Here is an 883,525-nt window from a genome sequence, read left to right on the forward strand (position 1 = left end):
TGCCACCGTCGGCGCGGCGCTGAGCGGCGTGCTGGCGGCGGGCGGCGACGTCGCGGCGACCATCGGCGGCACCCTGGGTGGTGCGCTCGGCGGCGCTCTCACCGCAGACCTGCAGGCCCAGCTCTCGGCTCTCCTGGCCGGTGGACTGGACCTCGACGCAGCCCTGGGCGCCGTGCTCGGCGCGGCCCCCGGACTGGACCTCGGTGCCGACCTCACGGGCGCACTGACCGGGGCCGTCGGCACCGGCCTCGGACTGATCGGCGGAGTCGAACTGCCCGAGACCGGCCTCGACATCACCGGTGGACTCGCCGGCGCTCTCGGCGCCGGTGGAGCCGCCGCAGCCGGACTCGGCGGCACCCTCGGAGCCGTTCTCGGCGGCACGGTCCTCGGTGACCTCGACGCCGAGGCCCTGCTCGCTGGTGACCTGAGCGGAGCCGTGGCCGGCGCGCTCGGCGGTGCACTCGACGCCGATGCCGCCCTCGTGGGCGACCTCGCCACCGCACTCACCGGGGCTCTCGACGTCGCCGGCGTCGTCGACGCCGCGGGTGGAGTGACCGGTGACCTGTCCACCGCTCTCGGTGCGGCCTTCGGCGTCGGCGGATCCGTCGGCACCGAACTGGGCGGTGCGCTCGGCGCGGTCCTCGGCGCGTCGGGTGCCGTCGACGTCGCCGGCACCCTCGGTGCGGCGCTCGGTGCGGGCGGTCAGCTGACCGGCGCTCTCGACGCGGCCCTGAACGGCGCTCTCGCCGCCGGTGGCGCGATCGACACCGATGGACTGCTCGACGTCACAGCGACCGTCGACAGCAGCCTCGGCACGGTGCTGGGCGGCGGCATCGTCGCCGGTGGCGAGATCGCCGGCGGACTCGGTGCCGGCGTCGTCGGAGCCGCCGACACGCTGGCCGGTGCCGGACTGGACGCGGCCACCGGAGCCACGGCAGGCATCGGTGGAGCACTCGCCTCCGACGGCGCCCTCGGCGCCGGCCTGGGCCTGGGGACGGACCTCGGCCTGGACACCGGCCTCGTCGGTGATCTCGCCGGCACGGTCGACACGACGGGCGCCCTGGGCGGCGTCGTCGACACCGCAGGTGACCTCGGCGGTGCGGCGGACGTCGCCGGCACGGTCGGCGGTGCGGTCGGCGGTGTGCTCGGTGCCGGCGGTGCACTCGGTGGCGCTCTCGGTGGTGCTGTGGACGCCGGTGGCGCTCTCGGCGGCGCGGTCGACACCGCAGGGTCGCTCGGCGGCGCGGTCGACTCCACCGCGGACCTGACCGGTGGCGTCGCGGACACCTGGCAGAACGTCGACGCCGACGACGCGTTCGGCGGCGTCGGTGCCGTCGCCGACACTGCGGGTGACGTGACCGGTGGCCTCACCGGTGGCCTCACCGGCGCGCTGGGTGGCGGCCTCGGCGGCGCTCTCGGCGGTGGCGTCGACGCCGGCCAGGAGGCGGCGATCGACACCACGGCCGACCAGGCCGACGACACCCAGTAGGCCCGACCCGCTCGACCGACGACCCCGCACGCGCTCCCCGCGTGCGGGGTCGTCGCTTACGGTAGGAAAGAAGTGGTGAGACCTCACAGTCTCCTGCCACGTCGTCGCCCACCCACGGCTCGAACGGATCGGTGTCCTCCATGGAGAACTCGCGCGACCGCACGGTGCAGAATGCGCCCGGCGCCGCGGTGCAGGATGCGCCCGGCGCAGCGGTGCAGACCGCGCCCGGCGCAGCGACCCCGGCCCGCGCCGGCGCTCCGACGACCCTCGCGGATCTGCTCACCCGGACCGGCGAGGTCGCGGCCAAGGCCGGCCGACGGGACCTGGTCGACCGAGTGGCGGCCGCGCGCGAGCGGGTCTCCGATCCTCGCCTGCGCATCGTCGTGGTGGGGCCGCTCAAGCAGGGCAAGAGCCAGTTCGTCAATTCCCTTCTCGGCCTCGACGTCTGCTCCGTGGGTGACGACGAGACCACGGCCGTGCCGACGATGGTCGCGCACGGGGACGAGCGTCGGGCCGAGCTCGTCGTCGCGCAGCCCGGTGGTGATCCGGCGCGGATCTCGATCCCGTTCGAGGACATTCATGCCGTCACCCCGTCGGATCCGCGGGCGGAGGGTCGCGACGTCCTGCGCCTCGAGATCACCGTGGCCTCGCCGCTCCTGGCCGACGGACTGGTCATCGTGGACACCCCGGGTGTCGGAGGCCACGGCAACCCGCACGCCAGCGCCACCCTGGGACTCATCTCCTCCGCCGATGCCGTTCTGGTGCTGTCGGATTCGTCGCAGGAGTTCACCGAGCCCGAGGTCGCCTTCCTCCGCCGCGCCGTCGATCTGTGTCCGGCCGTGGCCTGCTTGATCACCAAGACCGATCTCTATCCGCATTGGCGTCGGATCGTCGACGTCGATCGCGACCATCTGGCGCGGGAGGGTGTGGAGGTGCCGCTGCTGCCCGTCTCGTCGCTGCTGCGCTCGCACGCCCTGCGGCTCCAGGATTCGTCCCTGGACGAGGAGTCCGGCTTCCCGGCGCTGTACGAATTCCTGCGGGGAGTCGTCCGTAGTGCGGCCGTCACCACCCGCAAGGCGGTGGCGCTGGACGTCACGTCCGTCGCCGAGCACGTCGCCCTCGCCCTGGGCAGCGAACTCGCCGCGCTGCGCGATCCCGAGTCCGCCGCCGCGGCCGTCGGCGGGTTGCAGCGCGCCCGTGAGTCCGCCGACGAGATGCGGCGGCGCAGCAGTCGCTGGCAGCAGACGCTCGCCGACGGTATCGCCGACCTGGCCTCCGACATCGACCACGATCTGCGGGATCGCCTGCGTCACATCACTCGCGAGGCGGAGGCGGCCGTCGACGAGGGCGATCCGGGGAAGGACTGGCCGCGCATCGGCGAGTGGCTCGAGGAGCAGATCGCCGACGCGGTCGGCGACAATTTCGTGTGGGCGCACGAGCGCTCGATCTTCCTCGCCGAGAACGTCGCTCGGCACTTCGCCGAATCCGGCGAGGGTCAGTTGCCCGCCGGCGACATCGCCGCGCTCGCCGACCTCGACGGAATCATGGAACCGGTGACGTCGCTGTCGGATCTCGAGTCCGGTCGTATGGGCATCACGTCGAAGATGTTGGTGGGCATGCGCGGGTCCTACGGCGGTGTGCTCATGTTCGGCCTGGTGTCCACGATGATGGGGTTCGCCCTGCTCAATCCCGTCTCGCTCGGCGCCGGTGTGTTGCTGGGCAGCAAGGCGTACAAGGACGACAAGGAGCAACGCGTCCTCAAGCGCCGTGCCGACGCCAAGCAGGCCATCCGCAAGTTCACCGACGACGTCGCGTTCCAGGTGGGCAAGGAATCTCGCGACCGGCTGCGCGCCGTGCAGCGCGTGCTGCGCGACCACTTCACCGAGGTCGCGGAGCAGACGTTGCGCTCGGTCGACGACTCGCTCAAGGCCGCTCAGGAGGCCGCGACGATCCAGAGCAGCGAACGTGCCTCCCGCACAGCCGAACTCGAACGTGCGCTCGGCGACGTCGCGACGCTGCGCCGCATCGCCCGCACCCTCGACCCGGCTAATGCCGCACCGGCGGACGGGAAGCGAGGACTGCCCGCGTGAGCGCGACGATCGACCGGGCCCGCTCCCTCGTCGCGGCGGCCCGCGCGGAGTATGCCGGTGTTCCCGAGGCGCGTCGAGCCGTCCAGGACTGCGGGGCACGGCTCGACGAACCGCTGCGGATCGCCCTCGCCGGATCTCTCAAGGCCGGCAAGTCGACACTGCTCAACGCCCTCGTCGGGCAGGACATCGCGCCCACCGACGCCACCGAGTGCACCCGCGTCGTCACCTGGTACCGCCGCGGACTCGCCCCGTCGGTCACCGCCCGGTACGACGGCGACCGGTCCGCCGAGATCCCCGTGGTTCGTCGGAACGGCCGCCTCAGCTTCGACTTCGGCGAGCTCACGGCCGACCGCGTCGACCGCCTCGACGTCGAGTGGCCCGCTCGGGCGTTGGCGCGCAACACCATCGTCGACACCCCGGGCACGTCGTCGCTCTCCCGCGACGTCTCCGAGCGCACCCTCGCGATGCTCACGCCGGACGACGCGGCGTCGGGAGCGGACGCCGTCGTCTACCTGCTTCGGACCCTCAGCGCCGCGGACACCACGTTTCTCGGTCGGATCAACGACGCGGTGGGCGGGGAGTCGGGGCCGCTCGGCGTCATCGGCGTCGTCTCGCGCGCCGACGAGATCGGCGCGGGTCGTATGGACGCGCTGCTGTCGGCGAAGGACGTCGCGGCACGGTTCGCCGGGGAGTTGGAACGCACCGGTCTGTGTCAGGCCGTCGTTCCGGTCGCGGGTCTCCTGGCGCTGGGCGCGCGGACGTTGCGGCAGAGCGAATTCGCCGCGCTGGTGGCGCTGGCGGACGCACCGTCGGAGGATCTCTCGCTCGCGATGCTCTCCGCCGACCGATTCGTCCGGCCGGACATGCCGCTGCCCGTCGACGCCGAGACCCGGGCCGGTCTCGCGGACCGGTTCGGTCTGTTCGGAATCCGGTTGGCCGTCACGCTGATTCGGATGGGCACGCGCGACTCGCCGGCCCTGGCGCGCGAACTCGTCGAGCGCAGCGGCCTGGACGAGCTGCGCCAGGTGCTCGACGCCCAGTTCGGCGACCGCGCCGATCAGTTGAAGGCGCACTCCGCGCTCGTGACCCTCGACCGTATCCTCCACGACCACCCGGCTCCCGGGGCCCAGCAGATCGCCGACGAGGTGCGGCGCACCCTCGCCGATGCGCACGGGTTCCGCGAGTTGCGCCTCATCGGCCGGATGCGAGCGCGCGAGGTTCGACTCCCCGACGATCAGCGCGCCGCGTTGGCACTGGTGATCGGAGCGCAGGGGATGGATGCGGCGACACGGCTCGGGTGCGATTCGGATGCCTCCGAGTCCGAGCTGCGCGCCGCCGCGCTGGCCGCCGTCCGCACGTGGCGTGCGCGTTCGACGCACCCGCTGCTGGATCGGTTCACGGCGTCCGCGTGCGAGGTCGCGGTGCGCAGCGCCGAGGGGATCCTGGCCGGCCTGTCCCGGTAGCGACGGCCGGACCTACGAGGTCCGTCGCCGCTCGCCCGCCCGGAGCCAGCGGCCGATCGCGGGCGTGAACGCGAGCGCCGCACCGATCACGAGCAACGCCGCACCGACGGCCGGCAGGTGGACCCAGGGCCACGCCACGGCGTCGTCGGTGGCGACGACGAACGCCGCGCTGCCCGCCGCGGCGAGTACCGCCGTCGTCACGAGAACGCTGCGCGCAGAGGACCGACGCCCGCGCAGCTGCACGGCGCCGAGTGCTCCCAGCAGGACCACGACGGCCGCGACCGCGCCGGCGACGGTCAGTGTGACGGCGACGGTGTCGGCCGCGTCGGCGACGCTGGTGTCGGGCGCATCCGCCAGCACGACCGCCTGCAGGCGCTCCCGCACGTCGGTCAGGTCGAGGGCGACGGCAGCCGCGGCGGCGAGCAGTACCAGGACACCGACGGCGACGGCCGTCACGGCGGGCCCGACGGCGCGCGGGGGTGTGTCGGGGACGGGGTCGCGGAGGGGGTCGACGCGGATGCGGGGTCGCGGAGGCGGTGAATGCCGATCCGAGCCGTCCGCAGTCATGTGAAGAAGGCTATCCGGTTCGCCATTTCTTGTGCCCGCACCCAACCGTCGACGAGCACGCGCCATGACCCGACACGGAAATCGTGATCTTCGCCGGACGGATGCCGGGGATGTGCCTGGCGTCACGTAGTTTCTCGGATGCAACGGTTCGGTCGGGGCGCGTCGTCGCCCCCGGGGTGGATGGGATGTGGACGCGTGCGCGCTGTGAAACTTGCGGGGGTGGGGCTCGCCCTGAGCCTGGGCATGGTCGGGCTGGGAGTGCCGACGGCCGTCGCCGAGCCGCCCGGCCCCGCTGCCGGCTTCTACACCCCGCCGAACCCGCTGCCCGCGGGCAACGACGGTGACCTGATCCGCACGGGCCCCTCGAACCTCGCGCTGTCGCTCCCGCTGCCCAACGGCCCGATTCCGGGCACGGCCACGCGCGTGATGTACCGCAGCCAGGACGCGAACGACCAGCCCAACGCGGTCACCGGCACCTACATCGACCCGTCCGCGCCCTGGACCGGGCCGGGCCCGCGCCCGCTGGTGGTCATCGCGCCGGGCACGCACGGCCAGGGTGATCAGTGCGCCCCGTCGCACCAGCTGAACAACGTGCTGACCTACCAGCCCATCCTCGGGCTGATGGTCGAGTACGAGTTGATCTCCACCTACGCGCTGCTGTCCAAGGGCTACGGCGTCATGATCACCGACTACGACGGCCTGGGTACGCCGGGGACGCACACCTACGTCAACCGTGCCGCCGAGGCGCACGCGGTGCTCGACGCGGCGCGCGCGGCACTGAAACTGCAGGGCGTGAAGGTGGGCCCGGACTCGCCCGTGGGCCTGTGGGGCTACTCCCAGGGCGGCGGCGCCGTCGCGGCCGCCGTCGAACTCGCACCCGAGTACGCGCCGGACCTGAAGCTGGCGGGTACCTACGCCGGCGCCCCGGTGGCCGATCTCGCCGCCACGCTGTCGCAGGTGGACGGCACGTTCCTCACCGGCGTCATCGCGTACACGGTCAACGGCCTCAAGCGCACCAATCCGGAGCTGATCCCGATCATCGACGCGTCCACCAACGACAACGGCAAGGCCGTGCTGGCGGCGGCGGAGAACCAGTGCATCGTCGAGTCGGCGCTGACCATCGGCTTCCACCGCACCAACGAGTGGATCGCCACCGGCCAGTCCCTCTCGGACTACCTGAAGAACATTCCCGAGGCGCAGGAGGTGTTGGCGGAGAACCGCGTCGGCAACCGCACGCCGACCTCGCCGGTCTACGTCGACACCAGCACCGGCGACGACATCGTGCCCTACGGCCAGGCCGAGCAGCTCTCCCGTGAATGGTGCGGCCGCGGCGCGAACGTCACGCTGAACACCCAGCGTCTGCCGTTCATCCTGCCGGGTCTCGCCCTGAGCCATGTGCTGCCGGACTTCATCGGCCTCACCGGCGGACTGAACTGGCTCGACGCCCGGTTCCGCGGCCAGCCCACGGCGGGCACCTGCGCCTGACGCCACCCGCTCCGACGACGCGCCTCGATCACATCCGATCGAGGCGCGTCGTCGCGTTCCGGACCCGGGCGTCGGCGGCGTCCCGTGCTGCCGTCGCCTCGTCGACGTCGTGGTCCCGCGCGGCGGCGCCGTCCTCGGCCTGCGCGAGGGCGGCGCGGAGCCGCTCGACCTCGGCGCGGGCGTCGTCGCGGCGGTCGGTCGCCTCGGCCAGCGTGGACTCGGCGTCACTCAACGCTGCGCGGGCGTCGTCCAGCTCCGCCTCCGCGTGACGACGGGAATCCTCCCGTTCCTTCTCCGCGGCGGCCTTGTCCTCGGCGGCCTCGTCCGCCGCGTCGTCGTCGGGTATTTCCGGTGCGTCGGGGACGGCGACCAACCCGAGCGGGCCGAATCCGCTGTACTCCACCGCCCCCAGCAGGCGACCGGCGCGCACCTCGTCCGCCACGGCCGGGTCCGCGAGCGCTGCGCCGAGCGACGACGCCACCTCGCGTGTGACGTCGTCACCCACCTCGTGGCCACGGTCGGCGGCGATCTCGCCGGCCCGGGCGGCCAGGGCACGGACGGCCCGCTGGCGTTGCTTGGTGAGGGTGCGCAGGGTCGCGCCCGACAGGTGTTGCTGCGCTTCTCGGAGCGCCTCGCCGAGGTCGAACAGATCGCCGACCTCGTCCTCCGCGTCGCGCACCAGGACGTTGAGCACCCAGCCGACCGTCGTCGGCTTGCGCAGCGCGCCGATCTCCTTGGCCAGGGCCTTGTCCCCGTCGGCCCTGGCCTGCTTCTGCCGCTCGGTGCGGACCCGGACGAAGTCCGCGGGGTCCAGCCCGTAAAGCTCGTCGGCGACGTCGTCGAGGGTCATGGGTTCAGTGTCGCGCGGATTCGCCGCCGCACGGAACGGACTCGGAATCGTGAAGTCCCGGCCCCGGAATGCGGGGCCGGAAGTACACGATTCACGACAGCGAGTGGCGCACCAGCATGGCGGCCAGGACCGCGCGCTCGCCGCCTCGCGCCCGGTCGCCGAGTTCCGCCGGGTCCGTGGGCAGTCCCAGGTCCGTCGCCGCGGCCAATGCCTTGTCGTCGAAGTACGGGCCGACCCACGGCCAGACGTCCTGCACCTCGCGCAGGAAGATGGTCGCGCCCGTCGGTCCGATGCCGTCGAACTCCTGCAGCAGCCGGGACGCCGCCTCGACGTCCCCGTCCGCGCGCTCCGCCAACCGGCGCAGGTCGCCGTGGTAGTCGCTGCGCACCTTCTCGGCGGTCTCGCCGAGGCGGGTGGCCGTCGACTCGTCGTACCGCGTGTAGCGGCCGCGGCCGAGCGCGTCGACCCGGTCCTGCCACGACGACGCGGCCATCTTCTCCGGCGTGCGGTACCCGGCGGAGAACAGCTCCCGGGCCGCGGCGACGGCGATGTCCGCGGAGATGCGCGCGCTGAGCAGCTGGGTCAGCACCAGGAGCTCGAACAGCGGCGAGGGTGTGTCCTTCAGCGAGATGCCGGCCTCGTCGGCGTAGGTGCGGCCGTGCTCGTCCAGGAGGGTGTCCAGGGTGGTCATGTACTTCGGCTACCCGGTTCAGGCGATGCGAACGCCCCGCGGGAGCCGGCCGGCGGGGACCCGGAGTCGACGCGCGGCCGCCGTGAGCCCCAGTGCGCCGAACGCGGCGTTCATCGCGAGCCCGACGTACCAGCTGTCGCCGACCGAGGCGGTCTCGTGGGCGCGCTGCTCGGCGTATGGGGAGGCGAGGCGGCTCGAGTCGGTGGAGTACCGCGCGCCAGTGGACTCGTCCGCGCACGTGGAATCGGTGATCCACGGGCCGGTCCGCGCGTCCGACAGCGCGTCGGCTGCCGAGGACGCGAGGGTGGGCGGGCGCGTGTCGCGGTACGACCAGGCGTTCGGATTGTCGTGCGCGGCCACCACGTCGGGGATCAGGAGGAACGGGTGGGGTGCGAGCAGCCACCAGATGCGTTCGGTGTGGGCGAAGGACTGGGTGACCTCGACGTCTCGGCACGTCGGGAGCGCGTCGGCCGGCGCGGCGGGGTCGTAGACGTACTCCGCGCGGACGACGCGGTGGTCCTGCGAGACGGGCTGCAGCAGCAGGCCGAAGACGGCGGGCAGGCCCAGCAGGACCGTGAACACCGCGGCCTGCGTCAGGACTGCCGAGCCCGCGGGACGCGCGGTCAGCGCCGAGAAGCCCAGCCCCACACCGCACCAGCACAGGAACACCAGACACAGCACCACGACACCGAGCAGTCCGGGGCCGACGCCGTAGGGGGCGGACACGATGCCCCACACCAGATACGGTGACGCCACCGCGACGAGGGCCAGGCAGGACGCCCAGCCACCGAGCAGCTTGCCGACGGCGATCTGCCACGCGCTCACCGGCGTTGCCTGGACGACCGCGAGGACCGCGTCCTTGCGGTCCCCGTTGATCGACGTGGCCGTCAGGGTCGGGGCGAGCACCAGTCCGACGAACACCACGATCGCCCCGACGATGACGTAGAGGTTCTGAGCCCAGTCCGCGTAGTCGGCCGAGCCGGCGCCCACCATCACGTACAGCGAGCCGAGGACCACCAGCGACACGACGGCGAAAGCCGCTGCAGCACTGACCTTCCACCGCGTGGTGCGCAATCGCTGCCGCAGATCGAGCTGCACCAGCACGAGGACGCCGGACCACCACCGCGCGGCCCGCTCCCGTCGCGCGCTCACGTGCGGTCCGCCTCGAGCGCGAGGTAGGCGTCCTCGAGTTCCGTGTCCACCCTGGCGAATTCGGCGATACGACGTCCGGCGCTCACCTGGTCCGCGAGGTGCGCGGCTGCGGCCTCCTCGTCGGGGAAGTCGAGGACGTCGGCGCCCGATTCGGGACTGCCGACCTCGCGCATCCGCCACCGATGCCCGACGCGCCGCTCCCGCTCGTGCGTGCGCCCGGCGGTCACGAAGACGACGTCGTCGACGGAGGCGGACAGCTCGGACAGCACGTGCGAGGAGACCAGCACCGCGCAGCCGTCGTCGGCGAGGGAGCGGAGGGTGTCCCGCAGGTCGACCCGTGAGCGGGGATCCATGCCGGAGGCGGGCTCGTCGAGCAGGAGTACCCGCGGCCGGTGGACGAGTGCGCGCGCGAAACCGAGGCGCTGTTTCTGCCCGCGCGAGAGTTCGTGGGCGGAGCGGAAGGCGAAGTCCTCGAGGTGGACGGTGCGCAGCAGGTCGGCGGCGCGGTCCCGGGCGGCCGACCGCGACAGGCCGTGCAGTCGGCCGAACGTCTCCAGGATCTCCAGGGCGGTGAGGCTGTCCCAGGTGCCGAACACGTCCGGCATCCACCCGACGCTCGACCGCAACCGGGTGGAGTCGGCGGGCTCGTCGTCGAGGGTGAGGGTGCCGGAATCGGGCGCCAGCAGGCCGGCGAGCAGGAGCAGCAGGGTGGTCTTGCCGGCGCCGTTGGGTCCGACGAGGCCGGTGATGCGGCCGGGTCGGAGGGTGACGTCGGCGTGCGTGACGGCCGGGTGCCGACCGAAGGACCGCGTCAGGGCGCGGGCGGTCAGGGACATGGGGCGGACCCTAACCGCTCTAGGTGGCGGACGGGCGTGCCCGGCTGCACACAGGTCGGCCGGATCGCCGGGATCCCGTCGATACGGCCGGGTTGTGTGCCACCACGCAGGTCCGGAACCCCGTGACGGGGTACGGGAACAAAGTCCACCCGGCGCCCGTTGAGCCGTACGACTGCCATTGAGCGTGGTCCACTCAAGGAGAACTTGACGGGTACGGAATCCGACAGGCAAACTTGAGCGCAGTTCGCTCAGGCAGGCAGCTTGTCGAATCACCCGAGCATCTATCAGGAGGTTTCTCACATGGCTCGTGCGGTCGGAATCGACCTCGGGACCACCAACTCGGTCGTGTCCGTCCTGGAGGGCGGCGAACCGGTCGTGGTGGCCAACTCCGAGGGTGCACGTACCACCCCGTCCATCGTCGCCTTCGCCAAGAACGGCGAGGTGCTGGTCGGCCAGTCCGCGAAGAACCAGGCCGTCACCAACGTCGACCGCACCATCAGGTCGGTCAAGCGCCACATCGGCACCGACTGGACCGTCGCCATCGACGACAAGAAGTACACCTCGCAGGAGATCTCGGCGCGCACGCTGATGAAGCTGAAGCGCGACGCGGAGGCCTACCTGGGCGAGGACATCACCGACGCCGTCATCACCGTCCCCGCGTACTTCGAGGACGCCCAGCGTCAGGCCACCAAGGAAGCCGGTCAGATCGCCGGCCTCAACGTCCTGCGCATCGTCAACGAGCCCACCGCCGCCGCACTGGCGTACGGCCTGGACAAGGGCGAGAAGGAACAGACCATCCTGGTGTTCGACCTCGGCGGCGGCACGTTCGACGTGTCCCTCCTCGAGATCGGCGACGGTGTGGTCGAGGTCCGCGCGACCTCCGGTGACAACCACCTCGGTGGTGACGACTGGGATCAGCGCATCGTCGACTGGCTCGTGGAGAAGTTCAAGAGCCAGAACGGCATCGACCTGACCAAGGACAAGATGGCGCTGCAGCGTCTTCGCGAGGCCGCGGAGAAAGCGAAGATCGAGCTGTCGTCCAGCCAGAGCACCTCGATCAACCTGCCGTACATCACCGTCGACGCGGACAAGAACCCGCTGTTCCTCGACGAGCAGCTGTCCCGCTCGGAGTTCCAGCGCATCACCTCCGACCTGCTCGACCGCACCCGCGCGCCGTTCCAGGCCGTGGTCAAGGACTCGGGCATCGCGGTCAAGGACATCGACCACGTCGTGCTCGTCGGTGGCTCCACCCGCATGCCGGCCGTGTCCGAGCTGGTCAAGGAGCTCTCGGGCGGCCGCGAGCCGAACAAGGGCGTGAACCCGGACGAGGTCGTCGCCGTCGGCGCCGCCCTGCAGGCCGGTGTGCTCAAGGGTGAGGTCAAGGACGTCCTGCTGCTCGACGTCACCCCGCTGTCCCTCGGCATCGAGACCAAGGGCGGCGTGATGACCAAGCTCATCGAGCGCAACACCACCATTCCGACCAAGCGCTCGGAGACCTTCACCACGGCGGACGACAACCAGCCGTCGGTGCAGATCCAGGTGTTCCAGGGTGAGCGCGAGATCGCTTCGCACAACAAGCTTCTCGGCTCGTTCGAGTTGACGGAGCTGCCCCCGGCCCCGCGTGGCGTGCCGCAGATCGAGGTCACCTTCGACATCGACGCCAACGGCATCGTCCACGTGACCGCCAAGGACAAGGGCACCGGCAAGGAGAACACGATCAAGATCCAGGAGGGCTCCGGCCTCTCCAAGGAGGAGATCGATCGCATGGTGAAGGACGCCGAGGCGCACGCCGAGGAGGACCGGACCCGTCGCGAGGAGGCCGAGACCCGCAACCAGGCCGAGTCGCTCGTCTACCAGACGGAGAAGTTCGTCAAGGACAACGAGGACAAGGTTCCGGCGGAGACCAAGGAGAAGGTCGAGGCGGCCATCACCGAGGCGCGCACGGCTCTGTCCGGCACCGACCTCGCGGCCATCAAGGCCGCCGTGGAGAAGCTGAGCACCGAGTCGCAGGCTCTGGGTCAGGCGCTCTACGAGTCCGCCGCGGCGGACGGTGCGGCAGGTGCGGAAGGTGCTCCGACCGACGGTCGTGAGGACGTCGTCGACGCCGAGGTCGTCGACGAGCCGAACGACGCCGACAAGAAGTGAGTGGAGAGAAGATGGGTGCGGACGACACCGACCAGGTGAACGACCCCGCCGTCGATCCCGCCGCCGAGGAGACCTTCGCGGGTCCCTCGGCGGGGGAGCCCTCCGCGGCGGACGACGGTGCCGCCGCCGACGAGGCTGCCGATGCCCCTGCCGCCGAGCAGGATCGGGAACCGGAGAAGGACGAGCTCGCCGAGCGCACTGCGGATCTGCAGCGGCTGTCGGCCGAGTTCGCCAACTACCGGCGCCGGGTCGCCCGGGACAAGCAGACCGACATCGAGAACGCCAAGGCGTCCGTGTTGTCGGAACTGTTGCCGGTGCTCGACGATCTCGATCGCGCACGTCAGCACGGTGACCTCGAGTCGGGACCGCTGAAGTCGGTGGCGGACAAGCTCGAAGGCGTGTTCACGGCTCAGGGCGTCTCGTCCTTCGGCGCCGAGGGCGACGCGTTCGATCCCGCGGTCCACGAGGCCGTTCAGCACGAGGGCGACGGCAGCAACCCGGTGATCGGCAGCGTGTTCCGCAAGGGATACACGGCCGGGGAGCGAGTGCTGCGGACGGCCATGGTGGCCGTCGTGGACGGCCCGACCGGCACCGAATCGGCCACCGACGGCCCGGATTCGGCCTAGGTTCACGACGAGCCGCATGATCGACACGAGAGGAGGAGACGACCGGTGAGCCAGCGGGAGTGGATCGAGAAGGACTTCTACAAGGAGCTGGGCGTCTCCTCCTCCGCGTCGCAGGACGAGATCAAGAAGGCGTACCGCAAGCTGGCGCGGGACAACCATCCGGATTCCAATCCGGGCAACGCGACCGCCGAGGCCAAGTTCAAGGCCGTCAGCGAGGCCAACGCGGTGCTGTCGGACCCGGCCAAGCGCAAGGAGTACGACGAGGCCCGATCCCTGTTCGCCAGTGGCGGTTTCGGCCGGGGCGGGTTCTCGCCGGGCGGCGGGACCAACTTCGGCGGCGGATCGGCGGGCGGTTTCGACGTCGGTGACCTGTTCGGCGGCGGCGCCGGGGGAGCCGATCTCGGCGACATCTTCGGCGGCCTGTTCAACCGCGGCGGCCAGACGCGTACGTCGTCGGCGTCGCGGCCCCGCAAGGGCAGCGATCTGACCGCCGACGTCACCCTGAGTTTCCGCGATGCGGCGACGGGCACGTCGGTACCGCTGTCGATCACCAGCCCGTCGTCGTGCACGACGTGCCACGGCAGCGGAGCGAAACCGGGTACCAGCCCGCGGGTCTGCCCGCGGTGCAACGGATCCGGTGTCGTCAGCCGCAACCAGGGCGCATTCGGCTTCAGTGAGCCGTGCGACGACTGCCGCGGGACCGGCTCGATCATCGACGACCCGTGTGGCGACTGCCGGGGGACCGGCGTGCAGAACCGCACCCGCTCGGTCACGGTGCGGGTTCCGGCCGGTGTGGCGGACGGCCAGCGGGTTCGCGTGGCCGGCCGCGGCGAGGCCGGTCTCCGGGGCGCGGCGGCCGGCGATCTCCTGGTCACCGTGCACGTGACGCCGGACCGCGTGTTCGGTCGGAGCGGAGACGATCTGACATTGGTGATCCCGGTGTCCTACAGCGAGTTGGTGCTCGGCACCACCCTGTCGGTCCCGACGCTCGACGCTCGGGTGGGGCTCAAGGTGCCGCCCGGAACCGCGGACGGCCGGACCTTCCGGGTGAAGGGTCGCGGGATCGCGAAGAAGACGACCACCGGTGACCTGCTGGTCACGGTGAAGGTGGCGGTGCCGTCCGACCTGGACGATGCTGCCCGAGAAGCATTGGAGCAGTACGCCGAGGCCGAGCGGGCGGGCGGATTCGATCCCCGTGCGGGCTGGCCCGGCGCCTGACCGCGGGCAGGGCCCGGAGCGCGTACCGAGAGACGAGAGGGGCGAGGGTGATGGCGAACGACGCGAGCGAGAGCCGCGCTGCTCGGGGGGTGCGCGCCGGTGGCAACCCGGCCGATGCGGCTGCTGACCCCGACGCCCGCATCTTCGTCATCTCGGTCGCCGCGGAACTGGCCGGGATGCACGCACAGACGCTGCGTACGTACGACCGGCTCGGCCTGGTGACGCCGCACCGCACCACCGGCGGCGGGCGTCGATACTCGCCGCGTGACGTGGCGCTGTTGCGCGAGGTGCAGCGCCTCTCGCAGGACGAGGGGGTCAACCTCGCCGGGATCAAGCGCATCATCGAGCTGACCAATCAGGTCGAGGCGTTGCAGTCACGGATCAGCGAGATGGCGGCCGAGTTGGCGCAACTGCACGCGGGCATGCGTCGGGATCTCGTTCCGGTGCAACGGAGCAACGCGCTCGTCGTGTGGCAGCCGCGTCAACGCAAGCAGCAGTGACACCGAGCAGCGTGAACGTTCAGCCCCGTCGGATGTTCTCCGGCGGGGTTCCCGTCGTCTCCAGCGCCCGCACCGTGAACGACGCCATCGCGGGCGATCCGCACACCAGGACCCGTTGGTCGAGGTAGGGGCCCCGCCGTGCGGCGGCTTCTCCCACCCGGCCCGGGAGGAGGCGATCCGGGCCGTACGTGGCGTCGGGCATCGCCAGCAGGCGGTTCTGCTCCGCGGCGTCGAACCACGGATCCCGGTGGGGCGGGTCCGCGGGCCGTTCGGTCACGGGAAGCACCGTCAGCCAGGGATACTCGCGGGCCATGAGCCACACCATGTCCGCGGCGTAGAGGTCGCGCGGCGAGCGGCCGCCCATGAAGAGACGGACCCGCGGCGGCGTGCGGCGACGCGCGACGTCCCGCAGGATCGCCAGCATCGGAGCCAATCCCGTTCCCCCGGCGATCATCACGACGTCGTCGTCGGACGGGTCGATCCGCAGGTCGCCGGCGGGGGAGGCGAGAGTCCACACGTCGCCCTCGCGCGTGTCGTCCACGATGGTGCCGCTGACCCAACCGCCGGGGACGGCGCGCACGTGGAATTCGTACTTGCCGTCGCGGGACGGCGGCATCGCGGGTGAGTACCGCCGGGCACCGCGCGGTGCAGCGGGCACCGTGACGGCGAGCGACTGTCCCGGCTCGAAGGGGACGAGGTCCCCCACGAGGCGGACCACCACCAGATCCTCACGGAGCCGGTAGGTCTGGACCACCTGCGCGGTCGCCGCCCCCGGGACGTCGACGGGGGACACCATCAGACGGTGGCCTGGCCGATCTCCCGATTGGAGACCAGCTGGGTCGGAGCGGTGTCCTCGCCGGTGCGGTCGAGAGCGGCGAGGAACGAGCGGGCCCACCGATCGACGTCGTGCGCGAGGACCTGCCGACGCATCGCCCGCATGTGCCGGCGGCCGTCCTCCGCGTCCTGCTCGATGGCGGCCATCATGGCGTCGGCCACGTTGTCCAGATCGTGCGGGTTGCACTGGTATGCCTGGCGCAGTTCCGCTGCGGCGCCGGTGAACTCGCTCAGCACCAGCGCTCCGCCGAGGTCGCTGCGGCAGGCGACGTACTCCTTGGCCACCAGGTTCATGCCGTCCCGGATCGGCGTCACCAGCATCACGTCGGCGGCGACGTAGTAGGCGATGAGTTCCTCGCGAGGGATCGGCCGGTGGAGATAGTGCACCACGGGGTGTCCGACGCGGCCGAACTCGCCGTTGATGCGGCCGACCTTGCTCTCGATCTCCCCGCGCATGTGCCGGTAGCTCTCCACCCGCTCACGGCTGGGGGTGGCCACCTGGATCATGACGACGTCCTCGGGATCGACCTTCTCGGAGAGCAGCAGTTCGTGGAACGCGCCCAGCCGGACGTCGATGCCCTTGGTGTAGTCGAGGCGGTCGACGCCGAGCATGATGACCTTCGGATCGCCCAGTTCGGTGCGGATCTCGCGGGCGCGGTCGCGAATCGACTTGCGCTTGCTCTTCTCGTCCATCTCCCCGGAATCGATGGAGATGGGGAAGGCGCCGACGCGGACGGTGCGGAACCCCACCTGGACCACGCCGAGCTTGGACCGGACGCCGATGTTGCCGCGGGAGGTCGGTTGGCCGGCGAGGCGACGGGAGAGATAGAGGAAGTTCTGCGCGCCGCCGGGGAGGTGGAAGCCGATGAGGTCGGCGCCGAGCAGTCCCTCGACGATCTCGGTGCGCCACGGCATCTGCATGAACAGCTCGACCGGCGGGAACGGGATGTGCAGGAAGAAGCCGATGGTGAGGTCGGGGCGGAGCATGCGCAGCATCTTCGGCACGAGCTGCAGCTGGTAGTCCTGGATCCAGACGGTGGCGTTCTGGGCGGCGGCCGTGCTGGTGGCCTCGGCGAAGCGACGATTGACCTCGACGTACGCCTCCCACCAGGTGCGGTCGTACACCGGCCGCACGATCACGTCGTGATAGAGCGGCCAGAGCGTCGCGTTGGAGAATCCCTCGTAGTAGTCGGCGACCTCGCGCTCGGACAGCGGGACGGGAACCAGTTCGAGGCCGTCGTCCTCGAACGGCTCGACCTCGACGTCGGGCACCCCGGGCCAGCCGACCCACGCGCCGTTGTTGCTGCGCAGGATCGGCTCGAGCGCGGTGACCAGCCCGCCGGGGCTGCGCTTCCACCGCCGGGACCCGTCCGGTGCGGTGTCGAGATCGACCGGCAAGCGGTTGGCGACGACGACGAAATCCGAACCTTCTGCGGTCACTGCTGTCCTTCGTGGTGCCTCGTGTCCCGGCGTGCTGCTGTCGGACCCGGTGTACCCCGACGGGCCCGGATCACCCCGCGCCGGTCAGACGGCCTTGGCGGCGGGCGCGATACCGAGCATGGAGAGCAACATGATGCACTCGTCGGCGTCGGTGGCGTAGGCCGCGACGACGCGCTGCGCCTGGCTCGCGGTCTCGTCCGCGACGGGTTCGATGTCCTCGTCGACGATGTCGGTGTCGGGGGTGCTGGCGGCCATGGTGCGATTCTCCCGGGTGTGGTGCGGTGTGGTGGTCTCACGTGCATTCGGTGGTGGGCCGCGTGAGAGGCGACACGTCCGCACGCACTCTAGGAGAACTCGCCCGGTGCTCGCAAAAATCCCGTGCTCGTGCGCAGCACGAGGGGGCGACACGAGGTGAGGACGCGGCGGACCGCCCGGTAGCGTCGTGCATCGCCACAGCTTCACCGGTTGCCACGGCGTCACGAGTCGCCACGGACGAGGAAGGACCCCCGATGCCCCCTGCATCAGTCAACGAGGTGGTGACCGTCAACGGGATTCCGCTGAACCACACCGTGACGGGATCGGGCCCGTTGGTGGTCATGGTCATGGGGACGGGCAGTCCCGGGCGGGTGTGGGCGCTCCACCAGGTGCCCGCCATCGTGGCCGCGGGGTACCGGGTGTGCACCTTCGACAACCGCGGCATCGCTCCGAGCCACGAGTCCGTCGAGGGGATGCAGATCTCCGACCTCGTGGCCGACACCGCCGGTCTGATCGAGCACGTGCGTACCGACGCCGGCGAGAAGGCCGTCGTGGTGGGCACGTCCATGGGGGCGAGGGTGGCGCAGGAGCTGGCGCTCGCCCGGCCCGATCTGGTCTCGCGCGCGGTGTTCTCCGCCGGGCACGCGCGTCTCGACGCGTTCCAGCAGGTGCTGGGCGAGGGTGAGCGGCAGCTGGCCGATAGCGGCATCGCATTGCCGCCGAAGTACGCCGCGGCGGTGACGGCCGTGATGAACCTGTCGCCGGCGTCGCTGCGCGACGAGTCGGCGGCGCGCGACTGGTTGGACCTCTTCGAGTTCTCGGTCCAGCCGCTCACGGCGGGGCAACGGGCGCAGCTGTCGATGGACGAGACGTTCGACCGTCGTCGGGACTACGCGCGCATCACGGTTCCCTGCCTGTCGATCGGGTTCGCCGACGACCGGATGATCCCGGCGTACCTCTCGCGTGAGGTGGCGGACGTGATTCCGGGTGCGACGTACGTCGAGATCCCCGACGCGGGTCACTACGGCTACCTGGAGAAGCCGGACGAGTTCAACCGCGCAATCCTGGACTTCCTCCGGGGGTAGTGCCGCCGACCGACGGCTCGGCTTAGGTTAGCCTACGTTCATGTTCCGGGTCGTCGACACCGACACGCTGCCGCTCACCGCTGCCCAGTCCGAGGTCTGGACGGCGCAGCACCTCCTCGGCGATCGACGAGACTTCGTCATCACCCTGCTGGTGGAGGTCACCGGCGTGGTGGACCTCGCGCGCGTGCGCGACGCGGTCCGCACCACCCTCATGGACGCCGAGGCCCTCCACGTCCGTGTCGACTTCTCCGGCGAGCACGCGGTCCAGCGGCCGGACCTCCGGGACTGGGACGTCGACGTCGTCGACCTGTCCGGTGACGACGACCCCGTGGCCGCGGCGCACGCCTGGATCGCCGACGACGTGGCGAGCGCCGACGTCACCGGCGCGGGACCGCTGTTCCGCACCGCTCTCCTGGTCCTCGCCGACGACCACCTGTTCTGGCACCAGCGCTATCACCACGGGATCGTCGACGGCTTCGGGATGTCCCTGATCTTCAACGAGGTCCGCGCCCGCTACGTCGATCCCACCCGCCGGACGGCGGCCGACGCCTGGGCGCTCGGCCCGCTGGTCGAGTCCGACCGCGACTACCGATCCTCCCCGGCCTTCGCCGTCGACAAGGCGTTCTGGACCACCCAGTTGATCGGTGCGGCGGAACCACCAATCCTGCTGCCCGACGTCCCCGACGTCGGCCGCGCGGTCACCGAGCGCGTCGAGGTGTCGACGGCGGACGCCGCACGCCTGCACGACCTCGCCGCTCGGGTGAACCTGCGCCGGACGCGGGTGATCCCGTCCCTGTGGCTCGCCTATCTGGCCGTGGCCACCGGGTCGTACGACCTCACCGTGTCTTTGCCCGCCACCGGCCGGGTCGGGCGACGACAGCGCAGCACGCCGTTCATGGCGTCGACGATCCTGCCGCTGCGCCTGCGCCTGGACCCGTCGATGACGCTCGTGGACGTCGCCCGCGCCTTCGAGCACGCCACCATCGGCACCGTGCGTCACGGGCGCTTCCGCGGCGAGGACGTCGTGCGTGCCGTGCGGGAGATCGAGCCGGAGCGTCGGGTGGTCGGGCCGGGGCTGAACGTGCTGATGCTGCCGCACGGCGTGGACATCGGCGGGGTGCCCGCCCGCATGCACAGCATGGACACCGGACCCGTCCGTGACCTCGACACGACCGTGACGGGCGGCCTCGACGGCGAGCCCGTGACGTTCGATCTGCGCTGCCGTCCGGGGGCGCTCGAGGCGATGCGCGGGCACCGCGACCGGTTCCGCGTGGTGCTGGACCAGCTGCTCGACGACCCGACGCGGCCGCTGTCGTCGCTGACCCTGCTCGGCGACGACGACCGACGACGGATCCTCGTCGACTTCGTGGACACCGCCGAGCCCGTGACGCGCGAGACGATTCCCGCGATGTTCGCGCGTCGCGTCGCCTCGGCGCCCGACGACGTCGCGGTCGAGCTGGGGGACCGGACGCTGACCTACCGGCAGCTCGCGGACCGGGTGAACCAGCTGGCGCACCGCCTTCTCGACGACGGCCTGGCGCCGGAGGAGATCGTCGCGGTGTCGATGCCGCGGTCGATCGAGATGGTGGTCGCCCTGCTGGCCGTCACCGCCGCGGGCGGCGCGTTCGTCCCGGTGGACCCGGAGTGGCCGGCCGAGCGGCGGGCCCGCGTGCTGGCGGACTGCCGCACCTCCATCGTCCTCGGCGGTACCGACCATCCTGTTGCGCTGGACGACTGGGCATACTCCGAGCAACCGACCGCGGTCCCCGACGTCACGATCGACGGCGCCCGGGCCGCCTACGTGATCTTCACCTCCGGCAGTACCGGTACCCCCAAGGGCGCGGTGATCCGGCACGAGGCCATCTGCGCGCGCATCGCCTGGCAGCGCGATCACATCCTCGGCTTCGGCCCGGGGGACGCCTCGCTCTTCAAGGCGCCGTTGGCATTCGACATCTCGATCAACGAGATCCTGCTGCCCCTCCTGACGGGGGGACGGCTGGTGATCGCGGAGCCCGGCGGCGAACGGGACGGGCTCTACCTGCTCGACGTGATCCGTCGCCGCGGAGTCACGTTCGTCTACCTCGTGTCGTCGATGCTCGACGCGCTGCTCGCACTCGACGATCCCGACCGGCCGGCGCTGGCCGGGCTGAAGCACGTGTGGTGCGGCGGCGAAGTACTCACCCCGGAGCTGTTCGCGCGCTTCCGTTCTCGCCTGTCGACGACGCTGTACCACGGGTACGGGCCCGCCGAGGCGACCATCGGTGTCTCGCACGTCGTCTACACCGGCGACGCCCCGCGCATCGCGACGAGCATCGGCCGACCGAACCCGAACACCCGCCTCTACGTCCTCGATTCGTCGCTCGCGCCGACCCCGATCGGAGTGACGGGCGAGCTGTACGCGGCCGGATTCCTGTTGGGGCGCGGCTACGTCGGAGCGCCGGGAATCACGGCGTCGCGCTTCGTCGCCGACCCGTTCGCGGGGCCCGACGAGTCCGGCGCGCGCCTCTACCGCACCGGCGACCTCGCGCGGTGGACGGCGGACGGCACACTCGACTTCCTCGGCCGGGCCGACAACCAGGTGAAGATCCGCGGCATGCGCCTCGAACTCGAGGAGGTCGAGGCGGCACTCTCCGGCACACCGGGGGTCCGCCGCGTGGTGGTCGACGTTCGGCGCACACCCGCGGGCTCGGCGTTCCTCGCCGCGTACGTGGTGCCCGACTCCGGCGCGGTCCTGCACGCCGCGGACGTCCTGGATCACGCCGCGACGGTCCTGCCGGACTACATGGTGCCGAGCACCGTCACCGTGCTGGATGCGCTGCCGCTCACCGTGAACGGCAAGGTGCATCGACGCGCACTGCCCGATCCGGAACAGACCGTCACCGGCACCGTGGCCCCGCGCACCGACCGCGAACGCGAACTGTGCGCCGTGGTGGCCGAGGCCCTGGGTCTGCCCGAGGTCGGGGTCACCGACGACTTCTTCGCCCTGGGCGGCGACAGCATCGTCGCGCTCACCGTGGTGGCGAAGGCCCGCGCGCGGGGGATCGCGATCGGTCCGCGCGACGTCTTCTCGCTCCGGACACCGGAAGCGCTCGCGGCGGCCGCGCCGGACGAGGTCGCCCCCGTGGCGGACGAGCCCACGGGGGTCGTTCCCCTCACCCCCGTCGTCGCTCGGGCGCTGCGGCACGGGGCGATTCGGCCGCGGTTCCACCAGACGGCGTGTGTGCCCGTGCCCGCGGGCACGGATGCGGACAGCCTGCGGGACGCCGTGCAGGCCGTCGTCGATCGGCACCCGGCGCTCTGGGCGTCGTGGCACGACGGGGCGCTTCACGTGCCCGAGGCGGCGCCGCGGATCGACGTGGTGCACGAGGCGGCGGCGTCCGTCGACGGGGTCGTGTCACGCCTGGACCACCGTCGGTCCGGCGGCGCGGTGGCCGTGGCACTGTCGGACGACACCGCCGTCCTGGCCGCGCACCACCTCGTGGTCGACGGGGTGTCCTGGCGAATCCTGTTGGGCGACCTGGCAACAGCCCTGTCCGGTGGCGACGTACCGCCGTCGAGCACGTCCGTCCGCCGGTGGGCCGAGGCGCTGACCGAGTACGCCGCGGCCGGCGGGGTCGAGGCGGAACTGCCGTACTGGCACGGGGTCGCGCGAACGCCCCGCGGGTCGCTGCCCACCGACGCCGACCCGGGGCTCGCCGGCGACCTGCGGCGGCGGACCGTCGTCACCCCCGCATCGGTCACCGAGGCGGTGCTGCAGGACGTTCCGTCCACCTACGGCGCCGGACCGACCGACGTCGTCCTCGCCGCGCTGGCCCTCACGCTGGCGTCCTGGTCCGCATTCGACGGCGAGCGCACGGTGGTCGAGGTGGAGGGACACGGCCGCGAGGAGGACGTCGTCGGCACCGCCGGGATCGACCTCACCCGGACCGTCGGGTGGTTCACCTCGGTCCGGCCCGTACCGCTGCCCACGGACCGACCCGACGATCCTGCGGAGACGCTGCTGGCCGTCCGCGACGAGCTTCGCCGCGCGCCCGCCTCGACCCTCGGTCACGGTGTGCTGCAGGAGCTTCGATCCGACCCCGTCCTCGTCGCGGCGCCCGCGCCGCGCATCCTCGTCAACTACCTGGGTCGGCTCGGCGGAGCCGGATCGGTGACGTTCCACGGAGCGGACGACCCTGCCGCACCCGCCGCACACGCCCTGATCCTCGACGTCCTCGCAGGGGACGGTCCGTCGGGCCCGCGTCTCGAGACCACCGTGCGGTGGTCCCCGGCCGTCCTGACCGACGACGACGTCGCGTCCTTCGTCGACGGCTGGACCGACGCTCTCGCCCGGCTCGCGGCCGCCGGACCCGAGGTGCGGCGCACCCCGACCGACTTCCCGTTGGTCGAGTTGACGGACGACGACGTCGCCGGCCTGCCCGATGACGTGGAGGACGTGGTGCCGACCACCGCCGTTCAGGACGGCATCCACTTCCATTCCGCGTTCGCCGACGACGATCCCTACGTGGTGCAGCAAGTGATCGACCTCGGGGGCACGGTGGACCCGGATCTGCTTCGCGCGGCCGTCCAGCGGGTGGTGGATCGGCATGCGGCACTGCGGACCTCGTTCCGCCCGGTGTCGAACGGTCGGATCGTGGCGGTGGTCCACACCGGCGTCGGGGTGCCGTTCGACGTGCAGTCGCGGCCGGTGGACGACGTACTGGCGGCGCATCGTCGGCAGGGGCTCGCGCTCGACCACGCCCCGCTCCTTCGCTACACCCTGGTTCCGACGGAATCCGGCGCCGCGCTGGTGCAGTCGATCCACCACCTCGTCGCGGACGGATGGTCCATCCCCGTCATGCTGCGCGAGCTGCTCGCCTCCTACGGCGACTCGGCGCCGCTCCCGGCGCCCGCCTCACCGCGAGAGTGGCTGCGCCACCTCGCCACTCGGGACCGGGAGGCGTCCCTGCAGCGGTGGCGGGAGGCGCTGGACGGCGTTCGCGACGACGTGCCGGTGCCGAGCCACGGAGCAGCGGGCACCGGCACCGGATCGCACCGCGTGGAGGTCGATCCCGAGACGACCGCCGCCGTGCTGCGCACCGCACGCGACGCCGGAGTCACGGTGGGGGCGTTGCTGCACGCGGCGTGGGGCGTGGTCCTCGGCCGCGTGACCGGGCGTCGCGACGTCACCGTGGGGTCCACCGTGTCGGGTCGCACGGCGCCGGTGCCCGGACTCGACGCCATGGTGGGACTGTTCATCGACACCGTCCCCACCCGCGTCCGGCTCGACACCGGCGGCCTTGCCGATATCGCCGACACCATCGGGGACGTGGCGCGGCGGTGGCAGCGCGATCAGGCCGACCTGCTCGATCATCACCACGTGGGCCTGCCCGAGCTGCGGCGGATCGCCGGTGTGGCGTCGCTGTTCGAGACGCTCGTCGTCGTCGAGAACTACCCGATCGGCGACCTGGTGGCGGCGTCCTCTGCGTCGTCTTCTGCGTCGTCCTCCGGGGCAGGTGAACTCCGGATCACCGGCGTCCGCGTCGACGAGAACCCGGCATACCCGTTGACGCTCATCGTGATCCCCGGTGATCGGCTGACCGTCGACCTGAAGTTCCACCGCAGCGCCGTCGCCGAGGAGAGCGTCGCCGCGATGGTGGAGATGCTGCTGGCCGTCGCCACGGCACCCGCCCACACGCCGGTCACGACCGCCGGCGTGACGCCCGCACCGGCCGTCCTCGGCGCCGCGGGCCGACTCGGCAGCGCGACCGTCGTCGACCTGCTGGACCGTCAGGCCGCCGCGACACCCACCGCGACGGCGCTCGTCCACGGCGACACGCGCCTCACGTACGCCGAGCTGCAGGCGCGGACCGACCGGGTCGCCACGGCCCTCGCGGACCGAGGTGCCGGTCCAGGATCGCTGGTGGCCGTGGCCCTTCCCCGCTCGATCGACCTGGTGGTGGCCCTGGTCGCCGTGCTGAAGTCCGGCGCCGCCTACCTGCCGCTCGACCCCGGCTACCCGGCCGACCGTCTCCGATACATGATCGACGACGCGCAACCCGCCGTGATGGTGGACGGGCCACTGCCCGAGCAGGACCCGCGGCCGCTGGTGCGCCCCCGCGCCGCCGATCCCGCGTACGTGCTCTACACCTCCGGATCGACGGGTCGGCCGAAGGGCGTGGTGGTCACCCACGGCAGCGTGGTGCCTCGCCTCGAGTGGATGCGCGAGCACTCGCCGCTCGGTCCCGGCGAGGTGGTCCTGCAGAAGACGCCGTCCAGCTTCGACGTCTCGGTGAGCGAGTTCTTCGGCCCCCTGATCTCCGGTGCCGCGTTGGTGCTCGCGGACCCCGACGGGCACCGCGACACCGCCCACCTGGTGGCGACCATCCGAGCGCACCAGGTGACCTGGGTGCACTTCGTCCCGTCCATGCTCGACGCCTTCCTCACCGATCCCGAGGTCGCCTCCTGCACCTCGCTGCGCGTGATCACCTGCAGCGGTGAGGCCCTGCCCGCCGCGTCGGCGCGTCGGGTCGCCGAGCTTCTCCCGCACGTGCGACTCGACAATCTCTACGGACCCACCGAAGCCGCCGTGGACGTGACGGCCGCGCAGGGGGTCCAGGGCACCGCGGCCGACACCGTCCCCCTCGGCCTCCCGATGGCCGGCGTCGAGGCCCGCGTCCTCGACGGGTGGCTCGGCCAGGTCGCACCGGGTATGCCGGGCGAGCTGTACCTCTCGGGGCCGCAGCTGGCCCGGGGATATCTGCGGCGTCCGGCACTGACCGCGACCCGCTTCGTCGCCGCACCGCACGGGCAGCGGCGATACCGCACCGGGGACGTGGTGCGTTGGTCCGAGCGGACCGGGCTCGAGTATCTCGGCCGTGCCGACGATCAGGTGAAGGTTCGCGGGTTCCGGATCGAACTCGCGGAGATCGACGCGGTCCTGCGTGAGCATCCCGCGGTCGAGCGTGCCGCGACCGTGGTGCGCACCGACCGCGGCACCGCGCAGATCGTGTCCTTCGTGGTCGGGCCCGTCGACGACGCGTCCGTCCGGGCCTTCGTCCGAGAACGGTTGCCCGAGCACATGATCCCGTCGTCGATCACCGTGCTCGACGCCCTGCCCACCGGGCCGTCGGGCAAGCTGGACCGGGCCGCGCTGCTCGCCGCGACGCGCGACGCGGGGAGCCCGCCGACGGCGAATCCGTCGGCGGACGACGTGACCGCCGCGCTCCAGTCGCACCTCGGCACCGTGCTCGGCGAGACCGTCGGACCGGACGACGACTTCTTCGCCCGCGGCGGAGACAGCATCCTCGCGATCCGCGTGGTCAACCTCGCCCGCGCGGCCGGCCTGGAGCTGTCGCCGCGGCAGATCTTCGACCTGCGGACACCGCGCGCGCTCGCGGCGGCGATCGGCGACGGCCCTACCGCCGGTCCGGCGCCCGCCGCCGACAGCGCGGTGGGCACGGTACGCAGTCTGCCCGTGGTGCACCGACTCTCGGAGTGGTCGGGTACCACCGACCGGTTCTGTCAGGCCGCGCTGCTGGTGGTTCCACCCACCGCCGAGGCCACCGTCGCGGCCGTGATCGACGCGCTGGTGCGCCACCACGACAGCCTGCGCCTGCGCCGGGATCGGCACGCCCCGGGCGTCTGGACCACCGAGATCCGCGCGGACGGTGTGCCGTCGCTCCGTCGGGTCGACGCACGGGGTCTCGGCGACGCGGCGCTGCGCGACCTCGTCGCACGCGAATCCGACCGCGCCACCGACGCTCTCGACCCGGACGGCGGAACCGTCCTGTCGGTCGTGTGGTTCGACCGCGGCGACGATCCCGGCCGACTTCTTCTGGTCGCCCACCATCTCGTCGTCGACGGGGTCTCGTGGTCGATCCTCGTCGAGGACCTCGCCGTCGCCTGGGTGGCGGTCGAATCCGGGGACACTCCCGCCCTGGCGCCGGTCCGCACGTCGCTCCGTGAGTTCTCTCGGCGCGTCGACGAGGACGCGCACAGCGCACAGCGACTGGCCGAGCTGTCGTACTGGCGGACGGTGACCGCACCGGGCGCCGCGCTCGTGTCCGGCGATGCCGCCGACGCGACCGTTGCGCACGGCGACACGCTGCGCGTGCGCGTCCCGGCGGATCTCACGTCCGCCGCCCTGGGCCCCGTCGCGGACCTCGTCCGGGGCGACGCGACGGACGTGATCGTCGCCGCCCTGCGTGTGGCACTGTCCCGCTGGGGTGCGGATCACGACGTGCTGATGGACCTCGAGCGCCACGGACGTCACGACGCGCTGGGCGACCTGTCCCGCACCACCGGCTGGTTCACGTCGATCGCCCCGGTCCGGACCGCGCACCACACCGATGTCGTGGCCACGCTGGCGGACGTGAAGGATCGGCTGCGCGCGGCCCCCGACGGCGGCATCGGCTACGGCATGCTGCGCTACGGGAATGCCCGCACCGCAGGCATTCTCGCGGCCGGTGAGCGGTCGCAGGTTCTGGTGAACCACCTCGGTCGGGTTCCCGCGCCCGGCTCCGGTCCGTTCGAGCCGGCGCCGGAACAGGACGCCCTGCGCACCGGGCCCGACGCCGACCTCGGCGGGCCGTACCGGCTCGTCGTCAACACCGCGGTCGAGCCGGGAGCCGACGGCGCCGTGCTCGTGGCCTCCCTGGCCTGGTCCGCCTCGCACCTCTCGCGCGAGGACGTCGACACCATCGTCGACGGATGGCTTTGCGCGCTTCGCGATCTCGCCACGGCCGCCGAGTCGTCCACGCCCGTCCTCACCCGGAGCGACGCGCCGCTGATCGACCTCACCGACGACGACCTGGCCGCCGCCGCGGACGTCGTCCCGAACGGGGTGGAGACGGTCTGGCCGCTGACGCCGCTGCAGGAGGGGCTGTACTTCGAAGCCCTCACGGCGTCCGGACAGGACGTCTACACCGCCCAGTTCGTCCTCGAGTTCGACCATCGAGTCGATCCGGATCGTCTGCGCAGCGCAGCCGACGGTCTGGTGCGCCGCCACCCGACGCTGCGGACGGCCTTCGTCCCCCTGCCCTCGGGTGCGCCCGCGCAGGTGGTGGCCGCCCCCGACGCGGTGACCGTCCCGATCACGGTGGTGGAGGCGACATCCGGCGACGAGGTGGCCGCCGCGCTGGCCGCCGACCGAGGTACCCCGTTCGATCTCGCCGCACCGCCGCTGTGGCGTCTGCTGCTGGTGCGCCGACCCGACGGCACCGACGCCCTGGCCGTCAACCGGCAGTTCCTGGTGTGGGACGGCTGGTCCAACGGACTCGTGGTCGCCGAGTTGCTCGCTCGGTACGCCGATCCCGCGGCCGTCCCGACCACCCCGGACACCGCGTTCACGCGCTACCTGGGGTGGCTGGCCGATCGTGACAGGGACGCCGCCCGCGCGGCGTGGGCCCGGGCGGTGGCGGGGCTCGACGAGCCCACTCTGCTCGCCCGGCCGGGAACCGTGGCGGGACCGGACCTTCCGCGTCGTCACCGCGTCGAGTTCGATCGTCACGAGACGACGACGCTGCGCGACGCGCTGCGCACGCACGGCGTCACGCTCAACGCGGTGGTGACCGCCGCGCTGGCACTGGCACTCTCGCGCAGCACCGGACGTGACGACGTCACGTTCGGCATCACCGTCGCCGGTCGACCGACCGAGGTGCCCGGCCTCGACACGGCGCCGGGCATGTTCCTCGCCACGGTTCCGGCGCGGGTGACGCTCGACCCGGCGCAGACGCTGATCGCCCTCGCGAGGACCGTGCAGGACCAGCGGTGGGCGCTGGCCGATCACGACCACCTCGGGCTGGCGGAGATCGGCGCGGCCACGGGGCATCGGACGCTGTTCGACACCCTCTGCGTCGTCCAGAACTTCACCGACGGCGACGAGGGAACCTCGCTGGGCGGCAGTGGAGTGCGGGGCGGCGACAGCATCGACCACACCACCTACCCCGTCACCGTCGTGGTGACGCCCGGGTCCACCCTGGCCGTCACCGTCGAGCACCGGCCGGAGATGGTCGACGACGTCCGGGCCCAGCGTGTGGCCGACGACGTCGTCGCGGTGCTGCGCAGCGTGGCGGGTGGGGCGGAGCGCCCGGTCGTCGGTGTGCTCGCCGACCCGACACCGCCCGTGCGCGTGGACGACTCGGTCCCGGACGTCACCGTCACCGAGATGCTCGTGGAGACGGCGCAGCGTCGCCCCGATGCCGTCGCACTGGTCTCGGGGAGCGTCTCCCTGACCTACCGCGAGCTCGTGGCGCGGATCGAGGCGCTCGCCCGCGTGCTCGAAGATCGCGGAGTGGGTCCGGAACAGGTGGTGGCACTGGCGGTTCCGCGCAGTGTCGACACCGTGGTGGCGCTGTTCGCGGTGTTGCGCACCGGCGCGGCCTACCTGCCGCTCGAGCTCGACCATCCGGACGCGCGGTTGGACGCCGTACTGGACGACGCCGACCCGCGGTGCCTGATCGTCGGGCCGAGCGCCGTGTCGCGCTTCGCCGGTCGACCCGGGGTTCTGCCGCTCGACTGGGCCGCGGAACCGCTGTTGTCGGCGGCGGACCGGCATGCGGACGGTGAGGGCGTCGCCGACGGCACCGCGTTCGCGCCGGGTCGACCGGGTCGGCTGGAGCATCCGGCGTACGTCATCTACACGTCCGGGTCGACGGGCCGTCCGAAGGGCGTGGTGACGCCGTATCGCGGGCTGACCAACATGCAGCTGAACCACCGACGCGAGATCTTCGACCCGGTGATCGAGGCGGCGGGCGGGCGGACCCTGCGCATCGCACACACCGTGTCGTTCGCCTTCGACATGTCGTGGGAGGAGCTGCTCTGGCTCGTCGAGGGGCACGAGGTGCACGTCGCGGACGAGACACTGCGCCGCGATGCGGATGCCCTGGTGGCGTACGGCGATCGCCACGGCATCGACGTCGTCAACGTCACGCCGACCTACGCCTCGATCCTGCTCGAGCGGGGACTGCTGGACGGGTACCGGCCCGCGCTGGTCCTTCTCGGCGGTGAAGCCGTCGGCGACGACGTCTGGTCGGCCCTGCGGGCTGCGGACGGCGTGCTCGGCTACAACCTCTACGGACCCACCGAGTACACGATCAACACCCTCGGCGGGGGGACCGCGGACAGTGCGACCCCCACGGTGGGCCTGCCGATTCGCGCCACCGACGCCGTGATTCTCGACGGGTGGCTGCGGCCGGTACCGGACGGAGTGGCGGGCGAGTTGTACGTCGCCGGAGCGGGTCTCGCCCGCGGCTACGCCCACCGTCCCGCGCTCACGGCGGACCGGTTCGTCGCCGGGCCGAACGGAACGCGGCGCTACCGCACGGGTGATCTCGTCCGTCGGCGCACCGACGGGTCCGGACTGCTGGACTATCTCGGCCGCACCGACGACCAGGTGAAGATCCGTGGCCACCGGGTGGAGATCGGCGAGGTGGCGTCGGCCGTCGCGGCCGTGCCCGGCGTGCGGCGCAGCGCTGTCGTCGTCGGTACCGGTCCGGGCGGCCTGGCCCGGCTGATCGCCTACGTCGATGCTCCCGAGACGGTGGACGTCCGCGACGCCTGTGCCCGCGCCCTGCCGGAGTACCTGGTGCCCACCGTCGTTCGGACCGACGAGTTCCCCATGACGGTGAACGGCAAGCTCGACGTCACGGCACTGCCGACGCCGGAGGACGACACGGCGCCGATCACCCTGCCGCGCACCGAGACCGAGCGCGTCCTGGTCGACATCGTCTCGGACGTCCTCGGCGTGCCGATCGGGGTGACGGACGACTTCTTCGCGCGCGGCGGCCATTCGCTGCTCGCCACCCGGGTGATCGGCCGTGCACGGACGGCACTCGGGTGCGAGCTGGCGGTGCGCGACCTGTTCGACGCCCCCACCGTGGCCCGGCTCGCCGCCGTCGCGGAGGCCCGATCCGGGTCGGCGCGGCCCGTCCTCGCGCCGCGTGAGCGGCCCGAGCACATCCCGATGTCGGCCGCGCAGCGTCGGCTGTGGTTGGCGCACACCCTCGATCCCCGCTCGACGGCCTACCACTTCCCGCTGGTGATCCCGCTGGACGGGGTGGTGGACGTCGAGGCGCTGTCCGTGGCGCTCGCCGACGTGGTCGACCGACACGAGGCGATGCGGACGGTGTTCGACGAGGTCGACGGTCTGCCGGTGCAGCGCATCCTCACCGGTGTTCGACCCGCCGTCGACGTGGTCGAGGCGATCACGGCATCGGACGTCTCCGCAGCCGTCGCCGAAGCGCTCCGCACTCCGTTCGATCTTCGTCGTGACATCCCGTTGCGCGCCAAAGTAATTCACACGGGGGGCGGCACGGTCCTGGTGGTGGTCCTGCACCACATCACCACGGACGAGTGGTCGGACCGCCCGTTCCTGACCGATCTGCTCGCGGCCTACACCGCCCGACTGGCCGGTGATCCGTCACCGCTGACGCCGCTGCCGGTGCACTATGCCGACTACACCCTGTGGCACGCCGAGCTGCTCGGCGACGCCCGCGACGAGCGGTCCCTCGCTGCCCGCCAACTGCGGTTCTGGCGCGACACGCTGGCGGGCGCCCCCGATCCGGAGATTCCCCCCGATCGGCCCCGGCCGCCGCGGCCGAGCCACGACGGCGCGGTCGTGCAGGTCGACGTCGAGCCGGCGGTGGTGCGCGGCCTGCGTGCCGTGGCGCGATCGACGGAGGCGAGCGTCTTCATGGCGTTGCACGCCGCGGCGGCCGTCCTGATGCGCGCGGTGACGGGGTCGTCGGACGTGGTGCTCGGTGCGCCGGTGGCCGGCCGCGACGAGGAGGCGACGGCCGACCTCGTCGGGTTCTTCGTCAACACCCTGGCGCTGCGGACCGAGGTGACCGGGTCGGCGTCCCTCGCCAATACCCTCCGCACCGTGCGGGACGCCGATCTGGCGGCGTTCGCCCATGCCGACGTGCCGTTCGACGAGGTGGTGGCCCACCTGGCACCCGAACGCAGCACGGCGCGGCACCCGCTGTTCCAGGTCATGGTCAGCCATCACACCGGTCCGCTCGTCGACACCGACCGGCTGCCCGAGACGCCCGCGAAGTTCGACGTGGTGTTCAACGCCACCGAGGACACCGCGGGCGAACGGCTCACGCTCCAACTGGAATACGCCACCGACCTGTACGACGCGTCGACGGCCCGGACGCTCGCGGATCGCTTCCTTCTCGTGCTCGCCGCGCTGGCGCGGACGCCGGAGAGGCGGGTCGACGATCTCGACCTGTTCCTGCCGGGGGAGCGGCACCGGGTGGTGACCGAGTTCAACGACACCGCGCGGCACGTGCCGGAGGAGACCCTCTACGCGTCCTACCGTCGGTGGGTGCGGGCGACGCCCGACGCGGTGGCCGTGGCGGACGAGCACGAGACCGTCACCTACGCCGCTCTGCACGAGCGTGTCGTCGAGCTCGCCGCGCAGCTGCGCGACCGGGGCATCGGCGACGAGGACATCGTGGGCATCGGCGTGCCGCGGTCGGTGGGCGCCGTCGTCGCCACCCTCGCCGTCCTCGCCGTCGGGGCGGCGTATCTGCCGCTCGACGGCCGGCACCCCGTGGATCGGCTGGAGTTCATGCTGGCCGACTCCGGGGCCGCGCTGCTGCTCACCACCGAGCAGGCGTCGGGGTCGATGCCCGGCGGTGTGCCACATCTGACGATCGATGCTCTGCCGGAACAGGATTCGGCGGGTGATCCGCCCGGCCCGGCCGCACAGGACTCGGCGGCGTACGTCATCTACACCTCGGGGTCCACGGGTCGGCCCAAGGGCGTCGTCGTTCCGCACGAAGGCATCTCGTCCTTGGTGGCGACGGCGGAGGACCGGATGCGGTTGACGACGGGGTCGGTGGTGCTGCAGTTCGCGTCCATCGGGTTCGACGTGGCCGTCTTCGAACTGGCCATGGCACTGTGCACGGGCTCCCGGCTGGTCGTGGTGCCGGACGACGCGCGGGTCGCGGGTCCGGAGCTGACGGACTTCTGCACCCGCCACGCGGTGACGCACGCGATCCTGCCGCCGTCGCTCATGGCGGCGCTGCCGCCGGACTGCCTGCTGCCCGAGGGCTGCACGGTGCTCGTCGGGACGGAAACCGTGCCGCCGGCGGTCATCTCGGCCTGGTCGGAGCGACTGAATCTCCTCGCGGCGTACGGGCTCACCGAGGCGACCGTGAACAACACGCTGTGGCAGGCGCGTCCGGGCTGGACCTCAGCCGTGCCGATCGGCGTCCCGGATCCCAACGAGCAGGCCTACGTGCTCGATGCGCGGCTGCGCCCCGTGCCCATCGGGGTGGCCGGCGAGTTGTACATCGCCGGACGGGGACTCGCGCGCGGCTATCTCGGACGCCCGGATCTCACGGCGCACCGATTCGTCGCCGATCCGCACGGGGGCGGTCGGATGTACCGCACGGGGGACCGCGCCCGCTGGCGCACGGACGGATCGCTCGACTTCCTCGGCCGCGCCGACGATCAGCTGAAGGTCCGTGGCTTCCGCATCGAGCCCGGTGAGGTGATGGCGGCACTGGCGTCCGCGGACGGCGTCGACCAGACGGCCGTGATCGCCGTGGGCGACGGCCCCGCCACCCGGTTGGTCGGTTACGTCACGGGTGTGGACGGGCTGCTCGGCGAGGACGTGCGTGCCCACGCGGCGACCGCGTTACCGGACTACATGGTGCCGAGCGTCGTGATGGTGCTGCCGGGATCGTTGCCGTTGACTCCCAACGGCAAGCTCGACCGTGCGGCCCTCCCGGAGCCTGATCTCGTCGGTCTGCTGGGGGGCCGACCGCCGCGGACGGAGACCGAGCGCGTGGTGCTCGCGGCCGCGGCGGAGGTGCTGGGGCTCGCGAACGGGCCGGATGGTGCGACCCTCGGCATCGACGACGACTTCTTCGACGTCGGCGGACATTCCATGGCGGCCATGGGGTGGGTGTCGGCCCTCCGGTCGCGTCTCGGTGTCGAGGTGACCGTGCGCGACGTGTTCGACGCGCCCACCGCCGCGGCGCTGGCGGAACGGCTCACGGGACGGTCGGTGTCGACGGCGCCGACGCTGACCCCGCGGGCGGATCGACCGGCCGTCGTCCCGCTCGCACCGATGCAGGAAGCGGCACTGCCGCAGGACCTCTCGGCGGCACCCGCGCACCATGCGCTGCTGGTCGACGTCGGCGACCGGAGCGGGGACGACCTGGCCGCGGCGCTGTCCGCCGTCGCCGCACGTCACGAGCCGCTGCGGTCGGTGATCGCACCCGACGCGGCGTCGGTGACGCCGGCGGACCCGGTGATCCTGGAGCGGGTCGACGTCTCCGCCGACGGTGGTGATCTCGGCCGACGCGCGTTCGAGATCGCGCAGGAGTCGCTCGATCTGACGACGCGGCCCGGGCTGCGCGCGGTCCTGCTCGACGACGGGGACCGTCGCGCCCTGCTACTGGTCATGCACTACGCCGCGGTGGACGAATGGTCGGTGGTCCCGTTGCTGACCGAGCTGCTCGCGGGGAGCGAGGCGGACCTGCCGCTGACGTACTCCGACGTCGCGCGGTGGGCGGTGGACCGTCGCGCTGCTGCGGACGACGCCACGCGCTACTGGCGTGAGCGTCTCGCGGACGCGCCGCCGGCGACTCTGCCGATCACGTTCGGCGAGAACGGAACCGACGCGGTCCTCGTCGACGTCGACGCGGACCTGCGTGCCTCGCTCGACCGGCTCGCCGCCACCGCAGGCACGGGACTGGCCTCGGTGATGCACGCGGCGTTCGCACTCGCGGTGGCCGACGCGGGCGGCGGCGAGGACGTCACCGTCGCGACGCTGGTGGCAGGCCGTGACGATGCCCGCACCCACGCGATGGTGGGCGGGTTCGCGGACCGGGTTCCCCTGCGGGTGAGCGCGATCGGCGATCTGGCCGAGGTCACCCGTGCGGTTCGCGACGCGACGATCGACGCGCTCGATCGCCCGGGGCCGTCGTACCGGGACATCGTGGACGCGGCCTGCCGGCCGGACCTCCGGCGGCCGGCGTTGGCGCTGGTGCATCACCGCGTCGCGGATCTGGGGGGCGTCTCGGTGCTGCCGATCCCGGTGGGCCGCCCCGAGGCGGATCTGACCCTGAGCGTGCACGAACCACCCACGGGTGCAGCCTTGTTCGTCCAGCTGGTCGTTCCGGGCGGAACGGACAGCAAGGCGGTCGGTCGGTTCGTGGATCTGCTCACCGCTCGACTGGGGGAGGCGCGCAGGCCCTAGTAGGAAAGGCAAGGCTACGCTAAGCTCGCCGGGTGCAATTGCGGCCGAAGGGGTGGACACATGACGGGTGACGACACATTGGACGTGGTCGGTATCGGCTTCGGCCCGGCCAACCTCGCGCTGGCCATCGCGATCGAGGAACACAACCGGTCGTGCGCCCCCGGCGAGGAAGTGCGCGCCGCCTTCGTCGAGCGGCAGGACGCCTTCGGATGGCATCCCGGCATGCTGCTCGAGGGAGCGACCATGCAGATCGCCTTCCCGAAGGACCTCGCGACGTTCCGCAACCCGAGCAGCGAGTACACCTTCTTCCAGTACCTGTTCGCACGCGGTCGGCTGGTGGACTTCGTCAACCACCAGACGTTCTTCCCCACCCGGCTCGAGTTCCACGATTACCTGTCGTGGGCGGCGGACCGCGTGGACGCCGACGTCCGCTACGGCACCTCGGTCACCGCGGTCCGTCGGGTCGGCGACGAGCTGGTGGTGCAGTGCGACGACGGCCGGGTCCTTCACACCCGCAACGTCGCGGTCGGAGCCGGGCTGCAGCAGCGGGTGCCCGAGTGGGCACGGCTCTCGGCGCGGTGCTTCCACAATCACGACTTCCTCGGCCGGATGGCCGAGTTGCCCCGACCGACCCACGGTCGGTTCGCGGTGCTCGGCGCCGGGCAGTCCGCGGCCGAGGTGGTGCAGTACCTCCACGCGCACCACCCGCACGCGGAGGTGCACAGCATCTTCTCCCGCTACGGATACAGTCCGGCCGACGACAGCCCCTACGCCAACCGCATCTTCGATCCCGAGGCGGTCGACGAGCTGCACCGCGCGCCGGCGGACGAGCGCGCCCGACTGCTCGCCCTGCATCGCAGCACCAACTACTCGGTGGTGGACCTCGAGCTCATCGAGGAGCTCTACCGCACCGAGTACGCCGAGCGGGTGAGCGGCCACCGGCGGCTGTTCATGCGCCGCGCGTCCACGATCGACGCCGCCGTCGAGACCGCCGACGGCATCGAGGTCACCGTGCGCGACGGCATCGACGGCATCGCCGACACCCTCGTCTGCGACGCCCTGGTGCTCGCCACCGGCTTCCGACCGGCGCCGCTGCGCCCTCTGCTCGGCGAGCTGGCTCCCGACGACGACGCGCCGCGCGTCGTCACGCGGGACTACCGCCTCGTGTCCGCTGGCGCCGGGACCGACGGTGACGACGGTGTCGGCGCTGCCGACGACGGCCGGACCGCCGTGTACCTCCAGGGCGGCACGGAGTCGACGCACGGCATCACCTCGTCGCTGCTCTCCAACGTCGCGGTGCGTTCCGGTGAAATTCTCCACTCCGTCCTCGCCCGACGTGGTGGGTCGGACGCGCTTGCTAGGGTCGACCGGACCGCAGATCGTCGGGATCGCCCGGCGCCGACTTTTGCAGTGAGCGAGGCACGATGAGCACCAACCCGTTCGACGACGAAGACGGACGCTTCTACGTTCTGGTCAACGACGAGGACCAGCATTCGCTGTGGCCGACGTTCGCCGAGGTGCCGCAGGGCTGGCGCGTCGTGTTCGGTGAGGAGAGCCGCAAGGCGTGCCTCGAGTACGTCGAGCAGAACTGGACCGACATGCGCCCCCGCAGCCTGCGTGAGGCCATGGAGGAGGACGCGCGTCAGCGCGCGGAGAACCCCTCCAGCTGATCCGTCAGCGCTCTCCGTCCCACCGGCCGTCCATGGGCTTCCGGTTACGGATGGGCAGCAACGAGCGCACTGCGTCCGGACGCTTGAGTCGTCGAGCGTCCGGACGCATCGTCTTCCGTGAGGGGCGACGCAGCGAGCCCGCCCGGTTCACGATTCGGGGCCGACGCAACGTCCGCGCTCCCCATTCCCCCAGGGTGACCCCACCCGCCAGCGCGCCGCCCGTGCCCAGCGCGGCCAGCAGCGCGCTCATGCCGAGAAGCGTCTGGTCGCCGAGCAGGGCGAAGAGTCCCCGGTAGACCGACAGACCGGGCAGCAGCGGCGTGATGCCCGCGACGGCCACGATCAGGGGCGGAATCAGTGCTCGACGGGCGAGAAGACCGCCGACGAACCCGACGACGGTCGCGGCGATGGCGCTCGACAGGACGGGGCCGAACCCCACCTGCTGCGCGATGAGGAAGAACAGTGCACCGGCGAACCCGCCGAAGAATGCGGCCGTCAGACTGCGTCGTTCGGCGTAGCAGGCCAGGGCATAGAACGCCGACGCCGCCGCACCGGCGAGCACCTTCGTCGGCACCTCGGTGATGTCGGGGGGAGCGACGTTGCTCAGGACGGGCAGTTCCGCGCCGAGCAGGGCGGCGAGCCGGAGCGTCGTCGCCACGCCCGCGATGATGCCGCCGGTCATCATGAGGAGTTCGAAGAACCGGGCCGCAGCGGTGATGGGGGCGCCGGTGATCGCGTCCTGCACCGAGCCCACCAGCGACAGACCCGAGAGCAGCACGGTCACCCCGGCCGCGATGATCTGCGACGGCGAGATCGAGATGCCCAGCTCGGCCTGATACGAGTACAGGGTGATCGCCGGCGCCGAGGCGATGAACCCGCCCACCACCTGTTGGAAGAAGAACGGAAGCCCGGCGCGGTTGAGCACCCGGCCGACCCGGTCGATCACCATCGTGGTGAGGAAGCTGACCACGGCCACCAGGACCCCACCGCCGAGCAGCACCGAGATCGCCGCCGCCATGCCCGACCAGGCGAGCGTCGCGATCCACCGGTTGTAGGGGTGGGGGGCGGTGATGATCTCGTCGAGTTCCGTCAGGGCGGCCGACGGTGTCGGCACCTGCAGGCGGATCCTGCGCGCCAGGCCGTCGACGGCCGCCAGGCGCGTGAAGTCCATCGATCGGTAGTGGACGATGCGCATGGTGCTCGCCGGCGGGAGCGTCGGGCCGCGGTAGGCGCTGATGGTGATCGAGTTGTACGTGACGTCCACGTCGCATCGGTTCAGGCCGTACGTCGCGGCGACGAACTGCACCTGGGCCGCGGTGTCGATGGCGCCGGTGCCCGCCGCGAGGGTCACCTCGCCGACGCGCACGGCGAGATCGAGCACTTCCGTCACGGACGCGTCGTCCGTGAGATCGATCGGCTGGAGCGGGCTCGGAGCGCCCGCGGGGGTGTCGACGATGGCCCGTCGTTCGCCGGTCATCCGGCGCAGTGTCGACGTCAGGCCCTGCAGGAACGTCATGCCTCTCTTCTGCCGTCGAAGGGGTGCGGGAGTGATCGCGGTGGGTGCTCTCGCTAGGAGAAGGTACCGGCCCGGCCTGTGTGTTCCCTGGCCCGGGGCGTCGTCGCGCCGCCGTCCTCGCCGACCCCGCCGGACGGACTCGGCGACGGTTTCCGGCGCGGAATTCGGACTTGGTACCGAAACGGCTCGCGCCGTTGTTGCCTATGCTTGAATCCGGGACAAGAGACTGTGGTGCGGGTGCAACAGCGCGCCCGTCGGGCGCCCGCGAGGGGGACTGGTGGCGGTGTGAGCGCACTGAGGGACTGGTGGTCGGCGACGCCCGACTACGAGTGGATTCGGGATTACCATCGCGCCCACCCGCTGTTGCGTCGGGCGCCGTACGTCACGGCGTCCGGATGCTTCCTGATCGCGATCATGGCGATCGTCCTGGTGTTCTCCCCCGTGGCCGACGAAGCGACGACGCAGCTCCTCGTCGCCGCGGCCAGCGCCGTCGGGGCAGGGTGTTGGTGGGCGCGCGGACGCTTTCCCAGCCGCCGCGCCTCGCTCGCGTTCATCGTCTACGCCGGTATCGCGATCCCCGCCGGCATTCTGTCGACACCGCCCAGCACCATCAGTCTCTATGCCGTCGCGCTCATGGTGACCGTCGGGAACTACGTCACCGCCATGCACGACGCACGGGTGTTCGTCGCGCAGGAGGCCTGGTCGCTCGTGGTCGCCATCGTCGTGTTCGTGCGGGTGCTCACCGCCGATGTCGCCCCTGTGCAGGAGGTGGTGGCGACCTTCGTTCTGGTGCTGGGTCTGTTGTTCACCGCGTCGACCCTCAACCACGTCTTCCTCACCGCCCTGCGGAACGACGCCTCCCGCGCGCTGTTCGATCAACTGACCGGTCTGCGGAACCGCCGCGGACTGCACACCGCCGTCGAGGCCCTGATGCGAGACCACCGCCCGGCTCACCTGTCCGTCCTCTGTCTGGACCTCGACGCGTTCAAATCCGTCAACGACCGCTTCGGTCACGCTGTCGGCGACGAGGTCCTGCGTGCCACCGCAGCCCGAATCGACCAGCTGAGCCCGCCCGGATCCGTCTCCGCCCGTCTGGGCGGCGAGGAATTCGCCGTCGTGGTGCCGGGCGACGACGCCCGAGCCTTCGCCCGGTCGCTGCTCACCGGAATCCACCGACCGGACGACCGAGCACCGGTCACGGCCTCCGTCGGTGTCGCCGTCGAGGATGTCACCGAGTGGGAAGGCCTCTGTCCCCGGATGCTCGGCCGACTGCTCGACCGCGCCGACATCGCCATGTACCGCGCCAAGCGCGACGGCGGCAACAGTGTCGTGGTGGCCGCGGCGAGTGAGGCGGACGGGCCGTTATGATGAGCGCGCCCGGCTCGGTCGGGCGCGCCTCCTTAGCTCAGTGGTAGAGCACTCGCCTTGTAAGCGAAAGGTCGTCAGTTCAATCCTGACAGGAGGCTCTCGATATGCCTCTGACCAGCACGAATGCTCCGAAAGAGCCTGATCTCACCTCTCGTTTCACGACTTCCCCCGGTACGTCCGTGCAGGTCCGCCACGGTCCAGGTGCGTCCGGTCACCTGCGAGAACTGCCGAAATGCGGCTCGATGTCACGAGTTGTCACAACTCATTCGTAACTCGTTCGATGGACTCGGGTGGACGTCGGTGGTGGTGGGTGGACCTCGACACCGAAGAGTCCACGACGGAGCTTGACCCGGTTTCCCGGACACCTGATCTGTAGCGTTGCTGCTGCAGGAGAGGAGTCCGAGCTATGCCCGCTGCCCATCCCGAGGAGTTCCGCCGCCGGGCGGTCGACCTGACACGTCAGCCGGGGGCGAGTGTCATGCGCATCGCGTCCGACCTCGGCATCAGTGAGTCGTGTCTGCGCAGGTGGATGAAACTCGATGACGTCGATGCCGGCCGCGTCGACGGTCTGTCCACGAGCGAACGCGCCGAGCTGGCACAGTTGCGCCGAGACAAGAAGCGCCTCGAGACCGAGGTCGAGATCCTCAAACGCGCAAGCGCCTATTTCGCGCGGGAGAACATCCTCCCGAAATAGGTTTCCGGCTGGTCCACGAATTGGCTGCGGACGGCTTCCCCGTCGCGGTGACCTGCCGGACCCTCGAGGTGTCGAGATCCGGATTCTACGACTGGCGACATCGACCACCGTCCGTACGCGATACGTCGGACGCACTGTTGGCCAACAGCATCCGTGATATCCACCAAGGCTCACGCGGGTGCTACGGCGCGCCGCGGGTCCACGCCGAACTCCGCCTCGGCGGTGGCATCTCGGTCGGACGCAAACGTGTCGCACGGGTGATGCGGCTACTCGGCGTTGCCGGTATCGGTGCCCGCCACAAGCGTCGCCACCGACCCGCACCAGCGGTGCACGACGATCTCGTCGCCCGCCGGTTCGTCGCCGAGCGGCCCGATCAGATCTGGTGCACCGACATCACAGAACACCCCACCGGCACGGGCAAGGTGTACTGCTGCGGGGTCCTCGACACATTCTCCCGGCGCATCGTGGGATGGTCGATCGCCGATCACATGCGTACCGACCTCGTCGTGGATGCACTGCAGATGGCGCTGTGGCGCCGCCACCCCGATACCGGGACGATCATGCACTCGGACCGCGGATCTCAGTACACCAGCTGGGTTTTCGGTCAACGACTGCGCACGGCAGGACTGCTCGGGTCGATGGGGCGGGTCGCCTCGAGCGTCGACAACACGATGATGGAATCGTTCTGGTCGACGATGCAACGCGAGCTGCTCGACACCCGATCATGGGACACCCGAGATCAGCTCGCCTCCGCAATCTTCGAATGGATCGAAGCCTGGTACAACCCGCACCGCCGGCACTCCGGGATCGGCTACTCCTCGCCAGTGGATTACGAACACGCCTACCATCGACGGGTCACCTCACAAGTGGCCTGAACACCCAACCCGAACTGTCCGGGAAACCGGGTCAAGCTCCCGATTGGTACGACTGCCAGTCCGTGAGTGCTGCACTCACGTGGTCGAATCGACCCATTGCATAGACACCGTAGCGCTCGAGATAGACGACCGGGCCGGTCTCTCGCAGATGGCGATGGAATGTGGACGGATCGGCCAGGATCTCGAGGTCGTACGGGTCTGCGTCGCTCACCGGCGCTCGGGAGGATGTAGACATACGGTCACGTCCTTTCTGCTGTTGTCTCAGAGGTCCAGCACGAGCTTGTCGGAACAGGAACTGGAGACGCACACGAACATCGAAGTCTGCGAACGGTGTTCGTCGTCATCGAGAATCGAGTCTCGGTGGTCGGGACGTCCCGCGAGGACAGTCACCTGGCACGTACCACAGGTTCCTTCGCGACACGAGGAGAGAACGTTCACCCCGCACGCGCGGACGGCGTCGAGGATGCTGCTACCGGGCCGGACCGTCACGGTTCGGCCTGAACGGGCGAGTTCGACGTCGAAGGGCGCATTGCGGACCGGGGCGCTGCGTTCTCTCGGGACGAAGCGCTCGGTGCGGAGCGTACCGAGCGGCCTGCCGGTGCAGAGTGCTTCCACCGCATCGAGGAGTCGGCCCGGCCCACATGCGTACAACTTCGTGTCGAAACCGGCTTTCTCCGATATCCACTCGGCCAGAGGGAGCAGGCCACCGCGATCCTCCGGGACGATCGTGACATCGCCACCCATATGAGAGATGTCGTCCAGGTACGCCATCGCTCGGCGAGTGCGCCCACCGTAGAGCAGTCGCCACTCCGCGCCGAGTACCTGCGCTTGCCGGATCATCGGCAGAAGTGGCGTGATGCCGATGCCTCCGGCGATGAACGCATATTTCTGTGAGGGCACCATCGGAAAGTTGTTCCGCGGTCCTCCGATGCCGATATGGTCTCCCACTTTCACGTGGTCGTGGATCAGAGCGGATCCGCCGCGTCCCTCGCTATCTCGCAGAACTGCCACGCGATAGCTGTAAGGGTCCCACCGATCTCCGCACAACGAATACTGACGGGTCATTCCGTTCGGCAATATCAGGTCGATATGCGAGCCAGGCGTCCAGTCCGGCAGTCGTTGTCCGGAAGCGTGGCGGAGCGTCAGGGCGACGACATTCCGTGCGACCGTTGTTTTTTCGCTCACGACATAGGGCGACTGCGCGGTCACGTTGCTCTGGAGTTTCAGGTCCATGTCGGAATCCCCTGGTGTTCGAAGACATGTGGAGCGATCAAGTCGAAAGACCTGGATCGTGCGATGAGAGATTCGGCAACAGGCGTCGCCTTTCGTGTGACGTCCGGCCGGCAGCGACGCCGTGCTGCCCGTTTCGGTGGACCGGCACTGCCGTCAGGGCGCGAGGACAGACTGTGTCAGGAATACAGCGATGTCCTGTCGGATCTGTGCGGCCACCGCAGCGGGGCGCGAGAGGAACGGATTGTGTCCGGCGTCGAATCTGGTCGTCTTGGTGGTGTGCTCACTCATCGACTGTTGAATCGAGGGGGGCAGCGCACGGTCCTGTTCGCAGAGAATGTAACTCGTGGGGACTGACTTCCAGATGGCATCCCGTAGGGGGTGTGCGGCCGAATCGAGACTCTGGTGGGTCAGTCGCCCACTGTGTTCTGCAGCCCGCTCCGGGGGGAGGTCGTGGTAGAAGACCTCCTCCGGGTGGAGTGCATCCATGTACCCCTCGCTGGGGTGGACATCCCACCAATCCGGAAGCCCGTGCTCCCCGGCGAGGTCTGCCACGGACTGGCCTACGTCCAGCACCCATGCAGCGATGTAGACCACCCCGATGACGTTGTCCAAGCCGCACAACGCCTGGGTTGTCGGTAGTCCTCCGTACGAGTGGGCGACCACGACCACCGGTTCGGTGATCGATCGGACCATCGAGCGAATGGCGTCGACGTCGTCTTCGAACGACCCGAGTTTCGCAGGGTCGTGTCCGGACGAGGGGAGTTCGACAGCGTCGACAGTGTGGTCGGTCATCTCGGCTCGGAGGTCGTCCCACACCCACGCGCCGTGCCACGCGCCGTGAACGAGAACTACGGTCGGATTCTTCTGATCGTGCGTCATGACAGTCCGTTTCCTAGGGGCGAGGGGATGGTTGCGGTGCAAGGCTTGCGACATCACGTCGCGACAGCTGCGATGGTCAACCGCGTGAGTGATCGACGGCCGTCGCGACTGTTCTGTTCGATGTCGCGGCCGGGCGCGGCGCCCGGACAGCGTCGAGGTCACGGCCGGAGCGCTCGGGCAACGACAGGGCGGCCCATGCACTCGCTACCGAGATCACCACCAGGAACAACGCTATCGGCCAGGTGTTCGTGCCGCCGCCCGCGGCTGCGAGCAGCGTTGTGGCGATGAGGGGGGAGAATCCGGAACCGATGGTCTGCGCGAGTTGGTAACTGGTGGATACTGCGGTGTACCGAACCTCGGTCGGGAACAATTCGGTGAGCATCACCGGTGCGACCCCGTTGACCGACGTCATCACGAATCCGATATAGAGCGACACGGTGATGACCATCGTCGCGGTGCTACCCGTGTTGACGAGGTGGAAGATGGGGAAGGCCAGGACTGCGGTTGCAGTGATCCCGGCGATGATGACCGGGCGACGTCCTATCTTGTCGGAGAGCGCGGCATAGACCGGCGTCATGACGATGCTCGACAGGGTGCCCAGGAGTACTGCGGTCAGAGCAGCGGAGCGTGAGTGCCCGATCGTCGGCGTGTACGAGAGAAAGAAGATCGCGAAAACGCCCATCCCGCAATAGGGTCCGATCTGAAACAGGATCGACTTCAGCAGCGTGGCCGGCTCGGAACGGGTCAAGGCCAGGATCGGGGTTCCCTGTGCGGGAGCCTTCGTGGCCGAGCGGTTGTCCTCGAAGACCGGGCTCTCGGAGATGCGAGCCCTGAAGTACATGCCCAGAGCGAGCAGGCCGAAGCTGCACAAGAAGGGTACCCGCCAGCCCCAGCTGAGCATCTGATCCTCGGGCAGCGAGGCAACCCACAGCATGGCTCCGGTGGCGAGGACCGATCCGGTAGGGGCTCCCATTGCGGCAGAACTGCTTGCAAGGCCTCGCTTTTCAGTGCTCGCATGCTCGGACACCATCAGGACCGCGCCGCCGTACTCGCCGCCGACCGCGAAGCCCTGCACCAGGCGCAACATGACGAGCAGCAGCGGTGCCGCCGCGCCTATGCGGTCGTAGGTCGGTAGCAGGCCGATCGCACCACTGGTGATTCCCATGGTGACCATGGTCGCCACCATCACGTTCTTTCGGCCGAAGCGGTCTCCGAAGTGCCCGAAGACAATGGCGCCGACGAACCGGGCCGCGTAGCCGGCGGCCAATGTCGCCAGAGCGACGAGAGTGCCGACGACCGGGCTCAGGTTCGAGAAGAAGACTCGATTGAACACGAGGGCAGCTGCGGTGCCGTAGAGGAGAAAGTCGTAGTACTCGATCGTCGTCCCGAGGTAGCTGGACAGTGCGACGCGGCGGACGTACGAGGGTGATCGATCTGGTCCGAGGGTGCTCACGGGCAGTCCTTCCGAGGATCTGTGTCGGCGTTTGCAGCCACTACTCGATGCGTGATGTGACTCACACTTGTCGGCTGCGAGCAACGTACATCACATGCAAGATTGAATGCAATAGCGCGTTAATGTGCACCCATCGGCTGGAAAACTGCAGCTCAAAGCTATTGCATTCAAGATTGAATGCAGAGTATGGTCCACATCACACGGTCGATCGTCGGTGATCGGCGCCCATGAAAGTGAGACACATCGATGGTTGCGACAGCTGCCGAACGCGCACCAGCCACCGGCGCGATCCCGACCGAACGCTTCTCCGCTGCCACGGCGCACGAGGCGGCCGGCCGGATCGGCGCGCTTCCGGCCCGGATTCGGCCCGCCTATGACGGTGCGGAGATCTACGGTCCCGCCTACCCGGTGCTGTGTCCGGTGGGGGACAACCTGTGGCTGCACCGCGCTGTCGCCGAAGCGTCCCCGGGAGACGTGCTGGTGGTTCAGACGACCGCCGGCGCGGAGTACGGCTACTGGGGTGAGATCCTCAGCGAAGCCGCGCGCGCCCGCGGCTTGGGCGGACTGGTTCTCGATGGAGGTGTCCGAGACGTGGGCGCTCTCGCGCACGTCGGCTTTCCCGTCTTCTCCTCGTCGATCTGCATCAACGGCACCATCAAGGATCCTGATGCACCGGGCAGGCTGGGTGGCCCGATTCGACTGGGCGCCCACCGAATTGCGCGCGGCGACGTCATCGTCGGTGATGTCGACGGTGTCGTGGTCATCCCCCGAGATCAGTGGCCCGAGGTGCAGAAAGCCTCGCGGGAGCGTGAGGAGAAGGAGGCCGCGATCATCGCCCAGATTCGATCCGGCGCCTCCACCCTCGACCTGTACTCCTTGCCCCGCTGACATCTCCTCCCCGCCGGTGGTCGGGTGCACCGACGCCGTGTCTCACTCACGAAAGAGGTTTTCCATGTACATGTTTCACGCTACAACAGTCAGGAACGAGGTCGATGCACGATGAGTCGAATCGTGGCCGTCGTCGGCACTTCTCACAGCCCGATGCTCGGCATGGAGCCAGAGCGCATGTGGAATCTGCGTGCCGAGAACGACGCGGCAGGCGAGTACGACCTGTACGACCGACGGGGAGCTGTTCGCACCTTCGAGGAACTCGTCACCGCGGCTGACGGCCGATACGACGACGAACTGTCCCTCGAGACCTGGAACGCGAAGTACGACGCAGCATCGGCCTGTGTGGACCGCCTTCGCAAGGATCTGATCGCGCTCGAGCCCGACCTGCTCATCGTCATCGGCGATGATCAGGAGGAACTGTTCACGGCCCGCAACCAGCCTGCGATCGCGGTGTATCACGGCGAGAAGATCGAGACGCACAAGCCGATCGAGATGGGAAACCCTCTGCTGAGCCAGGTGCAGCGCAACCTCGGCATGGACGGCGAGATTTACCCCGCACATCCGACGGCCGCGCTCCACATCATCGAGGAGTTGATCTCCCGCGATTTCGACATTGCGTCGAGCTCGGAAACCGAGACCGAAGGTGGCTTCGGCCACGCCTTCGCGTGGGTGGTGGGCAAGATGCTGAAGAACGTCACCATTCCGATGGTGCCGGTACTGATCAACACATACTTCCCGCCCAATCAGCCGACCCCCGGCCGGTGCTACGACCTCGGCCGTGCTCTGGCCGGTGCGGTCGACTCTCTGCCCGGTGACCTTCGAGTCGCCGTCGTCGCCTCGGGCGGGTTGAGCCACTTCGTGGTCGACGACGAGCTCGACCGTCGCATCCTCGACGCCATGATCGACCACGACGAAGCTACTCTGCGCGCTCTGCCTGTCGAGCAGCTGAACTCCGGTACGTCCGAAGTTCGCAACTGGATCGCCGCTGCCGGCGCAGCACAAGACCTCGACCACCGCTGGAGCGAATACATCCCGGCATGGCGTAGTCCCGCCGGCACCGGTATCGGTCTCGCGTTCGGGCTCTGGACATGAGCGAGTGCGGACGGCTTGCCGCGCTCGACACCTGTGCGGTCTCGGACGCGCTCGACGCGTTACGACTACCGGGTGCGGCACTGGGTCTGCATGCGGTGTCCGGTGAGCGTCGGATCGCGGGACGCGCCGTGACTGTCGATCTCGTCGAAGCAGAGGTTGCCGTCGCCGCGCCGAGGCATCTGTGCACCGCCGCAGTCGATGCCTCCGGACCGGACACGATCATCGTGGTCGCGCATCACGGACGCTCACACGTCGCGGGTTGGGGCGGCGTGCTGTCCGCCGGAGCCGTCGCTCGCGGTAGCGAAGGCGTGATCGTCGACGGTGCGGTACGGGACCTCGATGAGGCCCGCCAGTTCGGACTGACCGTGTATGCGGCGACGTCGGTACCCGTCACCGCACGCACACGCATCGTCGAACGAGCGTGGGATGTGCCGGTCGAGATCGCCGGCGTCCGAGTCGAACCGGGCGACTACGTACTTGCCGACGGCAGCGGAGTGGTCTTCGTTCCGCGCGATCGTATCGACGAGGTACTCGCCATTGCCGAGAGGATCGCCGCCAAGGAGGCCCTCATGCTCGCCCGTGTCCGAGAGGGCGAATCGATGGCGACTGTCATGAGCGCCGACTACGAAACCATGCTCGATCGAGAGGCAAGCCGATGACCGACCATGCGCAGATCACCGAAGACCTGTCCTCGCTCGACACGAGTCACCTCAGCGACGCACTGGACAAACTCGGCCTCGCCGGACAGTGCGCGGGGCTGCTCCCCCTCGATCGCACGGTTCGTCTCGTCGGTCGGGCCTTCACCGTTCGCTATGTCCCGGTGGGGGACGACGGCGGAACAGTCGGTGACTACATCGACGACCTCGACCCCGGCACCGTTGTCGTCCTGGACAACGCGGGGCGCCTCGACACGACAGTGTGGGGGGATCTCCTCACCGCGACCGCATCTCATCGCGGTGTGTCCGGGACCGTCATCGACGGAGTGTGCCGTGACTCCGATTGCGCAGTGGAGCTGAACTACCCGGTGTTCAGCCGTTCGCGGTGGATGCGAACCGGCAAGGACCGCGTACGGGTGGACGGCTACAACGTGCCGGTGTCCGTCGGCGGGGTACGGGTCGAACAAGGGGACTGGCTCGTCGGCGACGCCGACGGGGTCGTCTCCATCCCGCTCGGCCGGGTCGGCGAGGTCATCGACCTCGCGTCCGGAATTCGCGACACCGAAGACGTCATTCGACGCGCCGTCCGATCAGGACAGTCGCTGACCGACGCGCGCCGCGCGCACGGTTACCACACTCTGCAGACCCGACGGAAAGGCTGACCGGCATGGCTCTCGCCGACATCGCCGATGTCGTGATCGTGGGCGGTGGCCCTGCGGGGTTGACGGCCGCGATCCAACTCGCGCAACTGGGAATCGACGTCACCGTCTACGAGCGACGTGCCACCACGTCGCACCTCCCGCGAGCACACCTGCTCAACCAGCGCACGATGGAGATCTTCGACGCGATGGGGGTCGCGGACGACGTGTACGCCCTGTCACCGCCCGAGGACCGATGGCACCGTGTCGGCTGGTACACCTCGCTCGCCGGCGACCGACCGGGACAAGGCAGGGAAATCGGCCACATCGACGCCTGGGGAGGGGGCGCGGACCGCGAGCGGTATGCAGCAGCCAGCCCCAATCGATACGCCAACGTTCCGCAGATGCGCCTCGACCCGCTGCTCCGGACACACGCAGACCTGCACTGCGCGGGCAAGATCCACTACGGACACGAGGTGCGTGACCTCCGGCAATGCGATGGCCATGTCGAGCTCGACATAGTCGAGATGGCCTCTGGTTCCACGCACACGGTGCGAGCTCGTTACGTCATCGCCGCCGACGGTGGTCGAGTGTGCTCGACACTGCTCGGCGTGTCTATGGAAGGGCCGACACAGCTTCTGGACATGGTCAGCATGCACGTCACCGCAGACCTGTCCTCCTGGGCCGTCGACGACCAGGTACTGCTCTACTACTTCGTCGATCCCAGTGGTTCGGGTTCCTTTCGAGGAAGCATCTGCGCCATGGGGCCCGACACGTGGGGGACAGAATCTCGCGAATGGGCATTCCACCAGGCGTTCTCCTGGGGAGACCCCGCAGCCAAGGACACCGACACCCTCGTCGCTCGTGTCCGGGACATGCTGGGTATCCCGGATCTGCGCTTCGATGTCCACGCGATCAGCCATTGGGAGTTCGAAGGAGTGACTGCCGCGCAATACCGTGTCGGCGACGTGTTCCTGGTGGGCAACGCGGCTCACCGCCATCCGCCGACCGGTGGGCTCGGACTCAATACCGCGGTGCAAGACGTCGACAATCTTGTCTGGAAGTTGTACCAGGTACTGCGCGGGCACGCCGGCGACGAACTGTTGGACACCTACGACGTAGAGCGCCGCCCGGTCGGCCTGTTCAACGTCCGTCATTCGCTGGAGAACGTCGGCGGTCATCGACGCGTCGCAGCAGCCCTGGGATTGAGTGCGGGCATCTCGACCGACGAGGGCTGGGCGGCCATCGACGCGTGGCTCGCACCGGGTGCCGACGGGGAGCGGCGCCGCGCCGATGTCGCCGATGCGGTGGCCTCCAACGCAGACGATTACGGCCAGCTCAATGTCGAACTGGGCTTTCACTATTCGGAGGGCGCTGTCGTCCCCGACGGCAGCGCCCCACCGGTCCCGAGCAACCCGTTACGGGACTACATTCCGACCAGCCGGCCAGGCCACCATCTGCCGCACGCACGGATCGACCAGAGCGCGTCGGCCGGATCGACCCTCGATCTGATAGATCGCCGGCTGTTCACCCTGCTCGTCGATCCTCGGACCGCACAGATCTGGACCGATGCCGTGGCCGCACGACACTTGCCCGTCGAGGTCGTCGCCATCGGCGGAGACGGCTCGGACGAGCGGCCGGGAAGTTGGACACGACTACGCGAAGTGGATTCCGGCGGTGCAATTCTCGTTCGTCCCGACCGCCATGTTGCATGGCGGGCGATGACATTGCCGTCCGAACCGGGATCCGACCTCGCTGCTGCGCTGCACACACTCACACGCACGGAAGGAGCGCTGGCATGAACGACTCGGTCCCTGTCATCGATGACGTGATCTCCGCCCGTCGACATTCGGTGGCAGACGTCCTGCACCGCACCGCGAGGCGAGTCCCGACCAAGACGGCACTCGTCGGCGGCGATCGCGTCATCGACTACCGCGAACTCGACACCTCGGTCGATGTCGTCGCCGGGGCACTCCATGCCCGTGGTGTCCGCCGCGGCGATCGAGTTGCGATTCTCTCGCGCAACAATTGGCAGTTCGTCGTGCTCACCTACGCCACAGCGCGGCTGGGTGTCATCCTCGTCCCGATCAATTTCATGCTCACCGCAGACGAGATCGCGTTCATCCTCGGCAACAGCGAGATCGCAGTCATGGTCACCGAACCGGCGTTCGTACCGGCTGCCGAGCGAGCACTCGCCGTCTACGATCGGCCTCTGGCGGCGAGGGCAGTCATCGGAGCCACCGACGACCACACCGGCTGGGAGCCATTCGAGTCCTGGCTCGGGGTAGGCGACGCCGCTCCCGATGTGGTTGTCGGAGATGATGATCCGGTACGGATCATGTACACATCGGGTACCGAGTCGCGTCCCAAGGGCGCACTGCTGTCCAACCGTGCGCTGATTGCGCAATACACCAGCTGCATCATCGACGGCGGAATGGCGAGCGAGGACGTCGATCTGCACACCCTACCGCTGTATCACTGCGCGCAGCTCGATTGCTTCCTCGGCCCCGACATCTACCTCGGAGCCACCAGCATCATCCTTCCCGCGCCCGACCCCGATAAGATCCTGGCGGCGATCGAGACCCATGGCGTCACCAAGTTCTTCGCACCACCGACGGTGTGGATCTCGCTGCTGCGATCTCCGAACTTCGATCGAACGGACCTGTCGTCTCTTCGCAAGGGGTACTACGGCGCATCCGCGATGCCCGCCGAAGTGCTGCGCGAGATTCTCGAGCGCTTACCGGACGTGCGGCTGTGGAACTTCTACGGACAGACCGAATTGGCCCCGGTCGCCACGATCCTCGGTCCCGATGAACAGGTGAGTCATCCGGGTTCCGCCGGCCGCCCGGTGCTCAACGTCGAGACCGTCGTCGTGGACGAGAACAACACCGTTCTTCCGGTCGGAGAGATCGGGGAGGTCGCTCACCGCAGTCCACAAGCCACCCTCGGCTACTGGCGTGATCCGGTACGTACCTCGGAAGCGTTCCGCGGCGGCTGGTTTCACTCGGGTGATCTGGGCTGCTTCGACACCGACGGCAGGCTGACCATCGTCGACCGCAAGAAGGACATGATCAAGTCCGGCGGGGAGAACGTCGCCAGTCGCGAGGTCGAGGAAGAGATCTACCGTCATCCGGATGTCGCCGAGGTCGCCGTCTTCGCGATTCCCCATCCGAAATGGGTGGAGGCCGTCTGTGCGGTTGTCGTGGCCAAACCGGGAACCGACCTCGACGAGGTGGCAGTGCGGTCACACTGCTCGAATCGATTGGCGGGATACAAGATCCCCAAACACGTCGTGATCGTCGACACCTTGCCGAAGAACCCGAGCGGAAAAATTCTCAAGCGAGACCTACGCACCGCCTTCGCCGACCTCGCAACTACAGCCGACCTCGCAACCACGGAGAGATGACCGATGACACGTCGATCGATCGAGATCCCGGGCCTCCACCACGGCAGAGCCCCCATCCCGCAGGCCTCGCTGGTGGGTCCGTTACTGACCTCGAGCGGAATCAACGGACTCGACCCCGACAGCGGAGCCGTACCCGAGACCGTGGACGCGCAGGTAGCGCTGATCTTCTCCAATATCAGCCGCATCCTCGACAAGGCGGGCGGCACCACGGACGACATCGCCAAACTGACGTTCTTCGTGCGAGACCGGGCGGCACGGGCGGTCATCGATCCGCACTGGGTGGCGATGTTCCCCGACGAGGTCAGCCGCCCGGCACGGCACACACTCGAGTACCCGCTTGCCGACCCGCTGCTCATCCAGTGCGAACTCATCGCGTACGTCGGCGACGCCTGACACCCCGCGTGACCCACACGATCGAACTACCCCCAGACACGAGGAACATGATGATCATCGACTCACACGCCCACATCGTGGCACCCGACGGCTTGTACGCCTTTCGCGCGAACCTGATGGCCGACGGTGGGTATCACATCGGGCAACCCAAGATCAGTGACGACTCGCTGGCCGCGTGTGCGCACAGCAACGTCGAGACCATGGACGCCGTCGGCACCGATGTGCAACTGCTGTCCCCGCGCCCGTATCACCAGGGACATTCGATGAAGCCCGCACGGCTGGTGGACGCGTGGATCCGCGCGAACAACGACGTCATAGCGCGCACCGTCGAGATGCACCCGACACGGTTCGCCGGTGTGGCCGGTCTGCCCATCACACCCGACGAGCCGGTCGAACGTGCGTTCCCGGAGCTGCGCCGTACCGTCGAGGAGCTCGGATTCGTCGGTGTGACCGTGAATCCGGATCCCCACGAAGGCACCGGCACAGCGCCGGCCCTCGGAGACCCCTACTGGTATCCGCTGTTCGAGCAACTCGTCGAACTGGAGGTTCCGATGCAGGTGCACTCGGCCGGGTGTTACAACGGCCGTGAGACCTACAGCGAACACTTCATCACCGAGGAGTCGATCGCGATTCTGTCGATGATCCGGGGAAAGGTGTTCGAACGCTTTCCGACGTTGAACGTGATGATCTCGCACGGCGGTGGCTCCGTGCCGTATCAGCTCGGTCGATGGCAGGCCGAACATCTTCATCCCGGACTCGGCGGCGACCCGCATGCGCCGCGCTTCGAAGACCACCTGAAGCATTTCCATTTCGACACCGTTCTGCACTACTCACCCGCGCTCGAACTGCTGCTCAAGACTGTCGGGTCGGACCGAGTGCTCTTCGGAACGGAACGTCCCGGTAGCGGCTCGACCGAGAATCCTGAAACGGGGCGCCCATTCGACGATTTGAAGCCGGTCATCGAGGGCTTCGACTTTCTCGACGAGACCGACCGCAGAAAAGTGTTCGAAGAGAACGCGCGACGCGTTTTCCCGCGGCTGAAGGTCTGAACTGCGCGGAGTGGACCTCCTGTCGGACGAGGGGCGTGATCTGCGATTAGGCTGCAGGTCACGCCCGTCCTGTAGGGACGGGTTCGGATCGTGGAACGGATGACCTCGGGCGAGGAGGATGGGATGGCGTTGCGGACACGGCTGGGTACCGCCGGAATCATCGCCCAACTACGCAAGCTGATCCTCCTCGGAGAGCTCGTCCCTGGTGAGGCACTGCGCCAGGAAGAGCTGTCACAACGACTCGGCGTCAGCCGCGTCCCCATCCGCGAGGCATTTCTCGTCCTGGCCAACCAGGGTCTGCTGGTGCACCGCCCGAACCAAGGCTTCGTCGTGGCGAAGCGAACAGCGTTCGAGCTCAATCAGTTGCACACCCTGCACACTCTCCTCGAAACCGAACTCAACTCGAGCATTCACTGGCCGGACGCATCCGCACTCGAGCACCTGCGCAGCCTCAACGCCGAGATGGAAGCGAAGGCCGACGACGGCGATGTCATCGGGTTCATCGACCTCAATCACGAATTTCATCGGTCAGTGTGGAGTTTGTCGCCCCACAACCTGGTGATCACCGAGGTCGAACGCATCTGGACTCTGTCGGATGCATATTTCGTCAGCAACTACGGATCCTCGGAGCGACGGCGGCACGCTGTCGAACAGCATGCGCAGATCATCGACGCCCTCGCCGCCAAGGACATGTCGATGTTCCAGAAAGTGTCGGCCGAGCACCGTGACGACACGCGCGGGGGAGCAAACGACGCCCTGACGCGCGCCCACACCTGACTGATCCGGCGGAGCCCTGACATGCTGCTCAGGAAGCAGGCCTTCGTTAGTCCGGGTGAATCCAGCTGATCGGGTCGTCGAAGCCTTGGGAGCGAGAGGTCTTCGGTTCAACCCTGACAGGAAACTCTACGTCCGCGCAGGTCCGGCACGGTCCCGGGGCGCCCGGATCAGAGGTCTATGAGCGATGTGATGCGCTTGCCGTCTCGCAACTCTGCGAAGGTGTCGACGAATTCGTCCAGTGGTGCGTGGGTGACCCAGCCGTCGAGTGGTGGGGGCCGATTCTTCACGAGTACTACTCGTCGAGGGAGAACAAGGAGCCGGACCCCGATCACGTCCGCATGCAGCGTCTCCTGCTCACTGCAGATGGACATGCGACGCTCGAACAGATCCGGTCTCGGCAGCGGGTCGGCGTCCGTGACGCAGTAGACGGTTGGTCCGATCAGGACATCGTTCACTTCGGCGCCTTGTTCGAACGGTTCGTGGACCATCTGCGTGCGAGGTCCGACGACGGCGGCTGACGCCCCCGGGCAGTCACCGTGGTCGGACCCACAGTAACCGCCGGGCAGGGTGCATCGGAGGAACAGGGTCGGCTGTTCGTACTCCTCCGGCGTCTGTCGGCAGTGATGATCAGATCGCCATGTCGGAGTGGCTGTTCACCCGCGCTCGGTAGGCCGCGATCTTGTGTTCCAGAGCGGCGAGGTGCCGCTGGACTTCTGCGTGTCGCGCCATGACCACGGCGTGGTGTTGCTCGAGCAACGCGAGACGTTCACGTTCGTCCGCCCCGTTCCTGTAGGCCGCCGCGTAGTCCCGCATTTCGCGGATGGTCATTCCAGTGCCTCGGAGCATGACCACCCCGGACAGCCACGCCAGTGCTGCGTCGTCGTAGCGCCGTCGGCCGTCGCTGCCCCGTGCGGGGGCCGGCGTGATGCCTTCCTTCTCGTAGTAGCGGATTGTGTCGATCGTGATCTCGAGGGCTGCTGCCGCGTCGCCGATCAGGTAACCGTCGACTGTGCCTGTGGTCGTTGCCCGCGTCATGACATCAGTCAACCACTTGACATGGTGTGCACACCAGGAGACAGCCTCGACGAAGTCCGGTGCAGCGCCGGACTTGCTTCGGAAGGGACGACGACAATGCTCGGGAAAACACAGTTGGGATCGCAGGGACTGACGACGTCGGGTATCGGGCTCGGATGTATGGGTATGAGCGCGTTCTACGGCGGCGCCGACGACAAGAGGTCTGTCGAGACCATTCGGCGGGCGTTGGAGTTGGGGGTGACGATGTTCGACACCGCCGAGGCGTACGGACCGTTCGAGAACGAGAAGCTCGTGGGCCGGGCACTGGGTCCGGATCGTGACTCGGTGACGGTGGCGACGAAGTTCGCGACCGAGTTCGACGACGACGGCACCCCGAAAGGACTGAACGGCTCCCCGGAGCATGTGCGGCGCGCGATCGAACGGTCACTGCGGCACCTCGGCACCGACCACGTCGACCTGTACTACTTGCATCGGGTGGATCCGAACACTCCGGTGGAGGACACCGTGGGAGCGATGGGGGAGCTCGTGCAGGCCGGGAAGGTCCGCTACATCGGGGTGTCGGAGACTTCCGCCGACACACTGCGCCGGGCTCACGCGACGTTCCCGATCACGGCGATCCAGTCCGAGTACAGCCTGTTCGAACGCGACGCCGAACACAACGGTGTCCTCGACACCGCACGGGAACTCGGAATCGGGTTCGTCCCGTTTTCCCCACTGGGCCGCGGCTTTCTCGGCGGCACCGTGACGCGACAGAGCGATCTGCCCGAGGGCGACGCCCGGCGTAACCTGCCGCGGTTCTCCGACGAGGCCATCGACGCGAACCTGCGCATCGTGGCGGAACTCCGGAAAATCGCCGACGGCAAGGGGATCACACCTGCCCAACTCGCCTTGGCGTGGGTCGTCCACAACGGTACGACGCCGATTCCCGGAACCACGAAGCCGAACCGCGTGGAGGAGAACGTGAGTGCACTGTCGGTGACCTTGACCGCGGAGGATCTCGCACGGATCGACGATGTGTCCCCGCACGGCGCCGCGACAGGCACCCGCAACACCGAGGCTGCGATGGCTCGCGACCGCGGCTGAGTGCTCGGCCCCGAACGGATGCGGAACCTAGGATTCGAATCCGATTCCGACATTGCGCACGTGTTCTACGACGGGTGGGGCGGTGAAGAACGGGCCTGCCAGTGTCCGCCACCGCGAGTAGTCGTCCGACTGCCGGAAGCGCACCGTGTGGTCCTCCAGGGTGTCCCACTCGACGACGAGCAGGTATCGACCCGGGTCCCGTTCCAGCGGACTCTGCTGACTTGTGCGAGCCGGTCGGAACGGGACCAGGCGTCTTCGACACCTCAGGAGGTCAGCGCGGCGCCATCCGGAGCGCGCCGTCCATGCGGATGGTCTCGCCGTTGAGGTAGTCGTGCTCGACGATCATCTGTGCGAGCTGCGCGTATTCGGTGGGCTGAGCCAGGCGCGACGGGAACGGGACGCCCGCCTCGAGGCCGGCGCGGTACTCCGGGGTGACGCCGGCGAGCAATCGGGTGTCGACGATTCCGGGGGCGATGGTGTTGACGCGGATGCCGAACTGCGCGAGGTCGCGCGCCGCGGGAACGGTCATGCCGTGCACGCCACCCTTGGATGCCGAGTACGCGATCTGACCGATCTGTCCTTCGAAGGCCGCGACGGAGGCGGTGTTGATGATGACGCCGCGCTGGCCGGCCTCGTCGACGGTGGGCAGCGACTGCATATGGTCCGCTGCCAGACGCATGACGTTGAAGGTGCCGAGCAGGTTGATGGTGATGACGGTGCGGAAGAGCTCGAGGTCGTGGACGCCCTTCTTCGACAGGATGCGACCCGCCCAGCCGACACCGGCGCAGTTGACCACGATTCGCAGGGGAACGCCTGCCTCACCGATCTGGGTCAAGGCTGCGCGGACTTCCTCGTCGCTGGTGACGTCGGCGGCGATCAACGTGACGCCATCGGGAACGGAGTCGTACGGGCGTGCCGTCTTCTCGAACGGGTGGCGGAGCACGTCGGCTCGTTGTCACGTCGTTGTCACAACTCGGTCCCGACGGAGGCGGATCCGGGTGAATCCGGGTGGCGTGTTGATGCTGGTCGAGGCACGTGGCGGGGGTCCAGGTGCGTCCGTGGGAACCCGTTTCGATCGCCTTGTCAGCGAAAGGTCGTCAGTTCAATCCTGACAGCGGGCTCAAATTGCGCGGCTGTCCGAGAAGGACCAGGACCGACGTCTCGAGCTCACCGGAAACTCTCCGCATCAGCAGGTCACGCCAGGGGGCACGGGACGACAGTGGGCACATCACGATGGTAAGCGCCACCTCCAGCTGCTGTCGGCGCTCGGTCCACGTCGAGGGTCCGGTGGACGATGCGGTCGATCTCGCCGAGGCGATGGTGGCTTCGCCGAACACGTCTCCCCAGCGGGCGAACGGCGAGTCGATCCTCCAGCGGCACCCTCATCGGCAGCACGCAGGGTCCAGGACGGCGCGAAGTGCGTCGAGCGCCTCGGGGCGCGCCGAGTAGTAGACGTTCATGCCCCGGCGTTCGGAGGCCACCATGCCCGCCCGACGCAGTTGGCCGAGGTGGTGGCTGACGGTCGACTCGGCGAGTTCCAGCGCGCCGGCGAGGTCGCACGTGCACATCGCCCCTGCGGTGTCGGTGAGCAGCAAGGACATCAACCGGATGCGCATCGGGTCCGCGAGCGCTTTCAGTCGTACGGCCACCTCGAGCGCGGCATGTTCGTCCATCGGCGCAGCGGAGACGGGTTCGCAGCACACCGGCGTGGTGGTGTCGATGATCGGCAACGTCTTGGGCACGGTCCCGACTCTACAACCTCCTTGACATATACCGAAGACGTGGCGCACCCTATGACGGACACCTATTCGACATATGTCGCAACCCTGGAGGTTCGGATGTCCCGTGCTCAGCTCGCCCTCGACGTCGACGACATCGACACCGCGATCACGTTCTACAGCAAGCTCTTCGGCGTGGCGCCGGCGAAGGTCAAGCCCGGCTACGCCAACTTCGCCATCACCGAACCGCCCTTGAAGCTGGTGCTGATCGAGAACCCCGGCCAGGGCGGCACCATCAACCATCTCGGCGTCGAGGTCGACTCGTCGGGCCGGGTGCACGAGGAGATTGCCCGCCTGACCGGCGAGGGGTTGTTCACCGACGAGGAGATCGGCACCACCTGCTGTTTCGCCACCCAGGACAAGGTGTGGGTGACGGGACCCGGTGGGGAGCGCTGGGAGATCTACACCGTTCTCGCGGACTCCGACACCTTCGGTTCGCAGCCGATCCCGGCGCCCGCACCCAGCGTTCGCGCCGATGCGGCCCCCGCAGGGGCGACGAACACCACCTGCTGTTGACACCGGTCGGCGTCCGCGCGGTGCATCGCGCACCCGACACTGGTTACCGCTCAGGTCAGGGTCGAGGTGAGGTGCTCCACCGCATATCGTGCGGTGCGGCCGACGCCGATGAGTGTCGCGGATGCGGGGCCGGTCCAGTCGCCGTAGCCGAGGAAGACCATGGTGGGTTCGCCGGCGGCGTGCAGCCCGTCCATCGCGATGCCGCCGTCAGCGGTGGGCAGGTGCAACGGACGGAGATGTCGTAGCGCCGGCCGGAATCCGGTGCACCACACCACCGCATCGATCCGTTCGACGCCGCCGCCGTCGGTGACGACACCGTCGGTCGTGAGTGCGGCGAACATCGTGCGCGCCCGCAGGGCGCCGCGATCACGGGCGTCCCGCACCGACGGCACCATGACGACATCGCCCAGCCCGGCCACACCGCCGGTGTCGTCACCGGCGGCGAGTGCGCGGGCGCGCCGGGTGGCGACGTCGAACAGCACACGACCGTCGACGTCGTCGGGCAGGAACCGCGGCGGCCGGGTGGTGAACCACAGTGTGTCGGCGACGGTGGAGATCTCGGCGAGAATCTGCGCGGCGGAGTTGCCGCCCCCGACGACGGCGACCCGGCGCCCGGTGACGGTGCCGGGCCCGTCGTACTGCGTGGTGTGAATCTGACGGCCCCGGAACGATCGCATGCCGGGGTAGGTGGGCCAGAACGGCCGGGACCAGGTGCCGGTCGCGTTGATCACCGCCTCGGCCGACCAGGATCCCGCTGTGGTGTCGATCCGGTACCCGGAACCGTTGCGGCGCACCGCGGTCACGGAGACCGGTCGCCGCACCGGCAGCTCGTAGCGTTGTTCGTACGCGCTCAGGTAACCCACGACGTGCGATCCGGGTGGGAACTCCTGTGACGACGGGGACATCGGCCACCCGGGCAACCGGGAGTGCGCGGCGGGGGAGAACAGATGCAACGACGGCCAGTGGTCCCGCCAGGACCCACCAGCGGCCGGCTGGTCGTCGAGAATCATGTACTCGAGGCCTGCTCGGCGTAAGTAGTACCCGGCGGCGAGGCCTGCCTGACCGCCGCCGATGACCACCACCCGGGTTCGGGCGGTGGTCATCGGGTTCGTGCCGTCGGTGTGCGGTGCGGTGATGGCGTCAGTCCCGCAGGCGAGCAGCGAGTTCGTCGACGCGGGCGGCGATGTCGTCGCGCACCAGGCGCATCCGCTCGATGCCCTCGATCCCTCGCGTCGAGGGCTCGTCGGTGTGCCAGGTCAGGTAGGTCGGTCCCTCGACCGGGTCGACGGTTGCTTCGGTGCCGAGGGTGATGACGTAGTCCATCCGCGCCAGCAGGTCCGGATCGACCCGCTTGGGGTGCTCGCCGGTCAGGTCGACCCCGACCTCGAGCAGCGTCTCGGCGGACAGGGCATTGACCGCGTTTCCGGGGGCGGTGCCGGCGGAATGCACCTCGACGTCGTCGCCGGCGGCCTTGCGCATCAGCCCGGCGGCCATCTGCGATTTGCCGCCGTTCTTCACGCAGACGAACAGCACGCTCGGGGTGCTCACCGTGCTGCGTCCGCTCGAGCGGGAACGAGTTCGGCCAGGAGGTCCTCCACGCGGGCCTTGATCTGGTCGCGGATCGGGCGCACCGCCTCGAGGCCCTTGCCGGCGGGGTCGGGCAGCGTCCAGTCCCGGTAGCTGACGCCGGGGAAGACGGGGCAGGCGTCGCCGCAGCCCATGGTGATCACGACGTCGGAGGTCTCCACGGCGTCGGGGGTGAGGATCTTGGGGGACTGGTCGGAGATGTCGATGCCGATCTCGGCCATCGCTTCGACGGCGGCGGAGTTGATGGTGTCGGCGGGGGCGCTGCCGGCGGAGCGGACCTCGACGGCGCCGCCGCCGAGGTGGGTGAGGAAGCCGGCGGCCATCTGCGACCGGCCTGCGTTGTGGACGCAGACGAACAGCACACTGGGTGTGTCGGACATGGGGGACTGCACCTTTCGGGTGTTCAGCGGCGGAAGTGCGTCAGGTGTGCGCAGTGCTCGGACATCACGATTCCTTGCTCTGGGATACCGGCGCGGTCGGCGAGGAGGTGAAACGCCTGCGGAGAGCGAGAGAGACGTACACCAGGCCCACCAGGACAGGTACTTCGATCAACGGTCCGACGACGCCGGCGAGGGCCTGGCCGGACGTGGCGCCGTACGTGGCGATCGCGACGGCAATGGCGAGCTCGAAGTTGTTGCCCGCCGCGGTGAACGCCAGGGTGGTGGTTCGCTCGTAGCCCAGGCCCATCGCTGCGCCGAGTGCGTATCCGCCGCCCCACATCACCGCGAAGTACACCAGCAGCGGCAGTGCGATACGGACGACGTCGAGGGGCTGGGAGGTGATGCGGTCGCCCTGCAGGGCGAAGAGAACGACGATGGTGAACAGCAGCCCGTAGAGTGCCCACGGCCCGATTTTCGGGATGAACGAGGTCTCGTACCAGTCGCGGCCCTTGGCGCGTTCCCCGAAGTGGCGCGAAGCGAATCCGGCGATCAACGGGATGCCCAGGAAGATCAGGACGGACTTCGCGATCTGCCACGGCGATGCCTCGATGGTGGTCTGGTCGAGGCCGAGCCAGCCGGGGAGAACCGAGAGGTAGAACCAGCCGAGGACGGCGAACATGACCACCTGGAAGACCGAGTTGATCGCCACGAGGACGGCTGCGGCTTCGCGGTCGCCGCAGGCGAGGTCGTTCCAGATGATGACCATCGCGATGCACCGGGCGAGCCCGACGATGATGAGGCCGGTGCGGTACTCGGGCAGGTCGGGAAGGAACAGCCAGGCGAGGGCGAACATCAACGCCGGTCCCAAGATCCAGTTCAGGGCAAGGGAACCGAGCAGGAGCTTCTTGTCGCCGGTGACGGTGTCGAGCCGGTCGTAGCGGACCTTGGCCAGCACCGGGTACATCATGATCAGCAGGCCGATCGCGATGGGGAGCGAGACGCCGTCGACGGAGATGGACGACAGCGCGTCGTTCATCCCCGGAACCAAGCGACCGAGCAGCAGTCCGAGGACCATCGCGACGCCGATCCAGATCGGCAGGAAACGATCGAGCGTGGACAGCTTGCCGACGATGGCGGGGTGGTCGGCGGTGTTCGCCGTGGTGCTCACGCCGTCACCAGCCCGGTGTCGGAGACGTCCACGTCGTCAGCGGTGGGATCTGCAGCGGCGAGCACCGCCGACAACTGTTGCAGCGCAGCGGGAACGACCCAGTAGTAGACCCAGGTGCCGCGGCGCTCGCAGTCCAACAGTCCGGCCTCGCGGAGCACCTTGAGATGGTGGGAGATGGTCGGCTGAGACAGGTCGAACGAGCCGGAGATGTCGCAGACGCAGGCCTCGCCGTTCTCGTGGCTGGCCACCAGGCTCAGCAGGCGCAGACGGGCCGGGTCGCCCAGTGCCTTGAACATCCGCGCGAGATCACCGGCCCAGTCGGTGGTCAGAGGTTCGCGGGTCAGCGGTGAACAGCATCCGCCGCTGGTCGCTGCGACGGCCACGGTTTGATTCGACACCCGTCTATATTGACGATTGGTGAATCGACGGTCAAGTGCATCGACGCTCTCGGGCCCGAAGCCACTCGACCCGAGGGTCTTTCGTTGCCTCCGTCGGTGTCCCTCGTCGCTGACGAGGCCGCACTGCTGCGCGCGACGATGACGTCGTGAGCATCGTCGATCGCGACGATCCCTGCGGAGCGACAGGAGCGAAGCCCCATGGCATCGAGACGCATCGTGGTCGCCACTGCCAGCCGTCACGGCGCCACCGCCGAAATCGGTGAGCGCATCGCCCGCGTCCTCGTCGACGAGACCATCCGTCTCGGAGGAAGCATCGACGTCGAGGTGGTCGACGCAGGGCAACCGGAGGCTGCCGACGACGCCGACGCGGTCATCCCGGGCAGCGCGGTCTACTACGGACGATGGCTCCCCGACGCTCGGCGGTTCGCCGACCACCTCGTCGAGGACGGCTCGCACCGGCCGGTGTGGCTGCTCTCGAGTGGACCGGTCGATCGGACCGGGAAGGATGCGGCGACGTCGCGTTCCTCCCGATGGAACCAGGCGGCGTGGGCACGCGAGCACCGAACCTTCGGCGGCAAACTCGACCACTCGTCGTTGGGCAGGGTGGAACGGATGGTCGCCGGTCTGATCAAGGCTCCCGATGCCGACGCGCGCCCCTTCGACGAGATCGAGCACTGGGCGCGCTCGATAGCTCGGCAGATCCATGGGGACGACGATCATCATGGCGAAAGCCCGCCGTGAGCACCGTGATCGACCTGCGATCGGTGCTCGGAGGGCTTCAGCCGCCCGACATCGTGTTGCGCGACATCGTGTTGCCGGGGCTGTCGCCCGATACCGCGTGCAACTCGAGGTCGACGTCCTCCACGCCGGGCGTGGCGGACAGTGCGCGACGAATCTGCTCGGTCTCGGCGTCGGAGCGCGTGGCGCCGCGGACGGTGACGCGACCGTCCCCCGTCGTGCTGATCCCGAGATCGAGCATTTGGGGCCGCTTGCCCTCGACGGCGGGACGAACTGCCCTTCTCGGACCGCGCGAACACGGCGTTCACTTGGTCCAGTGGGTGACCGCCCGCCGGTCCTGTCGGGCCGTCACACTTCTTCGTCGAAGGAGTCGCCATGTCCACGACAACTCGCTCGCGCAGCAACGAGATCCCTACTGCCGCAGCCCTTCGTCAGCATTTCGAGATGGTCGCAGAACGGCCGTTCACTCGTGTGGCCGATGCCGTTCTGATCTTGGCCGGCTTGTACGTCGCAGCGTCGCCGTGGATCGTGGGGTTCTCGTCCCGGGCTCCGCTCGCCGTCGTCGACCTGATCGCGGGCACCGGGGTCGCCTTGATCGCGTTCATTCTGGCGGCCGACTACGCCCGGAGCCGGTCGATGGCGTTCGTCGCGCCCGTTCTCGGCGTGTGGATCGTCGTGTCCCCGTGGTTGGTGAACGGTGCCGACGTCGACGCGTCCATCGTGTGGTCGCACGCCGCGGGTGGGGCGGTCACAGCTGTGGCAGGGGCTGCGTTGGCGCTGGCGGCGACCGGCCGTTGAGCGTCCCGGCGCAGCCACGGCGGCAGAGGGAGGCGACGAGTCGATGCGCCACCGTGACACCGTGGTCGGCGTCGACGGCTCGATGCACTGCCTCCACGCCGTCCAGTGGGCTGCGCGGGACGCCGCTCTCCACGACAGTGACCTGGTTCTGGTGAACGCCGGAAAGCCGTCTCCGCTCGACGCCTCCGACCCTGCCTCGATCCTCTCGAGAGCTGCACACGTGGCGCGGTCCAGCCTCGGGCCGGGACAGCACGTGAATGTCAGAACGCACCACGCACGCGGGTCGCCGGCCGCAGCTCTGCTGCTGTTGGTGCCGTATCCGCGGATTCTCGTCGTCGGTTCTTCGGGCGGTCGCGATCCCCGCAGAAGGGTCGCGAACGTCGTGGCAGCGCACGCGAGGTATCCCGTGGCCGTGGTGCCGACGCCGGCGAGTCGGCCGACGTCTGCGGTTCGGCGGGCGGTCGTGCTCGAGGTCGACGATTCGTCGTCGGCGTGCGGCGCCGTCGTCTTCGCGTTCGACGAGGCCGAGCGGCGACGTCTACCGCTGACGGCGGTGACCGCGCCGGCCGTCGAGAGCGTGGTCGACGAGGGCTGTCGCATCGACGAGGAGCGCTGTCGGATCCATCTCGACGCGCGTCTCCAGCGTCGCCTGTCAGCGATCGAAGACCGGTGTCCGGACGTCGTCGTTCATCGTGTGATCGGTGAGTCCCTCTCGGCGTCGTTCGTTCTGGACCTGGCACGAGAGGCCGAGTTCGTCGTGGTCGGCCGTGGGGACGACGGCTCCGGTCGCCTCGATCCGGCCCAGAGATCGCTTCTGCGCGAAGCGCCCTGTCCTACCGTCGTGGTTCCGGAGCGCTGACGTGCACAGCGCCGTGGTCACCGGTGAGACCGGTACCGATGCCGCGGGAGGTCACCGATGAGCACCGTGGTCACCTTGACGCTCAATCCCTCGATCGACGTTCACACCTCGGTGTCGGATGTGATCCATACCGAGAAAATGCGATGCAGCACTCCACGTTTCGATCCAGGCGGGGGTGGCGTCAACGTCGCGCGGGCGCTGGTGTCGCTGGGAACCGAGGCAACCGCGATCGTGACGGCGGGCGGCTGGACCGGTTCGATGTTGGTCGACCGCCTCCGTGCGTCCGGTCCTACGGTCGTCTCGGTGCCCGTCGGCGGCTCGACGCGCGAGAACACCACCGTCGTCGAACGACGGACGAGCCGACAGTTCCGATTCGTGATGCCCGGTCCGCGGCTGTCGGCCGGTGAGGAAGCCGAGTGTCTGGCGGTGTTCGAGAACAGCCTTCCCTCCGGCGGTTCCGCCGTGATCAGCGGCAGCATGCCACCCGGATTCTCTCGTTCCTTCCTCGCGCGCGCGGCCGCCGCGGCAGCGCGCCGATCGTGCCGTCTCGTCGTCGACACGTCCGGACCGGCCCTGGCATCGGTGACGAATGCGTTCCTGATCAAGCCGAGTCTCCGAGAACTGCGCGACGTGGCCTGCTCGGCACTCCCCGATCGAGCGTCGCGTGTCGCGGCTGCGCGTGATCTCGTTCGCGCGCACACCGCGGAGGTCGTCGTCATTTCCCTCGGAGCGCGAGGCGCACTGGTGGTGACCGCGGACGCCGCCGTCGACGTCCCGGGCGTACCCGTCTCGGGCATCGGGGGACTCGGAGCGGGTGACAACATGGTCGCGGCGATCGTTCATGCTCTCGACGCGGGTGCCGGCCTGATCGACGCGGTTCGTCTGGGAGTGGCCGCCGGTGCGGCTGCCACGCTCACACCGGGTTCGGACCCGTGCCGACGATCCGACGTCGATCGTCTGCGGCGACCGACGGGTCCGTCCTGAGTCGGGGATCGCCGACACCGTCTGCGGCCGTGGTCGATCGACGCACCGCAATGAAGTGCACGCCGAGTGCCGCTGGCCGTCGACACGGTGAGGGCGCCATCGCCGTACGTCGGCGGCGATGGCGCCCCGTGCATCAGTCGGTGCCGCTCGCCGCAGCCGCACCGGCGTTGCTCGAGGTGGACGTCGGCGGTGCGGAGTCGCCGAGTACCGCAGCGCTGGCGGGCGCCGACCGTACGGTGATGTGCTTGCCCGGATTCGCCGGTTCCCGTGCCGGCATGCGAATCTCCAGGATGCCGTCGCGATACGTCGCCTCGATGGCGTCCTTGTCGACGTCTCGGGGGAGGCGAACGGACCGGTAGAACTTCCCGTACCGGAATTCGGACCTGGCACCGTCCTCCGTGGTTCCGATGCGTTCGGCTCTGATGACCACCCGGTCGTCGTGAACGGTGACGTCGAAACCCGAGTCCGGGTCGACACCGGGTACCTCTGCTCGGAGAAGGTAGGCCCCGTCCTGACGGCGGTCCTCGACTCGGATCGGGTGACTGTGGTCGGGCAGCCACGGAGCGAAATCGTCGATGCGGTGCAGAAGTTGGCCGAAATCGTCGAGGATCTCGGCCGGGAACTTGGGTGACGCGGTGCGGAGTGGGTTCAGAACGCTCATGTGTGCTCCCTGGCTCGGTGTGACATGTCGTCGTGACAGGTCGATGTAACCCCGAACCTCCAGTGGCCAGAAGGGTTCAACGGGCATCCTCCACAGGTCCCGTGTCCGTCGTCCTCCGTGCACTTCGTCGTCGTTCTCCGATGACTTTCGGCCCTTTGAGTGTCGAGGCGACGTCGGCAGGGTGAGCCGTGCACCGACAACCGAACGGTCGGAACGCGTCGGGCAGTGAGGGGTCACGATGGAATCGATGGTGGAGGGTCGGACACGAGATCGCGGTGAACCGGACCCGCTCGTGCGGTACGAGGGGGTCCGGTCACAGCAGCCCGGTGGCCCGATCACGAGGGTGCTCGTCGTCACCGCGAGCAGGCGCGGTGCCACACGGGCACTGGGAGACAGGTCGGGGTCCCGTATCGGGGCGGGCATGGAGCACAGAGGCGGGTCCGCGCAGGTCGACGTCGTCGACGTCCGCGATGCCGGCTCTCCGGCCGAGTACGACGCCGTGGTGGTCGGAAGTGCGGTGTATCTCGGCCGTTGGCTCCTCGTGCGCGTTCATGGGTGAGGACCCACGCGCGCGATCTGACGACACGGCCGGTGTTCATGTTCTCGAGCGGTCCGGTCGGTGGGTCGACGACTGCACCGACGCCGCTGTCGACGAGCTCGTTGTGGGTGGTGGAACACAAGGCGTTCGCCGGCACGTTCGACCCCAGCGCGATGACGACGATCGAGCGTTTCGTCGTTCGGGTCGTTCGACCCCGGAACATGCAGACGCCGACCGACGATCAGGTCGACGGGTGGGCGACCCGAATCTGCGATTACCTCGACGTCGCGGTGCCACAGCCGAGTCCTCGTCGCGGTCTCCACGTCGACCGGACGTGAAGGCCGTTGCACCGGGAGCCTGGTGCGTCCGCCGACGCCGACCCTGAGATGTCATCGAAACAGGGCAATTGTCGGATTACAGGCATTCGCCGTAAATACGGCCTAAGGTGTCATGGTCCGGGGGGTCGGAAGGCGGTTTCACCCATGTTCTTGGCAGGGAATGCAGGCGAATTTTCAGGTTGTCTCGGAGTCGAGCGATGAGGCCCCGCGAGGATGTCGCCGGTACGGGGCAGTTCGGAGACCGGGAGCAAACTCGAGGTCTGCTGGCCGCCATGCTGTCGGTGACCTCGGACCTCGATCTCGACGTCACGCTGCGGACGATCGTCGAGAGCGCCGTCGATCTGGTCGGCGCCCGCTACGGGGCGCTCGGAGTCCGCGGACCCGGACGGGATCTGATCGAATTCATTCATCACGGAATGGATCCCGACACCGCCCGCGAAATCGGACGGTTGCCCAGCGGTCGAGGCGTGCTCGGACAACTCATCGACGACCCACGCCTTCTGAGACTCGACCGGCTCGCCGACCACCCGGCATCGGTCGGATTCCCCGACCACCACCCGGATATGACCACGTTCCTCGGTGTCCCCATAGAGGTCCGTCAGACGGTGTTCGGCAATCTGTATCTGACCGAGAAGAAAAACGGACAGCTCTTCACCGAAGAAGACGAGACGATCGTTCGGGCGTTGGCCTCGGCGGCCGGTATCGCCATCGAGAATGCGCGGCTCTTCGAGCAATCGCGAGCAAGGCTGACCTGGATTCAGGCCACCTCCGACATCGGAACCGAGCTGCTGTCGGGGGCACGGACCGACGAGGTTCTCGCGCTGGTGGCGCGTCGAGCATTGGACCTGAGCGGAGCGTCGTCCGCGTTCATCCTCGTCCCGGAGGACGCCGACGTCCCGCCCACCGAGGTGAAGACGTTGATAGTCACCACCGCCGCCGGACACGAGACTCCCGCTGCGGTCGGGACGGGGGTTTCGGTGGACGGTTCCGTCGCCGGTCTCGCATTCACCGCCGGCGTGTCGGTGATGCGCGATCGTTACGACTTCGAGGGCCCGGGACCGATCGGTCGACTCGGGCCGGTGTTGGCGGCGCCACTGCGGGCGGGGGACACGGTGACCGATGTGCTGGTCGCACTGCGTGCCGAGGGGGCGGCGCCGTTCACCGGGGACGATCTGACCTTGATCTCCGGTTTCGCCGACCAGGCGGCGTTGGCGCTGCGCCTCGCGGAATCGACCAGGCAGTCCAACGAGTTGCGCGTGCTGTCCGACCGGGATCGCATCGCCCGGGACCTGCACGATCATGTGATTCAACGGATCTTCGCCGCCGGCCTGTCCCTCCAGGGCATTCTGGCGCGGGTCCGCTCCGACGACGTTCGACAGCGGCTCAACACGGTCGTCGACGACTTGCAGGAGGTCGTGCGGGACATCCGCACCACGGTGTTCGACCTGCACCATGCGTCGACGACCCGCCTACGCCAGAGAATCGACGAGGCGATCGACCAGCTCACCGAAACCGACAGCGTCCTCACCGTGGTGCACACGTCCGGAGCGTTGTCGGTGGTCGACACCGTGCTCGCCGACCATACGGTCGCGGTGGTCCGAGAACTGACGAGCAATGCCGTCCGGCATGCGAAGGCCACCACCATCTCGGTGACCGTCACCGTGGACGACGTACTCACAGTGCAGGTCGACGACGACGGGGTCGGACTGTCCCTGGATCTCACGACGAGCGGCCTGGCCAACATCGGGGTTCGCGCCGACGAATACGGGGGGGGGACCTCGTCGTGGGTCCCGGCAGCGGAGCCGGCACCTCGGTGCGGTGGCGAGTTCCGCTGCCCTGATCGGCCCCGCCACCGGTCGCGCAGTGCGCCACCGCCACCGCGTCGGGCGGGTAGCAGCTACGGTGCCGCGATCGCGCCGTCCCACAGAGCGGCGGCACGGTCGAGCACGTCCGGGACGCGACCGGTGGTGTCCAGCACCGAGGCGCCGGGTAGCGGCGGCGCGGTCGGGTCCACGGAGACCCGGCTGCGTGCTCGCTCGGCCGCGACGGCGGCATACATCTCGGTCGTGGCATCCGACGGACCGCCTCGCCGCTGCTCGATCCGAGCGAGAGCGACGGAGTCCGGAGCTCGGCATTCGAGGTGGAGCAGACGACTGTGCGTGCACTCGGCGATCATCGAGGCTCTCGACAGGTGAACGGGGTCGGTGAACGTGGCATCGAGAACCACCGAGACACCGTGCGCGAGCAAGCGGCGCGCCCGGCGCAGCATCTCGGCGTAGGTGTGCCCCGTGCAGCTGGGAGTGTGGAGACCCGTGTACAAACCCGCCGTCATGGAGACGGTGGGATCGGTACCGGCGATCTCCCTGCGCACGATGTCCGAGGAGATGACGACTCCGCCGATTCGTGCCGCCAGCCCCCGCGCCACCGTCGATTTCCCGGTTCCGGGCACACCGCTGACGAGGGCGAGACCCACCGCCCCACGGCGCAAGTGATCGAGAGCGAGCGCGGTGTGCGCGCGGACGTCCGCCACCGCGTCCTGTGCTCCCCGGCCCGCGGCAGTGCAGGCGGCGGCGGCACGAGTGAGGGATCGATAGGCGATGTAGTGGTGCACCAATGACTCCGGCGCATCGTCCTGCGCGGCCGATCGGTACGCCGACACCAGATGCGCGGCCAGATCGGGTCTGTCATGGAACCGGAGATCCATTGCCAAGCAGGCGATGTCGTCGATGCCGTCGAGGTGGCGCAAGGAGTCGTCCGCGTCGAGGCAATCGAGGATACGGGGTCCGTCCGGCAGGCAGAAGATGTCGTCGGCGATCAGGTCGCCGTGACCGTCGACGATACGGTCGTTCGAGAGACGATGGTCGAACAGCGCCCCGCGCCCCGCGAGATAGGTCCGCACCCGGGCGTCGATGAAAAGGAGATCGTCCTCGCTCAGGACATTTCCGGCGGCGGAGGCGATGGACCGGAGGCGGTCTCGCCAGCGTCGGGCCAACGCATCTCGAGTCCCGGCGGAGTCGATGGTGTCGCCGAAGGGACCGTCGGCATGCACTGCTGCCATCAGTTCTGCGATGCGGTCGATGTGATGGTGCAGATCGGCGCCGGACTCGGCCAGCGTGGACAGCCGGGTGTGCGAGGGCATGCGCCGCATCGCCACCAGGGGTTCGCCCATGCCGCCGTCGAGATCGGACAGTTCTGCCACTCCCTCGTAGACATCGGGCGCGAACCGCGTGTTCAGCGTGACCTCGCGAGTGCAGGCTGCCCACCGGGCCGATCTCGTGGACAGATCGAGGAACGGTGTGCGCACCGGCTTCTTCATCTTGTAGACGCGGTCACCGAGTGCCATCACGTAGGCCGAGAGCGACTCGTGCATCTCCCCCCGCATCGGCGACGGAGGTGGGCCGGGAGGTGTCGTGGACTGGGTGGCGCGCGTTTCGACGATCACGGACATCGGTGACTCCCTGGTGAATCCGGCGTGGACGCATGGCGCCCTCGACGCTAGGAGTGATCGGCGGGCGACACCGCCGCCGAAGGTCCCCTCTCGGCGGGACCCGGGTCACCTGATGACCGACCGCGGTCACCCGGCGATTCGGCGGTTCGTCGACCCCTCGCCGACCCATGAACGACCCGCGGCGACGTCCTTGATCGCCCTGGCGAGGTCCATTCCGACGATGTTCTTGACCAGGTATCCGCGTGCGCCGGCCCGAACCGCGTCGAGCATTGCTCGATCGTCGATGAACGAGGTCAGCATCAAGCACGCGACCTCCGGGACGGCAACGCGGAGTTCGCGGCACAAGTCGATTCCGTTGCCGTCGGGAAGGCGCACGTCGAGTACGGCCACGTCGGGTGCGGCCACCGGGATTCTCGAGAGTGCCTGCGCGACGCTGCCGGCTTCACCGACCACCGTCAGGTCGGGATCGGCGTCGATGAGGTCGACGAGCCCACGCCTCACGCTCTCGCAGTCGTCGACAAGGAATACCGTCGTCACCGGTGCCTCCTCGAATGGGCGATCGTCGTTCCCCGGGTATTCGACTCCACCGGCATCCGAGGATGACTGTCCGCGTCCGTCGGGAAGTGCCCTCGGCGCCGGGCCCGCGCCTCTCGGACGGGTGATGGCGGGCAGCTCCGGCGGCCACGTGTCCAGTGAGGATGGGCCCGTCACCGCCGGGCGACCACCACCTTGATCGCACCACTGTCGCGTCCGGACACGGTCTCGTACGCGTCGTCGAATCGGTCCATGGAGTAGCGATGAGTGATCAAGGCGGTGGGGTCCAGACGCCCACGCGAGAGCAGCCTCGTGAGAGCGGGAACGGACGAGGTGTCGACCAGGCCCGCGGTGATCGTCAGATTGCGGTTCCAGATGCCCTCGAGGTGCAGCAGGGCTGGGGCGCTGTGGACGCCGATGGCGGCGACGTGTCCACCGGGGCGCACGATCTTCACCGCCGTCTCGAACGCGTCGGGGACTCCCACCGCCTCCATGGCCACGTCCGCTCCTAGCCCACCGGTGAGGTCGCGCACGAGATCCAGGACGTTCTCGGTGTGGCTGTTCACCAGAACGTGGGCGCCCATCGACGCAGCGGCGTCGAGCCGACCCTGCTCGAGGTCGACGGCGATGATCAGGCTGGGGGACAGCAGCGCCGAGGTCATGACCGCGGCGAGGCCGAGGGGTCCGGCCCCGACGACGACGACCACGTCGCCGGGGCGAACGTTCCCACCGAGCACGCCGGCCTCGTAGCCCGCGGGAACGATGTCGGCGAGCATCAGCATTCGATCGTCGTCCAGATGCTCGGGAATCGGGTGGGTGGAGTGATCGGCGAACGGGACACGGACGCGCTCCGCCTGAGTTCCGTCGATCTCCTGCCCGAGGATCGTTCCGCCACCGCCGGAGCACTGCCCGTACCGGCGCTCCCGACAGGAGCGGCAGGACCCGCAGGAGGTGATGCACGAGACGAGGACCCGGTCGCCGACCGCCGTACGGGTGAGGGCGCTTCCGGCGTCGAGCACGGTCCCGACCGCCTCGTGCCCGAGCACCCGACCGGGCGACACGGCGGGGACGTCACCACGGAGGATGCGGAGATCGGTCTCGCAGATGGTCGCGGCGTCGACGCGGACCACGGCGTCGGTGGCTTCCCGGAGGACCGGGTCGGGGATCTCGTCCCACGACACCCGACCTCGGCCGCGAAAGACCATCGCTCGCATGGTCAGTGGTGTGCATCTCGACGTGCGGTGGACCGGCCGGTGGGAACGATCACGACCGTGACACGGGCCCGGTGGATCACCGTCCGGCTGGTGGACCCGAGGAGTAACGCCGAGAACCCGCCGCGACCGCGGCTCCCGGTGACGATCATCAGCGCGTCCTGTGCTTCACGGATCAGCTCGCGTGCAGGATTGTCGTGGACGACGACGCGGCGGACGTGAACCCCGGGGTGCGACTCCCGGTATCCGGCGAGACATTCCGCAAGGGTGGCTTCTTCGGCGACCTGGAGGTTGTCCGGGCTGGGAAAGGCATGTGTGAGGGCGGCGACGGCGCTGACATCGGCATCGCTCCACGCGTGAACGGCGACCACGTCGGTGTCTCGGCGAGAGGCCTCGTCGAAGGCCCACCGCACCGCAGGCTCGGAATTGGCCGTACCGTCCACGCCCACCACGATCGGCCCGATCGTGGCCGGCCGGTCGGCGGCTGGGGCCTTCTTGACGATCACCACGGGGCACTGCGCGTGAGCGGCGAGCGGGGTCCCGACGGATCCGAGGACCGCGCCGGTGAACTCGCCGAGTCCACGCGATCCCACCACCACCATGTCGGCGTCGGCCGAGTGCTGGATCAGGACGTCGGCCGCGGAGCCGTGCCCCAGAATCGTGTCCACCGTCAGCGGTGCGCCCGCCGCGGTGTCGCGAGCCAATTCCGCGGCGACGGCGAGACAGCGTCGGGTGTGACGCTCCTGCTCACCGAAAATCCCCGTTCGGAGGTTGATCCCGTCGGCGAAGGTGCCGGGCGAGAGCAGTGCCGCGGACACGATGTGCAGAGGGCGGTGCCGTCGAATCGCCTCGTCGGCGGCCCACCGCACGGCGTCCGACGCGGCGAACGAACCATCGATGCCGACGACTATCGGTGTCCGGGTCACGGTCGCTCCTGGCGATCACCCTCGACAACAGCCGTCATCGCTCGCCTCTGCGATGCCGTGGGGTCGAGTCGCGTGCGTCGATGCGGCCGTCTTTGCTGATCGGGTCGGCCGCGAGCACCGGCGAAGGGGGACATCTCCCGCCATCCGACAACGGCGAAGGCGACTCCACCGGCGAACCAGAGAGTGCCCACCCACGCGCCGCGGAAGAGCAGAACGTGCATCAGCGCCCACGCCGAGGTCAAGACGCCGGCGGTGAACGCGGTCGGCCCGACAGTGCGGCGATTCCTCGCGGCCCGCATGGCGAGCACGGCCATCGGAACGACCGTGACGACGAAGCACGCTACCGCTGCGAACACCGGACCGACCTCCGGGAGCAGGAGTTGCTCGAACACCGGGTGCGTCGACGCCGTTGCCCGTCCGACGGCCAGGGTGCCCGCGCCGATGCACACCCCGGCGGCCGACACAGCGACGACCGCGCGTTGCGTCGGAACGCTCGTACGACGACGGTCCGATGGTGCGGATGCGCGTGGTGGCGAATTCATGGATGACATCGTGGTCGCCTCCCGTTCCGGTGGCGAGGGACCTCGGTCCCGATATCGGCACCCGCAAGACCCTGGTCGCGGACCGAGCAGCACCGGGATTCTGGCGGCACGACGACACCGTCGAGTAGGGACTCGGGTCGATCGAGGTCGATCGGTGCGGAAGGGGGGTACGCGTATGAGAGGGACACCGAGCCCGCGCGGGGCGTGGTCGGGCGGCCCGCTGCAGGCGCAACTGAAGGCGGTCGCCGAGGCCGCCGACGAGCTCATGCGTCGGCAGGGAGTCGGACGGTGGAGTGAACTGGTGTCCTCCGCGGAGTTCGCGCGTCGGTCGGCTCGGCGCCGACGACTCGACGGCGGTCGATCGCGTTGACCTTGGACGCGCGGTCCCGCGACCTTCTGCTCTGCCTCGGGCACGGGAGTCAGCGAACAGTCGACGACGCGTACCGCGAGCGCAGTACGGACCGCAGCCCCGAGGAGCGAACCATGAGCACATCTGCTGTCGTCGTCGGCGTCGACGGCTCCTCCTCGACACGTGCCGCGGTGCGGTGGGCCGCCGACGCGGCACTCTCGAGGCACGCGCCGTTGCTGATCGTCTCGGCGGCTCTCCTGACGCCCGGAACGTTCACCGACGGAATCAACCTGAGAGTGGGCGTCTTCGGCGAGCAGCGGAGCGAGGCCCACCGAGCGTTGGACTCCGCCGTCGCCGTCGCGCGTGAGTCCACGAGCGGCCGAAGCCTGGACGTGCACACGGCGTTCGAACACGGTGCCGCGGCAGAGGTTCTCGTCGGTTACTCGGACCACGCACAGCTGGTCGTGGTGGGGTCTCGCCGACTCGGCGAAATCTCCGGTGTGATGTATGGATCCGTCGGCGTCCACGTCGCCGCGCACGCCAGATGCCCGGTCGTGATCGTCAAGACGTCGTCGCCGGACGGTCCGAGTCCGGACGGACCCATCGTCGTCGGTGTCGACGGCTCGTCCGCGTCCGAGGCGGCAATCCGATGGGCCTTCGACGAATCGTCGCGTCGATCCACCGATCTGGTCGCCGTCCACGCCTGGACCGACGTCGATGCCGGCGCCGCGGCGGTCAGGAGCGGCGCTTACCCGAGTGACGACAATCTGAGTCGGGCGGAGGACAGCGTTCTGGCGGAGAGTCTCGCGGGATTCTCCGAGCACTACCCGGATGTTCACGTCCGGCGGGAGGTCTTCCGCGACAACCCCGTTCGTGAACTACTGCGTGAGTCGGCGGACGCGCAGATGGTTGTCACCGGGACCCGTGGACGAGGCGGCTTCACGGCGCTGATGCTCGGTTCGACGAGTCGCGCTCTCATTCATCGTGCCGCGGTGCCCGTCGTCGTCGTCCCACCCCACCGTTCGACCAGCCGTCCCTGAGAGGAGAGATGCTGTGCAGGCCCTACCCGACGACGTGGTGTGGCGATCCATCGATCAGCTGCCCTCGCTGATCGGGTACTGGGATGCGAGCTTGCGCAACGTCTTCGCCAATCGCGTCTACACCGACTATTTCGGGCTGGAGCCGGATGCAATCCGCGGGATGTACCTCGAGGACGTCCTCGGTGCCGCGATGTTCGCGCTCGACCTGCCGTACGTGACCGGTGCGCTGGAGGGGCGTAGTCAGCTGTTCGATCGCACCCTGATCGACGCGCGGGGCACGACGCGTCACACTCGAGCCACCTTTGTGCCCGACATCGTTGCCGGTGCAGTCGTGGGCTTCACCGTGCTCGTGGTCGACGTGAGTGCACGGGTGGAGGCCGAGCGAGAACGTGACCGCGCTGTCGATCTGTTCAGGGTGGCGATGGAGAACGCTCCGATCGGCAATGCGATGTTGACCACCGACGGTCGGTGGCTCGTCACCAATCGTGCTCTCTGCGAGATCACCGGGTACACCTCCGAGGAACTGCGCGAGATGACGTTTCGGGACATCACCCACCCCGACGATCTCGCCGCCGGCGATGCTGCACTCCAGGCTCTTCTCGACGGAGCAGCCGAACGCATCGCGTCCGACAAGCGGTACATCCGCAAGGACGGGTCCGTCGTCTGGGTGCAGCGTGACGTCACCCTCGTCCGTGATCCGGACCACGGTGACGTCGTCGTTGCCCAGATTCAGGACATCTCCGAGCGTCGTAGCGCGCAGGAAGCCCTTGCGCGTCAGGTCGTCACCGACGACCTGACGGGTTCGGGGAATCGTCGCCGACTCATGAACGAGCTGTCCGGACGGGGTCGCGACAACGTGGGATTGCTCTATCTCGACATCGACGACTTCAAGTCCATCAACGACACTCACGGCCACGAGGTCGGCGACGAGATCCTGCGCGGTGTGGCTCGGCGCCTGGTGGACCACACCCGCGACGCCGACGTCGTCTGTCGTATCGGGGGCGACGAATTCGTCGTCCTGGTCCGTGACGCACGGTCGGTGTGCTCACTACGACACTGCGCGAACCGGATCGCCGACCATGTTCGCGGGTGGTACGACGTCGGTGGTGTCGGTGTCGACGTCAGCATCAGCGTCGGAACCAGTTGGGGGCGTGCCCGCGGGCAGCTGCTGATCGACGCCGACCATGCCATGTACCGGGACAAGCGCGGTCGTGGGAGCGCGCTTCATCGCGCTCGAGCCAGCGGATCGAGTGTGCGGTCGAGGGCGTGATGCGGTGCGTCCGAACATCCCGCACTTCCGGCACATCCGGCGCGGTCCGACCCGGGTTGTGCGTCACTGTCGTCGATGACTTAGGGCACTGTGCCGCCGTCCCGTCGACCGGGCACGGTGGTCGGACGACGGAAGGAGTCGACGACCATGAAAAGTGGTGCCGTCACGGTGCGAGTGGGATCCGGTGCGGTGCGGCGATTGTGGCGGTGTGCACCCTGGTCCCGCAACCCACTGATGCGTCGATCCGACCGCGTCCACGGCGTCACTGTCATCGTGGCGGTGGTGTGACTGATCTCGATCGTGCCTGTCGCCGGAGCGGTCGGTACGACGCTCTACGCGGCGGCTGTCGACCGTTCCGCTCGCGACGCTGCGGTCGGCCACCGCAGCGAGGCTGTTCTCGTAGCGGACAGCCGACCCGACCCGGGGCCGAATCGCGCGGCGACGGCGACGCCTGCCGTCTGGATCCATGCGGGTGTGGAGCATCGCGGTCACGTCCGGGCGCCGGAGGATGCGGTGCGCGGAGATCGGGTGGCCATCTGGGTTTCCGACACCGGCGACATCGTTCGTGCGCCGAAGACGGGTATCGAGGCCGCCGTCGAGGCGGTTGCAGCGGCCATCGGAATCTGTTGGGCGGGAATATTCTTCCCGACCGCGGTGATCGGTGTCCTGCGGTACGTCGCAGACGTGCACCACTCGCGCTCGGTGGATCTGGAGTGGCGGGCGCTGTCCAGGACCTGACAGATCCTTCGTCGACGAACGACCGAGACCACTCGACAACCGGTCAGCAGGATGCGGACCGGCTCTCACTGATGCGGAACAGGAGATCGCTATGACGACACAGCATTCACGGACGGTGGTCGTCGGCATCGACGGCTCGACGGCTGCACTGCACGCCGTGGAATGGGCTGCCGCCGAAGCGGTGGCCCGCACAGCGGTGCTGCGCATCGTGCACGTGGCGCCGGACCACCCCGCGGATCCGGTGTTCGGCGCCCCCGATCTCGACCGGGACTACGGAGAATCCGTGCTCCTCGACGCCGCAGCCGTCGTCGTCGATCAGCCGGACTGTCCCGTCATCGAGCCGGTCTACAGAACCGGCGAGGTGAGCGCGGTACTCGAAGCCGAAGCCCGCACTGCCGACCTGGTGGTCGTCGGTTCCACCGGCGTGGGCGCTCTGGGCGAGCTCCTCGTCGGTTCCACCGCGGCGACACTCGCCTCGTCGTCGACGGCCAGCGTCGCGATCGTCTGTACGCCGCGGCACCCGTCGCCTACCCCCGATTCCCGCTCGACGGTCGTGGCGGTGATGACCGGACCCGTCGACCGATGGGAGCACGTGATGGACACAGCCCGACGCGAGGCCGCATTCCGACGCAGCCGGGTCGTGGCCGTTCTGCCGGGGGGCATCGACGACGGTACGAATTCGGCCGCACGAGAAGCGCTCCTGCAAAAGTGGGTGGAGGCCGACCCATCGGTGCAGATCCGGGTCGTTGCGCGGCCGGGTGTGCTGGCGGATCGGGTCGTCGTGGAGTGTCGCCGTGCACGACTGGTGGTGATCGGCTCCGGCGACCACGACCGAGCCGATCGGGCCGCCGACCGTGTCACGCACGCTCTGCTCAGGCGCGCGACGTGTCCGGTCTTGGTGGTGCGTCGCGCGCACGTCGCCACTCCGATCGACATCGAAGAACCCGCGGAGGCGTCGCACCGGGCGTCTGCGCACGGGTGAGGTGATCGGGTCGACCACTGCCCGACGTCGACGATCAGCGGCCGATGTCGCGCCTGCAGAACAGGGCGACACCGATCGTCGTCAGGAACGCGGCCACGGCCAGGCCGACGGCCATCGACGGGACATTCGTCGACTCGAGCGGAACCTGCGGAAGATGGTCGAACGGCGACGCGACGGTCGACCAGTCCGGGAGGCGGAACGAGTCCCCGAAGACCGTCGCGATCGCCGAGTAGGCGAACAGCGTCCAGGCCGCCGCCGCAGCCCATGTGCGTGAGGCGCCGACCGCCAGCACCGCCGCCGCCACGAGGATCGAGACCGCAGGCAGGTACGACAGCGCCGCGGCCACGGTGGCCGGGAGCCTCGACGCATCGCCGCGGACCCACCCGTACGCCAGGCCCTCGCCGAGTCCTCCCGCAGCGAGCACCGCGGCACTTCCGCCGAATGCGACCGCCGCGGCCGCACCGAGACTCCGGGCTCTGCCGGAGGGGGCGGTGAGTACCACGTCGACGAGGCCGTCCCGTTCCTCGTGTGCGGAGCGCAGGACGCTGACGACGCCATGAGCGGACGCGAGCACCGCGAGGAGGGTGAGGGTCGTGGCGAGGTAGGCGTCGGTGGCCGATTCCGCGCCGCGCGGCAGGAAATCCGCGATGTCGGGATTGTCGGCGAGGAACTCGTCGATGCTGTCGGCGAAGGATCCGTAGGCGGCGCCGAGAGCGAAGACCGTGGCCGCCCAGGCGAGGACGAGTCCACGGCGTAGTCGTATCGCGAGTCCGAGAGGGGACTTCAGTGACGACGCTGCGGACGTGCGGCCTCGCCGGTGCGCGATCACTCCGCTACCGAGGTCGCGCCGACCGGCGAGGGTGACCGCCACCGCGACGAGTGCGGCCCCGAGCAGCATCGGGAGGGCGAGCGGCCACCAGCGATCCGACACGAACGGGAGGGTCTGTTGGCCCCACCCGATGGGGGACGCGAAGGACACCCCGTTTCCTGTGACGTCACCGACGGCTCGAAGGGCGTATGCGAGGAGCACACCGGCGACGACGATGCCGCGAGCTCCCGCTGCGGTGTCGACCAGTTGCACAGCCACTGCCGTCAGAGCGGCGAAGACGACGCCGACACCCACGACGGACGCGGCGAGCAGAATCGAGCCGGCCCACGGCAGTCCGGTGACGACGGCGGCGACGAGGACCGCGGCGGCCACTGCGGCCGACGCGACCGCGGCGCATGCCAGGGCCGTACCGAGGGCGGCGTGTCGCCCAGCGGGCATGGACGTCAGAAGCTCGGCGCGACCGGTCTCCTCCTCCACACGGGTGGCGCGTGTCACCACGAACATCGTCATGAGCGCGACGGCGACGGCGACGTAGGAGTAGATCTCGAACACCACCTCGCCCCCGATGCTGTCCAGCAACTCAGGGGGTCCGCTCGAGGCGACGACGGCAGCGTTGCCGCCCATCGTTCGGCGCAGGCCGGCCAAGGCCTCGGGTCCGTACAACGATTGGCTTCCCCATGACTGGTAGCCGACCAGCGTCCCGATCGTGAGCGCCCACAGCAGAATCGACACCGCTTGGCGCTGCAGCTGGAACCGCAGCATTGCGCCCGCGCCGGCGTACGGCCGACGCGTTCGCGCCCCGAGTGTCGTCACCGGCGACCACCCGTCGTGGCGGCCTCGCCGCCGGGTGAGGCGTAGTGCTCGAGAAACATGTCCTCGAGAGTGGGCGGGGAGCTGGTCAGGCTGCGCACTCCGTGATCGGCCAGCACGCGCATCACGGTGTCGAGAGCGGAGGTGGCGACGGTGAATCGCACCCGCCGACCGGAGACGACGACCCCACGGATCCCGGGGATCCGGGACAACCCGCCGACCGGGGACGCGGTTTCGACAGTGATGGTGGTCTCGGTGTTCCGGCGCAGGTCCGCCAGGCTGCCCGAGTCGATGGTGCGACCGTCCCGAATGATGGTGACCCGGTCGCACAAGGCCTCCACCTCGCTCAGGATGTGGCTGGAGAGCAGTACCGTTCTCCCGTCGGTCGTCTCCCCGATGCAGGAGCGGAACCGGGCTTCCATGAGCGGGTCGAGCCCCGCCGTCGGTTCGTCGAGAACGAGGAGCTCGGCGGACGAGGACAGCGCGGCGACGAGTGCGACCTTCTGTCGGTTGCCCTTCGAGTAGGCCCGCGCACGTGTGCCGAGGTCGAGTTCGAACCTCTCGACGAGGTCCGCGCGACGGCGTGGGTTCGCGGTGCCTCGCAGCCGGTCGAGGAGATCCAGGATCTCGCCGCCGGTCAGACCCGGCCACAGCAAGACGTCGCCGGGAACGTACGCAACACGTCGATGGAGTTCGACGGCGTCGCGCCACGGGTCTCCGCCGAGCAGGCGAACGCGGCCCTCGTCGGCTCGAACCAGACCGAGGAGGATACGCAGGGTGGTGCTCTTGCCGGCGCCGTTGGGTCCGAGGAATCCGTGCACCTCACCGGTACGCACCGTCAGGTCCAGACCGTCCAGGGCCACTGCCCGGCCGAACTTCTTGCGCAGACCCGTCACCTCGACGGCGTTCATCGCGTTCGCTCCTCAGATGGCTGTGGTGCTACTACTCGGAACTGTCACGACGGGGAGGTGAGCGCGGTGGATGACCGCGCGGCTCGTCGACCCGAGCAGCAGTGCGCCGAACCCACCACGACCGCGGGTACCCGTGACGATCATCCGAGCACCGTGTGCAGCGCGGACCAGTTCCCGAGCGGGGTTGTCTCGCACGACGACTCGTCGCACCCGCACGTTCGGATAGTCTTCCTGGAAACCGGCCAGGCTCTCGGCCATGGCGGCCTCTTCGTCCACCCGGGTGTCCAGGGGGCTCGGATATGCCTCGAGCAGAGCGCTGACAGTAGCGAGGTCCGCGTGGCTCCAGGCATGGACGGCAACGATGTCGGTGTCGCGCCGCGCCGCTTCGTCGAAGGCCCACCTGATGGCGACCGTGGTTCCGAGGGACCCGGCGAGAGCGCTGGTGAACCCCCCCGTGGCCGCGGGATCCGACGACCACCATGAGCGCCGACGCGGACCGTTCCGTCAATGCTGCTGCCGCGGGACCGTAGACGAATTCGGTTCGCGCCGAGAGCGGCGCCGGGGCTGCGCACCGGAGCGCGTGGTCCATCGCCGTCGCCAGAGCGTGCCTGGTCTCGTTCTCCCGCGCGCCGAACACGATCGCCCGTCGGTCGATGCTGTGGACGAAGCTGTCGGGAGTGAGCAGAGCGGCCGAGACGATGTGCAGTGCAACATGCCGGGACACCGCTTCCGCGGTTGCCCAACGAACCGCGTCCAGAGCCGAGGGTGATCCGTCGATCCCGACGACTATCGGTGGTGCGGGCACGGCGATCTCCTCGGACGTGCGGCGACGAGACTCTGTCGTCGGATCACCGGTCGGACGACACGACCACCTTCAACGCACCGGATTCCTCGGCGTGCGCGAACACGTCGTACGCGAGATCGAACTCCGACATCGCGAAGTGGTGGGTGACCACCGCCGACGGATCGAGTTTGCCGCCCTCGACGAGTGCGATCAGTGTCGGGGTCGAGAACGTGTCGACCAGTCCGGTGGTGATGGTGACGTCTCTCGACCAGATCGCTTCGAGATGGAGGACCGCGGGTCGGCCGTGTACGCCGATGTTGGCGATGTGCCCACCGGGACGGACCGTCGTCACCGCCTGCTCGAACGTTTCGGGAACACCGACCGCCTCGATCGCGACATCGGCGCCCAGTCCGCCGGTGAGCGAGGAGACCACGTCGACGACGTCGTCCGAGGTCGGATCGACGACGACGTCGGCGCCGATCTTCGATGCGGCAGCGAGGCGGCTCCCCACGGTGTCGACCACGACGATGCACAGTGGAGAGTAGAGCGAGGCAGTCATGACGGACGCGAGGCCGATCGGGCCCGCCCCGATGACCACCACGGTGTCACCCGGTCGGACACGGCCGTTGAGCACACCGACCTCGTGGCTGGTGGGGACGATGTCGGCCAGCATGAGCATCTGCTCGTCGCTGACGCCCGGTGGAATGCGATGAGTCGAGCGGTCCGCGAACGGGACGCGGACGATCTCAGCTTGTGTGCCGTCGACGGTGTGCCCGAGCAGCCAGCCGCCGCCGCCGACGCACTGGCCGTACCGGCCTTCCCGGCAGAACCGACACGATCCGCACGCCGAGATGCACGACATGAGGACCCGGTCACCGACCTTCACTTGTCCTACACTGCTGCCGATCTCGATCACCGTGCCGACCGCTTCGTGGCCGAGTACCCGGCCTTCGTCGACCTCGGGGACGTCACCGTGAAGAATGTGCAGGTCCGTGCCGCAGATGGTGACGGAATCGATCTGCACCAGGGCATCGGTGGGGTCGAGAATCGTCGGGTCGGGTACCTCGTCCCAGGACCGTCGGCCGGGGCCGTGAAAGACCATCGCGTGCATGGCAGTTCCCTTCTCGTCGTCGACCGCGTCGCGACATCGCCGTCAGGTCGGACCACCGTAAGCGCGCGCTGAGGGCGATCCGAAGGGTCGGACGAACGACAGGGCCGGGCCGGAAGTCCCTCTCGAGGCCCCGCGTGTCGCGATGCGAGGACGAAGGTCCCTCGAACAGCTGGTGTTGTACCGCATTCCGTTGCGCAGCAGAAGCGTTCGATTGCAGCAATCGACGGCGGCTGTTGTTCGGCGGGCCGCGCGTCGCGGGCGGAGAAGGTGGTGAGATGGGTACGACGTTGGTGGCGTACGCGACGATGCGCGGCTCGACCCGCGGGGTCGCGGAACGGCTCGCGTCGCGGCTCGACGCCGGGGGCGTGGCGGTCACGCTGGTGCAGTTGGTGGATCTCACCGACGTGGGAGCTCACCGGGATCTGGTCCTCGGCTCCGCGATCCACTCCGGTGAATGGCTGAGCGATGCGACGCACGCGCTGGTCCGCATCGCTCCGTCTCGACGGGCAGACGAATCTGGACGTTCTCCGTCGCGACCATCGGTGAGACGAGCTCGCTCCTGCCTCGCACACTGTCGCGGTACCTCTCACGTCGCCGGCCGGAACCGACCGACGTCGTACGGTTGCGGGACAGCGCGGCCACCGTCGTCGATCACCGGTACTTCGCCGGGGTCGTCGCACCCGGAGACTGGCCCGGTCTCGGGCGCATCGCATTTCGAGTCATGGGCGGACGGTACGGGGACGGACGCGACTGGTCGGACATCGATCGGTGGGCCGATTCCATCGGGCGGGAGTGCGGGGACGAGACCGAGTTCGGGCGACATCCATGAGCTCGCCACGCTCGACACATGCGTTTCGCTCTCGGCGCCACAGCTCGGAGGAAGACAGGGGGCAAGGGGACCGTACGGACCTCGGCGTGGACCCACGGGCTGCCGTCGCCGGACTGCTCGAGGAGCTTCGGTCCGGCCCGACCGGATTGTCCGACGTCGAAGCCGAGCGGCGGCGGATCGTGTTTGGCCCCAACACGATCGAGCGCCGTCGCGGGGAGGGGTGGCCGCGACGACTCGTTCGACAGACGACCCATCCGCTGGCTCTGTTGCTGTGGATCGCGGCGGCACTCGCGTGGGTGAGTGGAACTCGTCCCGGGTGACGTCGTGATTCTGGACGAGGGCGACGCGGTGCCGGCGGACGCACGTCTGATCGACGGATCGGTGGACGTCGACATGTCGGCCCTGACAGGGGAATCCGCACCGGGGCGCCGAGAAGCGTCGTCGGCCGACGCGGTGCGTGGGGCTCTGATCACGGCTACCGACATCGTGTTCGGTGGTACGACGGTGTTCGCTGGTCACGCCACCGCCGTGGTCTTCGCCACGGGAATGCACACGGAGCTCGGCCGCATCGCAGCGCTGTCGCAGCGCATCACTCGGGAGAGCAGTCCTCTCGAGCAACAGGTGAAGCGGGTCGCGTGGCTCATCGCTCTCGTGGCGGCGATTCTGGGTCTCGCGTTCATCCCACTCGGGTCGCTCCTCGCGGGTCTGTCTCTGAAGGACTCGGTCACCTTCGCGATCGGGCTACTCGTCGCGAACGTACCCGAGGGCCTCCTCCCCACCATCACCCTCGCACTCGCCATGGGGGTTCGACTTCTGGCCCGCAGCGGTGCCGTCGTGAAAAACTGTCCGCAGTGGAGACGCTGGGGTCGACAACGGTGATCTGCACCGACAAGACCGGTCATGTCTCTACCGTCCGGATCCGCACGGAGGAGCTGTCGGTGGGGGTCGGTGAACAGATCGATTCGGTCCGCAGCGGTGCGCCATCGCCAGGGTTGCGAATTGTGAACGGACGGAGCGCGCAGGGCCGAAGCGACAGCGCGCACGATCGTGTCGTCCTCCAGCAGAGGGTGATTCATGGTTTCTGCTCCGATCGCGTATTCCTCTGCACTGTGCCAGTGCGTGACGACCGAGGTCAGAGCACAAGGACACATGTCGGCAGGGAGACGAGGACCTCTGCCTCTCACCCGTCGGACGGTGCGCGGCGCAGAATTCGATCCCGGAGTGCCGTCCCCGACCCGAGGAGTTCCGATGTCCACCACGTCGATCTGGCTCATCGTCTCGGCGGTCGCCGTCGTGCTGCTGGCTGCACTGTCCATACGTGTCGTCGTGCAGTACGAGCGCGGCGTGCTGATGCGGTTCGGACGAGTGGTCGGTCTCAGGGAACCGGGTCTGCGGTTCATCGTGCCCGTCGTCGATCGCATGGTGAAGGTGTCACTGCGTGTGGTGACCATGCCGATCCAGTCGCAGGGAATCATCACTCGCGACAACGTCAGCGTGGACATCTCGGCGGTCGCCTATTACCGGGTGGTGGATGCGGTCAAGTCCGTCGTCGCGATCGAGAACGTCCGGGCCGCCATCGATCAGATCGCACAGACGACGTTGCGCAAGGTGGTCGGTCTGCATTCTCTGGACCAGGCTCTCGCCGACACCGATGCCATCAACACCGACATACGACGGATGCTCGACACAACGACCCTCGAGTGGGGGATCGACGTCACCTTGGTGGAACTGAAGGACATTCAGCTCCCGGACAGCATGAAGAGGGCCATGGCGCGTGAGGCCGAAGCCGAGCGGGAGAAGCGTGCGAAGATCATCGCCGCCGAGGGGGAGTCCTTGGCCGCAGCCTCCCTCGGAAAGGCCGCGGACACCATGGCAGCGCATCCGATCGCGCTGCAACTACGCAACCTCCAGACACTGATGGAGATCGGGGTGGAGAAGAACACCACCGTGGTGTTCCCCGCTCCATTGATCAGTGCGATCTCGGACATGGAGGCCTTCGTCGCGAAGGAGACGAACGCGGCGGCGCGGTCGGCGAAGGATGCCGGAGCGGTGCCGTCGGAGGAGTACCCGACCGGTCAGCGGTCGTGGGTACCGGAACCGCCCGAGTTGGAGAGAACACGGTGACGTGGGTGGCCCGGCACGGTGCCGGACGTGTGTCACGCTCGGTGGGCGGCGTTGCGTAGTTCGGTCGCATACACCGCGGCCTGAGTGCGTCGCTCCATACCGAGTTTGGCGAGCAACCGCGACACGTAATTCTTGATGGTCTTCTCGGCCAGGAACATTCGCGCGGCGATCTGGCGATTGGTCAGGCCCTCTCCCAGCAGACCCAACAGAACGCGCTCCTGCTCGGTGAGTTGCTCGGCGGGCTCCGGCTCTTCCGGTTCACGAAGCTTGGACATCAGGGCGGCCGCGGCCCGCTCGTCGAGGAGCGAACGCCCGGAACCGACGGCGTTGATTGCCTTGGTCAGTTCCAGGCCCTTGATGTCCTTGACCACGTACCCGCTCGCGCCCGCGAGGATGGCAGCGAGCATCGCCTCGTCCTCGGTGAAGGCCGTCAACATCAGGCACGCGAGACCGGGCATCGCGCTTCTGAGATCGCGGCACAATTCGACTCCGTTGCCATCGGGAAGCCGCACGTCGAGAACGGCGACATCGGGCCGCACGGCCGGAATGCGAGCGAGCGCGTGCGAGCACGAATCGGCCTCGCCGACGACGGTCAGTCGCGGGTCCGTCTCGATCACGTCGATCAGGCCCCGACGGACGATCTCGTGATCATCGACAAGGAAGACGGTCACCATCAACGCACTCCTCGAGTGAGAGATCACCATGTGGCACTCCTCGAGTGAGAGATCACCATGTGATGGGGGCAAGTGTAGGGGTCTGCCCCGGTCTTCGACAGAGGACGCGGCATCTCGGGTCTTTGGTCCTCCGTGTCGGGGGGGGGCGTCGCCCCCCGGCGGCGCTGTCGACGCCGTCGCGGACGAGGGCACAGGTCGATGGCGATGCGGGTACGAAGGCCCTGGTCGGCGTATCGGGCGCCATCGCACGATGGCAGAGCCGAGTGAATGATGGCCGTGGCCGGAGGGTCGACACCCGTCGGTACGACCCGTGGAACGCCCGGCGCCGACCGGACGGAGGATGGCGATGGCTGCACACCATGTCGACAGTGCGATTCGCACGGAACTCGAGGACATCGTGGCAGAGGCGCTCTTCCTGATCGCGGTCGCCGCTGTCGGAGTGACGCTCACCGTCGCGGCCTCGGGACTGCTGCGGGCCGGAGCACTCGTCGGCGGCGCCGCAGTGGTGTTCTTCGCCGGCGCCGCGGTGGCGTATCGAGCAGCGCGGCGATCTACGTGGTCGTGCTGAACCTGTTCGTGGAATATCTCCCGGGCGTGGTCAGCGAGACGTTCACGCTGACCCTGCTGACGGCAGTGCTGCTGAAATGTGTTCTCGACGTGATACTTCTGCTGAAGCAGCCGATCGTGGCGAGGGTCCGTGGTGCGGCCACGACGGCCGCGCGGGGCAGTCACGCAGAATGCCTGACGCCGAGACGACACCGCCCGGGGCCGTCCGACACCCCCGACCCGGGACCTTCGGATGCAGTGCGACCCGCGGCTCCTTCCTAGATTTGGAGGCGATCACGGCGCCGACGGTCCCGGCGCGTGAACCCCGTCAGCCGAGGAGGTCGGCCGTGTCCGTGACGACAGATGACAGTCCGCCGACCACCGAGCGGGAGATGCGCCCGACGCCCCGCACGGCGCCGTCCGCCGAGGGCGACGAGAGGGCCGACCTCCGAGAGACGCCCACTGCGTACGTCGTGGCGTTGGGCAGGACGGTGTACAAGCTCAAGAAGCCCGTCCGCACGGAGTTTCTCGACTTCTCCACTCTCGCATCACGGTGGGAGGCATGCACCCGCGAGGTCGCCCTCAACAGTCGCTTCGCCCCCGATGTCTATCGAGGTGTCGCCGAGGTGACCGATCCCTACGGGGGTATGGGTGAGCCGGTGGTGGTGATGCACCGGCTCCCGGCCGCACGGCGGTTGAGCACATGCGCGCAATCGGGAGACGATCTCACCGATGCCGTGGACGGCATCGCCCACGCGGTCGCAGCCGTTCACGGCGCTTCTGCGCGAACCGAGCGGATCACGTCGTGCGGTCGGCTGGACTCTCTCCGAACTCGGTGGCGGCACAACCTCGCCGAGACGGCCACCCACGCTGCCGGCCTCGTCTCCGACCTCGAGCTCGACGAGGTGGCCTCCCGCGTCGACACGTATCTCGACGGCCGCGGGGCACTGTTCGAGGAACGGCTTCGAGACGGTCGCATCGTCGACGGACACGGTGACCTGCTGGCGGACGACATCTTCGTCCTCGCGGACGGGCCGAGAATCCTCGATTGCCTCGATTTCTCGGACGAATTGCGCTTCGTGGACGGAATCGACGACATCGCTTCGTTGGCAATGGATCTCGAGCTCCACCACCGCCCCGGTCTCGCCGAACGGCTCCTCCGCACCTATCGAGAGATCCGTCGTGACGACGCCCCGCACTCGCTGGTCCATCATTACATCGCCTACCGGGCGTTCATGCGCGCGAAAGTCGACTGCCTCGCGGCCGAGCAGAACGACCCGTCCGCCGCCGCGTCCGTGCACGCCCACCGTGCTCTGGCACTCGATCACCTGCGTGCGGGCACCGTCGGTCTTCTCGTGGTCGGGGGCTTGCCCGGTTCCGGGAAATCCACCGTGGCAACGGGATTGGCCGACCGAATCGACGCGGTCGTCGTCTCGTCCGATGTCGTGCGCAAGGAGCTCGCCGGACTGCCACCCGACGTACCGTGCCGAGCTTCCGTGGGTCTCGGTCTCTACAGCACGAGTTTCACCGCGCGCACCTACGCGGAGATGTTTCGACGGGCCCGAGCACTGCTCGCAGCCGGAACCTCGGTGATCCTGGACGCGACGTTCGTCGAACCCCACTATCTCGCCCGCGCCTCGCAGATCGCCGACCGCACCCACAGCCGGTTCCTGCATCTCGACTGTGCGGTGTCCCGTGACGTCGCACTGGCACGACTCGCGCGCCGCACGGGTGGCCACTCCGATGCGGACGCCGCCGTCTACGAGGACCTGGCCGACCGAGCACGTCGACACGGGGCGCACGACAGGGCCGGCGCTGTCGTGCTCGACACCGACGATTCGCCGTCCGCGGTCGTCGTGCGGGCCCAGGGCCACTGGCTGCACGTGCGCGACGACCCCGGGTACATCCGCCCGCAGGTTTCCGGCACGACCACGAGCGAACGGAGCGAGCCATGACCCCCGCACCCATCACCGTCGGTATCGATGGATCCGACGGCGCCCTCGAGGCTGCACGGTGGGCCGCCGCGTACGCGCGCGTGACGCACACTCCGCTGCGGGTGGTGCATTCCATGCCCGACTCGGAGTGGTATCTCGGCCGCGTGGACTACGTGCCCGAACAGTCCTTGCGCGACGAATTCCACGCTCTGGGTCGGCGCCACCTGGACGCCGCGGTGGACGCGATCGTCGAGGTCGATCCATCGGCGACCGTCGAACGAGTGTGCACCGAAACTCCCGTCGCGAGCTACCTCACCGGGATCGAGTCCTCACTGGTGGTTCTCGGATCGGTCCGCACCGGACCCGTCCGCGACCTCGTACTGGGCGGTCGGACCATCCGCGTCCTGCGGCACGCTCGGTGCCCGGTGATGATCCGCCGACACGAGGGCGACGGGTCGGACGAAGGACTCCCCGTGGTCGTCGGCTACGACGGCTCACCCGAGTCCGACCGCGCAGTGCTCGCCGCCTTCGAGTTCGCCGCGACGGTGCACGTCCACCTCCTGGTCGCCCACTTCTGGGGTGTCGGGGTGACCGTCGGTGCCGGGATGGGGGCCGGCTACGCGGATTGGGAACGCATCGATCGCGAGGAGCGGCGCTGGGTACACGACCGTGTCCGCCCCGTGCAGGACAAGTTTCCCGACGTGCACGTCACCGTCTCGAGTTCGAGCTCGTCGCCTGCGGCGGGACTTCGTTCGCTGTCGAGCTCGTCGCAACTGATCGTGGTGGGAAGCCGGGGCCGAGGAAAGGTGACCGGCATGATCCTCGGGTCGGTCAGTCAGAACGTCGTGCATCACGCGCACTGCAGTGTTCTCGTCGTCCGGTGAGTCGTGCCGTCCCCATTCCACGCGAGCACACACAGGTGGCGCGTGCATGAGCTCGGACCCGCGGATCGAGACGCCGTCGCCGCCTTGTACAGCGGATTGTCGCCGCGCGACAACTATCTTCGGTTCTTCGGCCCCCGACCTGCGCACCTCGACCGATATCTCGACCGCCTGTGTCATCCGACCGCCGATCGGTTCGCTCTGGGCGCGTTCCGCGGACGAACGCTGGTCGGCGTCATCGGGTGCACGTCGACCGACTCCGACGGCGCCCACTCCAGCGCGGAGGTGGCGTTGGTGGTCGACGAACACGAGCGTCGACACGGCGTGGCCACCGAACTTCTCTGCCGGGCTCTGGACGTCGCCGCAGAGCGTGGTATCACTCGCATCGACGCAGAGGTTCTCGCCGAGAACACCATGATGCTGCGCGTGCTGCGGGAGGACGGCCGGGCCCACCTGGTGTTCGACGGGCCCATCGTCGATGTCGACATCGCCGCGGCCACTCCGGTGACCGACGACGACGGTGACTCGACCGGGACGTCGCCGGGCTCGTCCCCGTCGACTGCGCTCTCCTGATCGTGGGGCTTCCGTCCCGCCGGGGATTCTCGGGGGCGATCGTCGGAATTGTTCACGCGCCCGTCAGGACCTCGGATACCGGACGCCGGGGTGTCGGTCCCGCGCCCGACCCGGCAGGAGCAGTACCGATTCGAATCAGGATCTGCGAGAGGGCATCCGAGCCGCTGAGCCGGTCGACGACAGCGCGACTTGCGGTCTCTTCGGTCAGATGTGTCAACGGGCAGGTGGCCAAACCCAGCGCGGTCATCTCCAGGACGACAGCGGACAGAGCACGTCCGCTCTGAACCCACTCGTACCGGTTGTCGGCTGCGGTTCCGATCACCACCACGAGCGCCCGGTCCGGCCCGGACGGCCCCGCGTCGGACGATACTGTCGCACGCCCCGGTGGAAACACCCGCCCCGTCGTCGTGTCCGGCATTTCCGACTCGATCCACCGACTCTCGGCGGGGATGCCGTTGCCGACGAAGGAGTGGCCGGCCCACCAACGCAGTTCGGCCTGATAGGTCCAGTCGTAGCGACGCACTGCCGCACTGTGGTGCGATGCCGCTGCGAGAGCCTCGTGAGTGTCGGCGGGTAACGCGGTGACGACAACCCCGAAGCTCCTCGCGATCTCGCCGATGACGTCCGTCACCGTGCTGTTGTGCGGAACCGCACCGAAGGACCGTCGATCCGACCGACGCCGGGTGACCGCCTCGAGCAATGCGAAATCGGGTGACTGCGGGCGAGCGCCCGGCGTGAACGCCACCCGAGCCAGTGGATCTCCCGCACGCGTCGAGCGTGACACCGCGACAGTGGAGTTCCATCTGAAGGCACGAGCCACTGTCGTGAGATGGTGCAGTGCAGCACCGCAACTGATCACCACTTGTCGTCCGTTCGGGTCGACCACAGGCAGCGCGCGTCCGACATCCGCGTGGAGAGCCAGAGTTCCCCCGTCGAATACCCACCGCCACGGCTGAGTGTTGTGCACGGACGGAGCACGGGATGCCAGGTCGACGAAGGCTCGAATCGAGGAGCGGTCGGGTACCACGTTCATCGTCGTTCTCCATCGCGGGTGCGCCGGCGATCCGACCGAGACGCTGCCCGCTCCGACGTAGTCATGAAAGACATCGTGGTCGCCGTCCGCCGTCGTCGGCGAGGGACTTCGGTCCCGAGGTCGTCGGTCGCAGGTCTCCGGGCGCTCTCGTGCAGCGTCCGCGTGCCGTACGGTCTCGTCGGGCGTCACGCGTCCGAGTGGTCGGCGTCGTCGAAGATCGCCTCGATCGGACACTCGAAGACGCGAGCGAGACGGAATGCCAGGGGAAGCGAGGGGTCGAAGCGCCCCCGCTCGATGGAGATGACGGTCTGGCGCGAGACGCCGAGCACGTCGGCCAACTGCTGCTGCGACCAGGCGCGCTCGCGCCGGAGCTCGGGTAGGCGGTTCCGCACCCCGCGTCAGCCTCGCCGCCGCAGGACGAGGTACCGCAGCCCGAACGAGCCCATGGCCACGACGAGCACCGACGCGAGCGCCACGGAGGCGGGCATGTCGAATCCGGTCAGTGACACCACGGTCGCCGCCGTTCCAGTGACGAGCAAGACGTCGGTGAACGCTCCGCTCGCCGCGCGGTCGTGCCAGACGCTCTCGATCGACCTCTCGGGATCGCGCGGAGCGCCGTCGAGCGTGTTCCGGTCGACCGTCAGCACCCAGGCCAGGCCGGCTGCGGCCCAGCCGAAGGCGAACGCCATGGCGAGCTGTCCGACGCCGGCGGGAGTGCCGATGGAACCGGTGTCCACGACGACGACCGCGACGACCACTGCGACGACGACACCGATGGGAACCGCCAGCCACAGGGCGGACAGGTGATGGGAGCCGACCGTCGTTCGGCCCCAGCGACTTCGCGATGCGTCAGCTGTCGATGCGGTGTCGATTCCCGGATCGTCCACGGCGGTTCCCTTCGCTCGGTGTCACGTGTGCTCGACGCGTGCCGACAGGGTCGCATGTCAAGCGTGCTTGACACAAGGGGACGGCGTCGAGCTCACCGGCCCATCGTGTGGAACTCGGCGTTGGGCACGACCCCGGTCAGATGTGCGAGACGGTTCGACGCGGCGAAGAACGCCGTGATCGCACCCACGTCCCAGATCTCCTCGTTCGAGAGACCGGCTGCGCGAGCGGCGTCGACGTCGTTGTCGGAGAAGCGTTCCGGTGTCCTGGTCAGAGCGAGCGCCACATCGACGATGGCGCGCTCCCGATCGGTCAATCGCGCCTGCTCCGGATTGGTGGCGACCCGGTCGGCGATATGAGGATCCTTCGTCCGTACCCGGAGGATGGCGCCGTGGGCGACCACGCAGTACACGCATCGGTTGGCCCCGGAGGAGGCCACCACGACCAGTTCTCGCTCGGCCTTGGTGAGCGGCCCGGGCTGATCCATCAGAAGATCGTGATAGTCGAAGAATGCTCGCATCTCGTTCGGTCGGTGGCCGAGCGCGCGAAAGATGTTGGGCACGAACCCCGATTTCTCGACGATCGGGTCGATCCGCTCCCGGAGGTCCGCGGGAAGTTCGCCGATCTCGGTCAGGGGGAAACGGCTCTCGTTCATGGGACCTCCGGTGGTGCGACGTCGGGGCACTGTGTCCGTGAACGGTAGAACAGCCGTCTCAGCGCTCGCCGGCATCGTCGCGTTGGCCGGCGGGGATTGCCCGCATGATCAGCCACGCGGCGCCGCCGGCCACGACCATCAGGCATGCCGCGACGGCAGACGTGAGGACCACCCCGCCGGTGAAGGCGTTCGCTGCCGAGTCGAGCAGTCCGTCGGCCAGGGCGGTCGGCAGTCGGTCCGCCACGGTGCGGGCGCCACCGAGAGTCTCACTCGCCGCGGACGTGTCCAGCCCGGCGCTGTCGGGCGTGACGACGTCGGCGCGGTACTTCGCCAACAGGATCGCGCCGAGTACCGATGTGCCGGTGACGGCGCCGATCTCGTAGGCCGTCTCCGAGATCGCGGCCGCTGCACCGGCCTTCTCCGGAGGAGCCGTCGACAGGATCATGTCGTTGGAAATGGTCTCGGCCACTCCGATACCTCCACCGAGGACAGCGAACGCGATCACGAAGGGCCACACCGCTGTCGGCTCGGCGAACACCGCGATCGTTCCGTACCCGAGCGCCGCCAGGGTCATTCCTGCGGAGATGATCACCGCCGGCCGCAGTACCCGCGCCAGGAGCACCGCCAAGAGACCGGCGGCGATCATCGCCAGGATGCCCGGCACCAGGCGAAGCCCTGCCTGCATGGGGCCCAGCCCGACGACGAGCTGGAGGTGTTGCGAAACGAAGTACAGGAATCCGACGAGCGCGAAGATCGAGAGCAGGTTGACCACCACGGCGCCGGCGAACGCGGGCACGGTGAACAGGCGGACGTCGAACATGGGGTCGGGCCGTCGGAGCTGACGGCGGACGAACAGCCACACGGCCAGCGCGCCGATCACTGCGGGCACGGCGGTTCCCGACCAACTTCCGCCGTTCGCCGAGTCCTTGATCGCGTACACGATCGGGGTCAGCGCGAGCAGGGACAGGGCGATGCTGACCGCGTCGACACGTGCGGGGTGCGGATCCTTGGATTCGGGCACCAGAGCGGGTGCGAGCAGCAACAGGGGAACGAGAAGGGGGACCGCGAACAGGAACACCGAGCCCCACCAGAAGTGCTCCAGCAGAAACCCGCCGACGACCGGTCCCATGGCGGCTCCCGCACCGATGGAGGCGGACCAGATCGCGATGGCCAGGCGGCGCTCGGATCGATCGGTGAACAGATTGCGCAGCAGAGACAGGGTCGCGGGCATCAAGGTGGCACCGAACAGGCCGAGGCCGACGCGTGCTGCGATCAGCATCTCGGCGGACTGGGAGTAGGCCGCGACGACGGATACGGCGGCGAAGCCGGTCGCGCCGACGAGAAGCAGTCGTCGCCGTCCGATGCGATCGCCCAGGCTCCCCATCGCGACGAGGAGCCCTGCCAGAACCAGCGGGTAGGCATCGATGATCCAGAGTTGTTGCGTCCCAGTAGGTTGCAGCGATTCTGCAATCGACGGCAGGGCAAAGGACAGCACCGTGTTGTCGATGGCGATGATCAGCACGGGAAGCATCAGGACGGCGAGTGCGGACCATTCGCGCGGTCCGGCTGTTCTGCCCCGGGGTTGCCGGGTCTCGGTCGGGGGATGGGTGAGTTCTGACATGTGCCGTCCTCGGTGAGTGGGTGTGATCGTTACTGTACCGACTGGATGGCGCAGTAACGAGGCCGACTCGATCCGACCCGTACCATCGCCCCGTGCCCCCTCCTCCCGTCGCGCGCGAGAAGTCGCTGAACGCCTTCGTCAAACTCGTCCTCGAACAAGGTGAGAAGGCTGCGACCCTCGACGCGGTCGCGGCGGCGGCCGGCATCTCGAAGGGCGGCCTGATGTACCACTTTCCCAACAAGGAAGCCCTGGTGGACGGACTGATGGGGGTGGTCGAGGAACTGGCGGCCGAGGACGTCCGACGGATGCGAGCGCACCCAGAGGGCGCTGCGGTCTATCACCTCCGCACCTCGACGTTCCACGACACTCCCGTCGACCGCGCCGTGGTGGCCACCATGCGCCTCAGTCAAGGGTCGAATGCGGTCGCGCAGCAGACCCTCGCGCGGATCCGGCAATCTTGGCTCGACGTGTTGAACGAGCAGATCGCCGATCCTGCCGTGGCGGAGGCCGTCCTTCTCATGGGGGACGGCCTCTACTTCGCCGCGGCCTCGACCGGACCGTACGGCCGGCCCCCCGACAACATCGACGCGCTCGTCGAGGTCGCGCAGAGGCTCGTCGACGCTCGATTCTGACGTGTGGAAAGTGGACGGTCAGCTTTCGACCGAGGAGCCGACAGTCCACGACACAGGGCAGTCAGGAGCGGCAGCTGTCGAAGACGTAGGCCTCGTCGTCGGGCTTCACGAGGTCGTGATCGCGCAGGATCACCGAGAGCGCAGGGTCCGTGTCCGCGCACGCCCTGTCGAAGGAGTCACGACCCAGCTCGTCGGTGTACTCGATGTCCAGGACGACGTCGTAGTGCTCGGTGTAGTCGGCGCATTCCTCGAACTCGATGCAGGACTCGGTGATCGCGAAGTCGTATCCCGCGCTGCGGAGCTCGCCCGCCCGGTCGGCCGTGTTCTTCTGGGCGATGGCCAGGCCGGCCCGGTGGGCCGTCGCGGCGAAGAGTCGAGCCAGCGCGAGGTTGTCGTCGACACCGAGCATGTCGTTCGAGCGGGTGTAGGAGTCGAGGTTGTCGATCTCCACCGCCTCGTAGCCGTCGGTCCTGCATCGCTCGATCCACGGTGCGACGACGGCCGCGAGGGCGGAACGCTTGGCGTCGGTGGAGGTGTCGTACAGGTACTCGTCCGGCCACCCCGAGTCCACCAGCGGATCGCCGTCGACGCGCAGCACCAGATCGGGATTCGCGGCGGCGAAGGACGCAGACTCCGCGGGTTGGGTCTGGAAGCCGTTGACGTAGCAGATGTCGTACCCGGCGTCCGCGGGTCTATCGGTGCGGTCGCGGGCGACCACCGTCACGCCGGGCGGCGGGGGATACCCGCCGCCGAGTTGGTAGTCGAACGGGGAACCGGGGAGCGGGAGAACGACGCCGCCGGTGCCGGCAGCAGCAGCCGAGGTGCTGGTGGTTCCCGTCGCGGTGACGGTGTCGTCGTCCGGTGCGGTGTCCGCGTCGACTCCGCGGGAACACCCCGAGACCGCGACGAGCATGCAGGCGGAGACGAGAAGGACAGCACGGGAGAAGGGCCGGAGCACAGCGCCTCGCATTCGGTTCGGATGCCCCGCCTCGAGCTGCTCTCTGGCGACCGATGCAGACGCGCGGTCTGCTGGACCCTCCGATGACGGTGGGAGTCTAATCTCGGGTCGCTGCACTCGCGGGTTCCTGCGGCGACCGGCGCCCGCGATGGGACCGCCTGCGATGTCGCCCAGATCGCCGCCGCGTATCGCCGCAAGTACGGCGTATCGCCTTCGTCGACGCGCCGTGGATGAGATGCGACGGTCGACCGTATGGTCGAGACCGTGAGTGCAGCCGATGTTCTGCGGGGATTGGACGACGTGCGGGCCTGGCAGGAGGATCTCTACCGTGACCTGCACGCCCACCCCGAACTGTCGGGCCGGGAGACCAGGACAGCGGGCCTCGTGGCGGACCGACTCCGCCGCGACGGCCTCGAGGTCACCGAGAACATCGGCGGCACCGGACTGATCGGGGTTCTGCGCAACGGTGACGGCCCGACCGTGCTCCTGCGCGCGGACATGGACGCGCTTCCGGTCCGGGAGGCCACCGGGTTGGACTACGCCAGTTCCGTCACGACGACCGACGACGACGGTGAGTCCGTGCCGGTGATGCACGCCTGCGGTCACGACGTCCACGTCGCCTGTCTGCTGGGTGCGGCGGCGCTGTTCTCGGCCGAGCGGGACGCGTGGAGCGGAACCGTGGTCGCCGTGTTTCAGCCGGCCGAGGAGACCGCCGTCGGTGCGAAGAGCATGGTCGACGGCGGACTGCGGGAGCTGCTTCCGCCGGTGGACGTGGCGCTCGCGCAGCACGTCCTTCCTGCGCCGGCGGGACGGCTGGGCACCCGTCGGGGAGCGGTGCTCTCAGCTGCCGACAGTATGCGCATCACGGTGTACGGCCGCGGGTCCCACGGCTCCATGCCGCAGGCCGCTGTCGATCCCGTCGTGCTCGCGGCGATGATCGTGATCAGGCTGCAGACCATCGTGTCGCGCGAGATCGCACCGACCGAGACGGCGGTGGTCACCGTCGGGAGCGTGCGGGCGGGGTCGAAGAGCAACGTCATCAGCGATCACGCCGTGTTGGAGCTGAACATCCGTACGTACACCGACGCAGTGCGCAGCGCCGTGCTGTCCGCCATCGAGCGGATCGTGGTCGCGGAATGCGAAGCGTCGGGATCGCCGCGTCGGCCGGACTTCGAGCTGTTCGACTCGTTTCCCCTCACCGAGAACGACGACGCGACGACGGACCGCGTCGCGGCGGCGTTCGCGGACCATTTCGGTGACGCTGTGGTCGAGATGGCGCCGCAGTCCGCCAGTGAGGATTTCAGCGACATCCCGGTCGCGCTCGGTGTGCCGTACACCTACTGGGGACTCGGGGGCATCGACGCCGACCTCTACCAGTCCGCCGTGGAGAAAGGGACCGTCGGATCGGACATCCCTGTCAATCACGCCGCGAACTTCGCGCCGGTGATCCAGCCGACGCTGGACACGGGTACGGCTGCACTCGTGGTCGCCGGTCTGGCGTGGCTCGGCGACGCCGACAGGTAGGCGTTCGAGACGAGAACCCTTCCCGTGACGCCGTTTCGGCTCCGTCGACGATGGGTTCGAGGCCGGGGTCGGCGCCGCGGACGGTGGTCGACTACACCTACGTGGATTCGGCGTCGTCGAAGACGGCCTCGATGGGGCACTCGAAGACGCGAGCCAGACGGAACGCCAAGGGAAGGGAGGGGTCGAAGCGCCCGCGCTCGATGGAGATGACGGTCTGGCGCGAGACGCCGAGTACGTCGGCCAACTGCTGCTGCGACCAGGTGCGCTCTCGCCGTAGTTCGGGCAGGCGGTTCCGCACTCCGCGTCAGCCTCGCCGCTGCAGAACGACGTACCGCAGGCCGAACGAGCCCATGGCCAGGGCCACCACCGACGCGAGTGCCACGGCGGTGGGCATCTCGAATCCGGTCAGCGCCACCACCGTCGTCGCCGTACCGGTCACGAGCAGGACGTCCCTGAACGCACCGCTCGCCGCGCGGTCGTGCCAGACGCTCTCGATCGAGCGCTCGGGATCGCGCGGAGCGCCGTCGAGCGTGTTCCGGTCGACCGTCAGCACCCAGGCCAGGGCGGCCGCGGCCCACCCGAAGGCGAATGCCGTCGCGAGCCCTCCGACGACCGCAGGAGTGCCGACGGTGCCGGTGGCCACGACGACAGTCGCGACGACCACCGCCACGACGACGCCGATCGGAATCGCGACCAGCAGGGCGGACACGTTCTTCGTGCCGACAGTCGTTCGGCCCCAACGGCTTCGCGAGACGTCGGCGGTGGACGTCGCGTCGGTTCCCGGATCGTTGTCCACGGCGGCACTCCTCGCTCGGTGTCAAGTGTGCTTGACGCTGGCCGTCAGTGTTGCATGTCAAGCGTGCTTGACACAAGGTCGTTCGGCGACCGGAATCATCCGGAACGCGGGGTCGATCCGTCGGCCGTGACCGCATCGACCACGGCGATGGCGTCGGTCGCGCCCAGCCCGGCGATGACCAGGGCCACGACGGCGACATCGCGCGCCGGGTCGGCCGAGTTCCCGGCGTCCGCGTCGGCGAGCAGCCCGAGCGTCGCCCCGTCGGTCAACGACACGATGGTGCTGGGCGGCAGGTAGGCCGGGAACACCCCCGACCGTTGCCCGGCCTCGACGAGAGCGAGCGACAGGTCGCGGCCGGGAGCCAACAGTTCCAGCACGCGATCGTCGCCCAGTTCCTGGCGCCCGATGCCGAGCAGTGCCCGGTAGCGGCCCGCGACGGGCCAGGTGATCATCGCGAGAGCCGCGACCGCGCGGTCAGGTTCCGCGGGCAGCGCCGCACGGGGAGGAATGATCGCGGTCAGGTCCGCGGCGGCCGATTCTGCGATGCCCACGATCAGATCGTGCCGGGTCGGGAAGTGGCCGTAGATGGTGCGCCGAGCTATTCCTCCCGCGGCCGCGATGTCCGCGATGCTCGCGTCCGGCTGACGCCCGAGGACGTCGATGGCCGTGTCGATCACGATCTGCCGTTTCGACGTGGATCCGCGCCTGGCGGTGCCCGCGGTGGAGTTGTCCGTCACCACCTGATCATCCCTACTTGCACACTGTTGTGCAACCGTCTAACTTGCACACTGTTGTGCAAGTCAATGCGGAGGGAGCGCCGATGTCCACGAATGCGGAAGTCACGAGGGAGGGCCGGGCGGTCGATCCACGCCGGTGGTGGGGCCTGGGGGTGCTGTGCGTCAGCCTGCTGGTGGTGGTCATGGCCAACACGTCGTTGATCGTCGCTCTGCCGTCGATGACGCGTGATCTCGGGCTGAGCAGCAGCGGTATGCAATGGGTCGTCGACGCGTACACCGTGCCCTGTGCTGCGTTGATGCTGCTCTGCGGAGCAATCGGCGATCGCGTCGGCCGCCGCCACGCCCTCGTCGGCGGGCTGACCCTGTTCGGAGCCGGGGCGATCGTCGGTGCCGTCGCCGACACCACCGCAGGTGTCGTCGCGGCCCGTCTGGTCATGGGTGTCGGCGCGGCCGTCATCATGCCGGCGACCCTCGCTCTGCTGGTGGCGATCTTCCCGCGGCACGAACGCGCACGGGCGATCTCGCTCTGGGCGGCGACGTCCGGACTGGCGATCGCCGTGGGTCCGTTGCTGTCCGGCGCGCTGCTCGAGGTCACCGAGTGGGGGAGCACCTTCCTGGTGAACGTGCCGATCGTGGTGGTCGCCGTCCTCGCCGCCTTGTGGCTGCTGCCCGTCAGCCGGTCCACCGCCCGGTCCCCGATCGACTGGGTGGGCGGTGCACTGTCCGTGATCACCGTCGGCTCGCTCGTCTACGCCGTGATCGACGGATTCCATTCCGGCTGGGCAGGATCGCCGACCGTTCTGTCGATCGTGGCGGTGGCCGCGGCGATCGCGTTCGTCGTCTGGGAACGTCGGCACCCTGCGCCCCTGCTGAACATCCGGCGCATCACCGACAGAACCGTCGGTGGCGCGACACTGGCCGTGCTGATGCTGTTCCTCGCGGCGTTCGGTGTCATCTACTTCGTCGCGCAGCACTTCCAGTCGGTGTTCGGGTACGGCGCGCTCGAGACCGGGCTTCGACTGCTTCCGCTGGCGTTCGCGGTCATGATCGGTTCGGTCGTCAGTAGCCCCCTGGCGACGCGAGTCGGGCTTCGCGTCGTGATTCCGGCCGGCATGGCGCTGGCAGCGATCGGTGCGTTCGTGCTGACCACCGTGGACGCGGGGTCGGAGTACGACCACTTCCTCGTCGCCTTGGTGGCGATGGGTCTGGGCATGGGCCTGGCGGACCCGCCGGCGACGGACGCCATCATGGGCGGCTTCGGCGAGTCCGAGCTCGGCGCGGCCGGTGGTGTGACCGACACGTCGATCGAACTGGGTGGGTCGCTCGGCATCGCCGTGATCGGCTCGGTCCTCGCCGCGGAATACCGGAATGGTATGTCCGACAGAGTCACCGCGGTCGCCGACGGGGTCTCGGGGCAGCCGCCCGAGGTCACCGCCGCCATCGCCGAGGCGACGTCGATGGCGTCCGAATCGGTGGGCGCCGGATCCGCCGTCGCGACGGACGTGGCGGCGACCTCCCCGGCACTGGCCGACGATCTGCGGGTTGCCGTCGTCGACTCGTTCGCCGCGGCGGTCGGCACCGCGAGCGCCGTGGCGGGCGCCGTCCTGATCGTCGGCTGCGTCGCTGTCGCGCTGGTGATCCCGGCCCGCCGGCGGCCACCGACGTCGGCGCCCGACCCGACGGAGACCGCGACCGCACCGGTACGCAGCCCGAGTCGGTAGTCGGTGGTCGAGTGCCGGAGCGGCGCGGCGTTCGTGCCGGGTCGCTCCGACACTCGACCGATCGTGGTGTCAGCGAACGGATCGCACGCGGAGGACCGCCAGCCCTCCGGCGACGATGAGCACTCCGGAGACGGCGAACAGGACGTCGAAACTGCCGGCGAACACGGCGACGAGACCGGTGCCGAGCAGCGGGCTGACGGCCGGGGGGACGGTGAGCGCCACGTTCATGATTCCCAACTCCTTACCGCTGTTCTCGGCGTCGGGAAGTACATCGGCCCCGAGTGCCTGATCGACTCCCATGTAGCACCCGTATCCCGCGCCGATCACGGCGATGGCCGCGACCGCCGACATCACGGTGTCGGAGCACATCAGGATGACCGCGGCGGTGGCCTGGACAGCGGCGGAGGCGACGATGAACGGCTTCCGGCGCCCGACTCTGTCGGACAGCCATCCGCACAGCACGGACACGCTGAGGACGCTGGCGATGTACGCGACGGTCATGCTCAGGAGCGCAGTGTTCGGATTCGCCAGGCCCAGGTCGAACTGGATGAAGAAGATCAGCAAGCTCGTGGCCAGAGCGTTCCCGAGATTCACGGTGACACGGCCGATCATGGCCCACCGAAAATCGTGGACCCTCAACAACTGCCGCGTGGTCGGAGCGTTCCGGTCGACCACGACCTGTCGTCGCGGTGCCGCGGGCTCGGTCCTCGACGACAGCACGAACGGCGCCGCGCAGACGCACAGCAGCACGGCGAGGAGCGGATAGGCGACGGGTGCGGTCAAGGTCAGCACCGCCACCGATCCCAGGCCGACGATGAGGCCGACGGCCTGAGCCATCGACATCACCCCCGCGACGGTTCCGCGTTGGCGGTGGGGGACGCGATCCTTGATCAACGCCGTCAGCGCCGCCGTGACGGCGCTGAATCCCAGCATCGCAATGCACCACCACACCGCGATTCCGACGACGCTGCGTTGTCCCGCGAGCATCACGAGCGCCGCGGCGAACACGATGACGCCGATCGCGATCCACGGTCGACGACGACCGAACGGACCGTGAGTGCGGTCGCTGAGTGCTCCGGCGGCGGGCAGTCCCAGTGCCATGCAGAGCGCCGAGATGCCGGACACCGCCCCGAAGTCGACGACGCCGGTCAGCCAGTCGACGTCCGTGCCCGGCGTCGTGGCGGCGGCGATCTGCAAGGGGAGAACGAACTGGAACGGGGTCAGCTGAGCCATCCAGACACCGGTCCACACCAGGCCGAAGGTCCAGCACCACCGAGCGCCCACGCTGCCGGCCGTCCTCGACGGCGTCCGCACCAGATCGGTCATCGTCGGGAGACTTCGTGAGCGGTGGTTCTGCGGTGCAGTTCGGCGATCGCGTCGATCACCTCGTCCCTCGCCGCGCGGGCGCTCGGCACCCCGTCGGCGAGTTCGAGCCAGCCGTGCACCAGGTTCGGGTGCGGGAGGTAGGTCACCGCCACGTCGGACTCGGCGAGTCTGCGGACGTACTCCAGGCCGTCGGGTCGCAGCGGATCGTGGCCGGCGGTGGTCAGCAGAGTCGGCGGCGCCGACAGCGGATGCGGGTTCAGGAGCGGAGCGAGACGCGCATCCGGCGTCCGGTCGCCGCGGTAGACGGCCCAGAAGTAGTCGATGTCGTCGCGATCGAGTCCGCGACCGTCCAGCGATCGGTCGTCCGAATTCGGAACTGCCAGGCCGGGATAGATCAGAACCTGAGCATCGACGGAGGTGGTCGCAGCGATCGATGCGGCGAGGTTTCCTCCTGCGCTGTCGCCGCACAGCGCGATCCACTCGGCCGTCGCGCCGACGTGGCTCACCACGGCGGCACAGTCGTTCCAGGGCGCGGGGTAGGGGTGCTCCGGGGCGAGTCGGTAACCCACCGAGACCACCTCGAGCCCGGTGCGTTCCGCGACGAGACGCGGGAACGCATCGTGCGTGTCGAGATCGCCGAGCACCCACCCCCCACCGTGCAGATACACCAGCACGTGGCCGCGGTGCCGCGGGTCGCTCGGCGTGTACCGCCGGACCGGAACATCGTGCTCGGGCGACGGAACGACCTCGTCGACAACGGTTCCCGTGAAGTCGCCCGGTTCCTGCCGGAACATGGTCACGTAGTCGCGGTAGTCGGCTCGCTGGCGGTCGGGCTCGGTGCTGCTCCGTCGCGCCGGCTCGAGCTGGGGGAGGAGCTCGGCGACATCGGGGGCGATGGGAACCCGTGGTTCGATCATCGGACGGCCGCGGATCGCGGTGCGTCGGTTGCCGCGTCGATCGTCCCCCGAGCCGGCAGCACTCGTGCCGCGGTCTCGATCCACTCCACGACGCGGTGGTACCGGGTGGGAAAGACACGAGCGACGATGTCGGGCACCGTCGCACTCGCGCCGATGAGTACCCGTGGTCGGCGCCGTGCGATTCCCGCCATGACGATGTCCGCGGCTCGCTCCGGGGCGATCGAGAGGACCTTGTCGAATTCGACGTTCGCCTCTGCCGCGCGTGCTCGTTCGTCGTCGGTCATGTTGGTGCCGAGGCGTGCCGACAACGCGATGCCGGTCCTGATGCCACCGGGGTGTACGGACGTCACTCCGATTCCCGCCGGCGCGAGCTCGGCGCCGAGGGCTTCGGTGAAGCCGCGGATGCCGAACTTGCTGGCCGAGTACGCGACATTCCCCGCCGGGGCCACCAATCCGAAGACGCTGGAGACGTTCACGATGTGCGACCCGCTGTTGCGTCGCAGCGTCGGAAGCAACTCTCGCACGAGGTCGATCGGTGCCAGGAGGTTGACGGCGAGAAGCCAGTCGACGTCCTCCTTGGAACACTGCTCGAACGAGCCGCTGAGTGCCACCCCGGCGTTGTTGACCAGCAACCGGATTCCGGGATGCGCCTCGGCCAGTGTTCGACCGAGGCGGTGGACACTGTCCGACTCGCTCAGATCCACCGTGTACGAGGTGATCTCGCGTCCCGGATGGCGAGTGGTCAGTTCCGCCGCCAGCGCATCCAGGCCGGCGGCGTCGCGGTCCACCAACACCAGTGCGCTCCCACGCGAGGCGAGACGGCGAGCGAGTGCTCGTCCGATGCCGCCGGCCGCTCCGGTGACGACGGCAGTTCCTCGGAAATCGAACTCAGACATGGGTTTCCTCCGCAAGGGCGTGGGTCGTGGTGGGGGTGATCGAGGTCGGGCCGCTGCCGAAGTGCAGCGCGGGATCCGCAGCGAAGCCGCGGCGGAAGACGCCGATGTCGCGCAGGTAGTTCTGATGCAGGCGCCACGGCGCGCGGTCACCCTGGTGGGGAAACGCCGCGATGCCTCGCTGGACGTAACCCGACCTCAGATCGACGAAGGGCCGTCGGCGCAGGTCGGCCGGTGCTCGGGGAACCACCCGATCGACGCCGTGGGTGTCGAAGTGCACGAGCAGTCGTGCGACGGTCTTGCTGACCAGGTCGGCCTTGAGGGTCCAGGAGTTGTTCGTGTACCCCATCACGAAGTTCAGATTGGGCACGCCCGAGACCAGCATGCCCTTGTAGACCGCCGAATCGGGTAGTGAGACGGGCCGACCGTCCACCGTGACGTCCAGTCCGCCCCAGGGCATCATCTCCAGACCGGTGGCGGCGACCACGATGTCGGTCTCGATGACCCGACCCGAGGTCGTGAGAATTCCGTCGGGTACGAAGCGCTCGATGGTGTCGGTCACCACGGACGCCCGCTTCTCCCGGATGGCCGTGAACAGGTCGCCGTCCGGTACCACGCACACGCGTTGGTCCCACGGGTCGTACGGGGGTGAGAAGTGCTCGTCGACGTCCAGGTGGCCACCGAGCTGCTTCTCGAGGTCCCGGCGGATCGTCCACTTGGCGAGAGCGGGCCACCGCTGTGCCACTTCGAACGAGAGAACGTTCCCGACGACGTTCTTCCAGAACATGATTCGGCTGACCGCCTTGTCGGGCAGAGGCAGTCGATGCAGGAGCGTCGCCAGCGGATCCGTGCCGGGCAGGGACACGATGTAGGTCGGCGTGCGTTGGAGCATCGTCACGTGCGCCGCGTCGGCGGCGAGAGTGGGGACGAGAGTCACCGCGGTGGCACCGCTGCCGACGACCGTGACCCGGCTGCCCGTCCAGTCGAGATCGGCCGGCCAATGCTGTGGTGAGACGATGCGCCCGGTGAAGACGTCCTCGTCGGCGAAGGTCGGGCGGTGGGCCCGGTCGTAGCGGTAGTAGCCCGTGCACACCGAGAGCCAGCGGCACCGGAACGACACCGTCGTCTCGCTCCCGGTGGGTCCCGTCGTGGTGGCGCGTACGGTCCACAAGCCCGTGACGCTGTCCCACGACGCCGACTGCGCGCGGTGCCCGTACCGAATGTGCTTCTCGACGCCGTACGCCGCGGCGGTGTCCCGCACGTATCGGAGTATGGACGGGCCGTCGGCGATCGTTCGGGGATCGCTCCACGGCCGGAACGAGTACCCCAGGGTGTACATGTCGGAGTCGGATCGCACTCCGGGATAGCGGAACAGATCCCACGTTCCACCCGACGCATCGCGCGCCTCCAGGAGAACGTAGGTACTCCCCGGTCTCTCCCTGGTCAGTTGGCAGGCTGCGCCGACACCGGAAAGACCCGCCCCGATGACGACGACGTCGACCACGGGCGTTCGGTCGATCTCACGGGCAACGAGCGGTGGATTCTCGACGGTCATGAACATGTCCTTTGCGGTGGTCTCGGTCGTGGTGGATGCGGTCACCAGACGTCGCCGACGTAGCGGTGGTCGCGGCGCAGTGCGGCGATCCATTCCGCGGCGGCAGCATCGGTTCTCGCACTGTCGGGGGCGCAGCGGAGGTAGATCGTCCGCAGGGCGTCGTCCACGCCCGCACCGAGTCGGGCGGCGTCTCCGCAGACTCGGAGGTGCGCGCCGCGCTGCAGTTCCGACCACACGTGGTCGGCGTCGGCGACCATGCGGTCCTGGGCGAATCGGTGACCGTCGACCGGGGCGTAGGTGTAGGCGGGCCGCAGGGAGACGACGCCGTCTCGTTCGGCCTCCTCGAGTTCCGTGCGGTGCAGGAAGTCGACATCGGGGTGGTCGCAGCCGAAGTACAGAGTGAGCGGCGCCGAGGGCGGTGTGTCGGCCACCGGGTCGCGGCGGTCGGCGACCATGCCCCGGAACGGCGCCAGTCCCGTCCCGGCGGCGACGACGATCGCGCGCTGGTCGAGAGGTAGGCGGAATCGGTCGTCGCACGGGACCACCCGGGCTGCGATCGTGTCACCGGCCACCAGGCCGGCGAGATGGCAGGACGTGACTCCGCGGTACCGAGTCGCCTCGGGGTCCGCGCGGTGCGGGGAATCGACCACGGACACCATGAGATCGATCGTGTGCGGGTCGGTTCTCGGCGACGACGAGATCGAGTACCGCCGCGGCTCGGCGGCCGGAAGCAGGCCCACGAGCGACTCGACGGTCATCTCGACGGAGCGATACTGCTCCAGCAGATCGAGAACGGTGACGGACCGGGCGGTGACGGTGTCGGCGAAGTCGCCGTCGCTCGACGTCGCGAGTCGGTCCAACGGTGCCCGTTCCGGAGGGCACGGGCACGCCGCTGCGAGGCGCTCGACATCGGCTCGGGAGGCGGGCCGCTGGAGTTCGACGTAGTCGCGCAGCAACACCGCCACCGTGACCGGACGGTCGGTGGGGAGAGAACCGGCGCCCCAACTCGATGTTCGGACCGTCACTTCGGCATCGGGGTCGAGGCCCAGGCGCTCGACCACGCGAGTCACCAGCTCGGGCGGATTGTGGGCCAGGACGGCGAGGTGATCCCCCGTGCGGTACCGCGTGGTGTCCGGAAGCTGCACTCGGAGGAAGTGTTTCGGGCGACCCAGCGGATGTGTCGTGTCCACCATCGGTCGTGATTCGAGCACGGTCATCGTCGCGAGACCGTGGTTGCGTAGACGCAGCTCGGCGAGAGGCGCCACCGGGTGAACGGTGACGAGACCGGCGGATCGACGTTCCTGCTTCTCGTCGTGCGACTGCTCGGCGGAGGCGCCGCCGAGCGCCGCCGTCAACTGCGCGCACCAGTCGCGGACCACGGTGCCGAAATCGCCTCCCACATCGGCTGCGCCGCGCGGCACGAGCTCCGTGGCACCTGCTCGCGCCAGCTCTCGACCGATGGTGGCCGGCACGTACTGGTAGGTGTCGGCGTAGCTGCGGTCACCGATCCCGAGGACGGCGACCGGGAGTCCGTCGATCGACCCGGGCTCGAGCGACTGCATCCAGTCGTAGAACGCGGCCGCGTCGTCGGTCGGTCGACCGTTGTAGGAGGACGCGACGATCACCACGGCGCTGCCGGGTGCGAGGTCGGGGATCGTCGAGATCGCGTCGTCCAGCGGTGCGGTGGCGGTGTCGAAGCCGCGTGCGTCGAGAGCCGCGGACACCTCGCGGGCGATCGAGGCCGACGTCCCCAGGTTGGATCCGTGGAAGACCCGGACGGTCTCGATGTCCGCGCGAGGCGCTGGGGCGGAGGCGGTGTCGCTCGGCGGGGCCGGCGTCGGTGCCGTGGCGGGTGTCCGGTCCGCAGGTCGGCGCAGCCGCGGTGTCAGGCCGAACCCGTCGGGTTTGATGGTGAGCGTGATTCCGATCGTCAATCGGTAGTTCGACGTGTCGTCGAGCGAGAACCGGTGGATGAGCATGCCGAGCACCAGAGTGGCTTCGTGAAGGGCGAATTGGCGGCCGATGCAGGCCCGTTCGCCGTGCCCGAACGGTTTGTAGACGTGGCCCGGGCGGCGTTCGGTGGCCTCCGCCGAGAATCGGTCGGGGTCGAAACCGTGGACGTTCGGACCCCACTCGGGTTGCCTGTGCAGGGCCGGGATGAAGACGGTGACGGCGTCGCCGGGGCGGAGTTCGTGTCCGTCGCCGACGACCACGTCTCGGTCGGGGCTGACGGCGAAACCGGGCGCGGTCGGCCAGAGGCGCAGCGCCTCGTCCAGAACCTGTCGCACGTAGGTGAGACGACCGACGTCCTCGTACGAGGGGTCGATGTCGTCGTCGCGCCCCCAGACGCCGTCGACCTCGCGTTGTGCGCGCTTCAGGACGGCGGGGTGCTTGCTGAGGTAGTACAGGGCGAACGACAGTGCTGCGCCGGTGGTTTCGTGGCCGGCGATCAGGAACGTGACCACCTGGTTGCGGATGTTGAGGTCGTCGAGCAACTCGCCCGTATCGGGATCGGCGGTATTGAGCATGCGGCCGAGCAGGTCGTCGTCACGGGTCGGGTCGGTCCGACGGCGCTGTTCGATCAATTCCGTGATCAACGCCTGCATGGTGTGCAGGTCCTCCGCGTAGCGCCGGTTGCCCGACAGTCGGAGCTTGTTGACGAACGGTGGCAACTCGTTGAGCTTCTGCGCATGTGTGAGCGCGCCGATCATCGCCTCGACGAACGGGTGAACGGCCTCGCCCGTGAACGAATCGAAGTCGTATCCGAAGCCACACATCCCGATCGTGTCGAACGTCAAGCGGGTCATGTCGCGCGAGACATCGACGGGCCGGTCCGACTGCGCCGCACGTGTCCACGACGCGATCAGGTTCCGCGAGGCACCGACCATCTTCTCGTGGTAATTGCGCATGGCCTGGCGAGTGAACGAGGGCATCAGGATGTTGTGCGCCTTGCGCCAGTTCGGTTCCTCGTTGAACGCGGTGAACAGTCCGTCGCCCCCGATGTCACGCAGGGTGACGAGGTCCGTGTGGACGAGTTTCGCGAACGCGTCGTTCCCCAGAATCTCGGCGACGAGGTCGGACCCGGACACGATGATCTGTTCGTCGCCGAAAGCGCGGAGCCGGAAGATCGGACCCATCACCTCGCACTCGTCGAGCAGGTGCTCGATCGCGCCGGAGCTGCGGGCGATCTGCAGGGCATGGCCGATGTAGGGGAGCGACGGACGTTCCGGGATTGGCGTGGGGGTCATGGTCAGCTGCTGGGTCATGAGACGTTCCGATCGACGAGACCGTGTGGATGTGACCACGCTAACAGCAAGTTGTTCACTTGACCATGTCAGTTGATCAAATTTCTGTCGAAGGGGTGTCGGCGGACCTCGAAGGGGTGCGAGGGCGCCCCTATACTGGGCAAATGGCACACGTCCCGGCGGCCGAGCGCCGCACGCAACTGGTCGACGCCGCGATCGACCTCCTCACGCGCAGCGGACCGGCCGCGGGGAGTACGCGGGCGATCGCCAAGGAACTCGGGGTGCCGCAAGCGACGCTGCACTACGTGTTCGGCTCCAAGGAGGAGCTGTACCGAGCGGTCATCACGGCTCTGACGGACGACCTCGTGTCCTACGTACGCGGTGTCGAGGTGCCGGCGGGGGACACGTTCACCGCGAGTGTGCGTGTGTTCACCGATCGGTTGTGGCGCACGGTGATCGAGCAGCCGGGCAAGCACCAACTCCTCACCGAACTCGGATTGGTGGCTCTTCGGTCACCGCAACTGCGCGAGATCATGGAGGAGCACCGCCGGACGGTCGACGCGGTCACCGCAGAGGTCATCGGAAACACCGCCGCGGAGTTCGGTCTGACCCCCGCCACGGACACGACCGTGGTGGCTCGGTTCTATCTGGCCACGATGGACGGACTCATCGCTCAACATCTGACATCGCCGAATGCGGAATCGGAGGAGGCGTGCCTCGCCATCCTCGTCGACTCGCTCCACGGCATGGTGACGCACGGAGCCGTCCTCCCGTCCCCGGCGTGACCCGACATGACCTATGTTGAGGGTCGACGTCGTCCGGGGGGTACGAGATGGATCGGTTCGAGTTCGTCGTCGAGAGCACGGTGTGCCGCGCCGACCTGTACCTACCGGTCGGAGGCGGTTCTCCACACCCCGTGACGGTGGTCGGCCCCGGTTTCGGTGGCACCAAGGAGGTGCTCTACCCGCCCTACTGCCGCGATCTGGCCGACCACGGGATCGCCGTGGTGGCGATCGACTATCCGGGTTTCGGGGACAGCGACGGAACGCCGCGCCAGCACATCGATCCACCGCACCAGGCGCGAGCTCTCTCGGCAGCAATCGACGCGGTGGCGAACGACCCCCGCTTCGCCGCCGACCGAATCGGCGTCTGGGGTTCGAGTCTGGGCGGTGGGCACGCGCTGGTGATGGCGGCGCGTCACCCCCGAGTGGCGGCTGCGTGTGCTCTGGTTCCGTTCATCCGCTATCGGCCGTCCTGGCCGCCTCGCCTCGACCTCGGCGCGGAGATCGTCCGCGACCTGATCGCGCGGATGCTGGGTCGGCCGGCGCGTCACGTGCCCGTCGCCGGTCCCAGCGGCTCGCTCGCGGCGATGGCCACCGATGGCGCCCTCGAATGGATGACCGACATGGCATCGCCGGCAACCACGTTCGTGAACTCGGTGACCTCGGCGTCGCTGGTGAACATGCTGCGGTGGTCGACCGCCGCCGATGCCGCACGCGTTCGCGTTCCGCTTCGAGTGGTGCTGGCGACCGACGACTCCATCACCCCCGCCGCCATGGTGCGTCGCGCACTACGTCGCGTCGACGGAGTCGACTACGTCGAGTTCCCGAACTCTCACTTCGAGGTCTTCACCGACCACGCCGACGAGGTCCGTCACTTACTGGTCTCCTGGTTCGTCCGGACCCTTCTCGACCCGCCGTCGACTCGATCGCGCAACCCGTCGTGACGTGACGACGTCGTGGGGGCGTGCATAGACCGCGCTGCGGGTGCCGTCGATGTCGTGCACGACGAGCACGACGGTGCGCCCCGGTTCGTCGGCCGCGCGTCGGAGATGACTCATCATCGCCACCGAGTGCTTCTGGTCCAGGTTGTTCAACGGTTCGTCGAGCAGAACGTACGGAGTGTCCTGTGCGAGGACCATGGCGACGAACGCGCGCCGGCCGCTGACCACCCGACCCCTGGTCGACGTAGCGCCCGGCGAGGGCATCGAGATGCAGGAAGTCGAGCGCACGGTCGACCTCCGCATGATCCCGAGCGGTGAGTCGGCCACCGCAGTGGGGAAACCTGCCGAACGAGACGAGCTCACGAATGGTGACCCGCGCGGTCAGCGTGTTGTCCTGACGCAGGATCGACACGATGCGGGCGTGGCACGCCGGCCGCCTAGCTGTAGCCGCCGACAGCGTGCGTGCGGTGTCGGATGCGCTCGTCCGCTTCGGCGGCCGCCGCGATGCAGTCGGCGCGCCCGCTCGGGTCGGTCATGTCCCGCTCGCAGGTCTCGGCGAGTCGAGCGAGGTGCATCGACACCCGCGAGGCCACATCCGGTGACGTCGTCGCCGTGCCGATGCGCTCCGCCGCACGGATTCCGGCGCGAACAACCAGGGGGCTGCTCATCGCGTAGAGGCGCACCGCGTCGAGTACGTGGTCGACGCACTCGGTGACGCGGACGTGCGTCGTCACCAGGCGAGGTCGCCTGTCGAAGGTCCGCACCGCGGGGGGCGTCGGTCGGCTCGCGAGGCGGGCCAGTTCGGACGAGAGATCGTCGAACGCGTTGCGTGCGGTGTACGGGTCGTTGGTGCCGGTCGAGAGCGCACGGACCGCGATCTCCGTGAGCTGCTCGACGGCGAAGAGGATGTCCTGGCGGGGCGTCCGATCGTCGCCCAGGTCCACCAGTTCGCGCACCGTCGCCACGACGTCGGAGGTCTCGGCCCCGCCGTGTATGTCGACGACAGGATCGCCGTCCAGCACGTGGTCGCCCGCGCGACAGCGCAGGACGAGGGTCAGGTCGTGACGCGTCGCGAGTGCGACTGCAGCCGTGTCGTCGATACCGAGTACCACCCCCGCCCGAGTCGCGCGGACCGTCGCCCGACGGGGCGGCAGAGTGGCCTCCGCGATGTCGGCGAGACCCGTCGGCGGGTCGTCGGGGTGCAGCAAGTCGACCGCGTCGCGGAGTTCCTGACGCACCCGTGCGGACAGCGTGCCCGCCTGAACGGACTGCGCGATGTGGTGGATGAAATAGACGAGAACCCCCACGTCGACGACGGCGAGCAGGACCGCGACGTTGACCGCGATGTCGGGGACGAAGGTGTCGCCGTCCGCATCGAGCGAACGGATCGACCGCAGGACCGTCAGGGAGTACAGGAACGTGGCTCCGAAGATGCCGAGGACCACCTGATTGCCCTGTCGGCCATGAAATTGCGAACCAGGCGTGGGCCATAGGTGGAGCTGGTGGTGGCGAGAACCGAGATGGTGATCGAGAACGACGTCGCAGCGACACCGAGCAAGGAGCCCCCGATGGCGCCCAGAATGTCCCGGCTCCCGCTGGCCCCGACGTGATACAGCAGCGAGTTGCCGATCACGACGCCGCGATCGAGCAGGGCGCAGTCCAGCCGAAACAGGGCCTGCGCCATCAGGAGTGCGACCACGCCGAGCGCCGCCGGCACGAACCAGAACGTCTCACGCAGCCGAAGCCACCGCTGTCTCATCCGCACAGTCTGCGGCCGCCGTGACCGAGAGCGGCACGCGCCGTGCCGGGAACACGCGGTCCGGTTCGACTGCAATCGATGCGGGGCATCCACCGGTCATGGCAGACAACGGTCGCACCCTCACCCTCCACCTCGGTCACGACGAGCTCGTGATCCGCCGCAAGTGGGAGACCGCCAGCATCGTCAACGACGTCCTGGTCGCGCTGTGGTTCGTGATCGGCAGCGTCCTGTTCTTCTGGGAGTCCACGACGACGGCGGCGACGTGGTTCTTCCTGGTGGGCAGCCTGCAGTTCCTCGCTCGACCGGTCATTCGCCTGAGTCGGCGTCTTCACCTGCGGCGCATCGGCTCCGACGACGGAGGGGCGTCGGCGGACTTCTGACCGCGCGATGAGTTTCGGTCCGCCGACGTGTCTGTCCAGTGACAGGCTCCGGACACGTCGACGAAGGGAAGGCCCATGGCGAAGCGCGACGAACACGTTGCGGCGCTGACCGCGCAGCAGAGGCAGGCGTCGGTGGCGGTACTCGAGGCGTTGTCGGAGACCGGGTGGGACCAGCCGACCCCGTGCGAGGGGTGGACGGTAGCTCACCTCGCCGCACACCTGTCGATGTCGTTCCGGGTGGGCATGCCTGCGGTGATACTCGCGATGCTGCGAGAACGCGGGAGTTTCGATCGGGCGGCAGACCGCCTCGCTCGTCGCGATGTCGCGCGGATGGACCACGTCGAACTGGTGGCCGCCCTTCGAGACAACATCACCACCGCGTGGAGCCCACCGGGCGGAGACCTCGTCGATGCGCTGTGCCACGACGTCGTTCACGGACTCGACCTGACGGACGGACTCGGACTGCCCGCGACCGCCACGGAGGAACACCTCGACATCGTTCTGCGCACTATCGAGTCGAGGAACCGGATGGCCTACTTCGGCGCGGATCTCGCCGGCCACGCACTCCAGGCGTCCGACCTCGATTTCCGTATCGGAGAGGGCGACACCGTCGTTCTGCCGGCAACGGTGATCGTCATGATTCTGACCGCCCGCGAGAGCGTGTACGACCATCTCGAGGAATGACGGGTGTGCCGGCGCCGTACTGGGGAGCGGGACCGTGCAACCGTCGTGGCGTGTACGCGAGCGTGGATTCAGCCGGGTTCGACCGCGGGCGGCAGGGGGCGACGGATCCGATCCATGTCGGTGGGCTCGACGACGTCGAAGGGAACGTCGCGGTCGGTTACCGGGTCCGCAAGTGCAGGAAGGTCGGCCCCAGAGGCAACGCGGTGGCCGGTTCCGTCAGGGATACGTCAAGAAGTGCCGCGGCGTGTCAGGAGTACGTGAAGGCCACGCAGCTACGCGGCGTCCGACGCTAGACATGATGCATGACAACGACTTTCGCTGCCGATCTCGTCGTCGCTCCGTACAGCGATCCGGGACACCGGATGCGCCGCGTCGCCCCCGACGTCGGGTGTGCCGTGTCCGCCCGCGCGCTCGTCGACCGTGACGTACTGCTCTGGGTCCAGCGCAGCGCCACCACCGTTCTCGTGCTCGACGACACCGGTCTCGACCTGGTGCAGTCGGTGAGCGTGCGTCCGAATCAAGTCGTGTTCCGCGCGGGCGACTGCCCGGACTCGATCCGCCGAGCGGTGCATCACGGAATCACGCGGTTCATCGTGGGCAGGCAGGAGCACGTCGATCACCTGGTCGAGTACGCGCGGAGAACGACCTTCGTCTATCTCGGACCCGACCTTCCCTCGGTGTCGCCGACTCGCAGAATCGTCGTGGTCGGCCTGCACGCCGACACCGGCCCGTGCGGCAACTCCGCCGACTGGGCGAACGCTGCCGAGCACGCGCTCTGCCGGACCGCGCAGGCGAGGACCCTGGGCACTCCCGCTCACAGGATCGTGCTGAGCCGGTCCGCCGGCACCGTGGTTCCGCTCTCGGTCGAGCGGCTCGACTCGATCGTCCGCGCGGTGGACGAGGCTCTTCGCCAGGGCTGCGCTCGATGGCGACTGGCGCGCCCCGCGGTGACGATCGCTGCGCTGTAGCCGGATGATTGGGAACTGCGACGACGAGGCATTCCGGTGGGTGACCGCCGTCATCGGCGGGACCACGGGACGACGGGGAGGCGCGCCGAGCGCATGAGCACCACCAACGAGTACGCAGTGCAGGACAAGGTCATCGTCGTCACCGGCGCCGGATCGGGGATCGGACGAGCCATCGCGCGTGCCTTCCTCGCCAACGGCGCGATCGTCGTCGTCACCGGCCGCCGTCGCGAGCCTCTCGAGGAGACCGTCACGGACGCCCACGACGGGCGTGCGCTGGTCGTCGCGGGCGACGTGTCGCGTCGTGAGGACGTCGAGACGCTGGTGGCGACGGTGCTCGAGACCTACGGACGGATCGACATCGTCGTCTCCAATGCGGGAGTCCACGACGGCGGCGGTGACATCACCGAGCTCACCGACGAGGACTGGGCTCTGCTGCGCGGGGTCAACATCGACGGCTTCCTCCACCTCGCTCGGGCGACGCTGCCCGAATTGGTGCGGTCGGGTGGGAATCTCGTCGCGGTCTCGTCGGTATCGGGCATCGCCGGGGACTGGGGGCAGGCTGCCTACAACGCGTCCAAGCATGCGATGACGGGGTTCGTGCGTTCTCTCGCACTCGATTACGGCGGTCGCGGTGTGCGCGTCAACGCGGTACTGCCCGCGTTCACGCTGACCGAGATGACCGCGGGGATGGCGACGGACGAGGAGTCCCTGGCGCCGTTCGTCGACCGAATCGCCCTGGGCCGGCCCGGGGAGCCCGACGACATCGCTCCCGCCGTGCTGTTTCTCGCATCCGACGATGCGCGGTACATCACGGGTGCTCTGCTCGCCGTCGACGGTGGCACCAGCGCATCGACAGGGCAGCCCCACAGGGAGTAGTCGATCTCCGACGCCCCTGTGCGCCCGTCATGTTCAGGGCAGCGGGGGCTGAATGTCTGCCGGTGCGCGTGCGGTGTGTGCGCTACCGTTGTCGTGAGGGAAAAAGTGCTGCAGCTGCAACTCGTCTGGGGGTGGTCGCCGGCGCTCGCCGCTGCCGGAACCGTCGCCCAGGTGGCCGTGCTGCTCGCCACCGGCCGAGTCGTCGCCCCGCTCGTACAGCGACTCGGGGCGACTCGCGCCGCGGAAGCCGGTGCCGTCGCCGTCGTCGCCGGACTCGTGGTGTTCTCGGCCCTGGCGAGGTTCGGCTATCCATTCGTGCTGATCGCCCTGGCGCTCGTCGCAGCCGGGATGCGCGTCGTCGGTACGGTGGCCGGTCACAACGTGCTCGCCGGGCTCCCGGAGAATCGAACGTCCGTCGGTGCGGCACTGGTCGACACGGTAGGAGAACTGGCCACCGCCGTCGGCGTCGGGATCGCCGGCACCGTCCTCGCTGCCATCGCCGGCGGTGCCGTCGACGCGGTGACCTCGACACGCGGTGGGGCGAGTTCGACGCAGGCCGCAACGGAGGTGGCAGGCGCGGTGATCGCCTGCCTCGCAGCCCTTCTGGTCGTCGCAGGGTTCGTGTGTGCGCAGCGGACGGCACCCTCACGACATCGGTGTGCTCGTCGGCGACGACGACGGACGGAGCCGGACTCCGACGACGATGTCACGTCGTCGCCGACGTCCGTGTCGGATCGGTCATCGCGGCGCGATCGAAATGCGTTCGCAGGACGACGTGCGTGGCCGTGTCGCGTACGGCCGGCAACTCGTTCAAACGACGCGTGATCTCCATCAACTCGTCGTTCGAGTCGGCATCGACCAGCAACGCCATGTCCCTCTCCCCGGCGATGGACCAGCAGGCGCGGACCTCCGGCCAGCCTGCGGTGTCGGCCGCGACCTCCGCGTATCGGGGCGTGTGCAGATTGATCGTGACCAATGCGGTCACCTCGGTCCGGCGATCGTCGGTGCGCGACAGGACGGCGGTGTATCCCGCGATGACACCGTCGCGCTCCATCCGGCCGATGCGCTGCTGGACGGCACCGCGGCTCAGGTGTACCTCGCGGGCCAACGCGGTGGCGGAAGCCCTGGCGTCTGCCGACAGCATCGCGAGAATCCGGCGGTCGACTCCATCGAGCTGACGTTTCGCCACATCGACCTCCCGTATCGGCATACTCGGTCCGAGAATACGGCGACGACGGACGTGGTGGGACAGCAGTCTCTTCATTACTTTTCGGATGCACCACGAACCCGAGGAGAAGAAGCCATGATCCACCGTTTCGACAATCGCACCGCTCTGATCGTCATCGACCCCCAGATCGGTGTGGACGAGCTGCAGCACTGGGGGGGCACCGCCGGCCGCCGCAACAACCCCGGCGCCGAGCAGCGCATCGGAGACCTGCTCGACGCGTGGCGCTCCCGCGGGCTGCCGGTCTTCGTCACTCGACACGAGTCGCTCGAGCGCGACTCACCGCTGCACCCGTCGGCGGCCGGCTGCGAGTTCAAGGACGGACTCGGCCCGGCCGACAAGGAGGAACTCGTCGTCAAGTCCGTCAACGGGGCGTTCTTCGGGACCGATCTGGAGGTTCGTCTCCGGCGCCGCGGCGTCGATCGAGTCGTGGTTGCGGGCTTCTTCACGAACATGTGTGTCGAGACCACGGTGCGGACGGCCGGCAACCTCGCATACGACACCTATCTGTCGCACGATGCCTGCTCCACCACCAACAGAATCGGACCCGACGGGGCGGACCACGACGCCGACATCGTCCACGCTCTGAGCGTCGCGTCATTGCACGGGGAGTTCTGCACAGCCCTGCCCACAAGCGATCTCGTGGCGTTGTGCGACGCCGATGCCCCGGCGCTGGCGCGCGTTCAGGGCAACGAGTCGACGGCAGCGTGACCGTCTGGCCGATCGCGTCCCGGTGCGGACCTGCTGACGGAGTCCACGAATTCCGCCGCCACGGTGCGGAGCTTGCGATTGGTTCGCTGGGATTCGGCGGACAGTGCGGCGAACGCGGCGTCGGCGTCGATGTTGCGGAGGGCCATCAGGATTCCCTTGGCCTGTTCGATGGGTGCGCGGTGGTTCATCGCGTCGCGCAGACCGGCCACCGTCTCTTCGAGCGATCGTCGATGGCGGTTCCGCTTCAGCGCGTCGCCCACCGCGTTCGCCACCAGTTCGAGCGCGTGTCCTTCCCGCCCTTCGAGCAACTCCCGGGTTCGGGAGAACAGGGTCAAGGAGCCGATGGATGCGCCGTCGGCATGGATGGGTGCGCACAGCATCGATTGAACGCCGAGCGCCTGCGCGGACGCACCGAAGTCCGGCCAGCGCTCGTCCGTGCCGGTGCAGTCCGCGACCACGACGCGTCCGGTGCGGGCGGCGTGCAGACATGGCCCGTCACCGAGGGCGAACTGCTCCTCGTTGATCGGGGCGATGGTGGGATCCGAGGAGGCGCCGGTGAACGTGAAGCCGGCGAAGGCGATGGCGATACCGCAGTAGTCCGCGCGGTCGACGCACGACCGAAGCTCGTGGGTGAGGCGGTCGAGGAGTTCGGCGACGTGGTCGTCTTCCCCGCCCAGTTGCGCGACCTCGCGCACGACGGCGGCGATTCGCAGGTCGATCGACGCCAGTTCGTCGTGCGCAGACATGGAGCCATTCCACCACGATCGAAGACGGCCGTACGCGTCGAGTCCGAGACGGCCGTTCTGTCAGCGGCCTCGGGCGGAGGATCGCCGCATGACCTCGCGCCGGGCGAATTCGGTGTAGCGGGTGGGGGTGCGGCCGAGCAACGACGGCAGGTGCGACAGATCCCCGACGGGCAGGCCGTGGGAGTCGTAGTAGGTCATCATTTGCACGTAGTTGTCGCGCGCCTGCGGCGACCAGGTCTTGATCCCGCGGGCGTTCTGCGCCTCCATCGCGCCCTTGACCAGGTGGTGTGCTCGGAGCGGTGACAGCGTCGTGATCGCCCGTGCGGCCCCGCGAACGACGGCGCCCGCCGCGGACAGGGGCTCGAGGAGCACGGTCGGTGGCAGCCGGATCGCCGTCACCGGATGGCCGAGTGCGTCCGCGAACGCGTCGGCCATCGCGTTCCGGTCGATGGTCTCCGTCGACAGGTCGTAGGTCTTCCCGATGTGCTCGTCCGGCGCGAGGAAGACCGCGGCGGCGGCCTCGGCGACGTCCTCCACGTCGACGACTCCCATGGGGCTGGTCGTCGACACGGGGTAGGGCATCAATCCACCGCGGATGAATTCCCAGAATTCGAGGTAGTTCTGCATGTAGTGAGACGGACGCAGGATCGTCGTCGGGACGGGCTGGTCGGCCAGCAGCGTCTCGACGTTCTCCTTCTGGGTGTGGTGCGGCAGCTCGGTGATCTCCGGATGGATGACGGAGTGGAAGACCAGGTGCGACAGGCCGTGTCGCGTGCCCAGGTCGACGATGCGCTCGGCGATGGGCCCTTCGTCGATGATCTGCGTGGGTGCCGCGTGGTACATGCTGTCGGCGCCCGTCATCGCCTCGGCGAGGACGGCGTCCCGACGCATGTCGCCCACCCGGATCTCGGTTGCACCGTCGCTCCGCGCGGTCGCTGCCTGGGCCTCGTTCTTGACCAGAGCACGGACGGTGACGCCCTGCGCGGCCAGCGCACGGACGAGTGGGCGGCCGACTCCGCCGGCGGCGCTGGTGACGAGAACGATCGGCATGGCGGTACTCCTTCGCGAGCGGGGATGTCGAGAACTGCAGTGGGTCAGGTGAAGCGGCGCATGGATCGCGCGAGCATCGGCAGCAGAATCCGGTTGGGGACGATGCGCGCTCCCGCGGATGCGAGCGTGTTGCGGCGCCCGGAGACGACGTAGAGCGGGGGACGGCGTCGGTCGAGGGCCGACAGTGCCGTCCGGGCCACCTGATCCGCCGTCTGCATCGAGCCGACGATCGCGGCGTTCTCGCCGATGACGTCGAAGAACTCGGTCTTCGTCGGCCCGGGTGCCAGGGCCATCACCCGGACGCCGTGGGGGCGAGCCTCGCACCACAGCGCCTGCGAGAAGCTGAGTACGAAGGCTTTCGCCGCGGCGTACACCGCGAGCGAGGGCACCGGCTGGAACGCCGTGGTGCTGGAGACGTTGAGAATGGTGCCGGACCTGCGCGCGACCATGTCGGGGAGGAAGGCGTGACACACGTCGACCAGCGCGGCCATGTCGACGGCGATGACGCGGTCGAGAGCCGCGGCATCGGCGTCGACGAAGTCGCCCTGGGTGGCGATGCCGGCGTTGTTCACCACCAGATCGACGTCGCCGCCGATGCGGGAGCGCAGGGTGTGACCGGGACGTTCGCCGATCAGGTCGTGCGCGACGACCTCGCAGCGAATGCCGTGTGTCGCTTCGAGTTCGGCGGCCACGTCCTTCAGGCGGTCCTCGCGTCGCGCGACCAGGACGAGGTCGGACCCGCGCGCGGCAAGGGCGCGGGCCAGTGCCAGCCCGATCCCCGCGCTGGCTCCCGTGATCAGGGAACGCGTCGGCGTGAACACCATGACTGAGCCTCCGGGGGGTCGTCAGCGAGCGGGCGGGACCACTCCATCATGCAAAAGTTGCAGTCGATACGCAACCGATCGCATATAGAGGTGGCGGGATGCGCGCCCGGCTCGTAGGTTGTCGGGCGTGGCTCGACAGTCGCGGTTCACGGCCGCCCAACGGCATTCGGCGGTGCTGCGCGCCTTCGAAGGCTCCGAGGCCGTCGAGTCGGTCGCCGAGGAACTGGGTGTGCACGCGGCGACCCTGTACCGCTGGGCCAAGGAGTCGGAACGGGATTCGGGCGAATCCACCCGCTTGCGGCTGATCCGGACGGCGCAGGACATGCTGCGCGATCACACCTACACGTCGGTCACGGTCGAGGCCGTCGCGGCCCGCAGCGCCGTGGCGCCGCGCACCGCGTTCCACACCTTCGCCGGCAAGGCGGATCTGTTCCGGGCGGCCGTCGACGACGCGGCGACCCGACTGATCGCCGCCATCGCCGCTGCCTCCGCGGAGGAGACCTGGCCGGCCGAGCCGGTCGGCCAACTCGGCGTGTTCCTCACCGTCGCGGCCCGCTCCATCTACGAGACACCGTCCGCCCACGTGCTGTTCCGGGACGTCGGCGTTCCGCGGCAGGGTGGGCCCGCCGAGGACTGGCACTCCGCGTTCGTCGACGCCGTGGCCGCCTTGATCTCGGCGGGCATCGCCGGTGGTGAGATCGCGGCCGACGTCGACGTGCGGGCCACCGCCCGCGTGATCACCGGGGCCATGCGCGGCATCCACGCCGCCGTCTTCGACGGGGCCGATCCCGTGGTGGCCGTTCGATCGGTGGGGCGGCTGGTGGCAATGGTGGACTCGGCGGAGGGGGCGGCCAGGCAAGTGCAAATGTGACATAGTCCGCAAAAGACCCCTACTGTTGTCGAGGTGTCACCAACCCTGAGCCGCCGCGGCGCTCTCCGCGCCGGCGGCTTCGCGTCCCTCCTCGCGGCTGCGATGGCGGCCGGAGGCGGTGCCGCCGTTGCCGAGCCGCTCGGCGGTTATCCCGATCTGCCCCCGTGGGCCGACGCCGTCCTGGATCGCTTGCTGGCGGAATCCACCGACGCGATGCGCGGCGTCGTGGTGATGATGATGCCCGCGGGTGACCCCTACTCGCTGCAGCAGGGCGTCACGGCGACGGGCCCCGGGCCGTTGGACCAGCGGTCGCCCGAGGCCTTCGGCGCACTGATCGACCGCTTCGTCCCCCATGCGGACCAACTGCTGCGTCCCGTCGCGGTCGCGTTGATGGCCACGGCTGCCGACGTGGGTGATCCCGCGGCACGCGCCGCCGGCGGCCTTCCCGACCCCGCCGTCACCGCCGCAGTCGACCGCGCCCTCGGCTACCGCTTTACCGACAGCACGTTCCCCGCGTCGTTGCTCGCCGCCATTCTGCTCGACGTCACGGCGGTGTTGCTGGATCCCCGCACCGTGGCCGGGCCGTTCGCGTCGGCGTTCGCCAACGCGCGGTACGAGACCAAGTGCCGGGTGTTCGAAGCGCTCGAATCACCGCTGCCGGAGCTGATCTCGATCGTCGACGAGGCGCTGCCGCAACCGTTGACGGGAAGCGCGTCCGGCATCCTCCGCTTCTTCGGCGGAATTCTGCTGGACGGGTCCGCCTTCACAGCCTGGAGCGAACACGATCTGTGGGATCGCCGCACTCGCGTGCTCTCCGCCCGACCGGTGGCGTGGGACATCGCTGATTACCGGCCGAACGGGCCGGTGGACGGACACGCGGAGTTCCTCGGGTTCCACCGGGGCATCGACAGCTTCTGACCGCGATCGCGGTCGATTCGACGAGGGGAAGTACGCACTGTGCGTGACGTGATCGTGGTGGGTGCCGGAGGGGGCGGTCCGGTGGTGGCCGCGGAACTGGCGGGACGTGGCCTGGACGTTCTGTTGCTGGAAGGCGGTCCGCGGCACGCGAATCCGGAGTCGGAATGGTCGCACCTCGAGTTCGACGCCAACGATCCGACGTCGGGTTACCTCCGCTTCGGTCCGGAGAACCGTGACAAGCCGGGGTGGTACCGGGAGTGGTCGCAGAACAGTTTCGTGTGGGAATTGTCCGGTGTCGGCGGCACCACACAGCACTACTTCGGTAACTGTCCTCGGCCCTACCCGGGGGTTTTCGCCGGGTACCAGGGGGTGGACGCGGCTCTGTACGACACGGCGTACCGATTCCCCCTCACGTACGCCGAGTTGGTCCCGTACCTCGAATGGGTGGAGGCGACGCTCCCGATCAAGCCGGCTCCGATGGGACGCAAGGAACAGGTGTTCTTCCAGGGCTGTGAGGGGCTGGGTCTCCCGCTCCAGACGTCGAGGGACACCACCGGTTTCGCCTACCGACCGCAACCGAACGCCATTCTTCACCCCGGTGGAAACGCGGGCCGCACCGACGACAGCTCTCTGCTCGTCTACCCCGATGCCACGGGGTGCACCTTCTGCGGGCATTGCTTCCAGGGCTGCTACCTCCCGCTGCGCGCGCCGCGCAACCAGCTCGCGCGCCGGTCCACCGACAACAGTTACGTCCCGCTCGGGCTCGCCGCGGACGCCGTGCACCCGGGCGGACGAGCCATGGAACTGCGGGCCGATTCCTTCGTCACGCAGATCCACCACGAAACGTCCGGCGGACGCACGCGGGCCACCGGAGTGACGTTCCGCGACAACGAAACCGGGGAGACCTTCCGTGAGGACGCGACCGTGGTCGTCCTCGCCGCCGGCGCGGCCGAGTCGCCGCGTCTCTGGTTCAACAGCGCGCTGCCGAACCCCAACGGATGGGTCGGTCGCGGCCACACCGACCACTGGTTCGATTGGGTGGTCGGCCTGTTCGACGACGACACCGGTAATTCCCGCGGCGGCAACTCCTGCGCTCGAGTGGAATACCCGGGATACGGTGGCCTCGAGAACGCCGGGCTGACACCGGGCATCCAGGCGTTCACCATGAACCTGTCCGAGAGCGGCATCCGCGGGCAGTACACGAACGGTCGCGGCAAGACGGGTGCCTGGGACGGCCCCGCCGGGCGCCTCGCCGGCGCCGAACTGCGAGAATTCATGTCACACGGTATCGACCGCATGCTCAACGTCCTGTGTATCACCGACGATCACGTCGATCCGGAGCAGCGCATCGTTCCGTCCTTGTTCCCGGCGGACGAGAACGGCGCCGTCGCCAAGTACGACCTGCAGTCCCGTGGACGACTGCCGGCCACCGAACGCAACCGCGAATTCGTCGCCACGCGGGCAGCCGAACTGTTGCGCGCCGCCGGCGCCCGGTCGATCTACCGCGTCGACTGGGCGCCGCTGCAATTGCACGTCCATTCCTCGATGCGAATGGGCGAGTCCGAGACGAACTCCGTCACCCGACCCACCGGTGAGGCGCGGTTCGTCGACCGACTCTTTCTGGCCGACAATTCGATGCTCGCCAACTCGCTCGGCGGACCGAACCCCACTCTCACCACCCAGGCATTCGCGACTCGGACAGCAGAAACAATTCTTGCCACCTACTTCGGTGGCGAGGGCTGGGTGCACACGGAAGCTCCCGTGGTGACGACGGACCCGCGCATCACGGAGCGCATGGTCTCTCTGGGGCTGTGACGTCGTAGGGCCCGTCAGCCCGTCGCGTTCGCGTCGTCTCCGCGTCGTCCTCGGTGCCCCCGCACGTGGTCGTCCGCGCCGCGCGCCTTGCGACTCTTCGAGTCGTAGAGACGCTTGTCCGCCGCGCGCAGAACCGCCGTCATGGCCTCGGTCACCGCGGCCGGGGAGCGGTCGGGCAGCGGGGTGTCGGCCGCTCCCGCGCTCATCGTGTAGCCGGCCACCATCGCCACCCGCGTCAAGGACACGGCCAGCTCGTCCGCGGTGCGCGACCCGTCGGTGAGACGCACGCAGGCGAACTCGTCCCCGCCGAGCCGCGCGACCACCCAGCGGCCCGCGGTCACGACGGTGAGGTGGCGGGCAAGGTCGGCCAGCACGGTGTCCCCGACGTGATGTCCCCACCTGTCGTTGACCGACTTGAAGTCGTCGACGTCGACCACGACCGTCTCCAGGACGAGGGTGTCGGACTCGGCAGCGTGGGAGTGACGGAGCACGGCGTCCTCCAGTCCGCGGCGATTGAGCAGGCCCGTGAGGGGATCGAGCAGCGACTGCCGCGCCTGGCTGCGAAGTTCGCCGAGGTGTACCAACAGGACGAACGGCGTGAGGAACACCAGCAGCATCGTCAGGGTGTGGGCCGCGATGACCCACAGGCTGGCGGCCTGCCACAGCACGGCGTTGACGGTGATCACCGCGAGGATCACCGTGCTGTAGGCCATGTGCGCCAGGCAGACGCCGAGCGGGGTAGCGATGACGGCGAGTGTGGTGAGCACGGAGAACAGAGCGGTGCCGCCGATGGCGGTGAGCCGTTCCTCCTTGAGCAGCATGCACACGGTGACCGACACGTCGGCCCAGGCGACGAACCCGACGACGGTGCGACCGCGGAACCGGTGGGTGACGCAGATCCACACCCCGACGGGCAGGCTCGTCAGCGAGACGGCCGCCGTCGCGACCGCGCCCCAGCCGCTGTACTCCTCCGAGGGGGCCGACAGCAGGCCGATCACACCGATGACGATGGTGCCGATGCCGACCACGACCCGCGTCAGGGTGTTCGGCCCCGACCGATCGAACGGCACGCCGGCCTTCTCGTATCCGCCGAGCACGCTGCGGAGACGGTCGACCCATGATGTCGAGATGGTTGCCACAGGGCCCCCCGCGCAGCCGGATGAGTGGTAGCGCACACCGTAACAAAACAGGGAAAAGGCTCGGTTCGATTCGCACGAACCGCTCGGTCTTCGCGTCACATCGACCCTCGTGCCGGCCTGCCGGGCGAGGTCGTCAGACGTCGTCGGCGGCGCGGCGGCGCAGCCATCCGACCGACTTCTTCGCGCCGAACGCGACCACGGTGCGTCGACCGTCGGCGTGGTCCCACTCGAGCACCGCGGACGCGTCCGCGAGGGAGCCGTCGACCCTCGTCGGTGCTCCGGCCGGCGGCAGGGGACCGACGATCTTGACCGGCGCGCCGAGGATCTCCGTCCAGAAGTAGTCGTCATGGGGTGCGCACCGGGGCTCGAGCCCCAGCGCGCCGGCCGCCGCCACCTTCGCTTGCGCCACGGCGTGCGACCAGAACGGGCTCCGGCGGACGGTCCCGTCGGCATCGCGGCGGAAGGTCACGTCACCGGCCGCGAAGACACCGGGGACAGCGGTGGCGCACTGCTCGTCCACGGCGACACCGTGATCGTCGGCAATGCCGGTGCCGGACAGCCACTCGCAGTTCGGCACTTCGCCGACGCAGGACACGGTCACGTCGGCCGGGATGGCGACGCCGTCGACCGCGATCCCCTCGATCGGGTCCCCGTACGGCACCACCGGAGCCGTGGCCCGCACGACGTCGACGGATGCCGCGCGCAGGCGATCCGCGACCGCGCTCGACAGGAACGGTCCGAGCACCCGCATCAGCGGCGGCTCGGTGTCCACGACCGTGACGGACAGACCCAGTCGATGCGCGGCGCCGGCGACCTCGAGCCCGAGGAAGCCTGCCCCGACCACGGCCACCGACGACGCGGTCGAGAACCGGTCGCGCAGAGCCGTCGAGTCCTGCATCGTGCGAACCACGAACTCGCCCTCCCGCTCGGGTGCGAGGCGACGAGCCCGAGCGCCGGTGGCCAGGACGAGCGCGTCGTAGTACACGCCGTGCCCGCCTTCGGTGTGCACGATGCGCCGTTCGGTGTCGAGTCGTACCGCGGCGGACCGCGTCACGTCCACGTCGAGATCGGCCAGTGACCACCCCTCCGGGTCACCGGCCGAATCGACGAGGGCCTTCTTCGACAGCGGTGGGCGCGGATAACACCCGTCCGGATCCGCCGCGATCAGGCCGACGGGCCCGGTGTGGCCGAGCGCACGCACTTCTCGCAGTGCAGTGATTCCGGCGACCGAGTCGCCGACGACCACCACACGGCGGTCCCCCTCAGGCACGTTCACGCAGCGCGGCCACCGGGCACGCTGCGATGGCGGAGCGTACTGCCGCCGCCTGATCCTCGGGGATCTCCTCGAACTCCAGGTGCAGATCACCGTCGTCGTCGAGGCGGAACACCTTCGGCGCCTGGTCCTCGCACAGGCCGTGGCCTTCACAGCGGTCGAAGTCGACGTCGACGTTCATGGTGTGTCTCCTTTCGCTGCCACCAGGGTGAGCGGCAGGCGGTCGAATCGATGGATGACGTTGTTGACGGCCCGACGGGGCTCGCCGGCCGGGACGATGCGGGCGACCTTCGCCGCCAGAACGCGCAGCAGCGCCTGAGTCTCGAGGCGCGCCAGACCCTGCCCGGCACACCCGTGCGCGCCGGACCCGAAACCGAGTTGTCGGGCAGCGTCGCGCGTGATGTCGAACTCGTCGGGGCGCTCCCACTCGCGGGGATCGCGGTTCGCGGAGGCGTACACCACCAGGACCCGGGCGCCGCCGGCCACCGGCACACCGTCGATGGCGGTGTCGTGCGCGGTCAGTCGGGAGAACGCGCGGATCGGGGATTCGTACCGGACGACCTCGTTGACCGCGTTGGGGATCAGATCGGGATTCTCGCGAAGCGCGTCCCACTGGTCGGGGTGTCGTGAGAACAGATGCAGCGCACCGGAGATGGCGCCGATCGTGGTGTCGAGCGACGGAGCGAGATAGTCGATCATCAGGGACGGCGCGAGCGACGGATCGATGGTGCCGTCGTCGGCTGCCCGGAGGACGTCGGCTCCCATGCTGCCCGGGCCGACGGACCGGTCGCGGACGACCCGGCGGGAGAAGGCCACCATCTGCGCCGCGCTGCGGACGGCCCGGATCGACTGCCGATTGATCGGACCCAACGAATCGAACGTCGCACCGGCCCAACGCAGCAGATCGTCACGCACGTCGGCGGGCCATCCGACCAGGTCGGGGACGATGGAGAGGGGGAGGGCGCTCGCGAGATCGTCGACGCCGTCGACGGTCCCGGCGGCGAGCGCGGTGTCGACGACCCGTTCGGCCTGCGATTCCACGGCCGTGCGCATGGTGCGCACGGCTTTCGGAGTCAGGCGGTGCGCGAGAACCGACCGCTTGTGCACGTGGTCCTCCCCGTCGCTGCCGAGAGTGGTGCCGTGCCCGAGTCGATTGGCCACCGGGTTCAACGCCACCCCGGCACCCGAGAGGAACGTCTCGTCGTTCTGCAGGACGGACTTGCAGTCCTGGTAACGGGTCACGGCGAGGACTCGGTGTCGACGCAGGCGCACGACGGGGCCCAACTCGCGCAGTGCCGCGTAGTGCGGGTAGGGGTGCACGATCGCGGACCGGGAGTAGAGGTCCGGGGCGTACTCGGGGTAGGTCGTACTACTGCGCATCGGAACCTCCGCCAGGAACGCCGGGAGACATGGGGACTCGGGTGAACAGTGCGGCGAGCGAGCTTCCGGCGGCCATCACCGTGCGGTCCGGCCGCACCAGTACCGCACTCACCCGGCCCCGGGCGAGCCATCGTCCGAGTGGGGACGCCGGAGGTACCACCACCACCACGCATCCACGGCGGTCCAGATCACGGCTCTGCTGAGCGGTCGGCGTCGCGGTCGTGACGATCGAGAACCGGTGCGCCGTCACCGAATCGAGGCGTGCCCCGTCGTCCAGGAGAGCGTTGGGGGCGAGGGTGCCGACGAGCGCGGTGCGGGTCAGGCGGGAGCGCACCGGTCCGGTGCGCACGAACGGTGATGCGGACAGCGCCGGCGTCGTGCTGTCGGTGATCAGGGACGCCAGGCCCGGTAGCTTGGACAGCACCGGGAGGACGCCGCGTCGCACCGCCATCGTGCGCTCGCCGCCGCCGACCATCAGCCGGCCGACCGTCACGGCCAACCCGATCATCGAGCGCGCGTGGGGTTCTCGCTCCTGCTGATAGGTCTCCCACGCCGACTCCGGGAGAAGACCCCGGCGCACACCTGCCACCTTCCACGCGAGGTTGCTCGCGTCACGCAGACCTGCGCCCAGACCCTGCCCGATGAACGGCGGTGTCAGATGGGCGGCGTCGCCGAGCAGGAACACCCGGCGGTCTCGCCACCGATTGACCACCTGCGCGCGAAAGGTGTACTCCGCCGTGCGAATCAGCGTGAGGTCCGCCACCGGTACGCCCGACAACCAGGGCCGCATCAGGGGCTCCAGCGACACGAGGTCGGCGTAGTCGTCGGGCGACTCGCCACCGACCAGTTCGAACTCCCATCGATGGCGAGTCGCGCCGATGCGCATGTAGGTGGCCGCGCGATGTGGGTCGCACAGCTGGTGCACGCCCTCCCAGTGCGCGAGCGGAGCGTCGGTCTCGACGTCGATCACCAACCAGCGCTGCGACGGGCCGAGATCGATCATCGACGACCCGATGGCGGTACGCACGACACTGTTGGCGCCGTCGCACCCGAGAACGACGTCGGCCGTGATCGACTCGCGTCGCCCGGTCTCGACGTCCGTCACGACCACGACGACGTGGTCACCCTCGTGGACGACGTCCTCGACCTCGACCCCGCCACGGAAGGTGACGTTCTCGGCTTTCCCCAATCGTCGACGCAGGATGTGCTCGAGGTCCGGCTGATCGAACATGTTGGCCGGCGGGAAGCCGTGCGGCCGATCGTCCGGGTCGCGATCGAACTGAGCCAGCGTGCGGAGACCGGAATCCACGAGCCGCAGCCCCTTGCCGGGCCGGGAGGCGGCGAGGAAGTCGTCCGCCGCGTCCACGCCGTCGAGGATGCGACATACTTCGTCGTCGAGATGCACCGCGCGCGGCTGCGGGAAGACGTCGTCCCACCGGTCCAGGACGAGGGTGTCGACGCCGAACCGGTCCAGCAGCAGCGCGGCCACGGTACCGGTGGGGCCGGCGCCGACCACGACCACCGGTGGTCGACCGGCCTCGTTCGGAGGGGGTGTCACCTAGGCCTCCCGCACCCGAGTGCGCTGGACACCGAGGTCCACGGCGCCGTCGCCGGTCCCGATCGACAGCTCCAGGACGTCGCCGTCCTTCAGGTACTTCGGGTTTCGCCCCTGCTTGCGGAAGAAGATCTTCCACTTCAGCGCCGGGGGCAGGAACGCGCCCGCGATCTCGATCGGCTTCGGTGGGGCCGTCAGCGCGGTGCCGCCGGGTGTGCCGGTCAGCACGAGGTCGCCGGTGTCGAGCCGCTGGAAGCGGGACAGCGTGCGCAGAGCCTCGAGAGGCGGGTAGATCATGTCCGCCACCGTGCTGTCCTGGCGGATTTCCCCGTTGACACGCAGGGTCAGGCGCAGGTGTCCGAATCGGTGCAGATCGCCGTCCTCGAGCACGCCGAGCACCGGACCGACGGGGGTGAAGGTCGGATACGACTTCGCCTCGTAGAACTGGGTCTTCGGCAGTTGCACGTCACGGGCGGACACGTCGTCGGTGATGACGAGTGCCGCGATGTGGCGGGCCAGGTCGTCCTCGCCGACCGAGGCGCCCACCTCCAGCGGATCGCCGATCACCAGGCCGATCTCCACCTCGTAGTCCAACAGACCGACGTGCGCGGGTTTGACGACGTCGTCCGTCGGTCCGCTGATCGACCCCGATGCCTTGCGAAAGAACGTGAGGGGCACGGTATCCGGGTTCATTCCCGAATCCTTCACGTGCGACCGGTAGTTCGTCATCTGGGCGACGACGCGGCAGGGTGCCGTGACGGGGGAGCGGAGGTCGAGGGTGTGGACCGGTACCCGCTCCGACGACGTCGTCGCGGCACCGAGAGCGGCGCGGTCGGCCAGGAGCTCGGCCGTGGTGGTCGCCGCGGTGTCGATTCGCGAGGCGCCGTCGGCGTGGCGGACCCACCAGGCATCGGCGGTACGGAGGACAGGAATCACGAGGAGGCAACTTTCATCAGACCGCGGAGGCGGTGGAGATCGAATTCGGTGTCGTGACGCAGAGCGGAGAGGATGGAGCGCGCTTCGGCGAGGCCGCGGCGATCGACGGTCACCCCGAGGAAGTCGCGACTGGCCGGTGGTCCCCATTGAGCAAGACCGGACGCGGTCATCGGAGCCCATCCCGGTTCGAGCGAGGCGTCGAAGCGGTCGCCGTCCGCGAAATGCTCCACCAGGAAACCGTCGGGATCGCGCCAGTAGTCGAAGATCTGGCTGCCCTGGATGTGGCGGCCCACGCCCCAGGAGTGCTGATAGCCGCGCTCGGTGAGGTACCGACTTCCCGCGCCGATGGCATCGATGTCGCACACCTGGTACGCCGAGTGGACGTAGCGGTTGGACGGGCCGAGGGCCATGGCGAGGGTGTGGTGGTCGGTGGGCTCGGTTCCCCGGTCGCAGCGGATGAATGCCATGACCGGTCCGCGATCACGCTGGCCGTCGTAGTAGAGGAAATCGCTGACGATCAAGCCGAGATGCTCGAGGTACCACGTGAGGTTCTCGAGGTAGCGGTTCCGCTGGATCACCACGTGCCCGAGTCGCTCCACCATCGCGGGCTCTCGTGGTGGCCGCTGAGTGGCGTTGACACGGCTGATCTTCCACGGATCGAGAGCGCCGAAGTTGTATTCGTGCACGCGCTGCCCGGGGATCTCCGAGGCATCGTCCACCTCGGCCACCACTCGAACGAGTTGCCCGCCGGGGTCGGTGAGGGTCACGCCGATGCCGCCCAGCGTGTCCGGGAGCCGCTCCACGCGGGTGCCGGTGGCCTCGGCGATGGTCATGACGTCGGCGGTCTCGGCGGCGCGGAACGCCGCCGCGGTGAACGCCGTGCGGCGCCCGCGCCGGATCAGCACGCACGGGGAGCCGGCGGCCAGACCGCGAAGATGCAACTCGTCGTCCGTCGCGAGGGTGACCGTGAAGCCGAAGGCCTCGGCGAATGCGCGCGCTCGGGCGAGATCGGGCTTGGTGAACTCGAGCCACGCGATGTCGTGGACCTTGATGATCGGATCCCTGACGCGTCCGGGGTGTTCGCCGGGGCGAGCCCCCTGATCGACGTGCAGGCCCCGGTGCCCGTCCTCGTGACGGTCGGCCCCGTCGGCCCCCGTCGCCGGCTGATCGTGACCGTGTCGTGGTGTGTCGACCACTGCCATGACGATCCCCCCTCCGAAGATTCTGACGAAATCGTCACATACGTTCGGGCTCGTCGTCAACGTTTCTGACGATGTCGTCGGTTCTGCGACGGCGTTACACTTCTCCCGGCTCGACGGACCACGGGGGCGACGGAGGCGACAGGCACCATGGCGGTGGACAGGCTCGAACGGCGCAAGGCGCGGACCCGTGCGGCGCTGGTGAGTGCGGCGCAGACCTTTCTCGCCGAGGGTCGGCTCACGGCGCCCATTCTCGAGATCACGCAGGCGGCGGATGTCGGGATGGGGTCCTTCTACAACCACTTCTCCAGTAAGGAGGAGCTGTTCGAAGCAGCGGTCGACGAGGCACTCGAAGCGCTCGGCGCCTATCTCGACACGCTGACGGTCGGGATGGCCGACCCGGTGGAGAAGTTCACGCAATCATTCCGTTTGACCGGCCGACTCTTCCGGGCCGACCCGAGCCTCAGCCGAGTGTTCGTCAATTCCGCTGCAGCGCAGGCTATCACGACCGAGCGGGGGCTCGCGCCGAGGTCGTTGCGCGACATCGAGGAGGCCGTCCGGTCCGGCAGGTTCGACGTCGAGGACACCGAGTTGGCGCTGGCGCTCGTCGCCGGCACGCTCGTCGCGCTCGGACGGGTGCTGCTCGACCGCCCCGAGCGCAACGCCGACGAGGCCGTCGACCGGACCGCGATGCGGGTGCTGCGTGCACTCGGGGTATCGACGGACGAGGCCGCGGAACTGGTCGCTCGCCCGCTACCCGACACCGACCACGTCTCCGCTGCGACGGTGTTGACCGCGACGTCCTGACGGTCAGAACCCCGGGAGGCTTCGGCGACCCGTCCGACCCTCGAGTGTGGGCACGGCGTCGATCGCAGCCTCCATCATCTCGATCATCCAGTCGACCAGGGCGTGGGCGGGGAGAGTGCCGTCGCTCTCGAGCCACAGCACGGTCGCCTCGTCGAAGGCCGTCGCCATGACCCGTCCGACGAAGATGTTCGCCTCCCGAGACGGGTCGATCCCGAGGACGAGGGCGATCGCGGTCAACACCCGTTCCCGCCCCCGTTCGGACGCGGCGCGCACATCCGGATCCGTGCTGCGGCGGCCTAGAACGAGCCGGGTCGCGAGGCCACGGTGCTGCGCCGCATACATCAGATGCGCACGCAGGCCCCGTCGTACCGAGTCGAGGTCGGCCGCGTCCATGCTGTCGTCGAACGCGGCGTCCATCTCGTCCACGACAGCGTCGAGTACGGCGCGATAGACACCCTTCTTGCTCTCGAAGTGGTGGAAGACCGACCCGTGGGCCACGCCGGCGCGGTCGGCGATCTCGCCGACCGTGACGGCATCGAAGTCCCGATCCTCGAAGAGATCTCGGGCCGCGGCGAGGATCCGTGCCCGCGAGGCGGCCTTGCGGGCAGCACGCGTGGCGGGCACCGCGGAGCGTTCCGTCGCGGTCGAGTCGGTGTGCACACGGTGAGCCTACTGTCACCGAGAATGTTCGGGTCATCGATCTCGAGTCGTTGACTGGCGGTCAATGAAACCTCTACTGTCGGGATCGAGTGACGGATCGAGCAGGGGGGACACAGTGGCCACGTACGTGGGGAGATACGACGACGGAGATCGCGTGCTGTGGGCGGTGTCGTCGGCCCGGGGTCTGACCGCGCTCACCGACTCGTACGCGACGACGGGGGACCTGCTCACGCACGGTCGCGAGGACATCGCGGCCGCCGCCCGTGGTTCGCTGACGCACCGGCCGGAGGCGGTGAGCACGCTCTCGCCGATCACGGTGCCGTGCCGAGTGATGTGTCAGGGTGCGAACTTCCGGCAGCACGCCATCGAGTCCGGGATGGACCCGGACAATCGCGCCTTCAACCTCTTCTTCGACAAGACCGACGCCTCCGTCACGGGTCCGTTCGATTCCGTGACCCGGCCGGCGCACGTCGAACTCCTCGACTACGAGATCGAGTTGGGTCTGGTGATCGGGACGACGATCGACGCGCCGGTCACGATCACCGACTCGACGCTTCCGTCGTACGTCGCCGCGATCACCATCGGCAACGATCTCTCCGCCCGTGACGTGCAGCTGCCCCAGGGGCAGTACCTGAAGGGCAAGAGCTACCGCGGTTTCTGCCCGGTCGGGCCGGTTCTCGCCGTGCTCGATCAGGACGACTACGCGGCGATCGACCGTCTGACGCTGCGTCTCGAGGTCGACGGCGAACTGCGGCAACAGGACTCGACGGCGAACTGGCTCTATCGCCCGGCCGAGACGCTCACCGAGCTCTCCCAGTTCTGCAACCTCGATCCGGGAGACGTCGTACTCACGGGAACGCCGCACGGCACCGCGGCCAAGACCCCGCCGGCGATCCTCCGCCGGTTCGCGACCGCGGTGCTCCCGGAACACGTCCTGTGGAAGCAGTTCGTCCGTCGCAGCCGCGGAGGCCCGTTCCTGCGCCCCGGCAGCATCGTCACGGCGTCGATTCGCACCGAGGACGGGCGTCTCGACCTCGGCACCCAGCGCACGCCCATCGTCGCACCGGGCTCCTGAGCCCGATCCACCCCACCGCCCCGACCACTCGAGGAGTCTCCGCCATGGTGTCCAACGCCGATCCTTCACCGGCCCCGGTGTCCACCGCCCTTCCGCCGGATCTCCTCGCGCACTTCGTGGTCAAGACCGCGCGGGCGCCCGAGATGATCGAGTGGTACCGCACGGTCCTGGGTGCGGGGGTCGTTCACGAGGACGAGCAGATCGCTTTTCTCACGTGGGACGACGAGAGTCATCGCCTCGCCCTCGTCAAGATCCCGCCGCCCGTTCGGTTCCTGTTCCCGCTGGCCCGGTTCAAGCGCAAGGTCTACGGGGTGGACCATCTGGCGTTCACCTACCACTCGCTGGAGCGGCTGCTGCTGAACTACGAGCGGCTTGCCGGCCTCGGTATCGAGCCGGTCTGGTCCATCAACCACGGGCCCACCACCTCCCTGTATTACGAGGACCCGGACGGCATCCGCCTGGAGTTCCAGACCGAGAACTTCCCGACGGCCGAGGAGACCGCTGCCTTCTTCAGCAGCCCCGAGTTCGCCCAGAATCCGATCGGGGTCACGTTCGACCCGTCGTACCTGCTCGAGCGTCTGCGGGCCGGGGCGCCGCTCGAGTCCCTCACGCGCCGGGACGCGGGTGTCCGACCGGGTACGCGCCCGCGGGTGAACCGCCGGGCCATCACCTTCCGCACGCTGTGAGCGCCGCGGTCCCAGCGACGGAGACGGCCCACGTCGACGTTCCCGTCGTCGTCTGTGGCGCCGGTGCCACCGGTGCCACCCTGGCACTGCTGCTCGCCCGGCGCGGAATCCGCAGTGTCGTCCTCGATCGGCGTACGACACCGCTGACCCATCCCGCCGCGCACGTGATCAACGCACGGACCTTCGAGATCTGGCGGGACGTCGATCGGGCACTGTCCGACGAGGTCTTCGCCCTGGCGCCGCCGATCGAGGAGGTCAACCTGATCCGGTGGCAGTCGTCGTTCGCCTCGAGCCCGATCGGGCACATCGACCTCGCGTCCCGGCCCGAACAGCTCGATCGCGTTCGGTCCCACAGCGACTACCTGGTATCCCACGTCGGGCAGCACCTCCTGATGCCGGTGCTGTGGTCGTGGCTCGACCGCGAGCCGCTCGTCGAGGTTCGCTACGGCACCTCGGTCGCCGGGATCTGCGAACGCGACGAGTCCGTCGTCGTCCACACGTCCGGAGCCGGGGGTGACGGTGCCACGCTGCAGGCCCGCTTCGCGATCGGCGCGGACGGGGCGAACAGCGCCGTCCGCGACATCGTGGGTGTCGAGATGCACGGGCCGACGCTGGCCAAGATGGGCAGTGCATTCTTTCGCTGCGACACGCTGTACCCGGCGTCGGAGCGCCCGCTGCTCACCTGGATCTACCAGCCGAGCTTCGCCGGAGTGCTCATCGCTCACGCGGACCGTCACTACGTTCTCATGGGGACGTATCTGCATCCCGCGCAACGAATGTCGCGCGAGCCCGACGCGTACTGGCGGGACACGCTGCCCGCGGTGCTCGGGGCCGACCACGAGTACGACATCGTCTCGACCGGCACCTGGGAGATGACCACCCGGACCGCCGACACCTTCCGCCGCGGTCGAGTACTCCTGGCGGGCGATGCGGCACACCGCTTTCCGCACACCGGTGGGTACGGGCTCAACAGCGGCGTGCAGGACGCGCACAACCTCGCCTGGAAACTCGAGGCGGTGCTCTCCGGGATCGCCGAGCCGACGCTTCTGGACACCTACGAGGTCGAGCGGCGCCCGGTCGTCGACCTCTTCGCGCGGCACAGCGTCGCCAACCACTTCCAGCTCGACGACGTCACCCGACACGTGGGCGCGACCAACCGGATGTTGCAGCGGGCGACCTCCGCGATGTCGCGTCCACCGCTCGCGTGGCTGCCGGACGATCGGGCCGCCGCACTCGCGGATCGCGTCGTGGGCCTCGGTCTCGGTCGCACCCGGGTCATCGCCGGCACGGGGCGTCGTGCGGTCCGGGCGCGGGACAAGATGGCGAGTGACATTCCGGGTCAGCTGGCGCACTTCGTCTCGACGGGGCTGGAATTCGGTTACCGCTACGGCGGACCGCTGACCGACGGCCGGGGAGGGGTGGCGAAGGACGACGGCCTCGACGACGTCGTCGAGTATCGGCCGCGCACCGATCCCGGCGGGCGACTGCCTCATTCGATCCTGCCGGCAACCGGGGAGTCGGTGCTGCGCAGCGTCGGTCGCGATCCGAACGCCCTGACCCTGGTGACGTTCGACGTCGACGCGTGGCGGGCGGCCGTCGACAAGCATCGAGACGACCTGTCGCCGCTGCGGGTCGACGTCCTGGACCTCGGTCCGGCCGCGGACACGGTGGACCTCTATCAGGTGGGCGAGCGGGGGGCCGTGCTGGTACGGGCCGATGGACACATCGTCTGGCGGTCGAATGACGGTGCCGACGACGCCATCGAGGACGTCGTCGGCACCGTGCGCCGGTTGTGGGGGAGCTACTTCCCGCTCGATCGCCGGAGGTGATCGGCTCGCCGCACCGGCTGCGGGGTCACCCGACCAGCGCGGGAACCGCCGGTGCGACGAACAGGTCGGCGGTGGCGATCCGCCGCACCGCGCGGTGGAGCGTCACGCTCTGCAGGATGCCGTGCTCGTCCACCGCGTAGTCGACGTGGAGAACGCCGGCGTCGGTGCCGATGCGCAGCGACCCGGGCCACCCGACGCGTGCGCGCGCGGCGACGACGCTGCCCCGGACGGTGGCCGCGGCGGCCACGGCGACCGCCGAGGTCAGTCCGATGGCCGGGTGGGGCGCCATCATCGAGAGCATGCGCACCGACACGTCGTAGTCGTCCGCGGGGACGAGATCGCCGGTGGCAGTGCGGTAGTCGACCGGGGGTCCCACCACGCCGACCTTCGGTACGGCGTGCGTGATCGGATCGTTCGGTCCGACGAGTCCCATCGCCAGGGCGGCCTGTCGGCGGAGCTCGATGAGCCGCGGCACGGAGGCCCCCAGGTCGGCGACGCTCTCCGCTCCGGTGAGACCGAGGTCCGCAGCGTCGAAGAACGCCGCAGGTGCGCCGGCGCTGACGAAGGTCCCGGAGTACACCGAGTCGCCGAGCGTCACGCGGTCGACGGGCTGACCGGTCGGGAGCAGCGTGACCCGGTCCGTCGCCAGATCGGTGAAGGTCAGACCGACCGGCACGCCCAGCGCGGTGGTGCCGGGGACCGCGGCGGTGCCTTCGGAGGGAACGTGGCCTCCGGGCGTCGGGATCTCCGCTTGGAGCACGGCGCCGGTGTTGCGGTTACGCATGCGCACCACGGTCGTCGTGTCGTCCACGGCGACGAGGCCGGACTGCACCGCGTACAGGCCGATCGCAGTGGCGCAGTTTCCGCAGTCGCTGCCCCACTCGACGGTCGCCTCCTCGATGGCGACCTGGGCGAACAGGTAGTCCACGTCGATGCCGGGGAGGGTCGACCGTCGCACGATCGCTGCCTTGGACGTCGTCGAACTGCCGCCTCCGACGCCGTCGAGCTGACGGGGATCTCCCGACCCGAATGCGGCGGTGAGCACGGCGTCGAGTCCGACGGTGTCGTCGACGTACGGGTCGATGTCGACTGCGTTGAAGAGCCAGCACTTGCTGGTACCGCCACGCATCCAGGTGCCGCGCAGAGTGAACATCGGAAGGGCCTTTCGATCGGGGGTGATGTCTCCAGGTTCGGCGTACGAACCGTCAAGGACAATCGACATTTGCTGGAGGGGTGTTCAGCAGTACTTAAGGTCAGAGCATCTCGGGGACGACCACCAGCAGCAGCCAGCACAGTGCCGGCGCGACGGCGACGACGATGCCCGCGTTGAGCAGCAGCTGGCGGTAGAAGCGGGGCCGCTCGATGTTCTGGGCGTTCGCCAGAACCAGGGCGCCGTTGGTGGAGAAGGGCGAGACGTCCACGACGGTGGCGGAGATGGCGAGGGCGGCGACGACACCGACCACGGGAAGGGCGCCGGTTCCGAGCAGGGGCATCGCGAGGGGGATCACGGCGGCGAGGAGAGCCGTGGAGGACGCGAACGCCGAGGTCACGCCGATGACGTAGCAGAGAACGATGGCGACGACGATCGGTGCGCCGATGGTGATGGCCATTTCGGCGAGGTGATCGATGGTGCCCATTTCCTGCAGGATCGAGATGTAGGTGACCATGCCCGCGACCAGCAGGACAGTCGACCAGCTGATGTCGGCGATGGCTTCGCTCTGCTTGCTCAGGTCCGTGAAGGCCAGGACTGCGCCGGCGGCGATGGCGACGAAGCTGATGGGCAGATGCAGCACGAGGACGAGGACCAGCAGTGCGCCGATGAGGAACAGGGTGAGTTTCTGGACGCGGGTGACGGGCTCGGGCGCCGTGCGGACCGGGGTGACCTGGCGGGTGAGCAGTGCCGTCGTGCTGCCGGCTCCGGACGGGGATCCGGCGGGGCCGCCGTTGCCGCGGGGAGTGCGGGGCGAGCCGGTGGAGCCGGAGCCGGTAGCGGAGAACTCCAGTCCGCGGGTGCGAGCGAGCGCCGCGTAGCCGACCACGGTGAGCACGGAGAGCAGGGTGTTGATGCCGTAGCTGCAGAGGAACAAGGTCCAGGGCGCGAGCGACAGTCCGTTGGATTCGACGATGTCGCGCACCAGGACGCCGGAGACGGAGATGGGGGAGAACGCGCCGGCGTGGGCACCGTTGATGACCATGATGCCCATGACGAGGGGGCTCATGTTGGTGCGCGCTGCGAAGGCCATGGCGGCCGGAACGATCAGCGCGACCGCGGCCGGGCTGAACGTGCCCAGTGCCGTCAGGACCGACGCGGTGAAGAAGAAGACCCAGGGAACCACGGTCACCCGGCCGTTCACGGCGCGAATGCAGCTGTTGACCAGGAGGTCGATCGTGCCGTTCTTCTTGGCCATGCCGAAGAAGTAGGTGACACCGACGATGGTGAGGACGATCGAGCTGGGGAACTCGGCCAGGATCTCCTTGTCGTCGTAGCCGAGAGCGAAGAAGCCGACGACGAAGGCGCCGATGAAGCCGAGGATGCCGATGTTGATCGGGAAGAACGTCGCAATGGCGAACATCGCCACGAGGGCGATGAGGGGGAGTACTTCGATCGAGGTCATGAGGTGTCTCCAGTGAGGGCGGTGAGGACCACACCCGGTGGCGGGAGGTCGTGCAGATCACAGTATGACCGGCACCACTTCAGCACAATGTGCGTTTGCTACTGTTCCCTTCAGCTGAGCTGAAGGGAGCATGGTCGTGCAGCAACCGTTCGACGTCATCACGCTGTTTCTCCTCCTCGACATCGCGGAGGCAGGGTCGCTCACCGGCGGCGCCGAGCGCGCCAACATGACCCCGTCCGCGGCGTCGCAACGCATCTCCAAGCTCGAGAGCAGCATTCGGCAACCCGTGCTCACCCGCCTCCCACGCGGGGTGGAACTGACGGAGGCCGGCGAGTTGCTGACGAGTCGTGCGCGCCTCTTCCGTCGCGAGATGCGTGCCGCCCACGGCGACCTCGAGGCCCTGCGCGGCCTTCGTCACGGGTCCGTCCGACTCGGGTCGTTCCCGACCGTCAGTGCGTCCTTGCTGTCCGACGCGCTGAAGGACTATCACTCCCGCTGGCCGGGCGTCGACGTCCACGTCCGGTCGGCGGTGCGTCCGCAACTGCTGGAGATGCTGCACTCGAGCGAGGTGGACCTGGCCCTCCTCTGGAGTTACGCATGGACCGAGGAAGCCGAGCGCTCTCTGTCGCTCGAGACCTTGATGGTGGACGACACGGTGCTGCTGCTGCCGGTCGACGACGACCGTGCCGGTGACGACGTCGTGCTCGCCGGGCTCCGTCACGACAAGTGGATCATCCGCAGCAACGACCATCCCGCCGGTGAGGCGTTGTATCGCAGTTGTCGGACGGCCGGATTCGAGCCGGACGTCGTCTACGAGGCGCACGACTACCAGGAGATCGAGGCCATGGTGGCCGCCGGAGTCGGTATCGCGATGGTGCCGCGGTTGGCTGTCACTCACCACCGCCCCGACGTCCGGACCGCGACCTTCGCCGCGCGCGACCAGGTGCCGACCCGGGTCATCCACATCGCCTCGCTGGCGCGTCGGCAGTACACCCCCGCCATGTACGCGATCTCGCGTGCACTGCGGGGAGCGGCGGATCGGTTGGCGCCACCGCCGCGAGCGTGACGCGGGGTGGAGGGAGTGTGCCTGGTCGGTGTGACCGTGCTGGAATACCTGCGTCAGGCCCCGAGCCCTGCCCCGGCGCGGGTGATGACGATCCGCGACACCACCGCCCGAGGGGACAGGCGGAGGACGCCGTCGATCAGTTCGACCAGGTCGTTCACCGCGATCATGGTGTCGGGCGGGATGCGGTCGGCAATCCAGGCACTCATGTCGGTGTCGACGTAACCGGGGGCGAGGGCGGTGCCGGTGATGCCGGAGCCGCTCTCCTCGGCGTTCAGGGTGTCGATCAGCGACAGCAGCGCGGCCTTCGTGGCCCCGTACGCGGCGAGTCCGGCCTCGGGGTAGACCCCGGCGAGCGAGGCCAGGGCGATCACCTTCGCGCCACGAGCGGGATCTGCCTCGGCTGCGCTGCGCAGCAACGGCATCGACGCCTGCAGGATGCGGAACGGAGCGCGCAGGTTCACCTCGACCGTCTTGTCGAACCGCGCGGTCGAGTACGACTCGATCGGGCCCGCTGTCCCGACGCCCGCATTGAGGACGAGAGCGTCCATGGTGGGGGACACGTGCGCGAACTCGCGAACCAGAACGTCGGCAACATTGGGATCGGCCATGTCGCAGGCCACGGTGCGGACCTCGGTGGCGCCGTCACCGCGGACGGTGTCCGCCGCGTCGTCGAGCGTGTCCTGGTGGCGCCCGGTGAGCAGCACCGACCAGCCCTGCGACGCCAGCCGGCGCGCGACGGCCAGGCCGATGCCTCGCGATCCGCCGGTGACCAGCGCAGCGCGCGTCATCGCGACACCCCGGTCAGCGCCTGCAGCCCCGCGGCGGCGAACTCGGCCGTGGCCTCGGCTGCGGCCGTGGCGGAATCGTCGGTCCCGCCGTCGGCGAGCGCGCGGTGCGTGATGCCCTCGGCGATGACGGCGATCTTGAAGTTCGCCAGCGCCAGGTAGAACGGCCAGTCGCCGAGGTCCCGACCGGAGAAGGTGGCGTACTCCTCGGCGAGAGCATCGGCGGACGGGTAGCGCGACGACGTCCAGGCGGCGGCCGGAACACCGAGCACGGTGTCGAAGATCGGCCGACGGTACGCGCAGAGAAGGGCGACGTCGGTGATCGGGTCACCGAGCGTGGACATCTCCCAGTCGACCACCGCGGCAACGCGACCGGCGTCCGACGTGTCCAGAATGACGTTGTCGACACGGAAGTCGCCGTGCACGATCGCGGCGTCGGACCGCATCGGCACCGTCTCGGCCAGCACTGCCTGCAGTCGGTCGATGTCGGCCAGGTCGCGGGTCTTCACCCGCTGCCACTGCCGACCCCACGTGGCCACCTGGCGGGCGACGAATCCGTCGGGACGCCCGAACTCGCTCAGTCCGATGGCTCGATGGTCGACGGCGTGGAGGGCCGCCAGAACGCGCACGAGTTCGGTCGCGTTGGCGGCGACCTCGGCGTCGGTGAGGGTGCGTAGGTCGTCTGCCGTCCGCACCACGCGGCCGGGGACGAACTCGACGACGGTCATCGGCGCGCCGAGCACCCGGCCGTCCGGATCGAACGCGACGGTGGCGGCGACGGGGACGTCCGTCGACTGCACTGCGCTGGTGACCGCCCACTCTCGGGCCATGTCGTGCGCGGACGGGGTGAGACCGCTGGTCGGCGGCCTCCGCACGATCCAGGACGACTCGTCGTCGTCCACGCGATAGGTCAGATTGGATCGTCCACCGCTGATGCGGTCGACACGAAGCTCGCCCGCGACGGTGATCCCGTTGTCGCGCAGGAACTCGGCCAGTGCGGCGGTGTCGAGGGTCACGACTGCACCGACGGCGAGGAGGCCGCCGCGGCACGACGCGCGGCCCCGACGGCACGCTTGGCGATGGCCCAGCGGTGCACCTCGGAAGGGCCGTCGTAGACCCGGAACGGGCGCACCTCGCGAGAGAGACGGGCGAGGGGGAGGTCGTCGGACACCCCCATGCCGCCGCACATCTGCATGGCGCGGTCGACGATGCGGAACACGGCCTCGGCGGCGAAGGTCTTGGCGATCGAGGTCTCGTTGCTCGCCGGGTTGCCGCGGTCGAGTTCGAAGCAGGCGTGCGTGAGCAGCGCGCGGGTCGCGGCGATGTCGATCTCGTTGTCCGCGATCATCTTCTGCACCATCCCGAGGTCGCCGAGTCGGTGGCCGAAGCCCTTGCGTTCGGCGACGCGGGCCACAGCGACGTCGTGCCCGCGGCGTGCGGCGCCGAGCCAGCGCATGACGTGGGTCATGCGGGCGGGGCCGAGGCGGACCTGCGCGTAGGTGAATCCCTCGTCGACGGCGCCGAGGACGTTCTCCTCGGGCACGAACACGCCGTCGAAGGTCACCTCGCAGTGACCGCCGATCATGGCGCGATCGAGGGTGCCGATGTGGCGGCCGACCGTGATGCCGGGGGTGTCGGCGGGGACGAGGAACATCGTCGCGCCGCCGCGGTCGCCCGGGGCGCCCGACGTGCGGGCCATGACGATGAAGAACGCGGCACCGTCGGCGCCGGTGATGAACCACTTGTGGCCGTCGACGGTCCAGCCGCCGCCGGTGCGGGTGGCCACGGTGGCCAGGGCCGACGGGTCCGATCCGGCGCCGGGCGCGGGCTCGGTCATCGCGAAGGCCGAGCGCACCTCGCCGCGGGCGAGGGGGGCGAGGAACTGCTCCTTCTGCGGTCCCGACGCCACGTGGGCGAGCAGGTGCACGTTGCCCTCGTCGGGCGCGCCGATGCCGCAGGCGATGGGACCGAACAGCGAGTATCCGGCTTCCTCGAAGACCGGCGACCGGTCGCTCATCGACAACCCGCCACCGCCGTACTCGACGGGGGCGTGCGGGGCGAAGACGCTCGCTTCCCGTGCGGCGCTCTGCATTTCGCGGCGCAGATCGTCGCCGCCTGCTGCGGTGGCGTCGCCGAGGAACTTGTCCTCGATCGGCAGCACGTACTCGCGGGTGAAGGTCCGGGTGCGGTCGATCCAGCCGCGCACGTCGGGGTCGTAGGTCAGGTCGATCGCCACGGTGGGTCGCCTCTCGTCGCGGAACAGGATCCCGACCGATCACTCGCTCGGCACCCGTGAGACTGACAGACACGGTGAACCCGGTCAAGCCTCGGTGGGGTTCAGGGACCGGTCGTCGTCCCCACCGTTCCGCGGGCGAGCTCGGAGTAGACGTCGACCAGAGCGGCGGGATCGAGACGACCACCGGGGCGGTACCAGGTGGCCACCCCGACGCACATCGTCGTCACGGCTCGGCTCGCGTCGAGCGGGTGCGCGGTGCGGAACACGCCCGCCTCGACACCGTCCAGCACGATGCGGTCCAGCATGCGTTGCTGGGCGTCGCGCTGACCCACGTACGCCTCGCGCTCGGCGGGGTGCAAGCTCCTGATCTCCGTCGAGCAGACGAACGCCACGTCACGGCGGTGGACGTGGAAGAGCAGAAGCGACTCGACGACGGCGTCGAACCGGTCCGCCGGCGCCGGGCCGGCCTCGCTCTCGGCGCGCGAGGACCGATCGAGCAACTCGGTCATGGCGCTCGACGTGATTCCGACGAGCATCGCCTGCTTGGAGGGGTAGTGGTGGTACAGGCCGGGGACGGACAGCCCTGCGCGAGAGGCGATCTCGCGTACCGACGTGCCGTGGTAGCCCTGGTCGACGAAGGCGGTGAGGGCGGCGGTCAGCACGGGCGGAAACGCGTCACCCTCGTAGCTGCGCCAGGATCCGTCGGCAGTCATGGCGTCGAGCGTAGAGGGGTCGTGGGCGGGGGAGCTCGGTGAACGGCCGGGTTGACACCTGCGTGTGTGATCCGCGACACTCGGCCCACCGAGCGAGTGATCGGTCGGGATCGGGTGCCGTGCGGCGTCCCGGTCAGCGGAACGTCGAAGGATCGGTGGGTGGATGAGCACGAACGGGACGGTGATCGACGCCTGGCGTCGACGGGTGGACGGGCATCCGGACGCGGCGGCGCTGGCCTGGTTCGACGCCGTGGTCACGGCGCGCGAGGTCGACGACCTCTCCGACGGCGTCGCGGTGGCGCTGGCCGACCGTGGTGTGCAGCACGGCGACCGAGTAGCGATCCACCTCCAGAACGTCCCCCACTACGCGCTTCTGTTCCTCGCGATCTGGAAGCTCGGTGCCGTCGCCGTGCTGGTGAATCCGATGTACCGGGAACGCGAACTGCGGGTGCTGCTGGACGACGCCGAGCCGGTGCTGCTGGTGTGCGCCGACCACGACGCCGACGCCCTGCTCGCGGAGTGCCGAGACACGACCGTGCGAGGCGTCCTCACCGTGAACGCGCGGGACTTCCAGACGCGGGGTGACGAGCGCGTGTTCACCGGGCCGGCAACCGAGCCGCGCGACGACGACCTGCTGACCGCCGTGGCACCGGGCCGGCCGACCGGCCCCGACCCGGCGACGGCGGACGTGGCCCTGCTCGCCTACACCTCCGGCACCACGGGACCGCCCAAGGGGGCCATGGTCTCCCACGCGAACCTGCTCGCGACGGCCACCGACTTCGGAGACCGCGCACGGGTGCGGAACGGCGCGGTGGTCTTCGCCGCCGCGCCGCTGTTCCACATCACCGGTGCCGTCCTGAACGCCGCGGTGGCTCTGGTGCGGGACACGACGCTGGTGTTCGCGGGCAGGTTCGACGCGGGCGTCACCCTCGACGCACTGGTCGAGCACCGCGTGACCTACACGATCGGCTCGATCACCGTCTTCAACGCGCTGTCGGCCCACCCGGCGGCGACGCGATCCCACTTCGACTCCCTCGAGACGCTGTACTCGGGCGGTGCGCCGATCCCGCCCGCCACGGTCGGGGCGTTCGAGGAGCGGTTCGGTCACTACATCCACAACGCGTACGGCATGACCGAGACGACGGCCGGCGTGATCGCGGTACCGCCGGGGGAGCGGGCGCCGGTCGACTCGGGCAGCGGCTCCCTCTCGGTCGGCAAACCCCTGCCCCGAGCCGAGGTCCGGACGGTGGACGACGCCGGCGCACCCACCCCGCCCGGTGTTCCCGGTGAGCTGGAAGTCGCCGGACCGCAGGTGGTCTCGGGATACTGGAACAACCCCGAGGCCACCGCGTCGGCGATGCCCGACGGACGTATGCGCACGGGCGACGTCGCCGTGATCGACGCCGACGGCTGGGTCTACCTGGTGGACCGACTGAAGGACCAGATCAACGTGTCGGGCTACAAGGTGTGGCCGCGCGAGGTGGAGGACGTGCTCTACGAACACCCCGCCGTCTTCGAGGCCGCGGTCGTCGGGCGACCCGACGACTACCAGGGCGAATCCGTCGTCGCCTACGTCTCCCTGAGGGCCGACACCGCCGCGACCGGTGACGAGTTGGTCGACTTCGCCCGGTCCCGACTCGCCGCGTACAAGCGCCCGCGCACCGTGCACGTCGTCACCGATCTCCCCAAGACCCTCACGGGCAAGATCCGCCGGGCCGCACTCGCGGACCGGGCCCTCCCCACCCGCACCGGAAGCGAGTCGTCATGACCGTCAGTTCCTCGGCGCCCCCGGCGCCCACTCTCGCCTCGCGCAAGAAGTCGTTGTTGGCCAGTGCCGTCGGCAACGTGCTCGAGTGGTACGAGTGGAGCGCCTACGCCGTGTTCGCTCCGTTCATCGCCGCCGCGATGTTCGACAAGGGCGATCCGGTCTCGGCGCTGCTGTCCACCCTCGCGGTGTTCGCCGTCGGGTTCCTGATGCGGCCGCTCGGCGGCATCGTCTTCGGGCGTATCGCGGACAGGCGTGGCCGAAAGTTCGTGCTGGTCACCACGATGCTGACCATGGCGGCGGGCAGCCTGCTCATCGGCATCATGCCCACCTACGCCGCCGTCGGCGCGTGGGCGTCGGTGCTGCTGTTGCTCGCTCGCGTGATGCAGGGCTTCGCCCACGGTGGTGAATCCGCCACGGCCTACTCCTACGTCGGGGAGATCGCGCCCGCGAATCGCCGCGGGATGTGGGGCAGCGTCGCCTTCGTCGCGATCTTCGGCGGGTCGGTCATCGCGTACTCGCTGGGCGGTGTCATCACCTCGACCCTGTCGGAATCGGCCGTCGGACAGTGGGGTTGGCGCATTCCGTTCCTCCTCGGCGCCGTGCTCGCCCTCGTCGCGCTGTACCTCCGGCGCAGCATGGACGAGTCCGACGTGTTCCACGGCGAGCAGGCGGCCACCGAGTCGACGCCGATTCCGCGTCGCACCGTGGTGCGAGCCATCGTGCTCATGATCGGCATGACGTCGGGAATCACGGCGGCGCACTACACCTGGACCTCGTACGTCTCGACCTACGCCATCACGCAGAAGGGCATGAACCCCGACACGGCGTACTGGATGTTGGTGATCGCCCAGGTGATCGCGCTGATCTCCCTGCCGTTCTTCGGTCGCCTGTCGGACTCGATCGGGCGCCGGCCGATGCTCGCCGCGTTCGCCGTCGGCATGTTCGCCCTGCAGGTCCCGCTGACGATGATGATCACGGACGCGGGATGGACGCTGCTGCTCGCGACCACCGCCGCCCTGCTGGTGGTCGCCGCGCCCGCCTCGATCCTGTCGTCCACCCTGTCGGAGAGCTTCCCGACGCGATTGCGTACGCAGGCCATCGGTTTCGCGTACTCGTTCTCCGTGGCGGTCTTCGGTGGCACGGCGCCCTACCTCAATCAGCTGCTGTTGAACCTCGACCTGGGCTGGGTCTTCGGCGTCTACATCATGGCGCTCGCCGCGCTGACCGGCGTGGCGGCGTGGTTCATGAAGGAGACCAAGGGGATCGCGCTTGCCGACGTGTGAGGTCTAGAAGCCGCGTGGTCAACTCTACTCTCACGTGAGGGTAGAGTTGCGCCACGTGCCTTTCACTTCCTCCACCACGGACGTGTCCGTCCTCGGCGCGCTGCGCTCTCCCCGCCGCCTCAAGACTGAAATCCTCGGCGGCCTGGTCGTCGCGCTCGCGCTGATTCCCGAAGCCATCTCGTTCTCCATCATCGCCGGTGTCGACCCGCGGGTCGGACTGTTCGCCTCGTTCACCATGGCGGTGACCATCGCCATCGTCGGCGGCCGCCCGGCGATGATCTCGGCGGCCACGGGTGCCATCGCGCTGGTGGTGGCCCCGCTGTCCCGCGAGTACGGACTCGACTACCTCATCGCCGCGGTGATCCTGGGTGGCGTCCTCCAGATCGTGCTGAGCCTGCTCGGCGTCGCCAAACTCATGCGCTTCGTGCCGCGCAGCGTGATGGTCGGCTTCGTCAACGCCCTGGCCATCCTGATCTTCTCGGCCCAGGTTCCCTACCTGCTGGGCGTCCCGGCGCTCGTCTACCCGATGGTGGCCGTCGGCATCGCCGTGATCGTGCTGCTTCCTCGCCTGACGACGGCGGTGCCCGGCCCGTTGGTCGCGATCGTCCTGCTCACGGCGGCCACCGTCGTCTTCGCCTGGCAGGTGCCGGACGTCGGCGACCAGGGCGAGTTGCCGACGTCGTTGCCCGCCTTCCTGATTCCCGACGTGCCGTTCACGACGGCGACGTTGACGATCCTCGCGCCGTACGCGGTGGCGATCGCGTTGGTCGGCCTACTGGAGTCGCTCATGACGGCGACGCTGGTGGACGACATCACCGACACCCGCTCGGACAAGACGCGCGAGGGGTGGGGGCAGGGCGTGGCCAACGTCGTCACCGGCTTCACCGGCGGCATGGGCGGTTGCGCGATGATCGGTCAGACGATGATCAACGTGAAGGTCTCCGGCGCGCGGACCCGCATCTCGACCTTCCTCGCCGGGACGTTCCTGCTGATCCTGGTGGTCGGTCTCGGCGACGTCGTGGCCGTCATACCGATGGCGGCGCTGGTCGCGGTCATGGTGATGGTGTCGGTCGCGACCTTCGACTGGCACAGCATCCGCCCGTCGACCCTGCGCCGCATGCCGCGCAGCGAGACCGCGGTGATGCTGGTGACCGTCGCGGTCACCGTCGCCACCCACAACCTCGCGTACGGCGTGTTCGCCGGCGTCCTCACCGCCACGGTGCTCTTCGCCCGACGCGTCGCTCACCTCACCGAGGTCACGGCGCAGGACACCACGGACGGAACTCGCGTCTACACCGTCACCGGCAACCTGTTCTTCGCGTCGAGCAACGATCTGGTGCACCGGTTCGACTACGCGAACGACCCGGCGGAGGTCGTCATCGACCTGTCCGCCTCGCACATCTGGGACGCCTCCACCGTCGCTGCGCTGGATGCCGTCGAGGCCAAGTACGCCCGCCGCGGCACGACGGTGCGCATCGTCGGCGCGAACGCGGCGTCCGCCCACCGCCACGCCCGGCTGACGGGAACGCTGGGCGGATGAGCGAGCACATGCAGATCGGGGAGGTGGCCCGACGCATCGAGCTGTCCGTGCGCACGGTGCGGCACTGGGACGAGGTGGGCCTGGTGACGCCGTCGGCGCGGTCGGCCGGCGGGTTCCGCCTCTACACCGACGACGACGTCGCCCGCCTGCTGCTCGTGCGCCGCATGAAGCCGCTCGAGTTCACCCTGGCCGAGATGGCCGAGGTGCTGGCGGCGTCCGACACACTCACCGCCGGGACGGGTGACCTCGAGGCGGCCGCGGCCGTCATCACCGCCTTCCGTGAGCGGGCGGACGAACGCTGCGAGACGTTGCGCAAGCGCCTCGCCTACGCCGAGGAGTTCACCGAGCTGCTGGCGCGGCTCGAGTCGCGCTGACCGACACGGTCGACCTGCGGGAGGCTCGTGCGCGGACCCGCGGGCGCATACCCCGCAGGGGTATCCCTTGTTAGGATGGAGCGATGACGGCGACCGGTCGACGACTGCGCGGAACCATCCCGCTCGCAGTTCTGACCGTGCTCACGGTGCTGGGTGTGCTCTCGATGCATTCGGTTCCGATGTTTCCGTCCGCCTCGCATCAGGCGATGGCCGCGGCCACCGCATCGACGGTGGTCACCGGTTCGGACCATCACGGCGACGAGGCGCACGGCCCCGTCGTGTCGTCCTCGGTGGTCGTCGAACCCACGCCGTGTCCCGGTGGCCATCCGATGACGCATCCCTGCATGGCGACGCCGGTGTCCTGGTCCGCTATATCGATGCCCTCGGGTGTCGTCACCGCGTTGCCGGCGTCCGATCCCCTGTCCACGCGCATGGTTGCGGTGATGGGCCGGTCGGGTCGGGCACCGCCATGGGCGGTGTCCGCGTTGGACGAATCGGTACTTCTTCGGGTGTGACAGGGAGACCGGAGCCGTCGTGCTCCGGCGGATCGCACGTCGAGTCACCCTGTCTTGCTTCCACGTACACACCCAGGAGTACTGCAATGAACATCACCACCCGGACTGCCACCGTTGTCGCTGCCGCGGCGATCGGTACCGCCCTCGTCGCCGGTTGTAGCGACGACAGCTCGTCCTCGTCGATGGAGGGCCACTCGATGGGTTCGGCCACGGCGATGGAGTCGGCACAGTCCGCGGATCCCGCCGCGAATTTCTCCGACGCCGACGTCATGTTCGCGACGATGATGTATCCGCACCATGCACAGGCCGTCGAGATGGCCGACATGGTCGAGGGGCGCACGACCGACCCGGACGTGATCGCCTTGGCCGGCGAGATCGCGGCGGCGCAGAAGCCCGAGATGGACCAGTTCTCGGCGTGGCTGTCGCAGTGGGGTCAGCCGGCGCCGTCGTCGGATGCGAGTTCGATGAGCGGCATGGACCACGGGTCGGGGAGCGGCATGATGACCGACCGTGACATGGAGTCCTTGATGGCCGCGTCGGGGTCGGAGTTCGACCGGCAGTGGCTCACGATGATGATCGAGCACCACCGGGGCGCGGTGACCATGGCGGAGAAGGAGATCGCCGACGGTGAGAACCCCGACGCGATCGCGTTGGCGCAGACCATCGTCGAGACCCAGAACGAGGAGATCACTCGTATGCAACAACTGCTGGGCTGACACCCACTACGGGGGTGCGGGTCGTCGCCACGTCCGGGGTCGCCGACGATCTAGGCTCGTCGGGTGCGCACGGGTGATCTGGAGACGACGACCGGACTGACCGACGCGCAGGCCGACGCCCTGCGCGCCGAGGGGAAGTCGAACGACGTCCCGGCGCGCGCGAGTCGGTCGACCCTGGACATCGTGCGCGGCAACGTCTTCACCCGCATCAACGCGATCCTGACCGTGTTGCTGATCATCGTGCTGTCCACGGGGTCGATCGTCGACGCGATGTTCGGCCTGCTCATCGTGGCCAACAGCGGGATCGGCATCGTGCAGGAGATTCGCGCGAAACGCACCCTCGACGCGCTCGCCATCGTCGGTCAGTCGCGCCCGATGGTGCGCCGCGGTGGCGTCGCCCGCGAGATCGCGCCGAACGAGGTGGTGCTGGGCGACATCGTCGAGCTCGGCCCGGGTGATCAGATCGTGGTCGACGGCGACGTGGTCGAGTCGGATTCGCTGGACGTGGACGAATCGCTGCTCACCGGGGAATCCGACTCGATGGCCAAGACGGCGGGCGCACAGGTCTTCTCCGGCACGTACGTGGTGGCCGGAAGCGGTGCCTACCGGGTGACCAAGGTGGGCCGCGAGGCCTACGCGGCCAAGCTCGCCGAGGAAGCCGGCAAGTTCACGCTCGTCCACTCCGAGCTGCGATCCGGCATCGACCGCATCCTCACCTTCGTCACGTGGGTGATGATCCCGGCCGGTGTTCTCATCGTCTACAACCAGCTGTTCTCCTCGGGTCAGTCGATCAGGCCCGCGCTCAACGGGATGGTCGCGGCGCTCGTGCCGATGGTGCCCGAGGGCCTGGTGCTGCTGACGTCGCTGGCGTTCGCGGTGGGTGTCGTGCGATTGGGCAAGCGGCAGTGCCTGGTTCAGGAACTCCCGGCGGTGGAGGGGCTGGCGCGGATCGACGTGGTGTGCGCGGACAAGACCGGAACGCTCACCGAGAACGCGATGGTGTTGTCGGAGCTACGCCCGGTCGGGGACTCCGACACGGACACGGTGCGCCGCGCTCTGGCCGCCGTGGCCGCCGACGATCCCCGCCCGAATGCGAGCGTGCTTGCCGTCGCCGCGGCCCTGGCGGATCCTCCGGCCTGGGAGAAGACGGGCACCGCACCCTTCTCGTCCGAGAAGAAGTGGAGCGGCGTGTCGTTCGCCGGCCACGGTCACTGGATCCTCGGTGCACCCGACATGCTCCTGCCCGCCGACGACGAGACCGCCCGCGCGGCTGCCGACCTCGCGGCGTCGGGACTGCGGGTGCTGGTGTTCGCCGAGTCGGACCTCCCGGTCGACGACGCCGCGGCGCCCGGCCGGATCACGCCGCGCGCCCTGGTGGTGCTCGAGCAGAAGATCCGTCACGACGCCGCGGAGACGTTGGCGTACTTCGCCGGCCAGCACGTGGATCTCAAGATCATCTCCGGTGACAACGCGGCCTCCGTGGGCGCCGTGGCGAGCGGCCTCGACGTCCCGGGCGCGGCGTCCCCCGTCGACGCGCGCACGCTGCCGGCGGCCGGATCGGATGCCCTGGCCGACACCCTCGACACGCACGCGGTGTTCGGCCGGGTGAAGCCGGAACAGAAGCGGGACATGGTGACCGCGCTGCAGAGTCGCGGTCACACCGTCGCCATGACCGGAGACGGCGTCAACGACGTGCTGGCGCTGAAGTCCGCCGACATCGGCGTCGCGATGGGCGCCGGCAGTCCGGCCGCCCGGTCCGTCGCGCAGATCGTGTTGCTGGACAACGCCTTCTCCACCCTGCCGCACGTCGTCGCCGAGGGGCGACGGGTCATCGGCAACATCGAGCGTGTGTCGACGCTGTTCCTCACGAAGACCGTCTACTCGGTCCTGCTGGCGATCCTCGTCGGGGCGTCGGGGGTGCTTTCGCAGGTCGCGTCCGTCGAACCGCTGCCGTACCCGTTCCTGCCGCGCCACGTGACCCTCGCGGCCTGGTTCACGATCGGTATCCCGGCCTTCCTGCTGTCCCTCGCGCCCAACAACGAGCGCGCGCGCTCCGGGTTCGTCGGACGTGTTCTGCGCAAGGCGGTGCCGGCCGGCGTGGTGGTGGGCGCGGCGACGTTCGCCACGTACCTCGCGACGTACGAGGGGCCGAACGCGTCGACGGACCAGGTGGTGCAGTCCAGTACGTCGGCCCTGATCACCCTGATCGTCGTGGCGATGTGGGTTCTCATGACGGTGGCCCGGCCGCTCGAATGGTGGAAGGTGATCCTGCTGGTGGGATCGGTCCTCGGGTACGTCGTGCTGTTCACCGTGCCGGTGCTCGGACAGTTCTTCCAGCTGGACCCGACCAACCTGCCCTACACGGCCGTCGCCTTCGCCTCGGCGGCCGTGGGCATCGTGGTGCTCGAGGTGATCAGGGTGGCGATCAAGCCTCGAGCTTGAACCCGACCTTGAGCGTGACCTGGAAGTGCGCGACGGCACCGTTCTCGATGTGGCCGCGGGTCTCGACCACCTCGAACCAATCGAGTTCGCGCAGCGACTCGTTCGCGCGGGCGATCGCCTTGCGGATGGCGTCGTCGACGCCCTCGGTGGACGTGCCGACGATCTCGGTGACGCGATAGACGTTCTCGCTCATGATGACCTGCCTGCTCGGGTGACGGGGACTCGTCCCATCGTGCGCCACCGGACCCCGCGGCGGGGAGGGTTCGGCGCACCCGGCGCGAAAGTCGTCAGTCCACCAGCAGACCGTGCGCCTGCGCGTAGGCCAGCGCCTGGGCCGGGTCCACCGTGGCGCCCGCGATCTCGGCCCCGGTCCACAGACTCGGATCGACGACGGCCCCGCGAAGATCCGCGCCGACGAGCCGGATGCCGGTGGTGCGCGCCCCGCCCAGATCGGCGCCGCGCAGCGTCGCGCCGCGCAGGTCCGTCCGCGCCAGGTCGGCATCGCGGAACCGACACCCGTCGAGGGTGCTGTCACGGAGGTCGACGCCGGCCACCGACGCCAGCGTGAAGTCGACGTCCTCGAACGTCGCGGGCCGCAGACTCGCCTCGCCCAGCGACGACCCGAGGAGGCTGACGCCACGGAACGTCGAATGCCACAGGCGGGCGCGTCGGAACTCGCAGTTGCGAAACGCGGACCCGGAATGGATCGACTCGGACAGGAGGGCGCCGGTGAAATCGCACCCGTCGAACACCACCGTCTCGGTGACCAGCCCGGTCAGGTCCGCATCGACGAACGAACACGACCTGAAGGTGCGGCCGTGCCAGTGGGTCCCCGGCTCGACCTCGTGGACTCGATCGCCGTCGACGACGGTGCCGTCGCCGTCGATCACGACCCGCTGGGCACCGGGCGCGCCGTCGGACCCACGCGAGGCACCCCCGCGGGCAGGACGGCGTCCACCAGCGCCACCGCCTCCGGATCGATCTCGGCATCGGTCTTGGTGATGAAGGTGGTGGTACTGGTGACCACGTCCTCGCCGTCGGCGGTGACGTGGTTCTCGACCACCATGATGTCGGCGCCCGCGGCCTGGCGGATGGACTGCAACGTCAGAGCCGAGACCAGGCGGTCGCCCGGCACCGGCGGACGGTGGATGACGAACTTCTGATCCGTCTGCAGCACGGCGGTGATCTCGTACTCGACGAGGATGTAGGAGAAAAGGTAGTCCAGCGCCACGGAACCCACGACGCTGACGAAGGTCGCCGGAGCCACCAGCCCCGAGTACCCGAGCTCCGCGGCAGCGTCCTCCCGGTGGTGCGCCGGGTGTCCGTTCTGCAACGCCCGGCTCAGTTCGCGGATCTTCTCGCGCCCGACCTCGTAGTAGTCGGGCATCACGTACACCTGCCCGACCAGCTCGAGGGTGCGGTCGAAACGCTGATCGTTCACAGGGGACCTTTCGCGTGACTGTGAGTGAAGCCTATCGACCGCGGTCCGTCATCCGCCCGCCCCCCGTCCGGACCGGCTGTCTCGGTAGGCCCGCACCCTCAACTCGCGCAGCCACTCGGGGCTCGGCCGCACCGCTCGCGGGGTGTTGACGATCGGGTCGAACGACGGGTCCACCCCGTCCTCCTTCTCGGCGCGATCCAGAATCACCTCGGCCAGGGGCTCCCGCGGCCCCGTGCCCGCCGTCTGCTCGAGGACCACCGTGATCGGTCCCGTCGCCAACCCGGTCGCTGCCTCCGCCGGGTCCAGCGTGTCCGGCCCGCCCGGGAACCGTGCCGACACCCACCACCGGCGACCGCCGTGCGCCAGCGGCATGAGCGAGGAGAACGACGCCGACGCGAACGACGCCGCGGGCAACGGCAGGCTGCGGGTGACGACGTCTCGGCCGGCCCCGGCGAGCAGGACGTCCCAGGACCCGGTGTCCGACCCGGCCGCGGGGATCCGCATCGCGAACCCCGGCACGTCGGGAATCGGCGACGGCAACCCGATCGCCCGCGAGAGCCGGACCAGCACGTCGTCGTCCTCCAGGGGGAGGCCGCGGCCGACCGGCGCGGTCCGGACGAGCCGGCCGTGCAGGACCGCGCCGTCCGGATGGAAGAGCTTGGCGCGACGAAGCGCCGAGCCGACACCGAACGGAACCGCGAGAAGACGAGTGGGGAGGGAGGTCACGACGACCGAGTTCCCGGCCCCGCCGAGCGGAAACGGCCCGGCCCGCGCGCGTCAGCCGGCGTACGCCGCCTCCAGGTCGGCGACGACGATCTTGCGCATCTGCAGCATCGCCTGCATGACGCGGCCCGACTTCTCGGGATCGGGGTCGCTCATCAGTTCCATCAGGCGGGTCGGCACGATCTGCCAGGACAGACCGAACCGGTCCTTGCACCAGGCGCACTGCGACTCGGCGCCCCCGTCGGCCGTGAGCGCGTCCCAGTAGCGGTCCACCTCCTCCTGATCGGCGCAGCTCACCGCCAGCGAGATGGCCTCGGTGAACTGGAAGTGCGGCCCGCCGTTCAGTCCGGTGAATCGCTGTCCGACCAGCTCGAAGTCGACGGTCATGGCGCTCCCGGCCTTCCCCGGGCCGCCGTCGCCGTAGCGGCTGACGTTCAGGATCGATCCGCCGAACAGGTCGACGTAGAACTGCGCGGCTTCCTCGGCCCGATCGTCGAACCACAGGGCGGGGACGATCTTCTGGGTGGTGGTGGAGTCGATCGTGGGCACAGCGGGCTCCTGTCTCGGCCGGGGCCCCGAGTGCCCCGCAGCGGTGAGTATCACCGGTGTCGACCGGAGTGGGGACCGGAATTCATCGCGTGACGGCGCGGGTGAGCAGGTCGGCGAGTTCCCGATAGGCAGTCGCGTCGTCCAACCCGGTCCGGCGGGCCAGAGCGCGGGTCTGGATGGACACCATCACGGACGCGGCGACGTCGGCGACGAAGGTGGCATGGACGTCGCGCACGTCCCCGGCCCGCGCGCCGTCGTCGACGATGGCGCGGACGCGCTCGGCGGCCGCCGCGGTGTTGCGTTCGTAGACCAGGCGGGTGGGCTCGAACGCCGCGAGATCGCTCATGAAGGACTCCGAGGCCGGCGCGAGGGCCTCGCCGACGGCGCCGAGGTAGGCGGCCAGGCGCCGGGCCGTCACTCGCTCACCGCCGGCGTCGGACGCGGTGCGATCCGCCGCGTCGACCCTGTCGGTGGCGGCGCGGAAGAAGTGGCGGACCGCGGCGACGACCAACTCGTCCTTGCTGGGCGCCAGCGTGTAGAGCGTGGACTTCGAGCAGTGCAGCCGTCCGGCGATCTCGTCGAGGGTGAGGCGCGCGAACCCGTCGGCGAGGAAGAGGGCGACGACGGCGTCGAACAGCTCGGCTCGCCTGGCGGTCGCATGAGCGCTGGTCACGGACGCCGATGGTACTGGAAGGCGGTCTGCAGTACTGTCGACAGTACTGAGGCGAGCAATTCAGTACTCCCTGCACCGCTCGCCCTGCCCGCTGTACGCCCCGCCCGCACCGCCCCGAGAGGACCGACCATGGCCGTCGACCGCCTGCTGCCCACCGACGAGGCCCGCGAGCTGATCCAGCTGACCCGCGACATCGCGGACAAGGCGCTGGACCCGATCGTCGACGAGCACGAGAAGGCCGAGACCTATCCCGACGGCCTGTTCGCGACCCTGGGCGAGGCCGGGCTGCTGTCCCTCCCGTATCCCGAGGAGTGGGGCGGCGGCGGGCAGCCCTACGAGGTCTACCTGCAGGTCCTCGAGGAGCTCGCCGCGCGGTGGGCTGCGGTGGCCGTCGCGGTGAGCGTGCACGGCCTGTCCTGCCACCCCCTGTTCACGTTCGGCACCGACGAGCAGAAGCAGCGGTGGCTGCCGGACATGCTGGGCGGCAGCACGATCGGGGCCTACAGCCTGTCCGAGCCCCAGGCCGGCAGCGACGCCGCCGCGCTCACGTGCAAGGCAGTGTCCGGACCGGACGGCTACACGATCACCGGGTCCAAGGCGTGGATCACCCACGGCGGCATCGCCGACTTCTACACCCTCTTCGCCCGGACCGGGGAGGGGTCGAAGGGCATCTCCTGCTTCCTCGTGCCGGGGGACACCCCGGGCCTGAGTTTCGGTGCGCCCGAGGAGAAGATGGGCCTGCACGCGGTCCCCACCGCGGCTGCCCACTACGACGGAGCTCGGGTGGATCGCGACCGTCTGGTCGGGTCGGAGGGACAGGGCCTCGCCATCGCCTTCAGCGCGCTCGACGCCGGTCGCCTGGGCATCGCCGCCGTCGCGGTGGGGATCGCGCAGGCCGCCCTCGACGACGCGGTGCGGTACGCGACGGAGCGAGAGACGTTCGGACGCAGGATCATCGACCATCAGGGTCTCGGTTTCGTCCTGGCGGACATGGCGGCGGCGGTCGATTCCGCCCGCGCGACCTACCTCGACGCCGCACGGCGCCGGGACGCGGGCCTGCCGTACTCGCGGCAGGCGTCCGTCGCCAAGCTGGTCGCGACCGACGCCGCCATGAAGGTCACCACCGACGCGGTCCAGGTGCACGGCGGCTACGGCTACACCCGTGACTTCCGGGTCGAGCGGTACATGCGGGAAGCGAAGATCACGCAGATCTTCGAGGGCACCAACCAGATCCAGCGGCTGGTCATCTCACGGTCCCTCGCGAGGTAGCCGGACCGTAGGCTCTTCGGTCATGGGCACACCGACGTTCGGCGGCATCCCCGAGGCGGCTCTGGACTTCTACGAGGACCTCGAGGCCGACAACAGCAAGACGTTCTGGGTTGCGCACAAGCACGTCTACGACGAGGCGGTGCGGGCTCCCGTGGCGGCCCTCGCCGAGGCTCTCGCGGAGTTCGGTCCGGCGAAGATCTTCCGGCCGCACCGCGACGTCCGCTTCTCGAAGGACAAGACGCCGTACAAGACCCACCAGGGCGTCTTCGTGGCGGTCGGTCCGTCGGCCGGGTGGTACGTGCAGGTCGACGCGGCGGGACTCATGGTGGCCGGTGGCTTCTACGCGGCAACGTCCGAGGCCGTCGCGCAGTACCGAGCGACCGTCGACGACGACGTCCGCGGCTCGGAACTCGTCCGCATCGTCACCGACCTCGAGCGCGCCGGTTACGAGCGGGGTGGGGACCGGCTGAAGACGTCGCCCCGCGGTATCGCGCCGACGCACCCGCGAATCGATCTCCTGCGTCACCGCACGCTCACCGTGAGCCGGCAGTTCGGGTGCCCGCCCTGGCTGTCCACGCCCGACTGCGCCGACCACGTGGCGGCCGCGTGGCGCGAGATGGCACCGCTGGTGGAGTGGTGCCGTCAGGTCCTGTGATCGTCCAGCGCGAGTTGAATGCCGGTCAGCAGACGGGTGTCCGGATCGCTCAGGTCGAGCCCGCTGAGTTCCTGCGCGCGACGGACCCGGTACCGCAACGTGTTCGGGTGCACGTGGACCGCCGCGGCGGCGCGGCGGACGTCGTCGGGACTACGGAGATACGCGGCGACGCTGGCGCACAACTCCGACGACGTCCGACGGTCGTAGTCGACGAGCACGTCCAGTCGAGGGTCGCGCAGCGTCGGTTCGGCCGCGACCACCCTTGCGATCTCGGCCAGTAACACCGGCGTACGCGACGACGCGAGCGTGGTGACGCGGGCAGCCGGGTCGGCTCGACCGGTCGTCCCGTCGAGCACGCGGTCGACCTCGCCGCGGGCCGCCGCGACCTCCGCGAGCCCCTCCACGGGCACGGCGACGGCGGCGCGGAGGCGCACCGCCGATCGCGCGTCCAGCCGGTCCAGCAGCCGCCCCGTCCACGCGGTGACGGTCTCGGCGGCGCCGTCGCCGGTGTGCATGCGGGGGAGCAGCACGTAGATGCGGTCGGCCGATGCCGTCACCAGCGACGATCGGTGAAAGGCGCTGGCGTGCAGTCGAACCGACGAGGCGATCTCAGCGAGCCCCGCGCCCCGGGCAGCGCCGTCGGGGCGCAACGGCGTCAGGCCGATCACCGCGGCGGGTCCACCGTCGGGCAGCGTGAGCGTCGCGGCCAACGACGGCACGTCCACGCCGCCGCCGCGCAGGCCCAGCAGGCGCTGGATCTGCATCGCCTCGGTGGTCGGCGCAGCGCGGCGCCGAGCGATGAGGCGAGCGGCCACCGCTGCCGCACCCCGCACCACAGGTCCGGCGTCGTCGGTCAACGGTCGTCGCCCCTCCTGCACCCACAGGGTCCCCACCAGGGTCGCGCCCGACGTGCCCGGTTCGGTTCCGCCGGAACGGATTCCGGCGACCAGTCGTCGCTCGATCCCCAGGTCGGGGTGGCTCGGCACGTCGACCACCTCGTCGGACCGACGGACCGCGTCGTAGACACCCCACTGCTCGAGGCGGCGAAGGTACTCCGCCGGGCCCTCGCGGCCGAGAATGGACAGCCGCCGCAGCTCGTCGGCCTGATCGTCGGTCGCGGAGTACGCGAGCACGTGGGCGTGCTCGTCCTCGATACTGACCAGCCCGTGCGTGTGGGCGGCGACGGTGCGCGCCAACTCGTACAGGTCGGTGTCGGCTCCGGACGCCACGGTGCGGGCGTCGTCGGACCGGTCGTCGGGGGCGTGGTCGAGCAGACCCCGAATCATGGCGAGCACGCGGTCCGAGCGGGATCCGGGGTGCACGGCGAGCAGCGCGGCGCCGGAGTCCCGTGCGGCGTCCTCGAGCATCGGCGACACCGCCTTGGTGAGGACGGCGACGGGGGCCGGACGGACGCGGCCCAGCCAGGCGGCGGCGGCGTCGGCGGGAACTCCGGCCAGGAGAAGGAGGTCGGCGGCGACGGACTCACCGGCGAGATCGTCCGCGTCCGCCAGCGTCACGACGGCGATCCGGGCACGCGGGTGCGGCGACGGGACGACGACGTCGGCGAAGGCGTGCGCCGTCCGCTGGAGTTCGTCGAGGGTCACGGCCATGGGCCGACGGTACCCGCCGGGTCGGTCCGATCGAACAAGCATGACGCCACGAGTTGGGTCGATCAGCCGAATACAGGGGCGGGGCCCATGCGATGAAGTGGGACACGTCATACCCCCGACCCCTGGAGGCTCATCGTGGACGCCGTCACCGCCGTTCCCGCCCCGACCAACGAGCCGGTGCACACCTACGCACCCGGCTCGCCGGAACGCGACCGGCTCGTCGACCGGCTCGCCCACCTGTCCGCGAACCGCACCGAGATCAAGCAGGTCGTCGGGGGAGTGCATTCCGACGGCGGCGGGGAACGCACGAACGTGGTGCAGCCGCACCGCCACGACGCCGTGCTCGGGACGTTCGCGCACTCCACTGGACAGGACGTCGCCCGCGCGATCGATGCTGCTGCAGCGGCCGCGCCGGCGTGGCGCGACCTGTCCTTCGACGACCGCGCCGCCGTGTTCCTGCGTGCCGCGGACCTGCTCGCCGGACCGTGGCGGGAGACGATCGCCGCCGCCACGATGCTCGGGCAGTCGAAGAGTGCCTATCAGGCCGAGATCGACTCGCCCTGCGAGCTGATCGATTTCTGGCGCTTCAACGTCGCGTTCGCCCGGCAGATCCTCGCGGACCAGCCCGTGTCGAGCCCCGGCGTGTGGAACCGGGTCGAGTATCGGCCGCTCGAAGGGTTCGTCTACGCCATCACGCCCTTCAACTTCACCGCGATCGCCGGGAACCTCCCCACGGCACCCGCCCTCATGGGCAACACCGTGCTGTGGAAGCCGTCCCCCACGCAGTCGGTGGCCGCCTACCTGACCCTGCAATTACTCGAAGCGGCCGGGCTCCCGCCGGGCGTGATCAACCTGGTGCACGGCGACGGTCCCACCGTCTCCGAGGTCGCCCTCCACGATCGGCGACTCGCGGGCATCCACTTCACGGGATCCACCGCCACCTTCCAGCACCTGTGGCGCACGGTCGGCGAGAACATCGCCCACTACGACAGCTACCCGCGACTCGTCGGGGAGACCGGCGGCAAGGACTTCGTCGTCGCCCACGCGTCCGCCGATCCCGACGTGCTGACGACCGCGTTGATCCGTGGTGCGTTCGACTACCAGGGCCAGAAGTGCTCGGCCGCCTCGCGCGCGTTCGTGCCCGCGTCGGTGTGGAAGGTCATGGGCGACCGGCTGATCGAGACGGCGTCCTCGTTGCGCTACGGCGACGTGACCGACCTGTCGAACTTCGGCGGCGCCGTGATCGACCGGAAGTCGTTCGCGCGCAACGCCGCCGCCCTCGAGCGGGCCAAGCAGGTCCCCGGTCTGACCGTCGCCGCCGGCGGAGCCTGCGACGACAGCGAAGGATTCTTCGTCGACCCCACGGTGCTGCTCGGCGACGACCCCACCGACGAGGCGTTCTCCACCGAGTACTTCGGCCCCATCCTTGCCGTCCACGTCTACGACGACGCGAAGCCCGACGCCTTCGCCGACATCCTGCGCACCGTCGACGGCGGCTCGCGCTACGCCCTGACCGGATCGGTCATCGCGACCGACCGCACGGCCGTCGAGAAGGCCTCGCACGCCCTCCGCTTCGCCGCCGGCAACTTCTACGTCAACGACAAGCCCACCGGCGCCGTCGTCGGGCAACAGCCGTTCGGCGGCGCTCGCGCCTCCGGCACCAACGACAAGGCGGGGTCCCCGCAGAACCTCCTGCGCTGGGCATCGGCCCGCACGCTCAAGGAGACCTTCGTCCCACCCACCGATCACACCTACCCCCACCAGGGAGTCCAGTGATGACCACGCATCCGCTGCGCCCGGTCCTGCTCGCCGCCGGCCGTTCACCCCGCCTCGAGCGCGTCGTCTCCACCTCGCGGCTGACCCGCCCGGTAGTCGACCGGTTCGTGCCCGGCAGCACCGAGACCGAGGTGCGGACCGCGGTCCGCGACCTGCTCGATTCCGGCCGCTACGTCAGCGTCGACCACCTCGGCGAGGACACCACCGACGCTGCCGCGGCCACCGCGACCGTCGACGCCTACCTCTCGCTCCTGCAGGCGTTCGGGGGCCTGCCGGTGACGTCGTCGGCACCGATCCGGCCCCTGGAGATCTCGCTGAAGCTGTCCGCGCTGGGTCGCTCGCTGCCCGGCGACGGCCACGCGGTCGCCCTGGCCAACGCGCAGAAGATCTGCGCAGCAGCCGATGCCGCGGGCGTGTGGGTGACCGTCGACGCCGAGGACCACACCACCACCGACGGCGCCCTCGAGATCGTGCGGGAGTTGCGCCGCGACTTCCCGAGCCTCGGCGTGGTGGTGCAGGCCTACCTGCACCGCACGGAACAGGACTGCCGCGACCTCGCGGGGCCCGGCTCCCGCGTGCGGCTGTGCAAGGGTGCGTACCGCGAACCGGCCTCGGTGGCCTACCAGTCCACCGACGAGGTCGACGCGTCCTACGAACGGTGCCTGCGCATCCTGGCCGAGGGTGAGGGCTACCCGATGGTGGCCACCCACGATCCGCGCATGATCGACGCCGCCGCCCGCACGGGGCGCTCGGCGGACCGGATGGAGTACCAGATGCTCTACGGCATCCGGGACGCCGAACAACGACGACTCGTGGAGGCGGGCAACCACGTCCGCGTCTACGTGCCCTTCGGTACGCAGTGGTACGGCTATTTCATGCGGCGGCTCGCCGAGCGTCCGGCCAACCTCACGTTCTTCCTGCGGTCACTCCTCACCCGCAGCTAGACCCGACCCGCCCGACCTCCGGCCTGTCCGTCACATCAGACCGGCCTCCGGCCTGCCCGCCCGTCGAACGTGCCGTCCGTGCACGTCTCACCGAGCGGCGGGGAGAACACGGTGTCACCGCACGTCCGACAGTGGTGGGTGCGGTGATGGCCGATCCCGCACCCACAGGCCCGGGCACCCACCAGGACCGACCGGGCCTGCAGCGCATGACCGTTGGTGCAGGTCCGCGGCGCTTCCTCGTGCCAGGTGCCGTCCGGCATGAGGTGCAGGCGGCGTCGGCGGTTCATCATGACGACTCCTTCGAGGAGCTCGCACGTCACGAGGGAAGGTCTGACGTCGGGCGGCTGCGGACTGCCGCCAGCCTATCAAGAATCGAACCCGTGTTCGAACCGTCAGGTGAGGTCGACGCGGGCGATGGCCGCAGAGGTGGGGAAGGGCGACCCGCCCGTGGGTTCGACCGTTACCGACACGGCGGACGCGCCCGCGACGGGGACGGACGCAGCCTCGTCGACCGTCGTCGCGTCCATCGTTCCGGCCGAGACGGGTCCTCCGTCGATGATCCAGAGCTGGTACACCGACCCGGCGGGGGGAGCGTCCACTCCGTCCATCTGGACGACCGCGCGGTCGGCGCCGGGCGTGTACTCCACTTCGAGCGTGCCGCCGCCGCTCACGGGCGCAGCGAGTGCGGTCACCTGCGCGGGCGCCGACGGATCGGTGCCGGACTGCGCGGCGATCGCACCACCGATGCCGACGCCGAGCACGACGACCGCCGCCGCGGCGGCCCACCGGAGACGGACGGAACGATCGGCACCTCGTCGGCGCCGATCCGACAGCGAGGACAGCGGTACCACCGCGGGATCGGACGTGCCGTCCGGCGCCACCTGGGCGGTGTCGGCCGCCGACTCGAGGATGCGGGTCCGCAGGTCCGGCGGAGCCGGCGTGTCCGTGCCGTAGGCCGAGACGGCCATGGTCTCGCGGATGTCGCGCACGATGTCGTCGAAACGCTGCCGGGTGACGTCGTCGTCACCCAGGCGCGTCATGGTCTCGAAGCGCTCGGATGCGGACATGGCATCGAGCGCGCACAGGTAGGCGAGGTCGATCAGATCCGGATCGGGCTCTCGGGGGCCGGGGGCGGGGCGTCCGTCGGTCCGCGGCGCACGGTCGTTCATCTCGCACGTCCTCCCGGTCACGAGGTCTGGTCAGGTGGAGGCGGCATCCTCGAGGCCCCGGCGTCGTGCCCACGTCTCTCCTGCTGGTCACTCGGTATTCGGAATCCTCGGACGACCGGATGGGACCGCACAGTGTGGTCCCGCGCGCACGAGTCCGTCTCGTCGTTACCCGTCAGCGATCGGACGAGGCCCCACGCGGCATCCCGAGAGCCAGCAGTGCGGCGTCGTCCTGCAGGCCCTCGCCGAATCCGTCGACGAGGGTCGTGACGCGGTCGACGAGGTCGGTGGCCGTGGTGGGTGCGGAATCCGCGACGAAGGTGAGGAGGTCGCCGTCGTCGTCGTAGCGACCGCCGGCGACCCGCGCCTCGGTGACGCCGTCCGAGTAGAGCAGCAGGACGTCGCCCGGAGACAGGACGAGGCGGTGCGAGGTGAAGTGGGGTGTGGGCAGCCCCCCGACCAGCTGTCCGCCGAGCAGATCGTCGACGTAGCGGGCCGTGCCGTCGCCGCGGACGTGCAACGGGGGCGGATGTCCGCCGCCCGCCAGGTCGATCACGGCACCCTCGGCGGACGGGACCACAGTGCCGTAGACGACGGTGCAGAAGCGCGGATCGTCGCCGCGGAACTCAGGCAGCAGGACGGCGTTGAGGTTCTGCAGAACGGAGATCGGATCGCGGTCGAACACCGCGGCAGCCCGCAGCGTGTAGCGGGTGAGGGACGTGACGGCGGCGGCGCCGGCGCCCTTGCCGCTGACATCGCCGAGGAAGAACCCCCAGGCCTCGCCGTCCAGCGGGAACACGTCGTAGAAGTCGCCGCCGACCTCGTCCGGGGACGCGTGGTGGTAGTACGCGGCGGTCTGCATCCCCGGCGGGGAGGCCAGGACGGGCGGCAACAGGGTGCGCTGCAGCACCGTCGCCAACGACCGCACCTGAGCACCTTCGAGGTTCTCGCTGGCCCGCGCCCGCTCCGAGGCGACCAGGGCGTCCCGCGATCGCGACAATGCCGCGGCGGCCGCGGAGCGGTCCGACAACGCGTCGTCCAGGGCGCGGTCCCGCGACCGGTCACTCTCGGACATCACGGCGGCCACGCGGACGGTGCCGTCGCGGCCGACGTTCGCGCTGAGGTGCGTGCTCCGCGCGCCGGACGGAGTGCGAACGCGCGCGGTGGCCACGGCGGGCGACGCGTCCGCGCTGCTCGGGGCGGCGGACAGCAGTGCGGCGAGAACGGGGCCGTCGGCCACGTCGAACAGGTCGCGGAAGGGGGTGCCCGTCACGGTCGCGGGCGGGTCCGCCAGGCGACGCGCGGCGGCGTTGGCCCAGGCGACGGTGCGATCGTCGGCGCGCACGGCGTAGAACGCCAGCGGGGCGGTCTCGAGGTAGTCCGCCAGGTCGGGGTACTCCGTGGGCGACGCGGTCACGATCCGGAACCTCGCGGCCGAGTGTCCCCCAGATCCCAGATCATCGTGACGGTGGTGCCCTGCGGATCGTCGTGCTTCACGGCGACGGAATCGGCGACCGCCCGCAGCAGTCCCAGCCCGTGTCCGCGCAGCGGTCGTTCGGTGGGTTCGCGCCACACGCCCCCGTCGGTCACCGTGACCGTCAGCGCGTCCGCCTCGTGCGTGGCGGTCACCGTGACCGGGCCGGGCTCCGCGCCGTCGTACGCGTGCTCGACGCTGTTGGCGACGGCCTCGTACATCGCCAGGACGATGTCGTTGCGCAGGTCGCCGACCGGTTGCGTCTCGAGCCACTCCGCCATCGTCGTGCGCAGGTGTCGCGCGGTCTCGGCCGTGGCGACGTCGGACCGGGCCAACGACGACGAACCGACCCCGTTCGTGCTCCGGTGGTCGATCCGTGGTCCTCGAGCGCTGTCCATGAAAGTCCTGTACCCCATTGTCGGCCGTCGTCATCGGTCACCGACCGACACGCATCGTCCGCGCCGCGGCGCGACCGATGTAACCTCGCCATCATGACCGACAGCCCGACGCGTGGCGCCTTCGACGCCACCGTGACCGACGAGGACGGGGTCTCCGTCGTCGTCGTCGACGGGGAGGTCGACATGATCTCGTCGCGCCGACTGGCCGACGTCGCGTTCGAGGCCGCCTCCTCGGCGGACGGTGGACTCGTCGTCGATCTGGCCGGGGTGACGTTCCTGTCCTCGAGCGGCATCACCGTGCTCCTGCGCACCCTGGGACACGTGCCGGCGGGTGTCACCGCGGCGTTCGTCGCGCCGCACCCGGCCGCGCGGCGGCCGATCACCCTCAGCGGGCTCGACCGCGAAGCGCAGTCCTGGCCGGACCGGGCGACGGCCGTCGAGGCGGTCCGCTCCGGCAATCCTGTGCAGTAATCCGCGCTGGACGCGGACTACTGCACAGAATTCGACCGACGATCAGCGCCCGACGGCGGGGCCCTTCAACGCGCCGCGCACCTCACCCGTCCGCGGCTCGACGGCGCCCCGCGACTTCACCCATCGACTCGGCAGCTTGCCCACCAACTCGCCCAGCGGATTGACCGCCGCGGCGAGCACGTCGACCGTGTCCTGGAGGATCTCCACGCTCACGCTCATGCGCTCGAGGTTCGGCGCCAGGGAGCTGAGCGATTCGGCGACGGTCACCAACTGATCCAGCGGACCGTTCTTGGCGGTGAGCCGAGCGATGGCGCCGTCGTCGCCGATCAGGGTCTCCACCAGGCCGCCGTCGCGAATCGCTCGATCGACGACGCCGTCCTCCCGCATCAGCGTCTCGATGACGCCGTCCTGCTTGGTGAGCAGTTCGAGGGGGCCCTCGGCGGCGGTGAGGCGCTCGAGGGGACCGTCGGGGGCGGTCATGCGGTCCAGCAGTCCACCCTCGGCCAGTAGCCGATCGAGGGGGCCGTCCTCGGCGAGAATGCGCACCAGCGGGCCGTCCTCCGCCATGATGCGCTCGAGCGGACCGCCCGGCTCGAGCAGTCGATCGAGGGTGCCGCCGCGGCTGGTGAGCCGATCGACCGCACCGCCCGGTTCCAGCAGCCGGTCCAAGGGTCCGCCCGGGCGCAGGGCATGACCGAGCGCGCGATCGTCCGACGTCAGTTCGGCCAGCTGCGCCAGCAGTTGCAGTGGCCCGCCGCGGGGATTCGCCAGCGCCACCGCGTCCAACGATCCGGAGGCGCCCGCGGCGAGGGCCATGCGGGTGGTCGCGACGGCCGACTCGGCAACGCCGACAGCGGATTCGGCGACCGCGAGCCCCACCCGCACCGGCATCGTGACTGCGGACACCCAGTTCATGCGGTCACTGTAACCGCTGGTGCGCATCCCTCGTGCGGGGATCGCGGTGGGGGGTCAGTGGGCCAGCTTCAGCCCGACCACGCACCCGACCAGGCCGACGATCAGCGCGATGCGCAGCAGCGATGCCGACTCGGCGCCCGTGATCATCGCGTAGGCGACGGTGAGCGAGGCACCGATGCCCACCCAGACCGCGTAGGCGGTGCCGGTGGGGATCGACCGCATCGCGACGGCGAGCCCGATCATGCTGAGAATCAGGGCGACACCGAAGATCACGGTGGGGGTGAGGCGGGTGAATCCTGCGGACCGGCCGAGGGCGGTGGCCCACACGGCTTCGAGAACTCCGGACACGAGCAGAACGATCCAGGCCATGACGACTCTCCTGCACCGTCTTGTCGTCTGCCGGGTACGGTGCGCTCGTCCGGGCCCGTCGTCCACGGGCTTGCATCCACGGTAGCAAGTCGGGGCGTCACAGCCCGGTGATCAGCACCACCGCGATCGCGACCATCACCCCGCCGACGGCGACGTCGAGTACGCGCCAGGCGCCGGGCCGGGCGAAGACGGGGGTGAGGAACCGGGCGCCGACGCCGAGGGCCGTGAACCACAGCAGGCTCGCGACGACGGCGCCACCGGCGAACAACCAACGGTCCGAACCGGTTTCGCGGTTGGCGACCGAGCCGAGAAACACCATCGTGTCGAGATACACGTGCGGGTTGAGCCACGTGAGGGCCAGTGCGGTCAGCGCGACGGTGCGTCTCGACGCGACGGCGCTGTCGTCGCCGAGGACGAGGGCGGACGGGCGCAGCGCGCGCCGGAAGGCGAGGGCGCCGTAGGTGAGGAGGAACACCGCCCCCGCCACGGTGACGACGGTGACGAGGACGGGCAGCCGGTCGACCACCGCCCCGACGCCGGCCACCCCCGCGGTGATGAGGACGGCGTCGGACAGCGCGCAGATCGCGACGACCAGCCCGACGTGCCGACGGGCGATGCCCTGGCGCAGCACGAAGGCGTTCTGTGCGCCGATGGCGACGATGAGGGAGAGCCCGATGCCGACACCGAGCGCGAAGGAGGTCATGCGGCCCGCAGGCTCGCGCCGGTCAGCGCGTCGGGACGTGCTGACCGTGGCCGAGGGCCGTCAGCGCGGCCTTGATCCTCTCCTGCGCCTCGTCCAGCGACTCCGCCGTCGGGGACGGGTCGGCGCCGGAGATGTCGAAGTTCCCCATGTCGTAGGCGGGGAACACGTGGAGGTGCAGGTGCGGGACCTCGAGACCGGCGATGAGCAACCCGGCGCGGGGCGCGTCGAACGCCGACCGGACCGCCTTGCCGACGGTCTGGGCAACGCCGGTCAGCGACCCGAACGTCGCGGGGTCGACGTCCTGCCACTGGTCGATCTCGGCGCGGGGGACCACCAACGTGTGCCCCTGCGTGACCGGGGCGATGGTGAGGAACGCGACGACGTCGTCGTCCTCCCAGACGAAGCGACCGGGAATGTCGCCGGCGATGATCGACGAGAAGAGGGTTGCCATGAGCGTGAGCCTAGGCGCTCAGCGCAACTCGCCCGCGATGTCGGCCGACGCCATCATGAGCACCAGGGCGGGAACGACGGTGCGGGGCGCCAGCCGGTAGTCCCCGCGCGCGTGCTGGTCCACGATGCGCGCCCCCGTGAGGGCCTTGAGGTGGTGATAGAGCCGGCCCGCCGACAGCGAATCGAGCGATTCCTGCAGCGCCGTTGCCGACATCGGCCCGCGCAGCAGCGCCCGGACGATCGCGAAGCGCACCGGGTGTCCGAGGGCCGCGAGGACCTCGACGGAGCGGTCGGGCGGCAGGTCGAGCACGCCGTCGGGGGAGTACGTCATGGACCACGAGATGTCCCCGGCGAGGTGCACGTCGCCCGAGTAGCCGACCACGCCGCCGGTCGACGGGTGGGGGTCCGACTCGGACGCCGGAGCGCCGGAGACGCCGGCCGACTCCAGGGCCGCGACACGTGCCTCGAGCGCCGCGAGCCGGTCGGCGAGTTCGCTCACGCCACGCACGCCAACCGGGGCACGACGGCGGGGTCGGTGGCCGCGTCGATCAGCAGCTGTTGATGGGCTGCGAGATTCTCCATGGCCGCACCGTAGTCCGCCGCATCCATACCGTGCGTCAGCCAGACCACGACGGCGGTCCGGCCGTCGTCGCCGCGGAACTCGAACCCGTGGGTGAGCACACCCGGCAGGTTGCCGCCCTTGAATCCCATGGCCGTGAAGGGTTCCGGGGCGGACTGCCACTCGAGCTGACGACGGACGACGTCGACGCCGGCGCCCAGCGACCCGTCGGCGACGGCTCGATACACGCGGGCGAGGTCGTCGGCGGATCCGCGCGGACCGTAGCGGTCGTAGTACTCGAGAATCGCGGCCTCGTCCGGCGGCGTGACGTTCTGCGCGTAGCCGGCGCGGAAGTCGGCGTCGAAGGCGAACCGCTGGGCCAACGACCACAGGTCGTCGCGGTCGACGGTCGGATCGAGGGCGCCGAGGTTCGTGCCGACGAGGGTCGGCGGGGTGAAGTCCGTCCACCCGGCCGCCGACGCCGCGGCGCGGAGAGCGTCGTCGCCGAGTCGATAGCGCAGGTAGTCCGGGACGCCGTTGTCGGATTCGCGGACCATCGCCGAGACCATGTCGTCGAGCCGCACGGTCGCGGCCGGGTCGAGGGGGCTGGTCCCGTCGTTCGGGATGCCGAGACGGTTCAGGGCGGCGATGTGGGCGCCGCCGTCGGTGCCGGGTGCGTACCAGCGCTGCCAGTCGAGCACGGGGACCTGCTCGTCGGGGTTCAGCGTGCCGTCGGCGACGGCGCGGGCGTAGGCGATCAGGTGGACGACCTTGACGGCGCTGGCGAGGGGTTGATCGCGGTCGGAACGCGCCGCCACCGAGGAATCGCCGGTGTCGACGACGAACGCGATGTCCTCGGGGCGCTCCGCGGCCAGGCCGATCCAGCCGTCGGGGGTGTCGAACCCGGCCGCGGGGGGAGTGGGGCAGTCGGCAGCGGGAGCGGCCGGAGCGGCGGATGCGCATCCGGTCGCCACGACAGCGGTGACGGTCAGCGTGGACAGCAACATCGTCGAGCGTCTCATCGGCTTCCTCCGTTATTCCGTAATTCCGGACCAGCGAAGGTTAGCGTCCTCGGGTGACTGCTGTCCAGGAGTGCGCTCGAGTACGCTGCTCGTCGTGCGCGTACTCGTCATCGGCTCCGGAGCCCGTGAACATGCCCTGATCACCGCCCTGCTCGCCGACCCCGGCGTCGACACCGTGGCGTGCGCGCCCGGCAACGCCGGCATCGCCGCCGTCGTGCCCGTGCACGCCGTCGACGTCGCGTCCGGCACCGCCGTCGTCGCGCTCGCGCGCGAACTCGGCGCCGACCTCGTCGTGGTCGGGCCGGAGGTGCCGCTGGTTCTCGGTGTCGCCGACGCCGTCCGCGACGCCGGTATCGCCTGCTTCGGTCCCTCCGCGGCCGCCGCGCGGATCGAGGGCTCCAAGGCCTTCGCCAAGGACGTCATGTCCGCGGCGGGCGTGCGCACCGCGCACAGCGAGGTCGTCGACACCCCGGCCGTGCTCGACGCCGCGCTGAACCGCTTCGGACCCACCTGGGTGGTCAAGGACGACGGGTTGGCCGCCGGCAAGGGCGTCGTCGTCACCGCCGATCGACGGGCGGCGCGCGACCACGCCGCCGAGTTGCTCGAACTGGGACATCCTGTCCTGTTCGAGTCGTTCCTCTCCGGTCCCGAGGTTTCCCTGTTCTGCCTCGTCGACGGCGAGTCCGTGGTCCCGCTGCTGCCCGCCCAGGACCACAAGCGCGTCGGTGACGGCGACACCGGACCCAACACCGGCGGCATGGGCGCCTACACCCCGCTGCCGTGGCTGCCCGCGGACATGGTCACGCGGATCGTCGACGAGGTCGTGGCCCCGGTCGCGGCGGAGATGGTGCGGCGGGGCTGCCCGTTCTCCGGTCTGCTGTACGCCGGCCTGGCCGTCGACGCCGACGGCCCCGCGGTCATCGAATTCAACTGTCGCTTCGGCGATCCCGAGACCCAGGCCGTTCTCGCACTGCTCGAGTCCCCGCTCGGGGCCGCGCTGCACGCCACCGCCACCGGCACGCTCGACGCGCTCCCGCCCCTGCAGTGGAAGGACGGCTCGGCCGTCACCGTCGTCGTCGCCGCCGAGAACTACCCCGGTCGGCCGCGGACCGGGGACGTGATCACCGGTGCGGACGGGCCGGGTGTGCTGCACGCGGGCACGGCGCGCAACGACGCCGGCGCGCTGGTCTCGGCCGGCGGGCGCGTCCTCAGCGTGGTGGGCGTCGGCGCCGACCTCGCGGCCGCACGCACCGAGGCGTACGACGTGCTCTCGCGAGTGTCGTTGCCCGGCGGCCACTTCCGCTCCGACATCGGACTCGCGGCGACCGAGGGCCGGATCGCGATCCCGTGACGGGTGAGTCGGTTCGATCGCGCATCGAGCCCTTCCACGTCATGGACGTGGTCGCCGCCGCGGCGCGACGGCAGCGCACCCACGGCGACGTGGTGTCGTTGGCCGCCGGCCAACCGTCCACGCGCGCACCGCGTCCCGTGCTCGACGCCATGCGGCGCGCGCTCGACGAGAACACGCTGGGGTACTCCGAGACGCTCGGTCTGCGTGACCTCCGCGAGCGCATCGCCACGTACCTCTCGCGGAACGAGGACGTCACGATTCCCGCGGACGACGTCGTCGTGACCACCGGATCCTCGGGGGCCTTCACGCTGCTGTTCCTGGCCGCGTTCGACGCCGGGGACACCGTCGTCGTGGCCCGACCCGGGTATCCTGCGTATCGGAACACGTTGGCCGCGTTGGGTTGCCGAGTGATCGAGCTGGACTGCGACGCGAGCGTGCGCTTCCAGCCGACCGTCGCGATGCTCGACGCGCTGCCCGCCCCGCCCGCCGGGCTGATCGTCGCGAGCCCCGCCAACCCCACGGGCACCGTGATCGACCCGGACGAACTGGCCGCCCTCGCCCGCTGGTGCGACGAGCACGGCACCCTGCTCGTCTCCGACGAGATCTACCACGGCATCACCTACGACGGGGTTCGGTGCCGGAGCGCGCGGGCGTTCTCGGACCGGGCCGTCGTGGTGGGGTCGGTATCGAAGTACTTCTCCATGACGGGATGGCGACTCGGCTGGGCCGTCGTGCCGCCCGACCTGCTCCGGGCGGTCGAACGGCTCGCCTCGAACATGACGGTGTGCTCGCCCACGGTGTCGCAGGTGGCCGCACTCGCCGCGTTCGACGACGAGTCGATCACCGAACTCGACGGGCACGTCGAGCGCTACGCCCGCAACCGTGCGGTGCTGCTGACCGGACTCGCGGACCTCGGGATCACCCGCACCGCGCCCGCCGACGGCGCGTTCTACGTCTACGCCGACCTCGGCCACCTCACCGACGACTCCGCCGCCTGGTGCGCCCGGGTGCTGGACGAGACCGGCGTCGCCGTGGTGCCCGGACTCGACTTCGACACCGCCGTCGGTCGTCGCAGCGTTCGGTTCTCCTTCGCCGGATCCACCGAGGACATGCACGAGGCGCTCACGCGGGTGACGCCGCTCCTGCGTCGGTAGGGAATTCAGCGCACGCGGCCAGCGCGGCGTGGATGTCGTCGGTCGAGATCCCCCGATGGGTCACGAAGCGCACCCGGCCCGCCACCGTCACCGCACCCACACCCGCCGCGGCCAGCGCGCGGACCGTCGCCGCGGGGTCCTCGGTCGTGGCCAGGACGATGTTGGTCTCCGGGTGGTCGACGGCCCACCCACGCTCCCGCAGACCGTCGGCGAGCAGCCGGGCGTGGGCGTGATCGTCGTGCAGTCGATCCCGTGATCGCAACGCCACGAGCCCGGCCGCCGCGAGCACCCCGCCCTGGCGCACCCCGCCGCCGAGCATCTTCCGGATGCGTCGGGCCTCCGCGATCCGCACGGCGTCGGACACGAGGACCGAGCCCACGGGTGCGCCGAGGCCCTTGCTCAGACACACTTGCACCGTCGTCGCCCCGGTGGTCAACTCCGCGGGAGCCACCCCCGACGCCGCGGCGGCGTTCCACAACCGAGCCCCGTCGAGGTGGACCACGAGTCCGCTGTCCGCGGCCGCGGCCGTCAACGCACGCCACTCGCTCACCGGGGTGACGGTCCCACCGGCGAAGTTGTGGGTGTTCTCGAGGCACAGCAGGGTGGTGCGCAGCGAGAAGTAGGGGCCGGGCGCGACATGGGCGCGCACCGCGGCGGGGGTCGGTCGGCCGGGGCCGCCGTCGTGCGGCAGCACCTCCGGCATGCCCTGCGCGAGCCACGCGGCGGAGCCGAGTTCCGAGCCGAGCACGTGCGCGTGCTCCGGAGCGAGGAACTTGTCACCGCGCTGCAGATGCATCATCAGCGCAGCGACGTTGCCCATGGTGCCGCTGGGCATCCACAGGGCAGCCGGCATCCCGAGAACCGCTGCCACCTCCTCCTCGAGCGCCGCCATGGTGGGGTCGTGGTCCAGCACGTCGTCGCCGACGTCCGCCGCGGCCATGGCGCGGCGCATCTCGTCGTCGGGAACGGTGACGGTGTCGGAACGGAGATCGATGCTCGGGAGGGCGGCCACCGATTCACCCTGTCAGACGGTTCGGGGCCCATTTCGCCCGTGCGGACGGCGTCACGGTGGCAGCATGTCGTCCCATGTCGAGCGTCTCCGAACCCCGGTCGACACCCAAAGGACGGCGTCGACGCGAGGCACTGGTGACCGCGGCGGCGGAACTGTTGCTCACCGGAGGGTACGACGCGGTCCGCCATCGCAGCGTCGCCGCCCGCGCCCGGTTGCCGCTGGCGTCGACGACCTACTACTTCGACTCCCTGGACGACCTCGTCGCGCACGCGGCCGAGGTGAACGGCCGCCGCGAACTCGACCTCATCCGTGAGCAGATGCGTGAGCGCGCCGCCGACGGGCAGGACCCCGTGACCCTGGTGACGGACCTGCTGATCGGGCCCGACGACGCCGACGACGAACGGCACGACCTGCTCGTCGCCCGCTACGAGCGCGTGTTGGCGGCCGCCCGTCACCCCCAACTGCAGGGGCTGCACTGCCGCCTGCGCTCGGAACTCGAGGAGATGGTGGCGGACGCGCTCGCCGCGGCCGGTCGCCGGTCCGACCGCGAGCACGTGCGATTGCTGCTCGCCCTGGTGGACGGACTGGTCCTCGGGGCGCTGGGGGAGGAGGGCACCGATCCGCGCGCCCGCATCCGGGACGTGCTGCGCGGCGCCGTCGAGGGTCCCGCACCACTGGAACCGGGCGGGGTGCTCGGACCGTACACTTCCGCCACGTGAGCCGGATCCCGAATGTCCTCGCCAACCGCTACGCCAGCCCCGAGATGGTGCGGCTGTGGTCCCCGGAACACAAGATCGTCCTGGAACGGCAGTTGTGGATCGCGGTGCTGCGCGCGCAGGCGGCGCTGGGCGTCGACGTCCCCGCGGACGCCGTCGCGGACTACGAGCGGGTGCTCGAGCAGGTCGATCTCGAGTCCATCGCGGACCGGGAACGCGTCACCCGGCACGACGTCAAGGCACGCATCGAGGAGTTCAACGCGCTCGCCGGACACGAGCACGTCCACAAGGGTCTGACCAGCCGAGACCTCACCGAGAACGTCGAGCAGCTGCAGATCCTGCGCTCGCTCGAGCACGTGCACGCCCACGGTGTCGCCGTGGCCGCGCGCCTCGCCGAGCACGCCGCGCAGTACAGCGACGTCGTGATGGCGGGCCGCAGCCACAACGTCGCGGCCCAGGCGACCACCCTCGGCAAGCGGTTTGCGTCGGCGGCGGACGAGATGCTCGTCGGGCTCACGCGGCTGCGCGAGCTGATCGACCGCTACCCGCTCCGCGGCATCAAGGGGCCGATGGGGACCGCCCAGGACATGCTCGACCTCCTCGGCGGCGACGCGGGCAAGCTCGACCGACTCGAGAGCGCGGTCGCCGAGCACCTCGGCTTCGCGCACGTCCTCACCAGCGTCGGTCAGGTCTACCCCCGATCGCTGGATCACGACGTCGTCTCCGCCCTGGTCCAGATCGGCGCCGCACAGTCCTCCTTCGCGCACACCGTGCGCCTCATGGCCGGCCACGAGCTGGTCACCGAGGGTTTCCAGCCGGGTCAGGTCGGCTCGTCCGCGATGCCGCACAAGATGAACACCCGCTCGTGCGAGCGGGTCAACGGTCTGCAGGTGGTTCTGCGCGGCTACGCGTCGATGGCCGCCGAACTGGCCGGTGCGCAGTGGAACGAGGGCGACGTCTTCTGCTCCGTCGTCCGCCGCGTCGCGTTGCCCGACGCCTTCTTCGCCGTCGACGGGATGATGGAGACCTTCCTGACGGTGCTGGCGGAGTTCGGGGCCTACCCCGCGGTCATCGCCAACGAGCTCGATCGCTATCTGCCGTTCCTGGCGACGACCAAGGTGCTCATGGCCGCCGTGCGCGCGGGCGTCGGCCGGGAGACCGCCCACGAGGCCATCAAGGACCACGCCGTCGCCGTCGCGCTGGCGATGCGCGAGGAGGGCCGCGAGCCCGACCTGCTGGACCGACTCGCGAACGACGATCGTCTGCCGCTGGATCGCGCCGATCTCGACGCCGCTCTGGCCGACCGCACCGCCTTCGTCGGCGCCGCGCCCGCGCAGGTCTCCGCCGTGGTGGACGCGGTCACGCGGCTCACGGAGGCGTATCCGGAGGCTGCCCGCTACACCCCGGCACCGATTCTCTAGGCACCGCCCGGGAACCGACCGCTCCGGTGGAAAGCCCGGCGCACACCCCTTACGGTTCTCGAGTGAGCACGCGCATCGTCGTCATCGGAACCGGCTACCTGGGGGCGACGCACGCCGCCTGCATGGCCGATCTGGGTCACGACGTCCTGGGGGTCGACGTCGACCCGAGCAAGTTGGCCAAACTCGAAGCGGGCGAGGTCCCCTTCTGGGAGCCGGGGCTGCCGGAGGTCCTGACCCGGAACATCGAGGCGGGACGGCTCCGCTTCACCGCGTCCTATGCCGAGGCGGCGGAGTTCGGTGACGTCTTCTTCCTCGCCGTCGGCACGCCGCAGCGCAAGGGCGAGTTCGCCGCCGACGTCACCTACGTCGATTCGGTGATCGAGAACCTCGCGCCGCTCGTCGACCGCCCGGCCGTGATCTTCGGCAAGTCGACGGTGCCGGTGGGGACGGCCGCACGGCTCGGCGCCCGCGCCCGCGAACTCTCGCCCGCGGGCGAGCAGCTCGAGGTGGCCTGGAATCCCGAGTTCCTGCGGGAGGGCCACGCGGTGCAGGACACGCTGCATCCGGACCGGCTGGTGCTGGGCGTCGATCGCGATCGTCCCGGCCGCGCCGAGGACGTCGCGCGCGAGGTCTACGCGACGCTGCTGGGCGAGGGCATCCCGTTCCTGGTGACGGACCTCGCGACCGCCGAGCTGGTCAAGACCAGCGCCAATGCGTTCCTGGCGACCAAGATCTCCTTCATCAACGCCATCTCCGAGGTGTGCGAGGCGGCCGGTGCCGACGTCACCGTCCTCGCCGACGCGATCGGTCACGACGACCGCATCGGCCGCAAGTTCCTCAACGCGGGCATCGGCTTCGGCGGCGGATGCCTGCCCAAGGACATCCGGGCGTTCATGGCTCGCGCCGGTGAACTCGGTGCCGACCAGGCGCTGACCTTCCTGCGCGAGGTCGACGCCATCAACATGCGTCGTCGGACCGCGATGGTCGACGTGGTGCGCGAGCAGGTCGGGACGCTGCTCGGGACGCGGGTGGCCGTGCTGGGCTGCGCGTTCAAGCCGGACTCCGACGACGTGCGCGACTCACCGGCGCTCAACGTCGCCGGTCAGCTGCAACTGCAGGGTGCCGGCGTCTCGGTGTACGACCCCAAGGCAATGGACAACTCGCGGGCACTGTTTCCCACGCTCGGCTATTCGGCGTCGACGCTCGAGGCGTGCCGTGGAGCGGACGTGGTGCTCGTGCTCACCGAATGGCGCGAGTTCCGCGACCTCGTCCCGGCCGACCTCGACGGCGTCGTCCGTGAGAAGCGCATCGTCGACGGCCGCAACTGCCTCGACCCCGAGCTGTGGCGCAGCGCCGGGTGGACCTATCGCGGTCTGGGTCGTCCGTGACCACGGCGGCGGGACCGAGATCACGCCACGGGGAGCGTGGCCCGCGTCGTCGCGCGCGGTGGTGGATTCTCGTTCTCCTCGCCGTGCTGGTGGCGCTGCTGGCCTGGTTCGCGTGGACGGTGTACTCCGCGTACAGCGGACTGAGCTCGGCGCGGGACGAGGCGCAGCGAGCGAAGACGGCGATCCTGCAGGGGAATCCGGACAAGGGGCGCGTCGCGGCCGATGCCGCCGTCGAGTCGTCGACCGAGGCGGTCGACGCCACGACGTCGCCGATCTGGCGCGTCGTCGCCGCCGTGCCGGGTCTCGGTGAGCCGTTGACGGTGGTCGGCTCGCTCGCCGACTCCGTCCGGGCGCTGACCGCCGACGTGCTGCGTCCGGCGAGCGAGGTCGGGTCCGCCTTGAACCCGAAGGAACTCCGGGCCGACGACGGCACGATCGATCTGGCGGCCCTGCGCACGGCCGCACCGACGCTGGAGTCCATCGCCGCGGCGACGACGCGAGTGAATGCGGATCTGGAGCAGACGCCCACCGACACCTGGGTTCCGCAGATCTCGGACGCCGGGGTGCAACTGAAGGATCAGGTGGCCGATCTCGCGAGCCTCGTCACCAACACCTCGCTCGCCGCGCAGGTACTGCCGACGATGCTGGGCGAGGACGGACCGAAGAACTACTTCTTCGCCTTCCAGACCAACGCGGAGTCACGGGGTACCGGCGGACTCATGGGTGGCTTCGCCATCGTGACGGCCGACCGCGGCAGGGTCTCGCTCGAGGAGTTGGCGCAGAACACCGAACTGCGTGGCCGCTACGAGCCGATCGACCTCGGCCCCGACTTCCAGCGGGCGTACGGCAACCAGTACGACGCGACCACCAACTGGCAGAACGCCAACCTGAGCCCGCATTTCCCCTACGCCGGGCGGATCCTGCAGTCCATCTGGCAGCAGGAATCCGGCCAGGTGGTGGACGGTGTGGTGGCGACCGACCCGGTGGCGCTGAGCTACATCCTCGACGTGGTCGGGCCGGTGACCTTGGCCGACGGCGAACAGATCACCGGCGACAACGTGGTGAACAAGACGCAGTCGGAGGCCTACTTCCGGTTCCAGGACGACAACGCGGCGCGCAAGGAGTACCTGCAGCGGATCGCGGCTCGGGTCTTCGCGAAGCTCGAGGGGTCGGTGTCGAATCCGCAGGCGTTGCTCGACGCGATCGGCCGGGGGGTCAGCGGCGGGCACACCGCCGTGTGGAGCGCCGACGAGCAGGTCCAGCAGGTGCTGTCGGGGACGAAGATCGCCCACGAGGTTCCCGACGACCCCGCGCCGTACGTGTCGGTGGTGGTCAACAACGGCGCCGGCGGCAAGCTCGACTACTACCTGAAGCGCGATGTGAGCTACACCGCCGAAGGCTGCGCGGGCGACCGTCGTCGCACGCGGGTGACCGCGACCGTGACCAACACCGCACCGGCGCAGGACTACCCGGTGTACATCGCGGGTCGCCAGAACGAGACGACGGCGTACGAGGGTCCGCCGGGAACGAACAGGTCGGTGGTGACGATCTACACCACCACCGGGTCCGCCCTGGCGAGAGCGACCATCGACGGCCGTCCGGTGGTGATGCTGACCGGCGCCGAGCGCAACCATCCCGCGTTCTACACCCCGCTGGTGGTCGAGCCCGGACAGACGCGTGAGGTGGTGCTGGAGCTGCTCGAACCGACGGCGCCGGGGGCAGCTCGCGTGCCGATGCAGCCGCAGACGCTCGACGGCACCGTGACGGTGGACGTTCCGGATTGTTCGGAGAACTGACGCGCGGGTAGTCCCCCCGTGAGGGCGCCCCATTGCACGACCCGCCCCGTGATGGTTAGGCTTACCTTGCAGCCGGGTATCCGGTGGGCGAGGCTCGGTAGACGGGGGAGGTGCGATGTCCACAGCGTTGGAGCTCGATGCGATCACCGAGACGGAACCGGGGTGCTACCCGGCGGTCGTCCAGTACGTCGAGCAGCTGTCGCCCTCCATGACCCGCGTGATCTTCGGCGGCCCGGACCTCGAGCAGTACGTCGGCCTGTCCGCTCCCGACGAGTGCGTCACCGTTCACTTCCCGCCCACGGTCGACGACGTCCTGCCGAGGATGACCGAGGTGAGCGGCGTGTGGGGTTACCACGACCTCGCGGTGCGCCCGGAGTGCCGCAACTACACGGTGCGGTCCCGGACCGCGACCACGGTGACCGTCGACTTCGTTCTGCACGAGGTCGGTGTGGCCGCCGACTGGGCCCGCGCAGCCCGGCCCGGCCATCAAGTGGTGCTGTCCCGGCCGCGGTCCTGGTACCGCGTGCCTGCGGACGTCGACTGGCAGCTCCTCGTCGCCGACCAGACCGGCCTGCCGGCCGTCGGCCGCGCGCTCGAACAGCTCGCTCCCGGCGCTCGCGCTCACGTCGTCCTGGAAATCCTCGACGAGGCGGACCGTCAGGACTTCGTGACCCGCGGAGAGGTCACCGTCGAGTGGCTCGTCGGCACGGGCAACGGGGTCACGCCGACCGCGTTGGTGGACGCGGTGTCGTCCTTCGATCGCCCCGACGGCATCGGCTATCTGTGGTTCGCCGGTGAGGCGGGCGCCTCACGTGCCGTGCGCGCGATCGCGCGGAAGCAGTGGGGATTCGACACCCGCCACTGCTCGTCCATCGGCTACTGGCGCGAGCGCGCCGAGGAGTGGCTCGCCAAGTACAAGCGGTACGAGCGCATGGCGATCGCCGGCTACAACCGCGCGCTGCGCGAGGGCCGCACCGAGGCGCAGGCACAGGAGGAGTTCGAAGCACTCCTCGAGCGCGTCGGTCTCTGACGCACCCCGTCAGTCCCGGCTTTCCGGTGACGCGACGCGACCACCCGGCATCGCCGACGCGGCGACGAGCAGCAGGACGGCGCCGCCGACCACGGTCCAGAACACCACGTGCAGACCGTCGGCGAGGACGTCGGGCCGCGGATCGTCGCCCACGGTCGCGTTGACGATGGCCCCGCACACCGCGATTCCCACGGCACTGCCGATGTTGCGGGCGAAGGTATTGGTCGACGTCACCACACCGCGCTCGGCGTAGCCGACCGACGACTGTGCGGCGATCAGCGCTGGGCTCGCGACGAGTCCCATGCCGGTCCCGAGGACGAGGCACCCCGCGGCCACCTCCCAGACCGACGACGACTCCGACCAGCGCAGCGTGAGCACCGAGCCCACCGCGACGACGGACGCGCCGATCACCGACGTGCGACGGAACCCGATACGCAGGTACACGCGGCCCGACTGGGACGACATGGCCGGCCACGCGAGCATCAGCGGCGCGAGGGTGAACCCGCCCGCCAGCGCGCCGAGACCGAGGACGCCCTGAACGAGCGTCGGCACGTACGTGGTGATCACCAGGACGACGGACCCGATGACCGCCGCCACGGCGCTGGTGGCGAGCAGCACTCGCCGGGTCAGCACCCAGAGGGGCAGGACCGGGGACGGGGCCCGACGCTCGACGGCGACGAAGGCGGCGAGCATCACCACCCCGAGTCCGAAGACCGCCACGGACGTGCCCGAGGTCCACGCCCAGGACTGTCCGCCCTCGAGCAACCCGAGGACGATCGCGCCCGCGCCGACGGTGAGCAGCGCCGCGCCGGTGTAGTCGATACGGTGCGCGACGCGGGGCCGCGCGGTCTCGTCGAAGCGCCGAGCGAGGACCACGGCGGCGACGATGCAGAGCGGCACGTTGACGAAGAAGATCCACCGCCACGACAGGAACTCGGAGAAGAGCCCGCCGAGGCTCGGGCCGGCGAGCGAGGCCACGGCCCAGACGCTGGCGAGGTAGCCCTGGGCTTTCGCGCGTTCGCGAACGGTGTAGATGTCACCGGCGATGGTCTGCACCATCGGTTGCACGGCGCCGGCGCCGATTCCCTGAATGGCGCGGAACACGATCAGCGACGGCATGGACCACGCGAGACCGCACAGGATCGACCCGACGAGGAAGACACCGATTCCGAACAGCACGAGTCGTTTTCGGCCGAACAGGTCGGCGAGCTTGCCGTAGAGCGGGACGGTCACCGCCTGCGCGAGCAGATACACCGAGAACAGCCACGGAAACTGTCCGAAGCCGCCGAGTTCGCCGACGATCGTCAGGACCGACGTCGCGATGATCGTGGTGTCCAGAGCAACCAGGAAGTTGCAGAGCATCAGGGCGGCCAGGATCGGTCCACGCTCGGACCGGAATCCGACGTCGGCCGTTCCCGGTTCGCTCGCCACGAGTCGAGAGTGGCAGATGCCCTGGCCGCACTCCCGGCCGACCCGCGACTAGTGTCGGTCCTCGTGCGACCTTCACTGTCGAGTTATCCCCATCTGGCCGCCGGCAAGGTGCGCGAGCTGCACCGGATCGACGACGAGCACCTGCTGCTGATCGCGTCGGACCGCATCTCGGCCTACGACCACGTGCTCCCGACGTCGATTCCGGACAAGGGTCGGGTGCTCACGGCGATGAGCGTGTTCTTCTTCGATCTGTTGGGGGTGCCGAACCACCTGGCCGGTGGTCCGGACGACCCGCGCATTCCGGAGGAGGTCCTCGGCCGCGCACTGGTGGTGCGCTCGCTGGACATGGTGCCGGTGGAGTGTGTCGCCCGCGGGTATCTGACCGGCTCGGGACTGAGCGACTACCGCGCGACCGGCGCCGTCTGCGGTGTGCCGTTGCCCGACGGCCTGGTGGAGTCCAGTGCGCTGCCGGAACCGATCTTCACCCCCGCGGCGAAGGCGGCCCTCGGCGAGCACGACGAGAACGTCGACTTCGACACCGTCGTCGCCACCGTCGGAGCGGAGCGGGCGCACGCTCTCCGCACCGCGACCCTCGACATCTACCGCCGCGCGGCCGACCACGCGGAGTCGCGCGGAATCATTCTCGCGGACACCAAGTTCGAGTTCGGGGTCGACGCCACGGGGACCCTGATCCTGGCCGACGAGGTACTCACGCCGGACTCGTCGCGTTACTGGCCGCGCGAGGGCTACGCACCCGGCCGGACCCAGCCGAGCTTCGACAAGCAGATCGTCCGCGATTGGCTGACCGGCGAATCGGGCTGGGACAGAACGGGTGACGCGCCGCCGCCGCCACTGCCGGACGACGTCGTGCAGCGCACCCGCGCCCGGTACATCGAGGCCTACGAGACCGTCTCGGGCCTGTCCTTCGACGATTGGGTCCGACCGTGACATCCCTGCAGCCGCCGATCGCCGCCACGGTCCCGACCGAACGGCGCCACCACGGCGACGTCGTCGTCGACCCCTACGAGTGGCTGCGCGACAAGTCCGACCCGAAGGTGATCGCCTACCTCGAGGCGGAGAACGCCTACACCGATGCGCAGACCGCGCACCTGCAGCCGCTGCGAGACGCGGTGTTCGAGGAGATCAAGTCGCGGACCAAGGAGACGGATCTGTCCGTCCCGACCCGCCGCGGCGGGTGGTGGTACTACGGCCGCACGGCCGAGGGTCGCAGCTACGGCGTGCAGTGCCGGTGCCCGGTCGCCGCGCCGGACGACTGGAATCCGCCCGTGCTCGAGGTGGGCGTCGACATCCCCGGTGAGGAGATGGTGCTCGACAGCAACGTGCTCGCCGAGGGCCACGACTTCTTCTCCCTCGGGGCGTTCGCGCTCACCCGCGACGGGTCGCTCCTGGCCTACTCGGAGGACACGACGGGCGACGAGCGGTACACGCTGCGGATCAAGGACCTGCGCACCGGCGACCTGCTCCCCGACGTCATCGAGGGGGCGGCGCCCGGCGCGACGTGGTCGGGGGACCGCGAATTCCTCTTCTATCAGACCGTGGACGAGTCCTGGCGGCCCGACCGCGTCTGGCGCCACCGCGTCGGCACCCCGACGTCGGAGGACGTGGTGGTGTTCCACGAGCCCGACGAGGCGTTCTGGGTCTCGTTCGGCGCCACCCGCAGCGAGAAGTACCTGCTGATCTCGGTGGGTTCGAAGATCACCACCGAGATGCACTACCTCGAGGCGGACGACCCCAGTGGCGAGTTCCGAGTGATCCTGCCGCGTCGCACGGGTGTCGAGTACCACGTCGAGCACGCCGTCGTCGCCGGTGAGGACCGGTTCCTCATCCTGCACAACGACGAGGTGGACGGGGCCAAGGCGGACAACTTCGTCCTGGTCGACGCTCCGGTGAGCGATCCGACGTCGACGACGATGCTGGTGCCGCACCGCGACGACGTCCGGCTCGAGGACGTGGACGCCTTCGCCGAGCATCTCGTCCTGTCGTACCGCCGCGGTGCGGTGCCGCGCATGGCGCTGTGGCCGCTCGGTCCGGACGGCTACGGCGAGCCGGCCGAGCTCGAGTTCGACGAGGAACTGTTCTCGGTGGGCCTCGGCGCCAACCCCGAGTGGTCGGCTCCGCTGCTGCGCTTCGGCTACACCTCGTTCATCACGCCCTCGCAGGTGTACGACCTGAACCCCGCAACGGGCGAGCGCATCCTGCGCAAGTCGCAGCCGGTGCTCGGCGACTTCGACCCGACGCGCTACACGCAGAAGCGCGAGTGGGCGACGGCGGCGGACGGCACCCGGATCCCGTTGTCCGTCATCGCTCGTCGCGACGTGACGGGGCCGGCGCCGACCCTGCTCTACGGCTACGGCTCCTACGAGGCCAGCATGGATCCCGGATTCTCGGTCTCACGCCTGTCGCTGCTCGATCGCGGCATCGTCTTCGTCATCGCGCACGTGCGCGGCGGCGGCGAGATGGGTCGCCGGTGGTACGACGACGGCAAGATGCTGCGGAAGAAGAACACTTTCACCGACTTCGTGTCCGCCGCCCACCACCTCATCGACACGGGCGTCACGACGCCGACGCAGTTGGTGGCCGACGGCGGCAGCGCGGGCGGCCTGCTCATGGGCGCGGTGGCCAACATGGCGCCGGAGCTGTTCGCTGGGATTCTCGCCAATGTTCCGTTCGTGGATCCGCTCACGTCGATTCTCGATCCCTCCCTGCCGTTGACGGTGATCGAGTGGGACGAATGGGGTGACCCGCTGCACGACGCCGAGGTCTACCACTACATGAAGTCGTACTCGCCGTACGAGAACGTCGAGGCGAAGGACTACCCGGCCATCCTGGCCGTGACCTCGCTGAACGACACTCGCGTGCTGTACGTCGAGCCGGCCAAGTGGGTGGCGGCGCTGCGAGCGAAGAACACCGGCGGCGAGCCGATTCTGCTCAAGACGGAGATGAACGCGGGCCACGGCGGGGTCAGCGGGCGGTACGAGCAGTGGCGCGAGGTCGCGTTCGAGTACGCCTGGGTGATCTCCCGAACCGGGGCCGAGCAGGTTGCCGAGCGGGTACTCGACGAGTCAAACTGACTCCCGAGTAAGTTCCGATCGGGAGGGTGCTGCAGTGACACGAATCGACGTCGAGTTCCCTTCCGGCGACGATCGGTGCGCCGCCTGGCTCTACCGGCCGGAGGCAGCACCGGACGCGGTCGTCCCCATCGTGGTGCTGGCTCACGGCCTCGGTGGGGTGAAGGAGATGCGCCTCGACGCGTACGCGGAGCGGTTCACCGACGCCGGATACGCGTGCCTGGTGTTCGACTACCGCCACTTCGGCGCCAGCGGGGGCGAGCCGCGGCAACTCCTCGACATCGAGCGGCAACTCGCTGACTGGGCGGCGGCGGTGCGATACGCCCGTCGTCTGGACGGCGTCGACTCGTCCCGCGTGATTCTGTGGGGCTCGTCCTTCAGCGGCGGCCACGTCATCGAGGCGGCCGCTCGAGACGGACGCATCGCCGCCGTCGTCTCGCAGTGCCCGTTCACCGACGGGCTCGCCTCGGCCCTGGCCACACCGTTCGTCTCCACCCTGAAGATCGCCCCGTCCGTGGTGCGCGACGTGGTGGCCGCGGTGCGGAACGCCCCGCCGGTCCGGATCCCGCTCGCCGCCCCGCATCGCGGCAAGGCATTGATGGCCTCGGACGACGCGGACAGCGGCTACCGCGCGCTCCGGCCGGAGGGACTCGACTTCGACGACGCGGTCGCCGCACGCTTCGCCCTGCAGATCACGCGGTACTTCCCGGGCCGGTCGGCCAGGAAGCTCTCGTGCCCGGCTCTGTTCTGCGTGTGCGGCACCGACACCGTGGCTCCCTCGCGCGCCACCCTTCGACACGTGGCGAAGGCGCCGCGGGGCGAAGTGCTGCTCTACCCCTACGGCCACTTCGACATCTATCTCGGCGACGCGTTCGAGACGGTGATCGCGGACCAGCTCGCCTTCCTGCGTCGGGTCGTGCCCGTCTAACGCCAGCGGTAGCGCACCTGCGGGCGCCCCGCCCGGCCGTACTCGGTATGTCGGTCCACCAGACCGTCGTCGGCCAGGCGCTCGAGGTAGCGCCATGCGGTGACCCGCGAGACACCGACCGCCGCGGCGGCATCGGACGCACCCACACCGTCGGGGGTTGCGCGGACCGTGTTCGAGATCTCGGTCAGGGTCTGCGGGGCGATCCCCTTCGGTGTCGACGCCCGCTCGTCCGCGGTCCGCAGCGACGCCATCGCCCGATCGATGTCCCGCTGGCTGACGGCCGTCTCGCCGCCCTGGAGAGCGGAGCGGAACTCCCCGTAGCGCTCGAGCTTGTCCCGGAACGCGGCGAACGTGAAGGGCTTGAGCAGATAGAGCACGATGCCGTGGGCGACGGCCCGACGCACCACGGCGAGATCGCGCTCGGACGTGATGGCGATGACGTCGGGACCGGGCCGCAGGCCACCGAGGGCCGCGGCGACGTCGATTCCGCTCGCGTCGGGCAGCCCGATGTCCAGGAGAACCAGGTCGAACGGATCGCCGTCGGCGATGGCCGTCGTCGCGGCGCGCAGAGCGCCGGCGCCGGAGTGCGCCACCGCGCCCACGGTGAAGCCGGGTACGCGCCCGACGTAGCTCGAGTGAGCCTCCGCGATCAGGGGCTCGTCGTCGACCACCAGGACCTTGACGTCGCGACCGTCGCCGGCGCCGACCGTGCTGCCCTCGCTCACCGCAGCGATCCGAGCGGAATCGTGGCGGTCACGACGGATCCGGCGGAGGCGTCCGAGGACAGGGTGCCGCCGTGGCGGTGGATCACCTGGGAGACCAGAGCCAGGCCGAGGCCGCGGGATCCGGACTTGGTGGAGAAGCCGCGGGTGCGTGCCCGGGCCAGAGCGTCGGCGTCCATTCCGGGTCCGCTGTCGGCCACCTCCACCACCAGATCGGTGTCGGTCTCGCGCACACTCACCTCTACCCACGCCTCGTCGGATTGCTTGGCCGCGTCGATCGCATTGTCTATCAAGTTGCCGGCCAGAGTGACCAATTCCCGGCGTGCGACCACGTCGGTATCGGTGAGTGCCGTGTCCTCCGTGACCGTGAGTTCGACGCCCTGCTCCGCGGCCTGGCTGACCTTCCCGAGCAGCAGCGCCGCCACCGCCGGTTCCTGCACCGTGCTCATGAGACGGTCGATGAGGTTCTGCGACAACGCCAGTTCCTGGGTGGCGAACTCGACGGCCTGCTCGGTGCGGCCGAGCTCGACCATCGTGATCACCGTGTGCAGCCGGTTGGCGGACTCGTGTGCCTGCGATCGCAACGACTCGGCGAACGACGTCATCGAGTCGAGCTCGCCCAGCACGCGCTGCAGCTCGGTGTGGTCGCGGACGGTGGTCACCGTGCCCAGGCGCCGCGAGCCGCGGACCACCGGATTCTGATTGACGACGAGGACCCGGGTGGACGTCAGGTGCATCTCGTCGCGCACGGACGAGTCGCCCAGTCCGCGCAACGACTCCGGCAGGTCCTGGCGGGACACCGTGTCGCTCTCGAGGTCGAGGAGGCGCCGCGCCTCGTCGTTGACCACCTCGGCCTCGTCGCCGTCGCCCCACACCAACAGGCCTTCGCCGATGGAGTGCAGCACGGCGTCGTGATGGTCGTACATGCTGCGGAGTTCGTCCGGAGCGAGACCGAGCGTCTGACTCTTCAGTCGGCGGTTCAGAATCCAGGACGCCCCGACGGCGACGGCCAGTGCCGCTGCCACCACGGCGAGGACGACGGGGAGGCCGGCGACGAAGCGGTCCGAGATGCGGGCGCGGGTGACGCCCGCGGACACCAACCCGACCAGGGTGCCGCCGTCGTCCATCACGGGGGTGACCGCCCTGATCGACGGTCCCAACGATCCCTCGTACGACTCCGTGAACGTCTCGCCCGCCACCGCCCGGTCGATCGATCCGGTGAACTTGCCACCGATGAGTTCCGGGTTGGTATGCGTGAACCGCGTGCGGTCCGGTGCCATGACCACGATGAAGTCCACGGAGGTGGCGCGCCGGATCTCCTCGGTGACGGGTTGGAGGATCGCGGTCGGATCGGGGGACTCGATGGCGTCCGCCGTGGACGGGGACGTCGCGAGCGACTCGACGATCGCGGTCACCTCGTGACGGGTCGCCTCGTCGCTGAGCGCGCGCTCGTCGAGAACGACGGCGATGCCCCCGATCGCCACGAGCAACGTCACCACGGCGAGCTGGCCCAGGAACAATCTCCGGGCGACGCTGCGTGATCGACGCCGACGTCGGGCATTCGTGCTGGTCAAGACGCCCTCTCGGTGGGTCGTCGTTCATCGGTGGGGTTGTGTGCAACCCCGCGCAACGTGAACGTAATGAACAGATTCGTGACTGGGGTCACGCGGTGCACCACAGTTCTCTCCAGACCGCGTGACTCACCTCACGCCTCGATTCTAAGGACGAGAACATGACCACCACGCACGACGTCGAACCCACCTCGCCGACTCCACCGCCGAAGAAGAAGCGGGACAAGACCCACTGGCTCTACAGCGCCGTGATCGTCGCGGTCGTCGGTGGCATCGTCTTCGGACTCGTCGCACCGGACACCGCATCCGAGTTCGGCGTGCTCGGCACCATGTTCGTCTCGCTGATCAAGATGATGATCAGCCCCGTCATCTTCTGCACCATCGTGCTCGGCATCGGCTCGGTCAAGGCCGCCGCCAGCGTCGGCAAGGTCGGTGGCCTGGCCCTCGGCTACTTCATCGCGATGTCCACCTTCGCGCTCGCCATCGGCATGGTGGTCGGCAACCTGATCCAGCCCGGTAACGGTCTGAACATCGAGGCGAACAGCGCGGCGGTCGACAAGCTCGTCGGCCAGAACGAGGCCGCCGGCGGCACCATCGACTTCATCCAGAGCATCATCCCGACCTCGCTGCTGTCGTCGCTCACTGCGGGCAGCGTGCTGCAGACCCTCTTCGTGGCACTGCTCGTCGGCTTCGGTCTGCAGGCCATGGGCAAGCAGGGCGAGGGCATCCTCAAGGGCATCGGCTCGATCCAGAAGCTGGTCTTCCGCATCCTCGCCGGCATCCTGTGGCTCGCCCCGATCGGCGCGTTCGGTGCCATCGCCAAGGTGGTCGGTGACACCGGCATCGACGCGGTCATCCAGCTCGCCACCCTGATGCTGGCCTTCTACCTGACCTGCACCATCTTCGTCTTCGGCATCCTCGGCACGATCCTGCGCTTCGTCTCCGGCGTCTCGATCTTCAAGCTCTGCAAGTACCTGGGCCGTGAGTACCTGCTCATCGTCGCCACCTCGTCCTCCGAGTCCGCTCTGCCCCGCCTCATCGCCAAGATGGAGCACGTCGGTGTCGAGCGCCAGACCGTTGGCGTCGTCGTCCCCACCGGCTACTCGTTCAATCTCGACGGCACCGCGATCTACCTCACGATGGCCTCGATCTTCATCGCCGACGCGATGGGCAACCCGCTCTCCATCGGCGAGCAGGTCTCGCTGCTGCTCTTCATGATCATCGCCTCGAAGGGTGCAGCCGGTGTCTCCGGCGCCGGCCTCGCCACCCTGGCCGGCGGCCTGCAGAGCCACCGCCCCGAGCTGCTCGACGGCATCGGCCTGATCGTCGGTATCGACCGGTTCATGTCCGAGGCTCGCGCCGTCACCAACTTCTCCGGCAACGCCGTCGCCACCATGCTGGTGGGCACCTGGACCAAGACCATCGACAACGGTCGGGTCAAGGACGTGCTCGACGGCAAGCTTCCGTTCGACGAGACCACGATGGTCGACGACGGGCACGGCGAGGCTCGCGATCCGGAGAGCAAGCCGGACCTGGTCAAGAGCTAGGTCCACCTCCCGGCCACGAGCCGGGAACGCACCGAACCACGGCGGGTGCACTCTCGATCAGAGGGTGCACCCGCCGTTTCCACGTGCGCGTACCGCCACCCGCGGTCGTCAGAACGGGGGCGGTTCGTAGTCCGCCGCCTCGGCCGGGGTTGCCGGGAGTCCGAGGTTGCGGAGGCGGTTGCGGTTGCGTTCCTGTCGTCGGCGGGCGTGTTTCTGCTCGGTGCGTGGGGCGGGTCGGGTGCGTTCGGTGAGGCCCGGTCTCGGTGGTCGCGGCGTTGACGTGTCGGGTAAGTCGCCGAAGACGATCGTGTCGAGGCCGGGGTGGACGTCGTGGCCGGTGAACGCGGGGCCGAGGACGGTGCGTCCGTCGGGGATGGTGATGGTGCGGATCAATCGACTGGGGTCGGTGGGGTCGGGGTACTGGTCGTCGACGAAGTCCCCGAACGTCTTCAGTAGGTGGTGGAATCGGCATTTGGCGCCGAGTCCGGTCGCGTCGGTGCGCCCGCCCCGTTCGGGGTGGGTGTGGTCGTATTCGGTGATGTGGTCGAGGTCTGCCTCCCAGGCGGGTCGGTTGCAGCCGGGCCAGGTGCAGAACTGATCCCGCGCCCGCACGTACGCATCGAGTGCCGCCGAGGGGCGGTACGGGTTCGAGGGTTGCGTCGCCGGGAGTGGGGTGTCGGAGCCGTCACCGAGTGGGCGGATGACGGTGCGGGGGTCGGTTGCGAGGTCGCGGACGTGGGCGCCGGAGATGATGCCGATGCCGGCGAGGAATCCGACACCGTCGACGGTGTCGAGACCGATGGGCTCGTCGCATCCGTGCGGGCCCTCCGAGGACTCGTCGACCACCGGCGACTCGGTGGAGGTTGGGTCCGCGGCGGCGTCGGCCAGTGTCGCGGTGCCGGTGCAATCCGGTGTCACCGCCTCTGCTGCAACCACTTCCGTCACAAGAGGGTCCGACACCACGGAATCCGGCGTGGACGGTTCCGGCGCCACCGATTCGGCCGTGACCGCATTCGCGGCGGGTTCGGGTTGAACCTCGGCGTCGCCCTCGGGCGGGGCCGCAGGGGTGGGTTCGGTGTTCGGTCGGGGCAGGTGCTGTGGCGACCTGCAGACCCGGTCGGACTCCGGCGCGGGGACGGGGCCGGTGAGGGTGGTGGTGTCGGTGACCAGGTGGATCACGATCCGCGGCGCCGTCGCCGCGAACCTGCCGACGTCGATGTTCTTGTAGCGGCAGTCGGTGATCGGGCGGTCGCAGTCGCAGCCGAATTCGGTCTGGGTGAGCAACGCGTAGTGCGCATCGGAGGCCCGCGCGGCCTTCGACCGGGTGTCCTTGGGGCACACCTGCGCCGCGAGGCGGTGGACCGCGGCGGCGGCGAGGGCGGTGTCCTCGGCGGGCCGGGTGTCCGTCGTCGTGGCCATCCCGTCCCGCCCGGTCTCGACGGTGAACTCCCGGTTCCGCTTCGCAGCCTCCCGGCGTGCACGGACGGCGTCGGGGTCGCGGCGGTGCACCATCGTGTCGACCATGATCTCCATTCGCGCCGGCGACCACGACCCGGGCTTACGCAGAGCACGAGCGATGTCGGCGTCGACGAGGGCGGCGTAGCACTGCCCCTCGATGAGTTCGGTGCGGGAGACGATGGTGCGGATGTGGTGCGGGGTGACGATTCCGTCGCGTAGGCACTGCGCGACCAGGGGTAGCCGGTCGCGGAGGGCGACGGCGTCGGTGAGCAGGGTGCGGGCGGCGAACGGGGTGATCGACATCGTCGTCGCGATCGTGGCGGCGCAGCGGGTGAACGCGTCGAGTTCGCGGCGGTCCTCGTCCTCGAACGGTTCCACCAGTTCGGCGTGCATGGCGGCGGCGAGCTGATATTCGAACCACTTCAGGTACGCCACCCCGGCAGCCGCGTGCACCAAGGCGTCCAGAGCCCGGGCAGAGGGGAGGTCGGTAGTGACAGGTAGACCGAGGGCGGTGTGATCGAGCGAAGCCCACGGCGTCGCCGCCGTGCTCGCCGCACCTGTCCCCACCTGCACACCAGTCATGTCGCCGACCCCCCAGTCGCTCGTATGTTCGAGTGTACCGGCACCCACCGACAGACTCCATGACACGCACGCACGAATCTGCGGCCGGTCACGGCCCGCGGCACCACCCGGTCGTCCCGGGGGTTACTCATCGGTACTGTGACCGCATGACAGAACTGCAGAACATCGGCATCACCACCCTGGGTGGGGCGCCGACGTCGCTCGACGAGTACAGCGGCCGAGCGGTGCTCGTGGTCAACGTGGCATCGAAGTGCGGCCTGACGCCGCAGTACACCGCCCTCGAGAAGCTGGCCAAGGACTACTCGGATCGCGGTCTCTCCGTGGTGGGATTCCCGTGCAATCAGTTCGGCGGCCAGGAGCCGGGCACGGCCGAGGAGATCGAGACCTTCTGCTCGACCACCTACGGCGTCACCTTCCCGTTGATGGAGAAGATCGACGTCAACGGGGAGAACCGGCACCCGATCTACGAGCAGCTGGTGCAGACGCCGGACGCCGACGGTGAGGCCGGCGACGTCCAGTGGAACTTCGAGAAGTTCCTGGTCTCGCCGGAGGGCGAAGTCGTGGCCCGCTTCCGGCCTCGCACCGAGCCGGACGCTCCCGAGGTGCTGGCCGCGATCGACAAGGTGCTCCCGGTCCCCACGCTCTGACCGGCGTTCGTCGAGAGTTCACGCGTGAGACGAACCGTCGTACACCTCGGTGTGCGACGGTTTTCTCATGACCGCACGTCTGATCGTGTCCGTCTCCGGAATCCGTGACGAGACCCGCGACGCCGCCGCCGAGTTCGCCGCCGAGATGGACCGTCGGAACCTGTCCCTCTCGCTGCTCGTGGCGCCGCGCCTCAAGGACAAGTACCGGCTGACCCGCGACCCCGAGACGCAGGACTGGCTCCGGGCCCGACGCGAGCACGGCGACGCGATCGTGCTGCACGGATACGACCAGGCGGCGACCAAGCGTCGTCGCGCCGAGTTCGCCGCCCTCCCCGCCCACGAGGCGGGTCTCCGCCTCCGCGCTGCCGATCGCGTCATGGAGGAGATCGGCCTGCGCACCCGCGCCTTCGCCCCGCCGCGATGGGTCGCCTCGCCCGGGGCGATCTCCGCACTCCCGGCGGTCGGGTTCCGCCTCTACGCGGGCCTGACCGGCATCTCCGACCTCGACCGCGGCACCGTGGTGCGCAGTCGCGTGTTCGGCATCGGGGAGGGGTTCGGCGCCGGTTCCGGCGGCTACGTGTGGGAGCCGGGGACGTCCGAGCCGTGGTGGTGCCGCGCCCTCGTGATGGGTGCGGGCCGGGTCGCGCGTCGTGGCGGCGTGGTGCGACTGTCCGTCAGCGCCAAGCAGCTCGGCCGGCCGGGACCGCGGACCGCGATGCTCGACGCCGTGGATCTCGCGTGCTTCCACGGCGCCGAATCCGCTCGCTACGAATGGATCTCGCGGTCCCGGTCGTCGGCCGCCTGATCGCGGACCGCCGCGGGGATCACCGCCGCACGGCCACGAGGATCTCGTCGTCCACGTGATGCGCACCCGCTCCGGCGGGCGGCGCGGGACGGGGCCGGGTCTCGTCGACCCGGATGTCCCACTCGGCCGGATCGAGCACGGCGCCCACTTCACTGGGTGACCAGAAGTCCATCGGGTCGAATCCGGCCCACGAATGGCCCTGTACGCGAGCGTGACTCACCATCAGCAGCGTGCCGCCCGGCGCGACGGTCGCGGCCAACCGGCGCACCGCGTCGTCCCCGTCTGAGCGCAGGATGCCGAAGTAGTGCATCGTCACCAGGTCGAACGACGCCTCCGGCAGCGGGTCGTGCACCAGGTCCCGCGTCTCCCAGGTGACGGAATCGTCCAGTGCGCGTGCTCGTTCCACCGCCACCGCCGAGATGTCCACTCCCGTCGTCTCCCAGCCTTGCCGGGCCAGCCACACGGCGTCGGCACCCTCGCCGCAGCCGACGTCGAGAGCTCGGCCGGGGGTCAGCGATGCGGCCACCAGCGTCAACGGCGGGTTCGGGTTTCCGCTCCAGCGTCGGTCCGACTCACGGTAGAGCGCGTCCCAGAACGCCCCGTCGAGCGTCGGCCTCGCGCCGTGGCGAGCGACCGCGGCGTCCGTCTCCTCCATCACGAGCTCGAGATTGGTCTGCGCACCGACGAACGCGCCCTGCGCGGTCGCGGCGATCACGGTGGCCGACGGATCGGACACGTTGCCCGCCACGCGCACTCCGGGGACGGACGTGGCGCCCGTCGGATCCGCCTCGATCACCTCGCCGAGTCCCATCGCATGCGGAACCGGGTGCAGTCCGAGCGACGCGAGCAACTCGCCCCGCGCGCTGAAGCGCAGGCCCACGGCGAGGGCGTCGTCGGTGGTCTCGACCGCGGTCACCGGCGTCGTGACGATGTCGACGCCGCGCGCGCCGAGTCGAGTGCGCTCGTCCTCGGTCGGCTCGGTGCCGTCGGTGAGGTAGACCAGGCGATCGGTCCACTGTCGCCAGAGGGTGGCGTGGTGCAGGCTCATCGGCGACGTCCGGAGGACGGCGATCCGACGGTCCCGTACCTCCCAGCCGTCGCAGTACGGGCACTGGACGACGTCCCGACCCCACCGTTCGGCCAGGCCGGTCACGTCGGGCAGGTGGTCGGTGAGTCCGGTGGTGACGATCACCCGCCGGGCGGAGATCGTCGTGCCGTCGTCGGTGGTGGCGGTGAAGTGGCCGACGTGCCCACCGAGCGCGGTGACGGTGGCGTCGACGACGCGGACGTCGTACCGGTCCAGATCGGCCCGCCCGTGCTTCAGGTAGTCGAGGGGTGAGGTGTGGTCCCGGCCGAGCACGCCGTGCATGTGCGAGGCGGGCGCGTTGCGCGGGGTGCCGTTGTCGAGGACGACGACGCGGCGTCGGGCACGGCCGAGCATGAGGGCTGCGCTCAGGCCCGCGGCGCCGCCGCCGATCACCAGAACGTCGACGGTGGAGTGGGTGTGTGCGGTCATGGCAGCCACTGTGACCGTGAATCCCGGATTTGACAAACATCTTTGCCGAAACTGCAATAGAGGTCATGAACGACGGCGCAGACGACGTGGACACCGTGCTCTCCGCGATCGGTCCGCGGCTGCGAGCGTTGCGACGCAAGGCCGATGTGACCCTGACCGTCGTCGCGGAGCGCACCGGCATTCCGGTGAGCACGCTCTCCCGCCTCGAGTCGGGGCAGCGCAAGCCCAGCCTGGAACTGCTGCTGCCCCTGGCGAAGGTCTACGAGGTGCCGCTCGACGACATCGTCGAGGCCCCCGAGACCGGGGACCCGCGGGTGCACCTGAAGCCGGAGAAGCGCCACAACGGGATGATCGTGGTCCCGCTGACCCGCCGGCCGGGTGGTCTGCAGGCGTTCAAGACGATCGTGCCGGCCGGGCCGCCCGTCGCCGAACCGACGCTCCATTCCCACGAGGGCTACCACTGGCTGTACATCCTCAGCGGGCGCCTGCGCATGATCCTCGGCGATCGGGACTTCGAGTTGACGCCGGGGGAGGTGGCCGAGTTCGACACCCACCTGCCGCACTGGTTCGGCTCCGCGGACGACCGGCCCGTGGAATACCTCGGCATCTTCGGGCCCCAGGGCGAGCGAATGCATCTGACCGCCCAGTACCCGCCGCGATGACGTTCTACGCTGGGTGACATGACACGTGACGCCGACGTCGTGGTGGTGGGAGCCGGACTCGCGGGGCTGGTGGCCACCGCGGAACTGGTGGCCGCCGGCAAGCGGGTGATCCTGGTGGACCAGGAGAACGAGGCGAACCTGGGCGGCCAGGCGTTCTGGTCCTTCGGCGGGCTCTTCCTGGTCGACAGCCCCGAGCAACGACGCCTCGGCATCAAGGATTCCTACGATCTGGCCCTGCAGGACTGGATGGGCGCGGCGACGTTCGATCGCCCGGAGGATCACTGGCCACGGCAATGGGCAGAGGCCTACGTCGCGTTCGCGGCGGGGGAGAAGCGCAGCTGGCTGCGGGAGCGGGGCTGGAAGGTCTTCCCGCTGGTCGGGTGGGCCGAGCGCGGCGGTTACGGGGCGACGGGCCACGGCAACTCCGTCCCGCGTTTCCACCTGACCTGGGGCACCGGACCGGGCCTGGTCGAGGTCTTCGAGCGCATCGTGCGCGAGGGCGTCGAGCGCGGCTCCGTGACGTTCGCGTTCCGGCATCGCGTCGACGAGGTCGTGGTCACCGACGGCGCCGCGACGGGTGTCCGTGGGGCGGTCCTGGAGCCGACGACGGTCGCGCGTGGAGTGTCGTCGTCACGGACCGTGGTGCGCGACTTCGAGATCCGGGCCGACGCCGTCCTGGTCACCTCCGGCGGCATCGGGGGGAACTGGGAGCTGGTGAAGAAGAACTGGCCGACGCGCATGGGTCGGGTGCCGCGGCACATGCTCTCCGGTGTCCCCGCGCACGTCGACGGTCGCATGCTCGAGATCACCGGGCGTGCAGGCGGTCACGTGATCAACGAGGATCGCATGTGGCACTACACCGAGGGCATCACCAACTTCGATTCCGTCTGGCCGAACCACGGCATCCGCATTCTGCCGGGCCCGTCCTCCCTGTGGCTCGACGCGACCGGACACCAGCTGCCCGCGCCGCTCTTCCCCGGATTCGACACGCTCGGCACGCTCGAACACATCGTCTCGACCGACCACGACTACACCTGGTTCGTGCTGGACCAGAAGATCATCGAGAAGGAGTTCGGGCTCTCGGGGCAGGAGCAGAACCCCGATCTCACCGGCCGCGACGTGCGCAAGCTTCTCGAACGGGTGCGACCCGGCGCCCCGGGTCCGGTGGAGGCGTTCAAGACGCGCGGCGAGGACTTCGTGGTGGCCGAGTCCGTCGCCGAACTCGTCGCCGGGATGAACAAGATCGGCGACGTCGAGCTCGATCCCGCAGCGATCGAAGCCCTCCTCGTGGCCCGAGATCGGGAGATGGACAACGACTTCGGCAAGGATCTGTCCGTCTCGGCCATCCACGCCGCGCGCAAGTACCGCGGCGACCGGGTGGCCCGCATCGCCTCGCCGCACAAGATGCTCGATCCCGCGAACGGACCTCTGATCGCCGTCAAACTCCACCTGCTGACCCGAAAGTCGTTGGGCGGTCTCGAGACCAACCTCGACTCGCAGGTCCTGCGCGCGGATGGATCGGTGTTCCCGGGGCTCTACGCGGCCGGTGAGGTGGCAGGGTTCGGCGGCGGCGGCGTGCACGGATACCGCTCCCTCGAGGGGACGTTCCTCGGAGGCTGCATCTTCTCGGGCCGCGCCGCCGGCCGCGCCCTCTCCCGCTAGATGGTGACGCCGGATTCCTCGTCGACGGTGCGGAATTCGGTCTTCTCGGGGGACAACTGGTCGTAGAGGCCGTACCAGAAACCGCGGGCCTCGGCGGAGACGACGGCCTGGTGGATGGGGAACGCCACGCGCGGCGCGACGGCGCGCAGGAAGTCCACGCCCTCGCTGAGTTTCATCCAGGGTGCGGCGGCGGGCAGTGCCAGCGCCTCGACGGCGGTGTCGGGCACGAACAGCGAGTCGCCGGGGTGGTAGAGCTGCCCCGGACGCTCGGCCGACCCGAGCAGGAACGCGATGTTGTCGATCAGCGGGACGTCGGGGTGGATGGTGGCGTGGGTGCCGCCCGCGCCGGTGATCCGCAGGTCGCCCACGGACAGGACGTCGCCCGCGTGCACGGCGGTCCAGCCCTCACCGAGCTGCTCCGCCGTCTGCGGGTCGGCGTACCGGGCGGCGCCCGGGTTCGCCTCGAGCAGCGCCGGCAGCCGGTCGGTGTCCACGTGGTCCGCGTGCTGGTGGGTGATGAGGATGGCGTCCAGCCCGGTGATCCCCTCGAACCCGTGCGAGAACGCGCCGGGGTCGAACAACACGGTGGATCCCTCGAGGGAGACCTGGATGCACGAATGTCCGAAGTGAGTCAGCTCCATCACCCGAGTATGCGCCGGGTCGGGCGCGGCGTACCGCGGACGCGAGGTGGAGTGCGCGGCGGTTAAACTTGCCTGCACGCTCACCCCCGATGTTCAGGAGCACCCACCGTGGCCCGTGTCGTAGTCGACGTCATGCCCAAAGCGGAAATTCTCGACCCCCAGGGGCAGGCCATCGTCGGGGCGCTGCCGCGTCTCGGCTTCGCCGGCGTCTCCGACGTCCGCCAGGGCAAGCGGTTCGAGCTCGAGGTGGGGGACGACGTGGACGACGCCACGCTCGAGTCCATCGCCGAGACGTTCCTGGCCAACACGGTCATCGAGGAGTGGAAGGTGACCCGGCTGTGACCGCGGCGACGGGCGCACGCATCGGCGTCATCACGTTCCCCGGCACGCTCGACGACATCGACGCCGCGCGGGCGGTGACCCTCGCCGGTGGCGAGGCCGTCGCCCTGTGGCACGGGCACGCCGACCTGAAGGGCGTCGACGCCGTCGTCGTGCCCGGTGGTTTCTCGTACGGCGACTATCTGCGCGCCGGTGCCATCGCCCGGTTCGCGCCCGTCATGACCGCGGTGGTCGACGCCGCCCGGGGCGGGCTGCCCGTGCTCGGCATCTGCAACGGGTTCCAGGTTCTGTGCGAGGCCGGGTTGCTGCCCGGTGCCCTGACACGAAACGCCAACCTGCACTTCACCTGTCGCGACCAGTGGCTGACGGTCGAGAACACCGCCACCGCATGGTCGTCGCGGTACGAGGCGGGCGCCGAGATCCTGGTGCCGCTCAAGTCCGGGGAGGGCCGCTTCCAGGCGTCGCAGGCCGTGCTCGACGAGCTCGAGGGTGAAGGCCGCGTGGTATTCCGGTACGCCGGCGACAATCCCAACGGTTCCCAGCGCGCCATCGCCGGCATCGCCTCGGAGAACGGCCGCGTCGTCGGCCTCATGCCGCACCCGGAGCACGCCACCGAGGCCCTCACGGGCCCCAGTGACGATGGGCTCGGGATCTTCTACTCCGCGCTCGACGCGGTGGTGTCGGCCTGAGCTAGTTCTGGACGACCGCCCACGTGTGGGGCGGGAGGGTGTCGCCGACGCCGTCCGCGGCGGCGAGCACCTCGCCGCTCGGGCGCGCCACCGCGTCCTCGCCGAGGTTGAGTGCGAGCCTCAGGGTGGTGCCGTCGTGCGCTGCGCGGAGCGTGAGCGCCGTGTTGGTCAACGTCTCGACGTCGGCGGCCGTGGTGCGCAACCAGGGGAATCGGCGGCGCAGCGAGATCATCGCCTGATGGACGCGATAGCGCGGCAGACCCAGCGGAGACAGCTCGTCCGGCGTGGCCGGGAACGGCGGGCGGATCTCGTCGTCACCGCCGACCCGTTCCTCTTTCGTGCCGCGGAAGCCCTGCTCGTCTCCGTAGTAGACGGTGGGTGTGCCGGGAACGAAGAACAGCAGCGCGGTCGCGATGTCGACGTCCCGGTCGTCGCCGAGGGTCGACGCGATGCGGGTGACGTCGTGATTGCCGACGAACGTGGCGGGCACGAACGTCGGTAGCAGCGCGTCGTGGCGGCCGAGAGCATGGGCGAGCTCGAAGAAGTTGCCGTCGCGGAGTGCGCTCCAGGTGGCCTTCCACAGCTCGTACTGGGTGACCGAGTCCACGCTCGACCGGGCGACGTACGCGGCGTAGTCGCCGTGGATCATCTCCCCGACGAACCAGGCGTCCGGATGCTCGGCGCGCACCCGCGGCAGCACCTCGGCCCAGAACGACGGGTCGACGGCGTACGCCGCGTCGAGTCGCCACCCGTCCGCGCCGCGGTCGAGCCAGTGGGTCATGACGTCGACGACGTGATCGCGCACCTCCGCGTTCGCGTGGTTCAACGCCACCAGGATGTCGTGCCCCTCGAACGAGTCCGGGTGGTCCCCGGCCCACCGGATGCGCTGTCCCGCCGGTGATTCGGGTCCGTCGCGGAGGGCGTCGGCGACCCAGGGGTGGTCTCGACCGACGTGGTTGAAGACGCCGTCGAGAAGGATGCGGACGCCCTTCCCGCGAGCCGCCGCGATCAGGCGGTCGAAGTCGGCGTCGTCGCCCAGGCGGGGATCGACGGCGAGGTGGTCCACGGTGTCGTACCCGTGCGTCGACGAGGCGAAGACCGGGCCGAGTGCGAGGCCGTTGCACCCGAGGTCGACGAGGTAGTCGAGCCACGACTCGACGTGCGGTAGGCGGTGGGTCAGCGGCGCGCTCTCCCGCTCGGCGCCCGTGAAACCCAGCGGGAACACCTGCCACCAGATCGCGTGGGCGACCCAGTCCGGCTCGGTCGACGCGGGCGGTGCCGGGTGGTCGGACACGGGGTGGCTCCTCGGGGTCGGGGCGGGAACTCCCGACGGTAGTCGGTGACCTCGACATGTTGTGAGAGTGAACAGAAGATGCTCCTGTTGCGGCTGCGATCTTCGTGTGACTTACTGACGCAGGCGAGCGTGGTGCTCGCCCCTCACCTCCACAGAAGGAGCCCGCCCGTGTCGTCCTCCCTGACCGACCTCTTCTCGTCCTTCGAAGATCTCTCGGACTTCGTCACCGCGCTCGGCACGATCCTGAAGACGCTGACCGCCTTCAGCTGACCGTTCGGTGGGTCGCGTGGGGCGCTGATCGGCTCATGAGGTGACTCAGGTCACACATGGTCGACACGCGTTCTGTTGCGGGCTCGCCATTCCTGTGAATTACTTATGTGCGGGCACAAGCCCACCGACCTCACAAAGGGAGACATCATGGACCTGAATTCGATCGAGAGCCTCGCCAAGTTCCTCGGCGCCATCTCCGACATCTTCGGCGGCGCCGGCACCTTCCTCGGCGGCCTGGACTTCTTCAGCTGAGCCGTCCCTTCTCGGTGATGCCGGGTCCACCCTCGTGGTGGGCCCGGCATCGTCGTATTCCGGCCCGGCCTCTCTACGATCGGTGACCATGGCGTCCCTCACCTCCGCGACCGCGTCCGGCCTGTGCTCCTTCGTGAACGCGTCGCCCTCGCCCTTCCACGTCGTCGCCACGGTGACGGCCGAGTTGGCCGCGCACGGCTTCGTCGAACTCGCCGAGGCCGACGCCTGGCCCACCGACCCGGGCCGCTACGTCGTGGTGCGCGGTGGCTCGCTGATCGCGTGGTCCACCGAACGGGCGCCCGACGCACCCTTCCGCATCGTCGGCGGCCACACCGACAGCCCCAACCTGCGCGTGAAGCAGCACCCCGACCGCGACTCCGCCGGCTGGCAGATGGTGGCCCTCGAGCCCTACGGCGGCGCGTGGCTGAACTCCTGGTTGGATCGCGATCTCGGGATCTCCGGGCGCCTCGGCGTCCGTGACGGCGCGGGCGTGCGCGAGGTGGCCGTGCGGATCGACCGGCCCATCCTGCGGGTCCCGCAGCTCGCCATCCATCTCTCCGAGGACCGCAAGGGCGTGCATCCCGACCCGCAGAACCACGTCGACGCGGTGTGGGGGACGGGGCGCTCGCCGCGCTCCTTCCTGGCCTTCGTGGCGGACGAGGCGGGGGTGGACGACGCCGACGTGCTCGGCTGGGAGCTCATGACCCACGATCTGAATCCGGCTGCGGTGGTGGGGTTCTCGGAGGACCTGATCAGTTCGCCGCGCCTGGACAACCAGGGCACCTGTTACGCGGGCACGGAGGCGCTGGTGACCGCCGCCGCCGAGGCCGACGACGTGGTGCCGGTTCTCGCGCTCTTCGATCACGAGGAGGTCGGCAGCATGTCCGACCGCGGCGCCCACTCCGATCTGATGAACACCGTCCTCGAGCGAATCGTCCTCGCCCGTGGGGGGTCTCGCGAGGACTTCTTCCGCACCATGGCGGCGTCGATCCACGCGTCCGGCGACATGGCGCACGCCACGCATCCCAATCACGTGGCACGGCACGAGCCGTCGCACCGCATCGAGATCAACGGCGGTCCCGTCCTCAAGGTGAACCAGAACCTGCGCTACGCGACGGACGCCGTGGGGGCGGCAGCGTTCGCGCAGGCGTGCGAGCGCGCCGACGTTCCCCTGCAGCGGTACGTCCACCGGGCGGACCTGCCCTGTGGATCCACCATCGGTCCCATCGCCGCGTCCCGGACCGGGCTGTCGACGGTCGACGTCGGCGCGCCGCAGCTGGCCATGCACTCGGCCCGAGAATTGATGGGTGCGCACGACGTCGAGATGTACTCCGACGCGCTCGCCGCGTTCCTCGGCGTCTGACGGGCTGCGAGACGGTCGGGCCGGGGCCGTAGAATCACCGTCGTTCTCGCGTACCGGCAATTCCTGCCCGAGGGAAGGACCCACCCATCGTGTCTGTCGAGTCGACCCCTCGGGTCGATACCGTCGCCGCCGCTGCCGCCGATCCGGACGTGGCGCAGCCGTACGCCGAGTTGGGCCTGAAGGACGACGAGTACGCCCGCATCAAGGAGATCCTCGGCCGGCGTCCCACGGACGCCGAGCTGGCCATGTACTCGGTGATGTGGAGCGAGCACTGCTCCTACAAGTCCTCCAAGGTGCATCTGAAGTACTTCGGTGAGACCACCACCGACGAGATGCGGGCCGGGATGCTCGCCGGCATCGGCGAGAACGCCGGCGTCGTCGACGTCGGGGACGGCTGGGCCGTCACGTTCAAGGTGGAGAGCCACAACCACCCGTCGTACATCGAGCCGTATCAGGGCGCGGCCACCGGCGTCGGCGGCATCGTCCGCGACATCATGGCCATGGGCGCGCGGCCCATCGCGGTCATGGACCAGCTGCGATTCGGTGCGGCGGACGCGCCGGACACCCGCCGGGTGCTCGAGGGCATCGTGCGCGGCGTCGGCGGGTACGGCAACTCCCTGGGCCTGCCGAACGTCGGCGGCGAGACCGTGTTCGACGCCTCGTACGCCGGCAACCCGCTGCTCAACGCCCTGTGCGCGGGCGTCATGCGGACCGAGGACCTGCATCTGGCGTTCGCGTCGGGTACCGGCAACAAGATCATTCTGTTCGGTGCGCGCACCGGGCTCGACGGCATCGGCGGTGTGTCCGTGCTGGCGTCGGAGACCTTCGAGTCCAGTGGTGGGCGCAAGAAGCTGCCCGCCGTGCAGGTGGGCGATCCGTTCACCGAGAAGGTGCTCATCGAGTGCTGCCTCGAGCTCTACCAGCAGAAGCTGGTCGTCGGCATCCAGGACCTCGGTGGTGCCGGATTGTCCTGCGCCACCTCGGAACTGGCGTCCGCGGGCGACGGCGGCATGCACATCGAGCTCGATCGCGTGCCCCTGCGCGCCACCGGGATGACCCCCGCGGAGGTGCTCTCGAGCGAGTCCCAGGAGCGCATGTGCGCCGTGGTCACGCCCGAGAACGTCGACGCGTTCATGGCCGTGTGCGCCAAGTGGGACGTCCTGGCCACCGTCATCGGTGAGGTCACCGACGGCGAGAACCTGCAGATCACCTGGCACGGCGAGACGGTCGTGGACGTGCCGCCGCGCACCGTGGCGCACGAGGGCCCGGTCTACGAGCGGCCCGTGCAGCGCCCGGCGGCGCAGGACGCGTTGGTGGCGAACACCACCGAGGGGCTGCCGCGCCCGACGACGCCCGTGGAGCTCCGAGAGACGTTGCTGCGCATGATCTCTTCGCCGCAGCTGTGCAGCCGTCGTCTCATCACCGAGCAGTACGACCGCTACGTCCGCGGCAACACCGTCCTGGCCGAGCACGCCGACGCCGGCGTGGTGCGGATCGACGAGAAGACCGGCCGCGGGATCGCTCTCGCGACGGACGCCTCCGGCCGCTACACCGCCCTCGACCCGTACCGCGGCGCCCAGCTGGCGCTCGCGGAGGCGTTCCGCAACGTGGCCACCACCGGTGCGACGCCGAAGGCCGTCACCAACTGCCTGAACTTCGGTTCGCCGGAGGACCCGGGCGTGATGTGGCAGTTCCAGCAGGCGGTGCGCGGCCTCGCCGACGGCTGTGTGGCGCTGGGCATTCCGGTCACGGGCGGCAACGTCAGCTTCTACAACCAGACCGGATCGACGCCGATCCTGCCGACCCCCGTCGTCGGCGTGCTGGGCGTGCTCGACGACGTGCATCGCCGCATTCCCACGGGCCTCGGCCTGGAGCCGGGGGAGACGCTGATTCTCCTCGGCGACACGCACGACGAGTTCGACGGCTCCATCTGGGCGCAGGTGATCCACGATCACCTCGGCGGCGTGCCCCCGCGCGTCGACCTGGCCCGGGAGCAGCTGCTGGCCGACATCCTCACCGCGGCCAGCCGCGACGGCCTGGTCAGCGCCGCGCACGATCTGTCCGAGGGCGGGTTGGCCCAGGCCGTGGTCGAGGCGGCACTGGCCGGCGAGTCGGGATGTCGGATCCTGCTGCCCGAGGACGTCGACCCGTTCGTCACCATGTTCTCGGAATCGTCCGGGCGGGTACTCGTAGCCGTTCCTCGAACCGAGGAGACCCGGTTCACGGGAATGTGCAGTGCGAGGGGGTTGCCGTGGGTGCGGATCGGCGTGGCCGACGAGGGGTCGGACGAGGTGGAGTTCCAGGGGCAGTTCACCGTGCCGTTGGCCGAGCTCCGCGAGGCGTTCGAGGGGACGCTCCCGAGGCTCTTCGGCTGATCGACGGCTCGATCCGAGCCGTCCGGTGACCGACACGACGACGCGGTCACCGGAGCGGGACGGAGCGGACACCGAGGATCCGATTCCCCGGCCGCACTCGTTCGAGGAGCTGCCCGCTTACGTCCTCGCCACGGCGACGCACACCGTGCGGAAGCATCCCGCGGTGGTGTGGGCGTGGGGATTCCTGCGCCTCGACGTCACCGGTATCGCGTTCGGCGCCCTGTTCTTCTGCTGGTCCCTGACGCCGTCGCTGCTGCCGCGCGGCTGGCTCTTCCAGGGCATCGTCAGCGGCATCACCGCCGCGATCGGGTACGGCGTCGGTGTCGCCGTGGGCTGGGTGATGCTGCGGACCGTGCTGCGGCAGCAACCCTGGTGGCCGCTCCCGCCACGTGTCGAGCGCGGCATCGTGGTGGCGGTGCCGATCGTCGGGGCCGTGGCGGGTGCCGTCATGCTCTACGCCTCCGCCGTGTGGCAGCGGCAACTCGCGGCGCTCATGAACGCGGAGGGGCTGACCAGTACCGGGTTCATCCGGACCGGCATCATCAGCCTGGTCGTGGCGAGCGTCCTCATCGGACTCTGGCGGGTGATTCGCGACTTCCGCCGCTTCCTCGTGCGGAACCTGTTGCGTCTGATCCGTCTGCCGCAGTGGGTGGCCAACCTGGTGGGCTTCGTCCTGGTGATCGTGGTCCTCGTGACGCTGGTGCAAGGTGTGCTGCTGCGCGGCACCATGAGCGTCGCGAACTCCGTGTTCAGCACGCAGAACGGCAACACACGGGAGGGCGCCGAGCAGCCGACGGTCCCGGAGCGATCCGGCGGGCCCGGCTCGGTGGTCGACTGGGACACGCTGGGATTCGAGGGGCGCAACTTCGTCTCCGGCGGCCTCGACGCCGACGAGATGCGCCGCGCCACCGGACGCGAGTCGAAGCAGGCCATCCGGGTGTACGCGGGCCTCGAGAGTGCCGAGACGTCCGAGGAGCGCATGGATCTGCTGATCCAGGAACTCGACCGCACCGACGCGTTCTCCCGTCGCGCCGTCGTCGTCATCCCGACCACGGGTACCGGCTGGGTGAACCCGACGGCAGCGCGCGCGGTGGAGTTGATGTACGAGGGCGACGTGGCCCTGGTGGCGTCGCAGTACTCCTACCTGCCGAGTTGGATCTCCTTCCTGGCCGACCGGGAGAAGGCGGCCGCGGCGGGCAAGGACCTCATCGGCCGGGTGCACGCGCGGTGGGAACAGGAACCGGTCGAGACCCGGCCCAAGCTGTACGTCTACGGGGAGAGCCTCGGCACGCAGGCCGGCGAGGGGGCGTTCGCGGACATCGCGGACATCCGCAGCACGGTCGACGGCGTGCTCTGGGTGGGCCCACCCAACTCGAACCGCATCTGGTCGACCTACGTCGATCGTCGCGACCCCGGCACCACCGAGGTCGAGCCCGTCTACGCCGGCGGTCTGCTCATGCGGTTCGCGGACAGCACCCGCGACGTCGAGGCGTTGTCCGGCGAGTGGCCGTTCCCGCGGGTCCTGTACATCCAGCATCCGTCGGATCCGATCGTGTGGTGGACGCCGGACCTGCTGTTCCAACGTCCGGACTGGTTGGCGGAACCTCCCGGCTACGACCGGCTCCCCAGCATGCGGTGGTTCCCGTTCGTCACGTTCTGGCAGGTCAGCGCCGACCTGACCAACGCGGCCGGGGTGCCCGACGGCCACGGGCACAACTACGGCACGACGGTGCTCGACGGGTTCGCGGCCGTCGCGGCGCCGGAGGGCTGGACGCAGGCCGACACCGAACGCATCCGCGCGGTCATGGTCGAGTACGCGGACGCGGACGGTCCGGAGAAGTAGGGGCGGGCGTGACGAGCGCCGGGGCCAGGTCCCTCGCCCGCTGGGTATGGTTCGACATCCCGGTGGGCACGGTGCTGCCGGAGGAGTTCCTGTTCCGCGGCATCGTCGACGAGGTCGCGACGGCCGTGATCGGACCGGACGCCGCACTCGTGGCCGGATCGGTCGCGTTCGGCGTGTGGCACTGGCCGGGGTCGAACCGGTCCGTGCCCGTCGTGCTGGTGACGACGGCCGCGGGCGCGCTGTTCGTCCTCGCGCGGCGGCGCACCGGCACGCTGTTGGCCCCGATGGCCCTGCACTGGGCGGCCAACGCCACCGGGGCGGTGGCGGCGACGTGGTGGCAGCGCCGGGTGGAAGACTGATCGGTGTGGCACCGTCGAAGACCGTGGACCCGGCCGAACTCCGAGCGTCGCTGATCGCGGTGTCCGCCTGGCTGGACGACCCGACCGTCCCGAAGCCGGCCCGCGCCGAGCTCGCGGCCGCCGTGCGGCTGAGTGCCCGCACGCTGGAGCAGACCGCGCCGGGGTCGAGTGTCGAGGTGCGGGTGCCGCCGTTCGTCGCGGTGCAGTGCATCGTCGGCCCCCGCCACACCCGCGGCACCCCGCCCAACGTGGTGGAGTGCGATCCGCGCACCTGGCTGTTGTTGGTGACGGGCCGGACCGAGTTCGCCGACGCCGTGCAGGGTGCGGGCGTGACGGCGTCGGGAGGGCGGGCCGGCGAGGTGGCGCACTGGTTGCCGCTCGTCCGGGTGTGAGCCCGGCGCGTCAGTACTGCTCGGTGATCATGGTCGCGGTGGTGCCCGGCTCGAGGGCTTCGAAGACGTGGGGAACGTCGCCGGGGTAGGAGAGGTAGTCACCGGGGTTCAGCTCGACGGGGTCGTCCACCGGCCCGAGGCGCGCGCGGCCGGTACCGAGCACCACGTGCTCGACGACCCCGTGCATGTGGGGATCGGACAGGCGGGGGCTGCCGGGATCGGCGGCGATGAGGTAGACGTCCCGACGCGCGTTCGGCGGGCAGGACGTCAGGAGCGTGGCGCTGTAGTCGGACGCGTCGGAGGCGATGGCCGGGCCCTCGCCGCGGCGCACGAGTCGCACTTCCTGGCGGGCGGGTTCGACGAGCCGGGCGAACGGGACGTCGAGGGTCACCGACAGGGCCCACAGCGTTTCGACGCTCGGGTTCCCGGTGCCCGACTCCAGTTGCGACAGTGTCGATTTCGCGATCCCGGCGCGGCGGGCGACCTCGGCGAGCGACAGGCCGGTGCGCCGACGCTCGCGCACCAGGGATGCGGCGATGGCGGCGATGGGGGCGCGATCGGACGGCACGGCGTCCATTCTGGCACACCGTTCGGCAGACGCGTCGATCGTTCGTCTTGACGAACCCGGTCGTGACCGTTCATCGTAGGAGTCATGCGTTCGATGATGCGAACGATCCGGCGTGATCCGGACGTCGCGGTACGAGACATCCTGGTGGTGTGCCTGGCCGACGCCCTGGTGGGAGCGTCGCTGGGCGCCATCGCCGTGGCGTCGGGCCTTCCGTGGTGGCTCCCGGTGCTGCTCTCGGTGGTCGTCTTCGCGGGCGCGTCGCAGTTCGTCTTCGTCGGCGTCCTCGCCGCGGGCGGAACCGTCCTCGCCGCCGCCCTCGGTGCGCTGCTGATCAACGGTCGCCTCACGCCGCTGGCGTTCTCGGTCGCCCCCTTGCTGGGGAACAGGGCCGCCACCCGTCTCGTCGGTGCCCATCTGGTGACCGACGAGTCCGTGGCCTTCGCCACCGCGGCGACCACGACGGCGGGGCGACGCCGCACCTACTGGTTCTCCTCGATCGTGCTGTTCGTGCTGTGGAATCTCGGAGTGCTGGTCGGTACCGCGGTGGGGTCCGTCGTCGCCGATTCCGACGCTCTGGGGCTCGACGCCGCCTTCCCCGCCGTGCTCCTCGCCCTGGTCATGCCGGCGCTGCGCGATCGCCTCACGAGACGCGCGGCGCTCGTCGGAGCCCTCGTCGCTCTCGCGGCGAACACGGTGGTGCCCGCCGGGGTGTCCGTGGTGATCGCGCTGGCCGTGGTCGTGCCGATCGTGCTGCGCCGCGAGCGGAGCGTCGCATGAGCACCGCGAGCGCCACGGTCCTGGTCCTCGGCGTGCTCGGGCTCGCGGCCGGCACGTACCTGCTCCGGCTGGGCGGAATCGTGCTGCGCGGCAGGCGAACTCTGACCCCCGCCGCGGAACGCACGCTGGACGTCGCGGTGGCCGTCGTCTTCGTCGCGCTGGTCGCGACCTCCGCGTTCCCGGCCGGGGTCACGGCGTCGGGGCTCGCCCTTCCGGCCGGTGTGCTGGTGGCGGCCGTCCTCGCCTGGCGCCGAGCGCCGTTCGTCGTGGTCGTGGTCGGCGCGGCCGCCGTGACGGCGGTGCTGCGCCTGCTGGGTGCCGCGTGACTACCAGGGACGAACCGGGGGCTTGACCCAGAGAATCTTCTCGTCCCGGTGCGGGCGCGCCTCCTCCGGCCGTCCGGCCGCCCAGGCATCCTTCTCGTCCAGCAGACCCGCGACCACCGTCCAGGTCTCGTCGGTGCTCGGGGGATTGATGTCCGCCGCGCGCGCCAGCTTGCGCCGCGTGGCCGCCGGCATCGCGCCGAGATCGCCGGAGTCGATGCCGCGGTCCCACAGATAGCGCGCGAGCGCGACGGCCTTCTCGCGTCGGGACCGTTCGGCGACGTCGGAGTGCGCGTAGCGGTCGTTCGCGCGGGCCTCGTCGATCGTCACCACCCCCAGCTGCCCGGAATCCCCTTGAAGGGGCCGACCACGTCCGAGGTGATCCACCCGGCGTAGAAGCCGCCCTCCTGCGCCTGCGCGACCTCGCCGTCGAGTTCGCACGTCAGCTGGGCGGGGGAGAAGGACAGGGCGCCGGCGATGTCCGCGAACGCGGCGGTCGGGGTCTCGTAACTCCACCCGCCGGCCTCGAGAACGGCACCGTCGTCACCGAGGACGTCCCAGTAGGTGGCGGCGCCCTTCCACTCGCACATCGTCGATCGCGCGCGCGATCGACGCAGCCGCGAGGAGTCGACGTCGTCACGCGGGATGTACCACGTCGGCGGGTGACTGGTCTCGAGCACGCGATACGCCGACGTGCTGTCGGCGATCACCGCGTCCCCGAAGCGGACCACCAGGTGCCGCGTCGAGGACTCGAGTCGAGGTGGGCGCGGGTAGTCCCACACCGATTCCTGGCCCGCGCCGGGCTGCTCGGGGGTGACGCCGAAGGGAAGTCTGCCGACCATGCCCTCCATCATGCCCTCGGGAACAACCCGAGCGGCGGGGAAGTTGCCCGGAACGAACGCCGTGGACGGTCCACCGGAATCGCTTCTGCGCTGTCCACGTGCGACCATCGTTCCACCCCCTCGCCGGCCCCTAGGGAGAGTTTGTCGTGACGCGTGCCGATCTCTCGGTCCACAGCCCCACCCTGCCGACCCCCGCCGATCTCGAGGGACCGGAGAACGAGCCCCGCGAGGAATGCGGTGTCTTCGGGGTCTGGGCGCCCGGCGAGGACGTCGCCAAGATGACGTACTACGGCCTCTACGCGCTCCAGCATCGCGGGCAGGAGGCGGCCGGCATCGCCGTCGCCGACGGCTCCCAGGTGCTGGTGTTCAAGGATCTCGGCCTGGTCAGCCAGGTGTTCGACGAGCAGACGCTCGCGGCCATGAACGGCCACGTCGCCATCGGGCACTGCCGCTACTCCACCACCGGGTCCACGACGTGGGAGAACGCGCAGCCGATCTTCCGAACCACCGCCGCCGGCAGTGGCGTGGCGCTGGGCCACAACGGCAACCTGGTCAACACCGCGGCCCTGTCCGACCGGGCGCGGGAGGCGGGCATCATGGGCCGCCCGCGCGGGACGGGTGCCACCTCGGACTCCGACGTGGTGGGTGCGCTCCTGGCTCACGGCGCCGCCGACAGCACCATCGAGCAGGCCGCGATGGAGCTGCTGCCCACGCTCGAGGGTGCGTTCTGCCTCACGTTCATGGACGAGAACACCCTGTATGCAGCTCGCGATCCGCACGGCGTGCGCCCGCTCTCGCTCGGCCGCCTCGACCGCGGCTGGGTGGTCGCGTCCGAGACCGCGGCACTCGACATCGTCGGCGCCTCGTTCGTCCGGGACATCGAGCCGGGTGAGTTGCTGGCCATCGACGCCGACGGCGTCCGTTCGTCGCGGTTCGCCGCCCCCGAACCCAAGGGCTGCATCTTCGAATACGTGTACCTCGCGCGCCCCGACAGCGTCATCGGCGGTCGGTCGGTGCATTCGACCCGCGTCGAGATCGGCCGTCGGCTCGCCGAAGAGCACCCGGCCGAGGCCGACCTGGTCATCCCGGTGCCCGAATCCGGCACGCCCGCGGCCGTCGGCTACGCGCAGGGGTCCGGCATTCCCTACGGCCAGGGCCTGATGAAGAACGCCTACGTGGGCCGCACCTTCATCCAACCGTCGCAGACCATCCGTCAGCTCGGCATCCGACTCAAGCTCAATCCGCTGCGCGAGGTCATTCGGGGCAAGCGGCTCGTGGTGGTGGACGATTCGATCGTCCGCGGCAACACCCAGCGCGCCCTCGTCCGCATGCTGCGCGAGGCCGGCGCCCTCGAGATCCACGTGCGCATCGCCTCGCCGCCCGTGCGGTGGCCCTGCTTCTACGGCATCGACTTCGCCTCACCGGCGGAGTTGATCGCCAACGGCATGGACTCCGAGGACGGCATGCTCGAGGGCGTGCGGCAGGCCATCGGCGCCGACTCGCTGGGCTACATCTCCATCGACGGCATGATCGGCGCGTCCGAGCAGCCGTCCACTCGCCTGTGTGCGGCCTGCTTCGACGGCAACTACCCCATCGCGCTCCCGAAGGAGACCGCGATGGGCAAGAGCGTCCTCGAGAAGCTGTTCGCCTCGGCACCGGGCCTGACCGCCCCGGCCGACGACGACAACGTGAGCGCTCTCTCCCGCCCCTGACGCCGTGTTGATCCGTCGCGCCGTCGCCGAGGCCATCGCCGCAGGAACGGTGCGCGTGCAGTACCGGCGTTGGGGCAAGCGTCGCGTCAAGGTCGGGACGTGGATCCACACGCCGGTCGGGGTGATCGTCGTGGACGCGATCACCGAGGTCGACCCCACGACGCTGACCGACGACGACGCTCGGGCGGCCGGGGAGACGTCGGTCGCGCAGCTACGCAAGGGTTTCCGTGGCGCCGACGGTGATCCGGTGTGGCGCATCGAGGTCTCGTACGGCGGCGAGGATCCTCGCATCGCCCTGCGCGAGGACGACGCTCTCACCGACGACGAACTGGCGTCCCTGCGTGCGAAGGTCGACGCGATGGATGCGCGGGCGGACTCGCCCTGGGCGTGGGCGACGCTGGAGCTGATCCGCGATCACCCGGCGGTGCTCGCCGCGGACCTCGGGGCTCGGCTGGGGCTCGAGCGCGACGTGTTCAAGCCGCGGGTGCGGCGCCTGAAGGCGCTCGGCCTCACCGAGAGCCTCCGGGTCGGGTACCGGTTGTCACCGCGGGGGGAGCGGGTGGTGGAGGCTGCTCGTCGGACAGGTGAACAAGCCGACAGCCCTACCGGTCATGACCGGTCATGACTGAAATCGGCATTCGTCACACGATCGTCACACGGCCTCGGTAATCTTCCGTTCACCGAAACGCACCGTCGTACGGCACCCGTCTGCTGTGCGACGACGAACGAAGGATCACCCACCATGAGCGTGCCCTCCCGAGGACGCACCGCGCGCGTGTTCAGCACCCGTACCGCCGCCGTGTCCCTCATGTCCGTCGCCGCCCTCACGGCGGCGGCCTGCGGTTCCGGCCGTACCGACGGCGGCGGCGAGGGCGGTGACGCCGCCGGCGACGCCCTGGTGGTGGGCACCACCGACCAGGTCTACTCGCTGGACCCGGCCGCCTCGTACGACAACGGCTCGTTCACCATCATGAACCAGGTCTATCCGTTCTTGATGAACTACGCGCCCGGCAGCGACGAGCTGCAGCCCGACGCGGCGGAGAGCTGCGAGTTCAGCCAGCCCACCGTGTACACCTGCACGCTGAAGGACGGGCTGACCTTCGCCAACGGCAACGCCCTCACCAGCGAGGACGTGAAATTCTCCTTCGATCGCATCGTCTCCATCGACGACCCCAACGGGCCGTCGTCGCTGCTCGCGAACCTCGACTCCGTGGCCGCTCCGGACGACCGCACGGTCGAGTTCACCCTGAAGGCGCCGAACGATCAGACCTTCCCGCAGGTGCTCGCCACCAACACCGGGCCCATCGTCGACTCGCAGGTGTTCTCGGCCGACGCGATCCTCGACGACGACGCGGTGGTGGCCGGCAAGCCGTTCGCCGGTCCGTACTCGATCGACAGCTACGAGAAGAACTCCCTGGTGAGCTTCTCCGCGTTCGACGGCTACCAGGGTGTGCTCGGCACGCCGAAGACGTCGTCGGTCACGCTGCGCACCTACACCAGCGCCGACAACCTCAAGCTCGACATGCAGAACAAGTCCATCGACGTCGCGTGGCGATCGCTCACCCCGACCGACATCGAGTCGCTCGAGGGGACCGAGGGCCTCACGGTGCACGAGGGTCCCGGCGGTGAGCTGCGCTACGTCGTGTTCAACCTGAACACCATGCCGGGCGGCACCCCCGAGCAGAAGCTGGCGATCCGCAAGGCCGTCGCGGCGTCGGTCGACCGTGACGCGCTGTCCGAGAACGTCTACAAGGGCACCTTCACCCCGGCCTGGTCGGTGGTCCCCAGCGGACTCGAGGGCGCCAACACCGCGTTCAAGGACATCTACGGCGAGTCGCCGAGCAAGGACGAGGCCGCGAAGTTCCTGTCCGACGCCGGGATCCAGACTCCTGTCGCCGTCAACCTGCAGTACAACCCGGACCACTACGGTTCGAGCTCGTCCGAGGAGTACGCCGCGGTGAAGGCGCAGCTCGAGGACACGGGCCTGTTCACGGTGAACCTGCAGTCGACCGAGTGGAACACCTACAACAAGGAACGCGTCGCCGACACCTACCCCGTGTACCAGCTGGGCTGGTTCCCGGACTTCCCGGACGCCGACAACTACCTGACGCCGTTCTTCGCGCCGGACAACTTCCTGCAGAACCACTTCGACAACCCCGAGATCACGGCGTTGATCGACGCCGAGCGCACCGAGACCGACGAGGCTCGTCGCAGCGAGATCATCGGGGAGATCCAGACGAAGATGGCGCAGGATCACGTCTCGACGCTGCCGCTGCTCGAGGGCAAGCAGATCGCGATCTCGACCGACTCCGTCACCGGTGTCGACGAGACCCTCGACGCGTCGTTCAAGTTCCGCTTCACCCCCATCGCGAAGGGCTGAGCATGACCACCACCACGCCGGACGAGGCGTCGGTGGGGAAGCAGTCACGGGCGAGCGCGTCGTCACGCTACGGCGCGCTCGCCCGTTATCTCGTGATCCGGTTCCTGCTGATCGTGCCGACGGCATGGATCCTGGTCACGGTGGTCTTCTTCCTCATGCGCGTCCTCGGAGACCCCATCAGCGCCGCCCTCGGCGGTCGGCTGCCCGCCGACCAGATCGCCGAGCGCCGCGCCGCCGCGGGCTACGACCGGCCCATCCTGGTGCAGTACTGGGAGTACCTCTCCGGCCTGGTGCGCGGTGACTTCGGTCGCGCCGCGACCAACAACCAGGAGATCAGCAGCGTGCTGATCACCAACGGCGCCGCCACCCTCGAACTCGCGTTCTGGGCACTGCTGGTGGCCTTCGCCGTCGGCATCCCGCTCGGGTTCTACGCCGCCACGCGTCGGGACTCGTTCTCCGACGGCACCCTGCGCATCCTCGCGATCCTCTTCTACGCCGCACCCGTGTTCTTCGTCGGCATGCTGCTCAAGCTGGTGTTCGCCGTGAAGCTGGGGTGGCTGCCGGTGGCGGGGCGCGCGAGCACCGACGTCGAACTGGCGCTGCAGAACGTGTCGCCGAAGACCAACATCCTGCTGATCGACTCGATCCTCTACGGCGACACCGGGTACACCGTCGACGTCCTGAAGCACGCCGTACTCCCGGCGATCGCGCTGGGACTGCTCACGGCCGGGGTGTTCCTGCGCCTGGTGCGCGTGAACCTGCTGCAGACCCTGCAGGCCGGCTACGTCGACGCCGCGCGGGCTCGCGGGCTCTCGGCGCGCACCGTCGCTCGTCGACACGCGTTCCGCAACGCGCTCATTCCCGTCGTGACGGTGATGGGCCTGCAGATCGCGATGCTGCTGGGCGGTGCCGTCCTCACCGAGACGACCTTCGAGTGGCAGGGCCTGGGCTACCAGCTCGCCCGCTATCTGCAGGCGCGGGACTTCGTCGCCGTCCAGGGCATCGTGACCTTCCTGGCCATCGTGGTCGCGGTGATCAGCTTCCTCACGGACGCGATCGTGGCCCTCGTCGACCCGCGGGTGAGGTTCTGATGACCATCGAAGTGACCGTCGGCGAGATCGAGGCGCCGAAGCGTCGGCGCGGGGTGCCGGGACTGGCGATCATCCGGTCGAGCGCCGGGCTGCAGAAGGCCACGATCGTCATCGGCCTGATCCTCGTCGCCGCGTTCGTGATCATGGCCGTCTTCGCGCCGCTCATCGCGCCGTTCGGGTTCTCCCAGACCTCGGCCGACGGCGTCGACTTCGCCCGGCAGGCAGGACCGAGCGCCGACCACCTCTTCGGCACCTCGGTCCGCGGAGAGGACGTCTTCTCCCGCGTCGTGTGGGGCGCCCGTACCGCGCTGCTGGTGATCGGGGTGTCCCTCGTGCTCTCCATCGCCGTCGGTGTACCGCTGGGACTGCTGTCCGGCTACATCGGCCGCTGGGTGGACCGCGTGCTCGTGCTGTTCATGGACGCGATGTACGCCTTCCCGAGTCTGCTTCTCGCCGTGGTGGTCTCGATCGTGGTGGCCGGCGGGCAATCGAGCAGCTTCGGCGGCGTGCTGTCGGCCGCCGTCGCGATCACCGCGGTGTTCGTGCCGCAGTACTTCCGGGTGGTGCGCAACGCCACGGTGTCGGTGAAGACCGAGCCCTACGTCGACGCCGCTCGCGTCACCGGGGCGAGCCCGCTGCGCATCATGTTCCGGCACATCCTCGCCAACGTGACACAGACGCTGCCGGTGATCCTCACGCTCAACGGCGCGGAAGCGATTCTCACGCTCGCCGGCCTCGGCTTCCTTGGGTTCGGCATCGAACCGACGTCGGCGTCGGAGTGGGGATACGACCTCAACAAGGCGCTGCCGGACATCTCCAACGGCATCTGGTGGACGTCGATCTTCCCCGGCACGGCCATCGTGCTGGTGGTGCTCGGCATGACCATGGTCGGCGAATCCGTCAGCGAGACACTCAATCCCGTACTGCGTACGCGCCGTCGGGCCAAGGACGGATCATGACCACCCCTGCCCTCACCCTGACGGACCTGTCGGTTACCTTCGCCACCGACGGCGGCGCCGTCCGCGCCGTCTCCGAGGTCTCGTTCGACGTCCATCCGGGCGAAGTCCTCGCCGTGGTGGGCGAGTCCGGGTCCGGCAAGTCCGTCAGTGTCCGGTCCGCCATCGGGTTGCTGCCGGGGACGGCATCGGTGCGCGGCTCGGTCACCCTGGGCGATCGCGAGGTGACCGGGCTCGGCGACAAGCAGTGGGCGCAGTTGCGCGGCCGCGACGTGGCGATGGTGTTCCAGGAACCGGGCAGTGCCCTCGACCCGCTCTTCACCGTCGGCTACCAGATCGTCGAGGCGCTGCGCGCCCATCCCGGTCCCGACGGCAGTCGCATGGACAAGAAGGCCGCCCGCCGCCGTGCGGTCGAGTTGCTCGACCTGGTCGGCCTGCCCGATCCGGAACGACGCTTCGGCTACTACCCGCACGAGCTGTCCGGCGGACAGAAGCAGCGCGTGATGATCGCCATCGCCATCTCCTGCGAGGCGAAGGTGATCATCGCCGACGAGCCCACGACGGCCCTCGACGTCACCGTGCAGGCCGAGATCCTGAACCTCCTGCGCGACCTCAAGGACCGGCTGGGCTGCGCGATCGTCCTCATCACGCACAGCATGGGCGTGGTCGCCGACATCGCCGACCGCGTCGTGGTGATGAAGGACGGCGAGGTGGTCGAGGAGGCCACCGTCCACGACCTCTTCGAGTCCCCGTCGGCCGAGTACACGCGCACGCTGCTCGCCGCGGTCCCGACGCTCGACCCCGTGGTGGCGGACCGGACCGTCTCCGACGAGGTGGTCCTGTCGGTCCGCGATCTGACGGTGCAGTTCCCCGGCGGCCTCGGCCAATCGGTGTTCCGCGCCGTCGACGACGTCTCGTTCGACCTGCACCGCGGCGAGACGCTCGGCCTGGTGGGGGAGTCGGGCTCCGGCAAGTCGACCATCGGCCGGTGCGTCGCTGCCCTGCAGAAACCGACGTCCGGCTCCGTCGAGGTGCTCGGACAGGACGTCGGCCGCCTGCGCGGCAAGGACCTCAAGGCGCTGCGCAAGCGATTCGGCTTCGTGTTCCAGGACCCGTCGACCTCGCTCAACCCGCGGCTCACGGTCGGCAAGGCGGTGGCCGAACCGCTGATCGTGCACGGGGTGGGCAAGGCCGAGATCGAGCGCACCGTGCGGGAGTGGCTCGACGCGGTGAAGCTTCCGTCCGGCACCGACGCCCGGTACCCGCACGAGCTCTCCGGCGGCCAGCGGCAACGCGCCTCCCTCGCCCGCGCGCTGGTGCTGAAGCCGGACCTGCTGGTGGCCGACGAGCCGACCAGCGCCCTCGACGTGTCCGTCCAGGCGGCGGTGTTGGATCTGTTCGAGGAGCTGCAGACCGAGCTGCAGTTCGCCTGCCTCTTCGTCAGCCACGACCTGGCCGTCGTCGATCGCCTGGCCCACCGTGTCGCGGTACTGCGCCACGGCGCAGTGGTGGAACTGGGCACGCCCGCGCGCATCCTGCGCGAGCCCGCCGAGGACTACACCCGTCGCCTGATCGCGGCGATTCCCGAGCCGAGGGTCACGCGGGACCGTCCGTGAGGGTGCTCCGGTACCGTAAGGGCGCATTCGGCTCGGATCCCGGGCCGCACCACGACAGCAGTTACGGAGCGCCACACCCATGACCGACGAGACCCAGCAGCACGGCAGCGCCCCGTCCTCGGGAGGCGCGTCGTACGCGGCAGCGGGGGTGGACATCGAGGCGGGTGACCGCGCCGTCGAGTTGTTCGCGCCGCTGGCCAAGCGGGCGACGCGGCCCGAGGTCATGGGTGGTCTCGGCGGGTTCGCCGGCCTGTTCGCGCTCAAGGGCGGGTACCGCGAGCCGCTGCTCGCCGCCTCCACCGACGGCGTCGGCACCAAGCTCGCGGTCGCGCAGGCCCTGGACAAGCACGACACCGTGGGCATCGACCTCGTCGCCATGGTGGTCGACGACCTCGTGGTGTGCGGGGCCGAGCCGCTGTTCCTGCAGGACTACATCGCGGTCGGCCGCGTCGTGCCCGAGCACGTCGCCCAGCTGGTCGCCGGCATCTCCGACGGCTGCGTGCAGGCCGGCTGCGCCCTCCTCGGCGGTGAGACCGCCGAGCACCCGGGCATGATGGCCGACGGTGAGTACGACCTCTCCGCGACCGGCGTCGGCGTCGTCGAGGCCGACGACGTGCTGGGGCCGGACCGGGTGCGTCCCGGCGACGTGGTGATCGCCATGGGCTCGTCCGGTCTGCACTCCAACGGCTACTCCCTGGCCCGCAAGGTGCTGCTCGAGATCAGCCGGATGTCGCTGACCGGGCACGTCGAGGAGTTCGGCCGCACGCTCGGCGAGGAGATGCTCGAACCCACCCGCATCTACGCGAAGGACTGCCTCGCGCTCGCCGCCGAGACCGACGTGCGCACCTTCTGCCACGTCACCGGTGGCGGCCTGGCCGCCAACCTGGCCCGCGTCATGCCGAAGGGTCTGGTCGCCGAACTCGACCGCGGCACATGGTCGCCCGCCCCGATCTTCGCGATGATCGCCCAGCGCGGCCGCGTCGACCGTGCCGAGATGGACAAGACGTTCAACATGGGCGTCGGCATGGTGGCCGTCGTCGCTCCCGAGGACGTCGACCGCGCCATGGCCGTGCTCACGGCCCGCCACATCGACTGCTGGACCCTCGGCACGGTGCGCAAGGCCGACACCGGGGCGGACGAGCGGGCCGTCCTCGTGGGCAACCACCCGCGCTTCTAGAGGCCGGCCGACGACCCGTCTCACGACGACGTGCGGGGCACCCCTGGACTTCCAGGGAGTGCCCCGCACGTCATGCGTCGTTATGGGGGAGTCAGCGCCGCCAATCTTCGTACTCGTCGTCCTCGTACCGGGACGGCTCCCGGTCGGCGAGTCCGTTCCGGTGCGAGTCGGGGGAGCCTGCGAGCTCTCGCTGGAGAGATTCGAAGTCCGTCGACGGTGAGCTGTACTTGAGCTCACGTGCAACTTTGGTCTGCTTTGCCTTAGCCCGGCCGCGGCCCATGGCTAACCCCCTCGCGAATAGCGGGGCGGCCTGGGATTTTTTGGCGGCCCCGTCTGATTGTGTGTTCTTCCTGCCCCACACCATAGCCTGCAAATGTCCGCGGCGCTCACACCGGATCGAGTGGCGCCGCGCGTCGTCGCGCCCGCGCCGCCATGTCCCGCGCCTCCCGGTACACGGTGGGCGCGACACCCTCGATGTCCAGCAGGGTCTCCATCGCCGCGACCGAACTGCCGACGAACAGATCACGCACCGTCACGCCGTGGTCGGGGACCCCGACGACCTCGATGCGGTCACCCGCGCCGAGGTGCCCGGGGCGGACGACGCGGAGGTAGGTTCCCACGTCCCCACGCTCGGTGAAGCGCCTCACCCAGCGCGGTTCCTCGGTCCAGCGGGCGAACGTCGCGCAGGGCCGACGCGGAATGGTGACTTCCAGCACGGTGGTGCCGACGGCCCACGTCGAGCCGACGACGGCGTCGGTCACCGGCACACCGGACACCCGGAGGTTCTCCCCGAACCAGCCGGCGGGGACCGGACGTCCGAGCTCGCTCGCCCACCGCTGCGCCTCGGCGTCGTCGTACGCGTAGACCGCCTGATCGACTCCACCGTGGAACTTCTCGTCGATCGAGCGGTCGCCCACGAGTCCCCGCTCCGTGACCTCGACCGGTCCCGCGACGGGACGCTTGTCGATGGCCGAATCGACGACGGCCGGGCGTGAGAGCGGATGAAGCGTGTGCACCACGCAGACGTCCAGGACCCGGCCCGCGGGGTCGGGAGTCACCGGCCACGCAGTCGATCGACGGCGGCGCGTCCGGCCTGGATCGCGGTGTCCGGGGTGTACGAGTCCGGATCGATCGACGCCGCGCAGGGGCCCGCGGTCAGCGCGGTGTCCACCGGGACCGCGCGCTTGATCAGGGCCAGCGCGATCGGGCCGAGTTCGAAGTGGTCCACCACCGTGCCGACGCGGCCGACCGTGCGACCCTCGGCGGTGACGTCGTCACCCGTCTCGGGGCGACCGTCCGCGGACCCGTCGAGGTGCAACAGCACCAGGCGACGGGGAGGCTTGCCCAGGTTGTGCACGCGGGCGACGGTCTCCTGGCCGCGATAGCAGCCCTTGTCCAGATGCACCGCACCGAACTCGGTGACGCCGCCGATCCAGCCCACCTCGTGCGGGATGGTCCGCTCGTCGGTGTCGAGGCCCAGGCGGGGGCGGACCGTCTCCACCCGCAACGCCTCGTACGCCCAACTGCCGGCCTCGCGCGCGCCGGCGACGACGAACGTCGCCCACCATTCCTCGAGGCGGTCGCGCGGGACCAGCACGTCGAACGAGTCGGTGCGCGAGGGCCAGGGCATGCGACGGACGAAACCGGGACCGCCCGGCAGCGGCGCTGCTGTGTCACCCGGCAGCGGCGCTGCGTCATAGGGCATCTCGGGCACCGGCGCCCCCACCGCCCGCAACACCGACGGGGCCTGCGGACCGATCAGGGACAGCACGGCCAGTTCGCCGCCGTCCCGGGGCTCCGCTTTCGACCAGAACACCATCTTGGTGAGGAAGGACAGCAGGGCGGGACCGCGCGACGCCTCGGTGTCGATCCACGTGGTGCCGTCGAGGTCGGTGAGGACCAGGTGGTCCTCGACGCGACCGTTGACGTCCAGGCTGAGGTTCTCCGCCGAGCGGCCGTCGGGCAACGACGCGATGTGTTGCGACGAGATGGTGTGCAGCCAGGTGAGGCGTTCCTCGCCGGTGACGGCGATGACCGCTCGGGTGCTGCGATCGACGACCGCGACCGACATCGCGGCAGCACGTTGCTCGCCGAACGGGTCGCCGTAGTGCCAGGCGGTGCCGTGGTCGGGAAGTTCGGCCGGGGAGGCGACGGCCCCCGGGCGGCCGAGAACGGGAGAGGGCTGGAACGGGCGATCGGAAACGGCGGCCACGTCCTCAGTCTAGGAGCGTGTCGCCACGGGGTGCAGGGGGCGTCGGCCGTCCGGCACTACCCTGACGCCATGAGCTCCCGCGTCGTGGTGACCCTGGCAGGCGACGTTCTCGATCCGACCCGTCCGGTGTTGCACGCCGACGACCTGGGAGCCGTGCGTGGCGACGGTGTGTTCGAGACCCTGTTGGTGCGCGCCGGGAAGGTCTGTCGACTGGACGCGCATCTGGCGCGACTGCGGCGGTCGGCCGCGGCCGTGGACCTCGACGAGCCCGACGTCGACGCCTGGACCCGCGCGATCGGCATCGCCGCGAAGGCCTGGGGCACGGCGGAGGAGGGCGCGATGCGGCTCTACCTGAGCCGCGGCCGGGAGTACGGCGACGGCGGCGAGACCGCCCTGGTGACGGTCTCGGCGTTGCCCGCTCGGGTGGCGTCGGCGCGGTCGACGGGGGTGTCGGCGCTGACGCTGGCCCGGGGGTATTCGGTGGACGTGGCGGACGCCGCGCCCTGGACGTTGCTGGGTGCGAAGACGTTGTCCTATGCGGTGAACATGGCCGCGCTGCGACACGCACAGCGTGCGGGGCGGGACGACGTGATTTTCCGCAGCGCCGAGGGCTACGTCCTCGAGGGGCCGCGTTCCACCGTGGTCGCCGTGACCGACCGGGTCATGACCACGCCGCCCCTCGAGCACGGTGTGCTGCCGGGGACCACCGTCGACGCGCTGTACGACTCCGCTGCGTCGGCCGGGTTCACGTGCCGTCGGGCGCCGCTGCGCGTCGCGGATCTCGTTCTGGCGGACAGTGTCTGGCTGGTGTCGTCGATCACGCTGGCCGCGAAGTTGCACACTCTCGACGACACCGTCTACGGCGAGACGGCGCTCGACGCGACCGTGCGCACTCTCGTCGACACGGCCGTCTCGCCCTGACTCGCCCCGACTCGCCCCGACTCGCGCGGCCGGGGTGACGCGGATCGCTCATGACCGCGGACACAGTCCGTCGCTTTACTACTACGCGTAGTAGTAGCGTCCCGAGTGCAGGCCCGACAGCCCTGACCTGCGGTCCGCGCGAGAGAAGTTGGCCATGGACGCACTCGATGTCTCCCGGTGGCAGTTCGGCATCACCACCGTCTATCACTTCCTGTTGGTTCCACTGACCATCGGGCTCGCCCCGCTGGTCGCGGTCATGCAGACCATGTGGGTGATCACGGGCAAGGACTCGTGGTACCGGCTCACCAAGTTCTTCGGCAAACTCTTCCTGGTCAACTTCGCGCTCGGCGTCGCCACCGGCATCGTCCAGGAATTCCAGTTCGGCATGAACTGGTCGGAGTACTCGCGCTTCGTCGGCGACGTCTTCGGGGCACCGCTCGCCCTCGAGGGACTCGTGGCGTTCTTCCTCGAGTCGACCTTCCTGGGGCTGTGGATCTTCGGCTGGAACCGCTTGCCGAAACTCGTGCACCTGGCGACGATCTGGCTGGTCGCGATCGGCGTCAACGCCTCCGCGTACTTCATCATCGCCGCCAACAGCTGGATGCAGCACCCGGTGGGGGCGATCTACAACCCCGACACCGGCCGGGCCGAGCTGGTCGACATCGTCGCCATGCTCACCAACAACACCGCGCTGGCCGCGTTCCCGCACGCCGTCGCCGGATCCTTCCTCACCGCAGCGACCTTCGTCGCCGGGATCGCCGGGTGGTGGATGGTGCGCAGCGCCCGACGCGGTGAGACCGGCCCGGAGTCCGACGCGCGCAGCATGTTCCGGCCCGCCGCGCGCCTGGCCTTCGTCGTCATGATCGTCTCCGGAGCGGCCCTCGCGGTCACCGGTGACATCCAGGGCAAGCTCATGTTCGACCAGCAGCCCATGAAGATGGCCTCGGCGGAATCGTTGTGCCACACCGAGACCGGCGCGTCCTTCTCCATTCTCACCATCGGCACGCACAACGATTGCGACAGCGTGCAGCACATCGTCGCCATCCCGGGTCTGACCTCCTTCCTGGCCGAGAGCGACACCGGCGCCACCGTGCAGGGCGTCACCGAACTGCAGGCGCAGTACGAGCAGATGTACGGACCGGGCAACTACCGCCCCAATCTCTTCGTCACCTACTGGGCGTTCCGCGCCATGATCGGCCTCGCCGCCGGCTCGGCCGCACTGGCGCTCGCCGGACTGTGGGTGACCCGCGGCGGCCGAATTCCATACCAGCGCTGGTTCTCTCGCTTGTCACTGCTCGCGATCCCGACACCCTTCCTGGCCAACAGTGCCGGGTGGATCTTCACCGAGATGGGTCGCCAGCCGTGGATCGTCGCTCCCAACCCGACGGGCGTCGACATGATCCGGCTGACCGTGGACCAGGGCGTCTCCGATCACCCGGTGGGCCTCGTCGTCGCCTCGCTCGCGACCTTCACCGTGGTCTACGCGGCCCTCGGTGCCGTGTGGTTCGGCCTGATGCGGCGCTACGTGCAGGCCGGTCCGCTCGAGCACGATCGCCACCCGCACACCGACGACACCGAGGACACCGACGACACCGACGACGCGGCGCGCCCGCTGTCGTTCGCGTACTAGGAGCGCAGCCATGGCCACCCCCGAGTTCTGGTTCGTCCTCGTCACCGTCCTGTTCGTCGGCTACTTCGTGTTGGAGGGCTTCGACTTCGGCGTCGGCATGCTCATGCCGGTCCTGGGACGTGGCGCGAGGGCGGAGACCACCGAGAAACGACGACGCGTGGTGCTCAACACGATCGGCCCCGTCTGGGACGGCAACGAGGTCTGGCTCATCACCGCGGGCGGCGTCCTGTTCGCCGCCTTCCCCGAGTGGTACGCCACCCTCTTCTCCGGGTTCTACCTGCCACTGCTGCTGATCCTGGTCGCCCTGATTCTGCGGATCTGCGCCATCGAGTACCGTGGGAAGATCGACGACCCGGTCTGGCGCCGACGCTGCGACCTGGGCATCGGCATCGGATCCTGGGTGCCCGCCGTGCTGTGGGGTGTCGCGTTCGCGAACATCGTGCGCGGCGTGGCCGTCGACGAGAACAAGAAGGTCGTGTCCGGACTGCTCGACCTGCTGACGCCGTACGCCCTGCTCGGCGGCGCGACGACGGCACTGCTGTTCCTGTTCCACGGCGCGGTGTTCGTGGCGCTCAAGACGTCCGGCGACGTGCATCGGGACGCCGCCGCGCTCGCCGGGCGACTCGCCCTGCCGGCGACGGCCGCGACGGCCGCATTCGCGCTCTGGACGCAAATGGCCCACGGCAAGACCTGGACCTGGTGGCTGGTCGGCGGCGCGGTGGTCGCGCTGCTCGCCGCCGTCGTCGCCGCGCGCGCCGGTCGGGAGGGATGGGCGTTCCTCGGCACCACCGTCACCATCGTCGGCGCCGTCGTCCTGCTCTTCGCGTCGCTGTTCCCCGCGGTGCTCCCGTCGACCCTCGATCCGGCCTGGTCGTTGACCGTCGAGAACGCATCGTCGTCGGCGTACACGCTCCGGGTGATGGGGTGGGCGACGGTGATCGTCGCGCCGGTGGTGCTCGGGTACCAGGCGTGGACGTACTGGGTTTTCCGGCGCCGACTGTCCGTCGCCGACATCCCCGACTCGATCGGCCTCGCCCGATGACGCGGCGTCGGCGCGGCCCCGTCGACCCGCGCCTGTGGACCAGGTCCGCCGCGGGTCGCCGCTATCTCGTCGCGTCGACGGCACTGTCCCTGGTCACGACCGTCTGCGTCGTGGTGATCGCGATCGCGGTGGGCACGATCCTCGCGGGTGTGGTCACCGATCCGCTCCACCGGACGCCGGGGGCGTGGACCGTCGAACTGTCGATTCTGGGTGTCGCGGTGGTCGGCCGCGTCCTCGCGACGCTGCTGCGGGCGCGCATCGCGCACCGGTCGGCGACGCGGGTGGTGCAGGACCTCACGGCCGAGGCGCTGGACGCGGCGGCGCGGATTCCCGAGCGACGCCTCGCCGACCGACGCGCCGAGTGGACGACCGTGCTCACGCGAGGACTCGACGGCCTGCGCCCCTACCTGATCGACTACGTCCCGTCGCTGCTCCTCGCCGCCACGGTGACTCCGGCGGCGCTGGCGGTGGTGGCGTGGTTCGATCCGCTCTCCGCCGTCGTCGTCGCGGTGACCCTGCCGACGATCCCGGTGTTCATGATCCTCATCGGCCGGCTGACCGAAGGACGCTCGCGTCGCACGCTGGACGCCACCGCCGCGCTGGCCGGGCGGCAGCTCGACCTGCTCGCCGGTGTCCCGACGCTCCGGGCGCTCGGACGGGAGCGAGGCCCGGAGGCCCGCGTCGCCGAGCTCGGCGATCGCCACCGCCGCACCACGATGCGCGCGCTGCGCACCGCGTTCCTGTCCTCGATGGTGCTGGAACTGCTCGCGTCGCTGGGGGTCGCCCTCGTGGCGGTCACCATCGGTCTCCGCCTGGTCCGCGGCGAGATGGAGCTGGCCCCCGGCATCGTCGCGTTGATCCTCGCCCCGGAGATCTACTTCCCGCTGCGCGCGGTGGGCGCGGCCTTCCACGCATCGGAGGACGGCGCGGAGGCCGCCGATCGCGTGTTCGCGCTCCTCGACGAGGATGCGGACCGGCGTCGTACGGGGTCCGTCGATCCGCCTGTGGCGCACCCGCTTCGGTGGCACGACGTGACCGTCGACGGGCGGGACGGACCCGCGCCCGACGGGCTGTCCGCCGAGTGCCGGCCCGGCGAGGTCACCGTGCTGACCGGACCCAACGGGTCCGGCAAGTCGACCGCGCTGGCCGTTGCCCTCGGCCTCACCGATCCCGACCGCGGGCACGTCACGGTCGGCGACGTGAACCTCGCGGACCTCGACCTCGAGCGGTGGTGGGCGTCCGTGGCCTGGCTGCCCCAACGTCCCGCGATCACGGCCGGAACCATCCGCGACAACGTGTGGTGCGACGACGACGAGCTCGTCGCCTCGGCCGCGTCGACGACGGGTCTCGACGCCGTCGTGGCGTCGGCACCGAACGGGTGGGGGACCCGACTGGGCGACGGCGGCGACGGCCTGTCGCTGGGGGAGAGGCAGCGTCTCGCCCTGACGCGGACCCTGGCGTCGTCGGCGCCGGTCCTGCTGCTCGACGAGCCCACCGCCCATCTCGACTCCGACAGCGCCGCCGCCGTTCTCGCCGCGCTGGTGCGGCTCGCGGACGAGGGACGCGCCGTGGTGATCGTGGGTCACACCCCCGACGTGCTGGCCGCCGCGGATCGGATCGTGACCGTGTCGGCTCCGGCCGCACGTGCGGTGAGTTCGCGATGACCGACCTGCGCCGGGTGCTGGGCCTGGCCACCCTGGACCGTCGCCGCATCGCGTGGGCCGTGCTGGCCGGCGTCGCGACGCTCGGCAGCGCGCTCGCCCTCTCGGCGCTGTCCGCGTGGCTGATCCTGCGGGCGTGGCAGATGCCGCCCGTCCTGCACCTGACCGTCGCCGTCGTGGCGGTTCGCGCACTCGGCATCAGCCGCGGCATCTGCCGGTACCTCGAACGTCTCGCGACGCACGACGTCGCATTCCGCGGCACCGTCGCGCTGCGGGCCGCGCTGTACCGCGCTCTTGCACAGAGCAATTCGACGGCGGCCTGGCGGTTCCGGCGCGGAGACCTCGTCGTCCGGACCGGTGAGGACGTCGACGCGATCGGTGACGTCGTGGTGCGCGCGCTCGTGCCCGCGGCGGTGGCCGCTGTCCTCGCCGTCGCGTCGGTGACGCTGCTCGCCGTGTTCTCGCCGACCGCCGCGGTGATCCTCGCCGGGTGTCTCGTCCTCGCGGGGATCGTCGCGCCGATCCTCACCGCCCGTGCACAGACCGACGACGACGCCGATCACGCCCGCGCCCGGGCAGAGGCCGCGGCGTCCACCGTCGTGGCGATCGAGTCCGCCGCGGAGCTGCGCGTCGCCGGTCGGCTGGCGGGTGTCCGTGCTCGCGCCACGGCCGCCCGGCGCGATGTCGCGGCCGCGGAGGATCGCGCTGCGCGCTGGTCCGCTCTCGCCGCCGCGGCGGGCCCGCTCGCGACGGGCATCGCGGTCGTCGGATCCCTGATGGTCGGGACGACCGCCTACGGGTCCGGCACGGCCTTCGCCGGTGGTACGTCCCCGATGTCGCTCGGGATCGTCGTCCTCGTGCCGTTGGCCGCCTTCGAGGCCACGTCGGTCCTCCCCGCCGCCGCGGTCGCCGTGGTGCGAGGCCGACTCGCGGCGCGGCGCATCGTGGGCCTGCTCGACCATGATCCCGCGGACGCGGGGTTGCGCGGAGCCGGTGTGCACCTCACCGCGGCGCGGCCCGAGTTGGTGCTCGACGGCGTCGTCGCCGGGTACGCGAACGGCCGCCGGACCGCGCCGGTGACGGCGACGATCGGCGCCGGGGAGCGCGTGGCCCTGGTGGGCCCCAGCGGGGTGGGGAAGACCTCGATGGCGTTGACGGCGGCCGGGCTGCTGCCCGCGCGGGCCGGCACGGTGCGCCTCGGCGACGCCACCTCCGGTCGGCACGCCCTGTCCGACCTCGACCCGGCCGACGTCCGCGCCGCGGTGACCTGGTTCGCGGAGGATGCGCGGGTCTTCGAGACCACGGTGTTCGAGAACCTCAGGGTGGTGCGGGGTGACCTCACCGCGGAGGAAGCGCTCGCCGCCCTCGACGCGACGGGACTCGGCACGTGGGTGCGCGCACTACCCGCCCGCCTCGACACGGTCCTGGCCGGCGGTGATCGATCCCTGTCGGGAGGTCAACGACGCCGGCTGCTGCTGGCGCGCGTGGTGGTCTCCCGCACGCCCGTCGTGATCGTCGACGAACCCACCGAACACCTCGACGACGCGAGTTCGGCGCGCCTGCTCGGCGCGTTGCTCGACCCGCGGTCCGGACTGCTCGATCCGGCGACCACGGCCCTGGTGATCACCCATCGGCCGGTTCCGGCCGGGGTCCGCACCGTCACGATCGGCGAGGAACGCCGCGATGCCGACGGGGTCGGCGCGGGCCGTGTTCACCCCGAGAAAAAGTCGTTGCCGACCCCGCTCGGTCGGGCGTAGCGTCGTCGGTACACGAGAGAGGAGGTGGTTCGAAGTTGTATGACTTATGGACACGTGAGGTGGCTGCCCGCTAGCCGCACCCGCTGACGGTATTCACCGGAATCTCCGCGCGAGCGGCGGGCGAATACCAGGTAGCTACCCGGCCCCCGAGCCCTCGGTCCGTCCAGACCGAGACCCGGTGGCGCGTCCCTCCGGGACGCCCACCCGGTACGGCTCGGGGGCCGCTTCATGTTTCGGGGTGGTCCCGCTGTGCGCGATCATCGGAGACCGCGCAATCGCCCACCTGCCGTGCGCGGGTGTGTCACGCTCGTCCCATGAGCGCCGACGAGAAGCAGACCCCCGAAGAGACCCCGGAGAAGACCGACGAGACGGTGGGACCCGAACTGTCACAGGAGGATCTGGACCGCGCCGGGGAGAAGATGGACGGCCTCAACGATCGTTACGAGACCGGCGCGCGCGAGACCGTGACGCTGCCGGGGACCAACGGCACGGTGTCGGGGACCGCCTTCGCCGACATGGTCGACGAAGACGGGAATGCGAAGAACGAGAGCGGCGAGCGGACCGAGGACGATCAGCCCGCGTAGCGCTCCAGGCGCGCGGACAGCCGGGGGGCCAGGTCGCCGTCGGGTCCGACGCGCTCCTCGACGTAGGCCAGATCGCCACCCTCGACGATGCCGTACAGCCGCTTGGCTCCGCCCACCAGGGCGGCGGACGTACTGCGAATCACGACGTCGGTGGCCAACTCCCAGGACGACTGGTTCCGAGCGTGACCGTAGTAGAGCTCGACCACACCCGACGAGTGGGTGAGGAGCAGTTCGAGAGTCTCGGGGTTCTCGGCGCCCGCGGCGTCGCTACCGCTGACGCGCCAGAAACCGGACTCCCGCAGATCGGGCGACGCGTACGCACCGTCGTCGGTCAACCGCCAACTGCGGGACTCCCACACGAGGTACGGGCCGCCGTCGTGGCTCACGACGACCTGTTGACCGAACCGGTAGTCACCGTGCTCGTCGTGACCCTCGCCCTCGCCGCGCCACACCCCGACCAGTGGAAGAAGCGCCAGCATTGCCGGCGAGATGTCCTCGCCCAGGCGGAGGTTCGCCGTGTCGTCGGGCGCGGGCAGATCGGGCAGCGACGGAATGTTGCGCGTCGCGGTCTGCTTGGCGCGCTCCTCGGCGCGAGCGACCGCCTCGTCGCCGCTCAGCCGATCGCTCACGACTCGTCGGTGACCAAGCGGTAGACGACGTAGAGCGAGAACCAGGCGATGAGGATCGACGCCAGTACCAGGAGTACCTCGAAGAAGATGACCACGTGTCCAGTGTAGACACCCGTGGTCGGGCCGCCCGGCGGAGGTGGGTCGAGGCGACTCCTCCCCCGAGACGGACGGTTCGAAGCACGAGGCGCGAACGTTGTGTCATCTGACAAATCGGCTCGCATCCGTCGTCCCGTCATCTCTCATAGGGTTCGAACCGATCGGGCAGTACGCCCGGCCGCGGGCCGGTTCGTGCCCGAGGTGAACCCCGGAAAGGACGATCGGTTCGATGCGCGTGACGAGGACGTGGTGGACGGCGGCGGGACGACGAACGGGGGTCGTCGCCGCGACACTGCTGCTGTCGGCGGGGAGCGCGACGGCGCTCGCGGCGCCGGTCACGCCCTCGGATCCCCTGGGCCTCGGCGACGACCCGGTGGAGTCCGTCCTCGACGTCTTCGGCGCCGGGACGAAGGTCGACGTCGATCCCCACAACTACGCCCTCGACTGCCCGGACGTGCTCATCGTCGCCGTCACGGGGGCCACGGACTCGGAGTCGACTCGCAATCCGCTCGACGAGGTGGACCGGCTGCCGTGGTCCAACTGGACCGGCAACGTGACGGTCCCGACGGGGGAGGCCAACGCCGATCACCCGGGGCGCGTCGGATGGGTCTACGTCCCGTACGCCTCGACGTACGGTGTCGACCCCACAGCGATCGTGCCCACGTACCAGGAGTCGGTGCGGGAGGCTCTGGCCGGCACCAACCGGTTCCTCGAGGAGAACAAGGCGAAGTGCGGCACCTCCACCAAGTTCGTGCTGCTCGGGTACAGCGTGGGCGCCGAGGTGATGCAGCGCGTCGCCCTGGACATCGGGTCGCGTCCCGCCACCGCCTCGGTGACCAGCGACGACATCGCGGGCGTCGCTCTGGTGGGTGATCCCTACCGACCCGCCGGCACGCCGTCGCTCGGACAACCGGGACCGTCGGGCGGCGGGTTCATGTCGTCGGAGCCGAAGGACTACGGCACGCTCGCTCCGAAGATGCAGTGGTTCTGTCGGCCGGGGGACATCGCCTGCGACTCCCCGCTGCGGCTCGGCATCCTTCCCCTGGCGATGAACGTCTTCGGACAGATGCACTTCACCTTCGCGGCGCCCGGCCTGCTGGTCACGGACTTCGCCGCCGCGGCCTCCGATCTCGCGGCGCGCACCATCGCCCACGTGTTCACCGATCCGGACTTCGCCACCTCGGACGAGTCGGTCCTCGACGTGATGCTGCGCGTGTCCGACCGGACGGAGGACACCAGCCCCACCCCGCCGTTGCCGTCGCCGCAGGAGGTGTCCGACGCCGTGCAGTGGGCGCTCGGTCCCGGCCGACCGATCGTCGAGGCCAAGCTCGCGGCCGAAGCGAAGGGATTCGCCGAGGACAACGCCGACATCCCGCAGCTGTGGGAGAAGCCGTACCTCGAACTCGGATTCCTCCAGCACCTCTACTACTGGGACAACTTCCCGAACAACGGGCGTGACTGGGAGAGCGAGCGCATGATCCGCTGGATCACCGACCTCGCCCGAGAGCAGAGCGAGGCTCCGCCCGCTCCCGCCGCGCCTCCGGCGCCGGCCGCCCCGTCGGAACCCGCTGCGCCGCGGGTGATTCCGCCGATCAATCCGGGCCACCTCGCGCCGCCGGCGCCGGAGCAGAAGTCCGTTCCGACGACGTTCGACGAGATTCTGAAGTCGCTCGGCATCCCGGCGGAGCCGGGTAAATAGCACGAGCCCGGCGGAGCCGGGTAAATAGCACGAGCCCGGCGGAGCCGGGTAAATAACGCAGCAGCCCCGCCCCGAGATCGGGGCGGGGCTGCTGTGGTGTTCGAGCTGCTGGGGGTTCGGGCTACTTGCTGACGAGCACGTCGGCGCTGTGGACGCCGGCGGACTCGGGGGCGATGCCGGCCGTGCCGTTGCCGGTCGAGGACAGCGCGCGCAGCGTCCACGTGCCGGGGGCCGCGAAGAATCGGAAGTCGCCAGTCCCGGAGGCGACCACCTCGGCGGTGAACTCACCGGACGCGTCGAGCAGTCGCACGTACGCGCCACCGACGGGCTGCTGGTCCTCGGCCGAGAGGACGCGACCGACGATCACGGTCTCCTTCTCGACGTCCACTCCGGCGGGCAGGGTCTGTCCCTGAACGGGTGCTCCGCACATGGTCAGCGCACCTCCAGCTCGATGGGGGCACCGACGAGGGAGCCGTACTCGACCCAGCTGCCGTCGTAGTTCTTCACATCCTGCTTGCCGAGCAGCTCCTTGAGCACGAACCAGGTGTGGCTGGAGCGCTCGCCGATGCGGCAGTAGGCGATGGTCGCCTTCTCGTCGTCGTAGCCCTTCTCCTTGTACAACGCCTCCAGGGCGTCGTCGTCCTTGAAGGTGCCGTCCTCGTTGGCAGTGGTGCTCCACGGGATGTTGATGGCGGTGGGGACGTGGCCGCGCTGCTGCGCCTGCTCCTGCGGAAGGTGTGCGGGGGCGAGGATCTTGCCGGAGAACTCGTCGGGGGAGCGCACGTCGACGAGGTTCTTGGTACCGATGGCGTCGATGACCTCGTCGCGGAACGCGCGGATGGACAGGTCCGGGGTCTGCGCCTCGTAGTGGGTGCGCTCGCGCTCCACGGTGTCCTTGGACAGCGGCCGACCGTCGAGCTCCCACTTCTTGCGGCCGCCGTCGATGAGCTTGACGTCCTGGTGGCCGTAGAGCTTGAAGTACCAGTAGGCGTACGCGGCGAACCAGTTGTTGTTGCCGCCGTAGAGGATCACGGTGTCGTCGTTGGCGATGCCGCGCTCGGAGAGCAGGTCGGAGAACTGCTTCTGGTTGAGGAAGTCGCGACGGACCGGGTCCTGCAGATCCTTCTTCCAGTCGAGGCGCACGGCGCCCTCGAGGTGACCGCCGTCGTAGGCGCTGGTGTCCTCGTCGACCTCGACGAACACGGTCTTCGGGGCGTTCAGGTTCTGCTCGGCCCAGTCGGCAGAGACCAGGACGTCGGAGCGGGCCATGGGTTTCCTTTCGGTGATGCGGTCGGTGCTCGGAAGGTGAAGTCGGGTCAGGACGGAACTGCGGTGGTGCGGGCCGGGAGGATCCGGCTCGCGAGCGGGTAGAGCTTGCAGCCCAGGCAGAGGCCGAAGGCGGCGTTGAGGATGGCCGCGATCAGGGCGAAGCCGGTGGCGACGAAGCCGAGGGCCGGGACGGCGACGGCGAAGCCGACGGTGCCGACGAGGGCGAAGACGAACCCGACGGCCTGGGCGAACTTCAGCGGCGGGACCGGCTCGGTCTCGCTCACGGGACCGAGGCGCGGGGCGACCAGGGCGCGATGCACGACGCCGTAGGGGTGCCCCGCGGGTCCACGGATCGCGCCGACCGCGAAGACGACGGCCTGGATGCCGAGCAGGACGGCTGCGGCGATGGCACTCGCGCCGGCGAGGAGGAGGACGACGGCCAGCACGGCGGTGGTCACCCAGGCGACGGTGCGGGGACCGCGGACGTCGACGCGGGGGACGGGCGAGGTCGAGGCCGACCGGGACGCCGGGTGGGAATCGGAGTGGGAATCGGAGTGGGACGGTTCCGTGTGGTGAAGGGACACTGCGGGATGCTCCTGCGGGATGGGCTGCGAACCGGGAGGGGACACACGGCCGTGCGGCGGGTGTCGGGGGTGGCTCGTCCGTGGGGCGCCGGGCCGTCGCGGGAGGGGCCCGATCGGGGCGCGTCGCACGCGAGTGCGGTCGGCGTGGAGAGCCGGTGATTCAGCGGCAGCGGCAGCAACAGCCGCCGAGGCGGCACAGATCCACTGTGCGGCGTCGGGTGAGCAGAAGCTCGCGGCTGGCGATCACGGCGCCCATCGTACGCACGTCGTCGCCGTTCCGGCAGCGCGGGTGGTGACGACCGTCTCCCGCTCAGCCCTGCTCGGGCGCCGTGGCGGCCAGGACGGCGGCCCGCAGATCGGCCGACCCGGGCACGCCGGAAGCACGGAAACGCTCGCGCAGATCGCCGTCGAGCACGACGGTGGTGGGCAGCGACATGACGCGGAAATCGCGGGCGAGGTCGGGGTTCTCCTCCATGTCGACCTCGACGTCGCGGACGCGGAGGCCGTCGTCGGTGAGGGCCTGCACGCTCGTGGCGACCACGCGGCGCACCGCACTGCAGGGTCCGCACCACTCGGCGGAGAAGTGCAACACGGTCACCGACCCCGCCGCGGCACCCGCGGCCGTCAGGGCCTGTCGACGGGACGCGTCCGGCCCACCGCCGCGGCCCGCGCGGACGGCCCCGTCGCGTCGCCGGACGATCAGCCCGATCAGCACCGCGATCACCACGACCGCGAGGAGCACGAGGATCCCGGTCACGAGGTCCTGATCTCGCTCAGGTCGACCGTGACGTCGTCGGCTTCGCCCTCGATGACGATCTGACCGCCCTCGGCGGTGACCTCGGTGGGGCGCAGACCGAAGGGCAGTTGCTGCTCGTCGATGGTGCGCGTGAAGAGTCCGAGCACGGCCGGTTTCAGGAAGTCGGGGATGGTGTAGTCCGCCCTGCCCTCCGGGCCGAAGTACAGGTCGGTTGCGACGATGGACACACCACGGCCGTCGAGCCGGAGTTCCGCGGTCACGCTGACGGCGGTGTCGACGGGTCCGACCGGGACGGTTCCGGACAGGACCACCGCGCCCGCCGTGGTCTCGCCCGAGCCGCCCGAGCCGCCCGTGCCGTCGGACCGGTCGGCGGGCGGTGCCGAGACCTGCAGATCGGGAATGTCCAGGAACCGACCGAGGTCGGTGGCCTCGATCCGGACCCGGGCGTCGAGTTCGCCCACGGGCACCGTGCGCACGGCACCGTCGACCAGATCGGACGGCGGAATGCGCACGTCACGCAGGGTGGCCTCGATCGTGGTCTTCTCGACGTAGGGCGTCGGGACCTCGCGGGCGCGAATCTCCACGCGGGAGTACCGGCCGTCGGCGAACTGCGTCAGGAACGGGAAACCGTGGACGGTGACGTCGGGATCGGCGACGAGATCGCCGCCGTCGCGCAGCGCCCGCGAGACGCGGTACTCGGCGTAGGCCGCGGCGCCGAAATCGACGGCCAGGAGAACGGCCACCAGGGCAACGAGCCCGACGGTCAGTGTGCGCACTGCGGTCCTTCCTCTTCGGCCGTGCACCCGTCCGGCTCGGGTGGACGGGGCTGCCGTGACCCGGCATCGCCCGTGCCACAGGCTAGTCTGTCCCTCGGCGCACACACCGGGAGAGGAGGGCCGCATGGAGCTGCTGCTGCTGACCTCCGATGCGAACCCGGATTCGGTGTTGCCCTCCCTGTCCCTGCTCGCCCATCACGTGCGCCCCGTGCCGGCCGACGTGTCGTCGCTGCTCGAGGCGGGCAACGCGGACATCGCGGTGGTCGACGCCCGGACCGACCTCGCGGCGGCGCGCGGCCTCTGCCGTCTGCTCGGGGCGGCCGGATCCTCCGTCCCCGTGGTGGCCGTTCTCACCGAGGGCGGTCTCGTGGCCGTCAATTCCGAGTGGGGCGTGGACGACATCCTGTTGCCCACCACGGGTCCCGCCGAGCTCGACGCGCGATTGCGGCTGTCGGCGGGTCGTCACGGCGGCGTCGCGGACACCGAGGCCACCGGCAAGATCACGCTCGGCGAGCTGGTCATCGACGAGGGCACCTACACGGCCCGACTGCGGGGACGACCGCTCGACCTGACGTACAAGGAGTTCGAGCTCCTGAAATACCTGGCCCAGCACGCCGGCCGCGTCTTCACGCGCGCCCAGCTGTTGCAGGAGGTCTGGGGATACGACTTCTTCGGTGGCACCCGCACCGTCGACGTGCACGTACGGCGCCTGCGCGCCAAGCTCGGCTCGGAGTACGAGTCGCTCATCGGCACGGTCCGCAACGTCGGCTACAAGGCGGTGCGTCCGTCGGCCCGCAAGGGCGGCGCCGACGCAGACCCGGCGGACCCGGCCGACTCCACCGATGACACCGGCGGCGCGAATTCCGACGGTGCGAATTCCGACGGTGCGAGTTCCGACGACGCCCGCATCGACCCGAGAAACGAGCTGCTCACGTGACCGTCGTCCTGGCCGATCGACGCCCCACCGACGGCGAGCGTGCCGCGATCCACGACGCGATCGAGCGCGCGATCACCGTGGACGGGACCGCTCCGCTCTCCGAGCAGGGCGTGCGCGCACTCGACGGCCGCGGCGAGGACCGTCACGTCGTCGCCATGGAGAACGACGTGCCGGTCGGCTACGCCGTCGTCACCGCGGCGACCGAGTCGGCGCCACAGATCGCCGAGGTGGTCGTCCACCCCGATCGCCGGGGTCACGGCGTCGGGACGCGTCTGGTCGACCACGTGCTCGACGTCCCGGGGGCGCGGGTGTGGGCGCACGGTCATCTGCCCGCGGCGCAGCGCGTCGCCGAGCGACTAGATCTCGTGATCGCGCGGGAACTGCTGCAGATGCGTCGTCCGTCGTCGGAGGCGCTGCCGGAGTCGACGACGCCCGACGGGATCGTCGTGCGGACCTACCGTCCGGGTGACGATGCCGAGATCCTGCGGGTCAACAACGCCGCGTTCTCCTGGCATCCGGAGCAGGGCGGGTGGACGCAGGCGGACATCGACGAGCGCAAGGCCGAATCGTGGTTCGACCCGGCGGGACTGTTCGTCGCCACCCCGGCCGACGACGACACCCGGCTGCTCGGGTTCCACTGGACCAAGGTGCATGCACCCGCGGGATCCGATCCGGCACTCGGCGAGGTGTACGTCGTGGGGATCGATCCGGCCGAGCAGGGTCGGGGTCTGGGGCGGGTGCTGACACTCGCCGGCGTCCGCCATCTGGTGGACGCGGGTCTGCCCGAGGTGTTGCTCTACGTCGAGGCCGACAACGCCGCGGCGGTGCACACCTACGATCGGCTCGGTTTCACCCGTTTCCACACGGACACCGCGTTCGCTCGTCGCTGAGACGGATATCGCACCGGTAATCGGGCACGGCGTCCGCCTGTTCACCTTCCGTTCACATGCGCGCGGGGATTCGTCCACGCAGGCCCCTTACCTTTCGCTTCGGGCAGCGCGTGTTGTCCGTTGCGGTCACGTCACCGCATCTCTCGCGCCCGCCGGTCGACACGGACCGTTGCGGGCTGGTCTTGGAGGAGACAGGTGAAGCTCGAGCGCAGCATTGCCCTTCTGGGTGTCCTGGCCGCCGGCGGCATGACGCTGGCCGCATGTGGCAGCGACGCGAACGTCGAGGCCGCCGGCGGCAGCGAGTCCGCGGCGACCTGTGAGGGCAAGAGCCCGATCACCGGTGAGGGTTCGTCGGCCCAGCAGAACGCCATGTCCAACTTCACCTCGGTCTACTCCGGTGTCTGCGCCGGCCAGGCCGTGGAGTACACCGTCAGCGGCTCCGGCAACGGCCGGACCCAGTTCGTCGCCGGCCTGGTCGACTTCGCCGGCTCCGACTCCGCCATCAAGGAGCAGCAGGCCGCCGACGCCGCCACGCGCTGCGCCGGCAACCCCGCCTGGAACCTCCCGCTGGTCTTCGGCCCCGTCGCCGTCGCCTACACCCTCGACGGTGTCGACGATCTGGTGCTGACGCCGGATCTGGTCGCCCAGATCTTCACCGGCCGCATCACCACGTGGAACGACCCGGCGATCGCCGCCGTCAACGAGGGCGTGTCCCTGCCGTCCACGCCGATCACCCCGATCTACCGCTCCGACTCCTCGGGTACCAGCGACAACTTCCAGCGCTTCCTCTCCGACGCGGCGCCCGAGTCCTGGACCCTGGACCACAGCTCCGACTGGGCCGGTGGAGTCGGCGAGGGCGCCAACGGTTCGTCCGGTGTCGCCCAGGCCGCCGCCGCGACCCCCGGCTCGATCACCTACGTCGAGAAGGGTTTCGCCGACCAGGAGAACCTCGCCACCGCGCGCCTCGACTTCGGTGCCGGCCCTGTGGAGTTGAGCAGCGAGACCGCCGCCCGCGCCATCGACGCCGTGACCTTCTCGGGCGAGGGCAACGACCTCGTGCTCGACACCGACGCGCTCTTCACCTCGAGCGAGGCCGATTCCTACCCGCTGGTGCTCGCCACCTACGAGATCGTGTGCTCGGCCGGCTACGACGCCGATACGTCGGCTGCGGTCAAGTCGTTCCTGCTCAGCGCCGCCAACGAGGGCCAGGAAGGCCTCGAGGAGGCCGGGTACGTGCCGCTGCCGGACGCCTTCAAGGAGCGTCTGGTGACCGCGATCAACGCCATTTCCTGACACACTGGTTGTCGCCTGCACCATGCCCGACACCACGGATCACGGTGCAGGCGACGCCGTACCCCCACGACACGAGACTGTGAGCGGTATGAGCGACACTCATTCGATCAGCGACATCACTCCGGCCACGGCGACCACGGCCGGCGTCGCTCGAAGGACGGAAGCGCCGACGCCAGTGCCCGACACCAAGAGCAACAAGACGGTCACCCGCCCGGGTGACCGCATCTTCTCCACTCTGGCCACCGGCTCGGGTGTGTTCGTCATCGTTCTCATCGCCTCCATCGGCGCGTTCCTGCTGTGGCGGGCGATTCCCGCGCTGCAGAACAACACGGTCAACTTCTTCACCTACAACGGCCAGTGGTCGACGTCGGACACCTCGGCGATGGTGTTCGGTGTCCGTGACCTCTTCCTGGTCACCGCGACCGTGTCGATCGTCGCCCTCGTGTTGGCGATGCCCGTCGCTCTCGGTATCGCGATCTACCTCACCAACTACGCGCCGAAGCGTCTGGCGGGGCCGCTCGGCTACGTCATCGACCTGCTGGCCGCGGTGCCGTCCATCGTGTTCGGTCTCTGGGGCCTCTACGTGCTGGCCCCGGCCATCTCGCCGGTCGCGGAATGGTTGAACGCGAACCTGTCGTGGATTCCGCTGTTCGCCACCGGCTCGGTGTCCATCGCCGGCGGCGGCACCATCTTCACCGGCGCGATCGTCCTCGCCGTGATGATCCTGCCGATCATCGCCGCGGTGACCCGCGAGGTGTTCGTGCAGACCCCCAAGGGGCAGATCGAGGCCGCGCTGGCCCTGGGTGCCACCCGCTGGGAAGTGGTACGCACCACGGTGATCCCGTTCGGCAAGTCCGGCTTCGTCAGCGGGTCGATGCTCGGCCTGGGCCGCGCGCTCGGCGAGACCATCGCCCTCTACATCATCATTCGCAGCACGCAGCAGACGTTCGGCTGGACGCTCTTCGACGGGGGCAACACCTTCGCCACCAAGATCGCCCTCGCCGCGGCGGAGTTCAACAACGAGCTGCAGGCCGGCGCGTACATCGCCGCCGGACTCGTGCTCTTCGTGTTGACCTTCCTCGTCAACGCCGGCGCCCGCGCCGCCATCGCCGGAAAGAAGGACTGATCGTGGCCGACACGAGCACAGCCGGTGGCACCGCCACCATGGACCGGCCCGTCAAGGAGCCGACCTTCCAGGGCGTGTCCGTCCGTCGCAAGGCGTCCGACGGTGCCGCGACGGTCCTGGTCTCCCTGGCCGTTCTGATCGCCCTCGTTCCGCTGGTGTGGGTGCTCTATACCGTGGTCTCGCGGGGAATCAGTGCCGTCGCGACGGCCGACTGGTGGACGTTCTCGCAGGCCGGTGTCACGCCGTTCCGTGAGGGCGGCGGCGCGTACCACGCGATCGTCGGCACCCTGCTGCAGGGCCTGTTCTGCGCGCTGATCTCCATCCCGATCGGCATCTTCGTCGCGATCTACCTGGTGGAGTACGGGCAGGGCACTCGCCTGGCCCGCGCGACCACCTTCATGGTCGACATCCTCACCGGTGTGCCGTCCATCGTGGCCGCGCTGTTCGTCTACGCGCTGTGGATCGCCACGTTCGGGTTCGATCGCTCCGGCCTGGCGGTGTCTCTCGCGCTCGTGCTCCTCATGATCCCGGTGATCGTGCGCTCCGCCGAGGAGATGCTGCGGATCGTGCCGCAGGATCTGCGTGAGGCCTCGTACGCCCTGGGCGTGCCCAAGTGGAAGACGATCGCCAAGATCGTGCTGCCGACGGCGCTGTCCGGCATCGTCACCGGCATCATGCTCGCGCTGGCGCGCGTGATGGGGGAGACGGCGCCGGTCCTGATCCTCGTGGGATCCGCCACCGCCATCAACTTCAACCTGTTCGCCGGGCCGCAGACCTCGCTGCCGCTCATGATGGTCGACCTGCAGAAGGCCGGTACGGCCGTCCTCACCAGCGAGCGGATGTGGGGCGCAGCGCTGACCCTCATCCTCATCGTCGCGGTGCTGAACATCGGCGCGAAGCTGGTCTCCCGCTTCTTCGCCCCCAAGAGTTTCTGACCGAAGGGCTTCGTCATGGCAAAACGACTCGATCTCGACAACGTCAACATCTACTACGGCAAGTTCCACGCCGTGTCGAACGTGACGCTGTCCGTTCCGCCGCGCAGTGTGACGGCCTTCATCGGTCCGTCCGGCTGCGGCAAGTCGACCGTGCTGCGGTCCCTCAACCGCATGCACGAGGTGACTCCGGGTGCGCGTGTCGAGGGCTCGGTGAAGCTCGACGGCGAGGACATCTACGGCGCCGGCGTCGACCCGGTGGGCGTCCGCCGCACCATCGGCATGGTGTTCCAGCGCCCGAACCCGTTCCCCACCATGTCCATCCGCGACAACGTGGTGGCCGGGCTCAAGCTGCAGGGCGGCCGGAGCAGGAAGGAACTCGACGAGGTCGCCGAGAACTCTCTCAAGGGCGCGAACCTCTGGAACGAGGTCAAGGACCGGCTCGACAAGCCGGGCGGCGGCCTCTCCGGCGGTCAGCAGCAGCGGCTGTGCATCGCGCGCGCGATCGCCGTGCAGCCGGACGTCCTGTTGATGGACGAGCCCTGCTCGGCGCTCGACCCCATCTCGACCCTCGCGATCGAGGATCTGATCGGTGAGCTCAAGAAGGACTTCACCATCGTGATCGTCACGCACAACATGCAGCAGGCGGCCCGCGTCAGCGACCAGACCGGCTTCTTCAACCTCGAGGCCACGGGCAAGCCCGGCAACCTCATCGAGATCGACGACACCGAGAAGATCTTCTCCAACCCCTCGAAGAAGGCCACCGAGGACTACATCTCCGGCCGCTTCGGCTAGAGATCCGACGACGACGACGAAGGGCGCCCCTCTCGCGAGGGGCGCCCTTTCTCGTGCTCGTGGCGGTGGTGCCGGATAGGCGGCTAGTTGACGTGCTGCGCCGGCGGCGTCGGCATGTCGGAGGGGAGTTCACCGGTGACGAGGAAGATCACGCGGCGACCGACCTCCACGGCGTGGTCGGCGAAACGCTCGTAGAACCGGCCGAGCAGCGTCACGTCGACGGCGGCGGCCACACCGTGCTTCCACTCGCGGTCCATCAGGACGCTGAACAGGTGGCGGTGCAGGTCGTCCATCGCCTCGTCCTCCTCGCGGAGTTTCGCGGCCCGCTCGGGATCGCGCGTCTCGAGGACCTCACGTGCCGACCCGCCGAGCGCGACGGCGATGCGGCCCATCTCGGCGAAGTAACCGTTGACCTCTTCCGGGAGGGCGTGGGCCGGATGGCGCCGACGGGCGATCTTGGCAACGTGGAGTGCGAGTGCGCCCATGCGGTCGATGTCCGCGACGATCTGGATGCCGGACACCACGGAGCGGAGATCGCCGGCGACGGGGGCCTGCAGGGCCAGCAGCGCGAACGCACGCTCCTCGGCCTGGGCGCTGAGATCGGTGATGCGCTCGTGGTCGCCGATCACCTGTTCGGCGATGCGAAGATCGGCCTGGAGGAGGGACTGCGTGGCCCGCTCCATGGCCTGACCGGCGAGCCCGGCCATCTCGCCCAGCAGGTCGGCGAGCTCGGTCATCTGTTCGTTGTAAGCCACGCGCATGGACCGATTCTAGGCCCGGGCGGTGATCGGGCCGGGATGCAGCCGGTGAACGGCGAGTGAATGCCGAGCAGCCGACTACATGCAGGTCGCGTCGGCGGCGTTGGTCACCGTGAGGTCGCTCGGCAGCGCCACGTCGGTGGGTGCGCCGGCGACGGCCGTGTCGAAGGTCGGAAGCGTCTCGCCGACCGGGGTGGGCGCGGTCACGGTGCCGGTGTCGGCGCTGCCGAGGACCACCTCGACGATGCCGCCGAGCGACGTCGTCTCCTCGAGGACCGCACCGGGAAGGGTGCTCGCGACCGTGGCGGCCTCCGCGATCGAGCCCGGTCCGTAGCGCACCACCGTCGGACCGGTCGTCGTGGTGTCGGCGTTGCCCGTGCCCACGATCTGGAAGCCGTACGCCGCCAGCGACTCCGCCGTGGTGGCCGCGAGTCCGCCGATCTCGGAACCGTTGGACACCTGCACCGACACCGCGGTGGGGTCGAGGGCGATCTGCGGTGTGGTGGCGACCGCGCGGGTGTCCTCCGGGGTCGGGGAGGTCTCGGGTGCACGTTGCTCACCGGGCAGCGGCTGGTCGTCGATGACCGCGCGGAAGATCGCGTCGATGTCGTCGGTCCGCGGGATCTCGTTGCCGTAGTACGTGGTGCCGGCCGTCGGGACGGTGAGGAACGTGACCGCCCCGGCGTCGACTCCGCGCAGTGACTTGCCGAGCGTGAGGAGGTCGGCCGTCTTCACGTTCTCGACGAAGGTGTCGCGTGTGAACGCGGTGACGAAGCCGTTGAGTTTGCCCGGATCGAAGAGCACGCGGTTGCTCAGCACCGACCGCAGCAACGAGGAGAGGAAGACCTGCTGACGCTTGATGCGGCCGTAGTCGCCCGTCCCCTCGGCCTCGACCTTGCGGGCACGGACGTAGTTCAGCGCGGTGCGGCCGTCCACCCGCTGCTCACCGGTCGTGGGGAGGATGGTGCCGAGCTCGTCGTCGATCAGCGGTTGCGTGGTGCACACGTCGACGCCGCCGACCTCGTCCACCATGGACTCGAAGCCGGCGAAGTCGATGCCGACGAAGTGCCCGATGCGCAGACCGGACATCTTCTGGATCACCTTGACCAGGCACTTCGGGCCGCCGAGCGCGTACGTCGCATTCAGTTTGTCGCCGTCCGCCGCCGGATAGACCTCGTCGGTGTAGTCGCCGGTGGTCGAATCCCAGGCCTGGCACTCGGGCCGGGTCACGTCGAGGTCGCGCGGAAAGGACACCGCGACCACGCGGCTGCGATCGGCCGGGATGTTGATGAGGATCACGGTGTCGGACCGCGCGCCTTCGGCGTCGAGCTCGCTGCCCGCGCCGACCTCGCCGCTGGCGCCGGCGCGGGTGTCGGTCCCGACGATGAGGTAGGTCTCGTCGCCGTACTGCCCCGGCGCGTCGACGACGTCCGTCGATTCGGTGTCCAACGCCGAGACCTGGGCGAAGCCGCGGTCGGTGGCGCGCAGGTAGCCCCAGACGATGCCGGTGAGCAGCAGAGCGAGCACGGAGACCAGGGCGACGGACACCCGGCCGGCGAGCCGCATCCGCGCCCGCTTGCGGGCCTTCGACAGGGCGAGCCGGGTCAGGGCGGGGGGTGCGAGGGGGCCCACCGCTTCGGGTCCCTTGCGCGGGGGCGCCGCGGCGGGCAGCACGACGGTGGGATCGTCCTCGGTCGCCGGTGCGTTCTCGTTCTCGACCGGTGGTGTGGGAGTCGGCGTCGGCGCGGGTGCCGAAGGGGTGGGAGGCGGGGTCGCGGCGGGTGCGTCCTCGCTCCCGCCGTCCCGACGGCGGGAGGTGATGCGGGCGACCTTGTCGACCAGTTCCGCGACGGACAGGCGGGCGTCCGCATCGTCGGTCGGGGCAGGGGTGTCGGCGGGGGCGTTCCGAGGAGTCGACGCCGGGAGGTCGGCGCTCGTCTCGTCGTCGCGGGACGGCTCCGGCGAGAAGTCCGTGGCGGACTCGGGGTCGTGGTCGTGGAGGCGGGAGATCGGACGTTCCCACGGGGCACGTCGGCCGGCGCCGGGTGCGCGCGTCTCGTCGTCGTCACCCACGCGTGCGGTCTCCCTCTCGTGCACCGACCGCAGGTCGCGCGATCGACGCAATCCTAGCGATCATCCGCCGGAGTGCATCAGATCGGCGCCCGCCGGGACGGAACGATCCTCCGGGTCGTCCAACCACCCGTCGGGCAGCGCGACCGACGAGGGCGAACCCTGTCGTCCGCGGGGACCCTCGGCGTCCGGGGGGAACGGAACGGTGGGATCGAGCTGGTCGAGCAGCCCGTCGAGTTCTACCAGCGTGGAGACGGTGGCCATCTTCTGGCGCAGATCCGAGCCCGCGGGGAAGCCCCGCATGTACCAGGCGACGTGCTTGCGCATCTCCCGCAGCCCGCGGTCCTCGCCGTGGTGGTCGGCGAGCAGTTCCGCGTGTCGACGCATGATGTCGGCGACGCGGCCGAGGGTCGGTGGCGTCGGGCGTTCCGTGCCGCGCAGCGCGGCGGACAGTTCGGCGAAGAGCCACGGCCGACCGAGGCACCCACGCCCGACGACGACGCCGTCGCACCCGGTCTCGGCCATCATCCGAGCGGCGTCGTCGGCGTGGAAGATGTCGCCGTTGCCCAGGACGGGGACGTCGCGCACGTGGTCCTTCAGCCGCGCGATCTCGGACCAGTCGGCCGTGCCGGAGTACCGCTGCGCGGCGGTCCGCGCGTGCAGGGCCACCGCCGCCGCGCCCTCGGCCGCCGCGATCCGTCCGGCGTCGAGGTGGGTGTGGTGGGCGTCGTCGATGCCGATGCGGAACTTGACCGTGACGGGGATGTCGGTGCCCTCCGTGGCGCGCACCGCCGCGGCGACGATCGCACCGAACAGAGAACGCTTGTAGGGCAGGGCCGCGCCGCCGCCCTTGCGGGTCACCTTCGGCACGGGGCATCCGAAGTTCATGTCGATGTGATCGGCCATGCCCTCGTCGACGATCATCTTCGCGGCGTCGTAGGTGGTCTGCGGATCGACGGTGTAGAGCTGCAGCGATCGCGGCGTTTCGGTGGGCCCGAACGTGGTCATGTGCAGCGTGGCGGGCTGCCGCTCCACGAGCGCGCGCGCGGTGACCATCTCGCACACGTACAGACCCGACGTGGATCCGGTCAGCTCGTCCTCGAGCTCGCGGCACAGGGTGCGGAACGCGACGTTGGTGACGCCGGCCATGGGGGCGAGGACCACCGGACTGCGCAGCGTCAACGAACCGATCTGCAAAGCCATGGGGACATCACGCACCAAACGCACTCGGGGGCCGACGGGAGAGTCGGCGTGTCGACAGAACGATGCCCGGCCGCCGTCGGACGGGGGGCCGGGCATCATCGAGAATACGGGTCACGGGGCGGTCACGGCCAGTTCGGCCGAGTCGACCCCCGGTGACCGGGTCAGGAGGCCTGAGCAGCCTGCCGCTTCGCCGCTTCGCGGGAGAGCATGCGGTCGCGCTGCTCCTCGAACTTGAGCACCTGTCCCTCGAGCTTCTCGAGGAACGCGGCCAGTTCGTCGCGGGTCTGCTCGCCCGCGGCGCCGAAATCGGTGCGCTCGAAGATCTTCCACTTGCGCAGAACCGGCATGACGACGTCCTCGAGGTGCTGGCGGAGGTCGTAGATGCCGTGCTTGGCCATGAGGACACCGTTGCGCCGGAAGTTCGGCATGCCCGCGCCGGGCATCACGAAGTTCTGCACGATGTCCGACACCCCCTTCAGCGCCTGGTCCGGAGACAGATCGAGCGCTGCGCCGCAGAGGTTGCGGTAGAAGATCATGTGCAGGTTCTCGTCCGCCGCGATGCGCTGGAGCATGCGGTCGGCGATGGGGTCGTTGCAGACCTTGCCGGTGTTGCGGTGGCTGACGCGGGTGGCGAGCTCCTGGAACGTGACGTAGGCGACCGAGTGCAGGAAGCCCATCTGCTCGCCCTCCTCCCCGGCGGGGGAGGCGAAACCGTTGGTCATGTGCTCCATGCGGGCGTTCTCGAGGGCCACGGGATCGACGCCGCGGGTCACCACGAGGTAGTCGCGCATGACGATGCCGTGGCGGTTCTCCTCGGCCGTCCACCGCCCCACCCAGGTGCCCCACGCGCCGTCCTGCGAGAAGTTCTCCGCGATCTCGCGGTGGTACGAGGGCAGGTTGTCCTCGGTGAGCAGGTTCGTGATCATGGCGGCCTTCGCCACCTCGTCCAGCTGCGACTGTTCGGCCGACCAGTCCTCACCGCCGAGGGCGGCGAAGTTCCGCCCCTCGTCCCACGGGACGTAATCGTGCGGGTGCCATTCCTTGGCCATGGAGAGGTGCCGGTTCAAGTTCTCCTCCGCAACCGGCTGCAGCTCGCTGAGCAGCTCGAGCTGGGTCAGATCCCGTGCCATGCCAATCCTCCGTGTCGATGTCGATCCGAGACAGCCTACGGCACCGTAACCGTGATGTGGGGTGTCTCTTCTGGCCTCGCTGTGCGACCTCGGCCGCGCCGGCGACCCCGAACGCGTATCTCGATAACGCCCATCGAACGGGCATCGAGTTCGGTTACGGGCGAGCGTGCCGACCGGTTCGAGTATAGGCCCGGCGGAGCCGCCCGACCGGCTGTGAAATGTCCGTAAGACCGGCGACCGGCACTGTGCGGACGGGGAGTGGCCGGGGGTGTGCGCACCTCGGCCCGGCCGTCGTTCTCGGTGCCCCCACCAGGGCTCGAACCTGGGACCTGCGGATTAAAAGTCCGTAGCTCTACCAACTGAGCTATAGGGGCAGGCGTCGCCGCCGCAGGGGCGGACGTGGCAGAAGTGTACTCATCACCACACGCCGGCCGATGAGCGCCCGCAGCTCGTCCGATCGGCGCCGGCGGGGACGCGGCGCTCGGCATCGCGCGGACGACAGCGACTGCCGGGTCGGCGCGCGTACCCTGGAGTCGGGTACGTGTGCACAGCCGTTCACGCGCATCGGTATTCGGGCTTTCCGGACACGACGAATCGTTCTCGAATGTGACCGCGGAACCGAATGCATCGACCGGGCCGGTCGATCAAATGGCACTCCCGGGCTGTTTTCGGGCGGGTTCGAGGGAGTTCTCAGGATTGTCGGTTACGCTCGCGTCACTTTCACGGCGCCGCGAGGCGCCCAATTCGGAGGCACACGCGCAATGGCACAGCAAGAACGCGCCCGACGGACCCGTGCGGCGATCGTCGAGGCCGCGGCCCACGAGTTCAGCAAGCGCGGGTACACCGCCGCGTCGGTGAACACGATTCTGGAAGGGTCCCGCGCCACCAAGGGCGCGATGTACTTCCATTTCAGTTCCAAGGAAGACCTGGCGCGCGCGGTTCTGCAGACCGCGAGCGAGAAGTACCGCGAGATCATGTCGACCCCACGCCCAGCGGGTGTGGACGCTCTCGAGTGGCTGCATTCCCTCATCGTGGAACTGGCGCGGTCCTTCGACGAGAGTGTCGTCGTGCGCGCGGAATTCCGTCTCATCATCGAGCCGGAGTTCTATGCGACCATCCGTGAAGGTGCCGGGGCGATCTGGGGGCAGGCGGCGTTCGATCTCGCCGCGGAAGCGCACCGCGAGGGGCTGCTGCGTCCGGACATCGATCCCCGACAGTTCACCCGCGTTCTGGTGACCTCGCTCGCCGGCCAGCGGTACATGTCCGACCTGACGGCCGACGAGACCGATCTGGCCACGCTGTTCGAGGAGTCGCTCGAGGTCCTCCTGATGGCCATGGCGTCGCCGGAGTGGCTCGACGGCTGGCGTGCCCGCGGGTGGCGTGACGTGCTCGCCCCGGTGGGCGCGGACGCCTGACGCGCCCGGGGGTCCCGAGCCTCGAATTGCCGTCCGACCTGCAGATTTGGAAGTCGAAGCGGCGGTGTCCTAAGCTATCGAAGCTCCCAACGGCACGCGCCGGAGGGTGAGGCCGGAGCAATCCGGCGGGCCCCCTTCGTTTAGCGGCCTAGGACGCCGCCCTTTCAAGGCGGTAGCGCGGGTTCGAATCCCGTAGGGGGTACGTGTCGGTGTGGTGACAGCGCCGAGATGGTCGGGAACCCCCGACACGGAGCGAATTTGTTCCGGCCGGGAGATGCAGTAAGGTTCTCCGGGCGAGCACGACAGCAGTTCGAGTTCGACAGCAGTACAGCAAGGCCCTGTGGCGCAGTTGGTTAGCGCGCCGCCCTGTCACGGCGGAGGTCGCGGGTTCGAGTCCCGTCAGGGTCGCAAAACATGTGCACAACCGGTGTCCAGTAGTTCGATCGGACATCCTCGGCCAGGTAGCTCAGTTGGTACGAGCGTCCGCCTGAAAAGCGGAAGGTCGCCGGTTCGATCCCGGCTCTGGCCACCACGATCCACGACCACCTGCCCGTGCAGGTGGTCGTTCGTCGTTCGGGGGTTGGATCCGGTTTCGATAGGCGACAGCGCCGGCGGGGTATCGACATCCCATGAGCGACATCGACGCCGACGTCATCGTGGTGGGGGCGGGCATCGCCGGACTTCGCTGCGCCGCCGCCCTGCACCGCCGCGGAATCACCGCCCGCGTTCTCGAGGCCGACACCGCCCCCGGCGGACGGATCCGCACCGACGTCGTCGACGGGTTCCGGTGCGACCGCGGCTTCCAGTTGCTCAACCCGTCGTATCCGGCGGTGCGGCGCCACGTCGACGTCGACGCTCTCGATCTGCGCACCGCCGGTCGGGGAGTGCGGGTGGTCGACGGGTCCGGCCGGGCTCGCAGCCTCGCCGATCCCACTCGCCACCCCGGACTGCTCGCCGCGACGGTGCGCTCGGCCGTCGGCCTGGGGCTCCTGCGCCCCCGGACGGTGGCCGGCGCCGCGCGGTGGGCGCTGCCGGCGCTGGGCTCGGTCCGGCGCCTCGAGTCCGCTCCGGACGCCGCCCTCGCTGCGGACTGGGACCGACTGGGAGTGCGCGGACCCCTCCGCGAGTCGATTCTGGCGCCGTTCCTCAGCGGGGTCCTCGCCGATGGAGTCGGCAACACCTCGGATCGTTACGTCCGATTGGTTCTGCGCAGCTTCCTGCTGGCGACGCCCGGTGTTCCCGACCGCGGCATGCAGGCCTTCCCCGAGCAGCTCGCGCGGGCCGAGGGCGTCGACGTGACGTACTCCACCCGCGTCGAGCGGGTCACCGACGGCCGGGTGCCGGAAGTCGGTGTCGCCGACGGCACGACGCTACGGGCCCGGGCCGTCGTGATCGCGACGGACGCGAGCGACGCCGCCGACCTGACGTCGGCGGCGACGTCGCCGATGCGGGGTCTGTCGACGTGGTGGTTCGAGGCCGACGGGTTGGAGCCCGATGCTTTCCTTCGGATCTCGGGCACCGGGAGTGCCGTGGTGAACACCGCGCAGCTGAGCGCCATCGCCCCGGGCTACGCGCCCCCCGGCCGCACCCTCGTGGAGGCGACGACGCTGCTCGGTGACGCCGGTCCCGCCGAGGAGGCCACCGTGCGCGCCGAACTGGCCCGACTCTGGGCCACCTCGACCGCGTCGTGGCGGGTGATCGTCCGTCACGACGTGACGCGGGCGCTGCCCGTCCAGGCCGCCGGAACGCCGCTCCGACGGCCGCTGCGGACGGGTGAGCGCGTGCTCATGGCGGGCGATCACCGGGACACACCCTCGATTCAGGGCGCCCTGGTCTCCGGTGGGCGGGCGGCGGCCGAGGTGGCCCGGCTGCTGGGCTGACGCGATCCGGGCGAGGGGGTCAGCGCGGCCGCCGGCCCTCGCGCAGGGTGCGCTCGGCCAATTCCCGGAGTGCGCCGGTGAGGGCGGAATCCGGTGTCTCGCATCGGTGTTCGCCGATCTTCAGCGTCCAGGAGTAGGCGTCCCGGACGCGTTGATCGGCCAGCGCGGGCAGGTCGACGATCTGCGGGATCGCCTGTTGCACGAGGTGTTCCCACTCGGAGGCGGCGTCGCCCAGCGTGGCCGTGTCCACCGCTGCGCGCCGGGTCATCCCCGCCACGCCGCCGCTGCGCACCACCACGATGTCCACGTCACGTCCTCCTGCTCACCTCGTCCGAAGCGTCGGATCCGCCCTGCTCGAGGCCGTCACCGAGACCCTGCCCGAGACCCACGGTAGACCACCCCTGCAGGACGGCCCGGTGAACGTCGGACCCGGCCCCGTACCGCGTCGCCGCCGCGGCGACGGTGGCGGCGGCGAAGGCAGAGAAGTCCGCGGTGGGCGTCAAGGTTCCGCCGGTGCAGGTGTCGAACCAGACCTGGCCGAGGCGGTCCCAGGCCGGCCCGCGGAGGGCCACGGCGGCCTCCGCGAACGCGCGGTTGGGGATGCCGGAGTTGATGTGGACGCCGCCGTTGTCCTCGGTGGTCTCGACGTACCCGGCCATGTCCGCGGGCTGGGGGTCTCGGCCCAGGACGTCGTCGTCGTACGCGGTGCCGGGGCGCAGCATCGACCGGAGGGCGGTGCCCTGCACGTCGGGAAGGAACAGGCCCTCGCCGACCAGCCACGACGCGTCCTCGGCGTTCTCGTTCCGCGCACGCTGCTCGGCGAGGACGCCGAAGACGTCCGAGATCGACTCGTTGAGCGCTCCGGACTGGCCGGAGTACTCCAGCTGCGAGGTGTACTGCGTGAACCCGTGTGCGAGTTCGTGCGCGATCACCGACAGCGAGACGGTGAAGCGGGTGAACACCTCGCCGTCCCCGTCGCCGAACACCATGCGGTCGCCGTCCCAGAACGCGTTGTCGTACTGCTCGCCGTAGTGCACGGTGGCGTCGAGGGGCAGTCCGCGACCGTCCAGGCTCGACCAGCCGTACACCTCGTCGAACAACGCGTAGGTGACGCCGAGCCCGTCGTAGCTCTCGTCCGCGGCCGGATCGCCCACCGCGGGCTCGCCTTCCCGACGGACGACGTCGCCGGGCAGGGTCTGCGTTCCCTTCGCGTCGGCGACGGTGCGCTGCAGACGGCCCGCCACCGCGCCGCGGGACCCGGACGCCGCCCCGGCGCGCACCCCGTCACGGCGCAGCCGCAGTTCCGCGTCGAGTGCGAGCGTGCGCTCCGCGACGGACGGCGCGGTGTCGAGCCGCGCGCTGCGCTCGGCGGGTGCGGACGCGAGCCGCTGCAGCAGGTACGGGGGCACGACGCCCGGACACCCGGCGGTCGGGCGGACGGTTCGCGAGGCGGCCGGGCGGGCGGGGCGGGCGGTCATGCTGCGACGCTAACCCGCCCCGCCGACAACCTCGCGGCGACGATCAGGGGCAGGCGAGTTTCGCCTGGTCGAAGATGCGGCCGGCCTCGTCCGCACTGGGGGCGTTGCCGTTGTTGGTGGCCTGCGCCTCGATGTCCGTCTCGATCTCGGCCTCGTCCTTGCCGTCCGAGATCTGCTGGCAGATCCCGCCCAGCAGGGCCTCGATCTCCTCGTCGGACTTGCCTTCGGACAGTGCCGAGAACTGGGCCTTGTACGCGGCGACGAAGGTGGCCCGCTTGGCGTCGTCGAACACCGACCCCGCTCGGTCGCCGAGGCTCTCGGCGCTCGATCCGAGGCCTGGTGCGGCGGAGCGGGCCGAACTCACCGCACCCTCGGCGGCGTTCTGGGCGCTCTCGGCGACGTTGCCCGCCGTGTCCTGCGCGGCTTGCTGGTCTTCGGAACTGCAGCCGGACAGCACGAGGGTGAGGGCGGCTGCGGCGGTGACGACGGTGGCGGCGAGTCTCATCGGCGCAGTCTAACGACCGTCTCTACCGCCCCGGACGGGATGCGCGGGCGTTGGCCGATCTCACACTCCGGAGCCCCCGTCGACGGGCACGATCGCTCCGGTGACGAACGAGGCGCGATCGCTGAGCAGCCATGCGGCCACCTCGGCGACCTCCCGCGGTGTTGCCAGACGGCCCAGAGGAATCGACGCGACGATGCCGTCACGGATGCCAGGGGTCGCACGTTCCCATTCGTCGATCATCGCCGTGTCCGTTCCGCCCGGCATGATCCCGTTGACCCGAATGCCCTGCGGCGCCCAGGTGACCGCCGCGGTCTCGGTGAGGCTGTTGAGCGCTCGCTTCATGGCACCGTAGGCGGGCAGTGTGGGGTTCGCACGCCTGCTTCCGATGCTCGAGGTGTTGACGATCGCGCCGGAGCCGGCCCGTCGCATCGCCTCGGCTTCGACCGTCATCGTCGTCCACTGCGCGCGGAAGTTGAGCGCGAACTGCGTGTCGATGTCGTCGGCGCCGGTCTCGTCGAGGGGCCCCGGCCGTTGGAGGGCGGCGGCGTTGTTGAACGCGACGTCGAGTCGACCGTGCAATTCCTCGACGCGCTCGACCAGCGCCCGCGCACCGGAGGGGTCGCCCAGATCGAAGGCGACGGCAGTCGCGGTGCCGCCCATCGCCCTGATGTCGGCGACGACGGCGTCCAGTGCATCCGTGCTGCGGGCGGCGAGGACGACCGCCGCGCCTTCCGCGGCGAACAGTCGTGCGGCGGCTTCGCCGATGCCGCGACTGGCGCCGGTGACGAGTGCGACCTTCCCGGCGAGCATGCCGATGGGGTGGGTGGTGGGTGCGGTGTCCGATGTCCTTGTCATGAGCCCAGTCTCACGCCGGGAGCGGGCGTCCGACTGGTAGCAGCGGTACCACCCTCGCGGGCGGCGATCGCGGCAGACTCGAGGGCGTGGACACCGCCGAGCTCGCCGCATTCCTGCGCAATCGTCGCGAACGTCTTCGGCCCGAGGACGTCGGCCTGATTCCCGGGTCGTCACGACGGACCCCCGGACTTCGACGCGAGGAAGTGGCCGTTCTCGCACACATCTCCACCGAGTACTACGTCCGCCTCGAGCAAGGTCGCGCGCCGCGTCCCTCGGTGGAGGTGGTCTCCGCACTCGCTCGGGCTCTGCGTCTCACGCCCGGCGAGACCGACCATCTGCACGATCTGACGGACACGGTGCGTCCCCGCGATCCCCTCGTCTGCCGAACGGTCCGGCCCGGCATCCGAACGTTGCTCGATCGACTGCCCGACACCGCCGGGTTCGTCATCTCGGCGGTGTTCGACGTCATCGCCTGGAACGATCTCGCCCGCGCGTTGATGGACGACTTCGCCGGCGTGAGTCCCGCCGATCGGAACCTGGCACGGCAGGCGTTCCTGCCGCGGACGACGGATCGGCCCGCGCTCTACGGAGTGTCGGATCTGCAGGAGTTCCGGCAAGGTGCCGTCATGCAGCTGCGGGTGGCTTCCACCCGGTACCCGAACGACCCGCAGGTGACGACTCTGATCGAGGAACTCCTCGCGGGGAGTTCGGACTTCACTCGGTTGTGGGAACGTCGTGACATCCAACCCCCGACATCGCTGCGCAAGAGCTTCCAGCACCCCGTCGTGGGTGAGGTCACCGTCGACTGCACCGTGCTCGGGATTCCCGAGTCGGATCAACAACTCGTGCTCTACACCGCACCCGCGGGGTCTCGGGACGCCGAGGCGATCCGGCTGCTCGGAGTGCTGGGCCCCGGCGCGACCCTGTGACGACACCGCGGCGCCGGGGCGTACGCGCCCCGAACGTCACCATCACCGACACCCCGCAGGTCCGAACGGCGGGAGGGTCCGCGCGGACTCGAAGCGTCGCGGTGCGCCGGTGATCGGATCGTCGAACGCGATGCTGCGCGCGAGCAGACGCAGTGGATCGCGATAGTCGTCCACGGCCACCTCCCGCGGCACCGGGTACAGGGAATCCCCGACGATCGGCACCCCCGCCGACGCCAGATGCACCCGGAGCTGATGGGTCTTCCCGGTCGACGGACGCAACCGATACAGCGCGAGATCGCCCGCGGAGTCGACGATCTCGACGCGGGTCTCCGCGTTCACCTCGCCGGGCACCTCGCGGGCCTGCAGCGACTCCCTGGTCTTGACGATGCGGCTGCGCATCAGGCTCGGGACGTCGCCGACCGGGGCGACCGCCTCGTACACCTTGGTCACCGCGCGTGCGGCGAACATCTCCTGATAGGCCCGGCGGACGTCCGGACGGGCGGTGAAGACGAGCACGCCGGCGGTGAGTCGATCGAGTCTGTGCGCGGGGGAGAGCTCGTCGTTGCCGAGTGCGCGACGCAGCCGCACCAGCGCGGACTGGACGACGAACCGTCCGCGTGGGGTGGTCGCCAGGAAGTGCGGCTTGTCGACCACCACCAGGTCGCGATCGGCGTGCAGCACCGGCAGCGCGAACGGCACCTCCGGCTCCGCGGGCGGGTCGCGGTGGAGCCACACGTCGGCGCGGGGGACCAGGGGAGTGGTCGCGGTGATCGGGGTGCCCCGCGCATCGACCACCTCGCCGGCGTCGACCTTCGCGGCCAGCGCGTCGGCGTCGTCGGGAAAGCGCGCCCGCAGGTAGGCCACCACCGTCGAATACGACGCCGGTGGGTCGGGCATGCGGATGCGGGTCGGATTCAACCCGTCGCGCACGGGCAACGGAACGGGCACTCGACGACCCTAGGCGGGTCGATCCCGCTCGGGGTCCGCGGCACGGCACTCCCGTCTTGGCTACTGTCGGCACCGCGGCAGCTCCGCCGCGGCGCCGACGAGCAGGGGGACACAGTGACGACGAAGCACAAGTGGGTCGAGACCGACATCCCGAATCAGACGGGACGGACGTTCCTCGTCACCGGTGCGAATTCGGGACTGGGCGCGGAGGCGGCCAAGGCACTCGGCCGCGCGGGCGCCACGGTGATCCTGGCGTGCCGGACGGTCGCCAAGGCCGAGCCGGTGGCCGCCGAGATCGGGGATCGCGCACAGGTGCGCCGCCTCGACCTGGCCGACCTCGCGTCGGTCCGCGAGTTCGCCGAGAACACCGGCGAGGTGGACGTGCTGATCAACAACGCGGGCATCATGGCCGTGCCGTACGGGCGAACGGCCGACGGATTCGAGATGCAGTTCGGGACGAATCATCTGGGCCACTTCGCCCTCACGGGCCTGCTGCTCGATCGTGTGAAGGACCGCGTGGTCACCATGAGCAGCTTCGCCCACCAGATCCCCGGGCTGAAGCTGGACGACCTCAACTTCGAGCAGCGCAAGTACAACCGCTGGGCGGCCTACGGGCAGTCCAAGCTGGCCAACCTGCTGTTCACGTACGAGCTGGATCGTCGCCTGCGTGCGGCCGGATCCACCGTCACCGCCGCGGCGTCGCACCCCGGGTACTCGAAGACCGAGCTGACCGGCCGGACCGAGTCCTACCAGGACTTCTTCTCGAACATCAGCGACAAGCTCTTCGCGCAGAGCGCGTACATGGGATCGCTGCCGGCACTCTTCGCGGCCACGGACCCCTCGGTGACACCGGGTGGGTACTACGGGCCGGACGGACTGCTCGAGGTCGCCGGCCACCCGAAGAAGGTGGGGTCCAACAAGGCGTCCCGCGACGAGCGGACCGCCCGTGAGCTCTGGGAGAGGTCCGAGAAGCTCACGGGCGTGACCTACACCTTCTAGTCGTCGGTGACGGTGACCGTCGCTCAGTCGTCGGTGACGGTGACCGTCACGTCGATGTTGCCGCGGGTGGCGTTGCTGTACGGGCACACCTCGTGCGCCTTGTCGGCGATCGCCTGCGCGGTGTCGTGGTCGAGGTTCGGCAGGGTCACCTCGAGCTCGACGGAGAGCTGGAAGCCGCCGGCGTCGTTCGGGCCGATGTTCACCTTGGCGCCGACGGAGGAGTCGGAGACGTCGGCCTTCTGCTGCCCGGCCACCAAACGGAGTGCCGAGTGGAAGCAGGCCGCGTAGCCGACGGCGAAGAGCTGCTCGGGGTTGGTGCCGTTGCCGGCGCCACCGAGCTCCTTCGGGGTGGCGAGGTCGACGTCGATACGGCCGTCGGTGGTGCGGCCGTGTCCGTTGCGGCCGTCGCCGGTGGCCAGGGCCTCTGCGGTGTAGAGCGTCTTCATCGGGGTTCCTCCGTCGTGTCGGGGTGGAGATCGGGTTTCGGATCGGGCGTGCGGAGCGACGTCGCCACGCGCCGGAGCAGGTGGACGAACTGCTCGCCCTCCTCGGCGGTGAGACCGGACTGCCGGGCGATGCACTCGGGCACGGGCAGGGCCTGCTCGCGCAGGGCCCGTCCCGCGTCGGTGAGGTGGATGCCGACCCGGCGCTCGTCGGCGCTGTCGCGTCGACGCGTGATCAGGCCGAGGCTCTCGATGCGTTTCAGCAGCGGCGACAGGGTGCCGGAGTCGAGGGCCAGGCGGTCGCCGAGCTCCCGAACCGACGCGCCGTCGTGCTCCCAGAGCGCCAGCATGACCACGTACTGCGGGTACGTCAGCCCCATCGGCTCCAGCAGGGGCCGGTAGGCCGCCGTGGTGGCCCGCGACGCCGAGTACAGCGCGAAGCAGAGCTGCGCGTCGAGGGCGAGGACGTCGTTCACACCAACAACGTAGCGCACAATTCAGTTGTGCACAACCGATCCACGAATCCGGCTCCGCCGATCACATCGTGGCGCGCCGCGCGAGCACGAAGGCGTAGAGCCCGTACAGACCGATGCCGAGTCCGGCGAGCACCAGCAGTACCTGCCCGTAGGGCTGCGCGCCGAGGGTCTTCACCGCGCCGTCGAGACCCGTGGACTTGCTCGGGTCCGAGGTGAAGACCGAGACGGCCACCAGCAGACCGGCCCCGGCCAGCGCGAGCCCCTTCGCGGTGTATCCGGCGATGCCGAGCCACGTCACGCCGCGTCCCACGGGCCCGTCGAGATCGTCGCGGAAATTCGTGGAGACCCCCTTGTAGACGTGGTAGACGCCCACCCCCACGATCACCGCGGCGGCGACCAGCAGGACGCCCTTGCCCGGGGTCGACTGCATCAGGCGAGCCGTGATGCCCGCGTTCTGTTCCCCGCTCGATCGGCCCGACCCGCGCGCGAACCCGAACGCGGACCACGCGAACGCCAGGTAGACGACGGCCAGTGCCGCCGCCTTCAGGCGATCGCCCGTGTCCGACCCCGAGTCGCGCTTCTTGCCCACCACCGCCTCGGTCACGCGCCACAGCGCCAACGCCACGAAGGCGACGACGGCGACCCAGAGTGCCGCGCGCCCACCGGGTTTCGACGCGAGCTCGGCCAGTGCGCCGGACTGGTCCGCATTGCCGCCCTGTCCGAACGCGAGGCGGATCGTGATCCACCCGATCAGCAGGTGGAGGACTCCGCTGACGGCGTGACCGGCGCGGGCCGCGCGCTCGAACGCCGTGCTGTGCTGCATGCGGGAAAGCGAGGAGGTGCCCGAGGCCGTCATTCACCGATCCTTCCACGCGCGGTGCCCGTCGACACCCGTCGTGTACTGTCCGATCCGTGCAGCGAGCATATTTTTGGTTCGACAGGCCGGCCCTCGGGGGCACGGTCGGCGAACTGCTGCGCTGACCCCTTCCCACCCGACGAGCCGGCTGAACCGGCTCGCGCTCGGCGTGTGTGATCCGGTTCGTGTCCGGTCCTTTCCCTGAGGACTCCACCGTGACCGTTCTGCTCGACCAGGCCCCGCGCCTGGCCGCCGTGCCCCTGCCCTCTCCCCGCGACCTGCGCCGCGCCGTCCCCCTGTCGGCGGCCGCGGCCGCCCGCGTGGACGACGCTCGGTCCGCTCTGCGTCGGACCCTGCGCGGTGACGACGATCGCCTCGCGGTCGTGGTCGGTCCGTGCTCCGTGCACGACGTCCCCGCCGCCCTCGAGTACGCCGACCGCCTCGCGCCGCTCGCGGCGTCGCTGAGCGACCGTCTGGTGGTGGCGATGCGCGTGTACGTCGAGAAACCGCGCACCACGGTGGGCTGGAAGGGGCTGCTGTCCGATCCGCGACTGGACGGCTCGCACGATCTCGGTGCCGGATTGGCCACGGCCCGTGCGGTGTTCGCCGACGTCGTCGCGCGGGGACTGCCGGTGGCCACGGAATTCCTCGACCCGATGCTCGCCCCGCACCTGACCGACCTCGTGAGCTACGGAGCGATCGGCGCCCGTACCGCGGCGAGTCAGATCCATCGTCAGATGGTGAGCGGGCTCCCTCTCCCCGTCGGCATCAAGAACGCCACCGACGGCGACGTCCAGGTGGCCGTCGACGGCGTCCGGTCGGCGGCGGCTCCGCACGTCCATGCCGGTGTGGACGACGACGGCCGTCTCGCCGTCGTCGACACGGAGGGCAATGCCGACGCCCACGTGATCCTTCGCGGCGGCGCGTCCGGTCCGAACTACGACGCCCACTCGGTCGAGGACGCCGCTCGCCGGCTGATCGCCGCGGGACGACGTCCGCGGGTGGTCGTCGACGCCAGTCACGGCAACAGCGCCAAGGATCACCGTCGCCAGACGGCCGTGCTCGGCGACGTCGCGCGGCGTCTCGCCGCCGGCGATCGCACCGTCGCGGGGGTCATGATCGAGAGCTTCCTGGTGGAGGGGCGTCAGGACCTGATCGGCGACGTGTCGAGTCTCGTTCGCGGCCAATCGATCACGGACGCCTGCCTCGGCTGGTCGGCGACCGAGGACGTACTGCGGACGCTGGCGGACGCGGTCAGCGCACGCCGTGCGGACGGAACTGCACGCTGATCCGCGGGCCGGTGGGCCTGGTGGTCTTGGGGATGCAGTGTTCCCACGTGCGTTGGCAGGAGCCACCCATCACCACCAGGTCGCCGTGGCCCAGCGTGGCCCGCCGTGACGGGCCTCCGCCGCGCGGTCGCAGCATCAGCGGCCGCGCCGCGCCGAGCGAGAGGATCGCGACCATCGTGTCCTCGGTCGCGCCGCGGCCGACGTCGTCGCCGTGCCAGGCCACGCTGTCCCGGCCGTCGCGATAGAAGCAGAGCCCCGCCGTCGCGAAGTCCTCCCCGAGTTCGGCGCCGTAGTGCCGGTCGAGGGCCGTGCGCGCGTCGCGCAGCGCCGGGTGGGGCAGGCGGTCCGGATCGGGGAAGAACGAGACGAGGCGCGGCACGTCCACCACCCGGTCGTACATGGGGCGTCGCTCCGTGCGCCAGGGCACGTCGGCGACCAGTGCGTCGAACACCGAGTCGGACCCGCTCATCCAGCCGGGGAGCAGGTCGATCCAGGCGCCGTCGCCGAGGTGCGTGCGCCGAGCGCCCGCGAGAGGGGCGAGGGACGGGCCCGCCGCGGCGTCGTCGAACAGCGACGCCTGCAGTGCGTACGTCATGCGCTCGATCCTACGCGCTCGATCGAACGAATGTTCGGATCGCGCGATTCCGAGTACCGGGACGGGATGCGGAGTGCAGACTCGACCCATGGTGGACACCACCCGCATCGCGGACTACGTCGTCGTCGGTGCCGGATCCGCGGGCTGCGTGCTGGCGAACCGGCTCAGTGCAGCCTCGGACATCGACGTGGTCGTGCTCGAGGCCGGACCGGAGGACAAGAACAAGTTCGTCCACATTCCCGCGGGCTTCTCCAAACTGTTCCGGTCCGAACTGGATTGGAACTACGACACCGAACCGCAGCCCGGCCTCGCCGGCCGTAGCATCTTCTGGCCACGCGGGAAGATGCTGGGCGGATCGTCGTCCCTCAACGCCATGATGTGGGTGCGCGGGTTCGCCGCCGACTACGACGAGTGGGCCGAGGCGGCCGGCCCGGCATGGTCCTTCGAGTCGGCGGTCGAGGTCTTCCGCCGCATCGAGGACATCGAGGGAGCGACCGAGAGCGACGAGGGGCGCGGCGGTCCGCTGCGGGTGTCCGCCCAGCGCAGCCCACGGTCGATCACCGCGGCGTACCTCGAGGCGGCGTCCGCGCTCGGTCTGTCGACCGAACGCGCCAACCTGCCGACGCCCAAGGGCATGACGCAGACCATGGTGACGCAGAAGCGCGGCGCCCGCTTCAGCTGCGCCGACGCCTACCTGCGGCCGGCGTCGTCCCGACCCAATCTGGACGTCGTCACCGACGCGTTGGTGACCCGCGTGGTGTTCGACGGAACCCGTGCGGTCGGCGTGGAGTACGAGCGCGACGGTCGACGCCAGGTGATCCGTGCCCGGCGCGAGGTGATCCTCTCCGGCGGCGCGGTCAACACCCCCCAGCTGCTCATGCTCTCCGGCGTCGGCGCGGCGGCACACCTGCGCGAGCACGGCATCGACGTGGTGCGCGACGTGCCCGAGGTGGGGGAGAACCTGCTCGATCACCTCGTCTCGGCCCTGGGGTACGGGGTGCAGTCGGACACGCTGTTCGCCGCGGAGAAGGTGCCGTCGCTGGTGAACTACCTCGTGCGGCGCCGCGGCATGCTCACCTCGAACGTCGCGGAGGCCTACGGGTTCGTCCGCAGCCACGACGGACTGGACCTGCCGGACCTGGAACTGCTCTTCGCGCCGGCTCCGTTCTTCGACGAAGGCCTCGTGCCCGCCACCGCCCACGCCGCGATCCTCGGCGCGATCCTGCTGAAGCCGAAGAGCACGGGCACGATCTCGCTGCGGTCCGCCGATCCCGGGGACAAGCCCGTGATCGACCCCCGCTACCTCTCCGATCCCGACGGCGCCGACCATGCCGCGCTCACGGCGGGTCTGCTGCGCAGCGCGGAGATCGCGGCCACCGAGCCCCTCCGGTCACGCCTCGGCGAGCTGGTGCGGCCCGTCGCGCCGGAGGGGGCGAGCATCGAGGAGGTCGTCGAGTTGGCGGTGGCGACGATGTCGCACACGCTCTACCACCCGGTCGGCACCTGCCGGATGGGCACGGACGACCGGTCGGTCGTGGACCCGCAACTGCGGGTGCGCGGACTGGACGGGCTCCGGGTCGCGGACGCGTCGGTCATGCCGTCGATCATCCGCGGGCACACTCACGCCCCGTCGGTGCTGATCGGGGAGAAGGCCGCGGAGTTCGTGCTGTCCGAGCTCACACCGTCCCGGTCCCGGTAGGAGCCGGGAGTCCGGCCGGTCCACCGTTTGAACGCGCGCCGGAACGCGCTCGGCTCGGAGAAGCCGAGCCGCGCGGAGAGTTCCTCGGCGGTCTCCCCACGTTCGAGTCCGGCGATCGCGGCGTCGCGCAGCACGTCCTCGCGCAACCGTCCCAACGACGTCCCCTCCTGACGCAGGACCCGCCGCAGGTGGGGGACGCTGATGGAGAGCATCGCGGCGATGTCCGCCGTGCTCGTCGCCCGGCCCGACGCCCCGAGGGCGAGGGCACGGCGGACCACCGCGGATGCCGACGAGCCGTAATCACGTTCGGAATACAGGAGATTCGGCGACTCGCGGAGGTAGTCCTCGAGATCGGCCTCGTTCCGCACCAGCGGGGACGCCAGGACCGCCTCGTCGAACTCCAGGGCGCCGACCTCCGCGCCGAACGTCACGTGGACGCCGAAGATGTCGTCGTACGTCCGCCACGACGGGTAGCCCGGCTCGGGGAAGGGCAGATGCACCGCCGTGAGCTTGAGGCGACGGCCGATCAGCCACGCCGAGAAGCGATGCCACAGGATGAGGACGAACTCGGCCTGCAGGCGGCTGGCCGCCGCGGCCGACTCCGGCGAGAGCTGCGCCCCGATCATCGGCGCCGTCGGTGTCAGTTCGAGCCGGGCGCGGCCACCGCCCCGCAGCAGTACCGACCGGGGAACACCCGCGAACACCCGGCTCACGTCGACCATGCGCTCGAGCGCCCGTCCGAGATCGGGGCGATGGATCATGGTCAGGCAGATGACGCGAAACGTGCCGCGGCGCACGGGTTCCGCGCCGAGACCCATCAGCTCGTCGCCGGTCGTCTGCCACAGTGCGCGGGTGAGTCGCGTGACCTGGTCGGCCGTCAGCCGGGCGTCGGGTCGATCGAGAATCCGGGGATCGATCTCGGCTGCGCGCAGGCACGACGACAGGTCCACTCCCGTCTCCGCGGCCAGCAGGACGGGAATGCGAACGAACTCGACCGAGACCGTCGGTGCCGCCGGGTTCTCCATCGCGCGCCTAGTCCGCCCGGCGCAGGGAAGCGAGGCGGCGAGCGCCGTCCTGCAGCACCTCGTCCTGCTTGCAGAAGGCGAACCGGACCAGGGTGGACCAGGATTCGCGGTGATCGACGAACGCGTCGACGGGAACGGCGACCACCCCGATGCGCTCGGGCAGCGCGCGGCAGAACGCGTCGGCGTCCGTCTCGCCGAGCGGCTCGATGTCGGCGCACACGAAATACGTTCCTGCGCTGTGTTTCACGCCGAAACCGGCGTCCCGCAATGCGAGGGACAGGACATCGCGTCTGCGCTGCAGGTCCGTGCGCAGCGCCTCCACCCAGTCGTTCTCCTCCGCCAATGCGTGTGCCACCGCGGGCTGGAACGGCGCACCGCCGACGAACGTGAGGAACTGCTTGGCCGTCCTGACCGCCGCGATCAACGGTGCCGGGCCGCACGCCCAGCCCGTCTTCCACCCGGTCGCATTGAACGTCTTGGCCGCGCTCGAGACCGTGATCGTGCGCTCCGCCATCCCCGGCAGCGTCGCCAGCGGGACGTGCTCGGCGTCGTCGAAGACCAGCCGCTCGTACACCTCGTCGGTGAGCACGATCAGGTCGTGCTCGCAGGCCACCTCGGCGATCGCCGTCAGTTCTGCGCGGGAGAAGACCGTACCGGTGGGGTTGTGCGGCGAGTTCACCACGATCACCCGGGTCGCGGGAGTGACCGCCGCGCGGAGCGCGTCGACGTCGAGAACGAAGCGCTCGCCGTCCGGGACCAGCGGCGCCGTCCGCCGGGTCGCCCCGGCGAGCGCGACCGCCGCGGCGTAGGAGTCGTAGTACGGCTCGATCAGCAGGACGTCGTCACCCGGCTCGACGAGCGCGAGCATCGTGGCGCTGATCGCCTCGGTGGCACCGACGGTCACGAGCACCTCGGTGTCCGGGTCGAGGTCCTGCCCGTAGCGGCGTCGGCGGTCGTCGGCGATGGCATGACGCAGCACGGGCATGCCCGGTCCCGGCGGGTACTGGTTGAGTCCCGACGCGATGGCGTCGCGCGCCACCTCGAGCATGCGCGGCGGACCGTCGGTGTCCGGGAAGCCCTGACCCAGGTTGACGGCGTCGTACCGGCCGGCGAGGGCCGTCATCTCGGCGAAGACCGTGGAGGTGAAGGGGCGCAGGCGGGGGACGGCGCGGGACCGTGCGTCGGATGGGGTGGTCATGCGTCGTCGCCCCGCTCGAGGAGCTCGGCGGGCAGGTCGTGGGGATCGATCAGCATCCGCTCGTTCTCGGCGCCGCGCACCTTCTCCGACACGCCCAGATTGCGGCGCAGCAGTTGCCACTCCACCGGGTCGACGGCGTCGACGGCACGCCGCAGCACGCCGCGATCCCGCGTCCCCCACGCGATGGGCATGGGGCTGACCAACTGCCACGTCTCGGCGGTGGAGGCGGTGTTGCGATCACCGAGCACGGCCACCGACGGCACCCGCTCACCCTTGGTGAGGGTGTGTCCCGGCAGGGCGCGGACGTTGCGCACCACCAGGGCGTAGTGCGGCACCGCCGTCTCGGGCTTGGCGATGTCGATCAGGGCGAGGATGGTCGCGCCGCGTGGGCGGGTCTCGGACACCATGGCCGGGACCAGCGGGCCGCGTCGGTACAGATCCTCGATGGATCCGACTTTCCGGGGTGCCCACACCGACACCCACCACGACATCACGGCGGCCACCGCGAGCACGGCGGCCAGGATGTACGACCAGGGGGAGTGCCGCAGGTAGAGCCAGACCGCACCGGCCGCGAAGAGCAATCCGACGACGATCGACGACACCCGGAGCCGCCGGACGTCGCCGAGGGTCTCGTTCACCGCCTTGGCGTGTCCGTGGTCCACCGCAAACTCGAAATGCCGCACTCGATCGCCGTTCCTCGCGCTGTTGGGTCGACAGACGATCCTGCCAGAACGGTCAGATCGCCGGTCCCAGCAAGTCGTCCGCATCGGTGATCCGGTAGGCGTACCCCTGTTCGGCGAGGAAACGCTGCCGATGGGCCGCGTACTCGGCGTCGAGCGTGTCGCGGGAGACCACGGAGTAGAAGTGCGCCTGGCCGCCGTCCTGCTTGGGGCGCAGGAGTCGACCGAGCCGCTGGGCCTCCTCCTGCCGGGATCCGAACGTTCCCGACACCTGGACGGCCACCGAGGCCTCGGGCAGGTCGATGGAGAAGTTGGCCACCTTGCTCACCACGAGACGGCTGATCTCTCCGCGCCGGAACGCGTCGAACAGCACCTCGCGCTCCTTGTTCTTGGTCGACCCCTGGATGACGGGGGCGTCGAGGGCCGCGCCGAGCTCGTCGAGCTGGTCGAGGTACGCACCGATCACCAGCGTCGGCGAGTCCTGATGCTTGTCCAGGATGGACTTCACCACCGCGATCTTGGTGTGCGCGGTGGAGCAGAGCTTGTACCGCTCCTCGGGTTCCGCCACGGCGTACGCCATCCGCTCGGCGTCGGTGAGCGTCACCCGTACCTCGATGCAGTCGGCGGGCGCGATCCAGCCCTGAGCCTCGATGTCCTTCCACGGTGCGTCGTACCGCTTCGGGCCGATGAGCGAGAACACGTCGCCCTCGCGGCCGTCCTCGCGGACCAACGTGGCGGTGAGACCGAGCCGACGGCGGGACTGCAGATCGGCGGTCATCCGGAACACCGGCGCGGGGAGCAGGTGCACCTCGTCGTAGATCACCAGCCCCCAGTCGCGCGAATCGAACAGCTCGAGGTGCTTGTACTCGCCCTTGGTGCGTCGCGTGATCACCTGGTACGTCGCGATGGTGACCGGACGGATCTCCTTGCGCTCGCCCGAGTACTCGCCGATCTCGTCCTCGGTGAGCGAGGTCCGCGCGATCAGTTCGCGCTTCCACTGCCGGCCGGCCACCGTGTTGGTGACGAGGATGAGCGTCGTGGCCTGCGCCTTCGCCATCGCAGCCGCGCCGACCATGGTCTTGCCGGCGCCGCAGGGCAGGACCACCACGCCGGACCCGCCGGCCCAGAAGGAATCCGTGGCCATCTGCTGGTAGTCGCGCAACTCCCAGTGACCACCGGTGAAGTCGAGGTCGATCGGGTGCGCCTCGCCGTCGACGTACCCCGCGAGGTCCTCGGCGGGCCAGCCCACCTTGAGCAGCATCTGCTTGAGGCGGCCACGCTCGCTGGGGTGTACCAGCACGGTGTCGTCGTCGACGCGTCCGCCGAGCATGGGGGCGATCTTCTTGTGGCGCAGGATCTCCTCGAGCACGGCGCGGTCGAGGCTCACCAGGCACAGACCGTGGACGGGCGACTTCACGAGCTGCAGGCGGCCGTAGCGCGCCATGGTGTCGACGACGTCGACCAGCAGCGGCTGGGGCACGGCGTACCGGGAATACGTGACCAGCGCGTCGACGACCTGCTCGGCGTCGTGCCCGGCGGCGCGCGCGTTCCACAGCGCGAGCGGGGTGACGCGGTACGTGTGGACGTGCTCGGGCGCACGCTCGAGTTCGGCGAACGGGGCGATGGCGGCGCGGGCCTGCGGGGCAAGCTCGTGATCCACCTCGAGCAGGAGCGTCTTGTCGGACTGGACGATGAGCGGTCCGTCGGTCACTGATTCACTCTCCTCACACGCGCGACCGGGTTCGGTCGCAGCGCAACCACTCCATTGTGCCCGTCCACGGACGGACGACGACCGTGTGACCGATCACCGATCGACGAGATCGACCGAGGTGATGCGGTGCAGGGTGAACTGCCGCATGGTCCCCGCGTCCTCGTCCCAGGCGTCGAGGCGTCCCCCGCCGACGCTCACCGGGGCGACGACGCGCTGACTGGACACCCCGGCGGCGTCGACGTAGCCGATGGTCACCGCGGCCCGCGCGATCGCGGCGCGCTGGAGCAGGGAGATGGTGGCCGCGCCGCTCGCCCGGGTGCCGTCGGCTCGGACGCCCTCGGTGCGCCGGGCGGTGGCGGCCTTGGTGCCGGCCCGCATCTCGGCGAGCAACCGTCCCCGTTGGTCCGCGGTGGGCACCACCGGAGTGCGGTACGCCGAGCGGTTCCGGCGCACGGGAACTCGGGCGCCGCGCGGACGGAGATCGACGATGGTGCCCGACGAGTCCTCGCCCGCGGGCGCGAAACCACCGCTGCGCAGGGCCTCGAGCACGTCGCCGAGCGGGGCCTGCGACACCGCCACCGTGGGGGCGAGCGCGCGCAGCGCGAGAGCGTCGGCGGCCGGGGACGCGAGCACCTCGGCGAGCAGGGCCGGGTCCTCGCAGCGGACGAACGACGACGCGATACCGACGCGCAGGCGGCCGTGCCGACGGGCGACGTCGTCGATCAGATACGTCAGGGCCTGCGGGACGGGCGTCCGGGACCGTGCGCCGAAGAACCCGTGCAGTTGGGCGGCGGACATTCCGGCGTCCAGCGCGCGGCGCAACGTGCTCTCGTCGACCCGGTACATCGTGGCGGCGCCGGCCGACTCGATGTCCGCCACGGTGGCCATGGTGTGGGCCAGCTCGGGCGTCAACGGGCCGGGCGCGACGACGGTGAGGTCGGCCTGGACCAGGACGTGGTCGATGGGGTCGGGGAGCGCGGACGCCATCGCCGCCGCGGCCGCGTCCCGATCGGTGTCGGCGAGCAGAGCGCGCCCGGGCGTCGAGACCGCACCACGGCCGAGGATCCCCAGAGTGGCGGCCTCGTCGAGATAGCGGGAGACGGCGTGCCGGGTGAGACGGCCGGCCAGGCGCGGACGCCGCCACGTGGCGATGCGCACCACGTCGTCCCGGCCGATGGTGACGCCGGCGTCGAGGTCGGCGAGAACTCCGAGGACGACGCGGCGGTCGCGGGGAGCGGCGACGGACCGGGCCTCGTCGGAGAGCGCGGCGATCGGCTTGTCGTTCGCGTCGCGCATGCCGACCGACCACGGGAGCCGCGGCAGGTCGAGCCAGGCGCCGGCCAGCGCCGCCCAGCGCACCGCGGGCGGGGAGGCAAGCCAGGCGTCGGCGGCGGACGTGGGTGCCCAGTGATCGTCGGTGTCCGACGGCGGCGACGGGTCGGGGGCGCCGGAGGCGAGCAGGCCCGCCGCGGCGAGGAGCTCGACGAGGAACGCGGCCTGCGTCTCGTCGAGGTCGCAGGTCTTGGCGACCCGGCGGAGTTCGCGCACTCCGAGCCCACCCGCCTTCAGCGCGGGAGCGGGCGTGCTGCCGAGCGCCGACAGCACGTTCTCGCACAGCCGCAGCAACTCCAACGCCTCGCCCGCGGCGGCTGCGTCGACGTCGCGGGGGTTCTGGATCTCGCGCTCGGCGGGTGGTGGGGTGAGCCGAGTCGGGTCGGAGACCGGTTCGCCGCGCAGGACCTGGCTCACCTGCTGGGGGAGCTCGACCGTCTCGTGGTCGACGCGACCGAGCAACCCGGCCGCGAGCAGCTGCTGGACGGGACGGTCCGGCGGGGTGCCCGGTGCGGCGTCGCGGGTTCGACCGAGGTTGCTCGACCGCGAGAGGGTGGTGAGCAGCTCACGCCGACGATCGTCGATCTGCTCGAGCGCCGCGGCGACGGAGTCCTCGGTGAGGCCGCGATCGGCGGTCACGAAGCGTCCGACGCGCCACGGCAGCGCGTCCCGAGCGGCGGACACCGTGCGAAGCTCCGTCGTGCCGCGCACCAGCGCGAGGGACCGCAGCGTGACCAGCGCGGCGTCGACGGCCTTCTTGGTCGCCTGCTTGGCCACGAGCGCGTCGAGGCGCTTCCGCGGGACGGCAGCGGTGTCGCCCTGCTCGAAGAGCAGCAGTTCGAGCACCGTGAGGGTGGGGGTGTCGAGGTCCTCGACCGCGCGCAGCACGGATGCGCGCTGCTCCGCGCGCACGGCGAGAATGTCCAACGTCGCCGGGGGTGGGACGCTGAGGTCGGGACGCAGGCGCAGCAGCTCGCTCAGCTCGTCGTCGCTGCGCGCGGCCAGCCAGTCCGCGAGCGAGGGCGCGTCGCCCGAATCGGTGCTCATCGTGGTCGAGCGTAGAACGTGGCTGTGACACACCCGGTCGGGGCCGGGACTCCCCGGTGCGGGAGTGACCGGGTCGTTACCCACGCCGGGACCGGTCGATGCCAGAATGAGGTATGGCGAAGAACGAGAAGAAGCGCTACGTCGATCCGGGCTGGCCGCAGGGCAACGGCGACGACGACCACGCGGTGACGGAACTGACCTCGGCCCGGGCGGGCAATCTCTCTCCCTACGGCGAGGAGATCGAGTTCCCGCTGCCGCCCGAGTCCCTGCCCTACGCGCACCCGCACACCGTCATCAACCGCTGATCCCTAGCCCGACGAGCAGTCGGCACGACGAAGGCCCCGCACCGATCGGTGCGGGGCCTTCGTCGTCGTGTCGCGGGAGATCAGCGCGGCAGCAGGTTCTGGTTCGCCTCGATGAATGCCGAGACCTGGGGGTCGGCGACGGCGGAGCGCACGAACTCGACGACGGCGGGGTCGTCGGTGACGGTCCGGACGAGGTCGGTCAGTCCCTGCAGCGCCTGCTCGGTGGAGGGGACGCTGGTCAGATCGGGCAGCGCGGGGGCCGCGGGCACGGGCGCCGTCTGCGCCGGTGCATCACGCTGGGTGGGGGCGCTCGACAGGCCGAGCTGAGCGGAGCAGGACGGCCAGGCGCCCCAGCCCTGGGACTCGAGGACGCGCTCGGCGACGACGATCTGCTGCTCGCGCGAGGCCTGGTTGGCGGTGGCAGCGAACTCGCCGCCGCCGTGTCCGGTCCAGGTGCTGGGCGAGAACTGCAGTCCGCCCTGGAACCCGTTGCCGGTGTTGATGCCCCAGTTGCCGCCCGCCTCGCACTGTGCGAGTCGGTCCCAGTCGGAGTCGGGTGCCGCGGTGGCGGTGCCGCTGAAGGCGATGCCGGCGGTGCCGACCAGGGCGCCGGTGACGGCGACCTTGGCGACGGTCTTGCCTGCGGTACTCGGCTTGCGGTGACGTCCCATGTTCGTTGTTTCCTCTCCACACGCGCCTGCGAGGTCAGCTGTCGGATTCGGGCTGAGAGGTAGCCCGGCCCCGCGTCGTTCCCGGCTTGGAACGGGCGAGGCTTCACCCCGAGGCCGCGTCGTCTCCCGGTGGGGTGCGACGGTCGGCCGGTCATCTACGAAGGACGTGGTGGGTCCCCCGCCCTCGCCCCTGACTTCGGTCCGTGATGTCCGTTCGATTCCCGCGGGACGAGGTTGAGCGCGGCGGGTCGAACGTGGCCGTGTGTTCCGGCCGAAGGGGACACTATTACGAAACGGGCGGCGATGTCACCGTTCCATAACGTCCGCTGGTCGGCGCGTCGCGCGGGTGTTGTGAGGAGTGGGTACGGGTTCCTGCAGATGAGAGCCCGTGGGGGCGTCGACACCCGTCTCGATATCGGTCCGTGACCGACTCGTGATGTGAGGGAAGTCACAGAAGCGGAGCAGGAGAGCGACCACCACGATCACGAGGACTCCGGTGGTCGGATACACCGTCTGGAAGGCGATGCCCTCGAGCCGCGACGACGGCGGCAGCATGAACGTGCCGATGGCGTAGACGTCGCCGGGGGCGACCCAGAACCACGCGATCTGCGGGAGGGCGGCGACCGCGGGCAGAAGCCAGGCCAGCGGCGACGAGGACCGCAGGGCCACGTCCACGCAGACGAGGAACAGCGGCAGCAGCCACACCCAGTGGTGGCCCCAGGAGAACGGGGAGACCAGCGGCGCCGTCAGCCCGCAGACGATCAGGCCGAGCAACGGCAGTCCCCGGCGGTGGGCGGCGGCCGCGACCAGGAGTCCGGCGATCGCGACGACGGCCGCCACCACGACCCACGCCACCGTGTTCGAGTCGGCGAGGCCGAACCACCGCGGTACCGACGCCCGCAGCGACTGATTGGCGCCCGACGTGATGTCCCCGATCCGCGAGGAATCGGAGATCGCTCCGAACCAGTACGTCGCCGCGTCCGAGAACAGGACGACGAAACCCACGACGACGGTGGCGGCGGCGGTGACCACGGCGGTGATCAGGGCGCGCCACTGCCGCGTCAGTCCCAGGTGGATCAGGAACAGTCCCGGCGTCATCTTGATGCCGGTGGCGATGCCGACGCCGATGCCACGGAGCCGACTCCGCTCACCCCGGCCGAGGTCGAACAGGACGAGGGCCAGCAGCGCCAGGTTGATCTGTCCCAGCCAGATGGTCATGCGCACCGGCTCGAGCCAGGTGACGATCACCGTCAGCGCGCCGGAGACGACGCGCAGGCTGCGGTCGTCCCGAAACCCCAGATGCAGCCAGCAGAACCGCACGATCAGGTAGATCAGGACGAGGTTCCCCAGCCAGAAGATCAGGTGCGTGGTGGCCTCGGACACCAGGCCCAGCGGGGCGAAGACCACGGCGGCGAACGGGGGGTAGGTGAAGGGAAGTTCGCCGATCAGATCGTGCGCGTAGAGCGGCGCGGACGTCCAGACTGTGGCGCCGCCGGCGCGGTAGACCAACGCGTCGATACCGAAGCGGAAGAGGCCGAACTTGGGAACGTCGAACGGGATCAGTCGATCGTGCGCGACGACCGCCACGACCGCGCCGATCAGCGTCGCGGCAACGAAGAGTCGATGTGATTCGAAGGTACGGATCGGCGAGGACTTCGGTATCACGCACAGCACTCTAGACCGTACGTGCGGGTTTTTCCCGCAGCGTCGTGGCGGGTCAGCGCGCGTACGACGGCCCGGGCCGCACCGCGCCGGGTCCGTACGCGTCCGTGTTCACGATGTCCTTGCCGAGCGGCATGAGCGAGACCGGGATCAGCTTGAGGTTCGCCAGCGCCAGTGGGATTCCGATGATCGTGACGGCCATCGCGACGGCGGTGATCACGTGCCCGATGGCGAGCCAGATCCCCGCGACGACGATCCAGACGACGTTGCCGACCAACGACGCCACTCCTGCCGTGGGCCGGTCGACCACCGTGCGGCCGAACGGCCAGAGGGCGTACGCGCCGATGCGGAACGCCGCGAGCCCGAACGGAATGGTGACGATCAGGATGCAGCAGACGATGCCGGCCAGGAAGTAGCCGAGTGCCAGCCACAGTCCACCGAAGATCAGCCAGACGATGTTCAGGAGCAGCCGCATCCGTCCAGTATGCCGCGCGTTCGGCGGGTCGCGGGCGGGTCGGCGGGCGGGTTACCGAGCGCGACGCCCGGAGCGCAGCGCGTGCACCACCCCGAGCAGCAGTCCCAGGGGACACAGCATCGCGGCGAGGTAGAGCCAGATGCCGGGGGAGACGTCGGACACCAGCATGATCACGAACATCGACACGATCGCGAGGACACCCAGGCCGAAGCTGATCAGCGCGGCGAGAAGCAACGGGGGAGTGCGAGTCGGTGCGGTCACGCGGCAGAGCGTAGTCGGGATCGGGGTCGGAGCCGGAGTACCATGATTTGCAGTCGCGTCTTCCCGCCGACCCCGGTCGGCGCGTGAGGCGCGCTTTGTCGTTGCGCCGCAGTCGCACTGCGGACGACGACCACGCCAACACGAACACGACGAACGGGTGAGAACGGTGCCGACCGGCAAGGTGAAGTGGTACGACGTCGACAAGGGCTTCGGCTTCCTTGCGCAGGACGAGGGCGAGGACGTCTACGTCCGCGCGTCCGCGCTGCCGACGGGAGTGGAGTCGCTCAAGGCCGGCCAGCGGGTGGAGTTCGGCATGGCCGCGGGTCGCCGCGGTCCGCAGGCGCTGTCGCTCACGGTGCTCGATCCCGCCCCGTCGCTCCGCCAGAACGCGGCGGCCGCGGCCCGCAAGGACGCGGCGGCCAAGCGGCACACGCCCGACGAGCTGCACGGCATGGTCGAGGACATGATCACGCTGCTCGAGGCGACGGTGCAGCCGGAGCTGCGCAAGGGGCGCTACCCCGACCGCAAGACCGCCCAGAAGATCTCCGAGGTGGTCCGGGCGGTCGCGCGCGAGCTCGACAGCTGAGTCAGCCGCTCACGCCGTCGGGTGTGGTCGCGATCGACCAGATCGCGTGACTGACGATCTCCTCCTGGTTGGTGTCGACGTCGATCACGCCCGACGGCAGGCGCACCTCCACACCCACCAGGTCCAGTCCGTCGCGGGTGGGCTCGACCGTGAGCGTGTTCCGCGTTCCGGGGGCGAAGTAGTCGTCGACCTCGCCGGCCTCGCCCGTCTCGGGATTCTGGTAGACGGCCGCGAATCCCCAGGGGTTGCCGGCGATCTCGGCGGGCAGTGACAGCTGCAGCGGCCGACCCTCACGGACGGGCAGGACGGCCGTGCTGCCCTCGTACTCGCACAGCGGTTCCTGCACCGGGCAGTACCGGAACGGCTCGACCTCCGTGAAGCGCCCGTCGGCGAATGCCGAGATGCGCGGCGGTGTCTCCGGCGCCGTCACGATCGCGCGGCCCACGACGACGACGAAGGCGACACCGACCACGGCCACGAGGGCGCCGACGGCCGCGAGCACGCGCCGGGTGGTCATCGAACGCCGCCGCGATCGGTCGTCGGGTGTGCGGTGTGGTCGGGCCGCGCCACCTCCTGATGCGCGCGCACGGGTCGGTTGCCGCCGAATCCGGGGAGCATCGTCGTCCCCCGGTGGGTCAGGAGTGTCTGCACGAGCCCGATGGTAAGGATCACGGAGACCACCGTGAAGCCGATCCAGTACTCGGTGGGCAACAGCACACCCAGCGTGCCGCCGAGGACCCAGCTGAGCTGGAGGACCGTCTCGCTGCGCCCGAATCCCGACGCGATCGACTCGGGCGGAAGGTCGTTCTGCAGCGACGCGTCCAGCGAGACCTTCGCCAGCGCGCTCGCGGCGGCCGCGACGAGGGCTGCGACGGCCGCGGTGGCGAGGCCGTCGAGCACGGCGGCGAGGACGCCGACGACGGTGACCGCGATGGTGCACCGCACCACCAGCACCGACGGTCGTCCCAGCTGGACCCGCGCGCCGGCGGCGTTGCCGGCGAAGTTCCCCAGGCCGGCCGCGGCACCGACGAGGGCCAGCATGAGGGCCTGCTGCAGGGGTTCGTGTTCGGTCTTCGACTTGGCGACGAACGCGATGTAGAGGGTGAGGAAGCCCGTCAGGACGCGGATGGTGCCGTTGCCCCACAGACCCGTGAGGACCTCGCGGCCCAGGGGCTGGCGTCGCTTCGACGGCGCGGGGACCACGCCGAGGGACTCGGTGTCGGCGTCCGCGTGATAACCCAGGGTGGCGGGCACCTCGCCCTCGGTGACCTCCACCCAGGACGGGATGCGCATCGCGAGCCACGCGCCGAAGAGGGCGAGCGCGAACGTGAACCACAGCGCTCCCGCGGACCCGAGGGCGAACGCGATGGCGGCGGCCACCGCGCCGGCGGTGATGGTGCCGCCCACCAGGCCGAAGACGGTGAGGCGGGAGTTGACCCGCACCAGGTCGATGTCCGGCGGCAGCACGCGCGGCGTCACCGCCGACTTGAGAACCGAGAAGGACTTGCTGAGCACCATCATCCCGAGGGCGGCCGGATACAACAGCCAGGAGTCGAATTCGAAGACGAGGACGACGGCCAGGACCGCGCGCAGGGCGAACGACGTGCTCAACGCGATCCGGCGGCCTCGTTGCAGCCGGTCGAGCATCGGCCCGATCAGCGGCGCGATCACCGCGAACGGCGCGATGGTGATGAGGAGGTAGAGCGCGACCTTGGTCTTGTCCTCGCCCGTGGCGGCGGAGAAGAACAGGGTGTTCGCGAGCGCGACGGCCATGGCGGCGTCGCACGCGAAGTTGGCCATGGTGGCGTACGTGAGGGCGGTCAGGCCCGATTTGTCGGCGCCGTCGGCGGTGGCCGCCCGGCGGAACGTGGCGATGCCCTTCCCGGTGATCTGACGGCTGCGGAGGGCGGCGACGCGGGTGACGGTCAGCTTGCGCGGCATCGCGGGCCGTCGCGGGCCGGCCGCCGTTTCGTCGCGGACCGTGTCCGACTCGGGACGGGTGGGGGTGTCGCCGACGGGGTGCAGAGGCGGCAGCGGGGTGCGCCGCGCGCCGCGAGTCGGTCGCGGCTCGGCGGGCGAATAGTTGTCCCATCCCGGATGTCGCTCCGGGTTCTGCGGGTGGTCACCTCCCTGGCCTGTCACGGGACCCATTGTTCCCCATGCGAGCTCGCGCGGGTCGATGCCCCGGCCGAGTCCGTCACCCGGCGGCGGGGACGAACTGCACCTCGAACAGCGTGGGCCAGAGCTTGCCCGTGACGAGGAACCGATCGGTGCCGTCCACGGCCGCGATCCCGTTGAGAACGTCCACCTCGGCGCCCGGGTCGAGCGATGCGCGCAGCGGCGCGGCGTCGACGACGGCGGTCACCTCGCCCGAGTCGGGGTCGATGCGGACGATCTCGTCGGTTCGCCAGCGGTTGGCCCACACGCCGCCCGGGGTGCACTCGAGTTCGTTGAGCGCGGTGACGGGCTGCCCGCCGGAGGTGACCGAGCGGGTGGAGCGGACGTCGAAGGTGACCGGGTCGCGCACGGTGAGCGTGTCGGACCCGTCGCTGGTGATCAGTGCGTCGTCGGTGGCGCAGATTCCCCAGCCCTCGCCGTCGTAGGGCACCCGCCGCAGTTCCGCCAGGCTGTCCGCATCGCGCACCACGGCGATCCCGTCGCGCCACGTGAGTTGCCAGATCACGTCGCCGGACCGGGTGATGCCCTCGCCGAACAGGGGCGCGGGGAGATCGTCGCGGGCGAGCACCGTACCGGTCGCGCGGTCCGTCGCCGTGATGCGCGACTGCCCCGAGCGTCCCGTGCCCTCGAGCAGTCGGTCGCCGTCGAGCTCGAGGCCCTGGGTGAACGCGGTCGGATCGTGCGGCTCGGTGGCGAGCACGCGGACTTCGAGGCGCTCGGCCTGCCCGACGGTCGTGGCGGGCGTGCTCGCCGGCGCACAGGCGGTCACGCCGAACGAGCTCACCAGGACCGCCGCGACGGCCCGAGCGAGGAGTCGCACCCGGGCGGGGCGAGCGTCGTTGTCGGACCGCATCGGTCCATCCAAGCAGCGATGCTGCAAAATGGTCGACGTGACTGCTCCGTCCGTGACCGAGATCCGCCCGCTGCTCGCCGACGCGGTCGACGTGGCGCGCGCCGCCGCGGTCGACGCCGGCGAGGGCCCCGTGGGAGCGCACCTCGGCGTGGAGGCCGTCGACGAGGACGCCGCGATCCACCGCTTCGCCGCCGACCTGCCCGGGTACGGCGGCTGGCAGTGGGCCGTCGTCGTCGCCGCCCCCGCGGACGCCGAGGCGGTCACGGTCAGCGAGCTCGCGTTGCTGCCCGGCCCCGACGCACTGGTGGCTCCGGGGTGGGTGCCGTGGGACGAGCGCATTCGCCCGGGTGATCTGTCCCCGGGTGATCTGCTGCCGCCGCGGCACGACGACGTGCGCCTGGTTCCGGGCTACCGTGCCACGGGCGACCCGGCGGTCGACGACGTCGCCCTCGAGCTGGGGTTGGGCCGCCCGCAGGTGATGAGCCGCGAGGGTCGGCTGGAGACCGCCGAACGGTGGGCCGAGAGCGAGTTCGGCCCCGAGGCGGCGATGGCTCGATCGGCCCCCGCGCACTGCGGGACGTGCGGGTTCTTCCTGTTGCTCCAGGGTTCGCTGAGCGCAGCGTTCGGGGTGTGCGGCAACGAGCTCGCCGCCGACGGTCGGGTGGTGCACGCCGAGTACGGCTGCGGCGCCCACTCGGACACCGAGATGCCCACCGGCGCAGGCTCTCCCGCGTTCGAGGCGTACGACGACGGTGCGCTCGAGGTGGTGGCCCTGCCGCAGAGCGCACCCTCCGACACCGCGCCCGCCGACACCGCGCCCGCCGACACCGCGCCCGCCGGCGACGAGTCCGACGCAGCCTCCGACGCCGGTACTGCCGCGGAGTGACCGACCCGTTCGGCACGGCCGCGTTGCGTCGCGCCGTGCTGGACGCCTGGGCGGCGTCGCCGACGCGCCTGATCGAGGATGCGGCGGTCGAGCACGATCTGGTGGTCGGCGGCTACCGGGACCGCGCCGTCACCGAACTGATCCAGAACGCGGCCGACGCCGCCCGCCGTGCCGACGTTCCCGGCCGGGTGGCGCTCCGGCTCGAGGGACCGACGCTGCACTGCACCAACGTCGGTGCGCCGCTGACCGTCTCGGGAGTGCGCGCGCTGTCGGCGCTGCGCGCCTCCGACAAGGGCGGCGGCGACGTCGGACGCTACGGGGTCGGGTTCACCGCCGTGCGCGCCCTGACCGCTCGGGTGGAGGTGCGCTCGCTCACCGGATCGATCGTCTTCGATACAGAAGCGACGCGTGGAGCGTTGCGCGAGAACGGGATCGACGACGCGGTCCTCGCCGCACGCGGACTCGACGTGCCGATGTTCCGACTCCCGTGGCCGAGCGACGGGACACCGACCGCGGGGTGGGACACCGAGATCGTCCTCCACCACGTCGCCTACGCCGAGGCGGTCCTGGACACCGCGACGGCGGAGGCGGGTGACCTGCTCCTCGAACTGCCGACGATCGACCGGATCACCGTCGGGGACCACGACATCGGCCGCGTCGAGGCTGCCGGACCGGGCGCCTGGAGCACGGTCACGGTGGGGGAGCGGTCGTACCTTCGCGGCGTCGCACCGCACGCCACCTGGTACCTCCCCGTGGGCGCGGACGGTGAGGTCCTCCCGGTCGAGACCGACGTCCTGCGCGCCCCGACCCGCTCCGACGAGGTCACCACGCTTCCCGCCGTCGTCGTCGCCGACGTGCCGATGCAACCGGACCGTCGCCGGGTCCTCCCCGGTGCCGATCCGGCGCCACTCGCCGACGGGTACGGAGCGTTGGTGGCGGACCTGCCGCCGGCGGCCCGTTACCTCGCCGTCCCTCGCCCCGCAGTCCCCGCGTCGGCCGTCGACGGCGTGCTCCGCGAGGCCCTGACGGCCGAGCTCACCGAGACCGCCTGGGTTCCGGGTGTCGACGGTCGGTCGCATCCCCCTCGGGCGGTCACCGTCGTCGACCGCCTGACGGACGATCTCGCCGCGCTGCTCGCCGACGTGATCCCCGGTCTCGCCGAGCCCGCCGTGTCGGACGGCGACGCCGCGCGCACGCTCGCGCGTCTCGGTGCCCGCGTGCTGCGCCCGGCCGAGACGGTCGAGACACTGTCGGGTCTCGCCCGTCCACCGTCGTGGTGGCGCTCGGTGTACGCCGCGTTCGACGCGCTGCTGCCCGGCAGCGAGGTCGCCGAGTGTGCCGCGATTCCGGTGCCGCTCACCGACGGCCGCACGGTCACCGGCCCCCGCACCGTCGTCGTCGCGGAGGAGCGGGTGGGAGCGGTGAGCTGGGCGCGAGTCGCCCACCCGGACGCCGTGCATCCTCTGCTGCGACGCCTGGGCGCAACCCCCGCGCGGGCCGTCGATCTGCTCGCGGACCCGGTTCTCGCCGAGCGGCTGGTCGATCCCGACGGTGTTCCCGACGCCCTGGTGGACGAGGTGCTCGCCGTGGCGAGCCTGGCGCCCGAACACACGACCGTCCCCGGTCTCGGCGAGCTCCCGCTGCGCGACGAGGCGGGCGCGGACCGTGCTGCGGACGAACTGCTGCTGCCCGACGCGCCCGTCCTGGCGGTGCTGAGCGAGGACCATCCGTTCGGCGTGGTCCATCCGGAGCTTCTCGCGCGGCACGGCGCACACGCCCTCCGGGTGGTGGGCGTCGGCACCACCTTCGGCACCGTCGTCGACGACACGCCGCTGGGCCCCGACCACGATCTCGACGACGAGGACGCCTGGTGGGACTCCGTCGACGGCGAGCCCGCCGACGTCGGGGCCGTTCGGGACCTGGAGTGGGTCGATCCCGACCGGTGGGCCGCAGCCCTCGATCTCCTGGTGGCCGACCCGACGCTCGCGCCGCTGCTGACGGACCGGAACGGCTACACCGCGTGGTGGCTCCGACGTCACGCGGAGATCGACGGCACACCGCTCGGGTTGCTCCGCCGCCCCGACGACGACACCTTCGCGGGGGTCCTCGACGTCGCCCCGGCGCTGCGCGCCGTCACCGTCCCCGCGCTGTGGGCCCGTGACCGCGTCGACGACGCCGTCACCGCCCGCGCCCTGCTCGCTCGCCTCGGCGACGCCGAGCGACCGGTGCGTCCGGGCGTCGTCGTGCGGACTTACGCCGCGCTGGGGGAGGCCGTTGCCGCGGACCGAGTCGACGTGCGGGACGTCGATCCCCCGGACGAGGTCCGCACCCTCGCCGGCCGGGTGGTGCGCGCCGACGACGTCACGGTGCTGGGCGGGTCGTCCTGGATCGCGGTGGTTCCGCCCGACCGCGCCGTTCCCGGTGGCGCGCATCCGGACGAGGTCGCCGATCTGCTCGACCTCGACACCACCGCCGCTCTGACGGTGACCGTCCGGGGAGGCGGTGACGTCGTCGCCGTGGCCGACGATCCGATGCTGGCGGCGTACGCCGCCGCCGTGACCGACGCGCTGCCGTCCCTCGCCCTGCCGTCCGAGATCGTCGTTCACGACGACCTCGTGGTCACCGCATCGGGAATCGGGGAGCGCCGAGTGCCCTACTGGGTCGACCCCGACGGCACGGTGCACCTGGAGAGGATTCGATGACCGACGGCGTGACCGAGCTGGACTCCGCAGTGCTGAGCTGGATGGTCGACCACCGCACTCCGTGGGTGACCGACGTGATGACCGTCGTGACCACGGTCGGCAACACCGTGGGCGTCGCCGTCCTCACCGTCGTCCTCGCGGCGATCGCGTGGCGACGGGGGGAGCGCCGGGCGGCCCTCGCCACCCTCGCGGTGATGCTGCTCGGGTGGGGGCTGATGAACGGCGTCAAGTACGCCGTGCGCCGCGCCCGGCCGCCCGAGCCCTTGCGGCTGGTCGACCTGTCGACCTACTCGTTCCCGTCCGGCCACGCCATGATGTCGGCGATGGTGGCCGCCGTCGTGATCGTGCTGATCCTCCGCGGACTGCTCGGTGACGGGGCCCGGAAACGAGGAAGAGCAGCGGCCGCCGTGGTCACGGCGGCATCGCTGCTCATCGGTGTCTCGCGCCTCTATCTCGGCGCCCACTGGTGCACGGACGTGCTGGCCGGGTGGGCGCTCGGGGCGCTGTGGGGGACTCTCGCCCTCCGGCTGTCGCTCAGCGACGCTGTGCGATGACGAGGAGCTCGTCCCGCATCGAGGGGCTGCCGACGGTGTTGGCGCGGGCGTAGAGATCGCGGAGCGCACGGACGTGGCGTCGGCGGTTGAGGAACGTTTCGATGTACTTCACTTCTGCTGACCTCATGTGTCGGTGTCGTGTGTGGTGGTGCCGGTTCGCTGCTCGGACCGACCAGTCCATTCTGAATGTTTCCGGCAGGTTACTCAAGGCGCGCAGGGGTGAGTTCGCGCACGTCAGAGCATATTTTGCAGTGCCGCCGATCACATGAGGCCGGTCACACCGGCGGAGGAACGAGCCCCTTCTGCGCGGTCCGGCGGCCGCGTCGAGCCGCCCGGCGCTGCAGGGCGAACATCCCGAAACCCAGGGCGCCCAACACCGTTCCCGCCCACGCTGTCGGGGCGATCGACCAGTCGGCCACGGTGGCCGCGACGGCCGTCGCGGCGAACGCCGCCGTGCCCCCGCCGATCACCGGCGCCGGGTCCGTCCACCGGGCGGGCATCGCGGGCGGAGGAGTGAGGCCGTCACCTGGTACCGACACGGCGGCAACGCTACTCGTGCCCTACTCTGCTCTCCATGTCTCGAGCGACCTCCTTCGTCGATTCGTATTTCAAGATCACCGATCGAGGATCGTCGCTCTCGGCGGAGATCCGCGGCGGCGTCGTCACGTTCGTGGCGATGGCGTACATCGTGGTGCTCAATCCGCTGATCCTCGGCAGCTTCTCCGCCGACGACGCCGCGGCGAAGACCGACGTGCTCGGAAACATCCTTCCGGTGCCGCAGGTCGCGGCGGTGACCGCTCTGGTCGCCGGCGTCATGAGCATCCTGTTCGGTGTCATCGCGAACTATCCGTTCGCCATCGCCGCGGGCCTCGGCATCAACACCTTGCTGGCCGTCACCATCGCGCCGCAGGTCACGTGGCCCGAGGCGATGGGCCTGGTGGTCATCGACGGCATCATCATCGTGATCCTGGCCCTCACCGGGTTTCGCACTGCGGTGTTCGAGGCCATTCCTCGCGAACTCAAGGCGGCCATCGCCGCCGGCATCGGCGCGTTCATCGCTCTCATCGGCCTGGTCGACGCAGGCTTCGTCCGCCGTATCCCCGACGCCGCCGGGACCACCGTGCCGGTGGGGCTCGGTATCGACGGGTCCATCGCGTCGTGGCCGACGGTGACGTTCGTCTTCGGCGTGCTGCTCATGGGCATCCTGGTGGCGCGCAAGGTGCGGGGCGGTCTGCTCATCGGCATCGTCGTCACCACCGTCGTCGCCGCGATCATCGAGGCCGTCACCGACACCGGCGCGTCGGCAGGGGTGAACCCCAAGGGATGGAACCTCAGCGTGCCGCAGCTGCCGGACGTGGTGATCGACCTGCCGGACCTGTCGCTGGTGGGCGAGGTCGACCTTCTCGGCGCGTTCACGCGCATCGGGGTGCTGGCCGCGAGCCTGCTGGTGTTCACGCTGGTGCTCGCCAACTTCTTCGACGCCATGGGCACGATGACCGGACTCGGCAAGGAAGCCGGTCTCACCGACGCGGACGGCACGTTGCCGGGTGTCGGCAAGGCCCTCGTCGTCGAGGGCGTCGGCGCGGTCGCGGGCGGTGCGGGATCGGCGTCGTCGAACACGGTCTTCGTCGAGTCGGCGTCGGGCATCGCGGAAGGGGCCCGCACGGGGCTGGCCAACGTGGTCACCGGCGTGCTGTTCCTCGCGGCCATGTTCCTCACGCCGCTCTACTCGGTGGTGCCGATCGAAGCGGCGGCGCCCGCGCTGGTCGTGGTGGGCGCGCTGATGATCGGGCAGGTCGCCGACATCGACTTCACGCAGTTCCACATCGCCCTGCCCGCGTTCCTCACGATCGTCGTCATGCCGTTCACGTACTCCATCGCCAACGGCATCGGCGTCGGTTTCGTCACCTGGGTGGTGCTCGCGATCGGGCGCGGGAAGATCCGCTCGGTGCACCCGCTCATGGCGATCGTCGCCGTGCTGTTCGCCCTGTACTTCGCCGTCGGGCCGATCCGCGACGCTCTGGCCTGACCGTCCCGCTATTCTGTTGCGATGCCTCAGGAACTGCGCCAATTGGCCGGCGACCTCTCCCTGGCCGTGGTGCGCCTGACGCGTCACCTGCGGGGGCGTCGCACCAGTCAGGTGACCTTGACGCAGCTGTCCGCGCTCGCGACGCTCGGGCGGGAAGGGGCGATGACCCCCGGCACGCTCGCGGCGAAGGAACGGGTGCAGCCGCCGTCGATGACGCGGGTGGTGGCCTCGCTGGGCGAGCTGGGTCTGGTCGACCGCATACCCCACCCCACCGACGGTCGGCAGATCATCGTGTCGCTGTCCGATGCCGGTCGACAGGTCATCGAGGACGAGATCAACGCGCGTGAGGCCTGGCTCACCGAGCAACTGCGTGGACTCGACGCCGAACAGCTCGCGGCGGTGCGGCGGACGGTCGACATCATGTCGGCCATCGTCAACGAGTCGGAGTAATATTTAGGGAGTGCAACGATCTCCGCGACTCCGCCTGCGTCGGGGATCGTCGGGGACCACCGACCGCCCGTCGCTCTTCGACGCGTTGCACACCCGGAACTACCGCCTCTGGGCGTCGGGGCAGATCGTCTCGCTCATCGGGACGTGGATGCAGCGCATCGCGCAGGACTGGTTGGTCCTGACGCTGTCCGACGGCAACGCCATCGCCGTCGGCATCGTGATGGCCCTGCAGTTCGGCCCCACCCTGGTGCTGTCCGTGTGGGGCGGCGTGCTGGCCGATCGCTACGACAAGCGTCGGCTGCTCATGGGTACCCAGGCCGCCGCTGCCGTGTTCGGTCTGGTGCTGGGTCTGCTCGACGTCGGCGGCGTGGTCGAACTCTGGCACGTCTACGTGCTCGCCCTGCTGCTCGGGTGCTCGTCCGCCGTCGACGCCCCGGTGCGCCAGTCCTTCACCATCGAGATGGTCGGACCGGACCGCCTGCCCAACGCCATCGGTCTGAACTCGATGACGTTCAATCTCGCCCGCATCGTCGGCCCGGCCATCGCCGGCGTCGCCATCACCGCCGTCGGCACCGGGTGGGTCTTCCTGGCCAACGCGGTGTCCTTCGCCGCCGTCTTCGCCGGGCTCGCCGCCATGCGGACCGGCGAGCTCTTCCGCGTCGACCGCGCACCGCGACAGTCCGGTCAGGTGCGCGAGGGGTTCCGCTACGTCGCGAGCCGACGTGATCTGTGCGTGGTGCTCGCGACCGTGTCCGTCGTGTCGACGTTCGGCATCAACTTCCCCCTCGCGCTGTCGGTGATCACCCGCAACACCTTCGGCCGCGGCGCCGACGCCTACGGGCTGCTCTCGACGGTGCTCGCCGTCGGAACGCTCATCGGCGCCACCCTCGCCGCGCGGCGACGTGGCACGCCAGGACTCCGCCTCTTCGTCGCCTCGGCCATCGTGTTCGGCGTGTTCGAGACCGCGGCGGGGTTGGCCCCCGCCTTCTGGGCGGTGGCAATCCTGCTGATCCCCGCGGGGTTGGTTCAGCTGACGTTCTCCACCGTGGCCATGAACATTTTGCAGGCGACCGTCCCGTCCGCCATGCGCGGACGGGTCATGGGCATCTACATGCTCTGCTTCCTCGGCGGCACCCCGATCGGCAGTCCCATCCTCGGATGGGCCGCGGACGTCCTCGATCCCCGCGCACCGCTGGTCCTCGGTGGCATCGTCTCCGTCGTCGCCGGCACCGTGGCGGCCGTCGTCGTCACCCGCGGGACGCGCGCGGCGGCGCCTGCTCCCACGGCTCCTCCTGCTCCGACGGTCCGGACGTCAGGGGACCCGGTGACCGCACCGGATCAGAAGAACCAACCGATCTCCGGCTGACGCGGGGTTCCGAACGTCAGATCGAACTCGTGCAGCGCCCGCTCGCTGGTCGCCTGCACGCGGTTCGCCGCGGCGAACTGCCGCGCGCGGTGCGCCCCGAGATAGAGGCTGCCCAGTACCGACGAGGACAGGGTGACGTCCGGCTCGCGGTCGGTGCGCACCACCTCGGCGTGACCGTCGCGCACGACCATGCGGAACACGCCGCCGGCGTGGAGGAACGGGTCCTTCACGGCCACGGTGAGGTCCGTGTCCAGGGCGTACGTCCGCGCGGACAGGGCCGCCGGTACGTCCATCAGGCGCACCCAGAGACCGTCCTTCACCGATTGGACCTGCGGCACCCGCCGATCGGTGAGCAGGGTCAGCAGCGGATCGCCGACCGGCAGGGTCACCTCGAACGTCTCCACCAGGTCGATGCCGCACAGCACCTGCCACAACGCCGAGCGGGCCTCGTCGGTCACGGCCCGGAAGTCGACGATGCGCGCGTCCTGCGCGCCCGCCGTCCCCACCCGGTAGCCACGTCGGAACGCCACGTAGCCGTCGGGATGGACCACGAAGAACAGCTTCGAGAACCCGCCGCGGGCGTTCTTGCGGTCCGCGAAGAAGCGCTGCCACCGGGTGGCGGGCATCGGCTGTGCGCCGGGCGTGCGTTGCTGCCAGCGTCGATGGATGTCGGGCAGCAGTTCGCGGGCCTGCTCGCTGGTCACCAGACGGGCGCCGACGGGCGGCGGGAGATCGGGGCGGAACGCGGCGAACCGGCGGTCGATCGAGTACGTGACGCCCTGCGTCGCCGGGCCGTATCCGAATCGCTCGTAGATGGTGGCCTCGCTGGCCGTGAGCACCGACAGCGGCTTGCCGGCCTGCTCGAATCGCTCGTGCTGCGCGGTGAACATCCGGCGCAGGATGCCGCGACGACGGTGGGTGGGCGCGACCGACACCCACGACACGCCCGTCGCGGGCAGCGTGGTGCCGCCGGGAACAGTCACGTCCATGGGGAAGTGCATGGTGACACCGACCGGCAGATCGCCGTCGCACGCCAGGAAGATCTCCGACGACGCGGTGAGCAGCTTGGTCTCCGCCATGTCCTCGCTGTTCTGGTGCTCGCCGAAGGCGTGTGCATCGAGCAGCGCGATGGCGTCCCAGTCGTCCTCGGTGGCCAGGCGGAGGGTGATCGCGTCGTCGGTAGTCATCGAGACGGAACAGTATCGGGCGGACGCGGTCGGCGGGACGGGTGGTGGGACAATACGGTCGTGGTCCACGTCGTCGACATCACCTCGCCCGCCGATCCCCGCCTCGACGACTTCCGGGATCTCAACTCCTCGGACCGGCGGCCGGACCTGCCCGGCGGCAAGGGGCTCGTCATCGCCGAGGGAGTGTTGGTGGTGCAGCGGCTCCTCGCGTCCCGCTTCGAGCCGATCTCGCTGCTCGGGGTGGACCGGCGGCTGACCGAACTGGCGGAGGATCTGGACGGTGTCGACGTGCCGTTCTATCGCACCACCGCCGAGGTCATGGCCGAGGCCGTCGGCTTCCACCTGAATCGGGGCGTGCTCGCCGCGGCGCATCGTCCGCCGCCACTGGACCTGGCGACCGTGCTCGACGGGGCGCGGACCGTGGCCGTGCTCGAGGGCGTCAACGATCACGAGAACCTCGGATCGATGTTCCGGAACGCCGCGGGTCTCGGCGCCGACGCCGTGCTGTTCGGCGGAGCGACGGCGGATCCGTTGTACCGCAGGTCCGTTCGCGTCTCGATGGGTCACGTGCTGCGCGTGCCGTACGCCACCGTGCCGGACTGGCCGCGTGGTCTCGCGCAGGTGCGCGACGCCGGCTTCCAGTTGATCTCGCTGACGCCGAACCCGGAGGCCGTGCCGCTCGCGGAGGCCATGACGGGGGAGAAGGTGGCCCTGCTCCTCGGCGCGGAGGGACCCGGCCTGACCGAACATGCCATGCGCGCCACCGACGTTCGGGCCCGCATCCCCATGGCGCCCGGAACGGACTCGCTCAACGTCGCGACCGCCGCGGCGATGGCGTTCTACGAGCGCGTGCGGACCGGGTAGGTCAGCCCACCAACCGTCGGAACAGCCCGCGCTTCCTGGGCTGGTCGTCCGTCGTCGGCGGCGTACCCGACGACGCGGGCGTCGAGTTCGGCGCGGAGCGTGCCGCCGGGTCGCGCATCACGAAGTCGCACAACAGCACCGACGTGGGATCGACGTCGCCGTCCTGCGCGCCGCCGATCATGCGGACACCGAGCCAGTGCGCACCCGCCGCGTCGGCGAACTCCTGCGGATGGAACGGCAACGCCTGCGGATCCGGGTAGTCGCCGTCGAACCGCAGTGGGTGCTCACCGGACCAGAAGGGGCGCTCCCACGGTTGCGGCAGGCCCTCGTCCTCGAAGATGTACGTGGGCCCGGCGCTGAAGGACCGGCGCAGCGTGCCGTCGGTCCACTGCGCGAACGCACCCCAGGCGTGCTCGCGTTCGGAGGCCAGCAGGTACACCGTGCGGGCAGGGGACAGCGTTCGCCAGGTCTCGGACACGGTCGACGGACGCACGGTGGCGGGTTCCGCCGCACACACCACGGTCACCCCGGGAAAGCAGCCGACCAGGACGCGGTCGGGCTCGGACGCCACCCCGAACGCCGTCAGCGGAGCCATGCCGACCAGGTCGGGTTCGAGACCGGGATGCAGGCGCCGAGCGACGGCCGCCGCGGCGTCGTGACTCGACCGAACCCCCGGTCGCAGGATCGCACTCGGATCCACCGCATCGACGAACCACAACGCTGCTGTACCCACCCCCACCGGGCGCCCCTTCCTCGTCGTCCGATGTTCCGGCGCGTCAGCGACCGTTGCTGCGGACTCCCAGCAACACATCTTCCCACGACGGCATCGACGGCTTACCCCGTTTGTCCTTCGCCGCGGGGTGAGCGGGTGCGGGCTTGGGGCGCGGGGCGCGGTCGGATGCGTCCTCGGCGGTGTCGTCCGCCGTGTCCGTGTCGGCCGGCTCGTCCTCGCTCGGGGCGGGGGCGGCCGCCGCGTCCAGCACCGCCGCGTCCTCACGGTCGCTGTCGGAGTCGACGCCGTAGTAGTCGTCCAGGGTCTGCTGCGACGGCGCATCCTGCACGGCCGCCACCGGGGCGAGACCACGGAGTTGCCGGCCGAAGTCGGGATCGACGAGTTCGGAGGCGGCGTCGTCGAGCGGAGTGACGCTCCCGCCGTGCGCATCCGGCTGGAACCGCCAGTGCGCGGTGTTGACGTGCCGCCCCGCGGGCCAGGTCAGTTGGGCGATCCAGTGACCGTCCTCGTCTCGCCAGGCGTCCCATTCGGCGGACTCCATGGTGTGGCCGCGGCCCCGGAAGGCCTGCGTCACGATCTCGAGGAGGGTCATCACCGCCGGTCCGTCGGGGCGCACCGGGTGGCCCTGCTGGGCCAATTCGGCTGCGCGGGAACGCTCGAGGAGCACGGGGTGGGCGTAGCGCTCGATCTTCGAGGCCGGCATGCCGGATTCCTTGGCCACCTGCTCGATGGAGGCGCCGGACCGGATACGCGCCTGGATCTCGCGCGGTCGCATGAGAGAGTCCATCTCGATCTCGATCTGTCCGAGTCGCGCGGCGTCACCGCGAGCGGCAGCACGCAACTTCTCGTCGGCCGGGAGACGGAACTTCTCGCCGGAGGGATCGGCGCACACGATGAACTTGCCGTCGGACGCCAAGCCGATCACGTGGATCTCTCGCACGATCACTCCTTCGGCTCGGGCCCTCGCACTGCACCTCCCCCCGACTGTAATGCACCTCGGTGCATCCGCCGGGGGGACACGCAGACCCGTCAGGACAGGTGGGAGACCACGTGATCGATGCAGGCCGTCAGGGCGCTGACGTCGTCGGGCTCCACCGCCGGGAACATGCCCACGCGCAGCTGGTTGCGCCCCAACTTGCGGTAGGGCTCGGTGTCGACGATGCCGTTGGCGCGCAACGTCTTCGCCACCGCGGCGGCGTCGATCTTCTCGTCGAAGTCGATGGTGCCGACCACCTGCGAGCGGTGCGCCGGATCGGTGACGAACGGCGTCGCGTACTCGGACTTCTCCGCCCAGTCGTACAGCCGCGAGGACGAGTCGGCGGTGCGCTGCACGGCCCAGTCCAGGCCGCCCTTGCCGTTCAGCCACTCGATCTGGTCGGCGAACAGCAGCAGCGTCGCGACCGCCGGGGTGTTGTAGGTCTGGTTCTTGGTGCTGTTGTCGATCGCGATGGGCAGCGACAGGAAGTCGGGCACCCAGCGTCCGTTGCCGGCGATCTCCTCGACCCGCTGCAGGGCGGCCGGGCTCATCAGCGCGACCCACAGTCCACCGTCGGCGGCGAAGTTCTTCTGCGGCGCGAAGTAGTAGACGTCCGAGTCCGCGACCTTCACGGGCAGACCGCCCGCACCCGACGTCGCGTCGATCGCGATCAGCGCGTTCTCCGACCCGGCGGGGCGCGAGACCGGAATGGCCACACCCGTCGACGTCTCGTTGTGGGCCCAGCCGATCAGGTCGACCGACGGATCCGACGTCGGCTCGGGCGCACTGCCCGGCTCCGCCGACACCACGATCGGGTCACCGATGAACGGGTTGGCCTTGGCCACCGACGCGAACTTGCTGCTGAACTCGCCGTTGGTCAGGTGCAGCGACTTCTCGCGGATCAGGCCGAACGCCGCCGCGTCCCAGAACGCCGTCGTGCCGCCGTTGCCGAGCACCACCTCGTAGCCGTCGGGCAGGGCGAACAGCTCGCGCAGGCCGTCGCGCACGCGTCCCACCACGTCCTTGACCGGCTTCTGGCGGTGGCTGGTGCCGAACACCGACGCCCCCGCGTCGACCAGCGACTGCAGCTGCTCCGGGCGAACCTTCGACGGGCCGCACCCGAAGCGTCCGTCACCGGGCTTGAGGTCGGCAGGAATGGTCAGGTTCTCGGCCATGTGTCGATGCGTCCTTATGGTCGTGGCGGTACCGGCGCTCTCAGGGTAGTCGGTGCAGGTCCGCCGCCCCGGTTCGGTCCGCCCCGCCCCGCCCGAGCGGCGCCCCCGTTGCGATCCGGCGCCTCCGATCGGGTTCGCCGGTCCACAACCGGGGAGCCGTTCCACAGGTCGGGTCGAGCGGGCCCGCCGCGCGACCGCGGCGGCTCAGGCTGGGTCCATGGGAACACGGGACGGCGAGCTGTGGACGCGCCGGGAGCTGCTGGCTCTGGGCACCACCGACGACGGCATCAGGCGCGCAATCGGCGACGGCACCCTGGTCCGTCTTCGGCCCGGTGTCTACGCCGACACCGCTCGTCGGGAGGGGATGTCTCCGGAGCAGAGGCACCTCGACGACATCCGGGCCGCTGTGACGGGCGACCGCGCGGTGGTCAGTCATCAGTCGGCGGCGGTCGTGCACCGTCTCGGTCTGTGGAATCCCGACCTCACGCTGGTGCACACGACCGTCGACCGCCCTCGCGGCGGCAAGCGCACCACGCGACGGCACCTCCATGCTGGTGCGCTGCCCCACCACCACGTGACGACGGTCGACGGCCTCCCGGTCACGACCGTCGCACGCACCGTGGCGGACCTCTGTCGGACCTTGTCGTTCGAAGCGGCGGTCTGCGTCGGCGACTCCGCCGTGCGATCGGGCGCGGTGACGGCTGCCGAGCTGCACGACGCGGTGGCGGTCGGCTCCCGCTCGGGGCGGCGGGCAGCGAATCGGGCCGTGACGTTCCTCGACGGACTCGGTGGGAGCGTCGGTGAGTCGCGCAGCCGGGTGATGCTGCACGCGATGGGGTTCCCGCAGCCGCGGTTGCAGGTGTCGCTGCACGACGAATCGGGTCGCTTCCTCGCCAGACCGGACTTCCTCTGGGACGCGGGCGTCATCGGTGAGTTCGACGGGTTCGTCAAGTACTCGGAGCTGGTCCCGACGGGGAGTACGCCGAGGCGGGTGCTGTTCGAGGAGAAGCGCCGAGAAGACCTGCTGCGGTCGCACGGGTGGGTGGTCGTGCGCTGGGTGTGGGCGGATCTGGCGGCGCCCCATGCTCTGGCCGACCGGATCCGTCGTGCTTTCGAGCTCGCCGCCGAACTGCCCGCGCCTCGAACTCGATGAACGGCTCTCCGGTTCCGGTCGGGCACCCCTGATCCGGGGCGCCCCACCACAACCGGGGAGCCACCGGCCCTACGCGATGGTGGCCCACCCCTCCACGGACTCGGGGGAGCGGGGCTCGGGGCCGGTGTAGATCGCGGCGGGCCGCACCAACCGCCCCAACCGCTTCTGCTCGAGGATGTGCGCGCACCAGCCGGCCGTCCGGCCGCAGGTGAACATGGCGGGCATCATGTGCGCGGGCACCTCGGCGAAGTCGAGGATGACCGCCGCCCAGAACTCGACGTTGGTCTCGATGGCGCGGTCCGGGCGCCGCTCGCGCAGCTCGGCGAGGGCGGCCTGCTCCAGCGCGGCGGCCACCTCGAAGCGCGGGGCGTTCAGTCGCTGGGCGGTGGCGCGCAGGACGCGGGCGCGGGGGTCCTCGGCGCGGTAGACCCGGTGCCCGAAGCCCATCAGCTTCTCCTTGCGGTCGAGGATGCCCTTGACCAGTCCGCGCGGGTCGTCGGTGCGTTCGACCTCCTCGATCATCGGCAGCACGCGGGCCGGGGCGCCGCCGTGGAGGGGCCCGGACATGGCACCGATGGCGCCGGACAGGGACGCGGCGACGTCCGCGCCCGTCGACGCGATCACCCGGGCGGTGAAGGTGGAGGCGTTGAGGCCGTGCTCGGCGGCGGAGACCCAGTAGGCGTCGACGGCCTCGGTGTGCGCGGGGTCGGGGTCGCCCTTCCACCGGGTCATGAATCGCTCGGTGACGGTGGCGCACTGATCGATCCGCGACTGCGGAACGGCGGGCTGGTGGATGCCGCGGGCGGACTGCGCGACGTAGGACAGGGCCATGACGGAGGCGCGGGCGAGGTTCTCGCGCGCGGTGTCGTCGTCGATGTCGAGCAGCGGCTCGTAGCCCCAGATGGGTGCCAGCATCGCGAGACCGGCCTGGACGTCGACGCGGACGTCGCCGGTGTGGATGGGCAGCGGGAACGGCTCGGCGGGCGGCAGCCCGGGGCCGAAGCGACCGTCGACCAACAGCGCCCACACGTTGCCGAACGTCACGCCGCGGGACACGAGATCCTCGATGTCGACGCCGCGGTAGCGCAGCGCGCCACCGTCCTTGTCGGGCTCGGCGATGTCGGTGGTGAAGGCGACGACGCCTTCGAGTCCGGGGGAGAAGTTCTCGGGCACCGTCGGAGCCATCGCGAGACCTCGATTTCTGCGCGGGGGCCGTGGTGGTCGGCCCGTCGAATCGCACCATAGTGCTGCGCCGGCGATGTCCGACGCCGGGAGTACCTTCCGACGAGTGAACGAGAATTCCGAGCGGGTCGACCTGGCCGACATGCGCGTCGCGTACGGCGGCGACGCCGATGTCACCGAGGCGGATCTGGCCGACGGGTGGCTCGCACTCGCGCGGTCGTGGTTGCAGCAGGCGATCGACGCGCAGCTGCCGGAGCCGAACGCGATCGTGCTGGGCACGGTGGACGCGGAGGGACGGCCCGCCACGCGGACGGTGCTGTGCAAGGAGATGCGTGACGACGGCATCGTCTTCTACACCAACCACACCTCGGAGAAGGGTGGTCACCTCGCGGGTCGTCCCGTCGCGTCGGCGACGTTCCCGTGGATCGGGATCCAGCGGCAGGTGACCGTGCGCGGGTCGGTGACGCGGGTGTCCGCGGAGGAGACGGCGGCCTACTGGGCGACGCGCCCCCGCGGTTCGCAACTGGGGGCGTGGGCGTCCGAGCAGTCCCGGCCCATCGCCTCGCGCGCGGATCTGGAACGGCAGCTCGCCGAGGTGACGCGGCGGTTCGAGGGCGCCGACGTCCCCGTTCCGCCGCACTGGGGTGGATACCTGATCGCGGCCGAGACGGTGGAGTTCTGGCAGGGCCGGAACAACCGGCTGCACAACCGGTTACGCGTCACGCCGCGGGACGGCGCCGTGGTCCGCCTGCAGCCGTGAGTCGCGTTCTCGCCGACACCACGCCGCTGAGGAACCGGGATTTCCGGCGGTTGTGGGCGTCCGGTGTGGTCACCGTCATCGGCGCGCAGCTGTCGGTGGTCGCGGTGCCGCAGCAGATCTTCCAGATCACGTCCAGTTCCGCGTACGTGGGGTTGGCGGGCGCCTTCGCGCTGGTGCCCCTCGTCGTGTTCGGTCTCTGGGGCGGCGCGCTGGCCGATGTGATGGACCGCCGAACCCTGCTGGCCATCACCACGGTCGGGGTCGGCACCACGTCGTTCCTGCTGTGGCTGCAGGCGCACCTGGGGACGAACAACGTCTGGGTCGTCCTGGTCCTCCTCGGCGTGCAGCAGGGCTTCTTCGCGGTCAATCAGCCCACGCGCAGTGCGATCATCCCGCGCCTGATCGACGCGAAGGACCTGCCTGCCGCCAACTCGCTGAACATGACCGTCTTCAACTTCGGGGCCATCGCGGGCCCGATGCTGGCGGGCGCGCTCATTCCCGCGTTCGGCCTGCCGACGCTCTACCTGATCGACACGCTCGCGCTGGCCGTGACGCTGTGGGCGGTGCTGCGGCTGCCGCCCATCCCGCCCACCGGCGACGTCCGACGTGCGGGCCTGCGGGAGGTGATCGCCGGCTTCGCCTATCTCGCCACCCAGAAGGTGCTGTTGGCGTCGTTCGTCGTCGACATCGTGGCGATGGTCTTCGGTATGCCCCGCGCGCTGTTCCCGGAGGTGGCCACCGAGACGTTCGGCGATCCCGCGGAGGGTGGGCTGGTGCTGGGCCTGCTGTTCGCGTCGCTCTCGGCCGGGGCGGTGCTGGGCGGGGTGTTCTCGGGCTGGCTCCCGCGGGTCCGACGGCAGGGCGTCGCCGTGATCGCCTGCATCGTCGTGTGGGGCGTCGCGATGATCGGGTTCGGCGTGTCGATCGCGCTGGCCACGGTCGGGGAACGGGGCTGGGCGCTGTACGCGGCGCTGGGGTTCCTCGCCCTCGGCGGCGGGGCGGACATGATCTCCGCGGCGTTCCGGAGCGCGATGCTGCAGTCCGTCGCCACCGACGACATGCGCGGTCGGCTCCAGGGCGTCTTCATCGTGGTGGTCGCGGGCGGGCCGCGGGTGGGCGACGTCCTGCACGGCGCGGCCGCGTTCCTGGTGGGGACCGCGGCCGCGGCGGCGGGCGGCGGCGTGCTGGTGATCGTGGGCGTGGCGGTGGCGGCGTTCGCCATCCCCGCGTTCGTGAAGTACCGGGTGGGCGCGGCGGCCTGACTCAGTGGCCTGTCGATCAGAGGCCCGTCCGGCGGCACACCTCCTCCCACGGTGTCGGGGCGAGGCGGAGCGTCTCCTGCGACCGGGTCGAGTCGATCTCGTAGTGCTGCGTGCGTTGGTAGGACAGCGCGTTCAGCTCGCGCATCATCGGGACGACGAGCCCGCCTGCCCGCGTCACGACGCGCGGGATCACGCGCACCGGCACCGGCGGGAGTCCGGCCGCCTCGAGAACGTCGCCGATCGCGCGGCGCAGGGTCACGGGTGGGTTGGTGGGGGCGTGCCACACCTGCCCCCAGGTCGACGGGTCGTCGACGACGGCGATCAGGGCACGGGCTTCGTCGAGGACGTCGGTGAAGGAGTGCGGCACGTCGGCGGCGTCGACCACCCACGCCGTCCGGCCGGCGCGAGCGGCCGGGAGGACGCGGGTCACATGACCGTTCGGACCCACGCCGGTGCCGACGTAGTCCGACGCGCGCACCTCGACGGCGCGGAGCGTCCCGGCCCGGTGGGCGTCGGCGAGCTCGGCCCACATGGATGCGCGCAGAACGCCTTTGGCGTCGGTGGCGGCGTCCGGCATGCCCTCGCGCATGACGCCGTCGGGCACCGGGCCGTAGGGGTAGAGGCAGCCGGTGACGGCGAGCACGGCGCCGGTGCGCTCGGCGACCGTCCGGAGCGACCGAGCGATCGGCGGCCAGACGCTCTGCCACTGCGTGTAGTCGGCGGGGTTGACGCAGTTGTACAGGGCGACGGCGCCCTCGGTCAGAGCGGTGAGGCCGTCGGTGTCGGCGGCGTCGAGGGCTGCGGCGGTGGCGCCGGGGACGCCGACTCCGCGGCGGCTGACGAGGACCACCTCGGATCCGCGCGCGACGAGCAGGCGGGCGAGGTGGGTGCCGACGGGACCGGCCCCGACGACGACGTGACGATCGGACATGGTGAGCTCCTGTTCGGGAAAGGAGAGCACTGCTCTCGCAATCCAGAATGAGAGCACCGCTCTCGAATGTCAAGAGCGGTGCTCTCGATTAGGGTCGACCCATGACCACGGCACGCGAGAAGGCCCGCGACGAGCTGACCGCCGAGATCCTGGCGTCGGCCCGTCGCCAGCTGGCCGAGGTGGGCCCGGCGGCACTCTCGCTGCGGGCGGTGGCGCGGGACATCGGCAAGGTCTCGTCAGCGGTGTACCGCTACGTGGCGAGCCGCGACGACCTGCTCACGGCGCTGATCGTCCAGTGCTACGACGAGCTGGGTGCCGCCGTCGAAGCCGCAGATCGTCCGGAACAGTCCCCTCGCGCGCGGTGGCGCGCGGCCTGCGCGGCGATCCGCGACTGGTCGGCCGCGCACCCGCACGAGTACGCCCTGCTCTACGGCTCACCCGTCCCCGGCTACGTCGCCCCGCGGGACACCGTCGGCCCGGCGACGCGGCCCACCGCGGTGCTGGTGCGCATCGTCGTGGCGGACCGGCTGACTCGCTCCCGGGCCGCGGAGGGCCGGCGCACCGCGCTGTACGAGCCCGTGCGGGTGTTCGTCCGCGACACCACCGGCGACGCGGGCGCGGCGGTCCTGGACGACGACCTCGTCGAGCGCACCCTGAGCGCCTGGATCACGGTGTTCGGCGCCGTCTCGTTCGAGCGGTTCGGTCATTTGGTGGGCGTCACGGCGGACACCGACCGCTACCTCGACCGGGTCGTCGAGGACCTCGCGGATCGGCTCGACCTGGGCGGCGGATGAACGGCGGGGCGAGGGGTCAGTGCGTCATCTGCCAGACGGTGAGCGCAGCGAGCGCACCGGCGCCGTTGAGCGCCCAGTGCAGCCCGATGGGCGCGAGCACACTGCGCCCACGATGGCGCAGCCAGGTGAACACGAAGCCGGCGACGGTGGTGCCGGCGACCGCGCCGCAGACGCCGACGATCTGACCGAAGAGCCCGGTGCCGAGGACGGCCGAGAACCCGTCGTTGCCCACCGTCAGGCCGAGCGACGACGCGACGTGCCACAGGCCGAACAGCAGGGAACCGATGATCGCCACACCGCGAAAACCGAAGCGGCGGGACAGTTTCGCGTGCAGGACGCCGCGGAAGGCGAGTTCTTCCGGGATCACGGTCTGCAGGGGGATGATGACCAGCGCGGCCACCAGGGTGGCGCCGACGTTGACGCCGTAGCGCTCGTTGAGGAAGGCGCTCTGCGTGAACGGAATCGACGCGGCGATCGCGACGACGGCCAGCGTCACGGCGGCGGCCGCCGCACCGTGGCGAGCGCCGCGGCCGAGATTGCTCAGTCCGAGATCGGCCCAGTGGACCCCGCGGGCACGGGCGAACGCGACGAGCAACAGCGCACCCACCGGTACGGCCGCGACGGCGACGGGGGTGGGTGCGAAGTGGGCGGTGAGGTTGAAGACGACCAGTGCGGCCACGACGACGACGATGTCGACGACGGTGCGGTCGAACCACCGCGGACGCGCGGCCGACGACTCGACCGGAACGGAAGCGGGAAGAGCAGTGGACACCACGTCGACTGTAGCGATCGCGGTAGCGTGCTGCCATGGCACCGGAGGACGCGACCACCGCGTTGGCCCACGGCGAGTACCTCGCCCACGTCGCGCGGCGGGGAGCGGGGTTGCGCCTGCTCGAGCGGTCGGGCCGGGCGTTGACGGAGACCTGGCCCGCGGGCGAGAAGCCGCCGCTCTCGGCCGGTCTGGTCCTCGCGCCGTGGCCCAACCGCACGCGTGACGGTGAGTTCCCCTTCGGCGGCGCGACGCACCGCCTCGAGATCACCGAGCCGGCCCGGAACAACGCCAGTCACGGTCTGGTCCGCCGCCGGGACTGGGACGTCGTCGAGCGCACCGCGTCGTCCGTCACGCACGCGGTCGAGGTGGGCGGGGAGCCGGGCTGGCCGTTCCCGCTGCGCCTGACGGTCCGTCACGCTCTCGCCGACGACGGGCTGACCGTCACCCACACCGCGACCAACCTCGGCGACACCGACGCGCCGTTCGGCCTCGGCGTCCACGCCTTCGCGCGGGCCGGGGACGCGCCGCTCGACGAGTGCACGCTGCAACTGTCGGCGGGCGTGCGTCTGCCGCTCGATCCGGACCGCAACCTCCCGGCGGGCGGCCCGGTCCCCGTGACGGGCACCGACGCCGACTTCGCCGCCCCACGCTCGCTCTCGGGGGTGTGGCTCGACACCCCGTTCAGTGCGCTCGTTCCCGACGCCGACGGCCGGTCGCGCCAGTACCTCACGCCGCCCGACGGTCCGGCCACCGTCGTGTGGACCGACGCGCGGTTCCCGTGGGTACAGGTCTTCACGGCCGACCCGGCGCACGATCAGGCGTATCCGGATCGCGGCCGGGCGCTCGCGATCGAGCCCATGACCTGCCCGCCCGACGCCCTGAACTCGGGGATCGACCTCGTCGTCCTCGCGCCGGGGGAGACGTGGACGGGCACGTGGGGGCTCGGCGTAGCCACCGACGCCACCGACGCGGTCGGGAGCGCCTCGTGACGATCCTGGTGTGCGGCGAGGCCCTGGTCGACCTGGTGCCGCAGGACGGCGGGCCGACGCTGGCGCCGCGTCTGGGCGGCGGACCGTTCAACGTCGCGGTCGCCCTGGGCCGCCTCGGGTCCGACGTGCAGTTCCTCTCGCGCATCTCCACCGACCCGTTCGGGCGGGATCTCGTCGCCTGGCTGGAGGCGTCGCACGTGGGTCTGGACGTCCTCCAGCGCGGACCGGAGCTGACGACGCTGGCGCTGACCACCCTGGCCGCCGACGGCTCGGCCGAGTACTCGTTCTACGCGGAGGGCACGGCGGACCGGCTGGTCGAGGATCCCGCGACGATTCCGGAGTCGGTGACCGCCGCGTCGTTCGGGACGTTGTCGCTGCTCTACGAGCCCGGCGCGTCGGTCTACGCCGCGCTCCTCGCCCGCCTGCACGACGACGGCGTCGTGACCATGCTCGATCCCAACATCCGGCCGGCCGCGATGACCGACGGCGACGGATACCGGCTGCGGTTCCGCGGGTGGCTGCCGTCGGTGGACGTGCTCAAGGTGTCGGTCGAGGACGCGGCGTGGCTCGCGGAGGGCCCGTCCGGCACGACGCCGGCGGACTGGCTGGCGGCGGGGGTCACCGCCGTGGTGATCACCCGCGGCGGCGACGGCATCACCGTGGTGACCGCGCGCGGCGAGGTGTCGGTGGCCGGGGTGGCGGTCGAGGTCGCCGACACCATCGGCGCCGGCGACACGGTGCACGGGGCGTTCCTGCATCACCTCACCGGGCTCGGCGTGGACGGCCCGGACGCGCTGCGCGCGCTGGACGACGACGCGTGGCGACGGGCCGCGGAGTTCGCCGTCCGGGCCGCCGCGATCACCGTTTCGCGGCCGGGGGCGGACCCTCCGTGGGCGTCCGAGGTCACCGACGGCTAGGTTTTATCTCCGACACCACAAGTTCCGTGACCACCGAGCTCGAGAGGGACCCTTCGTGCCCGCTGAGAATGCCGACAACGCCGCCACCGCCAAGCTGATCTACCCCGGTGGCGAACACGAGATGACCATCGCGCGAGCCACCGAAGGCAACGACGGTATCGAGCTGGGCAAGCTGCTCGCGAACACGGGATACACGACGCTGGACGGCGGGTTCGTCAACACCGCGTCCACCAAGTCGGCGATCACCTACATCGACGGTGCCGAGGGCATCCTGCGCTACCGCGGATACCCGATCGAGCAGCTGGCGGAGAAGTCCTCGTTCATCGAGGTCAGCTACCTGCTGATCTACGGCGAGCTCCCCACCACCGAGCAGCTGGACGCGTTCACGGACCGCATCCGTCGGCACACGCTGCTGCACGAGGACCTCAAGCGGTTCTTCGACGGCTTCCCGCGCAACGCGCACCCGATGCCCGTGGTGTCCTCGGCGGTCAACGCCCTGTCCGCGTACTACCAGGATTCGCTGGACCCGGACGATCCCGAGCAGGTCGAGCTGTCCACGATCCGTCTGCTGGCCAAGCTGCCGACCATCGCGGCGTACGCGTACAAGAAGTCGGTGGGCCAGCCGTTCCTGTACCCGGACAACTCGAAGAGCTACGTCGAGAACTTCCTGCGCATGACGTTCGGCTTCCCGGCCGAGCCGTACGAGGCCGACCCGGAGCTGGTCAAGGCTCTCGACATGCTGCTGATCCTGCACGCCGACCACGAGCAGAACTGTTCGACGTCGACGGTGCGCCTGGTGGGGTCCTCGGACGCCAACCTGTTCACGTCCATCTCGGGCGGCATCAACGCGCTGTGGGGCCCGCTGCACGGCGGCGCCAACCAGGCCGTGCTCGAGATGCTCTACCGCATTCAGGGCGAGGGCGGCGACAGCGCCGACTTCCTGAACCGGGTGAAGAACAAGGAGGCGGGGGTCAAGCTCATGGGCTTCGGCCACCGCGTCTACAAGAACTACGACCCGCGCGCGGCCATCGTCCGCAAGACCGCGCACTCGATCCTCGAGAAGCTGGGTTCCGGCGACGAACTGCTCGACATCGCGATGAAGCTCGAGGAGGTCGCGCTGAACGACGACTACTTCGTCGAGCGCAAGCTGTACCCGAACGTCGACTTCTACACCGGCCTGATCTACCGGGCGATGGGCTTCCCGGAGCGCATGTTCACGGTGCTGTTCGCGCTCGGTCGCCTGCCCGGCTGGATCGCGCACTGGCAGGAGATGCACCAGGATCCCCACGGCAAGATCGGCCGTCCGCGCCAGATCTACACCGGCTACACCGAGCGTGCCTACGAGGGCATCGACGGGCGTAGCTGACACCACGCACGAACGACGACGGGGGCACCGGCTTCGGCCGGTGCCCCCGTTGTCGTGTGCGGTGGGTCAGAAGACGCGGTTCGCCAGGACCGGGAGGGTCCGACGGACGCTGTCGAGCTCGGTGACGTCGAGGTCGAGGGTCAGCTCGCCCGGCGCGTCGCCGAGACTGTCCAGAACGTCCCCGGTGGGGGAGACCACCATCGAATGCCCGATCCCGACGGGGGCGGTCCCGCTGATCTCGATGCCCGACGCCGCGGGGTCGGCCTGGCCGCAGGCTGCGACGAACGTCGTCGAGTCCAGTGCGCGGGCGCGGGCGAGCAACGTCCACTGATCGACCTTGCCGGGCCCGCGACCCCACGACGCCGGGACGACGATCAGCTGCGCGCCGCGGTCGGCGAGGGTCTGGAAGAGGCCGGGGAAGCGGATGTCGTAGCACGTCGCGAAGCCGACGCCGACGCCGTCGACGTCGACCACCACGGGGTCCGATCCCGGTGCGACGGTGTCGGATTCGGCGAATCCGAAGGCGTCGAAGAGATGGATCTTGTCGTACGAGGCCTCGACGCCGCCGCCGGTGATCAGCAGGGTGTTGCGTACCCGCTCGGCGGCGTCAGACTCGCCGGACCCACCGGCGGCGGGGGTGAACATGCCCGCCACCACGGTGATGCCGGCGTCGTCGGCCATGGCGCGTACCGCGCTCGCCCACGGGCCGTCGAGGGGTTCGGCGACGTCGACGATGGACCCGCCGAAGCGACGCATGGTGGCCTCGGGGAGCACGCAGAGTCGGGCGCCGGCGTCGGCCGCGCTGCGGACCGCGTCGCGCACGATGTCGAGGTTCTCCTGCGGGTCACGCGAGGTGGTGACCTGGGCGAGGCGGATCTTCATGGAACACTCCTGACTCGAGCGAGGACGATCGGTGGCCGATCGCCAGGTATACATACTGTATGCACGAATTGTCGGGCCGCGAGCGCGCGTACGCCTACCTGCGCGACCAGGTGTTGTCGTCGCCGGCCGCGACGGGGACGTTCCTCAACGAGGGTGAACTCGCGTCGCAGATCGGCGTCTCGCGGACCCCGGTGCGCGAGGCGCTCCTGCTGCTCGTGTCCGAAGGTCTGATCGAGATGGTCCGTGGCCGCGGGGCCTACGTGCCGCCGATGTCCGGCCGTCAGATCGGGGAGCTGATGGACCTGCGCGGCGTGCTCGAGCGGCATGCCGCGGACCTGTGCCTGACGGCGGGAACCGTTCCGGTGGACCGGATGTCGGACACGCTCGATCAGCAGGAGGCGCTGAGCGAGGGCGCCGCCGAGGACCACGCCCGGACGTTCATCGCCCTCGACGGCGCGTTCCACCAACACCTCATCGACGCCGCGGGCAGCGAGCTGCTCTCCCACACGTACGCCGGGCTGCGGGCGCGGCAGCTGCGGGCCGGTCTGTCCGCCTTGTTCGGCGCTCCGGACCGCAAGCATCAGGTGTGCACCGAGCACCGCGCCATCGTCGACGCTCTGCGCGCCGGCGACGCCGCGCGGACCGCGGAGGCGATCGATGCACACCTGACGGTCACGACGCGGATTCTGTTGCGGGGGTGAGGTTCCGCGCGACGTACTGCTCCTCCTCGGCCGGGTCGGGTCCGCGTCCGAGGATCAGGCCCAGCACGGTGAGCACGCCGGTCACCACGATGTAGGAGAACACCGGGACCCAGCTGTCGAAGCGGTCCAGCAGGTAGGTGAACATCAGCGGGGCGATGGCGCCGCCGAAGACGCCGGCGATGGTGTAGGCCAGGGACGCACCCGTCGAGCGCAGGCGCAGCGAGAACTGCTCGGTGACGAAGGCCGCCTGCGGGCCGTACATGAACGAGTGGAACGTCAGCCCCACCACGACGCCGAGGACGAGCATGCCGAACGAGCTGCCGCCGATGAGCAGGAAGAACACGGCGACCCAGACCACGCCGCCGACGGCCGCCACGGCGTAGACCAGGCGGCGGTTGACGAGGTCGCTCACGGCCCCGGCCAGCGGAATGGTGACGAGCTGGAACGCGGACCCGACGAGGATGGCGGTGAGCACCTCGCTACGGACGAATCCGAGCTTGGACACGCCGTACGTGATCGAGAAGACGGTGAAGAGGGCGTAGATCACGTCGGGCGCGATGCGGGAGAGGATCGCCGCGATCAGCGGCCGCGTCTGGGTGCGGAACACCTCGGTGATCGGCGCCTCGGGTCGGTCGCCGCTCTTCTGGATGGCCTTGAAGACGGGGGTGTCCTCGAGCTCGAGGCGGATCCAGAGACCGAAGCCGACCAGCACGGCGGAGAACAGGAACGCCACGCGCCAACCCCAGGACTCGAACTGCTCCTCGGTGAGGGCGAACGTGAGCCCGGCGAGCGCACCGTTGGCCATGAGGTTGCCGGCGGGCGGGCCGATCTGCGCGGCCGAGGACCAGAATCCGCGGCGCCGTGGGTTGCCGTACTCGCTGGAGAGCAGGACCGCGCCGCCCCATTCGCCGCCGACGGCGACACCCTGGGCGAAGCGCAACAGCACCAGGATGATCGGTGCGGCGACGCCGATGGTCGCGTAGCCGGGCAGGAGTCCGATGAGGAACGTGGTGACGCCGATGAGCAGCAAGGTGATCACCAGCAGCTGTTTGCGTCCGATGACGTCGCCGAGTCGGCCGAACACGAACCCGCCGATGGGGCGCGCGACGTAGCCGACGGCGTAGGTGGAGAACGCGAGCAGAGTTCCGGTGAGCGGGTCGGACTCCGGGAAGAAGATGATCGGGAAGATCAGCGCGGCGGAGGCCGAGTAGACCGCGAAGTCGTACCACTCGAGGGCCGTGCCGGTCAGGCTGGCCGCGAAGGCCTTGGTCAGGGACTTACGGTCGGGCCGCCCTGCCTGCCTTCCGTCGTGTGTGGTGGCGTCCATGGGATTCCTTTCGGGGTGTCGTGGGTCATATACTTGCTGTATACAGAACGTATGCGCAAGCCCCTGGCGCAGACGAAACCCAGAGTTTTCACGGACCCCCGGGTCCCACAGACCCCGAGACGGAGACCGCTCATGACCGACGCCACCACCCTCACCTTCGATCTGCCCGACGGCAGTACCCGCGACGTCGTGGTGCACACCCTGCTCAACGCGGGATACGCCGGCCGCAACCAGGAGGAAGTGGCCGCCCACATCGCCGAACTGGCGGAGCTCGGCGTACCCGCCCCCACGACCACGCCCGCGCTCTACCCCGTCTCGCCGTACCTGGCGCAGCAGACGTCGTCCGTGGCGGTCCAGCACGGGCGCACGTCCGGCGAGGCGGAGTGGGCGCTGATCGTCGCCGGCGACACGCGGGACGACGTCCTGCTGACCGTCGCGTGCGATCACACCGACCGCGAGCTCGAGGTCCACGGGGTGGCGTGGAGCAAGAACGCCTCGCCCGACGTCCTCGGGTCCGCCGCATGGAAGCTCACCGAGGTGGCGGACCACCTCGACCGGATCACGCTGCGCGCGTGGGCCGACGACGTCCTCATCCAGGACGCGTCGCTCGCGGACCTGCTGACGCCCGATCACTGGTTGGACGCGCTGGCCGAGCGCGACCTGTTCCGCGCGGGCACGGTGCTGCTGTCCGGCACCGTGCAGATGGCGCCGGGGGTCGAGCAGTTCGCGTCGTCGTGGCGCGTCGAGTTGCACGACCCGGTCCTCGATCGCCGCGTGAGCTGCAGCTACACGGTCGAACGCATGCCGTCGCCGATCGGCTGACGACAACCGCGTTAGGGTGATTCGGTACGAGAAACCGCAGTTCGCGATCGGGCGCCCGCCCGGTCAGACGAGGAGAATGTCGTGACCAAGCCCGAGATCGAGTTCCAGCCCGGCCCGCCGCCCACCGATCTCGTGGTCGAGGACATCACCGTCGGCGACGGTGCGGAGGCGAAGCCCGGCGGCACCGTCGAGGTCCACTACGTGGGCGTCGAGTTCGACACCGGCGAGGAATTCGATTCGTCCTGGAACCGCGGCGAGTCCATCACCTTCCCGCTGCGCGGTCTGATCCAGGGTTGGCAGGACGGCATTCCCGGCATGAAGGTCGGCGGGCGTCGTCGTCTGACCATTCCGCCGGAGCTCGCCTACGGCCCCGCCGGCGCCGGCCACCGGTTGTCCGGCAAGACGCTCGTCTTCGTCATCGATCTCCTGAACGCCTGATCGACCCGGGGTCCTCGCCGACCTCGAGCACCACGCGTGCCCCGCCCAGCGGGCTCTCCTCCACTCGTGCGGTTCCGCCGTGCAGGTGAGCCTGCTGGGCCACCAGCGCCAGCCCCAGTCCCGAGCCACCCGGCGCCGCCCCCGCGCCCCGCTCGAAGCGGCCGAACACCCGCTCGCGCTCGGCCTCCGGGATGCCCGTGCCGTCGTCGTCGACCACGATCCGTGCACCGGTCGACGTGCGCTCGACGCCGATCACCACCGTGCTCGCCCGGCCGTGCCGGGCAGCGTTGCGCACGGCGTTGTCCAGGGCCAGCCGCAGACCGGCCGGATGGCCGTGCAGCGGAACGGGTTCCGTCGCCTCCACCCGCACGGTCACGCCCGGCACAGAACGCGCCGCGTCGCGCGCCACCAGATCCGCCACGTCCACGGCGTCCATCGGGACGCGCTCGGCCGCCGTCGTCAATTCGCCGGAGGCGAGCTTCTCCAGCGCGCCGAGCGTCGTCTCCACCCGTCCCTGGGTGCGCTGCAGGTCGGCGAGGATCTCCCGTCGCTGCTCGTCGGAGAGATCGAGGGTGCGCAGCACCTCGATGTCGGTGCGCATCGCCGTCAGCGGGGTGCGGAGCTCGTGCGCCGACACCGCCGCGAAGTCGCGGGCAGTCTCGAGGGCGCTCTCGGTGCGCGCGCGGGCGTCCTCCACGCGCTGGAGCATGTCCGCCACGGCGGCAGCGAGCTCGTCCGCCTCCCGCACCCCGGTGGATCGCCGGGGCGGGACGGGAGGTTCCCGCGCGACGTCGCGGGTCAGCCGCATCAGCGGCCGCACCGCGCGGCCGCCGAGCAGCCAGCCGAGCACCGTCGACGCGCCGACCGCGAGGACGCCGGCCCGCAGCACCTGCCATTGCTGGTCGTCCGTGATGTCCTGGGCCTCCGACAGCGGCACCGCGATCGAGACCGTCGCGCCTGCGCGGGTGGGGACGTCGGCGGTGTAGACGCGGAACGGCACTCCGTCGACCCCGACCGTCGTCGATCCGGGCCCGAGCGCCGGCAGCTCCGGTTGCGTACTCGCCCGGACGGTGCCGTTCTGCCGGATGGTGATCCCGAACGCCTCGGATTCCCCGAGGAAGCCGAGGAACATCTCGAACGTCTGCGCCCGCGGTACGACGACGTCGGACGCCAGTTCCAGCCGACGGTCCAACTGGAGCACGTTGTTGCGGGAGATCGCCGCGGCCACGTACCAGCCGATGAGCGAGACGATGATGATCGCCCCGAGGGCGGTCGCCGCCGCCACGCGGGCGCGCAGCGAGAACGCGCGCCTCATGCTCCGGGCCGCAGCACGAACCCCACACCGCGGACCGTGTGCAGGACGCGCGGCGTGCCGTCCGCCTCCATTTTCCGGCGCAGGTAGCCGACGAAGACGTCGACGACGTTGGTGTCGGCGACGAAGTCGTAGCCCCACACGAGTTCCAGCAACCGCTCGCGACTGAGGACCACGCCGTGATTGCGGGCCAGCACGGCGAGCAACTCGAACTCCCGCTTCGTCAGGTCGAGGGTGCGCCCCGCGATGACCGCGCGGTGTCCCGGCTCGTCCACGGTGAGCGGTCCGACGACGACGGCGCCGTCGGGCTCCTCGGTCGGGACCGTTCGGCGCCGCAGCATCGCCTTGATGCGGGCGACGAGCTCGGCGAGGACGAACGGCTTGGTCAGGTAGTCGTCCGCGCCGGCCTCGAGGCCGGCGATCCGATCGTCGACCGAACTGCGCGCACTGAGCACGCAGACGGGAACCTCGTTGCCGCGGGCCCGCAACGCGGAGACGACGCCGCTCCCGTCGAGGACGGGCATGTTCATGTCGAGCACCACGACATCGGGACGACGCGCGTCGACCAGGTCGAGCGCCACGGCGCCGTCCGGGGCGGTGATCACCGTGAATCCGCTCAGGCGGAGTCCGCGTTCGAGGGAGGCGAGGACGTCGGCGTCGTCGTCGACGACGAGAACGGTGGCGGAATCGGGCACGAGGCCATTCTGCCGTGTTCGTCGAGCGAGGATTTCGGGTACGAACTCCGATCATGAGCACTACGCCCACCGTCCTGTGGTTCCGACGCGACCTCCGACTGGGCGATCACCCGGCTCTCGCGCACGCCGCGGGGGCCGGTGGCGACGTCCTGGCGCTGTTCGTGCTCGACCCGGCGCTGCTGGATCCCGCCGGCGCGGCGCGACGCGACGTGCTCTTCCGCGCCCTCGAGTCGCTGGACGACGCGTTGAACGGCCGGTTGCTGGTGGTGAAGGGCGACCCGGTGACGGCGGTCCCGAAGGTCGCGACGGCGGTCGGGGCCGAGGCCGTGCACGCGAGCGAGGACTTCGGACCGTACGGACGACGGCGGGACGAGCAGGTGGGGGAGAAGGTGGACCTGGTCTTCACCGGATCTCCGTACACCGTGTCGCCGGGGCGCATCACCAAGGACGACGGCGACCCCTTCAAAGTGTTCACGCCGTTCTACCGGCGGTGGCAGGAGCACGGGTGGCGGGATCCGGCGGACACGTCGGCGTCGAGCGCGTCGTGGATCGACCCCGGCGACGTCTCGGGTGGGCCTCGCCGCGTGAAGGTTCCGAGCGAGAAGCACCACGTCGACGCCGAGATCGGCGAGAAGGAAGCGCTGACGGCGTGGAAGGACTTCGTCGACGATCGGGCGAGCGGCTACGGCGACGAGCGCAACCGGCCCGATCTGGACAGCACCAGCCGCATGTCGGTCTATCTCAAGTACGGCATGATTCATCCGCGGACGTTGCTCGCGGATTTGAAAGGCAAAGCGGCCGAACCGTATCGGCGCGAGCTGTGCTTCCGCGACTTCTACGCCGACGTGCTGTACCAGCGCCCCGACAGCGCCCGCGAGAACTACGACAAGCGGTTCGACAGGATCGAGCTGGACTCCGGCAAGCACGCCGACGAGCTGTTCGACGCCTGGTGCGAGGGACGTACCGGCTACCCGATCGTCGACGCCGGGATGCGCCAGTTGGTGTCGGAGAACTGGATGCACAACCGCGTTCGCATGATCGTCGCGTCGTTCCTGGTCAAGGACCTGCACCTGCCGTGGTGGCGGGGGGCGCGGTTCTTCCTCCAGCACCTCATGGACGGCGACATCGCGAGCAATCAGCACGGGTGGCAGTGGACGGCGGGCACGGGCACCGACGCCTCGCCGTACTTCCGCGTGTTCAACCCCACCACGCAGGGGGAGAAGTTCGACCCGCAGGGTGATTACGTGCGCCGCTGGGTGCCGGAACTGCGCGGCGTCGAGGGCAAGGCGGTCCACGCCCTGAAGGACGGGCGTCCGGAGGACTACCCGGAGCCGATCGTCGACCACAAGCACGAGCGCGAGGAGGCGCTGCGGCGGTTCGCGGCCATCAAGGAGTAGGGGCCGATCGGGTGCAGTAGTCCACGCTGGGCGTGGACTACTGCACCGAACTCACACCCGCCCGCGGAACGCCTCGGCCAGAGCGTCGAGCACGGAGGCGTCCTCGATGGTCGACGGCACCACCACCTCCGCGCCGTCGGCCATCTGCCGCATGGTCTTGCGCAGGATCTTCCCCGAGCGCGTCTTCGGCAGGGCGGCGACGACCGTGACGTCCTTGAACGAGGCGACGGCGCCGATGTCCGCGCGGACGGCCGCGATCAGGTCGGCCCGCAACTGCTCCTCCGTGATGTCGGCACCCGCCTTGAGCACCACGTACGCCGACGGCTTCTGGCCTTTGGTCTCGTCGTGCACGCCGATCACCGCGCACTCCGCGACGGCCGGATGCGTGGCGACGACGGCTTCGATACTGCCCGTGGACAATCGGTGCCCGGCCACGTTGATGACGTCGTCGGTGCGGCCGAGGACGGTCAGGTACCCGTCCTCGTCGATCAGGCCGGAATCACCGGTGAGGTAGTACCCGTCGAACGCCGAGAGGTACGACTCGACGTAGCGCGTCTCGTCGTTCCACAGCCCGGTGAGCGTGCCGGGCGGCAGGGGAAGTTCGACCACGATGGACCCCTCGGTCCCGGCGGGCACGGGGCCACCCGAGGCGTCGACCACGGCGACCCGGAAGCCCGGCACCGGGACGGTGGGGGAGCCGGCTTTGATCGGCATGGGTTCCAGGCCAAGCAGATTGGCGCAGATGGGCCACCCGGTCTCGGTCTGCCACCAGTGATCGACGACGGGTCGGTCCAGCACCCGCGACGCCCACGCGAAGGTGTCCGGGTCGAGGCGCTCGCCGGCGACGAAGAGGGCGTCGAGCTCGCTGGTGTCGTAGGACGCGAGCAACGCGGCATCGGGGTCGACCTTGCGGATCGCGCGCAGCGCGGTCGGAGCCGTGAACAGCACGCGCACATCGTGATCGGCGATCACCCGCCAGAACGCGCCCGCATCGGGAGTGCCGACGGGCTTGCCCTCGTACAGCACCGTCGTGGCGCCGGCGAACAACGGACCGTAGACGATGTAGCTGTGGCCGACGACCCACCCGACGTCGCTCGCGGTCCACATGACCTGCCCCGGGCCGATGTCGTAGATCGCCCGCATCGACCACGTCAGGGCCACGGCGTGACCACCGTTGTCCCGCACGACGCCCTTCGGCTTGCCCGTGGTGCCGGAGGTGTAGAGCACGTAGAGCGGATCGGTGGCCGCCACGGAGACCGGATCGGCGGGCGACGCAGCGGCCAGGGCGTCGTCGAAGTCCACCCAGTCGGCCGGCACCTCGGCGGGAATCTCGGTGCGACGCTTGACGATCACCGCCGACGGCGAGGCCGTGGACAGTGCCAGCGCGGTGCGGACGGGCTCGACGTAGTCGACGGTGCGGCCCGGTTCGAGACCGCCGGTGGCGGTGACGACGGCGACCGGGGCGGCGTCGTCGAGACGGGCGGCGAGTTCCTTGGCGGCGAATCCGCCGAAGACCACGGAGTGCACGGCGCCGAGGCGCGCGCAGGCCAGCATCGCGATCACCGCCTCCGGAATCATCGGCAGGTAGATGACCACGCGGTCGCCGGTGCCCACCCCGTGCTCGCGCAGCACCCCGGCGAAGCGAGCGACGAGGTCCAGCAACTCGGCGTAGGTGTACGACGCCCGGGTGCCGGTCATCGCCGAATCGTGGATGAGGGCGACGCGGTCACCGGCCCCGCTGGCGACGTGGCGATCCAGGGCGTTGACGCAGGTGTTCAGCTCGCCGTCCGGGAACCAGCGGTAGAAGGGCGGCCTCGACGAATCCAGGGCGCGGGTGGGCGGAACGGTCCAGTCGACGGCCCGCGCGGCGTCCAGCCAGAACGCGTCCGGATCGGTGGCGGCGGCGTCGTACGCCCGGCGGTAGGCACCCGATTCGGTCATGACTCCGACTGTAAACGCCGTGGGAGCGCGTGGTTCGATGTTCGGATGACCGGTGTCGGAGAGAGCGCAGCGGGGGCCGAGTTCGCCGCCGCCGACGATCTCGCCGTCGACCTCGCCACCGACACCGATGCTGCCGACGGCACCCCGGAGGGGGCGCCCCCGCGGTCGCTCATCGTCACCGTGTTCGGCCTCTATGTCCGCGAGTTCGGCGGCTGGGTGGGTGTCGGCACGCTGATCCGGTTGCTCGAGCCTCTCGGGGTCGACGCCCAAGCGGTTCGCTCGGCGGTCTCCCGTCTGAAGCGACGCGGCATTCTGGTGGCGGAGAAGCGGGGCACCACCGCCGGCTACGCGCTGTCGGACGTCGCACGCGAAATCCTCGCCCTCGGTGATCGCCGGATCTTCTCGCCGCCCCCCGAGACGGGGGAGGAGTGGGTGATGGTGGTGTTCTCGGTGCCCGAGAGCGAACGCAAGAACCGACACGCACTCCGAACCCGGCTGTCCGGCATGGGTTTCGGCAACGTCACGTCGGGGGTGTGGATCGCCCCCGTCCACCTGGCCGAGGATTGCCGCCTCGTCCTCGCGCGGGCGGGGCTCGACAGCTACGCCGACGTCTTCACCGGCGGCAGTCTGCTGTCCGGTGAGGCCGCCGACCGCGTCGGGCAGTGGTGGAACCTCGACGAGCTCGCGTCGTCGTACGAGCGGTTCGTCGTGCGCGTCGAGCCGCTGGTCGATCGGTGGCGGGCGGCGGATCCGTCGGCCGATCCCGCCGGGGCCTTCGCCGACTACGTCCGCGTGCTCACCGCGTGGCGACGACTGCCCTATCGCGACCCGGGCCTGCCCGCGAGTCTGCTGCCCGAGTCGTGGCCGGGGGTCGCGGCGCGCGATCTCTTCGGCGCGGTCCGGGAACTGCTGGAGAAGCCGGCGCATGCCTACGTGGACGAGGCTCCGACACCGCGCTGAACCGGTGATTTGCCGTCGGCGGATGCGGGGTGGGTCACTGCGTGCCGTGTTCGACAGAAGCTCGTGTTTCCGTTGCTTGATTCGACACAGGGGTCGTTGGCACACCGCCGTAGGTGCAGGACGGTACGTCAGGTCCGGGAGACGTCCGACTACCCGAGCAGCGGCGGCGCCTGCCCCTTGATGCGTCGGCGCGGCAGTAGGCGTTCACCCGTCGGCCAGATCTCGACCAGGTACCGCTCGCGGGTGTAGTCGTCGTCCTCGGACCTACTACGCCCGAGGGCAAGGTGTCGGCCCCGCTCGTATGCTAGTACGCCGTAGTTGCCGGCGCCGTCGGCGGTCAGCGTGTCCGTGAACGCGCCCCGCGCACCCACAACGGGAACGAACTCGCCGGAGGCAATGCGTGTGGACTCACTCAGCGCCCTGAAACCAAGCTCCTCGACGGTGTCCCATTCCTCGGTGTCCACGGTGGCCGGGGGCGTGTCCGAGACGCGGAATGTCACGTGCACCATTCCCCGGAACACACCTGTTGTGATTGCGACAATGCCGGGCGCAGCTGTCAACAGGTCGTGGCCCTCGGGTGGGTCCGGCGGTGGAAGGTAGTCCTCGACATCCTCCACCGGTGCTCCTTCTGGTTGGTCGGTGCCGGCTGACGGGTCATCGATCAGGCAGAAGGATCGAAACTCGACCATCAACCAGTCGCCGACCTCGAGTACGACGTTCCCGGTCATGGCCGGCCTCTCCTCTACGCAGCTCACCGAGCGAAGTATGGGGTGGCGACCTCGACGTCGCCGCTGCTGCATGTCTGCCCATACCCCTTCTCGGCAGCTTCCGCGGCAGATCGCGTAGCGCACGTCCACCCGTCGAACTGTCGGATGTTGGACCGACCGAACTCATCTGTCCGAGGCAGTCCGTTGTAGCGGTCGATGACCGCATAGGCGTCGGTGCACGAGATCGAACCCTTGCGGACCTCGACCACCGGCTGACGTCCGGTTGCGGCCCCGCAGACCGTGCCGGGCCGTACCGAACCGGTCCCGTCCGTGTAGACGCCGTCCGTCCCACCGGACGCGTTCGATGGCGGCGGGTCGTCGACACTCGTCGTCTCGACAACCGGCGGCTTCGACGTCGGCCCCGACGTTCGTAGTTCACCGTCGATGAAGGAGAACCCGGCGACCGAGTTGGCGCATTCGACGCCGCCGTCCACCGCTGTGCAAACGACACCATCGACACTCACCCGAGAATTCACCGGTAGCAGCGGAGCACCGGGCGGGCCACCTTCACTGACGAGCGGATAGAAGCCGTCGGGTGCCAACACGATCGCGTTCGGTGGTCCGTCGAATACCGACCCCTGCACCGGTGCGGCCGATGTGCCGTCGGGCCACGCCACCGAGCACTCCACGTTCGTGCCGGCAGAGGGATAGATGACGCATTCCCGTAGCGGAGTCCCGTCCAGCGCGAAGCGGTAGCGGTCGGCGCCGTACTCGTAGTTTGCGGGGTCGAGGTCGACGACCGCAGGCGTGCTCGTGGAGCTGACCGCCGACGACGGCGTGGAAACCGTCGGTGCTCTGCTGGCCACCGACTCGGCTTTCGTCGGGCCGTCACCACATGCAGCGACGAGGCCGACCATGGCGGCGGCAAGAGCCAGGCCCACTGAGTACGGCTTCGTCATATCGCAGAGTCAACCATCGAGGTCCGACATTTGCAGACCGGCAAGTTTGGTGGCCCCTGCCGACCCGTTCCGAGGTGGTCGACGGTGAGCCCCGAGCACGCCGAAGGTCGTGACCACCCCCCCTTCGTGCCGCCCTCACGGACCCCCAAGGTGCCGAGTGTCAGCTGGTCGGCCGCTGCAGCCGCTCGTCGGGGATGACGGCGGTGCCCATGATCTCGATCAGGGCCTCGGGCTGCCACAGTCCGGTGGTGCCGATGCCCGCCATGGCGGGGTAGACGGGGCCGGCGAGCTCGCGCCACACGCGTCCGATCTCCCGGCCGTGTGCTTGGTAGTCGGGGATGTCGGTGAGGAAGATCGTGATGCTGACGAGGTCCTCGGGCTGTCCGCCCGCCTCGGCGAGGGTGGTGAGGACGTTGCCGAACGCCTGCCGGAACTGCTCGACGATGCCGCCGGGGACGATGCGCATGTCCTTGTCCAGCGCCGTCTGTCCGCCCAGGTAGAGGGTGTTGCCGGCGAGGGTGCCGTGCGAGTAGCCGCTGGGGGTGGGGAGCGCGGCGGGGTTCACGGGCAGGTGCGTCATGACGGTCCTTCGTCTCGGTGGGTGCCTACGGATCGAGCCTAACCGATCTATTGCGTACTTGCGACGGTCGTGCAAAACTCGCTACATGAACCGCCGCGACCCCACCGAACGGGAGACGCCATGACGCTGCCGGTACCGACACCCGCCAAGGTGATCTGCTGCGGACTGAACTACGGCGACCACATCGCCGAGACCGGGCGCGACCGGCCGCAGTACCCCACCCTGTTCGCGAAGTTCGCCGACACGCTGATCGGCCCGACGGACGACATCGTCGTGCCGGACGACGTGCTGGTGGACTGGGAGGCCGAGCTCGCCGTGGTGGTGGGTCGACCGATCCGGCACGCGTCTCGCACCGAGGCCGAGGCCGCGATCCTGGGATACACCGTGGCCAACGACATCTCGATGCGCGACTGGCAGCGCCGCACCCTGCAGTGGTTCCAGGGCAAGGCGTGGGATGCGACGACGCCGGTCGGGCCCGTCGTCGCCACTCCCGACGAGGTCGATCCGGCCGCCGGCCTGACCATCACCTGCCGGGTCAACGACGAGGAGGTGCAACGGGATTCGACGAAGACCCTCGTGTTCGACAGTGCCGACCTCCTGTCGTACGTCTCGACCTTCACCACGCTGCGGCCGGGGGACCTGATCCTCACCGGGACACCGGGCGGCGTGGGCATGTCCCGCGATCCGGCCCGCTACCTCGCCGACGGCGACGTCCTCGAGACGGAGATCGAGGGCATCGGCCTGCTGCGCAACGTCGTTCGCACCATCACCACCCCGAAGAACCTGCCGACAGAAGGAGATCAGTCATGACCGCACAGACCGAGTACGTCCTCGAGGGCGACAACTCGCAGTACGCGAGCGAGGGCGGACGCGTGATCCCCGTGGTCACCCGCGCCGGTGAGGAGGACGGCCGCACCGGTCAGACCGAGGGCGCGACGCGCGTCTCCGGCGTCGGACCGCAGCACACCCCCGCCACCAAGATCTGGTACGGCAAGGTCAGCAACGAGCCGGGCTACCGTTCCCTCGCCCATCACCACGGTGAGGCCGAGACCGGCGGCTACGTCCTCTCCGGCCGCGCCCGCATCTACTTCGGCGAGGACTACCAGGACTACATCGACATGGACGAGGGCGACTGGGTCTTCGTGCCACCGTTCATGCCCCACATCGAGTGCAACCTCTCGCGCACCGAGCCGCTGCACTGGCTCACCACTCGCACCCCCGACAACATCGTGGTGAACCTTCCCGCGGTCGCCGACGAGTCGCTGCCGGACTGGCTGGACCGGCCGTGACCACCGTGGATGGCCCGCCCGTGACCCCGACCTCCGCCGTCGTCACCGACGCGATCACCCTGACGCCGGCGGACCCGGTCGCGGCGGATCTGGCCTTCACCGCGGTGACGCAGCCGTGCCCCTGGCCCAAGGCGTACGGCGGGGACATGGTGGCCGCGGCGGCCGCCGCCGCGATGCGGTCGGTCACGGACGGCAAGACCGTGCACTCCATGCACTCGTACTTCCTGCGCCCGGTCGACATCGGCGCTCCGGTGCACTACGACGTCGAGATCGTCCGCGACGGACGACGATTCGCGACGCGTCAGGTGCGCGCGCTGCAGAACGGCAAGACGGCGTACCTGGCGCTGACCTCGTTCGCGGCCGGCGGCGAGAGCGGGTCGACGGCGAGCGTCGCCCCCGCGGACCTCCCGGCACCCGACGAGCTCCCGTCGTCCGCGCAGTATCTCGCGGACCGCCCCGTGACCGACGACGCGACGATGACCGAGGTGAGCAAGCAGTACTGGAGCGCCGGGCGCGGCGTCGACATGCGTCACGTCCCCGGGCCGATCTACCTCGACGTCGAGGGGGGCCGAGACCCGCAGCAGGCGTTGTGGATCCGCCCGTTCGACGCCCTGCGTCCGGTGTCGGGACTGACCGACGCGCAGCGTGATCTGGCCGCTCTCGCCTATGCCTGCGACTACACGATTCTCGAGCCGGTCCTGCGCGCCCTGGGTCACCCGTGGGCCGAACCGGGCCTGGTCACCGCGAGCCTGGACCACGCCATGTGGTTCCACCGTGCTCCCGCCCCCGGTGTCCTGGACGGGTGGCTGCTCTACACCCAGGAGGCCCTGTCCGCCGACGCCGGTCGCGGTGTGGGACTGGGCCGATTCTTCACTCCCGACGGAATTCACCTGGCCACCGTCGTCCAGGAAGGCATGATCGACCCGACTCGACAAGGAGCCGTGACATGAGCACGGAGACCACAGCGCTGGCACCGACCGGTCCCGACTCGCTCTCGCCGAGCGCGTACGTCGACACCTTCGCCCGCGACAACCTGCCTCCCGCCGAGCTGTGGCCGACGCTCGAGTTCACCACGCCCGAGCTGCAGTTCCCCGACCGGCTCAACGCCGGTGCGGAGCTCCTCGAGCGCGCCGTGGACCGGTTCGGCGAGGACCACCCGGCGCTGCGGACTCCCGACGGCATCGCGTGGACGCTCGGGGACCTGCGTGACCACACCCACCGGATCGCCCGGGTGCTGACCGAGGACCTGCACCTGCAGCCCGGGAACCGCGTTCTTCTCCGATCGCCGAACACCCCTCTGGCCGTGGCGTGTTGGCTGGCGGTGCTCGAAGCGGGCGGTATCGCCGTCGTCGTCATGAGCGCGCTGCGGGCCCGCGAGCTCGCGCCGATCGTCGCGAAGACCCGTCCGTCCGTGGCGCTCGTGGACCACCGCGTGATCGACGACGTGTCGACCGTGCGCGACGAGGGTGCTGCCGATCTGGTGGTGGTCCCGGTCGGCGGCGCCGGCGAGGACGATCTCGTGTCGCGGGCCGCGGGCAAGCCCGGGGACTTCGTGCCGGTCGAGACGGCGGCGGACGACGTCGCCCTGCTCGCCCCGACCTCCGGCAGCACCGGAACGCCCAAGTTCTGCATGCACTTCCATCGCGACGTGCTGGCCATCGACGCCACGTTCGGCGCGGCCGGCCTGCGCCTGCGCAGTGACGACGTGGTGGCCTGCACCGCGCCGTTCGCGTTCACCTTCGGACTCGGCATGTTGGTGGTCTTCCCGTTGCGCGCCGGAGCGTGCGCGCTGCTGACCGACGCCGTCACCCCGCCGGCACTCGCCGACCTGGTGGAGTCGGAGAAGGTCACCGTGCTGGCCACCGCGCCCACCGCGTACCGGCAGATCATCAAGGCCGACAAGCTTCGTCGCCTGGCGGGCCTGCGCGTCGCGGTCAGTGCCGGCGAGCACATCCCCACCGGGGTGTGGACGCGCATTCGCGACGAGATCGGCCTCGAGGTGATCGACGGCATCGGGGCCACCGAGCTGCTGCACATCTTCCTGACGACGGCGGCGGCGGATGCACCCCGACCCGGCTCGACCGGCAGGCCGCTGCCCGGGTACCGCGCCGCAATTCTGGGGGACGACGGTGAGCCCGTGCCGGACGGAACGCCCGGCCGGCTCGCGGTCATCGGTCCCGTCGGGTGCCGGTACCTGGCCGACGAGCGTCAGTTCGAGCGCGTCGAGAACGGGTGGAACATCACCGGTGACACGTTCTACAGGGACGAGGACGGGTACTACTTCTACTGTGCCCGAACCGATTCGATGATCGTCTCGTCCGGCTACAACATCGGGGCACCCGAGGTGGAGGCCTGCATCGACAGCCACTCCGCGGTGCTCGACGCGGCCGTGGTCGCCGAACCGGACCCGGACCGCGGATCCATCGTCAGTGCGTTCGTCGTGCTCCGCGACGGTGTGCCCGCGACCGACGAGACGGTGCGGTCCATCCAGGATCACGTGAAAGCCGAACTGGCGCCGTACAAGTACCCGCGCCGCATTCGCTTCGTCGACACCCTGCCGCGGAACTCCAGCGGCAAACTCCAACACTTCAAGCTCCGGCAGTCCTTCGAGACGCCGGCGGATCAGGAGGCACGGTCATGAGGATCGCCATCGTGGGTGGAGGACCCGGCGGGCTCTACTTCGCCGCCCTCGCCAAGCAGCTCGACCCCACTCACCGCATCGACGTCTGGGAGCGCAACGCCCCCGACGACACGTTCGGGTTCGGTGTGGTGTTCTCCGACGAGACGCTCGGCAGCATCGAGGGCGCGGACCCGGTGGTGCACGACGAGATGGAGCGTCTCTTCGCCCGGTGGACCGACATCGACGTCGAGGTCGACGGCCGGTCCTACACCATCGGCGGCCAGGGCTTCGCGGCGATGAGCCGCAAGGAGCTGCTGAAGGTGCTCCAGCGCCGGGTCGCCGATCTCGGTGTGCAGGTGCAGTACTCGACGGAAGCGCCCGATCCGGATACGCTGCGGCGCACCTACGACCTGGTGATCGCCTCGGACGGTCTGAACTCCGCGGTTCGGACGCGCTACGAGGACGTCTTCCGGCCCACTCTCGATCGCCGGAACAACAAGTACATCTGGTTCGGCACCGACAAGGTGTTCGAGGCGTTCCAGTTCATCGTCGCCCACACCGAGTTCGGCACCATGCAGATCCACGGGTACCCGTACTCCGACCAGGGCTCCACGTTCATCGTCGAGATGCACGACGACGTCTGGCGCCGTGCGGGTCTGGATCGCACCGAGCACGAGCACTTCCCGCCAGGGGTCTCCGACGAGTACGCGGTCGAGCGTATCCGCGAGATCTTCGCCGACACGCTGGACGGGCACGAGATCCTCACCAACAACTCGAAGTGGCTGAACTTCCACACCGTGCGCAACGAGCGGTGGTTCGACGGCAACGTCGTCCTGCTCGGCGACGCTGCTCACACCGCCCACTTCTCCATCGGCTCCGGAACGAAGCTGGCCATGGAGGACGCCCTCGCCCTGGCGGCGTGCGTCCACGAGCACGCGGACATCGAGACCGCCCTCGCCGCGTACCAGGAGGAGCGCAAGCCGGTCGTCGAGAGCACGCAGCGCGCGGCGCAGGCGTCGCTCGAATGGTTCGAGAACATCGGCCTGTACGGCGATCAGGCGGACACGGAGTTCGTGTTCAATCTGCTGACGCGCTCGCGGCGCATCACGTTCGACAACCTGCGCGAGCGGGACGAGGAGTTCGCGGCGCTGGTGCGGTCGCGGTTCGCGGCCGCGAACCGAGTCGAGTCCGCGCCGCCCGCCATGTTCGTCCCCGGCCGGATCGGCGAGCTCGAGCTGGTGAACCGGATCGTGCTCTCGCCCATGGACATGTACGTCGCGACGGACGGAGTGCCGTCCGACTTCCACATGGTGCACCTGGGCTCGAAGGCGCTCGGCGGCGCGGGGCTGGTGATGACGGAGATGACCTGCGTCTCGCCGGAGGGGCGGATCACCCCCGGATGCCCCGGGCTCTGGACCGACGAGCAGCGGGATGCGTGGGCGCGGGTGACGCGGTTCGTTCACGAGAACAGTGCGGCGAAGATCGGTGTGCAGATCGGACATTCGGGCCGCAAGGGCTCGACCAAGCTCATGTGGGACGGCATCGATCAGCCGCTCGAGGAGGACAACTGGGAGGTGATCGGCCCGTCCGCCCTGCCGTACGGCGACGGATGCCACGTGCCGCGGGAGGCGACGCGCGACGATCTGGACGCGGTGGTGCGGGACTTCGTCGCCACGGCCGAGCGGGCCGTCGCGGCCGGCTTCGATCTGATCGAGGTCCATGCGGCGCACGGGTACCTGCTGTCGTCGTTCCTCTCGCCGATCGCCAACCACCGCACCGACTCCTACGGCGGATCGCTCGAGAATCGTCTCCGGTTCCCGCTCGAGGTGTTCGACGCCGTGCGCGCCGCCGTTCCGTCGTCGATCCCGGTGACGGTGCGCGTGTCCGCGACGGACTGGGCGCCGGACGGCAACACCGTCACCGACGCCGTGGAGATCGCGCGCGCGTTCGTCGAGCACGGCGCGGCCGCGATCGACGTCTCCACCGGGCAGGTGACCAAGGACGAGACGCCGGCGTTCGGGCGGTCGTACCAGACGCCGTTCGCGGATCGGATCCGTCACGAGGTGGCCGCGCAGGCCGGGGTGGCGGTGATCGCCGTGGGGGCGATCTCGTCGTACGACGACGTCAATTCCATCCTCCTGGCGGGTCGCGCCGACTTCTGCGCCCTGGGCCGCACGCATCTCTACGACCCCAACTGGACCCTGCACGCGGCGGCCGAGCAGGAGTGGACGGGGGCGGGGGCGTCGTGGCCGCTGCCCTGGAAGGCCGGGCGTCGCCGGCCGCCGACCTCCCGCACCGACAAGGTGCCGCCGCGTCTGTCGCTGCTGCGCGACGGTGGCGAGGACACCACGCACGTGCGGTGGACCCCGAATCGCACGGTGGCCGAGGAGCGAACGGCCGTCCCCGTCGGGTAGGAACGTCCGGTGACCTTCTCCTACCGGTCCCGCGTCGAGTGGATGGACACCGACGCCGCCGGGATCTACCACAACAGCACCGTCGTTCGATTCGTCGAATCCGCCGAGGCCGCACTCGTTCGCGAGTGGGGCCTCGGCTCGGTGTATTTCCCTCGGGTACCGCGCGTGCGCTACGAGGTGGACTTCCTCGCTCCGTTGTACTTCGGGCAGGAGGTGACCACCGAGCTCTCCGTCGCCCGCGTCGGCTCGTCGTCCCTGCGCTTCGAGTTCACGGTGCGGGGCGAGGCGTTCGACGGCCGCGACGCCGTGGTGGCCGCGCGCGGCTCCTACGTCGTGGTGCACATCGATCGCGCGACCGGACAGGCGCGTGACTGGCCGTCCGAGTGGGTGGATCGCTTCCGGGGCTAGCTCGCCAGGGTGCGCGACGGGCTCTCGCCGAACTCGGCACGGTAGGCCTGCGAGAACCGGCCGAGGTGGAAGAAGCCCCAGCGGGCCGCGACCTCGGTGACGCTCTCGGCGCCGGGACCGCCGGCGACGAGGTCGTGGTGGGCCCGGTTCAGCCGGACGCGACGCAGTTCCTCGAGCGGGGTGGTGCCGCGCTCGCGGTGGAACGACGCCTGGAGCGTGCGGGCGCTCACCCCGGCCTCGGCCGCGAGATCCGCCACACGCCAGGACTTCTCGGGATGCTCCTCGATGAGGGCCAGGGCGTGCCGGACCGCGCGGGAGGTGACCACGGTCTCGTCCGGCCGCGGCCCGTGCGCACTGCTGTTGGGCTGGGCGGCCAGCAGCCCGCCGATCACGACCTGTTCGAAGTGCCGCGCGGCGAGGGGTGAGTGCAACAGGCCGGAGTCGCTGTCCACCTCGTCGCAGGCGTAGCGCACCAACCGCATCCAACTCGCCACCGTCGGCGCGGCCAGATCCACCAGCGGGTGGAAGACCACCGGTTCGTCGGTGTCGGCCGCGAACTGCACGGCGTCGCGCGGAATGTGGACCAGCAGTTGCTCGCAGTCGGCGGACCACACCATGTCGACGGGCAGGGTGGGCGAGGGGAGGGACGCGAACCGCCGGTCCGACACCACCTCGGTGTCGCCGACACGGACCCGAGCGCGACCGCTGAGCGGGATCTGGACCAGATAGAACGATCCGAACGTGCCCGGGGTGATGCGCACTTCCTCGCCGTAGCGGAGGTAGTTGATCCCGATGGAGCCGACCGACGCGGCGTTGTGCACGAGTGACAAGGCGCCGCGTCGGTCGGTGACGGTGAGACCGTGCGGACAGAACGTTTCGCCGACCGAGGTGCGGGCCTCGTCCAGGTCGGACGTGGTCAGCACCGGGTGGCGACGCAACAGCGTGGACATGGGCCTCCCTCGAGTCGCTCGAGTGTGACCCCCATCATACCAACTACGTGTTGCGTCGATGTTTCGATCGTCGAAAAACTGTCATAAGCCGCACGGTCAGTGGCCCCGGAATGCCTCCGCGAGCCACCAGGCGCCGCCGTCGGGCGCGATCTTGGCGTCGATGACCAGAACACCCTGCGGGGATCGGAGCCACTCCGCGACCGGCGCGAGGTCCGCCGTCGTCCGCACGGTGACTCCCGTGGCGCCGTAGCCGCGCGCCACCGCGGCGATGTCGACGTCCGGGAACGTGACCGTCGACAGATCGACGTCGTCGGCGTGGTCCGGGCCCGCGAAGTGGTGCACCTCGGCGCCGTACGCGGCGTCGTCGTACACCGCGATCACCAGCGGAGTGCCCAGCCGCACCGCCGTCTCGAGCTCGGCGATCCCCATGAGGAACCCGCCGTCACCGGTGCCGATCACGGGCAGTCGATCGGGGCGGGTGAGCGCCGCGCCGAGTCCGCTGGCCAGGCCCAGGCCGATCGACTGGAAGGCCTGCGTGAAGCAGAACGAGTGGTGATCGGGCACACGCAGGTACGTCGACGGGTACCCCATGAAGTTCCCCGAGTCGATCGCCACCAGTCGTTCCGCCGGCAGCAGCCGGTCCAGTTCGGCCGAGAACACCCGCGGATCGATCGTGTCCGCGGTGGACAGATTCTCGGTGGGGGTGTCGTTCCACCACCGGCGCTCCGCGAGGCGGGCCGACACCTCCGCCGTCCGGTAGCGCTGCGCGGTGTCACCGACGGCAGCCAGGACGTCGGCGGCCGTCGCCCGGCAGTCCCCGTGGATGCCGAGCGTCACCGGGCGGTGGGCGCCGAGGGCCTCGGCGGTGTCGTCGATCTGCACCACCCGGGTGTTCTCCCCGATGAGGGAGCCGTGCCGCATCGTCCACATGTTCAGCGCGCACCCCCACCCCACGATCAGGTCGGCGTTCGAGATCAATTCGGCCGTCAGCGGTGCGGAGAATCCGCCCGAGATGCCGAGATCGAACTCGTGCCCGCGGAAGAGGCCGTTCGCGACGGCCGACGTGGCCACCAGCGCGCCGACGCGATCGGCCAGCGCGGCGATCTCGTCGCCCGCGTTCCGCCCACCGCGGCCGGCGACGAAGACCGGTCGCTCCGACTCGTCGATCAGCCGAACGAGCTCCCGCACGGCCGAGTCCGCCGGCCGCACCGGGGCGGGGGCGACGGGTCGGCGCACCGTCGTCGTCTCGGGGGCCGGCGACGCCTGCACGTCGAGCGGCAGGCTCACCACGACGGTGCGGCGACCGTGCACCGCGGTCTGCCAGGCCCGGGTGACGTCCGCGACCGCCGTCTCGGCGGAGTGCACGCGCTCGGGCACCGCGCCCACGGACAGGGCCAGCGCGTCCTGATCGATGCGGAAGTTCGACAGGCGGCTCGATGCCGCCACGTCCGCGGTGAGCACGATCATCGGCGTTCGACTCTTGGCCGCCTCGCCGATTCCGGTGACGGCGTTGGTCAGTCCGCATCCCTGGTGCAGGGTGAGGACGCCCGGGTGCGCGGAGAAGCGGCTGTAGCCGTCGGCCATCGACGCCGCGCCGCCCTCGTGTCGGGCCGCGGTGAACGGCACGCCGCGTGCGATCAGGGCGTTGGTGACGGCGAAGTTGCCGCTGCCCACCACCCCGAACGCGTGGCCGACACCGAGCTCGGTCAGTACCTGCGCGACGACGTCGGCGACCGTGGCGGTGGGCACCGCGGTGGGCGCAGCGGTGGGCACGGCCGTTGCCGTCGCGGTACTCACGCCGCCCCCGGCACGAACGCGAGCACGCGTGCGGGCGAGCCGGTTCCGCCGACGATCGGCAGCGGGGAGGCCACCAGGACGGCCCCGGTCGCGGGCAGTCGGTCGAGGTTCTGCAGCTGCGTCAGGCCGTACTTGTCGGCGCCGAGCAGGTGGTAGTGCACCGGGAACATCGGGTCCATGCCGCCCGCCTGGCCGGCGTCGACCCCGACGGTCTCGACGGCGAATCCGGTGATCGACGACGCCGCCAGCCACTCGGCGCCGGCCACGGAGACCCCGGGGGTGTGCGGGCCGGAGTCGTCGGCGTTGAGGAACGCGTCGGCGTCGTGGTTGCGGGCACTCCAGCCGGTCCGGAAGACCAACCACGCGCCGTCCGGCAACGGACCGTGCTCGGCGACGTGGGCGTCGAGATGCGCGGGCTCGAGCAGGAAGTCGGGATCGCGGGAGACCTCGTCACGGAAGTCGAGCACCACGGCGGGACCGACCAGGCGGCCGGGCGGAATGGTGTCGACGGTGTGCCCGTCGCGGCCCGTCGCCCAGTGCGCCGGAGCGTCGACGTGGGTGCCGGTGTGCTCGCCGGTGTGGATGTTGTTCCACCCCCAGCCGGGGCCGTCGTCGTCGAAGTTGCTGACCGGTTCCAGCGAGAGCGGAATCGTGTTCGCGAATGGCGCCGGCAACTGCAGGACCGGGGTCGAGGGCGACAGCGGGGCGGTGAGGTCGACGACGTGGACGGCGCCCGAGGCGAGGTCGGAGAGCAGGCTGTCCAGGGTGGTGGTCATGGCCGGAACCTTTCGGTCAGACCGCGCAGCCGGGTGGCCACGCGGGTGGTCGGGGAGGGGGCGATCAGCTGCTGGGCGACGAGATGGCCGGAGCCACCGCCCAATCCGGGACCCGGGTGGGTGAACGCCCCGATGTGGAACAGCCCGTCGATGCCGGTGCGGTGCCCGGTGCCGGTACCCGGCCGCCACAGCAGCGACTGGTCGATCTCGGCGGCGCCGCCGTACGGATCGCCGTGCACGGCATTGGCATTGGCGGCGGCGAGGTCCGTGGGCGTCAGCACCGCCGTGCCGGTGACCGACTCGCGCAGGCCGGGCGCGTACCGCTCGATGCGGGCGAGGACCCGGTCGACGTAGGCGGCGGTGACGGACTCGGTCCAGGACCCGTCGACCGCGATCGCGCCGGCCGCGTCGCCGATCGGCGCCCACGGCACCTCCTGCAGCTGGACCCACAGAGTGGACGCACCCGCGGGAGAGCGGGACGGATCGAGAACGTCCTGTTGTCCGACCACCACGGTGGGGTCGGCCGGCAACAGCCCGGATTCGGCCTGCGCACAGGCGATTCCGGTGCTCCCGGCGCCGTCCCCGACGTGAATCAGCGGGACCTCCCGCAGCCGGGTGTCCGTCCACGACACCGGGCGGTCGAGGGCCAGATGGATCTGCATCGCGGCCCGGCCGGGGCGGTGTCGCGCCGCGGCGCGTCGACCGGCGGGCGGGGCGACGTCGGCGCCCAGCAACTCCTGGTACAGACGCGGCGTGGACGACGACGCGAGCACGGCTCGTCGCGCGGCGATCCGCCGGTCACCGACGCGGACCCCGACGGCCCGACCGTCGGCGACGTCGATGTGCGACACCGGTTCGCCGAGGGCCACGGTGACTCCTCGCTCGGCGAGCAGCGTCCCGAACGCGGCGGTGAATTCCCCGGCGCCGCCGGTGACCACCGGCAGTCCCGCGGCGTGCATGCTGAACGCCATGATCGGCAGCATCAGCCCGCCGGTCGCGTGATCGGGGGACAGGCCTGCGTGCAGGAGCCACGGCGACCACAGCTGGTCGACTTCCCAGCCGCGGAACCGCTCTCGGACGTAGCCGCGTCCGCTCTGCAGCGCGACCCGGACGAAGTCCGTGCTGCCGTCCCGCCCGAGTGCCCGCAGCGCGCCGGCGCCGAGTCGGGCGAGATCGAGCGGTCGCAGTTCCGACCCCAGCGCGCCGAACGCGTGCGGTGCCCACGACTCGAGCTCGGCCAGCATCTCGCCGTACGCGCGCCGATCCTCGTGGTGTTCGAAGGTCTTCGCCGTCACCGTCGGATCGCGATGGGCCACCACCGTGCCCCGGTCGGAGAGTCCCGCGGTGACCGCGCCGTCGGTGTTGGAGTACGCGAGGCCGTGTCGGTGCAGATCGGGTCCGAGGTCCGCGTACGCGCCACCGGTCACGAAGAGCGGATGCCAGGAGCTGAACGTGTCGTGGACGTGCCCGGGACGGGTCAGCTCGTCGGAGGCGACGAAGCCGCCCAACCGATCTCGCTCGTCGACCAGCGCCACGGACCAGCCGGCGCCCGCCAGTTCCGCGGCGGCCACCATGCCGTTGATGCCCGCACCGACGACGACGGCGTCCACCGTCTCCGCCGCGGGGCCCGGGTGAGCTGCTGTCACCGCCGCACTCGCTTCTTCAGCTTCTGCACGAGGTCACGGTAGTCACTCGGGTTGATCGGCAGGAGCCATTCCTTCGCCTTGGTCAGGCGCGAGACACCGAGACCGATGTCGGACAGCGTTTCGTCGATGTTGTGCACCGAGAACGGAATGACGTTGGTGCCGCGCGCGTGGTTCCCGCGAGTGCGTTCGCGCATCCACCGCAGGCGAGTGGCCACCTGCTGACGCATCTCGTCCTCGCTCGGCAGGGTGTGGTTGCCGCCGAGCAGGGAGCCGATCCACAGCGCCGACACCTCGGCGGAGAGCGGGGAGAAGAACGACGAGTTGTAGCCGGCGAAGCTCAGATCGTCCACCCCCACCGGGTGGATCTGGCGGTAGAGCACGTAGTCGCCACGCTCGTCGGTGAACCGGTTCAGCACGTCGTCCGGCAGGAACGGGATGGTCTGTCGCCATCCCGTCGCCGCCAGGATCACGTCGGTGCGGATCACCGAGCCGTCCGAGAGCTCGGCGTGTGGCGTGCCGTCCTTCTCGAGCAGGCGGGTGACGGTGGTGTCGCGACGAACGTCGATGCGCCCGTCGGCGACGCCCTCGAAGAAGCCCTCGCTGACCAACGACACGGTGGCGCGGGCGATGTCGGCGAACGTGCCCAGGGGAATCAGGCCGAGCTTCTCGAGCTGCAACTGCTTGGTGGTCACCGAGCCCACGCTGTCGACCATCCCGTCGGCGATCAGGGAGTTCCGCGCGTGCAGCAGGCGCTCGACGCCGCTCACCGTGTGGTAACGGAAGATGCCCTCACCGAGTCGGGTGAGCATGAGGTACTTGTAGTTCAGGACGCCCTTGATCTTGCGGGGGAGCTTCCACAACAGTTCGCGGGCCACGACGGTGGTCGACGCGGCGACGCCGGCGACCTCGACGGTGATGTCGCAAGCGGACTTTCCGTAGCCCACCACCATCGCGTGCTTGCCGGCCACCTGATCGAGGTGGTGGAGATCGCCCGCGGGCATGATCTCGCCGCCGGCGGCGAGGAAGTCCTCGCGCCCCTCGAACGGCGGGACGAACGGCTCCGAGAAGATGCCGCTCGCGAGCACCAGGTGGTCGACGTGGCGGGTGTCGGTGCCCTTCTCGCTCGCCGTCGTCACGTCCCAGCCGCCGGTCGCCGCGGGGGTCGCGGAGACCACCTCGGTGCTGCACTCGACGGCCGAGAGGATGCCGAACTTCCGGGCGTAGTTCTCCAGGTAGGCCTGAACCTGTTCTCCCGACGGCCATTCCGGGTAGTGCTTCGGCATCGGCATCTCGGACAATGCGTAGGTGCCCTTGTTGTTCTGGGTCTTCAGACCCGGGTAGCGACGCGTGGCGCTCCACACGCCGCCGACGTCGGGGGCCTTCTCCCAGACGACGACGTCGTGGCCGAGTTCGGTGAGGACGCGTGCGGTGGACAGGCCGGCGAAGCCGGCGCCGACGATGCCGACGAGCAGTCGAGGTGTGGTGGTCATGCGGGATCCTGTTCGGCGAGTTGGGGAATGGCGGGCACGGCACGTTCCGGACCCATGGCGGAGTAGCCGCCGTCGGCGGCCCAGTCGGCCCCCGTGACGACGGAGGCGGCGTCGGAGGCGAGGAAGGCGACGACGTCGCCGACTTCTCGCGGATCGCCCACGCGCCCGGTGAGGTGGAAGGGTGCGGCCACGCGGTCGGTCTTCGCGCGGTCGCCGCCCGACAGGCCGTCCATGATCGCGGACCACGTCCACCCGGGGCTGACCGAGTTGACGCGGATACCGTCGGGGGCGAGGTCCATCGCCATCGAGCGCGTCAGCTGCGCGATCGCGGCCTTGCACGCGGGGTAGACCCAGCGTCCGGTCTGCGCGACCGAACTGGAGATCGACGTGAAGTTGACGACGGCGGCATGCGGTGAGGCGACCAGGTGCGGATGGGCGGCCTGGACCAGCGCGACCATCGAGACGACGTTGACGTCGAGGGCGGTCAGCCAGTCGGCCCGCGGGGTGGCGAAGCCGTCGTCGAGGTAGACCGCGGCGAGGTTGACCACGATGTCGAGGCCTCCGTGGGCGTCGACGACGGCCGCGACGAACGCGCGCACCGCTGCGTCGTCGGTGACGTCGAGGTGGCGGAACGTCACCGACTCGCCCGACTCGGCGGCTGCGCGCTCGCCGTTCTCGTCGTCGATGTCGGCGATCACGACGGTCGCTCCCGAGTCGGCCAGGGCAGCGACGACGCCCCGCCCGAGCAGGGTAGCGCCGCCGGTGACGACGGCGGTCCGCCCGGTGAGATCGACTGCTGTCATTCGTCCTCCTCCATCCGTGTGACGCCGCGATCGGGGGCCCGATCACGTGTCGTGGATCACTGATGGCGGCGGACGTTACGGACGGTCCGGCAACGGCACTATCCGTTTCGCGCCGTCGTCGTCCGGATCGCGCCGGCAGGTCCGTCGCGCAGGGCTCTCCCGTTCCGCGTCGGGGGTCCGTAAGGTCGAGCCATGACCCTGATCGCCGAGGATCTGCTGCTGCTCCTGCTGGACGACGGCTCGGGAAAGCCCGTGGTCGACAGCACCAAGCTTCCGCGGGCGGTGGCGGGGGCCGTGATCCTCGAGCTCGCGATGTCCGGCGTGGTCACGGTCGCGCAGGACGGCGAGGACGTGAAGAAGGGGCGCCTCGCCGTGCGGGGTCCACGGCCGGACGAGCCGATCCTGCAGGAGGCCGTGGCCGCGATCGACGGGGCCAAGCGGCCCATGACGCCGAAGAGCGCCGTGGAGAAGCTGCACAAGGCGATGCACGAGAAGGTGCTGGCGCGGGTGATCGACCGCGGTTTCGTCGACGAGCAGAAGGGGCGGGTGCTGGGACTCTTCCCCACGACGTCCTGGCCGGCGCGGGACACCGTGCACGAGGCTCGGGTTCGCGAGACGTTGCAGTGGGTGCTGGTGGACGGGCGGGATCCCGATGCGCGGACCTGCGCGCTGGTGGCGCTGCTGTCGTCCATCGACGCCGTGCCGAAGGTCTTTCCCGGCGCGGACAAGCGGTCCGTCAAGAAGCGGGCGGCGGAGATCGCCGAGGGTCAGTGGGCGTCCGAGGCCGTCCGCAGGGCGGTGGAGGACGTGTGGTCCGCCGTCGCGGTGGCGGTGATGGTTCCGACCATCGTCACCACGTCGTCCTGACCGGGTCCACGACGTCCTGACCTGGTCTACGCCGTCGTGGCCGATCGGACGAGAGTCGCTGTCACGATGCGGTTCTCGCCGCAGTGGCAGCGTTCGTAGATCACGACGCCCTCGCTCGTTCCGTGCCGGGACAGCTCGGTCCAGCGGTGCAGGCAGGCGATGGTGGTGGTCATGACGCCGAGTCTGCTGTAATGGCCTTGTGCACCTCAACCCTTACGGCGAGTACGCGGTGCGGATGGCCGTCGACCTCGTGAACGACCCACCCGCGACGGTCGCCGACTTCGAGCAAACTTGCCTCGACGCCGGCATGTCCGACGACACGGTCTCGGCCCACACCGACCTCGATCGGGCCCGCGCGTTCCTCACCGAATGGATCGGTGTCGTCGACGCCCCGACGGACACCCGGCGCGCCGAGGCGCTCAACGCCCTGCTCGCCCAGACCTCGGCGTACCCGCGTCTGACCGACCACGCCGGCGACGGGTGGCACCTGCACTACCGCGACCCGGACCTCCCGCTCGCCGACGTGGTCCGGGCGCTCGTCAGCGTCGGCACCGCGCTGCATCTGGTGGGCCGCGGGATGCACCGGTTGGGGCGCTGCGCCGCAGCCGACTGCACCAGGGTCTACGCCGACTTCTCGCGCACCGGTCGCCAACGGTACTGCGGCACGGTGTGTTCCAATCGCGACGCCGTCAGGCGCCATCGGGCGCGAGCCTGACGCCGAGCTGACGGAAGCGCCGTCGTCGGGCCGCGGCGCGCGCGTCGTCGTCGAGCTCGCTGATCGCGGCGAGCTCGCGCGCCACCGCGTCGCCCAGTCGGGTGAGGAACGTTCCGGCGGCTGTGCTCTCGTCGACGCGCTCGTCGGTGCCCCCGTCGGTGCCCTCGTCGACGACCGTGTCGACGACGCCGTTCGCCCGCAGGTCGGTGGCTCGAATGCCCTGTGCCTCGGCCAGATCCGCGGCATGGGCGGTGTCCCGGTGGACGATCGCGCTCGCCCCTTCCGGTGGCAGCGGAGCGAGCCAGGCGTGGGCGGCGGCGACGGTGCGGTCCGCCGGCAGCAGGGCGAGGGCTCCGCCGCCCGTGCCCTGCCCGAGCAGAACCGACACCGTCGGCGTGCGGAGCGTGACCAGATCGGCGATGCATCGGGCGATCTCGGGAGCCAGGCCCCGCTCCTCGGCCTCTCGGGACAGCGACGCACCGAGGGTGTCGATCACGGTGACCAAGGGCAGTCGGAGCTCCTCCGCCAACCGCATCGCCCGACGAGCCTCGCGCAATGCCCCCGGCCCCATGGTGCGCTCGGGCGTCTGGCCGGCCCGGTCGTGCCCGAAGACGACGCACGGGTGCCCGCGGAACCGTGCCAGCGCGGACACCACGGTGCTGTCGACGTCGCCGTGGCCGGTGCCGCTGAGCAGGGTCACGTCGTCGGCCGCGACGGCGATCAACTCCCGTAGCCCCGGGCGGTCGGGTCGTCTGCTCTCCAGCACGGACTGCCAGGCGCTCCCGTCCGCGGCGGGCGCGGTCTCGTCGGTCGGGGGTCGTGTCGCCGGGGCCGGTGGGGGCGCGTCCGGCGTCGTCACGGCCAGCACTCGACGGAGGGTGTCGCGGAGCGCCCCCGGTTCGATCACGGCGTCGAGCACGCCCGTCCGGGCCAGGTTCTCCGCCGTCTGCACCCCCTCGGGGAACGGCGCGCCGTACAGCGCCTCGTAGACGCGCGGGCCCAGGAAACCCACCAGCGCACCGGGTTCGGCGAAGGTCAGATGCCCCAGCGATCCCCAGGACGCGAACACCCCGCCGGTGGTCGGGTGACGGAGGTAGACCAGGTACGGCAACCCGGCGGCGCGGTGCGCGGTCACCGCCGCGGACACGGTGATCATCCGGACGAACGCGACCGTGCCCTCCTGCATACGGGTCCCGCCCGACGACGGCGAGGCGATCAGCGGCAGACCCCGGGAGGTGGCGTGCTCGATCGCGGCGGTGATGCGTTCCGCCGCGGCGTGACCGATCGATCCCGCGAGGAAGGAGAACTCGCCGACGATCAGGGTCACCGGCGTCCCGCCGACGGTCGCGTCGCCGGTGAGGACGGACTCGTCGACCCCGCTGCGCTCGCGGGCGCGCGCGAGGTCGGCGCGGTAGGCGTCGGACACCGGCCCGTACGTCGGGGGCTCGTCGAGGGAGACGTAGGTGCCGGGGTCGACCACGAGGTCGATCAGTGCGCGCGCGGAGACCGTCACGGGGAGCAGTATCGCGCGCGCGGCGGCCTCGGCTCCGCCAAGACCCCGCCCGTGTGGGTGACCATCGGGGGAGTGACCGTGCGCGTCCGGATCGGACGGATGGGTGGCGAGAACCTCGTCGGGCTGAACAAGGCCGTGCGGGCGGCGTTCGACGCGCTCGCCCCGTCGGCCCGCAAGGAGCACGCTCGCTCCGTCGCGGACGCGAAGCGGGCCGACACCCGGGCTCGCCGCGTGGCCGCCGTGGTGGCGGCGCTGCGCGGGGCGTGATCAGTCCCTCGGGAGGTCCCTGATCACCCTCGCCGGGGTGCCGACCGCGACCACGTTCGGCGGCAGGTCCGTCGTGACCACCGCCCCGGCTCCCACCACGGTGTTCTCCCCGATGGTGACGCCCGCGCAGACGATGACGCCACCGCCCAGCCACACGTTGTCGCCCAGCGTGATCGGCTCCGCGGACTCCCACTTCGCGCGTCGGGCGGCGGGTTCGAGGGGGTGGGTCGCGGTGAGGAGCTGCACGTTCGGCCCGATCTGGCAGTCCGACCCGATCGTGATGCGGGCGACGTCGAGCATGACCGCTCCGACGTTCACGAACGTTCCCGTCCCGATGCGGATTCCGTACCCGTAGTCGGCGTGCAGAGGTGGCCGGATCTCGACGTCCTCGCCGACCTCGTCGAGCAACTCCTCGAGCAGCGCGCGGCGGCCGGCGGCGTCCCCGGGGGTCGAGTGGTTGTAGGTGTGCAGCAGGTCCGCCGCTCGGAGCGCATCGGCCTGCAGTTCGGGATCGTCGGCGCGGTAGAGCTCGCCGGCGAGCATGCGCGCCTTCTGTCCGGTCATCGGTGCGCGCCTGCGGCGGTGGTGGCGGCTGTCGGGGTCGGCGCATCCCGTCGAACGACATCGGCGAACCGGCGCGCGAGGACCGCCGAACCGGATGCGATCAGCTCGTCGTTCGCCACCAGGTGCTCGAACGCTGCGGTCAAGCGAGCCGCGTCGTCCGGTGCTGTTGCGGGGGAATCGGCGACCCACCGCTCGAAGCGTGTGGGCGAGACCTCCGGGTGGAACTGCACCCCCCACACCGCGCCCCCCACCCGGAACGCCTGATGCTCGTACCGGTCGGACGAGGCCAGCAACCGGGCGCCGTCGGGCAGACGCGCGATGCGGTCGTAGTGGTGTTCGGCCACGAGCAGCGACGCGCCGAGATCGTGGAACAGGGGATCGTCGTCGACGTCGATCAGATCGAGCCGCACCGCCCCGATCTCCGACGGCCCGTCGCCCACCGTCACCCGACCGCCCAGGGCGCCGGCGACCAGTTGACCGCCGAGGCAGATGCCCAGTGTCGGAACGTCGGTCGCCGCCGCGTCACGGATCAGCGCGCGAATGCTCTCCAGCCAGGGGTGGAGCTCGTCGTCGTGGGCGCTCGCGTATCCGCCGAGCACGATGATGCCGTCGTATCGATCGGCGGAGGGGACGTCGTCGCCGTCGTAGGGGCGCACCACGTCGAGGTCGAGGCCCGCGTGCTCCAGCCAGTCCTCGAACCTGTCCGGGCCGACGCGGGGGTCGGGTTGCACCACGAGAACGGTGGGCCTCACACCCTGCCTCCCATCCGGGCGCCGGGTGCGCCCTGAGCTCAGACTGAACCACAGTGGCCGGGGATTGCGAGAACCTGCGCGGGTTCTGGTCACGCGCGCAGGTTGCAACCGGTGAGGGTGGCGGGAACCTGCGCGGGGTGCGGCCGGTGCACCCGACCGCAACCCGACCACCGTCAGCGCCCGAGGGCTTCCTTCCACGACACGGTCCGCCCGATGCGCAGGATGGAGCGCTGGTAGACCTTCGCGGCGACGACGGCGAGGAGGAGGGTCGCGAGGATCATCAGCACGATGGTGCCGACGATCTGCACCGGCTCGGCGACCCCGGCGGCGATGCGGAGCGGCATGAGGATCGCGGAGAACGGCGGGATCCAGGACAGCACGGTCGGCAGGGTGCCGGCGGGGTTGTCGATGGACGAGAACGCCGCGAAGAACATGGCGAGGATGACGATCAGCAACGGCATCGTCGTCGAGTTCACGTCCTCCTGCCGGGAGACCATGGATCCGCCGGCGGCGTAGAGGACGGCGAAGAACGCGTAGCCGAGCACGAACCAGCCGAGGGTGGAGACGAACACGCCGACGGCGGCGCCGGTGACGGTGAGGACGCCGGTGGCGGTGCCGGCGATCAGACCGGCGGCACCGTAGGCGGCCAGCTGCACCAGGCCGACGGCGCCGATGCCGAGCACCTTGCCCCACAACAACTGCAGCGGTCGCACGGTGGACAGCAGCAGTTCGACCACGCGCGAGGACTTCTCCTCGACCACACCCATGGCGACGTACATGCCGAAGGTGATGATCTGCGTGTACAGCAGAATGACGGCCACGAAGCTGAGGGCGAGGCGCTGCCCGCGGTCCTCGTCGGGCGGGTCGAGGGCGTCGACGGTGACGGTGGCTCCGGCGGCCGCCCTGGCGACGGCGGCGGGATCGACGCCCTCGGCGGTGAGTGCGTCGTTCTGCGCCTGCGTGGCGACGGCACTGTCCAGCACGGTCTTCAGGCCGCCGGTCACCTCCTCCTTGGTGATGGCGGTGACCGCGCCGGCCTGTCCGGGGACGACGGCGACGTCGACGGTGCCGTTCTCGACCTGAGCGCGGGCGTCGTCCGCGTCGGTGAGGGTGCGGACGTCGACGGGTGTGCCGAGTTGGTCGCCGACGGCGGTGATGGTGTCGCCGAGGGCGGTGGTGCCGACGACGCCGACGGGGGTGCGCTCGGTGTCGCCGTCGCCTCCGGAGAAGAGGGAGAAGGCGACGATGCCGCCGACGATGACGAGCAGCACGATGGCGTTGGAGATCAGGAAGCTCTTCTTGCGGACCTGGACGTCGAATTCACGACGGGCGACCAGCGCGATGGCGCGGCGCGAGGACAGTTGCTCGGTCATGCGACGACCTCTCGGTACAGATCGGTGAGGGAGGGCAGGGTGCGGGCGAACTCGTGTACGGGGCCGGTGGCCAGCGCGGCGGCGAGGATCGCCTGATCGTCGGCGTTCTCGCCGAGTGCCAGTGCGGTGCGGCCGTTCTCGTGCGAGACGGTGGTGACGCCGGGGAGGTGGTCCGCCCAGCCGGCGGGTGCGTCGGGTGCGTGGACGGTGAGGGTGGTGCCGTCGCGGCCGCGCAGTTCGTCGACGGGTCCGACGGCTTTCATCCGTCCACCGCCGATGATGCCGACGCGGTGGCAGAGGCGTTGCACGAGGTCGAGTTGGTGACTGGAGAACAGCACGGGCACACCGGCGTTCGCCTTCTCGAGCAGCACGTCGCTCATGGTGTCGACGGCCACCGGGTCGAGCCCGGAGAAGGGTTCGTCGAGCACGAGGACGGCCGGGTCGTGGACCAGGGCGGCGGCGAGCTGGACGCGCTGCTGGTTGCCCAGGGACAGCGAGTCGACGGTGTCGTTCACGCGCCCCTCGATGCCGAGGCGCTCGGTCCACCGCTGGACCGCCGCGGTGGCGTCGGACCGGGACAGTCCGTGCAACTCGGCCAGGTAGCGAAGCTGGTTGCCCACCTTCATCTTCGGGTAGAGGCCACGTTCCTCGGGCATGTAGCCGACGGTGCGGCGCACCTCGAGGTCGATGGGACGCCCGTCGATGCGGGCCTCGCCGGCGTCGGCGGAGAGCACGCCCAGGGTGATACGCATCGTCGTGGTCTTGCCCGCGCCGTTGCTGCCGACGAAGCCGAAGACCTCGCCGGGGTGAACGGTGAAGCCGACGCCGTCGAGAGCCACGGTGTCGCCGTAGCGTTTGCGCAGGCCGTCGATCTCGAGGGTGGAGCCGTTCATGCCGTGCCCTTTCGATAGGTGTCCGATTCATCCTCGGGGTCCGGATCGGGTCGTGTCCATGCCAACACGGCGGTGGCGCTGCAACCGCCGATCAACAAGCACGCGAGCACGAGAATCGAGCCCGAGGTCGCGAGGGTCGTGCCGTCCATCCATTCCCAGCGTGATCCGAGGTAGAGGTAGAACGCGGGAACGAGGGTGAGGGTCTGGGTGATCGTCAGAGCGAGGGATCGAGCCTCGTTGCGCTGAGCCAACTCTCGCTCGTCGAGAGCGCCGGTGGGACTGTCCCCCCGCTCGGAGACGATCTGCAGGGCCGTCCACACCGGGGTGAAGATCGCGCACAGTCCGGCGAAGATGAGGACGCCGGGGGTCGGAGCGAACGCCGCGGCCACCCCCGCGGCGATCATGGCGGCGAACACGGCTCCCAACAGGACGACGAGCAGCCGCCGTCGGGCGTGGGTGCGCCACCCGCGCAGCCAGTGCGCGGTCTGCTCCTGACGCTGCAGGTATTTCCGAGTGCGGCGTGCCTGGTAGCGGTCGAACACGGTGTCGCTCATCGTTCACCTTCCGTCGTGGTCGGGCGTCGATAGACCTCGGCCGACAGCGGGCCGAACTCGGTCCGGGAGAAGACGGCTTCCACGGGGAGGTCGAAGACGTCGCAGATGCGTAGGGCGAGGTCCAGGCTCGGGTAGTGATCACCACGCTCGAGCGCGCCGACGGTCTGGGGATTGACCTCCACCAGGTCGGCCAACTGCGCTCGCGTCATGCGCCGTTCGGCGCGTAGGACGCCGATGCGGTTGTGGATGGGGAGAGTTGTTCCCCGCTTGACCGGGCTCATGTATCGAAGTGTTGTAAAAACCCAACGACTTGTCAACCCTACCGACGAAAAGGGTCAGTCCTCCCGCAGCTGCCCCTGGTCGACGGTCCATCGACGCGTGCTGGTCACCGCGTCCAACATGCGGCGGTCGTGGGTCACCAGCAGCAGGGTGCCCTCGTACGTCGCCAGCGCCGCCTCGAGCTGCTCGATCGCGGGCACGTCCAGGTGGTTGGTCGGCTCGTCGAGCACCAACAGGTTGACCCCGCGCGCCTGCAGCAGGGCCAGGCTCGCGCGGGTCCGCAGACCGGGGGAGAGGGTGTGCGCCGGGTGCAGCGCCGCATCCCCGCGCAACCCGAACTTGGCGACGAGCGTGCGGACGTCCGCGTCCGGCCACTCCGGCACCGCGGCAGAGAGCACCTCGGCCACCGACCGATCGCCGGCGAAGGCCGACCGCGCCTGATCCATCTCCCCGATCGCGACGCCCGATCCGAGACTCACCGAGCCCGACGTCGGCGCCACCCGCCCCAGAATCAGGTGCAGCAAAGTCGTTTTCCCGGATCCGTTCGCGCCCGTGACGACGATGCGATCCCCGGCGTCGATCTGCGCGGTGATCGGCCCGAGTCGGAACCGGTCGCGATCGATCACCGCGTCGCGCAGCGTGGCCACCACCGTCCCGCTCCGAGGCGCCGCGGCGATCTCCATCCGCAGCTCCCACTCCTTGCGCGGCTCCTCCACCACCTCGAGTCGCTCGATGCGTCGTTGGGTCTGACGGGCTTTCGCCGCCTGCTTCTCGGTCGACTCGGCTCGGACCTTGCGTCCGGCCTTGTCGTTGTCCGGCGCTTTACGACGGGCGTTGCGCACGCCGTGCTCGAGCCAGTTGCGTTGCATGCGGGCGCGGTCCTCGAGGCCCGCTCGGGTGTCGGCGTACTCCTCGTACTCCTCGCGGGCGTGCCGACGGGCGACGGCGCGTTCGACGAGGTAGGCCTCGTACCCGCCGTCGTACACCGCGATGCGCTGCTGGGCGAGGTCGAGTTCGACGATGCCGGTGACGGTGCGGGCGAGGAACTCTCGGTCGTGGCTGACGATCATCACGGCGCATCGGGCGTCGGTCACGAACCGCTCGAGCCGGTCGAGTCCGGCCAGGTCGAGATCGTTGGTCGGCTCGTCGAGCAGGAGAACGTCGTAGCGGGCGAGCAGGATCGCCGCGAGGGACACCCGAGCGGCCTGACCGCCGGAGAGCGAGGTCATGGGCGCGTCGACGTCGACCGCGAGGCCCAGTTCGGCGAGCACCGCGTCCGTCCGCTCGGCCAGATCCGCGCCGCCGAGGGCGAGCCATCGTTCCAGCGCGGGCGTGTAGGTGTCCGCGCCGTCACCACTGCCCAGTGCTTCGGCGGCGGCGTTCATCGCGTCCTCGGCCCCGCGAACGCCGGTGCGCCGCTGCAGGAACGCGGCGATCGTCTCGTTCGGAACGGTGCCGGGCTCCTGGGCGAGGTACCCCACGGTGGCGTCGGACGGGGTGAGGGTGACGGTGCCGTCGTACTCGGCGTCGGAGACGCCCGCCGCGATGGTCAGCAGGGTCGACTTGCCGGCGCCGTTCGCGCCGACGAGTCCCATCACCTGGCCGGGTCCGACGGTGAGGTCGAGTCCGGAGAAGAGTGTGCGCTCCCCGCGATACGCGGCGAGTCCGTCGAGGCGCAGGACGGCGGTCATCGTGTTCCCAATTCGGTCAGCAGTTCTCGGACGGCGACGCGCCCGGCTCGGTTGGCGCCGATGGTGCTCGCGGACGGACCGTAGCCGATCAGATGGACGGTGGGACGCGCGGCGACCCGGGTGGGCACGGCGCCGTCGAGCACGATCCCGCCGCCCGGCCCGCGCAGGCGCAGCGGCGCGAGATGGTCGAGCGCGCTGCGAAATCCGGTGGCCCACAGGATGACGTCGGCCGCGCGCTCCGCACCGTCGGCCCACCGCACCCCGGTCGGAGTGATCGCGTCGAACATCGGGAACCGGCGCAGCGCACCGCGATCACGGGCCGCACGCAGTGCCGGGGTGAGCAGCAGTCCCGTCACCGACACCACGGATCCGGGCGGCAGACCGGCCCGCACCCGCTCCTCCACGCGGGCGACGGCGGCTCGGCCCTGCTCCGGACCGAACTCGCCCTCCACGAAGTGCGGTTCGCGACGGGTCACCCAGGTGGTGGTGGTCACCTGCGAGATCTCGTCGAGCAACTGCACGGCCGAGATGCCGCCGCCGACCACGACGACGTGCTGTCCGCGGAACTCGTCGGCGGTGGCGTAGTCCCTCGTGTGCAGCTGCCGCCCGCGGAAGGTCGCCGCACCCGGGTAGACGGGGACGAAGGGGTGCTCCCAGGTTCCGGTGGCGTTGATCAGCCCGCGGGCGGAGACCACCCCGCCCTCGGCTTCGACGCGATAGCGGGGACCGCGATCGCAGACCACCGACACCCGGCCGGGCCGACGCACGGGCAGCGCGAAACGGCGTTCGTACTCGGCGTAGTAGTGGGGAACCGCGGTCGACGCGGGCACGGCCGCCGGGTCGTCCTGCGGCGAGAGGGTGTCGGCGAACGCCAGACCGGGTAGGTCGTGCACCCCGTTGACCGTGGCCAGCGTGAGCGACGGCCACCGGAACTGCCACGCCCCACCCGGTCCCGGCGACCCGTCGAGGACGACGTGACCGCCCGGTCCCGTCAGGCCCGCGCGCTGCAGGAAGTACGACGCCGACAGCCCGGCCTGCCCGGCGCCGATCACCGCCACCTCGACCTCGCGCACAGCCTCCTGCATGCGTTCAGTACAGCAGGTAGGTTCGGCACGTGATCGGAACGAGTCGGCGCGCAGGCGTCCTGACGGTGGAGTTGCAACGCCCGGAGCGGCGCAACGCCCTGAACGCCGAGCTGTGCCGGGAATTGCAGGCGGCGGTGGAGGCGGCCCCGGCGGAGGGTGCCCGCGTCGTCGTGATCACCGGTCAGGGCAGCAGTTTCTGCGCCGGAGCGGACCTGACCGGGGACATCGCCGCCACCGAGTTCCCGGACGCGCTGGTGTCGCTGCACCGGTCGATCGAGAACCTGCCGATTCCGGTGGTGGCGGCCGTGAACGGGCCGGCGGTGGGCGCGGGGACCCAACTCGCACTGGCCGCCGACCTCCGGGTGGTCTCGCCCTCGGCGTTCTTCGCGATTCCCTCGACCCGGCTGGCGATCGCGGTCGATTCCTGGACGGTGCGTCGGCTGACGTCGCTGGCCGGCGGAGGCCCCGCGCGCACCGTTCTCCTGGGCGCGGAGCGGCTCACCGCGGAGGAGGCCCTGGCCTGCGGACTCGCCAACCGCCTCGGCGAGCCGAGCGACGCGCAGGAGTGGGCCGATCGCATCGCGACCCTCGCGCCGCTGTCGCTGCGGCATCTCAAGCTCGTGTTCAACGACGACGGCACGCGCGCCCCGGACACCGACGCCCAACAGGAGGCGTACCGGGCCGCCTGGGCCAGCGAGGACGCCGTCGAAGCGCGCACCGCACGCCGGGAGAAGCGTGACCCGGTGTTCCAGGGGAGGTAGCAGTCGAGTGAGGATCTCGAGGGCCGTGGCCGCCGTCGCGGCGGCAGCAGGGGCCGCGTGGGTGGGTTCGGCAGCGCGCGGGGTGCCGTCGTCGCTCGGCGCGAGCCGAGCGGCGGTGCGTCCCTACGCGGCCGCGTCGTCGCACTACCACAACGGCAGGTTCCACAACACCGCGCCGGCGTCCGTCGTCGATCCGGCCGAGCAGGCGAGCATCGGCATGGCGATGCTGCGTCGCGGCGACCGCGGCAAGCCCCCACGCCCGGTTCCGCTGGCCACCCCTCTCGCACCGGCCGACGCCGCGGATCTCGCGGCCACCTGGTTCGGGCATTCGTCGGTGATCGTCGAGATCGACGGCCGCCGCGTGTTGACCGACCCGGTGTGGAGTCGACGCGTGTCCCCGTCGCGCGTGGTGGGACCGTCGCGGCTGCATCCCGTTCCCGTTGCCCTGGAAGCCCTTCCGCCGATCGACGCGATCCTGATATCGCACGACCACTACGACCATCTCGACCGCGACACCGTCGCCACGTTGGTCCGGACCCAGCAGTCGCCGTTCCTCGTCCCGTTGGGCGTGGGTGCCCATCTGCGGCGGTGGGGGGTGCCGGAGGACCGGATCGTGGAGCTGGACTGGAACGACGGCAGCGCCGTCGCCGGGCTGCGGATCACCTGTCTCGAGGCGCGCCACTTCTCGGGCCGTACGTTCGCTCGCGACCTCACGCAGTGGGCGTCGTGGTCGGTGGTCGGCCCGGAGCACCGTGCGTTCTTCGGCGGCGACACCGGATACACCGAGGCGTTCGGCGACATCGGATCCCGTCTCGGGCCGTTCGATCTCACGCTTCTGCCCATCGGGGCCTACGACGTCCGCTGGCCGGACATCCATATGAACCCCGAGGAGGCCGTTCGGGCCCACGCCGCGCTGCAGGGCGGGCGCTCGGACGCCGGTGTCCTTCTCCCCGTGCACTGGGGCACGTTCGATCTGGCGTTCCATTCCTGGGCCGAGCCGGTGGAGCGGCTCCTCGCCGCCGCGGACCCGGTGTCCACGTCGGTGGTGGTCCCGATGGTGGGCCAGCGCGTGGATCTGATTCGGCCGCAGCCCGGCCGCCGATGGTGGACGACGTAAACTGGGCGCCATGGCATTCGCGGACGAGTTGAAGAAGCTGATCGGCAAGGGCAAGCAGGCCGCTGCGCAGAACTCCGACAAGATCGAGCAGGCCGTGGACAAGGCCGCCGACTTCGCGGACAAGAAGACCGGCGGCAAGTACGCCCAGCAGATCGACAAGGTGCAGGACGCCGCGAAGAAGGCGATCCCGGACAAGTGACCCGGTAGATCACCGGCGCTCGGGTAGTCGATCCGTATGGACGGCTGGCTCCTGCTTCTCGTGGTCGCGGGCGCCGTCGTCGTCGCAGGTTTCGCACGTCGGCTCGACCTCCAGGTGCCGTTGGTCCTGGTGGCGGTGGGCTCGGTCGCCTCGTTCGTCCCCGGCCTGCCGCGGCCGGCGCTCGACCCGGAACTGCTTCTGGGCGTGATCCTTCCGCCGTTGCTGTACTCGGCGGCGATCGACTTCTCCTTCGCGTCCTTCCGACGCAACCTGCGGGCGATCGTGCGGCTGGGAGTCGGACTGGTGGTGGTCACGACCGTCGCGGTCGGCTTCTTCTCGTCGTGGTTGGTGCCCGAACTCACCCTCGGCGCCGCCCTGGTTCTGGGGGCCGTGGTCGCGCCGCCCGACGCCGTGTCGGCGGTGGCCGTCGGGCGCCGACTCGGCCTCCCGCACCGCATGATGTCCATCCTGACGGGGGAGTCGCTGGTCAACGACGCCGCCGCCCTCACCCTGTTCACCATTGCGGTGGCGTCGGTGACGGGCAACCGTATCGACCTCGAACCGCCGATCCTGTTCTTCGCCTTCGAGGTGGTCGTCGGTGTCGCGGTCGGCTGGATCATCGGCGTGGCGGTCCGATTCGTCCGGCGTCACCTCGCCGACAGCGCCCTCGAGACCGTCCTCGGCATCATCGTTCCCTTCGCTGCCTACCTCGCGGCGGAGCAGCTGCACTCGTCGGGTGTGCTCGCCGTCGTCACGGCCGGTTTCGTCCTGGGGTCGGCGCGCAGTTCCGACGCGATCCCCACCCGCATCCAGGAACGCCAGGTGTGGCGGACGCTCGACCTGGTCCTCGAGACGTTCGTGTTCTCGTACATGGGCCTGCAACTGAAGTTCGTCGTCGACGATCTGCGGCAGGAGGGACTGCCCGTCCACCACGTCTTCCTGTACGGCCTGCTGGTGTTGCTCCTGGTCATGACGGTGCGGCCGCTCGCGCTGTTCGTCGGCACGACGCTGAGGCGAGTGGGAAATCGGATCCGGTCGAGACCGCACTCCGAGCTGAGCTGGACGCAGACCCTGGTGTTGTCCTGGGCCGGTATGCGCGGTGTGGTCACCCTCGCCGCCGCGGCCGGTGTGCCGTTCGTGACCGCCTCGGGGGCGGATTTCCCCGGCCGCGGCGTCATCTCGGCCATCGCGTTCACCGTGGCGGTGGGGACCCTGCTGATCCAGGGCATCACCCTGCCGATGGTCATCCGACGTCTCGACATCGCCGACCCCGCGGAGATGCGCTACGTCGACGAGCAGCGCGCGCTGGCGCGTCGCATCTCGCGACGAGCCGTCGTCGACTGCCTCGACGAGGCGCGGCGATCCCTGAAGGGCACCGACGCCGAGGGCGTGGTCGACCGCGTGCGTCGTGTCACCCTCGCCCGTCTCGAGGCCGACGAGACGGAGGACGCGCAGCAGCCCGCCGACCGGTTCTCGGCCACCAGCGCCGCATTCGATCGGTGGCGACGGACGGTGCTGGTCCGTCAACGCGAGGCGTTGCTCGACGCGCGTGATCGCGGCGAACTCGACGACGAGGTGTTGCGTACCGTGTTGGACGGGCTCGACATCGAGCAGGCCGCGACCGAGACCCGGTTGCAGCGATTCACCACCGAGAGGGGCTGACGGACAGTGCGGTACCGCCGGACGTTCGGGACGATCGCGGCGGCCGCGGTTCTGGTGGTGTCGGGGTGTGGGACCCCCACGACGTCCTCGTCTCCCACGGGGTCGGCCGCCGGCACGACGACCGCCGTCCCCACCACCCCCGCGCCGCAGGGCGACGAGCGGGGTGCCGTCCTCTCGGACGTGGTGTTGGGACAGGTCGATCAGAGTGTCACGGCCCTCGGTGCCACTGCGCACCGCATCTCCTACCGCTCGACCTCCGGGCTCGACGGCAGCGGAGTGGAGGTCACGGGCACCGTGTTCGTGCCGGGTGGACTGCCGCCCGCGGGCGGCTGGCCGGTGGTGTCCGTGGCCCACGGCACCACCGGAGTGACCGACGAGTGCGCACCGTCGCTGTACCCGAACCTCTTGGGCGCCATCGGCATGGTGACGCCGTTCCTCGAGCGCGGCGCGGTGGTGACCGTGAGCGACTACCAGGGGCTCGGCAGTCCCGGTCCGCACCCGTACCTCGATGCGCCGTCCGCCGGATACGACGTCGTCGACGCGGTCCGCGCGGCTCGGAACGTGGTGCCCGGCACGGGAACCCGGTGGGCTGCGATCGGAGTCTCCCAGGGTGGCCAGGCGACGTGGGCGGCCAACGAGATGGCCGCGGACTACGGCGACGGCCTCGAGCTGGTCGGCACCGCGAACCTCTCGCCTGCCGCCGACCTCCGCGCGATCGCCCCGCCGGAGGGGCTCGGCGACCTCACACTGCCCCAGCGCGGCATCCTCCCGTTCGTGGTCGAGGGCTTCCTGGTCTCGCACCCGCAGTACCGCGACTCCGACTTCCTCTCCGGCGGTCTGCTCGCGGGGAAGGACGTCCTGCTCGCGTGCACCGGTCCGTTGGCCGCGGAGAAACTGACGGCGGTGGCCGCGATCGGTCCCGACGACGTCCGCCCGAGTTCGCCGGAGGCCTACGCCGCGATGCGAGACTGGTTGGGGCAGAACGCGTTCCCCATGACGGGCGCCACCGCCCCGATGATGGTCCTGGTCGGCGGCCGGGACAATCTGGTCGAACCGGAGTGGACCGAGCAGGCGTCGCGCGCCGCGTGCGCCGAGGGCGACCGGCTCGATTTCCGGTTCCGTCCCGAGCAGGGGCATGCCGACGCGGCCGCGACCACGGAAGCCGTCGAGTGGGTGACCGAGCGCTTCCTCGGTGCCCCGTCGGCGAACACGTGTGATCTGCTCTCGTGACCGCGACGACGACGGTGGTCCTCGTCGCGATCGTCGCGATGGTGGTCGCCGCCGTCGTCGTCATCACGCGGCGGGGCACCCGGCCCCTGACCACCCCCACCGAACGGGCGGTGCATGCCGCCCTGTCGACGGCGTCGTCCGCCGCCCGCCCGCTGCGCCGCGGACTCGACGCCGACTCCGCTGCCGACGCGGCGCCCCACCTGCGCACCCTGACGGGCGCCCACGCGGTCGTCGTCGCCGGCCCGGACGGCACGGTGCTCGCGGTCAACGGGCCGGCCGACGAGGAGACCGTGGACTTTCCGACCACCGCGCGTCGGGCGATCGACACCGAACGGCGGGTGCTGGTCCGACGGGCCACCCGCTCCGTCGTCGTCCAACCGGTGCTCACCGAATCCGCCGGGGTGGTCTGCGTGCTCGGTGTGGTGACGGCGGCCGAACCGGGGCCCGGCCTGCTCGGCGTCTGCACCGAGGTGGCGCGGTACGTGGGTGAGCAGCTCGAACTGGCCGAGCTCGATGCCGGCCGTGCGCGTCTCGACCGCGCCGAGGTCCGTGCACTGCGGGCGCAGATCAGCCCGCACTTCATCTACAACGCCCTGACCACGGTGGCATCGTTCGTGCGGACCGATCCGGACCGCGCGCGCGAACTGGTACTCGAGTTCGCCGACTTCACCCGCTATTCCTTCCGCTCCGCCGGCGAGTACACGGTCCTGGCGGACGAGCTGCGCAACATCGACCGGTACCTGACCCTCGAGCGCGCCCGCTTCGGTGATTCGCTCGATGTGACCCTGCAGATCGCGCCGGAGGTCCTGGGCGTGGTGGTGCCGTTCCTGGCTCTGCAGCCGCTGGTGGAGAACGCCGTCCGGCACGGTGTGGCCGGCCGCGGACGAGGACGCATCACGATCGTCGCGGCCGACGCCGGGACCGACGCCGCGATCAGCGTCGAGGACGACGGGGTGGGCATGGATCCCGAACTCCTGCGCTCGGGCGACCTCGGCGCCGCGGAGGGTGTGCACGTGGGGTTGTCCAACGTCGACGACCGGCTGCGCGCCGCGTTCGGCAACGACTACGGCCTGGTCGTGGAGACGGCGCCGGACGCCGGGACGAAGGTGAGCATGCGCGTTCCGAAGTTCCGTCCCGGCATCCGGGCGTGAGATCGGGGTCCACATGGCACGATCGACGCATTGTGACCGACCATCACGGACTTCGCCTGCTCGCCGTCGACGACGAACGGCCCGCCCTCGACGAGTTGCTGTACCTGCTGCGTCGGCACCCGTCGGTCGAGGCCGTGCAGGGTGCGTCCGACGCCACCACCGCGCTGCGCCTCCTGCGGGACGAGCCTGTCGACGCGGTGTTCCTCGACATCGACATGCCCGGTCTCGACGGGCTCGAACTGGCCGGGGTGCTGCGCAATTTCGCGACGCCCCCGGCCGTCGTGTTCGTCACCGCCCACGACGATCGGGCGGTGGCGGCGTTCGAGATCGGCGCCGTGGACTACCTGCTCAAGCCCATCCGTGACGCCCGGTTGGCCGAGGCGGTCGGCCGCATCGTCGACCGAGCGGCGTCGGCGCCCGGGCCCGCGTCGCCGCCGCCCGCCGCCGACGCGGACGACGTCATCCCGGTGGAACTGGGCGGCGTGACCACGATGGTGCCGCGGTCGACGGTGCTGTGGGTGGAGGCCGAGGGCGATTACGCCCGATTGCACACCACGACGGGCACGCATCTGGTGCGCATCGCGCTCTCGGCGCTCGAGGCCCGCTGGGCCGATCACGGGTTTCTACGGGTGCATCGCTCCTATCTGGTCTCCGTGGCCCGCATCGGCGGAACCCGGACGGTCGGCTCCGGTGTGGTGGTCTGTCTACGCGGTCAGGGGGAGTGCCCGCCGGTCGAGTTGCCGGTCAGTCGGCGCCACACCCGGGAGCTGCGCGATCGGGTGGTGCGGGGGCCGCGTGCCGCACTCGTCGGTCGCGGGAGCTGACGTGCCGCCGCCGCGTGAACGCGTCGTGCTCGCCACCCGCCGCGGTGCCCGCATCGTGCGCACCCGGGTGGAGGTCGAGGAGCAGACCGCCGTCGGTGAAGCGATGGTGCGCGGGTTGATTCGTGCCCAGCTCGCGCTCGCCCTCCGCATGGCCGCGGTGGTGGTGCTGCTCGTCGGGCTGATCCCGTTGCTCTGGGTGGTCGCGCCGGCGGCGGGGACCGCGCGGCTGTGGGGTGTGGGAGTGCCCTGGTGGATCCTCGCCGTCGCGGCGTATCCCGTCCTGCTCGCGGTGGGGGTGGCGTTCGTGCGCGCGGCGGGACGCAACGAGCAGGAGTTCGCCGACCTGGTCGACGACCGGTGGCCCTGACGTGGTGAGCGCCGCGACCGTGGCGGCGGTGATCGCGTCGGCCGTCGCCACCGTCGGCGTCGGCGTGTACGGGGTGCGGCTCGCCCGGACGACGTCGGACTTCCTCGTCGCCTCCCGCAGCGTCGGCCCGCGATGGAATGCGGCGGCGGTGTCGGGGGAGTACCTGTCGGCGGCGTCGTTCCTCGGCGTGGCCGGGTTGATCGCGAAGTACGGTGCCGACGCGCTGTGGTACCCACTGGGTTTCACGGCCGGATACCTGGGGCTGTTGCTCTTCGTCTCGGCGCCGCTGCGTCGATCCGGTGCCTACACCGTGCCGGATTTCGCCGAGTTCCGGTTGGAGTCGCGGCGCCTGCGGACGCTGGCGATGTTGGTGGTCGCGGGCATCTGCGCGTTGTATCTGGTCCCGCAGCTCCAGGGCGCGGGTCTGACGCTGAACATCCTTCTGGGCGTGCCGAGTTGGGTGGGGGCGGCTGCGATCGGCCTGATCGTCATCGCCAACGTCGTCGGCGGCGGCATGCGGTCGGTGACGTTCGTGCAGGCGTTCCAGTACTGGCTCAAGCTCACCGCGGTCGCCGTTCCGGCGCTGGTCCTCGCGGTCCACTTCGTGGGGGACGCGCGCGAGATGGGCACGCCCGCACCGCCGTCCGTGGAGACGGCCACGACGGTCGAGATCAGTACCGACGTGGTGGTGCAGGTGCAGGCGGACCTTCCCGTCGTGGTGCGGGGGACCGTGGACGACGCGGCGGTCGACGGCCCGCTCACCCTGACGGCGGGAGACCACACGCTGGCGACGGGCACGTCACTGGAACTGCCGGCGGGGTCACCCGTTCCGGTGGTGGCGGGCGCACCCGTCGAGGGATCGGACTGGATGGCGCCGGGCAACGGCTTCGGCGGGCCGTTCCCGCTGTATCAGGTCTACTCGCTCATCCTCGCGACGTTCCTCGGCACGATGGGTCTGCCGCACGTGCTGGTGCGCTTCTACACCAACCCCGACGGCCCCGCGGCGCGGCGGACGGCCCTCACCGTCGTCGGGTTGCTCTCGCTCTTCTATCTCTTTCCGACACTGCTCGGCGTGTTCTCGCGCCTCTACGTCCCCCAACTCCTCATCACCGGTGCCTCCGACGCCGCCGTGCTGCTCCTGCCGTCCGCCGCGATCGGGGGAGCGGTCGGGACGGCGCTGGCCGCGCTGGTGGCGGCGGGGGCGATGGCGGCGTTCCTGTCGACGTCGTCGGGCCTGTTGGTGACCATCGCCGGCGTGCTCAGCACCGACGTGCTCCGGGGGCGGGTGCGGGATTTCCGGATCGCGGCGATCGTGGCGGGGGCGGGGCCGCTCGCCCTGTCGGTGGGACTGGTGACGCTGGACCTGTCCCGCACCGTCGGGCTCGTCTTCGCGGTGGCGGCCTCGACGCTCTGCCCACTGCTGGTGCTCGGCATCTGGTGGCGGGGACTGACGCCCGCAGGCGCCGCGGCCGGGCTGGTGGTGGGCGGGCTGCTCTCGACGGGAGCGGCCACGGTCGCGGTGCTCGGCGGGGTGCCGGACACCGTGCTGGGAGGCTGGGCACGGGCCGTCGTGGACTATCCCGCGGCGGTCAGCGTGCCCACGGCGTTCGCGGTGATGGTGGCGGTGTCGGTGCTGACGCGACGAACCGTGCCGGCCGGGATCGGTCGCATCATGTCCGCCATGCACGCACCCGAGCGGCTCGGGCTGGGCGAGGAACGACTGCGCGGACGGTGAGGATCGCCGACCGTTCGTCGTCGGTCGACGACCGCTCGGCGCACCGCCTCGCCCTTCGGCGTGTGACAGCGGCCACGCCCTTGTTCGTGTGACGACGGTCTCACTAGGTTCTGCGCAGTAGCTTTCCTCACCCGTAGGAGTCCCCGTGACAACCGCCAATGCCCGACCCGGCGCGACGCCCGAGCGTCGCACCCCCACCCCGCAGGACTTCGTCGAGATGCAGAACTCCCCGGAGTTCCAGCAGCTGCGGAAGCGTCTGCGCGGCTTCGTCTTCCCGATGGCCGCGTTCTTCCTCGTCTGGTACCTCGCCTACGTTCTCCTCGGCGCCTACGCGCACGACTTCATGGCGACCAAGGTCTTCGGCAACGTCAACGTCGGACTGCTGCTCGGTCTGGCCCAGTTCGTCACCACCTTCGTGATCACCGGCATCTACGTCCGCTTCGCGAACCGTGAAATCGATCCCAAGGCGGCCGCCATCCGCGCCGAACTCGAAGGAACCCCCCAGTGACACTCTCCGATCGCGTGAGCCTGCTCGCGCAGGCGCCGGCCGCCGAGACCGTCGGCAGCCCCCTGGTCAACATCTCGATCTTCTCGGTCTTCGTGATCGTCACCATGGTGGTGGTCATCCGGGCCAGTAAGAAGAACTCCACCTCCGCCGAGTTCTTCACCGCCGGTGGCGGATTCTCCGGTCCGCAGAACGGCGTCGCCATCGCCGGTGACTACCTGTCGGCAGCGAGCTTCCTCGGTATCGCGGGAGCCATCGCCGTCTACGGCTACGACGGCTTCCTCTACTCGATCGGCTTCCTCGTCGCGTGGCTGGTGGCCCTGCTGCTCGTCGCCGAGATGCTCCGCAACACCGGCCGCTTCACCATGGCCGACGTGCTCAGCTTCCGTCTGAAGCAGGGTCCCGTCCGCACCGCGGCGGCCCTGTCGACGCTGACCGTGTCGCTGTTCTACCTGCTGGCCCAGATGGCCGGCGCCGGCGGTCTGGTCGCGCTGCTGCTCGACATCTCCGACCGCACCGGACAGTCCATCGTCATCGCCGTCGTCGGCGTGCTCATGATCGTCTACGTCCTGGTCGGCGGCATGAAGGGCACCACCTGGGTGCAGATCATCAAGGCCGCGCTGCTCATCACCGGCGCCGGCTTGATGACGATCCTGGTGCTCGCCAAGTTCGGCTTCAACATCTCCACCATCATCGGCAGTGCGCAGGACATGGTGTCCGGCTCCGCCAGCGAGGCCGTCGCCGCCCGCGACGTCGCCGCTCCCGGCGCCCAGTACGGCGGGTCCGAGACCTCCAAGCTGAACTTCATCTCCCTCGGCCTGGCGCTGGTGCTCGGCACCGCGGGTCTGCCGCACGTGCTCATGCGCTTCTACACCGTGCCCACGGCCAAGGAAGCTCGCCGCAGCGTCGTCTGGGCCATCGCGCTCATCGGTGCGTTCTACCTGTTCACGCTGGTGCTCGGCTACGGCGCCGCGGCCATCGTCGGCCCGGATCGCATCCTCGCCGCGGCCGGTGGACAGAACTCGGCGGCACCGCTGCTCGCGTTCGAGCTCGGCGGCGTGATCCTGCTCGGTGTCATCTCGGCGGTGGCGTTCGCGACCATCCTCGCCGTGGTCGCCGGCCTCACCATCACCGCGTCGGCGTCGTTCGCGCACGACATCTACGCCAGCGTCATCAAGAAGGGCGAGGTCGACGACCGCAAGCAGGTCCAGGTCTCGCGCATCACCGCGGTGGTGATCGGTCTGCTCGCCATCGGCCTGGGCATCCTGGCCAACGGACAGAACATCGCGTTCCTCGTCGCCCTGGCCTTCGCGGTCGCGGCAGCGGCGAACCTGCCGACCATCCTGTACTCGCTCTTCTGGCGACGCTTCACCACCCGCGGCGCCCTGTGGAGCATGTACGGCGGCCTGATCTCGACGATCGTGCTCATCATCTTCTCGCCGGCGGTGTCCGGCTCGAAGACGGCCATGATCCCCGGCTCGGACTTCGCGTGGTTCCCGCTGTCCAACCCCGGCATCGTCTCGATCCCGCTCGCGTTCCTGCTCGGTGCCATCGGCACGCTGACGAGCAAGGACAACGAGAGCAAGGAGAAGGCCGCCGAGATGGAGGTCCGCTCGTTCACGGGTGTCGGTGTGGAGAAGGTCGTGTCGCACTGATCTGACATTCGAGAGGGTTCACGACGCGGGCCACCGCGAGTTCGTTCACCGGCTAGTGTTGCGGCCGTGGCGAAACTCGAGGTGGTCCGCGTCGTTCCGTTGTCCCCCGACGCGGCCTGGGCCGCGGCGTCGGATCTCTCCCGGTACGAGGAGTGGCTCTCCATTCACGACGGCTGGCGCAGCGACATTCCCGACGAGCTGGGTGAGGGCACGCAGATGACGTCCGTGGTCGCGGTGAAGGGTCTGCGCAACCGGGTCACGTGGAGCGTCCAGAAGTACGCACCGCCGCGCGAACTGGCGTTGAAGGGGTCCGGCAAGGGCGGAGTCAAGGTCTCGCTCACGCTGACGGTCGCGGAGAAGAGCGCGGGGACGGAACTGACCATGCGCATCGACCTCGGCGGCGCCCCGCTGTTCGGACCCGTCGGATCGGGTGTGGCGCGAGCGTTGAAGGGCGACATCGAGTCGTCGCTGAACACGTTCGAGCGTCTGTTCGCCTGACCGACGTCGGGACCGATCTCAGGACAGCACGGCACCGGCGACGCAGACCGCGACGACGATCGCCATGGCAGCGGCGTCGCGCAGACCGGGCCGTGCGCGGGTCGCGGTGATCGACCCGGTGCCGCCGCGCACCGCGATCGCTTCGCCCATGTCCGCCGACCGCCGAATCGCCACCGAGACGATCGCCGCCATGATGTCGATCAGGAACGTGTCCTGAGCCTTGCCGTTGCGCGTTCCCTTCCGGGGACGGAGCCGCCGGGCGGCCACCAGCACCTGGACGTCGTCGAGCAGCATCGGTAGAGCCCGCAGCAGCAGAGCCGTCGACACGGCCCAATCGTTCACCGGCGCACCGAGTGTCCGCAGCGGCGCGAGCAGAGTCGCGAAGGCGGGGGCGACGTCGGCCATCGCCGTCGTCCACGCCATCGTGATCGTCGCCCAGAGCAGGACGACGGCGAAGAGGATGCCGCGGACGTAGAGCCAGACCGCGTCGGGGGAGACGACGGCGTTCACCGCCGCACCGAACGCAACGAGTCCCCACAACCACCACGGGGGAATCGGTACGGCGCGCAGCGGAACTCGCGCCACCACCGCCGCGACGAGCAGCAGTCCGGCGACGGCGCCCACCATCGGCCACGTCGGCCACACCAGCAGCGACACCGAGATCACGGCGACGGCGACCAGTTTGGTCCCCGCCCAGAGTCGGTGCATCGGGGTCGAGAGCGGAAGCTCCCGCAGCAGTACGCCTTTCATCGAGGCACCTCCTGATCGAGGGGCCGCAGCACACCCTGCTCCAACACCACCGTGCGGGAGCGCACGGTGTCCAGCATCTCGAGATCGTGCGAGATGATCACCAGGGTCAGTCCGCGATACCGCAGATGAGCCAGCAGCGAGGTGATCTCGCGACGGCCCGGCGGATCCAGTCCGGCCAGGGGCTCGTCGAGAACCAGCACGTCGGGCTTGCCCACCAGCAGGCCGGCGAGCGCGACGCGCCGCATCTGACCGCCACTGAGCTCGTCGACGCGCCGGCCCGCGATCTCCCGCGGCAGGCCCACCGTGTCGAGCACGGCCGAGACGTCGGTTCCGCTGATGCCCGCGCCGCCGGCCGCCTCGATGTCCTCGGCGACCGTGCGACGCTGCAGCTGCAGTCGCGCGTGCTGGAAGGACAGCGCCACCGTCCCCACCGCCTTCGACGTGGCCTTGCCGTTCACCGCGCACGTGCCCTCGGTGGGTGTGGTCAGGCCGGCCAGGATCCAGGCCAACGTCGACTTGCCGGATCCGTTACCGCCCACCACGACCAGTCCCTCGCCCCGTCGCACGGTGAGGCCGACGCCGGCCAGGGCGCGGCGTTGCCACGGAGTGCCGCGGTTGTAGACGTGGCCGATCCCGCGCAGCACCAGCACGTCGGGCCCCAGCACGGGCACGGCGCCGTAGGGCGGTGCGGTGCCGGACATCCAGGTCGGGTCGTGCACGACGCGTCGGCCGCGATGCAGTCGCACCACCTCGTCGGCCAGGGCCGCCTCGCCGGCGCGGTGGGTGATGAGGACGACGGCCAGGTCTCGACGACGCGGCAGATCGGCCAGCAGCGCGACCAGCTCCCGCTGGCCGGCGGGATCGATCATGGCGGTGGCCTCGTCGGCCACCAGGAGTCGCGGTTCGCGGGCCAGGGCCGCGGCCACGGCCAGACGCTGGAGTTCGCCACCCGAGAGCCCGGAGGTGTCGCGATCGCCGTAGCCGGCCAGTCCGACCTCCGCGAGCAGGGCGTCGACACGCTCGCGCGACGGCGCGGACGCCGGGGGAAGTCCCCACACGACGTCGTCGGCCACCCGCGTACCGAGGATCTGCGATTCGGGATGCTGCAGGATCATCGCCGTACCGCCGACCGCACCCAGACCGGTGGACCCCGGCCGGTCGGCACGGCCGCCGGTGGGCACGGCTCCCACGAGGATGCGGGCCAGGGTCGACTTGCCGGAGCCGTTGGCGCCCACCACCGCGTAGAAGCGGCCCGGCACCACGGTGAGATCGAGCGGACCGAGCGCGTCGACGTCGTGGCCGGGATAGCGGTAGGTCGCCCCGGTGAGCCGCAGCGGCACGGGATCGGGAGCAACGTCCGCGGTCGCGACGTCGGGCAGCACTCCGCGTGACTCCAGCTCACCGAGTCGGGTCAGGGTGGTGCGCAGGACCCACCAGGCGACGGCGCCGCTGACGGCGGTGGAGAAGACGGCGGAGGTGAAGACGAAAGCCCACCAGTAGCCGATGCCGACGGCCACCGCGTCGCCGACGATCTCCGACGCCCTCTCGGCCGACAACACCCGGCCGAGAATGTCGGCCGTGCCGCGGATGCTGTTCTCCAGGACCTCGAGGAAGAGCTCGCGCAGCCCGGACAGCAGCAGGAGAAGCAGGACGGAGAGCCCGCCGACCACGGTGCCGGTGACCGTCGACCACAGCAGCACGGTGCCGAACCCCCGACGGCGGCGCACGGCACTGCCCACCACGCCGCCCAGGACGGCGGTCACGGTCATGGTGAGCGCGGAGGAGAACCCGCCGGCGACGAAGGCCACCAGCACCCCGCCGGTTCCCGCGACGGCGAGCGCGCGCAGGCGGTGGCGTTGAGCGACGACGGCCAGCGGCACGATCGCCACGATCTGCAGGGCGCCCGCCACCGGAATCACGGCGCCGATGACGGTGAACGCGACGGCGAGAGCCGTCATGACCGAGCCGGTGGCCGTTTCCTCCGGATGTAGTCTCCTGTCAGCCCGAACCGTCACTCCGTCGAGTGTGCCACCGAGTGTCCGAATCGCCGGAGCTGGAAGGAGCGGTGTGTGACCGTCGTCGCCCGCGGACGCACCGCCCGACGCCTGCATCCCGCATGGATCGTCGCCGCCGTCGCGTTCCTCGCGCTGGTCGGCGCCGCCGGCTTCCGCGCGGCGCCGTCCGTGCTCATGGTGCCGATCACCGAGGAGTTCGGGTGGTCACGCTCGGTCCTGTCCGCGGCGGTCGGCATCAACCTGCTGCTGTTCGGCCTCACGGCGCCGTTCGCGGCCGCCCTCATGGAGCGGTTCGGCATCCGCCGGGTCACGACGATCGCCTTGACGGTCGTCGCCGCCGGCAGCGCGCTGAGCGTGCTGGTCACCTCGCCGTGGCAGATCCTGCTGACCTGGGGACTGCTCATCGGCCTGGGCACCGGGTCCATGGCCCTGGTGTTCGCCGCGATGGTCACCGACCGGTGGTTCGTCGCCCGGCGCGGGTTGGTCTCCGGCATCCTCACCGCCGGCAGCGCGACCGGGCAGCTGATCTTCCTGCCGGTCGTCGCGTGGCTGGCGGAGGGTGCGGGGTGGCGCACCGCGTCGCTCGTCGTGGCCGGCGGTGCGCTCGCCGTCGTCCCGTTGGTGGCACGGTTCCTGCGCGACCGTCCGTCGGACGTCGGGGTGTTGCCCTACGGGGCGACGGAGGAGCCGCCCGCGCGGGCCGTCGTCGGCAACCCGGCCCGACGCGCGGTGCAGGCGTTGCTCGACGCGTCGCGGGTGCGGACGTTCTGGGCGTTGGTCGTGGGGTTCGCGATCTGCGGCGCTACCACCAACGGGCTGGTCGGCGTGCACTTCGTGCCGTCCGCGCACGATCACGGCATGCCACAGACCACCGCGGCGACGCTGCTCGCGGTGGTCGGCATCTTCGACATCGCGGGGACGATCGCGTCGGGATGGCTCACCGACCGGGTCGATCCCCGCCTGCTGCTGGGCGCGTACTACGCGTTCCGCGGGGTGGCGCTGATGTTTCTGCCCACCCTGCTGTCGGACGCGTTGCACCCGTCGATCGTGGTGTTCGTCGTGGTCTACGGACTCGACTGGGTGGCCACGGTGCCGCCCACCATCGCGTTGTGTCGCGAGGTGTTCGGCGACGGTGGGCCCCTGGTGTTCGGGTGGGTCTTCGCCGCGCACCAGATCGGTGCGGGCGTCGCGTCCGTCGCCGCGGGGGCGATTCGGGACGCCACCGGTGAGTACACCGCCGCCTGGTTCGGCGCCGCAGGTCTCTGCGCCGTGGCGGCGGTGCTCAGCGTCGGTATCGCGCGGCGATCAGCCCCGGTAGCCGGCTGACTCGCTGCGCGCTGAGGTCGGACGTCCGCCGCGGCGACCGGAGTTGCCGGCGTGTCCGCCGCGCGCGGAGCGCGAGCGCGGCTGCTGTCCCGTGCGCGGCTGGCCGGAGCGCTGGCCGCCGCCGGTGCGCGGACCCCGAGCCTTCGGCGCGGGAGCCGGCTCCTTGGGGGCCGGTGCGACGTACTCGGCCAGGGGGCCGACGAGCTCCGCCACAGCGGGGGTGTCGACGGTCACGCGCTGCGGCGCGGCGTCGATCTTCGCCTTGCGCAGCAGGACCGCCACATCACGGCGCTGCTCGGGCAGGACGACGGTGACCACGTCACCGGCGCTGCCGGCGCGGGCCGTGCGACCGCTGCGGTGCAGGTAGGCCTTGTGCTCGGCGGGCGGGTCCACGTGGACCACCAGCTCGACGTTGTCGACGTGCACGCCGCGGGCGGCCACGTCGGTGGCGACGAGGACGCGGGCATCGCCGGCCGAGAACGCGGCGAGGTTCCGGTCGCGCGCGGCCTGCGAGAGGTTGCCGTGCAGATCGACGGACGGGATGCCGGACTCGGTCAGCTGCCGTGCGAGCTTGCGCGCCTGGTGCTTGGTGCGCATGAACAGGATGCGGCGGCCCTCACCGGAGGCGAGGCGCTGAACCAGCACCTTCTTCGCGTCGACGCCGCCGACCTCGAAGATGTGGTGCGTCATCGCCGCGACGGGGGAGTTCTCCTCGTCCACCGAATGCTGCACGGGGTTGGACAGGAACTGCTTGACCAGCTTGTCCACGCCGTTGTCGAGCGTGGCGGAGAACAGCAGACGCTGCCCGTGCGACGGCGTCGCCTTGAGGATGCGCGTCACGCCCGGCAGGAAGCCGAGGTCGGCCATGTGGTCCGCCTCGTCGAGCACGGTGATCTCGACCTCGTCGAGGAACACGTGGCGCTGCTTCATCAGATCCTCGAGGCGGCCGGGGCACGCGACGACGATGTCGACGCCGCGATCGAGCGCCGTGACCTGACGGTTCTGCGACACCCCACCGAAGATGGTGGTGACCCGAAGGTTCGACGCGAGCACCAACGGCTCGAGCGTGGCGGCGATCTGGGTGGCCAGCTCGCGAGTGGGAGCGAGGATCAGGCCGCGCGGGCGGTTGGGGGTCCGCGACCGTGACGCGGTCTCCGACAGGCGCGCCACCATGGGGATGGAGAACGCGAGAGTCTTTCCGCTGCCGGTCTTTCCGCGTCCGAGGACGTCGCGACCGTGCAGGGTGTCGGGCAGGGTGTCGGCCTGGATGGGGAACGGTGCGGTAATACCCGCGGCCGTGAGGGCGCGGACGAGGCGGTCGTTCACGCCGAGGTCGGCAAAAGTGACAGTCATGAAGAGTTCGAGTGCCTTTCGGGCATCGGAGCACCCCGCTGACGGGGCACAGAATGGCGAGACTGCCGGTGGGCAGTATCGATCGCCGTAAGAAAAGTTCGTGCTGATTCCACGACGTACGCCGCGAACGAGAGCGCGGCAGCGTGACCCAGTGTAACCCGTCAGTGGATGTGACCGACGTCTCGCCGAACAGCGTCTCGGAGCCGTGCGACGTAACCGGCGAAATCGGGCAGCACCCCGGGGTCCGCCAGGACCCCGATAGTGACGTGCTCGCCGATCACGGCGACGCTGTGCGTCAACACGATTCCGGGCGTCAGCATCGGAAAGCCGGTCGAGAATCGGTAGGCGTGGCCGATCCCGCCCAGTGCCGTGGCGGGACGCACCGCCGAACTGACCACGGTGTGCCCGCCGACCGGCCCGTCCGCCTGCGGTCGGCGGACGCCGCGCCGGATCAGCCGGGACACCACGGCGGGCGGCAGTTCCTCCACCACCTCGTACCGGGCGAGGTACTCGGGCGTGAACATGCGCTTGCGGGTCTCCGACACCGAAGCCCGGATCGCGCGGGCGCGCTCGACGGTGTCCTCGACGTCGGCGTGGAACGGGATGGCCGCGGAGACGAAGCGATTGGTCGACGACCACGGAATCGACGGCGGCAGAACCAATGTCACGTAGGCCGCGAGTGCCGCGCGGGCGTTGGCATCGCCGTGGACGTGGGCATGGTCCGCCATCGCCGACGAGATCGCCGACAGAGTCCGGGACAGCGGGTCGGCCACTCCCGCGCCGTCGACGGCGAGGATCTCCACCGCTCGGTCGCGGTGCGGGACGGCCGTGTAGATCAGGGGCGTCGTGGTTCGCGGGGGATCGACATCGCCGTGCCGGCGGAACGCGATCGCCGCGCGAGCGGACCGGGCCACGTCCGCTGGAATCCGGGCGAGGCCGCGCAGCGCGGCCCGCCGCCGGGACCGTACGTCCGGATCGGGGAGGTCGGGAACCGGCAGGTCGCCGTCGAACAGCACCGTCTGCACCGACAGGGACAGTCCGAAGCCCGCGCACAGGCTGTGCGACGCGTGCACCACCACCAGCATCGTCGTGCCCTCGGGGCCGTCGGTGAAGCCGTCGAGCACCGTCACCTCCCAGAGGTGACGGCGCACGTCCAGCGGCACACGGACGATGTCGCCCACCGCGGACAGAGCGTCCCGCCAGCTGTCGACGCGGCGACCGACCACCCGTGCGGGGTCGAAGGTCGGGTCGACCCGCACCAAAGGATGGCCGAGGTCACCCGGCACCCGTTCCAGACGCCGGTGGAAGAACGGCGCGAGATGGTAGCGGCGGGCGAATTGATCGCGTACCGCATCGGTCCGGCTGCCCCCGTTCTCGGGCCAGGCGAACGCGTACACCAGATGCTGGTCGGTCGAGGACGGCGACCCGTGAAACCAGGGATAGAAGAACGCCGCATCCTTGGCCGACAATGGACTCACCGAGGCATTATGCACGCCGGAACAATCAGGCCACCTGTTTTCCTTCGTCATTCAGCCCGCCCGTTTCCAGGGCGTCGGAAGGGCGGGAGGAACGGATCGGTAGGTATGGCCGGTGGGGGTGCGGAACTCCACCGTGTGCACATCGGGGTTCTCGGTTCTGGCGGTGGTCCAGCCGTCGCCCTGCTTGGCGTGGTTGCAGGCGGCGCACAGGCCGAGGCCGTTGTCGGCGGTGGTGGGTCCGCCGTCCTCGTGCGGGGTGATGTGGTCGTGGTGACGGATCGGGGCGTCGCACCACGGGGTGCGGCAGGTGCGGTCACGCAGGTCGATCAACCGGGCCAGGCCGGTGGGGAAACAGCGAGCGACGGACTCCACCGCCGTGAGCTGCCCGTCGGTGGGGCGGGCGTAGAGCTTCCGCAACGTCACCGCGGCCTCGTCGGAGTCCACGGCGTCGGCGATCCACGCCCGTGCTGCGGCGGCGGGGATCGGACCGTACCCGGGCACCTCGGCGGGTGTCGCCGCCGCCGAGCAGGGCCTCGTCGGAGATCACGACGTGCACCGCCACCGGTGGGCTCGTCACATGGTCGAGGCCGGTGGTGCGTTCGACGAGCAGGTCGGCCATGATCTGGTCGCGGGTGCGGCCGTCGGCGGCGCCGGTGGCGATGAGGGTGTCGGCGTCGCGGCGCAGGGTGGCCCAGACGCACACGGCGCGGTCCATCGGCAGCAGGGCGCCGAGGTGGGCCATGACGTCCGGGGCGGGGCGGACGGTGACGCGGCGGTGCCGGGCGCCGCGGGCTTTGCGGCGGACCACGGCGGCGGCGTCGAGTTCGGCGGCCAGCCGGGCGGCCATGGCGACGACGGTGCTGTCGCCTTTCCCGGTGAGGGTGGTGGGTCGGCGCAGAGGCGTTCGTCGACGAGGCGACGGTCCTCGGCGCTCAAGCAGGCGGTCTCGCGGACCAGCAGGGTGGCCCGCCACTCCGACAACTCCCCACGGCGCAGCTGCCCCAACGTATGCGGCATTTCGGTGGTCAATACGCGGGCAAGGCCGAGGTGGGTGGTGCCGCGGTGGGGTGAGTCGCGTCGGGCGAGACCGATCTGAGTAGCGATGCCGGTGTTCCACCGAGCGGCGGGAATGCCGGCGTCGCGGCGCTGCCCTCGGATGGTGTCTGCGACCCGGGCGGTGAGCACCGCTTGTGCCCCCGCTGCGGCGGCTTTCAACTCCTCCAACGCGGTGATGGTGTCGATCGCCGCGCCGCTGTCGTCAATCGCACTGCTGTCCATCGCACTGTTCACGGCGATGGCCGCGATGCGTGTCAGGAATCGCCGAATGTCGTTCGGCGACAACCCGTCACCGGTAAGCAGTTGGTCCACGTGAATCCCCCCGAATTCGTGTCCCCGACACCATGACACAGGGGTCCGACACGAAACCTCGTCGAGCTGCCTACCGCCCGAGGAACGCCGCGCTCTGGGTCCGCACCAGGTCGACCAGGCTGTCCTGCGCCAGGGTGATGTCGAGCAGATGGAGTCCCCAGGTCGCGTCGGGCACGGTCGGCAGAGCGCCCGTCACCCCGCCCTCCACATGAAGGACGTTGTCCGCGTCGCACTGGGCGCTCACGTCGGGAATCGGACCGCGCAGCGGCGCAGGGGCGGTCGATCCGAGTGCTGCCGGGTTGGTGCACACGGCAGTCGGACCGCCGTAGCGCGCGTCGGCGGGACGCGGGCGGTTGTAGGTGGAGTAGGCCACGAAGCATCCGGTGTCCCCGGGCGCGGAACACGGTGCCACGGTGCGGAAGTCGTCGGGAGTGATCGTCGCGCCGATGAGCAGTGCCGACACCAGCCGATCGCGCGCGGACGTGGTTTCGATGTCCTGCACCAGGTTCCGCAGCATCCGGGTGCCCTGCGAATGGCCGACGAGCACGACGGGTCGGTCGTCGCCCCGGTTCGCCAGGAAGTCGGCCCACGCGGCTTGAATGTCGGTGTACGCGAGGGCGAGCGCGGCATCGCGGGACGGACCGTCGAGCGTCGCCAGGCTGCGCAGCGTCAGTTGTCGGTAGGTCGGCGCCCAGACGTTGCACACGTCGTCGAACGGTCGCGCCTGCAGAGCGGCCACGGCAGCCAGTTCGGGCGACGGCGAGCGGTCGGCGTTGACCGACTGCTGCAGCGAGGCCGTGGGGTAGACGTAGAAGCAGTCGACCGGCTTGTCGCTGCCCCCGCCGCAGGGCCCGGAATCGCCGGGGCGACAGAGCCACGTGGTGCTCGTCGGCTCGGCGGAAGCGAGAGGAGTCCACACGCCGAACAGAACGACCAGGGAAGCGAGGAGAGCGGCGAGACGCGTCACCGCCGCATCGTAAGCACAGAACGTGGTGCCCTCGGCAGGATTCGAACCTGCGACCTACCCTTTAGGAGAGGGTTGCTCTATCCCCTGAGCTACGAGGGCCGACCCGGCGTGCGCATCGCACTCTACCGGGTCGGCGCAGCCTCGATCATGCGCTGGGCGCGATGGCTTCGAGCTTCCGTGCCACGAGTGCGGCCTGCAGGTGGCGCATGCCGGACGGGCGCGTGGGGTCGAACCCGGTGAGGTGAGCGATGCGCTTGAGCCGGTAGTCGACGGTGTTGGTGTGCAGGTGCAACTGGCGCGCCGACCGCTGGCGGTTGAGGTCGTGGTGGATGTGGATCTCGAGGGTCTCGAGTAGTTCGGGCGAGTTGTCGAGGGGGGTGAGCACCCGCGACAGGTAGGCCCGACCCGGTCCGGGGCGGGTGAGCTGGTACTCGAGCACCAGGTCGGTCATGCGGTAGACGCCGGGCGGGCGCCGCAGCTGCTGGGCGAGGTCGAGCAGCTCGTGGACCTGATCGGACGTGGTGGGTACGTCGTTCGCCGCGCTGACGGCGACGGTCGCGGTCACGGGGGCGTCCGCAGCGGCGGACAGGCGGGAGACCAGGGAGGACACCCACTCGTCCTCGTGCTCGCCGGGGATGAGAATGGTGCCGCCCTCGGAGCTCAGCATCGACAGCGGTGAGCGCTCGCAGGCCGTCGCCAGTTCCGCCTGAACCCGCCGCAGCTTGCGACGCGCGACGATGGGTCGGGGGAGCGAGGGATTGGACTCGTCCGCGTGCGCGCCGATCGAGACCGCGAGCACGGTGTAGCAATCGGCCAGCTCGATGCCGGACTGGCGGGCGACCGAGCGTGCGTTGTGGCCGCTGAGGAGTGCGGTGACCACGGTGTGGGCTGCCGTGTGGTGCTCGCTGGCCACGGCCTGCAGCTCGTCGACGTACGCGGCGGACGCGGCGGTGGAGATGCGATCGAAGAGTCCGACGAAGGCCTTGGCCGCCTTGGCCAGCTGCGCGGTGCCGTTGTTCGCGGCCCGTTCGGCCACCAGATCCCAGCCCATCTGGACGCCTTCGTGGTACGCCGCGAGCACCGCCCGCAGCGGGACGCCCTCGCGTGCCCACTGGGCCGCGCGGGCACCGATCTCCGCGATGTCCTGGTCGGTCGGCGCCGTGCTGTCGGCGGCCCCGACGGCGAGCGAGAGGCACGCGGCGGTCAGCTCGGTCACGTCGGCGCGCAGCGACACACCGGCCGACGTGCCACGAGAGGCGGGCGCGGGCGCGGCGGCGCGGCGGGGGGCGTTCTCCAGCGTGTTGTCGACACTCACGTGCGGGGTTCCTTCCGTCGACCGGGATCATCGGCATCCGGGACCGGTGGCGGTCCCGACGGCCTGAAACGGGGCGTTGGTTCAGATTGTAGGGGTAATACCGGGACGGAAAGTGGTTACCGGTCGATTGGCGGGGTGGCTGTGATCGCGTCCAGCTGCCTTGCATGCGTGCTGCGATGTTTCCCAACATCACCGCAAGGTCTCGATCCGCGTCGTCCGGCGCTCCTAGCGTCGTGTGCCGGCGCCTGTTCCCGGCGCCGACGACAATCCGGGGGAGACGACATGCGACCGCTGTCTCAGATCGAACTGCTGCGCGAGCTCGAGCCGGTGGCCGAGGCGAATCTCGAGCGCCACCTGGACCTGGCCAAGCCGTGGAACCCGCACGACTACATCCCGTGGAGCGACGGCCGGAACTTCGCCATGCTGGGCGGGGACGACTGGTCTCCGGAGCAGTCCACCCTGTCGAAGGTGGCCAAGGCGGCGATGGTGACGAACCTGCTCACCGAGGACAACCTGCCGTCCTACCACCGCGGCCTGGCCGAGAACTTCTCGATGGACGGCGCCTGGGGCACTTGGGTGGGGCGCTGGACCGCGGAGGAGAACCGCCACGGCATCGCCATGCGCGACTACCTGGTGGTGACCCGCAGCGTCGATCCCGTCGCACTCGAGCAGGCCCGGATGGAGCACATGACGGTCGGCATCGACTCGCCGATGGAGGGCGCGAACCTGCTGCACGGCGTCGCCTACGTGACGTTCCAGGAGTTGGCGACGCGGGTGAGCCACCGCAACACCGGCAAGGCCTGCAACGATCCCATCGCGGACGCCCTCCTCGGACGCATCGCCGCCGACGAGAACCTGCACATGATCTTCTACCGGAACATGTGCGCGTCGGCGATCGAGCTCGCGCCCGATCAGACCATGAAGGCGATCGCGGACGTGGTCATGAACTTCCAGATGCCGGGGCTGAACCAGCCGGACTTCCGCCGCAACGCGGTGCTGATCGCGAAGTACGGCATCTACGACCTGCGCCAGCACCTCGACGAGGTCATCATGCCCGTGCTGCGCAAGTGGAAGCTGTTCGAGCGCACGGACTTCGGGCCCGAGGGCGAGCGTCTGCGCGAGCTGGTCGCGGACTTCCTGGCCGACCTCGAGAAGCAGGCCGTGAAGTTCGAGGAGTCCCGCGATCGCGCGCTCGCCCGCGAACGCGAGCGCGGCGAGGTGCTGTCGGTCTGAGCCGGAGCGCGATCTACATCGCGACGGTCAACAGGAAGGCGACGTCCTCGACGGCCTCGACGCTGTGCCGCGCGTCGGGGACGACGAGGAGGTCGCCGGCCGACCCCTTCCAGGACTTGTCGCCGCTGCGGAGCTGCAGTTGACCGCTGAGGACCAGGACGGTCGACTCGCCGTTGAGATCGTGCTCGGCGAGCGACTGCCCGGCGGACAGACCCACCACCGTCTGACGCAGGCTGCGCTGGTGACCGCCGTACACCGTCTGCGAACTGCGGCCGCTCGTGGCGGACTGCGCGAGCTTCAGCTGCTGCCGCGCCACGGCGGTCAACGATTTCTTGTCCATACCGTCCGAGTATCACGGACGGGGCGCCGCAATCAGCGAGAACGACGGCGGTAGCGCACGAATCGATATCCGACGCCCGACGTGCTGTCCTGTCGATCGCCGGCGTCGGCGACGAACTCGTCCGGGATTGCGGGAGCAACGGCGTCGCCGCCGTCGACCTCGAGGTCCAGTTCGGTCACCTCGAGCACGTCGGCATGCGGGAGGGCGAGGGCGTAGATCTCGGCACCGCCGATGATCCAGGTGTCGGTGCCGCCGAGGAGTGCCTCGTCGAACGTCGCCGCCCGAGCGGCGCCCTCGGCCGCCCACGACGCGTCCCGGCTGAGGACGATGTTGGTGCGTCCGGGCAGCGGCCGGAAGCGTTCGGGCAGCGAATCCCAGGTGCGTCGTCCCATCACGACGCGGGCACCGGCCGTCACCTCGCGGAAGTGCGCCATGTCCTCCGGCACACGCCAGGGGATGCCGCCGTCGCGGCCGATCACGCCGTGGCGATCCTGCGCCCAGATCAGCCCGACGGTCACACTGCCACCGGGGCCTTGATGGCGGGATGGTGCCGGTACTCCAGCACCTCCACGTCCTCGTAGGTGTAGTCGAAGATCGAATCCCGCGGTGCCAACCGGAGCGTCGGGAGCGGGAACGCCTCGCGGGTGAGCTGCTCGCGCACCTGCTCGACGTGGTTGTCGTAGATGTGGCAGTCCCCGCCGGTCCACACGAACTCGCCCACCTCGAGCGACGTCTGTGCCGCGACCATGTGGGTGAGCAGTGCGTAGCTCGCGATGTTGAACGGCACGCCGAGGAACATGTCGGCGCTGCGCTGGTAGAGCTGGCAGGAGAGCTTGCCGTCGGCGACGTAGAACTGGAAGAACGCGTGGCACGGCGCCAGCGCCATCCGCGGGATGTCCGCGACGTTCCACGCCGAGACCACCATGCGCCGGGAATCCGGATCGCGGCGGATCGTGTCGATCACCTGCGAGATCTGGTCGACGTGCTCGCCCGACGGGGTGGGCCAGCTGCGCCACTGCACGCCGTAGACAGGCCCGAGATCGCCGTCGGCGTCGGCCCATTCGTCCCAGATGGTCACGCCGTGCTCGCGCAGGTACGCCACGCTGGACTCGCCCCGCAGGAACCACAGCAGTTCGTGCACGATCGACTTGAGGTGCACCCGCTTGGTGGTCACCAGCGGGAACCCCTCGGCGAGGTCGAATCGCATCTGATGGCCGAAGACGCTGCGCGTGCCGGTCCCCGTGCGGTCGGACTTCGGGGTGCCGTGGTCGAGAACGTGGCGGAGCAGATCCTCGTAGGGCGTGGCGACCATGCGACCAGACTAGGCGCGCACCGACCCGTCCGGGCGAGCGCCCTAGGCTGGCCCGAATGAGGCTTCTGCACGTCATCGGTATCGGCGCCGGCGATCCGGACCAGGTGACCGTGGCGGCCGTGAAGGCGATGAACGAGGTCGACGTCTTCGTGATGATCGACAAGGGTTCGGCCAAGCAGGAATTGGTCGACGTCCGCACGCGCATCCTCGACGAGCACGTACGTCGTCCGCATCGCGTGGTGGAGTTCGTCGATCCGCCGCGTGACCGCACACCGCAGGACTACGACGTCGCCGTCGACACGTGGCACGACGCGCGGGCCCGGGCTCTCGGCGACCTTCTCGCCGCGGAGCCCGAGGACGCCGTCGGCGGCATGCTCGTCTGGGGCGACCCGTCGCTCTACGACAGCACCCTGCGCGTCGTCGACCGGGTCCGCGGCGGACTCATCGATCCGTTCGAGGTCCGCGTCACCCCCGGTGTGACCAGCCCGTCCGCCCTCGCCGCCGCCCACGGCACGGTCCTCAATCGTGTCGGCGAGCCGGTGCTCACCACCACCGGCCGGCGCCTGCGGGAGGACGGCGTCCCGGACGGTGTCGACGCCGTGGTGGTCATGCTCGACTCGGACTGCGGATTCCTGGCCCTGCCGGATTGGCACGTCCACTGGGGAGCCAACCTCGGGACACCCGACGCGGTGATTCGGGCGGGGCTGGTGTCCGACGTCGGCGACGAGATCGTGCGTCTGCGGGCCGACCTGCGACGACGGGCCGGGTGGGTGATGGACACATACCTGGTCAGGCGGCCGTCGGGTCGTTAACCTCGGGTCGGTGCCGGAATTACCCGAAGTGGAGGCTCTTGCGAGCTTTCTGCGCGACCACGCCCTCGGAGCCGTGATCGGACGCATCGACGTCGCCGCTCTCAGCGTGCTCAAGACGTTCGAGCCGCCGCTCACCGCCCTGCAGGGTCAGGACGTCACCGACGCCGCCCGGTTCGGCAAGCACCTGGGGCTGCAGGCCGGTGGACTGTGGATGATCACCCATCTCTCCCGCGGCGGGTGGCTGCGCTGGACCGACAAGCCGTCGGCGGCCGCGCCCAAGCCGGGCAAGGGCCCGCTCGCGCTGCGCGTGCACCTGTTCACCCCCGAGGGGTCGACACCGGCGTTCGATCTGACGGAGGCGGGTACCCGGAAACGGTTGGCCGTCTGGGTGGTGCGGGATCCGAACGAGGTGCCGGGCGTCGCCCGCCTCGGACCCGACGCCCTCGCGGTGGGCGAGCCGCAGTTCGCAGATCTGCTGCGCGCCAAGAGTTCTCGGCTCAAGACCGTGCTGGTCGACCAGCAGGCGCTGGCCGGGATCGGCAACGCGTACAGCGACGAGATCCTGCACGCCGCGCGACTGTCGCCCTTCGCGACGACCGGATCCCTCACCGACGAGGCCGTGCACGAGCTGTACGAGACCATGCGGCGCATCCTGCTCGACGCGGTCGCGCGGTCCGTGGGTCAGGACGCCGCCCGACTGAAGGGCGAGAAGCGGTCGGGGATGGCCGTGCACGCCCGGACAGGCGAGGCCTGCCCGGTGTGCGGCGACACCGTCCGCGAGGTGTCGTACGTCGACCGCTCGTTCCAGTACTGCCCGACGTGTCAGACCGGCGGCCGCATCCTGGCCGACCGCCGGCTCTCCCGCCTGGTCAAGTAGCTATCCGGCGGAATTGGACCGGAAGTCCTGCGACGACTCATCGGACGCCGCGTCCCAGCCGTCGAAGCCGTCCCACGCCGCACGGCGCTCGCCGAGCGGGTCGTTCTCCATCCGCGAGGTCGTGTCCAGGATGCGGGTGGCACGTCGGGGCACGTCGTACCGCGTCCACTCCGGTCCCGGCTCACCGGTGGTCGCGAACGCGAGCCACTGACGCTGCACCTCGTCGGTGATCCGCCGCGCGCTGCCCCAGTCCCCGAGAATCGTCATCAGCTTCCCGAACCTCGAGCGGTACGCACCGAACACGGCGAGCAACTCCGACCCGTGGGTGGCGTGCAGCTTCAGCAGGTCGAACAGCCGCGGCGCGTAGTCGTAGCGGTAGACCCAGGTGGGCGCGTGCTCGGAATGTGCGTCCGCCAGGTCGAGAGACGGTCGCCAGAACGTGAAGTCGCCGCCGAAATCGACGGCGGACAGACCCTTCGGATACCCGGGGTACTGCGCGAGGATGCGATCCTTCGCCGACGGATCGGTGGCGGCGAAGAAGGAGTCGATACGAGCCGGCTTGGTCAGGAGCGCGTCGAGGAACCGCGAGAACAGGGTGCCCTCGTGCTCGTTGCTGCCGATGATCATCGGCACGTCGTGTGCCGCACCGGACCGGTACGCCTCCACCGGGGCGGTGGGCACGACGTCGCCGTCGACGTTGGGGCCGAAGGGAATCAGGCCCGGCGTCTCCTTCAGCACCTTGGCGTTCAGGCGGCGCGACGCTGTCACCAGATCCTCGGCCGACGCGTTCTGCAGCACGGCGGCCGCGGTTTCGTCGGTCCCGCCGAGCAGTCCGACGAAGTCGCGGGCCCAGCCCTCGCTGCGTTCGCGGGTGGCGACCATGCCGGGTGCGGAACTCTGCGCGATCGCACGGTGGAACAGCCCGCGCGCCGACGGAGTGGCCACCAGCGTGGTGACGGCGTTGCCGCCGGCGGACTCGCCGAAGAGGGTGACGTTGTCCGGATCACCACCGAACGCGGCGATGTTGCGCTGCACCCACTCGAGGGCGGCGATCTGGTCGCGCAGCCCCAGGTTGCCCTCGAACGGCCGATCGGGCGTGGAGAACTGCCCGAAGTCGAGGTATCCGAGCGGTCCGAGTCGGTAGTTCATCGAGACGTAGACGACGTTGCCTCGCCGCACCAGCGACGACCCGTTGTACAGCGACGTCGCGGAGGTCCCCACGAGGTACGCACCGCCGTGGACGAACACCATCACCGGTCGAGGCCGGGTGGATCGCGTCGTCGGTGCCGTGACGTTGAGGGTCAGGCAGTCCTCGCTGGCCTTCTGCCCGCGCACCGGACCGACGGGGGAGCGCGCGGTGTCCTGGATCGACGCGTCGCCGTACCGGGTGGCGTCGCGGACCTCCGTCCACGGCGTCACCGGCCGGGGCGCACGGAATCGCTGCGGTCCCACCGGCGGCGCGGCGTACGGAATGCCGCGGAAGAGCGACAGCGATCCGCGCGTGAGCCCGCGAATCGGCCCGTCGGCGGTGGTCACGATGGTCTCGGTGTCTCCCTGCCCCATTCGGCCGACTGTACGTGATGCTGCGTTACATTCACCGGCGATGACGTTCACCTATCCGCTCGAGATCGTGCAGCTGCTCGTGGCGCCGTCACACGCGTATTTCGGTCGGAGCGCGGACGGCCCCGCCGACGTGCCCACCCTCCACCCGGAGTCCGTCGAGGTCGTCGAGGGCAAGGGCATCCGGGGCGACCGGTTCTTCGGGGTTCGCGCGCACACCGAAGCCGCCGTCAGCTTCCTCGCGATCGAGGCGTGGGAGGCGGCGACCACCGCCGCGAACGGCGCGCCATGGGACGGCGCCGTGTCCGTGGCCCGACGCAACGTCGTGACGCGGGGCCTCGAGCTGGACCCGCTCCGCGGCGAGGACTTCGCGGTCGACACCGGCGACGGTCCCGTGCTCTTCCGCGGCGGGCGCCCCGCGCATCCGTGCGCGTGGATGGACCGCATGGTGGTCGACGGCACCCGCAAGGCCCTGATCGGCCGCGGCGGGCTCCGCGCCGGAGTGCTCGGCTCGGGTGTCCTGCGGGTCGGTCCGGGCGTGGTGCTCTCGCCCGTGCCGCTCGACGCCGCCCGCGCCGCCGATTCCGTGCGGCGCGCCCAGCCGCTGGGGCACTAGCGGGCCTACTGCTCGCGCGCCTCCTCGAGCAGCCGCAACCAGATCTCGCTGGTCGTCGGGTACGACGGGACGGCGTGCCACAGCACGTCCAGAGGAACCGCTCCCACGACGGCGACGGTGGCCGAATGCAGGATCTCGGCCACCCCCTGCCCGACGAACGTCGCGCCGATCACCGTGTCCGACGCCCGGTCGACCACCAGCTTCGCGTGACCGGAGAAGTTGTCCTGTCGCAGCGACGAACCCGCCACCGCGATGTCGGTCTCGACGGTGCGCACGTCTCGTCCCGCCTCGCGGGCCGCCGCCTCCGTCGGCCCGATCGACGCGACCTCCGGCGTCGTGAAGACCACCTGCGGGACCTGACCGTGGTCCGCCGTCGCGCGGTGGCGTCGCGAGTCGGTCGAGCGGCCGTCCGCGCGGGCGGCGATCACGTCACCGCAGACCCGGGCCTGGTACTTGCCCATGTGGGTGAGCAGCGCGCGTCCGTTGACGTCCCCCGCGGCGTACAGCCAGTCCCCGACGGCCGTGAGCGTGTCGTCGACGGGGACGTACTCGCCGGGGGTGAGGCCGACGGTCTCCAGGCCGAGATCACCGGTGGCGGGACGACGTCCCGTGGCCACGAGGATTTCGTCGACCTCGACGGTGTCGGTGCCACCGTCGGTCTCGATCGTCACCGTGGCCGGGCCGCCGTGGACGTGGCCGTAGCCGGTGTCGCGCGCGTCGGGACGCTCGACGTGCGCGATCGACGCGCCGGTTCGAATGTCGACGCCGGCGGCAACGAGCCCCTTCGCCACGGCGGTCCCCGCGAAGCCCTCGGCGTTCCCGAGCAGCCCGCTGCGCACCACCATCGTCACCCGCGATCCCAGCGCCGCCAGCCACGTCGCCGACTCGCAGGCGACGACGCCGCCACCGAGGATCAGCACCCGGCCCGGCACCTCGTGCAGGTTGGTGGAGTCACGCGAGGTCCACGGATGCGACTCCCGGAGACCGGGAATCGGGGGAACGGCGGCGGTGGTCCCGGTGGCGAGCACGACCGCGTGCCGCGCGGTGAGCGTGCGCTCGCCCACGGTGACCGTCCTCTCGCCCGCCAGTCGGCCGTGCCCGCGCACCACGTCGATGCCGGCGCCCTCGGCCCACTCGACCTGGGACGAGTCGTCCAGACCGTGCGTGTACGAGTCGCGTCGGGCGAGCACGGCGTCCACGTCGAGCGTGCGGTCCCCGATCAGCGAGGACACTCCCGGCATGTTCCGCGCCTGGTCCAGCACCGACCCCGGCAGCAGCAGCGCCTTGCTGGGCATGCACGCCCAGTAGGAGCATTCGCCGCCCACCAGCTCGTGCTCCACGATCACGGCCGTGCGGTCCGAGTGCGCGATGGCGTACTGGGCGGCGTTCTCGCCCACCGGTCCACCGCCGAGCACGATCACGTCGTAGGTATCGGTCATGGGTGGGATCCTTCGCATCGATCGAACGGGAAGTCGGGACTGCACGGGCACCGGTATAGGTTCGCCCGATGGGGAGAACGCGAATCGTGATCACGGGAGCCAGTTCGGGACTCGGCGAGGGGATGGCCCGGCGGTTCGCCGCAGAGGGACGCGACCTGGGGTTGTGCGCTCGGCGCCTGGACCGACTGGAGGCGTTGCGCGACGAGCTCGTCCGCGCCCATCCCGGCATCACCGTCGCCGTGGCCGCCGTGGACGTCACCGACCACGCGTCGGTCGTCGACGGAGTCGCCGCGTTGCGACGCGAGCTGGGCGGCATCGATCGCGTGATCGTGAACGCGGGGCTGGGCAAGGGCGCCCGGCTGGGCACGGGACGCGCGGACGCGAACCTCGAGACCGCGCGCACCAACTTCGTCGGTGCCGTCTCGCAGATCGAGGCGGCGCTGGCGGTGTTCCGGGAGCAGAACGCCGGGCATCTGGTCCTGGTGTCCTCCATCAGCGCCGACCGCGGGCTGCCGGGCTCGAAGGCCGTGTACTCGGCCTCGAAGGCCGGGGTCTCGGCACTCGGGGAAGCGTTGGTCGCCGAGCTGCGCGGCACCCCGATTCGCGTCACCACCCTCCTGCCGGGGTACGTCGCGACCGACATGTCGGCGCGCGCAGGGGACACGGGCCGGATGATGTCGACCCTCGACGCCGGGGTGTCCGCGATGGTCGACGCGATCGAGAAGGAAGTCACGCGCGCGGCGCTGCCGGGAATCACCTGGCGCGCCGTCGATGTCGTCCTGCGGGTGTTGCCGCGGCGTCTGACCGATCGGCTGGTCGGGTCCGCCTGACCGGGCGGTCACCGGTCGCTCACCAGAACCGTGGTGACAGGGCGTGCCGGGCGGCCGCCGCAGCCACGGCGCGCCGAACCGTGTCGACGGTGTGCGCCGCCGTGGGGTCGGTGACCACCACCGACACCGTGTAGGTGCCCGCGCATCGGCTGACGTAGGCGGAGAGGACCGTGGGCGACGCGGCGGCCTGCTCCCAGCGCAGACCGGGGTGGATCGCGCGCGTGGCCACCCGCCGCGCGGTGACCCCACCGATGTGCCGTACCGCGTCGGGGAGGTCACCGATGTTGGAACACAACGCATCCCGACGTCCGGTGGACGGCGCCAGCGCTGCGGCCCACCGATCGGGGACGACGTGCAGCAGCTCGTCGGGAAACCCGGCGGGGGCCGTCAGCGGATGGCGGTACGCCGTGCGGGCGGCCGCGCGCACGTCCGTCAGTGGAGTGTCGGGCGCGGCGTGGACGGCCGTGACGGACAGGGCGTTGGCGCCGCCGGCCTCGACCCGCATCGGGACGCCGAGCGTGACCGCCGCGCCGCCCCCGCAGCGCAGCAGATCCACCACACCGGCGACGATCGAGAGGAACAGCACGTTCGGGGTGCCGCCGTCGGCGTGTGCGCGCGACTCGAAGTCGGCCGCCGGCAGGTCCGCGACGACGGAGACGGGCGACCAGTTCGCGGGCCGCGCGCGGGGGGCACTGGGCGCAGTGCGTGACGCGGTCAGGTAGCGCCGCAGGTCCGCACGGCGGGTGGGGTCGACCGCCAGCGACGCCGACGCCGCCGCGGTTCGGCCGATCACCCGCCCGAGCACGGTCGCGGCGTCCCGGAGATCGTCGGACCGGGTCTCGTCCGACCGTCCCTCGTGGAGAAGGGGGCTGGGCTCGGGCGTGGCGTCGGAAACGGCCGCCGTGGCAGCCGCGATCAGACCGCGCGCATCGGCGACCACGTGGGAGCAGACCACGGACACGGCCGCCCCGGTGCCGTACGGGGCTGCGGCGAGTCGCCACCCGGGGCCGAACTCCGGATCGAGCGGAACGTCGGCGCAGTGATCCGCCCAGGCCGCGACGTCGGTGATCGGATCGCTCCACCTCACCCCGGCCGGGTCGGTCGCGCGGACCCAGCGCCGTCGCGCACCGGGAATCCGGGGGCGCACGATGCGGACCCCCAGGGCGCCGTGGCCCAACATATGGTCGGCCCGTTCGAGCGCCGCCCGGTCGATGGGCTCGTCGAACACCCAGATGCCCTGCATCGCAACAGGAATGCCGTAGCCGCGGTGCGTACGCAGGAAGATCTCGTCGACGACGGACAGTCTGGTCACTCGGCGGGCGCTCCGTGCCGTCCGGCCCCGCCGGTGAACCGCTGCACGCCGGCGGCGGCGTCGGCCAGCGAGATCGCCCCGTGCCGGAACTCGGCGACGAGCGCGTCGGCGGTACTCAGTCCGTTCTGCTCGAGGACCGACAGGCGGTCCCGTCGCAGGCAGGTCTGGGGGAACGCGGCGAGCTGTTCCGCGAGTTCCTCGGCCGCGGCGCGGGCGGTGCCCGTCGGGACGACGCGGTTGGCCAGGCCGAACGACTGTGCCTCCGCGGCGTCCACCGAACGCCCGGTGAGAATCATGTCCATCGCGCGGGACTCGCCGATCAGGCGGGGCAGGCGGACCGTGCCGCCGTCGATCAGCGGCACCCCCCACCGGCGGCAGTAGACCCCGAAGACGGCGTCCTCCTCGACCACGCGCAGGTCGCACCACAGCGCCAGTTCGAGACCGCCCGCAACGGCGTGGCCTGCGACCGCGGCGATCACCGGCTTGGACAGCTCCATGCGGGTCGGTCCCATGGGCCCGTCACCGTGCTCGGTGGCGACGTTCGACCGCTCGGTCCCCAGGGCCTTCAGGTCGGCGCCGGCGCAGAAGGTGCCGCCCGCACCGTGGAGGACGGCGACGGCGGCCGTGGGATCGGCGTCGAACTCCTCGAACGCGGCGACCAGTTCCGCGGCGGTCGGCCCGTCGACGGCGTTCCGGACATCGGGACGGTTGAGGATCACCGTGACCACCGGGCCACGGCGTTCGACGGTCACGTTCATGAGACGACCGTACCGCTCACCGTCATTCAACGTGACTGTTCACGAACGGTTTCCGACGTGTTCGCCGCCGGGTGTAACGCGGGACCACGCTGCGACGACATGGTGAGCGAGACCGTGCCGGTCCGTCAGACCCCCGACCCGACGGACCGGCGCGGTCTCGCTGTGTTCAGCGTCCGCGTGCCGCCCGGTACCACCGGACCAGCGTCGCGGTGGAGGAATCGAGGTCGTCGCCCGGCCCCGCCTCGTCGGTGAGGGTGGCGGTGAGCTCCTGCGCCTGCGTCTTGCCCAGCTCGACGCCCCACTGGTCGAACGAGTCGATTCCGTAGACCACACCCTCGACGAACACTTGGTGCTCGTACAGCGCGATGAGCTGGCCGACCACCGACGGCGTCAGCCGCGGCGCGAGGATCGACGTCGACGGCCGGTTGCCGGGCATCACCTTGTGCGGCACCACGTCCGCGGACGTTCCGTCGGCGGCGATCTCCTCCGCCGTCCTGCCGAACGCGAGCACCTTGGTCTGCGCGAAGAAGTTGCTCATCAACAGGTCGTGCATGCTGCCGGTGCCGTCGGCCGTCGGGAGATCGTCGGTGGGTTCGGCGAAGCCGAGGAAGTCGGTGGGGACCAGCCGGGTGCCCTGGTGCAGCAGTTGGTAGAACGCGTGCTGTCCGTTGGTGCCGGGCTCGCCCCAGAAGATCTCGCCGGTGTCGCCGACCACCGGGGATCCGTCGAGCCGCACCGACTTGCCGTTGGACTCCATGGTCAACTGCTGGAGGTAGGCGGGGAAGCGAGCCAGGTCGTTCGAGTAGGGCAGCACCGCCCGCGACTGCGCGCCGAAGTACTCCGAGTACCAGACGCCGAGCATGCCCAGGACGAGCGGCGCGTTCTCCTCGAGCGGAGCCTCTCGGAAATGCGTGTCGACGCGATGGAACCCGTCCAGGAACTCCCGGAACCGGTCGGGGCCGACGGCGATCATCACCGACAGCCCGATCGCCGAGTCCACCGAGTAGCGCCCGCCGACCCAATCCCAGAAGCCGAACATGTTCGCGGTGTCGATGCCGAAGTTCGCGACTTTCTCGGCGTTGGTGGAGACGGCGACGAAGTGCTGCGCCACGGCGTCGTCACCGAGGGCGGCGGTCAGCCACCGCCGCGCGGCCGTCGCGTTGGTCAGCGTCTCGAGCGTGCCGAACGTCTTGGAGGCGACGACGAACAGCGTCGTCGCGGGGTCGAGATCGGCGAGCGTGCCCACCAGATCCGCCGGATCGACGTTGGAGACGAAGCGCGCGGTGATGCCCGCGTCGACGTAGTGGCGCAGCGCCGCGTAGACCATCACCGGGCCGAGATCGGACCCGCCGATGCCGATGTTCACCACGGTGCGGATCCGTTCGCCCGTCGCGCCGGTCCACTCCCCGCTGCGCACGCGGTCGGCGAAGTCGCTCATCCGGTCCAGTACCTCGTGGACGTCGGCGACGACGTCCTGGCCGTCGACCTCGAGCGACGCGTCGCGCGGCAACCGCAGCGCGGTGTGCAGCACGGCCCGATCCTCGGACACGTTGATGTGCTCGCCGGCGAACATCGCGTCGCGACGGCCGGGGACGTCGGCCGCCCGTGCGAGATCGACCAGCGCCGAGAGGGTTTCGCGATCGACGCGATGCTTGCTGTAGTCGACGAACAGGTCACCCACGGTGACGGTGAGATCGGTGCCGCGGGAGGGATCGTCGGCGAAGATGTCGCGGAGATGGCGGTCGGCCAGTGCGGCGTGGTGATCGGCGAGTCGGGCACGGACGGCATCGGTGGGGGTGACGGCGCTCATGGGTCGACCCTAATCGTGTTCGCTGCGAGCGGTCGGGGTATGACTGCGGGACGGGGATGTACCCGCCCGGAACGTGAGGAGAGACCTGTGTCAGCAACGGCCGAGGTGACCGAGGAGCAGAGTCGGCGCGAGCGCGAGGTGATCGCGTCGGTGCCCACCAAGCTGTGGGTGGGGGGCGAGCAGGTCGACGCCGAGAACGGTGCCACGTTCGACGTGCGCGACCCGTCGACGGGCGAGGTGCTCACCTCGGTGGCCGACGCGAGCCCCGCCGACGCCGCCCGCGCGCTCGACGCCGCGGTGGCCGCTCAGAAGGGATGGGCCGCGACGCCCGCCCGCGAGCGCGGGGAGATCCTGCGCGCCGTCTTCGAGTCCATCTCGGCGCACGCGGACGACATCGCGCTCCTGATGACGCTCGAGATGGGCAAGGCCCTGGCCGAGAGCAAGGCCGAGGTGAAGTACGGCGGTGAATTCTTCCGCTGGTTCTCCGAGGAGGCCGTGCGGATCGCGGGGCGCTACACCCCGGCACCGGCCGGGAACGGTCGAATTCTGGTGACCAAGCAGCCCGTCGGTCCGGTGCTCGCGATCACGCCGTGGAACTTCCCCCTGGCGATGGGCACCCGCAAGATCGGCCCCGCTCTCGCGGCCGGCTGCACGATCCTGGTGAAGCCCGCGTCCGAGACGCCGCTCACCATGCTCTACCTCGCGAAGCTGATCCAGGACGCGGGTCTGCCCACCGGCGTCCTGTCCGTCCTGCCCACCTCGAAGTCCTCCGCGGTCACCGGGCCGCTGCTGGAGGATCCGCGGTTGCGGAAGCTGACGTTCACCGGATCCACCGAGGTGGGCCGGATGCTCGTGGAGAAGTCGTCGGCGAACCTGTTGCGGACCTCGATGGAACTCGGTGGGAACGCCCCGTTCGTGGTGTTCGACGACGCCGATCTCGATGCCGCCGTCGAGGGCGCCATGCTGGCGAAGATGCGCAACGGCGGTGAGGCCTGCACGGCCGCCAACCGCTTCCACGTGCAGAACTCGGTGCGCGAGGAGTTCGTCGCGAAGGTCACCGAGAAGATGAAGGCGATGACGCTGGGGCGGGGCGGTGACCCGGACACGAAGCTGGGCCCGCTGATCAACGAGGACCAGCGCGACACGGTCGCGGAGTTGGTCGACGACGCGGCGTCGAAGGGCGCGACGGTGGTTCTCGGCGGCTCGGTGCCCGACGGCCCCGGGTGGTTCTACCCGGCCACCGTCCTGACCGACGTGCCGGACGACGCCCGCATCTTGACCGAGGAAGTCTTCGGGCCGGTGCTCGCGGTGCGCGGGTTCGAGACCGAGGACGACGGAATCGCGGCGGCCAACGACACCGAGTTCGGTCTGGCGTCGTACATCTACACCGAGAGCCTCGACCGTGCGCTGCGGGTGGCGGACGCGGTGGAGACCGGCATGGTGGGCGTCAACCGCGGCGTCATCTCGGACGCGGCCGCGCCGTTCGGCGGCATCAAGGCCTCCGGCTTCGGCCGGGAAGGCGGCAGTGAGGGCATCGAGGAATACCTCGAGACCAAGTACATCGCGCTGCCCTAGGGGGCCGCGCTGCCCCGGGTAGGGGTCAGTGACCCAGGCGACCTCGGCCGAGACGCAGCAGCAGCATCGCGAGGGTATGGCCCTCCTGGCCGAGGTCGCTGAAGCGCTGCAGCACGGCCATCTCGCGGGTGTGGACCAGGCGGGGTCCGCCCTGCGCCATGCGGGTGCGTCCGATGATCTGCGACACCTCCGACCGACGCTTGACGGCGGCGAGGATCTCCGCGTCGAGGCGGTCGATCTCCTTGCGCAGCTCGGTGATCTCGGCCTCGGTGGTGGGGACGTCGACGCCCGTGTCGTGCGTCGTGTGCGAAGTACTCATGGCGACTCCTCCTGTCACGACGTGTGTCGCACGCCCGGACCGATCCGTTACCGGGCCGTGTCCAGTATGCGCCCCGCCGAGGTGTCGGTGGTCGGCGGTAACCTGGACGCACGATGAACACCACGTCTCCTGCGCGCGCACACCGGTCGGCCCCGTCCTCCGAGCACCTCCTCGAGGGCCTCAACCCGCAGCAGCGTGAGGCGGTGGTACACACCGGATCGCCGCTGCTCATCGTGGCCGGTGCCGGCTCGGGCAAGACGGCCGTGCTCACGCGGCGCATCGCCTACCTGCTGGCGGAGCGGGACGTCGCCCCCGGTCAGGTCCTGGCCATCACGTTCACCAACAAGGCCGCGGCGGAGATGCGGGAGCGTGTCGCGCAGTTGGTGGGTCCGCGCGCGCACTACATGTGGGTGAGTACCTTCCACTCGAGTTGCGTGCGCATCCTGCGCGCCCAGGCGGCCCTGCTGCCCGGTGTGAACAGCAACTTCTCGATCTACGACGCCGACGATTCGCGTCGGCTCCTCACCATGATCGGCAAGGACCTCGAGCTCGACCCGAAGAAGTTCTCGGCCCGTCTGCTGGCCACCCAGATCTCCAACCTCAAGAACGAGCTGATCGATCCCGATCGGGCGGTCGCCGACGCGCAGCAGGACACCGCGGAGCTGCCCGCGATCGTGGCCAAGGTCTACACGCACTACCAGCAGCGTCTCCGCTCGGCCAACGCGTTCGACTTCGACGATCTGATCGGCGAGACCGTCGCCCTGCTGCAGTCGCATCCGGACGTGGCGGAGTACTACCGTCGGCGGTTCCGGCACGTACTGGTCGACGAGTACCAGGACACCAACCACGCCCAGTACATGCTGGTGCGGGAGCTGGTGGGCACGGACGGCGAGTCGAGCGAGGGCGTGCCGCCGAGCGAGCTGTGCGTGGTCGGTGACGCGGACCAGTCCATCTACGCCTTCCGCGGCGCCACCATCCGCAACATCGAGGAGTTCGAGCGCGACTACCCGGACGCCCGAACCATCCTGCTCGAACAGAACTACCGGTCCACCCAGACGATCCTGTCGGCAGCCAACGCGGTCATCGCGCGCAACACCGGCCGACGGGAGAAGCGGCTGTGGACCGACACCGGTGAGGGCGAGCAGATCGTCGGGTACGTCGCCGACAACGAGCACGACGAAGCACGGTTCGTCGCGTCGGAGATCGATCGGCTGGTCGACGGCACCGACCTCAAGTACTCCGACGTCGCCGTCTTCTACCGGACCAACAACAATTCGCGTGCGCTCGAGGAGATCTTCGTGCGCCTCGGCCTGCCGTACAAGGTGGTCGGCGGAGTGCGGTTCTACGAGCGCAAGGAGGTCCGGGACATCGTCGCGTACCTGCGGGTGCTCGCCAATCCGGACGACACCGTGAGCATGCGCCGCATCCTCAACACCCCGCGCCGCGGTATCGGGGACCGGGCGGAGGCCTGCGTCGCGGTGCACGCCGAGCGGAAGAACATCAGCTTCAACGCGGCGCTGCTCGACGCCGCGGCGGGGCGGGTGTCGCTGCTGAACACCCGCGCACAGAACGCGATCGGCTCGTTCGTGGAGATGATCGACGAGTTGCGCGCGACCATGAACCAGGTCGACGCGGACGGCAACGACGTCGCCGACATCGGCGACGTGGTGGAGGCGGTCCTGGACCGCACCCGCTACCGCGCCGAGCTCGAGGCCAGCTCCGATCCGCAGGACGGCGCGCGCCTGGACAACCTCAACGAACTCGTCTCCGTCGCACGGGAATTCAGCGCCGATGCGCGCAACGCGGAGGGTCTGGAGGATCTGGACGTCGAGGCGGACACCGACCGCGACACCGAGGGGGTGGCCGAGCCGGGTTCGCTGGCGGCGTTCCTCGAGCGGGTCTCGCTCGTGGCGGACACCGACCAGATCCCCGACAACGGGGACGGCGTGGTCACCCTCATGACCCTGCACACGGCCAAGGGGCTTGAGTTCCCCGTCGTCTTCGTCACCGGGTGGGAGGACGGCCAGTTCCCGCACATGCGCGCGCTCGGCGACCCGGCCGAGCTGTCGGAGGAACGCCGGTTGGCCTACGTGGGCATCACCCGCGCTCGCCATCGGCTGTACCTGACTCGCGCGATCATGCGTTCGGCGTGGGGGCAGCCCATCCAGAACCCGGAATCGCGCTTCCTACAGGAGGTTCCGCAGCACCTGATCGACTGGAAGCGGGAGGATCCCGGTGTCGGTGGTGGCGGCATGGGCGGCGGTTTCGGCTCGGGCCGTCAGCGCGACTGGACGGCCAACCCCCGCGGGGGCTGGTCGGGTGGCTCGTCGCCGTCCTCGACGCCCACCCCCGGCTTCGGCAAGGCGCGGGCCTCGAACACCGTGCTGTCGTTGGCCGTCGGCGATCGCGTGAGCCACGACAAGTACGGGCTGGGCACGGTGGTGGAGTCCGGGGGAACCGGTCAGCGGGCGATGGTGCTCATCGACTTCGGCACGGCCGGCCGGGTGAAGATGATGCTGATCGGCGGCGTGCCGATGATCAAGCTGTAGACGAGGGAGGCGGGCCGGCGATCAGTCGCCGGCCGGGCCCAGGCTGATGCCACGGGTGGCCAGCCAGGGGAGCGGGTCGATCTTGTTCTCGCCGGGCAGGTGCACCTCGAAGTGCAGGTGCGGGCCGGTGGACTGGCCGCGGTTGCCCATCTTGGCGATCTCGTCACCCGCCATGACCGTCTGGCCCACCTGGACCTCGGACGAGTCGATGTGGCCGTACACCGTGATGGTGCCGTCGGCGTGCTGCAGACGGATCCACAGTCCGAAGCCCGCCGCGGGGCCGGAGTCGATCACGGTGCCGTCGGCCACCGCGTAGACGGGCGTGCCGATAGCGTTGGCGATGTCCACGCCGGCGTGCAGGGTGCCCCAGCGGGCGCCGAAGCCGGACGTGTACGTACCGATAGCCGGAAGCGCGAAGAGCGGACGCCGCGCGGCGGCCTCGCGGGCCTCGCGCTCGGCGAGGAAGCGCTGCCCCTTGGCCAGGAGCTGATCGAACTGGCTCAGGTCGACGGGTGCGGCGATGTTGAGGATCTGCGGTGCCGCGGACTTCGACGGCGCCGAAATGGGCGCTCCGGTCGACGTTGCGGTCGGGAGGCTGTCCGAGGTGGGTGCGGCGGTGTCGAGAATTGCGGGCGCGGCGGCGTCGACCACCCCGGCCACGGCGGCGGGAGCCTGGCCGGCGGCGAGCGCGTACTCGGAGACGTCGCTGCGCTCGGCGGGCTGATTGCCCGCCACGGCGGCCTGTCCGGCGGAGACCACGGCGCCGGCGGCGACGGCCACGACGGCGACCCGGCCCTTGAGGGCGGTCGGCGGCGCGGGAATGCGGTGCGCGCCGGTGCGGCGCGGGGCGACCTCGTCGACGGTGTCGGGATCGGTGGACGCCACCAGGAACTGGGTGGCGGGAACGGAACGGCGGCGACGCGGTGCGTCGTCGGCGCGGGTGGCCGCGGTCCAGGCCGGCGCGGTGGCGTCGTAGTCGTCGCCCTCGTGATCGCGATCCCACGGACTGGAGGTGTCGACGGGGGACGGATCGGGAACGCTGGTAACGGTGGAGTCGCTGGTGCCGACGAAGCGGCTGGGTGTGAACGGAGTGCGGTGGTGCTGCAAGAGCTGCCGTCCTCCTGATCGTGAACCCGTGGAATGTCGCGGTGGTCATCCGTGACCTGCTCGTGATGTGAGCCTGGGCGACGGTAACGAAACGGTCGCAGGCTTCGCAAGCCGATCCGCGATCCCGCCCGGATATGTGAGGTGGCTCACAAGGCCACCTGGCGGAACTCGAGAGAACGACCCACGCGATCGGGTCACCGATACCGTCGTCGATCGTGACGAAGCCGCTCGAACCGTCGTCCGCCGCCCTCGTCCTGGTCGGCGCCCTCGCCGTGACCGCCGCGTCCGTCGTGGGCGTCGCGTCGCCCGTACTCGCCGGACCCCCGATCGGCTCGACAGTCTCGACCGCCCTCGGTCACGCACTGGTGGTCGCGCTGGTGCTCGGAAGCCGACGGTCACGGCCCGATCTCGGCCTCGCCGTGACCGCCGCCGTGGGCGCGGTCGCCGCAGGCCTCGCCGTGACCGATCTGCAAGTGTTCGCCCGAGCCCTCGACGCGGACCGACTCGACCTGTTCCGTCCGGCGGCGGCGGCGGCGCCGTCGCCGACGATCGGCGCCGCGGCACTCCTCGCCGGCCACGTCGCGTTCGTGACCGCCGGCCTCCTCGCCGCGGTCGCGCTGGCCCGACGGCCGTCCGTCGTGGACGACGATGCACCCCGTCGTGCGCTGCTGGTGGTTCTCGGTGCGGCGGGTGCTGCGGCGGCCGTCGCGGTGCCGGCCTACGTCAGTACCGACTCCGTCTTCCTGGCGCCGTCCGTTCTCGGCGCCCCGGTGCTCTCGGCCGTCGGCTACGTCCTCGCCGCGCTGGCGGTGCTCGTGGTCGTCGCTCTCGGGGCCACCTCGTCGCGTCGGGACGTCACCCGCGGAGCGCTGGTGGGCGTTGCACTGTCGGTGCTTCTCGTCGTACTCCCGCGCATCCCGGCGGCCGCCGCGGCCGGTGACCGCATCGACGTCGGACCGGGGACCTGGCTCGGCCTCGTGAGCGTGGCGCTGCTCCTCGCCGCCGCGCGGCCGGACCGCACCGGCGAGGGAGCCGGCGAACGCCGACCGTCCACCGCCCGGCCGCGACGCGCCCCGAACGCCCGGCTGGTGGCCGGGTCCCTGCTGCTGCTCTCGGCGGCCGCAGCGGGAGCCGGGTCCGTGCTGCCCGTCCTGGACGCGGGCGGACCGGTTCCGCGCATCTCGGGGGTCGGCGCGGTGGCCGTGTCGGCCGTCGTCGTGGCCACGGTGGGGGTGCTGCTGTGCCTGTCGGAGTTCGCGCCGTCGGTTCGCCCCGCGGCTGCTCCGATCCTCGCCGCCCACGGAGCCCTCGTCTCGGTCGTGCTCCAGGCGGTGGTGCTCGGCGTCGGCGTCGAGGGCGTCCGGCCGGGGCTCGGTGGATGGCTCCTCGGACTGTCCGTGCTCGCCGCCGTCCTCGCCGCGCCGGCGCTCGCCGCGGATCCCGTGGATTCGGACCCAGCGGAGTCGGAGTCCGCGGAGTTCGATCCCGCCGAGCGCGCGCCGCACCTCCGCGCCGTCGCGTGGACGTCGGCCGGTCTGATCGTCCTCGGGTCGGCGCTGCCGGCGCGGTCGGTCGACGGACGACTCGGGGGCTGGGTCGGGACGTGGCCGTGGGGCTGGGACGTCTGGGGCCGCGTCGTGTTCGCGGCCGTGGTGGTGGCGACGACGGCGATCCTGCTGCGCGCGCGTCGTTCTCGCGCGGTGGCTGCGGCCGTCGGCACCACCGTCGGTGCGGGCGGGCTCGCCCTCGCGGCGGTCGTGGACGGCGCCGCGGTCGGCGCCGCGATCACGGGCGTCGGTGCAATAGTGTCGGCCCTGCTCAGTGGCCTCCTCGCTCGTACTGACGAGTAGCATTCGCGCTGGTCGGTGAGATGGAGCACAACGGACACGGGGTGTTGTCCGGGCCTCCGGGCCGGTCGTTATTGTCGTTGGTCGGACCCGCTCCTACCCCTCGAGCGGGCGTCAACGCAGACGAGATGGTGAGCTGATGGATCTCTTCGAATACCAGGCGAAGGAACTCTTCGCCAAGCACGAAGTTCCGACGTCGGCCGGACGTGTCACCGACACGGTGGCCGGTGCCCGCGCGATCGCCGAGGAAATCGGCAAGCCGGTCATGGTCAAGGCGCAGGTCAAGGTCGGTGGCCGCGGCAAGGCCGGTGGTGTCAAGTACTCGAAGGACGTCGCGGAGGCGGAAGCCAATGCCGAGGCGATCCTGGGCCTGGACATCAAGGGTCACGTCGTCAAGAAGCTCCTCGTCGCCGAAGCGAGCGACATCGCGGAGGAGTACTACATCTCCTTCCTGCTCGACCGCACCAACCGCACCTACCTGGCGATGTGCTCCGTCGAGGGTGGCGTCGAGATCGAGGTGACGGCCGAGGAGAACCCGGACGCACTCGCTCGCATCCCGGTCGACGCCGTCAAGGGTGTCGACCTGGCGTTCGCGCGGCAGATCGCCGAGGCCGGCAAGCTGCCCGCCGAGGTCCTGGACGCCGCCGCCAACACCATTCAGAAGCTGTGGGAAGTCTTCATCAAGGAAGACGCCCTCCTCGTCGAGGTCAACCCCCTCGTGCGCACGCCCGACGACCAGATCCTCGCCCTCGACGGCAAGGTCACCCTGGACGCCAACGCGGACTTCCGCCAGGAGGGCCACGCCGAGTTCGAGGACGCCGACGCGGCCGACCCGCTCGAGGCGAAGGCCAAGGCCAACGACCTCAACTACGTCAAGCTCGACGGACAGGTCGGCATCATCGGCAACGGCGCCGGGCTGGTCATGTCGACCCTCGACGTCGTCGCGTACGCCGGTGAGGCCCACGGCGGCGTGAAGCCCGCCAACTTCCTCGACATCGGTGGCGGTGCCTCGGCCGAGGTCATGGCCAACGGTCTCGACGTCATCCTCGGTGACGACCAGGTCAAGAGCGTCTTCGTCAACGTCTTCGGCGGCATCACCGCGTGCGACGCCGTCGCCAACGGCATCGTCGGTGCGCTGAAGAAGCTGGGCGACGACGCCAACAAGCCGCTGGTGGTTCGCCTCGACGGCAACAAGGTCGAGGAAGGCCGCAAGATTCTCGCCGACGCCGCGCACCCGCTGGTGACGCTCGCCGAGACCATGGACGAGGGCGCCGACAAGGCCGCCGAGCTGGCTGCGAAGTAGAGGGCTGAACACACAATGTCGATCTTTCTGAACAAGAACAACAAGGTCATCGTCCAGGGCATCACGGGCGGCGAGGGCACCAAGCACACCGCGCTCATGCTCAAGGCCGGAACGCAGGTCGTGGGCGGCGTCAACGCCCGCAAGGCCGGAACCAGCGTGTCGCACAAGGCCGCCGACGGTTCCGACGTCGAGCTTCCCGTCTTCGGTTCCGTCGCCGAGGCCATGGAGAAGACCGGCGCCGACGTGTCGATCGCGTTCGTGCCGCCGGCGTTCTCCAAGGACGCCATCGTCGAGGCCATCGACGCCGAGATCCCGCTGCTCGTCGTCATCACCGAGGGAATCCCGGTGCAGGACAGCGCGTACGCGTGGGCCTACAACGTCGAGAAGGGCGAGAAGACCCGCATCATCGGGCCGAACTGCCCCGGCATCATCACCCCCGGCGAGGCGCTGGTCGGCATCACCCCGGCCAACATCGCGGGCAAGGGCCCCATCGGCCTGGTCTCCAAGTCGGGCACCCTGACGTACCAGATGATGTTCGAGCTTCGTGACTTCGGCTTCTCCACCGCCATCGGCATCGGCGGCGACCCGGTCATCGGGACCACCCACATCGACGCCATCGAGGCGTTCGAGAAGGACCCCGAGACCGAGATCATCGTCATGATCGGCGAGATCGGTGGCGACGCGGAAGAGCGTGCGGCCGACTACATCAAGGCCAACGTGACCAAGCCGGTCGTCGGCTACGTCGCCGGGTTCACCGCCCCCGAGGGCAAGACCATGGGCCACGCCGGCGCCATCGTCTCCGGCTCCTCGGGCACCGCCCAGGCCAAGAAGGACGCCCTCGAGGCGGCCGGCGTCAAGGTCGGCAAGACGCCGTCCGAGACCGCGGCTCTGGCGCGAGAGATCCTCGAGAAGAAGTAACCCGCTTCACCCGTCTGCGACGCCCGAAGGCCGGTTCCCCAGTGGGGATCGGCCTTCGGCGTATCCGCGAACGGTACGAATCACCCCGATCGCAATGGTGTCGCCGCGCACTCGTTCCCGGTGTACTGCCGAGCATGACGATCACCGAGAACCGACCCAGCGGAACCGGTGCCGGGGGGCGCTGGACCACCACACCGACCACACCCGAGGAATGGATCGATCGCGCACGGGACGTGGCGACGATCCTGGCGGAGGACGCAGTCGCCCTCGACCGCGGTACGGAACCGCCGCACGCCGAGGTGGCCCTGTTGAAGGACTCGGGACTGGCCACGGTGCTGGGACCGGTGGAGTTCGGCGGGGGCGGCCAGAGCTGGGAGACGGCGTACCGACTCATCCGTGAGGTGGCGACGGCCGACGGCTCGATCGGCCAGCTGTACGGCTACCACCTGCTGTGGTTCTGGGCGGCCCGCCTGGTGGGCACCCCCGAGCAGATCGCCGCCGTCGAACAGGCCGCGACGGAGAATCGCTGGTTCTTCGGCGGCGCGGTCAATCCGCGGGACAACGACGTCGAGATCACCGACGAGGGCGACACCCTCGTCTACCACGGCGCCAAGACCTTCTCGACCGGCAGCCGCATCTCGGACGTCACGGTGCTCGAGGGTGTGCTGGCGGGTACGGACACCCACATCTTCGCGATCGTGCCCTCGGACTCCGAGGGCCTGACGTTCCACGACGACTGGGACAACATCGGCCAGCGTCGCACCGAGAGCGGCAGCGTCACCATCGATCACGTACGCACGGAGTGGAGTTCCGCGGCGGGCTTCGTCGACAAGGTGTTCCAGCCGCGGGTCTACAACACGCTGAACGTGCCGATCATCCAGTTGGTGTTCGTGAACTTCTACCTCGGCATCGCGCGCGGCGCGCTCGACAGCGCGGCGGAGTACACCCGCACCACCACGCGGGCGTGGCTGCACTCGACGGTCGACAATGCCCTCGACGAGCCCTACATCATCGACCTGTACGGCGACTACACGGCCAAGCTGTGGGCGGCCGAGGCGCTGGCCGATGCCGTTGCGGCGGAACAGCAACGACTGCACGACGACGCCGATGCGGTCACCGAGACCCAGCGCGGTGAGCACGAGGTCCGCGTCGCGGCGGCCAAGGCGCGCGCGACGGAGGTGGCCCTCGAGATCACCGCCGGCATCTTCGAGGCATTGGGAGCGCGAGCAACCGCCTCGAGCCACGGGTTCGACCGGTTCTGGCGAAACGTCCGCACGCACACGCTGCACGATCCGGTCTTCTACAAGCGTCGAGAGGTGGGCCGTCACGTGTTGACCGGCGAGTTGCCCACGCCCACTTGGTATTCCTGACCGACCCGGCGCAGCACTCGCCCGCAGCCTTTCATCACCGAGAGAACGAGAGACATGAGCACCGAGAAGATCGCCGACGCCGTGAAGTTCGCGTACTGGGTTCCCAACGTCAGTGGGGGACTGGTCACGAGCGACATCGAACAGCGCACCAGCTGGGAGTTCGAGTACAACAAGAAGCTCGCGCAGACCGCGGAGAACAACGGGTTCGAGTACGCGCTCAGCCAGGTTCGGTACGAGGCCAGCTACGGCGCCGAGTATCAGCACGAGTCCACGAGTTTCAGCCTCGCCCTGCTGCTGGCCACCGAACGGCTGAAAGTGATTGCGGCCGTTCACCCCGGCCTGTGGCAGCCGGCGGTCCTGGCCAAGCTGGGCGCGACGGCGGACCACCTGTCCGGCGGGCGCTTCGCAGTCAATGTCGTCAGCGGCTGGTTCAAGGACGAGTTCACCCACCTCGGTGAGCCGTGGCTCGAACACGACGAGCGGTACCGCCGCAGTGCCGAGTTCCTCCAGGTGCTGCGCAAGATCTGGACGGAGGACGACGTGGACTTCCGCGGCGACTTCTACCGAATCCACGATTTCACGTTGAAGCCCAAGCCGCTCAACACGGCCGAGCGTCCGAACCCGGAGCTGTTCCAGGGCGGGAACTCGACGGCGGCCCGGCAGAACGCCGGTCGGTACTCCGACTGGTACTTCTCCAACGGCAAGGACTTCGACGGCATCACGGAGCAAATCGACGACGTCCGAGAGGTGGCCCGGGCGCACGACCGCGAGGTCGAGTTCGGACTCAACGGTTTCATCATCGCGCGCGATTCCGAGAAGGAGGCGCGCGACGTGCTCCGGGAGATCGTGGAGAAGGCCGATCGCCCTGCGGTCGAGGGGTTCCGCGGCGCCGTGCAGCAGGCGGGCAACTCGACCGGCGACAAGAAGGGCATGTGGGCGGACTCCTCCTTCGAGGATCTCGTGCAGTACAACGACGGCTTCAAGACGCAGCTGATCGGAACCCCGGAGCAGGTCGCGGAACGCATCGTCGACTACCGGGACCGCGGTGTCGACCTGATCCTGGGCGGATTCCTGCACTTCCAGGAGGAGATCGAGTACTTCGGAGAGCGGGTGTTGCCGCTGGTCAGGGAGATCGAGGCGGCCCGGTCGACCGATCGCGACCGAGTCGGTGCGGCCTGACCCCGGTTCCGGATGTTCCGTAGGGTGGCGGACGAGATTTCCCGATCCACGGGGCCGCCCCACGAACAGGAGGACGAACTCGGATGAGTCTTCAGCCAGGTGAATCGGACCGCCGACCGGGGGACGAGCCGACCGGCTCGACGCACCCTCCGGCGGGCGCGGAGCCGACGGTGTCGGTGCCCACGGCGTCGGTGCCTGCCACCGATCCGGGTCGGGCCGCCCACACGGACAGCGGAGCGTCCTCGCCGACCTCGCCGTCCGGGCGCCACGACACCGGACACGACCACGACGACGCGACCATGACCGCCGAGAAGAAGGACGCGGCGCTGCGTTCCGTGCGTCGGATCGCGTCGTTCGTGGTGCTCGGAACCGGCGTGCTCGCGTTCGTGCTCGGGCTCGCCGCGCAGTTCACGCTCGAAGGACAGTCGAGCAACTTCTTCGAGCGCGCCACCGGTGACGCGACGTCGGTCGCTCTGTTCCTCGCCGCGGCGGTCGTCGTGGGCCTGTCGCTGCTGCCCAAGCAGGTCGCGCCGTGGCCGGTCGTCGCCGGTCTGTCGGTCGCCGGAGTGGTCACGCTGGTCTTCCAGCTGTTCAATGCCGGCTCGATCGAGACGCCGTTCACCACCGTCGAGGTCGGGGTGGGCATCGGCGCGATCCTCGTGCTGATCCTCGGCCTGGTCCAGGCGGCGTCGTCGGTCGCTCTGGTGCTTCTCGACGCCGGCGTGGTGAGCCTGCCGGACAAGCGGACGCCGAAGCAGTCGCCGTTCGGTGGCGGGTCGGTGTTCGACAAGTCGCGCGGCCAGTCGGAGGGGTACCAGCCGCAGGGCTACGGCCAGCCGCAGGGTGGGTACGGCCAGCCGCAGGGATACGGGCAGCCTCAGGGTGGTTACGGGCAGCCTCAGGGCTACGGCCAGCCGCAGGGCGGTTACGGGCAGCCGCAGGGCGGTTACAACCAGCCGCAGGGCTACGGCCAGCCGCAGGGTGGCTACGGCCACCCGCAGGGCTACAACCAGCCGCAGGCAGGGTACGGCCAGCCGCAGGGATACGGCCAGCCTCAGGGTTACGGCCAGCCGCAGGGCGGATACGGGCAGCCGCAGGGCGGATACGGCCGGCCCCCGGCGTACGGCCAGCCTCCTGTTCACGGTCAGCCGGAGTACGCCCCGGCGCCGCGCCCGACGGAGTCGGGTTCGGCCGGGCCGTCCGACGGGTCGTCCACCGACTCCACTCGGGCGTTCGATCCGGTCGAGGACCGCGACCGCTCCTGACGCTCGACCACCGACGGCGCGCCTGGACCACCCTGGCCGCCGTCGGTGGGATTCTGGTTCGCGATGACTTCGCTACTCGATCGTGACGCCTCCCCGCGCGCCCGCCTGATGCCGTCGCCCGATGATGCCCGCGTCCTCCTGGGGGTCGCGTTCCGGCCGTCGGGCATCCTGCTGGCCGTGGTGTCGGTGGTCGTGGTGCTGACGCTGGTCCTGGCGGGCAGCGATCTGACGGGCACGTTCGGTGCGCTCGCGGGCACGTGGCTCGCGGTGCATCAGGTGCCGCTCGGAATCGCGGGCGCGACGTTGTCGTTGCTGCCGATTCTTCCCACCGCGCTGCTGGTCCGTGGAGTGGCACGTCAGGTGGCGCGTGCGGTGACGCCGTCGTCGTCGCGCCGGGACGTGGTGTGGGTGGTCGCCGCCGCGCTCGCAGGTCCGCTCGCGATGGCGGTGGTGATGCTGGCGATGATCGGTGACGCGTCCACGGTCATCGCGATGAGTACCCCCGGGTTCCTGGCCACGGTCGGCTGGGTCCTGCTGGTGCACGGCCTCGGTGCCGCCCTCGGGTGCGTGCGCGGGACGTGGCCGACGCCGGTGCACCGCCTCGATCTGCCGGCCTGGGCACTGGCCGCCGCGGGTCCTGCCGCGCGCGCCGGAGCGGTTCTGGTGGCGGGTGGAGCCGTGACGGTCGTGGTCTCGCTCGTACTGTCGATGTCCACCATGGGTGCCGTCCTCGACGCCGGAGGCGGCGTCGGCGGGGCTCTCGGACTGACTGCACTGTCCGTCCTCTACCTGCCGAACGTCGTCGTCGCGGCGGCGTCCGTCGTGACCGGGGCATCGGCCTCCGCCGGCGTTGTCTCGGTCAGCGTGTTCGAGTCCACCGGCGGCGACCTTCCTGCGGTGCCCGTTCTGGCGGCGTTGCCGGAGTCGTCGGCGCAGATCTGGTGGCCGGTGCTGCTCGTGGTCCCGGCGGTGGCCGCGATCGTCCTGGGACGGGCGGCCGCACGGGCGACCGCGACGCTCCCGGACGCGCTGCGCGCCGCGTCCCTGGCCGCCGTCCTGGTCGCGCTGGGGTGCGCGGTGGTCTCGGCGGTGTCCGGAGGCGTCGTCGGGACCTTCGGCCACTTCGGGGCGGACATCGCGCTGTTCGCCGTCACGGCCTTCACCTGGTGTCTCGTGGTGGGGGTCGTCGCTGCCGGTGTCGCGGCGTACGTCCTGCGGCGACACGACGTCCACGGGTGGGACGACCCGGTCGACCAAACGGCCGACCGTGACCGTGCCTCCACACCGTCGGACGCGGTTGCCGCGCTGCCCGCCGGGTCGGCCACCGAGCCGACGGACGATGCGGACACCACCGATGTCCCCGAGCCCGCCGACACCACCGAGCCCGCCGACACCACCGAGCCCGCCGACACCACCGAGCCCGCCGACACCACCGAGCCCGCCGAGACCACCGAGACCGAGGTCGACACGGCGGAGACCGTCCCGGCGGAGTCCGACAAGTCAGAATCCGCCACGACCGCAGCATCGGAGACCACCCCCACCGATGTCGTCGATGCCGAGGTGGTCGACCTCCCCGACGAGCCGAAATCGACGGGCGTCTAGGCTTCGGGACGCCCCGTACCCGTCGTTCGAAGCCGAGGAGAAGAGCGCTGTCTGCTCCGCCCGCGACGTCCCACCGAGCCTCCGCGGCTCGGGTGGTGGTGTTGGCATCGGGCGCCGGGTCCCTCCTCCGCTCGCTCGTCGACGCCACGGCCGAGCCCGACTTCTCCGCCGAAGTGGTGGGCGTCGTCGCCGACCGTGAGTGCCCCGCCGAGACCGTTCTGGGTGCGACCCGAATCCGCCCCTGCGACTATGCGGACCGCGCCGAGTGGGACCGTGCGATCACCGCTGCGGTGGCCGACCTCGACCCGGATTACGTCGTGAGCGCAGGATTCATGCGCATTCTGGGCCCGTCGTTCCTTTCCCGTTTCGGTGGTCGGGTTCTCAACACGCATCCCGCGTTGCTGCCGTCGTTTCCCGGGGCGCACGCTGTGCGGGACGCCCTCGCCGCCGGCGTGCGCGTCAGCGGCACCACCGTGCACCTGGTGGACGAGGGAGTCGACACCGGCCCCATCCTCGCGCAGGAAGCCGTGCCGGTGTTCGTGGGTGACGACGAGTCGTCGCTGCACGAGCGCATCAAGATCGTCGAGCGGCGTCTGCTGATCGAGGTGGTCGCCGCCGTCGCCGCCCGCGGAGTCATCATCGATGGACGAAAGGCCCAGATTCCCAGTGACTAGCCCCGAGAACCGCAGAGCCGTCCGACGCGCTCTGGTCAGCGTGTACGACAAGAGCGGCCTCGACGAGCTGGCCGCGGGCCTGCACGCTGCGGGCGTCGAGATCGTGTCCACCGGATCGACCGCCAAGCGCATCGCCGACGCCGGCGTTCCGGTCACCCCGGTCGAAGAACTGACCGGGTTTCCCGAGACGCTCGATGGTCGGGTCAAGACCCTCCACCCGCGGGTGCACGCCGGCATCCTCGCCGACACCCGACGCGGCGAGCACGTGGCGCAGCTCGAGGAACTGGGTGTCGCCGCGTTCGAGCTCGTGGTGGTCAACCTGTACCCGTTCACCGACACCGTGGCGTCGGGTGCGTCGGCGGACGAGTGCATCGAGCAGATCGACATCGGCGGTCCCTCGATGGTGCGCGCGGCGGCGAAGAACCATCCGTCGGTCGCCGTGGTGGTCGACCCCGCTCGGTACGACGACGTCCTCACCGCGGTGACGACGGGCGGCTTCACCCTCGAGCAGCGAATTCGACTGGCGGCACAGGCTTTTCGGCACACAGCTGCGTACGACGTGGCCGTCGCGTCCTGGATGACGGAGTACTCGGCTGCCGACGAGGCGTTCCCGACGTTCACCGGAGCCACCTACCAGCGCGCCGCGGTGCTGCGGTACGGCGAGAACCCGCACCAGGGGGGTGCGCTGTACGTGGATGCGACGTCGGGATCCGGCATCGCGCAGGCCGAGCAGGTGCACGGCAAGGAGATGTCCTACAACAACTACACGGACGGCGACGCCGCGTGGCGTGCGGCGTTCGACCACGACGCGCCCGCCGTCGCGATCATCAAGCACGCCAACCCGTGCGGTATCGCCGTCTCGCACAGCGGGTCCATCGCCGAGGCGCACCGCAACGCGCACGCCTGCGATCCGGTGAGTGCCTACGGCGGCGTCATCGCCGCCAACCGCGAGGTCACCGTCGAGATGGCCGAGCAGGTCGCCGAGATCTTCACCGAGGTGATCATCGCGCCGTCCTACGCCGACGGCGCACTGCCGGTCCTGCAGCGCAAGAAGAACATTCGGGTGCTCATCGCCGAAGTACCCTCGGCAGTCCCGGAGATCCGGCAGATCTCCGGAGGTCTGCTGGTGCAGGACCGCGATCTTCTCGACGCCGAGGGTGACGACCCGTCGAACTGGACCCTTGCCGTCGGTGACGCTGCCGACGAGGCGCAGTTGGCGGATCTGCAGTTCGCGTGGCGCGCATGCCGCGCGGTCAAGTCGAACGCGATCCTGCTCGCCTCGGGCGGGGCGTCGGTCGGTGTGGGTATGGGCCAGGTCAACCGGGTCGACTCGGCCGAACTCGCCGTCCGCCGGGCCGGTGATCGCGCACGCGGCGCCGTTGCTGCCTCCGATGCGTTCTTCCCGTTCCCCGATGGATTCCAGATTCTCGCTGCCGCCGGCGTCACCGCCGTGGTGCAGCCGGGTGGATCCATTCGTGACGACGAGGTCATCGCCGCCGCACGTGATGCGGGCGTGACGATGTACCTCACCGGCTCCCGCCACTTCGCGCACTAGCCGACGCCCGTTCCGACGCGCCGCGTGCAGGCGCGTCGGGACCGCGCCGGTTACGTGCGGAGGCGGGTGGCGAGTTCGGCAACCCGTGCTGCGATGTCGTCGCGAACCAGCCGCATGCGTTCGATGCCCTCGATGCCGCGTTCGGACGGCTCGTCGGTGTCCCAATTCTCCACCGGTGTCCCGGCCTCGGGGTCGACTCCGGCGTCGCGGCCGAGGGTGACGACCAGGTCGACTTCGCGAAGTAGCTGCGGGTCGATCGGAGTCGGGGTCTCGGCGGTGATGTCGACACCGACCTCGAGCAGCACCTCGGCGGACAATGTGTTGACAGCTGCGCCGGGCTTGGTCCCGGCGGAATGGACGTCGACGGTATCGCCGGCGGCGGCGCGCATCAGCCCGGCGGCCATCTGCGACTTGCCGCCGTTCTTCACGCACACGAACAGCACGGACGGCGTGGAGGTCATGTCACGACTCCTTCGTAGCCGCCGGAGCGGCCGTCTCGGGGATGCCTGAGGTGAACCGACGTCGCAGGGCAAGAGAGACGTACACGAGACCTATCAGCACCGGCACCTCGATCAAGGGGCCGACGACCCCGGCGAGGGCTTGCCCGGAGGTGGCGCCGTAAGTGGCGATTGCAACGGCGATGGCGAGCTCGAAGTTGTTGCCGGCGGCGGTGAACGCGAGGGTGGTGGTGCGCTGGTAGCCGAGGCCCATCGCTGCTCCGAGTAGGTAGCCGCCGCTCCACATCAGGGCGAAGTACACCAGCAGCGGGAGCGCGATGCGCACGACGTCGACGGGGTTCGAGGTGATCTGCTCCCCTTGCAGGGCGAACAGGATCACGATGGTGAACAGCAGCCCGTAGAGGGCCCACGGGCCCAGGCGGGGGAGGAACGTCTGCTCGTACCAGTCACGCCCCCTGGCCTTCTCGCCGTAGCGGCGGGTCAGAAATCCGGCGAGCAAGGGGACGCCGAGGAAGATCAGGACCGATTTCGCGATCTGCCACGGGGAGGTGTCGATGGTGGTCTGTTCGAGTCCCAGCCAGCCTGGCAGGACGGAGAGATAGAACCAGCCGAGGACGGCGAACATGACCACCTGGAACACCGAATTGATCGCCACCAACACGGCGGCGGCTTCGCGGTCTCCGCACGCGAGGTCGTTCCAGATGATCACCATGGCGATGCATCGGGCGAGGCCGACGATGATCAGGCCGGTCCGGTACTCGGGCAGGTCCGGGAGGAAGATCCAGGCGAGCGCGAACATCAGTGCCGGTCCGACGATCCAATTCAGCGTCAGTGACCCGGCGAGGAGTCGGCGGTCGCCGGTGACGGTGTCCAGGCGGTCGTAGCGGACCTTCGCCAGCACCGGATACATCATGATCAGCAGGCCGACCGCGATCGGCAGAGAAATTCCATCGATCTCGACCGCGGACAGGGCGTCACCGAGTCCAGGGATGCCTCGTCCGAAGAGCAGGCCCGCGGCCATCGCGACGCCGATCCACACCGGGAGGAATCGGTCGAGGAAGGACAGCTTGCCGACGACTTCGGCGCTGTCGGACATTCGGGTCATCGCGCACCCACCGCCACGTCCGCACCCGTAGGCGCGCAGACGGACGCGCCGAGCACACCGGACTCCGGGGACAACACCGCCGATAACTCGGTCAGTGCGGACGGGATCACTCGGTAGTACACCCAGGTGCCGCGACGTTCGCAGTCGACAAGTCCCGCTTCGCGGAGCACCTTCAAGTGGTGGGAGATCGTCGGCTGCGACAGCTCGAACGAGCCGGAGATGTCACAGACGCACGCCTCGCCGGCGGCGTGCGAGGCCACCAACGACAGCAGTCGCAGGCGCACTGGATCCCCGATCGCCTTGAACATTCGAGCCAGGTCACCGGCCCAGTCCGCGGTCAACGGCTCACGCGTCAGCGGTGAGCAACACGCATTCTGCGCCACACGTTCCTGCTTCGACACCGCTCTATATTGACACACGTCTATGGCGCGGGCAGACGCTCACCCGATAACTCCACCGGTTTCGGGGAAGCGGTATCCGGCGTCGTCGAGGGCCGAGCGCATCATCTCGCCGTCACGCTCGGTCACTCCGCGGGGCCTGTCAGAACGGGGGTGGTGCGTCGTCCGGTTCGGGTGGTCGGATCCCTCTCAGGTTGTTGCGGAGTCGGTTGCGGTGGCGTTCCTGGCGTCGGCGGGCGTGTTTCTGCTCGGTGCGTGGGGCGGGTCGAGTGGGTTCGGGTTCGCCCGATGTCGATGGCTTCTTCGTGCCGGCGCCGGGTGGGTCGCCGAAGACGATCATGTCCAGTCCGGGGTGGGTGTCGTGGCCGGTGTAGGCGGGTCCGAGGACGGTGCGGCCTTCGGGGATGGTGAACGTGCGGATGATCCGCCCGGGGTTGTCGGGGTCGGGGTACTGGTCGTCGACGAAGTCGCCGAACGTTTTCAGTAGGTGATGGAACCGGCATTTCGCGCCCAACCCGGTCGCGGTGGTCTGCCCACCCTGCTCGGGGTGGTGGTGGTCGTATTCGGTGATGTGGTCGAGGTCGCCGTCCCACGCGGGTGTGGTGCAGCCGGGCCAGGTGCAGTACTGGTCTCGGGCGCGGATGTAGGTGTTCAGTGCCGCCGAGGGTCGGTAGGGGTCCGCGGGTTGGGTGGCCGGGAGTGGGGTGTCGGTGCCGTCGCCGAGGGGGCGGATCAGGGTGGCGGGGTCGGCGGCGAGGTCGCGGATGTGGGCGCCGGAGACGATGCCGAGTCCGGCGATGTAGCCGACACCGTCGACCAGTTCAGGCTCCGCCTCGGTCGCATCCTCCACAGCGGAAACGGCGTCGGCCGATGTCTCCTCATCGTGTGTCTCCTCGACCGCGACCTCCTCGACCGCAACCGCGTCGACGGCCGCTGCCTCCTCGGCCACGACCTGCTCGGCCGAAACTTCCTCTGCGGCAGTCGCGGCCGTGTCGGTGTCCCGAGCGTGCGCGTGCGCGGCCGGGTCTGCTGCAGCCTCGGCGGTGCCATTCGCAGCGGCGGGGACAGGTCCGGTGAGGGTGGTGGTGTCGGTGACGACGTGGATGACGATGCGTGCCGCGTTCGCTGCGACCTCGTCCGCATCGACCACCGCGAAGGCACAGTCCGGGCGGGCGCAGTCGCACCCGAACGGGGCGTGCTTGACCAACGCGAACAGCGCATCCGATGCCCGCGCGGTCTTCGTGCGACTGTCGTGCCGGCAGACTTGTGCGGCGAGGAGTTCGACGACGCGGGCGACGATGGCAGCCTGTTCGGCGGACATCGTCGCTCCCACGGTTGCCATGCCGTCGAGTCCGGCTTCGGTGAAGAAGCACCGCCCCTTCAGGGCGTCGTCGCGGCGTTCGCGGACGGCGTCGGGGTCGCGGCGGTAGACCATCTGATCGCACAGGTCTCGCACCCGGCCCGTGGACCACGACCCCGGCTTGCGCAGGGCGTCGGCGATGTCGGCGTCCACCACTCCCTGATACGACCGGCCGTGGATCAACTCGGTGCGGGAGACGATGGTGCGGATGTAACTGGGGGAGACCACCCCGTCCCGCAGGCACTCGAACACCCGCGGCAGACGATCCCGGAGAGCGACGGCGTTGTCGAGGAGGCGTTCGGCGACGTACTGCGACACCGACAACGAGGTGGCGATGCGGGCGGCGCACTGGGCGAACGCATCGACCGCCCGCTCGTCGCGGTCTTCTTCGGCGAGCACCAGGTCGGTGTGCAGGGCGGCGACATGGCGGTAGCGGCGCCATTCCAGGTATCCCGCCCCGGCAGCCAGGTCGGCCAGGGCGTCGAGGTGCCCACCGACGGGGAGGTCGAACGAGACCGGTAGGTCCATGGCGGTGTGGTCACGCGCAGCCCAGGCAACGCCTCCCACCTGCGCCGCGTTCACCGCGCCGACCCCCCGATCGCTCATGTGTTCGATTATAGAGACCGCCACCGACACCCGCCGCTCCATCGACCGGAAACCGGGACGGGATCAGGAATCAGGCGCACTCGACAGGCGATCGGTGCGGAGCTCGACCACCGCCCGGCGCAAGTCGGTGAGGGCCGAGCGGATCATCTCGCCGTAGGCGTCGTCGGGAAGCGCCGACAGACGCTCCTCGGCACGATCGAGGTGGTCGGCGGCTGCCTGAGAGGATCCCAAACGCCGGAGGTTGTCGGCGAGGTTCAGGTGCAGGCTCGGGTAGAACGCCGCCACCTGCAGGCTCGCGTGGTGCTGCCGCGCCCGATCGCCGTCGAGGGCATCGGCCGCGTCGAGAGCGCGAACGTCCCAGATCAGCGCCACGGCGGCGTCGTCGTACAGATCGGCGAGATAATGCGCCAGCGTGCAGCGATGGAACGGATCGCCGCCCACCCCGATCTCGGACCAGAGGGCCTCGAGGTCGGACTGCGCCCCGTCGACGTCCCCACCGCGACCGCGCACGACGGCCGCGGTGATCGCCTCCATCGTCGGATCGGGGGCGGTCATGCTCGGTCCGTCAACACCTTCTCGATCGGGTCGGCGAGCTTCTCGGGCTTGGTGGTGGGTCCGAAGCGGTCCACCACCTGACCGTCGGCGTCCACCAGGAACTTGGTGAAGTTCCACTTGATGCGGTTGCCGAGCACGCCGGACTTCTGCTCCCGCAGCCACTGGTACAGCGGGTGGGCGTCGTCGCCGTTCACGGCAATCTTCTCGTGGAGGGGGAAGGTGACGTCGTAGCGCAGCGAGCAGAAGTTCTTGATCTCCTCGGCGTCACCCGGCTCCTGGTGTCCGAATTGGTCGCACGGGAACCCCAGCACGACGAGCCCGCGAGGTCCGTACGTGCGATGCAGTGCTTCGAGTCCCTCGTATTGCGGGGTGAAGCCGCACTGCGATGCAGTGTTGACGATCAACATCGGCTTGCCGCGGTAGTCCGCGAGGTCGACGGGCTCGCCGTCGATGGTGGTGGCGGTGAAGTCGTAGGCACTGGTCGTGGTCACATCCGACGACGCTACCGAAGAACCGGCGCAGGGGGTTTGGTCCGGTTTTCGCGAGGGTAGACGCGGCGCATGACTCCGGACCGAGTGGCGCCCGACGGCGAGGCCGAGGGAAGCGAGGAGCGCGAACCGCGGGACGACGAACGGACCATGCGCGCCCACGCCGGAGAGGCCATCGCCGACGCGCGGAACTGGCCGGGGTACTTCCTCATCGCTCTGGGTCTGGGGGCGCTGGGTTCCGCTCTGGTGGCGGCCGGGTACGGCTTCTCGGGGTGGGCGATGATCCTCTTCCCCGCGACCGTCGTGTTGTGGGCGGCCGGCCTCGCCCTGGTCCTCCTCGAACGCAAACGCGTCAAGAATGCGGAGGGCAAGGACCTGATGGATCAGACAGGTCATTGAGCGCGGGCGTGCCGGATCGCCGTCCGGCTCGTACGTTGGAGAAGTGACCTCGAGCATCGATCGTCCGACCACACTCGGTGAACTCCGCGCGTCGGGCCACGTCCACAGATCCGTCAAGACCGAACTCCGTGAGAACCTGCTCGCCGCCCTCCGGGACGGGCGCGACGCCTGGCCCGGCATCCTGGGTTTCGAGGACACCGTCCTCCCCCAACTCGAACGTGCCCTGCTCGCCCAGCACGACGTCGTCCTGCTCGGCGAACGCGGTCAGGGCAAGACCCGACTTCTTCGCACCCTCGTGACCCTGCTCGACGAGTGGACTCCCGTCATCGACGGATCCGAGCTCGGCGAGCACCCCTACGAGCCGATCACGCCGGCGTCGGTCCGACGCGCCGCCGAACTCGGCGACGACCTACCCGTTGCCTGGCGCCACCGCAGCGAGCGGTACTCCGAGAAGCTGGCGACGCCGGACACCTCGGTCGCCGACCTCGTCGGTGACGTGGACCCCGTCAAGGTGGCCGAGGGCCGCAGCCTCGGCGATCCCGAGACCATCCACTACGGCCTGGTGCCACGCACGCACCGGGGCATCGTCGCCATCAACGAGCTCCCCGATCTCGCCGAGCGCATCCAGGTGTCGCTGCTGAACGTCATGGAGGAGCGGGACATCCAGATTCGTGGCTACACCGTGCGGCTCCCGCTCGACGTGCTCCTGGTGGCCAGCGCGAACCCCGAGGACTACACCAACCGCGGCCGCATCATCACTCCGCTCAAGGACCGGTTCGGCGCGGAGATTCGTACGCACTACCCGCTGCTGCTCACCGACGAGATCTCCGTGATCGAACAGGAGGCCGACCTGTCCGCCGACGTGCCGCCGCACGTCCTCGAGGTGCTGGCCCGCTTCACCCGGCTGCTGCGTGAATCGCCCTCGGTGGACCAGCGTTCCGGCGTCTCGGCGCGGTTCGCGGTCGCCGCGGCGGAGACGGTGGGCGCTGCCGCGATCCACCGCGCCGCGGTGCTGGGCGAGGACGATCCGGTCGCCCGCCCGGTCGACACGACGACGGTCGTCGACGTCCTGCGCGGCAAGGTCGAGTTCGAGTCCGGCGAGGAGGGCCGCGAGATCGAGGTGCTGACTCACCTGCTGCGTCGCGCCACGGCGGACACGGCGCGAGAGTCGTTGGGCGGCATCGATCTCGGCCCGCTGGTGAACGCGATCGACCAGGGTGAGCCCGTGGTCACCGGTGCCCGCGTGACCGCGAAGGCGTTGCTCGACGCGCTTCCCGACCTCCCGGTGGTCGACGAGGTCGCCCAGCGGCTCGGCGCGGCATCGGTGGGGGAGCGGGCGTCCGCCCTCGAATTGGCCCTGGAGGGTCTGTACCTCGCGCGCCGCATCGGCAAGGACACCGCCGACGACGGGCAGACGGTGTACAGCTGATGGCACGCTCACCCGACCGGCCGCCTCGGTCGACCCGTTACGGCCCGTACGTCGACGGTCCTGATCCGCTGGCGCCGCCGGTGGATCTGCGCGAAGCGCTCGAGGCCATCGGCCGAGACGTGCTCGAGGGGTCGTCGCCGAGGCGGGCGCTGCAGGAAATGCTCCGCCGCGGAACGCGATCGATGCGTGGCCTCGACGACCTCGCGGCGCGCGCGAACCGCAAGCGTCGGGAACTCCTGAAGAACCGCAACCTCGACGGCACCCTCCAGGAGGTCCGCGAACTGCTCGACAAGGCGGTGCTCGAGGAGCGCAAGGCGTTGGCGAGAGCGCTGGACGACGATGCCCGGTTCGCCGAGATGCAGCTCGCCGAGCTGCCGCCGTCGACGGCGCAGGCCGTGCAGGAGCTCGCCGAGTACGACTGGCGCAGCTCGGAGGCCCGCGAGAACTACGAGAAGATCAAGGATCTCCTCGGTCGCGAGGTGCTCGATCAACGCTTCCAGGGCATGAAGCAGGCGCTCGAGGGCGCCACGGAGGAGGACCGCGCCCGGGTGCAGCAGATGCTCTCGGACCTCAACGATCTGCTCGACGCTCACGCGCGCGGGGAGGACACCGACCAGCAGTTCCGTGATTTCATGGCCGAGCACGGCGAGTTCTTTCCGGAGAACCCGCAGAGCGTGGACGAGCTGATCGACGCTCTGGCGCAGCGGTCGGCGGCGGCGCAGCGGCTACGCAACTCTCTGTCGGCGGATCAACGCGCCGAGCTCGATGCGTTGGCGCAGCAGGCATTCGGCAGCCCCGATCTGATGGATCAGTTGGCCCGGCTGGACGCGAATCTGCAGTCCGCCCGGCCCGGTGAGGACTGGGACGGGTCGCAGAACTTCCGTGGGCAGCAGGGCATGGGGCTCGGCGACGGGACCGGCATGCTGCAGGACATCGCCGAGCTCGAGGATCTGGGAGATCAGCTCTCGCAGCAGTACAACGGTGCGGCGCTGGACGACATCGACGCCGACGCGCTCCTGCGGCAACTCGGGCCCGAGGCGGCGGCCGATGCGCGCATGTTGGCCGATCTGGAGAAGGCGTTGCAGCAGGAGGGGTTCCTCGACAAGGGTGCCGACGGCCAGTGGCGCCTGTCCCCGAAAGCCATGCGGCAGTTGGGCCAGGCCGCCCTGCGCGACGTGGCCGGGTCTCTCGCATCGCGACGTGGCGAGCGCGACACGCGACGGGCGGGTGCGATGGGCGAGCCCACGGGCGCGTCCCGTGCGTGGGAGTTCGGCGACACCGAGCCCTGGGACGTGGTGCGGACGGTCACCAACGCCGTCCTGAGGACGGCGGCCGAGCCCCGCTCGGAGACGGATGCCGTCGGTGTGCGCCTGGCGGTGACGGACGTGGAGATCACCGAGACCGAGCAGCGGTCGCAGGCGGCCGTCGCGCTGTTGGTGGACACGTCGTTCTCCATGGTCATGGAGGGACGCTGGGTGCCGATGAAGCAGACGGCACTGGCCCTGAACCATCTGGTGAGTACCAGATTCCGGGGCGATGCGCTGACGATGATCGGGTTCGGCCGGCACGCGCAGACGCTGACCCCGTCGGAACTGGCGGGCCTCGACGGCGCCTGGGACCAGGGCACCAATCTGCACCACGCGTTGATGCTCGCGGTGCGCCATCTGCGCCGGCACCCCAACGCGCAGCCGGTGGTGCTGATCGTCACCGACGGCGAACCGACGGCGCACCTGGAACCGGACGGGCAGGCCGTGTTCGACTACCCGCCCAGCGCGCGCACCCTCGGCCTGACGGTGCGCGAACTCGACACCGTGGCCCGAATCGGCGCTCAGGTCACCATCTTCCGGCTCGGTGACGATCCCGGACTGGCGCGCGTCGTGGACCGCATGGCCCACCGCGTGGGCGGCCGGGTGATCGCCCCGGATCTCGACGGTCTGGGTGCCGCGGTGGTCAGCGACTACCTGTCGTCGCGGAAGCGGCGGTAGGTCAGGTTCCGTTTCGGACGGTGCGGTCGCCCACCGGGGCGGAGAGGTCGAGCTCCATGGTGCCGACGACGGCGATCATGATGCAGGCCTTGTCCTGCGCGGACGCGAGGCGACCGGTGCGGACGGTGATCGTCACGTCCTGCTCGGTCTCGGCGACGGTCGCGTCCGCGCCGTAGCACTCGGGAGAGCCGGTGACGAAGTGGACCGCGATTCGGTTGCCGGACAGGGGCGTCCAGGCCTCGAACGGAGTCGACTGCGCCATCACCAGGTCCGCGTCGGGGCGAAACGCGGTGCCGGACCGGTCGATCGGCACCTCGTGCGGCACGGGCGGGGCGCCGGGCACCGGCACCATGTCGGTGGGACTCGCTCCGGGGCCCTCGGGGTCGGCGGGGTCGGCGGATCCGGAACTGCAGGCGGCGAGCGCGAGGCAGAGCAGCAGTCCGACCGCGAGCGCCTTCATGACCTCCACCGTAGCGCGGCCGCTCGCGGGCGCGTCCGTGCGAGAGCGCGGCCGCGTGCGGGCGCGCCTTCGTCACAGCGCGGAAGACCTTTCGCGCCTCAGGTGAGGAGTGCAGCCACCGCGGCGATGAGGGGGATGGCGAGCACGGTGGTGACGAAGCCGGTGTCGCGGGCGAGGACGACGCCGCGGCCGTAGCGGGAGGCGTAGACGAAGACGTTCTGCGCCGTCGGGAGCGAGGCGATGACGACGACGGCGAAGAGTTGCTCGCCCTCGACTCCCCACACCCACCGCGCCAGGACGTAGGTGAGGACGGGCAGGGCGACGGTCTTGAGTCCGGCTGCGAGCAGGACGTCGGATCGCGCGGTGTCTCCGTCGCGCTGGAGCACGCGTGCACCGCGCAGGGACATGCCGAACGCGAGGAGAGCTCCGGGAACGCTGACGGCGCCGAGGAGGGCGAACGGTTCCGCGACCGGCGCGGGCAGGGTGACCCCGGTGACGGCGAGGGCGAGGCCGGCGAGCCCGGCGAGCACGATGGGATTGGTGAACGGCGCAGCGGCGATCGACAGGGCCGAGGCCCGCCCGGGGGACGTCGTGACGTCGAGAATGCCGAGCGCGACGGGGGAGAGCACCATGATCTGGAAGAGCAGCAACGGGGCGACGAAGGACGCGTCGCCGAGCACGAAGACCGCGATGGGGATGCCGAGGTTGGCCGCGTTGACGTAGCACGCGGAGAGGGCGGCGACCGTGGCCTCGGGGGCTGGGCGTCGCCGCACGAGTGCGACGACGAAGGCGAGCACACCGATCGCCGACGCGCTGGCTGCGGTGATGGCCAGGGTGGACGAGAAGACCACCGACAGGTCGGACGTGGACAGGGTGTCGAACAGCAGCGCCGGGGTGGCGACGAAGAAGACGGTGCGGCCGAGGACGAACTCGCCGTGGGCGCCGAGCACCCCGGTGCGGGCCACGACGTAGCCCACGGCGATCACCACGAAAATGACGGTGAACCCGGCGACTACCCCCGACACGTCGCCGGCCACACCCTCCTACGTCGTCGGTGTCACCGAGTGGTGAACGGCAGCAGCGCCATCTCGCGGGCGTTGCGCACGGCGGTGGCGACCTGCCGCTGCTGCTGCGGGGTGAGGCCGGTGACGCGGCGGCTACGGATCTTGCCGCGGTCGGAGATGAACTGGCGGAGCAGGTTCACGTCCTTGTAGTCGACCTCGGTGATGCCCGCCGCGATGAGCGGGTTCTTCTTGGGCTTGCGGTTCGCCTCGGCGCGGTCCTTCTTGGACGGGCCTCGCTTGACTGCCATGTGGTGCTCCTACTTCCCGGCTCGTGTCGGTGCGTGCGCTGTCACCAGCTGCTCTTGTGGACGCCGGGGAGTTCTCCACGGTGTGCCATCTCGCGAACGCGGATGCGGGACAATCCGAACTGGCGAAGATGCCCGCGAGGGCGTCCGTCCACAGCGTCGCGTCGGCGCAATCGTACCGGACTCGCATCACGCGGCAGACGCTGCAGGGCGGCGAGGGCGGCGGTGCGGTCCGCGTCCGAGGTGGAGGGGCGCCGGATGGTCTCCTTGAGTTCGCGACGACGCTCGGCCCACCGCTCGACGACGACGCTGCGCTGGGCGTTGCGGGCGATCTTGGATTTCTTGGCCATCAGCGCTCCTCGCGGAAATCGACGTGCCGACGCACGACGGGGTCGTACTTCTTCAGCACCAACCGATCGGGGTCGTTGCGTCGGTTCTTGCGGGTGACGTAGGTGTAGCCGGTCCCGGCGGTGGACTTCAGTTTCACGATGGGCCGGATGTCGGTGCTCTTCGCCATCTCAGACCTTCCGTCCGTCGGCGCGCAGCCGAGCGATCACGGCGTCGATGCCGTCGCGGTCGATGGTCTTGATGCCCTTGGCGGACACGGTGAGGGTGACGCGGCGGCCGAGGCTGGGGACGAAGTACGTCTTCTTCTGGATGTTGGGGTTCCAGCGTCGTGAGGTGCGGTGGTGCGAATGCGACACCGACTTTCCGAAGCCGGGTGCGCGTCCGGTGACGTCGCAGTGCGCGGACATGATCGAGCCTCCCTTGTCGACAACGATTGTCGTTTCGGTCTCTGGACTGTACGCTGAACCGACGGTAATGACAATCGTTGTCGAAAGGATGCCATGACGGTCGATCGCACCCCGCTCGTGCTGGTCTGCGGACCGCGCGGGCCGCTCGAGGCCGTGACCACGTCCCTCGCCGAGCCCGGCACCGCCGTCGTCCACCACGATCTGAGCGGCGTCGAGGCCGGCGTCGTCACCCGACGCACCACGCGCGTCGACGCCGACGGGGACGCCCGCGTGCGCGACGTCGCCCTCGGCGTCGCGGGCTGCTGCGTCGACTGCATGCTGCGCATGGACCTGCTGCCGCTGCTGCGCACGCTCGCCGACGACGCCGCGGTGCGCCGCATCGTCGTGCGCCTCGACCCTCTGTTGGAAGCGGAGGCGTTGTGCTGGGCGATCGAGAACACCGTCGTCACGGGCATGGTCGGCCGGGTGGACGCCCCCGCGGGTCACGACGTCCGGATCGAGGCCGTGATCGGATGCGTCGACGCGGCGTCGTTCCTCGGTGACGCGACCGGCGACGAGCCGATGTCGGCGTACGACGACCGCACCGTCGCGCAGGTGACCGTCGGCAACGTCCGGCACGCCGACGTGGTGGTGGTCGCCGACACCGCTCCCGACCGCTGGGCCGCGGCCCGGCTCACCGCCGTCCTCGACCGACTCGCACCCCGCGCCGCGACTGCCTGGATCCTGCCGAGCGAGACCCCGACGGGCCTGCTCGCGCGGGTGCCGGCGTGGTCGCGTCGCGGTGCGGTGGACGACGCGCACGCCCCGCTGCTCGACGGCGCCCCGCCGCTCACCGAGGACTGCGGAGTGCAGTTGCTCGAGATCGCCGACCGCCGTCCGTTCCATCCGGGCCGACTCCACGAGGCGGTCGACGTCCTGCTCGACGACGTCGTCCACGCCCGCGGCCGACTCTGGGTGGCCACGCAGCCCGACGCGGTGCTCTGGCTCGAGTCCGCCGGCGGCGGTCTCCGCATCGCCGCCGCCGGGCGGTGGCTCGCAGCGATGGACCCTACCGAGTACGACGACGTGTCGGTCGCCCGCCGGGCGATGGCCGCGCTGGGGTGGGACGACGAGTACGGCGACCGCGCCCAATCGCTCGTCGTGCTGCTCGCCGGCGCCGACCCCGAGCACGTGCATCGCGTCCTCACCGACGCGCTGCTCACCGATGTCGAACTGGCCGATCCGGAGAGTTGGACCACCTGGGACGACCCGTTCGGCCAGTACCACGAGGACCCGTGCGAGACAGACGACTCCCGCACGAGCACCACCGAATCCACCCTCCCGCGCAACACCGGAAAGGCACGCGAATGAAGAACGGCATCCACCCCGACTACCACCCGGTGGTCTTCCAGGACTCGGGCACCGGCTCGATGTTCCTCACTCGGTCCACCGTGACCAGCGACCGCACCGTCGAGTACACCGACGGCCGCACCTACCCGCTGGTGGTCGTCGACGTCACCAACGAGTCGCACCCGTTCTGGACGGGCGCCGCTCGTGTCATGGACACTCAGGGCCGCGTGGAGAAGTTCGAGCGGCGCTACGGAAAGCGGCGCTGAGCCATGGCCGTTCCGAAGCGGAAGATGTCGCGGTCCAACACCCGCAGCCGACGCGCCCAGTGGAAGGCGACGCCGCCCGACCTGGTGACCGTGACGGTCGACGGGGTGACCCACCGCGTTCCCCGACGGCTGGTCAAGGCCGTTCGGCTGGGGCTGGTCGATCCGCGGTGAGGCCGGTCGATCCACGCTGACGGCGCCGCGGTGAGGGCTAGCATCGCCGCATGAACGTCGACGTCACCCTGCTGCCCGGGATCGGAGTGCGGAAGGACTTCGCGCTGGCCGGTGGTCGGCGCATCGGGGTGATCACCCGCAAGGACGGCACCAACGAGCTGATCGTGTCCAAGCGCGACGATCCGGACACCACGCAGGCGTCGATCACTCTGAGCAACGAGGAGGCGGCGGCACTGGGCAACCTGCTCGGTGCGCCGCAGCTCGTGGCACAGCTCGGCGAGGAACACCGCGAGCTCCCCGGCATCCGGACGCGGCAGCTTCCCGTGCAGGAGGGTTCGCGGTTCGACGGCCGGACCCTGGGGGACACGGCGATGCGCACCCGCACGGGGGTGTCGGTGGTGGCGGTCATGCGGGCCGGGCAGGTGCAGCCGTCGCCCGCTCCGGACTTCACCCTGGTCGCCGGTGACCTGCTGGTGGCCGTCGGCACCACCGACGGGCTCGATCACGCCGCCAAGATTCTCGGCTGCTGACCGTGGGGGAGACCGCGCTGGGGCTCACCGAGCTCGGGGCGGTCTTCTTCGCGCTCGGCCTGCTCGCCCGTCTGGCCTCGCGCATCGGCCTCTCGCCGATCCCGTTCTATCTGGTGGCGGGCCTGTTCTTCGGCGAGGGCGGCTTGATCGACCTCGACGGCATCGACGAGTTCACCGAACTCGCCAGCGAGATCGGCGTGGTCCTGCTGCTCCTGCTCCTCGGTCTCGAGTACACGGCGGCGGAACTGGTGACGGGTCTGCGCCGCTCGTGGATCGCGGGCGTGGTGGACATCGTCCTCAACGCGGGCCCCGGCGCGGTGGTGGCCCTGATGCTCGGGTGGGGTCCGGTCGGCGCCCTGGTGCTCGCGGGCGTCACGTACATCTCGTCGTCGGGCATCGTCGCGAAGGTGCTCACCGACCTCGGTCGCCTCGGAAACCGGGAAACGCCCGTGGTGCTGTCGATCCTCGTCTTCGAGGACCTCACCATGGCGCTCTACCTCCCCGTGCTCACCGCCGTCGTCGGCGGCGTGACGCTCCTCGGAGGTGCCGAGGCCGTCGGGATCTCCTTGCTGGTGGTCTCCGTGGTGCTTCTCGTGGCCCTGCGGTACGGGCGCGTGGTGTCCGCGCTGCTCGCCGGCCCGGACCGAGAAGTGATGCTGCTGAAGGTGTTCGGGGCCGCGCTGCTCGTCGCCGGACTCGCGTCCGCCCTGCAGGTGTCCGCCGCGGTCGGGGCGTTCCTGCTCGGCATCGCGGTGTCCGGCACCACCGCGCAGGCGGCGACCCGCGTCCTGGAACCGCTGCGGGATCTGTTCGCGGCCGTCTTCTTCGTGGTGTTCGGGTTCAACACCGACCCTCGCGCGATTCCACCCGTACTGGGTTACGCGGCCGCCTTGGCCGTGCTGACCGCGGTCACCAAGATGATCACCGGCGCCTGGGCCGCCGGCCGTCTCGGCGTCGGTCCGCTCGGCCGGATGCGCGCCGGAGCCGCCCTGATCGCGCGGGGCGAATTCTCCATCGTCATCGCCGGTCTCGCGGTCGCGGCAGGTGCGGTCCCGCCCGATCTGGCCGCCCTCGCCACCGCCTACGTGTTGATCATGGCCGTCGTCGGCCCCATCGCAGCCCGCTTCGTCGAGCCGGTGACGGAGCGGGTGCTGGCTGCACGCGCCGCGCCTCCGCCCTAGCGCGGGCCAGCGCGTCCCGGTCTCGAACCCACTGCGCGACAACGGCGTCGACGTCGACCCGCGACACCGGGATCACCGGCCCGACGGGGATGCGCAGATAGTCCATGATGCGCCGGTTCAGCTCGCGCACCTCGGCCCGCACGGCGTCCTCGGTGCGGAGACCCGCGACCGTGTCCCGCAGGTTCTCGATCTCCTTGCGCAGCCGCAGCGGGGTGGGGAGCAGCGCGTCGGACGGCAGATTCTCCCGCCGGAGATATCCCCGCACCCAGGCCAACTCGTCGGTACTCGACGCGGGGATCGGCTTGCCCGCCCCGGGCAGGTTCTCGAACGCACCCGCCTCCTGCGCCGACCGGATCTGCCGGTCGACCCAGGTCTCGATCGAGATGTCGTGGGGTTTGCGGTCGGTCATCGGGCCTGCCGGGGTCAGCCCAGCTCGCGCACGAAGTCGTCCACCACCTGCGCGGCGAGGATGCGGGCCTTCACGTTGTCGGTCTGGCTGCGCTTGGCGATGATCTCGAACGCGCGGTCCGGACCCACGTTCTCCTGCGCCATGATCAGGCCCACCGCCTGGCTCAGCACACTGCGACTGTCCAAGGCGATCCGCAGGGACGAGATCTCGCGCTGCGCGTCGCCCAGCAACTGCTCGCGCAGTCGCGCCAGCTCCAGATGCACCCGCACCCGGGCCACGAACTCCGCCGGCTGGAACGGCTTGACCACGTAGTCGTCCGCCCCGATGCGCAGGCCCTCGATCACCTGCGCGGACCCGGTGCGGGCGCTCACGAGCACGATCGGCACGCGGACCAAGCGCCCGTCCGAGCGTGCCTCGTCCACGAGCGACAGTCCGCTGCGTCCCGGCAGCATGATGTCGCTGACGATGATGTCGGGCGGAGTCGCCCGCGCGGTCGCGAGAGCGGTGTCGACTTCGTCGGTCGCAGCGACGTGCCAGCCCTGGTCCTCGAGCAGACCGGTGACGTAGCGGCGCATGTCGGCGTTGTCCTCGACCAGGAGGACCCGTCGTTGCCCGTCCGTCGGCGGGGCCTGCGTCGATCGGGTCCCGTCGGAGTCGATGGGCCGCCACTGCTCGGCCTCGCCGACGTAGCGCGCTCCGAGATCGGTGACCAGGTCGGTCGGCGCCACCGTGTCCGGTTCGGCGTCGGCGGTCGTCGTCGGAACCACGACGGTGAACACCGTTCCGTGCGGGGCATTGTCAGTGACCTCGACGGTGCCGCCCAGGGCTGCGACGATGTCCGACACCAGGGACAGCCCGACACCCGATCCTTCCCGACTGCGGCCGGACACCCCGGCCACCTGGTAGAAGCGCTCGAAGATCTTCCCCCGGTCCGCCTCGGGGACGCCGGGTCCGGTGTCGGCGACCTCGAGGACGAGGCGGCGTGCCCCGTCCACCTCTGCGACGGGGCCGCGCAACGTGACGCGAATGGATCCCCGGGTGGTGAACTTGACGGCGTTGGACACCAGGTTCATCACCAGGTGGGTCCACAGCGTGCGATCGAGATCCAGCAGGGTGCCCCCGGTGTCGCTGTCGATCGTCAACTCCACCCCGGCGCGATCGGTGCTGTCTCGGAACAGGTTGACGGCGTCGCGAATCAGGGCGGCGGCATCCGTCGGTTCCGGGCGGGGTCGCAGTTCCCCGGCGTCCGCGCGAGCGACGTCGAGCAGCGTGTCGACGAGCTTCTGCAGGCGCAGGGCGGACCGACGGGCCGACTGCAGAGCCTGGACGTGGCGGTCGTCGAGGTGGTCGGCCGCCTCGGACAGCACGGCATCGAGCGGCCCGAGCAGGAGGGTCAGGGGTGTGCGGAACTCGTGGCTGACGTTCTCGAAGAAGCGGGTCTTGTCCGCATCCAGCTCCTCGAGCTGCGCGGCGCGGCGGCGCTCGGCCGCGTAGGAGTGGGCATCGGTGAGCGCGGTGGTGATGCGCCCGGCCACGAGTTCGAGGAAGACGCGGTAGTGGTCGTCGACGCGTCGCAGTTCGCTGGTTCCCGTGACGAGCACGCCCGTGGGCGCGTCCGACGACGCCAGCAGCGGCTGTACCAGGGCCGACGTCGGACCGACCGTGACGGTCTCGGCGACCCCCGACGCGGCGACGCGGGACGCAACGTCGCCGAGGTCCGTGGTGCTCAGGACCGCGTCGGCGGTGTCGAACGACGCCACCTCCCGCAACCCGTCGTCGCCGACCAGGTAGGCGGCGGCGAACGGGACGTCGTCCCGGTTCTCCGACAGCCGCGACAGCACCGCGCGGCAGACGCTGTCGACGCCGGCGGCCGCGGTGACGGAGACGGTGCCGAGGTCCCGCAGCGTCGCGAGGCGGCGCTCGGTGAGCACCTCCTGCGTGACGTCCGAGGTGGCCACGAAGACGCCGTTCATGGTGTCGCCCTCGCCGCGAATGGGGCTGTAGGAGAACGTGAAATACGTTTCCTCGGGATAGCCGAAGCGGTCGAGCAGGAACCGCTCGCGACGTCGATGGACGGCCGTACCGCCCAACGCCTCGTCCGCGAGGGGGCCGATGGCGTCCCACGCGAAGTGCCAGCAGTCCTCCGCCCGTTGACCGACTGCCTTGGGAAACAGCTCGCCGGCCATGGGGGTGTAGGCGTGGTTGAAGATCTGGACCAGATCGTCGCCCCACCAGAGCAGCATCCCCACCTCGGAGGGCAACACGGTGCGGATGGCGGAGACGAGGGCCGCAGGCCACTGCTCGACGGGCCCGAGCGAGGTGGAGGACCAGTCGAACTCGCGGTGCGCGGTCGCCGTGGGATCGGTGCCGGGGAACAACTCGTCCCGGGTCGTCATGCTGCGTCGACCGTCATGCGCGGTGCGACCGGTGTGAACATCCCGGCCATGGTTCTGTGCGTTCCCCTCCCGTATCGGTACTCGTACAGTGTAAAGCGTTCGCGGACCCCCGGGTGACGATCCGACGACCGGCCCACGCCTCGGGGTCTGTGGAACCATGTGAGCGGTGACGCCCTCGAGGATCGATCCACCGATGTCCGCGCCCTGCCCGCAGGTGGTCGTTCTGTTCGGAGCCACCGGTGACCTGGCCAAACGCAAGCTGCTGTCGGGCATGATGCACCTGGTTCTGTCCGATCTGGCTCCCCGCCTGCGCATCGTGGGCACCTCGCTCGAGGCGATGACCGACGAGGAGTTCCGGGCGATGGCCGAGACGGCGGTCGAGACGTTCTCGGCGCGGTCGCCGTCACAGGAGGAATGGGACCGGTTCGAGGGACGCCTTACCTACGTCTCGCAGCAGGACGGCCCGGAGGCCCTCGCCGCGGCGGTCGACCGGGCCGAGGAGGCGCTGCGCGCCGACGGTGGGGACGGGAGCGGCGAGACGCGGGTGGAGCGACTGCACTACCTGTCGGTTCCGCCGGCTGCCGCGTTGTCGGTGGTCGAGATGCTCGATCGGGCTCGGCTGGTCGAGCGGTCCCGCATCGTGATGGAGAAGCCGTTCGGTACCGACCTCGCGAGCGCCCGTGAGCTCAACGCCGCGGTGCACGAGACCTTTTCCGAGGACCAGATTTTCCGCATCGATCACTTCCTGGGCAAGGAGCCGGCGCAGAACATCCTGGCGTTCCGCTTCGCCAACGGCCTGTTCGAACCCATCTGGAACCGCACGTTCATCCAACACGTGCAGATCGACGTGCCCGAGACGCTGGGTCTCGACGGCCGCATCGGGTTCTACGAGGCCACCGGCGCGTTCAAGGACATGGTGGTCACCCACCTGTTCCAGGTCCTGGCGTTCGTGGCGATGGAGGCCCCCACCGCCCTGGAACCCGACGCCATCCGCGAGGAGAAGAACAAGGTCTTCCGGTCGATGCTGCCGGTGGAGCCGACCGACGTCGTACGGGGGCAGTACGCCGGGTATCGCGACGAGGAGGGCGTGGCGCCGGACTCGGAGACCGACACCTTCGTGGCGCTGCGGGTGCACATCGACAACTGGCGTTGGGCCGGGGTGCCGTTCTACCTACGGACCGGGAAGAGGTTGGCGGAGGGCCAGCGCATCGTCTCCATCGCGTTCCGGGAACCGCCCAAGTCCATGTTCCCGGCGAATTCCGGTGTGGGAGCTCAGGGTCCGGATCATCTGACCTTCGATTTGACGGACAATTCCAAGGTCTCGCTGTCCTTCTACGGCAAACGTCCGGGCCCCGGTATGCGCCTGGACAAGGCCAGCATGCAGTTCGCGCTCGAGGACACCGAGTCCGCCGACGACGCGCTCGAGGCCTACGAGCGGTTGATCCTCGACGCGATGCTCGGCGACCACACGCTGTTCACCACGGCCGAGGGCATCGAACGGCTGTGGGAGGTCTCCGCGCCACTGGTGGAGAACCCGCCGCCGGTGCGGACGTATCAGCCGGGGTCCTGGGGGCCCAACGCGATTCATGGTCTGGTCGCCCCGCACACCTGGCGCCTGCCCTTCGAGCGGCAGTGGCGCGAGTAGCGACACCATCGGAGCAGTGGCGCGAGTAGCGACACCGGGCGGGTCAGCGCACCTCGGCGCACGACGTCGGCGCCGGCAGTCCGGCGAACCGGTCGCGGAACCACTCGGCCGGAGCCGCGCCGAAGTCGAGAATGCCGTGTCCCTGGCCGGGTGCGCCCCGCAGCAGCACCGTCGACCCCAGCTCGCACGCGTCGCGCGCGGCGTCGATCGTCCACTGCGGCAACGTCAGTCGGTCCTCCTCGCCGTAGCCGACGAACATCGGCGCCGAGGCGGGCGACGTCGGGACCCGGGCCTCGCGCAACCAGCCACGCAGACGGTCCGCCGCAGCGTCGTCCACGGGTGCGTAGTCGGCCGGTGTCGTGCGTGCGGCGATGTCGGCTTGCAGCGCGGTGTTCTCGCCCTCGCACGCGGCGAACACGTCGGTGCGATCCCCGAGTTGCCCACGGAGATAGTCGGATCGGACGAGGTCGGGATGAACCACCTGCATGCCCGTGATCAGGGACGGGAGGACGACGATCTGTTCCTCGGTCAGCGTGCCCGCGACCATCTCGTCGACGATGGGGGACAGGTCGGTGGCCGGTGACGCGCTGAGGGTGCCGAGCAGCGAGAGTTCCCCGGCGTAGTTCGCCGCCGCCTCGTTGGCCGCCCAGACGGCCTGGCCGCCCTGTGAGACGCCGTAGCCCACCCAGCGCGCCCCGGCGTCGGGAGTCACCGCCCGCGCCGCACGCACCGAGTCCAGCACGTTGTACCCGGCCGTGCGGGCGTCGAGGTAGGGATGCTCGTCCGCGGTGCCGAGTCCCTCGTAGTCGGTCATGGTGACGAGGTAACCGTTCGCGAGGAACGGCAGCAACGAGGGCAGGGTGCCCAGCAGGCCCATGTGCGTGGACGGGGCGCACCGACTGGCCGTCCCCGAGGTCGCGTGCCCGATGGCGACCACCGGCCAGCCCGCGTCGGGTGGAGTTCCGTTGGGCACGAACACCACTCCGGTCACGGCCGTCGGCGAGCCGTCCCGCGCGGACGTGGAGCGATAGCGAACCGTGACCGCCGCGGAGGTCAACTCGTCGAGCGCGGAGTACCCGACGAACTCCGTCGGCGGCTCGAGCAGTTCACCGGGGTCCGCGGCGGCCGGGGACACGGTGGTCGGCGTCGGCGGCGATGCCTCCCCACCGGACGAGCAGGACGCCACCAGCACGAGCGTCGCCACCGCGGCGAGCACCCGAACCGGCGACGTCACGGCTCACTCCCCGTGACGCAGCAGTGCGACGGGATCGAGGCACGCTCGACGCAGTGCTCGCGTGACCACGTCCGGATCGATCATGTCGGCGCAGAAGGTCGCGGCGAGCGTCCGTCCCTTGTTCAGGCGGGACACCAGAACGGTGATGCCGTCCGGACCGTCGGGTTCGAGCGTCGCCGTCATCTGCACCGGGCGGTCGTCGTGCTCGAAATCGAGGTGGCGGTAGAGGCCGGTGAGGTTGCCGAGATCGCTGACCGCCAGGCGAAGTCGGTTCGGCACGGTGACGGGGCCGGTGTCGTCCGCCACCGGCGCGATCCGGTGCCGGGTCAGCGCGCTCTTCGCCTCCGAGGCCCCGAGGACGGCCAGAGGCCACCCCGAGTCGATGACGTCCTTCATCACCGTGGCGACCAGACCCGGGGTCGCACCGGCACCGAGCCGCACGGGAATGCCGATCGCGAAGTTGCCGTGGCCTGCCCGGTCCCGCTCGGCGAGGTAGCGCCGGCAGTTGAACAGGATCATCACGTGATCGTCGAGCGCCACCTGCTCGGCCCGCAGCGCCGCGTTCACCAGCGCGACGGTGACGGACGCCGCCGTCGCGCCCGGCGCGTGCTCACGCGCCCAGGCCTCGAGAGCGGCCGAGACCTCGGGGGGCATGAACTCGGCACGGCACGTCTTGGTCTTCACCCAGTTGTCGACGGTGCGGGTGGGCAGGCCCTCGTCGGCGGTGTCGGGACGCGCGTGCTCCGCGCGTACTCGCAGCAGATCACGTGCGGCGCGCGGATTCTCGCGGAAATGCCGCCACAAGGCGCGCCGGGTCGCGTCGGTCGGCAGGGCGGGCGCGAGGGTCGGGGCGAGAGTGCCGTCGGGATCACCGGCGACGACTCCGACGAGCAGCGTGCCGAACTGCCCGTCCCCTACCCCGTGGGAATAGTCCACCGCCACGTAGTCCCCGCACAGGACCACCTCGACGGGCAGTCGCGCGCCGTCGCGCTCGCGGATGCGGTTCATGAGCTCGCCGAGATCGTCGGTCGGCAGATCGGGCCGTGCGGTCACCGCGACCCCACCGGCGATGTCGTCCCGATACGTCCAGATGCGCTGGTCCGCGCGAGGATCGAGCGCGATGCGGGGTGTCGGGGAGGCCGACCGGGCCGCCGTCAGGACGCCGCGCACCGCGTCGACGGTCACTCCCGTGATCGGCCCGAGCACCGCGATGGACCGAGCCGGGACGAACGTGCGATCGAGGGGAGTGGAGGCGTACCGGGGTCGCTCAGAGCGCGGCATCGACGACCTCCTGCATCTTGCGACGGAACTCGGCTCGGGAGAAGCCTTCCGCCCACTGCCGGATGTCGTGGCGATCGAACGTCGCCGGATCGAAGGATCGCATCGCCTCGGCGAACCCGTCGACGATCTTGTCGTCGGAGCCCGGCGCGACATGGATGCCGGTCCGGCCGTCGAGGACGGAGTCGAGGGCGCCGCCCTCGCCGAGAGCGATCACGGGGGTGCCCGTCGCCATCGATTCGACCGGCACGATGCCGAAGTCCTCGATGCCGGGCATGACCAGTGCGCGGCAGCTGCGGTGCAGGTGCAGCAGGGTCTCGTGCGAGACCCGGCCGAGGAACTCGGTGTCCGGGCCCGCGAGGGCGCGGCACTGGTCCATCGCGCGGCCGTCACCCGCGACCACCAGGCGCACACCGGCTTTCGCGGCCGCACGGATGGCGATGTCGGGTCGCTTGTAGGGGACCAGACGGCCGGCGAGAAGGAAGAAGTCCTCCCGCTCGACGGACGGATCCGGGGTGAAGCCCTCGGTGTCGACGGGCGGGTGCACGACGAGCGCGTCGTCACGTCCCCACCAGTTCGCGATGCGCTCGGCGACGGCCGACGAGTTGGCCACCACCGTGCGCAGCCGGGGTGCAGCGCCGATCTCGCAGCGTCGGGCCACGGCGGACAGGCCGGTGAGAATGGCCGCGCCGGCCTTGCCGCCGCCCTCGCCGGCGCGCAGCTCCTTGTCCCAGGCCCACCGCGCCGGGCTGTGCACGTACGCGATCACCGGGGCGTTCGTGGCGTGCACGGTTTGCGTCGCGAACGCGTGGTGGCTGACCACGACGGCATCGACGTCGCGCAGCGGGAGACGTCGGAACGCGAGCGGCATGAGCGGCAGCACCGGAGCGTACGAGCGCTGCCCGATGCCGTCGTAGATGCGGTTGAGCCACGTGGTGTGGGGCGGTGAACTCAGCCCGGCCGGAATGCCTTCCGGGCGCGCGATGGGTGCGTACACCTGCGCCTGCGGCCACTGGATCGACAGTTGTTCCACGACGTGCTCGGAGCCGGCGATCTCGGTGAGCCGCTCGTGGACGACGGCGATTCTACGATCGGTGGGCATTGTCCTCGACCTGTCTGTCGGGGCGTCGCACGGACGCGGGAGCGGGCCGACTCGCGCTGCCGGCTGGTTGGACCACCAGGTGGGTGGGGATCTGGAACTCGGACAGTCGGCGCAGCGCCGCCTCGGCGGCCTTGCGGTCCGACCCTCCCTCCGAGACGAGGACGACGGCGGTGTCGACACTGCTCGCGTCGACGTAGGTCCACCACTGACCCGTGAGGTCGGCACCCACCAGGGCGTCGGGATGGCGGGCGTGCCCGTCCGGGCCCGTCGACAGCGGAGCGGGATACCGGGCATCGTCCCCGACCAGAACGAGGATGGTGGCCGACGAGCTGTGTCGCGCGTGACGTGCGCCGCTGCCGTTGCCGCGTTCCGCTGTGGCGACGGCAGCGGCGACCACCGGCGGGAGGCCCTCGCGGACGGTGGGGTCGAAGCGGGCGCTGTGCTTGCGTGCGACGCGGCGCGCCCAGGCGCGGCCGGGTTTGCGCCCGATGCGGCTGCGCAACAGCACGATCAGTTCGGCCGCCACGATGAACGCGGCGATCGCGGCCACCGAGGCCTCCGAGACCGGCAGCGGCGAGACCGGGGTGTCGCTGGGTTCCGGCACGGCGAGCACCACCAGGCGGTCACCGGTTCCCGTGGTCTGCAGTTGCGTCGCCTGGTCCCGCAGCTGCGTCAGGGACTGCTCGGCGGCCGTCCGCGACGGATCGCCCGGGATCAGCTGGGCGATGCGTGCTTCCTCGGCCGCGATGGAGGCCTGGACCTGTTCGAGGCTGCTCTGGGAATCCCGAGCGGCGTTGGCGCCGGCCGCCTGCGCCACGGTGGTGACCGTGGTGCGGGCGACGTCGAGCGCCTGCTCGGGGGAGTCGGCGGTGACGGTGAAGTCGAGCAGGGCCGGCGACGTCCCCGGGGCGAGCTCGAGGTGCGAGGCCAGTTCCGCTGCGGTCCAGCCGGTGTCGGTCTGGGACACGACCTGCTGCAGGACGTCGTTGTCGGCGGCGAGCCCGATGAACGGCGCGCGGAGCTGCTCGATGAACGCGTCGCCGGGGATGACCTCGCCCGACGGCACGATCTCGGTGGTGATCGTGGCGGCGTACTGCTTCTCGGTGGCGAACGCGCGCAGACCGTAGACGCCGGCGCCGACGAGCAGCGCGATGAGCAGGGCGGGCACCACGGCGCGCCCCAGCTCCTTCATGTGCCCGGCCAGATCGATCGGCGGCGGCACGTCACCGCGGTGAACGGGATCGTCTATGGGCGCCAACCGAATCTCCCGGGGTTGTCCGTCACTGGTCTCCGTGTTGCACGGTGCCGCGCAGCGTCGCACGGTGTCGCGCGGTTGACAACGTGTGCACGGCCGATACTACGCAGCGCCACAGGGCTTCTGCGGGAGGCGAACCGCGTCGCCGGCACGCCGTCGGCGGCCGGTCGGAAACGGTGGGGAAAACGGCCGAGTCGACCGAGTTCGGTACTCGTGCGGCTGATCGTCATCGGGCCACCGCCGTCAGAGCGTCCACCAGATTCGGGAGCGTCGTCGCCACGTCGTGACGGTCGGCGACGGCGGCGCGAGCGCGACCACCGATCGTCGCCCGGCGTTCGTCGTCGGCGAGGAGCGCCGCGATCTCCCGCGCGAGGGCGTCGGCGTCACCCGGCGGAACGAGCACACCCGCACCGTCGGCGAGGAATTCGGTGGGGCCGCCGTGGTCGGAGGCCACCACGGGCAGGCCGTGCGCCATGGCCTCGAGCACGGAGAGCGGACCGGCCTCCGGCAGCACCGAGGACGACACGACCACGTCCCACTCGGCCATCACCGTGTCGGGATCGACGTGCCCGAGGAAGCGCACGCGGCCGGCCAGATCCGGTTGCGCTGCCCGCGAACGCAACTCGTCCGCGTATGCCTGATCGCCGGAGAAGCTGCCGCCGGCCAGTTCCACGATGACGTCGTCCAACCGAGCCACGGCGTCGAGCAGAACTCGGTGTCCCTTCCACGGCGTGAGCAGGGCCAGCATCCCGACGACCGGGGGACGGTGGCGCGCGCCGGAGAAGTCCGCCACCGGCCATCGCACCCCGTACGGCACCACCCGCACGTCGGCGCCCAGGGCCCGGACGGGTGCCGCAGCGGCTTCCGTGCAGGCGACCACGCGGTCGATCCCCGGAAGCCCGAGTCGCATGACCGCACGCTGCCGACCGCCGGGCACCGCGTCGTGCACCAGCCAGGACACCCCGCCGGGAAGTCCGCCGCCGCGACCCGCCAGTCGCGCCGCGGGTAGGGCGAAGAGCGAGTTGATCACGACTACGGGCCGAGTGGCGGATGCGTCCGCACGCGCGGTGCGCCGGAGGACGCGCGCGGCGGTCGCCCACCGCGCGAGCATGCGTCCGGCGGCGGCGATACGCGCGACACCGCCCTGGCCACCGAGGCCGAGGTCGGGGATCGGTACGTGCCGCACCTCGTCGGGCAGGGCGTCGGCGAGGGCGCCCGACGGGCACAGCACCGTCACCGGACGTCCGGCACGGCGGGCTTCGCCGAGAACGGAGAGCAGCATCTTCTCCGCACCGGAGACGTTGGCGGTGTGGGCCACCAGGATCACCGGCGCTGTCACGATTGCCTCCGCAGCAGCAGGAATCCCGTGCCGCCGACGACGGCGGCGCCCACCATCGAGATGGGGAACCACCAGGCGGGAGCGGCGGATTCGAGCAGGGACCCCACCACCGCCACCGCGGCGGTGACGACCGCGACCACGCCGATCGGCGCGACGGGCAGCAACCCGGACACCGGCATCGTCCGGCCGATGACCACCCACAGCGCGACCACGGTCACGGCGAACGTGGCCACCGTGGCGACGGCGGATCCGGTGTACGAGTAGCGGGGAATCAGAATCAGGTTGAGCACCACGTTGAGGACCAGTCCGGCGAGGGCGACGGCCGGGTAGTGGCGTTGCTTCGACGCCGACGCCAGCAGGAACACGCCGAGCAGGATCAGGCTCATCACCGCGGCGCCGAGCACCAGCAACCTCGCGGCATCGGCGCCGGCGACGAAGCGGTCGCCGTACAGCAGGCGGATCAGCGGGTCGGCGGACGGCCAGAACGCCGCCACCGCGACGCCGCCGAACGTCGTGAACGCCAGTGCAGCGGTGCGGGTTCGCTTCCGGAAGGTCGGCAGTTCCGTCGGCCACGCGGCCACGAGCAGCGTGCTCACGGGCGCCACGGCCGCGAGCGTGATGGTGTCCATCATGTCGGAGAACTTGTAGCCGATGGAGTACAGGCCGACGGCGTCGAACGTGTCCAGCAGACTGAGCATGAGCACGTCGATCTTCAGCATCGCGATCGTCAGGGCGAATCCGATCGCGAGCGGAATCGCCTCGCGCAGATAGGGCCCCCACCGGTGGACGTCGAGGTGCCGGGACGGGCGGAGTCCGACGGACCGACGACGCACGGCCAGGCCCTTGGTGACCACGCGGAACGCCTCGTTGGCAACCGCGGGGAGGACGAAGATCAGCAGGGTCGGGGCGAACACCGCGGCCAGCACCGTCAGACCGAGTTGGAGTACCTGGCCGGCCGATTCGGCCACCGCCACCAGCAGCATGCGGTGGCGAGCCTGGAAGAGCACGGACAACGCGTGCGACGGCGTCGCGAACACCACCACCAGGCCGCCGAGCACGGTCGCCAGGATCACCTCGCTCGGATAGCCGAGGACCAGGACGTACCCGACCGCCAGGACGTAGCCGACGAGTCCGAGGACGGTACGCAAGGCGAGGAACGACGATGCGGTGCGGGCGATCTCGTCGGGATCGTCGTCGATCAACTTGGCCAGCACCACACGTCCGACACCGAGGTCGGTCACCACCGACATCAGGCCGAGCAGGGCGAAGACCAAGCTGAACTGGCCCCACTCCTCGGCGCCGAGCGATCGGGCGACGATGACACTGCCGGCCCAGCCCAGACCGGCGACGATCACGCGCGACGCCAGGACGGCAGCGGTGGCGCGCGCCGCGGCCTTCGGGTCGGCGGCGAGCGCGCGGTAGTCCGGGGACGTGCGCTCCGCCTCGGCGGTGACGTCCGGTGGCAGTTGATCGGGATTCTCGTCCATGGCCGTGGTCCTAGGCGATCAGACCGGCGTCGCGGTAGGCCTGGACGGTGCGCTCGGCGGTCCGCTCCCAGGTCAGGTCGGCCATGGCGCGGCCCGCCTCGGCGACGAGGTCGGCGCGGGCGGTCTCGTCGAACAGCAACGGCCCCATCGCTTCCGCCCAGGCGCTGGGGCGTTCGTTCTCGAGCAGCACCGCGCCCTTGCCGACCACCTCGGGCAGGGCACCGACCGCGCTGGCGACGACGGCGCCACCGCAGGCCATCGCTTCCACCGGCGGCAACCCGAAGCCCTCGTAGCGGGAGGCGTAGGCGGTGACCGTCGCCGCGGCGTAGAGCGCGGGCAGATCCTCGACGTCGACGTACCCCAGTCCCGTCGCGTATCGCGGTTTCGAGGGCCCGGTCGACCCGGCCCCGGCCAACAGACACGGCACCCCGAGCTGCTCGGCGGCGTCGGCGACCAGTTGGACGTTCTTGCGGGGCTCGACCGTGCCGACCTGCATCACGAAGGTCTCCGGGAGTCCGTACTTGGCCCGCACCGCCTCCACCGCGGCGGGCGTCGGCGGGGTGGCCCAGGCCGCGGGGGCCAGCTCCACGACGGTGGCGCGACGGCCGGACACGGCCTCGATGCGGTCCGCGGTGAACCGGGACACCGCGATCAGCAGGTCCGCTCGCCGCAGCGACCGACGAACCAAGCGCTGTTCACCTGCGGCGCGTAGCCGGGACGACGCCGACGGCATGTCGATGACGGACACGTCGTGCACCGTCGCCACCGTCGCGCCGCGCGTGCCGAACGGGAGGTCGACGTCGAGACCGTGGACGATGTCGTGCGCCCCGACGGGCAACGCACCCAGGGCGGCTCGGACGACGCCGTCGCTCACCGGCCGCGGCAGCGGCTCGATACCGGCGGGCAGATCGCCGACGGCGTCCTTCTGCACCACCGCCGCGAGCTCGGTGCCCGGCAGCTTGCCGGGCAGCTCGTTCAGGAGCTCGCGAATGTAGGTCTGGACGCCGGAGCCGCCCGGTCGGAGGGCGAGCGCCCCGTAGACGATTCGTGTTGTGCTGCGGCGCATCCCACTACTCCTAACAACAGCCAGAAATACACGTCGATGGGGAAGATCTCGAAGTACGTCGCCACCAGGGACGCGAAGAGCGAGGCCACGATGGACGCTCCGACGCCCAGCGTGAGCGCGCCGTCCTGGCCCGGCAGGGTGCGGGACAGTCGGGTGCACCAGAGCAGCGAGGACAGCAGCAGGGCGATCACGGCCCACAGACCGATCGGTCCCAGCTCGAGCGCCGTCTTCACGTAGTAGTTGTCCGGTTGGTAATTGGTGGACAGCCCGGGGAAGACGGTGCCCTGCGCCGTCGAGATCCGGTCCGCGGCAGCACCGCTCGACCCCAGGCCTTCCCCGAACGGGTGGGTCCGAATCTTCTCGATGACCTCGTTCCACCGGCCGGACCGTTCGTTCAGGCTCGACGAGGAGAAGAAGACGGACGTGATCTTGGGGACGAACGGCAGAATCGCCCCGATGAGCACGGCGACCGCGATCACGGGAGCGGCGAGAGCGCGGAAGCGGATGACGATCATGTAGATCGCGCCGACCGCGAGGCCCAGGAGGGCCGCGCGGACGATCGCGGTGGACATGGCCACCACCATGACCGGGGCGAAGCACAGGAACAGCAGGTTCCGTCGACGCGACGGATTCGCCAGCGCGACCGCACCGCCGACGAGCAGCGAGAGCATCACGTACAGGCCGAACGGGAAGGGCAGGTTGAAGGTGGAGAACACGCGCAGCAACCCGCCGGACGTGCGGACCTGGGTGCCGTACTCGTAGCCGAGCGAGACCAGGAAGGCCGGGCCGGCGAGCAATTGGGCGATGCCGACGAGGGAGGTGAAGGCGCCCATGCCCATGAGGACGCTCACCAGCCGGTCCCGGTCGCGCGCGTCGAACGGCGCGAGCCACAGGACGACGACCAGCAGCAGGTAGAAGAACGTGACCTTGATGCCGACGAACCCGATGACGCCGAACGAGAGCAGGGCCGAGGCGACGCCGAAGACCACGAACACCGCCGCTGCCGGCCACCAGGGCAGCAGGATGGTCGGAGCGGCCGACTCGCCGGCCCGCACGCGACGACGACGGATCCAGGCGCAGATCAGGGTGTAGAGGAGCAGGCCCTCCTTCCACCCGGAGACGAACCCCGGCAGCGGCAGGATCACCAGGAGACCGTTGAGCGGAACGAACGCCGCCAGCAGCAGGACGCCGAGCTGCGGGCGGAAATACACCGCTCTGGCCACGATCACGGCGACGATCGCGACGACCAGGGCGGCGAGGACGGCGATCGCCGTGGTGATCACCGGACCACCGTCAGTCCTCGGCCTTCTTCAACACGGCCGCCACGGTGAGGAACAGGATCTTGACGTCGAGTGCGAGCGACCAGTTCTCGATGTAGTAGTTGTCCCACTCGGCGCGGTCCGCGATCGAGGTCTGCCCGCGGAGGCCGTGCACCTGAGCCCACCCGGTCACACCGGCCTTGACGCGATGCCGCTCGCCGTAGCGGCGGATCTGCATCTCGAACAGGTCGACGTAGGCCGGTCGCTCCGGACGAGGCCCCACCAGGGACATGTCGCCCCGCAGCACGTTCAGCAGCTGAGGCAGCTCGTCCAGGGAGGTCTGACGCATCAGCTTGCCGATCTTCGTGCGCCTGTCCACTCCCTCCACGCCACCGGGAGCGGCCCCCTCGGTCAGCTGGAAGTCGGCGTCGGAGGCGCGCGGCGGTCGCATCGACCGGAACTTCAGGCAGCCGAACGGAACCCCGTCGCGGCCGATGCGCTCCTGCGAGAAGAAGATCGGGCCCGGGGAGCTGAGTTTGACCAGGATCGCCAACGTGAGGAAGACGGGGGAGAGCGCCAGGACTCCCAGGCCGGCCAGAGTGCGGTCCATGGCCCCCTTGACCAGGAACTGCCAGCCCTTGGGGTCGACATGCGGGAGAACCATGAGCGGGAGACCGCCGAGGTGTTCGACGCGGGTGCGCACGCCCACCGTGTCGAACAGACGCGGAACCACCCAGACCCGCATCTTGTGGCGATGCGCCGCCCGGATCGTCTTCACCAACTGCTCCGTCGGAACATCGGCGAAGGCCACGATCAGTTCCTCTGCCCCCGTGGCCTTCACGGCGGCGTCGAGGTCGCTCGGCAGTCCGAGGTAGGGCACGGTGAACTCTGCCGGAGCATCGGACGGGACGCCGTGGACGGGCGCCCTGTCCAGGACGCCGACCGGGTCCAGGCCGTACTCGGGGAACTGCTTCATGCGGGCGGCGAGCTGGTGCACGATCGGCCCGCCACCGACGATCAACGTCGGCGCCTTCGACGCCCCCCGGACGCGGAGATAACGCTGGATCGTCGTCCGCAGGAAGCGGGCCAGGGCCACCAGGACGGCGGCGGCGATCCAGACCCGCACCATGAACGCGCCGGGGCGGTACTCGGTGCCGAGCGTGATGAGGAGAGCCAGGATCAGCAGCACCGAGAGGGCGACCGACGTCTGCACCGGCCCGATCTCGTCGAGGAAGTTCCGCCGCAGGCCGCGGCGGTACATCGAGCGCGACGCGAGGAGGAGCAGCAGGAGCGGGACGAAGAGCCACGGAACCCAGCCGTAGTCGGTGCCGTCGGAGCCCGGCCAGTTCCGCGCGACGAGGATGGCGAGAACGGCGGCCACGACGTCTCCGGCCACCGACAGTGCGGTGTAGGCCGGGTCGGCTCGCAGCCGATCGGCGAGCGAGTGGACTCCCGGCCCGGCCGCCGGAAAGCCGTTGTCCGACAGCGTTTCTCGCGACTCCAGTATGTCGGACACCAGCTGTTCTCCGTCCGGGTTCGACGATGACCTTCGTGCAATTCGTAGCCTATCCCATAAAGGATGGGACACGGATATGAATGGTCACGACGCCATTACGAGAAAAAAACCGACCGACAGACATTCGAGTTCGAATTCGGCTCCGCGTCGAACGGTGCGGTCAGCCGAGGATCCGTTCCCGCACGATCCACGCCAAGTCCTTGAGAATCTGGATATGCCCGGTGGTCCACTGCCGAGGTTCCTGATCCCACACGCAGAGAGTGCCGAGCGCATGGCCGCCGTCGTCGAGCAGGGGAATGCCCAGATACGACACCCAGGTCTTGTCCAGGACACCCGGATGGTCCGCGAACAGTTCGTCGGTGCGAGCGTCCTCCACCACCAGCGGTTGGCCGGACTCCACCGCGTAACGGCACACCGATCGGCCCACGGGCATCTCGGTCAGTCGGTCGTCGCCCTCGCCGAGACCGACTGCCGCCTTGAAGAACTGCCGTTTGTCGTCGACCAGGGAGACGGCCGCGATCGGAACACCGAGTGCGTCCGCCGCCATGGCGACCAGTCGGTCGTATTTCGGATCGGGCGGGGTGTCCAGCAGGCCGGTGTCGCGAAGCGCCTGCAGGCGGCCGGCGTCACGAATGACGGAGTCGAACGGGATGCCGTCGTCGGCGGCGTCCGTGCCGTCCGTGCCGTCGGTGGGATCCGCCTCCTGCGCGTCCCGCATCGACCGCAGCATGCGGCCGAGATCGGAATCGGCGTCGTCCGCCAATTCCTTGACCAAACGCGTGACCACGGCGCGCCGAACGTAGGCGTCCACGGTCTCGCCGCTCTTGTCGGCTTGCTGGGCGAGCACCTCGTTGAGGCGATCGTCGAAGCCGGCCATTCCGGATGTCATTGCTCCGATGCTAATGCAGGCGCCGTGCATTCTGCGGTGAACATTTGCCATGACACGTCGCGGTAGCATCGATGGTGTGAAACCGCGGCGTGGACGCGTGGGGGTCGTCGTCCTCGCAGCAATGCTGGCCGCGTCTGCGCCGTTGTCGCCCGGTCACGCGGGAGTCGCGGCTGCCCAGACCCCGGCCGACTGCACTGCGGCCTCCGGGTCCACGCAGGTGGGGGGATCACCCGGGGCGCTGTTCGGCGGGCTCTCCGACGCCGACCTGGCCCGGGAACTCGATGTGGCGCGGGACGCCGGGATGTTCGCCGTGCGCATCGACGTGGACTGGTCGGTGGTCGAACCCGTTCGCGGCGCACGCGATTGGAGCGTCCCCGACCGCATGGTCGACGCGATCACCTCGCGTGGCATGTGTGTCCTGGGCATCGTGACGTACGCGCCCGAGTGGGCCCGCGTGGCCACTGCCGCAGACGAGGACTACGGGCGACCCGCGGACCCCCGCCTGTTCGCCGACTTCGCGGGGGCGGCCGCCGAGCGCTACCGAGACCGAATCTCGTTGTGGGAGGTGTGGAACGAGCCCAATCTCGCGACCTACTTCCGACCCGCACCGGACCCGGTCGTCTACGCACTGATGCTGCGTGGGGCCTACCGCGAGATCACGCGGTCGAATCCGGACGCGGTGGTGGTGTCGGGCGGCATGGCACCCGGGTCCGCTGCGGCCGGTGGGATCCCGGCCGTGACGTTCGTCCTCGCTCTCTACGAGCTGGGAGCGGTGCGGTACGCCGATGCACTCAATGTGCACCCGTTCACGTTCCCCGGTCTACCGAACGACGCGCCGGGGGCCGGTGATGCGGACGGGAATTCGGCGATGGTGCTGTGGCCGATCCGCGACGTCATGGTTGCCCGCGGCGATGCCGCCAAGCCGGTGTGGATGACGGCGGTCGGAGCGCCGACGGGCACGGGCCGGGGCGCGGTGTCGGAGGAGGCGCAGGCGTCGACCGTGCGCATTCTCCTGAATGCCACCGTCGGGAATTCGTGGTTGGGGCCGTCCTTCGTCTACGCCGTGCGTGACAATGGAACGGACGAGTCGGTTCTGGACGACAACTTCGGCATCGTGCGCCGTGATTTCACGCCGAAACCGGCGCTGGCGGAAGTCCGGGATTTCACCCGTCTGTATCCGCCGAGCGCCGGCCGGTGATCGTCATCGACGGCGATACTGCTCCGCCGTCTGGCGTCCCGCGAAGTCGAGATCGCGTCCACCGGACAGCAGTGCGACGGCCAGCGCGGCCGCACCGAACAGTGCGAATGCGATCATGAGTGCCTCCTGACATGGGGTCGGCGGCGCCGTGGCGGCCACCGCTCTGTTCACATGATTGCCCGCGACGCGGCGCTTTTCACCGAACTGAGGGCGACTCCACCCGGCCTCGGTCGGCATGACGCGCATCACGGTAGGTGTGTCGCCAGGTCACGGTTACTCTCTGCCGAGGCGCCTCGTCACTGCTCCCGCAGTCCGTCCGCCAGTTCGCACACCCGGCCGACGTAGCGCCGCGCGAAGACCTCCAGCGCCGAGTCGGACAGTTCTGCGCAGCCCACCCGTCGGAACCAGTGTTCGAGGTCCACCAGGCGGGCGCCGAGTTCTACCCGATGGTCGTCGAGGGCGCCGAGTTCCGCCGCGACGGCCTGCAGTTCCGCGACCTTCACTGCCACCTGATGCGCTGCCACGTCCATGCCGCCAGCGTACCGAGAATCGAACACATGTTCTAGTACTCGACGAGCCACGAACGGGCCGGCGCGGTTGTACTGTGACGCCGTGCCGAACCGCGTCGCATCCGCCCTGCTCGTCGTCGCTGCGACCGCAGCGCTCGCCGTCCTCCCGGTCTCCGGCGCCGCGGCCGCACCGGTCTCCGCGAACCCGGCCGAACCGACGGCATCGCCCGGCACGCTGGTCTCGGCGTCGCCGTCCCCGGCGCCCATTCCGGGCAGCGCCGACGCGCAGCGCATCACCTACTGGTCCACCGGCCCGCAGGATCGACCGGCCCTGAGCACGGGCGGCGTCTACCTGCCCGCCGGTACACCGCCCGAGGGTGGCTGGCCGGTGCTGGCGTGGGCCCACGGCACGTCCGGTCTCGGGGACGACTGCGCACCGTCCGTCATCGGTCCGACCCTTCCCGACCGGGACTACCCGTACCTGAACCGCTGGCTGGACGAGGGGTACGCGATCGTCGCCACCGACTACGTCGGCCTCGGCACGCCGGGCGTCCATCCGTATCTCGACGGGAGGACCTCCGCCCACAGCGTCGTCGACAGCGTCACCGCGGCTCGCGCGCTGCATCCCGAGCTGTCGAACCGGTGGGCGGTGGTCGGCCAGTCCCAGGGCGGCGGCGCCGCGGTGACCACCGCGCGGTACGCGACGCAGTTCCAGGCCCCCGACCTCGACTTCCGCGGCGCCGTCGGCACCGGCGTGCCCGCCAACATCGAACTCGCTCTCCTGCCGCTGGGGCCCGGCGTGCCGCCGGTCGCGATCTCCGACGGACTGACGGAGTACGTCCTCTACATCCTCGCCGGGCTGCGCAGCGCCCGGCCGGACATCGACCTCGATTCCTACCTGACCCCGCTCGGACGCGAGTGGGTCGACCGCGCGGAGACGGTGTGCGCCGTGCCGTTCGAGGAGGAGGTCCGCGGGCTACGGCTCGGTGACCTGTTCTCCCGGCCCCTCGCGCAGGTGCCGGACCTCTACGGAGTCCTCAACGGTTACATGGGGGTGCCGACGTCCGGTTACGACCGGCCGGTCTTCATCGGCCAGGGTCTCGCGGACGTCGACGTTCCCGCGCCGAGCGCGCTCTCGCTCGTCGCCGCGATGACGGCGAACGGGGAGCCGCTCACCTTCCGGACCTACCCCGGCGACCACAGTGCCGCGTTCCGGGATTCGCAGCCCGACGCCATCGCCTTCGTGAACGGACTCTTCGGCCGGCCCTGAGCGCAGGCCCTCTCAGCACCCTCGTGTTCGGGCGGGGCCCTCTCAGCACCATCTCAGTCGCTCGGGCCACACTGATCACATGCGCATTCTGGTGACCGACGACGATCGTGCGGTGCGCGAGTCGCTGCGCCGCTCGCTGACGTTCAACGGCTACACCGTCGAGCTCGCCTCCGACGGATTCGACGCCTTGGAGAAGGTGGCGTCCGAGCGGCCCGATGCGCTGGTGCTCGACGTGATGATGCCGCGTCTGGACGGTCTCGAGGTGTGTCGGCGCCTGCGCAGCACCGGGGACGACCTGCCGATCCTGGTGCTCACCGCGCGCGACTCGGTGTCCGAGCGCGTCGCCGGCCTCGACGCCGGCGCGGACGACTACCTGCCCAAGCCGTTCGCCCTGGAGGAACTCCTCGCCCGGCTCCGGGCACTGCTGCGCCGGACCGGGGGAGAGCTGGGGCCGGACAGCGAGACCATGACGTTCGCGGACCTCTCGCTGGACCCCGTCACACGCGAGGTGCGCCGCGGTGAGCGGCCGATCAGCCTGACCCGCACCGAGTTCTCCCTGCTCGAGATGTTGCTCGCGAACCCCCGCCGTGTCCTCGGGCGCAGCCGCATCCTCGAGGAGGTCTGGGGATACGACTTCCCGACGTCGGGCAACGCCCTCGAGGTCTACGTCGGGTATCTGCGGCGCAAGACGGAGGCGGACGGCGAACCGCGGCTCATCCACACCGTCCGCGGCGTCGGGTACGTCCTGCGCGAAACGCCGCCGTGAACCTGCGTCCGCCGTTCGGCCGGACCGGTCGCAGCCGGGTCGATGCCGCGTCGCCGCACATGCGCCCGCCGATGCCGCTCACCCGATCGGTCTCGCTGCGGTGGCGCGTCACGCTCCTGGCCGCCTCCGTGGTCGCCGTCGCCGTGGCCGTCATGGCCCTCGCCGCCTACGCGGTGGTCTCGCGAGCCCTCTACGACGACGTCGACAACCAACTCCGGACGCGCGCGGACTCGCTGATCGACACCAACCTGGTCGCCTTCGATCCCCGCTACGTCGCCGGAGCGACGCTCTACAGCACCGATGTCAGTGTCGCCCTGATCTTCTCGGACCTGACCAAGTACATCCCGCCGGGATCGACGGTGCCCATCGGGGAGCCGGAGATGGACGTCGCCCTCGGCCGCACCGACACCTCGCTCCGGACCGTGGCGGGCGCGCGCGTGCTGGCGGACCGCACGCAGGACGGCAGCACCATCGTCATCGCGCAGCGGCTCCAACCCACCGGGGAGGTTCTCGAACGCCTCGCCTGGGTGCTCTTCGTCGTCGGCGGATGCGGCATCGGTCTCGCCGCCGTCGCCGGAACCACGGTGGGCCGCACAGGACTTCGGCCGATCGGCCGACTCACCGCAGCCGCCGAGCGGGTGGCCCGCACCGACGACCTGACGCCGATTCCGGTGACGGGCAACGACGAGTTGGCCAGGCTGACCGAGAGTTTCAACACGATGCTGCGGGCGTTGGCCGAGTCGCGCGCGCGGCAGAGCCGGCTGGTCGCCGACGCCGGGCACGAACTGCGCACCCCGCTGACGTCGCTGCGCACCAACATGGAACTGCTCATCGCCTCCGGGCAGCCCGGGGCGCCGCGCATCCCCGAACAGGACATGGCCGAACTGCGGGCCGACGTCGTCGCGCAGATCGAGGAACTGTCGACGCTGGTGGGGGACCTGGTCGATCTCGCGCGCGAGGACGCTCCCGAGGACGTCTTCGAACGCGTCGACATGGCCGACGTCGTCGAACGCAGCCTCGAACGCGTCCGCCGGCGTCGCAACGAGGTCACGTTCGACGCCGTCGTGACGCCCTGGATCCTCTACGGCGACGGCGCCGGACTGTCGCGCGCCGTGCTGAACGTGCTCGACAACGCGGCCAAGTGGAGCCCGGCCGGAGCGACCGTCGAACTGCAGATGCTCGCGCGGGACGACGGGCTGCTCGAACTCACCGTCGCCGACGCCGGACCGGGCATCGCACCGGACGAGCGCGAATTGGTCTTCGAGCGCTTCTACCGTTCCACCGCGTCACGGTCGATGCCGGGTTCCGGGCTGGGTCTGGCGATCGTCCGCCAGGTGGTCCTCAAGCACGGCGGCACCATCGCCGTCGAGGATTCCCTGTGGGGCGGGACGCTGATTCGGATCGTGCTCCCCGGGGAATCAGCGACCGTGGGGCGGCCGGGCAGGGCCGTGAACTCACAGGACCCCGACAGGGCGGGCTCAGTCCCCTCTCAGGGCGGCCCGGCATCGTCGACTGCAGACGAGGTGAACTGACCGGCCCGCGTCGGCAAGGACGACGACCGGTAGGACGATGGAGTGAGACATGAGCGACGACCGCAACACCGGTGAGGGCAACCGCGAGAACGCGCCCGGCGGCTCCGGTAACTCCGCGCAGGGTGGATCCGACGATCGGACTCCCGGCACGGGATCCCCGCAGCAGCACCCGCAGGGTGGGTGGAGCGGTTACGGGGGGTCCGACCCCCGCACGCAGCAGTACGGCGGGTCGGCCTACGGGCAGCAGCACCCCACCCAGCAGCACCCCACCCAGCAGTTCGGCCCGTACCAGCAGCCGCCGCAGTACTACGGTGCACCCGGTCAGGCCGCGACTCCCCAGTCCTCGCAGCGCAAGCCGGGACGCACCGCGCTGGTCGCCGGCGCCGTCGCGCTGGCCCTGCTGAGCGGCGGCATCGGCGGCGCGGTGGGTGCGCTCGCGACCGGCTCGTCGAACGGCGGCGTGACCAACGCGCTGAATCAGCCCGTCACGCAGGCGAATCAGGCAGCCAACGCACCCGACGGATCGGTGCAGGCGGTCGCCGCGAAGGTCGTGCCGAGCGTCGTGCAGATCCAGGTGACCGGGCGTACCGGCGAGGGCGAGGGTTCCGGCGTCATCCTGTCCTCCGACGGGCTGATCCTCACCAACAACCACGTCGTGTCCGGCGCGGGCGCGGGTGCGCGGCTCGAGGTCAGCTTCAGCGACGGCAGCACGGCCGGCGCCACCGTCGTCGGCACGGACCCGTCCTCCGACATCGCGGTCATCAAGGCGCAGGGCCGCAGCGACCTGCAGCCCATCGAACTCGGAACGTCCGACGGTCTGCAGGTGGGCCAGGGCGTCGTCGCCGTGGGCTCGCCCCTCGGACTCGCCGGCACCGTCACCTCCGGCATCATCTCCTCGCTGAACCGCCCCGTCGCGACGTCCGGGCAGTCGACCGACCAGACGACGGTGATCGACGCGATCCAGACCGACGCCGCCATCAACCCCGGTAACTCCGGCGGCGCGCTGGTGGACATGAGCGGCAAGCTCGTCGGTGTCAACAGCGCGATCGCCACCCTCGGAGCGGGCGCGAGTTCGGCGGAGTCGCAGAGCGGGTCGATCGGTCTCGGCTTCGCGATCCCCGTGGACCAGGCACGTCGCATCGCCGACGAGCTGGTGCAGAGCGGCAAGGCGACGCAGGCGATCATCGGCATCAGCGTGCCGAGCCGCGACGACGCCAACGGTGCCACCGTGCTCGGCGTGACGGACGGGGGGCCCGCGGCACAAGCGGGAATTCCGACCGGCGCCGTGGTGACCAAGGTCGACGACCGCGTCATCTCCAGCGGCGACGCTCTCATCGCGGCCGTGCGCTCCCACGCGCCCGGTGATCAGGTCTCGGTCACCTACGAGCAGGGCGGTCGATCGAACACCGTCTCGGTGACCCTCGGGACCGCTCCGAGCGGGGGCAACTGATGCGGGGGCCGCGCTTCGTCCGCGACAGCGGACACCTGACGACGGTGGTCGGGCACGTGGAGTTCGTCTCGGGTTCTGCGCCCGACGGCCCGGGCATTACGGTGAGCGATATGAACATGGATGCACCCGTCGCCGGTCGTGCCCTGGTGGTGGTCGTCGACGACCGCGCCGCTCACGGTGAGGCGGATCAGACCGGACCGCTGGTGACCGAACTGCTCACCGAAGCCGGCTTCCTGGTCGACGGTGTCGTGGTGGTCAGCAACGACGAGGTCGACGTGCGTAACGCCCTGAACACCGCCGTCATCGGGGGAGTGGACCTGGTGGTCTCGGTGGGCGGGACCGGAATGTCGCCGCGCGACGTCACGCCCGATGCGACGGCCGAGGTCCTGGACCGCGAGCTCCTGGGCATCAGCGAGGCACTGCGGTCCTCCGGTCTGGCGGCCGGCTCGCTCGACGCGGGTCTGTCGCGCGGCCTCGCCGGAGTCTCCGGCAGCACCCTCGTGGTCAACCTCGCGGGCAGCCGCGCTGCGGTCCGCGACGGCATGGCCACCCTCACGCCCCTGGCCGCTCACGTCATCGGTGAGTTGTCGAGCCTGGACGGCTGAGATCTCGGATCACGCGCCGGACGAGATCGGCGACCGGACGAACGACTCGAGCCGGGCCCGCGCACGACGGGCCCGGCTCGATCGTGTCTTCGGGGACGTCCTGCCCGAGCCGACGTCCGACGACGCGCCGGAGGCATCGGAGCGGTCGCGCGGGGGCGACGACTGGTGGCGTTCCCAGCGACCGCCCCACTACGAGTGACCGGATTCTGTGTGATGTGCGTCACTGTGAGGTGCCACAGTGACCCCCGCCCGGTCGGCTCGAGTTCACCGAATGTTTCCCGAAGCCCGTCGTCCGTGGCGGACCTACCCAGCGGTAGAAGTGACGCGTGGGACTCGTGACCGCGGCGTGACGGCACTTCCACTCACTCGTGACCCAAAAAAGTCCCATGTCACGCGCCGTGACCCGAAAGAGACCTCGCGTTTCCTCCGTTCGGCCGCGTTCGGGCGCCCCTCGTTGCGCAACGAAAAGTGTTGTGTCGGGAGTTCACAAGGGCGAAACACACGGGCGTGAGTTCGAACCCCAGCCGCGTCTCGTAAGTGTTGTCAGCCTCCGGTCGGCCCTCTAAGGTTCCGTTCAGGTTCATCGGCCGACGCTGAATCGATACGAGACTGCGTCGGATTCGTGGTCCTGCTCAGACACGACGCGCGAGTCACGAACTCGCCGTCGCCGCCTGATACGGTCTGCTCGCCAGCGGCCGTTCGGGAGGATCCGAGAGCCCGACAGCGCACCCGGCGCACACGCGTGCCGGGACGAACATGATGAGGAAATACATGAGGATTCAGAAGTCCGTGCGTGCAGCAGTGGTTGCCAGCGCCGCAGTCGTCGGTCTGGTCGTCGGCTCCGGTTCGGCCTCGGCGGCTGTCGACGATTCCAACTCGGTGGTCGACGGTGGCGGCAACACCATCACGGTCTCGCAGAGCGACACCTTCATCAACTCCGTCTTCCCGCTGGACGGCAGCCCGCTGACCCGCGAGTGGTTCCACAACGGTCGCGCGATCGTCGACGTCACCGGCCCCGACGCCGAGGACTTCTCCGGCACCGTCACCATCGGCTACCAGGTCGGCTACCCGGCCTCGCTCGGTGGCGAGCTCACCTTCGACTACACGACCCCCGGCCTGGAGCTCGGAATCAGCTCTGCCGGCGCCGTCTCGGGTACCCTCTCCGACGTTCTGCCACAGGCCGGCGTCGGCGTGACCCTGGAGCCGGGCCCCGGCATCGAGACCGTCGAGGTCGCCTCCGGTGCTGCGTCGGGTGCGCACACCGAGATCCAGATCGCGAACCTGCACGGCACCGCCACCAAGATTGCCGGCAATGTCTCGGTTCGCCCCTACGTGCAGGTCGTCTCCGACAACGGTGACGTCGCCACCACGTTCGGCCAGCCGTGGCGCTTCAACTGATCCAGCCTTAACGGCCGGATCGGCTGCCGATCGGCCCGCTGATCGGTAGAACCCGAACACCGCACGAAGCCCCATCCGAATTCTCGGGTGGGGCTTCGTCGTGTTCGAGGAGCGGCTCGAGGGTGGGTGACAACGGCACCGGGCCGTGTCTCGTCGATCGTCACGAGGTGCCCGATCCTGCACCGCCCCAACGTCTTCGGGCCCGAGTCGGTGAGGTTGAATGGGGGACATGACTTCTCTGTCCACTCGTCTTCTCACCGCGAGCGTCGCCTCGGTCGCCGTCCTGGGCCTGGCGGCCTGCGGGGGCGGTGACTCCGGTTCCGGCGGCAACAGCGAGAACGCGTCGGCCTGCAGCGAATTCGAGACCACCTACAACGAGTTCACGGCCCTCGTGAAGGCCGGTCCGGCCGACAGCGATGTGCAGCTGTGGACCGACGCGAAGACCGAGGAACTGCAGAAGTTCCAGCCGCTGGCCGACACCGCCACCGGCAACGTCGAGGGTGCCCTGGGCACGCTCATCGGTGCCCTCCCGCAGGACTCGCTGGAGCTGAGCGAGCCGGACAGCGAGTCGGGCAAGGCCTTCGTCGCCAACTCGACCGCGGTGGCCGACGCCTGCTCCGCAGACGGAACTCCGATCGAGCTGAACGACTTTCCGCTCCTGAGCTTCAACTGAGCTCGAGCCGAACGCACGAAGGCCCGATCCCGCCGCGCGGGATCGGGCCTTCGCTCGTCTCGGGGTCAGCTGGGGGTGCTGCCCGGCGTCGTGCCACCCGTCGACGGTCCGGTGACGCCGTCCTTCGTGGTGGTGACGCCGTCGGCCCGGCCCTCGGCGAGCAAGTCGCGGATCTGGATGAGGATGTCCTGATCGCTGAGCGACTTCTCCTTCTTGGTGGCGAAGCGCTTCTTGGCGGTGTTGACCGGCAGGATCAGCACGAAGTACACCACCGCGGCGATGATGACGAAGTTGATGACCGCGGTGATCACGGCGCCGAGGTTGACGAACGTCGCGTCGTTGCCCGCGCGGATGAAGAAGCCCCATCCGAGATCGCTGCTCGCCCCGATCGACGAGATCAGGGGGTTGACGATGTTGCTGGTGAACGCGGTGACGATCGCGGTGAACGCCGCGCCGACCACCACGGCGACCGCCAGATCCACCACGTTTCCGCGGAGCAGGAAATCCTTGAAACCCTTGAGCATGCACCTCACCCCTCGCTAGGACTGCGTCTGTTAGACCGGGAAGTTCGGACCCGATCCGAACGGCGCGAGAAGCCTAACGCACCACCACGGTGAGGGCGTCGGTCAGCGACGCCGCGGCGACGCGGGTGGCCGCGGCCGCCGGTAGGGCGATCAGTACCACTCGGTCTTGTCGAGTGGTTCCCGTGCCGGCCTCCGAGACCAGGACGACGAGGGCGTGGTCGGCCAGCACGTCGGGGGTCGAGGGCAAGTCGCCACCGGACACGTCACCTGCGCCCCGGACGACGTCGACGACGTCACCGATCCGCAGGACGTCGGCCACCGAAGGATCGGCGAGGCGCACCGGGACGATGCGGGCGTCGTCGTCCCTCGTGCCCGCGGCGGCGAGCTCGGGGCCGAGCAGACGGACGTCGGTGAGAATCTCACCGGCCCGCACCGGTCCGGCGACGGTGCGATCGACCGCGTCGGCGAGGTCGGTCAGGGGAGCGGTCGGTGCGGTGTCGTCCTCGACGGCCGTCATCTGCACCTGATCGGCCGTGACGACGACGCCCGGCATCAGGTCGACGGTCGCGGTGACCACGGTGACCGTCCTCCGGTCGGGATCGGGGCGCACCGCCGCGACCAGAGCGAGGACGACGAGAAGACCGGCGATCACCCGTCGTGACGCGGGCGAGGTCAGCCGCGGGGGCAGAGCCGGGAGGCGATCGAGGAGGCGAGGCGAGAGCGGAGAGCGGGGCGTCACGCGCCGAACGCTAGGAGACGGCCGCGGCCCGACGCGGCCGAGCCGAGGTGCCCGGGGACAACCGACGGCTTGTCCCCGGGGTGCGGAGGATCAGCTTGCGGCGGCGGTGCTGCTCGTGCTGGAGCTGCTGCTCGAACTGCCGGTGCTGCCGCTCGAGCTCGAGGTGGAGGGCGCCGACGACCCCGACGACGACTTGTCGCTGCTCGACGAGGATTCCTTGCTGCTGCTGGAGTCGGACCCGGCGGATTCGCTGCTGCTCGAGCTGCCGCGACTGTCGTTGCGGTAGAAGCCGCTGCCCTTGAAGACGATGCCGACGGTGTTGAACAGCTTGCGCAGCTTCCCGGAGCACTGGGGGCAGACCGTCAACGAGTCGTCGCTGAACGACTGAACGATGTCGAACCGGTTGTCGCACTCGGTGCAGGCGTAAGAGTAGGTAGGCACGTTTCCTCCGTGGTCGGACCTGATTGGCACTCTACAACCGACAGTGCCAACCCCGGCAATCGAGCAACGCTCACCAGGGGCGACGCATTCCGCTCACTCCAGCGGCAGCGGTCGCAGGCCGCCGCCCGGAGTCAGCACGTGGGTCATTCGCACGTCGTGGCCCTCGGTGGGCAGCCGGTCCACCAGGTCGTCGTACACCACGCCCACCAGCCACGCATCGGGCGCCGCGAGGTGGAGGGTGCGGTCGTAGAAGCCGGCGCCGCGGCCGAGTCGACCGCCCCGACGATCCACTGCCAGGGCCGGCACGAGAATCACCGCGGCATCGCCGATCGTGTCCGGCGGCAGGACCGGTCCGGACGGCTCGAGCAGACCGTGTCGAGCGGGAACCAGCGAGTCCGGGCCCGTGTAGTGCGCCCAGGACATCGGACCCGGATCACCCGCGATCGGCAGCAACACGGTGACACCCGCCCGCATCGCGGCGTCGAGCATGGCCGTGGACCCGGGCTCTCGACCGATCGGTACGTACGCTGCCAGGGCTCGGTCACCACAGTCGCGGAGACGAGAGGCCAAAGTCCCGACGGCGTGAGAGAGTGCCTCTGACGCGTCCACGCGGTACCCGTCGTCCAGGCCCCGTCGAGCGGCCCGGGTGCGGTCTCGCCAGGCGCGTTTGTCGTCGTCGGTCACGGGAAAGACCCTAGGGTCCCCGCGAACGGCGTCGCGAGTCACGCTTCGCGGACCGAGTTCGCGTTCTACAAGGATGGGAAACAGGCGCATGAGTGCAGCAGGCAGTGGGTCCGCGACCGGCGAGAAGAACCCGCCCTTCCGGACAGCCGTCGTGCCCGCCGCCGGGATGGGCACGCGCTTCCTGCCCGCCACCAAGACGGTGCCGAAGGAACTGCTGCCCGTGGTGGACACCCCCGGCATCGAGCTGGTCGCCGGCGAGGCCGCCGAGGGTGGGGCCGCGCGGCTGGTCATCGTGACCTCGCCCGGCAAGGACGGCGTGGTCGCCCACTTCGTCGAGGACCTGGTGCTCGAGAACAAGCTCGAGGAGAGCGGCAAGCTCAAGCTGCTCGAGAAGGTGCGCGTCGCGCCCAAGCTGCTCGACGTGAAGTCCGTCGTCCAGCAGAAGCCGCTGGGGCTCGGGCACGCGGTGGCGTGTGCCGAGGAGGCGCTCGACGACGACGAGGACGCCATCGCCGTTCTGCTGCCGGACGATCTGGTGATGCCGCGCGGCGTGCTCGACGTCATGTCGCGGGTGCGGGCGAAGCGCGGCGGCTCGGTGCTGTGCGCCATCGAGGTGCCCGAGGACGCGGTGTCGTCGTACGGCGTCTTCGACACCGAGGTGGTGCCCGACGCGGTGAATCCCAACGTGCTCAAGGTCAACGGCATGGTGGAGAAGCCCGCGAAGGAGGAGGCGCCGTCCAACTTCGCCGCCGCCGGCCGGTACCTGTTGGACCGGGCCATCTTCGACGCATTGCGACGCATCGAGCCCGGCGCCGGCGGCGAACTGCAGCTCACCGACGCCATCGCCCTCCTCATCGAGGAAGGCCACCCGGTCCACGTCGTCGTCCACCGTGGGGTGAGACACGACCTCGGAAATCCCGGGGGATACCTTCGTGCTGCGGTTGACTTCGCGTTGGAACGCGAGGATTACGGCCCGGCACTGCGGGAGTGGCTCCAGGAGCGCTTGAGCGACAGCTGGGCGCCGGAGCTCACCACCTACGAGTGACGCGCCGGTCGACGGATGGAAGGTGCGGATGCGCTCGGTCGAAGAGCAGCAGTCGAGAGTGACGGCTGCGGCAGTGGCCCCTCGCCCGGTGCGAGTCGCCATCTCCGAGGCGCAGGGGTTGCTCTGCGCCGAGGAAGTGGTCACCGAGCGCCCGTTGCCCGGCTTCGATCAGGCCGCCATCGACGGGTACGCCGTTCGTAGCGTCGACATCGCCACCGCCGGATCCGCCGTCGACGAGCACGATCGACCGGTCGACATCACCCTGCCCGTCGTGGGTGAGGTCGCCGCCGGATCCCGCCAGCCCATCCGGCTCCAGCCGCGCCAGGCGGTTCGCGTCGACACCGGGGCTCCGCTGCCCACTCTGGCCGACGCCGTCCTGCCGACCGACCACGCGGACCTCGTTCGCGGACGCATCACGGTTCGGGCGCCCGTTCGGTCGGGCGACTACGTGCGGCGCATCGGTGACGACGTGCAACCCGGCGACGTCGCCGTCCGGTCCGGCACCATCATCGGGGCGGCGCAGGTGGGCCTGCTGGCCGCCGTCGGCCGCGACAAGGTGCTGGTGCATCCCCGTCCGCGACTGTCGGTGATCTCGCTCGGCGGCGAACTCGTCGACATCGAACGCACCCCCGGCCAGGGGCAGGTCTACGACGTCAACAGCTACGCCCTCGCCGCCGCGGCGCGGGACGCGGGTGCCGACGTGAACCGCATCGGCATCGTCTCCTCCGACCCCACCCGGTTGCGAGAAGTGGTGGAGGGCCAGCTCATTCGGTCCGAGATCGTGGTCATCGCCGGTGCGGTCGGTGGTACCGCGTCGGAGACGGTCCGCGCGGCGCTCGAGGATTTCGGGGACATCGAGGTGGGCCGCGTCGCCATGCATCCGGGATCGGTGCAGGGCTTCGGACAGCTCGGCCGGGACGAGGTCCCCACCTTCCTCCTGCCGTCGAACCCCGTCAGTGCGCTGGTGGTCTTCGAGGTGATGGTGCGCCCACTGGTGCGCATCGCCCTCGGCCGTCGGCAACCGATGCGGCGCATCGTCACCGCTCGCACCGTCGGACCGATCACCTCGATCGCCGGACGTCGCGCGTACCTCCGTGGCCAGCTCATGCGCGACGAGGGGACGGGCGAATACCTGGTCCAGGCGCTCGGCGGCGCGCCCGGCAGCTCGTCGCACCTCCTCGCGACTCTCGCCGAGGCCAACTGTCTGGTGATGGTCGACGCCGACGTCACCGAGGTGCGCACCGGCGAAGAAGTCGAGGTCGCCTTCCTCGCACAACGGGGCTGAGCGGTAGCTTTCGGTTCATGGCGCGATCGTGGTCGGCTCACCCCGGGTGGCCGGCGAAACTGGGACCCCTCGTGGTGTCCGCCGGGTCCGTGACGGTGCGACCCGTCCGACTGCGGGATGCGTCGTCCTGGTCCCGGACGCGACTCGAGAATCGCGCGCATCTCGAACCGTGGGAACCCACCGGGGAGGCGCCCTGGGAGGTCCGACACGCGATGTCGTCCTGGCCACCGCTGTATTCGTCGCTGCGGTCGGAGGCCCGGCGCGGCACCATGATGCCGTTCGCGATCGAGCTCGACGGCACCTTCTGCGGCCAACTGACCGTCGGCAACATCGTGCGCGGCGCGCTGCGCTCCGCGTGGATCGGCTACTGGGTGGCCCGCGACGCGGGCGGCGGGGGGGTGGCCACCGCTGCCCTCGCGATGGGCCTGGACCACTGCTTCGGTCCGGCCAAACTGCACCGCATCGAAGCGACCGTGCGGCCGGAGAACCAAGCGTCGCAAGCGGTTCTGCGGAACGTCGGGTTCCGCCAGGAGGGGCTGCTGAAGCGCTACCTCGACGTCGACGGGGCCTGGCGGGACCACCTGCTGGTCGCCATGACCGTCGGCGAGGTGCCGGGGACGGTGTGCGACGTGCTGGTGCGGAGCGGCCGGGCGTCCTGGCCGCGGTAGATGCGGTCGTGGGATTGTGCGGGCCTGTCCTCCCTGTGACTGATGTGACATGAGTGCATTCGGACCCGGCGCGTCGGCGTGGCGTGTCGCGGCGCCCCCACTACGCTGACGAGCGAATCTCACACGAGTGTCATTCGGCGGCAGGAGGTGGTGTACGTGCCCAATTCGGTGATCTGGATCGGCCTCGTCGCCATCTGGCTGTTCGTGCTGGTGCCCATGCTGGTGAAGTCGCGGCCTCGTATCCGCCGCACCACCGACGTCGCGCTGGCCACCCGTGTCCTGCACCGGGGCGGGGCGGTGCTGCGTGGGGAGCGCGGACCCGCCGCCGGCCATCGCAGTGACCCCGACTGGGAACCCACCGACGTGCACTCCAGCGATGTCCGCGTCTCGGACGACCCCACCGACTCGCCCGATCCGGAGGAAGCCATGCAGACCGACGAGCACGAGGCCGAGCACGACGACGAGTACTTCGCCGACGACTTCGTGCCCCGGCGTCGAGGTCGCGGCGGCTTCGATCCCGAGGCCGACGCCATCGCCCGCGCCGCCCGGTACTCGTTCCGCCAGCGCGCGGTCCTCGGATCCGTGTTCGTCATCGTGATGTCCGCTGCGCTGGGTTTCCTTGCGGCACCGCTGTTCTGGTGGGTCTTCGGCGTCACCGTCGTCGGTCTGGGGGCGTACCTGTTCTATCTCCGCCGACAGGTGCGCATCGAGGAAGACATCCGTCGCCGCCGGATGCAGCGCCTGCAGCGTTCCCGCCTCGGCGTCGAGTCCGCCACCGATCCCGAGCTGCGCCTCACCCCCGAGCGCCTGCGTCGTCCCGGCGCCGTGGTGCTCGAGGTCGACGACGAGGATCCGGCCTTCGACCACCTGGACCACTACGACGACGCGGTGGGCGACGAGCACCTCGACGTTCGGATGCGTCGGGCGGCCGGAGAGTAGGCACGCGGTCACCGGCGGCCCAGACGGGCTGCTAGAGTTCTTCACGTCCGGTCCGCCGGGCAGCAGTACCAGGGGCTGTGGCGCAGTTGGTAGCGCGTCTCGTTCGCATCGAGAAGGTCAGGGGTTCGATTCCCCTCAGCTCCACCAGATCGGAGCCGCTGTCCGCGAGTCGGGCAGCGGCTCTTCTCGTCAGCCCCGCTTGCGCGCCCGGTACGCCGCGACGTTGGCGCGGTTGCCGCAGTTTCCCGTGTCGCAGTAGCGCTTCGAGCGATTGCGCGACAGGTCGACGAACACCGCGTCGCAGTCCGGGGACTCGCAGAACCGGAGCCGGCCGAGCTCGTCGGCACGGATGAGGTCGGCGAGGGCGACGGCCAGTTCGGCGTTCATGCGGTCGGCCAACGGGGCGTCGTCGTCGCTGACGTGCAGGTGCCAGCCCCAGTCGCCGTGGCGCGTCAGGCGGGGTCGTGCCCGCGAGCGCTCGAGCAGGTCGTTCACCCGCGGCGCCAGTGTGTCCGGATCGGTCTCCGCCCACAGCTCCCGCCACGCGGGCCGCACCGAGCGCACCGCGTCGAGCTCGGCGACGGTGCCGTCCCGTCGACCGGTCCACTCGTGTTCGTCCAGCACGGCGGTGAGGGCCGCGGTGTTCGGTAGGCCCTCCTCGCCGTTCGCGGCCGTGTTGACCAACGCGGCGGCCCAGACCAGCGCTGCACGGGTGTCATGAGCAAAAAGCATTTGACTCCTGACTGGCGTCGACCGTACTGTCACGACCAATCTACCGGTTCGATCGTGACATGCCCCTGTGGGCTCGAAAGGTCGTCGCATGCTCTCCTCTCGCTCGGGCCTCGCCTTCGCGCTGATCTCCGCCGTCTCGTTCGGGATGTCCGGGCCGATCGCCAAGGGGCTGACCGACGCCGGGTGGTCGCCCGAGTCCGCCGTCCTCGCCCGCATCGTGGGCGGTGCGCTGCTCCTGGTCCCCATCGTCCTGCTGGTGCGCCGCCGCGCCCTGACGGCGATTCGGCGGGCTCCGGCCGTCGTCGTCACCTACGGCGTGATCGCCGTCGCCGGCGCGCAGGTCTGTTACTTCAACGCGATCCAGCACCTCTCGGTGGGGGTGGCGCTCATGCTCGAGTACCTGGGCCCGGTGCTGGTGATCGGGTGGCTGTGGGCGACGACGCGTCGACGTCCGCATCCGACGACGCTGATCGGGGTCGCCCTGGCGTTCGGCGGCGCCCTGGTGGTGCTCGACGTGTTCGAGGGCGCCGTGCTCGACCCGATCGGCGTGGCGTGGGGCCTCGGCGCCGCCGTCTGCCTGGCCTTCTACTTCGTGATCTCCGCGCGCCAGGACGACGCCGTCGACCCGTTGGTGCTGTCGGCGGGCGGTCTCGTCGTCGGCTCGGTCGTCGTGGCCGTCGCCGGGGCGGTCGGCGTGGTTCCCCTCCACGCGTCGACGACGGACGTCTCGCTCGGCGGCCACGTCGCCCCGTGGTGGGTGGCGGCCGCGATCCTGGCCGCGGTGAGCGGTGTACTCGCCTACGTCTTCGGCATCATGGGAACCCGTCGTCTCGGTGCGTCGACGGCCTCGGTCGTGGCCCTTCTCGAGGTGGTCTGCGCCGTCCTCTCGGCCTGGTGGCTGCTGGGGCAGGCCGTCTCCCTCACCCAGATCGCGGGCGGCGCAGCCATTCTCGCGGGCGCCGCGGTCGTGCAGTCGCGCCGTTCGGTGCCGCCCTCGCCCGAGTTGGTTCCGGTCGCCTCGACAATGGCCTGATTCGTAACAGGTGGTCCCTTCTCTCGGGACTCCGCGCGGTATGGTGGGGGCGCGTCGTGATTCCACGGTCTCGGTTCGTCCCGTCGCGCGGGGTCGAAAAGGCGAATCGAACGCCCCAAGCGGGGATCACGGTGCGCGTTGCCACCTCGTCCCCGGGAGTACGTCATGTCAGTCGAATTCGTGGATCTGGAGGAGACGTGGGTCGCGGGACTCCCCGTGCGGAGCCCGAAACGTGCCCTGGGATCGCTCTACGACACGAATCTCGAGCGTGCTTGGTCGGGAATCCTCAACCAGGACATCGGTGAACCACTCGGGTCGATCTATACCGACTACGTTCCGGCGATCGGTTCCTACAGCACCCAGATCGTCGGTTATCGCACCGCGGCCGGGGATGTGCGCGACGGACACGTGGTGGCTCGAATTCCTGCCGGAACGTATGCCAAGTTCTCGGCCGTCGGCAATTTTCCGCGGGTTCTGACAACCATTTGGAAGGACATTTCGCACGCCGAGGACAACCGTTCTTTTCGACGCGCGTTCACCGGTGAATTCGAGGTGTACCCGCACGCGTACAAGATCGAGATGTTCGTCCCCGTCGACACCTCCGGAGTCCGGTGATGGCGTTCCGTCTGGTGGCGCGGCCGACCACGATCGTCGCCGGGTTGGTCGCGCCGGGTGTCGAGCCCGGTCCGGAGAACAGCGCGAGTGATCTGGTGACGTTCCTCCGCGAACGCATTCGTGAGCGCGAGCCGGCGGGGAGCGACATCTGGACGGTGTATCTGCCCGACCAGCGCGGCGTGTTCAACGTGGTGGTCGGTATCCCGCGGGCCGAGGTGGGGGACGTGCCGGTGGGCGACGTGTTCGTCACCGTGCCCGCCGGCGCGTTCGCGGTCTTCGAGGCGTCGATGACCCTGCCCGACCGCACCGAGGACGCATGGTCGCAGGTCGAGGAGGCCGTCGCCGACGGTGGCGTGACGCGCGCCGGCGGGCCGGAATTCGAGTGTCTGGCGGCGGACGGCAACGTGGAGATCTTCGTGTCCGTTCTGTTACGGTAGCCGTCCTTCCGCTCGGAGAACCTCGCTCGATTCGGAATTCGATCGTCGATCCGACGGCGTGTTCGATTTATCGCGATGAATCGGTACGAACGATTGTTTTCCGCCGATCGCCGTTGTGATGCGATCCAGTGTTCCATTCATGATCCGTGATTCTCGGACTGTTGTGCCTAAACTGTCCGAACGCGGCGTCGGGCCGCGAGCAGAACGTTCGCTCCGGGATCGACGCGAGCTTCGCTCTGATGATGGACGCGAGCCCAGTGGGGAGACGGAAGATGGTCAGGCAACTTCGTGCAGAGGCGACACGGTCGGCGGCGCTGCGAGCGGCGGCCGATCTGTTCCTCCGCGTCGGTCACGCCACCGCGACGCTCAGCCAGGTCTCGGCCGAATCGGGAGTGACCAAGGGCGCGCTGTACTTCCACTTCGCCTCCAAGGAAGAGCTGGCCCGCGCGCTGGTCGACGAGGGCCGCGAGCGCGTGACCGCCGCGTGCTCCGGCATGGTCGACAGCCGTTCTCCCGCACTCGAATCCGTCATCGGTATCACGTACTCGGTTCTCGACCTGGCCAACACGGACAACCTGGTCCGCATCATGTACCGACTCCAGCTCGAGGTGGACGCACCGGATCCCAGCCGCGGCAGCGTCTTCGCCACGTGGCAGAACATCTTCTCCCACCTCTTCGAGCGGGCCATCGAGCACGGCGACGTCATCGACTCGCTGGACGCGGAGACAGCGTCGTGCCTCGTGTCCGAGATGCTCAGCGGTGTTCTCATGGTCGCCGAGGGCACGGCCCGCCTGGACGGCGCCGCCGTCCGCATGGAGCAGGTCTGGCACACCATCCTGCCCTCGCTGGTGCCGCCGGCGAAGCTGCCGTACTTCCGTGAGTTCGCTTCGCGCAGCCTGTCGAGCTTCGTCCGTCGCCAGGAAGACGCCCGCGCGGAGGCCGACGCCCGAAGCTGACGTCCTTCGGGTCGTTCGTCACTGGCTCGTCCCGTATGCTGGCGCGCCCTGGTGTGACGGAGGACACTGAAAGCGGACGCCGATCACGGGCGTCTCGGCCCGAGGCCGTCGAACACGCCGTCAGGAGGTCGTCGTGAAAACCACCGTCACCACGAACACCACACACCGAATGTCGGATGCGGAATTGCGCAAAGCCATCGCCGTCATGCAGTCCCGCGCCGACGACGCACGACGTCGCGGCGAGACCGAGGACGCCGACCGCATGGAGGCCACGGTGAACGAGTTCCGCGAGGACATGGCCACCCGGCTCTGACCCCGGGCGCGAGTTGTCAGCTCGGCCCGAAGCGTTCCGTGCGAATTCTGCCGGGGGCGTGCCCGCGGTCGACGAGCATGTCCGCGACCGCGTCGACGAAGCTCGTCGGGCCGCACACGTAGCAGTCGGGCTCGAACTCGGCCGGCCACCCGTGGGCGTCGAGATCCGCCGCCTGGATGCGCCCCACGGGTCGACGGGACGCGACCGGTGCGCGACGGGTGTGGATCAGGGTGACGTCCACTCCCGGGTGCGGGTGCGCCCACTCGTCGGCGTAGTACACCTCCGCCGGTTCGCGGACCGAGTAGAGCACCCGGAACGGCACCGCCGTCGTGCGGGCGCGGACCATCGCGCGCAGCGGGACGATGCCCGATCCGCCGCCCACCAGCAGCACCGGCGGCGACGGCGGCCCGGTGGGCGCCGCGGGACGCCACACGAACCAGCGCCCGATGGGCCCGCGGACCTCGACTCGGTCGCCCGGTTCCAGCGACGACGTGAGATAGGGCGAGACCTCGCCGTCGCCGACGGTCTGCACCGTGAGTTCGATGCGCGGCGTGCCGTCGGGCGCCGAGGCGATCGAGTAGCTGCGTTGCGCGCTGTATCCGTCCTCGGCGGTGAGTTTGACGTCGAGGTGCTGTCCGGCGTGATGACCCGTCCACCCGTCGACGTCGAGCAGGAGGGTGGCGGCGGTGGGTGTTTCCGCGCGTCGTTCGACCACGGTGGCGACCAGCCAGGGCTTGGCGCCGGAGAGAGCAACGGCCATGGGGCGATCAGTCGCCCTGGTAGCGCTGCTCGCGCCAGGGGTCGCCGTAGTCGTGGTAGCCGCCGCGCTCCCAGAACCCCTGTTCGTTCTGCTCGGTGAGTTCGATGCGCGAGACCCACTTGGCCGATTTCCAGAAGTAGAGGTGCGGCACCAGCAGTCGCGCGGGGCCACCGTGCTCGCGCGTGAGGGGCGCGCCGTCGAATTCGGTGACCAGCCAAGCCTTTCCGCCCAGAAGGTCCTCGAGGGGGAGGTTGGTCGTGTACCCGTCGAACCCGTGCACGACGACGTACTGCGCGTCGGTCTCGAGCCCGCCGAGGAGCACGTCGAGGGAGACGCCGGTCCACGTCGTGTCGAGCTTGGACCACTTGGTCACGCAGTGGATGTCGACGGTGGGCCGCTCGTGCGGCAACGCGGCCATCTCGTCCCACGTCCACGTCCGGCTCTCGCCGCGCTCGGTGGTGATCTGGAACGTCCAGGTATCGGTCGCGACGGACGGCGACGGCCCGATCGCGAGCACGGGGAAATCCTTGGTCAGATACTGACCCGGTGGGGTGCGGCCGTCGTCGTCGCGTCGACGCCCGACGAAGCCTTTCGAGACGAGTGCCATGGTGCATCCGAGTTTCGCCCCCTTTGGTGCGTCTGACAAGTCGGCCCGCCGGGACGCGTCGGCTCGGTAGGGTCGATCCGGCCGCCGGCACGCGCGGCGGTGGACGAGGAGGGGTGAACCGGTGGTGGTCCTGGGCAGGCTGCGAGGTCGCGGCGCGACGCGGAAGCGGCGCACGGTGAACGGCCGCCGCGTGCTCGTCACCGGTGCCGCCAGCGGAATCGGGCGGGCCACCGCGCAGGCGGTGGCGCAGCGTGGCGGTCGTCTGATTCTCACCGACATCGACGAGGCCGGCCTGGCCGACACGGTGCGCGACGTCGAGGCGAGTGGTGGCGTCGTCGATTCATCGCGCGCGCTGGACATCTCGCAGTACGACGACGTCGCCGCCTTCGCCGACGACGTCCACGCCGCGCACGGTGCCGTCGACGTCGTGATGAACGTCGCGGGGATCTCGGCGTGGGGAACGGTCGAGACCATGCCGCACGAGCACTGGCGGCAGCTGGTCGAGGTCAACCTCATGGGGCCGATCCACGTCATCCAGACGTTCGTGCCCGCGATGATCGCGGCCGGACGCGGCGGATACCTGGTCAACGTCTCGTCGTCGGCCGGTCTGCTGGCCTTCCCGTGGCACGCGGCGTACAGCGCCGGCAAGTTCGGGCTGCGCGGCGTCTCCGAGGTGCTCCGCTTCGACCTGGCCCGGCACGGCATCGGGGTCTCGCTGGTGGTTCCCGGCGCGGTCCGCACCCCGCTGGTCGAGACCGTGCGCATCGCCGGGGTCGATCGCGCCGACCCGAAGGTGCGACGGCTCGAGAATCACTTCCACGACCGGGCCGCCGAACCGCAGGACGTGGCCCTGGCCATCCTGCGCGGCATGGAGCGGGGGCACTTCCTGGTGTACTCCGGCAACGACATTCGCTTCGCGTTCTGGCTGCAGCGCAAATTCGCTCTGCCGTACGAGATCGCGATGCAGGCGGCGAACGACTACTTCACTCGCCTGCTGAAGTGACGTCCGCCGTGTGAGGACGGCGCCGACGGACTACCGTCGGTGCATGACCGCACCCGACAGGCCGGGCGCCCCACTGGGGGCGGATTCCGAGGTGGGCACGCTGCGGACGGTGCTGCTGCACCGACCCGGTGACGAGCTGCGACGCCTGACCCCGCGGAACAACGATCAGCTGCTCTTCGACGGGCTGCCGTGGGTCGATCGAGCCCGCGACGAGCACGACGCGTTCGCCGAGTTGCTCGCGTCCCGCGGCGTGGAGGTGCTGCTGCTCGGTGACCTGCTCACCGAGACGCTCGACCACAGCGGCGCGGCCCGCGTGCAAGGCGTGGCGGCGGCGGTCGATCCCCGACGGCTCGGGCACGTGCTCGCGCGCGACCTCACCACCTACCTGCGAGGGCTTCCGGCGGCGGAGCTGGCCACGGTTCTCATGGCGGGCATGACCTTCGACGAGTTGCCGGTCGGGGACGGCGCCGGCATCTCGTTGGTGCGGCGGATGCACCACGGCGCCGACTTCGTCATCGAGCCTCTGCCCAATCTGCTCTTCACTCGCGACTCGTCCTTCTGGATCGGCTCGCGGGTGGCCATCACGTCGCTCGCGCTGCGGGCGCGGTCTCGGGAGACGTCGTTGACCGACATCGTCTACGCGTTCCACCCGCGTTTCCTCGGGGTCCGCCGCGCGTACGAGTCGCACACCGCGCCCGTCGAGGGCGGCGACATCCTGCTCCTCGCGCCCGGCGTCGTGGCGGTCGGAGTGGGGGAGAGGACCACTCCCGCCGGTGCGGAAGCGTTGGCGCGCAGTCTCTTCGACGACGACCTCGCGCACACCGTCCTGGTGGTGCCCATCGCCCAGGAGCGTGCGTCGATGCATCTGGACACGGTGTGCACCATGGTCGACACCGACGCCGTGGTGATGTACCCCGCGATTCGAGACTCCCTGTCGGCGTTCACCATTCGCCGGGAGGACGGCGGCGTGCGCATCACCGGTGCCGACCCGTTCCTCGGGGCGGCCGCCGAGGCGATGGGCATCGAGAAGCTGCGCGTCATCGACACCGGCCTCGACAGCGTCACCGCCGAGCGCGAGCAATGGGACGACGGCAACAACACTCTCGCTCTGGCTCCCGGCGTGGTGGTCGCCTACGAACGCAACGTCGAGACCAACGCGCGTCTCGAGGCGTCGGGCATCGAGGTGTTGCGCATCGCCGGATCCGAGCTGGGCTCGGGTCGCGGCGGACCGCGGTGCATGTCGTGTCCGGTGTCGCGCGACAGCCTCCGGACCTGATCCGACCGCTCAGAGAACGCGCGACACCGTGGCCGCCGGCCGGGCGAGGACGGTTCCGGCGTCCGAGACCACGAAGGGGCGCTCGATGAGGATCGGATGGTCGAGCATCGCGCGCAGCACGGTCTCGTCGTCCGCGTCGGCCAGGCCGAGCTCGGCGTAGAGCTTCTCGCGCCGACGGACGGCGGTGCGCGGCGTGAGCCCGGCATCGTCGATGAGGCGTCGGAGGGTGGCCTCGTCCGGCGGAGTCTCGAGATACTTCACCACCGTGGGTTCGACACCGGAGTCCCGCACCGCGGCGAGGACGGTGCGCGAGGTGGAGCAGCGGGGGTTGTGATAGACGGTGACGGTCACCGCACCAGTATGACGCCGGGCCGGGACGCCGGACCGTGACGCCGGACCGTGAGAATGCAGTCGAAGCAGGAGGAGGAGTCGTGACCCAGCGTGAGACCCCGCACGGGGCGAGTCTGCCGATCGACCTGTCGACGGACGACGCCCCCTTCGAGCAGGTGCGCTCGGGCATCGTCCGGGGTGTGCGCTCCGGTGCTCTCATCGCCGGTTCGCGGTTGCCCACGGTGCGGGCCCTCGCGGCCGACCTGGGGCTCGCTCCCAACACCGTGGCCAAGGCGTATCGCGAGCTGGAGCAGGACGGCGTCGTCGTCACGCGGGGTCGGTCGGGCACGTTCGTGGCCGCGGGGGACGACCCCGCGGTGGCCGCCGTGCAGACCGCGGCGACGGAGTACGCGCGGGCCGCGCGTCGGGCCGGGGTGGAGGACGACGAGGCCGTGCGGTGGGTGCGAACGGCCTTCGACGCGGTGCAGACACCCCCGCAGCGGTGATGTCGACCCCAAGTTGACGCTTCAACTCAGCTGTGCCACGGTGAACCCGCTCGCATCCCCGATCCCGAAGGAACTCCCGTGAACAGTCCCGTCGTCAGAGATCTCGCCGCCCTGGTCGCCCGCGTCGCACTCGGCATCGTCTTCGTGGCCCACGGCTGGCAGAAGTTGAACACCAACGGACTCGACGCCACCACGGCCGGGTTCGAGGGCATGGGCATCCCGTTCCCGACGTTCTCCGCGTACTTCGCCACGTTCGTCGAGCTCGTGGGCGGAGGACTGCTCATCGTGGGTCTGCTCACTCCGGTGGTCGGGCTGCTCCTGGTGATCGACATGGTCGGCGCGCTGGTGTTCGTGCACCTCGACAAGGGCGTCTTCGTCACCGACGGCGGCTGGGAGTTGGTGGTCGGACTGGGTGCGGGCGCACTCCTGCTGGCCGTCGTCGGAGCCGGGTCCTTCAGCCTCGACGGGGTGTTCGGGCGCGGTCGTTCCCGGTCACGCGCCGCACGGTGACTTGATTACCGCCGCCGGAACGAGCACCGTGACATGTCATGACCATGTCCAAGGAGACCGACTCGCCCGGTAACGCACCATCGCCGTCCCCGGCCCCCGACGCTCAACCGGTCGACCCGCCCGCCGCGACCGCACCCCGTTTGGACAGAACCGTGTTCGGTGTGACGGCCGTCGTCGTCGCCGCGATCATCGTGTGGGGTCTCGCCGGGCCCGCGAACCTCGAGAGCGTGACCGGATCCGTCCTCGACTGGTTGGTCACGAACCTCGGCTGGCTGTTCATCATCGCCGCCACCGGCTTCGTGCTCTTCTGCCTGTACCTGGCGGTGTCCAAGTACGGCCGGATCCCCCTGGGGAAGGACGGCGAGAAGCCGGAGTTCAAGACCGTCAGCTGGATCGCGATGATGTTCAGCGCCGGCATGGGCATCGGCCTGATGTTCTACGGTGTCGCCGAGCCGCTCGAGCACTTCGTCACCCCGCCGCCCGGAACGGATGGCGGCGTCGGAAACGCCATGGCCACCACCATGTTCCACTGGAGCCTGCATCCGTGGTCCATCTACGCGGTGATGGGCCTCGCCGTGGCCTACAGCACCTACCGCCGCGGTCGTCGGCAGCTGATCTCGTCGGCGTTCTTCCCGCTGCTCGGGCGCCGCTCGGAGGGCCCGATCGGCAAGGTCATCGACATCCTCGCCATCTTCGCCACCCTCTTCGGCACCGCCGCGTCCCTGGGCCTCGGTGCCCTGCAGATCGGCTCCGGCGTCGAGGTGCTCGGCTGGCTCGGTGAGCCCGGCACCCTGCTGCTGGTCGCCGTCATCGCCCTGCTTACCCTGGCGTTCATCGCGTCCGCGGTGTCGGGCGTCGCCAAGGGCATTCAGTGGCTCTCCAACATCAACATGGTGCTCGCCCTCGTGCTCGCGATCTTCGTGTTCGTGCTCGGCCCCACCGTGCTGATCCTGAACCTGATCCCGACGACGATCGGCGACTACGTCAGCCAGCTCTTCCACATGTCGGCCCGCACCGCGGCGTCGAGCAACCCCGAGACCGCGTCGTGGCTGTCGTCGTGGACGATCTTCTACTGGGCCTGGTGGGTGTCCTGGACCCCGTTCGTCGGCATGTTCCTCGCCCGCATCAGCCGCGGACGCACCGTGCGACAGTTCATCGTCGGGGTCATCCTGGTGCCCAGCGTCGTCAGCCTCGTGTGGTTCTCCGTGTTCGGCGGCGCCGGCATCTCCGAGCAACGCGACGGTATCGACCTCGCGGCCCGGGGGTCGAGCGAGTCGCAACTGTTCGGCATGCTCGAGCACCTGCCGCTCTTCGGGCTGTCCGCGGTGGTCGTGATGGTGCTCGTCGCCATCTTCTTCGTCTCCGGCGCCGACGCCGCCTCGATGGTGATGGGCACGCTGAGCCAGCGGGGCACCCTCGAGCCCAGCCGCTGGGTCGTCGTCTTCTGGGGCGCCATCACCGGAGCCACCGCCGCGATCATCCTGTGGACGGGCGGCTCGGACGCGTTGAACGGTCTGCAGACCATGACGATCATCGCGGCCGCGCCGTTCGTGGTCGTCATGATCGGCCTGTCGGTCTCGCTCTACCGCGACCTCTCGCACGATCCCGCGGTGCTCACGCACACCCGTCGGCGTCGACGCAGGGAGAAGGACGGCATGGTCGAACTCTGACGGACCGATTCACCGCCAGCTGGGCAGCCACAACTGCTGCTGCCACAGCGTCTCGGTGATCGGCAGGCCGGTGAGAACCGGCCACAGCCACACGAAGTTCGCGATCGCGACGGCGACGTACCCGGCGGCCAGAGCCAGGCCGAGGGTGCGTCGCCGTCCTGTTCGGGCGCGGCCGATCACGTCGCCGATCACCAACGTCAGGCCCATGACGAGGAACGGTGAGAGCGCGGTCGCGTAGAAGAAGTACATCTGGCGGTCCAGCGACAGGAACCAGGGCAGGATGCCGGCGCCGTAGCCGACCAGCACGGCCGCGTAGCGCCAGTCGCGCCGCGCGACGGTGCTCCACAGCGCCCACGCCAGCATCGGGACGGCGAGCCACCACAGGGCCGGGGTCCCGATCAGCATCACCGCTTTGACGCAGCTGCCCGGCGCACTGCAGCCGGCGACGGTGTCCCCGTCGGCGTAGTAGTACAGCATCGGCCGCAGCCCCATCGGCCACGTCCACGGCTTGGATTCCCACGGATGGCGATTGCCGGCGGAATTGGTCAGTCCGGCATGGAATTCGAGGACGTTGCCGCTGTAGTACCAGAGCGAGCGCAGCGCGTCGGGAACGAAGGAGAACGGTCCGCCCGCGCCGACTTCGGTGCCCACGGCGTGCCGGTCGACGCCCGTCTCGCTGGCGAACCACCCGGCGTAGGTGGCCAGGTAGACGACGACGGGGACGGCCACCAAGGCGTACAGGGCGGGGCCGACGTCGCGGACGGCCGTGCCGCGCCACGGTCGAACCACCCCGTACCGACGCCGGGCGGCGAGGTCGAACGCCACGCTCAGCAGGCCGAAGAAGGCGACGAAGTACAGTCCGGACCACTTCGTGCCGCAGGCCAGGCCGAGCAGGACGCCCGCGCCGAAGCGCCACCACCGCACGCCGAGGCGCGGCCCGAGCGTGCTGACCTCGAGGCGACCCTGCGCGGCGACGCGAGCCAGCCGTTCGCGCACGTCGTCGCGGTCACGGACGAGTGCTCCGAACGCACCCACGACGAACAGGGTCATGAAGATGTCGAGCATGCCCACGCGCGAGGAGACGAAGGCGACGCCGTCGACGACGAGCAGCAGGCCGGCGATCGCGCCCAGAAGGGTCGAGCGCGTCATCCGCCGCACGATGCGGATCACCAGCAGCACGAGCAGGATGCCGAACACGGCCGAGGACAGCCGCCACCCCCACCCCGTGTACCCGAAGACGGCCTCGCCGACGGCGATCAGTTGCTTGCCGACGGGCGGGTGCACCACCAGCCCGTACGCGGGGTTGTCCTCGATCCCGCCTCCGGTGAGCACCTGGTACCCCTGCGGTGCGTAGTGCTTCTCGTCGAAGACGGGCGTCCCGGCGTCGGTGGGGTAGCCCAGCATCACCAGACGGGTGACCGCCGCGATCGCCGTGACGACGACGGTCACCACCCAGCCGCGCACCCGATCGGTGGGGCCGAACGTCTCGACGGGCACGAGGGGGCCGGGGGCGACGGCCGGCGGGGTCGACCGTCGCGCCGGATCGGTGCGCGCGGTCAGCAGGGTCACCGTTCGATCGTAGGCTAGGGGGAACGAGTGTCGCCGGGCCCGACCGGTCGACCGGACGACGAGAGAGGACGGCCGTGCTGATCCTCGGTGCCACCCCCATGGGCGATCCGAACGACGCGTCGCCGCGGCTGCGCGAGGCGCTCGCCACCGCGGACGTCGTCGCGGCGGAGGACACCCGGCGTACCAAGACGCTGGCGTCGGCCCTGGGCGTGCAGATCACCGGGCGGGTGGTGAGTTTCTACGACCAGGTCGAGACCGACCGCATCCCGGGTCTGCTGGAGGAGATTCGCGCCGGATCGCGGGTGCTCCTGGTGACCGACGCCGGAATGCCGTCGGTCAGCGATCCCGGGTACCGCCTGGTGGCGGCGTGCGCGCAGGCCGACCTGCCGGTGACGTGCCTGCCCGGACCGTCGGCAGTGACGACGGCGTTGGCGCTCTCGGGTCTGCCCGTCGAGCGGTTCTGCTTCGACGGATTTCCCCCGCGCAAGCGAGGACCGCGCCAGGCGTGGTTGCGCACGCTGGTCACCGAGCAGCGTGCGGTGGCGTTCTTCGAGGCGCCGCATCGACTGGCCGACACGCTCGCGGACGCCGTGGAGGTCCTCGGGCCGGAGCGGCCCGCCGCCGTCTGCCGTGAACTGACCAAGACCTACGAGGAGGTCCGGCGCGGCACCCTGGCGGATCTGGCCCAGTGGGCGGCGGACGGGGTGCGCGGCGAGATCACCGTGGTGCTCGCGGGCGCGGCCCCGGCCGCCGCCGATCCCGAGGACCTCGTCGACGCGGTGGAGGAGTGGGTGCAGGGCGGTCTGGGCCTGAAGGACGCCTGCGCGCGCGTCGCCGCCGATTCGGACGCGGCGGTGTCGAAACGCGCTCTCTACGAGGCGGTTCTGACCGCCCGGTCGCAGTAGCCGGCGCGGATCAGCCGACGACCTGTTGGCGCAGGCCGTCCGTCGCGGTCTCGAGCACCGTCTTGGTGCCGCGCTTGACGATGAAACCGGGTACCGGAATCTTCGGGTCGAGCGTGATCTCGAAGGTGAGGTGGGTGCCCCGGTCGGTCTCGGTGAGGTCGTAGCGGGCGGACTGGGACTTCTGCTGGGTCGACTCGACGACCTCCCACGACACGGAGGTGTCCGTCCAGGTGAACTCCAGCACCTGCTCGTCCGTGATGCCCATGACGGCCACCGTCATCTCCGCGACGAGGGGACGACCGGCGTCGTCACGCTCGCGAACGGCGACCTTCTTGTGGATGGACGACCACGCGGGCAGCCCCTCCAGATCGGCGATCACGGCGAGCACGTCCGCCGGGGGAGCCTCGATGTCGACTTCTCTGCTGCCACTGACTGCCATGAGCGTGAATGTTACCGACGGTGACCCGTACCGGTGCGCTTATGCGCCCGGACGAATGTCGGACACCCGTCCGGCGGAGGCGACGCGCTCGTCGACGAACGCGGCGATCTCCCGGATGGCACGTCCGCTCTCGGGAACGAAGTCGGCCGCCTGGAAGACGTGAACCTGGTTCTCCCACACCTGGAGTCGGCACTCGACGCCGGCTTCGGCCAGACGATCCGCCATGAGCTCGGAGTCCGCATAGACCATCTCGTTCGAGCCGACCTGCAGCAGAACCGGCGGCATGTCGCTCAGATCGGCGTTCACCGGACAGACGCGAGGTCCTCGCGTGCCCTCGACGACGATGCGGGCTTCCACGCTGTCCGCCAACGCGGTCAACGCCGGAACCGCACCGGCCGGGAAGACCGGGCACCGGGCCGCGTTGGGATGGGCCATCTTTCGGCTCGGATCGAGGTCCGTCAGGGGTGAGAGGGCGATGATGCCGGCCGCCTGCGGCAGTCCCAGCATGGTGATCGCGAGCGAGACCATGAAGGACAGGTAGCCACCGGCGGAGTCACCGGCGATGAAGATCTGCTCCGGCAGGTACCCCGCGTCGAGCAGGTAGCGGTAGCCGTCGACGCCGTCCTCGACGGCGTGCGAGATGGGGTTGCGCGGCATCATGCGGTAGTCGACCGACAGGACGTCGGCGCCCGTGGTGTGGGCGATGCGCGACGTCAGGCGCCGATGGCTGTTGAGTCCGCAGACGACGAAGGCTCCGCCGTGGAGATACAGGATCACCCGATCCCGATCGGCGCGGCGGCGGGGAGTCTCGGAACGACCGGTCGGACCCAGGCGGCGGGGACGGTCGCTGTGGATCCACTCGGCGCGGCAGTTGTCCAGGCGTACCGGGGTGCAGCGCGTGGTTCCCACCGGGGGGAGCAGGCGTCCGGCCTGATCGACCAGCCCGGTGGGCCAGGGGAGCGAGTGAGTATGGGCCCAGAGTCCCAGGAACGGGCGGACGGTGGTGCGCAGATACGTGGCGAGGGCCCGCCCCTGCACGCTGGTGCCGACGAACTCCTGCCGGTCGACGGGGGCGATCCCGTAGCCGTGCGACGCCGTGCGTCCGGCGTTCCGTCGCAGGGACGTGGTCATCTCGGCCGAGGCGATGCTCATCTGGCGGCCCTCCGTCGTCTTCTCATCCGGGCTTCTCGTCGAATCCCTCTTCGCAGTGGGGATCGCACCGGCACGTCAACATGAAACACCTTTCGAGACATCCGTTGTAATCGGGGTCACACCGTGACCGCTCGTTGTCCGGTCCGATGCACGTTCGTTACCTGTGAGTAGCATGGTGAGAATGCAGGTGAGCTGGGCGATCACGCCCTGCCGCCGGGCCGAGAGAGGGTGCGTCGATGCCGTTCATGCCGGTCACCGAATCCATGTTCCTGGTGGCGGAGACGCGAGAGCACCCGATGCACGTGGGCGGGCTGCAACTGTTCGTGCCCCCGGAGGGCGAGGAGGAGACCTTCGGCCAGAAGGTCTACGAGACGTTCGAGGCGGCCACCGACGTCTACGAGTTGTTCCGCAAGCGTCCGGCCCCGCCGGTCAACGTCATGGGCACCGTGCGGTGGATCTTCGACGACGACCTCGACTTCGAACACCACGTCCGCCGCATCATGCTGCCGCGACCCGGGCGCGTGCGGGAACTCCTGCGCTACATCTCCGCCGAGCACGGGGCGCCCCTCGATCGGCACCGGCCCATGTGGGAGCTGCACGTCATCGAAGGGCTGGCGGACGGTCGCCTGGCGCTCTACAGCAAGATCCACCACTCCCTCGTGGACGGGGTGTCGGCACTGAAGCTCTTCGAGAAGACGCTCACGCCCGATCCGGACCGTCGGGACTGCGGTCCCATCTGGGATCCCGCCCTGTTCCGGAAGAAGCGGAGTTCGGAGGTCGCGACGACGGGCAGCGGCACCCTCGCGGCGGTCACGAGCGGCGTGAAGGCGGCCGGTGAGCTCGCGGGAATCGGACCGGCGGCGGCCCGCATCGGGTGGAACAAGCTGCGGGGCAACGACATGGTGTTGCCGCTGTCCGCGCCGCACACCATGCTGAACGTGCCGATCGGCGGCGCTCGCCGATTCGCGTCGCAGCAATGGTCGAAGACGCGGATGAAGGACGTCGCGTCCGCACTCGGCGTCACGCTGAACGACGTCGTGCTCACCATGTGCGCGGGCGCGCTCCGGTCCTACCTCATCGACCGCAACGCACTCCCCGACGAGCCCCTCGTGGCCATGGTGCCCGTGTCGATGCGCGAGGCCGGCGCGGACGCCGCCGGCGGCAACGCGGTGACCACCGTGCTCTGCAACCTCGGAACCGATCAGCCCGACCCCGAACGCCGGCTCGCGGCCGTCGTGCGGTCGATGAACGACTCCAAGGCGATGATGCGGAATCTCAGCCCTCTGCAGGCGCTGGGTTACGGCGCCGCGGTGATGGCCCCGCTGCTGCTCACGCCGGTGCCGGGTTTCGTGCGCAACACCCCGCCGCCGTTCAACGTGATCATCTCCAACGTCCCCGGTCCGAAGACCGAGATGTACTGGAACGGTGCACGTCTCGACGGCGTCTACCCGGCCTCGATCGTGCTCGACGGGCAGGCGCTGAACATCACGCTGGCCACCAACGCCGACAACGTCAACTTCGGTCTCGTGGGAGACCGCCGCAGCGTTCCGTCGTTGCAGCGCATGCTCACGCACCTCGACACGGCTCTCGAGGAGCTCGAGAAGCTCGCCTGATCGGCCGGCGGTGGCGGTGGCTCGGACCTACGCGGGTCTAGTCCACGTCGGGCTCGACGTAGCGCGGGAAGACGCCCGTCGGCTTCGGGAGTTCGACTCCCGGGGTGAGACGAGTGGGGAGAGAAGCGAAGTCGCGGTCGGACACCCCGAGCAGATCGAGCAGGCGTGCGCAGGCATCGGGCATGAACGGTTGGGTGAGGATCACCGCGACGCGCAGGACCTCGAGCGTCACGTAGAGGACCGTGGCCATGCGCTCGGGGTCGGTCTTGCGCAGCACCCACGGTTCCTGCGCGGAGAAGTAGCGGTTGGTCTCGCCCAGCACCGACCAGATGGCCTCCAGCGCGAGGTGCAGTTCCTGCCGATCCATGTGGGCCCGAACGGTATCGGCGAGACCGGCGACATGCCCGAGCATGGCCTCGTCGGCGTCGGTGAAGTCGCCCGGCGTCGGCACTCGCGCGTCGCAGTTCTTCGCCACCATCGACAACGACCGCTGCGCGAGATTGCCGAGCTCGTTGGCGAGGTCGGCGTTGATGCGCGTGACGATGGCCTCGTGGCTGTAGCTGCCGTCCTGCCCGAACGAGACCTCGCGCAGCAGGAAGAACCGCACGGCGTCCAGGCCGTAGTCCGCGATCAGCGCGGCGGGATCGACCACGTTGCCCACCGACTTGGACATCTTCTCGCCCTTGTTGGTCAGGAAGCCGTGCACGAACACGCGTTTCGGCAGTTCGATGCCCGCGGACATGAGGAAGGCGGGCCAGAACACGGCGTGGAAGCGCACGATGTCCTTGCCGATCATGTGCACGTCCGCGGGCCAGAAGGTGCGGAACGCCTCGCCCTCGACGTCCGGATAGCCCACGCCCGTCAGGTAATTGGTGAGGGCGTCGACCCACACGTACATGACGTGGGACTCGTCGCCCGGGACCGGGACACCCCAGTCGAACGTCGACCGGGAGATCGACAGATCCTTCAATCCGCTCGCGACGAAGCTCGCCACCTCGTTGCGCCGGGTGGCGGGGAGCACGAAGTCGGGCCGCTCCTTGTACAGCGCGAGCAGCTTGTCCTGGTACGCCGAGAGCCGGAAGAAGTACGTCGACTCCTCGGTCCACTCCACGGGCGTTCCGGTCTCGGTCGCGATGCGCGACCCGTCCTCGAGCCGCGTGGTCTCGCCTTCGGCGTAGTACGCCTCGTCCCGCACGGAGTACCACCCGCTGTAGGTGTCGAGGTAGATGTCTCCCCGGTCGGCCATGCGCTGCCACAGCGTGCGACTCGCCTCGAGGTGATCCGCATCGGTGGTGCGGATGAAGCGATCGAACGTGATGCCGAGCGATTCCTGCATCGCCTGGAAGGCGTCGGAATTGCGGCGCGCGAGATCCGCCGTGCTCAGCCCCTCCTTCGCCGCGGTCTGCGCCATCTTCAACCCGTGCTCGTCGGTGCCGGTGAGGAACCGGACGTCGTGACCGTCGAGACGCTTGAACCGCGCCAGCACGTCGGTCGCGATGTACTCGTAGGCGTGCCCGATGTGCGGGGTGCCGTTGGGGTACGCGATCGCGGTGGTGATGTAGAACGGCGGGCGGCCGGCGGCGTCCACCGGAGCATCGGGAGTAGCAGTCATGGTGCGCATACTCTATCTTTCGTGCCGAAAGACCGTCCCGCCCCGGATGCCCCTGCCCTGCTGGTCCCGCTGGTGGACGCGCACACCCACCTCGACGCCTGTGGCGCGACGGACGCGGCGGGTGTGGCCGCGGTCCTCGACCGCGCCGAGGCCGTCGGGGTCTCGCGTGTGGTCACCGTGGCCGACGACCTCGCCGCCGCTCGCTTCGCCGTCGAGGCGGCGCACTGGGATTCGCGGGTCTGGGCCGCCGTCGCCATCCACCCCACCCGCGCGAACGTCCTCACCGACGAGGTGAAGGCGGAGGTCGAGTCGCTCGCCCGTGATCGCCGCGTCGTGGCGGTGGGGGAGACGGGGCTGGACTACTACTGGCCGGGCAAGCTCGACGGGTGCGCGTCGGTCGAGGACCAGATCGAAGGGTTCCGCTGGCACATCGACCTCGCGAAGCGGCTGCAGAAGCCGCTGATGATCCACAACCGCGAGGCCGATCACGACCTGCTGGCGGTACTGCTGGACGAGGGCGCCCCGGACACGGTGATCTTCCACTGCTTCAGCTCCGGCCCGGAGATGGCCGAGGCCTGTGTCGAGGCCGGGTACGTGCTGAGCTTCTCCGGCACGGTCAGCTTCCGCAACGCGCGGGAGCTGCGTGAGGCGGCGCAGTTGGTCCCCGACGGGCAGTTCCTCTTCGAGACCGACGCGCCGTTCCTCACCCCGCACCCCTTCCGGGGCGCGCCGAACGAGCCGTACTGCCTGCCCTACACCGCGCGGGCGTTCGCGGAGATCACCGGCCGCGACCCGGAGGCCGCGGCGGCGTCGGCCACGGCGACCGCGGAGCGGGTGTACCGACTGACCTGACGGTCGGTGCGGACGACGACGACCCCGCGTGGTCCGTCGTGATAAAACACCGCGCGGTCTGTCGTGATAGAACACAGCGCGTGATCCCCCTACGACGGCCTCGCCGACCGATGACCGCCACCGTCCTGACGCGCGACGCCCACACCACCGCGGTGCGTCTGGACACCGGGCGCGGGCAGTTCACCGCCGAGACCTCCGCGTCGGTCCCGATCGACACCGGCGCCGCACCGTGGGTCCCCGCCACCTACGCGCTGGCGATGCGCATCGCGTCGTCCCTCGAGATCCGCACAGAGGACGGCGTGCCCGCGAACGTCGACCGCGAGCAGCGGGCCGGCGCGGCGGCCGCGGGCGCGATCTTCGCGTCCTGGTTTCCCGAGGTGGACGCGGTGTCGATGGATGCGGGACTCTTCGGCAACGACGTCGTCCGCGTGCCCGGCGAGGGTCGCGGAGTGGGGTGCTTCTTCAGCCTCGGCGTCGATTCCTTCCACGCCGTGCGCAAGCACCTCGACGAGATCACGCACCTGATCTTCGTCCTGGGCATGGACCTCGACGACCACGACGGGTCGGCGGCGGACCTGGCGGTGGAGCGGGCGCAGGCCGCCGCGACGGACCTGGGCAAGGAGCTGATCGTCGTGCGCACCACGGTGCGCCGGGTCAGCGACCCGCTGCGGGTGCCGTGGCCGCGGCTGTACTTCGGACCGGCCTTGGCCCACGTCGCGCTGTGTCTCGCGCCCACGCTCGCCGCGGTGATCGTGCCCAGCAGTCCGCCGATCACCAGCCGCCACGGCTCGCATCCCTACGTCGATCCCCACTGGTCGTCGTCGCGGGTGCGCCTGGTGCACGACGACGACGACGCCTGGCGGCCCACCAAGATCGCCGAGATCTCGGACTGGGCTCCCGCGATGCGCTACGTCCGGGTCTGCTTCCAGGAGCAGGCCGAGACCTACAACTGCGAACGGTGCTTCAAGTGCGTCAGCACGGCCCTGTGCATCCGCGTGGCGGGCGGATCCAGCGAGGTCCTCTCGCCCGACGTGGACCCCGACACCATCCGCGCGATGCCGCTCGCCCCGGAGCACTCGCACCGCATGGAGTGGATCCGGGACCGCCTGCGGGAGCAGGGGGACGATCCGGCGGTGCTCGCCGCTCTCGACGACTCCATCGCCGGCGCCCACCGACGCAGCCGCCTGCAGGGGGTGGCCGACCGGGTCAACGAGGAGATCTATCTCCGGCTCTGACCGGGGGCGGAACGCCCACCGCCGGGATCGCTCACGGGCGCGGCGGGAACTGTCCGTCCGGCACGATCGTGTTCCCGCCGACCAGGGTGAACGTCACGTACGACTCGTTGGACGGGCAGCAGTTGGCGTCGTCGGGAGAAAGCCAGCGGTACCGCACGGTGACGGTGTCGTCGGTGGCGCCGACCACCGAGGTGTAGCTGTACGCATCCGACGTCGCCGTGCCCAGGTAGGACCCGGTGTTCGTGAAGAACAGGACGTGGGATTGCACGGTGCCGTTCTGGATCCCGGTACCGGTGGCGCGGGCCCACTCGAGCGACGGACATCCGTCGGAACTGATGCCCATCGTGTGATCGTCGATCACGAATCGACCGCCCTGCGAATCGGTTCCGAGGTTCGCGACGGCGGCGCGGACGTTCGCCGACGACGGGTCGACGCACGGCACCGGTCCCGCGGGTGCGGGGGCGGGGACCGTCACGGTCTCGGTGAAGGTGGGCCCCGGCGTCGGGACGTCCGACGCCGACGGCGTCGCGACGGCAGTCGACGACGGCGACGACGCGACGACGGACGTCGTCGGGTCGGCCGGGGCCGGCTGGGCCGTCCCGTCGGTCTGCCCGCCGCAGGCCGCGGCGACGGCGGCACACGCCGCGAGTACAGCGATCCGAGCAGCGAAGGTCGTCGAGGTCATGACCGATGTGTCGCCGGTCACGTACCGATCGTTAGCATCCCGAAGGTCACGATCGGGCCACGGGACGGACTACCGGGCATCCTCCCCGTAGGTCTCGACCAGGCGGTCGAACTCGGCCCGGTCGATCACCTGCGGTTCGCCGATCGCGAGGGCCTGGGCGTACTTGCCGGCCAGGTGGTAATCGCGGCCGAGGGGGCCGCGCTCGCCGTCCTCGTCGTCGGACTGGGCGCTGGCGCCGGGCGGGACCTCGTTCTGCAGGCCCGAGGTCTGCTGACCCAGCCGGGCGTCGATCGTCGCGACGATCTTCTGCATCTGTTCCTGCTCGTCCGTCATGGCGCGCCTTTCGTGGCGCCGATCGGACCACGACGGTCCGCCCGACACCGAGTCGTCAGAGAACCTTGTTGAGGAAGTCCCTGGTGCGGTCGTTCTGCGGGTTGCCGAAGAGTTGATCCGGCGTGCCTTCCTCGACGATGTACCCGTCGGCCATGAAGATCACACGGTCCGAGACCTCGCGGGCGAATCCCATCTCGTGCGTCACCACGACCATGGTCATGCCACCCTTCGCGAGATCGCGCAGCACCTGCAGCACCTCGCCGACCATCTCGGGATCCAGGGCGGACGTGGCCTCGTCGAACAGCATGATGTCGGGGTTCATCGCCAGCGCACGCGCGATCGCGACGCGCTGCTTCTGCCCACCCGAGAGCTGCGCCGGCTTGGCGTTCTCCTTGTCGGCCAGGCCGACCTGGTCCAGCAGACGCACGGCGTTCTCCCGTGCACCCTTCTTGTCGGCCCGTTTGGTCTCGACGGGCGCGAGCATGACGTTCTCCACCACCGACATGTGGGGGAAGAGATTGAAGTGCTGGAACACCATGCCGATGTGCTGACGCACCTCGTCCAGATCGACCTTCGGATCCGTCAGGTCGAATCCGTCGACCACCACGGTGCCGCCGGTGATGTCCTCGAGCTTGTTCAGGCACCGCAGGAACGTGCTCTTGCCCGAGCCCGACGGCCCGATCACGCACACCACCTCGCCGGAGTGGATGTCGACGTCGAGACCCTTGAGGACCTCGAGCTCGCCGAACGCCTTCTTCAGGCCGGTCGCGCGGATCTTGACCTCGGCCGCCGTCGTCTTCTCGGTGCTGGTCACTTGTTGATCCTCTTCTCGAGACGGTTCGACAGCATCGTCAACGCCATGATGATGACGAAGTACATGACGGCGATGATCAGCCACATGTTGAAGGACTGGAAGTTGCGGGCGATGATGATGCGCCCGGACTGCGTGAGCTCGGCCAGACCGATCACGGACAGGATCGAGGTGTCCTTGAGCGTGATGACGAATTGGTTGATGTACGACGGGATCATGGTGCGGATGGCCTGCGGCATGACCACCTTGCGCATCGACGTCAGGTAGGAGATGCCGAGGCTGCGCGAGGCCTCCATCTGACCCTTGTCCACCGACAGGATTCCGCCGCGCACGATCTCCGCCATGTACGCACCGGCGTTGAGCGAGAGCGTGATGATGCCCGCGGTGAAGGCCGTCATCGTGAACCCGAGCGCGGCCGGGATGCCGAAGTAGATGAAGAACGCCTGCACCAGCAGCGGGGTCCCGCGGAAGATCGCGACGTAGGTCGCGCCGATCGCCCGGAGCCAGGCCTTGGTGCTGACGCGGAAGAGGCCGAAGATCGCGCCGAGGATCAGGGCGATCACGATCGAGATCACCGTGAGAACCACGGTGAGCCACAGGCCCTTCAGCAGTTCCCGGTACTCGGACTTGATCAGGCCGGGAATGGAGTTGTCGGTCTCCTCGGCGCCCGCGCCGATGTAGGTGTTCAGGATCTCGTCGTACTGCCCGGACGAGCGGAGATTCGCCAGACCCGTGTCGAACGCGGCGAGCAGGTCGGCGTTCGCGCCCTTGTTGACGGCGAATCCGTAGTTGCTGGGCGCTTCCTTCTCGGTGACCGTCTTCAGCCCGTTGCCCTGCGTGATGCCGTACTGCAGCACCGGGTAGTCGTCGAAGACGGCGACGGAGTTCCCGGTCCGAACCTCGTCGTACATGCTCGCCGAGTCGGCGAAGTACCGCGTGGTGAACCCGTACTGCCCCTTGATGGACTCGGCGAAGTCGGCGCCCTCGGTGCCGTTCTTCACCGCCACCTGCTGGCCCGCGAGGTCCTCGTACGAGGTGATCGACGAGTTCTCGAGGACCGCCATCTGCACGCCGGACTCGAAGTAGGGCTCGGAGAAGTCGAACACCGCTTCGCGCGCCGGGGTGATGGTCATGCCCGCGATCACGCCGTCGGCCTGGCCGGCCTGCACGGCCTGCAGGGCCGCGTCGAAGCCGAGCGGCCGGATGTCGACCGAGAATCCCTGGTCCTCGGCGATCGCACGGATCAGGTCCATGTCGATGCCGACGAACTCGCCGGACGCGTCCTGGAACTCGAACGGCGCGAACGTGATGTCGGTGGCGATCGTGAACGTGCGCCCCTCGACGGGATTCGGCGGCGCCGGCTGCGCCTGCGCGGCGGCCGGGCCCAGCACGAGCGCGAGGAGGGCGACGAGGGCGGCGACCAGGGACAGTCGACGCACGGGTGGGATGGTCGAGTTCACGGGTCGGACACTAAACCCCTCCGGGGCCCCGGCTCTTATTACCGATGGGTAAGGAGCGCCGACGAGTACGCGCACCGTCCGAAGTTGCCGGGGTGACGCACGTCCGTTACCGTATCGTGACCGCAAGCCCCGATTCGCGTCCCCCGCGACGCGAGCGGGATCGTTTCACCGGCAAGGACCTCTCGTGCGTGATCTTCTCGTGACCCCCCGCGATTCCGTGAGCTCATGTCTCACGTAGCCCGCCTGAACTCGGCGCGCTCGCGACTGCTCTACGCCACCGTCGCGGCGCTTCTGCTGACCCTCGTCGTGGGCGCGTCCGTGGCGGTCGTCCGGCACAAGACGGTCACCGTCGACGTCGACGGGCAGCGCATCTCGCTGTCGACCATGAGCACCGACGCCCGCGGCGCGCTCGCCGCGGCCGGGTACGTGCCGGCCGACCGCGACGTCGTCGAACCCGCCGTGGACGCGACCATCACCGACGGGGACACGGTGACCCTGAAGCGCGCCCGCGAGGTCACGTTGCTCGTCGACGGCGCGCCGTCGTCGGTCTGGACCACCGCGAGCACCGTCGCCGAGGCGAAGGGCGAACTCGGCATCGCCCCGGACGTCCACATCGATCAGCCCGAGGATCAGCAGATCCCGCTCGAGGGCGGCACCGTCGAGGTGGTTCTGCCCAAGTCGGTCACCCTCGTCGACGGCGCCGCACAGCCCGCGCCGCTGCGCCTCGCCGCACCGACCGTCGGCGAGTTCCTCGCCGCTGCCGGTGCACCGCTCGAGCAGCAGGACACCGTGGAGCCCCCCGCGGACACCCCGCTGAGCGACGGCCAGCAGATCGCCGTGACCCGCCAACGCACCGAGGTGCGCACCCTCACCGAGGCCGTGCCGCCGCCGGACCAGCGCATCGAGGATCCGACGATGAACATGTCGCGGACCGTCGAGGAATCCGCCGGTGCGCCCGGCGAGCAGAACGCCACCTACGAGGTCACCCTGGTCAACGGCGTCGAGACCGGTCGCACCCTCGTCGACGCCGACGTCACCGTTCCCGCGGTCCCCAAGGTCGTCCGGGTCGGCGCCAAGCCCGGCACCGAGGTGCCGCCCGTGGAGAACGGCGCCACCTGGGACGCGCTCGCGCAGTGCGAGGCCACCGGGAACTGGGCCATCAACACCGGCAACGGCTTCTACGGCGGCGTGCAGTTCGACCAGAACACCTGGGAGCGTCAGGGCGGTCTGAAGTACGCCCCCCGCGCCGACCTCGCCACCCGCGAGGAGCAGATCGCCATCGCCTCCCGCACGCAGCAGACGCAGGGGTGGGGCGCCTGGCCGTCCTGCACCAGCAAGCTCGGTCTGCGCTGACCCGGCGGTACCGAGCCCAGTAGGCTCGGCACCCGTGTCGTCGAGCGAAGTGCGCCTGTTGGGCCCGGCCGAGGTCCGCACCCTGGCCGCCGAGCTGGGTGTGCGGCCCACCAAGACGCTCGGCCAGAACTTCGTGCACGACGCGAACACCGTGCGCCGCATCGTCGCCGCAGCCGGCGTCGGGCCCGACGACACGGTGCTCGAGGTGGGTCCGGGCCTCGGGTCCCTGACGCTGGCTCTCATGGACGTGGTCGATCGCGTCGTCGCCGTCGAGATCGACCCCCTGCTCGCCGCGCGTCTGCCGACCACGGCCGCGGAGCGTGCGGGGTCGCGTGCGGACCGGCTGACGGTGATCGAGGCGGACGCGCTGCGCGTGCGACCGGACGAGGTGCCGGGGAACCCGACCGCGCTGGTGGCCAACCTCCCGTACAACGTGGCCGTGCCGGTGCTGTTGCATCTGCTCTCGACGCTGCCGACCCTGCGCACCGCGCTGGTGATGGTCCAGGCGGAGGTGGCCGACCGCCTCGCCGCCGACCCGGGGTCCAAGATCTACGGCGTGCCGTCGGTGAAGGCGTCGTACTTCGGCGCCGTGCGCCGTGCGGGAGCCGTGGGGCGCAGCGTGTTCTGGCCCGTCCCGCAGGTCGAGTCCGGTCTGGTGCGCATCGACCGCTACGCGACGCCGCCCTGGCCTCAGGACGAGCAGACCCGACGGGCGGTGTTCGCCGTCGTCGACGCGGCCTTCGCGCAGCGCCGCAAGACGCTGCGCGCGGCGTTGGCCGGATGGGCCGGCGGTGCCGCCGCCGCGGAGCGACGCCTCGTCGAGGCCGGGATCGACCCGTCGGCCCGCGGCGAGACCCTCGACGCCGCGGCGTTCGTGCGGCTCGCGGCCACCGCGTCCTGACCGACGACGGTGTCGCGATAGAGTCATTCGTCGTGCTCACCGTCGTCACGCGGCCCGTCCGGGTCCGCGCCCCCGCCAAGGTCAATCTGCACCTGGCCGTCGGTGACCTGCGTCCGGACGGCTACCACGATCTGACCACCGTCTTCCACGCCCTGTCCCTCGTGGACGACGTCTCGGTGGTCGGCGCCCCGGGTATCTCCGTCACGGTGCGGGGGGACGACGCCGCGTCGGTGCCGGTGGATTCGAGCAACCTCGCCTGGCGAGCCGCGGTCATGGTCGCGGAGGCCGTGGGCCGCGCTCCCGGCGTCGCGATCACGATCGACAAGGGCATTCCCGTCGCGGGCGGCATGGCCGGAGGGAGTGCCGACGCCGCCGCCACCCTCGTCGCGCTCGACGAGCTGTGGGAGCTGGGACTGTCCCGCGCCGAGATCATGGGTTTCGCGGCCCGGCTCGGCAGCGACGTGCCGTTCTCCGTCGCCGGTGGAACCGCCGTCGGGACCGGGCGAGGGGAGAAGTTGCTTCCGGTCCTGTCCCGCAACACGTTCCACTGGGTGCTGGCGCTGGCGAAGGACGGGCTGTCGACCCCGTCGGTGTATCGCGAGCTGGACCGCCTGCGCGAGCGCGGCACCCCGCCGCGCGCGGGCGATCCCGACGAGTTGATGCAGGCCCTCGCATCCGGCGACCCCACCCGCGTGGGTCCGCTGCTGGCGAACGATCTGCAGGCGGCCGCGCTGTCGCTGCGTCCGGACCTGCGCCGGACGCTGCGCGCCGGCCTCGACGCGGGTGCGATCGCCGGCATCGTGTCCGGGTCCGGGCCCACCTGCGCGTTCCTGTGCGCATCCGCCGACGACGCCGTCGAGGTCGGGGCCGAACTGTCCGGCGCCGGCGTGTGCCGAACGGTGCGCGTCGCGTCCGGTCCGGTGCCCGGCGCGCGTGTCACCCGAGACGAACGAGGACGTTCCTGATGGCCAATCTCGTCAACCTCGAACAGGTCTCGAAGTCCTTCGGGGTCAAGCCCCTGCTCGAACGCGTGTCGCTGGGCGTTCAGGAGAACGAGCGCATCGGCGTCGTCGGTCTGAACGGCGGCGGCAAGACCACCATGCTCGAGGTCCTGGCCGGCATCGAGGAACCGGACTCGGGCCGCGTCAGCCGGGTCGGCGGCCTCCGTATGGCCGTCGTCACCCAGCGTGGGGTGTTGCCGCCCGGCTCCACCGTCGGAGACGTCGTGCTCGCCCCGCTCGGCGTCGCGGAGCACGAGTGGGCCGGCGACGCCCGCATCCGCAGCGTGCTGGACGGCATCGGCATCACCGGCCTCGGCCTGGACGCGCCCGTCGAGCAACTCTCCGGTGGTGAGCGTCGGCGCACCGCGCTGGCCGCGGCGCTGGTCCGCGACCTCGATCTGCTGGTTCTCGACGAGCCCACCAACCATCTCGACGTGGAGGGCGTCCAGTGGCTGGCCGAGCATCTGGTGAACCGTCGGTCCTCGCTGGTGGTCGTCACGCACGATCGGTGGTTCCTCGACACCGTTGCCACCCGGACGTGGGAGGTCGTCGGCGGAGGGGTCGAGACCTACGAGGGCGGATACGCGGACTGGATCTTCGCCCGCGCCGAACGGTCCCGCCAGGCCGACGCCGCGGAGGACCGTCGCCGGAACCTCGCCCGCAAGGAACTGGCCTGGCTGCGCCGTGGTCCGCCCGCGCGGACGTCCAAGCCGCGCTACCGCATCGAGGCGGCCGAAGCGCTCATCGCCGACGTGCCGGCCCCGCGCGACTCGGTCGCCCTCGCCTCGTTCGCGCGGACGCGCCTCGGTCGCATCGTCATCGAGCTCGAGGACGCCACGTTGACGACGCCCGACGGGCGAGTTCTCGTGAACGATCTGACGTGGCGTCTCGCCCCGGGGGAGCGGATCGGCCTGGTCGGTGTGAACGGATCGGGCAAGACGACATTGCTGCGCACCCTCGCCGGCGAACTCGAGCCGGCGTCGGGACGTCGGGTCGAGGGCAAGACCGTGCGCATCGGCTGGCTCCGCCAGGAACTCGACGACCTCCCGGTCGACATGCGTGTGCTCGAAGCCGTCCAGGACGTCGCGGAGCGGATCCAGCTGGGCGACAAGGAGATCAGTGCGGGTCAGCTCGCCGAGCGGTTGGGCTTCACGCCGGCGCGCCAGCGGACGCCGGTCGGTGACCTGTCCGGTGGCGAGCGTCGACGGTTGCAGCTCACGCGCGTGCTCATGTCCGAGCCGAACGTGCTCCTGCTCGACGAGCCCACCAACGACCTGGACATCGACACCCTCCAGCAACTCGAGGATCTTCTCGATTCCTGGGCGGGGACGCTCGTGGTCATCAGTCACGACCGGTACCTCGTCGAGCGCATCTGCGACTCCACGTGGGCGCTGTTCGGTGACGGTCGCCTGACCAATCTGCCCGGGGGCATCGAGGAGTACCTCCGCCGTCGCGCGCGGCTCGCCGGTGCGGCGGATGCCGCCGGATCGGGGCGATCCATCGGGTCCGCTGCACCCGCCGCGAGCGCGTCGGCGTCGGCGTCGGCGTCGACGGTCAAGGGCAGTGCGGACGAGCGCGCTGCACGCAAGGAGCTGTCCCGGCTCGAGCGGTCCCTGGTCAAGCTCGACGATCGGGAGAAGACGTTGCACGCGGCGTTGGCGGAGGCGGCCACCGATCCCGTGCGGGCGCAGACCCTCGGCGCCGAGCTCGACACCGTCGTCGCCGAGAAGAACGCCGTCGAGGAACGCTGGATGGAACTGGCGGACGAGCTGGGCTGAGCCCCGTGGCTCGCCGTGTCGTGACGGCGCCGTGTCGTTTCCCGCGAGACGGGGTACACCCTTCTCGCGTGCCCCTTCGGTCGCGCGGAGGAGGAATGTGCCGATGCCGTCCGTCGTGTCCGCGGTCATGGGGCCGGAGTTCACGCGCCTGCACCCGAAAGTGCAGTGGCGCTTCGGGTTCGGCTCCGACGACCACGTCGCCCAGTTCGGCACCGGGGTCATGGAACGCATCGAGCACTCCCGGCTGCTGCCGCCGCCGGCGCTGTGGCTGGGCGGCGCCCGGCGCATGGTCCCCGCAAGCGCGGGGGAGAACATCCCCTTCACAATCGCCAACTACGCCTACGAGGACGAGTTGGGCAGGGAGACACTGGCTTTCGTGCGGAGGTTCCAGTTTCCCGGTCGCGAGGTCTCGCTCGACTCGGTGATGGTGCGCGATCCCGAGGGTGACGCACTCGACTACATCGGGGCCGGACCCGACATGGTGGTCTCGACGTCGTGCGCGGCGGACGAGGAGGGTGGACTCCGGTTGATCAGTGGCACACCGCGTTTCCTCGCCCCTCGTGGATCGATCAAGCCGCCCGCCCTGGTGTCGGCGGAAACCTTCGGCCGGGAGTGGTGGGACGAGAAGGAGGGTCGGCACCGGATCGACATCGAGGTGCGCGGGCGCACTCTGGGACGCCTGTTCCACTACAGCGGGTGGTTCACCGCCGTGCAGGAGGACTGCCCGCCGGAGAAGCTTCCCGCCGGGCTCGGACCGAACCGGGTGGATCCCAGAAAATGAGATCGACTGCAGGGGAGGAAAACTGCTTCCACCTGCGGTGATGTATGTCCGACTCGTCCGATTTCGCTCGGCTCGAGTTTTTTCCGACAGATGCACCAATCCCCCCTGTGGGGATGCTCCGAAGAGTAGATGACACAACCGACAGTGACCGAGCACACGGGCCGCTGAGTACTCGGTTCAAACAACGAGAAGGGTTTCGCAATGAGCGTCACGAAGAGCAAGAGCGCAATGGCCGTCGGCTTCGCGGCAGTGGCCGTTCTCGGCCTGTCCGCCTGTTCCTCCGACGACGGCGGCAGCACCACCGACGCCGCCACGTCGTCGATGGCCGAGATGACCTCGTCGGCCTCCTCCATGACCTCGAGCGCGATGTCGTCGGGCTCCGCCGACCCCGCCTCCAACCTGGTCGGACCCGGTTGCGCCTCCTACGCCGAGCAGGTTCCGGACGGTGCCGGCTCCGTGAGCGGCATGGCCGCCGACCCGGTCGCCGTGGCCGCCTCCAACAACCCGCTGCTCAAGACCCTCACGCAGGCCGTCTCCGGCCAGCTGAACCCGCAGGTCAACCTGGTCGACACGCTGAACGGTGACGAGTTCACCGTCTTCGCGCCGACCGACGACGCCTTCGCGAAGATCGACCCGGCCACCATCGAGACGCTGAAGACCGACTCGGCGCTGCTCACCAAGATCCTGACCTACCACGTGGTGCCCGGCCAGATCGCACCGTCCGACATCGACGGCGAGCAGACCACCGTCGAGGGCCAGCAGGTCAACGTCACCGGTGAGGGCGACGCCCTCAAGGTGAACGACGCCAACGTCGTCTGCGGTGGCGTCCAGACCGCCAACGCGACCGTCTACCTCATCGACTCGGTGCTCATGCCCCCGGCCTGATACCCGACGCGATGACGGGTAGCGTTCGGACCCGACTCTCGTAGCAGAACGGCCCCCGGTTCCACTGGAACCGGGGGCCGTTTTCGTGCGGTGACTCCGATGTCAATCGGTTGAGTCGATCGGATCAGCGGAAACCCTTGGCGGGGTTGGTGAGATCCAGGACGACGGTGGTGCCGTTGGACCGCACGTGCAGCTCGGGGCTCGACAGTCCACCGGAGGTGAGGTACTCGCCGAGCAGCTGCAGCAGCTCGTCGGGCCCGTTGGAGGTGTCCATCGGACGCGTGTCACGGCTGGTCAGCTCGTTCTGGGTGAGCCGGCCGGCGATGCGGATGGACGCGATACCCATCGCGGTGCGGCGATCCGGGCTCGGGTGCCGGGACGCGCCGGAGAAGCTGCTCCCGTTCGATCCGCCGTTGGTCGCCGGAGAGCTGCTCGGCAGAGCGTGCTCGGAGATCTGGTCACTGGTGGTCACGTCGGCCTCGCTGGTGTTGGTCGGGGTTGCGGTGGTGGAGGGCGTCCTGGTGGACCTGTGGGCGGGGGCCTTGCCGATCTTGACGCCCGTGAGGGGCCCACCTGATCCGTCGTTCATGCTCGGAGTGCTCCATCGTCGTGAGGTGTGCGGTGTCGCGGGGCGGACGACCACGTGGTCGACCACCGTGTCGACGTAGCAAAACGGACTTCGAGTACGTTCGACACGGCAAAAAGTACCACGAGCGCGTTATTCATCCGAGATATGCAGCCAATGGCTGGTAACCGCACCAACATGCGGGATGTTTCGTGGTGACACCACACGACACCGGTGCCGGTTCCGCGAACGTCACCCTGCCTCGGTGCACACAACACCCTCGGATCGACGGGATCCCGGCGATGTCCCCGTCCTGTGTGCGGTCGAGCACGGCGGATTCTCCCGGCCCCGCGGCGGATCTAGTCGGCGGCGGCCACCAACGGCTCGAGCGTGAGGTGCGGCAGTTCCTTCTCGATGTACTGCAGCCGCCACTTGTCGCTGACCAGGGCGAGCAGGACCCCGTCGCTCCGGGTGAACACCTCGATGCCGCGTTGACGGCCGAGCTCGCCGGCGGACTCGGCGTCGGTCCGGCGGGCCAGCGAGTATCCGAGCGGCTCCATGCGCGCCTCGACGCCGAACTCGGACTTCATCCGCGCCGCGACCACCTCGAACTGCATGGGGCCCACGGCCGCGAGGACGGGAGAGGCGTCGCCGCGCAGGTCGTTGCGCAGGATCTGCACCACACCCTCGGAGTCCATCTGGTCCACCGCGCGGCGGAACTGCTTGTACTTGGCGGCACTCTCCGCGCGGAGGATCGAGAAGTGCTCCGGCGCGAACGAGGGGATGGGCGGGAACTCGACCTTGCGGTCGGCGTAGAGCGTGTGTCCCGGTGCGAGGGCGGTCGCGTTGACCAGACCCACGACGTCCCCGGGATAGGCGTGCTCCACCGTCGTGCGTTCGCGTCCGAAGACGGTCAGCGCGTACTTCGTGGTGAACGGCTTGCCGGTCTGCGCATGAGTGACCACCATCCCGCGCTCGAAGACGCCGGAGACCACGCGCATGAACGCCAGTCGATCGCGGTGCGCGGTGTCCATGCCTGCCTGGACCTTGAACACCACGGCGCTGAACGGGTCGGTGACGTCCCGAGCGCCGCCGGTGACGTCGGGACGCGGGCCGGGCGGCGGGGCGAACGAGACCAGGGTGTCCAGGATCTGATGGACGCCGAAGTTCAGCATGGCGGACGCGAAGATCACCGGGGAGGTGCGCCCGGCGAGGAATGCCTCCTCGTCGTGCTGCTGACCGCTCTCGACCAGCAGCTCGCTCTCCTCCAGAGCGGTGGTCCACTCGTCGCCCTCGCGCGCCGCGGCGGCGTCGGCGTCGAGGAACTCCTCCGGTGCGATGGTGGCGCCGCCGGCGGTCCGCGTGAAGTGGATGTACTCCGTCGTGGTCACGTCCAGCAGGCCGCGGAAGTCGCCTGCGATACCGACCGGCCAGAACAACGGAGTGGGCGTGAGCCCGATGCGCTGCTCGATCTCGTCGAGCAGCTCGAGGGGTGTGCGGCCCGGACGGTCCCACTTGTTGACGACCGTCACCACGGGGATGCCGCGATGACGGCACACCTGGAAGAGCTTGAGGGTCTGGGGCTCGAGGCCCTTCGCGGCGTCGATGAGCATCACCGCCGCGTCCACGGCGGTCAGAACCCGGTAGGTGTCCTCCGAGAAGTCCGCGTGACCGGGAGTGTCGACGAGGTTGATGGTGTGGTCGTCGTAGTCGAACTGCAGGGCGGTGGAGCTGACGGAGATGCCACGGGCCTTCTCCATCTCCATCCAGTCCGACACCGTGGACTTGCGGCCCGCCTTGCCGTGGATGGCGCCGGCCTCGGAGATCTTGCGGGCGTGCAGCGCGAGCGCCTCGGTGAGCGTCGACTTGCCCGCGTCCGGGTGCGAGATGACCGCGAACGTCCGTCGGCGGTCGACCTCCCGACGCAGGTTCTTCGGTGCGGCAGAGGTAGTCTCGGCGGACGGTGACAGGTCGGACGGGGTGCTCACGGGGGCCTTTCTCGATCGGGCGCACGCTGTCGGGGAGACGACGGCGGCATCTGCAGACTACGCGGAACGGACGGGCCGATCAGGGTCCGTGGAGGCGGTTCTGGGCGTCCTCGAGGCCCAGTCGCACCACCAGTTCGACCGCGTCGGCGGCGTCCTCGACGCTCACCGCGATCTCGTCACGCTCGGCGGTGGCGAAAGGTTTCAGGACGAACGAGGCGGGATCCATGCGGCCCGGCGGGCGGCCGATCCCGACGCGCACTCGGACGTAGTCCTTGGTACCCAACGACTTCGAGATCGAGCGCAGCCCGTTGTGGCCGCCCTCGCCGCCGCCGCGCTTGAGTCGGACGACGCCGAAGTCCAGGTCGAGTTCGTCGTGCACCACGATCACGTCGGTCGGGTCCACGGAATGGAACCGAGCCAGGTTGACCACCGGACCTCCGGACTCGTTCATGTACGAGCGGGGTTTGCCCAGCACCACCGCGCGGCAGCCCAGCCGCGCCGACAGGACGTCGCAGTTGCTGCGCTTGTGCGCCGAGAACGATCCGTGCGCCCGGGCCGCGAGGGTGTCCAGCACGACGGCGCCGATGTTGTGGCGGGTCTTCGCGTACTGCGAGCCCGGGTTGCCGAGGCCGATCACCACCAGCGGTCCGGCTGCGGAACTGGTCACGATGTCGCCTCGTCTCGGGTGGGAACGACGCACGGCGCGCTCTCCGTGGGGAGAGCGCGCCGTGCGGGTGGGGCTGGAATCAGTTGTCGGAGTCCGCCGCGGCGGCCTCGTCGGCAGCGGAGGAGTCCTCCACGGCCTCTTCCTCCTCGGCCGCGACGTTCGACGCGAGGTCGCCGGCGCCCTCGGCCTCGAGCTCGGCCTCGGTGGGTGCCTCGACGACGTTGACCAGCAAGGTCTCGCCGTCGGTGACGAGGGTGGCGCCCTTCGGCAGGTCGAGCTGGGACGCGAGGACCTGCGTGCCGATCTCGGCACCCTCCACCGACACCTCGAACTGCTCGGGGATCTGCGTGGCGTCGACCTCGATCTCGACGGCGTTGGTGTCGATCGTGACCAGCGTGCCGGGGGCCGCGTCGCCGGTCGTGGTGACGGTGATTTCCACGGTGACCTTCTCGCCACGGCGGATCACCAGCAGGTCGGCGTGCTCGATGTAGTTCTTGATCGGGTGAACGACGACCGACTTGGTCAGAGCCAGCTGCTTCTCACCGTCGATGTCGAGCTCGAGGACGGCGTTGACGCCGTCGGCACGCAGCACGGCCGCGAACTCACGAGCCGGGAGAGCGAGGTGCTTCGGATCGGTGGAGTGGCCGTACAGGACGGCGGGAACCTGGCCGTCGCGACGGGTCCGGCGGGCAGCGCCCTTGCCGAACTCCGTGCGCAGCGCAGCGGTGAGAACGTTGGTGTCGGCCATGGTGGAACTCCTCGAATGACGGCGTGTGCGGCGGTACGACTTGTCCGGCGCGGACACGGACGAGGACGGCCAGAAGGTGAGCCGTGCCTGCGTCGATCACGGTGTCGGTCCTCGGACGGGTCCGTGGCCCGGACACCCTCGCCGAGACAACCTGCATCACCTTACCGGACGGGTTCGTCGACCACCGAATCCCCCGCCCCGGGTGACGGCGCGGACGACGTGCCGGCGACGGCCCGACCGGCGAGGGCCCGGTCGACGAGAGCCACGGCGGACTGCCGGGCGACCCCGACCGCATCGGTGACGCCGCCGGCGGTCGTCGCGACCACCGCGCCCTCGTGGAGGAGGAACAGGCCGGTGCCGACGGTCTCGGGATCGTCCACCCCGGCGTCGCGGGAGAACTCGACGTACAGCGCACGCGCCCAGGCCTTCTCGGCGTGCACGACGGCCAGGCCGGGGTGGTCGGTGCCGGCGATCTCGGCGTGGGCATTGACGAACCCGCAGCCGCGGTGGGCGTCCGCCAGCCATTCCTCGAGGACGTCGTACATCCGCAGGATGCGCGGCAGTCCCGGCGGAACGCCGTCCAGGCGGTCCAGCACGAACCGCTGCCACCGCAGTCGGCGACGTCCGAGATAGAAGGCCACCAGGCCGTCCTTCGAGCCGAACCGGTCGTAGAGGGTCTTCTTGGTGGTGCCGGCCTCGTCCGCGACGAGATCGACGCCGGTGGCACGGATGCCACGTTCGTAGAAGAGCCGGGCCGCGACGTCGTGGATGCGCTCACCGGCCGGCGTGAGGGCGGCGGCGGGGTCGGGAATCGTGCGCACGGGGAGAGCCTTCCGTCGAGCCTTGGAGCAGGACACTGCGAGTATACAGACCTGTATGGTTACCTCGTGGCGTGAACACACGAGACGCCCCCCTGGCCGCCCTGCTCGTCGTCACCTGGAGCTCGGGATTCGTCGGTACCGAACTCGGCACGCGCACCGCCTCCTCGCACGCGGTGCTGGCGTGGCGCTTCGTCGTCGCCGCCGTCGTCCTCGGGGCCGTGGTCCTCGTCCGGTCCCAGCGCGTGTCCCGCGGGGCCGTCCGCCGCCAGATCGGACTCGGTGTCGTGATGCAGTGCCTCTACCCGGGCGGGATCTACACCGGCGTGCAGTACGGCGTGTCCGCCGGGCTCAGTGCCCTGATCGCCGCGGTGCAGCCGATGGTGGTGGCCGCCCTCGCCGGCGCGTTCCTCGCCCAGCGCATCGGGGCGCGTACCGCGGCGGGGCTGCTCCTCGGCATCGTCGGGGTGGCGGTGGTGGTCGGCGGCAACCTCGGCGGCGACGCGCCGTGGTGGGCCTACGCTCTCACCGTCGGCTGGACCGTCGTGCTCTCGACCTTCCTCGCGATCGGCAGCTACTTCGCCGTCATCGCTCGCCGTGGGGCCACGGCGGCGAGTGCCCTGCTGTACCTGACCCCGCCCGTCACGATGATCGTGGGCCGGCTGATGTTCGGTGACACGCTGGGGCTCGCGACCGTTCCGGGTCTCGCCCTCTGCGCCGTGGCCGTGGTACTGGTGCTGCGCGCCGCGCCGGCCCCGTCGCACGCCCCGGACGCGACCCCTACCGCAGCGCCGACACCGCCGACACCGCCGCGTCCAGTTGATCGGTCCGCAGGAAGCAATGGGGTGACGCGCGGACCACTGCGTCCAGACCACGCGCCGTCATGTCGAGCAGTGTCGACGACCGCGGACTGACGGTGACCGTGACGCCCTGCTCCGCCAGGCGGGTCTTCACTGCAGACGGATCGACGCCGTCCACGGTGAACGTCACGATGCCCGACAGTCGGTCGCGGCGGGTGTCGGGATCCCGGACCGTGACCCGAGGGAGTTCGCGCAGCGCGCCGCGCAGCCGATCGGCGCGGTCCCGGACAGCGGCCTCGACGGCCCGCGGACCCAGGGCGAGAAGGTGATCCACGGCGGCGCCGAGACCGAGACGGGCGGCGACGTCGTGCTCCCAGGTCTCGAATCGTCGTGCGTCGTCGGCGATCTCGTAGGAGGTGGGCCCGGTCCAGGTGGCGCTGTGCAGATCCAGCGAGCGCGGTTCGAGGGTGGCGAGCAGGTGCTCGGCGACGTAGAGCATCCCGGTCCCGCGCGGTCCCCGCAGCCACTTGCGGCCCGTGGCCGAGAGCGCATCGACACCCAGGTCGACCACGTCGAGATCGACCTGCCCCACCGATTGACAGGCGTCGAGCAGCACCCGCGCACCGACGGCGTGAGCCGCGTCGACCACCTCACGCACCGGGTTGATCAGTCCGCTGTTCGTCGGGGCGTGAACCAGCGACACGAGCGCCACCCGCTCGTCCAGCACGCGCTCCAGCGCCGCGACGTCGATCGCACCGGTGTCGTCGGCGGGCATCTGCTCCACCGTCGCTCCGGTGGCGCGGGCGCGCTGCAGGGCGGCGACGGCCCCGGTGGCGTACTCGACCGGGGAGAGGAGGATGCGGTCGCCGGGGGCGAGGGGGACGGCGTAGAAGAAGTCGCACCAGGCGCGGGTCGCGGAATCGGAGAGCGCCACCGTGCGGGCGGGCGCCCCGAGCAGGCGACCGACGGAAGCACGGACGCCGAGGAGATCGTCCGCGCGCTCGGCGGCCGCGGCGTAGCCGCCGATCTCCGCTTCGCGACGGAGGTGGTCGACGACGGTGTCGGTGACCACCCGCGGCGGCAGCGACGAGCCGGCGCTGTCGAGGAACACACCGCGAGCGGCGCCGGGTGTCTCGGCGTGGGCGGTGTCGACCACGGACGACAGGTTCGTTTCCATTGCCTCGAACACTAATGTCGGTCCGGCGCGCTAGCGTCGAGGCATGACCGCGTCGAGCGAACTCGGTTCGCGCCCTGTCGCCGAGGCCTACCTCGAGCGAGTGTGTTTCAAGATCGGCCCGCCCGCTCTGGTCGGTGCCGAACTCGAGTTCTTCACGTCCCTGCCCGACGGATCGCGTCCGTCGCTCGATCTGCTGGCCGCCGCGCTCGGGGATCACACCCCCACCGCGCTGCGTCCGGATTCCCCGGCCTTGCCCCTCCGCTCCGGAAACGTCGTTTCCGTCGAGCCGGGCGGCCAACTCGAACTGTCCTCCGCCCCGGCTGCGTCGGCCGACCTGGTGGTCGACGCCATGCGCCGCGACACCGACCGGCTGCGGGACCTCCTCGCCCCCTACGCCGTGACGCTGACGGCCGGCGGTGCGGACACCGCGCGGGTCCCCGAGCGTCTGCTGACGCTCCCGCGCTACTGCGCGATGGAGTCGCGCTTCGACACGGTCGGTCCGTTCGGGCGCGCGATGATGTGCAACACCGCGGCCGTCCAGATCAGCGTGGACGCGGGGCGCGACCGTGCCGAGATCCGCGATCGTTGGGAGACGCTGCACGCCGTGGGCCCGGCGCTGCTCGCCGCGTTCGCGGCGACGCCCGCGTTGGCCGGGGTGCCCGCCGAACCGTGGGCGTCGCAACGCATGCGGACGTGGTTCGAACTCGACCGGACGCGGACGCGGGTGCCACTCGGCGTCGATCCGGTCGTCGACTACGCACGATGGGCTCTGGACGTGCCGCTGCTCTGCATCCGCGTGGGCAGCCGCCTGCAGTCGCCGCCGGGCGAGACCACGTTCGCGCAGTGGATGGAGGGCGCGCTGGACGACGTGGTGGGCCCTGGAGAGCACCGCCCCACCACGGCCGATCTCGACTACCACCTCACCACACTGTTCCCGCTGGTCCGGGCGGGCGGCCACCTCGAGGTGCGCTACCTCGACGGCCAGCCGGACGGGCTCTGGGACGTGCCGGTCCATGCCGTGGCCGCCCTCGTCGCGGACAGGACCGTCCGCGCGGCGGCGCGCGCGGCCGCGCTGGGCACCGAGAACCGGTGGGAGGACGCCGCCCGGTTCGGGCTGTCCGACGCCGCTCTCGCGGAGGCGGCGTCCGCCGTGCTCGCGGTGGCGGCCGGGGCGTCGGTGGGCCTCGTCGCCGATCGTCTGCGGGCCGCGTCGGAGCGCTGCACTGCCGGACTCGCCCCCGGCGAGTCCCGTTCGTCCACCCGCGCGTACACGAAGGAGGGAGCCCGGTGACCACCACCGACCCCGCGACCCTGCGCCGACGACTGCAGGACATGCTCGATCGCAGCCGCGCCCGCACGCTCGCGCTGACCGACTGCCTGGACGACGACGGTCTGCGCGAGCAGGTGTCGCCGCTGATGAGTCCGTTGGTGTGGGATCTCGCGCACATCGGGAACCAGGAGGAGCTGTGGCTGGCGCGGGACGTCGGTGGGCACGCTCCTGTGCTCGGGGACATCGACGATCTGTACGACGCGTTCCGGCACGCCCGTTCCACGCGACCGGGGCTTCCGCTCCTCACGCCCGACGCGGCGCGGGAGTACGTGGCCCGGGTGCGTGATCTGTCCCGGGAGGCGTTGCAGTCCACGACCTTCGGGGAGCGGCGTCTCACCGAGAACGGGTTCGTCTTCGCCATGGTCGCCCAGCACGAACAGCAGCACGACGAGACCATGCTCGCCACCCACCAACTGCGCACCGGTCCGGCCGTCCTCCGCGCGCCGGACGCACCGCGGGCGGGGGTCCCCACCGACGGCGACCTCGAGGTCATCGTGCCCGGCGGTCCGTTCGAGATGGGCACCGACACCGATCCGTGGGCGCTGGACAACGAGCGCCCGGCCCACACCGTGCAGGTGGAGACCTTCGCGATCGACGCGGTCCCGGTCACCAACGGCGACTACCTGCGGTTCATGGCGGACGGCGGCTACGACCGCGAGGAACTGTGGACCGACCGCGGGTGGCAGCACCGGCGCGAGGCGGAGTTGGTCGCGCCCGGCTTCTGGGAGCAGGATCCGGACGGCACGTGGTGGCGGCGGGTGTTCGGCCGCCGTGTTCCGGTCCGGCCGGCGCAGCCCGTCGTGCACGTGTCGTGGTTCGAGGCCGATGCCTACGCGCGGTGGGCCGGCAAGCGCCTGCCCACCGAGGCCGAGTGGGAGAAGGCTGCCCGCGTCGATCCGGCCGACGGCAGCTCGCGTCGGTTCCCGTGGGGAGAGGACGAGATCGCCTCGCATCACGCCAATCTGGGGCAACGACATCTCGAACCGGCCGACGTGGGCGCGTATCCGGACGGGGCCTCCGCGCTCGGCGTCGAGCAGCTGATGGGCGACGTCTGGGAGTGGACGTCCTCCGACTTCGAGCCGTACCCGGGATTCGAGATGTTCCCGTACCCGGAGTATTCCGAGGTGTTCTTCGGCGGCGACTACAAGGTGCTGCGCGGCGGATCGTTCGGCACCGATCCGACGGCGATCCGGTCGACGTTCCGTAACTGGGACCACCCGATTCGTCGCCAGATCTTCTCGGGATTCCGCTGCGCGCGGGACGTGGGAGTCGTCTGAGTGTGCCGCCACCTGGGATATCTCGGTCCCGCCCGGTCGGTCGGTGACGTCCTCACCGCCGGCACCTCGTCGCTGATGCAGCAGTCGTGGGCGCCGCGCGACATGCGAGGCGGCGGCACCGTCAACGCCGACGGGTTCGGCGCGGCGTGGTGGACGGACGACGGCGTGGGGCACTACCGCAACCCGATGCCGATCTGGACCGACCCCGCCGTGACCGACGCGCTGACGTCGGTGCGGTCCACGGCCGTGGTGGCCGCGATTCGCTCGGCGACGGTCGGGATGCCCGTCGACCGCTCGGCGTGCGCTCCGTTCGTCACCGGGAGGTTCGCGTTCAGCCACAACGGGGTGGTCGGCGGGTGGCCGCACAGCGTCGCCGGCCTGGCCGCCGACGTGCCCGCCGCCGACCTGCTCCGCCTGGCGGCTCCGACCGACGCCGCCGCGCTGTGGGTTCTGCTGCAGCACAGGCTCGATGGGCAGGAGCCGGGGGAGGCCCTCGCGGGGCTCGTGCGGGACGTCGACGCCGCGGCGCCCGGCTCCCGGCTGAACCTGCTGCTCTCCGACGGCCGCACACTGTGGGCCACGGCGGTGCATCACGCGCTGTCGGTGCGCGTCGACGGCGCGTCGGCCGTCGTCGCGTCCGAACCGACCGACGACGATGCCGACTGGCGTTCCGTCCCGGATCGGTCGATCGTGACCGCGGCCGCCGGCTCGCTGGACATCACCCCGCTCGACCGCTGACCCCACCCGCCTCCCACCCGCCTCCCACCGTCTCGACCGACCCGAAGGGCTTCCACCATGGCTGCGCCGACGCTCGACGTTCACCTCACCGACGCCGACGTGCGTGCGTCACTGCGCGCGGACGTACTCCGCGGACTCACCGCCACCCCGAAGTGGTTGCCGCCCAAGTGGTTCTACGATGCCACCGGGAGCGAACTGTTCGAGCTCATCACCGAGCTGGACGAGTACTACCCCACGCGCACCGAGCGTGCCCTGCTCGCCGAGCACGCCGACGAGATCGCTGTGCTCACCCGTGCCGAGGTCCTGGTCGAGCTCGGGTCGGGATCGTCCGACAAGACCCGGCTGCTGCTCTCGGCGGGCACCGCGGAGGGTTCGCTGCGTCGGTACGTTCCACAGGACGTGTCCCCGTCGGCGTTGACCGGGGCCATGGAGGACCTGGTCCGCGACTACCCGGAGCTCGAGATCCACGGGGTGGTCAGCGATTTCACCGACACGTTGCGCTCGCTGCCCGCCGGTGGACGGCGGACCGTCGCCTTCCTGGGCGGCACCCTGGGCAACCTGGTGCCGCAGGAGCGCGCCGAGTTCCTCGCCGAGATCGGTCGTACCGTTCACACCGGGGAGTTCCTGCTGCTCGGCGTGGGACTCGTGGTCGATCCGGCGGTGATGGTCCCGGCGTACGACGACGCCGCGGGCGTGACGGCGCGGTTCAACCGCAACGTGCTGTCAGTCCTGAACGGCTCGCTGGACGCGACGTTCGATCCCGAGTCGTTCGAGCACGTCGCGGTGTGGGACGACCGGCACGAGTGGATCGAGATGCGCTTGAGATCGACTCGCGCACAGGACGTTCGGATCGAGGCGCTCGATCTCGACGTGCACTTCGACGAGGGTGAGGAGATGCGCACCGAGATCTCCGCCAAGTTCCGGGAGGAGTCCATCGCGGGCGAACTTGCGGCGGCCGGGTTCGTGGTCGACCGCTTCTGGACCGATGCCGACCGCCGGTTCGCGCTCGTCGCGGCGCGGCGGGACGGCTGACGCCGCGGCTCGGCGCGAGGGTCGACCTCGCGCCGAACCGCCGACGACCTAGGCGCTGCCGTTGAAGAGGCTGGTGACCGAGCCGTTCTCGAAGACCTCGCGGATGGTGCGGGCCAGCAGCGGTGCGATCGACAGTTCGGTGAGGGTGTCGAAGCGCTTGTCGTCGCTGATCGGCAGGGTGTTGGTCACCACGACCTCCTTCGCGCCGCACGAGGCGAGACGCTCGGCGGCCGGATCGCTGAGGACTCCGTGCGTCGCGGCGATGACGACGTCGCCGGCGCCCGCTTCCTTCAGGACCTTGACCGCTCCGGCGATGGTGCCGCCGGTGTCGATCATGTCGTCGATGAGGATGCAGGTGCGTCCCTCGACGTCGCCGACCACGCGGTTGGACTTGACCTGGTTGGGCACCAACGGGTCACGCGTCTTGTGGATGAACGCGAGGGGAGCGCCGCCCAGGGAGTCGGCCCACTTCTCGGCCACCCGCACGCGTCCGGAGTCGGGCGAGACCACGGTGATGTGCTCGAGGCTGTAGCCCTCGCGGATGTGTTCCGCGAGCTGGCTGTGGGCGTGCATGTGGTCGACCGGGCCGTCGAAGAAGCCCTGGATCTGGTCGGTGTGCAGATCGACGGTGATGATGCGGTCGGCACCGGCGGTCTTGAGCAGGTCGGCCACCAGGCGGGCCGAGATGGGCTCGCGGCCACGGTGCTTCTTGTCCTGCCGGGCGTAGGGGTAGAACGGCAGGATCGCGGTGATGCGCTTGGCGGAGCCGCGCTTGAGCGCGTCGATCATGATGAGCTGCTCCATGAGCCACTGGTTCAGCGGGAACGGGTGGCTCTGCAGGACGAAGGCGTCCGATCCGCGGACGGACTCCTCGAAGCGCACGAAGATCTCGCCGTTGGCGAAGTCGCGCGCCGTCTGCGGGGTGACCTCGATGCCCAGTTCCTTCGCCACCTGCTCGGCGAGCTCGGGATGAGCGCGACCGGAGAAGAGCATCAGGTTCTTCTGATTGTCGGTCCAGTTGGCTGTGGTCACTGCTCTACTCGCCGTCCTTCGATTCGTGCACGTGTGGATCCTCGGTCGAACGGGCGCGTTCGGCGGCCTCGGCCGCCGGCGTTCCCGGACGCTTCTTCTGCACCCAGCCCTCGATGATCCGCTGCGGACCACCGGACACGGCCAGCGCACCTGCGGGTACATCATGGCGTAGCACCGTGCCGGCGCCGGTGTAGGCCCCGTCGCCCACCCGCACCGGGGCGATGAACATCGTGTCCGAACCGGTCCGCACGTGCGATCCGATCTCGGTGCGGGACTTGCCGACGCCGTCGTAGTTCACGAAGACGCTGGAGGCGCCGATGTTCGAGTGCTCGCCGATGGTCGCGTCGCCGACGTAGGTCAGGTGCGGGACCTTCGAGTGAGCGCCGATGGCCGCGTTCTTGGTTTCGACGAACGCCCCCAGCTTGCCGGCGGCGCCCAGTTCGGTCCCCGGTCGCAGGTAGGTGAACGGCCCGACGACGGCGCCCGCTCCGACGGTCGACTCGCTGCCGTGGGTGCGCACCACGCTCGCGCCGGGACCCACCGAGACGTCGGTCAGGGTGGTGTCGGGTCCGACGACGGCGTCCTCGCCGATCTCGGTGGCGCCGTGCAGGTGCGTGCCCGGATGCAGGACGGCGTCGCGCCCGATGGTCACGTCGATGTCGACCCACGTCGACGCCGGATCGATCACGGTGACACCGGCGCGCATGTGCCGGGCCAGGATGTGCTCGTTCAGTGTCCGGGTCACCTCGGCGAGCTGCACGCGGTCGTTGACCCCACGCACCAGGTCGGGATCGGTGAGCTGCGTGCTGAACACCGGCAGCCCGCGGGAGCGGGAGATCTTCAGGACGTCGGTCAGGTACAGCTCGTGCTGAGCGTTGTCGGTGCCGAGGGAGGCCAGCGCCGTCCGGAGTGCGTCGGCGTCGAACGCGTAGACGCCGGAGTTGACCTCGGCGATCCGCAGCTGTTCGGGCGTCGCGTCGGCGTGCTCGACGATCTCGGCGACCCGACCCTCCGCGTCCCGCACGATGCGGCCGTACCCGTTGGCCTCGGCCGGGACGAACGTCAACACCGACACGGCGACGGTCTCGGTGGAGGAGCGATGGTCGTGCAGCAGTGCCCTCAGGGTGTGGGCGTCGAGGAGGGGGACGTCGCCCGCGGTGACGAGCACGGTGCCGGAGAAATCGCGGGGGAGCGAGGCGAGTCCGCACTGCACGGCGTGGCCGGTGCCGTGCTGCTCGTGCTGCACGGCGATGTCGATGGTCCGGCCCAGGGACTCGGCGAGCTCGCCGACCGCGGTGGCGACCTTCTCGCGATCGTGTCCGACGACGGTCACCAGATGATCGGGATCCACGCCGTCCGCGGCGTGCAGGGCGTGGGCGAGCATGGAGCGACCGGCCAGTCGGTGCAGCACCTTGGGTGTCTTCGATCGCATCCGTGTCCCCGCACCTGCGGCGAGCACGACGACGGCGACCTTCGACGACATGAAACTCCTCGGGGATGTTCAGACGGTGAGCTCCGCCGCCAGGACTCGAACCTGAACTATCTGAACCAAAATCAGAGGTGCTGCCATTACACCACGGCGGATCACAGCCTCGGCCGGCGTGCACCGAGCGAGAGGAGTCTCGCACGAAGTGGCCCGACGGGTAAAACCCCGACGCGGCCCGGGTGGTGTATCTGTGAACCCATGACGTCGTCGAACGCCGGGACTCCCGAGCGCGGCCCGCGGGTGCGGATGACCGGGACGCAACGCCGGGCGCAATTGATCGAGATCGGCCGCACGCTGTTCGCCGAACGCGGGTACGAGGCCACCTCGATCGAGGAGATCGCCCAGCGAGCGCAGGTGAGCAAGCCCGTCGTCTACGAACACTTCGGCGGCAAGGAAGGCCTGTACGCCGTCGTCGTCGATCGGGAGATGTCGACGTTGCTGTCGATGATCACCTCGTCGCTGACGGAGAACCGGTCGCGCGTGCGGGTGGAACGGGTCGCGCTGGCGTTGCTCACGTACGTCGAGGATCACACCGACGGTTTCCGCATCCTCGTCCGGGATTCGCCGGTGGCGGCCGCCGAGGGCACGTACTCCTCGCTGCTGAACGACGCCGTGAGCCAGGTGGGTCACATCCTCGCGGGGGATTTCTCCCGCCGTGGCATCGATCCCGACACCGCACCTCTCTACGCCCAGGCCCTCGTGGGCATGGTGTCGATGACGGCGCAGTGGTGGCTCGACGATCGCACCCCGTCGAAGGAGGCAGTGGCCGCCCACATCGTGAACCTGTGCTGGAACGGTCTGACCAATCTGGAGGCGGATCCGCAGTTGGGAGCCTGAACGGGCCGACCGGCGTAAGGCACACGGCGGATCCGAACGCCGAGCACGCTCCGACACGACGGCCGAGACCGGGGGACGAGTGCTCGGGTCCGGTACAGGTGCAGTGGTACCGTTTTCTGGCACCGTTCACAGTTTCGGTGTGCCGACGGGGGCCGAACACGGCGTCCGATCGGACCCACCGTTCGTTGCAGACACTTTCGAGGCGGATCGCATGGTCAGACAGGCACGCGCCGAGATCACCCGGGACACCGTGTTGGCCGGCGCCGCGACGGTGTTCCTGCGCCTCGGATACGCGAACGCCAGTCTCAGCGAGATCATCTCGCAGTCCCAGGTGACCAAGGGTGCGCTCTACTTCCACTTCGGATCCAAGGAAGAGCTGGCCCGCGCGGTCATCGACGAGGGCGTGCGCCGTCTCACGGCGGCCTGCGCGACGCTCGACGACGGCCGGGTGCCGGCCCTCGAAGCCGAGATCGGCGTCTCCTACATCACCGTCGACCTGGCCGTGACCGACCCGATGGTGGCGGCGATGTTCCGGCTCGAGTATCAGATCGGCGACTATCGCGGAACCGGGGAGAACATCCTCGAGACGTGGACCGAGTACCACACCGGACTCGCCCGTCGTGCCCTCGAGGAGGGTGACCTGCTGCCCGATCTCGATGCCGAGACCACCGGAATGCTCTTCCTCGAGGTGATCATCGGGGCCCACATGGTGGCGGTGGCCACCGACAGCACCGACCGCATGTCCAGCCGGATGGAACGGTTGTGGCACTACCTGCTGCCGTCTCTGGTGCCGTCGACCAAGCTCGACTACTTCCGCGAGTTCGCCGCACGCCGGGTGCTGAAGTACGGCAACTGATCGCCGCTGTCTCGAGTACGGCAACCGATCGCCGCTGTCGGGCTGTCGGCAGGGGCTCCTAGAATCGTGGTACCGCCCGACGCAGCACTGCACGCCGCACCGCGTGCTGCGTGCGGCGCGGGCCGCATCTCGTCGATGTCCGTCAGGAGCTCGTTCTTGTCCTCTTCCTCGTCCTCTGCTGCGCTCACCGCTGCGGACACCTCGCCGCCCGTGGCCGACGGTCGGCTGTCCGGACTGGTTCGCCTCGCGCTGTCCGACGAGTCCTTCCGTCGGATCACCGAGCTCGCGGGGCGACCCACAGCCACCGTCGTCGCGCCGACGGCCGCCCGCTCGTTCGTCGCGGCCGCCGTGGCGCACGCCGCGCCGGTGCTCGTGGTCACGGCCACCGGCCGCGAGGCGGACGACCTCACGGCGGAGCTCGGCGAGATGTTCGGCGACGCCGTCGCCCAGTTTCCGTCATGGGAGACGCTGCCGCACGAGCGCCTGTCGCCGGGAGCGGACACGGTCGGCCGCCGCATCGAGGTGCTGCGGCGCCTCGCCCGCCCGCAGGACCCGGACTACGGCGTGCCGTTGCGCGTCGTCGTCACCACCGTGCGGTCGGTCCTGCAGCCGATCGCACGCGGTCTCGGCGAGATCGAGCCGATCGGGCTGCGCGTCGGCACGGAGATCGACTTCGAGGAGTTGCAGACCCGGCTGGTCGAGCTGGCGTACACCCGCGTCGACATGGTGGGCAAGCGCGGCGAGTTCGCGGTCCGCGGCGGCATTCTCGATCTCTTCTCGCCCACGGCGGATCATCCGGTGCGCGTGGAGTTCTGGGGTGACGAGGTCACCGACGTGCGCGCGTTCTCGGTGGCCGACCAACGCTCCATTCCGGACGCTCCGGTCGACTCGGTCATCGCACCGCCGTGCCGCGAGATGATCCTCGACGAGGACGTGCGGCGTCGCGCCGCCCTGCTCGCCGAGAACAACGCGTCCGACGCCGCGCTGGTGGAGATGCTCGACAAGATCTCCGCCGGCATTCCGGTGGAGGGCATGGAGGCGTTGCTGCCCGTGCTGAAGGCGGGCGGACTGGAACTGCTCACCGACGCTCTGCCCGCCGGTGCGCACGTGCTGGTGTGCGACGCGGAGAAGGTCCGGACGCGCGCGACCGATCTGGTGCGGACGGGCCGCGAGTTCCTCGAGGCGTCCTGGACGGCCGCGAGCATCGGCGCCGCGGCGCCGCTCGACACGGAGGCGCTCGACACCAGCGGTCTGCACGGTGACCAGGAGGACGGAGCGCCGGCGACGGGGCTCGACCTGAGCGCGTCGGCGTACCGCTCGCTGCGGCAGGTGCGCGAGTCCGTGGAGGCGACGGGGCGTCCGTGGTGGACGCTCGGCCCGCTGGCGTCGGGGTCGGACGAGGAGATCGTCCTGCCCGTCGACAGCGCACCCGACGTACGCGGGTCGGAGGAGGCCCTGGCTGCGCTGTTCCAGCAGTTCTCGGCCCATCTGGCGACGGGCGGCCGAGTCGCCGTCGTCGTGGCCGGCGCAGGTACGGCGCAGCGCACCGTCGAGCGGCTGCGAGAGGCCGGTGTTCCCGGTACGCACCTCGAGCCCGGGGTGGAGCCGAGTCCGGACACGGTGGCGGTGCTCTGCGGGTCGCTGCAGAGCGGGGTGATCCTGCGTGACGCGGGACTGGTCGTGGTCACCGAGGCCGACCTCACGGGCAATCGGGTGGCCGCGGCGGGCGACGGTCGCCGGCTGCCGGCCAAGCGCCGCAACCAGGTCGATCCGCTGGCGCTGACCGCCGGGGACATGGTGGTGCACGACCAGCACGGCATCGGTCGGTTCGTCGAGATGGTCGAACGCACCGTCGGCGGGGCCCGTCGTGAATACCTCGTGGTGGAGTACGCGCCGTCCAAGCGCGGCCACCCGGGCGACCGGCTGTTCGTCCCCATGGAGTCGCTCGATCAACTCTCCCGCTACGTGGGCGGCGAGATGCCCAGCCTGAGCAAGCTGGGCGGGTCGGACTGGACCAACACCAAACGCAAGGCGCGCAAGGCCGTTCGCGAGATCGCGGGCGAGCTGGTGCAGCTCTACGCCGCCCGCCAGGCGGCACCCGGTCACGCCTACGGTCCGGACACGCCGTGGCAGCAGGAGATGGAGGACGCCTTCGCGTTCACCGAGACCGTCGATCAGATGACGGTCATCGCCGAGGTCAAGGCGGACATGGAGAAGCCGGTGCCGATGGACCGCGTGGTCATCGGCGACGTCGGGTACGGCAAGACGGAGATCGCGGTGCGCGCGGCGTTCAAGGCGGTGCAGGACGGCAAGCAGGTCGCCGTGCTGGTCCCGACGACGCTGCTCGCGCAGCAGCACCTGCAGACGTTCACCGAGCGGATGGCGAACTTCCCCGTCACGGTGCGGGGCCTGTCTCGCTTCACCGACCCGGCGCAGTCCCGCGAGGTCCTCGAGGGGCTGGCGGAGGGCACCGTGGACGTCGTCGTCGGCACGCACCGGTTGTTGCAGACCGGCGTGCGCTGGAAGGACCTCGGCCTGGTGGTGGTGGACGAGGAGCAGCGCTTCGGCGTCGAGCACAAGGAGCACATCAAGGCGCTGCGCACGCACGTCGACGTGCTCACCATGTCGGCGACGCCGATTCCCCGCACGCTCGAGATGAGCATGGCCGGGATCCGCGAGATGTCGACCATCCTCACCCCGCCCGAGGAGCGCCACCCCGTCCTCACCTACGTCGGGGCCTACCAGGACAAGCAGGTGGCCGCGGCCATCCGCCGCGAACTCCTGCGCGACGGCCAGGTGTTCTACGTCCACAACCGGGTCAGCAGCATCGACAAGGCCGCCGCGCGCATTCGGGAGTTGGTGCCGGAGGCGCGTGTGGTGGTCGCGCACGGCCAGATGAACGAGGACACGCTCGAGCAGACCGTGCAGGGGTTCTGGCAGCGGGAGTACGACATCCTGGTGTGCACCACGATCATCGAGACCGGCCTGGACATCTCCAACGCCAACACGTTGATCGTGGAACGGGCCGATGCACTGGGTCTGTCGCAGCTGCATCAGCTCCGCGGCCGAGTGGGGCGCAGCCGGGATCGCGGCTACGCCTATTTCCTCTACCCGCCGGAGAAGCCGCTCACCGAGACGGCGTACGACCGGTTGGCCACCATCTCGCAGAACTCCGACCTCGGTGCCGGTATGGCGGTCGCGATGAAGGACCTCGAGATCCGCGGCGCCGGCAACGTGCTCGGCGCCGAGCAGTCCGGCCACGTCGCGGGCGTCGGGTTCGACCTGTATGTGCGGCTGGTGGGGGAGGCGGTCGAGGCCTACCGCGCGGTGGCCGACGGGCGGCCCGTCACCACCGACGAGGCGCCGAAGGAGATGCGGATCGATCTGCCCGTCGACGCGCATATCCCGCCCGACTACGTCACCAGCGATCGGCTGCGCCTCGAGGCGTACCGGAAGCTCGCGGCGGCGCAGAACGAGGAGGAGATCGGGGCGGTGATCGACGAGCTCACCGACCGATACGGGCCCGTTCCCGACGAGGTCGGACGGCTGGTCGCCGTGGCTCGCCTGCGCATGCTGTGCCGCGAGTACGGCATCGTCGACGTGTCGGTGGCCGGCACGATGGTCAAGATCGCGCCGATGGACCTGCCGGACTCCAAGCAGCTACGGTTGAAACGGCTCTACCCCAGCGCGCAGTACCGCGCCACGACCGGCACGGTGCAGATTCCCATTCCGCGGGTCGCGGGCGGTGGAGTCGGTTCGGCCCGTGTGCGCGACGAGGAATTGCTCCAGTTCGTCGCCGACGCGTTGCTCGCACTCGACGGGCGACCGGCGGGCTCCGTTCGGGTGGAGCAGCCGAGTGGGGTGTGATCGGTGACGGTTCTGCTGCTGGACCCGCTGCGACCCACCCTCGTGCCCGTGCAGGCCATCGCGTTGCTGAACCAGCCCGTGGGGTTCACCGAGGAGGTTCCGGTCTCGGTGCGGTGGCGGTTGGCCGCGCACACGTCCACGACCCCGGACGACCGACCCGAGGTGCTCGTCAGTACCAGCCGCGACAATCCCGACGTGCGCGAGCGCATCGATCGGGGCGAGGACGTCGTCGAGGCCCGTGATCGGCCGTCCGCCGAGCGGCGGCCGGGTGCGCTCGCGGAGGCCGTGGACGTCATGGATCGGCTGCGCACCCTGGGGGGATGGGAGGCGACGCAGACCCACGAGTCCCTGCGCACCTATCTGCTCGAGGAGACCTACGAGCTGCTCGACGCCATCGAGTCGGGCGATGCCGTCGCCGTGCGGGAGGAACTCGGGGACCTGCTGCTGCAGGTGCTGTTCCACGCTCGGATCGCCGCCGACGCCGAGACCGACGCGTTCGACATCGAGGACGTCGCGGCCACGCTGGTGGCCAAGCTGACCCATCGCAGTCCCCATCTGTCCGACACCTCCGGTGCTCCGGTGGACGTCGCGGCGCAGGAACGGGCGTGGGAGGAGCGCAAGGCCGCGGAGAAGGTCCGCGGCTCCTGTCTCGACGGTGTGGCGTTCGGCCAACCGGCGCTCGCGTTGGCGCAGCAGGTAACCACGCGCGCGGTCCGGGCGGGATTACCGACCGAATTGGTTCCCGACGACGTCCTGGCCGTGCGTATCGACGTCTCGCCGGACCACGGCGGCGCCAGTGCCGAGGACGGGTTGCGCCGTCGGGTCACGGCGTTCGCCGCCGACGTGCGCGCCGCCGAGCGCGCCGCCGCGATGGACGGCCTTCGGCCCACGGACCTGGACGTTCCGGCGTGGACCAAGTACTGGCCCGGTGACGTCCCCGGTCACGGCGTGTCAGGCGAGTAGCGAGGCACCCCAGAAATCGTCGTCGCGGCCCTCCGCGACACCGGGTAGGCAGGCGTACACACCGGACGCGACGTGCGAGATGTACTCGTTCAGCGCATCGTGGCGTGCCAACGCCTGTTGCATGGGGACGAACTGCGCGCCGGGGTCGGCGCAGAAGGCCACGAAGAACAGCCCGGCGTCGAGATGCCCGAAGCCGTCGGTGCCGTCGGTGAAGTTGTATCCCCGGCGGAGGATGCGGATCCCGCCCAGTGCGTCGGCCGAGGCGAGCCGAACGTGCGCGTCGCGGTCGATCGTGGTGGACGAGAGGTCGACGGGATCGAACTCGTCGGCGGACCCGAGCGGGGCGCCGGTGCCCTTGCTGCGGCCGATCACGCGTTCCTGCTCGCCGAGGACGGACCGATCCCACGGCTCGATGCGCATGCGGATGCGCCGCGCGACGAGGTAGCTGCCGCCGTCCATGCCGTCGCCCGATCGTGCCCACACGTGCTGCTCGACGGCGGCAGTGTCCTCGGCCTTGATGTTGTTGGTCCCGTCCTTGAAGCCGAACAGGTTCCGTGGGGTCGTCTGGGTGGTCGACGTCGACGACGTGCGTCCGAACCCGAGCTGCGACCACCGCACCGAGGCCGTGCCGAAGGCGACACGCGCGAGGTTGCGGACCGCGTGCACGGCCACCTGCGGATCGTCGGCGCAGGCCTGGATCACCAGGTCACCGCCGCTGCGCGCCGGATCCAGCGCGTCGCCCGGGAAGCGCGGAAGCTCCTGCAGCGCCGCTGGTCTGCGGTCGGCGAGGCCGAGCTTGTCGAACAGGCTCGGTCCGAACCCGATGGTCAGCGTCAGGTGCGCCGCGGCGAGACCGTGGGCTTCGCCGGTGTCGCCCGGCGGGGAGTACGGACCGTCGCCGACGACGCCGCCGGGCTCGGCTTCGGCACCGAGGGTCAGCCGTTCGGCCATCCGTGTCCAGGTGCGCAGCAGGTCGAGCAGGTCCGCGCGCGAGGTGGTGGTGACGTCGAAGGCCGTCATGTGCATCCGATCCTGGGCGGGGGTGACGATGCCGGCCTGATGCGCGCCGCGGAACGGCACGACGCTGTCGGACGCGGCGATCGTCCCGGTGGCCGCCGGGTCCGGGGCCGTCCCGCGTCCCACGGCGATGCCCGCCCCGACGGCGACGGCTCCCAGCCCGGCGCCGGCGAGGACGGAGCGTCGGGACAGCTCAGGCACCGGCGACGACTCCCTGCACCCGGCTCACCGACGCCGACAGCGCGTCGATCTTCTGCGAGAGCTGTTGACGTTGCGGCTCGGTGACGGTGTCGTACGCGACGAACGCCTCGCCCGTGCGGTACCGGGCCAGTTCGGCGTCGAGGTCGGCGAAGCGCGCCGCGATGGTGTCGGCGAGGTCGGCGTCCTTCGCGCGCAGGATGGGGTCGAGGGCCGCGACGGCCGCCTGCGACCCGTCGACGTTGGCCTGGAAGTCGTAGAGGTCGGTGTGCGAGTACACGTCCTCCTCACCGGTGATCTTGGTCTGGGCGACCTCGTCGAGGAGGCCCTGGGCGCCGCCGGCGACGGTGACCGGGTCGAGGACGAAGTCGTCCGAGTCGACGCCGCGCACGAGTTCGTCGACGTCGGACCGCAGCTGCTCGGCGATCTCGGCCGTGTCGGGCTGGAGGCCCTGTGCCCAGAGGTCCTTCTCGAGGCGGTGGAAGCCGGTCCACCGATCGCCTGGCTCGACGTCGGGCTCGCGGAGATCGATGCGCGGGTCGAGGTCGTCGGGGAAGCTCTCGGCGACGGGCTCGATGCGTTCGTAGTAGGTCCGCACCAGCGGGTACTGCGCCTTGGCGGCCTCGACGTCACCGGCGACGACGGCGTCGACGAACCCGCCCGCCGTGTCCCGCAGCGCGGTGGTCTGGGCACGCACGTAGCGCAGGTAGCCGTCGGCGGCCTCGGCGAGTGCGCTGTCGTCGTCGCGGGTCACGGCGTCTCCGGTGACGACGAAGTCGCTGCGAATGCCGTCGCCCACCATGCCGGGCTTGCACGCGGTGCGGTACGTCCCCGGCTCGGGGAGGGACACCACGAGCTGCCGGGACAGGCCGGGGCCGATGTTCTCGACCTCGCCCATGACCCGGTCGCCCTCGCCGTAGACGTAGAACTCGGTGACCGTGGATCCGCTGTTGGTGATGCGGAAGGTGGACGGGCCGGTGGTGGCCTCCGAGCGTGCGACGGTGCACGCGGAGTCGGTGGCCTCGACGGCGATCTCACCGTCGGCGGAGGTGTCCGTGGGCGTCTTGGCGGTGCATCCGGCGATCACGACGGGCAGGGCGAGACAGACCGCGAGGGCGGTCCGTCGACGGGCGGCGTGCATGGGTGCCTTTCGGGCGGGTGCGGGTGGGGGAGCGGTCAGGACGCGACGGGCGCGGGCGAGCCCGACGGGGCCGTGGGTACGGGTGTCGGTCGGAGGAAGAGGGTCAGGACGACGACGAGGTAGGTCGCCCACGCGGCGAGTTGGAGCACCGTCGGATCGGGACGCAGGTTGAGGACGCCGGCGACGAGGGTGCCGTACCAGCTGCTCGCGTCCCACCAGGAGCCGAGGTCGAAGGCCACCGCGTCGCCACCGGGCACGATGCCGCCGATCTGCAGCGCGCGGACGCCGTAGCCGAGGATGCCGGCGGCGACGGCGATCAGCGCGACTCCGGTCCAGCGGAAGAACCGGGCGAGGTCGATGCGGATGGCACCGGCGTAGAGCGCGACCGTGAGGGCTGCAGCGATCGCGATGCCGACGAGGAGTCCGACGAGCGGCCAGGGGCTGCCCGCCGCGTTCTCGGCGTACCCGACCATGAGCAGGGCGGTCTCGATGCCCTCTCGTCCGACGGCCAGGAAGGACAGCGACACGAGCGCGGCGGGGCCGAGGTCGAGGGCGCGGGCGAGCCCGCTGCGCAGCGTGCCGGAGATCGTCGCAGCGGCGCGGCGCATCCAGAGGACCATGGTGGTGACGATGGCGACCGCGACGAGCGACGCGACGCCGGCGACGATCTCGGCCGTCAGGCCGGTCACGGTCGACGTCCCCCAGTGGATGACGGCGAACACGCCGATGACCATGGCGACGGCGGCGATCACTCCGGTCCAGACCCAGCGCAGGGCGTCGCGACGGTTCGACTTGACCAGGAACGCCACGAGAATCGTCACGACGATGCCGGTCTCGAGGCCTTCGCGGAGGCCGATGAGGGCGCTGCCGGTGATCTGCGTGGCGACGCCGGGTGTCGACGCGGCGGCGAGGACGACGGACACGGGCGACTCCCGGTGGATCGGCGGTGGATGATCGGAGGTTGATCGGAGGTAAGGCAAACCTTGTTCGAGCGAGGAAGCTACACGGTCGCATCCGTCGAAAACAGCCCTGGACCTGGTTTTTTGCTTCTCTTTAGGGTCCTATTACCTTTGCTCGGGATGATGGGACCGTGCCCGCATCCCGCCGCTGTGACCGACTCCGTCCTCGCCGACCGAGGGCTGCGCTCGTCGCGGTCGTGACGGGCGCGCTGGTGATGACGGCCTGCGGGGCGACCACCGGACCGCGCATCGAGATTCCCGAGGGTGTCCCGCCCGCACCCGGTGTTCCCGTGCCGGCGATCGACGTCGACGGGCCCGGCCGCACCGCGGACCTGCTGGCCGAATGGGCCGGCCCGATCGCCGACGCGACGGGGGTCGGGCGGACGGCGATCGAGGCCTACGGCCACGCCGCCGCCGTCCTGGCGCGTTCGGTCCCGGGGTGTGGACTGGCGTGGACCACGCTCGCGGGGATCGGGTACGTCGAGTCCCGGCACGGCACCTTCCGCGGATCGAGCGTCGGTCCCGACTCGGTGGTGTCCCCGCCCATCCGCGGCGTCCCGCTGGACGGCACCGGCGGGAACGCGGAGATCCGCGACACGGACGGCGGCGAACTCGACGGCGACCCCGTCCTGGACCGGGCGATGGGTCCGATGCAGTTCATTCCGGAGACGTGGCGCAAGTGGGGGGTCGACGCCAACGGCGACGGCCGGGCCGACCCCGACACCCTCGACGACGCGGCGTTGTCCGCCGGGCGCTACCTCTGCGCCTCGGGCGGCGAGCTGACCACGCCCGAGGGGTGGCAGCGTGCGCTGCTGGCCTACAACCGATCCGGGGCCTACGCGAGGGACGTGCGCGACGCGGCGGCGGCGTACTCGGTCGGGACGTCCCCCTAGCGGGGTCGACGACCCTGCGCGTCGGGCGTCGGACGGGACGACGTGGCGGCTAGTCTGTCTGCGAACCGTGTCAGGTCCGCCCATCGCTTTGCTAGGAGTTCAGTCGTGGCCATCATCGAACAGGTCGGAGCTCGCGAGATTCTCGACTCCCGTGGCAACCCCACGGTCGAGGTCGAGGTCGCGCTCGACGACGGCACGCTCACCCGCGCCGCCGTCCCGTCCGGTGCGTCCACCGGCGAGCACGAGGCCGTCGAGCTGCGTGACGGCGGCGACCGGTACGGCGGCAAGGGTGTGCAGAAGGCCGTGAACGCGGTGCTCGACGACATCGCACCGGCCGTCATCGGTCTCGACGCCATCGAGCAGCGCGCCGTCGACCAGGCTCTGCTGGACCTGGACGGCACCCCCGACAAGTCCCGGCTGGGTGCCAACGCGCTGCTCGGCGTCTCGCTCGCCGTCGCCAAGGGTGCCGCCGAGTCCGCCGGGCTCGAGCTCTTCCGCTACCTCGGTGGACCGAACGCCCACGTCCTGCCGGTGCCGATGATGAACATCATCAACGGTGGCGCGCACGCCGACAGTGGCGTCGACGTCCAGGAGTTCATGATCGCGCCCATCGGTGCGCCCACCTTCAAGGAGTCGCTGCGGTGGGGCGCCGAGGTCTACCACGCCCTGAAGTCGGTGCTGAAGAGCAAGGGGCTCTCGACGGGTCTGGGTGACGAGGGCGGCTTCGCGCCCGACCTCGCCGGCACCACGGCGGCGCTCGACCTGATCGCCGAGGCCATCGGCAAGACGGGCCTGACGCTGGGCTCCGACATCGCGCTGGCGCTCGACGTCGCGGCCACCGAGTTCTACACCGCCGGAACGGGATATGCCTTCGAGGGCACCACCCGCTCGTCGGAGGAGATGTCCGCGTTCTACGCCGGGCTGCTCGATCAGTACCCGCTGGTGTCCATCGAGGATCCGCTGGACGAGAACGACTGGGACGGCTGGGTCGCCCTCACCGACACCATCGGCGAGCGCGTGCAGCTGGTGGGCGACGACCTGTTCGTCACCAATCCCGAGCGTCTCGAGGAGGGCATCGTCAAGGGTGCCGCCAACGCACTGCTGGTGAAGGTCAACCAGATCGGCACCCTCACCGAGACCCTCGACGCCGTCGACCTCGCGCACCGCAGCGGCTACCGCACGATGATGAGCCACCGCAGCGGCGAGACCGAGGACACCACCATCGCCGACCTCGCGGTCGCGGTGGGCAGCGGACAGATCAAGACCGGCGCGCCCGCCCGCAGCGAGCGCGTCGCCAAGTACAACCAGCTCCTGCGCATCGAGGAAGCGCTCGGCGACGCCGCCCGCTACGCCGGGGACCTGGCGTTCCCGCGTCTCGACTTCGCCAAGGACTGATCGCGGTGACGTCCGACCGGAACGGGAACCGTCCCGCGGCGCGGCCCGAGGGCCGATCGTCGCGGCGCGGCGAGCGTCCCGGTCGGTCCACCCGACGGCGTGGTTCGGGTGCCCGAGGTGTGGCCGGGCTGGTCGACGACGTCCTCACCGACGGCGCCGCCCTGGTGGGCCGTCGCGGTCGACGGGGACGCGGTGACGGGGGCGGCGAACGCACGTTCCTCGGCCTCTCGACCGGCAAGGCCGTGATTCTCGCCGTGGTGGTGTGTGCACTGGCGCTGACCCTCGCGTATCCGCTGCGCACGTACGTCTCGCAGCGATCGGATGCGGCCGACGTCGCGGCCGAGCGGGTGGTCCTCGAAGAGCGAGTGCGCGACCTGCAGATTCGCAAGGACCAGAGCGACGACCCCGCGTACATCACCGCCCAGGCGCGAGAGCGGCTCGGTTTCGTGATGCCCGGCGAGACGCCGTACCAGGTGCAGTTGCCCGGGGCGCGGGCACGATCCGACATCGCGAACGACCCGCCGCCGCCTCCTCCCGGCCCGTGGTACAGCGAGTTGTGGTCGACCGCGACCGTGCCTCGCTGACACCGCCGACCGACCAACCGATCGAAGGAAGTTCTGTCGTCATGACCGACGTGTCGCCCGAGGACCTGGCGGTGGTCGCCGAGCAACTGGGCCGTGAACCACGTGGTGTGCTCGCCATCGCCTATCGCACCCCGGACGGTCGACCGGCCGTCGTGACGACGGCGCCGACGTTGCCGGACGGCACGCCGTTCCCCACGCTGTACTACCTGACGGACCCGCGACTCACCGCCGAGGCGTCCCGGCAGGAGTCCGCCGGGGTGATGCGGGAGATGACCGACCGGCTCGGCACCGACCCCGAGCTCGCGGCCGGGTATCGCCGTGCCCACGAGTCGTACCTGGCCGAGCGTGACGCCATCGCCTCGCTCGGCACCACGTTCACCGGGGGCGGCATGCCCGACCGGGTCAAGTGCCTCCACGTACTCATGGCTCACTCGCTGGCGAAGGGGCCGGGTGTGAACCCGCTCGGCGACGAGTCCGTGGCGCTCGCCGCCGAGGGTCCGCTGCGGGGGACCGCGCTGCCGTCGGACTGGCCCACGATCGAGGATCTCCGCTCGTGAGGGTCGCGGCGATCGACTGCGGCACCAATTCGATCCGCCTCCTGGTGGCCGATGTCGAGGCCGGCGGTGCCGGGCTGCGTGACCTGTCGCGGGAGATGCGCGTCGTCCGTCTCGGTCAGGGTGTCGACGCCACGGGCGCATTCGTCCCGGAGGCGATCGACCGCACGCGGGTGGCGCTGGCCGAGTACGTCGACATCATCGGTGGACTCGGCGGGGTCGACGCGGTGCGCATGGTGGCGACGTCCGCCACCCGTGACGCGGCGAATCGAGACCTGTTCTTCGACATGACGTCTCGACTCTTGGAGCCGGTGGCCGCCGGCGCCGTCGCCGAGGTGGTGACGGGTGACGAGGAAGCCCGCTTGTCCTTCGCCGGTGCCGTCGGCGACCTCGATCCGGCGGACGGCCCGTTCCTCGTGGTCGACCTCGGCGGCGGTTCGACCGAACTCGTCCTCGGGGACGGGTCGGGGGTGAGCGCGGCGCACTCGGCCGACATCGGGTGCGTGCGACTGACCGAGCGATGCCTGGCGTCGGACCCACCCACCGCGGCCGAGATCGGTGCGGCGCGGGAGTTCGTCGCCGAGCGTCTGGCACCGGCCTTCGCGGCCGTGCCGGTCGCACAGGCGCGGACCTGGGTCGGTGTGGCCGGCACGATGACCACCATCGCGGCCGTCGCGCAGGATCTCCCGGAGTACGACCCCGACCGAATTCATCTGTCTCGCATCGGCTTCGATGCGCTGCACGACGTATGCGGCCGTCTGGTGGGCATGACGCGGGAGCGCCGTGCGGCCATCGGGTCGATGCATCCGGGACGGGTCGACGTGATCGGCGGTGGGTCGCTGGTCACTGCCGCCCTGGCGGACCACATCGGTGCGGAGTCGGGAATCGATTCGCTGGTGGTCAGCGAGCACGACATTCTCGACGGGATCGCCCTGTCGCTCGCGGTGAGTTAGACGGGCGCGCCGTCAGGTCGACGGCGGTCCGGCTGCGAGCGACTCGCCGTGTGCGGTGCCGTGCCGCGCCCAATGAACGACGTTCCGACGCCAGTGTCCCAGAATGCCGCTGGCGATCTGTCGCAGGAAACGCGCCGTCACCAGTGCATTGCGGACGCGCCCGCGGTGCAGTGCGAAGTCCAGCGCGTGCGCGATCTCGGAGTCGCCCGCTCCGCGCGCTCGGAGATCCTCGAGGTTCTCGGTGGCGTAGATCCGTCCACCGTCGCCGCCGGCCGTGAGGTACATGCGCCGCACTTCCCGCGGGTCGATGTGGTGCGGGAGGGTGTCGCATCGGTCGAGGGCCGACAGGATGTCGAGGCCGATCATCGTGCGGAGGCACTTCTCGCATCGTCCGCAGTTGTAGTCGGTCGACAGATTCCACCAGCACACCCGCAGATGGGCCATGGCCGGGGCGGACTCGGCGAGCAGGGCCAACTTCTGGAGCCGACGGTCCGTGCCGTCGTGCACGATGTCGACGTCCGAGCTCGACCACAGCGGGTCGAGCTCGGGGTGAGTGCCGTAGGGAACGAGTCGGCTGTCGTCCTTCGATGCCGGAATGTAGACGCGGTGAACGTGCGGTGCGAGGACGAGCGCGATGTGTGCCAGAAACGCTCCGTGCGCCCGGTGCTGCCAATTCGGTCCGAGCTTGTGATGCAGCTTCCGGATGTTGGTGCGGACCAGGATCAATTCCTTGCCGAGATCGCGTGCGGCCATGGCGGTTCGGCGCACCGTCTCGTCCCACAACTCGGTGTTGTCGAGACTGATGTCCAGTCCGTGCACCAGGACGACATGGGTGATCTCGTCGATGTTGCGGAGCGTCGAGTAGAAGGAGTCGACGCCACCGGAGAAGAAGCAGGCGACCCCGCGGTTCTCGGGCGGTGGCAGGCCGACCCGACGGCGAACGCCGACGTGAGTCCCGCCGTGGGCATCGGGATACCACGCCGTCAGCAGGTCCAGAGCGCGGCCGGCGCCGTCCAGCGCCTCGCCGTCCACCTCGGTGTCGGCGGGCCACTGCGTGTCGACGTCGTGGTCGGACATCGTGACCGTCAGCGTGGGGAGCCACGGGGTCGCGGTGACGTCGATCGGTACGTTGCTCTCGGTCCAGACGTCCACCGATCGCGATCCCAGTTCGACGGTGAGTTCGGTCCGTCGAGGCGTGGCGCGGACGTTGCGAACCGTGAGCCGTTGTGTCTTGTTGTTGATGTGCTTGCGCGCCACGAGATCCTCGACGAAGTGGGTGATGGGTTCGGAAGTCCGACGTCGTCGGGAACCCGATGTCCCGGTACCGACCGAGGAGTACGGTAACAGAGGTCGGGGGTCGACCCATGACACACCGGCGAACGTGCCCGCGGATCGGCCCGCGGATCAGGCCGGCATGCGGGCGGCGACGGTCGAGTCAGCTTCCGACGATGCGTCGAAGCTCGGCCACGTGCGCGTCGTAGGCGGATTTGCCCTCCGGCGTCATCGAAGCGCTGGTGCGGACGCGGGAGTTGCTGGTGGCCTTGCGGATTCGGATGTGGCCGGCGTCCTCGAGCGTCTTGAGATGCTTGCTCAGCACCGACTCGCTCACGTCGAGATGACCGCGCAGGGTGGCGAACTCCATCGCGGTCACCGGCGCGAGCAGAGCGCAGATCTGGAGCCGGAGCGGTGCGTGGATGACGGGATCGAACGCGGGGGTCGCCGTCACGCCGACTCCCGCAGTTCCTGCTCGTAGGCCGCGTCCCAGCGGAAGCCGAGCCAGGTCATGGTCGGCACGGCGATCACGGCGAGGACCAGGCTCGCGCCGTGGAGGTGCAGTGCCCATTCCGCGGCGAGGGATGCCGCGAACCCGCCGCCGCCGATCGCGCCGGCCGTGACCGAGTAGCGGCGTGCGGGGCGATGGTCGAGTCCGTTGATCCACATGCCCTTCGATCGCTTGTACCAGGTCATCAGACCCCACAGGATCAGGAAGAACGCCACGTAGACCACCGCGACCACCCAGAAGCTGTTCCAGAACGGGGAGGCGATCAGAACGCCGGCCGTCAGCGCCAGGATCAGGTGGTAGCCGCGTGGCGCCGCTGCCTGCTCGGCCAGCTTGTCGCGCTGGGCCTGTACCGCGGCGAGGGCGTCGGCGGGGGAGAAGTCGTCACTCATCGTGCCTCCTCGGTGTCGAACCGTGTCTTTCCGATACGGAAAGTGAACCACTGACTTTCCGACTTGGCAAGTGAACGGTTGCGGCCGCCCTGCGCGCCCTAGGCTCGGGTCCATGACCGATATCCTCGTGAGCGTGTCCGAGCTGGCGTCCTCGCTCGAACGGAACCCACCCGTCCTGCTCGACGTCCGCTGGGCTCTCGGACGGACCGACGGCCGCGAGCGCTACCGCGAGCAGCACATCCCCACCGCGGTGTACGTCGACCTACCCACCGAACTCTCGGGACCGGGTCTGCCCACCGATGGTCGGCACCCCCTTCCCGACATCGCCGACCTGCAGGCGTCGGCGCGTCGCTGGGGCATCGGCACGGACACTCCCGTCGTGGTCTACGACGCCACCGGTAATCAGGCCGCGGCGCGCGCGTGGTGGTTGCTGCGGTGGGCCGGGCACGACGACGTACGCCTGCTCGACGGGGGACTGACCGCCTGGCAGGACGCCGGCCTTCCCGTGCGCTCGGGCGACGAGTCCCCCCGAGCGGAGGGCGATGTCGTCCTGCGCGGCGGCTCGATGCCGACCGTGACCGCCGACGACGCGGCCGAGTTCTCCGGCACCCTGCTCGACGCGCGGGCGGGGGAGCGGTACCGGGGTGAGGTCGAGCCGATGGACCCGCGTGCGGGCCACATTCCGGGCGCAGTCAGCGCCCCGACCGCGGAGAACGTGGGCCCGGACGGGCGGTTCCGATCTCGGGCGGAGCTACGAGACCGATTCACGAGCCTGGGCATTCGGCCCGGCGACAGCGTCGGGGTGTACTGCGGGTCGGGGGTCACGGCGGCGCACGAGGTGGCCGCGCTCGCCCTCGCCGGGATCGACGCCGCACTCTTCCCCGGCTCCTGGTCGGCGTGGTCGTCGGATCCGAACCGCCCGGTGGCCACAGGACCGGAGTGAGGTTCGGACCGGTCCCGGTGGGGCATGCCCATGCGGTACCCCACCCCATCAGGAGGCTCCGATGACCATGCCCAGTGACGCTGCCGACGCCGTCCCGTCGAGCGGGAGCAACGACGGCCCGCGGGACTCGTCGCACGAGGACGAGCGGGGCGCCGTCGTCGACGAGCAGAACGTGCCGCACCCCGACGCCGACTGACTCTCCGTCAGGCCGGAGCCGCCACTGCCCGAGGCGTGGGGGTCAGGCTCGCGGCGGGGAGCCCGAGGTGCTCGCGCAGCGTGGTGCCGGTGTACTCGGTGCGGAACAGTCCGCGTCGACGCAGCTCCGGCACCACCTGATCGACGAAATCGTCGAACGTGCCGGGCGCCTGCGCGGCCGACAGGATGTAGCCGTCCGCCTCGCCGCCCCGGAAGCCCTCCTCGATGAGATCGGCTATGTCGGAGGCGGTTCCGACGAACTGCGGTAGCAACACCCCCTGCGCGTAGAGCTTGCCGACGTCCCGCAGGGTCAGCGAGTCCCGATCGCTCAGACGCCGCGCGAGATCGAACAGGCCTTGACTGCCCGGAACGACGACGTCGGTGACCGGGGCATCGAGGTCGTACTGCGAGAAGTCGTGATCGGTGTGCACCGAGAGGGTGATCAGGCCGGAGATGGGATCGGCCAGGTCGTTGTGGAAGGCCTGCTTCTCCCGGGCGATCGACTCGGTCTCGCCGACGAACGGAACGAACGACGGGAAGATCTTCAGGTGGTCGGGGTTACGGCCGAGGTTCGAGGCGCGGGACTTCACGTCGTCGTAGTACGCCCGTCGTCCCTCGGGAGTCGGGTCGATCTCGAAGATCGCATCCGCCCACCGTGCCGCGAAATCTTTTCCGGTGGAGGACGATCCGGCCTGGAAGATCACCGGCCTGCTCTGCGGTGAGTGCGGCACCGTCAGCGGACCGCGGCTCCGGAAGAACCGCCCGGCGTGGTCGACGGTGTGCACCTTGCTCGGGTCCGCGAAGACACCGGCGCCCTTGTTCTGCACCAGCGCGTCACGATCCCAGCTGCCCCACAGGTCGTAGGCGAGCTCGAGGAACTCGTGCGCACGGTCGTAGCGCTGATCGTGCGGAAGGTGATCGAGCTGCCCGAAGTTCTGTGCTTCGGCCTGGTTCAGGGACGTGACCACGTTCCACCCCGCCCGGCCCCGCGACAGATGGTCGAGCGTCGCGAAGATACGGGCCACTTCGTAGGGGTGGAAGTACGTGGTGGACTTGGTGATAGCGAGTCCGATGCGCTCGGTCACCGAGGCGAGCGTGGCCGCCACCAACGACGGGTCGATGGTCGCCGACGCCTGGGTGCCGCTGCGGAGCGGAACAGCGATGTCGTCGCCGTAGCGGACGGGCGTCGCCAACAGGTCGGCGAAGAAGAGGAAGTCGAAGGTTCCGCGCTCGAGGGTGCGGGCGACGCGGGTGTAGTAGTCCGGGCCGAGGTAGTCGGTTTCCGACGCCGGGTGGCGCCACGCGGCATGAGAATGCGTGACGTGGGAGGCGATGAGGAAGCCGGCGAGGTGCAGTTCGCGGGACACGGATTCTCCTGACGGAAGGGGACGGGCTCCCGTGCAGACTTCTCGACGCCGGTCGACGTGTCAGCGGTTGTACTCGCCGTGAGTTCCATTCACCGCCCGCGTGGGGAGACCTGTACCTCGAACCCCTTCGGCATCAACGTGAGGCGCTCTTCCACGCGCAGTCGGTAGTTCGGGTCGGGTCGCACGTCCACGTTCTGCAACACGGTGCCGAGGACGATCATGGCCTCGTGCAGCGCGAACTGACGGCCGATGCAGGCGCGCTCACCGGTGCCGAAGGGCTTGTACGCCTGCGCGGGGCGGCTGCGCACCGCCGCGGAGAGGAAGCGGTCCGGATCGAACTCGTCGGTGTTCGCACCCCACACCGGATCTCGATGCAGTCCGGGGATGAGCACCATGGCCCACTCGCCTCGACGCATGCGATACCCGTCACCGATCACGGTGTCCGTCAGCGCTTCTCGCGCGTAGCCGGGCGCCGTCGGCCACAGCCGCAGAGCCTCGTCCAGGATACGGCGAACCAACCGCGCCTTGGCGACGCGCTCGAACGTCGGGGGTTCGTCGCCCCACACCTCGTCGATCTCCGCGCGCGCCCGCTCCCACAGCTCCGGATCGCGCGAGAGGTAGTACAGCGCGAACGACAGGGCACCCGAGGTGGTTTCGTGTCCGGCGATGAGAAACGTCAGTATCTGGTGCCGGATGTTGACCTCGTCGAGGGCATTGGGGTCCGCGTCGCGCGCGGCCGTCAGCATGATGTCCAGGAGGTCGTTCTCCGCGCCGACGCCGTGGTCTCGCCGGGTTCGGACGATGTCGTCGATGACGTCGGCCAGGTAGGCCTTGTCCTGCTCGTTGCGGCGGTCGCGGTCACGGAACCACAGGTCGCTCAGCACGGGGACCGTGATCACCGCCCGGCGCTGATTGTGCGTCAGCGTTCGCACCATGGCACCGACGAAGGGGTGCCGTTCGGTGCGGGTGAACGAATCGAAGGAGTAGCTGAAGGCCGTACGCCCGATGGTCTCGAGGGTCAGCTTGGTCATGTCCGCGGAGACGTCGACGTGATCACGGGTTCGCCAGTACGACATCAGTTCTCCGGCCACCTCGACCATCGTGTCGTGGTAGGTCCGCATCGCTGCTTGCGTGAAGGCCGGTCGCAGCAGATCGTGCGCCTTGCGCCAGTTCGGCTCGTCCGAGTACGCGGTGAAGAGACCGTCGCCGCCGATCGACCGCAGGCCCGCCACCGCCGGGGCGAGGTGCTTGGTGAAGCGCCTCTCGTCGTTCAGGTCGGTCACCAGGTCGACCCCGCTGACGACGACGAACCGATTGCCGAGGACCACCCGCTCGAAAATGGGTCCGAGCTCGCGGGCGAGTCGGATGGAGTCCTGCACGGGCGTCGCGACGTGGACGCCGAGGACGTCACCGAGCACCGGCAGGCGGCGCGGCGGGTGCGGGAGCGAGACGTCGGGAGCGAGGGTGGTGGCCACGGCGCGGACCCCTTCGGGGAGGCTTGTTGAAGGTTCGTTCAACAAGCGACGCTACTCACCGGGTGCGCACTGTCAAGGGTTGTCCGGAGCTGTCGAGGGCTGTAGGGGCGGCCGGCCGAGTATGTTCGGAGAACCATGACCAGCGTGCGGAAGCGATTGACGCCGGCCGAACGGCGCACGCAGTTGTTGGCCGTCGGAACCAGGTTGTTCGCGACCCGTCCGTACGACGACGTCGGTATCGACGAGGTCGCCGAGCTCGCCGGCGTATCCCAGGGCTTGATGTACCACTACTTCGCATCGAAGCGGGATTTCTTCGCGGAGATCATCCGCCAGGAGTCGGTGCGGATGGTCGAGATCACCGCGCCCGACACGGCCTTGCCGGTCGCCCGGCAGGTGGGCGACGGCCTACGGGCCTACATCCATCACGTCGACACCCACGAGCACGGCATCCGCGCCATCAACCGGGGTGCCATGTCGGCGGACGACGGAATCCAGTCGATCGTCACCGACGAGTTGCGCGTGCAACAGGAGCGCATTCTCGACGCCCTGGGTACCGACGCGCGCGACGATCCTGCCGTGCGCCTGGCGGTGCGCGGCTGGATCGCGTTCGTCCGCGCCACCTGCCTCGACTGGGTCGACGAGCGGTCGGTCGACGCCGACACCGTCTACGACATCTGTATGCGCGCACTCGACGGTCTGCTGGGTATCGGTCGCCCGACCTGAACCGCCTTGCGGCCGCTAGGGTGGGTGCGCGCGACGGCCCCCATGGCCCAATTGGCAGAGGCAGAGGAATTAAAATCCTTGTGTTGTCGGTTCGAGTCCGACTGGGGGCACGCAGTCGACGACGTTCGGCGGTTGCGTCCGGAGCCATGGCTGTGACGCGAGGGGCTCGATGCCGAACGTGACCCCCGTCTCGTTCGGGAATGGCTGCGCGCGGCGGCAGGGTTGGCCTGAATCGGCGCGCTACGGCGCGCCCGCATTCTGTCGTCGAGGAAAAGAGCCAACCCATGTCGCTGTTCTCCACCGTCACCCTCGGGGACCTCGCCCTGCGCAACCGCCTGGTCATGGCGCCGCTGACGCGGGTGCGGTCCGGTCCCGAGGGAATCCCCGGCCCGCTCGTGGTCGAGCACTACCGCCAGCGCGCCAGCCTCGGGCTCATCGTCAGCGAGGGCACGTACCCGAGCCACGCCGGTCAGGGCTTCCCCGGCCAGCCCGGCTTGGTGACGGACGAGCAGCTCGCCGGCTGGAAAGCCGTGACGGAGGCCGTGCACGCCGAGGGCGGACTCATCGTCGCGCAGGTCATGCATGCGGGTCGGGTGACGCACGAGGCGACGACCGGCGGCCACCAGGTGGTCGGGCCCAGCGCCATCGCGATCGAGGGCGAGACCCGCACGTACGAGGGCAAGAAGCCGTACCCCGTGCCGCATGCGCTGACCACCGACGAGCTGCCGTCCGTGATCGAGGAGTTCGTGCGCGGTTCGCGCAACGCGATCGCCGCCGGATTCGACGGAGTCGAGATCCACTCCGCCAACGGCTACCTGCTGCACGAATTCCTGTCGCCCGCGTCGAACCAGCGTGACGACGCCTACGGCGGCTCCCCCGAGAACCGCGCGCGTTTCGTGGCCGAAGTCGTGGAGGCGGTCGCCGATGCGATCGGCGCCGGACGCGTCGGCATCCGCATCTCGCCCGAGCACAACATCCAGGACGCGCTCGAGACCGATCCCGCCGATGTGCGCGCCACCTACCGCGCGTTGGTCGACCGGATCGCACCTCTCGGCCTGTCGTACCTCAGTGTGCTGCACAAGGATCCGGCGGGCGAGCTCGTCCAGGACCTGCGCTCCGCGTTCGGTGGTCCCTTCCTGGTGAACAGCGGCTTCGGTGAGATCACGACACGCGACGAGGCACTGGCAATCGTCGACGACAACGTCGGCGACGCCGTGGTGGTCGGTCGCCCGGCCATCGCGAACCCGGACCTCGTGTACCGCTGGAAGGAAGACCTGCCGCTGAACACGCCGGACCAGAGCACGTTCTACAGTTCCGGCGCCGAGGGGTACACGGACTACCCGTTCGCCACGGCCGCCCGGTAGCCGCTCACCGGTCGAGGCCGAACAGCGCCGAGAAGTCGGTGACGAATCGGTCCGCCACGTACGCGTAACCCGCGGTGGTCAGGTGGGTTCCGTCGCCCGCCGTGTACTCCGCAGCCGTGTCCGCCGTCATCCATTGCTCCGCAACGGGATTGATGTCGGGCGCGGCTGCGGACGCGGCGGCGTCGGCGATTGCCGTGCTGAGCGGCACCGCCCGCTCGGTGAGACCGAACGGGACCGACGACGAGAACACCACGACCTCGATACCCGGCCACTGTCGTCGGGCCAGCTCGATGGACGACGTCACGGCGGCGCCGACGGTGTCCGGCGTGCTCTGGTAGTCGTTGGCACCACCCTGCAGGACGAGGACGTTCGGCACGAACGAGTCGTCCTGCGCCGCGCGCGCCAACCGTTCGCCGTAGGTGTTCGGCCCGCCTGCGCCGTTCGTCCAGCCCGTGCCCCCCGCCGCGTCGATGCGAGTTTCCCAGCCGAGAGTGGCGAAGTGGTCGGCGGCCAGCCGTGCCCAGTTGTCGGCAGCGGGATCGTCTGCCCCGATGCCTTCGGCGTAGGAGTCGCCGACGACGAGCAGCCGCGGTTCGGCGGGCACGGCCATCGTGCTGCCGTCGTCCGACCCGGAGCCACCCGACGCCGCCACGACGACGATCACCGCTGCCGCGATCAGCACGGCGACCACGCCGATCACCACGAGCCACGTCCGCCGAATTCGCCCCCCGGTCATGGCGTCGATCGTAATGACACGGGTCGGCGTGACGCGCGAGGTCGCTCGTACGTCGACGTTCCCCGTGTGAGAAGTCCTCGTCCTAGAACGGGGGTGGTGCGTCGTCCGGTTCGGGTGGTCGGATCCCTCTCAGGTTGTTGCGGAGTCGATTGCGGTTGCGTTCCTGGCGTCGGCGGGCGTGTTTCTGCTCGATGCGTGGGGCGGGTCGGGTGGGTTCGGGTTCGCCCGGTGTCGGGGTGCGCGGTGTCGGTGGTGTTTTCTTGCCGGCGTCGGGTGGGTCGCCGAAGACGATCATGTCGAGGCCCGGGTGGGTGTCGTGGCCGGTGTAGGCGGGTCCGAGGACGGTGCGGCCTTCGGGGATGGTGAATGTCCGGATGATGCGGCCGGGGTTGTCGGGGTCGGGGTATTGGTCGTCGACGAAGTCGCCGAACGTTTTCAGTAGGTGATGGAAGCGGCATTTCGCGCCGAGCCCGGTCGCGGTGGTCTGTCCGCCTCGCTCGGGGTGGTGGTGGTCGTATTCGGTGATGTGGTCGAGGTCGCCGTCCCACGCCGGCTTGGTGCAGCCGGGCCAGGTGCAGTACTGGTCTCGGGCGCGAATGTAGGTGTTCAGCGCCGCCGAGGGTCGGTAGGGGTCCGCGGGTTGCGTCGCCGGGAGTGGGGTGTCGGTGCCGTCGCCGAGCGGGCGGATGACCGCGGCAGGGTCGGCGGCGAGGTCGCGGATGTGGGCGCCGGAGACGATGCCGAGTCCGGCGATGTAGCCGACACCGTCGACCAGCTCGGGCTCGGCGTCCGCGGCAGACTCGTCGACCGCAATCTCGTCGACCGCTGCAGCCTTATCGACCGCATCCTCGTCGACGGCCGCCGCAGCCTCCTCGGCCACATTCTCGTCGGTCGCGTCCACGACCTGGTCGGTCGAGACCGTCTCGGCGGCAACGGAATCGGCGGTAACGTCATTGGCCGGAGTCTCCACGGCCACGACCTCATCGAGCGCGACCCCCTCGGCCGCATCCTCGTCGACGGCCGCTGCCTCCTCGGCCACGAACTCCTCGGCCGAAAATCCCTCTGCGGCAGTCGCGGTCGTGTCCACGTCTTGGGTCTGGGGGTGCGCTGCCGGCGCCGCAGCCTCGTCGACCGTCGCATCCTCAGCGGCGGCCGTGTTCGTTCCAGCGGTGGTGTCTTTCGCAGCGGCGGGTGCGGGTCCGGTGAGGGTGGTGGTGTCGGTGACGACGTGGATGACGATGCGTGCTGCGTTGGTTGCGACCTCGTCCGCATCGACCACGGTGAACGTGCAGTCGGGGCGGGCGCAGTCGCACCCGAACGGGGCGTGCTTGACGAGCGCGAACAGCGCATCCGATGCCCGCGCTGTCTTGGTGCGGCTGTCGTGTCGGCAGACCTGTGCGGCGAGGCGTTCGACGACGCGGGCGACGATGGCGGCGCGTTCGGCGGACATCGTCGCTCCGACGGTTGCCATGCCGTCGAGTCCGGCTTCGGTGAAGAAGCACCGCCCCTTCAGCGCGTCCTCGCGGCGTTCGCGGACGGCGTCGGGGTCGCGGCGGTAGACCATCTGATCGCACAGGTCTCGCACCCGGCCTGTCGACCACGACCCCGGCTTACGCAACGCCGCAGCGATGTCGGCGTCCACCAGGCCTTGGTAGGGGCGGCCGTGGATCAACTCGGTGCGGGAGACGATGGTGCGGATGTGAGTCGGGGAGACGACCCCGTCGCGGAGGCATTCGAACACCCGCGGCAGACGATCACGGAGAGCGACGGCGCTGTCGAGAATCCGTTCGGCGACGTACTGCGACACCGACAGGGCGGTGGCGATGCGGGCGGCGCACTGGGCGAACGCATCGACCGCCCGCTCGTCGCGGTCTTCTTCGGCGAGCACCAGGTCGGTGTGCAGGGCGGCGACATGTCGGTAGCGGCGCCACTCCAGGTACGCCGCCCCGGCGGCCAGGTCGGCCAGGGCGTCGAGGTGTCCACCGACGGGGAGGTCGAACGAGACGGGCAGGCCCATCGCGGTGTGGTCACGCGCAGCCCAGGCAACGCCCCCCACCTGCGCCGCGTTCACCGCGCCGACCCCCCGATCGCTCATGTGTTCGATTGTATCGACCCCCACCGACACCTGCCACGACAACAGCCGGAAACCGGGACAGCGCCGAACGATTCCCTCGGAGGGGCACTCGGCACGCTGTGATAGACCTCCACCATGGACACGAGCACGGGCCGGTGGTCTCGACGAGCGCTGTGGCTCTCGGTCGCGGTGCTGGTCGCGACGGCGCTGTGGGCACTTGCCACCACGAACGGCCCCGTGGCACTGCGGGTCGATGCGTCGGGTGCGGTGACGCGCGTCGGGTCCGTCTGGACGTTGGTGGGGGTGCTCGGCGGTATCGGTGCTCTGCTGGCCGCGACGTTCCTGGGAGCGCACCGGTTTCTGCCCCACCTCCCCGCGCGGCTGATCAACCTCCCGTCGGCCGAGGCGCACGCCTTCTGGACGGCGCCGGAGAACAGGCGGGAGCTGCACCGACTGCTCGCCGAGGACCTCGAGTGGATCGGCGCGGCCACCCTGGTGCTGTTCTCCTGGCTGATGGCCGTCTGTGTCACGGCGGAGAATTCCGTGGCGGTGTGGGTGTTCGTCGTTCCGGTGGTGGCGTACGTGATCGCCGTCCTCGGGTACTCCGTGTACGTGATGCGCGGAGGCCGGTACCGCCCGCGTTCCTGAGTCGAGGCGGGCTCGCACGGTGAAGCGCCGTGCGAGCCCGCTGCGCTCAGGCGCGTCGCAGGCGGCCCGTCACGACGTCCACGGCGAGGAAGGCGAGCAGCGACACGCCCAGGAGCGGCACGAACCACCCGATGGCGACGGTGGCCACCGCCAGACCGACGACGGCACCGGGGGACAGGCGACGGAGCGCTCCCCGCTGCGGCGGTCGGCCCACCGGCGTACCGCCTGTCCGAGACGGTCTGCGCTGGAACCACATTCGGTACCCACCCACGATCACGGCCACCAACACCACGGCGAGGGCCAGCAGCGCGAGCTGAGTCACGAGCCCGAACAGCACGCCCATGTGCAGGCTGATGCCCCACGTCGTCAGCTTGGCCGCCAGCGGCCAGTCCGCGAACCGCTGCACGTCGACCACGCGGTCGGAGGCGCCGTCGATCGCGATGGAATCGGTGGAGAACACCCAGGGATCGCGCAGCTGCGACACCTGGAACGCCGTGTCGCCGGACGCGGGGATCGACGCCTCGACCGGCCCGGTGACGTCGTTCTCGCGCGCGACGGCGAGGACACCGTCGATCTGCCGCACGTCGACGGGCGCCGTCGACGCCGTCGCGTCCGACGCCCCGTGCCCGACGTGACCGGCGTGCTCGTCGTCGGAGTGCCCGGCATGGCCGGTGAGGTCGGTGTCGAGGGTCGGGGTGGTCCAGCTCAGTGCGCTGCGGACGTCGGTGATGTTCGCACCGGCGTAGGCCGACCACGTCAGACCGGTCGCGGAGAGGAAGACCAGGCCGACGACGATCCAGGCGCCCCCGGCTCCGTGCAGGTTCAGGGTGCGGCGCCGACCGCGGGTGGTGCGATCGACGGTGAACAACCGGGCGTCGGACCGGGACCGCCGTCGCCGGTAGCGCTCCACCCACAGGAACAGTCCGCCGAGCGCGACGACGCCGAGCCAGGAGGCGGCCAGTTCGCTGTAGAGACGTCCGGCTTCCCCGAGGTGCAGGGTGCGGTGCAACTCGCTGAGCCAGGTGCGGAGGGGAAGCGAACCGGACGAGCCGTAGACCGTCGACTCGCCGACGGCCGTCGCGGTGGCGGGGTCGACGAACACGGCGGTGCGCTTCGACTCACCGAGGCTCGGGTCGGTGAACATCACGCGGGTGGTGTCGCCTGCCGCGGTGGCCGGGCGGACGGCGGCGACGGTCAGGTCGGGCCGCTCGGCCTGCGCGGCGAGGACCTGGTCGGAGATCGGCAGCGCGGGGCCGGTGTCGTCGGTGTGGAGCAGGTCGCGGTAGACGACGTTCTCGAGGGTCGGCGCGATGGCGTACAGGCCGCCGGTCACGGCCGCGATCAGGATGAACGGGGCGACGACGACGCCGGCGTAGAAGTGCAGTCGCAGGATGAGCGGGCGCCACCGTCGTGCGGGCGGGGGTGCGAGATCGGCTGTCTGCTCGATCTTCTCGGGTGTGGACACGGGTGTACTCGATTCCGGGGGAGTGCGCGGCGGACGCCGCGACAACGAGGCATCACCCGAACGCACCGGGCGTCGGGTGACAGGTGAAGGGACTCAGCGGAATCGAGTGGGTGGACCGCGGGTGCCCCGGCCCGAATGATCGATCAGACGGCTCGGCGCGTCGAGACGAGCGACGGGCAGAGGTGGACGGACCGCGTCGGTGTCGACCGTGACGGCGGCGAGTACGACGGGGACGATGCGGCGCATCGCGCGGGCGGCCCGCATCGAGCCGGTCTCGGCGCCGCGAACGGCTGCGGTACCCACGGCCACGGCCGTGACGTGGGCGACGGCCATGCGGGGATCGAGCAGGGGCCCGTGCACGTGACCGTCGACGGCGACGAGCGTCAGGTGTCCGAGCGCCTGCGCCGCGACGAGGGCGGCGACCAGACGACCGGTGCCGAGCCGCGTCGACGACGCGATCCACGCCACCCCGAGACACACCGTGAGCAGGGCGACGACGGCGGACTGGGACGGTGCCGACGCCCCACCGAGATCGTGGGCCGCGGCGGTGACGAGAACGGACGAGACGCCGACGACGACGCCGCGCAGTGGCGCGCCGGTCGCCGGGGTGGTCACGGCGACACCCTACCCCCTGCTACGTGCTGTAGTAGTTCGGATCCGGGAACACCCGGCGGTACGCCAACGCCAGCTCGAGCTCGAGGCGCCCCGGTCCGCCGATGGGTCGTCCCAGCTCTTCCTCGGCGCGTCGAACGCGGTAGCGGACCGTGTTCCGGTGCACCCCGAGTCGGCGGGCCGCGGCATCGAGACTGCGATCGTGCCGCAGATAGGCCGCCACCGTGCGGCGCAGTCGATCCGACGCGACGTCCGTTCCGTCGATGCCGCGCAATTCGCGAGCGACGAAGGCGTCGACCGCGTCCGGCCGGCCGGCGAGGAGGTACGCGATCTCGACGTCCGCGTACGCCACGACGGGCGCCGTGCCGGGTGCCGACTCGGCCACGGACTGGGCACGCAGGGCCTCGAGGTGGCTCCTCCGGAACCCGTCCGGCCCGGTCCCGACCGTCCCGACGGCGAGTCGAACGCCGTCGGCAACGCCGTCGGGGGTCACGTCGGCCGAGACGCCGTCGCCGGACACCCACGCCCACAGGGCCCCGGACCCCGCCGACACGGTCAACACGCGGTGCCCGGGCGACGTGCGAAGCGCGTCGCGAAGCGGGGCGTCGAGATCCGTCGTGCCGGAACCCGGTCCGTCGACCCACGCGACCAGGGCGAGGTGCGTCGTCCGGAGCGGGTGGCCGAGACGTGTCGCGGCCACGCCGTCGTCGAGAGGGTCACCGCGCACCAGGGCCTGGACCGTCTCGACCCGGCGGGCGACGTCACCGCGGAGGTCGCGTTCGCGTTGCTCGGCATAGGTGTCGGTGAGAATCTCGAGGGAGACGCTGATCCATCTGCTCGCACGCTCGAGCAGGCGAATCTGGATGCCGGGCACCAGAGTCGGGTCCTGGACACGGTCGGCCGCGACCTCGGCGACGTGACGCACCAGGACCGTCTTCCCGGCCCGGTAGATCTGCATCAGCACTTTCAGGGGGAGTCCGCGGCGAGCGACGGTCCGGGCCAGTTCGTGTGCCGCGGGCGGCGGTGTCACCTCGTCGGAGTCGCTCACGATCCACCCCAGCATCGCCCGCGCCTGGGCGACGTTGCTGGCGTGCAGATCGCGGCGCAGTTCCCGATCGACCGTGAGGGCGGCGACGTCCGCCGCGATCGCGGCGTCGAACCGGGCGACGACGGCCGTCACGGCGTCGTCGGCGAGGGTCTCGGTGACCAGGACGTGGACCCATCGGTCGGCGTCGTCGGGCTCGGTCGTCATGTTGTCCTCCGGGCACGAGAACGGGGTGCCATCTTGACCGACGAGGCCAAGAACGGCGACGTCGTGTTGTGCCACGATGCTAGAACATGGCGCACGTCACAGGCATGCGCCGCCGACAGATTCGAGGAGTACGCGCCCATGACCACCGACCTGACCGGCCGAGTCGTCGCCATCACCGGCGGTGCCCGCGGCATCGGGCACGCCACCGCGGCCGCATTCCTCGCGCGGGGAGCCCGGGTGGCGATCGGCGACATCGACGACGTCGCCGTGAAGGAGGGGGCAGAGCTCCTTCGTCCGGCCTCGGACGTTCATCACGACACCCTCGACGTCACCGACGCGGAGTCGTTCGACCGCTTCCTCGACGGCGTCGAGGCGACCTTCGGACCGATCGACGTGCTGATCAACAACGCCGGCATCATGCCGGTCGGGCGGGTGGTCGACGAGCCGGACGCCGTGACCCGACGTGTGCTCGACATCAACGTGCTCGGCGTGATCACCGGTTCGAAACTGGCTGCGCGACGGATGCTTCCGCGTGGACGCGGGCACATCGTCAACATCGCCTCCGCGGCCGGCGAGACCTACTCGCCGGGACTCGCGACGTACTGCGCCAGCAAGTTCGCGGTGGTCGGCTTCACCGACGCCGCCCGCCTCGAGCATCGCGGAACCGGGGTGGAGTTCTCGCTGGTGATGCCGTCGTTCGTGAACACCGAACTCACGGCGGGCACCTCGGGCGCGCGGGGCTTCCGCAACGCCGAGCCCGAGGAGATCGCCCGCGCCGTGGTGTCCCTGATCGACAAGCCGCGCTCGCGCGTGCGGGTGACCCGCCTGTTCGGGGCGGCCGTCGTGAGTCAGAAGTTCCTCCCGCGGCCGCTCGCGGAGGCGATGTCGCGGGCGCTCGGTGCCGACGACGTCTTCCTCGGCTCGGTCGACCAGGGAGCGCGGCGTGCCTACGAGGAGCGCGCCCGTCACAGCTGAGGTCGCTGTCCGTGGTGACGCCTACGCTGGCGGAATGCTCTTCTTCTTCGGCTACGGCAGCAAGCGCCGACAGGTCGGCGCCGGCGGGGTCCACACCTGTCCGCGCTGCCACAACACCAGCCAGTGGGCGCGCATGCGCCAGTACAACCAGCTGACGGTGTTCTTCGTGCCCGTGCTGCGGTGGAAGCGGGTCACGGTCGAGCAGTGCGGGATCTGCGGACAGACCGCCGCAGCGTAGGGCCTCCTACGATGGGGGCCATGACCACCGCCACGCCGCCGGAGGCGTCGACCGACGCCGGAACCCGCCCGGACGCAGGAACCGCGACGCCGTTTCCCCGTGCGCTGCCGTGGCTGTTGATCGCGGCGGGCGTCGTCGGTCTCGTCGCGTCGTTCGTTCTCACCGTGGAGAAGTTCGCCCTCGCCGCCGACGCGACGTACGTGCCGTCGTGCAGCATCGACGCGGTCGTGAACTGCGGATCGGTGATGGGATCGGCGCAGTCCGCGGTGTTCGGATTTCCCAACTCGTTGCTCGGCATCATCGGGTTCACCGCAGTGGTCGCCAGCGGGGCGGCGTTGCTGTCCGGCGCGCGGTTCGGCCGCTGGTACTGGGCGGGGCTGCAGCTGGGGCTGACCGCGGCCGTCGTCTTCGTGCACTGGCTGATGTTCCAGAGCCTGTACGTCATCGGCGCGCTGTGCCCGTACTGCATGGCCGTGTGGGTGTCCACGGTGACCGTCTTCTGGTTCGTCACGCTCCGCTCGCTGCACCACGGAGTGTTCTCCCGGCCGGTGTCGGCGCACGCGCTGACCGCGCCCGTGAACGCCGTCGTGCCGCCGGTGGCCTGGCTGATCGCCGTCGGTGCACTCGTCTTCTACCGATTCGGTGCCTTCTGGGCCTGAATGCAAAGTGTCTGTAAAGAGTCGCGGACGGTCCGCTGTGCATGACGCGGGTCACACCTAGGGTTCGGTGTCGAGGTCGCCCACCCCGGTGACCTCCTCGGACCGAAAGGCACCCACCATGAGCGCACCGGCGCGTTCCGCAGGGTCTCCCCACCCGGCACCGTCCACCCGACGCGCGGTGTTCAACACCGTGCGCGGCTCGCTCGGCAATCTGGTCGAGTGGTACGACGTCTACGTCTACACCGTGTTCGCCTCGTACCTGCAGTCGAGTTTCTTCGCCGACGGCGAGCCCAACGCCGGCATCTACACCATGGCGATCTTCGCGGTCACCTTCGTGATGCGCCCCATCGGATCCTGGTTCTTCGGCCGCTTCGCGGACCGTCACGGCCGCCGACCCGCGCTGGTGTTCTCGATCTCCGTCATGGCCGGCGCGTCGCTCCTCATCGCGCTCACCCCCACCGCGGAGAGCATCGGCTCGCTCGCCGTGGTGATCCTGGTGCTGTGCCGACTGCTGCAGGGCTTCGCCACCGGCGGTGAGTACGGCACGTCCGCGACGTACATGTCCGAGGCCGCCACTCCGGGGCTGCGCGGCTTCTTCTCCTCGTTCCAGTACGTGACCCTCGTCGGCGGCCACGTGCTCGCCCAGGTCACCCTGCTGGTGCAGCAGGCGTTCCTCACCGACGAGCAGATCCGCGAGTTCGGCTGGCGCATCGCGTTTCTCATCGGCGCCCTCGGCGCCGTGGTGGTGCTCTACCTCCGCCGTGCGATGGACGAGTCGCTGCAGACCGACACCGAGGACAAGCGCCGCGGCTCGATGACCGAGCTGTTCACCGCGTACCCGAAGCAGCTGCTGGTGTGCTTCCTGGTGACCCTCGGCGGCACCGTCGCCTTCTACACCTACAGCGTCAACGGCCCGCTGATCGTCAAGAGCACCTACACCGACCGCGGCATGACCGCCACGTGGATCAACCTCGCCGCGTTGGTGTTCCTCATGCTGATCCAGCCTCTCGGCGGTCTGCTCAGCGACAAGATCGGCCGCAAGCCGCTCCTGGTCGGATTCGGCGTCGCCGGTGTCCTGTGGTCCTGGACCTTCCTGAATCTGTTGCCGAAAGTGGAGACGCCGATGGTGTCGTTCCTCCTGCTGGCCGGCACGTACGTCATCCTCACCGGCTACACCTCGATCAACGCCATCGTGAAGGCCGAGCTGTTCCCCGCGCACATCCGCGCCCTGGGACTGGGCCTCGGCTACGCACTGGCCAACTCCATGTTCGGCGGTACGGCCCCCGTGATCTACGAGGCGGCCAAGGAGAACGACGCCCTCGACGCCTTCGGCATCTACGTCACCGTCGCCATCGGCATCTCGCTCCTGGTCTACGTCTTCGTGCTGAAGAACCGTCAGCAGACCTACCTCGATCGCGAACAACTCGCGCGTCGGGACGAGGCCACGGTGCGCTAGGTTCGGATCCTGGAGGTGGGTCCGTGCAGGTGCTCGTCGTCGAGGACGATCTCGGTGTGGCGGACGCCCTCATCCACGCGCTCCGGCGCCAGGGGTGGTCCGCCCGCCACGCCGCGACCGGCACCGCGGCCCTCGATCTGGTCGCCGATGCGGACATCGTCCTGCTCGACATGGGCCTGCCGGATCACGACGGACTGTGGGTCTGTCGACGGATCCGGGAGACCTCGGCGGTGCCGATCGTCGCCCTCACCGCGCGTCGTCACGAGGACGCCGTGGTGGGGGCGTTGCGGGCGGGGGTCGACGACTACGTCACCAAGCCCTACAGCGTCCCCGTCCTGCTCGCCCGGATGGACGCCGTCGTCCGACGCACGGTGGGGCGGGCCGCGACCCCGGCGACGCCCGACCCCGGATTCCGCTTCGACCCGGGCACCCGCGAGGTCTGGGGCGCCGACGGCGCGCCACGGGCACTGACGGCCAAGGAGAGCGAACTGCTGGTCGCTCTGGCCCGCACGCCCGGCCGACCGGTGAGTCGGGCGGCGCTGATGGAGGAGGTGTGGGACACGACGTGGGTGGGCGCCTCGCGCACCCTCGACGTGCACGTGGCGTCGTTACGCGCGAAACTGCGCGACCTCGCGGCGGTGGAGTCGGTGCGGGGCGTCGGGTACCGCCTCGTGGTGACTCCGGAGTGAACCGAGAGCGAGTATGAGACGACGGCTGCTGATCCTCGCGATCACGTTGACGGCCGCGGTCCTGACGGCGCTGATCGCTCCTCTCGTCACGGCCTACGCGGAGGAACGGGCGGTCACCCTGCACGAGCAGCGGCTCGCTGCCGCCACCCGATTCGCCGCGCTGGTCGACGATTCCGCCTCCGGTGCACCGGATCTGCTCCAACCCGACCTCGAACGGTACGACGCGGTCACCGGCAGCACCCGCAGCGCCGTGATCGGCACGGACGGCAGCACTCTCGCGTCCGGCAGCACTCTCGCGACCGGAGTCGGTACGTCCGAGGCGGGGCCGGCCCCGGGGTACGACGACGCGGTGGACGGCGCGCTGACCGGAACGCCCACCACGTCGCCGTCCGCGTTGTGGCCCTGGCGCACCGACCCGCTGATCGTCGCCACGCCCATCGGACGAGACGCGCAGATCCTCGGTGCGGTGGTGATGGTCGTCGACACCGCCGGGCCGCGTGGCGACGTCGCCACCCGGCTCGCCGTCGCCGTCGCAGGCGGCATCGCCCTGCTCGCGCTGGTGGCGTTCCTGGTGGGAGTTCCGTTGGTGGCGTGGGTAGTTCGGCCGGTGGACCAGCTCACCGAGCGAGTGCAGGCGCTCGCGAGCGGCCGTCGTCCGGGCGCGGCGGGGCACGCCGGACCGCCGGAACTGCGCCGACTGGCCACCTCCTTCGACGAGATGGCCCGCGCCGTCGAGTACTCGCGCAGTCAGCAACGCGACCTCGTCGCCGACGTCTCGCATCAACTGGCCAACCCGTTGACGGCCATGCGGCTCCGGCTCGACGGCCTGGCCGCCGACGATCCCGCCGTGGAACCCGTACTCGCCGAGGCGGATCGCATGGCACGTGCCCTCGAGGGTGTCATCGAGGTCAGCCGCGCTGGTGGGCACGACCGGCGCCGGGTGTCCGTGGACGTGGCGGCGCAGATCGGCGAGCGGATCGCGTTGTGGGAGCCGCTGTTCGACGGTCGGCTGGAGGTGCGCGGAGTCGAGGCCGCGGCTCCGGCCGTGCTCGAGGAGGATCTGGTGCCGACGATCGTCGACACGCTGCTCGACAATGCCGTGAAGTACGCGCCGGACTCGCCCGTCGAGATCACGCTGGATCGCCGCGGACCCGAGGAGGCGCGCCGGTACGTGCTGACGGTGCGCGATCACGGTGGCCCGACCGGTGCCGATCCCACGGAGACCGACCTCACCGACACCGAGGCGGCGGAGCTGGGCGCCCGCTTCCACCGACTGCCGCGTCACGCCGACGTCGACGGCACCGGCCTGGGATTGTCCATCCTCGTGCTGCGCGTGCGCGATGCCGGCGGCTCGGTGCTGATCGAGGCCGCGCACCCGGGGCTGCGGTGCGGCACGACCCTCCCCGCGCGTCCCGGTCCCGGAACCAGCGCAGCGACCCCGGATGCAGCGGTACCGGCGCGGTGAACATCCCGGCGGCGACGGTGGGTTGGCGGACGGTCGGCGCTCGCCTCGCCACCGCGTCCTGACGGTCGAACAGAACCGAGGCCAGCCCGTACACCGTGTCCTCGGGCAGGGTGGGGGCGGCGATCAGGTAGGTCTTGATGCTCACCGTCGTCACGTCCGCGGGCAGACCGTAGGGGCCGCGGGGGAGTGGGCCAGTGACGTAGCTCGGTCCCCACCGTTCCACCAGCGGGTCGACGAGGGCGCCGATGTCCAACGCGCGCAACGGTACCCGCGTGCCGAGTTCGACGAGGGCGGTGATGGGGAAGCCGCTGACGAAGGCCACGGCGTCGGCGTTACCGGACGCGAGGTCCGACGTCGCCTCGGTGAGAGATCGCGGCGTGTAGCGCACGTCGTCGGGTCCGAGGCCGGCCGCACCCAGGCACCGGGACACGGCCAACCTCGTTCCGGACTCGACCTCACCGCCGACGATCCGTCGTCCCACCAGATCGGCCGGGATGCGCACGGGGGAGTCCTGCCGAACCAGGATCTGCAGGAAACTGTCGTACAGGCGCGCCACCGCGACGATCGGCAGGGGTTCGTCGAAGGGGGCGGTTCCGACGACGGCCGACGTGGCGGTGTCACCCAGGCAGAACCCGACGTCCGCGGACCCGTCCAGGACGTCGCGGACGTTCGCCACGGACCCGGCCGTGGTCACTGCGGAGGCGTCCAGGGCCGGCATCGCCACCCGGGCCTCGTCGGCCAGTGCCCGTCCGTACTCGTCGAACACGGCACCCGGGTTGCCGGCCGCGATCCGCAGGGTGCCGGACGCCGCCTGCCACGGCGCCGAGGACGAACAGCCGGAGAGCGCGGCGGCAGCGACCGCGCCGACGCCGGCTCGGAGGAACTGCCTGCGGTCGACCATGGCCCCGCAGTCTAGAACCGAGCCGGGTTCGGCCGGATAGTTCGGCGTGCGCGGGGGTACCCGAACCCGTCCGATCAGGGCCCCCGTCCGATCAGGGGTGACGAAGGAGCGACCACTGTGACCACCCGGAAATCCGCGCTGTACGTCCTCGCGCTGTTCGTCGCGCTGGCCGTGTTCTGGGCTGCGGTCGGCGCGCGCCTGGACGACGCGCATCCGGTGCGCACCATGTTCGTGGTCGGCGGTGCGGTCCTCGCGGTCGGCGTGGTGCTGGTCGGCACGGCGACGGCGATGAAGGTGCGTCGCCTGCAGGCGCGGCGACGCGAGAGCAACGAGGTCGCCGCGTCGACGTGACCGTCGTGTCGGCGCACTAGCGTGGGGCCGTGTCCGTCTCCTCCGCCCGCGCCGCCGCACGGTCGGCGGTGGGTGCGGCGTACCGCCGTCTCGCCGACGCCGGTGACGACGATGCTCTGGCCGCGGCCTGCGCCGACATCGCTCCGGTGATCGTCGGACTCCAGGACGTGCGGACGTCGCCGATCGACGTCGCGGCCGCTCACGCGGACCTGGTGCGTGCGGCGACGGCACGGGCCGTCGCGCTCCGTCCCGAACCGGGGGTGGAGTGGTTCGTGCTCGGCAGCGTCGGGCGTCGTGAATCGCTGCCGTCGTCCGACGTCGAGACGGCCGCGGTGGTCGCCGACGGCGTCGAGGTCGGTCGGGCGACGGCGCACGGTGCCGCGGTCCACCGACTGCTCGACCGCTGCGGTCTGCGGCCCGACCCGAATCACGCCCTGGTGTCCCGGCGACGATTCGTGCGGACCGCAGCGGACTGGTCGGCGGCCGTCGAGCGGTGGGTGAGCGATCCGTTCGACGACCGCGCCGTGATCATGCTGTCCCTCCTGGCGGATTCCACCGCCGTCGGTACCTCGGCGGCGCCGTTCCCGGTGGACGTGCGGGCCGCGCTGTCCGACGACGACCGCGCACGCCGGCTGATGGGCCGCGAGGCCACGCGCGAGTACCCACGACTGCGGTTGCGCGACAGTCTCTTCCGTCGCGTCACCACCGTCGACCCCAAGGTCACGGTGATCTCGGCGATCGTGTCCATCGCGAGGTGGGTCGACCTCGAGAGTGCCGACGTGCCGTCCGACGCCCGGCGCAGCACCCCCGAGCGTCTCTCCCGCGCCGCCGCGTCCGGAGCGTTGGCGGACGACGACGCCAGGACTCTCGCCCACGCCTTCGAGCAGGTGCAACGCATCCGCCTCTCCTACCAGGTGGATCGGCTGCGCGCCTCGCGGCCCGCCGACGACCTCCTTCCCGTCGCCGGCACCACCCCGGTCACCCGCAGCGTGTTGGCGAGCGCGGCCCGCGAGGTCACGGCCGTGCGCCGAGGGCTCGCGATGACATGAGTGGCGACCTTCCTGCCCTGCCGCGTGCGGTCACCGCGGCGGTGGACGCCGTCCGCCTCGAAGGCTGGTCACCGACGTCGGCGGAACTCGATTTCCTCCGTCGTGACGCCGACGCCGACGCCGGCGCCCTACCCGCGGCCGTCGGCACCGCGCCGCCGGGGCGTTCGCCGCGCGCCGGGCGGTGGTACCGGCCGACACGGCGCGACGTGTATCTGCAGGAGTCCGGCACGGTGCTCCGCAACATCCTCGGCATCACCGACGCCGAGGAGTTGCATCGGGCCGAGGCGCTCGCCAGTGCCCGGAGACTGGTGCAGTTCCACTGCGGGCGGACAGCCGTCCCCGGCGCGGGCATCCACGCGTTGCCCGCGCTGCATCGGCATCTGTTCCAGGACGTCTACGCCTGGGCGGGACAGGTGCGTACGGTCGAGATCGGCAAGGGCGGAACGACGTTCGTCCGCTCGTCGGCGATCTGGGACCACCTGATCGACCTGCACGCCGACATTCTGGCCGCCGACTGGGCGGGCGCCGATCACGGTCGACTCGCCTTCCTCCTCGCGCGCACGTACGCCGACCTGAACCAGATCCACCCGTTCCGCGAGGGCAACGGCCGGGCGGCGACGACGTTTCTGCACCACCTGCTGCGCACCACCGACCACCGCCTCGACCTGTCCGGGATCACCCGCGCGGACTGGGTGCAAGCCGCCCGCGATTCGGCACCGTTCCGACCGTCCGGTGCCGCGTCAGCCCGCCCGTTCCTGCCCGTGTTCCTGCGGGCCCTGCGTCCCGTCGCCGGGAACGGTCCGGGCGTCGGCGGTCGCGAGGTCACCGACGAGGGCCGCGGAGCTGCGCCGTAGATCCGGCGGAAGGTCGGCGGCGCCGAGGGCCCGGACGGCCGCGTCGGCCACCGCAACCGCGCCGTTCCCGACGGCGGGATCGTCGTCCCACCGTGCGGCGATGACGGATTCGACGAGGCGGAACGGCATGGTCGGTGCGACGGCGTCGTCGGCGGGCAGTCGGCCGATCACCCGCACCGCGTCGGTGGCGAGGTCGGTGTAGAGCTCACGGAGTTCGCGGCGGCGGGCGCGGAAGGCGTCGAACCGGTCCGCCCGCAGCTCCGGCAGGAGGTAGAGGGCGCCGAGGTTCCACCGTCCGGATGAGAGATGCCGGGCGTCGAACCACGCGAGCGCGTGGACCCGGGTGACCGGATCGGTCGTGCGTTCGCACACGGTCCGCGCGAAGTGCAGCGGTGGTTCCACGGTGCCGGAGAGCAGAGCGGCGAGGATGGCGTCCTTGCTGTCGAAGTGGTTGTACAGCGAGGCCTGCCGCACTCCGACGGCGTCGGCCACGGCGCGCGTGCTGGTCGCGGTGAAACCGCCGACGGTGAACAGTTCCGCTGCGGCGTCGAGGATCTCGTCTCGGGTGGTGGCGCCCGGGCGACGGCGTTCGCCGATGCGGGGACGTCCTGCGCTGGCTGTCACCGGCCCTATCGTGCCACCGCCGAGGCCCCCGGTGAGGGTTCGGTGACACCACCGACACAGCGGTAACACAGACGGAACACGGCGACTCGAAACGGATACATCGCCGTCACCCTCGCGACCCCGGACCTCGCTTGACTGTCACTCGACAGTTACCGGGGCGACGAGGCCGTTCGGTACCGCACCACTCCCGTGAAGGCGCACCATGAGCAGAGCAGTACTCCCACCGGGACGTCAGGACGATTCGGACGACCTGCGCGACTTCGGCTACGACCAGCAATTGCACCGCGGCCTGGGCACGTTCGCGTCCTTCGCCGCCGGCTTCTCCTTCGTCTCGATCCTCACCACCATCTTCCAGCTCTTCGGTCTCGGCTTCTCCTTCGCCGGGCCGGCGTTCTTCTGGACCTGGCCGGTGGTGTTCCTCGGTCAGTTCATGGTCGCGCTCTGCTTCGCGGAACTGGCTGCCCGCTACCCGATCTCGGGCGCGATCTACCAATGGTCCAGGCGGATGGGCGGCGAGATCGTCGGATGGTTCGCCGGCTGGTTCATGGTGATCGCTCAGATCGTGACCGCGGCCGCAGCGGCGATCGCGCTCCAAGTGGTGCTGCCGTCGATCTGGAGCGGATTCCAGATCGTCGGCACGGACACCGCGCTGACCTCGAGCGATGGCGCCGCCAACGCGGTGCTCCTCGGGACGGCGTTGCTGGTGATCACCACGACGATCAACTCCATCGGCGTGAACGTCATGGCTCGCATCAACTCCATCGGCGTGACCTGCGAGATCGTGGGCGTCGTCGCCATCGTCGGCGTGTTCCTCACCCACGCCCAGCGGCCACCGACCGTGGTGTTCGACACCGGCGGTGCCGCCGTCGATTCCGGCTACATCGGGGCGTGGATCGTATCGGGCCTGATGGCCGCCTACGTCATGGTGGGGTTCGGCTCGGCCGGTGAGCTGGCGGAGGAGACGAAGAATCCGCGACGGGTCGCGCCCCGCACGATTCGGCTGGCATTGTCGGCTTCCGCGCTGGGCGGCGGGCTGATGATCGTCGGCGCCCTCATGGCGGCGCCGAGCCTGACCGACGGTCGTCTCGCCACCGAGGGCCTGCCCTACGTCATCGGTTCCGTGCTCTCCTCGCCCTGGGGAACGGTGCTGCTCGTCGACGTGGTCATCGCCATCACCATCTGCACCCTGGCCATTCAGACCGCGGCGACCCGGCTGCTCTTCTCGATGGCGCGCGACGGGCGGCTGCCGGCCTCGCGTCTGCTGTCGACGGTGAACACGACCACCGGAACCCCGATCGCCCCGGCCGTTCTCATCGGTGCGACCTGTGTTCTGGTCCTCGTCCTCAACGTCGGCAATTCCGCGATCTTCACGACGCTCTCCTCCGTCTGCATCGTTCTCATCTACCTCGCCTACATGATGGTGACCGTCCCGCTTCTGCTGCGGCGCCTGCGCGGGTGGCCGCACCCCACGGCGAACGTCGACTCGGCCGGGGCCCCGCTCTTCACACTCGGACGGTTCGGGCTCCCGGTCAATCTCCTGGTCGTCGTCTACGGCGCGGTGATGGTGATCAACCTGTCCTGGCCGCGCGCCGAGATCTTCGACCCCACCGGCGATTACCCCCTGCTGCGGTGGGCCGCGCCGGTGACCGTGGCCGTCGTCGTGGCCGTGGGCGTCGCCTGTTTCCCGCGTGGCCGCACCCACCCCAACCCCGTTCGGATCGGAGCCTGACATGACCGCGACCACCGCCGCCGCCAAGGCGCACGCCCGCGAGCAGGAGGCGCTCGGCACCGGCCCGATGCCCGTGGTGCCCGCTCGGAACTGGCCGACACCACCCGTCGGCGTCGAGCCCGCCGCGTTGACTCGGGCCGAGACGGTGCCGGGTGGCCGGTACACGACCTGCGTGCTCGGCCGCGGCACCCGACTGCGTCTGCGCGACATCGACGGTCGCGCCTGCGCCCACGTGATGCTGCACCGTGCCGATGCGCCGTGGGAACGGCTGAGCACCGCCGACACGGTCAAGGTGCCGTGGCAGGCGTACCTCGGCGTCGGACACCCGTTGCTCAGCGATCAGGGCCGCGTGCTCGCGACCGTCGTCGGTGACACCTCCGGACACCACGACGCGCTGTGCGGCGCGTCGACCCGCCGAGCCAACGACGCGAAATACGGTGCGGGGGAGGTGCACTCGGCCTCGCCCGCCGCGCGGGAGCTGCTGCTGCTCGGGCTGGCGAAGAACGGGTTGTCCCCGCGGGACCTTCCGCCGACCGTGAGCTTCTTCCACGGTGTGCGGGTGGACGACGACGGCCGTCTGATCGACCTCGGCTCCGCCGGTCCCGATCGCACGGTGGAGTTGGTGATCCACCTACCGCTGGTGGTGACCGTCGCCAACGCGGCCCACCCGCTCGATCCGTCGCCCACCTACGACACCACCGATCTCGAGGTGCTCGCCTGGGCCGCTCCCATCGCCGAGGACGACCTGCCCCTCGCCGAACCGGAGTACCGCCGCGCTCTGGCGAACACCGACGCCCTCGTCACCGCCCTGGAGGCCCACGCATGACCGCCACGCTCGACTCCCGCTCGGCCGTCGACCTCGCGCTCGTTCCCGGCGACGTCGTTCGCGACGAGATCGCTCCCGCACGCGGACCCTGGTCGGCCGTCGTCGCGGCGGGGGACGTCCTCACGATCGTCGACCTCGCCGGGAACCAGGCCGTCGACACCCTGATCTACGCCGCCGAGGACCACGCCGTGCGCTACAGTGCGGCGACGACGATCGCAGCGCAACGCAGCATCGTGCTCACCACCGGAAGTGTGCTGCGGGACAGCGAGTCCGAGCCGCTCGTGACGATCGTGGCCGACGAGGTCGGGCGCCACGACACCCTCGGCGGCGCGTGCTCGCAGGAGTCGAACACCCTGCGGTACGGCCACCACACCGCCCACCAGCACGCGTGCGTCGAGAATTTCCTCGCCGAGGGAATGCGGTGGGGGCTCGGCAAGGCCGACCTGGTGCCCAACCTGAACTTCTTCATGAACGTTCCGGTCGATCCGGACGGGGCCCTGGGCATCGTCGACGGCCTGTCGGCCCCCGGGAAGCGACTGGCCCTGCGCGCGGACCGCGACGTTCTGGTGCTGGTGTCCAACTGCCCCCAGATCAACAACCCGTGCAACGGTTTCGACCCCACCCCCGTACGGATGATCGTCACGTCACCGGCGGTGGCACCGTGACCGTCAAGATCACCGTGGAGCGTCCCGGCGTGCTCACCACCGTGCAGGACTGGCCCGGGCGCACCGGGTACTGGCAGGTGGGTGTCCCGCCGTCGGGACCGATGGACGACCTGTCCTTCCGCCTGGCCAACCGGGCCGTCGGAAACGACGCGGGGGCAGCGGGTCTGGAGACCACCATGTCGGGGCCGGCGCTGCGCTTCGACACCACGACCACGGTCTGCGTGACCGGGGCATCGGCGCCCGTCACCGTCGACGGCGCGGCGGTCGACCCGTGGACGCCGGTCACGGTCCCCGCCGGATCGCTGCTCGACGTCGGCACCGCGACGGGCGCGGGTCTGAGGATGTACATCGCCGTCCGCGGCGGCATCGACGGCGACGTCCACCTCGGCAGCGCGTCGACGTTCACGCTGGGCACGTTCGGCGGGCACCGCGGCCGGGTGCTGTCGGCCGGCGACGTGCTCTCCGGTGGGGGCGCCGCGGCCGTCGCGCCGCCCCGGCGGATCCCGTCCGATCACGTTCCCGCCCTGGGACACCGGTGGGAACTGGCCGTGACCGAGGGCCCGCACGGGGCGCCCGAGTTCTTCACCCGGGAGGACATGGCGACCGTCCTGGGGCACGACTACGAGGTGCACTTCAACTCCGACCGCACCGGCGTGCGTCTGATCGGACCGCGGCCCACGTGGGCGCGAGAGGACGGCGGGGAGGCCGGGCTACACCCGTCGAACATCCACGACAACGCCTACTCGGTGGGCGCGCTGGACTTCACCGGGGACACCCCGATCCTGCTCGGACCCGACGGGCCGTCGCTGGGCGGGTTCGTCTGCCCGGTCACCGTCGTCGCCGCCGAACGCTGGAAACTGGGCCAGCTCCGTCCGGGAGACACCGTCCGGTTCGTCGTCGTGCGCGGTGACCACGCGGCGTCGATCCGCGAGCTGGGGGTCGCTCGGCGCGCGTCGTCACCCGCGGTCTTCTCCGCCGGCGGGGACGGCGACGACGGTGTCCTCCTGCGACGGGACGGCGTGGTTCCGGTGACGTACCGGCGGTCGGGCGACGACAACGTCCTCGTCGAATACGGCTCCATGACACTCGATCTCGCGCTGCGCGCCCGGGTGCACGCCCTGCACGAGGCGCTCGTGGCCGAGGGTTCGCGGGGTGTGCTCGATCTGACGCCCGGCATCCGCTCGCTGCAGATCAAGGTCGATCCCGACGTGCTGCCCGTCCCGCGGCTCACCGGTCTGCTCGAGGAGCTCGAGGACTCCCTGCCCGACGCGACCGAGCTGGTGGTGCCGTCCCGCACGGTGCGCCTGCCGCTCTCCTGGGACGACCCGTCCACGCGGGAGGCCACGGAGCGGTACATGCACGGAGTGCGTGCGGACGCGCCGTGGTGCCCGTGGAACATCGAGTTCATCCGTCGCGTCAACGGACTCGACTCCGTGGACGACGTGTATCGCACGGTGTACGACGCGGAGTACATGGTCCTCGGGCTCGGCGACGTGTATCTCGGTGCGCCGGTGGCGACTCCGCTGGACCCCCGGCACCGTCTGGTGACCACCAAGTACAACCCGGCGCGCACCTGGACTCCGGAGAACGCGGTCGGGATCGGCGGGGCGTACCTCTGCATCTACGGCATGGAGGGGCCGGGCGGCTACCAGTTCGTCGGCCGCACCACCCAGGTGTGGAACCACCGACATCCCTCCACCGCACCGGGTTTCGAGGAGGGCACGCCCTGGCTGCTGCGCTTCTTCGACCGAATTTCCTGGTATCCGGTGTCCACCGAGGAACTCGCGGATCTGCGGGCGGACCTCGCGGCCGGGCGGGGACCGGGGGTCGACGTCACCGACGGCACGTTCTCTCTGGCCGAGCACGAGCGGTTCCTCGCCGAGAACGCGGCGCCCATCGACGACTTCCGCGTCCTGCAGTCCGCGGCCTTCGGCGCCGAGCGGGCGGCCTGGGCCGCGGCGGGGGAGTTCGGGTAGCCGGCGCCGTCAGTCGGGAAGCTCGGACACCAGGCGTCGGAGATCCGCGGTGGCGGATGCGTACAGGGCGACGGGGTCGGCCGCCGCGCCGGTCCTGCCACCGTCGACGGCTTCGGCCCAGACGTCGTAGGCCACGCGCGCGGTGGTGCCGGCCACCTCGACGAGCAGCCGGGCGTAGCCCCGGGACGCGGAGTCGCCGAGGATCTCGGCGACCCGGTCGGTGAGTCGACACATCGCCATCGCGTCCGCGGCGTAGGCGACCGAACGCAGATGGGCGTCGTCGGCGAGCAGCCGCCTGACCCGCAGCAGTCGCGCCCGTACCGCCGCCGATTCGCCCGCGAGCCGGTCGAAGGACCGTCGGAAGAGGTTCTCGAGCGCGGCGAGGGTGACGTCCTCGGGCGCCGCGTCGGCGAGCCAGCGATCGAGATCGGCCTCGAAGAGGGAGTCGCCGTGCAGAACCGACTCCTCCTTGGTGGCGTAGTGCCGGAAGAAGGTGCTCGGGGAAACACCGGCCTCACGAGCGATGTCGTCGACCGTGGTCGCCGAGAAGCCGTGCCGCTCGACCAGGGTCAGGGCCGCGTCGGTGATCTCGACGCGCGTGGCTTCGCGGCGTCGTTCGCGGAGGTCCATCGCCACTCCTCGGCAGGAATCGTTCGGGCAGGATCGGTGTTGGTCGATTGTGGGTATCACTTTGACAGTCACTGTCAGGTAGACGCAGACTATCACCGAGCAAGGCGACCCACGAGGATCGCGGCTCGACGACTGGAGAGGGATTGCGCGTGCGCACCACCGAACACGAACCGACACCGGCCGACGGCACGGCAGCCGACACGTCCGACGAGCGGATGGCGCCCGGCAGCGCGCTGCTGATCGGCGTGCTGGTGGTCGCGGCCTTCGTCATGATCCTCAACGAGACGATCATGAGCGTCGCGCTCCCGACTCTCATGACGGATCTGTCGATCGGCGCGTCGACCGCGCAATGGCTCACCACCGCGTTCCTGCTGACGATGGCCGTGGTCATCCCGACCACCGGCTATCTCTTCCAACGCTTCACGGTGCGCCAGGTCTTCACCGCCGCCATGACGTCGTTCGTCACCGGCACCCTGCTCGCCGCCCTCGCTCCGGGCTTCGAGGTGCTCCTGGGGGCGCGCGTCATCCAGGCCGCCGGCACCGCGATCATGTTGCCGCTCCTCATGACCACGGTCCTCTCGCTCGTTCCCGAGGCGCGGCGCGGGCGCATGATGGGCGTCATCTCCATCGTGATCGCCGTGGCGCCCGCCGTCGGACCCACCATCTCCGGGGTGGTGCTCGGCGCGCTGGGGTGGCGGTGGATGTTCTGGCTGGTGCTGCCCATCGGGCTCCTGGCCACCGGCCTCGGACTCGCGTTGGTGCGCAACGTGACCGAGACCAGGCGCGCCCCGCTGGACGTGGTCTCGGTCGTGGCGTCGGCCTTCGCGTTCGGCGGCATCGTCTACGGACTGAGCAGTATCGGTCACTCGGCCGAGGGCGCCGCGGTGCCCGTGTGGATTCCGCTGTCCGTCGGACTGGTCGCGCTGGCGTTCTTCGTGATCCGCCAGCGTCGCCGTCAGGATGCGGGAACCGCGCTGCTCGATCTGCGTCCCTTCGCGACGCCCGCGTTCTCGGTCGGACTCGGCATGATCGCCATCTCGATGATGGCGCTCTTCGGCGCGTTGATCCTCCTCCCGATGTACCTGCAGAACGTGCTCGGCCTCGACACCCTGGCCACCGGGCTGACGCTGCTGCCCGGCGGTCTCGCGATGGGTCTGCTGGCGCCGTTCGTCGGGCGCGCGTTCGACCGCGTCGGTGCTCGGCCGCTGGTGATTCCGGGGTCGATGATCGTGTCCGGCGCACTGTGGGCGATGACGAGCCTCGACGCGCAGTCCGGCCAGAGCACCGTCGTCGGTATCCACGTGGTGATGTCCCTCGGACTCGCGATGATGATGACGCCCCTCATGACGTCGTCGCTCGGAGCGGTTCCGCCGCGGTTCTACTCGCACGGCAGCGCCATCTTCTCGACCGTGCAGCAGTTGGCCGGTGCGGCCGGCACCGCACTGTTCGTCACCGTCATGACGACGACGGCCACGGGCCGGTCGGCCGACGGCGCCGATGCCGTCGCCGCCTCGGCGGCCGGCGTGCACACCGCGTTCCTGTTCGGCGGGGTCGTGTCCCTGGTCGCCGTGGCGGCGTCGTTCTTCGTCGGACGCGCGTCGGGTGTCTCGGCGGCCCCCAGCTCCGCCGAGACACCCGCGCAGGCGCCGGAGTCGGCTGCCGTCAGGTGAGCGCGACCAGTTCGTGCAGCGTGCTGCCCGTTCGGGTCTCCGTCACCCCGTCCAGCGTCACGGTCAACTCGAACGTCGAGGAGAACCGGAAGTACCCGGGGTGGCCCACCATCCTGTTGAGGAGAGGTCGGAACGCCGGGTGCCCGGCGACGGGCACGTCCGTCAGTAGGTTGTGCGCGTGGACCACGCTGGTCACGGTGAGCCGCAGGTCGACGACATCCGGCACCACGATGCGCAGCCACTCCGGGTAGGTGCGATCGGCCGTGGCGTCGAAGACCGCCGGGCCCTCCGTCACCTCGGCCTCGCCGGTGCTCAGGACGATCTCGCCGCCGCGCGCGAGCATGAGCGGCCGACTCTCGTGTCCGGCCCACCGGTCCTGCGTGCGCACCAGCGCGTACAGGAGCGAGTAGTCGTCGTCGTACAACCGCCCCCAGTGCCACCGGTCGATGACGCGCTTCATGTCGCCGGCACCCCAGTTGTGATCGGCATAGCCCCGACCGGTCACGGTGCGCGTGCGTCCGCCGACGGTGACGGTGCCTTCGACCCGTGCCCGCGGCGCGGGGACCACCCAGCCGAACACGTCGGTGTGCCCGAACAGGGTCTCGCCCTCGCCGGGCATCCAGCCCGGCAACTCGTTGTGGAAGCGGAGGTCGACGGTGACGTCCTCCTCGGACAGGTACACGTGGTGGATCGGCAACGAGTCGGCCGGGAACTCCGCGTGGGCGTGACTGCGTCCCACCCGCACGTCGCACTCGCCGATCGCCGCCCGGGCGTCCCGCCGTCGATACCGGGCGAAGACCTGGCGTCGCGTGCCGTCCGGTGCATAGATCAGGATCTCCACGCTCGGCCGCGCGACGAACGCCGGTTCCTCCGGACGTCGGAGGTTGAGGAAGCCGATGACCGTGTGTCCGTCGTCGAGGTGCGCGTCGAAGTACCAGTGTTCGAAACCGGATCGGCTGCCCGGCACGGGATGTGCACCGTTGTGTCGCGGGAGGACCCGGGTGAGCACGCCGTCCCGGCGACCCGGCCCGTTCCAGGTCTCGACGATCTCCGGGGTCGCGTTCCGTCGTGGCGTCGGGTGCCCGGGCGATGTCGTCACAGCACGGCCCCGTCCGCCGCGGCGACGCCGGCATATCCGATGTGGACGGTCTTCTCCTCGGTCTCGCCCTCGAGCCCGGACCGTCCGAGCTCGCGGCCGACGCCGCTTCCGCCGCGTCCGCCCCAGGGCAGGGCCGGGTCCGGCACACCCCATCCGTTCACCCAGACCGTGCCGACCCTGAGCTGCTCGACCACCGTCTGGACCCGAGAGATGTTCTCCGAGTAGACCATCGCGTTCAGGCCGTACCGCGTGTCGTTGGCGAGGGCGACGGCCTCCTCCGTCGTCCGGAACGGGATCACCGTTGCCACCGGCCCGAAGATCTCCTCCTGCGCGATGGTCAGGCGATTGTGCCCGCGGAACACGGTGGGCTCGACGTAGCAACCGGGGGCGTCCACCCGGTGACCGCCGACGACCAGGTCCGCACCCTCGGCGACACCCGCGTCGATGTACCCGGTGATCCGGGCCAGCTGACGTTCGTTCACGATCGTCCCCATGGTGCTGCGCTCGTCGAACGGATCGCCGATCACCGACGCCCGGGCAGCGGCGGCGAGACCGTCGACCACCCGGTCCGCCACCGACTCGTGGACCAGTACTCGCGTCCCCGCCGCACACACCTGCCCCTGGTGATAGAAGCTGCCCATGGCGATCCAGGGCATGGCCGCGTCGAGGTCGGCGTCGTCGAAGATCAGTTGCGGCGCTTTGCCGCCCAGTTCCAGCACGATCTTGCGGTAGGTGGAGCCGGCGAGTGCCGAGATCGTGGCGCCGACGCGCGGGCTCCCTGTGAACGTCACCTTGTCGACGCCGGGGTGCTGCGCGAGCGCGGCGCCGGTGACGTCGCCGATCCCGGTCACGACGTTCACTACCCCGGGCGGAATGCCGGCCTCGGCCACGAGGTCCGCCAGCAGGAGCGTGGAGAGCGAGGCGTCCTCGGCGGGCTTGATCACCACGGTGTTCCCGGCGGCGAGCGCGGGGGCAACCTTCCACGCCGCGATCAGCAGCGGGTTGTTCCACGGCGTGATCGCGGCGACCACGCCCAGCGGTTGCCGGAGCGTGTAGCCGAACCGACGTTGCGGGCCGACGTCCGAGACGATCGCCGCCGTGCCGGCGATCTTGTCGGCCCAGCCGGCGAAGTGGCGGAAGACCGCAGCGGCACAGGGAATGTCGCCGGCCACGGAGTCACGGTAGAGCTTGCCCATCTCCACGGCCTCGAGCGCTGCGAGACGCTCGCACTCCCGATCGATCAGGTCGGCGACCGCGAGCAGCAGCCGGCCACGCTCGGCGCCCGGCACGCGGCTCCACGCTCCGCCGTCGACCTGCGCGCGGGCCGCCCGGACGGCGTCGTCGACGTCCGCGGCGGTCGCGAACGCCACGGAGGCGACGTGATCGCCGGTGGCGGGATCGTGCGACTCGAAGGTTCGTCCGTCGGACGCAGCGCGCGCTCGGCCCCCGATGCGCAGCAGCGGCTCCGGAAGATCGACGACGGGTCGAGCGGTGGTGACGGTCATGACTGCTCCTGTGCCGGAGGGGTGGTGGGGTGGACGAACTGCGCGGCCAGGCCGGCCCACGAGGCGTCGTAGTCGGGCTGGCGGTGCTCCGCGCCGTGCGCGAAGGGAGTGACGACGAGAGGTAGTCGGGTCTCGAACATGAACGGCAACGAGCCCTCGAGCTTCGTGGGAACGAGGTCGGCTCGCGTGGCGAGGTCGAACGTCTCCCGATCGGGTCCGTGAGCGCCCCACATGGTGTGCAGGCTTGCCCCGCCGGGAACGAAGCCCTCGGCCTTCGAGTCGTGCTGTCCGCGAACGAGACCCATGAACTCGGTCATGACGTTGCGGTGGAAGTGCGGCGGGCGGAAGGTGTGCTCGGCGACGTTCCAGCGCGGTGGGAAGACCACCACGTCGACGTTGGCCTGACCGGGACGCTCCGATGCCGAGGTGAGCAGGGTGAAGATCGACGGGTCCGGGTGGTCCCAGTTGAGCGACCCCATCACCGCGAAGTTCGCGATGTCGTACACGTAGGGCAGGTGATTGCCGTGCCACCCCACCACGTCGAGAGGTGACCGGTCGAGTTCGACCGACCACAGGCCGCCGCAGTACTTCTGCACCTTCTCCACCGGCCGCTCCACGTCCTCGAACGCGGCGACGGGACACCGGAAGTCACGTGCATGTGCCAGACCGTTCGCGCCGATGGGCCCGAGCTCCGGCAGCGTCAGGTAATTGCCGTAGTTCTCGAGCACGTAGCCGGTGGCGGAGTCGTCCCGCAGTTCCACCCGGAACGTGATCGCGCGACCGACGACGGCGATCTCTCCCGGCGCGACGTCCAGCACCCCCATCTCGGTGTGGACGCGCAGTCGGCCCTCCTGCGGAACCAGCAGGAGTTCGCCGTCGAGGTCGGCGAAGTATCGGTCGGTCATGGACCGGGTGGCGTGATACAGGTGGACGGCGACGCCGTCGCGGGCTCGGACGTCGCCCGCCGCCCCCAGGGTCCACAAGCCGTCGAGAAAGTCCGCATCCGGCCATGGGCGCGGACGGGGGTTCCAGCGCAGGCGATTCACGTCGAGCACGCCGTCGGTGATCGGTGCCGAGGCGAGCGTGGGGTGCTCGATCGGTCGGTACCGGCCGTGCCGCGCCGTCGGGCTGATCCGGTAGACCCACGTCCGCCGGTTGATCGCCCGTGGCTCGGTGAAGGCCGTGGCGGACAGCTGTTCCGCGTACAGGCCGTGGGCCACTCGCTGGGGTGAATTCTGTCCGCGCGGAACGGTTCCGGGAATTGCCTCCGAGAGCAGGTGATTGCCGAATCCGTGCTGATAGGTCGGGTCGGTCATCGGCGTAACGCTCCGTTCGCGTCGAAGTCGGCCTCCCGGCCGTCCATCTGGGCTCGGTACCACCGCAGGCGATGCGCCACGGCGACGCGCTCGACCACGCCGGCGACTCCGGGGACGGTTCGGCGGGCGATCTCGAGCAGGGTGAGCAGGGGAAAACGAGCCAGGACGAGCAGGATCCACGGGAAGACGGGCGGCATGCGGTACTGCGACCGCGTGGCGGGGTTCATGAACAGGGCGGTGTACGCGCCGTGGATGCCGTGGTTGTACCGGGCCCGGAGGCGGGCGAGTCCGCGCTGACCGGGACGGGGGGCGAAGCTCGCGGGGTAGGACTCGACCAGTTCGCGTCCGTGTTCGCCGGCATCGTGGCTCCGCGACGCGGCCACCATCGCCGTCAGGCGCAACGAGTCGGCGATGGTGGTGGGAAACCGTTCGACGTTCACGCCGAGCAGGTGGCCGAGGAACTTCTGGAAGTGCAGCAGGGCGCGGATCTCGTCCGCGGTGGTCTGCAGGCCGACCAGTCGCAGGGCGAGAGCGGGGACCGTGCTCCCGCCGAGCAACGTCAGCATCTGATAGCCCTGGCTGATGGGGTAGCCCCACTTCTCCCGGTGCCACTCGGGATGCCCGTCGACCTTGCGGCGGACGGCGACGTGCATGACCCGCACCTTCATGGCCGTGGCTCGTCCTTCGGAGCCCGGGCGCAGCAGGGCGCCCGGTTCGGAGGTGTCGATCCAGAACTTGCACGTCTCGAGGAACCGTCGGAGCGCGTTGTCGCCCGCATAACCGCCCGCGAGGGACAGGGGCGTGGCGACGGCGGCCTCGGTGTACATCTCGAGCGTGATCCCGCCCGCGACGGCGAAGAGCATCGTGCCCCACCGGCGCCACACCGCGGCGCCCTGGTCGACCAGGGCCGGATCCACCCACTCCGGTGTGGTCTCGAATTCCGCGAACAAGTCGCGCATCGCGGCGGGAACGGTGTTCGGTGGCGCGCCGTCGGAGCGGTCGAGCTCGGCGGACACCGCGTCGAGCCCGTCGGCGAGCGCGCGGTCGAGCATGGCTCGGGCGCGCGCAGGGTCCGGCGTGTACACCTCGTCGACGAACCGTTCCGCGACGGGATCGCCGTGGAAGAGGCTCTCGCAGAACGCGTCCGCGAGGTCGTCGGGTGGGAAGAGCGAGGTGCCGGTCAGGCGCCGGATCGTGCGGTCGGCGCGCGCCCACCCCGGCCGCCGCCGGGTCTCCCAGTACGTGAACGCCGTCGGGACGCGCGTCGTCGGCGCCGGTCCGCGTCCGTGCACGGCGGTCATGCCGTGCCGCCGGTGCTGCGGAGCGCCACCGGACGAGTCGGAGCGAGGCCGTGCGTGCCCAGCCACGACATCACCGTGTCGGTCACCGTCACGAGCCCGTCGGGGCGGTCCACGAGGTAGTGATCGAGTTCCGGGATCTCGATCAGATCGGCCGCGCGGTGGGCCGCGGCCATCTGCCGGGAGTCCTCCCGGAACGCCGCCTGGTCGCCGAGCAGAGGCGCGACCAGGGTGGGCGCGCCGACGGATCGCAGATCCCCGATGGCATCGGCGTGGGTGTGGTCGACACTCCACGTGCTGAGCCAGCTGCGAGCCGTCACGAAGCGCGCGAGCCCACCGGCGGACGTGTTGGCGGCCCGCGGATCGCCGTACATACTGCCCGGCCGCCGGTCGCTGGGGTCGAGCGTGACGTCGACGAAGCGTGGATCCGCCACGGTCCGGTGAACGACGAAGCCGAGGTCGGAGTCGCCGCGCTCGGTGAGACGGTCCACCGCGGCGAGGGCGACGGCGTCGATGCGGCGCATTCGTGCCAGTTGGGCCTCGCGGTAGCGCGCGACCCACTCGCGATCGAGCGGAACCGTCCGCCCCGGTGCGTAGAGGTCGAGGTCGGGGTCGATCGAGGTCGGGTCCGCTTCGTCGCGGAGCGCGCCGTCGATCCAGTGCCGGAGTACTCGTGCGCGGCCGGGATGGGCGCCGAGCAGCACGAGGGCGTCCGCCGGAATCAAGTCCTCGTCGGCCATCGGCGCGGGATCGCCTGCGGGCGTGTGCGTCACGGTCGGATGCTCCGACTGTGACTGGTAGAAGGCCGCCAGCGACCCGCCGCCGCTGAACCCGAGGAGCACGACCGACTCGAAGCCCAGCTCCTCGCGCATGAACCGCACGCCGGCACCCAGATCGCACGCCGCCCGCTCCATGATCAGTGCTGCCTCGTTGGACGAGTACCGGGTGTTCAGACCCATCGCCGGTATACCGGCGGCGGCGAACGCGCCCAGCAGGAAGTGCGACAGGAAGTCGCTGCTCGGATGAGCGAGCAGCACGCCGACCGAGCGATCGGCGCGCTCGTCCGCCACGAGATTGGCGTGCAGCGTCGGATAGTGCCGGGAGAGTCCGGAGTGCATCTCCACCCGGCCGTCCTGCGCGGGGCGATAGGGAATGCGGTGGAAGTGGTCCTCGATCACGTGCGTTCACCCCTGTTTCGTGCGGAACGACTCCGGCTGAACGTACCGTACTAGAGGGTATGGACAATGCGCCAGGTTTTCTCGAAGTCGTTACCGAACACGACTTTTGGCGCCGTACCGTGTAGTACGGTGCAGACGAGGCCGTGGACGACGAGCGGCCGGGGGAGGGACGACGTGCGAGTCACCGTGACGACCGTGAGCCTGGCCGTGACGTCCGTGATGGCCCTGACGGCCGTGGCGCTGTCCGGGGCGGTGACCGTCGCCGCGCTCGAACGGCAACCCGACGGCTCCGTGTCGACCCCGCACGAGGACTACCTGCAGACCGCGCGCCAGGTCGTTCTCGACCTCACCACGGTGTCGGCGACGACGGTGGACGAGGACGTCGATCGCATCTCCTCCGCGGCCACCGGATCCTTCGCGTCGGAATTCGGCTCTCGTGCCGAGGAATTCGCGGCCGTGGTCCGGGATGCGGCCGTCGAGGCGACCGGGTCGGTGACCGAGGCGGGGGTCGAGACCGCGGACGAGCGCACCGCGTCGGTCCTCGTCGCGGCCACGTCGACGGTGACCAACGCGTCCGGAGCCGTGGCGGAGCCGCGCACCTGGCGGATGCGACTCGGCGTGGTCCGTGAGGGGGACCGAATCGCGGTCGCCAGTGTGGAATTCGTTCCGTGATCGCGGTGCGAGGGCCGTCGCGCCCACCGCGGCGCGCATGCGGACGATCGAGGTGGGCCGTGGTGCTGTCGGCCGTCGTCGGCGCCGCCGCCGTCGCGGTGCCCGTCGCGGTGTCGACCCTGGTGCCCACCGACCCGCCCGAGGATCCGACGGCCGGCGTGCTCGACGCCGCCGCGGCCGGCGTCACCGCCGTTCTCGGCTACCGGTCGGACACCGTCGACGCGGACGTCGCGCGTGCGCAGACGCACCTCACCGGCGACTTCCTCACCTACTATCGCGATGTCGCCGACTCGACGGTGGTGCCGGGGGCTCGAGCGCGGGGACTGACCTCGACGGCGACCGTGAGCGCTCGATCGCTGGTCTCGGCGACCGAATCCGAGGCCGTGACACTGCTGTTCGTCGACCAGACGGTCACGGGCCGCGACCTTCCGGAGCCGCAGACGTCGTCGACGAGCCTGCGCGTTCGACTCGGCCGGGTCGACGGGCAGTGGTTGATCTCGGCCCTCGACCCGATCTGATCACCGACCCGGCGGTACCAGCATCTCGCTCACGCCGGCGGGCGGCGATGCGGACGGGTCGGGGTCGCCCTGACCGGCTCGGCACAGTGCGACGGTGGCGGCGCGCCGACCGGGGAACTCCATGCAGGGCAGGTTGCGTGCCCCACGGATCGAGGTCGGACCGGTCGCCGGCGCACGGCACCAGAGATCGGTCGGCGTCTCCGGCGTGTCCAGGGCGGTGGGTGGCCGCCGCTGATCCGCGGGGAGAAAACCCTCGGTGCACGGCGGTGGATCGTTCAGCTGGGCCGCGAAGAACGTGTTCTGCCCGGGGTCGCCGGCGTCCGCGTTCGGCTTGCCCGTTCCCTGCGTCGCCGCGATCAACGGCGGGTAGAGCACCAGGATCTGTTCGAGGGAGGCGTTGTAGGTGACGGCCACCTGCCCGACTCCCGTGAGGTCCGCGAGCAGGATCGGCAGGGTCGGCTCGAGTGATCGGAAGAGCTCGTCCGACGCGGCGGACAGGCCGGGAGCCGCGTCCACCAGAGACCGCACCGCGGTGTCGCGGTCGGCGACCTGCCCGGTGACCGACGCGAGCGACGCGGCCCATTCCCGGATCGCCGGCGACGACGCGGCGGCGGCGGACAACACCGGCGCGATGTCGGTGATCAACGACGACGTCGCCTCGACGTTGTCGCGGGCGGCCTCGGCCAGCGCGGCGGCCGAGTCGAGCACCTCCCCGGTGGGATCGCCGGACGTGCCGAGTGCGGCCGCCGTCTCGTCCAGCAACGACGAGAGCGTGGCGGGGTCGACGCTGCGGAGCGCGGCGTCGAGCGCATCGATGGTGGGTGCGACGGGTGCGGGCACGGAGGTTCGGGCGCGATCGACGACGTCACCGTCGGCCAGGAACGGGCCCTCATCGGTGTCCGGAACCAGGTCGACGTACTGCTCGCCGACGGCGGACATGCTGTGCACCTCCACCCGGGTGGTTGCGGGAACCGGAGTGTCGGAGTCGAGCGACAGCACCGCCTCGGCGCCGGCCGGAATGGGCCGCACGGACACCACGCGTCCCACCGGGGCGCCGCGGTAGGTGACGTTCGACGACGACGACAGACCGGCCCCCGCGGACAGATGCACCGTGACCTGATAGCGGCCCACGCCGAACGTCTCCGGAAGGCGGGCGTGCAGCACGGCCGTCAGCGACAGGGCCAGCACGGCCACGACGGCGAAGGCCCCGAGTCGACGCCGGACCTCCGGCGTCACGGTGTCCCGCCCGGGGTGGGAGGAGCCGGGGGCGCCGGCGGGATGAGCAGATCCTGCGCCGTCGGCACGGACGGCGCGGGCCACGGTGCGGCGCGGCCCACCGCGCCCTCGGGGCCGGCGAGCATGCCCTGCAGCGGCGTGCCGAGCAGCAGCGCGTTGTCCAGGGTGTCCAGCCGCAGGTCCAGGGTCACCTCGCCGTTGGCGTAGTCGCCCCGAACGGCGTTGCGGTACACGTCGATCGGGAACGGATACGTCAGCAGGTAGCGGAAGCTCTCGGTGAGCGAGTCGCCGGCGTCGGCGAGGGAGGCCAGGACGGGACGCAGATCGGTCAGCACCGCGGTCAGGTCCGCGGTGGTGTCGTCGGTGACGGCACTCGCCGTGGTTCCCAGACGACCGAGCGCCACCGAGAACGCGACCAGGTTCTCCCGCTGGTCGGCGAGGGCCTCGGTGGCGGGAGCGAAGGCCGTCAGTGCCTCGTCGACCACGGCGTTCTCCGTCGCGACGACCGCCGCGAACCGATCGAGGTCCGCTATTGCCGACTCGATCTGCGTGCGATGCCGATCGAGGCCGGCCAGGACGGTGTCCAGATCGTCGAGCAGGGACCGCACCGCGTCCGTGCGGCCGCCCAGAGCCGCATCCACCTCGCCGACGATGTCACCGACGCGGGCCAGGCCACCGCCCTGGAGAACCAGGGACAGAGCCGACAGAGTCTCCTCGGTCGTGGGGTAGGCGCCGGCCCGGTCGAGACCGATCACGGCGCCGTCCGCCAACCGGCCGCGGGCGGGTTCGGCCGTCGGTGGTGACAGGGCGACGTGCGCCGAGCCCAACAGGCTCGTCTGGCCGATAGACGCCACGGCGTTCTCCGGCAACACCACGCCGGCGTCCAGGCGCAGCGTCACCTCCGCGTGGCCGTCGACGAGACGGATGCGGTCCACGTGACCGACGGTCACGTCGTCGACGTGGACCGGCGAGTTCTCCCGCACGGTCGACACGTTCGGCATCTCGACGGTGACGGCCCACGAGCCGGGACCGGTTCCGACGGTCCCCGGCAACGGCAGCGACTCGAGTCCCCGCCACCCGCAGCCGGCCAGGAGCAGCGGAAGGAGTCCGACCGCCAGGGCTCGGCGGCCGGCGCTCACCGGGCACCGCTCTCGACGAGCCGGCCCGGGAGGGCGCCGACGCCGTGGATCGGGTTCGACTGCACGGGCAGGTATTCGAACGCCAAGGTGCGCAGCAGTGGCCCCAGGTAGCGCAGACACAGTTCCGAACCCTCCTGCGCACCGACCTGCTCCGCGGCCGCGATCGCGGAGCAGACGAAATCGGCGGGCGTGGCGAAGTTGTTGGGGGCGAGCGACGAGACGATCGCGTTGTGCGCGGGCTGATAGATGTTGTTCAGATTGGACAGCGCCGTCGGGGCGACGTGCAGGATCTGGGCGATGCCGTCGCGCTGCGCGGCCAATTCGGCCACGACGGACTGCAATTCGGTCGTGGTCCCCGTCAGGTCCGCGGTGGTGGACCGGGCGAACCGGGTCACGTCGGCCACCGCTCCGTCGAGAGCGACCAGCGCCGCGCCGACCTCGTCGCCGTCGTCGGTCAGGGCGGTCGACACCGAGGCGAGGGTGTCGTTGACCTGGACGATCTGCCGATCGCTCGCGGCGAGCGCCGAGGCGAACACCTGCAGGTTGCGCACCACGGCGTAGAGGTCGGTCCGCCCGTCGGAGAGGGTGCGCAGAGCGTCGGACAACGATCGCACCGTCGCGGCGACGGTCTCGCCTCGTCCGTCGAGCGTGGCTTCCGCGGCGTCGACCAGGCTGCCGAGGGGTCGGGGGTCGGTGCCGCCCTCCGGGGCCAGGGCGCGGGAGACACGGTCGAGCTGCTCGGTGATCCGGTCCCACTCCACTGGGATCGCCGTGCGCTCCAGCGGGATACGGTCACCGGTCGCCAACGCGTCGCCCTCGGTCCACGCGGGGGTCAGCTGGACGAAGCGCGCGGTCACCAGGCTCGGTGAGACCAGGACGGCGTCGGCGTCCGCGGGAATCCGGTAGTCGTCGTCGACGGAGAGATCGACCTCCACGCGATCGCCCCGTGGCCTGATCTCGTCCACCGACCCGATGGTGACCCCCATCAGCTTCACGTCGTCACCGGGATAGAGGCCGGTGGTGCGCGCGAACTCCACCGTGATCCGGGTGGTCGTGACGAGGGGGACCATCGTGTAACTGACGACGGCCGCGACGATCAGCAGCACCACGACGGCGAGGGCGCGGGTCGACAGTCGACGTCCGGTGGTCATCGCGGCGCTCCGTTCAGTGCGGACAGGGGATTGACCGACGCCGAATCACCCGGCGCCGCCGGGAGTCCGAGCGTGGCGCGCAGGACCGGGGAGATGATCTGACCCGGAATCAGGTTCTGGATGTACGAATCGAAGAACGGGCCACTCGACACCGCCTCCCCGAGCTGCGTCACGTAGGGGCCGAGTTCGGTGATCGCGGCCGCGATGGCGTCCCGTTGGCCCGACAGCACCGACAGCACCGACTGCAGATCGTCGAGGGCCGGGGCCAACTCGTTCTCGTTCTCCGCGACCAGTGCGCGCAACCGATCGGACAGGCGGGTCACGTTGCCCGCGAGGGTGTCCACGATGCTCCGCCGTTCGTCGAGTGCGGCCAGCACCACGGCGGCGTCCTGCAGGAGCGCGTCGAGCGTGCCGCTGCGCTCGGCCAGCACGGCCGTGACCCGTTCCGCCGACGACAGCAGGTCCCGGAGGGCCTCGTCGCGCGACGCCAGGGTGCGCGACAGCCTGCCCACCCCGTCCAGCACCCGACCGACACTGTCCGGCGTCCGCTGCAGAACGTCGGTGGTGGCGGCCATCGCATCGGTGAGTCGATCGACGTCGATGCCGGCCGCGTCGTCGGTGAGGTCGCCGAGTGCGTCCGTGAGAACGTACGGCGACGTCGTGCGATCGAGCGCCACCGGCGCGGAGGTCGAGAGCCGGCCGTCACCGCGCGACTCGACGCGCAGGCTCTTGGTGCCCAGCACGGTCTCGGTCGCGATGGACAGCCGCGAGTCCGCGCCCGCGGCGACGTCGGTCATCGTGAACCTGACCAGAACGGCGTCACCGTCGACCTCGATGCCGGTGACGGTGCCGACCGTCACCCCGGCCATCTCCACGGAGGCCCCGGTCTCGAGTCCGCCGGCGTCGAGGAAGCGACCGCTGTACGTCGCGCCCGCCGAGAGGTAGGGCAGCGCGGGCACGTTGACGGCGGCGAGGGTGGCGGCGGCCACGAGAGTCGACCCGATCAGGCCGAGCCGGGTCGCATCGCGCGAACGGGAAGTCATGCGGGCGCACACCGTCCCGTGGTCTGCCCGATCAGCGGCGTGGTGAGGCCACGTCCGTCCGGGGTGTCGATCTTCAACCGAATGCCGCACAGGTAGTAATTGAAGAAGTTGCCGTAGGCACCCAATCGCGACAGCGCCGCGTACGTGTCGGGCAGTCGGGACACGACCGATCCGATGGTGTCCTCACCCGCCCGTAATTGTGCTGCGGTGCGGGTCAACTCGTCGACGGCGCCGTCGAGGGGTGGCCCGATGCCCTCGAGTGCACCGGTCAGCGACCCGGCGGACTCGCCGACGGCGGCCACGGCGTTCGCCCACGGGTCGGCGTCGGCGGCGAGGCCGGCCAGGAGCGCCCGGGTGTTCTCCACCGTGTCCGTCAGTTCGGTCTGCCGAGCGGACAGCGTGCCCAGGGTGGTCCGCAGGTTGTCCACGACCCGCCCGATCGCCTCGTCGCGGTCGGCCAACGTCGTGGTGAGCGAGGCGATGCGGTCCAGGACCGCGGCGATGGTCCCGCCCTGTCCCTGCAGAACGGAGATCAGTTGCGCCGTCAGGCGATTCACCTCTGCGGGATCGAGACCGGCGAAGAGCGGGCGGAAGCCGCCGAGGAGCCGGTCGAGATCCAGGGCGGGGGAGGTGCGCTCGACGGGAATGACGCGGTCTCGTGGAGGCGCGGCCGTGCCCGGGCCGTCCTGCAGCTCCAGGAAGCGATCCCCGACGAGGTTCTCGTAACGCACGACGGCCCGCGTGGTGTCGGTGACGCGGTAGTCGTCCTCGAGGTCGAACGACACCCGCGCGTGATCGTCGATCACCGCCACGCCCGACACCGACCCCACCGTGACGCCCGCGACCCGAACGGCGTCCCCGGCCCCCAGCCCGGACGCGCTGGTGAAATTCGCCGTCCAGTCGGTGGTGCGGGCGAAGCGGAACTGCCCGAAGACGGCGACGAGACCGCCCAGCACGGTGGTCGTGACGAGGACGAAAATCAGCAGTCGCACCGTCGTCGCTCGGGTGCTCATCGGGGTGCTCATCGGGTGGACCTCGGTGCGGTCAGTCCTTCGGGGAGAAGGTCGAGGATCGAGTTCGGTTGCAGTACCGGACTGCGGTTACCGGCGCGGAACGGGTTGGATCCGGTGTCGGCCACGACGTACGGCGTGGGGATGGCGCTGTCGGAGACGAGGGGGAGCGCACCGCACCGCGGTCCCCCCGACGCGGCGACCCGCGGCAGATCCGTCTCGTATCGGTACGGGGGCACACCGAACAGGACGGTGCTGTTCAGCAGCATGGTGCGGCCGTTGCCGCCGGACACCTTCTCGGCACCGACGCGGGCGATGTCGGCGCCCTGCAGGAAGCAGGTGAACATCGGCGAATAGCGCTGCAGCAGCGAGCTCGTCGGCCTCGTGGTCGTGAGGGTGGACGACCACCCGTCGGCGTTCGCCGCGATCACGCGGTCCGCCGTGGTCGCGGTCCCGGTGAGCGTCGTCAGTGCCGTCCCGAGCGCGGAACGTCGATCGTCGACGGTGCGTGCTGTCGTCGTCGCCGCGGCGAGGAGTGCGGTCAGGTCGGGGGCCGCGTCGGCGGCCGTGTTCACGACCGAGGCGGCGTCGTCGACGGTCCGTTCGAGAGTCGCGGTCAGCGGAGCGGTCGCGCTCAGGACCGCGGCGGCGTCGTCGAGGGTGGTGCCCAGGGCGTCGCCGCGGCCGGCCAGTGCCGTCGACACGGCGCCGAGTGTGGTGTTGAGCTTGTCCGGTTGCGCCGCAACGAGAACCGACCGCAGCGACTCGAACACCGTGTTCGTCTCGACGGTGACGGAGGACGCCTCGATCACCGAGCCGGAGGAGATCGGGGTCGTCGTCGGGTGCGGGGGGTCGACCAGCGTGACCGTCTTCGCACCGAAGACCGTCGTCGCGGCGATCCTCACGTCGACGTTCGCCGGCACGTCGCGCACCGTCTCGGCGTCGAGCGACACGTGCAGGGTGGCGCCGCCGACGCGGGTACGGACGGCGGTCACCGTGCCGACCTCGACCCCGTGCCAGGTGACCAGAGCGCCCGGATCCATGACCAGTCCGGCACGGTCGGAGTCGACGGTCACGAGAACGGGCGGTGACACCAGGTCTCGAACGGTGCCCCGGTACGCGAGCACCGTGCCGGCGGCCACCCCCACGAGGCCGAGGGCCATGCCGGCGGCGATGCCGCGGTGCACCCACGCTGTTCGGTGCCTCGCCCGCCGCTCCATCTCACGCCGCCCCATGTCACGCCGCCAGGTGGATCGAGCGAGTGGCGCCGTAGAGCGCCAGCGACAGGGACAGCGTGACCAGGACGACCGTGACCAGCGACAGGCGCACGGCGCGGCCGGTGGCGATGCCGACGCCCGCCGGACCACCCGACGCGCGGTAACCGTAGAGGGTGTGGATCGCCATGACGGCGAGACCGATGACGAGCACCTGCAGGAAGGACCACAGCACGTCCGACGGGACGAGGAAGGTCGAGAAGTAGTGGTCGTACACCCCCGAGGACTGGCCCAGGACGACCACCGTGGCGACGCGACTGGCGAGGAAGGAGGTGCTCAGGGAGAGCGCGTACAGCGGAACGACGGCGATCAGTCCGGCGACGATGCGTGTTCCCACCAGGTAGGGCAGGGACCGGATCGCCATCACCTCGAGGGCGTCGATCTCCTCGCTGATGCGCATCGCGCCGAGAGCCGCGGTGGTGCCGGCACCGACGGTCGCGGCCAACCCGACGCCCGCGGTGACCGGCGCGACCACGCGCACGTTGACGTACGCCGCCAGGAAACCGGTGAGAGCGTCGACGCCGATGGAGCCGAGCGAGTCGTATCCCTGGACCGCGACCGTCGCCCCCGCGAACATCGTGAGGAAGCCGAGGACGGCGACGCTCCCGCCCACCGCGGCCAGAACGCCGGTGCCGAAACTGATCTCGGCGAGCACGCGCAGTGTCTCGGTGCGGTACGACCGCACCGCGCGCACGGTCGAGACGAGGGCCCGGAGGACGAAGAGGCCGTCCTCGCCCACGCGGTCGATCCCGTCCGCGACCCGGCGTACGCGTCGTCGGACGCGCACCGTCGTGTCGTACAGGGCTGTCACCATCGGGTGCTCCGTCCCGCGTAGGCCATGTCAGAGCCGACTCACCGAGAGGCCCACCGAGGTGAGGACCAGGTTGACCACGAACAGTGCCGCGAAGGAGAACACGACGGTCTCGTTCACGGCGTCACCGACGCTCTTCGGGCCCCCGCGCACCGTCAGTCCTCGGTGACAGGCCACCAGCGCGGCGAGCAGTCCGAACAGGGCGGCTTTCACCTCGGACAACAGCAGCTCGGGCAGACCGACCAGCAGGGTCACCCCGGCGACGTACGCGCCAGGATCGACGTTCTGCAGGAACACCGAGAACGTGAAACCGCCGGCGAGTCCGATGGCGCACACCACCCCGTTGAGCAGCGCGGCCACCGTGGTGCAGGCGAGGACCCGTGGAACCACGAGCCGATGCACCGGATCGATCCCCAGTACTTCCATGGCGTCGACCTCCTCGCGGATGGTGCGCGAGCCCAGGTCGGCCGTGATCGCGGTGGCCGCGGCACCGGCGACCACGAGAACGGTGACCAGCGGGCCGATCTGGGTCACCGTGCCCAGCCCGGCACCCGCCCCGCTGAGGTCCGACGCTCCGATCTCGATCAGCAGCGAGTTGAGGGTGAACACGACGAGCACGGTGAACGGGACGGACATCGCGATCGTCGGCAGGAGGGACACCCGCGCGATGAACCAGCTCTGGTCGACGAACTCGCGCCACTGGAGCGGCCGGGTGGCCGCGGCGACGGCCGTGTCCACCCCGAGGCCGTAGAACTCACCGACGGCCGTGGTCACCTGTCGCGCCCGGGCGACGATCGCGGTCACGGCACGACTCGATACTTCAGCATCATGTCGTGGTCCTCGTGGTCGAGGATGTGGCAGTGCCAGACGTACCCCTGCAGGGGGCCGGCTGCGCCGTGCCCGGACCCGTGATCGACACCGTTGTGCGCGGGATGTTCGACGCCGTGATGTGTAGGGGCGGACGGCTCCGAGTCGGCTCCGGTGGGTCCGGCGTGATCGGACTCGGGGGAGTCGGGGCGGTCGAACAGGGCGTCCGGGTCGAAACCGAGCTCGTCGGCCGTCGGAAAGCGGACGAGAACCGAGGTCACGGTGCCGCCGTCGGAACGCACGGTGTCCTTCCATCCGGCCTCCCACGGTTCGGGCGGGACCGACGGACCGGCGAGGAACGGGGTCGGGTCCGGCGCCCACCGGATGCCGACCGGCGGCTGCAGGTGGGCCGCTTGGTAGTCGACCGTGCGCAAGGGGGTTCGACCCAGTGTGCGGAAGTGCACGAGGTGGATGTGGATCGGGTGGGGATCGGGGGTGACGTTGACGATGTCCCAGCGCTCGGTCGTACCGGCACGGGGCTTCTCGATGTCGGTGTCGGCGAAGCGAAGATTGTTGAGCGTCATGATCGCCGGCGGATTGCGCAGCGCGTAGGGCTGGCTGACGGTCACGGTGCGCACGACGTCGGGGACCGGGAGCGCCGGGAGCGGGCTGCGTAGCCGACCGCCTCGCAGCGCGGAGGGGACCTGCCCGGTGAAGCCGCGAGCGGAGCCGACGGCGAACCGGCAGAACACCGGCATCAGGACGGCGCCGATGACGGCGGCCTGGAACGGCGGGTGTTCGTCGTTCCGGAGTTCGACGCTCCCCCCGGTGTCCAGCAGGGAGAAATCGACGAGCAGGTCGTACCGCTCGCCGGGGGCGACGCGGAACTGCGTGACCGGAACGGGCGCGTCGAGCAGGCCGCAGTCGTTCCCGATGACCCAGAAGCGCATGCGATTCGAGAAGTGCAGGTTCCACACGCTGTACGAGGCGGCGTTGACCACCCGGAACCGATACAACCCTTTCGCGACGGGGATCTCGGGCCACACGGCGCCGTTGACCAACCCGACGTCGCCGACGGCACCGCCCTCCCACGAGCCCTCGGGAACGATAGGGGTGGACCGGATGCTGAGCGTGCCGTCCTGACGAAAGATCTTTTCCTGCAAGACGAGCGGCATCTCGAATTCGCCGGCGGGGAGCCCGAGCGGATTGTCCGGCCGGCCCGTGTCCCATCGGTCGCGCAGGAGGTACATACCGGCCAGGCCGCTGTAGACGTTGACGCGCGTGATGCCCATCGCGTGGTCGTGGTACCAGAGGTGTGATGCCTCCTGACCGTTCGGAAACCCGTGCACGAGTGAGCGACCCGGACGAGAGACCTGTTCGGGGTGGCCGTCGCTCGCCGGTGGGGTCACCCCGCCGTGCAGGTGCAGCGAGGTAGGGGGTGCGGTTCGGAAGGATTCGGTCACGCCGTGTACCGAGGTGTCCATGTCGACGCCGAGCGGGTGGAAGGCGAGGTCGTTGGTGTAGCGGAGGGTGAGGAGCTCGTCGGCCTGCGCCTCGATGGTCGGCCCGAGGTACCCCGGTCCGACGTCGCCCGCGCGGTACGCGAGGGCGTCGACCTCGGGCAGGTCGGGATGGAAGCGGTGCCGCGAGTTGACCGCGGAGATCGACAGCGACGGTCCGGTCACCACCGGTGGGGGCGACACGGTGCCGCGGAACGGGACCACGTCGGGCGAGTGGAAGAGCAGGGGACTGCCCGGTGGTCCACCCGGTGCGCCGGCCGACCGGGCTCCGACCACGGAGCCGGCGGCCCACGCGGCCGCGCCGACGCCGAGCCCGCGAAGCACCTGTCGGCGCGAGAACCGTTCGGCCACTGTTCGTCCCCCCTTGCAGTCGCACCCTCTTTCCGGACCGTACCGCACTGTATGGTGGCGCCACGGCAAAACGGCGAAGGACGGACGGCGACGATGCGAGCAGGCCGCGAACGTGGTCACCGGTCGACGGCGAGCGGGTGGTACACCGCTCTCGGAGCGATCCTCACGGCGGTGGTCGCCGTGTCCGCGGCGCCCGCCTCGGCGCGCACCGGTCCCGACGACGGTGGGCCGAACGGTGCTGGGCCGCACTGCGCGAGGCCCGTGGTGGCAGTGCACGACCTCGGATCGTCGGCCGCGGAATGGGTCGGCTGGACCGGTCCCTGTGTGATCGCGTTGGAGTACGGGGCCGGTCCGGTGACCCGCGTCCTCGACCCTGCGGTGAGGGTGGGAGGGGTGGCCTCCATCGAGGAGTCGGCGGCCGAGATCGAGGCGAAGATCGCGGCGATACTCGACCGCACCGGGGCCGACGCGGTGGACGTGGTGGCTCGGGGAGTGGGCGCGCTCGTGGTTCATCACGCCCTCACGCATCCGGTGCGCGGCGCGGCGCAGCCCGTGCGCACTCTTGTCTCCCTCGGCCCCCTCTGGGCGGGAACGGAACTGCTCGGTCTCGCGGCGGTGGCCGACGTCAATCGTCGGATCGGGATCTACGACGCCCTCGCTGCGGTGGAACGTCCGCTCGTGGCGCCGTTCTGTGTGTCCTGTGGTCAGGTGGTCGCTCGGTCGTCGTTCCTCCGCGCCGTGTCCCCGAACCCGGCGCCGGGGGTGCGGTACGTCGACATCGTGAGTACGACGGACGGAATCGCGGCGCCCGCGGCGCCCGCGGCGCCCGCGACGGACGCTGCGCCGCACGGTCGACGGGTCGTGGTCCTCCAGGACGTGGACCCGACCTCGACCGTCGACCACGGTGGCCTCACCGGAGACGCGGGCGTCCGACGACTCGCGCTCGACGAGACCCGGAGCGGCGGGCGGTGACCGTGGACGTAGGATCGGCACCTGGTCCGCCGACCGTGCGGCACGACGGGAGCGAGAACGTGGCCGAACGCGCGCGCGACACCTCCGCGCGGAGCCGTTCTCGATCGCCCCGCTCGCGCGGAGGGGCGGCGTCCCCTCGAGCTCCTCGCCTCGGTGTCGACGATTGGCTCGACGCCGCCTTCGCGCTTCTGGTGTCCGACGGTGTCGCCGAAGTGAAGATCACCCGCCTGTGCGAGCAACTCGGCGTCACCAAGGGCAGCTTCTACTGGCATTTCGCCGACATCGACGAGTTGATGACAGCCATCGCCGACCGATGGGTCGAGACCCAGAACGAGGTTCTGCGCGGTCTCATGCAGGTCGAGTCGATGCCCGTGGCGGAACGATTGCAGACCATCTCCGAACTGCTCGTCGAGCACCGCACCCGGACCGTCGAAGCCGCCATACGGGAATGGGCACGGACGAACGCCCGGGTGGCGGACGCCGTGCGGGAACTCGATCAGCGAATCTTCGATCTGGTCCGAAGTGCGTTGCTCGACTGGGGATTCGGTCAGGACGACGCGCGTCTGCGGGCCGGCTTGCTGGTGTACGCCGGCATCGGGTTCGTCCACGCGGGCAACAACCTGCCGACGCCGACCAGGGCCGAGATCCAGGCGCTCTTCCGCCTGGTGGTGGGCGACGAGCCGGCCTGACCACGGCGGCGCCGAGCCAGGAGGTGACGCTCACGTTCGGCGCGCTGCTCGGCGAGATACAGCTCGGGTGGCAGGTAGGTCATGTCGGCACCTCCGTTCGTCGAATGTCGTTGTGTTGCAATCACGTTGTTCGAACGGTGATCGCCCGACGAGAACGATGCTGACAGATCGAGCCTGCTCGGCGCATCCGATTAAAACCGTCGCCGGTGCCGGCGGGGGTGCAGCGGACCCCCTCTTCCGGGGGTAGTGGAGTATGTCGTGGCTCACATACCGTCCTGACCACTTCGCCCGTTCCGTCCCCTCGAGCAGGAGCACCATGACCACAGTGTCACCCGACGACGCCACCGCGCGTTCGGTCACGCCGCCCACCACCCCGCCGACGACCAGCGTCCGCAAGGTGGCCGTGGCCAGCGGCATCGGCACCACGATCGAGTTCTACGACTTCTTCATCTACGGCACCGCGGCAGCCCTGGTGTTCCCGACGGTCTTCTTCCCGGCTCTCGGCGCCACGGCCGGTACCGTGGCGTCCTTCGCCACCTTCGCGGTCGCCTTCATCGCCCGTCCCGCGGGTGCGGTGCTCTTCGGTCACTTCGGCGACCGGATCGGGCGCAAGCGCACGCTCATCTCGACGTTGCTGCTGATGGGTGTCTCGACGTTCGTCATCGGACTGCTGCCCGGCGCGGAGACCATCGGTGTCGCCGCCCCGATCATCCTGGTGCTCCTGCGATTCGGGCAGGGCTTCGCCGTCGGCGGGGAATGGGCCGGCGCCACTCTGCTCACCGCCGAGTACGCCCCGGCGAAGCGTCGCGGCTTCTATGCCATGTTCCCGCAGCTCGGCCCGTCCGCAGCATTCATTCTCTCCAGCGCGACGTTCCTGGTGACCGGCGCCGTGTTCGGTGACACCAACGAGACGTTCCTGAACTACGGCTGGCGAATCCCGTTCCTGTTCAGTGCCGTTCTGGTTCTGATCGGTCTGTACATGCGCCTCGCGATCGAGGAGACCCCCGTGTTCCGTGAGGCCGCGGCCGAGGCGCCCGCCACCGCGGCCCGGCGACTTCCGGTTCTGGACGCCTGGCACGTGCAGAAGCGCGAGGTTCTCCTGGCGGCCGGTGCGCTGGCGTCGCTGTTCTCGCTCTTCTACATGGGCACCGCGTACCTCACGAGCTACGGAACCAAGACCCTGGGCTTCGATCGTCCGTTCGTCCTGATCACCGGCATCGTCGGCGCCGTGGTCTTCGGTATCGCCATCGCGCTGTCGGCGGCGTACTCGGACCGGGTGGGACGACGACGGGTCATTCTCGTCTCCTGCGTCGTCGCGGTCCCATGGACCCTGGCCCTGTTCCCGATCCTCGACACCGGATCCGCCGGACTCTACGTCCTGGCCATGTGCATAACCCTGACGATCTTCGGCATCGCCTACGGCCCTACCGGCGCACTGTTGCCCGAGCTGTTCCAGACCCGATTCCGGTACACCGGAGCGGGATTGGGCTACAACCTGGCCGGCGTGCTCGGCGGCGCGATCCCGCCGTTGCTGGCTGCCCCGCTGACCGCCGCCTACGGCAGCATCTCCGTCGGCGTCATGTTGGCAGTGCTCTCCGTCCTCAGCATCGGGTGCACCCTGAAGCTCACGGAGACGAAGGACGTCAGCATGCGAGCCTGATCGACGACTCGCACCATGCACGACTCCTGCCCCCGAACCGGGGTTTCCGGTTCGGGGGTTCGTCGTGTTCGGTTGTGGTGGTGCGGGTTCCGCCGGTCAGGTACTCCCGGGGTCGGGGTCTGGGTCGCGGAGGAGGTCGCCGGGGTGGAAGTGGTGGTTGACGCGGCCTTCTCTGGTGGGGTCGGCGAGGGCGGGTGGGTGCCAGAGGGTGCGGCCGGCCCAGCGGTGGCCGGGTGGGGCGATGGTGGTGGCCCAGCCGAGGGGTCCGGTGTGGATCTGGCGGTGGTGGCGGTCGCAGGCGTAGGTGAGGTACTCGATGTCGGTGGTGCCGCCGTGGGCCCAGTCGGTGACGTGGTGGACCTGGGTGCGGGTGGCGGGGGCGGTGCAGCCGGGGAAGGTGCAGCCGTGGTCGGTGGCGAACAGCGCGAGGCGTTGGTCGGTGCTGGCGGTGCGGCGGCTGCGTCCGAGGTGCAGGGGCCGATCGTGCAGGTCGGTGATGCACAGCCAGGTGTCGAGGTCGTCGGGGTGGTTGCCGGCGAGGGTGAGCAGGTCCGCGATGGGGAGGGCGGTGCCGCCGGCGGTGAGGGCGAGTCCGGCGCGGGCGGCGAGGTCGGCGACGGTGGTGGTGAGGATGAGGGAGATGGGCAGTCCGCGGTGGGTGGTGCCGAGGTCGCGGCGGGCGAGGGTGCGGGTGATGGCGGTGAAGACGGCGTCGTAGTCGCGTTGGGCGGCGGTGCGGGGATCACGCACCCGCTCCGCCGCCGCCGCCGCCGCAACAGTCTCGGCCTCAGCGCCGATCTCCCCGTCGCCGGTCTTCCCGTCGCCGGACTTCCCGTCGCCGGTCTTCCCGTCGCCGGTCGTCCTGTTGCCGGTCTTCCCGTCGCCGCTGTCACCCACCTCGTTCTCGCTGTCACCGGCTCTGTCGCCGTTGCTGTCGAGGGTGACGCCGGGTGCGCCGAGGGTGTCGCGGACGAGTTCGAGGGTGGCGGCGCCCTCGGCGTCGCAGACGATGACGGCGGTGTACATGCCGTGACGGTCGGGGCCGGAGATGCGGAAGGAGCGGCGTCGGCGGCGGTCGGCGGGGTCGGTGAGGGCGCCGTCGGCGTCGATCCATCCGGCGAGGCGGGTGGCGGCCCGGCGGAGGGTGGCGGGGGTGATCTGCCGGGCGAGGTCGGCCAGCTGCTCTTCGGCGCGCTCGCGGGTCTGCGCGTCGACGGCCGGGGAGAGCTCGCGCAGGAAGGTGTCGATGACGGTGACGTGGGCGAGGGAGATGGCCCCGTCGCGCAGGGCGGCGGCGGTGCCGGGCATGCGGGGTGGGAGGGGGTCGCCGGTGAGGGTGGTCTGCTCGGTGAGCAGCATGGAGCGGCGGAGGCGGGTGCGGGCCTCGGGCAGGTCGATGTGCAGGAGGCCGGAGAGGGCGTCGGCGCAGGTGAGGCCGGTGTCGGTGAACGCCCCGGCCTGGACGGAGCGGTGCAGCCAGGTCTGCCCGAAGCCGGTGAGGGCGCGGGCGGCGTGGTCGGAGTCGATGATCAGGGCGAGGAGGTCCTCGACTCCGGTGGTGCGGGTGTCGAGGGCGGCGAGATCGGCGATCGCCGCGTTCAACGCCGCCCGCGCCGCCGACACCGGCGACGGGTCGGCCTCGGCCGACCCCGGTGCTGGTGCTGTGTGTGCGGGTCCGTTCCCGCCGCCCCCCGACGACATGACCCCAGTATAGGCGGACCCACCGACAGGAATCGATCATACGTTCGAACTGCCGACACGCACGCAAGGCCCGGTCCGGACCCCCGTGAGGAATCCGCGAACGAGCGCTCCGGCGTCGTCTCCGGTTCCGGTGCCGTAGAGGTGGAAGTCCGGGCGAACCAGCACCACGTCGGCCGCCAACCCGTCCAGCCACGCGGTGTAGGTCCCGTCGACGTCGTCGATCACCGTGACCTCGTCGATGGCGGCGGCGGTTCGGTCTCCGGACAGGGCCACCACCGTCACGCGCAGCGCGGCGAGGTCCTCGAGGTCGCGCGTAGACAGCTCCGGTACGTCCTCGGCTCGGCGCAGAATCAGGGCGCCGGGTCCGTCGAGCACATCGTCGAAACGCCCTGTCTCGCCGTCGATGCGCACCCGTCCCTGCCGAGACAACGTGCCCCCGTGCTCGCCGTCGTGCAGGCCGGGGCCGAGGCCCGGGCGCGGCGGTCTCGGCCTGTCCCCGGCGCGGTGCTCGGCCTGCAGCCGCCGATCGCGTTCGGCGGCCTCGTCCGGGTCGGTGATGCAGATGACCTTCCCCAGCGAGACCGAGAAGTCGACGAACGCCCGAGCGTGATGACGTCGTTCGCTGGTGTAGGAATCGAGGAGATCGGGCGACGCGACGCCGCGAAGAACGGCATCGAGCTTCCACGTCAGATTCAGTGCATCCCGAAGGCCGGCGCCGAGGCCCTGACCCGCGAACGGCGGCATGAGATGGGCGGCGTCACCCGCGACGGCAGCGCGACCGCGCCGCCACCGCTCGGCCCAGCACGCCTGGAACGTGTACACGGAATGCCGGACGAGAGAGGCGTTCTCGGGGGTCGGGCCCCAGGGAGCGAGGAGCTCCCATGCGGACTCGGGGGTGTTCAGCGTGTCCGCGTCCTCGCCCGGTAGTCGCATGAACTCCCACCGCCGGCGGCCGGGACCGCCCGGAACCATGGTGGACGGGCGATCGGTGTCGCATCGCTGCGTCGCGCCCGACGGGAACGACGCTCCTGCACCGGGTTCGACGTCGACCACCAACCAGTCGTACGCGTACCCGTCGTCGTGCCAGCCGGCGTCGATGAGGTCGCGCACCGTGCTGTGAGCGCCGTCCGCGCCCACCACGAACTCCGCCCGCACCTCGACGTCCTCGCCGCCGCGGCGGATCGTCACCGTCACGGCGTCGGGCCGGTCGTCCAGCGCCGTCATCTCCGCCCCGCGCACGACCTCGACGCGGGGCCCGGCCGCCATCACCTCGTCGAGGGCCTGTTCGAGAGAGGGCTGATCGAAGAAATACGTGTTGTACCAACCGGACTCGCCGAGACCGCTCCAGTCCACTTCCACCAGGGTCTCGCCGACGCCGTTGGTCCACACGTACATCGCGTCGTACGGCTCGGTGATGTGCGGGATCGTATCGGGCGCGAGGCCGACCGACTGGAGGATGCGGGCGACGTCGGAGCAGTGGGTGACGGCGCGGGGGAGCGGGTACGGCGACTCGGCCCGTTCCACCACGAGCACCCGGTGACCGCGCGCGCCGAGGTGCGCGGCGACCACCTTGCCGACCGGACCGTTGCCGACCACCACCACGTCGTAGTCGGCACGCAGTGGATCGTCGGACGATCGGGTGGCCGCGTCGAGTTCGAGATCGCGAGTGGAGGGAGGCATATCCCGAGGATGGCGAAGCGAACTCGATCGGTCACGGAAGTCGTCCCGGCCGGCGGGACCGCAATGCCGAAGTCCGATCGGACGAACTCAGGAGAGGTCCGGGTTGAGCCGCTCGAGACCCTCGATGGCCCGCGACTGCTTGAGGCGGAAGCGGGACGACGGCATCACCACGGACACGGCCTGCAACGCACCCGTCTGTCCGCGAAACGCGGTGGCGACAGCGCAGATACCGAGATCGTGTTCCTCCCGGTCGACCGCGATCCGCGTGCTCCGCACGTCCTCGATGCGCCGGATCAGGAGATCGGGGTCGGTGACCGTGTGCTCCGTGAAGCGCGTCAGTGGGCCGGACAGCAGCGTCTGCACCGTCTCGTCCGGGAGCAGGGCCATCAGCGCCACGCCCAGGCAACTGGCGTGCAGGGAAAACGCCCGACCCACCTCCGTCGCCGAGCGGACTCGGTCCGGCGACTCCACCTGGTCGACGACGACGACCTCCCGTCCGCTGAACACCGCGAGATCGACGTTCTCCCCGGTGGTTCGCGCCAGCGTCGCCAGTGCGCGGCGATTGCTCGAGACCAGACGCGAGTGCGCGGCCACACCGAACTTCAGCAGTCCCGGTCCCAGCGAGTACCCGCGGCGGCCGAGATCGCGCACGACGTACAGTTCGCCCTCGAGGGCCTGGATCAACCGGTGCACGGTGGACCGGGGCAGCCCGGTACGACGAGCGAGTTCGGTGAGCGACAACATCGTTCGGCTCTCCGCGAGTGTGTCCAGAATCAGGGACGCGCGTCCTATGTCGGCCAGGGGACTCTCCTCACGAGTGTGGCGACGGGCTCTGTCGCCTGTGTCGGACCCACGCCCGGCCGTAGTCGTTGCCATGGGGGACACGGAGAACCGTGTGGACGTGGAACGGTTTCGGTTCGTCGTAGTCGAGGAACACGCCGCAATGATGGTCGACCTCGACCAGGATCACGGGTGACTGGATGCGGGCGTAGAAGACGTCCTGCTCGCCGTGGCCGCCGATCCAGCAGAACCAGGTCTCGTCGAGGTGTGCGGCGATGTCCCGCAACGCGGCACGTCGAGGGCCGTCGGGCAACAGGTGGAGGAACGCCGCGACGGCGTCGAGGGCGGCGTGCTCGGCGGCTTCCGTCGTGTCCGCGACGCGGACGCCCTCGAAGGGGATCACGCGATTGTCCTGGAACGCTCCGGCGAGATGCCTCTCGTCGCCGGGATGCACGCGGCCCGGCGGCATCGCGGGGTCGACCATGGTCCGATAGACGGTGGCGCGGGCGCGCTGGGCGGGGTCGAGCGCCGCCATGACCGTCCGCATCGCCGCCGTGTGCCGTCCGAGGGTGCGGACCCCGGCGTGCGGCCCGGCGTCGATCTCGTCGGGCTCGGCCCCGAGGAACACGGGTCCGATGGTCATGCGTCCGTCGACGACGAGGCAGTTCACCGCCAGGTGGTGACCGAACAGCTGCCACCCCCAGGGCTCGGTGAGGTGCGGTCGGCCGTACAGGGCCACGTTGTAGGACCACTCGCCGAGGATCGTCGGGAGGTCGACCGTCTCGCCCAGGAAACCGTTGATGCGCATGGTGTTCCGCACGGAGTCGTACCCGTCGGACGACAACGACGCCCGGACCAGCTCGAGTACGGCGCCGCGCACGGCATCGGTGGTCCGTTCGAGGCGGATGCCGGTGTCGAACTGCAGGAACTCCGGGTTGGCCCAGGTCTGCCACTCGACGGCGTCGACCTCGTGACACAGTCGCTCCCGGTCGTCGGCGTCGAGGATCGTCAGCAGCGCCTCCGCGGCGTCGACCATCGCCGCGACGGGGGCGGCCTCCGACGGCGCGGCCGGGGTCAGCGGGTGGACGTCGCGCCGGAGCGTCCCGTTCTCGGTGACGCCGCGGAACGGGCGGCGGTACAGCGGTGTCCAGCCGGCGACCAGGCCCCCGGTGAAGGTTCCCGGCCGACTCGCGACCCGCGCGTACTCGGCGGCGGTCAGTCCCCGAACATCGGCCAGGCGCGGATGGTCGCGGGGATAGAGGTAGCGACGGAAGTCCCCGGTCACGACGACCGCACCCGTCCGGACGCGGCCGACGACACGCGGTGCTCGGCCCACCGCCGTAGGGTCCGTCCCCGACGGACGACGAAGCAGGGGGCGGCATGCGCATCGTGGGAATCAGGCGGGCGGGGAACGGTCCGGTGGAGGTCGCGGACCTCCGGAGCACCGGTCGGGGGGAGGTGGTGGTCCCGATCGCCGGTCTCGACGACTTCTGGTCCGACGCGCGTGGCCACCTCGCACGCGGCGGAGGCGACGTCGCGGGGATACCCCGGGCGGACGTCACGCTGGTCCCCCCGGTCCTGCCGGGAGCGCGGGTGTTCTGCGTCGGTCTGAACTACCGGCGGCACCACGCCGAGGGCAGCTATTCCGGCGACCCGATTCCCGAGGTCCCGACGATCTTCGCGCGGTGGACGTCGTCGCTCGCCGTCGGCGACGGTGTCGTGGAGATCCCCGACGACGAGGAAGGTCTGGACTGGGAGGGGGAGGTGATGGCGTGGGTCGGCGCCGATCTCGCCGTCGCGTCGGCCGACGAGGCGCTCGGCGCCGTCGTCGGCTATTCGACGTTCGACGACCTCACGGCCCGCGGTGCCCAGAAGCGCACCTCGCAGTGGACGCTGGGCAAGAACGTGGACGGGTCCGGACCACTCGGCCCGATGGTCCCGGCGGACGAGGTGGGCGACCTGCGCGACGGACTGCGCGTGCGGACGCGAGTCAACGGGGCGACCGTGCAGGACGCGTCGACGGACGAGATGGTCTTCACGGTGGGGGAGACGCTCGCGTACGTCTCGCGGACCGTGACGGTGCGCGCCGGCGATCTGGTGGCGACCGGGACCCCGTCCGGAGTGGGATACGCCCGCGATCCGCAGTGGTTGCTCGGGGACGGCGACCTGGTGGAGGTCGAGGTGGAACGGCTGGGCACGCTGCGCACGACCGTCGTGCGCCGTCGACCGATTCACAGCTCCCCCCGGGGCCTTCACGACTAGTTCTCAACGGAAGTTGAGCACGCGGAGCAAGCTATCACGCCTCTCGGACGGAATGCGGAACAACCGGGCCCGGGTGGTGCGTTCGTAGAGAGGACGGTGCGATCCGCGTACCGCGCAGAAGTGATGCGCACCGAGCAGTCCTTCGAGGGGCCATCGGCAGAAGAGGAGTCACACATGACCGACGCAACGGGCACGACCGAAACGGCCATCCTGGCGGGCGGATGTTTCTGGGGTGTCGAGGAGCTCATCCGCAAGCAGCCCGGCGTGCTGTCGACGCGTGTCGGCTACAGCGGCGGCGACGTGCCGAACGCGACCTACCGCAACCACGGCACGCACGCCGAGGCGGTCGAGATCGTCTTCGACCCCACCCGGACGTCGTTCCGGAATCTGCTGGAGTTCTTCTTCCAGATCCACGACCCGTCGACGAAGAACCGTCAGGGCAACGACGTCGGCCTCAGCTACCGCTCGGCCATCTTCTACACCAGCGAGGAGCAGAAGGAGGTCGCGCTCGACACCATCGCCGACGTGGACGCCTCCGGCATCTGGCCGGGCAAGGTCGTCACGGAAGTGACGGCGGCGGGCGACTTCTGGGAGGCCGAGCCCGAGCACCAGGACTACCTGCAGCGCATTCCGAACGGGTACACCTGCCACTGGGTCCGCCCGGACTGGAAGCTGCCACGGCGCGCGACGGCCTGATCTCGTCGCTCGTCGCCGAACCCCGCGGCCCGACGGTCGCGGGGTTCTGTGCGTCCCGGTCGGGTCAGCGGGCGGAGATCCGGTAGTACTTGATCTTCCGGTAGAGCGTCGCGCGGCTCATCCCGAGGCGCTCGGCCGCGTCGGCCATCGTGGTCCCGCCGGCCAGAACTCGCACTATCTCGCTGCGCTCGAACGCCTCGATCGTCGACAGTCGTCGACCGCCGGAGTCGGAGAGAAGGTCCGCCGGGAGGGCGGGTACGTCGACGACGTCCACCCGGCGGACCGCGTCCTCGACGACGCGGCGGAGGTGGATGCAGTTCTGCGGCCAGGAGAACTGTTGCAGGACCCGGTCCGCCGCGGCCGTGAAGGCAACGTCGCGTCCGCGGACGTTGCGCGCGATCCGGTGGGCCAGGGGCGCGACGTCACCGGGACGGTCGCGGAGCGGGGCGAGGGGCACGGTGTCCGCGATCGCCGAGGCGAACGCGGCCGGAATCGCCGCGAAGTTCTCCGCGGTGACGACCACGGGCATCGCTGCTCCGGGACCGGCGAACAGGACGGTCGCCAGGCGGTCCGCGACGTACGTGGACAAGGAGTCGACGTCACGGACGACGACGACGGTGTCGGTCCGTCCCGCCTCGAAATCCCACAGTGACAACCAGGAATCGGCGTCGTCCGGATCGGGTGCACCCGCGGTGAGAACACGGCGATCGGGCCAGGCGCGCCGAGCGGCGACCTCGGCGGCGGTGGCGCGGCCGGATCCCGGCTCGCCCAGAACGGCCACCACGCGACCGGCGGTCAGGGCTGCTCGGGTGGAGGTGACGGCTGCCGTCCAGTCGGAGCCGAGGTCCTCGACGGCGCGGCCGAGTCCGTGGTCGACTCGGAAGACCGAGCGACGCGGTCGGGTGGGGGCCCGTCCGGTGGTCGAGTGGCGACTGAGCATGGTCGCTGCGATCGTGCCGGCGGTGGCGCGCGCCAGGGTGAGCAGCAATTCGCTGGAGGACCGGGACCAGGTGGTCACGTTGACGGCGCCGTCGAGTCGGCCCGTCGTCGGATCGATGACCGGGGCTGCAGCGCAGGTGAATCCGGACAGACTGCGGGAGTAGTGCTGCTCCGCACGGACCAGGGTGGGTGCGTGGTCGGCGAGCGCGAGTCCGAGGCCGTTGGTGCCGACCTCGCGTTCGGAATAGCCGAACCCGGGGGCGAGGTGGACTGCGTCGAGCGCTCGGAGAAGGGTCCGATCGCCGCTGAGACGGGTGAGGACGACGCCGTGGGCGTCGGTGAGCATCATCCCTACCGGTTCGCTGGTCATCGACCGGTGCAGATCGGCGAGAACGGCGTCGCCGCACTCGTGGAACAGCGATCCCGGAGCCCCGGTTCCCGCGAACGTCGGCTCGACCGCGTCCAGCGGAATGCCGTAGGACCGGCTCCGTTCCCAGGACGCACGCACACGCGGCGGGACGGGAGCGCCGACAACGTCTCGCTCGCCGTCTCGTGCCTCCACCTGCATGTGACCCACATTACAGTTTCGGGTGCCGCGCACCGTCTCAATCTGAGACGCCGACGGCCTGTCCGCGCCCCCTCGCGCCTCCTAGCGTGAATGCCATCAGGTGTGGCGACAGTCACACAGGGAAAGGGAGCCCGGATGTACACCAAGGACGGCACCAGCTACTTCATCGTCGACGCGCACGTGGCGTTGTGGGACGCGCGACCCGAGAACCAGCGCAACGTCCACGGTAAGCAGTTCATCGACTGCTTCTACGACTACCACCGCAACCTGTCTCCGGAGAGCGAGCTCTGGACGTACGAGGAGTACCTCTACCAGGGCGGCGAGCGGTTCATGAAGGACCTGTTCGAGGACGGTTACGTCGACCATGCGATCTTCCAGCCGGCTCGGCTCGGGGAGTTCTACGTCGACGGTTTCGGGCAGACCGAGGAGGCGTGGGCGCTTACGCAGGCCAACCCCGGCAAGCTGACCTACAACCACAATTTCGATCCTCGCAACGGGGAGGCCGGATTGGACCAACTCCGCGCGGACGCGGAACGGTTCGGGCTGAAGGGCGTCAAGCTCTACACCGCCGAATGGCACGGCGATTCCCGTGGATACCGGCTCGACGACGACTGGACGCGGCGCTACCTCGAGGTGTGTCGAGAGGTCGGCATCCGCAACATCCACGTGCACAAGGGCCCGACCATCCGGCCGCTCGATCGGGATGCCTTCGACGTCGCGGATGTCGACCACGTCGCTACCGACTTCACCGACCTGAACTTCGTCGTCGAGCACTGCGGCCTGCCCCGCCTGGAGGACTTCTGCTGGATCGCCACGCAGGAGCCGAACGTGCACGCCGGTCTCGCCGTGGCGATGCCGTTCATGTTCACTCGCCCGAAGTACTTCGGGCAGATTCTCGGTGAGCTGCTGTATTGGGTGGGGGAGGATCGCATCCAGTTCTCCAGCGACTACGCGCTGTGGACGCCTCGGTGGCTGGTCGAGTCCTTCGTCGATTTCGAGATCCCCGAGGAGCTCACCGAGTACCCGGCGCTCACCGAGAACCAGAAGCGGAAGATCCTCGGGCTCAACGCGGCTGCGATGTACGACATCGAGGTGCCGGCCCATCTGAGGGTCGCCGACGCGGACGAGACCGCGACGGGCCCCCGCGGCGCGGATCGCGTCGCCGACGACCTGGTGGGCGCATGACCGCGGACTCCCGGCGCGCGGATGCCCGACGAACGGAGGCGTGGCGGGCCCTGGACAGGGTGATCGACCCCGAACTCGACGAGCCGGTGACCGATCTCGACTTCGTGGCCTCGTTGGAGGTGTCCGACGACGGCGACGTCGCCGTCCACCTGCGCCTCCCCACGTCCTTCTGTGCGCCGAACTTCGCCTACCTGATGGCATCGGACGCGAAAGCGGTGCTGTCGGAACTCGACTGGGCACGATCGGTGTCGGTCGCGCTCGACGACCACCACGATTCGGCGATCATCAACGCCGGCCTCGCGGCGGACGCGGGCTACCGCGGAACGTTCGGGTACGAGGCCGACGACGACCTGGAGGAGCTGCGCACGACGTTCCGACGCAAGGCGCACGTGGCGGCGATGGAACGCAGCCTCACCGCCCTGATGGCGGCCCACCCGTGGCGCAGCCCGCAGGACATGGCCACCGTCGTCCTCGGTGATCTGCCGCCGGGGCGCACCACGGACGACCTGCTCGACCGACGGTCGGCGATCGGCCTGTCGACTCGCCCCGACGCACCGGTCATGGTCGACCACCTGGGCGCGGGGTACGTCGGCCTCGACGTCCAACTGGCTCTGCGCCGGGCGCGTTCCACCCGCATCTCGATCGAAGGGAACGCGCATTTCTGCCGCGGCTTGCTGCGGACGCGGTACGACGACCCCGACCGCACCACCATCTCGGCCTGACCCGGGCCGCACTGTCGAGAGGACACACACCCACCATGAGTTCGATGCGTGCCGTACAGGTCGTGGGATACCACGAGAAACTGCAGATGACGGAACTGCCGATACCCGAGCCGACGGGCCCGTTCGACGTGATAGTCCGGATCGGCGGGGCGGGCGTCTGCCGGACCGATCTGCACATCCTCGAAGGCCAATGGGCCGAGAAGTCGAAGGTGACGCTGCCGTACACCATCGGTCACGAGAACGCCGGGTGGGTACACGCGGTGGGATCGGCGGTCACGACCGTGGCCGAGGGCGACAAGGTGATCGTGCACCCGCTCGTCACCTGCGGCTTCTGTCGCGCCTGCCGATCCGGAGACGACGTCCACTGCGAGCAGAACCAGTTCCCGGGCATCGACACCCACGGCGGGTACGCGGAGTACCTCAGAACGTCGGCGCGCAGCGTCGTGAAGATCGACGACTCGCTCGAACCCGCCGACGTCGCCGCCCTCGCGGACGCCGGACTGACGGCGTACCACGCCGTCGCCAAGGCCTCTCGCACTCTGACGCCGCGTGATCGTGTGGTCGTGATCGGGGCCGGCGGACTGGGGCACATCGGGATTCAGGTGCTCACGGCGCTCACTCCGGCCGAGATCGTGGTGGTCGATCGGAACCCCGACGCAGTGGCGTTGGCGGAGACCATCGGCGCGCACCACGGCGTGGTGGCCGACGGCGGCCAGGTGGAGGCCGTGCAGGACCTCACCGGTGGCCTCGGCGCCGAGGTGGTGATCGACTTCGTCGGCGAGGGCGGTGCGACCGCCGAGGGCGTCGCGATGCTGCGGCAGGCCGGTGACTACTACGTCGTGGGCTACGGCGAGAACATCGACGTCCCCACCATCGACATCGTCTCCGCCGAGTTGAACATCGTCGGTAACCTGGTGGGGTCCTACAACGACCTGTGCGATCTCATGGCTCTCGCCGCGCGCGGCGCGGTGGTGCTGCACACGGCGAAGTACGCCCTCGACGACTTCCAGTCCGCCATCGACGATCTCGACGCCGGCCGGGTGCGCGGCCGGGCCATTCTGACCCCCTGACCGGATCGGCCGAGCAGTGCGCCGGCCGCGAATCCCCTCCAGCCGAGAACCACTCGGACACCGACCCCGCAGGAGCGTTCCGTGATCTTCATCGTCGTCAAGTTCACCACCAAGCCCGACTGGACCGACCGCTGGCCGGACCACGTCGCCGAGTTCACCGCGGCCACCCGTGCCGAGGAGGGCTGCCTGTGGTTCGAGTGGTCCAAGAGCCTCGAGGAACCGAACACCTTCGTGCTCGTGGAGGCCTTCCGTGACGGTGATGCCGGCAGTGCGCACGTGAACAGTGACCACTTCCGGAAGGCGATCGAGGAGCTGCCGAAGGGCTTGGCGTCGACGCCGAAGATCATCAGCGAGTCCATCGAGGCCACCGGGTGGAACGAGATGGGCGAGATGTCGGTCGACTGACCGCCGTCCGATTGCGCACACTGCCGTGGTTCCCGTCGGGGGGTCACGGCAGTGTGCGTCATTCTGCGCAGTCGACGCGGGAACTGTTGTTCCTACTGGCGGGTAATGATCGACTGAGGACTGCGTTCTGCGCAGGCCGTACACGATCAGGGGGATGGGATGACGGACACGATGGACACGACCGACGCCGGCAACGCGATCGAGGTGCGGACGCAGGCGGGGGCTACCTCGTCCGAGCGCGACGTATTGCGGGACGTCGAGGACTCGGTCCTGTGGATCGCGACCGCGATGATCCACCACGCCAACCGGGTTCGGCCGAATCCCTCCGGCATGAAGGTCGGTGGCCACCAGGCGTCCAGTGCCTCGCTGGTGACGATCATGACCGCGCTGTGGTTCGAGCGGCTGCGGCCCGAGGACCGCGTGTCGGTGAAGCCCCACGCCTCGCCCGTCCTGCACGCGATCAACTACCTGCTCGGTGAGCTCGACCAGCGCTACTTGACCACGCTGCGCGAATTCGGCGGACTGCAGTCCTACCCGAGCCGCGCGAAGGATCCCGATCCGGTGGACTATTCGACCGGGTCCGTCGGGATCGGTGCCACCGCCCCGATCTGGGGCGCCATGGCGCGACGCTACGTCGACACCGCGTTCGGCGGACCGGACACCGTGAGCCACGACGTGCCTGCGACCGGACGTCAGTACTCGTTGGTCGGTGACGCGGAACTGGACGAGGGCGCCGTCTGGGAGGCCATCCTCGACCCGGCCGTGGCCGAGCTGGGCGAGATCGTGTGGATCGTCGACCTCAACCGTCAGTCGCTGGATCGGGTGGTGCCGAACATCGCCGCCGGGCGCCTGGAAGCGATGTTCGCCGCCGCTGGATGGCAGGTGCTGACCGTGGCGTTCGGCGCGCTGCTGGAGGCGTTGTTCGCCCGGCCCGGCGGAGATGCCCTGCGCCGCCGCATCGTCGGCATGTCCAATCCCGAATATCAGCGCCTCCTGCGGTGCGACGCGGACGAACTGCGTACCCGACTGCCCGGCGAGGGTGCGGACGGCGAGGCGATCTCGGCCCTGGTCGCGGACGTGGACGACACCGAGCTGGTGCGGGCGTTCCGCAACCTGGGTGGTCACGATCTCGACGCGTTGCGGAACGCCTTCGACGCGATCGACGACACCCGTCCGACAGTGATCATCGCCTACACGATCAAGGGCCACCGCCTCCCGACCGAGGGGCATCCCCAGAACCACTCGGCGCTGCTCACGGTCGAGCAGTTCGAGGACCTCGCGGCGGACATGGGCCGTGATCCGCAGAACCCCTGGGCGCGGCCCCACGTCGATTCCGACGCCGGGCGGCTGTGTGCTCTCACCGCCGATCGACTGCGACGGACGCCGGTGTCCGCCGCGACCCCGCCGACCGTGCCCGCGGACTTCGGCCGGACCCCGGCGGGCACGTCGACGACGCAGGCGGCGCTGGGTCGTGTGTTGCTGGATCTGACCCGTTCCGCGCCGGATGCGGCGGCGCGTGTGGTGACCGTGAGTCCCGACGTCAGCAGCACCACCAACCTCGCGGGGTGGCTCAACAAGGTCGGGGTGTGGTCGCCGCAGGAGCGTCAGGACTGGTTCGCCGACGACCCCGAGACGATCATGCACTGGCGCGAGAAGCCCACCGGCCAGCACATGGAACTCGGCATCGCCGAGACCAACCTGGTGGGACTCATCGGCGAGCTCGGCGCCACGTGGAGCCGCTGGGGTCAGCCGCTGTTCCCCATCGGCGTGCTGTACGACCCGTTCGTCGAGCGGGCCCTCGAACCCTGGTCCTACGGCATCTACGCCGGCGGGCAGTCGATTCTGGTGGGCACGCCGTCCGGCGTCACCCTCGCCGCCGAAGGTGGTGCGCACCAGTCGATCACGACGCCGTCCGTCGGCCTCGAACAGCCCGGGTGCGTGTCCTGGGAGCCGGCCTTCGCCGTCGACGTGGAATGGACGCTGCTCGCCTCGATGGCGCAACTCGGTCGTCCCGACGGGACCTCGTCGTACCTCCGGCTGTCGACCCGCCCGGTCGACCAGTCCCTGGCCGCGGTGCCGACGGATCCGGCCGCGCGCGAGCGTCGACGTCGGCACGTGGTGGCGGGTGCGTACCTGCTGCGCCGGGCCGAGCGCCCGGCGGTCACGCTGGTGGGTATGGGCGCCCTCGTGACCGAGACGCTCGCCGCCGCGGATCGTCTGGCCGACCTCGGCATCGACGCCGACGTCGTCTGTGTCACGAGCCCCGGTCTGCTGTTCGAGGCGGTGCAGGCTCGCCGAGGTGTGCAGGACGGATCGTCCTGGATTCTCGATCGGGTGTTCCCGGCGGACCGCGCCGTGCCGATGGTGACCGTGCTCGACGGGCACCCGCACACGTTGGCCTTCCTCGCCACCGTCAATCGGGTCGAGTCGATCTCGTTGGGCGTCAGCCGGTTCGGACAGGTCGGGTCCCTGGAAGAGGTGTATCGCTGGCACGGCATCGACACCGATTCCGTGGTGCGCGCCGCCCTCGACCTGGTGGGCGACGAACCCGGACGGTCCTGAGTCACGTGCCGGTGCGCAGGGCCAAACCCGCCCATCCCGCCGCGACCACGGCGAGACCGGCGACGTACAGGGCCATCGGGGTCCAGCCGGCGGTCTGGAAGACCAGACCGCCGGTCCACCCGATCACCGACGATCCGGCGTAGTAGAAGAGGTTGTAGAGCGACCCGGACTGCGCGCGGCCCACCGTCGCGCGGTGGCCCGTCCAGCCCGACGCGATGGCGTGCGCGGCGAAGAAGCCCATGGTGAAGACGACGAGCCCGGTGAGGATCACGGCGAGCGCGGACGCCGCGGTGAGGGCGACACCGGCGATCATGACGGCCGTGGATCCCGCGAGCACCGCACGCCGCCCGAGGCGGCCGGCGAGTTGTCCGGCGACCCGAGAGGACACCGTGCCGGACAGGTAGGCCACGAAGAGCAGGCCGATGATCGACTGGGGGAGTCCGAACGGCGGTGCCTCGAGCCGGAATCCGAGGTAGTTGTAGACGGTGACGAATCCGCCCATGAGCAGGAACGCCTGCCCGTAGAGCGCGAGCATGCCGCGGTCGGCCAGATTGGCGCGGATCTTGTCCCACAGCCCGGTGTCGTCGTCACGCGCGGGAAGCGGCCGACGGGGCTTCGGGGCGAGCGCGAGGAACGCGGCCGCGGCGGCCGCCGCCATGATCGAGACGGTGAGCGTGCCCAGTCGCCAATCGACGTGCTCGGCGATGGGGGCGGCAACCACCCGTCCGAGGAGTCCTCCGATCGTGGTGCCGGACACGTAGGTGGCCGCGGCCACCGCGGTGTGCCGTCGATGTACCTCCTCCGAGACGTAGGCGATGGCAATGGCGGGCAGCCCGCCGAGGGCCATGCCCTCGAGGAAGCGAACACCGAGCAGCATCGGCAACGACGGGGACAGTGGGACGATCAGGCCGAGCACGGTCGCGGCGACGACGGACAGGCTCATCGCGCGGACCCGACCGAGGCGATCGGCGACCACCGACCACGGCAGTACGGAGACCGCGACGCCGACCGTCGCGAAGCCGACCGCCAGGGAGGACTGCGACGGGGTGATGCCGAGATCGGATGCGATCAGCGGGAGGATGCCCTGGACCGAGTAGAGCTGCGCGAACGTGGCGATTCCGGCCGCGAGCAGCGCGATCACGAGGCGCCGGTAGGCGCGCGATCCTCGCGGATGTCCGTCCCAGTCCTGGTCCCCGTCCTGATCACCGGCGTGGTCGGGATTCACCTCGGTCGGGGAGAGCGTCGTCCGTTCCGTCACGTCGTCCCACGGTAGGCACCGCCGTCGCATACGTCCAATGCATGAGTGCTCGGTCATTCATTCATCTCGGTATCGTGAGCGCATGCGAATCGAGATCGACGCGGTGCTCCCGCTCGTGCGCACGGTGCTCGCCGTCGCCGAGACCGAACACGTCACCGACGCCGCCCACCTCCTCGGCGTTCCGCAGCCGACGGTGAGCCGCCACCTCGCGCGTGCGTCCGCCGCGCTGGGGGTCGACCTGGTGGAACGGCGGGGCCGCGGCATCGCGCTGACGCCGGCCGGCCGGGCGCTCGTGCCGTATCTCGCCCGCGCCGTCCGTGAGATCGAGTCCGGGCTCGAGGCGATGGTCGACGAGGACGCGCGCGTGCGAGGACGGGTGGCCATCGCCTTCCAGAACACCCTCGGCGAGCGGGTGGTCCCGCGCCTGATCGACAGGTTCCGCCGCGGCCGCCCGGGCGTCACGGTCGAACTCGACCAGGGCGCTCGCGATCACTGCCTCGCCCGGCTGGATCGCGGAGAGAGCGACCTGGCCTTCGTCGCGCTCGGGGCCGAGCACCGCGACCGGTCGGTCGAACTCTTCTCCGAACGGCTGGTCCTGGTGGTTCCCCTCGGCCACCGTCTGGCGGATCGCCCCGATGTCGCGCGTGCGGTGGCCGACGTCGCCGACGAACCCTGGGTCACCATGGCGTACGGGTTCGGAATCCGATCCGTGCACGAAGTCCTGTGGCGCGCCGCGGGACGGACCCCGTCGATCGCGTTCCAAGGGCAGGACATCCACACCGTTCGGGGGCTGGTCGGCGCCGGTCTGGGCGTCAGTGTGCTCCCGCCCGAGGCCCGAACGCCGGAACCGACGCACGCGCACACCGTCGATCTGCCGCTGTCGGACCAACACGCCGAACGTCGGATCGGGATGGTCTGGTCCGACCGCGTCCTCCCACCGCAGGCCTCGGCGTTCCGCGACCTGGTGATCAGCGAGGGGCGCGCGCTGCTGCGGTGAGCCGGCCGTCGGTGGCCATGCCCCGATGCATCGTGCGTTCGCCGACCACGCCGGAGTGGTCCGCGCGGTGCATGACGCACCGGTTGTCCCACAGCACGACGTCGCCGGGTCGCCACGAGTGCCGGTGTACGTTCTCGTCGGCCGTGGAGTGCTCGTAGAGCCGCGCCACCGTCTCCGCGGTCTCGTCCGCGGACAGTCCGCTGATCGCAGCGCAGCGCTTCGGCGTGGACAGGTACAGCGACGACCGGCCCGTGATCGGGTGCACCGTCACCACGGGATGGTCGGCGGACGTCTCCGCGTCCTCGGGGAGGTCGAGACCGGTGACGACGTGGGTGATGGTCCGCGTCGAGAGATCCGCACGCAGGTCCTCCGGCAGGGTGTCCCAGGCTCGGTACTGGTTGCTGAACAGCGTCTGCCCGCCGGACTCGGGCACCGTGACCGCCCGGAGCGCGGTGTAGGCCGGCGGGTCGGCGACGTAGCTGGTGTCGACGTGGAACGTCGACGTCGGGGCGGTCGTGCGCCCGGCGTTGGTGATGACGTTGAGATCCGGGTGACCGTCCACCGGGGTCTCGCCCTGCGTGAACACCGGCGCGCCGAGGCGTCGAAGGAACTGCTCGAACTCGGTGTCGTCGATCTCCTGGTCGCGGAACACCACCACGCCGTATTCGGCGGCGAGGTGACGGACCTCGTCGATGCGGTCGTCGGTGAGGTCCTGGATGCGGGCGTCGGTGACGTCGACCCCCACCGGGTCCAGAGCGTGAGCCTTCATGACGGGGTTCCTTCCTCGGATCGATCGGTGTGGCCGTCGGGGCGGGGCAGTCGAGTTCCGGTGAGCCGCTCCAGTTCCCGCAAGCCGTGGTCGAACAGGGTGCGAGCGTCGATGCCGGCGGCGGCGGCCATGGTGGTCACCACGCTGCCGCGGGCGTAGGAGCAGTAGAGCCCCGCCTCGAGGAACCACGGGGTGCCCTCGGGGTCGATGCGAAAGTCGAACAGGCTGTAGTACCGACAGCCGAGGGCGGCGTGGGCCCGAAGGGCGAGGTCGTGGACGCGGGCCGTCACCGGATCGTCGGTGGGCACGATCCACGCGCGGTCGACGGTCTTCGCCGCGAGGTAGAGCTCCCCGTCGTCGGATCGTCGGAGCTTGTCCTCGCGGGTCCGGATGGGCGCCGTGGCCGCGTCGACCGCGTACTCCTCGAGCGGCAGGCACACCGGCTCGCCGTCCACCACCACGACGCCAGAACGCACTTCGCGGCCCAGCTCGACGTAGTCCTCGACCAGCACGCGCGACGAGAAACGCGACGCCTCCGTCACCGCGGCGTCGAACTCCTCCGGCGTGCGCACGAGAGTCACCCCGACGGAGTTGTCGGAATCGGCCGGCTTGACCACGGCGGGCAGTGGCGGCGCCGACCGGGTCGGACCGGTGCCGGTCAGAACGCGGCCCGTGGGCACGGGGACGCCCGCGTCGGCGACGACGGCGCGTGTCCTCGCCTTGTCCGCGGTCAGCGCCATCAGGTCGGATCCGTTGCCCAACAACGGAATGCCGAGGAGGTCGGCCAACGCCCGGTACGTGGTCATGCCCGGCAGGCAGAACATCTGCGGGAGGATCACGTCGACGCCCAGGGTGTCGATGTGCGCGACGGCGTCGGACAACGCGAGCGGCGCGGCGGCGTCGAGTCCCGCCATGGTCTCGGCGACACGCCACGTGCGGTCCGGATCGACGGACGCGACGATCATCCGGAACCGCGCGGGATCGTCGAGAGTGTCGAGCGCGTCGGCAGCGTAGACGCGGGAGAGATCGGCGTGGAAGGTGTCCACGGCGGAGCCGACGAGGTGCAGCACCGTGGTGCGGCCCTGCGGAGGTGCGTTCACGTCAGTCACCGCCCTGTTCGACCAGCTTGCCGATGTTGAAGTCGATCCGGCTCCACCCACGTCCGGAGCGCAGGTTGGCCACCAACAAGGACGGGACGTGCAGGTGGTGGAGGAGGAACCACGGCCACGGATCCCACCCGGTCAGCACCGCGTCCCGCCCGCCGACGATGGTGCGGAGTCGGGCGAGCCGACGCGGTTCGGTCATCAGTCGCCACACCTCGTGGTACAGCCAGTACGTGGGGCGGGACGAGGGGAGCGGGGTGATCACGTCGCGTTCGGACCCCAGGTACGCCGCCGCGACGTCGGGATGGTCGTGGAACATCGTGATCGCGGAGTGCGTGCGCGGATTGCACTCGATCGCGAACACCTCGCCGTCCCCGTTCTCGATGAAGTCGAACGAGAACTGGCCGGTGGCACCGAGTTCGGCGACGAACGTCTCCACCCACGTCAGGATGTCCGGCTTGTCGACCATCGCGTAGTTGATCTGGAACGCCGACGACTCGCAGCACCCGTAGACCTGCAGTGATCCGTTCCGCACGGTGCCGTGCGTGCAGTACTCGCGGCCGGTGACGAATTCCTGCAGGATCCACGGATCGTCCTCGGCGATGCCCAGCGAGCGCGCGAACGCGAGGTTGGCCTCCGGGGTCTCGCGCCGCAGCGGCGTCAGGTCCATGCGGCCGACGGGGTTGTAGGCGATCCGCTTGAGCACGTAGTCCCGGCCCGGCGGGAGGTCGATCTCGGCGATCTGCCCGGGGTCGGTGATGCGGTGCGAGTCCGGCACCCGCACTCCGAATTCTCGTGCTGCGTCGGCGAATCGGTTCTTGTCGTCGACGCGTCGGATCGTGTCCGGGTCGGCGTGGACCACGTCCACCGACGGGCCCATCGCGGCCCCTGCCTCCGCGTCCGGTACGGACGAGGCGGGGGACGACACGGGAACGAACACGTCGACGTTCTCCGCGCGCGCCACGCGGACGAGCGCGTCGACGTAGCCCGGGTCCGACGCCTCCGGCACGACGTGGAAGACGTCGACCGCGCGGGAGAAACGATGCGCAGTCCACCGGTACTTCGCGGACTCCACCAGCACCACCCGGTGCCCCGCGGCGTGGAAGGACCGGGCCAGCTGCAGCGACTTGGTCATCTTCCCGCCGTTCACCAGCACGGTGCGGGCCACCTGAGGCGACGACGGCGCCGGCGGGGTGCGTCGGCCGAACACCCGCGCACCCGCGACGATCATCAGGTCGAGTGGGGCGGTGAGGGTGAGCGCCGCGAGGACCGAGACCGTCCGGGCCGCGCCGGTCACGACGACCCCGGGACGCGCGCCCGACGGATCAACGTCACCCCGTCACGGATCGGGATCATGACCTGCTCGAGGCGTGGATCGGCGGCGACGGCCTCGTTGAACGACGCGATGGCGCGGCCGTTCGGGGTGGTGGCACCGCAGTAGGGCTCACCTTGCAACAGGGTGTTGTCGACGGCGACCAGACCGCCCGGACGCAGCAGGTCGGTGGTGAGGAGCAGGTCCAGGTACTGCGCGTAGCCGGGCTTGTCGGCGTCGACGAACACCAGGTCGAACGACTCACCGTCGTGGGCGGCGCGGGCCAGGGTGTCGGCCGCCGGACCCACCCGGACGTCGATGCGATCACCAACGGGCGAGGCCGTGAAACAGGTGCGCGCGAACTCGGCCACGGTGTCGTCGACCTCGCAGGCGACCACCCGCCCGCCGTCGGGCAGCTCCTCGGCCATGGCCAGCGCGGAGTACCCGGTGAACATGCCGATCTCGAGCACGTCCCGCGCACGGGTCATGCCGACGAGGAAGCGCAGGAACCACCCTTCGAGGTGACCGGAGAGCATTTCCTGCTCGAGCGGGCCCTCGGACCAGACGTGGCTCCGCGTCCGGTCCTCCAGCGCGGCCAGTGCGGCCGAGGGCGGGGTGGTCATCGCGTCGAGGTACGGGTCGAGGCCGACGGCGAGGTCCCGAACTCGACGCAGACGGCCCGCCGCCTCCGCCCCCACGGCGGCGTCGTCGAGCGTCCGACAGAGGTCGGTGAGCTCGGCGGCGACGAGGGAGACGGGGGTGACGGGCCGGGGCGCGTCGGTCACGAACGTCGGACCGAACCCCGCGCGCCGGTGCCCGCGGTCGCGTCCACGGCGTCCTCGGCGGCGGTGTACATGTCGACGCCGTCGCCGTCCCGGTCGTACTCGAGGCACAGCTTCTTGTGCAGGGTCAGCGCGTCGGTGAGCTCGTCCGTCCCCAGATCGTTGAGGAAGGCGCAGGTCCCGATGGGTGCGGGCACCGCGGCGCGCAGGATGCCGTCGCGCGTCTTGAGGATCGACGCGGTGGCGTCGGTGAGCAGTTCGGGCGTCAGGTGGTCGGAGTCGAGTGCGAGGCCGATGCTGCTCATGACGCCGAGAACGCGGTCGCGGTCCTGCGCCGTGATGTGGCCGCGCTGCTCGGCGATGGTGGTCGAGAGGGCCATGTCGATGTTGATGGCGTGCCCGTGGAAGAACGGCGCCGGCGGCGTCAGCTCCAGGGTGGGACTCCAGGTGTGGCCGAACGCGATCACCCGGTCGAGGTCGATCTCGTGCAGGTTGGGTGCTTCGAGCTCGAGCATGGTCTCGATCGCCTGGTACGTGAGGCGGTGGGCGACGTCCCGCAACTCGGGGGTGCCGTCGACGTGGCCGAACCGGGTGCGCAGCAACTCGGGACCGTACTGCTCGAGCATCTCGAAGATCTCGAGGTTGCCCACCACCGAGATCTTGATGAGCTCGGCCATGCCGTTGCGTACCTGATCCTCGGGCAGCGTGGCCAGGAAACCGAAGTCCAGCAACACTTTCTGCGACGCGTGGTAGGCGCCGAGACGGTTCTTGTGCTTGCCGTAGTTGACCGCCACCTTGATGGACACCGAGGCGTCGATCAGGCCGATCAGCGTGGTGGGGATGCGGATGTACGGCGTGTTGCGGCGGTAGCTGGCGCAGGCGAATCCGGCGACGTCGGTGGTGAGGCCACCGCCGACGACGAGAACCGGCTCGGTGCGCACGAGGCCGAAGGAGTCGAATTCTCCGACGATGCGCTCGAACGTCTCGAGGGACTTGGCGGTCTCCGCGATGTGCACCTCGACGACGGTCAGGTCGATGCCGTGGTGGTCGAAGTAGGCGCGAATCCGGTCGCCGTAGTGCTCGAGCACCGACTCGTCCACCACCATCAGCACCCGGCCGTAGGGCCGGTAGCTGTCCGCCAGTTCGGTGTTCGTGGTGTCGAAGACGCCGTCGACGTACACGAGGTCGTACTCGATCTTCTCGTATCCCTCGACGTGGAAGCTGCGGTCGCTCGAGGTGACCTGTGCCTGCATGTTGCTCACTGCTGATTCTCCTAGGATCGCGCCGATGTCAGGGATTCGAGACGGGCGGGGTCCAAGGACTCGACCTTCTCGGTGGCCGAGGTGAAGGTGCCGTCGGCGGTGTTCTCGTTGGGGAAGGCGACGACGGTGATGCCGGCGGCCGTGGCGGCCGCGACGCCGCCCTCGTTGTCCTCGACGGCGACGCAGGCGTCCGCGGACTCGCCGAGACGCTCCAGCGCGACCTGGTAGGACGCCGGATCGGGCTTGCCCTGCGGGGCGTCGTCGGCGCTGAGCACCACGTCGAAGTGTTCGCGGGCGACCGTCGGGGCCAGCGCCGAGAGCACGGCCTCGACGTTCTCGGCCGAGGTGGTGGTGACGAACCCGAGCTTGGTGCCGGAGGCCCGTGCCGCCTCGACGGTCTCCGCCACGCCGGGACGTGCGGTGGCGCCGCGCTCGGCCAGCAGGCTGCGGAACTTCTCGGACTTGGTGGCGTGGACCGCGGCGGCGTCGACGTCCTCACCGCGGGTCTGCGCGTAGTCGGCGATGCGCTGGGCGCCGCCGTTGGACCCGAGCATCGACCGGTAGTCCTCGCGCGACCAGGACCAGTCCAGGCCGTGCTGGGCGAAGGCGTCGTTGAACGCGGTGCGCTGGAGCTCGGACGTGTCGGCGAGCGTACTGATGGAGCCGAACAGAATGGCGGACATCGAGGACCTTCCTTCGGTGACGCGCCGGTCCCCGGAGGACACCTGCGCGGCGGCGCCGATGCGCCGCGAAACGTGGTGGGGTGGAGACGGTTCGAGTCACGGTCGGTCGATCGTGACTCACAGTACAGTACTGAACCAGCCGTTCAACTGAGAAGGCCGAACCGGCGTCGGCAGGTGATTCGCGTACCTTCGTCTCTCACGAGGCGAGCAGATGAGGGAGGTGACGAACGGCGTGGACGGATCTCCTGACGATCACAGCATCGACGGTCGGGGTCGAAACCAAACCTCTGCCGAGGATGCCCGCGTCGCGCGCACACGTGCGGACGTCTCCGCCGCCGCCCTCGAGGTCCTGACCACCGAGGGGTGGGACGCCGTCACCCACGCGACGGTCGCCCGCGTCGCCGGCTACTCCAAGACCACGCTCTACACCCACTGGCCGTCCCGCGTCGATCTCCTGGGTCTCGCGCTCGACGTGCTGGGGGAGATGCCGCACCACACGCCCACCGGCGATCTGCGAGCCGACCTGATCGGCGAGATGACGGTCTTCCGCGACGCCGTTCTCTCGCTCCGACTCGACCGCATCCTGCTGGCACTCGCGCACTGGGGAGCGACCGAGGACGACATCGCCCGCGTCCGGTCGCGCCTCGTCGCCGACGGCGAGTCCGTGGTGCGCGCGGTGCTCGGGCGCGTCACCTCCGGCACCCGCCTGGACGCGGCGGTCGCCATGTTCTCCGGCGCCGTGGTCTGTCCCGTACTGATGTACGGCGAGACGCCGGCGGACGAGGTGGTGGCCGCCGCCGTCGACATCGTCCTGCACGGCGTGGGCACCGACTGAGCGCCGTCCGTCCCCGTCACTCGTCGAAAGAGGTCGCCGTCCGTGTCCGAGCCCGTGTCCCGGTCCGAGCCCGTGTCCCAGCCCCGCTCCCTGCCCGACCCGCTGACGCTGCCGTGCGGAGCGGTACTGCCGAACCGCACCATGAAGGCGGCGCTCAGCGAGTCGCTCGCGGCGACCACCGGGGCGCCCGACGAGCGGCTGCAGCGGCTGTACCGACGCTGGGGCGCGGGTGGGTACGGACTGATCCTCACCGGCAACGTCATGGTGGATGCGCGTTACCTCGGTGAACCCGGCAACGTCGCCGTCGAGGACGACCGGCACCTCGACGCCCTGCGGTCGTGGGCGTCGGCGGCCGGAGCGCACGGCACCCCCGTCTGGATGCAGATCAATCACCCCGGCCGACAGGGGAATCCGGTCACGACGGAGGGGCGCACGGTGGCGCCGTCGGCCGTCGGTCTCGACATCCCGGGCATCCCGGCGCCCCGAGCGCTGACCGACGCGGAGATCGTCGACATCGTCGAGCGTTTCGCGACGACGGCCGCGATCGCCGAACGCGCCGGATTCGACGGTGTCGAGATACACGGTGCGCACGGCTACCTCATCGGGCAGTTCCTCTCCCCGCACACCAACCGCCGCACGGATCGGTGGGGCGGTTCGATCGAGAACCGGGCACGGTTCCTGCTCGAGGTGGTCGCCCGCGTTCGTGAGCGCGTGAGCCCGACGTTCGCGGTGGGACTGAAACTGAACTCGGCGGATTTCCAGCGTGGGGGGTTCGAGGAGGGGGAGTCCCGCGCGGTGATCGCCATGCTGGCGACGACGGGTCTGGATCTGCTCGAGATCAGCGGCGGCAGCTACGAATCGCCGGCCATGGTGGGCAAGGGCGTCGCATCGTCGACGGTGGCCCGCGAGGCGTACTTCCTCGAGTACGCGGCGACGGTTCGCGAACTGGCCGGGGCCGTGCCGTTGGCGGTCACGGGTGGGTTCCGCACGCGGGCGGCGATGGACGCGGCTCTCGCCTCGGGCGCCTGCGACGTCATCGGTCTCGGCCGTCCGACCGCAACCGACCCCGACGCCGCGCGTGCCCTGCTGGAGGGCACGGTGTCGACGCTGACCAGCGCGAACACCTCGGTGCCCGTGCCGCGTGGTCTCGCCACCCGACGCGCGGTGCGCACGGTCGACGGCGTGCTCGACCTGCAGTGGCACACCGATCAGTTGCACCGCATGGGGGCCGGACTGGACCCGGACCCGCATCACTCGCGAGTCCGGGCCCTGGTGGGCGCCGCCCGGCGCAACGGCATCGACGCCTTCCGCAGTCGACGCCGCCGCTCGGTCAGCTGAGCTGCAGGGAGACGATGTCCAGCGCGCCGAGGTCGCGCACGTACTTGGCGACGAGGTCCGGTCCGAGATGCGGAATGTCGCTCCACCGCGGGGCGAGGGACTCGCGCACCGCCGCGCGGAACCGCTCGGCCGGGATGGGTGAGCCGTCGAGCGGCGGCGTCGGCTCCCGGTAGGCGTGGATCAGCGGCAGCACGGAGTGCGACCGCATCGGCTCGGGCAGCGCGGTCAGCGCGTCGTGGAACCGGCGGTACCACTCGTCGTGGTCGTCGATCCTCTCCACGGACACCCCCGCGTCCTCCAGCCAGTCGATGACCGTGTCCCACGAGATGCCGTCGTGATGCGGATTGACCACGTGGTACGTCCGGTAGCCCCGACGATCGCGATGGCCGAGTTCGGCGATCGCGGCCGCGGTGAAGTCGACCGGTAGCCCGTCGTAGTGGGCTCGCGGCCGCTCGCCCGCCGACGCGGAGTAGAAGGTCCGCGGCGCCAGCGAGCAGGCCGTGACGGACGCGAGGGTGCGCGTGAAGACGTCCGGCACGTTGACCTGGCCACGCCAGCGCGGATGCGCGAGGATCATGTTGGACCGGAAGACAGTGACGGGCAGACCCACCGCGTCGAAGGTGTTGCGCAGCAACACCTCACCCGCCCACTTGGACGTGGCGTACCCGTTCGCGTAGTCCCCGCCCAGCGATCGGCGAGGACTCTCGATCCGGATGTCGCCGTCCTCGGTCAGCGCCTCGACACCCGCCGCGACCGCGACGGTCGAGAGGTAGTCGACCGGCTTGAGGTGGTGGGTGGCCGCCAGACGGATCACCTCGGCGGTGCCGCCGACGTTGGGAGAGAACATCTCTCGGTACGGCAGGGCATGGTTGACCATGGCCGCGGGGTGCACGATGTGATCCACGTCCTGCGCCAGCCGGGTCCACCGCTCGTCGGACAGGCCGAGGCGCGGTCGGGCGACGTCGCCGACCTCGATGTCGAGACGGCGGTTCGCCAGGTCCGTCCACCGGTCGCGGAGCTCCGGGTCGACGGCGTGCTCTCCCGTCACACCGAACGTGGCGTCGAGTCGTCGGCGAGCGTCCTCGGCCGAGCGTGCCCGCACGAGCGTCACCACGCGGCCGTCGACGGCGTCCATGCGTTCCAACCAGTCGAGCAGCAGGAACCGACCCAGATACCCGGTCGCGCCGGTCACCAGGACGGTGCGCACGTCCTCTCGGGGGCCGTCGGCTCGACGCGCGGCGGCCTGGAAATCGGGGCCCAGAACGCGATCCGGGGTGAGATCGTCGGCGACGACCTCGTCCGGGTCCGCGCCGTGGACGCTCTCGAAGGTGAGCGTCGAGTCGGTGTCCCCGGACTGCGCGGTCGCCCGTCCCCGATCGATGGCGGCGGCCACGTCGGCGAGATCGGCGGTGGGCGAGACCACCGCCGTCACGGGCACCTCGACGTCGACGAGGTCGCGCAGCATCGCCCCGAACGTCACGGCCGACAGCGAGTCGCCACCGAGATCGGTGAACCGGTCGGTGGCCGCCACGTCGTCGTCCGGCAGCCCGAGCAGTCCGGCCGCCGCGCGTCGCACCACGTCGACGGTGGGGATCGTCCCGACGGCCTGCCGCAGGGCCTCGAGCCGGTCCCGCCCACCGCCGTCGATCTCCCGGTACCGCGCCTCCAGGGCATCGGCGTACCGCGCCGAGATGGCCGGTCGCAGTTGCTTGTTGGCGCCGGACAGCAATCCGTTGGCCGTGGTGAACGGCTCGTCCGCGACGACGACGTCGCGGGGAACCTCGTAGGACGCCAGCCCCTCGCGGCGGGCGATCTCCTGGAGCGACGTCAGCACGTCACGCGGAGTCCGTCCGGCGGCGGGAACGACGACGGCGAGGACGTAGGAACGGGTGCCGTCACCGTGGACGTGGATCTGGTCCACCGCGTCGGACGCGGCGTAGACGGCGTCGAGATGGGACAGGGCGACGAACTCGCCCTGAGCGAGCTTGACCACGTTCTTGCGGCGGTCCACGTACTGCAGCCGGTCCGGACCGATCTCGGCGAACACGTCGCCGGTGCGGTAGAAGCCGTCGTCGGTCATCACGCCGGCGGTGGCGTCGGCACGGCGGTAGTACCCGGGCGTCAGGGACGCGGTCCGCAGGAGCAGTTCGCCGCGCGGGTGGGGCCGGTCGCCGGTGGAGTAGCCGAGCTCGGGAACGTCCTCGAGGCGGTACTCGAGCACCGGGGGCCGCATGAGCACGCCGTCGATCAGGACGTGTCCGGCCTCGGTGGAGCCGTACATGTCGTGGACCGGCACGCCGAGCACGTCGGAGACCGTGGCGACGGCGTCGGGCGTGGCCGGTGCGGTACCCACGACGGCGGACGCGACCCGTCCGCCGAAGATGCGCTCGCGCAGGTCGGCGTGCACCTCCGCGCGCACGTCGTCGGCGGTGCGCCCGGTCTCGCGGACGCGTCGGTCGACGGCCGCGTCCGCTTCGGACCGCACCAGGTCGCACACTCGGGGGACGAGGAGGACGGTGGTGGGGCGCGCGAGGGCGAAATCCTCGAGCAGGGTCGACAGATCGGATGTCGCGGCGAAGTGCACGGTGCCGCCCGCTGCGAGGGTGGAGGTGACGAGCGCGCGGCCGGCGAGGTGACTCATGGGCAGGTAGTCGAGCGTCACCACCGGACGGGGTTCGGCCTCGGGCGCGCCGAACGGCCCGGTGCCGTCGAGCAGGGTCGCCGCCCACTGCCGAGCGACGAGGGCATCGGTGTGCATGGCGCCCTTGGGGGTTCCGGTGCTGCCGGAGGTGTAGACGAGGGCGGCCAGCCGATCGGGATCCGGGGCGAGGGTCGGCAGGTCGACGGTCGGTGCGTCCGCGCCCGCGGCGCGGTCGAGGACGTCGGTGAGGGGAACGACCTCGACGCCGTCGGGGACGGCGGCGCGGGCCTCGGCCAGGCGGTCGAGATCGTCGTCGACCCGGGCGTCGTGGTTCATGACGATCACGGCGGCGACGTCGGATCGGGTCGCGAGGGCGGCCGCGGTGCGCAGGTGCTCGCTGTCGACGACCAGTGCCGTCGGCCCGGCCTCGGCGGCGATGTCGACGAGCCGGTCCACGCTCGCGCCGGTCTGCAGCGGGAGAGCCACGGCACCGAGTCGCACCGTCGCCAGTTCCGCGACGACGTAGTCACCGCTCGCGAAGCCGAGGGTGGCGAGGGCTCCGCCGGGGGACACGTGGTCGACGAGGTGGCGCGCCAACGCGCCCGCGCGCCACCACAGGTCGGCGTAGGTGAGCGTCGCGACGTCCTCGATCGGTTCGGCATGGCGGCGTCCCGACTCGTCGGTCACCACCCGTCGCGCGCGCACGGCGACGGCGGGACGGTCCGCGTACTCGGTCATGACCGTCTCCACCATGCGGTGCAGGTCGGGCGCGGCGTCGGCGAGGTGCTCGGAGACGGCCGGATCCGGTGCGGCTGTGGTCACGTGCGGTGCGGTGGTGGTCATGTCTTCCCCTCCCAGAAGTCGTTACCTATGCAAACGTATGCCCGTTCCAGCCGGTCGCGCCAAGTGACCTGCGACACGTCGTGCCCGAAATGCGTTGTCTGCGTTGTCTGTCCGGTCGCGACGCCGGGGAGCCTCGTCCCGCGCGATCGCCCGGGCGATACTGGGCCGCGTGTCGGACAAAGTGCCCACGTCACGGGTGGTCAGAGGAGCCGAGGTGGGACGCCTGGTCGCGGGCCGGACCGCCCGAGGCGCGGTCCTGCGTGTGCGCATGGCGGGGCGGACGGACGAGCTCCGCGACGCGCTCGCCGAGAAGGAGGCGGTGCGCGCGGCCGAACGCCTGGTCACGGTGCTCGGAGGGCTGCGCGGTGCCGCGATGAAGCTGGGTCAGATGCTCTCCACGCTCGACCTGGCCTTCGTGCCCGAGGAACATCGGGACCAGTTCCAACGGCGGCTGGCCGACCTGCTGGACCGCGCGCCGAAAGTGGCGTTCGACGACGTCCGCGCGGTGGTCGAGGCCGATCTCGGTGCCCCGCTGTCCGATCTCTTCGCGGAGTTCGACCCCGTACCGATCGCTGCCGCGTCCATCGGTCAGGTGCATCGCGCGGTGCTCTCCGACGGTCGCGTGGTGGCCGTGAAGGTCAAGTACCCGGGTATCGACGCCGCGGTCCGGGCGGACCTGAAGAACCTGTCGTTCTACGTCAAGCTGCTGCCGGCGTCGATGCCGATGCTGTCCTCGAAAGCGGTGGTCGAGGAATTGCGGCGCAATCTGGAGGCGGAGCTCGACTATCCGGCCGAGGCACGCACGCAGAGCCGGGCGGCCGACCTCTTCCGCGACCATCCGCACTTCGCGGTGCCCGACGTGGTCGCCTCGCACTGCGGCGAGGCCGTCCTCACCACGGAGTTCGTCGACGCGGTGCGGTTCGAGCGCATCCGCGAGCTGCCCGACGAGGAGCGGGACCGCATCGGCGAGACGATCTTCCGGTTCTACGTGGGATCGCTTCATACCCTGGGTGAGTTCTGCGGCGATCCGCACCCCGGCAACGTGCTCCTGGCACGGGACGGGCGGGTGACGTTCGTCGACTTCGGTCTCTACATCCACATGAGCGCGTCGGACATCAGGTTCGAGCGCGACTGCCTCCGCGCCGCCGTGGAGGGGCGCGGAGACGATCTGCACCGCCTGCTGGCCGATCGCGGCATTCTCGATCCCGAGGCCCCGACCTCACCGCAGGACTGCCTCGACTACGTGTCCGCGGCAGCGGAGCTCAGCCTGACGGATCGGCGGGTGACGGTCACGCCCGAGATGGCCGGCGCCTGCTTCGTCCTCGCGGTGGACCCGCGCAGTGGCAACTTCGGGGCGATGACCAAGCAGTGGCTGCCGCCCGAGCACGTGTTCTCGCGTCGGACGGACTTCCTGACCTTCGGCATTCTCGGACAGCTCCGCGCGACGGCGAACTGGGGCGCCATCGCACGCGAATGGCTGTACGACACCGAGCCCACGACGCCGATCGGACGTGACATCGAGCAGTGGCGGCAGTCGCGGACACGGTCGCGAGGGCGGTCGCGACCGAGCTGACCTGCAGTGCACCGGCGGCAGTGTCCGTGACGAAGAGTATCTGATAATGTTCGTCACACCTACAGACGACCGGTGCCGTACGGAAGGACGCGTTCATGACCAGCACGCTCGAACCCGCCACCAGAGCCGACCTCGGCCGCGAGCCGGAGGACGTCGCGGCCCGCCTGCTCGATTCCGCTGCCGCCCTGTCGTACGACCCCATGTCGGAGGTGGACTGGGAGGCTCCGCTGGACCCCGACCACTTCGGCCTGAACCCCGAGTGGAGCACGCTCTACGGCACCCCGTTGTGGGACGAGATGACGCACGAGCAGCGCATCACCCTCACCCGGCACGAGGTCGCGTCCATCATGAGCACGGGCATCTGGTTCGAGATGATCCTGCAGCAGATGGTGCTCCGCGATCAGTACTGCGGGAAGTACGCCGAGTCCGACTTCCAGTTCGCTCTCACCGAGATCGCCGACGAGTGCCGTCACTCGCTGATGTTCGCCCGGGCGTGCCGCACGATGGGGATCGAGGCCTACGTCCCCCGCCGCGCCAGCCGTGAGCTGGGCCGCCTCTTCAAGACGATCGCCGTGTCCGAGGCCGCGTACGGCGGCATCCTCGTCGCCGAGGAGGTCCTGGACGTCATGCAGCGGGACTGGATGCGCGGCGAGAACGTCCTGCCGCTCGTGCGCACCACCAGCAAGATCCACGTGGTCGAGGAGTCGCGGCACATGACCTTCGCCCGCGCCCAGATGCGCGAGCACATGGTGGGCACCTCCGCCGTCCGTCGCCGGTCGGCCGCTCTGCTCATCGCCATCGCGGCCCGGGTCATCGTGTCCAACATGGTCAGCCGGGACGTCTACGCCGCAGCCGGGCTGGACGTCGACCGCGCCGTGCGTGCGGCCAAGGCCAACACGCACCACCACGTCATGATGCGGACCTCGAGCCAGCATCTGATGGCGTTCCTCGCCGACTGCGGACTGCTCACCAAGCCGGCGGCGGCGATCTATCGCACCGTGCACATGCTCTGAGGCGCGTCACCCATGGCCTTCGCGATCACCCAGAACTGTTGCAACGACGCCTCCTGCCTGTCGGTGTGTCCGGTCAACTGCATCCATCCGACGCCCGACGAGCCGGACTTCGGCACGACGGACCTGCTCTACATCGATCCGCGATCGTGCATCGACTGTGGGGCGTGCGCCGACGCCTGCCCCGTCGACGCCATCACCCGGGTGAACCGCCTGACCCCCGAGCAGCAGGTGTACGCGGAGCTGAACGCCGACTACTACCGGGATCGGCCGATCGACAACGCGTGGGGCGCACCGCGTTTCCCCTTGCCGACCATCGGCGACGTGCAGTTGGATCGGGTAGCGGTGATCGGGACCGGTCCGGCCGCGTGCTACGCGGCCACGGCCGTCCTGCGTCAGACGAACGCACGCGTGACCTTCTACGAACGGCTCTCGGTGCCGGGCGGACTGGCCCGGTTCGGCGTGGCGCCCGACCATCTCGGCACCCGCCGCATCGGTGAGCACTTCCGACCGCTGTTCGCGCATCCGCGCGTGACGGTCCGGACCGGGGTCGACGTCGGCGTCGAGACGAGTGTCGACGAGATCCGCGCTGCGCACGACGCCGTGATCGTCGCGGTCGGCGCCGATCGTGACCGCACGTTGCCCTGGGTGGACCCGGAGGGCGCGGCTCCCTTCAGTGCCCGCACCCTGGTCGGGTGGTACACCGGGCACCCGGGCGTCGCTGCGGACGCCGTCGACCTGCGCGGGGTGCGCCGAGTCGTGGTGATCGGCAACGGCAACGTCGCGCTCGACGCCGCGCGCATCCTCACCGCGAATCCGGAGTCCCTGGTGGACACCGAGATCGCGCCGCACGCACTGGCGGCCCTGCGGAACGCCGACGTCGCCGAGGTGATCGTGCTCGCCCGGCGCGGACCCGATCACGCCGCGTTCACCCGCCCCGAATGTCAGGCGCTGGTCTCGCGGCGCGAGGTCCCCGTGTTCGTCGCGGGACCCGGCGCCGCCGAATCGGCCGCGGCGCTGCCGTTCTCGGCCTCCGCCGCACCGCTCGCCGGGGTGCCGGCCCTCGATCTCGCCGATCTCGGCAGGCCCGTCGGGTCCGCCGGGTCCGGTCGTCGCATCGTCTTCGCGTTCGGGGTGGACCCCCGAGGTCTGGAGACCACCGACAGTGGTGGCGTACGCCTGACGGCGCGGGCGACGGACGGCTCCTCGGTCGTCGTCGATGCCGACCTCGTCCTGCAGGCGGCCGGCTACCGCGGTGCACCCGTGCCGGGCCTGCCCTTCGACGAGGAACGCGGCACCGTTCGGAACCTGGACGGTCGAGTGACGCGGGAGGACGGCTCCGTCGTGCCGCGTACCTACGTGGTCGGCTGGGCGAAACGCGGTGCCACCGGCGGCATCGGGGACAACAAGGCCGACGCGGAGGCGACCGTCGACGCGGTGATCGCCGACTCCGTGCGCACCCCCGCCGGGTCGGGATCGGGTCGGGTCCGTCGCCGACTGCCTCTGCTCCCGGTGTCCCGTCGGTCCTGACTTCCCCTCGCCGGCACCGGCCGCGCCGCCCTCTCCGACGGACGGCAGGTGGGCTGCGGCGCACCGTCCGTCGTGCACTTCTCGCGCCATTGACGCCACCCCGCCCCGCGGGTTTCGGCGAACCATTCCCACAGGTCGGTACCGTCTCGTGGCTGCCGCTGTTCCGGCGATGAACCATTCCCGCTTTGGTGCTCCAAAACAATCGCTCACCCCGTTTTGTAGGGCATAATCAGCGGGCACCCCGTGATGTCGACGCGATTTCCTGCTTGTTGTGTGGGTCGAGATCGTGACATCTCCCTATGAATCGGTCGATCTTCCGGTCGGCGGGACAATCGGTGTGTGAACCATTCGGGCGCCGTCCGAATTGTTCGGTCGGGCGCCGATGTCGGCGATCCGGCACGTTCGTGCCCGTTGCCGCCAGGAGATCACCATGACCGTTCTCGCTCCCCTCTCAGCGTTGTACGACGACCGGCCTCCGGCCCGCGCCGCGGGATTCACGACCCGCGCGTCGCGGGGAGCGACCCGGCTGGACGACCCTGCCAGCGGCACGACGCTCGTGATGAGCACGCCCGCCATGGACCGCGCTCTGTGGGAGGAGTACCTCGATGCGGCGGATGCCTCCTACTCGCGGCACGGAGTGTCGGTGGCGCTGGACGCAGCACGGGTCCGCGACGGCCGGGACACCGCGGTGTTCTTCGCCGCGATCGATCGGTCCGGAACGGTCGTCGCCGGCGTGCGAGGGCAGGGCCCGTACCTGTCCGCGCAGCAGTCGCACGCGTTGGTCGAGTGGGAGGGCAACGCGGACCGACCGACGGTGGAGGCCCTGATCTCCGACCGGCTGCAGGACGGGGTGGTCGAGATGAAGTCGGCCTTCGTCGGGACGAGCGCCGACTCGCCCGGCGCGCTGTCGGCTCTCCTGTCGCGCACCGCACTGCCCACCATGGTCTTCACCGGAGCGCGCTTCGTCATGGCGACGGCGGCCGACCACGTGCTGCGTCGTTGGGAGTCCGGCGGCGGCCGCGTCGTCGACTCCATCGCGCCCGCGGCCTACCCCGACGATCGCTACCGCACCCGCATGATGTGGTGGGACCGGGACAGCCTCCACCGGGACGTCACCCCCGACGTGTGGAACCGCATCGCCACCGAGACCGAGGTGCTCACCGGGCGGGACATCGTCCGGGCCGCCTGACCGGTCAGTTCCGCTCGAGGGCGTCGACGCGCGTCGCGACCGATCGCAGAATCGCGGCCGCCGCGAGGGGGAGCACGGCGGCGAGCAACCAGGGTGCGGCAGTGCCCATCGCGCTGTCGGGCACCGCGTCGACGACCGCGCCCAGCCCCGCCGACCCCACCAGGACGCCGACGCCGCCGGCCGAGGCGAGGAATCCGTAGTACGCGCCGAGGGTGCGATCACCCGCCAGGACGGGCACGAGGTCGCGGGCGAACGGCATGGCGATCATCTGACCGAGGGTCAGCAGGACGACGAAGAGTGCCGGTCCGATCAACCCGACCCACCCGGTTCCCCCGATCATCGCGGCCACGCCGGCCACACCGAACGCCGCGGCCATGACGACGAACCCGACGGGGAGGATCGCCCGCAGCGGTCGACGACGGGTCGCGCGGGTGAGGGGCATCTGCGCCGCGACCACCAACAGCGACGACGCCGCGAACAACCACCCGAGGGGCGCCTGCGAGCCCCACACCTGGTCGACCCGCAACGGCAACAGCAGATAGAGCTGGTTGTAGGCGATCAGCTGCACGCTGGTCGCGAGCGCGAAGACGAGGAACAGCCGGTTCCGCGCGACGATCCGCCAGTCCTCGAACCACGACGTCGTCGTCTCGGCCGGCCGACGCGCGGGCAGCATCACCGCGTGGGTGACGGTGACGGCCACGAACACCACCGCGGCGCACAGGCACGCCACGCGGAAGTCGACGAGCAGCAGCGCGGACCCGATCAGCGGTCCCGTGAAGGAACCGATCTGACCGCACACCGTGAACAGAGCGAACGCATCCAGTCGGCTCTGCCCACCCGCCTGCTCGCTGACCGACCCCTCCACCGCCACAGCGGATTCCACGGCGGGGGAGAACAGCGCCGCCGCGACTCCGACCAGCACGGTGGCCACCAGGACGGCGACGAGGGAGTCCGCGAAGGCCAACCCGACGAAGCCGACCACGCGAACGGTGCACCCCGTCAGGATCACCGGCCTGATGCCCACCCGATCGGCGAGCGTGCCCCCGAGGAAGAACAAACCCTGCTGCGAGAACGTGCGCACACCGAGGATCAGCCCGACCGTCGCCGCACCGAGTCCGAGATCGCCCGTCAGGTGCACCGACAGGTACGGCAGCACCATGAAGAATCCGACGTTGAACGCGAGCTGCGTGAGCACGAGCAGGCGCACGGTGGCCGACGCGGCACGCAGATCGGCCACGGGAAGTGCACGCGCCCAGCGAGATCGGTGATGCGTGGACGGCACGGTACGAGCGATCACGGCGTCGCGGCAACGGGGGTCGGCACGGCGCCCGACCCTACCGAAGCGCCCCCGCGTCCGGTGAACCACCGGCCGGGCGTTCCGGGCGCGGACGCGAGCGACGACGCGGCCACGGCGGTGACCGACACCAGCATCAACGACACCAGCGGTGCGGCAGCGACCCAGGGTGCGCGCTCGACCGCGGCGACACCGTCCGCGAGGACCAGTCCCCAGTCCGGACTCGGGGGCGTCGGGCCGAGCCCGAGGAAACCGAGGGCCGCGAGTGCCAGCGCCACCCCCGGCAGTCGCAGCAGTGCGTGCCGGACGACGGTCGGGATCACCGCGGGCAGCACCGTCCCCCACAGAATGCGCCTGCGACTCGCCCCGAGCGCGGGCAGGACGGCCACGTACGGGCGGGCGCGGACCTCCGCGACGAGGGCGGCCGTGTGCGCGGCGAGCGGTGCCCAGGACACGAGCAGCACCGCCAGCGCGGCAGCGGCGGCGCTCGGGCCCCAGATGGAGGCGACGAGCACGCCGGTGACGACGGGCGGCGCGGCATTGGAGACCTCGATCGGTCCGACGAACACGCGGGGCGCACAGCCGAGCACCAGTCCGATCACGACGGCGGCCGCGAGCACGGCCAGCGACGTGCCGATCGTGCCGACGGCGCCGTGCGCGACGCGGGCCAGGACGTCGCGACCGGACGCGTCGGTGCCGAACGGGGCCGACGCCGAGGGCGGAGCGTACTTCGCCGTCGACGCGGCATAGGGGTCACGTGACCACCCCGCGACGACGATCGCGAGAACGCCGAGGGCGCCGGCGACGGGGACGACGACGTGGCGCCGTCGGCGCACGAACCGAGCCGTGGGCACGGGGACCGCTGCGTCGTGGATCGACGCTCCGAGCAGAAGCCGCCGGACGACCGCGGCGGTGACGCCGAACGCGACGCTGACGAGGAGGAGCAGTACGACATCGGCCTGCAGGGCGGGCAGGTCCTGCGACCGGGCGTCGCCGAGCATCGTGCGGCCCAGACCGGGAATCGCGAAGACCTGTTCGACGGCGACGGCACCGCCCAGCAGGGCGACGGCCACGAGGGCCATCTGCGACGTGACCGCCGCGGTGGCACGCCGGAGAACGGCACCGGCCGTGCGACGACGCGAGATCCCGGCGGCGGTCCACGTGACCACCCAGTGTTCGGTGCACGCCGAGGACACCGCGTCGGCCAGCAGTCGGCCGAGAAGTCCGCCCGCCGGCAGGCCCAGGGCGAGCGCCGGGAGGATCGCCGACTGCGGTCCGGTCCACCCGTACGGCGGCAGCGCCAGATAGAGACTGCCGACGACCACGCCGACGGAGGCCAGCAGGAACTCCGGCGTCGAGGTCAGCGCGGCGGCGGCGAGGCCGGACGACCGCCGCGGCGCTCCCGTGACCCCGGCGCGCAGAGCCGGGGCGACGAGCGCGGCGGCGACGATCCCGGCGACGAGGGCGGCACACGCCATCAAGGTCGCCGACACGCCGAGGGCGGCGACGGCTCCGGGCAGGACGTCGCGACCGGTGTTCCACGACGTTCCGAAGTCGCCGCGCACGACACCGCCGAGCCACCGCAGCATGATCGCCTCCGGTCCGTCGGCCAGTCCCAGGTCCGCGCGCACCGCGTCGAGCGCTTCCGCAGTGGGTTCCTGTTCCGCCGACCGCGCCCGGAGGATCGACAGAGCGGGGTCGCGATCGGACAGCCACGGCAGAAGGCCCACGACACCGAGGAGCGTCGCGGCGGTCAGGACCCGCGAGAGCGTGGCGATCGGAGCCGTCGCTCCGCGCACGTGTCCGCCGGTCACGACAGGGCGGTCTCGGACGTGATCAGGGCGCGCTCACGGGGGTCGCGGGCCACGTCGGAGACTCGGCTCGACTCGCCCTGCATCACGCGCTCGTGCAGCATCGGCACCGCCGCGTCGCGCTCCAGGATCGACCGCTCGGCCTCGAGGATCGCCGACCGGCGGGCAGGACCGGGCTCGCTGGCGGCGGCGTCGGCAAGAGCGCGATCGACCGCCGGATCGCAGAACTGGGCGATGCCGAACGAGCCGTCACAGGCGAAGTCCGAATACAGGTACGCGGCGGGATCACCGGAGTCGAGGACGGTCGCGCGGGACAGCACGAAGGCGTCGAACGCACCCGCGAGGGCGTCGGCCTCGATGAACTGGTACTCACGAACGACCTGCTCGACGACGAACCCGCGGGCCTCGAGTGCCTGCTGCAGCAGCACCGCTACCTCGGGCAGTTCCGCCCGGTCGGTGAAGGTGGCGAGGGTGATGCGCCGTCCGGCAGGGTCTCCCGCCGGCGCGGGGGTGCGAGCCGGTCGGTCCTCGGACCACGGGATCGCGGGACCGAGCAGCCCGCGGGCGACGTCCGCGCGGCCCTCGTAGACCTGATCGACGATGCGGTCGGCGTCGACGGATTCCCGCGCGGCCGCCCGCATGGCCGGATCGGTGAACACCCCGGCGCGGTTGTTCAGGTACAGCGTGTTGGTCCGCGGCATCGGAACCTCGTGCACCAGAGCGGGATCGACCGACGCGGCCTGCGCCACCGGGACCGCCTCCACCACGTCGGCGGTGCCGCTTCGCAGAGCGGCCACGCGGGCCGTCCCGTCCGGGACGAAGTCGACGTCGATGCCCGCGAGGCGAGCCGGCTCTCCCCAGTAGTCGTCGTTGCGGTCGAGGGTGGCGGTGGACGTTCCGTTCACGGCCGTGAGGACGAACGGGCCCGTGCCGTGACCGACGGGGTCCACCGGTCCGTCTCCGGCGTAGGCGGCGGGGGCGAGCACGGCGAGCTGTGGACTCGACAGTCGTTGCGGCACCAGCGGATCCGGAGTCGCGGTGGTGACCGCCACCGTGTCCTCGTCGACCGCGTCGGCGGTGAGCTCCACCCCGTCGAGGATGCGCGGCTTGGGTGCCGCGGAGGTGGCCGCGCGCAGCATCGTCACCACGGAATCGGACGTGAGCGCGGACCCGTCGTGGAACCGCACGTCGGGGCGCAGGTCGAACGACCAGGTGCGGTCGTCCACCCGGTTCCACGCGACGGCCAGCGCGGGCTGCGCCTCACCGAGATCGTCGAGGGAGACCAGGGTTTCGGCCGTCGACCATCGAGACAGCTTGAACGCGTCGTCACTGAACGGGGACAGCGCCGACCGCGGCGGCTGCATCATGGCCAGCCGCAGACGATCGTCGGAACCCGCCGGGGCGGCGGCCGAGAAGCAGCCCGCGAGCAGGGTTGCCGCGGCGCCGCCGGCGACGGTGGCGAGCAGGGGTCGGCGAAGCCGGACCATGGGTGACTCCTGGTGTCGGAAGGGGTGGTGACGTCGGTGACACAGGTGACGTCGGTGACCTGGACGGGACTGGACGGGTCGAACGAATCGGGTCAGCGGGCGGGAGTCGCGAGATCGAGGCGCGGGACCGCGGCGACGAGGGCGCGGGTGGTCGGGTGAGTCGGTGCGGTCAGCAGATCGGTCACGGGGCCGTCGTCGACGACGCGTCCGTCCGCCATGACGAGCAGGCGCGTCGCGATCCGCGCCGCCACCGCGAGATCGTGCGTGACCAGAAGAATCGCCGTGGCGGGGTCGAGGCGATCAAGAAGGGAGAGGACGACGTCGCGCGTGCCGCCGTCGAGCCCGCTCACGGGTTCGTCCGCCAGCAGGTAGCGCGGGCGGCAGGCGACGGCTCGGGCGAGGGCGACCCGTTGCTTCTGTCCGCCGGACAGCCGATCGATCCGCGCCGTGAGGATCGATCGTTCGAGGCCCACGGACTCCACCGCCTCGCGGGTGCGGGCTCGGCGATCGGTCGGAACGTCGAGCCAGCGCAACGGGGCGGACACCGCCGCGGCCACCGTGCTGCGCGGGTCGAGGGATGCGCCGGGGTCCTGGGGAACGAACTGCACGTCCCGTCGGAACGGCCGCAGTCGGCGTGCCGATCCGGGGCGAACGGGCCGACCGTCCAGCGTGACGGTGCCGGCGTCCGGGGCGCGTAGCGCCAGGAGTGCACGCAGAACACTCGACTTGCCCGAGCCCGACGCGCCGACCACGGCGACACGATCGCCCGGTGCGAGCCGCAGCGTCACGTCGTCGACGGCGATCGTGGTGCCGTAGCGCACGCTCACCCCGGTGGCCGCGAGACCGGTCGTTCGCGGGTTCACGAGGCGAGGGCAGCAGGATCGGGCGACGGTGTCGACAGGGCGCGGGCCCGCTCGACGAGGTCCGCGGTCACGGGGTGCGCCGGACGGGTGAGGACGTCGCGGACGGGGGCGTCCTCGACCACTCGCCCCGCGTCGAGCACCACGACGCGCGAGCAGAGCGCGGCGGCGATCGCGAGGTCGTGGGTGACGAACACGAGGCCGCGGCCTCGATCGGCGGCCGTCCGCACCGCGTCCACGACGATGCGTGCGCTGACGACGTCGAGCGCCGTGGTCGGCTCGTCGGCGACGAGGAGTGGAGTGTCGGAGGCCAGGGCGAGGGCGAGGCAGACGCGTTGGCGTTGGCCACCGGACAGTTCGGCGGGCCGGCGTGGGCCGATCACCGCCGGGTCGAGGTCCACGGCGCGGAGCACGGAATCCGCTGCGGTGGTGCGGATCTCGAAATCCGAATGCCGTGCGCGCAGTGCGAGTTCCAGGTGGCGACGCACGGTGGTCACCGGTTCCAGTGCGGCAGCGGAGTCCTGGACGACCAGGGCGGCGCGCGCCCGCGCGGGTCGTCGGGCGATCGGCACGCCGGCCACCGGGATGTCGTTCACCCGGATCGATCCCCGCACCGTGAGATCGGGGGCGAGGCAGCCGGCGATCGCGGAGGCGGTGAGGGACTTGCCGGATCCGGACCGACCGACCAGAGCGACGCGTTCGCCGGCGGCGAGCGAGAACGTCACGCCGGCCACGAGGGTGGTCCGGCCCGCCGAGACGGTCAGGTCGGTGACGTCCAGCACGGGGAGGTGTCCTTCCGCAGATCGGGGCGAGGTCGGGGAGGTGGACCCACACGACAGTGACAATCGTTGTCGACTGTAGGGTGCGGTCGACGCCCGCGCAAACCAGGACGTGGGCCGGTACTGTGCGTCACGCGTTGTCGAGACCGTGTACGAGGAGGCGCTTGTCATGTTGGGCCCGTTGATCGGCAAGGCGGCATCCACCGTCGTCACCGGCATGGTGGGAGTCGCCGCCTGGAACGGCGTGAAGAAGGCCTACGACCGTGCACCGGTGCGCGAGGCCGCGGTGCGGGTCACCGAGGTCGGGCTGCGCGGCGTCCGCCGAGCCGAGGTGCGCGCCGAATCCGCTCGTCTCGCGATGTCCGACGTGGTCGCCGAGGCCAAGGACCGGATGGGCGAGGACGTGCGTCCGCCGTCGGCCGACGCCCGCGGGCACGGGCACGACCACTGAGGTGATTCTCTCCGACGGCGGTGGGCGACTGCGCCTGCGCGCCGACTGGATCACCGGCAGCGCGGCTCGCGCGATCGCGGTCGAGGACGCGGTCGGGGCGGAGGTCGGGGTCCGGGCGGTTCACGCCTATCCCCGCACCGCGTCGGTGGTCGTCTGGTATTCGCGCACCCGCACCGACCGCGACACCGTCGTGGCGGCGGTCGAGGCGGTCCGTGATCGACCGGAACCCGAGATCGGCTCGCGCACGCCGCGTTCGGCCGACGTGGGGTCCGCCGAGCTGCTGCGGATGGCCGTCGGCGGTGCGGCACTGTTCCTGCTCGGCGTTCGTCGCTACGGGTTGCGCCGACCGCCGATGTTGGGACCCGGGAGTCGTCTGGTCGCCACCGGGGTCACCGTCTTCACCGGCTATCCCTTCCTGAAGGGCGCCGTGCGATCGCTGGCCGGCGAGCGGGCGGCCGGGACCGACGCGCTCGTGTCCGCCGCCACCGTCGCCAGCCTGGTCCTGCGCGAGAACGTGGTGGCCCTGACGGTGCTCTGGCTGCTCAACATCGGCGAGTATCTCCAGGAACTCACGCTCCGCCGCACCCGCCGCGCCATCTCGGAGCTGCTCTCCGGGACGCACGACACCGCGTGGGTCCGTCTCGCCGACGGGTCCGAGGTGTCCGTGGACATCGACACTCTCGAGGTCGGCGACGAGATCGTCGTCCACGACCACGTGGGCGTTCCCGTGGACGGCGTCGTCGTCGACGGGGAGGCGGTGGTCGATCGCTCCGCCATCACGGGGGAGACCTTGCCGGTGACGTGCACCGTCGGCGCCGCCGTGTCCGCGGGCACCGTGGTGGTGCGTGGGCGTCTGGTGGTGCGTGCGTCCGCCGTCGGCCGCGACACGGCGATCGGCCGCATCATCGAGCGCGTGGAGCAGGCACAGGAGGACCGGGCACCCATCCAGACCGTGGGCGACACCTTCTCCCGGCGCTTCGTCCCGGCGTCGTTCCTGCTCTCCGCCGCGACGCTGGTCGTCACCCGCGACGTCCGGCGCGCGATGACGATGCTGTTGATCGCGTGCCCGTGTGCGGTGGGCCTGTCGACGCCCACTGCCATCAGCGCGGCGATCGGCAACGGCGCGCGCCGCGGCATCCTGATCAAGGGCGGCTCGCACCTCGAACTCGCCGGCCGCGTCGACGCGGTGGTCTTCGACAAGACCGGCACGGTCACCGTCGGGCGGCCCGTGGTGACCAACGTGATCGCGTTCTCACCCGCGTGGGAGCCGGAACAGATACTCGCCCACGCGGCGAGCTCCGAGATCCACTCGCGACATCCGTTGGCGGAAGCCGTGATTCGCAGTACCGAGGAGCGGCGCATCGAGATCCCGCCGCACGAGGAGTGCGAGGTGCTGGTGGGGCTGGGCATGCGCACCGTGTCCGACGGACGCACGCTGCTGCTCGGGGGTCCGTCTCTTCTCGAGCGGGAAGGGGTGACCGTCACCGACGACGCCGCGCAGTGGGTCGAACGCCTGCAGAAGCGGGCGGAGACGCCGCTGCTGCTCGCGGTGGACGGCGAGCTGGTGGGCCTGATCAGTCTGCGCGACGAGGTCCGGGCCGATGCTGCTGCCGTGCTGCGGGCTCTGCGCGCGGACGGTGTCCGTCGCATCGTCATGCTCACCGGCGACAACCCCCATACGGCCGCGGCCGTGGCTGCCGAACTGGGCATCGACGAATGGCAGGCCGAGGTCATGCCCGAGGACAAGCTCGAGGTGGTACGCCGATTGCAGGCCGAGGGCCACCTGGTGGCCGTCGTGGGCGACGGGACCAACGACGCGCCCGCGCTGGCGGCGGCCGACATCGGGATCGCCATGGGCGCCGCCGGGACCGACGTCGCCGTCGAGACGGCCGACATCGCGCTGGCCGGTGACGATCTGACGCGCCTGCTGGACGTGCGCGCCCTCGGGCGCGCCTCGGTCGGCGTGATCCGGCAGAACTACGGGTTGGCCATCGCCGTCAACGCCGTCGGGTTGATCCTCGGGGCGGGTGGAGCGTTGTCGCCGGTCCTGGCGGCCGTGCTGCACAACGCGTCGTCGATTCTGGTGGTGGGCAACAGCTCCCGGATGATCGGGGCCACCCTGAACCGGTGACGAGTCGGGTCAGCGGTTCCGGTCGGTCTGCCGACGGTTCTCCTTCTCGATCGCGTCGACCAGTTCGTCCTTCGTCATGCGCGACCGGCCCGTGATGTCGAGCTTCTTCGCAACGTCCTCGAGGTGATCCTTCGTGGCGTTGGCGTCGACGCCCTCCTTGCTCTCCCCGCTGGGGTTCGGGCCGCCGCTCTCGGCCCGCTCGTCGGAGGGACCGTAGTCGTCCTTCTCCTCCCAGTGATCGCCCACCTTCTCGTGGGTGTGCTTCAGTGCGGCGTAGGCCACCCGGTGGGCGCGGGACTCGTCGTCGTACTGCTCCTCGGCGGAGTCGAGAGCCTTGGCGTAGGTCCGTTGTGCCTTCTCGTCCGACTTCTGCAGTGTCGAGGGAAGTTCGGATGTCTTCGCGTGGCCGTCGTCGTCGGTGGCGGGCATGGGGCACTCCTTCGGGTCGTCTCCGTCTGCCGGAGGCCTACCCGCGACGCGGGACGCGAAAACGGCGCGCAGCCCGAGGTGCTGCGCGCCGTTCACGGCCGGCTACTTCGACAGGGTGAACTGCATGACGTCGATGGTGCCGCGGCGGAACTGCTTGGCGCAGCCGCTCAGGTACTTCATGTATCGGTCGTAGACCTCCTGGCCGCCGATCTCGAGTGCCTCGTCCTTGCGGGCCTCGAGGTTCTCGGTCCAGATCTCCAGGGTCCGTGCGTAGTGCTGCTGGAGCGAGTGGACACGGTCGACGGAGAACCCGACGGACTGCGCCCGCTCCTGAACGGTCTTGGGTCGCTCGAGTTCCCCGCCGGGGAAGATCTCGCGGATGATGAAGCGCATGAACACCGCGTCGCGCTTGTCGACGGCGACGCCCATCTCGGCGAGGTCGTCCAACCCGTAGCCGACGATGGTGTGCAGCAGCATCTTTCCGTCGTCGGGCAGCAGGCGGTACGCCTTCTCGAAGAACGGGACGTGGCGTGCCCGTCGGAAATGTTCGAAGGCGCCGATGCTCACGATGCGGTCGACGGGCTCGTCGAACTCCTCCCAGCCCTGCAGTCGCACTTCGGCCTTGCGGTCCCCGTCGAGGCCGTCGAGGCGAGCCTGCACTCGTCCGAACTGGTGCTCGCTGAGCGTCAGGCCGACCACGTCGACGTCGTATTTCTCGCGTGCCCGGATGATGGTGGTGCCCCAACCGCATCCCACGTCGAGCAGCCGCATCCCGGGTTCGAGCCCCAATTTGCCCAGCGCCAGGTCGATCTTGGCCAGCTGAGCCTCCTCGAGAGACATGTCGTCGCGCTCGAAGTACGCACAGCTGTAGGTCCACGTGGGATCGAGGAACAGTGCGAAGAAGTCGTCCGAGAGGTCGTAGTGCGACTGCACGTTCTTGTAGAAGGGCTTCAGATCCGTCATGTACCGCGCCTCGCCTCACTGGTGGGGGTTCGTTCGACGGCCACCCCCCGCGCTCTCGACGGGCCCGTCTCCACGAAATCTAGGCGACGGGAGGGGAGCCTCGCTCGGGTACGGACACAAAGAAACCTGCGGACGGTTCGCGTGGGTCACGACGCGCCGGGGGCCGGTTTTGTACGCCGGCGAACGGGCCGGGGAGCAGGGAGAACAAGGACCGCCCGATGTCAGAACCGGCGAGTGAACCGCAGTCGCCAGGGCCTGCCGTCCGGATCGACCACCACGCGGTAGAGCCAGGAGAACAGCCGTTGCTTCCACACGGGAGGCACCTCGATCGCGTGCCGACGCAGGCGACCGGCGGGCCTCGGTCCGCGACGACCACCGTCGTGCCATGCGTCCAGGGCCGTCACGCTGCGGGTGACGGCGTCGAAGCATTCGTCCGGATCGAGCAGATCCGACGTGTCGTCGAGTCCGTTGCGGGAGAGGTGTTCCGCCAACAATCCGAGCCGCAACTCGCGGGCGTAGACCCGAGCGCCGTCGCCCAGCCCACCCGGGTCGGTCGGCTCCCGCGGGTCGCGCGCGGTGTCGATGACGGCGGCGGTCAGTTCCGAATCATGAGTCCACGAACGACGATTGAAGTTGTCGCTGCCGATCGCGGCCCACACGTCGTCGATCACGCACGCCTTCGAGTGGACGTAGACGGGCACGCTGTCGTCGTTCTCCACGTCGAGAACCAGGACGCGGTCCGCCCCGGCGGAGCGCAGGATGTCCAGCGCCGCAGCGTGACCCACCAGCGACGGCGGAATCGTGACCGCGCTGTCGTCGTCCAGGTGACGGGGGACCACCACGATCATCCGCAGGGTCGGGGAGCGGCGTAGGGCGCCGGCGAACACGCGGGCGACGTCGACCGACCACAGGTACTGGTCCTCGATGTACACCAGCCGCTCCGCCCGCGAGAGGGCCTTCGCGTAGGCCCGAGCGGCGCTGCGCTCGCCGTCGCTCGCGAACGGATACGCCGGGCGACGCCGGGGATAGGTGCGCAGCAGTTGCACGGTGCAGGTTCCGACCGCGGGCGGATCGGGCAGTGGCGTCGGCAGCACCGACGGTTCGCGCCGATGCCGCCTGATCAGGTCCGAGAGGATGTGCCACGGCAGTCGGGACAGCGCCGCCGGGTCCTCCCACCGCTCACGGAACGTGTCCTCGATGTCGCGGACGGCGGGGCCGGTGATCTCGAGTTGAATGTCGTGCCAGGCCGGGGTCTCGCCGTACTCGGGCGGGAACGGGCGGGACAGCGGGTCGCCGCGGTGGCTCGCGTCGTCCCGTCGGGCTCGGGCGAGGTCGATACCGCCCACGTAGGCCACGTTGCCCTCGGGGCGCGTCGACGACCGCAGGACCACCAGCTTCTGATGATGCGACCCGAACGCCAGGACCCGCTGGTCGAGGACACATTCGCCGCCCGCGTCCTCGAGTGTCACCGCCAGCGAGGAGTTCTTGTCTCCCGTGAAGCCGAGCAGACCGCTGTGGGAGCGCCACAGCAGTCCCCGAACCGCGGCGCCCCGGCGGGCGGCGTCGCTCAGGGCGTCCTCGACGGTCGGACCGGACTCGGACAGGACCTGCTCCGGGTCACCGCGCCAGTCGGTGAACAGCACCAGATCGTCCCGGCCCGCCGCGGCGAGATGCTCGCCCAGCACCTCGAAGTACGTGGCGCCGTGCACGAGGGTGCGGCACGCGTTGCCCTCGGTCCACGGTCCGATCCGGGTGTCGGGGTTCCCGCGCTCCTCGGCCGTCAACAGCCAGGGATGCGCGTCGTGGTCGAAGGTGCTGTCGGCCAGGATCGACGACCGGCCCAGGGCATGACTGACCCGGTCGATCGCTCGGAGCAGGACGCTGCCGATGCCGTCGATCACAGGGGTCGCGCTGCCGGCGGCAGCGAGGCCGGATCGCTCGTCGGCCACGACGCGGGATCGGGCCCCAGCAGACGCAACTGACGTACCTGGTCCTGGCACCACGGCGAGAGTTCGCTGCGGCCGCTCGCGACGTCGTCGACGATCTCCGTCCAGCTCTGCCACCGATATTCGGCCACTTCGTCGGGTCGCGGGTCGACGATCGCGGCGTCGTAGCGAACCAGGAAGACCGGGCAGATCTCGTGCTCCACCACGCCGTTGTCCATCACTGCGCGGTACCGGAACCGGGGCAGTACCGGGTCGGCCGCCGCGGCGTCGATGCCGAGCTCGTGGGCGAGACGTCGGAGCACGGCGCGGTCGAGCGGCTCACCGGGAGCGGGATGGCCGCAGCAGGAGTTGGTCCACACACCGGGCCAGGTCACCTTGTCGAGCGCCCGGCGCGTGACGAGCACGCGGCCGTCGGGGTCGACCACGTAGCTCGAGAACGCCAGGTGCAGTGGGGTGTCGGTGTGATGAACCGTGGCCTTCTCCTGCGTTCCCACGGCCATGCCGTCGTCGTCGACGAGAACCACCATCTCCGGTGACGTTGTTCGCACCCGATCCAGGATAGTCACGCGCTCTCGATCACGAACACACCCTCACGGACCAGTCGACGCACCACGACGACGGCGTCCTCCACCGTCAGGCCCGGTAGGTCGGCCACGGGGAGAACCTTCCCGCCGAGTACCGCATCGAGGGCCGGAGCGCACTCGACCGGCAACGAGATCGTGGTCCGGCGGGTTCGGACGTGCACCCGGTCGGACTCGGTGTCGGTGGTCAGGACGAGTCCGGGACGACGTCGGACGAGGGTGGCCGCGCCGAGCGTGGCCAGGGCGTCGACCGTCGCGAGCGGGCGGACCGGCGCCGGCCGGGTCACGTCGGCGAAGCGGCGACGCACGCGATCGGCGACCGACGCCGTCAGCGACGGGTCCGGATCGCCCGCCGCGGCGGCGAGGTCCGACAGGAGCGACTGCACGTGCGGGGCGACCGCGTCGGGATCGGTCGGATCGAAACCGAGGGGGAGCGGGGCGCGGAAGGTGGCGTCGTCGGCGAGCGCGGCGACCGCCTGGCGCAGCAGATCGTGCCGGGTCAGCGCGGACATGCCGACGGTCAGGTGGATCGAGGTCTCGCCCAGTGCCTCCGCGGAATGGATCCAGCCACGCGGAACGTAGAGTGCGTCGCCGGGCCGGAGCACCGTGTCGAGCGTGGGGGGTTCGGCCGCCCGCGCCCCGACCGCCGCACGATGGTCGGTCCACGGCTGATCCGCGAGCGGGTGCTCGTGTACCGGTGGGTGCAGGATCCAGCGTTTCTCGCCGGCGATCTGCAGCACGAACACGTCGTGCACGTCGTGGTGCGGATCGAATCCGCGACTCGACGCGGGGGTGATGTACGAGTTGACCTGGACCGGGTGACCGATCTCCTCGACCAGGTCGTCGGAGAACCGGATGATCGACGGCCACAGCCGATGCAGCCCCTGCAGAACCAGGGTGTGGCCCTCGGCGAACGCGGCGAGGACGCCGGCGGAGTCGAGCTGGTCGGTGACCTCGGCTCCGAATCCGCCCGAGCCGGTGTACCGGGACCGATCGGTGAGCGCGCCGTCCTTGGCCATCCGGACGAACGGCGTGCGCACGCCGCGCTCGGAGATCAACTCGTCGACGGCGTCGGCGGTGAGCAGGTCGTCGAAGGACGACGGAAGGTCGGCCGCGCGGGTCAGCAGCGGCGCACGACCCCAGTGGCGATCCGCGAACGCACGCCGATCGAGAGTGGTGAGACGAGACAGCGCGGACCGGTGATCCGGTCCGCGCTGCTCGTCGTGCTGCAGGCTCAAGCCGTGCCGTCCGCACCGCCGTCGTGGCCGCCGGGGTTGGAGCCGCCGTCGGCCGGGCCTTCGCCCGCCGCTGCGGAGCCGTCGGCGCCGCCGTCGTGGCCGCCGGGGTTCGAGCCGCCGTCGGCCGGGCCCTCGGTGGGCGAGGCCGAACCGTCGGCGCCGCCGTCGTGGCCGCCCGGGTTGGAGCCGCCGTCGGCCGGACCCTCGCCGCCGGCCGAGCCGGAGGTGGTGATGTCGTCGTCGTTGATTGCCATCGCACAGACCTTTCGTCGCTCGAGATGCTTCTCGCGGCTACGAGTTGACGGTTTCCGGGTTTTCCAAACTCCGCCCGCGTCCGCGGCGCGCACCGCGCAGTCCGAGGTGGACCACCGCGCCGACGGCCAGCAGAATGCCCGCGCGCAGCCACGTGTCGGCGGTCTGCTGCGTCGCCAGCACGACACAGCTGATCAGTGCCAACACGGGGAGAACCGCCGGGGTGCGGAAGTGCGGATGCTGAACCCGGTCCCGTCGCAGCACCAGGACGGCGAGGTTGGTGCTGACGAAGACCACCAGGAGCAGCAGGACGACGGTCTCGGCCAGTGCGGCGACGGTGCCGGTGGCGCACAAGATCATCGCGACCGCCGTGGTCGCGACGATGGCCACCCACGGCGTCCGACGTCGCGGCAGGACCCGCGCCCCGGCGCTCGGCAGCAGGCGCTGCCGGGCCATGCCGTAGGTCAGCCGGCTCGCCATGATCATGGTCAGCAATGCGCCGTTGGCGACGGCGACGAGGGCGATGAGGCCGAACAGCCGATCGGGGACGCCGACGTCCGCGGCGGAGACGACGGCCAGGAGCGGGGCCGAGGTCTCGGCGAGTTCCGACGACGGCACGACCGCGCTGACCGCGAGTCCCACGGCGACGTAGACGGCGCCCGCGACGCCGAGCGAGAGGAACAGTGCCCGCGGGTAGACCCGGTGCACGTCCCGCACCTCCTCCGCCATGTTGGCGCTCGTCTCGAACCCGACGAAGGAGTAGAAGGCGAGCAGAGCCGCGGCCAGGACGGTGACCGCCGGACTCGCGGTGTCGGTGAACTCGAGGGTGCGTCCGGGGTCGCCGTCACCGCGACCGACCACGACGGCCGCCAACGCGACCACCAGCACGAGTCCGCTCACCTCGACGACGGTCATCACCACGTTGGCGCGCATCGATTCCTTGATGCCGCGGGCGTTGAGCAGGGCCACGACCCCGAGGAAGACCAGCGCCGCCGGAACGGTGGGCACGTCGAGGAACGTCCCGAGGTAGTCCCCGGCGAACGCGAGCGACAGGCCGGCGGCGCTGGTGACGCCCGCGGCGAGCATCGAGAACCCGACGAGGAAGGAGACGGCCGGCCGGCGGAACGCGCGTTCGGCGAACACCGCGGCGCCGCCCGCCTTCGGGTACTTGGTGACCAGTTCGGCGTACGACGAGGCGGTCAGCAGCGCCATCGCGAGAGCGACGAGCAGCGGCACCCAGACGGCGCCTCCGACCTCACCGGCGATCTCTCCGACGAGGGCGTAGATGCCGGCCCCGAGCACGTCGCCGAGGATGAAGACGAACAGCAGTTTCCCGGTGATCGCGGACTCGAGGGGGGTCCCCCCGTCGGCCGAATCACGGTCGTCCGCAGGGGAATCGGCGTCGCCGGCGGGTTGTGCGTCGGCGCCGGGAGAAGCAGGGTTCATCCTGCGGGTGTACCCGACGATCGGGTCGTTACTCCGGCGCAGTAAACGCTTCCGTGCACCGTTTGCCCGGTTCGGCCTCGGGTAGTCGGCCCGCGTCCGAGAGGCTCGCCTGGATGGAGCACACCCGACAGGCGCAGCACGATCACACGTTCGTCCCACCAGTCGGGAGACACCCATGTTTCGTCACACGGACCACTTGCAGTTCGACGTCGCGCCGGAGAAGCCGGACCCCGTCTACGCCCGCAAGTTGCAGGAACTGATCGGCGGCGCCTACGGCGAGATGACCGTCACCATGCAGTACTTGTTCCAGGGCTGGAACTGCCGCATGAAGGGCAAGTACAAGGACCTCATCATGGACATCGCGACCGAGGAGATCGGTCACGTCGAGATGCTCGCCACCATGGTCGCGCGACTGCTCGAGGGTGCGCCCGCCACCGAGTCCACGAAGAACGCGGCCATGGATCCCGTGGTCGCCGCGGTCATGGGCGGCATGGATCCGCAGCAGGCCATCGTCTCCGGCGGTGGGCCCACGCTCGCCGACAGCAACGGTGTCCCCTGGAACGGTCGCTTCATCGTCGCGAGCGGCAACCTGCTGGCGGACTTCCGCGCCAACGTCGCCGCCGAGGCCCAGGGCCGGGTGCAGACCGCCCGCCTGTGGCACATGACGGACGACCCCGGCGTGAAGGCCATGCTGAAGTTCAACCTCGCCCGCGACACCTACCACCAGAACATGTGGCTGGCGGCGATCGAGGAGCTGCAGGCGGACGGCCTGGAAGGCGTCGTCGCCCCGAACGACCTGTTCGACGAGGAGTACGAGGAGCACGCGAGCACGCTCTGGCACCTCTCGGACGGCACCGAGTCCGACAAGGGTCGGTGGGCACACGGCACCGCACCGGACGGACGCCACGAGAACAGGTTCCTCGCCGACCCCCAGCCGCTCGGCAACGTGCAGGCCGGCCCGCCGCCGGACCCCAAGCTGTACGCAACGTACGACGGCGCGCTGGGTGAGCCGTCCACCGCCGCGCTGGGCACCGAGAAGGGCGTCATGGGCAAGATCAGGGAGACGCTCGACCCCAACGCCGGCTGACGCATCACCCGGCGAACGTCCTGCCGACATACGAAGCCCCCGGTAGCTCGCTACCGGGGGCTTCGCGGTGATCGGATGGTTGTGAATTCTCGTGTTTCAGCGCTGCGTGGAATCGCCGGTCGGCGTCCGGATTGGACGCGGCAGACGATGCGCGACAACGGGTTTCGACTCGTCGATGGGCACCACCAACCTTCGAGGAGAACCAGGTGTACGGGCACCTTCGACGATAAACCCGGCCCCCCGTGTTGTCCAGAGATCGGTCGACCGCAGTTACCGGGACACGACCACGTGCTCGTTCGGGACGCAGTGGGTCATGGTGAGACCGGTGACGTCGCGCGGCCCGTTCTTCCCGAGGTTGGACAAGCGCTCCTCCTCCACGTCCGAGAGCGTCTGCGAGGCCAGGGGCGGCAGTTCCCGCACGTCGTCCGCGGTGATGCCGAGGCCGTCGCCCACCCGTGCGCCGAGTTCGTCGTCGCACATCAGGAAGTGCCACACCATGCGCTCCTGGACCTCGCGGGTGGCCTCGCCGATGTTGGCGGTCAGGTTGGCCACCAGATCGTCCTGCTCCCACGCGTCCATGAGCTGGTATCGCTGACCGGCTTGCTCGTAATCGTCGGTCCGCTCGATCCGCTTACGGGTGAGCCGGCCGCGGATCTCCGGCCCCTGCTCGTCGTGCGTCGGGTGCTGCGACTCGTGCAGTCCGCCGGTGATCGACGGCTCGTAGTTGACGTGCGGGTTCGACCCGACGTCGTCCACCGAGTACTGCATCTGTCCGCCCTGCTGGTTGGTCGCCACCCGCGACTTGGGCTGGTTGACCGGCAGCTGCAGGTAGTTGGGGCCGACCCGGTACCGCTGGGTGTCGGAGTAGGAGAACGTGCGACCGACGAGCATCTTGTCGTCGGAGAAATCGAGTCCGTCGACCAGAACGCCGGTGCCGAAGGAGATCTGCTCGTTCTCGGCGAAGTGGTTGGACACGTTGCGGTCGAGAACCATGCGGCCCACCACCTTCGGCGGGAAGTCGTTCTCCGGCCACACCTTGGTGTCGTCGAGCGGATCGAAGCTCAGCTCCTCGTGCTCGTCGTCGCTCATGAGCTGTACGCGCAGTTCCCATTCCGGGAAGTCGCCGCGCTCGATGTGCTCGTAGAGGTCCTTCGAGGCGTGGCCGAGGTCGGTGGCCTGGGTGGCGGCCGCATCCTCCTCGGTGAACGAGGCAACCCCCGCCGTGGGGATCCAGTGGTACTTCACCAGGTGCGTCTCGCCGTCCGCGTTCACCCACTTGTAGGTGTTGACGCCGAAGCCCTGCTGCGTGCGGTAGTTCGCCGGAATCCCGCGCGGCGAGAAGAGATTGACCAGCATGTGCATCGCCTCGGGGGTCTGCGACATGAAGTCGAAGATCCGCGCCGGCTCCTGCCGGAAGGTCACCGGATCCGGCTTGAGCGCGTGGATCACGTCGGGGAACTTGATCGCGTCGCGGATGAAGAAGACCCCGAGGTTGTTGCCGACGAGGTCCCAGTTGCCATCCTCGGTGTAGAACTTGATCGCGAATCCCCGCGGGTCACGGGCCGCCTCCGACGAGTCCCGGCCGCCGATGACCGTGGAGAAACGGATCGCCAGATCGGTCCGTTTCCCCTTCTCGGAGAACAGCTTCGCGCGGGTGTACGTCGCGATCGGCTCATCGCCCCACGTGCCGGTGGCCTCGAAGTATCCGTAGGCAACCGCGCCGCGGGCGTGCACCACACGCTCCGGGATGCGTTCCCGGTCGAAGTGGCTGATCTTCTCGAGGAAGTGGTAGTTCTCGAGGGTCGCGGGTCCGCGCGATCCCACGGTGCGCTGGTTCTGGTTGTCGTGGATCGGGTGGCCCTGCCGGTCGGTCAGGTGTCCACGGTCGTCGGACGGGGGTGAGCCCTGTGAGGCGACGTCGGTCATGGTCAGCTCCTCGGCTGTCGTCGGTGATCGGTGCTACCGAAGCCGATCTCGTCGGACGAGAATCGGCGCGCGGTCGACCTACCCGTGAGAAGACGCCGAAAACCCGGGGGGTGGCGCACTGACCCCATGGGTGGCCCGTCGACCGGGCCTACGATCGGTCGTATGAAGCACAGCGCCGGAGTCCTGGTTCACCGGCTCGGTGAACGCGGTACGACGGAGGTGTTGCTCGCCCATCCCGGCGGGCCCTTCTGGGCGCACAAGGACGACGGGGCGTGGTCGGTGCCCAAGGGGGAGTTCGACCCTGCCACCGAAGAACCGGCCGTCGCTGCCGCGCGGGAGTTCGAGGAGGAACTGGGCTCGCCCCCGCCGGCCGGACCGTGGCACGACCTGGGGACCGTCGTGCAATCCCGTGCGAAGCACGTCACCGCGTTCGCCGTCGAGGGCGACGTCGATCCCGCGACGCTGCGGTCGAACGACGCGGAGATCGTGTGGCCGCCACGCTCGGGGCGCGTGATCACCGTCCCGGAGATCGACCGGGTCGCGTGGTTCGACCTGGAGACCGCGCGACGCAAGATCCTCGCCGGTCAGGTGCCGCTGCTCGACACGCTCGCGCGGGTGCTGGGGACGAGCGACGGTCAGTCGTCGTCCTGAGCATCCCCGTCCGCGTCCGCGTCCGTGTCTGCGGGTCGGGACTCGTCCGGGTGGGACTCGGCGGGGTGGGACTCGGCAGGGTCCGGGGCCTCCACGGTGGGAGCCTTCTCCGCCGCGCGCCGCGCCTCGTCGATCGTGTCCTGGACCGCGTCGAGGTCGGGGAGATCGGTGCTGTCGCTGCTGTCGCTGCTGTCGGTGCTCATGTCGGTCACCTTTCGTGGGGCGGCTGTGAACCGCAGGGGCCGTTGTGGCAGTGGACCCGCCCGTCTGCTATGGCGTCGACCACACCGGGGTTTTCCCGTTCCTACCGAGAGGTAACCATGGGGCAGATCGATTCGACGCCGCGTCGACGCGCGGCATCCGACGACAAGTCAGGAGTTCGAGCACAACATGGCACAGATCTCGATCGACACCCAGCGCGGAACCCTCGTGGCGCAGCTTCGCGCCCTGCTCCAGCTGACGAACACCGAGGTGCAGGTGGCCGAGACGCGCGTCGTCCAGGCCCGTACCGACGCCGTGCGTCGCGAGCTCGAGGAGAATGCCGCGAACGGACGCACCCGGTCCGAGCGCATCGCCACCGCCATTCGTGACCTCGGGAGCACGCCGGACGTCGTCGCACCCCTGCTCGGTCGTCTCACCGCAGCGCTGAAAGCCGTGGCGGAGCAGGCGCAGCCGTTCGACGAGGCCCTGCTCGGTGACCTCGCGCTCGAGCACCAGCTGCTCGACCGCGCTCGGTACGTCAAGGCGCTCGCCACCGCGACCTCCGACACCGCTGTCGTGTCGTTGGCCGACAGCCTGGTCGATGCGCACTCCGCGACCGTCGACTGGCTCACCACCGTCCTGGCCGAGGATGCCCTCGGCGGACCGGCGGCACTGCGTCGTACGCCGATCCAGGCCGCGACCGGTGCTGCCGTGCGGCTGATCAACACGCCGGTCACGTGGTCCGCCCGCAGCGTCGACCGCGCGGTCGACACGGCCCGGGAGGTGCCCACCAGGGTGGCCGAGCTGCTGGGCCGCGGGCAGAAGGCCGGCGAGCTCACCGTCGACACGCTGGTCGCGAGCCGTGACTCGGCCCTCGAAGCCGCCGAGGAGACCACGCGAGAGGGTGGCGCCGAGGCCGTCGCCGACGCGATCCACAAGGCCCGCGCGGCCACGGGGTCGTTGTCCGCGCACGAGCTTCCCGTTGCCGACTACGACGAGTTGAACGTCTCCGCGGCCGTCGCCGCGATCAAGGACCTCGACGCGCCTGCCGACGTCCGTACGGTCCTTGCCTACGAGGAGCAGCACAAGAACCGCCACAGCGTCGTCTCCGCCGCGCAGACGCGGATCGCCGCCATCGCCAAGGAGGTCGTCGGTATCGAGTGACCGACCCCCCTCACGACGACGAACGCCCCGGATCCGATCGGATCCGGGGCGTTCGTCGTCGTGGTCGATGGTTCAACCGCGATCCGAGGGCGGACGCGGTGCGCGCCGTCGGCGGTCGCGGGGCGGAACGTACGAGGTGCAGCGGGACATGACGCTTTCCCACCAGTCACGCGTGGTTCCGTCGTCCGACCACACCACCGTCTCGACCTCACGGGCGGTCTCGCGTCCCGGCGGTGTGGTCCCCGATTCGCGGGGGCGTCGGATCTTCGATGTGCAGGGTCATGGGGTGAACTCCTGTCGACGTGCCTCGCATCCGTCGGCGGAGGTGCCCGCGAGAGCGCGCGAACAGCGGCAGCCCTCGAACACCCGAGTGACGGATGACTTCGACGCCACGTGTTTCGAGCGCTCACCACGATTGTTACCCGCATCCGGGCGTGTCGACACACGATCCGCGCCGACGACCGCACCCGAATCGGTTCAGTGCGTCTCCCGCCACCAGGTGTCGGACGGGGTGACGGGCATCGCGCGCTTGTGCCGGGTCTTCCGGTACCAGGTCTCGATCGTCGTCGCGGCGTCGTCGGGAACGTCCTCGCCCTCCAGATACGCGTCGATCTGCGCGTAGGTCACCCCGAGTGCCTCTTCGTCGGGAAGAGCGGGGCGGTCGTCCTCGAGGTCCGCCGTCGGCACCTTGCTCCAGGTGCTCTCGGGAGCGCCCAACTCACGCAACAGTGCCGCGCCCTGCCGCTTGGTGAGACCGGTGAGGGGAACGAGGTCGACGCCGCCGTCGCCGTACTTGGTGTAGAAGCCGGTGACGGCCTCCGCGGCGTGGTCGGTCCCGACCACCAGGAGGTTGCGTTCACCGGCCAGGGCGTACTGCGCGACCATGCGTTCACGGGCCTTGATGTTCCCGCGGACGAAATCTCGGAGTCGGTCGACGCCCAACGCGGCGGCGGCTGCCGTGCCCGCGCCGTCGGCGGAGGCCTTGATGTCGACGCGGACCGTCTCGTCGGGCCGGATGAAGTCGAGGGCCACGACGGCATCGTCCTCGTCGGCCTGCTGCCCGTAGGGCAGGCGGACCGCAAGGAAACGGACGTCGTGTCCGGCGTCGCGTGCTCGCTCGGCGGCCAGCTGGCACAGCCGACCCGTCAGGGTGCTGTCCTGGCCGCCGCTGATGCCGAGCACGAAGCCGGCGGTTCCGGTGGCCGCGACGTAGTCCGCGAGAAACGCCACGCGGGAGTCGATTTCGGCGGCCGGGTCGATGGAGGACCGGACGTTCAGTTCGGCGCGAATGGTGTCTCGAAGGCTGTCCATGGTTCAACGCTAGCGCCGTTCGGCACGCTTCGCCGAGGGTGTTTGCGGTCGATCGACCGGGGAAGCCGTGAGCCTCGGGACCTCGACCGGTCCGCCCCGTCCTCGTCGAAGGAGGAACGACCCGCATGTCGACCGAACGCATCGACGGTGACGCCGCCCAACCGGAGGAGCGGGTCGACACCGACGCCGACCTCGAGGACCTGTGTGCGGAGATCGCCGAACTCGCCGACCGCGGCGACCTGCGCATCGCGACGGCCGAGTCCTTGACGGCAGGGAACATCGCCGCCAACCTCGGTCGCGCGCCGTCCGCGGGTCGGTGGTTCCGCGGCGCCGTCGTGGCCTACGCCGAGGAGGTCAAACACGATCTGCTGCTCGTGCCCGAGGGGCCGGTGGTCAGCGAGGCCTCTGCCCGCGCGATGGCAGCCGGGGTGGCCGACCTGACGGGAGCGAATCTGGCGGTCGCCGTGACGGGCGAGGCCGGACCGGAGACCGACGAGGACGTGCCGGCAGGGACGGTGTGGTTCGGCCTCGCCGACCACGGTGCCGTCACCGCCGAACGGGTGGTGTTCGACGGTGATCCGCCCGAGGTGCTCGCGGCGACCATCGAGCACTCGCTCCGACTGCTGCGCGATCACGGACGGGAACGCGCCCGCTCGTGACGCGTCAGGCGCCGAGAGCGAGCAACGCGATGTCGTCGATCGGGCGCAGCCCCGGGATGAGATCGACCAGGTCGTCGACCACCTCGTCGACCGAACGCCCGAGACGCTCCCGCACGAAGTGGACGAGGCCCTCCTCGCCGAACATCGTGCGACCGTCGGGGCGGGCCTCGGTGATGCCGTCCGTGTAGAGCAACAGCGTCTGCCCGGGGGCGAGCCGGAAGCTGCACGCGCTGAAGGTGGCTTTCTCCAGTGCTCCGACGAACATGCCGGTGCTGGACCGGATCTCGTGAACGTCACGGGTGTCCGGATCGAGGAGCAGGGCCGGTGGGTGGCCGCCGGTGGCCAACGTGATGCGGAATCCGCCGCGTGGATCGGGCGTCGCGATGCCGAACAGGACGGTGCAGAACCGCTTCTGTGTCGGGTCGAGCATCAGCACCTGATTGAGTTCGGCGAGTCCCTCCGCGGGGTCGGGCTGATGCAGCGCGGCCGCGCGCAGGGTGTACCGGACCAACGAGGTGACCGACGCTGCTCCGGCCCCGTGGCCTTGAACATCGCCGAGGAAGAACGCCCAGCGGCCGTCGCCCAGCGCGAAGACGTCGTAGAAATCGCCGCCCACCTGCAGCGGAGAGACCGCGTGATAGTGCGACGCGAGAGTCAGGCCGTCGATTCGGGGCAAGGACGGCGGCAGGAGCGTCCGCTGCAGCACGGCGGCATAGTCGGTGATCTCGACGGTGTCCGACTCCGCTCGCGTGCGCAGGGCGCGCTCGTCCCGCACGGTGGTCATCGCGGACAGTCGTAGTTCGAGCTCGTCCACCACGACGGCGGCGAGATCGGCCAGCACGTCGACGTCCCTGATGTCCGCGGGGTCGCGGGCCACGGTGTCGAAGACGTTGACGGTGCCGAGCCGGTGGCCGTCCGCGGTGACGATCGGCGCGCCGGCGTAGAACCGGATGCCTGCCTCACCGTGCACGAGCGAGTTCTCCGCGGCCGGGACGTGGAGTCGGGCATCGGGGACGACGTAGACCCCGTCGTGTGCGATCGCGGAGGAGCACAGACCGTCCTCACGCGGGACGCGTTCCGGGATGCCGTCGCCGTGGCGGGCGGCGAACCAGATGTGGTCCGAATCGACGATCGTGACCGATGCGAACGCCGTCCCCATCCACCGGGCGGCCAGACGGGCGATGCGATCGAACGCGCCGTCGGGTGGGTTGCGCAGAACGTCGTAGCGGGAGATCGCCGCGAGGCGGGCGGCCTCGACCGCAGCGGACAGGGCGAGCGGCACCGACGACGGAACGTCCAGGTCGGGAGGGTCGACGGGGGAGTCGTGCAGAGCGGTCATGATGCCTCCAGGGTGGACAGAGAGCGAAAGCGAGTGCTCTCCCCGGGTCTGGAGGAGGCGGAACCCCGGTCGGTGCGAGTTCGACGTGCTGTCGTACGGGCTCAGTCTACGAGATCGCGAGACCTTTGTGCACCCCGCGCCCCGACGGCGTCGCCTCGGTCCCATCGCATGATCACCTCGGTGCCCGACGCGGCGGACGTGACCGTCACGTCGTCCGACAACGTCTCGATGAGCGGCAGACCGCGCCCGCGAAGAGGGCCGGGTTCGCTGGACTGCCAGGCCCCGTGGTCACGGACGACGATCTCGACGCGACCGGTGTCGCGAGAGTGCTCCGCACGCAGGTCGAACACCCCGCGGTGGGACGTCGAGGTGTACGCGTGCTCGACCACGTTGGCCATCGCCTCGTACACCGCGAGAACGACGTCCGGCACACGATCGGGCTCGACGGCCCCGTCCGACAGCCAGCGCGACAGGACGCCGCGGACGTCGGCGATGCGGTGCGGATCGGCGTCGAGATCGGTCATCACCAGGGGTTCGGGCCCCGGTCGCGGAGTCTCGGCGTCGATCACAGCGTGAGGAGTACCCCCGGATCGCGCGTCCCTCACCTCGAAGCGGCGGTCAGGCGAAATCGGACCGACGGGCTCCGCCCGTGGCCGCGAGGGCGTCCTGCCGGGACGCGTGGATCGGGAAGGTCTCGTCCAGGCCCACCAACTGCAGCGGGCGGGCGGTCGCAGCGCCGGTGGCGACGACGGAGAAGACGACGCCGTCGGGAACGGACTGGTGTGACTGGACGAGCACGGTCATTCCGGCGGAGGCCAGGAAATCGACGCCGGTGAGGTCGACGACCAGTGCCTCGGTGGCCTCGTTCCGCACCGCATCGACCGCGTCCTGCAGGATCGGGGCCGTCGCCAGGTCGAGCTCTCCGACCACCGTGAGGATGGCGGCTCCGTTCTGCAATTCGGTGTCGACACGGAACGAATCCGTGGAGTTCTCGGCGACCGACATCGACATCCTGCCTTTCCCTGCCCGTGCGTACGGGCTCTGCGTTCGACCAACCATTCAAGCAGTCCTCACCGGACGGGGTCGAGTCGGCTGGTCGGGGCCTCGGCGGTGTCCGGTCCGTCGTCGGACTCCGGCGCCGGCATGGCCTCCGCGTAGACACGCTCGGTGTCCACGGCGATGTGCTCGAGCGAATACCGCGCGCGAGCACGGTCCGCCGCCGACATCCCGAATCCGGTGCGACGACCGTCGTCGTCCAGCAACCGACGCACGGCCTCGGCGACCGCGCCCGGGCTGCGCCGCGGAACCAGGACTCCGGTGACGTCGTCGATGACCGTGTCGAGCAAGCCGCCGACGGCCGAGGCGACCACCGGCGTCCCGCAGGCCATGGCCTCGATCGCGGAGATGCCGAACGGCTCGTACGCGGGCGTGAACACGGCCAGGTCCGCGGCGCGCCAGAAGTCCGGCATCCGGTCGCGGGGGATAGGACCGATACGCACGCGATCGGCGACGCCGTGCGTGCGCGCGAGATCGGTCAGTCGTCGAGCCTCCGGGTCGGACGCGACATCGGTGTTCGCGCCCGCGGCGATGCTCAACTCGGCATCGGGGATCGCCGCCAAGGCAGCGATGGTCATGTCGAATCCCTTCCGCGGCACCAGCCGACCCGCTGCGGCGAGACGGTGGCGGCGGGGCGGCCTGCCGGCCGGGGTGATCGGAGCCGGGTGGAACGTGTCGAGGTCGACGCCGGCCGGGATCACGGAGATGGACCGCCGCGGAACGCCGAGACGGACGAGGTCGCCGACATCCTCCGACGCGGTGGCCACGACCCGAGATGCGGTGCGCGCGAGCAGCTTCTCCACTTTGCCGCGGGCGACGGTGTCCGGACTGCGGTCACCGCGATACCGCCGGGCCGCCTCGGCCACCGTGTGGAACGTGATCACGGTCGGTATGGGACGCGATCGGGTGGCGAGTCGCGCGGCGAAGGCGGACGTCCAGTAATGGGCATGCACGACGTCGGGCCGCTCCACCGCCCAGCGGCTCGCGAGTCCGTCGGCGAAGTCGCCGAGGTGGGGAACGAGGGCTTCCTTCGCCAGAGGCCCCGGCGGCCCGGCCGGCACGTACGACACTCGGTAACCGCTCGCGGTGTCGACCTCGGACGGAGCCGTGGGGTCGGCACATCGGGTGTAGACGGTGACACTGTGACCTCGGCCGGTCAGAGCCATCGCCAACGCGTCGACGTGCGCGTTCTGGCCCCCGGAATCGATTCCGCCCAGGGGCGCCCGAGGATCGGCATGCGCGGACACCAACGCAACTCTCATGAGACATCCATCCCTGCTGCAGTCTCGACAACGGACAGCCGCTGGTGGATGAACGGCGAAGCACTGAACCGGAGACGTGGACATCCGGTCGTGGTCGTGGAATTGACCGTATCCGATCTTCGGAAACATCCACAGCCGGGTCGGCTACGAATGCTGAGCCGGGTCGGCTACGAATCCTTCGGCCGGTTCGGCTACGGGAGCCGCGCGTTGCTTGTGAGAGTGGCTGGTAGGGGCCTACTTCAGCGGGTCGTGGCCCCAGTTCATCAACGAGTACCGCCACCGTGAGTTCTCGACGTCCTTCTTCGGCCCTTGAGCGCTGTGCCGGTGGACGTAGCCGACCACTTTCTTCATCGTCGCGGCGTCGTCGTCGGTGAGATCCGCCTTCTTCGTGCCGAGGATGCGCACGATCTCCCGGCCCATGGCGTGCCCGGTGGACTCGCCGTCGGAGGAGTCGCCGACGGACTTCGACTCGTCGGTGTCGAGCCACTCGTCCAGTTGCGTGGCGGTGAGATTGACCGCGTCCTTCCAGTCGTCCCAGACGTCGTCGACCGTGGTGTCGTTGCTCATGGACACCGCGTTCCCGGCGGTCGGGCGGTCGAACCCTCGCGCGTCGGCTGCTGTGCTTCGATGGGGCGATGAGCACTCTGGTGTGTTTTCACGCGCATCCCGACGACGAGGTCTTCGGCACCGGGGGTGTCATGCGATCCGCGTCCGACGCCGGTCACCGGGTGATCCTGGTGACCGCCACCGACGGGGCGCTCGGAGAGGTGCCGGACGGGCTGCTGGACGAGGGCGAGACCCTGGTGCAACGACGGCAGGCCGAGGTGGCGGCATCGGCGGCGGTGCTCGGTGTGCATCGCGTGGTGAATCTGGGTTACGCCGACTCGGGAATGGCCGGGACGGAGGGCAATTCGGCTCCCGGAGCCTTCGCGACGGTGGACGTCGAGGAGGCGGCTGCGGCGTTGGCCGAGGTGCTGCGCGACGAGAACGCGACGGTGCTGACGGTGTACGACCCGAACGGCGGCTACGGGCATCCGGACCACGTGCAGGTCCATCGCGTGGGAACGCGGGCCGGTGCGCTCGCCGAGGTGCCGTACGTCTACGAGGCCACCATGAACCGGGACCACATGCGCATGTTGATGGAGGCCAACCCCGCCTGGAACGACCAGCCGGACGGTGCCGAGGCAGAGGGGTCGGGGCAGCGCCCGGACGTGGAGGCGTTCGGACTCCCGGAGTCGGAGCTGACCACTGCGGTGGACGTGACGGCGGTCCTCGATGCCAAACGCGCCGCGATGCAGGTGCACGAGTCGCAGATCGGCGATTTCGGCCCCTTCCTGGCGATGGAGCGTGACGTCCTGGCCGTGGTGTTCGGCACCGAATGGTTCCGTCGCGTCACGCCACCGGCAGCCGCCGGCGCGGCCAGGGAGACGGAGCTGCCGCTCTAGCCGACGGCCGACCCGTCGACACCGCGCGTCACCTGTAACCCGCCCGTCAGAACGGGGGTGGGGTGTCGTCGGGTGGGTGGAGCTTCATCGCGTTGCGGAGGCGGTTGCGGTTGCGTTCCTGTCGTCGGCGGGCGTGTTTCTGCTCGGTGCGTGGGGCGGGTCGGGGGCGTTCGGTGAGGCCCGGTCTCGGTGGTCGCGGCGTTGACGGGTCGGGTGGGTCGCCGAAGACGACGGTGTCCAGTCCCGGGTGGACGTCGTGGCCGGTGAACGCGGGCCCGAGGACGGTGCGTCCGTCGGGGATGGTGATGGTGCGGATCAGTCGGCTCGGATTATTCGGGTCGGGGTACTGGTCGTCGACGAAATCCCCGAACGTCTTCAGTAGGTGATGGAATCGGCATTTGGCGCCGAGTCCGGTCGCGTCGGTGCGCCCGCCCCGTTCGGGGTGGGTGTGGTCGTATTCGGTGATGTGGTCGAGGTCTGCCTCCCACGCCGGTCGGTTGCAGCCGGGCCAGGTGCAGAACTGATCCCTCGCCCGCACGTACGCATCGAGGGCGGCGGAGGGGCGATACGGGTTCGACGGCTGGGTCGCCGGGAGTGGGGTGTCGGTGCCGTCGCCGAGCGGGCGGATGACGGTGCGGGGGTCGGCGGCGAGGTCGCGGACGTGGGCGCCGGAGATGATGCCGATGCCGGCGAGGAATCCGACGCCGTCGACGGTGTCGAGACCGAGGGGCTCGTCACACCCCCGAATACGGGGTGCCTCGTCCTCGGTACCGGTGATATCCGCCGCGTCGTGCTCGGCGTCCTCGGTGTCGGTGTCGACCACGTCATCGGTCGCATCGGCGTCGGCGGTGACATCGGCTCGATCCTGTGACACCGGTTCCGGCGCAGGCTGTTCGACCGCCGCCGACTCGGTGGAAGTCGGGCCCGCGGCGGAGTCAGCACGGACCTTGGCGTCGCCGTCGACCCGATCCGGTGAGACCCGTCGCTCAGATTCCGTCGCCCCAGAATGTGTCGTCACCGACTCGGCCGTGACCGCATTCGCGGCGGGTTCGGGTTGAACCTCGGCGTCGCCCTCGGGCTGGGCCGCAGGGGTGGGTTCGGTGTTCGGTCGCGGCAGGTGTTGCGGCGACCTGCAGACCCGGTCGGAGTCCGGGGCGGGGACGGGGCCGGTGAGGGTGGTGGTGTCGGTGAGGAGGTGGATCACGATCCGCGGCGCGGTCGCCGCGAACGTCGTCGGGTCGATGTTCTTGTAGCGGCAGTCGGTGATGGGTCGGTCGCAGTCGCAGCCGAATTCGGTCCGGGTGAGCAACGCGTAGTGCGCATCGGAGGCCCGCGCGGCCTTGGAGCGGGTGTCCTTGGGGCACACCTGCGCCGCGAGGCGGTGGACCGCGGCGGCGGCGAGGGCGGTGTCCTCGGCGGGCCGGGTGTCCGTCGTCGTGGCCATCCCGTCCCGTCCGATCTCGACGGTGAACTCCCGGTTCCGCTTCGCTGCCTCTCGGCGTGCACGGACGGCGTCGGGGTCGCGGCGGTGCACCATCGTGTCGACCATGATCTCCATCCGCGCCGGCGACCACGACCCGGGTTTACGGAGGGCGCGGGCGATGTCGGCGTCGACCAACGCCGCGTAGCACTGCCCCTCGATCAACTCGGTGCGGGAGACGATGGTGCGGATGTGATGCGGGGTGACGATTCCGTCCCGCAGGCACTGCGCCACGAGAGGTAGCCGGTCGCGGAGGGCGACGGCGTCGGTGAGCAGGGTGCGGGCGGCGAACGGGGTGATCGACATCGTCGTGGCGATGGTGGCGGCGCAGCGGGTGAACGCGTCGAGTTCGCGGCGGTCCTCGTCCTCGAACGGTTCCACCAGTTCGGCGTGCATGGCGGCGGCGAGTTGGTATTCGAACCACTTCAGGTAGGACACCCCGGCGGCGGTGTGCACCAGGGCGTCCAGTGCCCGGGCAGAGGGGAGGTCGGTGGTGGCGGGCAGACCCAACGCGGCGTGATCCAGCGCCGCCCATGGCGTCGCCGCCGTGCTCGCCGCACCTGCCCCCACCTGCATCCCCACCATGTCGCCGACCCCCCAGTCGCTCGTATGTTCGATTTTACCGGCACCCACCGACACGATCCAGGACACGCACGCACGAACCCGGTGACGGCCGGAAAGTGGCGGACGCCGGGGTGAGTGCGCGATCGGTCCGCGTTCGAGTGGTAGACAAGTCGCACACCGGACATGGACGTGTCGGTGCACCACGACGGTCGGGGAGGCACGTGCGCATCGCTCTGCTGTCGTACCGGAGCAAGCCCCACGTGGGCGGTCAGGGCGTGTACGTCGCTCGGCTCGGCAAGGCGCTCGTCGATGCGGGTCACACCGTCGAGGTGTTCTCCGGGCAGCCCTACCCGGTGCTCGATTCCCGGATCGCGTTGACCCGCGTCCCCAGCCTCGATCTGTATCGCGAACCGGATCCGTTCCGTACGCCGCGGCCCTCCGAGATCCGTGACTGGATCGACGTGCTCGAGGTCCTGACCATGTGGACCGCGGGGTTCCCCGAGCCCCTCACCTTCGGCTTGCGGGCGGCCCGCCGTCTTCGCCGCCGCGCCGCGGATTTCGATGTGGTGCACGACAATCAGTCGCTGAGTTACGGACTGCTCCGGCTCCGGCAACCCTGGGTGGCCACGATTCATCACCCCATCACCCGCGATCGGGACCTGGACCTCGCCGCCGCGCCCTGGCGGCGTCGGATCACGCTGCGGCGGTGGTACGGATTTCTCGCGATGCAGCGGCGGGTCGCGCGTCGTGTCGGACACGTGATCACGGTGTCCCGAAGCTCGGCCGACGACATCGTCGACGCGTTCGGGGTGCGAGAGGACGTGGTGTCGGTGATTCCGCTGGGAGTCGACACCACCGTGTTCCGGCCACGCGGTGAGCGGGTGCCGGGTCGGGTCGTCGCCGTCGCCAGTGCCGACGTCGCCCTCAAGGGCGTCCGGCATCTGCTCGAGGCGGTGGCGAAGCTGCGCACCGAACGTGACGTCACGGTGGATCTGGTGTCGACCATCGACCCGGAAGGGCCGACGCGACGCACCATCGAGCGACTGGGGCTGGACGAGGCGGTGACCGTCCACGCCGGACTGACCGACGAGGAACTCGCGACGGTCCTGGCCGGGGCCGAGGTGGCGTGCGTTCCGTCGTTGTACGAAGGGTTCTCGCTGCCGACCGTCGAGGCCATGTCCTGCGGTACGCCCCTGGTGGTGAGTCGCACGGGTGCGATTCCCGAGGTGGTCGGACCGGACGGTGACTGCGCCGACCTCGTCGAGCCGGGGGACAGCGAGGCGCTCGCCGCCGCTCTGGCGACCATGCTGGACGACCACGATCGTCGCGTCGCCATGGGACAGCGTGGTCGCGCGCGAGCGGAATCGACGTTCTCGTGGCCGGCGGTGGCCGCCGCCACGGTGGAGGTCTATCGCGCGGCGATCGCCGCGCAGCACGAGAGGGAGCGACACCGCACATGTTGACGATGGACTTCGACCGACTCGGCTTCGGCGCCGGTGACCGGGTGATCGACATCGGGTGCGGACTCGGTCGGCACTCGTACGAGCTCTATCGGCGCGGCGCACAGGTCGTGGCGTTCGACCAGAACGCGGCGGAGCTCGACGAGGTGAAGGTCATGTTCGGCGCGATGGACGCCGAAGGGCAGGTGCCCGCGTCCGCCTCCGCGGAGACGGTGGTGGGCGACGCGCTCGCCCTGCCGTTCCCGGACGGTCACTTCGACGGCGTCGTCGTCTCCGAGATGCTCGAACACATTCCGGACGATCGCGCTGCCATCGCCGAGATCGCCCGCGTCGTCCGACCGGGCGGCACGGTGGCCGTCAGCGTGCCCCGGTGGCTGCCCGAGCGCATCTGCTGGGCGCTCTCCGACGAGTACCACGCCAACGAAGGAGGCCACGTCCGCATCTACCGGGCGAGCGACCTGCGCCGGGCGCTGAGTGACGCCGGGTTGGAGGTCACGCACACCCATCACGCCCACGCGCTGCATGCTCCCTACTGGTGGCTCAAGTGTGCGGTGGGGGTGAACGAGAACGACAACCGGTTGGTGCGCTCGTACCACTCGATGCTGGTGTGGGACATGATGAAAGCCCCCGCGGCGACGCGGTGGGCGGAACGACTGCTCGACCCGGTGATCGGCAAGTCGGTGGTGATCTACCTCCGCAAACCGCCGGCCGGCGGAGCCGAGGCGGTGTCGTGAGCCGGCCGACTCCCGACGTTCCGGCCGTCGCCGGAGTGCTCACGGCCGACCAGTGTCGTGCCACCGCCGCATCCATTGCGGCAGTGCAGCTTCGGTCGGGCGTCATCCCGTGGTCGCCCGCGGGACACGAGGACCCGTGGGACCACGTCGAGGCGGCAATGGCCCTGTCGGCGGCAGGTCTCACCGAGGAGGCCGACGCCGCCTACGAATGGTGTCGACGCACGCAGCGTGAGGACGGGTCGTGGCCCCTGCAGACCCGCGCCGGTGTCGTCGAGGACGCGGGCTCGGACACCAACTTCTGCGCCTACGTCGCGGTCGGGGTGTGGCATCACTTCCTGGTGACGGGCGACGACGCGTTCGCGCTCGCGCTGTGGCCGACCGTGCAGCGTGCCGTCGACTTCGTGCTGTCGCTGCAGACCGACCGGGGGGAGATCGGTTGGGCGGACGGGCCGAACGGGCCGAACGTCGACGCCCTGCTCACCGGCAACGCGAGCATCCACCACAGCCTGCGCTGCGCCCTTGCGCTCGCCGCGTACATCGGTGACCCGCAACCGGATTGGGAGGTCGCCGTCGGCCGGCTCGGTCACGTGCTGCGGCACCATCCGGACGCCTTCGTCCCCAAGACGACCTACGCGATGGACTGGTACTACCCGATCCTCGGCGGCGCGGTGCGCGGACCCGAGGCTCGGCGACGCATCGGCGCGCGGTGGTCCGACTTCGTCGTGGAGGGTCTCGGAATCCGGTGCGTCGACGACCGGCCCTGGGTCACCGGGGCCGAGACGTGCGAGCTGGTGCTGACTCTCGACGCGCTCGGCGACGATGCCGCCGCGCTCGAATTGTTCGGCGCCATGCAGCATCTGCGCGACGACGACGGCGCCTACTGGACCGGCCTGGTGTACGCCGACGGCAAGCGTTGGCCGGTCGAGCGGACCACGTGGACCGCGGGCGCAGTCATCCTCGCGGCGGACGCGCTCGCCCGCGCCACACCGGCGTCGGGCATCTTCCGCGGCGACGACCTCCCCACCGGACTGTCCGGGGCCCACCGCCGGTGTGGGTGCGCCGGTGAGTCCTACCCCGCGAGCGTGCCCGGCTGACCCTCGGTGCGGACCAGCACCCGGAGTGACCCGACGGCACGGACGTCGGTGAAATCGCCACCGGCACGGGCACGTTCGTAGATCAGGAACGGCGGACGTCCACCGTCGGCGGGGTCGGGGAAGACGTCGTGGATGACCAGCGCACCGCCCGGCTCCACCCACCGCGCCCATCCCTCGTAGTCGGCCGACGCGGCGGCCTCGGTGTGCCCGCCGTCGACGAACAGGAACGTCAGGGGTGTCCGCCAGAACGACGCCACGTCCGCCGATCGACCGACGACGCCCACCACCACGTCCTCGAGATCGGCGTCGGCGACGGTGCGGCGGAACGCCCCGAGCGTGTCGAGCTTGCCCACGGCCGGATCCACCAACGATCGGTCGTGGTACTCCCACCCCTGCTGATGCTCCTCGGACCCACGGTGGTGGTCCACGGTGACGATGCGCCCACCCGTCGCGCGAGCCGCTGCGCCCAGATAGATCGTCGACTTGCCGCAGTACGTGCCGATCTCGACACCCACACCGGCGCCGAGAAATTCGCGCGCGGCGGCGTGCAGGGCGAGGCCCTCGTCGTCGGGCATGAAACCGCGCGCCTCGCGGGCGTGGTGGAGGAGATCGGACGGCATCTCGGCGTCGGGCGCCGCGGTCGAGGTCACCCGCTCAGCCTATCGATCAGCTCAGCCTATCGATCAGCTCAGCCTATCGATCAGCTCAGCCTGTCGATCAGCGCCGGCACCGCCGACCGGTCCAGCTTTCCTCGCGGTGTTCGGGGCAGCGCGTCGGTCACGACCACTCGGGTCGGCCGCGACGGCACGTCCAACGACGTCCGGAGGTGCCGCCGCAGGGCGGCGCGGTCGACGGGTCCGTCCGTCACGATCGCCGCCACCGGAACCGCGCCCATCCGGGGGTGCGGCGCCCCCACGCAGGCCGCCTCGACGACCCCGGGGTACGACAGCAGCGCCCGCTCGACGTCCGCCGGCTCGACCTTCAGCGCCCCCCGCGAGATGGTGTCCGACACACGACCGGACAGGAACAGCCAGCGGCCTTCGACACGGCCGCGGTCGCCGACGTCGAACCACCCGTCGACGGGACCGTCCACCGGGAGCGACGACTCGTCGGTGAGGTAGCCGTCGAAGAGCATGTCGCTGCGCACGTGGACCACGCCGTCGTCGATCCGCACGTCGACGCCCGAGACCACCCGGCCCGACGACCCCGCGGGCACGGCGTCGTCCGAGGCCGCGACGGACACCAGGGACAGCTCCGACGCCCCGTAGAAGTGCACGACGCGCGCGCCGGGCAGTCGAGCGGCGAGCGACGCGCGCGCCGGTTCGGGCCAGAACGCGCCGGACGACAACACCTCTCGAACCGACTGCAACGGGCCGCCGAGTCCGGCGACGACGTCGACGGCCAACGTGGGCACCGTGTACAGGTGGGTCGGATCGGCCCCCGCGCCGTCCCCGGCGGACAGCGGGCGCAGGTCCACCGCGGCCCCTCGGCCCAGCGCGTGGATCACCCCGTACAGGAAGTGCGTGTGGTCGAGCACGCCGGGCGTCGCGACACGCGCATCGGCATCGATCGTGAACTCCTCGTCACTGCGATCGAGCGTGCGCGACCAGGACGACCGGGACCGCACGAACACCTTCGGTCGACCCGACGTCCCCGACGTCAGCCCCGCCAGCAACTCCGCGCTCTCGTCGACCGAGGGGAGCGCGGCGTCCCGGCCGCGCGCCACGTCCGACGGCGTCACCAGGGGACCGGCGTACCCGAGGTGCCGCAGGCGGGCATGCAGCCGCGGAGCGGCCACCACCTCCCGCGGTCCACCGACGGCCAGCACCGACGCCAGGCGGTCCGCGGTCAGGTGCCGATGCAACAGCAGTACCGAGGACCCGGCCCGGATCGCACCCAGCACGGCCGCCACCGACCCGACATCCGACGACGGCAGGACCGCGGTCCGCCGGTCGCCGACCCACCGCCCCGCGGCACGGCCCGACGCCTCCCACAGCTCGCGGTACGTCGTCGACCTCGTCGCATCCACGAGGGCGACCCCGTCGGGCCGGTCCCGCGCCCACCGCCCGATGCGGGCGTCGATCGGCTCACCGATCACGGTCGTCCCCGTCGTCCGCTTCGTCTCCGTCGTCTCCGTCGTCCACGCCCCTCGCGACGAGGCTGTCGCCCAGGGCGTCGGCCGTCCGCAACGCCCGCACCACGACGGGTGTGGCCAGCGCCGCGACGGACCACTGCAGTCCCCGTGCCTTCCGCGCCTCCGACACCTGCCGGACGATGTCCGTGAGTACCGGCACCAGTCGGATGGTCAGCGCGAGCAGCAGACCCACCCGATCGGGATCGACGCCGACTCGCCGCAGCGGCCCGAGCGCGCGGCCGACGGTGTCGAGCATCGCCGTGACTCTCGTGGTCAGCGTCACCAACCCGGCGGCGCCGACGGTCGCCAGGAGGACGCCGCACACCACCGTCGCGCGGGCGGGAGTGGTCAACCACACCTGGAACGCCGCGATGACGACGATCATCCACAGCAACGGCCGCAGCTGCGCGAGCAGCACGCGCGGACCGAATCCCGCCACGGCGTACGCCGCGGTCACCGCGACGAGCGCGGCGGCGACGTCGACGGGCCGCCGGACGAGGACCAGGATCGCGATCACCGCGGCCATGAGCAGCAGCAGCTTCGCCCCCGCGGGCAGGCGGTGCAGCAGCGACGTCCCCGGTCGGTACAGGCCGATCATTCGAGCAGTGCCCGGTACGCCGGGATCGCCTCCGCGGGGGGTCCGTCGAACGCGATGCCGCCGTCGTGCACGACGACGACGCGATCGACGTCCGCGAGCAGATCGAGGTGATGGGTGACCACGACGAGCTGGAGGTCCAGCTCGGCCAGCACCCGGCCCACCAACCGTGTGTTGCGCAGGTCCAGCAGAGTGGTGGGCTCGTCCGCCACCAGGATCTTCGGGCGGCGAATCACCACGGCACCGATGGCCAACATCTGCTTCTGCCCGCCGGAGAGCAGATGGGCGGGGTGATCCGCGTGTCCGGCCAGGCCGAACCGCTCGAGCGTCTCGGCGACGCGGTCGGCCACCTCTGCCTTCGAGGCGCCGCTGCGGCGTAGCGAGAACGCGAGGTCCTCCGCGACGGTCGGCATGACGATCTGGTTGTCGGGGTCGGTGAAGACGAACCCCACCCGGCGTCGGACCGCCGCCCCCTTCTTCGCCACGTCGAGGCCGTCGACCACCACGCGTCCCGACGTCGGCGTCACCAGACCGTTGATCATGCGGGCCAGCGTCGACTTGCCGGACCCGTTGGATCCGACGATGCCGATGCGCCGCTCGGTGAGCGTCAACGACACCTCGCGCAGCACGGGCCGGTCGCCGTAGCCGTGCCGGACCTTCTCGAACCTGATCTCGCTCACGCCGCGTCCCCCGTCACGCCGAGATCCTCTCGACGACCATGGCGATGCCCTGGCCGCCGCCGATCGCACAGGCCGCCAGCCCGAGCGCCGAGGGGAGTCCGTCGCCACGCGTCATACGAGCAGCCAACCGCACGAGCAACAGCGCCCCGGACGCGCCCCACGGATGACCCAGGGCGATCGCGCCGCCGTCGGGACACACGCGGTCAGGATCGAGGCCCGCCCGATCGATCACCGCGAGGGCGACCGATGCGAAGGCCTCGGTGATCTCGATCGTGCCGAGGTCGCCGACCGTGCAGCCGGCCCGTCGCAACGCCGCGTCGATCGCCGGCACCGGCGCCAGACCGGGCAGCGCCGGGTCCGCACCGGCGACGGCCCACGAGCGCACCGCCAGGCACGGGCCCTCGGCGCGATCGCGCGTCGTCACGGCCAGCACCGCGGCGCCGTCCGAGATCCCGCAGGAGTTGCCCGCCGTCGCCGTCCCGCCGTCACCGAACGCGGCGGGCAGGCGGGCCAGGCGCTCCGCGGTGAGTCCGGCGCGGATGCGGCGGTCCCGCGTCTCGCCGTGCAGCGGCACGATCTCGTCGGTGAAGTCCGCGGCCGCAGCCAGCCGGTGGGAGCGGGCCGCGTAGGCATCCTGCTGCGCGCGGGTGATCCCCAGGGTGCGGGCCAGGTCGTCGGCAGCGGGACCCATGTCGGGGTCCGGGGTGCCGACCGGGGTGAAGGGCGCGCGGGTGTAGCGCGTCGGGGCACCGTCGCCGACCGGGGGCCACGAGCGCCACGGGGCGGTACTCGCCGATTCGACGCCACCGGCGAGGACGAGCTCCGCATCGCCCGCCCGGACCCGCGACGCCGCCTGGCCGACGGCGTCCAGTCCGGACCCGCACTGCCGGTCCACGGTGACGCCGGGAACCTCGTGCCCGAGTCCGGCCTGGAGTGCGGCGACGCGGGCGACGTCGCCCCCGGGACCGAGGCAGTTGCCGAGCACGACGTCGTCGATCGGGCCGAGGTGCGCCACCCGATCGGCTACGTCGGTGAGCACGGCGGCGGCCAGATCGGCCGCGGTGAGGTCGCGGAACCCGTGTCCGGCGGTACCGACGGGGGTGCGGCGGGCGGCGACGAGGACGGTGTCCCTCACACCGCTGTCGTCGTCCGTCGCGGAGCGATCAGGCCGGGGTAGGCGCGGTGCACGCCCTTCGCGACCACGGTGGCGACGACGACCTTGACGAGGTCGCCGGGGATGTAGGCGCCGGTGGAGGCGATGGCCGCGCCGACACCGAGATCGGTGCGCAGGAGCAGTCCGAGAACGCCGAGGACGTAGATGACGAGGATGCCGCCGACGACGTTGATCGCCAGCCCGGCCCACAGCGGGTAGCGGGGAACGATCAGTCGCGTCGCGGCGCCGATGACGGCGGCGCCGGCGACCCAGCCGACGAGGTAACCGACCGTGGGTCCGGCGAAGACGCCCAGTCCACCGCGTCCCCCGGAGAGCAGTGGCAGACCGATGGCGACGAGGGCGAGCAGCACGAGAACGGCGCCGGCGCCCTTGCGTGCGCCGAGGATCGCCCCGGCCAGGATCACGCCGAGCGTCTGCAGCGTGATCGGGACGCCGCTGATGCCGACGGTGATGGCGCCCGGGAGTCCCAGAGCGGCGATGAGGGCGGCGAACACGGCGACCTGCGCGAGGTCGCGAGCGGTCAGGCGGGACGAGGACACCGAGGCTCCTGTGGTGGTCGGACGAGGACTTGAACGGTGTTCAAGTCGGCCCAACCTAACAGGAACGCCTCAGAGCGACGCGACCAGTTCCTCCAACGTGCGCTGCGACGAGTACCGCGGATGCCATCCCAACTCTCGCTTGGCCTTCGAGGTGTCCATGACCACCGACGTCCGCGCGACGTGGATCCACTCGACCAACGACGGGACGAACGGCAGTCGCCGCAGGGTCGCCGAGGCCGCAGTGCCCAGCACCGCCGGGACCCGGACCGGAATCGCGCCGAGCGCTGAGGCCACCGTCGACAACGTCACAGTGCCGTCGCCGGCGATGTTGAAGGCACCCGGTTCCGCGTCGGTGGTGACCGTGACGGCGATCGCCGCGGCGACGTCGTCGTGATGGACCAACTGCAGCGGATGACCCGGATCGGGGAAGACGGGCCCGGGGACCTTGCCGATCAGTGAGCCGAGCGGACCCGGCAGAGCCGACGCGAGCTGACGCCACGGCATCGAGTCCGCCAGTGCCGGCGCCTTCGGGCCCGCGACGATGCACGGCCGCAGCACGAACACCTCGAGGTCCGATCCGCCGGTCACCTCGGTGAGGACCCGCTCCAGTTCGGCCTTCTGCTCGGAGTAGTAGTGCTCCGCCGATCCCCGCGTCGTGGTGTCCTCGGTGAGCGGCGTGCGGTTGTCCGCGTGGTAGCCGTACGCCGCCACCGAGGAGGTGTAGACCAGGCGCGTCGGGCGCTGCGCCGACACCGTCGCCTCGAAGACGTTCCGGGTGCCCTCGAGATTGATGCGGGCGCTCTCCGTCCGCGAACCCATGATGAGGAACGCGAGGTGCACGACGACGTCCGCGTCGGCCACGAAGTCCTCGACCGCCGCACGGTCGAGGATGTCCCCTCGGCGGTACTCCGTCTTGGTCCACCCGTGCGCGGACGGGTCGAACGGTCGACGGGCCATACCCAGGATGCGATCGACCCCCGCGTCGCGCTCGAGAGCGTCGACGGTCGAGATTCCGATCTCGCCGGTCGGTCCGGTGACGGCCACGGTGATTCCCATGTCCGACAGATGCCCCCGAACGGGTCGTCTCAAGCGTCCCGGTGCAAGGATCGACCCATGGCCGACCTCTCCGCGGTGCTCGCCTCACTTCGTCGGGCCCCGGACGTCGAGGCGGACAACCTGACCGCCGTCGACGCGTCGGACCGTCTGATCCTCGCGGAGGCCGACGCCGCGTTGGCCGAGGTGGACGGTGACCGCGTGGCGGTCGTCGGCGACCGGTACGGGGCCCTCACCCTCGGCGCCGCGGCTGCGCACGGGCTGACCGGCATCAGAGTGCACCAGGATCCGATCACCGGTGAACAGGCGACGGCGCGCAACGCCGCTCGGCTGGACCTGGACTCGGTGTACCGCAACCACGACCTCGACGAGGCGCTGCTTCGCGGCGCCCGCGTGGTGCTGCTGCAGTTGCCTCGGGGTCTCGCCGAGCTGACCGAGATCGCGGAAGCCGTGGCGCGCTGGGCCGACCCCGCGGTGACGGTGTACTCCGCCGGCCGGCTCAAGCACATGTCGCGATCGATGAACGACGTCCTCGCGCGCAGTTTCGGCGAGGTGGCCGCCACTCGAGCCGCCCAGAAGTCACGTGGACTGATCGCGCGCGGACCGGTGCGCACCGACCCGCCGACGTTCCCCGCACGCACGACGGTGCCGGAGCTCGAGCTGACCGTCGTCGCCCACGGCGCCGTCTTCGCCGGCGGCGCCCTCGACGTGGGCACTCGCGTGCTCCTGCGACACGTCGACCGCGTCGCGCCGGACGCCCGCCGCATCGTCGACCTCGGATGCGGCACAGGGCTTCTCGCGATCGCCGCCGCCCGCGCCCGGCCGGAGGCGACGGTGGTCGCGAGCGACCGGTCCGCCGCCGCCGTGGCATCCGCGCGAGCGACCGCCGACCTGGCGGGGGTGACCCTCACCGTGCGGCGCGAGGACGCGCTCGCCGACGAGCCCGACGCCGGAGTCGACGTGGTGCTGTGCAACCCGCCGTTCCACGAGCACACGGCCGTCCACACCGGTGGCGCGGAGAAGCTCGTCCGCGCCGCCGCGCGAGTCCTGCGACCGGGTGGCGAGATGTGGACCGTCTACAACGGTCACCTGCACCACCGGGGGTTGCTGGCGCGCACCGTCGGGCCGACCGAGATCGTGGACCGGACCCCGAAATTCGTCGTCACGCGCAGCGTGCGGGTGTGACGGTCACGCGCAGCGTGCGGGTGTGACGGTCTACTCGAAGAAGGACCCGGCGTCCTCGGGGGTGCCGTCGATCTGGCCTCGGTGCGTGGCCGAGTTCTCCACCACGACGCCGTCGACGATCTCGGCCTCCTTGTCGGGGTTCGCTGCGTCCGCACCGTCGACCTCGTCGGCGATGTAGTCGTTCTCGTCCGGACTGTCCACGACGCGGTCGACGAGGTCCTCCGTGAGGTCGTCGTCGGGCGTCGCCGCGACGGGGATCTCGGGGGCGTCCTCGGGTTGGACGTCGGGGACCTCCTCGGCGAGCTTCTGGTCGAGGGACTCGCCTTCGCGCGCCTCGCGTTCCGTGGTGCCGAACTTGTCCGCCTCGGCCCAGGAGTCCGGCGGGGTCACCACGTCGTCGACGTCGTCGGTTCCGCGCACTTCGTCGGAATCCAGGCTCTCGCTCGGATCGAGGGTGTCGCCCGGGCCGTCTTCGATGCCGCCGTCTTCGATACTCATGACCGTTCTGTTGCCGGTCGGTGGAGGGGCGAAACCCGCACTCGACTCGACTTCGACACACGTCGACGGGGCGCGTCCTAGTACAGTCCGTTTTGTCCGATCGATGTCCGGACGCCGGGAACTCTCCGGCGGGGCCGGTCGTTGAACGGTTCGACAGGCGACCGACCCCGCCGCCCACGGCGAGCGAGGGTCGATCCACACACGAAAGGGAGAGACACGGTGCGCACTTCCAGCAACCCGGTGTTCCGCAATCTGCCCAAGCAGACGGGGGGCGGCTACGCCTCCTTCGGTTCGGCCGCCGCCGGTGCCGGAGCGGCCACCCAGCAGTTCGGTCAGCCGGCCCCGCAGCCGTACACGACCGCGGACTCGCAGCGGGCCATGACGATCGACGACGTCGTCACCAAGACCGGTGTCACGCTCGGCGTCCTCACCGTGACGGCGATCATCTCCTACGTCATGGCGAGCAACAATCCGAGCCTCGCCCCGATGTTCGTCATCGGCGGCGGCCTGATCGGCTTCGTCCTGGTCCTCGTGGCCACCTTCGGTCGCAAGATGGACAACCCGGCGATCGTGCTCGCCTACGCGGCATTCGAGGGCGTCTTCCTCGGTGCGCTGTCGCTGCTGTTCACGGGTCCGATGTTCGGTGTGAACGACGGCAGCGGACTGATCGTTCAAGCCGTGCTCGGCACGTTCGGTGTGTTCTTCGGCATGCTGATCGTCTACAAGACGGGTGCCATCCGCGTCACGCCGCGCTTGACCCGCATGGTGATCGGCGCCCTCATCGGTGTCGTCGTGCTCATGCTCGGCAACCTGATCGCGTCGTTCTTCATGGACGGTGGCTTCGGTCTGCGTGACGGCGGACCGATCGCGATCATCTTCAGCCTGGTCTGCATCGGTATCGCCGCGTTCAGCTTCCTGCTGGACTTCGACCAGGCGGACCGGCTCATCCGCGCTCAGGCTCCGGCCAAGGCGGCCTGGGGCGTGGCCCTCGGCCTCACCATCACCCTGGTCTGGCTCTACATCGAGATCCTGCGTCTGCTGAGCTACTTCCAGAACGACTAGCACCACACGCACACCAGCCCCCGACCTCGTGGTCGGGGGCTGGTGTCGTTCGTGGGTGGTGCATCCCGACGAGCCGTGGACCCGTCGACGTCGATGCCCGAGCCGTGGGCTCGACTCGCGCATCGGCGCCGGGTGCTAGCGGGGCACCTGACGCTCACCATTCCCGGTCCCGGGGACGTTCAATCCTGGTCGGGAACCGGGGATGGCGTGCGCGGCCCGTCAGCTGAGGCGCTCGAGCACCATCGCCATGCCCTGACCGCCGCCGACGCACATCGTCTCGAGGCCGAACTGCTTGTCGTGCGCGCGGAGGTTGTTGAGCAGCGTCGCGGTGATGCGCGCGCCCGTCATGCCGAACGGGTGACCCAGCGCGATGGCGCCGCCGGACACGTTGAGCTTGTCCTCGTCGATCTTCAGTTCGCGAGCCGACCCGATGACCTGCACCGCGAACGCCTCGTTGATCTCGACCAGATCGATGTCGTCGATCGTCTTGCCCGCCAACGCCAGAGCCTTCTTCGACGCCTCGATCGGGCCGAGTCCCATGATCTCGGGCGACAGGCCGGAGACGCCGGTGGACACGATGCGCGCGAGCGGGGTCAGGCCCAGCTCCTTCGCCTTGGTGTCGGACATGATCACCAGCGCGGCCGCACCGTCGTTCAGCGGGCACGCGTTGCCGGCGGTGATGGTGCCGTCGGGACGGAAGACGGGCTTCAGGCCCGAGATCTTCTCGTACGTGGTGCCCGCGCGGGGGCCGTCGTCGGTCGACACGACCGTGCCGTCGGGGAGGGTGACCGGGGTGATCTCGTTCTGGAAGTGACCCCGAGCGATGGCCTCCTCGGCGCGGTTCTGGCTCCGCACACCCCAGTGGTCCTGCTCCTCGCGGGTGATGCCGGTGATCTGGGCGACGTTCTCCGCCGTCTGGCCCATGGCGATGTAGGCGTCGGGCAGCAGGCCGTCCTCGCGGGGGTCGGACCAGGTCTGTCCGCCCTGCGCCAGCTTCTCCGTGCGAGCCTGCGCGTCGGCGTAGATCGGGTTGTGGGTGTCCGGGAGCGAGTCCGAGGTGCCCTTGACGAAGCGCGACACCGTCTCGACGCCGGCGGAGACGAACACGTCGCCCTCGCCCGCCTTGATCGCGTGCAGGGCCATACGAGTGGTCTGCAGCGACGACGAGCAGTACCGCGTGATGGTGGTGCCCGGCAGGAAGTCGTAACCCAACTGGATCGCGACGTTGCGGCCCAGGTTGAAGCCCTGCTCGCCGCCGGGGAGGCCCACGCCCATGATCAGGTCGTCGATCTCGGTGGGGTCGAGGGCGGGCACCTGCGCCAGCGCCGCGGCGACCATCTGCGCGGCGAGGTCGTCCGGACGGATGTCCTTGAGCGACCCCTTCATGGCGCGTCCGATGGGGGAGCGGGCGACGGACACGATCACGGCCTCTGGCATGGGATTCCCTTCGTCTTCGAACAGGTCGGTGGTGTAATGCGATAGTGGAACACGGTTCTGTTAGTCGAGACTAACCCGTGGCCCCCACCGCAGGACACGTCTGTTGGCCGCCGCGGTCAGACGGGACACCATCCGGCGCTGTTCCGCGACCTCCGACTTGTCGGGCAGCGTCGGCAGCGGACCACCCGACCACTCGCCCAGGGCGGCGGCGAGGACGGGCAGGATCTGCCGCGCGGCCAGTTCGTACCCGGCCGCCGACGGATGGAATCGGTCCGCGGAGAACAGTCGGTCCGGGGCGGCCAGGAACTCCGGCGCGAGGAGGTCCGCGAGGGCGACGGGGTGGCCACCCGCGGCGAGGGTCGCCGACGTCTGGGCACGCGCGAGCCGGTGGCCCCAGGTGCGGACGACACTGCGGAGCGGCTGCGGAATCGCCGTCACCACGCCGAGATCCGGGCAGGTGCCCACCACGACGACCGTGCCCTCCGCACGCAGTCGGCGCACCGCCGTCCCCAACCGGGCCGCCGACGCCGCGACGGCGTGCTTCTTGGTGACGTCGTTCGCCCCGATGAAGATCACCGCGGCGTCGGGCGGCCTGCCGGCCACCAGCATCGCGTCGACCTGCCCCTCCAGGCCCTTCGACGTCGCGCCGGGAATGGCCTTGGTGGACAGACGGATCCGCTTCCCGGTCTCGTCGGCCAGGCCGCGGGCGACCAGCACGCCGGGCACCTCCTGTGCGGCGGTGCATCCGATGCCGGCGGCGGTGGAATCGCCGAAGATCATCAGGTGCAGGTCGTACGGCACGCCGGGACCGGGGCGTTCGGGGTTCTCGGCGCCGGGCGCGTAGACGCCGTCGGCCTCCGGCGGCTTGCTGGTGGTCCGGCCGATGACGACCCGCGCCGCCGCGGCCTGCGCCATGAGATGGCGGTAGGCCGCCCAGGACAACGTCGTCGCGCCGGACCCGGCCACCACCGTCGCCGCACCGGCCTTCGCCGCGCTACGCCACCCCCCTGATCCGGTTCCCGTCGATCGCCCCGCCTGCCCAGTCACGTGTCCGATTCTAGGTGCGCGCCCGAGTCTGGGAGGATGGCCGCATGCGCATTGCGAACAGCGTCGTCGACCTCATCGGCAACACCCCGCTGGTGAAGCTGAACACCGTCGTGGCCCCGGGATCGGCCCTGCTGGCGGCCAAGATCGAGTACCTCAACCCGGGTGGCAGCTCGAAGGACCGCATCGCGGTGAAGATGATCGACGCCGCGGAGGCGGCGGGCGAGCTGAAGCCCGGCGGCACCATCGTCGAGCCGACGTCGGGCAACACCGGCGTCGGACTCGCCCTCGTCGCGCAGCAACGCGGCTACAAGTGCGTCTTCGTGTGCCCGGACAAGGTCGGCGAGGACAAGCGCAACGTCCTGCGCGCCTACGGCGCCCAGGTGGTCGTGTGCCCCACCGCCGTCGCGCCCGAGGATCCGAACAGCTACTACAGCGTCTCCGATCGCCTGGTGCGCGAGATCGAGGGCGCCTGGAAGCCCAATCAGTACGCGAACCCCGGTGGGCCGCAGAGCCATTACGAGACCACCGGCCCCGAGATCTGGGCCGACACGGACGGGAAGATCACGCACTTCGTGGCGGGCGTCGGCACCGGCGGCACCATCACCGGCACCGGTCGCTACCTGAAGGAGATGTCGGGCGGGAAGGTCAAGATCATCGGCGCCGACCCCGAGGGCTCGGTGTACTCGGGCGGCACGGGCCGGCCCTACCTGGTCGAGGGTGTGGGCGAGGACTTCTGGCCGTCGGCGTACGACCCCTCGATTCCCGACGAGATCATCGCCGTCTCCGACGCCGACTCCTTCGAGATGACGCGTCGCCTCGCCCGTGAGGAAGGTCTGCTGGTCGGCGGATCCTGCGGCATGGCGATGGTGGCGGCCCTGCGGGTCGCGGAGCGTGAGGGCCCCGACGCCCTGGTCGTCGTGCTGCTGCCCGACGGTGGCCGCGGCTACCTCGGCAAGATCTTCAACGACAAGTGGATGAGCTCCTACGGATTCCTCCGCACCCCCCTCGAGGGAGAGAAGGTCGAGCCCACCGTCGGCGACGTGCTGCGCGGCAAGTCCGGCGCGCTGCCCGATCTGGTGCACACCCACCCGTCGGAGACGCTGCGCGACGCCATCGAGATCCTGCGCGAGTACGGGGTCTCCCAGATGCCCGTCGTCGGGGCGGAGCCGCCGGTCATGGCCGGTGAGGTCGCGGGCAGCGTCAGCGAGCGCGACCTGCTCTCGGCCGTGTTCGAGGGCCGCGCGGCCCTCTCCGACGCCGTCTCGGAACACATGAGCGCCCCGTTCCCGTTGATCGGTGCGGGCGAGTCCGTCACCGCGGCCACCAAGCAGCTCGGGGACACCGACGCCGTGATGGTGGTCGAGGACGGCAAGCCCGTCGGGGTCATCACCCGACACGACCTGCTCGGGTTCGTCAGCGCAGGCGCGTAGACACGCCACGAGCGACACACGACGAGGGAGAGACGAGATGACCGACAGCAGCGCGTCGACCGAGCGTGCGGGACAGGGCTTCGCCACCCGCGCCGTGCACGCCGGGTACGAGCCGGACCCCCTGACGGGCGCGGTCAACGTCCCCATCTACGCCTCGAGCACGTTCGCCCAGGACGGTGTCGGTGGGATGCGCAGCGGCTTCGAGTACGCGCGCACCGGCAACCCCACCCGGCGTCCGCTCGAGGCCAACCTCGCCGCACTGGAGGAGGGCCGGTACGGGCGTGCGTTCTCCTCGGGGATGGCCGCGACGGACTGTGCACTGCGCACCGTGCTGCGGCCGGGCGATCACCTGGTGATCCCCAACGACGCGTACGGCGGCACGTTCCGCCTCATCGACAAGGTGTTCACGCAGTGGAACATCGAGTACTCCGTGGCGCCGGTGTCGGACGTCGACGCCGTGCGCGCGGCCGTCCGGCCGAACACCAAGCTGGTCTGGGTCGAGACGCCGACCAACCCGCTGCTCAACGTCGGCGACATCGCCGCGCTGTCCGAGGTGGCGCACGGCGCCGGCGCGAAGCTGCTGGTGGACAACACGTTCGCCTCGCCCTATCTGCAGCAGCCGCTCACCCTCGGTGCCGACATCGTGCTGCACTCGACCACCAAGTACATCGGCGGTCACTCGGACGTCGTCGGAGGCGCGCTCGTCACCGGCGACGAGGAACTCGACGCCGGGTTCGCCTTCCTGCAGAACGGGGCCGGCGGCGTGCCCGGACCGTTCGACGCGTTCCTGACCCTGCGCGGCATCAAGACGCTCGCCCTGCGCATGGAGAAGCACAGCGACAACGCCGAGCGCGTCGTCGACCTGCTCTCGGGGCACCCGGCCGTGGCGTCGGTGATCTACCCGGGCTCGCCGGAGCATCCCTCGCACGCGGTCGCCGCGCGGCAGATGCGCCGCTTCGGCGGCATGGTGTCGGTGCGCCTGACGGGCGGCCGCGAGGCGGCCCTGGACCTGTGCAAGCGCACCGAGGTGTTCACGCTGGCCGAGTCCCTCGGTGGCGTCGAGTCGCTGATCGAGCACCCCGGCGCGATGACCCACGCGTCGACGGCCGGGTCGCTGCTCGAGGTGCCGGACGATCTGGTGCGGCTCTCGGTGGGCATCGAGGACGCGGCGGATCTGGTGGCGGACCTGGAGAACGCGCTGAGCTGACGTGGTCATGGGGTCGGCGGCTCTAGAGTTCGGGGCATGGAACTGTTGACCCGAGAGGAGCTCGACCGCGCCACCGCGCGGCTGGCTCCCGTCATGCGCCGCACACCCCTGGTGGCCTCCCGTGTCCTGTCCGATCGCACGGGCCGTGAGGTGTGGCTCAAGTGCGAGAACCTGCAGCGGACGGGATCGTTCAAACCGCGTGGCGCGTACAACCGCATCGCCGGTCTGACCGACGCCGAACGGGCCCGTGGTGTGGTCGCCGCCAGCGCGGGCAACCACGCGCAGGGGGTGGCCTGGGCGGCCGCCGAACTCGGAGCCACGTCGACGGTGTTCATGCCGGAAGGGGCGCCGCTGCCGAAACTGGTGGCCACCCGCTCCTACGGCGCGCAGATCCATCAGGTCGGCTCCACGGTCGACGACGCCCTGGTGGCGGCACGGGCGTACGCCGAGGAGACCGGGGCGGTTCTGATTCACCCCTTCGACCACCTCGACGTCGTCGCCGGCCAGGCGACCGTGGGGCGGGAGATCCTGGAGCAGATGCCCTCGGTGGGAGCCATCGTGGTGCCCACCGGAGGCGGAGGGCTGGTCGCCGGCATCGCGGCCGCCGTCGCGCTCGACGAGCGGACGGTGCCGGTGGTGGGTGTCCAGGCCGCGCAGGCCGCCGCCTGGCCCGGTTCGCTCGCGGCGGGGACGCCCACACCCGCCGAGCGGATGTCCACGATGGCCGACGGTATCGCCGTCGGTCGGCCGGGCGACGTCCCGTTCGCGCACGTCACCGCACTCGGTGATCGCATGCTCACCGTCAGCGAGGACGCCCTCTCACGAGCATTGCTGCTGTGCATGGAGCGGGCGAAGCTCATCGTCGAAGCCGCCGGCGCCGCCGCGGTGGCCGCCCTGATGGACCATCCGTCGGAGATTCCGGGTGACGGTCCCGTGGTGGCGGTGTTGTCCGGCGGCAACATCGATCCGTTGCTGCTCACGCACGTGGTGGCGCACGGACTTCGCGCCGCCGGTCGCTACCTCACAGTGCGCATCGTGATCCCGGACCGACCCGGCGGACTGGTCGGCGTGCTCGGGGTCGCGCGCGACGCCGCGGCCAGCGTGGTCGACGTCGTGCACGCCCGCACCGCGGGGCGTCTCGCCCTCGACGAGGTCGAAGTGGTGATGACCCTGGAGACGCGGGGACCGGATCACCGCGGTGCGGTGCTCGCCGCGTTCGCGGCAGCCGGCTTCGAGGTCGCCGTCCAGGAGTGACGGCCGCGCCGGGTCAGGCCGCGGCGAACACGGCAGCGGCGGCCTGCTCGGCCACCCGCCGCGCCACGTCGGCGGCCTCGCGGGTGACGGCGACGCTGCCCGACGCGAGGGTGACGGCGCGGCGGTCGGCGCCGTCCGCGACGGTGATCTGCCAACCCTGGACCGGCTCGGGTCCGGCGGCGGCGACGTGATCGGCCATCGAGACCAGGACACCGCATCCGAATCGGCGGGCGACGGTCTCGGCGACTCGGGCCACGGCCACGGCGGGCGCGGTGGCGGTGAGATCGAGGGTGGCGAATCCGGGGAGACGCACTGCGGTGCCGTCGAATTCGAGCTCCCGGAACGAGGCGTCGCGGACCGGATCGACGGCGCCGTCGGTGGACTCGGCGGCGTCGAGGGCGATGCGCAGGTGGTCGGCCAGCGCAGCGCCGACGCGAACGGTGCGGCCGAAGGAGCGGTTCAGCCGCTGCAACTCCGACGTGGGTCGCTCGGTGGAGAACACCTCGCAGGCGGCGTCGAGCTCGGCGCGGGCGAACGCGGCGGCGTCGGTGACGCGGGTGGGATCGGTGACGACCACGCGAACGTGGTGACCGTCCATGTCGAACCCGGCGAAAGCCTTCGTGGCGAGAGTCATGTGTAGTGCACCTCCACAGATCGCATCGCTTCGGCGGTCACCGAGCGTTACACCGTCGGGGCAACTCGTGACTCGTCACAGCCGACGCGCCTCGATTCCTCGGTGCGCGAACAGGATGGGCCCGACGCCCGGGAGATCCCCGGGAACGCCACCGGCCCCGTGTCCGACGGACACGGGGCCGGTGATGCGCCGATCGGTGGTGCGGGATCGGGCGCGACGACGATCAGGAGTGGTAGGGCTCGGCGCTGACGAGCGTGACCTTCATGGTCTTGCCGCTGGGCAGCGTGTACTCCCGGGTGTCTCCGACGGTGGCGTCGATCAGCGCGCCGCCGAGGGGGGAGTTGGGGGAGTAGACCTCGAGCTTGCCGTCGCGGGCGCCCTCCTCGCGCGTGGCGATGAGGAAGGTCTCGGTGTCCGACTCGTCGCCGTCGTAGAAGACCTTCACCACGGAACCGGGCAGCGCCACGCCGGAGCGGGTGGGGGCCTCGCCGACCTTCGCGTTGTTGAGCAGCTCCTGCAGCTGGCGGATGCGCGCCTCCTGCTGACCCTGCTCCTCGCGCGCGGCGTGGTAGCCACCGTTCTCCTTGAGGTCGCCTTCCTCGCGACGCTCGTTGATCTCGGCGGCGATGACCGGCCGGTTGGCGATGAGCTGGTCGAGTTCGCCCTTGAGCCTGTCGTGCGACTCCTGGGTCAGCCAGGTCACCTGGGTCTCGCTCATCTCGATCACTCCTTCGTTGTCGAACGGTGTCGGCCGGCGCCGATGCGGCGTCGGCGGCCGAGGACCGCCCACACGTGAAAAGCGAGCCCGCGCGTCGCGCGGGCTCGTGGTGACGGGTTCCGCCGGTCCTACGCCGACCCCGCTCTCGGCGAGGACGGTGGCCTGCAGGACCCGTCTATGCAGCAATACACGGCTCAACCCGTGAGCCGTGTACGAGACCGAACTTACCACGTATCGGACCCGGGAGTTCCGTCGGCGGACACCGGGCCGTCGCGTCGACGTCACCCGCGGGTGAGGTATCCCGGCACGGTCAGGCTGCATCCGTACAGGTCGGCGAGCCCGGGCGGGGCCGACGTGATCACCTCGGTCCGGAGGTCCTCGGTGCCGTTCGCCGACGCGGGGATCAGGACCTCGCGCCGGCCGGTCTCGGAGCCGTCGCGCGAACGGGAGCGGACGATGCAGACGGCGGGCTGCGACGGGTCGTCCCGCGTGACCGACAGGCGCACGTCCACCCGATCGTCGGACACGATCTCGAAGGACACGAGGGTGCCGTCGACGTCCGGCGTCGTGAACTTGGTGTAGCCCAGGTAGGCGATACCGACGCCGAGGGCGACGACCAGCAGGGTCAGCGTCACCGCGAGCACCCGCGACGGTGTGCGACCGCGGTCCTCGGGGTACCGACCTTCGGGAAGGGCTCGACCGGTCGGGGGCGTGGTGCTCATCGAGGACGAACCTACCGGCCCCGCGCCCCGGACGAATCCGGAGGTGGGGAAGTGGGACAATCGGGGTGTGCGCCGGTCGGGGCACGGACGAATCATCGTGCGAAAGAGAGCTGACGTGAGCGGACTGCGATTGATGGCAGTGCACGCGCATCCGGACGACGAGTCCAGCAAGGGTGCGGCCACGATGGCGCGCTACGCGGCCGAGGGACACGAGGTGCTCGTGGTGACGCTCACCGGCGGTGAGCGCGGAGACATCCTGAACCCCGCGATGGACATTCCGGGTGTCCGCGAGCGGCTCCCGGAGGTGCGCCGCGAGGAGATGGCCGCGGCTGCCGCCGTGCTCGGGGTGCGGCAGACGTGGCTCGGCTTCGTCGACTCCGGGTTGCCCGAGGGCGACCCGCTGCCGCCGCTCCCCGACGGATGCTTCGCCCTGGTCCCGCTCGAGGTGTCGACGGAGGCTCTGGTGAAGGTCGTGCGTGAGTTCCGCCCGCACGTGATGACCACCTACGACGAGAAGGGTGGCTACCCGCACCCCGATCACATCCGGTGCCACGAGGTCTCGGTCGCGGCGTACGAGGCCGCCGCGGATCCCGAGCAGTTCCCGGACGCCGGGCCCGCGTGGGAGGTCTCGAAGCTCTACTACTCGCACGGATTCATCCGCCAGCGCATGCAGCTCTTCCACGACGAACTGCTCGCTCGCGGGGAGGAGAGCCCGTTCGCCGAGTGGCTGGAACAGTGGTCGAAGGACCGCGACGAGATCATGGGCCGGGTGACCACGCAGGTCGAGTGCGCGGACTTCTTCGACGCCCGGGACGACGCGCTGCGCTCGCACCGGACGCAGATCGACCCCAACGGACGGTTCTTCGCCGTTCCCACCGAACTGCAGCGCAAGCTCTGGCCGACGGAGGAGTACGAGCTCGCGCGGACCCGGGTGCGCACGTCGCTGCCGGAGAACGATCTCTTCGCCGGAATCGAGGAGGGAGCGTCGTGACCACCGCTGTGGGGATCGCGATCCTGGCCCAGAACACTCTCTTGGCCCAGAACACCACGGGACCGGAGTTCGGCAAGGCGTCGCCCGTCGGGCTGGTGATCATCGCGCTGCTGCTGGTGGGCACGGCACTGCTGGTGCGGTCGATGAACGGACACATGAAGAAGCTGCCGTCGTCGTTCGAACCGTCCGATCCGACCCCCGACCAGGCGGCCGACGAGGGCACCGACCGCGGCGGAATCGGGCCCGACCCCCGAGGCTGACTCGGTTCGACCGGCCCGCACGGGGAAGACTGGGATCGTGGACCCCCGCGCGCGCAACACGCTGACCGAGTCGACCAGCCCCTACCTCCGCCAGCACGCGGACAACCCGGTGCACTGGCAGCAGTGGACCGACGCGGCCCTGGCGTGGGCGCGCGAACGGGACGTGCCGGTGCTCCTCTCCATCGGGTACTCCGCCTGCCACTGGTGCCATGTCATGGCGCACGAGTCCTTCGAGGACGAGGCGACGGCGACGCTGATGAACGAGCACTTCGTCTGCATCAAGGTCGACCGTGAGGAGCGGCCCGACCTCGACGCGGTCTACATGAACGCCACGGTCGCGATGACCGGCCAGGGCGGGTGGCCCATGACGGTGTTCCTGACCCCGGACGGCGAGCCCTTCTACTGCGGGACGTACTTCCCGCCGACCCCCCGGCAGGGCATGCCGTCGTTCCCGCAGCTGCTCACCGCGATCACCGACACGTGGGTCACCCGCCGCGACGAGGTGACCACGGCGTCCGCGTCGATCGTCGCCGAGCTCCGCCGGGGATCGACGGGCGTGCCGATGGGGGATCGCTCCGTGGACGCCGCGCTGCTCGACCATGCCGTCGCCGGCATCCTCGCCGCGGAGGACACCGAGCGCGGCGGGTTCGGTCCGGCGCCGAAGTTCCCCCCGTCGGCCCTGGCCGAAGCCCTGCTCCGGCACGTCGAGCGGACGGGGTCGGACGCCGCGGCGGCCACGCTCGACCGCACCCTGTCGGCGATGGTGCGCGGTGGGCTGTACGACCAGCTCGGCGGCGGATTCGCCCGCTACTGCGTCGACGCGGACTGGGTGGTCCCGCACTTCGAGAAGATGCTCTACGACAACGGGCTCCTGCTGCGAGTCCTCGCCCACGCGGCGCGGCGCGGCGACGACCTCGCGGCGCGCGCCGCGGCGGAGACGGCGGCGTTCCTCGTCCGCGATCTCGGCACCGACGACGGCTGCTTCGCGTCGGCGCTCGACGCCGACACCGACGGGGTCGAGGGCCTGACCTACGTGTGGACGCCGACGCAGCTGCGGGACGCGCTCGGCGACGCCGACGGTGCGGCGGCCGCAGCGCTGTTCGAGGTGACGGACACCGGGACCTTCGAGCACGGCACGTCGGTTCTGCAACTGCGGTCCGATCCGGCCGACGCGGCGTGGTTCGACGACGTGCGTACCCGCCTGGCGGCCGTTCGCGCGACGCGTCCGCAGCCGGGCCGCGACGACAAGGTGGTGACCGCCTGGAACGCGTTCGCCGTCACCGCGCTCGCGGAAGGTGGTGCCGCTCTGGGCGAGTGGACGTGGGTCGAGTCGGCGGCGCGATGCGCGGAGACGTTGGTGTCGCGGCACGTGGTCGACGGTCGGCTGCGCCGCGCGTCGCTGGGCGGCGAGGTCGGGGCCGCAGCGGGAGTCCTCGAGGACCACGGCGCACTGGCGACGGCCCTGGCCGCGCTGCACCAGGCCACCGGTGAGCAACGCTGGCTCACCGCCGCGCAGGACGTCCTCGACATCGCACTCGAGCACTTCGCCGACCGTGAGCGGCCCGGTGCGTGGTTCGACACCGCCGACGACGCGGAGCAACTGGTGACCCGGCCGTCGGATCCGCTGGACGGAGCGACGCCGTCCGGTGCGTCCCTCGTCACCGAGGCCCTGTTGACGGTGTCCGCGCTGACCGACCCCGAGCGTGCGTCCCGGTACCGCGAGGCGGCGGACCTGTCTCTGGCGCGCGCGTCGATCCTGCTCGAACGGGCTCCGCGGTCCGCCGGTCACTGGCTCGCGGTGGCCGAGGCGGCGGTGGCGGGGCCCCTGCAGGTGGCGGTCGCGTCGAACGCTCCCGGCTCGACGCTCGCGGCGGTCGCCCGGCACCGGGCTCCCGGCGGCACCGTGGTGGTGGCGGGCAGCCCGGGGTCGACGCCGCTGCTCGCGGACCGTCCGACCGTCGACGGTCACGACACCGCCTACGTCTGCCGGGGCTTCGTCTGCGACCGGCCGGTCACCGAGGCGGCGGACCTCACCGCCGCGCTCGGCGTCTGACGTCCGTCAGCGCAGCAGCACCAACCACACCGCGACGTAGTGGCAGATCGCCGCGATCACCGTCGCGGCGTGGAAGAACTCGTGGTGACCGAACGTGGTGGGCCAGGGATCGGGCCACTTGGTGGCGTAGAGGATGCCGCCGACGCTGTAGAAGATGCCGCCGGCCAGCAGCAGGGCCATCGGCGCGAGGCCCACGGTGTCGGTCAGGGTGCCGGCGACGGGCACGATCGCCCAGCCGAGCAGGAGGTAGAGGGGGACGCCGAGCCACCGCGGCGCCGCGGGCCAGACCATCTTGAGTGCGACGCCGGCGACGGCGCCCGCCCACACCACGATCAGCAGGACCTTGCCGGTCGACCAGGGGAGGCCGAGGGCGGCGAAGGGTGTGTAGCTGCCGGCGATGAACAGGAAGATCATCGAGTGGTCGGCGCGTTTCATCCACATGCGGCTCCGTGGCTTCGCCCACTGCACGCGGTGGTAGGTCGCGCTGGTGCCGAACAGTCCGCACGTGGCGAGGGCATAGACGGCCACGGCCGGGCCGGCTCCGGGGGGTCCGGCGGCGAGGGCCACCCAGACCAGCACGATCCCGCAGATCACGGAGACGCCGAAGGCGTACAGATGGATCCAGCCTCGCATGCGCGGCTTGACCGGCAGCTCGTCGATCCCGAATGCAGTCACGAACCTACGCTAACGTAACTTGCCTCGATTCGGCCGTGTCGCCGATCACCGGAGCAGCAGGTCGAGCAGGGCACCGACGGCGCGCCGCCGGATCGCACCGGTCGGACCGGCGTCGGCCAGAGCGGCCTTCGCAGCGGACAGTCCGGGAGCTCCGGACACGCCACCGCCCGGATGGGCGGACGCGCTGCCGAGGTACAGGCGCTGCACCGGCGTCTCGGCACGACCGAGCCCCGGCGACGGGCGGAACACCAGCTGCTGCTGGATCTGTGCCGTGCCGCCGTTGACGGCGCCGCCGAACAGGTTGGCGTCGGAGCGGGTGAGATCCGACGGACGTTGCACGTGCTTGCCGACGATCGAGGCCGAGAACCCCGGCGCGTGCTCCTCGAGCACCGCGTCGACCCGAGCGGCGAGCAGGTCGGCCGAGGCGTCGTCGACCACTCCCCGCGGCAGGTGGGTGTAGGCCCACGCGCTCTCCGTCCCCGCCGGGGAGCGCGTCGGATCGGCCGTCGTCATCTGACCGAACAGCATGAAGGGCCGCTCGGGAATCCGACCGGTGACCAGGTCGGCGTTCCACCGGACCAAGCCGTCGTCGTCGGCGCCGACGTGCACCGTTCCCGCGTCGTTCAGGCCGGCCGACCGCCACGGGATCGGCGCGTCGAGCGCGTAGTTGACCTTGACCACGGGGGTGTCCCACTCGAACGTCTCGAGGTCGCGGTGCACTCGCGCGGGCACGGCGTCGTGCGGGAGAAGTGAGCCGTACAGCGCCGGCGCCGAGACGTCGGCGATCACCGCACGTCGCGCCCGGTAGTGCTCTCCGCCCGCGGTTCGCACCCCGGTGGCCACCCCGCCCGAGACGTCGATCCCGACCACCGGCGCGTCGTACACGACGCGCGCGCCGGGGCGTTCGGCTCGGCGCACCAGGGCGGCCGCCAGCTCGCCCGCGCCGCCCACCGGCACGGGATAGCCGACGTCCTGAGCGAGCATCGTCAGCAGGTAGCCGAGGATGCCGCTGGCCGGCGCGTCCGTCGGGACGTCGGCGTGCATGGCGTTGCCGAGCAGGAGGCACCGCGCCGCCTCGCTGTGGAACAGCTCGTGAGCCATGGCCCGAGCCGGCAGCAGGGCGAAGCGCAGGAATCGCAGCGTCTCCGCCGTTCCCAGCCGCCGGAACAGCTGGGTTGCACCGCGGACCGGGGGGAACGCGCTGCCGAACAGCGAGTGCAGCAGCGGATCGCGGACGCGGTTCCACTGCTCGACCACGTCCATCCACGCGTCGCCGTCCCGCGGATCGTGCCGCGCCAGCATGGCGGCGGTGTCCTCCGGACGGTGATGGATGACGGGCGCGTCCTCGTCGTCGGGCGAGCGTGGGTGCCCGTACGCGCGCGGCGCGTGCGTCCACCGCAGACCGACTCGGTCGAGTTCGAGCGCGAGCATCGCCGGCGAGGAGACCCCCAGCGGATAGAACGCGCTGTAGAGGTCGCTGACGTAGCCCGGCGTGAGCTCCGCGCTGCGGATCGCCCCGCCCGGCGTGGACGACGCCTCGACGACGACGACGTCCCAGCCGGCGTCCGCGAGCGCCGCGGCAGCGACCAGGCCGTTGTGCCCGGCGCCGATCACGACGGCGTCGGCGGTGACGACCGTTTTCACAGCGGCGGTGACGACCGGGCTCACCGGGTCGCGCGTTCGGCGAGGAACGCCAGTCGGCGCAGGGCTTCGGTGTTTCGGGGGTGGACCGCGAGATGTTGCACGCTGTCGGGTACCCAATCGACAGGCGCCGAGGCAGCGTGTTCGATCATCTCGATCCGGCACCCCGTGGGGGTCGGGTGCAGTCGAAGGACGATCTCCGCGCGTCCCGCCGGGAGGGCCCGCGCCTCCAGGACCAGCTCGCGGCGGTCGATCATGCGACGCACCACCGTCACGTCGTCGACCACGAGCGGCCAGAGTCCGAACGAATGGTGGATCCGGGACCCGATGTGCGGCCACCGCGAATCGACTGCCCGGATGCGGGAGGCGCCGACGACCCACATGCCGTAGCTCCACCCGTCGGTCAGAACCGACCACACGGCATCGACATCGGCAGTGGTGTCGCGAACGACGGTCATGCGGATCACGTCCTCGGGGGAGGGAATCTTCCGGTCGACGAACCGACTACCCGGGGACGCCGAGAAGAATCCGGTGCGGGCGTAGGGTGATTCCTCGGTCGTGAGCCACGGGTCGACGGAGACGGTGAGGAGCCGGGTGAAAGCTCGAGGTCTGTTGTACACGCTGTACGAGCGTCGTCTGGTGCGACAGCTCGACGGTGCGCAGCATCCCCGGCACATCGCGGTCATGTGCGACGGCAATCGTCGCTGGGCGCGCGAGAACGGCTTCACCGACGTCAGTCACGGCCACCGAATGGGTGCGCTGAAGATTGCGGAACTGCTCACCTGGTGCGACCTGGCCGGCATCGACATGGCCACCATCTACCTGCTCTCCACCGAGAATCTGCGCCGCGATCCGGAGGAGATCGATTCCCTGCTCGAGATCATCACCGACGTCGTCGAGGAGATCTCCGGGCCGTCGATGAACTGGAGCGTCAAGATCGTCGGCACGCTCGACCTGCTGCCGGCGGACTCGGCTCGGCGTCTGCAGGAGGCCGCCGCCGGCACCGTCGGCCGGTCCGGCACCCACGTCAACGTGGCGGTCGGCTACGGCGGTCGGCAGGAGATCACCGATGCCGTGCGATCCCTCGTCACGGAGAAGCTCGACGCCGGGCTCGACGGTCGTCGGCTGCTGGACTCGATCACCGTCGACGCCATCGACGCGCACCTCTACACGTCGGGACAGCCCGATCCCGATCTGGTGATCCGGACGTCCGGTGAGCAACGGCTGTCGGGATTCCTGCTGTGGCAGAGCGCCTATTCGGAGATCTGGTTCACCGAGGCCTACTGGCCGGAGTTCCGGCGGGTCGACTTCCTGCGGGCGCTGCGGGACTACGCGCGGCGGCACCGCCGGTTCGGCGTCTGAGCCGTCGTCAGAGCTTCCGCAGCCGCAGCCGATTGATCGCGTGATCGGAATCCTTGCGCAGCACCAGCGTCGCGCGCGGCCGGGTCGGGAGAATGTTCTCCACGAGGTTCGGCCGGTTGATCGACTGCCAGATGTCGGCCGCCGCCATGCGGGCGTGCTCGTCGGACAATCCGGAGTAGTGGTGAAAGTGCGACGCGGGGTCGGCGAACGACGTCTTGCGCAGGGCGAGGAAGCGGCTGATGTACCACTGCTCGATGTCCTCGATACGGGCGTCGACGTAGATGGAGAAATCGAACAGGTCCGACACCATGAGCCGGGGTCCGGTCTGGAGGACGTTCAGTCCCTCGATGAGGAGGATGTCCGGCTGACGAACCTCGGTGAACGCGCCGGGCACGATGTCGTAGGAGACATGCGAGTACACCGGTGCGCGCGCCGATTCCGCGCCCGACTTCACCTCGGTGACGAAGCGCAGGAGCTTGCGCCGGTCGTAGGACTCGGGAAAACCCTTGCGGTGCATGATTCCGCGGCGGATGAGCTCGGCCGAGGAGTAGAGGAACCCGTCCGTCGTCACGAGGTCCACCCGCGGGTGATGCTCCCACCGCGACAGGAGCGCCTGCAGGACGCGAGCCGTCGTGGACTTGCCCACCGCGACGCTGCCCGCGATGCCGATCACGAAGGGCACCTGGCGGTCCGGCGTCTGCTCGCCGAGGAACGTCGCGGTGGCGGCGAACAGCCGCTGACGCGCGGCGACCTGCAGGTGGATCAACCGCGACAGCGGGAGGTAGACCTCCGCGACCTCGTCCAGGTCGATCTGCTCGCCCAGGCCGCGCAGCCCGGTCAGCTCGTCCTCGGTCAGGACGAGGGGGGTCGCCTTGCGCAGCGTGCGCCACTGTCGGCGATCGAACTCCACGTACGGACTCGACTCGCTCATCCGGGACACGCTGCCTCCATTCACGAACGGTGCCGAAGGAAATAGTGCCGGGTGTCGGTGGTCGGGCGTAACCCGGGTCGGCCGACGTAGGGTCGATCACCGTGGACGCCGACGAATTCGTGACCGAGTACCTCACGCTGGGACTGTCCTTCGACCGACTCGAAGAGGGCTTCGTCGACGCCTTCACCGGTGATCCCGCGCTGCGCCGCGCCGTCGAGAACGCGCCGACGCCGGACCCGCGCACCCTCGCCCGTCGGGCGGCGGACCTTCGCGCCGCGCTGCCGTCGACCGACCTGTCGGCCGACCGCGCGTCGTTCCTCGACGCTCATCTGCGTGCGCTCGCCTGCTCCGCGCGGAAACTGGCCGGGGACGAGATCGGGTTCGTCGACGAGGTCCGTGCCTACTTCGACGTCGACATCGCCCTCGGCGACCAGGACGACTACCGGGCTGCGCATCGCAGTCTCGACGAGGTGCTCCCCGGATCGGGGCCGTTGGCCGAGCGCATGCGGGCCCACCGCGCGGCGGACGAGATTCCGCCGGAGCGTCTCGCCGAGTGCGTGGAGGCGTTCTCGAGCGCCCTGCGGGACGAGGTGCGACGGCGGTACCCGCTGCCCGACGCCGAGCAGGTGACCTACGAGGTGGTGGGGGACAAGCCGTGGTCGGGCTTCAACTACTACCTCGGCGATTACCGGTCGACGGTGGCGATCAATTCGGACCTGAAGCAGCACATGGCGCATCTGCCGCGCCTGATCGCGCACGAGTCCTACCCCGGCCACCACACCGAGCACTGCCGCAAGGAGGCCGGCCTGGTGGCGACGGCCGGTCAGCAGGAGCAGACCGTCTTCCTGGTCAACACCCCGCAGTGCCTCATGGCGGAGGGACTGGCGGACCTCGCGCTCGAGTCGCTGATCGGACCCGGGTGGGGGACCTGGGCGCAGGAGATCTACGCCGATCTGGGGCTGCGGTTCGACGGTGCGCGCGCCGAGGCCGTGCACGCCGCGTCGGCGGGGCTGCTCGGTGTCCGGCAGGACGCGGCACTGATGCTCCACGACCAGGGGCGGAGTCACGACGACGTCGCGTCGTTCCTCGAGCGGTGGTCGCTGACGACGTCGGACCGGGCCCGTCAGTCGTTGCGATTCCTGACCTCGCCGCTGTGGCGGGCGTACATCTCCACCTACGTCGAGGGCTACCGGCTGCTCGGAGCCTGGCTCGATCGAGCGGACACCGCCGACGAGCGCAGCGCCCGGTTCGCCCGACTTCTCGACGAGCCCCTGATCCCGTCCGGATTGCGGTGATCGGCTGCGCCTAGACTGGGCGCACGCTCGCTCGACCCCGATGACCGCTCGTCCTGCTGCTTGGAGAACCGTCGCGATGACCGCTGCACCTGTGAAGTCCACGATCGAGACCGCGTCCCTCGCGGAGCTCGATCCCGAGGTCGCCGCGGCGATGGCCGGCGAGCTCGGCCGCCAGCGCGACACCCTCGAGATGATCGCGTCGGAGAACTTCGTGCCGCGTGCGATCCTGCAGGCGCAGGGCAGCGTGCTCACCAACAAGTACGCCGAGGGGTACCCCGGCCGCCGCTACTACGGCGGCTGCGAACACGTCGACGTCGTCGAGGACTTGGCGCGGAACCGGGCGAAGGAACTCTTCGGCGCGGAGTTCGCGAACGTCCAGCCGCACGCCGGCGCCCAGGCCAACGCCGCCGTGCTCATGGCGCTCATCTCGCCCGGCGACAAGATCATGGGTCTCGATCTCGCGCACGGCGGCCACCTCACGCACGGCATGAAGCTCAACTTCTCCGGCAAGCTCTACGAGGTCGAGTCCTACGGCGTGAGCAAGGAAGACCACCGCATCGACATGGACGAGGTGCGCAAGCAGGCGCTCCACGCCCGGCCGCAGGTGCTCATCGCCGGCTGGTCCGCCTACCCGCGCCACCAGGACTTCGCCGCGTTCCGGTCGATCGCCGACGAGGTGGGCGCTCTCCTCTGGGTCGACATGGCGCACTTCGCCGGCCTCGTCGCCGCGGGTGTGCACCCGTCGCCCGTGCCGCACGCCGACGTCGTCTCCTCGACCGTCCACAAGACGCTGGGCGGCCCCCGCTCGGGAATCGTCCTGGCCAAGAAGGAGTGGGCGAAGAAGCTCAACTCCGCCGTCTTCCCCGGTCAGCAGGGTGGCCCGCTCATGCATGCCGTCGCGGCCAAGGCCGTGGCCTTCAAGATCGCCGGCACCCCCGAGTTCCGGGAACGCCAGGAGCGCACCCTGCGTGGCGCGTCGATCCTCGCCGAGCGTCTCACCGGTGCCGACGTGGCCGACCAGGGCATCTCGGTGCTCACCGGCGGCACCGACGTGCACCTCGCCCTGGTGGACCTGCGCAACTCCCGCCTGGACGGGCAGCAGGCGGAAGACCTGCTCCACGAGGTCGGCATCACCGTCAACCGCAACGCGGTCCCCTTCGACCCGCGCCCGCCGATGGTGACCTCGGGTCTGCGGATCGGCACCGCCGCACTCGCCACCCGCGGCTTCGGCGACACCGAGTTCACCGAGGTGGCCGACATCATCGCGACGGCACTGGTGACCGGTGAGGCCACCGACGCCCTGCGCGGCCGCGTCACCGCGCTGGCACGCAACTTCCCCCTGTACGACGGTCTCGAGGACTGGGGCCTGCTGGGCTGACCCCTACCGGTTGCGCAGCGGAAGTCCCGCGCCGGCGAGGAAGGCGAGCACGTTCTCCTCGACTTCGTCGCGGTTGGTCTCGTTGAAGATCTCGTGGCGGGCGCCGTCGTACTTCTTCTCCTGGAACGACGCGCCCCGGAGCGACGCCATGGCCGCGGCGGTCGGCTCGTAGGGCACGAGCTGGTCGTCGCCGCCGTGCAACCACAGGGTGGGCTGATCGCCGAGCGTGCCCGACGTCGCCACGGTCTCGACCGCCCGGCCGAAGGTCTCGAGCGTCGCGCGGGCGAAGGGGCCGTGGTGGACGAGCGGATCGGCCTGGTAGGCGGCACCGACGTCGGGGTCGCGGGAGAGCACCGACGGATCGATCGGGATGTCGGGGATCTCGTCGAGATCGAGCAGCGCGGCGAAGACCTCCATCTTCCCCACCAGGGGGCCGGAGAGCACCAGTGCGGCCAGCTCGTCGCGGTGGGTCTGGGCATAGCGCGTGGCCACCAGGCCGCCCATGGAATGACCGATCAGCACGAGCGGCAGGTCGGGGAATTCGGCGCGGGCGCGCTCGGCCACGGTGTGCAGATCCGCCACCACGGCGTCGACGTCGGTCACCACGGCGCGGTCGCCGTCCGAGCGTCCGTGGCCGTGGTGGTCCGGGGCGAACACGGCCGCGCCGGCCGCCACCAGGGTGGAGGCCAGGTGCGCGTAGCGACCGGAGTGCTCTCCGTAGCCGTGCGCGATCAGCACGAGGAACTGCGGCGGTCGTGGCACCGGCCACGATCGGTACGCCACCGTTCCCTGTGCGCCGTCGAATTCCTGCATCTCCTGGGCGTTCTGCACGACGGCGACGCTAACAGCGTCGGCCCGTGTTGCGGGCCGAATACCGAATGCGCCGACTCCGAGGGGAATCCGTCACACGGTGTTCACCGACACGCCCGACGACGGATCGGGTCCCGGGTCACCCGGCGGCAGTAGCGTCGGCAGTGCGGACGGCGGGGAAGCCGTCCGTGCGGGAGGTCTCCGACATGGTCGAATCCAACGACCCGAGAAGGGACCGGATCCTCGGTCTCGTCGACGTTCGGCGGTCGGCATCGGCAGACCCTCCGGTCCAGCGATCGACCACGTCGCGCCCGCGCGGCGTTCGAGGAGTCCGAAGTGACTGCAACTCGCTCCGCCACCACCCGCACGTACGTCCTCGACACCTCGGTGTTGCTCTCCGATCCGTGGGCCGTGACCCGGTTCGCCGAGCATGCCGTCGTGTTGCCCCTCGTGGTCATCGGTGAGCTCGAGGGCAAACGCCACCATCACGAACTGGGATGGTTCGCTCGGGAGTCGTTGCGGATGTTGGACGACCTGCGCATCGAGCACGGTCGTCTCGATCAGCCGGTCCCGATCGGGGTCGACGGCGGCACTCTGCAGGTGGAGCTGAACCACACGGATCCGTCCGTGCTTCCGGTCGGGTTCCGCACCGACACCAACGACGCGCGGATCCTCGCGTGCGCGCTGAACCTCGCCGCCGAGGGCCGGGACGTGGTGCTGGTCAGCAAGGACATCCCGCTGCGGGTCAAGGCGGGTGCGGTGGGCCTGCCGGCCGACGAGTACCACGCTCACGACGTCGTGCCCTCGGGTTGGACGGGAATGGCGGAGCTCGAGGTGTCGCGTGAGGTCGTCGACACCCTGTTCGCGCACGGCGTCGTCGATCTGGACGAAGCGCGAGACCTGCCCTGCCACACCGGCGTTCGCCTGCTCGGCGGGTCGTCGAGTGCGCTCGGGCGCGTGACGCCGGACAAGCAGATCCAGGTGGTGCGCGGCGAGCGGGAGGCCTTCGGGCTGCACGGTCGCTCGGCGGAGCAGCGCGTCGCGCTGGACCTGCTTCTCGACGAGTCCATCGGCATCGTCTCGCTCGGCGGCAAGGCCGGCACCGGCAAGTCGGCGTTGGCCCTGACGGCCGGACTCGACGCGGTGCTCGAACGTCGGACCCATCGCAAGGTGGTGGTGTTCCGCCCGCTCTACGCCGTCGGCGGCCAGGAGCTCGGCTATCTGCCGGGCAGCGAGAGCGACAAGATGGGCCCGTGGGCGCAGGCGGTGTTCGACACCCTCGACGGGCTCGCGAGCCCTGAGGTGATCGAGGAGGTCACCGCGCGCGGCATGCTCGAGGTGCTTCCGCTCACGCACATCCGCGGGCGATCGCTGCACGATTCGTTCGTCATCGTCGACGAGGCGCAGTCTCTCGAGCGCAACGTGCTGCTGACCGTGCTCTCCCGCCTGGGGTCCGGCTCGCGCGTGGTCCTCACCCACGACGTCGCCCAGCGCGACAACCTGCGGGTGGGCCGGCACGACGGTGTGGCCGCGGTGATCGAGAAGCTCAAGGGCCATCCGCTCTTCGCGCACGTCACGCTGACGCGGTCCGAGCGGTCACCCATCGCGGCCCTGGTGACGGACATGCTCGAGGAGTTCGGACCGGCCTAGCAGCACACCTGGCGAGGTGCCGGTGCCCCGGTCACGACGGATGGTGTGACCGGGGCCAGAACCTGGCGGCCGCCGACTGGTAGTCACCCAAAGACGGGGGGAGGAGCGTCAGGATTCCGAGCCGGGCTGGTCCGGCCGTTATTCTCTGGGGCATGGACACCAGCGACCACGACGTGTTGACCGCCCTGGAATCGGACGCCGCGCGAGTCCTCGAGGCTCATATCGAGGTGGCCGACGGGTGGCAACCGCACGATTACGTGCCGTGGGACGCGGGCCGGAACTTCGCGTTCCTGGGTGGCGAGGACTGGTCGCCGGATCAGGTGTCGCTGTCCGACGTCGAGGTGCTGGCGGCCACCGTCGGGGTGCTGCTGGCCGACAACCTCCCCGAGTACCACCGTGACCTCGCGTTCGCGCTGCGGGCGAACGACACGTGGTGGAAGCTGATCGGTCGCTGGACCGCCGAGGAGAACCGGCACGCGATCGTGCTGCGCAACTACCTCATGACCACACGCGCCGTCGACCCCGTCGAGCTCGAGCGCATCCGCGTCGAGCACATGACCACCGGGTACCGGTCGCCGTCGCTGCACGCGGTCCACATCCTCGCCAAGTTCGCGCTCGACGAGCAGGCCGCGGCCGTCCGCCACCGCCGCAGCGCCGACGTCAGCGAGGACGCGTTGCTGTCGGCCATCTTCCATCGCATCGCGACAGACGACGCCCTGCAGGCCGAGCTGTTCGTCGCGCTCGTCGCCGCAGCGTTGCGGCACGACGCGGACAGCACCGTGCGCGCCGTCGCGGACGCCGTCGAGTCGTTCTCGCTGCCGTCCGTGGACCTGCCCGGACGCGGCAACAGCACGGCCCTGCTGGCCGAGGCCGGTCTCTACGACGAGACGGTGCAGACCGAGCAGGTGATTCGGCCGTTGCTCGAGAAGTGGGGCGTCTTCGACCTCGACGGCCTCGGTGACGACGCCGCGGCCGCGCGCGACCGTCTCCGCTCCGCAGTGGGCGTGGCCTGACCTCTCACCGCGTCAGCGTGAAGCCGCCGATCGGGGCCGCGCCGCCGAAGCCGACGAAGTAGACGGTGCCGTTGTACCGGCCGGGGTTCGCCGGGTCGACGGTCATCTCGTCGTGCACCAGGGCGCCCAGCGCGGGCGAGAGTCGGCCGTAGTCGACGTGGATCACGTCTGCTCCCGTGGCGATGGACGGGGCGCTGTAGACGTCCGCCGGTAGTACGTCGGCTCCCAGCACACGGTTGGTGGCCGCGGTGCCGCCACCGGTGATGGTCTTGCCCTGCCAGAACGGGACCGGCGCGCCGGACGGATCCGTTCCGACGTAGACCCCGTCCGGTGGAAGGGGTGCTGCAGACGCCACTGCCGGTGCCGCGAGGGCGGCACCGGCAGCGGTGAGGACGAGCAGTGTGGCGGCGGACGTTCGCTTCATGAGGTGTCCTCACATCGGATGTGATCAGTCACACAAGAATGACCACTTCCGACGCTCCTCACACCACCCTCGCAAGGGTCAGTCGCGCACCTTCGCCATGGCGAGCACATCCAGGCGGGAATCCAGCTCGGCCTCGGACAGCTTCTCCGGCACCAGCCCGCGCTCGACGACGACCTCGCGGATGGTCTTCTTCTCCTTCAGCGCCTGCTTGGCGACGGCCGCGGCCTCTTCGTAGCCGATCGCGCTGTTGAGCGGAGTGACGATCGACGGCGAGGACTCGGCGAGCTGCTTGAGGTGCTCGTCGTTGGCCTCGAGGCCGGCGACGCACTTGTCGACGAACAGCCGGGAGACGTTGGCGAGCAGCTTCAGCGATTCGAGGAGGTTGCGCGCCATCATCGGGATGTAGACGTTGAGCTCGAACGCACCGGCGGCGCCGCCCCACGCGATGGCGGCGTCGTTGCCGACGATCTGGGCCGCGACCTGCGTCGCAGCTTCCGGCAGCACCGGGTTGACCTTGCCCGGCATGATCGAGCTGCCCGGCTGCAGGTCCGGCAGGCGGATCTCGCCGAGACCGGTGAGCGGGCCCGAACCCATCCAGCGAATGTCGTTGGCGATCTTGGTCAGCGACACCGCGATGGTGCGCAGCGCACCGGACGCCTCCACGAGGCCGTCGCGCGCGGCCTGGGCCTCGAAGGAATCCTTCGCCGGGGTCAGCGCGTCGACACCCGTCGACTTGACCAGCTCGGCCACCACCTTCGGGCCGAAGCCGTCGGGCGCGTTCAGGCCGGTTCCGACGGCGGTGCCGCCGATGGGCAGCTCACCGAGGCGGGGGAGGACCGACTGCACGCGCTCGATGCCGGCCTCGATCTGCCGCGCGTAGCCGCCGAATTCCTGGCCGAGAGTGACCGGCACGGCGTCCATGAGGTGGGTGCGACCGGACTTGACGACGGTCTTCCACTCGGTGGCCTTGGCCGCGAGCGCCTCGTGGAGGTACTGCAGTGCCGGGATGAGGTCGGTGACCGCGGCCTCGGTGGCGGCGACGTGCGTGGCCGTCGGGAAGGTGTCGTTGGACGACTGCGACATGTTGACGTGGTCGTTGGGGTGGACCTCGACGCCGTTGGTCTTCGCGATGCTCGCGATGACCTCGTTGGCGTTCATGTTGGAGCTGGTGCCCGATCCGGTCTGGAACACGTCGATGGGGAACTCGCCGTCGTGCTTGCCGTCGGCGATCTCGGTCGCGGCGGCCACGATGGCGTCGGCCTTCTCCGCGTCGAGCAGACCGAGATCCTTGTTGACCTGTGCGCACGCGGCCTTGAGGAGGCCCATCGCACGGATCTGCGTGCGCTCGAGGGGGCGTCCCGAGATGGGGAAGTTCTCGACGGCGCGCTGGGTCTGGGCGCGCCAGAGTGCGTTCACGGGGACGCGGACCTCACCCATGGTGTCGTGCTCGATGCGGAACTGGTCGGAATCAGTCATGAACCTTTGCCTCGTCGGTTGCGGGTCGGTTGCGGGAAATCTCGGGGACGGATCAGAAGGACGGGACGGCGCCGGAGTCACCGTCGAAGTCGACGGACGAGTACTCCCGGAGCTTGTCCAGGCGGTGGTAGGCGTCGATCATGCGGACGGTGCCGGACTTCGATCGCATCACGATCGACTGCGTGTGAGCGCCGCCGCCGGAGTAGCGCACACCCTGCAGCAGGTCGCCGTCGGTGACGCCGGTGGCCGTGAAGAAGACGTTCTCGCCCGACACCAGGTCCTCGGTGACGAGGACACGATCGAGGTCGTGACCGGCGTCGATCGCCTTCTGACGCTCGGCGTCGTCGGTCGGGGCCAGCGCCCCCTGCAGCGTGCCGCCGAGGCACCGCATGGCCGCGGCCGCGATGATGCCCTCGGGCGTGCCGCCGGTCCCGAGCAGGATGTCGATGGGGGAATTGGGGCGGGCCGCCGCGATGGCACCGGCGACGTCGCCGTCCGAGATCAGGCGGATACGGGCGCCGGTGTCGCGCACCTGCTGGATGAGTTCGGCGTGGCGGGGACGGTCGAGGATGCAGACCGTGACGTCGGTGGTCGATCCCTTCTTGACCCGCGCGATGCGCTCGATGTTCTCCCGCACCGGAGCGGTGATGTCCACGACCTCGGCGTAGTCCGGACCGACGGCGAGCTTGCGCATGTAGAACACGGCCGACGGATCGAACATCGCGCCGCGTTCGGCGACCGCGAGGACCGAGATGGCGTTCGGCATGCCCTTCGCCATCAGCGTGGTGCCGTCGACCGGATCCACGGCGAAGTCGACCTCGGGGCCGTTGCCGTTGCCCACCTGCTCGCCGTTGTAGAGCATCGGGGCTTCGTCCTTCTCGCCCTCGCCGATGACCACCACGCCGCGCATCGAGACCGAGGACACCAGCTGCCGCATGGCGTCGACGGCCGCACCGTCGCCACCTTCCTTGTCGCCGCGGCCCACCCAGCGTCCGCTGGCCAGGGCCCCCGCCTCGGTGACACGCACCAGTTCGAGAGCCAGGTTGCGGTCCGGTGCCATCGGGGTGGAGCTGTCGGTGCTGGCCGTCATGTGCGCGGTGCCTCCTCGGGCGGGGATACGTGCCGTGATTGTCGCATCACACCCCGCGCGGCGGCGTCGGCAGGTCGGCAGGTGGGATAGTGGACTGCGTGGCCGAGAAGAAACCCAGGATCCTCCAGAACAACAAGGACATGGCGTGGTCACTGATCCCGCTGCTTCTCGCCTGCGTGGTGATCGCGGCCATCGCCGGGCAGTGCTCGTTGCGCGTCGGCGGCCCGGAGGCCGGACAGGTTCCTCGTATCGATCTGGGCGCGACATTGCAGGCGGACGCCGACTCGGTCGATTTCCCGATCCGCCGCCCCGAGGTTCCCGCGGACTGGATTCCCAACTCGGCGTCTCGCCCCTCGATCGCCGGGTCGGACTCGGCGGTCAGCACCGTCGGCTTCGTCACTCCGTCGGGAAGCTACCTCGGCCTGACGCAGAGCGACGCGAGCGAAGAGGACCTCCTGCGCTTCCGCGCGGACGGCAAGCGCACCGAGGGGCAGGGCGTGGAGTCCGTGGCCGGTTCGGAATGGGTCGTCTATCGCGGTGAGGACACCGAACCCTTCTGGGTCACCGACTTCGGCGGGAGCCGAGTGCTCGTCACCGGGTCGGGAAACCAGGACGAATTCCTGGCTCTCGCCTCGGCCGTGGCGTCGGCACCGGTGCTCGACCCGCGCTGACCGACCCGGACGGCCGAGGGCCGTCAGTCGTCGTCGCGGCCGGCGAGCGCGTCCTCGATGCGGGCGCGGGCACCGGCGAGGTGCTGTTCGCATCGGGCGGCGAGCGCCTCACCGCGTTCCCACAACGCCAACGACGCGTCCAGGTCCAGGCCACCCTGCTCGAGCACCTTCACCACGTCCACCAGCTCGTCGCGGGCGGCCTCGTAGCCGAGTTCGTCGACCGGCGTCTCGCTCATGGGTCCATCCTCTCCGACGCGGTGCTCGGCGCGGCGACCCGCCCCATCCCGACAGCGGTCACGGACCCGTCGGCCACCCGGATGCGCAGCTGCGTGCCCGGTGGGGCGTCCACGACGCTGCGCAGGACCTCGGGATCGTCGCCCGGCACCACCCGCTGCACGACGGCGTAGCCGCGGGCCAGCGTGGCAGCGGGGCCCAGGGTGACCAGCCGGGCGCGGAGGTGGTCGACGGCCGTGCTCTCGGCGGCGAGGGCGCGGCGGACGTCCCGGCGGACGACGCGGCGCATCTCGGCGATCTCCTCGCCGCGGCGGTCGAGTCCCGACACCGGATCCGCGAGAACCGGGCGGTTCCGGAGCGCGTCGAGTCCGCGGGCCTCGCGGGCGACCCAGCCCCGCAGGGCGGCGGAGCTTCGGGCGCGGAGCTCCGCCACCAGGGCCAGTTCCGCCTCGGCGTCGGGAACCACACGCTTGGCCGCGTCGGTGGGTGTCGCGGCGCGGACGTCCGCGACGTGATCGCTGAGCGGGCTGTCCGGCTCGTGACCGATGGCGCTGACGATCGGGGTCCGGGCGGCGACGACCGCGCGGCAGAGTGCCTCGTCGGAGAACGGAAGCAGGTCCTCCACGCTGCCGCCGCCGCGGGCGAGGACGATCACGTCGACGTCGGGATGCTCGTCGAGTTCGGCGATGGCGCGCAGGATGCCGGGCACCGCCGACGGGCCCTGCACCGGAGTGTTGCGAACCTCGAACCGCACGGCGGGCCAGCGTCGTCGGGCGACCGACAGCACGTCCTTCTCCGCGGCGCTCGCGCGAGCCGTGATCAGTCCGACGGCGCGGGGGAGGAACGGCAAGGGGCGTTTCAGGCGGGGATCGAAGAGGCCCTCCGCCGCGAGCATGCCGCGCAGGCGTTCGATCCGCGCGAGCAGTTCGCCCACGCCGATCGCGCGAATCTCGGTGGCGCGCAGCGAGATCGTGCCCCGGCCGGTGAAGAAGGAGAGCTTGCCGTAGAGCACCACCCGCGCGCCCTCGACCACCGGCACGGGGGAGGACTGGATGAGCATCGGCGAACACGTGACCGACAGCGACATGTCCGCCGCCGGATCACGCAGCGTGAGGAACGCCGTGCGCGTGCCCTGCCGCACCGACACCTGGGTGAGCTGACCCTCCACCCAGATGCTGCCGAGCCGGTCGATCCACCCGGCGACCTTCGTGGCGACGCTGCGGACGGGGAGGGGATTCTCCGGCGAACTGACCGGTGGCGAGGTCACTTCGCGCGGGCGGTGGTGATGCGGTTCTCGAGCATGGTCCGGTAGGGGGCGCGGTTCTTGGCGGCGGTCTCGTAGTCGAGCAACTCGGTGAGATCGTCCACGGACAACGACCGCAACCGGGCGCGCAGCTGGGCGAGGGTCAGTGCGTCGTAGTCCAGGTACTCCGCGATCTCCGGTCGGGCGTCGGCAGCCGTGAGCGTCGGAGCGACCACGTGATCGGCGGGCTGCACCTCGGACGGCGGGGTCGAGTAGAGCGCGAACCGGCCGGACGTCGGGGACTCGCCCTCGGTCGAGTCCGCATCCGAGGACGTGACCTTGGTCGGTGCGGGCCGGGCCGGGGCGTCGACGGCGACGTCGGTGTAGCGACCGGGGGTCGGGCCGGCGTCGGACGGGAGCGCCGGGTCGTCGTCGAACGTCGCCCACTCCGGCTGCTCCTCCGGCCGACCGCCGAGCAGGGAGAACACCTGGTCGCCCTTGATCGCGAGCTCGGTGACCGTCTGCTGGAAGCGCATCGCGGTCTGGAGCACCTCGCTCACGGCGGTCATCGGCAGCGAGAACGCCGTGGTGGGGAGTCTCCGAGCCTCTTCCACCACCGTGACGGCGATGCCCAGCGCGACTCGGGCTGCGAAGGGAGGACGAATCATGACGCCCAGAGTGCCCGACGACGCGCCGTTTTCCCAGTCGAGTCCCCGCGCGCGCGGGTGTCGGTCGGGGAGGGCACGTATCCTGGAGCCATGTCCTCGGCTGTGCCCAGTACCCCGTCCACCTCGGCGCCGATCGCGCTCGACCTCGGCATCGCCCGGCGGGCGACGACCGAGGGGGAGTACACCGGGCCCAAGCGCGTGTTGCTGGCCGAACCCCGCGGGTACTGCGCGGGTGTCGACCGCGCCGTCGAGACCGTGGAGAAGGCGCTCGAGAAGCACGGCGCCCCCATCTACGTGCGCAAGGAGATCGTGCACAACCGCCACGTGGTGGAGACGCTGACGGATCAGGGTGTCGTCTTCGTCGAGGAGACCGACGAGGTGCCCGAGGGCGCGCTGCTCGTGTTCTCCGCCCACGGGGTGTCGCCGGCGGTGCATGCCTCGGCCGCCGAGCGGAACCTGCGCACCATCGACGCCACCTGCCCGCTGGTCACCAAGGTGCACCAGGAGGCCAAGCGTTTCGCACGCGACGATTTCGACATCCTGCTCATCGGCCACGAGGGTCACGAGGAGGTCGAGGGCACCGCGGGCGAGGCGCCGGATCGCGTGCAGGTGGTCGACGGACCCGAGAGCGTCGACGCCGTCACCGTGCGGGACGAGAGCAAGGTCATCTGGCTGTCGCAGACCACCCTCAGCGTCGACGAGACCATGGACACCGTCGCACGTCTGCGTGAGAAGTTCCCGCTGCTCCAGGACCCGCCCAGCGACGACATCTGCTACGCCACGCAGAACCGCCAGGTGGCGGTCAAGGCGATGGCGCCCGAGTGCGATCTGGTGATCGTGGTCGGATCGCGGAATTCCTCGAACTCCGTGCGACTGGTCGAGGTCGCGCTGGCCGCGGGCGCTCGCGCGAGCTACCTCGTCGACTACGCGAAGGAGGTCGACACCGCGTGGCTCGAGGGCGTGCGGACGGTCGGCATCACCTCCGGCGCCTCGGTACCCGAGGTGCTCGTGCGCGGCGTCCTGGATCTGCTCGCCGAACACGGCTTCGGCTCCGTCGAGCCCGTCACCACGGCCAACGAGACCCTCGTCTTCGCCCTGCCGCGGGAGCTGCGGACCACCGCTCGCGTCTGACGCCCCCCGGCGGGCGCCTAGTTCTCCCGGTCCCGGTAGCGCACCCGCGGCGTGGGGTGCGGCGTGACGTTCTCCACTCCCGTTCGGCGCTCGGGGTAGGCACGGGCTTCGGGGTAGGGCCGGGCCTCGGGGTAGGGGCGGGGCTCGGAGTACGGGCGGGGTGCGGAGTAGGGCCGGGGGTCCGCCGATCGCCGCGGCTCCCGTTCCCGTCGACGCTCACTCTCCGAGCGCGGCCGACGGCCGGTCTCCGGGGCCGAGTGCGCCTGCTCGTCGTCACGGGGCGTTCCGCGCATCCGCCGGGATGCCGGTGCGTCGGCACGGGCCCGCCGGGTTTCCGCGCGGCCGCCCGCTCGTCGGCCGGTGGTCTCGGGCCGTGCGTCGGCCTTCTCCGGTCGCCGCACGCGGGTCTTGTCGGTCGTACGACCCTCGTTCTTGCGCGGCTCGGCCCTGCGGGACTCGGCTTTGCGGGACTCGGTCGGGCGCGTCGAGGGCCGGGAGGCGGAGCTGCGGGCGCGGGCGGGGTGCGGGCGATCGAGCAGCAGCCGGGCCGCGCCGATGCCGAGCACCAGCATCGTGGTGAGGAACATCAGCGGGAAGCGATCGACGAGCGGGACCGCGACGGTCAGGACGAGGTCCTTGAGCGAGCTGCCGGCATCGTCCCCGGTGGTCTGGTACGCGACGGGGACGGCCACGATCATCAGCAGCGGCGGCTGCACCATCGCGGCGAAGAGTCCTTTGCGGCGCACGGCCACCACGGCGAGGGCGCAGCCCAGAACGTAGAGCACAGCGAAGGTGGCGCCGGGTTCTCCGGCTCGCATCGCGTCGACGGCGAAGCCGAGGACACACGCTCCGGCCGCCAGCGCCACGGCACCCCACGCGGGGATTCCGGGCACGGTGGGGAGCGCCGAACGGTGATCGAGTGGCACTCCCGAGCGTGCGTGTTGGGTGGTCGACACACACCGAGGTTAGCGCCGATCTACCCGGGAGCCTCGGCGGCGTGCCCGTGACGCGGCGGCGCCGTGGTGTGCGTCGCTGCCCGGACCACGCCCCGCGGGCGAACGTCGACGGTGCTCGCGGTGGGCGGATCCCCGTCGAATCGGGACATCTCGTGCAACCGGCGCGCGGTCACGAACACTCGGTTGTCCAGCGAACCGACCGCTGTGTTGAACGCGTCGACGGCCTTGCCGAGATGGTTGCCCACCTTGTCGACGTGGTCGCCGACCGTCCCCAGCCGCTCGTACAGTTCGCGGCCGAGGGCGACCACGGCAGCGGCGTCCTCCGCCAGGCTCTCCTGGCGCCAGGTGAAGGCGACCGTCCGCAGCAGGGCGACGAGGGTGGTCGGGGTCGCCAGCACCACGTTGCGGGTGAAGGCGTGCTCGAGCAGGCCCCGATCCCTGGTGAGCGCGGCGTCGAGGAAAGGATCGCCCGGCACGAACAGCACGACGAATTCCGGCGACGGGTCGAACGCCCGCCAGTACTTCTTGTCCGCCAACGCGTCGACGTGGGTGCGCAGGTGCCGAGCGTGGCGCTCGAGGTGCCGATCGACGGTCTCCGGATCCGTCTCCGCCGCCGCGTCGAGAAACGCCACCAGCGGCACCTTGGCGTCGACCACGATCGAGCGTCCGCCCGCCAGTCGCACCACGAGGTCCGGCCGCACGCCGTCGCCGACGACCTGGGTGTCGAAGTCGCAGTGCCGCGTCATCCCGGCGAGTTCGACCACACGCTCGAGCTGCATCTCGCCCCACCGCCCGCGGATCTGGGGTGCGCGGAGGGCGGTGACCAGCTGATCGGTCTGCGACGCGAGATGCCGGGACGCCCGGTGCATCCCGGCGACCTGCTCGGTCAGTCCCGCGTAGGCGCTCACCCGGTCCCGCTCGGCCACCCGCACGTGGTTCTCCAGGGCGTCCACGGCGTCCCGCAGCGGGTCGACCACCCGGGCGATGCTCTCGCCGATCGCGCCCGAGTGTCGGCGGGCGGCGTCCTCGTTGAGCAGCGCGAGCGAGCGGCGGACCGCCTCCTCGCCGGCGGCGGAGGCGGCCAGACGCTCGCCCGCGCGGGCGAGTTCCACGTCGCCCCTCGCGCTGCGGAGCCACCAGCCCAACGCCATACCCACAGCGAGGGCGACGAGGACGACGAGTGCGGTCACGGCGGTCATGGCGCACAGCATGGCCGATACCACCGACACGTCCGTCCGAGACGGAGATCGAGCTCGGGGGCCTTCCGTGCGTCGACCGCACTCTGTCGGACCCCTCCGTTAGCGTCGGTCGTATGAAGATCCTGCACACCTCGGACTGGCACATCGGGCGCACCTTCCACGGTGTCGACCTGCTGGCCGATCAGCGGCGTGCGCTCGACGCGGTGGCGGACATCGTGCGTGAGCGCGGGGTCGACGTCGTGGTCGTGCCCGGCGACGTCTACGACCGTGCGGTGCCCAGCGCCGACGCGGTTCGGTTGTGCACCAGCGCTTTCGAGCGCATTCGCGCGGCCGGTGCCCGCATCGTCGTGACGTCGGGCAACCACGATTCGCCCGCGCGTCTCGGCGCCGGCGCGTCGTTCTCCGCTGCCGGTGGCCTGCACGTGTTCACCACGGTGTCCGAGGTAGGGGAGCCGGTGGTCGTGGCCGACGAGCACGGCGACGTCGCGTTCTACGGCATTCCCTATCTCGAACCGGACGCCACTGCACGGGAACTCGGGGTGGCGAGTGGGCGTTCGCACGCGAGCGTCCTCGCAGCGGCGATGGGTCGCGTGCGGGCCGATCTCCAGGGGCGGCCGACGCCGACGCGGTCGGTGGTTCTCGCGCACGCGTTCGTGGTCGGCGGCGAGGCGACGGGATCGGAGCGGTCCATCTCGGTCGGCGGCGTGGAGACCGTCGCCGCGGGCGCGTTCGCCGGGGTCGACTACGTGGCGCTGGGACACCTGCACTCGCCGCAGGAAGTCGAGGCGCACGTGCGGTATTCCGGTTCCCCCGTGCCCTATTCGTTCGGCGAGCGGTCGCACCGCAAGGCGGTGTGGCTGATCGATCTCGATGCGCAGGGCCTCGCGGAGGTCACACGTGTCGATCTCCCGGTCGTGCGCGGGCTCTCCGTGCTCGAGGGCACGCTGGACGAGCTGGTGTCCGACGCGCGGTTCGACGCGGCGGAGGAGCACTACGTGTCGGCGGTGCTCACCGATGCGGTGCGGCCGATGGATGCCATGCGTGTTCTGCGCGAGCGGTTTCCGTTCGCCGTGCATCTCGAATGGCACCGTCCGGCGGGCTCGGACCTCGGGCGCTACCGCGACAAGGTGATCGGCCGGACGGACGCGGCCATCGTGCGCAGCTTCGTCACCGACATGCGGAGCGCACCGTCGGACAGCGAGTGCGCCCTGCTCGACGCCGCGGTGGAAGCGGCCGTGGCGCAGCAGGATTCGTCGACGGCGACGACGGCGACGACGGTCACGACGGACGACGAGTCGGTGGCGATGTCGGCGTGAGGCTCCACGCGCTCTCGGTGACGGCGTTCGGCCCGTTCGGGGGTTCGGTCGAGATCGATTTCGACCGGCTGGGTGCCGACGGTCTGTTCCTGCTGCACGGCCCCACGGGTGCCGGCAAGACCTCCGTGCTCGACGCTGTCGCGTTCGCGCTGTACGGGGTGCTCCCCGGGTCCCGCCGGGAGAATCGGCGCCTGCTCTCCGATCACGCCGAGGCGGGGGTCGTGCCGCGGGTCGTGCTCGACGCCACCCTCGGCGGCCGCCGCGTCACCCTCACCCGCACCCCGGAGTACCTGCGCCCCAAGCGCCGGGGCAACGGCGTGACCAAGCAGAACGCGTCCGCCTCGCTCGTGTGGGAGGACGGGGACGGCGAGAACCTCACGCGGATCGACGAGGTCGCGCGCGAGGTCGAGCGCCTCCTCGGCATGCGGGTGGACCAGTTCTTCCAGGTGGTGATGCTGCCGCAGGGCGAGTTCGCGCGGTTCCTGCGGGCGCGCACGGAGGATCGCGGCGCCCTTCTCGAGCAACTGTTCGACACCGACCGATTCACGTCCGTCGAGCAGTGGTTCGCGGAGCGGAGACGGGCTGGTGCCGACGCCTTGGCCGGCCGGACGGGCGCCCTCGACCGCCTCGCCGCCCAGGTGGCCACCGCGGCCGGTGTCGATCACGTCGTCGGCGACGACGTCGTCGACTGGGCCACCGGTCTGGCGGAGGCCGCCCGCGACCGGGTCGTCGTCGAGCAGGCCGGGCTGGCCGCCGCGCGCGCCGACCACGACACCGCCCGCGTCGCGGCCGCCGATGCCCACCGCCGGGCCGACGCGCGTCGTCGCGGCGAGGCCGCCCGGGCGGCCCTGGCCGCGCTGGCGTCCGGTCGTGCCGACCGGGAGCGTCGCGCCGAGGAACTCGCCGCCGCCGGCCGCGCCGAGGCCGTGATCGGTCGCCTCACGGCGTACGACGCAGCCCGACGGCGCGCCGACCGCGCCGAGGAGGCGCTGACGGCGGCGGTCGACACGGCCGCCGGAACCCGCGCCGCGGAGATCGTGGCGGCGTTGTCGTGGCCGCCGTCCGAGGCCGACGCGGCGCGTCTCGACGCGGCCGTGCAGGACTGGAGCGGGGAGATCGCCGTTCTCGACGGCGTCGCGGAGATCGAGCGGCACCGAGCGAGCGCCGACCGTGATCGCCGTGCGGCGTCCGACCGCGTGGCGGAGCTGACGACGACGCTCGCGGCCGCGCGGGCACGCCTGGACGCGGTGCCCGGCGACCGCCGGCGTCTCGACGCCGACCTCGCCGACTGTCTCGACGCCGCGGCGGCTCTGGGACCGGCCGAGTCGCGTCGGTCGGACGCCGCTGCCGCCGTCGACGCCCGGCTGGAGCGTCGTCGGGTCGAGCGTCGTCTGGCGGAGGCCGTCGAGGCGGCCGACGTCGCGCGCCGTCGTGGCGACGAGCTGCGGGCGCAGTGGCTGGACGTCCGAGAACGGCGTCTCGACTCCATGTCGGCGGAGCTCGCGGCGCGGCTGACGGAGGGTGAGCCCTGCACCGTCTGCGGGGCCACCGAACACCCGATGCCGGCGGTGCGCCGGGAGGATCACGTCGATCTCCGGGAGGAGCGCGAGGCGGAGGCCCGGAAGAGTGCCGCCGAGGCCGACGACGCGTCCGCGCGAGCACGGGTGGAGCACCTCCGGGAGATCCTGGCACTCTCGGGTCCCGACGATGGGGCCGAATCCGCCGTGCTCGCCGAGCGTCTCGACTCCGCCACGGCCGAGGTGATGCGGTTGCGGGAGAAGGCCGACCGCCGCGAGACGGTCGCCGCCGCACGGGCGGCCCTCGACCGTGAGGCCGACGAGACGGCTGCCCGCATCACCACCGTGTCGGCGGAGCTGGCGTCCACCCGCGAGCGACTCACCGCGCTCGAGACGCGGATCGCCGAGGACACCGCGCGCGTCGAGGCGGCGATCGGTCCCTCGGCGTCGGTGGCGGATCGCCGACGGGGTGTCGAGCAGGCCATCGAGGCCGCGATCGCCGTACGCGACACCCGTGCCGCCGCCGCTGCTGCCCGCGCCGCGGCGGATCGAGCGGACGCGGACGTGATCGACGCGGTGGCGGCGGCCGGGTTCGCCGGCCGCGCGGAGGCGATCGCCGCCGCGCGCACGGCGGAGGCGCGGGACCGACTGCGTGCCGACCTCGCCCGGGCCGAGCGTGAGGAGGCCGCGGCGGGCGCCGCGCTCGCCGATGCGGACGTCGCGGCGGCGATGGCGGGCGGCCCGGTCGACACCGAGGTCGTCGACGCGGCGGACGCCGCCACGCGCGAGGCACTGGACCGGGCCGTGGCGAGCGCCGACGGGGCCGAACGCAGGTCGCGCCAGCTCGCGGACCTCACGGCACAGCTGTGGTCCGTGGCGGACGCGATCGGACCGCTGCAGCGGCGGCAGCAGGAACTCGAGGGTCTGGCCGACGTCGTCGCCGGCCGCGGTGCCAACGCCCGCAAGATGTCGCTCCGGTCGTACGTCCTCGCAGCGCGGCTGGAGGACGTCGCCGCGGCGGCGTCGCTGCGGTTCCGGCGCATGTCGGAGGGGCGCTTCGAGTTCGTGCATTCCGACGAGGCCGGGCCGCGCGGCACGCGGGGCGGTCTGGGGCTCGACATCAGGGACGACTACACCGGGGTCGTCCGACCCGCCGGCACGCTCTCGGGTGGGGAGGCGTTCTGCGCGTCGCTCTCGCTCGCACTCGGGCTCGCGGACGTGGTCGCGGCGGAGGCCGGGGGAGTCACTCTCGACACGATGTTCGTCGACGAGGGCTTCGGCACCCTCGACGCCGACTCCCTCGACGCCGTGATGGGCGTGCTCGACGACCTTCGGTCCGGCGGTCGCACCGTCGGCATCGTCAGCCACGTCAGCGAACTGCGCGACCGCGTTCCCAGTCGACTCGAAGTGATGCGTGGGCGAACCGGATCGACCGTGCGGGTGCACGCCCCCGCGCTCTGACGGGTCAGTCGCGGGCGTCCGGCCGCGAAGACTCGGTGGGCCGAGAAGTGGCGGGGGCTGTGGAGGGTTCGGTGGGCTCGGGGGCGAAGCGGGTGTCGTGCTCGTGCACCACGACGGGCGCGTCGTCGCCCTCGGTCCCGAGATCGTCGTGCACCTTCTCGGCGATCACGTTGGCCGGCGGGTGTTCGTCCGACCGCAGCTCGATCTGCTCGTTGACGTACCGGACCAGGACGGCCGCCGCGGCGGCGACGGGAACAGCGAGGAACGCGCCGATGATGCCGAAGACGGAGCCGCCGGCGGTGACGGCGAGCAGGACGACGGCAGCGTGCAGTTTCATCGACTTGCTCTGCAGGATCGGCTGCAGCACGTTTCCCTCGATCTGCTGGACCGCGAGGATGATGGCCAACACGATGACGGCGGTCGTGAATCCGTTGGCCACCAACGCGACCAACACGGCCAGGGCACCGGCGACGAACGCACCGACGATCGGGATGAAGCCACCGAGGAACGTCAGCGTCATCAGGACCGGGGTCAGCGGCACCCCGAGAATCAGCAGGCCGATGCCGATGAAGATCGCGTCGATGGCGCTCACGATGGCCTGGGTGCGGATGAATCCGCCCAGCGTGTCCCAGACGCGGCTGAGCACCTCGGCGATGTGCCCGCCCGCCTTGCGTCCGGCGAGACCGTGCAGCCAGGGGAGGAAGCGCGGGCCGTCCTTGATGAAGAAGAAGCTCAGCACCAGCACCAGTCCGAGGGTGACCAGGATCGACCCGGCGGTGGCGACACCGGAGAACACACCGGACGCGATCATCGCGCCGCTGTCCTGCAGCTGATTGCCCACTGCCTGCACGGCGCTGTCGATCTGCTGGTCGTCCAGGTTCACCGGCGGGCCCTCGAGCCACTCCTGGACCTGGACGATGCCCTGCTGGGCACTGTCGGCGAGGTCCGGAGCCTGCTCCACGACGGAGGGGACGATGAACGCGACCACTCCCGCGAGCACCGCGAGGAAGCCCAGCAGCGAGGTCGCCGCGGCCAGCGCCGGGGGAGCCCCGATGCGACGCAGCCAGCGGGTCGGCGGCCACAGCACGGTGGCGACGATCAGCGCGAGCAGGACCGGCAGCACGATGACCCACAGCTGGCCGATCAGCCACCCGCCGACCCACAGCGCTCCGGCGATGACCAGGACCATCGCCGACCACTTGGCGAGCCACGCGCCACCACTGCCGAAGAGCGCGGAGCGGTCGCGGCGAGGGCGGGCGGCCTCGGTATCTGCGGACGAGGTTGCGTCGTTCTCTCCCACGGTGGGGTGTTCCTTCCCGTTGGGGGTGGTCACGAACCGACCCGAGGAGAAAGGTCGCATGCGTCCTGCACTGTACCCGGGCGGGCCGCAGTCACCCCTCATGCCGTGGCGACCGGATAGGCGCCCCGGTCGAGCAGAGCGACTCGCCACAGATGCATCGACGCCGACGAGCGCCACGGCGACCAGCGCCCCGACTCGCGGAGATCCACCCCCAGCAGCGCGGCGCCCTGACGCACGACGAGATCGGTGTCCAGCAGCACGTCGGGGTCTCCCTGAACACGCATGGACACGTACCGGGCGGTCCAGGGGCCGACGCCGCGGAGAGCGAGCAGGTCGGCCTCCTGTTGGGGGGCCGGTCGGCCGCGATGCAGTTCCACGTCGCCGTCGGCGAGTCGACGGGCGGTCTCGGCGATGGCGGTGATCCGCCGCGTCGGGCCGGTCAGAACGGACGCACCGGAATCGGCGACGGCTGCGGGGGTGGGGAAGAGGTGGACGATGCCGTGCTCGGCCGCCCCCTCGTCGTCGCCGACCGGATCGCCGAGCGCCGCGACCAGCCGCGCGGTATGGGTGGCCGCGGCACCGAGCGAGATCTGCTGGCCGATCATGGTGCGCAGCAGGGTCTCCGACGGGTCCACTGATCCGGGGACCCTGATGCCGGGCGCCTGTGCGACCGACGGAGCGAGGGCCGGATCCGCCGCCAACACCGCGTCGGCGTCGGCGGAGTCGACGTCGACGCCGTACAGCAGGCGCATTCGATCCAGGGCATCGGGGACGTTCCGGTCGTCCGCGGTGCGGACGACGACACGCAGCACCGTCCGACCCCCACTCGTACCCCGACGCGGGTGTCGATCGAGCCGACACGACACCACGGCCGGACCGTGCGGCAGACGGAGCGACCGCCGGTAGGTTCCGTCGACCATCGTCTCCATGCCGGGGACGGCATGACCGGCGAGGAACCAGGTCATCCACCCGACGTCGTACGGCTCGGTGACGTCGAGGTCGGCCTCGGTGGTGGTCCAGCGCGGTGCAGTCACCGCCTCATGGTGTCAGCGGAGGCGTCAGCAGCATCGGGCTCCCGGGTTGGCCTCGGCCTCCGCGTGACGACGACGCCAGTACTCCCGTTCGGAGGGAACGGGCGCGTCGGGGTGTCGGCGCTGCAGATGGTCGACGTAGCGGGCGTAGTCGTGGTCTCCCATGACGGAGGTGATCCACCAGTGCACGCCGCGCAGGGACCGGAGAACGATGTCCACGGTCAGTGCCCGCCGTGCCTGGTGCCGGGACGATCCACCACTCCGGACTCGATGAGGCGGTCCCACTCGGCCTGCACCGTCTTCTCCGCCTCGGTGGGGACGAACCCGCTGGGGGCGAACATCTTCGACGGCACATCGGGCTCCTCGGTGCCGGGCAGACCGCCCTGGCGAACCGCCTTGATGCACACCATCGCACCGGCTGCCGCGACCACCAGCACCAACCCGGCGAACACGATGGACAACGTGCCCTGAATGAACGTGTTGCGAATGACGGCATCGATCGCGTCGGGTGACGCTGCGGTGCGGAACTTCTCGAGGCCTTGCGCCTTGGCTTCCTTGAAGTCGCTGTGCTGCGCCCAGTAGCCGATGGCCGGGACCGAGGAGAAGATCTTCTGGTACGAGGCCGTCATGGTGACCACCAGGTCGAACACCAGCGGCACACCCGGAATCCACGCCCACTTGAACAGGCCCTTCTTCATCACGACGGTGAGCACCACGGTGAGAGCGATGGCTGCCAGCAGCTGGTTCGCGATGCCGAAGAGCGGGAAGAGGGTGTTGATGCCGCCGAGCGGGTCGGTGACGCCCATCAGCAGGATGGCGCCCCAGGCGCCGACGACGACGATCGAGCAGACCCACGCGCCCACGCGCCACGACGGGTCGCGGAACTTCTTCGCCGGGCCGCCGAGGTTGCCCAGCGAATCCGAGAGCATGAACCGAGCGACGCGGGTGCCGGCGTCGACGGTGGTGAGGATGAAGAGCGCCTCGAACATGATCGCGAAGTGGTACCAGAAGGATTTGAGGCTCTCGCCGCCGAACACCTGATGCAGGACCTCGGACATGCCGAAGGCGAGGGTGGGCGCACCGCCCGTGCGCGAGATGATCGACTCCTCGCCGACGTCGGCCGCGGCCTGCGACAGCTCGGCGGGGGTGATGTCGCCGCCGGACAGTCCGAGGCCGTTGACGTACTCCGCGGCCGTTTCCGGGGTGCCGCCGGTGAGTGCGGTGGGCGCGTTGAGGGCGAAGTAGATGTGCTGGTCGAGGATGCACGCGGTGACCAGAGCCATGATGGCGACGAACGATTCGGTAAGCATGCCGCCGTAGCCGATCATCCGCATCTGCTTCTCCTTCTCGAGAAGCTTCGGCGTGGTGCCGGACGAGATCAGCGCGTGGAACCCGGACAGCGCGCCGCACGCGATGGTGATGAACAGGAACGGGAAGAGCGAGCCCGCGAACGCCGGACCGTTGCCGGTGCTCGCGAAGGACGTGGTGTCCGGCATCTGCAGGACCGGACGCGCGATGAGGATGCCGACCGCCAGCAGGACGATGGTGCCGATCTTCATGAACGTCGACAGGTAGTCGCGCGGGGCCAGCAACAGCCATACCGGGAGCACCGAGGCGGCGAGGCCGTACGCGATGAGCAGCCACGCCACGGTGACCTTGGACAGCGTGAACCAGTCCGAGCCCCAGTCGGTTTCGGCGACCCAGCCGCCCGCCACGATGGCGAGAAGCAGCAGCACCACACCGATGAGCGAGACCTCGGAGACCTTGCCCGGGCGGAGGTAGCGCAGGTAGACACCCATGAACAATGCGATCGGGATGGTCAACGCAATCGAGAAGACGCCCCACGGACTCTCGGCGAGGGCGTTCACGACCACCAGGGCCAGCACCGCGATGAGGATGATCATGATGACGAACACGGCGACGATGGCGGCGGTTCCGCCGACCACGCCGAGCTCCTCGCGGGCCATCTGGCCGAGGCTGCGGCCGTGGCGGCGAGTGGACAGCCACAACACCAGGTAGTCCTGCACGGCGCCGGCGAAGACGACGCCCACGATGATCCACAGGGTGCCCGGCAGATAGCCCATCTGAGCGGCGAGGACCGGCCCGACCAGGGGACCGGCGCCGGCGATGGCCGCGAAGTGGTGGCCGAACAGCACGCGCCGATCGGTCGGCAGGTAGTCCTTACCGTTCTCGAGGATCTCCGCCGGAGTCGCACGATCGTCCCGCGGCCGCACGACGCGGTTCTCGAGGAGGCGTGCATAGAAGCGGAACGCGAAGATGTAGGTGCACACGGCGGCGATGACGAACCACACCGCGTTGGGATTCTCCCCGCGCACGATGGCGACGATCGTCCAGGCGACACCGCCCAGAATGCCGATGAGGACGAACATGACGCGCTTGGCCGCGGACATCGGAGTCCGGTCGACCACCGCGACCGGGGGCAGATCGTCGTCGTTCTTGACGAACTCGACGTGGGGGTTGTCTCTGTCGGAAACGACGGTCATCTACGGAGCTCCTGCGTCGGAAGGGCGATCATCGTGTGATCGGGGACACTGTAAGCAGGGCCACCGACATTTCGTGGCGGTCTCCACGCGCGCCTGTGTCACGACCTGACAACGCCGCCTGTTTCACCGGGTCGTCCGCGCGCGGGACGGCCTACGATGCTCCTCGTGTCCGATCACCCCGAGTACAAGCCCACCCCCAACCCCGAGTACCGAGCCGACAGCGGCGCGCCGGGCACGGGGTCGACCGCCGGTGGCGGCACCGGGTCCTTCGGGCAGGCGGGATACCAGCAGACGCCGTCCTTCCCGAGCCCCGAGCAGCAGCAACCCGCATACCCGCAGCAGCCGTACGGCCCGCCGCCGTTGCCTCCCACCAACGCCGGGTGGGCCGTCGCCGCACTCGTCTTCTTCTGGCCGCTCGCGTTCTCGGCGTTCAACCATTCGAGTTCGGTCTTCCCGCGGTGGTCGCTCGGCGACTACCAGGGCGCGCACTACGCGTCGGAACGGACGAAGCAGCTGGGCAAGTACTCGCTCTACATCTTCGGTGCGCTCTTCGCGCTGTTCATCCTGTTCTACGTCGTGATCATCGCGGTCGCGGTGTCGGCCGGATCGAGCTACACCTACTGACCGTTAGACTCTTCTCCCTGTGAGCCTCACTCTCGGAATCGTCGGTCTGCCCAACGTCGGCAAGTCCACCCTGTTCAACGCGCTGACGCGGAACGACGTCCTCGCGGCGAACTACCCCTTCGCCACGATCGAGCCCAACGAGGGTGTCGTGCCGCTGCCCGACCCGCGGCTGGACGAGCTGGCCAAGATCTTCGGTTCGGAGCGCATCCTGCCCGCGCCGGTCACGTTCGTCGACATCGCGGGCATCGTGAAGGGCGCCTCCGAGGGTGCGGGCCTCGGCAACAAATTCCTCGCCAACATTCGTGAGGCCGACGCCATCTGCCAGGTGGTGCGCGTGTTCGCCGACGACGACGTGGTGCACGTCGACGGCCGCGTCGACCCCGCCGCCGACATCGAGGTCATCGAGACCGAGCTGATCATCGCGGACATGCAGACGCTGGAGAAGGCCGTGCCGCGGCTCGAGAAGGAGGCGCGGACGCAGAAGGATCGGGCGCCGATGGTGGCCGCGGCCAAGGAAGCGCAGAGCATCCTCGACAGCGGCAAGACCCTGTACTCGGTGAAAAATTCGTTCGACGCGTCGTTGCTCCGCGAGCTCAACCTGCTCACCACCAAGCCGTTCCTCTACGTCTTCAACGCCGACGAGTCGGTCCTGACCGACAAGGCGAAGGTGGCCGAGTTGCGTGCCACCGTCGCACCGGCCGACGCGGTGTTCCTCGACGCGAAGATCGAGTCCGAGCTCATCGAACTCGACGACGAGTCGGCCATGGAGCTGCTCGAGAGCATCGGTCAGTCGGAGCCGGGGCTGCACGCCCTGGCGCGCGCCGGCTTCCACACCCTCGGTCTGCAGACCTATCTCACCGCAGGGCCGAAGGAGTCGCGGGCCTGGACGATCCACCGCGGCGACACCGCCCCCCAGGCCGCGGGCGTCATTCACACCGACTTCGAGAAGGGCTTCATCAAGGCCGAAGTGGTGTCCTACGACGACCTGATCGCCGCCGGATCCATGGCCGCGGCCAAGGCCGCCGGCAAGGTGCGCATGGAGGGCAAGGACTACGTCATGGCCGACGGTGACGTGGTGGAGTTCCGCTTCAACGTGTGACGTACGGGGTCAGTTGATGATCGTGGCCCGTTCGTTCCGCATGACCGCGATGCGATCGCGCCACTGCTGCAACGCGTCCGAGGTGAGGCGCGGCCAGTCGTGGACCTCCTCGATTACGCGTAGCGGGTCGCGGCTGCGGTAGGACCGGGTCGGATTGCCGGGGAACTTCTTGTCGGTGACGTTGGGATCGTTCTCCCACTCGCCCGTCGGCTCGACGCGATAGACGCGGGGTTCGCCCTCGCCCGCGGCCAATTCGGCGGCCAGGCCGGCGCCGCTGATCAGGGCCGTGAAGTAGATGTGGTTCATGACGACCTCGGGCCGATAGTTCGACCGTCGACCGGCGGTGAGCAACTCGCCGGGAGCCAGATCGGCCTTGGTGCCGTGGTAGAACGGGCCGTCGTCGAGCGCCATCGTCACAGCGTACGACGGGTGGGTGTCGGCGTGGAACGATCACGGGATGCCGTCACCGCAAACACTGTCCGACGACGATCGACGCGTGCTGGCGCGGTGGGCGTCCGAGTGTGCGGGTCGAGTGGTCCACCTGTTCGACGCCGACGACGAGTCGGTGCGCGTGGTGCGGGACGCTCTCGGCCGCACGCGCGCCTATGCCCGCGGCGAGAGCACCGCAGCGCGGGAGATCGCCCGACGGATGGAGCCGGTGACAGCCGCGGGTGCCGCGACGACGCCCGCCGGCGCGGCTGCCGCTCGGGTTGTCGCCCAGGCGTCCGCGGTGGCGCACATGGGCGCTCACGCGCTGGGCGCCGCCGGGTACGCAGCCAAGGCCGTGGCCCTGGCACGTCCCGGCGACCCCGATGCGGTCGCGGAGGAGGCCCGGTGGCAGCTCGACCAGCTGACGGACGACGAACGCCGTGCGCTGGCCCGGCTGCCCGCCCTCGGATCGAGCACGTCGGGTCCCCTCGGCGCGGGTCTGCTCACCCGCGGTGTCCCGGGCGACGTGATCCGGGCAATTCAGCGGGACGTCGTGACGGTCTGACTCACCGCCAGCCGAGCTCCGGTGCGACGTGCGTCAGGATCGACTCCATCAGGTGGGCGTTGTACTCGACGCCCAATTGGTTGGGGACGGTGAGCAGCAGCGTGTCGGCGGCGGCGATCGCCTCGTCCTGCGCGAGCTGCTCGATCAGTCGATCCGGGGTGCCGGCGTAGGTCTTGCCGAAGCGAGCCTTGCCGCCGTCGAGGTAACCCACCTGATCGCCGCTGCCACCCTCGCGGCCGAAGTACATGCGGTCGGTCTCGTTCACGATCGGAAAGATGCTGCGGCTGACGGACACTCGCGGCTCGAACGGGTGACCGGCGTCGGACCATGCCTTGCGGAACCGTTCGATCTGCTCGGCCTGCAACTCGTGGAACGGCACGCCCGTGTCCTCGCTCAGGAGCGTCGAACTCATGAGGTTCATGCCCTGCTGGGCGGTCCACTCAGCGGTCGCCCGCGTGCCGGCACCCCACCAGATGCGCTGGCGGAGCCCTTCCGAATGCGGCTCGAGGCGCAGAAGGCCGGGCGGGTTGGGGAACATGGGCGACGGGTTCGGCTGGGCGAACCCCTTGCCCTCCAACAAGTCCAGGAAGATGCGGGTGTGATCACGCGCCATGTCGCCGTGATCCTTGCCCTCGGCGGGGGCGTAACCGAAGTAGCGGTAGCCCTCGACGACCTGCTCGGGCGATCCCCGGCTGACACCGAGCTGCAGGCGGCCACCCGCGATGAGGTCCGCAGACCCCGCGTCCTCGACCATGTAGAACGGGTTCTCGTACCGCATGTCGATGACGCCGGTGCCGATCTCGATCCGGCTGGTCTTGGCACCCACCGCGGCCAGCAGCGGGAACGGCGACGCGAGCTGGTTCGCGAAGTGATGCACCCGGTAGTAGGCGCCGTCCGCCCCGAGATCTTCGGCCGCGACGGCGAGGTCGATCGACTGGTGCAGGACGTCGGCCGCGCTCCGCGTCTGCGAATGCGGCGAGTCGGACCAGTGACCGAACGAGAGGAACCCGATCTTCTTCATGGAAGCTTCAACCTCGGTGTCGTGGGAATTATTTCTGTCGGACACTGGACCCGTGAGTTCCACCGTATTCACCCTCCGCCCACTCCCGGCCGCTGCCCTCGACGACGCCGCGGCGTTGCTCGCGGTCGCATTCGCGGACTACCCCTGGACGCGCTGGGCCGTGCCCGCGCAGGACTACGCGGACCGGCTGACCCGATTGCAGCGTCTCTACCTGCAATACGCCCTCGAGAACGGGGTCGTTCTGGCGGACGCCGACGTCAGCGGTGTGGTGGCGCTGCTTCCGCCGAATCCGCCGGAGCCTCCGTCGTCGATGCAGGACGAGGTCGCGGCACTGCACGGTGATCGCCTCGCGGCCGTCTTCGGCGCGACGACGCCGCCACCTCCGGCCGGGGCGTGGACCCTGGAAACCCTGGGCGTGGACCCTCGTCGTCGTGGGCGCGGTCTCGGTGCAACCTTGGTGCGGGCAGCGCTCGACGCCGTTCCGGCAGGAGTGCCGGTCGCGCTCGACACCTCCGACCCGCGGAATGTCCGCCTGTACGAGCGGTGTGGCTTCGGCGTGACCGAGACGACCGACCTTCCCGACGGTCCGACGGTCGTCTCGATGGTGAGTCCGGCCGCAACCTGAGGGGCCACCCCGGTCAGAAGGGGGGTGGGGTGTCGTCGGGTGGGTGACGCTCCACGGCGTTGCGGAGTCGGTTGCGGTTGCGTTCCTGTCGTCGGCGGGCGTGTTTCTGCTCGGTGCGTGGGGCGGGTCGGGTGCGTTCGGTGAGGACCGGTCTCGATGGCCGCGGCATTGACGTGTCGGGTGGGTCGCCGAAGACGATGGTGTCCAGTCCCGGGTGAACATCGTGGCCGGTGAACGCGGGGCCGAGGACGGTGCGTCCGCCGGGGATGGTGATGGTGCGGATCAGTCGGCTCGGATTATTCGGGTCGGGGTACTGGTCGGGGTACTGGTCGTCGACGAAGTCCCCGAACGTCTTCAAGAGGTGATGGAACCGGCATTTGGCGCCGAGTCCGGCCGCGTCGGTGCGCCCGCCCCGCTCGGGGTCGTGGTGGTCGTATTCGGTGATGTGGTCGAGGTCGGCCTCCCACGCCGGTCGGTTGCAGCCGGGCCAGGTGCAGAACTGATCCCGCGCCCGCACATACGCATCCAGGGCCGCCGAGGGGCGATACGGGTTCGACGGCTGGGTCGCCGGGAGTGGGGTGTCGGTGCCGTCGCCCAGCGGGCGGATGACGGTGCGGGGGTCGGCGGCGAGGTCGCGGACGTGGGCGCCGGAGATGATGCCGATGCCGGCGAGGAATCCGACTCCGTCGACGGTGTCGAGACCGAGGGGCTCGTCGCATCCGTGCGGGTCCTCCGAGGGCTCGTCGACCGCCGGTGACTTGGTGGAAATTGGGTCCGCGGCGGCGTCGGCCAGTATCGCGGTGCCGGTGCAATCCGGTGTCACCGCGTCCGCTGCACCCGGACCTGCTGCACCCGGTTCTGCTGCACCCGGTTCTGCTGCAACCGGTTCTGCTGCAACCGGTTCTGCTGCAACGGAATCCGGCGCCACCGACTCGGCCGTGACCGCCTTCGCGGCGGGTTCGGGCCGGACCTCGGCGTCGCCCTCGGGCTGGGCCGCTGGGGTGGGTTCGGTGGTCGGTCGCGGCAGGTGCTGCGGTGACCTGCAGACCCGCTCGGATTCCGGCGCCGGCACGGGGCCGGTGAGGGTGGTGGTGTCGGTGACCAGGTGGATCACGATCCGCGGCGCCGTCGCCGCGAACCTGCCGACGTCGATGTTCTTGTAGCGGCAGTCGGTGATCGGGCGGTCGCAGTCGCACCCGAACTCGGTCTGGGTGAGCAACGCGTAGTGCGCATCGGAGGCCCGCGCCGCCTTGGAGCGGGTGTCCTTCGGGCACACCTGCGCCGCGAGGCGGTGGACCGCGGCGGCGGCGAGGTCGGTGTCCTCGGCGGGCCGGGTGTCCGTCGTGGTGGCCATTCCGTCCCGCCCGGTCTCGACGGTGAACTCCCGGTTCCGCTTCGCTGCCTCTCGGCGTGCACGGACGGCGTCGGGGTCGCGGCGGTGCACCATCGTGTCGACCATGATCTCCATCCGCGCCGGCGACCACGACCCGGGCTTGCGCAACGCGGCGGCGATGTCGGCGTCGACGAGGGCGGCGTAGCACTGCCCTTCGATCAGCTCCGTCCGGGAGACGATGGTGCGGATGTGATGCGGGGTGACGATCCCGTCCCGCAGACACCGCGCGACCTGAGGTAACCGGTCGCGGAGGGCGACGGCGTCGGTGAGCAGGGTGCGGGCGGCGAACGGGGTGATCGACATCGTCGTGGCGATGGTGGCGGCGCAGCGGGTGAACGCGTCGAGCTCGCGGCGGTCCTCGTCCTCGAACGGTTCCACCAGTTCGGCGTGCATGGCGGCGGCGAGTTGGTATTCGAACCACTTCAGGTAGGACACCCCGGCAGCCGCGTGCACCAGAGCGTCCAGCGCCTGCGGAGACGGAAGGTCGGTGGTGGCGGGCAGACCGAGGGCGGAGTGATCCAATGCAGCCCACGGCGTCGCCGCCGTGCTCGCCGCACCTGTCCCCACCGGTATCCCCGCCATGTCGCCGACCCCCCAGTCGCTCGTATGTTCGAGTGTACCGGCACCCACCGACACGATCCATGACGTGCATGCACGAACTCTCGTCAACCATGAGAACGTCGTGGCATCCTCGACCCACGGAACGCGAGGAGGTCGCCGTGGAGGTCGTCCGCATCACCGCCAACCTGACCGTCGCCGACATCGCGGCCGCGGCGCCGTTCTACCGCGAGGTGCTCGGTCTCCGGGAGGTGGAGTTCGACCTCGGCTGGGTCACGCGCCTCACCGCACCGGACAGCGGTGCGAGCGTCCAGTTGGTGTCGGCCGACGCGACCGCGCCTGCCGTGCCGGCTCTGTCGATCCACGTGGTGGACGTGGACGCCGCGTACGAGGAGGTGACGGCCCTCGGTCTCGACATCGTGCACCCGCTCACCACCGAGGACTGGGGAGTGCGTCGTTTCCTGGTTCGGGCGCCCGACGGCACGGTGGTGAACATCGTCCGGCACGCGCGCTGACCGCACGCACACCGACCGCTCAGCCGATCCCCGTCGCCGCCTCCACGTCGCGCCACAGCGCGGCGCGGACCTCGGGGTCGTCCCGTCGCCACGGAGGGTAGTGCGTCGGGCGCTGGGCTCGGTCGTGCCAGAAGCCGCCCGTGGTCGCCAAGGGTGTGTCGGATGCGGTGAGCCAGACGATGGTGTCGGCACCCTCGTCGGCCGAGCGCAGGAGCGGCCGCATCACCGTGTCGAACAGAGGCAGCGAATCGGTCACTCCGGGTGTCGCCGCCCACCCGGGATGCATGCTGTGCACCACCGGATCGTCGGGTCCGTCGAACCGGGTGCCGAGCAGATCGGCCATCACCACCTGCATGCGTTTGGTGCGGGCATAGGCCGTGGTGCCGGAGTACCGGCCCGTCCGATACTCGAAGTCCGGGTTGGTGAGCGGCACCGCGTACATCCCGCCGCTCGAGACGAACACGACTCGCGACCCGGCGTCGAACAATGGCCGAACGGCATGGGTGAGCAGGGTCGGCCCCAGAACATGCGTCGCGTACGCGCTCTCGTGTCCCTGCGCCGACTCGGTGCGTGATGGTGGCATCACCCCCGCGCAGTGCACCAACGCGTGCAGAGACGTCACCTGTGTCGCGAGGGACGTGCCGAAGGCAGCGACGGCGTCGAGATCGCTGATGTCGCAGACGTGTGTCTCGACGACGGATCCCGGCACCGTGTGCCTGATCTCCGAGGCCGACGCGTCCAGGCGTCGTTCCGTGCGACCCACCAGATGGACGCGGGCCCCGAGTTCGGCCAGACGTCTGGCGGTGGCGGCGCCCAGCCCGGACCCACCACCGGTGACGACCACGTCGACCGGCGCGAGGAAGGGCGCCGCATCCGCGGCCCAGAATCGCCGCCGCACCCAGGAGCCGACTCGGCTGTACCCCGGCACGACCGCGAGGTCGAGCGCGGTGTCCAGCACGCCCCCGAGGCGTCCCCCCGGCGGAACCATTAGGCGGGCGGGGCGTCGCGACGCTCGGAGTTCTTCTCCCCGATGGCGTCCTTGGCCCGGTCGATACCCTGATCGATCTGGGAATCGTGGCCGGCGAACTTCTTCTTCGCCGCGTCGCCGAGCTTGTCCAGGCCCTTCTCGACCTTGTCCTCGTTGGCGTCGAGCTTGCGCTTGATCTCTCCGAAGTTGACCATGCGTCGCAGTACCCCTTCCGCCTCGACCGCCAAACCAGTGACAGAATCCGCCCATGCCGCGCAGCGCCGTTCCGGATGCGATCACCGACCTCGTCGACTCCGCCCTGGCCGACCTGCCGCAGCATCGTCGCGACGCGTTCGCGTCGCGGCTCGAGCGGTGGTGGCCGGACCTGCACGACGCCGTCGCGGCCGTGTATCCCTCGCCCGACGACGTCGCGGCCCGGCTGGTGACGACGGCGGCCGCCGGGTTCGCGGCGCGGCCGGACGATCTGCACGCCCTGGACGACCGTCGGCTGCTGAACCCCGATTGGTTCCGGCGCCCCGACATGGTCGGCTACGCGTGCTACGCCGATCGCTACGCCGGGACGCTGGCGGGGGTGGGGGAGCGCCTCGATCACCTCATCGGCCTCGGCGTGACCTATCTGCATCTCATGCCGCTCCTGGACCCGCGCCCCGGCGACAACGACGGTGGGTACGCCGTCCGGAACTACCGGGCCGTGCGCGAGGACCTCGGCACGATCGACGACCTCCGCGACCTCGCGACCGCCCTGCGATCCCGCGGCATCTCGATCGTCATCGACCTGGTGCTCAATCACGTTGCTCGCGAACACGAGTGGGCCGAACGCGCTCGTTCCGGCGATCCTGCGTACCGCGACTACTTCCTGATCCACCCGGATCGCGACACCCCCGACGCCTACGAACGCACTCTCCCCGAGGTGTTCCCGGACTTCGCGCCCGGCAACTTCACGTTCGACGACGGCGTGAACGGCTGGGTCTGGACGACCTTCAACGCGTGGCAGTGGGATCTGAACTGGGCGAATCCCGCCGTGCTGGTGGAGTTCGCCGAGATCGTGATGGAGCTGGCCAACCTCGGCGTCGAGGTCCTTCGGCTCGATGCCATCGCCTTCCTGTGGAAGCGACTCGGCACGAACTGCCAGAACCAGCCCGAGGTGCACGCGATCACGCAGGCGCTCCGCGCCACGGCCCGACTGGCCGCGCCCGCCGTGCTGTTCAAGGCCGAGGCCATCGTGGGACCGCGGGAGTTGCTGCCCTACCTCGGGCAGGGGCGCCACACGGGCCGCGTGTCGGACGTCGCTTACCACAACAGCCTCATGGTGCAGATCTGGTCGATGCTGGCGTCGGGTTCGACCCGCCTGGCCGAGCACGCGCTCGGTGCGCTGCCACCCACGCCGTCGAGTGGGACGTGGGTGACCTACGTCCGGTGTCACGACGACATCGGGTGGGCGATCGACGACGGCGACGCCGCTGCGGTGGGCCTGACCGGAGCCGGGCATCGTCGGTTCCTGTCCGACTGGTACGCGGGCGAGTTCCCCGGATCCCCGGCGGAAGGCCTGGTCTTCCAACACAATCCGGACACCGGCGATCGACGTGTCAGCGGCACGACGGCGGCGCTCACCGGACTCGGACCGTCGCGTCGCGATCCCGACGGCGCGTTCGCCCGGCTGTTCCTCGCCCACGCGCTGATCGCCGTGTGGGGCGGCATTCCGGTGATCTGGAGCGGGGACGAGGTGGCGTCCCCGGGTGATCCGGCGTGGGCCGACGACCCCGCACACGCCGCGGACAACCGGTGGGTGCATCGACCCGCCGTCACCGACGCGGATCGCGCCGCGTGTCGCGAGCCGGGTTCGGACGCCCAGCGGGCCTACGACGGTGTCGCCCACGTGATGCGCACGCGCGCCGGTCTGCCCATGCTGCACGCGGAAGCACCGGTGGACCTCGTCCCCGGACTCGAAGACGGCGTGCTCGGCGTCCTGCGTCGTCACCCCAGCGGCACCCTGCTCGGCCTGGTCAACGTGACCGGCGAGCACCGGCCGGTCCCGCATCACGTGATCACCCACCACGTCGCCGACCCACGAGAGGTGTTGTCGCACCACACCATCGACCCCGACGACGCCGGACTGTCCTGGATGCCGCCCTACGCGGCCTGGTGGATCACCGAGTTCACCGACGCGTCGAGTCGGTGAATCGCTCGGCCACCCATCGCGTCACGAACGGCAGGCCCGACACCGCGCCCACGAAGTGATCGCCGACGACGCGCCGCACCTCGACGTCGGCATCATGCGCGCGCCAGTCGTCGGCCAGTGTCCGCACGCCGTGTTCGGGAATCCAGCGATCTCGCGCACCGTGATAGAAGGCGAACGGCACGGTCGGCGCGGCGGCTCCGGGGGTGTTTGCGTCGATCACCGCACGGGCGACGGGGGAGTCGAAGACGTTCGGATCGCGCGCGAGTGCCTCCAGGGGCAGTCGCGCCAGTCCGCCGAGCGCGAGCGGCACCACGGACAGGTTCTTGATCCGCGTGGCGAGATAGAGCCCCAGCGGCCCGAACTCGTCGGCCAGGGCCTCGTGTTCGCGGGCCAGACCGATCACCGCGGCGCCGAAGAGACCCGACGCGATCGTGCCGTTCATGGTCTCGCGCAACAACCCGACGTTCGTCGGCGTGCCACCGGCGATCGCCCCGATCAGCGGCAACTCCGGCGCGTAGCTCGGCTGCAGCTGCGCGGCCCACACCGTGGCGATGGCGCCGCCGCTGTAGCCGTACATCACGGCGGGACTGTCGCGGTAGGTCGCGTCGAGAGACGGCAGCCCGCGCAGCCCGTCGAGAACCGCGTGCCCGGCCATCGTGCCCTCCGCGTACGCCATCCGGGGGCCCTCGTGATCGACGATCAGCACGGCGTACCCGCGTTGCAGCCACAGCGGAACCACCGCCGGAAAGTCCTGGCCGAGCCCGTGCACCAGGCGGTACGACGGCGTCGCGGCCGAGCCGAGCGAGTCGATCGCGACGTTGTGGACCAGGACCGGACGTGGCCCCGGCCCCCGCCACGGGCGTCGCGGTTCCATGAGCGAGGCGGTGACCGTGACCGGTCGACTCTGCGCGTCCCGCGACGCGACGGCGAACTGCCGCAGGCGAGTGCGCGGCCTGGGCACGAGGCCGGTGATCTCCCGGCTGCGCAGCACCGTGCCGGGCGCGTCGGTCGGGTAGGGGCCGTCGGCGGGGTCGGCGGGGTCGGCCGGGTCCACGAAGAACGGGTCGGACGTGATCGGGGTCGGGAGGAGGGCCGCGTACGGATCGGCGAGGACCTCCGCGGGCACCCGGTCGGGCAGGCCCAGTCGGGTCAGCACGTCGACGATCGAGGACATGCACGGACCGTAGATCCCGCGGCCGCGGAAAGAATCGGCTCGAGCGCAACGCTGTGACGAGCCACGGCGGGGCGGCATCGTTCCCGCCGTGACCGACAGCAGAACAGCCACCCGCCCGTCCGATGCCGAGCTCACCGCCCGGTTCCGGCCCGTGTTCGATCGCATTGCGGCCGGCGCTCCCGATCGCGAGCGTGACCGCCGCCTGGCGCACGACGAGATCGCCCTGCTCCGCGAGGCCGGTTTCGGAGCGCTGCGCGTCCCCGTGGAGTTCGGGGGTCTCGGGGCCTCGGTGGAGCAGCTCTTCGCGCTCCTCGTCGAGCTGGCGGCGGCGGAATCGAACCTGCCCCAGGCACTCCGAGTGCACTGGAGCTTCGTCGAGGACCAGCTCGCCGCGGACCCGAGCCCGGAGCGCGAGCGGTGGCTGCGGGCCGTGGCCGACGGCACCCTCGTGGGCAACGCCATCACCGAACCAGGGGTGGGCGCGGTGGACCGGTACCGCACCACGGTGACACGCGCCGACGACGGCACTCTGCGGCTGAACGGCGAGAAGGTCTACAGCACCGGCAGCCTGTACTCCGACCACATCCTTGTCGCGGCGGATCTGGACGGCGAGCGGGTGTCGGTCCTGGTCGACGCGGACGCCTCGGGCGTGACGCAACGGGACGACTGGGACGGCTTCGGTCAGCGCCTCACCGTCAGCGGTACCACGGTCTTCACCGACGTCGAGGTGCCGGAGGATCGACTTCTCGGACCCGGTTACGGCGCCCCCGGCCGCACCTACGCGACGGCGTACCTGCAGTTGGTGCAGCTCGCGGTGCTCGCCGGGATCGCGCGGCGCGCCGCCGACGACGTGGTCGGCTGGGTCCGTGGACGCACGCGCAGTTTCACCCACGCCGCCGCCGACCTGCCGCGGCACGACCCGGTGGTCCAGCAGCTGATCGGCCGACTCGAGGCGGCGGCGTGGTCGTCGCGCGCCCTCGTGCTCGCGGCGGCGGCCGACGTCGCGCGGGCGGTCGAGGTGGGTGCGCAGGAGGACGGAGCCGATGCGCTCGACCGCGCCGAGCTGTCGACGGCGCACGCACAGAACACCGTCGTCGACCTCGTGCTGACCACGACGACGCAGCTGTTCGAGGTCGGTGGGGCCTCGATCCTGTCCGAGCGCACGGGATTCGACCGGCACTGGCGCAACGCCCGCACCATCTCGGTGCACAACCCGGTGCTCTACAAGGCCCGATCGGTCGGAGCGCACGTCCTCAACGGCGAGGACCTGCCCTACGCCTGGTCGGCCGGCGCCAAGTCGGCCCGAGCCGAGTCGGCCGCCGGGACCTGATACGGGTTACCGTGGCGAGGTGACGGACGACGCGCGGAGTGAGCACCTGTCGGACCCCGTTCCGTACACCACGGGGGAGCGGGTGTTCGGGCCGCCCGGCGGGACGTTCGATCCCGACTGGGCCGCGACCGCGCTGCGGTCGCACCGGCCGGACCTCACGCATGCCGAGTCGGTCCGGCTGATCGGCCGGGCGTGGGACGTGCTGCGGGAGAAGGGGTTGCGCGACGCCGCGCTGGCCGATGCCGTGGCGGCGACGCTGGAGTCCGACGATCGCGCCCTGGCCGACACGGTTGCGGCCGTCGCCACCGAGACCGCGCGCTTCTACCTCGATCGATGAGCGAACCGACGCGGTGGGAGCTCGAACGCTCCGCCGTCGACTCGCACGCCTACGTGGAGCGGTTCCGCGACCTCGAGCGGTCCGGTGCCGACCTGCACGGTGAGGCCCGGTTCGTCGATGCGGCCGTCGACCGGGACTCGCGCATCCTCGACGCGGGATGCGGCACAGGTCGGCTCGCCGCCGAGTTGGCGCGGCGTGGGCACCGGGTCGTCGGGATCGACCTCGACCCCGTGCTCACAGCCGAGGCGCGGACGCGGGCCGGGATCGAGGTCGTGCTGGGGGACCTCACCACCGTTCCGCTCGAACCGGAATCCTTCGACGCCGTCGTCGCGGCGGGCAACGTCCTGGTCTTCCTCGCTCCCGGCACGGAGGCGAGGGTCCTGCGGCGGTGGTACGACGCCCTCCGGCCCGGTGGTCGGATGATCGCGGGCTTCGCCACCGATCGCGCCTACTCCCCGGACGATGCGCTCCGCGACCTCGCGGCGGTGGGGTTCGTCGCCGTGCAACGGTTCTCCACGTGGTCGCTCGACCCGTGGCGGCCGGACGCCGACTGGATCGTGCTCGACGCGCGACGGCCCGGGGACGACGTCGGGGCCGGTGCAGCCGGCGAATCCCTGATTCGGACCGAGTCCGAACGACCGCGCGTCCCGGCGGATCGCCCGCCCCGTCCCTAGACTCCGGACATGACTGCCGACTCCCCGTCCGCGTCCGGTTCCCCGGCCTCGCGCCCGACGATCGAGATGGACTACACGGTCCTCGACTGCCCGGACCCGCAGGCTCTCGCGCGGTTCTACACCGCGTTGCTGGGCTGGCCGTCCGAGCGGGACGACCCCGACTGGTCGGTGATCCGCGGACCCGGAGGGCAGGGGTTGGCCTTCCAGAAGTCGGACGAATTCGTCCCCCTGTACTGGCCCCGTGAGGGAATTCGCATCCACCTCGACCTGATCGTCGACGACATGGACGCGGCCACCGACCACGCCGTCTCGATCGGTGCGCGCACGGTGGACGACGACGCCGACCACCCCGGCTTCCGGGTCTTCCAGGACCCGGTGGGGCATCTGTTCTGCCTGTGCCGCCGCGACTGACCCGAGCGCGCCTCACCGCGATCGACGCGCGGATGTTCTGGCTGTCACGGCGTCTCCCCAGTGATCAGTTTCTGCTCTTCGCGTTCGACGGGGCCGTCGACGGTCCGTCGGTGGTGCGCGCGCTGCTCGCGCGCGCCCAGACGGTGGCGGATCTCTGCGTGCGCATCCGCGAGACGCCGGCCGCGCTCGACTACCCGTACTGGGTGCCGCGGTCACCGTCCCCGGATCTCGTGCGGGTGGACGACACCCCGGACTGGCAGGGGTGTCTCGACCGCGTCGCGGCGTCGACCGCCGACCAGGTCGACGCCGCCGTGTCACCGTGGCGCCTGCATCTGTTTCCCGCGGTCACGGGCGTCCCCGGCGCGTCCGGCGTCGCTGCCGTGGCCGTGCTGCAGGTGGCGCACGCACTGGCCGACGGCACGCGGGCGTCCGCGACGGCGCGGGCGCTGTTCGCCGTCGACCCGCCGCCGCCGGTGCGGCCACCGGCGGCCCCGACCGCCGTCCTCGCCGCCGCGCTCGGCCTGGCCGAGGTCCCCGTGCGGGTGGTGCGGACGGCCCGACGGGCGCGCGATGCCGCCGCGGCCGACCGGGATCGACGCGAGGCCACTGCGTCGGGCCGGCTCCCGGCGCCCCCGGTCGGACGAACCCCGTGTGTGCTGTCCCGCCCTGCGTCCGGCGACCTCGCGATGCGCTGTCTGGTTCTGCCGACGACCGCCCTCGCCGGTGGGCCGGTCAGCGTCACCGCGGCGGCCCTCACCGCGATCTCGGTCGCTCTCACCGACCATCTCGAGGCCGTGGGTTCGGAGGTCCCCTCGGATCTCGGCGCCGAGGTCACCGTCGGAATCGCGCCTGCGTCGCGAACAACCGAGGCGCGCAACGCATTTCACGTCGCGGGCGTCGATCTGCACCCGGAGGTCGACGATCTCGCTCGGCGTGCGGCGGCCATCGCCGACTCGCTTCGAGAACGACGTCGGCGGCTCGACCATCCGGCGTTCGGGGCGGGGGACCGGGCGACGGAGGCGGTCCCGGCCGCCGTGATTCGCGGGGACGTCGCCCGCGCCGACCTCGCGTCGACTCCCGCGACCGTGGGCGGGCACACCGTCGTGTCGAGCGTGCACCGCGGTCCGGCCGATCTCGTCCTCGGCGGTCACCGGGTCCTGATGACGGCGGGCTTCCCGGCGTTGTCCCCGACGGTCGGACTGACCCACGGCGTCCACGGCATCGGGGACACCGTGACGCTCTCGGTGACGACGAGCTCGGGCGTCGTCGACCCCGACGCCTACGCGACACGCCTGCGACACGCCGTGGAGCGCGTCGTCGAGTGTCTGCAGTGACTGGCGGGCCTCGAGGTGTGTGTGGTGCAATTGCGGCTCGGCGCCACTGGAGTGACCGAAACCGAGAAAACTAGCAGTCCGTCGTCGTCCGCCCGGGGAGGCGCGCCGGGCGAGTCGTGAAGGCAGGTGCTCGTGCACGTATCCCGTCGACAGCTCTTCCGCTACGCCGCCGTCGGCGGCGTCGCCGTCGGCCTCGGGGCGACAGGACGGTCCGTCGCCGCAGCGGACCCCGGCCTCGGCACCATCGTCGACTACGCGGCGGGTGTGCCCTCCGCCGCGGCCATCGCCGCTGCCGGTCACGTGGGAGCGATCCGGTACGTCTCCGACCGCCGACCCGGCGCGGAGTGGATGACCGGTAAGCCGATGACCGCCGCCGAAGCCACCGCCCTCACGGGGGAGGGGCTGCAGGTGGTGTCCTGCTACCAGTTCGGCAAGGGGGCCACTGCCGACTGGCGCGGCGGCTACGACGCCGGTGTTCGGCACGCGACGCGTGGACTCGACTTGCACACGGCCGCAGGCGGACCCGCGAACCGGCCGATCTACGCCGCGATCGACGACAACCCCACGGCCGCGGAATTCGCCTCGATGATCGCGCCCTATCTGCTCGGCTGGCACTCCGTCGTCGGGCGGGAGAACACCGGGGTCTACGCCAACGCCCCCACCATCACCCTGGCCGCCGCGGCCGGGCTGGGATCCTGGTACTGGCAGCACAACTGGGGCACCCCGAAGGGCTTCGTGCACCCCGCCGCGCACCTGCACCAGATCGAGATCGACAAGCGCCGCATCGAGGGCGTCGGCATCGACGTCAACACGGTGCTGAAGGCGGACTACGGCCAGTGGTCGCTCGCGGCCGATGCGGTCACGCCCGACCCGGTCACGCGCGAACCGGACACGTCGGTTCCCACGACGCCGGTCGCCGACCCCGCCGCGCGACCGGACCTCGCATCCACCCTGATTCGCACCCTGGAGGCATTCTCATGACGCTCATCGACGTGCTCTACTCGATCGCCGGCGCGCTCTACACGCAGTTCTCCGCGTACTTCGGTTCCTGACCCCCGACACGAGAAGACCGGTGGCCGTACTCGGCCACCGGTCTTCCGTCGTCGTACGGTCTCGTCGTCAGTTCACCACGAAGGCGCCCACCGTGGGCAGGAAGCTGCACGTGATCCCGGCGTCCGTGGTGATGGAGCCCGAGATCGCCGCGAGAACGCGGCCACGCCCGGTGTCCGCGATGGCCGAGAGGGTGGCGGGGCCGTCGGGGTTGATGTTCGCGGCGCCGGTCAGGACGGTCGCGCCGGTCCTCCCGGTGTCGACGTTGACCCAGTTGGCGGTCAGCGGCGCGGCCTGACGGTCGGCGAGCGGCGCCGTGCCGAGGGCCGTGAAGACGAAGCCCGCAGCGCCCGCAGCGGGTCCGGGCGGCGGCAGATCGGCCGGGCCGGGCACGGCCAGGGCAGCGCCGACGGAATCGGCCGTGGGGGAGATGCACCCGCGTCCGACGGTCGGGTAGAGGAACTGGGCGATGACGGGTCCGTCCTGCGGGATCTCCGGGCCGCCGCCGCGGCTGCCGTCCAGGAACGTGATGATCGAGCTCAGGATGCGCTTGGCGTCCGGCGAGAGCGGCGCGGTGTCGAGGAGTTGCTTCGCCCGCGCGAGGATCTCGTTCTGCGGGTTCGCCGCGTCGATCTCGGCGGCCTGGAGCAGTGTGGGGGCGAGTGCAGCGAGCGCCTCGTAGCCCGGGACCACCTGCGGATCGGTCGGGATCGGCAGTGCCGGCTGCGCCGACGCGACGGTGGGGGCGGCGACGGCGCAGGCCGCGGCCAGGGCGACTCCCGCGACCATGCTGCGCGTGCGTCGACGGGCCTGTCGGCGTGTCGAATCCGTTGTCTGCATGGTGTTCCCGCTTCCTCGTCTGCCGGCTCGAACGACTGCCCACGACCCCCTCCGCCCGTCGTGGACGGGCAGGCGAGGTCACTCTAATGACACCGTTCGACGGTTGTACAGCGTGTGCTCGGGCGCGCGGACCAAGTCGTTGCGTGGATACCCGACGTTAGTCTGTTACAAGAGCGGCTGAAGTGACTGCTGCGAACAGTGATGCGATCGTGACTGCTGAGACACGTGACACGAGACAGCGCGCCGGACGTGACCCCGGGCCGGGTCACCGCACCGACTACCCTCGCGCACGGTCCTGTCCCTCCTTCTCGATCGAGAGAACCCCCTGCCGTGAGTGTTCCGAACCCCGCCCCGCGGCTGCCCGCGCTCCTCCGCGCGGCCCCCGCGCTGCTGGTGGTGACGGTGCTGCTGCGCGTGCTGTGGACGGTGGCCACCCCCAACGGCAGCAACTGGGTGGACCTGCACGTCTACGTGGACGGATCGGCGTCGGCGTTCGACGGGTCGCTCTACGACTTCACCTACTCGGAGGAGACCCCGGACTTCCCACTTCCCTTCACCTACCCCCCGTTCGCGGCCCTCGTCTTCTATCCGCTGCACTTCCTGCCGTTCCCGCTCGTCGGCGCGCTCTGGATGATCGCGACCGGCCTCGCGCTGTACGCCGTCGTCCGTATCGCCCTCCGCATGGTGGGCGGTGACCGGGCGGACACGGCGGAGTGGCGTCGGGCCGCGCTGTTGTGGACCGCCGTCGGCCTGTGGACGGAATCGCTGCGGACCACCCTGGACTACGGCCAGGTGAACGTCTTCCTCGTGCTGATGGCGATGCTCGCCGCGCGCAACGCCCGGTGGTGGGTGTCCGGCGCGCTGGTCGGGCTCGCCGCCGGCGTGAAGCTGACCCCGGCGATCACGGGCCTGTACTTCCTCGCGCGGCGCCGCTGGGCAGCGGCGGCGTTCTCGGCGGTGACCTTCGTCGGCACCGTCGGGATCAGCTTCCTGCTCATGGGGTCCGCCGCCACCGAGTACTTCACCACGCTGCTCGGCGACGCCGACCGCATCGGGCCGGTGGGGTCGGTGTGGAACCAGTCGCTCCGCGGCGCCCTGTCCCGGCTCGTCGGAGACGACGTCGGGCAGGGACCGATCTGGCTTGTCGCCGTGGCGATCCTGCTTCTCGCCGCGCTGGCGGCGTGGCGGGCACTCGGACCGGACGATCGGCTCGGAACCCTGGTCATCGTGGCCTTCGTCGGACTCGCCGTGTCCCCGATCTCGTGGTCCCACCACTGGGTGTGGATCGTGCCGATGCTGATCTGGCTGGTGCACGGGCCGCTGCGCCGTGCGCGCGGGGTTCGCGTGCTGGTCGGCTACTGGCTCGTGGTCACCCTCGTCGGCGTGCCCTGGGTGCTGAGCTTCCAGCAGCCGTCCATCTGGGTGATCGAGCGTCCGCTGATCCTCGCGGTGGCGGGCGCGGCGTACGCGGTGGGCACCCTCGCGTTCTTCCTCGTGGTGGCCGCGCACGGCCGCGCGGTCAGGACACCAGCGAGTCGATCGTCCGCGCCAGCGTGACGTCCTTGTCGGTGATCCCGCCGTCGGAGTGCGTGGAGAGTCGGAACGTGACCGTCGTCCACCGGATGTCGATGTCCGGGTGGTGATCGGCGGCCTCGGCCGCGTCGGCAACCCGACGCACGAGGTCGATGCTGTCGAGGAAGGACGCGCAGGTGACGGTGCGGGTGATCGCGTCGCCGTCCCGCGACCAGTCGGGGAGATCGGCGAGAGCGCGACGGACGTCGTCGTCGGTGAGGAGTTCGGCCATACTGCGATGGTGCCACCGCCGCCCGCCGCCGCGACCGTCGTCGCCGGTGCGGTCATCGAGAACGGTCGCGTCCTGCTCGCCCAGCGCGCCACGCCCCCGGAGCTCGCCGGCCGGTGGGAACTGCCCGGCGGCAAGATCGAGCCGGGGGAGACCCCACAGGACGCCCTGGTCCGCGAACTGCGGGAGGAACTCGGCATCGACGTGACGGTCGACGAGCCCGTCGGGGTCGACGTGCCGCTGCCGTCGGGACACGTCCTGCGGGCCTACGCCGTCCGTCGCGTCGCGGGGACGCCGTCCGCGCTCGACCACGACGCGGTGCGGTGGGTCGGCGCGGCGGAGCTCCACGAGGTGGACTGGGTGCCCGCGGACCGCGAGTGGGTGGCCGATCTGGTGGCGATGCTGGGGTAGGAGGTGGGGTGGAGGCCACGTGAGCATCGGGTCGGAGGGGACCGGAGACCACGTGAGCATCGGGTCGGAGGGGACCGGAGACCACGTGAGCATCGGGTCGGAGGGGACCGGAGACCACGTGAGCGCAGTCACCCGCCCCGAGCGAGTAAACTTTTCCGAGTCGCACGTCTCGTTCGCGACGCAGCGCGCGCTCCGGGAGAGGTAGTCGCCTGCTCTTCACCCGCCGTACGCGCCCCGTACTCGAACCCGATGGAGATTCACGCGTGACCAGCCCCACCACCCCCACGTCGTTCCGCAATGTCGCGATCGTCGCCCACGTCGACCACGGCAAGACGACGCTCGTCGACGCGATGCTCCGCCAGTCGGGCGCGTTCGCCGCGCGTGCCGAACTGGTCGACCGCGTGATGGATTCGGGTGACCTGGAGAAGGAGAAGGGCATCACGATCCTGGCCAAGAACACGGCGGTGCATCGGCACCACGCCGATGGTTCGGTCACGGTCATCAACGTCATCGACACGCCGGGTCACGCCGATTTCGGCGGTGAGGTCGAGCGCGGCCTGTCCATGGTGGACGGTGTGGTGCTGCTCGTCGACGCGTCGGAGGGCCCGCTGCCGCAGACGCGGTTCGTGCTGCGCAAGGCGCTGGCCGCGTCGCTGCCCGTGATTCTCGTGGTCAACAAGACGGACCGTCCCGACGCGCGGATCGAGGAGGTCGTCTCCGAGAGCCACGATCTGCTGCTCGATCTGGCGTCGGATCTCGACGACGAGGCGTCGGAGGCCGCGGAGCTCGCTCTGGACCTGCCGGTGCTGTACGCGTCGGGTCGTGAGGGCAAGGCGTCCACCACGCAGCCCGAGAACGGCCACGCCCCGGATGCGGAGAACCTCGACGAGCTGTTCGAGGTGCTGTTGAGCTACGTTCCGGCACCCAAGGGCAGCAGTGACGCGCCGCTGCAGGCGCACGTGACCAACCTCGACGCGTCCGCCTTCCTCGGCCGTCTCGCCCTGGTGCGGGTGCACAACGGCGAGCTGCGCAAGGGTCAGAACGTCGCGTGGATGAACGAGGACGGCGTGAAGACCGTCAAGATCACCGAGTTGCTCAAGACCGTCGGCGTCGAGCGCAGTCCCGGTGAGGTGGCCGTGGCCGGTGACATCGTCGCCGTGGCCGGCATCCCGGAGATCATGATCGGCGACACGCTGGCGGATCCGGAGAATCCCGTGGCGTTGCACCGCATCACGGTGGACGAGCCGGCGATCTCGGTGACCATCGGCACCAACACCAGCCCCCTCGTCGGCCGCGTGCAGGGCCACAAGCTGACCGCCCGCATGGTGAAGGCTCGCCTGGACCAGGAGCTGGTGGGCAACGTCTCGCTGCGCGTCCTCGACATCGGTCGCCCCGACGCGTGGGAAGTGCAGGGTCGTGGCGAGCTCGCGCTCGCGATCCTCGTGGAGCAGATGCGACGCGAGGGCTTCGAGCTCACCGTCGGCAAGCCGCAGGTGGTGACCAGGCAGGTCGACGGCAAGACGCACGAGCCCTACGAGGAGCTGACCATCGACTGCCCCGAGGAGCACCTCGGCGGCATCACTCAGCTGCTGGCCGCCCGCAAGGGAAAGATGGTCCAGATGACCAACCACGGAGCCGGGTGGGTCCGCATGGAGTTCATCGTCCCCTCGCGCGGCCTGATCGGCTTCCGTACCGACTTCCTCACCGAGACCCGCGGCACCGGCATCGCCAACGCCGTCTTCCACGGGTACGCCCCGTGGGCCGGGGAGATCCGTGCGCGCCACACCGGATCGCTGGTGTCCGATCGACAGGGCACCGTGACGCCGTTCGCGATGATCCAGCTGGCCGACCGCGGCACGTTCTTCGTCGAGCCGGGTGCGGACACGTACGAGGGCATGGTGGTGGGTATCAACCCGCGCCAGGAGGACCTCGACATCAACGTCACGCGCGAGAAGAAGCTGACCAACATGCGTCAGTCCTCGGCGGACGTCATGGAGACGCTGGCCAAGCCGAAGAAGCTCGACCTCGAGATGGCCATGGAGTTCTGTGCCGCCGACGAGTGCGTCGAGGTCACCCCGGAGGTGGTGCGGGTGCGCAAGCTGCATCTGGACTCCAACGAGCGTGCGCGCGAGCGGTCGCGGGCGAAGTCGCGCGACAAGGCTGCTCTCTGACGTGGTCGGCGCGCGCGCGGCGATGCCCGCGGTCCGGGTGCTGGCGGTCACCGCCGCCCTCCTGACCGCGTGCACCGCCGACCCGCCGCCGGCCATCCAGAGCACCGAGACGGCGACGACCACGCCCCCTGCCGCACCGACCGCCACCGGCAACCCGGTGGTCGTGGCCATCGACGACGTCGGAACCGGATTCAATCCGCACCTGATGGCCGATCAGTCCCCGGCGACGACGGCCGTGTCGACGTTGGTGTTCCCGAGTCCGTTCCGTCCGGTGCGCTCCGTCGACGGGGCGCGCACGGAGTGGGTGCCCGACACGTCGCTCCTGGTCTCCGCCGACGTCACCTCGGAGGCGCCGTTCACCGTCACCTACCGGCTCCGGACCGAATCGCAGTGGTCGGACGGTGCCCCCATCGCCGCCGAGGACTTCCGGTACCTGTGGCAGCAGATGATCGAGGCGCCGGGGGTGGTCGACCCGGCGGGTTACGCCGCGATCGAGGACGTCCAGTCCGGTGACGGCGGCAAGACGGTGTCGGTGGTGATGTCGCGCCCGTATCCCGCGTGGCGTGAACTGTTCACCAACCTGGTGCCGTCCCATCTGCTCAAGGATCTGCCCGGCGGGTTCGAGCGGGGGCTGCGCGACAACGTGTCCGTCTCGGGTGGGCACTTCCGGATCGAGACCGTCGATCGGGGTCGCGACGAGATCCTGCTCGAGCGCAACGACCGGTTCTGGGGATCGCCCGCGACGCCGGATCGGATCCTGCTGCGTCGCGGCGGTACCGATGCCCAGGTGGCGGATTCCCTGCGATCCGGTGACGCCCAGCTCGCCGAGGTGCGGGGTGGGCCGTCGCTCACGGCGCAGCTCGACGCCATTCCCAACGTCCGGACCGACGCTCGATTCCGTTCGCGCACACTCGAACTGACGCTCAACGGTCGGGTGCCGGCGTTGGCGGATCCGGCGGTGCGGCAGTCCGTGATGGGTCTGCTCGACGTCGACCTGCTCTCGACCGTGGCATCGGGCGCGAGTGCCGCGACGGCGGCCGCGCGGGCACAGATCGTCTCCCCGTCCCAACCGGGCTACGCGCCGACCCGTCCCACGCCGCTGCCGCGCGAGGAGGCCGTCGCCGGGCTCGCCGCGGCAGGGTTCACCCCGGTTCCGTTGCCGCCCGCCCTGGCGCCGACGTCGGGCGCGAGCACGACACCCACGACCGTGCCGCCGCTCGCCGCGGGCGCGCAGCCGCTGACCCTCACGCTGGGCGCGCCGCAGAACGACGCCATCGCCGTCGCGGTGGCCAACACCGCCGCGGATCAGCTGCGCGACGCGGGCGTCGACGCCCGCGTGACGCCGCTCGATCCGGAGGAGCTCTACGGCACCGCGCTCACGACGGGCGCCGTCGACGCGGTGGTGGGATGGTCACGAGCCGGCGGTGACCCGGCCACGGCGCTCGCCTCGCGGTTCGGCTGCGCCGCCGTGCCGCCCGTGGAGGTGACCGGACCGGATGCCGACGACACCGCCGTCGTCGGCCCGCTGTCCGGCGTCTGCGATCCCGCACTGGGCCCGGCGATCGAGGCGACCGCGACCGCGGCCGATCCGGTCGCCGCGGTGATGGCACTGCAGCCGGGCCTGTGGGCACTGCACACCGTGCTGCCGATCGTCCAGGACTCGTCGGTGGTCGCCGTGGGACCCGGAGTGAGCGGCGCCGCGCTGTCCGGTCCGATCGAGGTGGGCATCTTCGGAGATGCCGACCGCTGGGCGAGAGAGGTTCCGTGACCCGCCGACTGCTCCTGATCCACGCCCACCCCGACGACGAGTCCATCACCACCGGCGGCACGATCGCCCGGGCGCACCGAGACGGCGTGGACGTCACCGTGCTCACCTGCTCGCTCGGCGAGGAGGGTGAGGTCATCGGGGACCGCTGGGCGGGTCTGACCGCGGATCGCGCGGATCAACTGGGCGGCTACCGCATCCACGAGCTCACCGTCGCGCTCGCGGCACTCGGCGCGCGGCCGCCGCGCTTCCTGGGCGGTGCCGGGCGGTGGCGTGACTCGGGCATGGCGGGAACCCCGGCGGCGCTGCATCCTCGGGCCTTCGTCCGAGCGGACGTCGACGAGGCGCTCTCCGCCATGGTCGGCGTGATCCGGGAGATCCGGCCGCAGGTGGTGGTCTTCTACGACCCCGAGGGTGGCTACGGCCATCCCGACCACCAGCAGGCGCACCGCCTCGCCGGGGCGGCCCTGGACCGCGCGGCCGACCCGTCGTCGCTCGATCGGGGCGAGCCGTGGTCGGTGGCCAAGGCGTACTGGACGGTCACCGGCGCCACGCAACTGGCGGACGGCCTGGCCGCTCTGGGGCCCGTGCCGGACACGTGGCGGATGCCCGAACCCGGTGAGCTGCCGAGTGTTCCGGACGGCGAGGTGACCACGAGCATCGACGTTCGGGACGTCCTGGACGCCAAGCGGGCGGCCCTGCGCGCGCACGCGACACAGGTGACCGTCTCCGACGCCGGGACGGCGTACGCGCTGTCGAACGACATCGCGCAGCCGGTGCTGCCCGACGAGCAGTACGTGCTGGTGCGCGGGACCCTCGGCGAGATCGACGCGTCCGGTCACGAGACGGACCTGTTCGCAGGAGTCTCGTGAGCCCCGTCGTCGAAACGGGGAATGTGCCGGGTTATGCTGTGAGCGCTGTCACGGAGCGGGGTCCGGCGTCGGCGCCGACATCTCGCCCCACCGTCATCAGGAGATCGCGTGATTTTCAACTACGACCTGCAGAACGCCGTCGTGGCGTTCGTCGATTCGCTGCGCCCCACCGCCGATCTGCAGCGCGAGATCTACCTCAACGCGGTCTCCGGATTCGCGACCACCGTGAGCAACTTCCTCACCTCCATCGGCTACCCGCCGCGCTGACGGCCGGTCGTCCCGATGACGACGGGATGACGCGGTGAGCGGGCACGCCGGGGAATCGGTGGTGACCGGCATCAAGGCTGCCATCCTCGCCGCGCTCACGCTCGACGGGTTCCTCTGCGCTCTGGGCGCGGTGCTGTTCCTGCCCGCGTATCTCGGCGGTACGCCGTTCCCGGTGAGCGGCCTGATCGCCGGGGCCGTCAACGTCCTGCTCGTCCGGGTGGCGTACTCCGTGTCGCACGACGGTGGGCGCGCGGCACTGCCGGTGGGCGGCTTCGCCCTCGGCCTCCTCCTCGCGATGCTCGGCGGGCCCGGCGGCGACGTGCTCGTGGTCGCCGACTGGCGTCTGCTGGTTCTCCTCGCCGGTGGTCTGCTGCCGCCCGTGGTGCAGCTCTTCGCGTTGCGATTTCGGCGGTTGACCGCCCTCGGGGCGCGCTGAGTCACCTGCCCGGAATCACGTGCGGCGAGACACCCCGGCAGCGTCGGCGGCCCGGGCGAGCACGTCCTCGACCATCGTCGGGGTGAGCCGTCCGGTGAAGGTGTTCTGCTGGCTGACGTGGTAGCACCCGAACACGGTGAGCTCGGGCAGGTCGGGGGCGATCGGGTCGAGCGTCACCTGCGCGCCGTGGCCGAAGCGCGGCCGCGGGCGGGGCACGGTCCACCCCGCACCGGCCAGCACGGGCATCAGGGCCTGCCATCCGAAGCCGCCCAGCACCACGACGGCCCGCACCGTGGGGGCCAACAGGTGCAGTTCGCTCTCGAGCCAGGACCGGCAGCGGTCCCGTTCCGCCGGCGTCGGCTTGTTCTCGGGTGGGGCGCAGTGCACCGGAGACGTGATGCGCGTGCCGACGAGTTCGAGGCCGTCGTCGATGGCGGTCGCGGTGGGTTGCGACGCCAGCCCGACGGCGTGCATGGCGGCGTAGAGCACGTCGCCGCTGCGATCGCCGGTGAACATGCGGCCGGTGCGGTTGGCGCCGTGGGCGGCGGGGGCCAGCCCGACGACGAGCAGCCGAGCGTCGGGCGGTCCGAAGCCGGGAACGGGCCGGCCCCAATAGGTCTCGTCGCGGAACGCGGCCCGCTTCTCCCGAGCGACACGTTCGCGCCACTCCACCAACCGGGGGCATGCGCGGCACTCGGAGACGCGGGCGTCGAGCTCGGCGAGGGTGCCCGTCATCGGTCGCCTCCCCAGACGTCCGTCGCGCCGGGCGCGGCGGTCTCGGCGATGGCCCATGCCCGGTCGACGGGCACGTCGAGAACCCGGTAGGCGCCGGTTCCGGCGGCGGTGGCCGCGACGAGCGTCGCGACGCCGGCCCGTCGCTGGAAGAAGGTCTGGCGCACGGTCCAGGCGACGACGCCGCGCGCGTCGAGCACCACCCGGCGGCGGTCGAGGCTGCCGTGCTCGGTCACCAGCAGTCCGGGGTGGGCACGGTGACCGAGGGCCGCGTACCGGTCCAGCGCCAGGGCGATCGCGGCGACGGCGAGGAATCCGACCGCGATCCACGTCCACCCGGGGACCGGCCGCCCGCTCACCGCCCAGCCGACCGTCGCCGCGGCGATCGCCGCCACCGGCAGGAGGGCGCGGGTCAGGCGTCGTCGTCGGGCAATCGGTCCGTGCGCCACCAGCGGCAGGGTGGCCGCGTCCGCCGCCTCGGGCAGCAGGGTGGCCGCGGTCGACGTCACCGCCGACCGCGGCGCCGGCGGCAGGATCAGTGAGGACTCGTGCTCGGAGGCACTGACTCCGGTCATGACGGCGTCGAGGCGCGCGCCGCCGGCCAGCCGGAGCAGCAGTGGCCGGCGGATCGACGCTCCCCGCAACCGGGCGCGGTCGTAACTGGTGTGACGCGTGGAGATCACACCGTGCTCGACTCGCAGTCGTTCGCCGTCGTCGGTCACGCGCAGATTGCCGTAGACGAGGAGGTAGCGCACGGCAGCGATCGCGCTGGAGACCACCAGGACGGCGACCACGGCGATCGCCACCGCCGCGGAGACGCCGAGGGACACGACGCGGCGGTAGGTGTCGTCGACCACAGCCGACGACGCGACGGCGCCGGCGGCCCCGGACTGTCCGAGCAGACCCGCCGCGGCCCCGACGACGGCGAGACCGGTCAGCGTGAACGGGGCGTATCGCACCCAGGCCGGGTCGACGCGGGCGAGTTCGCGCACCGGGGGAGCGGGGAGGACCGCGCCGCCGTCGACCGAGTCGGGCAGCGGGGCCACGGCCGTCGCCAGCAGTTCCTCGCGCAGCGCGGGTACGACGCGTGCGTCGAGGGCGTTCAGCTCGAACGTCTCGCCCTTGCCGGCGTGCTGACCCGTCCCGACGGTGAGCACCGCCAACCCGAGCAGCCGGTGCAGAGGCTTGGCCTGCACGTCCACGCTACGAATCCGGCCCCGCGGAATCGAGAGCACCTTCTTCTGGAGGACACCCGTGCGCAGCTGCACGTGCACCGGGCCGAGACGGTAGCTCGTGGTCACCCAGCGGGCGATCGCGGCAGCCACCACGACGGCGAGCACGATCGCGCTCCAGAGGTGGTTGCCGCTGGTGCTGCCCACCACCAGGGACACCACGAGGACGGGCAGCAGCCGCACCACCTCCGTGACCGGGTGCACCAGCAGCATGCGGCGGTCGAGACGCGACCAAGGCATCGCCTCCTCGCGCTCCTCGGCGGCAGCCGAGTTCTCGGGCGGGGGAAGGCTCACGTCGCGTCCCCCCGCGAGCGCGCGGCCGCCTCGGTGACCCGGGCGACCACCCGGTCCGCCGTCTCGAGGTCGAGCGCGGCGATCCGCACCGCTCCGGCGGACGACGCCGTGGTCACCGTCACCGTGGCCAGACCCAACGCTCGTTCCAGGGGCCCACGCTCGGTGTCGACGGTCTGGACCCGGTTCAGGGGCGCGATGCGCCGTTCCTGGTCGAACCATCCCGTCCGGGTGTACACGGCGGTGTCGCTGACCTCCCAGCGATGCACCGCGTAGCGCCAGCGGGGTACGACGAGCACGTGGACGGCGGCCACCACGAGCGCGATGGGGGCGAGGATCAGCAGCGGCGTCCACAGCGGGCGTTCCGCGACGGTGGCCAGGAGCACGGCCCACACGACGAGACCGATCAGGATCGGAACCCACAGCAGTGCCGCCGCGACGGTCCAGAGCGTGACGGCGCGGGGGCCCAGTTTCTCTGCGGGGTCGGCCACGGTGAACGGCCGTCGAGGCGTGCTGTCGGACACGTCGCTCACCCCTGCTGTGGCCGGGCCCTACGAGGAGGGCGCATGATCGGACGGTGACGATGTTGCCCGATCCGACCACACCCGCGCGCACCGACACCACCGGACGCGCCGACGCAGGATCTCCGGCCGAGGTTCCCGCCCCGACCCCGTCGGCGATGCGCCGCGCGTTGCGACGCGCCCGCGACGGCGTGGTGATCAGTGTCGACGAGGCCACCACCCTGCTGCACGCGCGCGGGGACGACCTCGTCGATCTGTGTGCCTCGGCCGCGCGGGTCCGCGACGCCGGGCTGCTGGCCGAGGGGCGGCCGGGGACGGTGACGTACTCGCGCAAGGTGTTCGTCCCGTTGACGCGGCTGTGCCGCGACACCTGCCACTACTGCACCTTCGTGACCGTGCCGGGGAAGCTGCGCGCCGAGGGGCGGGGCATGTTCCTCGATCCGGACGAGGTGCTCGACATCGCCCGCCGCGGAGCGGAACTGGGCTGCAAGGAAGCCCTGTTCACGCTCGGGGACCGCCCCGAGGATCGGTGGCCCGAGGCCGCGGAGTGGCTCGAGTCCCGCGGCTACGGATCCACGGTCGACTACCTGCGGGCCATGTCGATCCGGGTGCTGGAGGAAACCGGTCTGCTGCCGCACCTGAATCCGGGTGTCCTGAGCTGGGAGGAGATCTCGCGGCTCAAGCCCGTCGCGCCGTCGATGGGCATGATGCTCGAGACCACGTCGCGCCGGCTGTTCGAGGAGAAGGGGCAGGCGCACTACGGCAGTCCGGACAAGGATCCCGCGGTGCGGCTGCAGGTGCTCACCGACGCGGGCCGCCTCACCGTGCCGTTCACCACCGGCATCCTGGTCGGGATCGGCGAGACCGTGCGGGACCGCGCGGAGTCGATCGTGGCGATCCGCGCGTCGCACAAGCAGTTCGGGCACGTGCAGGAGGTCATCGTGCAGAACTTCCTGGCCAAGCACGACACCGCGATGCGGTCGGCACCGGACGCGGGTCTCGAGGAGTTCCGCGCCACGATCGCCGTCGCCCGGATCCTCCTCGGACCGGCGATGCGCATCCAGGCACCGCCGAACCTGGTCTCGCCGGACGAATGCGCGTCGCTTCTCGCCGCGGGCGTGGACGACTGGGGCGGGGTGTCGCCGCTGACTCCGGACCACGTCAACCCCGAACGGCCCTGGCCGAACCTCGACACCCTCGCCGAGATCAGCGCGGCAGCGGGATACACGTTGACCGAACGCACTGCGGCGCAACCGAAGTACGTCCGCGCCGGGTCGCCGTGGATCGATCCTCGGATCGCCGCCCACGTGCGCGCGGTGTCCGATCCCGCCACCGGCCTCGCGGCCGACGTCCGCCCGACCGGTCTGCCGTGGCAGGAACCGGACGAGGTCTGGGAGTCCACGGGCCGGACCGACCTGCACACCGCCATCGACACCGACGGCCGGAACACCGAGACGCGCAGTGACATCGGGTCGGCGTTCGGTGACTGGGACTCGGTTCGCGAGCAGGTCGCCGCGTTGGCCGACCTCGACGCCACCGCTCCCGAGCGACTCGATCGCGACGTCGCGGCGGCACTGCAGGCGGCCGAGCGCGATCCGGCGGGCCTGTCCGACGAGCAGTACCTCGCGTTGGCGACGGCCGACGGCCCGGCTCTCGACGCGGTGGCCGCGTTCGCCGACGCGCTGCGCCGGGACACCGTGGGCGACGACGTCACGTACGTGATCAACCGGAACATCAACTTCACCAACATCTGCTACACCGGATGCCGGTTCTGCGCGTTCGCGCAGCGCAAGGGGGACGAGGACGCGTTCTCGCTCTCGGCGAGCGAGGTGGCCGACCGGGCCTGGGAGGCACACGTTCTCGGCGCGACCGAGGTCTGCATGCAGGGCGGGATCGACCCCGAACTGCCGGTCACCGGATACGCCGATCTGGTGCGTGCGGTGAAGGCCCGCGTGCCGTCGATGCACGTGCACGCCTTCTCCCCGATGGAGATCGTCAACGGTGCCTCGCGGGGCGGACAGTCGGTGGAGGACTGGCTGATCGCGCTGCGGGAGGCCGGGCTGGACACGATCCCGGGCACCGCCGCGGAGATCCTCGACGACGAGGTGCGGTGGGTGCTCACCAAGGGCAAGCTGCCCGCGCGGACGTGGGTCGACGTGGTGTCCACCGCGCACCGAGTGGGCCTCAAGTCGAGTTCGACGATGATGTACGGACACGTGGACAACCCGTCGCACTGGGTCGGACACCTCAACGTGCTCAAGGGCATTCAGGACCGAACGGGTGGTTTCACCGAGTTCGTCCCGCTGCCGTTCGTGCATCAGTCCTCGCCGCTGTACCTCGCCGGCGCGTCCCGCCCGGGTCCGACGCAACGCGACAATCGGGCGGTCCACGCGCTGGCACGGATCATGCTGCACGGCCGCATCGACAACATCCAGACGAGCTGGGTCAAATTGGGCGTGGCGGGTACACGGGTGATGTTGACCGGCGGCGCCAACGATCTGGGGGGCACGTTGATGGAGGAGACGATCAGCCGGATGGCGGGATCGCAGCACGGATCGGAGAAGACGGTGGCGGAACTGCACGAGATCGCGGCGGGCATCGGACGGCCCGCGGTGCAGCGCACCACCGCCTACGCGGACCGGACCGCGGCGTGAGCCCCGACCGGTTGGGCGATCAGCGCGTCGCCGGAGTACTGCGGGCGGCGGTCCGGGTCATCGACCCGATGCTCGAGCTCCTCGCCGATCGTGATCCGCTCGGCATCAAGCGGCGCACCTTCGCCGACGTCGGCACCGGCGAGTCGAGCGGGTCGGTGGACACGGCCCTGAACGCCGTCGCCAAGGTCTTCGACGCGGCGGACACGCCGGGGACCAAGTCGTGGGAATCCATGACGATCGACCAGCGCGTGAACTGGTGGGTCCGCCGTGTCGGCGGCATCAGCACGGTCGCCGTGGCGTTCCCCGGCATCTTCGGTGTACTGGCCCGCCGACTGCCGCTCGGTGACGTGCTCGGCTTCGCCAACCAGGCCATCGTCCTGGTGGCGGTCGCGCGGGAGTACGGCATCGACGATCGCGACGAACAGGTGCGGCTGCTGGCGTCCGTCCTGTGCAACCGCGAGTTGCCCGTCGGCGCGTCGGAGAACGCCCCTGCTCCGCAGGAAGCCGTCGAGGAGGAGCAGCGCGGCTCCCGCCGACTGTCCCGATCTCCGTTCGCACTGCTCTCCACGCTGTGGTCGGTCACCAAGATCCTCCGCGCGGTGACGGACGAGTTGGACAAGCGACCCCGCAGCCGTACCGTTTACCGATGGCTCGGTAACCTGCCGGTGGTCGGTGCGGTGGCCGGCTACTTCGGCGAGCGCGGCGCACTCGTCCGCGCGGCGAAGTCGGGTCGAACCTGGATCGAGCGGCGCAGCACGTCCGCGCCCGTAGTTCGGAAAGGCTAAAGGAGAACGTCAGTGCCGTACACGATTGCCGAACCCTGCGTCGATGTCCTGGACAAGGCCTGCATCGAGGAGTGCCCGGTCGACTGCATCTACGAGGGTGGCCGGATGCTCTACATCCAGCCCGACGAGTGCGTGGACTGCGGCGCCTGCGAGCCCGTGTGCCCCGTCGAGGCCATCTTCTACGAGGACGACGTCCCCGAGCAGTGGTCCGCCTACATCGCCGCGAACGTCGACTTCTTCGACGATCTCGGATCGCCCGGCGGTGCGGCGAAGGTCGGCAAGACCGACTACGACCCGCCCTTCATCAAGTCGCTCCCGCCGATGGGCGAGAGCTGAGCGTGACCGAGGCGCCGCCGGCCGGACTCGCGCCGCGCGTGTCGCGGCGGCGCGTGTCGGACCGTCTCCCGGTCTTTCCGTGGGACACGATCGCGGAGGCGAAGGCCACCGCGTCGGCGCACCCGCACGGCATCGTCGACCTGTCCGTCGGCACCCCGGTCGATCCGGTGGCGCCCGTCATCCGTGACGCGCTGGCCTCCGTCGCGGAGCAGGCCGGCTACCCGACGACGGCCGGGACGCCCGCGCTCCGGTCCGCCGCGACGGCGGCGCTCCGACGTCGCTACGGCATCGGGGGTGTGGCCGACGATGCCGTGCTCCCCGTCATCGGGACCAAGGAGCTCATCGCATGGTTGCCCACGCTGTTGGCTCTCGGATCCGACGACCTCGTGGTGGTGCCGGAACTGGCCTATCCGACGTACGAGGTGGGCGCGCGGCTCGCCGGGGCGCGCACGCTGCGTGCCGACGGCCTGACCCGCCTCGGTCCGGAGAACCCGGCTCTGATCGTCGTCAATTCGCCGTCGAACCCCAGCGGCCGCGTCCTCGGCGCCGCGCACCTGCGCAAGGTGGTCGAGTTCGCGCGCGAACGCGGCGCGGTGGTGGTGTCCGACGAGTGCTACCTGGGCCTGTCCTGGGACGCCCCGGCGGTCTCGATTCTCGCCGACGAGGTCAGCGGCGGCGATCACACCGGCCTCCTGGCCGTGCACTCCCTGTCCAAGACGTCGAACCTCGCCAGCTACCGGGCCGGGTTCGTGGCCGGTGACGATGCCCTCGTGGCCGAACTGCTCGCGGTGCGCAAGCACGCCGGCATGATGGTGCCGCTCCCGGTGCAGGCGGCCATGACGGCCGCCCTGTCCGACGACGAGCACGAGACCGAGCAGCGCGAGCGGTACCGCGCCCGGCGCACGGCGCTGGCCGCCGCCCTCACCGCCGCGGGATTCCGCATCGAGCACAGCGAGGCCGGCCTGTACCTGTGGGCGACCCGCGGGGAATCGGGGCGCGCCTCGGCGTCCTGGTTCGCCGACCGCGGCATCCTCGTCGCCCCCGGCGAGTTCTACGGTCCGGACGGTGAGCAGCACGTGCGGATCGCGCTCACGGCGACGGACGAGCGGATCGCCGCCGCCGTCGCGCGCCTGACGGTCTGAGGTGAGCCGTGGGCGCCCTCGACCGCGTGCAGGAGGACCTCGCCCGCGGTGAACCGTGGAACGCTCGCAAGCGTCTGGGGGCGGTGCTCGAGCGGGAACCGGCCTCGCAACCAGCGCTGGATCTCCTCGCCTTCGCGTGCCTGGCGATGGACGACGCGGCCGGCGCCGGTGCGGCGTGGTTCCTCACCGACCGCGACGAGTCCGATCCTGTCGTGCGGGACGCCCTGGCCGCGTTCGCCGCGTCGTCCGATCGGTCGGTGGTGCTCGCGCGACGCCTGCCGATGAACGCTCCCTCCCGCGCGTATCCGCCGCGGGCGCGGGAACGTCTGGCTCTGCTCGAGTCCCGCATCCGTGCGGCGGGGGACGACTGGGAGCCGCCGGGCGAGGTGCATTACGTCGCCCAGGACGGCGTCGACGTCGAGGCGTTCGACGAATGGACCGAGCCGACGGTCCGGGATCGGCCCGGCGTGAAACTGGTCGCCGCCGTGCTGGTCCTCGCCATGCTGGGCGGCGTCACCCTCGCGACGCTGCTCACGGTGCTGTTCTGACCGTCACCGCCCGGCCCGCCGTGTCGAACGGCGGTCGTGTCGGAGGCCGGTGGTACTGATGGAGTCATGGACAAGGTCATGAGCGACCCCGTGTTTCACGACCCCGCGTGCCCCGACTGCGCCGGGTCGCTGGATCACTGCCATGGAACCCTCGTCGTCCACACCGACTTCACCGTCGAGTGCACCGACGCGGGCTGTGTGCTCGCGCATCGGGAGCGTCACGCGTTGGTGGTCGACTGCGTCGCGGTCGCGGGTGGGTGTTCGTGCGAGGTCTCCGTCGCCGTCTCGCAGGCGTCGTGACGTGCTGCTCCGATCGCTGAACCCCTACCTGGTTGCGCGCGGTGACGACGTCGAGGACGCCGTCACGGTGGGGGACACCGTCCTCTCGCGCAGTGACCTGATCGGCGCGGCCACGTCCGTGGCCGAGCGCATCGCCGGCGTCGACCGGGTCGCCGTGTGGGCCGAGCCCACGGCGCGCACGGTGGTCGCCGTGGTCGGCGCGCTGATCGCGGGTGTCGCGGTGGTGCCGGTGGCGCCGGATTCCGGTCCCGCCGAACTCGATCACGTGTTGGCCGATTCCGGCGCACGGGCCTGGCTGGGTGTGGCGCCGGAGCACGCCGGCGGACTGCCGACGGTCCCGGTGCGCATGCACGCACGGTCGTGGCACAGCTATCCCGAGCCCGCGGGGGAGAGCACCGCGCTGATTCTCTACACCTCCGGCACCACCGGGCCGCCGAAAGGTGTTCTGCTGAGCCGAGACGCGGTGGCCCGGGGGCTGGACGCCTTGGCCGAGGCGTGGGGATGGACGGCGAACGACACCGTCGTCCACGGACTTCCGCTCTATCACGTGCACGGACTGGTGCTCGGCATCCTCGGCTCGCTGCGCATCGGCAGCCGTGTGGTGCACACCGTGAAGCCCACCCCCGAGCGCTACGCGGCGACGCGCGGCACGGTGTACTTCGGTGTCCCCACGGTGTGGTCGCGCATCGCGGCGGACGAGGGGTCGGCGCGGGCTCTGAGCCGTGCACGGCTGCTCGTGTCCGGCAGTGCGCCTCTTCCGGTCCCGGTGTTCGAGAAGCTCGCCGCACTCACCGGCATCGCGCCGATCGAGCGGTACGGCATGAGCGAGACGCTGATCACCGTCAGCACCCGCGCGGACGGCGAACGGCGGCCCGGCTGGGTCGGCCTTCCGCTGCGCGGCATCGAGACCCGCCTGCGCGCCGAGGACGGGTCCGACGTTCCGTACGACGGCGAGTCCATCGGCTCGTTGCAGCTGCGCGGACGCTTCTTCGACGGTTATCTCGGCAGGCCCGAGGCCACGGCCGCGACGTGGACCGACGACGGCTGGTTCGTCACCGGCGACGTGGCCGCGATCGATGCGGAGGGGTTCCACCGCATCGTCGGACGCGAGTCGACCGACTTGATCAAGACCGGCGGCTACCGGGTGGGTGCGGGCGAGGTGGAGACCGCGATTCTCGGGGTGCCGGGCGTCGGTGAGGTGGCCGTGGTGGGTCTGCCGGACGACGACCTCGGGCAGCGCATCGTCGCGTTCGTCGTCCCGGAGAGCGATGTCGACGTCGCCCCGGACGCGGTGATCGACCATGTGGCGCAGCAACTCTCGGCGCACAAGCGTCCGCGCGAGGTTCGGTTCGTGGAGTCGTTGCCGCGCAACGCCATGGGGAAAGTGCGCAAGGCGCTGCTGGAGTAGCGTCGGTGGCCATGACCACCTCCACACGCATCGTCCTGGCGTCCCGCCCCACCGGAGCCCCGACCGCCGAGAACTTCCGCACCGAGACCGCCGACCTCCCGGAGGTCGATGACGGTCAGGTGCTGCTGAAGGTCCTCTACCTCTCGCTCGACCCCTACATGCGAGGGCGGATGAGCGACGCGGAGTCCTACGCCGAGCCTGTCGCGCTGGACGACGTGATGTGCGGCGGCACCGTCGCCGAGGTCGTCGAGTCGCGCAGCGAGACCCTGCCGGTCGGCGCGGTCGTGCTGTCGTACTCCGGCTGGCAGACCCACGAGGTGGTCGACGCCGCGTCGGTGCGTCGCCTCGACCCCGATCGGGCGCCGATCTCCACGGCCGTCGGTGTGCTCGGCATGCCGGGATTCACCGCCTACGCGGGCATGACCGTGATCGGGCAGCCGAAGGAGGGGGAGACCGTGGTGGTCGCGGCGGCCAGTGGGCCGGTCGGCTCGGCGGTGGGACAGTTCGCGAAGATCAAGGGTGCCCGCGCCGTGGGCATCGCGGGTGGACCGGAGAAGTGCGCCTATCTGATCGACGAACTCGGTTTCGACGCCGCGATCGACCACCGCGCCGACGACTTCCGTGAGCAGCTCGCCGCAGCGACACCGGACGGCATCGACGTGTACTTCGAGAACGTGGGCGGCGCGGTCGCGCGTGCCGTGCTGCCGCGCCTCAACCTCTACGCGCGCGTCCCCGTGTGCGGGTTGATCGCGCAGTACAACGACACGCAGGCTCCCGAGGGACCGGACCGGCTGCCGGGCTTCTTCACCCGCGTGCTCACCAAGAGCCTGACGGTGCGCGGGTTCATCCAGAGCGAGTTCGTCGGCGAGCACTACAAGAATTTCCAGCGCGAGGTCTCGGAGTGGATCGCGGACGGCCGCTTCCGGTACCGGGAGGACGTGGTGGAGGGGCTCGAGAACGCCCCCGACGCGTTCGTCGGGCTGCTCGAGGGACGCAACTTCGGCAAGCTCGTGGTGAAGGTCGCCGACGGCGATTAGAGTACACGTGTGCACTCGAATCGCCCCCGCGCCCGCCGCCGCAACGAGGTGGCCGGCGCGGCGACCGTCCTGGCCTCGGCCGTCGACATCCTGTCCCGGCCGGTTCAGGGCACGCACCGCGCGGTGAACGACGTCGTATTCGGGGTGCTCGGGCGTCCGGCCGCCCCGATCCGCGCGGTGAACGACGGCATCGCGGACGTCGTGTACGCCGCGGTGCGGGGTGGCAGCGCCGCGCTCGCGAAGGCGGTGGCCACGGGGTCCGAGCTGCTGCCGGACGAGACCGTCTCGCACGCGGTGACGTCGTCGGCCACCGGATCGGTCCTGGTGGGTGCGGTGAACGGGTTGCTCGGCGACCGCTTGGTCGCCGAGGCCAACGACCTCGCCGTCGAGTTGGGCCCGCATCACCGACGTCGCGTCGTCGCGAACGAGACGGCCGAGCTCACGACGGCGTTCCCGTTCGCCACCGGACACCTCGCGATACTCGTTCACGGCCTCGGCGAGACGGAACAGGCGTGGTACTACCGCCACGACGGTCGCGGGAGCTACGGCGAGACGTTGGCGGCCCACGGCATCTCCGCGGTGTGCCTGCGGTACAACACGGGGACCGGCATCGTCGACAACGGCGCAGCGCTCGCCGACCTGCTCGACCGCGTCGTCACGGCCTGGCCGGTCCCGGTCGAGCGCATCGATCTGGTGGGCCACTCCATGGGCGGACTGGTGCTGCGCCGGGCCTGCGGGGTCGAGGCGAGCCGAGCCACCTGGTTGCCCTTGGTGCACACGGCCTGCTACCTGGGCACACCGCACGAGGGCGCCCCGCTGGCCACCGGCGTGTACCACCTGTCGCGGGCGCTACGGCGGGTGAAGCAGACCGCCGTGTGGTCGGACCTGCTGGACGTGCGCAGCCGAGGCGTGGACGATCTCCGCCTGGCCACCGACGTTCCGCTGGCGCCGGGAATCCGGCACGTCGCCGTGCAGGCGACACTCGCCGAGGATCCGCACGCCTGGTGGGCCGACGCGGTCGGCGACGGGCTGGTGACCCTGCGCAGCGCGCGCGGTCCGGTGTCCGAGGTGTACACCCTGCCCGGCACGGGTCACCTGGCGTTGCTGTCCGACCCGCGGGTCTCCCGCGTGCTCGTCGACCTCATGACCGACGCCTCGCCGCGACGGATCTCTCAGGTGGCCGACGGCGCCTGACCCTTCGCGTCACCGAAGGGCTCATCGCGTTCGCGGACGGCCTCACGGAACCCGACGGTCGCCGCGCGGGTCTGGAAGGCGTACCCCTCGCGCGTGTGCCGGGAGATGCCGTCGAACACCGTCGAGATCATCGTCGACGTCGCCACCCCCGACGCGAGCAACGCGCTGTTCAGGGCGAGCTTGACCATCATCAGCTGATTGATCGGCATCTGCGCGATACGCCCGACGAAGTCCTCGGTCCGCGCGTCGAGTTCGTCGGCCGGGTGCGACTCGACGGCGAGGCCCCACTCGACGGCCTGGCGCCCGGTCAGGCAGTCACCGGTGAGCAGCAGACGCTTCGCCCGCTGGTCGCCGAGGCGGTGCGCCCACATCCCGGCGGCCGGGATGCCCCACACGCGCGTCGGCGGATAGCCGATCCGGGCGTCGTCGGCGCAGACGATCTGGTCGGTGTAGAGGGCGATGTCGGTGCCGCCGGCGATGGCGAAGCCGTGCACCTTGGCCACCACGGGCTTGGTGGCGTGCAGCAGGCTCGCGAAGCCGCGGTTGAAGCGGCTCATCATCGCGTAGTCCAGCATCGGATCCCACGTCCGCGAGGGGTCGTGGTTGCGGGCCTGCACGGTCGGATCGAGGGCGCTGCCCGTGGTGTCCGGCCGGTCGGCCGGACGCGCGCCGTTCTCGGCGAAGACGGACAGGTCGTATCCGCCGCAGAAGCCTTTGCCGCGGCCGGACAGCAGGATCACGTGGACCCGCGGATCGAGGTCGGCACGTTCGACCGCGTGCGCCAGGTCCAGCGGGGTGTCGGCCGTGATGGCGTTCCCGCGTTCGGGACGGTCGAAGGTGATCCGCGCGATGCGGCCGGTGACCTCGTACGTCAGGGTCGCGTAGCGGTGGTCGTCCGTCCCCGCCGGGTCTCGGCCCGCGAACGCGCTGTCCTCGCCCTCGTCCCACCCGTCGCGCCACGCGGCCGGGCGCTCGCTCACGCGCCCACCTTCGGGGTGTTGCGCGCGATGATCGCCGCGGTGTCGACCCCGGTGGGCAGAGTGCCGAAGACGGTGCCCCAGTCGCCGCCGAGCCGGGTGGCGGTGAACGCGTCCGCCACCGCGGGATGACCGTGGCGTACCAGCAGCGATCCCTGCAGGGCCAGCGCGAGATCACCGACCACCCGACGGGCGCGGTGCTCGAGCGTCGCGACGTCGGTGAACGCGGACTTCACCCGCCGGACGGCCGCGTCGAGAGCGTCGTCGGCGCCGGCGGCGCTGTCGAGTTCGTCGAACAGGACGGTCAGGGTCTCCGGTTGGCGGGCCACGGCGCGCAGCGTGTCGAGCGCCGCGACGTTGCCGGAGCCCTCCCAGATGGAGAGCAACGGCGCCTCCCGGTACAGCTTGGGCATGCCCGACTCCTCGGCGTACCCGTTGCCGCCCAGGCACTCCAACGCCTCGGCCGCGTGCGCCGGGCCGCGCTTGCACACGTAGTACTTGCTCACCGCCAACCCGATCCGGCGGAGCAACGCGGCACGCTCGTCGCCGGCCGCGGCGCGGTCGGTGAGGGCCGCCAGCCACAGTGCCACCGTCGTCGAGGCCTCCGACTCGACGGCGAGGTCCGCGAGCACGTTGCGCATCGCCGGCTGATCCACCAACTGCTTGCCGAACGCGGCCCGGTGCGTCGCGTGATGGATCGCCCGCGCCGTGGCGTCGCGCATCCCCGTCGCGCTGCCCAGCGTGCAGTCCAGCCGGGTCATGTTGACCATCTCGATGATGGTCCGCACACCGCGACCCTCCTCGCCGAGCAGCCAGGCCGTGGCACCGTCGTACTCGACCTCGCTCGAGGCGTTGGAGTGGTTGCCCAGCTTGTCCTTCAGGCGCTGGATCGCCATGGCGTTGCGTGTGCCGTCCGGCAGAATCCGCGGCAGCAGAAAACAGGACAACCCGTGGTTTCCCGACCGGCCTCCGGCCTGCCCGTTCTCGCTCTGGGCCAGGACCAGCAGGATGTCCGACATCGGGGCCGAGGTGAACCACTTGTGGCCGGTCAACGACCACGTGCCGTCGGGCCGCGGTACGGCCGTGGTGGTGTTGGCGCGCACGTCGGAGCCGCCCTGCTTCTCCGTCATCGACATGCCCGCGATCAACCCGCCCTTCTCCCGCGGCGGCCGGAACGTCGGGTCGTACACGCGGGTGGTGAGCAGGGGCTCGTACTGCGCGGCGAGGTCGGGGTTCGCGCGCAGTGCCGGCACCACCGCGTACGTCATCGAGATCGGACACCCGTGCCCGGCATCGACCACGCTCCACACGCTCGACGTCGCGGCCCGAATCAGGTGGGCGTGCGGCGACGGATCGGCCCACGGGGCGCCGTGCAGACCGAGACCGACTGCGGTGCGCATCAATTCGTGGTAGGCGGGGTCGTAGATCACCTCGTCCACGCGGTTGCCGTAGCGATCGTGGGTGTGCAGGACCGGCGGGTGAGCCTCGGCCAGCTCTCCCCACCGCTGCGCCTGCGCGCTCCCGGCCAGTCGACCCACCCGATGCAGCTCCGCCTCGGCGTCGCCCGCCCCCTCGCGGTGCAGCGCTTCGAGCAGCACGGGCTGATCCGCGACGTCGTACTCGACCAGCGGCGGAACCTGGTTGGTGACGGTGTGGGTGGGGGTCATGTGGTGCTCCTGACGTCGGGGTCCGGTGCGCCGAGCGCACGGAGGGCGAAGGTCTCGAGGGCGTCGAGCACGCGGGCGTCGACGTCCCCGCGCGCGAGGGGGACCACCAGCGCCTCGCCGATGGCGCCGACGAGGCAGGCCGCGGTCAGGGACGCGTCCTGATCGGGGAGTTCGCCGTCCTGCACGGCGGCGCGGATGGCGGCGGCGAGGGCGTCGGCGAACGACCGCCGGAAGGCGAGGCGTTCGGTCTCGACGAGGGCGTCGATGGGCTCGGCCAGGAGGGCATAGGCGAGAGTCGGTGCGCGGCAGGCGCGTTCGCAGAAGGTGCGGACCGAGGCGAGTAGCGAGTCGGTGTGCGTACCGGTCGCGGCCGCGCGTACTCCCGCCGCGGTCGCGGCGGCCACCTCACGGGTGCAGGCGTCACGGAAGACTTCGGCGAGCAGGTCACCCTTGCCGGGAAAGTAGCGGTAGACGGTGCCCACTCCGATGCCGGCACGGGCGGCGACGTCGGCCACCCCGCACGCGGAGTAGCCGCGTTCGGCCACGAGGGACAGCGCGGCCGTGACGATGCGGGAGCGGGCGGCGTCGAGCCGTTCCTGGACCGCAGGGGTTCGTCGGTACACCACGGCAAGAAGTGAACGCCCGTTCCGCGGGCGTGTCAAGGATGGAACGGTGGTTCGGTGCTTGGCGTGCGCCCGCGAACTACCAGCGCGGACCCACGCGGTTGTTGACGCACAAGGTGCCCTCGACGTCGATGCTGCTCGGCGGTCGGAACACCATGACGTTCTCGTCGTCGGCCGGTGGCCGGGGGTCCTCGCCGTTCCCGACCACCCCGAGCAGGCCACGCCACCGCACCCACCCGCGGCCCTCCCAGAACCCGACGGCGTCGGGCAGCGAGTTGAGCACGCCCAGGGCACCCTCGTCGTCGATCACCGCCTCGAGACGGTCGAGGACGATGCGGCCGAGTCCGGTGCCGCGGCGGTCCGAGTCGACCGCCACGGCCTCGACGTAGCGGCCGTCGATCTCCTTGCCGTCGTGGACGAGCAGCCGGGGGACCGCCGCGGCGTGCGCGACCACCAGACCGTCGAGCCGGGCCAGCACGTGCGTCCCACCCAGGCCGTGCACCCAATCGTGCGGGGCGAACTCGCTACCGAACATGGCGCGCACCAAGGCTTCCGCCTGGTGCGCGTCGTGTTCCGTCAGGTCCTCGGTCGCAACGGTCTCGAGTCGCGGTTCGGTCATGGTCCCCCCGGATCTGCCGACCGCGGCGCCGCGATCAGTCGTTGGCGTGCAGGATGGAGTTCAGTTCGACTCCGGTGCCCTTCCACGGAACCACCTCGACGGCCCCGGAGACGGAGTTTCGGCGGAACAGCAGGTTCGACCGCCCGCTGAGGGCCGCGGCCTTGACCACCGTGCCGTCGGGTCCGGTCACCTTGGTGCCGGCGGTGATGTAGAGCCCGGCCTCGACCACGCAGTCGTCGCCGAGCGAGATGCCCAGGCCCGCGTTGGCGCCGAGCAGGCACCGCTCGCCGACGGAGATGACCTCCTTGCCGCCACCCGAGAGGGTGCCCATGATCGACGCGCCGCCGCCGACGTCCGAGCCGTCGCCGACCACGACGCCGGCGGAGATGCGCCCCTCGACCATCGACGAGCCGAGCGTGCCGGCGTTGAAGTTGACGAAGCCCTCGTGCATGACGGTGGTGCCCGACGCGAGATGCGCGCCCAGGCGCACGCGGTCGGCGTCGCCGATGCGTACGCCCGTCGGGACCACGTAGTCCACGAGGCGGGGGAACTTGTCCACGCCGTAGACCGTGACGGGGCCGCGCGCTCGGAGCTTCGCGCGGGTGACCTCGAACCCGTCGACGGCGGCCGGGCCGTGGTTGGTCCAGACCACGTTGGCGAGCAGGCCGAACTGGCCGTCGAGGTTCACGCCGTGCGGCGCGACCAGGCGGTGCGAGAGCAGGTGCAGGCGGAGGTAGACGTCGTGCGCGTCGGTGGGCGCGTCGTCCAGCGAGGCGATGGTGGTGCGCACGGCGACGACGTCGACGCCGCGCGCGTCGTCCGCACCGACCAGCGACGCCAGGTCCTCGGGGACGTCCGCGCCCTGGAGGCGGGTGGTGCCGGTCTCGGTGACCTCGCCCAGTTCGGGGGCGGGGTACCAGGTGTCGAGCACCGTGCCCGAGGTGGTGATGGTTGCGAGTCCTGTTGCCGATGCGCCTGTGGTCACGGTGCCCGAGCCTAGAGCACGGCAGTAGGGTCGACGATCGTGAGCGCACCCGTGGTCCTGGACCTGCATGCCGACCCGATCGACCTCACCGCCGCCCTCGTGGACGTCCCGAGCGTGTCCCGCGACGAGGCCACGCTCGCGGCCGCCGTCGAGCAGGCCCTGCGGGAGCAGACCACCGGCTTCGAGGTCATCCGCTCGGGCAACGCGGTGCTGGCGCGCACCCACCGTGGGCTGCCGACGCGGGTGATCCTGGCCGGTCACCTCGACACCGTCCCGATCGCCGACAACGTGCCGTCGCGGCGCGAGCGCGGGGGGCCCGAAGGCGATGTCCTGCACGGCTGCGGCACCGTCGACATGAAGTCGGGCGACGCGGTGTTCCTCCACCTCGCGGCCACCGTGGCCGACCCCGTCGCGGACCTCACGCTGATCTTCTACGACTGCGAGGAGATCGAGGCCACCGCCAACGGACTCGGCCGGATCGAACGCGAGCTGCCGGACTGGCTGCACGGTGACGTCGCGATCCTCGGGGAGCCGTCGGGTGGGTTCATCGAGGCCGGGTGTCAGGGGACGCTCCGCATCCGCGTGACGACGACGGGCGTGCGCGCGCACTCGGCGCGGTCCTGGTTGGGCGACAACGCCATTCATCGGCTGGGCGCGGTGCTGACGCGACTCGCGGCGTACGAGCCGCGGACCGTCGAGATCGACGGGTGCGTGTATCGCGAAGGACTGCAAGCGGTTCGAGTGGTCGGGGGAGTGGCGGGCAACGTGGTGCCGGACGAGGCGGCCGTCGACGTCAACTTCCGCTTCGCTCCCGACCGCTCGGTGGACGACGCCGTGGCGCACGCCTCGGAGGTGCTCGCCGGCGACGGCGTGCGACTCGAGGTGACCGACCGGTCGCCCGGGGCGCTGCCGGGTCTCGCCGCGCCCGCCGCGGCCGCGCTGGTGGAGGCGGCCGGTGGCCGGTTCCGGGCCAAGTACGGGTGGACCGACGTCTCCCGCTTCTCCGCGCTCGGCATTCCGGCCGTGAACTACGGCCCCGGCGACCCCAACCTGGCCCACAAGCGCGACGAGCGGGTGCCCACCGAACAGATCACTCGAGTGGCCGACGTCCTGCGGCGCTACCTCACCACCGGACGCGGTCCGTCGGGCCGTTAACCTCACCCCCATGACGCAGGATCGACAGGCCGCGCGCTACCGCGGCCCGATACTGGACCGCCGCACCCGGGCGAACTCGACGACGGACCAACGGCTGCTCGACTACCGGGGCCCCTCGGACTGGGTGCACACCGACCCGTGGCGGGTGCTACGCATCCAGAGCGAGTTCGTCGAGGGTTTCGGTGCGCTCGCCGAACTGCCCCGTGCCGTCACCGTGTTCGGATCCGCGCGCACGCCGTCGGGATCGCCGGTGTACGAGTCGGGCGTCCGATTGGGTGCCGCGCTCGCCGAGGCGGGCTACGCGGTGGTGACGGGGGGCGGACCGGGAACGATGGAGGCCGCCAACAAGGGTGCGTGCGAGGCGGGCGGACTCTCGGTCGGTCTCGGTATCGAGCTGCCGTTCGAGCAGTCCCTCAACCCGTGGGTCGACCTCGGGGTGAACTTCCGCTACTTCTTCGTGCGCAAGACGATGTTCGTGAAGTACTCGCAGGCGTTCGTCTGTCTGCCGGGTGGATTCGGCACGCTCGACGAGATGTTCGAGGCGTTGACGCTGGTCCAGACACGCAAGATCACCCGCTTTCCGATCATTCTGTTCGGCACGAAATTCTGGGGTGGCTTGTTGGAGTGGATCACGACGACGTTGGTCGAGGCCGGCACCGTCTCGGAGTCCGACGTGGCCTTGATCCGGTGCACCGACGACGTCGACGAGGTCGTCCGGTGGATCGACGAGAGCGCGCAGCAGTGACGACGGTGTGCGTCTACTGCGCGTCGGGTCCGGTGGAGCAACGGCACCTCGATCTCGCCACCGCGCTCGGCACCGAGATCGGCCGGCGCGGCGGCTCGCTCGTCTCGGGCGGCGGCAACGTCTCGATGATGGGCGCGGTCGCCCGAGCCACCCGGGCCGCGGGTGGTCGAACCGTGGGTGTCATCCCCCGTGCGCTGGTCGAACGGGAGGTCGCGGACGTCGAGGCCGACGAGTTGGTGGTCACCGAGACCATGCGCGAGCGCAAGCGCATCATGGACGATCGCGCGGACGCCTTCGTGACTCTCCCGGGGGGAATCGGCACGCTCGAGGAGCTGTTCGAGACCTGGACCTCCGGCTACCTCGGCATGCACACCAAGCCGGTCGTGCTGTTGGACCCGACGGGGCACTTCTCGCCTCTGCTCGACTGGCTCGACGGACTGTCGGGAACCGGCTTCGTCTCCCCGTCGTCCCTCGCTCGGCTGATCCGGGTGACCACCGTCGGCGCCGCCCTCGACGCCTGCAATCTCGACGTGTGACGTGTGGTGAAACTTACCAATCGGTAAGGTAAGCATCGTCACAAGCCGGACACAGACGAAGGCCGGCTCGTCAGGGAGGAAACGTATGGCTGCCGACGCTCGTCACAAGATCGGACTGCTGGATCTCGCCACCGCGACCGCGAAGATGGCCCCGGCTCTGCCGACGGTGATCCGGGGCGTGCCTGGGTTCCTGCGCAAGCCGACGGACAAGGAGTCCATCGGGTTCATCTTCCAGCGCGCGGCCGCCAAGCACCCCGAGCGGCCCTTCGTCCGCTTCGAGGGCGACACCCTGACGTACGGACAGGCCAACGATCTGGTCAACCGCTACGCGTCGGTGCTCGTCGACCGGGGGGTCCAGCGCGGCGACGTGGTGGGCGTGCTGGCCAAGAACTCGATGCGCACGTTGCTCGTCGCCCTGGCCACGGTGAAGCTCGGTGCCACCGCGGGCATGTTGAACTTCAACCAGCGCGGCGACGTGCTCGAGCACAGCCTCGGCATCCTCGACGCCCGGGTGGTCGTCGTCGACGAGGACTGCCTCGAGGCCCTCGACTCGCTGGACGAGGCCCTGCCGGAGAAGGTGGTGCTGCACGCCGAGGAGCTGGACCGGCTGGCCGAGTCCGCCAGTGCGGAGAACCCCGCTGTCACGGCCGAGATCCAGGCCAAGGAGAAGGCGTACTACATCTTCACCTCCGGCACGACGGGCATGCCGAAGGCCAGCCTCATGAGCCACTTCCGGTGGCTCAAGTCGATGTCCGGCCTGGGCAGCATGGGTGTGCGGCTCCGCAAGGACGACGTGCTGTACTGCTGCCTCCCGCTCTACCACAACAACGCGCTCACGGTGTCGCTGTCGTCCGTCCTCGCCTCCGGCGCCGCCATCGCGATCGGCAAGCAGTTCTCGGTCTCCCGGTTCTGGGACGACGTCCGGGCCAACGAGGCCACGGCGTTCACCTACATCGGCGAACTCTGCCGGTACCTGCTCACGCAGGACGAGAAGCCGTCCGACAAGGACAACACGATCCGGCTCATCGTCGGAAACGGTCTGCGACCGGAGATCTGGCACGAGTTCACCGAGCGCTTCGGCATCTCGCGCGTCGCCGAGTTCTACGGTGCCAGCGAGTGCAACATCGCGTTCATCAACGCGTTCAACCTCGACCGCACGGCCGGCTTCTGCCCGCTGCCGTACGCCGTGGTGGAGTACGACGACGAGACCGGCAAGGCCAAGCGCGACAGCAACGGTCGGCTCACCAAGGTCTCGGCCGGCGGGGTCGGTCTGCTGCTGTCGAAGATCACCGACCGCGCGCCGTTCGACGGCTACTCCGACGAGGACGCCACCAAGAAGAAGCTCCTGCAGGACGGCTTCAAGGACGGCGACTGCTGGTTCGACACCGGAGACCTGGTGCGCCAGCAGGGCTTCCGGCACGTCGCGTTCGTCGACCGGCTCGGCGACACGTTCCGCTGGAAGGGCGAGAACGTCGCCACCACGCAGGTCGAGGGCGCTCTCGGATCGCACCCGGACGTGGACCAGGCCGTGGTGTTCGGCGTCGAGGTCCCGGGCGCCGACGGCAAGGCCGGCATGGCGGCGCTGACGATGCGCAGCGGGAAGAAGTTCGACGGCGCCTCGGTCGCCACCCATGCGTACGAGTCGCTGCCCAGCTACGCGGTGCCGCTCTTCGTCCGCGTGGTCGACTCCCTCGAGGCCACCTCGACGTTCAAGAGCAAGAAGGTCGAACTCCGGAAGACCGGCTACGGGGACGGCGACGGCGATCTGTACGTGCTCAAGGGCAAGGCCGACGGCTACGTCGAGTTCTACGACGGCTACGCCGACGAGGTCGGCGGCGGCAAGCTGCCCAAGGGCTGAGCAGGGCCGGCGCGGCGGGAAGGCAAGATGGTCGGGTGCATCCGTTCCCGACCTTCTGCGGCCGTCCCGTCGCGACCGACCGTGCGCTGGTGATGGCGATCGTCAACCGCACCCCGGACAGCTTCTACGACCGGGGAGCGACGTTCTCCGACGAGGCCGCGATGGCCGCCGTCCATCGCGCCGTCGACGAGGGTGCCGACGTCCTCGACATCGGCGGGGTCAAAGCCGGTCCCGGTGCGACGGTGGACGTCGAGGAGGAGACCCGCCGGGTCGTGCCCTTCGTCGCGGCCATCCGGTCGGCGTACCCGGACGTGGTGATCAGCGTCGACACGTGGCGCGCGGAGGTGGCACGGCGGGCGTGCGCCGAGGGTGCCGACCTCGTCAACGACACCTGGGCCGGAGCCGATCCCGATCTGGTCGGCGTGGCCGCCGAGGTCGGGGCCGGCATCGTGTGTTCGCACACCGGGGGCGCGGTGCCGCGTACTCGCCCGCACCGGGTGCGGTACGCCGACGTGGTGAGCGACGTGGTGACCGAGGTGACGCGCGCCGCCGAGGCCGCTGCCGCGGCCGGCGTCCGCGAGGACGGCATCCTGGTGGACCCGACTCACGACTTCGGCAAGAACACCCACCACGGGCTCGCCTTGTTACGGCACGTCGACAGTCTGGTCAACAGCGGATGGCCGGTCCTGATGGCGCTGAGCAACAAGGATTTCGTGGGGGAGACTCTGGGAGTCGGACTTGCCGAACGCTTGGAGGGAACCTTGGCTGCGACAGCACTGAGCGCCGAACGGGGAGCGCGCATGTTCCGGGTCCACGAGGTCGGACCCACCCGACGCGTCGTCGACATGGTCGCGGCGATCGCCGGCACGCGTCCGCCCGCTCGCACCGTGCGAGGTCTCGCGTGACGTCGTCGGCCGTGTCCGCCGTGTCGGCCGCCCTCGCCGACGTCGGTACCACCTGGTCCGACCCGCGCTGGACCGTCGACGAACTCGTCGCGGCGAAGGGCGCTCGGACCGTCTCGGTGGTGCTGCCGGCCCTCGACGAGGAAGCGACCGTCGGCGACGTCGTCGCCTCCATCTCGCCGCTGGTCGGCGGACTGGTCGACGAACTGGTGGTCCTGGACTCGGGGTCCACCGACGCGACCGCCGCCCGCGCGCGGGAGGCCGGGGCGGACGTCGTCACGCGGGAGGAGGCCGTCCCCGAGGTCGCGACGGCTCCCGGCAAGGGCGAGGTGCTGTGGCGGTCCCTGGCCGCCACGACGGGCGACATCGTGGTCTTCGTCGACTCCGATCTCATCGACCCGGACCCGGGCTTCGTCCCGAAACTGCTCGGCCCATTGCTCACCCGGCGCGGCCTGCACCTCGTGAAGGGGTTCTATCGTCGTCCGCTCGCCGGGTCGAGCGAGGCCCACAGCGGCGGTCGGGTCACCGAACTCGTCGCGCGTCCCCTGCTCGCCGCGCTGCGACCGGAGCTGGGGGGCATCGTGCAGCCGCTCGGCGGGGAGTACGCCGGCACCCGCGAGCTGTTGACGGCGGTGCCGTTCGCGCCGGGGTACGGCGTGGAGATCGGGCTGCTCATGGACACCTACGACCGCTACGGCCTCGACGCGATCGGGCAGGTGGATCTCGGTGTTCGACGGCATCGGAACCGTCCCCTCGATCAGTTGGGGGCCATGAGTCGGCAGATCGTCGGCACCATGCTCGGTCGCGCAGGAATCGCCGATTCCGGCGCCGGTATCACCCAGTTCCGGCCGGAGGGCGGCGAATTCGTCGCCTCGGTCACCGACGTCTCCCTCGTCGACCGTCCACCGATGCGCACGGTCCGACCCTGGGCCGACCGCACGCGGTGACCCGTGTGGACTCCGCCGGGGCGGCGCCGACCGTGTCCGCCGTGACAGGATCGGCCCCATGGTGACGATCCTGCTCTACGTCGTCTCGATCGCGGTCGTGGCCGTCGTGCTGTTCCTGCTCGCGTCGGTGGTGTTCGGGCGGGGCGAGGAGATGGAACCGCTCCCGCCCGAGACCACCGCCACGGCGCTGCCGGCGCAGGGTGTCACGGGGCGGGACGTCCGCGCCCTGCGGTTCCGACTGCGCCCACGCGGCTACGACTGCGGCGAGGTCGACTGGGCCCTCGATCGTCTCGCCGACGAGATCGACGGTCTGCGAACACGTCTCGCCGAGCGGGATGCCGCCGCGCCCCCGTCGGAGCCGGTCGAACCGTGATGCACAGCGACGGCCGCGTCCGCTGCACGTGGTCTCCCGACCCGGCGGAGAACGCCCTGTACGCGCGGTACCACGACGAGGAGTGGGGGCAGCCGGTGCACGGCACGCGTGCACTGTTCGAGCGCGTGAGCCTCGAGGCGTTCCAATCGGGTCTGTCCTGGATCACGGTGCTCCGCAAGCGGGATGCCTTCCGGTCCGCGTTCGCGGACTTCGATCCGGACGCCGTCGCCGCATTCGACGACGACGACGTCGAGCGGCTGCTCGCCGACCCCGGCATCGTCCGCAACCGCGCGAAGATTCTCGCGACGGTCGCCAACGCGCGGCTCGTGGTGTCGGAGAACGTCGATCTCGACGCTCTGCTGTGGTCCCACGCGCCCCCGCCGCGCCCGCGGCCGGTCACCGCCGCGGACGTCCCGGCGGTGACCGCCGAGTCGACCGCGATGGCGACCGCGCTGAAGAAGCGGGGTTTCCGCTTCGTCGGCCCCACGACGGCCTACGCCCTCATGCAGGCGACCGGAATGGTCGACGACCACCTGCAGGACTGCTGGGTTCCCCCGACGCGCTGAGGGGCGTTCCCGGGGCCGTCGCAGGGGTGTGCGCAGGGCCGGGACGGGGTGTGCGCTGGGCGCCGAAGGGGGTGTCCGTTTCCCGTCGTTCCGTTCGATAGGGAACAATATGGTGCACGCACCTCGCCGGACCCCGGCGGAGCGCGAGAGGAACATGTCATGCGCGGAGCAGGTCGGCGCAGATCTGGAGGGAGCAGAGGATGGCGGCCATGAAGCCCCGGACCGGCGACGGTCCGCTCGAGGCGACCAAGGAAGGACGAGGAATCGTCATGCGGGTTCCACTCGAGGGCGGAGGACGTCTGGTCGTCGAGCTCACTCCCGACGAGGCGGCCGCACTGGGCGACGAGCTCAAGGGCGTCACCGGCTGAGAAGCGAACTGCACTCGCGCACGGCCCCGTCGGTTGTTCCGGCGGGGCTGTCGCCGTCCCGGGGGCCGTCGTCGTCCCGGGTTCCACCCTCACAGGGCCCGTCACGAGCGGAGAAGAGGCTGCACCGATGATCGACGAGGCCGTGGCCCTGCTGGCCTGCCCGCACTGCGGCGCGGGCCTCGACGCCGATCCGCCGACGCTGCTGTGCGAGAGCGGGCACACCTTCGACGTCGCGCGAGGCGGACACGTGAGCCTGCTGTCCGGCGGTGGCGGCAAGTTCACCGGCGACAGCACGGACATGGTGGCCGCCCGGGATCGGTTCCTCGGCTCGGGCCGCTACGACTCGATCATGGACGCCGTCGCGGACGTCGCGGACGGCCACCGAATCCTCGACGTCGGGGTCGGGACGGGTCACTATCTCGCGCGCGTCCTCGACGCCGTCGGCGAGAGTGCGGTGGGGGTCGGCGTCGACGTGTCCAAGGCGGCCGCGCGGCGGGCCGCCCGAGCGCATCCGCGGGCCGCATCCGTCGTCGCCGACGTGTGGACGGCGCTCCCCGTGCGCACGGGCGTGATCGACACGGCGCTGTCCATCTTCTCCCCGCGCAACGTGCCCGAACTGGCGCGGGTGCTGGCTCCGGGCGGTCGACTGGTGGTGGTCACTCCCACCGAGCGGCACCTCGGGGAGTTGGTGACGGCGCTGGACCTGATCCGCGTGGACGAGAACAAGACGCGTCGACTCGGCGACTCCCTCGCGGGCACCTTCGACCGGATCGATCGACGCGCGGTCGGCTACACCATGTCCCTGACCCCGGAGGACGTCGGCGCCGTCGTCGGCATGGGCCCGTCGGCGCGCCACGTCACCCCCGCCGAGTTGGCGGCCCGCGTGACGGCCCTCCCGACCCCGATCGAGGTCACCGTGGCCGTCACCGTCTCGGTCTACCGACCCGCGGCCGAATGATCTGTCGGCCTGCGGCCGAGTGAGCTATCGGCCTGCGGCCGTGTAGACCTCCAGCGTCTGCTGCGCGATCGACTCCCACGCGAACTCGGCCACCGCTCGCTCGCGGCCCGCGACGCCGTAGGCCCGGTTGCGCTCCTCGTCCGCCACCAGGGCGTTGACGGCCGCCGCGAGGTCGGCCTCGAAGGCGCCGGTGTCGGCGGCGTCGTAGTGCACCAGGGTTCCGGTGCGGCCGTCGGCGACCACCTCGGGGATGCCGCCGACGTCGGACGCGACCACGGCCGTCTCGCACGCCATCGCCTCGAGATTGACGATGCCGAGCGGCTCGTACACCGACGGACAGACGAACACCGCGGCGGCGGTGAGGATCTGGCGGATCTGCTCCGTCGGCAACATCTCGCGCACCCAGAAGACGTTGCCGCGCTTCTCCGAGAGCTCGGCCACGGCGCGCTCGGTCTCGACGGCGATCTCGGGGGTGTCGGGTGCGCCGGCGCAGAGCACCAGCTGGATCGACGGGTCGAACGCGTGGGCGGCGGCGACCAGATGCCCGACGCCCTTCTGTCGGGTGATGCGGCCGACGAACGCGACGATCGGCCGGTCGGTCCGGACGCCGAGGGCCGTCAGGGCGGGCTCGTCGCTCGCCTCGGGAGGGCCGGGGTGCCACACGGCGGTGTCGATCCCGTTGCGCACCACGTGGATTCGGGCGGGGTCGAGGCGGGGGTAGCAGTCCAGCACGTCGGCCTTCATCCCGTCGCTCACCGCGATGACGGCATCGGCGTACTCGACGGCGTTGCGTTCGGACCACGACGAGACGCGGTACCCACCGCCGAGTTGCTCGGCCTTCCAGGGGCGGCGGGGTTCGAGCGAGTGCGCGGTGAGCACGTGCGGGATGCCGTGGAGTTCCGCCGCCAGGTGACCGGCGAGCCCGGTGTACCACGTGTGCGAGTGGGCGACGTCCGCGTCGGCGGCGGCCGCGGCCATGCGCAGCCCGCTCGACAGGGTGGTCAGTGCCGGGTTTGCATCGGCCAGCGCCGGATCGGGGGAGTGGACGATCGCGGTGTCGCGCGGTGCGCCCGTGCAGTGGACGTCGACCTCGCAGAGGTCGCGCAGGCGTCGGACCAATTCGGTGACGTGCACACCGGCGCCGCCGTAGATCTCCGGGGGATATTCCTTGGTCATCATCGCGACGCGCATGAGAGAAACGTAACGCGTCGGCGTCCATTCGATCCATATCCGGCGCTGCTCCGTCACAACCCGATAGGTTGGTACTCGTGAGGACCCAGCCGCATGTACTCGGAATCGTGCTCGCCGGCGGCGAGGGCAAACGGCTCTTCCCGATGACGGCGGACCGCGCGAAACCCGCGGTGCCGTTCGGCGGCGCCTACCGCCTCATCGACTTCGTGCTGAGCAACCTGGTCAACGCCGGGTATCTGCGATTGTGCGTGCTGACGCAGTACAAGTCGCACTCGCTCGACCGGCACATCTCCCAGACGTGGCGTCTGTCCGGATTCGGCGGCGAGTACATCACCCCGGTGCCGGCGCAGCAGCGTCTCGGGCCGCGGTGGTACACCGGCAGCGCGGACGCGATCTTCCAGTCGCTCAACCTGGTGTACGACGAGGACCCCGAATACATCGTCGTGTTCGGTGCGGACCACGTCTACCGCATGGACCCGGAGCAGATGGTGCAGCAGCACATCGATTCCGGAGCCGGGGTGACCGTCGCCGGCATCCGCGTGCCGCGCAGCGAGGCAACGGCTTTCGGATGCATCGACAGCGACGCGGCGGGCAACATCACCGAGTTCCTCGAGAAGCCGGCCGATCCGCCGGGCACGCCGGACGACCCGGACAGCACGTTCGCCTCGATGGGCAACTACGTCTTCACCACGAAGGTGCTCGTGGACGCCATCAAGGCCGACGCGGAGAACACCGACTCCGACCACGACATGGGCGGCGACATCATCCCCGCGTTGGTCGCCGCCGGTATGGCGTCGGTGTACGACTTCAAGGACAACGTCGTTCCCGGGGCGACCGAACGGGACAAGGGATACTGGCGCGACGTCGGCACCATCGACGCCTTCTACGACGCCCACATGGACCTGGTGTCGGTGCACCCCGTCTTCAATCTCTACAACAAGCGATGGCCGATTCGCGGGACGGCCGAGAACCTCCCGCCCGCCAAGTTCGTCCAGGGCGGCCTGGCGCAGGAGTCCATCGTCGGCGCCGGGAGCATCCTGTCCGCCGCGACGGTCCGCAACTCCGTCCTGAGCTCGTCGGTAATGATCGACGCCGGAGCCACGGTCGAGGGCAGCGTCATCATGCCGGGCGTCCGCATCGGTCGGAACGCCGTGGTGCGCAACGCCATCCTCGACAAGAACGTCGTGGTGAACCCCGGCGAGATCATCGGCGTGGATCGCGATCGCGACAAGGAGCGGTTCACCGTCTCGGCCGGCGGTGTCGTCGCCGTCGGCAAGGGCGTCTGGATCTAGACCCGATCCCGGCCCGTCACTCGGGCAGGCGCGAGGCGCAGAGCAGACCGTCTCCGATGGGCAGGACGACGGCGGTGAGCGCCTCGTTCTCGGCGATCGCCCGCGCCGCGGCCCGGACCGCCACGGTGGCCTCGTCGCGCGCGGCCGCATCGGCCACCCGACCGCCCAGCAACGCGTTGTGCAGGACGAGCGCTCCGCCGGGACGCAGCATGCGCACGCCCTCGGTCATGATGCCGACGTGGTCCCGCGGCGTGGCGTCGACGAAGACGAGGTCGTAGGACGCGTCGGCGAGGCGGGGGAGGACGTCCATCGCCCGACCGTTGATCAGCCGCGTCCGCGACGGGGCGATTCCGCCGGCTCGGAACGATTCCCGCGCCGCGCGCTGGTGCTCGGGCTCGCTGTCGATGGTGGTCAGGACGCCGTCGGCACGCATCCCGTCGAGCAGCCACAGTCCGCTGACTCCGGCGCCGGTGCCGACCTCCACCACCGTGCGAGCCCCGGACAGTTGCGCGATCATGCTCAGCGCGGCGCCGACTGACGGCGGGACCGGGGCCGCGCCGAGATCGACGGCGCGCTCGCGGGCGGCCACCAGCACGTCGTCCTCGACGACGGAGTTCTCGGCGTAGGTCAGCATCGTCGCGGCGTCGACAGTCACAGCGCAGACAGTAGCGAACGAGCACGGGGCTTCGGCCGTCATGCCGAGGAACCGGGCGCGGCCCGCCGGGACGGCGCGGTCCGGACTCTCAGGGGGAGCTCAGCTTTATCACACGGGCCGCACACCCGCGGCGGTCATGCTTCTTCTACGCGAGTTCGCCGGAACGCACGCACGGCGTCGGCCGCGGGAGAAACGGGTACGGGAACAATCGGATGCCAGTCCGAGTTGTCCGCATCACCGAATCACCCCTGAGCCGACGGCCGATCGTCGATCCCCCGACCAGGAGGACCCAGAGGATCACATGAACCCGATTGCCCGCGAACACGCCGCCGAGACCGCGTCCGACCACTCCGTGCCCCAGAACGCCTCGTTCGATACTCCGCTGTCCGGAACCGCGGTCTTCGACGCCACCGGGGACGCTACGTCCATGCCGTCCTGGGACGAGTTGGTCCGCGAGCACGGCGACCGGGTCTATCGCCTCGCCTACCGGCTCTCGGGCAACGCGCAGGACGCCGAGGACCTCACCCAGGACACTTTCATCCGGGTGTTCCGCTCTCTGCAGAACTATCAGCCCGGCACGTTCGAGGGCTGGCTGCACCGCATCACCACCAACCTCTTCCTGGACATGGTGCGCCGCCGGAGCCGCATCCGGATGGAAGCCCTGCCCGAGGACTACGAGCGGGTGCCGTCGGATCGGCCGGATCCCGAGCAGATCTACCACGACGCCCGCCTCGACCCCGACCTGCAGGCCGCCCTCGATTCGCTGGCGCCGGAGTTCCGCGCGGCTATCGTCCTGTGCGACATCGAAGGACTGTCGTACGAGGAGATCGGCGCGACCCTCGGCGTCAAGCTCGGCACGGTCCGCAGCCGCATCCACCGGGGTCGGCAGGCGCTGCGAGACCACCTCGCCGCCACCCGCACCGAGAACGGTGCGCGTGCCGGGTCGCGCGGGAACTGATCGGGCCCGCCGTCCGTTCAGTATCTTCGTAAGGGAGCGTCACCACACCGGCAGTCACCGCGCACAGCAGTGGAGGAGAACCATGACTCGCGAGCGTCGTCAGTTCAACCCCACCGATCACCTCGCCAGCGAGGCCGTGGCGGCCTACGTCGACGGTGAGCTGCGGATGAACGCATACCTGCGCGCCGCCCACCATGTGTCGCAATGCCCCGACTGCGCGGCGGAAGTGGATGCGCAGCAGCAGGCGCGCATCGCGCTCCGTTCGTCCGAGCAGGTGACCATGCCGAGTTCGCTCATGGGTCTTCTCCACCAGATACCCGACCGTCACCCCTGCACTCCCGGCGACAGCCGCCCCGGCGCCCTGCCGTCGTTCCGTGGGGGGATCGCGTCCGGCCTGTCCGGCCGATTCCGGCGACGGTAGCCTGCGCGAGTGGAGCCTGACGGAACGGACGCCCCGGCCGAGGGGACCGACGCCGAGCGTCGGTTGCCGCCGCGCCCCCTCTATCGACCCGTCGTCGATCCCCACACGTCGCGCGCATTCGGTCGGCCCGACGGTGTCGACGGCTCGTTCCCGGTGCCCGCGGATCGCACCTCGGCGGATCTGCGGTCGTCGCCACCACCCGACCCGATGCTCGCCGAGGCGTTCGGTCGTCCGCCGGGGGCGACCGAGTCCCTGATGCGGGAGCCGGACGACGGCGATCCGGTCGACGAGGTGCCCGCACCGGTCGATCCCTGGCGTGACCCGGCCGCACCGGTGACCTCGGTGGCCCCGGCCGCGGTGACCCCCGATCCCGTCCCCCTGGCGCCGGGGGAGAAGCTGGGTGTCCGGGACGTACTGTTCGGTCGCCGTGTCGGCGCACGCGCGCTCGCCGCCCTCGCCGCGGTGGCGCTGGTCATCGGCCTGCTGGGCGGTGTGGTGGGCACCGTCGCCGCTGATCTCGGGGGATCGCTGACCAGTTCACGCGTGACTCTCGCGCAGGAAGGGAGCGACCTTCCTCCGGGTCAGGTCGCTCGGGTGGCCGAGGCCGTGCTGCCGTCGGTGGTGTCGGTGCAGGAGACGTTCGGGGAGAACGCCGGCACCGGGTCCGGCGTCGTCGTCGACGGCGCCGGGTACATCGTCACCAACAATCACGTGGTCTCGATGGCCGCCACCAATCCGGACGCCACCCTGTCGGTCACCTTCTCCGACGGAACCAAGGTGCCGGCGCGCATCGTCGGCCGTGACACCAAGACCGACCTCGCCGTCCTCTCGACCGACGTCACCGGACTCACCGTCGCGCAGCTGGGTCGCTCCGAGGACGTCCAGGTGGGCGACGACGTCGTCGCGGTCGGATCGCCGTTGGGTCTGAGCAAGACCGTCACCCGAGGAATCGTGAGCGCGCTCGATCGACCGGTGCGGCTCTCCGGCGAGGGGACCGACACCGACGCGGTCATCGACGCCGTGCAGACCGACGCCGCCATCAACCCGGGCAACTCCGGAGGCCCGCTCATCGATGCCGAGGGACGGGTCATCGGTATCAACTCCGCGATCCGCAGCGAGAGCGGTGGGTCCGTCGGGCTGGGGTTCGCGATCCCGATCGACGACGTCACCGAGGTGGTGCAGTCGCTCATCCGCACCGGGTCGATGATCCATCCCGACATCGGGGTCACGGCGCGCACCGTCGTCAACGACGCTCTCAGCGGTGCCCGGGTGGCCAACGTGACGGCCGGCGGGCCGGCGCAGCAGGCGGGCATCGTCGAGGGCGACGTCATCGTGCGAGTGGGGAACCGGTCCGTCTCCGGCGCCGACGAGCTCGTGGTGGCCGTGCAGGAGCAGCAGATCGGCCAGTCCATCCCGGTGCAGGTGGTGCGATCGGGTCGCACCGTGGACATCACCGTCACGCCCACGTCGGACGCATGACCGTGGCTCTGCCCCGTAGGCTGTAGCGGTGTTCGCGAACATCGGTTGGGGCGAGATGCTCGTCCTCCTCATCGCCGCACTCGTCGTCCTCGGGCCCGAGCGTCTGCCCGGTGCCGTCACCTGGGTGACCAAGTCGCTGCGGCAGGTGCGTGACTACGCGTCCGGCGCCAGTGCTCAGCTGAAGAACGAGTTGGGAACCGATTTCGACGACCTGCGCAAGCCTCTCGCGGACCTCAATCAGCTCCGGAAGATGACCCCGCGTGCCGTGGTGACCAAGCACCTCCTCGACGGTGACGACTCGATCTTCACCGGCAACTTCGACAAGCCCGGCGGGGGAACGGCCGCCACCGGATCGCAGTCCGCGTCTCCGTCGTCGCGTCCGTCGTTGTCGAAGGATCCCGCGCGCGACTCCCTGGCCGGCAACGAGCGACCCCCGATCGACCCCGACGCCACGTAGATCGCGCCGCCACCTGATTCCCCGGCCGCCGCCGAATCCGTGCGTGCGTGTCATGGAGTCTGTCGGTGGGTGCCGGTACGCTCGAACATACGAGCGACTGGGGGTCGGCAGTATGGCTGCAGTGCAGGTGGGGGCACGGACTACGGCGACGCCGTGGGCTGCATTGGATCACGCCGCGTTGGGTCTGCCCGCCACCACCGACCTTCCGTCTCCGCAGGCGCTGGACGCTCTGGTGCACGCGGCTGCCGGGGTGTCCTACCTGAAGTGGTTCGAATATCAGCTCGCCGCCGCCATGCACGCCGAACTGGTGGAGCCGTTCGAGGACGAGGACCGGCGTGAGCTCGACGCGTTCACTCGCTGCGCCGCGACGATCGCGACGACGATGTCGATCACCCCGTTCGCCGCCCGGACCCTGCTCACCGACGCCGTCGCCCTCCGCGACCGGCTACCCCTGGTCGCACGGTGCCTACGGGACGGGATCGTCACCCCGCACCACATCCGCACCATCGTCTCCCGCACCGAGTTGATCGAGGGTCAGTGCTACGCGGCGTTGGTCGACGCCGACATCGCCGCCGCGTTGCGTAAACCCGGGTCGTGGTCGCCGGCGCGGATGGAGATCATGGTCGACACGATGGTGCACCGCCGCGACCCCGACGCCGTCCGCGCCCGCCGCGAGGCAGCGAAGCGGAACCGGGCGTTCACCGTCGAGACCGGGCGGGACGGGATGGCCACGACGACGGACACCCGGCCCGCCGAGGACACTGCCCTCGCCGCCGCCGCGGTCCACCGCCTCGCGGCGCAGGTGTGCCCGAAGGACACCCGGTCGAAGGCCGCGCGGGCATCGGATGCGCATTACGCGTTGCTCACCCGGACCGAATTCGGCTGCGACTGCGACCGCCCGATCACCGACTGCCGCTACAAGAATGTCGACGTCGGTACGTTCGCGGCGACGGCGCCGCGGATCGTGATCCACCTGGTCACCGACACCACCACCCTCACCGGCCCCGTCCGCGCCCCGGAATCCGAGCGGGTCTGCAGGTCGCCGCAGCACCTGCCGCGACCCGACACCGAACCCACCCCTGCGGCCCAGCCCGATGCGACGGAACCGGTTTCGACAGATTCCGTTGCGGTGGAACCGGGTGCAGCAGAATCGGTCGCAGCAGGACCGGGTGCAGCAGAACCTGTTGCAGCAGAACCGACTGCAGCACGACCTGTCGCAGCGGATCCGTCCGGCACAGCGATACTGGCCGACGCCGCCGCGGACCCAATTTTCACCAAGTCACCGGCGGTCGACGAGTCCTCGGAGGGCCCGCACGGATGCGACGAGCCCCTCGGTCTCGACACCGTCGACGGTGTCGGATTTCTCGCCGGCATCGGCATCATCTCCGGCGCCCACGTCCGCGACCTCGCCGCCGACCCCCGAACCGTCATCCGCCCCCTCGGGGACGGCACCGACACCCCACTCCCGGCCACGCAACCATCGAACCCGTACCGCCCCTCCGCCGCACTCGATGCCTATGTGCGGGCGCGGGACCAGTTCTGCACCTGGCCCGGCTGCAACCGACCGGCGTGGGAGGCAGACCTCGACCACATCACCGAATACGACCACCACGACCCCACCCGCGGCGGCACGACGTCGGCCGGCGGGTTGGGAGCGAAGTGCCGGTTCCATCACCTACTGAAGACGTTCGGGGATTTCGTCGACGACCAGTACCCCGACCCGAATAATCCGAGCCGACTGATTCGCACCATCACCATCCCCGGCGGACGCACCGTCCTCGGCCCCGCGTTCACGGGCCACGACGTCCACCCCGGACTCGACATGATCGTCTTCGGCGCCCCACCCGACCCGTCAACGGCCCGGCCATCGAGACCGGTCCTCACCGAACGCCTCCGACCCGCCCCACGCACCGAGCAGAAACACGCCCGCCGACGACAGGAACGCAACCGCAACCGACTCCGCAACGCGATGAAGCTCCACCCACCCGACGACACCCCGCCCCCGTTCTGAGAGGGGTCAGAGGTGACGCGTGGTGTCGATGCCGAGGCTCATGCCGGCCAGCCCACGACTGCGAACGGACAGCTTCTCTGCGACCTCGGTGAGGGCACGAGCGGCCGGAGTCTCCGGGGCGCCGAGGACGATCGGTACGCCCTCGTCCCCGCCCTCGCGCACTGCGGTGTCCAAGGGGATCTGCCCGAGCAGCGGAACCTTCGCGCCGACGGCGGTGGTGAGGCGGTCGGCCACGGCCTGCCCGCCACCGGTGCCGAAGACGTCCATGCGCGTGCCGTCGGGCAGCTCGAGCCAGGACATGTTCTCCACGACACCGACCACTCGCTGGCGGGTCTGCAGGGCAATGGCGCCCGCACGCTCGGCCACCTCGGCTGCCGCCTGCTGCGGGGTGGTGACCACGAGGATCTCCGCGCCGGGGATGAGCTGCGCCACCGAGATCGCGACGTCACCGGTGCCCGGCGGCAGGTCCAGCAGCAGGATGTCGAGATCGCCCCAGAACACGTCGGCGAGGAACTGCTGCAGTGCACGGTGCAGCATGGGGCCTCGCCACACGACCGGAGTGTTGCCCTGGGTGAACTGGGCGATCGAGATCATCTTCACCTCGTGCGCCACGGGCGGCATGATCATCCGCTCGACCTGCGTCGGGCGCGCATCGGTTCCGAGCATGCGGGGCACCGAGTGGCCGTAGATGTCCGCGTCGAGCACTCCGACGGACAAGCCCTTCGCAGCCATCGCCGCCGCGAGATTGACGGTGACGGAGGACTTTCCGACTCCGCCCTTCCCCGAGGCGACCGCGTAGACGCGTGTCAGCGAACCCGGCTGGGCGAACGGAATGACCGGCTCCGCCGAATCGCCGCGCAACGACTTCCGCAGTTCGGTGCGCTGCTCGTCGTTCATCACGTCGAGCTCGACGCGGATCTCGCCGACGCCGGCGACGTCGGCGACGGCGGTCCGCACTCGATCGCTGATCTCGGTCTTCATCGGGCAGCCGGCGGTGGTGAGGTAGATGCCGACGTCGACCGACCCGTCGTCACCGACAGCGACGCTCTTGACCATGCCGAGTTCGGTGATGGGCTTGCGAATCTCGGGGTCGTTCACACGCGCGAGCGCGCTGCGGACGTCCGATTCGATGACTGCGGGCATGACCCGATGGTATGCGTGACTAGTGGATGCGAGGCAGGTCGCCCTCGGCCGGAGCGATTCCGGTGGAGTAGGCGACGGACCACGCCACCACGTTGGCGACGTACGCCATCGAGTTGTTGTAGCGCAGGACGGCCTGCGTGACCTGGACGGGATCGGCCATGTTCAGGCCCCCGTCGCAGAGATACTTCCCGGTGGTGGCAGCGCTGTCGAAGAGATTCTGCGGGTCTGCCTTGCCGTCGCCGTTGCCGTCGGTGGCGTACCGCTTCCACGTCTCGGGCAGGAACTGCATGGGTCCGACCGCCCGGTCGTAGACAGGGTCACCGTCGAGCGCGCCGCCGTCGGTGTCGTAGATCACGTTGTTGCCGGCCAGGCTGCCGTCGAGACGCGGTCCGAGGATGGGTTCGAGCAAGGTGCCGTCCGGGGCGACCTTGCCGTCGTTGGCGTGAGTCGACTCGACGCGGCCGATGCCGGCGAGGAGGGACCAGGACATGTTGCACCCCGGAAGCGTCTCGTGCAGGAGCCGCTCCGCGTTGCGGTAGGCCTCGACGTTGACGGCCGGCACGCCCAGCGGGGATGCGACGACGCTCTCCGGCAACGCGGGGCCGGGATCGACGACGGGTGCAGGCGCGGGCTCGGGCGCCGGCGGCGGTGTCTCCGAGCTGGTGGGGGCGGCGATCGGAGTGGCCTCGATGCGGCTCGCGTCCAACGGCACCTCGTGGGATGCGGCGCGAGTCTGCAGGAACGGGATGTCGGCGCCGGCCGCGTAACTGCTGGCGACGGCAATGCCGCCGGCGGGGAGCAGGCCGGTCAACGCGATCACCGAATTCCTGCGTAGTGCGGAAGTCGATTTCTTGCGATGCCGACCCACTGATGTACCTCCTCGCCGCTCACCGGACTCGTGATCCGCGAGCGACTGCTCCGACGTGTAACTGCCGGGAGCGAGGGTACCGTATCCGTTGCCGTTCTGTTATCCGGCCGTTATGGAGTGGGTGCGGTGCTGTCCGTGACGGGCGGTGCGGTCGCGGCCTCGGCGGGCGGAGCCGGTGGGCAGAGCAGGCACGGGATGACCGGAAGCTCGAACGTGGGCAGCGGCGGCAACCCCTCGATCCCGAACGCCGGCGGCGCCGTGGTGGTGGCAGGAGTCAAGGTCGTCGGCAGCGCGCTCGTCGTGGTCGGGTCGGTACCCGGCGCGACGTCGGCGGCTCCGGGCGCGGCCGCGGCGATCGCGAGCGCGTCCACCGGCGACGGGATCGGCGTCGCGTCCCCGATGCGTCCGGGAACCGGGCTGGCACCGCCGGAGTAGGCGGCCGACCAGGACAGCACGTTCGCGGTGTACGCGGCCGAGTTGTTGTAGCGCATGACGGCCGCCGTCGCGTCGGCGGCCTTGGTCATGTCGAGGCCGCCCGAACACAGATACTTGCCCGCGGCCGCGGCGGCGTCGAACACGTTGTTGGGGTCGGCCTTGCCGTCGTCGTTGCCGTCGGTGGCGTAGCCCGCCCACGTCGACGGGATGAACTGCATCGGTCCGACGGCGCGATCGTGCGTCGAATTGCCGTCCAGCGCACCGCCGTCCGAGTCGGTGATGACCGCGTCGGCTGCAGACCGGCCGTCGAGGGGCGGTCCGAGGATCGGCGTCAGGGTGGTGCCGGCGACATCGGTGCGGCCACCGCCCGCGTGACCGGACTCGATGCGGCCGATGGCGGCGAGCAGGTGCCACGGAAGCTTGCATCCGGGCGTCGTGACCGCCGTGCGGGCCTCGGCGGCGCGGTACGCCTGAAGAACGAGTTCCGGAATGCCGAGGGCTCCGACCAGAATGTTCGGCGCCGGTGCCCCGGCCGCCGTCACCGGAGCGCCGGCGGCTGCGGCCGGAGCCGGGGAACGGAACGTGGTCGCCGACCGCTCGGGCGGGTCGACGAGGCCCACGGCGGTGTCGCGCGAGGGCACGGGTGCTGCGGCGACGACAGCCGTCGGGGGTGCCGCGAAGCGGTTCGCGGAGCTGGGCGTGGCCGCACCGGCCGCCACGGTGACCGCTCCGAGCAGGAGCACGGACGCACTCACGACGCCGCCGACTCGCATACGCACCAACCCCCACCGATCACCGTGCGCGCGTTCGGCAGGACCCGATGCGCACTGTGACCGAGGTTACCGTCGCGTGTCCTCGCTGTGGTCGAAACGAGTCTGTTCGTCCGGTTCCTCGACACGACGTCGCGACTTCTTGCGCGGGCGATCGTCCGCGAGCGACGGATCGGCGAGCACGGCCTTGAGATCGTCGAGCTCGCGACGGAGATAGTCGCGCGTGGCCACCTCGCCCACGGCGATTCGGAGGGCCGCCAGCTCGCGAGCGAGGAACTCGGTGTCCGCCTTGGTCTGCGCGGCGCGGGCGCGGTCCTCCTCGAGCGAGACACGGTCGCGGTCGTCCTGTCGGTTCTGCGCGAGCAGGATCAGCGGCGCGGCGTACGCGGCCTGCGTCGAGAACGCCAGATTCAACAGGATGAACGGATACGGATCCCATTGGAGGCTGAGCGCGAAGACGTTCAGCAGAATCCAGACCACCACGATGATGGTCTGGATCGCCAGGTACCGGCCCGTGCCGAGGAACCGTGCGACGTTCTCGCCCGTCCGACCGATCGCGTCGACGTCGATGTCCACCCGGAATCGGCGAGAACCGCGCGGGGTGTCCAGCCGCTGCCGCGCGGAGATGCCCCCGTCAGTCATGGCCCACGTGCTCCTGTTCGCGCCAGTCGTCCGGCAGTAGATGGTCGAGGACGTCGTCGACGGTCACGGCGCCGATGAGGTGCTCCTGTTCGTCGACCACCGGACCGCAGACGAGGTTGTACGCGGCGAAGTAGCGAGTCACCGCGCCCAGGCCGTCGTCGGGAGACAGGCTCGAGAGCGTGGTGTCGATGACCCCGCCGACCAAGGATGCCGGGGGTTCTCGCAGCAGCTGTTGCAGATGCACGCACCCGAGATAGCGGCCGGTGGGCGTCGCGGTGGGCGGACGGACCACGAAGACCAACGACGCGAGGGCGGGCGTCAGGTCCGGATTGCGCACGCGGGCGAGTGCCTCGGCCACCGTCGCCGAGGCGTTGAGCACCACCGGCTCCGGGGTCATGAGACCGCCGGCGGTGTCGGGGGAGTGCTCGAGCAGCCGTCGGACCGGCTCGGAGTCCTGCGGATCCATCAGTCGCAGCAGCGCTTCGGCCTCGGGTTCGGGCAGCTCGCCCAGGAGATCGGCCGCGTCGTCCGGATCCATGGCCTCGAGGACGTCGGCCGCGCGGCCGGGCTCGAGGGTCTGCACCAGATCGATCTGATCGTCGTCGGGCATCTCCTGGATGACGTCCGCGAGCCGCTGGTCGTCGAGCGCGAACGCGACCTCGAGGCGCCGCTTCTCCGGCAGGTCGCGGATCGCGTCCGCCACGTCCGCCGGCCGCAACCCGTCGAACTGGGCGAGAAGCTGCGAGACGCCCTGGCCCGGCTGGGACAGGTCCATCTGCGTCAGCCCCTGGACGTTCTGCCAGTCGATGACGTGCATGCTGCCGCGTCGGCCCAGGCGTGTCCGGTGCGGTCGGACCGCGACGCGCGAGACCACCCAGTCGCGCGAGCGGGTCTGCTCGATCCCCAGATCGACGACGACGGCGTCCACGCCGTGCAGGTCCTCGGCGTCCGGATCGTCGGTGCGCACCTTCGAGTCCAGGACCTGGGCGAGAGCGAGGACCTCGCCGGTGCGTTGCGTGAAGCGCCGCATACTGACGTTCCCCGTGGTCAGCGTGACCGACGTCGGTTCGATCGCGGTGACGCGCAGCATGGGCACGAAAATCTTTCGCCGGGTGGCCAGCTCCACCACCAGGCCCAGGACACGCGGCTGTTGTCGGCCGATGCGCACGGTGATCACGATGTCGCGGACACGACCGATCGACTCACCGTCGGGTCCGAGCACCACCAGACCCGCGAGTCGAGCAGCGAACACCTTGTTCACAGCAGCCATGGAACGCAAGAGTAGACGGACCGTCCGACCTGCCCGACGGGTGACTAGGGTCGGCGCCGTGACCCTTCCCTCCGACCGGTCGACGCTGCTCCGGCGGTCCGTCCTGGCCGTACCCGGCAGCAACCCGTCGATGATGAGCAAGGCGCGCGGTCTGCCCGCCGACGCGGTGTTCCTCGATCTCGAGGATGCGGTGGCGCCGGCGGCCAAGGTCGCGGCGCGCGCCTCGGTGGTGGAGGCCCTGCGTGCCGACGACTGGGGGTCGCAGCGCCGGATGGTGCGCGTCAACGACTGGACCACCGCGCACACCCTGCGGGACCTGACCGACGTGGTCGGACCCGCGGGCGGTCGGGTCGAGGTGATCGTGCTGCCGAAGGTCCGCTCGGCCGGCGAGGTGCAGGCCGTGGACCTGATCCTCACCCAACTCGAGCGCGAACACGACCTGCCCGTCGGGGCCATCGGCATCGACGCCCAGATCGAGGACGCGCGCGGACTCCTGCACGTCGACGCGATCGCCGGCGCGTCCCCGCGGGTCGAGGCGTTGGTCTTCGGCCCCGGCGACTTCATGGCGGACATCGGCATGCGCACTCTCACCGTGGGTGCGCAGCCGCCGGGCCTCGCGCACGGCGACGCCTATCACCACGTCCTGATGTCCATCCTCGTCGCGGCGCGCTCGCACGGGATCGCCGCCGTCGACGGGCCGTGGGTCCAGGTGCGCGATGCGGAGGGCTTCGCGGCCTCGGCACGGCACGCGGCGGCTCTCGGCTACGACGGCAAGTGGGTGCTGCACCCGACCCAGATCGCCGCCGCCAACGAGATCTTCGCGCCGCGGCAGGACGATTTCGACCGTGCGGTGGCGATCGTGGAGGCGTACGCGCGACACCTCTCGGCCGAGGGTGGGCATCGCGGTGCGGTCATGGTCGGCGACGAGATGGTCGACGAGGCCGGCCACCGCATCGCCCGGGCGGTCGCCGCGGCGGGGCGGGCCGCAGGGATGTCGGTCACGGCCGAGGGCACGCCCGACGCTGACCGGGCACAATGACGGTATGACGAATCCTCTGTCGCAGCCGGGTCGGCCCGGTCAGGGACTGCCCACACCGCCGTCGGGATGGCCCATCGGGTCCTACCCCACGTACGCCGAGGCGCAGCGCGCCGTCGACTACCTGTCCGATCAGGAGTTCTCGGTCCAGGACGTCACGATCGTCGGTGTGGACCTGATGCAGGTCGAGCGCGTCATCGGCCGACTCACCTGGCCGAAAGTCATTGGTGGGGGCATTCTCTCGGGTGCCTGGCTGGGCGTGTTCCTCGGTCTGATCCTGGCGATCATCACCAACACGAACTACGTCAGCGCCCTGCTCGTCGGCGTCCTCGGCGGCGTGGTGTTCGGCCTGATCTCGGCCTCCATCCCGTACGCCGCGACGAAGGGTCAGCGCGACTTCGCCTCGACCATGCAGTTGGTCGCCGGTCGGTACGACGTCCTCTGCGAGCCGAAGACCGCCGAGAAGGCGCGGGATCTGTTGGCGCGACTGGCCATTTGACGGTCGGGGCGGCCCGCCCCGACGGTCCGTGTACCGAATGGGTCACGGACTTGTTCCAAGCCCCGATTTTCCGTGCTGCTGTGGACTAGGTTCCCCTTCGCAGGGAATGCGTGTCCAACGAAGCACACGCTGCGGAGTCGGGGCCCCGTCCGGTGCCTTCCTTCTGCGGCAGAGGAGGCGGTCGTGCCGAAGAGGTACAGGGCGAGGAAACTCGCGGCGACGAGCGCCGCGGTGGTGGTGGCAGGCGGGCTGTTGGCGGGGTGTGGATCCTCGGACGACGGCGTCGTTCTCAGCTTCTACACCGCGGCCGACGGCGCCGAACAGTACGCCGCGGCAGCGCAGGCGTGCACCGAGCAGTCCGGCGGTCGGTATCGCGTGCAGCAGATGACGCTGCCCAAGAGCGCGAACGATCAACGGCTGCAGTTGGCCCGGCGACTGGCCGGCAACGATCGCTCCCTCGATCTGATGACGCTCGACGTGGTGTGGACCGCGGAGTTCGCCGAGGCGGGGTGGGCTCTGCCCGTGCCCGACGATCTGTCGGCGAAGCTGCAGGACGGATCGGTGCTCGAGGGCCCGCTGGAGACGGCGCGGTGGTTGGACCCGGCGACCGGTGAGCGCACCAAGCTCTTCGCCGTTCCGCTGAACTCCAACACCCAGTTGCTGTGGTACCGGCCGGATCTCGTGCCGAACGGTCAGCCGCCCGCCACGTGGGACGACCTCATCGCCGTCGCCGGCGAGAACGCCGCGGCCGGCAAGCCCGCCGCGCTCGGTGTGCAGGCGAAGCAGTACGAGGGCTTCATGGTGTGGTTCAACACCCTCCTCGAGAGTGCCGGCGGTCAGGTGGTCGCCGAGGACGGCGTCACCCAGAACCTCAACGACACCCCCGAGCACCGGGCCGCGACCGAGAAGGCGCTGTCGATCATCAAGGCGGTCGCCACCGCGCCCGGCGCCGACCCGTCGGTCTCGCAGAGCGACGAGGGCACCGCTCGCCTCGGGGTCGAGGCCGGGAGCATGTTCGCCGAGGTCAACTACCCCTTCGTGCTCCCCGGTCTGAAGGAGAACGCCGCCGCCGGCGGCGTGTCCTTCCTCGACCTGTCGTCGGTGCCGGCGGATCAGCAGGACGCCGCGGTGAACGAGGTCTTCCGTAGCGCGCCGTACCCGGCTGTGCTCCCGGACAAGGACGCCGAGGTGACCATCGGTGGGTTCAACATCGGTGTCGCGAAGACCACGGAGCATCCCGACGAGGCGTGGGACGCGGTGGAGTGCTTGACCAACCGCGAGAACCAGCGCAACAACGCCGTCGAGGGCGGCGTGCCCCCGGTGATTCGCGAGCTCTACGACGATCCGGACTTCCAGGCCGCCTACCCGGCGTGGGAGGGCGTGCTCGACTCGATCAACAAGGCGGCCGTGCGGCCGGTGTCGCCTGCCTACCAGGCGATCTCGATCCTCTTGACCGACGCGATGCATCCGCCGCAGTCCATCGACCCGGTGGGTGACGTCGATCGTCTCGCCGACCTGGTGACGCAGGCCGTGAACTCGGAAGGGCTGATCCCGTGACCGCTACCGCCGACACCGCGCGGCCGCACAAGCACTCCAAGAAGGCCGAGGAGGCACGCTCGGAGGGCAAGAAGGCCGAGCGGCGACTGGGACTGCTGCTGGTGGCGCCCGCCGCCATCATGATGCTGGCGGTCACTGCCTACCCGATCATCTACGCGTTCTGGTTGTCCCTGCAGAAGTACAACCTGGCGTTCCCCGACGAGCGCGAATTCGTGGGTCTGTCCAACTACGCCGCCGTGCTCACCGACGGCTACTGGTGGACGGCGTTCACCATCACCGTGGTCATCACGGTCATCTCGGTGGCCATCGAGTTCGTGCTCGGTCTCGCGGTCGCTCTGATCATGCACCGCACCATCTTCGGGCGCGGACTGGTCCGCACCGTGGTGTTGATCCCGTACGGCATCGTGACCGTGGCCGCGGCCTACAGCTGGTACTACGCCTGGACGCCCGAGACGGGCTACCTGGCCAACCTGCTGCCCGACGGCAGTGCGCCGCTCACGCAACAGATTCCGTCGCTCGCCATCGTGGTCCTGGCCGAGGTGTGGAAGACCACCCCGTTCATGGCGCTGCTGCTCCTGGCAGGACTCGCCTTGGTCCCGGACGACCTGCTCAAGGCCGCCCAGGTCGACGGGGCCGGAGCGTGGACCCGGTTGGTGCGCATCATCATTCCGCTGATGAAGCCGGCCATTCTGGTGGCGCTGCTGTTCCGCACGCTGGACGCGTTCCGCATCTTCGACAACATCTACGTGCTCACCCGAGGCAGCAATCAGACGGGGTCGGTCTCGATCCTGGGCTACAACAACCTGTTCGGGGCGTTCAACCTCGGACTCGGGTCGGCGATCAGCGTGTTGATCTTCTTCTGCGTCGCGATCATCGCCTTCGTCTTCATCAAACTGTTCGGGGCCTCCGCACCCGGCTCGGACACGGAAGGGCGCTGACCCATGGCCGCAACCACCAAGACGAAAGCCGGCTGGTCCATCGTCAACCTGCTGGTCCTGCTGTACGCGTTGATTCCGTTGGTGTGGATCATCTCGCTGTCCTTCAAGCCGGTGGCGAACATCGCGGACGGCAAGTTCATCCCCACCACTTGGACGCTGGACAACTACAAGGGCATCTTCCAGACCTCGCAGTTCACCAGCGCCCTGATCAACTCCATCGGTATCGGACTGATCACCACGGCGATCGCCGTCGTCATCGGCACCATGGCCGCCTACGCGGTCGCGCGCCTGGACTTCCCCGGCAAGAAGCTGCTGGTGGGGTCGGCTCTGCTGATCGCGATGTTCCCCCAGATCTCGCTGGTGACACCGCTGTTCGACATCGAGCGCGCGCTCGGACTGTTCGACACGTGGCCCGGCCTGATCCTGCCGTACATCACGTTCGCCCTGCCGCTGGCGATCTACACGCTCTCGGCGTTCTTCCGGGAAATTCCGTGGGAGCTCGAGAAGGCGGCCAAGATGGACGGCGCGACCCCGGGTCAGGCGTTCCGCAAGGTCATCGCACCGCTGGCCGCGCCCGGCATCGTCACCGCCGCCATCCTCGTGTTCATCTTCGCCTGGAACGACCTGCTGCTGGCCATCTCCCTCACGGCCACCGAGCGCTCGGTCACCGTGCCGGCAGCCATCTCTCAGTTCACCGGCAGTTCCCAGTTCGAGGAACCGACGGGATCCATTGCCGCTGCCGCAGTGGTCATCACGATCCCGATCATCATCTTCGTGCTCTTCTTCCAACGTCGTATCGTGGCGGGCCTGACGTCCGGCGCAGTGAAGGGATAGACCCATGGCCGAAATCGTTCTCGACAAGGTGACCAAGCTGTACCCGGACGGCGCCGCTGCGGTCAGCGACGTCGACATCACGATCGCCGACGGGGAGTTCATCATCCTCGTCGGACCGTCGGGATGCGGAAAGTCCACGACTCTCAACATGATCGCCGGACTGGAGGACATCTCCAGTGGTGAGCTGCGGATCGCGGGGGAGCGTGTCAACGAGCGCGCACCCAAGGACCGGGACATCGCGATGGTGTTCCAGTCCTACGCGCTGTACCCGCACATGACGGTGCGCGACAACATCGCGTTCCCGCTCACGCTCGCGAAGATGAGCAAGTCGGAGATCAACCAGAAGGTCGAGGAGGCCGCGAAGATCCTCGACCTCGGTCAGCATCTGGACCGCAAGCCCTCCAACCTCTCCGGCGGTCAGCGTCAGCGCGTGGCCATGGGGCGCGCGATCGTCCGCAGCCCCAAGGCCTTCCTCATGGACGAGCCGCTGTCCAATCTCGACGCCAAGCTGCGTGTGCAGATGCGCACCGAGATCGCGCAGCTGCAGAACCGGCTGGGCACCACCACCGTCTACGTCACCCACGACCAGACCGAGGCCATGACCCTCGGCGACCGGGTCGTGGTCCTGCGCGGCGGTCTGGTGCAGCAGATCGGCTCGCCGCAGGAGCTCTACGACCGCCCCCGCAATCTGTTCGTCGCCGGCTTCATCGGCTCGCCGTCGATGAACTTCCTCCCCGGCACGCTCACCGACGCCGGGGTGCGCACCCCGCTCGGCGACATCGCGCTGGACGGCGAAGCGCGCCAGAAGGTGGCGGGCAAGAACGCGAAGGGCGAGGTGGTCGTCGGTATCCGGCCCGAGCACCTCGAGGACGCCGCACTGATGGAGTCCTACCAGCGCATCGACGGCAGCACGTTCTCCGCGCGCGTCGACGTGCTCGAGTCGATGGGGTCGGACAAGTACGTCTACTTCTCCGCCGAGGGCCCCGGCGTCAGCTCGCGCGAGCTCGACGAGCTCGCCGCGGACGCCGGCACGGACGTCACCGGTCAGCTCGTCGCCCGGGTGGCCGCCGAGTCGCGGGCCCGCATCGGCGAGAAGATCGACCTCTGGTTCGACCCGCGCCGCGTGCAGGTCTTCGACACCGAGTCCGGGGCCAACCTGACGCTCTGATCGATCGAACCAGGACGACGCGCCCCGCTCGATCAGCGGGGCGCGTTGTCCTTCAACTGGGCCAGGATCTCGTCGTTCCAGATGTGGCTGCGCACCAGGCGATACCGCTCACGTGCCACCCACATGTACGCCTCGGCGTCGGTGTGCCGGGTCAGCATCCCGCCCACCGAACGCACCATGCGGACCACCGGCAGGAACTCCTCGCCGAACCATCGGCGTGCCACCGTGCGCCGGTCGACGAACTCGCCGAGTTCCTGCATCAGGCGAAAACCCCACGCCTCCACCGCATCACTGAGCTCCGCGTACTGCCACGGGTCGGTGAACTCGATCGCGTCGCGGGACTTGCCCGTCAACGGCACCCGGCTGAAGAAGATGCGGCGGTGGTCCTTGACCAGCAGATCGCCACGGCTCGAGATGCCGTCGGGGGAGATGCGGGTGACGATCTCCGTCACGTACGCCTCGATGGTGCTGTGGTGCATGGCGCACGCGATCGACACGCGGTGGTGACCGTCGATGACGAAGTGCATCGGGCCCACCCGGTAGACCTGGATCGGGGGCATCGACTCACCGCGACGCCACGCCGTCGCCAAGCGTTGCCATCGTTCCCGTGTCCGTGCCGACGTCGGGCGGAAGTAGCGGTCGAAGTCGCGGGTGCGATCGACGCTGCCGACGATCGAATCGACCCGAATCACCTCCAGTCCGAGACGTCGTTCGCCCATCCGGCCGAGTGCGGCGACCACTTCGTCGAACGGCAGGATCGTGTTGACGTCGTCGGGCTGCCGACGGAGCCACCCGACCAGGCGCGCCACGTCGGCGCGGCGACGCTGACGCGAGAAGTCGTTCTGCGCATCGGCGGCGGGGAATCCGGTGTCACGAACCATGGCGGCGTCTTTCGATCACGGGCGGCTCCGCGCCGCCGGGGGTGAGGGTGAACAGGGCGTAGCCCACGGTGTTGAGCACCAGCGCGCCGTGCAGTTCGTGGTCGACGGGCCGGGTTCCGTGCGGGTGGACGTGACCGTGGACCAGCAGCTGCGGCCGCAACTTCTCGGTCAGCGTGTGCAGGCAGCGGAAACCGCGATGCGGCGCGTCGTCGCCGTCGCCGACGTCCGCCGGCGGGCTGTGGGTGAGCAGGATGTCCACTCCGCGGGAGGACCCGTCGGCGTCGGTGGTCCGGCGTAGTCGCGGATGCCAGGCGTCGGTGCGCAGCAGCGTGCCCGACCGCCGCCGCTGTTGCTTCTCGGTCCACTGGTTCGGCCCGTTGCGGTAGCGAATCGACCCGCCCAGGCCGGCGATGCGCAGGCCGGCGGCGGCGACGATGCGCCGATCGGCGTTGATCGCCCCGCTCGGGCCCGGCCACGACGTGGGCAGTCCGGCCCGCATCCAGCCGACCCGGCCCGCCGAGTAGCCGGTGAGATCGGCGTCGTGGTTCCCCGGAACGAACACGCAGGGCGCGTTCGACACGTTGGTCAGGTGCTCGAGGTACGCGAACGGCAGATCGCCGGCGCCCAGCACCAGGTCGACCTCGAAGGGCAGCCGGCGGGCGTTCCACAGTCCCTCGACGACCTCGTCGGACACAGTCAGGACTCGCACCACGCAGACGACCGTACCGGGCGCGTCCCCGACCGGGTGGTTGTATGGAGCGGTGGTGGACGACGCGAGACGCAACCCGATCGAGGCAGTACGAGCACACGTCTCACCCCGGTGGGGCGGCGCACCGGTGACGGCGTCGCGGACCTTCCTCGGTCTCGAACCCGTCGACGTCCTGCTCTTCGGTCACGCATCCGACGGGCTGCTGCGCCTGGTCAGCGTCGGCTGTTCCCGACACCCGATGACCGACCCGACGGCGGCGTTGGCCGACCCGGTCCGCGGACCGCGGGCGGAATTGGTGCTGACGCTGCGCATGGCTCATCCGTCCGTCACCGAGGTCTGGAAGACCCTCGCCGTGTTCGCCGCCGCTCCCGCGGTGGAGGGGGTCGTCCTCACTGCCGACGCGCTTCTCGATGCCGGGGAACCGCTGTGGCCGGGCGCCCCGTTCACCGCCGTGTTGTTGGGAGCGTCGGACCCCGACGACCTCGACGACCTTCCGCTGCCCGATCCGATGGACCCCGTGCAGTTCCTCGCCGCCGTGCCGGTCACCGCCACCGAGGCCGCCTGGGTCCGACTGCGAGGAGCCGATGCGTTGCGCGACGCGTGGGCGGAGGCCGATATCGACGTGCGCGACCCCACTCGGACCGCGGCCAGCCTCGGTCCGGCGGGCTGACAGACTGGTCTCCGTGTCCGACTGCATCGACCTGCACACCCACAGCACCGAGTCCGACGGCACCGACAGTCCGACCGGTGTGGTCGAGGCCGCGATCGACGCCGGGGTCACGGTGCTCGCGCTGACCGACCACGACACCACCACGGGGTGGGCCGAGGCCGAGCGAGTCGTGCGCAGCAGACCGGACGCGCCGACGTTGGTGCGGGGCATGGAGATGTCCTGCACCGGCCGTGGCGAGGACGGTGACCCCGTCACGGTGCATCTGCTCGCGTACTTGTTCGACGCCGACGATCGGGCGCTGAAGGAGGAACGGCGACGTCTGCGTGCGGAGCGAGACACGCGGCTGCGCAGCATGATCGGGAAGATGGCGGCCGCCGGGTACGCCGTCGACGCGGACGAGATCCTCGCCGAGGCGGGAGGCAGCGCCGGGCGCCCCCACCTCGCCCGAGCCCTCGTGAAGCTCGGCGTGGTGTCGACGGTCGGCGACGCGTTCGAGGACCTGCTGAAGACCGGCGGACGCTTCTACGTCGAGAAGGCCGACACCCCACTCGACGACGCCGTCGCCATGATCGCCGCCGCCGGCGGCGTCTCCGTGATCGCGCACGCCCGGGCGCGTCGCCGCGGGCGACTGCTGCACCTCGACCACATCCTCGACCTCGCGCGGGGCGGTCTGCTCGGCGGACTCGAGGTCGACCACCCCGACCACGACCCGGCCGACGCCGAGCTGTTGCGCGGCATCGCCCGCGAGCACGGGCTGATCGTCACCGGATCCAGCGACTACCACGGCACCAACAAGACCACCCCCATCGCCGCGCGCACCACCGACCCCGACCAGTACGCCGCCCTCGTGGACCGGGCGACGGGCATCGACGTGGTGCTCCCGGGGAGCAGCCGATGAGGGCGCTCAGCGGATCCGTCACCGCCGGACTGGTGATCCTTGCCGCCGTCGTGGTCGCCGCCGCCGTCATCGGCGGTGACCGGGGATTCCCGGGCCCCGGCACCGCGACGGTCGCCTGGCACGTGGTCGCCGTCGTCGCCGCCCTCGTCCTCCAGCACCTCGCCGACCACCGGACCCGCGTTCTGTCCGTCCTCGGTTCCCTCGGCGTCCTCGCCGTCGCCGGGGCCCTGCTGTGGACGCAGTGGTGGAACTGACGCGCAGCGTCGCGGTGGAACTGACGCGCAGCGTCGCGGCGGAACTGACTCTCGAGTAACCACGCCGTCGGGAATCTGGCACACTGGACCCACTCGTAGCGCCGCCACCCGCGGCGTGACAGCGCGCGGCCACCGCCGCGCCGCCCCGCTCGACACCCGCCGCCAGGGTTACCGATCACCGGTGTGCGCCTCGATGCCGATCACGTTCCGTGTTCCGAACACGCTTCCGCGAGGAGTTCGCCATGACCGCTGCGCCCGAATCCGCCGGTACCTCCACCGCCGACATCACCGACGAGGAGATCTTCCTCGGCCATGTCGGCGGCAAGCTCGAGGTGGGGCTCACCGCACCCCTCGAGACGGTCCGCGACCTGTCCATCGCGTACACCCCCGGTGTCGCGAAGGTCAGCCGCGCCATCGCCGCCGACCGCGACCTGGTGAATCGATACACCTGGACCGAGCGGCTCGTGGTGGTCGTCAGCGACGGCTCCGCCGTCCTCGGACTCGGCGACATCGGGCCGCGGGCCTCGCTTCCGGTCATGGAGGGCAAGGCCGCCCTGTTCAAGAAGTTCGGCGGGCTCAACTCCATCCCGCTGGTGCTCGACACCGGCGACGTCGACGAGATCGTCGAGACCCTCGTGCGGTTGCGCCCGAGCTTCGGCGCGGTGAACCTCGAGGACGTCTCCGCGCCCCGCTGCTTCGACCTCGAGCGCAAGCTCGTCGAGGCCCTCGACTGCCCCGTGATGCACGACGATCAGCACGGCACGGCCATCGTGGTGCTCGCGGCTCTGCAGGGGGCGGCGCGTGTGCAGGGCCGCGGCCTCGCTCCGCTGCGGGTGGTCATCTCGGGTGCGGGCGCCGCCGGCGTCGCCTGCGCGAACATCCTGCTGGCCGCGGGTGTCTTCGACATCGTGGTCCTCGACTCGCGCGGCATCGTCGAGTCCGGCCGGGACGATCTGACGCCCGTCAAGACCGACCTCGCCGCCCGCACCAACCCGCGCGGCCTGCGCGGTGGGACCGCGGATGCCCTCGCCGATGCCGACGTGTTCATCGGCGTCTCCGCCGGCACCGTCGCCCACGAGGCGATCGCCTCGATGGCCCCCGACTCCATCGTCTTCGCCCTCTCCAACCCGGACCCCGAGATCCATCCGGAGGACGCGCGTCGCCACGCGGCGATCGTCGCCACCGGACGGAGCGACTTCGCGAACCAGATCAACAACGTGCTCGCATTCCCGGGGGTGTTCCGCGGTGCGCTGGACGCCGGTGCGCGACGCATCACCGAGAACATGAAGCTCGCTGCGGCCGGCGCGATCCTGTCGGTGGTGGGCGACGACCTCGCGGCGGATCGCATCGTGCCCAGCCCCCTCGACCCCCGGGTGGCCCCGGCCGTGGCCGCCGCCGTCGCCGAGGCGGCTCGACGGGACGGCGTGGTCTGACCCGCGCCGACCCCGCGCGTCAGACGCGCGGGGTGCGGCGCAGGCGTCCCGTTCCGGGCTGCGACGCCCACACGGCGAGCGCCCACAGGCCGTCCGCCACGAGCGCCAGCACGGCCACGAGGATGGCGCCGACGACGACCCGGTCGTAGCTGTAGAGCGCCAGTCCGTCGAAGATGTAGCGGCCGAGGCCGCCCAGGTTGACGAAGGCCGCGACCGTCGCCGTCGCGATGACCTGCAGGGTGGCATTGCGGAGGCCGCCGAGGATCAGGGGCAGCGCCACCGGCACCTCCACCCGGAAGAGCACCTGACGCTCGCGCATCCCCATCGCGCGGGCGGCGTCGACGACGGTGGCCGGTGCGTTGGCGACCCCGGCGTAGGTGCCGGCGAGGATGGGCGGAATACCCAGCAGGACGAGGGCGAGAATCGGGGGGACCAGGCCGAGCCCGAGTGCGAGGACCGCGAAGGTCAGCACGCCCAGCGTGGGCAGGGACCGCAGGCTGTTGACCAGGCCCACGACGACGACCTCGCCGCGGCGTCGGTGGCCGATGGCGAGACCGAGCGGCACTGCGACGGCCGCCGAGATCACGACGGCGAGCAGGCTGTACCAGGCGTGCTCGAGCAGGCGGGTGCCGATGCCGACACCACCCGACCAGTTGGCGCCGTCGAGGATGTACGCGACGGCGTCGGACACGATGCTCATGTGGGCTCTCCCGCGGCGGACCGTTCGGTGACCACTCGGCTGCCACCGCTGCGCCGGGTCCGAGTCCACGGTGTCAGCAGCCGCCCCACGAGGTAGAGCGCCGCATCGAAGAACAAAGCCAGGACCACGATCGCGATGATGCCCGCGAGGATCTGGTCCGGGAAGTTGCGCTGATATCCCTGGGTGAACAGCTGGCCGAGTCCACCGATGCCGATCACCGATCCGACCGAGACGAGCGAGATGTTGGTGACGGCGACGACGCGTACACCCGCCGTGAGAACCGGCAGCGCCAGAGGAAGTTCGACGGTCACGGTGCGCCGAAACCGGCCGAATCCCATGGCCGTCGCAGCGTCCACGACGTCCGGCGGTACGGAATCGAGTGCTTCGGGCACGGCGCGGATCAACAGCGCGGTGGAGTACACGGTGAGGGCGATGACGACGTTGAGCGGATCGAGGATGCGCAGGCCGGCGATCAGCGGCACCGTCACGAACAGGGCGAGCGACGGAATGGTGAATGCGATGCTGGCGACCACGAGCGTCAGCCGTCGCGCCCACCGCGACGCCCTGATGATCGAGCCGACCGGGACCGCGATGACCAACCCGATCAGCAGCGGCAGCAGTGACAGGTAGAGATGCGTCCCGGTCAGGTCCAGGACGGTGTCGAAGTTGTCGACCAGCCAGCGCATCAGCCGGCGGCCGGCCCGGACTCGGTGAACGCCCGGCTGCGCTCGCTCGCTTCGGTGCCGCGCTGCGCAGCGAGCACAGCGAGAACCTCGGTGGCGTCGATGCCGCCGAGCACCGACCCGTCGCGGCGGACCGCGACCCCGATGCCGGACGGCGACGAGATGGCCGCGTCCAGGGCCTGACGCAGATCACCGCCCTCCGGGAACAGTGAACCGCCCGCCGCCGTGGACTCGTCGATCGAGTGGCCGGCACGCACGCCCTCGAGGCCGGTGACGTCCATCCACCCGCGGGGCCGATCGGCCTCGTCGACCACGAGCACCCACTCACTCGGCTCGAGCCGGACCTCGGTGGCCGACTCGGCGCGGGTGGTGGAGAGCGGATGCAGGGGCACCGAGGATCCGTCCCGGAAGGACAGGCCGCGATACCCGCGATCCCGGCCGACGAACGACGCCACGAAATCGGTGGCGGGGGAGGACAGGACTCGATCGGGGGTGTCGTACTGCTGCAGGACACCACCCGTGCCGAACACCGCGATGCGGTCGCCGAGACGCACGGCCTCGTCGATGTCGTGCGTGACGAAGACGATGGTCTTCTCGAGGTCGGCCTGCAGACGGAGCATCTCCTTCTGCAGGTCCTCCCGCACCACGGGGTCGACCGCACTGAAGGGCTCGTCCATCAACAGGATCGGCGGATCGGCGGCCAGCGCGCGAGCGACCCCGACACGCTGCTGCTGTCCGCCCGACAGCTGCGCCGGATAGCGCGTGGCGAGCGACGCGTCCAGGCCGACGCGCTCCAGTACGGCCATCGCCTCACGGCGTGCCTGGCGACGGGACGTGCCCGTCAGCACCGGCACCGTGGCGACGTTGTCCACGACCGTGCGATGCGGCAGCAGACCGGCGCTCTGGATGACGTAGCCGATCCCGCGGCGCAGAGCCACCGGGTCGACGGACGCGACGTCACGGCCGTCGACCTCGATCCGGCCCGACGACGGGGCGATCATCCGATTGATCATGCGCATCGAAGTGGTCTTGCCGCACCCGGACGGGCCGACGAACACCGTGAACGCACCCTCGACGATCTCGAGATCGAGACGATCGACCGCCGTCGTGCCGTCCGGGAACTGTTTGGTGACCCCGTCGAAGCGGATCACTGGACGGGCTTGTCCAATCCCTGCTCGGCGACCCACGCGCTGGCGGCGGCAGCGGGCTCGGTCTTGTTCTCGCCCGAAACCTCCTGGTTCAGGGCGAGCAGCTCGACGGTGGTGAGCTTCTCCGACACCGCGTTCAGCACCGCGGTCAACTTGTCCGAGGCCTTGGACGAGTTGTAGACCGGGACCACGTTCTGGGCCGGGAAGTTGTTGTCCGGGTCCGCGAGCGCCACGAGGTCGTTCTCCACGATGGCCGGTGTGGTGGTGAAGAGGTTCGCGGCCGTGATCTCACCGGACACCAGCGCCGCCACCGTGGCCGGCCCGCCGCCGTCGGAGATCGGGACGAAGTTGGCCGCGGGGATGTCGACCCCGTACTTGTCGCGCAGGCCGGGCAGGCCGACCGGACGCTCGGCGAACTCCGGCGGACCACCGAACCGAACCTCGCCGGCGTAGGGCGCGAGGTCGCTGATGTTGGTCAGGTTCCACCGCTCGGCGGTCTCGCGCGTGACGACGACCGCGTCCTTGTCCTCGGCCGGAGCCGGGGTCGAGGCGGACAGATTCTCCGGCAGGGCCTCGGTCAGCGCCGCGGCGACCTCGTCCGACGCCGTGGCCGTCGCCTCGGGGTCCAAGTAGAGGAGCAGGTTGCCGGTGTAGTCCGGAATGAGGTCGATCGAGCCGTCCTGCACCGCCGGGATGTACGCCTCGCGGCTGCCGATGGACAGGCGCGTGCTGGCGTCGAAACCGTTGGCGCGCAACGCATCCGCGTAGATGTTGGCGATGATCTCCGACTCGGTGAAGTTTGCCGAACCGACCACGATCGCGTTGGTGTCACCACCACTGCCGCCCTCGCCACCACTGCTCAGCGGATTCGACTCGCCTCCGCCGCAGGCCGACAGCGCGAGCGCGGCGGACGCGACGAGGGCGGTGGTGGCCATGCGCACCGATCCGCGACGAGGGTGACGGGTGCGACGTGTCGTGTTCACCGGGCGAGTGTAACGATAGAGACCGACAAGCACAGGCGTCGGCGCATATTCGCCCGCGACGGCGAAGGAGCCCGAAGTGAAGCGACACGCAGCGGCGGTGGCCGCCGTCCTGGCCGTCGGTCCGGCCGCGGTGGCCGGCTGCGGCACCGGGGAGCCGCAGAGCGGCGCGGCTGTGCTCGCCGCGACGCCGATCACGGTGGCGGACACGGGTTCTCCCGTCGGGACCACCCTTGCCGCCATCTACCGGGCCGCGTTCGCGCGCGCGGGTGTCGACGCGGTCGTGGTGCCCACCCGCGGACTGCCGGACGGTCTCGCCGCGCTCGACGACACGCGGGTGTCGGTGCTGCCCACCTTCTCCGGTGACGCCCTCGCGCTGCTGGACCGCTCCTCGGACGCGCGCTCGTCGGAGGACGTGCACGAGGCGCTGGCGCGGTCGCTGCCGGACTGGCTCACGGTCGCCGACTCCGCCACCGCCGCCGACGACGTCGTCGTACGCACGTCGTCGACGGTGACCGGCGCGGCGACGCTGTCCGCGTTCGCGCCGTCGTGCGCCGACGCGACGGTCCGGGTGATCGGCGAGTCCGACGTCGCGGGCAGTGACGCGACGCTGGCGACGCTGGCCGACGTGTACGGATGTCGGTTCCGTGCGCGGGTGGGCGAGAACGCCGGGGTGCTCGTGGGTCGCGCGCTCACCGCGCCGCTCCCGGAGACGGCGGCCGACGCGACGACCCTCGCCGACGACCGGACGGCGTTCCCCGCGCAGGAGGTCGTCCCGATCGTGCGCAAGGGCGCGCTCGACGAGTCCGCCGGGTCCGCGCTCGAGACCGTCGCGGGAGAACTCACCACCGCCGACCTCGCCGCCTCCGTCGAACGGGTGGCGGCCGGCGAGTCCGCGGACGCCGTCGCCCAGCGGTGGGTGGACGAGGCCGGCGGGCGCTGACGCACCGACGTCAGGTGCGGGAGAGATGCTCCCGGACGAACACTCCGATCTCCCGTACCGCGTCGCGGGCCGGTTCGGTGATCGTCGCCTGCAGATGGGCCACGTGCCACAGATCCGGGTACTCGGTGAGCGTGGTCGGAACGTCCGCCGCACGCAGCGCCTCGACGTAGCGGAGCACCTGCGGGTGGAGGATCTCCGCCGTGCCGACGTGGACCAGCGTGGGCGGGAAGCCCACGGGCGGGCGGTGCGCGGGCGCATAGCCGGGATCGGCGGCGCCACCGTGACCGCGGTAGTCGGCAGCCGACCGTTCGAGCCACCGTCGATCGAGCAGCAGATCACGGTCGGCGGGGAAGTTCCGGTCGGCGGGGTCGGTCCAGGGTGAGATCAGGGCCAGGCACGCCGGGGTCAGATCGCGGTCGACCAGTGCTCCGGTGACGGCCGCGGCCAATCCGCCGCCCGCCGAATCGCCGGCGACGGCGAGCGACGACGGCGCCAGGCCCTCGGCGAGGAGCGCGTCGACGACGGCGAGAGCATCGTCGACCGCGGCGGGATACGGATGTTCCGGCGCGAGGCGGTAGTCGACGGCGACGACCCGTGCCCCGCTGTCCTGCGCGAGCGTCGCGGTGAGCGCCCGATGAGTCCGTGGCGACCCGGCGACGTACGCGCCGCCGTGCAGGTAGAGCACCGTCGTCGGTCGCACGGTGGCACCCACCGTCACGTACTCGACCGGTACTCCGCCGAGCCGACCGCTGCGCGTCACCGTGCCCTCGGGCAGGGGCAGCCCCGCGGCGAGGACCTCGAGGACGCGGCGGTGCACCGCGGTGGGGAAGTGCGGTGACAGGGCGAGACGGAAGATCGCCCCCACTGCCCGCGAGACCACGGGCAGGGGGAGAGACATCGGGCGTGGCGGCATGCGTCAGGCCACGGGCTTGGGCATGACGCGACCGGACAGCTTGGCCACCACGTCCTGGTAGTACGGACCGGCCACCCGAACGAGGACGTCGAGCGCGCGCGCGTCCGCTCCGATGAGCACCCTGGCCTTGTCCTTCTGCACCCCCGTGAGGATGGTGCGCGCCGCGGCTTCCGGCGACGTGCGAGCGAGCTTGCGATCGAAGAACTCGGCGACCGACCTCTGATCGTGGTCCCCGGTGACCGTGGCGTTGCGGGCGATCGCGGTCTTGATGCCGCCCGGGTGCACGCAGGTCACGCGCACCGGGTGGTGGGCGATCAACATCTCCTGGCGCAGGGCCTCGGTGAAGCCGCGGACGGCGAACTTCGCCGCGTTGTACGCGGACTGCGACGGGATCGCGAGGAGACCGAACAGGCTCGAGACGTTGACGACGTGGCCGTCGCCGGACTCGATCAGGTGGGGGAGGAACGCCTTGGTGCCGTTGACCACGCCCCAGAAGTCGACGTCGATGATGCGCTCGAAATCCTTGAATTCGGTGCGCTCGACGTCGCCGTGGTGCGCGATGCCGGCGTTGTTGTAGATCTGGTTGACCACGCCGAAGTGGCCGCGCACCGTCTCCGCGTAGTCGAGGACGCCCCCGCGCTCGCTGACGTCGAGGTGGTCGCTGCGGACCTCCGCACCGCGCGCCGTCACGGCGCTCACGGTCTCGGCCAGGCCGACCGAGTCGACGTCGGACAGTGCGAGACGAGCACCGCGGGACGCGAGGTCGAGGGCCAGGGCGCGGCCGATGCCCGATCCGGCGCCGGTGACGACGGCCACGCGTCCTGAGAATTCGCTCATCGTGCAGTCGCTTTCGAGGTGAGGTCGGCGGGATCGTCGGGGTTCCGGGTGGTGTCCGGGGCCGGCGTGCCGACGGCGGTCGGGATGGGGTCGGCCTTCGTCGAGGTCAGGTCCGCGGCTGCCACCGCATCGTAGGCCTCGAGGTCGAACTGCTTGGTGATGCGGCGGAACTCGAACGTGAAGTCCGGCCAGAGCGTGGTGTTGTTGCCGTGCTTGTCGAGGTACCAGCTGGCGCAGCCACCGGTGAGCCAGACGGACTTGCCGAGCTTCTGCTGCAGGTCGGCGTTGTACCGGTCCTGCACGTCCCGCCGCACCTCGACCACGCCGAGATCGTGACGATTCATGGTGTTCAGCGCGTCGACCACGTAGTTCAACTGCGACTCGATCATGAACACCATCGAGGTGTGGCCGAGGCCGGTGTTCGGGCCGACGAGGAAGAACAGGTTGGGGAACCCGGCCACGGCCGCGCCCTTGTATCCCTGCTGGCCGCGCTCGTCGAAGACCTCGGCGAGCGAGCGCCCGTCCCGACCGAAGATGCCCTGGAAGGTCGGCGAGTCGGTGACGTGGAACCCGGTGGCCACCACCAGGGCGTCGATCTCCCGCTCCGTGCCGTCCTTCGTCACGATGGAGTGCTCGCGCACCTCCGCGATCCCGTCGGTGACGAGGTCCACGTTGGGGCGGCTGAGCGCCGGGTAATAGTTGTTCGAGATGAGCATGCGCTTGCACCCGATGCGGAAGTTCGGCATGACCTTGCGACGCAGCTCCGGATCGCTGATGCCACGGGCGATCTGGCGACGCGCGATGAACTCGAAGACCTTCATCAGGGCGGGCGCCTTGGCCAGACCCACGACCTGCGTCTCGCGCGCGGCGTAAATACCCGTCCGCGAGAGGCGCTGGAAGCCGGGCACGTACTTGAACGCGGCGCGCTCGAGGGCGGTGTACTCGCGGTCGAAACGGGGGAGCACCCACGGGGCGGTGCGCTGGTAGACGTCGAGGTGCGCGACCTCGGGGGCGATGGCCGGCACGATCTGGATGGCCGACGCGCCGGTGCCGATGATCGCGACGCGCTTGCCGCGCAGGCTGGTCTCGTGATCCCACTGGGCGGAGTGGAAGATGTCGCCGCGGAAGTCCCGGATGCCGGGGATGTCCGGCAGGTTCGGCTCGCTCAGCGCGCCGACGGCGGACACCAGCTTGGACGCGGTGAAGCGGCCCTGCGTGGTCTCGAGGTCCCACTGCGCCGTGGACTCGTTCCACCGCGCCGACTCGACGTGGCAGTCGAAGACGTGCCGGTCGTACACGCGGTGCTCGCGGGCGACCTTCTCGATGTAGCGCTGGATCTCCGGCTGACGCGAGAACGACCGCGTCCAGTCGGGATTGAGCGCGAACGAGTAGGAGTAGAGGTGCGACGGCACGTCGCAGGCGGCACCGGGGTAGGTGTTGTCGCGCCACGTACCGCCGACGTCCGAGCCCCGCTCGAGCACCAGATAGTCGGAGTTGCCCTGCTGGCTGAGCTTGATCGCAGCGCCCAAACCGGCGAAGCCGCTGCCGATGATGATGGTGTCGACGTACCGTGCAGCGACCGCGTCGGTATCTGTTACTGGATGACTCATGCACCGAAGATTAGAGCCTTGTTGAGCAATGGTCAACAGTTGTTGACCAACATTCAGTAGTATGGCGATCATGAAGCGGACCAGACTGAGCCCCGACGAGCGTCGGTCGCAGCTCATCGAGCTGGGCGTGTCCATGCTCTCCGGTCGCCCGCTGTCGCAGATCTCCGTCGACGAGATCGCCGGTCAGGCCGGGGTGTCGCGGGGCCTGCTCTTCCACTACTTCTCGTCGAAGGACGAGTACCACCTGGCCATCGTCGAGCACATCAGCCAGGAGATGCTCGAGTCCACCGCGCCCCCGGACGGCCTCGGACCGATCGAGACGCTCATGTCCACCCTCACCGCCTACGTGGACTACGTGTCCGCCAACCGCACCACCTACGTCTCCCTCCTGCGCGGGACCGCCAGCGGCGACCCGGCCACGCGCGCGGTCTTCGAACGCACGCGGGACGCGATGGTCGATCGCACGCTCGCGCAGCTGCCGCTCGTCGGCATCGAGCCGACCCCGCTGATCCATCTCGCCATCCGCGGATGGATCGCTTTCTGCGAGGAAGCGACCGTCCACTGGTTGCGAGACGAGTTGCTCTCCCGCGAGGAACTGATCGCGCTGCTCACCCGAGCGCTGCCGGCGGTGGCGCTCGGGCCAGACGACGCGGCGGCACTGCTGGCGGAACGATCGACCGCGCCGTAGCGATACTCGAACGAGAACTCGCCACGGCTCTTTCGTGGCGTCGGTGCACCGCGCGCCTTACAGCGGAAGTACCGTGAGACCCACTACGAGCTCCGGCGTCCACGCCGAAGACCGATGAGGAGAGGACGGCCGTCGATGGGCGCGCAGATCACAGTTCCGAGCGAGACGCGGCACTCGGGGATTCTCGGGATCGGCGCGTTCCGACCCGAACGTGTGGTGACCAACGAGGAGATCTGTCGCACCATCGACTCCTCCGACGAGTGGATCCGGACGCGTACCGGCATCGAGTCCCGCCGCTTCGCCGCGGAGAACGAGAACGTCGTGTACATGTCCATCGAGGCAGGTCGCCGCGCGTTGGAGAACTCGGGCGTCGATCCCTCCGAGATCGGCTGCATCATCGTCGCGACGTCCACCCACCTGCTGCTGAGCCCGCCGGCCGCCCCGATCGTCGCCGACGCGCTCGGCCTCGACGGTCCCGGCGCGTTCGACCTCGGAGCAGGCTGCGCCGGGTTCTGCTACGGCCTCGCCACGGCGTCCGACATGGTGCGCAGCGGAACCGCGAACAAGGTGCTCGTCATCGGCGTCGAGCAGCTGTCCGTCACCACCCGGCCCGACGACCGCGGCACGCGCATGATCTTCGGTGACGGCGCCGGTGCCATGGTCATCGGCCTGACCGACGAGCCCGCCATCGGCCCGGTCGTCTGGGGCTCCGACGGATCGCAGTGGGAAGCCATCCGCCAGGACAAGGACTGGCTGCAGTACTTCGCCGACCTGAAGGAGGATCCCACCGCGGATCGTCCGTGGATCGCGATGACGGGTATCGCCGTGTTCCGCTGGGCCGCGTTCGAGATGGCCAAGGTGGCACGCGAGGCGCTCGACAAGGCGGGTATCACGGCCGCCGATCTCGACGTGTTCGTTCCCCACCAGGCCAACTCGCGCATCACCGACCTGCTGGCGAAGAGCCTCGAGCTCGCCGAGGACATCCCGGTGGCGAACGACATCGCCGAGGCCGGCAACACGTCCGCTGCGTCCATTCCGCTGGCCGTCGAGGAACTGCTCCGCACCGGCAAGGCGAAGAAGGGCGACACCGCGCTGTTGCTCGGCTTCGGCGCCGGACTCTCGTTCGCCGGACAGGTCGTCACGTTGCCGGACGCGCCCGCGAACTGACGCGTCACCAGCGACCACCACGAGAAAGGGCCGCACCCCCGACGGGGGTGCGGCCCTTTCTCGACTGCGGGGAGATCAGCCGTTGAAGGCGGTCTCGATGATCTCCTGCTGCTCCACGGCGTGGACCTTGCTCGAGCCCGACGACGGCGCCGACATCGGACGACGCGAGACCCGCTTGATGCCCGACAGACGCTCGGGCAGCAGTTCCGGGAACGCGAGACCGAAGGTCGGCCACGCGCCCTGGTTGGCCGGCTCCTCCTGGACCCACCGGTAGTCGGTGGCGTTCGGGTAGCCGTCCAGAGCCTCGGCGATGCGACGGTTCGGGATCGGGTAGAGCTGCTCGACGCGCACGATGGCGACGTCGTCCCGCTTGTTCTTCTGCTTGTACGCCAGCAGCTCGTAGTAGAGCTTGCCGCTGACCATGAGCACACGGTCGACCTTCGAGCGATCGCCGTCGCCCGACTCGTAGGTGGGCTCGTCGAACACCGAGTGGAACTTGCCGTCGGTGAAGTCCTCGATGTTGCTCACCGCGGCCTTGTTGCGCAGCATCGACTTCGGCGTGAACACCACCAGCGGACGCTGGATGCCGTCACGTGCGTGACGACGCAGCAGGTGGAAGTAGTTCGCCGGCGTCGACGGCACCGCGACGGTCATCGACCCCTCCGCACACAGCTGGAGGAAGCGCTCGATGCGACCGGACGTGTGGTCCGGACCCTGACCCTCGTGGCCGTGCGGCAGCAGCAGCACGACGTCCGAGAGCTGACCCCACTTGGCCTCACCGGACGAGATGAACTCGTCGATGATGGACTGCGCGCCGTTGACGAAGTCACCGAACTGCGCCTCCCACAGCACCAGCGCGTCGGGGTTGCCCACCGAGTAGCCGTACTCGAAGCCCACCGCCGCGTACTCGCTCAGGGCGGAGTCGTAGACCAGGAACTTGCCGGGGTTGTCGCTGCCGATGTTGTGCAGCGGGGTGTACTCCTCGCCCGTCTTGCGGTCGATGATCACCGAGTGCCGCTGGGTGAAGGTGCCGCGGCGGGTGTCCTGGCCGGACATCCGGACGAGCTTGCCCTCGTCGATCAACGTGCCCAGGGCGAGCAGCTCGCCGAACGCCCAGTCGACCTTGCCCTCGTAGGCCATCTCGCGACGCTTGTCCAGCACCGGCTGCACACGCGGGTGCACGGTGAAGCCGTCGGGCACGTTCACGAAGGCGTCGCCGATGCGGTGCAAGATCGACTTGTCGACGGCCGTCGTGAGCTTGTGCGGGATCTGCTGATCCATCTCGACCGACTCGCTGGGCTCCGGGGCGTACTTCTCGAGCTCGCGCACCTCGTTGAAGACACGCTCGAGCTGGCCCTGGTAGTCGCGGAGAGCGTCCTCCGCCTCCTTGAGCGAGATGTCGCCGCGGCCGATGAGCGCCTCGGTGTAGCTCTTGCGGACGCTGCGCTTGGTGTCGATCACGTCGTACATCGCCGGCTGGGTCATCGAGGGGTCGTCGCCCTCGTTGTGGCCGCGGCGGCGGTAGCAGATCATGTCGATCACGACGTCCTTGTGGAACTTCTGACGGAAGTCCACCGCGAGACGCGCGACCCAGGCGCAGGCCTCGGGATCGTCACCGTTGACGTGGAAGATCGGTGCGCCGATCATCTTGGCCACGTCGGTGCAGTACTCGCTCGAGCGCGAGAACTCCGGTGCCGTCGTGAAGCCGACCTGGTTGTTGACCACGATGTGCACGGTGCCGCCGGTGCGGTACCCGCGCAGCAGCGCGAGGTTCAGCGTCTCGGCCACCACGCCCTGACCCGCGAACGCGGCATCGCCGTGGAGCATCAGCGGCAGCACCGAGAAGCCGTCGCGGCCGTCGCCCTTGTCCAGCAGGTCCTGCTTGGCGCGGACCAGGCCCTCGAGCACCGGGTCGACCGCCTCGAGGTGCGAGGGGTTGGCGGTGAGCGAGACCTTGATGTCGTTCTCGCCGAACATCTGGATGTAGTTGCCCTCGGCACCCAGGTGGTACTTCACGTCGCCGGAGCCGTGCGCGGCCGCCGGGTTCATGTTGCCCTCGAACTCGGTGAAGATCTTCGAGTACGGCTTGCCCACGATGTTCGCGAGCACGTTCAGCCGGCCACGGTGGGGCATACCGATGACGACCTCGTCGAGCGTGTGCTCGGCGGACTGGTCGATCACGGAATCCATCATCGGGATGACCGACTCGGCGCCCTCGAGCGAGAAACGCTTCTGGCCGACGTACTTGGTCTGCAGGAACGTCTCGAAGGCCTCTGCCGCGTTGAGCTTGCTCAGGATGTACTTCTGCTGCGCGACGGTCGGCTTGACGTGCTTGGCCTCCACCCGCTCCTGCAGCCAGGCCACCTGGTCGGTCTCGAGGATGTGGGTGTACTCCACGCCGACGTGGCGGCAGTACGAGTCGCGCAGGACACTCAGCACGTCCCGCAGCTTCATCCGGTCCTCGCCGTGGAAGCCGCCGACCGCGAACTCGCGATCGAGGTCCCACAGCGTCAGGCCGTGGCTGATGACGTCGAGGTCCGGATGCATCCGGAACTTGTCCTTGGTGAACATGAGCGGATCGGTGTCCGCCATGAGGTGACCGCGGTTGCGGTACGCCGCGATCAGTTCCAGGACGCGGGTGTTCTTGTCGACGGTGCCCGTGGGCAGGTCACGACGCCAGCGAATCGGCTCGTAGGGAATGGCGAGACCGTGGAAGATCTCGTCGTAGAACTCGTCGCTGATCAGCAGGTTGTGGATCGTGCGCAGGAAGTCGCCCGACTCCGCACCCTGGATGATGCGATGGTCGTACGTCGAGGTCAGCGTCATCAGCTTGCCGACGCCCAACTCCGCCAGACGCTCGTCGCTGGACCCCTGGAACTCCGCGGGGTACTCCATCGCACCGGCACCGATGATCGCGCCCTGACCGTTCATCAGGCGCGGCACGGAGTGCACCGTGCCGATGGTGCCCGGGTTGGTCAGCGAGATGGTGACGCCGGAGAAGTCGGCAGCCGTGAGCTTGCCGTCGCGCGCGCGGCGCACGATGTCCTCGTACGCGGTGTGGAACTGGGTGAAGGACATGCCCTCGCAGCCCTTGATCGCCGCGACCACCAGCGAACGGGATCCGTCCTTGCCGGGGAGGTCGATCGCGAGACCGAGGTTGGTGTGTGCCGGCGTCACCGCGTTCGGCTTGCCGTCCACCTCGGCGAAGTGCCGGTTCATGTTGGGGAACGCCTTCACGGCCTGCACGATCGCGTACCCCAGCAGGTGGGTGAACGAGATCTTGCCGCCGCGCGTGCGCGCGAGGTGGTTGTTGATGACGAGGCGGTTGTCGATCATCAGCTTCGCCGGGATCGCGCGCACGGACGTCGCCGTGGGGATCTGCAGCGACGCCGACATGTTCTTCGCGACGGCAGCCGCCGCGCCGCGCAGAACCTTCGAGGTGTCCTCGGCGGGCGCATCGTCGGCAGGCTTGTCCGCGGGCTTCCCGGGCTTGTCGGCCTTCGGGGCCGCGGGCTTGGCCGACGTGGTCGGCTCGGCCTTCGGCTTCTCGGCCGGCTTCTGGGCCGGCGGCTTGTCCGCCTTCTCGGCCTTCTCGGCCTTCGGGGCAGGCTTCTCGGCGGGCTTCTCGGCCTTCGGAGCGGGAGCTGCAGTGCTGCCGTTACCGGAAGATGCTGCACCGCTGGTGGACTCGCGTCCGGTCGCGGGATCGCCGCCACCGTTCTGTTCGGGGGTGTAGTCGGCGAGGAACTCGTGCCAGCTCTCGTCGACCGAGGAGGGGTCGGTCTTGAAACGTTGGTACATTTCGTCGACCAGCCACTGGTTCTGTCCGAACTGTGTAGTAGAACTGCTGCTCACGGCAGGTGTTCGCCTCGTTTCCTTCTTGTTCTCGCTCAGCGCACGGCCACTCCAGGTTAGACCTTCCGGTCGGTGCTCGCGCCGCCGCGTCGACCGTGTGACGGGCTTCACCGCTGTGTGGTCGAGTCATCGTCGCCGATGTCGATGTGGTCTGCATCACTTATCGCTGTTCCGCGTCCTTCGGTGATGTCCCACAGGCGGGCGTAGAAACCTCCGGAGCGGATCAACATCGCGTGCGGACCGTTCTCGACGATGCGCCCGTCGTGCACCACCACCACGGTGTCGGCCCGGGCGGCCGTCGCCAGTCGGTGGGCCACCACCACGGCCGTGCGCCGCCGGGTGATCGTGCGGCTCGCATCCAGCACCGCGCGCTCGGTGGCGGGATCGAGGGTGGCGGTGGCCTCGTCGAGCAGCAGGATGTCCGGGTCCACCAGTTCGGCGCGCGCCAGAGCGACGAGTTGTCGGGCGCCGGCGGACAGTCCCCGTCCGCGCTCACCGACCGGAGTGTTCATGCCCGACGGCAGCGCCGCGATCATCGGCAGCGCCCCCACCGACCGTGCGGCCGCCTCGACGTCCGCGCGGCTCGCATCGGGCCGCCCGAACGCGATGTTCGACGCCACCGTGCCGCCGAACAGGTGCGCCTCCTGCGGCACCACCCCGAGACGCTGCCGATAGGCGGTCAGAGGCCGCGACCGCAGGTCCGCCCCGTCGACGAGGACCGCACCCGAGGTCGGGTCGTAGAACCGGGCGATGAGCTTGACCACCGTCGACTTCCCGGCGCCGGTGCGTCCGACCAGGGCCACCGTCGACCCCGCCGGGATCGACAACCGCACGTCGCTCAGCGCGTCGCGGTCGGCCCCCTCGTAGCGGAACCCCACGTCGCGTAGCTCGACGTCGCCGACGAGTCGTGTCGGCGGAGTCGGTCGGCCGTCCTCGTCCGGGCCGGACCCGTCGGGACCCGATTCGAGGGAACTCGACGTCGCGAGCAGGGACGCGATGCGCCGGAGTCCCACGGTGGCCTGCTGATAGCTGTCGAACACCTGCGACAGCTGCTGGATGGGTCCGAAGAGCAGTCCGAGGTACAGGACGAAGGCGACCAGTGTCCCCGGCGTCGCGCTGCCCTCGGCGACCCGGTGAGCTCCCACCAGCACGACTGCGGCGAGAGCGATGTCCGACAGGGCGGTGATGAACGGGAAGTAGATCGAGATGGCGCGTTGGGACCGCATGCGGCTCGAGCGGTACGACCACGACCGCGCCCGGAACGCCGCGCGGGCCTCGTCCTCGTACCGTGCCGCCTGCGCCACGCGCAGGCCCGACACGTTCTCCTGGAAGTCGGCGTTCACCGAGGAGATCCGCTCGCGCGACGTGGCGTAGGCGCGCGAGGAGATGCGGCGGAAGATCACCGTCGCGACGGTCAGCACCGGCACCACCGACAACGTGACCGCCGCGAGCACCCCGTCCGTCAGGACGAGCGCGATCGACACCCCGACCACGGTCAACACGGCGACGATCGCCGTGGAGAGTCCGGTCTGCAGGAACGACGACAGCGCGTCGACGTCCGTGGTCATCCGCGTCATGATGCGACCGGACAGCTCGCGTTCGTAGTAGTCGAGGCCGAGCCGCTGCAGGTGGGCGTAACTGCGGATGCGCAGCGAGAACAGCACCGTCTCGCCGGCTCGCGCGGTGGTCACGGTGAGTGCGCGGACCACCAGCCAGTCGACCGCGACCAACACCAGCGCCGCCGCGGACACCCCGACGAGGACCGCGGTGTTCCGTTCCGCGGCACCGTGGTCGACGGCGAAGCGCACGATCGACGGGAACGCGACGGTGACGAACGAATCGAAGGCCAGGAACGTCGCGACGAGGGCGAGCAGGCCGGCCACCGGCGCCAGCGTGCGGCGCAGGGTGAAGGTCGACTCGTCGGTGCGGGCGGCCGTCTCGTCGACCTCGGGACGATCCTGCGCTGCGGGCAGGGTCGCGACCGCCGCGGCGATCTCGTCGCCGGCCATCGCGCCCCCGAGCGCGGAGCCCGGGCCGTGCGCACCGGGGCCGGCACCGCCTGCCGGCGCGGCCGCGGCCGTCGGACGGTCGGGTGCCGCGGCGTCCGGCCACAGATTCACCTCGGGGGCCGCGCCGGGAGTACCGGCACGATCGGCGGGGACGTCTCCGGACATCAGCGTCCGGAACAGCGCACACCGTCCGTCGAGTTCCGCCTCCGTGCCGGAATCGATCACCCGGCCGCCGTCGATCACGACGATGCGATCGGCCAACGTGAGCGTCGACCGCCGGTGGGCCAGCACCAGCATCGTCGGTGCGGATCCATCGGACTCGGCACCCCGGAGTCGCGCGTAGACCGTCGCCTCGGTGTGGGCGTCGACGGCCGACGTCGCGTCGTCGAGCACCAGGACGCGGGGACGGGCCAGCAGGACGCGAGCGAGCGCGAGGCGCTGCCGCTGACCGCCGGACAGGGTCAGCCCGCGCTCGCCGACGCGCGCGTCGAGACCGTCGGGGACCTTCTCGAGCACGTCCTCGGCCGCCGCCCGACGGATCGCGTCGAGGACGTCGTCGTCGCTCGCGTCCGGCCGTGCGAGGGCCACGTTCTCGCGGATCGTCCGCGAGAACAGGAACGGCTCGTCGAAGGCGACGCCGACCGCTCCGCGCAGAGCCGCTGCATCGACGTGCGCGACGTCCACCGTCCCCGCCGGAGACGTCAGCTCGATCGACCCGGCCGTCGGTCGGTAGAAGCGGGGGATCAGCATCGACAGCGTCGACTTCCCGCTTCCCGACGGGCCCACCACGGCCACCGTCTCCCCGGGGGCGACCTCGAGGTCCACCCCGGCGAGCACCGGGGGACCGCCCGGGTAACCGAAGTGGACGTCCCGCAGGCGGAGTCCGAGGGGACCGTCCGGAACAGGCGCCGGCGGGGTGTCGCGGGCCCCGTCGTCGCTGGGACGGGTGTCGATGACGTCGTACACCCGCTCCACCGCGGCGCGCGTGAGTTGGGCCATCACCACGACCGACGTGACGGTGCGGGTCACCGCGGCGAGAGTGATCACGTAGCTGGCGAACGCGAGGAACGTGCCGACCGTGATGGCCCCGGACAGGGTGAACCATCCGCCGAGGGCGATCACCCCCACCAGGCCGAGTTGGGGGAGCGCGGCCATGCCCGGGGCGAACCGGGCGTTGACGCGGGCGGCTCGCAGGCGTTCGGCGAACAGCCGTCGGCCGATGCCGACCAGGAGGTCGACCGCCCGATTCTCCTGGCCGAAGCCCTTCACCACCCGCACCCCGGTGACCGTCTCCTCGACGTGACCGGCCAGTTCCGCGGCGCGCTGCTGGGCGGACCAGGTGGCCGCGTAGAGCTGCGGCCGACGGCGCACCACGAGGATCGACATGGCCGGCACCACCGCCAGCGCGACCAGGGTCAGGGCGGGGGACAGGGTCAGCATGATCCCCAGCGCCAGGACGAACTGCAGCACCGCACCGGCGGACAGCGGCACCATCGCGAGCAGACCCTGCACCAGCTGCAGGTCGCTGATCGAGCGCGACACCACCTGACCGACCGCGATCTGGTCCTGGCGGGGGCCGTCGAGCCGCAGGAGCGTTCCCATCAGCCGTTGGCGCAGGTCGTGCTGGACGTCGACGGACAGTGCACCTGCCAGCAGCCGCCGTCCGAACTGACACGCGAACCGCACCACGCCGAGACCCACGATCGCAGCGGCGACCGTCCCGAGCGTCTCCGTCCGAGACGCCGCGGCGTCGTCCACCGCGATGCGGGTGAGCAGCGGGAAACAGACGTCGATCCCCGCGGCCACGAAGGTCACGAGCAGGGCGCCCACCGCCGTGCGGCGATGGGTGAGGCACTGCGCCGTGAGCCGGCGGATCCACCCGCCGGAGTCAGTCGTGATGGCCGAACCCGCTCACTGTCATTCGACGTCCCGTGTCGCCGCGCGCCACCATCCGACCCCGGCCATCCCGCACGCCCACAGCAGCAGGCACACGATCGCGGCACCGAAGGGAAGCAGCAGGTCGGTCGGCCCGCGCCCGAGCGTGATCATGCCGACGGTCGCCAGCCCCGGCAGGAGGCGCACCGCGGCGTCCGCGCCGAGTCCGCTCGCGACGACGGCGACCACCGACTCGCCGAGCGGGAGCCACGCGACCAGAGCCACCGCACTCCACGTGGGAGATCCGGTGAGCAGGCCGAGCCCGCATCCGACGGCGCTCCAGAGCACACCCGCCACCACGGCGGCGGGCAGCAGGCCCGCGACGAGGGATCCCGACACGGCGACGGCATCGCCGCCGACGACGGTGAGCGAGAAGAGCGCCGCGACGATCGACAGCAGGGCGTACGCCGCTCCGACCCCGGCGCAGACCGTGAGCTGCGCGGACACGACGCGCCCACGGCGAGGAACGGCGACCAGCGACGTGGCCCACGCGCCGTGACGCAGGTCGCCCGCGACGTGCACCGCCCCGAAGACGGCAGCGAACAACACGACGGCACCCACCGTCACCGCGGCCGCCAGGGTGACGGCCACGACGTCGGCATCCGTGGCTCCGGCCAGGACGTCCGACGAGGCGATCGCGCCGTAGATCGCGCCCGACAGCAGGCCGATCACGATCGGCGGCAGACCCAACGCCCACCACGTGCGCAGCGAGAACGCCTTCCGGAATTCCGATCGCAGCAGCTCGGCTGCACCCACGCTCATCGCCGCGCTCCCGCAGGGGGAGCCGCGATCGGGACCGGCGGGGGAGCGCCCGTCATCGACAGGAAGATCTGTTCCAGGTCCGCCGTCGCCGTGACGATGCCGAACACGGACACTCCGGCGGTTCGCGCGACGGAGGCGACGCCGTCGGCGGTCGTCCCGGTGACGACGAGCCGACCGTCGGTCCCCAGGATCGCGTCGGTGTGCCCCGCGGCGGCCAGCGCCAGGGCCAGCGCTGCGGGGTCGGCGCAGGCGACGAGCGTGCGTGGCGGGTAGAGCGCGGCCAGCTCGGCCAGGCTGCCGTGGAAGGCGACGTGCCCCGCCGACATGATCACGAGGTGGTCGACCGTCTGCTCGAGTTCGCGCACGAGATGACTGGACACGAGGACCGACCGACCCGACCGGGCATGAGCGGTCAGGACGTCGCGAAGCCACACGATGCCCTGTGGGTCGAGTCCGTTGGCCGGTTCGTCGAGCACGAGAACTGCCGGGTCACCCAGCAGGGCGGTCGCCAGGGCCAACCGCTGCCGCATCCCGAGGGAGTAGGTGCCGGTCCGCCGGTGAGCGACGTCGCGGAGGCCGACCGACGCGAGCACCTCCTCGACCCGGGTGTCGGACGCTCCCACGACCGGGGCGAGGCACCGGAGGTGCGCGCGGGCCGTGCGCCGGGGATGCGCGCCACGTCCGTCGAGGACCGCGCCGACGACGCGACCGGGAATCTCGTGCTCGGCGAGCGGGCGGCCGGCCACCTCGGCCTCGCCGGCGTCGGGATGGACCAGACCGAGCAGCATGCGCAGAGTGGTCGACTTGCCCGAGCCGTTGGGGCCGAGCAGGCCCGTGATCGACCCGGTGGGCACGACGAACGACACGTCGCGGACGGCGTCGACCCCCGCGAAGGCCTTGCTCAACCCGCGCGCGACCAGGGCGGGCGGGGACGAGTACGGACCGCTCACCGTGGCTCGGCGACCACGGGCGGACTGTCCGCCGGCCAGTCCGGCGGAGGCGGTCCGAACGCGTCACGCGCGTTGCCGACGACGGTCTTGCCGAGGGCGCGATTACCGGCGCCGCCCACCGCGGCACCGATGCCCGCGGGCAGGAGCGTCCCGAGCATCACCGCACCGCGTCGCGCCGCGAACTTGCGCACGAACGAGCTGATCAGTCGCTTGTTCAAGCCGGACAGGTTCGCCCCGCCGGGGATGCCGGCGGACAGCATCTTCCCGACGTTGCCGGTGCGCCCCAGGCTGCGCTGCACGATCTCCTTGCCGGAGTCCCCGAGCGCGACGGCCAGCACGAGGGCCTTGCGACGCTCGTGGTCCGTCACCGAGATCCCATGGACGGACGCGACGGAGAGAGTGAGCAGGGCGGCGGCCTCGAGGAAGAACGCGGTCTCCCCGCCGATCGCGGCGACCGACGCCACGGTGCCCACACCGGGGATCGCGGCGGTGGCACCGGCGGCTCCGCCGCTCGACGTCACGGCGTTCAGGAACATCTTCTCGAGACGCGTGACGATCTGCTCGGGCGACTCCTCGGGGTGAGCCCGGCGGAGTCGCCACACGTACTTCTCGACGGCCGGCGCCTGCAGCCGACTCGCGTTGTCCAGGACGGACGACACCGCCCGCTCGACCCGGCCCGGTTGCTCAGCCATCGACCACGCCCATCGTTCACGCTCCGTCTCGATCCGCACTTCCGTCGCCGTCGACACCGTTCTACCGTGAGGCGGTGACAACCGCGGCCGGTGGTGCGCACGTCGGACTCTCCGACGGTGCCGCGCGGCGCCCGGCGCCGACGCTCCGGCCCTACGTTCGCTCCTATCAGGGCTACCGCCTCAGCGGTTTCGACGCCGGTGAGCACGTGGGGTTGCCGTCCGATTCGATCACGGTGATCCTGCCGTTCGACCGTCCGCTGCGCGTCGTGCGCACGGCTGTGCCCGAGCAGGCGCCGGGGACCTTCGACGCCATGGCGTCCGGGTTGGGAACCGCACCCGTCGTCATGGCGCACGACGGCGCCGAACACGGCATTCAGATCTCGTTCACCCCGGCCGGCGCCCGCGCCGTTCTCGGCGTACCGCCTGCGGCGCTCGGCCAGTGGATGGTGCCGCTCGTCGACCTCCTCGGTCCCGACGCGGCCGAGATCACCTCCGAGTGCGAGTCGGCCTCGACCTGGGCGGATCGGTTCGCCCTGCTCGACCGCGTCCTCACGCGACGCCTCTCGCGGGCTCCGGGCGGCGCCGACCGTCGGCTCGCCGCCGCCTGGACGATGGCGACGGGCCCCGACGGTGCCACCGTCGCCTCGGTCGCGACCGCGGTGGGGTGGTCCACGCGGCACCTCGAGCAGCGCTTCCACTCGGAGTTCGGAGTGACCCCCCGCGATGCGGGCAGGCTCGCCCGGTTCGCCCGCTCCCACGCCCTCGTCCGGCAGGCCGATCCGCCGCGGTTGGCGGACGTGGCCGCCCGGTGCGGCTTCTACGACCAGGCCCATCTGGCTCGGGAGTGGCGTGCCCTCGCCGGGTCCGCGCCGTCGGTGTGGCGCCGTGACGAGAAGTTCGCATTCGTCCAAGACGAAGGCCTCGCGTTCGAGTCAGGATCGCTGTCATGACCGACACGACAGCGAACGACACGACAGCGACCGACACGACGGCGAACGACACGACGGCGAACGACACGACGGATCCCGGCTTCTCGACGTGGCCGGCCCTGCGCTATCGGGACGCGCGCGGCGCCATCGCCTACTTGACCGACGTTCTCGGATTCGAGGCCGTCGCGGTGTACGGCGAGGGCGACCGCGTCGAGCACGCCGAACTCCGGTGGACCGGGTCCGGGGGAGCCCCCGGCGGGGTGATGCTCGGTTCGGTGCGCGAGGACAGCACCATCGCGGGCCTGCCGGCCGGGGTCGGCGCCGTCTATCTCGCGGTGGACGACGACACGATCGAGACGATCTTCGACCGCGCACGGCAGTCGGCCGGGCGGATCGTCGAGGCCCTGCGTGAGGAGGACCACGGCGGGCGCGGCTTCACCGTGATCGATCCGGAGGGTGTGCACTGGTCGCTCGGGACCTACGTGGGGCACGTGGGCTGATCGGACTCGTCGATCGGCGCAGGGCGGCAGCGGGTGGCGCGGGTCGGTCGCATTTGGTAGGCCCGCGACCGACCCGGTAGTATCGAACGTCGGTGCGCTCACGCGTGCCTGCACGAGTCGGAGACGACGAAGTCAATTCTAGGTGTGACACGCCAGGATCGCGGAGGACATGGCAAAGAAGGACGGCGCAATCGAGGTCGAGGGTCGAGTGGTCGAGCCCCTGCCCAATGCGATGTTTCGCATCGAGCTGGAAAACGGTCACAAGGTGCTCGCTCACATCAGCGGCAAGATGCGGCAGCACTACATCCGCATCCTCCCCGAGGATCGCGTCGTGGTCGAGCTCTCCCCGTACGACCTGACGCGTGGACGAATCGTCTACCGCTACAAGTAACAGCAGTCCCCGGTTCCTCGCGGGCCGGGGATCAACCATGTCCGAAGCTCGTCACCGGTTCGCCGGTCACGGGGGCCGGGCACGACCAGGAGATCGAACAGACGTGAAGGTCAACCCGAGCGTCAAGCCGATCTGCGAGAAGTGCAAAGTGATCCGCCGCAACGGCCGGGTCATGGTCATCTGCGACAACCTGCGCCACAAGCAGCGTCAGGGCTGATCGACCCCCTCTCGAAGATCTACTTGGCACCACCGCCAGAAGAAGACCTCCCAGCACCAGCCACCCACACGCGGGTGGTGCACCCTCGGCCGCGGAGGCCGAGGCCCCGAGCACACACGTATGGGGACGGACCGGGAGCAGACCTCCGCACGAATGAAGGAACCGCCACATGGCACGTCTAGCCGGTGTGGATCTTCCGCGCGAGAAGCGCATGGAGATCGCACTCACCTACATCTACGGCATCGGCCGTACCCGGTCGCACGAGATCCTCGCGGCCACCGGCGTCAGCCCGGACCTGCGCAGCAAGGACCTCACCGACGAGGACCTGACCAAGCTCCGCGAGTACATCGAGGAGTCGCTCAAGGTCGAGGGTGACCTGCGCCGCGAGGTGCAGGCCGACATCCGACGCAAGATCGAGATCGGCTGCTACCAGGGCCTTCGCCACCGTCGTGGTCTGCCCGTCCGTGGACAGCGCACGAAGACCAATGCGCGCACCCGCAAGGGACCGAAGCGCACCATTGCCGGCAAGAAGAAGGCGAAGTAATGCCCCCGAAGTCACGCACCTCCGGTCCGAAGAAGACCCAGAAGACGCGCCGCAGGGACAAGAAGAACGTCCCGCACGGCAGCGCACACATCAAGAGCACGTTCAACAACACGATCGTGTCGATCACCGATCCGAGCGGCAACGTCATCTCGTGGGCGTCGTCGGGTCACGTGGGCTTCAAGGGCTCGCGCAAGTCGACTCCGTTCGCTGCTCAGCTCGCGGCCGAGAACGCTGCGCGCAAGGCGCAGGAGCACGGCGTGAAGAAGGTCGACGTGTTCGTGAAGGGTCCCGGCTCCGGCCGCGAGACCGCGATCCGTTCGCTCCAGGCGGCAGGCCTCGAGGTCGGCACCATCTCCGATGTCACCCCCCAGCCGCACAACGGCTGCCGTCCGCCCAAGCGCCGTCGCGTCTAGCGGGAAGGAAGTAACAGAACATGGCTCGTTATACCGGACCCATCACCCGCAAGTCGCGTCGTCTGCGCGTCGACCTCGTCGGAGGCGACCAGGCCTTCGAGCGTCGCCCCTACCCGCCCGGCCAGCACGGCCGCGCGCGCATCAAGGAGAGCGAGTACCTGCTCCAGCTGCAGGAGAAGCAGAAGGCACGCTTCACCTACGGCGTCATGGAGAAGCAGTTCTCCCTGTACTACAAGGAAGCCAACCGCCTCAAGGGCAAGACGGGTGAGAACCTGCTGCGCATCCTCGAGACGCGTCTGGACAACGTCGTCTACCGTGCGGGTCTCGCCCGGACGCGTCGTCAGGCACGCCAGCTGGTCACGCACGGCCACTTCTTGGTCAACAACAAGAAGGTCGACATCCCCAGCTACCGCGTCTCGCAGTACGACATCATCGACGTCCGCGAGAAGTCGCTGAGCACCCTCCCGTTCCAGATCGCCCGTGAGACCTACGGCGAGCGTCCGGTTCCGGGGTGGCTGCAGGTCGTGCCGAACCGCCTCCGCATCCTGGTCCACCAGGAGCCCGAGCGCGCGCAGATCGACATCCCGCTGCAGGAGCAGCTCATCGTCGAGTACTACTCGAAGTAAGACGTGCCCGTCCTGTGAGCCTTGCGCGCATCCCCGTGATGCGCGCAAGGCTCGCAGGCGGTTCGTCGCCCCCACCACGAGCGTCAAATAGCGGACGCTCATCCCAGGAGGACATCAATGCTCATTTCTCAGCGACCCACGCTGACCGAAGAGGTCATCGCTGACAACCGCTCGAAGTTCGTCATCGAGCCCCTCGAGCCTGGCTTCGGGTACACCCTCGGCAACTCGCTCCGCCGCACCCTGCTCTCGTCGATCCCCGGCGCTGCTGTCACCAGCATCCGCATCGACGGCGTCCTGCACGAGTTCACCACCGTCCCCGGAGTGAAGGAAGACGTCACCGACATCATCCTGAACCTCAAGGGACTCGTCGTGAGCTCCGACGAGGACGAGCCCGTCACCATGTACGTCCGCAAGCAGGGCCCGGGCACCGTCACCGCCGGCGACATCGTGCCGCCGGCCGGCGTCACCGTGAACAACCCGGACCTGCACATCGCGACCCTGAACGACAAGGGCAAGCTCGAGATCGAGCTCGTCGTCGAGCGGGGCCGTGGCTACGTGCCGGCCGTGCAGAACAAGGCCTCGGGCGCCGAGATCGGCCGTATCCCGGTCGACTCGATCTACTCGCCCGTGCTCAAGGTGACCTACAAGGTGGAGGCCACTCGCGTCGAGCAGCGCACCGACTTCGATCGGCTCGTGCTGGACGTCGAGACCAAGAACTCCATCACCGCTCGGGACGCGCTCGCTTCGGCGGGCAAGACCCTGGTCGAGCTGTTCGGGCTGGCCCGTGAGCTCAACGTCGAAGCAGAAGGCATCGAGATCGGACCCTCGCCCGCCGAGGCCGATCACATCGCCTCCTTCGGTCTGCCGATCGAGGACCTGGACCTCACCGTCCGGTCCTACAACTGCCTCAAGCGCGAGGGTGTGCACACCGTCGGCGAGTTGGTCGGTCGCACCGAGTCGGACTTGCTGGACATCCGCAACTTCGGACAGAAGTCCATCGACGAGGTCAAGGTCAAGCTGCACTCGCTCGGCCTCTCGCTCAAGGACAGCCCGGCGACCTTCGACCCCAGCACCGTTGCCGGGTACGACGCCGCCACCGGAACCTGGAGCGACACCGACGGCAGCGTGAGCGACGCCGACGGAGCCGAGCAGGACTACGCCGAGACCGAACAGCTCTGACGCGTACGCGTTCCGAGCACCTGATCAGGAGAATTTGACATGCCCAAGCCCACCAAGGGTCGCCGTCTCGGCGGTTCGGCATCGCACCAGAAGGCGATCCTGGCCAACCTGGCCACGGCGCTCTTCGAGCACGGCCGGATCACCACCACCGAGTCGAAGGCCAAGCGCCTGCGTCCGTACGCGGAGAAGATCATCACCCACGCCAAGGCCGGCACGCTGGCTCACCGTCGTGAGGTCATGAAGGACATCCGCAACAAGGACGTCGTCCACACGTTGTTCGCCGAGATCGGTCCGCACTTCGCGGAGCGCAACGGCGGCTACACCCGCATCATCAAGACCGTCCCCCGCAAGGGTGACAACGCCCCGCAGGCCATCATCGAGCTCGTCCGCGAGCAGACGGTGTCCTCCGAGGCCGATCGCGCTCGTCGCGTGCAGGCATCGCAGGCCGCTCCGGCTGCTGCCGCTACCAACGACGAGACGGCTGCCGACGAGGCCGCCGCCGAGCAGAACGTCGTGGAGGCCGTCGAGGCCGACGCCACGGACGCTCAGGTCGAGAACGCCGACGCGGTCATCGAGGGTGTCGAGGCGGAGGACGCCCACGCGTCCAACGCCGACGAGGCCGACAAGAAGTAAGTGTCCGTTTCGGACTCTGCGCACGAGCCCGCCACCGATTCCGGTGGCGGGCTCGTCCGTTTGCGTCTCGACATCGCGTACGACGGAGCGGGTTTCGCGGGGTGGGCAACCCAGCGCGATCAGCGCACGGTGTGCGGGGTGCTCGAGGACAAGCTGAGCACCATCGTCGGTCGGCCCGTCCGCTTGGTCGTCGCGGGGCGCACCGACGCCGGGGTGCATGCCGAAGGGCAGGTGGCGCATCTCGATCTGCCGCGGGAGGCGTTGTCGCGCATCGACTCCCATCGCCCCGGTGTGACGCCCGATCTCGGGGTGCTGGTGCGCCGCCTCTCCCGGTTCCTGCCGCCGGACGTGCGCGTGACGGACGTGACGGAGGTGTCGACGGACTTCGACGCGCGATTCTCCGCGTTGCGACGTCACTACGAGTATCGGCTGTCGACGGCGCGGTTCGGTGTCGCGCCGATGCGGCGGGGCTTCGTGGTCGGGTGGCCGCGGTCGGTGGACGTGGCGGCGATGAACGACGCGTCGGCGCGGCTGCTGGGTCTGCGCGACTTCGCGGCGTTCTGCCGGCGGCGCGACGGGGCGACGACGATCCGCGATCTGCAGCGTTTCGAGTGGGTGCAGGACGGCGACGAGTTGACGGCGTTCGTCAGCGCGGACGCCTTCTGTTGGTCGATGGTGCGCTCTCTCGTGGGCGCGGTGTTGGCGGTCGGAGAGGGTCGACGCGCGGTGGCGTGGCCGGCGTCGTTGCTCGAGGAGTCGGCCCGGTCCAGTGCGATCACGGTGGCTCCGGCGCACGGGTTGTCCCTGGTCCGCGTGGACTATCCCGCCGCGTCGGAGTTGGCGGAGCGGAACGCGACGACGCGGGCGGTGCGGCCGTCGGCGCCCGGGTGCTGCGGCTAGGGTCCTGTCATGGTTCCGGTTCTGGGCGTGATCGTCGGCAGTGTCCGCGCGGGGCGTATCGGTCCGACGGTGGCGCAGTGGTTCGTGCGGCACGCGGAGGCCGACGGCACTTTCGACGTCCGCGTGCTCGATCTCGCGGATGTGGTTCTGCCGCTGGACTTGTCGGGTGGTGACGGGCCCGACGCGGTCGCCGCCTGGGCGGGGGAATGCGACGCGTTCGTGCTGGTGACTCCCGAGTACAACCACGGCTATCCGGCGTCGCTGAAGCTCGCCTTGGATTCGGTGAAGCACGAGTGGCGTGGCAAGCCGGTGGGATTCGTGTCCTACGGCGGCATGGCCGGGGGCGTGCGTGCGGTGGAGCAGCTCCGGCAGGTGGTGGCCGAGCTGCACATGGTGTCGGTACGTGATGCCGTGTCCTTCGGGCGAGTCAAGCGCGCGTTCGAGGTGGACGGGACCACGCGGGACGAGGTGGCTCCCGATGCGGCCGACCGGATGGTGGGACAGCTCGCCGCCTGGGTCAGGCGAGTCTGATACCGCCTGGGTCAGGCGAGTCTGATACCGCCTGGGTCAGGCGAATTTGATACTGCCTGGGTCAGGCGAGTCCGATATCGGAGTCTCCGTCACCACGCCGACCGGCCGATCGATTCGGCTTCCGCGGCCGTGGACACCAGGCGCACTGTCGTCGTGCGGGTACCGACGCGGCACCGAATACGGTCGGACGCCCCCTCCTGGACGAGGGCGATGTCCGCGGTGTCGTCGTCGCCGGTGGTGGTGAGGACGCAGGGACGGTCGTCGGGTCGGCCGGCGCCGGCGTGATCGCGGACCAGTAGATCCGCCCCCGTGTCCGTCGGATCGTGTGGCGCCCCGACCGACAGTCGAGAGGCGTCACCGGCGGCGGCGATCACGGACCTCCAGACCGCGGGACGGTCGGTGAGCACGAGGACGCGCGCACCCGTGGCCACGGCCCGCCACACGAGTTGGAACAGCACGACGGTGTCGACCGCGACGGCGATGCGGCGCACTCCTGGTCCCCACAGGCGGACTGCCACGCCACGCCCGTCGTCCTGCACCCCGATCAGTTGTCCACAGCCGGCCACCGGAACGGTCACGGTGTCGAGCGCGTTCGGGTGCAGTGGGCGTAGCTGGGCGGGGCGTCCTCCCCGAACCCGGTATGCGGGCCCGCCGGTCCGGGCCGGCACGCGAACTCGGCGCGCGCCGAGCAGGTTCCGGACAGAGTCGTCGGTGCCGACGAGGAGGCAGCCGTGCGGTGACGACCCTGCCGAGGTGAGCCACCACGATGCGGCGTCGGCTCGCGCGACGGCAGTGGACGTGGTGGGTGTCGCGCTGCGGTGCAGCGGGCCGGTCCACCATCGCGACGGCGCGGATGCGGCATCGGGGTGATCGAGGTCGTCGACGTCGAGCCGTCGGACGGTGATGTGGTGCTCCGCCGCCACCTGTTCGAGTCGACCCAGGTGGAGGTCCAGAACGGCGGCGAGGCCGACGGATCCGCCTCCGCGACGGGCAATGGCCGGTGCCGCATGCGCCACGTCGAGGACCAGGGTCAAGCGCGTCGTCCGCACGGCGACCGCCCCGGCAGCACTCGTCATCGGTACGTAGGTGGCGCCGGGACGGGTGGTGGTGTCGGGACGGCGGGCAACGGTGTCGACCACGAGGTCGACGGGAGCCTCGTCTCCGTCGGTGGTGCGAGCGAGCAGAGCGGACAGGGGAACCTCGACGTCCGGTTCGACGGCGTCGCCGTGCAGGACGGTCCATCCCTCCGCGCGGGTCGGTGCCAGAGCCACCGTCGCGGCTGCCGTCGCGCCGTCCCACACGACGGCCATCGACCGCCCGCCGACGTCCAGGGAGAGCGTGGTGGTGGTCCGCGCGCGAGACCACGGCGGCAGGATCGTGACCAGGGCGAGCAGGACCGCGGCGGTGACCGCTGCACCGAGTGCGAACGACGCCCAGACCGGAGCGCCGAGTGCGGCGGACCCGAGGCCGACGAGGGTGCCCACCGCAGTCGCCGTCGTCGCCCTCGCGTGATCGGCCGGCCGAGCATCGGCCGCCCCGGCGGCGTCGTCGGCGGCCGGTGAGCCGATGTACTGTGCCCTCAACACGGACGGCCTCGGGGGGCGTCCGCGGGCGGCCGGGGGGCCGGTGAGGTGGGGGAAACATGGGACGAGAGCCGGTCACGAAGTGGCAGGTCGGCGCGCATCGGTTCGCGAGTCGACGAGTCGATGTCGCCCTGCTGCAGGGAGATTCGACACTCCGTCACGATCCGTTGCGAGCATCGTCGCGCGCCACGGCCGTGGGAGCAGTGGTCGCGGTTCTGTTGCTCGCCGGGTGCGGGATTCTCGCCTTCCTCCGCCCCGCGCCCACCATCGGTGACGCCGACATCGTGCGCGACGACGACACGGGCGCGCTGTACGTCGTGCTCGACGGAGTACTGCATCCCACGTTCGGGCTCGCCTCCGCGCGTCTCGTCGTCGGTCGGCCCGACGATCCCGTCGGGGTCCCGACCGAACGGATCGCCGAACGACCCCGCGGGGCGGCTGTCGGCATCGTCGATGCCCCGCACTCCATCTCGGTACGCCCCGATGCCACCGTGTGGTCCGTGTGCGATCGCGGCGCGACGTCGAGCGAGGCAGGGGTGACCACGATCGGGGTGAGTTCCGATCCGGCTACGTCCCGTCCCGGGCAGTCCGGGGGAGCGGTGCTCTGGCAACGCGAAGGGATCACCTACCTTCTGCACGACGGCGTGCGGTCCCGTCTCGATCCGACGGACACTGTGCTCATGCGCGCGCTCGGACTCGACGACGCGGTGCCCGTACGCGTGTCCGCGGCGCTGCTCGATTCGGTGCCCGAGTCGCGGCCGCTCGAGGTTCCCCGCATCGACGGTGTCGGCACGCCGGTGGCGTATGCACTGGGGGACCGACGGGTCGGCTCGGTGGTCACGGTCGACCTCGGTGATCGCAGTAGCCACTACGTGGCACTCGCCGACGGGATCCAGTCGATCGGTCCGGCGGTGGCGCAGGTCCTGCGCTTCTCGGATTCCGCGGGGCGTGTCGGACTCGACGCCATCGCTCCGGACGTCATCGCGCGGGCACCGCGAACGGAACGCCCTCTGGACGTGTCGGCCTTCCCCGACGCCCCGCCCGCACTCGTCACCGTCGGAAACGCCTGCGCCGCGTGGTCGTCGCCGACGTCCGGTCCGGTCACCGTGACCACGGGGGACGAGGTTCCGGCCGTGCGAGCCGACGCGGTGGTGCAGCCGGGATCCGACGGGGGTGGAGACGCCGTCGATCTCGTCGAACTCGACGCCGGCGCCGGGGCCTTCGTGGTCGCGACCGATCCCGTGGTCGCCGAGACTCGGCGCGACAGTCGGTTCTACGTGTCGGACACCGGGGTTCGCTACGGCGTGCCCACGGACGAGGATGCGACGGCACTGGGCCTCGGCGAACCCGTACCCGTGCCGTGGTCCATGATCGCGCGACTCCCGGCGGGCCCGACTCTCGACGCGGACGACGCTCGACGCACTCACGACGGACCTCCGCTCAAGGCCGTATCCGCCGGGCGCTGACGCCGGACGGCGTCCCTCGACCGCTGACGCCGGACGGCGCGCAGCGCGGCGACGACGGCGACGAGCAGGGCGCAGGCCCCGGCCGCGGAGACGGCGAGCACAGCCGATCGACGGTCGGGCGATGGATCCACGGGTGCCGGGGGGAGCGGGCGGAACGCGGCTCGGTGTGTGACGTCCGCCGCGGTGGCCGTCACTGCGGCGACCGGGTCGAGCGTGCCGTATCCGACCGCGGTGTCGACCCCGCCGGCCGGCGCATGCGCCGTGCGAACGATGCGGTCGATCACGTCCGACGCGGTGAGCGACGGGAACCGCGCCCGGACGAGAGCCGCCGTCGCGGACGCGAACGGGGCCGCGAAGCTGGTGCCGTCGAACGGCAGGACTCGCCCCTCGGCGTCGAGGGTGCCGGTGGCCAGCCCACGCCCGGTGGGGGAGAGCGAGACGATTCCGGTGCCGGGGGCCGCGACGTCCACCCAGGGGCCACCGAGGCTGAACGCGGACGGACGACCGTCCGGGTCGACCGACGCGACGGTGAGAACGTAGTCGTCGAACCAGGCGGGCGAGGCGGTGGTGCGCACCGGGGCGTCGTCCGCCCGTGGGCCACGGACCACGTCGTTTCGGTCACGGCATCGTCGGCCGTCGAGATTGCCCGCTGCCGCGACCACGACGACGTCCCGCTCCACCGCGGCGTACCGAACGGCGGCCCCCAACGCGGAGTCGCCCAGTGGTGATCCTGCGCGCGCACAGGCCACTTCGGAGATGTTCACGACCGTGGCACCGGCGTCCGCAGCAGACACGACGGCGCGGGCCATCGTGTCCACGTTGCCGTACCCGCTGGACGTCGATCCGTCCGCGGCCTCGGGGTCCGAGCCCACGGCGGCGAAGGCGGAACTCGATTGACGGATGGAGAGCACGCGGGCGTCCGGTGCCCCGCCGACGAATCCGGACGACGCATCGTCGCGTGCCGCGATCAGGCCGGCCACGACGGTGCCGTGCCCATCGCAGTCCTGCGTGCCGTCTCCCGACGCATCGACGTAGTCGCCACCGGCGCGCAGACCGGGCAACGACGGGTGACGCGCGACTCCGGTGTCGATGACGGCCACGACCTGGTCTGCGCCGCGGGTCAGGTGCCAGACGTCCGCGAACCGGAGGTCCCGCTGGGCGGGCGGCGGAACCGTGGGCAGCGCCGATTCTGCGACCGCGGCACACGCCGTGCGCTGTTCGGTCGGCTCGTCGGGACCGATGGGGTCCGCGCTCGGCAAAGCCCGCGGATCGATGGGAGGCGTGGCCGCCGCCGGCGCGGTGGCCGGAACGGTCACCAGGACGGCTACCAGGACGGCCGTCGCGACCGATCGTCGTCGACCGCGAGTCGTCACAGGCCGCGCACCGCAGAGAGGGCCCCGACGATCGCCACCGTCAGGGGGACCAGCGCGCCGGTCGCGGCGTACTCCGCCCAGTCCGCTGCCCGTCGTACCGGTGGCGAGAATCGTCGTCGCGGCGCGACGAGCCCACAGAAGACGAGCGCAGCGGCGGCGGGTGCCGTCGCGCCGAGCCACACGAAAGAGAGCTCCGGACGCAGGATCACGCCGACCACGCACACCGCCGGAACGACACAGCCGCCGCACACGGCCGTGACCGCGGCGCGCGTGCGGTCGCCGTGACCGCGGCTCTGTGCGCAGAACACCGCACCGACGAGGGCGGCGAACGTCAGCCGGGCCGCGTCGACCTCACGGCCGAGGTCCGCCGTTGCCGTGATCACGGCAGCGGTGGTGGCGGCCACGGACAAGGCGGTGACGTACCCGGTCAGATAGGCGCGCGCGGTGGCGGCGCGGGCGGCGACGAGGTCGATGTCGGTGTCGACGGTCACGGCGGCCGCGGCCCTGGTGACAGGTGTGTGGCGGTGTACGACGCGCCCGGATTCGCCGACGGGTCCCGCGGCGGCGTCACCGAGCGGAACGGGGGGAATGCGGATGCCGGCCCTCGTGGCCGCGAGGCGCGGGGCACGGGTGATCGCGACGGAGCACGCCAATGCGGTCACGGCCGCCACGGACGACGCCGGAAACGTCGTGAACGCGACGACGGCACCGACGACCGTGCCGATCACGGCCACGGTGGTGATCGTCGTGAAGGTTGCCCGTCCCACCGGACCCGCGGCCACGGAGGTCAGGACGCAGACGGTGACCACCGCGGCGAACCCGAGAACCGCGTCGGCACCGATATCGCGACCGGGTACGGCCGCGGCTCCCGCTCCGAAGGCGAGCAGACACGCCGATCCCCGGGCGCAGCAGATCAGGCTCGGGTCCCTGGTCACCGTGGCGCAGACGTGGGCGGCGATCGCGGTGAGAACGGCGATCGCGACGCCCGCTGCGGTCAGGGCGACACCGTCGCCGACTGCCACCACACTCGCCGCCGCGGCCGCCAGCATCGTCCCGATCGGTCCCACCACCGCTGTGGGCCGTGGTTCCCGATCCGCGCGGAGAGGCTCCGAGACCGCGGTGGCGAGATCGTCCACCACCGGTGCGGAGATCGTGTCGGACCGGCGCAGCACGAGGACGTCCCCGTCTCGAATGCCGTTGTCCGTCAACGACGACGACCGGTCCAGTCGTCGACCCGACAGGGTCCACAACTCGTGGGCGGCGGGCGTGGCGCCTGCGCTTCGGGGCGGGCCCTCGTCGGGCGCAGGGCCGTGCGGGCGCAGAATGTCGAGCACCGCAGGGATCACCGCGGCCACCGCCAGGCCTGCCGGCATGCTCACGTCCGCCTCGACGCCGAATCCCACCACCGTCGCCCTGACGGAATCGTGCACGACTCCCGCCGCGACCTCGGACGCTGTCGCGGCCCCGACCCCCGCCGCGGTCGACCCCCGCGCGATCGTTCCCGTTCCGTGTTCCCCACTCATCGACCTGTCCCCCCGAACGGTCTCGTTCCTCCGGCGGCCCGAACGCCGCCGGCCGGAACCCGACAGCACTATAGGACACGGCTCGGACATGGTCCGGTCGGTCGGTTCCGGGGCGCCGAACCATCCCCGGGTCCGTGACGACTGCCGAACTCGTGTCGGACGGTCGGGTTAGTGTCGTGCCGATTCGTCGACGGGGCGACGGATCTCGAGGGGGGAATGCATGTCGATCGACTCGGAACGATTCGGTGCCCGGTTACGACCGGACGGTGGGCGGGTGGCCTTCGCTCGGCCGCCGTCGAGGGTGACGGGGCCGCCCGTGCCTACCGGTGACGTCGTCGTGGAAGCGCCACCCGACGTCCCCCGGGTGACACCGGCGAGCCCCATGACGAGGTTGATCCCGGTGGTGATGGTGGTGGCGATGGTCGGCACGGTCGTCTTCATGGTGACGTCCGGTGCGGCCGCCAATCCGACGGCGCTGCTCTTCCCGATCATGATGGCCGTGTCGATGCTCGCGATGTTCGCGAGCGGAGGGCGAGGCGGTTCGTCCCGCGTGGCCGAGTTGGCCGAGTCACGTCGTGACTACGCCGTCTACCTCGATCGCACCCGCGCGGAGATCGAGCGCACTGCCCGCGCGCAGCGAGACGCCCTCGACCATGCACACCCCGAGCCGGCGTCCCTGATCGCACTCGCCGGGTCTCCCCGCATGTGGGAGCGTCGTGCCGCCGACCCCGACTTCCTCCACGTCCGGGTGGGACTGGGTGATCAACGACTGGTGACTCGGCTCGTCCCGCCGGAGACCGGCCCGGCGGAGGACGTCGACCCCGCGTGCGCGTCCATGCTGCGAGAGCTCGTTCGTGCGCGGGCCATCGTCCCGATGCTGCCCACCGCCGTGTCGCTGTCGGCCTTCTCGGCGGTGACGGTCCCCTCGTCGGAGCGGGGACGGGCGGTGATGCGCGCGGTGGTCGTTCAGGCGGTGGCCTTCCACGGGCCCGACGATCTGCTCGTCGTCGTGGTCGCGCCGGTCGAGAACGATGCGTGGGACTGGGTCAAGTGGGTTCCGCACCACCGGCAGTCGATCGAGGGTGTGACCCGAGAGACGCTTCGATTCGAGTCCGTGACCGAGGCCGTCGAGGCGGTGTCCCGGATTCCGGCAGCGGTCCGGGTCCTGCTCGTCGTGGACGGGTGGGATGACGATGCCGACGTCCGGCGAGGTGTGCTCGGCCGACGCGGGGTGACCGTCCTGGCGTCGGTCGCGGGCACCGGCGACAGCGACCCGGTGGCCGACGAGGAGTCCACCCGCACACTCGAACTCGTGTTGGACGGTGATCGTCTCGGTGCGCGCAGCAGCGTCGGCGTCGAGATGTTCGGCCGTGCCGACACCGTCGACCTGGCGACGGCGACCTGCCTGGCCCGCGCGATGGCACGCTACCGGCTCGTGTCGCCCGCCGTCGTCGACTCGACTCGTCGGCGGTCGGGTGCCTGGGTGGACCTCCCCGGCATGACGCGACCGGAGGTCCTCGATCCGGACCTCGCCTGGCGCGGTCGATCGGGGAGCGCCCGGCTGAAGGTGCCGTTCGGTCTCGACGAGAACGGCGGCGTGGTCGAGTTGGATCTCAAGGAGGCCGCCGAAGGCGGTATGGGTCCACACGGTCTGTGCATCGGTGCCACCGGCTCGGGCAAGTCGGAACTGTTGCGCACGCTCGTGCTGGGCCTGATCGCCACGCACTCTCCGGACGTCCTCAATTTGGTCCTCGTCGACTTCAAGGGTGGTGCGACGTTCCTCGGCCTGGAGGAGGCGCCGCAGGTCGCGGCGGTGATCACCAACCTGGCCGAGGAAGCGCACATGGTGGAGCGCATGCGCGACGCGCTGGCCGGGGAGATGAACCGTCGCCAGGAGTTGCTCCGGTCCGCAGGAAACTTCGCCAACGTGACCGACTATGCGGCAGCGCGGGCCCGCGGTGCCGCGCTGGATCCATTGCCCGCGTTGTTCGTCGTCGTCGACGAGTTCTCCGAACTGCTCAGCCGTGTCCCGGAATTCGCGGACCTGTTCGTCGCGATCGGCCGATTGGGTCGATCACTCCACATTCATCTCCTGCTGGCGAGTCAACGGCTCGACGAAGGACGACTGCGCGGCCTCGATTCCCATCTGTCCTACCGCATCGGTCTCAAGACCTTCTCGCCCGGTGAATCCCGCTCGGTTCTGGGTGTGCCCGACGCCTATCACCTGACGGGCGGACCCGGCGCCGGATTTCTCAAGAGCGACGCCGGTGACCCGGTGCGCTTCACCGCATCGTTCGTGTCCGGCCCCGTCGAGCAGGCCTCCGGTGCACCGGCTGCCGCCACGGCATTCCGTGCACACCCGCCGGTGCAGCTGTTCTCCGCGACGGACCGGGCGGTGGCGCGGGTCGCGACCTCGTCTCTCGACCGGGACGCGACTCCATCCTCGGTCGGCACCCCCGCCACCGGTCCTGCCCGAACGCTCCTCGCCGCCGTGGTCGACCGTGTTCGCGGTCGGGGCCGCCCCGCCCATCGTGTGTGGTTGCCCCCGTTGGACCGGCCGGTTCCGCTCGATGCCCTACCCGACTCGGCGGCGGACTCCACGATCGGCTCGGTGGCGGCGACGATCGGCGTCGTCGACCGGCCGTTCGACCAACGCCGCGATCCGCTTCGGGTGGACCTGACCGGTGCGGCCGGCCACGTGGCCGTCGTCGGCGGCCCGCACTCGGGCAAGTCCACCGCGGTGGCCACCGTCCTTCTCGCTCTCGCACGACGGTATCCACCGGGTGAGTGCCGGTTCGTCGCGCTCGACTTCGGTGGCGGCACGGTGTCCTTGCTTCGGGGTCTGCCCCACGTGGCCGCGGTTGCGGGCCGGACGGACGACGAGGTGGTTCGGCGGATCGTCGCGGACACCGCAGCGGTCGTCCGGCGCCGCGAGGAGCTGTTCCGTCGGCTGGGCATCGCATCCATGGCGGAGCTGCGGGCCTCTCGGCATGCCCTGCCCGATGTCGACACAGCCGACCTGATCCTGGTGGTCGACGGGTGGTCGACGGTCCGGTCCGATTTCGAGTCCCACGAGGCCACGCTCACCCGCATCGCGACGACCGGCCTGTCCTACGGAGTACATCTCGTCCTCACGGCCGGTCGGTGGGCGGACATCAGGCCCGCGGTGAAGGACGCGATCGGAACGCGGGTGGAGCTTCGGCTGGTCGACCCGCTGGACTCCGACATCGGTCGGGCTCAGGCATCGAAGGTCCCTGCCCGGCCGGGGCGCGGTGTCACCTCGAACGGTCTCCACCTGCTGATCGCTCTGCCCCGAACCGACGGCCGACAGACGGTCGCCGGTCTGACCGGTGCCGTCGGCGACGCAGTCGACGGGGTGCGGGCACGGTGGGCGGACGTTCCCGCCGCGCCGGCGCTGCGGTTGTTGCCGCACCGACTGCCGCGCGCCGAGTTCCTCGCGCGGGCGTTCGGGAGCGAGTCGGGATGCTCGTGGCCGCCGTCGACCGTAGGGGCCGGGTTCCACGGGCAGATCCCGCTCGGGGTGGACGAGGACGACCTGGCCCCGGTTCATCTCGATCTCACGGAGAACCCGCACTTCCTCGTCCTCGGCGACGGGCGATGTGGAAAGACGGCGGTTCTGCGCGCACTGTGCGCAGGACTGGTCGACGCGAACGACGCGGCATCGCTGCGTGTCCTCGTGATCGACTATCGCCGAACACTTCTCGACGTCGTCCCGGAGGACCGGCTCGCCGGACGGGCGTCGTCCGCCGAGGAGGCCGGTCCGATGGTGGTCGAACTCGCGCGGCATCTCCGCACGCGTCGGCCCGGACCCGACACCACGAAGGAACAACTCGCGGCGCGGTCGTGGTGGACCGGACCCGACGTCGTCGTGGTGGTGGACGACTACGACCTCGTGGTCACGCCCACCGGCAATCCTCTGGCGGAACTGCTCGACCTGCTGTCGGTGGCCAGGGACGTCGGACTTCACCTCGTGGTCGCCCGTCGGGCCGGCGGTGCGGCCCGTGCGCTCTACGAGCCGGTGCTGGCGCGGCTCCGGGACCTGGCGAGCCCGGGCCTGATCATGAGCGGCAACCGAGACGAGGGCGTGCTGCTCGGCGCGGTGCGCCCGTCCGATCAGCCGCCGGGGCGCGGAACCCTCGTCGACCGCTCGTCGGCCAGGGTCGTCCAGACGGCGTTCGCGGAGGAGTCGTGATCGGCCTGGTCGTCGGCGTGGCTGCCGTGTGGTGGGCCGACGGCTTCACGGTCCGGTCGATGTCGACCGGTCTGACGCGCTACGCGGGGGTCGTCGTCGCCGACGAGGATGCGCCGGCGGTCGACGTGCTCGGCCGGGTGGACGGCACGGTGTCGCTGGACGGGCACGATGTGCCGGCTTCGGAGGCACTGAGCGCGCTGATCGAGCGTGCCTCTCGCCCCGAAGGGCCGTCGGGCTCGGTGTCCGACACCGTGGTGATCGTGCACCCGCCGCACTGGGGGCCCGTGCGCTGCGGGGTGCTGTCGGCGGCCGGCAGGCCCCACGCGCGCGAGGTGGTCCTGGTCGACAGTGCCGTCGGCGCGGTGACGGCGGCGACCGGGACCCCGCCCTGTGATCACGACGATGGTTGTCGTGCAGCCGTTCTCGACAGAACGCCGGGCAGGGTGACCCTGTCGACGGTGGTGGGTGAGTCGACATCCGCGGCCGGTCCGGTGCTCACGGACTGTCGCCTGCTGGTGCCGGCGGTCGTCGTCGACGAGGTGGATGTCGACGCTGCCCTGACGGGAGCGTTGCAGGACATCACCGCGACGCTGCCGATCTGTCGGGTCGTCGTGCACGGACCCGCGGAGCTGCTCTCCACGGCCTCGGTGGCCGAACTCGCGGCGGTGCCCGTGATCGAGGTCGAGGACGGGTCGCTCGCGAGCGCCGCCCGGAGCATGCTCGCGGGCAACCGTCGCGCCGGGGTTCTCGCGACGAATCCGACGGGAGCTGCGGCCGGGTGGAACGGGGAACTGCCGAACGCCGCTGCGATCGGCTGGGAGGACGATCTCGACGCTGCCACACCGCGTCGGGGTGCCTGGCTCGCGGACCGGGTCGCGGCGGCAAGGCCGGCGAACCGCCACCGTCGTCTTCTGCGGATCGGGGCCGGGGCGCTCGCTCTGCTCGTCGCAGCCGCGGCCACGTGCGCGCTGGTGGTGCTGTGGCCGGTGGGTGCGCCGTCGGCCGTCGATCGGGTGGCGTCGGCAGCCGCACCCGAGCCGACGGCCGCGCCCGAGTCGACAGCGTCGCCAGAGGATCCGGCGGCCCCGACGGGCGGCCCACCTCCGGCCGGCGATTCGCCGCGGCCGATCGAGCCGCTGCCACCGACGGGGATGCCGTTCCGCGTGGGAGCTCTCGGCGTGGCGGTTCCGGTCGGCTGGCACCTGCAGCCCGGTCCCGATCGTGTCGAATTGCGGCCCGACGACGGCGCACCGATGCGCATCCTTCTCGTCGTCCGTGAGATCGACGGCGGCCTCGGTCTCGACGAGATCGAGGGGGAGCTCACCGCCGCGTCCGAGGGTTCTCGACGCGTCCACGGTCTGCACCGGACCGAAGGCCATGGCCGCCAGCAGCTCGAGTATCTCGAATCGGCGCCCGACGGGACGACGGTCGGATGGACCGTCTTCGCCGCGCGAGGCGAGCAGATCAGTGTCGGCTGCCAGGGCGGACCGGGCACCTATCCGGTGCTCTCGCCGGTGTGCGACGACCTGCTGGCCGGCCTGTCGGTGCAGTGACCGCGGGCCGACCGATTCGCGCGCACGCGAATCGATCCGGGACCGAGGGAACCGTTCGACGGTGGGCGGCGTCCATACAGATGCAGGGGGGTGCGACACCGCGGAACCCACGCCATCGAGGGGGAGTACATGTCACAGATGAGGACCACCGTCGAGACCATGCAGGTCACGGCAGGCAAGGTCGATCAGCTCACGCTGGAGGTCAAGGCGCTGCTCGACCAGCTTCGCGGCGACGTCGCGAGCGTCGGGGGCAGTTGGGAGGGCGCGGCCGCAGTCGCGTTCCAGAGCGTGATGAACAGCTGGGACACCAGCGCCAACAAGTTGCAGGTCGCTCTGGGAGCCATCGGCGATTCCATCAAGGCGTCCGGCACCGCGTACGCCGCGGCCGAGGACGACAACACACGGGCGGTCAGCGTCGCCGGGTCGCTGAACCTCTGACGCGTTCCGTTCACCAACGAGAAAGGATTCGACATGAGGTACGTCTTCGGAGCCATCGACCAGGTCAGTGCGCAGATCGATGCGAAGCAGGCCGCGCTCAACGCCAAACTCGACGAGCTGCGGCAGATCATCACTCCGCTCGTCGCCGACTGGGAGGGCGCCGCGTCGGAGTCCTACCAGGACAAGCAGCGGCAGTGGGATGCCGCGGCGCTCGAACTCAATCAGGTGCTCGAGCAGGTCGGGACGGCCGTGAGTCGCGGCAACGCCGACATGCAGGCACGTGAGGCGGCCAATCGGGGGATGTTCGTCTAGCTGCTGCCCACCCGTTCCCGCCGTTCGGGAACCCCGGTCGTCCGTATGGGCGTTCTCGGGCCCGGTCGGCGGGAACGGTCGTGTCGGGGGCGGGGCCGGTCACGGAGGCGATCCTTTGGTCCGTGCGGGCACACTCACCGACATGACCGTCGATCTCGCCGTGGCCCGGACCCGGCTCGCGGACGCCCGCGCCGAGGCGACGGCGCGTGCCGCGTCCCTCGAGGACCAGCATCGGGCGATCGTCGAGGGGTCACGGTGGACCACCGACGACGACGAGCACGATCCGGAGGGCTCCACCATCGCGTTCGAACGCGCCGCCGTCGCGTCGATGCTGCGGGACGCCCGGCAGGAACTCCGGGACCTCGACGAGGCGGAGGGGCGCGTGGACGCCGGCACCTACGGGGTGTGCGAGAAGTGCGGACGCGAGATCGCGGACGCGCGGCTGGATGCACTTCCCGCTGCCCGTCGGTGCATCGAGTGCAACTCCCTCCGGCGTTGACAGCGTTTTGACCTGCGATCCAGCGGGCCGGTAAGGTACCCCGTTGGCGTTCGATACATGCAGTCACCTCGATGCGTGTCTGCCGGTCTCTCGGGTCTCCACTGGCCGCCGAGAACCACCGATCGGACGTCGGCCAGCACATCGACGATGAGACAAGGAAGTCATTCGTGTCCACGTATGCGCCCAAGGCCGGGGATACCACCCGGACCTGGCACGTGATCGACGCCACCGACGTCGTTCTCGGCCGCCTTGCCGTCCAGGCAGCGAACTTGCTGCGCGGCAAGCACAAGCCCACCTACGCCCCGAATGTCGACGGCGGTGACTTCGTTGTCATCATCAACGCCGACAAGGTCGCCATCTCCGGCAACAAGCGGACGGACAAGTTCCACTACCACCACTCCGGCCACCCGGGCGGTCTGCGTGCGCGCAGCATCGGTGAGGTCATGGACAAGAACCCGGACCGCGTCGTGGAGAAGGCCGTCAAGGGCATGATCCCCAAGAACAAGCTGGGCAGCGCCATCGCCAGCAAGCTCAAGGTGTACGCCGGCCCCGACCATCCCCACGCGGCTCAGCAGCCCGTTCCGTTCGAGATCAAGCAGGTGGCCCAGTGACCTCCCCCGAGCAGACCCCCGAGCAGTCGGTCGACGAGAACGTCGTCACCGAGACCGCCGAGTTCGCCCCCGAGGAGAACGTCGAGATCGCCGACGAGTTCGTCTCCGTCGAGGATCCCGAGGTTGCCTCGGACATCGAGGCCGCGGCCCGTCCCGCCGTCTACATCGACCGCCCCATCACCACGGTCGGTCGCCGCAAGGAAGCCGTCGTCCGCGTGCGTCTGACCCCGGGTACCGGGCAGTTCACGCTGAACGGCCGCACCCTCGAGGACTACTTCCCGAACAAGGTGCACCAGCAGCTCATCAAGAGCCCGTTCGTGTTGGTCGAGCGCGCCGAGAACTTCGACGTGACCGGTCTCCTGCACGGCGGCGGCCCCTCCGGCCAGGCCGGCGCACTGCGTCTCGCGATCGCCCGTGCCCTCATCGAGGCCACCCCGGACGACCGCCCGGCCCTGAAGAAGGCCGGCTTCCTCACGCGTGACCCGCGTGCGGTCGAGCGCAAGAAGTACGGCCTGAAGAAGGCCCGCAAGGCATCGCAGTACTCGAAGCGCTGATCCCTCGGCACTTCACCCGACGCAGGCGCTCCGGCCGATCCCTCACGGGACGGCTGCGGGCGCCTGCGTCGTGTCGGAACCGTTCTCACATCACTCGCAGCACCCGTACCACCGCTCGAAAGAGGTAACCGCCATGGGCCGACTGTTCGGAACCGACGGGGTTCGAGGCCTCGCCAACGCGGACGTCACCGCGGATCTCGCTCTCCGCCTCGGCCGTGCGGGTGCCGCCGTCCTGGGTGCCTCGGCCCCGAGCACGGCTCCTGACGGGTCCGCGTCCCGTCCCGTCGCCGTCGTCGGCCGCGACCCTCGGGCGAGCGGGGAGATGCTCGAGGCGGCCATCGTGGCGGGCCTGTCGTCCGCCGGCATGGACGTCCTCACCGTCGGCGTCGTGCCCACCCCGGCGCTGGCCTACCTCACCGACGCCTACGACGCCGCACTCGGCGTCATGATCAGCGCGTCGCACAACGCCATGCCGGACAACGGCATCAAGTTCTTCGCGGCCGGCGGAGTCAAGCTGGCCGACGAGCAGGAGGACCGGATCGAGGCCCTGCTCGACGCCGCGTCCGCCGGGCCCACCGGGGCCGACATCGGTCGCGTGCGCACCGCTCCCGACGGGCTGTCCCGCTACGAGGAGCACCTCGCCAAGACCGTTCCCACCACGCTCGACGGCATCACCGTGGTGGTCGACTGCGCCCACGGCGCGGCCTCCTCGGCGGCGCCCGATGCCTACCGCGCCGCCGGCGCCACCGTCGTCGCCATCAACGCCGAGCCGACGGGGCTGAACATCAACGACGGCTGCGGGTCCACGCACCTCGACGTCCTGCAGCGCGCCGTGCTCGACCACGGCGCGGATCTGGGCCTCGCCCACGACGGGGACGCGGACCGGTGCCTCGCGGTAGACGCGGCCGGCGACGTCGTCGACGGGGACGCGATCATGGCGATCCTCGCCCTGGCCATGAAGGACGCCGGCACGCTGCCGGAGAACACGCTGGTCGCGACGGTCATGAGCAACCTCGGTCTGCACATCGCCATGCGCGAGGCCGGCATCACGGTCCGCACGACCGCCGTGGGCGACCGATACGTTCTCGAGGAGTTGCGCGCCGGCGACTACGGTCTCGGCGGCGAACAGTCGGGCCACATCGTGATCCCGGCGTTCGGCAGCACGGGCGACGGCGTCCTGACCGGCCTGCAGGTGATGAGTCGCATGGCGTCCAGCGGGCGGTCGCTGCGCGAACTCGCCTCCGTGATGCGGACCCTGCCGCAGACGCTGATCAACGTGCGGGTCGAGGACAAGCAGGCCGCGACCGCCGCGGTCGCGGTGACCGAGGCGGTCGACGCCGCCGTGCGCGAACTCGGCGACGAGGGCCGGGTGCTGCTGCGTCCGTCGGGCACCGAGCAGCTGGTGCGCGTGATGGTCGAAGCGGCCGACACCGCCACCGCCGAGCGGCTCGCCGGCCACATCGCCGAGCAGGTCGCCGCCGTCGGTCGGTAGTCGACCGACGGCGGCGCAGGCCGTCGTACCCGCGTCAGCCGATGAGTGACTTGAGCAGCTCGACCTGCTTCACCCGCCCCGCGCTGTCGGACGCGATGGGGTGGATGTTCAGGGTGGTCGCGCCGGCGGCTCGGAACGCGGCCAGCCGCTCCGTGACGAAGCTCTCGGTGCCGATCAGCGAGATGGACCGCACCAGCTCGTCGGGCACCGCCGCCGTGGCCTCCTCCTTCTTGCCCGCGAGGTAGAGGTCCTGAATCTTCTCCGCCTCCTCCTCGTACCCGTAGCGCACGGCCAGATCGTTGTAGAAGTTCTTGCCCTTGGCGCCCATGCCGCCGATGTAGAGCGCGAGCTGCGGCTTGATCCAGGGGAGGAACTGATCGGCGTCGTCCCCGATCGCGACGGCGGGGCTCGCATAGACGTCGAGCTCGCCCAGCGCGGGATCGCGCTTCGCCTTGCCCTCGGCCAGCGAGTCGCCCCAGACCGACGCCGCCTTCTCCGGGTGGAAGAAGATCGGCTCCCAGCCCTGTGCGATTTCGGCGGTCAACGCGACGTTCTTGGGGCCGAGGGAGGCAATGACGATCGGAATCGAGTCGCGCACAGGGTGATTGATCAGCTTGAGCGGCTTGCCCAGGCCGGTGCCCTTGTCCGCCGGAAGCGGAATCTGGTAGTACTTGCCGTCGAATTGCACCTTCTCGCGGCGCCAGACCTGCCGGCAGATGTCGACGATCTCGCGGGTGCGCCCGAGCGGAGCGTCGTACTTGACGCCGTGGAAGCCCTCGATGACCTGCGGTCCCGACGCGCCGATACCCATCACGAAGCGGCCACCCGAGACGTAGTCCAGCCCGGCCGCGGTCATGGCGAGCAGCGACGGGGTCCGGGTGTAGATCTGGAAGATGCCGGACGCCAGCTCGATGGTGGAGGTCTTGGCGGCGAGGAAGCCGATCTGGCTGACCGCGTCGAACGAGTACGCCTCGGGAACGAACGCGATGTCCATCCCGGCCCGTTCGAGCGCGCCGACTTCCTCGACGGTCTCCTCGAAGCCGCCCGAGTAGTTGAGTTGCATCCCGATTCGCATGAGTCTCCTCGACATCTCTTGCCGGTGTCGGTCACCCGCTGTGCGTCGGACGTTACCGCTCGGTAGCACGACGGTGCGGTGGCGGTAGGAGAGCCGTGGAACCGAGGAGGTGCCTCCGCGCGTCCAAGTCGGGTGGGGCACGAGGGTGTCGGCGACGACGGGGGACGCGAATGAGCGACGAGACGACGATGGATCCGGCGGCGGCGACGGCCGCGGTGCGCACGATCGCGGAGTCGGTGGACCGGGCCGAGAGTGCGCTGGGCGGGTTGTCGAGCCGGGCGTTCGACGCGGCGCACGCCGGTCGCGACCACGGCGCGCGCGCCGCGTACATCGACGCCCGACTGCGCGAACTCGAGGACGGTCTCGCGTCGTGGAATCGCGTGACGCGGTCGGCGGCGGAGGCGATCGGGACGGCGGTGACGACGACCGAGGCGGGTGATGCTCTGGGTGCGGCGTCGGTGACCGCGGCGGGCGGCGATCGATGAGCGGCCCGCTCGACGATTACATGAGCGGCCCGCTCGACGCGATTCTCGACGAGGGGGCGTCCGGGTTGCGCTTCTTCGACCGCGTGCTGCCCTGGCGGGACGACGCCGGCGGGACCGGTCCGTCGTACCTGGACCTATGCGCCCGGTACGACGGTCAACGCGGACTCGACACCGACGTGCTGCGTGCCGACGCCGCCCGGTGTCGCGACGTTGCGACGACCCTGCGCGCGGAACTCGCCGTGCGCACCGAGGCGGCCACGGAGTTGTCGACGGCCTGGACCGGAGCCGCGGCGACCGCGGCCGGTGACGTGCTCGCGGCGCAGTCGGCCAGGGCCACACTCGACCTCGACCACCTCGACCTCGCGGCGAGCACGCTCGACCGCGCCGCCGAGGGGCTCCGAGCGATCGTGCAGGACAAGGCGGTCGCGGCCGCCGACCACCATCGCAGCGACGTCGGTGGCCGAGATCTGGACGACGCACAGGCCACCGTGGTGGGGGCGACGCAGGACCCGTCGACGTGGTCGGTCGACACCGTGTCCCGGCTCACCGCGCTCGTTCCGGAGTTGCGCGCTGCCGTGGCAGGGGGTGCGGTGGCCCTGTGGGAACGGCCCGATGTGGTCGACGCCGTGATCAGGGCGTGCCGGGACTGGGTCGACGGGGTGTTCATCCCGGCGGTCGAGGAGGCCACCACGAGCTTCGACGACCTCTGCTCGGACAGTCACGCTGCAGTCGAGCGGATCTTCGACGTGGTCGACTCGGCGCTCGGCGACCTCTGCACCGACCCCTACCCGACGGCGTCCGACCCGGTGCCCCCGCCGACCCCGCCGGCCGCGCCCGCGCCGACCGCACCCGCGGCGGCGCCGAGCTGTGCGAACTCGCCGGGAACCGGGTCACCGTCGGCACCACCCGTCGCGACCCCGGACGTACCAGGGCCGGCGGCGCCGACCGCACCCGCCGTGCCGACCGTGCCAGCCGTCTCCGCTGTGCCGGTGCCGGACGCGCCGGTGACCGTCGTGCCCGATCTTCGCGTAACCGACGTCGTGCGTGCAGCCGTGGTCGAGGCCGTGACCGCGGTGCTGTCCGGCGCCGACGGGGCGGTGATCGAGTCGGCGGGGGCACGGGACCCGGTCCAGTCCGGAATCGACTCGGGGATCGAGGCTCGATGCGAGTCGTCCGAGGCCGGGCTCGCGTCGGAGCCGTCGGCGAACACGACGAGTCCGGTCGACGCGACGCCCGCGCCGGAGGTCGGCCGGGTGGAGGTGAAGTGGGCCGGTGGTGAGGTCGGGCTGGTGCTGCGCGCCGACGGGTCGATCGATCTCGAGGCGGGCCCCGCGTCCGGGTCGGGATCCGCACCGACAGGAACCGTCCCGTCGTCGCCCGCGGAGCCGGAGACGCCCGGGGGGTCGGTGCCGTCCGTGGACCCGGCACCGCCCGTGGACCCGGCACCATCCGCCGACCCGGCGCCGGCCGTGGACCCGGCACCATCCGCCGACCCGGCGCCGGCCGTGGACCCGCCGCCGGCCGATTGCGTCCCGGACGTGCCGGTCGCGGCCGTGGCCCCGTCCGCGCCTGCCGAGCCCGGATCTCTGCCGGCCCTCGAGCCGACCCCGGCAGCGGGCCCCCGACCGGCACTGGCCGAGGCGGGACCGCTGTGAACGACCGGACCGTCGCAGCCTTGATCGACGAGGTGGTCGCCGAGCACCGTCGTTCCACCGCGCGTCTGCGGGAACGGTTACGGCGCGACGCCGCTCGCGACGCCACTGCCCGTGAGGCGGACGCTCGCAGCGAGAATCTCCGTGCAGCGAAGGACGCCGGCGGACACCGAGCAGGGATCGAGCCGATCATGCGCTCGGTGCGTGACCGCGCCACGCCCGTCGAGGCGGACGGGGCCGGACAGCAGGAGTCGGCGCCTCAGCGACCGGCGAGGTGGCTGAGCTGACGCAGGGCGCCGCCCTTGCTGGGCACGTCGGCCGTCGGCTCGTTCGGGTCCAGCACCCGCGTGCCCTTGAATTCGACCTCGGGGTCGGAGAAGGCCTCGTAGTCGTCGTGCCGCGCGAGGCGGTGCAGCAGGAAGCCGGTGAGGAGTGCTCGGACCGCCTTGCGGGTCTTGGGCTGCGCGTTTCCGACGCCGAAGAAGCTCAGGAGCTTGCGGCTCTCGACGATGCCGTCGCCGACGGACTTGTCGATCACCCGGAGCACGGTCGGCCCGCCGAGTGCGCCGGCGAGGGCCACCGGTTCGGCCGTGAGGGAGTTGAGCTCCGTCGGCGCGCCGACCACCAGAGCCGGCGCGGTCACGGCGTCGGCGATGCCGTCGGTGAGAACGCGCGGGCTGGTGGGGGCGGGGTAGAGAGCGCCGACCGCCCGGATGTCGGACCGCTGCGAGGCCGCGAGTACTGCCGCGCCGGCACCCATGGCGTGGCCGACGACGGCGAGTTTGTCGGGATGCACGGAGATGTCCCCGGTGCCGAGACGAATGCCCGTGCAGATGTCGAGCGCGACGGACAGATCGTGGGCGAGGGCGGCGTGGGACGGCACCGGACCGCGCTGGGTGTTCGGCGCGGCCACGACGAAGCCCCACGAGGCCAGGTGCTTCAGGGTCGACTCGTAGTTCTTCGACGACGACATCCAGCCGTGACCGAAGGCGACGGCCGGAAGGGAGGTGCCCTCCTTGGGTGCGTAGATCACACCGGGAAGGCCGGCCAGCGCCAGGTCACCCCGGACCACGCGATGCGGACCGGTTTTGGCGAGGTCGGTGACCAGCTTCTGCGTCTTCGGCACGTGGTCAACCGTATCCGAGCCCGTCGGATGCGGGGGAGGGACTCGCGGTGGGTGGCCGGAGGGGGGTCCGTGCCGACGTAGGCTGTCGCCCATGTGCGGAATCGTCGGGTACGTCGGACACAGGCCTGCGCTGCCCATCGTGGTGGAGGCGCTGCGGCGGATGGAGTACCGGGGATACGACTCCGCCGGTGTGGCCGTCCTGGACGGTGCGGGCGGCATGGCCGTCGAGCGCAAGGCGGGCAAACTGTCCAATCTCGACGCCGAGCTGGACGATCTGGGTCGCGACACCTTCGTCGGCACCGCCGGCATGGGACACACCCGTTGGGCCACCCACGGTCGCCCCACCGACCGCAACGCCCACCCGCATCGCAACGCCGACGCCACGGTCGCCGTGGTGCACAACGGCATCATCGAGAACTTCGCCCCGCTGCGCGCCGAGCTGGAGGCGGAGGGTGTCGAGTTCGCGTCCGATACCGACACCGAGGTGGCCGTCCACCTGGTGGCCCGCGCGTACGCGGAAGGGCCGACGGCCGGGGAGTTCGTCGAGAGCGCCCTGGCGGTCCTGCGTCGTCTCGAAGGGGCGTTCACCCTCGTCTTCACGCACGTCGATCACCCGGACACCATCGTCGCCGCCCGCCGGTCGACACCGCTGGTGGTGGGTGTCGGGCAGGACGAGATGTTCGTCGGCTCCGACGTGGCCGCGTTCATCGAGCACACCCGCGACGCCGTCGAGCTCGGTCAGGACCAGGTGGTGGTGATCACCGCCGACGGGTACTCGATCATGCACTTCGACGGGACCGAGGCGCAGGGTCGTCCGTTCCGCATCGACTGGGACCTCGCGGCCGCCGAGAAGGGCGGCCACGACTACTTCATGCTCAAGGAGATCCAGGAGCAGCCCGCGGCGGTCGCGGACACGCTGCTCGGGCACTTCGACAAGGGCCGGATCACCCTCGACGAGCAACGACTGTCGGACCAGGAACTGCGCGACGTCGACAAGGTCTTCGTGGTGGCGTGCGGCAGCGCGTACCACTCGGGGTTGGTGGCCAAGTACGCGATCGAGCACTGGACCCGCCTCCCCGTGGAGGTCGAACTGGCCAGCGAGTTCCGGTACCGCGACCCGGTGCTGGACCGGTCGACGCTGGTGGTGGCCATCTCGCAGTCGGGCGAGACGGCGGACACCCTCGAGGCCGTGCGGCACGCCAAGGAGCAGAAGGCCCGCGTGCTGGCGGTGTGCAACACCAACGGCTCGCAAATTCCCCGCGAGGCCGACGCCGTTCTCTACACGCGGGCGGGACCGGAGATCGGCGTCGCGTCCACCAAGGCGTTCCTGGCACAGGTCACCGCCAACTACCTGGTGGGGCTGGCGCTGGCGCAGGCGCGCGGAACCAAGTACCCGGACGAGGTCGCACGGGAGTACCGCGACCTCGAGGCCATGCCGGCTCTCGTCGCGGCAGTCCTCGAGACCGTGGAGCCGGTGCGGGCGCTCGCGCGCGAGCTGGCGACGTCGCCGACGGTGCTGTTCCTCGGTCGGCACGTGGGCTACCCGGTGGCGCTCGAGGGTGCGCTCAAGCTGAAGGAACTCGCGTACATGCACGCGGAGGGCTTCGCGGCGGGCGAGCTCAAGCACGGGCCGATCGCGCTGATCGAGGACGGCCTGCCGGTGATCGTGGTGATGCCGTCGCCGAAGGGTCGCGCGGTGCTGCATTCGAAGCTGCTGAGCAACATTCGGGAGATCCAGGCTCGCGGGGCGCGCACGGTGGTCATCGCCGAGGAGGGCGACGAGACGGTGCGGCCGTACGCCGACCATCTGATCGAGATCCCGGCCGCGCCGACGCTGCTGCAGCCGCTGCTGTCGACGATCCCGCTGCAGGTGTTCGCTGCGGAGGTCGCGCAGGCGCGGGGGTACGACGTGGACAAGCCGCGGAACCTCGCCAAGTCCGTGACCGTCGAGTAGCGGAGCGGATCGACGCGAGAGCACCGTCGAGTAGCGGAGCGGATCGACGCGAGAGCACCGTCGAGTAGCGGAGCGGGGCTCAGCGGACGATGACGACCCCGGTCATGTTGGGGTGGACGGTGCAGAAGTAGTTGTAGGTGCCGGGGTCGTCGAAGGTCTGACTGAACTGGCCGGCCGCGATCATCGGGCTGTGCAGCAGGGACGACGCGTTGTCGATGCCGACGACGTTGTGGGCCATGCGGTCGTCGTCGAAGAACCAGGTGACGGTGTCGCCGGGGGAGATGGTGACGGTGGCGGGGCTGTAGGCCATGTCGGCGACGGTGACGACGTTCGGTCCGGTGGGTCGTTCGGCAGGCGTCGGGTCCTCGGTGCAGGCGGTGAGCGAGATCGCCAGCGCCGCCGCGGTTCCGACGAGGGCGAGGCGACGGTGGGGCATCTCGAAGCGGGCCATGTCTCCACGCTAGACCTCGTTACGGTGGGGTCATGGAGTACGTGTTCACCGCGGACGAGGCCCGGTCGTTGGAACGTCCCGTCGTCGCGGCGGCGCCCGAGTACGCGGTGATGAGGCGCGCGGCGTTCGGCCTGGCGGGGGCGATCGCGGCCGAGTTGCGGGCGCGGTGCGGTGCCGTCGCGGGGTGCGCGGTGGGACTGCTGGTGGGCTCGGGCGACAACGGCGGTGACGCCCTGTTCGCCGGGGCGATGCTGCGACGCCGTGGGGTGGCGGTCACCGCGGTCCTGCTCGCTCCGGACCGTACTCATCGGGGCGGTCTCTCGGCGTTCGAGGCGTCCGGGGGCCGGGTGGTCGCTCGGCTCGGTGAGGTGGATCTGGTGGTCGACGGCATCGTCGGCCTGTCGGGCCGCGGTGCGCTACGACCGGATGCGGCGGAGCACGTCCGGGCGGTGACCGCGCCGATCGTGTCGGTGGACCTTCCGTCGGGGGTGGATGTCGACACCGGGGCGGTGGACGGCCCTGCGGTCTCGGCGGCGGTGACGGTGACGTTCGGAGTGCGCAAGCCGGTGCACGTGCTCGCGGCTCCCCGGTGCGGCCGGGTCGTCGTGGTCGACATCGGGTTGCCGGCCGCGACGACGGAGTTGGCCTGCGCGGACGACGCCGAGGTGGGGGCGGTGTGGCCGGTGCCCGGCCCGCACGACGACAAGTACAGCCAGGGCGTCGTGGGTGTCATGGCGGGCAGCGAGAAGTATCCGGGCGCGGGCGTGCTGTGCACCGGCGCGGCGGTGGCGGCGACGGCGGGAATGGTGCGCTACGTCGGGACCGGGGGGGCCGAGGTGCTCCATCACTACCCGGAGGTGGTGACGGCCCGGTCCGTCGACGAGGCGGGGCGCGTCCAGGCGTGGGTGGTGGGTCCGGGCTTCGGTACGGACGACGACGCCGCGGAGCGCCTCGCGGGCATCCTCGCCACCGACCTGCCGGTGCTGGTCGACGCGGACGGCCTGACGGTCCTGGCCGCGCGGCCCGAGTTGCTCGACGGGCGCAGCGCACCCACGCTGCTCACGCCGCACGCGGGCGAGTTCGCGCGCCTGACGGGTTCGGACCCCGGACCGGATCGCGTGTCGTCCGTGCGTGCGCTGGCCGCGGACCGCGGGGTGACCGTTCTCCTCAAGGGACGCGCGACGCTGATCGCACATGCGGACGGCCGGGTGATGGTCGACCAGGCGGGGTCGTCGTGGTCGTCGACGGCGGGATCGGGGGACGTCCTCGCCGGCATGGCCGGGGCTCTGCTCGCCGCGGGCCTGTCCCCGCTGGTGGCGGCCACGTCCGCCGCCCGCGCGCATTCGCTCGCCGCGATGCTGGCGGCCGGTGGACCGTCCCGGCCCGCACCGGCGCCGATCTCGGCGTCGGTGCTGCTGAGCGCGGTACGCGATGCCGTGGGCACCTTGCGGGCACGAGCGGGCGAGGCCGGAATGGCAGAATCGGCCCGGTGAGCACCGCGACCCCGACGGCCGGCACGACGGCCCGTCCTCAGGCCGAGGCGGTGATCGACCTCGACGCCGTGGCCCACAACGTGCGGGTGTTGACCGCGCGGGCGGGATCGGCGGACGTGATGGCCGTGGTGAAGGCGGACGGCTACAACCACGGTGCGGTTCCCGTGGCACGAGCGGCTCTGGGCGCGGGTGCGGCGGAGTTGGGCGTGGCCACCGTGCAGGAGGCCCTGGCGCTGCGCGCGGCCGGGGTGGACGCCCCGGTGCTGTGCTGGCTGCACGCCCCGGGGGCGGACTTCCGTGCGGCGATCGAGGCCGACGTGGAGATCGGGGTGTCGACGCCGCGTCAGATCGCCGAGGTGGTGGACGCGGCGCGCACGGCCGGTCGTCGGGCGACGGTGAGCGTCAAGCTGGACACGGGGATGAACCGCGGAGGCCTGGCGCCCGACATGGTCGACGAGGCCCTGGATCTGCTCTCGCGCGAGCGCGGTGCGCTCGACGTGCGCGGGGCGTTCTCCCACCTGGTCGCGGCCGACGATCCCGAGGATCCGGTGACCGATCTGCAGAAGCGGCGGTTCGACGCCCTGGTCGACGCCATGACGAGGGCGGGTGTCGCGCCGCGGACGCGTCATCTGGCCAACTCGGCGGCGACGTTGCTCCGTCCCGACCTCGCCTACGACCTGGTGCGTCCGGGTATCGCGGTCTACGGACTGTCGCCGGCCCCCGACCTCGGTTCGTTCGACCTGCGCCCGGTGATGACGGTGCGCGCGACCGTCGTGCTGCTCAAGAACGTCCCGGCGGGCGGCGGCGTCGGGTACGGACATCAGTGGATCGCGCCGCGGGACACGGTGGTCGCCCTGATTCCCCTCGGCTACGCGGACGGCGTCGTCCGCGGATTGACCGGCCGCTACGAGGTTGCGGTGCGCGGCCGTCGTCACCGTGCGGTGGGCCGGGTGTCGATGGACCAGGTGGTGATCGACGTGGGTCCGGACGGCGACGTCGAGGTCGGCGACGACGCGTACTTCTTCGGCCCGGGCGACCACGGGGAGTCCTCCGCTCAGGACTGGGCCGAGGTGCTGGGCACGATCAACTACGAGGTGGTCACGGGCGTCCGTGGGCGGGTCGAGCGCACGTACCGGGGCGGTGTCGCGTGATCGGCCCACGTCTGGTCGGCATCGTGGGCGGTGCGGCCAGCGTCGCCGCGGTGGCGGCCGTCGCCGGCATCGCGGCCGTCCGTCGCCGTGTCGGGGATCCGGTGCCCGACGTGGAGCGACCCGCGGACTTCGCGACGGTCGAGTTCGATCGCGGCAGCATCGTCGCGGCGAGCGACGGCGTCCCGTTGGCGGTGCGGGAGGTCGGGCCGACGACGGCTCCGCTGACGGTGGTCTTCGTCCACGGCTACTGCTTGCGCATGGAGTGCTGGTACTTCCAGCGTCGCGACCTCGCGGCGCGCTGGGGCGACGACGTGCGGATGGTGTTCTACGACCAGCGCGGTCACGGACGGTCCGGTGACGTCGCGCCCGAGGACTGCGACATTCCTCGGCTCGGTGCCGACCTCGCGGACGTGATCCGCGCGGTGGCGCCGACGGGTCCGGTGGTCCTGGTGGGTCATTCCATGGGCGGGATGTCGGTCCTCGCGGCCTGCCGCCTCTTCCCCGACGCGGTGGCCGATCGCGTGGTGGGTGTCGCGCTCGTGTCGACGACGGCGGCGGGCATCGCGACCACCGGTCTGGGCCGGAATCTGCAGAACCCGGCCGTGGACGCATTCCGACTCGCGGTGCGCTCCGCGCCCGGTGTGGTGCAGATCGGTCGCGGCGCCGTGCGGTCGGTCATCGCGCCGGTCCTGCGGGCGGCGTCCTTCGGGACCACCGTCTCGCCGGCACTGGATGCGTTCGCGGAACAGATGATCCACGACACGTCGGTCACCACGATGGTGAACTTCCTGAAGGCGCTCGAACTGCACGACGAGCAGGCGGCGCTCCCGGTGATCGCCGATGTGGCGACTTCAGTGCTGTGCGGGGACGACGACTGGGTGATCCCGTTCGACAAGTCCCGCGAGCTGTCCGAGATGCTGCCGCACGCGGAGATGGTGCGGGTACGGCGCGCCGGCCACCTGGTGCAGCTCGAGTTCCCGGACGAGGTGAACGACGCCCTCGACCGACTGGTCCAGCGAGTGCGCACGGGCCGGATCGATGCGTCGCCGAGGAGGGTCACGGTTGGCTGAGCAGGAGACGGCCGTCCTCTCGACCGCCGCGGACACCGAGCAGCTCGGCGAACGGCTGGCCGCCGATCTCGTCGCGGGGGACGTCGTGGTGCTCGACGGGCCGTTGGGCGCGGGCAAGACGACGTTCACGAAGGGTCTCGCGCGGGGTCTCGGCGTGCTCGGTCGGGTCAGTTCGCCGACGTTCATGATCGCGCGTACCCACCGGCCGGGATCCGATACCGGCCCGGGTCTGGTGCACGTCGACGCGTACCGCTTGGGCCTGGGCACCGGTGCGTCGGCGACCGACGAACTCGACGCGCTGGATCTGGACACCGAGCTGGCCGATTCCGTGGTGGTGGTCGAGTGGGGCGAGGGGCTGGCCGAGGCGCTCGCCGATCGTCACCTGCTGATCCGCCTGCGTCGCGAACCGGAGTCGGACGTCCGCACGGCCACCTGGCACTGGAACCGCGGTTCGAGCGAGTAACCTGGACATCCGTGCTTGTTCTCGCCGTCGACACGTCCACACCCGCGGTGACCGCCGGCCTCGTGCGGCTCGCTGCCGACCCGGCCGCAGCCCCCGTCGCCCTGGCCACGCGGGTGACGGTCGACGCCCGCCTGCACGCCGAGGTGTTGACCCCACAGATCGTCGAGTGTTTGGCCGAGGCCGGGGTGGGCCCTGCCGACATCGACGCGGTGGTGGTGGGGACCGGTCCCGGCCCGTTCACGGGTCTGCGCGTGGGCATGGCCACGGGGATGGCGTTCGCGGATGCGGTGGGGGTGCCGATCCACGGGGTCGGAAGTCTGGACGCGATCGCGGCGGCGGTGCCGGGTGAGCGGGAGGTGTTGGTGCTGACCGACGCTCGACGCAAGGAGGTCTACTGGGCACGGTTCGCCGGGGGTCGCGCGGTGGCGGGTCCCGCGGTGTCCGCGCCGGGCGACGTGGAGGTGGGCGCGGCGGAGGTGGTCGCCGGGTCGGCGTCGCACGTCGACATGGTGGACCTGCCCGTGGAGCCGGTCGAGAGCCCGTCGCCGGAGTCGCTGGTCGCGGTGGCGGCGGCGGCGCTGCGCCGTGGTGATCGGCCGGGTGAGCCGGTGCCGCAGTACCTTCGCCGGCCGGACGCAGTGGCCACTGCCGATCGCGCAGCAGTGGCCACTGCCGATCGCGCAGCAGTGGCCACTGCCGATCGTGCACAGCGCCCGTGACGGTGATCGAGCCGATGGTTCCGGCGGATGCGGCGGGGTGTGCCCGGCTCGAGCGGGTCCTGTTCCCGGGCGACGGGCCCTGGCCCGAGGACGCGTTCCTCGAGGAGCTGCGGAGCCCGCACGTGCGGTACCGCGTCGTCCGTGACGACGACGGTGTGGTGGGGTATGCCGGAATCGCGTTGCTGGGCACGGGGTCCGGAGCCGAGGCGGAGATCCACACGATCGGTGTCGATCCGTCGGCGCAGCGCCGGGGGATCGGCCGGGCGTTGTTGACCGACGCGCTGGCGGCGGCCGACGCGCACGGCGGTCCGGTGTTCCTCGAGGTCCGCACGGACAACGAGGCCGCTCTGGCCCTGTATCGGTCGACGGGGTTCGAGATCGTCGGAACTCGACGCAACTACTACCGCCCCTCGGGGGCGGACGCGTACACGATGCGCCGCGAACCCGGTGGCCGCACGCAGACGGAAGGAATGTCCTCGTGATCGTCCTGGGTATCGAAAGCTCCTGCGACGAAACAGGAGTCGGCATCGTGCGGTATCACGAGAGCGGTCCGGCGGCAGGGACGTGCGACCTGCTGGCCGACGAGGTGGCCTCGAGCGTCGACGAGCACGCGCGGTTCGGGGGCGTGGTGCCCGAGATCGCGTCGCGTGCGCATCTCGAAGCGATCGTGCCGACGATGCGGCGCGCGCTCGCGGCGGCGGGGATCGAGCGTCCGGACGCCGTGGCGGTGACCATCGGTCCCGGTCTCGCGGGGGCACTGCTCGTGGGTGTCGCGGCGGCCAAGGCGTACGCGGCGGCGTGGGGGGTGCCGTTCTACGCGGTCAATCATCTGGGCGGTCACGTCGCCGTCGACACGCTCGAGCACGGCCCGATGCCCGAGTGCGTCGCGCTGCTCGTCTCCGGCGGCCACACACATCTGCTCGAGGTGTCCTCGTTGGCGGAGCCCATCGTCGAACTCGGCAGCACCGTCGACGACGCGGCGGGAGAGGCCTTCGACAAGGTCGCTCGCCTGCTCGGCCTCGGTTATCCCGGTGGGCCGGTGCTGGATCGACTGGCCGCACAGGGCGATCCGACTGCCATCGCCTTTCCACGGGGGATGACCGGACCGCGCGACGCGCGGTACGACTTCTCGTTCTCCGGTCTGAAGACGGCCGTCGCTCGGTACGTCGAGAAGTCGGAGCGGTCCGGGACGCCGGTGGTCGTGGCCGACGTCGCGGCGTCCTTCCAGGAGGCCGTGGCGGACGTGTTGACGCTGAAGGCGATCCGAGCGTTGGAGGATCGCGGGATCGACACCCTCGTGTTGGGCGGCGGAGCGACGGCGAACTCCCGGATTCGCTCGCTCGCCGAGGAGCGTTGTGCCGCAGCAGGTGTGACGCTGCGGGTACCGACGCCGCGGCGATGCACCGACAACGGCGTCATGATCGCCACGCTGGGCGCGCACATCGCGGCCTCCGGGGCGTCGCCGTCCGCGCTGACGTCGGCGACGGATCCGGGTCTGCCGGTGTCCACCTCGCTCGTGCCGTGACGGCTGCGGGGGTCACGGAGCGGGCGGAGACTCCGAGGTGGCGGGGGGCACCGTCGCCGTGTTCGGTTGGGGGACCGGCACCGTCGTGACGACGTCCGGAACCGCCGGGAGGGTGGTGACGGCGGTCGGTGCGGAGGACGACGGCGCGGGGTTCGCCGGGGTCGGGTCGACCGGGGCGGTGCTCGGCGGCGTGGCCCACCACGGCGGCAGACCCGGCAGGCCGGGGATCTCGATGATCGGCAGGTCCGGTGCCGGTCGCAGGCTGGGAGTGGTGGGCGTGGGCGGCGGCGTCCCCGTGGTCTCGGTGCTCGTGGAGGTCGCCGGGGCGGGCGTCGACGGGCGCGGCCGGGGCGCCGTGTAGTCGTACGTCGTGGTGGGCAGCGGGGTGTAGTCGAACCGTGAGGTCGGGGGCGCGGCGGCCGCGCCCGGATCGTCCCAGCCGCCGGTGAGGGCGGGCGGGGGAGCGGGCAACGCGTCCACGGTGGTGGTCGTGGTGACGGCGGCCTCGTCCGTCAGGTCGGTGGCGGCGCTGGCGGTGACGGTCGGGTCGTCGATCGGCGTGAGCGCCTGGACCCCGTAGGCGAGGACCACCGCCAGCACGGCGCAGGCAGCGGCCACCGCGCCGGCGGTTCGCACGCCGGACGTCGACGGCGCGGTCGACCGGGCCGGGTGAGCCAGAGTGCGCGCGAGCAGGGCCGCGCCCTTGGCGACGGCGGCGTCGGGTTCGGTGGTGGTGACGAGGGGGACGTCGACGGCATCGGCGACGGCGTCGACGACGGCGGGAACGAAGGCACCTCCGCCGATCACGGCGGCAGCGTCCGGTCGCGCCGACTCGCCGTGGAGGACGATCGCGGTCCCGACGAGGTCGGTGATCGCGGAGCGGAACGCGCGCAGCGGCGCGGCGAGCGCGTCGTCGAGATCGGCTCGCGTTACGGTGACGGTCTCGCCGCCGGGCAGGTCGACGCTGCTGCTCTCGGCGGAGGAGAGCTGTTCCTTCGCAGTGGTCAGGCGGGCGGCCACCAGTGCGCGATCGAGCATGTGCACCGTGGGCAACCGGGACTCGACCGTCGCGGCGAGGGCGCGTTCGACGACGCGTCCGCTCATCACGTCGGTCCGGGTGCTCGCGCGTACGGTCCCGTCGGTCTGGTCGACGACGCTGACGGAAGTGCCGCTCGCGCCGACGTCGACGAGCAGGACGTGGCCGAAGCGGGCCACCTCACCGGTGTGCCGGAGCCAGCAGAGGGCGGCGTCGGTGTCGGTCACCAGGTTGTCGGCGGTGAGGGCGTGGTCGTGCCGCCGAAGCGCCGCGAGCAGAGGACGCGTCCGGGACGACGGGCGGTGGGCCACGCCGACGCGGGGCCGCTCGGCCGCACCGTCGCGCAGAAGATGGTCCGTGGCCAGAGCGAGCGAGGTGGTGACCAGCTCGGCGGGGTCCGCGCGGAGACCGTCGACCGTGAGGGTGCGGTAGTCGAAGACCTCGCGGCCGGTGTCGGTGGTCGTGAGGACGGCGCAGCACACCACCTCGGAACCGGCCGAGACGCCGAGGGTGGTCGCGGGACGATCCGCCGGGTCGGGTCGGGTATTGGTGTGGGGCACGGGTGTGAGCACCTCCTTCGATCGCTCGGCGGGGGCAGTGACAGGACAGGGACAGGGACAGGGTGACGGGCACGCCGACGAGACGTCGCGAGCGCCGTTATGGGAACGTTACCGAACTTGGCGCGAAATAGCGCGCCCATATCCCGACGTTGTCGGTGTCGACGGCGGGAGAACCCGCTCCGACGAGCGACTTCGTCGCGACGAGAAAAGGATGTGAGACCCGCGTGTCAGGAGCGTCGGACCACCGGAACGTCGATCCCACCCCCTTCGAGGTGGGCATCACGACCTTCGCCGAGACCTACCCCGAGGTCGGGGTCGACACCGTCCGCGGCCACGGGCAGCGGCTCCGCGAGGTGGTCGAGGAAGCAGAGGTGGCCGATCGAGTCGGCCTCGACGTCTACGGCGTGGGCGAGCACCACCGAGCGGACTTCGCAGCGTCCGCGCCGGCCGTCGTGCTCGCCGCCATCGCGGCCCGGACGTCCCGCATTCGACTCACCAGCGCGGTGACCGTGCTCAGCTCCGACGACCCGGTGCGTGTCTACCAGGACTTCGCGACGCTCGATCAGCTCTCGTCCGGCCGGGCCGAGATCATCGCGGGCCGTGGGTCCTTCACCGAATCCTTCCCGCTGTTCGGTTACCGGCTCGAGGACTACGACGAGCTCTTCGCCGAGAAGCTCGACCTGCTGGTGGCGATCGCGAACTCCGACCGTGTCACCTGGAGCGGACGCCACCGTCCCGCCCTGGCCGACCAGGCCGTCCACCCCCGTGCGCAGCAGGACCCGCTGCCGGTCTGGGTGGGTGTGGGGGGCAACCCGCAGTCGGTGGTCCGCGCGGCGTCCTACGGACTGCCCGTCGCGCTGGCGATCATCGGGGGCGAGCCGGCCCGGTTCGCGCCGTTCGGTGACCTCTACCGCCGGGCGCTCGACGAATTCGGCAAGCCGCGCACGCCGCTCGCCGTGCACGCGCACGGCTACGTCGGCGAGTCCGACGACGCCGCGGCGGACGAGTTCTTCGATCCGTATCGCACCGCGATGTCGCACATCGGACGTGAGCGCGGGTGGCCGCCGATCGGCCGCGGTCAGTTCGACGCGGCCCGCTCGCCGCAGGGTTCACTGGTGCTGGGGTCGCCGGACACGGTGGCGGAGAAGATCGTCTCGATGTCCCGCCTGTTGGGCCTGGACCGGTTCATGCTGCACATCAGCGTGGGCACGCTGCCGCACGAGAAGGTGCTGCGCAGCATCGAGTTCCTGGGCACCGAGGTGGCCCCGCGCGTGCGGGCGGCGATGGCCGAGACATCGGGCAGTCGAAGAGGTTGAGTGCTGGCACTCGCATGTATAGAGTGCTAGACGACGCCAGGGTCGACGGCCCGGCACCCGCGACGACGGGACGTCGATCTACAGCGTCACGGCAAGTGATCCTGCTCGCGCAGGTGGACATGAAGACACGACGGCCGAGGACGACCCTCGGCCGCGACACCGAACGTGTGAAAGTGGAGGGCTCATCGTGGCAGGCGTGAACATCAAGCCGCTCGAGGACAAGATCCTCGTCCAGGCCGTCGAGGCCGAGACGACGACCGCCTCCGGTCTGGTCATCCCCGACACGGCCAAGGAGAAGCCCCAGGAGGGCACCGTGGTCGCCGTCGGCGAAGGCCGCGTGACCGACAAGGGGAACCGCATCCCGGTCGACGTCAAGGAGGGTGACACGGTCATCTACTCCAAGTACGGCGGCACCGAGATCAAGTACGCCGGCGAGGAGTACCTGATCCTGTCCGCACGCGACGTGCTGGCAGTCATCTCCAAGTAAGCCCCACGCTCTCCGCCCCGGTGTCCCTCAGTGGCCCGGGGCGGCTTGCGTTACGTCCGACCGACGAGGAGCCGTCAGCCGTATGGCCAAGCAACTGGAATTCAACGAGGCTGCCCGGCGCAGCCTGGAGAAGGGCGTCGACAAGCTCGCCGACGCCGTCAAGGTCACACTCGGACCCCGCGGCCGCCACGTGGTGCTCGCGAAGGCGTTCGGGGGACCGACCGTCACCAACGACGGTGTCTCGATCGCCCGCGAGGTGGAGCTCGAGGACCCGTTCGAGAACCTTGGCGCGCAGCTCGTCAAGAGCGTCGCCACCAAGACCAACGACGTCGCCGGCGACGGCACCACCACCGCGACGGTGCTGGCCCAGGCCCTGGTGCGTCAGGGCCTGAAGAACGTCGCCGCCGGTGCGAACCCCATCGCGCTCGGCGTCGGCATCAGCAAGGCCGTCGACCACGTCACCGAGGCGCTGCGCGCCGCGGCGGTGCCGGTCGAGGGCGAGACGTCCGTCGCCCAGGTCGCGACCGTGTCCTCGCGCGACGAGGTCATCGGACAGATGGTCGGCGAGGCCCTCTCCCGGGTCGGCACCGACGGCGTCGTCACCGTCGAGGAGTCCAGCTCGCTGGTCTCCGAGCTCGTCGTGACCGAGGGCGTGCAGTTCGACAAGGGTTACCTCTCGCCCTACTTCGTCACCGACGCCGACAGTCAGGAAGCGGTGCTCGAGGACGCGCGCGTCCTGCTCTACCGCGACAAGATCGGGTCGCTGCCCGACTTCCTGCCGCTGCTCGAGAAGATCGCCGAGGCCGGCAAGCCCGTCCTCATCGTCGCCGAGGACGTCGAGGGCGAAGCCCTCTCCACCCTGGTGGTCAACTCGATCCGCAAGACGGTCAAGGCCGTCGCCGTCAAGGCGCCGTTCTTCGGCGACCGCCGCAAGGCGTTCCTCGAGGATTTGGCCGTCGTCACCGGCGGCACCGTGATCAACGCCGATCTGGGCCTGACGCTCAAGGACGCCGGCCTCGACCTGCTCGGCACCGCTCGGCGCGTCGTCGTCTCGAAGGACGAGACCACGATCGTCGAGGGCGCGGGCACCGCGGAGGCCATCGCCGACCGTGTCGCGCAGCTGCGACGCGAGATCGAGGCCACCGACTCGGATTGGGATCGCGAGAAGCTCGAGGAGCGGCTGGCCAAGCTCGCCGGCGGTGTCGCGGTGATCAAGGTCGGCGCCGCCACCGAGACCGACCTCAAGGAACGCAAGTTCCGGGTCGAGGACGCCGTGAACGCCGCGAAGGCGGCCGTCGAGGAGGGCATCGTCCCCGGCGGCGGTGCCGCTTTGGTTCACGCTTCGCGTGGACTGGTCGGCGGCCTGGGGCTCACCGGTGACGAGGCCATCGGCGTCGAGGCCGTCCGTCTCGCCCTGCGGGCGCCGATGTTCTGGATCGCCTCGAATGCGGGGGTCGACGGGTCCGTCGTGGTCGGCAAGCTCGCCGACGCCGAGGACAGCACCGGCTTCAACGCCGCGACGCTCACGTACGGCGACCTGGTGGCCGACGGTGTCATCGACCCCGTCAAGGTCACTCGCTCCGCCGTCGTGAATGCGGCGTCGGTGGCCAAGATGATTCTCACCACCGAGTCCACCATCGTCGACAAGCCCGTCGAGGACGAGGGCGACGAGGGTCACGGACACGGCCACAGCCACTGATCGAGCGCCCCGCTCGGCCCGAACACGACGAGACCCCACCGGATCGATCCGGTGGGGTCTCGTCGTCGGGTGGGTCGGCAGGAAGACCGCCGGTCAGGACGCGATGCGCCGCCGCGTGCGGCGGGCCAGGGCGTCGCGTTCGGCCTCGCTGAGCCCACCCCAGATGCCGTAGGGCTCGTTCACCGCCAGAGCGTGCGAGCGGCACTGTCGCAGCACCGGGCATTCTCGGCACATTTCCTTCGCACGTGCCTCCCGCTGCGCGCGGGCGCGTCCTCGCTCGCCGTCCGGGTGGAAGAAGACGGACGAGTCGACGCCGCGGCACGCACCGTGCATCTGCCAGTCCCAGATGTCGGCGTTCGGTCCGGGAAGGTTCTCGGGCTGGGGCATGACGTCCTCCTGCGTTCGGGTGGCAACCGGTGGTGTGCGGATCTCGCGGGGGCGACGGTCACCGGCTCCGGTGAGGCCTCTCACCAGGAGCAGAGCAACCGTACGAAGGGGTCCGAAAGAGCGTCAACAGTCCGGATTCGTGGTGATTTCCACAGTCCGCGGCCGAATTTGTAACGTGACCGTCACGTGGGTCTGGTGCGGCGCACACCGCACCCCACCCGTAACACCGGCGTCACACCGGTGACCACGGTGCGTTACTGCACGGCCCCCGACGCTCCGTGTGAACACTGGGAAAACTCTCCTCGAGCGGACTCGTTAGCGTGGCACGGGTGACGGATCTCGAGGCCTGGCGACGTGCGGCGGAGGTCGGGGGTCGGGGGTGGTACGCCCGCGCCCACAGCGAGGCCGCTGCGTTGCGGGTCTCGCCCGACCCGGTCGTCCGGTCGTCGGCCTGGTGTCTCGAGGCGTCACTCGTGCGTCAGGGCGGCGATCACCGCCTGGCCGCCGTCCTCGACGGCCGCGCTCTGGCCGAGGTGGGGGTGCGTCGGGCCACGGTCACCGCGGTCGACGCCGTGGTGGGTCTCGCCGCCGACGCTCTCGGACCCGGCCGGTATCGACGAGCCGAGGTGCTCCTCGACCGAGCAGCGACGATTCTCGACCGCTGCGTCCCGGACCGGGAGGCGCACCGCGCCGCCGTGCGCTACCGCTGGGTGCGCGCCGAACTGGCGATGGCGTCCGGTGACGGCGGTGCGGCAGAGCGCTGGGCCGACGACGCCGCTCGCCTGGCCGTGGATCTCGCGTCGGCGCGGCACCGGGTGAAGTCCGCCGTGGTCGGCACGGCGGCCGCACTGGTCGCGGGGCGGGACGGGGTGGCGCTCCGGGCCGAGCAGGTTCGGCGCGAGGCCGTCGACGGCGATTTTCTGCCCCTGGCCTGGGCGGCGGCGGCGATCGGGGACGCGGTGGGGGACCCGATCGCCGCCGCGGACCGTGCCCGCTTCGCCGCGGTCCTCCGTGCGCGGGGAGGGCCGTTCCGGTGAGCGACGGCGCAGAAGCGGACTGTTCGGTCACACGAACTTCTGCGCCGACTATCCTGAGTCTGTTCCCGACCGGCGGTGTCGGCCGGGAAGCACGTCCGGTCGACGGGCGGGTCGGGAGCGGCGTCGCGGGGGTGAGTTCATGACCGTCATCGACGAGCGGCTGGACGCGGCCGTCGCCGCGGCGGCCCGCGGCGATCGCAACGCCCTGGCGATCGTGCTCGAGACCGTCCGCCCGCTGGTCGTCCGCTATTGCAGGGCTCGCGTGGGCGCCGGTGACCGCGGGCAGATGTCGGCCGACGACGTCGCCCAGGAGGTGTGCATCGCCGTCATGACGGCGCTGCCCCGCTACGAGGATCAAGGCCGTCCGTTCATGGCGTTCGTCTACGGAATCGCCTCTCACAAGGTCGCCGACGCCCATCGGAGTACGTCGCGTAACAAATCCGAACCCATGGCCGATGTTCCGGATGTCATGTCCACCGAGGAAGGCCCCGAGCAACGGGCGCTGGACTCGGAGGCAGGACGCCGCATGACCGAGCTGCTCTCGACTCTGCCGGACAAGCACCGCGAAATCCTGGTGCTTCGCCTGGTGGTCGGGTTGTCGGCGGAGGAGACGGCTGCCGCGGTGGGAAGCACCGCGGGCGCCGTTCGTGTGGCGCAACACCGGGCATTGGCGAAGCTGAAGACGGCTGTAGTGGGAGCAGGTGACAGGTATGGCCCGTGACACGGGGCGCGGCGCGGACCGCGACCGGTCGCTCGACGACGAGAACGATCCCGTCGATCTGATGGCCGTGCGGCGAGACGACGCCCTCATCGAGGCGATCGCCGGGAACGGTCCGGTCGCCACGGCGGATGCGGACGAGTATCGACTGGCCGCGTTGCTGGCGGAGTGGCGCGAGGACATCGTCTCCGCGCCCATGCCGGCCGGCCCGTCGCTCGACGAGATCGTGGCCGCCATGGACCGCGATCGGGACAGCGCGGCCGATCGTGGTCGCGCCCGGAGCCGACTTCGATTCCTGCGTCCCGTCGTCGGGGCCGCCGCGGCCGTGGCGTTCCTGGCGGGCGGAGTGTCCGCGGTGTCCTTCGGGGCCGAGCCGGGCGACCCGCTGTGGAAGGTCAAGGAAGTCGTCTTCACTCAGGAGGCGCAGTCCACCGCGGCCCGCGTGGAGACGACGTCGGCGCTGCAGAACGTCGAGACGGCACTTGCTCGTGGCGACGCGGATCAGGCACGCACGCTGCTGGCGGAGGCCGCCACCCGCACCCCGGCCGTGCGGGACGAGCAGCAGCGCGCCGAGCTCCTCGGGTGGTGGACGCGGCTGAACCAGCAGCTGTCCACGCTGACACCGCCGACCATTCCGGTGCCGCCCGCAGCCCCGGTCGCGCCGGACACCACGGTGCCGGAGACCCCGCAGCTGCCCGAGGATCTGTCGCCCCTGCCCAGTGACATCCCGGTCCCGACGGATCTCCCGTCGCTGCCGGCGATTCCGCTGCCGTCGAACTTCCCGACTCTGCCGTTCCCCGTGCCCACGGCGCTGCCGGGACTGCCCGTGCCCACCACGACGGTGACGGTGCCGCCGGAGATCCTCCGGCTCCCGATCGCGCCCAGCACCGCCCCGGTCCTGCCCACGGCCGCCGCACCGGACGCGGGCAACCAGACGCCGAACTAGGGTCACCCCGTACGACGAACGCCCACCGACCGCGAGGTCGGCGGGCGTTCGTCGTCGTCAGGGGAAGAGACTCAGGCGTCGAAGCCGTCGCCGTGCAGTGCGTCGTTCATCGAGGCGTCCGCGTACCCGCGGCAGTAGTCCCACGTGACGTAGGCGTCGGGAATGGGGTCGTACGCCGGCTCGTGCGGTCGAACGGTCCCGTCGACCAGCAGTTGCAGCAGGTTCGCGCGGAGCATGTCCCAGTCGTGGAAGTGGTCCTGCTGGCAGTCCTCGCAGCACACCACCAGACCGCGCACGCCACGGTGGGCCAGCAGAGCCTCGTAGACCGCGAGATCCGCGAGATCCTCCTCGACGGCCAGTCGCTCCTGCGGGTCCAGGGGTTGACCGGGCTCGATCGCGTCGAGAGCCGCCGACGGGTCGGCGGGATCACCGGCGAACGGGTCCGGTGGGAGACCGGGGGGCAATTGATCACGCACGTCGACCACGGTACGCAGCGAGGCCCTGTCCGCGCCACCGCTACGGACCGATGCGGGTCGTTCCGTGACATGGGCGGCGGATACGATCGGGACCGGCCGGAACGGCACGTCGTCACTTCAGGAGGGGCCGCTCACATGACCACACCCGACATCTCGAGCACGGCGGGGTCCGGTGTCGCCGACCACGTCGCCCCGGCGGTCCGGACCGGCGGCGACGATCCGAACAAGGTGGCCATGCTCGGACTCACCTTCGACGACGTGCTGCTGATTCCGGCCGCGTCGGACCTCATTCCCAGCAAGGTCGACACCTCCAGCCAGCTGACCCGCGACATTCGACTGCGCGTGCCGCTCGTGTCCAGCGCCATGGACACCGTCACCGAGGCGCGTATGGCCATCGCCATGGCCCGCGCCGGTGGCATGGGCGTCCTGCACCGCAACCTCTCCGCGCAGGATCAGGCCGCGCAGGTGGAGGTGGTCAAGCGGTCCGAGGCCGGGATGGTCACCGATCCGGTCACCTGCAAGCCCACCGACACGCTCGCCGAGGTCGACGCCCTGTGCGCGAAGTTCCGCATCTCCGGGCTGCCGGTCACCGACGAGCGCGGGGAACTGGTCGGCATCATCACCAACCGGGACATGCGCTTCGAGGTGGATCAGTCCCGCACCGTGGCGGAGGTGATGACCAAGGCGCCGCTGGTGACCGCGCGCGAGGGAGTGACCGCGGACGCCGCGCTGGGCCTGCTGCGTCGGCACAAGATCGAGAAGCTGCCCATCGTCGACGGCAAGGGCATGCTGACCGGACTCATCACCGTCAAGGACTTCGTCAAGACGGAGCAGCATCCGCTGGCGACGAAGGACCGTGACGGCCGCCTGCTCGTCGGTGCCGCCGTGGGAGTCGGGGACGATTCCTGGTCCCGCGCCATGCTCCTGGCCGATGCGGGCGTCGACGTGCTGGTGGTCGACACCGCCCACGGCCACAACTCGCAGGTCCTGCAGATGGTGAGCAAGGTCAAGGCCGAGGTCGGGGACCGGGTGCAGGTGGTCGGCGGCAACATCGCCACCCGCGCCGGGGCCCGCGCGCTGGTCGAGGCCGGCGCCGACGCGGTCAAGGTGGGCGTCGGACCCGGCTCGATCTGCACGACGCGCGTCGTCGCCGGTGTCGGCGCTCCGCAGATCACCGCCATTCTCGAGGCCGTCGCGGTGTGCAAGCCGGCCGGGGTGCCGGTGATCGCGGACGGTGGCCTGCAGTTCTCGGGCGACATCGCCAAGGCGCTGGCCGCCGGCGCGTCGACCGCGATGCTGGGATCGCTGCTCGCCGGCACCGCCGAGTCGCCGGGTGAGCTGATCCTCGTGGGCGGCAAGCAGTTCAAGAGCTACCGCGGCATGGGTTCGCTCGGTGCGATGCAGGGGCGCGGCGCCGCGAAGTCCTTCTCCAAGGACCGCTACTTCCAGGACGACGTGCTGGCCGAGGACAAGCTCGTCCCGGAGGGCATCGAGGGCCGGGTGCCGTTCCGCGGGCCGCTCTCGCAGGTCATCCACCAGCTGACCGGCGGGCTGCGGGCCGCGATGGGCTACACCGGGTCGACGTCGGTCGAGCACCTGCAGGAAGCGCAGTTCGTGCAGATCACCTCCGCTGGACTCAAGGAGAGCCATCCGCACGACATCACCATGACCGTCGAGGCTCCCAACTACACCGCTCGCTGACCCGGCTGCATCCGGTCACCGGCACCGACAACCTCCGAAGCAAGTACCGAGAAAGAAGGCACGCGCGTGCGCGACCTGGTGGAGATCGGCATGGGCCGCACGGCCCGTCGCACCTACGAACTCGAGGACGTCGACATCGTCCCGTCGCGGCGGACGCGGTCGTCGAAGGACGTCTCGACCGCCTGGCAACTCGACGCCTACCGGTTCGACATCCCCGTCGTCGCCCACCCGACGGACGCGCTGGTCTCGCCGTCGTTCGCGATCGAACTCGGCAAGCGTGGTGGCCTCGGCGTCGTCAACGGCGAGGGACTGTGGGCACGTCACGCGGACGTCGATGCGGCGATCGAGCGGCTCACCGACATCGCGTCCCGCGAGGTCGACGCGGACGCCGCGGTGGCGTTCCTGCAGGAACTGCACGCCGCGCCCCTGCAGCCGGACCTGCTGGCCGCCGCCGTCGCCCGCGTGCGCGAGGCGGGAGTCACCGTCGCCGTGCGGGTCAGTCCGCAGAACGCGCTCGCGCTCACCCCGGGCCTCGTCGCCGCGGGTGTCGATCTGCTGGTGGTGCAGGGCACCATCATCTCGGCCGAGCACGTCTCCGCCGGTGGCGAGGAGCCGCTGAACCTCAAGACCTTCATCGCCGAGCTCGACGTGCCCGTCGTCGCCGGTGGCGTGAGCGATCACCGCACCGCGCTGCACCTCATGCGAACCGGTGCGGCGGGCGTGATCGTCGGCTACGGCTCGACCGAGGGTGCGACCACCACCGGTGAGGTCCTCGGCATCGGTGTGCCCATGGCCACGGCCATCGCCGACGCCGCCGCGGCGCGTCGGGACTACCTGGACGAGACCGGCGGCCGGTACGTCCACGTGCTCGCCGACGGCGACATCACGACGTCGGGCCACGTGGCGAAGGCCATCGCGTGCGGCGCCGACGCCGTCGTGCTCGGCGCTCCGCTCGCCGTGGCCGAGGAGGCCCCCGGCCGCGGGTGGTACTGGCCGTCGGCCGCCGCGCACCCGTCCATGCCGCGGGGCGCGCTGCTCGAGGCCGCGTTCGGCGAGGACCGGCCGAGCCTGGATCGGGTGCTCTTCGGGCCGTCGACGGATCCGTTCGGCTCGCTCGACCTGGTGGGCGGACTGCGACGGTCCATGGCCAAGTCGGGTTACTCCGATCTCAAGGAGTTCCAGAAGGTGGGACTGAACATCCGCGGCTGAGCTCGCCGCGGGAACACCGCCGGTTTCTGTCACCGGCGTTCACACCTACGCTAGGATCAGTGGCGTTCCTCACCGATCCCGGCGAAAGGTGCCCGCATGCGTGGCCAGTCGACCCCCACACGTGATTACGACGTTCTCGTCGTCGGATCCGGCTTCGGCGGCAGCGTGACCGCGCTGCGGCTCGTGGAGAAGGGCTACCGGGTCGGTGTGCTCGAGGCGGGTCGGCGGTTCGAGGACCACGAGTTCGCGGAGACCAGCTGGGATCTGAAGAAGTTCCTCTGGGCACCGGCCCTCGGGTGCTTCGGCATCCAGCGCGTCCACCTGCTGCGGGACTGCTTGATCCTCGCCGGCGCCGGCGTCGGCGGCGGGTCGCTCAACTACGCCAACACGCTCTACCAGCCGCCGCGGTCGTTCTTCCAGGATCAGCAGTGGGCGCACATCACCGACTGGCACGACGAGCTGACCCCGTTCTACGAGCAGGCGCAGAAGATGCTCGGCGTGGTGCAGAACCCGCACATGACCCCGGCCGACGAGGTCATGAAGTCGGTGGCCGAGGACATGGGCGTGGGGGAGACGTTCATCCAGACCCCGGTCGGCGTGTTCTTCGGCGACGAGCCCGGCAAGACCGTCCCGGACCCCTATTTCGGCGGGGTGGGCCCGGACCGGCGTGGCTGCATCGAGTGCGGCGAGTGCATGACCGGGTGTCGACACAACGCGAAGAACACGCTGCTCAAGAACTACCTCGGCCTGGCCGAGCGCGGTGGGGCCGAGGTGATCTCGATGACGACGGTGACCGACCTCGCCCCGCAGTCCGACGGCTCGTGGGTGGTGTCCACCCAGCGGACCGGGGCCCGCGTGCGCAAGGACCGCACGCAGTACACCGCACGGCACGTGGTGCTGGCCGCCGGCACGTGGGGCACGCAGCAGTTGCTGCACGCGCACAAGGACTCCGGCGCGCTGCCGAAGCTCTCGCCCACGGTGGGCCGGTTGACCCGGACCAACTCGGAGTCCATCGTCGGCGCGGGCAAGCTGACCCACGATCCCTCGGTGGACCTCACCCGCGGCGTGGCCATCACGTCGTCGTTCCATCCGACGCCGGACACGCACATCGAGCCGTGCCGTTACGGCAAGGGCTCCAACGCGATGGGTCTGCTGCAGACGCTGATGACCGACGGCGGCGGACGGACCCCGCGCTGGGCGAAGTTCCTCGGCGAGGTGGGCCGCAACCCGCGCCGGTTCGTGCGCATGATGAACACCCGGCACTGGAGCGAGCGCACCATCATCGCCTTGGTCATGCAGAACCTCGACAACTCGATCACCACCTACACCAAGCGTGGGCCGTTCGGTCGCCGCGTCACCAGCAAGCAGGGTCACGGCGAGCCGAACCCCACCTGGATCCCGGTGGGCAACGAGGCCACTCGCCGCATCGCGAAGAAGATCGACGGCGTCGCCGGGGGCACCTGGGGCGAGATCTTCAACATCCCGCTCACCGCGCACTTCCTGGGCGGGGCCGTGATCTCCGAGGACGCGAAGGACGGCGTCATCGACCCGTACCACCGGGTGCACGGCTACCCGACGCTGAGCATCGTCGACGGCTCGTCCGTGTCGGCGAACCTCGGCGTCAACCCGTCGTTGACCATCTCGGCCCAGGCGGAGCGGGCGGCGTCGTTGTGGCCAAACAAGGGCGAGGAGGACCTGCGCCCCGCCCAGGGCGAGGCGTACCGCCGGCTCCAGCCGATCGCCCCGCACAGCCCCGTCGTGCCCGAGCACGCGCCGGCGGCACTGCGGTTGCCCATCGTCGCGATCACGAGTGGGTCCCGCACCCCGGCGGTGCAGCAGGAGGACACCCGGGTCCCCAGCAGCACCGGCGCGGCGTGAGCGCGGCGGCGCTCTCTAGACTGACCGCGTGAGCGAGACGGACGAGACACGTCAGACGGAAGCGGTCGCCGCGGCCACCGGGAACGCGAACCCGGTGCTGGTGGTCGATTTCGGTGCCCAGTACGCGCAGTTGATCGCCCGTCGCGTCCGCGAGGCCCGGGTCTTCTCGGAGGTGGTGCCGCACACCACGTCCGTCGAGGAGATCGCCGCGAAGAAGCCGTCGGCCATCGTCCTCTCGGGCGGCCCGTCCAGCGTGTACGCCGAGGGCGCACCGCAACTGGACCCGGCAATCTTCGACCTCGACGTTCCCGTGTTCGGCATCTGCTACGGCTTCCAGGCCATGGCCGGTGCTCTGGGCGGCACCGTCAGCCACACCGGCACCCGTGAGTACGGCCGCACCGACCTCACCGTCTCCGGCGGCACCCTGCACGACGGACTTCCCGGCACGCAGCCGGTGTGGATGAGCCACGGCGATGCGGTCACCGCGGCGCCCGAAGGCTTCGAGGTGGTGGCCACCAGCGCCGGAGCGCCGGTCGCCGCGTTCGAGAACCGCGCCCGCCGACTCGCGGGGGTCCAGTACCACCCGGAGGTGCTGCATTCCCCGCACGGCCAGCAGGTGCTCTCGCGCTTCCTGCACGACATCGCCGGCATCGCCCCCGCCTGGACCGCCGCCAACATCGCCGACGCCCTGGTCGAGCAGGTCCGCGAGCAGGTCGGGGACGGACGCGCGATCTGCGGTCTGTCCGGTGGTGTGGACTCGGCCGTGGCCGCCGCGCTGGTGCAGCGTGCTATCGGTGACCGACTGACCTGCGTGTTCGTCGACCACGGTCTGCTGCGGGCGGGCGAGCGCGAGCAGGTGCAGCAGGACTTCGTCGCCGCGACGGGCGCACGCCTGGTGACCGTCGACGCCGTCGAGACCTTCCTGCGCGAGTTGGACGGGGTCTCCGATCCCGAGACCAAGCGCAAGATCATCGGCCGTGAGTTCATCCGGTCCTTCGAGGGCGCCGTGTCCGCCGAGCTCGGCGACAGCGCCGCGCACGGGGAGAGCATCGACTTCCTCGTCCAGGGCACCCTGTATCCCGACGTCGTGGAGTCCGGCGGCGGGACGGGGACGGCCAACATCAAGAGCCACCACAACGTCGGCGGCCTCCCCGAGGACCTGCAGTTCTCCCTGGTCGAACCGCTGCGACTGCTGTTCAAGGACGAGGTACGCGCCGTCGGCCGCGAGCTGGGGCTGCCGGAGGAGATCGTCGCTCGCCAGCCGTTCCCCGGCCCCGGCCTCGCGATCCGCATCATCGGCTCGGTCACCCCGGATCGGCTCGAGACCCTGCGTCACGCCGACGCGATCGCTCGCGAGGAACTGACCACCGCGGGGCTCGACGCGCAGATCTGGCAGTGCCCGGTGGTGCTGCTGGCGGACGTGCGCAGCGTCGGCGTCCAGGGTGACGGCCGAACCTACGGCCACCCGATCGTGCTGCGTCCGGTCTCGAGCGAGGACGCGATGACGGCCGACTGGACCCGCCTGCCCTACGACGTCCTCGAACGCATCTCCACGCGCATCACCAACGAGGTCCGCGAGGTCAACCGCGTGGTACTCGACGTGACCAGCAAGCCCCCCGGCACCATCGAGTGGGAGTGAGTCCCGCTCGGTCCCGGTCGGACCGGGTCACCACTCACTGAAACCACGGGGTCGGGTCGACTCCGGCCAGGACGACGGCCGCGAGGGCCGTCGTCGCCAGGCCGGAGACCAACAGCACGAGCGACGGACCGCGCCGACGGTCGTCGGTCGCGTCGGTCGCGTCCCGGGTTCCGTCGGCGTCGATGCGGGGCGTGTACTCATCCACGGGTGACCTCCACGTTGCCGAGGGTGGTGGTCGCGTCGAGGGTGAGCACCGGGGCGTCCGGGCCGGCGGTCCCGTCGACGCGCACACCGGGGCTGCCGATGCAGTCCCTGTTCCCGACGTTCGAGTTGCAGGTCACCACCACGTTCATCGACGACGGCACGGTGACCTCGGCATTGCCCACCGTCGTGTCGACGCTGATCCGGCGATCCTCGGTCAACTCGAGTCCGCGCAGGTCGAGTTCGACGTTGCCCATGGAGGTCGAGTAGGAGTCGGCCAGGGCCGTCATGGTCGTCGGTGCCGCCGTCACGTTGCCCATCCGCGGGGCGCCGGCGTCGACGCCGACCAGGGCGGACACGACGACGAATCCGGCGAGCGGACCGGCGACCACGAGCAGTCCGTAGCCGCGTCGTCGGAACGCGCCGACGACGAGTCCCAGTCCGATCACGGCGAGGGCCACGGCGCCGACGGTGGTCGCGGAGACCCACGAACTTCCGAACACGGTGCCGAGCGCGACCGTCACGGCCGACGCGACGACCGCGATGCCGATCGTGGTCGACGTCAGGTGCGACGACCGTGGTGCGGCGACGGCCGGGGCGGCCGCGCGGCGGGGCTCGGGCAGATCCCACGCGAAGGGCGCGACACCCAGCGGGTCCCAGGCGGGCGGCGCGGCCGGTGCGAAACCGGTTCCGTCCGTGCCGTTCCCGCCGTTCCCGCCGTTCCCACCGTTGTCGGAGTTCTCGCCGTTCCTGCCGTCCTTGCTCAGCGAGACCGGAGCGTTCCCGGTCGCGGACGCCGGCTGCGGATCGGGCACGTAGCGCTCGGGGAGTCGGGTGTAGGGGGACCACTGCTGCGGCGCCGAATGCGGCCAATGCTGTTCCGGCAGCGGCGTTCCCGGTCCGGGCGGTGTCACGGGCCACGGCGCACCGGGGTCGCCGAGCGCGCCGACGGGGGCCGGCGGTTCCGGCGTGCGGCGGTGGAGGAGGTACCACCCGCCGAGCATGGCGATCGTCGAGACGAGGCCCGATCCGGCGCCGATCGGGCCGGTGCTGACCAGGGCGATCGCGAGCACCACGGCGAGGACGACGGCAGTGGTCTGCGACTCGGAGCTGCGGCCGCGACCGAGCAGCGACTCCGCGGCGGACGTGGTCTCGCCCGCTCGGGGGAACGTCAGCCACGCGGCGAGGTACAGCACGAGTCCGGACCCGCCGAACAGGGTGGAGACGACGAACGCGACGCGCACCAGCACCGGATCGACCCGGTACCGGTGTGCGACACCCGCGGCGACGCCCGCGCCGGGCCCGGCATCGGGGAGCCGGGACGGTCGGGTTCGCCAGATCTCGGACAGCTGCACGGAAGCGGTGGACGTGGTCATGGCATTCATCCTGCTGATCGTCGGCCGTCGGCACATCGGGGCGAACCCTGAATTCGGGACCACGCGTCGGCGGCCGCGACATGGGGGTGAACCCCGATACCGTTCCGCCCCTCGTCGTGTCAGGATCGAGGGCGTGTCCACGCTGCCCGCCGTCGAGTCCGCGCCCGGGTCGGCCCGTGTGCAGACGGGGTCGGCGCGCCCGGATGCGGCGCCGCCGGAGTTGCGGCGTCGTGCCGGTGGCCGGGTCATCGCCGGCGTGGCCGGCGGGCTCGCCGACCACCTGTCGGTGGACGTCGGCCGCGTGCGGATCGCCTTCGCGGTGTTGTGCGCCATGGCCGGCGCCGGCATCGTCGCCTATGCCCTGCTGTGGGTGTTCACCTCCGCGGGTGACGACACCGCGAAACCCACCCGCCGGGAACGCCGTCGAGCGTGGGGACTCGCCGGGCTCGGCATCCTCGGTGCGCTGGTGCTGGGATCCGGCCCCATCGGTCTGTCCTCGGCGTTCGTCGTCCCGGTGGTCGTCGTGGCGATCGGCGCGACGGTGGTCTGGCGCGAACTCGACTCGGCCGGAACGAGATCGGCGTCGCAGCGGGGACAGCGCACGACGGTCCTCGGGTGGGCGCGCATCGTCGCCGGTGCCACGCTCGTGGTGGTCGGGCTGTGTGTCGTCGTCCTCTCCCGCGCCGACATGGCAGCGCTGCAGTCCTCGTTCGTCGCCGTGGCCGTCACGGTCGTGGGCATCGTGCTGCTGACCGTGCCGTTGTGGATGCGGCTCTGGCGCGCCCTCGCCGACGAGCGGGCGGCGCGCATCCGCACCGAGGAACGCGAGGACATCGCGTCGCATCTCCACGATTCGGTGCTGCAGACGCTGGCCCTGATCCAGAAGCAGTCGCACGATTCGGCCGAGGTGATGCGGCTCGCGCGCAGCCAGGAACGCGAGCTGCGGAAGTGGTTGTTCGGTGGCGGTCGGGAGGATCACGCGAGTCTCGTGCGGGCACTGACCACCATCGCCGGAGAGGTCGAGGACCACTACGGCATCACCGTCGACCCGGTGACGGTGGGCGACCTCCCTCTCGACGACGCCCCCGAGGCCGGCGGGCTCGGGCGGGAAGCCGCCACCGCCGTGTTGGGGGCGACCCGCGAGGCACTGGTGAACGCCGCGAAGCACGCCGAGGTCGCCTCGGTGGACCTCTACGCGGAGGTGACCCCGGAGTCCGTGGAGGTCTACGTGCGCGATCGCGGGTGCGGGTTCGACCCGGCCGCGGTGGCACCGGACCGCCAGGGACTCGCCAAGAGCGTGCGAGGGCGCATCGAGCGCCGTGGCGGCACCGTGCAGGTGCGCTCGACTCCCGGCCGCGGCACCGAGATCGGCATCGTCGTGCCGCGGGGTCTCGGCCGGAAGGACACCGTCGAGAACCACCGCGACGTCCACGACGCCCGCGACCGAGAGGACCGATCCGCGTGACCGAGCCGGCCACCCGCACCTTCACCGTCTTCCTCGTCGACGATCACGCGGTGTTCCGCTCCGGGGTCCGTGCCGAACTCGGGCGAGTCGACGACATCACCGTGGTGGGCGAGGCGGGCGGCGTCGCGGACGCGGTGCGCGGCATCGCCGCGGCCAAGCCGGACGTCGTCTTGCTCGACGTCCACATGCCCGACGGGGGCGGCGTCGCGGTCCTGCACGCGATCGACGACGGCCCGGTGTGCCTCGCGCTGTCGGTCTCCGATGCCGCCGAGGACGTCATCGCCGTCATCCGGGCGGGGGCGCGCGGCTACGTGACCAAGTCGATCTCAGGGGCAGATCTGGCGGACGCCGTCCGCCGCGTCGCGGGCGGCGACGCCGTGTTCGGTCCGCGACTGGCGGGGTTCGTCCTCGACTCCTTCACCGGCCGGTCCGCGACTCCGGAACCGGCGCTGGACCCCGAATTGGACTCGCTGACGCCGCGCGAGCTGGAGGTGCTGCGCCTCCTCGCGCGCGGCTACACCTACCGGGAGATCGCGGAGACGCTCTTCATCTCGGTCAAGACCGTCGAGACCCACGCATCCAACGTGCTGCGAAAGACGCAGCAGTCCAACCGCAACGCGTTGACCCGGTGGGCCCACCGGCGTCGGATCGAATGAGGCGACTGCGCCCGGTCGCGACCGTGCTCGGTGCGCTCGGCCTGCTCGCCGGTGTCGTGGCCGTCGTGACGTCGTGGGTCGACGTCCCCCGCTTGATCGTCGTGGGACCGGCGTCGTTCGCGCCGATCCTGCTGTGCTGCACCGTCGTCGGGACGATCCTCGCGCTGACGGCGCGGCGCTGGTGGATCGCGGGAGCCTCCGCACTGGTGTTGGCGATCGCCGCGACGGTCGTGGTGCCGCTGTACGTCGCGGACGCCGACTCGCCGACCGGGACGCCGATCACCCTCATGCAGGCCAATGTCATGCTGGGGGACGCGGATCCGGCGGCGCTGGTGGCGTCCGTGCGGGATCGCGGTGTCGACGTGCTGACGGCGCAGGAACTCACCCCGGAGTTCGTCGACGCCCTCGACGACGCGGGAATGGGCGACGTCCTGCCCTACCGGTTCGTCATGCCCTACCCCGGCGGGGCCGGTGCGGGCATCTACAGCCGCGTTCCGGTGACCGACGGCCGGGAACTGGACGGCTACCTGCTCTCGAGCGTCACCGCGCGCGTGGACCTCGGGACCGGTCCGGTCCGCGTCTACGCCGTACACCCCGTGCCGCCGTATCCGACGCCGACGGCCGTGTGGGCGCAGGAAATGTCGATGCTGCGCGACGAACTGCGCACGGCCGCACGCTCTCCCGAGCCGGTGATCGTGGGCGGTGACTTCAACGCCACCCACGCCCACGCACGGTTCCGGGCGCTCGTGTCCGACGGTTGGTCCGACGTCGGCGACGTCGTCGGGGCGGGCATCGTCCCGACCTATCCGACGGACAAGAGCTACCCACCCGTCGTGGGAATCGACCACGTCCTGGTGCGCGAGGTGGGGGCCACGTCCTCGACGGCCGTCGACATCGCGGGGTCCGACCACCGGGGGCTGGTGGTGGACCTGGTGCTCCGCTAGGTGCCGGGTCCGGCCCGGACGTACGTCAGAGCACCAGCACGAGCACGAGGATCAGCACCAGGACGCCCGCGCCGACCCCGAGCCAGAGCACCAGGTTCTCCGGCGGTCCCGACCGCCGGGTCGGCGGCTCGAAGGGGGGCGGCGCGTACGTGGGCCGGGGTGCTTCCCGGTCGGAGACCGTCCCGTCGGCGCTCGGTCGCGGAACCCGGTCCAGCGGCACGGCGGTGGGGGCGGCCGGCAGGCCCGTCATGGTGCGGCCGTGGATGCGTTCGGCGCGGCGGGTGGACGTCGGGACGCGGGCGCCGCGGGACGCCCAGAACGGAACCTGACCGTCCTGCGCGCGCAGCGGCGTGTTCAGCACCGCGGAGGGGCTGCCGTTCTTGCCGACGGCGAGGCGGACGAAGCGGTCGCGCACCTCGGCCATCGACGGACGCCGCGAGGGGTCCGGCTCGAGCATGTGCAGCAGGGTGGCCGTCATGGGACCGCTGCGACGCGGCGGGGTGATCCGCCCGCCGGCGACCCGATGCAGCAGGGCGATGGAATCGGCGTCGATGCCGAACGGCGGTTGCCCCTCGGTGGCCGTGTACAGGGTGGCGCCGAGAGAGAAGACGTCGCTGGCCTCGGTGGGGTCCGCGCCGCGTGCGACCTCGGGAGCGAAGTACGCCGGGGTGCCGGTGATGACGGCGCTGTTCTCCTCGTGCGTGTCGGTCTTGGCGCGGGAGATGCCGAAGTCGCTGATCTTGACCATGCCGAGGGCCCCGCCGCGGTCGGCCACCAGGATGTTGCCGGGCTTGACGTCGCGGTGCAGGATGCCGGCGGCGTGCGCGGCGGTGAGGGCGTCGGCGATCTGGGCGCCGATCTGGATCACCTCGGTCGGCGGCAGCGTCTCGGTGATGTTGAGGGCCATGGCGAGGCTGCGGGCGGGCAGGTACTCCATGATCAGCCACGGCTCGCCGCTGTCGATCGCGACGTCGTGCATCGCGATGGCGTGAGGATGGTTCAGTTGCGCGGCCATCCGGCCCTCGCGGAGCGCGCGGTCGCGGACCTCGCGCGCCGCCTCGGGCTCGAGGTCGATGGTGGAGGTGGCCTGTTTCACCGCCACCTTGCGGCGGAGCAGGGTGTCGTTCGCGAGCCAGACGGCGCCCATCCCGCCGCCGCCGATCTTGCTGTCCAGGCGGTATCGACCGGCCAGGAGATAGTCGGGTCCGACGGCCGGGCGGGTGCGGCGAGCGGGGGTCGCGGCGTCACCGGAGGGCTGGGGATCCGTCACGGCGTCGAGGTTATCCGACAGCGGCCCTCGGTCCCGATCGAGGCGTCCGACCAGGCGTTTCCGGGTCACCTTGACGTTCGAACGGCGGACGGCTTTACTGGAGATCGTTCGAAAACATGTTCGAATTCTCGGTCTTCCCCCGAGTCTCGATCCGGGGAGTGAGTATGCCTGTTTCCGTCGATCTGGACGGTCTCGACGGTCTGTCGCGCAGCGAGCGGATCGCGGTGCTGCGGCGCCGCATCAGCGGTGCGGCCGGCCCCGCTGCTGCATCCCCTGCCGTCCCTGCCACGGCTGCCGTCCCTGCCACGTCGGGGGCCACCGCCCCGGTGCTCGAGCCCGTCCCCACCGCGGCGCAGCGCCCCACCGCGGCGCAGCGCCCCACCCGGCCCGTCCTTCCCGTCCCGAGCGCGTTGTCGGCGCTGCTGCCGGAGGGCGGACTGGCCCGCGGCTCGGTGGTGGCGGTGTCCGGGGCCGGATCGCTGCTCACCGGCATCCTGGCGTCGGTCACGGCGTCCGGGCGACACGCGGCGGTGATCGGCATGCCGCGGCTCGGTCTGCTCGCGGCGGCGGAGATGGGCGCCCAGCTCCACCGGCTGGCGTTGGTGCCGGATCCCGGGTCGGACCCGGTGGAGGTGGCGGCCGTGTTGCTGGACGGCCTCGATCTGGTGGTCCTCGGCCTGGGGGGTTCCGCCGTGCCGCCGTCCCGGGCGCGTGCGGTGGTGGCGCGGGCCCGCGCCAAGGGCGCCACGCTCGTCGTCACCGACGGTCGGTGGGACGGTGCGGAACTCACGTTGTCCGCGCATGTCGACGGGTACGACGGCCCGGGGTCCGGGGATCGCCGCGGTCGCGGGCGGGTGCGGGCGGTGCGGTTGGGCGTCGAGGTCCAGGGCCGGGCGATCCGGCCGCGCACGGGCCGCCTCGTCGTCGCGTCGGCGGGCGAGGGCGTCGAGTGGTCGACCGCTCGGGAGAGCGGTCCGACGGTGACGGCGTTGTCGTCGTGACCGGTTCGCAGAAGCGTCGCGCCCGGGTGCTCGCGGTGTGGTGTCCCGACTGGCCGGCGGTCGCGGCGGCGGCCGCGGCGAACGTCCCCGCGTCCGCTCCGGTGGCCGTGGTCTCGGCCAATCGGGTGGTCGCCTGCTCCGCCACGGCTCGGACGGCCGGGGTCCGGCGCGGCGGGACACGCCGAGAGTCGCAGGCGCGGTGCCCGGAACTGCATGTGGCACGGGCGGATCCGGACCGCGACGCGCGATCGTTCGAGCCGGTGGCCGCCGCGGTGGACGAGCTGATTCCGGGAATCGAGGTGCTGCGTCCGGGTCTGCTGCTGCTCTCGGCGCGCGGTGCGGCGCGGTACTTCGGTTCGGAGGAGAGTGCGGCCGAACGCCTCGTCGACGCGGTCGCCGCGGTCGGAGTGGAGTGCCAGGTGGGCGTCGCCGACGAGGTCTCCACGGCGGTGATCGCCGCGCGGCACGGCATGATCGTGCCCGCCGGCGACGGCGCCGGTTTTCTCGCGCCGCTGCCGGTGGCGGAGCTGTCGGCGGAACCGTCGCTCGCGGCGCCGGATCGGGTGGATCTGGTGGACCTGCTGGTGCGGTTGGGGTTGCGCTCGATCGGGGATTTCGCGGCGCTCTCTCCGGTCGACGTGGCGTCGCGGTTCGGGACCGATGCCGTGGCGGCGCATCGCAGCGCGCGGGGAGAACCGGAACGTCCGCCGTCGGCGCGGGTGGTGCCGCCGGATCTCGACGTCGAGTACCACTGCGACCCACCGCTGGACCGGGTGGACGCCGCCGCGTTCGCCGGGCGCGCGCTGGCGGAGAAGTTGCACGTCGCGCTGTCGGCGGCCGCGGTCGCCTGCACCCGGCTGCTGGTGCAGGCCCGCACCGCGAACGGCGAGCACCTCTCCCGCACCTGGCGGTGCGCCGAGCCGCTCACCCCGGAAGGCACCGCGGATCGGGTGCGGTGGCAACTCGACGGGTGGCTCACCGGCCGCAGCGGGAACAAGCCCACCGCCGGGGTGGTGCTGCTGCGGCTCGAGCCGGTCGAGGTGGTCACCGCCGGAGCGTTGCAGCTCGGACTGTGGGGTGGGGTCGGCGACGAGGACGAGCGCGCCCGACGCGCGTTGGTGCGGGTGCAGGGCCTGCTCGGTGGGGAGGCGGTGCAGGTGGGGGTGCTCAGCGGCGGCCGTGGTCCGGCCGAGCGGGTGACGGTGGTGCCGTGGGGCGACGAGCCGGTTCCCGACGCCGATCCGGCCGCACCCTGGCCGGGTCGACTGCCGTCGCCGTCACCCACCGCTCTCGTCACCACGCGTCCGGAGATCACGCTGGTGGGCGCGGCGGGGGAGCCGGTCGGGGTGACCGAGCGGGGGATGTTCGACCGGGACCCGGCGGTGCTGACGTGGGGGTCGAGCTCGTGGTCGCTGCACGGGTGGGCGGGCCCGTGGTGCGTCGACGAACGGTGGTGGGATCCGGGTGCGACGTCCACGGCGCGGCAGGTGGCGCGGGCGCAGATGATGCTCGAGGACGCGCGCGCGGTGCTGGTCCTGCACGACGGAGGACGATGGTTCGTGGAGGGCATCTACGAATGAGCGACAGCAGTATCGACACCGGCTCCGGTCGTGCCCGCGACCGCGTGCACGAGGCGACCGTCCTGCACGCGGATCTGGACTCGTTCTACGCCTCGGTGGAGCAGCGGGACGACCCGTCGCTGCGTGGGCGTCCGGTGATCGTCGGCGGCGGCGTGGTGCTCGCGGCGAGCTACGAGGCCAAGGCGTACGGGGTGAAGACCGCGATGGGAGGTCGGCAGGCCCGCGCCCTCTGCCCGCAGGCCGCCGTGGTGCCCCCGCGCATGCACGCCTACTCGCAGGCGAGCAAGGACGTCTTCGAGGTGTTCGAGAACGTCACCCCGCTGGTGGAGGGCATCTCCATCGACGAGGCATTCCTCGACGTGACCGGTCTGGCGCGGCTGTCCGGGTCACCGGCCGACATCGCGGCGGACCTCCGCCGCACCGTCGCCGAGGACGTCGGGCTCCCGATCACCGTGGGAGTGGCGCGGACGAAGTTCCTGGCCAAGATCGCCAGTGCCGTCGCCAAGCCGGACGGGTTGCTCGTGGTCGATCCGGGCCGCGAACTGGAGTTCCTGCATCCGCTGCCCGTCGAACGCATGTGGGGCGTCGGCAAGGTCACCGCCCGCAAGCTGCACGCGCAGGGGATCCGCACCATCGGCGAGCTCGCCGCGGAGCGGGAGGGCGCGCTGGCCGCGGTGCTGGGGTCCGCCGCCGGTCGCCACCTCCATGCGTTGTCCAACGGGGTCGACAGCCGCCGGGTCACCACCGGCCGGAGTCGACGGTCGGTGGGCGCGCAGCACGCGCTCGGGCGACGTCACAAGGATCCCGCCGAGATCGACGCCGCCCTCACCGCGTTGGTGGACCGGGTGACCTACCGGATGCGCAAGGGCCACCGCGCCGGGCGGACGGTGACCCTCCGGCTGCGCTTCGACGATTTCAGCCGTGCCACCCGGTCGACCACCCTCGGTCGCGCCACCGCCGACACGCACGTCGTGCTCACGGCCGCGCGGTCCCTCCTCGATGCGGCGATGTCCACCATCACCATGCAGGGGCTCACCCTGGTCGGTGTGGCCGTCTCGAACCTCGAGGACGGCTCGGCCCTGCAGTTAGAACTGCCCTACGACACGCCGCCCGACGAGCCCGAGAACGGCCGGGAGCGCAGCCACGAGCACGGCCACGAGCACATCGACCGGGCGGCCCTCGACGCGGCGCTCGACGGCGTCCACCGGCGGTTCGGCTCCGCCGCCGTCACCCGGGGGGGGGGCTCCTCGGACGCCGGGAGCTGCCGTCGGTGCCGCTGCTCGGCGACTGAGTCGGCATCCCGTCCCCGGGTACAGTGGCGCTCGGTGAGTACCGACGACGCCCCGCGCGAGAACATCCCGACCGGCTCCGGTCCGACCCGGCCGCATCTGTACTACCGCGACTCCGGCGGCGAGGACGCCCTGGACTCGCCGGTGATCCTGATCCACGGCATGGGCGGGGACGGTGCCACGTGGAACCGGTTCGCGCAGAGCCTGATTCGCCGTGGTCGGCGGGTGGTCGTGCCCGACCTCCGCGGGCACGGCCGCAGTGGCCGCGCCGCGGACTACTCCTTCGCCACGTTCGCGGACGATCTCGAGGCGCTGCTCGACCGCCTTCACCTGACGCGTGTGGACCTGGTCGGGCATTCGCTCGGCGGACACACGGCCACCCTCGTCGCGCAACGCCGGGGCGACGCGGTGCGCAAGCTGGTGGTCGAGGAAGCTCCGCTGCCGCTGCGTCCCGGTGACCCGCCGCCGGTCATGGGCGGAGCGCCGTCGCCGCGGGAGCTGCTGCACGCGCTGTCGTCGATCGTGCGCCATCCGCGTGCGGTGCTGGCGTTCGATCGGTCGATGACGGGGCCCGCGCTCACGCAGTTCCGGACGCCGGACCCGGCGTGGTGGTCGGCGTTGGCCTCGGTGACCGCGGACGTCCTCCTGGTGGTGGGTGGGCCCACCGGCATGGTCGACCGGGAGCGGCTCGCGGCAGCGGTCGCCGGACTCGCGCGCAGTCGGGTGGTCGCAGTCGACAGCGGCCACAGCGTTCATCGAGATCGCTTCGACGAGTTCAGGACTGCGGTGGAGCCGTTCCTTCTGGCGCTGTGACCCGTCCAGAGTCGTCGTCGACGCCTCGTCTCGGTGACGCGTGCGCCGTTACGGTCGGCGCCATGCTGCTGCCCGCTCGGTCGACCGAGCCGTTCACTCCCACCGCTCTCGACGCTCGACTGGCCGGTCGCGCGGCCATGTACGGCGTGTCGGAACTGAGCCTGATCACCGTCACGGGATCCGGCGGCCCCGCCTACGTGCAGTTGCAGGTGTGTCCGTCGGGGGCGCGCTACCGCTCGGTCATCGAGAACCTGAGTCCGCGTGCGGCCCGCGACCTCAAGAAGGGCTACATCGCCAACTTCCATCACCCCGTGCTGTACGCGAAGGCGCTGCGGCTCGCCGCCGTGCGTCTGTCCGAATTGCTGCCGATCTCACCGACCACCCGCTCGGTGCTCCTCGCCGCACCCGCGGTCGCCGCGACCGCCGACATCGCGGAGAACGTGGTGAACCTGTGGATGCACGAGGACACCCGGCGGATCACCGACGCCACCGCCACGACGTCGAGCGTGTTGGCCGCGGTCAAGTGGACGGGCACGATCGGCCCGCTGCTCTACCTCTCCCGCGGCTTCCTGCCCCTGTGGTTCGGGGCCGTCCGGGACCGAGTGCCAGGATGGACACGGAAGTCCTGACATCTCAGCACTCACGGAGGAATCGTCGATGGCCGTCACCGCTCTGCTCGACCTCAGCCTCGATCCCGATCGCCTTCCCGAGGCGCATCGCGTCCTCGCCGAGACGCTCGTCGCCACGCGCGGCTTCGACGGCTGCCTGGACGTCCGCGTGACCGCGGACGTCGACGATCCCGCGCACGTCGTCGTCGTCGAGACGTGGGAGAGCCGCGAGCACGACGCCGCCTACCGCGCCTTCCGTGCCTCGCCCGAGGGGCGCAGCGAACTCGGCACCGTACTGGTCGCCGCGCCGTCCCTCACCGTGCTCGAGCACCTCGACATCTGATCACCCCGTCGCGTTCGCCCGCACGGATCGCAGTTTCTCGGGGGTTCGGATCAAGTCGATGCGCACCACCCGACCGGTCGTGTCCGCGACGATCGACATGACGCCGAGCACCGTCTCGTCGTCGACGACGACCAGTCCGGCCGAGCCGTTGATGCGCCGCGGGTCGACGCGGAAGCCCGGGCCGACCTTCGCGGCGATCCCGAGCAGGAATCGGGCGACGTGGTCCGCTCCGACCACCGGACGACGCGCCGCGGAGACGAGGCCGCCGCCGTCGCTGACCAGGCGGACGGCCGGGTCGAGCACCGCGATCAGCGACGCCAGGTCGCCCGTGCCGGCGGCGTGGACGAATGCGTCGACGGCGCGGCGGTGGTCGCGGGGATCGACGTCGACTCGCGGTGCGCGCGCCGCGACGTGTCGGCGCGCCCGCGACGCGAGTTGCCGTACCGCCGCCGGCGTCCGCCCGAGCGTCTCGGCGACCTCGTCGAACGGCACGGCGAACAGATCGTGCAGAACCCACGCCGTGCGCTCGGCCGGCGTCAGTGCTTCCAGCGCGACCAGCAGGGCGTAGGACACCGTGTCGTCCAGCGTGACGCGGTCCGCCGGGCCGTCGGCGGCGTGCGCGGCCACGTGCGGCTCCGGCAACCACGGTCCGACGTAGGACTCCCGGCGCACCCGCGCGGACCGCAGCGCGTCCAGAGCGGCGCGGGCGACGACCACCGTCGTCCATGCGTCGACGTCCTCGATCGGCCGCTCACGATGGGCCGCGTCGAGCCGAAACCAGCAGTCCGACACGACGTCCTCCGCATCGGCCAGGGTGCCCAGGACGGCGTAGGCGACGCGCACCAGGCGTGGCCGGGCGCGCAGGAACGCCTCGGCCAGGTCGGTCGCGGATCCGGATCCGGTCACGCGGTCTCGGCGAGCCAGGATGCGAAATCCTGCTCGCCGCGGCGGAACTCGCCGGTCGGCAGCAGCGCACCCGTGGCCATGCCGCGGCCGGCGGACCCCGGCATGCGCACGGGCAACACCAGACGGCGCGATCCTCGGGCGCGCAGAACTCGACGGGCCAGGTCCACCTGTGATTCCGGTGCCGGACCGGCGATCTCGACGACGGCCCGGCGCGGGGTGGCCGCGGCCACCTCGACGAGGAACGCCGCGACCTCGTCGACGGCGACCGGCCGACTCCGCATCACCGGGACCACGGCGATCGGGCCTCGCGTCATGGCCAGGGTCTGGTCGGTGAACTCGTGGAACTGGGTGGCGCGGACCACGGTCCACGGCACGTCGGACTCGCGGACCAGCTTCTCCTGCAACCGTTTCCCGGCGTAGTACCCGGAGTCGACGCGGTCCGACCCGACGATGGACAACGCCACGTGATGACCCACCCCGACTCGAGATTCCGCGTCCAGCAGCGTGCGGGTGACGGCACCGAAGAACCGTTCCGACGTCGACCGGGACAGGGTGGGGACGTTGCTCGCATCGATCACCGCCGCGGCGCCGGTGAGGGCGTCGTCGAGAGCCCCCGAGGGGGCCGTCAGATCGATCCCGGCGGACCGGGACAGCACCACGGCCTCGTGTCCTGCGTCCCGGACGTGGTCCACGACCCGTCGTCCCGTCGTTCCCGTTCCGCCTGCCACTGCGATTCTCACGATGGTCGCTCCTCTCCGATGTGCCGACATATCAGAGACGAGATGCGGCGTCGGTTCGTGACATCGAGAAGAAATCTAGTGCCCGATCCCGACCTTCGCGTGCACCCGCTTCATCCACGCCGGCGCCCACCAGTTGGCCTCGCCCATGAGTTTGACCAGGGACGGCACCAGCAGCATGCGGATGATGGTCGCGTCGATGATCAACGCGAGGATCATGCCGACTCCGACGAACCGCATGATCGACAGGCCGGAGACCGCGAAGGCGCCGGTGACGATGATGAGGATGAGGGCGGCGGCCGTCACGATGCGTCCGGTGCGCTGCGCGCCCACCAGCACGGCCTCCTCGGTGGTGGCGCCGGCGGTGCGGGCCTCGACCATGCGCGACATGAGGAAGACCTCGTAGTCGGTGGACAGCCCGAAGACGACGGCGAGGATGAGCACGACGAACGTCGCCTCCAGGGGCGCCGGGGTCACGCCGAGCAGGGACGCGCCGTTGCCCTCCTGGAAGATGAACGTGAGCGCGCCGAACGTCGCGGCCATGCTCAGGGCCGCCATCGCCACCGCCTTGACCGGCAGGACCACCGACCCGAACGCGAGGAACAACAGCACCAGCGTCGAGCCGACCATGATGGCGAGCATCACCGGCAGCCAGTTCATGATCGCGGTGTTGCCGTCGAGCACCAGCGCCGCGGCGCCGCCCACGGTCAGCGTGGTGCCGTCCGGTTGAGGGATCGCGCGGATCTCCTTCACCAGCTCCTGCTGTTCGGTCGAGTCGACCCCGGAGGCGAAGGTCGCGTCGATGACCACGAAGTTGCCGCTGGCCGTGCCGAACCGGACGTCGGCCACGCCGTCGACGGCGCGGGCGGCGGTGATCACCGAGTTGATCGCGGGTCCGTCGGGACGTGCGGTGTCACCGGTGAGCACCAGGGTGGCACTGTCGCCGGTGCTGCGGAAATCGTCGGTGAGCGTCTCGTACGCGACGCGTGCCGGATCGTCCGCCGGCAGGGCGGTGTAGGAGACCTCGCCGAGCGTCGTCTTCAGGAGGGGACTCGCCATGATCAGCAGACCGCCGGTGATGACCGCGGCGACGACCACCGGCCGACGCATGACGCGAGTGACGATGCCGCCCCACAGCCGGTGCGCGCGTTCCTCGCCGCGGTCCGACGCCGTTCGGGACCAGGTGATCGCGTTGATGCGCGGTCCGAGGATGGCGAGGACGGCGGGTACCGCGGTCAGGGACAGGATCGCGGCGCAGCCGACGGCGGCCATGGCGCCGTAGCCGAGCGAGCGGATGATCGCCTGAGGGAACACCAACATGCCGGCGAATGCGCAGATCAGCAGCAGGCCCGAGAACGCGATGGTGCGTCCGGCGGTGAGGACCGTGCGCCGCGCGGCCTCGTGACCGTCGCTGCCCTTGCGGAGTTCCTCCCGGAACCGGCTGACGACGAAGAGGCCGTAGTCGATGGCGAGCCCGAGTCCCAGCAGCGACGCGACGTTGATGGCGAAGGACGAGATGTCGGTGAACTCGGTGAGGATCCGCAGCACCGTCAGGGCTCCCGCGACGGCAAGGGCACCCACGGTGACCGGCACCGCGGCGGCCACGACGCCGCCGAAGATGAAGACCAGCAGGATCAACGTGACCGGGATGGCGATGATCTCGGCACGGACCAGGTCTCGCTGGAGTTGGTTGTTGAAGGAGATGCCGGCGACGGACGCACCCGCGAACTGCGTCTCGATACCCTGCGCCTCGAGCTTGGGCAACAGGTCCGCGAACGACGTGAGCGTCACGCCCGTACCGCCACCCAGCGACACGGTGGCCAGGGCCTTCGTGCCGTCGGTGGATTCCAGGAACTGCTTCTGCGGAGCGGGGGCGGTCCAGTAGGACGTGACGTTCTCCGGCTGCACCTCCGCCTCGAACGCGTCGAGAACGCCCGTGACCTCGGGGGCGATGTCGTCGAGGGTGCGGCCCTCCGGGGCGGTGTAGATCGCGATGATGTCCGGCGCGGCCGTCCCCAGGCCCTGGATCTGGCGCGCCACCGCGACCGCTTCACTGCCCGGGTCCTCGTAACCACCCTGGCTCAGCTTGCCGAACACCCCGAGGCCCCAGGTGGCGCCGGTGAGCACGATCAGCACGGCGGCGATCAACACCCACCACGGCCGGGACACGACGAACGATGCCCAACGTGTCACAGCAGTTCTCCCTCTCGAGGTGGTACTCCGTCTGACCCCCGGGAGCGACTGTAGTGAACCGACTCGAGGGAACTCTGTGAGCAGTTCGGACCGGACGGTCAGTCGGACAGGTCGGAGGTGTCGACGGTCACTGCGGTGGGCGGGCACAGAGCGGTGATCGTGGCCCAGCCGTGCGCGACGAGACTCGCGTCGCTGTCGTCGTCGTTCTCGGTATGGATCTCGTCGAATCGCACCGTGACGAATTCGTCGTCACGATCGCCGATCTCGGCCTGGACTGCGCCGAAGGTCGCGAGCCGGGCGGCGCGAATGCCGCGCAGATCCGACGGTGGCACCGCGGGCACGTTGACGTTGACGACGTGGCTCGGGTCGAGATGGTCCAGGAACCAGCGCAGGGCGCGGTCGGTGACCTCGGCCGCGGTGTCCCAGGATCGGCCGGGTGCGTCCGTGCCGACGCGAGGATCGTCCCGGGGGTCGACGCGCGAGCGGTCCGGTGACCCCGCCAACGAGACGGCGAACCCGGGGATGCCGTGGGTGACGGCGGTCAGCGCCGCACCCACGGTGCCGGAGTGCAGGACCGCCGAGCCGGTGTTCGGGCCGTGGTTGATACCCGAGAGCACGACGTCGGGCCGTGGTCCGAACGCGCCGCGCGAGGCGACGAAGGCGATGAGGGCAGGGGAGGCGTGCACCGCGAACGCGTCGACGTCCAGGTCCTCGACGACGGTGCGCGTGCTGCGCAGCCGACCACCGTCCTCGAGACCCGACAGTGCGGCGGACGCGCCGCTGCGTTCCTCGTGCGGCGCGGCGACCACGACGTCGAGTCCGGCGGCGAGAGCCACCCGCGTCAGGACGGCGATCCCGCGACTCGACACGCCGTCGTCGTTGGTGATCAGGGCACGCACGGTGGCCTCCCGGTCCGTTCGTCGGTTCTCGTCACGGTCGGAACGGCCGCACCTCCACCGATCGCGCGACCGTGTCGATCAGTCCTCGCTGTCCTGTACCCAGTCCGCGGCGCGTCACGTTCGCGGTTCCGGCGGCCCCGCCGAGACGCAGGGCGTCCTCCATCGAGGCGCCGTGGGCCAGGGCGGTGGCGATGCCGGCACTCATGGAATCGCCGGCGCCGTGGTGATCCGTTTGCTCCAGTGGGGGAGTGAGCACCTCGAGGACCGTGCCGTCGACGAGGGCGAGGGCCGGTTCGGCGGCGCGGGAGAGCACGACGGTCTGCGCGCCCTCCTCGTGCAGGGATCGCATCGCCTCGATCAGCGCGTCCGGGTCCTCGGAGTCGGCTCGGCCGTCCTCGATCAGATCCTCGTGGCTCATCTTCAGCACCGTGAGACCGCCGGTCAGGGCGGCGGTGGCCGTGTCCCCGGAGAGATCGGCGACGACCGGAGTCCCGAGGGAGCGAAGGTCGCTGCAGAGGCGTCGGTAGAAGTCGGGCGGAACGACGCGGTCGGTGTGCGGACCGCCGAGAAGGGCGATGTCGGACCCGGCGCCGCACTCGAGGGCGAGGCCGAAGAGGTCGTCGAGCGCGTGCCGCGCGAGCGGAGGGGGGTCGATGGTGGCGACCTCCGTACGCTCCCCGTCGCGACGATCGTGCACGTAGGACCCGGATTCGGTGCCGAGGTCGACGGCGCGGACCGTGATGTTCTCGCGCGCGATCAGGTCACGTAGCACGGCACCGCTCTCGCCGCCGAACGCGCCGGTGAGCGTGACGTCGAGGCCGAGATTGACGGCCATCCGGGCGATCCAGTGCCCCTGACCGCCGGCGTGGACGTGTAACTCGGTGGTGCCGCCCGGCGCGGTGTCGAGCGTGATCGTCAGCAGTGGTGACGGCGCGAACACCATCGCCGTGGGGGTCTTCGCGGTGGTGGCCATCGTGCCTCTTTGCCCGTTTCGTCCCGTTGTGAAACGGGTTTGCGACGTGTCGGTGAGCCGTGCTGCAATGGTCTCATCGGTACGAACACGTGTTCGAACGAGTCGAGCGCGACGGTGAGAAGGGAGGGCGGGCGTGGGATGGAACGACGGTCCGCCCACCTGGACGGAGATGGAACGGCTGCTCTCCGGACGTCCCGGTCCACGGTCCAGGGTGATCGATCCTCTCGTGGGCGACGGCGGGGACAGTCCCGCGTGGTCCCGCAAGCGGTCGCCGTACGAGGGCGAGGTGCGTCGTCCGGCCACGACGGTGCCGTACGCGGAGTTGCACGCGCACTCGTCCTTCAGCTTCCTCGACGGCGCCTCGCAGCCGGAGGAGATGGTCGAGGAGGCCGTCCGGCTGGGGTTGGACGCGATCGCCCTCACCGATCACGACGGCATGTACGGGGTGGTGCGCTTCGCCGAGGCAGCGAAGGAACTCGGCATGAAGACCGTGTTCGGGTCCGAGCTGTCCCTCTCCGGCGGCGCGGCTCCGGCGGAGTCGCGCGCGGGCACCGTCGACCCCGACGGCGTCCACCTGCTGGTGCTCGCCCGCGGACAGGAGGGGTACCGGCGGCTGTCCCGGCAGATCGCCGCCGCGCATCTCGCCGGTGGGGAAAAGGGGCGACCGCGGTACGACCTCGACGCACTCACCGAGGCCGCCGGTGGCCACTGGCAGATACTCACGGGGTGCCGCAAGGGCAGTGTGCGTGCGGGCCTGGCCCGCGACGGCCTCGCGGGGGCCGACGTCGCGCTGCGGGACCTGATCGACCGCTTCGGCTCGGACCGGGTGAGCGTCGAGCTCACCGCACAGGGGGTTCCGGAGGACGACGAGCGCAACGACGCGCTGGCCGGCCTCGCGGCTCGGTACGGGCTCGGTGTCGTCGCCACCACGGCCGCGCACTTCGCCCGTCCGGACCGTCGCCGGTTGGCCATGGCGATGGCGGCCGTTCGTGCCCGGCGCAGTCTCGACGAGGCGTCCGGGTGGCTGCCGCCCCTCGGGGGCGCACACCTGCGGTCGGGGGCGGAGATGGACCGGATGTTCGCGCCGTATCCGACGGCGGTGTCCGGCGCGGCGGCACTGGGGCAGGAGTGCGCGTTCGATCTGCACCTCATCGCGCCGCAGCTGCCCCCGTTCGACGTACCGGACGGGCACACCGAGATCTCCTGGCTGCGCGAGCTGACCTACCGCGGCGCGGCGCGGCGCTACGGCCGGCCGGAGGAGGATCCGGCCGCCTACGCTCAGATCGAGCACGAGCTCACCGTGATCGAGCAACTGAACTTCCCCGGGTACTTCCTCGTGGTCCACGACATCGTGGCGTTCTGCAAGCAGGCCGACATCCTGTGCCAGGGACGAGGATCGGCGGCCAACTCCGCCGTCTGCTACGCCATCGGCATCACGCACGTCGACCCGGTGCGCAACGGGCTGCTGTTCGAGCGGTTTCTCTCCGTGGAACGCGACGGCCCACCGGACATCGACGTCGACATCGAATCCGACCGCCGCGAGGAGGCCATCCAACACGTCTACGCCAAGTACGGCCGGGACTACGCGGCGCAGGTGGCCAACGTCATCACCTACCGCGGCAAGTCCTCGGTGCGGGACATGGCGCGAGCACTGGGTGCCTCGCAGGGACAGCAGGATGCCTGGAGCAAGCAGATCACCCGATGGTCCGGCGTGGGAGCGACCGATCTCGCCGCCGAATCGCGTGAGACGACCATCCCCGTTCCCGTCCTCGAGCTGGCGGCGCAGATCGAGAACTTCCCGCGTCATCTCGGCATCCATTCCGGCGGCATGGTGATCTGCGATCGCCCCATCGCCGACGTGTGTCCGGTGGAGTGGGCGCGCATGGCGGGGCGGACGGTCCTGCAGTGGGACAAGGACGACTGCGCCGCCGTCGGCCTGGTGAAGTTCGACATGCTCGGTCTCGGTATGCTCTCCGCGCTGCACTACATGATCGACCTGGTCAAGGAGCACAAGGGAATTCACGTGGATCTCGCCGAGCTGGACCTCGGTGAGGCGGCGGTGTACGAGATGCTCCAGCGGGCGGATTCGGTGGGGGTGTTCCAGGTGGAGTCGCGCGCGCAGATGGCCACCCTGCCTCGGCTGAAGCCGCGGGAGTTCTACGACCTGGTGGTGGAGGTCGCGTTGATCCGTCCCGGTCCCATCCAGGGCCACTCGGTGCACCCGTACGTCCGGCGCCGCAACGGGCTCGAGCCCGTGACGTTCGACCATCCGTCGCTCGAACGCGCCCTCGAACGCACGCTCGGCGTCCCGCTGTTCCAGGAACAACTCATGCAGATGGCCGTCGACGTGGCGGGGTTCTCCGCCACCGAGGCCGATCAGTTGCGCCGGGCCATGGGCTCCAAGCGCAGCCCGGAGAAGATGGACCGGATGCGCGAGCGGTTCTACGACGGCATGCGCGAGCTGCACGGCATCACCGGGCCGAAGGCGGACCGCATCTTCGACAAGCTCTACGCCTTCGCCAACTTCGGGTTCCCCGAGAGTCATTCGCAGAGCTTCGCGTCGCTGGTGTTCTACTCGTCGTGGTTCAAGCTCCATCACCCGGCCGCGTTCTGCGCGGGACTGCTACGGGCACAGCCGATGGGCTTCTACTCACCGCAGTCCCTGGTGGCCGACGCGCGCCGCCACGGCGTGGTGGTGCACGGGCCGGACGTACAGGCCTCGCTCGCCCACGCCACCGTCGAGAACGCGGGCCTCGAGGTCCGGCTCGGCCTCGCCGAGGTGCGCGGCATCGGCACCGACCTGGCCGAGAAGATCGTCGCGGCCCGGGCCGGCGGGCGGTTCCGCACGCTGCTCGACCTCACCGGCCGGGTGGAACTGACGGTGACGCAAGCGGAATCGCTCGCCACGGCCGGTGCGTTGGCGTGCTTCGGGATCACCCGTCGTGAGGCGCTGTGGGCCGCGGGCGCCGCCGCGGCGGAGCGCCCCGATCGCCTGCCCGCCGTGGGGGCGTCGATCCGAGCGCCGTCGCTGCCCGGCATGAGCGCCTGGGAACTCGCCGCCGCCGACATCTGGGCCACCGGCGTCTCCCCGGACAGCTACCCCACGCAGTTCCTCCGGGAGCGGCTGGACGAGTTGCAGGTGATCCCGGCGAACCGCCTCCTGTCGGTGACCGACGGTGACCGGGTCCTGGTGGCCGGAGCCGTCACGCATCGGCAACGGCCGGCGACGGCCGCCGGCGTCACGTTCGTCAACCTCGAGGACGAGACCGGCATGATCAACGTGGTCTGCTCGGTGGGGGTGTGGCACAAGTACAAACAGGCCGCCCAGCTCTCACAGGCGCTCTACGTCCGCGGCATCGTGCAGAACGCCGAGGGTGTGGTCACCCTGGTGGCGGACAAGCTCGAGCCTCTCGACCTCCGGGTGTTGCTGCGCAGTCGTGACTTCCGCTGAGCCGGAGGCGGACCGCCTCGACGGACCCGGTCCCGTGCCTACGATGCGCCCATGAGAACAGCGCGCCCGAGAACGGCGCCCACGAGAAGGCTGGCGGCCGTCCTGTGCATCGCGGGCATGCTCGCGGCAGCCGGCTGCGCCACCCGTGAGCCGGACCTCGGGCCGGGCGGCGAATCCCCGGACGCCGGTGCCGTCACCGCCCCCGGGACCGACTCGGGCATCGCCCTCGCCGAGGCCGCACCCGCACGCTCGCAGGTCACGCCGACCCGCCAGGACGTCGTGAACGCCACCGTGTCCCTCGACGCGGACGATCCGATCGGGGCGGCCGACCGCGCACAGGCGCTCGCCGAGCAGCGCGGCGGCCGGGTCGACTCGCGCACCGACTCGCCGTCCGTCGACGACGGACCCGCCTCCGCCGCGCTGACCCTGCGAGTTCCGGCCGCCGAGGTGGACGCCGCACTCGACGAGTTCGGCACGATCGGCCGCGTCACCGCCGTCGGCGTGGACCGGACGGACGTCACCGACCAGGTGATCGACGTCGACGCCCGCATCGCCGCCCTCGACGCCACCGTGACCCGACTCCGCGACCTGCTCGCGACCGCGTCGTCGACCGCCGACCTGCTCGCCGCCGAGACGGCCCTCGCGGATCGCCAGGGCGAGCTGGACAGCCTGCGCGGGCAGCAGCAGTCCCTGCGCGAGCAGATCGACCTCGCCACGGTGTCGGTTCGGATCACCGAGACCGAGACCGCGAGCCGCGGCGGCATCGGGGGCGCGTTCGCCGATGGTTGGCATGCCCTCCTGCGGTCGCTGACCGCGGTGGGACTCTTCCTCGTCGCCGCGGTGCCGTGGGCGGTACTCGTCGCGGTGGTCGTCGCCCTCGTGGTCGGGGTGCTCCGACTGCGTCGCCGCCGCACCCGCCGCTCCTGAGCACGACCGAACGGCCGGCTCAGACGCTGCCCTCGAACCCGAGCTGGCGCCACGCCTCGTAGACCACCACCGACGCGGCGTTGGTGATGTTCATCGACCGGCGCCCCGCCAGCATGGGGATGCGAAGCCGGTCCGTGACGTGCGGATCGGCGAGCACCTCGGGCGCGAGACCCGTGGGTTCGGGACCGAGCAGGAAGACGTCGCCCGCCCGGTACTGCACCGACGCGTAGGACGTCGTGGCGTGCGCGGTGAGCGCGAAGACGCGGTCGGGCGCCAGCGACTCCCACGCGGACTCCAGGTCGGGATGCACCGTGACCGACGCCAGGTCGTGGTAGTCCAGTCCCGCACGCTTGAGCTTCGGCTCGGACAGATCGAAGCCGAGGGGTTCGACCAGATGCAGCTCGCACCCGGTGCCGGCCACCAGGCGGATGGCGTTGCCGGTGTTCTGCGGGATGCGGGGCTCGTGGAACATCAGACGAAACACCGGATCAGCCTGCCACGTCGCGTCCTCCCGTCGTCGCGTGGGAAACTGAACGTCGTGACCGCGACGCGACTGGACGGCAAACTCACCCGCGACGAGATCTTCGTCGACCTCACCGCCCGCGTGTCGGCTCTGCGCGACCGCGGCATCGTCCCGGGGCTCGGCACGGTCCTCGTGGGTGACGATCCCGGATCGGCCGCGTACGTCCGCGGCAAGCACAACGACTGCGCCAAGGTCGGAATCGCGTCGATTCGTCGAGACCTGCCCGCGGACATCACGCAGGACGAGCTGGACGCCGTCATCGACGACCTCAACGCCGACCCGGCCTGCACCGGCTACATCGTGCAGTTGCCGCTGCCGAAGCACCTCGACGAGAACCGCGCGCTCGAGCGGGTCGATCCGGACAAGGACGCGGACGGCCTGCATCCGGTCAACCTCGGGCGACTCGTGCTCGGCGAGGAATCGACGCTGCCCTGTACCCCGCGCGGCATCGTCCACCTGCTCCGTCGCTACGACGTGCCGCTCGCTGGCGCCCACGTCGTGGTGGTCGGTCGCGGCGTCACCGTCGGCCGACCGCTGGGACTCATCCTCACGCGGCGATCCGAGAACGCCACCGTGACGCTGTGCCACACCGGAACCCGTGACCTGGCCGCCGAGGTGCGCCGCGCCGACATCGTCGTCGCCGGCGCCGGCGTGGTCGGGCTCATCACGCCGGACATGGTCAAGCCGGGTGCGGCCGTCGTCGACGTCGGCGTCTCCCGCACCGAGGACGGCCTGCGCGGCGACGTCGCGGCAGGCGTGGAGGACGTCGCCGGGTTCCTCTCGCCGAACCCCGGCGGGGTCGGTCCCCTCACGCGGGCGTTCCTGCTGTCCAACGTGGTCGAACGCGCCGAGCGCACCGCCGACGACTCGTGACCGCGCTGCGCCGTCAGATCCCCGTCCTCGTGGTGGTCGGGGTCATCGTTGCGGCGGTGGTCCTGGTGCTCGCGGACCGCTGGCGTCGCGGCGCCTTCGTCTTCGGCATCGCCGCGCTGGTCGCCGCCGGATTGCGGCTTCTGCTCACCGAGGACCGGGTGGGCATCCTCGCGGTGCGGTCACGCGCGTTCGACACCTTCTCCCTGGCGCTGGTCGGCGGCGCGGTGGTGTGGTTGGCCGTCTCCATCGATCCGCTGGGGACCGACTGAGCGCCCGCTCGCTCAGCCGTCCGAGGACCGCGACACCCGCAGCGCCACAGGGACGAGAATCGCCAACACCGCCACCGACACCAGGATCGAGTAGATCGTCGGGTGCGTCGACGCCCAGTTGATCGGTTCACGTACGGCCGGCGAGGGCGACACCGGATTCCCGAAGGCCTCGCGCGTCGATCTGGCCACCGAGGTGATGGGATTCCACTGGGCGAATGCGCGGAGCGGCCCCGGCAGCGTGGACGACGGAATGAACGCCGACGAGATGAACGTGATGGGGAACAGCACGATCATCAGCGCACTCTGGGCGCTCTCGGCCGTGCCGGCCACCAGCCCCACCACGGCGCCCAGCCACGACATCGCGAAGCCGAAGAACATGAGCAGCAGGACCGCGCCGAGGGCATCGACGACCGAGGACCGGATCCGCCACCCGACGGCGTACCCCGCCGAGATCATGACGGCGATCGAGACCACCGAGACGAGCGTGTCGGACAACGTGCGCCCCAACACGATCGACACCCGCGACATCGGCAGCGAGTGGAAGCGGTCGACGATGCCCTCCTTGCTGTCCGTCGCGAGGCCGATGGCGGTGAAGGCCGCGCTGAACACCACCGTCTGGGTGAAGATGCCGCCCATCAGGAATTCGCGGTAGGTCGGTCCGCCGAGAGCGCCGCCGAACACGTAGGAGAACAGCAACACGAACATCAGGGGCTGCACCGTCGCCCCGAGCAGCAGTTGCGGCACCCGCAGGATCGTGAGCAGGTTCCGCTGCGTCATGGTCAGGCAGTCCACGAGGAAGCTGCGGACGTTCTGCGGACGCATCGAGGGGATGAGGGGCTCCGGATCCGCCCGGCGGGCGTGCCGGGGCTCGCCGCCGGCGGCGACGGGGGTGCGAGGCTCGGCCCGGTGAACGGTCACGTCGGCCTCCCGGACCCGACCGCCTCGACGGCGCCCATCGGTTCGGCGGCCCTGCCGGTGGATTCGAAGAACACGTCGTCGAGGTCCGGGACGTTCATCCGCGCGTCGCGCACGTCCACTCCGGTGCGGTGCAGGCGGGCGAGCACCTCGACCAGCGACGCACTGGCGTGCCGACCGTCCACGGTGAACCATCCGTCCGCGACAGTGCTGCGATGAACGCGAAAGTTCATGTTGGGCAGCAGGTCCGCAGCCAGTCGGAGATCGTCCGGCCGGCTCAGGCGGACGTCGACGGTCGGGGGGCGCACGCGTTCCTTCAGTTCGGTCGGGGTGCCGCGGGCGACGACGACGCCGCGGTCGACGACGACGATCGCGTCCGCCAGCCGATCCGCCTCCTCGAGGTACTGCGTGGTGAGCAGGATGGCGGTGCCCTCGGCCTTCAGTTCGGCGACGATGTCCCACATGTCGTTGCGGCTCCGTGGATCCAGCCCGGTGGTCGGCTCGTCGAGGATGATCAGTGGCGGACGCGCGACGACCGCCCCCGCGAGGTCGAGGCGGCGCCGCATGCCACCCGAGTAGGTGGACACGGGCCGCGATCCGACGTCGTCCAGGCGGAACCTCTCGAGCAGTTGACGAGCTCGGGCGCGGGCGTCGCGAGCGCCCGCCCCGTAGAGGCGAGCGAGCATCCGCAGGTTCTCGTACCCGGTGAGTTTGTTGTCCACCGCGGCGTACTGGCCGGAGAGCCCGATCAGCCCCCGCACCCGACGGGGATCGCGGACGGCGTCCACTCCCGCGACGGTGACGGTGCCCGCGGTGGGCCGGGACAGCGTGCCGACGATGCGGACGGTGGTGGTCTTGCCGGCCCCGTTGGGACCCAGCACCGCGGTGACCTCCCCGGCCGCGGCGGTGAGGTCGATCCCGTCGAGCGCCCGGTGGGAGCCGCGCCGCGAGGTGTAGTCCTTGACCAGACCCCTGACCTCGACCGCCGCGTCGGAGGGCCGGCGCGCGTCGACGGCCGTCATCGAGTGCCGACGGTGGCGGATCGGAATCCGCCGAGCCGACGCGCGACCACGGCCAACGCCTCGGCCGATCCCATCGCGTTGTGGGCCACGTCGACGGGCGTGTCGGTGATGGAGCCCGCGACGTGCGGCCGCCACGCCCAGGGACCGAGGCCGGTGTCGGCCCCCGAGGACGTCACGGAGGTCACGGACGCCGAGAACACCTGCAGGTCACCGCCGAAACGATCCGGGGTGTGCGCGTGTCCGAGGTCGACGAACAGTCGGTACCGGGCGTGCAGACGACGCATCCGGTCCGCGTCCAGGTGTGCGGTGGGGCCGCCCACGCCGCGGATCAGCTCGATCGCACCCTCCACGTCGAGGTCGTCCGGCACCTCCGCGTCGAGCGGAACGAAGTCGCGGACCAGCGCGGCGACGGTCATCTCGGTGCGCGGCATGTCGGCCGGGATCGGATACGCGTCGAGCACGATCAGATCGACGTCCTCGCCGAGCTTCTCGAACTCCACGGCCATCGCGTGGGCCAGGAGACCACCGAGGGACCAACCCAACAGACGGTAGGGGCCCGAGGGGAACTCGCTGCGCACGACGTTGACGTAGTCACGGGCCATCTCGCCGAGGGACGCGGGTTCCGGTGCCGGCGTGGCGATTCCGCGCGCCTGGAGACCCATCACCGGCACCGAGGGATCCAGATGCGGCAGCAGTCCCGCGTAGCTCCAGGACAGGCCCACGGCCGGGTGCACGCAGACGAGCGGTGCCACGTCGTCCGCCCCGGACCGCAAGGGCAGCACCACGTCCCACGATGTGCCCGCCGGCGCGGACCGAGAGGCACGCCGCGGCGCACGGTGGTGGGAGCCGGCGGCGGGTCCCGGCGTCGGCTGCGGTGTGACGGCCGCCGGTACCGGCGGCGGTGTGACGGCCTCCCGCTCCCGGGTGTCGATTCCGTCGTCGAGCACGATCGCCTCCTGTAGTCGAGCGGACAGCGATGCCGGTGTCGCGGCATCGAAGAACCATGTGACGTCCACGGCGTCGGGGTTCACCCGGTCGCCGATGCGGTCGCGCACCAGGTCGAGGACCCGGACCGCGGCCAGCGAATTGCCGCCCAGCGCGAAGAAATCGGCGTCCGCGGGGACGTCGTCCACCCCGAGCACCTCCGCGAACGCGGCCCGGAGCATCGATTCCAGACCGAGCCCGTCGTCGGACACCGGCGCGGACACCGGCGCGGACACCGACGCGGACACCGGCGCGGGGACGGTCACCGAGACCTCGTCCGGTACCGACTTCTCCGGCACCGCCGCACCCACCGCGCGCAGAGCGACGCGGTCGACCTTGCCGTGGGTGGTCAGCGGCAGCCGGTCGTGCAGAACGATTCGGCCGGGCAGGTGCGTGCGGGGCAGCGCGGCGGCCGCGTGGTCCCGGATCGAGGTCTCGTCGGCCCCGGGTGCGCAGACGTGGGCGACGAGAACCGATCCGTCGGCGCCGGCCTCCACCAGCACCGCGGCGCCGAGGACGGCGGGGTGGCCGGTGAGCACGGCCTCGACCTCGGCGGGTTCGATACGGACACCGCGGATCTTGGTCTGCGCGTCCGAGCGTCCCAGGATCTCGAGGACGCGGGGCGCGCGGCCGACGGCGGGTCGGGTCCGCACCAGGTCGCCGGTGCGGTACATCCGGCTGCCGGATGGCCCCGCCGGGTCGGCGACGAACCGCGCCGCAGTGGCGCCGGGGCGACCGGGATAGCCGCGGGCGAGGCCGGGGCCGGCCACGTACAGCTCACCCGTCTCTCCGTCCGTCACCGCGGCCAGGGTGGGCCCGAGCACCCGGGTCTCCGTGCCCGCCACCGGCGTGCCGATGTGCGGGGCGGCACCGGGTCGCTGGACCCCCATCGTGGCGGCGACCGTCGTCTCGCTCGGTCCGTACGCGTTGACCAAGCGGTGTGTCGCGGCCCAGGTCTCGGCCACGGCGGCAGGCAGCGCCTCGCCGCCGGTGCCCACGGTGCGCACGGTGGGCACCGAGGCCGGATCGAGCAGGGCCAGGGCGGCGGGCGTCAGGAAGACCGTGTCCACCCGTTCCCGATCGATCGCCGTAGCCAGGGCCGACCCGGCGAACGCGTAGGGCGGGGCGACCACCGTTGCCGCGCCGCTGCCCACCGCGAGCAGCAGTTCGAGCACTGCGGCGTCGAAGCCGGGAGACGCGACGTGCAGGACCCGGGAGCGGTGATCGGTGTCGAACGTGGTCCGGAGAGTGGCGGCGAACCGATCCAGACCTCGGTGCGGCACCGCGACCGGCTTGGGGCGGCCGGTCGTGCCCGAGGTGTAGATCAGATACGCGACGTCGTCCATGCGAGCGGGTCGAGCCGACACCGCGGCGGGAACCGACCCGTCCCCGTCCACGGGGACGCCGGACGAGTCCAGTGACCACCACGTCACGGAGTCGGGCAACGACACCGCGTCGACCGCTCGGGTCAGGCCGAGGACGGGCGACGCGTCGCCGAGCACGTACTGCAGGCGCTCGCGCGGGTAGGTGGGATCGACCGGAAGGACGGCGGCGCCGGAGAGCGCCACACCCCAGAACGCGGTGACGGACGCAGCGGACCGGCCCATCGCGACGGCCACCACCTCGCCGGGACCGGCCCCGGCCGCCCGCAACCGGGCGGCGAGCGCATCGGCGGAGGCGAGCAGTTCGGCGTAGGTCCGGTGGCCGTCCGATGCGGAGACCGCCGGTCGGTGCGGCCGGTCCGAGGCTGCGGCCACCAGGAGGTCCGCCAGGGTGGACCCACGCTCGACGGGCGCGGCCGCGAGCTCGCCCACCGCGGTTGCCGGTGTGCTCGTTCCCCGGACCAGGACGTCGCGCACCGCGGCGGCCAGGCGACCCGCCGTGGCGGGCAGGAAGAGCTCACGGGAGAACGTCACCTCGACGTCGGCGCCTCCGTCGCGGCGCGCAATCACCGTGACGACCAGATCGAACGCCGAGAACCTCGGCGCGATCGGGAGCGCCGAGACGGTCTGCTCCCCGAGCTCGACGTGGACGGGAGGATCGGGTCGCACCGAGAGCATGATCTGCACGACGGGGTGACGCGCCGGATGACGGGGCGGATCGAGCGCGGCGACCACGTCGTCGAACGACGTCTCGGCGTGATCGAGAGCGTCGAGGTCGGCGTCGCGGACCGCGTCCACCGTCTCGGCGAACGACGACGTCCGGTCGACGGCGGTGCGCAGGACGACCGTCTCGACGGCCATACCCACCATGGTCTCCAGACCGGCGGCGTGCCGTCCGGCGTGCGGGGTGCCGATCACCACGTCGACGTGTCCGGTCTCGGTGTCGGTGCGGCTCTCCGCGGCGACGACCGCGGCGAGCGCCGCGTGGATCACCATGAACTCCGTGGCGCGGTGCTGTGTCGCGAGCGCCTGCACCGCGCGACGAGTCGACGCCGAGAGTGTGACGGTCACCGACTCCGCTCGCCCCGACGTCCGGTCGGGACGGGGGAGGTCCGGCCGGACGGCGTGTTCCGGGGCGATGCCGGCCAGACGCGTCCGCCACCAGTCGAGCGAGGCGGCCGCTCGGGTGGGCTCGAGCGCGGCGCGCCGGGCGAGGAGGTGGTCGATGTACTGGACCGGAGGACGCGTCCACTGCGGCGCGGTACCGGACGTGCGAGCCGCGTAGGCCTGCATCAGATCGCCGGTGAGGGGCACGATCGATTCACCGTCCGCAGCGATGTGGTGCACCGCGACGCCCACCACGTGTCGGTCGGCCGCCAGGTGGACGATGCAGGCGCGGACCACGGGCCCGTCGGCGAGGTCGAGGGGACGCTCGCTCAGGGCGGTGAGCGCGGCGTGCACGTCGGGATGCTCGCCGAGCGGACCCGACTCGATCTCGGGACCACCGGAGACGTCGACGACGCGCACCGGGACGTCGACGGCGTCGAGCACACGGTGGGTCGGCACGCCGCCCACCGTGGGGTAGACCGTGCGCAGCGACTCGTGACGGGCGACGACGTCGTTCAGCGACGCGATGACGGCACGGTCGTCGAGCGGTCCGGTCACGGCCAGTCCGGAGACGATGACGTACGCGGACGCGGCCGGGGTGCGGTTCGCGAACCACATCGCCAGCTGCGCCGACGACAGCGGCACCGATGCCGGTCGGTCGGGTGGATCGAGCACGGGCCGGGTCGCCGTCGTGCTGCCGATCCCGGCGAGCTCGTCGAGGGCGGCGAGACCCGCCACGGTGGGGTGCTCGAACACGGCGCGCACCGGGACGCGCACGCCGGTCCGTTCGGTGAGGGCGGCGGTGAACACGGTCGCGGACAGCGACGTCCCGCCGAGGGCGAAGAAGTCGTCGTCGACCCCGATGCGGTCGCGGCCGAGCACGGTGGCGAGGACGTCGGCGACGACCTTCTCGTCCGGCGTCGCCGGGTCGCGGTGAACGGTGGCCGCGTCGAGTGCGTCCGGCATCGGGAGGGCGGCCCGGTCGACCTTGCCGACGGGAGTCAGCGGCAGTGCGTCGACGGGAACCACGGCCGTGGGGACCATGTGTCGCGGAAGGCCCCGGCGGGCGACGGCGACGACCTGCGCGACGTCGATGTCGGCGGCGGACCCGCCGGGCGCCGGATGCACGAAGGAGACGAGCACGGTTTCGCCGGCGGGTCCCGGCGCGGTGACGGTGACGGCTCCGGCCACTCCGGGTGCCTCGGTGAGCACGGCGTCGATCTCGCCCGGCTCGATGCGCTGACCGCGGATCTTGACCTGGAAGTCGCTGCGGCCCGTGATGCGGACGTCGGGACGGCCGTGCTCGGTCGATCGCCACACGGCGAGGTCGCCGGTGCGGTACATCCGCGACCCGGGTGGGCCGAAGGGGTCGGCGACGAACCGTGCGGCCGTGAGGGCGGGACGATCGAGGTAGCCGCGGGCCAACTGCACTCCGGCCAGGTGCAGCTCGCCCTCGGTCCCCGGCGGCACGGGCACGAGGTCGCGTCCGAGCACGGTGGCCCGTACGCCGGAGACGGGGAGGCCGATGGAGACCTCGGTCCCCGCGAGATGCGGGGCGTGCGAGCAGATGGTGCTCTCGGTGGGGCCGTAGATGTCGACGATGCGGCGTCCGGGTCCCCACTCCGCGAGCAGGTCGGCCCCGAAGTTCTCCCCGCCGATGCCCAGCACGACGGGCCGGCGCAGCGGGCCGTCCCCGGCGGGCAGCGTCGACAGCACGGACGGGGTGAGGAAGGCATGCGTGACCGCGTGCTCGTCGATGATCGACGCCAGCTCGTCGCCGCCGACGACCCCGGCAGGGACGATCACCAGAGCGGCACCGGCACCGAAGGCGAGGCCCAGTTCGAGCATCGACGCGTCGAAGCTGGGGGAGGCGAACGCCAGGACACGCGCGGCGGCGTCAGCTCGGTACGCGCGCACCAGTTCCCGCGTGATGTTGGCGAAGGCGCGTCGGGTGACCTGTACGCCCTTGGGTCGGCCGGTGGTCCCCGAGGTGTAGGTGACGTAGGCGGTGCAGTCCAGGGGCACCGTCACGGCACCCCGCGCCGCCGGGACCGCGTCGGCGGACAGCAGCCCCTCGGTGGTGGTCCAGAGGAACCCGTCGCTCGGGACGTCGGCCGGATCGGAGCAGACCGCGTGGAGGGTCTTGCTGTCGCGCACCATGAAGGCCCGCCGGTCCGCGGGGTAGTCGGGATCGACGGGGACGATGCCGCCGCCGGCGCGGGCGACCGCGAGCACGGCCGCGACCGATTCGGTGGACCGGCGAACCAGGCCGATGACTCGACTGTCCGCGGAGACGCCGTTGTCCAGCAGGCGAGCCGCGCCACGCTGCACCATCGCGTCCAACTCGGCGTAGGTGGTGCGGCGGGAACCCTCGACCACGGCGATCGCGTCCGGGGTCAGCGCCGCGTGCCGCCGCACCAGTGCATCCAGCGTCCACTCGACCCCGACGGGTCGGGGTTCACGCTCCGGGGATCGCATCGGCACCGTCGCCGCGATCTCGTGCGGCAGCAGAACCGGCACGCGACCGACCGGGACGGTGAGGTCGCCCGCCATCGCGTCGACGACGGCGACGACCCGCTCGAGCAGCGCGGTCGCCGTGGCGCGGTCGTAGAGGTCGACGGCATAGGTGAGGTCCAGGCGCAGGGGTGCGCCGGGGGACTCGTCGATCACCAGCTCGAGGTCGTACTTGGCGCGGCCGGCGTCGAGGGGGAACGGTTCGAGGACGACGTCACCGACGGCCGTGCGCAGGTCGGGGGTGGTGCGCGTGGTGATCATGACGTCGAAGAGTGGGTGTCGGCCCGGCAGCCGCGGCGGGTCGACGGCGTCGATGAGCGTCTCGAACGGCAGGTCGGCCCGGGTGAGGGCGTCGAGGTCGGTCGCGCGGACGGCGGCGAGGTGCTCGCCGAGGGTGCGGTCGCCGGAGGTGGCGGTGCGCAACACCACCGAGTTGACGAACATGCCCAGGACGCCGTCGAGGTCCGCGTGGCCGCGTCCGGCGACGGCGGTGCCGACGGCGACGTCGTCCCCGGCGCCGAGTCCACGCAGAACGAGGACCAGGGCGGCGTGCACGACCATGAACCGCGAGGTGCCGGTGCGGGTGGTGAGGGCGTCGAGTGCTGCGAGTCGCCGATCCCCCATCGGGGCGGACACCACGCTGCCGCGACCGGTCGGGACGAGGGGACGGGGCCGATCGGCACCGAGTCCGGACGGCGTCGGGAGGTCGGCCACCGTGCGGGTCCACCAGGTGAGCAACGACGAGATGCGGGAGGTGGGATCGTCCGTCGATCCGAGTTCCCGTCGCTGCCACGCCGAGGCGTCGGCGTACTGCACGGCCGGAGCCGGCCATGCGGGAGCGGTGCCGACGACGCGCGCGAGGTACGCCGTCGCCAGGTCGGCGGCGAGGACGCCGAGCGACCACCCGTCGACGCAGATGTGGTGCAGCACCACGGCGAGAACGTGTCGGTCGGGCTCGGACCGGACGCGGACGATGCGTGCGCGCAACGGCAGATCCGCCGCGAGGTCGAAGGGCGTGGCCGTGGCGGGCCCCAGGGCGGCGGTGACCTCGGCGGCACGGTCCACCTCGACGTCGTCGATGTCGAGCAGGTCGGTGATCTCGGCAGCGTCTCGCACGACCTGCATCGGTCCGGTCTCGCCGTCGGCGGGAGCTCGGAACACGGTACGCAGGGATTCGTGCCGCGCGACCACGTCTCGCAGCGCCTCGCGGGCCGCGTCGGCGTCGAACGGTCCGGTGATCTGCAGGGCCAGGGGAACGTGGTACGTCGACGACGGGTGGAACTGCTCGATCCACCACAGACCGCGCTGCGCGGCCGACGCCGGTGTCGGATTTTCCCGGTCGCCGCGGCGCGGGCCCGGTCGCCGGTCGTCCGTGACGGGCTCGTCGTCGAGCCGCCGCGCGAGGCGCTCGACCGTGGCGAGGGTGAAGACGTCGCGGACGCCGACGGTGCGGCCCGACCGTTCCGTCAACTGCGCCGCGAGTCGCGTCGCCAGCAGCGAGTTCCCGCCCAGTTCGAAGAAGTGATCGGTGGCGGCCACGTCCTTCAGGTCCAGGATCTCGCCGACCACCTCGGCGACCAGAATCTCTCGCTGTGTCTCGGGCTGCCTCGTCACCGCGGTGTCGCGGGCGCGCGGCGCGGGGAGTCGCTTGCGGTCGATCTTGCCGTTCACGCCCAACGGCATGCGGTCCAGCACCGTCACCCGGTTGGGCAGCATGTACGGCGGCAGGATGCGGGCGACGGCGTCGAGGACGACGTCGGGATCGGGGTGCTCCGGACCCGCCGGACTGACGTAGGCCTCGAGCGTGCGGCGCGCTCCGACGCCGTGGACGATCGCCGCGGAGTCGCCCACGTGCGGGGCCGTCCTCAGGGCCTCCTCGATCTCGCCGAGTTCGATCCGGAAGCCGCGGACCTTGACCTGGTGGTCCCGGCGGCCGAGGTGGACGAGCGTGTCGCGGGCGGTGCGCCGCACCAGATCACCGGTGCGGTAGAGGCGGGCGCCGGATTCGAACGGGTCGGCGACGAAGCGCTCGGCGGTCAGCGCCGACCGCCCCAGATAGCCACGGGCCACCCCACCGCCGCCGATGTACAGCTCACCGACGCAGCCGGGGGCGACCGGACGGAGTGCGGCGTCGAGGACCACCGCCCGAACACCGGGGAACGGGGCGCCCAGCTCGACCTCGCGGCCGGCCTGCAACTCGCCGAAGGTGACGGCGACCGTGGTCTCCGTCGGCCCGTAGACGTTCACCATGCGGCGACCGGGACTCCACTCGTCCACCAGACTGCCCGGCACGGCGTCGCCGCCGACCCCGACGGCCGTCAGGACGCGCTGGTCCGTCATCGGCACGGTGGCCAGGGCCGACGGGGTGACGAAACCGGCGTCGACGTGGCCGGTCCGCAGGATTTCCGCCAGTTCCGTGCCCCCGTGGACTCCCGGGGGCACCACGACGAGCGTGCCGCCGGAGCCGAAGGCGAGGACCAGCTCGAGCACGGACGCGTCGAAGCCGGGGGAGACGAAGTGCATGACCCGTCGACCGGGTCGCAGACCGTGCGCGGCGATCGCTGCCGTCGCCATCGCGGCGAGGCCGCGGTGCGTCACGCCCACACCCTTGGGAGTGCCGGTGCTGCCCGAGGTGTAGACGACGTAGGCCAGATGGTCGGGCCCCGGCCGCGTGGCGTCGGACAGGTCGGGTGCGCCCGCGGCCGTGGGCGTGGCCGCGGGGACGGTCACCCACTGCACCCCGGAGGGCAGTTCGTCGACGAGGTCGGGCGAGGTGATGCCCACCGCGGCGCCGCAGTCGGCGACGATGGTGGCGATGCGATCGGCGGGCAGCGAGGGATCGACGGGAACGTGCACACCGCCGGACCGGGCCACGGCATGCACGGCGGTCACCGACAGGTGCGACCGTGGCAGGACCGACACCACCGGCACGTCGGGACCGACGCCCAGATCGAGCAGCGTGCGGGCCAGTGCATCGGACCGGCTCCGCAACTCGAGGCGGGTCAGCGAGACCCGGCCGTCGACGACGGCGAGGCCGCGGGCGTCCACGGTGTCGGCGCGGGAGAGCAGATCCGCGAACGTCGCGAACGCGGGTGGGACCGCCCGCGGCGTCGACCACGCGAGGGCGACGGGCTCCCCGTCGCCGAGCATGGGCAGCGAGCGCACCTCGGTCTCGGCGTCGCTCGTGCAGAACTCCACGAGGAACCGCGCGAAGCGCTCGCTGTGCAGCACCAGGTCGTCCGCCGTGTACAGCGCCGGGTTGGCCTCGAGGTCGACGCGCAGCCGCCCGGTGGCGCGGTTCTCGTGCACGGTGACGGCGATGTCGGCCGTCGGCCCGGACGTGAGCAGGTCGAGATCGGCCGGTACGTCCCCGAGCACGATGCGCTCGCCGAACAGCATGAGATTGATGGTGGGTCCGAGCGTCACCCCCGTGAGGCCGAGCAGATCCGCGATCTCGGAAGCGGGGAGCAGTTGGTGCCGCAGGGCGCCGCTGACCCGGTGTCCGGTCTCGGTGATCACCTCGCCCACGGTGCGTCCACCGCCGCACGTCACCCCGACGGGAACCGCGTTGGCCGTCATGCACGCGGACTCCCGCATCCACGACGTCACCCGTGCCGCCATCGGCAGGGTCACCACCACGTCCGCGGAGTCCGTCGCGCGGGCCAGGAACGTCGCGAACGCCGCCGTCACGACGACGCCGAGCGTGGTGGAGAAGCGGTTCACCGCGTCGCGAACCGCGCGGTCGGCCGCGGTGCCCAGGAGGGTGTCGCACCGGTGGTTGTAGGCCGACGGCGGCGCGGTGCGACCGGCGAGCGACACCGGATCGCCCAGGGTGGGTCCGACGCCGGCCCAGTAGGTCCGGTCCTTCGCGTGTCGAGGCGAGGATCGGTAGGCCCGTTCGGCCTCGACGAACGCACGGGGGTGGCGGGCGCGGGACGGGGGTGGCGTCCGTCCCGCGAGGAGGGCGTTGTAGACCTCCGACGTGCGCGCGGCGGCCACGGTGGCGCCGTACCCGTCGATGGCGACGTGATGACCGCGGGCGTACCAGTAGTGGTGGTTCGGGCCGAGGGTGATGATCGCCGTGTAGCCGAGCGATTCGGTGTACATGTCCACCGGGCGGGTGAACTCGGTCATCAGCTCCGCCGCCGCCTCGGCGGGATCGGGCTCGTCGCGGACGTCGATGTGATCGAGATCCATGTCCATGACCGCATGGTCGAGGCGTTGACGCACCGTGGGAGTGGGTGGGTTCGTGCCGTCGGACCCGGAAGCCCCGGAAGCGTCACCGTCGGTGACGAGCGTGGTGAGCATCGACCCCGTGTCGACGGTGGCGATGCGCATGGCGCGCTCGAGCAGCTCGATGTCGACGGCGCCACGGATCTCCATGTAGTGCGCGACCGCGAAGGTGACGTCGGGGTTGAGCTCCTGCAGCAACCACATGTCGCGCTGTGCCGTCGTCAGTTCGAAGGTCTCCTCGAACTCGGCGTCGGGCTCGTCGGGCCACTCGCTCGGCGCGCGGTCGACTCCCGGCCCACCCTCCGTCATCGACTTCCCCCCGGCGCTCGCGATCGACACAGCACGGCGGGCGCGCTGCGAACCTCACGCTAACAAACCGGAAGACTGCTTCATGGACAATAAGACTGTCCCGGAGTACGGTCTGTGACGTGTGACAGATCGGTACGACCGGAACGGGACGTCGATGTCGGCGCGGTGCCGATGAACCGAGTGAATCCGCCGATGAACCGAGTGAATCCGCCGATGGACCGAGTGAATACTCAGCGGGGCGACGGTGCGGAGGACAGCGCCTCGTCCGCCAACGCCATCGTGGCGATCAACAACGTGGAGACCGCGTCCGGCTCGGTGAGGAATCCGTCGTGGCCGTCGCGCGACTCGATGATGCGCAGCCCGTCGCACGACGGGATCAGGTCGGCGATCTCCTGCTGCTGGCGAAGCGGGTAGAGCCGGTCGGAGTCGACGCCGGCCACCACGACCGGTGTTCGTACGGAGCGCAGGGCGGCGTCCACTCCGCCGCGCCCGCGGCCGACGTCGTGACGATTCATGGCCTCGGTGAGCACCGCGTAGCTTCCGGCGTCGAATCGACGGACCAGTTTGTCGGCCTGATGCTCGAGATAGCTCTGCACCGCGTAGCGCCCCCCGTCGCGCGCGTCCTCGTTGCTCTGCGAGGAGTTGCCGAAGCGCGTGTCGAGTTCGTGTTCCGTCCGGTAGGTCAGATGGGCGATGCGCCGCGCGATCGCGAGGCCGTGCTCGGGCGCGGTGCCCGCGGCGAGGTAGTCGCCGCCGTGCCAGTCGCGATCCCCGGTGATCGCGGCGATCTGGGTGGTCTGGGTGCCGATCTGGTCCGCCGAGGCACGGGCGCCGACGGCGAGAACGAGAGCGGCGGCGACGCGGTCCGGATGCCCGACCACCCATTCGAGCGTCCGCATTCCGCCCATCGAGCCACCGACCACCGCGGCGAAGCGGTCGACGCCGACCACGTCCGCGAAGAGGCGCTCCGCCTCGACCTGGTCACGGATCGAGATCGCCGGGAAGCGTGACCCCCAGAAGCCGCCGTCGGGATGCGGAGACGACGGGCCGGTGCTGCCCGAACAGCCACCGAGAACGTTGGTGGCGACGACGCACCACCGGTCGGTGTCCAGCGGCGCACCCGGCCCGACCATCCCGGTCCACCACCCGGGGGACAGGTGACCGTCGCCGGCCGGCCCGGTGACGTGGGAGTCGCCGGTCAGCGCGTGCTCGACCAGGACGACGTTGGACCGGTCGGCGTTCGTCTCGCCCCATCGCTGGACGGCGAGAACCACGTCGGGAACGACGGTCCCGCTCTCGAGGACGACGTCGCCGACGGGAACGAGACCCACCTGCCCGTCCGGCGGCGGCAGGGTCGCCGCCGGACGAGCAGGTGATCGAACATCGAGTGTCAAGAGGCGGCCCGGAAACCCTTCTCCAGATCGGCGAGGATGTCGTCCAGCCCCTCGATACCCACGGCCAGGCGAACCAGGCCGGGCGTGACGCCGGACGCCAGCTGCTCCTCGGGAGTCAGCTGCGAGTGCGTCGTCGACGCCGGGTGGATGACGAGGGAGCGCACGTCACCGATGTTAGCGACATGGCTGTGCAGTTCCAGCGCGTCGACGAAGCGCTTGCCCGCGTCGATCCCGCCGGCCAACTCGAAGGCCACGATGGCGCCGGCGCCGCGCGGCGCCAGTTCGCGGCCTCGCTGGTACCAGGGGGACGACTCGAGGCCGGCGTAGGCCACCGAGGTGACCTCGGAGCGACCCTCCAGGAACGTCGCGACGGCGGTCGCGTTCTGCACGTGCCGTTCCATCCGAAGGCTCAGCGTCTCGATGCCCTGCCCGATGAGGAAGGCGTTGAACGGCGAGACGGCCGCCCCGAGATCGCGGAGCAACTGCACGCGGGCCTTGAGGGCGTACGCGGGCGCGCCCAGATCGGCGAAGACCACGCCGTGGTAGCTGGGGTCGGGCGTCGTGAAGTTCGCGAACCGGCCCTGCGTCCAGTCGAAGGTGCCGCCGTCGACGATGACGCCGGCGATGGCGGTGCCGTGGCCGCCGAGGTACTTCGTCGCGGAGTGGACGACGATGTCCGCGCCGTGCTTCAGCGGCTGGATGAGATACGGGGTCGCGACGGTGTTGTCGACGATCAGCGGGATGCCGTGCCGGTGCGCGACCTCGGAAACGCCGGGGATGTCGAAGATGTCGTTCTTCGGGTTCGAGATGGTCTCCCCGTAGAACGCCTTGGTCTCCGGCCGAACCTCGCGTTCCCAGGAGGCGGGGTCGTCCGGATCCTCCACGAAGGACACGGTGATACCGAGCTTCGGGAGGGTGTAGTGGAAGAGGTTGTACGTCCCGCCGTACAGGCGGGGGCTCGACACCACGTGATCGCCGGACTCGGCGATGTTGAGGATCGCGAGGGATTCCGCGGCCTGACCCGAGGACACGAGCAGTGCCGCGACGCCGCCCTCGAGGGACGCGATGCGCTGCTCGACGACGTCCTGCGTCGGGTTCATGATGCGGGTGTAGATGTTGCCGGGCTCGGCCAGGCCGAACAGCGCCGCGGCGTGGTCGGTGCTGTCGAAGGTGTACGACGTGGTCTGGTAGATCGGCAGGGCACGGGCGTGGGTGGTGACGTCGGGGACCTGGCCGACGTGGACCTGCTTGGTCTCGAAGCTCCAGTTCAGAGCCGGATCCTCGACGGGGGCGCCGGTGGCGTCGACGACGTCGGTACCGGTGGCATCGGGAGTCTGGTCGGTCATGTGTTCTCGTGCTCCTCGTGAAGGACGTGCTGGGTGGGCGACTCGCCTCGGCAGACACTGCGGCCGCGGGGCGAATCGGGCACCCGTGAGCAGACCGCGGAGGCGAACCGAATTCGTGGGAACGAAAAGTCGGGGCCTATCGCGGACTACGACACATGGGAGTACCTCCGAGGGGCCACCGTGCTCGGTGGCCGGTCGCGGACCGGCGGTGCCGGCCCTTGTCGGTGGGCCCGAGAACACGGACCCGCGCTTGCCATCGACCGTCGCGCGTGTTGCGCGGGGCCGAGTAACCCGGTCATCACCCGGGGCACCCCACCGCGGCTGGAGGGTTGCCGGCCAGCTAGCCGGGGCTGACAGCTGGCGCTCATGACCTTGTCGCAAATCGTAGCGGGTGTGCCGGTGCGGTGTCCCGCACCACCCCCGCTGCGGTGAGGGTGCGCCATCTCACGGTCCTTCGACTGGCGAACGACCGGAGTCGGCGAGCACACTGGTCGCTTCCGATCCACACGGTCGTGAGGGTCGTTCTGAATCGATCCAGCACCCGGTTCGGTCGACCCCGTTCACCCGACCCCGTCGAGAAGGACCGCTGCCATGACACCCCCCTCCGTCGCCGTGCTGACGGCCGACGCGTTCCCGACGACCGACGTGGAGGCCGCGCGCTTCCGGCGGCGTCGCCGCACCGGCGCGATGCTCGCGTTGGCGCTCGGCGGGTTCGGCATCGGCACGACGGAGTTCGTGTCGATGGGCCTGCTTCCCGAGATGGCCACCAGCATGGCGGTGTCCGAGCCGACGGCGGGCCACCTCGTCTCCGCGTACGCGCTCGGGGTGGTGGTCGGAGCGCCGCTCATCGCCGCGCTGGCCGCGCGGGTGCCGCGCCGGCTGCTGCTGCTCGCGCTGATGGTGGCGTTCACGGCGGGCAACCTCGGCACCGTCTTCGCGCCGAGCTTCCACGAACTGATGGCGTCCCGATTCGTCGCCGGCCTCCCGCACGGGGCCTACTTCGGCGTCGCCGCCCTGGTGGCCGCGCACCTCGCGGAGCCGGGCAAGCGCGCGCGGTCCGTCGCACTGGTGATGATGGGACTGTCGGTGGCCAACGTCGTGGGCGTGCCCGCGGCCACGTGGATGGGACAAGCCGTCGGGTGGCGCAGCGCGTTCGCCGTCGTCGCCGTGATCGGCGTGCTCACCGTCGCGGCGCTCGCCGTGTGGTTGCCGCGGCTCGATGCCATGCCGACCACCGACACCCGCACCGAGCTCGGGGCGTTCCGTCGCCCGCAGGTGCTGTTGACGCTGCTGGTGGGGATGGTCGGCTTCGGCGGCATGTTCGCCGTCTACACCTACATCGCGACGACGCTGACCGACGTGACCGGTCTGAGCAAGGCTGCGGTGCCTCTCGGCCTCGCGATCTACGGACTCGGCATGGTGGTGGGCAACTACCTCGGTGGGTGGTTGGCCGACCGCATGCTCGTGCGCGGACTGTTCGTCGCCATGACGGCGGTGGCGGTCGTGCTCGCAGGCTTCGTCGTGACCGCTCACCACCCGGTGACGGCCCTCGTCACGGTGTTCCTCATCGCCGCGGCCGGGTCGTCGATCGTGCCGGGGCTGCAGACGCGGCTGATGGACGTCGCCGCCGACGCACAGACGCTGGCGGCGTCGATGAACCACGCGGCGTTCAACTTCGCCAACGCCCTCGGCGCGGCCGTGGGCGGCGCCGTCATCGGAGCCGGACTGGGCTACACCGCGCCCGCCGCGGTCGGAGCGGGTCTCGCGGTGGCAGGACTGGTCGTCCTGAGCGTGTCGGTGACGCTGGACAAGCGCGCACGACCGGCCGCGGTCGTGTCCCCGGCCGCCCGTTAACCTCGTCGCCGTGTCTCGCACCGTCACCACCGTCAACGTCAACGGCGTTCGCGCCGCCGTCCGCAAGGGCATGCTCGACTGGCTCGCGACCTCGTCCGCGGACGTGGTCTGCCTACAGGAGACGCGGGCGACGGATGCGGAACTGCGTGCGTGCCTCGACGGCATCGCCGACGTCTGGTCCATCGTGTCGGCAGAGCCGTCGGCGAAGGGCCGCAACGGCGTCGCGATTCTCTCGCGGGTTCCGTCCGTGTCGTCCCGGATCGGCTTCGACGAGGAGTTCGCGGAGTCGGGTCGCTACCTCGAGGCGCGGTTCGCGGCCACCGACGTCGACCCGGCGCTGACCGTCGCCAGCCTGTATCTCCCGTCGGGCGAGGTGAACACCGAACGGCAGGACGTGAAGGAACGGTTCATGGCGTCGTTCGCGCACCACCTGGCCGACCTCGCGAAGTCGGGCGAGCACGTGATCGTCGGTGGGGACTGGAACATCGCCCACACCGAGCGAGATCTGAAGAATTGGAAGGGCAACCGCACCAAGTCGGGGTTCCTGCCGTCGGAGCGGGAGTGGCTCGACGCCCTCGTCGGTGACGACGGAGCGTGGGTGGACGTGGTGCGCACCCTGCATCCGGACGTCGACGGCCCGTACAGCTGGTGGTCGTACCGCGGCAAGGCGTTCGACAACGACGCCGGGTGGCGCATCGACTATCAGATGGCCACCCGCGACGTCGCGGACCGAGCGAAGGACGCCGTCGTCGAGCGCGCGGAGACCTACGACCAGCGGTGGTCCGACCACGCGCCGGTCACCGTCGTCTACCGCTGACCCCCGTTCCGTCGACTCGGCCGTCTGATTGAATCTGTAGACCATGACCACCGCACTCGGGACCGACGCCCCCACCCGGAAGGACCGTGTCCTGTCGGGCATCCAGCCCACCGCGGACTCCTTCCATCTGGGGAACTACCTCGGCGCCGTCCGTCAGTGGGTCGACCTGCAGGACGAGTACGACGCGTTCTACTTCATTCCGGACCTGCACGCCATCACGCTGCCGCAGGATCCGAAGGACCTGCGCACGCGCACGCGTCGCGCGGCGGCGCAGCTCCTCGCGGTCGGTATCGACCCCGCGCGGTCCACGCTGTTCGTGCAGTCGCACGTGCCGGAGCACGCGCAGTTGGCGTGGGTGCTCAACTGCCTCACCGGGTTCGGCGAGGCCGGCCGGATGACCCAGTTCAAGGACAAGTCCGCGCGTCAGGGCAGCGACCACACGTCGGTGGGACTGTTCACCTACCCGATTCTGCAGGCGGCGGACATCCTGCTCTATCGCCCCCAGCGGGTGCCCGTCGGCGAGGACCAGCGTCAGCATCTCGAGCTGACGCGAGATCTGGCGCAGCGCTTCAACTCTCGGTACAAGAAGACGTTCGTCGTGCCCGAGGCGCACATCGTCACCGGCATCGCGAAGATCTACGACCTGCAGGAACCCACCGCCAAGATGAGCAAGTCCGCGGCCACGCCGGCGGGGCGCATCGAGATTCTGGACGATCCGGCGGTGTCCGCCAAGCGTATTCGGTCGGCGGTCACCGACACCGAGCGCGAGATCGTGTACGACGTGGCGCGCAAGCCCGGAGTGAGCAATCTGTTGGTGATCCAGTCCGCGCTCACCGGGACCCCGATCCCGACGTTGGTGGACGGGTACGTCGGCAAGGGGTACGGAGACCTCAAGTCCGACACGGCGGATGCGGTGGCGGAGTTCGTCACGCCGGTTCGTCGAGCCTTCGACGAGTACGTCGGTGACCCGGCAGAACTCGATCGAATCCTGGCCGTGGGCGCGGAGCGCGCTCGGGAGATCGCTGCGAAGACGCTGGCGCAGGTGTACGACAGAGTGGGATTCCTACCACCGAGAGGCTGACCATGCCCGACGTTGCGGCGATCGTCGAACGGCGACGAGCGGAGTGGCCCTGGTTCGACCACCTCGCCCGCGCGGGTGCGGTCTACCAGAAGCAGAAGGGCGACTACTACGCCGCGGGCATCACGTACTTCAGTGTGCTGTCGCTGTTCCCGCTGCTCATGGTGGCGTTCGCGGTGGTGGGCTTCGTCCTGAGCGCGCGGCCCGATCTGCTGACGGAACTGCAGTCGCAGATCGCGGAGAACGTCCCGGGAAGCTTCGGCGACACGATCAACGATCTCGTGGCGACGGCCGTCGAGTCGCGGACCAGTGTGGGTGTGCTGGGCCTGCTCGGTGCGCTGTACGCCGGTCTCGGGTGGACCGCGAACCTGCGGGACGCGCTCACGGCCATGTGGGAGACGACGCACGACGGCGGGTCGTTCCTGGGCACCAAGATTCGCGATCTGGGGGCCCTGGTGGGGCTGGGTGTCGCGCTGGTGGTCTCGCTCGGGCTGTCGGCGATCGCCAGCGGCTCCGTCGTTCCGGCTTTGTTGGCGGCGGTCGGCCTCGACCACGTTCCCGGCGTCGGGGTCGCCGTGCAGATCGTGTCGATTTTGCTGGCGGTCGCGGCCACGTGGGCACTCTTCGTGTGGGTGATCGCCAGGCTGCCGCGAGAGCCGGTGACGGTGCGCAGCGCCGCGCGTGCCGCCCTCATGGCGGCAGTGGTGTTCGAGGTGTTCAAGCAACTCGGAGCCGTGTACCTGGAGCGCGTGACATCCGGGCCGGCCGGGGTGACGTTCGGTCCGATCATCGGCATTCTCGTGTTCGCCTTCGTCACCTCGCGGTTCCTGCTGTTCTCGACGGCATGGGCGGCGACCAGTCGGGACAACCGCGCTCTCGCGCCCGCCCCGGTGCCCGAGGCGGCGGTCATCGCGCCGACCGTCGTCGTCCGCGAGGGCGTCTCGCCCGTCGGAGTCGCGGCCGTGGTCGGCGCCGCAGTCGTCGCGGTGCTCGGTCTGGGCCGGCGCCGGCGCTGACCGTTCAGCGTCGAGAGAGCCTGCGCGCCAACAGAATCAACCCCACCACGACGATGCCCCCGAGCACGCCCACTCCGAGGCGAACGGTGCCGTCGGCCGAATCGTCGACGCCCGGATAGGAGCCTCCGGAGGGTGCGGCGAGGGCACTGTCGGCTCCGTCGTCGGCCGGATCCGATGGTGCCGCCCGCGTCGCCGACGGGTCGCCGGCGTCGTCCGGTGCCGCGTCCGTGCCCCCGCTCAGGGTGCCGACGGTCGCGTCCGGTTGGGCGAAGCCGAAGTCGAGCAGCCGTGCCGCCTGCTCCCATGGACGGATCGGCAGGACGTCGGCGGCCATCAACGAGACCACGAGGCGCCGACCGTCTCGTTCGGCCGCCCCGACGAACGTCTGGCGGGCGTCGTCGGTGTAGCCGTTCTTGCCGCCGAGCGTGCCGGGGTAGCGGAACAGCAAGGCGTTGTCGCTGGCCAGGGTGAACCCGGGGCGGTCCTCGTTCAGCGGGAGGTCGGGGTTCACCGGTACCCCGGGCTGGTCGGGTCGCGACGGGTTGTCCGGCTTGGCCGGGTCCTTCGGATACCCCGGGAACGGGACTTCCTCCGCCGCGAGCAGTTCGGCGAAGCGCGGGTCCGCCATGGCGGCCCGGAAGATCACGGCCAGGTCGTAGGCGGAGCTGGACATACCGGGTCCGTCCAGACCCGACGGTGTCGCGGTCCGAGTGTCCAGGGCGCCGAGGTCGCGGGCTCGATCGTTCATCGCTTCCACCGCACGGGCGGTGCCGCCGAGTTGCCCGGCGATGGCGTGGGCGGCGTCGTTGCCCGACGCCATCACCAGGCCCTGCAGCAACTGGCGCACGGTGTAGACGCCGCCCTTGCCCAGTCCGACCGCGCTGCCCTCGGTCTCGGCGTCCTCCGCGGTCGCCGTCACACGCGTGTCGAGGTCCAGAGTGTCGAGCGCCACGAGTGCGAGGAGAACCTTGATGGTGCTCGCCGGTCGATAGCGACCGTGGGGATCCTTGGCGGCGATGACCGCCCCGGTGTCCAGGTCGGAGACCGTCCAGGCCGTCGCCGAGATGTCGGCGGGGACGGGTGGTGCGCCGTCGGCGACGATCACGCCGCAGTCGCCCAGGGAGTTTCCTCCGACGGGGGTGTTCGGCACCGGCACCGGGGCGGGTGCGGTCGACCCCGGAGCCGGGACCTCGGACGCGTCGATGGCGGGCGGCGGCGTCTCGCGGTGGGGGCACGAGTCTGTACCGGGGGTGGCGAACGGTGTGGTGGTCGGCGGGGCCACCGGTTGGGCCGCTGCGGGCTGGGCCGCTACGGGTGTGCCGAGCGCCGTGAGGGCGCCGAGTGCGAGTGCCGCGATCAGCCGTCGATACGTGGTCATCGTCGTCGAGCGTAGGTGCCGATCCCGCGCGTCCGGGGGAGGTGTCCCCGGTCGAGTTCGTGCGTGCGTGTCCTGGGTCGTGTCGGTGGGTGCCGGTACACTCGAACATACGAGCGACTGGGGGGTCGGCGACATGGTTACGACGCAGGTGGGGGCACGGACTACGGCGACGCCGTGGGCTGCACTGGATCACGCTGCCCTCGGTCTGCCCGCCACCACCGACCTTCCGTCTCCGCGGGCACTGGACGCACTTGTGCACACTGCCGCCGGGGTCGCGTACTTGAAGTGGTTCGAATACCAGCTCGCCGCCGCCATGCACGCCGAACTGGTGGAACCGTTCGAGGACGAGGACCGCCGCGAGCTCGACGCGTTCACCCGCTGCGCCGCCACCATCGCCACGACGATGTCGATCACCCCGTTCGCCGCCCGCACCCTGCTCACCGACGCCGTCGCCCTCCGCGACCGGCTACCCCTGGTCGCGCAGTGCCTACGCGACGGAATCGTCACCCCGCACCACATCCGCACCATCGTCTCCCGCACCGAACTCATCGAGGGGCAGTGCTACGCCGCCCTCGTCGACGCCGACATCGCCGCCGCGTTGCGTAAACCCGGGTCGTGGTCGCCGGCGCGGATGGAGGTCATGGTCGACACGATGGTGCACCGCCGTGACCCCGACGCCGTCCGCGCCCGCCGGGAGGCTGCGAAGCGGAACCGGGCGTTCACCGTGGAGGTCGGGCGGGACGGGATGGCCACGACGACGGACACCCGGCCCGCCGAGGACACTGCCCTCGCCGCCGCCGCGGTCCACCGCCTCGCGGCGCAGGTGTGCCCCAAGGACACCCGGTCGAAGGCGGCGCGGGCATCGGATGCGCACTACGCGTTGGTCACCCGGACCGAATTCGGGTGCGACTGCGACCGCCCGATCACCGACTGCCGCTACAAGAATGTCGACGTCGGTACGTTCGCGGCGACGGCGCCGCGGATCGTGATCCACCTGGTCACCGACACCACCACCCTCACCGGCCCCGTCCCCGCCCCGGACTCCGACCGGGTCTGCAGGTCGCCGCAACACCTGCCGCGACCGAACACCGAGCCCACCCCTGCGGCCGAGTCGGTGGCGCCGGAACCGTCCGCGCCGGGTTCCGTTGCGACGGAACCGGGTGCAGCAGAACCGGTCGCAGCAGAACCTGTTGCGGCGGACGCGGTGACACCGGATTGCACCGGCACCGCGATACTGGCCGACGCCGCCGCGGACGCGACCTCCACCGATCCGTCCGCGAGGGAACAGCCTGCGGCGGAGGGCCCGCACGGGTGCGACGAGCCCCTCGGTCTCGACACCGTCGACGGTGTCGGATTCCTCGCCGGCATCGGCATCATCTCCGGCGCCCACGTCCGCGACCTCGCAACCGACCCCCGCACCGTCATCCGCCCACTCGGTGACGGCACCGACACCCCACTCCCGGCGACCCAACCCTCGAACCCGTACCGCCCCTCCGCGGCCCTCGATGCGTACGTGCGGGCGCGGGATCAGTTCTGCACCTGGCCCGGCTGCAACCGACCCGCCTGGGAGGCAGACCTCGACCACATCACCGAATACGACCACACCCACCCCGAGCAGGGCGGGCGCACCGACGCGGCCGGACTCGGCGCCAAATGCCGGTTCCATCACCTACTGAAAACGTTCGGGGATTTCGTCGACGACCAGTACCCCGACCCGAATGATCCGAGCCGACTGATTCGCACCATCACCATCCCCGGCGGACGCACCGTCCTCGGCCCCGCGTTCACGGGCCACGACGTCCACCCCGGCCTCGACATGATCGTCTTCGGCGACCCACCCGACACGTCAACGCCGCGGCCATCGAGACCGGGCCTCACCGAACGCCTCCGACCCGCCCCACGCACCGAGCAGAAACACGCCCGCCGACGACAGGAACGCAACCGCAACCGCCTCCGCAACGCGATGAAGCTCCACCCACCCGACGACACCCCACCCCCGTTCTGAGGGGCTGCCGGTGATGCTGTCCTGCGGGTGGCGCTGTGATGTCAGTGGTGCTGCGGCTCAGTCGTTCTGAGGGAAGCCGAGATTGATGCCGCCGTGGCTGGGGTCGAGCCAGCGGGCGGTGACGGCTTTGGCGCGGGTGAAGAAGTGAACTCCCTCGGTGCCGTGAGCATGGGTGTCGCCGAAGAGGCTGTTCTTCCAGCCGCCGAAGCTGTAGTACGCCATGGGAACCGGGATGGGGACGTTGATGCCGACCATGCCGACCTCCACCTCGTTCTGGAACCGTCGGGCGGCGCCGCCGTCGTTGGTGAAGATGGCGGTGCCGTTGCCGTAGGGATTGTCGTTGATCAGCTGCAGTGCGTCGTCGTACGTGTCGACGCGCACCACGGACAGGACGGGTCCGAAGATCTCGTCGGTGTAGACACTCATCTCGGGGGTGACGTGGTCCAGAAGGGTCGGGCCGAGCCAGAATCCGTGGGGATCGCCGTCGGCCTGCACTCCGCGCCCGTCGACGACGACGGTGGCGCCCTCCTTCTCGCCGGCGTCGACGTAGGAGGCGACCTTGTCGCGATGTGCCTTGGTCACCAGGGGGCCCATGTCGGCGCCGCGGGTGCCGTCGCCGGTGCGCAGGGGGGTGGTGCGGTCGACGATCTTGGCGACGAGGTCGTCCGCGATGTCCCCGACGGCGACGAGAGCCGAGATGGCCATGCAGCGCTCACCGGCGGAGCCGAAGCCGGCGTTGACCATGGCGTCGGCGGCGAGGTCGAGGTCGGCGTCGGGCAGGACGATGGCGTGGTTCTTCGCACCGCCCAGGGCTTGAACGCGCTTTCCGTGTGCGGTGCCGGTGGAGTAGACGTACTGGGCGATGGGCGTGGACCCGACGAAGCTGATCGACTTGATCGCACGGCTGGCGAGCAACTCGTCGACGGCGAGCTTGTCGCCCTGCAGGACGTTGAAGACGCCGTCGGGCAGGCCCGCTTCCTTCCACAGTTCGGCGAGCCAGATGCTGGCGGTGGGGTCCTTCTCGCTGGGCTTGAGGACGACGGTGTTGCCGGCGGCGATGGCGACGGGGAAGAACCACATCGGCACCATGGCGGGGAAGTTGAAGGGGGAGATGATGCCGACGGGGCCGAGGGGCTGGCGGATGGAGAAGACGTCGACCTTGGAGGAGGCGTTCTCGGTGAAGCCGCCCTTGAGCAGGTGGGGGATGCCGCAGGCGAATTCGACGACTTCCTGACCGCGGGAGATCTCGCCGAGGGCGTCGGAGAGGACCTTGCCGTGCTCGGCGGTGATGATGGCGGCGAGTTCGTCCTTGCGGGAGTTGAGCAGCTCGCGGAAGGCGAAGAGAATCGACGTGCGCTTGGCCAGCGAGGTGTCGCGCCAGGCGGGGAACGCGGATGCGGCGGCGGCGATGACGGCGCGGGCGTCGTCGAGGTCGGCCAGGGCGACCTGCCCGGTGACCTCACCGGTGGCGGGGTTGGTGACCTCGGCGGTGCGGTCGGACGTGCCGGCGAATGGCTTGCCGTCCACCCAGTGCCCGATGATGTTCGTGGTCATGACAATTCCTACTTTCCGTACTTCGCGACGTGGTCGGTCATCGTCTGCAGTTGATAGCGGGAGACCTCCCGCGCGTTCTCGTTCTCGGCGAAGACGCTCGACACCATGACGGTGTCGCGGTCGTAGAACCCGATGCGGTCGAGACCGCCGAAGAACCGGTCCCAATCGACGTCGCCGTCGCCGATCTTCAGATGTTGGTGCACCCGAACGGGATTGCCGGGCGGGTTGGTGATGTAGCGCAGGCCGTGGGAGCGGTGGTGGTCCATGGTGTCCGCGACGTGGACCAGGCGAACCATGTCGCCGGCCTCGTCGAGGATCCGATCCAGGTCGCCGCCCATGTGGAACTGGTGGCAGGCGACCACCACCATGCCCAGGTTCGGCGAGTTGACTCCGCGGATCACCCGCATCGCCGCGAGCCCGTCCTCGACGAAGTCGTCGGGGTGCGGATCGATCAGGACGTCGAGTCCCTCACGTTCGATGATCGGCAGCAGCTCTTCCATCGACCGGTAGAAGGCCCGCTCGGACTCCTCCGCCTTCTCGGGCCGGCCGCTGAACTCGGTGTTCATCCGCTGCACCCCGAGGTCGACGGTGATCTGGATGGCGCGCTTCCAGTACCGCACCGCCGCTTCCCGCGCGTCCTCGTCGGGTCCGGACCACCGCAGCACCGGCAGCACCGACGCGATGCCGACACCGGCGTCGTCGCAGGCTCGCCGGAATCGTCGGACCAGATGGTCGTTCGCCTTGGGGTGGTTGAAGAACGGGATCATGTCGACGTGCGGGGTGAGCTGCAGCCACTCGTACCCCAGCTCGGCGACGACGCCCGGCAGCTCCAGCAGCGAGTGCTCGTGATGGAACGGGGTGGGATCGAGAGCGACCTTCATCGTCAGGCTCCCGAGATGTCCGCGCGGGCGACCATGTCGACCGCCACGGGCTCACCGGACTCGAGGGAGAGCACACCGGCTTCGCAGACCGCGGCGGCGGCGTACCCGTCCCAGGCGCCGGGACCGTCGACGTAGTTGCCCGTCTCGGCGCCTGCGTGCACGGCGTCGACCCACCGCTGGATCTCCACGTCGTACGCCTGGCCGAACCGCTCGATGAAGCCGGGGGTGATGGTGCCGCCGCGGACGCCGGGTGCGGACGTCCGCACCAGGCCGACGTCGAGGCCGATCATGGCGCTGCCGCGTTCGGCGACCACCTCGGTTCGCACCTCGTAGGCGACGCCGGTGGTGACGAAGACCTCCGCGTCGACGTGCCGGCCGGACTCCGTGGTGAAGATCGCGATCTGCGGATCACGAAGTCCCTTCGGCGCAGCGGGATTGGCCGACGGCGCGATGATCTGGATCTTCGTGATCTCCTCGTCCAGCAGGAAACGGGCGACGTCGACCTCGTGGACCAGCGAGTCGCGCACGATCATGGCGCTGTCGAAGTGCGACGGGACGTCGGGATTGCGGTGCGCGCAGTGCACCACGAGGGCGCGGCCCAGGTCGCCGGAGTCGAGGAGCGCCTTGAGCTGCTCGTACTCACGGTCGAATCGGCGCATGAAACCGACCTGGATCAGCTTCTTGCCGGTGGCGGCCTCCGCCCGGACCACCTCGAGCGACGTCTCGACGGACGTGGTCAGCGGCTTCTCGCACATGACGGGCTTGCCGTGCTCGAGGCACGCCAGCAACTGCTTCTCGTGCGTGGGGCCGGGGGTGGCGAGGACGACGGCGTCGACCTCGGGATCGGCGATGGCGTCGAGGGGGTCCTCGACCACACGGGCACCGGGGACGGTGCCGGCGATCTCGTGGGCCCGCTCGGTGACGTAGTCGTTGACGACGGCGACGCGAGCGCCGGAGATGGTCCGGGTGATGCGCTGGACGTGGTCGGCGCCCATGCGCCCGACACCGAGGACGGCGATGCGGAGTTCGGAATTCACTTCGGGGACGTCCGTTCTGGAGGGAGGAGTCAGGAGAAGGTGACGGCGGGAACGCCGCAGGAGCCGAGGTACTGTCGGGTGCGTCGCGCGATGGGCAGGGGAGCGTCGACCTCGCAGGGGTACATGTCCTGCTCGACGATCGCGAAGAGATCGGCGGTCAGCCGGCCCTCGGTCGCGAGCCGCTCGACGGTCTCGAGCAGCGGCGGCATCGCCGGAATGCCCAGGGGCGGTTCGGTCATCGCGCCCAGCCGGACCGCTTCGCCGAACGGCAGGTCCTCGGCGAGCACCTTGTCGCGCACCGCTTCGTCGACCTGCTTGAGATGGAGGTACCCGATGCGTTCGGGCGCCCGCTCGATGATGGCGATGTTGTCGCCGCCGCAGTAGCTGATGTGGCCGGTGTCGAGGCAGAGGTTCACGAACTCGCTCGAGGTGCCGTCGAGGAAGCGGTAGACGTTCTCCTCGGTGTCGACGTGGCTGTCGGCGTGCGGGTGGTACTGCGCCTTGACGCCGTACTGCTCGAACATCCGCCTGCCGAGCGCGTTCATGCCCTCGGTCTTCTTGCGCCACTGGTCGGCGGTGAGGGTCCGATCCTCCAGGACGGCGCCCGTGGACGGGTCGCGCCACATCTCGGGGATGACGACGACGTGCTTGCCGCCGACGGCGGCGGTCAACTTGGCGACGTCCTCGATCTGCGTCCAGACCGCGTCCCACGCGTCGTCCTGGTGCAGGTGCTCGAACACCGTGCCGGCGGACAGCTTCAGGTTCCGAGCCTCGAGCTCGGCGGTGAGCTTCTGCGGGTCGGTGGGCAGATAGCCGAAGGGGCCGAGTTCGATCCACTCGTAACCGGACGCGGAGACCTCGTCGAGAAATCGCTCGTACGGGGTCTGCTGCGGATCCTCGGGGAACCACACGCCCCAGGAGTCCGGGGCGGAGCCGACGCGGATGACGCTCATGGACAAGCCTTTCGATGATCTCACTCGGACGGGCGGAGGTACGGACGTTGGATGCGCTTCCACCGCTCGTACGTGGCGTAGGCGGTCTGCGTGGAGTCCAGGGTCGACGTCTCCGACACCGGAACGTCCCACCACGACTCGGAATCCGGTGCGGCGATACGCGGGTCGGTCTCGACGTGGACGACGGTCGACGTCTCGCTCGCCTTGGCAGCCTTGACGGCGTCGGTGAACTCCGCGGCGGTGGTCACGCGGACGACGTCGACGCCGAGGCTGGCGGCGTTGGCCGCCAGATCGACCGGAAGCAGGTCCCCGTCGAGCCGACCCTGGCCGCCCCGGTAGCGGTAGGCCGTGCCGAACCGCTGGCTGCCGAGCTGCTCCGAGAGTGAGCCGATGGACGCGAAACCGTGGTTCTGCACCAGGATCACGATGATCTTGACGGCCTCCTGCACGGCGGTGACCAGCTCGGTCGCCATCATCAGGTAGGAGCCGTCGCCGACCAGGACGAACACGTCTCGGTCCGGCTCGGCCATCTTGGCCCCGATGCCGCCGGCGATCTCGTAGCCCATGCAGGAGTAGCCGTACTCGACGTGGTAGCCCTTGGGATCGCGGCTGCGCCACAGCTTGTGGAGGTCGCCGGGCATGGAGCCGGCGGCGCAGACCACGACGTCGCGCGGATCGGAGAGGGTGTTGGCCAGGCCGATCACCTGGTTCTGGTTCAGCGGAGCCGAGGTGTCCTCCACGGCGAACACCGACGACACGGTGTCCTCCCACTGCGCGGCGAGTTCCGCGGTGCGCGTGCGGTAGTCGGCGTCGACGGACCAGTCGCCGAGCGCGGCGGTCAGAGCGCTCAGCGCCTCGCGCGCGTCGGCGACGACGGACACCCCGCCCTGCTTGACCGTGTCGAGCGTGGCGACGTTGACGTTGACGAAACGCACGCTCGGGTCGGTGAATGCGGTACGGGAGGCGGTGGTGAAATCGCTGTAGCGCGTGCCGATTCCGATGACCACGTCGGCCTCGGTGGCCAGGGCGTTCGCGGCCGTCGTCCCGGTGGACCCGATCGCACCCACGGACTGCGGGTGGTCGTAGGGGAGTGCGCCCTTGCCGGCCTGACTCTGTCCCACCGGGATGCCGGTCCGCTCGCAGAACGCGGCCAGGGCATCGGTGGCGCCGGAGTAGATCACGCCGCCGCCCGCCACGATCAGCGGACGACGCGCGCTGCGGATCACGGCCGCGGCGCGCTCGATGGCGTCGCTCTGGGGCAGCGTGCGGCCGACGTGCCACGTGCGCTCGGCGAACAGCGATTCCGGCCAGTCGTACGCCTCGGCCTGCACGTCCTGCGGGATGGCGACGGTGGCGGCGCCCGTCTCCACGGGATCGGTGAGCACGCGCATCGCGCCGATCAGCGCGGCGGGGAGCTGCTCGGGTCGCCACACCCGATCGAAGTAGCGCGACAGGGGCTTGAACGCGTCGTTGACGGTGACGTCGCCGCTCGAGGGGAGTTCGAGCTCCTGCAGCACCGGCGCGCTCACCCGGGTGGCGAACGTGTCCGCCGGCAGCAGGAGCACCGGCAGCCGGTTGATGGTGGCGAGGGCGGCGCCGGTGAGCATGTTGGTCGAGCCGGGGCCGACGCTCGCGGTGACGGCCCACGTCTGCAGCCGGTCCTTCTGCCGTGCGTAGGCGACCGCGCTGTGCACCATGGCCTGCTCGTTGCGGCCGAGGACGTACGGCAGCGCCGGCACGGTGCCGGACTCGTGCGCGTCGGTCTCCGCCTGCAGCAGAGCCTGGCCCAGGCCGGCGACGTTGCCGTGTCCGAAGATGCCGAAGGCGCCCGCGAAGAACCGTCCACGCTCGCCGTCCCGTTCGACGTACTGCGCCGCCAGGAATCTCACGACCGCCTGCGAGACCGTCAGGCGAACGGTCGATTCGGCGTTCTCGGTCTTGCTCGCCGAGAGGGGTGCGGTGGAGACCACGGTCATGCTCCTCGAGGTGGGGTGGTGGGGGTCCGATGCGGCTAGAGCGGGAGGCGGGGGTCGATCTCCAGATCGGTCCAGGTGCCGCGGATCCAGGTGTGCTCGGGGTCGTCGACGATGTTCCAGGCGCGGTCGACGCCCGGTCCGGCCATGACGTTCAGGTAGTACATGTGGTAGCCCGGCGCGGCCACGGACGGACCGTGATAGCCGTGGGGCACGAGGACCACGTCGCCCGTCCGGACCTCCTCGAGTACCTCGATGGGTCGCTCGGGGGTGCCGTACACGCGGTGGTAGCCGAAACCGGCGGAACCGTCGGGGCCGTCGGCGATCTCGAAGTAGTAGATCTCCTCGAGGGCTGACTCGTGCTCGGTGTTCTCGTCGTGCTTGTGCCCGGGGTACGAGGACCAGTTGCCGCCCGGCGTGATCACCTCGCAGGCGATGAGCGAGTCCGCCTCGAACGTGTCCGCGGTCCCGAAGTTGTGGACCTCGCGGCTGCAATTGCCCGCTCCGCGCAGCTCGACCGCGACGTCGCTCGCCGGCACGTATCGGAACGGCAACCGCGTTCGCGCACGGGCACCGCACAGGGCGAAGCGACCACCCGAGGCGCTGGCGACGGTGTACGACGAGTCCCGCCCGACGTAGGCGAAATCGGACGGACCGTCGAACACCGTGGCGCGGCCGGCCAACTCGACCGTCTCGCCGTCGCACGTGACCGTGGCCGAGCCGGACAGCGGCACCACCATGATTTCGTCGTCACCGGACGCCAGGTCCGCGGACTCGCCGGCCGCGAGGCGCAGCGTGCGCAGGCTCGATTCGCTCCACCCGGCCGATTCGGGGGTGACGACCACATCGAACGGGGCGTCGGCGGAGGCGCCGACCGGGATGTAGTACTCGGAGTTCACGGCCGTCACCGCACCATCGTCACGGCGGTGTCGACGGCCGCGGCCACGTCGCCGTCGCGGGGGTAGAGCAGGGTGCGCCCGACGATGAGTCCGCGCACGGCCGGGATCTCCAGCGCGCGTGACCAGCTGGCGAACGTCTCCTCGGGTGCCTCCTGCGGATCGCCACCGAGCAGCAACGTCGGCAGGGTGGTCGCGTCCATGACGCGCTCCATGTCGGCGACGACGGGCAGCTTCAACCAGGTGTGCGACGAGGTCGATCCGAGACCCTGAGCGACGTGCATGCTCTTGATCACGGCGTCGGTGGACAGGTCGTTGACCACCTTGCCGCCCTCACGACGGCTGAGGAACGGCTCGAGCATCGCGATCAGGCCGTGGGCGGCGAGCTCGTCGATGGCCCGGGCAGTGGCGGTCATCATCGACAGCGTTCCCGGGTCGTCCAGCGCGACGCGGTTGAGCATCTTGGCGCCGTTCATCCGGGCCTTGGCGGTCGACGCCGCCGTGGCGCCGGTCATGCGGTCGTCGAGCTCGAACGAGGAGCCGGCCAGCCCGCCGCGGTTCATCGACGAGAACACGACCTTGTCCTCGAGTGCACCGAGGAGCACGAGGTCGTCGAGGATGTCGGCCGTCGCGAGCACGCCGTCGACGCCGGGGTTCGCGAGCGCCGTCCGCAGCCGGTCGAGCAGGTCGGTGCGGCTGTTCATCGCGGTGGCGTTCGAGCCGACCGACAGCGCGCCGCGCGCCGGGTGGTCGGCGGCGACGATCATCAGTCGACCGTTGCCGCGGACGGTGGGCCGCGTGGTGCGGGTGGCCCAGGCGCGCTCGATGGCGCCGGGGTCGGTCGCGCGCACGGCGGTCACGTCGGCGTAGGTCCGGGCGGCGGGCGTGGCGGCGAGAGTCGGTGCTGCCGAATCGGTCTCGTGAGGAGCGGTGCCGGTGAGGACGGTGTCAGACATGAGCGGGCTCCGTCGGGTCGGCTGCGGACGCGTCCGCGAGTGCGGCGACTTCGTCCGCGGTGGGCATGGCGGTGGAGCATTCGAGCCGGGAGGCGACGATGGCGCCGGCGGCGTTGGCGTGACGGAGGATCTTCTCGAGCGGCCATCCGGCGAGCAGGCCGTGGCAGAGCGATCCACCGAAACTGTCGCCGGCGCCGAGTCCGTTGACCACCTCGACGGGGTTCGGCGGCACCTCGACCCGCTCGGTACGGGTCTTGCCGAGCACGCCGCGCGGACCCTGCTTGACGACGGCCAGATCCAGACCGAGATCGAGGAGCGCGTCGGCCGCGCGATCGGGATCGGTCTCGCCGACGGCCACCTCGCATTCCTCGCGATTGCCGACGGCGACGGTGACCTGTGCCAGGGCGCGCCGGACCTGCTCGGTCGCGGCGGCGGGGGAGTCCCAGAACATGGGCCGGTAGTCGAGGTCGAGCACGGTGAGCGGCGCCCGACCGCGCGCGTCCCACGCCGCGAAGTGCGCACTGCGGCTGGGCTCCTCGGACAGGCCGGTGACCGTGGACCAGTAGAGCGTCGCCGCGCGCACCGCGTCGGTGTCGATGTCGGTGGGGCGAATCTGCAGGTCCGGGGCCGTCGGCTTGCGGTAGAAGTACAGCGGGAAGTCGTCCGGCGGGAAGATCTCGCAGAAGGTGATCGGCGTGGCGTGGGCGGGATCGGTGACGACGAGGGACGCGTCGACACCGAGGCGCTCGAGCTCGGCGCGCACGTATCGTCCGAAGGGGTCGTGGCCGGCCCCGGAGATCAGGGCGCTGCGCCGGCCGAGGCGCGCCGCGGCCACGGCGACGTTGGCGGCGCTACCGCCGAGGAACTTGCCGAACGTGGTCACGTCCTCGAGCCCGACCCCGGTCTGCAGCGGGTAGAGGTCGACACCGCTGCGCCCGATGGCCAGGACGTCGAATCCGGCGTGCGGCGTGTCGGGTGCGGCTGTGGTCACGTGATCTCCCGGGTGTGGGTCGGCGGTGTCGGTGGGGGTGAGCGGCTACGGCCCGCGACTACTGTGCGCCGCACTACACCGGAATGTCAACAGTTTGTCCTGACATTCTAACTTGATGTCATACGGTCCTTCATCGCCTACACTCACACCACTCGACGGTGCGCTGCGTCACGGTCGAGATCGGAACCCGAGGCGAGAATCGCCTCGTCTCGCTGTCGATCGGAGATCGAGTGAACCAACCGCTCAGCGCGCCGCAGCTGGCCGTGGAGTTGGACCGATCCAGCCCCGTTCCGCTGTACTACCAACTCGCCCGCGCCATCGAGGAGGCCGTTCTCTCCGGTCAGCTCGCGCCCGGTGACCGCTTCGAGAACGAGTTGGCCCTCGCGGAACGGCTCAACCTGTCCCGTCCGACCACCCGCCGGGCGATCCAGGAGTTGGTGGACAAGGGCCTGCTCGTCCGCAAGCGCGGCGTCGGAACGCAGGTGGTGCAGAGTCCCGTGCACCGTCCGGTCGAGCTCACGTCGCTGTTCGACGACCTGGCTCGCGCGGGACAGCACCCGAGCACCAAGCTTCTCGAGTACTCCGTCGGTTTGCCGGGGGAGGAGGTGGCGCGCGAACTCAACATCGGCCCCGAGGAAACCGTGGTCACGATCGCGCGTCTGCGCAGCACGCAGGGCGAGCCGCTCGCCCTGATGACGAATTATCTTCCGCTCGACCTCGCTCCGGAGCCCGCCGAACTCGAGGCGCAGGGGCTGTATCAGTCGCTGCGCACCAAGGGGGTGCACGTGCGCCTCGCCCGGCAACGGATCGGCGCCAAGTCGGCCGGCCGTGAGGAGGCCGAGTTGCTCGACGAGAAGCTCCGCGCGCCGCTGCTCACCATGAACCGCACCGCCTTCGACGATTCCGGCAAGGTCGTCGAGTACGGCGTCCACGTCTACCGCGCTTCCCGCTACAACTTCGAGACCACCCTCGTCGACCGCTGACCCGGTCGGCCCCACCCCGTCGCGTCCCGACGGGCACTCGGCCGTACCCGGGACGTCCCGTGCGCCGACACCCTCGATCCCCGAAAGGTGTTCTCCACCATGTCCTCTCGACCACTAGGTGTCGGTGTGATCGGCTTCGGCTGGATGGGTCGCGTGCACACGCAGGCCTACGCCCGAGTGCGCCACCACTTCCCCGAGCTGCCGCTGAGGCCGATCCTCGCCGCCGTGGCCGACGACGTGCCCGGCCGTGCGGCCGAGGCCGCCGAGAACTACGGATTCGCCGGACACACCACCGACTGGCGCGACGTCGTCGCCGACCCTGCGGTGGAGGCGGTGTCGGTCACCGCGCCGAACTTCCTGCACCGGGAGATCGGCACCGCCGTCGCTCGCGCGGGTAAGCACCTGTGGATCGAGAAGCCCGTCGGCCTGACCCGCGACGACGCCGTGGCCGTGGCCGAGGCGGCTGCCGCAGCGGACGTGCGGACCGCCGTCGGCTTCAACTATCGCCACGCTCCGGCCGTCGTGCAGGCGCGCGAGATGATCGCTGCGGGTGAGCTGGGCACGGTGACCCACGCACGCGTCCGGTTCTTCAGCGATTACGCCGCACACCCGGACGGCGCGCTCAGCTGGCGCTTCGACCGTGCCCGGGGAGGCAACGGTGTCCTCGGTGACCTCGCTTCGCACGCAGCGGATCTCGTGTGGTTCCTGCTCGGCGACATCGCGAGTCTGGTCGCCGACACCGCCGTCTTCGTTCCCGAGCGTCCCCGGCCCGCCGGGGCCACCAGTGGGCACAGCCGTGCCACCGGCGGCGAGCGAGGTCCGGTCGAGAACGAGGACTACGCGAGCGCGCAGCTGCGTCTGGTCTCCGGAGCGCGGGCGACCCTCGAGGCCAGCCGCGTCGCGGTCGGCGAGCAGAACGCCTACGGATTCGAGATCCACGGCACGGCCGGCGCCGTGACGTGGGACTTCCGCCGCATGAACGAGCTCGTCGTCGGCCGCGGCACCGCCTATCAGGATCAGCCGATGTCCACGGTGTTCGTCGGCCCGGGCGCGGGGGACTACGCCGCGTTCCAGCCCGGATCGGCCTCCGCGATGGGATACGACGATCTCAAGGTGATCGAGGCCCGCAACTTCCTGCAGTCCGTCCACGACGCTCGACCGGTGGGTGCGACGATCGTCGACGCGGTGCGCAGTGCGGCGGTGCTCGACGCGATGGTCGAATCGGTCGATTCGGGTGCGTGGACGGCCCCGCGCATGTGAGCTGCTGCAGTCCTAATGTCCGAACAAAGTATTGACAATCGTGTGTGACCGGTATTACATCTACCCAGGCGAGTGAGCCAGGCTCCTTCTCAGAGAGCGAGCCGACCCGCATTTTCCGAGAGGACAGTCAATGAAGGTTCGTCAGGGTACGACCAGTGGCGGCCGGGCCGTCGGGCGTCGGGGTGCCGCGCTGGCGCTCGGCGCCGTCGTCGCCGTGTCCGTCGCTGCGTGCTCGAGCACGGGGGGCGCACCGGAATCCAGTGGCGGCGGCGAAGGTGGGGGCGGCACCGTCGACACCCCCCGCGCCACCATCGCCATGATCACCCACGAGGTTCCGGGTGACACGTTCTGGGATCTCATCCGCAAGGGTGCCGAGGCCGCCGCGGCGAAGGACAACATCGAGCTGCGCTACTCCGCCGATCCCGAGGCGCCCAACCAGGCGAACCTGGTCCAGAGCGCCATCGACTCGGACGTCGACGGCATCGCGGTCACCCTGGCCAAGCCCGACGCCATGGCTCCCGCCGTGCAGGCCGCCGAGGCCGCCGGAATCCCGGTGGTGGCCTTCAACTCCGGGTACGACGACTGGAAGGCGCAGGGCGTCGGCCAGTACTTCGGTCAGGACGAGACCATCGCCGGTCGGGCCGTGGGTGAGCGCCTGACCACCGAAGGTGCCAAGAAGACGCTCTGCATCATCCAGGAGCAGGGCCAGGTCGCGCTCGAATCCCGCTGCGCCGGTGTGACCCAGGGCTTCACGGGCGGCTCCACCGAGATCCTCAACGTCAACAGCAAGGACATGCCGTCCGTCGAGGCGACCATCACCGCCAAGCTGCAGCAGGATCCGTCCATCGACCACGTGGTCGCCCTCGGCGCTCCCATCGCGCTCACCGCGGTGCAGTCCAAGGCCAACGCCGGCAGCAACGCCACCGTGGTCACCTTCGACACCAACTCCGCCCTGGTCGACGCCATCGAAGCCGGCGACGTGGCATGGGCCGTCGACCAGCAGCCCTACCTCCAGGGCTACCTCGCCGTCGACTCCCTCTGGCTCTACCTGAACAACGGCAACACCATCGGTGGCGGCACCCCGGTCCTGACCGGTCCCGCGTTCATCGATTCCTCCAACATCGACGCCGTCGCCGAGTACGCCCGGAACGGCACTCGCTGATACCCGACACCCGGCGGCAGACCCCCGTCGCCGCCGGGTGTCGCCCAGCACGGAAGGACCCTCCCATGACCACCCAGGCCGATCTGGATCTGTCGAAACGCACCGTCGTGACCGACGAGCGCGTGCGGAAGCAGAAGCCGTTCCAACGCTTGCTCGTTCGTCCCGAGATCGGCGCCCTGTTCGGTGCGATCATCATCTTCGTCTTCTTCGCGATCGTGGCTCCGCCGTTCCGTTCGCCGGAGGCCCTCGCCACGGTGCTGTACGCCTCCTCCACGATCGGCATCATGGCCATCGGTGTCTCGCTGCTGATGATCGGTGGGGAGTTCGACCTCTCCACCGGTGTGGCCGTGACGTTCTCCTCCATCGCCGCCTCGATGCTGGCCTACAACCTGCACCTCAACGTCTGGCTGGGTTCGCTGCTCGCTCTCGCTCTCGCCCTCGGCGTCGGCTTCCTCAACGGCTACCTGGTGATGAAGACGAAGATCCCGTCCTTCCTCATCACCCTCTCGACCTTCCTCATGCTCACCGGCATCAACCTCGCCGTCACCAAGCTGGTCACCGGACAGGTTGCCACGCAGTCGATCTCGAACATGCAGGGCTTCGATTCGGCCAAGGCCGTCTTCGCCTCGTCCTTCACCGTCGGTGGCGTCTCCATCCGGGTCACCGTCCTGTGGTGGGTGCTGTTCACCCTGATCTCGACATTCGTGCTCATGAAGACGCGGATCGGCAACTGGATCTTCGCCGTGGGCGGTAACCAGGACTCCGCGCGGGCGATCGGCGTCCCGGTGACGAAGGTCAAGATCGGCCTGTTCATGTTCGTCGCGTTCTGTGCCTGGTTCGTCGGCATGCACCTGCTGTTCGCGTTCAACACCGTGCAGTCCGGTCAGGGCGTGGGCAACGAGTTCCTCTACATCATCGCCGCCGTCATCGGTGGCTGCCTGCTCACCGGCGGCTTCGGCACCACGGTCGGTGCCATGATCGGCGCGTTCATCTTCGGCATGACCAACCAGGGCATCGTCTATGCCGGCTGGAACCCCGACTGGTTCAAGTTCTTCCTCGGTGCGATGCTGCTGTTCGCGGTCGTGGCCAACAACTCCTTCCGCTCCTACGCAGCCAAGAGGTGACCTAAGATGACCACCATCTCCGAAACCCCCACTCGGGAGCCGTCGGATCACGGCGACGGCGGCAAGACCCCGCTGATCGAGCTGAAGGACGTCGGCAAGTCCTACGGCAACATCATCGCGCTGTCCGGCATCAACCTCCGGGTCGGTGCCGGTGAGGTCACCGGTGTCCTCGGCGACAATGGTGCCGGCAAGTCCACCCTGATCAAGATCATGGCCGGACTGCACCAGCAGAGCGAGGGGCAGTTGCTCGTCGACGGCGAGGAGACGCGCTTCGACTCGCCCAAGGACGCGCTGAAGAAGGGCATCGCGACGGTCTACCAGGACCTCGCCGTGGTCTCGCTGATGCCGGTGTGGCGCAACTTCTTCCTCGGCCAGGAACTGCGCAAGGGCCCGTTCCGCGCCCTCGATGCCGCGGCGATGCGCGCCACCACCAAGGAAGAGCTGCACAAGATGGGCATCGACCTGCCCGACGTCGACGCCCCCATCGGGTCCCTGTCCGGTGGCCAGCGACAGTGTGTGGCCATCGCCCGCGCCATCTTCTTCGGCGCTCGCGTGCTGATTCTCGACGAGCCCACCGCCGCCCTGGGTGTCAAGCAGTCCGGCATGGTGCTGCGGTACATCTCCGCGGCGAAGGAGCAGGGCTTCGGCGTCGTGTTCATCACCCACAACCCGCACCACGCGTACATGGTCGGCGATCACTTCGTCCTGCTCAACCGTGGTCGGCAGAAGCTCGATTGCACCTACGACGAGATCAGCCTCGACGATCTCACCAAGGAGATGGCCGGCGGCGACGAGCTCGAGACGCTCACGCACGAGCTGCGCCGCTGACACCCGCGCACCGCACGGCGAACGCCCCGCACCGAATCCAGGTGCGGGGCGTCCGTCGTTCGGCGATCAGCGTGGAGCGAGTCCCGCCGCACGGTAGGCGGCGTCGACCAGCTCCATGGTGGCCACGGCGTCGTCGACGTCCAGGGGGTAGGGCGACCCCGTCTCCAGATGTGCTGCGAGAGCGTCTAATTGGTAGTGGTACGTCGGTCGGGTGCTCAGCCGCTCCACGTGCACGCCGGACGCATCGGTGACCGACACCCGCCCGTCGAGATTGGGGCGGATGAAGTCGTGCGCGAACACCTCGCCGCCGGTGAAGAGCAGTCGCATCGTGAACTCGAAGCGCGGATGCACCATGGAGTTCACGCTGCGAGCCGGGACGCCGCTGGGGAACTCGAGATCGATCGTCGTCGCCGCGTCGACCCCCGGGTCGCGCTCGTCGGCCTGCGCCGACACCACCCGCGGTGCGCCGCCGGCGCCGGCCGCATCGGCCAGCATGCGGCACACGTGCAGGCCGTAGCAGCCGAGATCCATGATCGCCCCGCCCGCCATCTCGAGGGACCACCGCGGATCCCCGGCGTCGGGCTCCGGCATCGCCATGACCACCTCGACCCCGGTGAGGTCGCCGAGCTCGCCGGACCGGGCGATCTCGAACACCCGCTGGGTCACCGGGTGGAAGAGGTAGTGGAACGCCTCGACGATTCGCCCGCCCGTCCGCAGAGCGACGGCCGCGACCTCGCGCGCCTCGGCGGCGCCCCGCGCGAACGGCTTCTCGGTCAGAACGGTCCTGCCCGCCTCGAGGGCGCGGATGTTCCACGGTGCGTGCAGCGCGTTCGCGAGGGGGTTGTAGACGAGGTCCACCTCCGGATCGGCGAGCACCGCGGCGTAGTCGTCGGACACCCGCTCCACCCCGTGCCGCTGCGCGAACTCCTCGGCCCGTGCCCGGTCGCGTGCGGCGACGGTGACCAGCCGGTGCCCGAGGGCGTGCGCCGGTGCGACGATCGCGGACTCCGCGATGCGGGAGGCGCCCAGGACGCCGATTCTCATACGGTCACGACGCGGGCGTCGGTCACCGAGCGCAGGTACGCCACGCTGGCCTTCACATCGAGCACCGGACCCCCGTCGGCCGCGGGATCGTCGGCCAGGATGGTGTCCTGCTCGAGCACGAACCAGCCGTCGTACCCGGCGTCGAGCAGGGTGCCCACGACACCGCCGATGCCGACGTCGCCGGTGCCTAGCGGGGTGTACATCCCGGCCTGCACCGCGTCGGTGTAGGTCAGGTCGCCGGCCTGCACCCGCGCCGCGAGCGCCGCGTCGACGTCCTTGAGATGCGCGTGGGTGATGCGTGACGACGCCTGACGCGCCAGCTCGGCGGGGTCGGTTCCGCCGATCATCAGGTGTCCGGTGTCCAGACACAGGGGGATCGAGGACCCGTCGAGCACACGGTGGACCTCGTCCCGCTGCTCGATCATGGTGCCGACGTGGGGATGGAGCACGGCGCGGATGCCGCGCTCCGCGGACGCCGCGGCGAGGCGATCGAGGTTGCGCAGCAACGTCGTCCACTCGTCGTCGGTCGGCACCGGGCGCGCGTCGTATCCGTCGCGACCGCTCACGGCCGCCAGCACGATCACGTCCGCGTGCGCGGCGACGAATCCGTCCAGCAGGCCGGAGATCCCGGGCACGGGATCGTGTCCGCTCTCGTGCAGGAGCACCGGAGCGAATCCGCCGACCGAGGTGAGGCCGTGGTCCGCGAGCGTTCGGGCCAGCTCCTGCGGATCGGACGGCAGAAAGCCGTCGGGTCCGTTCTCGGTCGCGGTCAGTCCCGCCTCGCGCATCTCGCGCAGCACGCGGTCGACGCTGATCTGGTGGCCCCAGCCGGGGACCTCGCAGACACCCCACGAGATGGGGGCTCCGGCGATACGAACGGTCATGAACGAACCTCTTCCAGGGTGACGGGGGCGGAGCGGTGGAGCGACGCGGCGGCGGCCTCCGCGATCCAGGCCACCTCCAGCGCGTCGGCGGGAGTGCAGGGCGACGGACGCCGACCGGCGACGACCTCGAGGAACGCGGCGAGTTCGGCGCGGTAGGACTCGGCGAATCGGTCCATGAAGAACGAGTGCGGTGTCGCGGACGGGAACGGGTGCCGTCCCCGCTCGTCGTGTGCGGGATCGAGATTGCGGACGGGCGCGGCGTCGTCCCATCCCGCGACGACGGTGTCGGTGCGTCCGTGCACCTCGAGTCGGCAGTCGTAGCCGCGGCCGTTGAACCGGGAGTTCGACACGACGCCGAGGGTGCCGTCGTCGAACGTGAGCAGCGTCGTCGCGGTGTGCACGTCGCCCGCGGCGACGAAGCGGGGATCGTCGGACGCGGTCCCCGCCGCGAACACCGACACGACCTCACGGCCCACGATCCACCGAACGGTGTCGAAGTCGTGCACGCTGCAGTCGCGGAACAGACCCCCCGACGCCGCGATGTAGTCCGCCGGAGGCGGTGCGGGGTCGAGGGTGGTGGAGCGGACGGTGTGCAGTGCCCCGAGCTCGCCGGCCCGCACGGCCCGATACGCTGCGGCGACGGCCGGATCGAACCGGCGGTTGAACCCGATCTGCACCGGCACGTCGGAGCCCGCGAGCCCCGCCACCACGGCGGCGCTCTCGACCGCGGTGGACGCCAACGGCTTCTCGCAGAAGACGGGAATGCCCGCAGCGACGGCGGTGAGCAGCACCGGCGCGTGGGCGGGGGTCGCGGCGGCGACCACCACCCCGTCGACGCCGGCGCTCAGCAGGTCCTCGAGCGTGGTGACCGCGGTGGCGCCGTGACGGTCCGCGACGGACGCGGTGACGTCCGGACGGTCGTCGAGCACCACGAGCGAGGACACCCCGTCGAGCCCCGCGAGCGTGTCGCAGTGGAAGGCGCCGATCCGGCCGAGGCCGACGACACCGAGGCGCGCGCCCATCAGTCCTGGCCTCCGACGACCTGCTGGTCCCACTCGATCACCGATCCGGTCACGACGCCGCTGCGCGCCGACAGCAGGAACACGACGGCGTCGGCGATCTCGTCCGGGCGCCCGAGGGTGCCCATCGGTTGCCGCGCCGCGGCCTGCTCGGCCCAGTCGTCCGGTGCGTCGTGGAATCGCTTCTGCGTCAGCGCCTCTCCCTCGGTCTCGGTCCAGCCGATGTCGAGGGTGTTGATGCGAATCCGGTCGAACCGATGCGCGTGCGCGGCGTTCTTCGTCAGTCCGGCGAGCCCGGCCTTCGCGGCGACGTAGGGGGCGAGGTAGGGCTGGCCACCACGAGCGGAGATCGACCCGATGCACACGATCGTGCCCGGTGCACCGCGGCGCACCATGTCGCGGACGGCGGCCTGCATGACGAAGAACGGTCCGCGCAGATTGACGGCGACGTGCTGATCGAACAGCTCGGGCGTGGTGTCCAGCAGGGATCCGCGGGTGGTCAGCCCGGCGCTGATGCAGACCGCGTCCACGCGCCCGTAGTGCTCGGCGGTGCGCTCGACCGAAGCCCGCGCGTCGGCCGGATCGGCGACGTCCGCCTGGACGTAGAGGACGTCGTGGCCGGCGGCACGCAGCTCGCGCTCGAGCGCCGTGCCGACGTCGGTGCGGCGCCCCGAGAACGCCACGCGCGCACCGTGCGCCAGGGCGCTCCGGACCACCGCCGCACCCACGCCGGCCGTTCCGCCGCTCACCAGGACCACCCGGTCCGTCAGAAGATCTCGCACCCGTCGAGTCTTGCGGTCGAGCGCTGTGCAGACAACACTGCGGAGCACATCAAAAACACCTCGAGGAGAGTGCGCGTGGCCCATCGCTACAAGGTGCGCGAGATTGCCCAGCAGGCCGGACTCAGCGAGGCCACCGTCGATCGCGTCCTGCACGGGCGGCCGGGGGTGCGCGAGGACACGCGCGCCGAGGTGCAGCAGGCGATCGAGGACCTCGACAAGCAGCGCACGCAACTGCGCCTGAACGGCCGCAAGTTCTTCGTCGACATCGTGATGCAGGCCCCGGAGCGGTTCTGCGCCGAGGTCCGCGCCGCGCTCGAAGCCGAATTGCCCACGCTCGCACCGGCCCTCGTACGCGCTCGCTTCCATTTCCGCGAAACCGAGTCCGTGGACGACGCGGTGGCCACCCTCGCGGGCATCCGCACTCGGGGGTCGCACGGCGTGATCCTCAAGGCGCCCGACCGGCCGGAGGTGGCGGCGGCGGTCGACGACCTCGTCGCCGGCGGCATCCCCGTCGTCACGTACGTGTCCGACATTCCCGCCAGCACGCGCGTCGCCTACGTCGGGATCGACGATCGGGCAGCCGGGGCGACGGCCGGGTACCTGGTGGACCGCTTCTTCGGTCGCGGCAGCGGCGACGGTGACGGCGAGGACGCCGCCGTCCTGGTGACGCTCAGTCACGACTCGTTCCGCGCCGAGGGCGAGCGCGAAGCCGGGTTCCGCCGGGCGCTCCGCGATCTCGCCGCAGCCGAGCAGCGGCCGCCGCGGCGCGTGGTCGACATCGCGCAGAGCAGCGGATTGGACGACACCGTCGAGGACCTGGTGACGGAGGCGCTCCAGCGCGACCCCGCGGTGGCCGGCGTCTACTCGATCGGCGGAGGCAACGCCGCGACGGTCCGCGCGTTCGCGCGATCGGGCCGTCCGTGCCGGGTCTTCGTGGCGCACGATCTCGACACCGACAATCGACGCCTGCTCGCCGAAGGGGCGTTGTCGGCGGTGCTGCACCACGACCTCCGAGCAGACGTGCACCGCGCCTGCCGGCTGCTGATGCAGGCGGCAGGCGCGGTGACGGGGGTACGCACCGGATCCTCCCCGGTGCACGTGGTGACGCCCTACAACGTGCCCGGGTGACCGGCCCGAGCGATCAGGGCGTGTGCCGGATCGTGAGAGCGCGAACCTCCTCGGCGAACTGCTCCGGGGACATCGATTCGTGCAGGGCCCGGTGCACCAGCTCGGCCTGGGTCTCCCCGGCCATGCCGGTCACGGGCGGGTCGCGGTCGAGGTTGGTCGGGAAGGCGTAGCCCTCGGCGGACGCCGCGACCACCGCGCGCACGTCGTCGTCGCGTCCGGCGTCGGCGAGGGCCCGCAACTCGGGGTAGAGCGAGCACACCATCGCGTCGCGGTCCACGCTGTCGATCGCGCGCCCGAACGCGGACGACACCTGCAGGAGGTTGGCCATGCGGTGGACGTCCGCGGTGGTGTTGTGGCCCGCCGCGTGGAACAGCGCCGGGTTGAAGAACACCGCGTCACCGGCCTCGAGCGGAAGCTGGACGTAGTGCTGCGCGAAGAAGTCGCGGAACTCGGGCAGCCCGAAGGCGATGTACCCGGGCTCGTACTGCTGGGAGTACGGCAGGTACATGGTGGGGCCGGACTCGATCGGCATCGCGCAGTGCGCCACCGCGCCCTGGAGCGTGAGGGCGGGGGAGAGGCGGTGCACGTGGGCTCGGAAGGCCGTCGCGGTCTCGGTGGACATGAACCCCAGGTGGTAGTCGCGGTGCGGATTCTGCGCCGCGCCACCGGGGTTGACCACGTTGATCGACGACGTCACCTGATACATCGGACCGAGCCAGGCCTCGGACACCAGGGCGAGGACGTCGTCGGCGTAGTACCGGACGAACAGGTCCGGCCGGTCGACGGCCAGTTTCTGCAACGCCGACCAGACGCGGTCGTTGGCGCCGGGCTTCGCGAAGTGGTCCCCACCGGCGACACCGTCGGCGTGCTGGCGCGCGATGGTGTCGGTGAAGTAGGTCGTGGTGTCGGTGAGGGCGTGCTCCTCGGTGAACGCTCCGCGGAAGACGGCGATGCCGGGCCCGTCGAGGAGGGCGCGGGCGATCTCGTCCTGGACCTCGGCGCGGGTGGACTCGTCGGTGATGCGGCTGCGGAGGCGGGCGGCGTCGTAGACGAGCACACCGCGCTCGGTGTCGTCGGCGAACGGGTAGTCCGCGAGGTCGGTGGCGCGCTCGACGAGGGCGCGGAGGTCGTCGAGTCGGCACTCGGCTGCGGACAGCCGACCGGCCCGGGCGGGCAGGCCGGAGACCGCTCGGGTCGGCCGTCCGGCGATGGGGGCGGTGGAGGTCATGACCTCAGCGTGGCTCGTCACGGGCCCTCCCACAAGAGCGCGAACACCTCGAGTTCCCCTCGAGACCGTCCCCGTCGACCGGTCCTCGGTGCATCGGCGGCTACGGGACGGCGCCGGCGGGGTACCCACGACCCATGAGCACTCACGAGCCTCTCGGACCGTTGGACACGAGCTTCCTTGCCGCCGACTTGTACGGCTACCAGGGCTTGCTCACCGACGAGGAGAACGCCGCCGTCCTGCGCACTCGCCGGTTCCTCGAGGACGAGGTCCGTCCCCGCGCCAACGAGTTCTGGGAGAAGGCGGAGTCGCCCCGTCACCTGCTGCCGCGCCTCGCCGAGCTCGACATCGTGGGCCTGGACTACGAATTCGACGGCAACCCGGCGTCCCGCAAGATCCTCAGCGGCTGGCTCTCCCTGGAATTCTCCCGCGTCGACCCGTCCACCGGAACGATGTTCACCGTGCACAGCGGGCTCGCGATGAGCAGCATCGCCATCCTCGGCTCGGACGAGCAGAAGGACCGGTGGCTGCCGGCGATGAAGCGCATGGAGAAGATCGGCGCGTTCGGGCTCTCCGAGCCCCGCGGCGGGTCCGATGTCGCGGGCGGTCTCGAGACCACCGCCCGGCGCGAGGGCGACGAGTGGGTGCTCAACGGCAGCAAGCGATGGATCGGCAACGCCACGTTCGCCGACCTGATCGTCGTCTTCGCCAAGGACGAGGCCGACGGGGAGGTGAAGGGGTTCGTTCTGGAGAAGGGCGAGAACGGATTTCCCGACGGGTTCCGTGCCGAGAAGATCGAGCGGAAGTACTCGCTGCGCGCGGTGGAGAACGCCGACCTGTACTTCGAGGACTGCCGCATCCCGGCCGCCGACAAACTGGAGAACGCCGATTCCTTCGCCGACACCGCGAAGGTGCTGTCGCTGACGCGTGGGGGAGTGGCCTGGGGTGCGGTGGGCATCATGATCGGCGCGTTCGAGCGGGCCGTCGACTACGCCCGCGAGCGTGAGCAGTTCGGCGCACCCATCGCGTCGTTCCAGCTGATCTCGGATCTGATCGCTCGGATGGCCGGGAACATCACCGCGAGTCTGGGGATGGCGCTCCGGGTCTCGCAACTGCAGGACTCCGGCGTGCGGCACGACGAACACGCGGCCCTGTCGAAGGCGTACTGCACGACGCGCTTGCGCGAGGTGGTCGGCTGGGCGCGAGAGATCCTCGGTGGCAACGGCATCGTCCTCGACTACGACGTGATCCGGTACTTCGCCGACGCGGAAGCCGTGTACTCCTACGAGGGCACGTCCCAGATGAACAATCTCATCGTCGGGCGCGGAGTGACGGGGTACTCGGCGTTCGTCTGACACAGGACGACGCCCGCCCCTGCCATGCAGGGGCGGGCGTCGTCGTGCGGAGCGGGGGGTCAGCGGGCGAAGAGCAACGCGCGCTTGACCTCCTGGATCGCCTTGGTCACCTGGATGCCGCGAGGGCAGGCGTCGGTGCAGTTGAACGTGGTGCGGCAGCGCCACACACCCTCGACGTCGTTGAGGATGTCGAGACGCTCCGGAGCACCCTCGTCACGGCTGTCGAAGATGAACCGGTGTGCGTTGACGATCGCGGCGGGGCCGAAGTAGCTGCCGTCGGACCAGTACACCGGACACGAGGTGGTGCAGCACGCGCACAGGATGCACTTGGTGGTGTCGTCGAAGCGGGCGCGGTCGGCGGCCGACTGGATGCGCTCGCGGGTGGGCTCGTTGCCCGACACCATCAGGTACGGCTTCACGGCGCGGTACGCGTCGAAGAAGGGCTCCATGTCGACGATGAGGTCCTTCTCCACCGGCAGACCGCGGATCGGCTCGACCGTGATGGTCAGCGTCTTCGACGAGTCCTTCGGCAGCATGTCGCGCATGAGCACCTTGCACGCCAGACGGTTCACGCCGTTGACCCGCATGGCGTCGGAGCCGCACACGCCGTGCGCGCAGGAGCGACGGAAGGACAGCGTGCCGTCCAGGTAGCTCTTCACGTACAGCATGAGGTTGAGCAGCCGGTCCGTCGGCAGCGTCGGGACCTGGAAGCTGTCCCAGTGCGCACCGAGATCGTTCTCGGGGTTGAAGCGAGCGATCTTCAGGGTGACCATGACGGCGCCTTCCGGCACCTCCGGCAGGTCGCTCCGGTCTTCGCTCTTGTCGATAGCGGGTGCGCTCATCAGTACTTACGCTCCATCGGTTCGTAACGGGTCTGCACCACGGGCTTCCAGTCGAGGCGGATGTCCGACAGCAACCCGTCGCCCACCTTGTAGGCCATGGTGTGGCGCATGTAGTTCACGTCGTCGCGCTCCGGGTAGTCCTCGCGCGCGTGTCCGCCGCGGGTCTCCTTGCGGTTGAGCGCGCCGGCGACGGTGACCTCGGCCATCTCGAGCAGGAAGCCGAGCTCGATGGCCTCGAGCAGGTCGCTGTTGTAGCGCTTGCCCTTGTCCTGCACCGTGATGCGGCCGTACCGCTCCTTCAGGCCCTGGATGTCCGTGAGGGCCTGCTTGAGCGTGTCCTCCGTGCGGAAGACGGACGCGTTGTTGTCCATCGACTGCTGGAGCTCGGTCCGGATGGTGGCGACCTTCTCGTGTCCGTGATCGGACAGGATCAGCTCGAGCCACTCCTGCACCATCTTCGCCGGCTCCTCCGGAAGCGGAACGAACTCGGTGGAGTTGGCGTACTCGGCCGCGGCGATGCCGGCACGACGGCCGAACACGTTGATGTCGAGCAGGGAGTTGGTGCCCAGACGGTTCGATCCGTGCACCGAGACGCACGCGCACTCGCCGGCGGCGTACAGGCCGGGGACGATGTCGTCGTTGTTGCGGAGGACCTCACCGCGGATCTTGGTGGGGATGCCGCCCATGACGTAGTGGCACGTCGGGTACACCGGGACCAGCTCCGTCACCGGGTCGACACCGAGGTAGGTGCGCGAGAACTCGGTGATGTCGGGGAGCTTCTCCTCGAGCACGTCCTCACCGAGGTGCGTGACGTCGATGTACACGTAGTCCTTGTTCGGACCGGCACCGCGGCCCTCGAGGACCTCGAGCACCATCGAGCGGGCGACGATGTCGCGAGGCGCGAGGTCCTTGATGGTGGGCGCATAGCGCTCCATGAACCGCTCGCCGTCGGCGTTGCGGAGGATGCCGCCCTCGCCGCGGACCGCCTCGGAGATGAGGATGCCCAGGCCCGCCAGGCCCGTCGGGTGGAACTGGTGGAACTCCATGTCCTCGAGCGGCAGACCCTTGCGGAAGATGATGGACATGCCGTCACCGGTGAGGGTGTGCGCGTTGGACGTCGTCTTGTAGATGCGTCCCGAGCCGCCGGTCGCGAAGACGATCGACTTGGCGTGGAACACGTGGAGCTCGCCGGTGGCCAGCTCATAGGCGATGACGCCGGTGGCGACGGGACCGTTCTCGGTCTCGGTCAGCGCGACGTCGAGGGCGTAGAACTCGTTGAAGAATTCCACGTCGTGCTTGACGCACTGCTGGTACAGCGTCTGCAGGATCATGTGGCCGGTGCGGTCCGCGGCGTAACACGCACGGCGCACGGGCGCCTTGCCGTGGTCACGGGTGTGACCGCCGAAGCGACGCTGGTCGATCTTGCCCTCGGGGGTGCGGTTGAACGGCAGCCCCATCTTCTCGAGGTCGAGAACCGCGTCGATGGCCTCCTTGGCCATGATCTCGGCGGCGTCCTGGTCGACCAGGTAGTCACCACCCTTGACGGTGTCGAAGGTGTGCCACTCCCAGTTGTCCTCCTCGACGTTGGCGAGGGCGGCGCACATGCCGCCCTGCGCCGCGCCGGTGTGGCTGCGGGTGGGGTAGAGCTTGGTCAGCACCGCGGTGCGGGCGCGCGGCCCGGCCTCGATGGCGGCGCGCATACCCGCGCCACCGGCACCGACGATGAGCACGTCGTAACGATGTTCCTGCATGTGCCTGCCCCCTTAGCCTGCGGAGATGTTGGGGTCGAAGGTGAAGATCACGTAGGTGCCCAGGCCCATGATCAGAATCATGGACAGCACCAGCAGCGTCGTCAGCCAGAACCGGGTGGAGTCCTTGCGCGAGTAGTCGTTGATGACCGTGCGCAGACCGTTGCCGCCGTGCAGCTGCGCGAGCCACAGCATGGTCAGGTCCCACACCTGCCAGAACGGGCTGGCCCAGCGGCCGGCCACGAAGGCGAAGTTGATGCGGTGCACGCCGTCGTCGAGCAGCAGCATGATCGACATGTGCCCGAGGACCAGGATCACCAGGGCCAGGCCGGAGAAGCGCATGAACAGCCAGGCGTAGAGCTCGAAGTTTCCGCGGTTCTTGCGGCGCGGCGAGCGAGGGTTGTCCAGACCGGCGGGCCGGTCGTGGGAGGTCCCCAGCGTGATGGCGCGCGCGGAACCGGCGTCGGTGGTCGCCATGGTCAGTGCCCCCCGGTGAAGGTGTTGTAGAGGATGCGGCCGGCGGCGGGAACCATCAGCACGAACCAGAGGCCGAGGATGACCCACAGCATCAGGCGCTGGTACTGCGTCCCCTTCGACCAGAAGTCGACGAGCATGACGCGGATGCCGTTGAGCGCGTGGTAGAGCACGGCGGCCAGCAGGCCCAGCTCCATCAGGCCGACGATGGGCGTCTTGTAGGTGTCGATCACCTCGTTGTAGGCCTGCGGATCGACCCGCACGAGGGCGGTGTCGAGCACGTGGACGAACAAGAAGAAGAACGTGACGACGCCGGTGATCCGGTGCAGAACCCAGGACCACATGCCCGGATCTCCGCGGTAGAGAGACCGCGTGCGCTCCCGCGCGGGCGCGGTCTCGGTCGTGGTAGCCATCGAGTGCAGTGCCTCCAACATCGGTGATGGACGCGACGAGCGCAGACTCCCCGTGGACACCGGAAACATCCAGCTCGATCGTGTATGTGAAACGACTGAGAACGACTGTAATCCCCTTCTCGGAGAGGGAACCAATTCGCCTCGCGTTCCCGTTTCGCGTCGCTCGTTTAGTTAGGTTTGCCTGTCCAACAGGCAGGTCGGCTCCTCGGGAGTGCCTGCGGTGGGCGGCGGGACGTGACAGGATCGGCGATCGTGCAGGACATCGACTGGAAATCCTTGCGAGACAGTGCCCGTGACGCCATGAGCCACGCCTACGCGCCCTATTCGAACTACCCCGTCGGAGCGGCCGCCCTGGTGGACGACGGCCGGGTGGTGACCGGGTGCAATGTGGAAAATGTCTCATACGGTCTGGGGCTCTGCGCGGAGTGCGGACTGGTGTCCGCGCTGAATGCGTCCGGCGGAGGTCGGCTGGTGGCGTTCGCTTGTTGTGATGCGCGCGGAGAAATTCTGCTGCCGTGCGGACGGTGCCGTCAGGTGCTGTTCGAGTTCGGTGGTGCCGCACTGATCGTCGACACCACGTCCGGACCACGACCACTGGGCGACCTCCTCCCCGATGCGTTCGGACCCGACGACCTCGCCACGGGCCAGGCCCACACGGCCGCCTCGACCCCCCGGGCGGTGCAGCATGGCTGACGCCGTCTCCGTCATCGCAGCCAAGCGCGACGGCAACATTCTCGATTCGGGCCAGATCGCGTGGATGGTCGACGCCTACACCCGCGGTGAGGTCGCCGACGAGCAGATGTCCGCCCTCACCATGGCGATCCTGCTGCGCGGCATGAACCGTCGTGAGATCGCGGACTGGACGGCGGCCATGATCGCCTCCGGACGCCGGATGGACTTCTCGACGCTCGCGCGCCCCACCGTCGACAAGCACTCGACCGGCGGTATCGGCGACAAGATCACGCTCCCGCTGGCACCGCTGGTCGCCGCATGCGGTGCGGCCGTCCCGCAACTGTCCGGTCGCGGCCTCGGCTACACGGGCGGGACACTGGACAAGCTGGAATCCGTTCCGGGCTGGCGCGCCGACCTCTCCGCCGAGGAGATGACGCGCATCCTCGACGACCCGGCCGTCGGGGCGGTCGTCTGCGCCGCCGGAGCGGACCTCGCGCCCGCGGACAAGAAGCTCTACGCCCTCCGTGACGTGACGGCCACCGTCGAGTCGATTCCCATGATCGCCGCCTCGATCATGAGCAAGAAGATCGCCGAGGGCACCGGAGCGCTGGTCCTCGACGTCAAGTGCGGCTCCGGGGCGTTCATGTCCACCCTGGACGACGCCCGGGAACTCGCGCGCACCATGGTCGACCTCGGCACCGACGCCGGGGTCCGCACCGTCGCACTGGTCACCGACATGGACACCCCGCTCGGTCGCACCGCCGGCAACGCCCTCGAGGTCGAGGAATCCGTGGAGGTGCTCGCCGGCGGCGGTCCGGCCGACGTCGTCGAGCTGACGCTCGCCCTCGCCCGCGAGATGGTCGCCGCGGCGGGCCTCGACGTCGACCCGGCCGACAAGCTGGCCGACGGCACCGCGATGGACCGCTGGCGCGCGATGATCGCCGCGCAGGGCGGTGATCCCGACGCCACGCTTCCCGTCGCGCGCCACACGCACGTGGTGACGGCGGACCGCTCGGGAGTGCTCACCCGTCTCGATGCCCGCGCCGTCGGCATCGCGGCGTGGCGGCTCGGTGCCGGACGTGAACGGCAGGGGCAGCCCGTCCAGGCGGGCGCGGGCGTGCGATGGCACGCCGCCCCGGGTGACACCGTCACGGCCGGCGAGCCACTGCTCACGCTGTGCACGGACACACCCGAGCGGTTCGAGCGCGCACTGGACGCACTCGGCGGTGGTTGGACCGTCGAGGACGGGACCGCGCAGGAGCGTCGGCTGATCCTGGATCGGATCGGATGATCGCCGGGAGGCGGAGAGTCGGCGCGGTTGTCGCGGCGCTCGCCGCCGTGCTCGCCCTCCTCGGGGTGGCCGGCTGCTCGTCGGGCAGCGGTGCGTCCGACCTCGACGACGGGGTGCTCGTCGTCGGCACCGAGGGCACGTACAGCCCCTTCAGCTTCCAGGGCGACGACGGACAGCTGACCGGATACGACGTCGACGTGGTGCGGGCGGTCGGGGAGCGGCTCGGCGTCCGCGTCGACTTCGTCCAGACTCCGTTCGACTCCATCTTCGCCGGGTTGCAGAGCGGCCGGTTCGACCTGATCGCCAACCAGGTCACCGTCAACGACGAGCGCCGCGAACGCTACGACCTCTCCCGGCCCTACACGGTGTCCGAAGGCGAGATCCTCGCCCGGACGGGGGACACGTCGATCACGTCCCTCGCCGATCTGGCCGGGCGCACCACCGCGCAGTCGTCCACGAGCAACTGGGCCGAGGTGGCGGCCGACGCCGGAGCTCGCGTCGAGGCCGTCGAAGGGTTCGTCCAGGCCGTCCAACTGGTCAAGGACGGGCGCGTCGACGCCACCGTCAACGATTCCCTCGCCGTCGCCGAGTACTTCGCGCAGACCGGCGACACGGGCGTCGCCGTCGCGGCGCAGACGGGCGACACCAGCCTCCAGGCCTTCGCCGCGCGCCGGGACAGCGGCCTGATGGACCGCGTGAACGAGGCTCTGCAGGGCCTGTACGACGACGGCACGCTGGCGCGGATCTCGGAGCAGTACTTCGGGTCCGACGTCGCGGTGCCCGACGAGGCCGAGTTCGCGGCGACCGAGGAGGCGACCGGCGGCTCGGGGACGTCGACCGGCGACCTGATCGCGCGCAACCTCGTGCCGATGCTGAAGGCGACGGTCACGATGACGTTGCCGCTCACCGCGATCAGCTTCGTGATCGGTCTGGCGATCGCACTGGCCGTCGCGCTGGCGCGCATCTCGTCGATCCGGCCGCTCGCCCTGGCGGCCCGGTTCTACGTCTCGATCGTGCGCGGGACGCCGCTGCTGCTGCAGCTGTTCATCGTGTTCTACGCGCTGCCCCAGTTCGGCATCGTCATCTCCCCGTTCCCCGCGGCGATCGTCGCGTTCAGCATCAACGTGGGTGGATACGCCGCGGAGATCATCCGCGCGGCGATCCTGTCGGTGCCCAAGGGGCAGTGGGAGGCGGCGCAGACCATCGGCATGGGCTACCGCACCACCCTGCAGCGGATCGTGTTGCCGCAGGCCCTGCGGACCGCCGTTCCGCCGCTGTCGAACACGCTGATCTCGCTGGTGAAGGACACCTCGCTGGCGTCGACCATCCTCGTGACCGAGCTCCTGCGCACCGCGCAGTTGGCGGCAGCCCCGACGTTCGACTTCTTCGCTCTGTATTCCGTTGCTGCACTGTACTACTGGGTGATCTGCATTGCCCTGTCGTTCGTGCAGGGGCGGCTCGAGACCCGACTGGACAGGTACGTGGCGCGATGACCCCACCCTTGATCGAGGTGACCGGACTGCGACGCGCGTTCGGCGACCGCACCGTCCTGGACGGCATCGACTTCACCGCCGAGCGGGGGTGCGTCACCGTCGTCATCGGCCCGTCGGGATCCGGGAAGACGACGTTGCTGCGCGGTCTCAATGCGCTCGACGCGCCGGATGCGGGGCAGGTGCGCATCGGGGACGCCGCCGTCGATTTCGGTGCGTTGCCGTCGGGTCGAGGTGAGGCTCGTCGGGCGATCGCGCGGCTGCGCGCGCAGAGCGGCATGGTCTTCCAGAACCACAACCTCTTCCCGCACCGCACGGTGTTGCAGAACGTCACCGAGGGCCCGGTCGTGGTGCAGGGGCACGCGCGCGCCGACGCCGAGCGCGAGGCGAAGGAGTTGCTCGACCGCGTCGGACTCGCCGGTACCGAGGACCGCTTCCCGTTCCAGCTGTCCGGCGGTCAGCAGCAGCGCGTCGGCATCGCTCGGGCGCTCGCGCTGCATCCGGAGATCGTGCTGTTCGACGAGCCGACGTCGGCGTTGGACCCGGAACTGGTCGGCGAGGTGCTCGCGGTGATGAAGCAGCTCGCGGGTGAGGGCTGGACGATGGTGGTGGTCACCCACGAGATCCGGTTCGCCCGGCAGGTGGCCGATCAGGTGCTCTTCCTCGACGGTGGGGTGGTGGCCGAGCGGGGGAGCGCCGAGCAGGTGCTCGAGCATCCGACGCAGGAACGCACGCAGAGGTTCCTCACTCGGATTCTCGACCCGCAGTAGGGTCGGAGTCATGGCTGCGGTGGACGAGACCGGGACGAACGCGACGACCACGGGCGGCCCTGCGCCGCTCGATCTGCGCAGCATCGCGCAGGCGCCGAAGGCCCTCCTGCACGACCACCTCGACGGTGGACTCCGTCCGTCGACCGTGGTGGAGCTCGCTGCCGACTGCGGGTACGACGGGCTCCCCGCGGCCGACGCCGACAGTCTCGGTCGGTGGTTCCGCGACGCGGCCGACAGCGGGTCGTTGGAGCTGTACCTGGAGACGTTCGCGCACACCGTCGCGGTGATGCAGACCGCGGAGGGCCTGCAGCGGGTGGCGCGCGAGTGCGCCGAGGACCTGGCGGCCGACGGCGTGATCTACGCCGAGGTGCGGTACGCCCCCGAGCAGCACCTCGAGAAGGGGCTGACACTCGACGAGGTGGTGCAGCACACCCTGGAGGGGTTCCGGCAGGGCGAGAGCGCGGCGCGGGCGGCGGGCAAGCAGATCCGCGTCGGGTGCCTGCTCACCGCGATGCGTCACGCCGCGCGGTCGCGAGAGATCGCGGAACTGGCCGTGCGCTACCGGGATCAGGGTGTGGTCGGCTTCGACATCGCCGGCAAGGAAGCGGGGTTCCCGCCCAGCCGTCACCTCGACGCGTTCGAGTACATGCGAGCCAACAACGCGCACTTCACCATTCACGCGGGCGAAGCGTTCGGGCTGCCCTCCATTCACGAGGCGATCGCGTTCTGCGGCACCGACCGTCTCGGGCACGGTGTGCGCATCGTCGACGACATCCACACCGGCGACGACGGCACCCCGCAGCTCGGCCGGTTGGCGGCGTACGTGCGCGACAAGCGCATCCCGCTCGAACTGTGTCCCAGCTCGAACGTCCAGACGGGCGCGGTGGCGAGCATCGCCGAGCACCCCTTCGACGTGTTGGCGCGCTTGCGGTTCCGCGTCACCGTCAACACCGACAACCGGCTGATGAGCGACACGTCGATGAGCCGCGAGATGAAGGCCCTCGTCGACGCCTTCGGCTACGGGTGGTCGGACCTGGAGCGGTTCACGATCAACGCGCTGAAGTCGTCGTTCCTGCCGTTCGACGAGCGCCTCGCCCTCATCGACGACGTCGTGAAGCCGGGGTATGCGGTGTTGCTCGGATAGACGCCGGGACCGCCCGATCCGCTTCTGTTCCAGCGATCCGCGTCGGTTGCAGTAGACGCGGATCCCTGGAAGTCGCGCGGATCGGGACCGGTTCGGCCGCCCGCTGAGAGTCGAGCGAATCGGTCGGGGTGCCGGGACCGCCCGATCCGCTTCTGTTCCAGGGATTCGCGTCGGTTGCAGTGGGCGCGGATCCTTGGAAGTCGCGCGGATCGGGACCGGTCCACGCCGAGTTGCTTCATCGGGCAGCAACCTCGCCCAGGGCGGAGTTTGCACCGAACGCTGGATCGGTGGACATAGGCGTAGAAGAAATCGTCGTCCACCCGAACCGACTCGCAGCCGACGACTTCGTGGGAGACCACGGACACGGTGACAGTTGCGACCGCAGGTCGAGCTGAACCCGCGACGGTCTCGGTCTCTTCGTCATGAACTCGATGCATTGGAGGTGTAGAACATCAGGTCAACAACTCGTCGATCAGTCGCTTGATGCGAGTGCGTTCCTTGCCCAGTTCGGACATCGTGCGCCTGTCCGGGATCGAGCCGGAATTCAGAGTGTGGAGCACGCGATCGATCTCTTGTATCCGTCGGCGCAACCGGACCAACTTCTCGGTCGGCGGAAGTTTGATCAGTCCATCGCGCTTGCGGGACTGACGAGCGAGCGACCGTTTCGTCGGTGTGACGACCTTCTTCGACTGGACTGCCGGGGTATTTCGGACCGCGCTCTTCCCATTCTTGCGCTGCGTTTTCACGGAATCGAGTTTGCGTCTGGCTGCGGCCGCGCCGACACGGGCAGCGCGTTCGTCCTCGGAATCCGATGTCAGCGACGCTCCGAGGGGCCGCAGACCGTGGGTCTCGATGTATCGCCGCGCGGCGTTGATCGTGTTGTGAAGCTGAGTGCAGCGGTTGCAATGACGAGTGGACCGCACCGTGTCGGGGGCACCGCACCAAGCGCAGCCTCGAGGTTTCGGCCGGGCCGGTCGGCGCTCGGACTTGAATAGCTCCGGGTCGGTTCCCTTGACGTCCCGAGCTCCACGCGGAGGGACTATGTTGCCGGTGGGATTGCCCGTGTGGAGACGAACTCGGCCTCGGCTCATGACCGTCTTCTCCCGACCTTTGGCGCCGTGGCGCTTCCTCTGCGGATGCGTCATCGTGGCACGGACTTCCTGTTCGTACCCGCAGAATCGCAACAGGGTGCCGCGGGCATCGGTGCAGTAGTCCACCTCGGAGGTGGACCACTGCACCGAAACTCGTCAGGCCGTCAGGTCGTACACCTGCACCCCGTCGATCGTCTGCGCGGTGAAGGTGGCTTCCACCCAGGCCGCGATCTCGGCGGCGGGCCCGGAGTTCCGGCCGCCCTGGCCGCCGGCGAGGAAGTAGTGGATCCGCCCCTCGGCGACGTACTGCTGGAACTGCTCCAGCGTCGGCGACGGGTCGGATCCGTTGAACCCGCCGATGGGCATGACCGGATCCTCCGTCGCCAGTTGGTAGCCCGAGGCGGCGTTCGATCCGACGGTGGCGGCCACCCAGGTGTACGTCCCGGCGTCCTGCTCGAGCAGTGCGGTCAGCTCGGCGCCCGGGGTGCTGCCGTTCAGCAGTCCACCCGCGCCGCCGCCTGCCGGGGCACCGTCCGACGCGGCGGCGCCGGGCGGGGGACCACCGGCGGGGCCGCCCGCCGGAACGCCGCCGGCCGGGCCGCCTCCGGTCGGAGCACCCGGG

At 70.4% G+C, this 883,525-nt stretch carries 824 protein-coding genes, 9 tRNA genes, 14 pseudogenes and 3 riboswitches; of the genes and pseudogenes, 439 read left to right on the forward strand and 408 right to left on the reverse strand.

The features are described 5' to 3' along the window. From RC2_RS18805 to RC2_RS01305, 3 genes and pseudogenes are all read left to right on the forward strand, one after another. Positions 1 to 1,489: pseudogene (locus RC2_RS18805) on the forward strand (IniB N-terminal domain-containing protein); the annotation flags it as partial. A gap of 212 nt (positions 1,490 to 1,701) precedes the next feature. Continuing rightward, a complete protein-coding gene (locus RC2_RS01300; RefSeq protein WP_068151628.1) occupies positions 1,702 to 3,579 on the forward strand; it encodes a dynamin family protein in 1,878 nt (625 codons plus the stop codon). Continuing rightward, the gene (locus tag RC2_RS01305) at positions 3,576 to 5,042 is read left to right on the forward strand and encodes a dynamin family protein (RefSeq protein ID WP_072680948.1); all 1,467 of its coding nucleotides are present in this window, start codon (positions 3,576 to 3,578) and stop codon (positions 5,040 to 5,042) included. The genes RC2_RS01300 and RC2_RS01305 overlap by 4 nt, the downstream gene beginning before the upstream one ends. Positions 5,043 to 5,054: 12 nt before the next feature. On the opposite strand, the gene RC2_RS01310 is transcribed toward RC2_RS01305, so the two are convergent. Beyond that, entirely contained in the window at positions 5,055 to 5,609 is a 555-nt protein-coding gene (locus RC2_RS01310) for a hypothetical protein (protein WP_139277237.1), read from the reverse strand. 180 nt (positions 5,610 to 5,789) lie between these two features. On the opposite strand from RC2_RS01310, the gene RC2_RS01315 reads away from it, so the two are divergent. Next, positions 5,790 to 7,094 (forward strand): lipase family protein, encoded by a 1,305-nt coding sequence (locus tag RC2_RS01315; protein ID WP_072680953.1) that lies wholly within the window; start codon positions 5,790 to 5,792, stop codon positions 7,092 to 7,094. A 28-nt stretch (positions 7,095 to 7,122) separates the two neighbouring features. On the opposite strand, the gene RC2_RS01320 is transcribed toward RC2_RS01315, so the two are convergent. The 4 genes from RC2_RS01320 to RC2_RS01335 all read right to left on the reverse strand — a co-directional run bounded on the left by RC2_RS01320 (position 7,123) and on the right by RC2_RS01335 (position 10,623). Next, on the reverse strand, positions 7,123 to 7,944 hold the full coding sequence (locus RC2_RS01320; protein ID WP_068151735.1) for a hypothetical protein: 822 nt from the start codon (positions 7,942 to 7,944) through the stop codon (positions 7,123 to 7,125). Positions 7,945 to 8,035: 91 nt separating this feature from the next. Beyond that, a complete protein-coding gene (locus tag RC2_RS01325; RefSeq protein WP_068151736.1) occupies positions 8,036 to 8,635 on the reverse strand; it encodes an endonuclease in 600 nt (199 codons plus the stop codon). Between the two features lie 18 nt (positions 8,636 to 8,653). Beyond that, entirely contained in the window at positions 8,654 to 9,787 is a 1,134-nt protein-coding gene (locus RC2_RS01330) for an ABC transporter permease (RefSeq protein WP_068151737.1), read from the reverse strand. After that, positions 9,784 to 10,623, reverse strand: a complete 840-nt coding sequence (locus RC2_RS01335; protein WP_068151739.1) for an ABC transporter ATP-binding protein — start codon at positions 10,621 to 10,623, stop codon at positions 9,784 to 9,786. The genes RC2_RS01330 and RC2_RS01335 overlap by 4 nt, the downstream gene beginning before the upstream one ends. A 300-nt stretch (positions 10,624 to 10,923) precedes the next feature. Here RC2_RS01335 and dnaK point away from each other — a divergent pair, with 300 nt between their 5' ends. From dnaK to RC2_RS01355, 4 genes are read left to right on the forward strand one after another with little or no spacing between them, the layout of a single operon-like run. Continuing rightward, positions 10,924 to 12,768 (forward strand): molecular chaperone DnaK, encoded by a 1,845-nt coding sequence (gene dnaK / locus RC2_RS01340; RefSeq protein WP_068151744.1) that lies wholly within the window; start codon positions 10,924 to 10,926, stop codon positions 12,766 to 12,768. A gap of 11 nt (positions 12,769 to 12,779) precedes the next feature. Beyond that, positions 12,780 to 13,394 carry a nucleotide exchange factor GrpE gene (grpE, locus tag RC2_RS01345; protein ID WP_068151777.1) on the forward strand — a complete coding sequence of 205 codons (615 nt, stop codon included), beginning with the start codon at positions 12,780 to 12,782 and terminating at the stop codon, positions 13,392 to 13,394. Between the two features lie 45 nt (positions 13,395 to 13,439). Next, the gene (dnaJ, locus tag RC2_RS01350) at positions 13,440 to 14,612 is read left to right on the forward strand and encodes a molecular chaperone DnaJ (protein WP_068151745.1); all 1,173 of its coding nucleotides are present in this window, start codon (positions 13,440 to 13,442) and stop codon (positions 14,610 to 14,612) included. Positions 14,613 to 14,662: 50 nt separating this feature from the next. Further along, on the forward strand, positions 14,663 to 15,112 hold the full coding sequence (locus RC2_RS01355; protein ID WP_068151747.1) for a heat shock protein transcriptional repressor HspR: 450 nt from the start codon (positions 14,663 to 14,665) through the stop codon (positions 15,110 to 15,112). A 19-nt stretch (positions 15,113 to 15,131) separates the two neighbouring features. Here RC2_RS01355 and RC2_RS01360 read toward each other — a convergent pair whose 3' ends face one another. The 3 genes from RC2_RS01360 to RC2_RS18810 all read right to left on the reverse strand — a co-directional run bounded on the left by RC2_RS01360 (position 15,132) and on the right by RC2_RS18810 (position 17,641). Continuing rightward, positions 15,132 to 15,908, reverse strand: a complete 777-nt coding sequence (locus tag RC2_RS01360) for an FAD-binding oxidoreductase (RefSeq protein WP_068151750.1) — start codon at positions 15,906 to 15,908, stop codon at positions 15,132 to 15,134. After that, the gene (locus tag RC2_RS01365; RefSeq protein ID WP_068151753.1) at positions 15,908 to 17,386 is read right to left on the reverse strand and encodes an alpha,alpha-trehalose-phosphate synthase (UDP-forming); all 1,479 of its coding nucleotides are present in this window, start codon (positions 17,384 to 17,386) and stop codon (positions 15,908 to 15,910) included. The genes RC2_RS01360 and RC2_RS01365 overlap by 1 nt, the downstream gene beginning before the upstream one ends. Positions 17,387 to 17,470: 84 nt before the next feature. Then, positions 17,471 to 17,641 carry a hypothetical protein gene (locus RC2_RS18810; protein WP_169818408.1) on the reverse strand — a complete coding sequence of 57 codons (171 nt, stop codon included), beginning with the start codon at positions 17,639 to 17,641 and terminating at the stop codon, positions 17,471 to 17,473. 254 nt (positions 17,642 to 17,895) lie between these two features. Here RC2_RS18810 and RC2_RS01370 point away from each other — a divergent pair, with 254 nt between their 5' ends. From RC2_RS01370 to RC2_RS01385, 4 genes are read left to right on the forward strand one after another with little or no spacing between them, the layout of a single operon-like run. Beyond that, on the forward strand, positions 17,896 to 18,726 hold the full coding sequence (locus RC2_RS01370; protein ID WP_068151755.1) for an alpha/beta fold hydrolase: 831 nt from the start codon (positions 17,896 to 17,898) through the stop codon (positions 18,724 to 18,726). A 40-nt stretch (positions 18,727 to 18,766) separates the two neighbouring features. After that, positions 18,767 to 34,924 carry a non-ribosomal peptide synthetase gene (locus RC2_RS01375; protein ID WP_068151766.1) on the forward strand — a complete coding sequence of 5,386 codons (16,158 nt, stop codon included), beginning with the start codon at positions 18,767 to 18,769 and terminating at the stop codon, positions 34,922 to 34,924. Positions 34,925 to 34,984: 60 nt separating this feature from the next. Further along, positions 34,985 to 36,352 (forward strand): lysine N(6)-hydroxylase/L-ornithine N(5)-oxygenase family protein, encoded by a 1,368-nt coding sequence (locus RC2_RS01380; protein ID WP_068151769.1) that lies wholly within the window; start codon positions 34,985 to 34,987, stop codon positions 36,350 to 36,352. After that, positions 36,349 to 36,594: an MbtH family protein gene (locus RC2_RS01385; RefSeq protein WP_068103290.1), complete on the forward strand. Its 246-nt coding sequence runs from the start codon at positions 36,349 to 36,351 to the stop codon at positions 36,592 to 36,594. Before RC2_RS01380 ends, RC2_RS01385 begins: the two co-directional genes overlap by 4 nt. Positions 36,595 to 36,598: 4 nt before the next feature. On the opposite strand, the gene RC2_RS01390 is transcribed toward RC2_RS01385, so the two are convergent. Continuing rightward, positions 36,599 to 38,101 (reverse strand): threonine/serine exporter family protein, encoded by a 1,503-nt coding sequence (locus RC2_RS01390; RefSeq protein WP_174552290.1) that lies wholly within the window; start codon positions 38,099 to 38,101, stop codon positions 36,599 to 36,601. A gap of 294 nt (positions 38,102 to 38,395) precedes the next feature. Between RC2_RS01390 and RC2_RS01395 the strand changes: the two genes are divergently transcribed. The 4 genes from RC2_RS01395 to RC2_RS01410 all read left to right on the forward strand — a co-directional run bounded on the left by RC2_RS01395 (position 38,396) and on the right by RC2_RS01410 (position 41,047). Beyond that, on the forward strand, positions 38,396 to 39,478 hold the full coding sequence (locus RC2_RS01395; RefSeq protein ID WP_068151772.1) for a GGDEF domain-containing protein: 1,083 nt from the start codon (positions 38,396 to 38,398) through the stop codon (positions 39,476 to 39,478). A 26-nt stretch (positions 39,479 to 39,504) separates the two neighbouring features. Further along, a tRNA-Thr gene (locus RC2_RS01400) sits at positions 39,505 to 39,576 on the forward strand. Positions 39,577 to 39,884: 308 nt separating this feature from the next. Continuing rightward, positions 39,885 to 40,172: a transposase gene (locus RC2_RS01405; RefSeq protein WP_068151775.1), complete on the forward strand. Its 288-nt coding sequence runs from the start codon at positions 39,885 to 39,887 to the stop codon at positions 40,170 to 40,172. A 20-nt stretch (positions 40,173 to 40,192) separates the two neighbouring features. Beyond that, positions 40,193 to 41,047, forward strand: coding sequence for an IS3 family transposase (locus RC2_RS01410; protein WP_083529648.1), 855 nt, complete (start codon positions 40,193 to 40,195; stop codon positions 41,045 to 41,047). A 31-nt stretch (positions 41,048 to 41,078) separates the two neighbouring features. Here RC2_RS01410 and RC2_RS01415 read toward each other — a convergent pair whose 3' ends face one another. The 4 genes from RC2_RS01415 to RC2_RS01430 form a co-directional block, all read right to left on the reverse strand. Beyond that, positions 41,079 to 41,258, reverse strand: a complete 180-nt coding sequence (locus tag RC2_RS01415) for a hypothetical protein (protein ID WP_068148327.1) — start codon at positions 41,256 to 41,258, stop codon at positions 41,079 to 41,081. Between the two features lie 50 nt (positions 41,259 to 41,308). Then, a complete protein-coding gene (locus tag RC2_RS01420; protein WP_072680960.1) occupies positions 41,309 to 42,280 on the reverse strand; it encodes a PDR/VanB family oxidoreductase in 972 nt (323 codons plus the stop codon). 153 nt (positions 42,281 to 42,433) lie between these two features. Beyond that, positions 42,434 to 43,159, reverse strand: a complete 726-nt coding sequence (locus RC2_RS01425; RefSeq protein ID WP_068148396.1) for an alpha/beta hydrolase — start codon at positions 43,157 to 43,159, stop codon at positions 42,434 to 42,436. A gap of 76 nt (positions 43,160 to 43,235) precedes the next feature. Beyond that, positions 43,236 to 44,612 carry an MFS transporter gene (locus RC2_RS01430; protein WP_068148326.1) on the reverse strand — a complete coding sequence of 459 codons (1,377 nt, stop codon included), beginning with the start codon at positions 44,610 to 44,612 and terminating at the stop codon, positions 43,236 to 43,238. A 246-nt stretch (positions 44,613 to 44,858) separates the two neighbouring features. Here RC2_RS01430 and RC2_RS01435 point away from each other — a divergent pair, with 246 nt between their 5' ends. The 10 genes and pseudogenes from RC2_RS01435 to RC2_RS01475 all read left to right on the forward strand — a co-directional run bounded on the left by RC2_RS01435 (position 44,859) and on the right by RC2_RS01475 (position 53,514). Further along, a complete protein-coding gene (locus RC2_RS01435; protein WP_068148323.1) occupies positions 44,859 to 45,500 on the forward strand; it encodes a 4-carboxy-4-hydroxy-2-oxoadipate aldolase/oxaloacetate decarboxylase in 642 nt (213 codons plus the stop codon). A gap of 111 nt (positions 45,501 to 45,611) precedes the next feature. After that, positions 45,612 to 46,595 (forward strand): DODA-type extradiol aromatic ring-opening family dioxygenase, encoded by a 984-nt coding sequence (locus tag RC2_RS01440; protein ID WP_082895498.1) that lies wholly within the window; start codon positions 45,612 to 45,614, stop codon positions 46,593 to 46,595. Continuing rightward, a complete protein-coding gene (locus RC2_RS01445; protein ID WP_068148317.1) occupies positions 46,592 to 47,254 on the forward strand; it encodes an RraA family protein in 663 nt (220 codons plus the stop codon). The genes RC2_RS01440 and RC2_RS01445 overlap by 4 nt, the downstream gene beginning before the upstream one ends. Beyond that, positions 47,251 to 47,913, forward strand: a complete 663-nt coding sequence (locus RC2_RS01450; RefSeq protein WP_068148314.1) for an RraA family protein — start codon at positions 47,251 to 47,253, stop codon at positions 47,911 to 47,913. The genes RC2_RS01445 and RC2_RS01450 overlap by 4 nt, the downstream gene beginning before the upstream one ends. 5 nt (positions 47,914 to 47,918) lie before the next feature. Then, positions 47,919 to 49,019 (forward strand): annotated as a pseudogene (locus RC2_RS19420) (FAD-dependent oxidoreductase); the annotation flags it as partial. A gap of 177 nt (positions 49,020 to 49,196) precedes the next feature. Beyond that, positions 49,197 to 49,691: an aromatic-ring hydroxylase C-terminal domain-containing protein gene (locus RC2_RS19425; RefSeq protein WP_371829118.1), complete on the forward strand. Its 495-nt coding sequence runs from the start codon at positions 49,197 to 49,199 to the stop codon at positions 49,689 to 49,691. Next, a complete protein-coding gene (locus RC2_RS01460; protein WP_068148308.1) occupies positions 49,688 to 51,295 on the forward strand; it encodes a fatty acyl-CoA synthetase in 1,608 nt (535 codons plus the stop codon). Before RC2_RS19425 ends, RC2_RS01460 begins: the two co-directional genes overlap by 4 nt. 3 nt (positions 51,296 to 51,298) lie before the next feature. After that, the gene (locus tag RC2_RS01465) at positions 51,299 to 51,688 is read left to right on the forward strand and encodes a RidA family protein (RefSeq protein WP_068148306.1); all 390 of its coding nucleotides are present in this window, start codon (positions 51,299 to 51,301) and stop codon (positions 51,686 to 51,688) included. Between the two features lie 47 nt (positions 51,689 to 51,735). Next, entirely contained in the window at positions 51,736 to 52,737 is a 1,002-nt protein-coding gene (locus RC2_RS01470) for an amidohydrolase family protein (RefSeq protein WP_218017964.1), read from the forward strand. Positions 52,738 to 52,836: 99 nt separating this feature from the next. After that, entirely contained in the window at positions 52,837 to 53,514 is a 678-nt protein-coding gene (locus tag RC2_RS01475; RefSeq protein ID WP_072680964.1) for a GntR family transcriptional regulator, read from the forward strand. A gap of 167 nt (positions 53,515 to 53,681) precedes the next feature. Here the strand turns inward: RC2_RS01475 and RC2_RS18560 are convergent, their stop codons facing one another. Further along, positions 53,682 to 54,002, reverse strand: a complete 321-nt coding sequence (locus RC2_RS18560) for a hypothetical protein (protein ID WP_139277240.1) — start codon at positions 54,000 to 54,002, stop codon at positions 53,682 to 53,684. Between the two features lie 139 nt (positions 54,003 to 54,141). Next, entirely contained in the window at positions 54,142 to 54,549 is a 408-nt protein-coding gene (locus tag RC2_RS01485; protein WP_068148297.1) for a MerR family transcriptional regulator, read from the reverse strand. Between the two features lie 96 nt (positions 54,550 to 54,645). Between RC2_RS01485 and RC2_RS01490 the strand changes: the two genes are divergently transcribed. Beyond that, positions 54,646 to 55,632, forward strand: a complete 987-nt coding sequence (locus RC2_RS01490) for an aldo/keto reductase (RefSeq protein ID WP_068148295.1) — start codon at positions 54,646 to 54,648, stop codon at positions 55,630 to 55,632. 271 nt (positions 55,633 to 55,903) lie between these two features. Here RC2_RS01490 and RC2_RS01495 read toward each other — a convergent pair. Both RC2_RS01495 and RC2_RS01505 read right to left on the reverse strand, forming a co-directional pair. Beyond that, positions 55,904 to 56,545, reverse strand: a pseudogene (locus RC2_RS01495) (SDR family NAD(P)-dependent oxidoreductase); the annotation flags it as partial. Between the two features lie 469 nt (positions 56,546 to 57,014). Beyond that, positions 57,015 to 57,374 (reverse strand): Rv2640c family ArsR-like transcriptional regulator, encoded by a 360-nt coding sequence (locus RC2_RS01505; protein WP_068148290.1) that lies wholly within the window; start codon positions 57,372 to 57,374, stop codon positions 57,015 to 57,017. Positions 57,375 to 57,470: 96 nt separating this feature from the next. Here RC2_RS01505 and RC2_RS01510 point away from each other — a divergent pair, with 96 nt between their 5' ends. Beyond that, on the forward strand, positions 57,471 to 57,926 hold the full coding sequence (locus tag RC2_RS01510; protein ID WP_068148286.1) for an ArsI/CadI family heavy metal resistance metalloenzyme: 456 nt from the start codon (positions 57,471 to 57,473) through the stop codon (positions 57,924 to 57,926). 50 nt (positions 57,927 to 57,976) lie between these two features. Here RC2_RS01510 and RC2_RS01515 read toward each other — a convergent pair whose 3' ends face one another. The 5 genes from RC2_RS01515 to RC2_RS01535 form a co-directional block, all read right to left on the reverse strand. Next, positions 57,977 to 59,029: an ArsO family NAD(P)H-dependent flavin-containing monooxygenase gene (locus tag RC2_RS01515; protein WP_068148283.1), complete on the reverse strand. Its 1,053-nt coding sequence runs from the start codon at positions 59,027 to 59,029 to the stop codon at positions 57,977 to 57,979. A gap of 37 nt (positions 59,030 to 59,066) precedes the next feature. Then, positions 59,067 to 59,474, reverse strand: a complete 408-nt coding sequence (locus RC2_RS01520; RefSeq protein WP_068148280.1) for an arsenate-mycothiol transferase ArsC — start codon at positions 59,472 to 59,474, stop codon at positions 59,067 to 59,069. Further along, on the reverse strand, positions 59,471 to 59,893 hold the full coding sequence (locus RC2_RS01525; protein ID WP_068148278.1) for an arsenate reductase ArsC: 423 nt from the start codon (positions 59,891 to 59,893) through the stop codon (positions 59,471 to 59,473). Before RC2_RS01525 ends, RC2_RS01520 begins: the two co-directional genes overlap by 4 nt. Before the next feature lie 64 nt (positions 59,894 to 59,957). Beyond that, complete coding sequence (gene arsB, locus RC2_RS01530) at positions 59,958 to 61,061, reverse strand: ACR3 family arsenite efflux transporter (protein WP_068148276.1); 1,104 nt, start codon at positions 61,059 to 61,061, stop codon at positions 59,958 to 59,960. After that, entirely contained in the window at positions 61,058 to 61,444 is a 387-nt protein-coding gene (locus RC2_RS01535; protein ID WP_371828688.1) for an ArsR/SmtB family transcription factor, read from the reverse strand. The genes arsB (RC2_RS01530) and RC2_RS01535 overlap by 4 nt, the downstream gene beginning before the upstream one ends. Before the next feature lie 213 nt (positions 61,445 to 61,657). On the opposite strand from RC2_RS01535, the gene RC2_RS01540 reads away from it, so the two are divergent. Beyond that, positions 61,658 to 62,200: a flavodoxin domain-containing protein gene (locus RC2_RS01540; RefSeq protein ID WP_068148272.1), complete on the forward strand. Its 543-nt coding sequence runs from the start codon at positions 61,658 to 61,660 to the stop codon at positions 62,198 to 62,200. A gap of 37 nt (positions 62,201 to 62,237) precedes the next feature. Here RC2_RS01540 and RC2_RS01545 read toward each other — a convergent pair whose 3' ends face one another. Then, entirely contained in the window at positions 62,238 to 62,438 is a 201-nt protein-coding gene (locus RC2_RS01545) for a hypothetical protein (RefSeq protein WP_068148268.1), read from the reverse strand. 134 nt (positions 62,439 to 62,572) lie between these two features. On the opposite strand from RC2_RS01545, the gene RC2_RS01550 reads away from it, so the two are divergent. From RC2_RS01550 to RC2_RS01560, 3 genes are read left to right on the forward strand one after another with little or no spacing between them, the layout of a single operon-like run. Continuing rightward, positions 62,573 to 62,995, forward strand: coding sequence for an SPW repeat protein (locus tag RC2_RS01550; protein ID WP_068148263.1), 423 nt, complete (start codon positions 62,573 to 62,575; stop codon positions 62,993 to 62,995). Between the two features lie 43 nt (positions 62,996 to 63,038). Then, a complete protein-coding gene (locus RC2_RS01555; protein WP_068148260.1) occupies positions 63,039 to 63,854 on the forward strand; it encodes a universal stress protein in 816 nt (271 codons plus the stop codon). A 57-nt stretch (positions 63,855 to 63,911) separates the two neighbouring features. Beyond that, positions 63,912 to 64,838: a 1-phosphofructokinase family hexose kinase gene (locus RC2_RS01560; protein WP_068148256.1), complete on the forward strand. Its 927-nt coding sequence runs from the start codon at positions 63,912 to 63,914 to the stop codon at positions 64,836 to 64,838. A gap of 133 nt (positions 64,839 to 64,971) precedes the next feature. On the opposite strand, the gene RC2_RS18815 is transcribed toward RC2_RS01560, so the two are convergent. Beyond that, complete coding sequence (locus tag RC2_RS18815) at positions 64,972 to 65,499, reverse strand: Hsp20/alpha crystallin family protein (protein WP_068148253.1); 528 nt, start codon at positions 65,497 to 65,499, stop codon at positions 64,972 to 64,974. Positions 65,500 to 65,920: 421 nt separating this feature from the next. Here RC2_RS18815 and RC2_RS18820 point away from each other — a divergent pair, with 421 nt between their 5' ends. Then, a complete protein-coding gene (locus tag RC2_RS18820) occupies positions 65,921 to 66,058 on the forward strand; it encodes an NADPH-dependent FMN reductase family protein (protein ID WP_156509738.1) in 138 nt (45 codons plus the stop codon). A 589-nt stretch (positions 66,059 to 66,647) separates the two neighbouring features. Then, positions 66,648 to 68,033: pseudogene (locus tag RC2_RS19125) on the forward strand (sensor histidine kinase); the annotation flags it as partial. A gap of 239 nt (positions 68,034 to 68,272) precedes the next feature. Here the strand turns inward: RC2_RS19125 and RC2_RS19130 are convergent. The 5 genes and pseudogenes from RC2_RS19130 to RC2_RS01605 all read right to left on the reverse strand — a co-directional run bounded on the left by RC2_RS19130 (position 68,273) and on the right by RC2_RS01605 (position 72,958). After that, complete coding sequence (locus RC2_RS19130; RefSeq protein WP_082895496.1) at positions 68,273 to 69,823, reverse strand: bifunctional aminoglycoside phosphotransferase/ATP-binding protein; 1,551 nt, start codon at positions 69,821 to 69,823, stop codon at positions 68,273 to 68,275. Between the two features lie 168 nt (positions 69,824 to 69,991). Next, positions 69,992 to 70,360 (reverse strand): annotated as a pseudogene (locus RC2_RS01590) (response regulator); the annotation flags it as partial. Positions 70,361 to 70,530: 170 nt separating this feature from the next. Further along, on the reverse strand, positions 70,531 to 71,571 hold the full coding sequence (locus RC2_RS01595) for an alcohol dehydrogenase catalytic domain-containing protein (protein ID WP_068148234.1): 1,041 nt from the start codon (positions 71,569 to 71,571) through the stop codon (positions 70,531 to 70,533). A 2-nt stretch (positions 71,572 to 71,573) separates the two neighbouring features. Beyond that, positions 71,574 to 72,494, reverse strand: a complete 921-nt coding sequence (locus RC2_RS01600) for a universal stress protein (RefSeq protein WP_068148231.1) — start codon at positions 72,492 to 72,494, stop codon at positions 71,574 to 71,576. Beyond that, positions 72,491 to 72,958 (reverse strand): hypothetical protein, encoded by a 468-nt coding sequence (locus RC2_RS01605; protein WP_068148230.1) that lies wholly within the window; start codon positions 72,956 to 72,958, stop codon positions 72,491 to 72,493. The genes RC2_RS01600 and RC2_RS01605 overlap by 4 nt, the downstream gene beginning before the upstream one ends. 47 nt (positions 72,959 to 73,005) lie before the next feature. Here RC2_RS01605 and RC2_RS18825 point away from each other — a divergent pair, with 47 nt between their 5' ends. The 6 genes from RC2_RS18825 (at position 73,006) to RC2_RS01635 (ending at position 77,415) form a co-directional block, all read left to right on the forward strand. Continuing rightward, on the forward strand, positions 73,006 to 73,164 hold the full coding sequence (locus RC2_RS18825; RefSeq protein WP_156509736.1) for a hypothetical protein: 159 nt from the start codon (positions 73,006 to 73,008) through the stop codon (positions 73,162 to 73,164). Between the two features lie 47 nt (positions 73,165 to 73,211). Beyond that, on the forward strand, positions 73,212 to 73,406 hold the full coding sequence (locus RC2_RS01610) for a hypothetical protein (RefSeq protein WP_068148227.1): 195 nt from the start codon (positions 73,212 to 73,214) through the stop codon (positions 73,404 to 73,406). 113 nt (positions 73,407 to 73,519) lie between these two features. Beyond that, positions 73,520 to 74,425 carry a universal stress protein gene (locus RC2_RS01615; RefSeq protein WP_068148391.1) on the forward strand — a complete coding sequence of 302 codons (906 nt, stop codon included), beginning with the start codon at positions 73,520 to 73,522 and terminating at the stop codon, positions 74,423 to 74,425. Positions 74,426 to 74,438: 13 nt separating this feature from the next. Then, the gene (locus tag RC2_RS01620; protein ID WP_068148223.1) at positions 74,439 to 75,695 is read left to right on the forward strand and encodes a GGDEF domain-containing protein; all 1,257 of its coding nucleotides are present in this window, start codon (positions 74,439 to 74,441) and stop codon (positions 75,693 to 75,695) included. Positions 75,696 to 75,995: 300 nt separating this feature from the next. Further along, entirely contained in the window at positions 75,996 to 76,433 is a 438-nt protein-coding gene (locus tag RC2_RS18570) for a hypothetical protein (RefSeq protein ID WP_068148215.1), read from the forward strand. Positions 76,434 to 76,524: 91 nt separating this feature from the next. Beyond that, positions 76,525 to 77,415: a universal stress protein gene (locus tag RC2_RS01635; RefSeq protein WP_082895493.1), complete on the forward strand. Its 891-nt coding sequence runs from the start codon at positions 76,525 to 76,527 to the stop codon at positions 77,413 to 77,415. Positions 77,416 to 77,449: 34 nt separating this feature from the next. Here the strand turns inward: RC2_RS01635 and RC2_RS01640 are convergent, their stop codons facing one another. The 5 genes and pseudogenes from RC2_RS01640 to RC2_RS01660 all read right to left on the reverse strand — a co-directional run bounded on the left by RC2_RS01640 (position 77,450) and on the right by RC2_RS01660 (position 81,860). Next, a complete protein-coding gene (locus RC2_RS01640) occupies positions 77,450 to 79,057 on the reverse strand; it encodes an ABC transporter permease (RefSeq protein ID WP_068148210.1) in 1,608 nt (535 codons plus the stop codon). Beyond that, positions 79,054 to 79,965 (reverse strand): ABC transporter ATP-binding protein, encoded by a 912-nt coding sequence (locus RC2_RS01645; RefSeq protein ID WP_068148207.1) that lies wholly within the window; start codon positions 79,963 to 79,965, stop codon positions 79,054 to 79,056. The genes RC2_RS01640 and RC2_RS01645 overlap by 4 nt, the downstream gene beginning before the upstream one ends. A 12-nt stretch (positions 79,966 to 79,977) precedes the next feature. Further along, positions 79,978 to 80,385: pseudogene (locus RC2_RS19365) on the reverse strand (universal stress protein); the annotation flags it as partial. Positions 80,386 to 80,419: 34 nt separating this feature from the next. Continuing rightward, positions 80,420 to 80,770 (reverse strand): annotated as a pseudogene (locus RC2_RS19370) (universal stress protein); the annotation flags it as partial. Between the two features lie 43 nt (positions 80,771 to 80,813). Then, the gene (locus tag RC2_RS01660; protein ID WP_068148202.1) at positions 80,814 to 81,860 is read right to left on the reverse strand and encodes an alcohol dehydrogenase catalytic domain-containing protein; all 1,047 of its coding nucleotides are present in this window, start codon (positions 81,858 to 81,860) and stop codon (positions 80,814 to 80,816) included. An 825-nt stretch (positions 81,861 to 82,685) separates the two neighbouring features. Between RC2_RS01660 and RC2_RS19140 the strand changes: the two genes are divergently transcribed. From RC2_RS19140 to RC2_RS01680, 3 genes are all read left to right on the forward strand, one after another. Next, entirely contained in the window at positions 82,686 to 83,009 is a 324-nt protein-coding gene (locus RC2_RS19140) for a cation-transporting P-type ATPase (RefSeq protein ID WP_245810918.1), read from the forward strand. Then, the gene (locus tag RC2_RS19145) at positions 82,990 to 83,568 is read left to right on the forward strand and encodes a P-type ATPase actuator domain-containing protein (protein WP_068148196.1); all 579 of its coding nucleotides are present in this window, start codon (positions 82,990 to 82,992) and stop codon (positions 83,566 to 83,568) included. Before RC2_RS19140 ends, RC2_RS19145 begins: the two co-directional genes overlap by 20 nt. Positions 83,569 to 83,937: 369 nt before the next feature. Next, the gene (locus RC2_RS01680; protein WP_068148194.1) at positions 83,938 to 84,813 is read left to right on the forward strand and encodes a slipin family protein; all 876 of its coding nucleotides are present in this window, start codon (positions 83,938 to 83,940) and stop codon (positions 84,811 to 84,813) included. Positions 84,814 to 84,845: 32 nt separating this feature from the next. Here RC2_RS01680 and RC2_RS01685 read toward each other — a convergent pair whose 3' ends face one another. Next, entirely contained in the window at positions 84,846 to 85,487 is a 642-nt protein-coding gene (locus RC2_RS01685) for a response regulator transcription factor (protein WP_068148191.1), read from the reverse strand. 346 nt (positions 85,488 to 85,833) lie between these two features. On the opposite strand from RC2_RS01685, the gene RC2_RS18835 reads away from it, so the two are divergent. The 4 genes from RC2_RS18835 (at position 85,834) to RC2_RS01705 (ending at position 89,421) form a co-directional block, all read left to right on the forward strand. After that, entirely contained in the window at positions 85,834 to 86,055 is a 222-nt protein-coding gene (locus RC2_RS18835) for a hypothetical protein (RefSeq protein WP_156509734.1), read from the forward strand. Between the two features lie 331 nt (positions 86,056 to 86,386). Further along, positions 86,387 to 87,988, forward strand: coding sequence for a bifunctional aminoglycoside phosphotransferase/ATP-binding protein (locus RC2_RS01695; protein ID WP_139277242.1), 1,602 nt, complete (start codon positions 86,387 to 86,389; stop codon positions 87,986 to 87,988). Next, entirely contained in the window at positions 87,985 to 88,851 is an 867-nt protein-coding gene (locus RC2_RS01700; protein ID WP_068148183.1) for a universal stress protein, read from the forward strand. The genes RC2_RS01695 and RC2_RS01700 overlap by 4 nt, the downstream gene beginning before the upstream one ends. A 42-nt stretch (positions 88,852 to 88,893) precedes the next feature. Further along, a complete protein-coding gene (locus tag RC2_RS01705; protein ID WP_068148180.1) occupies positions 88,894 to 89,421 on the forward strand; it encodes a GNAT family N-acetyltransferase in 528 nt (175 codons plus the stop codon). 52 nt (positions 89,422 to 89,473) lie between these two features. Here the strand turns inward: RC2_RS01705 and RC2_RS01710 are convergent, their stop codons facing one another. The 5 genes from RC2_RS01710 to RC2_RS01730 all read right to left on the reverse strand — a co-directional run bounded on the left by RC2_RS01710 (position 89,474) and on the right by RC2_RS01730 (position 93,615). After that, positions 89,474 to 90,454: an Acg family FMN-binding oxidoreductase gene (locus RC2_RS01710; protein WP_068148177.1), complete on the reverse strand. Its 981-nt coding sequence runs from the start codon at positions 90,452 to 90,454 to the stop codon at positions 89,474 to 89,476. A gap of 185 nt (positions 90,455 to 90,639) precedes the next feature. Continuing rightward, positions 90,640 to 90,846: a helix-turn-helix transcriptional regulator gene (locus tag RC2_RS01715; protein ID WP_068148175.1), complete on the reverse strand. Its 207-nt coding sequence runs from the start codon at positions 90,844 to 90,846 to the stop codon at positions 90,640 to 90,642. 6 nt (positions 90,847 to 90,852) lie between these two features. Next, entirely contained in the window at positions 90,853 to 91,341 is a 489-nt protein-coding gene (locus RC2_RS01720) for a hypothetical protein (protein WP_082895487.1), read from the reverse strand. Positions 91,342 to 91,433: 92 nt separating this feature from the next. Then, on the reverse strand, positions 91,434 to 91,994 hold the full coding sequence (locus tag RC2_RS01725) for a peroxidase-related enzyme (RefSeq protein ID WP_068148171.1): 561 nt from the start codon (positions 91,992 to 91,994) through the stop codon (positions 91,434 to 91,436). Between the two features lie 58 nt (positions 91,995 to 92,052). After that, entirely contained in the window at positions 92,053 to 93,615 is a 1,563-nt protein-coding gene (locus RC2_RS01730; RefSeq protein WP_068148168.1) for an MFS transporter, read from the reverse strand. 92 nt (positions 93,616 to 93,707) lie between these two features. Here RC2_RS01730 and RC2_RS01735 point away from each other — a divergent pair, with 92 nt between their 5' ends. Continuing rightward, the gene (locus RC2_RS01735; RefSeq protein WP_068148166.1) at positions 93,708 to 94,247 is read left to right on the forward strand and encodes a TetR/AcrR family transcriptional regulator; all 540 of its coding nucleotides are present in this window, start codon (positions 93,708 to 93,710) and stop codon (positions 94,245 to 94,247) included. Between the two features lie 61 nt (positions 94,248 to 94,308). Here RC2_RS01735 and RC2_RS01740 read toward each other — a convergent pair whose 3' ends face one another. Next, entirely contained in the window at positions 94,309 to 95,160 is an 852-nt protein-coding gene (locus RC2_RS01740) for an endo alpha-1,4 polygalactosaminidase (RefSeq protein WP_211266800.1), read from the reverse strand. Between the two features lie 297 nt (positions 95,161 to 95,457). On the opposite strand from RC2_RS01740, the gene RC2_RS01745 reads away from it, so the two are divergent. Beyond that, the gene (locus RC2_RS01745) at positions 95,458 to 96,729 is read left to right on the forward strand and encodes an amidohydrolase (RefSeq protein WP_068148160.1); all 1,272 of its coding nucleotides are present in this window, start codon (positions 95,458 to 95,460) and stop codon (positions 96,727 to 96,729) included. Positions 96,730 to 96,826: 97 nt separating this feature from the next. On the opposite strand, the gene RC2_RS01750 is transcribed toward RC2_RS01745, so the two are convergent. From RC2_RS01750 to RC2_RS01760, 3 genes are all read right to left on the reverse strand, one after another. Next, positions 96,827 to 97,027 carry a helix-turn-helix transcriptional regulator gene (locus RC2_RS01750; RefSeq protein ID WP_068148157.1) on the reverse strand — a complete coding sequence of 67 codons (201 nt, stop codon included), beginning with the start codon at positions 97,025 to 97,027 and terminating at the stop codon, positions 96,827 to 96,829. 6 nt (positions 97,028 to 97,033) lie between these two features. Continuing rightward, on the reverse strand, positions 97,034 to 97,525 hold the full coding sequence (locus RC2_RS01755) for a hypothetical protein (protein WP_068148154.1): 492 nt from the start codon (positions 97,523 to 97,525) through the stop codon (positions 97,034 to 97,036). A 95-nt stretch (positions 97,526 to 97,620) separates the two neighbouring features. Next, positions 97,621 to 98,262 carry a TetR/AcrR family transcriptional regulator gene (locus RC2_RS01760; protein ID WP_169818376.1) on the reverse strand — a complete coding sequence of 214 codons (642 nt, stop codon included), beginning with the start codon at positions 98,260 to 98,262 and terminating at the stop codon, positions 97,621 to 97,623. 83 nt (positions 98,263 to 98,345) lie between these two features. Between RC2_RS01760 and RC2_RS01765 the strand changes: the two genes are divergently transcribed. After that, the gene (locus RC2_RS01765) at positions 98,346 to 99,983 is read left to right on the forward strand and encodes an MFS transporter (RefSeq protein WP_068148384.1); all 1,638 of its coding nucleotides are present in this window, start codon (positions 98,346 to 98,348) and stop codon (positions 99,981 to 99,983) included. 69 nt (positions 99,984 to 100,052) lie between these two features. Here the strand turns inward: RC2_RS01765 and RC2_RS01770 are convergent, their stop codons facing one another. From RC2_RS01770 to RC2_RS01790, 5 genes are read right to left on the reverse strand one after another with little or no spacing between them, the layout of a single operon-like run. Continuing rightward, entirely contained in the window at positions 100,053 to 101,309 is a 1,257-nt protein-coding gene (locus RC2_RS01770) for an MFS transporter (protein ID WP_068148147.1), read from the reverse strand. After that, on the reverse strand, positions 101,306 to 102,226 hold the full coding sequence (locus tag RC2_RS01775; RefSeq protein WP_139277243.1) for an alpha/beta hydrolase: 921 nt from the start codon (positions 102,224 to 102,226) through the stop codon (positions 101,306 to 101,308). Before RC2_RS01775 ends, RC2_RS01770 begins: the two co-directional genes overlap by 4 nt. Further along, positions 102,223 to 103,122 (reverse strand): SDR family NAD(P)-dependent oxidoreductase, encoded by a 900-nt coding sequence (locus tag RC2_RS01780; RefSeq protein WP_068148142.1) that lies wholly within the window; start codon positions 103,120 to 103,122, stop codon positions 102,223 to 102,225. Before RC2_RS01780 ends, RC2_RS01775 begins: the two co-directional genes overlap by 4 nt. After that, positions 103,115 to 104,674 carry a flavin-containing monooxygenase gene (locus tag RC2_RS01785; RefSeq protein ID WP_082895505.1) on the reverse strand — a complete coding sequence of 520 codons (1,560 nt, stop codon included), beginning with the start codon at positions 104,672 to 104,674 and terminating at the stop codon, positions 103,115 to 103,117. Before RC2_RS01785 ends, RC2_RS01780 begins: the two co-directional genes overlap by 8 nt. Before the next feature lie 41 nt (positions 104,675 to 104,715). Then, positions 104,716 to 107,940 carry a cytochrome P450 gene (locus tag RC2_RS01790; protein WP_068148137.1) on the reverse strand — a complete coding sequence of 1,075 codons (3,225 nt, stop codon included), beginning with the start codon at positions 107,938 to 107,940 and terminating at the stop codon, positions 104,716 to 104,718. Between the two features lie 143 nt (positions 107,941 to 108,083). Here RC2_RS01790 and RC2_RS01795 point away from each other — a divergent pair, with 143 nt between their 5' ends. Together RC2_RS01795 and RC2_RS01800 are read left to right on the forward strand one after the other, a co-directional pair. Next, complete coding sequence (locus tag RC2_RS01795) at positions 108,084 to 108,704, forward strand: TetR/AcrR family transcriptional regulator (RefSeq protein WP_068148136.1); 621 nt, start codon at positions 108,084 to 108,086, stop codon at positions 108,702 to 108,704. A 41-nt stretch (positions 108,705 to 108,745) separates the two neighbouring features. Further along, positions 108,746 to 109,645: pseudogene (locus RC2_RS01800) on the forward strand (alpha/beta hydrolase); the annotation flags it as partial. A 45-nt stretch (positions 109,646 to 109,690) separates the two neighbouring features. Here RC2_RS01800 and RC2_RS19150 read toward each other — a convergent pair. Further along, positions 109,691 to 110,063: pseudogene (locus RC2_RS19150) on the reverse strand (ATP-binding cassette domain-containing protein); the annotation flags it as partial. A gap of 16 nt (positions 110,064 to 110,079) precedes the next feature. Continuing rightward, positions 110,080 to 111,401 (reverse strand): annotated as a pseudogene (locus RC2_RS01810) (DUF2254 domain-containing protein). Between the two features lie 98 nt (positions 111,402 to 111,499). Here RC2_RS01810 and RC2_RS01820 point away from each other — a divergent pair. The 4 genes from RC2_RS01820 to budC all read left to right on the forward strand — a co-directional run bounded on the left by RC2_RS01820 (position 111,500) and on the right by budC (position 114,309). Continuing rightward, a complete protein-coding gene (locus tag RC2_RS01820; protein WP_068148123.1) occupies positions 111,500 to 111,781 on the forward strand; it encodes a YrhK family protein in 282 nt (93 codons plus the stop codon). A gap of 75 nt (positions 111,782 to 111,856) precedes the next feature. After that, a complete protein-coding gene (locus tag RC2_RS01825; RefSeq protein ID WP_068148120.1) occupies positions 111,857 to 112,465 on the forward strand; it encodes a maleylpyruvate isomerase family mycothiol-dependent enzyme in 609 nt (202 codons plus the stop codon). Positions 112,466 to 112,767: 302 nt separating this feature from the next. Then, complete coding sequence (locus RC2_RS01830; protein WP_068148117.1) at positions 112,768 to 113,433, forward strand: hypothetical protein; 666 nt, start codon at positions 112,768 to 112,770, stop codon at positions 113,431 to 113,433. A gap of 93 nt (positions 113,434 to 113,526) precedes the next feature. Next, a complete protein-coding gene (budC, locus tag RC2_RS01835; RefSeq protein ID WP_068148115.1) occupies positions 113,527 to 114,309 on the forward strand; it encodes a meso-2,3-butanediol dehydrogenase in 783 nt (260 codons plus the stop codon). A 33-nt stretch (positions 114,310 to 114,342) separates the two neighbouring features. Here the strand turns inward: budC and RC2_RS18580 are convergent, their stop codons facing one another. Together RC2_RS18580 and RC2_RS01840 are read right to left on the reverse strand one after the other, a co-directional pair. Beyond that, complete coding sequence (locus RC2_RS18580) at positions 114,343 to 114,687, reverse strand: hypothetical protein (protein WP_068148112.1); 345 nt, start codon at positions 114,685 to 114,687, stop codon at positions 114,343 to 114,345. A 328-nt stretch (positions 114,688 to 115,015) separates the two neighbouring features. After that, complete coding sequence (locus tag RC2_RS01840) at positions 115,016 to 115,573, reverse strand: Lrp/AsnC family transcriptional regulator (RefSeq protein WP_082895486.1); 558 nt, start codon at positions 115,571 to 115,573, stop codon at positions 115,016 to 115,018. Positions 115,574 to 115,612: 39 nt separating this feature from the next. Here RC2_RS01840 and RC2_RS01845 point away from each other — a divergent pair, with 39 nt between their 5' ends. Further along, positions 115,613 to 116,245 (forward strand): isochorismatase family protein, encoded by a 633-nt coding sequence (locus RC2_RS01845; protein ID WP_068148106.1) that lies wholly within the window; start codon positions 115,613 to 115,615, stop codon positions 116,243 to 116,245. Here RC2_RS01845 and RC2_RS01850 read toward each other — a convergent pair. The 3 genes from RC2_RS01850 to RC2_RS01860 are packed head-to-tail and all read right to left on the reverse strand — an operon-like array spanning position 116,218 to position 118,865. Continuing rightward, positions 116,218 to 116,991, reverse strand: coding sequence for an ANTAR domain-containing protein (locus RC2_RS01850; protein ID WP_068148102.1), 774 nt, complete (start codon positions 116,989 to 116,991; stop codon positions 116,218 to 116,220). The two genes, RC2_RS01845 and RC2_RS01850, sit on opposite strands and share 28 nt — an antisense overlap. Positions 116,992 to 117,051: 60 nt before the next feature. Beyond that, complete coding sequence (locus RC2_RS01855; protein WP_245810919.1) at positions 117,052 to 118,041, reverse strand: NmrA family NAD(P)-binding protein; 990 nt, start codon at positions 118,039 to 118,041, stop codon at positions 117,052 to 117,054. A 44-nt stretch (positions 118,042 to 118,085) separates the two neighbouring features. After that, the gene (locus RC2_RS01860) at positions 118,086 to 118,865 is read right to left on the reverse strand and encodes an SDR family NAD(P)-dependent oxidoreductase (protein WP_068148099.1); all 780 of its coding nucleotides are present in this window, start codon (positions 118,863 to 118,865) and stop codon (positions 118,086 to 118,088) included. Positions 118,866 to 118,992: 127 nt separating this feature from the next. Here RC2_RS01860 and RC2_RS01865 point away from each other — a divergent pair, with 127 nt between their 5' ends. The 3 genes from RC2_RS01865 to RC2_RS01875 are packed head-to-tail and all read left to right on the forward strand — an operon-like array spanning position 118,993 to position 122,469. Further along, positions 118,993 to 119,736, forward strand: a complete 744-nt coding sequence (locus tag RC2_RS01865; RefSeq protein ID WP_068148096.1) for a transposase — start codon at positions 118,993 to 118,995, stop codon at positions 119,734 to 119,736. A 33-nt stretch (positions 119,737 to 119,769) separates the two neighbouring features. Beyond that, on the forward strand, positions 119,770 to 120,654 hold the full coding sequence (locus RC2_RS01870) for a hypothetical protein (protein WP_068148090.1): 885 nt from the start codon (positions 119,770 to 119,772) through the stop codon (positions 120,652 to 120,654). A gap of 48 nt (positions 120,655 to 120,702) precedes the next feature. Further along, complete coding sequence (locus RC2_RS01875) at positions 120,703 to 122,469, forward strand: GMC family oxidoreductase N-terminal domain-containing protein (RefSeq protein ID WP_245810920.1); 1,767 nt, start codon at positions 120,703 to 120,705, stop codon at positions 122,467 to 122,469. A gap of 14 nt (positions 122,470 to 122,483) precedes the next feature. Here RC2_RS01875 and RC2_RS01880 read toward each other — a convergent pair whose 3' ends face one another. The 7 genes from RC2_RS01880 to RC2_RS19155 all read right to left on the reverse strand — a co-directional run bounded on the left by RC2_RS01880 (position 122,484) and on the right by RC2_RS19155 (position 129,954). Then, positions 122,484 to 123,608, reverse strand: coding sequence for a GGDEF domain-containing protein (locus RC2_RS01880; RefSeq protein ID WP_139277244.1), 1,125 nt, complete (start codon positions 123,606 to 123,608; stop codon positions 122,484 to 122,486). Between the two features lie 133 nt (positions 123,609 to 123,741). After that, positions 123,742 to 124,857 carry an NAD(P)/FAD-dependent oxidoreductase gene (locus RC2_RS01885; protein WP_245810921.1) on the reverse strand — a complete coding sequence of 372 codons (1,116 nt, stop codon included), beginning with the start codon at positions 124,855 to 124,857 and terminating at the stop codon, positions 123,742 to 123,744. Between the two features lie 13 nt (positions 124,858 to 124,870). Beyond that, positions 124,871 to 125,062 (reverse strand): ferredoxin, encoded by a 192-nt coding sequence (locus RC2_RS01890; RefSeq protein WP_068148081.1) that lies wholly within the window; start codon positions 125,060 to 125,062, stop codon positions 124,871 to 124,873. After that, complete coding sequence (locus tag RC2_RS01895) at positions 125,059 to 126,261, reverse strand: cytochrome P450 (RefSeq protein WP_068148077.1); 1,203 nt, start codon at positions 126,259 to 126,261, stop codon at positions 125,059 to 125,061. The genes RC2_RS01890 and RC2_RS01895 overlap by 4 nt, the downstream gene beginning before the upstream one ends. After that, the gene (mhpA, locus tag RC2_RS01900; RefSeq protein ID WP_068148074.1) at positions 126,251 to 127,819 is read right to left on the reverse strand and encodes a bifunctional 3-(3-hydroxy-phenyl)propionate/3-hydroxycinnamic acid hydroxylase MhpA; all 1,569 of its coding nucleotides are present in this window, start codon (positions 127,817 to 127,819) and stop codon (positions 126,251 to 126,253) included. Before mhpA (RC2_RS01900) ends, RC2_RS01895 begins: the two co-directional genes overlap by 11 nt. Then, positions 127,820 to 128,752 carry a fumarylacetoacetate hydrolase family protein gene (locus RC2_RS01905; RefSeq protein WP_068148072.1) on the reverse strand — a complete coding sequence of 311 codons (933 nt, stop codon included), beginning with the start codon at positions 128,750 to 128,752 and terminating at the stop codon, positions 127,820 to 127,822. Then, positions 128,749 to 129,954, reverse strand: coding sequence for a VOC family protein (locus tag RC2_RS19155; protein WP_082895483.1), 1,206 nt, complete (start codon positions 129,952 to 129,954; stop codon positions 128,749 to 128,751). Before RC2_RS19155 ends, RC2_RS01905 begins: the two co-directional genes overlap by 4 nt. Before the next feature lie 147 nt (positions 129,955 to 130,101). Between RC2_RS19155 and RC2_RS01915 the strand changes: the two genes are divergently transcribed. Next, positions 130,102 to 130,758, forward strand: coding sequence for a TetR/AcrR family transcriptional regulator (locus RC2_RS01915; protein WP_068148069.1), 657 nt, complete (start codon positions 130,102 to 130,104; stop codon positions 130,756 to 130,758). Between the two features lie 3 nt (positions 130,759 to 130,761). Here RC2_RS01915 and RC2_RS01920 read toward each other — a convergent pair whose 3' ends face one another. Then, complete coding sequence (locus RC2_RS01920; RefSeq protein WP_068148065.1) at positions 130,762 to 131,418, reverse strand: TetR/AcrR family transcriptional regulator; 657 nt, start codon at positions 131,416 to 131,418, stop codon at positions 130,762 to 130,764. Between the two features lie 115 nt (positions 131,419 to 131,533). Here RC2_RS01920 and RC2_RS01925 point away from each other — a divergent pair, with 115 nt between their 5' ends. From RC2_RS01925 to RC2_RS01935, 3 genes are read left to right on the forward strand one after another with little or no spacing between them, the layout of a single operon-like run. After that, positions 131,534 to 132,493 carry a fumarylacetoacetate hydrolase family protein gene (locus RC2_RS01925; protein WP_245810922.1) on the forward strand — a complete coding sequence of 320 codons (960 nt, stop codon included), beginning with the start codon at positions 131,534 to 131,536 and terminating at the stop codon, positions 132,491 to 132,493. 44 nt (positions 132,494 to 132,537) lie between these two features. After that, a complete protein-coding gene (locus tag RC2_RS01930; protein WP_068148060.1) occupies positions 132,538 to 133,179 on the forward strand; it encodes a VOC family protein in 642 nt (213 codons plus the stop codon). After that, positions 133,176 to 135,008 (forward strand): FAD-dependent monooxygenase, encoded by a 1,833-nt coding sequence (locus tag RC2_RS01935; protein WP_068148057.1) that lies wholly within the window; start codon positions 133,176 to 133,178, stop codon positions 135,006 to 135,008. Before RC2_RS01930 ends, RC2_RS01935 begins: the two co-directional genes overlap by 4 nt. 25 nt (positions 135,009 to 135,033) lie before the next feature. Here RC2_RS01935 and RC2_RS01940 read toward each other — a convergent pair whose 3' ends face one another. Both RC2_RS01940 and RC2_RS01945 read right to left on the reverse strand, forming a co-directional pair. Further along, entirely contained in the window at positions 135,034 to 136,161 is a 1,128-nt protein-coding gene (locus tag RC2_RS01940) for a PrpF domain-containing protein (protein ID WP_068148053.1), read from the reverse strand. Positions 136,162 to 136,261: 100 nt separating this feature from the next. Next, the gene (locus tag RC2_RS01945) at positions 136,262 to 137,623 is read right to left on the reverse strand and encodes an SLC13 family permease (RefSeq protein WP_068148050.1); all 1,362 of its coding nucleotides are present in this window, start codon (positions 137,621 to 137,623) and stop codon (positions 136,262 to 136,264) included. Between the two features lie 136 nt (positions 137,624 to 137,759). Here RC2_RS01945 and RC2_RS01950 point away from each other — a divergent pair, with 136 nt between their 5' ends. Then, complete coding sequence (locus RC2_RS01950; RefSeq protein WP_068148370.1) at positions 137,760 to 138,689, forward strand: LysR family transcriptional regulator; 930 nt, start codon at positions 137,760 to 137,762, stop codon at positions 138,687 to 138,689. 53 nt (positions 138,690 to 138,742) lie between these two features. On the opposite strand, the gene RC2_RS01955 is transcribed toward RC2_RS01950, so the two are convergent. The 4 genes from RC2_RS01955 to RC2_RS01970 all read right to left on the reverse strand — a co-directional run bounded on the left by RC2_RS01955 (position 138,743) and on the right by RC2_RS01970 (position 142,423). Then, the gene (locus tag RC2_RS01955; RefSeq protein ID WP_068148048.1) at positions 138,743 to 139,477 is read right to left on the reverse strand and encodes an SDR family NAD(P)-dependent oxidoreductase; all 735 of its coding nucleotides are present in this window, start codon (positions 139,475 to 139,477) and stop codon (positions 138,743 to 138,745) included. Further along, positions 139,474 to 140,490 (reverse strand): phosphotransferase family protein, encoded by a 1,017-nt coding sequence (locus tag RC2_RS01960; protein WP_068148046.1) that lies wholly within the window; start codon positions 140,488 to 140,490, stop codon positions 139,474 to 139,476. The genes RC2_RS01955 and RC2_RS01960 overlap by 4 nt, the downstream gene beginning before the upstream one ends. Beyond that, complete coding sequence (locus tag RC2_RS01965) at positions 140,487 to 141,710, reverse strand: acyl-CoA dehydrogenase family protein (RefSeq protein WP_068148041.1); 1,224 nt, start codon at positions 141,708 to 141,710, stop codon at positions 140,487 to 140,489. Before RC2_RS01965 ends, RC2_RS01960 begins: the two co-directional genes overlap by 4 nt. A 101-nt stretch (positions 141,711 to 141,811) precedes the next feature. Then, positions 141,812 to 142,423, reverse strand: a complete 612-nt coding sequence (locus tag RC2_RS01970; RefSeq protein ID WP_068148035.1) for a TetR/AcrR family transcriptional regulator — start codon at positions 142,421 to 142,423, stop codon at positions 141,812 to 141,814. Positions 142,424 to 142,586: 163 nt separating this feature from the next. Here RC2_RS01970 and RC2_RS01975 point away from each other — a divergent pair, with 163 nt between their 5' ends. The 7 genes from RC2_RS01975 (at position 142,587) to RC2_RS02005 (ending at position 151,061) form a co-directional block, all read left to right on the forward strand. After that, on the forward strand, positions 142,587 to 144,191 hold the full coding sequence (locus RC2_RS01975; protein WP_068148032.1) for a class I adenylate-forming enzyme family protein: 1,605 nt from the start codon (positions 142,587 to 142,589) through the stop codon (positions 144,189 to 144,191). Next, positions 144,188 to 145,474, forward strand: coding sequence for an MFS transporter (locus RC2_RS01980; RefSeq protein ID WP_068148029.1), 1,287 nt, complete (start codon positions 144,188 to 144,190; stop codon positions 145,472 to 145,474). The genes RC2_RS01975 and RC2_RS01980 overlap by 4 nt, the downstream gene beginning before the upstream one ends. A gap of 55 nt (positions 145,475 to 145,529) precedes the next feature. Next, positions 145,530 to 147,014, forward strand: coding sequence for a SulP family inorganic anion transporter (locus tag RC2_RS01985; RefSeq protein ID WP_211266799.1), 1,485 nt, complete (start codon positions 145,530 to 145,532; stop codon positions 147,012 to 147,014). Then, on the forward strand, positions 147,011 to 147,388 hold the full coding sequence (locus RC2_RS01990; RefSeq protein WP_068148023.1) for a MerR family transcriptional regulator: 378 nt from the start codon (positions 147,011 to 147,013) through the stop codon (positions 147,386 to 147,388). Before RC2_RS01985 ends, RC2_RS01990 begins: the two co-directional genes overlap by 4 nt. An 83-nt stretch (positions 147,389 to 147,471) precedes the next feature. Continuing rightward, complete coding sequence (locus RC2_RS01995; protein ID WP_068148020.1) at positions 147,472 to 147,903, forward strand: DUF6153 family protein; 432 nt, start codon at positions 147,472 to 147,474, stop codon at positions 147,901 to 147,903. 86 nt (positions 147,904 to 147,989) lie between these two features. Further along, positions 147,990 to 148,619 (forward strand): DUF305 domain-containing protein, encoded by a 630-nt coding sequence (locus tag RC2_RS02000; protein ID WP_068148018.1) that lies wholly within the window; start codon positions 147,990 to 147,992, stop codon positions 148,617 to 148,619. Positions 148,620 to 148,682: 63 nt separating this feature from the next. Then, positions 148,683 to 151,061 carry an HAD-IC family P-type ATPase gene (locus tag RC2_RS02005; RefSeq protein ID WP_082895482.1) on the forward strand — a complete coding sequence of 793 codons (2,379 nt, stop codon included), beginning with the start codon at positions 148,683 to 148,685 and terminating at the stop codon, positions 151,059 to 151,061. Here the strand turns inward: RC2_RS02005 and RC2_RS02010 are convergent. The 6 genes from RC2_RS02010 to RC2_RS02035 all read right to left on the reverse strand — a co-directional run bounded on the left by RC2_RS02010 (position 151,045) and on the right by RC2_RS02035 (position 154,447). Then, complete coding sequence (locus tag RC2_RS02010) at positions 151,045 to 151,254, reverse strand: dodecin (protein WP_068148016.1); 210 nt, start codon at positions 151,252 to 151,254, stop codon at positions 151,045 to 151,047. The two genes, RC2_RS02005 and RC2_RS02010, sit on opposite strands and share 17 nt — an antisense overlap. A 94-nt stretch (positions 151,255 to 151,348) precedes the next feature. After that, positions 151,349 to 151,948 carry a pentapeptide repeat-containing protein gene (locus RC2_RS02015; protein WP_082895504.1) on the reverse strand — a complete coding sequence of 200 codons (600 nt, stop codon included), beginning with the start codon at positions 151,946 to 151,948 and terminating at the stop codon, positions 151,349 to 151,351. Next, positions 151,948 to 152,502: an FAS1-like dehydratase domain-containing protein gene (locus RC2_RS02020; protein WP_245810923.1), complete on the reverse strand. Its 555-nt coding sequence runs from the start codon at positions 152,500 to 152,502 to the stop codon at positions 151,948 to 151,950. Before RC2_RS02020 ends, RC2_RS02015 begins: the two co-directional genes overlap by 1 nt. Positions 152,503 to 152,550: 48 nt before the next feature. After that, positions 152,551 to 153,228: a hypothetical protein gene (locus RC2_RS02025; RefSeq protein ID WP_068148013.1), complete on the reverse strand. Its 678-nt coding sequence runs from the start codon at positions 153,226 to 153,228 to the stop codon at positions 152,551 to 152,553. A gap of 51 nt (positions 153,229 to 153,279) precedes the next feature. Beyond that, a complete protein-coding gene (locus RC2_RS02030; RefSeq protein ID WP_245810924.1) occupies positions 153,280 to 153,774 on the reverse strand; it encodes a VOC family protein in 495 nt (164 codons plus the stop codon). Between the two features lie 82 nt (positions 153,775 to 153,856). Then, positions 153,857 to 154,447: a TetR/AcrR family transcriptional regulator gene (locus RC2_RS02035; RefSeq protein ID WP_068148010.1), complete on the reverse strand. Its 591-nt coding sequence runs from the start codon at positions 154,445 to 154,447 to the stop codon at positions 153,857 to 153,859. A 129-nt stretch (positions 154,448 to 154,576) separates the two neighbouring features. Here RC2_RS02035 and RC2_RS02040 point away from each other — a divergent pair, with 129 nt between their 5' ends. Both RC2_RS02040 and RC2_RS02045 read left to right on the forward strand, forming a co-directional pair. Further along, a complete protein-coding gene (locus tag RC2_RS02040; RefSeq protein WP_068148008.1) occupies positions 154,577 to 155,716 on the forward strand; it encodes an acyl-CoA dehydrogenase family protein in 1,140 nt (379 codons plus the stop codon). Between the two features lie 22 nt (positions 155,717 to 155,738). Beyond that, the gene (locus RC2_RS02045) at positions 155,739 to 156,371 is read left to right on the forward strand and encodes a DUF2461 domain-containing protein (protein WP_068148005.1); all 633 of its coding nucleotides are present in this window, start codon (positions 155,739 to 155,741) and stop codon (positions 156,369 to 156,371) included. Here RC2_RS02045 and RC2_RS02050 read toward each other — a convergent pair. Further along, the gene (locus RC2_RS02050) at positions 156,359 to 157,981 is read right to left on the reverse strand and encodes a PucR family transcriptional regulator (protein WP_082895481.1); all 1,623 of its coding nucleotides are present in this window, start codon (positions 157,979 to 157,981) and stop codon (positions 156,359 to 156,361) included. The genes RC2_RS02045 and RC2_RS02050 overlap by 13 nt on opposite strands. 135 nt (positions 157,982 to 158,116) lie before the next feature. Between RC2_RS02050 and pruA the strand changes: the two genes are divergently transcribed. Next, a complete protein-coding gene (gene pruA / locus RC2_RS02055) occupies positions 158,117 to 159,757 on the forward strand; it encodes an L-glutamate gamma-semialdehyde dehydrogenase (protein ID WP_068148001.1) in 1,641 nt (546 codons plus the stop codon). Further along, positions 159,757 to 160,701, forward strand: coding sequence for a proline dehydrogenase family protein (locus tag RC2_RS02060; protein WP_068147999.1), 945 nt, complete (start codon positions 159,757 to 159,759; stop codon positions 160,699 to 160,701). Before pruA ends, RC2_RS02060 begins: the two co-directional genes overlap by 1 nt. Before the next feature lie 35 nt (positions 160,702 to 160,736). Here the strand turns inward: RC2_RS02060 and RC2_RS02065 are convergent, their stop codons facing one another. The 4 genes from RC2_RS02065 to RC2_RS02080 form a co-directional block, all read right to left on the reverse strand. Continuing rightward, complete coding sequence (locus tag RC2_RS02065) at positions 160,737 to 160,991, reverse strand: hypothetical protein (RefSeq protein ID WP_139277245.1); 255 nt, start codon at positions 160,989 to 160,991, stop codon at positions 160,737 to 160,739. 102 nt (positions 160,992 to 161,093) lie between these two features. Further along, the gene (locus RC2_RS02070) at positions 161,094 to 161,870 is read right to left on the reverse strand and encodes an anti-sigma factor (protein ID WP_068147993.1); all 777 of its coding nucleotides are present in this window, start codon (positions 161,868 to 161,870) and stop codon (positions 161,094 to 161,096) included. Positions 161,871 to 162,042: 172 nt separating this feature from the next. Continuing rightward, complete coding sequence (locus tag RC2_RS02075) at positions 162,043 to 163,284, reverse strand: PP2C family protein-serine/threonine phosphatase (protein WP_211266798.1); 1,242 nt, start codon at positions 163,282 to 163,284, stop codon at positions 162,043 to 162,045. Beyond that, entirely contained in the window at positions 163,281 to 163,739 is a 459-nt protein-coding gene (locus tag RC2_RS02080) for an ATP-binding protein (RefSeq protein ID WP_082895480.1), read from the reverse strand. Before RC2_RS02080 ends, RC2_RS02075 begins: the two co-directional genes overlap by 4 nt. 93 nt (positions 163,740 to 163,832) lie before the next feature. Here RC2_RS02080 and RC2_RS02085 point away from each other — a divergent pair, with 93 nt between their 5' ends. Next, the gene (locus RC2_RS02085; protein ID WP_068147991.1) at positions 163,833 to 164,210 is read left to right on the forward strand and encodes an STAS domain-containing protein; all 378 of its coding nucleotides are present in this window, start codon (positions 163,833 to 163,835) and stop codon (positions 164,208 to 164,210) included. 42 nt (positions 164,211 to 164,252) lie between these two features. Here the strand turns inward: RC2_RS02085 and RC2_RS02090 are convergent, their stop codons facing one another. The 6 genes from RC2_RS02090 to RC2_RS02115 form a co-directional block, all read right to left on the reverse strand. Next, a complete protein-coding gene (locus RC2_RS02090) occupies positions 164,253 to 165,125 on the reverse strand; it encodes an ABC transporter (protein ID WP_068148345.1) in 873 nt (290 codons plus the stop codon). 54 nt (positions 165,126 to 165,179) lie between these two features. Beyond that, on the reverse strand, positions 165,180 to 165,494 hold the full coding sequence (locus RC2_RS02095) for a DMT family transporter (protein WP_068147989.1): 315 nt from the start codon (positions 165,492 to 165,494) through the stop codon (positions 165,180 to 165,182). A gap of 9 nt (positions 165,495 to 165,503) precedes the next feature. After that, positions 165,504 to 165,568, reverse strand: a riboswitch (guanidine-III (ykkC-III) riboswitch). A 23-nt stretch (positions 165,569 to 165,591) separates the two neighbouring features. Continuing rightward, positions 165,592 to 166,197 (reverse strand): LysE/ArgO family amino acid transporter, encoded by a 606-nt coding sequence (locus RC2_RS02100; protein WP_068147986.1) that lies wholly within the window; start codon positions 166,195 to 166,197, stop codon positions 165,592 to 165,594. A 22-nt stretch (positions 166,198 to 166,219) separates the two neighbouring features. Further along, complete coding sequence (locus RC2_RS02105; protein WP_068147983.1) at positions 166,220 to 166,648, reverse strand: HIT family protein; 429 nt, start codon at positions 166,646 to 166,648, stop codon at positions 166,220 to 166,222. An 18-nt stretch (positions 166,649 to 166,666) separates the two neighbouring features. Then, entirely contained in the window at positions 166,667 to 167,146 is a 480-nt protein-coding gene (locus RC2_RS02110; RefSeq protein WP_068148343.1) for an ArsR/SmtB family transcription factor, read from the reverse strand. Beyond that, positions 167,143 to 168,228: a serine hydrolase gene (locus tag RC2_RS02115; protein ID WP_068147982.1), complete on the reverse strand. Its 1,086-nt coding sequence runs from the start codon at positions 168,226 to 168,228 to the stop codon at positions 167,143 to 167,145. Before RC2_RS02115 ends, RC2_RS02110 begins: the two co-directional genes overlap by 4 nt. A 94-nt stretch (positions 168,229 to 168,322) precedes the next feature. Here RC2_RS02115 and purD point away from each other — a divergent pair, with 94 nt between their 5' ends. Both purD and RC2_RS02125 read left to right on the forward strand, forming a co-directional pair. Further along, positions 168,323 to 169,579: a phosphoribosylamine--glycine ligase gene (purD, locus tag RC2_RS02120; RefSeq protein ID WP_068148337.1), complete on the forward strand. Its 1,257-nt coding sequence runs from the start codon at positions 168,323 to 168,325 to the stop codon at positions 169,577 to 169,579. Between the two features lie 41 nt (positions 169,580 to 169,620). Further along, a complete protein-coding gene (locus RC2_RS02125) occupies positions 169,621 to 170,733 on the forward strand; it encodes a pyridoxal phosphate-dependent aminotransferase (RefSeq protein WP_068148340.1) in 1,113 nt (370 codons plus the stop codon). On the opposite strand, the gene RC2_RS02130 is transcribed toward RC2_RS02125, so the two are convergent. Next, positions 170,702 to 171,745, reverse strand: a complete 1,044-nt coding sequence (locus RC2_RS02130) for a threonine aldolase family protein (protein ID WP_068147977.1) — start codon at positions 171,743 to 171,745, stop codon at positions 170,702 to 170,704. The two genes, RC2_RS02125 and RC2_RS02130, sit on opposite strands and share 32 nt — an antisense overlap. Before the next feature lie 74 nt (positions 171,746 to 171,819). On the opposite strand from RC2_RS02130, the gene RC2_RS02135 reads away from it, so the two are divergent. The 5 genes from RC2_RS02135 to RC2_RS02155 all read left to right on the forward strand — a co-directional run bounded on the left by RC2_RS02135 (position 171,820) and on the right by RC2_RS02155 (position 178,096). Then, entirely contained in the window at positions 171,820 to 172,464 is a 645-nt protein-coding gene (locus RC2_RS02135) for a TetR/AcrR family transcriptional regulator (RefSeq protein WP_068147975.1), read from the forward strand. Continuing rightward, positions 172,461 to 173,882, forward strand: a complete 1,422-nt coding sequence (gene purB / locus RC2_RS02140) for an adenylosuccinate lyase (protein WP_068147972.1) — start codon at positions 172,461 to 172,463, stop codon at positions 173,880 to 173,882. The genes RC2_RS02135 and purB overlap by 4 nt, the downstream gene beginning before the upstream one ends. Positions 173,883 to 173,944: 62 nt before the next feature. Beyond that, positions 173,945 to 175,270 carry a UDP-glucose dehydrogenase family protein gene (locus RC2_RS02145; protein WP_072680979.1) on the forward strand — a complete coding sequence of 442 codons (1,326 nt, stop codon included), beginning with the start codon at positions 173,945 to 173,947 and terminating at the stop codon, positions 175,268 to 175,270. Next, complete coding sequence (locus RC2_RS02150) at positions 175,267 to 177,066, forward strand: DUF4012 domain-containing protein (RefSeq protein WP_139277247.1); 1,800 nt, start codon at positions 175,267 to 175,269, stop codon at positions 177,064 to 177,066. The genes RC2_RS02145 and RC2_RS02150 overlap by 4 nt, the downstream gene beginning before the upstream one ends. Positions 177,067 to 177,181: 115 nt before the next feature. Further along, a complete protein-coding gene (locus tag RC2_RS02155; protein ID WP_068147969.1) occupies positions 177,182 to 178,096 on the forward strand; it encodes a siderophore-interacting protein in 915 nt (304 codons plus the stop codon). Between the two features lie 9 nt (positions 178,097 to 178,105). Here RC2_RS02155 and RC2_RS02160 read toward each other — a convergent pair whose 3' ends face one another. Beyond that, a complete protein-coding gene (locus RC2_RS02160; RefSeq protein WP_068147966.1) occupies positions 178,106 to 179,527 on the reverse strand; it encodes an MDR family MFS transporter in 1,422 nt (473 codons plus the stop codon). Between the two features lie 63 nt (positions 179,528 to 179,590). Here RC2_RS02160 and RC2_RS02165 point away from each other — a divergent pair, with 63 nt between their 5' ends. Genes RC2_RS02165 through RC2_RS02175 form a run of 3 tightly spaced genes read left to right on the forward strand, consistent with a single transcriptional unit; the run spans position 179,591 to position 183,544 of the window. Next, positions 179,591 to 180,475 carry a phosphoribosylaminoimidazolesuccinocarboxamide synthase gene (locus RC2_RS02165; RefSeq protein WP_068148331.1) on the forward strand — a complete coding sequence of 295 codons (885 nt, stop codon included), beginning with the start codon at positions 179,591 to 179,593 and terminating at the stop codon, positions 180,473 to 180,475. Continuing rightward, positions 180,472 to 182,619: a S9 family peptidase gene (locus RC2_RS02170; protein WP_068147965.1), complete on the forward strand. Its 2,148-nt coding sequence runs from the start codon at positions 180,472 to 180,474 to the stop codon at positions 182,617 to 182,619. The genes RC2_RS02165 and RC2_RS02170 overlap by 4 nt, the downstream gene beginning before the upstream one ends. A gap of 34 nt (positions 182,620 to 182,653) precedes the next feature. Then, complete coding sequence (locus tag RC2_RS02175) at positions 182,654 to 183,544, forward strand: alpha/beta hydrolase (protein WP_068147961.1); 891 nt, start codon at positions 182,654 to 182,656, stop codon at positions 183,542 to 183,544. On the opposite strand, the gene RC2_RS02180 is transcribed toward RC2_RS02175, so the two are convergent. Beyond that, positions 183,541 to 184,269: a response regulator gene (locus tag RC2_RS02180; protein ID WP_068147958.1), complete on the reverse strand. Its 729-nt coding sequence runs from the start codon at positions 184,267 to 184,269 to the stop codon at positions 183,541 to 183,543. The genes RC2_RS02175 and RC2_RS02180 overlap by 4 nt on opposite strands. Continuing rightward, positions 184,266 to 185,840 carry a sensor histidine kinase gene (locus RC2_RS02185; RefSeq protein WP_068147955.1) on the reverse strand — a complete coding sequence of 525 codons (1,575 nt, stop codon included), beginning with the start codon at positions 185,838 to 185,840 and terminating at the stop codon, positions 184,266 to 184,268. Before RC2_RS02185 ends, RC2_RS02180 begins: the two co-directional genes overlap by 4 nt. Before the next feature lie 158 nt (positions 185,841 to 185,998). Between RC2_RS02185 and RC2_RS02190 the strand changes: the two genes are divergently transcribed. Then, the gene (locus tag RC2_RS02190; RefSeq protein ID WP_068147952.1) at positions 185,999 to 187,384 is read left to right on the forward strand and encodes a cation:dicarboxylate symporter family transporter; all 1,386 of its coding nucleotides are present in this window, start codon (positions 185,999 to 186,001) and stop codon (positions 187,382 to 187,384) included. A gap of 108 nt (positions 187,385 to 187,492) precedes the next feature. Here the strand turns inward: RC2_RS02190 and RC2_RS02195 are convergent, their stop codons facing one another. Beyond that, a complete protein-coding gene (locus RC2_RS02195; protein WP_083529650.1) occupies positions 187,493 to 189,424 on the reverse strand; it encodes an HNH endonuclease signature motif containing protein in 1,932 nt (643 codons plus the stop codon). Positions 189,425 to 189,570: 146 nt separating this feature from the next. On the opposite strand from RC2_RS02195, the gene RC2_RS02200 reads away from it, so the two are divergent. Both RC2_RS02200 and RC2_RS02205 read left to right on the forward strand, forming a co-directional pair. After that, on the forward strand, positions 189,571 to 190,071 hold the full coding sequence (locus RC2_RS02200) for a glutathione peroxidase (RefSeq protein WP_068151720.1): 501 nt from the start codon (positions 189,571 to 189,573) through the stop codon (positions 190,069 to 190,071). A 67-nt stretch (positions 190,072 to 190,138) separates the two neighbouring features. Beyond that, on the forward strand, positions 190,139 to 190,876 hold the full coding sequence (locus RC2_RS02205; protein ID WP_068151718.1) for a DUF2334 domain-containing protein: 738 nt from the start codon (positions 190,139 to 190,141) through the stop codon (positions 190,874 to 190,876). 19 nt (positions 190,877 to 190,895) lie between these two features. Here RC2_RS02205 and RC2_RS02210 read toward each other — a convergent pair whose 3' ends face one another. Next, positions 190,896 to 192,392, reverse strand: a complete 1,497-nt coding sequence (locus tag RC2_RS02210; protein ID WP_068151715.1) for a methyltransferase domain-containing protein — start codon at positions 192,390 to 192,392, stop codon at positions 190,896 to 190,898. Between the two features lie 65 nt (positions 192,393 to 192,457). On the opposite strand from RC2_RS02210, the gene RC2_RS02215 reads away from it, so the two are divergent. Further along, on the forward strand, positions 192,458 to 193,054 hold the full coding sequence (locus RC2_RS02215; RefSeq protein ID WP_068151712.1) for a helix-turn-helix domain-containing protein: 597 nt from the start codon (positions 192,458 to 192,460) through the stop codon (positions 193,052 to 193,054). 18 nt (positions 193,055 to 193,072) lie between these two features. Further along, positions 193,073 to 194,716 (forward strand): FAD-binding dehydrogenase, encoded by a 1,644-nt coding sequence (locus tag RC2_RS02220; RefSeq protein ID WP_068151710.1) that lies wholly within the window; start codon positions 193,073 to 193,075, stop codon positions 194,714 to 194,716. Here the strand turns inward: RC2_RS02220 and RC2_RS02225 are convergent. After that, complete coding sequence (locus RC2_RS02225; protein WP_068151707.1) at positions 194,713 to 195,357, reverse strand: MBL fold metallo-hydrolase; 645 nt, start codon at positions 195,355 to 195,357, stop codon at positions 194,713 to 194,715. The two genes, RC2_RS02220 and RC2_RS02225, sit on opposite strands and share 4 nt — an antisense overlap. Before the next feature lie 108 nt (positions 195,358 to 195,465). On the opposite strand from RC2_RS02225, the gene purS reads away from it, so the two are divergent. Continuing rightward, positions 195,466 to 195,699 carry a phosphoribosylformylglycinamidine synthase subunit PurS gene (gene purS, locus RC2_RS02230; protein WP_068151702.1) on the forward strand — a complete coding sequence of 78 codons (234 nt, stop codon included), beginning with the start codon at positions 195,466 to 195,468 and terminating at the stop codon, positions 195,697 to 195,699. Further along, positions 195,696 to 196,385: a phosphoribosylformylglycinamidine synthase subunit PurQ gene (purQ, locus tag RC2_RS02235; RefSeq protein ID WP_068151700.1), complete on the forward strand. Its 690-nt coding sequence runs from the start codon at positions 195,696 to 195,698 to the stop codon at positions 196,383 to 196,385. Before purS ends, purQ begins: the two co-directional genes overlap by 4 nt. 1 nt (position 196,386) lies before the next feature. On the opposite strand, the gene RC2_RS02240 is transcribed toward purQ, so the two are convergent. Beyond that, positions 196,387 to 197,679, reverse strand: a complete 1,293-nt coding sequence (locus tag RC2_RS02240; protein ID WP_068151697.1) for an alpha-amylase family glycosyl hydrolase — start codon at positions 197,677 to 197,679, stop codon at positions 196,387 to 196,389. Positions 197,680 to 198,289: 610 nt separating this feature from the next. On the opposite strand from RC2_RS02240, the gene RC2_RS02250 reads away from it, so the two are divergent. From RC2_RS02250 to RC2_RS02270, 5 genes are all read left to right on the forward strand, one after another. Continuing rightward, the gene (locus tag RC2_RS02250) at positions 198,290 to 199,564 is read left to right on the forward strand and encodes a M18 family aminopeptidase (RefSeq protein WP_068151734.1); all 1,275 of its coding nucleotides are present in this window, start codon (positions 198,290 to 198,292) and stop codon (positions 199,562 to 199,564) included. An 89-nt stretch (positions 199,565 to 199,653) separates the two neighbouring features. Then, on the forward strand, positions 199,654 to 201,939 hold the full coding sequence (gene purL, locus RC2_RS02255) for a phosphoribosylformylglycinamidine synthase subunit PurL (RefSeq protein ID WP_068151692.1): 2,286 nt from the start codon (positions 199,654 to 199,656) through the stop codon (positions 201,937 to 201,939). 25 nt (positions 201,940 to 201,964) lie between these two features. Beyond that, on the forward strand, positions 201,965 to 203,782 hold the full coding sequence (locus RC2_RS02260; protein WP_068151689.1) for an alpha/beta hydrolase: 1,818 nt from the start codon (positions 201,965 to 201,967) through the stop codon (positions 203,780 to 203,782). An 8-nt stretch (positions 203,783 to 203,790) separates the two neighbouring features. Further along, positions 203,791 to 204,141, forward strand: coding sequence for a CPBP family intramembrane glutamic endopeptidase (locus RC2_RS18845; RefSeq protein ID WP_072680983.1), 351 nt, complete (start codon positions 203,791 to 203,793; stop codon positions 204,139 to 204,141). 5 nt (positions 204,142 to 204,146) lie between these two features. Further along, positions 204,147 to 204,533 carry a sterol carrier family protein gene (locus RC2_RS02270; RefSeq protein ID WP_068151687.1) on the forward strand — a complete coding sequence of 129 codons (387 nt, stop codon included), beginning with the start codon at positions 204,147 to 204,149 and terminating at the stop codon, positions 204,531 to 204,533. Positions 204,534 to 204,543: 10 nt separating this feature from the next. On the opposite strand, the gene RC2_RS02275 is transcribed toward RC2_RS02270, so the two are convergent. Beyond that, positions 204,544 to 205,110 carry a helix-turn-helix domain-containing protein gene (locus RC2_RS02275; protein ID WP_068151686.1) on the reverse strand — a complete coding sequence of 189 codons (567 nt, stop codon included), beginning with the start codon at positions 205,108 to 205,110 and terminating at the stop codon, positions 204,544 to 204,546. 84 nt (positions 205,111 to 205,194) lie between these two features. Here RC2_RS02275 and RC2_RS02280 point away from each other — a divergent pair, with 84 nt between their 5' ends. Next, positions 205,195 to 205,878 (forward strand): AzlC family ABC transporter permease, encoded by a 684-nt coding sequence (locus RC2_RS02280; protein WP_371828709.1) that lies wholly within the window; start codon positions 205,195 to 205,197, stop codon positions 205,876 to 205,878. After that, positions 205,875 to 206,204 carry an AzlD domain-containing protein gene (locus RC2_RS02285; RefSeq protein ID WP_068151681.1) on the forward strand — a complete coding sequence of 110 codons (330 nt, stop codon included), beginning with the start codon at positions 205,875 to 205,877 and terminating at the stop codon, positions 206,202 to 206,204. The genes RC2_RS02280 and RC2_RS02285 overlap by 4 nt, the downstream gene beginning before the upstream one ends. Here RC2_RS02285 and RC2_RS02290 read toward each other — a convergent pair whose 3' ends face one another. Then, positions 206,205 to 206,531 (reverse strand): hypothetical protein, encoded by a 327-nt coding sequence (locus RC2_RS02290; protein WP_245810926.1) that lies wholly within the window; start codon positions 206,529 to 206,531, stop codon positions 206,205 to 206,207. Further along, positions 206,528 to 207,043 carry a DUF427 domain-containing protein gene (locus tag RC2_RS02295; protein ID WP_072681140.1) on the reverse strand — a complete coding sequence of 172 codons (516 nt, stop codon included), beginning with the start codon at positions 207,041 to 207,043 and terminating at the stop codon, positions 206,528 to 206,530. Before RC2_RS02295 ends, RC2_RS02290 begins: the two co-directional genes overlap by 4 nt. Before the next feature lie 146 nt (positions 207,044 to 207,189). On the opposite strand from RC2_RS02295, the gene purF reads away from it, so the two are divergent. The 7 genes from purF (at position 207,190) to purM (ending at position 215,975) form a co-directional block, all read left to right on the forward strand. Further along, positions 207,190 to 208,755 carry an amidophosphoribosyltransferase gene (gene purF, locus RC2_RS02300; protein WP_068151678.1) on the forward strand — a complete coding sequence of 522 codons (1,566 nt, stop codon included), beginning with the start codon at positions 207,190 to 207,192 and terminating at the stop codon, positions 208,753 to 208,755. A 4-nt stretch (positions 208,756 to 208,759) separates the two neighbouring features. Continuing rightward, positions 208,760 to 209,380 carry an ASCH domain-containing protein gene (locus RC2_RS02305; RefSeq protein ID WP_068151675.1) on the forward strand — a complete coding sequence of 207 codons (621 nt, stop codon included), beginning with the start codon at positions 208,760 to 208,762 and terminating at the stop codon, positions 209,378 to 209,380. Positions 209,381 to 209,563: 183 nt separating this feature from the next. Continuing rightward, positions 209,564 to 211,135, forward strand: coding sequence for an ABC transporter substrate-binding protein (locus RC2_RS02310; RefSeq protein WP_068151728.1), 1,572 nt, complete (start codon positions 209,564 to 209,566; stop codon positions 211,133 to 211,135). Between the two features lie 2 nt (positions 211,136 to 211,137). Further along, complete coding sequence (locus tag RC2_RS02315) at positions 211,138 to 212,226, forward strand: ABC transporter permease (protein WP_082895698.1); 1,089 nt, start codon at positions 211,138 to 211,140, stop codon at positions 212,224 to 212,226. Next, positions 212,226 to 213,185 (forward strand): ABC transporter permease, encoded by a 960-nt coding sequence (locus tag RC2_RS02320; RefSeq protein ID WP_068151673.1) that lies wholly within the window; start codon positions 212,226 to 212,228, stop codon positions 213,183 to 213,185. The genes RC2_RS02315 and RC2_RS02320 overlap by 1 nt, the downstream gene beginning before the upstream one ends. Next, complete coding sequence (locus tag RC2_RS02325) at positions 213,182 to 214,798, forward strand: ABC transporter ATP-binding protein (RefSeq protein ID WP_068151670.1); 1,617 nt, start codon at positions 213,182 to 213,184, stop codon at positions 214,796 to 214,798. Before RC2_RS02320 ends, RC2_RS02325 begins: the two co-directional genes overlap by 4 nt. A gap of 79 nt (positions 214,799 to 214,877) precedes the next feature. Next, positions 214,878 to 215,975 (forward strand): phosphoribosylformylglycinamidine cyclo-ligase, encoded by a 1,098-nt coding sequence (gene purM / locus RC2_RS02330; RefSeq protein ID WP_068151667.1) that lies wholly within the window; start codon positions 214,878 to 214,880, stop codon positions 215,973 to 215,975. A 91-nt stretch (positions 215,976 to 216,066) separates the two neighbouring features. Here purM and RC2_RS02335 read toward each other — a convergent pair whose 3' ends face one another. The 3 genes from RC2_RS02335 to ygfZ all read right to left on the reverse strand — a co-directional run bounded on the left by RC2_RS02335 (position 216,067) and on the right by ygfZ (position 218,187). Then, positions 216,067 to 216,255 (reverse strand): DUF3073 domain-containing protein, encoded by a 189-nt coding sequence (locus RC2_RS02335; RefSeq protein ID WP_072681144.1) that lies wholly within the window; start codon positions 216,253 to 216,255, stop codon positions 216,067 to 216,069. Between the two features lie 106 nt (positions 216,256 to 216,361). Beyond that, entirely contained in the window at positions 216,362 to 217,033 is a 672-nt protein-coding gene (locus RC2_RS02340; RefSeq protein ID WP_068151664.1) for an MOSC domain-containing protein, read from the reverse strand. Further along, positions 217,030 to 218,187: a CAF17-like 4Fe-4S cluster assembly/insertion protein YgfZ gene (gene ygfZ, locus RC2_RS02345; protein ID WP_068151661.1), complete on the reverse strand. Its 1,158-nt coding sequence runs from the start codon at positions 218,185 to 218,187 to the stop codon at positions 217,030 to 217,032. Before ygfZ ends, RC2_RS02340 begins: the two co-directional genes overlap by 4 nt. A 69-nt stretch (positions 218,188 to 218,256) precedes the next feature. Here ygfZ and RC2_RS02350 point away from each other — a divergent pair, with 69 nt between their 5' ends. The 6 genes from RC2_RS02350 to RC2_RS02375 all read left to right on the forward strand — a co-directional run bounded on the left by RC2_RS02350 (position 218,257) and on the right by RC2_RS02375 (position 225,782). Further along, entirely contained in the window at positions 218,257 to 219,108 is an 852-nt protein-coding gene (locus tag RC2_RS02350) for an aminodeoxychorismate lyase (protein ID WP_068151660.1), read from the forward strand. A gap of 154 nt (positions 219,109 to 219,262) precedes the next feature. Then, positions 219,263 to 220,738, forward strand: a complete 1,476-nt coding sequence (locus RC2_RS02355) for a cytochrome ubiquinol oxidase subunit I (RefSeq protein WP_068151723.1) — start codon at positions 219,263 to 219,265, stop codon at positions 220,736 to 220,738. Between the two features lie 10 nt (positions 220,739 to 220,748). Next, the gene (gene cydB / locus RC2_RS02360) at positions 220,749 to 221,780 is read left to right on the forward strand and encodes a cytochrome d ubiquinol oxidase subunit II (protein ID WP_068151658.1); all 1,032 of its coding nucleotides are present in this window, start codon (positions 220,749 to 220,751) and stop codon (positions 221,778 to 221,780) included. Beyond that, positions 221,777 to 223,444 carry a thiol reductant ABC exporter subunit CydD gene (cydD, locus tag RC2_RS02365; RefSeq protein WP_072680985.1) on the forward strand — a complete coding sequence of 556 codons (1,668 nt, stop codon included), beginning with the start codon at positions 221,777 to 221,779 and terminating at the stop codon, positions 223,442 to 223,444. The genes cydB and cydD overlap by 4 nt, the downstream gene beginning before the upstream one ends. Continuing rightward, positions 223,441 to 225,198 (forward strand): thiol reductant ABC exporter subunit CydC, encoded by a 1,758-nt coding sequence (cydC, locus tag RC2_RS02370; protein ID WP_072680987.1) that lies wholly within the window; start codon positions 223,441 to 223,443, stop codon positions 225,196 to 225,198. The genes cydD and cydC overlap by 4 nt, the downstream gene beginning before the upstream one ends. Before the next feature lie 314 nt (positions 225,199 to 225,512). Further along, on the forward strand, positions 225,513 to 225,782 hold the full coding sequence (locus RC2_RS02375; protein WP_068153447.1) for a hypothetical protein: 270 nt from the start codon (positions 225,513 to 225,515) through the stop codon (positions 225,780 to 225,782). Here RC2_RS02375 and RC2_RS02380 read toward each other — a convergent pair. Further along, a complete protein-coding gene (locus RC2_RS02380) occupies positions 225,770 to 226,411 on the reverse strand; it encodes a heme-binding beta-barrel domain-containing protein (RefSeq protein WP_245810927.1) in 642 nt (213 codons plus the stop codon). The two genes, RC2_RS02375 and RC2_RS02380, sit on opposite strands and share 13 nt — an antisense overlap. Positions 226,412 to 226,736: 325 nt before the next feature. On the opposite strand from RC2_RS02380, the gene RC2_RS19265 reads away from it, so the two are divergent. Further along, on the forward strand, positions 226,737 to 228,206 hold the full coding sequence (locus RC2_RS19265) for a cutinase family protein (protein WP_072680989.1): 1,470 nt from the start codon (positions 226,737 to 226,739) through the stop codon (positions 228,204 to 228,206). A 121-nt stretch (positions 228,207 to 228,327) separates the two neighbouring features. On the opposite strand, the gene RC2_RS02390 is transcribed toward RC2_RS19265, so the two are convergent. The 5 genes from RC2_RS02390 to RC2_RS02410 all read right to left on the reverse strand — a co-directional run bounded on the left by RC2_RS02390 (position 228,328) and on the right by RC2_RS02410 (position 231,592). Continuing rightward, entirely contained in the window at positions 228,328 to 228,636 is a 309-nt protein-coding gene (locus RC2_RS02390) for a DUF1416 domain-containing protein (protein WP_068153455.1), read from the reverse strand. Between the two features lie 2 nt (positions 228,637 to 228,638). Beyond that, on the reverse strand, positions 228,639 to 229,475 hold the full coding sequence (locus tag RC2_RS02395; RefSeq protein WP_068153456.1) for a sulfurtransferase: 837 nt from the start codon (positions 229,473 to 229,475) through the stop codon (positions 228,639 to 228,641). 47 nt (positions 229,476 to 229,522) lie between these two features. After that, complete coding sequence (locus RC2_RS02400; protein ID WP_068153460.1) at positions 229,523 to 230,059, reverse strand: DUF4395 domain-containing protein; 537 nt, start codon at positions 230,057 to 230,059, stop codon at positions 229,523 to 229,525. Between the two features lie 310 nt (positions 230,060 to 230,369). Next, entirely contained in the window at positions 230,370 to 230,816 is a 447-nt protein-coding gene (locus tag RC2_RS02405) for a thioredoxin family protein (RefSeq protein WP_072680991.1), read from the reverse strand. Next, entirely contained in the window at positions 230,813 to 231,592 is a 780-nt protein-coding gene (locus tag RC2_RS02410; protein ID WP_068152841.1) for an LmeA family phospholipid-binding protein, read from the reverse strand. Before RC2_RS02410 ends, RC2_RS02405 begins: the two co-directional genes overlap by 4 nt. Positions 231,593 to 231,716: 124 nt before the next feature. Between RC2_RS02410 and RC2_RS02415 the strand changes: the two genes are divergently transcribed. The 6 genes from RC2_RS02415 to pstB all read left to right on the forward strand — a co-directional run bounded on the left by RC2_RS02415 (position 231,717) and on the right by pstB (position 237,565). Then, positions 231,717 to 232,529, forward strand: a complete 813-nt coding sequence (locus RC2_RS02415) for a winged helix-turn-helix transcriptional regulator (protein WP_068152844.1) — start codon at positions 231,717 to 231,719, stop codon at positions 232,527 to 232,529. After that, entirely contained in the window at positions 232,526 to 233,419 is an 894-nt protein-coding gene (gene mshD / locus RC2_RS02420; protein ID WP_371828718.1) for a mycothiol synthase, read from the forward strand. The genes RC2_RS02415 and mshD overlap by 4 nt, the downstream gene beginning before the upstream one ends. Before the next feature lie 195 nt (positions 233,420 to 233,614). After that, entirely contained in the window at positions 233,615 to 234,712 is a 1,098-nt protein-coding gene (gene pstS, locus RC2_RS02425; RefSeq protein WP_068152847.1) for a phosphate ABC transporter substrate-binding protein PstS, read from the forward strand. An 88-nt stretch (positions 234,713 to 234,800) separates the two neighbouring features. Further along, complete coding sequence (gene pstC / locus RC2_RS02430) at positions 234,801 to 235,838, forward strand: phosphate ABC transporter permease subunit PstC (protein ID WP_068152850.1); 1,038 nt, start codon at positions 234,801 to 234,803, stop codon at positions 235,836 to 235,838. 38 nt (positions 235,839 to 235,876) lie between these two features. Continuing rightward, positions 235,877 to 236,773, forward strand: coding sequence for a phosphate ABC transporter permease PstA (gene pstA, locus RC2_RS02435; RefSeq protein ID WP_068152864.1), 897 nt, complete (start codon positions 235,877 to 235,879; stop codon positions 236,771 to 236,773). A 15-nt stretch (positions 236,774 to 236,788) separates the two neighbouring features. Then, the gene (pstB, locus tag RC2_RS02440; protein ID WP_068152853.1) at positions 236,789 to 237,565 is read left to right on the forward strand and encodes a phosphate ABC transporter ATP-binding protein PstB; all 777 of its coding nucleotides are present in this window, start codon (positions 236,789 to 236,791) and stop codon (positions 237,563 to 237,565) included. Positions 237,566 to 237,648: 83 nt separating this feature from the next. On the opposite strand, the gene phoU is transcribed toward pstB, so the two are convergent. The 5 genes from phoU to RC2_RS02465 form a co-directional block, all read right to left on the reverse strand. Next, the gene (gene phoU / locus RC2_RS02445; protein ID WP_068152854.1) at positions 237,649 to 238,326 is read right to left on the reverse strand and encodes a phosphate signaling complex protein PhoU; all 678 of its coding nucleotides are present in this window, start codon (positions 238,324 to 238,326) and stop codon (positions 237,649 to 237,651) included. Positions 238,327 to 238,401: 75 nt separating this feature from the next. Then, complete coding sequence (locus tag RC2_RS02450; protein WP_072681146.1) at positions 238,402 to 240,396, reverse strand: LCP family protein; 1,995 nt, start codon at positions 240,394 to 240,396, stop codon at positions 238,402 to 238,404. Between the two features lie 60 nt (positions 240,397 to 240,456). Beyond that, positions 240,457 to 241,596: a tRNA dihydrouridine synthase DusB gene (dusB, locus tag RC2_RS02455; RefSeq protein WP_068145306.1), complete on the reverse strand. Its 1,140-nt coding sequence runs from the start codon at positions 241,594 to 241,596 to the stop codon at positions 240,457 to 240,459. 161 nt (positions 241,597 to 241,757) lie between these two features. After that, positions 241,758 to 242,726, reverse strand: coding sequence for an acyl-ACP desaturase (locus RC2_RS02460; RefSeq protein WP_068145309.1), 969 nt, complete (start codon positions 242,724 to 242,726; stop codon positions 241,758 to 241,760). A gap of 301 nt (positions 242,727 to 243,027) precedes the next feature. Next, positions 243,028 to 243,100 (reverse strand) — tRNA-Lys (locus RC2_RS02465). Between the two features lie 387 nt (positions 243,101 to 243,487). On the opposite strand from RC2_RS02465, the gene RC2_RS02470 reads away from it, so the two are divergent. From RC2_RS02470 to RC2_RS02490, 5 genes are all read left to right on the forward strand, one after another. After that, the gene (locus RC2_RS02470; RefSeq protein ID WP_068145311.1) at positions 243,488 to 244,141 is read left to right on the forward strand and encodes a ScbR family autoregulator-binding transcription factor; all 654 of its coding nucleotides are present in this window, start codon (positions 243,488 to 243,490) and stop codon (positions 244,139 to 244,141) included. Positions 244,142 to 244,270: 129 nt separating this feature from the next. Then, positions 244,271 to 244,343: transfer RNA gene (locus tag RC2_RS02475), tRNA-Glu, on the forward strand. A gap of 132 nt (positions 244,344 to 244,475) precedes the next feature. Beyond that, positions 244,476 to 244,549 (forward strand) — tRNA-Asp (locus tag RC2_RS02480). A gap of 47 nt (positions 244,550 to 244,596) precedes the next feature. Next, positions 244,597 to 244,673, forward strand: a tRNA-Phe gene (locus tag RC2_RS02485). 97 nt (positions 244,674 to 244,770) lie between these two features. Continuing rightward, positions 244,771 to 246,021 (forward strand): FAD-dependent oxidoreductase, encoded by a 1,251-nt coding sequence (locus tag RC2_RS02490; protein ID WP_068145314.1) that lies wholly within the window; start codon positions 244,771 to 244,773, stop codon positions 246,019 to 246,021. Between the two features lie 19 nt (positions 246,022 to 246,040). Here the strand turns inward: RC2_RS02490 and RC2_RS02495 are convergent, their stop codons facing one another. From RC2_RS02495 to RC2_RS02510, 4 genes are read right to left on the reverse strand one after another with little or no spacing between them, the layout of a single operon-like run. Continuing rightward, a complete protein-coding gene (locus tag RC2_RS02495) occupies positions 246,041 to 246,328 on the reverse strand; it encodes a protealysin inhibitor emfourin (protein WP_068145316.1) in 288 nt (95 codons plus the stop codon). A 1-nt stretch (position 246,329) separates the two neighbouring features. Continuing rightward, positions 246,330 to 247,499: a M4 family metallopeptidase gene (locus RC2_RS02500; protein WP_072680993.1), complete on the reverse strand. Its 1,170-nt coding sequence runs from the start codon at positions 247,497 to 247,499 to the stop codon at positions 246,330 to 246,332. A 43-nt stretch (positions 247,500 to 247,542) separates the two neighbouring features. Then, a complete protein-coding gene (locus tag RC2_RS02505; protein WP_072680995.1) occupies positions 247,543 to 248,004 on the reverse strand; it encodes a hypothetical protein in 462 nt (153 codons plus the stop codon). Positions 248,005 to 248,064: 60 nt separating this feature from the next. Continuing rightward, positions 248,065 to 248,859 carry an SDR family NAD(P)-dependent oxidoreductase gene (locus tag RC2_RS02510; RefSeq protein ID WP_072680997.1) on the reverse strand — a complete coding sequence of 265 codons (795 nt, stop codon included), beginning with the start codon at positions 248,857 to 248,859 and terminating at the stop codon, positions 248,065 to 248,067. A gap of 86 nt (positions 248,860 to 248,945) precedes the next feature. Between RC2_RS02510 and RC2_RS02515 the strand changes: the two genes are divergently transcribed. After that, a complete protein-coding gene (locus tag RC2_RS02515; protein ID WP_072680999.1) occupies positions 248,946 to 249,788 on the forward strand; it encodes a helix-turn-helix transcriptional regulator in 843 nt (280 codons plus the stop codon). Positions 249,789 to 249,830: 42 nt separating this feature from the next. On the opposite strand, the gene RC2_RS02520 is transcribed toward RC2_RS02515, so the two are convergent. Further along, positions 249,831 to 250,685 (reverse strand): pseudouridine synthase, encoded by an 855-nt coding sequence (locus RC2_RS02520; protein WP_174552292.1) that lies wholly within the window; start codon positions 250,683 to 250,685, stop codon positions 249,831 to 249,833. 165 nt (positions 250,686 to 250,850) lie between these two features. On the opposite strand from RC2_RS02520, the gene RC2_RS02525 reads away from it, so the two are divergent. Next, positions 250,851 to 251,735 (forward strand): oxidoreductase, encoded by an 885-nt coding sequence (locus RC2_RS02525; RefSeq protein ID WP_072681004.1) that lies wholly within the window; start codon positions 250,851 to 250,853, stop codon positions 251,733 to 251,735. Positions 251,736 to 251,758: 23 nt separating this feature from the next. Here RC2_RS02525 and RC2_RS02530 read toward each other — a convergent pair whose 3' ends face one another. From RC2_RS02530 to RC2_RS02540, 3 genes are all read right to left on the reverse strand, one after another. Then, the gene (locus RC2_RS02530) at positions 251,759 to 252,181 is read right to left on the reverse strand and encodes an organic hydroperoxide resistance protein (RefSeq protein ID WP_072681006.1); all 423 of its coding nucleotides are present in this window, start codon (positions 252,179 to 252,181) and stop codon (positions 251,759 to 251,761) included. Next, positions 252,178 to 252,654: a MarR family winged helix-turn-helix transcriptional regulator gene (locus RC2_RS02535; protein ID WP_072681008.1), complete on the reverse strand. Its 477-nt coding sequence runs from the start codon at positions 252,652 to 252,654 to the stop codon at positions 252,178 to 252,180. The genes RC2_RS02530 and RC2_RS02535 overlap by 4 nt, the downstream gene beginning before the upstream one ends. Before the next feature lie 61 nt (positions 252,655 to 252,715). Next, a complete protein-coding gene (locus RC2_RS02540) occupies positions 252,716 to 253,510 on the reverse strand; it encodes a DUF1206 domain-containing protein (protein WP_072681010.1) in 795 nt (264 codons plus the stop codon). A gap of 215 nt (positions 253,511 to 253,725) precedes the next feature. Between RC2_RS02540 and RC2_RS02545 the strand changes: the two genes are divergently transcribed. Next, entirely contained in the window at positions 253,726 to 254,799 is a 1,074-nt protein-coding gene (locus RC2_RS02545; protein WP_245810929.1) for a 3-deoxy-7-phosphoheptulonate synthase, read from the forward strand. Here RC2_RS02545 and RC2_RS02550 read toward each other — a convergent pair. Next, positions 254,765 to 255,394, reverse strand: a complete 630-nt coding sequence (locus RC2_RS02550) for an alpha-ketoglutarate-dependent dioxygenase AlkB (RefSeq protein WP_068153125.1) — start codon at positions 255,392 to 255,394, stop codon at positions 254,765 to 254,767. The two genes, RC2_RS02545 and RC2_RS02550, sit on opposite strands and share 35 nt — an antisense overlap. An 88-nt stretch (positions 255,395 to 255,482) precedes the next feature. Between RC2_RS02550 and RC2_RS02555 the strand changes: the two genes are divergently transcribed. Next, positions 255,483 to 257,093, forward strand: a complete 1,611-nt coding sequence (locus RC2_RS02555; protein ID WP_068153128.1) for a GMC family oxidoreductase — start codon at positions 255,483 to 255,485, stop codon at positions 257,091 to 257,093. Here RC2_RS02555 and RC2_RS02560 read toward each other — a convergent pair. The 5 genes from RC2_RS02560 to RC2_RS02580 form a co-directional block, all read right to left on the reverse strand. After that, a complete protein-coding gene (locus RC2_RS02560; protein ID WP_068153131.1) occupies positions 257,015 to 258,118 on the reverse strand; it encodes an AraC family transcriptional regulator in 1,104 nt (367 codons plus the stop codon). The two genes, RC2_RS02555 and RC2_RS02560, sit on opposite strands and share 79 nt — an antisense overlap. Positions 258,119 to 258,125: 7 nt before the next feature. Beyond that, positions 258,126 to 259,316 carry a pyridoxal phosphate-dependent aminotransferase gene (locus tag RC2_RS02565; RefSeq protein WP_068153137.1) on the reverse strand — a complete coding sequence of 397 codons (1,191 nt, stop codon included), beginning with the start codon at positions 259,314 to 259,316 and terminating at the stop codon, positions 258,126 to 258,128. Then, complete coding sequence (locus tag RC2_RS02570; RefSeq protein ID WP_068153141.1) at positions 259,313 to 259,999, reverse strand: DUF3239 domain-containing protein; 687 nt, start codon at positions 259,997 to 259,999, stop codon at positions 259,313 to 259,315. Before RC2_RS02570 ends, RC2_RS02565 begins: the two co-directional genes overlap by 4 nt. Before the next feature lie 52 nt (positions 260,000 to 260,051). After that, on the reverse strand, positions 260,052 to 261,707 hold the full coding sequence (locus RC2_RS02575; RefSeq protein ID WP_068153143.1) for a DNA repair helicase XPB: 1,656 nt from the start codon (positions 261,705 to 261,707) through the stop codon (positions 260,052 to 260,054). Positions 261,708 to 261,800: 93 nt separating this feature from the next. Next, positions 261,801 to 264,086, reverse strand: coding sequence for a helicase-associated domain-containing protein (locus RC2_RS02580; protein ID WP_068153147.1), 2,286 nt, complete (start codon positions 264,084 to 264,086; stop codon positions 261,801 to 261,803). Positions 264,087 to 264,199: 113 nt separating this feature from the next. Here RC2_RS02580 and RC2_RS02585 point away from each other — a divergent pair, with 113 nt between their 5' ends. Further along, a complete protein-coding gene (locus RC2_RS02585; protein ID WP_068102913.1) occupies positions 264,200 to 264,391 on the forward strand; it encodes a hypothetical protein in 192 nt (63 codons plus the stop codon). Positions 264,392 to 264,471: 80 nt separating this feature from the next. Here RC2_RS02585 and RC2_RS02590 read toward each other — a convergent pair whose 3' ends face one another. The 4 genes from RC2_RS02590 to RC2_RS02605 all read right to left on the reverse strand — a co-directional run bounded on the left by RC2_RS02590 (position 264,472) and on the right by RC2_RS02605 (position 267,460). Next, positions 264,472 to 265,062 carry a transglycosylase family protein gene (locus RC2_RS02590; RefSeq protein WP_068153150.1) on the reverse strand — a complete coding sequence of 197 codons (591 nt, stop codon included), beginning with the start codon at positions 265,060 to 265,062 and terminating at the stop codon, positions 264,472 to 264,474. 7 nt (positions 265,063 to 265,069) lie between these two features. Then, positions 265,070 to 265,221, reverse strand: a riboswitch (cyclic di-AMP (ydaO/yuaA leader). Between the two features lie 147 nt (positions 265,222 to 265,368). Further along, positions 265,369 to 266,727 carry a glycosyltransferase 87 family protein gene (locus RC2_RS02595; protein ID WP_169818422.1) on the reverse strand — a complete coding sequence of 453 codons (1,359 nt, stop codon included), beginning with the start codon at positions 266,725 to 266,727 and terminating at the stop codon, positions 265,369 to 265,371. 52 nt (positions 266,728 to 266,779) lie between these two features. Next, complete coding sequence (locus tag RC2_RS02600; RefSeq protein ID WP_068153155.1) at positions 266,780 to 267,199, reverse strand: YccF domain-containing protein; 420 nt, start codon at positions 267,197 to 267,199, stop codon at positions 266,780 to 266,782. A 51-nt stretch (positions 267,200 to 267,250) separates the two neighbouring features. After that, the gene (locus tag RC2_RS02605; protein ID WP_068153158.1) at positions 267,251 to 267,460 is read right to left on the reverse strand and encodes a hypothetical protein; all 210 of its coding nucleotides are present in this window, start codon (positions 267,458 to 267,460) and stop codon (positions 267,251 to 267,253) included. A gap of 166 nt (positions 267,461 to 267,626) precedes the next feature. On the opposite strand from RC2_RS02605, the gene RC2_RS02610 reads away from it, so the two are divergent. Further along, a complete protein-coding gene (locus tag RC2_RS02610) occupies positions 267,627 to 268,046 on the forward strand; it encodes a cold-shock protein (RefSeq protein ID WP_068153161.1) in 420 nt (139 codons plus the stop codon). A gap of 1 nt (position 268,047) precedes the next feature. On the opposite strand, the gene RC2_RS02615 is transcribed toward RC2_RS02610, so the two are convergent. Genes RC2_RS02615 through RC2_RS02625 form a run of 3 tightly spaced genes read right to left on the reverse strand, consistent with a single transcriptional unit; the run spans position 268,048 to position 271,077 of the window. Then, entirely contained in the window at positions 268,048 to 268,563 is a 516-nt protein-coding gene (locus RC2_RS02615; protein WP_068153163.1) for a DUF2771 family protein, read from the reverse strand. Continuing rightward, positions 268,560 to 270,197 carry an MFS transporter gene (locus tag RC2_RS02620; RefSeq protein ID WP_068153166.1) on the reverse strand — a complete coding sequence of 546 codons (1,638 nt, stop codon included), beginning with the start codon at positions 270,195 to 270,197 and terminating at the stop codon, positions 268,560 to 268,562. Before RC2_RS02620 ends, RC2_RS02615 begins: the two co-directional genes overlap by 4 nt. A 46-nt stretch (positions 270,198 to 270,243) precedes the next feature. Beyond that, complete coding sequence (locus RC2_RS02625; protein WP_068153173.1) at positions 270,244 to 271,077, reverse strand: glutaminyl-peptide cyclotransferase; 834 nt, start codon at positions 271,075 to 271,077, stop codon at positions 270,244 to 270,246. A gap of 28 nt (positions 271,078 to 271,105) precedes the next feature. Here RC2_RS02625 and RC2_RS02630 point away from each other — a divergent pair, with 28 nt between their 5' ends. Genes RC2_RS02630 through RC2_RS02640 form a run of 3 tightly spaced genes read left to right on the forward strand, consistent with a single transcriptional unit; the run spans position 271,106 to position 275,219 of the window. Continuing rightward, on the forward strand, positions 271,106 to 271,963 hold the full coding sequence (locus RC2_RS02630; protein ID WP_068153175.1) for a DUF3027 domain-containing protein: 858 nt from the start codon (positions 271,106 to 271,108) through the stop codon (positions 271,961 to 271,963). Beyond that, the gene (locus tag RC2_RS18850; protein ID WP_068153178.1) at positions 271,960 to 274,665 is read left to right on the forward strand and encodes a sacsin N-terminal ATP-binding-like domain-containing protein; all 2,706 of its coding nucleotides are present in this window, start codon (positions 271,960 to 271,962) and stop codon (positions 274,663 to 274,665) included. Before RC2_RS02630 ends, RC2_RS18850 begins: the two co-directional genes overlap by 4 nt. Further along, positions 274,662 to 275,219, forward strand: a complete 558-nt coding sequence (locus RC2_RS02640) for a phosphatase PAP2 family protein (RefSeq protein ID WP_082895768.1) — start codon at positions 274,662 to 274,664, stop codon at positions 275,217 to 275,219. Before RC2_RS18850 ends, RC2_RS02640 begins: the two co-directional genes overlap by 4 nt. Here the strand turns inward: RC2_RS02640 and RC2_RS19270 are convergent. Continuing rightward, positions 275,200 to 275,331, reverse strand: coding sequence for a hypothetical protein (locus RC2_RS19270; protein WP_261767233.1), 132 nt, complete (start codon positions 275,329 to 275,331; stop codon positions 275,200 to 275,202). The two genes, RC2_RS02640 and RC2_RS19270, sit on opposite strands and share 20 nt — an antisense overlap. A 163-nt stretch (positions 275,332 to 275,494) precedes the next feature. Beyond that, positions 275,495 to 275,758 (reverse strand): DUF2530 domain-containing protein, encoded by a 264-nt coding sequence (locus RC2_RS02645; RefSeq protein ID WP_308115871.1) that lies wholly within the window; start codon positions 275,756 to 275,758, stop codon positions 275,495 to 275,497. 35 nt (positions 275,759 to 275,793) lie between these two features. On the opposite strand from RC2_RS02645, the gene RC2_RS02650 reads away from it, so the two are divergent. The 3 genes from RC2_RS02650 to RC2_RS02660 are packed head-to-tail and all read left to right on the forward strand — an operon-like array spanning position 275,794 to position 279,064. Beyond that, positions 275,794 to 277,248 (forward strand): NCS2 family permease, encoded by a 1,455-nt coding sequence (locus RC2_RS02650; protein WP_068153185.1) that lies wholly within the window; start codon positions 275,794 to 275,796, stop codon positions 277,246 to 277,248. Positions 277,249 to 277,269: 21 nt separating this feature from the next. Beyond that, the gene (locus RC2_RS02655; RefSeq protein WP_068153188.1) at positions 277,270 to 277,698 is read left to right on the forward strand and encodes a MarR family winged helix-turn-helix transcriptional regulator; all 429 of its coding nucleotides are present in this window, start codon (positions 277,270 to 277,272) and stop codon (positions 277,696 to 277,698) included. 34 nt (positions 277,699 to 277,732) lie between these two features. Further along, the gene (locus RC2_RS02660; protein WP_082895769.1) at positions 277,733 to 279,064 is read left to right on the forward strand and encodes an MFS transporter; all 1,332 of its coding nucleotides are present in this window, start codon (positions 277,733 to 277,735) and stop codon (positions 279,062 to 279,064) included. On the opposite strand, the gene RC2_RS02665 is transcribed toward RC2_RS02660, so the two are convergent. Then, complete coding sequence (locus RC2_RS02665; protein WP_068153191.1) at positions 279,037 to 280,251, reverse strand: GNAT family N-acetyltransferase; 1,215 nt, start codon at positions 280,249 to 280,251, stop codon at positions 279,037 to 279,039. The genes RC2_RS02660 and RC2_RS02665 overlap by 28 nt on opposite strands. A 60-nt stretch (positions 280,252 to 280,311) precedes the next feature. Between RC2_RS02665 and RC2_RS02670 the strand changes: the two genes are divergently transcribed. After that, complete coding sequence (locus RC2_RS02670; protein WP_068153196.1) at positions 280,312 to 281,115, forward strand: TrmH family RNA methyltransferase; 804 nt, start codon at positions 280,312 to 280,314, stop codon at positions 281,113 to 281,115. A gap of 1 nt (position 281,116) precedes the next feature. Here RC2_RS02670 and RC2_RS02675 read toward each other — a convergent pair whose 3' ends face one another. The 3 genes from RC2_RS02675 to serC all read right to left on the reverse strand — a co-directional run bounded on the left by RC2_RS02675 (position 281,117) and on the right by serC (position 283,999). After that, on the reverse strand, positions 281,117 to 281,854 hold the full coding sequence (locus RC2_RS02675) for a DUF6928 family protein (protein WP_072681012.1): 738 nt from the start codon (positions 281,852 to 281,854) through the stop codon (positions 281,117 to 281,119). Positions 281,855 to 281,891: 37 nt separating this feature from the next. Further along, positions 281,892 to 282,788 (reverse strand): septation protein SepH, encoded by an 897-nt coding sequence (gene sepH, locus RC2_RS02680; protein ID WP_174552282.1) that lies wholly within the window; start codon positions 282,786 to 282,788, stop codon positions 281,892 to 281,894. 89 nt (positions 282,789 to 282,877) lie between these two features. Continuing rightward, positions 282,878 to 283,999, reverse strand: coding sequence for a phosphoserine transaminase (gene serC, locus RC2_RS02685; protein ID WP_068153202.1), 1,122 nt, complete (start codon positions 283,997 to 283,999; stop codon positions 282,878 to 282,880). Positions 284,000 to 284,216: 217 nt separating this feature from the next. Here serC and RC2_RS02690 point away from each other — a divergent pair, with 217 nt between their 5' ends. After that, positions 284,217 to 285,152, forward strand: a complete 936-nt coding sequence (locus tag RC2_RS02690; protein ID WP_068153486.1) for a type IV toxin-antitoxin system AbiEi family antitoxin domain-containing protein — start codon at positions 284,217 to 284,219, stop codon at positions 285,150 to 285,152. 69 nt (positions 285,153 to 285,221) lie between these two features. Here the strand turns inward: RC2_RS02690 and RC2_RS02695 are convergent, their stop codons facing one another. After that, positions 285,222 to 286,337, reverse strand: a complete 1,116-nt coding sequence (locus RC2_RS02695) for a citrate synthase 2 (protein ID WP_068153483.1) — start codon at positions 286,335 to 286,337, stop codon at positions 285,222 to 285,224. 139 nt (positions 286,338 to 286,476) lie between these two features. Here RC2_RS02695 and pdxH point away from each other — a divergent pair, with 139 nt between their 5' ends. Together pdxH and RC2_RS02705 are read left to right on the forward strand one after the other, a co-directional pair. Continuing rightward, positions 286,477 to 287,094 (forward strand): pyridoxamine 5'-phosphate oxidase, encoded by a 618-nt coding sequence (gene pdxH, locus RC2_RS02700; protein ID WP_068153494.1) that lies wholly within the window; start codon positions 286,477 to 286,479, stop codon positions 287,092 to 287,094. Further along, complete coding sequence (locus tag RC2_RS02705; RefSeq protein WP_068153480.1) at positions 287,091 to 288,356, forward strand: MFS transporter; 1,266 nt, start codon at positions 287,091 to 287,093, stop codon at positions 288,354 to 288,356. The genes pdxH and RC2_RS02705 overlap by 4 nt, the downstream gene beginning before the upstream one ends. 16 nt (positions 288,357 to 288,372) lie before the next feature. Here RC2_RS02705 and RC2_RS02710 read toward each other — a convergent pair whose 3' ends face one another. Continuing rightward, complete coding sequence (locus RC2_RS02710) at positions 288,373 to 289,287, reverse strand: NAD-dependent epimerase/dehydratase family protein (protein WP_068153492.1); 915 nt, start codon at positions 289,285 to 289,287, stop codon at positions 288,373 to 288,375. A gap of 101 nt (positions 289,288 to 289,388) precedes the next feature. Between RC2_RS02710 and RC2_RS02715 the strand changes: the two genes are divergently transcribed. Then, positions 289,389 to 290,081, forward strand: a complete 693-nt coding sequence (locus RC2_RS02715; RefSeq protein WP_068153476.1) for a TetR/AcrR family transcriptional regulator — start codon at positions 289,389 to 289,391, stop codon at positions 290,079 to 290,081. A gap of 16 nt (positions 290,082 to 290,097) precedes the next feature. Here the strand turns inward: RC2_RS02715 and RC2_RS02720 are convergent, their stop codons facing one another. Then, entirely contained in the window at positions 290,098 to 290,856 is a 759-nt protein-coding gene (locus tag RC2_RS02720) for a CPBP family intramembrane glutamic endopeptidase (protein WP_139277250.1), read from the reverse strand. A 32-nt stretch (positions 290,857 to 290,888) separates the two neighbouring features. Between RC2_RS02720 and RC2_RS02725 the strand changes: the two genes are divergently transcribed. From RC2_RS02725 to RC2_RS02735, 3 genes are read left to right on the forward strand one after another with little or no spacing between them, the layout of a single operon-like run. Continuing rightward, positions 290,889 to 291,842, forward strand: coding sequence for an aldose 1-epimerase family protein (locus tag RC2_RS02725; protein ID WP_068153474.1), 954 nt, complete (start codon positions 290,889 to 290,891; stop codon positions 291,840 to 291,842). Then, positions 291,839 to 292,759 (forward strand): carbohydrate kinase family protein, encoded by a 921-nt coding sequence (locus RC2_RS02730; protein WP_072681016.1) that lies wholly within the window; start codon positions 291,839 to 291,841, stop codon positions 292,757 to 292,759. The genes RC2_RS02725 and RC2_RS02730 overlap by 4 nt, the downstream gene beginning before the upstream one ends. 55 nt (positions 292,760 to 292,814) lie before the next feature. Further along, entirely contained in the window at positions 292,815 to 294,125 is a 1,311-nt protein-coding gene (locus RC2_RS02735) for a citrate synthase (RefSeq protein WP_072681019.1), read from the forward strand. A 66-nt stretch (positions 294,126 to 294,191) separates the two neighbouring features. Here the strand turns inward: RC2_RS02735 and RC2_RS02740 are convergent, their stop codons facing one another. After that, positions 294,192 to 295,007, reverse strand: coding sequence for a carbon-nitrogen hydrolase family protein (locus RC2_RS02740; RefSeq protein ID WP_082895662.1), 816 nt, complete (start codon positions 295,005 to 295,007; stop codon positions 294,192 to 294,194). A 59-nt stretch (positions 295,008 to 295,066) separates the two neighbouring features. Between RC2_RS02740 and RC2_RS02745 the strand changes: the two genes are divergently transcribed. Beyond that, complete coding sequence (locus RC2_RS02745; RefSeq protein ID WP_068151051.1) at positions 295,067 to 295,708, forward strand: GntR family transcriptional regulator; 642 nt, start codon at positions 295,067 to 295,069, stop codon at positions 295,706 to 295,708. Here RC2_RS02745 and RC2_RS02750 read toward each other — a convergent pair. Further along, positions 295,680 to 297,035 carry an MFS transporter gene (locus RC2_RS02750; protein WP_068151052.1) on the reverse strand — a complete coding sequence of 452 codons (1,356 nt, stop codon included), beginning with the start codon at positions 297,033 to 297,035 and terminating at the stop codon, positions 295,680 to 295,682. The two genes, RC2_RS02745 and RC2_RS02750, sit on opposite strands and share 29 nt — an antisense overlap. A gap of 132 nt (positions 297,036 to 297,167) precedes the next feature. Between RC2_RS02750 and RC2_RS02755 the strand changes: the two genes are divergently transcribed. Both RC2_RS02755 and RC2_RS02760 read left to right on the forward strand, forming a co-directional pair. Continuing rightward, positions 297,168 to 297,857 (forward strand): DUF2848 domain-containing protein, encoded by a 690-nt coding sequence (locus RC2_RS02755; RefSeq protein ID WP_068151055.1) that lies wholly within the window; start codon positions 297,168 to 297,170, stop codon positions 297,855 to 297,857. Positions 297,858 to 297,938: 81 nt separating this feature from the next. Beyond that, positions 297,939 to 298,295 carry an FKBP-type peptidyl-prolyl cis-trans isomerase gene (locus RC2_RS02760; protein WP_068102869.1) on the forward strand — a complete coding sequence of 119 codons (357 nt, stop codon included), beginning with the start codon at positions 297,939 to 297,941 and terminating at the stop codon, positions 298,293 to 298,295. Here RC2_RS02760 and RC2_RS02765 read toward each other — a convergent pair. After that, the gene (locus tag RC2_RS02765) at positions 298,273 to 299,610 is read right to left on the reverse strand and encodes a sensor histidine kinase (protein ID WP_082895663.1); all 1,338 of its coding nucleotides are present in this window, start codon (positions 299,608 to 299,610) and stop codon (positions 298,273 to 298,275) included. The two genes, RC2_RS02760 and RC2_RS02765, sit on opposite strands and share 23 nt — an antisense overlap. Further along, positions 299,607 to 300,302 (reverse strand): response regulator transcription factor, encoded by a 696-nt coding sequence (locus tag RC2_RS02770; RefSeq protein ID WP_068151057.1) that lies wholly within the window; start codon positions 300,300 to 300,302, stop codon positions 299,607 to 299,609. Before RC2_RS02770 ends, RC2_RS02765 begins: the two co-directional genes overlap by 4 nt. A gap of 53 nt (positions 300,303 to 300,355) precedes the next feature. On the opposite strand from RC2_RS02770, the gene RC2_RS02775 reads away from it, so the two are divergent. Beyond that, complete coding sequence (locus RC2_RS02775) at positions 300,356 to 301,699, forward strand: cryptochrome/photolyase family protein (RefSeq protein ID WP_072681021.1); 1,344 nt, start codon at positions 300,356 to 300,358, stop codon at positions 301,697 to 301,699. A 51-nt stretch (positions 301,700 to 301,750) separates the two neighbouring features. Here RC2_RS02775 and RC2_RS02780 read toward each other — a convergent pair whose 3' ends face one another. Beyond that, entirely contained in the window at positions 301,751 to 303,640 is a 1,890-nt protein-coding gene (locus RC2_RS02780; RefSeq protein ID WP_072681023.1) for an acetate--CoA ligase, read from the reverse strand. Between the two features lie 45 nt (positions 303,641 to 303,685). Here RC2_RS02780 and RC2_RS02785 point away from each other — a divergent pair, with 45 nt between their 5' ends. Beyond that, positions 303,686 to 304,600, forward strand: coding sequence for a PaaX family transcriptional regulator (locus RC2_RS02785; protein WP_082895664.1), 915 nt, complete (start codon positions 303,686 to 303,688; stop codon positions 304,598 to 304,600). 149 nt (positions 304,601 to 304,749) lie between these two features. Here RC2_RS02785 and RC2_RS02790 read toward each other — a convergent pair whose 3' ends face one another. From RC2_RS02790 to RC2_RS02800, 3 genes are all read right to left on the reverse strand, one after another. After that, positions 304,750 to 305,328: a hypothetical protein gene (locus RC2_RS02790; RefSeq protein ID WP_139277251.1), complete on the reverse strand. Its 579-nt coding sequence runs from the start codon at positions 305,326 to 305,328 to the stop codon at positions 304,750 to 304,752. A gap of 23 nt (positions 305,329 to 305,351) precedes the next feature. Then, a complete protein-coding gene (locus RC2_RS02795; RefSeq protein ID WP_139277252.1) occupies positions 305,352 to 306,266 on the reverse strand; it encodes a hypothetical protein in 915 nt (304 codons plus the stop codon). A 160-nt stretch (positions 306,267 to 306,426) separates the two neighbouring features. Beyond that, positions 306,427 to 306,846 carry a RidA family protein gene (locus tag RC2_RS02800; protein WP_068151074.1) on the reverse strand — a complete coding sequence of 140 codons (420 nt, stop codon included), beginning with the start codon at positions 306,844 to 306,846 and terminating at the stop codon, positions 306,427 to 306,429. A gap of 120 nt (positions 306,847 to 306,966) precedes the next feature. Between RC2_RS02800 and RC2_RS02805 the strand changes: the two genes are divergently transcribed. The 6 genes from RC2_RS02805 to RC2_RS02830 are packed head-to-tail and all read left to right on the forward strand — an operon-like array spanning position 306,967 to position 313,577. Then, entirely contained in the window at positions 306,967 to 307,656 is a 690-nt protein-coding gene (locus tag RC2_RS02805) for a fumarylacetoacetate hydrolase family protein (protein ID WP_082895665.1), read from the forward strand. Beyond that, positions 307,653 to 308,135 carry a cupin domain-containing protein gene (locus RC2_RS02810; protein ID WP_068151076.1) on the forward strand — a complete coding sequence of 161 codons (483 nt, stop codon included), beginning with the start codon at positions 307,653 to 307,655 and terminating at the stop codon, positions 308,133 to 308,135. The genes RC2_RS02805 and RC2_RS02810 overlap by 4 nt, the downstream gene beginning before the upstream one ends. Further along, a complete protein-coding gene (locus tag RC2_RS02815) occupies positions 308,132 to 309,085 on the forward strand; it encodes an acyl-CoA thioesterase (protein ID WP_245810932.1) in 954 nt (317 codons plus the stop codon). The genes RC2_RS02810 and RC2_RS02815 overlap by 4 nt, the downstream gene beginning before the upstream one ends. After that, a complete protein-coding gene (locus RC2_RS02820) occupies positions 309,082 to 310,776 on the forward strand; it encodes an AMP-binding protein (RefSeq protein WP_068151079.1) in 1,695 nt (564 codons plus the stop codon). Before RC2_RS02815 ends, RC2_RS02820 begins: the two co-directional genes overlap by 4 nt. Continuing rightward, positions 310,773 to 313,169: a bifunctional salicylyl-CoA 5-hydroxylase/oxidoreductase gene (locus RC2_RS02825; RefSeq protein WP_082895666.1), complete on the forward strand. Its 2,397-nt coding sequence runs from the start codon at positions 310,773 to 310,775 to the stop codon at positions 313,167 to 313,169. Before RC2_RS02820 ends, RC2_RS02825 begins: the two co-directional genes overlap by 4 nt. A 9-nt stretch (positions 313,170 to 313,178) precedes the next feature. Next, the gene (locus RC2_RS02830; RefSeq protein ID WP_211266819.1) at positions 313,179 to 313,577 is read left to right on the forward strand and encodes an acyl-CoA thioesterase; all 399 of its coding nucleotides are present in this window, start codon (positions 313,179 to 313,181) and stop codon (positions 313,575 to 313,577) included. Here the strand turns inward: RC2_RS02830 and RC2_RS02835 are convergent. The 6 genes from RC2_RS02835 to RC2_RS02860 all read right to left on the reverse strand — a co-directional run bounded on the left by RC2_RS02835 (position 313,574) and on the right by RC2_RS02860 (position 321,039). Further along, positions 313,574 to 314,527 carry an AraC family transcriptional regulator gene (locus RC2_RS02835; RefSeq protein WP_072681024.1) on the reverse strand — a complete coding sequence of 318 codons (954 nt, stop codon included), beginning with the start codon at positions 314,525 to 314,527 and terminating at the stop codon, positions 313,574 to 313,576. The genes RC2_RS02830 and RC2_RS02835 overlap by 4 nt on opposite strands. A gap of 96 nt (positions 314,528 to 314,623) precedes the next feature. Next, positions 314,624 to 316,300: a thiamine pyrophosphate-binding protein gene (locus tag RC2_RS02840; protein WP_068151152.1), complete on the reverse strand. Its 1,677-nt coding sequence runs from the start codon at positions 316,298 to 316,300 to the stop codon at positions 314,624 to 314,626. A 20-nt stretch (positions 316,301 to 316,320) separates the two neighbouring features. Further along, on the reverse strand, positions 316,321 to 317,100 hold the full coding sequence (locus RC2_RS02845) for a cyclase family protein (RefSeq protein WP_068151085.1): 780 nt from the start codon (positions 317,098 to 317,100) through the stop codon (positions 316,321 to 316,323). Next, positions 317,097 to 318,746, reverse strand: a complete 1,650-nt coding sequence (locus tag RC2_RS02850; RefSeq protein WP_072681026.1) for a phytoene desaturase family protein — start codon at positions 318,744 to 318,746, stop codon at positions 317,097 to 317,099. Before RC2_RS02850 ends, RC2_RS02845 begins: the two co-directional genes overlap by 4 nt. Beyond that, positions 318,743 to 320,236, reverse strand: a complete 1,494-nt coding sequence (locus RC2_RS02855; RefSeq protein WP_139277253.1) for a flavin-containing monooxygenase — start codon at positions 320,234 to 320,236, stop codon at positions 318,743 to 318,745. The genes RC2_RS02850 and RC2_RS02855 overlap by 4 nt, the downstream gene beginning before the upstream one ends. Further along, positions 320,233 to 321,039 (reverse strand): SDR family oxidoreductase, encoded by an 807-nt coding sequence (locus RC2_RS02860; protein ID WP_068151088.1) that lies wholly within the window; start codon positions 321,037 to 321,039, stop codon positions 320,233 to 320,235. Before RC2_RS02860 ends, RC2_RS02855 begins: the two co-directional genes overlap by 4 nt. 192 nt (positions 321,040 to 321,231) lie before the next feature. Between RC2_RS02860 and RC2_RS02865 the strand changes: the two genes are divergently transcribed. Continuing rightward, entirely contained in the window at positions 321,232 to 321,906 is a 675-nt protein-coding gene (locus RC2_RS02865; protein WP_068151091.1) for a GOLPH3/VPS74 family protein, read from the forward strand. A gap of 26 nt (positions 321,907 to 321,932) precedes the next feature. On the opposite strand, the gene RC2_RS18855 is transcribed toward RC2_RS02865, so the two are convergent. Next, positions 321,933 to 322,079, reverse strand: coding sequence for a hypothetical protein (locus RC2_RS18855; RefSeq protein ID WP_169818406.1), 147 nt, complete (start codon positions 322,077 to 322,079; stop codon positions 321,933 to 321,935). A 26-nt stretch (positions 322,080 to 322,105) separates the two neighbouring features. Between RC2_RS18855 and RC2_RS02870 the strand changes: the two genes are divergently transcribed. Continuing rightward, positions 322,106 to 322,621 (forward strand): CGNR zinc finger domain-containing protein, encoded by a 516-nt coding sequence (locus tag RC2_RS02870; protein ID WP_068151094.1) that lies wholly within the window; start codon positions 322,106 to 322,108, stop codon positions 322,619 to 322,621. Here the strand turns inward: RC2_RS02870 and RC2_RS02875 are convergent. Continuing rightward, complete coding sequence (locus RC2_RS02875; RefSeq protein ID WP_068151095.1) at positions 322,596 to 324,134, reverse strand: carboxyl transferase domain-containing protein; 1,539 nt, start codon at positions 324,132 to 324,134, stop codon at positions 322,596 to 322,598. The two genes, RC2_RS02870 and RC2_RS02875, sit on opposite strands and share 26 nt — an antisense overlap. Before the next feature lie 72 nt (positions 324,135 to 324,206). On the opposite strand from RC2_RS02875, the gene RC2_RS02880 reads away from it, so the two are divergent. Beyond that, complete coding sequence (locus RC2_RS02880; protein WP_245810933.1) at positions 324,207 to 324,401, forward strand: YdeI/OmpD-associated family protein; 195 nt, start codon at positions 324,207 to 324,209, stop codon at positions 324,399 to 324,401. Here RC2_RS02880 and RC2_RS02885 read toward each other — a convergent pair whose 3' ends face one another. From RC2_RS02885 to RC2_RS02920, 8 genes are all read right to left on the reverse strand, one after another. After that, positions 324,402 to 324,965 carry a sugar O-acetyltransferase gene (locus RC2_RS02885; protein WP_068151102.1) on the reverse strand — a complete coding sequence of 188 codons (564 nt, stop codon included), beginning with the start codon at positions 324,963 to 324,965 and terminating at the stop codon, positions 324,402 to 324,404. Beyond that, entirely contained in the window at positions 324,962 to 325,717 is a 756-nt protein-coding gene (locus RC2_RS02890; protein WP_068151106.1) for a type 1 glutamine amidotransferase, read from the reverse strand. The genes RC2_RS02885 and RC2_RS02890 overlap by 4 nt, the downstream gene beginning before the upstream one ends. Positions 325,718 to 325,890: 173 nt before the next feature. Then, entirely contained in the window at positions 325,891 to 327,090 is a 1,200-nt protein-coding gene (locus RC2_RS02895) for an ABC transporter permease (protein ID WP_068151108.1), read from the reverse strand. After that, entirely contained in the window at positions 327,087 to 327,983 is an 897-nt protein-coding gene (locus RC2_RS02900; protein ID WP_068151111.1) for an ABC transporter ATP-binding protein, read from the reverse strand. Before RC2_RS02900 ends, RC2_RS02895 begins: the two co-directional genes overlap by 4 nt. Next, a complete protein-coding gene (locus RC2_RS02905; protein ID WP_068151114.1) occupies positions 327,980 to 328,537 on the reverse strand; it encodes a hypothetical protein in 558 nt (185 codons plus the stop codon). Before RC2_RS02905 ends, RC2_RS02900 begins: the two co-directional genes overlap by 4 nt. Beyond that, positions 328,534 to 328,818: a helix-turn-helix transcriptional regulator gene (locus RC2_RS02910; RefSeq protein WP_068151118.1), complete on the reverse strand. Its 285-nt coding sequence runs from the start codon at positions 328,816 to 328,818 to the stop codon at positions 328,534 to 328,536. The genes RC2_RS02905 and RC2_RS02910 overlap by 4 nt, the downstream gene beginning before the upstream one ends. Before the next feature lie 54 nt (positions 328,819 to 328,872). Next, a complete protein-coding gene (locus RC2_RS02915; RefSeq protein WP_068151120.1) occupies positions 328,873 to 330,507 on the reverse strand; it encodes an ABC-F family ATP-binding cassette domain-containing protein in 1,635 nt (544 codons plus the stop codon). Next, positions 330,504 to 331,592 carry an NAD(P)-binding domain-containing protein gene (locus RC2_RS02920; RefSeq protein WP_068151122.1) on the reverse strand — a complete coding sequence of 363 codons (1,089 nt, stop codon included), beginning with the start codon at positions 331,590 to 331,592 and terminating at the stop codon, positions 330,504 to 330,506. The genes RC2_RS02915 and RC2_RS02920 overlap by 4 nt, the downstream gene beginning before the upstream one ends. 29 nt (positions 331,593 to 331,621) lie before the next feature. Between RC2_RS02920 and RC2_RS02925 the strand changes: the two genes are divergently transcribed. The 12 genes from RC2_RS02925 to RC2_RS02980 all read left to right on the forward strand — a co-directional run bounded on the left by RC2_RS02925 (position 331,622) and on the right by RC2_RS02980 (position 343,296). Next, positions 331,622 to 332,353 carry an enoyl-CoA hydratase gene (locus RC2_RS02925; RefSeq protein ID WP_068151125.1) on the forward strand — a complete coding sequence of 244 codons (732 nt, stop codon included), beginning with the start codon at positions 331,622 to 331,624 and terminating at the stop codon, positions 332,351 to 332,353. Between the two features lie 7 nt (positions 332,354 to 332,360). Continuing rightward, entirely contained in the window at positions 332,361 to 333,470 is a 1,110-nt protein-coding gene (locus tag RC2_RS02930) for an MBL fold metallo-hydrolase (protein ID WP_068151128.1), read from the forward strand. Positions 333,471 to 333,480: 10 nt separating this feature from the next. Beyond that, positions 333,481 to 333,669, forward strand: a complete 189-nt coding sequence (locus tag RC2_RS02935; RefSeq protein ID WP_068102814.1) for an antitoxin — start codon at positions 333,481 to 333,483, stop codon at positions 333,667 to 333,669. Between the two features lie 36 nt (positions 333,670 to 333,705). After that, entirely contained in the window at positions 333,706 to 335,331 is a 1,626-nt protein-coding gene (locus tag RC2_RS02940; protein WP_068151131.1) for a Na+/H+ antiporter, read from the forward strand. A gap of 6 nt (positions 335,332 to 335,337) precedes the next feature. Next, positions 335,338 to 336,561, forward strand: coding sequence for an alpha/beta hydrolase (locus RC2_RS02945; protein ID WP_068151136.1), 1,224 nt, complete (start codon positions 335,338 to 335,340; stop codon positions 336,559 to 336,561). Beyond that, positions 336,558 to 337,712, forward strand: coding sequence for a sensor histidine kinase (locus tag RC2_RS02950; protein WP_371829117.1), 1,155 nt, complete (start codon positions 336,558 to 336,560; stop codon positions 337,710 to 337,712). Before RC2_RS02945 ends, RC2_RS02950 begins: the two co-directional genes overlap by 4 nt. 32 nt (positions 337,713 to 337,744) lie before the next feature. Further along, positions 337,745 to 338,536: a LytR/AlgR family response regulator transcription factor gene (locus RC2_RS02955; protein ID WP_245810934.1), complete on the forward strand. Its 792-nt coding sequence runs from the start codon at positions 337,745 to 337,747 to the stop codon at positions 338,534 to 338,536. Position 338,537: 1 nt separating this feature from the next. After that, positions 338,538 to 338,903 (forward strand): hypothetical protein, encoded by a 366-nt coding sequence (locus tag RC2_RS02960; RefSeq protein ID WP_068153369.1) that lies wholly within the window; start codon positions 338,538 to 338,540, stop codon positions 338,901 to 338,903. 4 nt (positions 338,904 to 338,907) lie between these two features. Continuing rightward, positions 338,908 to 340,638, forward strand: coding sequence for a sodium/solute symporter (locus RC2_RS02965; protein WP_245810935.1), 1,731 nt, complete (start codon positions 338,908 to 338,910; stop codon positions 340,636 to 340,638). Between the two features lie 145 nt (positions 340,639 to 340,783). Next, entirely contained in the window at positions 340,784 to 341,146 is a 363-nt protein-coding gene (locus RC2_RS02970) for a DUF485 domain-containing protein (RefSeq protein WP_068152417.1), read from the forward strand. 14 nt (positions 341,147 to 341,160) lie between these two features. After that, the gene (locus tag RC2_RS02975) at positions 341,161 to 342,798 is read left to right on the forward strand and encodes a monocarboxylic acid transporter (protein WP_068152420.1); all 1,638 of its coding nucleotides are present in this window, start codon (positions 341,161 to 341,163) and stop codon (positions 342,796 to 342,798) included. Positions 342,799 to 342,864: 66 nt separating this feature from the next. After that, a complete protein-coding gene (locus tag RC2_RS02980) occupies positions 342,865 to 343,296 on the forward strand; it encodes a type II toxin-antitoxin system Rv0910 family toxin (RefSeq protein ID WP_068152414.1) in 432 nt (143 codons plus the stop codon). 18 nt (positions 343,297 to 343,314) lie between these two features. Here the strand turns inward: RC2_RS02980 and RC2_RS02985 are convergent, their stop codons facing one another. Next, positions 343,315 to 344,046, reverse strand: a complete 732-nt coding sequence (locus tag RC2_RS02985; protein WP_068152412.1) for a CbiQ family ECF transporter T component — start codon at positions 344,044 to 344,046, stop codon at positions 343,315 to 343,317. Beyond that, positions 344,043 to 346,061 (reverse strand): ABC transporter ATP-binding protein, encoded by a 2,019-nt coding sequence (locus RC2_RS02990; RefSeq protein WP_245810936.1) that lies wholly within the window; start codon positions 346,059 to 346,061, stop codon positions 344,043 to 344,045. Before RC2_RS02990 ends, RC2_RS02985 begins: the two co-directional genes overlap by 4 nt. 54 nt (positions 346,062 to 346,115) lie before the next feature. On the opposite strand from RC2_RS02990, the gene RC2_RS02995 reads away from it, so the two are divergent. Continuing rightward, the gene (locus tag RC2_RS02995; protein WP_068152401.1) at positions 346,116 to 347,387 is read left to right on the forward strand and encodes an MFS transporter; all 1,272 of its coding nucleotides are present in this window, start codon (positions 346,116 to 346,118) and stop codon (positions 347,385 to 347,387) included. Here RC2_RS02995 and RC2_RS03000 read toward each other — a convergent pair. From RC2_RS03000 to RC2_RS03025, 6 genes and pseudogenes are all read right to left on the reverse strand, one after another. Continuing rightward, positions 347,367 to 348,740, reverse strand: a complete 1,374-nt coding sequence (locus RC2_RS03000; protein ID WP_082895727.1) for a DEAD/DEAH box helicase — start codon at positions 348,738 to 348,740, stop codon at positions 347,367 to 347,369. The genes RC2_RS02995 and RC2_RS03000 overlap by 21 nt on opposite strands. 161 nt (positions 348,741 to 348,901) lie before the next feature. Beyond that, positions 348,902 to 350,218, reverse strand: coding sequence for a wax ester/triacylglycerol synthase domain-containing protein (locus tag RC2_RS03005; RefSeq protein ID WP_169818414.1), 1,317 nt, complete (start codon positions 350,216 to 350,218; stop codon positions 348,902 to 348,904). 51 nt (positions 350,219 to 350,269) lie between these two features. Further along, a pseudogene (locus tag RC2_RS19430) lies at positions 350,270 to 351,496 on the reverse strand (HNH endonuclease). Between the two features lie 160 nt (positions 351,497 to 351,656). Continuing rightward, positions 351,657 to 352,553 carry a DUF3089 domain-containing protein gene (locus RC2_RS03015; RefSeq protein WP_082895347.1) on the reverse strand — a complete coding sequence of 299 codons (897 nt, stop codon included), beginning with the start codon at positions 352,551 to 352,553 and terminating at the stop codon, positions 351,657 to 351,659. Between the two features lie 23 nt (positions 352,554 to 352,576). Then, a tRNA-Arg gene (locus RC2_RS03020) sits at positions 352,577 to 352,652 on the reverse strand. 46 nt (positions 352,653 to 352,698) lie between these two features. Next, on the reverse strand, positions 352,699 to 353,868 hold the full coding sequence (locus tag RC2_RS03025; RefSeq protein WP_068145028.1) for a PucR family transcriptional regulator: 1,170 nt from the start codon (positions 353,866 to 353,868) through the stop codon (positions 352,699 to 352,701). Between the two features lie 282 nt (positions 353,869 to 354,150). Between RC2_RS03025 and RC2_RS03030 the strand changes: the two genes are divergently transcribed. Continuing rightward, a complete protein-coding gene (locus RC2_RS03030) occupies positions 354,151 to 355,101 on the forward strand; it encodes an acyl-ACP desaturase (RefSeq protein ID WP_068145025.1) in 951 nt (316 codons plus the stop codon). Positions 355,102 to 355,114: 13 nt separating this feature from the next. On the opposite strand, the gene RC2_RS03035 is transcribed toward RC2_RS03030, so the two are convergent. From RC2_RS03035 to RC2_RS03045, 3 genes are read right to left on the reverse strand one after another with little or no spacing between them, the layout of a single operon-like run. Then, a complete protein-coding gene (locus RC2_RS03035; protein ID WP_068102784.1) occupies positions 355,115 to 355,441 on the reverse strand; it encodes a cupin domain-containing protein in 327 nt (108 codons plus the stop codon). A gap of 32 nt (positions 355,442 to 355,473) precedes the next feature. Next, positions 355,474 to 355,959 (reverse strand): dihydrofolate reductase, encoded by a 486-nt coding sequence (locus RC2_RS03040; RefSeq protein WP_068145022.1) that lies wholly within the window; start codon positions 355,957 to 355,959, stop codon positions 355,474 to 355,476. Continuing rightward, positions 355,956 to 356,753 (reverse strand): thymidylate synthase, encoded by a 798-nt coding sequence (locus tag RC2_RS03045; RefSeq protein WP_068145018.1) that lies wholly within the window; start codon positions 356,751 to 356,753, stop codon positions 355,956 to 355,958. Before RC2_RS03045 ends, RC2_RS03040 begins: the two co-directional genes overlap by 4 nt. Positions 356,754 to 356,809: 56 nt before the next feature. On the opposite strand from RC2_RS03045, the gene cobF reads away from it, so the two are divergent. Together cobF and RC2_RS03055 are read left to right on the forward strand one after the other, a co-directional pair. Then, positions 356,810 to 357,565, forward strand: coding sequence for a precorrin-6A synthase (deacetylating) (cobF, locus tag RC2_RS03050; protein WP_068145016.1), 756 nt, complete (start codon positions 356,810 to 356,812; stop codon positions 357,563 to 357,565). Between the two features lie 10 nt (positions 357,566 to 357,575). Further along, positions 357,576 to 358,442, forward strand: coding sequence for an Fpg/Nei family DNA glycosylase (locus RC2_RS03055; protein ID WP_068145013.1), 867 nt, complete (start codon positions 357,576 to 357,578; stop codon positions 358,440 to 358,442). Here the strand turns inward: RC2_RS03055 and RC2_RS03060 are convergent, their stop codons facing one another. Beyond that, the gene (locus RC2_RS03060) at positions 358,443 to 360,005 is read right to left on the reverse strand and encodes a carboxylesterase/lipase family protein (protein ID WP_068145010.1); all 1,563 of its coding nucleotides are present in this window, start codon (positions 360,003 to 360,005) and stop codon (positions 358,443 to 358,445) included. 40 nt (positions 360,006 to 360,045) lie between these two features. On the opposite strand from RC2_RS03060, the gene RC2_RS03065 reads away from it, so the two are divergent. Then, positions 360,046 to 360,618 carry a molybdenum cofactor biosysynthesis protein gene (locus RC2_RS03065; protein ID WP_068145008.1) on the forward strand — a complete coding sequence of 191 codons (573 nt, stop codon included), beginning with the start codon at positions 360,046 to 360,048 and terminating at the stop codon, positions 360,616 to 360,618. A gap of 5 nt (positions 360,619 to 360,623) precedes the next feature. On the opposite strand, the gene RC2_RS03070 is transcribed toward RC2_RS03065, so the two are convergent. Further along, the gene (locus RC2_RS03070; RefSeq protein ID WP_068145005.1) at positions 360,624 to 362,057 is read right to left on the reverse strand and encodes a dihydrolipoyl dehydrogenase family protein; all 1,434 of its coding nucleotides are present in this window, start codon (positions 362,055 to 362,057) and stop codon (positions 360,624 to 360,626) included. A 68-nt stretch (positions 362,058 to 362,125) separates the two neighbouring features. Between RC2_RS03070 and RC2_RS03075 the strand changes: the two genes are divergently transcribed. Continuing rightward, a complete protein-coding gene (locus RC2_RS03075; protein ID WP_068145002.1) occupies positions 362,126 to 362,887 on the forward strand; it encodes an SDR family oxidoreductase in 762 nt (253 codons plus the stop codon). Between the two features lie 19 nt (positions 362,888 to 362,906). On the opposite strand, the gene RC2_RS03080 is transcribed toward RC2_RS03075, so the two are convergent. The 3 genes from RC2_RS03080 to pgi all read right to left on the reverse strand — a co-directional run bounded on the left by RC2_RS03080 (position 362,907) and on the right by pgi (position 366,767). Continuing rightward, positions 362,907 to 364,199, reverse strand: coding sequence for a hypothetical protein (locus RC2_RS03080; RefSeq protein WP_068145001.1), 1,293 nt, complete (start codon positions 364,197 to 364,199; stop codon positions 362,907 to 362,909). After that, positions 364,196 to 364,957, reverse strand: a complete 762-nt coding sequence (locus RC2_RS03085) for a crotonase/enoyl-CoA hydratase family protein (protein WP_068144998.1) — start codon at positions 364,955 to 364,957, stop codon at positions 364,196 to 364,198. Before RC2_RS03085 ends, RC2_RS03080 begins: the two co-directional genes overlap by 4 nt. 166 nt (positions 364,958 to 365,123) lie before the next feature. After that, positions 365,124 to 366,767 (reverse strand): glucose-6-phosphate isomerase, encoded by a 1,644-nt coding sequence (gene pgi / locus RC2_RS03090; protein WP_068144994.1) that lies wholly within the window; start codon positions 366,765 to 366,767, stop codon positions 365,124 to 365,126. Between the two features lie 87 nt (positions 366,768 to 366,854). Here pgi and RC2_RS03095 point away from each other — a divergent pair, with 87 nt between their 5' ends. Next, positions 366,855 to 368,342 carry an NAD-dependent succinate-semialdehyde dehydrogenase gene (locus tag RC2_RS03095; RefSeq protein ID WP_245810937.1) on the forward strand — a complete coding sequence of 496 codons (1,488 nt, stop codon included), beginning with the start codon at positions 366,855 to 366,857 and terminating at the stop codon, positions 368,340 to 368,342. Positions 368,343 to 368,367: 25 nt separating this feature from the next. Here RC2_RS03095 and RC2_RS03100 read toward each other — a convergent pair whose 3' ends face one another. Further along, a complete protein-coding gene (locus RC2_RS03100; protein WP_068144987.1) occupies positions 368,368 to 368,661 on the reverse strand; it encodes a chorismate mutase in 294 nt (97 codons plus the stop codon). Positions 368,662 to 368,774: 113 nt separating this feature from the next. On the opposite strand from RC2_RS03100, the gene pcrA reads away from it, so the two are divergent. Further along, positions 368,775 to 371,210 carry a DNA helicase PcrA gene (pcrA, locus tag RC2_RS03105; protein WP_068144985.1) on the forward strand — a complete coding sequence of 812 codons (2,436 nt, stop codon included), beginning with the start codon at positions 368,775 to 368,777 and terminating at the stop codon, positions 371,208 to 371,210. Between the two features lie 21 nt (positions 371,211 to 371,231). Here pcrA and RC2_RS03110 read toward each other — a convergent pair whose 3' ends face one another. Then, positions 371,232 to 372,317 (reverse strand): M23 family metallopeptidase, encoded by a 1,086-nt coding sequence (locus RC2_RS03110; protein WP_072681030.1) that lies wholly within the window; start codon positions 372,315 to 372,317, stop codon positions 371,232 to 371,234. A 215-nt stretch (positions 372,318 to 372,532) separates the two neighbouring features. Here RC2_RS03110 and RC2_RS03115 point away from each other — a divergent pair, with 215 nt between their 5' ends. The 9 genes from RC2_RS03115 (at position 372,533) to purH (ending at position 384,030) form a co-directional block, all read left to right on the forward strand. After that, positions 372,533 to 374,167 carry a hypothetical protein gene (locus tag RC2_RS03115; RefSeq protein WP_068144977.1) on the forward strand — a complete coding sequence of 545 codons (1,635 nt, stop codon included), beginning with the start codon at positions 372,533 to 372,535 and terminating at the stop codon, positions 374,165 to 374,167. 136 nt (positions 374,168 to 374,303) lie between these two features. Beyond that, a complete protein-coding gene (gene sucC / locus RC2_RS03120; protein ID WP_068144975.1) occupies positions 374,304 to 375,467 on the forward strand; it encodes an ADP-forming succinate--CoA ligase subunit beta in 1,164 nt (387 codons plus the stop codon). 15 nt (positions 375,468 to 375,482) lie between these two features. Continuing rightward, positions 375,483 to 376,385: a succinate--CoA ligase subunit alpha gene (gene sucD / locus RC2_RS03125; protein WP_068144972.1), complete on the forward strand. Its 903-nt coding sequence runs from the start codon at positions 375,483 to 375,485 to the stop codon at positions 376,383 to 376,385. 134 nt (positions 376,386 to 376,519) lie between these two features. Further along, positions 376,520 to 377,755: an acyl-CoA dehydrogenase family protein gene (locus RC2_RS03130; protein ID WP_068144970.1), complete on the forward strand. Its 1,236-nt coding sequence runs from the start codon at positions 376,520 to 376,522 to the stop codon at positions 377,753 to 377,755. Positions 377,756 to 377,809: 54 nt separating this feature from the next. After that, positions 377,810 to 378,934, forward strand: a complete 1,125-nt coding sequence (gene sfnG / locus RC2_RS03135) for a dimethylsulfone monooxygenase SfnG (protein WP_068144967.1) — start codon at positions 377,810 to 377,812, stop codon at positions 378,932 to 378,934. An 83-nt stretch (positions 378,935 to 379,017) separates the two neighbouring features. Beyond that, entirely contained in the window at positions 379,018 to 380,199 is a 1,182-nt protein-coding gene (locus tag RC2_RS18860) for a DUF5336 domain-containing protein (protein ID WP_169818357.1), read from the forward strand. A gap of 63 nt (positions 380,200 to 380,262) precedes the next feature. Beyond that, positions 380,263 to 381,801 (forward strand): cell division protein PerM, encoded by a 1,539-nt coding sequence (locus RC2_RS03150; RefSeq protein WP_139277254.1) that lies wholly within the window; start codon positions 380,263 to 380,265, stop codon positions 381,799 to 381,801. Positions 381,802 to 381,848: 47 nt separating this feature from the next. Then, on the forward strand, positions 381,849 to 382,475 hold the full coding sequence (gene purN, locus RC2_RS03155) for a phosphoribosylglycinamide formyltransferase (RefSeq protein ID WP_068144954.1): 627 nt from the start codon (positions 381,849 to 381,851) through the stop codon (positions 382,473 to 382,475). Next, the gene (gene purH / locus RC2_RS03160) at positions 382,444 to 384,030 is read left to right on the forward strand and encodes a bifunctional phosphoribosylaminoimidazolecarboxamide formyltransferase/IMP cyclohydrolase (RefSeq protein WP_068144952.1); all 1,587 of its coding nucleotides are present in this window, start codon (positions 382,444 to 382,446) and stop codon (positions 384,028 to 384,030) included. The genes purN and purH overlap by 32 nt, the downstream gene beginning before the upstream one ends. 50 nt (positions 384,031 to 384,080) lie before the next feature. Here the strand turns inward: purH and RC2_RS03165 are convergent, their stop codons facing one another. The 6 genes from RC2_RS03165 to RC2_RS03190 form a co-directional block, all read right to left on the reverse strand. Continuing rightward, positions 384,081 to 384,491, reverse strand: coding sequence for an arsenate-mycothiol transferase ArsC (locus RC2_RS03165; RefSeq protein ID WP_068144950.1), 411 nt, complete (start codon positions 384,489 to 384,491; stop codon positions 384,081 to 384,083). A 1-nt stretch (position 384,492) separates the two neighbouring features. Beyond that, the gene (arsB, locus tag RC2_RS03170) at positions 384,493 to 385,593 is read right to left on the reverse strand and encodes an ACR3 family arsenite efflux transporter (RefSeq protein ID WP_068144947.1); all 1,101 of its coding nucleotides are present in this window, start codon (positions 385,591 to 385,593) and stop codon (positions 384,493 to 384,495) included. Continuing rightward, a complete protein-coding gene (locus RC2_RS03175; RefSeq protein ID WP_072681032.1) occupies positions 385,590 to 385,994 on the reverse strand; it encodes an ArsR/SmtB family transcription factor in 405 nt (134 codons plus the stop codon). Before RC2_RS03175 ends, arsB (RC2_RS03170) begins: the two co-directional genes overlap by 4 nt. Positions 385,995 to 386,133: 139 nt before the next feature. Next, positions 386,134 to 387,957 (reverse strand): DUF222 domain-containing protein, encoded by a 1,824-nt coding sequence (locus RC2_RS03180; RefSeq protein ID WP_072681034.1) that lies wholly within the window; start codon positions 387,955 to 387,957, stop codon positions 386,134 to 386,136. Between the two features lie 63 nt (positions 387,958 to 388,020). Continuing rightward, on the reverse strand, positions 388,021 to 388,512 hold the full coding sequence (locus RC2_RS03185; protein WP_068147352.1) for a hypothetical protein: 492 nt from the start codon (positions 388,510 to 388,512) through the stop codon (positions 388,021 to 388,023). Continuing rightward, the gene (locus RC2_RS03190) at positions 388,509 to 389,003 is read right to left on the reverse strand and encodes a glutathione peroxidase (RefSeq protein WP_068147356.1); all 495 of its coding nucleotides are present in this window, start codon (positions 389,001 to 389,003) and stop codon (positions 388,509 to 388,511) included. The genes RC2_RS03185 and RC2_RS03190 overlap by 4 nt, the downstream gene beginning before the upstream one ends. A 69-nt stretch (positions 389,004 to 389,072) precedes the next feature. Here RC2_RS03190 and RC2_RS03195 point away from each other — a divergent pair, with 69 nt between their 5' ends. From RC2_RS03195 to RC2_RS03205, 3 genes are read left to right on the forward strand one after another with little or no spacing between them, the layout of a single operon-like run. After that, positions 389,073 to 389,399, forward strand: coding sequence for a hypothetical protein (locus RC2_RS03195; protein ID WP_068147359.1), 327 nt, complete (start codon positions 389,073 to 389,075; stop codon positions 389,397 to 389,399). A gap of 43 nt (positions 389,400 to 389,442) precedes the next feature. Further along, entirely contained in the window at positions 389,443 to 390,828 is a 1,386-nt protein-coding gene (locus RC2_RS03200) for a sigma 54-interacting transcriptional regulator (RefSeq protein ID WP_068147362.1), read from the forward strand. Beyond that, positions 390,828 to 392,813 (forward strand): vWA domain-containing protein, encoded by a 1,986-nt coding sequence (locus tag RC2_RS03205; RefSeq protein WP_068147364.1) that lies wholly within the window; start codon positions 390,828 to 390,830, stop codon positions 392,811 to 392,813. Before RC2_RS03200 ends, RC2_RS03205 begins: the two co-directional genes overlap by 1 nt. 1 nt (position 392,814) lies before the next feature. Here RC2_RS03205 and RC2_RS03210 read toward each other — a convergent pair whose 3' ends face one another. From RC2_RS03210 to rpmB, 6 genes are all read right to left on the reverse strand, one after another. Next, on the reverse strand, positions 392,815 to 393,273 hold the full coding sequence (locus tag RC2_RS03210) for a hypothetical protein (protein WP_068147538.1): 459 nt from the start codon (positions 393,271 to 393,273) through the stop codon (positions 392,815 to 392,817). Between the two features lie 98 nt (positions 393,274 to 393,371). Then, positions 393,372 to 394,298: an AEC family transporter gene (locus RC2_RS03215; RefSeq protein ID WP_068147541.1), complete on the reverse strand. Its 927-nt coding sequence runs from the start codon at positions 394,296 to 394,298 to the stop codon at positions 393,372 to 393,374. Positions 394,299 to 394,330: 32 nt separating this feature from the next. After that, positions 394,331 to 394,585, reverse strand: coding sequence for a 30S ribosomal protein S18 (gene rpsR / locus RC2_RS03220; RefSeq protein ID WP_068102727.1), 255 nt, complete (start codon positions 394,583 to 394,585; stop codon positions 394,331 to 394,333). Between the two features lie 41 nt (positions 394,586 to 394,626). After that, positions 394,627 to 394,932, reverse strand: a complete 306-nt coding sequence (rpsN, locus tag RC2_RS03225) for a 30S ribosomal protein S14 (protein WP_068102725.1) — start codon at positions 394,930 to 394,932, stop codon at positions 394,627 to 394,629. Then, positions 394,932 to 395,099, reverse strand: coding sequence for a 50S ribosomal protein L33 (rpmG, locus tag RC2_RS03230; RefSeq protein WP_068147367.1), 168 nt, complete (start codon positions 395,097 to 395,099; stop codon positions 394,932 to 394,934). Before rpmG ends, rpsN begins: the two co-directional genes overlap by 1 nt. Position 395,100: 1 nt before the next feature. Beyond that, positions 395,101 to 395,337, reverse strand: coding sequence for a 50S ribosomal protein L28 (gene rpmB / locus RC2_RS03235; protein WP_068102722.1), 237 nt, complete (start codon positions 395,335 to 395,337; stop codon positions 395,101 to 395,103). A gap of 93 nt (positions 395,338 to 395,430) precedes the next feature. Here rpmB and mrf point away from each other — a divergent pair, with 93 nt between their 5' ends. Genes mrf through RC2_RS03260 form a run of 5 tightly spaced genes read left to right on the forward strand, consistent with a single transcriptional unit; the run spans position 395,431 to position 398,814 of the window. After that, the gene (mrf, locus tag RC2_RS03240; protein WP_068147370.1) at positions 395,431 to 396,687 is read left to right on the forward strand and encodes a ribosome hibernation factor-recruiting GTPase MRF; all 1,257 of its coding nucleotides are present in this window, start codon (positions 395,431 to 395,433) and stop codon (positions 396,685 to 396,687) included. Next, entirely contained in the window at positions 396,684 to 396,932 is a 249-nt protein-coding gene (locus RC2_RS03245; RefSeq protein WP_068147374.1) for a type B 50S ribosomal protein L31, read from the forward strand. Before mrf ends, RC2_RS03245 begins: the two co-directional genes overlap by 4 nt. Before the next feature lie 3 nt (positions 396,933 to 396,935). Continuing rightward, the gene (rpmF, locus tag RC2_RS03250; protein WP_068102716.1) at positions 396,936 to 397,103 is read left to right on the forward strand and encodes a 50S ribosomal protein L32; all 168 of its coding nucleotides are present in this window, start codon (positions 396,936 to 396,938) and stop codon (positions 397,101 to 397,103) included. Positions 397,104 to 397,153: 50 nt separating this feature from the next. Beyond that, on the forward strand, positions 397,154 to 397,633 hold the full coding sequence (locus RC2_RS03255; protein ID WP_068147376.1) for a cation:proton antiporter regulatory subunit: 480 nt from the start codon (positions 397,154 to 397,156) through the stop codon (positions 397,631 to 397,633). 2 nt (positions 397,634 to 397,635) lie between these two features. Then, entirely contained in the window at positions 397,636 to 398,814 is a 1,179-nt protein-coding gene (locus RC2_RS03260) for a cation:proton antiporter (RefSeq protein ID WP_068147379.1), read from the forward strand. Here RC2_RS03260 and RC2_RS03265 read toward each other — a convergent pair. Continuing rightward, a complete protein-coding gene (locus tag RC2_RS03265; RefSeq protein ID WP_068147382.1) occupies positions 398,726 to 399,223 on the reverse strand; it encodes a DnaJ family domain-containing protein in 498 nt (165 codons plus the stop codon). The two genes, RC2_RS03260 and RC2_RS03265, sit on opposite strands and share 89 nt — an antisense overlap. A gap of 14 nt (positions 399,224 to 399,237) precedes the next feature. Next, positions 399,238 to 401,619, reverse strand: a complete 2,382-nt coding sequence (locus RC2_RS03270; protein ID WP_068147383.1) for an ATP-binding protein — start codon at positions 401,617 to 401,619, stop codon at positions 399,238 to 399,240. Between the two features lie 193 nt (positions 401,620 to 401,812). Here RC2_RS03270 and zwf point away from each other — a divergent pair, with 193 nt between their 5' ends. Then, positions 401,813 to 403,264, forward strand: coding sequence for a glucose-6-phosphate dehydrogenase (zwf, locus tag RC2_RS03275; protein WP_068147386.1), 1,452 nt, complete (start codon positions 401,813 to 401,815; stop codon positions 403,262 to 403,264). Between the two features lie 43 nt (positions 403,265 to 403,307). On the opposite strand, the gene RC2_RS03280 is transcribed toward zwf, so the two are convergent. From RC2_RS03280 to RC2_RS03325, 10 genes are all read right to left on the reverse strand, one after another. Then, positions 403,308 to 404,498, reverse strand: coding sequence for a lipase family protein (locus tag RC2_RS03280; RefSeq protein ID WP_082895448.1), 1,191 nt, complete (start codon positions 404,496 to 404,498; stop codon positions 403,308 to 403,310). A 3-nt stretch (positions 404,499 to 404,501) separates the two neighbouring features. Beyond that, positions 404,502 to 405,779 carry a hypothetical protein gene (locus tag RC2_RS03285; RefSeq protein WP_068147388.1) on the reverse strand — a complete coding sequence of 426 codons (1,278 nt, stop codon included), beginning with the start codon at positions 405,777 to 405,779 and terminating at the stop codon, positions 404,502 to 404,504. Beyond that, on the reverse strand, positions 405,766 to 406,878 hold the full coding sequence (locus tag RC2_RS03290; RefSeq protein WP_068147391.1) for a glycosyltransferase: 1,113 nt from the start codon (positions 406,876 to 406,878) through the stop codon (positions 405,766 to 405,768). The genes RC2_RS03285 and RC2_RS03290 overlap by 14 nt, the downstream gene beginning before the upstream one ends. After that, positions 406,862 to 408,100, reverse strand: coding sequence for a YveK family protein (locus RC2_RS03295; protein ID WP_072681036.1), 1,239 nt, complete (start codon positions 408,098 to 408,100; stop codon positions 406,862 to 406,864). The genes RC2_RS03290 and RC2_RS03295 overlap by 17 nt, the downstream gene beginning before the upstream one ends. A gap of 259 nt (positions 408,101 to 408,359) precedes the next feature. Then, the gene (locus RC2_RS03300; protein ID WP_072681038.1) at positions 408,360 to 409,472 is read right to left on the reverse strand and encodes a glycosyltransferase family 4 protein; all 1,113 of its coding nucleotides are present in this window, start codon (positions 409,470 to 409,472) and stop codon (positions 408,360 to 408,362) included. After that, positions 409,469 to 410,959 carry a flippase gene (locus RC2_RS03305; protein WP_072681040.1) on the reverse strand — a complete coding sequence of 497 codons (1,491 nt, stop codon included), beginning with the start codon at positions 410,957 to 410,959 and terminating at the stop codon, positions 409,469 to 409,471. Before RC2_RS03305 ends, RC2_RS03300 begins: the two co-directional genes overlap by 4 nt. Positions 410,960 to 410,969: 10 nt before the next feature. Continuing rightward, positions 410,970 to 412,025 carry a glycosyltransferase family 4 protein gene (locus RC2_RS03310; protein WP_068147401.1) on the reverse strand — a complete coding sequence of 352 codons (1,056 nt, stop codon included), beginning with the start codon at positions 412,023 to 412,025 and terminating at the stop codon, positions 410,970 to 410,972. Continuing rightward, entirely contained in the window at positions 411,935 to 413,308 is a 1,374-nt protein-coding gene (locus RC2_RS03315; RefSeq protein WP_068147404.1) for an O-antigen ligase family protein, read from the reverse strand. Before RC2_RS03315 ends, RC2_RS03310 begins: the two co-directional genes overlap by 91 nt. A gap of 10 nt (positions 413,309 to 413,318) precedes the next feature. Further along, entirely contained in the window at positions 413,319 to 414,770 is a 1,452-nt protein-coding gene (locus RC2_RS03320; protein WP_068147549.1) for a sugar transferase, read from the reverse strand. Between the two features lie 190 nt (positions 414,771 to 414,960). After that, a complete protein-coding gene (locus RC2_RS03325) occupies positions 414,961 to 415,689 on the reverse strand; it encodes a GAF domain-containing protein (protein ID WP_068147406.1) in 729 nt (242 codons plus the stop codon). Positions 415,690 to 415,765: 76 nt separating this feature from the next. Between RC2_RS03325 and RC2_RS03330 the strand changes: the two genes are divergently transcribed. Beyond that, positions 415,766 to 416,887, forward strand: a complete 1,122-nt coding sequence (locus RC2_RS03330) for a glycoside hydrolase 5 family protein (protein ID WP_139277255.1) — start codon at positions 415,766 to 415,768, stop codon at positions 416,885 to 416,887. Between the two features lie 296 nt (positions 416,888 to 417,183). Here the strand turns inward: RC2_RS03330 and RC2_RS03335 are convergent, their stop codons facing one another. Further along, complete coding sequence (locus RC2_RS03335; protein WP_068147411.1) at positions 417,184 to 417,417, reverse strand: hypothetical protein; 234 nt, start codon at positions 417,415 to 417,417, stop codon at positions 417,184 to 417,186. An 82-nt stretch (positions 417,418 to 417,499) separates the two neighbouring features. Between RC2_RS03335 and RC2_RS03340 the strand changes: the two genes are divergently transcribed. The 7 genes from RC2_RS03340 (at position 417,500) to RC2_RS03375 (ending at position 425,090) form a co-directional block, all read left to right on the forward strand. Then, the gene (locus tag RC2_RS03340; protein ID WP_371828685.1) at positions 417,500 to 418,666 is read left to right on the forward strand and encodes an alpha/beta hydrolase family protein; all 1,167 of its coding nucleotides are present in this window, start codon (positions 417,500 to 417,502) and stop codon (positions 418,664 to 418,666) included. 79 nt (positions 418,667 to 418,745) lie between these two features. After that, entirely contained in the window at positions 418,746 to 419,432 is a 687-nt protein-coding gene (locus RC2_RS03345; protein WP_068147414.1) for a response regulator transcription factor, read from the forward strand. A 59-nt stretch (positions 419,433 to 419,491) separates the two neighbouring features. Next, positions 419,492 to 420,964, forward strand: a complete 1,473-nt coding sequence (locus tag RC2_RS03350; protein WP_068147555.1) for a HAMP domain-containing sensor histidine kinase — start codon at positions 419,492 to 419,494, stop codon at positions 420,962 to 420,964. A gap of 49 nt (positions 420,965 to 421,013) precedes the next feature. Then, entirely contained in the window at positions 421,014 to 422,414 is a 1,401-nt protein-coding gene (locus RC2_RS03355) for a S1C family serine protease (protein WP_072681042.1), read from the forward strand. A gap of 110 nt (positions 422,415 to 422,524) precedes the next feature. Then, positions 422,525 to 423,019, forward strand: a complete 495-nt coding sequence (locus RC2_RS03360; RefSeq protein ID WP_139277256.1) for a MogA/MoaB family molybdenum cofactor biosynthesis protein — start codon at positions 422,525 to 422,527, stop codon at positions 423,017 to 423,019. Positions 423,020 to 423,790: 771 nt separating this feature from the next. Further along, complete coding sequence (locus RC2_RS03370) at positions 423,791 to 424,417, forward strand: MspA family porin (RefSeq protein WP_245810939.1); 627 nt, start codon at positions 423,791 to 423,793, stop codon at positions 424,415 to 424,417. Positions 424,418 to 424,646: 229 nt separating this feature from the next. Next, complete coding sequence (locus RC2_RS03375; RefSeq protein WP_068147419.1) at positions 424,647 to 425,090, forward strand: hypothetical protein; 444 nt, start codon at positions 424,647 to 424,649, stop codon at positions 425,088 to 425,090. 65 nt (positions 425,091 to 425,155) lie between these two features. Here the strand turns inward: RC2_RS03375 and mscL are convergent, their stop codons facing one another. The 4 genes from mscL to RC2_RS03395 form a co-directional block, all read right to left on the reverse strand. Continuing rightward, positions 425,156 to 425,614, reverse strand: coding sequence for a large-conductance mechanosensitive channel protein MscL (gene mscL / locus RC2_RS03380; protein WP_068147422.1), 459 nt, complete (start codon positions 425,612 to 425,614; stop codon positions 425,156 to 425,158). A 73-nt stretch (positions 425,615 to 425,687) separates the two neighbouring features. Beyond that, complete coding sequence (locus RC2_RS03385) at positions 425,688 to 426,353, reverse strand: SAF domain-containing protein (RefSeq protein WP_068147425.1); 666 nt, start codon at positions 426,351 to 426,353, stop codon at positions 425,688 to 425,690. 90 nt (positions 426,354 to 426,443) lie between these two features. Further along, the gene (locus tag RC2_RS03390; protein WP_082895450.1) at positions 426,444 to 426,794 is read right to left on the reverse strand and encodes an FmdB family zinc ribbon protein; all 351 of its coding nucleotides are present in this window, start codon (positions 426,792 to 426,794) and stop codon (positions 426,444 to 426,446) included. A 93-nt stretch (positions 426,795 to 426,887) separates the two neighbouring features. Next, positions 426,888 to 427,568 (reverse strand): 5-formyltetrahydrofolate cyclo-ligase, encoded by a 681-nt coding sequence (locus tag RC2_RS03395; protein ID WP_083529652.1) that lies wholly within the window; start codon positions 427,566 to 427,568, stop codon positions 426,888 to 426,890. Here RC2_RS03395 and RC2_RS03400 point away from each other — a divergent pair. The 5 genes from RC2_RS03400 to RC2_RS03420 all read left to right on the forward strand — a co-directional run bounded on the left by RC2_RS03400 (position 427,567) and on the right by RC2_RS03420 (position 431,562). Then, positions 427,567 to 428,523, forward strand: a complete 957-nt coding sequence (locus RC2_RS03400; protein ID WP_068147431.1) for a UTP--glucose-1-phosphate uridylyltransferase — start codon at positions 427,567 to 427,569, stop codon at positions 428,521 to 428,523. The two genes, RC2_RS03395 and RC2_RS03400, sit on opposite strands and share 2 nt — an antisense overlap. A 28-nt stretch (positions 428,524 to 428,551) precedes the next feature. Continuing rightward, entirely contained in the window at positions 428,552 to 429,808 is a 1,257-nt protein-coding gene (gene glp, locus RC2_RS03405; protein ID WP_068147435.1) for a molybdotransferase-like divisome protein Glp, read from the forward strand. Positions 429,809 to 429,825: 17 nt separating this feature from the next. Further along, positions 429,826 to 430,476: a GNAT family N-acetyltransferase gene (locus tag RC2_RS03410; RefSeq protein ID WP_068147438.1), complete on the forward strand. Its 651-nt coding sequence runs from the start codon at positions 429,826 to 429,828 to the stop codon at positions 430,474 to 430,476. 156 nt (positions 430,477 to 430,632) lie between these two features. After that, entirely contained in the window at positions 430,633 to 431,415 is a 783-nt protein-coding gene (sepX, locus tag RC2_RS03415; protein ID WP_068147568.1) for a divisome protein SepX/GlpR, read from the forward strand. A gap of 71 nt (positions 431,416 to 431,486) precedes the next feature. Continuing rightward, positions 431,487 to 431,562, forward strand: a tRNA-Ala gene (locus RC2_RS03420). A gap of 42 nt (positions 431,563 to 431,604) precedes the next feature. Here the strand turns inward: RC2_RS03420 and RC2_RS03425 are convergent. Further along, a complete protein-coding gene (locus tag RC2_RS03425; RefSeq protein WP_068147442.1) occupies positions 431,605 to 432,147 on the reverse strand; it encodes a CGNR zinc finger domain-containing protein in 543 nt (180 codons plus the stop codon). Positions 432,148 to 432,235: 88 nt separating this feature from the next. On the opposite strand from RC2_RS03425, the gene RC2_RS03430 reads away from it, so the two are divergent. The 5 genes from RC2_RS03430 (at position 432,236) to RC2_RS03450 (ending at position 435,501) form a co-directional block, all read left to right on the forward strand. Continuing rightward, a complete protein-coding gene (locus RC2_RS03430) occupies positions 432,236 to 433,180 on the forward strand; it encodes an EamA family transporter (RefSeq protein ID WP_068147444.1) in 945 nt (314 codons plus the stop codon). A 165-nt stretch (positions 433,181 to 433,345) separates the two neighbouring features. Next, positions 433,346 to 433,795, forward strand: coding sequence for a GyrI-like domain-containing protein (locus tag RC2_RS03435; protein ID WP_068147447.1), 450 nt, complete (start codon positions 433,346 to 433,348; stop codon positions 433,793 to 433,795). Further along, entirely contained in the window at positions 433,795 to 434,232 is a 438-nt protein-coding gene (locus RC2_RS03440; protein WP_082895452.1) for a GyrI-like domain-containing protein, read from the forward strand. Before RC2_RS03435 ends, RC2_RS03440 begins: the two co-directional genes overlap by 1 nt. 272 nt (positions 434,233 to 434,504) lie before the next feature. Then, positions 434,505 to 435,188 (forward strand): TetR family transcriptional regulator, encoded by a 684-nt coding sequence (locus RC2_RS03445; protein ID WP_068147573.1) that lies wholly within the window; start codon positions 434,505 to 434,507, stop codon positions 435,186 to 435,188. 133 nt (positions 435,189 to 435,321) lie between these two features. Next, on the forward strand, positions 435,322 to 435,501 hold the full coding sequence (locus RC2_RS03450) for a hypothetical protein (protein WP_068147451.1): 180 nt from the start codon (positions 435,322 to 435,324) through the stop codon (positions 435,499 to 435,501). 16 nt (positions 435,502 to 435,517) lie between these two features. On the opposite strand, the gene RC2_RS03455 is transcribed toward RC2_RS03450, so the two are convergent. Both RC2_RS03455 and RC2_RS03460 read right to left on the reverse strand, forming a co-directional pair. Then, complete coding sequence (locus RC2_RS03455) at positions 435,518 to 436,261, reverse strand: ferredoxin reductase (RefSeq protein WP_068147455.1); 744 nt, start codon at positions 436,259 to 436,261, stop codon at positions 435,518 to 435,520. Between the two features lie 7 nt (positions 436,262 to 436,268). After that, positions 436,269 to 436,868: a sulfite oxidase-like oxidoreductase gene (locus tag RC2_RS03460; protein ID WP_068147458.1), complete on the reverse strand. Its 600-nt coding sequence runs from the start codon at positions 436,866 to 436,868 to the stop codon at positions 436,269 to 436,271. Between the two features lie 130 nt (positions 436,869 to 436,998). Here RC2_RS03460 and RC2_RS03465 point away from each other — a divergent pair, with 130 nt between their 5' ends. Continuing rightward, positions 436,999 to 437,871 carry an SDR family oxidoreductase gene (locus RC2_RS03465; RefSeq protein ID WP_245810974.1) on the forward strand — a complete coding sequence of 291 codons (873 nt, stop codon included), beginning with the start codon at positions 436,999 to 437,001 and terminating at the stop codon, positions 437,869 to 437,871. Positions 437,872 to 437,914: 43 nt separating this feature from the next. Then, positions 437,915 to 439,147, forward strand: coding sequence for an arginine deiminase (arcA, locus tag RC2_RS03470; RefSeq protein ID WP_068147461.1), 1,233 nt, complete (start codon positions 437,915 to 437,917; stop codon positions 439,145 to 439,147). Between the two features lie 9 nt (positions 439,148 to 439,156). Here the strand turns inward: arcA and arsC are convergent, their stop codons facing one another. After that, on the reverse strand, positions 439,157 to 439,498 hold the full coding sequence (gene arsC, locus RC2_RS03475) for an arsenate reductase (glutaredoxin) (RefSeq protein ID WP_068147463.1): 342 nt from the start codon (positions 439,496 to 439,498) through the stop codon (positions 439,157 to 439,159). 80 nt (positions 439,499 to 439,578) lie between these two features. Here arsC and RC2_RS03480 point away from each other — a divergent pair, with 80 nt between their 5' ends. From RC2_RS03480 to RC2_RS03490, 3 genes are all read left to right on the forward strand, one after another. Next, positions 439,579 to 439,983, forward strand: a complete 405-nt coding sequence (locus RC2_RS03480) for a GntR family transcriptional regulator (RefSeq protein WP_245810940.1) — start codon at positions 439,579 to 439,581, stop codon at positions 439,981 to 439,983. A 78-nt stretch (positions 439,984 to 440,061) separates the two neighbouring features. Beyond that, complete coding sequence (locus RC2_RS03485; RefSeq protein ID WP_068147467.1) at positions 440,062 to 440,493, forward strand: DoxX family protein; 432 nt, start codon at positions 440,062 to 440,064, stop codon at positions 440,491 to 440,493. Between the two features lie 38 nt (positions 440,494 to 440,531). After that, entirely contained in the window at positions 440,532 to 442,163 is a 1,632-nt protein-coding gene (locus RC2_RS03490; RefSeq protein WP_082895453.1) for a BCCT family transporter, read from the forward strand. A 9-nt stretch (positions 442,164 to 442,172) separates the two neighbouring features. On the opposite strand, the gene RC2_RS03495 is transcribed toward RC2_RS03490, so the two are convergent. Then, entirely contained in the window at positions 442,173 to 443,732 is a 1,560-nt protein-coding gene (locus RC2_RS03495) for a dolichyl-phosphate-mannose--protein mannosyltransferase (RefSeq protein ID WP_068147470.1), read from the reverse strand. 98 nt (positions 443,733 to 443,830) lie between these two features. Between RC2_RS03495 and rsmI the strand changes: the two genes are divergently transcribed. Then, the gene (gene rsmI / locus RC2_RS03500; protein WP_068147587.1) at positions 443,831 to 444,637 is read left to right on the forward strand and encodes a 16S rRNA (cytidine(1402)-2'-O)-methyltransferase; all 807 of its coding nucleotides are present in this window, start codon (positions 443,831 to 443,833) and stop codon (positions 444,635 to 444,637) included. Positions 444,638 to 444,647: 10 nt separating this feature from the next. Here rsmI and RC2_RS03505 read toward each other — a convergent pair whose 3' ends face one another. Together RC2_RS03505 and RC2_RS03510 are read right to left on the reverse strand one after the other, a co-directional pair. Beyond that, positions 444,648 to 445,076, reverse strand: coding sequence for an SRPBCC family protein (locus RC2_RS03505; protein ID WP_068147474.1), 429 nt, complete (start codon positions 445,074 to 445,076; stop codon positions 444,648 to 444,650). 39 nt (positions 445,077 to 445,115) lie between these two features. Further along, positions 445,116 to 446,207: an alpha/beta hydrolase gene (locus RC2_RS03510; protein ID WP_068147589.1), complete on the reverse strand. Its 1,092-nt coding sequence runs from the start codon at positions 446,205 to 446,207 to the stop codon at positions 445,116 to 445,118. Between the two features lie 257 nt (positions 446,208 to 446,464). Here RC2_RS03510 and RC2_RS03515 point away from each other — a divergent pair, with 257 nt between their 5' ends. Next, positions 446,465 to 447,841: a WS/DGAT/MGAT family O-acyltransferase gene (locus tag RC2_RS03515; protein WP_068147478.1), complete on the forward strand. Its 1,377-nt coding sequence runs from the start codon at positions 446,465 to 446,467 to the stop codon at positions 447,839 to 447,841. A gap of 37 nt (positions 447,842 to 447,878) precedes the next feature. Here the strand turns inward: RC2_RS03515 and metG are convergent, their stop codons facing one another. Continuing rightward, positions 447,879 to 449,453 (reverse strand): methionine--tRNA ligase, encoded by a 1,575-nt coding sequence (metG, locus tag RC2_RS03520; protein WP_068147591.1) that lies wholly within the window; start codon positions 449,451 to 449,453, stop codon positions 447,879 to 447,881. A gap of 21 nt (positions 449,454 to 449,474) precedes the next feature. Between metG and RC2_RS03525 the strand changes: the two genes are divergently transcribed. Together RC2_RS03525 and RC2_RS03530 are read left to right on the forward strand one after the other, a co-directional pair. Then, on the forward strand, positions 449,475 to 450,305 hold the full coding sequence (locus tag RC2_RS03525; protein ID WP_068147481.1) for a TatD family hydrolase: 831 nt from the start codon (positions 449,475 to 449,477) through the stop codon (positions 450,303 to 450,305). A 110-nt stretch (positions 450,306 to 450,415) separates the two neighbouring features. Further along, positions 450,416 to 451,540, forward strand: coding sequence for a hypothetical protein (locus RC2_RS03530; protein ID WP_068147484.1), 1,125 nt, complete (start codon positions 450,416 to 450,418; stop codon positions 451,538 to 451,540). A gap of 31 nt (positions 451,541 to 451,571) precedes the next feature. Here the strand turns inward: RC2_RS03530 and RC2_RS03535 are convergent, their stop codons facing one another. The 4 genes from RC2_RS03535 to RC2_RS03550 all read right to left on the reverse strand — a co-directional run bounded on the left by RC2_RS03535 (position 451,572) and on the right by RC2_RS03550 (position 454,829). After that, positions 451,572 to 452,225 (reverse strand): LppP/LprE family lipoprotein, encoded by a 654-nt coding sequence (locus RC2_RS03535; RefSeq protein WP_139277257.1) that lies wholly within the window; start codon positions 452,223 to 452,225, stop codon positions 451,572 to 451,574. A gap of 69 nt (positions 452,226 to 452,294) precedes the next feature. Then, positions 452,295 to 452,558, reverse strand: coding sequence for a modification methylase HgiDII (locus tag RC2_RS03540; RefSeq protein ID WP_068147497.1), 264 nt, complete (start codon positions 452,556 to 452,558; stop codon positions 452,295 to 452,297). Positions 452,559 to 452,613: 55 nt separating this feature from the next. Beyond that, positions 452,614 to 453,372 carry an amino acid ABC transporter ATP-binding protein gene (locus RC2_RS03545; protein WP_068147499.1) on the reverse strand — a complete coding sequence of 253 codons (759 nt, stop codon included), beginning with the start codon at positions 453,370 to 453,372 and terminating at the stop codon, positions 452,614 to 452,616. Beyond that, a complete protein-coding gene (locus RC2_RS03550) occupies positions 453,369 to 454,829 on the reverse strand; it encodes an amino acid ABC transporter substrate-binding protein/permease (RefSeq protein ID WP_068147502.1) in 1,461 nt (486 codons plus the stop codon). The genes RC2_RS03545 and RC2_RS03550 overlap by 4 nt, the downstream gene beginning before the upstream one ends. 225 nt (positions 454,830 to 455,054) lie before the next feature. Between RC2_RS03550 and RC2_RS03555 the strand changes: the two genes are divergently transcribed. From RC2_RS03555 to RC2_RS03580, 6 genes are all read left to right on the forward strand, one after another. Further along, on the forward strand, positions 455,055 to 456,182 hold the full coding sequence (locus RC2_RS03555; RefSeq protein ID WP_068147506.1) for a resuscitation-promoting factor: 1,128 nt from the start codon (positions 455,055 to 455,057) through the stop codon (positions 456,180 to 456,182). 34 nt (positions 456,183 to 456,216) lie between these two features. Next, positions 456,217 to 457,083: a 16S rRNA (adenine(1518)-N(6)/adenine(1519)-N(6))-dimethyltransferase RsmA gene (gene rsmA / locus RC2_RS03560; RefSeq protein WP_068147509.1), complete on the forward strand. Its 867-nt coding sequence runs from the start codon at positions 456,217 to 456,219 to the stop codon at positions 457,081 to 457,083. A 32-nt stretch (positions 457,084 to 457,115) separates the two neighbouring features. Next, positions 457,116 to 458,048 (forward strand): 4-(cytidine 5'-diphospho)-2-C-methyl-D-erythritol kinase, encoded by a 933-nt coding sequence (locus RC2_RS03565; RefSeq protein ID WP_068147512.1) that lies wholly within the window; start codon positions 457,116 to 457,118, stop codon positions 458,046 to 458,048. Next, a complete protein-coding gene (locus RC2_RS03570; RefSeq protein ID WP_068147516.1) occupies positions 458,048 to 459,862 on the forward strand; it encodes an ABC-F family ATP-binding cassette domain-containing protein in 1,815 nt (604 codons plus the stop codon). The genes RC2_RS03565 and RC2_RS03570 overlap by 1 nt, the downstream gene beginning before the upstream one ends. 103 nt (positions 459,863 to 459,965) lie before the next feature. Continuing rightward, positions 459,966 to 460,643, forward strand: coding sequence for a DUF4166 domain-containing protein (locus tag RC2_RS03575; protein WP_068147518.1), 678 nt, complete (start codon positions 459,966 to 459,968; stop codon positions 460,641 to 460,643). A gap of 201 nt (positions 460,644 to 460,844) precedes the next feature. Next, positions 460,845 to 461,528: a fasciclin domain-containing protein gene (locus RC2_RS03580; protein ID WP_068147521.1), complete on the forward strand. Its 684-nt coding sequence runs from the start codon at positions 460,845 to 460,847 to the stop codon at positions 461,526 to 461,528. Between the two features lie 124 nt (positions 461,529 to 461,652). Here RC2_RS03580 and RC2_RS03585 read toward each other — a convergent pair whose 3' ends face one another. The 5 genes from RC2_RS03585 to RC2_RS03605 form a co-directional block, all read right to left on the reverse strand. Next, a complete protein-coding gene (locus RC2_RS03585; RefSeq protein WP_068147594.1) occupies positions 461,653 to 462,117 on the reverse strand; it encodes a hypothetical protein in 465 nt (154 codons plus the stop codon). A gap of 335 nt (positions 462,118 to 462,452) precedes the next feature. After that, positions 462,453 to 464,081 carry a peptide chain release factor 3 gene (locus RC2_RS03590; protein WP_068147523.1) on the reverse strand — a complete coding sequence of 543 codons (1,629 nt, stop codon included), beginning with the start codon at positions 464,079 to 464,081 and terminating at the stop codon, positions 462,453 to 462,455. A 79-nt stretch (positions 464,082 to 464,160) separates the two neighbouring features. After that, the gene (pth, locus tag RC2_RS03595; protein ID WP_082895454.1) at positions 464,161 to 464,748 is read right to left on the reverse strand and encodes an aminoacyl-tRNA hydrolase; all 588 of its coding nucleotides are present in this window, start codon (positions 464,746 to 464,748) and stop codon (positions 464,161 to 464,163) included. 79 nt (positions 464,749 to 464,827) lie between these two features. Then, positions 464,828 to 465,496 (reverse strand): 50S ribosomal protein L25/general stress protein Ctc, encoded by a 669-nt coding sequence (locus tag RC2_RS03600; RefSeq protein WP_068147525.1) that lies wholly within the window; start codon positions 465,494 to 465,496, stop codon positions 464,828 to 464,830. Positions 465,497 to 465,657: 161 nt separating this feature from the next. Then, positions 465,658 to 466,317 carry a TetR/AcrR family transcriptional regulator gene (locus tag RC2_RS03605; protein WP_082895455.1) on the reverse strand — a complete coding sequence of 220 codons (660 nt, stop codon included), beginning with the start codon at positions 466,315 to 466,317 and terminating at the stop codon, positions 465,658 to 465,660. A 71-nt stretch (positions 466,318 to 466,388) separates the two neighbouring features. On the opposite strand from RC2_RS03605, the pseudogene RC2_RS03610 reads away from it, so the two are divergent. Next, positions 466,389 to 467,042 (forward strand): annotated as a pseudogene (locus RC2_RS03610) (EamA family transporter); the annotation flags it as partial. Between the two features lie 52 nt (positions 467,043 to 467,094). On the opposite strand, the gene RC2_RS03615 reads toward RC2_RS03610, so the two are convergent. Further along, positions 467,095 to 468,291: an aminotransferase class V-fold PLP-dependent enzyme gene (locus tag RC2_RS03615; protein WP_068147605.1), complete on the reverse strand. Its 1,197-nt coding sequence runs from the start codon at positions 468,289 to 468,291 to the stop codon at positions 467,095 to 467,097. A gap of 43 nt (positions 468,292 to 468,334) precedes the next feature. Between RC2_RS03615 and egtA the strand changes: the two genes are divergently transcribed. From egtA to egtD, 4 genes are read left to right on the forward strand one after another with little or no spacing between them, the layout of a single operon-like run. Further along, entirely contained in the window at positions 468,335 to 469,582 is a 1,248-nt protein-coding gene (gene egtA, locus RC2_RS03620) for an ergothioneine biosynthesis glutamate--cysteine ligase EgtA (protein ID WP_068147528.1), read from the forward strand. Between the two features lie 41 nt (positions 469,583 to 469,623). Continuing rightward, a complete protein-coding gene (egtB, locus tag RC2_RS03625; RefSeq protein WP_082895461.1) occupies positions 469,624 to 470,898 on the forward strand; it encodes an ergothioneine biosynthesis protein EgtB in 1,275 nt (424 codons plus the stop codon). After that, positions 470,899 to 471,636, forward strand: a complete 738-nt coding sequence (egtC, locus tag RC2_RS03630; protein WP_072681051.1) for an ergothioneine biosynthesis protein EgtC — start codon at positions 470,899 to 470,901, stop codon at positions 471,634 to 471,636. A 57-nt stretch (positions 471,637 to 471,693) separates the two neighbouring features. Continuing rightward, a complete protein-coding gene (gene egtD / locus RC2_RS03635) occupies positions 471,694 to 472,668 on the forward strand; it encodes an L-histidine N(alpha)-methyltransferase (RefSeq protein WP_072681053.1) in 975 nt (324 codons plus the stop codon). Between the two features lie 48 nt (positions 472,669 to 472,716). On the opposite strand, the gene RC2_RS03640 is transcribed toward egtD, so the two are convergent. The 3 genes from RC2_RS03640 to RC2_RS03650 form a co-directional block, all read right to left on the reverse strand. Next, positions 472,717 to 473,700, reverse strand: coding sequence for a ribose-phosphate diphosphokinase (locus RC2_RS03640; protein WP_072681055.1), 984 nt, complete (start codon positions 473,698 to 473,700; stop codon positions 472,717 to 472,719). A gap of 4 nt (positions 473,701 to 473,704) precedes the next feature. Beyond that, the gene (gene glmU / locus RC2_RS03645) at positions 473,705 to 475,183 is read right to left on the reverse strand and encodes a bifunctional UDP-N-acetylglucosamine diphosphorylase/glucosamine-1-phosphate N-acetyltransferase GlmU (RefSeq protein WP_072681057.1); all 1,479 of its coding nucleotides are present in this window, start codon (positions 475,181 to 475,183) and stop codon (positions 473,705 to 473,707) included. Between the two features lie 30 nt (positions 475,184 to 475,213). After that, positions 475,214 to 475,284, reverse strand: a tRNA-Gln gene (locus tag RC2_RS03650). 100 nt (positions 475,285 to 475,384) lie between these two features. Between RC2_RS03650 and RC2_RS03655 the strand changes: the two genes are divergently transcribed. From RC2_RS03655 to RC2_RS03670, 4 genes are all read left to right on the forward strand, one after another. Further along, positions 475,385 to 476,023, forward strand: coding sequence for a TetR/AcrR family transcriptional regulator (locus tag RC2_RS03655; protein ID WP_068102605.1), 639 nt, complete (start codon positions 475,385 to 475,387; stop codon positions 476,021 to 476,023). A gap of 211 nt (positions 476,024 to 476,234) precedes the next feature. Next, on the forward strand, positions 476,235 to 476,879 hold the full coding sequence (locus tag RC2_RS03660) for a ScbR family autoregulator-binding transcription factor (protein WP_072681059.1): 645 nt from the start codon (positions 476,235 to 476,237) through the stop codon (positions 476,877 to 476,879). Positions 476,880 to 477,014: 135 nt separating this feature from the next. Further along, positions 477,015 to 480,746, forward strand: a complete 3,732-nt coding sequence (mfd, locus tag RC2_RS03665; RefSeq protein ID WP_083529658.1) for a transcription-repair coupling factor — start codon at positions 477,015 to 477,017, stop codon at positions 480,744 to 480,746. A 3-nt stretch (positions 480,747 to 480,749) separates the two neighbouring features. Then, positions 480,750 to 481,709: a nucleoside triphosphate pyrophosphohydrolase gene (locus RC2_RS03670; RefSeq protein WP_072681062.1), complete on the forward strand. Its 960-nt coding sequence runs from the start codon at positions 480,750 to 480,752 to the stop codon at positions 481,707 to 481,709. Here RC2_RS03670 and efeB read toward each other — a convergent pair. From efeB to efeU, 3 genes are read right to left on the reverse strand one after another with little or no spacing between them, the layout of a single operon-like run. Continuing rightward, complete coding sequence (efeB, locus tag RC2_RS03675) at positions 481,698 to 482,927, reverse strand: iron uptake transporter deferrochelatase/peroxidase subunit (protein WP_072681064.1); 1,230 nt, start codon at positions 482,925 to 482,927, stop codon at positions 481,698 to 481,700. The two genes, RC2_RS03670 and efeB, sit on opposite strands and share 12 nt — an antisense overlap. After that, positions 482,920 to 484,065 carry an iron uptake system protein EfeO gene (gene efeO, locus RC2_RS03680; RefSeq protein WP_072681065.1) on the reverse strand — a complete coding sequence of 382 codons (1,146 nt, stop codon included), beginning with the start codon at positions 484,063 to 484,065 and terminating at the stop codon, positions 482,920 to 482,922. Before efeO ends, efeB begins: the two co-directional genes overlap by 8 nt. A 35-nt stretch (positions 484,066 to 484,100) precedes the next feature. Then, entirely contained in the window at positions 484,101 to 484,988 is an 888-nt protein-coding gene (gene efeU / locus RC2_RS03685) for an iron uptake transporter permease EfeU (RefSeq protein ID WP_072681067.1), read from the reverse strand. Between the two features lie 251 nt (positions 484,989 to 485,239). Here efeU and RC2_RS03690 point away from each other — a divergent pair, with 251 nt between their 5' ends. The 5 genes from RC2_RS03690 (at position 485,240) to RC2_RS03710 (ending at position 489,403) form a co-directional block, all read left to right on the forward strand. Further along, a complete protein-coding gene (locus RC2_RS03690) occupies positions 485,240 to 485,917 on the forward strand; it encodes a lytic transglycosylase domain-containing protein (RefSeq protein ID WP_068152327.1) in 678 nt (225 codons plus the stop codon). 105 nt (positions 485,918 to 486,022) lie between these two features. Continuing rightward, positions 486,023 to 487,312, forward strand: a complete 1,290-nt coding sequence (eno, locus tag RC2_RS03695) for a phosphopyruvate hydratase (protein ID WP_068152319.1) — start codon at positions 486,023 to 486,025, stop codon at positions 487,310 to 487,312. A gap of 119 nt (positions 487,313 to 487,431) precedes the next feature. Further along, complete coding sequence (locus RC2_RS03700; RefSeq protein WP_245810942.1) at positions 487,432 to 487,896, forward strand: FtsB family cell division protein; 465 nt, start codon at positions 487,432 to 487,434, stop codon at positions 487,894 to 487,896. A gap of 41 nt (positions 487,897 to 487,937) precedes the next feature. Further along, positions 487,938 to 488,453 (forward strand): DUF501 domain-containing protein, encoded by a 516-nt coding sequence (locus RC2_RS03705; protein ID WP_068152321.1) that lies wholly within the window; start codon positions 487,938 to 487,940, stop codon positions 488,451 to 488,453. Further along, the gene (locus RC2_RS03710; protein ID WP_281250841.1) at positions 488,450 to 489,403 is read left to right on the forward strand and encodes a Ppx/GppA phosphatase family protein; all 954 of its coding nucleotides are present in this window, start codon (positions 488,450 to 488,452) and stop codon (positions 489,401 to 489,403) included. The genes RC2_RS03705 and RC2_RS03710 overlap by 4 nt, the downstream gene beginning before the upstream one ends. 12 nt (positions 489,404 to 489,415) lie before the next feature. Here the strand turns inward: RC2_RS03710 and RC2_RS03715 are convergent, their stop codons facing one another. From RC2_RS03715 to RC2_RS19040, 3 genes are all read right to left on the reverse strand, one after another. After that, positions 489,416 to 490,660 carry a hypothetical protein gene (locus RC2_RS03715; protein WP_068152310.1) on the reverse strand — a complete coding sequence of 415 codons (1,245 nt, stop codon included), beginning with the start codon at positions 490,658 to 490,660 and terminating at the stop codon, positions 489,416 to 489,418. A gap of 178 nt (positions 490,661 to 490,838) precedes the next feature. Continuing rightward, on the reverse strand, positions 490,839 to 491,129 hold the full coding sequence (locus RC2_RS03720) for a transcriptional regulator (RefSeq protein WP_068152307.1): 291 nt from the start codon (positions 491,127 to 491,129) through the stop codon (positions 490,839 to 490,841). Beyond that, positions 491,126 to 491,575 (reverse strand): hypothetical protein, encoded by a 450-nt coding sequence (locus RC2_RS19040; RefSeq protein ID WP_068152304.1) that lies wholly within the window; start codon positions 491,573 to 491,575, stop codon positions 491,126 to 491,128. The genes RC2_RS03720 and RC2_RS19040 overlap by 4 nt, the downstream gene beginning before the upstream one ends. A 112-nt stretch (positions 491,576 to 491,687) precedes the next feature. Here RC2_RS19040 and RC2_RS03730 point away from each other — a divergent pair, with 112 nt between their 5' ends. Both RC2_RS03730 and RC2_RS19275 read left to right on the forward strand, forming a co-directional pair. Then, a complete protein-coding gene (locus tag RC2_RS03730; protein WP_068152302.1) occupies positions 491,688 to 492,518 on the forward strand; it encodes a sulfurtransferase in 831 nt (276 codons plus the stop codon). 61 nt (positions 492,519 to 492,579) lie between these two features. Then, positions 492,580 to 492,714 carry a hypothetical protein gene (locus RC2_RS19275; protein WP_281250842.1) on the forward strand — a complete coding sequence of 45 codons (135 nt, stop codon included), beginning with the start codon at positions 492,580 to 492,582 and terminating at the stop codon, positions 492,712 to 492,714. 7 nt (positions 492,715 to 492,721) lie between these two features. On the opposite strand, the gene RC2_RS03735 is transcribed toward RC2_RS19275, so the two are convergent. Together RC2_RS03735 and RC2_RS03740 are read right to left on the reverse strand one after the other, a co-directional pair. Continuing rightward, positions 492,722 to 494,080 carry an LLM class flavin-dependent oxidoreductase gene (locus RC2_RS03735; protein ID WP_068152299.1) on the reverse strand — a complete coding sequence of 453 codons (1,359 nt, stop codon included), beginning with the start codon at positions 494,078 to 494,080 and terminating at the stop codon, positions 492,722 to 492,724. 89 nt (positions 494,081 to 494,169) lie between these two features. Continuing rightward, positions 494,170 to 495,555 (reverse strand): cytochrome P450, encoded by a 1,386-nt coding sequence (locus tag RC2_RS03740; RefSeq protein ID WP_068152296.1) that lies wholly within the window; start codon positions 495,553 to 495,555, stop codon positions 494,170 to 494,172. A 135-nt stretch (positions 495,556 to 495,690) separates the two neighbouring features. On the opposite strand from RC2_RS03740, the gene RC2_RS03745 reads away from it, so the two are divergent. The 3 genes from RC2_RS03745 (at position 495,691) to RC2_RS03755 (ending at position 497,642) form a co-directional block, all read left to right on the forward strand. Continuing rightward, the gene (locus RC2_RS03745; protein ID WP_068152293.1) at positions 495,691 to 496,278 is read left to right on the forward strand and encodes a TetR/AcrR family transcriptional regulator; all 588 of its coding nucleotides are present in this window, start codon (positions 495,691 to 495,693) and stop codon (positions 496,276 to 496,278) included. A gap of 36 nt (positions 496,279 to 496,314) precedes the next feature. Continuing rightward, positions 496,315 to 496,388 (forward strand) — tRNA-Leu (locus RC2_RS03750). 174 nt (positions 496,389 to 496,562) lie between these two features. Then, a complete protein-coding gene (locus RC2_RS03755; protein WP_068152287.1) occupies positions 496,563 to 497,642 on the forward strand; it encodes an alkene reductase in 1,080 nt (359 codons plus the stop codon). 4 nt (positions 497,643 to 497,646) lie between these two features. On the opposite strand, the gene RC2_RS03760 is transcribed toward RC2_RS03755, so the two are convergent. Continuing rightward, the gene (locus RC2_RS03760) at positions 497,647 to 498,378 is read right to left on the reverse strand and encodes an SGNH/GDSL hydrolase family protein (protein WP_068152286.1); all 732 of its coding nucleotides are present in this window, start codon (positions 498,376 to 498,378) and stop codon (positions 497,647 to 497,649) included. An 82-nt stretch (positions 498,379 to 498,460) separates the two neighbouring features. Further along, entirely contained in the window at positions 498,461 to 500,473 is a 2,013-nt protein-coding gene (locus RC2_RS03765) for a DUF222 domain-containing protein (protein WP_072681070.1), read from the reverse strand. A gap of 114 nt (positions 500,474 to 500,587) precedes the next feature. Here RC2_RS03765 and RC2_RS03770 point away from each other — a divergent pair, with 114 nt between their 5' ends. Beyond that, positions 500,588 to 501,100 carry a hypothetical protein gene (locus RC2_RS03770; protein ID WP_068146136.1) on the forward strand — a complete coding sequence of 171 codons (513 nt, stop codon included), beginning with the start codon at positions 500,588 to 500,590 and terminating at the stop codon, positions 501,098 to 501,100. Positions 501,101 to 501,146: 46 nt separating this feature from the next. Here RC2_RS03770 and RC2_RS03775 read toward each other — a convergent pair whose 3' ends face one another. From RC2_RS03775 to RC2_RS03785, 3 genes are all read right to left on the reverse strand, one after another. After that, on the reverse strand, positions 501,147 to 502,565 hold the full coding sequence (locus RC2_RS03775) for a PepSY-associated TM helix domain-containing protein (protein ID WP_068146137.1): 1,419 nt from the start codon (positions 502,563 to 502,565) through the stop codon (positions 501,147 to 501,149). Between the two features lie 93 nt (positions 502,566 to 502,658). Next, positions 502,659 to 503,180: a hypothetical protein gene (locus tag RC2_RS03780; RefSeq protein ID WP_072681073.1), complete on the reverse strand. Its 522-nt coding sequence runs from the start codon at positions 503,178 to 503,180 to the stop codon at positions 502,659 to 502,661. Between the two features lie 19 nt (positions 503,181 to 503,199). Continuing rightward, complete coding sequence (locus RC2_RS03785; protein ID WP_068146141.1) at positions 503,200 to 504,429, reverse strand: PucR family transcriptional regulator; 1,230 nt, start codon at positions 504,427 to 504,429, stop codon at positions 503,200 to 503,202. Between the two features lie 138 nt (positions 504,430 to 504,567). Between RC2_RS03785 and RC2_RS03790 the strand changes: the two genes are divergently transcribed. From RC2_RS03790 to RC2_RS03815, 6 genes are all read left to right on the forward strand, one after another. Next, the gene (locus RC2_RS03790; RefSeq protein WP_068146143.1) at positions 504,568 to 505,404 is read left to right on the forward strand and encodes an SDR family oxidoreductase; all 837 of its coding nucleotides are present in this window, start codon (positions 504,568 to 504,570) and stop codon (positions 505,402 to 505,404) included. Between the two features lie 34 nt (positions 505,405 to 505,438). Next, positions 505,439 to 505,642, forward strand: a complete 204-nt coding sequence (locus tag RC2_RS03795) for a zinc-ribbon domain-containing protein (protein WP_068146147.1) — start codon at positions 505,439 to 505,441, stop codon at positions 505,640 to 505,642. A gap of 20 nt (positions 505,643 to 505,662) precedes the next feature. After that, positions 505,663 to 506,301, forward strand: coding sequence for a vitamin K epoxide reductase family protein (locus tag RC2_RS03800; RefSeq protein WP_068146150.1), 639 nt, complete (start codon positions 505,663 to 505,665; stop codon positions 506,299 to 506,301). Between the two features lie 118 nt (positions 506,302 to 506,419). Next, a complete protein-coding gene (locus RC2_RS03805) occupies positions 506,420 to 507,757 on the forward strand; it encodes an MFS transporter (protein ID WP_068146224.1) in 1,338 nt (445 codons plus the stop codon). 23 nt (positions 507,758 to 507,780) lie between these two features. Next, on the forward strand, positions 507,781 to 508,446 hold the full coding sequence (locus RC2_RS03810) for a response regulator transcription factor (protein ID WP_068146152.1): 666 nt from the start codon (positions 507,781 to 507,783) through the stop codon (positions 508,444 to 508,446). A 13-nt stretch (positions 508,447 to 508,459) separates the two neighbouring features. Further along, a complete protein-coding gene (locus RC2_RS03815; RefSeq protein WP_068146156.1) occupies positions 508,460 to 509,911 on the forward strand; it encodes a sensor histidine kinase in 1,452 nt (483 codons plus the stop codon). 10 nt (positions 509,912 to 509,921) lie between these two features. Here the strand turns inward: RC2_RS03815 and RC2_RS19165 are convergent. Then, positions 509,922 to 511,025: pseudogene (locus tag RC2_RS19165) on the reverse strand (TAXI family TRAP transporter solute-binding subunit); the annotation flags it as partial. Here RC2_RS19165 and RC2_RS18865 point away from each other — a divergent pair. Genes RC2_RS18865 through RC2_RS03835 form a run of 3 tightly spaced genes read left to right on the forward strand, consistent with a single transcriptional unit; the run spans position 510,930 to position 513,066 of the window. After that, the gene (locus tag RC2_RS18865) at positions 510,930 to 511,163 is read left to right on the forward strand and encodes a hypothetical protein (RefSeq protein ID WP_068146161.1); all 234 of its coding nucleotides are present in this window, start codon (positions 510,930 to 510,932) and stop codon (positions 511,161 to 511,163) included. The pseudogene RC2_RS19165 and the gene RC2_RS18865 overlap by 96 nt on opposite strands. A gap of 29 nt (positions 511,164 to 511,192) precedes the next feature. Then, positions 511,193 to 512,212: a DUF294 nucleotidyltransferase-like domain-containing protein gene (locus RC2_RS03830; RefSeq protein ID WP_068146164.1), complete on the forward strand. Its 1,020-nt coding sequence runs from the start codon at positions 511,193 to 511,195 to the stop codon at positions 512,210 to 512,212. Then, on the forward strand, positions 512,209 to 513,066 hold the full coding sequence (locus RC2_RS03835; protein ID WP_072681076.1) for a Fic/DOC family protein: 858 nt from the start codon (positions 512,209 to 512,211) through the stop codon (positions 513,064 to 513,066). Before RC2_RS03830 ends, RC2_RS03835 begins: the two co-directional genes overlap by 4 nt. Here the strand turns inward: RC2_RS03835 and RC2_RS03840 are convergent. Next, positions 512,953 to 513,690, reverse strand: a complete 738-nt coding sequence (locus tag RC2_RS03840) for a TetR/AcrR family transcriptional regulator (RefSeq protein WP_068146167.1) — start codon at positions 513,688 to 513,690, stop codon at positions 512,953 to 512,955. The two genes, RC2_RS03835 and RC2_RS03840, sit on opposite strands and share 114 nt — an antisense overlap. Before the next feature lie 202 nt (positions 513,691 to 513,892). Between RC2_RS03840 and RC2_RS03845 the strand changes: the two genes are divergently transcribed. Genes RC2_RS03845 through RC2_RS03860 form a run of 4 tightly spaced genes read left to right on the forward strand, consistent with a single transcriptional unit; the run spans position 513,893 to position 518,886 of the window. After that, complete coding sequence (locus tag RC2_RS03845) at positions 513,893 to 515,419, forward strand: amino acid permease (protein WP_068146169.1); 1,527 nt, start codon at positions 513,893 to 513,895, stop codon at positions 515,417 to 515,419. Position 515,420: 1 nt separating this feature from the next. Continuing rightward, on the forward strand, positions 515,421 to 516,245 hold the full coding sequence (locus RC2_RS03850; RefSeq protein WP_068146171.1) for an urea amidolyase associated protein UAAP1: 825 nt from the start codon (positions 515,421 to 515,423) through the stop codon (positions 516,243 to 516,245). After that, positions 516,242 to 516,910, forward strand: coding sequence for an urea amidolyase associated protein UAAP2 (locus tag RC2_RS03855; protein WP_068146174.1), 669 nt, complete (start codon positions 516,242 to 516,244; stop codon positions 516,908 to 516,910). The genes RC2_RS03850 and RC2_RS03855 overlap by 4 nt, the downstream gene beginning before the upstream one ends. Next, on the forward strand, positions 516,907 to 518,886 hold the full coding sequence (locus RC2_RS03860) for a 5-oxoprolinase/urea amidolyase family protein (protein ID WP_068146179.1): 1,980 nt from the start codon (positions 516,907 to 516,909) through the stop codon (positions 518,884 to 518,886). Before RC2_RS03855 ends, RC2_RS03860 begins: the two co-directional genes overlap by 4 nt. 9 nt (positions 518,887 to 518,895) lie before the next feature. Here RC2_RS03860 and RC2_RS03865 read toward each other — a convergent pair whose 3' ends face one another. Beyond that, positions 518,896 to 519,516 (reverse strand): TetR/AcrR family transcriptional regulator, encoded by a 621-nt coding sequence (locus RC2_RS03865; RefSeq protein WP_068146182.1) that lies wholly within the window; start codon positions 519,514 to 519,516, stop codon positions 518,896 to 518,898. 215 nt (positions 519,517 to 519,731) lie between these two features. Between RC2_RS03865 and RC2_RS03870 the strand changes: the two genes are divergently transcribed. Next, positions 519,732 to 521,186 (forward strand): MDR family MFS transporter, encoded by a 1,455-nt coding sequence (locus RC2_RS03870; protein ID WP_068146227.1) that lies wholly within the window; start codon positions 519,732 to 519,734, stop codon positions 521,184 to 521,186. Here RC2_RS03870 and RC2_RS03875 read toward each other — a convergent pair. The 5 genes from RC2_RS03875 to RC2_RS03895 are packed head-to-tail and all read right to left on the reverse strand — an operon-like array spanning position 521,179 to position 527,582. Next, a complete protein-coding gene (locus RC2_RS03875; RefSeq protein ID WP_068146185.1) occupies positions 521,179 to 522,285 on the reverse strand; it encodes a lipocalin-like domain-containing protein in 1,107 nt (368 codons plus the stop codon). The two genes, RC2_RS03870 and RC2_RS03875, sit on opposite strands and share 8 nt — an antisense overlap. Next, on the reverse strand, positions 522,282 to 523,790 hold the full coding sequence (locus RC2_RS03880; RefSeq protein ID WP_068146188.1) for an aldehyde dehydrogenase family protein: 1,509 nt from the start codon (positions 523,788 to 523,790) through the stop codon (positions 522,282 to 522,284). The genes RC2_RS03875 and RC2_RS03880 overlap by 4 nt, the downstream gene beginning before the upstream one ends. Beyond that, the gene (hmgA, locus tag RC2_RS03885; RefSeq protein ID WP_068146191.1) at positions 523,787 to 525,106 is read right to left on the reverse strand and encodes a homogentisate 1,2-dioxygenase; all 1,320 of its coding nucleotides are present in this window, start codon (positions 525,104 to 525,106) and stop codon (positions 523,787 to 523,789) included. Before hmgA ends, RC2_RS03880 begins: the two co-directional genes overlap by 4 nt. Next, positions 525,103 to 526,407, reverse strand: coding sequence for an oxygenase MpaB family protein (locus RC2_RS03890; RefSeq protein ID WP_068146195.1), 1,305 nt, complete (start codon positions 526,405 to 526,407; stop codon positions 525,103 to 525,105). The genes hmgA and RC2_RS03890 overlap by 4 nt, the downstream gene beginning before the upstream one ends. Continuing rightward, positions 526,404 to 527,582, reverse strand: coding sequence for an alpha/beta hydrolase (locus RC2_RS03895; RefSeq protein WP_068146198.1), 1,179 nt, complete (start codon positions 527,580 to 527,582; stop codon positions 526,404 to 526,406). The genes RC2_RS03890 and RC2_RS03895 overlap by 4 nt, the downstream gene beginning before the upstream one ends. 195 nt (positions 527,583 to 527,777) lie before the next feature. Between RC2_RS03895 and RC2_RS03900 the strand changes: the two genes are divergently transcribed. Beyond that, positions 527,778 to 528,254, forward strand: coding sequence for an Rv1363c family protein (locus RC2_RS03900; RefSeq protein ID WP_139277259.1), 477 nt, complete (start codon positions 527,778 to 527,780; stop codon positions 528,252 to 528,254). A gap of 59 nt (positions 528,255 to 528,313) precedes the next feature. Next, the gene (locus RC2_RS03905) at positions 528,314 to 528,772 is read left to right on the forward strand and encodes a hypothetical protein (RefSeq protein WP_082895390.1); all 459 of its coding nucleotides are present in this window, start codon (positions 528,314 to 528,316) and stop codon (positions 528,770 to 528,772) included. On the opposite strand, the gene RC2_RS03910 is transcribed toward RC2_RS03905, so the two are convergent. Genes RC2_RS03910 through RC2_RS03950 form a run of 9 tightly spaced genes read right to left on the reverse strand, consistent with a single transcriptional unit; the run spans position 528,773 to position 539,114 of the window. Next, the gene (locus RC2_RS03910) at positions 528,773 to 530,008 is read right to left on the reverse strand and encodes an MCE family protein (protein ID WP_082895392.1); all 1,236 of its coding nucleotides are present in this window, start codon (positions 530,006 to 530,008) and stop codon (positions 528,773 to 528,775) included. It abuts the gene before it with no gap. Next, positions 530,005 to 531,147 (reverse strand): MCE family protein, encoded by a 1,143-nt coding sequence (locus tag RC2_RS03915; protein ID WP_174552283.1) that lies wholly within the window; start codon positions 531,145 to 531,147, stop codon positions 530,005 to 530,007. Before RC2_RS03915 ends, RC2_RS03910 begins: the two co-directional genes overlap by 4 nt. Next, positions 531,144 to 532,298 carry an MCE family protein gene (locus RC2_RS03920; protein ID WP_068146206.1) on the reverse strand — a complete coding sequence of 385 codons (1,155 nt, stop codon included), beginning with the start codon at positions 532,296 to 532,298 and terminating at the stop codon, positions 531,144 to 531,146. The genes RC2_RS03915 and RC2_RS03920 overlap by 4 nt, the downstream gene beginning before the upstream one ends. After that, positions 532,295 to 533,341, reverse strand: a complete 1,047-nt coding sequence (locus RC2_RS03925; protein WP_068146237.1) for an MCE family protein — start codon at positions 533,339 to 533,341, stop codon at positions 532,295 to 532,297. Before RC2_RS03925 ends, RC2_RS03920 begins: the two co-directional genes overlap by 4 nt. After that, positions 533,338 to 534,366, reverse strand: coding sequence for an MCE family protein (locus RC2_RS03930; protein WP_245810943.1), 1,029 nt, complete (start codon positions 534,364 to 534,366; stop codon positions 533,338 to 533,340). Before RC2_RS03930 ends, RC2_RS03925 begins: the two co-directional genes overlap by 4 nt. Continuing rightward, positions 534,363 to 535,538, reverse strand: a complete 1,176-nt coding sequence (locus RC2_RS03935; protein WP_169818361.1) for an MCE family protein — start codon at positions 535,536 to 535,538, stop codon at positions 534,363 to 534,365. Before RC2_RS03935 ends, RC2_RS03930 begins: the two co-directional genes overlap by 4 nt. Positions 535,539 to 535,587: 49 nt before the next feature. Continuing rightward, positions 535,588 to 536,439, reverse strand: a complete 852-nt coding sequence (locus RC2_RS03940) for an ABC transporter permease (protein WP_068146210.1) — start codon at positions 536,437 to 536,439, stop codon at positions 535,588 to 535,590. A gap of 27 nt (positions 536,440 to 536,466) precedes the next feature. Further along, positions 536,467 to 537,231, reverse strand: coding sequence for an MlaE family ABC transporter permease (locus tag RC2_RS03945; RefSeq protein WP_068146242.1), 765 nt, complete (start codon positions 537,229 to 537,231; stop codon positions 536,467 to 536,469). Positions 537,232 to 537,236: 5 nt separating this feature from the next. Then, a complete protein-coding gene (locus tag RC2_RS03950) occupies positions 537,237 to 539,114 on the reverse strand; it encodes a multicopper oxidase family protein (protein WP_068146213.1) in 1,878 nt (625 codons plus the stop codon). A 93-nt stretch (positions 539,115 to 539,207) separates the two neighbouring features. Between RC2_RS03950 and RC2_RS19170 the strand changes: the two genes are divergently transcribed. The 3 genes from RC2_RS19170 to RC2_RS03965 all read left to right on the forward strand — a co-directional run bounded on the left by RC2_RS19170 (position 539,208) and on the right by RC2_RS03965 (position 542,435). Further along, positions 539,208 to 540,086, forward strand: a complete 879-nt coding sequence (locus tag RC2_RS19170; protein ID WP_068146216.1) for a lipase family protein — start codon at positions 539,208 to 539,210, stop codon at positions 540,084 to 540,086. A gap of 59 nt (positions 540,087 to 540,145) precedes the next feature. Next, complete coding sequence (locus RC2_RS19015; protein WP_072681151.1) at positions 540,146 to 540,775, forward strand: TetR/AcrR family transcriptional regulator; 630 nt, start codon at positions 540,146 to 540,148, stop codon at positions 540,773 to 540,775. Between the two features lie 316 nt (positions 540,776 to 541,091). Beyond that, positions 541,092 to 542,435, forward strand: a complete 1,344-nt coding sequence (locus RC2_RS03965) for an MFS transporter (RefSeq protein WP_068146219.1) — start codon at positions 541,092 to 541,094, stop codon at positions 542,433 to 542,435. Between the two features lie 96 nt (positions 542,436 to 542,531). On the opposite strand, the gene RC2_RS03970 is transcribed toward RC2_RS03965, so the two are convergent. The 4 genes from RC2_RS03970 to RC2_RS03985 all read right to left on the reverse strand — a co-directional run bounded on the left by RC2_RS03970 (position 542,532) and on the right by RC2_RS03985 (position 547,932). Continuing rightward, positions 542,532 to 544,136: an HNH endonuclease signature motif containing protein gene (locus tag RC2_RS03970; protein ID WP_072681081.1), complete on the reverse strand. Its 1,605-nt coding sequence runs from the start codon at positions 544,134 to 544,136 to the stop codon at positions 542,532 to 542,534. A 36-nt stretch (positions 544,137 to 544,172) separates the two neighbouring features. After that, positions 544,173 to 545,816: a bifunctional 3-(3-hydroxy-phenyl)propionate/3-hydroxycinnamic acid hydroxylase MhpA gene (gene mhpA / locus RC2_RS03975; RefSeq protein WP_082895566.1), complete on the reverse strand. Its 1,644-nt coding sequence runs from the start codon at positions 545,814 to 545,816 to the stop codon at positions 544,173 to 544,175. Between the two features lie 87 nt (positions 545,817 to 545,903). Beyond that, positions 545,904 to 546,617 carry an IclR family transcriptional regulator gene (locus tag RC2_RS03980; RefSeq protein WP_068149649.1) on the reverse strand — a complete coding sequence of 238 codons (714 nt, stop codon included), beginning with the start codon at positions 546,615 to 546,617 and terminating at the stop codon, positions 545,904 to 545,906. Between the two features lie 10 nt (positions 546,618 to 546,627). Further along, on the reverse strand, positions 546,628 to 547,932 hold the full coding sequence (locus RC2_RS03985; protein WP_245810945.1) for a DUF3500 domain-containing protein: 1,305 nt from the start codon (positions 547,930 to 547,932) through the stop codon (positions 546,628 to 546,630). A 44-nt stretch (positions 547,933 to 547,976) separates the two neighbouring features. Between RC2_RS03985 and RC2_RS03990 the strand changes: the two genes are divergently transcribed. Further along, positions 547,977 to 548,858: a fumarylacetoacetate hydrolase family protein gene (locus tag RC2_RS03990; protein ID WP_068149546.1), complete on the forward strand. Its 882-nt coding sequence runs from the start codon at positions 547,977 to 547,979 to the stop codon at positions 548,856 to 548,858. A 174-nt stretch (positions 548,859 to 549,032) separates the two neighbouring features. After that, positions 549,033 to 549,554, forward strand: a complete 522-nt coding sequence (gene msrA / locus RC2_RS03995) for a peptide-methionine (S)-S-oxide reductase MsrA (protein WP_068149549.1) — start codon at positions 549,033 to 549,035, stop codon at positions 549,552 to 549,554. Positions 549,555 to 549,618: 64 nt separating this feature from the next. On the opposite strand, the gene RC2_RS04000 is transcribed toward msrA, so the two are convergent. After that, positions 549,619 to 551,061 (reverse strand): helix-turn-helix domain-containing protein, encoded by a 1,443-nt coding sequence (locus tag RC2_RS04000; RefSeq protein ID WP_068149551.1) that lies wholly within the window; start codon positions 551,059 to 551,061, stop codon positions 549,619 to 549,621. A gap of 135 nt (positions 551,062 to 551,196) precedes the next feature. On the opposite strand from RC2_RS04000, the gene RC2_RS04005 reads away from it, so the two are divergent. The 5 genes from RC2_RS04005 (at position 551,197) to RC2_RS04025 (ending at position 557,005) form a co-directional block, all read left to right on the forward strand. Further along, positions 551,197 to 552,246: an amidohydrolase family protein gene (locus RC2_RS04005; protein ID WP_068149553.1), complete on the forward strand. Its 1,050-nt coding sequence runs from the start codon at positions 551,197 to 551,199 to the stop codon at positions 552,244 to 552,246. Beyond that, the gene (locus tag RC2_RS04010) at positions 552,243 to 552,968 is read left to right on the forward strand and encodes an iron-sulfur cluster assembly protein (RefSeq protein ID WP_068149555.1); all 726 of its coding nucleotides are present in this window, start codon (positions 552,243 to 552,245) and stop codon (positions 552,966 to 552,968) included. The genes RC2_RS04005 and RC2_RS04010 overlap by 4 nt, the downstream gene beginning before the upstream one ends. Positions 552,969 to 553,012: 44 nt before the next feature. Beyond that, a complete protein-coding gene (locus RC2_RS04015) occupies positions 553,013 to 554,038 on the forward strand; it encodes an NAD(P)-dependent alcohol dehydrogenase (protein WP_068149558.1) in 1,026 nt (341 codons plus the stop codon). 81 nt (positions 554,039 to 554,119) lie between these two features. After that, entirely contained in the window at positions 554,120 to 554,443 is a 324-nt protein-coding gene (locus RC2_RS04020; protein WP_068149561.1) for a putative quinol monooxygenase, read from the forward strand. 159 nt (positions 554,444 to 554,602) lie between these two features. Then, a complete protein-coding gene (locus tag RC2_RS04025; protein ID WP_082895567.1) occupies positions 554,603 to 557,005 on the forward strand; it encodes a thiamine pyrophosphate-binding protein in 2,403 nt (800 codons plus the stop codon). A gap of 1 nt (position 557,006) precedes the next feature. Here RC2_RS04025 and RC2_RS04030 read toward each other — a convergent pair whose 3' ends face one another. After that, the gene (locus tag RC2_RS04030; protein ID WP_442981461.1) at positions 557,007 to 558,146 is read right to left on the reverse strand and encodes an MFS transporter; all 1,140 of its coding nucleotides are present in this window, start codon (positions 558,144 to 558,146) and stop codon (positions 557,007 to 557,009) included. A 199-nt stretch (positions 558,147 to 558,345) separates the two neighbouring features. Between RC2_RS04030 and RC2_RS04035 the strand changes: the two genes are divergently transcribed. Further along, positions 558,346 to 559,260: a LysR family transcriptional regulator gene (locus tag RC2_RS04035; RefSeq protein ID WP_139277260.1), complete on the forward strand. Its 915-nt coding sequence runs from the start codon at positions 558,346 to 558,348 to the stop codon at positions 559,258 to 559,260. Here RC2_RS04035 and RC2_RS04040 read toward each other — a convergent pair. Genes RC2_RS04040 through RC2_RS04065 form a run of 6 tightly spaced genes read right to left on the reverse strand, consistent with a single transcriptional unit; the run spans position 559,232 to position 565,171 of the window. After that, entirely contained in the window at positions 559,232 to 560,029 is a 798-nt protein-coding gene (locus tag RC2_RS04040) for a TauD/TfdA dioxygenase family protein (protein ID WP_068149565.1), read from the reverse strand. The two genes, RC2_RS04035 and RC2_RS04040, sit on opposite strands and share 29 nt — an antisense overlap. Next, a complete protein-coding gene (locus tag RC2_RS04045; protein ID WP_072681083.1) occupies positions 560,026 to 561,129 on the reverse strand; it encodes a D-alanine--D-alanine ligase family protein in 1,104 nt (367 codons plus the stop codon). The genes RC2_RS04040 and RC2_RS04045 overlap by 4 nt, the downstream gene beginning before the upstream one ends. A 1-nt stretch (position 561,130) precedes the next feature. Further along, positions 561,131 to 562,429: an ATP-grasp domain-containing protein gene (locus RC2_RS04050; protein WP_068149570.1), complete on the reverse strand. Its 1,299-nt coding sequence runs from the start codon at positions 562,427 to 562,429 to the stop codon at positions 561,131 to 561,133. Next, positions 562,426 to 563,229, reverse strand: a complete 804-nt coding sequence (locus tag RC2_RS04055; RefSeq protein ID WP_068149573.1) for an O-methyltransferase — start codon at positions 563,227 to 563,229, stop codon at positions 562,426 to 562,428. Before RC2_RS04055 ends, RC2_RS04050 begins: the two co-directional genes overlap by 4 nt. Then, complete coding sequence (locus RC2_RS04060; RefSeq protein WP_245810978.1) at positions 563,226 to 564,479, reverse strand: sedoheptulose 7-phosphate cyclase; 1,254 nt, start codon at positions 564,477 to 564,479, stop codon at positions 563,226 to 563,228. The genes RC2_RS04055 and RC2_RS04060 overlap by 4 nt, the downstream gene beginning before the upstream one ends. A 20-nt stretch (positions 564,480 to 564,499) precedes the next feature. After that, positions 564,500 to 565,171 (reverse strand): HAD family hydrolase, encoded by a 672-nt coding sequence (locus RC2_RS04065; protein ID WP_068149577.1) that lies wholly within the window; start codon positions 565,169 to 565,171, stop codon positions 564,500 to 564,502. Positions 565,172 to 565,403: 232 nt separating this feature from the next. Between RC2_RS04065 and RC2_RS04070 the strand changes: the two genes are divergently transcribed. Then, positions 565,404 to 566,006, forward strand: a complete 603-nt coding sequence (locus RC2_RS04070) for a TetR/AcrR family transcriptional regulator (protein ID WP_169818394.1) — start codon at positions 565,404 to 565,406, stop codon at positions 566,004 to 566,006. 42 nt (positions 566,007 to 566,048) lie between these two features. Next, on the forward strand, positions 566,049 to 567,344 hold the full coding sequence (locus RC2_RS04075) for an NADH:flavin oxidoreductase/NADH oxidase family protein (protein ID WP_245810947.1): 1,296 nt from the start codon (positions 566,049 to 566,051) through the stop codon (positions 567,342 to 567,344). On the opposite strand, the gene car is transcribed toward RC2_RS04075, so the two are convergent. After that, on the reverse strand, positions 567,337 to 570,828 hold the full coding sequence (gene car, locus RC2_RS04080; RefSeq protein WP_068149583.1) for a carboxylic acid reductase: 3,492 nt from the start codon (positions 570,826 to 570,828) through the stop codon (positions 567,337 to 567,339). The two genes, RC2_RS04075 and car, sit on opposite strands and share 8 nt — an antisense overlap. Before the next feature lie 169 nt (positions 570,829 to 570,997). Here car and RC2_RS04085 point away from each other — a divergent pair, with 169 nt between their 5' ends. The 4 genes from RC2_RS04085 (at position 570,998) to RC2_RS04100 (ending at position 576,130) form a co-directional block, all read left to right on the forward strand. Then, on the forward strand, positions 570,998 to 572,401 hold the full coding sequence (locus RC2_RS04085) for an ABC1 kinase family protein (RefSeq protein ID WP_068149585.1): 1,404 nt from the start codon (positions 570,998 to 571,000) through the stop codon (positions 572,399 to 572,401). Positions 572,402 to 572,496: 95 nt separating this feature from the next. Next, positions 572,497 to 573,414: an AurF N-oxygenase family protein gene (locus tag RC2_RS04090; protein WP_068149587.1), complete on the forward strand. Its 918-nt coding sequence runs from the start codon at positions 572,497 to 572,499 to the stop codon at positions 573,412 to 573,414. A gap of 12 nt (positions 573,415 to 573,426) precedes the next feature. Further along, positions 573,427 to 574,941, forward strand: coding sequence for an FAD-dependent oxidoreductase (locus RC2_RS04095; protein WP_068149591.1), 1,515 nt, complete (start codon positions 573,427 to 573,429; stop codon positions 574,939 to 574,941). A 430-nt stretch (positions 574,942 to 575,371) separates the two neighbouring features. After that, positions 575,372 to 576,130: a hypothetical protein gene (locus RC2_RS04100; RefSeq protein WP_139277261.1), complete on the forward strand. Its 759-nt coding sequence runs from the start codon at positions 575,372 to 575,374 to the stop codon at positions 576,128 to 576,130. 4 nt (positions 576,131 to 576,134) lie between these two features. On the opposite strand, the gene RC2_RS04105 is transcribed toward RC2_RS04100, so the two are convergent. The 5 genes from RC2_RS04105 to RC2_RS04125 all read right to left on the reverse strand — a co-directional run bounded on the left by RC2_RS04105 (position 576,135) and on the right by RC2_RS04125 (position 582,364). Next, the gene (locus tag RC2_RS04105) at positions 576,135 to 577,367 is read right to left on the reverse strand and encodes an MFS transporter (RefSeq protein ID WP_245810948.1); all 1,233 of its coding nucleotides are present in this window, start codon (positions 577,365 to 577,367) and stop codon (positions 576,135 to 576,137) included. Positions 577,368 to 577,423: 56 nt separating this feature from the next. Further along, positions 577,424 to 579,238 (reverse strand): ABC transporter permease subunit, encoded by a 1,815-nt coding sequence (locus RC2_RS04110; protein WP_068149596.1) that lies wholly within the window; start codon positions 579,236 to 579,238, stop codon positions 577,424 to 577,426. Next, positions 579,235 to 580,722 (reverse strand): ABC transporter substrate-binding protein, encoded by a 1,488-nt coding sequence (locus tag RC2_RS04115; RefSeq protein WP_068149600.1) that lies wholly within the window; start codon positions 580,720 to 580,722, stop codon positions 579,235 to 579,237. The genes RC2_RS04110 and RC2_RS04115 overlap by 4 nt, the downstream gene beginning before the upstream one ends. 92 nt (positions 580,723 to 580,814) lie before the next feature. Further along, positions 580,815 to 581,585, reverse strand: coding sequence for an ABC transporter ATP-binding protein (locus RC2_RS04120; RefSeq protein ID WP_082895570.1), 771 nt, complete (start codon positions 581,583 to 581,585; stop codon positions 580,815 to 580,817). Next, positions 581,582 to 582,364, reverse strand: a complete 783-nt coding sequence (locus tag RC2_RS04125; RefSeq protein ID WP_211266805.1) for an ABC transporter ATP-binding protein — start codon at positions 582,362 to 582,364, stop codon at positions 581,582 to 581,584. Before RC2_RS04125 ends, RC2_RS04120 begins: the two co-directional genes overlap by 4 nt. A gap of 166 nt (positions 582,365 to 582,530) precedes the next feature. On the opposite strand from RC2_RS04125, the gene RC2_RS04130 reads away from it, so the two are divergent. Then, the gene (locus tag RC2_RS04130; RefSeq protein ID WP_068149669.1) at positions 582,531 to 582,812 is read left to right on the forward strand and encodes a DUF1490 family protein; all 282 of its coding nucleotides are present in this window, start codon (positions 582,531 to 582,533) and stop codon (positions 582,810 to 582,812) included. A gap of 1 nt (position 582,813) precedes the next feature. Then, on the forward strand, positions 582,814 to 584,943 hold the full coding sequence (locus RC2_RS04135) for a heavy metal translocating P-type ATPase (protein ID WP_068149603.1): 2,130 nt from the start codon (positions 582,814 to 582,816) through the stop codon (positions 584,941 to 584,943). 9 nt (positions 584,944 to 584,952) lie between these two features. Here RC2_RS04135 and RC2_RS04140 read toward each other — a convergent pair whose 3' ends face one another. The 7 genes from RC2_RS04140 to RC2_RS04170 form a co-directional block, all read right to left on the reverse strand. Then, on the reverse strand, positions 584,953 to 585,372 hold the full coding sequence (locus RC2_RS04140) for a ChaB family protein (RefSeq protein WP_068149606.1): 420 nt from the start codon (positions 585,370 to 585,372) through the stop codon (positions 584,953 to 584,955). Positions 585,373 to 585,474: 102 nt separating this feature from the next. Then, complete coding sequence (locus RC2_RS04145) at positions 585,475 to 586,335, reverse strand: cyclopropane mycolic acid synthase family methyltransferase (RefSeq protein ID WP_068149608.1); 861 nt, start codon at positions 586,333 to 586,335, stop codon at positions 585,475 to 585,477. Between the two features lie 221 nt (positions 586,336 to 586,556). Next, positions 586,557 to 588,236 (reverse strand): phospholipase D family protein, encoded by a 1,680-nt coding sequence (locus tag RC2_RS04150; RefSeq protein ID WP_371828694.1) that lies wholly within the window; start codon positions 588,234 to 588,236, stop codon positions 586,557 to 586,559. Next, the gene (gene idi / locus RC2_RS04155; protein WP_068149610.1) at positions 588,233 to 588,808 is read right to left on the reverse strand and encodes an isopentenyl-diphosphate Delta-isomerase; all 576 of its coding nucleotides are present in this window, start codon (positions 588,806 to 588,808) and stop codon (positions 588,233 to 588,235) included. The genes RC2_RS04150 and idi overlap by 4 nt, the downstream gene beginning before the upstream one ends. Before the next feature lie 35 nt (positions 588,809 to 588,843). Next, a complete protein-coding gene (locus tag RC2_RS04160) occupies positions 588,844 to 590,100 on the reverse strand; it encodes a cupin domain-containing protein (protein ID WP_371828693.1) in 1,257 nt (418 codons plus the stop codon). Next, on the reverse strand, positions 590,097 to 590,354 hold the full coding sequence (locus RC2_RS04165; RefSeq protein ID WP_068149615.1) for a BatC protein: 258 nt from the start codon (positions 590,352 to 590,354) through the stop codon (positions 590,097 to 590,099). Before RC2_RS04165 ends, RC2_RS04160 begins: the two co-directional genes overlap by 4 nt. Before the next feature lie 37 nt (positions 590,355 to 590,391). Then, positions 590,392 to 591,798 (reverse strand): APC family permease, encoded by a 1,407-nt coding sequence (locus tag RC2_RS04170; RefSeq protein ID WP_068149618.1) that lies wholly within the window; start codon positions 591,796 to 591,798, stop codon positions 590,392 to 590,394. Between the two features lie 175 nt (positions 591,799 to 591,973). On the opposite strand from RC2_RS04170, the gene RC2_RS04175 reads away from it, so the two are divergent. Then, positions 591,974 to 592,885, forward strand: a complete 912-nt coding sequence (locus RC2_RS04175) for a manganese catalase (RefSeq protein ID WP_068149622.1) — start codon at positions 591,974 to 591,976, stop codon at positions 592,883 to 592,885. 270 nt (positions 592,886 to 593,155) lie between these two features. Here RC2_RS04175 and RC2_RS04180 read toward each other — a convergent pair whose 3' ends face one another. Then, complete coding sequence (locus RC2_RS04180; protein ID WP_068149624.1) at positions 593,156 to 594,811, reverse strand: catalase; 1,656 nt, start codon at positions 594,809 to 594,811, stop codon at positions 593,156 to 593,158. A gap of 162 nt (positions 594,812 to 594,973) precedes the next feature. Between RC2_RS04180 and RC2_RS04185 the strand changes: the two genes are divergently transcribed. Then, positions 594,974 to 595,462: an NUDIX hydrolase gene (locus tag RC2_RS04185; protein ID WP_068149628.1), complete on the forward strand. Its 489-nt coding sequence runs from the start codon at positions 594,974 to 594,976 to the stop codon at positions 595,460 to 595,462. On the opposite strand, the gene RC2_RS04190 is transcribed toward RC2_RS04185, so the two are convergent. Continuing rightward, complete coding sequence (locus tag RC2_RS04190) at positions 595,447 to 595,665, reverse strand: hypothetical protein (RefSeq protein ID WP_139277262.1); 219 nt, start codon at positions 595,663 to 595,665, stop codon at positions 595,447 to 595,449. The two genes, RC2_RS04185 and RC2_RS04190, sit on opposite strands and share 16 nt — an antisense overlap. Positions 595,666 to 595,852: 187 nt before the next feature. On the opposite strand from RC2_RS04190, the gene RC2_RS04195 reads away from it, so the two are divergent. Next, positions 595,853 to 596,827 (forward strand): hypothetical protein, encoded by a 975-nt coding sequence (locus RC2_RS04195; RefSeq protein ID WP_068149634.1) that lies wholly within the window; start codon positions 595,853 to 595,855, stop codon positions 596,825 to 596,827. A gap of 477 nt (positions 596,828 to 597,304) precedes the next feature. Here the strand turns inward: RC2_RS04195 and nadE are convergent, their stop codons facing one another. After that, positions 597,305 to 598,138 (reverse strand): NAD(+) synthase, encoded by an 834-nt coding sequence (gene nadE, locus RC2_RS04200; RefSeq protein WP_068149637.1) that lies wholly within the window; start codon positions 598,136 to 598,138, stop codon positions 597,305 to 597,307. Between the two features lie 125 nt (positions 598,139 to 598,263). Here nadE and RC2_RS04205 point away from each other — a divergent pair, with 125 nt between their 5' ends. Then, the gene (locus RC2_RS04205) at positions 598,264 to 598,797 is read left to right on the forward strand and encodes a CinA family protein (RefSeq protein ID WP_082895572.1); all 534 of its coding nucleotides are present in this window, start codon (positions 598,264 to 598,266) and stop codon (positions 598,795 to 598,797) included. 4 nt (positions 598,798 to 598,801) lie between these two features. On the opposite strand, the gene RC2_RS04210 is transcribed toward RC2_RS04205, so the two are convergent. From RC2_RS04210 to RC2_RS04230, 5 genes are all read right to left on the reverse strand, one after another. Next, positions 598,802 to 600,136, reverse strand: a complete 1,335-nt coding sequence (locus tag RC2_RS04210; RefSeq protein WP_082895573.1) for a PP2C family protein-serine/threonine phosphatase — start codon at positions 600,134 to 600,136, stop codon at positions 598,802 to 598,804. 101 nt (positions 600,137 to 600,237) lie between these two features. Next, positions 600,238 to 600,705 (reverse strand): ATP-binding protein, encoded by a 468-nt coding sequence (locus RC2_RS04215; protein ID WP_139277263.1) that lies wholly within the window; start codon positions 600,703 to 600,705, stop codon positions 600,238 to 600,240. Between the two features lie 49 nt (positions 600,706 to 600,754). After that, positions 600,755 to 601,147, reverse strand: a complete 393-nt coding sequence (locus tag RC2_RS04220) for an STAS domain-containing protein (protein WP_245810949.1) — start codon at positions 601,145 to 601,147, stop codon at positions 600,755 to 600,757. Between the two features lie 59 nt (positions 601,148 to 601,206). Then, the gene (locus RC2_RS04225; RefSeq protein ID WP_068149640.1) at positions 601,207 to 602,454 is read right to left on the reverse strand and encodes a glycosyltransferase; all 1,248 of its coding nucleotides are present in this window, start codon (positions 602,452 to 602,454) and stop codon (positions 601,207 to 601,209) included. 234 nt (positions 602,455 to 602,688) lie between these two features. Further along, entirely contained in the window at positions 602,689 to 603,021 is a 333-nt protein-coding gene (locus tag RC2_RS04230; protein ID WP_068149643.1) for a DUF3140 domain-containing protein, read from the reverse strand. A gap of 68 nt (positions 603,022 to 603,089) precedes the next feature. On the opposite strand from RC2_RS04230, the gene RC2_RS04235 reads away from it, so the two are divergent. Next, complete coding sequence (locus tag RC2_RS04235; RefSeq protein WP_068149645.1) at positions 603,090 to 603,899, forward strand: PIG-L family deacetylase; 810 nt, start codon at positions 603,090 to 603,092, stop codon at positions 603,897 to 603,899. A gap of 46 nt (positions 603,900 to 603,945) precedes the next feature. Here the strand turns inward: RC2_RS04235 and RC2_RS04240 are convergent, their stop codons facing one another. Further along, complete coding sequence (locus tag RC2_RS04240; protein ID WP_072681087.1) at positions 603,946 to 605,964, reverse strand: HNH endonuclease signature motif containing protein; 2,019 nt, start codon at positions 605,962 to 605,964, stop codon at positions 603,946 to 603,948. 200 nt (positions 605,965 to 606,164) lie between these two features. Between RC2_RS04240 and RC2_RS04245 the strand changes: the two genes are divergently transcribed. From RC2_RS04245 to RC2_RS04255, 3 genes are read left to right on the forward strand one after another with little or no spacing between them, the layout of a single operon-like run. Continuing rightward, positions 606,165 to 607,406, forward strand: coding sequence for a glycosyltransferase family 4 protein (locus tag RC2_RS04245; protein ID WP_068149987.1), 1,242 nt, complete (start codon positions 606,165 to 606,167; stop codon positions 607,404 to 607,406). Further along, positions 607,400 to 608,137 (forward strand): class I SAM-dependent methyltransferase, encoded by a 738-nt coding sequence (locus tag RC2_RS04250; protein ID WP_068149984.1) that lies wholly within the window; start codon positions 607,400 to 607,402, stop codon positions 608,135 to 608,137. The genes RC2_RS04245 and RC2_RS04250 overlap by 7 nt, the downstream gene beginning before the upstream one ends. Then, positions 608,134 to 609,231, forward strand: coding sequence for a prenyltransferase/squalene oxidase repeat-containing protein (locus tag RC2_RS04255; RefSeq protein WP_068149980.1), 1,098 nt, complete (start codon positions 608,134 to 608,136; stop codon positions 609,229 to 609,231). The genes RC2_RS04250 and RC2_RS04255 overlap by 4 nt, the downstream gene beginning before the upstream one ends. Here the strand turns inward: RC2_RS04255 and RC2_RS04260 are convergent. From RC2_RS04260 to RC2_RS04290, 7 genes are all read right to left on the reverse strand, one after another. After that, positions 609,207 to 609,851, reverse strand: a complete 645-nt coding sequence (locus tag RC2_RS04260) for a class I SAM-dependent methyltransferase (RefSeq protein WP_068149995.1) — start codon at positions 609,849 to 609,851, stop codon at positions 609,207 to 609,209. The two genes, RC2_RS04255 and RC2_RS04260, sit on opposite strands and share 25 nt — an antisense overlap. Positions 609,852 to 609,931: 80 nt before the next feature. Then, a complete protein-coding gene (locus RC2_RS04265) occupies positions 609,932 to 611,329 on the reverse strand; it encodes an AMP-binding protein (RefSeq protein WP_245810950.1) in 1,398 nt (465 codons plus the stop codon). After that, positions 611,319 to 611,963, reverse strand: a complete 645-nt coding sequence (locus RC2_RS04270) for an energy-coupling factor transporter transmembrane component T family protein (protein ID WP_068149977.1) — start codon at positions 611,961 to 611,963, stop codon at positions 611,319 to 611,321. The genes RC2_RS04265 and RC2_RS04270 overlap by 11 nt, the downstream gene beginning before the upstream one ends. Next, on the reverse strand, positions 611,960 to 612,640 hold the full coding sequence (locus RC2_RS04275; RefSeq protein ID WP_068149974.1) for an energy-coupling factor ABC transporter ATP-binding protein: 681 nt from the start codon (positions 612,638 to 612,640) through the stop codon (positions 611,960 to 611,962). The genes RC2_RS04270 and RC2_RS04275 overlap by 4 nt, the downstream gene beginning before the upstream one ends. 13 nt (positions 612,641 to 612,653) lie before the next feature. Continuing rightward, the gene (locus RC2_RS04280; protein WP_068149972.1) at positions 612,654 to 613,775 is read right to left on the reverse strand and encodes a thiolase family protein; all 1,122 of its coding nucleotides are present in this window, start codon (positions 613,773 to 613,775) and stop codon (positions 612,654 to 612,656) included. Continuing rightward, positions 613,772 to 614,353, reverse strand: coding sequence for a biotin transporter BioY (locus tag RC2_RS04285; protein WP_068149970.1), 582 nt, complete (start codon positions 614,351 to 614,353; stop codon positions 613,772 to 613,774). Before RC2_RS04285 ends, RC2_RS04280 begins: the two co-directional genes overlap by 4 nt. 69 nt (positions 614,354 to 614,422) lie before the next feature. After that, positions 614,423 to 615,409: an NAD-dependent epimerase/dehydratase family protein gene (locus RC2_RS04290; protein WP_068149967.1), complete on the reverse strand. Its 987-nt coding sequence runs from the start codon at positions 615,407 to 615,409 to the stop codon at positions 614,423 to 614,425. 57 nt (positions 615,410 to 615,466) lie between these two features. Between RC2_RS04290 and RC2_RS04295 the strand changes: the two genes are divergently transcribed. Further along, positions 615,467 to 616,591: a class I SAM-dependent methyltransferase gene (locus tag RC2_RS04295; RefSeq protein WP_068149964.1), complete on the forward strand. Its 1,125-nt coding sequence runs from the start codon at positions 615,467 to 615,469 to the stop codon at positions 616,589 to 616,591. A 30-nt stretch (positions 616,592 to 616,621) separates the two neighbouring features. On the opposite strand, the gene RC2_RS04300 is transcribed toward RC2_RS04295, so the two are convergent. Continuing rightward, positions 616,622 to 617,089: a hypothetical protein gene (locus RC2_RS04300; protein WP_068149961.1), complete on the reverse strand. Its 468-nt coding sequence runs from the start codon at positions 617,087 to 617,089 to the stop codon at positions 616,622 to 616,624. A 219-nt stretch (positions 617,090 to 617,308) separates the two neighbouring features. On the opposite strand from RC2_RS04300, the gene RC2_RS04305 reads away from it, so the two are divergent. Continuing rightward, positions 617,309 to 618,151 carry a Bax inhibitor-1/YccA family protein gene (locus RC2_RS04305; protein WP_068149959.1) on the forward strand — a complete coding sequence of 281 codons (843 nt, stop codon included), beginning with the start codon at positions 617,309 to 617,311 and terminating at the stop codon, positions 618,149 to 618,151. A gap of 219 nt (positions 618,152 to 618,370) precedes the next feature. On the opposite strand, the gene RC2_RS04310 is transcribed toward RC2_RS04305, so the two are convergent. Further along, the gene (locus RC2_RS04310) at positions 618,371 to 619,588 is read right to left on the reverse strand and encodes an acetyl-CoA C-acetyltransferase (RefSeq protein ID WP_068149956.1); all 1,218 of its coding nucleotides are present in this window, start codon (positions 619,586 to 619,588) and stop codon (positions 618,371 to 618,373) included. A 60-nt stretch (positions 619,589 to 619,648) separates the two neighbouring features. Further along, complete coding sequence (locus RC2_RS04315) at positions 619,649 to 620,635, reverse strand: SGNH/GDSL hydrolase family protein (protein ID WP_068149954.1); 987 nt, start codon at positions 620,633 to 620,635, stop codon at positions 619,649 to 619,651. A gap of 44 nt (positions 620,636 to 620,679) precedes the next feature. Here RC2_RS04315 and RC2_RS04320 point away from each other — a divergent pair, with 44 nt between their 5' ends. From RC2_RS04320 to ilvA, 3 genes are read left to right on the forward strand one after another with little or no spacing between them, the layout of a single operon-like run. Continuing rightward, on the forward strand, positions 620,680 to 622,065 hold the full coding sequence (locus RC2_RS04320; RefSeq protein WP_068149989.1) for a cystathionine beta-synthase: 1,386 nt from the start codon (positions 620,680 to 620,682) through the stop codon (positions 622,063 to 622,065). A gap of 37 nt (positions 622,066 to 622,102) precedes the next feature. Further along, a complete protein-coding gene (locus RC2_RS04325; protein ID WP_068149951.1) occupies positions 622,103 to 623,272 on the forward strand; it encodes a cystathionine gamma-synthase in 1,170 nt (389 codons plus the stop codon). Positions 623,273 to 623,308: 36 nt separating this feature from the next. Beyond that, the gene (gene ilvA, locus RC2_RS04330) at positions 623,309 to 624,526 is read left to right on the forward strand and encodes a threonine ammonia-lyase (RefSeq protein WP_068149949.1); all 1,218 of its coding nucleotides are present in this window, start codon (positions 623,309 to 623,311) and stop codon (positions 624,524 to 624,526) included. Positions 624,527 to 624,539: 13 nt separating this feature from the next. On the opposite strand, the gene RC2_RS04335 is transcribed toward ilvA, so the two are convergent. From RC2_RS04335 to RC2_RS04345, 3 genes are all read right to left on the reverse strand, one after another. After that, positions 624,540 to 625,160 (reverse strand): FAD:protein FMN transferase, encoded by a 621-nt coding sequence (locus RC2_RS04335; RefSeq protein ID WP_072681089.1) that lies wholly within the window; start codon positions 625,158 to 625,160, stop codon positions 624,540 to 624,542. Between the two features lie 223 nt (positions 625,161 to 625,383). After that, complete coding sequence (greA, locus tag RC2_RS04340; protein WP_068147752.1) at positions 625,384 to 625,878, reverse strand: transcription elongation factor GreA; 495 nt, start codon at positions 625,876 to 625,878, stop codon at positions 625,384 to 625,386. Between the two features lie 281 nt (positions 625,879 to 626,159). After that, a complete protein-coding gene (locus RC2_RS04345; RefSeq protein ID WP_068147705.1) occupies positions 626,160 to 626,600 on the reverse strand; it encodes a DUF4307 domain-containing protein in 441 nt (146 codons plus the stop codon). Between the two features lie 133 nt (positions 626,601 to 626,733). Between RC2_RS04345 and mca the strand changes: the two genes are divergently transcribed. The 3 genes from mca to RC2_RS04360 are packed head-to-tail and all read left to right on the forward strand — an operon-like array spanning position 626,734 to position 629,904. Beyond that, positions 626,734 to 627,591, forward strand: a complete 858-nt coding sequence (gene mca, locus RC2_RS04350) for a mycothiol conjugate amidase Mca (protein WP_068147755.1) — start codon at positions 626,734 to 626,736, stop codon at positions 627,589 to 627,591. Next, a complete protein-coding gene (locus RC2_RS04355; RefSeq protein WP_245810951.1) occupies positions 627,588 to 627,851 on the forward strand; it encodes a hypothetical protein in 264 nt (87 codons plus the stop codon). The genes mca and RC2_RS04355 overlap by 4 nt, the downstream gene beginning before the upstream one ends. Before the next feature lie 37 nt (positions 627,852 to 627,888). Next, positions 627,889 to 629,904, forward strand: a complete 2,016-nt coding sequence (locus RC2_RS04360) for a thioredoxin domain-containing protein (RefSeq protein WP_068147708.1) — start codon at positions 627,889 to 627,891, stop codon at positions 629,902 to 629,904. A 6-nt stretch (positions 629,905 to 629,910) separates the two neighbouring features. Here the strand turns inward: RC2_RS04360 and trhA are convergent, their stop codons facing one another. Genes trhA through RC2_RS04375 form a run of 3 tightly spaced genes read right to left on the reverse strand, consistent with a single transcriptional unit; the run spans position 629,911 to position 632,678 of the window. Continuing rightward, the gene (trhA, locus tag RC2_RS04365) at positions 629,911 to 630,579 is read right to left on the reverse strand and encodes a PAQR family membrane homeostasis protein TrhA (RefSeq protein WP_068147710.1); all 669 of its coding nucleotides are present in this window, start codon (positions 630,577 to 630,579) and stop codon (positions 629,911 to 629,913) included. Between the two features lie 45 nt (positions 630,580 to 630,624). Next, a complete protein-coding gene (locus RC2_RS04370; RefSeq protein ID WP_068147713.1) occupies positions 630,625 to 632,247 on the reverse strand; it encodes a phytoene desaturase family protein in 1,623 nt (540 codons plus the stop codon). Further along, positions 632,244 to 632,678, reverse strand: a complete 435-nt coding sequence (locus tag RC2_RS04375) for an SRPBCC family protein (protein ID WP_068147762.1) — start codon at positions 632,676 to 632,678, stop codon at positions 632,244 to 632,246. Before RC2_RS04375 ends, RC2_RS04370 begins: the two co-directional genes overlap by 4 nt. Positions 632,679 to 632,814: 136 nt before the next feature. Here RC2_RS04375 and RC2_RS04380 point away from each other — a divergent pair, with 136 nt between their 5' ends. Continuing rightward, positions 632,815 to 633,582: an isoprenyl transferase gene (locus tag RC2_RS04380; RefSeq protein ID WP_068147716.1), complete on the forward strand. Its 768-nt coding sequence runs from the start codon at positions 632,815 to 632,817 to the stop codon at positions 633,580 to 633,582. A gap of 7 nt (positions 633,583 to 633,589) precedes the next feature. Here RC2_RS04380 and coaA read toward each other — a convergent pair whose 3' ends face one another. Beyond that, a complete protein-coding gene (gene coaA, locus RC2_RS04385; protein WP_068147718.1) occupies positions 633,590 to 634,522 on the reverse strand; it encodes a type I pantothenate kinase in 933 nt (310 codons plus the stop codon). A gap of 92 nt (positions 634,523 to 634,614) precedes the next feature. Here coaA and RC2_RS04390 point away from each other — a divergent pair, with 92 nt between their 5' ends. Both RC2_RS04390 and glyA read left to right on the forward strand, forming a co-directional pair. After that, a complete protein-coding gene (locus RC2_RS04390; RefSeq protein WP_068147721.1) occupies positions 634,615 to 635,808 on the forward strand; it encodes a DUF885 domain-containing protein in 1,194 nt (397 codons plus the stop codon). 76 nt (positions 635,809 to 635,884) lie between these two features. Then, on the forward strand, positions 635,885 to 637,186 hold the full coding sequence (glyA, locus tag RC2_RS04395) for a serine hydroxymethyltransferase (RefSeq protein WP_068147723.1): 1,302 nt from the start codon (positions 635,885 to 635,887) through the stop codon (positions 637,184 to 637,186). A gap of 3 nt (positions 637,187 to 637,189) precedes the next feature. Here glyA and RC2_RS04400 read toward each other — a convergent pair whose 3' ends face one another. Further along, positions 637,190 to 638,017 carry an alpha/beta hydrolase gene (locus tag RC2_RS04400; RefSeq protein WP_245810952.1) on the reverse strand — a complete coding sequence of 276 codons (828 nt, stop codon included), beginning with the start codon at positions 638,015 to 638,017 and terminating at the stop codon, positions 637,190 to 637,192. A 315-nt stretch (positions 638,018 to 638,332) separates the two neighbouring features. Between RC2_RS04400 and phoH2 the strand changes: the two genes are divergently transcribed. Beyond that, positions 638,333 to 639,646, forward strand: a complete 1,314-nt coding sequence (gene phoH2, locus RC2_RS04405) for an RNA 5'-3' helicase PhoH2 (protein WP_068147726.1) — start codon at positions 638,333 to 638,335, stop codon at positions 639,644 to 639,646. 152 nt (positions 639,647 to 639,798) lie between these two features. Next, positions 639,799 to 640,659, forward strand: a complete 861-nt coding sequence (locus RC2_RS04410) for an acyl-ACP desaturase (RefSeq protein WP_068147728.1) — start codon at positions 639,799 to 639,801, stop codon at positions 640,657 to 640,659. 4 nt (positions 640,660 to 640,663) lie between these two features. Here the strand turns inward: RC2_RS04410 and RC2_RS04415 are convergent, their stop codons facing one another. The 3 genes from RC2_RS04415 to glpX all read right to left on the reverse strand — a co-directional run bounded on the left by RC2_RS04415 (position 640,664) and on the right by glpX (position 643,649). Continuing rightward, a complete protein-coding gene (locus RC2_RS04415; protein WP_068147731.1) occupies positions 640,664 to 641,083 on the reverse strand; it encodes a hypothetical protein in 420 nt (139 codons plus the stop codon). A gap of 78 nt (positions 641,084 to 641,161) precedes the next feature. After that, on the reverse strand, positions 641,162 to 642,559 hold the full coding sequence (locus RC2_RS04420) for a class II fumarate hydratase (protein WP_068147734.1): 1,398 nt from the start codon (positions 642,557 to 642,559) through the stop codon (positions 641,162 to 641,164). 52 nt (positions 642,560 to 642,611) lie between these two features. Beyond that, positions 642,612 to 643,649, reverse strand: a complete 1,038-nt coding sequence (gene glpX, locus RC2_RS04425; RefSeq protein WP_068147738.1) for a class II fructose-bisphosphatase — start codon at positions 643,647 to 643,649, stop codon at positions 642,612 to 642,614. Positions 643,650 to 643,747: 98 nt separating this feature from the next. Between glpX and RC2_RS04430 the strand changes: the two genes are divergently transcribed. Continuing rightward, on the forward strand, positions 643,748 to 644,320 hold the full coding sequence (locus RC2_RS04430) for a DUF4245 domain-containing protein (RefSeq protein WP_072681155.1): 573 nt from the start codon (positions 643,748 to 643,750) through the stop codon (positions 644,318 to 644,320). Between the two features lie 23 nt (positions 644,321 to 644,343). Here RC2_RS04430 and RC2_RS04435 read toward each other — a convergent pair whose 3' ends face one another. The 3 genes from RC2_RS04435 to RC2_RS04445 are packed head-to-tail and all read right to left on the reverse strand — an operon-like array spanning position 644,344 to position 646,465. Next, positions 644,344 to 644,556 carry an exodeoxyribonuclease VII small subunit gene (locus RC2_RS04435; protein WP_068102404.1) on the reverse strand — a complete coding sequence of 71 codons (213 nt, stop codon included), beginning with the start codon at positions 644,554 to 644,556 and terminating at the stop codon, positions 644,344 to 644,346. Continuing rightward, positions 644,553 to 645,821: an exodeoxyribonuclease VII large subunit gene (xseA, locus tag RC2_RS04440; RefSeq protein ID WP_068147742.1), complete on the reverse strand. Its 1,269-nt coding sequence runs from the start codon at positions 645,819 to 645,821 to the stop codon at positions 644,553 to 644,555. Before xseA ends, RC2_RS04435 begins: the two co-directional genes overlap by 4 nt. Next, positions 645,818 to 646,465: a lipid droplet-associated protein gene (locus RC2_RS04445; protein WP_068147745.1), complete on the reverse strand. Its 648-nt coding sequence runs from the start codon at positions 646,463 to 646,465 to the stop codon at positions 645,818 to 645,820. Before RC2_RS04445 ends, xseA begins: the two co-directional genes overlap by 4 nt. A 90-nt stretch (positions 646,466 to 646,555) precedes the next feature. Between RC2_RS04445 and RC2_RS04450 the strand changes: the two genes are divergently transcribed. Then, positions 646,556 to 647,596 (forward strand): 4-hydroxy-3-methylbut-2-enyl diphosphate reductase, encoded by a 1,041-nt coding sequence (locus RC2_RS04450; RefSeq protein WP_068147749.1) that lies wholly within the window; start codon positions 646,556 to 646,558, stop codon positions 647,594 to 647,596. A gap of 17 nt (positions 647,597 to 647,613) precedes the next feature. Here RC2_RS04450 and RC2_RS04455 read toward each other — a convergent pair whose 3' ends face one another. Beyond that, positions 647,614 to 648,489: a DUF6542 domain-containing protein gene (locus tag RC2_RS04455; RefSeq protein WP_139277264.1), complete on the reverse strand. Its 876-nt coding sequence runs from the start codon at positions 648,487 to 648,489 to the stop codon at positions 647,614 to 647,616. 83 nt (positions 648,490 to 648,572) lie between these two features. Then, positions 648,573 to 649,751: a DNA recombination protein RmuC gene (locus RC2_RS04460; protein WP_072681157.1), complete on the reverse strand. Its 1,179-nt coding sequence runs from the start codon at positions 649,749 to 649,751 to the stop codon at positions 648,573 to 648,575. Between the two features lie 113 nt (positions 649,752 to 649,864). On the opposite strand from RC2_RS04460, the gene RC2_RS04465 reads away from it, so the two are divergent. Further along, positions 649,865 to 651,067 carry a metallophosphoesterase family protein gene (locus RC2_RS04465; protein WP_068149706.1) on the forward strand — a complete coding sequence of 401 codons (1,203 nt, stop codon included), beginning with the start codon at positions 649,865 to 649,867 and terminating at the stop codon, positions 651,065 to 651,067. After that, positions 651,064 to 654,045 (forward strand): AAA family ATPase, encoded by a 2,982-nt coding sequence (locus RC2_RS04470; RefSeq protein WP_068149714.1) that lies wholly within the window; start codon positions 651,064 to 651,066, stop codon positions 654,043 to 654,045. Before RC2_RS04465 ends, RC2_RS04470 begins: the two co-directional genes overlap by 4 nt. Before the next feature lie 4 nt (positions 654,046 to 654,049). Here the strand turns inward: RC2_RS04470 and RC2_RS04475 are convergent, their stop codons facing one another. From RC2_RS04475 to RC2_RS04490, 4 genes are all read right to left on the reverse strand, one after another. Beyond that, entirely contained in the window at positions 654,050 to 655,345 is a 1,296-nt protein-coding gene (locus tag RC2_RS04475) for an AI-2E family transporter (RefSeq protein WP_245810980.1), read from the reverse strand. A 98-nt stretch (positions 655,346 to 655,443) separates the two neighbouring features. Continuing rightward, entirely contained in the window at positions 655,444 to 656,379 is a 936-nt protein-coding gene (locus RC2_RS04480; RefSeq protein ID WP_068149703.1) for a DNA-3-methyladenine glycosylase family protein, read from the reverse strand. 24 nt (positions 656,380 to 656,403) lie between these two features. After that, complete coding sequence (locus RC2_RS04485) at positions 656,404 to 656,589, reverse strand: YbdD/YjiX family protein (protein WP_371828695.1); 186 nt, start codon at positions 656,587 to 656,589, stop codon at positions 656,404 to 656,406. A gap of 8 nt (positions 656,590 to 656,597) precedes the next feature. Further along, entirely contained in the window at positions 656,598 to 658,880 is a 2,283-nt protein-coding gene (locus RC2_RS04490; RefSeq protein WP_068149698.1) for a carbon starvation CstA family protein, read from the reverse strand. Between the two features lie 156 nt (positions 658,881 to 659,036). Between RC2_RS04490 and RC2_RS04495 the strand changes: the two genes are divergently transcribed. Together RC2_RS04495 and ychF are read left to right on the forward strand one after the other, a co-directional pair. Next, entirely contained in the window at positions 659,037 to 659,504 is a 468-nt protein-coding gene (locus tag RC2_RS04495) for a CD225/dispanin family protein (protein ID WP_072681092.1), read from the forward strand. 19 nt (positions 659,505 to 659,523) lie between these two features. Continuing rightward, a complete protein-coding gene (gene ychF, locus RC2_RS04500) occupies positions 659,524 to 660,603 on the forward strand; it encodes a redox-regulated ATPase YchF (protein WP_068149695.1) in 1,080 nt (359 codons plus the stop codon). Between the two features lie 9 nt (positions 660,604 to 660,612). Here ychF and arr read toward each other — a convergent pair whose 3' ends face one another. Further along, positions 660,613 to 661,014, reverse strand: a complete 402-nt coding sequence (arr, locus tag RC2_RS04505) for an NAD(+)--rifampin ADP-ribosyltransferase (protein WP_068149711.1) — start codon at positions 661,012 to 661,014, stop codon at positions 660,613 to 660,615. A gap of 46 nt (positions 661,015 to 661,060) precedes the next feature. On the opposite strand from arr, the gene RC2_RS04510 reads away from it, so the two are divergent. After that, positions 661,061 to 661,597: a putative immunity protein gene (locus RC2_RS04510; RefSeq protein ID WP_174552286.1), complete on the forward strand. Its 537-nt coding sequence runs from the start codon at positions 661,061 to 661,063 to the stop codon at positions 661,595 to 661,597. 1 nt (position 661,598) lies between these two features. On the opposite strand, the gene RC2_RS04515 is transcribed toward RC2_RS04510, so the two are convergent. After that, positions 661,599 to 662,618, reverse strand: coding sequence for an LLM class flavin-dependent oxidoreductase (locus RC2_RS04515; protein WP_068149693.1), 1,020 nt, complete (start codon positions 662,616 to 662,618; stop codon positions 661,599 to 661,601). A 52-nt stretch (positions 662,619 to 662,670) separates the two neighbouring features. On the opposite strand from RC2_RS04515, the gene RC2_RS04520 reads away from it, so the two are divergent. Beyond that, a complete protein-coding gene (locus RC2_RS04520) occupies positions 662,671 to 663,243 on the forward strand; it encodes a GNAT family N-acetyltransferase (RefSeq protein WP_068149690.1) in 573 nt (190 codons plus the stop codon). Between the two features lie 13 nt (positions 663,244 to 663,256). Here the strand turns inward: RC2_RS04520 and RC2_RS04525 are convergent, their stop codons facing one another. After that, on the reverse strand, positions 663,257 to 665,218 hold the full coding sequence (locus RC2_RS04525; RefSeq protein WP_083529653.1) for an HNH endonuclease signature motif containing protein: 1,962 nt from the start codon (positions 665,216 to 665,218) through the stop codon (positions 663,257 to 663,259). Positions 665,219 to 665,307: 89 nt separating this feature from the next. Between RC2_RS04525 and RC2_RS04530 the strand changes: the two genes are divergently transcribed. Beyond that, positions 665,308 to 665,709 carry a VOC family protein gene (locus RC2_RS04530; RefSeq protein ID WP_068149904.1) on the forward strand — a complete coding sequence of 134 codons (402 nt, stop codon included), beginning with the start codon at positions 665,308 to 665,310 and terminating at the stop codon, positions 665,707 to 665,709. A gap of 19 nt (positions 665,710 to 665,728) precedes the next feature. On the opposite strand, the gene RC2_RS04535 is transcribed toward RC2_RS04530, so the two are convergent. After that, entirely contained in the window at positions 665,729 to 666,667 is a 939-nt protein-coding gene (locus tag RC2_RS04535) for an SDR family NAD(P)-dependent oxidoreductase (protein WP_245810954.1), read from the reverse strand. Positions 666,668 to 666,696: 29 nt separating this feature from the next. Beyond that, on the reverse strand, positions 666,697 to 666,891 hold the full coding sequence (locus tag RC2_RS04540; protein WP_068102369.1) for an antitoxin: 195 nt from the start codon (positions 666,889 to 666,891) through the stop codon (positions 666,697 to 666,699). A 53-nt stretch (positions 666,892 to 666,944) separates the two neighbouring features. Between RC2_RS04540 and RC2_RS04545 the strand changes: the two genes are divergently transcribed. Continuing rightward, positions 666,945 to 668,876, forward strand: a complete 1,932-nt coding sequence (locus RC2_RS04545; protein ID WP_068149886.1) for an alpha-amylase family protein — start codon at positions 666,945 to 666,947, stop codon at positions 668,874 to 668,876. On the opposite strand, the gene RC2_RS04550 is transcribed toward RC2_RS04545, so the two are convergent. Further along, positions 668,854 to 670,050, reverse strand: coding sequence for a lipase family protein (locus RC2_RS04550; RefSeq protein ID WP_083529654.1), 1,197 nt, complete (start codon positions 670,048 to 670,050; stop codon positions 668,854 to 668,856). The genes RC2_RS04545 and RC2_RS04550 overlap by 23 nt on opposite strands. Positions 670,051 to 670,138: 88 nt before the next feature. On the opposite strand from RC2_RS04550, the gene RC2_RS04555 reads away from it, so the two are divergent. The 6 genes from RC2_RS04555 to RC2_RS04580 all read left to right on the forward strand — a co-directional run bounded on the left by RC2_RS04555 (position 670,139) and on the right by RC2_RS04580 (position 675,117). Then, positions 670,139 to 671,380, forward strand: coding sequence for an acyl-CoA dehydrogenase family protein (locus RC2_RS04555; protein ID WP_068149881.1), 1,242 nt, complete (start codon positions 670,139 to 670,141; stop codon positions 671,378 to 671,380). A 19-nt stretch (positions 671,381 to 671,399) separates the two neighbouring features. Next, positions 671,400 to 671,717 carry a hypothetical protein gene (locus tag RC2_RS04560; protein ID WP_245810955.1) on the forward strand — a complete coding sequence of 106 codons (318 nt, stop codon included), beginning with the start codon at positions 671,400 to 671,402 and terminating at the stop codon, positions 671,715 to 671,717. Next, entirely contained in the window at positions 671,714 to 672,391 is a 678-nt protein-coding gene (locus RC2_RS04565) for a class I SAM-dependent methyltransferase (RefSeq protein WP_068149876.1), read from the forward strand. Before RC2_RS04560 ends, RC2_RS04565 begins: the two co-directional genes overlap by 4 nt. Before the next feature lie 9 nt (positions 672,392 to 672,400). Then, complete coding sequence (locus RC2_RS04570; protein WP_068149873.1) at positions 672,401 to 672,802, forward strand: VOC family protein; 402 nt, start codon at positions 672,401 to 672,403, stop codon at positions 672,800 to 672,802. Then, a complete protein-coding gene (locus tag RC2_RS19280; protein WP_082895587.1) occupies positions 672,787 to 674,136 on the forward strand; it encodes a WS/DGAT domain-containing protein in 1,350 nt (449 codons plus the stop codon). Before RC2_RS04570 ends, RC2_RS19280 begins: the two co-directional genes overlap by 16 nt. A gap of 132 nt (positions 674,137 to 674,268) precedes the next feature. Then, on the forward strand, positions 674,269 to 675,117 hold the full coding sequence (locus RC2_RS04580; RefSeq protein WP_082895592.1) for a DUF1906 domain-containing protein: 849 nt from the start codon (positions 674,269 to 674,271) through the stop codon (positions 675,115 to 675,117). Positions 675,118 to 675,255: 138 nt separating this feature from the next. Here RC2_RS04580 and RC2_RS04585 read toward each other — a convergent pair whose 3' ends face one another. Further along, positions 675,256 to 676,026 (reverse strand): Rv1157c family protein, encoded by a 771-nt coding sequence (locus RC2_RS04585; RefSeq protein ID WP_371828697.1) that lies wholly within the window; start codon positions 676,024 to 676,026, stop codon positions 675,256 to 675,258. A 330-nt stretch (positions 676,027 to 676,356) separates the two neighbouring features. Between RC2_RS04585 and RC2_RS04590 the strand changes: the two genes are divergently transcribed. Then, positions 676,357 to 677,583, forward strand: coding sequence for a mannosyltransferase (locus RC2_RS04590; protein WP_068149867.1), 1,227 nt, complete (start codon positions 676,357 to 676,359; stop codon positions 677,581 to 677,583). Here RC2_RS04590 and RC2_RS04595 read toward each other — a convergent pair. Then, positions 677,546 to 677,830, reverse strand: a complete 285-nt coding sequence (locus RC2_RS04595; protein ID WP_068149864.1) for a 4a-hydroxytetrahydrobiopterin dehydratase — start codon at positions 677,828 to 677,830, stop codon at positions 677,546 to 677,548. The two genes, RC2_RS04590 and RC2_RS04595, sit on opposite strands and share 38 nt — an antisense overlap. 9 nt (positions 677,831 to 677,839) lie before the next feature. Here RC2_RS04595 and RC2_RS04600 point away from each other — a divergent pair, with 9 nt between their 5' ends. The 6 genes from RC2_RS04600 (at position 677,840) to RC2_RS04625 (ending at position 683,749) form a co-directional block, all read left to right on the forward strand. Continuing rightward, positions 677,840 to 678,238, forward strand: a complete 399-nt coding sequence (locus RC2_RS04600) for a (deoxy)nucleoside triphosphate pyrophosphohydrolase (RefSeq protein WP_245810957.1) — start codon at positions 677,840 to 677,842, stop codon at positions 678,236 to 678,238. A gap of 263 nt (positions 678,239 to 678,501) precedes the next feature. After that, a complete protein-coding gene (gene typA, locus RC2_RS04610; RefSeq protein WP_068149855.1) occupies positions 678,502 to 680,409 on the forward strand; it encodes a translational GTPase TypA in 1,908 nt (635 codons plus the stop codon). A 22-nt stretch (positions 680,410 to 680,431) separates the two neighbouring features. Beyond that, the gene (locus RC2_RS04615; protein ID WP_068149895.1) at positions 680,432 to 682,177 is read left to right on the forward strand and encodes an ABC transporter family substrate-binding protein; all 1,746 of its coding nucleotides are present in this window, start codon (positions 680,432 to 680,434) and stop codon (positions 682,175 to 682,177) included. Then, positions 682,174 to 683,046, forward strand: a complete 873-nt coding sequence (mshB, locus tag RC2_RS04620) for an N-acetyl-1-D-myo-inositol-2-amino-2-deoxy-alpha-D-glucopyranoside deacetylase (protein WP_068149854.1) — start codon at positions 682,174 to 682,176, stop codon at positions 683,044 to 683,046. Before RC2_RS04615 ends, mshB begins: the two co-directional genes overlap by 4 nt. A gap of 108 nt (positions 683,047 to 683,154) precedes the next feature. Beyond that, positions 683,155 to 683,313, forward strand: coding sequence for a hypothetical protein (locus RC2_RS18870; RefSeq protein WP_156509752.1), 159 nt, complete (start codon positions 683,155 to 683,157; stop codon positions 683,311 to 683,313). Between the two features lie 34 nt (positions 683,314 to 683,347). Further along, positions 683,348 to 683,749, forward strand: coding sequence for a hypothetical protein (locus RC2_RS04625; RefSeq protein ID WP_068149851.1), 402 nt, complete (start codon positions 683,348 to 683,350; stop codon positions 683,747 to 683,749). 15 nt (positions 683,750 to 683,764) lie between these two features. Here the strand turns inward: RC2_RS04625 and RC2_RS04630 are convergent, their stop codons facing one another. The 3 genes from RC2_RS04630 to RC2_RS04640 are packed head-to-tail and all read right to left on the reverse strand — an operon-like array spanning position 683,765 to position 686,528. Further along, positions 683,765 to 684,484, reverse strand: coding sequence for a uracil-DNA glycosylase (locus RC2_RS04630; protein ID WP_068149848.1), 720 nt, complete (start codon positions 684,482 to 684,484; stop codon positions 683,765 to 683,767). Then, a complete protein-coding gene (locus RC2_RS04635) occupies positions 684,481 to 685,953 on the reverse strand; it encodes a PH domain-containing protein (protein ID WP_082895590.1) in 1,473 nt (490 codons plus the stop codon). Before RC2_RS04635 ends, RC2_RS04630 begins: the two co-directional genes overlap by 4 nt. 50 nt (positions 685,954 to 686,003) lie before the next feature. Beyond that, entirely contained in the window at positions 686,004 to 686,528 is a 525-nt protein-coding gene (locus RC2_RS04640; RefSeq protein ID WP_068149892.1) for a PH domain-containing protein, read from the reverse strand. 59 nt (positions 686,529 to 686,587) lie between these two features. On the opposite strand from RC2_RS04640, the gene RC2_RS04645 reads away from it, so the two are divergent. The 9 genes from RC2_RS04645 (at position 686,588) to RC2_RS04685 (ending at position 695,929) form a co-directional block, all read left to right on the forward strand. Beyond that, the gene (locus RC2_RS04645; RefSeq protein WP_072681159.1) at positions 686,588 to 689,179 is read left to right on the forward strand and encodes a bifunctional FO biosynthesis protein CofGH; all 2,592 of its coding nucleotides are present in this window, start codon (positions 686,588 to 686,590) and stop codon (positions 689,177 to 689,179) included. After that, positions 689,176 to 689,964, forward strand: coding sequence for a hypothetical protein (locus tag RC2_RS04650; RefSeq protein WP_371828716.1), 789 nt, complete (start codon positions 689,176 to 689,178; stop codon positions 689,962 to 689,964). Before RC2_RS04645 ends, RC2_RS04650 begins: the two co-directional genes overlap by 4 nt. Positions 689,965 to 689,976: 12 nt before the next feature. Next, positions 689,977 to 690,300: a ferredoxin gene (fdxA, locus tag RC2_RS19045; protein ID WP_068102344.1), complete on the forward strand. Its 324-nt coding sequence runs from the start codon at positions 689,977 to 689,979 to the stop codon at positions 690,298 to 690,300. Positions 690,301 to 690,338: 38 nt separating this feature from the next. Further along, positions 690,339 to 691,442 (forward strand): succinyldiaminopimelate transaminase, encoded by a 1,104-nt coding sequence (gene dapC / locus RC2_RS04660; RefSeq protein ID WP_068152818.1) that lies wholly within the window; start codon positions 690,339 to 690,341, stop codon positions 691,440 to 691,442. An 8-nt stretch (positions 691,443 to 691,450) separates the two neighbouring features. Continuing rightward, positions 691,451 to 691,990, forward strand: coding sequence for a DUF6584 family protein (locus tag RC2_RS04665; protein ID WP_068152758.1), 540 nt, complete (start codon positions 691,451 to 691,453; stop codon positions 691,988 to 691,990). 78 nt (positions 691,991 to 692,068) lie between these two features. Then, positions 692,069 to 692,290 (forward strand): hypothetical protein, encoded by a 222-nt coding sequence (locus tag RC2_RS04670; protein ID WP_068152821.1) that lies wholly within the window; start codon positions 692,069 to 692,071, stop codon positions 692,288 to 692,290. A gap of 1 nt (position 692,291) precedes the next feature. Next, a complete protein-coding gene (locus RC2_RS04675) occupies positions 692,292 to 693,698 on the forward strand; it encodes an acyl-CoA synthetase (protein WP_068152761.1) in 1,407 nt (468 codons plus the stop codon). A gap of 11 nt (positions 693,699 to 693,709) precedes the next feature. After that, positions 693,710 to 694,735 (forward strand): NADPH-dependent curcumin/dihydrocurcumin reductase, encoded by a 1,026-nt coding sequence (gene curA, locus RC2_RS04680; RefSeq protein ID WP_082895744.1) that lies wholly within the window; start codon positions 693,710 to 693,712, stop codon positions 694,733 to 694,735. Between the two features lie 9 nt (positions 694,736 to 694,744). Next, positions 694,745 to 695,929, forward strand: coding sequence for a lipase family alpha/beta hydrolase (locus tag RC2_RS04685; protein WP_068152767.1), 1,185 nt, complete (start codon positions 694,745 to 694,747; stop codon positions 695,927 to 695,929). Here RC2_RS04685 and RC2_RS04690 read toward each other — a convergent pair. The 5 genes from RC2_RS04690 to dapD all read right to left on the reverse strand — a co-directional run bounded on the left by RC2_RS04690 (position 695,908) and on the right by dapD (position 700,800). Next, positions 695,908 to 696,909 (reverse strand): crotonase/enoyl-CoA hydratase family protein, encoded by a 1,002-nt coding sequence (locus RC2_RS04690; RefSeq protein ID WP_068152771.1) that lies wholly within the window; start codon positions 696,907 to 696,909, stop codon positions 695,908 to 695,910. The genes RC2_RS04685 and RC2_RS04690 overlap by 22 nt on opposite strands. Next, positions 696,906 to 698,573 (reverse strand): acyl-CoA dehydrogenase family protein, encoded by a 1,668-nt coding sequence (locus RC2_RS04695; protein ID WP_068152776.1) that lies wholly within the window; start codon positions 698,571 to 698,573, stop codon positions 696,906 to 696,908. The genes RC2_RS04690 and RC2_RS04695 overlap by 4 nt, the downstream gene beginning before the upstream one ends. Continuing rightward, complete coding sequence (locus RC2_RS04700) at positions 698,570 to 699,199, reverse strand: TetR/AcrR family transcriptional regulator (RefSeq protein ID WP_068152780.1); 630 nt, start codon at positions 699,197 to 699,199, stop codon at positions 698,570 to 698,572. The genes RC2_RS04695 and RC2_RS04700 overlap by 4 nt, the downstream gene beginning before the upstream one ends. Positions 699,200 to 699,275: 76 nt before the next feature. Beyond that, the gene (locus tag RC2_RS04705; protein ID WP_068152783.1) at positions 699,276 to 699,815 is read right to left on the reverse strand and encodes a GNAT family N-acetyltransferase; all 540 of its coding nucleotides are present in this window, start codon (positions 699,813 to 699,815) and stop codon (positions 699,276 to 699,278) included. Between the two features lie 34 nt (positions 699,816 to 699,849). Beyond that, entirely contained in the window at positions 699,850 to 700,800 is a 951-nt protein-coding gene (gene dapD, locus RC2_RS04710) for a 2,3,4,5-tetrahydropyridine-2,6-dicarboxylate N-succinyltransferase (protein WP_072681096.1), read from the reverse strand. A 39-nt stretch (positions 700,801 to 700,839) separates the two neighbouring features. Here dapD and dapE point away from each other — a divergent pair, with 39 nt between their 5' ends. The 10 genes from dapE (at position 700,840) to RC2_RS04760 (ending at position 709,208) form a co-directional block, all read left to right on the forward strand. Next, on the forward strand, positions 700,840 to 701,955 hold the full coding sequence (gene dapE, locus RC2_RS04715; protein ID WP_068152786.1) for a succinyl-diaminopimelate desuccinylase: 1,116 nt from the start codon (positions 700,840 to 700,842) through the stop codon (positions 701,953 to 701,955). Between the two features lie 10 nt (positions 701,956 to 701,965). Then, the gene (locus RC2_RS04720) at positions 701,966 to 702,700 is read left to right on the forward strand and encodes an LOG family protein (RefSeq protein ID WP_068152788.1); all 735 of its coding nucleotides are present in this window, start codon (positions 701,966 to 701,968) and stop codon (positions 702,698 to 702,700) included. After that, entirely contained in the window at positions 702,697 to 703,236 is a 540-nt protein-coding gene (locus RC2_RS04725; RefSeq protein WP_068152789.1) for an LOG family protein, read from the forward strand. The genes RC2_RS04720 and RC2_RS04725 overlap by 4 nt, the downstream gene beginning before the upstream one ends. A gap of 85 nt (positions 703,237 to 703,321) precedes the next feature. Continuing rightward, a complete protein-coding gene (locus tag RC2_RS04730) occupies positions 703,322 to 705,094 on the forward strand; it encodes a long-chain-acyl-CoA synthetase (protein ID WP_068152790.1) in 1,773 nt (590 codons plus the stop codon). 35 nt (positions 705,095 to 705,129) lie between these two features. Continuing rightward, a complete protein-coding gene (folP, locus tag RC2_RS19180; RefSeq protein WP_082895745.1) occupies positions 705,130 to 705,999 on the forward strand; it encodes a dihydropteroate synthase in 870 nt (289 codons plus the stop codon). Beyond that, positions 705,996 to 706,943, forward strand: coding sequence for a glucosyl-3-phosphoglycerate synthase (locus RC2_RS04740; protein ID WP_245810958.1), 948 nt, complete (start codon positions 705,996 to 705,998; stop codon positions 706,941 to 706,943). The genes folP and RC2_RS04740 overlap by 4 nt, the downstream gene beginning before the upstream one ends. A gap of 58 nt (positions 706,944 to 707,001) precedes the next feature. Next, positions 707,002 to 707,316 (forward strand): DivIVA domain-containing protein, encoded by a 315-nt coding sequence (locus tag RC2_RS04745; RefSeq protein WP_068152791.1) that lies wholly within the window; start codon positions 707,002 to 707,004, stop codon positions 707,314 to 707,316. After that, positions 707,316 to 707,882, forward strand: coding sequence for a DNA-3-methyladenine glycosylase I (locus RC2_RS04750; protein ID WP_072681161.1), 567 nt, complete (start codon positions 707,316 to 707,318; stop codon positions 707,880 to 707,882). The genes RC2_RS04745 and RC2_RS04750 overlap by 1 nt, the downstream gene beginning before the upstream one ends. Before the next feature lie 200 nt (positions 707,883 to 708,082). Beyond that, positions 708,083 to 708,250 (forward strand): DUF3117 domain-containing protein, encoded by a 168-nt coding sequence (locus tag RC2_RS04755; protein ID WP_008714277.1) that lies wholly within the window; start codon positions 708,083 to 708,085, stop codon positions 708,248 to 708,250. Between the two features lie 127 nt (positions 708,251 to 708,377). Then, the gene (locus RC2_RS04760) at positions 708,378 to 709,208 is read left to right on the forward strand and encodes a methyltransferase domain-containing protein (protein WP_068152792.1); all 831 of its coding nucleotides are present in this window, start codon (positions 708,378 to 708,380) and stop codon (positions 709,206 to 709,208) included. A 24-nt stretch (positions 709,209 to 709,232) separates the two neighbouring features. Here the strand turns inward: RC2_RS04760 and glgA are convergent, their stop codons facing one another. Next, positions 709,233 to 710,399 carry a glycogen synthase gene (gene glgA, locus RC2_RS04765; RefSeq protein WP_068152793.1) on the reverse strand — a complete coding sequence of 389 codons (1,167 nt, stop codon included), beginning with the start codon at positions 710,397 to 710,399 and terminating at the stop codon, positions 709,233 to 709,235. 77 nt (positions 710,400 to 710,476) lie between these two features. On the opposite strand from glgA, the gene glgC reads away from it, so the two are divergent. Continuing rightward, on the forward strand, positions 710,477 to 711,691 hold the full coding sequence (gene glgC, locus RC2_RS04770; RefSeq protein ID WP_068152796.1) for a glucose-1-phosphate adenylyltransferase: 1,215 nt from the start codon (positions 710,477 to 710,479) through the stop codon (positions 711,689 to 711,691). 16 nt (positions 711,692 to 711,707) lie between these two features. Here glgC and RC2_RS04775 read toward each other — a convergent pair whose 3' ends face one another. Beyond that, complete coding sequence (locus RC2_RS04775) at positions 711,708 to 712,388, reverse strand: O-methyltransferase (RefSeq protein ID WP_371828717.1); 681 nt, start codon at positions 712,386 to 712,388, stop codon at positions 711,708 to 711,710. Between the two features lie 259 nt (positions 712,389 to 712,647). Between RC2_RS04775 and sigE the strand changes: the two genes are divergently transcribed. From sigE to RC2_RS04800, 5 genes are all read left to right on the forward strand, one after another. Further along, positions 712,648 to 713,304, forward strand: coding sequence for an RNA polymerase sigma factor SigE (sigE, locus tag RC2_RS04780; protein WP_068152799.1), 657 nt, complete (start codon positions 712,648 to 712,650; stop codon positions 713,302 to 713,304). Positions 713,305 to 713,386: 82 nt separating this feature from the next. Further along, a complete protein-coding gene (locus tag RC2_RS04785; protein WP_068152802.1) occupies positions 713,387 to 713,725 on the forward strand; it encodes a hypothetical protein in 339 nt (112 codons plus the stop codon). A gap of 9 nt (positions 713,726 to 713,734) precedes the next feature. Continuing rightward, on the forward strand, positions 713,735 to 715,204 hold the full coding sequence (locus RC2_RS04790; protein ID WP_068152807.1) for a S1C family serine protease: 1,470 nt from the start codon (positions 713,735 to 713,737) through the stop codon (positions 715,202 to 715,204). Positions 715,205 to 715,232: 28 nt separating this feature from the next. Further along, complete coding sequence (gene tatB / locus RC2_RS04795) at positions 715,233 to 715,661, forward strand: Sec-independent protein translocase protein TatB (RefSeq protein ID WP_068152810.1); 429 nt, start codon at positions 715,233 to 715,235, stop codon at positions 715,659 to 715,661. 112 nt (positions 715,662 to 715,773) lie between these two features. Next, the gene (locus RC2_RS04800) at positions 715,774 to 717,672 is read left to right on the forward strand and encodes an HNH endonuclease signature motif containing protein (RefSeq protein ID WP_169846839.1); all 1,899 of its coding nucleotides are present in this window, start codon (positions 715,774 to 715,776) and stop codon (positions 717,670 to 717,672) included. Positions 717,673 to 717,678: 6 nt separating this feature from the next. On the opposite strand, the gene RC2_RS04805 is transcribed toward RC2_RS04800, so the two are convergent. The 5 genes from RC2_RS04805 to RC2_RS04825 all read right to left on the reverse strand — a co-directional run bounded on the left by RC2_RS04805 (position 717,679) and on the right by RC2_RS04825 (position 722,800). Further along, positions 717,679 to 718,815 carry an Mrp/NBP35 family ATP-binding protein gene (locus tag RC2_RS04805; protein WP_072681100.1) on the reverse strand — a complete coding sequence of 379 codons (1,137 nt, stop codon included), beginning with the start codon at positions 718,813 to 718,815 and terminating at the stop codon, positions 717,679 to 717,681. A gap of 19 nt (positions 718,816 to 718,834) precedes the next feature. After that, on the reverse strand, positions 718,835 to 719,683 hold the full coding sequence (locus RC2_RS04810) for a lytic transglycosylase domain-containing protein (protein WP_068152205.1): 849 nt from the start codon (positions 719,681 to 719,683) through the stop codon (positions 718,835 to 718,837). Between the two features lie 110 nt (positions 719,684 to 719,793). After that, the gene (locus tag RC2_RS04815; RefSeq protein WP_245810959.1) at positions 719,794 to 720,873 is read right to left on the reverse strand and encodes a lytic transglycosylase domain-containing protein; all 1,080 of its coding nucleotides are present in this window, start codon (positions 720,871 to 720,873) and stop codon (positions 719,794 to 719,796) included. A gap of 84 nt (positions 720,874 to 720,957) precedes the next feature. After that, a complete protein-coding gene (locus RC2_RS04820; RefSeq protein WP_068152210.1) occupies positions 720,958 to 721,530 on the reverse strand; it encodes a DUF1003 domain-containing protein in 573 nt (190 codons plus the stop codon). Continuing rightward, positions 721,523 to 722,800 carry a magnesium transporter MgtE N-terminal domain-containing protein gene (locus RC2_RS04825; protein WP_068152213.1) on the reverse strand — a complete coding sequence of 426 codons (1,278 nt, stop codon included), beginning with the start codon at positions 722,798 to 722,800 and terminating at the stop codon, positions 721,523 to 721,525. The genes RC2_RS04820 and RC2_RS04825 overlap by 8 nt, the downstream gene beginning before the upstream one ends. 58 nt (positions 722,801 to 722,858) lie before the next feature. Between RC2_RS04825 and RC2_RS04830 the strand changes: the two genes are divergently transcribed. The 6 genes from RC2_RS04830 to RC2_RS04855 all read left to right on the forward strand — a co-directional run bounded on the left by RC2_RS04830 (position 722,859) and on the right by RC2_RS04855 (position 728,832). After that, a complete protein-coding gene (locus RC2_RS04830; RefSeq protein ID WP_072681102.1) occupies positions 722,859 to 723,839 on the forward strand; it encodes an HpcH/HpaI aldolase/citrate lyase family protein in 981 nt (326 codons plus the stop codon). A 4-nt stretch (positions 723,840 to 723,843) separates the two neighbouring features. After that, on the forward strand, positions 723,844 to 724,335 hold the full coding sequence (locus tag RC2_RS04835; RefSeq protein WP_068152216.1) for a YflT domain-containing protein: 492 nt from the start codon (positions 723,844 to 723,846) through the stop codon (positions 724,333 to 724,335). A gap of 183 nt (positions 724,336 to 724,518) precedes the next feature. Beyond that, the gene (locus RC2_RS04840; protein WP_174552288.1) at positions 724,519 to 725,892 is read left to right on the forward strand and encodes an extracellular solute-binding protein; all 1,374 of its coding nucleotides are present in this window, start codon (positions 724,519 to 724,521) and stop codon (positions 725,890 to 725,892) included. Further along, positions 725,889 to 726,830, forward strand: coding sequence for a carbohydrate ABC transporter permease (locus tag RC2_RS04845; RefSeq protein WP_068152228.1), 942 nt, complete (start codon positions 725,889 to 725,891; stop codon positions 726,828 to 726,830). Before RC2_RS04840 ends, RC2_RS04845 begins: the two co-directional genes overlap by 4 nt. Before the next feature lie 3 nt (positions 726,831 to 726,833). After that, positions 726,834 to 727,664: a carbohydrate ABC transporter permease gene (locus RC2_RS04850; protein WP_068152231.1), complete on the forward strand. Its 831-nt coding sequence runs from the start codon at positions 726,834 to 726,836 to the stop codon at positions 727,662 to 727,664. A gap of 4 nt (positions 727,665 to 727,668) precedes the next feature. After that, positions 727,669 to 728,832, forward strand: coding sequence for an ABC transporter ATP-binding protein (locus RC2_RS04855; RefSeq protein WP_068152234.1), 1,164 nt, complete (start codon positions 727,669 to 727,671; stop codon positions 728,830 to 728,832). A 32-nt stretch (positions 728,833 to 728,864) separates the two neighbouring features. Here the strand turns inward: RC2_RS04855 and RC2_RS04860 are convergent, their stop codons facing one another. After that, entirely contained in the window at positions 728,865 to 729,713 is an 849-nt protein-coding gene (locus RC2_RS04860; RefSeq protein WP_068152236.1) for a chromosome partitioning protein ParB, read from the reverse strand. Beyond that, a complete protein-coding gene (locus RC2_RS04865; protein ID WP_068152238.1) occupies positions 729,703 to 730,425 on the reverse strand; it encodes a metallophosphoesterase family protein in 723 nt (240 codons plus the stop codon). The genes RC2_RS04860 and RC2_RS04865 overlap by 11 nt, the downstream gene beginning before the upstream one ends. 76 nt (positions 730,426 to 730,501) lie before the next feature. Here RC2_RS04865 and RC2_RS04870 point away from each other — a divergent pair, with 76 nt between their 5' ends. The 4 genes from RC2_RS04870 (at position 730,502) to RC2_RS04885 (ending at position 733,677) form a co-directional block, all read left to right on the forward strand. After that, the gene (locus RC2_RS04870) at positions 730,502 to 731,092 is read left to right on the forward strand and encodes a suppressor of fused domain protein (protein WP_068152250.1); all 591 of its coding nucleotides are present in this window, start codon (positions 730,502 to 730,504) and stop codon (positions 731,090 to 731,092) included. Positions 731,093 to 731,105: 13 nt separating this feature from the next. Further along, complete coding sequence (locus RC2_RS04875) at positions 731,106 to 731,990, forward strand: PHP domain-containing protein (RefSeq protein WP_245810961.1); 885 nt, start codon at positions 731,106 to 731,108, stop codon at positions 731,988 to 731,990. Continuing rightward, complete coding sequence (locus RC2_RS04880) at positions 731,987 to 732,244, forward strand: hypothetical protein (RefSeq protein ID WP_068152241.1); 258 nt, start codon at positions 731,987 to 731,989, stop codon at positions 732,242 to 732,244. Before RC2_RS04875 ends, RC2_RS04880 begins: the two co-directional genes overlap by 4 nt. 242 nt (positions 732,245 to 732,486) lie before the next feature. Then, complete coding sequence (locus RC2_RS04885) at positions 732,487 to 733,677, forward strand: NAD(P)-dependent malic enzyme (protein WP_072681163.1); 1,191 nt, start codon at positions 732,487 to 732,489, stop codon at positions 733,675 to 733,677. A 19-nt stretch (positions 733,678 to 733,696) separates the two neighbouring features. On the opposite strand, the gene RC2_RS04890 is transcribed toward RC2_RS04885, so the two are convergent. From RC2_RS04890 to RC2_RS04905, 4 genes are read right to left on the reverse strand one after another with little or no spacing between them, the layout of a single operon-like run. After that, positions 733,697 to 734,377 carry an ABC transporter permease gene (locus tag RC2_RS04890; protein WP_072681104.1) on the reverse strand — a complete coding sequence of 227 codons (681 nt, stop codon included), beginning with the start codon at positions 734,375 to 734,377 and terminating at the stop codon, positions 733,697 to 733,699. Beyond that, positions 734,374 to 735,063 carry an ABC transporter permease gene (locus RC2_RS04895; protein WP_068149139.1) on the reverse strand — a complete coding sequence of 230 codons (690 nt, stop codon included), beginning with the start codon at positions 735,061 to 735,063 and terminating at the stop codon, positions 734,374 to 734,376. The genes RC2_RS04890 and RC2_RS04895 overlap by 4 nt, the downstream gene beginning before the upstream one ends. Further along, on the reverse strand, positions 735,063 to 736,211 hold the full coding sequence (locus tag RC2_RS04900) for an ABC transporter ATP-binding protein (protein WP_068149141.1): 1,149 nt from the start codon (positions 736,209 to 736,211) through the stop codon (positions 735,063 to 735,065). Before RC2_RS04900 ends, RC2_RS04895 begins: the two co-directional genes overlap by 1 nt. Then, positions 736,208 to 737,143 carry an ABC transporter substrate-binding protein gene (locus tag RC2_RS04905; protein WP_068149144.1) on the reverse strand — a complete coding sequence of 312 codons (936 nt, stop codon included), beginning with the start codon at positions 737,141 to 737,143 and terminating at the stop codon, positions 736,208 to 736,210. Before RC2_RS04905 ends, RC2_RS04900 begins: the two co-directional genes overlap by 4 nt. 124 nt (positions 737,144 to 737,267) lie before the next feature. Between RC2_RS04905 and RC2_RS04910 the strand changes: the two genes are divergently transcribed. Further along, the gene (locus RC2_RS04910; protein ID WP_068149147.1) at positions 737,268 to 738,131 is read left to right on the forward strand and encodes a glycine betaine ABC transporter substrate-binding protein; all 864 of its coding nucleotides are present in this window, start codon (positions 737,268 to 737,270) and stop codon (positions 738,129 to 738,131) included. Between the two features lie 10 nt (positions 738,132 to 738,141). Here the strand turns inward: RC2_RS04910 and RC2_RS04915 are convergent, their stop codons facing one another. From RC2_RS04915 to RC2_RS04925, 3 genes are read right to left on the reverse strand one after another with little or no spacing between them, the layout of a single operon-like run. Beyond that, positions 738,142 to 739,029 carry an alpha/beta hydrolase gene (locus RC2_RS04915; protein WP_245810962.1) on the reverse strand — a complete coding sequence of 296 codons (888 nt, stop codon included), beginning with the start codon at positions 739,027 to 739,029 and terminating at the stop codon, positions 738,142 to 738,144. A gap of 18 nt (positions 739,030 to 739,047) precedes the next feature. Continuing rightward, positions 739,048 to 739,881, reverse strand: coding sequence for an SDR family NAD(P)-dependent oxidoreductase (locus RC2_RS04920; RefSeq protein WP_068149152.1), 834 nt, complete (start codon positions 739,879 to 739,881; stop codon positions 739,048 to 739,050). Beyond that, positions 739,878 to 741,491: a flavin-containing monooxygenase gene (locus tag RC2_RS04925; RefSeq protein WP_068149153.1), complete on the reverse strand. Its 1,614-nt coding sequence runs from the start codon at positions 741,489 to 741,491 to the stop codon at positions 739,878 to 739,880. The genes RC2_RS04920 and RC2_RS04925 overlap by 4 nt, the downstream gene beginning before the upstream one ends. A 61-nt stretch (positions 741,492 to 741,552) precedes the next feature. Between RC2_RS04925 and RC2_RS04930 the strand changes: the two genes are divergently transcribed. Together RC2_RS04930 and RC2_RS04935 are read left to right on the forward strand one after the other, a co-directional pair. Next, entirely contained in the window at positions 741,553 to 742,179 is a 627-nt protein-coding gene (locus tag RC2_RS04930) for a TetR/AcrR family transcriptional regulator (protein WP_068149154.1), read from the forward strand. Between the two features lie 135 nt (positions 742,180 to 742,314). Beyond that, positions 742,315 to 743,346, forward strand: coding sequence for a beta-ketoacyl-ACP synthase III (locus tag RC2_RS04935; RefSeq protein ID WP_068149155.1), 1,032 nt, complete (start codon positions 742,315 to 742,317; stop codon positions 743,344 to 743,346). 75 nt (positions 743,347 to 743,421) lie between these two features. Here the strand turns inward: RC2_RS04935 and RC2_RS04940 are convergent, their stop codons facing one another. From RC2_RS04940 to RC2_RS04960, 5 genes are all read right to left on the reverse strand, one after another. After that, on the reverse strand, positions 743,422 to 747,201 hold the full coding sequence (locus RC2_RS04940; RefSeq protein WP_072681106.1) for a multifunctional oxoglutarate decarboxylase/oxoglutarate dehydrogenase thiamine pyrophosphate-binding subunit/dihydrolipoyllysine-residue succinyltransferase subunit: 3,780 nt from the start codon (positions 747,199 to 747,201) through the stop codon (positions 743,422 to 743,424). Between the two features lie 107 nt (positions 747,202 to 747,308). Continuing rightward, a complete protein-coding gene (locus RC2_RS04945) occupies positions 747,309 to 751,109 on the reverse strand; it encodes an ABC transporter ATP-binding protein (RefSeq protein WP_072681108.1) in 3,801 nt (1,266 codons plus the stop codon). An 18-nt stretch (positions 751,110 to 751,127) separates the two neighbouring features. Then, positions 751,128 to 751,907 (reverse strand): ABC transporter permease, encoded by a 780-nt coding sequence (locus RC2_RS04950; protein WP_139277266.1) that lies wholly within the window; start codon positions 751,905 to 751,907, stop codon positions 751,128 to 751,130. After that, positions 751,904 to 752,857, reverse strand: coding sequence for an ABC transporter ATP-binding protein (locus RC2_RS04955; protein ID WP_072681109.1), 954 nt, complete (start codon positions 752,855 to 752,857; stop codon positions 751,904 to 751,906). Before RC2_RS04955 ends, RC2_RS04950 begins: the two co-directional genes overlap by 4 nt. Continuing rightward, positions 752,854 to 753,549 (reverse strand): hypothetical protein, encoded by a 696-nt coding sequence (locus RC2_RS04960; protein WP_072681165.1) that lies wholly within the window; start codon positions 753,547 to 753,549, stop codon positions 752,854 to 752,856. Before RC2_RS04960 ends, RC2_RS04955 begins: the two co-directional genes overlap by 4 nt. Positions 753,550 to 753,623: 74 nt before the next feature. On the opposite strand from RC2_RS04960, the gene RC2_RS04965 reads away from it, so the two are divergent. From RC2_RS04965 to RC2_RS05015, 11 genes are all read left to right on the forward strand, one after another. Next, positions 753,624 to 754,499 (forward strand): helix-turn-helix domain-containing protein, encoded by an 876-nt coding sequence (locus RC2_RS04965; protein WP_068152997.1) that lies wholly within the window; start codon positions 753,624 to 753,626, stop codon positions 754,497 to 754,499. Beyond that, positions 754,496 to 754,978: a VOC family protein gene (locus RC2_RS04970; RefSeq protein WP_139277267.1), complete on the forward strand. Its 483-nt coding sequence runs from the start codon at positions 754,496 to 754,498 to the stop codon at positions 754,976 to 754,978. Before RC2_RS04965 ends, RC2_RS04970 begins: the two co-directional genes overlap by 4 nt. A 169-nt stretch (positions 754,979 to 755,147) precedes the next feature. Next, positions 755,148 to 755,369 (forward strand): translation initiation factor IF-1, encoded by a 222-nt coding sequence (gene infA / locus RC2_RS04975; protein WP_005140011.1) that lies wholly within the window; start codon positions 755,148 to 755,150, stop codon positions 755,367 to 755,369. Between the two features lie 103 nt (positions 755,370 to 755,472). Then, a complete protein-coding gene (gene rpmJ / locus RC2_RS04980; protein WP_013127970.1) occupies positions 755,473 to 755,586 on the forward strand; it encodes a 50S ribosomal protein L36 in 114 nt (37 codons plus the stop codon). Between the two features lie 169 nt (positions 755,587 to 755,755). Then, entirely contained in the window at positions 755,756 to 756,130 is a 375-nt protein-coding gene (rpsM, locus tag RC2_RS04985) for a 30S ribosomal protein S13 (protein WP_068102254.1), read from the forward strand. Next, positions 756,130 to 756,543: a 30S ribosomal protein S11 gene (rpsK, locus tag RC2_RS04990; RefSeq protein ID WP_068102252.1), complete on the forward strand. Its 414-nt coding sequence runs from the start codon at positions 756,130 to 756,132 to the stop codon at positions 756,541 to 756,543. Before rpsM ends, rpsK begins: the two co-directional genes overlap by 1 nt. A gap of 20 nt (positions 756,544 to 756,563) precedes the next feature. After that, positions 756,564 to 757,169, forward strand: coding sequence for a 30S ribosomal protein S4 (rpsD, locus tag RC2_RS04995; RefSeq protein ID WP_068102250.1), 606 nt, complete (start codon positions 756,564 to 756,566; stop codon positions 757,167 to 757,169). Positions 757,170 to 757,286: 117 nt separating this feature from the next. Continuing rightward, positions 757,287 to 758,348, forward strand: coding sequence for a DNA-directed RNA polymerase subunit alpha (locus RC2_RS05000; RefSeq protein ID WP_068102248.1), 1,062 nt, complete (start codon positions 757,287 to 757,289; stop codon positions 758,346 to 758,348). A 39-nt stretch (positions 758,349 to 758,387) separates the two neighbouring features. Further along, positions 758,388 to 758,981, forward strand: a complete 594-nt coding sequence (gene rplQ, locus RC2_RS05005; RefSeq protein WP_068102247.1) for a 50S ribosomal protein L17 — start codon at positions 758,388 to 758,390, stop codon at positions 758,979 to 758,981. A 60-nt stretch (positions 758,982 to 759,041) separates the two neighbouring features. Then, a complete protein-coding gene (gene truA, locus RC2_RS05010) occupies positions 759,042 to 759,881 on the forward strand; it encodes a tRNA pseudouridine(38-40) synthase TruA (RefSeq protein ID WP_082895758.1) in 840 nt (279 codons plus the stop codon). Positions 759,882 to 759,890: 9 nt separating this feature from the next. After that, positions 759,891 to 760,412, forward strand: a complete 522-nt coding sequence (locus tag RC2_RS05015; protein WP_068153003.1) for an NADPH-dependent FMN reductase — start codon at positions 759,891 to 759,893, stop codon at positions 760,410 to 760,412. Between the two features lie 89 nt (positions 760,413 to 760,501). Here the strand turns inward: RC2_RS05015 and RC2_RS05020 are convergent, their stop codons facing one another. Then, entirely contained in the window at positions 760,502 to 761,998 is a 1,497-nt protein-coding gene (locus RC2_RS05020) for a type VII secretion protein EccE (protein ID WP_139277268.1), read from the reverse strand. 56 nt (positions 761,999 to 762,054) lie between these two features. Here RC2_RS05020 and eccB point away from each other — a divergent pair, with 56 nt between their 5' ends. Further along, on the forward strand, positions 762,055 to 763,461 hold the full coding sequence (gene eccB / locus RC2_RS05025; protein WP_072681112.1) for a type VII secretion protein EccB: 1,407 nt from the start codon (positions 762,055 to 762,057) through the stop codon (positions 763,459 to 763,461). Here the strand turns inward: eccB and mycP are convergent. Next, positions 763,419 to 764,834: a type VII secretion-associated serine protease mycosin gene (gene mycP / locus RC2_RS05030; protein WP_245810963.1), complete on the reverse strand. Its 1,416-nt coding sequence runs from the start codon at positions 764,832 to 764,834 to the stop codon at positions 763,419 to 763,421. The genes eccB and mycP overlap by 43 nt on opposite strands. Further along, positions 764,831 to 766,357, reverse strand: a complete 1,527-nt coding sequence (gene eccD / locus RC2_RS05035; RefSeq protein WP_068148781.1) for a type VII secretion integral membrane protein EccD — start codon at positions 766,355 to 766,357, stop codon at positions 764,831 to 764,833. The genes mycP and eccD overlap by 4 nt, the downstream gene beginning before the upstream one ends. A gap of 220 nt (positions 766,358 to 766,577) precedes the next feature. Between eccD and eccCa the strand changes: the two genes are divergently transcribed. The 8 genes from eccCa (at position 766,578) to glmM (ending at position 776,029) form a co-directional block, all read left to right on the forward strand. Further along, positions 766,578 to 770,570, forward strand: a complete 3,993-nt coding sequence (gene eccCa, locus RC2_RS05040; protein ID WP_082895528.1) for a type VII secretion protein EccCa — start codon at positions 766,578 to 766,580, stop codon at positions 770,568 to 770,570. Continuing rightward, positions 770,567 to 772,123 carry a type VII secretion-associated protein gene (locus tag RC2_RS05045; RefSeq protein ID WP_068148784.1) on the forward strand — a complete coding sequence of 519 codons (1,557 nt, stop codon included), beginning with the start codon at positions 770,567 to 770,569 and terminating at the stop codon, positions 772,121 to 772,123. The genes eccCa and RC2_RS05045 overlap by 4 nt, the downstream gene beginning before the upstream one ends. A gap of 129 nt (positions 772,124 to 772,252) precedes the next feature. Continuing rightward, entirely contained in the window at positions 772,253 to 772,561 is a 309-nt protein-coding gene (locus RC2_RS05050; protein ID WP_068105983.1) for a WXG100 family type VII secretion target, read from the forward strand. Between the two features lie 33 nt (positions 772,562 to 772,594). Beyond that, complete coding sequence (locus tag RC2_RS05055) at positions 772,595 to 772,873, forward strand: WXG100 family type VII secretion target (RefSeq protein WP_068148789.1); 279 nt, start codon at positions 772,595 to 772,597, stop codon at positions 772,871 to 772,873. 142 nt (positions 772,874 to 773,015) lie between these two features. Then, positions 773,016 to 773,372 carry a TraR/DksA family transcriptional regulator gene (locus RC2_RS05060; protein ID WP_068148792.1) on the forward strand — a complete coding sequence of 119 codons (357 nt, stop codon included), beginning with the start codon at positions 773,016 to 773,018 and terminating at the stop codon, positions 773,370 to 773,372. 167 nt (positions 773,373 to 773,539) lie between these two features. Continuing rightward, complete coding sequence (rplM, locus tag RC2_RS05065; protein ID WP_068148793.1) at positions 773,540 to 773,983, forward strand: 50S ribosomal protein L13; 444 nt, start codon at positions 773,540 to 773,542, stop codon at positions 773,981 to 773,983. Between the two features lie 86 nt (positions 773,984 to 774,069). Next, the gene (gene rpsI, locus RC2_RS05070; RefSeq protein WP_169818382.1) at positions 774,070 to 774,537 is read left to right on the forward strand and encodes a 30S ribosomal protein S9; all 468 of its coding nucleotides are present in this window, start codon (positions 774,070 to 774,072) and stop codon (positions 774,535 to 774,537) included. 133 nt (positions 774,538 to 774,670) lie between these two features. Beyond that, complete coding sequence (gene glmM / locus RC2_RS05075; RefSeq protein WP_068148796.1) at positions 774,671 to 776,029, forward strand: phosphoglucosamine mutase; 1,359 nt, start codon at positions 774,671 to 774,673, stop codon at positions 776,027 to 776,029. 34 nt (positions 776,030 to 776,063) lie between these two features. On the opposite strand, the gene RC2_RS05080 is transcribed toward glmM, so the two are convergent. Beyond that, on the reverse strand, positions 776,064 to 777,104 hold the full coding sequence (locus RC2_RS05080; protein WP_068148797.1) for an LLM class F420-dependent oxidoreductase: 1,041 nt from the start codon (positions 777,102 to 777,104) through the stop codon (positions 776,064 to 776,066). 170 nt (positions 777,105 to 777,274) lie between these two features. Here RC2_RS05080 and RC2_RS05085 point away from each other — a divergent pair, with 170 nt between their 5' ends. Genes RC2_RS05085 through RC2_RS05095 form a run of 3 tightly spaced genes read left to right on the forward strand, consistent with a single transcriptional unit; the run spans position 777,275 to position 779,528 of the window. Next, positions 777,275 to 777,589: a hypothetical protein gene (locus RC2_RS05085; protein ID WP_068148800.1), complete on the forward strand. Its 315-nt coding sequence runs from the start codon at positions 777,275 to 777,277 to the stop codon at positions 777,587 to 777,589. Further along, a complete protein-coding gene (locus RC2_RS05090; protein WP_068148803.1) occupies positions 777,586 to 779,244 on the forward strand; it encodes a hypothetical protein in 1,659 nt (552 codons plus the stop codon). Before RC2_RS05085 ends, RC2_RS05090 begins: the two co-directional genes overlap by 4 nt. After that, positions 779,241 to 779,528, forward strand: coding sequence for a hypothetical protein (locus RC2_RS05095; RefSeq protein ID WP_068148806.1), 288 nt, complete (start codon positions 779,241 to 779,243; stop codon positions 779,526 to 779,528). Before RC2_RS05090 ends, RC2_RS05095 begins: the two co-directional genes overlap by 4 nt. On the opposite strand, the gene RC2_RS05100 is transcribed toward RC2_RS05095, so the two are convergent. Then, positions 779,501 to 780,367 (reverse strand): dienelactone hydrolase family protein, encoded by an 867-nt coding sequence (locus RC2_RS05100; RefSeq protein ID WP_068148809.1) that lies wholly within the window; start codon positions 780,365 to 780,367, stop codon positions 779,501 to 779,503. The two genes, RC2_RS05095 and RC2_RS05100, sit on opposite strands and share 28 nt — an antisense overlap. A 91-nt stretch (positions 780,368 to 780,458) precedes the next feature. On the opposite strand from RC2_RS05100, the gene glmS reads away from it, so the two are divergent. After that, entirely contained in the window at positions 780,459 to 782,321 is a 1,863-nt protein-coding gene (glmS, locus tag RC2_RS05105; RefSeq protein ID WP_068148812.1) for a glutamine--fructose-6-phosphate transaminase (isomerizing), read from the forward strand. Positions 782,322 to 782,400: 79 nt separating this feature from the next. On the opposite strand, the gene RC2_RS05110 is transcribed toward glmS, so the two are convergent. After that, positions 782,401 to 782,772 (reverse strand): plastocyanin/azurin family copper-binding protein, encoded by a 372-nt coding sequence (locus RC2_RS05110; protein ID WP_245810965.1) that lies wholly within the window; start codon positions 782,770 to 782,772, stop codon positions 782,401 to 782,403. A 32-nt stretch (positions 782,773 to 782,804) separates the two neighbouring features. Between RC2_RS05110 and RC2_RS05115 the strand changes: the two genes are divergently transcribed. Genes RC2_RS05115 through tsaD form a run of 7 tightly spaced genes read left to right on the forward strand, consistent with a single transcriptional unit; the run spans position 782,805 to position 789,193 of the window. Then, positions 782,805 to 784,265 (forward strand): bifunctional ADP-dependent NAD(P)H-hydrate dehydratase/NAD(P)H-hydrate epimerase, encoded by a 1,461-nt coding sequence (locus RC2_RS05115; protein ID WP_068148814.1) that lies wholly within the window; start codon positions 782,805 to 782,807, stop codon positions 784,263 to 784,265. Next, positions 784,253 to 785,416 carry an alanine racemase gene (gene alr / locus RC2_RS05120; protein WP_174552299.1) on the forward strand — a complete coding sequence of 388 codons (1,164 nt, stop codon included), beginning with the start codon at positions 784,253 to 784,255 and terminating at the stop codon, positions 785,414 to 785,416. Before RC2_RS05115 ends, alr begins: the two co-directional genes overlap by 13 nt. Next, positions 785,413 to 786,486 (forward strand): alpha/beta fold hydrolase, encoded by a 1,074-nt coding sequence (locus RC2_RS05125; protein ID WP_371828690.1) that lies wholly within the window; start codon positions 785,413 to 785,415, stop codon positions 786,484 to 786,486. The genes alr and RC2_RS05125 overlap by 4 nt, the downstream gene beginning before the upstream one ends. Next, the gene (tsaE, locus tag RC2_RS05130) at positions 786,455 to 786,949 is read left to right on the forward strand and encodes a tRNA (adenosine(37)-N6)-threonylcarbamoyltransferase complex ATPase subunit type 1 TsaE (protein ID WP_068148820.1); all 495 of its coding nucleotides are present in this window, start codon (positions 786,455 to 786,457) and stop codon (positions 786,947 to 786,949) included. The genes RC2_RS05125 and tsaE overlap by 32 nt, the downstream gene beginning before the upstream one ends. An 11-nt stretch (positions 786,950 to 786,960) precedes the next feature. Then, positions 786,961 to 787,668 (forward strand): tRNA (adenosine(37)-N6)-threonylcarbamoyltransferase complex dimerization subunit type 1 TsaB, encoded by a 708-nt coding sequence (tsaB, locus tag RC2_RS05135; RefSeq protein WP_068148823.1) that lies wholly within the window; start codon positions 786,961 to 786,963, stop codon positions 787,666 to 787,668. Positions 787,669 to 787,682: 14 nt separating this feature from the next. Then, positions 787,683 to 788,150, forward strand: a complete 468-nt coding sequence (gene rimI / locus RC2_RS05140; protein ID WP_261767807.1) for a ribosomal protein S18-alanine N-acetyltransferase — start codon at positions 787,683 to 787,685, stop codon at positions 788,148 to 788,150. Next, entirely contained in the window at positions 788,147 to 789,193 is a 1,047-nt protein-coding gene (gene tsaD / locus RC2_RS05145; RefSeq protein ID WP_072681117.1) for a tRNA (adenosine(37)-N6)-threonylcarbamoyltransferase complex transferase subunit TsaD, read from the forward strand. The genes rimI and tsaD overlap by 4 nt, the downstream gene beginning before the upstream one ends. A gap of 12 nt (positions 789,194 to 789,205) precedes the next feature. On the opposite strand, the gene RC2_RS05150 is transcribed toward tsaD, so the two are convergent. Further along, a complete protein-coding gene (locus RC2_RS05150; protein WP_169846840.1) occupies positions 789,206 to 790,789 on the reverse strand; it encodes an Hsp70 family protein in 1,584 nt (527 codons plus the stop codon). Positions 790,790 to 791,013: 224 nt separating this feature from the next. On the opposite strand from RC2_RS05150, the gene RC2_RS05155 reads away from it, so the two are divergent. The 3 genes from RC2_RS05155 to groL all read left to right on the forward strand — a co-directional run bounded on the left by RC2_RS05155 (position 791,014) and on the right by groL (position 794,291). After that, entirely contained in the window at positions 791,014 to 792,105 is a 1,092-nt protein-coding gene (locus tag RC2_RS05155; protein ID WP_068153251.1) for an LLM class flavin-dependent oxidoreductase, read from the forward strand. 187 nt (positions 792,106 to 792,292) lie between these two features. Beyond that, positions 792,293 to 792,592: a co-chaperone GroES gene (gene groES / locus RC2_RS05160; protein WP_027503792.1), complete on the forward strand. Its 300-nt coding sequence runs from the start codon at positions 792,293 to 792,295 to the stop codon at positions 792,590 to 792,592. 82 nt (positions 792,593 to 792,674) lie between these two features. Beyond that, entirely contained in the window at positions 792,675 to 794,291 is a 1,617-nt protein-coding gene (groL, locus tag RC2_RS05165) for a chaperonin GroEL (protein WP_068153254.1), read from the forward strand. A gap of 93 nt (positions 794,292 to 794,384) precedes the next feature. Here groL and RC2_RS05170 read toward each other — a convergent pair whose 3' ends face one another. Next, positions 794,385 to 794,678, reverse strand: a complete 294-nt coding sequence (locus tag RC2_RS05170; protein ID WP_068150887.1) for a WhiB family transcriptional regulator — start codon at positions 794,676 to 794,678, stop codon at positions 794,385 to 794,387. Positions 794,679 to 795,007: 329 nt separating this feature from the next. On the opposite strand from RC2_RS05170, the gene RC2_RS05175 reads away from it, so the two are divergent. The 3 genes from RC2_RS05175 to RC2_RS05185 all read left to right on the forward strand — a co-directional run bounded on the left by RC2_RS05175 (position 795,008) and on the right by RC2_RS05185 (position 797,379). Continuing rightward, positions 795,008 to 795,715, forward strand: coding sequence for a hypothetical protein (locus tag RC2_RS05175; protein ID WP_072681121.1), 708 nt, complete (start codon positions 795,008 to 795,010; stop codon positions 795,713 to 795,715). Between the two features lie 139 nt (positions 795,716 to 795,854). Continuing rightward, on the forward strand, positions 795,855 to 796,436 hold the full coding sequence (locus RC2_RS05180) for a sigma-70 family RNA polymerase sigma factor (RefSeq protein WP_068150882.1): 582 nt from the start codon (positions 795,855 to 795,857) through the stop codon (positions 796,434 to 796,436). Further along, the gene (locus RC2_RS05185; protein ID WP_068150880.1) at positions 796,426 to 797,379 is read left to right on the forward strand and encodes an anti-sigma-D factor RsdA; all 954 of its coding nucleotides are present in this window, start codon (positions 796,426 to 796,428) and stop codon (positions 797,377 to 797,379) included. The genes RC2_RS05180 and RC2_RS05185 overlap by 11 nt, the downstream gene beginning before the upstream one ends. Before the next feature lie 71 nt (positions 797,380 to 797,450). Here the strand turns inward: RC2_RS05185 and RC2_RS05190 are convergent, their stop codons facing one another. After that, positions 797,451 to 797,855, reverse strand: coding sequence for a DUF5319 domain-containing protein (locus tag RC2_RS05190; RefSeq protein WP_068105965.1), 405 nt, complete (start codon positions 797,853 to 797,855; stop codon positions 797,451 to 797,453). 234 nt (positions 797,856 to 798,089) lie between these two features. Here RC2_RS05190 and guaB point away from each other — a divergent pair, with 234 nt between their 5' ends. From guaB to guaA, 4 genes are all read left to right on the forward strand, one after another. Further along, a complete protein-coding gene (gene guaB / locus RC2_RS05195; protein ID WP_068105962.1) occupies positions 798,090 to 799,556 on the forward strand; it encodes an IMP dehydrogenase in 1,467 nt (488 codons plus the stop codon). A gap of 66 nt (positions 799,557 to 799,622) precedes the next feature. Then, positions 799,623 to 800,765, forward strand: a complete 1,143-nt coding sequence (locus RC2_RS05200) for a GuaB3 family IMP dehydrogenase-related protein (RefSeq protein ID WP_068150877.1) — start codon at positions 799,623 to 799,625, stop codon at positions 800,763 to 800,765. Positions 800,766 to 800,861: 96 nt separating this feature from the next. Then, complete coding sequence (locus tag RC2_RS05205) at positions 800,862 to 802,643, forward strand: FAD-dependent oxidoreductase (protein ID WP_068150874.1); 1,782 nt, start codon at positions 800,862 to 800,864, stop codon at positions 802,641 to 802,643. Positions 802,644 to 802,737: 94 nt separating this feature from the next. Continuing rightward, a complete protein-coding gene (gene guaA / locus RC2_RS05210; protein WP_068150896.1) occupies positions 802,738 to 804,282 on the forward strand; it encodes a glutamine-hydrolyzing GMP synthase in 1,545 nt (514 codons plus the stop codon). Positions 804,283 to 804,316: 34 nt separating this feature from the next. Here guaA and RC2_RS18875 read toward each other — a convergent pair whose 3' ends face one another. Next, on the reverse strand, positions 804,317 to 804,487 hold the full coding sequence (locus tag RC2_RS18875; protein ID WP_156509762.1) for a hypothetical protein: 171 nt from the start codon (positions 804,485 to 804,487) through the stop codon (positions 804,317 to 804,319). Further along, positions 804,480 to 805,859 (reverse strand): PspC domain-containing protein, encoded by a 1,380-nt coding sequence (locus tag RC2_RS05215; RefSeq protein WP_068150871.1) that lies wholly within the window; start codon positions 805,857 to 805,859, stop codon positions 804,480 to 804,482. The genes RC2_RS18875 and RC2_RS05215 overlap by 8 nt, the downstream gene beginning before the upstream one ends. 133 nt (positions 805,860 to 805,992) lie before the next feature. Between RC2_RS05215 and RC2_RS05220 the strand changes: the two genes are divergently transcribed. From RC2_RS05220 to RC2_RS05230, 3 genes are read left to right on the forward strand one after another with little or no spacing between them, the layout of a single operon-like run. Further along, positions 805,993 to 807,324, forward strand: a complete 1,332-nt coding sequence (locus RC2_RS05220; protein ID WP_371828702.1) for an ATP-binding protein — start codon at positions 805,993 to 805,995, stop codon at positions 807,322 to 807,324. Next, positions 807,321 to 807,980: a response regulator gene (locus RC2_RS05225; protein ID WP_068150868.1), complete on the forward strand. Its 660-nt coding sequence runs from the start codon at positions 807,321 to 807,323 to the stop codon at positions 807,978 to 807,980. The genes RC2_RS05220 and RC2_RS05225 overlap by 4 nt, the downstream gene beginning before the upstream one ends. Next, positions 807,977 to 808,924, forward strand: a complete 948-nt coding sequence (locus tag RC2_RS05230; RefSeq protein ID WP_068150865.1) for an endonuclease/exonuclease/phosphatase family protein — start codon at positions 807,977 to 807,979, stop codon at positions 808,922 to 808,924. The genes RC2_RS05225 and RC2_RS05230 overlap by 4 nt, the downstream gene beginning before the upstream one ends. Positions 808,925 to 808,949: 25 nt before the next feature. Here RC2_RS05230 and RC2_RS05235 read toward each other — a convergent pair whose 3' ends face one another. After that, the gene (locus RC2_RS05235; protein WP_068150890.1) at positions 808,950 to 810,194 is read right to left on the reverse strand and encodes a serine/threonine-protein kinase; all 1,245 of its coding nucleotides are present in this window, start codon (positions 810,192 to 810,194) and stop codon (positions 808,950 to 808,952) included. A gap of 164 nt (positions 810,195 to 810,358) precedes the next feature. On the opposite strand from RC2_RS05235, the gene imuA' reads away from it, so the two are divergent. From imuA' to RC2_RS05265, 6 genes and pseudogenes are all read left to right on the forward strand, one after another. Next, positions 810,359 to 811,195: a DnaE2-dependent mutagenesis accessory factor ImuA' gene (gene imuA' / locus RC2_RS05240; protein WP_139277270.1), complete on the forward strand. Its 837-nt coding sequence runs from the start codon at positions 810,359 to 810,361 to the stop codon at positions 811,193 to 811,195. Further along, positions 811,192 to 812,775, forward strand: coding sequence for a DNA polymerase Y family protein (locus RC2_RS05245; RefSeq protein WP_072681123.1), 1,584 nt, complete (start codon positions 811,192 to 811,194; stop codon positions 812,773 to 812,775). Before imuA' ends, RC2_RS05245 begins: the two co-directional genes overlap by 4 nt. Then, a pseudogene (gene dinB, locus RC2_RS18880) lies at positions 812,772 to 814,066 on the forward strand (DNA polymerase IV). Before RC2_RS05245 ends, dinB begins: the two are co-directional and overlap by 4 nt. A gap of 142 nt (positions 814,067 to 814,208) precedes the next feature. Then, positions 814,209 to 814,877 carry an alpha/beta fold hydrolase gene (locus RC2_RS18885; protein ID WP_281250846.1) on the forward strand — a complete coding sequence of 223 codons (669 nt, stop codon included), beginning with the start codon at positions 814,209 to 814,211 and terminating at the stop codon, positions 814,875 to 814,877. 62 nt (positions 814,878 to 814,939) lie between these two features. Continuing rightward, a complete protein-coding gene (locus RC2_RS05260; RefSeq protein ID WP_068153436.1) occupies positions 814,940 to 815,506 on the forward strand; it encodes a hypothetical protein in 567 nt (188 codons plus the stop codon). A gap of 28 nt (positions 815,507 to 815,534) precedes the next feature. Beyond that, positions 815,535 to 815,828, forward strand: coding sequence for a putative quinol monooxygenase (locus RC2_RS05265; protein WP_068153433.1), 294 nt, complete (start codon positions 815,535 to 815,537; stop codon positions 815,826 to 815,828). Here the strand turns inward: RC2_RS05265 and sigJ are convergent, their stop codons facing one another. From sigJ to RC2_RS05290, 5 genes are all read right to left on the reverse strand, one after another. After that, positions 815,829 to 816,734 (reverse strand): RNA polymerase sigma factor SigJ, encoded by a 906-nt coding sequence (gene sigJ / locus RC2_RS05270; protein ID WP_169818427.1) that lies wholly within the window; start codon positions 816,732 to 816,734, stop codon positions 815,829 to 815,831. Further along, on the reverse strand, positions 816,731 to 817,474 hold the full coding sequence (locus RC2_RS05275) for an SDR family oxidoreductase (RefSeq protein WP_068149940.1): 744 nt from the start codon (positions 817,472 to 817,474) through the stop codon (positions 816,731 to 816,733). Before RC2_RS05275 ends, sigJ begins: the two co-directional genes overlap by 4 nt. 75 nt (positions 817,475 to 817,549) lie before the next feature. Beyond that, on the reverse strand, positions 817,550 to 819,664 hold the full coding sequence (locus RC2_RS05280) for an MMPL family transporter (protein ID WP_068149918.1): 2,115 nt from the start codon (positions 819,662 to 819,664) through the stop codon (positions 817,550 to 817,552). Between the two features lie 98 nt (positions 819,665 to 819,762). Continuing rightward, complete coding sequence (gene surE, locus RC2_RS05285) at positions 819,763 to 820,563, reverse strand: 5'/3'-nucleotidase SurE (protein ID WP_068149922.1); 801 nt, start codon at positions 820,561 to 820,563, stop codon at positions 819,763 to 819,765. A 31-nt stretch (positions 820,564 to 820,594) separates the two neighbouring features. Next, positions 820,595 to 821,536 carry a 1-phosphofructokinase family hexose kinase gene (locus tag RC2_RS05290; RefSeq protein WP_068149925.1) on the reverse strand — a complete coding sequence of 314 codons (942 nt, stop codon included), beginning with the start codon at positions 821,534 to 821,536 and terminating at the stop codon, positions 820,595 to 820,597. Between the two features lie 133 nt (positions 821,537 to 821,669). Here RC2_RS05290 and RC2_RS05295 point away from each other — a divergent pair, with 133 nt between their 5' ends. Continuing rightward, the gene (locus RC2_RS05295; protein WP_068149928.1) at positions 821,670 to 824,987 is read left to right on the forward strand and encodes an error-prone DNA polymerase; all 3,318 of its coding nucleotides are present in this window, start codon (positions 821,670 to 821,672) and stop codon (positions 824,985 to 824,987) included. Positions 824,988 to 825,038: 51 nt separating this feature from the next. After that, positions 825,039 to 825,914: a DUF4349 domain-containing protein gene (locus RC2_RS05300; RefSeq protein ID WP_068149931.1), complete on the forward strand. Its 876-nt coding sequence runs from the start codon at positions 825,039 to 825,041 to the stop codon at positions 825,912 to 825,914. A gap of 19 nt (positions 825,915 to 825,933) precedes the next feature. Here the strand turns inward: RC2_RS05300 and RC2_RS05305 are convergent, their stop codons facing one another. Beyond that, positions 825,934 to 826,398 (reverse strand): tRNA (cytidine(34)-2'-O)-methyltransferase, encoded by a 465-nt coding sequence (locus RC2_RS05305; RefSeq protein WP_068149932.1) that lies wholly within the window; start codon positions 826,396 to 826,398, stop codon positions 825,934 to 825,936. 54 nt (positions 826,399 to 826,452) lie between these two features. On the opposite strand from RC2_RS05305, the gene RC2_RS05310 reads away from it, so the two are divergent. Beyond that, positions 826,453 to 827,310: a bifunctional methylenetetrahydrofolate dehydrogenase/methenyltetrahydrofolate cyclohydrolase gene (locus tag RC2_RS05310; protein WP_211266811.1), complete on the forward strand. Its 858-nt coding sequence runs from the start codon at positions 826,453 to 826,455 to the stop codon at positions 827,308 to 827,310. Continuing rightward, on the forward strand, positions 827,307 to 827,579 hold the full coding sequence (locus RC2_RS05315; protein ID WP_068149935.1) for a DUF3017 domain-containing protein: 273 nt from the start codon (positions 827,307 to 827,309) through the stop codon (positions 827,577 to 827,579). The genes RC2_RS05310 and RC2_RS05315 overlap by 4 nt, the downstream gene beginning before the upstream one ends. A gap of 12 nt (positions 827,580 to 827,591) precedes the next feature. Here the strand turns inward: RC2_RS05315 and RC2_RS05320 are convergent, their stop codons facing one another. From RC2_RS05320 to RC2_RS05340, 5 genes are all read right to left on the reverse strand, one after another. After that, a complete protein-coding gene (locus RC2_RS05320) occupies positions 827,592 to 828,497 on the reverse strand; it encodes an ABC transporter permease (protein ID WP_245810967.1) in 906 nt (301 codons plus the stop codon). Then, a complete protein-coding gene (locus RC2_RS05325; RefSeq protein ID WP_068149937.1) occupies positions 828,494 to 829,516 on the reverse strand; it encodes an ATP-binding cassette domain-containing protein in 1,023 nt (340 codons plus the stop codon). Before RC2_RS05325 ends, RC2_RS05320 begins: the two co-directional genes overlap by 4 nt. Then, positions 829,513 to 840,045, reverse strand: coding sequence for a non-ribosomal peptide synthetase (locus RC2_RS05330; RefSeq protein WP_072681127.1), 10,533 nt, complete (start codon positions 840,043 to 840,045; stop codon positions 829,513 to 829,515). Before RC2_RS05330 ends, RC2_RS05325 begins: the two co-directional genes overlap by 4 nt. A 230-nt stretch (positions 840,046 to 840,275) precedes the next feature. After that, complete coding sequence (gene metX, locus RC2_RS05335; RefSeq protein WP_068152200.1) at positions 840,276 to 841,397, reverse strand: homoserine O-acetyltransferase MetX; 1,122 nt, start codon at positions 841,395 to 841,397, stop codon at positions 840,276 to 840,278. A 38-nt stretch (positions 841,398 to 841,435) separates the two neighbouring features. Further along, entirely contained in the window at positions 841,436 to 842,785 is a 1,350-nt protein-coding gene (locus RC2_RS05340) for a bifunctional o-acetylhomoserine/o-acetylserine sulfhydrylase (RefSeq protein WP_072681129.1), read from the reverse strand. A 241-nt stretch (positions 842,786 to 843,026) separates the two neighbouring features. Next, positions 843,027 to 843,157: riboswitch (SAM riboswitch) on the reverse strand. Positions 843,158 to 843,376: 219 nt separating this feature from the next. Here RC2_RS05340 and RC2_RS05345 point away from each other — a divergent pair. The 4 genes from RC2_RS05345 to yhjD are packed head-to-tail and all read left to right on the forward strand — an operon-like array spanning position 843,377 to position 847,550. Then, positions 843,377 to 844,639, forward strand: coding sequence for an MFS transporter (locus RC2_RS05345; RefSeq protein ID WP_371828712.1), 1,263 nt, complete (start codon positions 843,377 to 843,379; stop codon positions 844,637 to 844,639). Positions 844,640 to 844,649: 10 nt separating this feature from the next. Further along, on the forward strand, positions 844,650 to 845,456 hold the full coding sequence (locus tag RC2_RS05350; protein ID WP_068152183.1) for an exodeoxyribonuclease III: 807 nt from the start codon (positions 844,650 to 844,652) through the stop codon (positions 845,454 to 845,456). 43 nt (positions 845,457 to 845,499) lie between these two features. Then, the gene (gene trpS / locus RC2_RS05355) at positions 845,500 to 846,537 is read left to right on the forward strand and encodes a tryptophan--tRNA ligase (RefSeq protein ID WP_068152179.1); all 1,038 of its coding nucleotides are present in this window, start codon (positions 845,500 to 845,502) and stop codon (positions 846,535 to 846,537) included. 2 nt (positions 846,538 to 846,539) lie between these two features. After that, positions 846,540 to 847,550 carry an inner membrane protein YhjD gene (gene yhjD / locus RC2_RS05360; protein WP_068152177.1) on the forward strand — a complete coding sequence of 337 codons (1,011 nt, stop codon included), beginning with the start codon at positions 846,540 to 846,542 and terminating at the stop codon, positions 847,548 to 847,550. Between the two features lie 4 nt (positions 847,551 to 847,554). Here yhjD and RC2_RS05365 read toward each other — a convergent pair whose 3' ends face one another. Continuing rightward, positions 847,555 to 848,928 carry a D-alanyl-D-alanine carboxypeptidase family protein gene (locus tag RC2_RS05365; protein ID WP_068152175.1) on the reverse strand — a complete coding sequence of 458 codons (1,374 nt, stop codon included), beginning with the start codon at positions 848,926 to 848,928 and terminating at the stop codon, positions 847,555 to 847,557. Between the two features lie 133 nt (positions 848,929 to 849,061). On the opposite strand from RC2_RS05365, the gene RC2_RS05370 reads away from it, so the two are divergent. Then, on the forward strand, positions 849,062 to 850,933 hold the full coding sequence (locus RC2_RS05370; protein ID WP_139277273.1) for an HNH endonuclease signature motif containing protein: 1,872 nt from the start codon (positions 849,062 to 849,064) through the stop codon (positions 850,931 to 850,933). 57 nt (positions 850,934 to 850,990) lie between these two features. Here RC2_RS05370 and RC2_RS05375 read toward each other — a convergent pair whose 3' ends face one another. The 8 genes from RC2_RS05375 to iolC are packed head-to-tail and all read right to left on the reverse strand — an operon-like array spanning position 850,991 to position 860,174. Then, positions 850,991 to 852,487: a CoA-acylating methylmalonate-semialdehyde dehydrogenase gene (locus tag RC2_RS05375; protein ID WP_072681132.1), complete on the reverse strand. Its 1,497-nt coding sequence runs from the start codon at positions 852,485 to 852,487 to the stop codon at positions 850,991 to 850,993. 8 nt (positions 852,488 to 852,495) lie between these two features. Continuing rightward, the gene (locus RC2_RS05380; RefSeq protein ID WP_068150283.1) at positions 852,496 to 853,368 is read right to left on the reverse strand and encodes a sugar phosphate isomerase/epimerase family protein; all 873 of its coding nucleotides are present in this window, start codon (positions 853,366 to 853,368) and stop codon (positions 852,496 to 852,498) included. Positions 853,369 to 853,370: 2 nt separating this feature from the next. Next, on the reverse strand, positions 853,371 to 854,405 hold the full coding sequence (locus RC2_RS05385; protein WP_068150280.1) for a Gfo/Idh/MocA family protein: 1,035 nt from the start codon (positions 854,403 to 854,405) through the stop codon (positions 853,371 to 853,373). Positions 854,406 to 854,434: 29 nt separating this feature from the next. Beyond that, on the reverse strand, positions 854,435 to 855,358 hold the full coding sequence (locus tag RC2_RS05390) for a sugar phosphate isomerase/epimerase family protein (RefSeq protein WP_068150278.1): 924 nt from the start codon (positions 855,356 to 855,358) through the stop codon (positions 854,435 to 854,437). A 20-nt stretch (positions 855,359 to 855,378) separates the two neighbouring features. Then, positions 855,379 to 857,334, reverse strand: a complete 1,956-nt coding sequence (gene iolD / locus RC2_RS05395) for a 3D-(3,5/4)-trihydroxycyclohexane-1,2-dione acylhydrolase (decyclizing) (RefSeq protein WP_072681134.1) — start codon at positions 857,332 to 857,334, stop codon at positions 855,379 to 855,381. Between the two features lie 35 nt (positions 857,335 to 857,369). Continuing rightward, positions 857,370 to 858,230, reverse strand: a complete 861-nt coding sequence (iolB, locus tag RC2_RS05400; RefSeq protein WP_072681169.1) for a 5-deoxy-glucuronate isomerase — start codon at positions 858,228 to 858,230, stop codon at positions 857,370 to 857,372. 5 nt (positions 858,231 to 858,235) lie between these two features. Beyond that, entirely contained in the window at positions 858,236 to 859,183 is a 948-nt protein-coding gene (locus RC2_RS05405) for a Cgl0159 family (beta/alpha)8-fold protein (protein WP_068144496.1), read from the reverse strand. Continuing rightward, on the reverse strand, positions 859,176 to 860,174 hold the full coding sequence (gene iolC, locus RC2_RS05410; protein ID WP_068144492.1) for a 5-dehydro-2-deoxygluconokinase: 999 nt from the start codon (positions 860,172 to 860,174) through the stop codon (positions 859,176 to 859,178). Before iolC ends, RC2_RS05405 begins: the two co-directional genes overlap by 8 nt. A gap of 230 nt (positions 860,175 to 860,404) precedes the next feature. On the opposite strand from iolC, the gene RC2_RS05415 reads away from it, so the two are divergent. The 5 genes from RC2_RS05415 to RC2_RS05435 all read left to right on the forward strand — a co-directional run bounded on the left by RC2_RS05415 (position 860,405) and on the right by RC2_RS05435 (position 865,531). Then, complete coding sequence (locus RC2_RS05415; RefSeq protein ID WP_174552289.1) at positions 860,405 to 861,157, forward strand: GntR family transcriptional regulator; 753 nt, start codon at positions 860,405 to 860,407, stop codon at positions 861,155 to 861,157. A 99-nt stretch (positions 861,158 to 861,256) separates the two neighbouring features. Next, a complete protein-coding gene (locus RC2_RS05420) occupies positions 861,257 to 862,417 on the forward strand; it encodes a Gfo/Idh/MocA family protein (protein WP_068144527.1) in 1,161 nt (386 codons plus the stop codon). A 130-nt stretch (positions 862,418 to 862,547) separates the two neighbouring features. Beyond that, the gene (locus RC2_RS05425) at positions 862,548 to 863,579 is read left to right on the forward strand and encodes a substrate-binding domain-containing protein (protein WP_068144487.1); all 1,032 of its coding nucleotides are present in this window, start codon (positions 862,548 to 862,550) and stop codon (positions 863,577 to 863,579) included. A 65-nt stretch (positions 863,580 to 863,644) separates the two neighbouring features. After that, on the forward strand, positions 863,645 to 864,703 hold the full coding sequence (locus RC2_RS05430) for an ABC transporter permease (RefSeq protein WP_068144484.1): 1,059 nt from the start codon (positions 863,645 to 863,647) through the stop codon (positions 864,701 to 864,703). A gap of 6 nt (positions 864,704 to 864,709) precedes the next feature. Further along, the gene (locus tag RC2_RS05435; protein WP_068144482.1) at positions 864,710 to 865,531 is read left to right on the forward strand and encodes an ATP-binding cassette domain-containing protein; all 822 of its coding nucleotides are present in this window, start codon (positions 864,710 to 864,712) and stop codon (positions 865,529 to 865,531) included. A 66-nt stretch (positions 865,532 to 865,597) separates the two neighbouring features. Here RC2_RS05435 and RC2_RS05440 read toward each other — a convergent pair whose 3' ends face one another. Genes RC2_RS05440 through RC2_RS05455 form a run of 4 tightly spaced genes read right to left on the reverse strand, consistent with a single transcriptional unit; the run spans position 865,598 to position 869,260 of the window. Continuing rightward, positions 865,598 to 866,575, reverse strand: a complete 978-nt coding sequence (locus RC2_RS05440) for a Gfo/Idh/MocA family protein (protein ID WP_068144479.1) — start codon at positions 866,573 to 866,575, stop codon at positions 865,598 to 865,600. After that, positions 866,572 to 867,459, reverse strand: a complete 888-nt coding sequence (locus tag RC2_RS05445) for a sugar phosphate isomerase/epimerase family protein (RefSeq protein ID WP_068144476.1) — start codon at positions 867,457 to 867,459, stop codon at positions 866,572 to 866,574. Before RC2_RS05445 ends, RC2_RS05440 begins: the two co-directional genes overlap by 4 nt. After that, complete coding sequence (locus tag RC2_RS05450) at positions 867,456 to 868,481, reverse strand: Gfo/Idh/MocA family protein (protein ID WP_068144473.1); 1,026 nt, start codon at positions 868,479 to 868,481, stop codon at positions 867,456 to 867,458. Before RC2_RS05450 ends, RC2_RS05445 begins: the two co-directional genes overlap by 4 nt. After that, positions 868,481 to 869,260 (reverse strand): SDR family oxidoreductase, encoded by a 780-nt coding sequence (locus tag RC2_RS05455; RefSeq protein ID WP_068144471.1) that lies wholly within the window; start codon positions 869,258 to 869,260, stop codon positions 868,481 to 868,483. Before RC2_RS05455 ends, RC2_RS05450 begins: the two co-directional genes overlap by 1 nt. Before the next feature lie 75 nt (positions 869,261 to 869,335). Here RC2_RS05455 and RC2_RS05460 point away from each other — a divergent pair, with 75 nt between their 5' ends. Further along, the gene (locus RC2_RS05460) at positions 869,336 to 870,388 is read left to right on the forward strand and encodes a LacI family DNA-binding transcriptional regulator (RefSeq protein ID WP_068144524.1); all 1,053 of its coding nucleotides are present in this window, start codon (positions 869,336 to 869,338) and stop codon (positions 870,386 to 870,388) included. Between the two features lie 13 nt (positions 870,389 to 870,401). On the opposite strand, the gene RC2_RS05465 is transcribed toward RC2_RS05460, so the two are convergent. Further along, the gene (locus RC2_RS05465; RefSeq protein WP_068144470.1) at positions 870,402 to 871,616 is read right to left on the reverse strand and encodes a phytanoyl-CoA dioxygenase family protein; all 1,215 of its coding nucleotides are present in this window, start codon (positions 871,614 to 871,616) and stop codon (positions 870,402 to 870,404) included. A 134-nt stretch (positions 871,617 to 871,750) separates the two neighbouring features. On the opposite strand from RC2_RS05465, the gene RC2_RS05470 reads away from it, so the two are divergent. Continuing rightward, the gene (locus RC2_RS05470; protein WP_068144460.1) at positions 871,751 to 872,968 is read left to right on the forward strand and encodes an acyl-CoA dehydrogenase family protein; all 1,218 of its coding nucleotides are present in this window, start codon (positions 871,751 to 871,753) and stop codon (positions 872,966 to 872,968) included. Positions 872,969 to 873,027: 59 nt separating this feature from the next. Here the strand turns inward: RC2_RS05470 and RC2_RS05475 are convergent, their stop codons facing one another. The 4 genes from RC2_RS05475 to sdhC are packed head-to-tail and all read right to left on the reverse strand — an operon-like array spanning position 873,028 to position 876,445. Continuing rightward, complete coding sequence (locus tag RC2_RS05475; RefSeq protein ID WP_068144457.1) at positions 873,028 to 873,810, reverse strand: succinate dehydrogenase iron-sulfur subunit; 783 nt, start codon at positions 873,808 to 873,810, stop codon at positions 873,028 to 873,030. Further along, positions 873,810 to 875,561 carry a succinate dehydrogenase flavoprotein subunit gene (gene sdhA, locus RC2_RS05480; protein WP_068144454.1) on the reverse strand — a complete coding sequence of 584 codons (1,752 nt, stop codon included), beginning with the start codon at positions 875,559 to 875,561 and terminating at the stop codon, positions 873,810 to 873,812. The genes RC2_RS05475 and sdhA overlap by 1 nt, the downstream gene beginning before the upstream one ends. A gap of 12 nt (positions 875,562 to 875,573) precedes the next feature. Beyond that, on the reverse strand, positions 875,574 to 876,035 hold the full coding sequence (locus RC2_RS05485; protein ID WP_068102048.1) for a succinate dehydrogenase hydrophobic membrane anchor subunit: 462 nt from the start codon (positions 876,033 to 876,035) through the stop codon (positions 875,574 to 875,576). Positions 876,036 to 876,037: 2 nt separating this feature from the next. Next, entirely contained in the window at positions 876,038 to 876,445 is a 408-nt protein-coding gene (sdhC, locus tag RC2_RS05490; RefSeq protein ID WP_068144521.1) for a succinate dehydrogenase, cytochrome b556 subunit, read from the reverse strand. A gap of 252 nt (positions 876,446 to 876,697) precedes the next feature. Between sdhC and RC2_RS05495 the strand changes: the two genes are divergently transcribed. Genes RC2_RS05495 through RC2_RS05515 form a run of 5 tightly spaced genes read left to right on the forward strand, consistent with a single transcriptional unit; the run spans position 876,698 to position 881,812 of the window. Further along, on the forward strand, positions 876,698 to 877,138 hold the full coding sequence (locus RC2_RS05495) for a cytidine deaminase (RefSeq protein WP_068144518.1): 441 nt from the start codon (positions 876,698 to 876,700) through the stop codon (positions 877,136 to 877,138). Beyond that, the gene (locus tag RC2_RS05500; protein WP_068144449.1) at positions 877,131 to 878,408 is read left to right on the forward strand and encodes a thymidine phosphorylase; all 1,278 of its coding nucleotides are present in this window, start codon (positions 877,131 to 877,133) and stop codon (positions 878,406 to 878,408) included. The genes RC2_RS05495 and RC2_RS05500 overlap by 8 nt, the downstream gene beginning before the upstream one ends. Beyond that, complete coding sequence (locus tag RC2_RS05505; RefSeq protein ID WP_072681136.1) at positions 878,405 to 879,901, forward strand: ABC transporter permease subunit; 1,497 nt, start codon at positions 878,405 to 878,407, stop codon at positions 879,899 to 879,901. The genes RC2_RS05500 and RC2_RS05505 overlap by 4 nt, the downstream gene beginning before the upstream one ends. Continuing rightward, positions 879,898 to 880,668: an amino acid ABC transporter ATP-binding protein gene (locus RC2_RS05510; RefSeq protein WP_068144447.1), complete on the forward strand. Its 771-nt coding sequence runs from the start codon at positions 879,898 to 879,900 to the stop codon at positions 880,666 to 880,668. Before RC2_RS05505 ends, RC2_RS05510 begins: the two co-directional genes overlap by 4 nt. A gap of 10 nt (positions 880,669 to 880,678) precedes the next feature. Further along, the gene (locus RC2_RS05515) at positions 880,679 to 881,812 is read left to right on the forward strand and encodes an adenosine deaminase (protein ID WP_068144442.1); all 1,134 of its coding nucleotides are present in this window, start codon (positions 880,679 to 880,681) and stop codon (positions 881,810 to 881,812) included. A gap of 452 nt (positions 881,813 to 882,264) precedes the next feature. Here the strand turns inward: RC2_RS05515 and RC2_RS18600 are convergent, their stop codons facing one another. Both RC2_RS18600 and RC2_RS05525 read right to left on the reverse strand, forming a co-directional pair. After that, complete coding sequence (locus RC2_RS18600; RefSeq protein WP_139277274.1) at positions 882,265 to 883,050, reverse strand: hypothetical protein; 786 nt, start codon at positions 883,048 to 883,050, stop codon at positions 882,265 to 882,267. A 9-nt stretch (positions 883,051 to 883,059) separates the two neighbouring features. Beyond that, positions 883,060 to 883,525 (reverse strand): mannosyltransferase YkcB-related protein (locus RC2_RS05525; protein WP_503487596.1); only part of this gene is annotated, 466 nt, incomplete at its 5' end.

The sequence above is a fragment of the Rhodococcoides corynebacterioides NBRC 14404 genome, assembly GCF_001894765.1.
Classification (GTDB): domain Bacteria; phylum Actinomycetota; class Actinomycetes; order Mycobacteriales; family Mycobacteriaceae; genus Rhodococcoides; species Rhodococcoides corynebacterioides.

Bases quoted from the DNA above. Each gene is read 5' to 3' on its own strand.
- RC2_RS01310 (WP_139277237.1), bottom strand. From the start codon at position 5,609: ATGACTGCGGACGGCTCGGATCGGCATTCACCGCCTCCGCGACCCCGC.
- RC2_RS01315 (WP_072680953.1), top strand. From the start codon at position 5,790: ATGGGATGTGGACGCGTGCGCGCTGTGAAACTTGCGGGGGTGGGGCTC.
- RC2_RS01320 (WP_068151735.1), bottom strand. From the start codon at position 7,944: ATGACCCTCGACGACGTCGCCGACGAGCTTTACGGGCTGGACCCCGCG.
- RC2_RS01325 (WP_068151736.1), bottom strand. From the start codon at position 8,635: ATGACCACCCTGGACACCCTCCTGGACGAGCACGGCCGCACCTACGCC.
- RC2_RS01335 (WP_068151739.1), bottom strand. From the start codon at position 10,623: ATGTCCCTGACCGCCCGCGCCCTGACGCGGTCCTTCGGTCGGCACCCG.
- dnaK (WP_068151744.1), top strand. From the start codon at position 10,924: ATGGCTCGTGCGGTCGGAATCGACCTCGGGACCACCAACTCGGTCGTG.
- grpE (WP_068151777.1), top strand. From the start codon at position 12,780: ATGGGTGCGGACGACACCGACCAGGTGAACGACCCCGCCGTCGATCCC.
- RC2_RS01355 (WP_068151747.1), top strand. From the start codon at position 14,663: ATGGCGAACGACGCGAGCGAGAGCCGCGCTGCTCGGGGGGTGCGCGCC.
- RC2_RS01360 (WP_068151750.1), bottom strand. From the start codon at position 15,908: ATGGTGTCCCCCGTCGACGTCCCGGGGGCGGCGACCGCGCAGGTGGTC.
- RC2_RS18810 (WP_169818408.1), bottom strand. From the start codon at position 17,641: ATGGCCGCCAGCACCCCCGACACCGACATCGTCGACGAGGACATCGAA.
- RC2_RS01370 (WP_068151755.1), top strand. From the start codon at position 17,896: ATGCCCCCTGCATCAGTCAACGAGGTGGTGACCGTCAACGGGATTCCG.
- RC2_RS01375 (WP_068151766.1), top strand. From the start codon at position 18,767: ATGTTCCGGGTCGTCGACACCGACACGCTGCCGCTCACCGCTGCCCAG.
- RC2_RS01380 (WP_068151769.1), top strand. From the start codon at position 34,985: ATGACGGGTGACGACACATTGGACGTGGTCGGTATCGGCTTCGGCCCG.
- RC2_RS01385 (WP_068103290.1), top strand. From the start codon at position 36,349: ATGAGCACCAACCCGTTCGACGACGAAGACGGACGCTTCTACGTTCTG.
- RC2_RS01405 (WP_068151775.1), top strand. From the start codon at position 39,885: ATGCCCGCTGCCCATCCCGAGGAGTTCCGCCGCCGGGCGGTCGACCTG.
- RC2_RS01420 (WP_072680960.1), bottom strand. From the start codon at position 42,280: ATGGACCTGAAACTCCAGAGCAACGTGACCGCGCAGTCGCCCTATGTC.
- RC2_RS01425 (WP_068148396.1), bottom strand. From the start codon at position 43,159: ATGACGCACGATCAGAAGAATCCGACCGTAGTTCTCGTTCACGGCGCG.
- RC2_RS01435 (WP_068148323.1), top strand. From the start codon at position 44,859: ATGGTTGCGACAGCTGCCGAACGCGCACCAGCCACCGGCGCGATCCCG.
- RC2_RS01440 (WP_082895498.1), top strand. From the start codon at position 45,612: ATGAGTCGAATCGTGGCCGTCGTCGGCACTTCTCACAGCCCGATGCTC.
- RC2_RS01445 (WP_068148317.1), top strand. From the start codon at position 46,592: ATGAGCGAGTGCGGACGGCTTGCCGCGCTCGACACCTGTGCGGTCTCG.
- RC2_RS01450 (WP_068148314.1), top strand. From the start codon at position 47,251: ATGACCGACCATGCGCAGATCACCGAAGACCTGTCCTCGCTCGACACG.
- RC2_RS01460 (WP_068148308.1), top strand. From the start codon at position 49,688: ATGAACGACTCGGTCCCTGTCATCGATGACGTGATCTCCGCCCGTCGA.
- RC2_RS01465 (WP_068148306.1), top strand. From the start codon at position 51,299: ATGACACGTCGATCGATCGAGATCCCGGGCCTCCACCACGGCAGAGCC.
- RC2_RS01470 (WP_218017964.1), top strand. From the start codon at position 51,736: ATGATGATCATCGACTCACACGCCCACATCGTGGCACCCGACGGCTTG.
- RC2_RS01475 (WP_072680964.1), top strand. From the start codon at position 52,837: ATGACCTCGGGCGAGGAGGATGGGATGGCGTTGCGGACACGGCTGGGT.
- RC2_RS18560 (WP_139277240.1), bottom strand. From the start codon at position 54,002: ATGGTCCACGAACCGTTCGAACAAGGCGCCGAAGTGAACGATGTCCTG.
- RC2_RS01485 (WP_068148297.1), bottom strand. From the start codon at position 54,549: ATGACGCGGGCAACGACCACAGGCACAGTCGACGGTTACCTGATCGGC.
- RC2_RS01490 (WP_068148295.1), top strand. From the start codon at position 54,646: ATGCTCGGGAAAACACAGTTGGGATCGCAGGGACTGACGACGTCGGGT.
- RC2_RS01510 (WP_068148286.1), top strand. From the start codon at position 57,471: ATGTCCCGTGCTCAGCTCGCCCTCGACGTCGACGACATCGACACCGCG.
- RC2_RS01515 (WP_068148283.1), bottom strand. From the start codon at position 59,029: ATGACCACCGCCCGAACCCGGGTGGTGGTCATCGGCGGCGGTCAGGCA.
- RC2_RS01525 (WP_068148278.1), bottom strand. From the start codon at position 59,893: ATGTCCGACACACCCAGTGTGCTGTTCGTCTGCGTCCACAACGCAGGC.
- RC2_RS01540 (WP_068148272.1), top strand. From the start codon at position 61,658: ATGGCATCGAGACGCATCGTGGTCGCCACTGCCAGCCGTCACGGCGCC.
- RC2_RS01545 (WP_068148268.1), bottom strand. From the start codon at position 62,438: ATGCTCGATCTCGGGATCAGCACGACGGGGGACGGTCGCGTCACCGTC.
- RC2_RS01550 (WP_068148263.1), top strand. From the start codon at position 62,573: ATGTCCACGACAACTCGCTCGCGCAGCAACGAGATCCCTACTGCCGCA.
- RC2_RS01555 (WP_068148260.1), top strand. From the start codon at position 63,039: ATGCGCCACCGTGACACCGTGGTCGGCGTCGACGGCTCGATGCACTGC.
- RC2_RS01560 (WP_068148256.1), top strand. From the start codon at position 63,912: ATGAGCACCGTGGTCACCTTGACGCTCAATCCCTCGATCGACGTTCAC.
- RC2_RS18815 (WP_068148253.1), bottom strand. From the start codon at position 65,499: ATGAGCGTTCTGAACCCACTCCGCACCGCGTCACCCAAGTTCCCGGCC.
- RC2_RS18820 (WP_156509738.1), top strand. From the start codon at position 65,921: ATGGAGCACAGAGGCGGGTCCGCGCAGGTCGACGTCGTCGACGTCCGC.
- RC2_RS19130 (WP_082895496.1), bottom strand. From the start codon at position 69,823: ATGTCCGTGATCGTCGAAACGCGCGCCACCCAGTCCACGACACCTCCC.
- RC2_RS01595 (WP_068148234.1), bottom strand. From the start codon at position 71,571: ATGCGAGCGATGGTCTTTCGCGGCCGAGGTCGGGTGTCGTGGGACGAG.
- RC2_RS18825 (WP_156509736.1), top strand. From the start codon at position 73,006: ATGGTGCGGATGCGCGTGGTGGCGAATTCATGGATGACATCGTGGTCG.
- RC2_RS01610 (WP_068148227.1), top strand. From the start codon at position 73,212: ATGAGAGGGACACCGAGCCCGCGCGGGGCGTGGTCGGGCGGCCCGCTG.
- RC2_RS01615 (WP_068148391.1), top strand. From the start codon at position 73,520: ATGAGCACATCTGCTGTCGTCGTCGGCGTCGACGGCTCCTCCTCGACA.
- RC2_RS01635 (WP_082895493.1), top strand. From the start codon at position 76,525: ATGACGACACAGCATTCACGGACGGTGGTCGTCGGCATCGACGGCTCG.
- RC2_RS01645 (WP_068148207.1), bottom strand. From the start codon at position 79,965: ATGAACGCCGTCGAGGTGACGGGTCTGCGCAAGAAGTTCGGCCGGGCA.
- RC2_RS01660 (WP_068148202.1), bottom strand. From the start codon at position 81,860: ATGCACGCGATGGTCTTTCACGGCCCCGGCCGACGGTCCTGGGACGAG.
- RC2_RS19140 (WP_245810918.1), top strand. From the start codon at position 82,686: ATGAGCTCGCCACGCTCGACACATGCGTTTCGCTCTCGGCGCCACAGC.
- RC2_RS01680 (WP_068148194.1), top strand. From the start codon at position 83,938: ATGTCCACCACGTCGATCTGGCTCATCGTCTCGGCGGTCGCCGTCGTG.
- RC2_RS01685 (WP_068148191.1), bottom strand. From the start codon at position 85,487: ATGGTGACCGTCTTCCTTGTCGATGATCACGAGATCGTCCGTCGGGGC.
- RC2_RS18835 (WP_156509734.1), top strand. From the start codon at position 85,834: ATGGCTGCACACCATGTCGACAGTGCGATTCGCACGGAACTCGAGGAC.
- RC2_RS01700 (WP_068148183.1), top strand. From the start codon at position 87,985: ATGACCCCCGCACCCATCACCGTCGGTATCGATGGATCCGACGGCGCC.
- RC2_RS01710 (WP_068148177.1), bottom strand. From the start codon at position 90,454: ATGAACGTGGTACCCGACCGCTCCTCGATTCGAGCCTTCGTCGACCTG.
- RC2_RS01725 (WP_068148171.1), bottom strand. From the start codon at position 91,994: ATGAACGAGAGCCGTTTCCCCCTGACCGAGATCGGCGAACTTCCCGCG.
- RC2_RS01730 (WP_068148168.1), bottom strand. From the start codon at position 93,615: ATGTCAGAACTCACCCATCCCCCGACCGAGACCCGGCAACCCCGGGGC.
- RC2_RS01740 (WP_211266800.1), bottom strand. From the start codon at position 95,160: ATGCTCGTCGCGGTCTCGGGGTGTTCCCGCGGAGTCGACGCGGACACC.
- RC2_RS01745 (WP_068148160.1), top strand. From the start codon at position 95,458: ATGGTCGAGACCGTGAGTGCAGCCGATGTTCTGCGGGGATTGGACGAC.
- RC2_RS01765 (WP_068148384.1), top strand. From the start codon at position 98,346: ATGTCCACGAATGCGGAAGTCACGAGGGAGGGCCGGGCGGTCGATCCA.
- RC2_RS01770 (WP_068148147.1), bottom strand. From the start codon at position 101,309: ATGACCGATCTGGTGCGGACGCCGTCGAGGACGGCCGGCAGCGTGGGC.
- RC2_RS01775 (WP_139277243.1), bottom strand. From the start codon at position 102,226: ATGATCGAACCACGGGTTCCCATCGCCCCCGATGTCGCCGAGCTCCTC.
- RC2_RS01780 (WP_068148142.1), bottom strand. From the start codon at position 103,122: ATGTCTGAGTTCGATTTCCGAGGAACTGCCGTCGTCACCGGAGCGGCC.
- RC2_RS01785 (WP_082895505.1), bottom strand. From the start codon at position 104,674: ATGACCGTCGAGAATCCACCGCTCGTTGCCCGTGAGATCGACCGAACG.
- RC2_RS01790 (WP_068148137.1), bottom strand. From the start codon at position 107,940: ATGACCCAGCAGCTGACCATGACCCCCACGCCAATCCCGGAACGTCCG.
- RC2_RS01795 (WP_068148136.1), top strand. From the start codon at position 108,084: ATGGCACACGTCCCGGCGGCCGAGCGCCGCACGCAACTGGTCGACGCC.
- RC2_RS01820 (WP_068148123.1), top strand. From the start codon at position 111,500: ATGGCAGACAACGGTCGCACCCTCACCCTCCACCTCGGTCACGACGAG.
- RC2_RS01825 (WP_068148120.1), top strand. From the start codon at position 111,857: ATGGCGAAGCGCGACGAACACGTTGCGGCGCTGACCGCGCAGCAGAGG.
- RC2_RS01830 (WP_068148117.1), top strand. From the start codon at position 112,768: ATGACAACGACTTTCGCTGCCGATCTCGTCGTCGCTCCGTACAGCGAT.
- budC (WP_068148115.1), top strand. From the start codon at position 113,527: ATGAGCACCACCAACGAGTACGCAGTGCAGGACAAGGTCATCGTCGTC.
- RC2_RS01840 (WP_082895486.1), bottom strand. From the start codon at position 115,573: ATGAAGAGACTGCTGTCCCACCACGTCCGTCGTCGCCGTATTCTCGGA.
- RC2_RS01845 (WP_068148106.1), top strand. From the start codon at position 115,613: ATGATCCACCGTTTCGACAATCGCACCGCTCTGATCGTCATCGACCCC.
- RC2_RS01850 (WP_068148102.1), bottom strand. From the start codon at position 116,991: ATGTCTGCGCACGACGAACTGGCGTCGATCGACCTGCGAATCGCCGCC.
- RC2_RS01855 (WP_245810919.1), bottom strand. From the start codon at position 118,041: ATGCCGATCGTTCTCGTCACCAGCGCCGCCGGCGGAGTCGGCCGCCCA.
- RC2_RS01860 (WP_068148099.1), bottom strand. From the start codon at position 118,865: ATGGTGTTCACGCCGACGCGTTCCCTGATCACGGGAGCCAGCGCGGGG.
- RC2_RS01890 (WP_068148081.1), bottom strand. From the start codon at position 125,062: ATGAACGTCGACGTCGACTTCGACCGCTGTGAAGGCCACGGCCTGTGC.
- RC2_RS01895 (WP_068148077.1), bottom strand. From the start codon at position 126,261: ATGCGCAGTAGTACGACCTACCCCGAGTACGCCCCGGACCTCTACTCC.
- RC2_RS19155 (WP_082895483.1), bottom strand. From the start codon at position 129,954: ATGGCAGTGGTCGACACACCACGACACGGTCACGATCAGCCGGCGACG.
- RC2_RS01915 (WP_068148069.1), top strand. From the start codon at position 130,102: ATGGCGGTGGACAGGCTCGAACGGCGCAAGGCGCGGACCCGTGCGGCG.
- RC2_RS01930 (WP_068148060.1), top strand. From the start codon at position 132,538: ATGGTGTCCAACGCCGATCCTTCACCGGCCCCGGTGTCCACCGCCCTT.
- RC2_RS01940 (WP_068148053.1), bottom strand. From the start codon at position 136,161: ATGTTCACTCTGCGCGGCACCTGGATGCGTGGCGGTACCAGCAAGTGC.
- RC2_RS01945 (WP_068148050.1), bottom strand. From the start codon at position 137,623: ATGACCTCGATCGAAGTACTCCCCCTCATCGCCCTCGTGGCGATGTTC.
- RC2_RS01955 (WP_068148048.1), bottom strand. From the start codon at position 139,477: ATGACGCGCGCTGCGCTGGTCACCGGCGGATCGCGAGGCATCGGCCTG.
- RC2_RS01970 (WP_068148035.1), bottom strand. From the start codon at position 142,423: ATGACTGCCGACGGATCCTGGCGCAGCTACGAGGGTGACGCGTTTCCG.
- RC2_RS01975 (WP_068148032.1), top strand. From the start codon at position 142,587: ATGAGCACGAACGGGACGGTGATCGACGCCTGGCGTCGACGGGTGGAC.
- RC2_RS01980 (WP_068148029.1), top strand. From the start codon at position 144,188: ATGACCGTCAGTTCCTCGGCGCCCCCGGCGCCCACTCTCGCCTCGCGC.
- RC2_RS01990 (WP_068148023.1), top strand. From the start codon at position 147,011: ATGAGCGAGCACATGCAGATCGGGGAGGTGGCCCGACGCATCGAGCTG.
- RC2_RS01995 (WP_068148020.1), top strand. From the start codon at position 147,472: ATGACGGCGACCGGTCGACGACTGCGCGGAACCATCCCGCTCGCAGTT.
- RC2_RS02000 (WP_068148018.1), top strand. From the start codon at position 147,990: ATGAACATCACCACCCGGACTGCCACCGTTGTCGCTGCCGCGGCGATC.
- RC2_RS02010 (WP_068148016.1), bottom strand. From the start codon at position 151,254: ATGAGCGAGAACGTCTATCGCGTCACCGAGATCGTCGGCACGTCCACC.
- RC2_RS02040 (WP_068148008.1), top strand. From the start codon at position 154,577: ATGGCCGTCGACCGCCTGCTGCCCACCGACGAGGCCCGCGAGCTGATC.
- RC2_RS02045 (WP_068148005.1), top strand. From the start codon at position 155,739: ATGGGCACACCGACGTTCGGCGGCATCCCCGAGGCGGCTCTGGACTTC.
- RC2_RS02050 (WP_082895481.1), bottom strand. From the start codon at position 157,981: ATGGCCGTGACCCTCGACGAACTCCAGCGGACGGCGCACGCCTTCGCC.
- RC2_RS02060 (WP_068147999.1), top strand. From the start codon at position 159,757: ATGACCACGCATCCGCTGCGCCCGGTCCTGCTCGCCGCCGGCCGTTCA.
- RC2_RS02065 (WP_139277245.1), bottom strand. From the start codon at position 160,991: ATGATGAACCGCCGACGCCGCCTGCACCTCATGCCGGACGGCACCTGG.
- RC2_RS02070 (WP_068147993.1), bottom strand. From the start codon at position 161,870: ATGAACGACCGTGCGCCGCGGACCGACGGACGCCCCGCCCCCGGCCCC.
- RC2_RS02080 (WP_082895480.1), bottom strand. From the start codon at position 163,739: ATGGACAGCGCTCGAGGACCACGGATCGACCACCGGAGCACGAACGGG.
- RC2_RS02085 (WP_068147991.1), top strand. From the start codon at position 163,833: ATGACCGACAGCCCGACGCGTGGCGCCTTCGACGCCACCGTGACCGAC.
- RC2_RS02090 (WP_068148345.1), bottom strand. From the start codon at position 165,125: ATGAACTGGGTGTCCGCAGTCACGATGCCGGTGCGGGTGGGGCTCGCG.
- RC2_RS02095 (WP_068147989.1), bottom strand. From the start codon at position 165,494: ATGGCCTGGATCGTTCTGCTCGTGTCCGGAGTTCTCGAAGCCGTGTGG.
- RC2_RS02100 (WP_068147986.1), bottom strand. From the start codon at position 166,197: ATGACCTCCTTCGCGCTCGGTGTCGGCATCGGGCTCTCCCTCATCGTC.
- RC2_RS02105 (WP_068147983.1), bottom strand. From the start codon at position 166,648: ATGGCAACCCTCTTCTCGTCGATCATCGCCGGCGACATTCCCGGTCGC.
- RC2_RS02115 (WP_068147982.1), bottom strand. From the start codon at position 168,228: ATGAGACGCTCGACGATGTTGCTGTCCACGCTGACCGTCACCGCTGTC.
- RC2_RS02125 (WP_068148340.1), top strand. From the start codon at position 169,621: ATGGACGTGGTCGCCGCCGCGGCGCGACGGCAGCGCACCCACGGCGAC.
- RC2_RS02135 (WP_068147975.1), top strand. From the start codon at position 171,820: ATGTCGAGCGTCTCCGAACCCCGGTCGACACCCAAAGGACGGCGTCGA.
- RC2_RS02155 (WP_068147969.1), top strand. From the start codon at position 177,182: ATGTCCACAGCGTTGGAGCTCGATGCGATCACCGAGACGGAACCGGGG.
- RC2_RS02190 (WP_068147952.1), top strand. From the start codon at position 185,999: ATGACCACCACGCACGACGTCGAACCCACCTCGCCGACTCCACCGCCG.
- RC2_RS02195 (WP_083529650.1), bottom strand. From the start codon at position 189,424: ATGACTGGTGTGCAGGTGGGGACAGGTGCGGCGAGCACGGCGGCGACG.
- RC2_RS02200 (WP_068151720.1), top strand. From the start codon at position 189,571: ATGACAGAACTGCAGAACATCGGCATCACCACCCTGGGTGGGGCGCCG.
- RC2_RS02205 (WP_068151718.1), top strand. From the start codon at position 190,139: ATGACCGCACGTCTGATCGTGTCCGTCTCCGGAATCCGTGACGAGACC.
- RC2_RS02210 (WP_068151715.1), bottom strand. From the start codon at position 192,392: ATGACCGCACACACCCACTCCACCGTCGACGTTCTGGTGATCGGCGGC.
- RC2_RS02215 (WP_068151712.1), top strand. From the start codon at position 192,458: ATGAACGACGGCGCAGACGACGTGGACACCGTGCTCTCCGCGATCGGT.
- RC2_RS02220 (WP_068151710.1), top strand. From the start codon at position 193,073: ATGACACGTGACGCCGACGTCGTGGTGGTGGGAGCCGGACTCGCGGGG.
- RC2_RS02225 (WP_068151707.1), bottom strand. From the start codon at position 195,357: ATGGAGCTGACTCACTTCGGACATTCGTGCATCCAGGTCTCCCTCGAG.
- RC2_RS02250 (WP_068151734.1), top strand. From the start codon at position 198,290: ATGGCGTCCCTCACCTCCGCGACCGCGTCCGGCCTGTGCTCCTTCGTG.
- RC2_RS02275 (WP_068151686.1), bottom strand. From the start codon at position 205,110: ATGGACGCCGTGCCGTCCGATCGCGCCCCCATCGCCGCCATCGCCGCA.
- RC2_RS02280 (WP_371828709.1), top strand. From the start codon at position 205,195: ATGATGCGAACGATCCGGCGTGATCCGGACGTCGCGGTACGAGACATC.
- RC2_RS02285 (WP_068151681.1), top strand. From the start codon at position 205,875: ATGAGCACCGCGAGCGCCACGGTCCTGGTCCTCGGCGTGCTCGGGCTC.
- RC2_RS02295 (WP_072681140.1), bottom strand. From the start codon at position 207,043: ATGGTCGGCAGACTTCCCTTCGGCGTCACCCCCGAGCAGCCCGGCGCG.
- RC2_RS02310 (WP_068151728.1), top strand. From the start codon at position 209,564: ATGTCCGTCGCCGCCCTCACGGCGGCGGCCTGCGGTTCCGGCCGTACC.
- RC2_RS02315 (WP_082895698.1), top strand. From the start codon at position 211,138: ATGACCACCACCACGCCGGACGAGGCGTCGGTGGGGAAGCAGTCACGG.
- RC2_RS02320 (WP_068151673.1), top strand. From the start codon at position 212,226: ATGACCATCGAAGTGACCGTCGGCGAGATCGAGGCGCCGAAGCGTCGG.
- RC2_RS02325 (WP_068151670.1), top strand. From the start codon at position 213,182: ATGACCACCCCTGCCCTCACCCTGACGGACCTGTCGGTTACCTTCGCC.
- purM (WP_068151667.1), top strand. From the start codon at position 214,878: ATGACCGACGAGACCCAGCAGCACGGCAGCGCCCCGTCCTCGGGAGGC.
- RC2_RS02335 (WP_072681144.1), bottom strand. From the start codon at position 216,255: ATGGGCCGCGGCCGGGCTAAGGCAAAGCAGACCAAAGTTGCACGTGAG.
- RC2_RS02350 (WP_068151660.1), top strand. From the start codon at position 218,257: ATGAGCTCCCGCGTCGTGGTGACCCTGGCAGGCGACGTTCTCGATCCG.
- RC2_RS02355 (WP_068151723.1), top strand. From the start codon at position 219,263: ATGGACGCACTCGATGTCTCCCGGTGGCAGTTCGGCATCACCACCGTC.
- cydB (WP_068151658.1), top strand. From the start codon at position 220,749: ATGGCCACCCCCGAGTTCTGGTTCGTCCTCGTCACCGTCCTGTTCGTC.
- cydD (WP_072680985.1), top strand. From the start codon at position 221,777: ATGACGCGGCGTCGGCGCGGCCCCGTCGACCCGCGCCTGTGGACCAGG.
- cydC (WP_072680987.1), top strand. From the start codon at position 223,441: ATGACCGACCTGCGCCGGGTGCTGGGCCTGGCCACCCTGGACCGTCGC.
- RC2_RS02375 (WP_068153447.1), top strand. From the start codon at position 225,513: ATGAGCGCCGACGAGAAGCAGACCCCCGAAGAGACCCCGGAGAAGACC.
- RC2_RS19265 (WP_072680989.1), top strand. From the start codon at position 226,737: ATGCGCGTGACGAGGACGTGGTGGACGGCGGCGGGACGACGAACGGGG.
- RC2_RS02390 (WP_068153455.1), bottom strand. From the start codon at position 228,636: ATGTGCGGAGCACCCGTTCAGGGACAGACCCTGCCCGCCGGAGTGGAC.
- RC2_RS02395 (WP_068153456.1), bottom strand. From the start codon at position 229,475: ATGGCCCGCTCCGACGTCCTGGTCTCTGCCGACTGGGCCGAGCAGAAC.
- RC2_RS02415 (WP_068152844.1), top strand. From the start codon at position 231,717: ATGGAGCTGCTGCTGCTGACCTCCGATGCGAACCCGGATTCGGTGTTG.
- pstC (WP_068152850.1), top strand. From the start codon at position 234,801: ATGAGCGACACTCATTCGATCAGCGACATCACTCCGGCCACGGCGACC.
- pstA (WP_068152864.1), top strand. From the start codon at position 235,877: ATGGACCGGCCCGTCAAGGAGCCGACCTTCCAGGGCGTGTCCGTCCGT.
- pstB (WP_068152853.1), top strand. From the start codon at position 236,789: ATGGCAAAACGACTCGATCTCGACAACGTCAACATCTACTACGGCAAG.
- phoU (WP_068152854.1), bottom strand. From the start codon at position 238,326: ATGCGCGTGGCTTACAACGAACAGATGACCGAGCTCGCCGACCTGCTG.
- dusB (WP_068145306.1), bottom strand. From the start codon at position 241,596: ATGGCTTTGCAGATCGGTTCGTTGACGCTGCGCAGTCCGGTGGTCCTC.
- RC2_RS02460 (WP_068145309.1), bottom strand. From the start codon at position 242,726: ATGGCACGGGATCTGACCCAGCTCGAGCTGCTCAGCGAGCTGCAGCCG.
- RC2_RS02470 (WP_068145311.1), top strand. From the start codon at position 243,488: ATGGCACAGCAAGAACGCGCCCGACGGACCCGTGCGGCGATCGTCGAG.
- RC2_RS02490 (WP_068145314.1), top strand. From the start codon at position 244,771: ATGAGCGACATCGACGCCGACGTCATCGTGGTGGGGGCGGGCATCGCC.
- RC2_RS02500 (WP_072680993.1), bottom strand. From the start codon at position 247,499: ATGACCGCCCGCCCCGCCCGCCCGGCCGCCTCGCGAACCGTCCGCCCG.
- RC2_RS02505 (WP_072680995.1), bottom strand. From the start codon at position 248,004: ATGAGACTCGCCGCCACCGTCGTCACCGCCGCAGCCGCCCTCACCCTC.
- RC2_RS02510 (WP_072680997.1), bottom strand. From the start codon at position 248,859: ATGACAAGGACATCGGACACCGCACCCACCACCCACCCCATCGGCATG.
- RC2_RS02520 (WP_174552292.1), bottom strand. From the start codon at position 250,685: ATGCCCGACCCACCGGCGTCGTATTCGACGGTGGTGGCCTACCTGCGG.
- RC2_RS02530 (WP_072681006.1), bottom strand. From the start codon at position 252,181: ATGAAGACGCTCTACACCGCAGAGGCCCTGGCCACCGGCGACGGCCGC.
- RC2_RS02540 (WP_072681010.1), bottom strand. From the start codon at position 253,510: ATGACGGCCTCGGGCACCTCCTCGCTTTCCCGCATGCAGCACAGCACG.
- RC2_RS02550 (WP_068153125.1), bottom strand. From the start codon at position 255,394: ATGACGTACGCACTGCAGGCGTCGCTGTTCGACGACGCCGCGGCGGGC.
- RC2_RS02555 (WP_068153128.1), top strand. From the start codon at position 255,483: ATGGTGGACACCACCCGCATCGCGGACTACGTCGTCGTCGGTGCCGGA.
- RC2_RS02560 (WP_068153131.1), bottom strand. From the start codon at position 258,118: ATGGAGAACCCGGCGGCACCGACGGTCTCGGTCGAGTTCGTTCGCATT.
- RC2_RS02565 (WP_068153137.1), bottom strand. From the start codon at position 259,316: ATGACCACCCCATCCGACGCACGGTCCCGCGCCGTCCCCCGCCTGCGC.
- RC2_RS02580 (WP_068153147.1), bottom strand. From the start codon at position 264,086: ATGAGCACCGATTCGGGCGACGCGCCCTCGCTCGCGGACTGGCTGGCC.
- RC2_RS02585 (WP_068102913.1), top strand. From the start codon at position 264,200: ATGGCGAAGAACGAGAAGAAGCGCTACGTCGATCCGGGCTGGCCGCAG.
- RC2_RS02590 (WP_068153150.1), bottom strand. From the start codon at position 265,062: ATGGGACGTCACCGCAAGCCGAGTACCGCAGGCAAGACCGTCGCCAAG.
- RC2_RS02600 (WP_068153155.1), bottom strand. From the start codon at position 267,199: ATGCGGCTGCTCCTGAACATCGTCTGGCTGATCTTCGGTGGACTGTGG.
- RC2_RS02615 (WP_068153163.1), bottom strand. From the start codon at position 268,563: ATGACCACCCGGCGCGTGCTCGCGGCCGTCGGCGCCCTCGTGGCCGTG.
- RC2_RS02620 (WP_068153166.1), bottom strand. From the start codon at position 270,197: ATGGGTCCCGTGACAGGCCAGGGAGGTGACCACCCGCAGAACCCGGAG.
- RC2_RS02625 (WP_068153173.1), bottom strand. From the start codon at position 271,077: ATGCGGTCCGACAACGACGCTCGCCCCGCCCGGGTGCGACTCCTCGCT.
- RC2_RS02630 (WP_068153175.1), top strand. From the start codon at position 271,106: ATGGTCGACGTGACTGCTCCGTCCGTGACCGAGATCCGCCCGCTGCTC.
- RC2_RS02640 (WP_082895768.1), top strand. From the start codon at position 274,662: ATGACCGACGGCGTGACCGAGCTGGACTCCGCAGTGCTGAGCTGGATG.
- RC2_RS02650 (WP_068153185.1), top strand. From the start codon at position 275,794: ATGTCTCGAGCGACCTCCTTCGTCGATTCGTATTTCAAGATCACCGAT.
- RC2_RS02655 (WP_068153188.1), top strand. From the start codon at position 277,270: ATGCCTCAGGAACTGCGCCAATTGGCCGGCGACCTCTCCCTGGCCGTG.
- RC2_RS02665 (WP_068153191.1), bottom strand. From the start codon at position 280,251: ATGACTACCGACGACGCGATCACCCTCCGCCTGGCCACCGAGGACGAC.
- serC (WP_068153202.1), bottom strand. From the start codon at position 283,999: ATGGCCGAGAACCTGACCATTCCTGCCGACCTCAAGCCCGGTGACGGA.
- RC2_RS02690 (WP_068153486.1), top strand. From the start codon at position 284,217: ATGGGAACACGGGACGGCGAGCTGTGGACGCGCCGGGAGCTGCTGGCT.
- RC2_RS02695 (WP_068153483.1), bottom strand. From the start codon at position 286,337: ATGGCTCCGACGGTGCCCGAGAACTTCTCCCCCGGACTCGAAGGCGTC.
- pdxH (WP_068153494.1), top strand. From the start codon at position 286,477: ATGCGCGTCGCGTACGGCGGCGACGCCGATGTCACCGAGGCGGATCTG.
- RC2_RS02710 (WP_068153492.1), bottom strand. From the start codon at position 289,287: ATGTCCGATCGTCACGTCGTCGTCGGGGCCGGTCCCGTCGGCACCCAC.
- RC2_RS02715 (WP_068153476.1), top strand. From the start codon at position 289,389: ATGACCACGGCACGCGAGAAGGCCCGCGACGAGCTGACCGCCGAGATC.
- RC2_RS02725 (WP_068153474.1), top strand. From the start codon at position 290,889: ATGGCACCGGAGGACGCGACCACCGCGTTGGCCCACGGCGAGTACCTC.
- RC2_RS02740 (WP_082895662.1), bottom strand. From the start codon at position 295,007: ATGAAGATCCGCCTCGCCCAGGTCACCACCTCGCGTGACCCGCAGGAG.
- RC2_RS02745 (WP_068151051.1), top strand. From the start codon at position 295,067: ATGCACGAATTGTCGGGCCGCGAGCGCGCGTACGCCTACCTGCGCGAC.
- RC2_RS02750 (WP_068151052.1), bottom strand. From the start codon at position 297,035: ATGGACGCCACCACACACGACGGAAGGCAGGCAGGGCGGCCCGACCGT.
- RC2_RS02755 (WP_068151055.1), top strand. From the start codon at position 297,168: ATGACCGACGCCACCACCCTCACCTTCGATCTGCCCGACGGCAGTACC.
- RC2_RS02765 (WP_082895663.1), bottom strand. From the start codon at position 299,610: ATGAGGCGCGCGTTCTCGCTGCGCGCCCGCGTGGCGGCGGCGACCGCC.
- RC2_RS02775 (WP_072681021.1), top strand. From the start codon at position 300,356: ATGAGCACTACGCCCACCGTCCTGTGGTTCCGACGCGACCTCCGACTG.
- RC2_RS02780 (WP_072681023.1), bottom strand. From the start codon at position 303,640: ATGACCGAATCGGGTGCCTACCGCCGGGCGTACGACGCCGCCGCCACC.
- RC2_RS02785 (WP_082895664.1), top strand. From the start codon at position 303,686: ATGACCGGTGTCGGAGAGAGCGCAGCGGGGGCCGAGTTCGCCGCCGCC.
- RC2_RS02790 (WP_139277251.1), bottom strand. From the start codon at position 305,328: ATGACCGGGAACGTCGTACTCGAGGTCGGCGACTGGTTGATGGTCGAG.
- RC2_RS02795 (WP_139277252.1), bottom strand. From the start codon at position 306,266: ATGACGAAGCCGTACTCAGTGGGCCTGGCTCTTGCCGCCGCCATGGTC.
- RC2_RS02800 (WP_068151074.1), bottom strand. From the start codon at position 306,846: ATGACGCACCTGCCCGTGAACCCCGCCGCGCTCCCCACCCCCAGCGGC.
- RC2_RS02805 (WP_082895665.1), top strand. From the start codon at position 306,967: ATGACGCTGCCGGTACCGACACCCGCCAAGGTGATCTGCTGCGGACTG.
- RC2_RS02810 (WP_068151076.1), top strand. From the start codon at position 307,653: ATGACCGCACAGACCGAGTACGTCCTCGAGGGCGACAACTCGCAGTAC.
- RC2_RS02820 (WP_068151079.1), top strand. From the start codon at position 309,082: ATGAGCACGGAGACCACAGCGCTGGCACCGACCGGTCCCGACTCGCTC.
- RC2_RS02825 (WP_082895666.1), top strand. From the start codon at position 310,773: ATGAGGATCGCCATCGTGGGTGGAGGACCCGGCGGGCTCTACTTCGCC.
- RC2_RS02835 (WP_072681024.1), bottom strand. From the start codon at position 314,527: ATGTCCACGCTGTTGCGTCGCCACCCGGTGCTGACCACGTCCGACCTG.
- RC2_RS02845 (WP_068151085.1), bottom strand. From the start codon at position 317,100: ATGACCACCACCCTGGACAGCCTGCTCTCCGACCTCGCCTCGGGCGCC.
- RC2_RS02855 (WP_139277253.1), bottom strand. From the start codon at position 320,236: ATGACCACCACACCTCGACTGCTCGTCGGCATCGTCGGCGCCGGCTTC.
- RC2_RS02860 (WP_068151088.1), bottom strand. From the start codon at position 321,039: ATGACAGCAGTCGATCTCACCGGGCGGACCGCCGTCGTCACCGGCGGC.
- RC2_RS02865 (WP_068151091.1), top strand. From the start codon at position 321,232: ATGACCCTGATCGCCGAGGATCTGCTGCTGCTCCTGCTGGACGACGGC.
- RC2_RS18855 (WP_169818406.1), bottom strand. From the start codon at position 322,079: ATGACCACCACCATCGCCTGCCTGCACCGCTGGACCGAGCTGTCCCGG.
- RC2_RS02885 (WP_068151102.1), bottom strand. From the start codon at position 324,965: ATGACCGGACAGAAGGCGCGCATGCTCGCCGGCGAGCTCTACCGCGCC.
- RC2_RS02895 (WP_068151108.1), bottom strand. From the start codon at position 327,090: ATGACCGAGCAACTGTCCTCGCGCCGCGCCATCGCGCTGGTCGCCCGT.
- RC2_RS02900 (WP_068151111.1), bottom strand. From the start codon at position 327,983: ATGAACGGCTCCACCCTCGAGATCGACGGCCTGCGCAAACGCTACGGC.
- RC2_RS02905 (WP_068151114.1), bottom strand. From the start codon at position 328,537: ATGAGCGACACCGTGTTCGACCGCTACCAGGCACGCCGCACTCGGAAA.
- RC2_RS02910 (WP_068151118.1), bottom strand. From the start codon at position 328,818: ATGAGCCCGGTCAAGCGGGGAACAACTCTCCCCATCCACAACCGCATC.
- RC2_RS02915 (WP_068151120.1), bottom strand. From the start codon at position 330,507: ATGACCGCCGTCCTGCGCCTCGACGGACTCGCCGCGTATCGCGGGGAG.
- RC2_RS02920 (WP_068151122.1), bottom strand. From the start codon at position 331,592: ATGCAGGAGGCTGTGCGCGAGGTCGAGGTGGCGGTGATCGGCGCCGGG.
- RC2_RS02935 (WP_068102814.1), top strand. From the start codon at position 333,481: ATGGCATTCGCGGACGAGTTGAAGAAGCTGATCGGCAAGGGCAAGCAG.
- RC2_RS02940 (WP_068151131.1), top strand. From the start codon at position 333,706: ATGGACGGCTGGCTCCTGCTTCTCGTGGTCGCGGGCGCCGTCGTCGTC.
- RC2_RS02985 (WP_068152412.1), bottom strand. From the start codon at position 344,046: ATGAAAGGCGTACTGCTGCGGGAGCTTCCGCTCTCGACCCCGATGCAC.
- RC2_RS03000 (WP_082895727.1), bottom strand. From the start codon at position 348,740: ATGACTGTCACTTTTGCCGACCTCGGCGTGAACGACCGCCTCGTCCGC.
- RC2_RS03030 (WP_068145025.1), top strand. From the start codon at position 354,151: ATGCGACCGCTGTCTCAGATCGAACTGCTGCGCGAGCTCGAGCCGGTG.
- RC2_RS03035 (WP_068102784.1), bottom strand. From the start codon at position 355,441: ATGGACAAGAAATCGTTGACCGCCGTGGCGCGGCAGCAGCTGAAGCTC.
- RC2_RS03045 (WP_068145018.1), bottom strand. From the start codon at position 356,753: ATGGTCGCCACGCCCTACGAGGATCTGCTCCGCCACGTTCTCGACCAC.
- cobF (WP_068145016.1), top strand. From the start codon at position 356,810: ATGAGGCTTCTGCACGTCATCGGTATCGGCGCCGGCGATCCGGACCAG.
- RC2_RS03060 (WP_068145010.1), bottom strand. From the start codon at position 360,005: ATGGGGCAGGGAGACACCGAGACCATCGTGACCACCGCCGACGGGCCG.
- RC2_RS03065 (WP_068145008.1), top strand. From the start codon at position 360,046: ATGACGTTCACCTATCCGCTCGAGATCGTGCAGCTGCTCGTGGCGCCG.
- RC2_RS03070 (WP_068145005.1), bottom strand. From the start codon at position 362,057: ATGACCGATACCTACGACGTGATCGTGCTCGGCGGTGGACCGGTGGGC.
- RC2_RS03075 (WP_068145002.1), top strand. From the start codon at position 362,126: ATGGGGAGAACGCGAATCGTGATCACGGGAGCCAGTTCGGGACTCGGC.
- RC2_RS03085 (WP_068144998.1), bottom strand. From the start codon at position 364,957: ATGAACGTGACCGTCGAACGCCGTGGCCCGGTGGTCACGGTGATCCTC.
- pgi (WP_068144994.1), bottom strand. From the start codon at position 366,767: ATGAGCGCCGTCACCCCCACCGATGCCGTCCGTGCCCGACTCGCCGAT.
- RC2_RS03100 (WP_068144987.1), bottom strand. From the start codon at position 368,661: ATGAGTACTTCGCACACGACGCACGACACGGGCGTCGACGTCCCCACC.
- pcrA (WP_068144985.1), top strand. From the start codon at position 368,775: ATGAACACCACGTCTCCTGCGCGCGCACACCGGTCGGCCCCGTCCTCC.
- sucC (WP_068144975.1), top strand. From the start codon at position 374,304: ATGGATCTCTTCGAATACCAGGCGAAGGAACTCTTCGCCAAGCACGAA.
- sucD (WP_068144972.1), top strand. From the start codon at position 375,483: ATGTCGATCTTTCTGAACAAGAACAACAAGGTCATCGTCCAGGGCATC.
- RC2_RS03130 (WP_068144970.1), top strand. From the start codon at position 376,520: ATGACGATCACCGAGAACCGACCCAGCGGAACCGGTGCCGGGGGGCGC.
- sfnG (WP_068144967.1), top strand. From the start codon at position 377,810: ATGAGCACCGAGAAGATCGCCGACGCCGTGAAGTTCGCGTACTGGGTT.
- RC2_RS18860 (WP_169818357.1), top strand. From the start codon at position 379,018: ATGAGTCTTCAGCCAGGTGAATCGGACCGCCGACCGGGGGACGAGCCG.
- RC2_RS03150 (WP_139277254.1), top strand. From the start codon at position 380,263: ATGACTTCGCTACTCGATCGTGACGCCTCCCCGCGCGCCCGCCTGATG.
- purH (WP_068144952.1), top strand. From the start codon at position 382,444: ATGGACGAAAGGCCCAGATTCCCAGTGACTAGCCCCGAGAACCGCAGA.
- RC2_RS03165 (WP_068144950.1), bottom strand. From the start codon at position 384,491: ATGACCTCCACGCCGTCCGTGCTGTTCGTGTGCGTGAAGAACGGCGGC.
- arsB (WP_068144947.1), bottom strand. From the start codon at position 385,593: ATGACCCGAATGTCCGACAGCGCCGAAGTCGTCGGCAAGCTGTCCTTC.
- RC2_RS03180 (WP_072681034.1), bottom strand. From the start codon at position 387,957: ATGAGCGATCGGGGGGTCGGCGCGGTGAACGCGGCGCAGGTGGGAGGC.
- RC2_RS03185 (WP_068147352.1), bottom strand. From the start codon at position 388,512: ATGACCGCCCCCGATCCGACGATGGAGGCGATCACCGCGGCCGTCGTG.
- RC2_RS03195 (WP_068147359.1), top strand. From the start codon at position 389,073: ATGACTCCGGACCGAGTGGCGCCCGACGGCGAGGCCGAGGGAAGCGAG.
- RC2_RS03205 (WP_068147364.1), top strand. From the start codon at position 390,828: ATGGCACGCTCACCCGACCGGCCGCCTCGGTCGACCCGTTACGGCCCG.
- RC2_RS03210 (WP_068147538.1), bottom strand. From the start codon at position 393,273: ATGAAGGCGCTCGCGGTCGGACTGCTGCTCTGCCTCGCGCTCGCCGCC.
- rpsR (WP_068102727.1), bottom strand. From the start codon at position 394,585: ATGGCAGTCAAGCGAGGCCCGTCCAAGAAGGACCGCGCCGAGGCGAAC.
- rpsN (WP_068102725.1), bottom strand. From the start codon at position 394,932: ATGGCCAAGAAATCCAAGATCGCCCGCAACGCCCAGCGCAGCGTCGTC.
- rpmG (WP_068147367.1), bottom strand. From the start codon at position 395,099: ATGGCGAAGAGCACCGACATCCGGCCCATCGTGAAACTGAAGTCCACC.
- rpmB (WP_068102722.1), bottom strand. From the start codon at position 395,337: ATGTCCGCGCACTGCGACGTCACCGGACGCGCACCCGGCTTCGGAAAG.
- mrf (WP_068147370.1), top strand. From the start codon at position 395,431: ATGACGGTCGATCGCACCCCGCTCGTGCTGGTCTGCGGACCGCGCGGG.
- RC2_RS03245 (WP_068147374.1), top strand. From the start codon at position 396,684: ATGAAGAACGGCATCCACCCCGACTACCACCCGGTGGTCTTCCAGGAC.
- rpmF (WP_068102716.1), top strand. From the start codon at position 396,936: ATGGCCGTTCCGAAGCGGAAGATGTCGCGGTCCAACACCCGCAGCCGA.
- RC2_RS03255 (WP_068147376.1), top strand. From the start codon at position 397,154: ATGAACGTCGACGTCACCCTGCTGCCCGGGATCGGAGTGCGGAAGGAC.
- RC2_RS03265 (WP_068147382.1), bottom strand. From the start codon at position 399,223: ATGACCGACCGCAAACCCCACGACATCTCGATCGAGACCTGGGTCGAC.
- RC2_RS03270 (WP_068147383.1), bottom strand. From the start codon at position 401,619: ATGACGACCCGGGACGAGTTGTTCCCCGGCACCGATCCCACGGCGACC.
- zwf (WP_068147386.1), top strand. From the start codon at position 401,813: ATGTCCGCGCCCTGCCCGCAGGTGGTCGTTCTGTTCGGAGCCACCGGT.
- RC2_RS03285 (WP_068147388.1), bottom strand. From the start codon at position 405,779: ATGCCGCGCTCTGAGCGACCCCGGTACGCCTCCACTCCCCTCGATCGC.
- RC2_RS03290 (WP_068147391.1), bottom strand. From the start codon at position 406,878: ATGCCCACCGATCGTAGAATCGCCGTCGTCCACGAGCGGCTCACCGAG.
- RC2_RS03305 (WP_072681040.1), bottom strand. From the start codon at position 410,959: ATGGACGAGAATCCCGATCAACTGCCACCGGACGTCACCGCCGAGGCG.
- RC2_RS03310 (WP_068147401.1), bottom strand. From the start codon at position 412,025: ATGCGCCGCAGCACAACACGAATCGTCTACGGGGCGCTCGCCCTCCGA.
- RC2_RS03325 (WP_068147406.1), bottom strand. From the start codon at position 415,689: ATGACATCCGGAATGGCCGGCTTCGACGATCGCCTCAACGAGGTGCTC.
- RC2_RS03335 (WP_068147411.1), bottom strand. From the start codon at position 417,417: ATGGACGTGGCAGCGCATCAGGTGGCAGTGAAGGTCGCGGAACTGCAG.
- RC2_RS03345 (WP_068147414.1), top strand. From the start codon at position 418,746: ATGCGCATTCTGGTGACCGACGACGATCGTGCGGTGCGCGAGTCGCTG.
- RC2_RS03350 (WP_068147555.1), top strand. From the start codon at position 419,492: ATGCGCCCGCCGATGCCGCTCACCCGATCGGTCTCGCTGCGGTGGCGC.
- RC2_RS03355 (WP_072681042.1), top strand. From the start codon at position 421,014: ATGAGCGACGACCGCAACACCGGTGAGGGCAACCGCGAGAACGCGCCC.
- RC2_RS03360 (WP_139277256.1), top strand. From the start codon at position 422,525: ATGAACATGGATGCACCCGTCGCCGGTCGTGCCCTGGTGGTGGTCGTC.
- RC2_RS03370 (WP_245810939.1), top strand. From the start codon at position 423,791: ATGAGGATTCAGAAGTCCGTGCGTGCAGCAGTGGTTGCCAGCGCCGCA.
- RC2_RS03375 (WP_068147419.1), top strand. From the start codon at position 424,647: ATGACTTCTCTGTCCACTCGTCTTCTCACCGCGAGCGTCGCCTCGGTC.
- mscL (WP_068147422.1), bottom strand. From the start codon at position 425,614: ATGCTCAAGGGTTTCAAGGATTTCCTGCTCCGCGGAAACGTGGTGGAT.
- RC2_RS03400 (WP_068147431.1), top strand. From the start codon at position 427,567: ATGAGTGCAGCAGGCAGTGGGTCCGCGACCGGCGAGAAGAACCCGCCC.
- RC2_RS03395 (WP_083529652.1), bottom strand. From the start codon at position 427,568: ATGCGCCTGTTTCCCATCCTTGTAGAACGCGAACTCGGTCCGCGAAGC.
- glp (WP_068147435.1), top strand. From the start codon at position 428,552: ATGCGCTCGGTCGAAGAGCAGCAGTCGAGAGTGACGGCTGCGGCAGTG.
- RC2_RS03410 (WP_068147438.1), top strand. From the start codon at position 429,826: ATGGCGCGATCGTGGTCGGCTCACCCCGGGTGGCCGGCGAAACTGGGA.
- RC2_RS03425 (WP_068147442.1), bottom strand. From the start codon at position 432,147: ATGCTTTTTGCTCATGACACCCGTGCAGCGCTGGTCTGGGCCGCCGCG.
- RC2_RS03430 (WP_068147444.1), top strand. From the start codon at position 432,236: ATGCTCTCCTCTCGCTCGGGCCTCGCCTTCGCGCTGATCTCCGCCGTC.
- RC2_RS03435 (WP_068147447.1), top strand. From the start codon at position 433,346: ATGTCAGTCGAATTCGTGGATCTGGAGGAGACGTGGGTCGCGGGACTC.
- RC2_RS03440 (WP_082895452.1), top strand. From the start codon at position 433,795: ATGGCGTTCCGTCTGGTGGCGCGGCCGACCACGATCGTCGCCGGGTTG.
- RC2_RS03445 (WP_068147573.1), top strand. From the start codon at position 434,505: ATGGTCAGGCAACTTCGTGCAGAGGCGACACGGTCGGCGGCGCTGCGA.
- RC2_RS03455 (WP_068147455.1), bottom strand. From the start codon at position 436,261: ATGGCCGTTGCTCTCTCCGGCGCCAAGCCCTGGCTGGTCGCCACCGTG.
- RC2_RS03460 (WP_068147458.1), bottom strand. From the start codon at position 436,868: ATGGCACTCGTCTCGAAAGGCTTCGTCGGGCGTCGACGCGACGACGAC.
- arcA (WP_068147461.1), top strand. From the start codon at position 437,915: ATGACCGCACCCGACAGGCCGGGCGCCCCACTGGGGGCGGATTCCGAG.
- RC2_RS03490 (WP_082895453.1), top strand. From the start codon at position 440,532: ATGACCATGTCCAAGGAGACCGACTCGCCCGGTAACGCACCATCGCCG.
- rsmI (WP_068147587.1), top strand. From the start codon at position 443,831: ATGGGCGATCCGAACGACGCGTCGCCGCGGCTGCGCGAGGCGCTCGCC.
- RC2_RS03505 (WP_068147474.1), bottom strand. From the start codon at position 445,076: ATGGCAGTCAGTGGCAGCAGAGAAGTCGACATCGAGGCTCCCCCGGCG.
- RC2_RS03510 (WP_068147589.1), bottom strand. From the start codon at position 446,207: ATGACCACGTCCCTGCGACGGAACGCCGGACGCACGGCGTCGCACGGC.
- RC2_RS03515 (WP_068147478.1), top strand. From the start codon at position 446,465: ATGCCGTTCATGCCGGTCACCGAATCCATGTTCCTGGTGGCGGAGACG.
- metG (WP_068147591.1), bottom strand. From the start codon at position 449,453: ATGACTGCTACTCCCGATGCTCCGGTGGACGCCGCCGGCCGCCCGCCG.
- RC2_RS03530 (WP_068147484.1), top strand. From the start codon at position 450,416: ATGACCGCCACCGTCCTGACGCGCGACGCCCACACCACCGCGGTGCGT.
- RC2_RS03535 (WP_139277257.1), bottom strand. From the start codon at position 452,225: ATGACCTCGACGACCTTCGCTGCTCGGATCGCTGTACTCGCGGCGTGT.
- RC2_RS03540 (WP_068147497.1), bottom strand. From the start codon at position 452,558: ATGACGGACGAGCAGGAACAGATGCAGAAGATCGTCGCGACGATCGAC.
- RC2_RS03555 (WP_068147506.1), top strand. From the start codon at position 455,055: ATGTCTCACGTAGCCCGCCTGAACTCGGCGCGCTCGCGACTGCTCTAC.
- RC2_RS03570 (WP_068147516.1), top strand. From the start codon at position 458,048: ATGGCCAATCTCGTCAACCTCGAACAGGTCTCGAAGTCCTTCGGGGTC.
- RC2_RS03575 (WP_068147518.1), top strand. From the start codon at position 459,966: ATGCCGTCCGTCGTGTCCGCGGTCATGGGGCCGGAGTTCACGCGCCTG.
- RC2_RS03580 (WP_068147521.1), top strand. From the start codon at position 460,845: ATGAGCGTCACGAAGAGCAAGAGCGCAATGGCCGTCGGCTTCGCGGCA.
- RC2_RS03585 (WP_068147594.1), bottom strand. From the start codon at position 462,117: ATGAACGACGGATCAGGTGGGCCCCTCACGGGCGTCAAGATCGGCAAG.
- RC2_RS03600 (WP_068147525.1), bottom strand. From the start codon at position 465,496: ATGGCCGACACCAACGTTCTCACCGCTGCGCTGCGCACGGAGTTCGGC.
- RC2_RS03615 (WP_068147605.1), bottom strand. From the start codon at position 468,291: ATGGAAACGAACCTGTCGTCCGTGGTCGACACCGCCCACGCCGAGACA.
- egtA (WP_068147528.1), top strand. From the start codon at position 468,335: ATGACCGCGTCGAGCGAACTCGGTTCGCGCCCTGTCGCCGAGGCCTAC.
- egtB (WP_082895461.1), top strand. From the start codon at position 469,624: ATGCTCGATCGCAGCCGCGCCCGCACGCTCGCGCTGACCGACTGCCTG.
- egtD (WP_072681053.1), top strand. From the start codon at position 471,694: ATGGCTGCGCCGACGCTCGACGTTCACCTCACCGACGCCGACGTGCGT.
- glmU (WP_072681057.1), bottom strand. From the start codon at position 475,183: ATGTCGTCGAAGGTCGCCGTCGTCGTGCTCGCCGCAGGTGCGGGGACA.
- RC2_RS03655 (WP_068102605.1), top strand. From the start codon at position 475,385: ATGACGTCGTCGAACGCCGGGACTCCCGAGCGCGGCCCGCGGGTGCGG.
- RC2_RS03660 (WP_072681059.1), top strand. From the start codon at position 476,235: ATGGTCAGACAGGCACGCGCCGAGATCACCCGGGACACCGTGTTGGCC.
- mfd (WP_083529658.1), top strand. From the start codon at position 477,015: ATGTCCGTCAGGAGCTCGTTCTTGTCCTCTTCCTCGTCCTCTGCTGCG.
- efeO (WP_072681065.1), bottom strand. From the start codon at position 484,065: ATGCACGCCGCCCGTCGACGGACCGCCCTCGCGGTCTGTCTCGCCCTG.
- RC2_RS03690 (WP_068152327.1), top strand. From the start codon at position 485,240: ATGACGGCCTGCGGGGCGACCACCGGACCGCGCATCGAGATTCCCGAG.
- RC2_RS03705 (WP_068152321.1), top strand. From the start codon at position 487,938: ATGACCGACGTGTCGCCCGAGGACCTGGCGGTGGTCGCCGAGCAACTG.
- RC2_RS19040 (WP_068152304.1), bottom strand. From the start codon at position 491,575: ATGAGTGACGACTTCTCCCCCGCCGACGCCCTCGCCGCGGTACAGGCC.
- RC2_RS03730 (WP_068152302.1), top strand. From the start codon at position 491,688: ATGACCGATATCCTCGTGAGCGTGTCCGAGCTGGCGTCCTCGCTCGAA.
- RC2_RS19275 (WP_281250842.1), top strand. From the start codon at position 492,580: ATGACCATGCCCAGTGACGCTGCCGACGCCGTCCCGTCGAGCGGGAGC.
- RC2_RS03745 (WP_068152293.1), top strand. From the start codon at position 495,691: ATGACCAGCGTGCGGAAGCGATTGACGCCGGCCGAACGGCGCACGCAG.
- RC2_RS03755 (WP_068152287.1), top strand. From the start codon at position 496,563: ATGTCGCTGTTCTCCACCGTCACCCTCGGGGACCTCGCCCTGCGCAAC.
- RC2_RS03760 (WP_068152286.1), bottom strand. From the start codon at position 498,378: ATGACCGGGGGGCGAATTCGGCGGACGTGGCTCGTGGTGATCGGCGTG.
- RC2_RS03765 (WP_072681070.1), bottom strand. From the start codon at position 500,473: ATGAGCGATCGGGGGGTCGGCGCGGTGAACGCGGCGCAGGTGGGGGGC.
- RC2_RS03770 (WP_068146136.1), top strand. From the start codon at position 500,588: ATGGACACGAGCACGGGCCGGTGGTCTCGACGAGCGCTGTGGCTCTCG.
- RC2_RS03785 (WP_068146141.1), bottom strand. From the start codon at position 504,429: ATGACGACCGAGCCCGACGACGCCGACCGATGGGTCCACGTCCTGGTC.
- RC2_RS03790 (WP_068146143.1), top strand. From the start codon at position 504,568: ATGACCACCGACCTGACCGGCCGAGTCGTCGCCATCACCGGCGGTGCC.
- RC2_RS03795 (WP_068146147.1), top strand. From the start codon at position 505,439: ATGCTCTTCTTCTTCGGCTACGGCAGCAAGCGCCGACAGGTCGGCGCC.
- RC2_RS03800 (WP_068146150.1), top strand. From the start codon at position 505,663: ATGACCACCGCCACGCCGCCGGAGGCGTCGACCGACGCCGGAACCCGC.
- RC2_RS03805 (WP_068146224.1), top strand. From the start codon at position 506,420: ATGAGCGCACCGGCGCGTTCCGCAGGGTCTCCCCACCCGGCACCGTCC.
- RC2_RS03815 (WP_068146156.1), top strand. From the start codon at position 508,460: ATGAGACGACGGCTGCTGATCCTCGCGATCACGTTGACGGCCGCGGTC.
- RC2_RS03835 (WP_072681076.1), top strand. From the start codon at position 512,209: ATGAGTGGCGACCTTCCTGCCCTGCCGCGTGCGGTCACCGCGGCGGTG.
- RC2_RS03845 (WP_068146169.1), top strand. From the start codon at position 513,893: ATGAGCAGAGCAGTACTCCCACCGGGACGTCAGGACGATTCGGACGAC.
- RC2_RS03850 (WP_068146171.1), top strand. From the start codon at position 515,421: ATGACCGCGACCACCGCCGCCGCCAAGGCGCACGCCCGCGAGCAGGAG.
- RC2_RS03855 (WP_068146174.1), top strand. From the start codon at position 516,242: ATGACCGCCACGCTCGACTCCCGCTCGGCCGTCGACCTCGCGCTCGTT.
- RC2_RS03865 (WP_068146182.1), bottom strand. From the start codon at position 519,516: ATGGACCTCCGCGAACGACGCCGCGAAGCCACGCGCGTCGAGATCACC.
- RC2_RS03870 (WP_068146227.1), top strand. From the start codon at position 519,732: ATGGCGCCCGGCAGCGCGCTGCTGATCGGCGTGCTGGTGGTCGCGGCC.
- RC2_RS03880 (WP_068146188.1), bottom strand. From the start codon at position 523,790: ATGACCGTCACCACCGCTCGACCCGTCGTCGATCTTCCGGAGCCGCTG.
- hmgA (WP_068146191.1), bottom strand. From the start codon at position 525,106: ATGACCGACCCGACCTATCAGCACGGATTCGGCAATCACCTGCTCTCG.
- RC2_RS03890 (WP_068146195.1), bottom strand. From the start codon at position 526,407: ATGACCGCCGTGCACGGACGCGGACCGGCGCCGACGACGCGCGTCCCG.
- RC2_RS03920 (WP_068146206.1), bottom strand. From the start codon at position 532,298: ATGACCACCGGACGTCGACTGTCGACCCGCGCCCTCGCCGTCGTGGTG.
- RC2_RS03925 (WP_068146237.1), bottom strand. From the start codon at position 533,341: ATGACTTCCCGTTCGCGCGATGCGACCCGGCTCGGCCTGATCGGGTCG.
- RC2_RS03930 (WP_245810943.1), bottom strand. From the start codon at position 534,366: ATGAGCACCCCGATGAGCACCCGAGCGACGACGGTGCGACTGCTGATT.
- RC2_RS03940 (WP_068146210.1), bottom strand. From the start codon at position 536,439: ATGGTGACAGCCCTGTACGACACGACGGTGCGCGTCCGACGACGCGTA.
- RC2_RS19170 (WP_068146216.1), top strand. From the start codon at position 539,208: ATGCGAGCAGGCCGCGAACGTGGTCACCGGTCGACGGCGAGCGGGTGG.
- RC2_RS03965 (WP_068146219.1), top strand. From the start codon at position 541,092: ATGACCACAGTGTCACCCGACGACGCCACCGCGCGTTCGGTCACGCCG.
- RC2_RS03970 (WP_072681081.1), bottom strand. From the start codon at position 544,136: ATGTCGTCGGGGGGCGGCGGGAACGGACCCGCACACACAGCACCAGCA.
- mhpA (WP_082895566.1), bottom strand. From the start codon at position 545,816: ATGCCTCCCTCCACTCGCGATCTCGAACTCGACGCGGCCACCCGATCG.
- RC2_RS03990 (WP_068149546.1), top strand. From the start codon at position 547,977: ATGCGCATCGTGGGAATCAGGCGGGCGGGGAACGGTCCGGTGGAGGTC.
- msrA (WP_068149549.1), top strand. From the start codon at position 549,033: ATGACCGACGCAACGGGCACGACCGAAACGGCCATCCTGGCGGGCGGA.
- RC2_RS04000 (WP_068149551.1), bottom strand. From the start codon at position 551,061: ATGCAGGTGGAGGCACGAGACGGCGAGCGAGACGTTGTCGGCGCTCCC.
- RC2_RS04005 (WP_068149553.1), top strand. From the start codon at position 551,197: ATGTACACCAAGGACGGCACCAGCTACTTCATCGTCGACGCGCACGTG.
- RC2_RS04010 (WP_068149555.1), top strand. From the start codon at position 552,243: ATGACCGCGGACTCCCGGCGCGCGGATGCCCGACGAACGGAGGCGTGG.
- RC2_RS04015 (WP_068149558.1), top strand. From the start codon at position 553,013: ATGCGTGCCGTACAGGTCGTGGGATACCACGAGAAACTGCAGATGACG.
- RC2_RS04025 (WP_082895567.1), top strand. From the start codon at position 554,603: ATGACGGACACGATGGACACGACCGACGCCGGCAACGCGATCGAGGTG.
- RC2_RS04035 (WP_139277260.1), top strand. From the start codon at position 558,346: ATGCGAATCGAGATCGACGCGGTGCTCCCGCTCGTGCGCACGGTGCTC.
- RC2_RS04040 (WP_068149565.1), bottom strand. From the start codon at position 560,029: ATGAAGGCTCACGCTCTGGACCCGGTGGGGGTCGACGTCACCGACGCC.
- RC2_RS04060 (WP_245810978.1), bottom strand. From the start codon at position 564,479: ATGCAGGCACAGGTCACCTCGAGCGACCGCAGCTTCCACGTCGAGGGA.
- RC2_RS04065 (WP_068149577.1), bottom strand. From the start codon at position 565,171: ATGTCCGCCATTCTGTTCGGCTCCATCAGTACGCTCGCCGACACGTCC.
- car (WP_068149583.1), bottom strand. From the start codon at position 570,828: ATGACCACCACCGCACCGCACGTGACCACAGCCGCACCGGATCCGGCC.
- RC2_RS04090 (WP_068149587.1), top strand. From the start codon at position 572,497: ATGACCAGCACGCTCGAACCCGCCACCAGAGCCGACCTCGGCCGCGAG.
- RC2_RS04095 (WP_068149591.1), top strand. From the start codon at position 573,427: ATGGCCTTCGCGATCACCCAGAACTGTTGCAACGACGCCTCCTGCCTG.
- RC2_RS04100 (WP_139277261.1), top strand. From the start codon at position 575,372: ATGACCGTTCTCGCTCCCCTCTCAGCGTTGTACGACGACCGGCCTCCG.
- RC2_RS04115 (WP_068149600.1), bottom strand. From the start codon at position 580,722: ATGGTCCGGCTTCGCCGACCCCTGCTCGCCACCGTCGCCGGCGGCGCC.
- RC2_RS04130 (WP_068149669.1), top strand. From the start codon at position 582,531: ATGTTGGGCCCGTTGATCGGCAAGGCGGCATCCACCGTCGTCACCGGC.
- RC2_RS04140 (WP_068149606.1), bottom strand. From the start codon at position 585,372: ATGCCCGCCACCGACGACGACGGCCACGCGAAGACATCCGAACTTCCC.
- RC2_RS04145 (WP_068149608.1), bottom strand. From the start codon at position 586,335: ATGACGGATCTGAAGCCCTTCTACAAGAACGTGCAGTCGCACTACGAC.
- idi (WP_068149610.1), bottom strand. From the start codon at position 588,808: ATGGTGGTTCTCGTCGACGACGACGGCATGGCCGTGGGAACGCAGGAG.
- RC2_RS04165 (WP_068149615.1), bottom strand. From the start codon at position 590,354: ATGGCAATCAACGACGACGACATCACCACCTCCGGCTCGGCCGGCGGC.
- RC2_RS04170 (WP_068149618.1), bottom strand. From the start codon at position 591,798: ATGAACCCTGCTTCTCCCGGCGCCGACGCACAACCCGCCGGCGACGCC.
- RC2_RS04175 (WP_068149622.1), top strand. From the start codon at position 591,974: ATGTTTCGTCACACGGACCACTTGCAGTTCGACGTCGCGCCGGAGAAG.
- RC2_RS04180 (WP_068149624.1), bottom strand. From the start codon at position 594,811: ATGACCGACGTCGCCTCACAGGGCTCACCCCCGTCCGACGACCGTGGA.
- RC2_RS04185 (WP_068149628.1), top strand. From the start codon at position 594,974: ATGAAGCACAGCGCCGGAGTCCTGGTTCACCGGCTCGGTGAACGCGGT.
- RC2_RS04190 (WP_139277262.1), bottom strand. From the start codon at position 595,665: ATGAGCACCGACAGCAGCGACAGCAGCGACAGCACCGATCTCCCCGAC.
- RC2_RS04195 (WP_068149634.1), top strand. From the start codon at position 595,853: ATGGCACAGATCTCGATCGACACCCAGCGCGGAACCCTCGTGGCGCAG.
- nadE (WP_068149637.1), bottom strand. From the start codon at position 598,138: ATGGACAGCCTTCGAGACACCATTCGCGCCGAACTGAACGTCCGGTCC.
- RC2_RS04205 (WP_082895572.1), top strand. From the start codon at position 598,264: ATGTCGACCGAACGCATCGACGGTGACGCCGCCCAACCGGAGGAGCGG.
- RC2_RS04210 (WP_082895573.1), bottom strand. From the start codon at position 600,136: ATGACCGCTCTGCACGACTCCCCCGTCGACCCTCCCGACCTGGACGTT.
- RC2_RS04220 (WP_245810949.1), bottom strand. From the start codon at position 601,147: ATGTCGATGTCGGTCGCCGAGAACTCCACGGATTCGTTCCGTGTCGAC.
- RC2_RS04225 (WP_068149640.1), bottom strand. From the start codon at position 602,454: ATGAGAGTTGCGTTGGTGTCCGCGCATGCCGATCCTCGGGCGCCCCTG.
- RC2_RS04230 (WP_068149643.1), bottom strand. From the start codon at position 603,021: ATGAGCAACGACACCACGGTCGACGACGTCTGGGACGACTGGAAGGAC.
- RC2_RS04235 (WP_068149645.1), top strand. From the start codon at position 603,090: ATGAGCACTCTGGTGTGTTTTCACGCGCATCCCGACGACGAGGTCTTC.
- RC2_RS04240 (WP_072681087.1), bottom strand. From the start codon at position 605,964: ATGGTGGGGATGCAGGTGGGGGCAGGTGCGGCGAGCACGGCGGCGACG.
- RC2_RS04250 (WP_068149984.1), top strand. From the start codon at position 607,400: ATGTTGACGATGGACTTCGACCGACTCGGCTTCGGCGCCGGTGACCGG.
- RC2_RS04260 (WP_068149995.1), bottom strand. From the start codon at position 609,851: ATGCCGTCCGATCTCCTCCACCACGCCCGCGAGGCGCGCGGTTTCATG.
- RC2_RS04270 (WP_068149977.1), bottom strand. From the start codon at position 611,963: ATGATCGGCCTGTACCGACCGGGGACGTCGCTGCTGCACCGCCTGCCC.
- RC2_RS04290 (WP_068149967.1), bottom strand. From the start codon at position 615,409: ATGGGAATCACCGTGGCCGTCACCGGACCGACCGGCGAGATCGGAATC.
- RC2_RS04295 (WP_068149964.1), top strand. From the start codon at position 615,467: ATGGCCGACCTCTCCGCGGTGCTCGCCTCACTTCGTCGGGCCCCGGAC.
- RC2_RS04300 (WP_068149961.1), bottom strand. From the start codon at position 617,089: ATGAGTATCGAAGACGGCGGCATCGAAGACGGCCCGGGCGACACCCTC.
- RC2_RS04310 (WP_068149956.1), bottom strand. From the start codon at position 619,588: ATGCCAGAGGCCGTGATCGTGTCCGTCGCCCGCTCCCCCATCGGACGC.
- RC2_RS04320 (WP_068149989.1), top strand. From the start codon at position 620,680: ATGCGCATTGCGAACAGCGTCGTCGACCTCATCGGCAACACCCCGCTG.
- RC2_RS04325 (WP_068149951.1), top strand. From the start codon at position 622,103: ATGACCGACAGCAGCGCGTCGACCGAGCGTGCGGGACAGGGCTTCGCC.
- ilvA (WP_068149949.1), top strand. From the start codon at position 623,309: ATGGAACTGTTGACCCGAGAGGAGCTCGACCGCGCCACCGCGCGGCTG.
- RC2_RS04335 (WP_072681089.1), bottom strand. From the start codon at position 625,160: ATGACTCTCGCCACGAAGGCTTTCGCCGGGTTCGACATGGACGGTCAC.
- greA (WP_068147752.1), bottom strand. From the start codon at position 625,878: ATGAGCGAGACCCAGGTGACCTGGCTGACCCAGGAGTCGCACGACAGG.
- RC2_RS04345 (WP_068147705.1), bottom strand. From the start codon at position 626,600: ATGAGCACCACGCCCCCGACCGGTCGAGCCCTTCCCGAAGGTCGGTAC.
- mca (WP_068147755.1), top strand. From the start codon at position 626,734: ATGGCAGTGCACGCGCATCCGGACGACGAGTCCAGCAAGGGTGCGGCC.
- RC2_RS04375 (WP_068147762.1), bottom strand. From the start codon at position 632,678: ATGACCGTCGTTCGCGACACCACTGCCGATGTCGATGCCGTGTGGTCG.
- glyA (WP_068147723.1), top strand. From the start codon at position 635,885: ATGACCGCTGCACCTGTGAAGTCCACGATCGAGACCGCGTCCCTCGCG.
- RC2_RS04410 (WP_068147728.1), top strand. From the start codon at position 639,799: ATGGACACCAGCGACCACGACGTGTTGACCGCCCTGGAATCGGACGCC.
- RC2_RS04415 (WP_068147731.1), bottom strand. From the start codon at position 641,083: ATGAAGCGAACGTCCGCCGCCACACTGCTCGTCCTCACCGCTGCCGGT.
- RC2_RS04420 (WP_068147734.1), bottom strand. From the start codon at position 642,559: ATGACTGATTCCGACCAGTTCCGCATCGAGCACGACACCATGGGTGAG.
- glpX (WP_068147738.1), bottom strand. From the start codon at position 643,649: ATGACGGCCAGCACCGACAGCTCCACCCCGATGGCACCGGACCGCAAC.
- RC2_RS04435 (WP_068102404.1), bottom strand. From the start codon at position 644,556: ATGAGCGAGACGCCGGTCGACGAACTCGGCTACGAGGCCGCCCGCGAC.
- RC2_RS04445 (WP_068147745.1), bottom strand. From the start codon at position 646,465: ATGATTCGTCCTCCCTTCGCAGCCCGAGTCGCGCTGGGCATCGCCGTC.
- RC2_RS04450 (WP_068147749.1), top strand. From the start codon at position 646,556: ATGTCCTCGGCTGTGCCCAGTACCCCGTCCACCTCGGCGCCGATCGCG.
- RC2_RS04460 (WP_072681157.1), bottom strand. From the start codon at position 649,751: ATGACCGCCGTGACCGCACTCGTCGTCCTCGTCGCCCTCGCTGTGGGT.
- RC2_RS04465 (WP_068149706.1), top strand. From the start codon at position 649,865: ATGAAGATCCTGCACACCTCGGACTGGCACATCGGGCGCACCTTCCAC.
- RC2_RS04490 (WP_068149698.1), bottom strand. From the start codon at position 658,880: ATGACCGTCGTTTCCGACAGAGACAACCCCCACGTCGAGTTCGTCAAG.
- RC2_RS04495 (WP_072681092.1), top strand. From the start codon at position 659,037: ATGCTCCTCGTGTCCGATCACCCCGAGTACAAGCCCACCCCCAACCCC.
- arr (WP_068149711.1), bottom strand. From the start codon at position 661,014: ATGGCGCTCGACGACGGCCCGTTCTACCACGGCACCAAGGCCGATCTG.
- RC2_RS04510 (WP_174552286.1), top strand. From the start codon at position 661,061: ATGCCGTCACCGCAAACACTGTCCGACGACGATCGACGCGTGCTGGCG.
- RC2_RS04515 (WP_068149693.1), bottom strand. From the start codon at position 662,618: ATGAAGAAGATCGGGTTCCTCTCGTTCGGTCACTGGTCCGACTCGCCG.
- RC2_RS04525 (WP_083529653.1), bottom strand. From the start codon at position 665,218: ATGGCGGGGATACCGGTGGGGACAGGTGCGGCGAGCACGGCGGCGACG.
- RC2_RS04530 (WP_068149904.1), top strand. From the start codon at position 665,308: ATGAGAACGTCGTGGCATCCTCGACCCACGGAACGCGAGGAGGTCGCC.
- RC2_RS04540 (WP_068102369.1), bottom strand. From the start codon at position 666,891: ATGGTCAACTTCGGAGAGATCAAGCGCAAGCTCGACGCCAACGAGGAC.
- RC2_RS04545 (WP_068149886.1), top strand. From the start codon at position 666,945: ATGCCGCGCAGCGCCGTTCCGGATGCGATCACCGACCTCGTCGACTCC.
- RC2_RS04550 (WP_083529654.1), bottom strand. From the start codon at position 670,050: ATGTCCTCGATCGTCGACGTGCTGACCCGACTGGGCCTGCCCGACCGG.
- RC2_RS04565 (WP_068149876.1), top strand. From the start codon at position 671,714: ATGAGCGAACCGACGCGGTGGGAGCTCGAACGCTCCGCCGTCGACTCG.
- RC2_RS04570 (WP_068149873.1), top strand. From the start codon at position 672,401: ATGACTGCCGACTCCCCGTCCGCGTCCGGTTCCCCGGCCTCGCGCCCG.
- RC2_RS04585 (WP_371828697.1), bottom strand. From the start codon at position 676,026: ATGCAGACAACGGATTCGACACGCCGACAGGCCCGTCGACGCACGCGC.
- RC2_RS04595 (WP_068149864.1), bottom strand. From the start codon at position 677,830: ATGGCCGAACTCCTCACCGACGACGACGTCCGTCGCGCTCTCGCCGAT.
- RC2_RS04615 (WP_068149895.1), top strand. From the start codon at position 680,432: ATGCCCGCGGTCCGGGTGCTGGCGGTCACCGCCGCCCTCCTGACCGCG.
- RC2_RS04630 (WP_068149848.1), bottom strand. From the start codon at position 684,484: ATGACGGGCACCCTCGCCGAGCTCGACGCCCGCGTCTCCGAGTGCCGC.
- RC2_RS04635 (WP_082895590.1), bottom strand. From the start codon at position 685,953: ATGCCTTGGTCGCGTCTCGACCGCCGCATGCTGCTGGTGCACCCGGTC.
- RC2_RS04645 (WP_072681159.1), top strand. From the start codon at position 686,588: ATGTTGCCCGATCCGACCACACCCGCGCGCACCGACACCACCGGACGC.
- RC2_RS04670 (WP_068152821.1), top strand. From the start codon at position 692,069: ATGAGCGACCCCGTGTTTCACGACCCCGCGTGCCCCGACTGCGCCGGG.
- curA (WP_082895744.1), top strand. From the start codon at position 693,710: ATGACCACCTCCACACGCATCGTCCTGGCGTCCCGCCCCACCGGAGCC.
- RC2_RS04695 (WP_068152776.1), bottom strand. From the start codon at position 698,573: ATGACCCCCACCCACACCGTCACCAACCAGGTTCCGCCGCTGGTCGAG.
- RC2_RS04705 (WP_068152783.1), bottom strand. From the start codon at position 699,815: ATGACCGAACCGCGACTCGAGACCGTTGCGACCGAGGACCTGACGGAA.
- RC2_RS04720 (WP_068152788.1), top strand. From the start codon at position 701,966: ATGACGCAGGATCGACAGGCCGCGCGCTACCGCGGCCCGATACTGGAC.
- RC2_RS04730 (WP_068152790.1), top strand. From the start codon at position 703,322: ATGGCTGCCGACGCTCGTCACAAGATCGGACTGCTGGATCTCGCCACC.
- RC2_RS04745 (WP_068152791.1), top strand. From the start codon at position 707,002: ATGGTGACGATCCTGCTCTACGTCGTCTCGATCGCGGTCGTGGCCGTC.
- RC2_RS04750 (WP_072681161.1), top strand. From the start codon at position 707,316: ATGCACAGCGACGGCCGCGTCCGCTGCACGTGGTCTCCCGACCCGGCG.
- RC2_RS04755 (WP_008714277.1), top strand. From the start codon at position 708,083: ATGGCGGCCATGAAGCCCCGGACCGGCGACGGTCCGCTCGAGGCGACC.
- RC2_RS04760 (WP_068152792.1), top strand. From the start codon at position 708,378: ATGATCGACGAGGCCGTGGCCCTGCTGGCCTGCCCGCACTGCGGCGCG.
- glgA (WP_068152793.1), bottom strand. From the start codon at position 710,399: ATGCGCGTCGCGATGATGACCAAGGAATATCCCCCGGAGATCTACGGC.
- RC2_RS04775 (WP_371828717.1), bottom strand. From the start codon at position 712,388: ATGACGGCCGAAGCCCCGTGCTCGTTCGCTACTGTCTGCGCTGTGACT.
- sigE (WP_068152799.1), top strand. From the start codon at position 712,648: ATGAACCCGATTGCCCGCGAACACGCCGCCGAGACCGCGTCCGACCAC.
- RC2_RS04785 (WP_068152802.1), top strand. From the start codon at position 713,387: ATGACTCGCGAGCGTCGTCAGTTCAACCCCACCGATCACCTCGCCAGC.
- RC2_RS04800 (WP_169846839.1), top strand. From the start codon at position 715,774: ATGGCTGCAGTGCAGGTGGGGGCACGGACTACGGCGACGCCGTGGGCT.
- RC2_RS04805 (WP_072681100.1), bottom strand. From the start codon at position 718,815: ATGCCCGCAGTCATCGAATCGGACGTCCGCAGCGCGCTCGCGCGTGTG.
- RC2_RS04820 (WP_068152210.1), bottom strand. From the start codon at position 721,530: ATGACTGACGGGGGCATCTCCGCGCGGCAGCGGCTGGACACCCCGCGC.
- RC2_RS04825 (WP_068152213.1), bottom strand. From the start codon at position 722,800: ATGGCTGCTGTGAACAAGGTGTTCGCTGCTCGACTCGCGGGTCTGGTG.
- RC2_RS04835 (WP_068152216.1), top strand. From the start codon at position 723,844: ATGACGAATCCTCTGTCGCAGCCGGGTCGGCCCGGTCAGGGACTGCCC.
- RC2_RS04850 (WP_068152231.1), top strand. From the start codon at position 726,834: ATGGCCGCAACCACCAAGACGAAAGCCGGCTGGTCCATCGTCAACCTG.
- RC2_RS04855 (WP_068152234.1), top strand. From the start codon at position 727,669: ATGGCCGAAATCGTTCTCGACAAGGTGACCAAGCTGTACCCGGACGGC.
- RC2_RS04860 (WP_068152236.1), bottom strand. From the start codon at position 729,713: ATGGTTCGTGACACCGGATTCCCCGCCGCCGATGCGCAGAACGACTTC.
- RC2_RS04880 (WP_068152241.1), top strand. From the start codon at position 731,987: ATGAGGGCGCTCAGCGGATCCGTCACCGCCGGACTGGTGATCCTTGCC.
- RC2_RS04885 (WP_072681163.1), top strand. From the start codon at position 732,487: ATGACCGCTGCGCCCGAATCCGCCGGTACCTCCACCGCCGACATCACC.
- RC2_RS04890 (WP_072681104.1), bottom strand. From the start codon at position 734,377: ATGAGCATCGTGTCCGACGCCGTCGCGTACATCCTCGACGGCGCCAAC.
- RC2_RS04895 (WP_068149139.1), bottom strand. From the start codon at position 735,063: ATGCGCTGGCTGGTCGACAACTTCGACACCGTCCTGGACCTGACCGGG.
- RC2_RS04905 (WP_068149144.1), bottom strand. From the start codon at position 737,143: ATGGCCACCACCGCCCTCGTCGCGTCCGCCGCGCTCGCGCTGTCGGCC.
- RC2_RS04915 (WP_245810962.1), bottom strand. From the start codon at position 739,029: ATGTCTCTCCCCCTGCCCGTGGTCTCGCGGGCAGTGGGGGCGATCTTC.
- RC2_RS04920 (WP_068149152.1), bottom strand. From the start codon at position 739,881: ATGAGCGAATTCTCAGGACGCGTGGCCGTCGTCACCGGCGCCGGATCG.
- RC2_RS04925 (WP_068149153.1), bottom strand. From the start codon at position 741,491: ATGAGTCATCCAGTAACAGATACCGACGCGGTCGCTGCACGGTACGTC.
- RC2_RS04930 (WP_068149154.1), top strand. From the start codon at position 741,553: ATGGCGATCATGAAGCGGACCAGACTGAGCCCCGACGAGCGTCGGTCG.
- RC2_RS04935 (WP_068149155.1), top strand. From the start codon at position 742,315: ATGGGCGCGCAGATCACAGTTCCGAGCGAGACGCGGCACTCGGGGATT.
- RC2_RS04950 (WP_139277266.1), bottom strand. From the start codon at position 751,907: ATGAGCGTGGGTGCAGCCGAGCTGCTGCGATCGGAATTCCGGAAGGCG.
- RC2_RS04960 (WP_072681165.1), bottom strand. From the start codon at position 753,549: ATGGCTGAGCAACCGGGCCGGGTCGAGCGGGCGGTGTCGTCCGTCCTG.
- RC2_RS04970 (WP_139277267.1), top strand. From the start codon at position 754,496: ATGACCGACACGACAGCGAACGACACGACAGCGACCGACACGACGGCG.
- infA (WP_005140011.1), top strand. From the start codon at position 755,148: ATGGCAAAGAAGGACGGCGCAATCGAGGTCGAGGGTCGAGTGGTCGAG.
- rpsM (WP_068102254.1), top strand. From the start codon at position 755,756: ATGGCACGTCTAGCCGGTGTGGATCTTCCGCGCGAGAAGCGCATGGAG.
- rpsK (WP_068102252.1), top strand. From the start codon at position 756,130: ATGCCCCCGAAGTCACGCACCTCCGGTCCGAAGAAGACCCAGAAGACG.
- rpsD (WP_068102250.1), top strand. From the start codon at position 756,564: ATGGCTCGTTATACCGGACCCATCACCCGCAAGTCGCGTCGTCTGCGC.
- RC2_RS05000 (WP_068102248.1), top strand. From the start codon at position 757,287: ATGCTCATTTCTCAGCGACCCACGCTGACCGAAGAGGTCATCGCTGAC.
- rplQ (WP_068102247.1), top strand. From the start codon at position 758,388: ATGCCCAAGCCCACCAAGGGTCGCCGTCTCGGCGGTTCGGCATCGCAC.
- RC2_RS05015 (WP_068153003.1), top strand. From the start codon at position 759,891: ATGGTTCCGGTTCTGGGCGTGATCGTCGGCAGTGTCCGCGCGGGGCGT.
- eccB (WP_072681112.1), top strand. From the start codon at position 762,055: ATGGGACGAGAGCCGGTCACGAAGTGGCAGGTCGGCGCGCATCGGTTC.
- eccD (WP_068148781.1), bottom strand. From the start codon at position 766,357: ATGAGTGGGGAACACGGAACGGGAACGATCGCGCGGGGGTCGACCGCG.
- eccCa (WP_082895528.1), top strand. From the start codon at position 766,578: ATGTCGATCGACTCGGAACGATTCGGTGCCCGGTTACGACCGGACGGT.
- RC2_RS05050 (WP_068105983.1), top strand. From the start codon at position 772,253: ATGTCACAGATGAGGACCACCGTCGAGACCATGCAGGTCACGGCAGGC.
- RC2_RS05055 (WP_068148789.1), top strand. From the start codon at position 772,595: ATGAGGTACGTCTTCGGAGCCATCGACCAGGTCAGTGCGCAGATCGAT.
- RC2_RS05060 (WP_068148792.1), top strand. From the start codon at position 773,016: ATGACCGTCGATCTCGCCGTGGCCCGGACCCGGCTCGCGGACGCCCGC.
- glmM (WP_068148796.1), top strand. From the start codon at position 774,671: ATGGGCCGACTGTTCGGAACCGACGGGGTTCGAGGCCTCGCCAACGCG.
- RC2_RS05080 (WP_068148797.1), bottom strand. From the start codon at position 777,104: ATGCGAATCGGGATGCAACTCAACTACTCGGGCGGCTTCGAGGAGACC.
- RC2_RS05085 (WP_068148800.1), top strand. From the start codon at position 777,275: ATGAGCGACGAGACGACGATGGATCCGGCGGCGGCGACGGCCGCGGTG.
- RC2_RS05090 (WP_068148803.1), top strand. From the start codon at position 777,586: ATGAGCGGCCCGCTCGACGATTACATGAGCGGCCCGCTCGACGCGATT.
- glmS (WP_068148812.1), top strand. From the start codon at position 780,459: ATGTGCGGAATCGTCGGGTACGTCGGACACAGGCCTGCGCTGCCCATC.
- RC2_RS05110 (WP_245810965.1), bottom strand. From the start codon at position 782,772: ATGGCCCGCTTCGAGATGCCCCACCGTCGCCTCGCCCTCGTCGGAACC.
- RC2_RS05115 (WP_068148814.1), top strand. From the start codon at position 782,805: ATGGAGTACGTGTTCACCGCGGACGAGGCCCGGTCGTTGGAACGTCCC.
- tsaE (WP_068148820.1), top strand. From the start codon at position 786,455: ATGCGTCGCCGAGGAGGGTCACGGTTGGCTGAGCAGGAGACGGCCGTC.
- rimI (WP_261767807.1), top strand. From the start codon at position 787,683: ATGGTTCCGGCGGATGCGGCGGGGTGTGCCCGGCTCGAGCGGGTCCTG.
- groL (WP_068153254.1), top strand. From the start codon at position 792,675: ATGGCCAAGCAACTGGAATTCAACGAGGCTGCCCGGCGCAGCCTGGAG.
- RC2_RS05170 (WP_068150887.1), bottom strand. From the start codon at position 794,678: ATGCCCCAGCCCGAGAACCTTCCCGGACCGAACGCCGACATCTGGGAC.
- RC2_RS05180 (WP_068150882.1), top strand. From the start codon at position 795,855: ATGACCGTCATCGACGAGCGGCTGGACGCGGCCGTCGCCGCGGCGGCC.
- RC2_RS05185 (WP_068150880.1), top strand. From the start codon at position 796,426: ATGGCCCGTGACACGGGGCGCGGCGCGGACCGCGACCGGTCGCTCGAC.
- guaB (WP_068105962.1), top strand. From the start codon at position 798,090: ATGCTCGGACTCACCTTCGACGACGTGCTGCTGATTCCGGCCGCGTCG.
- RC2_RS05205 (WP_068150874.1), top strand. From the start codon at position 800,862: ATGCGTGGCCAGTCGACCCCCACACGTGATTACGACGTTCTCGTCGTC.
- RC2_RS05215 (WP_068150871.1), bottom strand. From the start codon at position 805,859: ATGACCACGTCCACCGCTTCCGTGCAGCTGTCCGAGATCTGGCGAACC.
- RC2_RS05230 (WP_068150865.1), top strand. From the start codon at position 807,977: ATGAGGCGACTGCGCCCGGTCGCGACCGTGCTCGGTGCGCTCGGCCTG.
- imuA' (WP_139277270.1), top strand. From the start codon at position 810,359: ATGCCTGTTTCCGTCGATCTGGACGGTCTCGACGGTCTGTCGCGCAGC.
- RC2_RS05260 (WP_068153436.1), top strand. From the start codon at position 814,940: ATGCTGCTGCCCGCTCGGTCGACCGAGCCGTTCACTCCCACCGCTCTC.
- RC2_RS05265 (WP_068153433.1), top strand. From the start codon at position 815,535: ATGGCCGTCACCGCTCTGCTCGACCTCAGCCTCGATCCCGATCGCCTT.
- RC2_RS05290 (WP_068149925.1), bottom strand. From the start codon at position 821,536: ATGGCCACCACCGCGAAGACCCCCACGGCGATGGTGTTCGCGCCGTCA.
- RC2_RS05300 (WP_068149931.1), top strand. From the start codon at position 825,039: ATGAGAACAGCGCGCCCGAGAACGGCGCCCACGAGAAGGCTGGCGGCC.
- RC2_RS05325 (WP_068149937.1), bottom strand. From the start codon at position 829,516: ATGACGGCCGTCGACGCGCGCCGGCCCTCCGACGCGGCGGTCGAGGTC.
- RC2_RS05330 (WP_072681127.1), bottom strand. From the start codon at position 840,045: ATGACGGAGGGTGGGCCGGGAGTCGACCGCGCGCCGAGCGAGTGGCCC.
- RC2_RS05340 (WP_072681129.1), bottom strand. From the start codon at position 842,785: ATGACCGACCAGACTCCCGATGCCACCGGTACCGACGTCGTCGACGCC.
- RC2_RS05345 (WP_371828712.1), top strand. From the start codon at position 843,377: ATGACACCCCCCTCCGTCGCCGTGCTGACGGCCGACGCGTTCCCGACG.
- trpS (WP_068152179.1), top strand. From the start codon at position 845,500: ATGACCACCGCACTCGGGACCGACGCCCCCACCCGGAAGGACCGTGTC.
- yhjD (WP_068152177.1), top strand. From the start codon at position 846,540: ATGCCCGACGTTGCGGCGATCGTCGAACGGCGACGAGCGGAGTGGCCC.
- RC2_RS05365 (WP_068152175.1), bottom strand. From the start codon at position 848,928: ATGACCACGTATCGACGGCTGATCGCGGCACTCGCACTCGGCGCCCTC.
- RC2_RS05370 (WP_139277273.1), top strand. From the start codon at position 849,062: ATGGTTACGACGCAGGTGGGGGCACGGACTACGGCGACGCCGTGGGCT.
- RC2_RS05375 (WP_072681132.1), bottom strand. From the start codon at position 852,487: ATGACCACGAACATCATCGGGCACTGGGTGGACGGCAAGCCATTCGCC.
- RC2_RS05380 (WP_068150283.1), bottom strand. From the start codon at position 853,368: ATGAAGGTCGCTCTCGATCCCACCCCGTTCCATCACGAGCACTCGCTG.
- RC2_RS05390 (WP_068150278.1), bottom strand. From the start codon at position 855,358: ATGAGCGTCATCCGCGTCGGCTCCGCCCCGGACTCCTGGGGCGTGTGG.
- iolD (WP_072681134.1), bottom strand. From the start codon at position 857,334: ATGACCGTGGTCTCCACCGCACCCCTCTCGGCGAGCAAGACCGAGAAC.
- RC2_RS05405 (WP_068144496.1), bottom strand. From the start codon at position 859,183: ATGTCTGACACCGTCCTCACCGGCACCGCTCCTCACGAGACCGATTCG.
- RC2_RS05420 (WP_068144527.1), top strand. From the start codon at position 861,257: ATGTCCTCTCGACCACTAGGTGTCGGTGTGATCGGCTTCGGCTGGATG.
- RC2_RS05425 (WP_068144487.1), top strand. From the start codon at position 862,548: ATGAAGGTTCGTCAGGGTACGACCAGTGGCGGCCGGGCCGTCGGGCGT.
- RC2_RS05430 (WP_068144484.1), top strand. From the start codon at position 863,645: ATGACCACCCAGGCCGATCTGGATCTGTCGAAACGCACCGTCGTGACC.
- RC2_RS05435 (WP_068144482.1), top strand. From the start codon at position 864,710: ATGACCACCATCTCCGAAACCCCCACTCGGGAGCCGTCGGATCACGGC.
- RC2_RS05440 (WP_068144479.1), bottom strand. From the start codon at position 866,575: ATGAGAATCGGCGTCCTGGGCGCCTCCCGCATCGCGGAGTCCGCGATC.
- RC2_RS05445 (WP_068144476.1), bottom strand. From the start codon at position 867,459: ATGACCGTTCGTATCGCCGGAGCCCCCATCTCGTGGGGTGTCTGCGAG.
- RC2_RS05450 (WP_068144473.1), bottom strand. From the start codon at position 868,481: ATGGGCGCGCGCCTCGGTGTCGTCGGCCTCGGCCGGATCGGCGCCTTC.
- RC2_RS05465 (WP_068144470.1), bottom strand. From the start codon at position 871,616: ATGACCTCCACCGCCCCCATCGCCGGACGGCCGACCCGAGCGGTCTCC.
- RC2_RS05470 (WP_068144460.1), top strand. From the start codon at position 871,751: ATGAGCACTCACGAGCCTCTCGGACCGTTGGACACGAGCTTCCTTGCC.
- RC2_RS05475 (WP_068144457.1), bottom strand. From the start codon at position 873,810: ATGAGCGCACCCGCTATCGACAAGAGCGAAGACCGGAGCGACCTGCCG.
- sdhA (WP_068144454.1), bottom strand. From the start codon at position 875,561: ATGCAGGAACATCGTTACGACGTGCTCATCGTCGGTGCCGGTGGCGCG.
- RC2_RS05485 (WP_068102048.1), bottom strand. From the start codon at position 876,035: ATGGCGACCACCGACGCCGGTTCCGCGCGCGCCATCACGCTGGGGACC.
- sdhC (WP_068144521.1), bottom strand. From the start codon at position 876,445: ATGGCTACCACGACCGAGACCGCGCCCGCGCGGGAGCGCACGCGGTCT.
- RC2_RS05500 (WP_068144449.1), top strand. From the start codon at position 877,131: ATGGCTGACGCCGTCTCCGTCATCGCAGCCAAGCGCGACGGCAACATT.
- RC2_RS05505 (WP_072681136.1), top strand. From the start codon at position 878,405: ATGATCGCCGGGAGGCGGAGAGTCGGCGCGGTTGTCGCGGCGCTCGCC.
- RC2_RS05510 (WP_068144447.1), top strand. From the start codon at position 879,898: ATGACCCCACCCTTGATCGAGGTGACCGGACTGCGACGCGCGTTCGGC.
- RC2_RS05515 (WP_068144442.1), top strand. From the start codon at position 880,679: ATGGCTGCGGTGGACGAGACCGGGACGAACGCGACGACCACGGGCGGC.